We start from the raw sequence: 922746 nt of genomic DNA, 5'->3' as shown, positions 1-922746 counted from the left end.
GTATGGGTTCAGAGCTTTCCAAGGCCCATAAGACTGATTAGGTAGCAGTGGCAAGAAGACAATCGAGATCAATAGCAATCGCAGCGCCGCATCCAGCTCGTACTCTTGAAGTTTTTGCAGGGCGTCATGCAGCTCTCTTTTATTATCCAATACTAGAGCAGTGATTACAGCGGCTGAAGCGGCGAGCACAGCCTGCCCGGATAACGCCAAACAGCCAATCACAAACGTAATCAGCAGGCTTACTACACCGGTAATGCTTATGCTTGTATTTCTTCTTTGCTGAATGATATACGCGATCCCAGCCAGCATGATAAGAGCAACCAACGCAAAGCCTATCAATAAAGGAGTGTAAATATGAGCAAGAATGGCCGTCAGGCCACCAAGTAAGCTGACTAACGAAAAAGTACGGATCCCGGCAACACGGCTTCCTTCTATGCTATGCCTCAATACCCAGCCACGTTGGGTGCCAATGATCGCCCCAAGTAACAAAGAGACAAACAAGTTCCAAATATGGTTGTCACCACCTACAAATTCACTGATATCCATATTGCTCCTAATCGAGATAACTACCCTCTAATCATCAGTTTAGGAGCTTTCAAGGATTAATCTGTGAGTCAGGTTGTACAATCGTTCCAATCAGGAGAATTACGGGGTAGCCCAAGTTAAACCGAGCTTAGGATATTTTTAAACGCCCTCTCTGCCATGCGGAGTGTCCAAATCTAGATCAGGCCCCGCTGGGACCACTTGCGTCGGATTGATTCCCGTATGGCTGTAATAGTAGTGACGCTTGATGTGATAAAAATCCGTGGTTTTCTTGATGCCTTCCACTTGGTACAACTCTTTGAGGTAACCTTGCAAGTTAGGATAGTCTTGGATTCGCTTTTTATTGCATTTGAAATGCCCTACATACACCGCATCAAAACGAATCAACGTCGTGAACAATCGCCAATCTGCCTCTGTCAGTACATCTCCGGCAAGGTAGCGGCTGGTTGCTAAGTGACTGTCTAGCTTATCTAAAGCTGAAAACAGGTCTTCAAAGGCCTCTTCGTAAGCGTCTTGCGTCGTCGCAAAACCACAGCGATAAACACCGTTATTGATGTTTGAATAGACAAAATGGTTCCACTCTTCAATCAAGCCTTGCAACTCTTCCGGATAATAATCGTTGGTATTTCCAGTGATGTGATTAAACTCAGAGTTGAACATCCGAATAATTTCAGACGACTCATTACTGACTATCGTGTTGTACTTTTTGTCCCAGAGGACGGGAACGGTCACCCTCCCTGTATAGTCAGGTTTGGCGTGTGTGTATATTTGATGCAAACGCTTATAACCGAACAGTGGTTCAGGGAGCCCCATTTGCCAGCCTTCTTTCAGCATGTCAGGGCACACTACGGTCACATCTATGTGGTTCTCTAAGTTCTTAAGTGTACGAAAAATAAGAGTACGATGTGCCCATGGACAAGCTAACGACACATACAAATGATAGCGACCCGATTCTGGCTGAAACTTTGCATCTGGTTCTTTTTTTATCCAGTCGCGAAAACCAGCGTCTTCACGTACAAATTTGCCTCCACTTGACTTAGTGTCATACCACACATCATGCCAAATGCCGTCAACTAGCTTACCCATGCCGCTCTCCTACTCTATTGCGTTATTGCTCTAGTATAAAAAATGCCATTCATCTCATAACCCAAATCTGTTGGCTTAGATGTTCAAATATTTTGAAGGAGTACAAAAAAAGCGCGACTCCCGAAAGATGCCGCGCTTAAGCCGTCACAGGCTGAATGGTTTAAACTTCAACATGTATACACGATACAGCGTGAATATCGGTACCTTTAATCGTAGGTTTGATCTTCGAGCACTCTTCTGTCGCTTGCGGGCATCGAGTACGGAATACACAACCAGATGGCGGGCTAATTGGAGAAGGTAAGTCACCTTCCAACATTTGGATTTTCTTATTGCGCTCAATATTAGGGTCCGGAATCGGAACCGCAGACATCAGTGCGCGTGTGTATGGGTGCTTAGGATCAGCGAACAGTGCATCTGATTCACCAAGTTCTACCGCGTTACCTAGGTACATCACCAATACGCGGTCAGAGATGTGCTTCACTACCGACAAGTCATGCGCGATGAATACCAAAGAAAGCCTTAGCTCTTTTTGCAGCTCTTTCAGCAAGTTTACAACCTGAGCCTGAATCGATACATCCAGTGCCGATACTGGTTCATCACAGATGATCATTTTTGGCTTCAAGATAAGTGCACGTGCAATACCGATACGCTGACACTGACCACCAGAGAACTCGTGCGGATAACGGTTGATCACGTTTGGTAGCAGACCTACCTTCGCCATCATCTCTTTAACTCGGTCTTTTACTTCTTGCTTAGACAGTTCTGGGTAGAACGTTTCCAATGGCTCTGCGATGATATCACCGACGGTCATACGCGGGTTAAGAGACGCCAGAGGATCTTGGAAAATCATCTGAATTTCTTTACGCGTTTCACGACGCTTCACTTCTTGCATTTTAGTCAGGTCTTGACCCAACCACACGACTTCACCTTCCGTCGCTTCAACTAGACCAATAATCGCACGTGCAAACGTCGATTTACCACAGCCTGACTCGCCTACTACACCAAGCGTTTCCCCTTCGTACAAGCGAACGTTGACACCATCAACCGCTTTTAGGTTCGAAGGCTTAGACCAAGGCCATGCAGACTTTGCTGCTATGCTAAAGTGAACTTTAAGATTTTTCACATCCAGAATTAGGTTTTTATCGATACTCATTTCTTCCAAGCCTCCCAATCAGAAAAACATGCACGCTGACGGCCATCACCGAATGGAGTCAGGATCGGTGCCTCACGCTTACAACGGTCCATCACACGATGGCAACGCTCTTGGTAAGGGCAGCCAGGTGGTAGGCGAAGTAAGTTAGGCGGGTTGCCTGGAATGGTTGGCAGGATCTCACCTTCTGTATCAAGGCGAGGGATCGCTTTTAATAGGCCTTCCGCGTATGGGTGGCTTGGGTTGTAGAAGATTTCATCTACTGTACCGTATTCCATTGTACGACCTGCGTACATTACCAATACTTTGTCACATGAACCTGCAACAACACCAAGATCGTGCGTAATCATGATGATGGCGGTATTGAACTCGTCTTTTAGCTCGTTAAGCAGATCCATAATCTGCGCCTGAACGGTTACGTCCAGTGCCGTTGTCGGCTCATCGGCAATCAACAGCTTTGGACGACATAGTAATGCCATCGCAATCATTACACGCTGACGCATACCGCCTGAAAACTCGTGCGGGTACATGGTGATACGCTTACGAGCTTCAGGAATTTTCACCGCTTCTAGCATACGAACAGATTCTTCGAATGCTTCCGCTTTGCCCATGCCTTTGTGCAGCATCAGAACTTCCATCAGCTGATCACTAACTTTCATGTAAGGGTTAAGCGATGTCATCGGATCTTGGAAGATCATGGCGATCTGTTCAGCACGAACCTTGTTCAGCTCTTTTTCTGGAAGGTTTAGGATTTCTTTACCTTCGAATTTGGCACTACCTGAGATAATGCCGTTTTTAGCCAGTAGACCCATGATTGCGAATACTGTCTGGGATTTACCTGAACCTGACTCACCTACGATACCTAGGGTTTCACCTTGATTCAGAGAGAAGTTCAAATCGTTTACTGCGGTTACGATACCATCTTGTGTGGTAAATTCGACGCGCAGATCTTTGACATCTAATAAACTCATCATAGTTTCCTTAATCTTATCTTTTAATTATCTGTCTTTTGGATCCAGCGCATCGCGCAGACCGTCACCAACGTAGTTGAAGCAGAACAGAGTCACAACCATGAATACAGCAGGGAATGCTAGTTGCCAGATTGCTACTTCCATTGTCTGTGCACCTTCTTGTAGAAGTGCGCCCCAACTTGTCATTGGCTCCTGAACACCAAGACCAAGGAATGATAGGAATGATTCAGTCAAAATCATGCTTGGGATTAGAAGCGTCGAGTAAACCGCTACGATACCCAATACGTTTGGCACGATATGGCGAGTGATGATTTTCCATTTACTTACACCACAAACGTGTGCTGCTTCGATAAATTCTTTGCTGCGTAAGCTCAGTGTTTGACCACGTACGATACGCGCCATGTCTAGCCAAGCAATCGCACCGATAGCAACGAAGATAAGAATGATGTTACGACCGAAGAATGTGACTAGTACGATAACGAGGAACATAAATGGTACAGCGTAAAGGATCTCTAGGATACGCATCATAATGCGGTCAACTCTACCCCCAATGAAGCCAGATGCCGCGCCGTAAAGCGTACCAATCAGTACCGCTACGAATGCGCCCATCACGCCAACCATTAGCGAGATACGGCCACCAATCAAAGTACGTACGTACAGGTCTCGGCCTAAACTGTCTGTACCAAACCAGTGGTCAGCGTTTGGGCCAACGTGCATTGCGTACCAGTCAGTATCATCAAATGTATATGGAGCAAGCATCGGCAATACAATAACTGCCAACGTCATGATAAGTAGGATAAATAGGCTCACCATTGCCGCTTTGTTGCGCATAAAGCGGATTCGAGCGTCTTGCCATAGACTGCGACCTTCGATCTCTAAATTTTCAGAGAATTTTTCAATCGCTTCTAGGTTTTCTTTTTTCGTTAACATAACCAAATGTCCCTGTTAGTAGCGAATTTTCGGGTCAATCATTGCAAGTAGAATATCTACAATCGCGTTGAATAGAATGAATAGGAAACCAATCAGAATGGTTACACCCATTACTAACGAGTAATCACGGTTGAATGCTGCGTTAACGAATAACTTACCGATACCAGGTAAACCAAAGATGGTTTCGATAACAACTGAACCTGTGATGATACCTACGAATGCAGGACCCATGTAAGAAACAACAGGTAGAAGTGCTGGTTTTAGTGCATGTTTGATGATGATGTAGCGGTAACTTAGACCTTTCGCACGAGCAGTACGGATAAAGTTACTGTTCAACGTTTCAATCATCGAGCCACGAGTGATACGAGCAAACGTCGCAACGTACAGCAATGACATACCGATAACTGGAAGAACGAGATATTTCGCACTGCCATCATGCCATCCACCTGCTGGGAAGATATTCCAATGGAGAGAAAATAGATAAATCAGTGCAGGTGCCAAAACAAACGATGGCATAACAACACCCAACATGGCTGTGGACATTATGGTGTAGTCTACCCAAGTGTTCTGCTTCAATGCGGCAATGGTACCGACAGTCACACCCATCACGAGAGTGAAAAGAAAGGCGATGAAACCGACTTTCGCTGAAACTGGTAGTGCGACAGAAATTAGTTCATTTACTGAATAATCAAGGTACTTAAAGGAAGGACCGAAGTCGCCTTGAATAACGTTTGTTAGATAAGTGGTGTACTGTTCAAATACAGGCTTATCCAAACCATATTTTGCTTCGATATTGGCCATTACTTCTGGAGGTAATGGTCGCTCGGTAGAAAATGGGTTACCTGGCGCAAAGCGCATAAGAAAGAAAGATATAGTGATCAAAACCAACATTGTTGGGATCGCCTCAAATATCCTTTTCGCGATGAATTTAAGCATAAACTCACTCTTCCAGTCTGTGACAATGTAATTAAAAAAATCAATCCAAATTCAATTTTAGATTGTAGGTAGGCGCTACATGCAATTTCTCACATGCAGAGCCTAAATTTTATAGTTCTATCGGGTTAAGCGTTACTTAATGATGTATAGATCTTTAGAGTAAATCTTCTCTTCTGGGTTGTTAGCTGGGAAGCCACCCACTTTCGGAGACAGTAGACGTGATTTCACGTACTGGTAGATAGGTGCGATAGGCATATCTTTAGCCATTAGCGCTTCTGCTTCTAGGTAAAGAGCGTTACGTTCTTCTTCAGAAGTAGAGCTCAGCGCTTTGTCGATGATCTCATCGTAAGCTTTGCTATCGTAGTGGATACCGCCAGTGGTGTTGTTGCTCTTCATTAGAGTTAGGAATGAAGACGCTTCGTTATAGTCACCACACCAACCTGCGCGCGCTACCTCGAAGTCACCTGAGTCTTTCGAAGATAAGTAAGTCTTCCACTCTTGGTTTTCTAGCGTTACATCTAGACCTAGAGTTTTCTTCCACATTGAACCTAAAGCAACCGCCACTTTCTTGTGGTTTTCAGATGTATTGTAAAGAAGGTTAAATTTCAGTGGATTGTCTTTGCCGTAACCCGCTTCAGCTAGAAGACGCGCCGCTTCCTCGTCACGCTCTTTCTGCGTCATTTGACCGTATTCTGGCATGACTGGGTTGAAGCCAGACGTGATCTCAGGTGTCAAGAAGTAAGCTGGTTTTTGACCTTGTCCCATGATCGCATCACTAACGATGTTGCGGTCAATCGCGTAAGAGATCGCTTTACGTACGCGCACATCATCGAATGGGGCTTTCTTAGTGTTAAAGATGTAGTAGTAAGTACATAAGTTACCCACTACTGACAGTGATTCTGGGTGTTCTTTCTTCAGACGTTTGAAGTGCTCAACTGGAACATCGTAGCTGATGTTAATTTCACCCGATAGGAAACGGTTCATCTCAGCTACTTGGTTTTCGATCGGTAGGAACGTAACCTTGTTTAGAGTGGTGTTTTCGTTGTCCCAATATTGTTCGTTACGCTTAAGAACTAGACGCTCGTTCACTACCCACTTGTCTACAACGTACGCACCGTTACCCACGAAGTTTTCAGGTTTTGTCCACTTATCACCGAACTTTTCAACGGTTGCTTTATGAACTGGTTTAACGGTCGTGTGACCCATCATCATAACAAAGTATGGTACCGCTGCGTCTAGCTCAACCACTAGCGTGTGATCGTCAACTGCTTTAACACCTAGCTCGCTCTTGTCCTTTTTACCAGCGACGATGTCTTTAGCATTCTTCATCTTGGTGTATTCCATGTACCAAGCGTATGGAGAAGCGGTTGCAGGATCAACTGCACGTTGGAAACTGTATACGAAGTCGCCTGCTGTTACAGGGTCGCCGTTAGACCATTTTGCGTCTTTACGTAGGTGGAAAGTGAATGTTTTGTTGTCTGCTGTTTCCCAAGACTCAGCAACACCTGGGGTAGTGTTACCATCCGCATCTTGGTTCACCAAGCCTTCAAGAAGATCACGAATAACGTGAGACTCTGGAACACCTTGAGATTTGTGCGGGTCGATTGTTGCAACTTCAGTACCATTACCACGAACAATTTCTTGTGTTGCTGCTAGCTCAGTTCCTGCTGGAACGTTTGCTGCTAGAGCTGCGGTTGAGGCCATTGCGAAACCAGCACCTAGAAGAAGGGCTTGAGTGATTTTGTTTTTATACATGCGTAAACTCCAAGTTTTTCATTTGCATCCATGACTTCCTTGTATGCTCACTAGAACGGCCAGTGATTTAGAGTTTTTTAGAGCAACAATCGAGCACAAAAAATCTAAAGACATACAAAGATCGCGGCACACATTACCAACCATCAAAGTAATTTGCCATAAAAATGTAGTGATAAATCGCATAATTCCCCATTCAGGTCAAAATTTCAGGGGAAAATACTACTTAGCCTTAGTTCAGTCAGAATGATCGAATAATCGACTCAAACCAAGCAACCTTAAATGTCACTTCATCTAATAAGAAGCCGTAATCTAGCATCTTATGCTAAGTATTGTGCAGAAAAATTAACATTAAATATGCAAACCACCTAACATTTTGCAACATTCACCTGATTAGACCTCTTGAAGTGTGAACGCTATCACTGCTTGTATCACACTACGGAATCAGCCTAGATTTGGGATATTCTACGCGTCGAGTAGGTATAAGATTGCATTATTAGAGGGACTTTGGGGAGTTTTAGGGTAACCATCAAGAAATGTAAAATTGCGACCCACTTCAACCAAGAGGTCGTCATTCTTTATCAAAGCTATCCACAACAATCGCACCCATTGAAGCTGGCATGGATATAACGATGATGCGTTTAAACGCAACTAATGGATCTGAGATAACGGGCAACTTGTCGAGACAAAACAAAACTAGAGCCACGACCAATGCCGTCATGAGGTAGGCAACAATAATCCTGAAGATGAACACAAACTTCCGAGATTGAATATTCTTCTGGAATACACTCTCGTAGGTATATAGCCCTAAGAAAACAATAGATAAGGTGAACAATAAAGCGAGATTCTGGCTGGGCAGTGTTTCCCCCAGCTTCCAGGCTTCTTCAGAAAAAGAGATAGGCACTGCCAAAGCAAACGCTCCGACAAATATCTGGCTTGCATCTTCTATATTAAAACTTTTCATATCGCACCTAATATCGCTTCAGCAATTTACGTTTCCAGAGCACTACTTTTCGTTAGAAATGGCAGGAACATCTGGCAAGGTTAGCAATTTTGTTACCCCTTTTTGTAAAATCAGGTTGTTAGGGTAAGTAATGATATTTCCATTTGAATGGCGAAGAATGACATGGAACATTGTTATATCAATAATGATGCCGCTGATGTCTTCATCCTTATCTGCCACTTTTACCCTATCCCCTATTCGGTATGGAAACACAAAGAAAATCAATACACTTGCTGTCAAGTTGCTTAAAATCGACCACTGAGCGAATAATGCAACACCCAACACCGCAAATATAGAAGATAAAAACACCGACACATCGCCAAAGCCGACATCTAGAATGATCAAAAAGAAAGCGATAAACAGTCCAAAAACAGCGACATTAAACGCCTTAACAACAAACTGAGTACGATTTACGGAAACGTTTTTGCTTTCCGCCAACGATTCAATCCACCGTTGTCCCAATCGCTTAACCACCAAATAGACAATGATTAATGCAATGCCAAGTGCTGCCTGCTTAATCAACACATTGCTTTGGATAAATTCAATCACTAGATAAACCTCAACTTCTTAAGTATGACCACTTCCAAGGCGACAATAGCCAACAAGGCTACGCAGAAAAGAGTAAATGCAATCGGATTTTCTGTCCCTGGAATACCTGCAATGTTCACCCCAAGCAATCCGGTGAAAAAACCAGCAGGTAAAAAGACCCCAGCAATCACAGAAAACAGATAGGTGTTTCTATTCATCTTCTCTGCGTTTTGCTGATTGACGTTCATGAGATAAACACCGATTTGTTCAATGTAAAACTCGACCGATTCATTGATCCTAGCCATCATATCCAAACAGTTCTTTAATTCATTCTGCTGCTTAGACAGCACGGATGGGTGACTAGCCAGTAAATCTTCTAATACATACTTTTGCGGTTTGAGATAACGCCTTAATCTCAATAAACGAGTATGGATCGCGTTTAGACTTTTCAGATCGGTATTCGATTCCACATTCAGTTCGTCTAGCAGCTCTTCAACCGGATCCAAGAAGTCTGAAATATTGCGGTTGATCCGGTTGACCATACCAAGAATCAGTTCCTGAAGCGTTTTTGGCCCCTGCCCCTCCTCCAGCTGAGTTACGAGCGATGTGACCGCACGTGATGGTACTTTTCTGGTAGAAATGACTGCGCCTTTGTACCAGAGAATACGCAAACTCAGCATATCATCGGGTGCAGCGCCTTCGTTAAAGTTCATACCTCGGAGAATGATTAAGAAACAGTCCTCAGAATATTGCTCAAACCTAGGGCGCGTATCGTCTGCAAGTAGCGAATCAACAATAGCATTTGAAATGCCATTTCCGACCAACCATTCCCTTAGACCAAGCGCGTCACGCTGACAGTGATACCAAACAGAAGGAACAATTGAATCAGAACTCGGCTCATATTTCTCAGCCTGAGCGGTGCTGAATAGCCAACTTGTAATCAAAAACTCTTTCATAGTGTGACCTTATTTATCAAATCTAATCATGAACCAGAACTGCTCAAGCTGTTAAATTTTTCACATTGAGCTATTAGCTTAATTTATCAGTGGTTTACGTCAATCAATTCTCATCAACTCACGGACAGAGTTCAATCCAACGTGAGTATAGAGTTAAAGCTCCGGGCGGCGGATAATTGATGAACTTAAACGGATAAGAAAGAAAAATATTGTGATTGTGAGGATAAAAGGGTTTTGTGAATATTAGTCTCCTGACACAACACGCTTCGAGTAACTGTCTCGGTCCATATCCACAACTTCGACGGTTAGAGATACATCCGTTAATGCGAGCGATTCCAGCTTTGCCAGCACAGATTGTGACAGTTTGAGTTTGGCGTCATCACTGCGACCTGAAAGAATACGCAGCGTCACATGGATAAAATCTTGTCGCTCGGTACCCGTTTGGAAATGGTCATACGCGATGCTGCGAACTTTAATATCGCGACCATCTGCTTCGAATAATTGAGACTCTAAAGCGCCCTGAAATACAACTTGATTGAGTTCACTCGCATTGAGAGAGGATGAGTGTTCGATAATACAATGAGGCATTTTTACTCCTTAAAAATAACGCCACATTTAGGGAAAGTGTTATTGCCGCTGGCATAAGTGGCTTTGCCTACGACATAGATGAAGATTAACAGACCTTGAACGCTCACCCTAGCGGTTTTAATGCAACATTTTCTCTAAAGATGTCAGTGAGTTAAGTCTTTCGGAGGAATAGGAGAATCCGGATATTCGTATTGGACCGTGGTTTACTGAGTCAGAGCGATACCGCGATTGCCTACGAATCAATATTGGTTTTGCACCAGAAGCTGAGACATTGGAATATCTAGAAAGGTTAATGACGCTCATTAAGCAGCATTGTTCTGATTAAACTGCGGCTGTCACAAACACAAAATAAGCGACCAAGGCCGCTTATTTTTGTTCAAGACTTATGCGAACTTGTTTAGTCTTCTTGAGGCGCTTGATACGCCAAGGAGCCCGCAAGTTTCATCGCTTCGACACCTTTTTCAAATGAGATCATTGGCGTGATATGGAAATGACGCAATCCGCCACCAGCCATGGCTGCCATCGAAAACGCTTTGATGTGTACATGGTCTGGCATTTCAATCACCGCGATTGAATCGTACTCACCAAATGAGATCCAACTACCAATAAACTTACCGCCCATCTTTTCCACGATTGGGATCATGCTGCTTAGTCGATTCTCAGGATTTTTAACCAATCCCGCCATTGCTTCTGCGGTAAAAGCGACTTGAACCAAATACGTTTCTAATGCCATGGCTTATTCCTTCTCTTTCAAGCTAAGTTCAAAAGTACCCGACATGCTGTTGCTAATAGTACAAATGGATTTCGCATCTTGCATCAGCTTTTGGGCAACCTCTAGGTCTGGGTGAATGCCTCGGCTGAGCGCAATTTCGTAATGGGCGAAATGCGCCGGGAGCACGGTACCTTTATGGCCAATCACTTCAAACTGAAACGGTTCAATAGCGATTTTTTTACGCTTCGCAACCATCTGAAGCGACAGCACCATGCATGACGCAATCGAGTAGAGTAGTGTCATTGCTGGGCTTTCCAACGATGGCGTCGCAGTGAACTCACTCTCAGCGGAAGCAAATACCAATGCGCCTTCATCATTTACTTTAGCGAACACCGGTCCGTAGCTAGCTGGTTTGACTTTGATTGTCATACAAATCCTCTAAAAAATCGCATTAGGTAAAATCAGCACCACACTTGGTACTAAGGTAATAATGCCGATAGCCAATAATAAAATTCCCCAATACGGGATGGTGGCTATCGCGGTACGCCCCAAACTGATTTCACCTTTGGTAATGGCGGTTAATACCGAAAGGTTGAGCCCAACGGGCGGTGTGACCTGCCCTATTTCGATCAGGATAGTGATCATCACACCCACCCATATCGGATCAAAACCGAGCCCAGTTAGCAACGGGAAAACGATAGGTAGTGTCATCACCATCAAAGACAAACCATCAAAGACACAACCGAACAGAACATAAATCAAGACGATCAGTAGGAAGATACCGTACTTACCTAAGCCGCTGTCGATAGCTGCTTCAAGAATCGCCTGCGGGACACCGAGAATGCTGACTGATTGAGATAAAATGGCTGCGCCAAGGACAATAAAACCGATCGAAGCAAACATCAACGCACTGCGATAGACAGATTCACCTAGCCCTTTTAGCGTTAGGTCACCCCAGATAAAAGAAATCACAATCGCAACGGCCACACCAACACCTGCCGCTTCCGTCGGGGTCGCGACACCAAACATGATGCTGCCCATGATAGCCAGTATCAGCAGTAGAATCGGCCACACACGCAACATGCCATGTAAGATGAAACCTAAGCTGTATGCGGTATTGTCTCGCGGTGCAATCGAAGGGTTCTTCACACTACGCAGGAAGATATAGAGCATAAACAACGCGCTCACCATCACACCTGGAACAATGCCCGCCGCAAATAATCGGCCGATGGAGGTTTCAGTTAGAGCACCAAAAATCAGTAACGACAAGCTTGGTGGGATCAATAACCCCAACGTGCCTGCTCCGGCAAGACTGCCCACCACGGCTTCTTTGTTGTAACCGCGTTTGCTCAGTTCCGGGTACGCAACAGATCCAATCGCAGCGGCTGTTGATAAGCTTGAACCACTGACCGCTCCAAACAAAGTACACACGGCCACGTTCGAATGTAACAAGCCGCCAGGCACTCGGGCGAAAATCGGCGTAAACGCTGCATAAGCTCGTTCACTGATTCCGCTTCTTAACAAGATTTCACCCAACAAGATAAACATGGGCACTGCGCTAAGGGTAAACGAGTTGAAAATACCCCAAATGGTATCCACCGCCAGATAGGCAGAACCATAGTTAAAGAAATGCAGAAGAATAAGGCCAGTGAAACCAAGTGCAGCACCTAACGCAATACCACTACTCGCGCTAGCCACTAATACTGAGACGAGGGTCGTCCAAAACATCTTAACGTTCCTCTAATTTAATAAAGCCAAGTAATCTTGCGAGATAAATAATACCGCATAGGCCCATCGAAACAGGCACGACGGACATCAGCGGATACAACAAAATTCGTGCAGTTTCGGATTTAAGCTCGCGTTTGATCGCAAACTCCATCCAAGGAATTGCTTCCCAGAAAATCCAACCACAAAAGCTGATACCCACCAAAATGCCAAACAAGATAATCGCTTTTTCCAGAAACGGGGCTCGCGCTTTTAAAGAATCGAGCAGTAATGTCACGCGAATATGTTGCCCTTTCATCGTCGCCATCGGCAACGCCAGAAACAGGCTCGCGCTCATCAATAAACCGACGAGCTCTTCAGCGAAAAACAAAGGAGCATCGAAGAACTTACGCAATACCACACTCGCTACAATAACGACGAGAATCGCCACTAAAGAGAGTGCAGACAAAACGGCAAGAAAAAAGGCTGAACGTTTCAGCCCTTTATCAATAAATGTTGAAACTAAACTCATATTGATGTCAGCAACTATCGACCAAGTGCTTTCAGTACACGCTCACGATATTCTGGCGCTTTACCGCCCGCTTCTTTCGCAAGCTCACCCCAAACTTCCGTTATCGCAGCAGTAAATTCCTGACGATCTTTTTCAGAAAAATCATCCAACCAAGTCACACCACCTTCGGCTAACTTCGCTCGTGCATCAAGTTCTTTCTGGTGATCATCTTCGTATGAGTTGGTACGTTGCCACACCGCATCACCTGCTTCAGTCAACGCTTGCTGGTGTTCTTTAGACAGGGAATCCCACTTATCCTGAGACATACCAAGAATGTATGGGCCTGAAGCCATCGGGTATAAGTAAGCTGCGTACTTAGACACTTCTTGTAACGAGACTGTGTGAGCATAAAGTGCTGGGTAAACTGCACAGTCCACTACGCCTGTTTTCATCGCAACATACATCTCTTCCTGAGGGATAATTTGCGCTGAAATGCCAAGACGACCGAATGTATCCACTTGGTCTTTTGCCCATACACGTAGCTTTTTACCACGCAGGTCATCTAGCGAATTGATTGGATCTTCGCGACAGAAAATAGACGCTTCTAGCATAGGTAACGCAACGTAACCCGTAATCGCTACATCCCAATCTGAGAATTCTTCTTCGTAGATTTTCTTCACTTCTGGTAGCGCGGCGTTCAATTCTTCAACAGAACCAATCGTGCCTTGTACCATGACTGTACTTAAGCTTTCGGCATCACGACCTAAATAGTTGGCCCAAGCTAGGCTCATATCCACAGCGCCACGCGGTAGAAAACGCAATACGTCAGTATTTTTTAGGCCCAATGAACCGCCACTGAATACTTTGATATCAATTTCACCATTAGTTTTGGCTTTTACATCGGCTGCAAACTGCTCTAATTCTCTCGCTTCTGGTCGTGTTTCAGGCAAGAAGTTGTTGAATCGCCACTCTTGAGCTTGAGCAACAGACATTGAAAGCAAGCTTGCGCTTACGCCCCCGAGAATAAATTTGGTCAAGTTTTTCACTTTAAACATTTCCATGTTGTTATTTTTTTAACGTTTCACTATAAATCAATCTATCAACTGCTCATAAACCAATTAGTTATAATCTATAATGTGGATGTAGCATAGTTGCACAATTATTGTTCTCGCCACATTCAAATCTTCAAGTGTCTACCCTTTATGCTCTATCCAGCTGTAAGTTTAGAAAATCATTGGTTATTTAAAAGAAAAACCATGGCACGCCACCATGGTTTTCGTTTAGAGCTTCTGACGTTGCTAGCGAAAGTAGGTTAACCCCACACGCCTTCACTTGGTTCGACCAGACTCTCTCTATATTGGAGAGACGGCGATCTGTCTTCAGACAACAACAGTGGGCCATCGATATCAACCCAACGAGCTTGCTGAGCAAGAAGAAGTGCCGGAGCCATCGCAAGAGAAGTACCAATCATGCAACCGACCATCACTTCAAAGCCCATCTCTTGTGCCTCTTTCAGCAGAGCCAATGCTTCCGTTATACCACCGGTTTTATCTAACTTGATGTTCACAGCCTGATAACGCCCTTTCAGCGCTGCCAGAGAAGTGCGGTCAATGCAAGATTCGTCAGCGGTAATTGGCAACATCGGAGTGATAGTTTCTAGCAAATGCTCTTCTTCAAACGACAGCGGTTGTTCAACCATCTCTACGCCGAGTTCCGCTAACGCTGGCAAGTAATCGCACAACTGAGCGAAACTCCACCCTGTATTAGCGTCGATGACTAAACGAGAGTTTGGCGCGGCTTCACGCACGGCACGTACACGCTCCAAGTCACCATCACGTCCAAGCTTTAGCTTTAGGATTGGTCGATGCTTTTGCGCAGCAGCTGCTTTTGCCATGTTTTCAGCACTATCGAGTGATAGCGTGAACACTGTCGTCACAGACTGTGGCGCACTCACGAATCCAGCCATCTGCCATGCGGGTTGCTGTTTGAGCTTCGCTTCTAACTCGAACAGCGCGCAGTCAATGGCGTTACGCGGTGCCGCAGAAGGTAGCAGTTCACGCAGCTCATCGCGGCTGATACCTGATTCTACGGCTTCAATAACAGACTCGACATCCGCTAACACGTCAAACGGATAATCTGGCTCAAAGATGTCCATCCGTTCGCACTCTCCGCGCCCGACACAACCATCTTGTTCGATTTCCACGACGACCACTTCCCCGTGTAGCATTGGGTCCATGCGAGAAATGACAAACGGCTCGTGCAGCGGCCATTTCTCTACACGTACGCTCATTTTACGCATAGCACACCTCAGTAATGCCATCGACGATTTTCGCCACACCCGTACGTACTGGGTCAACAACGGGTACGCCAAACTGTTTCTCAATACGAGCGATTTCAGCCAGTGCTTCTTCTTCACTCAGATTCACGGTATTAAGAGCAATACCACCGAGACGAATGTTCGGATTGGTGACTCGGCCCATGGTGAGGTTAATGTCGATGGTGGTTTGCAGATCAGGCACACTGTACCCTTCCATTTCATCCATCTGAGTACGACCCACTTCGTGACATACGATAATTACGTCCGCCTGAGCACCATGTAGCAAGCCCAAACTCACACCCGCGTATGCTGGATGCAATAGAGATCCTTGCCCTTCAATGATGTCCCAGTGTTCTGGCGCATTGTCCGGAGACAGTGTTTCCACCATGCCGGAGATAAAGTCTGACACGACAGCATCCACTGGCACACCACTGCCCTCAATTAAAATGCCTGTTTGGCCTGTTGCACGGAAGGTCGCTGGAATGCCGCGTTTTTCCATCTCACGGTGAATGGCCAGTGTGGTAAACATTTTGCCCACACAGCAGTCCGTCCCCACACTCAGCAGGCGTTTACCACTACGCGGAAGACCCGTACCACATACCATTGGGCCTTGTGGTATACGAACATCCAATAATTTTTGACCCGTGCGTTCTGCCGCTGCGACCAGTTCAGGAACATCGTTCAGGTGCATGTGCAGACCACTAGCGATGTCCATTCCGGCTTCCATCGCTTCAATCAAAATATCTAACCACTCTGTAGGCAATGTACCGCCCACCGGTGCAAGACCAAGAATAAACGTTTTCGCCCCGCAAGCCGCTGCTTCGCGTGGTGACATTTCCGCGATACCAAGATCGACCTTTGCTCCTGGCAGACGATACTGCGCCAAACATTTTTCTGGTCGCCAATGCGCCACACCTTTCGCTACTTTCGCCATTAGAAGATCATTTGCATCACCCAGAAACACCAAATAAGGCGTTTTCAATTCAATCTTGTTCATTGTATTGATCCTTTTTTAAAGTCAAGCAGCCCACAAGAGCCTTAACTCCCGTTGCCAACTGGTTGTGGTAGTGTGAAAAATTAGGTTGCAGCGACAGGCGCGGATTTTGCGCCCGGCGTTCGCTGAATTTGGTGGCGGTATAAGTAACGCTCTACCTGACGCCATGCCATCACAAACAAAGTTGCGATAACTAGGTACATCGCCGCCGCCAGAAAATAAGTCGATATATCAAACGTCTGAGAAAACGCGCGTCGTGTCTGCCCCATCAGATCCATGACAGTAATCACGCTTGCGACCGCTCCGCCTTTGAGCATCAAAATGCATTCGTTACCTAGCGCAGGAAAAGCGATACGATAAGCAAGAGGAAGCACAATATGTCGATACAATAAGCTGTTATTCATGCCCATAGATTTGGCCGCCTCAATTTCGCCTGCGTCTACAGACTGAATCGCGCCGCGTAAAATCTCTGTTTGATACGCTAGTGAATTCAGAGTGAATACCAGCAGTGCGCAATTAACCGGGTCCCGGAAAAAGCTCCATAACCCCATATCCATCAACCAAGGGCGGAATTGGCCAGAACCGTAGTACAACAAAAACAGCTGCGCGATTAATGGTGTACCACGAAAGAAAGAGATAAATAACAACACCGGCCAACGATAAACACGTGAAGACTGAATACGCAAAATTGACATCGGTAGGGCCAGCAGTGCCGCTAAAACAACCGAGATAAAGGTAATTTTGAGTGTCATCCAAGTCCCGTCGAGCAACATTGGAGCCACTTTAGCGATAAAATCCGTCATAACCTTCTCCTTAGCGACTCACGCGAATGCCGCGCTTCGAGTTCAATTCCATCGCAGCCAGTACCCTTTCGCAGCACACGCAAACGACCCAATAGGCTAGACAGACAGTGAGATAAAACAAAAATGGTTTTTTGGTCACACCAACCGCAATGTTAGCAGCGCGCATTAAATCATCGAGCGCGATGACGGATACTAGAGCGGTGTCTTTAAGCAAGTTAATCCAAAGGTTACCCAACCCAGGGAGAGCTAAACGCAGTAGTTGAGGACGCTCGATAAACCAAAAAATTTGCAGGCGACTCATCGCCAATGAATAACCAGCCTCTCGTTGACCTTTGTTCATTGCTTTCCAAGCACCGCGTAAAACTTCTGCCGCATAAGCACTGAACACCAATCCCAGTGCGATCACGCCAGCACCAAATGGATTTAACTCGAAAAAACCATTATTGGGGTCAATCCACTTGAGCGTTTTATTAATTAAAAGGCCGACGCCATGATAGATGATAAACAGAGTCAGTAGCTCAGGTAGGCCACGCAGTACCGTCGTATAAACATGCGCAAACCAGCGATACGTTTTGTGGGCACTTATCGACAGCGCAGCCACACCCGTTCCCAAGATCAAACCAACAGGTAAAGCACACAGCGCTAAACCAATGGTCACAGCTAGGCCTTTTAGGAGTTCATCTCCCCAGCCACTGTCACCCAGACTCAGATACATCAGATAATCCATTACATCGCTCTCTATAGGATTTACAACTTAATGGCGACCTAAGCCGCCACTATCCAGATGACTTACTTCAGAGTCAGTAGGTTAATCGAGAAGAACTCGTCGTTAATTTTCTGATAGGTGCCGTTTTCAATGATGTTTGCCAACGCCTGATCCACGCGCTGACGAAGTTTCTCGTCTTCTTTACGCAGAGCCATGCCCACACCGTCACCCACGAAGGTGCGATCCGTGATTAGATCACCGACTTTATGACAACAAGCCCCATCTTCGGAATTAAGCCAATCCGTCATTGGCATAATGTCGCCTGCTTGAGCGTCGATACGGCCACTCACCAAATCAAGGTTTACTGCATCTTGAGTTGGGTACAGGCGCACGTCTGAATCTGGATATTTGGCTAATAGGTATTCAGCCTGAGTGGTCGAGCCTTGCGCACCAATGATCATGCCTTTCATCGCTTCAGGAGAGACATCTTTGATACCCGACTGTTTATCAACAACGAATGTCATTGCAGAGGCTTGATACGGTTCACTAAAAGCGACTTGCTTTTTACGCGCATCGGTAATGAACATTGAAGCAAGAATAATGTCGTATTTACCTGCAAGAAGTGCTGGAATAATGCCATCCCAATCCTGAGCGACGAACTCGCACTCTACTTTCATTTCACTACACAAGGCTTTGCCGATCTCAATATCGAAGCCAGCTAATTGGCCGTCAGCCGTGTAATAGTTAAACGGAGGGTACGCGCCTTCAGTACCAATTTTGATCGTTTCTGCACTCACACTCGTTGATGCAGCAACGGCCATAGAGCTGGCAAGCAAAGCACCTAGTAATTTCCCTTTTTCCATCATAGATTCCCTTCTACTTTTGTTCTGGTTTATTTTTGGACTCTCGCTTGCTTTGAAGACTTCGTCCTTTCACTTCAGCAAACGATTACAAAGACACAAATGAGTATGTTAAAAAAAAGTTAATATCCATAATGATGAATTAGTATGATATACATAGCCTGTCGCTATGGATAAATTAGTCAAGGAAACAACCCCTATGCTTAACGCTAAAGATCGTTTACTGCGCAATCTCGACTGGAACTTGCTCTATACCTTTCTGACCATTGTGAATGAAGGAGGAATCAGCGCCGCTGCACGTAAACTTTCTCTGAGCCAACCCAGTGTCAGTAATGCCTTAAAGCGCCTTGAAGAACACGTTGATAGGCCGCTAATTCTACGTAAAAAAGGGGTATTTTCGCTGACTTTGCACGGAATGCGGGTCTATGAATATGCATCGTCGGTAAGCCGTATTATCGGTAATATGGCCGATCAGTTTGTCGATCAAACGGATAACATTCAGGGAGAATTGACGATCGAGATCGCCAGCCATCTACAATGCCCAGCATTTGATGCCACTCTTGCTCACTATCATGCGCTGTTTCCGAATGTCATTTTTAACGTTAACACTCATCCAAGCGCAGACATTGTCAGCCATGTTGCCGACGGCCTGCTAAGAATCGGGCTCAGTAACAAGAAAATTGCCAAAACGGGTATTCGCTGCGATTTTCTGGGCTATGAGCAGATGGGTTTTTATTGTGGGCGCACTCACCCATGTTTTGGCCGCGAAGATCTGACCATTGACGACGTTAAGGGGCTACCCTATATCTCATTTGAAAGTGACCAGCCAGGCGAAGGGCTAGATTCTATAGCTCAGTTTCGTGATCAACAGCAGTTTTGGGGGAAATTGGTCGCAGTGTCAGCAAATGTGGAAGAAGTACGCCGTATGATCATGGCTGGCATCGGCTTCGGTGCACTCACTGTAGAAAGCGCCAAACCTTATGTAGCGCAGGGAATGTTATGGCCACTTCCGCCCTATGAATCACTGCCCGTAACGGAGATGTATCTAGTGACACCTGAAACGGTCTCACTAAGCAATATAGAAATTCAATTTGTCCGCTTGCTCAAACAGCAAACTCAGGAGCTGGTGCGCGACACATTGAACGTCATACAAAGTGCGCACCACCAGCCAACGGGCGAATAACGGAGAATAGTACTGGGTCTGTACTGACTCAGGCTTTTTTCACAAACTGGGCGGTCACCATCATCTCACCTGCCCCATCGACTTTGCAGTCAAGTTGGTGGTCTTTCCCTTCAACAATGCGTCTGATCACCGCTTTTGTGCCAATTTTTAGAACCAGTGAACTCCCTTTAACCTTAAGATCTTTGGCAAGCGTGACTTTGTCACCTTCAGCTAAAAGCGTTCCGTTTGCATCTTTGACACTAAATGACTCTTCAACTTCTGAAGGATTCCATTCGTACGCGCATTCAGGGCACACAAGATTGCTCTGATCTTGGTAAACATACTCAGATTGACAGTTTGGACACGGAGGAAAAGACATAAACAACCACTTTAAAATGAAAACTTTAATGTATGTTAATGCCTTGCAAAGCCAGAATCGAGCAGATTATCGTTTTTATCGCTTACTCTCGGCTTTGTTAAGTAATTCAGACAGAAAACCAAAATTCGATATCGACTCACTTCTTACTTGGAACTTCTCACACTAAAACGCCCCATGGGACATGGGGCGGATAGATTAGTTAGACGAAATCACCTCTTAAACATTCTTAGCCCCTTTTCATGCACTTACTGCATACTGAAACATTAATAAGACGGCTATAAATTGGTCACTCCAACCTTATACGATGATTTTAGTTACGTTCTTTTCTAGCTCGAGCTTTATTTTTACCAACTTCATTGTACTTCCACATTTTGTAACAACAGAATGAACCTATCACTATCCAAACTATTGCAACAATATTATCCAATACCCAATATGGACCATATAGAAGCAAAAATATCCCTAGATCTCCTGCTTTATCGTAATAATCTAACGGCGTACCTTGGGGAAACTTAGTCTTTTGACCTAATACAAAGGCCATCACCGACATAAAAAATACGGCACTTAAGAACATAGCTATGGCACCAAAACCCTTTTTGGGTGTATTTGATCCACCCGTACAGTAAAGAAAAATACCTAAAGGGAGTAAAAACAAAGGTAGAATCGGGCCAATATAATCGCCTAAAAAATGAACGTAAAATGCTCCAAAAAAGAATGCAAGAATAAAACTTGTTAATAGGCTGACTAGCTGTAACATATCTATTTCCTATTCATAGCTAGGGCTATATTGTTTTTTCAGAATTTTACGTGACCATTTTACTGAGAAAACAAAACTCACCAACGGAACTATCCACCTCCATTCACTGTTGTCCCACAAACGATCTAACCCAAACCATACAGTGTTTTGATATTCATATGTAGCCCAACTTCCAAACCAAGCATTACAAACGAATACTAAAGGGATTAATGTAATAATAAGCAACACTACATATACGGCATAGTGCCAAATTGGAATGTGGTAATACTTTCGCTCTTCATCTGTTAAGGCGATTTCATATCGGTATACCTGTCTAACCTTCGCCCAAGGAACAATCAACAATACCAATAAGGTTACATTAATTGGTATTACCCAAAGCCGAACCTTTGTCAACATTAACGTATAGAATTCGATAATATAATCATAAGCAACCGAGAACGGATATAATATTGCGAATCCCATCACAATTATAATGGGGAAACTAAGTAAACCATCACTCATACTCTTTGCCATTACAACACCCTTTTTTGTAAGAAAACTTTAGAATAGTAATTTATATTAATGCTTAGTATCAAGTTTGAAATGCGACACTTTTTACAGGTGCACATGAATATACTCCGTTAGTGCTCTATACCCAGTCTTTTCATGGGCACGGGTTTATTTGTGCGCAATTTCACCGTAGAGCTTCTGTGGCACGTGTGACATTGAAGTTCGTTTTGGTAGCGTTTCGTTTTTCGATGACTTCTGCTTTGACGAAGCCACCGATATTTGATGACTCCGTAGCTTGTAACTTTTGGCGTTCTTGGATTCAAGTACATCGTTTTGCCATCTCAAATCTCCTTATGGCTGGAGATTTGATCTTATGGCGTATTGATATTGATTAGAATGTGGGGGTTATGATGCACCTACGGTAAGGATAAGACTTGATTATTTTTGTTATACACTGTTAATCACCAACTAGAGAACAAACTATATCAACTGCGTCGTTTGCATTTGAAACGCTATCATCTATCCGTATTATTTTATCCAAAGTCGACTGATCTAGTTTTTTCTTACTGACCAATAGCTGCGCGTAACCAGTCGGACTTTCTCCTTTTAGAAATTGTTTTATATCTTCTTGATTTACAAAATCATACCTGAAGGAAAAGAGATATTCATATATATCGACAGTAAAGTGTTTAACAACTTTAAATTGTATAGAAGGATTATCAGGTGATATATCTTTCGTTAAGTGGTCTTTATCTATCATTAAGTTGACCGGAGTAAGAAAGCTATTAATCGTTATATTTTTAATTTTTTCCTGCTCTGCGTCAGGCTTTACTTGAACATTTATGACTCCATCACTCCAGGCAATCGCCACCATTATGTCCTGCGTTAAGAAATCTAGCTTAGAGTTTAACCAAAAACTCAGTTTATCGTTCTTGATTTTCTCTTGTACCTTTCTTTTTTCTGCAATTATTTTATTTCCCGCATTGGAAAGTAGATCTTTAGCATTATTGGTTTTATCCGAAGTCATTTTTGTAACTTCCATTTTTGATGTTGGTTTATAAATCATGCAGATTTTTGCAAAAGTGATCCGTGAACTAGGTACCAAATTCTTCTGAGACCCTAAAGTTGGAGATTTGATCTTATAGCGTGCTGATATTGATTAGAATGTAGGGGGCAAAGGTGCGTGACGCGCCTGCGTCAGCACACCTCGGACAAATGGATTAAATTAAATCACTAATTTTCACTTAGATTAACTGATAAAAAAGCAGTACATGATGATTTACGTGCTTCTATTTCGTCGTTCCCATCTATCAAAGTACTCAGAGAATGACTCATCGCTTCCACCTGTTTCTTCGATCCAGTCATCACATTCAGGGCTATTTTCGAACGCTTTGGCTATATCGATGCTATTGGTATTTTTACCTAATAGAGTAATAACATTAGAAGCAATGGCAACGCTAAAAGCGCTAGTTGCAACTTTTACAACGGCTTTCCGTGGATTTTCTTTGATATCATGGACTGTGTTATCAATGTCTAGTTTTAAACCATCTAAAGCAAAACCAGGGCCCATTGTAATTAGGTCGCTAAAGAATCCCATGAGTAGCTCCTTTTACCTGAAAGAGAGTTAGTCTTAGCTAAACGTCCTTGTAACTTTAATTGCTCAACATATACTTCTATTCCAGCCTATGTAAAGGCTGGCTGGTTTTAAAGGGGTGAGTGAAAAGTGAATGTTCATGCGATCGCTCTGCCGGTAGACCTCAATATGTTAAGGCATTATTACCCACCAGTTGCTCTGTTGATGTCTGCTTTTTATTAACATATTTAGAGGTCATGGCATAGAGCAACGACTTGTAGTTGACTTTAAATGACAGGACATCACCGACTCTAGTATTAGTCCCTGTTACATCCAGAATGAGGTGATCACTGCTGCTGCCAATGATTTCTATAGAGCGATTGAGCGGGGTCAGATCCGAGACCGGAACATCCTGCTCTCCCAAGGCAACAATTGCTCTTTTGTGTATTCCCCGGTCGATGAAAACAGGCTTTACACCAAAGGCATTCATCCCTAACGTACCTCTGGGAATGGAATTTTTTTCTTTCACTTCAATGACTTCAGCCTGTAGCGTGAAAACGTCATTGTACATTCCAGGTATGTTTTTGCCATAGGCGCTCTCCCTACCGAAAAATAGGGACTCGCCCAGCCGAATCTGGTTTATTCCTTTCGGAATTTTCTGCTCCATTAGCAGCGGAAGAATACTGGAATTACCGCCAGATATAATCTCAAGCGAATGGTTAAGCTCTCTTTCCACCTGCTGTTTTATGGCAGCCAGCTCCAGCATAATTTCTTCGGAGGGAATAACGCCGCCATAACAGGTCAGGTTGGTGCCAATGCCTAACCACTCGATATTGCTCTGTTTCAGTATAAACTGACCAACCTTGATAAGGTTCTCTGCCAATATCCCTTCGCGCAAATCGCCGAGCTCTATCATCACAATGATTTTGTGGTTTACCCCCAGAAGGCATGCTTTATCTTGCAGTTTTTTAATTGTTTCAATTTCTGAAACTAGGCTGATATCTGCATATTTTACGACGTCTTCTGCTTCATGAATTCCTGGCAGACGCAGCAACATGGTCTGGCAGCTGTCAGATATTTCTTTGATACTTTTGAGATTTTCTATTCGGGAGTCAGCTAGGAATCGGCAACCGGTGTTAATCAGGGTCCTGATGATCTCAGTATCTCCACTGACCACTTTGGTGACGGGCACCCAGTTAATAGGATATTCACTTTTTCTGCATAATTCGTCCAAGTAAGCTGCATTGTGTAGTAGTTTGTCCTGATCCCAGACAATTCTTGGAAGTTTAAGCATATGTTATTCCTGTCATGCTAACGAGAGATGATAATTACGCCATAGATGCATAAAGAATAAGATGAACAATCCATTCCATGAATTGCTCATCAATTTTATGACCTAAAGTAAGCCATTATTTATCTGGCGTAACTATCAATGTCAGATATTAGTTTGCTGTCTTTGCGGATCAACACCATCACGTATTTCACTGTGACTGTGTGTTTCGTCATTGGTATTTTCCAGCTTAACGATGGAAAAACCGGTCAACGCAAAGATGATGGAGATCATGGGAACCATAAAGTTAAGTATTGCGTAGGGAGCGTACTCAACCGCACCAACCCCAAGAGTCGCCAGAATAAAGACGCCGCAGGTATTCCAGGGAATAAACACGGAGGTCAGGGTACCGCCATCTTCCAGTGCTCTGGACAGATTCTTAGAGTGCAGTCCCTTTTCCTGATAGGTACTGGCAAACATTCTGGCAGGCACAACGACGGAGATATACTGCTCCGAACAGCTTGCGTTGGTCAGAAAGCAGGAAGAAATGGTGGTCGGGATCAGGCTTTTTGCCGACTTGGATGAGCTGATTATTTTTTCAACAATAGATTTCAGCATACCCGTGTTTTCCAGTATTCCTCCTAGAGTCATGGCGACAATGGTCATGGAGACCGTATACATCATGGACTCCAAGCCGCCGCGATTGAACAGGCCGTCGACCATGTCGTTACCGGTTTCAATGCTGAAGCCGTTTTGTAGTGCTTTCACCGCTTCCGCCACAGAGCCTCCCTGAATGAAGATCTGGCTCAGAAAACCTAGCAAAATACCCGCGAATAAGGCTGGCAGGGCTGGTACCTTACGGGTGACCAGAAAAATCACGAAGACTGGGATCAACAATAGCCAAGGAGAAATAACAAAGTTGTCCTGCAATATCGCCATGGTGGTGCTGATTTGTTCAAACTCGGCGTCGCCAGCAGATAAGCTCTGGCCCAGATACCAGTATACTGTTAGGGCAATCAACAGCCCGGGTACGGTGGTATAGAGCATATGTTTAATATGCTCAAAAAGATCAGTACCCGTTAGTCCAGCGGCCAGGTTGGTGGTATCGGACAAGGGAGACATCTTGTCCCCAAAATAGGCACCGGATATTACAGCACCTGCAACCATGGGCGCGGGGATACCCATACTGATACCAATGCCCATACCAGCAACACCAATGGTGCCCATGGTGGACCACGAACTACCGATGGCAATAGACACTACGGCACAGATAAGAGTAATGGAAACAAGAAACAGAGATGGGGACAGTATTTGCAACCCGTAGTAAATCATGCTTGCGACAACGCCACCACCAATCCAAGCACCTATGGCAACACCAACAAGAAGGATGATTACGACGGCGGGGAGAGCCAGTTTGATGCCACTGTAGATGCTATCTTCTATATGCTGCCACTTATAACCATGCATCCAGGCGACCAGCGCTGCGGTCATGGTGCCAAATACAAGAGGTATATGTGGGCTACCTTCAAATATGACAATAGTTACCAGCATGGCACCGACCATCAGGATGATCGGCAAAATTGCCATGGTGAAGGGTATTTTTGGAGTATCGTTGTTCATAATCCCTCTTACTCTTAATTATTGAGTATAAATTTCACAAAGAATTGAATTCAATTGTGAAAATAGTTAAGTCCATGTAAACAAAGGAAAATATTACATAATATTTAATGGCTTTTTTTGTATTCGCTAAAAAAATAGTATCGATATTGCTTTTTCTTGAAGTGTGTCTGGTCTTTTAATTTTATTAATTAGGCGGATCCTGCCTAGTAAGGACGTTAATTAATAATAATGTTAAATGGACCCAAGAAATAATTCCCAGAGCCTATTTGTGTTTAATATCCAATGAAATCGAAGCTAAGTTGGGTTTTAGTGACCGGCTAAAGATGTCTTAATACTTTCATTAAATAGCCTGCATTAATTCAACATTCTCATCCTGATATAACAATGCATAAAGATTTTTTGAGTTGTCTGGTTGCGGAACCAAATCGATTAACTCACCCAAATTGTTTTGTTGGGAAATATCAAGCAGCAAGCGCAGCACTGAGTAATCTTCTAATGCAAAACCGACCGAATCAAAGATTGTAATTTCCTCATCGGACGTTCTTCCTGGCTTAGTACCATTCAGTACTTCCCAAAACTCGGTCACCTGGTGCTCTGCTTGCAGTTGCTGAATATCACCCTCAATACGGCCAAGGCAATCAACATCAATAAATCGGGTCATCCTTTCCCTACAACAAGTATTTTTTTGCTGGCGTCATTATCCTGGGAGGCAATGCTAAATAATAGATACAAAATTCAGATAAATTGATAACTTAGTTATCAATATGATAACATTTGCTAACGATTTGATATATTCATGCAAAAAAAGGATATACATGGATTCTATCGACCACATAGACCGCCAGCTGATAAGCCACCTGAGAATGAATGCTCGCCTGCCCGTGGCTTGGCTGGCAAAGACCGTTGGCGTTTCTCGTGCCACCATTCAAAACCGTATGACTCGGCTGGAGAAGCGGGGAATCATCAATGGCTATACCGCGCTGGTTTCAAGTGGTGCCAATGAACAACTCGCGATGGTCAGGGCGTTAATGAGCATTGTTCTGGAAGGGGATACGTCCAGAAAGGTACGAACAGAGCTGATGAGTGAGCCCTGCGTGTGCGCCATTCACTCAACGAACGGGCGTTGGGATATGGTATTGGAGTTGCAAGCACGCTCGCTGGAAGAATTTGACGGTGTGCTGTGCCGGATCAGAGAGATTAGCGGTATTTCTACCTCAGAAACCAGCATATTGCTGTCGTCTCACCGCATCGGCAATCAGCACATATGATATGTGGCACACTTGGTCTCTCGGTCAATCAGCAGAGATTAAGTGTGCTGTCACTGCTCAATCCACGGTATCCATTCCAACACCGGTAGGATGAATTCGTACCACCACAAGACGTAGCATGCATCTGGGCATGCTTATTACCTCCTTGATAGGCAATCAGACTTCCGGCTTGATTCCTTCCGGTTAAATATATTTGTTCACCATTTGTAGGGTATGTGCGACTCTTATCTATTATGGAATACATGTGGTTCCTACGTTGAAGGAAGTGGGCGACTCGCAGAGCAAGCTTAACCATCAACCCACAATCACAACTATAACAAAGTAGGACCAATTCCTATGTTTACGCTTGACGCAAACGTTGAATATCTTTCTGAGGAGGCAGCCCAAACAATCGACTGTATTCGCGACTGAACTGCGAAGCACTCTCATATCCTACAAAACCACTAGCTTGGCTTGCATCTAAACCGTTTAATAACATTTGGTCTCTAGCTTCTTGCAAACGTAAGTTTTTCAAATATTGAAGAGGGCTTGTTCCTGTTAAAGCCTTAAAGTGTTGTCGAAACGAAGAAGCACTCATATGTGCTCGCTGAGCTAGCTCGTTAATTTCTATACTATTCGTTAAATTTGTCTTCATCCAAGTGATAACATTTAGTATTTGCGAACTAGGCGTACCCGCTGAAGCTAAGTGACGCAGGTGTGTACCATGAGGCCCTAACAAGAGACGTGTTAGTATTTCCTTCTTAATTAACGGGGTTAAGCTATCAAGATAAATAGGTTCTTTCTGCAAATCTAGAAGACGAGTTACTGCATTGCCAAGTCCCGCGTCAATATCATGGATTGAGATTGATTTATACTTCACATCACGTGCAGGTTTATCAAGATCAAGTTCAACACAGGTCTGCATGATCAATTCATAATCGAGTTTTAATACAACAGCAACAAATGGATTATATCTGGTTGCTTCCGTTACATGTGAAACGACAGGCAAATCAAACGTTGTTAACATTGATTGTCCTGCAACACATGGTAATACTTCTTTTTCAATCGCTAATTGCTTAGCCCCTTGTAAGATCATAGACAAGCTCAAAGTGTAGATGCAGTGCAAAGGTGTCGTTGGATTGTTTCTAATATGCACTGTTAATCCTTGGATACTCGTGTTGTGATCGCCTTCGGTTTTTCCGTAAGCAAATGCTTTATCAGCTAAATTGTGGATATCGTAATTCCCGTGAGTCGTTAACATAATCTTTCCCTATAGCATCACTGTTTCTGATCAAAAATTTTAAGCATTTGCTCAGTAGAAATCTGGCTACCCATCCTTCCACGCTTAACATATTGATGAGAAAAACTCACTGCACCGTTAGACCGAACCAGCGCCTCAAATTCATCAATGAAATGCTGCTCGAACTTGCTGTTGAAAGTATTAAACAACACGACATGTTTTTTCGTGAAATCGTTATCTTTTGCAAATTGCCAAATAGGTGGTGCTGGACTGTATAACCAAATAGGTGAGCCTAAATAGACAGTATCATACGATGAAAGGTCGATACGCGTAGGCATAATCTCTGCCACGTTGCTCCGCGCGTCCTTTAATGCACTGATCAATCCAGGGACGCCAAGCTCATAGTTGTTCGCAGTGATTTCATAAATATTAGCGTTAGTTTTATTTGCAATGTGGTTGGCAAGGATTCCAGTGTTGCCAGACCGGGAAAACACCACAACCGCTGTTGTAGCCTGTTTATCGCTAGCTGTTGCCTGGCGCTCTTGTAGTTGTTGGTTTTCAGCATGTTGTGCATTTTCGACACGAGTGACCACGAATGCAACCACAAATACCACTACTACAGCTATCAACAGTACAATGCCTATCCATCGGATCATGGTCACTCACCTATATACTTAAACAAAGATAATTTTCTGAAAGAGAATGATTAAAACAAAAACAGAAGCGCTCTCCTGTTGTGGAAAACGCTTCTTAATTTCAATTTACTTGAGATGTGTAGCAAGGAAAGGAGCAACCTTATCCATTGCCATTCCGACCGCTTCTGGATGGTCGTACAGCTCGTAGTGTGACCAGTTTTCCAAATCCACTAGTTGGCGATCTTTCGATGCTACCGCTCGGCCAAAGATTTCCTGACCATCACGAAATGCACCGAATGCACCGACTTTTTGACCAACAACCGCCATCATTGGTTGAGTCATCAACGTTTCTGCAAAAGCAAACGCATCCCAGCTCAATGTTTTTTGTGCGTGAGAGAACAACATACGTGTTGCCCCACCCTCAGATTGTCCACGTGGCGTTTTGTAATAATCCGTCGCTTCGAATACGTCACGTTCTGTCAGTCCATTCTCTTTCGCAAACTCAGGACTTGGGGGAAGAAGTTCATTGACTTGCAACTCTGCGCCGCGAGCTTCGGCCGTACGCTGAGCGGCCATCGCTTCAAGCGCACCAATTGGGTTATACAAGCTGAACCCTTCGCGGAACAAGCGCCCTACGTTCACCGGTGTTATACCAACAACCGCTTTCAAGCGTTTTTCAGTCAGCGCTGAGCTAAAGATGTAGCCACCTCCACCACAGATACCAAGGCCACCAATGCGCTCTTCGTCGACATAAGGTAAGGTTACTGCGTAATCGATGACACGACTGATATCTTCAACACGTTGGCTTGGGTCTTCAACATAGCGAGGAAGTCCACCAGATTCTCCCTGGAAACTCGCATCAAAAGCGATCACTACGTAACCTAATTCAGCCAACGCTTTACCATATACAGCACTGGATGTTTGCTCTTTACAGCTACCAAAAGGGTGGACACTGATCATCGTTGGGTAACGTTTTGATTCATCAAACCCTTCTGGTAACAGAATTAACGCGGACATGTCCCAGGCCATATCGGCATTTTTAAAGGTAATTTTTTTAGTGTTCATCATCATTAAAATCCGTTCTTAGTTATACACAGGCTCAAGCTTGTTGAGCCTTATATCTATAATTGAGTTAGGTTTGTTTTACAGCGTACGTTGGAAGAAAGGTGCTAGAACACCGATAGCTTCTGCAATTTGAGACTCGCCGTCATAAAGATCCATGTGATTTGCACCGTTAACAACATGCATTTGTTTGTCGTTACTTGCTGCTCGCGCCATCAGGTCATCACTCATCCATTTGCTGCCCGCATCGCTGCCCACAACGGTTAAAAGTGGCTGCGTTAAAAATGCCTCCGCTTTGAAGAATGCATCGTAGGTAATGATCTGAGATAAGCTGCGGGCTGTTGCAAAGCCTGGCGCGGTGCAGTAAGCCGCACGGTCAGTGTGGTAGTATTCCCACGCTTGGCGAAGTTCTTCGTTAGGTGCGTCTTCTTCATTCATTGGTGCCATTGGAATGGTCGCGATTTCTGCACCACTCGCATCTGATGTTCTGGCACCTGAGCCAGCTTCGATATAAGGAAGAGCATCGCTGTCTTTAACGTTATTATCCCAACCATTGCGGAACATCTGACCAATGTTCACCATACTTACCGTACCAACCGCTTTAATTCGGCGGTCGTTTATCGCTGCATTCGCTGTGTAACCCGCACCAGCACAAATACCCATCGCACCAATACGATCGTTGTCGACGTAATCCAGCGTGGTTAGGTAATCGATCACCGCGCTTACATCTTCAGTACGGACGTGTGGGTTTTCTAGTTGACGAGGCTCACCAGTACTTTCACCTTGGTACGAAGCATCGTAAGCGATAGCGATAAAACCGTGTTCAGCCAGTTTCTTAGCGTAGGTACCTGCTGTCTGTTCTTTAACACCACCGCCAGGGTGAGAAACCACAACCGCTGGATAGCGTTGGCTCTTGTCGAAGTCAGCAGGAAAGTTGATTAGACCAGCCAGTGTAATATCCAGACCATTTGTATTTGGGAAATTAACTTTGTTCATTTGAACTGCTCCTAGCGAGAGTTGATGGTTTATTTGGAGCACTGATACTCAGTGATTTACTGTGCTCTTGATTTACAAACGAGTATAGGGGGCAATGCAATGAGTTGTTTGCACAAAACGAGACAATGATTGCCTAAAATGACAAAACATCATTAACACTCACATCAAACCTTAAATAATGACCACATAAATCAATGAAAATTTAGATAAAAAACATATCATCATGAATATTTAACATTGTTTATTGTGCTATTGCATTGATAGTTACACTGTTTCTGTGTGCCTGTAGTGCCAATCTAGAAGTGCAAGACACGTTAGCACTAACCCGACAATAAAAATCACAGCGTATGGTGGTAACCACAGAATCAAAAAACCAGATAAGCCAGTAATAACCCCACCAATCCAGTGCAAGAGCGACTTTATGTTCAACATGGTTTTTAGAAACAATCCTTGCATCATCAGAAAGACTCCAGGCGCTAGTGAAATCATAAGCCCTGTTGATAAAGAAGCATGCTCGATTGGATGATGGATGATTTTTTCGTTACCTACCGCCAAAACAATAAGACTTGCGACCATAACCATTAAGGCGTTCATCGCATAGTGGCTTATCCCAACCGGATTTATTGTGACTTTTGCGTACTCTTCCGTATGTTTTTGTATCGACCCAAAGGCAAGCGCCCATAACGACATTGTGATCATCAACGCCGCGCTTCCTGTAAAGAGAGTCATGAAATCAGTCGGATGCTCCGCGATAGATGTTCCAGCCATCAAGATGGTTTCACCAAGCGCAATGATCACGAACAAGTTATATCTTTCTAGCATATGCTCCGCATCAAAAGGAAGTTGTTCAAAATTGATACGGTGTCCTGGAATAGGGTGAGCAAGATAGGAACCAATTAGGTCAACAAGGACAGCTGCCCCCCACCAAAGCAGTCGCGTCTCTGGTTCTGTTAAAGCACCTATAATCCATAGTGGCGACACTAATACTAACCAAATCAAAACCGCCTTAAAGTGTTGCTTGTATTCTGTTGTGGGTGAATTTTTGATAGTCCAAATAGTTCGGCCAACCTGAATGACAAGCATCGGTACCACAAAGCTCCAGGCTGAATCACTAAATGCAGACCCTATCGATGCATTCATCATCAGTCCCAGCAGTGTCACAACAAGCAACATAATGGTACTGGTTCCGCGATGAACTGGGATCATCGTTGCCGCCCAACTGGTATACGACCAGACTGAAAGCACACCGATGAGTAGAGTTGCAGTTTCAGCTGCCCCTCTCCAAGTTAAATGCTCTGCGAGGTGGTGTGATAATTGTATTAGTGCGAAAACAAAAATCAGATCAAAAAATAACTCTAATGGCGCGACTTCATATTCTTCTTTTTTCTGCATTGATGAGTACCTAAATAATATGCGGTATTACTCTAGTATTTAGCCTCTTAGAGTGGAGATACAATTTGTCCCTAAGTTTCTATCAATTTCACGCAATTGGGTGAACTTAAAGGATAGGTTCTCCCTCGGCTATTTTCCAAGGCGTTAGAGCATTGAACTTTCCTAAATTCCTTTCGAATCAGACATAATTCATATACTTACTCTTTTAAGTGCTTGGGAAACGCAATTTCAACAGATTACATACAAAAACGACCCTAAATTAGGATCGTTTAATGAAGGGATTAAATGCAAGCGTGAACGATTCAACACCTAACGGTGAGCTATGCGTTCACAGGAAACCACCCTGGCGTAGCGTTAATTACCTCCCATAATTTAGTTGGGATCTGTAACGCTTTAGCACTACTGGATGAATCTAACTGCATCTTAATTTCAGATTCCTGACCAGTCTGAGCCATCTCAACCCAGTTAGGGTTCATCACCAGGCTACGGCCTACCGCCACCATCGGCAGATCCATTTTCACAGCCTGACGCGCTTCATTTGGCGTACGGATTTCTCCCGCGGCCATCAAAGGGATTCGTCCAGCAATCACTTCGACAAAACGCTCCGCGGTAGTTTTACCCGTTGTGTCTTCTTGTGATGTCCCTGAAAGGATATTGTATAAAGACGTGTGGAGGTAATCGATGTGACCTTCATTCGCTAACTGATCTGCAAGGGCTAATGCATCGTCAATTCGAAGTGCACCTTCTCCAGGTTCTTCTGGCGAGATACGATAACCGAGCAGGAAAGGACGATCAGCATATTCCGAAATAACACGACGAACCTCACGAACCACCTCTAGAGGAAAACGCATGCGATTTTCGAGTGTACCGCCCCATTTGTCCGTTCGTTGGTTGGATAGTGGTGACAGGAAGTTCTGGATCAAAAAGCCGTGCGCACCATGTAGCTCAATGCCATCAAAACCTGCCTCAATAGCACGACGCGTGGCTTCACCAAAGTCACGAATAACATCAAGTATTTCTTGCTCCGTTAATGCACGACTCGCCAGCTTCCCATCATTAAATGGCCCTTTCGGTGCAACAACGGCACTCGCACTAACAAGCTCACCGTTGGGGATCAACGCTGGAACTGCTTTATTACCTGCGTGGAACAGCTGCAAAACTGCTGTAGCGCCACCGCTCTTTGCTGCGTTAGCGAGTTTACGCAAGCTTGGAATAAAGCGATCATCATACGCTGCAAACTCATCCGTAAAGCCAATACCGCTTGGTTGTATATGGGTACACCCAGTCAACATCAAGCCGACCCCATGAGCACGAGATCGATAATACGCCAGTTCTTCATCAGAAATAGTTTCATCTTCATTAGATGACCAAGTGGTCATCGGTGCCATCACAACACGGTTTTTTAAGGTGATACCGTTAGCAAAAGTAAAAGGTTGAAATATTGAGTCAATCATTAGTAACTAAAACCTCTAATTACATCATTAGTCGTTAAGACATTCATCAGCAATGGTATTGAAAATATTTTTCAGTGAGTGATTGAGGCATTCCTATTGCCGTTCTGGGTAATGAGGAGTGACTCAGAAGCATGTTGTGATTTACATGAAATACGGCTTATCGGCGTCAGTATTCGGTTTATTTACACCTAGGTTCGCGCCAATGTGCAGATCTGGATTTACGATGACTTTAGAAATCAAATCACCGACACTCTTACGTGAGACGACTGTGCCTTTAAAAGACTGCCCCTTCTCTGTGATTTCATAATCCACTTCGTCTTCGTCCATCAGCCAAGCGGGTCGCAAAATGGTGTAATCTAGACCAGAGGCTTCAATGGCATCAGCAGCGCGGCGATAATACTTAAGCGGCTCACCGATAATGTTGTCGTTCCACTCACCAAACTTACCGGGAATTTCATCATAGATACCCAAAGACAGAACAAATATCAGTCGTTTCACGCCAGTTTCTTGCATCGCACCGATAACGGCTTCTGCTTGTTTATCTAGGTCATCACCGATTAGGTTGGCATAGACAATATCTTGGCCTGACATTGACGATTTAAGTAATTCACGGTCGAGCACGTTACCCACTACGATTTGAGCTTGGGACGGGTCAAATTCGGCTAATTTTTTAGGGTTTCGTAAGAACAACGTTTGATTAATTTCTGGTTGGTTAGTCAAAGATTTCACCACCCATTGTGCTATTTGTCCGCTGGCACCAAGAACAAGAACATTACTCATATTTAATTTCCTTTACTTTCTAAATTGGATTTAATATTTACTTATTGCCTGAATTAAATTTGAGTTATGGAGATATTAATTGCTATCAACCATAACAACTCGGTATCGAGCTCCCTGAAATCTATACTTTTGCTTACTACCTATTTAGCGATTGAGTTTATGCCTTGGTTCTCAACCACCACAGAATTTTTCCCTTGTCTCAGTAAATTCAATCTAATACCGGTACATCACCGTCCGTGTTTGGCTTGTTAACCCCAAGATTTGCTCTAGACCATGTTTTTGGCGCGTCGATGATGTCGGTGATAAGGGCCCCGACGCTCTTACGCGACACAATCGTGCCTTTGAATGGTTCATCACGTTTGGTCACTTCAAAGTCGACTTCATCGTGATCCGTTAGCCATGCAGCTCTGAGAATGGTGTAATCAAGATCCGAAGCCTCAATCGTGTCGGCCGCAGCGCGATATGGGCCGAGGTACTTGCCAATTTCATTCTGATTCCATACACCAAACTTCCCCGGAATTTCTTGGTAAATACCTAAGGAGTTTACGAAGATCAGACGCTTCACATCGGCTTTAGCCATAGCTGACACGATATTTTTAGCTTGTACGTCCAGCTCCCCTGCTAGGTTGGCGTAAACGATGTCATGGCCTTTTATCGCCTCATACAATCCTTTGGGATTTAAAGCATCTCCAACAATTAATTGAGCATTTTCTGGAAGCGTAAAGTTTAATTTGCCAGGGTCGCGAACAAAGAGGGTTTGTTCGATGTCTTGTCGCTCCGCGAGCATTTTTACAACCCAAGTTGCAATTTGTCCGTTAGCGCCCAAAATCAGTACTTTTTTCATTTTATACATCCGCGATATTAATAAGTCAGTTGTATCAACTACGGCTGCTGTCCAGTAAAAGGGATAGGACAATAGTCGCCGTTGAACATCAGGGTTTAAATGAGGGCCCTTTTAGAAAGGGAACAATGACTCATCGATTGTTCGCAGCACTGCGTGTTAACACAGTGCTGCATTTCAACTACAGGTTTTCTTTGTAGAACGGGATCAGCTTTTCTAGCGCCATGCCTACTGGCTCAGGTTTGTCATAAAGGTCATAGTGAGACCAGCCTTGTAGCTCCACTAACTCTTTATTCTTTGAAGCCGCTCGACCGATGATTTCACAGCCATCTCGATACGCGCCGAAAGCCCCTACTTTGTCGCCGACAACAACCATGAGAGGTTGAGTTAGAAGTACTTCAGCCAAATGGAATGCATCCCAACCCACTGCTGCTGCTTGGTGAGAATACAGAGAACGGTTTACGCCGTTTGGTTTGCGACCACGATCTGAACGGTAATATTCAGTTGCGCCCATTAAATCTGTTTCTACTAGACCTAAGCTTCTCGCTTCTTCTGGAGACGGAGGTAATAAATCATCAACTCGACGCTGTTCTCCGCGTACTTCGGCAGTGCGTTGAGCGGCCATAGCTTCCATTGCGCTGATAGGGTCAAAGCCACTAAAAGCCTCTCTCATTAATCGGCCATAGTTTGCTCCCGTGATGGTAGCGACTGCTTTAATGCGTCGCTCTGTCATTGAAGCGTTAATCGCGTAACCACCACCGCCACAGATACCCAACACACCAATTCGGTTTTCATCAACATATGGCAGTGTCATTAGGTAATCAGTAACTACTCTGAAGTCTTCAACGCGTTGTGTTGGATCTTCGATATAACGAGGTTCACCACCACTTGCACCTTGGTAGCTTGCGTCAAATGCAATGACCACAAATCCCGCTTCTGCCAAAGCCGCACCGTATACTTCACCCGAGGTCTGCTCTTTACAGCTACCAATTGGGTGAGCGCTGATGATCGCAGCATACTTTTTATCTTCACTGAAACCTTGTGGGTAGTAAATGTCAGCAGCGATGTCCCAGTATTTGTTTTTAATCATTACACTTTTCACAATAAACTCCTCATTAACGCTCTGTTTAAGATGAAATTTACAGGTAAATGGTATTGCCATTATTTTGTAAACCACCTCAGCCATTTCAGTCCGATTAGCGAATCATCTAAGGAGTTCGGTCACCGGAAACTGAGTTAACTATACATTTGTGATTTGAATTCATCGAGAGCATAATGATGACTACAGAATTAAGAAACACTTAACAATAGAGTGATAAGTATGGAGCCATCATTACTTCCAGCGCTTTTGTGGTTTGTTCGCATTGCGCAGCTACAAAGTTTTACTAAGGTGTCGAAAGAGTTCAGGGTGACTCGCGCAGCTTTGTCTCAAAACCTAAAAAATTTAGAACAGAAATTAGGCGTCACGCTGATCTACAGAACGACCAGAGATATGTCGCTAACGGAGGAGGGAAGACTATTGTATGAAAGTCTGCAACCAGCGTTTGGGTCAATAGAAGATGCACTGCGAAACATTGGTCAAATCAATGCGGAGCCGACAGGCCTATTAAGAATTAATACCTCTAGAGTCGTGGCAAAGTACATTATAGAACCCCACCTATCTGAATTTTTAACCCGATACCCGAAGTTAAAGATCGAGCTAATTATGGACGACGGATTAGCCAATATCATCGCTGATGGGTGCGATGCAGGGATAAGATTGGGGGAGTCTCTAGCAGAGCATGTCGTAGCGATCCCTATCACTCCGATGCTGGAAATGGCGGTCGTTGGCTCACCTGAATATTTTGAAACATATGGCACCCCGACCAAACCCTCTGAGCTCGTTAATCACAACTGTTTAGGCTTTAGAAACTCAACAAGCCACTCTTTGTACTCTTGGGAGTTTACGGAACCGGATGGCGGAGATTTTGAGGTTCAACCTAACGGCAAACTTATCACCAATGATGATGAAGGGATGATTAGGGCAGCGGTAAACGGTATAGGGCTAATACAGCATATAGACTTTGCTGTTCGAGAGCATATCGATAGTGGAAAATTAATCAGAGTACTCGACGAATGGTGCCCTCCATTTACTGGTTTCTTTCTCTATGTCCCATCACGCGAAAATATGCCGACCAAAACTCGTATACTCATTGATTTTCTAAAGGAGAAAAGAGAGAGATGGTGAGTCGCCCACTTCATCTCATAAGGTACCAGATACCGGAGGAGCGTTGAGTAAGATAGCGCATATTTAGTACCACCATTTAGTACCAACTTGCTTCCTTAGCTGCACCACTGAAAAGTAACTTATTGTTTTATAAGAATTTAGATAGCAAAACGCCGCTAATAAAAGCGGCGTTTTAAATGGGTGGAAGCCCCAGCCACATCCCGGCACACAAGTCACTCGCTGCGGCTGCTTCCTTCCGGACCTGACCGAGTTCACGAGCTATTGTTGCGGGAGGACCAGGGCCTCCATAGATTCTGTTTCCTTAGCATCGCTAAGGAGTGAGAGGATTATCCGGTATCCCATTGTGTATTTCAAGCGAGTTGGCAAAGAAAAATGACATTTTGGGTTTAACTGCTTAGTTAGCAACCACAAAAGACGCAATCTGCATATTTTACAGTCATATAAGAGAAAAACACTTTGCAGGAGCAATTAAATATCTTGGCCCTCTTCGGCACTTCTCAATATGTAGTCTGTCATCCATGCAGTAGCCAGCAAACATAGCCAAACCACAAATACAGGATTTGGGACGTCTACACTTGGCGAAACGACTAACGCAGCAAAGCCGACGGTAGGTAACGTCCAACACAGTAACTTCGTCCATTTGAAAGTGTTGAGCTTAGACAGACTTTCCATCGATGCGATAATCCCTGTTACGGAAAGAGCAACAAGAGCCGCATACGAGAGATCCGCAACCCACAGAGGAAGGATCAGACCCAATACCCACCAACTATGCTTGTTTGAAGGCCTCCAATGATTGGCCGCCCACCAAATCACAATCACAGTTAATGTCTGAATAACGGTCACAACTGGCTCACCCGCCAACTTTCCACCAGCCTGAGTCACCATGATCCCGACTTGTAGCGTGACAACTATTAATGCGGATGTGAGTAACACACCTAAGCTGCTACGCTTTGAAAAGACAACCATTAATAGTGGGAATAAAACCCACACACTGACAGATAATGCAATCGGCTGATAAGGCAACGTGAGTCCATAAGTTGTCATTGCAGCCATTAAAATTAACCCGACTATTCCACCTTGGGGTAATACCCATAAAGCAGGAATAAGCAAAGCAAGTACAGGTATGTCGCCTTCACTTAAGCTGATCGCTCGCGCACATACGACTGCTAATAAGGTTGTCACAACGAATTGAAATGTAGAAAATACCATGCCCTCTCCTTATCCCTTCCTGGAACGTTTACACCAAGGACAAATTCATTATGGATCAGTTTTTAGCGCAAATCTTTGCTGTAATTCACCAAATTCCGCAAGGAAAAGTAGCAACTTACGGTGACATCGCAAAACTCGCGGGTTATCCCGGTTATGCACGACATGTTGGAAAAGCACTGAGTAACTTACCGAAAGATTCCAAACTACCATGGTTTCGTGTGATCAATAGCCAAGGGAAAATTTCGCTGAAAGGTAACGATTTGGAAAGGCAGAAAGAAAAGCTGATGGCTGAAGGTATAGAGGTCTCTGCTGAAGGAAAGATAAGTCTGAGAAAGTACAAATGGCAGCCGTAGTCGCTGCCATTCTCGATATCACGCGAAACTATCGAGCAGCTGAGATTAAGCGCAGCTCGACTTTGTCTGTCGTGTTTTCATCCGTAATGACTGGGTAAGAAGTATCGGTAATAAACTTAAGCTTTCCTTCCACCTCAATACGTGCGCTGACGCTGTAGCGATGACGCGGTTCAATTTCTGAGGCGTCATAGGTAAGCTCAAAGTCGAATGGAACCTGAGCACCATTGGTTTCAAAGCGATGCTCTGCAATGACCTTCGCTGGAGCATCAGCCAACGAAACATCTTGGAGCTTCACAGTGACAACCGCGTTATCTGGCAGTGCAATGCGCTCACGATAAAAAACGCTACCTGTGATCGAGTCCATCTTCGTTTCTTTTGCCTGTTCTTCAGACATCTGACATCCCATTAAAACCGCGCCCAATACCACTGACATTACAAGTGCTAGTGCCTTTTTCATAAAGCCTCTCTTAACTCACTAAAATCAAAGAAATTATAACGATGTGACTTTTGAATGTCATTGTACCGTATGAAGTGTTGACAGCTTTTTAACGTAGCACGCTTCTTAATGACATTGTTGTTAAACATTTGTTTATATTATCGCTAAAGTGCGTAGAATAATTAGCTAGATAACAGTTAAAGAGGGGATCGTTGATGAGTAAGCCACTGAGCGAATTGCTGGATTTACTGCAATTAGAAAAATTAGAAGAAGGTCTATTTCGTGGTCAAAGTGAAAATCTAGGCTTACCACAAGTCTATGGTGGTCAGGTCATTGGCCAAGCCCTTTCTGCCGCGAGATATACCGTCGATCCTGATCGTACCGTCCACTCTTTCCATAGCTACTTCTTATATCCGGGTGACTCTGAGAAACCGATCATCTACGATGTAGAAAATCTTCGCGATGGTCGTAGCTTTAGCACACGCCGTGTCAAAGCCGTTCAAAATGGTAGGCCGATCTTCTATCTGACCGCTTCGTATCATGGTGAAGCGCCTGGTTTTGAGCACCAAAACACAATGCCCGATGTTCCTGGGCCTGAGAATTTTGCTTCAGAGTCAGAACTAGCCGCCACTATCGAACACAAACTTCCAGAAAAGCTAAAACGTGCTTTCTGCGGCGAAAAGCCAATCGAGATACGCCCTGTTACTGTTGTTAACCCACTCAAACCTCAAAAAGAAGAGCCAAAACAGTACCTGTGGATTAAAGCGAATGGAGAAGTGCCAGACAATCAGCTCATCCACCAATATCTGCTTGGCTACGCCTCAGACTGGGGTTTTTTGGTTACTGCACTGCATCCTCATGGCGTGTCACTGATGACACCAAACTTCCAAGTAGCGACTATCGACCATTCTATTTGGTTCCACCGACCTTTTAAAATGGATGAATGGCTGCTTTACGTTATCGACAGTCCAACCGCCAGCAATACTCGCGGCTTGGTACGCGGCGAGATATACAACCGCCAAGGTCACCTAGTCGCCTCTGCGGTTCAAGAAGGTGTCATGCGCTTTACCAAGTAATCATCTTCGATTGGCGGAGCCGTTACTCTCCGCCAATCGGTAATGCCGTGGTGTATTTAAGCGGTTCCATCGCGAATGTGGATGTGACATTGGAAATGCCCACTACAGAGTTCACCAATTTTTTATAGAAGCGGTCAAAACTTGGCATGTCTTTCACTAATACTTTCATCATGTAGTCGTACTCTCCCGCCATACGATAGAACTCCATCACTTCAGGAAACTCGCTAGCCGTTGAGACAAACTTGCTGTACCACTCATGAGAGTGATCACTGGTCTTTATCATCACAAAGGCGGTGAATGATAAATCCAATTTCTCTGGGTTTAGCAGTGCAACACGCTTCACTATCACCCCTGCTTCTTCCAGCTTTTTCAACCGTTTCCAACAAGGCGTTGTGGTTAGGTTAACCGCCTCTGCCAAATCATTCAGCGACAGGGTTCCATCTTGCTGTAATAGATTGAGTATTTTCCGGTCAGTCCTATCTAATTCGATTTCCATAACTCTCAATTCATAGAAATATTTTCTCTAAATAAAGCAAATCAAAGGATAAATAGCAAAGTTTTTCTCTTTATGAAGGGATACATTAACAGCATACTAATTCTAAGGAGTTCCCTACCGATGTGTACTGACCACAACTGGATCAATGATGCTGTACGTAAGATTGAAGCGGATTATCAACGCAGTGCAGATACGCACCTGATTAAACTCGATCTACCGAGCGTCGATGGTATCGACATCTATTTAAAAGACGAAAGTACACACCCAACAGGCTCTCTGAAACACCGACTTGCTCGTTCTTTATTCCTGTACGCGATTTGTAATGGTTGGGTTGGACCGAACACACCGATCATCGAATCTTCTTCTGGCAGCACTGCGGTATCAGAGGCTTATTTTGCCCGCTTACTTGGGCTTCCGTTTATCGCGGTTATGCCAAAATACACAGCGCGTAAAAAAATCGAACAGATCGAGTTCTACGGCGGTAAAGCGCACTTAGTTGAACGCTCAGATCAAATTTATGCAGAATCGAAGCGTTTAGCGGAAGAGTTAAACGGTCATTACATGGATCAATTTACCTACGCCGAGCGCGCAACTGACTGGCGTGGTAATAACAACATTGCCAATTCCATTTTTAGCCAGATGGAGATGGAAGATCACCCTATCCCAACTTGGATTGTAATGAGCCCAGGCACTGGCGGCACATCGGCGACTATCGGCCGCTTCATTCGCTACCAAAAGCACGACACCAAACTGTGTGTCGTTGATCCAGATAACTCGGTATTTTTCGATTATTTCCAATCGCGTAATGTCAATCTAACTGGCGAATGTGGCAGTAAAATTGAAGGCATTGGCCGCCCGAGAGTGGAACCAAGCTTTATTCCTGGCGTGGTTGATGAGATGCGTAAAATTCCGGATGCTGCTTCAGTTGCGACTGCGCATTGGCTGGAAAAAGTCCTTGGTCGTAAGGTGGGGGCATCAACAGGAACCAATCTATACGGTGTGTTGCAACTGGCAAGCGAAATGAAAGCAAAAGGCGAAAAAGGCTCAATTGTCACTCTGCTTTGCGATAGCGGTGAACGATACCTAGACACCTATTACAACCCAGAATGGGTGAAAGAGAATATCGGCGACCTACAGCCGTTTATGGCTAAACTCGAAGCGTTTGAAGCAACAGGGCACATCGATTAAGTAATACGTAAATTAAGAAACACGTAGATTAATCAACTAGAAACGCCAATAAAAACGCCACCCTCTTTATCAAAGTAGGTGGCGTTACTATTTGTTTTTTACTTTTTATTTTGACGCGCTTCGAACGCAGCAAGCTGCTCTGGGGTTGCTGCTGGTTGGTGGTTTTGTTTCCACTCATCGTAAGTCATGCCATAGACACGCTCGCGCGCATCATCAATGTCCAATTCCAAACCTTGGTTATCTGCTTCTGCTTTGTACCATTTGCTAAAGCAGTTACGGCAGAAGCCCGCCAAAATCATCAGATCGATGTTTTGCACGTCTTTATTGTCATCTAAATGTGTCAGTAAACGGCGAAAAACCGCTGCATCTAGCTTGTCTTGTTCTTCCTGAGATAAATCTTTGTACTTAAATTCAGCCACGTTACTTACCTTATTATCTTGATTATTTTTAAGAATACTAACAACTATCCCAGTGTAGAGACAATAAAAAACGCCCGAGTGTTGAGCTCGGGCGTTTGTTTTATTTTGTTGTCGTTAGCCTTGGATACCAACAATCAGCCAAGGTGCATTTGGCGTAGTTAGGTCACGCTCTAAGTGCCAGATATCTTCGATATTCTCTTCAACACCTTCTACCGAATCACGGTAACGACCACTGAACTGCAGGCTAAGCTGAGCTTTAGTTGCATCGTAATCAGCGCGAACAATTTCCGCGTCAACATACATTACGTCTGTGTGTTGCTCACCGTCTAGTTTTGCGCGTTCAGCTTTAAGGTCTTCAAACAAGCTTGGAGATACATACTCTTCAATCGTATCTAGCTGATTGTGATTCCAAGCACCTTGCAGAGTTCGGTAGTGCTCACGCGAACCATTGATAAATGCGACTTGGTCAAAGCCCGGTGGGTAGTTGTGTGGTACATCACTCTGTGCACTGAAACCAAAGCCACCTTGTGAACCAGTTTGAGGCTGCTCAAAGTTATGAACGTTTGGCTGTTCAAACTTCGGTGCATTGCCACCAAACGCGGGTTGTTGGCGATGCTGGTTCATACTGCCCTTCTTAGCACCTAATAACCCGCGCACGAGTTTGAAGATAAGGAAAGCAATAAGACCCATAATCAGAATATCCATAAACTGGATACCTTCAAACGCGCCACCAAAGAAAGCTGCAAGCAAGCCACCAGCCAATAAGCCGCCTAGAATGCCGCCCATTAGACCTTTTTTACTTGAACTTTTAGCCGCTGTTGTCTGATCTTTACCAACAGTGCTTGTATTTTGAGTTTGTTGCTTTGGAGCTGGAGCAGTATTGTAGCTTTTACCTAAAGACTTACTGCCACCAAACTTTTTCGCTTCAGCTACTGGTGTAATAGCAACAGAAACCATCAGCAAAGCAACGAGAGAAAACAATCGTTTCATATTTATCCTTTCGGGTTCTTTCGAGATAAGAAATTCTAGTTATACTCTCATAATAATGGTTCGTGCTCTGTAAGCAAACTAAATACTCACTCGCACTTGTATCAGAATATTGCAAATTGAGGTTGACTGAGTTGACGCTAGTGGGCTTCACTTATTAGAATATTGAACGATGTTCATTTAAAAGTTTTAACCATGGCCAGACGAAACGATCATACAAGAGAAGAACTTATCGAACTTACCTTAAATACAGTAAGGGAGTTTCTAAGTGAAAATTCATACCACGAACTCAGTTTGCGAAAAATCGCGAATATGATCGGTTACGTGCCCAGTACACTGGTTAACGTGTTTGGGAATTACAATTTACTGCTACTTCATGCTGTGGCTCAAACCTTGGATGAACTTTCAAGTGAAGCACGATCCTCAGTATGCGAGAACGATGACCCAGAAACGGCTTTGTATAAACTCGCCTACTGTTATCACGACTTTGCACACAAGAACCCTTACCGTTGGCAATTAATTTTTGAGCACAACATGAATGGTGAGCCTCTTCCCGAATGGCAAGCCGAGCGTATTAGTAATATGACTGGCATGCTCGAGTATCTTCTAAAAGTTCTTGCACCAGAAAGAAGCGATGAAGAAGTGCTAGAAGCGAGTCGAGTGCTTTGGTCTGGTGTTCACGGTATTACTCTTCTCAGTGTTGATGATAAGTTCTTCGCTTCATTGCCTATTGATGGTAAGCAACTTATTGACAACTTACTGGCCAACTATCTCACCAACTGGAAGTCAAATCCTGAAGGAACCTAGGTAAACATGCCGAACAGTCAGACATCTCTTTTAGGGCAGAAGCGATTCCTGCCCTACTTCATTACACAGTTTTTTGGTGCATTTAACGACAACATATTCAAAAACGTTTTATTGCTGTTTGTGGCTTTTGCTGGCGTAGGCGTCCTACCCATCTCAAGCAACCTTTTTATCAACCTTGCTGCTGGCCTATTCATTCTGCCTTTCTTCCTTTTCTCAGCCTCAGCGGGTGTTTTAGCGGATAAGTACGAAAAGTCGTGGTTTATCCGCAAAGTAAAGTTGGCCGAAATTGGCATCATGTGTTTAGGGGCGATCGGTTTTATCACCGAGAGCTACTTAATTCTACTGCTGCTGCTTTTTCTGATGGGTACTCAGTCCGCATTCTTTGGTCCTGTTAAATATGCGCTTCTTCCTCAGCAGCTGAAACAAGACGAACTGGTTCCCGGCAACGCGCTTGTTGAGACAGGTACTTTCCTTGCTATTTTGCTCGGTACATTAGGCGCAGGTGTTATTGCATCGGCAGAGAGTGCTAAGTATTGGGCGGCTGGTTCCGTCGTTCTGTTCGCGTTGTTTGGTTATATCGCGAGTCGCTCAATTCCTGAAGCTCCGGCGTGTGCCCCTAATCTTGCATTTCGCTGGCAACCCGTTAAGCAAACCAAACACACCATTGCGATTGCCAAAGCCGACAAAACAACGTTCCAGTCACTCATGGCAATCAGTTGGTTTTGGTTTTTGGGTGCTGCATATCTCACCCAATTTCCTAATTTCACCAAGATTTATCTAAACGGGAGTGAAAGTGCGGTTTCTTTCTTGTTAGCCCTGTTTTCGGTGGGTATTGCTATTGGTTCGTTAGCATGTGACAAACTGTCTAACCATAGAATTGAAGTCGGAATTGTACCCATTGGCAGCCTAGGAATTACCTTGTTTGGCTGGCTAATGGCAAGTTCTGTCCCTGAATCGCTGCCAGAATTTGAAACGTTTGCCGAGTTTGTTGCTTATCAGCCGTTATGGTCGGTATTTGCCTACCTGCTATTGCTTGGCGCATCCGGTGGTATCTTTATCGTTCCGTTGTACGCTTTAATGCAGCAACGCGCAAAACCCACGGAACGAGCGCAAGTCATCGCGGCGTTAAATATCTACAACTCGCTCTTTATGGTTGGTAGCGCGGTGCTCGGCATTATTTGCCTGACTGTGATTGAAATGAGTATTCCTCAGCTGTTTATGCTGCTTGCTGTCATGAATTTGATGGTTGCTGTGTATCTCTTCATGCAGCGACCCGTTTTTGTGGTGCGATTTTTGGTCTGGGTGCTGACTCATACCATGTACCGAGTCACACACAAGAACTTGCATCACTTGCCACAAAAAAGCGGCGCGCTGATTGTCTGTAACCATGTTAGTTATATGGATGCGCTACTGCTTAGTGCGGTATGTCCAAGGCTTATTCGTTTTGTCATGGAAGAAGAGTACGCCAATCTGCCTGTTTTACGACGCTTTTTGAAGCGAGCTGGTGTGATCCCAATTTGTGGGTCAAATCGTAGCTCAATCCGCCGTGCGTTCAGCGAGGTTGAACAAGCATTAGCAGACGGTCACATCGTTTGTATCTTCCCTGAAGGAAGGCTAACAACCGATGGTGAAATGAATGAGTTCATGCGTGGGATGGATATCATCCTAAAACGCAGCCCTGTACCTGTCATCCCCGTCGCGTTAAAAGGCTTGTGGGGCAGCTACTTTAGCCGCTACAAAGGTAAAGCGTGTAAGGGGTTGCCATCGCGTTTCTGGTCTAGGTTAGAAATAGAAGCGGGTGAACCTGTACCTCCGAAGCTAGCAACAACCACCTTAATGCACGAAAAAGTCTCTGCTCTACGTGGGGATTGGCGCTAACCACTCATGCCCACCACCTTGTTCAAATTTAATGAACAGGTGTTCAAATCATTCAATTATCTTTACCGAAAGAAGTCACTTAAACTAGGGCTTCTTTCGGTTTGAGTCTGTTTTGAGCAATGAATAGTTTTAAAAAGCAATCTCCTTTTTGGCTTGCCTTAGTCATTTGTTTGTTCCCGTTTATCTCTTCACCCACCGCGCTAGTCATTGGTTTTTTGCTGGCGTCGTTAGGTGTTGTACCTGCACAACTCAACCTAGCTAAATTTACCAAAAAACTGCTCGCTTACTCGATTGTTGGCTTGGGGTTTGGTATTCAGTTTGAACAAGCACTTTCCGTTACATCCGATGGGATCGGCATCATCGTCACCACCATTTTTGGTACTTTACTCATCGGTTGGTTTATTGCGAAAGCGATTGGTTTAAATAAAGAAACGAGCTACTTAATTTCTGCGGGGACGGCGATTTGTGGCGGTAGTGCCATCGCTGCAGTATCGCCTGCTATCAAAGCTAACGATGAGCAAATTGGTCTGTCGTTGGCGACGGTCTTTGTGCTGAACTCCGTCGCGCTATTTGTTTTCCCGGTGATTGGGCACGCTCTCAACTTGGATCAGCATACGTTTGGTACTTGGGCGGCAATCGCCATCCACGATACATCATCAGTCGTAGGCGCGGCCTCTGCTTACGGCGAAGAAGCATTAACAACGGCGACGACACTTAAACTCGCTCGCGCTCTATGGATTATCCCGGTCGCTCTATTTAGTGCTTTTTTGTTTCGCAATGATTCCAAGAAAGTCACCATTCCATACTTTATCTTGTTTTATTGCACAGCGATCGCGTTTAGTGACCTACTGCCACAATTTGAAGTGGTGTATCAGAGTATTTTTGAGGTGGCGAAGAGAGCGCTTGTGGTGTGCTTATTCTTGATTGGCTGCAGTATTTCAGTCGAGAAACTCAAAGCTTCCGGACCAAAGCCTCTACTATTCGGTATTACGTTGTGGGTACTTATTTCTACGCTATCCCTTGCGTGGCTAACGTTACGCTAAATATCGTCTGGTTTAAACGTGACCTTTTTGTGTCGCGTTTTCTTTATGCTGAACACCAAGCCGAGTACCAAAACAAACGCTGACAACTCTGCTAGCGATCGTGTTAACCCGTCGCTCTGCGTTGCTACAATCACTTGAAGCACAATGGCTAAAATCAGTATCACTTTCATTGCTGCGTCTTATATCTATATCCATACTAGAACACAACTATTATGAGATAGAGTTATAAGACGACTAAATTATCTTTTGGACTATGAAATCGCGAAATTAACTAAGTTTTGTTTCGAGCCACTGCTTAACTCGGCTTCTTGGCACTTTAATGCCATCAGCAAGTAACGCCTCTGGCATTGAATAGTATGCGTCTGGCCATTTGAAGCGAGTCAGTCCTCCGAGTGTTGACTCGATTTCAGACTGCGTTAAATCTATGCGAGTTTGGATAACTGCAACGGGTCTATGACCAAACTCTACATCCGCAATGGGAACAACGACAGACTGAATGATCTCTGGGTGCTTATTCAATTCCGCTTCGATCTCCTCGCAATGGATGTTCTCCCCTCCGGAAATAAACAAGTTGTCTGCTCTACCGATAATCTTCAACTCGCCCTCAACCCATTCACCTAAGTCTTTACTGTCAAACCAGCCGCCTTCACGCAATGGCATCAAAGTCCCTTTACAGTAATAACCAGACGCCAGCGTCTCACCGCCGATGTAAATACGCTGCCCTTTTAACATCACTTGTCGATTAGGTAATACTTTACCTGCGCTGTAATGCTGGTCGATTGGTTTGGCAGTCACTGTCGAAGCCGCTTCCGTCATGCCGTAGCCTAACCATGTTTCGATACCTTGTTCGGCAGCCCTCTGGCTGAGTTCGAGGGGAATATGACTACCACCAAGAAGCACATGAGTTAATGCAAGTGGCTGATCACATTCTATTAATCGCTTTAACTGAGTCGCCACTAACGAGGCATGAGATACGCCGTTGATGTCATCAAGCAGGTTTCCAGTGCCGATTTTCAGCGTTGCCCCTGCGTATAACCAACGATAAATGATCGATAACCCTGACACATGGTACATCGGCAAGCTAAGTAACCATGTGTCGCCCTGTTTGAAATGAAATTGCTGTAACAGACCCGATGCTGATGCTAAATGCTGCTTAGAGGTATGAGCCACCGCCTTTGGTGCGCCCATTGAACCAGAAGTGAAAATAATGGATGCGAGGTTACTTTCATCATAGTCATGCTTTGAGATGCTTGAGTGGGCGTCAGAATCGTTTATCGTCACATAAGTATTAAGTGATTCATAAGATTGAGCCAACCAGAGTTTGCGATCATTGGGGTCGGCGTAAAGCGCATCCAGCTTGAGTTTTAACTCGCGTTCCGTTTGCGGCATTGTGAGTGCGCATATTGCGCCAATTTCTAAACAAGCAAGATAGGTAAACAGCAGTTCTGGGCTATTTTTACCAACACAAGTCAGCACATCATTTTTTTGTATGCCTTGCGCTATTAAAGAAGCGACTACCCTATCGATTTTTTCTTTGAGCTGACGCCAAGTGTAATCTGCCTCAGGTGTGGATAACGCTAACAAAGATGGGCTCTGCTGAGCCCATTTATTAGGTAATGAGTTTTGCTCTGTCATCAGCACTGCCAAATAAGCGCTTGTTCAGACAAAGACGAAACTGGCAATTCACAACCTGGCCATGCGACTTCAAGCTGCTGGGCAAACAAACCTATTGTGTCTAAACCCGGCACTTCTTCCGGCAATTGCCACTGCGCCAGTCTAGCTAACTGAGTAAGGCCTAAGCTGGATTCAATACTTGAGCTAATGATCGCTTTGATACCCAAAGTTTTGGCTTTTTCTATCAAACCAATACAGCGTTCAACCGAACCAATCACCGTCGGTTTAATGATGATGGCCTTTGCGCCGTTTAGATCCTGAAGCGCAAAGCTCTCTTCCTTAATCGCATGCTGAAGCGTTTCATCCCACGCAATGGCAATACCAGTGTTAATCGCAAACGAGAAACTATCACCTGGCGATTGGCAAGGCTCTTCGATAAACGCGATCCGCTGACGAAGAGACGGCGCAATTTTGTTTGCAAACTGCTGCGCTTTTTCAGCCGTCCAAGCGCGGTTTGCATCTAAACGTAGTGAAAGATCAGGAATGGACTCTAAAAACAAGTTCACCAGCATGCCATCACGAATCGGCTCATACAGACCCACTTTGATCTTTGCTACCTTGTCACCCTGCATGGCATTTAGCTTAGGCAGCAGCTCATCTGGATCACCAGTACAAAGTGGCGCAGCCTGATAACATCCCTCTTCAGGTAAAATCTTATCCAGTTCTAATTGCGCCATTGAAATACCGAACGCAACCGATGGGTGTAACTCATCTAGATGGAGCTCTTTTCCCTGCTGCCAAAGGGCCAATTGTTCAACAAGTTGGGAGTATGCCTCATCCATCGATTCTAGGCTGAAACCCGGCAGCGGAGCCACTTCGCCTCTACCTAATTGGCCGTCCTGCACTAATTCAACAATAAACCCTTCACGTACCGTCAGCCTTTGTTCACGCAGTATCACGCCACTGTCCATCGGCAATTCATAGCGATACAGTTTGGCAGATCTCATACCAATATTCCCTTTTGTTATCTCGATAAAATTAGCGGTTTTTATGTTTACGGAATGTCTACAGAATTTAATTCCGATAGCCCCATGACCGGAGCTATCGTTAATCCACAGATAAAACGCGTTATGGGTTACGAGGGAACTTGTTAAAGTCCGGACGACGCTTCTCGTTAAAAGCGTTACGCCCTTCCTGACCTTCTTCGGTCATGTAGAACATCATGGTCGCGTTACCCGCAAGCTCTTGCAAGCCAGCCTGACCATCACAGTCGGCGTTTAGAGCAGCTTTCAAACAACGTAGCGCCATTGGGCTATGCTGTAGGGTTTCTCGGCACCAACGCACGGTTTCTTTCTCTAGATCTTCGACAGGAACAACGGTATTCACCAGCCCCATGTCTAATGCTTCTTGTGCATCGTAGAAACGGCATAGGAACCAAATTTCGCGTGCTTTCTTCTGACCAACAATACGCGCCATGTAAGAAGCACCCCAGCCACCATCAAATGAGCCTACTTTCGGGCCTGTTTGACCAAACTGTGCATTCTCTGCGGCAATCGTTAAGTCACACATCATGTGTAGAACGTGACCACCACCGACTGCCCAACCCGCTACCGATGCGATCACTGGCTTTGGACAAGTACGAATCTGGCGTTGAAAATCCAGCACGTTTAGGTGATGAGTACCCGATTCGTCTTGGTAGCCGCCGTAATCACCACGAATCTTTTGGTCACCACCAGAACAGAACGCTTTTTCACCTAAACCTGTCAGAATGATAACGCCAACACCTTCGTCATAACGAGCATCAGCGAGTGCGTTAATCATCTCTTTGACGGTTTGAGGACGAAAAGCATTGTGTACTTGAGGGCGAGCAATGGTGATCTTCGCAATGCCATCTTCTGATTTATGATATTGAATATCTTCATATTCACCGGTGCAGTCGTTCCAGTAAACGGGTGCGTAGAGTTCTTCTTCTGAGATACCAACTGTTTTTGACATGGTGATTCCTGTTTCTTTCCCTAGCTCACTCACTTAACTAAACCGTTAGGTGAGTTTGGATTTGAGTGTAAATAATCTTTGCGAATGCCGCTGGTTGCTCCCAATGAGCATTATGTCCGGCTTGCGCCACAGAGCTAAAAGACAAACTACTTTGTTTCGCCAACTGGCTAAATTTGTCGTCGTCTTCGCCAAAAATATAGTGCGTTTTAACGTCCGCCTCTTTTATCGAGTCGAGTAAATATTCTTGTTTAGCGAGCGATGTTGCCATCAACATATTCGCCACCGCAGAGCCAAGATTAACACTGCGTTTAGTGACCAGTTCTTGTCTTTGCTCATGCTTTAGTGAGCTAAATATCGGTTGCTGATACCAATCGTTCAAAACCTGTCCAATTGGATCATTGTTGAATCTATCCGCCCAGTGTGAATCATTTTTCAGGCGGATCTGTTTATCCTCTTCAGATTGCAAACCAAAGTTCCCCCCCTCAACAATCAATTGTTGAATATTGAGTGAAGAAAAGTAGTGGTGTGCTACACCAGTCATTGCAATACGAGCACCAAGGGAATAACCGACTAATACTATAGGGCGATGAGAAGCGATCTGGGTAAGGAGTGCGTCAGATATTTGATTGCAACAATCTCTAAAGCTGTTACATGATTCCAACGCACTCAGGCCATGCCCCGGTAGATCGACGGTGATCGTTGGCCACTCATTCAAATGCCCTAATGCGGGTTGCCAGTCTTCTCCTGATCCCAGTAAACCATGAAGAAACACAATCACCGGACCCGAGGTTTCATGTAAATTGGAACTAATTCGACTGTACAGCATAAACTTGTTGGATAAATTCTTTCAGTTGTTGAGAGGCTTGCTCAGGTGGCGTCTGTACTTCAACCAATAACGCCCCTCTGCCAAAGTTAAGATGCTCTGTGAGTAAGCTCTGGTAGTCATCCAGTGTTTCAGGCTTAGCGTAAGCAAGATTAAATTGCCTAGCGGCGAACTCGAATTCAAACCCGTGAGGCATTTGATAGAGAGCTTGCTTTTGCTTCTCTGGTACGGGCAGAAGATCAAATATCGCACCACCATCATTGTTGGTTACGACGATAACGACCGGGGTTGTCGCATTACTCAATAGTGCCAAAGAGTTTAAATCGTAAAGCAGTGACGTATCACCGATATAAATCACCATCGGTAATGAATTCGCACGTAAAACGCCCGATGCGGTCGCAATCAGACCGTCTATCCCAGATGCACCTCGGTTGCTATAGACTTGGTGTCCATCCACTCGACTAAACATATCCACTAAGCGAACAAACAAACTGTTGCCCAGAAAGATTTGCGATTCTCTCGGTAGTTGATTGACCGATAACGCCAGCGCGATTTCCGTCAATTTGGTATCGGTTGATAAATGCAGTGCGGCTAACTCCGCCAACTGTGTCGCAAACGGAACCACGCCATCGGCCCAGTTTGATTGTTGCTCAACTAAGACAGGAATGGCTGTCCTGAAGGCTTCTAACCAAGAAGAGATGTCGCAAACATGGTGAGTTTGCATTAAATGCGTTTGATTGTTGCGATCAAAGCTTGGCGAGACGTAATGATACTCAGCATTGCGAAGTTCGACTTGCTGACGTAGCCATTGATTCAAACGCTTAGAAACAATTCGCGATCCAAGCTGAATGATCAGCTCGCATTGGTTAAACATTTCCGCTTTATCGGCATTCTGTAACCAAAGGTCATAATTTGCCCACGCTGAGGTTTGTCCTGATTGAGGATCACACAGTATTGGCCAGCCCAGTTTTTCCGACAGCTGCTTGGCTTTGTTCGCCTCATCCAGCGTGACACTACCAAGGATAATCACGCCTTTTTTGCATACAAAATCAGCCACTTGAAAGTTAGGTTCTGCTTGCGCTGATACCTTACGCGTAAAGGTTTTCGAACACTGCCACCAGCTCTGCACACCATCGATATAGTCTTGATGATTCGATTTAGGTTCATCGCTATATAAAGGCTCAGGAAACGGGCAATTAATATGAATGGCACTGCCCTTTTGCGCCTGTTCGAACATGATTTGATCGATAGAGGAGAGCAGCCACTTCAGGGGTATATTGAGCGAAGGGCTCGGTAGTTCTAGCGTGGCTGACACATGAGAAGAATAAATGCCGGACTGGTTGATCGCTTGATTCGCGCCGCAAGCGATAAGCTCAACCGGGCGATCAGCGGTAAGCACCACCAGCTTTTCTCCAGTCAGTTTTGCTTCAGCGATCGCAGGTAATAAGTTCGCGACCGCAGTACCAGAGGTGACAACAATCGCAACTGGTCGCTTTGAGGCTTTGGCCAGACCAAGCGCCAGAAAACCTAAACCACGCTCGTCAAAATGGGTATGTAGGGTCAGTTTGCTGTTTTCGTCTGCTTCAAGTGTCAGTGGTGTCGAGCGTGAACCCGGTGCCACACAGATATCCGTAACACCAAAACGGGTTAATTCTTCTAAAATCGTTTGGCACCAAATACGATTGATGACTGCCTGTGAATTTGGATTGGTACTCATTTATGACGCGACTCCAAGTGGCGCGTGATCAGAAATCAGAGACAACAAGGTCGACATTTTCTTATCAAGCTCTTGCCATTCATGCTCTGCCACAGAACCCGGTACAATGCCTGCACCAGCAAACAGCTGAACTTCATCGCCCAAAACCAAAGCACTGCGAATCGCAACACAGAACTCTGCTCGCTGATGGCTAATAAAGCCCATTGAACCTGCATACCAACCGCGGGCAAAAGGCTCATGCTGCTGAATAAATTCCATCGACTCTTTACGTGGTAAACCTGCCACTGCCGCCGTTGGTTGCAAAGCGCTCAACAGCTGGACGCCATTAATGCCTTGCTTAAGGTTCGCATGAATGCTGCGTTTAAGGTGCTGCACTTTGCGCAGGCGTACCAATCGCGCTTCCTCTTCCACACTCACTTGTTCTGAATGTGGCGTCAAACGCTCAATGATGTCATCAACCACATATTGGTTTTCATTCAGGTTTTTGCTGTCGTTAGCTAACCAATTTGCCAACTCCATATCGTGGCTGGCATTTTTGCCACGACCAATCGTGCCTGCAAGCGCTTCGGTATAGAGATCTTGCCCTTGGCGTGCATACAATCGTTCTGGTGTTGAGCCGATAAAACTGTGGCGTTTATCAAGAGACAACATAAAGTGGAAACTATGGTGATTCTTCAAGTAACTCGCTTTTAAAAACTGAGAGGCACACAACGACTCATCCAGCATGACTGATGTTTTTCGCGCCAGCACCACTTTCTTAAACTCATCGTTTTCAATACCAGTGAGCACTTTCTCGACTAACTCAGCCCATTGCTGTTTGCACGGTGTATGTTCGATATGCTCAACATGGGCAGAGACAGGTGGCAGTAAACTGACTTCAAACTGCAATTTATAAAGCGCGGCCAGTGTGCGGTGTTTCTCGGCGGTTAGATTCACTGCCAGAGATAACTGTTCGTCACAACGAATCAATTCAATTTGCGGTAGAAAGAAGAGCGACGACATACAGCGACGATTTTTGTCGGTATGACCATCAAAAGAGCGCCCGCCCCAAATGCGTTGCTCGCCAGAAAGAATCGCATACGCTGGCGCCGGGTCAACAAAGGTATGTAGCTGCCCAAGTGCGACCACTTCTTCACGTGTGTCACGAGACTGCCAATAAAACTTAGGGAATAGTGGCTGAGCTTCTAGCCAATCGATGAATGCAAAGTCAGGTTTTTCCTCAAGAATTTGAACCAAACGGGTAACTCCGTCTTCTACAGCCTTGACGCGTTCAATTAGCTCACTAACGGCTTGATGAAAGTATGACAAATCAGCCTCGTATGCATGGAGATTATTATTTATTGTAAACCGCTACTCTATTAATAGACCCTATTCAAATCAAGGTTGTCTCGAATGTTTTGCATAATCCTGTGATAATGAGCGTGCTACAAACACGAAATATCCTTCCTGAATCCAGATTTTTATTCTAAAGAATCTATTTTTGATGTAGCTTAATAAAGAATTACAATTAATTTTAGGTTTTATTCAATGCAAAATATCGGGATGTCGTCAAAACTCGACAATGTCTGCTATGACATTAGGGGGCCTGTACTCAAACATGCTAAACGCATGGAGGAAGAAGGGCATAAAATACTAAAGCTGAATATTGGGAATCCCGCCCCATTTGGCTTTGACGCCCCTGACGAAATCCTGGTCGATGTTATTCGCAACCTACCGACCTCTCAAGGCTACTGTGACTCAAAGGGTATTTACTCAGCTCGTAAAGCCGTTGTGCAGTACTATCAGCGTAAAGGTATTCGCTCTTTAGATGTTGAAGACGTCTATATCGGTAATGGCGCGTCAGAGCTTATTGTTATGGCGATGCAAGCGCTACTTAACAATGGCGATGAAATGTTAGTACCAGCACCAGACTACCCATTGTGGACGGCATCTGTGTCATTGTCTGGTGGTAAAGCTGTGCATTACATCTGTGATGAAGAGTCCGACTGGTACCCAGATCTTGACGACATCAAAAAGAAGATCACACCAAAAACGCGCGGTATTGTTCTGATCAACCCGAACAACCCAACGGGCGCGGTGTACAGCCGTGACTTCTTACTGGAAGTGATTGAGATTGCGCGTAAGCACAAGCTGATCATTTTCGCCGATGAAATCTACGATAAAGTGCTTTACGACGGTGCGACTCACACTTCTATCGCCACTCTGACAGAGGATGTGCTGGTTGTAACGTTCAACGGCCTGTCAAAAGCGTACCGCGTATGTGGTTTCCGTGGCGGTTGGATGTTCCTGACTGGGCCTAAACATCAAGCTCAAGGCTACATCAACGGATTAGAGATGCTTGCTTCCATGCGCTTGTGTGCCAACGTGCCGATGCAGCACGCAATACAAACCGCATTAGGTGGGTACCAAAGTATCAATGAGCTGATCCTGCCGGGTGGTCGCCTACTTGAACAACGTGACCGCGCGTATGAACTGATTACGCAGATCCCAGGTGTCACTTGTGTGAAACCAAAAGGGGCGATGTATCTGTTTCCTAAAATTGACACCAAGATGTACAACATCAAAGATGACCAAAAAATGGTGCTCGATTTCTTGATTCAGGAAAAAGTCCTTCTGGTACAAGGCAGCGGCTTTAACTGGCCAAAACCGGACCATTTCCGCATCGTGACACTTCCTCACGTTGAAGACCTAGAAATGGCCATCGGACGCTTTGAAAGATTCCTGTCTACATACAGCCAGTAGTAATTAGCGCCTAACTTACATATTCTTAAAGGGTACTCATTGAGTGCCCTTTTTTGTTGTCAGGGAATCGATTTATGCAAAAACTTTTATCAGAAGAGAAACCAAAAGAAAGTCATTTTTTTGCCCATCTAGCACGTATGAAACTCATACAACGCTGGCCGTTGATGCGTTCAGTCTCCACCGAAAATATTTCTGAGCACAGTTTACAAGTGGCCTTTGTTGCTCACGCTTTAGCCGTCATCAAAAACAAAAAATTTGGTGGAAAGTTAAACCCCGAACGGATCGCCCTACTAGGTATGTACCACGATACCAGTGAAGTGCTGACGGGTGATTTGCCGACGCCAGTCAAATACTTCAACCCAGAAATCGCCAAAGAGTATAAAAAGATTGAAGCCATCGCAGAAAAACGCCTGCTCTCTATGCTGCCTGAAGAATTTCGAGAAGATTTCGCGCCTTACTTGGTTTCTGAGTCCACTCACCCAGAAGACGCGTCTATCGTCAAACAAGCAGACACAATCTGCGCTTATCTAAAATGCCTAGAAGAGTTAAGTGCGGGCAACCACGAGTACGCACTGGCTAAAAAGCGCCTTGAAGTCACCTTAAAGGAGCGTCACTCGCGTGAAATGGAATACTTTTTGACCGTCTTCGCGCCAAGCTTCGAGTTATCTTTAGACGAAATCAGTTAATCATGTTCAACTAAGAGCAGTAACCCTGAAAAACTGACAGAAACGAATAACTCTCACTAAATCTGTCACTTAAATACATTAACGTATCTGTACGTAAATAGTTTTGGTACGTAAAAGTTTGGAAGCCTGTTTATGACGTTTAATATCAGCGATTTATGGCACGAACGCCATGACGATGAACACAAGATTCGCCGTGATGACCACCGTAGCCCTTACCAACGAGATCGTGCGCGTATTCTTCACTCCGCTGCGTTTCGTCGTCTGCAAGCGAAAACACAGGTTCATGGCAATAGTTTTGATGATTTTCACCGCACGCGTTTGACTCACTCACTGGAAGCCGCTCAATTAGGGACAGGCATTGTTGCGCAGATAAAAAAGAAACAGCCTGAGTTTCGCGATTTACTGCCCAGCGACAGTTTGATTGACTCGCTTTGCCTTGCTCATGATATTGGCCATCCACCCTATGGGCACGGCGGTGAAGTCGCTCTGAATTACATGATGCGTGACCACGGCGGGTTTGAAGGCAACGCACAGACCTTTCGCATTGTGACGAAATTGGAGCCTTACACCGAACACTTTGGTATGAACTTAACGCGCCGCACACTTTTGGGCTTGGTAAAATACCCTGCACTCATCAGTGAAACCCGTGCCGAAGTGATGCCAAAAAGCGTTTCACACCAGCGTAAACTGCGTGCTCGTGAATGGATGCCAGCCAAAGGGCTCTATAACTGCGATAAAGGCTTATTCGACTGGCTACTAGAACCGTTAAGCGACAATGATAAAGCGCTATTTAGCCAAATGCGCGATGAAAAATTTGCCGCTCATGAGCATAAAAAGACCCGTTATAAATCCATCGACTGCTCAATTATGGAGCTGGCTGATGATATCGCATACGGCGTGCATGATTTGGAAGATGCCTTAGTCCTTAGCATGGTCAATCGCCACCAGTGGATTGAGGGTGCAGCCAGTAAGCTCGCGGAATGTGGCGACCCTTGGTTTGAAAAGCACATTGACTCCATCACGGAAATGCTGTTTTCCGGCACCCATTTTCAGCGTAAAGATGCGATTGGGGGCATGGTCAATGCGCTGCTGACCAGTATTTCGATTAAACCTGTTGATGCGCCATTCGAAAGTGAGCTACTGGCATGGAATGCTTACCTTGAAGCGACGATGGATAAAGCACTGGAGATCCTAAAACACTTCGTCAGTGAGTATGTGATTCAAGTACCGCACGTTCAGGTCGTCGAGTACAAAGGCCAACAAATCATTATGGATATTTTTGAAGCACTGAGTGCCGACCCGGAAAGATTGCTGCCGATACAGACTCGTCAAAAATGGATTGAGCGCAGTGATGAAAGCGCAGGCTACCGCGTTATCGCGGATTACATTTCATCAATGACCGATGGGCATGCACAAAGACTCCATCAACAGTTGTTCTCTTCACATTAAAGAAACCGTCACTCCCCAGTAAGTACTCAAGGGAGTGGCGGCTTATTCGCTGCTTAGCATATCAATCAGACATTGTCGGTCAGCCGTAGTTTTTTTCGAAAACGCCAGGCGGCATCTGCTTGATTTGAAAATCAATCATCTGATTAAACGATTCGATAAGCGGCGAAAAATCTTGTTCTGGCTCTAACAAAGACAAAATGTGATAACCCGCCTCCACCGTAGACAAGCTATTATCACTTGGCGCTTTGCGAATCCGGTAATTCCCTTGCAGATCCTCGGGTAACTTGATTAACGGCAATGAGTGCAGATTGCTTGATAGCAGCCACATTTTGTACGCTTTTTTCCAGGTTCCGTCGAGCAAGATAACACGAACTTTCTCACCATTATTGAGTTTGTCTGCCACTTGGTTGTGGGTCAACGCGCCTTCGCCGGGGTAAAGGATAAAATGGTGGTATTGGTTATCGCTGAGTAGTTGGTTCAGCGCTTCATGCTCAGTGAAATCCTCTCCGACAAAACAGTGACTGTTCTCCAATGAGAGCGTTAATATCCGCGCCGTTCCCATCGGTCTGTTTGTTTCGCTTGGATGCTGTAAGATGACCAACTCAACATTCGATGTTAGTCTTTGTATCCATTTACAAATACAAGCTTTTTGTGATTTTCCACATTGAGAACAGTATCGGGACATAGTGTGCGCTTATTTATTTCGTTAATCGCTATCAGCTTAGTGTGTTTAGGGCTGCAATTTGAGCCGTTGGCATCTTGGGCTGACTGGCATCGCATGTTAATTTTAGATGGTCAGTGGTGGCGAATCCTATCAGGAAATTATACCCACACCAACTTTGCGCATCTTGGGATGAATCTCGCCGCGCTTTGGGTGATCACTTTTATCTTCAAACCTTCTGCAAAATCATTGCTTTTGACATTATCTGCCTTGACGCTGGCGGTCGGGTTATTGAACTTCTTCAGCGACATGCAAAACTACGTCGGACTGTCTGGCGTTCTACACGGGCTATTTGCTTGCTATGCACTTAAAGAAGTGTTGGATGGCAGAAAGAGCAGTTGGCTGTTAGTTCTTGGCGTTATCGCGAAAGTGACGTGGGAGCTTACAATGGGCGCGTCCGAATCTACCAGCGAGTTAATCAATGCACGTGTTGCCGTGGAGTCCCACTTATTTGGTGTCATCAGCGGACTTTTGTTTACAGCGGCTATGCATTACGCACCTCAACTCAACATATTAAAAAAATCTCAGCGTTAATTTCAGTTGATGTTCCTACCTAAAGGGCGCAGAATGGCGCCCTTTTCTCAGTAAGTAAATTGTCTGAGAACATCCCCCCAATTTATACAGAGATCAATTTATGGGTTTTACCTCTTTAGGCCTTTCTGCCCCAATTCTTAAAGCTATTGAAGAACAGGGTTACGACAAACCGTCTCCGATTCAGGAGCAAGCTATCCCAGCCGTATTAGAAGGCAAAGATGTGATGGCAGCAGCGCAGACAGGTACAGGTAAAACCGCAGGCTTTACACTGCCGATTCTTGAGCGCCTCGACAACGGTACTCGCGTAAAAGGCAATCACGTTCGTGCTTTGATCCTAACGCCAACTCGTGAACTCGCGGCTCAGGTTCAAGAGAACGTGTTTAAATACAGCCGTTACCAACGCCTGACCTCTACCGTTGTGTTTGGCGGCGTGAAGATTAACCCACAAATGCTGAAGCTGCGCAAAGGCTGTGACGTATTGGTGGCAACGCCAGGGCGTTTGTTGGATCTTTACCAACAAAATGCGATTAAGTTCGACCAACTTGAAGTGCTGGTTTTGGACGAAGCTGACCGCATGCTAGACATGGGCTTTATCCGCGATATTCGTAAAATCCTTAACTTGCTGCCTGCTAAGCGTCAGAACCTGTTGTTCTCTGCCACCTTCTCAGCCGAGATCCGCGAGTTGGCAAAAGGCTTGGTGAATGATCCTGTAGAAGTATCGGTTAACCCAGAAAACTCCACCGCAGTGACGATTGAACAGTCGATTTACCCAGCAGACAAACGCAAAAAAGCGCCGATGTTGGTAAAACTGATCAAAGATGGCGATTGGAAACAGGTATTGGTTTTCTGCCGCACCAAACACGGTGCGAACCGCTTGGCGTTCTTCCTAGAGAAAGAAGGCATTACTGCCGCACCGATTCACGGTAATAAGAGCCAAGGCGCTCGTACTCGCGCATTGGCCGATTTTAAATCCGGTGACGTTCGCGTTTTGGTTGCTACTGATATCGCCGCGCGTGGTATTGATATTCCTCAGCTGCCTCAAGTGGTGAACTTCGAGTTGCCAAACGTGGCAGAAGATTATGTGCACCGTATTGGTCGTACTGGCCGTGCGGGTGAAGTTGGCAAAGCTATCTCTCTGGTTGAAGCAGACGAAGCTGGCGAGCTATTTGCGATTGAGCGCTTAATTCAACAAGTGCTGCCACGACTTGAGTTAGAAGGCTATAAGCCAGTAAATGAGCTGCCTGAGTCGAAGCTGGACACGCGTCCGATTAAGCCGAAAAAACCTAAGAAACCGAAAAGGCCAAAAACAGACCATGCGGACGGTCAACGCTCTGGCGATAACGCACGCGGCCATAAGCCAGCGGGTAAAAACAAACGTCACTTTGGCCACAACAAAGCCAATAACGATGGTTCAAATAAAGGCAATCAAGGTAAGCGCGGAGAAGCGAAAGCGGGCGCAGCGAAGAAGCCAACTCGCCGACCGTCTAAGCCAAAAGCACCGCGAACCACTGCTTAGCCCAAATAATCTCAGTCTGTAAAAATCAAAAAAGCGCCTATCTTCGGATAGGCGCTTTTGTTTTTAAGTCATTTAAAGCTATGTGAGATTACATAATCGGGCGCTGGCCACGGTCGATCAGTTTCATCAGCACGTTGTCTGCCGCGTCACCAGCAATGCCTGCCAGTTTAGACGCCAGTTTTTTCTTCTCAACGTAATGAATCGCCAGTACGGTTTTGTCTTTACACGCTTCCACGACGATGTCGTCAGAGGTTTTGATTTCGTCAACTAAGCCAAGTTCGTGTGCTTGAGTACCAAACCAGTGTTCACCCGTTGCAACTTTATCGAGATCCAAGGCCGGGCGATGGTCACGGATAAAGTTCTTAAACAAGCCGTGTGTTTCTTCCAGCTCTTCTTTGAACTTCTCACGCGCTTTGTCGGTGTTTTCACCAAACATAGTTAGCGTACGTTTGTACTCGCCTGCGGTTAGCTGTTCAAATTCAATATCGTGCTTTTTCAATAGCTTATTGAAGTTTGGTAGCTGAGCAATTACGCCGATTGAACCAACGATAGCAAATGGTGCAGAGACAATCTTATCTGCGATACATGCCATCATGTAACCACCGCTTGCCGCGACTTTATCCACCGCAATCGTCAACGGAAGACCAGCGGCTTTGATGCGGTCTAGCTGAGAAGACGCCAAGCCGTAGCCGTGAACCATACCGCCGCCAGACTCAAGACGCAGTAGCACTTCATCGCCTTCACGTGCAACCGCTAGGACAGCCGTCACTTCTTCACGTAGCGAGGCCACTTCTTTCGCATCGATACTGCCTTTGAAATCCAACACAAACAGGTGAGGTTCGCGCTGCGCGTCTAGGTCGCCCTCTTTGGACGCCTTCTTCACTTCCTTCTCACGCGCTTTGGCTTTTTCTTTCTCTTGTTTCTTTTCTGCTTTATCACGCGCTTTCAAAAACGCATCGTCATGCAGGTAATGCTCTAGCTGTTCAACGGTGTTTTTGTGTTGCTCTGTCAGGTTCGTAACTTCCAATTCCCCTTTCGCAGCACCACTCTTTCCGCTTACGGCTTTAGCAATCACTAAAATCGCAATTACTGCGACTACAAAAGTCACAATCTTGGCTAAAAACAGCCCATAGTCCAACAAAAATTCCAATGTGATATCCCCTCATATGCGAATTAGTGTATTGTAACCACCTTGTCACGAAGACTTAAAGCAGAACATTACAAAAGGATACACATCGTGGAATATGCTGTTTCTTCAGATGCCCTAAAAGGTAAAGTCATTCTCGTTACTGGTGCTGGTGATGGTATTGGTAAACAAGCCGCTATCTCCTACGCGCAACATGGCGCTACCGTTATCTTGCTAGGCCGCACAGTGAAAAAACTGGAAGCAACCTACGACGAAATCGAAGCCGCTGGTTATCCTCAACCGGCGATTATCCCTCTGGATATGAAAGGCGCAACTAAGCAGAATTACATCGACATGGTCGATACGATCGAAAGTCAGTTTGGTCGTCTTGATGGCGTACTTCACAACGCAGGTCTACTTGGTGTGCTTAGCCCATTTGATCAAATCGGCGAAGATACTTACGACGATATCATGCAAGTGAACGTTAAAGCTCAATTTCTGATGACTCAAGCGGTGCTGCCTCTGCTACATAAGTCGGAAGACGCGCGCATTGTCTTTACCTCATCTACCGTTGGTCACAGTGGCCGCGCTTACTGGGGTACTTACGCGATGTCTAAGTTTGCCACTGAAGGCATGATGCAGATCTTAGCGGATGAACTGAGTGACACTACGATCCGTGTTAACGCGATTAACCCAGGCGGTACGCGTACGGCTATGCGTGCAAAAGCCTACCCTGCTGAAGACGCAGAGCTGCTGAAAACGCCACAGGATATCATGCCACTTTATCTTTACTTGATGGCGCCAGAAGGCAAAGCCGTTAATGGTCAGTGCATCGACGCGCAGCCAAAATAATCGCCATACAGTAAGATTATTTAATATTTAGAATCAACGCCTTGTGAGCTAACTCTCAGCTGACAAGGCGTTTTTTTATCCGTCTGATATACCTACCTCTTGCCGTCGTTCTATAATAATTTATACTGTACAAATATACAGGCATCTTATTATGTATGAATTGATAGAACATCTTAAGCAGAAACAATGGCTTTGGCAGGGTAGCCAAACTCCTAAATCAGAAGAGCACTACTCGACTGGCTACGATCTTCTCGATCGTAAATTACAGGGCGGCTTTCCAAAACATGGCGTAGTCGAGCTACAAACACCACAAGGTATTGGCGAGCTGCGCTTATTGACGCCGCACTTAAAACGCACCAGCCACGAGCGTTTGTCTGTGTTTATTCAGCCTCCGGGCTACCTCTCTGCTGAACAGTTGTCAGCGGAAGGACTCGACGCGAATAAGATCCTATTGATCTACCCAAAAACGGCGAAAGAAGCACTTTGGGCTGCTGAGCAATGTTTAAAAAGCGGCGCGTGCAGCAACGTATTGTTGTGGCAAGCCGACTTGGAAGTTCATCAAGCACGACGCTTACAAGTCGCGAGTGAAACGGGGAATTGCCTCTCTTTTCTCTTCAAAGCCGAGCGAAAGAGTCTGTTTTCTTTGCCTGTCAGTTTGAGCATGACGCTACTGCCCCACGCCTTGGGAGTGGAAGTCACCATCACCAAACGTAAAGGCGGCTGGCCGCACGCCAGTTTTGTGCTCGATATGCGCGCGTTATGGCCATCTTTGACGCTACAGCAGCCAGATCCGGTTGTGATTCCTTTTCCTGCGCGTAAGCAAGGTTAAGCATGCAAGTTTGGATCTATCTTCACTTTCCTGCGTTGCAGCTCGATGCGCTCTATTCCGACGAGTCCGATAAACCTTTGGCTATCGTCGAATCAACACGCTTTAAGGTGGTGCAATGTAATACGCTGGCCGAAAAACAAGGTATTCAGCACGGCATGGGCTTAGGCAGTGCCAGCGCCTTGTGCCACCAGCTTCAAGTTCACCCGTATGATGGGAAGATTGAACAACAAACGCTGCATGATATTGCCCAATGGCTGTATATGGTCACGTCCGATATCGCGTTGTTTCCACCTCAAGGCTTGCTGCTTAAAGCTACGGATATGTTGTCGTTATACGGCGGGTTAGAGACGTACTGGCAACGAGTCTCACAGCACTTAAATCAACTTGGTTTCCGCTATTTTTCTTCGAGCGGCTTTTCCCCTTTTTCGGCCATGTTGTTGGCAAAGTCAGGGCGTGCCTTACTCAGTCAGGATAAGACGAAAATTCGTGACACCATGAACCATTTTCCGCTCACTGCCACCGAACTGGAAGACAAGCATGTTGAAAAGCTGTCACGTGTCGGAGTTAACACGCTACAGGACTTACTCAGCCTGCCGATGCAAGACATTGCCCGCCGCTTTGACATTGAACTGGTGAACTATGTAGGGCGTCTATTAGGGCAATTTAAGCACCCGATTGAGTTTTATCATCCGCCGGAAAAATTCCACAGTTACTTAGAGTTGCTGTTTGATATCGAGAATATTCAATGGCTAGAAAAACCGTTGACCAAACTGCTCGACAAATTGGAGCTGTTTTTAACTCTGCGTAACCAAGTCGCTTATGAGTTAGAGCTCACCCTGCACCAACGAGATTATCCAGACGGCAAGATTCGTTTTACTTCTGCTTGTGGCGACTACTACGCCGAGCGCTGGCTGCGCTTATGCCAGTTGACGATGGAGTCACTCAAGCTGGATGCGCCTGTACACGGCTTGACGCTGAAGTTAATACGCGGTGGTGAACTGGAAGCCACCAGCCAAGATATATTTGCCGGCCACAGAGGTCAGCAAAGTGAATTGGAATTGATTGGTTTATTGCAAGCCAAGCTGGGCAAAGACAGCGTTCGAAAAGTGGCGTTAACTGGCGATCCAAGACCTGAAAAATCGACCCTACTTTGTCAACCGGACTCTTATCAGCCGGGTACGTCCATCCCAATCACGCCACAAGTGAAACGTCTGCGCCCGTTTATGATGCTGCCGACACCAGAACCTTTGGCCGAGCAAATCTCGATCATCCAAGGCCCAGAGCGCTTTGTAACGGGCTGGTGGGACGGCGATGAAATGACGCGTGATTACTTTATCGCCCGCAGTCAAACAGGCCGCTGGCTTTGGGTTTTTAGAAACCAGCAAAGGCAATGGTTTCTGCACGGACTGTTCAGTTAGCGGAGCGCAATAATGAAATACGCCGAACTGTTTTGTCAGACCAACTTTTCTTTTCTCAGCGGAGCATCGCACGCAGAGGAGCTTATCCTGCAAGCAGACTTTCTCCGCTATCACTCATTAGCGATTACCGATGAGTGCTCGGTCGCAGGCGTAGTTCGCGCCTATACCGCGATGAATCAACATCAACTGGCGATCAAGCTGATCATCGGCAGCATGTTTTGGCTCAATCAGGAGTGTCAGGTCGTGCTGCTTTGCCCAAACCGTGAAGCCTATGCCGAGTTATGCCGGATCATCACCAATGCCCGCAGACGTTCAGAAAAAGGCCAATACCAGCTTTCTGAATGGGATTTGATGTCGGTAAAACATTGTTTGTTACTTTGGCTTCCGAGTGACAAACCCAGCGATAGAAAATGGGGACAATGGCTCTCACAGCACCATAATCACCGCCTATGGCTCGGCGTACAGCGCCATTTGGATGCCAAAGACAAAGCCTACTTACAGCATTGTGAGCGTCTTGCGCAGGAGCTTTCTCTGCCTATCACCGCTTGTGGTGGCGTACTGATGCACACTGCCACGCGATTACCTCTGCAGCATGTGCTTACCGCAATCAAGCACGGCAACAGTGTTGACCACATGGGAGCCGACTTACTCACCAATACTGAACGCACTCTGCGCAGTAAAGACAAACTCGCCAAGCTGTTTAAGCCTGAGTGGCTTGACGAAAGTGTGCGTATCGCTGAGCGCTGCCAATTCTGTTTGAGTGAGCTGAAATATGAATACCCAAGCGAGTTAGTCCCAGACGGTGAAACGCCAATGAGCTACCTACGCAAGCTCGTAGAGAAAGGCAAAGCGATTCGTTTTCCAGAGGGAACATCTGCTCTGTTAGAAGGCACCATTCATAAAGAGCTTGAGCTTATTGAGGAGCTGAATTACCCGTTTTACTTTTTGACTATTCACGACATTGTGATGTTCGCCAAGCGAAACCGGATTCTCTACCAAGGACGCGGCTCTGCGGCGAACTCTGTGGTGTGTTACTGCCTTGAGATCACCGCTGTCGACCCACGACAGATCTCGGTGTTGTTTGAACGTTTCATCAGTAAAGAGCGCGATGAGCCGCCGGATATTGATGTCGACTTCGAGCACGAACGCCGCGAAGAAGTGATTCAATACATCTATCAAAAATACGGTCGTGAACGCGCCGCATTAGCTGCGACAGTGATCTCGTATCGCTTTAAAAGCGCGGTACGTGATGTCGGCAAAGCGCTGGGGATAGAAGAAAGCCAACTCGATTACTTTATTAAAAACGTGAACCGCCGCGACCGTTCTCTCGGCTGGCAAGCGCAGATTACCGAGCTTGGCTTAGAACCATCTTCGATGAAGGGCGAGCAGTTTATTTCACTGGTTAACGAAATACTCGGCTTTCCACGTCACCTTTCCCAGCATGTGGGTGGCTTTGTCATTGCCGCTGGGCCACTCTATGAACTAGTACCCGTCGAGAACGCCGCGATGGCAGATCGAACCGTCATCCAATGGGACAAAGACGATTTAGAGAGCTTAAAACTGCTCAAAGTTGATGTCTTGGCACTCGGCATGTTGACCGCTATTCGTAAGTGCTTTGATTTGGTCAAACGACTGCATCACACCGAATTATCCATTGCGGAAATTACCCGCAAGCAGGATGACAAAGACGTATACGGCATGATTCAGAAAGCCGATACCATCGGAGTGTTTCAGATTGAATCGCGCGCACAAATGAGCATGCTGCCAAGGTTAAAACCCAAAACGTACTACGACTTGGTGGTACAAATTGCGATAGTCCGTCCCGGCCCAATCCAAGGCGATATGGTGCATCCGTTTTTAAAACGCCGTGATGGTATCGAACCTGTCACCTACCCTTCTAAAGAAGTTGAAGAGGTGCTCGAGCGCACCATGGGCGTACCTATCTTTCAGGAACAGGTGATCAAACTGGCGATGGTTGCCGCAGGTTTTAGCGGCGGTGAAGCAGACCAACTGCGCCGCGCCATGGCCTCATGGAAGAAAACCGGTGACTTGGTCAAATTTAAGAATAAGCTGATCGACGGCATGCTCAGCCGTGGCTACGAACAAGAGTTTGCCGAGCGGATTTTTGACCAAATTATGGGCTTCGGCGAATACGGTTTTCCTGAGAGTCATTCCGCTTCTTTTGCGGTTCTGGCTTATTGCTCGGCATGGCTGAAATACTATTATCCTGAAGCCTTTTACGCCTCCCTGCTTAATAGCTTACCTATGGGGTTTTACAGCGCCTCACAGTTGGTGCAAGACGCCCGCCGACACAATGTGTTAATACTGCCTATCTGCGTGAACCAGTCTTTACACGATCATCAGGTGGTGCGATGCGGGAAGCAGCTCGCGATTCGTCTTGGCTTTAGACAAGTCAAAGGCTTTAGCCCCGACAGCAGCCGACAACTGATAAAAGCCCGCGCGGGCAAAGGGTTCAGCCATCCCTCGCAACTGAAACATATTGGCCTGAGCCGTCGTGATATTGAACTGCTCGCTTCCGCCGATGCGATGCAATCTATCGCCAATAACCGCTACCAAACTCGCTGGTCGATGATGGATTCGTTATCCGATTTGCCATTATTCAGTCAGGTAGAAGAGCCGGAACCTTATACGGTGCAAGCGCCGTCAGACGTTCAGACCTTATTGGAAGACTACGCCGCAACGGGACTTTCTTTAAATCAGCACCCGATCACTTTGCTCGACCAAGCTGGACAACTCGGCCGTTTTTGCCGTATGCAAGAACTAGTAGAAAAACCGCACCAATCGTTAGTGACAGTAGTTGGCGTCGTGACAGGTAAACAAGCACCGGGTACGGCCGCGGGGGTGACATTTTTCACTCTTGAGGATGATACAGGGAATATGAATGTTGTCGTGTGGCAAGCAACAGCCAGAGCGCAAAAGCAAGCTTATTTGACCGCTAAAGTGTTAATGGTAAAAGGCACCTTAGAGCGTGAAGGCGAAGTCACACACATCATCGCAGGCCGACTGATTGATATGACAAATAAGCTGCAAGGGCTACAAAGTAAATCACGGGATTTTCATTAGTCCTTGGTTCATGAACGATCAAGCTTCATATTCTTATCCGACGGAATAATTGTATTTGTCATTTTAGCTATTAGTCCCCCAACTCGTTTTCGCATATCACGCCTATCCACAATCATATCGAGAGCACCATGCTCTAGGAGAAACTCACTCTGTTGAAAGCTTTCGGGTAACTTTTCTCGAACGGTTTGTTCTATAACACGGCGCCCCGCAAATCCGATTCTTGCCTTGGGCTCTCCAATGTTGATGTCACCTAACATCGCTAAGCTTGCAGAGACTCCACCATAAGTCTGATCTGTCAGTACCGATATATAGGGTAATTTAGCCATTGATAATTGATTCAAAGCAGCACTGGTTTTGGCCATTTGCATCAGAGCCATTAGCGACTCTTGCATTCGAGCACCACCACAAGCAGAAAAGCATACCAATCCACAATTTGAATCTATAGCCGCTTCAACTGCCCGAACGAAACGTGCACCTACAACTGAGCCCATCGAGCCTGCCATAAAAGAGAACTCGAATGCGCAAGCAACCACAGGTAATCCCATCAGTTTTCCTTTCATCACAACTAGCGCATCTTTTTCTCCTGTACTTTTCTGAGCTAGCGCAATGCGTTCCGTATATCGTTTCAGGTCCTTAAAATTCAGCAAATCTTTCGGTTCAAGTTCACTGGCAATTTCAATTCGCTCTCCTTTATCCAAAAAACTGTCTAAGCGTTGGCGTGCTGCTAACCTCATATAATGATCGCATTTTGGACATACCGCTAGACTCTCTTCAAGAGCTACACGGTATAAGACTTGGTCACAAGAGGGGCATTTTGTCCATATTCCCTCTGGGATCGACGCTTTACGCGAATTAATTATATTCTTTTTATCTAATAGCTTTTCTAACCAACTCATGGGAAGCCTTATACAGTACATATATTTAATGATATGCATTGTATAAGCCTGTTTCTGGTAATAAAGTGTTGATTCTTGGTTTGATAATCCCACAATTTGGGACTGAATGAGATGCTTGATAAAATTGATCAACAGTGGTTAAAAAGTTTTCACTGTATCTATGAGAACAACAGCTTTAAACGGGCTGCTGAATTTCTAGGTTTGCCGACGTCAAACGTCAGCCGCCATATCGCTTTGTTGGAAGAAAGACTGAATACACGACTGTTTGACAGGACCACACGCAGAATCACTCCGACAGATGCAGGAGAACATCTTTATTTACGCACACAGCCATTGCTGGACAAGCTTAACGATGCGCTTGAAGAAGTGACTCAGCACTCTCAAGAAGTCATGGGACAACTTAAGGTTTTAATGCCTGACTCGCCCGCGTTAGCCCAAGCAGTGGTTTCTTTTTGTACTCAGCATCCCTCTGTTTCATTATGTTGCGATACAAGCATAAGTCCGAAAGAGGACTTACTTGATGGGTTTGACATCGTTTTGAGCTTTCATCGAGGTAAGCTCGAAGACAATAATTGGGTAGCAAAGGAGATTAAACGCTGGCCAAGTGCAGTTGTAGCATCCCCAAAAATCCTACAGAGCGTTCCCAGACCTTTTCAGATTACGGATTTGAAACATATTCCATGTATCAGTAGTTTTACCGCCATAAATGGAACTCCGTGGATATTCAAAAATGCTAAGGGTGAACTTATTACTCAAAAAGTACACTCTTCCTTTAAAGTAAACAGCGGGCATCTTGCCAAAATAGGGGCTGAATCTGGTTTAGGTCTTGCGATACTACCTATAGAGTTTTGCCAAGCTGAGATATGTTCAGGCACTTTGGAGGTGGTCGAGATGGAGTATCGGCCTGATGATTTGGTGCTGTATGCTTTTTATTCTTCGAGGAAGCATTTGGCTAAAAAAATTCCAATATTCATTGAACATTTAAAGCACCAAGAAAATATAGTCAATTGAGCCTGATATACCATTAGAAATACTAAGGTAAGCTGACACTACCAAAACATGTGTATACTCCTTTTCCGGTTTGGAATGGAACTAAACAATTTACTTCTTTGCGACTACCAATAATCACACCAAGTAAATTAGCGTGGCAGCAAATACAACAAAGGGAGCCTAATCGCTCCCTTCTCTTCTTTTGATTGGTACTTACTTGTTTAGTACGTCTCGTAGTCGGTCTTGTGCCACTTGCACTAATAAATCTGGCTGGAACTTGGAGATGAATCGGTCACAGCCGACCTTCTTCACCATCGCCTCATTAAAGCTGCCACTCAAAGACGTATTCAGAGTAATAAACAGATCTTTCATACGTGGGTCGTTACGAACTTCATAAGTCAGCTTATAACCATCCATCTCCGGCATTTCTGCATCCGTGATCATCATCAGCAGTTCATTTTCTACATCTTTACCACTGTCACACCAAGATTGCAGCGTTCGGAATGCTTCTAGTCCATCGCGACACTCGATAATATTCAAACCCAACTGCGAAAGCGTGCCTTTGATCTGCGCACGTGCGGTTGACGAGTCATCAACAATCAGCACGTTGCGACCAACCATTTGCCCAGCTAGCTCTTCATCAAGTACACCTTCAGAGATCGACACATCATAATCAATGATTTCCGCTAAGACCTTTTCTACATCAATAATTTCAACGATCTCTTGTGTCTCACCATCCGTCATTTTGGTGATCGCAGTTAGGTATGTAGAGCGCCCCGCTGTTTTTGGTGGCGGCTGGATTTCCGTCCATGCAGTATTGACTATGTTACGTACTTGACCGACTAAAAAGCCCTGAACAGTGCGGTTGTACTCGGTAATGATCAAGTTTTGCTCTTGGTTTTCCAGACGTGATGGTGGGAAACCAATCGCGCTGCGTAAATCAATCACTGGTACAGAAACACCACGTAAAGAGGCTACGCCTTTAATATTGTGGTGTGAGCCCGGCATTTTAGTAAGAGGTGGCACTTTAATCACCTCACGTACCTTAAATACGTTAATGGCAAAGACTTGTCTGCTGTTAAGACTAAATAGCAACAACTCTAAGCGGTTTTCACCAACCAGATTGGTTCGCTGATCGACCGTATTTAAAACTCCAGACATACTGCTTCTCTAACAATGGGTTACAAACTGAATAAGATTAACCAAAGACTAAAACAAAAACTAATACCAAAGCCAATAAATTTTATCTCGATCCTCTGAAGACGCCGAATTAGAGAGCGGCGTCAACACAATCACAATACAACTTGGTATAGATAAAGCTATCAATATCATGTTGCATGTTATCAACATGATATTGAATTCGCTATGAAGAAAAGATAATTAGGGGAGTCAGATTAGCCTTCGATGACTTTCATCAAGAGCAAACCATCATATAAAGCTTGCTTAATCAAAGCCGCGCCCGGCATAGTGGCTTGCTTGTAGAAACGAGATTCCACCAGCTCAAGATCGCGGTGGTAAACAGGTAAACTCTGCTCTTCGATACATTTTTGAATCGCAGGATACAGGACCTCTTTCGCTTGGTTGATTGCCCCACCAATCAAAATTTTCTCTGGGTTAAACAGGTTAATCACGATAGAGATGGCTGAGCCCAAGTAACGTCCAAGCTTTTCAATCACATCAACCGCTAACGGGTCGCCATTTTCTGCCGCTTCACAAATGTCTTCTACTGAGATTTCTTCGAGCTCAGATAACGATGAAGCTTCGCCGTTTTCAATACGCGCTGAGACTTCGTCCCGAATCGCCTGCGAACTTGCGACCGTTTCAAGACAACCGCGATTACCGCAATGACATAACTTTCCGTTGGGATCGATTTGAATATGCCCAAGCTCACCAATGTTACCGTGACGGCCTTGCAGAACTCGACCATCGAGTACAATCCCGGCACCTACCCCGTGATGGATAGAAATAAGAACTGAGTTTTCATTCTCTTTAGAGTGACCAAACAGCTTCTCTGCCAATGCCCATGCACGTGTATCATTCGCAATAAAAACCGGGAGACCTGTCGCTTTAAAGATTTCTGGTCCGAGAGCTAAGTTCTCAACATTGTAGTGCGGCATCTGCAGTACTACGCCCTGTTCAGAATTCACCAGACCTGGCAGCGTCAGTGCAATACTAGTGACTCGATCAAGTTGGTCTGCGTACGTTTGGAAAAACTCATCGATTTCGTGCAGCAGGCGAGCCAGTACGTCTTCTTGATCAATTTCATGAATGTCTATCTTTGTATCGATCAGTACATCCCCACCTAGCTCATGTAGAGCGATAGTGAGGTAACCGCGACCTAAACGCATCGAAAGAAACTGCCAGCCTTCGTTATTCACTTGTAGGCCCACCGCAGGACGACCACGACTGATCGCTTCCTGAACCGTCGTTTCATGAATTAAGTGCGCTTCAATCAGTTCTCGAGTGATTTTGGTAATGCTTGCTGGTGCAAGTTCACTTTCTTTAGACAAATCAATGCGGGAAATAGGGCCTTTTTGATCAATGAGTTTATATACACGGCCAGCATTGACCTGCTTGATATGATCAATATGGCCAGGTTGAGCCATGTACATAGGATGCTCCGAATATCAACAACCGGCTAATTTTTTTACTTTGCGAAGTAATTGTGAAGAGCTTTGATACACAGCCGTGACAAGTGTCACGTATAAACATGATTCTTTGTGTAGTTCATCAAATCGTACTGCCTTTGTCACATTTAGTTCTCTATTTTTTTGCGTTAATAAATATCTGTTTTTGCCACCAGACTACACTCATAACTAATCACGCTTTGATAGTTCAAGGAGCTAAGAATGACCTCACCTCTAAGAAGAACAAAAATTGTCGCTACGCTAGGACCATCAACCGATAAACCTGGCGTACTTGAAGCCATGATCGAAGCTGGTGTCAACGTTGTTCGGATGAACTTCTCTCACGGGAAAGCTGACGACCACCGACAAAGAGCAACTCGTGTGCGTAATATTGCCGCGAAACTCGGAACTCACGTGGCTATCTTGGGCGATCTGCAAGGGCCTAAAATTCGAGTATCCACTTTTAAAGAAGGAAAAGTCGAACTTAATGTCGGTGATAACTTCATTCTAGATAGTGCACTAGCACCCGAGCAAGGCACCAAAGACTCTGTCGGTCTAGATTACAAAGCGCTGCCTCAAGATGTCTCTAGTGGCGATATCTTGCTACTCGATGATGGCCGCGTCCAATTGCAGGTCATTGGGGTAAACAACACTGAAGTGAGAACACGAGTTCTGATCGGTGGGATACTATCAAACAACAAAGGAATCAATAAAAAAGGCGGCGGCCTGTCTGCGGATGCACTGACTGAGAAAGACAAGAACGACATCAAACTCGCCTCTGAGCTAAAAGTGGATTATTTGGCTGTCTCCTTCCCTCGTAATGGCGAAGATATGAAACACGCCCGTCGACTCGCGAGAGATGCAGGCTTAACAACTCGCTTAGTAGCAAAAGTGGAGCGTGCCGAGACTGTCGCCAACGAGGAGAATATTGACGACATCATTTTGGCGTCAGATGCGGTGATGGTTGCTCGGGGCGATCTGGGTGTGGAGATTGGTGATGCTGAACTTGTGGGCGTGCAGAAGCAATTAATTCGACGAGCCAGAAGCTTGAATCGAACCGTGATTACCGCCACTCAAATGATGGAATCAATGGTTGAAAACCCAATGCCAACACGTGCAGAGGTCATGGACGTAGCGAATGCGGTACTGGATGGAACGGATGCGGTAATGCTATCAGGGGAAACTGCTGCTGGTAAATACCCGGTAGAAACCGTGCGCTCTATGTCTGACGTTTGTCTTGGCGCGGAAAAAATGGCCGCAATTAATCGCTCCGGATACCGCTTGGATTCGATCTTTGATAACAGTGAAGAAACCATTGCCATGTCGACCATGTATGCTGCAAACCACATGAAAGGCATCAAAGGTATTATCACTCTCACGGAGTCAGGGCGAACTGCGCTGATGACCTCACGTTTAAGTTCGGGTTTACCTATTTTTGCGCTCTCACGCAATGAAAGCACGTTAAATCTGACTGCTTTGTATCGTGGCGTTTTCCCTGTATTTTTCGAAACCAAAGCCCAAACTGGCCTTGAAACGGCGCAAGATGCCGTCGCTACCCTCAAACGACGAGGACTACTTAATGATGGTGACCTCATCATCATTACCCAAGGTGATGTCATGGATATCGTAGGCTCAACCAACTGCATGCGAATCTTGTCTGCGTAAGTAAGATACGCAGCTAAGACACCTAGATAAGATGCAGAAGCAAGATATAGGGAGCTAGCACCGCTCCCTATTTTGCTAGGTTAATCAGGTTCGGGACATTGGTGGCGTACATATCAACAAAACGATAGCCTGCGTCCAAGCCGACGTGATAATCGTGTACAAGGTCCTCTTTTTCGCTCATCAGTGAGCTCGAACGCAGCGGCTTGTCGGGTTTTATCTGGACGATAAAGCAATCGTCTGGTGGTGAGTGCAAAAAGTTCTGCGTCAAGGCGTACGTTTGATAGTGAACCATCAGCATGTCTGCCAATCCTGAGTCAAACTTTTCACCTAACAGGTGACTCAGTCTATAGATATCGTCAGCACCAAATAACCAACGACCACCATTTAGCAATTCTACGTTATGATGATTCATTTTCTGCAACCTGGATTGCATCGCTCTTTCATTCAAAAATGCATTCCAGTCGCTCTTCCACTGAGATAACTTAAGTTGCCACTGGTCTTGAAGAGAGTTAAATGAGTCTCGAAACCACTCAATATGATCCTCTTGTGGGACAACATCTTCTTCGGGAAGAAGGTCTTCCCCTTCCGTTCGAATAACAACAATACAGCGCGCTGTTTTACGCCACGCTTCTTGAACCGGAATGGAAGCCGAAACGCCTCCATCAATATACGTACCATGTTCAAATTCAATGGCTTGATGATACAGCCTTGGAATCGCACAAGTGGCAATCAGCACTTTCTTCCAGTCATGCGATAGCATCGGTAAGTAGTGATCCATGAGCCTTTTTGTGTCTGTCACCGCGGCATACGCTTCTCTATTACCAAGGACTCGCCTACCGAGATCAATATCCAGTCTATAGGGATAATCTGTAATTTTGTCCATAGCCCAGTCCAAGCCTAAGAATTGTCGCTTACGAATGTAACTGAACAGATGGAAAAACTCAGGAGTCGTTGTCAGGTCTAATATGAAGGATTTGCCAATCCCACGCTGACGACATAGGAAAGCGCTGAGATTAAGTGCGCCTGCAGACGTACCGTAAAAGGCATCAAAAGGGTCAAAGTTGGAGAGTATGAAAGCATCAAGTACTCCGGCTGTAAAAATCCCTCTTTGGCCGCCTCCTTGAGCCACCAAAGCATTTTTACCGCCAGTGTACTTCTTAAATCTATCAGTATCTAATTGTACAGCAGCGTTTGTCACGACACCGCTATTTGTCGTGTAAATGTCCTTAAGCAGATGTGATTGCAATTAAGCCAAATCCAATAATCGCAGTGAAAACAACTGCTACAATCGTCAATGCAAATTTAAAATCGTATTCCATACAACCTCTCACAAAGTAACAAAGAAATAACATCAATAATAAACATGCTTAGAATATAACAATTTCCCGTACATAATTATGGCGTTACTATCACAATTAGTAGGTCTACTTATTAAAGTTAGGAGATGCACATTGAAACATCCAGCGAAATTCGTTCTGATGACTCTTCTAGTGAGCATAAACTCGCCAGTACTAGCGAAGGTATCCATTAGCCCATGGATCGGATACACCTCTGGTGGCAGTGTTGAGGACCAAAATGACAATCGTTTTGATTTGAAAGCCAAATCCACGTTCGCCCTGAGTATCGAAACTGACCTTGAACCGGGCCGGATTGGATTGTTCTACCACACGGAGTCCACAACGGTAGATGAACTAGACATCGATGCTGATCTTCATTACCTACTCTTCCAAAGCAGTATCTACTATCCGCTTGGTAATAATGTCGCGCCATATTTAGGCATTGGCGTGGGCGCATCATACATAGATGCCGATTGGGTGAAAGATGAGTTGGGGTTCTCTGCTTCTATATTCAGCGGTATTGAATATCATCTATCAGATTCACTCACACTCAACACTCAACTTCGGTGGCTCGGCACTGTAGTAGACAATGATACTTCTGGTGTTTGTCAGTTATCCGCACAACGTTCAGAATCATGCGTTATCCGATTTGATACATCGTGGATGAATCAATTTTCTGCCAATGCTGGGATAACGTTGAGATTCTAGGTTTACGTTCGAGAAGAAAGAAAAAGGCAGCCACTGCTGCCCGATACATCAATTAGAAAGAGTATGTTACACCTAACGCCGCACCAATCTGTAGCTCGGGACTCGATTCCAAATCTAACTCAGGTTGAACTTGACCATATACATTCCACCCTTGGCCTATCGACCAATCAACGCCAAGTGGGACTCGTGGTCCAAACTCGTCGTCATCCCAGTTCACCCAACCACCAAGGCCAACATACCAAGTGAGTGGCGTATTGGCATCAAAACTTCCCTTTTTCATTAGAAAATCAAACGCACCGCCTTCATTACCTAAAGTAAAACGATATTGATCATCAAATTCCAATACCGCACTTAAGCCTTGATCCCAGGCCATACCCACATCCAGCCCCTGAGGCATGGTATTTTCCGCTAAAGTAGGTAAAGAATTCAGAGTCAAAAGCGAACACAGTGTTGCAGGCACGATTATTTTTTTCATTTCAGTCTCCTGTTACAACGCAAATCTAATCTCTTAAAACTAGCAATATTCGCTACGGTAGGATGTCAGGAACAAGTCAACGTTTGGACAACGAAAATCTAACACTTTACCAACTAATTAAATGACCATTCTATAAATTATAATACTCATTCTTGTGCGATGTATTTATTGCAAGCTTAAAATACAAAAAGGAGACCGAAGCCTCCTTTGTAATGCAAGAATGGAAAGATTAACCGTGGTTACGGATCCACTCATCCATTTCAGTTTTAAGGTTGTCAGACTTAGTACCAAAGATAGCCTGAACACCGCCCGATACAACAACAACACCTGCCGCACCTAGCTTCTTAAGCTTGTCTTGATCGACAACCTCAGTATCAGCCACAGAAACACGTAGACGAGTGATACATGCGTCTAGGTTTGTGATGTTAGCTTTGCCGCCGAATGCTGCCACTAATTCACCAGCCAGTTCAGTACCTTCTGCTACGCTTTCGTCTTCGCTCTCGTCTTCACGACCAGGCGTTTTTAGATCCATAGCGCGGATAACGAAAGTAAATACAACGTAGTAAAGTACGGCATAAGCGATACCAAGACCAACGAGAAGTAGCATATTCTCAGCACGTGGAGATTGAACTACAAAGTCAATAAAACCGTTAGAGAATGTATGACCGTGAACAACACCTAGCGCGTTAGTTAATACGTAAGCTAGACCTGCAAGCACTGCGTGAATCGCGTAAAGAACAGGCGCAATGAATAGGAAAGAGAATTCGATTGGCTCTGTAATACCAGTTAGGAATGAAGTCAAAGCCGCTGATGCCATGATACCCATGACCTTCGCACGGTTCTCTGGTTTAGCACAATGCGCAATAGCAAACGCTGCTGCTGGTAGGCCGAACATCTTAAATAGGTAACCACCCGCTAGCTGACCAAAACCGTTACCCGCAGCGCGAGAAGCGTCATCAGCGGTTAGGAAACAAGTCATGATACCGTGTACAGTTTCACCATTACCATTCACACAAGTACCTGCTTCATAGAAGAATGGTACGTTCCAGATGTGGTGCAGACCGAATGGGATCAATGAGCGCTCAACAACGCCGTAGATACCGAATGCTGCTACTGGGTTTTGGTGCGCTGCCCAGTCAGAGAAAGAACGGATCAGTTCACCTACTGGTGGCCAAATAAATGACAGTACAACACCAAGAAGAATAGATAGGAAGCCAGTGATGATTGGTACTGCACGCTTACCCGCAAAGAAGCCTAGGTAATCTGGTAGCTGAATTTTGTAGAAACGGTTGAATGACCAAGCTGCCACACCACCCGCTAAGATACCGCCTAATACACCAGTATCAATTTTGTCAGCACCCATAGCAGCCGCCATGACTTTTAGCGTTGCAACCATGATGCCGTAACCAACGATGGCCGATAGACCAGATACACCGTCGTTATTCGTAAAACCAAGGGCGACACCTACTGCAAATAGAAGTGCCATTTGGCCAAATACAGAGCCACCCGCTTGCTCCATTAGATTCGAAACGATATCTGGCAACCAGCTAAAGTTAGCAGCGCCGACACCCAGCAAAATACCTGCAACAGGTAGAACTGATACTGGAAGCATCAGAGCCTTACCTACTTTCTGCAGGTTTGCAAAAGCGTTCTTAAACATGTTTATGCTCCTGAAAAGTTTATTAGTATTCTCGGGCTCTAACGGCACACCCCCGTAGCCTAAATGTTAGCACCCAGCAAAAATGTAACCACATATGTAGTATATTTTACGGCTCTAAATATATATTGATGCTAAACAGGGTTACCAGTGACTTACGAAATTTAGTTTCAAACTAATAGATAGATCACAGTTAAAATTGGACAAAACAGGCCCAAAACAACAAATAACTAATTGTTTTAAAACAACAAATAAGTCACACCTATTAATTTCAATGAGTGAATAAAATAGAGCGCATTGTTATTTCGTGTAACAAAATTACAATGTGGGAATTTTTAATCAATAAAACGAATAATAAAAGAAAGGAAGTTGACGTAATGGTTTACATAGATCGTTAGGGAATAAAAAAGGAGCAAACGCCCCTTTTTTACTCTATTTATATTTTATGCTTCAAAAAAAGTCGCCTGAAGTTTTCGCTCGTTTTTTCTCCAACCTCATTTAAAGAGACCCCTTTCAATTGAGCGATATACGCTGCAACTTCAACAACATAAGCAGGTTGGTTCTGCTTACCACGATGTGGAACGGGCGCTAGGTATGGGGAATCGGTCTCAATGAGTAACCGTTCCAGCGGGAGTGCCTTAACGACGTCTTTCAATTCCGTTGCTTGCCTGAATGTGACAATGCCAGAAATAGAAATGTAAAAGCCTAAATCCATAGCCGCTTCAGCAAAAGGTAAGTCCTCTGTAAAACAATGGATCACACCGCCACACTTCTGAGCATGCCCATTTTTGAGAATGTCTAACGTGTCTTGCCTTGCATTTCGAGTGTGGATAATCAGAGGCTTATCTAGGTTGACCGCAAGATCAACTTGCTGCTCAAATCTCAGTTTCTGTAGCTCAGCGGTTTCAGGCTGATAGTGGTAGTCCAAGCCTGTCTCTCCAACAGCGACAACTCGGTGGTGAGCCGCATACTCTTGAAGCTTTTCCAAAGAGAAGTCACTTTCTACGTCTAAAGGATGTACTCCACATGATGCATAAACATTCTCATAGGGTTCAATCATCTCAAGCATGCCAGGGAAAGAATCCAACGTCACACCTACTGAAAGCAAGTCAGTCACATTCGCAGCTTTGGCTTTAGCGATCACATCTTCTATACCGCTATGCAGTTCCTGATAATCTAATTTGTCCAGATGACAATGAGAGTCTACAAACATGATTCCTCTTTAAATTTAAATAACCAGTCTAGAACTAACAGTTCACTATTTAGGCCTGGGTGTTCTCTTAATTGTTCAATCAACGCACTCAAATTGATTGTCTGCTGATAAAGTACATCGTAGCTCAGACACTGTGCGAGTGCGCTGGAACCGGGCGTGAAAAATGGTGCACTTACGCCAAAATGAACCTTTTGCGCATCGGTCAGTAAATACCAGACCCACTGTAAGTAGCAATGAGGATTTGCAGCCAACTCTTTTGCCAGCTTAAGAACATCTCCCTGCCCTTTGAGTATCTCAAGCAATTGATGTTCTAGCTTCTGGTAACTTGCAACATTTCCTTGCTCTACGAAGTCTAAAGTCTTCAATGGGGCGTTATTGTTGATGTGCGAAGCGTAAGCCGGTATACCATCAACACCTTGCTGAGATAACCAACTTGCTACTACAGATGAATCAGGATTAGAAACGACCCATTGCTGACAACGGCTGACAATAGTTGGCAACAGCAAATTAGCGCGATGAGTCACAAGCAAAAAAAGACAATTACCAGAAGGCTCTTCGAGTGTTTTCAGCAATGCGTTAGCCGCTGATTCATTCATTGATTCTGCGGGTTCTATGATGAAAAGACGCAAACCTGCTAATTGAGAAGATTCTTGAGCCAGACGATTACAATGTCGGATCTGATCAACCGAGATCGCTTTGCCCTCTTTTTCTGGCTTGATCACATGGTAATCTGGGTGGCTACCAGAGCTCATAAGCTGGCAGCTATGGCAAAAGCCGCATGCCTCTGTAGTATAATTGCTACACATCACAGCACGGGAAAACAGTTCAACGAGTCGCTCTGCACCTAGCCCATCTTCGACTGAAAGGATAGAAGCGTTGGAAAACCTATCCGCTTCTAGGCTGTCTTGCCACTCCTTCCAGACTCCCTCTAACCAAGGATAAAGCTGAGCCATCTCTACACGTCCAACCACGACTCTAGAGCAGATTTTATATCCGCCGCGACTTGCTCGATCGCCTGATCAGCGTTAATGATGATAACGCTATCGTCTTGATTCGCCAGCTCTAAATACCTTGCTCTCGTTCGATCAAAAAAACTCATGTCCATCTTTTCAATTCTGTCGAGTTCACCACGCCCACGTGCTCGCTCTAGGCCAACACGAGGATCAATGTCCAGATAAAGCGTCAAATCGGGTTTAAAATCACCCAACGTTGTTTCTTTTAACGTCAGCATCGTTTCTTTAGCGATTTGACGACCACCACCTTGATAAGCCTGAGAAGACATATCGTGACGATCACCCACAACCCAAACGCCACTGTTAAGTGCAGGCTTAATCACATTTTCAACTAATTGAACACGGGCAGCGTACATGAGCAAAAGCTCGGTTATGTCGTGAAGTTGCTCACCTTCATGCTCTTGCTTTACTAAGGTTCTTAGCTTTTCAGCTAGTGCGGTACCACCCGGCTCGCGAGTGTTTTTGATCTCTTCAATACCCGCTTGTTTGAGTGTGTCCAGTACCGCATTGATTGCCGTACTTTTACCAGCACCTTCTAGACCTTCTACGACGACGAATTTAGCTTGTTTCATTTGTTACTTCTTAACTGTTTTAAATAGGCACGTACTGCTCGGTTATGTTCAGCGAGTGACTTAGAAAATACGTGTCCGCCTTTGCCACTTGCGACAAAGTATAAGTATGTACTGTCTTCTGGGTTCAATGCGGCTGTGATAGACGCTTCACCAGGCATCGCAATTGGTGTCGGTGGCAAACCAGAGATCACATAGGTATTGTACGGCGTAGGAGTACGTAGGTCTTTCTTGCGAATATTACCATCGTATTTGTCTCCCATTCCGTAGATAACGGTTGGATCCGTTTGTAACCTCATGCGCTTATTGAGTCGATTCACAAACACAGAAGCAACGCGCTCTCGCTCTTCTTCCACTGCCGTTTCTTTCTCAATAATAGAGGCCAAAATCAAGGCTTCGTATGGCGTTTTTAGCGGAAGCTTATCTTGTCTCTGTTCCCATTGTTGATCCAAGATTTGCTGCAGCTTACTTGAGGCTCTTTTCAATATATCTAGATCAGATGTTCCAAGCGTATAGTGATAAGTTTCCGCAAGCAGTAAACCTTCTAATTTTTCGTATTCCAGTCCAAGTTGCTTAGCAATATCTGCTTCACTTAAACCCGTGATTTTATGCTCAAGATGAGATGCTTGAATCAGCGCTTCTCGCCACTCTTTGAAGGTTGAACCTTCCACAAAGGTGATTGAAAACTGGTGTTCTTTACCTGATTTGAATAGCTCTAATACCTGAGAGAGATTCAAGCCAGGCTCGAGCAGATAGGTGCCCGCTTTTAGCTGAGTCAACTCCGGATGAAACCGTCTTACGAGCTGAGAGACTTCACTTGAATTGATAAGCCCTTGCTCAGTGAGCTCAGCCAATACACGGCTAAAACTGGTGCCTGATTTTAGTGTAAAAATGTACTCTTGCTTTACTTGTACTGGCTGAGTGACGTATTGCTCAACCTGCTTGGTAACATAAACATAGCCTGCTGCCGCTGCAACGGCGGCCAGTAGCAGAAACAAAGTGATCTTTTTAATCACGAGACGGGGTTCTCCTGAATTCTTCTAGTTATTTGTCCAATTGAATAACGTTGTTTGCCAATCGCCGTAACTGGCGCGATACCTAATATCGAGTTAGTCACAAAAACTTCTTCCGCGGTAAGCAGCTCTCCGAGCTTAAACTCCCCTTCATAAACCTTTAGGTCTAAGTTAGAGGCTCGCTCTAGCACAACTCGGCGCATCACGCCTGCAACACCCGCTTTTGAAAGTTTTGGCGTATAAAGATTTCCGTCAATGCACCAGAAAACGTTCGCCATCGTGGTTTCCACCACGTTACCGTCGTAATCTAACGCAATGCCGTCACTGAATCCTTGCTGCTCAATATCTGCTTTTAACAATACCTGTTCGAGTCGGTTATTATGTTTATGGCCAGCCAGCATTGGGTTAATTCCCAACTTTTTCTGACAAATGCCAAGCTCGATCCCTTCGCGGGACCATTGGTCATAATGAACAGGAAATTGAAAGGCGCTAATAGTAACATTGGGTGAGGTCACTTGAGTAGGGCTATATCCCCTTCCGCCTTCACCTCGGCTAATATGAAGCTTAACGCCCGCTTTTCCTTTGCTTTCTATAGCCTTAGCCAGCCACATCTCGATCATTTGCCAATCGGGTATTTCTATCCCCAGGGCACACAAACAACTTTCCATTCTTTCAATATGTTTATGCCAGTGCTCAATTTTGCCGTCTACAGTAAGCATGGTTGTAAAGCAACCATCACCATAATGAAAGGAACGGTCACTCAAAGATACCGAATCGGTTAATTGTCCATTTAGCCAGTACACTTTTTAATATCCACGTAAAATAACAAAACGGCTTAATGCCGAAGCATTAAGCCGTTTTAACATATTTCGTTGCGTGACTCTTTAGATCTTTTTAAATACTAGAGAGCCGTTCGTGCCACCAAAGCCGAAAGAGTTACAGATTGCATACTCCATATCTACTTTCTGAGCAGTGTGTGGTACTAGGTCGATGTCATCAAGACCTTCGTCACGGTTGTCTAGGTTGATCGTTGGTGGAACGATTTGGTCAACAAGAGACAATACAGTGATGATTGCTTCAACAGAACCTGCTGCACCTAGTAGGTGACCAGTCATAGACTTCGTTGAAGAAACTTTCACTTGTTTCGCACCTTCTTCACCTAGAGCACGACGTACGCCTTTAATTTCAGCAACATCACCAGCTGGTGTTGAAGTACCGTGAGCATTCACGTAACCAACTTGAGTACCAGTAATGCCAGCGTCACGCATCGCAGCTTCCATCGCCAACGCGCCGCCTGAACCGTCTTCACTTGGTGAAGTCATGTGGTAAGCGTCACCAGACATACCGAAACCAACGATTTCAGCATAAATCTTAGCGCCACGAGCTTTTGCGTGCTCATACTCTTCAAGAACCATGATGCCCGCGCCATCACCCAGAACAAAACCGTCACGGTCTTTGTCCCATGGACGAGAAGCTTTCTGTGGTTCATCGTTACGTGTAGACAGCGCTTTTGCCGCACCAAAGCCAGCCATACCTAGTGGCGTTGACGCTTTTTCAGCACCGCCTGCAACCATTGCTTCCGCATCTCCGTATGCAATCATACGAGCTGCGTGACCAATGTTGTGAAGGCCAGTTGTACACGCCGTCGAGATCGCGATATTTGGACCGCGTAGACCACGCATAATAGATAAGTTACCTGCAACCATGTTTACGATGGTAGATGGAACGAAAAATGGGCTAACTTTACGAGGGCCTTTATCGACAAGAGCTGTATGCCCTGTTTCGATAAGGTCTAGACCGCCGATGCCTGAGCCAATCGCTACACCGACACGAGCTGCGTTTTCTTCGGTGATTTGTAAACCAGAGTCGTCTAAAGCTTGAATACCAGCTGCAATGCCGTACTGGATAAATAGATCCATTTTACGGGCATCTTTTTTAGACATGTACTCTGTGCAATCGAAATCTTTGATGAGGCCTGCAAAGCGAGTAGAGAAATTTTCCGTATCAAAGTGCTCGATATTCACGATACCACTTTGACCTTCAAGCAGGGCTTTCCAAGATGATTCTACAGTGTTGCCTACCGGTGACAACATACCCATGCCAGTGACAACAACACGACGCTTGGACACGATTTTACTCTCCGGAATTGAAATGATTCTATGAAAGGATAGAAGAGTTTAAAAACTCAGGCGGCCAGAAGGCCGCCTGGGGGAGATATTACTGAGCGCTGTTCACGTAGTCGATAGCAGCTTGAACAGTAGTGATCTTCTCAGCTTCTTCGTCTGGAATCTCAGTGTCGAATTCTTCTTCTAGAGCCATTACTAGTTCAACAGTGTCTAGAGAATCAGCACCTAGATCATCAACGAATGAAGCTTCGTTTTTAACTTCAGCTTCGTCTACACCTAGTTGTTCAACAATGATTTTCTTTACGCGTTCTTCGATGTTGCTCATTTTTTCTTTTCCTTTACAGATTTCGCCTAATGCGATGATTCCGTAGTTTATTCGAACTATTGAAAGTTGCAAGAGGGTCCTTGCTGGTCAAACCACAATTTTAGCGAATTTAACCGAAATTCAATACATTTTTGACCTATATCATGCACAAATCTTGCGCAAGTTAATGTCATTTATCACCAAATATAGGACATTTTAGTGACAATCCATAGTAGGATCGATGACATTACGAGTGAACTGACCAATTATGCAGGTTTTTGGGCGCACCTTCACGAAAAAGTGCACCTTTTCTGCTTATTCAGCCAATTACACCATGTACATACCGCCATTTACATGCAAAGTTTCGCCTGTAATGTATGCCGCTTCTGGAGAAGCTAGGAACACAACAGCCGAAGCAATTTCGCGTGGGTCACCAAGACGACCAGCAGGAACGTTTGCTAGTGTTGCCGCACGTTGGTCATCATTTAGTGCTTTAGTCATGTCAGTTTCGATGAAACCTGGTGCAACAGTATTCACTGTAACACCACGAGACGCAACTTCACGAGCCATAGACTTAGTGAAACCAATCACACCCGCTTTTGCTGCAGCGTAGTTTGCCTGACCAGCGTTACCCATAGTACCAACAACAGAACCTACGTTGATGATGCGACCTGCGCGCTTTTTCATCATGCCGCGAAGTACAGCTTTAGACATGCGGTAGATAGGCGTCAAGTTAGTGTTGATGATATCGTTCCATTCGTCATCCTTCATACGCATTAGAAGGTTATCGCGTGTGATACCTGCGTTGTTTACTAGGATATCGATAGCACCAAACTCATCGTTGATAGTTTTAAGTGTCGCTTCGATTGACTCTACGTCTGTTACGTTCAGTGCTAGGCCTTTGCCGTTCTCACCTAGGTATTCACTGATCGCTGCAGCACCACCTTCCGATGTCGCTGTACCGATTACTGTCGCGCCACGCTCAACAAGAAGCTCAGCGATAGCACGGCCGATACCGCGGCTTGCACCAGTAACTAGGGCAACTTTGCCTTCTAGATTCATCATGATTATTGTTCCTTAGAGTTTACTTAGCGGCATCTAGCGATGCAGTGTCGTTCACTGCTGCGCCACTTAGTGTCTTCACAATACGTTTTGTTAGTCCAGTGAGTACTTTACCTGGACCAAGCTCTAGTAGTTTTTCAACGCCTTGCTCGCTCATTAGCTGAACGCTCTCAGTCCAACGAACTGGGCTGTATAGCTGACGTACTAGCGCATCTTTAATTTTTGCAGGATCTGTTTCAGCAGCCACATCAACGTTGTTAATAACAGGAAGCTGAGGTGCATTGAATTGAATCTCTTCAAGTGCAACAGCTAGCTTGTCTGCTGCTGGTTTCATTAGTGCACAATGAGACGGAACCGAAACAGGAAGTGGAAGAGCACGTTTTGCGCCTGCTTCTTTACATAGTACGCCAGCACGCTCTACTGCATCTTTGCTACCCGCGATAACCACTTGGCCTGGTGAGTTGAAGTTTACTGGTGAAACAACTTCACCCTGCGCTGCTTCTTCACACGCTTTTGCAATCGCATCATCATCAAGACCGATGATTGCGTACATGGCACCTGTGCCTGCTGGTACCGCTTCTTGCATTAGTCGGCCACGTAGCTCTACCAATTTGATCGCTTGTTTAAAATCAATTACGCCAGCACAAACAAGTGCTGAGTATTCACCCAAGCTATGACCTGCAAGGTTTGCTGGTTGTTCTAGGCCTAGCTCTTGCCATACACGCCAAATAGCAACAGAAGATGCAAGCAGAGCTGGTTGAGTACGGAATGTTTGGTTTAGATCTTCTGCCGGACCATCTTGGACTAGCGCCCAAAGGTCGTAACCTAATGCGTCAGAAGCTTCCGCGAAAGTTTGTTTAACGACTTCATATTGTTCGCCAAGATCAGCAAGCATACCGACAGCTTGAGAACCTTGACCTGGAAATACGATAGCAAACTTGCTCATATACTTTTCCTTTAACCAAAGTAAGAAAGAAAAGTGCCTATAAAGGCACCTTAATTTTAAAATTCTGTTGGGTTTAGAACTTAACCAGCGCAGAACCCCAAGTAAAACCACCACCAAATGCTTCTAGCAAGAGCATTTGACCACGCTTAATTCGACCATCACGTACTGCTTCATCTAGTGCAGACGGCACTGTCGCAGCTGATGTGTTACCGTGTTTATCTAGCGTAATCACGACTTGATCGAGTGACATTGATAGTTTTTTAGCCGTAGCCGATATAATGCGGTAGTTTGCCTGATGCGGCACTAACCAATCTAATTCAGATTTGTGCATACCGTTTGCAGCAAGGGTATCTTTGACGAGCTTGGAAAGTTGAGTAACCGCAACTTTGAATACTTCGTTACCAGCCATGTGCAGCCATTTGTCTGCATCTTTACCACGCTCTGGCACTTCTAGACTAAGCAATTCACCAAATCGACCATCAGAATAGATATGAGTCGACAGAATGCCTGGCTCTTCACTTGCCCCAACGACGACCGCCCCTGCGCCATCACCAAATAGAATGATAGTAGAACGATCCTCGGGATCACAGGTTTTTGACAGTGCGTCAGCGCCAATGACCAGAACGTTTTTGCACATGCCCGATTTGATGTGTTGATCAGCAACAGATAGTGCATACACAAAACCGGAACACGCAGCTGCCAAGTCAAATGCTGGGCAACCTTTAATATCAAGCTTGGCCTGAACCTGGCATGCTGATGATGGGAATGTGTGACTACCGCTGGTTGTTGCCAGAATAATCAGATCAATATCATGTTTATCGATGCCCGCCATTTCGATAGCGTTTTGAGCCGCGATATAGCCCATATCCGCGACGGTTTCGTTCTCAGCAGCAATGCGACGCTCTTTAATACCCGTGCGAGTAACAATCCACTCATCACTTGTATCTACCATTTTCTCTAGATCTGCGTTAGTACGCACCTGAGATGGCAGGTAGCTACCAGTACCTAAAATTTTGCTATACATGAAGACTAATAATGCCTCTCGAGTAAAACCGCTTCCAAACGATCGCTAATACGGCTTGGTACTTGTCGTTTGACCTCGTGCAGAGCTTCACCAATTGCGTTGGTAACCGCTTCTACATCAGCGCTTCCGTGGCTTTTTATGACAATGCCGCGCAATCCTAGCAAACTTGCGCCGTTATACTGGTCGGGGTTCAGTGTTTTTAGTTCATTAAATAACCCAGAAAACAATTTTCTTGCAATCCAACCCTTTATAGATGAGGACATCATGCTAGATTTTAACTTATCTATAAAAAGTTGGGCGGTGCCTTCACAGGTTTTTAAACACACATTACCAACGAACCCGTCACAGACGACAACATCTGCAAAGTCGTGTAATAGTTGATTCCCTTCAATATAACCCACAAAATTCACCGATTGTGTATTTGAGAGCATTTCTGCACAGCGCTTGACAAGATCGTTGCCTTTTATTTCTTCAGCGCCAATGTTCAGAATAGCCACTCTCGGTGCTCTTTGTAGATTTTGTTCTGCGAGTGCACTCCCCATGACCGCAAACTGAAACAATGAATCGGCATCACTGGATACATTCGCGCCAAGATCGAGCATCCAAGTTTTGTTTCCGGTCGCAGTGGGTAATGCCGAAATTAAAGCAGGCCTCTCAATCCCCGGTAACAACTTAAGACGAAAGCGAGAGAGAGCCATTAGTGCGCCAGTATTGCCACCGCTCACACACGCGTCCGCTTTTCCTGAAGCCACCGCATCGATAGCAGAGCCCATAGAGGTGCCGTTACTATTTCTAAGCGCAAGGGAAGGTTTTTCTGAGTTAGAGATGACTCGGTCACAATGCTGAATACTCAAACGAGCATCTGGCTTATAACCAAGAATTGATAATTGAGATGTGATCGCAGCTTGATCACCTAGTAGGATCACTTTCAGCTCTGGGAAATGCGACAGTGCCTGCACGGCGGCAGGCACTGTAACGCGAGGACCGAAATCCCCGCCCATTGCATCAAGTGCAACGGTTATATTTTGCAAAGGTCAACCTTACTTGTTGATAACCTTCTTGCCGCGGTAGTAACCTTCAGCAGTCACGTTGTGACGTAGGTGAGTTTCACCTGAAGTTGCGTCAACAGAAAGTGCAGCTGTAGTTAGGGCATCGTGTGAACGACGCATACCACGCTTAGAACGTGTTTTACGGTTTTTCTGTACGGCCATGGACCCTACTCCTGTGTTAATTCTTAAAGAATTACTTCTTTAAGCTTTTTAAAACATCGAATGGATTCGGCTTGTCTTCCACAATTTCTTCTGGAATCTCACCAAACACCATATTATCTGAATTAACGCTACAGTCCGCTTCATCGTGCATCGCAATTTGAGGCAAGTTTAGAATGAACTCGTCTTCAACCAACTGTATTAGGTCTACTTCACCGTACTCGTTAAGATCTACCAAATCGTACTCTTCCGGTGCGTCTTCTTCACTTTTTTCGCTGTAATACGGCGTGTAAGTGAATTCGACTTCACACAAGTGTGTGAAAACCTCGTTACAGCGTTGACACTCTAAATCAACTTCGATGTTAGCTTTACCAGAGATAACAACGAGTCGCTGTTCATCCAACCCAAATGACAATGACACTTGAGCGTCGCGTTTAACGCCTTCGACCGATTCCTCTAAGCGCTTAAAAAGACTTGCTTGAATGATACCTTCAAAATCAAGTCGCTTTTGAGCCGCTCTTGCCGGATCAACCGTTCGCGGTATTTTTACCTTTTGCATAGGGCGCGAATTCTATCTTCCAATTCGTTTATAGTCAAAGAAAAAGGGCAAAAAGTTATACTTTTTTTCCTTATCACTGAGATAGCTAGGATATCAACCATTAGATCGATTAAGCTAGCACTATATCTTCTGTTGATTGTAAATAAAAATGCCAAATTACCAACTAGTTTTAGCCTCAACTTCGCCTTATCGCAAACAACTGCTCAACAAACTCTCACTTTCGTTTATTACATGCTCTCCAGATTTTGACGAAACTCCGTTAGAGGACGAAACACCTTTGCAGCTGGTAAAGCGACTCGCAAAAGGCAAAGCAGAGTCATGTAAAACAGAATCAGCGAGCCTTGTCATCGGCAGTGATCAGGTCTGTGTGATTGATGGGAGAATAGTTGGTAAACCCCTCTCTAGAGAGAATGCAATCAAACAGCTCATGCAACAAAGCGGTCAATCTATCCAGTTTTACACCGGACTTGCGTTACACAACACGATAAGTGGTGAAACCGAGGTCAAAGTCGATACTTTTACGGTGCATTTCCGTCAGCTTACTGAAAAACAAATTGCACGCTACGTTGACCTTGAGGAGCCCTATTACTGTGCAGGTAGCTTTAAGAGTGAAGGGTTAGGGATTGCCCTATTCGATAAATTGGAAGGGAAAGATCCAAACACATTAGTAGGCTTACCTTTGATCGATTTGATCGATATGCTCCAGGAGCAAGGAATCTCCGTCCTGTAACTTGAGTGATATGATTTAAAAAAACGCCGCCATTTTAATCGCGGCGTTTTTAGTCATAATTTTCAATTACGAGCTTTGCTTTCTCAGGCCTTCTAAAGTCCGTTCAAGCTTCGCTTCCATCGGTGCGTTGATCTCCATCCACTCTTCCGTCGCTGGATGAATGAACTTGATGTTTGCCGCATGGAGGAAAAGTCTATCAAGACCAAGTTTTCCCGTGTAAGCGTCAAAGCGTCGATCTCCGTATCTATCATCCCAAGCAATCGGATGACCTACATACTGTGTATGGACACGAATCTGGTGAGTTCGGCCCGTAATCGGACTTGCTTGGACCAAGGTTGCATCAGCGAACTTCTCGATGATCTTAAAACGGGTCTCGGACAACTTACCATTCGGGTTAACACGAACAATGCTGTTTACTTCGTTTTTAAGTAGGGGTGCATTCACAACTTTACAGCTGCTCTTCCACTGCCCCATCACCAACGCAAAGTAAAACTTTTTCACCGTTTTTTCGCGGAACTGAGCTTGCAGATGACGCAGTGCCGAACGCTTTTTAGCCACAAGCAAGATACCCGAGGTATCGCGGTCAATTCGGTGAACCAATTCTAAAAATCGCGCCTGAGGACGAAGGGCTCGCAATGCTTCGATTGCACCAAATTTTAAGCCGCTACCACCATGGACGGCGGTACCAGATGGTTTATTGAGGATAAGCATGTGATCATCTTCATAGATAACCATATTCTCTAACTCAGCAACCTTATTTAACTTGGTACTCGGTGCAACTTCTTCTGCCTTTTCTTCAAGCGTAACAGGAGGAATACGGACCATATCACCCGCCTGTAGCTTATATTCCGCTTTGACGCGCTTTTTATTTACTCGTACTTCGCCCTTACGCAAGATTCGATAAACCATGCTTTTAGGTATACTTTTCAGAAAGTTACGCAGAAAGTTATCAACTCGCTGGCCAGCCATATCGTCGTCGATATCTACAAACTGGACTTTTGTTCTAATTTCGCTCATTTCGCCATTCTAACACTCTACCTTGCGTATATTCACACTTTCTACGCAACAGGCGGGTTATTTTCTCTCTAACAATGGATTTCCGTCCAGCTAAGGATAAAAATCCACCAACTCAACAACTTATATCACTAAATATTTTATAAGCACTTTAAATACAGACACTTACCAAAAATAAAATTAGCTTTTTTAGTGTTTTATAATAAAGCAGATTGCTGAGTTTATTGGGTACTGCTATAGTTCACACCTGCAATAATTGATTCGGTTGCATTTTAAACAAACCCAATCATTTTAGAGCAAATTAATGAGTAGTCCGCTAATTTAACAAAATGCAGCACACGGCGTAAGACATTTTCGAAGTTAGCTATTTTGTTGCCCTACTCAGTATGCCAATGCCATTGACTAGAAGTTAATAAATTGCGCAGGGAAAATCGTAATAGATAGGCATGAATTGCAACCAACTAGTTATTCTAATTGCAAAATCCATCGCGCCTCTCCTGACGTTTCAACCAGCAAAGTAAACCAATGGTCAATGGTCATAGCATTGACTTTCATGTTGAGTATTTCCGCCAACATTGCGGCTTACACGCATAACGAGCTTGTAAGACTGACGTGCCCCAGAGCATCCCTCCAGCCGGGAGGCTGCACACAATTAAGCCATGGGATCAGGCACCGTGAAAGAGACAAAGGCAGCAGCAGACATAGAATGACAACGAGATTTATCAATGAAAAGAATGTTAATCAACGCAACTCAAAAAGAAGAGTTGCGTGTTGCTTTGGTTGATGGTCAGAGACTGTACGATTTAGATATCGAAAGCCCTGGTCATGAATCGAAAAAAGCAAATATCTACAAAGGACGTATCACTCGCATCGAACCAAGTCTGGAAGCTGCTTTCGTAGACTATGGTGCAGAAAGACACGGTTTCCTCCCTCTTAAAGAAATTGCCCGCGAATACTTCCCTGAAGGCTATACCTATCAAGGCCGTCCAAGCATTAAAGAAGTGCTGACCGAAGGCCAAGAAGTCATCGTACAAGTAGAGAAAGAAGAACGTGGCAGCAAAGGTGCTGCGCTAACGACGTTCATCTCTCTTGCGGGTAGTTACCTTGTTCTAATGCCTAATAACCCTCGTGCTGGCGGTATTTCTCGCCGAATCGAAGGCGACGAACGCACACAGCTAAAAGCTGCACTAAGCACTCTTGAACTGCCGCAAGGTATGGGCCTGATTGTTCGTACAGCAGGTGTGGGCAAAAGCGCAGAAGAACTGGAGTGGGATTTAAACGTACTTCTTAACCATTGGGGCGCAATCAAACAAGCTTCTGATGCGAATCCAGCTCCTTTCCTAATTCACCAAGAAAGTAACGTTATCGTACGTGCTATTCGCGATTATTTACGTCGTGATATCGGCGAAATTTTAATCGATAGCAATACGATCTATGAACGTGCACTACAGCATATCAGCCTAGTAAGACCTGACTTTGTTAGCCGAGTTAAGAAATACGACGGTGAAGTACCGCTGTTTAGCCACTATCAAATCGAAAGCCAAATTGAGTCTGCATTCCAACGTGAAGTTCGACTTCCATCAGGTGGTTCAATCGTTATTGACCCAACTGAAGCACTGACTTCAATCGATATCAACTCTGCTCGTGCAACAAAGGGCGGCGATATTGAAGAAACAGCACTTAACACGAACCTTGAAGCAGCGGACGAAATCGCTCGCCAGTTGCGTCTACGTGATTTGGGTGGTTTGGTTGTTATCGACTTTATCGATATGACACCCGTTCGCCACCAGCGCGAAGTAGAAAACCGTCTACGCGACGCAGTACGTATGGATCGTGCTCGTGTGCAGATTGGTCGTATTTCTCGCTTTGGTCTACTAGAGATGTCGCGTCAGCGTCTAAGTCCTTCTCTTGCAGAAGCTAGCCACCATATTTGTCCTCGCTGTACAGGTACTGGTGTTGTTCGCGACAACGAATCTCTTGCTCTTTCTGTACTTCGTCTGATTGAAGAAGAAGCGTTAAAAGACAACACAGCGCAAGTACTGGCTGTTGTACCGGTACCGATCGCATCTTATCTTCTTAATGAAAAACGTCGCTCTGTGAACCACATTGAGCGCATTCAAGAAGTTAAGATCACAGTTGTGCCTAATTCAGATATGGAAACTCCTCACTTCGACGTTATTCGTGTACGCGAAGGTGAAGAGTTCGACCTACTCTCTTACCTGCTACCTAAGAAACTAGAAGCAATGAAAGAGGCGGAAGGTCGTGAAGCACCTGAAACTGAAACTAAACCTAAGAAGATTGAAGAGCCGGTTCTGAAAGGCTTTGCTGCTCCTGCTCAATCTGCGCCAGCACCAAAACCGATGCCTAAAGCAGAAGAAAAGAAAGCAGATGTACAAGAATCTAAACCAGGTCTTGTTAGCCGCCTCTTTAAAGCTATAAGCAACTTCCTATTTGGTTCAAGCTCTGCGACAGACAAAGTCGAAGAGAAGAAAGAAACGACAGAAAGGAAAGAAGGTCAGCGCAGCAATCGCAATCGTCGCAACCGCAATGATCAACGTCGTCGCAGTCCTCGTGATAACCGCAGCGAAAGCCGCAGTGATAACCGCGAAGAAAAACGTGACATTAAACGTGATAACAAACGCAAACCGCAGCAGCGTGATGAAGCTTCAAGCGAAGGCAAAGTAGCAACTGAACGCAAGCCGCAGAACCGCAAACCTAAGCAAGATCGTCGTAGCAAAGTTGATGATGTAAAAGCAACCAAGGTTGCAGAAGAAGGCTTGAAGCTCGCAGCAGATGCTGAGCAAACGGAAAAACCAAACCGTACTGAAGAAAAAGCAGCGAAAGTGAAAGAGCGTCGTCAGCGTCGTCAACTGACTAAACAAGTTCGCGTTAAAGACCAGAAGGCGCAAGCGGAAGCACAAGAAGTTGTGAAAGAAGCGAAAGCCGAAGTAGTCGCTGAAGCGGTTGAACAAAACGTAGAAGCGCCAGCACAAGAAGCAGAACAGGGTAAACAACGCCGAAACCGTCGCTCACCTCGTCACCTGCGTGCAAGTGGTCAGCGTCGCCGTCGTGGCCGTGATCGTCGCCCTAACCCATTCCGCCTACGTAAAGGTGGTGTAGCGTCTCCTGAGATGGCTATGGGTAAAGTCATGCCTAGCTACGGAATCATTAAGCCTGCAGCTAAGTCGAAGCCAAAAACTGAACAAGTAGCAGTTGAAGCGGTAGAGAGTCAAGTTGTATTAGGTGGATTCGCTTGCCCTGAAATGGCAATGGGTAAAGTGATCATCCGTCATGATGAGCTTACGGTTGAACCTGCGAAAACTGAAATAGCGAAACCTATTGAAACACCGGAAACACCCGTTGAAGTTGTTGAAAAGGTTGAAAAGGTTGAAGCTCCAATCGTAGAAGTGGAACAAGCTGAAGAAGTGGCCATTGCGAAAACGCAAGTCACTACATCAGTGGCTACGCAAGCAATGACAGAAACCATCTCAGAGAATGCCGCGCCAGTATTCAAAGGCCAAGCATCATCTCCAATGACCAAAGCTTCAGGCCCAGTCGAGATGAAAGAAATCGCCGTTGTAGCAGCGCCATTCCGCGAAGAACGATACCAGCCAAAAGGTGCAGGTAGTCAAGTCGCGAAGAATCAAGCTAGCGCAGCAATGACCAAACCGGTAGGTTTCTAATCTAGCAACTAAAATTAAACAGCCCCTAAACACAGGGGCTGTTTTTTTATATCCCGATTAGCGTTCATTTGTTTATCATAAACATTGGTCAATATTTGGTTCATTGTTGAACTTAATCACACTTTTCGGTAGCATTCGCCAACTCGATCTGAAACAAACGCTTTGTTTTATCCGCTCTTTTATACCGCATTTTTGCTCATGGAATTTCAAAGCCGCTTTTCAGAATACATTTAAATCCTTAGTAAAACTGAGCAAGCATGTTTGAATTCCCACAATTTTCTAAGCACTCTGTAAAAAACGACGTGCTTTCGGGCCTGACGGTAGCGCTAGCACTAGTCCCTGAAGCCGTTGCATTCGCCTTCGTTGCTGGCGTAGACCCTATGGTTGGTTTATACGCTGCATTCATTGTCGGCTTAATCACATCAATTTTTGGTGGCCGCCCAGGCATGATTTCTGGCGCAACTGGCGCTATGGCCGTCGTCATGGTGAGCTTGGTTGCAAGCCACGGTGTCCAATACCTCTTTGCTGCCATCCTGCTTGCGGGTATCTTCCAAATAGCAGCAGGTATGTTCAAACTGGGCAAGTTTATCCGTATTGTTCCCCACCCTGTCATGATCGGCTTCGTCAACGGCTTAGCCATTGTTATCTTCTTAGCCCAGCTTGGTCAATTTAAAGCGCCAGACATCAACGGTGTACTGACTTGGCTACCACAAGACGAAATGATGTTAATGCTAGGCTTAGTCGCGCTAACAATGGCAATCATTTACTTTTTGCCTAAGATCACGACAGCGGTACCCTCGTCTCTGGTTGCAATTGTGACGGTGACTGCACTGGTTGTTGGCTTGGATTTAGAAACCCGTACTGTGGTTGATTTCCTGCGCGCGATGTCAGGTGACGAAGCCGCTACACTTGCCGGTTCTTTGCCGACATTCTCAATCCCAACCGTGCCACTAACACTTGAAACACTGCAGATCATTTTACCTTATGCGATTATTCTTGCGGCAATTGGCCTGATCGAATCTCTGCTAACTTTGACTGTGCTCGACGAAATGACAAATACTCGTGGTCAATCTAATCGCGAATGTATTGGTCAGGGTATGGCAAACGTAACCTGTTCTGTCTTCGGGGCAATGGGTGGTTGTGCGATGATCGGTCAGTCGATGATCAACGTAAACTCGGGTGGTCGTGGCCGTCTGTCAGGCATTGTTGCTGCAGTCATGCTACTGATGTTTATCCTGTTTGCTTCCGCGCTAATCGAAATGATCCCGCTAGCAGCACTGGTTGGTGTCATGTTTATGGTAGTGATTGGTACGTTCGAATGGGCGACATTCAAGCTCGCACGCCGCGTACCAAAACAAGACTTTTTCGTTATCGTACTCGTTACGGTTGTAACTGTACTGACTGACCTTGCAATCGCGGTCTTTGTTGGTGTTATCGCATCGGCGCTTATGTTTGCATGGCAACACGCGAAGCACATCTACGCTGATACTCATATTAATGAAGAAGGCTCAAAAGAGTACAAGATCCACGGCCCAGTGTTCTTCGGCTCAGTAGCGAACTTCCTTGAAATTTTTGACGCTCACAACGACCCAGCAGACGTTATCGTCGACTTCGCTGATTCACGCGTGACCGACCATTCTGCAATTGAAGCTATTGAAACACTCGCAGAGCGTTACGCAGCTCAGGGTAAAACATTACATTTACGCCACTTGAGCCAAGACTGCCGCGCACTTCTGGACAAAGCAGGCAGCTTAGTTGAGATCAACGTGAAAGAAGACCCAAGCTACAAAGTTGCAACTGACGTGTTAGCAGGTTAATTTCGAACGTACAAATACTAAGGGCTTCCATATGGAAGCCCTTTTTTGATGCGTTACGCTTTTTGGCGAATTACATTAGTTTATTCAACTTTTCACCTAGTAGATCAAGTCGCCATCCCTGCATCACATCAGGCAATTCAGCGCAATCACGATCTTTTTTCCACACCCAACTGATAAATTGGTTTAGCTGCTTTTTCGACGCCAGAAACTCTGTTGCTAAGCCTGACGCTTGCGATACGTGTTTTACTTCATCTTTTAGCTTCTTAAAGAGCTGTTTATAGCCATGCATATCCATCAATCGCTCTATTTTCGCTGGGTACTCTTCCGCGGGCGTGGTAGAGGCGGACTTAACGATAGCAATGATTCGAGTTGCATGGCGACCAATAGCGCGAGGATCTATCCCCTCTTGCTCCATTCGCTGACGGTTCTGTATACCCAAACGAGCGACTGTTAATAAATCACATTCTTTAAAAACAAAGTTAAGTGCTAAGTCTCGACGTTGAGCTTCTTTAAAACGCCAGGTTGCTAACGGCTTTAGAATCGCCAATTCACGTGGTTTAAGTTGCCACGCACCTTTGATATCCAGATAAGCCATTTCTGGGTCAACATTTTTCACGCGTTTAGCGGCAAGCAGGTCACTTTCTTGCTGGGCGGCTTCCCACCAGCCCGCATCTGTCACTTTCTGTGCGAGTTTTTCATACAAAGGATACAAATAGAACACATCTGCCGCTGCATACTCCAACTGCTTCTCTGTAAGAGGTCTTGCTAACCAATCCGTTCTTGACTCGCTCTTGTCTAACTCAACATTCAAAAAGGTATCCACTAGCGAAGCAAAACCCGTTGAGAGACCATGACCTAGAAACGCAGCCATGACTTGCGTGTCGATCATCGGATAAGGCAGACATCCGAAACTGTTTTGGAATACTTCCAGATCTTCACCACATGCGTGCAACACTTTCAGAACAGACGTATCTTTTAGCAACTGTTCAAAAGCGCTCATATCATCTATCACAGTCGGGTCTATCAGCGAGAGAATCTCACCGTCAAATAACTGGATGAGTCCCAGCTGCGGATAGTAAGTTCGTGTTCGCACAAATTCAGTATCCAGCATAACGATATCAGTGTCCCTTGCCTGCAAACAGACCTTTTCTAATTGTTCGGATTTGGTAATGATTTGGTAGTTCACTAGGTTCTCGCTGTGAAGTTGAATGCGCCGGTAACAAAAATGCCGACATGTGTTTGTCGGCATTCTATCATTTATCAGTGCGTTCTGCTTGGCTAGTTGGCTTTACGACACTTTCGCTAAATTGGCTTCGTTTTCTTCACGTAGCTGCCTACGCAGGATCTTACCAACGTTTGTCTTTGGTAGATCTTCCTTGAACTCAACCAGTTTTGGCACTTTGTAACCTGTTAGGTGTTGGCGACAGTGTGCAATGATCTCATCTTTGGTTAAGCTCGGATCACGCTTAACGACATAAATCTTCACCACTTCACCGGATACTGGGTGCTCTTGACCAATGGCTGCTACTTCAAGCACCTTCCCATGCAAAGCAACCACATCTTCAATTTCATTTGGATAAACGTTGAAGCCTGATACCAAAATCATATCTTTCTTGCGGTCTACAATATGAATCAGCCCTTCGTCGTCAAACTTAACGATATCACCCGTCGATAGCCAACCATCCGCGTTAATCACTTCTTTGGTTGCTTCTGGGCGCTGCCAGTAACCTTGCATGACTTGTGGGCCTCGCACTTGTAGTTCACCGACTTCTGTCGCAGGCAATTCATTGCCTTCGTCATCCACAATACGAACTTCGGTTGAAGGCACTGGTAAACCTATCGCGCCTGTATACTCAGTCAAGTCATATGGGTTGCCCGTAACTAGCGGTGAACACTCTGTCAGGCCATAACCTTCTAGCAGGTGGATGCCTGTTGTTTTTTGCCATTGGTCTGCAACGGCTCGTTGTACCGCCATACCGCCACCAACAGACAGCTTTAGGTTGCTAAAATCAAGTTCGTGGAAGTCTTCATTGTTAACTAGAGCATTAAACAGCGTGTTTACACCTGTAATCGCAGTGAATGGGTACTTTTGTAGCTCTTTGACAAAACCTGGAATATCACGCGGGTTTGTGATGAGCAAGTTGCGACCGCCCATCTCGACAAACAATAGGCAGTTCACTGTCAGTGCAAATACGTGATATAGCGGAAGCGCCGTGACAACAAGTTCACGACCTTCAGACAAGATCGGACCATACGCGCCTTTCGCTTGCAGCACGTTAGCGATCATGTTGCGGTGCGTTAAGATCGCTCCTTTTGCTACACCTGTCGTACCGCCAGTGTACTGCAAAAATGCGATGTCTTCGCCAGACATAAATGGCTTCACATACTGCAAACGACGGCCCTGACTCAACGCTTTTCGCATAGAGATGGCACCCGGTAGGTTATATTTAGGCACCATACCTTTAACGTACTTCACGACGAAATCAACAAGCGTACCTTTAGCGCGTGGTAGCATTTGACCAAGACTAGTAAGGACGACATGTTTAACTGACGTGTTATCGACAATTTGCTCTAGTGTATTAGCAAAGTTAGAAACGATAACAATGGCTTTTGCACCCGAATCGTTTAACTGGTGCTCAAGTTCACGTGGCGTGTACAGAGGGTTCACGTTTACCGCAATACAACCCGCACGCAACACACCAAACAGAGCCACTGGGTATTGCAGTAAGTTTGGCATCATTAACGCGACGCGGTCGCCTTTCTTAAGCTTTAGCTCATTTTGCAGATAAGCGGCAAAAGCACGGCTGCGCTCTTCAAGCTTACGGAATGTCATTACCGAGCCCATATTCATAAATGCAGGCTGGTCTGCGTACTTTTGTACCGATTGTTCAAACATCTCGACCAGCGACGGATACTGATCTGGGTTGATGTGCTCTGGCACATCGCTTGGGTAACGTGATAACCAAGGTTTATCCACGGTAATACTCCTCGAAATAAGCGGGCGGTTGTCGACGAAACGCCGTGTTTTTATTGTCGACTATTACACCACAGGCAAAGTGTTCGAGCACGAAAGACCCAAACACTTGTTTAAATTTTGTTAACCAAGCCAAAAATTAGGTTAATTACTCTATTAGGAGATTGAAGGTGACAATGATGCCCACCATCAACCCATTCAAATTGAATGGTTTCGGAGGCATCTTGCTGAAAGCGATGCAAATGCGGAAAGCCTTGATCACCTAACACAACCACCTGAGGGCAGGTAATGTGTTGGCGAATGGATTGTGCATGTTCCAACGACATTCGATAAAGAGACTGGCTCTGCAACTTGACATCGTGTCGCCAAAACCACTGCGACTCACGTTCAATTAAGCCGCGTGTCACGATGGGTGCTATCAGCTCAGGTAAAATATGGTTTACCTTTGCGCGTCTCTCTACTGCATCTTGAATCGATGCAAATGCTCGAGTCGGTTTTCTACGAATTCTTTGGCGGCTGAGTACGCCTTCTCTTAACCGAGAAACCGTTTCGCTGCCTTCTTCAGCCAAAGGCCCGTAACCTTCTATCTGAACTAACCCACTGACTTGTTCAGGAAAGGCGGCACTATAGCAACTTGCAACCAAAGCACCAAGTGAATGCCCTACTAACACCACCCTGTTTGGCGACAAGTTAATCAAAAACTGGTAAATATCATCAATATAGTCGTGAAATGGGTAGAAGTTATCGAAGCTTTTGTGGCTTGAGTGCCCGTGGCCGGGTAAATCAATAGCACAGAGATGAATATGCGGAGCTTGTTTATGCATGCCCTCCATGACGCTAAAGAAACTAGCGGCATTATCCAGCCAACCATGTAAAAAAACGACCGAGAGTTCGGCCGTTTTACTGTCTCCATACTCAACGGATTCAATAAATCCATCATCCAGTATGTAGCGTTTATTCATCAACGTCATTTTACTTCCTGAATCACTTTACCCTGACGGGTACCAAATCGAAGATCTCGGCAATAGAGGCTTCGGCACGAATAAAAATGGTTATCTATATCATGAAGAATGACTTTTTCTTCGATACGCCACAAATGGTAGCCTGTCACATTCATAACCGGGAATTCGTAATTGAAGTCACCGACTTGACCCATTTCCATTTCATCACTTCGACCCAGCAATGTTATCAAGCGCCCTTGAGACAACATAACAGGATCGACGAATCCTTTGATATACGCGATAAAACGACCTTGTGGTTCTTTATCAATATCTGGCTTACCTGTCGAACCGATAGGCAAATTCACGATCTCGACTCGCGTCGTTTGCTCTAGATTAGAGACACTGGCAATCACCCCACCTAAGCGAACTTCATTGTTCGTTGATCGGGATGCTCGCCATTGAGAGTAATCGGTGACGACATTGGTATTGTCGGTTTTAAGATTTTCAGGAAGAGAGCCGCACGCACTGAGTAAAAGCGCCGTGCCAATTACGATGACATGAGACAGGATGTGAGATAACGAAGAGTGTATGTTCATAACGTCACCAGTTCTAACCAAAGGTTCTATATATAAATATCGACACCTAGCATCATTGAGAGTTCATCTCGTTTCGAACGATTCATGACATCCATATACTCTTCCATCGCTTTGCGTCCCTTTCCCTCAGGGAGGTCATATTGGATCTGAGCTTTGTGAATATCCGATTCGTTGACATGACGGATAGTGTGAGCCACGGCATTCGCCACCTTTGAAGGCTGACCAACCGAGGTGTTGTGTTCCGTTTTATTTACGTCCTTCTTTTTATTGGTCTTGTTAGCCCGGTTGGGACCTGTGACCGAAGGAGGTAATCCATTAATTGAAACCATGCTATCCGTCTATATCAATTATTCGCGCCCAGGAAGTTTTTTCCAAGCTACGGTATCGCGTAAATAGGTAGGACTTGCGTCTTCAACGTCAACCGTGTTTCCCTTCTCCAGCTCAAATTTTGCTATATGGACAATATCTTCAGCATCAGGAAAAAGAACATCACTGCTTTCACGCTTGAATTTCAAACCTGACAACTCTTCACTGTATGCATCCCAACCTGTACCTGCTGTCGCCCATACATGTTCGTCTGTTTGACTATTTTCAGCCAACAGAGCTGGCCGCACCACTTGCTCTTCATCGAATTGCAACCATGTACCATCTTGCTGGCGTACAAAACGTCCCCAGTAAACTTCACTCATGCGTGCGTCAATAGCACAGGCGACATGCTCCGCTTTATTCAGACGGAAACAGCCTTGAGCCATCGCTTCTAAGGTGGATACCCCAATCATTGGTAAGTCGGCACCAAATGCCAAACCTTGCGCAATGCCAATACCAATACGTACACCTGTAAAGCTACCCGGACCGCGACCGAATGCCAAGGCATCCAGATCAGTCAGTGCAAGCCCAGCTTCTTTTAACACTTCATCTACCATAGGTAGAATTTTTTTCGTATGGTCTCTTGGTGCTACTTCGCTGCGAACATACACTTTTTCATCAACTAAAAGAGCCACTGAACAGTTTTCTGTAGCAGTATCTAGGGCAAGAATCTTTGCGCTCATTGAAATCTCTAAATTATTCGTTGGTTGTTTCTAAAATTTGTCCAAGAAAGTCTTCCACGACACTCAAATCCCGAGTGCGGGGAATCGGTGGTAAGCTTGCGAGAAATACGCCTCCGTACTCACGCGTTACTAAACGATTATCGCAAATAATCAGCGCACCTTTGTCTTTCTTGTCTCTAATTAACCGCCCGACTCCCTGTTTAAGTGTAATCACTGCGTCAGGGATCTGAACTTGAGCGAACGGGTCGCCACCTTTGAGTTGGCAATCTTCGATACGCGCTTTCAGTAATGGGTCATCGGGTGCGGTAAATGGCAATTTGTCGATAATAACACAGCTAAGTGCATCACCTCTAACATCTATCCCTTCCCAAAACGCGCCAGTGGCAACAAGTAACGCATTGCCTAACTCCATAAACTCTGCCAGTGTCTTTTGCTTGCTGGTTTCCCCTTGAAGAAGAACCGGAACCGAAAGCGTCTCTCGAAAACGCTCTCCTAATTCTCGCATCATGCTGTGGGACGTACACAAGAAGAAACAGCGACCTTGGTTTTTCTCAATCAGAGGCGACAACATTCGCACAAGTTTATCCGCCAGCCCCGGACTATTGGGTTCAGGCAAATAACGAGGAACACACAGTCGCGCTTGGTTTTGATAGTCAAAAGGGCTTGGGAGAGAAAACTGCTTTACCGGATTCAAACCTAACCGCGAGGTAAAGTGACCAAAGTCACCATTCACCGCCAACGTCGCGGAGGTAAAGATCCAAGCGCCTTGCTTCATCTCGATCTGTTCATGAAACTTATCCGCCACTGAGAGCGGTGTAATGTGCAAGCTAAAATGGCGAGGCGTAGTATCGTACCAATACGAATACCCTGTAATCGACACATCACACACTCGCTTCAATCGCGCTTGTATCGTATTTGCTCGCTCAAACGCACTATCGAGCAACTGGCTACGTCCAAGTGCCAGTTTGAGTACTTCTAAGGCGAACTCTAGCGCTTCTTGCAAGCGTTCAAGTTCACGTGCAATGGACGGCGATTTAATGGCTTCTCGCCAGTTACCACGAAAGCCGGGCTCTCCTAAGGTAATTCTTAAATCCATGGCAGATTGGAGCAGCTTTTCACCCACCTTCTGCAACTGACGCATGTCTTTTGCTTCTGTGCGATAGCCAATCTCAATGTCTTTGGATAACTCTTGGATCTGACGGCTAGAAAGCGACTGACCGAAATACTGACTTGCAATATCGGGTAGCTGGTGCGCTTCATCAAAAATAAACACATCCGCTTCAGGGATAAGCTCACCAAAGCCGGTTTCTTTGATCGCTAAGTCGGCAAGAAACAGGTGGTGGTTAACGACAACCAGATCGGCGTCCATCGCTTTTTTACGCGCTTTCAGAACGAAGCAATCTTGATAACTCGGGCATTCTTTGCCTAAGCAATTATCGTTGGTAGAGGTAATCGTTGGGATAACCAGACTATCTTCCGCAATCGCATCGCAGTCCCCTAAATCGCCGGTTTTCGTTTCACTCGCCCAAGAACGCACTTTGACCAACTGGCTCAATAATGTAGGGTCAGCATTGTTAGTGTGACTTTCCACCATCTGCCGACTCAATCTATCTAAGCACAAATAGTTTGCTCGCCCCTTTAGCAGCGCTACTTGACCATAAAAGCCGAGTGCACTTGTCATTAAAGGTAAGTCGCGGTGGAACAGCTGCTCCTGAAGGTTTTTGGAACCTGTACTGATGATGATTTTCTTCCCACTTAGAAGAGCAGGAACCAAATAGGCGAAAGTTTTACCCGTTCCTGTTCCAGCCTCGACCACAAGCTGAGCATCTTGTTTTATTGCGTTGGAGACGGCCTCGGCCATATCCAGCTGTGCTTGGCGAGGTTGAAAACCCGGTATCACTTTACCGAGCGCACCATCAGGAGAGAAGGTTTTAGAGATCATCAAAAGAATCTATAGCATCTACAAATCTGGGACTGGGGATTATGGCAGTTTTGAGCGCGGCGTGCGAATTAAGAATACTCATTAATAGGGAGATCTCACTGATGCACCTCTGCTCAGAAAGCGAAAAATAAAAAGTCCGTATAGCGATTATTGGTTGAAACTGCATCCATATTAGTTTAATTGTTACTTTTAAGATTCAGGAAGTTTCTCCGCTCGAAGTCCTGCAAAAATCTACATAAAGCACAACAAAAAATCACTCACGGAAGTATTTATATCAATGGAAAAGAAAACGCTACTCACGCACTGCACTGACGCTCCTGGACTTATTTCTAAAATTACAAACATTTGTTACAAGCACCAGTTAAATATCATTCATAACAACGAATTTGTTGATAATACAAGTGGCCATTTTTTCATGCGAACCGAGCTGGAAGGTTACTTTAATGACGAGACATTTCTCGCTGATCTTAATCACGCACTGCCTGAAAACGCTAAGTACAAACTGATCAGTTCTAGTCGTAAACGTATTGTCATCTTAGTGACTAAAGAAGCTCACTGTATTGGTGATATTCTGATGAAAAATTATGATGGTAGCCTTGATGTAGAGATCGCAGCCGTTGTTGGTAACTACGACACTTTGCAAAACTTAACGGAAAAGTTCGATATTCCTTATCACCATGTTTCCCATGAAGGTCTAAACCGTGAGGAACATGAGCAGAAGATGCTTGAAGTGATCGACCAATACGACGCTGATTTTTTAGTATTAGCGAAATACATGCGTGTATTAACACCGTCATTCGTAGAAAAGTATCACCACAAAATCATTAATATCCACCACAGCTTTTTACCTGCATTCATTGGCGCAAAGCCCTATCAGCAAGCCTATGAGCGCGGTGTTAAAATCATTGGCGCAACCGCGCACTTTGTTACCAATGATCTCGACGAAGGACCGATCATCAAACAAGACGTTATCCCTGTCGACCACTCTTTCAACGCACAAGATATGGCGCAAGCAGGCCGAGATGTCGAGAAAAATGTGCTGAGTAAAGCGTTGAATAAAGTGCTCAACGATCATGTTTTTGTTTATGGCAATAAAACCGTGATCTTGTAGTTATGAAGTGAGTTGAGCTGCCCTGCTCGGACATAAGAAACCCATACAAAAAGACCTCCGAAATGGAGGTCTTTTCCTAAGCTGAAACTAAAGCTTAGCCGCCAGTTCAACCCCTTGTCGGATTGCTCTTACGGCGTCCAGTTCACCGGCAAAGTCTGCCCCACCTATGACATGCAGTTTCCCTTCAAGCAGTTGCCACTTATCTTCAAATGGGTGAACCGATTCTTGTCCGGCACAAATGACAACCTTGTCGGCATCCAGTAACTGCTCTTTGCCATCAACGGAAATATGTAAGCCTTGGTCATCAATTTTCTCGTAGCTCACACCACCCATTAAATGTACACCGCGTTTTTCAAGCGTACGCTTATGAATCCAGCCTGTGGTTTTTCCTGGCCCTTTACCTACGCGCCCATCACGGCGTTGCAGTACCCACACCGTCTTATCGCTCAAAGAATCTGGGTAAGGATAGAGACCACCCGGATAACTGATTTCTTTATCGATGCCCCACTCATGCAGCCAGTCGTCAAGGCTCTGCCCAGCAGGTTCCGTCAGCATGGTCGCCACATCGACACCAATACCACCAGCGCCCACAATCGCCACTTTGTTTCCGACATAAGTCTTATCACGGATAAGCGTTTGATAGTCTACCACTTTTTCAGGGTTATCAATCCCTTCAATCGCGACTTTGCGTGGTTCTACGCCAGAGGCCATCACCACTTCATCGTACTCTGTAAGTAGATCAAAATTAGCTTCTGTTTCAAGGTGAAGCTTCACACCTGTCTCATCAATTTGATTGGCAAAGTATCGGATGGTTTCACGGAACTCTTCTTTACCAGGGATTTGCATCGCCAAACGGAACTGACCACCGATTCGATCATTGCGTTCGAACAAGTCAACTTGGTGTCCACGCTGTGCTAAAGTCGTCGCACAAGCCAAACCCGCTGGGCCCGCTCCGACCACAGCAATATTCTTAGGTGCGTCTGTCGGAATAATCTTGAGTTCGTCTTCGCGACAAGCAAGTGGGTTGACCAGACAGCTCGCTCGCTTACCTTTAAAGACATTATCGAGACAAGCCTGATTACAGCCGATACAAGTATTGATCAAATGCGACTGTTGTTTTTCTGCTTTGATAACAAATTCAGGGTCAGCAAGGAATGGACGTGCCATTGACACCATATCTGCCTGATCACTCGCTAAAATTCGTTCTGCTTCTTCTGGCGTATTGATTCTGTTACAGGTCACGATTGGAACATTCACATGTGGGCGCACTTTCTCCGTTACCCAAGTAAATGCACCACGAGGAACTTGTGTTGCAATGGTTGGTATGCGCGCTTCGTGCCAGCCAATACCGGTATTGATAATAGTCACACCTGCGTTTTCTAACTCTTTCGCTAGCTGAACCACTTCGTCAAAAGTACTGCCTTCTTCGACGAGATCCAACATAGATAAACGGAAGATGATAATGAACTCTTCACCTACAGATTGGCGAATTGCCTTAACGATTTCTAAAGGGAAGCGGATGCGATTTTCGTAGCTGCCGCCCCATTCGTCATAGCGCGTATTTGTTCGCTTACAAATGAACTGATTGAGCAAGTATCCCTCTGAGCCCATCACTTCAACGCCATCGTACCCAGCTTGATGCGCTAAAACCGCGCTATTTGCAAAAGCATCAATTGTATTTTTAATTTGGCGAGTGCTCATTTCACTAGGCGCGAAACGGGAAATCGGTGCTTTTATGGATGATGCGCTCTGAGAAAAAGGGTGCATTGCATAACGGCCAGCATGCAGCAATTGGAGCGCGATTTTCCCACCATGTTGATGAACGGCCTCCGTCACAACTTTGTGGGCTTTAGCGTGTTTCGGTTTACTAAACTCAGCGCTAAATGGATGCAGTCGACCACGGAGATTTGGCGAAAAACCACCCGTGACAATCAGGCCAACCCCTCCTTTTGCACGTTCTGCATAAAATGCGGCAAGCTTTCCAAGGCCCTCTTTATGTTCTTCAAGTCCTGTATGCATCGAGCCCATCAAGACTCGGTTTTTAATCTGCGTAAATCCTAGATCCAGCGGCTTTAGTAAATTTGGGTACATAGCAGACATCACTTCCATTTGTTTTTATGGTCTGACCACGATAAAAGCGTTTGTAAAAAAAATCAAACAAGCGTTTACATTTCTGTAACACCGATCAATCTTCCAGTTGTGCGCTTATACTTGTTTAAGTAGGATGTAAGTAATGTAACTTTTCTGAATTTATAAGGTCTTACAACGGCTAAGCCTTAAACTGCCATCAGCGCAGCGGAGATTAAATGAAAACAATATTCAAGTTTATAGGGATGTTCTTTAAAGGGATCTGGAAACTGATCACCTTTACTCGACTTGCCCTAGCAAACCTTCTTTTTCTGGTAAGTATTGCGGTTATTTATTTTATCTACTTCCATGCAGAACCCACAGCTCCCAAAGTAGAGAAAGCATCCGCACTTATTCTTAACTTATCTGGTCCACTGGTAGAGCAGCCAAGATATGTCAATCCTATGGATTCTTTTACTGGCTCACTTTTAGGGAAAGATCTTCCAAGAGAAAACGTCTTGTTCGATGTGGTTGATACCATTCGTTACGCAAAAGATGACGATAAAATCACTGGCTTGGTTTTGGCTTTGAACGACTTGCCTGAAACCAACCTAACCAAACTGCGCTATATCGCCAAGGCATTGAATGAATTCAAAACCTCTGGTAAACCGATTTATGCCGCTGGTGATTTTTACAACCAAAGCCAGTACTACCTTGCAAGCTACGCAGACAAAGTCTACCTAGCGCCTGATGGTGCGGTGATGCTAAAAGGCTACAGCGCGTACTCACTTTATTACAAAACGTTCCTAGAAAAGCTCAACGTTAATACGCATGTATTCAGAGTAGGCACCTACAAATCAGCCATCGAACCGTTTATTCGAGATGATATGTCGAGTGAAGCGAAAGAGTCGGCATCTCGTTGGTTAGGCCAGCTTTGGGGGGCATACGTTGATGATATCGCTTCCAATCGCCAAATTAAGCCTGATTCACTGACGCCAGATATGGATGAGTTCCTAGAACTGCTGAAGAAAAATAATGGCGATTTGGCTGCTCTTTCCAAGAACATTGGACTTGTCGACAGCTTGGCTACACGCCAGCAAGTCAGAGCTGAGCTAACAGAAATATTCGGCAGTAACGGTGATGACAGCTATAACCACATTGACTACTACAGCTATCAACACACCATGGCCCCTAGCTTTGATTACGCGGCTGACGACGTGGGCGTTGTTGTCGCAAGTGGCGCTATTATGGATGGTTCTCACCCACGCGGTACAGTGGGTGGCGACACAGTGGCGGCTTTGCTGCGTCAAGCTCGTAACGACAACAAAGTGAAAGCGGTTGTTTTACGTGTCGATAGCCCAGGAGGCAGCGCCTTTGCTTCAGAAGTTATCCGCAATGAGATTGAAGCCCTAAAAGCAGCAGGTAAGCCAGTGGTTGCTTCCATGTCTAGCTTGGCAGCGTCTGGTGGTTATTGGATTTCGATGAGTGCAGATCGCATTATTGCTCAGCCAACAACGCTAACGGGATCGATTGGTATCTTTAGTGTTATTACTACTTTCGAGAAAGGATTAAACAAGCTGGGGGTTTACACCGATGGTGTCGGCACCTCCCCATTCTCTGGTGTTGGTTTAACCACTGGTCTTACTGAAGGCGCTTCTGAAGCATTCCAGCTTGGTATCGAGCATGGCTATAAACGCTTTACAAACCTAGTCAGTACAAACCGTGACATTCCGGTTGAGCAGTTGGACAAAGTTGCTCAGGGACGTGTGTGGACAGGTCAAGATGCAATGGAACATGGCCTTGTAGACACCATTGGTGATTTTGATGACGCGGTGAAAATAGCAGCAGAGTTAGCGAATTTGAAAAACTACAATATTCACTGGGTGGAAGAGCCGCTTTCCCCAGCGCAACAGTTTATCTATGAGCTAATGAATCAAGTGAAAGTGTCGCTGAATATCGATGTTACAGCAATGCTGCCTCCATCAATGCAGCCGATTGTAAACAAGATCAGCGCCGATGCTGACCTTCTACAAAGCTTCAATGATCCAAAGGGGCAATATGCGTTCTGTTTAAATTGTCTGGTTGAGTAAGCGAGTAAGTCATATTACACCGCAAACGAGTGAATAGAGCTTTACTCTAGTCACCGTGTAATTAGGGGCGTTCCAGTGTGGGATGCCCCTTTTTATTAGCAAGGATTGTTATATAATCTTCCATCCTGTTCCCCCTACAATGATTGGTTTCCAAGCAATGGCAAGAAAACACATTTATATCGCTTACACTGGCGGCACCATTGGTATGCAGAAGTCGAACGATCATGGCTATGTTCCCGTCGCAGGCTTCATGGAAAAACAACTGGCGAGCATGCCAGAATTCCATCGTCCGGAAATGCCTGAGTTCACCATCCATGAATACGCTCCGCTGATCGATTCATCAGATATGTCGCCTAAAGACTGGCAACAAATCGCGGACGACATTCGTGATAACTACGACAACTATGATGGTTTTGTTATCCTTCACGGGACTGACACCATGGCATACACTGCCTCTGCTTTGTCGTTCATGCTTGAAAATCTAGGCAAACCCGTCATCGTTACCGGCTCGCAGATTCCGCTGGCTGAACTTCGCTCTGACGGTCAGGCTAACTTGTTGAATGCTCTGCACATTGCGGCAAACTACCCTATCAATGAAGTCACCTTGTTCTTCAATAATAAGCTGATGCGCGGTAACCGCAGTACTAAATCCCATGCAGACGGCTTTAATGCATTCACTTCGCCTAACCTTCCTCCGTTACTAGAAGCAGGTATTAATATCCAGCTCAGTAGTGATGTGCGTGTAGATGAAAAACCAGAAGGCGAGTTTAAAGTCCATGACATCACACCTCAGCCAATTGGTGTTATCACCATGTACCCGGGAATTTCTCATGAAGTAATCCGTAATACATTGCTTCAACCGGTCAATGCGATGATTCTTCTCACTTTCGGCGTGGGTAATGCCCCACAAAACCCAGAACTGTTGGCGCACCTAAAAGATGCTTCAGAGCGTGGCGTGATTGTTGTAAACCTAACGCAGTGTCTAGCAGGCAAAGTGAACATGGGTGGCTATGCGACAGGTTGTGCTTTGGCGGAAGCAGGCGTTATCAGCGGCTACGACATGACCCCAGAAGCGGCACTGGCTAAGTTGCACTACTTGCTGAGTCAGGGCTTAAGCTACGAGCAAGTCAAAGTTAAAATGCAGCAAGTCCTACGTGGCGAAATGAGTATCTAAGCTCATTCCTACCCTATGAGCTTAAAAGAAAAAGGCGACTCAACTGAGTCGCCTTTCTTGTGAATTAATCTTTCGATTAACCGATGTGAGTCGCACCGCCCATGTACTTCTGCAGTACTGCTGGGATTGCGATACGGCCGTCAGCTTCTTGGTTGTTCTCAAGAATCGCAACCATAGTACGACCTACAGCCAAACCAGAACCATTTAACGTGTGCACAAGCTCAGGTTTCTTCTCGCCTTTACGACGGAAACGCGCCTGCATACGGCGTGCTTGGAAGTCCCACATGTTCGAACAAGATGAGATCTCACGGTATGTTTCTTGCGCTGGAACCCAAACTTCAAGGTCGTAAGTCTTACGAGCACCGAAGCCCATGTCACCAGTACATAGAACCACTTTACGGTAAGGAAGCTCTAGAAGCTGTAGAACTTTCTCAGCATGGCCTGTTAGCTCTTCTAGTGCGTTCATTGAATCTTCTGGCTTAGTGATTTGCACAAGCTCAACTTTGTCGAATTGGTGCATACGAATCAAACCACGAGTATCACGACCGTAAGAACCGGCTTCTGAACGGAAACATGGCGTGTGCGCAGTCATCTTAAGCGGTAGATCAGCTTCGTCAGAAATCGTGTCACGAACCATGTTTGTTACTGGAACTTCTGCTGTCGGGATCAGTGACAGTTTACGTGGTTCTTCATCGTTTACTTTTTCTGCTAGTGGCTCAGTGTGGAAAAGATCTTTACCAAACTTAGGTAGCTGGCCAGTACCAAATAAGCTGTCAGCATTCACTAGGTAAGGCACGTACATTTCAGTGTAGCCATGCTCTTCTGTGTGAAGATCCAACATGAATTGAGCAATGGCACGGTGTAAGCGCGCAAATTGACCTTTCATTACGATAAAACGTGCACCAGTGATTTTCGTCGCGCTAGCAAAGTCCAGACCGTCGCCCATTTCACCTAAATCTACGTGATCTTTAAGCTCAAAGTCGTAAGTTTTCGGCTCACCCCAACGAGAAATCTCTACGTTGTCATTTTCGTCTTTACCGTCTGGTACTTCATCGTCTGGCAGGTTAGGTACTGAAAGCGTAATGTCTTCAAGTTTTGCCATTACCGCATCAAGTTCTACTTTTTTCGCTTCAAGATCGCTACCAAGTGTACCGATTTGCTTCTTGATCTCTTCAGCACCTTCTTTATCACCAGCCGCCATTTTCTGGCCGATTTGCTTGGAGATGGAGTTACGCGTGGATTGTAAATTCTCAACTTCTACTTGAATGGACTTACGTTGTTCTTCAAGGTTACGGATTGTCTCGACGTCTAGCTTAAAGCCGCGACGTGCCAGTTTTGCAGCTGTATCATCCAGCTCTGTACGAAGTAATTTAGAATCCAGCATTGTTAATCCTATGCTTTTTAGTTGTGAAGTGGCGCATGAACATCATGCTCACACGCTTAAAAAATTTACCAAATAAATGTATCCAAAAAAGGCCTTTATTCATAGCGCTTTTGTGGGCTTTTTGCATCCAAACTAGCCAAGTAATCTAACTTTTCGCCAATTTTTGTTTCTAAGCCACGATTAGTCGGATAATAGTAGCGCGTATTGCTCATTTCTGGAGGGAGATACCTTTCACCCGCAGCGTATGCTCCGGGCTCATCATGGGCATATCGATACTCTGCGCCATAGCCTAAATCTTTCATTAAACTCGTTGGCGCGTTTCGCAAATGCGGCGGTACTTCATACTCTGGCTGATTATGAGCATCGCTTAATGCTTGCTTCCAAGCCGTATACACTGCGTTACTTTTGGGCGCACACGCCAAATACACGATCGCTTGAGCTATGGCGCGCTCCCCTTCTGCTGGGCCAACGCGGGTAAAACAATCCCAAGCGGATAAAGCCACTTGCATTGCACGTGGGTCAGCGTTACCTACATCTTCAGAAGCAATCGCCAATAAACGACGCGCAATATACAGTGGGTCACAGCCTGCTGTTATCATACGCGCAGCCCAGTATAATGCGGCGTCTGGGTTCGAACCTCGAATCGACTTATGGACTGCAGAGATTAAGTCGTACCAAATATCCCCTTTATTGTCGAAACGAGAGACTTTTTCACCCGCGACTTCAGCGAGAAGTTGAAGCGTAATGTGCTTTTCACCCTGCTCGTTTTCTTGCGCCATATCGTACAGCAACTCAAGGTAGTTGAGTGACATTCGCGCATCGCCATTGACCAACTCTGAAAGCCTGTCTAACACGTTGTCGACAAAATTTGCTGTTACCTTACCCAAGCCTCTTTCAGGGTCAGCAATCGCTTGTTCGAGTGCTTGTCTGATATCTTGCGTAGCGAGAGACGTCAGCTTGTAGACTCGCGCACGAGATAAGAGTGCGTTATTCAGCTCGAACGAGGGGTTTTCAGTGGTAGCCCCGATAAAGGTCACCGTTCCATCTTCTATGTGAGGTAAAAATGCGTCCTGCTGAGATTTGTTAAATCGGTGCACCTCATCCACAAACAAGATGGTACGTCGGCCTGCCATTTTGTTTTCGCGCGCTTTCTCAATCGCCGCACGAATCTCTTTCACACCGGAGGTCACCGCAGATACGCGTTCTACTTCCGCATTCGCGTAATTGGCAGCCACTTCCGCGAGCGTCGTTTTACCGGTTCCAGGTGGTCCCCATAGAATCATAGAGTGGATGTGGCCCGCCTCTAGCGCTCTTCTTAATGGCTTACCAGGACCAAGAATATGTTGCTGCCCAATGTACTGTTCCAAGTTTTGCGGACGCATTTTTGCAGCAAGGGGACGAAAATCTTCGTCCCCTGAAAAATCTAACGAGTAATTACTCACTATTAATTCCTTTGGTCGTCTACCTCTACACCTTTAGGAATAGCAAAGGTAAAACGATCTGCTTTCGGCTTGCTCAGGTTGATGTTATTGAACGTAAACGTGCTATTTTGACCGTCTTGTTCGATAACACTAAACCCTTTTACTGCCCCTTTTTTGTCGATTTCTAACTCAAATGTTCCTTGATTTGAATCTACCGCGGTCGGTATCAGAGTAAAAACGTCACCCTTCTGAGAAACTCTGTAGTTGTCCCAGTCACTCTTTCGGTTACGTGTCAGCAGAATAAACGGTGTCTGTTCCGTCGCTTGCTCTTGCCAATAGATACTCACCTGCTCAATGAACGGGCTGTAGTACCACAGTGTTTTGCCATCAGACACAAGGATGTTTTCATCAGGTGTTGTCGTTGTCCAACGGAACAGGCTTGGGCGAGAGATTTCAACTTCCCCCTCTCCTTCCATCACAACGTCGCCATCAGGACTGGTTACTTGTTGAGTAAAGTCCGCACTAAAACCTTCGGTCTGTTGTAAACGCTGGTTCAGTTCATCTTTTGGAGCGGCCATAACGGAACAACTCATCAGTAGCAACGCGGCTAGTTTTTTCATTCTTGATATCCTTTTTAGACGCAGGTAAGGCGTTTATAGCTTCTATTATGAATAAGTTTGACCGAATAAAGTTAACTTTGTTCTATTTTCCACAACACTGCTTGAATTTTTTACCACTACCACATGGGCATTCATCGTTTCGGCCAATACCTTTAAACGGATTCACACTTTGCGATTTTGCGCCACTTAACGCTTCATCCGCAGCTTGCGCGACCTCTGTGATCATAAGATCAAGCTGGTCAATAAAATCTGACAATGCTGGAGGCGTCTCAATCCCAGATGCTCTCATCTGTGCTTGCGTCTCTTCTTCATCAATCGCAAGCATAAACGAGGTGAGCATTGCCTGCATCATTCGCAACGTGCCATCACCGATTTGAACATCATGCCATTGCTCTTCTATTGTCGGCCATAGCGTCATAAACCCTTCAGCAACATCCGCGAGTTGTTCGAATTTGTTTTGCGGTTCCAGAAGATCAATAAGAGAGTATTCGTTACGCTTTAGCATTTGATACTGATGCGTGATGTGCTCTTCGACTGGCTTCCTTACTTCATTAGTATGTTCAGCAAATACAGTTGCCAACCAGCTTTCAGGGGCAAGTGGTTTAGTCGTCATGTTCGCTGCTAGTGTTAAGCCCTCCACAAAATATGGCGACTCTTCACAGTATGACTCAGGCAGTGTCAGTAGTTGATACTTCATTATTTACTTCTAGTGATTCAAGATTAACGAACCATTATAACCCTATGTCAGGCTGCGGGTCACTTATGGACTTAATGTGTTATTAACGAAAAGATTCACGCTCGTTTTCTTATCGAAGTGACTTTTCCGTTCGTTCACACTAAAATCACGCCTCCCTAAATGAAGGCGTTTTTTATATGCGAGTAGTTCTTGGCCCAATGGAGGGCGTATTAGACCATTTGATGCGTGAGATCCTAACCGATATCAATGACTATGACTTGTGTGTCACGGAATTTGTTCGTGTAGTCGATCAGCTTCTCCCCGATCACGTTTTTCACCGTCTTTGCCCAGAACTACTTCAAGGTTCAAAAACCAAGTCTGGTGTTCCTGTCCATATTCAGCTGTTGGGGCAAGACCCACACTGGATGGCTGAAAATGCGATTAAAGCCGCCGAGCTCGGCGCGAAAGGCATTGATCTGAACTTTGGATGTCCGGCAAAACTGGTTAACAAGAGCAAAGGCGGTGCGGCACTTCTCCAACACCCGGAGCTAATACATCGTGTTGTTAAAGCCTGTCGAGATGCTGTTCCTAGCCATATTCCTGTGACCGCGAAAATCCGACTTGGCTGGGATAACCCAGAAGATTGTTTTGAAATCGTGGATGCGGTTCAACAAGCGAAGGCCAATGAACTCACTGTTCACGCACGAACCAAAACTGGCGGCTATAAAGCGAGTGAAATTAAGTGGGATTATATTGGTCAGATTCGCCAGCGTTTCTCTATCCCTTTGATTGCTAATGGCGAGATTTGGAATTACGAAGATGGCCAAGCTTGTATTGAAACAACGGGTGTTGATTCACTAATGGTGTGCCGTGGCGCATTTAACGTCCCTAACTTAGGCAATGTCGTTAAACACAATCACACTGCAATGCCATGGTCGGAAGTTGTTAAGTTGCTACTGGTTTACTCTCAATACGAAATGAAGGGCGACAAAGGTCTTTACTATCCAAACCGCGTTAAACAGTGGTTTTCATACCTGCGCCAAGAGTACCCGGAAGCGGCATCTCTATTTCGTGAGATACGTACATTCAACAAAGCTGAGCCCATTGTTGAGCATATTACGGAATATCAAAGACAACTGGCGGCAGCGTAGAGATTGCCTAAGCGCTGAATCGTTCAATAAAAAAAGCCCATCATTATCCAACATGATGGGCTTGCTGTTTTTAATAAAGCCGGAACTCGTTAGTTTAGAAGCAAGCTATCATCGGCCAATTCTTCACCTCTGACTTTAGAGAACATTTCTAACAAGTCAGCGACTTGCATATTGGCTCTCTGATCACCGGCTACATCCAGGACAATTTCTCCCTGGTGGAGCATCACTGTTCGATCCCCGCAAGCAAGCGCATCTTTCATTGAGTGAGTCACCATCATCACAGTCAGGTTAAACTCTTGCACAATCTTTTTGGTCAAATCGATGATGAACGCGGCCATTCTAGGATCAAGAGCAGCGGTGTGCTCATCTAGTAGCAATAATTTACTATCAGACAATGTCGCCATTACTAGACTTACTGCTTGTCTCTGCCCACCAGATAGCAAGCCAATACTATCGCCGAGTCTGTCTTCGAGTCCTAGTCCAAGAATGCTTATTCGCTCTTGGAACAACTTTCTCCGCTTAGACGATAGCGATAAGTTCCAGCCGCGCTTTTTGCCACGCATATAAGCCAGTGCCATATTCTCTTCAATCGTCAGCTCGCCACAAGTACCCGCTAACGGATCTTGGAAGACGCGTGCACACTGCTTAGCTCGCTGATCGACACTCTGCCGTGTCACATCTTGCTCATCAATGATGACTTTCCCACCGACCATAGGGGTTTCACCTGTTACCGCCCCCAGCAAGGTTGATTTACCCGCGCCGTTGGAACCGATAACGGTTAAAAATTGATGCTCTGGCACTTCAAGGGAAACGCCTCTAAGTGCTTTGTTCTCAAGAATAGTGCCCGGATTAAAGGTAACTTGAATATTTTCCAGCCGAATCATGCAACATCTCCTGAGTTCTTACTTCCGTCTACCGCCTGCTGTCCCTTTGCAGGCGCATTAGCCTTTTTTGCTTTCCAGTTCCCTTTTAATTTCGGTGCAATCAGCGCAATCGCAACTAATACCGCTGTCACTAGGTTTAAGTCAGAGGCTTGTAAACCAAACATGCCGGAGCTAAGCGCAAATGCCACTGCAAGTCGGTAAAGCACGGAACCAAGCACAACCGCGATCACCGCAACCCAGATTTTTCTGCCCGGAATCAACGTTTGTCCCAAAATCACTGCGGCTAAACCCACAACAATTGTGCCGACACCCGATGTGACATCCGCAAAACTGTTTGTCTGAGCAAACAACGCACCAGCAAAACCCACAAAGCCATTAGACAGCGCCAAACCGAAGTAAGTGTAAAACGCGGTGCTTGCACCTTGCGCTTTGACCATACGTGCGTTGACACCCGTTGCTCGTAGACCCAAGCCAAAATCACTGTTGAGTAAACGAACGACAAACCATGCGGAAATAAGAACCAAGACACCAACCACAAGCGGTCGCATTAGCATTGGATCACCGATGGTTTCAAATGGCGTTAAGATTGTTTCTTCACCCAACAAAGCGACATTTGGTCGTCCCATAATACGGATATTGATTGAGAAGGCCGCGATCATGGTTAAGATCGACGCTAACAAGTGAAGGATGCCGCAGCGAACGGCTAAAAATGCGGTGACCCAACCTGTCATTGCGCCTGCAATAATCGCCATTCCTGTAGCCACCCAAGGGTTAATCCCTGCAACAATGGCCGTCGCGGCAACCGCAGCACCCATTGGGAAACTGCCATCAACACTTAAGTCAGGAAAGTCGAGAACACGAAACGTAAGGTAGACACCCAGAGCGACTAAGCCATATAACAACCCAATCTCCAGTGCCCCAAAAAATGCAAAAGCAGACATACAAACTCCCTTTTCTGCTAAAGACTAAAGAAAGGAGAACACGGCCTGTGTCCTCCTTGTCAGAGGCGTTACTTCACGCTGGTTGCGCGAGCAAGTACAGAATCTGGAATGGTGATACCAAGCTTTTCAGCCGCAGCTTTGTTGACAACAAGATCGGAGCCTTTGGCAACTTTAACATCCAGTTTTCCTGGCTCACTGCCTTCAAGAATCGCTGCTACGTAGTCTGCGGTTTGAACGCCAACTTGGTAGTAGTCAAACCCTAGACCTGCAATCGCACCTTTTTCAACATACGAAGTAGCACCAGCCATTACAGGCGTTTTTGCTTGATTTGCCGCAACGATCATACCTTCGATCGCACTAGCAACAGTGTTATCAGTTGGCGCATAAATCACATCAGACTTTTCTGCGATTGCCTGAGTTGCTGATTGAACATCTGCACTTTTTAGCGCGGTTGCCTCAACAATTTCGATCCCTTTAGCTTTTGCACTCTCTTTAAGTAAATCAATGAGCGCAACTGCATTCGCTTCACCTGGGTTGAAGACGACACCAATTGCTTTAACGTTTGGGATAATTTCTTTAATTAGATCAACGTGCTGGCTTACCGGAGAAAGATCAGAAAGACCTGTCACATTCTGACCAGGCTGCTCGAGTTGCTTAACCAGTTTCGCGCCTACTGGATCAGTAACCGCAGTAAAAACGACCGGAATTGAGCGTGTTGCTGACACCAAAGCTTGTGCTGTTGGCGTTGCGATACCAACCAATACATCTGGTTGTTCACCTACATACTGGCGTGCGATCTGAACGGCAATCGCTGGGTTACCCTGCGCGGTTTTGTAGTCAAAATCGAGGTTTTTCCCTTGCTCATATCCTCTGGCTTTCAGGCCGTCGATAAGACCTTGACGCGTCGCGTCTAACGCTGGGTGTTCAACAATCTGAGAAACGGCTACTTTGGCGGTTTTCGCCATAATGCTTGTTGAAGAGAGAAGCGCAGCCCCTGCTAACACTGCGGTCGCAATAACTTTTCCTGCTTTCATCTTAGCTCCTTGAATTCAGCAATATGTTGTGATGTCGTGTGCGAAATTATTTATGAGATTATTATTAAATGTGCACATCTAGTGTGCATAACAATCATTATTACCAATAAGTCGCCAGAAAGGGAAGCAGGATTTAACAAGATTTAAACATTAAGCCGGATTGCGATTTTCTAAAGTTTCATAGCCTGGATCAATATGTTACGCGGCGTTATGGATTTAGCACAAAACTCTTCTATGCTCACTTTATAGCCCTCTTGTTCAAGGTACATCGCTTTATCCAAAACCAACCAAAACTCTAGACCTCGTCTAAATACTTGCTGTACCAGGCTCATACGCTCCATATGCCAGTAGCGCTTTTCTCCCAAAGCAAGATAATGGTTAAAATCAACGTCAGGCAACGTCAACTGTTTTTGCTCTTCAGCCCATCGGCAAAAAGCGTTAAAGCCTTCAGATAGCATTGATTTTTTAATGCTAGGTACGGGTTCATAATGTTCAAAACCGCATTCTTCACGCAGCAGCAAATCAAGCCCAAGGCGAAAACTCATCTCTTCAAAGCGGTGCCTTTTGACACGCTCACCACCTGTCACCGTTTCTTGCAGGGGAATCCTGAGTTCCGATTTAGTCAACGCAAGAGTGGATGCCTTCCCCAATAGAGAGAGGGCTTCATAGTTCTGCGACTGAGTTAAATGGTAGCAACAAGGTGAAATGGTCATTGCGGGAAGCTTGTGCTTTACCCCTTTTTTGATCAAAGAAACATGCAGATCACCACAGGCATGGAGTGCAACCGCATGTTGTCGAGAATTGAACACCCTTTCCGCTTCGTCTACGAGAGCATCTCCTTCTACAAACATCATTGGCAACCCTTGCCTATTGGCGTCAGCTTGCCCTGACTCACATAGCGACGGTTGATACTCAAAGCTCGTCACTTTTTGCTGACTTTGACTCGCCAAGATTCGCCCCAAAAAGCCTTTCCCTGCACACCACTCCAACCACTCGACTCCCTTATGATGAGCCAATGCCGCCTCTCCCATCGAGACAATTTGCGTCAGTTTTCGCCCAGGAATACCGGCATCAATCCCGCGTTCCAGTTCAATACCCGATAACGGCGTACGCTCAAGAGTCGTCAATGAGGGAAGAGATTGAATATCCGGAAGATATCGAGACACCTTATCCACCAGCGTAAATGTGTCAGCTTTATAGAATTCAATCTGCTCAGGGGTCAAAGAATTCAACCATTCACAAAGCTCTGGGTGTTGCTCTGCCCACGGAAGCTGAGCATTGAGGCTTTGAAAAAATGGCTCAAAGCGCCAAAGTGCTTGATGAGACTGTAGAAGTGTATCGAGTGTTTTAAATCGCTGTTGCATGCTTCCCCCTAGTGCGGGCGTATTTTAGAGGGAAGTGACAGCAATGAATAGGGTTTAGCGAACAGGCAACTCAATATCTTTAAACATCGCTTCTATTTCCGCGTTAGATTTAAGCGACAGTGCTTGCTCAACAACAGGACGTGTAAGGTGTGGTGCAAAACGTTCGATAAAGTCATACATGTAAGACCTTAAGAAGGTACCACGGCGGAAACCAATGCTCGTCGTACTCACACCAAATATATGGCTGGCATTAATCGCGACGAGGTCCATATCTTGCTCAACATCTATTGCCATGCTAGCGATAACACCAACCCCTAATCCCATACGCACATAAGTTTTTATGACGTCTGCATCGGTTGCTGTAAAGACAACACGAGGTGTTAAACCGCGCTTATGAAAAGCGGTATCCAGTTCAGAGTGGCCCGAAGTACCAATAACATATGTAACCAGAGGGAATGAAGCGAGATCTTGGATCGTCACGTGCTCTTTCTGAGCTAAAGGATGTGATTTGGGAACCACTAATGAACGATTCCAGTGGTAACACGGCAGCATGATGGCGTCTTGGTACAAGTGCAACGCCTCTGTCGCTATGGCAAAGTTTGCGACACCTTTCGCCACGGCTTCGGACATCTGTGCAGGTGTCCCTTGATACATATGCAAGGATACTTTTGGATAGCGAGCGGTAAACCCTTTAATCACTTCTGGGAGCGCGTATCTTGCTTGAGTGTGCGTGGTCGATAAATTGAGTGTTCCCATGTCTGGGTGTGTATATTCGCCCGCGACTGCTTTTATGCCTTCTACACGCCCTAGAATCTCTTGAGATATACGAATGATCTCTTCGCCAGCACTGGTTACTTGCGTCAAGTGCTTGCCACTGCGCTCAAAAATTTGAATGCCTAATTCATCTTCGAGCAAACGAACCTGTTTACTTATCCCTGGTTGAGAGGTGTACAGGCTTTCAGCGGTGGCTGATACGTTCAAGTTGTGATTAACGACTTCAACAATATACTTCAATTGCTGTAATTTCATTCCGAACCCGCACTCCCTTCTCGACACATCTCGCGCGTAAAATCATATTTTATAATATTTAGTTATAATGCCTCTACATGGAAATTGGTAGTCCTATAGATAATTAGCGTGATTAAACTGGTAATTCAGTCATCCTAATAGGCTGTTTTGCAATCAATTACTCATTATCACTAGCCAATTGACAATTTTCATTAAGAAATAATGTGTAGTAAGCCATAATGCGAAAATGAGTGTAGAGAGTTAGCAGTATCGTGTATCCTTGACCGCTAGCCATCAAAAAAACATAAGATACGGAATTTATGAATATTGGTCTTATCATAGCTTTAGTTGCCATCTTGCTGGTCTTGGTTCTTGGCTATAACGTTATGCTGCAATATAAAGTCAAAGTAGAAGCGGCAAAAAAGCAGGAATCTTCACGTTACATTCAAATCATTGATGCAACGGAGGAACTCATCGGCCATGCTCACCACCTGCCTTATAGTAAAGATTTATTGGTATGTTTGAACACACGTATCCTTGATGCGCTCCAAAACATGCTCGACTTGGATCCGAAAAACAAGCATTTAGCTCAACGCATCGACAACGTTAAGCAACAAATTTCGCAACTCGAAGAAGCGTATAACGGTAACGAAAATGCAGCGTTTAAAGTGCCAAGTAGCGACAAACAAGCAATCGTGATGCTTAAGCTAGTGAAAAGACTGCGTGATACAATTCGAAGTGAACACAATAAAGGCCGTTTTGAAACACAGGCTTATGTCACTGAAAATGCACGTTTGGAAACTATCCAAATTCGTATCAACATCGAAAATGTGATTAAACGTGCTAATGATGCCATTGTACGAGGCCAACCAGGTACTGCGATTCAGTTACTGAAGAAAGGGATTGATGCCCTCAGCACGAAAAGTGACAATTACTCAAACCAAGCTCGGGAAAAGCTGCAGACTATGTATGATGAACTCGAACAAAAACGTCAGAATAGGAATGCGGAAGAGTTGCACCAAATCACTCAGAAAGAGCGTCGCGACGATATGGACGTTATCTTTGGTGAAAAGAAAAAATGGTAATATAATCTCAACAATTTAATGTCAAAGGTCGCTTTTGCGACCTTTTCTATTTGTAAAGTGACACAATGATTGACCTAAAAACCTACGATTCACTGTTGGAACCCATCAACGCCTTCCTGCAATGCCCAACACCAGACACCTGGGTTGATGAAGCCAAAAAGCCAGAAAATCTTAAAACTGTTCTCATCGATCATTTGCTATGTGAGTTAAAGGCGGGTCAATCGGCAATGTACCTGATTCGTAAGTACGCGGTTGATAAAAGTAGTGCTCACAACCTGCTTGACTGGTTCAAACCCTATGAAGATTTTGCCTACCGTAAAACGGGTAACTTAGAAACGCTCAAAGGTAAAAGCAATATTTCAAAAGCGATCATGGCGAAGTCTAATTCACCCTATAGCCAAGATTTGATTGATAAAATGGTATTGTTGATTAAAGAAGAGCTGCACCATTTTTATCAGGTTCTTGAGATCATGGACAGCCGTGGAATCGCTTATGAGCCAGTGCAAGCGAGTCGCTATGCTAAGGGATTATTGTCTGACATGGCCACCCATGAACCACAAACGTTAATCGACAAGTTGATCATTGGTGCATACATCGAAGCTCGCTCGTGTGAACGTTTTGCTAAGCTCGCTCCCCATATGGATGAAGACATTGCAAAATTTTATGTGTCACTACTTCGCTCTGAAGCGCGTCACTATCAAGATTACCTTAGCTTGGCAGAAGAGATTGCGGGTAAAGATATCTCTGACCGAATCAATCACTTTGGAAAATTAGAAGCCGAGTTGATTTCATCGCCCGATGACGACTTTAAGTTTCATAGTGGTGTCCCTTCTTAGCGAACTAATCTCTGACAAGCAAAGCTAAAAAAAACGCATCAACAAACTGTTGATGCGTTTTAGTTTTAATCAACCTTAAATTTCTTAGAAGGCCTCTACTCCTACCGGTAATCGTTTGAGAATTTCTTGAGTTTTATAGAACTCTTCATCAAGACTACGATAATCGCCGTTTAAGTATGCTTGTATTGTCGGAACAGGTAACTGCCAAATTTCTGCCATTTCAGGTGTCGCAGTAGCGAGCGCGTCGTTCACCTTCTTAGCCGTTTCAATAACCAGTTCTACCTCTCCTTCTTTGCTATATGCAGCGTATTCGAGGCCAACAATTGCGTTAATCACATCGTTAACAGGGTAAATTTTTCCACTTTCTACGTGAGTTACACTGCCTTGATCCATTGTTATGCGCCCTGCCGCAACTTCTGCATTTAGGGCTTGGTTAAGAATATAGTTGATCACATCGTCACTGAGTGAGTCGTATCCCCAGCCTTTAACCTGAGCAACATTGGCAATCACGTGCTCTGCCAAATTCTCCACCATGCTTGTATTGTTTAGATTTACAACTGCCTTGTAATAGTAAGACCAGTTCGAACTCGGAATCGAAGCCCACGTATCCACTACTTCTTGCAGATCATCCCTAGACTGAGCTCGTAATTTCTTAATCAGTTCTGAAGGCTCTACAGCATTTAACTTTTGTGCATATTTCCAAGCCAATGTATTTGCCTCAGTTGCAGCATATTTTGAGTTATCTAACACAAATGAAACACTGCCATCTGGCAAATAGTAGTTTTCTCGCTCTTTCACCCAACTGTCCAGTTGTGCCACAGAACGTGAACGAACATCATGGTCTGCAGAATAAATGTACTTAGTTGCCATACCTAAAATCATCGATGGAATATCACCTCGACCATTACACGGAACTTGTAAGAATTCGTACACACTACATGGCATTGGTGGTAGAGACTCAAGTTTACTCGTTAAATGAAGGTTTACAGGTACAGATGACGATACAAGATTGCCATTCTCATCTATCAGCTCTACAGGCGTCGCAAGTGGGGCTCCCGCAACTAGGTGTTCGATGATACTATCAAACTCTTTTTTAACCCCTGGCCAATCCATAAGAGCTGCATGGCTAACTTCATCCGTATAACGAAGTGAATAACGTCTCGCCAATAGATATGAAGCTAAAATTTTGTCAGGCCAAATACCCAACGCTGATACTGAGTTGGAATAGTTGTTCGACGGGTCAAAACTCGCTACTGAATTTAAGAAGCGGCCATTACGCGTCTCAGCAACGGCTGCCGATATTTGAGTAGATCGAGAACCATCGAAGTCTTGACGAATCGATTGCTGAATTTCTTTATCAAAACAAGAAGCATTAGCGATGTCATAACTCGTACTCAGATCATGTCGAGCAGTGGTAGAAATAAATTCACCTAGTGAAATGACCTTGGTATCTAATACCACAGAGCTATCTGCTGTTGATCGAGTTTCCACAACACATTGGTGCTCTGGTGTGCGAAGAATGCTCAAAAAGTAACCTGAAGCTTTCTTAGACGCATTGCCGGTATCACAGAACCAAAGAGAGTTTTCTTGCGTTGTACTACAGTCAGACTCAACCATGTAACTAAAGAAGTCTAGTGGTCTATCTGTAGTACGAGCATAACCGAGTGTTGTATATAGATCGTCTAAACGTTCAGAGTCCTCTATAACTTCCCTTACTTCGTTCATGCTTCTCAGGCGGCGCAGTAGGTAACCTAGGTAATTCGAAGTGGTCAAACCATCTCGGCTCAGCTCCCCGGTGTTAGCATTTGCATAGTTGTCTAAGTAGCTCTGCCACTTGTAGCTAACAATTTCAGCTAGGTTAGTACCTTCATCAAAACGGTTACAGTCACTATTTAAAGAAACATTCCCATCTGTACAGAAAGAAAAGGACTCTCGTTTTAGATCAAACTCACCTTCGACATAATTGATCACGCCGTGACGCACTATCTCTTTGGTGTCCTGTACCGAGTTAAATACTTCCTGCAATTGCTCTAAACTTGAAACGGAGTTAAGTGGGATCACTTTATTCAGTTGTGACAAATACTTATACTCAGACAACTGGCTAGAGTCTTGCAGCACTGATACAACGCGAGCACTACTTCTTAGCTGTTTGTTAAACAACTTCTCAACGTCTGTACGTAAGCCTACTTCATCAATCAAAGCAATTTTATCGATTTTGTCGAGAGAACAAGTGTACTTAAATTTTTGCTCAGAGCCGTCTGCCACGACCCCAATCGCCTTACAATCAAGCAAACTTGTCGGCCCAGTCGCTCTATAAATTGCGGTTTGAGTGTAGTTAACCCAAGCGTTGTACTGCTCTAAATCTTCTTGGTACTGCTTATACTCCAACCACAAATCGTATTGAGCTTGTTCTTCAGCCGTTGGTTCACGATCCGTTGGCAAAGCAGTTTCTGTAACAGCAGTCACTTCTACTGGCTTAGGCACTTGCTGTACGGGTATATCGCCATATACATCTAGCTCACGACCATAAGCAAACTTAAATGCTTCCAGATCATATAGCCCCCAAGTAGGCGTTTCATCAAGCATGCTTGGAGCGTAATCCATCGTAGAGCTGTAGGCAGGAATGCTCTTTAGACCGAGTTTCTCAGCTTGATCTGCACTATAAAAGTTCTTTGAGTCATTCGAACCTTTGAAGTTGTGGCGCAATCCTACATTGTGGCCCAACTCATGAACTAATGTATTTGCGTAGGTCGTAATGGTTAGGGCGTCAGCTGCGATTCTTCGCTCATCAATCCCAAGCTCCTTCCATCGTTTCAGCTCACGACCAATGACAACACCCTGATCATCATAGACATTCTTGAAGAAGTCGCCTGATTCTAAGTCTAGTGCTTCAATCATCGATTTCTGAGTCGCTGAAATCCACATCGCCTCTTGAGGGAATACAGTATTCTCACTCCACATCTGAAGGCGCTGCATATCTGCTTTTACGACGTCTTCAAGGCTAGATTCATCAGTAATAGTGATCAGATCCTTGTGACGAATTGGCTTTGTATATCCAACAGACTCTGGCTCTTCTAAGTAATGCGCGGACTGAGATGAATATGGGTCAGCATCTGCTACTTGCTTTGCAGTGATGTTTCTAACAACTTGAGACTGCATCGCTTTTGCTACTGCTGGTGTAGCCGATTGAACTGCACCATCTGTAGACGCATTTTCCGTTGGCGGCTTGAAGTACTCTACATTGCTCAACTGCTGGCGATTATAGAACCTAGCAAGGTTATTCCAGTATAGTTGGGCACCTGTACGCGCTACGCCAGAATATTGGTTTACGTGCGCTTTAATAATTTCGCCAGTACGTGGATCGGCGATGAGCGGACCATAACCAAGTAGACCGTTATCTAAAGGCTCATCCACTAAGTTAATCACGTTGTAGCGTAAATCACCCGCATGGATACCTAACCCTTGTGTTTTATTGACGATTTGGATTGGTGGCTTACTTGTTTTAACACCAATAACACTCAAGGCTTCGTTCATTTTATTGACAGTTTCTATCGTACTGTCTAAATACATCTTGTTTTTTGGCTCAAAGAAGTTATCAGTCAAGTAATACTCAATCGCGCCTAACTCTGGGTTAAAACGGTTAAGATAAGTGATATCTTCATACTTGTTCGTCGTTGGATTTAACTTCAACGTTGTCGTCGTGAAGAAGCCGAATGAAGTGTCATCAGCGTTCGGATACACGATTGGTTGATAATCCTTAGAAGCCAAATGGTCTTCATGGATTAATGAGTAGTAAAAACGCGCTTTGAAAGAGCCGTTGGCAAGCTCTTCTTCCATTGCAGACCAATCAATGTAAGAAGATAGTTGCTCTACATCTATTGAGAAGGTTTGCTCTAGTTCAAAGTTTAAAACACCGCTCTTAGGATCAAATTCCCAAGAAATCACCTCTGGATCGCCTTGCGCGCTTAGACCTTCTTTAGTGCCATAAAGCTCGTCTAAGTTAAGTTCTGTAACCTTTGTCGAGGCTGGGTCAGGAGTAAAGTGGGTATTGTTGCGAAAAGCGCCCGTCGACAAATTAGGGTTAGAATCTGTTTCTTCAACGTTTGTACAATCACCATAGCTGTCTTCACGACATTGATATTTATCGTATGAACCAGCAATCGTCATTACATGTGGGAAGTTAACGGTATCTTCACCACCCAGATATTGATCGCTTGCAGTGTCTGTACCTTCAGGTAGACAGAAACCATTCGCATCTTTTGGTAAACGCGCTTCCGGGTTATTACGATCATAGCCACGAACCTCTAAACCTTCGTCAGAAAAACAAAGTTCGACATATCGAGCCATGCCTTGCAGAAATGGAAACTGCGTGACTGCAAACCTAGGTGCAGCCCCTGTAGTCGGCGCATAAAACCAACGACCATCGAGTCGAAGGTCATTTACTTTAACTTCTTTTATGTCTCTTTCTACGTATTCGTAGGGCTGGTCATCAGCTCCACAACCAGCTAATACAGCGGCAATCGCTGAAGCTAGTCCTATTTTTTTAAACTTCATGTCATGTCCTTAATATTATTTTTATTTCCCTAAAAGGAGTAACTAATACGCGCTTCATAAGACGCGCGATCTGCATCAAAAATGTCGATATCGCCAAGAGTCCCTTTCTCCGCATCTAAATAGAAACCAGAGGTCGAGGCTGAAAGACTAAAACTAAATGCATCTGTGAGCTGGTATGAACCAAAGACAGAGCCACCATAGGTGATACTGTTACGGCGCGTACCTTGATAACTGATTGAGTTTCCGGCAAGGGCAGAAATCCCAACAGTAAGATCCTGGAATGAATAGCTAGCGGAAGTAGATAATGAATAAACCCATTCAGTTAATGATTTTCCGCCTGCGGTTTGGTACTTATGGAAATTCTTCCTTAACCGAGGTGAAACTGAAATGTTGGCATCAGAAATCTGAAAACTTAAAGGCACAGCAACTCGAAAGGCTGTAATAAGTTCATCTTTACGTGATGTTTCAGACGTAGGAATAGTAAACTGGCCATTTATCCCAACTGTTGCCGTATCACCAAATTCAAAGAGGTTTGAACGACTAATACCAATCACACTATCCGTAAAATAGTCTCCTGTTTTATCCTCAAGCGCCCTATAACCACCGCTACTTAGGTAAGCGCGGTAATTAGAGGCAAATGAGTAATGCAGTGAACCATTCCAAGAAATATTACGTACAGAACGGTGATCGTCCTTGTGATAAATATTGGTATCGTAAGCAACTGAGACATTACCGCCAAAGCTAGACTTTATTTGTTGCTCATCGGGCTTATTATCATCAGATAAAGCCGACGAACTAAATATGGATAGGAGAGAGAATGCAATGATACTCTCTTTCCACTTTGTTGTGTTTTGCATAGATTATTAACTTCCATGAAATATTGAACTCAATAAGAGTGTTTCATGTGCTATTTGCCTTGATTTTTATTTGTGCAAATAACAACCATCAGAAATAAGCCCCCCTTATTTCTGATAAAAAGTTAACAAGCGAAAAAATTAATTTTGATTTATTATTTTTATTCCTAGGCGCGTTTTCGCTGACTAGGGTGTGTTATAGGTATTGCTGATAATAGTTTTTTTGTATATTCATTTTCTGGTGAATTATAAACTTCTAGTGCTGGGCCATATTCGACCACCTTGCCAAAATACATAACAGCTACATCATCAGAAACTTGTTTTACCACTGACAAGTCATGCGAGATAAATATAATTGCAAGATTCATGTCTTTTTGCAGCGCAAGTAACAAATTTATAATCTGAGCTTGTACTGAAACATCAAGTGCCGATACTGACTCATCACAAATTAATAACTTTGGTTTTAGTGCTATGGCACGAGCGATACCAATACGCTGTCTTTGCCCACCAGAAAATTCATGCGGATAGCGGTTAATCGCTTCACGAGGTAAACCGACTTTATCCAATAATTCCAGAACCCACTGTTTTCGTTCCTTATCCGTTCCCATTTTATGGATAATATAAGGTTCTTCTAAGATCATACCTATCGTATGTCGTTGATTAAGAGATTCCATTGGGTCCTGAAATACGATTTGCATGTCTTTACGCAGAGGACGCATTTCCTTAGGGGATAGCCTCGTAATATCTTTTCCTTCGAAGTAAATGCTTCCTTCTGTTGGTTCGAACAACTTGAGGATCGTTCTCCCCAAAGTGCTTTTTCCACACCCAGACTCGCCCACCAAACCTAATGTTTTACCCTGCTCTAACGAAAAGGAAACACCATCAACAGCTTTGACCGTATAACCTTTAGAAAACAGCTTTTTCCCGGAGACAAAGTGCTGCTTTAAGCCTTCAATTCTTAATACTTCTTGCATGGCTTTCCCTTAGTTATCCTGGAACATACTTGGATCGATAGGTTGAATATCAATCATTTGTTTTGGTTCATGATCTAAACTTGGCATAAGCCCCATTAACCTTTTGGTGTATGGGTGTTGTGGGTTATCGAATAGCTCAAATACATCCGCTTTTTCAACGATTTTCCCTGCGTACATTACGGCGACGTCATCACAAATTTCCGCTACAACCCCTAGATCATGAGTGATAAAAATCATGGCCATTCCAGTCTCTTCCTGTAACTCACGCATGAGCTCCAAGATAGAGGCTTGTACAGTTACATCCAGTGCTGTAGTAGGCTCGTCACAGATTAGAATATCGGGCTTACATGCTAAAGCCATAGCGATCATGACACGCTGTCGCATTCCACCGGACAGATTATGTGGATACTCATCAATGCGCTTTTCCGGCATAGGAATTCTGACTTTCTCCAACATCTGCAGGGCATAATGTCGTTGCTCAGCTTTCGCCAATTCTGGACGGTGCAACTCTAATACTTCCATAAGCTGCTTGCCGACCGTATGCACTGGGTTCAAAGCTGTCATAGGATCCTGGAAGATGATAGAAATGCGATCACCACGCATGGCATACATCTCTTCGGAAGGCATAGAAACCAAATCTTTGCCTCGGTATAAGATTTCACCGCCAACAATGTTGCCATAAGGCTTGGGCAACAACCCCATAATGGACATCGAGGTGACACTCTTACCACAACCAGATTCGCCAACTAAGCCCAACGTGCGACCTTTCTTTACATCGAAACTCACGCCATGAAGAACTTTTACTGGCCCATTATCCGTTAAGAATTCAGTTTCCAAGTTTTTAACACTTAGTACTACTTCACTGCTCATCTTCCTGATCCTCACAAGCTATAGCTTATAACGCTCATCCACGATCGTAACTTCTGGGAATGTTTTATCCTGCTTCATCGCTTTCTTAGTTTCTTTCTCAATATCTTTATCGATCCAGAAAGTATGTAAGCCGAAAGTTCGATCAATAGAGAACATGTTGTATGTACGCTTGGTCATTGCTTTCTCTGGGAACTTCATCCAACGCCAGTGTGCTTCTCGTGCATAAGGCACCATATAGCCAGGTACAATCACATTAGCTGCTGTGATCTCTTCCTGAATCTTGTGAGACAGTTCCTGCTTCTTCGCGAGATCAAACTCTGCTTTGTATTGCTCAATCAATTTATCCAAAAGCGGCGAACTGAAATTCGTATGGTTGTTAGTCTGAGGTTTATTCGCATTGAAACTATGGAAGTATTCCCAATATGCTGGAACATCACTTGTCCCCATATTTAGAAATGCGAGTTCATGTTTCTTTTCTAGTGTATATTTAAATGCTGCTGAACCATCTACAAGATTTAGCGTAAATTCCAACCCTGCTAATTTCGCTTGTTCTTTTAGAAATGCGATACGAGGTGTCCAAGCATTTACACCGTAAGTGATGCCAAAACTTAATCGCTCACCTTTGGCATTCATGCGTATACCGTCAGGCCCAATTTGATCGAATCCCGCTTTAGCAAAGTGTTCCGCTGCTTTTTCTGGATCAAATTTTGGCGGCGTTGGGTTCGGAAGATCATAGTTTCCGTGACCGAATCCCATCGCATGTGGCTTACGCGTGTAATCCCCACGTGTGATGTTCTCGATCATGCCATCGTAATCCGTAGCCAACATGATCCCTTTGCGCAGCTCTATATCTCCCAATAAAGGTTGTGCTGTATTCATCCAGAGACCGCCAGCACCTTGTGGCATTTGGTTATAGCCCCAGAATTTATTGATATACCCTTTTTTATATGGCTCCGAATGCGTTTTCTCATGCCACAGGGAAGGTAACAACAAACTGAAAGCATCCAACGAACCTTTTTCGAAGTGCTTCATTGCAATATCGTTGTCTCGAATAACCTTAATGCGAATTTTATCTACGTTATAACGATTCTGATAATAACGGTTACTGTAACCCCACCAATCATTGCCAACGTGTTCGAAGGTAATTTGCTTACCTTTTTTCACATCACCCAAATAGTAAGCTGACGTGGTCGGCTCGCCTTTGAAGTTAAATTTACGAACGAAGTTATCATCAATACCATCACCATTTTCATCCTTAGATGGATTCGCATAAAAGTGCGCAGGGCGAGGAACTAAGCTACCTAATGTATAAAGTAGATCTTCCTGGTTTTTCTCTATTCCGCTGACCACCGCAATAGTATGCGCGTCGACTTTTTGAACATCAGCGATAACATTGGTGTAATACTCGTTGTACCAAGGCGCAATAATATCTTTTGAACGATAGAACTTAAGCATAAACACAAAATCGTCAGCCGTTACTGGCTTACCATCTGACCATTTCGCTTCAGGGTTAAGCTTAAAATAGATCGTCTTGTTATCATCACCAAAAGCCCATTCGTTCGCGATTGAAGGTATCCACTCCAACGTATCAGGGTGTTTTTCGACGAGCTTGGGTACATCGTCTAAAAAATAGGCTCTCAGGCCAGAGTTAGAATCAGGTCCAACGCTTCTCAATGTTTGTGGAAAACTTAAAATATGTGTTCGGTAAGTACCACCACGTTTTGCTTCAGAAGACGCGAATAAAGGTTCGTCCCAGTTGGTTTTCCAGTTAAGGTCTTGAGGAAGACTCGCCGCATAAGCGCCCGTTCCCAGTGCTGATAAAATCGAAGCAACTAATAATTTCTTCATAATGAATTCCCTGTCTTATTCTGAGCTACACGTATCGTGTAAATTTTTTCGGGTCAAATGCGGCGCGGATAGCTTCGCCAATAAAAGTCACCATCACTAGTACAGCGACAATAGAGGTTACAACAGACGTCACAATCCAAGGCGCGTCCAAGTTTGATTTACCCTGCTGCAATAGCTCGCCCCAACTTGGAGTCGGTGGCATTAATCCCAATCCTAAATAGTCTAGCGCGGTTAGTGCCGTTATATTTGCAGCAATGGTAAACGGCGCGAGAGTAACAATCATAACCATCGTATTCGGGAGAATATGCTTTAGCAAAATTCTAAGTGTGGAAGCACCTAAAGCTCTTGCTGCCATAACGTATTCGCGTGCTGATTCTTTGTAGGTCATCGTCCTCATGTACCACGTCATTCCCATCCATCCAAAGAGGACGTTAATGGCAACGAACAGAGTAAACGTCGGCTGTGTAATTGAAACTAGAATCATAATCACATACAGGAATGGAACCATTGACCAAACTTCAATAAACCTCTGAACAAAAAGATCAAACCGCCCACCGAAAAAGCCCATTGAGCATCCAACCACCGTCCCAATTGCGTATGAGATAGCCATTGTTAACAGCGCAAAGCCCATTGCGATACGAAAGCCATAAACAAGGCGCGCTAAGATATCTCTACCAATAACATCTGTACCTAAATAATGCTGACTCTCTATGCTTGGCGGCAACGGAGGGTAATCGCCACTGAAATCTTGCTCGTATGGATTCCATGGTACCAAAGGCATCAATACGAAATTATCGCCACCATCTTCTTCAAACTGCTTTTTAAGCGCTCGGTAATCCACCTCGCTTGAATAACTAAGGCCAAATTCATCGCCCGTTCGAACATCACTAAATACCGGAAAACTCAACTCGCCGTTGTACTTAACAACCAACGCCTTGCTGTTCACCAATAGTTCAGCAAACAGAGATAACACCAATAACGTTGATAAAATCAGTAGAGACCAGTACCCACGTTTAATCTCTTTGAAATGTTTAATCTTTTTCTGAGTTAAAGGAGTCAATTGTATAATCATGAACCGAACCTCACTCTTGGATCTGCCAACGCAACACAAAGATCCGATAAGATATTACCGATCATTAGCATTACCGCATTTATTGCGACGATGCCCATCACTACTGGGTAGTCTCTTTCCATAATGGATTCGTATCCCAATAAACCGATTCCATCGATATTAAAAATAACTTCGATAAGGAATGAACCTGTCATGAAAAAGAGCAATGAGTTACCAAAATGGCTCGCGATTGGAATCAAACTGTTTTGTAGAGCATGTTTTCTTACCGCCGTGTTAAAAGGTAAGCCCTTTGCAATTGCCGTTCTGATGTAATCTGCGGAAATGTTTTCCATCAAATTATTCTTCATCGTCATTGTTAGCGTGGCAAAGTCGCCAATCAAGTAACAGATTAAAGGAAGAATCGCGTGCCACATGATATTCTTGAATTGCTCAAAGAACGTTTCATAGTCGTCAAAGTCATCACTGACAAAGCCACCCATAGGAAACCAATCAAGGTTATACGCGAAGACTGTGATTAAAAAGACACCTACTACATAGCCTGGCAATGCATACCCGACAAAAATGAGTATCGATGAAGACGAATCAAATACAGAGCCATGCTTGATCGCTTTGTAATACCCAAGGGGAATAGAAATAAAGTAACTGATAAAGAACGTCATCCCGCCATAAAACAGCGAAACAGGCAGTCGTTCAGCAATCATGTCGCTTACGGGTTCGTAATATCGAGTAGATTCACCAAAATCGAGCACAAGGATTTTAGACAACCACTCGAAGTAGGCCTCCAATACTGGCTTATCTAACCCATAAAATGCGTTTAATTCTGCTATTTGGTCTTCAGATAAAGCTGAACTGCTTCCAGCGACGTTCATCGATGCACTTTCCGAGACAGAGTGCATGCTAGCGAGCATCCGCTCTACAGGACCACCAGGAACAAATCGAGTAATAGCAAAAATGAGAATGGTAATACCGAGAAATGTGGGTATTACTAATAAAAGACGCCGTAAGATATATGCTAACAATTGGAAAATACTCCATACCAATTACTATAAGCTTAGTTACATCCTGTAACTGAGCAAACTTTAAACCGTTCTAATATATGATCTTTTTAGAATCAAAGTGACGGAAACCTTAAATCATAAGCTTGAGTTATAGAATTATTATTAGCTTACAACCCATTTTTTATCGACGTACTTCATACTTTTAACAGGTTAGCTAAATGTTAAATACATATAAGTCTGTTAAAGGAGTCGAAAACAATGATTAGAATTAAGAATAGTTATCTTTTCAGAACAATTGGTACGCTATCGTGGAAAATGATAGATAAACAAGATATGAGTATATGGAGTAGAGAGTATTTATAAATAATTGAACACACCCGAACGATGTATATCGTTTTTCCGATTGCTCAGGTGTGTTCCTTTAGAAGTATTAGTTCTTAATAAAGTGTTTCAAATCGTTATTGATTCCAGCGAGTACGTCAGCAGGATTTGCAGCTTGAGTAATTGGACGACCGATAACAAGATAATCTGATCCAGATTTTACTGCTTCGACCGGAGTCATCACACGCTTTTGGTCGCCAAGAGTCGCACCAACAGGACGAATCCCTGGTGTCACCAACTTAAACTCCTGCCCCAACTTACTTTTTAGCATCGTCGCTTCCTGAGCCGAGCAAACCACGCCATCAAGACCTGAATTTTTGGTTAAAGTAGCCAATCTAATTACCTGTTCCTGGGGAGCAATATCCAATCCAATACCAGCTAAGTCACTCTGTTCCATACTAGTCAGAACAGTCACACCAATGAGCAGAGGGCGATCCTTGCCGTATGGCTCTAGAATCTCACGAGATGCTGCCATCATGCGTTCGCCACCACTTGCGTGCACATTCACCATCCATACACCGAGCTCTGCAGCAGCGCGCACCGCTTTTGAACAAGTATTAGGAATGTCGTGGAACTTTAAGTCTAGAAATACGGAGAAGTCTCGCTTGTGTAACTCTTTAACGAAATCTGGACCAAACAAAGTAAACATCTCTTTGCCTACTTTCAGGCGGCAAGAATTTGGGTCGATTCTATCGACAAAAGAAAGTGCGTCTTTTTGATTGTCATAATCTAGTGCCACTATAACTTTTTGGTCGTTCATCTCATCTCCTAACTTACATGTAACGTGCCTAAAAAAAGCAGCGGGATCACCGCTGCTATTTTATAAATGGATCATCCGATCCTGATCTTTATTCACCATCAAGCCCTCGAATAGGCTTAATCGTCCCCCACCCTTTACATGAAGGGCAGTGCCAATAAAGTGAATGGGTTGAAAAACCACACTTTCGACATCGATAGTGAGGCTTAACTTTTAACTGCTCGCCAACTAATTTCTGCAGAGTATCAAGACTTGCTTTGGCACGCCCCTCTTCTGCTTCCGCTAAGTGGTAATCCATCAGACGATAAAAACCACGCATCGTAGGATTTTTAACTAGCTGACGAGTTAACAATTCTTGAGCCGCACCGGTACCTTCATGTTGCGCTACCAGTTGAGCAAGCATTAGCTCAGCAGATGCACCGGCTTTGCTCACAATGCATTGACGCAAAAAATCTAGGAGTTCGTCTTCCTGCCCCAAATTATGGTAGCTGTCCGCCAAGGTTGGCAATATTTCGCTAACGAAATCGGCATCTTGTTCCAACACCATTTCCATATACTTAATCGCATTTGGATAATCTTCACACTCTAAAAAAGCGCGTCCCAAAGCCATACTTGCACGGACACATTTAGGGTCTTCCGAAAGTGCTTTTTTAAAATTCTGCAACGCTTTTGCGTCATTGCCTTCTGCTTTCTCGTGCATCGCGAGCTCACACCAAAAATGAGCAATATCGCTCTTCATTTTTTTACGGCCAAGCTTTACAAGGAGCGAGGCATAGTGAATCGCCTTCGTCCATTCGCGAGTTTGTTGATATATAGCAACTAATTGCCCTAGAGCAGCTTCTTTATGGTCAGGCTCTTCAACAAGTTGCTCAAATATTTTTTCCGCTCGGTCGAGAAATCCAGATGCCATATAATCTTTCGCTAGCTGCTGAAGAGCGATATTTTTCTGCTCGATTGTAAGGCCAGAGCGAGAGATTAGGTTCTGGTGAATACGGATAGCGCGGTCAACTTCCCCTCGAGATCGAAACAAATTACCCAACGCAAGGTGCGTATCGATTGTTTCATGATCAACCTGAAGAAGTTCGATAAAATGATCAACCGCTTTGTCAGACTGATCTGACAAAAGCAAGTTAAGGCCCGTCACGTATTGACGGGATATCTGATTGGATTGGTTCTGCTTGTCTTGCTGGGCACTTCGATTACCCATATACCAACCATATGCTGCTGCAATTGGTAATAACAAGAAGAGTATTTCTAACATCTAGTGGAAAGCCTGCCTATCACTACCGCTTAAGCTTTAGATTGCTCAGACTCATTGGATTCTGGTGTGAGTTTCTTTAACTGTCTCTTGAGTTTACGAACTTGAATTTGCGATTTGAAATGCATACTGCCAAAAACAATCCAAGCCAACACAAACCCGACAACAAAAACGCTGCCTAATAGCGTTGAAAGGTGGAATTCACCCTGGGCAATCAAATAGTTAAAATTCACAACATCCTGATTTTGTGAACCTAACGCGAGAGCAATCAAAAATAGAGCTAATACAACTACGATTTTTATAATTTTCATGTTCCATCACCTAAGCGTAATTTTGCTGTTACGATTATGCAGTAAAACCACTGAACAAACCATGCTTATCTCTGAAATTCAGGCAATAAAAAAGCGGCATGATTGCCCTATGCCGCTATTTTGTCTGCAATTTTAATATCTATCCGATATTAACTCGTTCACGCAACTCTTTACCTGGCTTAAAGTGAGGTACATACTTACCCTCAAGTTCAACTTTATCACCAGTTTTTGGGTTACGCCCAACACGAGGCTCACGGTAGTGAAGAGAGAAACTGCCAAATCCACGAATCTCAATTCTGTCTCCACTTTCTAATGTTGAAGCCATGTGCTCTAAAATATCTTTTACAGCATCTTCAATCTCTTTCGCTGAAAGATGGGTCTGCTCAGCACAGAGTCTCTCGATTAGCTCAGACTTAGTCATAGTTTCCCTCATAGAGTAATTTATCACTTATTATAGTAAGTAATACCAATTCCAACAAACACTTGCCTTCAATTTTAGTCAATAATTGAACAACTTGCCTAGGCTAAAAACAAAATTCAGTAAAATGATTTGCACCGATTGGTATTACTACTCACACAGGACTAAATATAAAAAAGGAGCCATACGGCTCCTTTTTCTTAAAAGCGAGTAAATTATTCGCCTTTAGCTGCTTTGAAAGCGTCAGCCATTGCGTTACCGAATGAAGCATCATCTGCTTTGTTCAGTGAAGCCATTGCTTCTTGCTCTTCAGCTTCATCTTTAGCTTTGATAGATAGGTTGATTACGCGGTTCTTACGGTCTACACCAGTGAACTTCGCTTCAACGCTATCGCCAACGCTTAGGATTAGAGAAGCATCTTCTACGCGGTCGCGAGCAACTTCAGAAGCGCGGATGTAACCTTCTACGCCTTCTTCAAGTTCTACAGTTGCGCCTTTAGCGTCTACTGCAGTAACAGTACCGTTAACTAGAGTACCTTTCTTGTTATCTGCAACGTAAGCATTGAATGGGTCGTTTTCCATTTGCTTAACGCCTAGAGAGATACGCTCACGCTCTGCATCTACTGCAAGAACTACTGCAGAGATTTCGTCGCCTTTCTTGTATTCACGTACTGCTTCTTCACCTGGAACGTTCCAAGAGATGTCAGATAGGTGAACAAGACCGTCGATACCGCCTTCTAGACCGATGAAGATACCAAAGTCAGTGATTGACTTGATCTTACCAGTAACTTTGTCGCCTTTAGCTTGCGCTTCAGCGAAAGATTGCCATGGGTTAGCTTTACACTGTTTCAGACCTAGAGAGATACGACGACGTTCTTCGTCGATTTCAAGAACCATAACCTCAACTTCGTCGCCAACATTAACAACTTTAGATGGGTGGATGTTCTTGTTAGTCCAATCCATTTCAGAAACGTGTACTAGACCTTCAACGCCTTCTTCGATTTCAACGAAACAGCCGTAGTCAGTTAGGTTAGTAACACGACCAGATAGTTTGTGACCTTCTGGGTAACGCTTAGCGATTGCTACCCATGGATCTTCGCCTAGCTGCTTAAGACCTAGTGATACGCGAGTACGATCACGGTCGAACTTAAGAACTTTAACTTGGATCTCGTCACCAACGTTAACGATCTCAGAAGGGTGCTTAACGCGCTTCCAAGCCATGTCAGTGATGTGTAGAAGGCCGTCAACGCCGCCTAGATCTACGAATGCACCGTAGTCAGTTAGGTTCTTAACGATACCTTTAACTTCTGCGCCTTCTTGTAGAGTTTCTAGAAGCTCATCACGCTCAACGCTGTTTTCAGATTCGATAACTGCACGACGAGAAACAACTACGTTGTTACGCTTCTGGTCAAGTTTGATAACTTTGAACTCTAGCTCTTTGTTTTCTAGGTGAGCAGTGTCACGGATAGGACGTACGTCTACTAGAGAGCCTGGAAGGAAAGCACGGATACCGTTTAGTTCAACAGTGAAACCGCCTTTAACTTTACCGTTGATGATACCAACAACAGTTTCAGCTTCTTCGTAAGCTTTCTCAAGAACGATCCAAGCTTCGTGACGCTTAGCTTTCTCACGAGAAAGTTGAGTTTCACCGAAACCGTCTTCAACAGCGTCTAGAGCTACGTCTACTTCAGAACCAACTTCAACTTCAAGTTCACCAGCAGCGTTCTTGAACTGTTCAGCAGGAATAGAAGACTCTGACTTAAGGCCAGCGTCAACAAGAACGAAACCGTTCTCGATAGCTACTACAGTACCTTTAACAATAGTACCTTGTTGGAATTCAGTTTCGTTTAGAAACTCTTCAAAGAGTTGAGCAAAAGATTCAGTCATTTATTTGATCTTCAATAAATTAAACGTCCACGGGTATCCTACCGCATGGGGTTATTAAATTCGCCAGTCATCATCCTTGCGACCAACGCTCTTACCTAGCAGTCTAAACTGCTAGCTTCGATTCAATATATTGTAGTGCTTTTTCTACCACTTCGTCGATACTCATGGTGGTAGAATCTAGCAATAGCGCATCCTCAGCAGGGCGCAATGGCGCTACTGGGCGGTTACGATCTCGGTCGTCACGCTCTTGGATCTCGCTTAAAAGGTCGTCAAATTTACCATCTAAGCCTTTGCCTTGCAACTGTTTAAGGCGACGATGCGCGCGCTCTTCCGCGCTAGCATCTAAGAAAATTTTAGCTTCAGCCTGAGGAAATACAACCGTGCCCATATCACGGCCATCTGCGACTAGTCCAACACCTTCTGCAAATGCACGTTGGCGACGAAGCAGAGCTTCACGAACTCGAGGAAGAGCTGCAACTTTTGACGCTGCCATACCCGTCTCTTCTTTTCGCAATTCACGAGACACATCTTCACCTTCGAGAATCACTTTGACTAGATCGCCTTCAGCGACAAACTGGACATCTAAATGAGTCGCTAGCAGAACAAGCGCATCTTCGGATTCTAGATCCACACCATGATGAATCGCTGCCAATGCCAATACGCGATAAATAGCACCCGAATCTAGTAAGTGAAAACCAAGCTTCTTTGAAAGAAGCATGCAAAGAGTGCCTTTACCCGCACCACTTGGTCCATCCACGGTCACGACCGGTGTATGAGAGGACATGTTTAACTCCACCTTAGTTACTGCTCAGCAAAAGTGCTGGTCTTATTCGGCGAGAAATTATAGAGGTTATCGAGCGCGGGTGCTAGGAAGGATTGGTTGCGAATATAAAAAAGAGCGCTAAGCGCCCTTTTTAATACATTCATAGTTTAATTCTGTCACGGTTACGTTCAAGCAATGCTTCACCAATCCCCTTGACGTTGACTAAAGCATCAACACTTTTAAAGTTTCCGTGCTCTTCCCTGTACTCTACGATCGCTTCCGCTTTCTTTAACCCCACTCCAGAGAGAAGGTCTGCAAGTTCTTGGGCGGAGGCTTGGTTCACATTAACGGTTATTTCTATCCCTTCATATTTAGGATCTTGCTCGCTCTGCGCTGCCAAACTGAACGGGCTGGATATCACCAGTAGCATTACAAGTAGTAGTTTTTTCACCATAGTTCATTCCCTTAAGGTCAATATACGTACTCATAGATTACAGAACTATCTGATAGTGGGAACATTGTTAGGAAGAAAGCAAAACGGGCTGCAGATGCAGCCCGTAATTAGTGATATATCAGTTACATTTTTGATACTTACTGGTTCGCAACATTACTGGCTCACAATGTAGTATTCGATGTCTATGGTTTTACGAAGAATACTAATTAAACCCGATAGTTCTTGCTGGGTATTCATTTGTACCAGTTGGTTACCAATTTGAGCACTGAATTGAGGGTCAACTTTCTCACTCACATTGCTTAGCTCAACAATCACAACGTCACCATTCAGTTCTGTTGCTTGCGCGTAAGTCGCTTTTCCGGATTCCGGTTTAGGCATAGAGAAAACGGTATCAGCTAAGCTTGAACTGCGATCAATAGTTTCTGTTTCACCGAATGCAAGTTCATTTTCTTCAAGCACTTCTCGCTTACCTTGCTCAAGTTCAGAGATAACTTGAGTAGCAAGTTCCATTGCGGTCTGCTCAGCCTTCACTTTTGCCAACGCTGCTGTCACTTGAGAGCGTACTTCGTCTAAAGGCAATAGAGTTTCATTGCGGCTATCTTCAACTCGAACAACAATCACGTGCTCTGGAGCCACTTCAAGGACTTCCGAGTTCAAACCATCTTCTTTCACTTCAGGGCTAAGAATAGCTTGAATTACCGCTGGAGACTTTAGAAGTTCTGGTGCATCTGTTTGAGAAATAAAGTCCGTAGTTTGGATTTCTGCATTAATTGCCTTTGCCGCATCCTCAAGCGAGTCAGGGTATTCAAATGCCACTTTTTCTAGCTCGGTTTGCAGTTCATAAAACTGATCCACACCTTGCTGGTCTTGAAGCTCTGACTTAATTGACGCTGCTATTTCATCGTAAGGTTTAACAACAGGGGCTTTTAGGTCATCAAGTTTAATGATGTGGTAACCGAAATCTGACTTAACCAAACCTGTTACGTCACCAACGTTTTGCAATGCAAATGCTGCTTCTTCAAAAGCAGGATCCATAACATCGCGCTCGATCCAACCTAAAGAACCGCCTTCTGATGCGCTACCAAAGTCGTCTGATTTCTCTTCAGCTAGGGCAATAAAATCAGCACCTGAATTAAGCTCGTCAAGAATTGCTTGCGCTTTTGCTTCGTCATCGCCTTCAACAAGGATATGACTAACACTACGTTGCTCTTCTGATGAATACTTGTCTAAGTGCTCGTTGTAGTATTGCTGTGCTTGCTCATCTGAAATATTGATTGCTTGTTTCAGTTTCTGAGCGGAAAGCTCGATATACGCCACTTTGACTTGCTCTTGGCGAGTGTAACGTTCCGAATGTTCTTTGTAGAACGCCGCAATGTCATCTTCAGACAGCTCAGCTTTCGCAGCAAACTCAGTCAAAGGAAGTACTACTGTTTTGATATCACGAGTTTGAGTTAAAAGTTTCGACTGAGACTCAACTTCCCCTGGTAGTGAGAAATCACTTGCTTGAATTGCAGTTAGAAGTTGGTTACGAACGAGATCACGACGTAGGTACTCTGCAAAGCTTTCTGGTGTATAGCCAGCACGGCGTAACGCTGTTTGGTAAATATCTTGATTAAACTTACCATCAACATTGAACTGAGGCATTTCTAGAATCATGGTACGGACTTGAGCATCACTTACACGCAAGCCCAAAGACTCCGCGTGTTGCTCAAGCAATACGTCATTAACCATGCGATCCAGTACAGACTTACGGAACGTTTCTACGTAGTTAGGATCTGCTAATAGATTTGAGAAATAATCACCAAGTTGTGCTTGCATGCGATTGCGCTCGTTTTGATACGCTTGCTCAAACTCACCACGGCCAATTTCTACATTGCCAACTTTTGCTGCAGTGTTACCAGTACCACCTACTATGTAGCTACCAACACCAGCAAATACAAATGATAGGATGATAAGTCCTAGGATAATTTTTACCGCGATGCTGTTAACGCCTTCGCGTAATCGATCCATCATACTTAAACTACTCTCCGCTCACATACCAAACCAGTTTAAAGTACTGACCTGAAAATGCTTATTACAAAAAAAATTAATAGCGCGATAATATCAGAAAAAGAAATGCGCATCAGTATGATGCGCATAAATTAAAAAGGTTCTCTAAAAACGCTAAATTAAGCAATTTAATTAATTGCAAGCGTCTTTTAGTGCTTTACCAGCTTTGAAAGAAGGTACTTTCGCTTCTGCGATTTGGATCTCTTCACCAGTTTTAGGGTTACGACCAGTACGTGCTGCACGAGTGCGAACGCTGAACGTACCAAAACCGACTAGTGCTACTTGATCACCAGTCTGCAATGTATCACCAACTGCGTCGATAAATGCATCTAGAGCGCGACCAGCAGATGCTTTAGATAGATCTGCGTTTTCTGCGATTTTTTCTACTAATTGTGTTTTATTCACTGTGATTCCCCTTTGTGCTACCTGTTGTAATTATTCACGGTAGCTTTTCGTTCCATTTCATTTCAAATTAGCGACAATCCCTTACACTACAAGGGCTGAAGCTATAGTCGCTAACGTTAGCCTTCAAAAAAAACGCTGACAAGCCTTTTTGAACTTATCAGCGTAATCTTTTACTTATTTTTGCTACACATCACTATTTTACAGAAGGGATTTCGACGCCCGTAGGATCTTGTTCCAGCGCAACTTTTAGGACTTCATCAATCCATTGCACTGGAATAACATTAAGATCAGCAATGACATTCTCTGGAATCTCTTCCAGGTCACGTTCATTATCTTTCGGAATCAATACCGTCTTAATTCCACCACGATGCGCAGCAAGTAACTTCTCTTTTAGACCACCAATAGGAAGTACTTCACCTCGTAGAGTAATTTCACCGGTCATTGCCACTTCCGCTTTAACAGGATTCCCCGTCAAGCTAGAAACCAGTGCTGTACACATAGCGATACCCGCACTTGGGCCATCTTTCGGAGTGGCACCTTCAGGTACGTGAACGTGAATATCACGCTTCTCGTAGAAATCAGAGTTAATGCCGAGCTTCTCTGCACGAGAACGAACAACCGTCATCGCGGCTTGAATCGACTCTTGCATCACATCGCCCAGAGAACCTGTCTGAGTTAACTTGCCTTTACCTGGCATAGACTGGGTTTCAATTGTCAGCAAATCACCGCCTACTTCAGTCCAAGCAAGACCAGTCACTTGACCAATACGGTTACTTTCGTCGGCTTTACCGTAATCATAACGCTGAACACCTAAAAACTCTTTCAAGTTATCCATCGTCACTTTGACAGTTTTAATATTTCTGTTCAGAAGAATATTTTTAACCGCTTTACGGCAAATCTTCGAAATCTCACGCTCTAGATTACGTACACCCGCTTCACGTGTGTAGTAACGAATGATGCCAATGATTGCGGAGTCATCAATAATGATTTCACCCGGTTTTAGACCATTACGCTGGATCTGTTTATCAACCAAGTGGCGCTTCGCAATGTTCAGCTTCTCGTCTTCTGTGTAACCCGAAAGACGGATCACTTCCATACGGTCCAAAAGAGGTCCCGGAATGTTCATTGAGTTCGATGTCGCAACAAACATCACGTCAGATAAGTCGTAGTCCACTTCTAGGTAGTGGTCATTAAACGAACTGTTTTGCTCTGGGTCTAATACTTCTAGTAACGCTGATGACGGGTCACCACGCATATCCGAAGACATCTTGTCAATTTCATCCAATAGGAACAGTGGGTTTTTCACGCCTACTTTAGACATCTTCTGGATCAGTTTACCTGGCATTGAACCGATGTATGTACGGCGATGTCCACGGATTTCTGCTTCATCGCGTACGCCACCCAGTGCCATGCGTGTGTATTTACGACCTGTTGCAGCCGCAATAGAGCGACCTAATGATGTTTTACCTACACCAGGAGGACCGACTAAACACAGGATTGGGCCTTTAAGCTTGTTAATGCGGTTTTGAACTGCCAAGTACTCAAGAATACGTTCTTTCACACGCTCAAGACCGTAGTGGTCTTCGTTTAGAATCTCTTCGGCTTTCGCGAGATCTTTCTTCACTTTAGAACGTTTGTTCCAAGGTACACCAACCATCCAATCGATGTAGCCACGAACAACGGTTGCTTCCGCGGACATTGGAGACATCATCTTCAGCTTTTGCAGCTCTTGCTCCGTCTTTTCCCGCGCTTCTTTTGGCATCTTAGAATCGACAATTTTTTGCTTAAGCGTTTCAAACTCATCGACACCATCTTCAGATTCACCCAGCTCTTTCTGAATCGCTTTCATTTGCTCATTCAGATAATACTCACGCTGAGATTTTTCCATCTGCTTTTTAACACGCGTGCGGATACGTTTCTCAACTTGCAGCAAGTCGATTTCCGATTCCATCTGCCCCATTAAAAATTCAAGGCGTTCAGTGACATCCAGAGATTCTAGAACCGTTTGCTTGTCTGCCAGTTTTAAAGGCATATGTGCTGCGATCGTATCGGCTAAACGCGCAGCTTCATCGATACCATTCAGAGAAGTCAGAACTTCAGGTGGGATCTTTTTGTTGAGTTTAATGAAGCCTTCAAACTGGTTAATCGCACTACGAACGATTACTTCTTCTTCACGCTCATCCAGCTGCTCAGTTATCAAATACTCTGCATCAGCAACAAAAAACTCATCATCGGTAAGTTGATGGATTCGAGCGCGTTGTTGACCTTCTACCAACACCTTTACTGTGCCGTCAGGAAGCTTAAGTAGCTGTAAAATTGTGGCGACGGTACCTACTTCAAACAGATCATCTTTTGAAGGTTCGTCAGTTTCTGCTTCTTTTTGGGCAACTAGTAGTACTTGCTTGCTGTTATCCATTGCCGCTTCTAAACAAGCAATCGACTTTTCACGACCAACAAACAAAGGAATTACCATGTGCGGGTAAACGACTACATCTCTCAGAGGTAGTACGGGGATCTCGATACGTTCGGAACGTTCCAAGTTCATATTCTTCTCTCTTCCGCTTAGTCTTATGAGGAGTATATGGGGGTTAATTCGTTGGATTCAATGAAAGAATAAAAAAAAGGAGGTATTTGACTACCTCCTTTTTTATTTAGCAATTTGTATGAGTCAAATTAAGACTCAGCACCAGCAGCTTGGTTTTCAGAGTTGCTATAAATCAGTAACGGATCAGATTCACCTTTAATCACCGATTCATCAATCACAACTTTGCTTACGTTGTCCATTGAAGGTAATTCATACATCGTTTCTAGTAAGACACCTTCAAGAATTGAACGCAAACCACGAGCACCTGTTTTACGTTCCATCGCTTTTTTCGCAATGGCACGAAGTGCATCTTCACGGAATTCCAATTCTGCATCTTCTAGCTCAAACAATGCCGCATACTGCTTAGTAAGTGCATTTTTCGGCTCACACAAAATTTGGATAAGCGCTTCTTCATCAAGCTCCGTCAGAGTGGTAGTGACTGGTAAACGACCAATAAACTCTGGGATTAGACCGTATTTCACCAAATCTTCTGGCTCAACTTGAGTGAATAATTCACCTACTGTCTTGCTTTCATCTTTAGAGCGGACTTCTGCACCAAAACCAATACCTGTGCCCGTTGCAACACGCTGATCAATCACTTTGTCTAAACCAGCAAATGCACCACCACAAATGAACAGAATCTTAGATGTGTCTACTTGTAAAAACTCTTGTTGAGGATGCTTGCGTCCGCCTTGTGGTGGAACAGAAGCGACTGTGCCTTCAATGAGTTTTAGTAGGGCTTGTTGAACACCTTCACCAGATACGTCTCGCGTAATTGAAGGGTTTTCAGCTTTACGTGAAATCTTATCGATCTCATCAATGTACACAATACCACGCTCTGCTTTCGCTACATCGTAGTCACATTTTTGCAGAAGCTTTTGGATGATATTTTCGACATCTTCACCAACATAACCGGCTTCGGTTAGTGTGGTCGCATCTGCCATTGTGAAAGGTACATCTAGGAGACGAGCTAGGGTTTCAGCTAATAGCGTTTTACCACTACCAGTAGGACCGATTAGCAAGATGTTACTTTTACCAAGTTCAACACCTTCGCTTGTCGTGTCTCCATTACGTAAACGCTTGTAGTGGTTATAAACGGCTACTGCTAGCACTTTCTTAGCGTAATCTTGACCAATCACATAGTCATCTAGATGCTCACGAATCTCTTTTGGCGTTGGTAACGCTTCAGATTGTTTCTTAGGAAGAACATCTTTAATTTCTTCACGAATAATGTCGTTACATAAGTCGACACATTCGTCACAAATATAGACGGATGGACCGGCGATTAGCTTGCGAACTTCGTGCTGGCTTTTACCGCAGAAAGAGCAGTAAAGAAGCTTACCACTACCACTCTCTTTGCTTTTGTCTGTCATTCGCTAACCTCTTAGCCTTTACTCTTTATGAATTGAGTGTATATCAATTTAAGCTTAAATGCGCTAAACAATTACTATCAATTAATTGCCGCGATGGCTTAATACTGCATCAACCAGACCGTACTCAACCGCTTGCTCTGCAGACATGAAGTTATCGCGATCTGTGTCTCGCTCAATCACTTCCATCGGCTGACCTGTATGCTCTGCAAGCAATGTATTTAGCTTGTTCTTGATAGACAGGATCTCTTGCGCATGGATCTGAATATCAGATGCCTGGCCTTGGAAACCACCAAGTGGTTGGTGAATCATAACACGAGAGTTAGGTAGGACATAACGTTTGCCCGGAGCACCACCAGCCAATAGGAACGCACCCATTGAGCAAGCTTGACCTGTACATAGGGTACTGACATTAGGCTTGATAAACTGCATGGTGTCGTAGATAGACATACCTGCTGTTACGCTACCACCTGGTGAGTTGATGTATAGAAAAATATCTTTATCTGGGTTCTCTGACTCAAGGAAAAGTAGCTGGGCAACCACTAGGTTTGCCATGTTGTCTTCCACTTGACCAGTCAAGAAAATGATTCGTTCTTTTAGCAGTCGCGAGTAGATATCGTATGAACGTTCACCACGTGAAGTTTGTTCAACCACCATTGGTACAAGTGCGTTCATGATTGGCGACATTGCATTTTTTTCTTGGTAGCTCATATTCTTATATCCCTAAAATAAATGGCCCGGATGATGAGTATCATACGGACCATTGTTAGCAGAATAGTTAACGCTAAGTCAACCTTCTACACTAGAACTTGCTGATTAAGCAGCTGGTTGCTGGTTCATTAGCTCGTTGAAGCTAACTTCTTTTTCAGAAACCTGAGCTTTAGCAATGATAGCGTCGATAGCTTGCTCTTCTAGAGCAACGTTACGCATGTTATCCATCATCTGTGGGTTTTGCTCGTAGTAAGCAATAACTTCAGTTGGATCTTCGTATGCTGTTGCCATTTCTTCGATTAGAGCTTTCACTTTCTCGTCATCAGCTTTTAGCTCTTCAGACTTGATTACTTCACCAAGTAGAAGGCCAACAACTACGCGACGCTTAGCTTGTTCTTCGAACAGTTCACGTGGAAGTTGAGCAGCCGCTTCTGGGTTGCCACCAAAGCGCTGAGCCGCTTGCTGACGTAGAGCGCCAATTTCTTGTTCGATAAGAGCAGCAGGAACGTCGATGTCGTTCTCTTTAACCAGACCTTCAAGAGCTTGCTCTTTGATGCGGTTTTTGATTGCTTGCTTAAGTTCACGTTCCATGTTCTTACGAACTTCAGCTTTAAGTGCGTCAACACCGCCTTCAGCAACACCGAATTTAGCAACGAACTCGTCGTTTAGCTCTGGAAGCTCACGTGCTTCAACTTTGTTCACTTTGATAGCGAATTTCGCAGCTTTACCTTTTAGGTTTTCTGCGTGGTAATCTTCTGGGAAAGTCACGTCGATGTCGAATTCCATACCAGCAGTTTTACCTGCGATACCGTCTTCGAAACCTGGGATCATGCGACCAGCGCCCATTTCTAGAGGGAAGCCTTCTGCTTTACCGCCTTCGAACTCTTCACCGTCGATTGAACCAACGAAGTCGATGTTTACGCGTTTGCCGTCTTCAGCTGCTTCTTCAACTTCAGCCCAAGTCGCTTGCTGCTTACGTAGAGTTTCGATCATCTCTTCAACGTCTGCATCTTGAACTTCTGTTGTTGGTTTTTCAACAGCGATGTTTTCTAGACCTTTAAGCTCAACTTCTGGGTATACTTCAAAAGTTGCATTGAAAACTAGGTCTTCACCTTCTTTTGTCTCAACTGGAGCAAAAGTTGGCGCGCCTGCTGGGTTGATTTTCTCTTTAACGATCGCTTCGATGAAGTGACGTTGCATTACTTCACCCATCACGTCTTGACGTACTGCTTTGCCGTACATCTGCGCAACCATTTTTAGAGGCACTTTGCCCTTACGGAAACCATCGAAACGACGGTTTTTAGCGATGTTGCGTAGTTCAGCTGTTACAGCGTCTTCGATGTTTGCAGCTGGAACAGTAATGTTAAGACGGCGCTCTAGGCCCTCTAGAGTTTCAACAGTAACTTGCATTATTCTTTAACCTCAAAACTGGCTCAGTTTGGCTGAGCGTATGTGCCCTTATCAACTAAGGACCCATCCTTGTTTGTACTCTATGAGTACTCTTTGTATATCGAGTATCGATAACCGAACAAATTCAGCTATCGGACTAATGAGCGATATCTTCTCGAACTAAGTCCGCTAAAGGTATCTCCGATTAGTCTCAGGATAAAAATTTAGACGCAGCATTCTACCGAGCTAGTCGATAGCTGTCGAGCCGATCCCAGGAATACCTAGGGCATTACCCTAAAAACTCATTTAACTGCTAAAAAAAACAGCAATATTGTCATTAGCAGTCTCAGAAATGGGGACATTAAAGGCTTTTTCAAGAGAAACTAGATTTTTTTTTAAATTAAAGAATAAAACTAGATCTAAGTCCGGTTTTAATCCTCATTTTTGTTACAGAACCAAACACTCTTGTAACAAAAAAACATTACTCTAAAGACCTGTTGTTGTGCTTGAACAGGGAAAGTCATGTCACCATTTCGCAGAGCAAATATGTATTTGTTCCTATTTTACTGTGTGTGTCTGGTGCTCGGTTCCCAATCCGTCTGGGATTACCATCGTCAGTCGTTATTGGATGAACATCAGGCTCAACTCGATCGATTCTCGAGCAATATTTCTTCAAAATTAGACAAATACGCCCACTTACCGCAGTTATTGGCCAAAGACAATGAGCTAATATCGGCGCTTAAACAACCGACAAATCCCGCTCAAATTGACCTAACGAACCGCTACTTGGAGACAGTAAACCATATCATTCAAGCGGCCGACACCTATCTGCTCGACAGACGGGGCAACACGATTGCCGCAAGCAACTGGAATATGGAACGCTCTTTTGTCGGGATCAATTTCGATTGGCGTCCCTACTTTACCGACGCCATTGCAGGAAAACAGAGCCAGTACTTTGCGTTGGGATCGACATCCGGACAACGGGGTTACTACTATTCGTACCCGGTGATTTATGCCGCTGAGATTATCGGTGTCATCGTCGTGAAAATGGACTTAACCGCCATCGAGGGAAACTGGAAAAGCAAACAAAATACCTTTGTTGCTACCGATCAACACAACATTGTGTTTATGTCGAGTAATCCAAGCTGGCTATTTAAAAGTCTGACGCCATTAAGCGTTGAAGAGCAGTTAGAGATAAAAGCGAGTCGTCAGTACCTTGATACCGACATTCTGTCACTGGGGCTTTTTGGCTCGCTCAATGAACCCCAAACAGTGTTGCGTAATCCTGATTTAGGCCCGCTTCAAGGTGATTACATCGTCTCTAGCCGTCAGTTCCCTAATATCGATTTAACCATACGGGTACTGACAGAAAAAATGACGTTGTTCTGGCACACACTCAGTTTCGCGATGGTGATGACGTTGATGTTTGTCATTGCCTTTTTAACTTTACAACTCAACTATCAAAGACAACTGAAAAAGCGTCAATTCGAGCAACTTCAATCTGAATCAAAGCAAAAACTTGAATTTTTAGTTCTCGAACGCACCTCTGAGCTTCAAGCAGAAATATCCGAACGAACCAAGACAGAGCAAGCGCTTAGACATACCCAAAATGAACTGATTCAGGCGGCCAAACTGGCTGTTTTGGGGCAAATGTCCGCCAGCATCAGCCATGAATTGAATAACCCTTTAGCGGCAATACGCAGCTTTGCTGACAATGGCCGACGCTTTTTGGACAAACAAAAATATGACCGAGTGGACGACAACCTAACGCGAATATCTAGCCTCACGGATCGAATGGCAAAGATCAGCAATCAGCTCAAGTCATTCACTCGTAAATCCGACAGTCGTGATGTTCGAGTGTTACATCTCGCGCCTATTATTGTATCAGCAAGAGAGCTTGTTGCACCTCAACTCAAAGCCAATCGTGTCGAGTTTATAACGGATGTCGATGAATCTCTGGGTCAAGTGGAAGTCAATGCCATCCAAATTGAGCAAGTGTTGATTAATCTCATTACGAACGCAGCTCAGGCTGTAGAAAACGAGCAAAAGGGCACCGTTCAGGTCAGTACGCATCAGCAAGACCAGTTCATCGAAATCCATATTGATGATAATGGGCCTGGCATTAACACCGCGCAGGCTCAGCACTTGTTCGAGCCCTTTTTTACCACTAAGCAAAACGGACTTGGGCTTGGCTTGTCGATTTCTCAGCAAATCATAGAAACAATGAAAGGCACGCTCACTGTGAGCGACTCTCCTTTGGGTGGTGCAAGGTTTACTATCACCTTACCTCGAGTTTGTGCTACACAAGAGCATGTAACGCCCCCAAATCCGGTAACGTTCTCTAACCCAATAACTAAGGACAGTTGATGGAAGACGTATTTTTTATCGACGATGAAAGTGACATACGATTAGCGATTGAACAGAGCTTTGAGCTTGAAGATATTTCGGCGCGTTTTTTTGCCTGCGCAGAAGATGCGATGCTGGCGATAAAGCAACAAGGCATGCCTAAAGTTGTTATTACCGATATCTGCTTGCCGGGTTTGTCTGGCGAAAACCTGTTATCGACGGTGCTCAACCAAGACAGTGATGTACCTGTTATTTTGATTACCGGCCACGGTGATATTTCCATGGCTGTCAATGCACTCAGAAATGGCGCTTATGACTTTATTGAAAAGCCGTTTGCTATCGACAGGCTAATTGATACCACCAAGCGCGGAATTGAAAAACGTGAACTAACGTTGGAAAATCAAGAGCTCAAACGCAGCCTTAAAGCAAGCCAAACCCTTGGTCCGCGTATCATTGGTGACACCCCAGCGATAGGTTCTCTGCGTGACACTATCCTACACATTGCCGATACGAATGCTGACATTTTGTTGTTTGGAGAAACAGGGACCGGTAAAGAACTGTTTGCTCGCTCTATTCATGAACAAAGCTCACGCCGAGACGCAAACTTCGTCGCGATCAACTGTGGTGCAGTTCCTGAAAATCTGATTGAAAGTGAACTCTATGGCCACGAAAAAGGCGCGTTTACCGGTGCAGATGCAAAACGTATAGGCAAATTTGAACACGCCCAAGGCGGTACGCTATTTTTAGACGAAGTTGAGTCAATGCCTATGCAGGCTCAGATCCGCTTACTCAGAGTGTTACAAGAGCGTGTCATTGAACGTGTGGGGTCAAACGCATTGATTCCTGTCGATATTCGCGTTATCGCGGCAACGAAGACTGATCTCAAAAAAGCGTCGCAGGAAGGGACGTTTCGTGAAGACTTATATTATCGATTGAATGTGGTCACATTAGATCTACCTCCTCTTCGACAAAGAAAAGAAGATATCCCCGCTCTGTTCCACCACTTTCTTTTGGTTGCTGCGTCTCGATATGGGAAAGCGGCCAATGTGCTGCCCGATGCGGATCTGCAAACGTTAATGAGTCATGATTGGCCGGGTAATGTTCGTGAGCTACGAAACAGCGCAGAACGATTCGTACTGCTGGGTAACCTCGGACACTTAAATCCCGAATCTCCATCTCAAATCTCTACCCCACTGGCGGTGCAGGTGGCGGAGTTTGAAAAGACCATCATTGAACAGGCGCTTTCGAGCAGTAATGGCCGAATAAACGACGCCTTAGATATTCTTCAAGTCGCACGAAAAACACTGTATGACAAGATGCAAAAATATGGGTTGGATAAGAGCGATTATAAGCCGGAGTGATCCATTTGCTGAGCCATCTAAAAGGCATGGCTCAGCAAAGAAGAACGTTTAGAACTCATACATGGCAGTGATTGCCCAATTACGACCCGCTTGAGAGAGATCTTTGTCTTCAACTGTTCTGTCTTTTACATCATTCCAGTTGTAGTACTCTTCATCTGTCACGTTAAACAGACCTGCTCGGAGTGTAAGATCTTTGATTGGCTGATAGTACGCCGTCACATCGAATACCGTCGAACTGCTCAGTGGTAAAATGTCATCCCCATTGATGTCACTTCGGTTCTTAGAAGCAACATAATTAAGATTAAACGACGTGCCCCAATTATGTTCAGAATCGTAGTTAATGCCCGCCATCAGATTCCAAGGATTCACACTGTTCAGTGGGTTATCGTTACCATCTTCACCTTCCGTATAAGCGGCAGCTAACCTTGAGCTGAATCCACGAACAGGTACAAAGCTATCCCACGAAAGCTGGTTAGAGAACTCAACCCCTTTAATCGTGGCTTTAGCGATGTTGTTGTATTGCACAATCGCAGGGTTCATTGGATTCATGAACTGACCCGTTTGCGTTTGCTCAATAAAGTTTGTGTAATCGCTGTAGAAGAAGGCAACTTCGCTGCTCGAAATCTCGTTGTTATGTCGCCAACCAAGTTCGTAAGACTTACTTTCCTCTGCTTTGAGGCCCGCATTTGGTTTGCTGTAATAACTCATCACAGGGTTACCGTATGAATAGAACAGCTCTTTAAAATCAGGAGCGCGGAAACCTTGGCTAAACTGAGCAAACAAACGATGTTGTTCGTTGAGTTTATAGATAGTGCCTAAACGCGCAGTGAATGCTGAATCAGAGAATTTTTTGTACTCGTTATCCGCATTGCCGCTTGGGTTGTCACTCGTGTCTCCGGGATCGGTCTCAAAGGCGTCGTATCGAACACCTGGCGTAACAATGAAGTTACCCACGGTGATCTCATCTTGTAAGAACAGCCCGTAACGGCGCTCGCTTGCAGAAGGTATGTAAAAGATTTCTTTATTGCTGCCGACGCTGTTGTACTCTTTGTTTACATTTTTGATGTCTTTGTCTAGGTAAGACGCACCATAAACCATGTAGTGCTCGGTGCTACCCAATGCGAAGTACTTATCGAACTGGATATCGAATTGGTAGCCTTCGTCTTTATAGATGTAGTCTTTACGCTGATTGTTTAAGTTCGTTGTGGCAACTCTACGAGTAATGCCATTCTCTTCTTTGCTTAACCAATCAAGCTGCCAAGAGATGGAATCTGCAATGGCGCTTCGACCTTCCCAAATATGTTTAATCCCGGCTTGGAACTGCTCAGACGTATCTTCACTAGACGCATCCATGTACCTATCGTAAGTTTGAGTGCCTTCATCTTTGTTATGAAGATAATGGCCGTTAAACTCGATTCGATGCGCATCATTGAGCTGATATTGCAACTTGACGAGTAGGTTGTTTGCAATCGCATCCATGCTTTGAGGATCACCAAAGTTCTCAAGCTCTTTTCCGTCACGTCTGGTATAAGCGACTAACGATTCCAGATCACCGAATTTATTCGCTAAGGCGATAGATTCGCTAAACGTGTCGTCTTCAGAAGAGAAATTGAATTTTGCGTAACCGCCAAACTCCCTGCCGCGTAAAAAATCAGCCGGGTCTTTCGTTTCGAATGCGACGATACCACCAATCGCATCTGAACCGTGTAATGAAGACGCTGCACCTTTCACGATTTCTACCGATTTTACTAAGTCGGTGTCCACTTCTACACGAGCAGAGTTTACGAAGTTGCTACCGGAATCAAACTGATTGCCTTGCGCTACGCCGTCAACCAACACTTTGATTCGGTTACCTTCAATGCCGCGAATATTAATACTTTGTACACCTTGACGGGCATTCGTTTCTACCGTTACGCCGGGGGTGTATTTGAACAGGTCGTCCAGACCGGTAATCATGTCTTGTTCAATATTTTCGTCACTAATCACTGTGACAGACGCGGCTGTATCTTGAAGTTGGCTATTGGTTCGTGTCGCTGAGACGACGACTTCATCAAATGAAACACTTTCTTCTGCGAGAGCTGGCGCAGAGAGAAGCCCGCCAATTACGAGGGCTAACTGGGTTTGCTTTATCATTATTTATTCCGTTTAACAAAAACAAAACGGTCTCGGTTATGTTTTTATTGGTGAGACCTAAAGGGGCTGTATTACTTCGACATTTGCTCTTATTTTTGTTGGATGTGCCCTTCTGTAAGGTGGACAAAATCCAATAGGTCATTTCCAGAAATTTCAAACGCTTGGCCAAAACCTTTTACGTAGCGGCCAGAATCCGGAACGAGGCGGTATAGGTTGAAATCACCCAACTGGCTTAAATTCTCGATAATGTCACCAAAGCGAGCGTGTAACGCACTGACGCCTTGTTGCCATGAGTCTGTGTTCCTTTCGACAAGTTCAGCACGAGTATCAAAAGTTAGGCGTTTGCGAGCGTAAATTTGTTTGCATTCACTTTCGTCTTCGATCATCAAAATCGATACATTACGATTGGTTTTTAGATTACGACCATGCGCTGCGATATCGCTCACCAATATGTAATAAGCATGGCTGTCGAACGCAAATGGGGCGTAGGTCGCGTTTGGTATGCCTTGTTCACTGATTGTTGCCAATTGTAGGGTCTTACGTGAATCTCGGAATGCTTGAACTTCCGGCTCTAAACGATTTTGTAAACGCTCGCGACGAATCTCTTGTCTTTCTTGTTGCTCGGAGTTTGTTAGCTGACTTTCTGTACTCATGCTGAAAGTTCCTTTTTCATTGTTTTAAAAGCGGAAATTTGCTCTTGAATTAATTGACGTTTCTTATCTCGGCCTAAGTAAATCTTAAATACGCACTCTCCCGCTTGAGTAAAAAAGGCAATGTAGTGACTTTCCATCCCTCTAAAAGGCTTACTCACAAAAGCGATGTTCGCAACCAAATCTAATCGTAAGTGCCCGTGTAGCTCCCCTTCTCGCCCCATTAGGTTGTAATACCCATGCGCCACTTTGCCTTTAGGGAAAGGCGCTTTTGTTTCGAATATGGAGCCAAACGAGTGAACGATGGTTGTCACATTTCCCCATTCGGGCAACTGCTCCAATACCGTTTGCGCTTGCTCTCCCGAGATTCGGGTAACCATCTCATCAGGCAGCGCAAACGTAATGGCGCCTTCGCTCAGGTTTAACTGTTTTGACATTTCAGAAACAGGAACAGATGGATCTTTCGCCATCGACGCGCTCACTTTGTCTCTTACGTCACTTTCGGAAAAAGTGGTGTACATTTTTTCTCCTATTGATTCGTTACGCTATAGCTAGAGCCTACTCGCCCGTAATTACCGCTCACCATAAGCAACAAATTTATCACTAGATATGTTGGCCGTAATGATACTTACGCACAACAATAATGCAAATGATATTTGATATCATTTGCATTCAGTGCATAATATCCCATTACCGTGACCCAAATGGAACATCATTGACATCGTTCGCTTATCTACATAACCCGTTGCGACATTAGGAACTTAAACCATGCAAAAGCGGAAAAAGATAAGACACCGTCATCTGATTGCGTTAATCACCGGATACATCTCAGCCACTTATGTCGCTATGGAACTAAAATAATGAAAATGCTCTCCTTCGCCCTCAGCTTACTCCTTGCCTCATCACAAGTATGGGCCACACAAAATCCAACTTCGAATAGAATTATCAGTGCAGGCTCTAGTATCACTGAATTACTCATTGAGCTCGGGGCCCAAGAGCAATTAATCGCGCTCGACGTAACCAGTAAAAAGTTTAACGATAACGACAAGTTGCCTCTTGTTGGCTACCATCGACAACTCTCAGCTGAAGGCTTAATGGCGTTATCACCGACCCATTTAATTGGCTCACATGAAATGGGGCCCGAAAGCACTCTAAATCTACTGAAAAATGGCGGAATTCAAGTCACAACGGTTCCTTCTGGCGACAGTGAACAGGACTTGTTTAATCGTATTGATGTGATTGCAGAAATCACGGGCACGGAAGAAAAGGCGCAGGTGCTGAAAGCCTCTCTCCAGTCAAAATTACAGACTTTGCAAGAGCGAAAAATAGAGCAGTCGCCGAAAGTGATATTCGCCATGTTGAGCAAAGGACGCCCCGCGACCATCGCTGGTAACAACACAACCATCGACGTAATCATCAACCTTGCAGGTGGCACAAACCCAGCAAAAGCGCAAATGAGCTCTTACAAACCCGTGTCCCAAGAAGCGATTGTAAAAATGCAGCCTGACTACTTACTGGTTACTCACCGCGCTTGGAATGCGCTCGGCGGCAAACAAGGTATTTTGAATGAGTTTCCGCTGCTCGCCGCCACACCCGCTGCAGGTACTGACCGTATTATTCCTGTCAATGGCAGTGCAATTGTTGGTGGGCTGGGCATAGAGAGCCTTGATCTCGCCGATGACCTATACACGACCTTTAGCGCAGCAGAACAATAAGGCTTGGAGTTGTAATGACCGTTTCAAGACCGCTTTCAGTAAAGCCTTTGTGCGTTATCGCCAGTATTGCTTTGTACTTTACCACTGTCACTTCTATTACCGTCGGCCCGATGAACATAAGTTTCACTGACAGTATTCAATCACTGCTTCCCGTCTCCAACGTTGATATTCCGGGTCACGTCTCAATGATTGTCCAACAAGTCCGTCTTCCTCGCACATTATTGGCGATCGCAGTTGGCGGCATTCTGGCGATTTCCGGCGCCGTTATGCAAGGACTGTTTCGTAATCCTCTCGCAGACCCAGGTATCATTGGCGTTTCATCAGGGGCAGCGTTAGGTGCAGCCATCGCAATAGTCCTCTTTGGTGAATTAGCTGCCAGCTACCCAACGCTATTGCTCTTTGGCACAGTCCCTATGTTTGCCTGCTTTGGAGGGGCATTCATTACCTTTGCCGTCTATCGCTTGGGCACAGGTTCCAATGGTACATCGGTAACCATGATGCTGCTTGCTGGTGTGGCGATATCTGCATTAGCAGGGGCTGCTTTAGGGCTTTTGAACTACTTTGCGGATGACCAAGCCTTACGAGATCTGTCTCTTTGGACAATGGGGTCATTAGCAGGTGCGAACCCCAGAGGGCTGTGGTTGGCGTTTGGTACTTTGTTGATCCTATTTATCTTTTACTACCGTGATGCCGACAAGATTAACGCCATGCTACTTGGTGAATCCGAAGCGCGTCATATAGGTATTAACGTTCAAAAGCTGAAACGACGTTTGATTGTTCTTGCTGCCATTGGTGTTGGCGTTACTGTTGCTCTGGCGGGAATGATTGGGTTTATCGGGCTCATTGTTCCTCATGTTTGCCGCATGCTCATTGGCCCAAACTATAAAGCCTTGCTACCTGTCACTATGTTACTTGGCGCTCTACTTCTCCTGTTTGCCGACATGCTGGCACGAACGGTTGTCGCGCCACTGGATATGCCCGTCGGTATTGTCACAGCGCTCATTGGTGCTCCTTTCTTCGTCTGGCTTCTGATAAAACAAAAAGGTCGTATTTAATGCTGTCTCTATTTACTCAACCTAAGCGCATGTCAGAACCATCGATCTGTGATTACTGTCAGTCTACCAGTATCGCCGTTCGTCATTTATCGGTTGAACTCAGCCAGCGTACCATTCTGGATGATGTGAGCTTTGAGCTTAAAAAAGGTGAATTTACTGCCCTGCTCGGCCCGAATGGCACAGGTAAGAGCACCTTATTAAAAGCCATCACAGGCGAAGTGCACTCTCATGGCGATGTGATGTTGTTCGGTCGCAACAAAACGTATTGGCCGTCTGGTAATTTAGCTCGACACCTTGGCGTTTTGCCACAAAGTAGCAGTCTCTCTTTTAACTTTACCTCCCGAGAAGTGGTCTCACTTGGTGGCATTGGATTGAACATGCCAAACCACCAGCTAGAACAGCTCGTCGTGAGTAATATGGAGAAAACAGATGTTATCCATCTTGCTGACCGATCGTACCCGACGCTATCAGGAGGAGAAAAGCAACGCGTTCACCTTGCTCGTGTTCTCACTCAGCTGGAGCAAGGCGGTAATAATAAAATACTGCTGTTGGATGAACCAACGTCAGCGCTGGATCTGCATCATCAGCACAGTACGTTGGCGTTAGCAAAATCGCTTGCGAAACAAGGTGCGACAGTGGTGGCCGTACTGCATGACCTTAACCTTGCCGCTCAGTATGCCGATCGGTTGATGATACTCAACAAAGGAAACATCGTGGCCGATGCGCCTCCGAAATACGCACTGAAAAGCGACATTATTGAACGCGTTTATCAGCACAAAGTCTCCATTATCCCTCACCCAGAATTGGGGCATCCGGTCGTTATTGCTGCTTAAACGGTTGGCGGGTATTGACCTTAGTGGTTAAATTTTTACAAGTTCCCATATCTCACCCATACTCAAAACAGGGAAAGGGAGAGCGTGATGGGTGAAAAAACAAAGATTCCAGCTATCGCCGATACCATTTTAATTAATGGTGTTTATGTAACGGAACAACGCATTGGGAAAGACAGACGTACAAATCGAATAACTAAATGGCGTTTTTATGAAAGGCGTAGAGGTAATGATCCGCGTTATGCGCCAACGAAAACAATAAACGAGGAGGCCTAAGCCTCCTCTCGTTGTTTTATTTAGTGATAATCTCTGGTCCCATTAGCGTGGTTGGCAACCAAGTCGAAACCCAAGGTACATAGGTTACGATGATAAGGAAGAGGAACATCACCGCTACCCAAGGTAGTGCCGCTTTCACGACCTGCATCATCGACATCTTCGCCACACCAGCAGTCACAAACAGGTTCAATCCGACAGGTGGAGTTATCATCCCTATCTCCATGTTCACCACCATCATGATGCCAAGGTGAATCGGGTCGATACCTAACGCAATCGCGATTGGGAATACCAGCGGCGCAACGATAATCAATAGGCCAGATGGTTCCATAAACTGACCACCAATCAGCAGCAGTACGTTCACAACAATCAAGAAAGTGATCGGGCCTAAACCAGCAGATAGCATCGATTCTGTGATCATTTGCGGAATGCGTTCTTCCGTCAGTACGTGCTTTAGGATCAGCGCGTTGGCGATAATGAACAGCAACATGATGGTCAGCTTACCCGCCTCAAATAGCGTGTGCTTGGTGTCTTTATGAACGAATGCTTGCAGAATTTTCACCACCGCAGGTTTGGTGTTTTCTTTATCGGCGAATGGCCCCATGTCTTTGTAGATAAAGTTCGCAATCAAAAACGAGTATACCGCTGCGACCGCGGCTGCCTCTGTTGGCGTGAATACACCGCCATAAATACCACCCAGAATGATGACAACCAACAGTAAACCCCAGCTCGCATCTTTCGCAGCAGCAAACGTTTCACCCCAGCCAACAAAAGGTTGCTTTGGTAACTTCTTCACGCGCGCTGCAATATAGATAGCGATCATCAGCATTAAACCAGCCAGTAGCCCAGGAATAACACCACCAAGGAACATACGCCCAACCGACACATCGGTTGCCGCCGCGTACACGACCATTACGATTGATGGCGGGATAAGAATACCGAGCGTACCTGCGTTACAAATCACCCCTGCCGCAAAGTCTTTCGAGTAGCCGTTTTTAATCATACCCGCGATAACGATACTACCAATCGCGACTACGGTTGCAGGCGATGAACCTGACAGCGCCGCGAACATCATACAAGCAACTACCGATGCCATTGCCAAGCCGCCACGGAACCAGCCGACCAGCGCAATCGCGAAACGAATAATACGTTTTGCTACCCCGCCGGTAGACATAAAGCTAGAGGCAAGAATGAAAAATGGGATCGCCAAAAGTGTGTAGTGCCCTTCAAATGCGTTAAATAACGTTTGTGCAACTGACGCGAGAGACGTGTCCGAGTGCCACATCAAAAATAGAATACTTGATAAACCGAGTGATACTGCAATCGGCACGCCCACGAGCATGAAGCCTATTACCATCACGAATAACAATAAAATATCCATGGCTTAGCTCTCCTTATTCTTATTGTTATCAGGGCTCTGATCCTCGCCTTGGTTCTTGTCGCCACCTTGGTTCTTATCTGCGCTTTGCTTAGGCTCCATAGCCTCACCCGCGTCTTTAAGCTCTTCTTTTAATGCTTCAAGTTCTTCTTCTGCTTCATGACCTGAAATCATTCGGTCCAGCTTACCAGTCAAAATCTGATAGGCGATCTGAGCAAAACGGAACGTTAACAGCGCCATACCAATTGGCAGTGCCATGTAAGGGATAAAGCGTGGCAGCTTTTCGTAACGTTCACCTTCGTTGAGCCAGTCAGCCATGAACTGCAACATCTCTGGCATTGGAATATCATCGGTTTCGTACCAAGCACGCTCGGTTGCAAACGGGTACCAGTAATTCCACGAACCAATCAGAAGTAATATCGAAAACGTCAAACAACATGCTACTGCAATCAGGGCGTAGATTTTTCTCAGGCCTTCTGGAGCCATATTGATCACTACGTCGACCCCGATATGAAAGTGCTTTTTAACACCGTATGACGCACCAACCAGTACCATCCAAGCAAAGAGGAATACGGTTAGCTCAAGAGCCCAAAGAATATTGTCGTTGAATATGTAACGCATAACGACATTGACAAAAGTCAGCATCGTCATCGTACCTAGGAAGAAAGCGATAAGGGTTTCTTCAACCTTGTCGGTAAACTGTCCGACTTTCGCAAAAAATGACTGTTCCATGTGATACATCGCTCGAATCAGGTGAGTTTGGCTCCCGAATTACGGGAGCCTTGGTGGTTTATTGTTGGTTTGCTGCTAGCGCCGCATTGATCAAGTCAGAACCAATGTCTTTTTCAAACTTGTTCCATACTGGCTTAAGCGCAGTTACCCACTCTTGGCGCTGTTCAGGCGTTAGCTCACGAACCACACCGCCCGCTTCGATCACGTATTGTTTGTTTTGTTGCTCGACACGGTTAGATTCCGCGTTACGAGTTTCAGACACTTCTTTCAGAATGGTCGCCAACTGATCGCGAACATCAGCTGGAAGCCCATCCCACCACTTAGTCGAAGTCACAACTAGGTAATCCAAAATACCGTGGTTGGTTTCAGTAATACCGTCCTGAACTTCGAAGAACTTTTTACCGTAGATGTTTGACCAAGTGTTCTCCTGACCATCGATAACTTTGGTTTGTAGACCGCCGTACACCTCAGCAAACGACATTTTCTGCGGGTTTGCACCAAGTTGCTCAAACTGAGCGACCAATACGTCAGATGCTTGTACGCGGAATTTCAGACCTTTCGCATCTTCAGGGTTGATCAATGGTTTGCTCGCAGAGATTTGCTTCATACCGTTGTGCCAGAACTCAAGACCACGGATACCACGACGGTTCATCGCGTTCTTTAGCTTTTCACCCGCCTCAGAACTTTGGAAGCGGTCAACGGCGTCTACATCATCAAAAAGGAAAGGAAGGTCAAAAATGCGGAACTTTTTGGTGAATTTTTCAAACTTAGATAGAGAAGGGGCTGCCAATTGCACATCCCCATTCAGCATTGCTTCCAGTACTTTGTCATCATCATAAAGTGTCGAGTTAGGGAAAACCTGCATACACGCTTTTCCGTTCATCTCTTCATTGACGCGTTTCTCTAGTAGTGAAGCCGCAATCCCTTTCGGGTGTTTATCTGTGTTGGTGACGTGGCTGAACTTAATGACAGTTTCACCTGGGTCGCAATTCGCGGCAGCATTGAAACTTGTGACAGCAAGAATAGAAGCAGTTAGTAGGGTTAAAGGCTTTAGCATTATTGTTCTCCATAGTAAATGAACAACCCCATCAATGGGTGTTGATGCATATACAAGAGCAATTTCAATACCAAAACTTAAAAACAGTAAGATTGTTATTTTATTTCAAAGAGTTAGATAAATCCCACTTTAAACAAGTCGTTTCATGTCAAATTTATCAGCTTAATTTTGGGTAGAGTCCCACACATGAAATGTAAGGGAATGTGTAAATTTATACCTATTTAATACATTCAAAGATGAGGGTAACAGTGACTGGTTATGGCCTTGGTTACGGATTGGAACAAAAAAGGGGCCTATTCCTATGAATGGCCCCTTTCAAAACTGAACATATCGCTTATGAAGAACAGCTGATCTCCATTTTTTTACCCCATTCAGGAGGGAGACTGGCGTAGTGCTCCATGTCTGGTTGTTCGTCGTAAGGTTTTTTCAGCAACTCAGCAAGTGCGTTTACTTCACTAAAATCACCCTGCTCCGCTTTTTCAATCGCTAACTGAGCAAGGTAATTACGCAATATATACTTAGGGTTCACAGCCCTCATCGACGTACACCTTGCTTCCTCACTCACTGGCTTCGCATCATCATCTGTTTCACATTCACAACGAGCCAAGTAAAGATCTAACCACGCTTTGGCAGCATCTCGGTCGATAAACAGATCAACGACCACCTGCGGATCACGGTGATCTAAATTAGACAGTTCACGCATAAATCGCGTGTAATCGACGCGGTTTTGATGCAATAACTCAAACATCGCTTGGAAAAGTTGGCTATCTTGCTCTAGTTTGCAGTGCAGTCCCAATTTACTTCTCATTAGCTGGCTGAAGTAACCACCTAATTTCGTCTCGAATTTCGCCAACACTGCTTCTAAGTCAGGCTTTTCTATCAGCGGAGAAAGAGCGTGTGCAAGCGCTGACAAATTCCATAGCGCGATCCTTGGCTGCTGATCGAACGCATATCGCCCCTGATAATCGGAATGATTACAGATGTAGCCAGGTTCGTAATCATCAAGGAATCCAAACGGCCCATAATCAAATGTCTGGCCCAGTATCGACATGTTATCGGTATTCATTACCCCATGAGCAAAACCGTAAGCTTGCCAATAAGCAATCATGTTCGCGGTTTTGTCGACAACCGATTCAAACATCGCAACGTAAGGCTTATCACTTTCTAAACATTCTGGCCAATACCACTCGATGACTTTATCGGCGAGTAGCTTTAATTCAGCTAATTGGTTGGTATAGAAAAAGTGTTCAAAGTGACCGAAGCGAATGTGGCTTTCTGACATACGAATCAGTAGTGCGCCCTGCTCCATTTTTTCTCTATATACAGGTGTATCACTGGTCAACATACCTAGCGCTCTGGTCGTAGGAATCCCCAGTCCAGCCATTGCTTCACTGCAAAGGTATTCTCGAATCGTTGAACGCAAAACAGCACGACCATCCCCCATTCGAGAGTATGGCGTTAAACCAGCCCCCTTCAGATGGACATCGAAAAATCTGCCATCATGGTTTGCTAGCTCTCCCAATAACAAACCTCTACCATCCCCCAACTCTGGGTTGTAGACCCCAAACTGATGGCCCGCATATTTCATCGCTAAAGAAGGAAACTCATCAGAAATCATTTCTCCCGCAAGAAATAATTTTAGATCCCCTTGCGGTGCCTGCTCTGGCAAACCAAATTGCGCTGCGAACGTATTGTTCCACGCGACCCAACGGGTATTGTTCAGAGGTTGAGGGGTCACCTTAGTAAAAAAGGAATGAGGAAGTTCGGAAAACCGACTGGACAAGGAAATAGATGAGTGAAACGACATACACAAGCTTTTAACATGGATTTATCGATGACCGTATCACACAGAACGAGAACAAATCTATACTTATGCCTTAATAAGTCATACTTAAAAGTAAGTAACCACAAACCTACTAAGGCTTAGATGAAATCACTTGTCTGAATCAGATCACGGCAAAGACTGTGAAGATACCCACTAACGAAAAAATACAAATACGGCTAATCAATCCAAAATTTGAGTACTGAATCATCTCTTGATGCTGCATGCGCCCTCCTTGGTTATTAACATTTGTTACATGCTCATTACAATATGATGAATTTTCAGGTAATACTCAATCATCTACTCCATGAATTTTTTATGACACAACATTCTAAATATGACGTCAAAACCCAAGAGCAATCCACACTAGGTACGTCTATTGTTGATGCAAACCATTAATTAATAAAATTATTAATGTTGATTGTTTGATTTACGTACTACTTAACGAAAGCAGAATACATTACACTGATTACCGCTTTTATTGCTGCTTTACTGGAGGGATCATGGATACATTACTGCGGAATATTTCTCTGCATCGTTTGGTTATGATACTGGCTGGAGTTCCTATCGTTCTAGCTTTGCTGACTGCCATCAAATTAGTGCAAAACTATCAACACACTGTGGAAGTCGCGAATAACGACAGTGAGATCATTAAGTTGGTACTTCTGTATGACAACCTTGCACACAACTTAGCCGTTGAGCGAGGTCTAACCGCGGGTGTGCTAGGAAGCCAAGGCGATCCAAAACAAGTAGAAGCATTAAACGACCAAAGAGCAGTGACCGATACACATATTTCAGCGCTGCAAGCCTATTCTCCTACATATCTTCAATCTTCTCTAACAGATAAGCTGTCTACCGATGTGCTCCAAAACTTATCGACACTAAGAGATATTCGAGTTCAGGTTGATCAACTTTCACCTAAAACCTCTCCTTTTGCCTACTACTCGAACTTAAACCAACTGAGCATTGATAATGCCTCTTTATTATCTTCGAATATTGCTAATCAAGATATATCCGATCTAGGCCAAGCGCTTATCGCCATTGTGAAAATGAAAGAGCGTGCAGGACAAGTGCGCGGTGCACTTAATGGCGCGTTTTCCAGACAAAGCTCGGATATTGGCCAGTACGTTGCCATTGAAAACTATTTGGCGAGTGGCGAATACGCTCGGAGACAAGCAGAGCAATCCTTACGCTCCGAATTTGCCGCTCAATTTAACCAAGCTGTAATGTCGCCTATCTGGAAGGAAGTGGAGCAAGTTCAGCAGCAGTATCTGAACCAGAAGAGCACGCTATCATCACTCGAAGGGCCTGAACCGACTCAATGGTTCGCTTCTGCAACAAATAGAATCAAGCTGATCAATACCATTCGAAATGACCTAAAGACAGAAATGCTGTCTGTGACAGAGCAAGTAGCGGCTAGTGCAAGCTTCCAAATGAACGTTCTATTAGCATTGTCGATAATAATAACCGTTCTCCTAGTGGGCACTGTGGCGATGTGTGTACAGAGTTTAAAAAAACGCGTCGGGACACTCACTCGTCAACTTGCGAATATGTCTAGAGATCGAAATCTCGCTATAGAGCTTGATGTCGATGGCAAAGACGAATTATCTCAAGTGTCTAAGAGCATCAATAATTTGACTGGCAATCTGAAAGACTTGCTATTAAATGTGACCAGAACGAACGAGAGCAGTACGCGCAGCTTAGAGCAGATGGTTCAAAGTTCAAATAAACTCGGAACAAGCAGCCAAGAAACCGCAGATAAGTGCAGTAACATAGCGACTGCGATGACGGAGCTTTCTCAATCGAGCTTAGAAATCGCGTCGTCTTCCGAACGTGCATTAGAAGAAACTGAACAAATGACCAACAAGGTTATTTCGTGTCAAGAGCAAAGCCAAACATCTTATGAGTTAGTGAGCGCACTCGTCACTCAGATAGAGCAGACCCAAGATTGTATTCATCAACTAGAAAAAGATGCAGAGAGTGTGAGTAAGATTGTCGATACGATCAACGGCATCTCAGAACAGACTAATTTATTGGCTCTTAACGCCGCAATCGAAGCCGCTCGTGCAGGCGAACATGGACGTGGATTTGCCGTCGTATCGTCTGAAGTACGTGACCTTGCTCAGCGAAGTAAAGAAGCTACTGAGCATATTTCGCAACTGCTACACAATATTACGACAAACACTCAAACTGCTGTGCAGAATATGTCTAAGAGCCACGAAGCGACAGATTCCACATTTGAGTCTGTGTCGGTAGTAAATAATAGTGTTTCAGAGCTTGAGTCTTTGATCGAGACAGTGAACGAACACATTACCAGTATCGCCAACTCCACCATCGAGCAGTCGAAAGCCAGCGAAGAAGTGGATAAAGATGTTGATGTCTTGACAGAAATTGCCCTTAACACTGGAGATTCAGCGGGCAATATGAGCAATATTGTATCGAACTATCAAGAAGAAGCTCGGAAAGTCAATTCCCAGTTACAACAATTCAATCTGAGATAACAGTAATCAAGCGGCATCAGATGCCGCTTTTTTATCGGATGTTCAACGAGATACGTACAAAGTCTTCATCTTCATATTCCATCTTATGATCAAATAGAGACGAAGAATAAATGGTACGCAGGAAAGCACTTTTCTCACCATGAGTCCCACGAAATAGCATGGAAATGTCACTCACTAGGCGATTTCTATTATCAAAATGAGCGTTTAAATCATTCGAAAGTACGCACAGCAGGCAACCTTTAGGATTGAAGCTAAGATCCACTTTTTCAGGATTAGACACCAACACCGTCGTATTCAGTTCTTTCTCAATCATATTGATAAGCAGTAAAAAACTGTCTAAATGCGGTAACTCATCACCACGTAGTGGCGTCAGTAAATTTCCCAGCATGGCTTCCATATCGAGTTTCTGTGAACGCGCATGGCTGACCAAAGAACGGATTTTCTTCTTAAACGGCTTATATTTTTTCGTGTTGGCAGATTTGTTGAGCCAAGCAGAGAGGATATCGTTGATTTCGCCACGAGTTTTTCTGCCAAGAATTTGGGCACTGTGGTTAGTACGCAGATGCAGTAACGCATGAAGCGCTAGATCCGATAGCAAAGGTTCAAATTCAGGTTTTATCTTGGTATGGATACTGCGCATGGTGCCTTGGACGTTAATACTCGACGAGGACTGAATCAATCGTTGATTGTCAGGGAGCGTCATGCTACCGAAAAGCTTTGCTTATGTACAGTTCGAAAGTTAAGCAAAAGTGATACCAACCTAGCAACTACACATCGGATAGGTTGAATATAGGCTGATAGACTGGCTATTCGATAGGAAAAAACAGATGAAAGACGGCAAACAACAGTGGCTCGCCAACGCGATAACACTGTTCCGTTGTATTGTGTCTATCACGCTTATGTATTACTCGCTTGTCTACTTTTAGCTCAACAACCGATGCTGTCAAAAAGAGAGACATATTTAACTCTACGGGCACTCAACAGTAAAAACACCCAGACGTTTGGACGTCTACATTGACATATCATCTTCGTGCCATTAATCTTCTCTCCCCCGTTATTGTCAACTTTATCGTTTAAATGTCCTATTCCCCAGAATCAACCAAAGCAGCTAGCCCATCTGCAATTGCACTTCTTCCATTAGTGATTTTTCTCTCGCTGTTTATTGGCGTGGGCACTTATCTGTCTTTTCAAGGTGTTGAGTTCGCTTTCTATCAGCTGCCAGCGCCTATCGCTGCACTACCCGCTATCATCGTAGCGATTTTGCTAAGCAAAGATTCGCTCAACCGTTCAATCGAACAATTCATGCGTGGTGTTGGACATCAAGATATCATCGCGATGTGTATGATTTACCTGCTTGCAGGTGCATTTGCTGCGGTAGCGAAAGCGTCTGGTGGTGTGGATGCGACCGTTAACCTTGGACTGTCAGCGATTCCGACCAGCCTGATTCTGCCGGGTATCTTTCTAATTTCAGCCTTTATTGCGACAGCAATGGGAACATCGATGGGCACTATCGCCGCCGTTGCTCCCGTGGCACTGGGTATTGCGCAGTCAGCCGGCATGAGCCTTCCCCTAACTGCTGGGGTGGTGCTAAGCGGCGCTATGTTCGGTGATAACCTTTCGATCATCTCCGATACCACCATCGCGGCAACGCGCTCTCAAGGCTGTGAAATGAAAGATAAGTTCCGCGAAAATGTTCGTATCGCACTTCCTGCCGCTTTCTTCGCGCTCGTACTATTCGCATTCAACAGCTCCGCAACACAAGTGCCAGAAACAGGCCCGGTAGAATGGCTCAAAGTTCTTCCTTATATCACGATTCTTATTTTAGCTATCTCGGGTTTGAACGTCTTTGTTGTGCTTTCGGTAGGAATTTTTCTAGCGGGAAGCGTAAGCTTAACCTCGATTGATAGCTATACACTGACAGATTTGGGGAAAGACATTTACGCAGGCTTTGGCAACATGCAAGAGATCTTCTTACTGTCTATGTTGATTGGCGGTTTGAGTGAACTGATGCGCCGTCAAGGTGGTTTAGCCTTCTTGACTAACTTTATCAGCAAAACGATCAAAGCGTTTGGTTCGAGCCACTCTTCGAAAGCGAACAGCCGTGCAAGTGAACTTGGTATCGCTAGTCTTGTCGCCATGGTAAACACGTGTACAGCAAACAATACGGTTGCGATTATCGTTTCTGGCAGTGTTGCACGCGAATTGGCGGAAGAGCATAACGTGACTCCACGCCGCTCTGCTAGCTTGTTGGATATTTTCTCGTGCGTCATGCAAGGCATACTGCCTTATGGTGCGCAAGTGCTGCTTTTGGGGTCCGTATTCGAGATTTCCCCCGTTGAAGTTGTTGCCAACTCTTACTACTGCTTTGCTCTAGCCATTGCTGCAGCGTTGGCAATTTTCTTCAAGCACCCGTCCCGACGCCCAGCACCGCTTTCAAACATTTAAGTTTGTACTAGAGACATTAAAACGAAGAAGCCAGTCAATTCCCTGACTGGCTTTTTTGCATTCATAACCCTAAAAAACGAAAAAGCCCTGACAACTCATTGAGTTATCAGGGCTTTAGAATAAATGGCACGCCCTATTGGATTCGAACCAATGACCACATCCTTAGAAGGGACGTGCTCTATCCAGCTGAGCTAAGGGCGCGCTACAGGAAGGGATTATACGAGTTCACACTCGTAACACAAGGGGTTTTCATAACATAATGATCTGAATGACTAAAAAAAGGACACTAGATTATATTTTGATTAAAAACACCACAAAGCAAACGTTTGCTTATAGATGTTCGTCAAATAATTTGCGACAATGCGCTGCAAATTATTCGCCATTCTTATTAAAGGAAAGTCATGACTGCTCAAAATATCGATGGAACACTTATTTCTCAAACTGTTCGATCAGAAGTTGCTGCGCGAGTAAAAGCTCGAGTAGAAGCTGGTCTACGTGCGCCAGGTCTTGCGGTAGTATTAGTTGGTGAAGACCCAGCTTCTCAAGTTTATGTTGGCAGCAAGCGCCGTGCATGTGAAGAAGTAGGATTTGTTTCTAAATCTTTTGATCTACCAGCAAGCACAACAGAAGAAGAGTTACTTGCTCTGATTGATGAGCTAAATAGTGATAATGAGATTGATGGCATACTCGTCCAGCTCCCTCTTCCAGCAGGCATTGACTCGACTCATGTTTTAGAACGCATTCACCCAGAGAAAGACGTTGATGGATTCCACCCATACAACGTGGGGCGCCTTGCTCAGCGTATTCCAAAACTCCGCTCATGCACACCTAAAGGTATCATTACCCTACTCGATCGCTACAACATTGAGCTGCGCGGTAAACACGCTGTTGTCGTGGGTGCTTCTAATATTGTTGGCCGCCCAATGACACTAGAATTACTGCTAGCTGGCTGTACAACAACAACTTGTCACCGTTTTACTAAAGATTTGGAGCGTCACGTTCGCCAAGCGGACATCGTAGTTGTCGCAGTGGGCAAACCAAACTTTGTACCTGGTGACTGGGTTAAAGAAGGTGCTGTGGTTGTCGATGTGGGTATCAACCGCTTAGACTCAGGGAAGTTAGTCGGTGATGTTGAATACTCTAAGGCTCGTGATCGCGCAAGCTTCATTACTCCAGTTCCTGGTGGTGTGGGCCCAATGACAGTAGCAAGCCTAATCGAAAATACGATGCTAGCTTGTGAGCAGTTCCATACCAAAAAGTAACTTAATGAGTTAAATACAAAAACGGGTAGCCATTGCGCTACCCGTTTTTATTTAAACCCAAATGTTCACTTTGAGTAACTCGCGGTTACAGACTCATAATGACGCCCGCAATGGATGCGCTCATCAAGTTGGCCATAACACCAGCGGTGATCGCTCTAAAGCCATGCTTAGAAACAAAAGCACGCTTTTCTGGCACCAAGGAGCCTAAGCCACCGATAAGCATTGCCATGCTGGATATGTTTGCGAAACCACAGAGTGCAAAAGTCACGATCGCTTGAGAATGCTCGCTCAGCTCGGTTTTCACTGCTTCCAGTTGAATGAATGCGACGAATTCGTTCACCACAATTTTGTTACCTATTAGAGAGCCTGCAGTCACAGCTTCACTCCAAGGAATACCCAACAACCAAGCGACGGGGGCAAACAAGTAACCTAGGATCAGCTCAAAACTCATCTCTGTTCCAATCTGATCACCAAACCAACCGAGCATGCCATTCAACAAAGCAATAATACTGATAAACGCCAAAAGCGTACCACCAACAGAAACAGCGATACGTACACCAGCCATTGCACCGTCTGCCAACGCTTCAACGACGTTGGTTGCACGTGGAATTTCAACATCATTGATATTGATATCTGGGGCTTTTACATCAGCTTCTGGCATTAGGATTTTTGCCATCAAAAGACCTGCCGGTGCAGACATAAATGCCGCTGCGATCAAGTAGTTAAGATCCACACCCAATGACGCATAACCGACCAACGTTCCACCAGCAACCGACGCCAAACCGCCCGTCATCACTGCGAAGAACTGAGAATCGCTCATGTGCTTTAAGTATGGTTTTACCATTAACGGCGCTTCGATCGTACCAACAAAGATATTTGCGGTTGCCGACAACGATTCCGCGCGGCCAATGCCTAGCAGTTTTTGAATACCACCGCCGATGAAATTAATCACGCGCGGCATAAGACCAATATGATAAAGGCCTGAAATCAATGCGGAGAAAAAGATAATGATGCCAAGTACATTGATGGCAAAGGTAAATCCACCCGTCGCTAAATCACCAAACAGGAATCCAATACCTTCTTGCCCATAGTCGATTAAGTTCGACACAACCCCACTTACCGCGTGCAGAACATCTCGGCCCACTGGCACATATAGAACCAGTAGAGCGAAAGCGACTTGCAGACCAAAAGCAAAAACGACCGTTTTTATCTTTATATTTTTTCTGTTTGTAGAAAGTAGCCAAGCCAAAGCAAAAATGACTACGATGCCCAATAGAGAGTTCATACGATTTCCGACGCAAAAGGGGTAAATAAAATTGCGTCGGATAATATTCAGATAATTTTGAGATGCAAATCACAGTTGTTAATAAAGTGTACTTTGCATTGCTCAATAAATGAACTTGATATTAAGTTATTGTTTTTTATCAATATAAACGTTTGCTAAAGCTTATTGTTTCCATTTGGAAAATATGTTTGTAGGAAAGGAAATAATTACTTACGTTTATCTCAATGCCTTTGCCACCTTGATTAGCGCGGTAGGTATGGCGCTAGCCGCTTATCCCAGTAGCATGGAGAGCCGATTTTCCGTTTGATAAACTCAATAACCGCAGCGGTTTTTTTCGGTAAATAGCGGCGAGAAGGGTAAACGGCATAAAACGGCATATCTTGGCTAGGCTGCCAATCCGGTAATAGTTGGATAAGTTGACCCTCTTTAAATTCATCTCGGATCAGGTACGTAGCTAGATAAGCAATGCCCCAACCTGCTACGGCTGCATCCCTAACCGCTTCCGCTAAATCCACAGAGTAATTACCCGATATTTTTACGTTAAGCTGCTCACCTGGCTTGGAAAACGCCCAACTGGTGTAATCTCTTTCCCAACTTCTATAAATTAGACAATTATGGTCAACCAAATCATTGGGATGATGCGGCGTATCGTGTTTAACCAAATATTCTGGTGATGCCGCTACCACAAACTTGCTGTCAGCCAATCTCTGCGCAACATAACCTTCAGGTAAGGTTTCGTTGTTGGTGATCCAGAGATCCAGACCTTCTTGAAGCATATCTACACGGTAATCGAACAAGTGCATTTCCACTTGAAGGTTTGGGTACTGCTCTCTGAACTCATCAATAGCGGGCAAAATATGTAAAGAACCAAAAGACTGTGATATCCCAATTTTGATCAAGCCTGACACTTCATCACGCTGACTTTCAATTTCTCGCTGAGCCTCTTCTATCGTGCGAGTGATCTTCTGGCAGTGGTGATAAAACTGCTCCCCAGCTTCTGTCGGCGTAAAGCTTCGGGTCGTTCTCTGCACCAGCTTAACCCCGAGAGACTCTTCAAGCAGCGCCAGCTGTTTACTCACGTGTGAGACAGAAACGCCTAAGCTTCGAGCCGCAGCCGTAAAGTTTTTGTGGGTTAGCAACGCTGAGAATACCACCATCTGAGATGCGCGATCAGATAACACAATAACTCCAAAATTAAGAAGGGGCTCACCTGAGCCCCTTTGATAATAATTATAGTGCGATTCTATCAGCCAAATGGCTGACTGCCAGCGCAAAGTAGTAAGAACGATTCCACTTCATCAATACGTTATAGTTGTTGTAAACCAAATAAGCTCGACCATGAGCATCATCAGGTGCGATCAACCAGGCTTTGATGTCGTTGTCTAAATGAGGCAACGGGCGACCATCATATCGAGTGAGACCAAGTTCACTCCACTCTTTCAGGTACTTCCCTTTTTCTTCACTTCGCCCTTGAATACTGGTATCGAACCCTTCAGGCAATTTGATCTGGCGGCCCCAGGTATAGTCATGCTGCCATCCTGACTGACTTAAATAGTTGGCAGCCGAGGCAAACACATCAGCCTCGGTGTTCCAAATGTCTTTCTTACCATCGCCGTTGCCATCGGCTGCAAACGACAAGAAAGAACTCGGCATAAACTGGCATTGCCCCATCGCGCCCGCCCATGAGCCTTTAAATTCAGAATGTGGTATATGCCCTTCATCCAAAATCTGTAGTGCAGCCATGGCTTCACCACGGAAGAACTCTTCACGTCGACCTTCGTAAGCCATAGTAGACAACGCGTCAATCACACTGTAATTCCCTGTAAATCGACCAAAATTACTCTCTACGCCCCAAAGCGCCACAATGAATCTTGGTTGTACACCGTACTTTTCACCAATCGTCGTCAATTCCGCATGGTGTTTCTGATACAGCTCTTTCGCCTGTTTTACCTTCCAGGCCGGTACCGCTTTGGGAATGTACTCGTCTAATGTGAGTTTCTTCTCTGGCTGATTACGATCCGCTTTTACGGCTCTCGGTTTATAAGTGACATTTTCAAATGCCACCGAAATTACCTGCTCAGAAATGCCTTTTGTTCTCGCTTCTGCCTTTAATTTTTCGACGTACTGCTCAAAACTCACTTCATTGGCGAACGCTGAACCCGCGATGGATGCACCTAGTATGACTGACAAAATTTTTTTCACATTGCCCTCCTTGAGCAACTGAGTAAATGACGCCCGTTATTCTTATTCTTCGGACTGTTGGCGAGCTTTTTTCTGCTCTTTATATTCTTCCAAAAGATTCTTTGGCGGAGGCGGTAGTTGAAGGAAAAATCCCTCACTTTCTAGCGATTGTTTCACTTTTTCAATATCCACAGTCGCAAGTTGACGGCCATCTAGCTTAATCACCATAACCATGGTCGGTTTGCCAAACATTTGCATTAATGCATCTGGTACTTGTGAAAAATCGTCCTTTTTCGGGATATAGAGGTAAGCACCCTCTTTTTTAGAACTTTTATAAATTGCGCAAAGCATGGAAGCCCTTTTGTTCGCTAATAGTCAATAAACCGCAGTGTTTCGCTTTTTTTGAGAGCAAAACACTCAATTGAGAGCAAGATTACTTGCTGTGCTTAGTATGGGAATATAACATGATAACCCTAGTCTCAGGCAACGCCCTTAAGAGGTTCTAAGTAAAAGATGTCGCATTCACCAGACCTAAAAGGCAGCAGCTTCACATTGTCGGTTTTGCACCTTAATGACAACGATATAGAAAAAACTGTGCATTTCCTCAAAGAGAAAGTCAAAAAAGCGCCGACTTTTTTTGCATCTGCGCCAGTTGTCATCAATATTTCTAAAGTAGATGGTGATATTGACTTTAAAGCACTTAAAAGTGGTATTGCTGACGCAGGGATGATTCCAGTTGGAGTGACAGGCTGTAAAGATAAGCGAATACAGAATTCGGCGTCTGAAGCTTCGTTCGCCATCATGTCTGCAAGCAAATCTCCAAGTCAAGCGCCTGCGACAATGACTCCGACCAAGATAATTCATTCTCCTATTCGCTCAGGCCAACAAGTTTATGCAAAAGATTGTGACCTTGTTGTACTTAACCATGTTAGCGAAGGGGCCGAGGTCATTGCAGATGGTTCAATTCACATCCACGGCACTTTACGAGGACGTGCTATCGCGGGTGCAAGCGGCAACCAAGACGCGGTAATCATCTGCAATAAGCTTAATGCCGAACTGATGTCCATTGCTGGGCACTACTGGCTTACAGAACAATTTTCTGAAGAATTTTGGCAACAAAAAGTCATGTTTAGTTTGAGCGATGATTCACTCAAGTTCGATCTGTTAACGATTTAAGAATTATAAGGAACAAATAATGGCACGCATTATTGTTATAACGTCAGGTAAAGGTGGTGTTGGTAAAACCACCTCAAGTGCCGCGATCGCTTCAGGTCTAGCGGTGAAAGGTAAAAAAACAGCCGTAATCGATTTTGATATTGGCTTACGTAATCTCGACCTTATCATGGGCTGTGAGCGTCGTGTCGTTTACGATTTTGTTAATGTGATAAACGGCGAAGCAACGCTAAACCAAGCGTTAATCAAAGATAAGCGAACAGACAACCTATTTATCCTGCCTGCATCGCAAACTCGCGACAAAGACGCCCTTAACAAAGAAGGCGTGCAACGTATTTTGGATGAACTGGACGAAATGGGCTTTGACTTCATTATCTGTGATTCTCCAGCAGGTATCGAACAAGGCGCACTCATGGCGCTGTACTTCGCCGACGAAGCCATCGTAACCACAAACCCTGAAGTATCGTCAGTCCGAGATTCAGATCGTATTCTAGGTATTTTAGATTCTAAATCTCTCCGCGCAGAGCAAGGCTTAGAACCTGTGAAACAACACCTACTGCTAACACGTTACAACCCTGCACGTGTCGCCCAAGGTGAAATGCTAAGCGTTCAAGACGTTGAAGAAATTCTACACATTTCGTTATTGGGTGTTATCCCAGAAAGCCAAGCGGTGCTAAACGCTTCAAACAAAGGTGTGCCTGTAAGTTTTGATGAACAATCTGACGCAGGTATGGCTTACAACGACACTGTAGAGCGTCTGCTCGGTGAGCAAGTGGATTTCCGCTTCCTAACTGAACAGAAAAAAGGAATCTTTAAACGTCTATTTGGAGGCTAAAACGGCATGTCATTACTAGAGTTTTTCCGCCCGCAGAAAAAGTCATCTGCGAATTTAGCCAAAGAACGATTGCAAATTATTGTTGCTGAACGTCGTAGTCAAGGGGATCCTTCACCGACTTATTTACCACAGCTAAAAGAAGATATTCTTCAAGTCATCAGTAAATACGTCGCCATTGATCCTTCCATGGTTGATCTCACGTTTGAGCATAAAGATGATGATATTTCAGTGCTAGAGCTGAATGTTAAATTACCTGAAGACGAAAAATAGTCGCATTGGTTTTATGATAAACCCTCTGAGTATTCAGAGGGTTTTTGCTTTTCAATGACCACGATGTCCTATTCTCCCTCCCCCTGATTAACGATGACTTCAAATCCACCAAAAATGAGTCTCGAGCCGTCAAATGGCATCATATCTAACTCTGCAACCACTCGTGGGTCTTGCATCACTTGGGGGACCATCTGATCCCGTATTTCTTTAGACGGCCAGGTTATCCAGGAAAAAACAACCGTCTCCCCTTCTTCAAGTTTGACTGCCATCTTCATTGAGGTCACTTTTCCATCTGGGACATCATCTCCCCAGCATTCGACATATTGAACAGCACCATATTCAATAAACACTTCCGCAACGCGCTGCGTGTGCTCCACATACAAAACCTTATTCTTGTCTGGTACAGCAGCGACAAAACCATCTACATAACTCATAGCTACCTCTCTTTTCGGATAGGGTGAGGTAAAGTGTAGATGTCAGCTATTCATCTGGCTTGAGAATAACGGCAATAAAACAGACTGTAATCGGTATGGATCGTGCGTCTGATGGATATAAAAAGCCCCAGTCTTGCGACTAGGGCTTTGGTCTTTTCCCGATTCGTAGGTTTCGTGCTAGCGAAAACCTATCTCAAAACTTACGCCTTACTTATGCGCCCGCTTTTTCTTTTTTAGCTTTAGGTGCAGATTTCGCTGCTTCTTGGTCTGCTTTCTTCTTAATTACTGTTGTGCCTTCGAAAGTTTCACCTTCAACGAATGCTTTACCGTAGTAAGAAGCAGTCAGAACGTCTTTCAACTCACTGATTAGAGGGTAGCGAGGGTTCGCACCAGTACATTGGTCATCGAACGCTTCTACTGCTAGCTCGTCCAGTTTCGCGATGAAGTCAGACTCAGCAACACCTGCCGCTTGGATAGACATTGGGATATCTAGGTTTACTTTTAGCTCATCCAACCATGCTAGTAGACGTTCAATCTTCTGAGCAGTGCGGTCACCTCCTTGGCTTAGGCCTAGGTGGTCAGCAACTTCAGCGTAACGACGACGTGCTTGTGGGCGGTCGTATTGAGAGAACGCAGTTTGTTTAGTTGGGTTGTCGTTCGCGTTGTAACGTACAACGTTTGAGATTAATAGAGCGTTCGCAAGGCCGTGTGGCAAGTGGAACTCAGCACCAATCTTGTGAGCCATTGAGTGACAAACACCTAAGAATGCGTTCGCAAATGCAATACCAGCGATAGTAGCCGCGTTGTGTACTTTTTCACGAGCAATTGGGTCGCTTGCGCCATTCGCGTAGCTTGATGGTAGGTATTCTTTGAGCATCTTAAGCGCTTGTAGAGCCTGACCGTCAGAGTATTCGTTCGCAAGAACAGATACGTAAGCTTCTAGAGCGTGAGTCACTGCATCGTAACCACCGAACGCTGTTAGCGACTTAGGCATGTTCATTACTAGGTTCGCATCAACGATAGCCATGTTTGGCGTAATCTCGTAATCAGCTAGTGGGTATTTAGCACCCGTCTTGTCGTCTGTAACCACCGCGAATGGCGTCACTTCTGAACCTGTACCTGAAGTGGTAGTGATACATACAAGCTCCGCTTTTTTACCCATTTTAGGGAACTTGTAGATACGTTTACGGATGTCCATAAAGCGCATTGCCAGTTCTTCGAAGTGCGTTTCTGGGTGCTCGTACATTACCCACATGATCTTAGCTGCATCCATTGGTGAACCACCACCTAGCGCTAGGATTACGTCTGGCTGGAAGCTGTTCATCGCAGCCGCGCCTTTCTCAACAACAGATAGCGTTGGGTCCGCTTCAACATCAAAGAATGTTTGAACTTCCATGCCTTGCGCTTTCAATAGCTGTACAACATCATCTGCGTAGCCGTTGTTGAATAGGAAACGGTCAGTAACTAGGAATGCGCGTTTCTTACCTTCTAGGTCGCTTAGTGCGATTGGAAGGCTACCACGACGGAAGTAGATAGACTTAGGTAGTTTGTGCCACAACATGTTTTCAGCTCGCTTCGCTACGGTTTTCTTGTTGATTAGGTGTTTAGGGCCTACGTTCTCAGAGATAGAGTTACCACCCCATGAACCACAACCTAGCGTTAGAGAAGGTGCAACGTTGAAGTTGTACAAGTCACCGATACCACCGTGAGTAGTCGGGATGTTGATTAGGATACGAGCCGTCTTCATCTTATCACCGAAGTAACGGATGCGGTCTGCGTTTACGTCTTGATTCGTGTATAGGCCAGATGTGTGACCGATACCGCCAATCTCAACCATAGTCACCGCTTGAGCAACTGCATCTTCGAAGTTGTCTGCACGGAACAGGCCTAGAGTTGGAGACAGTTTCTCATGAGCGAATGCGTCGTCGTATGACACTTTACCCAGACCTTCACCAACCAGTACTTTCGTATCTGCAGGCACTTTAACACCCGCCATTTCTGCGATAGCCGCTGCTGGTTGACCAACAATGTTCGCGTTCAGTGCGCCGTCGATAAGTAGTACTTTACGTACTTTTTCTGCATCAGCTTTAGACAGAACGTGCGCTTTGTGTGTTGCGAAACGCTCTTTCACTTCGTCGTATACTTCGTCAACAACGATCGCAGCCTGCTCAGAAGCACACACCACGCCATTATCGAAAGTCTTAGACATTAGAATAGAAGCAACAGCACGTTTGATGTCTGCAGTTTCGTCGATAACAACAGGAACGTTACCTGCGCCTACACCGATTGCTGGCTTACCAGAAGAGTATGCAGCTTTAACCATGCCAGGACCACCAGTTGCAAGGATAAGCGCAATGTCATCGTGTTTCATTAGAGCGTTTGATAGCTCAACAGAAGGCTGGTCAATCCAACCGATGATGTCTTTTGGTGCACCTGCTGCTACCGCTGCATCTAGAACAAGTTTCGCTGCATCGTTAGTCGAGTTTTTCGCACGTGGGTGTGGCGAGAAGATAATACCGTTACGAGTCTTCAAAGAGATTAGAGATTTGAAGATCGCAGTAGAAGTTGGGTTAGTTGTTGGTACGATACCGCAGATGATACCTACTGGTTCAGCGATAGTCATAGTACCTAGGTTGTCATCCTCTTCTAGGATGCCACACGTTTTTTCGTCTTTGTATTTGTTGTAGATAAACTCTGAAGCAAAGTGGTTTTTGATCACTTTATCTTCAACAATACCCATACCAGATTCTGCAACCGCTTGTTGAGCTAGCGGAATACGCGCATGGTTAGCTGCAAGAGATGCGGCACGAAAGATCTTGTCTACTTGCTCTTGAGAGTAAGTAGCGAACTCTTCTTGCGCTTTCTTAACGCGAGCAACCATTGCATCTAGTTCAGCCATATTAGTAACAGGCATAGGGATTCTCCTAAATTAATAAATATTAAAAACTTTTTATTAAGGACACTGCTTTGTAATTTTCATCCAGCTAGGCAGTACATCTTAGTAAATTGCTTTCAGAGCTGATTATATTATTTCAGGATATGAAAAAAATTGACTCAGATCAGTTCATAAAAGCTAAATACACAATAAGTGTTAACCTCATCTCACAACACATCAAAAATACATGAAAAACAAAGATTTACATCACAATCAAAAATGCTCAATTTAGCAACAACTAAGCTCATAAAGCTTGAAATGAACAAAATTCTGTAAAAATTTTTCATTTTTTGAGCGACAACTTACATGTAATCCAGAATTTATGTGCCACTGGTAGTATATCTGGGTGGATAATTTTCGCCATAACCGAATCAAGTTTTATCAAAAATGTAGAATTATTATCGTTTATGTAAATCTGGTTACAAGCACCTCTGTAGTATGCCTAACAAACTGTCTCAAATTCGTTTACGTTCCTTTAAAAAATTAGTTTTTCTCAGCAATGAGGTAGCTTACACGTTAGTTTTTTTCATTCGTTGGTCACAGAATTTTAGACTATATTTCGCCTATATCTGACTTTCCCTTTAACTCGGTGGGTATACACTTACATGCAAACTTTAGAAGTCGCCGTCTTCTTACAGTTTTTTCTCGGCTTAGTCGCCGCTGTAAACCCTGTAGGCATCATGCCTGTTTTTGTCTCGCTAACTGGCCATATGACGCTGGAAGAGAAACATAAAACAGCGACGACAGCCAATGTGGCGGTCGCTATCATTCTTATCGTGTCACTACTTGCTGGTCAGCTTCTTCTGGATATGTTCAGCATTTCGCTGGACTCGTTCCGCGTTGCTGGTGGACTACTTTTATTGAGTATCGCGTTTTCAATGATGAGTGGTAAATTAGGTGAGGATAAGCAGAACAAACAAGAAAAGTCTGAATACGTCAGCCGAGAGCAGATAGGTGTTGTGCCACTTGCTATGCCCTTGATGGCGGGCCCTGGTGCCATTAGCTCGACTATCGTTTACGGTGCGCGCTACCCAAGTGTTCTCGAAACCGTGGGCATCGCAATAACTGTCGGGTTATTTTGTCTTTGTTCCTGGCTACTGTTTCGTTCAGCCCCGCTGATTGTCCGCTTTTTAGGGCAAACTGGAATCAACGTAATCACACGTATTATGGGACTCATTCTTGGCGCACTTGGCATTGAATTTATTGCCAATGGCGTACGGAATCTTTTTCCAGGATTAGCCTGATTTTATTTAAGGTTGTATGATGGAGCGATTCAAGTATGGATCGCTTTTTTATGTCTGAAAACTCTCTTAAAAATACTCTCTACGTCACTATTTTCGGTACTCATACCCGGGCGGGAAAAGCCTTTGATATCACCCTTATCATTGCAATCATCTGCTCTCTCCTCGTTTTGGTACTGGATTCCATCCCTTCTGTCAGTGCGCAATGGTCTAAAGAGCTTAAGTTTCTGGAGTACACATTTACTGGCTTGTTCACTATTGAGTACATACTTAGGCTTTATTGCTCACCCAAGCCGATTGCCTATGCGAAGAGCTTCTACGGCATTGTCGACTTACTTGCGATCTTACCGACCTACTTAGTCCTGTTCTTCCCTTCTGCTTCTTTTATGGGTGTCATTCGAGCCATCCGAGTAATGCGGATCTTCCGGATTCTAAAGTTGGTCCGCTATCTACAAGAGTCCAATATTTTGTTGCGTTCTCTTTTAATGGCGAAAAGAAAGATTTTTATTTTTTTTACATCTGTAGCCATCATGGTCACCATCTTTGGTTCCTTGATCTTTGTAATAGAAGGCCCAGAGAACGGATTTACCAGCATCCCTATCAGTATTTATTGGGCCATAGTGACAATTACGACTGTGGGTTATGGCGATCTCGCCCCGCAAACTGGCTTAGGTAAAGCAATAGCCTCGCTTACTATGCTGATGGGTTACTCGATCTTAGCCGTTCCAACAGGTATTTTTGCTGCTGAGCTACATCAGGAGATGCAATCACACAAAGTTCTGGTTAAGTGTCCAAACTGTTCTCAAAACGGTCATGACTCAGATGCCATGTATTGTAAGCATTGCGGTAGCCAACTGGCCGATCCTGAAAAACGTGTCGTCCCCGGAGAGGCATAATCATTTGAATTTTTTTATAAAAAAAGCGCCAGTTTTGGCGCTTTTTGGGAAAGGTTTATAGGTCTATTTTTCTGCCAGAATAATACGCAGTGTACGGCGTAACGGTTCTGCAGCACCCCAAAGCAGCTGGTCACCTACAGTGAAAGCGTTTAGGAAATCATCACCCATCGCCATTTTGCGTAAACGACCAACTGGCACTGACATAGTACCTGTCACTTTCGCTGGCGTGAGTTCTTGCGCTGTGATGTCACGATCGTTTGGAATCACTTTCACCCAATCATTGTGAGTGGCAATGATTTCTTCAATTTCATCCATAGGCACATTCTGCTTAAGCTTAATGGTCAGTGCTTGTGAGTGACAACGCATCGCACCAATTCGTACACATGTCCCATCGATTGGCACTGGCGCACCAGAAGTACCTAAAATCTTGTTTGCTTCAACGGCTGCTTTCCACTCTTCCTTACTCTGACCGTTGTCACGCTTCACATCAATCCAAGGGATCAGAGAGCCTGCTAGTGGCACGCCAAATTTGTCAGTCGGGAATGAAGAGCTACGCATTGTGTCAGCAACTTTTTTGTCGATATCCAGAATTGAGCTCGCTGGATTTGCGAGTTCTGAACTTACCGAGTCGTTAATGACGCCCATTTGCGAAATAAGCTCTCGCATGTTCTGCGCACCCGCACCTGATGCAGCTTGGTACGTCATCGCACTTGCCCATTCAACAAGGCCTTTTTCAAACAGTCCACCAAGACCCATTAGCATCAAGCTCACGGTACAGTTACCACCCACAAACGTGTTAGTTCCGCTGTGGATGCCTTGCTGGATTTGCGCCAAGTTAACTGGATCGAGTGTAATAATTGAATTTTCAGCCATACGCAGTGTTGAAGCGGCATCAATCCAATAGCCTTTCCAACCGGCTTTACGAAGTTCAGGGTAAACTTTTTCAGTGTAGCTACCACCTTGACAGGTGATCACAGCGTCTAGCTGCTTTAAGCTGTCGATGTCGTATGCATCTTGTAGATTTCCGGCGTCTTTACCAAAATTTGGCGCAGGAATGCCTATTTGCGAAGTACTGTAAAAGACTGGCTCAATAACATCGAAATCTCGCTCTTCTACCATACGTTGCATCAGCACAGAACCAACCATGCCGCGCCAGCCAACTAAACCTACTCTCATCATCAACTCTCCATGTAAATCTTAAAAAAACGAAGTAATCCATATTTCAATTTTCGGGACAAAATCTCAAGAGATATTTACAAAAAAATACGAACTTTTGACTTTATTCATCGCATGATTAGTTAACCACTGATTTTGTGCACAATTTAACCAACCTCTGCCTTTAAGAACAAAGCCAAGAAAACATCAAACAAAATACTAATTTATGCAGCACACTTTGTTTACATTACAGAACACTCCCACCCATTAAATTTAACTAAAAATAAAACTTTTAACTAAAACAATACGACAAAACAGATCAAAAACGCACAAATAGCACATAAACTCGAAATATTAATCTAAGTCATGTAAGGTTCCCCCCTTCCTTAAAGGCGTTAACACTTCGATGGCTCTCATTCATGGCAGCTATTGGTTCATAATTCTTATAAGAGGCTCTGTATGACGCAACTTACCACTCGTCTACCAAGCTTGATGCAGGTTATTGTTGCCCTTGGCCTATTCTTGCTGATGGCATTTTCATTCACAGCAAAATTAGATCTTCCAATCCAGCTCGCACTTTACATCGGCTGGTTCATCATTATGGTACTCGGTGTTCGCTTAGGCCACCAATATAAAGACTTAGAAAAAGCAGCGCTTAAAGGCATTTCAAACGGCCTTGGCGCAGTACTTATCTTGCTCGCCGTCGGCGCATTAGTGGGTACTTGGATCTCTGGTGGTATCGTACCAACGATCATCTACTACGGCTTAAATGCTATCCATCCTTCTATTTTCCTTTTAGCCACCATGATCATTTGTTCTTTAACGGCGTTGGCTACTGGTACTTCTTGGGGTGCGGCAGGTACAGCAGGTATTGCAATGATGGGCATCGGTCAAGGTTTGGGCGTTCCCGCGCCTATTACAGCAGGTGCAGTACTGTCTGGTTGCTACTTTGGTGACAAAATGTCCCCGTTGTCCGACTCTGTTATTTTGGCTTCATCGATGTCAAACGTAGAAGTAATGGAACACATTAAGGGTATGTTACCGATCGCACTGATCAGCTACATCATTACAGGCATCATGTTCACTGCATTTGGTTTTCACTATGCTGGCAATGTAGACATGTCCCAGGTGCAGTCGGTGATTAACGCGATGGAGCAACAGTTTTACATCACCCCATACTCATTTGTTCCTGTCATCATCGTTCTTGGTCTATTAGCGATGCGCATGCCGTCATTCCCGGTGATCAGCTTTGGCTCTCTACTTGGTATTATTTGGGCAGTTATGATCCAAGACGTAGATTTCTTACAAGCATTCAATACCGCGTGGGCTCCATACCAAATCGAATCAGGTGTCGCCTTTATCGACTCAATCTTGAACCGTGGTGGTATGTCGTCAATGCTGGGTTCTGTCGCCGTGATCGTCTTTGGTTTGGGTTTTGGTGGATTACTGGATAAAGTCGGCGTACTTGAAACTGTTGCTAAATTATTTGAGCGTCGCGTTCAAAGCTCAGGATCTCTGGCAACCAGCACGATTGGAACAGCATTCTTAGGTAACGTATTTGGTTCGGCGATGTACGTTTCGCTTATCCTTACACCAAAGATTTGTGCGAAAAACTACGACCGCTTGGGCTATAAGCGTAAAAACCTATCTCGAAATGCAGAGTTTGGTGGCACATTGACATCGGGCATGGTGCCGTGGAGTGACAACGGCATTTATATGGCGAGCATTCTTGGTGTCGCAACGCTTTCTTACGCGCCATTCATGTGGCTAAGCTTTGTTTGTATCATTGTTACGATTATCACCTCATACATGGGATGGTTTGTCGATAAATGTGAACCAACCGCTAGTGCAAGCGTAGAAGAACAAACCGAGCTGACTAAGCAAGTCGCTTAATTCAACTCTATAGCTACAAATCCCTATCTACAAAAAGAGCGCTAAATTAGCGCTCTTTTTGTATCTGAGATAATCAAACTAACCAGTATAAAAGGAGCAGAATGCTAAACCGAAGCAATCCGCCCTTTTTATTCTTTACTATCGATTACGAGTCAGTTGATCTCGCAAGTTTGGCGGCGTGCCTTTAATGGTCAATGTATCTGTTTCTGGGTCATAGAAAATACGCTCGCCAAGTAGCATGCTGTCGAAGTTAATACTTACCCCGCCACCAGCACCAACATATTTAGTCAGTTTACGTACTGCAGTTCTGTCTCCAGGGAAGCTTTCTTCAAGCTCATAACCTTGCTCTTGCGTGTAATCGAGGAAGCTGGTTCCATCTTGAGATGAAGGAAGCTCACCAGATAGCTCTTTCACATATACTTCGTCACCAGATTTAATCTGCTCACTGCAATAATCTGCTACCTGCTTTTTGTAACTGAGCACTTCATCTTTTTCTAATTTGGAATCCGCACAGAAATCTTCAACCGCTTGCATCAGCACTTGGTTTTGTTGCTTGGTGTCTAAGCCTACTTCTGCTTGCAAAAAGTCCAGGAAAAAGTCTGCCACTTTGCGGCCCACTCGCCCTTTAATGTAAGCAAGGTAACGATTGGACTCTTTGTCTGTTTCGTAGCTTGTTAGATCAATCCTTGCGGCGATATCCATCTTGCTAATATCAAGATAATCCGTCGCACTAATATCTAAACCTTCTGTCACTTTCAGGCTTTGGTTTGAAGGAATGATTGCCACAAAAAGATAGTTCGTCGCTAAAGATTGGTATTCAGCAAACACCAAGATACCTTCATCGGCAAAAGGATATTTAGACAATTCTTCTTTCAGGCGGTTGGCGCTGCTTTGAGAAAAATCGTAGAAGCTTTTCTCACCTTTACGTAAATCTTGCAACCAATGCTGGAATTCGCTGTCCGACTTAAATGAGCCGAACCCTTTACCCGCTTTTGAGTTGAACACGCGGTGCAGCTCAGCAACAAGATTTTCGGTAGAACCATCGTTAGCCAAAGACTCGCTTCTGAAGTTCACAATCAGTTCATCTGAATCGTTTTTTTGCAGTTGGTGAAGGATAACGTTTGAAAGTTGAATGCTCATGATGAAATTTATCGCTGCATAGGTTTCAGTTGCATGGCATTGTAGGTTATCATAAGTCGCTTTACTATCAACATTAGAACACTTTTATGCCAATTACTTCCAAATACAGCGACGACAAAGTTGAACAGATCTTAACTGAGATTGCAGCAGTGCTTGATAAACACTCAGCGGGTCCAGAACTTTCACTGATGATTGCAGGAAATATCGCTACCAATGTCTTAAATCAGGATGTTGCACCTTCACAACGTAAGGTAATTGCAGAAAAATTTGCACAAGCACTTGTTTCTTCTATTGAAGACAAATCTCATTAATAGCAATAAAAACATAGAATACATACATGGTAGATAGCGGAAACACATACGGCGAACGTGTATCACGTTTAGTAGGTTGGGGGCATTGGTTTGCCTTTTTCAACATTGTTGCAGCGATGTTGATAGGGACCCGCTATATCTCTCAGTCTCCTTGGCCAGAAACACTACTAGGACAAACTTATTTAGTTTTCTCTTGGGTTGGTCATTTTGGTTTCTTAGTCTTCGCTCTCTATCTATTAGTGCTATTCCCACTCACGTTTTTGATACCCTCTCGAAAACTGTTTCGACTCATTACCGTCTGTTTCGCCACACTCGGACTCACCTTGTTGCTCGTTGATACTCAAGCGTATCAAACCATCAACCTCCACTTAAACCCTGTGGTGTGGGAAGTTCTCTTCACCGACGACGATTCTCGAGTAAGTTCTGAATTGCAGTACTTATTCGTCGTTATGCCGCTGATTTTTCTGCTGCAGCTGGGGTTGTCGGAGTGGGTTTGGCGCAAGCAGCGTAAACTGTCACATAAGCACATAGGTCGACCTCTGGCCATTCTGTTTTTTGCGAGTTTTATTTCTAGCCACCTAATTTATGTTTGGGCGGACGCGTATTTCTATAATCCGATCACGGCACAACGAGCTAACTTCCCTCTTTCTTATCCTATGACAGCTAAGTCGTTTATGGAGAAACATGGCTTACTTGATAAAGAAGAGTACAAGAAGCGTTTAGAGAAAGATCAGGAAGAGAACACTGAACTCGTCCGCTACCCGTTAGAAGAATTAAAATTTAGTCGCAGAGCAAACCCTCTCAACGTTCTTGTTGTGAGCGTCAATAATTTGAGAGCTGACGCATTGAACGCAGAGTGGATGCCGTCAACTTATGCGTTTGCAAAAGATAATTTAAATTTCACCAATCATTACAGCTCAAGTAATGATGTATATGGTGTATTCGGCTTATTTTATGGTCTACCTAGCGCATATGCACCTAGCATTAAAACGCAAGGTGATAAACCAGTTCTCATCGACACATTAAGCGATAAAAATTACAGCTTCGGCCTGTTTAGCGGCGACAATTTTGACGATCCAATTTTTGGCGAATCAATTTTCCGCGGAATGAGGTTTAATGGCACGGCGTTTGTTTCAGGCCAATCTTCTGACCTTCAAACGATTTCTGCTTGGTCTGATTGGGTCAAGGAACATAATGAGTCGAGTTGGTTCAGCTTCATTGAGTTAACTACACTAGATAATTTTAGTGCCTACGAAAGCAGTACTCATCAGCAAACGAACGAAGAAAGATTAAAATCGGGCTATAAAGAGTCTGTGCAGCTTGCGGATACAAAGCTATCTGCTCTCTTTGCCGAAATAGAGTCGTTGGAGCTGAGCGAATCCACTATTGTTGTGATCACCTCGAATCATGGCACTGAGTTTAATGAAACCAAGACTAATTCTTGGGGTTCAAACACCAACTACAGCCGCTACCAGCTTCAAGTACCTATGGTAATTCATTGGCCAGGTAAAATGGCATCAGAGTATACACACCGTACTAGCCACTTAGATATGTCGGTCACCCTGCTTCAAGATTTGCTTGGTGTCTCCTCCAATCCAAATGACTTTAGTAGTGGTCGTAACCTATTTGATGAACGTGCTAGAAAGTGGATTCTTGCCGGAGATACGAAAGAGCTTGCTCTTATCACGCCCAAAACCACAACCGTGATCGATAAGTTTGGTAATTACAAACTATACAATAGTGACTATGTTCGCCTAAAGGATGAGAATCCAACTCTTCCTGTTCTGATGCAAGGCTTAACTGAACTGCAACGATTTTATACAAAAGGGAACTAAATCAAGCTCTTAGTGATTGACGATTTAGCCAATTACAGATAAGTTATTGCCATCGGACTGTAGCGCAGCTTGGTAGCGCACCGTCATGGGGTGTCGGGGGTCGGAGGTTCAAATCCTCTCAGTCCGACCATACACCTAGAAAAGAGAGCTTCGGCTCTCTTTTTTCATTTTTCAAACTCAAATAGTGATATTTTCACTTCGAGTTGATGTGAAAATATTCACTCATTCTTATTTTTTACATCAAACGCTTACAAAACCAGCAAACAGTAATGCTAGGGGTTTACAAGTTTTCTGAACCCCTATATTATGCGCTTCAACAACGGAGAGATGGCTGAGTGGTTGAAAGCACCGGTCTTGAAAACCGGCATACGTTAATAGCGTATCTAGGGTTCAAATCCCTATCTCTCCGCCACATTCGAAAAGCCTGCTGAGAAATCAGCAGGCTTTTTTCGTTTATCCCCCACGACTTACCTTCATCGCCAATAAGATTAATTTTGATCCTACCGAGAGATTTCCTATCAGACGGTTGAACATCTGCTGTTCGAGGTCTAAAAATGGGGATTGCACAAATGGAAGGGATAATCGATGAGCGAACAACTAGACACCACGCCAACTTTTGACGCCATTGCTTTTCGTCAACAACTGCACCGCTTTCCGGAGTTATCTGGTGACGAAGTGAACACCGCGCAGGTAATAGCGACTCAGCTCACCTCTTTTGGCTTAAAACCGATAATCGGTGTTGGCGGGCATGGTCTGTTTTGTGTTATCGACAGTGGCAAGCAAGGGCAAACAACTTTATTTCGCGCCGATTTTGACGCCTTGCCAATCACAGAAAAAGCCACGCACGGCCACGTATCTCAGCACGATGGTATTATGCACGCTTGTGGTCACGACGGTCATACTGCATCATTACTCAAAGTGGCAAAGCAGTTGAGTATCACTCCCCCGGCCCATGGAAAAGTTATCCTACTGTTTCAACCTGCTGAAGAAACTGGCACTGGCGCATCCGCAATGATTAACGACCCACGCCTTACCAAACTCCCTATCGACAATGTGTTTGCTTACCACAACCTGCCCGGTTACCAGCTCAGTCAGATAATTATCAAAGATCAGACGTTTGCCTGTGCATCGGTTGGCGCTATGGTCGGCTTAAAAGGCAAAACCTCCCATGCAGCGCGACCGGAAAACGGAGTGAGCCCAACCAATGCGATGGTAGACCTCATTGGCTTTCTGCAAACCTTACCGGAAAACTATCGGGATGCTTTCTGTTTGGTGACCATTGTTCACGCCAGTCTTGGCGAAGAAGCGTTTGGTATCGCGCCCGGTGAGGCAAAAGTCATGGCGACAATGCGCAGTGATTGTAATCAAGCATTCGGTGATATGAAGGTTAAGCTAGCAGGTAAAGTGGAACAGCTTGCGCTACAGCATGGTTTGGAGGTAGAAATCACTTGGGAAGAGCCATTCAACGCCGCTGTCAATTCCACCAAACATGTCGAGTTAGTGAAAAGCGTGGCACGCCATACCCACCTAGATATACATGAACTTGAAGAGCCGATGCGTTGGTCAGAAGATTTCGCTGAATTCTTAACAAAATGGAATGGCGCGTTATTTTGTATTGGCAGCGGAGAATCACACCCTGAACTTCATAACCCTGATTATGATTTCCCTGATGCCATCTTAGATACCGCTAACTCGGTATTTCTTGGCTTAGTAAACGAATTACATAGATAAACCATCAATTCACTAATCTAAAAGATTCTGATCCTCAAACTCACCTTGGACATACGCGCCTAGGTGAGTCGAGTAATCTTTCTCTTTGATTAGCTGCAGCAGTCGAGATTTCAAATCCACTGGGTAGATCCGCTTGTCATCCAGTGCCGTTAGCTCAACCCACTCTACCTTTTGAATATAATCCTCATCGCTCAAGCCCTTGAGGTTGTTGGTATGTATTTCGCCTTGATACGCCGTCACATGATAGAAGAATTCGGCGTTATAGCGATCTTTTGTTGTTTCTAGGAACTCGCGTACACAGAGCAAATCACCAACTTGCACTGTCAGGCCGGTTTCTTCAAGAAACTCCCTTTTTAAACATGCTTTCGTACTAGTATCCCCCTGCTCCATACCACCACCGGGAGGGATCCAATACTCGCCGCTGAAATCTCTTACTCTCACCAACAAAATGGCGTCATTTTCGATTAAGATCCCTGCTGATCGTATTCTGTGTTCCATCATTGAGTCCTTATTCGCCGTAAATTTCCTTCGCGGCTTCGATTAACTGCATATGGATTGGGACGAGATCTTGGTGCTTAGAGCGATAACCTCCACCTACAACACATGCGATAGGGAGTGCCTTTTGGCGCGCTAAGCCAAACATGAAGCGATCGCGCTGGAGAATCGCTTCGGTGGAGATATTAAAGTACCCCAATTCGTCATCCTGATGAATATCCACACCTGCATCATATAAGATCATATCCGGTTGATGTAAATTCACCGCCATTTCAACCACTGAATAAAACGACTCTAAAAACTCTTCATCTGTTGTTTCTCTCGGTAGAGCAACATCCATATCTGAGTCAGGTTTACGTGCAGGAAAGTTTTTCGCACAATGGAATGAAAGCGTCACAATATCAGACTCATCCGCACATAAGGTAGCTGTCCCATCGCCATGGTGGACGTCGCTATCAACGATAAGAATCTTATCAATTCCATCGTGGCTAAGTGCTCTTTTGGCCGCTAACACTAAATCATTAAATAAACAGAAACCGCTACCAAAATCATAGTGTGCGTGATGGTATCCACCGCTTAGGTGAATCGCGATGCCTTTCTCAATCGCTTGCTCAACCGTATGGCAAGTCCCACCTGATGACGTCAACGTCCTTGTAATTAAAAACTCACTCCAAGGAAATCCAATTCGACGCATTTTAGCCGCAGGAAGGCTTCCGTCGACCAATGCTGCAACATAGTCTTCACAGTGTGTTTGTTTCACTTCATCTAGGGTCACGGCACTTGGCTCTACAAATTGAAAAGTGCGTTGCCAATCCGCGTCTGTACTGCATTTTTCGGCAATATGCTCATGGAGTAGACGGTATTTGTTGATTGGATAGCGGTGACCGTTAGGCAGCATTAGCTCAGAATAAATGGAGTGATAAATTAGTGGAATCATGCGATTAATTTCTCTGTAAAGACCGTTCTATGGTATCAACTTGCTTCCTAGATGCAAAACGCCCCTAAGCAGAATAACTCACCTAACAGCAATCATAACTTGAAATTTGGCACTTCCGGACCAGACTTATTAGGTAATTGCCTCACAAGGAGAACCTATATGGCTGCAGATAGAGATTTAGTGAATTTCAGCGAAGATCACGAACTCAACTACTGCTTAAGAAGTGCAGGAAAACGTCAAACGAAAGAGAATCGAGATGCATTGGTCGATTTGGGTAAACAAGTCAAACAGCAACTCAGTAAACGTGTGCTTACCCAAGATGATGTTCGAAGTGCCATTATGGATAACGACAACCTCTTTGAGTAACTTGTATTAGTACAGATTAAAAAGCGGCATTTTCGATGCCGCTTTTTTCGTCTAGACGCTCTGATTTAGCTCGAACGCTTTAATGGGCGTTTGTTGGTCGTGCCCGACTTTGACTGTGTTCTCTTTTTACGTTTAAACGCTGGCTTTTCCACCTTGGGTAAATAACGCAGTGACTCTGGTACAGGGTCTACCTTAACCTTAGTCATCAACCCATCAATGCGAGTGATCAGCGATTGCATAAAAGGCTGATAGGCTTGATTTCGCTCAGCCATGCCTTGTAGCTGGTGTTCCCAATGCGCCGTCATATCTGGGTAGGTAGAGTCACTCGGTAGCGCATGGATCAAACCTCGCCCCGCAGGTGAACTCAAAATGGTTTTTCCTTGGCGCTTCAATAACTGGCGTTTAAACAAGGTATCCAATATGCCTGCCCGAGTCGCTTCCGTGCCCAAACCGTCTGTTTCTTTAAGGATCTTTTTCAGCTCCTTGTCTTCCACAAAACGTGCAATCCCCGTCATTGCTTGCAATAACGTTGCTTCGGTGAAGTGCTTTGGCGGCTCGGTTTTACGATCATTAATCTCACCTTCGCGGCAAGTGAGTATCGTTCCTTCTGCCAGTGGTGGAACGGCATCGACACCACTGTCTTCATCGTCCACTTTCCCCATCAGCTCTTTCCAACCAGCAGAAACCAGCTGCCTGCCTTTGGCAATAAACGTACCGCCTGCAATATCAAACACTAACTTGGCTTCCGCATAGACAGCCGCAGGATAAAACTGCATTAAGTACTGGCGGGCGATTTGCTGATAGATTTTCATCTCGTTTCCGGAAAGCGCATTCACTGACGCCTTTTTCGGTGTCGGGATGATCGCATGGTGCGCATCGACCTTTTTATCATTCCACGCTTTTGATTTCAGAGACAAATTCGCGCCCTGCACGGCCTGCCCCAACTCTTTGGCATTGTTACCAATGGCGTCACAGACACTCTGAGCCTGAGCGTAATGCTCCAGAGGCAAGTAACGGCTGTCCGAACGTGGGTAGGTGATCAGCTTGTGTTTTTCATACAAAGACTGACAAGTATCCAATACCTGCTGAGCACTCAGACCAAAACGCTTGGCAGCATCAATCTGCAACGCTGACAAGGAGTAAGGTAAAGGCGCGGATTGCTTAGTTTGCTTTTGTTCAGACTCAACCACTTTCGCTGGCTGATTAGCAATTCGGTTGGCGACGTTTTCCACCAGCTTACGATTTAGTACCCGCCCCTCTTCATCCTGCCAAGGCGCGCAGGCATCGCTCGGTTTCCAACGTGCACGAATATCAAACTGCTGAGCACCATCTTGGTACGGGATCAACGCATGTAGAGTGAAGTAGTCTTTAGGCACGAAGTTTTCAATTTCTTCGTCGCGTCGTACCACTAAGCCGAGCACTGGCGTTTGCACTCTACCGACCGACAACACGCCCTGATAGCCCGCTTTTTGCCCCAGCAGAGTATAAGCACGCGACATATTCATACCGTACAGCCAATCAGCTCTTGAACGCGCAAGTGCAGAAACTGAAAGTGGGATAAACTCGCGATTGCTGCGCATCTGCCCCAAAGCTCGTTTTACTGCAGGTAAGTTGAGGTCACTGATTAGCAGGCGTTGAGCCGACTCTTTCTTCGCTTTGCTGACTTTGCAGTAATCGAGTACCTCGTCGACAAGAAGTTGTCCTTCGCGGTCTGGATCTCCAGCATGAACGATTTGGTTGGATTCTTTGAGAAGTTTTCGTACTACGGTGAGCTGTTTACTGGCTGATTTTCGCGGCCGTAGCTGCCATTGTTCGGGAATAATAGGCAAATCCGCCAAATTCCACCTTTTGTATCTCTCATCATAGGCATCTGGCTCAACCTGCTCTAACAAGTGGCCAATACACCAAGTCACCACATCTCCATTTCCGCACCGGATAAATCCTTGGTCTTTCTTTTGGGGATTGGGTAAAGCTGCGGCGATGGCTCTTGCGAGGCTGGGCTTTTCGGCGATAAACAGACGGGACATAAGATACGTTCAGACAGATACAATAAAGGCCACATTATCGAATGTGGCCTTTATAAATCAAGAAAAACTGTAAATTTAAACAGTGGTTTCTAACAAAGATTACTCTTCGTTGCTTGCAGCGCGCGCCGCAGCTTCTTTAATTAATGGCTGAAGTTCACCTTTTTGGAACATCTCGATGATAATGTCACAACCACCAATCAGTTCGCCTTCAACCCAAAGCTGTGGGAATGTTGGCCACTGTGCGTAAGCTGGAAGCTCTGCGCGAATATCTGGGTTTTGTAGAATGTCTACGTATGCGAATTTTTCGCCACAAGCCATAAGTGCTTGAGAAGCTTGAGAAGAGAAACCACAGCTAGGTAGCTTTGGTGAGCCTTTCATGTAAAGAAGGATCGAGTTCTCTTCGATTTGCTGTTTGATTTTGTCGATAGTTTCCATTGCTTCCTCTTTAATGGAGTTACTGCAAATTATCTGGATATTCTAAACCATTGGTGGAGAATAAAAAGCCTATAATGTATGTGGTTTTGTTCGGCAAGTAAATTTCATATAGAAATTGGGGTTCTAATCTTTTAATAAAGTAAAAACTTGCTAAACTATAGCTCAAGTCAGCAGTATGACCATGGTTGGCTATCAAGCAGGCCATGCTAATAAATAACACTGGAAGCAATCGAAAGAGTCTAACTCTTTCTTATTTAATGGAGAATCGAGCAATGGCATTTGAACTACCAGCTCTTCCTTACGCGAAAGACGCACTAGAACCACACATCTCAGCAGAAACACTAGATTTCCACCACGGTAAGCACCACAACACTTACGTTGTTAAGCTAAACGGTCTTATTCCTGGTACTGAGTTTGAAGGTAAAACTCTGGAAGAGATCATCAAAACTTCTACTGGCGGCATCTTCAACAACGCAGCTCAAATCTGGAACCACACGTTCTACTGGCACTGTCTAGCGCCAAACGCAGGCGGTGAACCAACAGGTGCAGTTGCAGACGCAATCAACGCTGCTTTCGGTTCATTCGAAGAATTCAAAGCGAAATTCACAGACGCAGCAATCAACAACTTCGGTTCTTCATGGACTTGGCTAGTGAAGAAGGCTGACGGTTCTCTAGACATCGTTAACACTTCTAACGCGGGCACGCCTCTAACAGAAGAAGGTGTTACTCCACTTCTAACTGTTGACCTATGGGAACACGCGTACTACATCGATTACCGTAACGTTCGTCCAGATTACATGAACGGCTTCTGGGCTCTAGTTAACTGGGAATTCGTAGCAGAAAACCTAGCTAAATAATTCCCTCCCCTTAGGGTTTTCAATTTAGTCGATTAAAAAGTCAGCATTTAGCTGGCTTTTTTCTTTTTGGCCTTTAATCCCACTAAAGTTTCCTCCGTTTGAGTCGCTATAAGAGCATTAAACGAGGGTATATATGCAAGTCCATACTTTAGACAAAGCAGTGATTATTAACGAGCTTCAGTTCGGCAATGGAATTAGCCATGCTGTTCACGAAGGGCGTCGCGCCGATTTTGCGTTAATCCTGTCGATGTTTTCGGATGACGTGCGAGACAATACACCCGTTGAGAAAGTCGAAGAAATAAACACAACCGACCAACTGCTACGCCAAAGATTTGAACTGCAACCACCTCAGCAGCTGCGCTCAGACCAAAGCTCATACGACATATCAGCTCAACAAGCCAAGCTATTTCATGACTCTGGTTTAGCCAGTGCTAAGCTCAGCCATTACCTGAAACCGGAAGTATTGGCGTATTTGCCTGAAGATACCCATGATCTGCCTGAAGAGGTTTACCACAACTTATCTGGGCACCAACGCAGAAAGTTAACAGAAGCTGAGCCAAAATCATTGATGCCTGCAGATTTATACAACCAATTAGTGGCCGCTCAGCGCAGCTTTCAAATATCAGCACAAGCCTGATTTCTTCATTTCACAATCTAATTCACACAACGTGTAGACTATATTTACTATCGATTCAGCAATCGAATCACTTAATGTGAATAACTGCAAAAAAACAACTTTATCATTATTACGTCTTGATTAAGTTTGACCTTATTCACATATATATCGCCGAAGTTCTACCATCATTGTGAAGCAAAAGAGCAATGATTGGTCTTAGGGGATAACCAATGAACATCACTAACTCAGTGGTATTAGTCACATCTGCTGGCTCTCAGCTAGGAAGTACACTAGCATGCCATTTCGTGTCATTAGGGGCAACGGTAGTCCTGTGTGACAAAGAATCTCACCAGCTCACAGATACATTTAAGCTGTGCCGTGAAATTTCTTCAGATGTATACCAGTTCCCGATATTGGATCATTCACTTGAGTCGATTAGCGCGCTGTTCGCTTTTATTGACCAACAGATCCATCGTTCGCCAGACGTATTGATTAATGCGCTCACAGTAGAAGCCATGCCGAACATTTTTGACCATGCTGCCAGCGATGCTTTTACTCAGAATCTTGCCCTCATTGCGGCTAAGTTGTTTACCTACGGCCAAGCCACCGCTGAACGAATGCGCCAAGAAAAGAAACATGGTGTCATTGTGAATGTCATTTCTCACAACAACTATCAAGACATATCAGGATTAGATAATGCGGCTTCCATGGTTACTGGCTTTACACAAAGTTGGGCAAAACAGCTCACACCATTCAATATCCGTGTCGGTGGCGTGGTACCTAATCTCGAACACCACTCTACTCATTGGTCTAAAATTCGTGACGAACTAATCCGAAATACAGAGTATATTGTGGCAAATGACTATTTTAGTGGTAGGGTGATGGCGGCTTAGCTATCTTTTACAGCTTTTTCAGCAAGTTTTCACTCGCATCTTCGATAAGATCTAGAACAAGCTCAAAGCCTCTATCGCCTCCGTAATACGGATCAGGTATTTCGTCGAACCCTTCATCCGAGTGGCTCAAAAACAACTGAATCTTATGCAAATGCTCCTGAGGACATTGCTCCTGTAAATCTCTCAAGTTGTGTTCATCAGCCGCTAAGATAAAGTCAAATTTCTCGAAGTCTGAGTTAGTCACCTGCCGCGCTCGAATACCTTTAAATGAATACCCGCGTTTTTCACCTGCTGATACCGCCCGAGGATCCGGCTTACTCCCTTTATGACAACCAATGGTCCCTGCCGAGTCCACATTCACATCCACACCAAGTTGCAGTGCTTTTTTCCTTAACACCGCCTCCCCTGTAGGCGAACGACAAATGTTACCCATACAAACGACCAATATCTTTGTCATAATTTCCCTTTCTATTCGATGGTTTTTGCATTCTGTAGTATGAGCTATCATAGGCTCAATTTCACTAAACTCACAAGGATTTGCCATGTCTACTGAAGACAACAAAGAAGCCCGTCACAAAGCCCGCCAACAAAAGGTAAAAGAACAAGTTGATGCAAAAATAGCCGCTGCACAGGAAGAGAAAGGACTGCTATTAATCATCACTGGTAATGGTAAAGGTAAATCCACATCAGGTTTCGGGACGATCGCTCGAGCTGTGGGACATGGTCTAAAGTGCTCGGTAGCCCAATTTATTAAAGGTACATGGGATAACGGCGAGCGCAACCTCCTTGAAAAGCTAGGGGTAGACTTTCAGGTGATGGCCACAGGTTTTACCTGGGAAACTCAGAACAAAACCGCGGATACAGAAGCCGCTCAAATCGTGTGGCAAGAGTGCAAGCGCATGCTGCAAGATGACTCGATTGATGTCGTGCTGTTTGATGAACTCACATACATGGTGAGCTACGGTTACATCGACTTAGACGAAGTTGTCGAAGCACTGAATAACCGCCCCAAAATGCAGTCTGTGATTATCACTGGTCGCGGTGCGCACCGCACTTTAATTGAAATGGCCGATACCGTTTCAGAAGTGAAGAATGTTAAGCACGCTTTTGAGTCAGGAGTTAAAGCTCTGAAAGGGGTCGACTGGTAATCCTGATTGCTTGTATAGAACGAAAAAAGCGGCGCATCATTGATGCACCGCTTTTTTGATAACACTGGGTTAGTTGAACAAGCCTTTAATCAGGTTATTAACGGCTTCCTTGGTTTTTTCGTCTTTAATCTTTTCACCAAGTTTTTCATCCAGTTTTTCCAGACCTCGATCCAGCTCTTTTTGCGCTTTCTGCTTCAGAACATCATCAAAAACAAGCTTGAATTTCGGGTCATCCCAACGGCCTGACACGTTGATCGGAATAGTCACATCTCGCAGTTCATCAATGTCTTTACCGCCTTGGCCTTCCAAAGATCCAACCACAGAGGTACTAACCGTAAAGTCGACTGTCTGATTAATGTAATTCGCTTTACCCTTACCACGCAGGCGCAATAATGGCGATTGCAAGTTCATATCGCTGGTCGATACATTACCCTGGTTTAAATTCAGAGTCGCCTTTAACGCACTGAAATCCGTTTTCTGAACGCCTTCTTTGTCATCAAAGGACTTGCCTTTAAACTTGGCATAATTTTCGCGGATAAGTTGAGCGACGTTCACACCATTCACTGCACCGTCTGCAAAGTTAATAGAGACGTTACCTTTCAGGTTCTTCTGAATCGCACTTGGTTTTAGGCTGCTACCCGAAACATTGACATCAATGTTGCCCGTACCTTCCAGTTTGTTATTGTCTGCCACATCAATCAACAACGGCTGAACCGCTACCCCTTTGATGTGTTTAACAACGGAATACGTCGCTGGCGTTTTACGTGCGTCAAGCTTACCTGATGCGCTGATAGAGCCCTGATACAAATTCGAAGTGAAGGACTTCAGCTCAACGATACCGCGATTGACACTAAAGCTCGCTTTGACGTTCTGCAATTTGGCATTGTTTGCTTTAAACTTATCAATCGCAATGTCACCTTTCACATCAAGTGATTTCAGTGCTGATAGATCTGGCTCTACTTCTTGACTAGTACTTGGCTTGGAAGCCCCACCATTACTGCCAGTACCACCACCTTCGGTGCCTGTCGTTTTGGCGCTTTCACTGGCTTGCTGTAAGCCTAAGAACTCATCCAAATCAATATTTGGACTATGTAATGTAAAACCTACTTTAGGGATATCACCTAAGGTCACATTGGCCTTACCATCAAATGCCAACGCATTCGCTGTCAACTTGTTCAGGATAACGCTCAGGTGACTCTTCTCTAAATCAAAGCGAATATTCGATGCCATATTTAGCTTCATTGGCGACTGAGGAAGCGAGCTTCCTTTAAGCGTGCCATCTAATGTCAGCTTATCGAGGACAACATTCGTAATCGCTTTATCGACTGTCAGAGAACCCGCACCTTTCATATCGATGTCTAGATCTGCTGCACGACCTTTTAGTTCATAAGTCAGCGCGTTTGCTTTATCAAACTCAAAGGTTGCAAGCGACAGCGCAATGCGATCCATATTCGTTGCTGGATCACTAAAGCTACTTTCAACATTGATGTTGCGCAGCGCATACTCTGCCATGCCTTTTGCTAGACGAAACTCTACATCACCTTTGCTAGAAAACTTCTGATTGTTGTTCTCACCTTTCGCGGCAAATTCGGCTTTCGTCCAGCTATCAAATGCAAACTCTGACAAATTCAAAGACACATCGTATAGCTTGGTAAATGAACCTGTCTGCTTATCTTGAACTTCAACCGCACTGTTCGAGATAGATACACCTGCAAGGCTGATCGCCCACTCAGACTCTCTAGGAGAGCTTGGCGAAGTCTCTTGAGGAGATGTCTCTGCCTGCTCAGTCGCATCAGATTTCGCTTGCTCAGTTTGAGCCTGGGTTAACGCATCAATATTCTTGCGCCCATCTTTTAGTGTCTCTAGCGAAAACTCTGCGCCATCAAGCACAATGTTCCCGACTTCTAGCTGTTTACTAAACAGAGGCGCGACTGATACGTCAACAACGATGCTGTCGACTTTCAACATGTTCGGCTTACTAAAGCCTTCTGGATTACGAAGTTCGGTTTTACCAATTTCAAAACCAATGGATGGGAAAAATTGCCATCCGATATCCCCTTCAATCACCAAGTCCAAGCCAGTATGAGTTTTGGCTTGTTCAACAATCATAGGTTTGAACTGGTTAGGGTTCACCAGTAATACCAGTGCAGCTAAAGCACCGACAACAGCAACAATGGGAATTGCAATAAATAGGAACAGTTTCTTCATCAGCAGTATCCTTGCCTGATAAGTGACTTTTTGGAGGCATCTACTCCAAGTACAAATGACCTTTGGATTATACGTTATGGTCATATAAACAAAGTGGCACATAAAGTGCCACTTCTAATTCCAAAAATAAAGCGTTCGACGCGAATAAATGACTAAGCTTTCAAAAGCTTTGCAATATGCGCTTTCAACACATCAATCGCGATTCGGTTTTTCCCGCCACGAGGAACGATAATGTCCGCATACTGCTTTGAAGGCTCAATAAACTGCATAAACATAGGGCGAACAGTTTGTTGATATTGTTTTAGTACCGATTCCATAGTACGGCCACGTTCTTCAACGTCACGCTTAATTCTGCGCAGTAAACAGATGTCTAGCGGTGTATCCATAAATACCGTTGCGTGCATTAGGTCGCGCAGGCGAGGATCGGTAAGTAGAAGTATGCCTTCAAGGATGATCACTTTTTTTGGCGTAAGAGTTGTCGTTACATCAGTACGAGTGTGCTCAGAGTAACTGTACTCAGGCACTTCAACTGCTTCACCTAAAGTCAGCTTTTCTAAGTGCTCACAAAGCAGCTCATGGTCCATCGCGCTCGGGTGATCGTAGTTCGTTTTTACACGCTCTTCCATGCTCAAGTGGCTTTGATCGTTATAGTAGGAATCTTCCTTAATTACACCAATTTGATGATCGCCCACTTTCTCGCGTAGTTCGTTGTAGATAGTACTAGCGATTAAACTTTTTCCTGAAGCAGACGCGCCAGCGATACCGACGATTACACATTGATTATTATCAGACATTATTCTTGCACCCGATGAATTGAATTGGTGTCTTAAGCTATTACTAATATACACCATCAACTGCATATTAGTATTAGTTAAAAATAGGTAAACCGCCTGATTATAGGGACTTCGGGGGGGAGATTCCAGCGAGTATTGAGGTTAATAACCGAATTGGAATAACAGCATTCAGCGCAAACGATTACAAATAATAAAAAGCCATTTTATTGGCTAGTAAGCGCTCAAATATGCACTTAATTTGCCGCTCCATTTGCGAGCTATTCACGCATTGGAGCGGCGTATACTATATGCAACACATCACAATCGACGCATTACTCAACCATAGTAAACATGATCGAGTCAGGTTTTTCTTTACCTTTCCAGTACATGCGCGCGCAGACCGATTGAGCAAGTTGTCTATATTGCTGAGCGTGTTCTGACTCAGGACGTGAAACCACGGTTGGCTTGCCGTTATCAATGTCTTCACGCATTGAGATATGCAGAGGAATTTGTGCCAACAGATCAAGCCCATATTCCTGCGACATTCTCTGCGCACCACCCTCACCGAAGATGTGCTCTTTCTCGCCACAATGACTGCAAATGTGGTAGCTCATGTTTTCGACTAAGCCCACGACAGGCACATGTACTTTGTCAAACATCGCCGTACCTTTACGCGCATCAGCCAAAGCCAAATCTTGTGGTGTGGTGACAATCACGGCTCCCGTAACGGGCACTTGCTGCGCGAGTGATAACTGGATGTCACCCGTACCCGGCGGCATATCAATGATCAAGTAATCGAGTTCTGGCCATTCCGTCTCGTTTAACAATTGAGCCAGCGCTTTGGCAGCCATTGGACCACGCCAAATTGCGGCTTCGTCTTTTGACACTAAGTAACCGATTGACTGAGTGAAAATGCCGTGCGCCGCGATCGGCTGCATCCATTTATTATCACGCACCTTTGGACTGGCGTTCATTTCACCCATCATCATAGGCACAGAAGGGCCGTAGATATCGGCATCCAGCAAACCCACTTTCGCTCCCGATTGAGCCATCGCTAGAGCCAAGTTAACAGACGTGGTTGATTTCCCTACCCCGCCTTTCGCAGAAGTCACGGCGATGATGTTTTTCACCCCTTTCACTTCTGCCGCAACGTGTGTTTCCAGTGATTTAGGCTTTACCTGGATGTCATATTCAAACGCTGGTGTTGAGCCCACTTGCTGCTCATTAGCAATCCAGTTAGATAGCTCATCCACCAACGAATTTGCTGCAAACGGAATGGCGATAGCAAACCCTTGAGTTTCAACGCTAACGACATTCGGCTGTGACGCCCATTCTTCGGTAAGACATGGGTGTTGAAACTGATTTAACCAATCACAAAAATCTTGTTTTGAAGTGAACTGACGCATAGGCCCTCCTTTTACGCACTATGCTACCACTAGCAAGGTCTGTACTGAACCCTGAAAAAACTAAGGTATTCACACCTTTGACACCTTGGAGTTAGTCAGCGCATGGGGTAGTATTATCCATCAAATTTTTTATACCTATCAACAAAGCGAATATTAAGTATGGCAAACGATCCAAGAAACTTTCCTTCAAGGAAAATGCTGGTAACTTGTGCCCTTCCGTACGCTAACGGTTCGATCCACCTTGGTCATATGCTTGAGCATATCCAAGCGGACATTTGGGTTCGTTACCAACGCCTACGCGGCAACACTGTAAACTTCATCTGTGCTGACGATGCTCACGGCACGCCAATCATGCTTAAAGCGCAACAGATGGGTATGACTCCAGAAGAGATGATTGCCGCAGTTAGCGAAGAGCACCAAAAAGACTTTGCTGGCTTTGATATCAGCTTTGACAACTACCACAGCACGCACTCTGAAGAGAACCGCGAGCTGGCTTCACACATCTACCTTGAGCTGAAGAAAAACGGCTTTATCTCTAGCCGCACGATTTCTCAGCTGTTCGACCCTGAAAAAGAGATGTTCCTACCGGATCGTTTCGTAAAAGGCACATGCCCTAAGTGTAAGTCTGAAGACCAGTACGGTGACAACTGCGATAACTGTGGTGAAACTTATAGCCCGACAGAACTGATCAATCCAAAATCGGCAGTTTCTGGCGCGACGCCAGTCATGAAAGATTCTGAGCATTTCTTCTTCGATCTGCCTCAATTTGAAAGCATGCTAAAAGAGTGGACTCGCTCTGGTTCTCTGCAATCTGAAACCGCGAACAAGATGCAAGAGTGGTTCGAATCTGGCTTGCAACAATGGGATATCTCACGTGATGCGCCATACTTTGGCTTCGAGATCCCAGGCGAAAAAGACAAGTTCTTCTACGTATGGCTAGACGCACCTATCGGCTACATGGGTTCATTCAAAAACCTATGTAACAAACGCGACGATCTAGACTTCGACGAATACTGGAATAAAGACAGCAAAACTGAACTTTATCACTTCATCGGTAAAGACATCGTTTACTTCCACAGCCTATTCTGGCCTGCAATGCTAGAAGGTTCTGGTTTCCGCAAGCCTAACAACGTATTCGTACACGGTTATGTAACAGTGAACGGCGCGAAAATGTCTAAGTCTAAAGGTACATTCGTGAAAGCGAGCACTTACCTAGAGCATCTAGACCCAGAATGTCTACGTTACTACTACGCAGCGAAGCTAAACAGCCGCATCGATGACCTAGACCTTAACCTTGAAGACTTCACTCAGCGCGTAAACGCGGATGTTGTAAACAAGATCGTTAACCTAGCTTCTCGTAACGCGGGCTTCATCGCGAAACGTTTTGAAGGCAAACTGTCTGACAACTTTGCAGAGCCTGAGCTGTACAACGAATTCGTTGCAGCGGCTGACCGTATTGCTGAGCTTTACGAAACGCGTGAGTTTGGCCGTGCTATCCGTGAAATCACGGCACTAGCGGACAAAGCAAACCAATACGTTGACGAAAAAGCGCCTTGGGTTGTGGCGAAAGAAGAAGGCAAAGATCAGGAACTGCAAGAAATCTGTTCTGTAGGCATCAACCTGTTCCGCGTTCTGATGACTTACCTAAAACCAGTAATGCCAGCACTTGCTGCGCGTACTGAAGCGTTCCTAAACGAAGAACTGACTTGGGAAAATATTGCTGCGCCGCTAACCGGTCACGAGATCACTAAGTTCAAAGCGCTATTCAACCGCATTGATCCTAAGAACATCGAAGCGATGATCGAAGCATCAAAAGAAGACGCAGCCGCTGAAATGGCAGCGAAAGAAAAAGCGGAAGCAGAAAAGAACAAAGCTAGCCAAACTGAGCTAGACAAAGATCCAATCGCAGATGAGATTGAGTTTGATGCTTTTGCTGCAGTGGATATGCGTATCGCTCGCATCATCTCTTGTGAAGAAGTGCCAAAGGCCGACAAACTGCTTAAGTTCCAATTGGATATCGGTGGTGAAACTCGTCAGGTGTTCTCTGGTATTAAGTCAGCGTACAAACCTGAAGAGCTAGAAGGCAAGCTAACGGTTATGGTAGCAAACCTGAAACCTCGTAAGATGAAATTTGGTATGTCTGAAGGCATGATCCTAGCAGCAGGCCCTGGTGGCAGCGAGCTATGGATTCTTGAGCCACACGAAGGTGCTCAGCCAGGTATGCGCGTAATGTAATTCGCGAACCAAAATATAACTCTAGATCCCTGCCCTGTGGCGGGGATTTTTTTATCTATTCACTCACTATTATAGTGCTTTGTTGCACCAATCGTGATCACAACCAAACTCAACAAATATGTAAATGCATGATTAGTAAGACATAAAGAGATGGCATTAAAGCTGCTCTACTCCTGTAGCGATTCAATAACAAGGAGTTGGTTATGTTCGTGTTTATTTCTATTGGCATCTCAATCGCCATATTGGCCATACTTTTTCATATATCTAAGCACCACCAAACTTCTCTTAAGCGTAAGTATGAAATCATTGTACTGCTTCGTCAGCTATTACTTCTCAGTCGACAGCATCGAGCGGTGACACACCAAGCTCTGACTAAAACCAACACATACGATGTGTCACCTAAGCTGAGTGAGATTAACGATCTGATGATGAGAAGATCAAACGAGCTAATCTCAATAGCCAAATTCGAAAACAAGCCCATGTATCGAATTCTTCAACTTAAGCTCAAATCTTTGGGCAAAAACTGGGAGAGTCATTCAGTCGCTAGAAATCAGGTCATCCATGGTAAAACCATACGGCACTGCTTGTTTTTGATGGATGAGGTTGCCATCGCTTGGCTAGTTGAAGAAGGAAGAGAAGATTTAAGCGAGGAGTACCATGTTAACTGGCAGCAAGTCTTAGATAGTATGGAGACGCTGACTCAGCTACGGATATCCATTCAAAACTGCCACTACCCTGAAGGGATGCTACGAGTAAAATACTACTGCGACAAGATGTTACGTAAGCTCAACCACCTTTCAATCATCAGTCCGCTCGCATTAGCATCACCTGCGAGTGCAAAATCAATGCATATGCTGACTGAAATAAGCACACGTGACGATCTAGCCTGGAATATAGATGACCTTTACCAGCTGACTACAGAAATTTCTCTGATCATTTCGCAAGTCTACGACCAAATGTTGTCTGATATGACGGAAAGCTTGTACGAGCCACTACCTAGATTGGTATTGAACTAGAGTGGTGTTCAACTGATCTAAATTTGGATAGCACCAACAAAAACAGCCACCGATTCAAGGTGGCTGTTTTTTAAAAGTTCAGTTCTTTAAAAGCCCAATAGTTACAGCATTTTACGAGCGGCTTCGACAACCACTTTAATAGAACGTGCTTCTGTCTCTTTTAGCGTTGAGTGATCAGGGATCTCTTTTTGCGTGCGGTTGATGATCACGCCCGCTACACAGCCCGCTTTTAGGCCAGAACTTGCACACATCGTTAGCAACGTTGCAGATTCCATTTCAAAGTTCAGTACACCCATGTCTTGCCACTCTTTCATAGAGCCTTGGAAACGTTTTACTACGCGACCAGTGAAGGTATCGTAACGCTCCTGACCTGGGTAGAAAGTATCACTCGAAGCCGTCACACCCATGTGTACCGTTGCCCCTGACTCTTCTACTGCCGCTTTCATTGCTGTCGCTACTTCAAAATCAGCCACCGCTGGGAATTCCATTGGCGCAAAGTGTAGGCTCGCACCATCAAGGCGAACAGACCCCGTTGTCACAATCATATCGCCCACATTTACGTGTGGCTGAATCGCACCAGTAGTACCAACACGTAGGAAAGTGCGAACACCAAGTTGTGCAAGTTCTTCTACCGCGATAGACGTCGAAGGACCACCGATGCCCGTTGAACATACTACAACAGGTTTGCCGTCTAGCTCTGCACGGTAAAGCGTGTATTCACGCTGGCTTGCTAAGAATACTGGATTTTCCATTTGTTCTGCGATTTTTTGTACGCGAGCTGGGTCACCTGGAATAATGGCTAGAGTAGCACCAGCAAGATCCGCTTCGGTAACACCTAGGTGGAAAACAGCTTGAGACATAGGGAGCTCCTTATTGTAGGCAAGTCGTACATTCGCTTGCTCTATATTCATTGGGTACAGAACGTACTTTATACGAGTTCTGACGTAAATTTAGAGATTAGAATCACAATTAATGACGCAAACAAATCACAAATTACAAACAAAATAGATCTACATCACATTTATCAGTAATCATTGTCATTCAGTTGCATAAATTTAACTGGTTAGCTTTGATTTAAAGCGAAGCAGGCGCAGCGCGTTCAAAGTCACAATAGCCGTTGCTCCACTGTCAGCCAACACGGCAACCCAGAGCCCAGTTATTCCTAATAAGCTTGTAACGAGAAAGACACCTTTTAGGCCTAACGCCAATGCTATATTCTGGTGGATATTACTGAGCGTAGCACGGGATAGCTCTATCATCCCTACTAGCTCTATCAACCTGTTATGCGTTATCGCTGCATCGGCCGTTTCCAAAGCAACATCGGTTCCACTCCCCATTGCAATGCCGATATTTGCTGCCTTCATCGCAGGCGCATCATTGATACCGTCACCGACCATGGCAACATGGACCTGCTGTGACAACTTTTCAACATAAGTGACTTTGTCTTGAGGTGACAAACTGGCTTGATAATCAATACCGATTTGATCACCAATCGCACGAGCACTACGGGGGTTGTCCCCAGTTAACATGACTGCTTTTACACCCAGCTGCTTTAAGACCGCCACCGACTTCGCTGAATCGTCACGTAATGTGTCTTGCCAAGCAATGATACCAATGGGGAGATGGTTATCTTCAATCGCTATGACAACGGTTTTTCCCTGCTCTTCCAACCGGTGAATGTTCTTATTTAGCTCAGGGCTGAGTTCTAAATCCAGTTTGCTCGGTGCCATTGCACTGTAGCGGACACCATTGATGAATCCAGTGACCCCGATACCGACCAACGCTTGTTTGTCTGACGACTCTGGGATCTCTATCTGTAATTGCCTTGCTCTATTCACAAGTGAAATGGCAAGTGGATGACTGGAGCCAAGCTCAATTGAAGCCATTCTTTCTAGTATTTGATGTTCATCCCACCCGTTCAAAGCAATGACATCGGTGACTTCTGGCTCACCTTTTGTCAGTGTGCCTGTTTTATCAAATGCAACCGCCTCAACTTTCCCTAGCTGTTCTAGAGCGGCTCCCCCTTTAATCAAAGCACCTCTACGCGCTGCGGCAGCAAGACCAGATGTAATCGCTGCAGGAGTGGAGATGACTAACGCACATGGACAAGCAATCAACAATAAAGCCAAACCACGGTAAGTCCATGTTTCCCAAGGCTGTCCGAAAGCAAGCGGAGGAATCGTAATAACAAGCAGTGCTACCACCATCATTAGCGGTGTATACCAACGACTAAATCTATCAAGAAAACGTTCCAATGGCGCTTTGCGTGATTCAGCTTCTTCTATGAGGTGCAAAATACGGTCAATCGCATTCTCCCCCTGCTTAGAGGTGACCACAAAACGCACGACTTTATCCACCGCAACGGCACCCGCCATCACACTGTCGCCTTGACTTCGCTCGACAGGAATTGACTCACCCGTAAGCGCGCTTTCATCGAAACTTGCATTGCCGAACTCAAGGCGACCATCCGCTGGGAGCCTACCTCCGGGAGAGACTTCAATCACATCATTTGGCTGTAAATCACTGGCAGGAACATTGACTCTTTGACCGTTAACTATCTTAGTCGCCGTTTCTGGAACCAACTTCATCAACGCTTGCACACCACTTCGTGCTTTATAGGCCGCGAATGATTCCAGCTGTTCACCAATTAAAAACAGCAGCAACACCATTGCAGCTTCGGCAGTCTCACCCAAATAGAGAGCGCCTAGAGCAGCTACACTCATTAAGGTTTCTATCGCAAAAGGCGTACCTGATTTCGCCAGTGAAATGGCTTTCTTACCTATCGGGTAAAGGCCAATCAAACAGGTCAGTACAAACAACCATTCACTTACCTGAGGAAACGTAGGTTTTAAAGCAGCAGCGACGGCCATTGACGAGGCAATCGCAATAATGGATTTGTTCTTGAGTAAGATGTTTCGCCAACCGGAAGACGAATCACTTACGTAAGTAGATGAGAGCTGGCCAAAGGAGAAGCCTGTGTCGATGATGGTTTTCTCAACCAATTGAACAACGCCAGAATGACTGGCATTGACCACCAGCTTTTGCGTAGTAAAGAGCACTTGGGATTGTAATACACCATCGATTTTGTTGACGGCTGTTTCGATTTTTTGGGCGCAAGATGGGCAATCCATCCCATCAATTTTCCAACTATGAGTAAACGGTGAAGTCTCGTCTAATCTGGGGTCTGCATCCTCATCAATAGGATCGCACCCGCTGGAACAACTGGTCGATGAACAACCGTCTTGACCCGTACTTTCCACACCAGCTGGTGCAATAGATAATATTTTGGGGCTGGAGCATGAACCCACATGAGAAGGGTTAAGTGCTATTTTTTTTGAACGGCATGCATGATGTTTTGTGCACATAAATGAATCTCCTTTTAATGTACACCTTAATCATAAACCTTGGAGTCCACTCCAAGGTCAATACCTTTTACACTGAAAGTTGATGTTCATTTAAGTACAGTGGGAGGAAACTTTTGCGTCAGCAAGCAAAAGTGGCGCGGAGCGCCACTGTGTTGTAGCAAATTAAGCGTTTTACAAGGTAAGGAGGTTAAACGGGATGCTTGAAACACTCATCAATATTTTTACCAATCGCTCTTAATACATCTCTGCGCGTAATAATACCAACCAGTTTCTCATTTGAATCAATAACCGGGTATACCTTAGGTTTGTCTTTCGTCATCATTTCAGCTAAAGCGATGATCGATGTTTCAGGCCCAACAGAAAGCACTTCAGGATGCATACAATCTTTAACAATGTGTGTGTCTTGGCAGTAGTAAGATACCTTAAGCAGTTTTTCCAGTAAGTCTTGACCCGATAGAAAGCCAACAACTCGCTTGTTCTCATCAAGTACGGGACCACCTAGATACCTTGAATCCAAAACTTTGTGAAGTGCGGCGCTTAATGACATGTCTGGTGTGAAAGTTACCGCCTGCAGTGTCATGTAGTCTTTTACTTTTAGTGATTCCATCGAATTCTCCTTTAATCGCCAGCCACGCTGCGTATAAAGTAATTGTTGTCTAATTTCTTGATTTTACTAAATGGAAATCACCAATTTTTTTAATAACTGTTTCCTATCAACGAATACCAGCCGCTTGAATCCCCTTTCCACACCGAGTGATTAAAGTCAATATCGCGCCTCATATTTGGGTAAGTTCACGACTGTTAAATGCACTGTTCCGATTTTCGAAGACAATTGAGAAGATCAAAAACGCTCTCACGAATGGAGAGCGTTGGAAGCATGTTTGAAAGAGTAAGGACGGACTACTTGTTGTGCCATCTCTGCGCGGCTTGCGCATCGGAATCTCTTGATTCAACCCAGCGGGTTGCCTCGGTCGTGCGTTCTTTTTTCCAAAACGGCGCTTTGGTTTTCAGGTAATCCATGATGAATTCACACGCCTCAAAGGCCGCACCTCGGTGGGCGCTAGACACCCCAACAAACACAATTTGATCACCGATATCAAGGTCGCCCACTCTATGAATGACCCGAATTTGATTGAGTGGCCAGCGCTTTTCGGCCTCATCACAGATCTCGCCTAATGCTTTTTCTGTCATACCCGGATAGTGCTCTAAAGACAAACCAGTCACATTGTCGCCTAAGTTCATATCCCGAACTTTACCAACAAACGTGACCACAGCACCTGATGCTGTCCCGAGCGCTAAACTTTCGTACTCAGCTCCAACAGAAAAATCGTCAAACTGAACAGAAACACGGCTATCCATGATCACCCTCCCGTTACTGGAGGAAAAAACGCCACTTCATCACCTTCAACCAGAGCATGATCTAACGGTACGATGGATTGATTCACTGCGGCCAAAAGTTTTCCCAGCTCAAGCGCTAAATCCCATTTTCCTTCTTGCGTAGCCAAATGCGCTCGTAACGCTTCGACGGTTTCGAATTGGGCATCAACCGTTAATTCATCCGTTCCCACAAGTTCGCGAGTTTGAGCAAAAAACAGTACTTTTATCATGCTTCCACCTTAAAATGACCCGACTTTCCACCTGTCTTTTCGAGTAAACGAACCTGACCGATCACCATGTCTTTCTGTACGGCTTTACACATGTCATAGATAGTTAAAGCTGCAACCGATGCTGCGGTCAATGCTTCCATCTCAACACCCGTTTTTCCAGCCAGTTTACATACCGACTCAATGCGAACCATGTTTTCAGATTCGATTGCTTCAAGCTGAACTTCCACTTTTGACAACAGCAATGGGTGGCACAATGGAATTAAATCCCACGTTTTTTTTGCCGCTTGAATACCCGCGATACGCGCAGTGGCAAACACATCGCCTTTGTGGTGTTGTCCGGAAACAATCAGTTGCAACGTTTCTGGTGCCATATGAACAAATGCTTCGGCGCGTGCTTCACGCACGGTTTCTGCTTTTGCTGACACGTCCACCATGTTCGCTTCGCCAGAGGCATTAATATGAGTAAATTCGCTCACAGTCATCCCCTTGGTTATACAGCCAGATGAGGCATAAAGTTACATGGGCGGTGGCTTGCATCCAACTGCTGCTTAATGATTTTCGTCCAGCCTGTACGACATGCACCTGTGGAACCAGGCATGGCGAAAATCACGGTATGATTCGCAAAACCAGCAATAGCGCGAGATTGGATCGTTGACGTACCGATCTCTTCATATGAAACCATGCGGAATAGTTCACCAAAGCCTTCCACTTCTTTATCAAACAGAGGCTTTAGCGCTTCAGGCGTACTGTCACGAGAAGTAAAACCCGTTCCTCCAGTGATCATCACCGCTTGCACACCTTCATCTGCAATCCACTGAGAGACGATTGCACGAATCTTGTACATATCATCAATAACAATTTTCTTATCAACAATGTTGTGGCCCGCGTCTTGTGCGTGCTCAACTAGGTAACGTCCCGACGTGTCGTTCTCTTCTGTACGCGTATCGGATACCGTTAATACTGCAATGTTTGCTGGTTGAAATTTGCTTTCTGCGTGACCCATTGTTCACCTACCTACTTGAATAAGTTATGTTTTGCCGAGTTCGTACTCAGCAAGAAAGAAAAATTATTTTGATTGTTGCCCTTAGCCGCCAATAGACGCTAAGTGCGGTGTCATGCCTGAATTGCCATCATGAAGGAAGTGACTGACGGATTTCGTTTGCAGCTGAGCCTGAATTCTTTGAATCAATGCTTCTTCTTGCGAATCTTGCTGAAGTAAATCACGCAACTCAACACCGTGCTCACCAAATAGGCATAGATGCAACTTACCCTTTGCTGACACGCGAAGGCGATTACAACTTTCACAAAAGTCTTTTTCGTACGGCATGATCAAGCCAATTTCACCTTGATAATCAGGGTGAACAAAAACCTGCGCGGGCCCATCGTTTTTGGCTCGAACTTTCAATAACCAGCCATTGGCAATAAGGTGATTACGAATACCGACACCTGAAACGTGATGTTTTTGGAACAGTTCATCCATTTCGCCTGTCTGCATCAGTTCGATGAAGCGGAGTTGAATGGGTCTGTCTTTTATCCAGTTCAAAAAAGCGGGTAGCTCATTGGAATTCACATCTTTCATCAAGACAACGTTAACCTTGATTTGCTTATATCCAATTTCAAACGCACGCTCGATACCGGCCATGACTTGAGCGAATTTATTTTCACCTGTAATTTGGTGAAACATGCGGGGATCTAGGCTATCTACGCTCACGTTGATATCGGTTAGGCCAGCTTCACGCCAATCAGCCACATGCTTTTGCATGCGATAACCGTTCGTCGTCGTTGCGATTTTATTGATACCATCGGTCTGAGCGACAGTATGAATGATGTCAGTGAAATCTTTACGTAAACTTGGCTCGCCACCTGTAATACGCACCTTTGACGTACCACAATCTGCAAACGCACGAACAACACGCTTGATCTCAGGAAGGGTTAAAAAAGACGAGTTTTTTTGCCCCGAAGGCTTATAGCCATCAGGTAAGCAGTAAGTACATTTAAAGTTACATACGTCTGTAACGGAAAGTCGCAAATAATAAAATTTGCGATGAAATCTATCTTCGAATTGTTGCGCCACGGAACACCTTTCCAAACACGGGAGGCACATTCATTTCTAACTATGCCCTTGTGACATTCTGTCACTGGCTCACCATGCATATTCAAAAAGGCATATTCAAAGAACACACATTCAAAAACTTAGCCAAATGAGCTCGGAGTTATGGCAATCGTCTTTGAGCAAGAGGCTTCCAAAAACGACAGCTGTTACATAAAATACTTAATAATTGTGCGTGCTTCTACCCTCCACGTCAAAAAAAAGGTGGGTAAAGCCCAAAATACCTTCTATTAGGTACCTCATATAAACGCAATACGATAAATTGTGGCTAGTTTTGAAAAAATAAGAAGACATTAATGACTCTGTACTCATCCAAAAAAGTGGTGGCCATTGGTGGTGGCCACGGTCTAGGGCGCATGCTTTCGGCCCTCAAAGACTTTGGTGGAAATGCAACCGGCATTGTTGCGACCACAGATAATGGTGGCTCTACGGGGCGTATTCGCAATTGCCAAGGTGGTATCGCTTGGGGTGATACTCGCAACTGTATCAATCAGTTAATCACTGAACCATCTATCAGTTCTATGATGTTCGAATATCGCTTTAAGGGTTCTGGAGAGTTGGATGGTCACAATCTGGGTAATCTAATGCTCACTGCATTGGACAACCTGTCTGTTCGTCCTCTTGACGCCACAAACCTAATTCGAAACATGCTGAAGGTGGATGTAAACATTATTCCTATGTCTGAACACCCATCAGATTTAAGAGCGCTCGCTCCAAATGGCAAGTGGGTAACAGGTGAGACCAGCGTAGACGAGATGCCAGATAAACTGGTGCGTTTAGATTTAGAGCCAGAAGTACCCGCAACTCGTGAAGGGGTCGTCGCCATTGAGCAAGCGGATGCCATTATTTTAGGCCCTGGTAGCTTCTTAACGAGCATCATGCCACCACTATTGCTTCCGGAAATCGGACGCGCGATAGCCAACAACCGCAAAGCTCACCTAATCTTTGTAGAAAACTTGTCGCCAGAATATGGGCCAGCTGGGAAAATGAGCCTATTAGAGAAGTTAGAGTGGTGTGAACGTGCTTGTCGAGGACGGAGAGTCGATGTCGTTCTGGGCAATGAACCTCACCCAGAACTCGATATGTGGAACTGCGTCACCACTCCACTGGCTTCTCCGAACCGTGACTGGCGACATGACAGAACAAAGCTACAACATGCCATCGAATCGCTACTACTGGATTAACATCCGATAGCGTTGCTGCGTTTCTTTCAGTAACGCTATCATTTTTTGCCGAGTCGATTCCAAGTCCGTTATATCTCCGACTTTCGCAATCGCATCAACTTCAATTGCAAACGCACATAAAGCTTCTGCACCAAAGCTAGCCGCACTACTTTTTAGCGCATGGCATATTTCGGCCAAGTATGAGTTCATATTCGGCAACTCTTCGTCACTCAATTTTTCGATATATTGAGCCAGTTCTCCCAAGAAAATATCTAACAACAAGGGAACGTTTTCTTCGCCGATCTCACCAGCTAAGCGGTCAATTTTACTTTGGTTTAGAAGATCCATGAGTTATTGGGTTTCCTTAGCATTCCACGCTTGTAACTTTCTATAGATAGTTGATGGGCTTACATCTAAATATCCAGCGGCTTTAGGGATATTACCATCACATGCTTTTATCGCCTGCTCTATCGCTTTCTTTTCGGTCAACCAGAGCGGGAAAATATCTTGGACAGAGGGCTCTTGTTTATCCACCAATGTCACTCTAATCTGGCTCTCGACCGGGCGATTTAAAGGCGGTGGTAACATGCTTAACGTAATCTCTTTACCATTATTGAGGACAACCACATTTCGAAGCACATTTTGTAGTTGTCGCACGTTACCTGGCCACTCATAATTAGCAAAACGTTCTACCACTTCTGGGGACAAACGAACAAAGTCTTTTCCCTCTTCTTTCGACATAAAGCCCAAAAGTGAGTATGCGATTTCGATAATATCATCACCACGCTCACGTAAAGGTGGCAAATGTAAGGGGATAACATAAAGGCGATAATATAAATCTTCCCTAAATCTCCCCTCTTGCACTTCTTTCCACGGATCGCGGTTGGTCGCGCAAACAAACCTCACGTCAACACTTTTCATTTTTGAAGAACCGACCTTTTGAAACGTACCTGTTTGAATAAATCGCAACAGTTTAGTTTGCAAATCTAGGTCCATCTCGCAAAGTTCATCGAGAAACAACGTCCCGCCATCGGCAAGCTCTGCCGCCCCTTGCCTATCCGTCGCGGCTCCCGTAAACGCGCCCTTCACATGGCCAAACAGCTCACTTTCAATCAGGTCTTTAGGAATCGCGGCACAGTTAATCGCAATAAACGGCTTGTCGCCACGGTTGCTTGCGGCATGAATGGCTTCTGCACACACTTCTTTACCTGTGCCACTTTCACCCGTAATGAAGATACTCGCTTTACTTGATGCCGCAGAGTCAATCGTTCTGTATACCGCCTGCATCATCTGACTACTGCCGATAAAGCCCTGATAGCCTTGATTATCTTCAGTGCCTGATTCGTTTTTAAGCTTGTTTGCTTTGCGAAGTGCATTGTTGACGGTGACACGAAGGCGATCCGCTTCACACGGCTTGATCAGAAAGTCCTGTGCGCCAAGACGCATCGCTTCAACAGCCGTATCAATTGAGCCATGTGCCGTCATAAAAACAACAGGCACGTCTGGATTTTTCTGCTTTACAGCGGAAAGTACATCCATCCCTGTCATATCGGGGAGACGTAAATCCAATAAGATGAGATCCGGTGTACGAAAATTTAAGCTTTCGATCGCCTCACGTCCGGTACCGACTATGTTTATATCGATATGTAACGGTGTGAGGTATGAGCGATACAGTGCTGCAACAGATACCGTATCTTCTACCATAAGTAGATATTTTGCTTTGGGATTAATTATATTATTTTGCATATCCTAGCCATAGATTGCATTGCAATTTGTAGTAAATAATTGCATTAGGCTTTGCATTTTGCAAATAAAAAGACCAGTTTTGAGCATATCTGCCTGGTATTACGCCATATATGGTTAAATTACTGTTGGCACGCTATCTGCATTACTTTAGTCGACCCTTATGGGTCACCTAGCCAACTGACGTTGTTAGTGAACTAAGTATTCACAATACGAAGCCAATAGACGTGTTCTGTTGGCTATTTTTTTGCCCGCCACTTAGCCTCAGCTATTTGCAATAAACTGCTGGCGCATCTTCTCTATTTGATCTCGTTTCTCTGCCGCCAATTCAAATTCAAGGTCTTGAGCATGCTGATACATCTGCGCTTCCAGTTTGCTGATCTCTTTGTCTAGCTGCTGTGGTGTCATCACTGAGTAACTTTGTGAACTTTCTGCCACCTTAGAAAGCGGAACCGGTTTGTTCGCACGTTGTTTCTTGCCCTTAGTGATATCACCAAGTTCCATAATATCTTTGATATTACGTTTTAACGCTTGTGGCTCTATACCCATTTTCTCATTGTAGGCTCGCTGTTTTTCACGACGACGATTGGTTTCATCCATCGCTTTTTTCATCGATTTAGTGATTGAGTCTGCGTACAAAATGGCTTTACCACTTACATTACGTGCAGCTCGGCCAATGGTCTGGATAAGTGAGCGTTCCGATCGTAGGAAACCTTCTTTATCTGCATCAAGAATCGCGACCAAAGAAACCTCTGGCATGTCCAAACCTTCTCGCAGCAAGTTAATACCGACAAGCACATCAAACTCACCTAAACGCAGGTCGCGTATGATTTCGACTCGTTCAACCGTATCAATATCAGAGTGGAGATAACGCACTTTGACATCATGTTCAGTTAGGTATTCTGTCAAATCTTCCGCCATGCGTTTCGTCAGTGTTGTCACAAGTACACGTTCATCTTTTGCCGCTCGGATACGAATCTCTGAAAGAAGATCATCAACCTGAGTGCTGACTGGGCGAACTTCTAACTCTGGATCCAACAATCCTGTTGGACGAACCACCTGATCCGCGATCTCGCTGTCTGACTTTTCTAATTCATAGTTACCGGGCGTTGCTGATACGAAAATAGTTTGGGGTGCTAATGACTCAAATTCCTCAAACTTAAGTGGTCGGTTATCCAATGCAGACGGCAATCGAAAGCCAAACTCCACCAGCGTTTCTTTTCGGGAACGGTCACCTTTATACATAGCGCCAATCTGCGGCACGGTTACGTGTGACTCATCAATGACGAGAAGGCCATCATGAGGTAAGTAATCAAATAGCGTCGGAGGCGGCTCACCTTCGCTACGACCACTTAAGTATCTCGAGTAATTCTCAATACCGGAGCAAAATCCGAGTTCGGTCATCATTTCTATGTCGAACTGCGTTCTTTGACTGATCCTTTGCTCTTCCAACAACTTGTTATTTTCAAGCAAATACTTTTTGCGACCATCAAGTTCAACTTTAATGTTTTCGATGGCTTCTAGAATACGGTCTCTTGGCGTGACATAGTGAGTTTTCGGATAGATGGTGTAACGCGGAAGGTCTCTCTGCTTAACCACACCAGTGAGAGGATCAAAGACACTAATACAGTCAATTTCATCATCAAACATTTCGATGCGAACCGCGTCTTGATCCGACTCCGCAGGAAAGATATCAATGACCTCACCACGCACACGGAACTGACCCCGTTCAAAAGCGACATCGTTCCGGCTGTATTGCAATTCAGCTAAGCGGCGAAGTATATCCCGCTGATCCATTACATCTCCGCGACGAATATGCAGCATCATTTGTAGATACGCTTGAGGATCCCCAAGACCATAAATAGCCGAAACCGATGCAACGATGATGGCGTCTTTACGCTCTAATAAGGCTTTGGTTGCGGACAGACGCATCTGCTCAATATGCGCATTGACAGAAGCATCTTTCTCAATAAACGTATCCGTTGTTGGAACATACGCTTCTGGTTGATAGTAATCGTAGTAAGAGACAAAGTATTCGACGGCATTGTTAGGGAAAAATGATTTCATTTCCCCATAGAGTTGAGCGGCCAGAGTTTTATTCGGTGCCAGTAAGATAGTCGGGCGTTTCGCCTGGGCGATAACATTGGCTAAAGTGAACGTTTTGCCTGATCCCGTCACCCCGAGTAGAGTTTGGTGAGCCAACCCAGAATCTAACCCTTCCAGGAGCTGTTGAATCGCAGTTGGCTGATCGCCTGACGGTTGATAATCCGATACCAAATCAAACTCTTTGTTCATGAAAACCTCTAAATTAGTCGCACTCAACATCGCTTATTGTGGCTGTATAAATATACATGCACAATAGTGACAGGCAAAATATCGGCCTGTTTTAGAAAAATAGCTGCGCTGCTGCTAGATCATCCAATTTAATCCTGTTATTATCAGCGCCCTGCTAGAGATCCACCTCTAAAATCATCTCCATTTAAATCACAGCTTATGCACATTCCTTCGTGAGCGATGCTTATTTTTTAACAAAGCGTTTTAAAAAATACTGCTCTGTATAACTCAAAATTTCAAACTTTACTTCATACATACAACCACTTATAACAAGTTTTCCATTACTAACAATTAGAGTCAAAGCTCGACAAATAGACCAAATAGTAGTTGCTCAACTTTAATTAACACACTTATCCACAATTTTAGTGGATAAGTAAATAGAGCCTTTGCCCGGCAAGGGGTACAAAAAAGTAAAGCTTTTTTTGACACAAAATTTTCAAAGTTAGGTCACTTAAAGTATTGACACCATATTAGACCAAAGCTAATATTCGCCCCGCTTAAAACAATTCCCCCTTAGTTCAGTTGGTAGAACGGCGGACTGTTAATCCGTATGTCGCAGGTTCGAGTCCCGCAGGGGGAGCCAAATTCAGAAAAAAGCTCAATCGAAAGATTGGGCTTTTTTCGTTTTAAATCCGATTTAATTGCACCTTCTCTTCTCCTAGTCCATCAATCATCTTGTATAATTTTTATTCATTAATATAAAACCTTAGCTTTCCTTGGTTGTTATTGACTTAGCAAAGCAGGATAATGGCGGGATCGGAGTTTCTTCAAATATATAACTATGACCGAATATCTTTTGTTGTTAGTGGGCACAGTCCTTGTTAACAACTTTGTACTGGTGAAGTTCTTGGGCTTATGTCCATTTATGGGAGTATCCAAGAAATTGGAAACTGCTATTGGTATGGGGTTAGCAACCACATTTGTGCTGACCTTAGCGTCAGTGTGCTCGTACCTTGTGGAAAGCTATATCTTAGCGCCTCTTGGCCTGCAATATTTGCGCACCATGAGTTTTATTCTCGTGATCGCCGTTGTAGTGCAATTCACTGAGATGGTTGTCCATAAAACAAGTCCAACCTTGTACCGCCTCTTAGGAATTTTCCTTCCACTCATTACGACCAACTGTGCTGTGCTCGGTGTTGCTCTGCTCAACATCAATGAAAACCACAATTTCATCGAATCCATCATCTACGGGTTTGGCGCTGCGGTGGGTTTCTCCCTCGTGTTGATCTTATTTGCATCAATGCGAGAGCGAATTGCTGCCGCTGACGTCCCTGCACCATTCAAAGGCGCTTCCATTGCAATGATAACAGCAGGTCTTATGTCGCTGGCATTCATGGGCTTTACAGGTTTGGTGAAATTGTAATGAGTACGATCTTAATTGCTGTCATTGCTATCGCGACCCTAGCCGCCATATTTGGTGCGATCTTAGGTTTTGCTTCGATTCGTTTCAAAGTAGAGGCAGACCCTATTGTCGATCAGATTGATCACATTCTTCCTCAAACACAGTGTGGCCAGTGCGGTTACCCTGGATGTCGCCCCTATGCAGAAGCTATCGCTAATGGTGATGCGATAAATAAATGCCCTCCAGGCGGTCAAGCGACGATTGAAAAACTTGCCGATCTAATGGGTGTTGAAGCGACAGAATCTGCTCATGAACTCGACGACGTTAAAAAAGTCGCGTTTATCCATGAGGACATGTGTATCGGATGCACCAAATGTATCCAGGCATGCCCTGTCGATGCCATTGTCGGTGGAACAAAAGCGTTACACACCGTCATTAAGGATGAATGCACAGGATGTGATTTATGTGTCGCGCCGTGTCCAACTGATTGTATTGAAATGATTCCTGTGGAAACCACTACAGCGAGCTGGAAGTGGCAATTGGACGCCATTCCTGTTGTTGATGTTACCGATTCTGCGAACAAACAGAATAGCGTGAGTTAAGGACTGGTATGTTGTCATTAATCGAACAAATAAAATCTGGCACACTCTGGGATTTTCCTGGAGGCGTTCATCCGCCAGAAAATAAAAAACAATCCATCAAGACTGACATTGCTCGCGCCAGCATCCCTGCGGAAATTATCTTACCGATCAAACAGCATATTGGTAAGCCAGGCTCGGTCATCGTCAATGTCGGTGATAAGGTTTTAAAAGGTCAGCCGCTTAGCAAATACGACACAAGCTTTATGCTGCCTGTGCACGCGCCGACCTCCGGGGTCATTACCGCCATTGAGCTTAGAACCACTGCTCATCCGTCTGGCCTGTCTGAAATGTGTATTATCATTGAGCCTGACGGTGAAGATCGCTGGATAGAACGCCAGCCAATTGAGGATTTCACCGAACGCACTCCAGATGAGCTGATTGAGATCATTCGCCAAGCGGGTGTGTCTGGTATGGGTGGCGCAGGTTTCCCAACAGCCAAAAAAATTCAGTCTGGACTGGCTCGAACTGAAATTCTCGTCATTAATGCCGCAGAGTGTGAGCCTTATATTACGGCTGACGACATGCTAATGCAGACGTATGCAGATGATGTCATCAAAGGCATTGAGATTGTGGAACACATTCTTAAGCCTAAGTTGACCATTATTGGTATTGAAGACAATAAACCCAAAGCGGTTGAAGCGTTACAAAAAGCAGCAGCGAACAAAGACATAGTGATTCGCGTTATCCCGACGAAATACCCGTCTGGAGGCGAAAAACAGCTAATCAAGATCCTGACCAACAAAGAAGTTCCCGCCAATGGGATTCCGGCAGACATTGGGTTGTTGGTGCAAAACGTTGGTTCATTACAAGCGATAAAACGTGCAGTTTGTGATGGTGAGCCGTTAGTAGAACGCATCGTGACACTGACTGGCGATACGTTTAAACAGCCAAGAAACGTTTGGACACTCATCGGCACTCCGGTTCAGGCTCTGCTCGAAGAGTTTGGCTACACACCAGATAAGAAACTGCCTCGCTTAATCATGGGCGGGCCGATGATGGGGTTCACCCTACCTCATGCGAATGTCCCTGTTACAAAAACCGCGAACTGTATACTGGCACCTACTCGTAAAGAGATTTCTCCTAATCAATTCGAAATGGCGTGTATTCGTTGTGGCCAGTGCGCAGAGGTATGTCCAGCGTCATTGCTTCCGCAACAATTACAGTGGCATGCAAAAGCGGCAGAATACGAGAAATGTGAAGAATTAAACCTTAAGGACTGTATCGAGTGTGGTGCTTGTGCCTTTGTGTGCCCGAGTGAAATACCACTTGTCCACTACTATCGACAGGCCAAAGCCGAAATTCGAACACGCGAAGAAGAAGCCGAAGCTGCTGAACGCGCCAAACTGCGTTTTGAAGAGAAAAACGCACGTATGGAGCGTGATAAAGCAGAGCGTGAGAATCGCTTTAAGAAAGCCGCTGATACCCGTCGTAAAGAAATGAAAAAATCAGGTGGTGATGATGCAATTGCAGCTGCGATTGCGCGTGTTAAGGCTCAGAAGTCAGCACAAACAGAAGATAAAGAACCGAGTGTGAAACCTGCGGTAGCCGCTGCAATAGCAAAAGCGAAGGCAAAACAAGCCGCTGCGATGCAATCTGGACAAGCAGAGCCTGATAATTCTGAGATGGCGAAACTTCGTGAAGAACGTAAACGTGAAGCGAGAGAACGCAAAGCCCAGAAGTCATTAGAATCACAAGATTCTGAAACCTTAGACAAGAAAGATGCGGTAGCGGCAGCCATTGCAAGAGCAAAAGCACGAAAAGCCGCACAACAAACCGAGGACGCTCCAAGCAGCGAAAAGAGCTCGGAATCCGAAAATGCCGATTCGAAGAAAACGGCGGTTGCTGCTGCTATTGCTCGTGCTAAAGCGCGCAAAGCTCAGCAAGAGGACGCAAAAGCATCTTCTGAAGAAACCAAAGCGTCTCAGCCTGAAACGGAATCTGACGATCCGAAAAAAGCCGCAGTCGCTGCCGCCATTGCTCGTGCTAAAGCGCGCAAGGCTCAGCAAGAGGACGCGAAACTATCTTCTGAAGAAACCAAAGCGTCTCAGCCTGAAACAGAATCTGACGATCCGAAAAAAGCCGCAGTCGCTGCCGCCATTGCTCGCGCAAAAGCACGCAAAGTTCAGCAAGAGGACGCAAAAGCATCTTCTGAAGAAACCAAAGCGTCTCAGCCTGAAACAGAATCTGACGATCCGAAAAAAGCCGCTGTCGCTGCTGCCATCGCTCGTGCTAAAGCGCGCAAGGCTCAACAAGAGGACGCAAAACCATCTTCTGAAGAAACCAAAGCGTCTCAGCCTGAAACGGAATCTGACGAGCCGAAAAAAGCCGCAGTCGCTGCTGCCATTGCTCGTGCTAAAGCGCGCAAAGCTCAGCAAGAGGACGTGAAACCATCTTCTGAAGAAACTAAAGAACCTCAACCTGAAGCTGAATCTGACGATCCGAAAAAAGCCGCTGTCGCTGCTGCCATTGCTCGTGCTAAAGCACGCAAAGCACAAAAAGAACAACAAAACAAAACTGAGGAGAAAGAGTAGTGGCCTTCTTTATTGCCAGCTCACCCCATGCGCATAGTCGTAGAAGCACTCCTGATTTAATGAAATGGGTCGCGCTTTGTGCGCTGCCTGGACTCATTACTCAAACCTATTTCTTTGGTTGGGGTACGATCATTCAACTGGTGATCGCCATTACTATTGCGCTTGGCCTTGAAGCTCTTGTCATGGTCGCTCGAAAACGCCCGGCAATGTCTGCTCTTCGTGACAATAGTGCACTGGTCACTGCGTGGTTACTCGCTGTGGCTATTCCTCCCCTATCACCATGGTGGATTGTCGCTATTGGTTTGGTGTTTGCGATTTTAATTGCCAAACATCTCTATGGTGGCATTGGTCAAAACCTATTTAACCCTGCGATGGTGGCATACGTTGTACTGCTGATCTCTTTCCCTGTACAAATGACAAGCTGGATATCGCCGACTGAACTTCAAAGCGCGCCAATTTCATTTGGGGATGCGTTTTCTTTGATTATCACTGGTTACAATCTCGACGGTCTATCACTACAGCAGATCAGAACTGGCATTGACGGTATCACGATGGCTACGCCTCTTGATGCTTTCAAAACGGCACTGCATACCGGTAACACGGCAAGCGAAGCATTGCATCAACCGATGTTCGGCGCTTTGGCTGGTATTGGATGGGAATGGGTTAACGTCGCTTACCTGATAGGTGGATTGGCCCTCATAAAGCTTCGCGTCATTAATTGGCACATCCCTGTCAGCTTCCTAATTAGCCTGACGGTGTGTAGTGGCTTATTTATGCTACTCACCCCAGGACAAACCGCATCGCCGATCATTCATTTGCTCTCTGGTGCTACCATGCTAGGTGCATTTTTTATCGCTACCGATCCTGTTTCTGCCTCTACAACAGTAAAAGGAAGGTTGGTTTTTGGTGCCTTTATCGGTGCTTTGGTGTTCATTATTCGCAGCTGGGGTGGTTTTCCTGATGGTGTCGCATTCGCCGTGTTACTCGGAAACATGTGTGTACCATTAATTGATTACTACACCAAGCCACGTACTTACGGCCACTAAGGAGCATCATGTTAAACGCTATTCGTAAAAATGGTGCTGTTTTGGCAATTTTTGCTTGCGCATCGACTGGGGTGGTTGCCCTCACTCACTACTTAACAAAAGATCAAATCCACCATCAAGAGCAAGCGCAGCTACTATCGGTACTTAATCAAGTCATCCCGCATAATATGCATGACAACAGCCTGTATGAGTCTTGCACTTTGGTGAGCGATCCCAGTTTAGGCACTAAAGAAAGCCTGCCTGTATACATGGCGACACTCAATGGACAACCAAGTGCGTTAGCCATTGAAGCCATCGCGCCAGACGGTTATAACGGTGCGATCAAAATCATTGTCGGCATCGAGCAAGACGGTACGGTGTCGGGTACACGAGTGCTCAGCCATCAGGAAACCCCTGGATTGGGTGATAAGATCGATCTTCGTATCACGAATTGGATTCTGGGTTTTAGTGGCAAACAACTCACACCAGAAAACCAATCCGCATGGAAAGTACGAAAAGATGGCGGTGAGTTCGACCAGTTCACGGGCGCGACAATAACACCTCGAGCGGTTGTAAAAGCAGTCAAAAACACCGTACAGTTTGTAAACGAAAACCGCGATAGAATTTTAAGTCAACCACGTAACTGTGGAGGCAGTCATGAGTGATCACAAAACACTGATTAAAAATGGTTTATGGGATAACAACCCAGCATTGGTTCAACTTTTGGGGCTCTGTCCCCTATTAGCGGTCTCATCCACCGTCACCAACGCGCTTGGGTTAGGTATTGCAACACTATTGGTACTGGTTGGCTCCAATGTCACTGTCTCTCTTGTTAGGGATTACGTGCCAAAAGAAGTGCGTATTCCGGTGTTCGTTATGATCATTGCCGCTCTAGTAACTTGCGTTCAACTCCTAATGAATGCATACGCCTATGCGCTTTACCTCTCATTAGGTATCTTTATTCCCCTGATCGTAACCAACTGCATCATCATTGGCCGAGCGGAAGCATTCGCATCAAAAAATGCTGTCCTGCCATCAGCGCAAGATGGGTTTTGGATGGGGTTAGGTATGACAAGCGCGCTTGTCGTTTTGGGTGCAATGCGCGAGCTCATAGGTAACGGCACGCTATTCGATGGCGCAGATCTGCTATTAGGTGATTGGGCGAAAGCACTACGAATCGAAGTTTTTCAATTTGACAGCAGCTTCCTATTGGCCCTACTCCCGCCAGGTGCATTTATTGGTGTTGGGTTACTCATCGCTTTGAAAAACATCATTGATAAGAAAGTGGCAGCACGCCAACCAAAACAAGAAAAACCAGCGATCGAGCGCGTACGCGTCACCAACTAACACGATTGAATTCAAAAATAAATTACACTGGAAAGCAGCCTCAACATGAACAAAGAGAAACGCAGGCAAATACTTGAGCGATTGCGGGAAAACAACCCAAACCCTCAAACAGAGCTCAACTGGAGCACACCATTTGAGCTGCTCATTGCTGTTTTACTGTCAGCGCAGGCAACCGATGTCAGCGTCAATAAAGCCACCGATAAGCTTTATCCGGTCGCAAATACACCTCAAGGGCTATTTGACCTAGGCGTAGATGGGGTAAAGGAATACATTAAAACTATCGGACTTTTTAATTCAAAAGCAGAGAACGTGATTAAAACGTGCAAGATCCTGCTAGAAAAACACGGCGGTGAGGTGCCTGAAGATCGCGAAGCGCTAGAAGCCCTTCCAGGTGTTGGCCGAAAAACGGCAAATGTGGTTCTCAACACGGCATTTGGCTGGCCTACAATCGCTGTTGATACACATATATACCGTGTATCAAATCGCACCAAATTTGCAATGGGCAAAAATGTAGATCAAGTAGAGGAAAAACTCCTTAAAGTGGTACCAAAAGAGTTCAAACTCGATGTTCACCACTGGCTGATACTGCATGGTCGCTACACTTGTGTCGCTCGTAAGCCTCGCTGCGGAAGCTGTATAATTGAAGATCTTTGCGAATACAAAGACAAAGTATATCCAGAAGAATAGGAGAGTTAGACAATGTCGAATGGCAGAATTTTACACACAATGCTACGTGTGGGTGATTTAGATAAATCCATCAAGTTCTACACAGAAGTCATGGGGATGTCCCTTTTACGCACCAACGAAAATGAAGAGTACAAGTATACACTCGCTTTCCTTGGTTACGGTGATGAGTCTCAAGGCGCGGTTATTGAGCTTACGTACAACTGGGGCACAACCGAGTACAACTTAGGCAATGCTTATGGTCATATTGCGATTGGTGTTGAAGATATCTACACAACCTGTGACGCTATCAAAGCCATTGGTGGAAATGTAACTCGTGAGCCAGGTCCAGTAAAAGGCGGTTCAACACACATCGCTTTTGTTAAAGACCCTGATGGTTACATGATTGAATTAATCCAAATGTCGCAAGCATCTGCGGGCTTGGAAGGTTAATTACCTCACAAGATTAGGGTAGCTCATTCGCTGCCCTTTTTATTTGCCTTTACATGATAATGATTATCAATTAATCTTCTGTGAGTTTTTTAAAGGAGAATCACTTGATGGGCATATCAGAATGGGAAAAACATACTTTACTGGCTGATGTCGCACTTAAAGATAACGATCATCTGCGTAGCATCCTTCACTATCAACAAGCGCTGACACTCAGTGAGCGACTAAGTGAAGAAGATGAGGTCGACGTCGAAGACAGGCTAATGATCTCAGTGATTTCATGCCACAACATGGCCACCTTCTGGCGAAACGTTGGTGAGACCAAATATGAGCTGAAATATCTTCAGTTAGCCTCTGAGAAGGTGTTAACGCTTGTCCCCCAATGCCCTAAATCTGATTGCAGTGCATTTATTGATTCTATGGGGTGCTGTAGAAAAGCGCTGATAGACTTTATGAAAAGGCATCCAAACCCGAAGATAGCGCAACTCGTCCAAGATATTGATACAGTGACGAACTGTAACTTGATCGCGAAATTTAGATTAACTTAGCCCCACCACCTACATTTTCAGTAGCGGGGCATGGAACCATTAAACGTTGGTACGCCCCAGAGAGATCACCACCCTACGGTTTTTGTCTCTACCAATTGGCGAAGCATTATCTGCGATTGGGCGTCGCTTACCGTAACCCTGCACCTGAATGCGGTCTTCAGGTAACCCTAGAGACTTAAAATACTCTTGTAACACTTCTGCACGTTGATCAGATAAGCTTTGACTCGCGCTTTGGGATTCTTCTGACGCGGTATACGTCGAGACTAATACCAGATCAATATCCTGATTATGCTTTATATATTCTGCAATTTGCGCAAGTCGTTTCTGGGAACGTTTGTTGAGCTCCACACTTGAGCGATCATAGTGAAGGATTGTGAAAGCAATATCCTCAAAGCTGTATGGTAAAAGGTTGGCAATACAGTCACTAAATGCATTGTAAGACGGCTGAAAAAGCACAGAAGAAAGGGCAACTTCTACACGTTGATCACGTCTTTGCCACTCTTGATAACTAAAGGTTGGGTATCGACCTTGTTCTAGCTCGCTAAGAATACTCCAAGCCGTTTGCCCACCAACGTAACCATCGAACTGCTGAAAAAAACGAATATCCGTAATGCGCTCAGCCCCTTCTCCTGCCCTCCAAGCGGGTGGCATAGAAACCAAAGAAACATCCCGAGTTTCGCCCATCGGGCGCTTCATCTTTAACTCGAAATCGAGGTTTATTTTTTTACTCGCACGTGATGAAAATACCGCATCACCATAATTTGGAATCGGATGTACAAGACGGCATTCCAATGGTGTGTTGGTCAACATTTGCCACTGTGATTGTTGAGGTGATGCAGCGTAGCGGACATCCGTCGCCATTGCCGAGTAAGATACCGTGGCAATCGTTAGTGTAAGTCCTGTGGCAAGCAGTTTTTTCATCGGGGAGACTTCTCTTTAAACTCGGCAAGGCGTGAATTTGCCGCTTTTTGTTGATACACCAAACAGCAATGCAAAAACTCAGCCAAGTCCTATTCCCTACTGGCTAAATTGCCCTCAAATAAACCGCCACTAATCGACTAATATTAATTCAATAATCCGGTTTTTCTTACTGTAAGAATCTGCAATAATGCCGTCCTTGTCACACAATTTTGAGCCAACATGACTGTAGAAAACGAAGCATTGACGCTGAAAAAACGATTTCGCGGCTATTTTCCTGTGGTTATCGACGTAGAAACCGCAGGATTCAATTCTCAAACTGATGCACTTTTAGAAATCTGTGCCGTTACCTTACAAATGGATGAAAACGGCGATCTCCATCCAGCGTCAACCATTCACTTTCATGTCGAGCCTTTCGAAGGTGCAAACTTAGAAAAAGAAGCACTGGAATTTAATGGCATCCGTGATCCGTTTAGCCCACTGCGTGGTGCGGTCACAGAGTCTGAGGCACTAAAAGAAATCTATAAACTTGTTCGCAAAGAACAAAAAGCGGCGGATTGTAGCCGCGCCATTATTGTTGCCCATAACGCAACCTTTGATCACAGTTTTGTTATGGCGGCCAGTACGCGCAGCCAACTAAAACGGGTCCCTTTTCATCCTTTTGCGACTTTTGATACAGCGACACTCAGTGGCTTAGCCTATGGCCAAACCGTTTTGGCTAAAGCGTGCAAAACCGCAGGGATAGAATTTGACAACAAAGAAGCTCACTCAGCCCTATACGACACACAAAAAACGGCTGAACTTTTTTGCGGTATAGTTAATAAGTGGAAAAACCTAGGCGGTTGGCCACTCATTAATACTGATACCGATAACAATAAATAAAATGTAAACACAACCAATGAGAATAATATGAACCCAGTTGTAATTTCCGTATGTATCATGCTGCTGCTGGCACTGATGCGCGTGAATGTCGTGGTTGCTCTGACATTTAGCGCCATTGTTGGTGGACTCGTATCAGGCATGAGCCTTAACGATGCTGTCTCTGCATTCGAAAGTGGATTAGGTGGCGGCGCGACCATTGCACTAAGCTATGCCATGCTCGGTACTTTTGCTGTCGCCATTTCAAAGTCAGGGATTACTGACCTGCTCGCGAATAGCGTCATCAAACGTATTCACGGCCAAGAAAACAGCGCCGCTTCGACTGGCATGAAGTACGCGGTTTTAATCGCGCTAGTGCTTGTCACCATGTCTTCCCAAAACGTTATTCCTGTGCATATCGCCTTTATCCCAATTCTCATTCCACCTTTGTTGGGCGTATTTGCGAAACTTAGACTCGATCGTCGAATGATTGCATGTGTGTTAACGTTTGGTCTTGTCACTCCGTACATGGTTCTTCCTGTCGGGTTTGGTGGTATCTTCCTAAACAATATTTTGCTGAAGAACCTGCATGACAACGGCCTGGAAAATGTCACCGCAAGCCAAGTTCCCGTTGCGATGCTACTCCCTGCCGCTGGTATGATTTTTGGTTTACTCATTGCGATTTTCTTCAGCTACCGTAAACCTCGTGAATACAAAGAAACAGAGCTGACCCATGTGGACACTAATATGGACCACATAAACAAGAAGAGTATTCTTGTGGCTGTAATAGGTATCGTTGTGGCTCTATCTGCGCAGCTTTCTACGGGTTCAATGATCATTGGTGGACTAGCGGGCTTTATGGTGTTCACATTTGGTGGTGTGATTAAGTGGAAAGAAACCCACGACGTATTCACAAAAGGCGTTCACATGATGGCAATGATTGGTTTCATCATGATTGCCGCAGCAGGTTTTGCCGCCGTGATGAAACAAACGGGTGGCGTGGAATCATTAGTGGAAGCGCTGTCCACCAGCATCGGAGACAACAAACCACTGGCTGCCCTACTGATGCTCGTTGTCGGTTTATTGGTCACTATGGGCATTGGTTCTTCGTTCTCGACCATTCCAATTATTGCCACAATCTATGTCCCACTAGCACTTGCATTTGGCTTCTCACCAATGGCAACAGTAGCACTAGTCGGTACAGCGGCAGCACTCGGTGATGCGGGCTCCCCAGCGTCAGATTCGACGCTAGGTCCGACATCTGGTCTAAATGCCGATGAACAACACGAACATATCTGGGAAACAGTAGTACCAACATTTATTCACTACAATATCCCACTTATCGTTTTCGGCTGGATTGCAGCAATGATTCTGTAGCCCTATCCCGCACATACAAAAAAGCTGACCTTCAATGGGTCAGCTTTTTTTTCATCTAAGATTAGCCAATCTATAAACCGCAACAATAACCAAGCGAAAAGTAAGTTTTAGCGAGGTTTCACTGCTAATGATTAATCTTGTTTCGAAATCACAGCACTAATGACAGGTGCCATATCTTTCAGTAACTGTTCTTCAACAGGTTTACCTGAAGAGTCGGTCACGTTAATGGATGTACGGTTTCCTAAATCGCCTAACAAGAAGGTGTAAACACCCGATTTTAGCTCGATCGGTTTCACGCCAATATCTTCCCAAAACTCGTCATCTGGAGATGAATATTTCGCTTTTATCGTACCTTGAGACTGGTTACGCTCTTCGATAGTAAAACCAAACTTTGGCAACAATGCTGGTAGACGCGGCCACAACGTATCGTATGACGTACGCGCAATAATCACAGGGAAGCCACTTCGGTCCGAGCCCATGGTGATTGGAATGTATTTCACTAACTCTTGGGCTTTTCTTGCCGCTTCTTCGCGCAACTCAAGATCGTAACGAGCCGTCACCAAATTCGTCATAAGCGTGTTATAACGCTCTTTATTGGTAGACGTAATCGTTTTTTCCACGCCGCCCTGCTGCCAGTCAATCAGAGATAAATGGAAGCCATAGCGACCGTTACTTTCTACTTTTCTGATTTCATAACGTGCGCCGACGTCGGTATCTTCATCTTCTGATTTCCATACCACCCAGTCAGTAACGATCTTAGAATCACTTTGCTCACGAATACCAATATCTCGTCTATCGAGCATGCCTAATGCCGTTTGCCAAACTTTCTCTAATTCATCTTCACGCAGCAGCCAAAGTGTCGTTTCACCAAGCTTGCTTTCGACGCGTGCACCGGGAATCAGCTCCAAGACTTCCTGAGGAGGACGAATATCAACATTTTGTCCAACGCCGCCTTTAAAGTCACCTTGAGGGATATTGTAGTTAGCATAAAACTGCGGAGTGGCATCATCCGCCAATTTCCACACTTTCAGCGGAGTGGTATTCAAATATTCGAAGTCATCTTTCGCCTGACGTCGCTGTGTAGGGCTACTTGAACATGCGGATAAAACAAAAACAGCTAGCGAACTTAGTACTAGCTGACGTGACAATTTCATTGAAACTCCTGATAAGTAAATGCCGAAGAACTCACTTCGGCATATCATCTAAAATTTAGCAGATGCAAGCTTCCACCATTGCTTGAGCAACAATCGGACGAGCACTTTCGGACAGTTCCGTCATTGGCAATCGAAGGCTGCCGTTCGCAATCAAACCCATTTTGTGTGCGGCCCATTTTACTGGGATCGGGCTGGACTCAATAAACAGGTTTTTGTGAAGAGGCATTAATCGCTGATTAATCACTTCAGCTTCTTCAAACCTACCTTCTCTCGCAAGTCTGAACATTGTCGCCATATCTGCTGCTGCAATATTATTCGTTACAGAGATTACACCTTGGCCGCCTTGCTTAACAAAATCTAGGCCCGTCGCATCATCACCACTTAGTAAGATAAAATCTTCGCCACAAAGTTCACGATGAATTGCAATTCTGCTTAAATCACCGGTCGCATCTTTTAATGCAACGATGTTATCAATTTCGGATAGACGTGCCACTGTCTCTGGGTGCAGATCTACCGCCGTTCTTCCTGGTACATTGTACAGAATTTGTGGTACGTCACTTTCTTCAGCTATCGCTTTATAGTGCAGGTACAAACCCTCTTGCGTAGGCTTGTTGTAATAAGGTGTCACACTTAAACAACCAGAGATGCCCGAATTATTAAGCAAACGGCTGAACGTTACAGATTCATGAGTGGCATTCGCGCCAGTTCCAGCAATGATTGGAATACGGCCATCAGCAAACTCTACTGTTTTTAGGACAACTTTGACATGCTCTTCAACTGTAAGCGTTGACGACTCACCCGTCGTTCCAACCGCTACAATACCGTCTGAACCAGACTCTACATGATAGTCAACCAGCCTCTTCAAGCTGCCATAATCAACTTCACCATCACGATTAAACGGTGTAATTAACGCTACGATACTTCCTGAAAACATGTCCTTCTCCCTCATTTCTTGGCTTTCTGCATGGTACTGTAAGGCGATTGAAAAAGACAAGCGCTTAACACCGCTTAAATCACCTAAATGAATGAATATTTATCAGATGTTAGATATCTGGCAAATTACGCCTTTTATTTGCGGAGATGTCAGTCCAGAGTAAGGAAATTCGCCGGCAAAGAACAACTGACTAAAAATGATTCTAAAGCGCGGTAGCCCCATTTTTCTGGCCGCCATATGTGCTAAGCTAACGTATTAATAATCCTAACAAGATAGAAGTGATACTATGACTCAACATTTGGTGATTACTGCGGTAGGAACAGACCGCCCAGGGGTGTGCAACCAAGTTGTTCACCTGGTAACACAGTCCGGATGCAACATTGTTGATAGTCGCATTGCCCTATTTGGTAATGAATTCACCTTAATCATGCTGCTCTCTGGTACTAACGGGGCCATTACTCGCGTTGAAACAACGCTTCCTCTTCTGGGACAGGAACAAAGCCTGATTACCATCATGAAGCGGACTTCCACCCATGAGCCTCTTGATAGCTCTTACACTCTTGAAGTTTTCATTGAGTCCGATGATAAACCCGGCCTTACCGAGCACTTTACGCAGTTTTTTGCTAATAAAGAGATTGGCCTTTCATCGTTGAGTGCACAGACGATTGGAAAAGAAAAGCTGGCAACCGATTCCAACCAGTTCCACATAGCCATGACTGCAATTGTCGATTCCGAGTGTAACTTAATGCAGCTTCAAGAAGAGTTTGAGCAGCTTTGCAAAGAGTTAAACGTGCAAGGCTCATTAAATTTCATTAAAAACAGCCAATAGATAAAGGAAAAATAATGAACACCCTAACTGCAGGCGCTCCAGCCCCAGCCTTTTCACTGCTAGACCAAGATGGTAATACAGTGGCACTTTCTGACTTCGCGGGCAAAAAAGTCCTGTTTTACTTTTACCCGAAAGCAATGACACCAGGCTGTACAGTACAAGCTCAGGGCTTGCGTGATGTAAAAGCCGAATTGGATGCACACAATGTCGTTGTACTGGGCGTCAGTATTGATCCTGTAAAACGTCTGGGTAAGTTCATTGAGCGCGATAACCTAAACTTCACGCTGCTTTCAGACGAAGATCATGCGGTTGCTGAGCAGTTCGGCGTATGGGGCGAGAAAAAATTTATGGGTAAGGTTTATGATGGCCTACACCGTATCAGCTTCCTAATTAATGAAGATGGTGTGATTGAGCACGTGTTCAATAAATTCAAGACAAAAGATCACCACGAAGTGGTTCTGAATTACCTGAACGAAAACAAATAAGTTGTTTTATACATAAATACATAACGCCAGCGAAATGCTGGCGTTTTTCATTGTCGATCCAAACATGACCTTAGCAAGTTTAGCCTTTCAGCCTATCAAATGCTTACGTCAAAAGTTTCATCCACTACGCTTCGGCTTGTTTCTCGTCATCTTCATCAGAACTTGGAAGTGCGTGCCAAACGGCTTTGACTAAAGTCGCAAGAGGAATGGCAAAAAAGACGCCCCAGAAGCCCCACAAACCGCCAAAAACAAGTACAGCGATAATGATAGCGACAGGATGCAAATTCACCGCTTCAGAAAATAAGACCGGCACAAGTACATTGCCATCTAACGCTTGAATAATTCCGTATGCCAATAAAAGCCAATAAAAATCTGACGTCAGCCCCCATTGGAACAAACCGACCATTGCGACGGGGACAGTCACTGCTGCCGCACCTATGTAAGGGATGAGTACAGACAATCCAACAGCGACCGCTAGCAATACAGAGTAGCGAAGATCTAAGATGGCAAACGTGATGTAGCTGATGCCACCTACAATCAGAATTTCCATCACTTTGCCGCGAATATAGTTGGAGATCTGCTCGTTCATCTCAAGCCATACTTTGTTAGCAAGACGACGATTACGCGGCAGAATACCACTCGCCATTTGGATCATCTCTTGTTTGTCTTTTAGCAAAAAGAACACGAGTAGAGGCACTAAAATCAAGTAAACCGCTAACGTTGCTATGCTCACCAGTGACGCCAAAGAGCCTTTTAAAACGGACTCTCCCATTATTAGCACTTGGTTTTTGGCATTCGTTGCAATGGACTCAACAATTTCTAAATTTTCAAGTTCAGGGTAGCGCTTAGGAAGTTCCGCAATGACTTTTTGCAAGCCGCCGTACATAGTTGGAATATCATTAATGAGGTTACCCACCTGATTCCAAATAGTCGGAACTAAACCAAATACGGCAATTAGCATAACGCTAATAAAGCCTAAAACGACAAAGATGACTGCGAGTGTACGAGGAATGCCTACGCGAGATAATTGTACAACTGGCCACTCTAAAAGATAAGCAAGCACTATCGCCACAAGTAATGGTGCAATCAGGTTGCCAAAGAAATAGATAGTAATAAAACCAAATAGAAGAATGGCAATAAGACTGGCTGCGTGAGGATCCGAGAAGCGTCGTTTATACCAACGACTTACCATTTCAAACATTTAACAAATTTCCTTCGTCACGTGCATACGGAAGTAGCCATCCAAATCTTCACAAGTCAATTTAACCATTTGCTTTTGAAGATATTTCTTTATATCACTAAACGAGCTAGGGTCACTAACTAAAATGTGGATTTCTTCGCCAATTTCTAACCCATTAGTGTGACGTTTAGCAAGTAACAGCGCCAATGGGCATCGCTCTTGGCGTAAATCCAAAATATTAGGTTCCATTCTTTCGCTCGATGCTTATCATGTTGAGCATTGTATAGTGTTTTTTTACACGCGTCAGTGTAAATAGAAACCGTCTGTACACTTTAACTTACTTCTGACGAACCAAAGAGGCGCAGTACTTTAGATGTAAGTCGCAGTTTGGGAAACCTTCCGACTGAAGCGGTGTCAAAAGATATATCTGTCAAACCAACAACCATGGTCTAGACAACTATTTCAACGGAGTATCATTTACAATTTATGTTTAAACGTACGCGTTCATTGCTGTGCCTTTGTATTGCTTCGGCTCTCATCTCGCCATCAACAATGGCTAACAGCCTCGAACTTCCGGATATAGGAACAACGGCTAGTGGTACTTTGTCCATCGCTCAAGAACTGCAATACGGTGATGCCTATATGCGTATGCTTCGCAGTGGCAAACCGATTGTTAACGACCCCGTTATAAATGAGTACATCAGTAACTTAGGACACCAGCTGGTTGCGAAAGCGGACGATGTGAAAACACCGTTTACTTTCTTCATGATTCGCGACAGGAACATCAACGCATTTGCCTTTTTTGGCGGTTATGTCGCGTTACATTCTGGTCTATTTCTTCATGCGCAAAGCGAAAGTGAACTTGCGTCCGTTGTTGCTCACGAAATAGCTCACGTGACCCAGCGACATCTCGCTCGTAGTATGGAAGAGCAAGCCAAACGAACACCAGCGACGATCGCAGCCTTAGCCGGATCGTTACTGCTTGCTATTGCGTCTCCACAAGCGGGTATGGCAGCGATTACAGCGACAACTGCAGGTAATATGCAAGGCCAGATTAACTACACCCGTAGTAATGAGAAAGAAGCGGATAACTTCGGTATAGCAACACTAGCAAAAGCTGGGTTCGAAGCTCAGGCGATGCCGCGATTTTTTGGCCGATTAGCCGACGAATATCGTTATGCGAGCAAACCGCCACCAATGCTGCTCACCCACCCATTGCCTGAAGACCGCATTACCGATAGCCGAGCCAGAGCTCAATCCTATCCCAAAGCACATGTGTCAGCTTCATTAGACTACCACCTTACTCGCGCTCGTGTGATTGCACGTTATACAGACGTGGGTGCAAAAGCGGCACATGATTGGTTTGATAGAGCAGAGAAAAAATCACCAGCCAACTTGAAACCCGCGTTCCAATATGGGCGAGCCTTAGTGCACCTTGACAATAAAGAGTTAGATCAGGCGAGCACCCTGCTACACGCATTAGTAAAAAATGACCCAAACAATGCTTTTTATCTCGATGCATTATCGGATTTGTACATTCATCAAGAGCAGTCGGGTAAAGCGGAAACCATGCTTGTTAAAGCACTTAAAGCCTCTCCAAATAACGCCGTCATTACGATCAACTATGCCAACGTGCTTATAAAGCTTGAAAAATTTGACGATGCCATACGTGTTCTTCAACGATACACCCATGACAATCCTAATGATGTGAATGGCTGGCATTTACTATCAGAAGCGAATATTCGTGCAGGTAACAGTAGTGAAGACCTAGCAGCTCGTGCAGAGATTCTCGCGCTCAAAGCAAATTGGAATAAAGCCATTCAGTACTACACTCAGGCGAGTCAACTCGCTGAGCTAGGAAGTTTACAACAAGCGAGATACGATGCTCGGATAGACCAACTTATGGTTCAAAGAGAACGTTTCTTAGCCTTACAATAAAAACAGGAGTTAAGTTTATGTCTGTCGTGATTTATCACAATCCACGCTGTTCAAAGAGCCGCCAGACCCTGGCTCTGCTGGAAGAAAACAACGTCCAGCCAGAGATCATTAAATACCTTGAAACGCCACTCAGTGTTGAAGAGTTAAAATCACTTTATGCTCAGCTTGAATTAGATGAAGTGAGAGGCATGATGCGTACCAAAGAAGACATCTATAAAGAGCTTAATCTAGCCGACGCTTCTGATGAAGAGCTGTTTTCAGCCATGGCAGAAAACCCGAAGCTAATGGAACGCCCTGTCGTGGTTAACAATGGAAAAGCGCGTCACGGCCGTCCTCCGGAGCAAGTTTTAGAGATTCTATGATCTGTCAGATAATCATTCTGTATTACAGCCGCCACGGTTCTACCAGAAGTATCGCCAGACAAATCGCAAGAGGGGTTGAATCGACCCCGAACTGTGAAGCGGTATTGCGTACGGTTGAAGAGATTAGTGGTGCGAGCCCGTCACCTGATCCCGTTGTAACGCTCCAAGAGTTAAAACAATGTAATGGTTTAGCGATGGGTAGCCCGGTTTGGTTCGGCAACATGGCTGCGCCACTCAAACACTTCTGGGATCAAACTACGCCGATTTGGGTTTCTGGCGAGCTTATCGACAAACCTGCCTGCGTGTTCAGTTCATCTTCGACTTTGCACGGTGGCCAAGAAGCGACCCTACAAAGTATGATGCTGCCATTATTGCATCACGGCATGATGATTTTGGGCATTCCCTACTCTGAACCCGCATTGCATACAACGTCTAGTGGTGGGACGCCTTACGGAGCGACGTCTGTCTCTTCATCTAAAACGGGGTTAACCGCTGAAGAGATAGAGTTAGCACAGCAATTAGGCAAGCGGTTGGCACATGCAGCGTTAAAAATGAAGGACAGATAAAGATGCAAGAGATGCAGCCTCAAACAAAGCTTTTTCGCCTCCTCGCTTTGTTTGGTAATTTGGCACTACTTTCATGGATAGCATTGTGGCAGCTGTCACTTTCTCCTCATCCACATATTAGCAGTACAACCTTGGCCATTGCTTGGGCTGTGCCACTGTTATTGCCACTTCCGGGTATATTAGCAGGTAAGCCTTATACGCACGCTTGGGCAAATTTTGTCCTCATGCTCTACTTCTTACACGGCTTCACTATTCTGTATATTGATGATGGTGAACGCTGGTTAGCGGTCGTTGAGCTATTACTGACCACCATCGCCTTTCTGGGAAACATTCTTTATGCGCGAGCACGAGGAAAAGAGTTGGGGATGAAGCTAAAGCGACTATCTAAAGTCGAAAAAGAAGAAAAAGAACGTTTTGAGTCAAAATAGACACGACTCTTTCCAAACTCAAACATAGCAATTAAAAAGGGCCTGAATATCAGGCCCTTTGTGTGAGTATTCACTCAGTTTTCTAAAGAGCGAGAGTTAATTTTCGTCTACTGTCGCTTCTTTATCTTGCTCTTCTGATGCGTTATCGGATCGCGCCTCAGGCTTCCCTTGCCACTCAAAGGTCAGAGTCGGAGCAACAGTGTCTGATGCCTCCACAGTTGGTACTTCTTCAACAACCGCGTTACTGATTTCTCCACTGATTGCGCTGTGCTTAGACACTTCATTCGCATTATCTTGCTGTACCACGGGAACGCTGCGGACAAGCTCTTGCTGAAATTCTTCTCTTGAGGAGAGTAAATGAAGGTTGAGCACCACTTTTGCGCCTTGCATGTTTATCACATCAATAGAAGCAACTGAGTTAAGCTGGTTAAGTTTGCTTTCAAGAATAAAAAAGCTGATAGGATCATTAAGTGCTGTAAATTGAACCGTTAATGAAGCCTTAGACTCACTTGCCACTTTTACTGAGTTTTTTTCAGCGAAATAGTCACTTACATCACTCACCATATCAGATTCCGCTTGAGCACCACTGCTTGCCCCTGAAACAATTTCTTGTTTACTCTGACCCATCGCGACGGGTTTTTGATCGTATAGTGTCCAGCGTAAGTCGCTTCCTTCGCCCTTCACCACTAACACAGCATCAACCGGATAACGTTGGCTTGCCTGCCCCACAACTTTAGCAAAGCCTCCCCATAAGTCAGAAGCTGTCACGCCTGTGATATCCGCGAAGTCACCAACAGGTACAAGCAGTGGTAACCCTCTACGTTGAGCGGCATCCCTTATTGCACTGAGTACTGAAGAGTCCGAGTGTTCCCAGATAATTTCACGTTCCGAACGCTCCTCGACTAACCAAACCAGTATTGTTGAACGTTCTTCTGGCCATAGCGGAAGTCCTGCCTGAACCAACAACGATTTCATTTGTGAGTCATTAAACACCATTGCGACTCGATTTTTTCCGTCAACACGGCTCGTACGTATTTTTTCAAGATAGTCACTACTCTGACTCAACGCTTTTTGTACAACACTGTTCGAGATCGCCTCTTTCTGGCCAGATGCCCTAACAATGACTTCCTTCATTCCTTCAACACGCGCTTTTTCATCTGCGTCGGTTACTGTGCTTTCAAGTACAACTTCCGTCTTAAACAGATCAACGTGAGTAACCGCCATTGCAGGAAAACCGGTGAATGCTAAAGCAAGTAGAGCGAGATATCGCATAACGTTCCTAGTATTTAATTCTTAATTTCGACAACAAATGATAAGCAACAATCAAAAAGTGGGCAACTAAATGACTGGTTTGTAAAAAATAAAACTATCACCAACCGCTCATCAACGTAAACAAATTCGAAAACAAAAAAGAAATTATTGATCCTGATTAGATTACAATCGATTGCGATGGTGATAGAATCCCGCGAATTTTATTTTATACATGGGTGAATCTTAATAAATTCACCCTTTTCGCAAGTTATAGGAATAAAAACATGAAAAATGCCATTCAAGGTGCTCAAATGTTGTTTGTCGCATTTGGTGCACTCGTTCTGGTTCCGCTTTTAACCGGACTAGACCCTAGCGTCGCTCTCTTTGGTGCTGGTGTCGGCACTCTCCTCTTCCAAGTTGTTACTCGTCGTTCTGTTCCTATCTTCCTCGCTTCTTCTTTCGCTTTCATTGCTCCTATTCTTTATGGTGTCCAAACTTGGGGTATCCCAGCAACTATGGGTGGCTTAATGGCTGCAGGTTGTGTGTATGTAGCAATGGGTGCATTAATTAAAGCGCGCGGTGTTGAAGTCATACACAAACTGCTACCACCAGTGGTCGTCGGCCCAGTAATCATGGTTATCGGCCTCGGCCTAGCACCTGTCGCCGTCAACATGGCACTTGGCAGAGGTGGTGACGGTGCTCAGCTTGTGGACGCAGATGCATCACTGATTATCTCTTGTGCTTCTTTGCTGACAACGATTGTATTAAGTGTATTTGCAAAAGGCTTCCTAAAGCTCATGCCAATTCTGGGCGGTATCATTGTGGGCTACTCTCTGAGTTTATTCTACGGCATTATCGATTTTACGCCTGTCAAAGAAGCGGCTTGGTTCGCAATGCCTAACTTCACCTTGCCTGAATTCAACATCAACGCGATTCTGTTTATGATTCCTGTAGCTATAGCTCCAGCTGTTGAACACGTCGGTGATATGTTGGCGATTTCAAACGTGACCGGTAAAAACTACCTTAAAAAGCCAGGCTTACATCGCACAGTAACGGGTGACGGTATCGCTACCATCGCTGCGTCTATGGTAGGCGCTCCGCCAAATACGACGTATTCGGAAGTAACTGGTGCGGTAATGCTAACTAAAGCGTTCAACCCTGTGATTATGACTTGGGCTGCGGTAACTGCAATTGTTCTAGCTTTAGTCGGTAAACTCGGTGCAACTTTACAGACAATCCCTATGCCAGTGATGGGCGGGATCATGATTCTTCTGTTTGGTTCAATCGCGACTGTTGGCCTAAATACGCTTATCAAAAACAACGTTGATCTGCACAACTCTCGTAACCTAGTGATCGTTGCTATCACCTTGGTGTTCGGCATTGGTGGTATGGCGTTTGGTATCGGCGAATTCAGCCTGCAGGGTGTGAGCCTATGCGGTATCGTGGCTATTATTCTCAACTTGGTACTGCCGAAAGATCTGGGTGAAAACCACGTTGTCGATAACGCACAAATGGAAGATGAAACTCGTTAATCCATTTTTCAAGTTTCTCAAAAAGGCTGACGATAAATGTCAGCCTTTTTATTTTTTAATTATTCATCCATTGCGCCAATGTCATAAGCATTGCGTCATAAACACAGCTCTGCAAATTGGCCACGAGTAAGTGTTGCCAAATCTTTTGCTGCGAGTTCTATTTCTAAGCCACGCTTACCCGCACTGACACAGATTGTCTCCATATCCAACGCGCTTTGATGGATAAACGTAGGTAACGCTTTCTTTTGTCCTAATGGGCTGATCCCACCGACAACATAACCCGTTGTTTTCTGAGCGATGTCTGGATCTGCCATGTCCGCTTTTTTCGCTTTTGCGGCTTTCGCTGCGAGCTTCAAATTTAGCTTCTGGTTCACTGGAATAACGGCAACAGCCAAATTTTTGGGTTCACCATTTACGCAAAACAGTAGAGTTTTAAATACTTGAGCCGGGTCTTGCCCCAACACCTCTGCCGCTTCCATGCCGTAGCTAGCTGCTCTAGGGTCATGATCGTATTGATGGATGGTATGAGCGATCTTTTTCTTCTTAGCGAGATTGATTGCTGGAGTCATAGGTTCTCCAATCGAACGGAATAAAGTTGTGTAAAATTAACAGCAAAAAAAACGCTGCATAATATGCAGCGCTTCTAGTTAAAGAGATTTCTATATTGAAGTCAATTTACTTGTAAACAATCTCGCCAGATGGCGCGAATTTATTCACATCCACAGGACTATTCGCTTCCAAGAAATCTTTTAGCACTTCCGCATCAACAAAGCCCGTGTTTACAAAACCTGGATGGCCAGTCAATTTAGGGTAGCCATCACCACCAGCCGCATTAAAGCTTGGCACGGTAAAACGGTAAGTCTTGTCTAAACGTAGCTGTTGTCCATCAATGAATACATTGGATACTTCACCATTTGATACGGTCATTGAGATACCAGCAAACTGCGCATAAGCACCAGAATCTACTGGTTTAGTCGCGACTACGTTTAGGTAATCCAGAACTTCTTTACCGCTCATATCAGTGTAAGTCAGAATATTTGCAAATGGCTGAACTTTAAGAACGTCTTTATAAGTGACGTCACCAGACTCGATAGAATCACGGACACCGCCTGAGTTCATCACAGCGAAGTCCGCTTTTGCGCGCTCCATGTGTGATGCCGCAATTAGACGACCTAGGTTAGTCTGTTGGAAACGCACCACATTACGGTCACCTTCAAGTTTACCGTTGATTTCAGCGATGTTAACCCCTAACTGAGACTGACCTTTTTCTTGGAATGGGCGTAAGAACTCAAGCAACGCTTGGTCTTGTTTGATTTCATCTTCGATCAATACACGCTGAGATTCGCCGTTAACTTTAATTTTCTTCTTCAAGTTAACTGGGATTAGATCGTAGCTCACCATCTCTAGTTCGCCATTACGGAATTCGTAGTCTGCGCGACCGACGTATTTACCCCATTCGTGTGCTTGAACGATGTAAGTACCATTTTGCATATCTGGCTTACATTCATCAGAAGGCGCGAAGTTCTTCTTCACAACGTTTGCCGCTTCCATACAAACAGGCTCTTGAGAGTGACCACCTACGATCATGTCTAGAGAACCTTCATCAAGGTAACGAGCAAGAGCAACATCACCCGGTGCGTTTACACCACGGTTACCATCTTCGTAGTGGCCCATGTGAGTAACCGCGAAGATAAGATCTGGTTTTTCAGTTTTCTCTAGTTCAGCAATGAGCTTTTTCGCTTCTTCTTTAGGATCACGGAACTCGATACCATCAATGTTTTCTGGGTTAACAATTTTTGCCGTATCTTCTGTTGTCAGACCGATAACCGCAATTTTGATGCCTTGCTTGTCAAACATTTCGTAAGCCTGGAACATGCGCTCGCCAGTCTCTTTGTCGTAAATGTTTGCTGAAAGCATTGGGAAACCAGCCCACTCTTTTTGCTTAAATAGAACGTCTAGCGGGTTATCAAACTCATGGTTACCCAGCGCCATTGCGTCGTAACCAATTTTGTTCATGCCTTTGAAGTCTGGTTCAGCGTCTTGAAGGTCTGACTCAGGAACACCTGTGTTAATGTCACCGCCAGATAGCAGCAGCACGCTACCACCTTCGGCTTGGATATCTGCACGCAACTCATCGATCAGAGTCTTGCGCGCTGCCATACCATATTCACCATATTGGTTCTGCCAGAAACGACCGTGGTGGTCATTGGTGTGTAAAACCGTCAGCTTATAAGTTTTATCCGCTTCCCACTCATGCTGAGGTGCTGTTGCACAACCAACTAGAGTTGCAAGAATTGCAGCGCTCAATGCGCTTTTTACGATCAGGCCTTGCTTCATTGTCATACCTTTTGAACTTTTTAGGGTTTCCACTGCTTTTTTTGTTACTGCTCTAATGAATAGACAAATTCAGAAAAGAAGTCCGATGAGAGCAGTAAAACTTGAACCAGTTTAAATTAACAACAAATGTCTGACATACTGATTTCATATTTATGTAGAGCAGATCACCTAAAACACTCCAAAAATGTGTAACAAATCAAAGCAATTGCAACTTACTCATCAAATGATCACAAGCAAACGTTTAACTAAGAAAAGGCAGTTAAACAACTGATATTGCGAGTGAAATCTCGATTTAAACAGGATTAATTCATCAATATTGAAAAACAAAAAAGGCTGGCGTTTTAAGCCAACCTTTTCATTTAAATCATCGATGATTACAGATTACTTGATATCGATATGGTCGAAGCCTTTAATCAAATCGTCCAATGCTTTCATCTGAGCTAAGAAAGGTTCTAGCTTATCTAGTGGAAGTGCTGATGGGCCATCACACTTTGCCTGCTCTGGATTTGGGTGAGCTTCAATGAACAAGCCAGCAATACCTGTTGCCAGACCTGCTTTCGCCAGTTCAACGGTTTGCTCACGACGACCACCAGAAGCCGCGCCTGATGGGTCACGCATCTGCAGTGAATGAGTAACATCAAAGATGATTGGGCTGCCGTTAGAGACTTTCTTCATCACACCGAAACCAAGCATATCAACCACTAGGTTGTCGTAACCATGGCAAGAACCACGCTCACAAAGGATGATGTTTTCGTTGCCACACTCAGCAAATTTCTCAACGATGTTACCTACCTGGCCAGGGCTCATAAACTGAGGTTTCTTCACGTTGATCACTGCGCCGGTTTTCGCCATCGCTTCTACTAAGTCAGTTTGGCGAGCTAGAAATGCTGGTAGTTGGATAACATCAACCACATCAGCCACTGGTTGAGCTTGCGCTTCTGTGTGTACGTCAGTGATAATTTTTACACCGAATGTGTCTTTCAGTTCTTGGAAGATTTTCATACCTTCTTCTAGGCCTGGGCCACGGTATGAGTGAACCGAACTGCGGTTTGCTTTATCGAAAGAAGCTTTGAATACGTAAGGAATGCCCAATTTTTCAGTGACTTTTACGTAGTGCTCACAAATCTGCATCGCCATATCACGAGACTCAAGCACGTTCATACCAGCAAACAGTGTGAATGGCTTGTCGTTAGCTACTGGAATATCTCCAACGTGAACGATTTTCTGTTCCATTTTCTTCTCTCTATTCAATTTTGTTGTCCACTATAACCAAGATGGACTTAGTGCAAAGTGACTTGAGTTGAACTCATGGCACTCACTTGATTTTTTAACAACTCAGATGCCGGATCATCAGGACAATTATCGATGAAGTACTGATAATCTGTCATGGCGATCTGATAACAATCTAGTTGTTGATAGATAAACCCACGATCTCGTATTTCATATGGATCATCCGGGACAAATGTCAGTGCCAGATCACTACACCTCAGAGCCAAAGTATAATGCTCTTCTCTCAGCAAGGAGCTTTTCAATACAGCCAACCAACGGCCAATCACTGTTGGATTATCTGTTTCTTCTAAATGTGCTGGCTTTAACTTAGCAAGCGGGCCTTTATGCCCAATCAGCCATGCACCAAGCGTACGCTCAGAAACAAACTCACCATTGAATGGATTGATATATTGAGGGGCTTCGCCATACCACTCGACTCTCACCAAGAACTGACTTGGAAATGTAACGCCTTTTAGCGGGAAACCCAATTTGCGACCGAAATACAGAAGCAAAGCGCCTAGACTCACAGGTATTCCTTTGCGTCTTTCCAGAACTTTATCGATAAACGCGTTTGAGGAGTCAAAATAGGCGTCTTGATCACCCTGAAATCCCCACTCGTGATAAAACAGGCGTAACAACGTATCAAAACGCTGTTTTTCATCCGTTTCATGAGCCAAGGTTAATTCGGCTTCTTGCAGTAATCGATGTAGTTCATTTTCAGCCCACTGAACTTTCGTTTCCGGGTTAACGGCTTTGTTTAAAACCAGCGCCCCTTCCGCAAGCTCTATTGCATCGAAATCCTCATCAAATAACTCAAGCATGATGGGTTACCTACCTAATTAACCGAACAGTATCGGGGTTTTCGTTACTGCAAGTTTGCCCGCAATGGCTAACCAGCCTAGAGCGCCAAAAAATGAAAAAGTGCGTAGCAATCTATTTTTACCTAACTTCAGTGCGAAGAAACCAAGTGCAATATAAGCCAACACACAAGTTAGCTTTTCTGTCAGCCAAGGGGCAGCATCGGTAAACGGGATAAAGCCGCTAATGAAAACAAGTATTAAGCCCGTGCCTAACAAAAAGGTATCGTTAATATGAGGAAATACTTTGAAAAACTTCTTATCCAACAGCTTTGAGTTTGCCATCATCAAAGCATATCGCACTGAAAGCATGGTTGCGCTGATCGCGATAGTAAGGAGATGGAAATGTTTAATTCCTTCGTACATGATTGCTTCTCTTATTTTGTTGAGCACCAACGGCCAATCGTTACTCGGTCATTGTCGCCATAATCTTTATAGGTATTCACTTGGTCGTAACCAAGATTGCTCAGTATTTCTCGTACCGCTACGCCTTGGTCGTATCCATGCTCGAACATCAACCAGCCGCCCTCTAGCAGGTAGTTGGGGGCCGCTTGGGAAATGTATCTGATATCCGCTAAACCGTTATCGTCGGCAACTAATGCACTGAGAGGCTCAAAACGAACGTCTCCCTGAGTCAGGTGTGGATCAGTTTTCTCGATATAAGGTGGGTTTGATACGATTAGAGCAAACTGTGTGCCAGTTTCGATAGGCTCGAACCAGCTGCCCGAGCGAAATTCAGTGTTGGTAAAACCTAATCGCTCTGCGTTTTTCTCAGCCAGCTCTTTCGCTTCCGTTTTAACATCGACTCCCCATACTTTTCGCTGAGGAAGTTCAGAGGCAAGTGCAAGTGCAATAGCACCCGTTCCCGTACCGAGATCGAGTATATCTCCTGACGTTTCTAAAGCCTTATCCAACGCGATCTCAACTAAACGCTCGGTGTCAGGGCGTGGAATTAAGGTGCTTGGTGAGACGGCAAGAGGCAATGACCAAAACTCTCGTTCACCGATAATGTAAGCGATTGGCTCTCCGGTTAAACGGCGATTCAAGATCTGTTCAAACGAAGCAAGCTGCTCAGAATCCAGCTCTTTTTCGGGCCAAGTAAGAAGAAATGAGCGAGGCTTGTTTAAGGCATGGCAAAGAAGAACCGCAGCATCAAGAGAGGGCGAATCACTGCCACTCTCCTGAAGTTGCATAACGGCTTTTTTTAGTGTGTTTTCAACACTGTGTTCAGCCGACATCGATTAGTTGTTCTCAGCCAATGCAGCCAACTGATCCGCTTGGTGTTCTTGGATCACTGGGTCAATCAAAGTCGCCATATCCCCTTCCATCACTTCATTTAAGCGGTAGATAGTCAGGTTGATACGATGATCAGATACGCGACCTTGCGGGTAGTTGTAAGTACGGATACGGTCACTACGGTCACCTGAACCTAGCAGGTTACGACGCGTATCAGACACTTCCGCTGCACGTTTTGCTTCTTCCGCTTGGATGATACGCGCAGCCAGAACAGCCATCGCTTTCGCTTTGTTCTTGTGCTGTGAACGCTCGTCCTGACACTCTACTACTGTACCAGTTGGCAAGTGAGTAATACGGATTGCAGAATCCGTAGTGTTAACGTGCTGACCACCCGCGCCTGATGCACGGAAAGTATCAATTTTCAGGTCTGCCGCTTTGATTTCTGGAATTTCTGCTTCTGGAATTTCTGCCATTACCGCAACCGTACACGCAGAAGTGTGAACACGACCTTGAGATTCCGTTGCTGGAACACGTTGTACACGGTGACCGCCAGACTCAAACTTCAGAACGCCGTATGCGCCGTCGCCACTCACTTTAGCGATCATCTCTTTGTAACCGCCGTGCTCTGCTTCATTTGAAGACATCACTTCAATACGCCAGCCTTTCTTCTCTGCGTACTTGCTGTACATACGGAATAGGTCACCAGCGAAGATTCCCGCTTCGTCACCGCCCGCGCCTGCACGAATTTCTAGGAAGCAGTTGCGGTCATCATTTGGGTCTTTTGGCAGTAGCAAAATTTGCAGCTCATCGTTTAAACGCTCAATCGCCGCTTTCGCTTCTTTGATCTCTTCCTGAGCCATTTCACGCATTTCTTCGTCGTCTTCGTTTGCCATCTCTTCAGCAGCAACAAGGTCTTCTTGCGCTTGCTGGTAGGCTTGGAAACACTTAGTGACTTCTTCTAGCTGAGAGTACTCTTTTGATAGTGCGCGGAATTTGTCTTGGTCACCAATGACATCTGGGTCGCCAAGCAGGTGTTGAACTTCTTCGTAACGCTCAACGAGTGTTTCTAGCTTAGTTAGAATCGAGGCTTTCATAGTTTTCTTAACTCAGGGTTTTAATTAGGAGTCGTCGACTGATTATCAGTCTTCTAGACCCAAACTTTGTCTAATAATAGCGAGTTTAGCTGGCTCGCCTTGCTCTGCCGCACTTTTCAATGCTCTTGTAGGCTCATGGATCAGTCTATTGGTGAGCTTGTTGCTCAGTTCCAATAGAACTTTCTCTGGATCGGCCCCAGCAGCGAGAGACTGGATACTTTTATTTAATAACTCGGAGCGAATTTCATTTGCGCAGCTGCGGTAGTCGCGAATACTGTCGACGGCTTGTAAAGAGCGCAGCCAAGACATAAACCCCGCACTTTCTTCACTGACGATGGCTTCCGCTTGAATCGCTTCAATTTTTCGCTGTTCCATATTGTTTTCAACAATCGATTGAAGGTCGTCAACAGTATAGAGGTATGCGTCGTTTAACTCACCGACTTGAGATTCGATATCTCGCGGGACAGCGATATCGACTAACAGCATTGGCTGAAAACGTCTCGCTTTAAGCGCCGTTTCTACCATCCCCTTACCGATAATAGGAAGAGGGCTTGCGGTCGAACTGATCACGATATCGGCTTTAGGCAAATAATCTGGGATTTCAGGCAGCCCGATGATTTTCGCACCAAACTCTTGAGCAAGAGGCAGCGCTCTTTCTCGGGTTCGGTTCGCCACAATCATCTTTGTACACCCATTGCCTGAAAGGTGTTTCGCCACCAACTCTATGGTTTCACCCGCTCCGACAAGTAAAACCGTAGAATCTTCAAGTGACTCAAAAATATGTTTAGCCAGCGTGCAGGCAGCATACGCTACAGACACGGCATTGCCACCGATATCTGTTTCTGTGCGTACGCGTTTCGCGACAGAAAACGTTTTTTGGAACAGCTTTTCCATCGCAGAATCGACCGCTTTGTGCTCTCGGGCGTCGGTGTAGGCTTGTTTTACTTGTCCCAGAATTTGCGGCTCGCCAAGAACTAACGAGTCCAACCCGCACGATACTCGCATCAAATGGCGGATTGCCGCTTGCTCTTCATAAGTGTACAGACTGGGTTTCAGAGATTCTGGACTCACTTGGTGGAACAGAGACAGCCACTCAATAATTTTACTTTTCCCAGCTCCCTTAACGTCACAGTAAATCTCAGTTCGGTTACAAGTGGACACAATGACACTGCCATTAACCGCTGAATTCTCACTGAGCTGCTTAAGCGCTTCAGGTAACTTATCCGGTCCAAAGGCAACTTTTTCACGCAGTTCAACCGAGGCCGTATTATGATTGATACCTATAGCTAGCAAAGACATGTATCGCGAGTTCTCTGAATCAGAAATGAATAAATAGGGACGGAATTTTACTTGATGACCCAATTTAATTAAAGGGCATTAAGGATATGTTTTCTTTAGTTCGTGATTTCAGTGATATAGTGTGACACAAGAAAATCAAAACTTGGATAAATAAACAACAATGATGACGAATTTTCGCCCTCTTTGGATTCTCGCTCTCAATGTGCTGATTTTGTCAGGTTGTGCAACCGTCGAGCCCAGTACGACCAATGTAGAGTGGGATACACATCAACAACGTTTAGATACCATCACTCAGTACAGTTCTAACGGCAAATTAGGGTACATTGCACCAGATCAGCGACAATCACTGAATTTTCAATGGAAACACTCTCCTCTCACTAAACAACTGAGACTCACCACCTTTTTAGGGCAAACCGCTCTCAATCTAAACATCACACCGCAAGGTGCAATGGTCGAAACCTACGACAACGGTACCTATTCATCCAAAGATGCCGACTCTCTGATTTACCAACTGACTGGATTAACCATCCCCGTAGATCAATTGAGCAATTGGTTGTTAGGAGATCCGACAGGAGCAGATGCTTATCAACTCAACGATACCAACACTGTTGCAACGCTCAATAAGAGCATTGATGGGCAACTTTGGCAGCTCGAATACATTGAATACACAGACATCCAATATTCAGGCGTTGCCTTGCCTCTTCCTAAAAAGCTCAAACTCAAGCAAAACGATATCTCGATTAATATTGTCATTACCAAGTGGGATCTGAATTCATGATCAATGCAACCACCTCGTGGCCCTCTCCAGCCAAACTTAATTTGTTTCTCTACATCACGGGGCGCAGAGACAATGGCTATCATGAACTACAGACTTTGTTCCAGTTTTTAACCCACGGTGACGAACTTACGATTACCGCAAACCATAGTGGGGAGATTACTTTAGAACCGGAAATTCCGGGAGTTGCCCTGCAAGACAACTTAATATGGAAAGCGGCTAAAGCGCTGCAAGAAAGAAGTGGCACGTCCTATGGCGCGCATATCCAACTGAATAAAGTCTTACCTATGGGTGGCGGTATTGGTGGTGGTTCGTCCAATGCGGCAACCACGCTTGTAGCCCTCAACCACCTGTGGCAAACCGAACAATCAGAAGACACGTTAGCGGAAATCGGCTTAAAACTCGGTGCAGACGTACCCGTATTCACGCGAGGATTTGCCGCTTTTGCTGAAGGGATCGGCGAACAACTGACCGAAGCAGAGCCGGAAGAAAAGTGGTACTTAGTGGTAAGACCCAACGTAAGTATCGCGACTGTTGATATATTTACTCATCCGGATTTGATCAGAAATACACCAAAGCGAGAGCTGGCAACACTTCTTGACGCTGATTACGGAAACGATTGCGAAAAAATTGTCCGAATGCTTTATCCAGAGGTTGATAAGGAACTTTCATGGCTGCTACAATATGCGCCGTCAAGATTGACTGGGACTGGATCGTGCGTTTTTGCTGAGTTTTCAAGCGAAAGCGAAGCACAAAATGTCCTTGATAAAATATCTGACAACGTCTCCGCATTTATTGCGCAAGGTAAGAACACCTCACCTTTGCATGAGACTCTGGCTAAGTACCAATTAGCCCACAAACAATCTATCTAAAAACTGGACGCAACCCTGAGGTTTCCACCGTGCCTGATATGAAGCTATTTGCTGGTAACGCTACACCTGAACTAGCCCAACGTATTGCTGATCGTCTTTACATCTCTCTTGGTGACGCATCTGTTTCTCGTTTCTCTGACGGCGAAGTCGCTGTTCAAATCAACGAAAACGTACGTGGTAGCGATGTTTTCATCATCCAATCTACCTGCGCACCAACTAACGACAACCTAATGGAACTAGTAGTGATGATTGACGCAATGCGCCGCGCTTCAGCGGGCCGTATTACTGCAGTTATCCCTTATTTCGGCTATGCACGCCAAGACCGTCGTGTTCGTTCTGCTCGTGTACCAATCACGGCTAAAGTTGTTGCAGATTTCCTTTCTAACGTTGGTGTTGACCGCGTTCTTACTATCGACCTTCACGCTGAACAGATTCAAGGTTTCTTCGACGTACCAGTAGATAACATCTTCGGTACTCCAGTACTTCTTGAAGACATGCAAGCTCGCGGCCTAGAAAACCCAGTTGTGGTTTCTCCTGACCTTGGTGGTGTTGTTCGTGCTCGTGCAACGGCTAAAGCGCTAGGTGATATCGATATCGCTATCGTTGACAAGCGTCGTCCACGTGCAAACGTTTCTGAAGTAATGAACCTAATCGGTGATGTTGAAGGTCGCGACTGTGTGATCGTTGACGACATGATCGACACTGGCGGCACATTATGTAAAGCAGCAGAAGCACTAAAAGAGCGCGGTGCTAAGCGTGTATTTGCTTACGCGACTCACGCTGTATTCTCAGGTAACGCTGCGCAAAACATCGGCAACTCAGTTCTAGACCAAGTGATCGTCACTGACTCAATCACTATGCCTAAAGAGATGGAAGCGACGGGTAAAGTAACCACGCTAAGCCTATCTCGCATGCTTGCTGAAGCCATTCGTCGCATCAGCAACGAAGAGTCAATTTCTGCAATGTTCAACTAATTCGAACGTTTCAGTACACTGATTTTAAAACACCCCTTTTTTGGGGTGTTTTTTATTTTCTGTCCACGAGTTTTTCTCACCTCGCCCGATGTGAGAATTCTGTGCTATCATACTGCGCTTTTTGAGATTCCAAGAGAGATCCTAACCTTGAGTCAACAAATTAAACTTCTCGTCGGCCTAGCTAATCCGGGGCCTGAATATGCAAAAACTCGACATAATGCGGGAGCTTGGGTAGTAGAAGAGCTAGCACGCGTCCACAACATCACACTGAAGAATGAAGTGAAATTCTTCGGCATGACAGGGCGTATTACGATGAATGGTCAGGATCTACGACTACTTATCCCTACCACCTTTATGAACCTCTCTGGTAAAGCTATTGCCGCTTTGGCAAAGTTCTATCAAATTAAACCAGAAGAGATAATGGTAGCGCACGATGAGTTGGATTTGCCTCCTGGTGTCGCTAAGTTTAAGAAAGGCGGTGGTCACGGCGGTCACAATGGTCTTCGCGACACAATTAGCAAACTTGGCAATTGCAAAGATTTCTATCGTTTAAGGATTGGTATTGGCCATCCTGGACACAAAGATAAAGTAGCAGGTTTTGTTCTTGGTAAAGCACCTGCAAAAGAGCAAGAGCTTCTTGATGCAGCAGCAGATGAGTCTGTCCGCTGCCTAGACATTCTATTAAAGGATGGCTTATCAAAAGCACAAAACCGTCTACACACGTTCAAAGCTGAATAAGGTTATCATCATGGGTTTTAAATGTGGCATCGTTGGCCTACCAAACGTTGGTAAATCAACTCTGTTTAACGCACTAACTAAAGCGGGCATCGAAGCAGCGAACTTCCCGTTCTGTACAATCGAACCAAACACTGGTGTTGTACCAGTGCCAGATCTACGTCTGGATGCATTAGCGAAAATCGTTAACCCACAGAGAATTCTGCCTACAACAATGGAATTCGTAGATATCGCAGGTCTAGTGGCTGGCGCATCTCGCGGTGAAGGTCTGGGTAACAAATTCCTAGCAAACATCCGTGAAACTGACGCTATCGGTCACGTTGTACGTTGTTTTGAGAACGAAAACATTGTTCACGTTGCAGGTAAAGTATCGCCTATCGAAGATATCGAAGTGATCAACCTTGAACTAGCAATGGCTGACCTTGATTCTTGTGAACGCGCTATCCAGCGTAACGCGAAGAAGGCAAAAGGCGGTGATAAAGACGCGAAATTCGAACTAACAGTATTAGAAAAGCTGTTACCTATTCTAACTGAAGGCGGCATGGCACGCACAGTTGAGCTATCTAAAGAAGAGTTAGCAGCGATCGGCTACCTAAACTTCCTAACGCTTAAGCCAACTATGTACATTGCAAACGTGAACGAAGATGGTTTCGAAAATAACCCGTACCTAGATGCAGTTCGTGAGTTCGCAGAAAAAGAAAACAACGTAGTTGTACCTGTATGTGCAGCTATCGAGTCTGAGCTATCTGAACTTGAAGACGAAGATCGTGAAGAGTTCCTAGCAGACATGGGGATCGAAGAGCCAGGTCTTAACCGTGTAATTCGTTCTGGTTATGAACTGCTGACTCTGCACACATACTTCACAGCTGGTGTAAAAGAAGTTCGCGCATGGACAATCCCTGTAGGTGCGACAGCTCCTCAAGCGGCAGGTAAGATCCACACTGACTTCGAAAAAGGCTTTATCCGCGCTGAAGTTGTTGGTTACGATGACTTTATCCAGTACAACGGTGAAAATGGTGCAAAAGACGCAGGTAAATGGCGTCTAGAAGGTAAAGAATACATCGTTAAAGATGGTGACGTTGTTCACTTCCGCTTCAATGTATAACTTTTACCCAAGTTATTGAGTTTACAAGCCAGCTTAATTGCTGGCTTTTGTTTATCCGCTCGATTGAAAACCATTTTAATTCAAAGTGGAATGTCATTTTGTTATCTGTTTTTGATCATTAACACGCCTCTTTGTTTAAAAAGAAACCGAACAAGCCGTTTTGGCCAATTTATTCAAAAAAACTGTTGACGGATCTAACTCAACTTCGCATAATGCGCGCCGTTCCCGACGATAAGGCAACGAAACGACGAGAACGAAAAACATGGTATTGGCTACGTAGCTCAGCTGGTTAGAGCACATCACTCATAATGATGGGGTCACAGGTTCGAATCCCGTCGTAGCCACCATTCCTAAGTGTTCTTTTTATTAAGAGCAACTAGGAATAGATGCGGAAGTGGCGGAATTGGTAGACGCACCAGATTTAGGTTCTGGCGCCGCAAGGTGTGAGAGTTCAAGTCTCTCCTTCCGCACCATGTTTTCTCGAAAGAGAAATTAGTCTTTTAAGACTATGCCTGCAGGTCTATCGCCAAGCGGTAAGGCAGCGGCTTTTGATGCCGCCATTCCCTGGTTCGAATCCAGGTAGACCTGCCATTATTTATAGGTACAGTGGATAACATCCTTTGATGCCCATCTATTGTCCCTGGTTCGATTGAAAGCAAATCGAGCATTTTTTCAAAGTGTTAAGCCTTTCACAAAAAGGGCTTGTCACTAAGAGCGCGAAGGTTTATATTGTCTCGCTCAAATGGCTACGTAGCTCAGCTGGTTAGAGCACATCACTCATAATGATGGGGTCACAGGTTCGAATCCCGTCGTAGCCACCATTAATTTCGATTGCTAGCTAAGGCTAACAGTCCTGTAGAATCAAGACGCGGAAGTGGCGGAATTGGTAGACGCACCAGATTTAGGTTCTGGCGCCGCAAGGTGTGAGAGTTCAAGTCTCTCCTTCCGCACCATCTTGACATTCTACAAACAAATCATGCGGAAGTGGCGGAATTGGTAGACGCACCAGATTTAGGTTCTGGCGCCGCAAGGTGTGAGAGTTCAAGTCTCTCCTTCCGCACCATGATTGAAAGTCTCTTTGATTAGAGCAACTGCAGGTCTATCGCCAAGCGGTAAGGCAGCGGCTTTTGATGCCGCCATTCCCTGGTTCGAATCCAGGTAGACCTGCCATTATTGATAGGTACGATGGATAACATCTTTTGATGCCCCATTCATTGTCCCTGGTTCGGCTATAAACAGCCTGCCATACAACTTCATAACGCTTTTACCAATTAGCGGTATGAACACAAAATTGATGCGGAAGTGGCGGAATTGGTAGACGCACCAGATTTAGGTTCTGGCGCCGCAAGGTGTGAGAGTTCAAGTCTCTCCTTCCGCACCATGATTGAAAGTCTCTTTGATTAGAGCAACTGCAGGTCTATCGCCAAGCGGTAAGGCAGCGGCTTTTGATGCCGCCATTCCCTGGTTCGAATCCAGGTAGACCTGCCATTATTGATAGGTACGATGGATAACATCTTTTGATGCCCCATTCATTGTCCCTGGTTCGGCTATAAACAGCCTGCCATACAACTTCATAACGCTTTTACCAATTAGCGGTATGAACACAAAATTGATGCGGAAGTGGCGGAATTGGTAGACGCACCAGATTTAGGTTCTGGCGCCGCAAGGTGTGAGAGTTCAAGTCTCTCCTTCCGCACCATGATTGAAAGTCTCTTTGATTAGAGCAACTGCAGGTCTATCGCCAAGCGGTAAGGCAGCGGCTTTTGATGCCGCCATTCCCTGGTTCGAATCCAGGTAGACCTGCCATTATTGATAGGTACGATGGATAACATCTTTTGATGCCCCATTCATTGTCCCTGGTTCGGCTATAAACAGCCTGCCATACAACTTCATAACGCTTTTACCAATTAGCGGTATGAACACAAAATTGATGCGGAAGTGGCGGAATTGGTAGACGCACCAGATTTAGGTTCTGGCGCCGCAAGGTGTGAGAGTTCAAGTCTCTCCTTCCGCACCATTTGGCTACGTAGCTCAGCTGGTTAGAGCACATCACTCATAATGATGGGGTCACAGGTTCGAATCCCGTCGTAGCCACCATTAATTTCGATTGCTAGCTAAGGCTAACAGTCCTGTAGAATCAAGACGCGGAAGTGGCGGAATTGGTAGACGCACCAGATTTAGGTTCTGGCGCCGCAAGGTGTGAGAGTTCAAGTCTCTCCTTCCGCACCATCTTGACATTCTACAAACAAATCATGCGGAAGTGGCGGAATTGGTAGACGCACCAGATTTAGGTTCTGGCGCCGTAAGGTGTGAGAGTTCAAGTCTCTCCTTCCGCACCATGATTGAAAGTCTCTTTTATTAGAGCAACTGCAGGTCTATCGCCAAGCGGTAAGGCAGCGGCTTTTGATGCCGCCATTCCCTGGTTCGAATCCAGGTAGACCTGCCATTATTGATAGGTACAGTGGATAACATCTTTTGATGCCTCATCTATTGTCCCTGGCTCGGCTCAAAGTAGCCTGCCATACAACTTCATAACGCTTTTACCAATTGGCGGTATGAACACAAATTGATGCGGAAGTGGCGGAATTGGTAGACGCACCAGATTTAGGTTCTGGCGCCGCAAGGTGTGAGAGTTCAAGTCTCTCCTTCCGCACCATGATTGAAAGTCTCTTTGATTAGAGCAACTGCAGGTCTATCGCCAAGCGGTAAGGCAGCGGCTTTTGATGCCGCCATTCCCTGGTTCGAATCCAGGTAGACCTGCCATTATTATAGGTACGATGGATAACATCTTTTGATGCCCCATTCATTGTCCCTGGTTCGGCTATAAACAGCCTGCCATACAACTTCGTAACGCTTTTACCAATTGGCGGTATGAACACAAAATTGATGCGGAAGTGGCGGAATTGGTAGACGCACCAGATTTAGGTTCTGGCGCCGCAAGGTGTGAGAGTTCAAGTCTCTCCTTCCGCACCATTGGCTACGTAGCTCAGCTGGTTAGAGCACATCACTCATAATGATGGGGTCACAGGTTCGAATCCCGTCGTAGCCACCATATAAAACGTTGTTAAGAATACCAATTGTCTTAATGACTACGATCATGCGGAAGTGGCGGAATTGGTAGACGCACCAGATTTAGGTTCTGGCGCCGCAAGGTGTGAGAGTTCAAGTCTCTCCTTCCGCACCATCGATTAGAAACCCAGCTTTTGCTGGGTTTTCTTTTATCTACTTCTAGCGTTGATGAAAACAAAAAATCCAGCCGAAGCTGGATTTTTTGTTAGTGAAACCTATATAAATAAGCTTCTACCCTAGCAGTGCTAATGCCGAATTTGGCGCTTGTTTCGCTTGAGCAAGTACAGAACTAGATGCTTGGCTCAAGATCTGGGACTTAGTCAAAGCGGTGGTTTCTTTTGCAAAGTCCGTATCTTTGATGCGGCTCTTAGATGCATTTACATTTTCGTTAATGTTATCTAAGTTGTTGACCGCGTGATTGAAACGGTTTTGAAACGCACCAAGCTCTGCGCGATGGCTATCAACAAACTTCAACGCTGCATCAACAATCGCCACGGATTCCTGGGCGCCCCCAACCGTTGTTACATCGATAGTATCAACCGTCACCGCTTGAGCTCCTCCGAAGCTTAACTCAGTGTTCAAAGCGCCTCCGAACGTTACTGCGCCTTCAACTTTGTTATTATCAGCAAAGATCTGCATGTTCCCATCTTCATCAATCGATGCTTTCACCATATCTGTTTGGCCGTTGATGTAGGTAGCAAGCTCTTCTATGTCATCACCCGCTTTCGCATTAATCGTAATGGTCTGCGCATCGCCTGCTTTATCGGTAAGCGAAATGGTCAAATCATTTGCTGTACCGTCAACAGCCCAGTTTGCATCTTTAGCATTGGCGGCTTGATAGCTGTTTCCGCCCATCATCGTGTTATCGCTACGCATATTTTTCATCGTCAGCATAACCGCTTCACCATTGTCCGCCCCGATCTGGAACGACTTAGTCGCGAAGGTACCATTCAGTAGCTTATTACCACCAAACGATGTCGTTTCCGCAATTCTGTTAAGTTCATCGTTTAACGCGGTAATCTCTTCCTGAATCGCAACACGTTCAGATTTAGAGTTAGAACCATTCGCAGATTGGAGAGATAAATCACGCATTCGCTGTAGGATATTAGTTGTTTCGTTCATGGCGCCTTCAGCGGTTTGTGCCATAGATATACCGTCATTCGCGTTACGAACAGCGACATCTAGGCCACGGCTCTGTACGTTTAATCGATTTGATATTTGTAGGCCAGCGGCGTCATCTTTCGCACTGTTGATCTTAAAGCCTGACGATAGCTTCTCCATTGAGGCTTGCTGTGCACTCGTCGCATTATTCAAATGTCTCTGTGCTGTCATTGCTGAAACATTAGTATTTACGTTAACCGCCATAGTGGTCTCTCCTATTGATTTTCCGTTTGCCGGAACTTCCGAAAGCTTTCCGACGTCTCGGAAAACCAATGAGTTCTCTCAAAGTACCCTTATAACGACTAAAATTCGCTCACCTTTAGAGGATGAGCGATATTAAATAGCATTCACTTCGTTATTTCATAGGAAGTTAGATCGATCAGAGAGTTTTGAGATTCAACGTTAAAGTTTTCTGCCACTTGGACGGTAGGAGATTTGTGCCAGAGAGAGAAAAAGAAAGAAAGAAAGAAAGAAAGAAAGAAAGAAAGAAAGAAAGAAAGAAAGAAAGAAAGAGAAAAGAAAAAGCCCCTTTCCTTTGAGAGAACTGGGGCTAGAAGGTTAGCCATGCATTGCGGAGATCGAGAGAAATGATCAAAGCTTGGCTATTGTCACATAAGCAAATAATCCAAGAGGCAGGTATGAGAGAGAGCCTCGATGAACGATTACCTATGCTTGCCATCAAATCTTCACTAACCCCACGTCTGGGTTTGCGTCAGTGAAGATATTGACTACTACTGCAATAGCGACATTGCAGAGTTTGGCAATTGTTTTGCTTGAGCGAGAATAGAAGTACCCGCTTGTTGCAGAATCTGAGATTTCGTCATTGCCGTTGTTTCTTTCGCGAAATCAGTGTCGCGGATGCGGCTGTTTGACGCTTCAACGTTTTCTTGGATGTTAGCCAAATTGTTGATGCTATGACTTAAACGGTTCTGTTTTGCACCAAGGTCAGCACGCTGAGAATCTACATATTTCAACGCCGCATCAATAATACCCACAGCATTTTGAGCACCACCGACATCACGTACATCGATATTCTGAACGGTTGTCTGAGCACCAGCGCCTCCAACAAGGCCAAGCTCACCAGACAAAGCACCAGAGATAGCTAGGTTGCCAGATAAGTTTGGTTCTGCAGCAAAAACCTGCAGCTTGCCATCTTGATCGACAGACGCTTTGAGTAAATCGGTCTGACCATTAATGTACGTTGCCAGCTCCTCGATATCATCACCTGCTTTCGCAAGGATATCGATGGTGACTGCTTCGCCATCTTTAGTCGTAAATTCAAATTTAAGATCTTTAGCTGCCGCTGGTACACCCCAGTCTTTACCTTTGCCTTGGTCAGCGACAAACGTTTGACCACCCATACGGAAATCGTCCGCACGAATATTAGTCAGACCCATAATAATCGCTTCACCTGAACTTGCACCGATCTGGAATGATGCTTCACCGAAGCTGCCATTCAGTAGTTTACGACCACCAAATGATGTTGTTTCAGCGATACGGTTAAGTTCGTCTTGAAGTGCAGTGATCTCTTCGTTGATCGCTCCACGTTCAGAGTCAGAGTTCGTGCCGTTAGCTGACTGAAGCGAAAGGTCACGCATACGTTGTAGAATCGCCGTCGATTCGTTCATCGCGCCTTCTGCCGTTTGTGCAATCGAAATACCATCGTTGGCGTTGCGCATTGCGACATCCAAACCACGAGACTGGGCGGTCAATCGGTTTGAGATCTGTAGACCGGCAGCGTCATCTTTTGCACTATTGATTTTCTGGCCCGAAGACAAACGCTCCATTGACGTTGTCAGATCGCCTGTTGCCTTATCAAGGTAACGCTGTGCGGTCATCGCCGAAACATTGGTATTTACTGTAATGGTCATAATTTGCTCTCCTAGTGAGTTCGCAAGTGCTTGCGAAGCGGCCAGCTTAATCTCATTTGGAAGCACTGACCGTAAAATGCCTTGCTAAGCAAAATTTTGCTTAAACCTGTTTTCAAACTCTAACTCAGTTAATTCAAGTTATGTGCCAAGTTTAAAATCTCATCAAGTTAATTTTAAACCATATAATTTTCAACAACTTAAAACCAAACAGAAAGGTAACTGTTTATCGCTTGTATTTTGTCCAATACCGGCGGCAAGTAGCTTGCCGCCATATTGCCACCTGATTGCCTTACACTATGTTGTTAAGTAACTTGTCAGGTTGGCTATTTTCCTAATGAATCGCTCTTAAGGCATGGCTCTTAAGAGAGCAATATCAATTAGATATAGTTAAATAACGTTAAATCTTTTGTTTTTCCGAATGCTTGCTGCGAAGCCTGCAGAGCACGCGAGTTTTCATTAAATTCGATGATCGCGTCTGCATAATCCAAATCTTCAAAGTTACTCTGAGATTTAGCCAGAGTTAGTTGGAAATCATCATGCTGCTCTTCTTGAATATCCAGCGTGCTTAATCGCGCTCCGATATCGGATCTTGCTTTGTTTAAATGAATAAACGCGGCATGGAACTCTTCCGTTAACTGGTGAAGTTTTGCCGTATTAGACGCATCGGACACAGAACCAGTGGCCAACTCCATCGTCTCTTTAAACGTATCAAATACACTGTAGGTTTTGCGTGGCTCCAAGGTAATCGCATCACCCTTGGTAATTTGGCCTTTTACCTGAATAGAAACATCTTCAAATTGAATGCCTTTTGATGGCTCAAACGTATCCGCTTTTACAACGGAGCCATCTCGTTCCAACTGATAGCCGTATTTACCCTCAGGCATATCCACAAACGTGACGGTATACGTAGACTGGTCATCTGGGTTTAAATTGGTGGCACGTTCAAGTAACAGCTCTGACGCTTCCTGCAAGTTATATTGAGGTTCAAAATCACCAAGTGGGTTATCGATTTCCATAAACAACTTATTGCCAGGGTCATTAATCGGCATGACTAAGCTATTAGAAATTTTCATATTTCGCTGGTAACTATCGCCTGCGTAGGTCACTTCTCCATTTCTATCACGGAAGAATGGTTGATTCTTGGGCTTAGTGCCTGCAAAGATATAATTCCCGCTTTCATTCTGAACATTCGCCAAAGTGAAGAAGTTGTTCGCCATCTCCTGAATTTCTCTACGTTTTGCCATTCGATCTTCAGGAGAGAGCGAGCCGTTGATCATTTCCATGACTGTGCGTTTCGCTTCATCTGTCGTACTTTCCGCATTGGAGATAATCGCTTCTTGGTTCTCAAGGCGATTACGCGTTAACACGATAGCATCAGTGTATTGGCGAAGTTGTTCCTTCTGTTGGCTGAGGTTCTGCACATAGTGAGTCGCCAACGGGTCATCACTGGCTTTCATCAGTTTTTTGCCAGAAGCCAACTGCGCTTGGTTATGATGCACTTGAGTTTCTTGACGACGAAAATCGTTTTGCACTGACTGATAGTTATGGAAGCTAGAGATTCTATTTAACATTTACCCTCCCTATCTCAATGCCAGAATACTGTTAAAGGTATCGTTAGCCGCTTGCATAATGCGCGAAGAAGCCATGTAAGCTTGTTGAAATTTCATCATGTTGGCGGCCTCTTCATCGAGATTCACACCAGAAATGGAAGCGACCCGTTCTTGTGCAGATTCTTTTTCCAAACGAGAAACATCCGTCAAACGCGATGCAGTAGACATCTGCAAGCCGACGTCCGTGTTTAAGTTGTGGTAAATATCCACTACCGTCGACTCACCATCATTGAGTTTTTTCTCAGTCTGGATATTTTGCATTTTTAGCAAGTTACCGTTGTCACCTTCTGATGGGACAAGGTTTGCCGTAAATTTGTCGTTGGCTAATGCGCCCTCTGATAACTCAAATGTTGTCCCTTGCACGGTCACAGCCCCTGCTGGTGGGTAAGCCTGTGGCGAGAGAAGGATTTTCCCTTTTGGATCGGTGACGGCAAATTGCTTCCCATCAGGGGAAATAATTACCTCAAACTCGCGCAACGCGCCGACGTTTTCAATGGAAAACTTGGCATCTCCTTGTGCAAAAGTGGTCGATGCCTCATAGCTTTGAGCCGCGATGTGGTTGGGATCATTGGTTTCCATCTTGATCTGAGCGGCACCGTTACGTGTTGGCCTTAACAAAACTCGCTCACCTGCAGCCAAGTCCGAGTTAATTTCGATTCTAAGGCCATCGACTGTAATCGCATTGCCAACAACAGGCACTGCGGTCTGTTCTCCATTTGGGCGAGTAAGATAATATTCGCTACCCGTCGATTGAAGTGAATACTCACCCCCAACCAATTTTGACGTATCTTCAATGTAGACCGCTAAATCAGCGTTAGAGTTGGTCGATGTCACCACGCGAGATTTAGCCGCTATGTCAGAGTTGACGTCAGTGAACATAAGCCCACCGACATTACCTTTAAGGTCTAATCCCTGCGATTGCAGCTCATTGATATCGTGAGAAAATGCGGTCGCTAATTTACCGAGCTCATCCATAATCTGAGGAATTTTTTCATCTCTCATAGACAGCATCGCGCCCACTTTACCGTCAATATCTTTGGTCGTTATGGCTTTAATACCTTTACCTTCGACCATCGCGAGGCGGCGTTGATGCACATCTGGTTGACCATCAATCATGGTGAGTTGACTCGCTTCCGTACCAGATACCAAAGTGTGACCATTGCCAATATGAACGTTAAAACCTTCCGAGTTCTTACGCGGAGTCACGGTCACTTTGGTGTACTCTGACAGCTCGTTAATAAGCTGTTCATGCTGGTCCATCAGGTCATTATGAGGGCCAGGCGTGCGCATCATGAGTCGATGTAAATCTCGAATTTCAACCGCAAGTTGGTTCATTCGCTCCACGCCTAATTCCAACTTCTTATTGGTTACATCGGACTGGCGGCGAATGGTTTCGTGGAAGTCATTCAGGTTTTGAGTAATCAACGTCGCTTTTTCGAGAACGACCTTGCGAGCACCAACATCATTAGGGGTATCCGCAAGAGATTTGACCGCATCAAACCACTCGTTTAAGTTTTCAGGAATTTTTTTAGACGCCACAGACGAAAGCATATCTGAGAGCATCTCAAGATTACTTTCATCATCAAGTTTTCTCGCGTGGCTTGTGGTCGACAAATTGAGTTCATTGACGGCAAACTGATCCCACGATCGGCGAACATTTTCCACATGCACGCCCATACCATAGGACTCCCCACCGAACTGGCGCGGCATGTTTGTGCCTTGTATCACCGATTGACGGCTATAACCCTCGGTATTCACATTCGAGATGTTATGACCAGTGGTGTTTAGTTGTCTCTGAGCCGTCAGTACGCTTTGCGAACCAAGATTCAGCAGATCAGACGCCATATTGCCCCCAAAAAACCTTAAAAATCAGCCTAAACTGAGTATCTAATAAAGAAATAGCAATATGTGTGCCAATGGCATGTATACGGTGAGAACTTTATGAATAGGAAGATGAACAGGAAGATATGGAGAAATAAAAGACTATGTTGAAGAAATAAAAACTCACCCGCAGGTGAGTCTCGATTACATTTGGTCGATTTTCGCTTTCACTCGTAAGACTTTACTCGCGTATTGTGGGTCTGTCGCATACCCCGCTTTATGAATGCCTTCAATAAATCTTTCTGAGTTTCCACCATGACGAAGTGCCACTGTATAGCGAGGGTTGTCATTCAAGAAACGCACATAGTCGTTGAAGCTTTCCTCAAAGCTATTGTAAGAACGGAATGCCGCCTTTTCTTTAACAGGTACACCTTGATGATATTCAAGGGTTTGAGTCGCGACTTTGCCCCCACTCCAGCTTCTATCAGCTTTAATGTTGAACAAGTTGTTGCTGCTACCAAGGCTGTTACTGACTAACTTTTTACCCCACCCCGTTTCCAGTGCAGCCTGAGCCAGTAATAGAGACGAGTCTACCCCTAATGCTCTTGCCGCTTTTTGGGCGTAAGGGCGCATTGATGCAACAAAGGATTCTGGAGAATCGAAAGAGTGTTTCGCCGGAGCCACGTCTACACTCTGCTTAGCAGCAACGTCGATACTCTGACGAGGCGCTACTTCAGGCGCTGGTTTTTCCGCTTGCGCTGCTCGTGCTCGATCCACTTTTTTCATCAAGGCTTCAAAATCGGTGTTACGGCTTGAAGCATTAGGATTTTCAACGGAACCAGACGTTAACTGCGCAACGATCATGTCTGCCAACCCCAATGAACCGGATGAGCTGAGTTCACTCGACATTTGCTCATCCATCATTTGGCGGTAAAACTGCTGATTCTGGCTATCCATCAATCCCGATTCAAAGGTAGAGTTTGCATCGCGCATTGATTTGAATAGCATCGACGTAAAGATCGCTTCAAACTGTCGTGCTGCTGAGGCCAATGCCTGCTTTTCACCCTGTTCATCGCCATTAACCGCTTGTTTACGAAGCTGATCTAAGCCTGCGATGTCATGAATAAAGCCAATATCGTTACCGTTATTAATCATGCTCTACTCCGTTAAATGATGATCAGTTGGCCTTCAATAGCACCAGCTTGTTTTAGCGCTTGCAGGATAGCCATGAGATCCGAAGGGGCGGCACCGACTTCATTGACGGCACGAACCAAATCATCCAATGTTAGGCCAGGTTCAAATTTAAACATCTTGCCCTGCGCTTCAGTAACTTCAATATCGCTATCAGGGACGACAACTGTCTGACCGCCGCCAAATGCATTAGGTTGGCTCACGTTTAAGTTCTCTTTTATCGCTACCGTCATCCCGCCATGAGTGACTGCTGCAGGCTTCAAACGCACATGTTTGCCTACGACGATAGTGCCAGTACGAGAGTTGACGATAATTTTCGCTGATCCCTCTGCCGGGTTAAACTCCAAGTTTTCTATCGCTGAGAGAAATGCAACGCGTTGTGAGATGTCTCTTGGCGCTCTGACTTTAACCGAAGCAGCATCAACAGCAGAGGCCATTTGCGGACCTAAGAAATTATTGACCGCGTCAGCCATACGCTGAGCAGTCGTAAAATCGGATTCAAGTAAATTAAATGTGATGTAGTCACCGCGGCCAAATGGTGTTGGGATTTCACGTTCCACAATCGCACCGTTTGAAATCATGCCTGCTGTTGGGTTGTTGCCGACAATTTTAGAGCCATCCGCACCCGTTGCGCTAAAGCCACTCACAACTAAATTGCCTTGTGCCACGGCATAAACTTGCCCATCTAAGCCTTTCAGCATGGTTTGCATCAGCGTGCCGCCGCGTAAGCTTTTTGCCGCTCCGATAGAAGAAACCGTCACGTCTATGGTTTGGCCTTGCTTAGAAAATGCAGGAAGCTCTGCGGTAACAATAACTGCCGCCACATTCTTAGTTTTAGGCTTTGTACCCGGAGGAAGCTGAATACCAAACTTCTGCAACATGGCATTAAAGCTTTGATCCGTAAAAGGCGTTGATTCGCCTGTACCAGGCAAACCCGTAACCAGGCCATAACCGACCAATTGGTTACTACGTACACCTGCAACTTGTGCAACGTCTTTGATACGTGCGGCGTGTACTTGTGTTGCCAAGAGCAATACGCTGGTGAATACAAGAATCAACTTCTTCATCGGGGATACCTTTAATTCTATCTCTGTGCCAAATAAGTGACTTCAGACGGGACTAAAGAGATACATTAAAGAATCGTGCCAAGAATCCCGGCTCTTGCATGTCTTGTTGATTGCCCGTTCCAGAGTATTGAATACGCGCATTCGAAATTCGGTTAGAAGCAATTGAATTATCGTAAGAAATGTCATCAGGGCGAATCGTTCCACTCAGGCGAATGTATTCGTCACCTGTGTTGAGCGTTAACCATTTTTCGCCACGGATCACTAAATTTCCGTTAGCGAGAACTTCGATGACTTCGACAGTGATAGAACCAGATAGGCTATTGCTTTGATTTGCCGCTGCGCTGCCACTGAATGAATTGTCATTGCTCAAATTGTACGAGAAGTTATATTCACCCAATTCTAACTGCTTACCACCCACTTCGACTGGGTCCATGGTGGCGTCATTGTTTTTCGATAGATCGGCATCTGAACTTTTAGCAGCTTTCGTACTTTCGTTCAGCGTGACAGTAATAATGTCTCCGACACCTCTCGGCTTAGAGTCGTCATACAGGCTAGTTGAACGCGCGGCGCTGAACAAAGATCCTGTTTCTGCTGCGTAGTGTTCTGGTTGTTGCTTTGGATGAATTGGAGCCCAAGCAGGATCGCCGGCAACCGGATCTTTTCTGCCTCGGAGTGTATCGACAATGCCACTTTCGTCATCCGCCGATTTGTCACCTTCAACCGCGTCCACAGTCGTAGTACCTTGCGCGACGTCTGATGTTTCTACTGGTGATGGCATCAAACTGCACCCAGACATCACACTAACCATTAATAGAGCAAGTAAACGACTCATCAATCTATCCTCTACACTACGCGATTAAAGTTGCTGGTTAACGAAGCTCATCATCTTATCAACCGCTGAAATGACTTTTGAGTTCATTTCATACACGCGTTGAGCTTCAATCATATTGACTAACTCTTCCGTAACATTCACGTTGGATGTCTCCAGCATTGACTGACGAAGATCACCAAAACCATCCAGCCCTGGGACGCCTTCCTGCGGATCGCCACTTGCACCCGTCGGTAAATAAAGGTTTTGCCCAATCGGTTCCAAACCGCCTGGGTTAACAAAATCTACCGTAGTAATCTGACCAACCACTTGGTTGTCCTGCTGACCACGAACACGTACAGACACCTCACCGTCTGTACCAATCGTAATGCTGATCGCATCTTCTGGAATCGCAATTTCAGGCTCCAATGCGTAACCGGCACCGGAAGTCACAATCACACCTTCATCGTTAACCGTGAATTGACCATTACGTGAATAACCGATGTTGCCATCTGGCATCAGGATCTGAAAGAAACCGTCTCCTTCGATCATCATATCCAAACTGTTGTTTGTGGTTTGGGTATTGCCCTGAGTATGCACTTTTTGAGTTGCGACCACTTTAGAACCCGCACCCAGCATTAAACCGCTCGGCAATTCTGTATTCTGTGAAGACTGACCGCCCGGCTGGTTAATGTTTTGGTAAAAAAGATCTTCAAACACCGCGCGGCTTTTTTTGTATCCCACCGTCGAGGCGTTCGCGAGGTTGTTCGAAATCGTTGAAATGTTTGTTTGCTGAGCGTCTAAGCCCGTTTTACTAACCCATAGTGCCGGATGCATAACAATCTCCTAAATTTATTAGCTCATACGAAGCAGAGAGTCAGACGCTTTGTCCATCTCTTCTGCTGTGCTCATCATCTTGACCTGCATTTCAAACTGGCGTTGAAGGTCAATAAGGCTCGTCATTTCACCAATGGCATTGACGTTACTGCCTTCAATTGCACCAGTAAGCAGTTTGACACCCGCATCTGCTTCATATGCTGCAGTAGGATCTTTTGCTCGGAATAAGCCGTTAACATCTTTGAATAGTGATTGGTTGTTGGTGCGAGTTAGCTTGATACGATCAACAATTTCCATCGCATCCGCAGGCGCACCTTGGGGAACCACGGAGATCGTGCCATCTGTACCGATTTCTACTTTGCTAACAGGGATAGGCAGTGTGATTGGTGCGCCGTTTTCACCTAATACTAGGTTTCCATTGCCGCTGGTCAGTAATCCATTAACATCAATTTTCAGGTTACCATTTCGGGTAAGACCTTCTTTGCCTGTCTTGTCGAGTACCGACATCCAACCATCGCCTTGTATCGTGACATCTAAATCACGACCTGTGGTAATGACACTACCTTGTTGGAAGTTGTGGCCTGGGCGCTCTGTCATGCTAAACACTCGGCTAGGTAAACCTTCGCCGTAAGCCTGCATAGAGCGAGCTTGTGCGAGATCAGCTCGGAAACCTGTCGTACTGACGTTTGCCAGGTTGTTTGCCCTAAGCTGCAATGCCTGCATATTTTGTTTGGCACCGCTCATAGCGAGAAAGAGTGCGCGATCCATAAACTTGCTCCAACAATCACAATTCGGATCAATTAAAGCAATTGATGTGCCAATAATTTATATCTATATATTTCAATAAATTACATTGAAAACGGAGAAAAAGAAGGATGTATGCGAAGGAATTTGCCTCAGGTGGCAACAATGGCAAGCGAGTTATTGCCACCCGCTTGCCATCAATATCATTCAAATAATGCCTAAAAATTATCGAATTTGTAGGATTGTTTGCTGAGTTTGGTTGTGCACTTCTAATGAACGAGAGTTCGCTTGGAAGTTACGTTGAGCAGAGATCAAATCAACCAGCTCTTGAGTCATATCGATATTAGATTGTTCCAAGGTACCGCTATTAATGGAGCCAAAAGAACCTTTGTTCGATTCACCCCAGATCTTATCACCAGAGAACTGTGTTGAATCCCACTGCGTACCACCCTTCTTATCCAGACCTTGCTCGTTGGCAACACGCACTAGAGCAACACGCCCAAGAGTGATGTTTTCTCCGTTTGAGTATGTGCCTAGGACACTACCATTCTCGTCAAAGTCCACTTTGGTTAAGAAACCTGTGGTTGCGCCATCTTCATCGAATTTGGTCAGCTCAAAAGGAGCGGCAAATTGAGTCGCATCGCTAAGGCCAAACGACAAGACTTGTGTTGCGTCGGCACCATTAAGTTCAACCGGGTTAGCTCCAGCACCCAACGCTTCAGATACAACGTTTTGGCCATTATTGATACTTGCTAAAGTGCCATCATTGTAAAACTTCATGGTATGTCCAACATGGCCCGATGGCGAGGTTGCATCACCACCAGCAATGTTGATCGGCTTTTCACCCGCACTATCAGTCACAGTGTAGTAAGTTTGCCATGTGTTTGGCTGAGTCTGATCTTTTAGGTAGTACGTAGTAAGCTTGTACGACTGTCCCATAGAGTCATAAATCGTCGAGGACGTCGAACGGTTATAGGTTTCTGGATCAGTGTAATCAAACAGCGCAGGATCACGTAACTCACCACTTGCTGGTAAATTCACGCCAACCTCAATATTGGACGTTTGCTTTGGCTTACCAAATTCTTTTGGAATGTTAATCGGTGATGGCTCATAAGAGAGTACATCGCCAGTTTCTTCGTTCACCTGATAACCCAGCAGAAATTCATCATTCGATGTCACCATGTAGTTATCTTTATTTAGGTGAAAAGCACCATTACGTGTTAGCTCGTTTGTAACTGGGGCTAAGCGATCTTTAGCGACTGCAAAAAAGCCTGTACCACTGATGCGCAGATCCATTGGGTTGTTTGTATAAACACTTGAACCTTCATGAAATTGCTGAGCAACTTTCTGCGCCTGAACACCACCACCTGGTGTTGTTTTCGCGTTGGTAAACAGTGAATTAGAGTAAACATCACCAAATTCTGCACGTGACTCTTTAAAGCCGTAAGTATTGGCGTTGGCGATGTTATTACTCGTTGTGTTCAAATCTAACTGTGCGGCAGATAGACCGCTTAATGCAACATATGACATTCCAAAATCTCCTATCTAGCTAGCATATCTACTTTATAAAGAGCTACGCTTTACCAACTTCTAGTACTTCAGCAAGTCGAACTGGCGACTCAAAACCAGCCAGATTGAGCAGTACGTTTCCATCACCTTTACCAAGAAGAACACTGTTGACGTTTGCATACGTTGAAACCTCAAACTCTTTGCTCTCCCCTTCCAGCAAACCTGCGGCTTTCACCTTGTATTTGCCTGCTGGCAATGGATTACCGTTTTGGTCTTTGCCGTCCCATTCAACACGATTGTCACCCGCTGGCGACGCACCTGCATCAAAGGTTCGGACAAGCTGGCCCATTTGGTCTTCAACCCTCACCATCAAATTGTCGACAGATTGAGGGAGCTTAACCATCGCGGCCATTCCACCGTCATCCTTTTTAACACCCGCAGCACCCGGTACTAAGACATCACGACCAACAAGTGATGAAGCCTGAAGTGCTTGATTTGACGTCATCGAAGCATTCAAAGTTTCAAACTGGTTGTTCATTTTGCCAATACCGTCTACGGTTGCGAATGACGCCATTTGCGCAATCATCTGGTCATTGCTAACCGGCTTAAACGGATCTTGTTGAGCGAGTTGCTTGGTGAGCAATGATAAGAAGTCCTCTTGTTTCAGGTCTTGCTTACCCGTAATCTCATCCGGCTTATTCTTCTCTTGAAGCTGTTTAAGCTGGTCGATATAGGACAAGCTGTTTTGACCAACATTATTAATGTCACCGGCCATACGTTACCTCCTTATCCTTATTGACCCATCTGCAGCGTACGCAGCAGCATTTGTTTACTTGCATCTGCCACTTGCACGTTCGTTTGGTACGAGCGAGAAGCAGAAATCATATTAGCCATTTCTTCCATCACGTTAACGTTCGGTTTATAGATATAACCTTCATTGTTCGCGAGCGGATGATCAGGGTTATATTCCGCATTCAGTGGCTTATCGCTTTCTACTATCCCCATCACCTTCACTGGCACAGTATGTTCACGCCCATACTTTGCTTTACTTAACTCAGCACCAAATACAGCATGGCGAGCCTTGTAAGTGTCTTTCGCTGAGCTAGAGATACTGTCTGCATTCGCCAAGTTGCTAGAGGTCGTATTTAGACGAACAGATTCAGCGCTCATGGCAGAACCAGTTACATTGAATACATTAAATAAGCTCATCTAATTATTCCCCTTTGATTGCTTTGGTTAAGTTTTTGAACTTACTTCCTAAGAAGTCTAGTGATGCTTGGTGTCTGATTTGGTTTTGCATAAACAAGTTACGCTCAAGATCCACATCGACCGTATTGCCATCACCAGTGTCAGGTTGAGTTGGAAGACGATACATCACTTCCCCTGTCATTCGTGAAGAGGCAGGAATATGCCGACCATCAGTACGTTGAAGTCCAACGCTTGCCTCTGATGTTGCCGCCTGCAGTGCCTTTTTAAAGTCCATCCCTTTCGATTTGTATCCAGGCGTATTCGCCTGAGCAATGTTAGTGGACATCACTTCAGCATTGCGCTCACGCAATCCAACGGTATGTTGGTGAATCCCGAGAGCCTTATCGAAAGAAATAGTCATATGAACCTCTACACAAAGAACTGACCGTTATTATTAAAAGAGTAAGCAATTAGCGTACCAAATTTAAAAAAACCATGCGTGAATGACGTACTTATTAAAACTATCACCAATAGGCACGGAGCAATAAATACGCCAAGTTTTTAAGTGTGATTGCTATCAAGGCTGGAATGTCGCTGTCAGTATAACAGAAGAAAATCGCCTTAAATGTGAACAAAAAAGCCCAGCTAAAATCGCTGGGCTTAACGTAAATCAGATACTTATCATTTGAGCTTATATATGATGCCGGGATTACATCGCACCATTTCGAAACGGTCGCTCAACCCGGTTAACGACTCCGAGGCACCAAGCAACAGGTATCCACCTGGATTCAAGCTGTTAGCCATTTGGTTCAACACTTTCGATTTCATCTCTGGCGAAAAGTAAATGAGTACATTTCGACAGAAAATGATGTCAAATTTGCCTAGCAGCGCATAACTGTCCATTAAGTTTTGCGGGCGGAAGTTCACTAATCGCTTAACGTTATCTTTGACCTTCATTCGGCCATCACCCGCGTCTTCAAAGAATGTACGACGGCGGTCAGGTGACAACCCCCGACCTAACGCAAGACTGTCATAGACACCTGCTCGACACATATCAAGCATATTGGTTGAAATATCCGTAGCGGTAATGGAAACGCTCGATAGCATCCCCGGCTTTCGCTGTTGCGTCTCCAACACTGTCATTGCCATAGAGTACGGCTCTTGGCCAGAGGAACTTGCCGCTGACCAAATCTTAATCGGGCGTTTATTTGCCGCCATTTCAGGCAATAACTTGTCAGCTAAAACAGTAAACGGATATGTGTCACGAAACCACAGCGTTTCATTGGTTGTCATAGCGTCAACCGCCGCAATACGCAGCTCACGATTTCGTCCTGTCACAACATTTCTTAGTAAATCAGACAGCGAACCCAGATTGAATTTGCTTACCAAAGGGCTCAGACGACTACGGACCAAGTACTGTTTACTATCCCCTAGCACGATGCCACATTGAGACTCTAGAAAACGGCTAAAATCGCGATACTCTTGATCGCTAATAGTTATTGCTGTCATTAATTTCTCTTTATTCTGTAAGTGCAGATTTCACTGCATTACCAAGCTCATCTGGGTTAAATTTTGCAATAAAAGAGTTTGCGCCCACACGTTCGACCATCGCTTGGTTAAAGACACCACTCAAGGAAGAGTGAAGAATAACATAGAGATCTTTCAAATCCGCGTTACGTCGAATTTCAGCGGTGAGCGTGTAACCGTCCATTTCTGGCATTTCGATGTCAGAGATCACTAACGAGATTTGCTCATAAACACTGCCCGACTTAGCCATTTCCAGCAGTTTTTCGTAAGCATCTTTACCATCTTTGACGGAAACCACTTCAAAACCAAGTGAGGTGATTGCTCGCTCCACCTGCTTTCTTGCTACTGTCGAATCATCCGCAATCAGGATACGACGAACAATGTTCTTTTCGACTTCAGCTTGTGCGATTTCTTCACCGATGGTTGAGTCCATCGTTTCATCAACTGGCGCAATTTCAGCGAGAATTTTCTCTACATCCAGAATTTCAACGAGCTCATTATCAATATTAGTCACCGCGGTCAGGTAGTTGGCTTTACCCGCACCTTCTGGTGGTGGAAGAATCGCTTCCCAATGCATGTTAACAATTCGCTCAACTGAGGAGACTAAGAATGCCTGAATGGAACGGTTAAACTCCGCAATAATCACAAACGCTTTATCAATGTCCGTGGTCGGTCGACCGCCAATCGCTAAACTCAAATCAATAACGGAAACAGTATGGCCACGAATGTGCGCGATCCCTTTCACTAAAGGATGCAAGTTTGGCATTGCTGTAAGCTTAGGACACTGTAGAACCTCTTTTACCTTAAATACGTTAATGCCATAACGCTGGCGTCCCATCAGACGAAACGTTAAGAGTTCTAATCGGTTTTGACCGACGAGTTGAGTACGCTGATTCACTGAGTCAAGAATACCCGTCATAAGCTCTTCTCCAATTCAAACTTTTTGCCAAAAAATGATAGTCTACGTAATGCCATGAAAATTACGAGAAATAGAATGATGTATCTTAAAAGAGTCCAATACTCATTTTCCACTACCCGTAGATCTTTCAATAAATTACTTTTCAAGTCTATCGGCTGTGTCCTATTTTTCTTTAGTTTTTCAGCGTCTGCCGCGACAGGTTCTCAGATCGCCAATATCCAACGTGCGGCTGAGGCTTACATTGCTGCAACGATAGAAAGCCCAGCGGGTGGCTCACTTGAAACCACTGCCGCAAATATTGACCAAAGAATATTTGCTACGGACTGCCCTTCAGGGCTAGAAAGCTCTTCAAGTTCCACCAATCCCAATGCCAGTAATATCACTGTTCTTGTTGAATGTACGGAAGACAATTGGCGCGTTTATGTTCCTGTCCGAATCACTCGAACAGGACCACAAGTTACGCTAACGACTAACCTTTCTCGTGGACAAATTATTTCTGCGCATGACGTTACCGTCAGCATGGTAGACTTGCAACGCTTTAGACGGCAAGGCTTTTCCTCTATAGAGGCTGTGATAGGTGCAAAAGTGAAAAAGAATTTACGCACCGGAGACGCGATCGAAGCAAACGACATTTGTATCGTATGCCGTAGCGAGTCTGTAACCATTAAGGCCGTGAAATCGGGGATGACCATTACAACCAAAGGGGTAGCTCTGACTGATGGCACGCACGGCGAGCAGATTAGAGTGAAAAATAGTAAATCCAACCGTATAATTGAAGGACGTGTCACTGGGATTTCAGAAGTTACCGTCATCTTCTAAGCAACTATCATTCTAAGTAACCCTAATTCTGAGTAACCGTACTTCTGAGTAACCGTAAAAAGTGACTAAAGTTATTTGTATGTTGGCCGATAGCGTCAGTACAGGTTTCTAATCTTATAAAAGGCTCACATATGGCAGGCATTGATAACATACGAACTGGACAAGCTTTGACGACGTCAAACAGGAATTCTGTTCGCAACGAATATAGTACCGCAACGACTGAAGCATCGTCTAAAAAGTCGTCCGTTGCTCAAGACGCTGTTTCCCTCAGTCCGCAAGGTAAAGCGGTGGGTGAGATGCATAACCAAATGGCTAGTCAGCCAAGTTTTGACAAAGCCAAAGTCGAAGCTATCAAAGAGGCGATCGCCAACGGTTCGTATTCTGTTAATCCAGAAAAACTTGCTGACAATATTATGAAGTTCGAAAAAGAACTCGGTGGTTTTTAAACTTAGAGATAAGTCGTTATGGCAGCACTGAAAGGATTAATTGAGTTCCAACTTAAAAATGCGATAGAGCTTTCTCACATACTTGAGAAAGAGCAGCTAGCCATTACCAGTCGAGTATCGAAAGATATCGAACAGGTTGCCAAACAAAAAATCACACTCATCGAGCAGCTAAAAGTAACCGATGAGAGGATTGCTCGACATCCCGATGTAGAAAGCCTGAATACGGAACCAGAGTTGAGCCCTCTGGTAAAGCAAATTCAGTCCATCATCGCTGAGTGCCAAAAAATAAACACGCTAAATGGTGAAGCCCTGCAACGAGCGCAATCGAGCTTTAATAAACTGAATAATCTAATGCAGCAATCTCAAGGCAAACTTGGAATGACCTATACAGCGGAAGGTCAAACCCGAAATGTCAGCACGCTCGGTACCAATATCAAAGCCTAACCACTACTAAAACGAAAAAATTAAAGCGGCAAACATTGCCGCTTTTTTGATCGGGAGATTAAAATTTTCCGGTGATTAGAAAAGCGTTTGCTGCCGCTTGTCAGGCACTTGCTGTACTTCGCCGTAATCTCTTAGCCTATCCATCTTTCTTATATCAAGGCGAAGTTCAGTGACATAGCTGTCTCCAACCTTGTAGCTACGTACGACTTCCGCTCCTCGGATCACGCCATCAACAGCGCCGGAGGTGATTTCCGTTCCCAATCTTTGATCTTGAAGGTCAGCTCTGCCGCTCACTCGCATGCCGTAAACCTGTTCCGCCAACTCACGGTAAGCGTCAATCTTAGAGGCTCGCATCGCGCGAACTTGCTTTTCTTCCTCATTACGCCCTTTTTGTTCGCTGACGCTTGCATAACCGACTGACGTTAGCCAATCATCCGGTCGCATCGTTCCTAAAGGCTGGCAACCTACCATGATGAGTGCGGTGACCAGTAGTAATAGCTTTTTCATGCTCGCTCCTATGGACGCAAAATAACAGTATATGGTTGAGTAATGGTTGGGTCAGAGCGAATAAGCACGCCATCTTGTGTTCGAATGCTGTTTAGCGTATCTAAATCTCGGCCAATACGATCGGCCGGTAAAAAGCCCTGAGCGGTTGCCACAACAATACGTGAATGCATACCGACAACACGTGCATTGACCAGCACCCCGCCCTCTTGACGAAGCATAGTGCCTGTTAGTACGTATTGAACCTCTTGCTCTTGCGCCAAATCTTTCCAGTCTCTACTCTGTGCAAAGTCACCTTGCTGAGTCACTTGGATTGATCCTGTCGTTTTAAAATCGACGACTTTAAAACCGCGACGCTGAAACTGATGGATAAACCCTTCAGAAACAGAATTTCCCAACCAGTTAGTGGCATCCATATTCTGCAAATCAACAAACGACGTCACTGCAATAGGTGTGCGAGCCGAGACGCTAGTGTTTGAGATCATAAGATCTTCAGTCATGCTTTCGATAAAAAAGTCCAACGTATGGCGTGGGCTGTCCATCAGCATAAACTGAGTACCAGGATAGGGTTCCTTACCGTTGTAAATAGGCGCATAGGCGCACGCGGTAAGAAAGACTACAGGCACCAATGATAACCATTTCTTCATTCTTTAATCTCCGATACATTATGGCCTGAACGCTCATCACTTCTAGCTCTCTTCTAAAAGTGGAACACTCTTTGCTTTTCTAACCTAACCACCAGTTATAAAAGCTATACCAAAAGTCGCTAAATCAGAGAAAGCAAAAAATGAACCAACTTGGTACGTACAGATGAAAAAATCACTTCTTATCTTTTTTTCAACCTTGTATATCACCCTGTTTACTACGCAAGTACAAGCAGGATGGTATGAAGTGACAGGCACTGCAACGGTGGTCTCTTCCGAAGAAGTTGCTCGTATTCATGCGCTTGAAGATGCGCTATATAAGGCGGTGAGCTTTTCAGGTGCCGACATAGGCAGTATCGCCAACTTACGCCCTTTACTGGAAAGCAATCGCAAAGAGTACCAATTTACGAACAGCGAAGTGCGTTATATCGTCGTGGATTCTCAAATGACCCGCCGAGGAGTCATGTTTGTTAAAGCGCGTATCGACATCTACCCATCGGCAACAGGTTGCCACGTCGAACAGTACAAGAAGACATTTCTCGTCGGTAACATTGATGTTGCCTCCCCACAGCAGGCTGTAATGGGTCAGGTTTACAGTATCGGTGATGATTTTGCCAACGTGATAAACAGGCAGCTGGATCAAGAATCTGTCAATTTTGTCTCTATGGGCACCACGGATTATGAAATTAACAAACGCTACCCTGAACGACTAAAAATGATTGCGGAAGACACTGGCGCGCAATACATCTTAGGGGGTGTTATCACTGATCTTACTGCCACCATTGAACAGAACACGCTCCGTGAAGATGTCATTAATAGACAGTTTGCTCTTGAAATGACGATCTTTGACGGAAAAACAGGAAATGAGGTGTACAACCGTAACTATCGTGAAGTCGCGCGCTGGCCATTTCCTAAAACCAGTCAAGTCGACACCAAGAGCGCGCGATTCTGGGCGTCAAGCTATGGGGACATGTTACTCAGAGTAAGCCGAAACATCATGCTCGACCTTGAGTCCGAAGTCTCTTGTAAGATTACTTTGCCTGAAGTCGTGGCGAAATGGGGTAACGTTATTACCATGAATCTAGGTCGCATTCATGGCGTTGAAGAAGGCGACAAACTTCGCTTGTGGCATACAGGTTCCTTTATCGATCAACGTGGTCTACCACGTAATAAAGTCACAGAAACAGACATCACGCTGACGGTAACTCGTATCTATGAAAACGAAGCTGAGCTTTCCGTTGATCAGCCTGAACTCGCCACCAGCGTTCAAATTGGTGATGTCATGCACAAGCTTCTATAAATCCCAGGTTAACATCCTGATTTATTTAGGTATGATAAACATAGGCTCCCGTGGCACAGCTGGATAGCGCGATCCCCTCCTAAGGGATAGGTCACAGGTTCGAATCCTGTCGGGAGCGCCATATTACAAACGTCGGCAACTCTGTAAGCCGACGTTTTTGTTTCCTATCGCTAATTTTAATCTAAACAACACCTCTTTTTAGTCAAGACTTGGCTCTCGGCAACCGCATAGACAGAAATTTCATTCCCTAGTCTCATCTCTAATATTCTCGCTTTTTTCACACTCAACTAAAATTTATATTAATAAAGTTATCCATAGAGATAGAATGAAAAAGAGTAACTTGACGACCAACACTGGTCATCGCTTTATCTCCAAAGCGAAAACGGCATTTAAGATACATATTCATACCCCTGAGGATCAGGTCTTACATCGCTCGGTTGGATATGTTCGCATTGGTGAAAAAAAGGGCTTGAAGAAAGCGATTAAACTTCGCAACGAACTGGGTTCGGCAATGTGGGGGAAATTTTGGCGCAAGCTATTAAAAGACCCCTATTTAATGACCCGACTGCCACACTCTCTTGAACCTAAAATCATTTTCAAACCCAGACCTACAAAAGATGACCCGGACGCAAAAGACGAATGCTATATTGCCGCTTGGCGAAACTACGATAAGGACGGAAAGTTAATCTATAAGAGCGTGGTTTGCTCTATCAAGAAACACGGTCGGTTGGCGGCCTACAGTAAGACCAAAAAAGCGCTGCTTGAGGCAAATAAAGAAAACTTAGAGATATTGGAGTATATGGGGCGACTCAATAGTATTGATCTGAAATAAAGAACAACCAACGACTTCCTCTCTGTCCCATCTCTGCTGAGTGATAAAGACAACATACCCGATACCGCTTCGTGATTCATATTGGGAGACACCCAAAATAAACCGCTTGTGCACCTCGCATATAAAACAACGCCCCAATCGAAATTGAGGCGCTGTTATTAAAGCTTGTTATTTAAGTTCAATATTACTGCTGAACTTGGTACTCAAACTCAGGTACGATGATTTCAACACGACGGTTCTGTTGGCGACCTTCAAGAGTTTCGTTTGATACGATTGGGTTGTTTTCACCTTCACCGCGAGCGCTAATTCTAGACGCGTCTACACCTTTCGCTGTTAGTGCATCTGCAACTGACTGAGCACGCTTCTCTGAAAGAGCTTGGTTGTAGCTTGCTGCACCAGATGTGTCTGTGTAACCTACAATTTCAACATTCGCTTGAGGGTAATCGTTCAAGAACTTAACTAGGTCATCAAGCTTAGCTGCACTTTCTGCTTTAAGCTGAGAGCTGTTTACTTCAAAGCTCTCTGTACCTAGACGCTTAGCTGAGAAAGTTTTCGTTACAACAACAGGTTCTTCAACGACAACTTCTTCAACCATTTCTTCAACGACAACAGGCTCAACAACTTCTTCGCTGCCGCCAAATTTGTATACGATACCAAGTGTTGCACTGTTTGCTTCTGCACGTACTAGGTCGTTGTTCACATCAGTAAGTGTTTGGTATTCAAGACGAACATTCACGTTTTGGTTTGTACCAAACTCGATACCTGCTGCACCAAGGTACGAGTAATCATCCTTGTTACCGTAGTCAACATATGCACCACCAACCTTACCGTATAGAGCGATAGCATCTGTGATTGGAAGGCTTAGCTTAGGAGCAAGAGTGATTGCTTCTACCTTTTCATCGTTTAGGCCGTCACCAGTAAATTTACCTAGGTAGTCGTAACCCGCTTCAATAGAAAGGAAGTCCCACATTTCGTAGCCAACAAATGCACCTACGGTTGAATCGTCATCATCACACGTTGCTGACGCTGAACATGCATCGTCTAGCCAAGATTTACCTGCTTTTGCACCCACATATACTTCTGCCAATGAAGGTGTAGAAGCAAATAGAAGTGATGCTGAAATAACCGCTGCTAATTTTTTCATTATTAATTCCTCTAGGATTATTCGATTCTTGGTCAGCTTGGGCATTTTTTATATTTTTGTCTCACTAATAAGATTTCCTAATCAAAAGACAAAACCCACTTTCACTTCCTATTGTGATTGCTTTCTATTATCCCACATTCACTGTGTTCTGTTGCAGCTGACCAATGCACTATATAGTTTTTTTTAAAATATTAAAGAAAAAAAATGTCAATATATCGTCAGTTGTTCCTTTAGGGATTCCAACAAAAATCACATTCACTTTGCTTTAATAGGGAAAACCAACATAAAAAAAGACCGCAAAGAACAACATTGCGGCCTATTTGATTTTTATTTAAAAGTTACGCGTTCGCTTCACGCTCTGAAATAAACTCTAGAGCCATCTTGATACGCGTAATAACACGCTCTTTACCAACAAGCTCCATCACAGCGTCAACTGATGGTGATTGACCACCACCCGTCACTGCTACGCGAAGTGGCATACCGATTTTGCCCATACCAATTTCTAGCTCTTCGCATACAGCTTCGATAACACCTTGCTTGATGTTTTCTGTTGTCCACTCTTGCAGTGCTTCTACTTTTGCTAAAGCAAGTTCTAATGGCTCTTTCGCCACACCGCGTAGGTGTTTTTTCGCCGCGCCTGCTTCAAACTCTGAGAAATCTTCGTAGAAGTAACGAATTTGCTCAGCCAGCTCAACCAATGTATTGCAGCGCTCGCCTACTAGTTTGATAACTTCTGTAATTGCAGGGCCGCTGTCTACGTTCAGGCTCTGCTGTTCTAGATGCCATTGTAGGTGCTTAGCAACATATTCAGGAGCTGATGTTTTGATGTAGTGGTTGTTTAGCCACAATAACTTGTCGGTGTTAAACGCTGACGCAGACTTTGAAATTGCGTTCAGGCTGAATAGCTCGATCATTTCCTCTTGAGAGAAAATTTCTTGGTCGCCATGAGACCAACCCAAGCGAACAAGGTAGTTGTTCAGTGCATTTGGTAGGTAGCCTTCATCGCGGTATTGCATAACCGATACAGCGCCGTGACGCTTCGACAACTTAGCGCCATCATCACCCAGAATCATCGCACAGTGTGCAAATGTTGGTACTGGTGCACCTAGCGCTTCATAGATGTTAATCTGGCGTGGTGTATTGTTGATGTGGTCTTCACCACGAACAACGTGTGTGATACCCATATCCCAGTCATCCACAACAACAACGAAGTTATAGGTTGGAGAACCATCTGTACGACGGATGATAAGATCGTCCATCTGCTCGTTGCTGATCTCAATACGGCCACGGATTTGGTCGTCAAATACCACACTACCCTGTTTTGGGTTGCGGAAACGAACTACGCTAGGATCACCCTCTTTTGCCGCCGCATTTGCCGCTACAATTTTTGGATGATTTGCGTCGTAGCGAGGCATCTCTTTATTGATTTCTTGCTCTGCACGAATTTCTTCTAGCAGTTCTTTTGACGCATAACATTTATACGCTTTATCTTCAGCAAGCAGTGTATCGATCACTTCGTTGTAGCGGTCAAAACGCTTTGATTGGAAGTAAGGACCTTCATCCCACTCCATACCTAACCATTTCATACCTTCTAGGATCGCGTCTACCGCTTCCTGAGAGTTACGCTCCAAATCCGTATCTTCGATACGCAGCACGAATTCACCGCCCTGATTTTTAGCAAATAACCATGAGTAAAGTGCGGTACGCGCACCACCAACGTGAAGGTAGCCTGTTGGGCTAGGAGCAAAACGAGTTTTAACCGTCATGTAAAATACCTTGATTGTCTAAATGACTGCACCGGGTAACGATGCCAAAAATTGCGCGTTATTTTAGCACCGATATGCAAATCTACAATCTGTCATTAATAGGTTTTCCCTAGTTAAAGACAAAAGTAGACGATATATAAGCGATGAAAAGGAAACGTGGAAAGAAAAGTCTACTATTTTCTCTGATGCTTGACCTTACCCTTGAGTCAAGGTTTATTCTCAATAACAGTTAACGTTTGAGGGCTATGGTTATGTATCAGTTCGATATTCCACTATCCGGCTTAAATTGCATGGGTTGTGCAAAAAAAGTGGAGCGCGAACTCTTGTCAAAACACAATGTATTGATTCAAGAGTTATCCCCTACGCGATTATATCTAGAAAGCGATAGTCCATTTTCAGAGCTTGAAAAATCTATCAATGAACTCAATTACCAAGCCGGGTATCAGTACCACTTTTATTTATCTGGGCTTAACTGCGGTAAGTGCGTTAATAAATTGAAGTCAAAGCTGGAAGAAAGCCCATCGATTGGTGCATTCGATGCATCCAAAACCGAACTTTCAATATCGACGCTACTATCAGCAGAAGAGATTCAAGCCCTAGTCGCTGACTGCGGTTATCGTGCAGATAGGCACCCGCCCGCTTCTGAGCTAACGATCGATCAGGAACCTCCCTCTACTGAGGAACCACTTCCAGCCGACGAGAACACTCATCACCAGCCTCAAAGACACTCTATCCACCTGATACTGTCTGGGATGACATGTGCAAGTTGCGTATCGTCCGTTGAAAAAGCGCTGACAAGCATTCCGGAAGTGCAACGTGCTCAAGTGAGTTTGGCAGAACAAAGTGCGTTGGTTTTTTCTGATTCAGTCAACTCCCAAGTTATCGAATCACTTCTTAGTGCAGTCAAATCGGCGGGCTATCATGCGGAAGTAGTCGACGATCCTCAAACTCAACAACACAAGCAACTGGAACAACAGTTAAAAACTCAGGCTTATCATAAGAAAAGCGCTTGGGCGGGCATCTTAATAGGTGCGCCTCTCATGGCGTGGGGCATAGCTGGTGGCAATATGATGATCCGTAATGCCTCTGACCAATTCGCTTGGGGCATTGTGGGCATTATCTGTTTGTTACTGCTTGCAACAGCGGGTAAGAGCTTTTTTAGCAATGCGTGGCTGGCGCTAACTCATAAGCGAGCAACAATGGATACCTTGGTTGCTCTGGGTACAGGCGCCGCTTGGCTTTTCTCAATGCTCGTGGTCATCTTTCCTAGCTGGTTCCCAGAAGCCTCTCGGCATGTTTATTTTGAAGCGAGTGCGATGATTATTGGTCTGATATCTCTTGGCCATTATATTGAAGCGAAAGCCAAAGCAAAAACGACGCAATCACTGCAAGCCTTAATCAATCTGCAACCCAATGAAGCGACCCAAGTGACCGACCACGGTGATGTGAGCATCCACATTGATGAGATCTCACTGGGAATGCAGTTAAGGATCAAACCCGGTGAAAAAGCGCCTGTTGACGGAATAGTCGTCTCCGGACACTCCTATATTGATGAATCGATGTTAACTGGTGAGCCTATTCCGGTTTACAAGCAAACCAAAGATTCGGTTTCAGCAGGTACGCTTAATCAAGATGGCAGCTTAGTTATTGAAGCGACGGGCATTGGCAGTGACACAATGCTGTCTAGAATCATCAAAATGGTACGAGAGGCGCAAAGCAGTAAACCAGCCATTGCAAAGCTGGCGGATAAGATCTCCTCGGTCTTTGTACCTATCGTGGTTGCGATCGCCATTTTGTCTGCGGCTATCTGGTTTACGGTCGGCCCAGAACCAAAAGCCAGTTATATGCTGATTGTTGCGACTACGGTGTTAATCATCGCATGCCCATGTGCTCTTGGCCTTGCCACTCCCTTGTCTGTGACGGTAGGTATCGGTAAAGCTGCTGAGATGGGTATATTGATAAAAGATGCGGATGTCCTTCAGAGTGCAAGCAAACTTGATGTCGTCGTGTTCGATAAAACAGGGACATTGACTCAAGGTAAACCAGAAGTACAAAGTATTTTTGCCTTAGATGGCAATGAAGCGAATCTTCTCGCGTTAGCTGCAGGGTTAGAGCAACATTCCGAACACCCACTAGCAAAAGCGATTGTCAGTTATGCAAAACAGCAACGCCTGACTTTTGCTGACGTACACGCGTTCGAGAACCTGCGCGGGCAAGGTGTCCAAGGACGCTACCAAGATAAAACCGTGTGGGCTATCTCTCTTGGCTATGCCAAACAGCAAGGTTGGGATTTATCGAAAGTGGAAGCAGTGATCCAGCAATACGAAGAGAATGCCTCAACACCAATTCTCGTTTCTCTTGATTCTGACATTGTAGGGGTTATCGCCATCGCAGACTCCATCAAAGACGATGCGAAATCCGCCATCTCAACACTAAAAGCGATGCAGATTAAGCCTGTTATGCTGACTGGGGATAACCAACATGTAGCGAATGCAATTGCCACGCAGCTTGGTATAGAGCACGTCATTGCAGAAGTGCTCCCCGACCAAAAAGCCGGCCATATCCAAGCACTACAAGATCAAGGCTTTTCCGTTGCTATGATAGGTGATGGCGTAAACGATGCGCCGGCGCTGGCGTTGGCAGATATCGGGATCGCAATGGGGAGCGGGAGTGATGTGGCGATAGAAAGTGCCCAAATGACGTTGCTTAATTCCTCTCCCCTTTCGGTCGTTAAAGCCATTGAGTTATCTAAAGCAACCGTAAAAAACATGAAACAAAACTTATTTGGGGCATTTGTCTATAACTCATTGGGGATACCCATTGCCGCTGGTGTGCTTTATCCCGCCTTTGGATTATTACTAAGCCCTGTTGTCGCTGGTGCGGCTATGGCGCTCTCTTCAATTACCGTTGTAAGTAATGCCAATCGACTAAGATTATTTAAAACAGGAATACACTCATAGAGGTCATTATGAAAAAGACAATACTGTCCTTAGCAAGCTGCCTATTGGTGTCTGCTCCAGTGTTTGCCGCGGATGTACTCAATCACAAGTCACCATACTGTGGTTGCTGCACTGAGTGGACAAAACACATGCAAGAGGCAGGCTTTAATGTCACGGAAGAGCTGCATAAAGATATCAACCCGATCAAACAGAAACTTGGCATTACGCCTGAGTTAGCCTCTTGCCATACGGCCGAGATTGATGGTTATGTATTCGAAGGTCATATTCCCGCGCAAGACATAAAAGCCTTTTTGGAGAACCCACCGAAAAACGCAATTGGACTCTCGGTTCCAGGGATGCCAATGGGGTCTCCAGGTATGGAGTATGGCGATAAGAAAGATGAATATTCTGTTTATGCGTTCAATGAAAAAGGTCAGGTATTTGAGTACCGACATTACGCTGCAAGTAATAAAAGCTAGAATCTCAACGGATTCCTAGTTACAACAAGGGCTGCATATGCAGCCCTCGATTGCACTCTAAAGCGATTCGAAATTAGCTTTTAATCAATTCAGCCATCATTTCGATATGAAGGTCATCATCATTCAAACAAGGAATAAAGTTAAATCGACCACCGCCATTACTCATGAATATCTGCTGACACTCTTCAGAAAGTTCTTCCAAAGTTTCAAGGCAGTCCGAAGAAAATGCTGGAGACATGATGTCCAAATTTCGGATACCTTTCGCAGGCAATGTTTCCAGTGTTTTGTCAGTGTAAGGCTTTAGCCACTCTTCTCGACCAAAACGTGACTGATATGTCATGCCTATTTGATTAGCTTCTAGTCCAAGTTCACGGGCTAGTAACGTCGTCGTCCTCTCACAGTGAATGGGATAGATATCGCCGTTGTCAGCGAAACGCTTAGGAATGCCATGATACGAACAAAGCAAATAGTCACCTTTGCCCTTTTGCTCCCAAGCTCGTCTAACACTATCCGCCAACGCCTTAATATAGAGTGGATGATCGTGGTAATCACGAATAAAGCGATAAGCAGGCATGACAGGTATTTGTTTGAACGCTTTGGTCAATCCATCAGACACTGCAGCCGTCGTGGTGCCAGAATATTGAGGATACAAAGGCAAAACGATGACTTCTTCCACGCCTTGTTCTAATAATGCTTCCAAACCTGTTTTGAGGCTTGGATTGCCATAGGTCATGCCTAGTTCAACCGGAATATCCACCCTCTGTCGGAGCTTCGCTACTTGTCTCTTGGAGTGTACCAACAGCGGAGAACCTTCCTCCATCCATACTGATTGATAGAGTTTTGCCACCTTAGGCGCTCGAATAGGAAGAATTGCGCCATGCAAAATTGGACACCACAGCCAACGAGTCATATCTACAACGCGTTTATCATGTAAGAACTGGCTCAGAAAGCGCTTTACCGCTGGGACACTGGGTTCATCTGGCGTGCCTAAGTTAACCAATAACACGCCCTGTTTCTTATTATTTTGCATAGAATCCTATCGACACTAGAAGTGGTTTTCTAACTAAGATCACCGTTATGGATCAATGTGTAAGCATAAAAAAGCGACCCAGTTGGGTCGCCTTCACTATAACAAATTTTCAAAACTTACTCGAAGTCTTGCTCAAATAAATGAGTACTCGATTAAGCCAGTGCTTTCTCGATGTCTGCACTTACTTCAGCAACTTGCTTAGTACCGTCAAATTTTAGGTACTTAGTGTTGCCTGCTTCCGCTTCTTTACCGTAGTAAGTGATAAGAGGCGATGTTTGATCATGGTATACACCAAGACGTGCGCGAACTGTTTCTTCTTTGTCGTCATCACGAACAACAAGATCTTCACCAGTCACGTCGTCTTTACCTTCAACTTGAGGTGGGTTGTACACAACGTGGTATGTACGGCCTGAAGCAAGGTGAGCACGACGACCAGCCATACGCTCAACGATTACGTCATCAGCAACGTCAAATTCGATTACGTAATCAACGTCTACACCCATTTCTTTTAGGCCATCAGCCTGAGGGATAGTACGTGGGAAACCATCTAGTAGAAAGCCTTTCTCGCAATCATCTTGAGCAATACGCTCTTTGATTAGACCAAGAATGATTTCATCAGAAACTAGCTGACCAGAATCAATTACAGCTTTAGCTTGTTTACCAAGCTCAGTACCTGCTTTGATTGCAGCACGTAGCATGTCACCAGTAGAAATTTGTGGGATACCGTATTTTTCCATGATGAATTGAGCTTGTGTGCCTTTACCTGCACCTGGAGCACCTAGAAGAATGATGCGCATGTTTAATCCTCTTAAGATAATAATAATTTATACCGAAGCTCACTATTCCCGCCAATGGCTCGACTCACGGTAAGTTTCGGTATAACTGTTTAAACAGTTCACAATAAAACAGGCGTGCACATTACACACCTGTCCGCTTCGTTTCAAGATTGCATTCTATCATACAATGTTACATTGAAGCTTGATGTACGACTAAAGAATGCTTAAACACTCACACTTAGCCGTGTCATTTGCACTTTTTATTCACGATAAGCGCAAATAAATCAAAAAGCCCGCATATTGCGAGCTTTTTGAATGTTTTAAGGTATTAGCCCTTAGTCAAAAGCGAGTTGACCGCGCCTAAGAACTGGGATGGATCCGCTAATGTTCCACGCTCAGCAAGCATTGCTTGACCTAACAATACCTCTACCCAGCGACCAAATGCTTCTTCGTCAGCTTCATCAGCCATACGTTTCACCATTTCGTGTTCAGGGTTGATTTCAAAGATGTACTTCACTTCTGGTACTGCTTGGCCCGCGGCTTCAAGTAGCTTCGCCATTTGCGTGCCCATTTCAAAATCATCCGTCACGACTACCGCTGGTGTTGACGCGAGTTTAAATGTCGTACGAACCTCTTTCACGCGGTCACCTAGGTAAGCTTGAGTGCGCTCAACCACAGACTTAAACTCTTCTTCCGTCTCTTTCTGCTTTTCTTTTTCCGCTTCGTCTTCAAACTTGCTCAGATCCAGACCCGCTTTTGTGATTGACTGGAACTGCTTACCGTCGAACTCGGTCAGGTAGTTCATTAGCCACTCATCAATGCGATCGAACATGAGAATAACCTCAATGCCTTTCGCTTTGAATTGCTCTAAGTGTGGGCTGTTCTTCGCTGCCGCGTAGCTGTCGGCAGTAAGATAGTAGATTTTATCCTGACCTTCTTTCATTCGCTCAACGTAAGACGCCAAACCAACGGTTTGTTCAGAAGAGTCCACTTCGGTAGAGGCAAAGCGCAACAGACCAGCAACTTTTTCTTTGTTGCTCATGTCTTCTGCTGGGCCTTCTTTCAGTACTAGACCGAACTCTTTCCAGAACGATTGGTATTTCTCTTCGTCATTGTTTGCCATGCGCTCAAGCATCGTCAGTACGCGCTTAGTACACGCATTACGTAGCGATTGAGTGACTTTGTTGTCTTGAAGAATCTCGCGAGAAACGTTTAGTGGAAGATCGTTTGAATCTATTAAACCACGCACAAAGCGTAGGTAAGATGGCATAAACTGCTCAGCGTCATCCATGATGAATACGCGCTGCACATAAAGCTTAAGACCAGATTTGTGGTCACGATTCATCATATCCCACGGTGCTTTGGAAGGGATATACAACAAGCTCGTGTAATCGTTTTTACCTTCTACGCGGTTGTGGCTCCACGTCAATGCATCAGCAAAATCATGGGATACGTGTTTGTAGAACTCTTGGTATTCTTCTTCAGAGATATCCGATTTATTACGTGTCCAAAGTGCTTGAGCTTTGTTGATTTGCTCCCACTTTTTCTCACCCGTTTCTTTATCTTCTTCGTCGCGTTCCACCGTTTGGATAGAGACTGGAATGCCGATATGGTCTGAATACTTACTGATCACATCACGTAGACGCCACTCGCTTAGGAATTCTTTCCCTTCTTCGCGCATGTGAAGAATAATATCTGTACCACGAGATTCTTTTGAAATGCTTTCGATTGTGTACTCGCCTTCACCGGCAGAATGCCACTGGACCGCCTGTTCAGAAGCTAGACCCGCAGCGCGTGTACGTACAGTAACAGCATCAGCCACAATAAATGCAGAGTAAAAACCGACACCAAATTGACCGATCAACTGTGAATCTTTAGATTGGTCTTCAGATAATTTTGAGAAGAATTCCGCTGTACCCGATTTCGCAATGGTACCTAGGTGTTCAATCACATCTTCACGGCTCATGCCGATGCCGTTATCTGAAATCGTCAACGTGTTCGCTTTTTCGTCAAAAGACAGTTTAACACCTAAATCCGCGTCACCTTGGTAAAGCTCAGGGTGAGACAACGCTTGAAAACGCAGTTTGTCTGATGCATCGGATGCGTTTGAAATTAACTCGCGTAGAAAGATCTCTTTATTTGAGTAAAGAGAATGAATCATTAAATGAAGAAGTTGCTTTACTTCAGATTGAAAGCCACGAGTTTCTTTATTCGGTGCCATTGTATCGCTCATGATTGCTCCATTACTTCTATACATCTGGTCTCAATATTCCATTAGATGCTACTGAGACCCTCTACAACTGAATATGCTTTGTAACATGAGGGTGGCATATGTAAATTCAAGGTCAAAGGTAATAAAAACAGTGTTTTTTTACTTCAATTTTGATTATCCTTGCGCCTCGCAAAATTCTAGCTACATTTTGCTCTTTGATGCTAGACAGCTATCTCCGTGACGGAGGTCGCTGAAAAGAGCGCTAAACTTCTAATAAAAATGGCTGAAATTGATGAGTAATATTGGCACTAAATTCAATCTCGCAAATAGATTTATCTTTGACCCTAATACTAATTCGCTTGTAGATAAAGAAAGTGATAATGAAATCACTTACTTGGGGAGTAATGAAAGCCGCATCTTAAGATTGCTATGTGATAATCCGGGTGAGGTGATTACACGTAACGACTTACACGATTTTGTATGGCGTATGCAGGGGTTTGAAGTTGACGATTCCAGCTTAACTCAAGCCATTTCAACGCTGAGAAAGGCCCTTAACGACTCGACCAAATCACCGCAATTTGTAAAAACGGTGCCTAAGCGCGGCTATCAGTTAATCTCGTCGGTAGAAAAGACCGTCCCACTAATGGGAGGGGAATCAAAAGCAGACGATCAAATCCCAACAGAAGAGCCGGCAGCCATTGCTGAGGTTGAAGCAGCTCCGACGCCAGCGATCGATGAAACAGAAATAAAAGATAGCCAGGAGACCGTTGAAGAGCCAAACCAACCTAAGCCCGTCAGCAGCGAAAAAACTGACTCTAAGTTGGTTAGTCGACTTCTTATTGCCCTAGCGCTGTTTTTACCAATTTGTGCTGTGCTGTTTACGAATCCGACGACATCAGAATTTCGCCAAATAGCGGTTTACGACAACACACCAGTCAAAACACCAGCCAACCATCCAAGTTTGAGCATGTGGAATCAGTCTATCGAGCAATGTGTCAAACGATACAATGAGTCACACAAGGGTTCGCTAGCGCCAAAAGAGGTGATTGCAACGGGTGGCCAAGACAATAGTTTGGTTTTGAATTATATTCATTCGCTCGATCATTCTGGTGAAAACATCACCTTAAAAATTTATGTCGATCAGGCAGATATCAGCAACGTGTGCCAATAGGAAAAGTGACTATGAAACAGAAATTCGCTGCTGGACTATTGACCCTTTCAGCCCTTTTCAGCGCCTGGCTTTACTGGGGCAGTGATTTTAAAACAGAGCAGACACTGACATCTAAAGAGTGGCAATCCAAAATGATCGCGCTGATTGCTGAGTCGGAAGGTGTGGTTGGCCCTCTGCGTAAAGTGGATGTGACATCAAATGTCAAATATCTAAACAACGGAACTTATATCCGTGTCTCAACTGTGCGCCTTTACGCTGATAAAATGGCCGCTAAGCGCGTTGCCGACACTAACACAGATAATGTCATCCATATTTCAGAAACGGGAGTATGGGAGATCAGTGATAATTACTTACTCATCTCACCAACCGAATTTAAAGACATTTCATCTGCGCAAAGTAAAGACTTTACTGAAGATGAGTTAAAAGTCGTGACTCAAATCTTTAAGATGGATGCACAGCAAAGTCGCCGCATTGATATTGTGAATGAGAAAACCCTGCTTTTAACTAGCTTAAACCACGGTTCTACGGTACTTTCATCTAACTAAGAATAATCCAAAACAAAAGGGGCATGATGCCCCTTTTTCTTCAAAGCATGGACTGGTTAAACTCCCTTTTTTTATTTTTTGGCTCATTTATTTCAAACACACTCGCTTCTCTTTCTGGTGGCGGTGCAGGTTTGTTGCAATTCCCTTTACTGATCTTTTTCGGCCTGCCATTTTCCGTCGCGCTAGCGACGCATAAAATTGCCAGTGTCGCTCTCGGTGTTGGGGCTGCCTATATGCACATCAAACAAAAGAGCTTCAGCCCAAAATTCGCTGCTTATCTTATTGCTGTAGGTAGCATTGGCGTGATTATCGGGGCGAATATTGTGCTTCTTATCCCGGAGCAGATCGCAGAAAAGCTGCTGGGGTTGATGATTCTAGCCATTGGCATTTATTCCCGATTGAAAAAATCGCTTGGTCAAACGTCACGACCTGTAAACAGAAATACAACAGGTTGGATAATTGGCGGACTTATCCTGATTGCCATCGGCATTATCAATGGTTCTCTTACTGCTGGCTCCGGCCTGCTTGTGACGATTTTTCTTATACGCTGGTTTGGTTTCAACTATAAACAAGCCGTCGCACTCACAATGATATGCGTAGGACTATTTTGGAATGGGATTGGTGGCATTGCCGTTGCCAATGCGGGTGCTCCTATCTATTGGCCTTGGTTACCTATTCTATTGTTGGGCTCATTTCTAGGTGGTTGGGCAGGTGCGTATCTGACGACGCGCTATAGTAATCAAGTCATCAAAATATGTTTCGAGATACTGACCTTCGCTGTTGGTATAAAACTGCTAATGTGAGGAATTATGGATAAAGCGGTTATTGATATTTACTACTGTCGACAGTGCAATTGGATGCTTCGCTCAACGTGGCTATCACAAGAGTTACTGCATACATTTAGCGAAGAGATAGAAACGGTTTCACTTCATCCAGATACTGGCGGACGATTCGAGATACACTGCAACAATCAGTTAATTTGGGAACGGAAACGGGATGGCGGATTCCCTGAGGCTAAAGTGCTCAAGCAAAGAGTCAGAGATATCATTGATCCCGAAAGAGATCTTGGCCATTCAGACAACAAATAAGTGTTTGTCGGCAGCGTGTAGCGCTGCCGTTTAGCACCCATCTTACTGAAGATTATTACTTTGAATATTAGTACTCTAAATATTGGTACTCACTATCGTTTCTCCCTCAAATGTCATGACTTTCAGCTGTTTATCAACCAGAAGTCCATAACTAGGAGCAAAACCATTGCGAGGAAACGTCACTGACCCGGGATTAAAGACGTACAGCTCACCATCGAGTTCCGCGACAGGTATGTGCGTATGACCATGAACAATCACATCACCTTGTTTAAGAATTGGACGTTTTTGAGCATTGTATAAATGACCATGAGTCAAAAATAGTCGCTGCCCAGATTCTAATAATACCCAGGCATAATCTGCCATCATCGGAAATGACAGCAACATCTGATCGACTTCACTGTCGCAGTTCCCTCGGACAGCCACAATTTTATCCGCATAGCAATTCAGCAGTTCTGCAACTTTGGGAGGATTATAACCTTCTGGTATTGGGTTACGCGGTCCATGGTTGAGCACATCGCCCAAAAGCACCAAGGTTTCAGCGCCCGACTGTTCGAATTCAGCGAGCGCTTTTTCTGTTGCTGGAACACAGCCATGCAAATCTGACGCAAAAAATAATTTCACGACATCATCTCCTCAATTGTTGTCGGGAGATTGTACGTAATTGAGCCTTAACCGTCATCTTTCGCCATGCCATTAATGACAATATTGTTGTAGCTCACCATGCCAATGACTTTACCGTTTTCAACAACAGGTGCGCGACTGATACCAAAACGTTCAAAGAGCCGAGCACAATACTTTACGTGCATGTCAGGAGAAACAGACAAAGCAGGTTTGGTCATAATCTCATAGATGTTTGTTCTGTCGGGAGAGCGGTTTTTCGCCAGCACTTTCTTAGCAATATCGTTCATCAGCACCAGACCATATTCATCGTCATCATGGCGCTTATTGACGACTAGAGCCTTTACCGAATGCTTCTTAGCTAACTGAATGCCTTCCCTAACCGTCGTTAAACCATCGATCATGACATAGGTATTTGCCATTACGTCTCTTACACTAATTTTCTCGTGGCCACTCATAGCTCATCCTCTACGACTTTGGTCAGTTTTTCTACTTGATGGGCAACACCAACCGCATCTTCAATATCAATTTGCACCGCGATCCCCTGCCCTGATTCCAAATCAAACTCACCGACACTACTGATGGTTTCTAGGATATGTCGGGATAGATGCTCCTCTACCACAAAAAGCAAGACGTCTTTCTGCACATCCAGCGTCAAGCCTAAAAAGGTTCGCTTTTGAACCAGACCTTCTCCTCTGGCATTGTTAATGACTGTCGCTCCCGTGGCTCCAGCGTTTCTCGCTGCATCAAGCACAACATCTGTTTTGCTATCCTCAACAAAAGCTATGATCAATTTAAAGCGCATTTTTATTATCCTCCTTCTCTAACTCTCGATTGAGCCAGTGAGTGATTTGGGCATAACCCATAACAGAAATGATCGGAAATAAGCTCGCAAAAGCAATCAAACCAAACCCATCAATCATAGGGTTTCGTCCCGGAACAGTAGAGGCGAGACCTAACCCTAAGGCCGCAACAAGAGGTACAGTCACCGTTGATGTTGTCACACCACCCGAGTCGTATGCTAAAGGGACGATGAGTTTGGGGGCATAAAAAGTCTGTACAACAACCACGATGTAACCAGCAATGATGTAATAGTGAATGGGGTCGCCCACCACAATGCGATAACTCCCCAACGAAATACCGATAGCAACGCCAAGTGCAACCGCAATACGCAAACCATTAACGCTGATCGCGCCACCAGACACTTGATTTGCTTTAATGGCTACAGCGATGAGTGAGGGTTCTGCAACCGTCGTACTAAATCCAATACAAAAGGCAAACAAGTACACCCAATAGTAGTCTTGCCAATGAATGGCTCCTTCGCCAGACAGTCGAAATTGCTCTAAGAACTCAGGATCCGTCAACTGAATTGCCATGGTTTCCCCCAACGGGAACAGTGCCATTTCCAATCCCATTAGAAATAAAGACAAACCCAGTATGACGTAAAAAAAACCGATAATGATATGTGGTAAATTCGTGACCGGTTTTCTTAAAACCGCAAATTGAAATCCAAAAATAATGACAGTAATAGGAAAAACATCGCTGACTGTACTAAGGCATGTATCGTAAAAATGGGACCACTCAATCATGCTACGACCATCCCATAAATCATGACAAACATCATTGGAAGCAATGAAGCAAAAGCAATCAGACCAAATCCATCTATCATTGGGTTACGGCCTTTGATTGCCGATGCAAGACCAACCCCCAATGCCGTCACCAATGGAACTGTAATGGTAGACGTGGTTACTCCACCTGAGTCGTACGCGACACCAACAATGCTCTCTGGCGCGAATACGGTCAAAACCACCACTCCGATGTAACCTATGATGATCATGTACTGTATTGACCATCCTTTTAAAATTCTCAGTACCCCGAGAACAATCGCAATGCCGACTGACAAGGCGACGCTCATACGCAGACCAGTAGCATACTCTTCCATCGCCATCTCATCCGCGCGAATCATTCCGCCTTCAGCCGCTACTTTTGCCGCCTCATCAGCGACAGCCGTTAGCGCTGGCTCAGCAATAGTCGTCCCAAATCCCAAACAAAAAGCGAATACCATTAACCAAAATAGACTACCCTTACGGGCAAAAGCTTGCGCCATCGATTCGCCAATGGGAAACAAGCCCATTTCTAGGCCAAAAATGAAAAAAGTCAGACCCGCAACCACCAGCAGAAGACCCAATAAAATGGAGACTAAGTTAGGTAAGGGTTCTTGAAGAACGACCAACTGAAAAAATGCGATAACAACAATAATGGGCAGAAGATCTCTCAAACTGCCTAAAAACGCTTTTATCAACGCAGTAATGGCAGCCATAGTTGTCCTTATAAATAAGAAGGTAAATATATAATGGCAAATGAGCTTGGTATTTGGTGTGACTGACGTTGAGTCGCGCTCAATAAACGTAACAAATTGTTAATTTTGTGATAATCATTAGCTTTGAATAATCGAAGATCCTAAACAGTGCTAACTCGCTATAATGAATAGAATTACTCGCGACGGTTAATGTGTTCGCATCTTCAAGGAGAGATGGATGAAAATATTGCTCACAGGTGGTACAGGATTGATTGGCCGAGAGCTTATTAAACACCTCACAACCCATCAACTCGTTCTGCTCACTCGATCACCAAGCAAAGCTAAATCCATCGTAAACCATGCTGACATGGGGAATATTTCGTATATCTCGAGCTTAGACCATCTGCATGACCTTAACGAATTTGATGCTGTGATTAACCTAGCTGGAGAACCCATCGTCGATAAGCGTTGGAGTAAGAAACAGAAAAAAGAGATATGTAATAGCCGTTGGGAACTGACAGAAAAGCTGGTGGATCTCATCCATGCCAGTACAAACCCTCCCTCAGTTCTTATCAGCGGCTCTGCGGTGGGATACTACGGGGATCAACAAGAGCACCCGTTTGATGAAGATTTACATGTTCACCATGAAGGTTTCTCGCATCAAGTCTGTTCGACATGGGAAAGCATCGCCAATAGAGCTCGCTCTGAGTCTACTCGCGTATGTATTTTAAGAACGGGGATTGTTCTTTCCTCTGAAGGTGGCGCACTAAGCAAAATGCTTTTGCCGTACAAACTCGGCCTTGGTGGACCAATAGGTAATGGTCAGCAATATATGCCATGGATACACATTCTTGATATGGTGAGAGGGATCGTCTACTTGCTCGAAACAGAGCACGCACACGGTGAATTTAACTTTTGCGCTCCCCACCCTGTGACGAACGAATACTTCAGTAAAGTCCTCGCTAAATCTTTAAAACGTCCTCATTTCCTGTTTACGCCTAAATGGGTCCTCAAATTAGCAATGGGAGAAAGCGCCATTTTGCTGTTTGATAGCATACGTGCCAAACCCAAAAAGCTAACAGAACTTGGGTTTAAATTTAGCTACTCGAGACTGTCCCCCGCCCTAAAAAACTTATTACAACATCACGAATAATCTTTTACTCTAATGACTTAGCGAAGTCTTAGAGAGGGAATATGGCGAAATCAATTCTAATAACGGGATGCTCGACAGGTATCGGATATGTCTGTGCGCACGCACTCCACCAGCGCGGGTATCACGTCATTGCGTCCTGCAGACAAACCAAAGATGTCGATAGGCTAAGAGCTGAAGGGCTAAACTGCATTCAATTAGATCTCTCTGATCCACGCAGTATTTCTGAAGGTGTAAAGCACACTCTGGAACTCACTAATGGACGAATAGACGCGCTATTTAACAATGGGGCCTATGGACAGCCAGGCGCAATTGAAGACTTACCAACTCAGGCTTTACGCGAGCAGTTTGACGTGAATTTTTTTGGCTGGCATCAGTTGGTTTGTGAACTACTGCCGACCATGCGAGCCCAAGGCAGTGGTCGTATAATACAGAATAGCTCCGTGTTAGGATTTGCGGCAATGAAGTATCGCGGTGCTTACAATGCGTCCAAATTTGCATTAGAAGGTTGGACCGACACTCTCAGGCTAGAGCTCCACAATACCAACATTCATATCAGCTTAATCGAGCCTGGGCCAATAGAGACTCAATTTAGAGAGAACGCTAAGCGCGCGTTCTTAAAGTGGATCAACATTGAAAACAGCGCACACGAGCAAGCATATCAACAACAATTACAGCGATTAGAGAAAGAAAAATCGAACAACGCCTTTGTCCTTCCTCCTGAGTCTTGTATTGCACCATTGCTTGATGCATTGGAGTCAGCGAAACCGAAAGCTCGATACCGCGTTACCACCCCAACTAAAGTATTTGCCATTTTAAAGCGCCTACTTTCCACCAGGGTATTAGATAAATTTTTGATGAAGGCCACATAAAATTGTCGTTTAATGTAATTTTCCCGTAACAATAGAACGCTAACTTACACATTAGACCGAACATTTAATAGTCAACCTCAGCATTCTATTCGGATAAATTGCATGTCATTAAACCAATTAAATTGGCTTGGTGTGGGTGTTGTGATCGTATTGTTTATCGTATTGTAAACACCTCACAGCTATTAAAATTGCAAAAAGCATCGCTTGGAGAAGTGATGCTTTTTGTATTTTCCTCTCCCTTGATATCTCACCATCACGCCCATATCTTTAAAGTATTAAACTCTCTGTAAGGAAACGTTAAATGCAATCTCCTTTTATTGTCGAGCTAAACGAACAAAACTTCCGTCAAGTACTTGAAGGCTCAATGCAAACACCTGTGCTCATTCATTTTTGGGCGCCAATGAGTCAGGAAAGTGCACAGATTATTCCCGCTCTAAATACCTTAGCTCAGCAATATAATGGGGCATTTACACTGGCACTTCTGAATTGTGAGCAAGAGCAAATGATTGCTTCACAGTTTGGTGTTCAAGCGCTACCGACAATTGCATTGTTTGTAAACGGACAGCCCGTTGACGGTTTAGGTGGACCTCAAGAAATGACCGCTATTGAAGCCATGCTCGCCAAGCACCTTCCAAGCCAAGAAGACATGATCTTGAAGCAAGCATCGGAGCTCATGCAGCAAAACCAACACGCACAAGCTCTGCCCCTTTTGCAACAGCTTCCTGCTGAAATGCAACAAAAAGGCGATATTAAGCTGGCACTTGCCGCATGCTATATAGAAACTCAGCACTTTGATCAAGCCAAAACGCTGCTAGAACATATTCCACTTGAGTACCAAAACAACGACTACAAGAGTCTCATTGCGAAGTTAGAGCTCCACGAGCAATCTGCAAACAGCCCAGAAATTCAATCGCTTGAAGCTGCCTTTCAAAGTAACCCATCAGATACTCAAATTGCGGCTGAACTGGCCCTTAGCTATCACCAAGTTAATCGTGATGAGGAAGCATTGGATTTATTGTGGGGATTTTTACGCTCGGATTTAAATGCCCAAGACGGAGAGTTGAAAAAACACTTTATGGATATCTTATCCGCCCTTGGTCAAGGTAACGCAGTTTCTGCTAAATACCGCCGCCAGCTCTATTCTCTTCTGTATTAATCAGTTACTAATTCATATTAAAGCCGGATATTCCGGCTTTTCTTTTGCCTAAAACTTCGCCTCAGTTCTCATTTATTTTTTTGTTTGCGGTGTTTAATTAAGCAACAATCAACATATCTATGTGAATACAGGAACTTAAATATGGGAATTGAATCTCTGATTACAATTGGTGGCTTTCTTATTGTTGCCATTTCGTTCATCTATGCTGGCGTAAAAACCGTACCACAAGGGAACCACTGGACAGTGGAACGTTTTGGCCGCTTCACTCATACGTTAAAGCCGGGACTAAATTTCATCATCCCGTTCATTGATAGTATTGGGCACAGAATTAATATGATGGAGCGCGTTCTGGATATTCCGGCGCAAGAGGTTATCTCAAAAGACAACGCTAACGTCACTATTGACGCAGTGTGTTTTGTACAAGTCATTGATGCTGCGCGTGCTGCTTATGAAGTCAATGACTTAGAGCATGCAATAAGAAACCTAACCTTGACCAATATTCGAACAGTTCTTGGTTCAATGGAACTCGACGAAATGCTGAGTCAGCGCGATATGATCAACACTAAGCTGCTAACAATCGTCGACGAAGCAACCAACCCATGGGGTGTAAAAGTTACCCGTATAGAAATAAAAGATGTCCAGCCACCAGCGGATCTTACTGCCGCAATGAACGCACAAATGAAAGCTGAACGTAACAAACGTGCGGAGATTCTTGAAGCTGAAGGGATCCGTCAAGCAGAAATTCTGCGTGCTGAAGGCCAGAAACAGTCCGAAATTTTGAAAGCGGAAGGTGATAAACAAGCCGCTATCTTACAAGCTGAAGCGCGAGAAAGAGCCGCCGAAGCGGAAGCAAAAGCGACGACAATGGTTTCTGAAGCGATTGCAAAAGGTGATATGCAAGCGGTCAATTACTTTATTGCACAAGGCTATACCGACGCACTAAAAACGATTGGGCAAGCAGAAAATGGAAAAATCATTATGCTGCCACTAGAAGCCTCAGGGCTAATGGGGTCTGTCGCTGGCATCGCGGAAATGTTCAAACATCAATCTAACGAGAAAAAATAAGGCGCTAATTTGATAGCATTATTGGATTCAGTAAATTACTGGCACTGGCTGGCGTTTGGCTTAATTCTGTTAGCGGCAGAATTGCTTGGCGCTGCTGGTTACCTACTTTGGTTAGGTTTATCAGCACTTTTAGTCGGTATTCTACTCACTTTTATTCCTCTAAGCTGGCAGTTACAGTGGATGTCGTTTGGCTCTTTTTCACTCGTCACCACTTGGTTATGGTGGCGTCGTCAGCTAACGCATGACAAACAAAGTGATGAGCAACGTGACCTTAATCAAAAGCAAAAGCAGCTGGTTGGGCAAGTACTCACTCTTGACGAAGACTTTCCGAAAGGAAAAGGGCGTATCAAAGTGGGTGATACGACTTGGTCAGCCAAATCAGAAACTTCCTTAACCGCAGGCACAACGGTAGAAATCACTGCGGTTGATGGCATTATTCTCTCCATTAGCGAAAAAAAATAAACGTATTTTAGGCCCTATCACCTTTATAGGGCCTATATAACTTCATTCAAGTTACCCAAACCTAGACAAATCATTATTTATCAGCACTTTAACTTAATTGCGTCAAAAATTAAGCTCTAAAAATTCCCACCAAATTAAAACTAAACTTATAAAAACACTAACAAAGACCATATTAAATTTTCTTATTTATCAGTTGATTGATTTTTAACGAAGAATAAAAAGACTTCATTATTTATTGAAGAAAATTTATCAATGAGTGATTTTTTTTGATCTTATTTAATCTTTGAACATACTAATTAGTAGAGATTGGTTTTAAAAAAGTTATTAACCCACCGGAGAAAATCATGAAAAAGCTACTGTTAGTATTTGTCTCTCTACTGCTAAGTTCAGGCGCAATGGCTACTAGTCCCGCATCTTCTAATGCAGGTCCATGGGTAGACTGCCTTTATCAAGACGGAAGCGTTAATTATGAGCCTTTAATGATGTGTGAAATGAAAGGAGGAAAACGAAAATACTGAGTGAATGAAGTGAAGCTAATTTATTATAGTCAGATAAAAACCAGCCTACCTCGTCAAATTAGTAAGGATGTTAAATCCAAATTAGAACGTACTTATTTCTGTTACAGAAAAGAAGCGGATAAATAGAATCGGCTTCTTTTCTGTAAGAATACATATTATGATTGATAAATCACTGACTAACCGCCCACTTCAAGAACTCTTTTTGCTCTAATGTTGGCAGTGATAAGAAATCTTGTTTTATCTTATTGATGTTTGGGCTATCCGTATATTCAGGGATATCTAGATTTTCTTTAGATGAAAAAGGGGTATGGATAATTTCTTTTTCAAAGCGAATATTTCGCTTGCTATTATAACGTGCTATTTCTTTTTCATAGTCACGAGTTAACCCACTACCTCTAGGCAAAATCTCTTGAGTCACCGCTATCTCTCCTTCCGTATTGAGAGTGTAAATTGGTGACTTTGAAAATGAATCCGCGTCTTTTACATTTTTTACTTTTTGAGCAGGAGAAAGCGTGATCGTTTGATTTTCAGCGGAGAAGGTTACGATTGAAACTGGGGAGTTATACTTTTCAAACTGCCCATCCGATTTCTGAACTAACTTGCTCATTCGAATTGCAATTTGGTTTGTGCCATTATTTAACTCTAGGTGACGAAGAGGGCTCACTCGCATACCAACCTCCTCACCGTTGTAGGCAATAATATCAATCGAATCACCTAAGTTAACTTCAACCCCAGCAAGAGCATTGGGAGCCAAAAGGCAACTAAGCACTGCCATAGTTTTCGTCAAACTTCTCATAAACATCTCCTAATTCAGTGAAAATGCGAGCACCTATGATGCTCGCATATTTATATTATTGCTACTTATATACCTAAACTTAGAAGTAGTATTCAGCACCAACTAAAACATTATGATCAAAGTCGTCAGAACCGTTCATCTTGTAGTTACGAGAGTCGATGAATAGATACGTACTTGGTAGCAAGTAACCTAAGCGAGCCGTAACTGCTGTAGAACCATCATCCTTAGTGAAGCTTCCTCCAACTACAGAACCTTTGTCTGAGTCCATTGTTTGTGCATAACCCGCTTTTAGGACAATTTTCTCATCAATAACATACTGACCTGTTAAAGAGATTGCATTTTGCGAGTTGTCTTGAATCTTAGTAACGTCCGCACCATTTTCAGTGTATGTTACTTTTTGCTTACCATTTTCCATTGCTTTAAATGCAGCAGTTAATGTTAAAGCATCGAAACCAGCGGTAGCACCGACGATTGCATAGCTTTTATCAGCTTCAGAATCATCATAGTAACCACCATGTAAATTCACAGGGCCAGCTTGATAAGAAGCACCGACACTAATAACTTGGTTATCAGTTGAAGCATCCATGTTACTTAGCGTTGCTTGGAAATTGAAACCACCAAAACTCGCTGAGTCAAATCGGAAAACATTGTCTGCACGGTCTTGATAGCCTGCACCGCCATTTGTTTTTGTGTCAGCATCGGTATCACCTAGTGCAGAGTGCCAGTCAAACACATTACCTAGACCTGGGTTTGAGTGTGGCCAGTCAACATAGTTGTATGCTGCAACCAATTGACGACCGAACTTAAACGTACCTACGCCATCAAATTCTAAGCCCAAGTATGTATCACGAGCACCTAATTGACCTGATTTGTCGCCATTGTTTGCGTCGCCACCTTCAATTTGCCACACAAAATTCGGTCCAAAATCTTCATACTCAACTACGCCGCGGAAACCAACACGTGATTCAATGACCGCTGACGCTGTTTCATCACCTTGGTCTGGAGAAGTTAGGTGAATGAAGCCTGCTGCTTGTCCATACAACTGAACAGCTTGACCATTCAATTCAATTGCTGCATTCGCAGAACCAGCTGCTGCAACAGTCGCGATTGCAGCACCCACGAGGGTACGTTTAAACATTTTGTCCATGGAAAAACTCCTAAAATTGGATATAGCTGTTTTTATGTTTCTCGCCTTAAGTTGGCCGCCGAAGGGAGAAATAATTTCCTTTTGTCGAAAATCTCAAGTTATTGACGAATCTTTTGATTTCCTAGTTTTTGCATACACACTGTGTATCCATGGCTCAAGACTAACTTCGCAACGCAAAACATCAATAAGAACTTACTTTTTATCTAAAAAAATATGAGCAGCAACAAATTTTTTACCGTGGAGTGATCGGGATCGACACAAAACAGAATGACAAACTGTATAAACAAATATAATCAAATAAAAACAACAAGTTAAATAAAAAATAAATGTAAATAGCCATTGATATGCCTCGCAATATCTAACTAAAGTTGATTTAATTTCCTGTTGTTTGAACATGATCATTGACTATAAATGCCTACAAAAAGCCTGTTTTCAATAGTTATTTTTGGACAAAAAAAAGCCACCTAATTGGTGGCTCTGTTATCTAAATTTGTTATTTGTCGTGATCTATAGCATCTCGATTAGATCTTGCTCTGTACGGACCTCAACCCCAAGCTCTTGGGCTTTAGCGAGTTTTGAACCCGCATTTTCACCCGCAAATAGAATATCGGTTTTCTTAGAGACACTTCCCGTTACTTTCGCCCCTAAGTTTTGCAAAGCCGCTTTCGCGTCGTTACGAGACAACTGCGATAAAGTACCCGTCAGTACGACTGTTTTACCAGCTAGCGGTTGAGGGGCATCTTCACTTTTTTCTTCAATATCAGCCCAGAAAATACCTTGCTCTAGTAACTCATCAATCACTTTCAAGTTTTTATCTTGCGAAAAAAATGCCGTGATATGACTCGCAACAATGCCACCAATATCCTGTACTTCAATCAACTGTTCATGCGTTGAATTCTTGACTGCGTCGAGAGTTTTGAAATGTTGAGCCAAATTCGCTGCTGTTGCCTCACCGACTTCACGTATTCCTAACGAATACAAGAAACGAGGAAGCGTCGTTTCTTTCGATTTGTTGAGGGCATTAACAATATTTTGAGCAGACTTAGGCCCCATACGATCTAAAACCGTCAGTACTCCCGCTGATAACTTAAATAGATCAGCGGGTGTTTCCACCATTTCTCTATCAACCAGTTGTTCGATCACTTTGTCACCTAGACCGTCTACATCCATTGCTTTTCGAGAAACAAAGTGTTTCAACGCTTCTTTACGTTGCGCTTGACAGACTAGACCTCCGGAGCAACGAGCAACGGCTTCACCTTCTACTCGCTCAACTTCAGAGTGACAAACAGGACAATGCGTTGGGAAAACGATCTCGCGTGCGTTATCTGGTCGACGATCTTTCACAACGGAGACGATCTGTGGAATCACATCGCCCGCACGTCGAATCATGACGCAGTCACCAACCATCACCCCCAAACGTTCAATTTCGTCTGCATTGTGTAATGTCGCATTGCTTACTGTCACTCCACCAACAAAGACTGGCTCCAACTTAGCGACTGGGGTAATAGCTCCTGTACGCCCGACTTGAAACTCAACTTCGTTCAATGTGGTGATTTCTTCCTGGGCTGGGAACTTATACGCAATTGCCCAGCGTGGTGCTCTGGCCACAAAACCGAGCTGCTCTTGTAGAGAAACGTCATCGACTTTGATAACAACGCCATCAATCTCATAAGGTAACTCGTCTCTACGAGCCAATATGTCTTGATAATACGCTTTCACTTCGTCCAGACTGCTTACAAGACGAGTCTCAGGGCACATTGGTAATCCCCAGCCTTTTAGCTGTAAGAATCGCTCGTAGTGGCTCTCTGAAAGGCTTGCTCCGCTTACCACACCCACACTGTAAGCGTAAAAACTTAGCGGACGCGTCGCGGTAATTTTTGAATCAAGCTGACGTAGGCTACCTGCCGCAGCATTACGCGGGTTAACAAATACTTTGTCACCTTTCTTTAGTGCCAGCTCGTTTAGCTTTTCAAAGCCAGCTTTTGGCATAAAGACTTCACCACGCACCTCAAGGCGTTCAGGCCAGTCTGAGCCTTGCAGTTTTAATGGAATTGCTTTGATCGTACGAACATTGTCCGTAATATTTTCACCTGTTGTACCGTCGCCACGAGTGGCCGCTTGAACCAATACGCCGTTTTCGTACAACAAACTTACCGCCAGCCCATCCAATTTAGGCTCACAACAAAACACATCGAATGTCGCAGTTGGTGCGCGATCACGCATGCGTTTATGAAAAGAGTTAAGTTCATCGTCATCAAAAGCATTATCTAGAGACAGCATTGGGATTTCGTGGGCCACCGATTCAAACGCCGATAAAGGGGCACCACCGACCCGTTGACTTGGCGAATCCAGTGTAACCAATTCAGGATGCTGAGCTTCCAAATCAATAAGCTCACGCATCATCCGATCATATTCCGCATCAGGAATTTCTGGACTATCTTCAACGTAATATTTAACCCCGTGGTAATGCAGGGTCTCGCGTAGCTGATTAAGCTGTTCTTGAATCTCTGGCGACATAACTAACTCTGATATGTAAATCAATTCGACCTCGATACTGCGTAAAAGGTGCAGTACCTATGTATTTCAGTGGAGTATGAACAGAGAGGCTCTTATTATCAATAGTCTGATATTCGCATCTGCTCCAAAAAGAAAAGGCTCCATTTAGGAGCCCTGTTTACGTCTGTTTTAACTTACGCTGTCGCAGCTTTGAATGCTTTGATTTGCGATTTGTAAGTGTCTATACGATTTGGCGTCATAAGATTTCGACCATCATCAAGTACATTGGCACCTAAATCATCGGCAATTTGTTGCGCGGTTTTAAGCATAAGCTTGAAGTTGTGTTCTGGATCCCCAAAGCACGGCAGAGTCATAAAGAATGAGATCCCCTTCGTTGTAAATTCTGCGGGGTCATTGTGCTTTAATGTCCCTGGCTGCATCATATTCGCTACACTGAAGAGTATTTTGCCTGTCCCAGAGAGATCTGCGTGACGATGGAAAATATCCATTTCACCATAGAGCAGACCGTTTTGTTGCATGCTGTCAAAAAGCTTCGTGCCCACAAATGGTTCATCACCGGCACAATGAACATTCAGCACAATGACCTGCATCTCTGGTTCTGCGACTTTTTCTGGTTCTGGCTCTGGTTGCAGTTCTTCCGTTATCTCAGTGATAGTTTCTTCACTATCCAATTGAGGTTTTTCGACGACTGACTCCGGTTTATCTTCTACATCGTCAAACGACTTGGTAGAAATAGACGGAAAATCTAAATCCGGTTCATCCTCTATTTTCGTCTCAGGCTTAACAGGCTTCTTTGGTTCTGAATAGCCATCAATCAAAGGATCAGCCATGATAGGCTCGGCAGCAAATTCTGAGTCTTTTCGGTCTTTACGAATGATCTCAAAATCATCTTCAGGAGCAAATGAACGCTCTGAGGACGCATCTGACTCATTTTCATTTTCATCGACGTCTAGCTTGCGTAATGGTTTATTACCAAACTTAGCCGTCCCTTCTTTTTTGCTTGTCCATAAACCGTGGAACAGCAAAGCGGCAATCGCTAGTGCTCCGACAATTATGAGTACGAATCGCAGTTCCTGCATTTTTTACTCTCAATTATTCAAGAAATCGTGCCTTCAAAGGTAACGATATTGAACCTGGTTAAACCTAACTAATAGTAACTCTACCAAAACTCTCACCTGTTTTAGAACAACTTAATGTTAGAAGTTCCTAGAATGTTGTGATTTTGAACACGCTTTTTTCTTGTTAAGATAACGGTCGTTCGTTTTTAAACCACTAAATGATTTTAAATTATGAGTTTTGTAACACGTAAACGTTCCGGCTTCGGCTACTTTTTTTACGGCTTAGAGCTTGCTCTAACACCAGGTATTCGCCCATTCGTTCTATTACCTCTATTGACCAACATTATTCTTGTTGGTGGGGCACTATTTTATCTGTTTTCCAATCTCGATATTTGGATTAATCAGTTAATGGGACAACTTCCAGCGTTCCTTTCTTGGTTGAGCTATATTTTATGGCCGTTGCTTGTACTGACGATTCTGGCAACGTTCTCTTATTTCTTTAGTACTCTGGCAAACTTTATCGCGGCACCATTTAATGGCTTGCTCGCAGAAAAAGTCGAAGAGCACCTCACCAAGCAAAAAGTCAGTGACGATGGCGCTCTTGCCGTCGTGAAAGATATCCCACGTGTCCTCGGCCGCGAATGGAGAAAATTGGTCTATGTCTTACCGAAAGCAATAGGCCTTTTTCTTCTATTACTTATTCCAGGACTCGGACAGACGGTAGGGCCTGTTCTATGGTTTGCTTTTACTGCCTGGATGTTGGCTATTCAATATTGTGACTACCCTTTTGATAATCACAAAGTGAGCTTCAATGATATGCGTTACAGTTTGAAACAAAAACAAGGTAAAGCATATGGGTTTGGTGCCCTAGTGTCATTTTTCACTACGATTCCTATTTTAAACCTCATCGTTATGCCTGTCGCTGTCTGTGGTGCAACTGCGATGTGGGTTAATGAATTCAAGAAATAGAGCGTAAATCACAAAATTTGAAAATGAGGGGGAATTCGCCGTTCTCCCCTCTTTAATTTGTGCCCACATCTGCATATTCATATCATATAACTTTTTAATCCTTTTCTAGTTTTTTCAGCTGTCCTACTCTCTACACAGTTAAATTTTGATAGAACATAAATGGCTTTGAGCGTTAATTATGCTCAATGCTAATAAAGATGATGAAGGATCACGCCATGAGCAAAATCTACGAAGATAATTCACTAACAATCGGTAACACTCCTATCGTTCGCCTAAATAAAGTAAGTAAAGGAAAAGTACTTGCTAAGATTGAATCGCGAAACCCGAGTTTTAGTGTTAAGTGCCGTATTGGTGCAAGCATGATTTGGGATGCTGAAAAACAAGGCAAACTAAAGCCAGGTGTTGAACTTGTTGAACCTACAAGTGGTAACACGGGTATTGCGCTTGCTTTCGTAGCAGCGGCTCGTGGTTACAAACTGACTCTGACTATGCCTGAGTCGATGAGCTTAGAACGCCGTAAGCTTCTAAAAGCGCTGGGTGCGAACCTAGAACTGACAGAAGCAGCAAAAGGCATGAAAGGTGCGATTGCAAAAGCAGAAGAGATCGTTGCAAGCAACCCTGACAAGTACCTACTTCTTCAGCAGTTCAACAACCCAGCTAACCCTGAAATCCACGAGAAAACCACTGGTCCAGAAATCTGGGATGCAACAGACGGTGAGATCGATGTATTCGTAGCGGGCGTTGGTACGGGCGGTACAATCACAGGTACAAGCCGTTACATTAAAGGTGAGAAAGGTAAGAACATTGTTTCTGTCGCAGTAGAGCCAGCTGAATCACCAGTCATCACTCAAGCGTTAGCAGGTGAAGAAATTCAGCCAGCGCCACACAAAATTCAAGGTATCGGTGCGGGCTTTATCCCTGGAAACTTAGATTTAGAGCTTCTAGACCGCGTTGAGACAGTAACTTCTGAAGAAGCGATTGAAATGGCTCGTCGCCTAATGGAAGAGGAAGGTATCCTAGCGGGTATTTCTTCAGGCGCAGCAGTCGTTGCTGCAAACCGACTAGCAGAACTGCCTGAATTTGAAGGAAAAAACATTGTAACTGTATTACCAAGTTCAGGTGAACGATACCTAAGTACTGCGCTATTTTCAGGCATCTTTACCGAGAAAGAGAACCAACAGTAATACGTATCGAAATCAAATTTTCGTCTAAAAAAGCCCCTTATAGGGGCTTTTTTGTTGATCCTTATTTCACCTTTGGTAATATCAGGATTGTTTTATTTCTAGCTTCAAAATAAAAAAGCTTAGTAAGAATTTATCTCACTATGAAATCCGACACAGATTGGAGTCATAAGTGAAAAATTGATAACCAGTATCAGTTATGAAACGGCCACAGTGCCCAGCTTGTAGCAGATTACAAAGTTAGCAGTTAAGCTAAATCTGGTTAATAAACTATCTAAATATAAATCAATTGGGGTATTTAACATGTACGAGAAGCAAGTAGAAATCACTGCTGAAAACGGTCTTCACACTCGCCCAGCGGCACAGTTCGTGAAAGAAGCAAAATCATTTGACGCGGACATCACTGTGACTTCTAACGGTAAAAGCGCTAGCGCAAAGAGCCTGTTTAAACTACAAACTCTTGGCCTAGTAAAAGGTACAGTAGTTTCTATCTCAGCTGAGGGCCCACAAGCTCAACAAGCTGTAGACCACCTAGTTGCTCTAATGGATCAACTGCACTAATCAGGTCTACTATTTCTAAAGCCATTTTGTGAAAGCAAAATGGCTTTGTTGGAAATAGAGCAGAATTTAAGCTACTAATTATCGTTAGTACACTCATTATTCTCCCGTTTTTAAAGTTGACCAATTTAAGGTAAAGCTATGATTTCAGGCATCCTAGCATCTCCTGGTATTGCTGTTGGTAAAGCATTACTACTTCAAGAAGATGAAATTGTCCTAAACACAAACACTATTTCTGATGATCAAGTAGAAGCAGAAGTTGCGCGTTTCTTTGACGCTCGTAACAAGTCTTCAGCTCAACTAGAGACCATCAAACAGAAAGCACTAGAAACCTTCGGTGAAGAGAAAGAAGCGATCTTTGAAGGTCACATCATGCTTCTTGAAGACGAAGAGCTAGAGGAAGAAATCCTAGCACTTATCAAAAATGACAAGATGCACGCTGATAACGCTATCCACACCGTTATCGAAGAACAAGCTGCTGCACTTGAGTCGTTAGACGATGAGTACTTAAAAGAGCGTGCAACGGACATTCGTGACATCGGCACTCGTTTCGTTAAAAACGCACTGGGTATCAACATCGTTTCTCTCAGCGACATCAATGAAGAAGCCATCTTGGTGGCTTACGACCTAACACCATCTGAAACTGCTCAAATCAATCTAGACTACGTTCTTGGTTTCGCGTGTGACATTGGTGGTCGTACTTCACATACGTCAATCATGGCACGCTCTCTAGAACTTCCCGCTATCGTTGGTACTAACGACATCACTAAGAAAGTGAAGAATGGCGACATGCTGATTCTTGACGCGATGAACAACAAGATCGTTGTAAACCCTTCTGAAGCTGAAGTAGAAGAAGCAAAAGCAGTTAAAGCGGCATTCCAAGCTGAAAAAGAAGAGCTAGCGAAGCTGAAAGACCTGCACGCAGAGACGACTGACGGTCACCGCGTTGAAGTATGCGGCAACATCGGTACGGTAAAAGACTGCGACGGCATCATCCGTAACGGTGGTGAAGGCGTTGGTTTGTACCGTACTGAATTCCTATTCATGGACCGCACTGCGCTGCCTACTGAAGACGAACAATACCAAGCGTACAAAGAAGTTGCAGAAGCCATGAACGGCGAATCTGTAATTATCCGTACAATGGATATCGGCGGCGACAAAGATCTACCATACATGGATCTTCCTCAGGAGATGAACCCGTTCCTAGGCTGGCGCGCCGTTCGTATCAGCTTGGACCGTCGTGAAATCCTACGCGACCAGCTACGTGGTATCCTACGTGCTTCTGCACACGGTAAGCTACGTATCATGTTCCCAATGATTATCTCTGTTGAAGAAATCCGTGAGCTTAAGAAAGCGATCGAAGAATACAAAGCAGAGCTACGTGCTGAAGGTCTTGCTTTCGACGAAAACATCGAAACCGGTGTCATGGTTGAAACCCCAGCGGCAGCAGCAATCGCACACCACTTAGCGAAGGAAGTTGCTTTCTTCTCTATCGGCACCAACGACCTAACTCAGTACACGCTAGCCGTTGACCGTGGTAACGAGATGATTTCTCACCTATACAACCCACTATCACCAGCGGTACTTACCGTGATCAAGCAAGTTATCGATGCTTCTCACGCTGAAGGTAAGTGGACTGGTATGTGTGGTGAGCTAGCAGGTGATGAGCGTGCAACGCTTCTACTTCTAGGTATGGGCCTTGATGAGTTCTCAATGAGCGGTATCTCTATCCCTAAAGTGAAGAAAGTGATCCGCAATTCTAACTTCGCAGAAGTGAAGGCGATGGCAGAAGAAGCGTTGTCGCTTCCAACAGCGGCTGAAATCGAAGCCGTTGTTGAAAAGTTCATCGCAGAGAAATCTCAATAATCTGTTAATTCCAATGAGATAGACGGCGAAAGTAGTCGTCTATCTTTTAAGATTGGTATACTATAATTCGACAGAATTACATAAAAAACGTTAGGAGCATGACACAATGGGTCTGTTTGATAAACTTAAGAAGCTTGTATCTGATGACAGCGCTGACGCTGGTGCAATCGAAATCATCGCACCTCTATCAGGTGAGATCGTAAACATCGAAGATGTGCCAGACGTTGTTTTCGCTGAGAAAATCGTTGGTGACGGTATTGCTATCAAGCCTGCAGGCAACAAAATGGTAGCTCCTGTAAACGGCACTATCGGTAAGATCTTCGAGACTAACCACGCATTCTCTATCGAATCTGATGACGGCGTAGAGCTATTTGTTCACTTCGGTATCGACACTGTTGAGCTAAAAGGTGAAGGTTTCACACGTATCGCTGAAGAAGGCCAATCTGTAAAAGCAGGTGACACAATCATCGAATTCGATTTGGCACTTCTAGAAGAAAAAGCAAAATCGACACTAACGCCAGTTGTTATCTCTAACATGGACGAAATCAAAGAGCTTCACAAGCTTTCTGGCTCTGTAACTGTTGGTGAAACACCAGTTCTACGTGTAACTAAGTAATTCTCACTTAGCGAATCTAAAAAAACGCTGCCAATGGCAGCGTTTTTTATTGTTCATTGTTTGAAGTGCCTACTTTAACCCAAGCGCGTACTTCAATACTTGCGTTTTAATTGGCCCCGACTTCTCGGCAACTTTTAATGCTGCATTTCGCATAAACTTCAGCGGAGCCAAATCATTGCTAAATCCTTTATAGAAAAAATCCATACCCGTCTGCATTAACATGTTGTCTGGGCGGCGCTTTCGTTCATATGTTTTCAACAGTTCAATAGACAGCACTTCTTTTCCTTCCGTCGCCTCTAACAACGCCTCTACATCCTTAAAGCCTAAGTTAACCCCCTGCCCGGCCAGCGGGTTAATCGTATGTGCAGAGTCACCAACCAACACACACCCTTGCTTGAAGTACGTTTGTGCATGGCGGCGTGTCAGTGGAAATGAACCAAACTGCAGCACCTTAACCTCTCCCAGCTCAGCGGGAAAATGCGCCATCACTTCTTGTCGTAGCTGCTCTTTAGACATACCACACAACTGTTTAATTCGTTTCGGTGAGTCATACCAAACCAAAGAACCTTGATGACCACATAACGGAAGAAACGAGCGCGGACCTGACGGATTAAATTGCTGCCATGTAATGTCTTGCTGTGGTAATTCGGTTTCAACATTGATGAGCATACAGTGCTGGCGATAATCCCATGCCGTCACACCTATCCCAGCTAACGCCCTAACTTTGGAATTCGCCCCATCAGCCCCTACCACCAAATCGGCTTCGAAACTATCGCCCGATGCCAAGGTCACCTTTGAGACTGTATCAAACTCAATCTGGCTAAGCGTTTCAGGGCAGCGGATCGTTAGGTTTGGATATTTCTCAAACTCAGCCCAAAGTCCTAATTGGATGAGACGGTTCTCCACGATGTAGCCCAAGCGTTCCATATTCAACTCATCAGAATGGAAACGAGTACGGCAATCGGGATGCTCCCAAGTTTCTAGGCGGCGATACGGGCATACTCGCATGTCTGATACGTGATGCCATGCCCCCAACTTACTAAGAATTTCGACGGAGTGTTCAGATATCGCAGATACTCGAATGTCCATTGACTGGTCTGGAGAATAAGTAAGAGGCGCTTGCCCTTCAATGACAACAACCTGTCTGCCCTGCTTTGCAAAACCCAATGCAACAGCAGCGCCTACCATGCCCCCACCGATGACGGCAACATCATATCTGCTCATATTTTGTACTTCATCATATTGATTATTTGGCTGTTTTTTATTGTACGATTTCACTACTAAAATGTAACTAAAAACCTTGCCCGTTATCTGGGCAAACCCCTATACAATATAGGCTTTAAGAGAATTTGTGACAGCACTAGTCAGTAGGTTTTTAAAGCAGTACAATACGCCGCTTATCCGCCGAGAGGGCGGTTAAAACTCGGTCACCATATTGAAGCAACATCGGTGACTTACTGGAAATATTGGGCGATTTGCTCCCTTAATTTAAACTAACGATCGAGCGAACAACATGAGTAAAAAACTGCTAATTAAAACCTGGGGCTGCCAGATGAACGAATACGATTCATCAAAAATGGCGGATCTACTGAACGCGGCTAACGGCTATGAGCTGACAGAAGAACCAGAAGAAGCAGACGTATTACTACTTAATACCTGTTCAATCCGCGAAAAAGCACAAGAGAAGGTATTCCACCAGCTAGGTCGTTGGAAAACGCTAAAAGATAAAAAAGAAGGCGTTGTGATCGGTGTGGGCGGTTGTGTTGCGACTCAAGAAGGCGACCACATTCGTGAACGTGCACCGTTTGTTGACGTTATCTTCGGCCCACAAACGCTGCACCGTCTACCTGAGATGATCAAACAGTCTCAATCAGATGATGCGCCTGTAATGGATATCTCTTTCCCAGAGATTGAAAAATTTGACCGTCTGCCAGAACCACGTGCAGAAGGCGCGACGGCATTCGTTTCAATCATGGAAGGCTGTTCTAAGTACTGCACTTACTGCGTTGTACCATACACTCGTGGTGAAGAAGTCAGCCGTCCAATGGATGACGTCCTATATGAAATCGCGCAGCTAGCTGAGCAAGGCGTACGTGAAGTCAACCTACTAGGCCAAAACGTAAACGCATACCGTGGTCCAATGCACGATGGTGAGATCTGTTCATTTGCAGATTTACTGCGTCTGGTTGCCTCGATTGACGGTATCGACCGTATTCGCTTTACAACTAGCCACCCGCTAGAGTTCACTGACGACATCATCGCAGTATACGAAGACACACCTGAACTAGTGAGCTTCCTACACCTGCCAGTACAAAGTGGTAGTGACCGCGTTTTGACAATGATGAAACGCCCACACACTGGCATTGAGTACAAGTCAATCATCCGTAAACTGCGTAAAGCACGCCCTGATATTCAAATCAGTTCTGACTTTATCGTTGGTTTCCCAGGTGAGACAGATAAAGACTTCCAAGACACTATGAAGCTAATCAAAGACGTCGACTTCGACATGAGCTTTAGCTTTATCTTCTCTCCTCGCCCAGGCACGCCTGCCGCTGATTATCCATGTGATATTCCTGAACAAGAGAAGAAAGATCGTCTTTACGAACTACAACAAACAATCAACAGCCAAGCTATGCGTTACTCTCGCCTAATGCTAGGTACAGAGCAGCGTGTTCTAGTTGAAGGTCCATCTAAGAAAAACCTGATGGAGCTGCGTGCTCGTACAGAGAACAACCGTGTCGTTAACTTTGAAGGTAACGCGGATCTGATTGGTCAATTTGTCGATGTGAAGATCACTGACGTATTTGCAAACTCACTACGCGGTGAAATCGTACGTACTGAAAAAGACATGGACCTACGTACTATCATCTCTCCAACGCAGATGATGGCGAAGACCAAGCGCGAAGATGAGCTAGGTGTTGCAACGTTTACGCCTTAAAGCTTGAAAATATCTGTCTGAGTTACCATCTTAGATATAGATACCTATCGCCATTAGAAGCCCGGTCTCAATCGGGTTTCTACCCAATGGCAAACATTGAGAGGCAACTTTGAGCAATAAAATCGTAACACTAGAAATTGATCTAGAACCTTCTGATAATCGCCGCCTGGCTAGCCTTTGCGGTCCTTTCGACGACAATATCAAACACTTAGAACGCCGTTTGGGTGTAGAAATCAGCTACCGTGGTAACTTCTTTACGATCGTAGGCAAGCCTCATACTTCAGCGGCTGCGCTTGAAATCATCAAAACTCTGTACGTTAACACCGCGCCCGTTCGTGGCAACATTCCAGATATCGAGCCAGAAGAAATCCACTTGGCTATTAAAGAAACCGGGATTTTGGAGCAAAACACAGAGTCGAATATCGAGCACGGCAAAGAAGTCTTTATCAAGACGAAAAAAGGCGTAATCAAACCGCGTACACCAAACCAGGCTCAGTACTTGGTCAACATGGTGACACACGACATCTCTTTCGGTGTTGGTCCTGCTGGTACGGGTAAAACTTACCTAGCGGTTGCCGCTGCTGTTGATGCACTTGAGCGCCAAGAAATTCGTCGTATTTTGCTGACTCGCCCTGCAGTCGAAGCTGGTGAAAAACTGGGCTTCTTGCCTGGCGATTTAAGCCAAAAAGTCGATCCATACCTTCGTCCACTATACGACGCATTATTCGAGATGCTAGGCTTTGAACGCGTAGAGAAGCTTATTGAGCGTAACGTGATTGAAGTTGCTCCACTGGCGTACATGCGTGGTCGTACACTTAACGACGCGTTTATTATTCTTGATGAAAGTCAGAACACCACTGTGGAACAGATGAAAATGTTCCTAACCCGTATTGGCTTTAATTCACGCGCTGTTATCACTGGTGACGTCACTCAGATTGACTTACCAAGAGGCGCGAAATCTGGTTTACGTCATGCCATTGAAGTGCTGAATGAAGTCGACGAGATCAGCTTCAATTTCTTCCAATCGGATGATGTGGTCCGCCACCCTGTCGTTGCGCGTATTGTTAACGCCTATGAAAAATGGGAAGCACAAGACCAGAAAGAGCGTAAAGAATACGAGAAACGCCGTAGAGAGGAACGCGAAGCGAAACTATTGGACACTCAAAATAGCCCAATGGAAAACGTTTCGGTGGATGAGAGCAAAGAATCATGAGTATCGAACTTGATCTTCAGCTAGCTGTCGAAGATGAAAATGGGTTACCTCAGTTTGACGACATTCATCATTGGCTAAGTCGAGCGGTGGAAAAATTTCAGCCTCAGGCAGAAGTCACCGTTCGTATTGTCGACGAAGAAGAGAGCCACCAGCTTAATCACGATTACCGCGGCAAAGATAAACCAACCAACGTGCTGTCATTTCCGTTTGAAGCACCACCGGGAATGGAGATTGACTTACTGGGCGATCTCATCATTTGTCGCCAGGTGGTTGAGCGCGAAGCCGCAGAACAAGATAAGCCCTTGATGGCACATTGGGCGCATATGGTTGTACATGGCAGCCTGCATCTGCTAGGTTATGATCATATCGAGGATGACGAAGCTGAAGAGATGGAGTCTCTCGAAACAGAAATCATGCAATCTATGGGTTTTGAAGACCCCTATATTGCTGAAAAACAAAGCTAATTTAGAAACATCAAAAATTAGCCTATGTGTGCTATCACACTTCTGATAGCGTTACTTAAATGAGAAACAATGAACGAAGACAATTCGACCTCATCTCTAGAAGGTAAGAAAGAAAAATCTGAAGGTCCGAGTAGAAAGTCCTTCTTCGGCCGCCTAGGTCAAATCTTCCAGGGTGAACCTAAAGATCGCCAAGAACTTGTAGAAGTTATCCGCGATTCTGAAGAAAATGACCTGATTGACCATGACACTCGAGACATGCTCGAAGGTGTTATGGAGATCGCTGAAATGCGAGTGCGCGATATCATGATCCCACGCTCGCAAATGGTTACCGTTGACCGTAGCGACGATCTCGACGCACTGGTTAACCTTATCACCGATGCAGCGCACTCGCGCTACCCTGTCATCAGTGAAGATAAAGACCATGTAGAAGGCATCCTGCTTGCGAAGGACTTACTAAAATACTTAGGCTCAGACTGTGCGCCATTTGATATCGAACAAGTTATCCGTCCTGCGGTGGTTGTTCCTGAAAGTAAACGAGTAGATCGTCTACTAAAAGAATTCCGTGAGGAACGTTATCACATGGCAATTGTTGTCGATGAGTTCGGAGGCGTTTCTGGCCTTGTCACCATCGAAGACATCCTTGAAGAAATCGTGGGTGAAATTGAAGACGAATTCGATGATGAAGAAGAGCTGGATATCCGTAAGCTGAGTAAGCATACCTATTCAGTGAAAGCTTTAACAACCATCGAAGAGTTCAATGGAAGTTTCAAAACGTCGTTCAGCGATGAAGAGGTCGACACTGTTGGTGGTATGGTCATGACAGCATTCGGTCACCTACCTTCACGCGGTGAAGTCGTGGATATCGAAGGCTATAGCTTTAAAGTCACCTCAGCAGATAACCGACGCGTGTTACAAATTCAAGTAACCGTCCCCGACGAAGAGCCTCTTCCAGAAACGACTGAAGAGTAACGCTAATTCCCTTTTAAAGGGGTACTCAGATAAGATTACGATGATTAATACGATTTTTCATCGCCTAAAACGGCCGCTCGCGGCCGTTTTTGTTGGCGCTATAACCACACTTGCTTTTGCACCTTATCAAATTTGGCCATTGGCATTCGTCAGCCCGGCCCTATTGCTTATTTTACTTCACCGCCAGTCAAGCAAACACGCGCTTGGTATTGGTTACGCATGGGGACTGGGTCAATTTGCTACAGGTGTCAGTTGGGTCTATGTCAGCATCGACCATTTTGGCGGCATGCCCAAAATAGCCAGTCTATTTTTAATGGCGCTGCTGATTGCGTATCTCGCGATCTACCCTGCCCTTTTTAGCTGGAGCTTAAATCGCTTTTTCCCAAACTCAAACCGCACTCGTTTCTTACTAACCGCACCCGCCCTATGGTTGATATTTGATTGGTTACGCGGATGGGTAATGACAGGTTTCCCTTGGTTGTGGCTTGGCTACAGCCAGATAGACAGCCCACTAGCAAATTTTGCCCCGATAGGTGGCGTGGAACTACTGACTCTACTCATGGTGCTCAGCGCGGGTAGCATTGCATATGCGTTCATTAAAAAGCAGTGGATGCATTTACTTATCCCTATCGTCATCTTGTCTGCTGGCTATGGCTTAAAAGCCGCGAACTGGGTGACACCTAATCCATCCAGCACGACAAAACTGGCTTTAATCCAAGGTAATATCGCCCAAGAGCTTAAATGGGTGCCTAGCCAACGCTGGCCCACCATCATGAAATATACCGATCTCACACGAGAGAACTGGGATGCAGACATCATCATCTGGCCAGAAGCGGCAATTCCCGCCTTTGAGTTTGAAGTTTCCTCGTACTTAAGCAATCTTGATTCAGCGGCAAAATTGAACAACAGCGCGGTCATAACTGGTGTGGTCAATCAAGGAGCAAACAAACAGTTCTACAACAGCATTCTTACTGTTGGGAATACGGCGTATGGCGATTACAGTTATGACATGAACCAGCGTTATCACAAACACCACTTACTACCATTTGGTGAGTTTGTTCCATTCGAAAAGATCCTGCGACCACTTGCGCCGTTTTTTAATCTTCCGATGTCGTCATTTAGCAATGGGGAATTTATCCAACCAAACATAGACGCCAACGGAAAGCAGATGGCACCGGCACTCTGCTATGAAATTATCTTTAACGAGCAGGTTCGCCAAAACATCACCGAAGAGACTGACTTTATCCTCACGCTATCAAACGATGCTTGGTTTGGTCGCTCTATTGGCCCATTGCAACATATGGAAATTGCCCGTATGCGTGCTCTGGAACTCGGTAAACCAGTGATTCGTTCAACCAACAACGGAGTCACCGCAGTCACGGATTACAAAGGCAACATTGTCGAACAAATCCCTCAATTTAAAACTGGTGTTCTCCGTACGGAAGTGGTGTCAACGTCTGGTCAAACGCCCTATCGACAAATTGGAAGCTGGCCACTCTACCTATGGGTAGTGTTGAGTTTGTTTGTTGGTGTGGTGATGGCAAGAAGAAGAGGCGATACACAATAAGTACCCCCCTCGAATATTCTTTCGATGGAGTACGTATTGGCTCAGAGGTAACAAGCGGCTTCAACATTCATTGAAGCCGCTGTTTTAGTTACGGCTTAAGTGCCTGACGGGTAAATCCGGTACAGCCACACTTCGAACAAGGAATAATAACGGTTGGATGATTGTATTCTGTTTTATGACCACATTCGTCGCACACCAGAATGCCTAAACCGATGACATCACCCGCTTGATAAAGCCCTTGGTGTTCAAGGTCATCGAAAAGCTCTACCCATTCCACTTTCGTCCGGTCTGTAATTTCCAATAACCCTTGCCAGATAGAATCAGCGATCATCAGGTAGAAAGGCCCACTTTTCGACTCTTCATAGCTTTCAGCAAACTCTTTTAAATCCGATTTTACGTAAGCAGAAACCAACGCAAGTTCATCTTTTGTTAAGTCATTGGCGGCTTCAACCACTTTGCCCGACTTTTCTAAAACGCGGTTAACTTCATCTGGGCTATGTTTGAGTGCTTCAACCACATCTTCAAACATTTCCTCATAACCTTCTTTACGTTTTGGCATAGTTCCCCCTCCTGACTGAGATTTGAAGAGTGTCGGCTATTGTTGAACCTCGCTCCTTTAGGTATTCTATGACGATCTATTTAAGTCTGTTCTAACCGAACTCACAAATTCCAAGATAACCGGATACCATCGATGCAAGAACAATACAACCCACAAGACATTGAACAGAAAGTTCAAAAGCACTGGGATGACAACAAGACCTTTGTTGTAAGTGAAGACCCAAATAAAGAAAAATTCTACTGTCTATCCATGTTCCCTTACCCAAGTGGTCGACTGCACATGGGCCACGTGCGCAACTACACCATCGGTGACGTAGTATCTCGCTTCCAACGCCTACAAGGCAAAAACGTAATGCAACCAATTGGTTGGGATGCATTCGGTCTACCTGCAGAAAACGCCGCAGTGAAAAATAACACAGCGCCTGCACCATGGACTTACGAAAACATCGAATACATGAAGAACCAACTTAAGCTTCTTGGCTTTGGTTACGACTGGAACCGTGAATTCGCAACATGTACTCCTGAGTACTACCGTTGGGAACAAGAGTTCTTCACTAAGCTTTACGAAAAAGGCCTAGTTTACAAGAAGACATCTTCTGTTAACTGGTGTCCGAATGACCAAACGGTTCTTGCAAACGAGCAGGTTGAAGACGGCTGCTGCTGGCGTTGTGATACGCCTGTAGAGCAAAAAGAGATCCCACAGTGGTTCATCAAAATCACTGAATACGCGCAAGAGCTACTTGACGATCTAGACAACCTAGACGGTTGGCCGGAGATGGTGAAAACCATGCAGCGCAACTGGATCGGCCGCTCTGAAGGCGTTGAATTAAAGTTTGAAGTAAAAGGCCAGCAAGACCTAGAAGTGTACACAACGCGTCCAGACACGCTAATGGGTGTGACTTACGTTGGTATCGCAGCAGGTCACCCTCTCGCAGCTATCGCAGCAGAAAACAACCCTGAACTCGCAGCATTCATCGAAGAGTGTAAGAACACTAAGGTTGCTGAAGCTGAGCTTGCGACAATGGAGAAGAAAGGTATGGCGACTGGCCTTACTGCTATTCACCCATTGAACGGTCGTGAAGTGCCAGTGTACGTAGCTAACTTCGTTCTGATGGACTACGGTACAGGCGCTGTAATGGCAGTACCAGCACACGATCAACGTGACTACGAGTTCGCAACGAAATACGGCCTAGACATCGTGCCTGTAATCAAGCCAGTTGACGGCAGCGAGCTAGACATCTCTGAAGCAGCCTACACAGAGAAAGGGGTGCTGTTCGATTCAGGTGAATTCGACGGCCTAGAATTCCAAGCAGCGTTCGATGCAATTTCTGCAAAGCTAGAAGCAGAAGGCAAAGGTACTAAGACAGTTAACTTCCGTCTACGTGACTGGGGTGTATCTCGTCAACGTTACTGGGGCGCTCCAATCCCAATGGTAACCACTGAAGACGGTGAAGTTCACCCAGTACCAGCTGACCAACTACCAGTGATTCTTCCAGAAGACGTGGTGATGGACGGCGTAACCAGCCCAATCAAAGCAGACAAAGAGTGGGCGAAGACAACCTTCAACGGTGAACCAGCTCTACGTGAGACAGATACGTTCGATACCTTCATGGAATCGTCTTGGTACTACGCACGTTACTGTTCACCACAAGCTGACGACATTCTAGATCCAGAAAAAGCGAACTACTGGCTACCAGTAGACCAGTACATTGGTGGTATCGAGCACGCTTGTATGCACCTACTGTACTCACGCTTCTTCCACAAACTTCTACGTGACGCTGGCTACGTGACTTCTGACGAGCCGTTCAAGCAACTACTATGTCAAGGCATGGTACTGGCTGATGCGTTCTACTTTGAGAACGAGAAAGGCGGTAAAGAATGGGTTGCACCAACGGATGTAGCGGTTGAGCGTGACGGTAAAGGTCGCATCACTTCAGCTAAAGACACTGAAGGCCGTGATGTAACGCACTCAGGCATGATCAAGATGTCTAAGTCTAAGAATAACGGTATCGACCCTCAAGAGATGGTAGACAAATACGGCGCTGACACAGTACGTCTATTCATGATGTTCGCGTCTCCAGCAGACATGACTCTAGAATGGCAAGAGTCTGGTGTAGAAGGTGCAAACCGCTTCCTGAAACGTGTTTGGAAACTGGTTAACGAGCACACATCAAAAGGTGCAGCAGAAGCAGTCGATGCAGCAGCACTTTCTGGCGACCAGAAGGCACTTCGTCGTGACGTTCACAAGACTATCGCGAAAGTGACTGATGACGTTGCTCGTCGTCAAACGTTCAACACCGCTATCGCAGCAATCATGGAACTGATGAACAAACTAGCGAAAGCACCTCAAGAATCTGCGCAAGATCGTGCAATCCTTGATGAAGCACTAAAAGCGGTTGTTGCAATGCTTTACCCAATCACTCCGCACATCTCATACGAGCTATGGGCTGCGCTAGGTGAAGCAGATATCGACAACGCGGTATGGCCAACGTTCGACGAGAAAGCACTTGTTGAAGACGAGAAGACTATCGTTGTTCAAGTTAATGGTAAGCTTCGTGCGAAATTAACTGTCGCGGCAGACGCAACAAAAGAGCACGTTGAAGAGCTTGGTCTAAACGACGAAAACGTGGTGAAATTCACAGAAGGCCTGACTGTACGTAAAGTGATTTATGTACCTGGTAAACTTCTGAACATCGTGGCGAACTAATTGACCGCCTTATAGTCTTAAGCAGGGTGCAATCGCGCCCTGCTTTATTTATCTTAGCGCTTTACTCGTTGGTAGAGTCTTAAGATAAATAATCCAATAAACCATTGAGAGTCTTTCATCTATGTTTCGTAGAGAATCGAAGTTTCGTAGAGCATCTAACCTGTTTTCATTTTCCTCTGTAAAGCTCACAACAGCCATTCTCACCGCAAGTTTACTTGCCGGCTGTGGCTTCCACCTACGCGGTGACTATTCTGTACCAGAGGAATTCAATACGCTCTCTCTCACAAGTTATGATTCATACAGCACCTTTACAAGAATGATGAAAGGTCAGCTACGCATGAATGAAATCAATGTCGTCGAGCCAGCGGAAGACGTTCCTAATCTCCACCTAATATCCGAAAGTGTCGGCGAACGCACTTTATCACTCTACCAAACCACACGAGCGGCAGAAAAAGAGATCACATTCAACGCCTCATACCGTGTAACCGCCCCGAATATTGGCAGCAAAACGTTGTCGACCAGCGTAACACGTAGTTATCTGGATAACCCTCTTACTGCACTTGCTAAATCCGTTGAACGCGACATGATCGCAGATGAGATGCGCCAGCTAGCCGCCACTCAGATCATTCGACAAATGGCTCGTTTGAAAGCCGATATTGAGAAAAGCGAGCAACTTGAGTATGAGTTGGATAGCGAAGACGACATCTACCATATTGAGACAGTCACCGAAGAAGAATCCAACAACAGCTACACAGCGCCAGCTCAGTAGAGGCTAAAATGCGAATTTTCGCTGACCGATTAATGGAGCAGCTTAGCAAGCAGCTCCATCCAACTTATCTCATTTTTGGCAACGAGCCCCTACTGATACAAGAGTCTCGTCAAACGATTCAAAAGTCTGCCTTTGCTCAAGGGTTTGAAGAGCGCCATCGTTTTTCTATCGACTCCTCTTTTGACTGGAACATCGTCTTTGATTGTTGCCAGGCTATGAGTTTGTTTTCAGCAAGGCAATTGATAGAACTTGAGCTCCCAGAATCAGGTGTAAATGCGGCGATTGCCAAAGAGTTGCTCGCAGTTTCCGAGCTGTTGCATAACGACATCATTCTCGTCGTCATCGGCAGTAAACTCACCAAAGCCCAAGAAAACGCGAAATGGTTTAAAACGCTGAACAATAACGGCTGCTGGGTGAACTGCTTGACACCCGACATCCAAAGGCTTCCACAGTTTGTGCAAACTCGATGCCGTGCATTGAACCTAAAACCAGATCCAGAAGCAGTGCAACTTTTGGCTCAATGGCATGAGGGTAACTTGTTTGCGTTAACACAAAGCCTGGAAAAGCTTGCTCTAATCTACCCGGATGGAGAGCTGAACTTAATTCGCTTAGAAGAGTCTTTAAGTCGACATAATCACTTTACAGCTTTTCATTGGGTCGATGCGCTTCTCGCCGGAAAAGCCAACCGCGCTCAACGCATCATCAGACAGCTTGAAGCAGAAGGTGTGGAAGTGGTTATCTTAGCGAGAACCATTCAAAAAGAGCTATCTCAACTGCTTTCTATGTCGCAAATGCTAAAGGCAATGCCGATGGGGAAAGTCTTTGATGCTTATAAAGTGTGGCAATCCAAACGACCGCTTTATTCTTCTGCGCTCAACCGACTTTCTGTTACGCGTGTCAGTCAACTTCTGCAAATGCTAGCGAAGATTGAGCTGCTAGCGAAGACTCAATATGACCAATCCAGCTGGCCATTATTGCATCAGTTAAGTATTGAGATGTGCCAACCGCACGTGAAGCTGTAAAAAGCGTGATATACTTCGCCGCCCTAATTTGAACCCAATGACATAACGAGGACACCACCTTGCAACTTGAAAAGCTCAATGATTTTTTAGTAGATAAGGTCGACGACATGAAAGCCCAAAACATCAAAACCATCGATGTTCAGGGAAAATCTAGCATTACCGACTACATGATCATCTGCACTGGCACGTCAAAACGTCATGTTTCCTCAATCGCAGATCACGTAGCCAAAGAGTCTAAGTTAGCGGGCATTACACCATTAGGTATTGATGGTGAAGCTCAAGGCGAATGGGTTGTTCTTGATATGGGCACAACCATTGTCCACATCATGCAAGAAGAACAACGAGAGCTTTACCAACTTGAAAAGCTTTGGGGCTAACGTATGAAAATACAATTGATTGCCGTTGGTACAAAAATGCCAAAGTGGGTTGAGGAAGGCTTTCAGGAGTATCGCCGCCGCTTTCCACACGACATGCCGCTAGAACTTGTTGAAATTTCAGCCGGAAAACGCGGAAAAAATGCCGATATTGCAAGAATTCTGCAAAAAGAAGGCGAAGCCATGTTGGCGGCCGTGCCAAAAGGTAATCGAATTGTTACCCTAGATATCCCGGGTAAAAAGTGGGATACCCCACAATTAGCCGAACAGCTAGAAAGTTGGAAGCTCGACGGTCGAGACGTATCCATTTTAATTGGTGGGCCTGAAGGCCTTGCTCCTGCATGTAAAGCTGCGGCAGACCAAAGCTGGTCTCTGTCGGCATTAACGTTACCGCATCCATTGGTTCGTATTGTCATGGCCGAAAGCTTATACCGTGCGTGGAGCATTACTGCAAATCACCCTTATCACCGAGAATAATCATCCATGTTAAGGAAGCGTTCCCGTATTCGGGACTATCAAGAAGAAGCCCGACTATTTCAGAATCGTGCTATTGTCGCTTTCATTGGCATCGTAGCCATGATGGGAATCTTGGTTACGAACCTCTACAACATCCAGGTCAATCAGTATCAGGACTACAAAACTCGCTCCAATGATAACCGTATTAAGGTCGTACCCCTTGCGCCAAACCGTGGCTTAATTTACGACCGAAACGGAGTATTACTCGCTGAAAACCGCCCGGTATTCAGCCTAGAGATAACGCCTGAGAAAATAGACAACATGGACGAGACTATCGCTCGTCTACAAAAAGTGCTGCCCATTACCCCAGAGCATATTGAACGGTTTAATAAAGAGCGTAAGCATACCCGACGTTTTAAGTCTGTACCGCTATTAAACCAGCTAACTCAAGAGCAAGTAGCGAAGTTTTCGGTTAATCAACATAAGTTCCCCGGTGTATCGGTCAACGCCTCTTTAAAACGACATTACCCTTATAGCGAAGTGCTCACTCACGTTATCGGTTATGTGTCTCGCATCAATGACCGTGACGTAGAACGTTTAATTAGAGAAGAAAAATACCCCAATTATCAAGCCACTCGAGATATCGGAAAATTGGGTATAGAGCGTTACTATGAAGATATGCTCCACGGCACTGCAGGTTATCAAGAAGTCGAGGTCAACAGCCATGGCCGAGTCATACGAACACTGAAATATGTTCCACCCATTCCGGGAAAAGACATCGTTCTAAATCTCGATATCAATTTACAACTCTACGTCCATCAACTATTGGACGACAGACGCGGTAGTGTGGTTGTGCTTGATCCGGAAGACAATGGTGTCCTCGCCATGGTATCCAGCCCTAGCTACGATCCAAACCCGTTTGTCCATGGTATTTCTGGCAAAGCGTACAGTTCATTGCTTAATGATAAGAACCGCCCTCTGGTTAACAGAGCAACGTTAGGTATTTATCCACCCGCATCAACCATTAAGCCATTTATAGCGGTTGCCGCTTTACAAGAAGGCGTGATCACCCCTAACACCACTCGAAACGACCCGGGCTTTTGGAGGATTCCAAACTCGAAAACCAAACCGTTTCGCGACTGGCGACGTTGGGGACATGGGAAGGTCGACATTGTTAAGTCAATTGAAGAGTCTGTCGATACCTTCTTCTATCAAATCGCTTACGATATGGGCATTGATAGAATTTCCCGCTGGATGATGATGTTTGGCTTTGGCGATTACACCGGCATTGATATTCACGAAGAAAGTCAGGCCAACATGCCAACGCGCGATTGGAAAATGGGCAGACACCGTACACCTTGGTATCAGGGCGATACGATTCCAGTCGGCATCGGGCAAGGTTATTGGACTGCCACACCAATGCAAATCGCAAAAGCGACGTCCGTATTAGTCCACCGTGGCGAAGTCATGGCACCGCACTTACTGCGCTCGACGATTGAAAACGGCCAGAAGTTTGATAGTCAGAAACTGACAAATGTGGAAACGTACCCACCCATTACTGGTGTTCCGGATCGTTACTGGGATCTTGCTGTAGAGGGCATGCGCCTAGTCAACCACGGAAAAAAAGGCACCGCGAGACGCGCTTTTGTCAACATGGAGTATATGAGCGCTGGTAAATCAGGTACTGCTCAGGTGTTTGGCCTAGGTGAAAATGAAGAATATAACGCTGACGAAATTGCAGAACATCTACGCGACCATGCGTTATTTACTGGTTTTGCACCTATCGATCACCCCAAACTTATTGTCACTATGGTTTTAGAAAACGCGGGGGGTGGTTCATCACAAGGCGGGCCTGTAGTACGAAATATTTTCGATCATGTAATACTAGATAAGAAAGAGGTTGAAAACTAATGGATTTAAATCCAGCAACTGGGGAAAACCGTGCCCTTTTTGAACGCTTTCACCTCGATCTGCCACTGTTACTCGGTATTTTGGTGCTGATGGGCTTCGGGCTAGTCGTGATGTATAGCGCCAGTGGACAGAACCTAGAAATGATGGATCGCCAAGCGATACGAATGGGATTGTCACTTGGAATCATGTTGTTGCTCGCTCAAGTGTCACCAAGGACGTATGAATCCCTTGCACCGCTTCTGTTTTTTGTCGGTGTATTGCTGCTTCTTGGCGTACTTTTCTTTGGCGAATCGTCTAAAGGTGCACAGCGATGGTTGAACCTTGGTTTTGTCCGTTTTCAGCCGTCGGAACTATTAAAACTTGCAGTCCCCCTCATGGTTGCTCGATACATAGGTAAGCGTTCACTACCACCGTCATTTCAGACTCTTGTCATGTCTTTGGTGATGGTGTTTGTGCCTACGATTCTTATCGCTAAGCAACCAGACTTAGGCACCTCCATTCTGATTGCAGCTTCAGGTATTTTTGTTATTTTCCTGTCCGGTATCAGTTGGAAAATCATTTTCGGTGCCGCATGTGCTTTGGGCGCATTCTTACCGATACTCTGGTTCTTCTTAATGCGCGAGTACCAAAAAGTTCGCGTACGTACCTTGTTCAACCCCGAATCCGATCCCCTGGGTGCTGGCTATCACATCATCCAGAGTAAAATCGCGATTGGTTCTGGGGGAATATCTGGCAAAGGCTGGTTGCAAGGAACACAATCTCAGTTGGAGTTTCTGCCAGAGCGCCATACTGACTTTATCTTTGCAGTTATCGCCGAAGAATGGGGCACAATCGGTATTCTAGGTCTTTTGTGTTTATACCTGTTTATTATCGGTCGCGGTTTATATCTCGCCAGCAAAGCACAAACGGCATTTGGACGTATGATGGCAGGTAGTATCGTACTTAGCTTCTTTGTATACGTTTTCGTGAATATCGGTATGGTAAGTGGCATTCTCCCTGTCGTAGGCGTTCCATTACCTTTAATCAGCTATGGCGGCACTTCGATGGTGACTCTAATGGCTGGCTTTGGCATCCTGATGTCTATCCACACTCACAGAAAAGCATTTTCCAAGGCAATTTAATGATGAAAAACAAACACTTTTTAGCGATTGCTTGTACAGGCATATTACTGGCGGGCTGCTCATCTTCGCCTTCGAAACGCTATTCTATTGATGATGATGTCGCGCCAGAAAGCCCGATTTCCGTCGATCATATTGAGAATGCACACCCTCAGTACGAACCCTATAGCCTAGGTGGAAATAAAAACTACAACCTGCGCGGAGAAAATTACAATATCGTAAAAGAACCTAAAGGCTTTACCCAAGAAGGGGGAGCTTCATGGTATGGCAAAAAGTTTCATGGGCACCTGACTTCTAACGGTGAGGTGTATGACATGTACTCCATGTCTGCTGCACACAAAACGCTTCCACTTCCAAGCTACGTCGAAGTCACCAACCTTAGCAATGGGAAAAAAGTGATTGTAAGAGTCAATGACCGTGGTCCGTTTCACAAAGGTCGAATTATTGATTTAAGCTATGCAGCGGCAGCCAAGCTCGATATGCTTCGTACGGGCACTGCAAAGGTATCGATCAAAGTAATCAGCATCGATCAACCTACCGATCCACGTAAGCAGAAAGCGCTGCCAAAGTATGTTGTTCAAGTCGCGTCATCAAAACATGAAGAAAGATCGAGAACTTTAGCAAAAGACTTGGGTCAAAAAATCAAAGTTGAGAGCTATGTCGACTCAAAGGGCAACCTACACCGAATTTTTCTAGGCCCATTTACTGACTATATGCTTACTCAAAAAGCTCTGGAACACGTCAAGTCACTCGGCTATTCGAGTGCCTTTGTTAAATCATTATAGTTATAGAATTACTCATCCAAGCCATTGAACTGAAAGTGGCTTAGAAAGTTGATTCTGTTAAGATATGGACAGTTAGAAATAAACTTGAATTCAATATGAAAAAAACAACGCTCATTAATTCCGTTATTGCGTCTTCTATTGCACTTTCCGCAACATTCGCATCACCGACTTTCGCAACACCTATTGTTGTGCCAGATGCACCAACTATTGCAGCTAAGGGCTATGTCCTGATGGATTACCATTCAGGAAAAGTTCTTGCTGAGAAAGAAATGAACACTCAACTTTCTCCTGCAAGCTTAACCAAAATGATGACCAGCTATGTCATTGGTCAAGAACTCGCGCGTGGCAATATCTCTGAGGAGGATGACGTCACCATCAGCAAGAATGCATGGGCGAAAAACTTCCCAGATTCTTCAAAAATGTTCATCGAAGTCGGCACAACGGTAAAAGTGAAAGATCTAAACCGTGGCATCATCGTCCAATCCGGTAACGATGCATGTGTTGCGATGGCTGAGCATATTGCTGGCTCTGAAGATGCTTTCGTTGACCTGATGAATGCTTGGGCTGACACCATCGGCATGAAAAACACGAATTTTGCGAACGTTCATGGCCTAGATAACCCAAATCTGTATTCGACGCCTTACGATATGGCACTTCTGGGTAGCGCACTTATCCGTGACGTTCCAGACGAGTACCGTATCTACGCTGAGAAGAAATACTCTTACAATGGTATAACTCAATATAACCGCAACGGCCTGCTATGGGACAAGAGCATGAACGTTGACGGCATCAAAACTGGTCACACGAATAACGCAGGTTACAGCTTGGTCAGCTCTGCGACTGAAGGCAAGATGCGCCTCGTTGCGGTCGTGATGGGAACGCAAAACCAGAACGCTCGTAAATCTGAAAGCAAAAAACTTCTTAGCTATGGTTTCCGTTTCTTTGAAACAGTTGCACCACACAAGGCAGGTGAAACATTCGTAGAAGAAAAAGTCTGGATGGGCGACAAAGACACGGTAGCACTGGGTCTTGACCAAGATACGTATGTAACACTTCCTCGTGGCCAAGCACAGAACCTAAAAGCAAGCTTTGTACTTGAAAAAGAGCTCAAAGCCCCAATTATGAAAGGTGATGTCGTTGGTAAACTATACTATCAACTTGAAGACTCAGATGTAGCAGAATACCCACTTCTTGCTCTTGAAGACGTAGAACAAGGTAGCCTGTTCAGCCGTCTGTGGGATTACATTGTCATGCTTGTTAAAAGCTTTTTGTAACCCAGACGACTATCGTATCTACCCTTGGTAATTGATTAAGATTCATCCAATCAAGCTAATCATATACTTACCTAGGATTTCGTTAAAAGCCGCTGACTGCGGCTTTTTTGCTTCCTAACCGATAGGTTTGGATAACTTGAGATTTAACGTTATTAGCAGTACTATTTCGCGCTGCTAAACCGACTTTCCAACTTGGAGTTTCCTATGCTGACTATTAACTCAGATGCAAAACTGAAAGACCTGCTAGAGTTTCCATGTTCTTTTACTTTCAAAGTAATGGGCCATGCAAAACCAGAGCTACCAGAAAAGGTACTTGAAGTTATTCAACGCCATGCTCCAGGTGATTACAGCCCAGCGATTAAACCAAGCGCAAAGGGCAATTACCACTCGGTATCAATCAACATCACCGCAACGTCTATTGTACAAGTTGAAACATTGTATAAAGAACTGGGTGATATCGACATTGTTCGCATGGTTCTATAATATTATTTGATTAATTCAATTTATTTTGAAAGCAGCTAGGGCTGCTTTCTTTTTAAATATCAACCAGATAATAAACCTTCAGTTTTGCTGGGGTTAAAAATGTGTTACTGGTATATAGTTGAAAAACTCGAACCAGTTTATAATCCCAAAACTTTATTAACTGACGGTAGGATCAGGAATGCAAAACCAGCTTGTTGTGAGATATCTAGGAAGACAAGATTACGAGCCAATTTGGCAAGCAATGCATGATTTCACAGATAACCGTACTGAGGACACCCTAGATGAGGTTTGGCTTGTCGAGCACAACCCGGTATTCACTCAGGGACAAGCAGGTAAAGCAGAGCACCTCCTGAATACGGGAGATATTCCCGTGGTACAAAGTGACCGTGGCGGCCAAGTGACTTATCATGGCCCGGGCCAGTTGGTTGCTTATTTCCTGATCAATTTACGTCGTAAGAAGTTGGGTGTCCGAGACCTCGTTACTCATATCGAGAATCTCGTTATCAACACACTAAAGAATTTCAATATAGAGTCAGCAGCACGACCAGATGCGCCTGGCGTTTATGTTGATGGTAAAAAGATCTGCTCTTTAGGACTTAGAATCCGTAAAGGCTGCTCTTTCCATGGTTTGGCTTTAAACGTAAATATGGATTTAACCCCATTTCTACGCATCAATCCATGTGGCTATGCAGGAATGGAAATGGTTCAGGTAAGCCAACTAGGTGGACCAACAGATCTTGAACAAGTGGAAAAGACTCTCGTCGACGAACTTGTTACTTTGCTTGGTTACGAGCAAGTGGAATTCAACACAGAAGCGCCCCTACGCGACACACAGTAAGAGAAGTAAAGAGAAGCATGAGTAAACCAATCCAAATGGAAAAAGGCGTTAAATACCGCGACGCCGATAAGATGGCATTGATTCCTGTAAAGAACATGCCAACTGAGCAAAAAGAAATCCTGCGCAAACCAGAATGGATGAAGATCAAGCTGCCTGCTGACAGCCAACGCATTCAAGACATTAAGTCTGCAATGCGTAAAAACAATCTTCACTCAGTGTGTGAGGAAGCATCTTGCCCTAACTTGGCAGAATGTTTTAACCACGGCACAGCTACCTTTATGATCCTTGGTGCTATCTGTACACGTCGTTGCCCTTTCTGTGATGTAGCCCACGGCCGCCCGCTTCCTCCAGAAGCAGAAGAGCCGCAGAAGCTTGCAAAAACCATTGCAGATATGAAACTGAAATATGTGGTTATTACTTCTGTAGACCGTGATGACCTGCGTGACGGTGGTGCTCAGCACTTTGCTGACTGTAACCGCGAAATTCGAGCGCTTAACCCGAACATCAAGATTGAAACCCTAGTTCCTGATTTCCGCGGTCGTATGGACGTAGCTCTGGATCTAATGAAAGACAATCCGCCAGATGTCTTCAACCACAACCTTGAAACAGCACCTCGCCTGTACCGTAAAGCACGCCCTGGTGCAAACTATAAGTGGTCACTTGAGCTACTAAGAAAGTTCAAAGAACAGCACCCAAATGTCCCAACTAAATCGGGTCTGATGATGGGTCTTGGTGAAACGAAAGAAGAGATCGTCGAAGTACTCAAAGATCTTCGTGCACACGGCGTAACTATGCTGACACTGGGTCAATATCTAGCGCCAAGCCGTCACCACTTGCCGGTTGAACGTTACGTTCCACCATCAGAGTTTGACGAGCTAAAAGAAATTGCACTTGAACTTGGCTTTACGCACGCTGCCTGTGGTCCATTTGTTCGCTCTTCATACCACGCAGATCTTCAAGCACAAGGCGTTGAAATTAGTTAATTTCATTATGCAACCAAAGTAATACCTGTAAGGCTGACTGATAACGTCAGCCTTTTTCATTTCCATTCTTGAATGAGAACGGACTCTTCTATAGGCTTAGTCCTATCACTAAAAAATAATTGGGAAAACAATGAAAAGACTAGGGATTATTACTATCGCACTGAGTGCACTCGCAGCTGGTTGCTCTTCAAACACGCAGCAAGACAATTTCCGCGAAGCCTCTTTTGAGCTGTGTAACACCGAAGTGAACTTGTACTCTGTCAGCGATGACGGTCGCGTACGTATCTCTTGTGCTGACGGCGCTAAGTTTGCTCTAGACAGCGAAGATACACTAGAGACGATGCGAGATATCAACATCGACTACTGTGATGGTGAAGGTCTAGGTAAATTCAGTGAAAGCCGTAAATACTACTCGTTTAAGTGTAAATCAGGCACGTTACTGAGCATTACAAAGTAACCTCAGTTAAGTAGATTTAAAAAGGGTCGATGTTATTGCATCGACCCTTTTGTTTATCGGTATTACTCTGGCAATAAAAAAGCGCCTTAACCACTGTATACAGTAACTAAAGGCGCTTTTTCAAATCAGTCAGATTATGCGTAAACTGGTAGGCGCTTACAGATAGCCAGAACTTTCTGTTTTGTCGCTTCGATAACTTCTTCGTTACCGATGTTATCCAGTACGTCACACATCCAGTTTGCCAGCTCTTTTGCGTCTTCTTCTGTGAAACCGCGGCGAGTGATTGCTGGAGTACCTACACGGATACCAGAAGTAACAAACGGGCTACGAGGGTCGTTTGGTACTGAGTTCTTGTTTACAGTGATGTTCGCTGCACCTAGTGCCGCATCAGCATCTTTACCTGTGATGTCTTTGTCGATGAGATCAACAAGGAACAAGTGGTTTTCTGTACTGTTAGACACGATTTTGTAACCACGCTCTTGGAACTGAGCAACCATCGCTTTCGCATTCTTAACAACACGACCTTGATAAGCTTTGAACTCAGGCTCCATCGCTTCTTTGAACGCTACTGCTTTACCAGCGATAACGTGCATTAGAGGACCACCTTGACCGCCAGGGAAAACTGCTGAGTTCAGTTTCTTGTACATGTCTTCGCCAGCGTTAGACAGGATAAGACCACCACGTGGACCTGCTAGCGTTTTGTGCGTCGTTGTTGTTACAACGTGTGCGTGCGGGACTGGCGTTGGGTATTCACCTGCCGCGATAAGACCAGCAACGTGCGCCATATCGACGAATAGGTACGCGTCAACTTTGTCTGCGATTTCACGCATGCGTTTCCAATCAACGATTTGAGAGTACGCAGAGAAACCACCGATGATCATCTTAGGTTTGTGCTCAAACGCTAGCGCTTCCATTTCGTCGTAGTTGATTTGTCCTGCTTCATCGATACCGTAAGGGATAACGTTGTAGTGCTTACCAGAGAAGTTTACAGGAGACCCGTGAGTCAGGTGACCACCGTGCGCTAGGCTCATACCTAGAACTGTGTCGCCTGGGTTAAGAAGAGCCATATAAACAGCGCTGTTTGCTTGAGAGCCAGAGTGTGGCTGAACGTTCGCATACTCGCAGCCAAACAGTTTACATGCACGCTCAATCGCTAGGGATTCCACTTTATCTACGTACTCACAACCACCGTAGTAGCGCTTGCCAGGGTAACCTTCAGCGTATTTGTTTGTTAGCTGAGAACCTTGAGCTTCCATTACACGTGGGCTTGTGTAGTTTTCAGAAGCGATTAGTTCGATGTGTTCTTCCTGGCGAAGAGTTTCTTCTTGGATAGCTGCGAATAGATCCGCATCGTAATCCGCGATGTTCATATCACGCTTTAGCATCTGTATCTCCTGACTCAGATTAAGACTTAAAGTTGCAAAAAATCCACTTATGATTCTGACGCAAACGTTTGCATCAACCTAATGGCGCGCATTCTACATAATTTGATCTTGGTCATAAAGAGAAAATTCTAACTTTTCTCATGCAGATTTTTCATAATGATTTTCAAGAGGCGTCATAATTGGCATATCTCAAACATCATCCAGTTGAGATGTGTCAATTTTATCCTTTACACCCCGTAAAACGACAATTACATAGGTTTACCTTAAATTTAGCTCTCAAGCTACCGAAATCCTTATTTTTTCAATAGTATTCGCGCCATTATTTACTCTAAAAGTTTCAATTTGATGGAAAAACACTCACACAAGGAAGATTGGATTGCAATTCTAACTGGGACCTTCTTAGTCGCTCAGGGCGTGTACTTCCTCCAATCAGCCAACTTACTGACGGGCGGTACAACAGGACTTGCTCTGTTAGCCAGTCAATTTGTGTCCGCTTCATTCGGTACGCTCTATTTTTTGGCCAATTGCCCATTTTACTTGTTAGCCTGGAAACGTTTTGGAGCGCGCTTTGCTTTTAATAGTGCGATTTCCGGCGCATTAGTCTCCATCTTTGCCGATCACCTTTACTTGGTGATTACATTAGAAACGGTCAACGAAGTCTACTGCGCGGTTGCTGGCGGATTGTTAATGGGGCTCGGTATGCTCATTTTGTTCCGACACCGTTCGAGTTTGGGTGGCTTCAATGTGCTGTGTTTATTCATTCAGGACAAATTCGGCATCTCTGTTGGAAAGTCCCAATTGATTATTGATGTTTGTATCCTCGTTGCGTCTTTCTTCTTCGTTTCACCTCAAGTGATAGGTTTGTCTATTCTAGGTGCCATTCTTTTAAATGTCGTACTGGCAATGAATCATAAACCCACTCGTTATACCGTGACCTACGGATAACAATAAGACACTGTCAAAGCAAAAGAGTCCGCTTTTCATAGCGGGCTCTTTGCTATTAATGTGATGTTCTGGTTTTTACATCATGGCTCAGTTCTTTATTTAGCTCTGTTTCCACATGGCCAGGTGACTGAGTATTGATGGAAATCAGGCGATACATCGCGGGAATAACAAACAAGGTTACCAAGCTGGCAAACCCCATACCGAAGAAAATCACCGTACCGACAGCCACTCGGCTTTCATAGCCTGCTCCGGTTGAAATGATCAGAGGAATGGCTCCGGCTAATGTCGTAAATGCCGTCATCATGATCGGACGTAAACGTCGGGCCGATGCAGCAACAATAGCCTTCTCAAACTCAAAACCTCGGTCACGCAACTGGTTGGCAAACTCTACGATTAAAATGCCATTTTTGGTCACCATACCGATCAGCATGATCATCCCTATCTGGCTATAAACGTTGAGCCCTTGATTCATTAAGAACAGTCCTAAGAATCCACCAAACACGCCCATTGGCACAGTGAACATCACCACCAGCGGGTTGATAAAACTCTCAAACTGAGCAGCAAGAACAAGATAAGCCACCAGTAACGCGAGTGCAAACACCACCAACACGCTCGATTGGTTCTCTTTGAAGTCTTTCGATTCACCTGAGTAGCTGATTGAAATGTCCCCTGGCAGAAGCTCTATCGCTTTTTGATCGAGGAAGTCCAACGCATCACCCAACGTATACCCTTCCACCAAATTCGCCGTGATGGTGATGGACTTTTGCTTATTGTAGTGCGCTAATCGAATCGACGACGCCACCTCTTCAATTTTGGTAACTGTGTCCAGTGTGACTAGCTCCCCAGAGGACGTACGTAGATAAATTTGGCTAAGATCTGACGCATTATTAAAGCTGTTCTCATCCCCTCTTAAATACACATCGTATTCTTCACCACGCTCAACAAATGTCGTTTCGCTTTTACCACCGAGCATCACTTCCAGCGTATCGGAAATATCTGAGATACTGATACCCAATTCTGCCGCGCGTTGTCTATCCACCGTCACCACCAATTCAGGTGTTTTTTCTGAATAGTTAATATCTACGCCTTCCATAAATGGGGATTCTTCGGCCAAGTTCTCCAACTCTTCTGCCCATTTTTTGAGTTCAGGGTAATCTGAGCCACCTAGCACGAACTGCACGGGCTCACTTGAACCACCACGGAACCCCGGCATAAAAGGAAAAACTCGTACATCCGGAATATCAGCAAGGGCTCTTCTGACCTCTCCCAACCCTTGCTGAGCTGTCACTTCACGTTCGTTCCAGTCTTCAAGGATCATAATGACAAAGCCCGTTTGGTCACCCGCATTCCCGCCAAACGCTGGCGATTGAATGCTGAATGATTTAAGAAAGCCCTGACCAAGTAATGGCAACAAGCGCTCTTCCACCAAATCCATATTGGCAGACATTCGGTTATAACTGGTGGCATCAGCGCCACGCACGAACGCTAACAGTACGCCACGGTCTTCCGATGGCGTTAACTGTGAAGGTACTTGTTGCATCAATCCCCAGCTTCCACCAATACACGTGAGAATGATCAACGGCGCGGCCCATTTCCACTGTAGAGATCTTGCCAGTACTTTCCGATAACCACTTTCCAAGCGCTTAAACATCCCCTCAATAAATTGGCTAAAACGGTTCTGCTTTACGTTCGCTTTGAGTAATTTGCTTCCAAGTACTGGCGTTAAGGTTAATGCAATAATCGACGAGAAAATCACCGACATGGCGAGCAACACGGAGAATTCCGTAAACAACAAGCCGACCATACCATCCATAAATGAGATCGGCAGGAACACCATGACCAATACCAACGTGGTCGCAACCACTGCGAAGCCGACTTCGCGAGTCCCCTTATAGGCCGCCAACAAAGGACTCTCGCCTTGCTCAATGTGGTGGAAGATGTTTTCTACCACCACTATCGCATCATCCACTACCAAACCGATAGAAAGGATGAGTGCCATCAAAGTGATAAGGTTGATGGAAAATCCAAAATAGTACGCGGCCATAAACGAGGAAATTAAAGACACTGGCACGGTGACGGCTGGAATCAACGTTGCACGAGACTGACCGATAAAGATGTACAGCACCAGAATGACTAAGCCACCCGTAATAAACAGGGTGTTGTACACTTCGGAAATAGAACGATCGATAAATACCGTTGAGTCATAGTCAATCGCAAGTCGAGTTCCCTGCGGTAAGAATTTTTGAATTTTATCGACTTCAAGGTGAACCAGCTCCGCAACATCTAAAGGATTCGCGTCCGATTGTGGAACAATACCCATACTGACATTAACCACACCATCACTTTTAAACGTAGAGCTTTCATTCTCTGCGCCAAGATACACATCTGCGACATCTTTTAGGTATATTGGCGTATTGTCGCTGGCACGTTTCACCACTAAGTACTGAAAATCTTCAACTTGGTTGTAGCTACGAGCCGTTCGAACCGACATCACTATCTGATCGTTACGCACCTCTCCGCCCGGGCTTTCTAAGTTTTCACTTCGCAGTGCCGAGCTGATATCTGAAGTAATCACACCACGACCAGCCATTTGTTCAGGCTTTAACTTAACGTACATCACTTTGTACAAGCCGCCTGAGATATCGACTGAACTCACTCCGGAAATGAGACTAAACCTGTCCATCAAAACTCTTTCTACATAATCAGTGAGCTGAGTTCGATCCATTTCCGAGGAGCTTAAATTAATATAGAGAGAGGCCTCCCCCGATCCATTGTTCTTGAAAACAATTGGATCATCCGCTTCATCCGGTAATGATCGCTGCGCTCGGGCAACAGCATCACGTACGTCGCTTACCCCGGCATTTAGGTCATAGCCCAATTCAAAAGTAATGGTGATACGAGAACTACTATTACGGGTAACGGAGGAAATTTCATCAATGCCACTAATACCCGAGAGTTGGTCTTCCAAAATAGAGGTTATCTGGCTTTCGATAATCGTTGCAGACGCTCCTTCGTAGCGGGTGCTGATTGAGACCACTGGGCTCTCGATATCTGGCATCTCTCGAACAGCCAGCTTAGTAAACGAGACAATGCCAAAAACACACAACAACAAACTAAGTACGACCGCCGCAACTGGCCGCTTTACCGACACATCCGACAACAACATTAGTTACTGCCCTCTTTTTTTACATCTGCCGCCTTACCGTCTTTGTCGACCTCCTTGATTGAAGCACCATCACGCATATTCACAATGCCTTGCACGACTATCTTCTCGCCTATCTCTAGGCCTTTTTCTATCACTACAAAATTATCTACGCGAGCACCTAATACCACTTCCGAGCGCGTTGCCTTGCTGTCGTCGCCCACAACGTATACATATCGTTTAGTGCCAGAGTATTCGAGCGCCTGAACAGGAATAATAGGCGCTTCGATTGCAGGGAATTCCATATTTGCTGATACCAACATACCGGGCTTGAGCTTGCGCTCATCATTATTAAAGTGAATACGCACGCGCAGGTTTAATGTTTCTTCATTAATACGGGAATCAATCCCTACAATCTCTCCTTCGAAAACCTGATCTCCCCACGCCGATGTTTTTGCTTGCACTTTCATTCCGGTAGAAACCTGTGGGAGATAGCGCTCAGGCACGCGAAGGTCGAGTCGCATTACAGATAGATTATCGAGGGTGAACAAGTCTGAGCCTACACTCACCATTTTTCCTAAGCTGAAATCAATAAAACCAACCGTGGCAGAAAACGGCGCTGAAATATGCAGGTCCTTAAGTTCCGCATTCGCCGCATTTAAGCGTGCTTGAGCGATTTCGACACTCGCTTTCTGTGCATCGATCTCAGTTTGAGTAATCGCATTTCGTGTTGCGAGTCGAGAGAATTCCTTGAGCTTTCGCTGTTCATCTTTCAGGTATGCTTTTGCCTCTGAAACTGACGCTTGAGCTTTATCATCATTAAGTTGAATGAGTAACTGCCCTTTTTTCACCTCTTGATTGGCTTTAACGGCAATTTTGTCGACTTTACCCGCAACTTCAGGCGAAATCATGACAGATTGCTCGGCTTTTAATTTCCCAACCAGTGATAGCGATTGAGAAATTTGGTGCATTTTGACTTGCTCTACGACGACGGCAATCGCCGGTGGTCCTTTTCTGTCTGCCCCCACCACTGGCGTAGCCGTGATGAGAGAAAGAGAAAAAAGACCCAGAATGATTTTAATTTTCATCGTTTTTTTAATTCTGTCTTAAAAATTGTGTCTATTGTACGCTGTTAAATGAATAAATAACGTCAATGAATGTAAATAGAGAGAAATAAAGTGTAAGTTTAGCTGTTGTTTTAATACGCTTTATGGCTAATTACTGTCGCCTTTGGCCAAAAAGCCAGCATTCAATTCAAAATCACAAGAAAAATCTTTACAGCCTAAATGAGTTTGCTATGATTCGCCCCGCACTTGAGAGATGCGTTGGGAAAACATCACTTAAGCTATTCCTTCACTGAGAATAGAAAACACCCTGGAGGGGTTCCCGAGTGGCCAAAGGGAGCAGACTGTAAATCTGCCGGCTCCGCCTTCGATGGTTCGAATCCGTCCCCCTCCACCATATTTCTTCTTGTGATGCTCTTTAGGTGAATAACCTCTGGATACATTGTGAGAAACACTTGGAAAACGTGTTGGGAAAAACGTCTTTTAAGTATAAAAAACACCCTGGAGGGGTTCCCGAGTGGCCAAAGGGAGCAGACTGTAAATCTGCCGGCACTGCCTTCGATGGTTCGAATCCGTCCCCCTCCACCATATTTCTTCTTGTGATGCTCTTCAGGTAAATAACCTCTGGATACATTGTGAGAAACACTTGGAAAACGTGTTGGGAAAAGCGTCTTTTAAGTATAAAAACACCCTGGAGGGGTTCCCGAGTGGCCAAAGGGAGCAGACTGTAAATCTGCCGGCACTGCCTTCGATGGTTCGAATCCGTCCCCCTCCACCATATTTCTTCTTGTGATGCTCTTTAGGTGAATAACCTCTGAATACATTATGAGAAACACTTGAAAAACGTGTTGGGAAAACGTCTTTTAAGTATAAAAAATACCCTGGAGGGGTTCCCGAGTGGCCAAAGGGAGCAGACTGTAAATCTGCCGGCACTGCCTTCGATGGTTCGAATCCGTCCCCCTCCACCATATAAAGAAAGCCAGCTCATCGAGCTGGCTTTTTTCGCTTGAGTCAAAACATAATTTCAGACTCAGAAAAGCCTAGAAGCAAACTTAGAGGTTACTGTACTAATACGAACCCGTTTTACAGTTTTTGTAAATGGATTGTCCGAGTTCCAGACGTGCTTCAACACCTTTCGTATACAAAGTTATCGCTTTCTTTTCTGCGGATTTATCGTCCAAGATGTAACGCGCCCCTGAGCCCGATGGGATTTGAACTAACGAGTAAGATTGATCCGCCAAGCGTAAAGTCGCGGATTCTTTACTTGGAAAATACGCCACTTTGAACTGCTCACCAGATTCACAGCGATAATTCAAAAATTCAGTTTTGTCCTGAGTTCCAGCACACCCTGTACCTAAGACAACGAATACCGCAATGGTGAGAAAGTTCAGATGCATTGATTACTCCTGAAATAAAAAAGGCCGCGACCTCTAGCCATTATTTCGCTAAATATGATGGGACATCGGCAATACTGTCTAGCACAACAGACGCCAAGGACTCACCTTTTTCTGTGACTGGTTTACCTGTGCGTACCAAAATTTTAGTTCCGACACCTGCCGCTTCTGCCGCCATCAGATCTTCAGCCTTGTCGCCGACCATGACTGATTTTTCCATATCAATTTTTAAAAAGTCACGCGCAGAAATAAACATCCCTGGTTTTGGCTTACGGCACTCACAATCTTCTTTATATTTACCCTGGCCATGTTCAGCATGGTGAGGGCAATAGTAAAAGCCATCAAACTCAACACCGTTGTCAACGAAATTCCAATCCATCCACTGAGTCAAAGATAAAAAACGATCTTCACTAAACATACCACGTGCGATACCCGACTGATTCGTCACTAATACAAGTAAATAACCCATATCTTTCAGTTTCTTCGTCGCTTCGAATACGCCATCAATATATTCAAAGTCATGCTCATCATGCACGTAGCCGTGATCCACGTTAATTACGCCATCACGATCTAAAAAGACTGCTGGTTTAGCCAAAATATGCTTCTCTATCTGCTGTTTATATAGAGAATTATTGCACGCTTTATTTCTTTCATCACTATCTAATTACTATTCCGTTCAGTAAAAAGATACGTTTAGACGTCTAGACGTAAAAATACCTATTGACACATTTACAACAAAACCATAGCATCATCTACTCAATGAGATGTAGTTCGAAATAATCAACTGCTCCAAAGTCTTATAGCGGGTTTATCGATGATTGAAATTAATCAAGTCAACAAGGTCTTCTATCAGGGTACGAAGGAAATTAACGCCCTGAAAGATATTAACCTCCATATTGCTCAAGGAACGATTTTTGGCGTTATTGGTTCTTCTGGGGCAGGAAAAAGTACACTGATTCGATGTGTAAACATGCTTGAGGCACCAACCTCCGGCTCTATCATCGTTGATGGTGTAGACCTAACTAAGCTTTCTAAAACGGAACTTGGTAAAACTCGACGCAATATCGGTATGATTTTCCAGCATTTTAACCTGCTGTCATCTCGCACTGTATTCGATAACGTTGCACTTCCACTGGAGCTAGCTGGCACTGCCACGGCTGAAATAAAATCCAAAGTATCAGAACTACTTAACCTTGTGGGCTTATCTGACAAACATGAAAGCTACCCTGCAAACCTGAGTGGTGGGCAAAAACAGCGTGTCGCGATTGCTCGTGCGCTGGCATCTGATCCTAAAGTATTGCTGTGTGACGAGGCGACAAGTGCACTTGACCCCGCAACGACTCAATCCATCCTTGAACTACTAAAAGAGATCAACCGCAAGCTAAACATCACGATTTTGCTGATCACACACGAAATGGATGTAGTGAAAAGCATATGCCATGAAGTGGCGATTATTGGCGGTGGTGAACTGGTAGAAAAAGGGACCGTTGGCGATATCTTTGCACACCCAAAAACAGAACTTGCGCATGAATTTATTCGCTCAACGTTGGACCTTTCGATTCCTGAAGATTACGAAGTGCGTTTGCAAAAAACGCGCGTCGAGGGTAGCTATCCACTCGTTCGACTTGAGTTCACAGGCGCAACCGTTGATGCACCGCTAATGAGCCAGATTACCCGTAAATTCGATATCGATGTCAGTATCTTAAGTTCTGACCTTGATTACGCCGGCGGCGTGAAGTTCGGCATGATGGTCGCAGAACTATTTGGTAATGAAGATGATGATAACGCGGCTATTCAATTCCTGCGTGACCACAACGTAAAAGTAGAGGTGCTAGGTTATGTCCTTTAATACAGTTTCAGAATGGTTAAGCCTAAACGGAAACCTACTTCTTGGGGCGACTTGGGAAACACTCTATATGGTGGCTGTGGCTGGAATCGTGGGTTTCGCCGTGGGTATTCCACTCGGTGTTATCCTACATACCACCAAAAAAGGTGGCCTTTTGGAGAATACTAAGCTCAACCGTACATTAGGCGCGATTGTCAACATTGGCCGTTCAGTTCCATTCCTAGTACTGATGGTCGCTATTATTCCGGTGACAAAACTTTTAGTGGGCACTTTTATCGGTACTACAGCAGCCATCGTCCCACTGACAATTGGTGCAATTCCATTCGTTGCTCGCCTTATTGAAGGTGCACTACTGGAAGTACCCTCTGGTCTTGTGGAAGCCGCTCAATCCATGGGGGCAACACCTATACAAATCATTTCTAAGGTTCTGCTTCCTGAAGCGATGCCTACCATTGTTAACTCTGTGACGATTACCCTTGTCACATTAGTCAGCTACTCTGCAATGGCTGGAACAGTTGGTGGCGGCGGCCTTGGTGATGTGGCTATTCGCTACGGATTCCACCGATATGATGTTGGCATCATGGCAGTAACAGTCGTTATGCTCATCGTATTGGTACAGATCATTCAATCTATTGGTGACGCCGTGGTTCGCCGCGTTGATCACAGATAAAGAATTCAATTTATTACAAGGAGAAAGTTATGAAATACGGTTTAAAAGGTTTACTAACCATCGCGGCTGCTGCGTCTGCACTGATTCTTTCAGGTTGTGGTGAGAAAGAAGTCGACAACAGCAAAATCAAAGTTGGCGTCATGGCTGGTGCTGAAGCACAGGTGGCAGAAGTAGCAGCGAAAGTTGCAAAAGAAAAATACGGCCTAGATGTTGAGCTAGTGACGTTTACTGATTATGTAACACCAAACGCAGCACTAGACGATGGCTCTATCGATATCAACGCGTTCCAACATAAGCCATACCTAGATCAGCAAGTTATTGACCGTGGTTACAAACTCACTATCGCTGGCAACACGTTTGTTTATCCTATCGCTGGCTACTCTAAGCAAGTGAAGTCAGTAGACGAAATTAAAGAAGGCGACCGTATTGCTGTACCAAACGATCCAACTAACCTAGGCCGCTCTCTGCTTCTTCTAGAGCAACAGGGTCTACTAAAACTGCGTGAAGGTGTAGGTCTACTGGCTACCGTACGTGACATCGTTGAAAACCCGAAAAACATCACAATTGTTGAACTAGAAGCAGCGCAGTTACCACGCTCTCTGGACGATGTAGCGCTATCTATCATCAATACCACTTACGCAAGCTCTATTGACCTAACTCCGCAGAAAGACGGTGTATTCGTTGAAGATAAAGAGTCTCCATATGTAAACATAATCGTTGCACGTGAAAACAACGTAAACGCAGAAAACGTACAGAACTTCGTTAAATCTTACCAGACTGAAGAAGTATACACTGCGGCATCGGACATCTTTAAAGGTGGCGTAGTTAAAGGTTGGTAATAGAGCTTAAAGCTGATACCCAAAAAAAAGGCTGAACACAAGTTCAGCCTTTTTTGTATCACAATTGCTTGTTATCAGCAGTAGCCGTAGCTCATTAGACGCTGGTAACGACGCTCTAGCAACGCATCATTATCAAACTGCTCTAGTTCTTCTAGCTGCTTTAGAAGCGTCTCTTTCATGTTCTCAGCCATTTTAGCGTGGTCACGATGTGCGCCACCTAGAGGCTCTTCGATGATTTGGTCGATAAGCTCAAGCTCTTTCAAACGAGGTGCAGTCAGGCCCATTGCGTCTGCCGCTTGTGGCGCTTTATCTGAATCGCGCCATAGGATAGAAGCACAACCTTCTGGTGAAATAACCGAATACGTTGAGTATTGAAGCATGTTCACGTAATCACCAACACCAATTGCAAGTGCACCACCAGAACCACCTTCACCAACCACGTTACAGATGACAGGTACTTTAAGACCAGACATCACTTTTAGGTTTTTAGCGATCGCTTCAGACTGACCACGCTCTTCTGCACCAACACCTGGGTATGCACCTGCTGTATCAATGAAAGTAATGATTGGCATATTAAAACGCTCTGCCATTTCCATTAGGCGAAGTGCTTTGCGGTAACCTTCTGGTTTTGGCATACCAAAGTTGCGCTTCACTTTCTCTTTGGTTTCACGACCTTTTTGATGACCAATGATCATAACTGGGCGGCCGTTCAAGCGAGCCATACCACCAACGATAGCTTTGTCGTCTGCGTATGCACGATCACCAGCAAGTTCTTCAAATTCAGTAAATACGTGCTCGATGTAGTCTAGCGTGTAAGGACGCAGAGGGTGACGAGCTAGCTGAGCCGTTTCCCACGCACCAAGATCGCTGAAGGTCTTTTTCTTAAGCTCTAAGCTTTTCTTCTCTAGCTGTTCGATCTCTTTATCCAGATCTATGCCAGAATCACCACCATGACGAGAGACATCACGAAGTGCTTCAATCTTAGCTTCTAGTTCTGCGATAGGCTTTTCAAATTCTAAAAAGTTCAGGCTCATCTATAGATCCTTTTTGATTCGGTATTGTGACCGAATTTAGTTAAATTCGAGTTCTACTTGGCCTTTCCCAAGTAGCTGTTTTAAATCATCTAATAATGTGTCGCTTGGCGTTACTCGCCATTCAGTACCTAACGTAAATCGTGCTCGTGCATCGCTACGTTGGTAGTATACATGGACAGGAACGCTCCCTGCCCTATGAGGTTCTAGTATTTTACTAAAACGCTCAAAAAACTGGCCGTCGATCTGGGATTCATCAATCGAGACGGATAATCCACGCGCGTATTTTTCGCGTGCAGCGCCTAGGTCCAAAACCTCACGCGCCGACATTTTAAGACCACCATTGAAATCATCAAAGCTGACCTGTCCGGAAACCACTAAAATTCTGTCAGTTTCTAGCAGTTCTGCGTATTTTTCCAGCGCATCAGAGAACAACATGACTTCCATACGCCCGCTTCGGTCATCTAGCGTCATGATGCCAATTCGCGTACCACGCTTGGTTGTCATAACTCTAGCCGCGATCACCAAACCAGCCACTGTCACACTTTGATCACGCCTTGTTGGTGTCGCGTCTTTTAGTCGACAACTAGTGTACTTCCCTAGTTCCTTTAAATAGGCATTAACTGGGTGCCCTGTCAAATAAAGCCCGAGTGTGGAGCGTTCACCTTCCAACCATACCTTTTCAGGCCATGGTGGCACTTTCGTGTACTTGTGTTCAACTTCTTCCGGCGCTTCAGTAAGAACACCGAATAGATCACTTTGACCGAACGCTTCCGCTTGGTGGTGTTGACTTGCTGCTTTTACCGCATCATTGAGTGACGCCATCATGGCAGCACGATGAGGACCAAGCCGATCTAAAGCGCCTGCATAAATGAGCTTTTCAATAACACGTTTATTGACTTTCTTTAGGTCAACCCGAGCGCAGAAGTCAAACAAGTCTTTAAAATGGCCATCTTTATTACGCGCTTCTAAGATCGCTTCAATCGGGCCTTCGCCGACGCCTTTAATCGCACCAATACCGTAAACAATCGCGCCGTCTTCATCAACGTTAAAACGGTACAAACCCGAGTTGATATCTGGCGGAAGAACTTTGAGCTTCATACGGAAACATTCATCGACAAGGCCTACGACCTTCTCGGTGTTATCCATATCGGCGGTCATTACCGCAGCCATAAACTCTGCTGGGAAGTGCGTCTTAAGCCAAAGAGTTTGGTACGATACCAGCGCGTAAGCAGCCGAGTGCGATTTGTTAAAGCCATAACCTGCGAATTTCTCCACTAGGTCGAAGATCTTCATCGCCAGCTCGCCATCTACGCCATTCTTTACTGCGCCATCTTCAAAGGTGGCACGCTGCTTGGCCATCTCTTCGGGCTTTTTCTTACCCATCGCACGACGAAGCATGTCCGCCCCACCTAGGGTATAGCCAGACAACACCTGCGCAATTTGCATAACCTGTTCCTGATACAGGATGATGCCGTAGGTAGGGTCAAGAATCTCTTTTAATGACTCATGCTGCCACTTTTCATCAGGGTACGAGACCGCCTCTCTGCCGTGCTTACGGTCGATAAAGTTATCTACCATGCCTGACTGCAATGGTCCCGGACGGAATAGCGCTACCAGTGCGATGATATCTTCGAAACAGTCAGGTTGCAGGCGCTTGATCAGCTCTTTCATACCACGAGATTCCAGCTGGAATACTGCCGTGGTTTCTGAGTTTTGTAGCAAACGGAATGATGCGTCGTCTTCCAGAGAAATCGACTCTATTCGAATAGGATCTTTACCCTCACGTTCTAAACGCGGGTTAATCAGACCTAACGCCCAATCGATGATAGTTAGGGTTCGTAATCCCAAGAAGTCAAATTTAACTAATCCTGCGGTTTCAACGTCGTTCTTATCGAATTGAGTAACAGGGAAGTGCCCTTCTGAGTCCGCATAAATCGGGGCAAAATCCGTGATGGTAGTTGGAGAAATAACAACACCACCCGCGTGCTTACCTGCGTTACGTGTACACCCTTCAAGGATGCGACACATATCAATCAGTTCTTTGACTTCTTCGTCCGCCTCATACAATTCAGGCAACGCAGGCTCTGCTTTAAACGCCTTCTCGAGTGTCATGCCCGGATCTGGCGGGACAAGCTTAGAAATGCGATCCACAAAACCAAATGGGTGCCCAAGAACACGCCCAACGTCTCGAATTACCGCTTTGGCCGCCATAGTACCGAAAGTGATGATCTGAGATACCGCATCACGGCCATACATCTCGGCCACGTGATCAATAACCTGATCGCGTTTATCCATACAGAAATCGACATCGAAATCGGGCATAGATACACGTTCTGGGTTAAGGAAACGTTCGAACAGCAAATCATATTCAAGTGGATCAAGATCGGTAATTTTTAGGGCATAGGCCACCAGCGAGCCCGCACCCGAGCCACGACCTGGCCCCACTGGAATGTCGTTATCTTTCGACCACTGGATAAACTCCATTACGATCAAGAAGTATCCTGGGAACCCCATGTTATTGATTACTTCAAGTTCGACTTTTAAACGTTCGTCATATTCAGGGCGACGCTTAGCACGCTCTTCTGGGTCAGAGAATAAAAACTCTAATCGCTCTTCTAGGCCTTCTTCTGATTTTTTGACCAGGAATTCGGTTTCTTCCATGCCTTCTGTCGGGAACGCAGGAAGGAAATATTCGCCAAGACGTACGGTAACGTTACAGCGCTTAGCAATTTCGACACTGTTTTCCAATGCTTCTGGAATGTCGGCAAATAGCGCGCACATTTCCTCTTCAGTGCGCAGATATTGCTGAGGGCTGTAATTTTTCGGGCGTCGTGGATCTTCGAGCGTATAACCATCATGGATGGCAACGCGGATTTCATGGGCATCAAAGAACGATTCGTCAAGAATAACGACATCGTTAGTGGCGACAACAGGGAGCTCTGCTTGCTCAGCGAGCTCTAGAGCAAAGTGCAGGTAACTTTCTTCATCAGGTCGCCCTGTGCGAGTCAGTTCTAGATAAAAGCGATCTTCAAAATGCGTTTTGTAGAACTCAACGCAATCGTCCGCAACTTTTTGGTTGCCTTTAAGAAGGGCCTTACCGATTTCACCACTTTTACCACCTGACAGAAGAATTAGGCCTTCTGATAACTCAGCCAACCACTCTCTATCAATGACGGGTTGATGTTGGACATGACCACGGAGATAAGCTTTTGAGATCAAAAGCGTCAGGTTTTTATAACCCGTATTATCTGATGCTAGAATGGTTAGTTTGGTTAACTCATCGCCAAATTCTGGCGATTGCATTGCGAAGTCTGCACCAATGATTGGTTTCACGCCGCAACCGTGCGCTGTACCATAGAACTTCACTAAGCCACAAAGGTTAGTAAAGTCGGTAAGTGCCACTGCTGGCATTCCCATTTCAGCCACTTTCTTAACCAGAGGTGGCACTTTAGAAAGGCCATCAACCATGGAAAAGTCACTGTGTACTCGAAGGTGGATAAACTTAGGATCTGACATGAATTGTTCCGCAAATAGGGCTTAATCGGAAAGATAATCTCGGTATTTTACGTGATATAAGATCGGAGATATACCCTATTTCAGTGTGGTATCTCTCCGTCTGGTTTATTCTAGACCAAGTGCGCGCTTTACTGGCTTAAAGCTCTTGCGATGCTGGTCAATGACACCATGCTTCTCTATCGCTTCAAAGTGAGCTTTGGTTGGGTAACCTTTGTGCTTAGCGAAACCAAATTCAGGGTGTTGCTTATCTAGCTCTTCCATTTCTTGATCACGAACCACTTTAGCAATGATAGAAGCGGCGCTGATTTCTGCCACGCGCAAATCGCCTTTCACGACAGCTTGTGAGTCCATTGCCAGTTTTGGACAACGGTTCCCGTCAATGAGTGCCAAATCAGGCTTTACGCTCAGCCCTTCAATCGCACGCTGCATCGCAACCATAGTGGCTTGCAGAATGTTCAGTTCATCAATTTCAGCGGGCGAGCAACGTCCAACAGACCAAGCTAATGCCTTTTCTTTAATTTCAGGCAGCAATGCTAAGCGTTTCTTCTCAGAGAGTTTTTTGGAGTCGTTAAGGCCGTCTATTGGGTTGTTTGGATCTAATATCACGGCAGCAGTCACGACGTCTCCTACAAGAGGGCCTCGTCCTACTTCATCGACACCGGCAACCAGTTGATAGCCTTGAGGGTATTCAAATGGCGGAAGCTCTTTTTTTTCTTTAGTCATAACGTTTAATATTCTTTGCCAATCAGGTTGAGAACCGCTTTAGCGGCTTGTTTGTCGGCATCTTTACGGATCCAGTGATGCATTTCCGTAAACTTATCGACCATGTTAGAGCCCTCTTCACCGAGTAAGCGTTCTACTTCAGCGGCAAGATTGTCCACTGTGCACTCTTCCTGAAGAAACTCTTTAACCAGCTCTCGGTCGGCTAAAATATTCGGTAATGAAACGTACTTCGTTTTTAACATCTTGCGTGCAAGAAAAGCGGTGAACGCATTCACTTTATAACCGACAACCATTGGTCGTTTAATCAGCATACATTCCAAAGCAACGGTGCCGGACGCCAGCATGACGGCGTCTGAAGCGGTAATCACGTTGCGAGCTGTATCATCAACCAATTTGAAATTCAGTTCCGGCGCGTGCTCTTTCCAAGCTTGCTCAAACTGCTCACGACGCTTCTGATTAACCAAAGCAACGACAAAACCAAGATCTGGGTGACGTTGATGTAGACGCTTGCAGGTTTCGATAAACGGCTGGGACAACATCTTGAGTTCACTACCACGACTTCCGGGTAAAACGGCTAACCATGTTTTATCTTGTTCCATGCCCAGTAGCGTTCGTGCCGGCGCTTTTTCACTAACCAAAGGAATAGCGTCGGCCAACGTATGGCCTATGAATTCACAAGGCACGTTATATTTGTCGTAGAACGCTTTTTCAAATGGTAGAAAAGCCAACACCAAGTTAGTCGCTGCTTCAATTTTGAAGATACGCTTTTGTCGCCAAGCCCAAACTGACGGGCTAACGTAGTGTACTGTTTTGATCCCGGCCTTTTTAAGGTCTAATTCCAAGCGCAAATTGAAGTCAGGTGCATCAATACCAATAAAAACGTCCGGTGGATTGTCAGTAAAGAATTTAACGAGTTCTGCTTTCACTTTAAGCAGACGTGGCAAGCGGCCGAGCACCTCCACTAGCCCCATGACAGCCAACTCTTCCATATCAAAAAGAGATTGGCAGCCCTGTGCGATCATTTTAGGCCCACCAATGCCAACGAATTCCGCGTCGGGATACTGCTCTTTAACGGCTTTGATAAAACCTTCGCCTAGTGTGTCACCTGACAACTCGCCAGCGACGATGCCTACTCGTAATGGTCTACCCATATCCAATCATTCAACTCTATTGGTATAAAAACACAAAAAGACCGTAACCAAGCGGCTACGATCTTTTTAATCAATAACTTATCAAGCTTAGCGAATAACGCCACGCTCAGAAGTTTCCACAAACTCAAGGAAGTGCTTAATTGAAGGCCACTCATTTGCCATTTCCGTTAACACTTCTTTCGCTTCAGCCTGAGTTTTACCTGCGCGGTAGAACTCTTTGTACGCGTTGCGCAGTGCTCGTAGCTCGCTCTTTTCAAAGCCGTTACGCTGCAAACCCACTAGGTTTAGTCCAAATGGTGTCGCGTGATTGCCCTGCGCCAGTACGTACGGCGGCACATCTTTCACAACGGCAGAACAGCCGCCAATGTAGCTATATGCACCCACTTTACAGAATGGATGAATCGCAGACAACGCCATCACACCCGCGTAATCCTCTACAGTAACGTGACCACCAAGAATCGAGTTGTTACCGATGTGAGTGTGGTTACCCACGATCACATCATGAGCAACGTGCGCATTAACACAAAGCAAGTTATCGCTACCGATAACCGTGGTCGCTTTATCTTGTACTGTACCACGATGAATTTGTACTGCTTCGCGAATAACGTTGCGATCACCAATCACTACCGTTGTATCTTCACCGCCATACTTTTTATCTTGGTTTTCTTCACCAATCACTGCATGAGGGAAAATACGGTTGTCTTGACCAATTGTCGTGTGACCTTTGATCACAACATGAGACATTATCTCTGTGCCTTCACCAATCTCAATATGACCTGAGATATACGTGAATGGGCCAACTTTTACGTTGGCTGCTATGGTTACATCACCCTCAATAACGGCTGATGGATGAATTTGTGCAGTTTCATGAATCATATTAAAACTCTCGACGAGCACATTTCAATTCTGCTGAACATACTACTTCACCGTCTACTTTAGCAACACCACTGAAAGCAGCAATGCCACGACGTTCTTTTAGAAATTCCACTTCTATCACGAGTTGATCGCCTGGTGTCACTGGCTTACGGAATTTAGCGCCATCTACGCTTGCAAAGTAGTACAGTTCGTTTTCTGTCGGTGCGCCAAATGATTTAAAAGCTAGAAGACCTGTCGCTTGTGCCATAGCTTCTAGAATCAACACACCAGGAAATACAGGTAGCTGAGGGAAATGACCTGTGAACTGAGGCTCGTTCACTGAAACGTTTTTAATCGCTGTCAGGTATTTTTCTTCTTGGTAATCCGTTACGCGATCAATCAGCAAGAATGGATAGCGATGCGGTAACAGTTCCTGAATTTCAGTGATGTTCATCGTTTTCTTTTCAGTAGTCAAAGTCATATTCCTATGTTGAATGCTAAATATTATTTTCTGGCAGCATTATAGACGAAAAAGACTCGCAATTCGCGAGCCTTTTTAACCAGATTAGGGATCAAGATTCCTATTTCTGTTCCAATAGCTTCTCGACGGCTTTCAGGCGCTTGTTCATTTCATCAATACGATGAACACGAGCAGCCGTTTTACGCCACTCTTTATTGGTTTGTAATGGAATGCCAGAAGAGTACATACCCTTCTCTTCAATGCTTCGCATTACCATACCCATACCTGTGATAGTGACACCATCAGCAATTTGAATGTGGCCATTGAGTACCGACGCACCGCCAATAATACAGTATTTGCCGATTGTCGTACTGCCGGCAACAATCGTACCACCAGCCATAGCCGTACCATATCCGATGTGTACGTTATGGGCAATTTGCATCTGGTTATCAATGATAACATTGTCTTCAATAACCGTATCATCCAATGCTCCACGGTCTATTGTCGTACAAGCACCAATTTCTACACGATTACCAATTTTAACTGAGCCAAGTTGAGGAATTTTAACCCACTCACCTTTGTCATTTGCGTAGCCAAAACCGTCAGAACCAATCACGGTGTTTGCTTGTATCAAACAATCACTGCCAATAGTTACGTCGTGGTAAATGCTCACGTTAGACCAAAGCTTGGTGTTCGCGCCAATAGAGGCATTTTTGCCAATAAAGCAACCCGCTCCAATGACAACGTTGTCAGCTAATTCCACGCCCGATTCGATAACGGCATTCGCACCAATTGATACCTTATTACCTATTTTCGCATCCGGAGAGATCACTGCTGATTCAGCGATATCACTTGCAGGTGCTGGTGTTGTATCAAGAGCTTGAGCAACTTTAGCAAACGCGACATATGGATCATCAACGACTAAAGCATTGCCTATACACAATTCACGCTGTGCCTCTTTCACCATCACTACCGTTGCTTGGCAACTTGCCAAGTGCTTGGCATATTTTGGATTTGACAGGAAGGTAACATGACCTTCCTGTGCTTTATCCATAGGAGCGACCATAGTAACAGTCGCATCTGCCTCACCGTGTAGCGTTCCCCCGGTAATAGTTGCCAACTCGGCTAAAGAAATTTCTTTCATAATCGATTATTTAAGTTGTTTGATTACTTTCTCAGAGATGTTGTATTCAGGTTTGCCATACTGCATAGCCTGAATATCAACGATCATGTCGTAACCTTCTCTTTCAGCTACTTTCTTGACCGCATCTTGAATGACTTTAAATAACTTCTGCTTTTCTTGAGCTTCACGACGAGCCGTTGCTTGCTCTAATGCTTGAGCTTTTACTTTGTACTTGCTGTCTAGCTGAGCAATCTCGATACGAAGTTTCTCAATGTTGTCTTGGCTCATTAACTCGCCATCGCGTTTAAGCTTTTCGATTTTCGTCTTCGCTTGAGACTGGATAGATTTAAGCTCATCGACTTTGTCTTTAAACTCTTTCTGCATTTTCTGCGATACAACTTCACGTTGAGGAAGAGCTTGGAACACTTGAGCAGTATTGATGTAGCCGACCTTTTGCGCAGCTTCAGCAGCATTTGCAAAGAGTGATGACGTCATAATAAGAAGGCCAATACCAGCCGCTTTAATTGTTTTATTCACTTCATTTTCCTCTATATTAGAAGGTTCTTCCGATGGTGAAAGTGAAGAATTCTTCATCGTCACCTTCGTATTTTTCTATAGGCTTCGCAACGGAGAACACCAGTGGTCCCATTGGCGACATCCATTGTAATGCAGCACCATATGATGCTCGGTAATTAGTCGGATCCGAGAAATCGTTATAGTATCGTTGATCCGCGTAGCTTGAGTTGTATTGAAACTCGGTATCCCAAACACTTGCAGCATCAAGGAAAACACTGGTACGAATTTGATTACGTACTTCATCAGATGCAAATGGTGTTGGAACAATCAACTCTAAACTAGCCAAGGCAATCGCGTTACCACCTACCGCATCATCGGTAGCCGTACCACACTCATACTCGCCACAAAGAAATTCACCACCTCCTCCTGGAGTCGTGTATACCGCCTTAGGGCCTGCTGAATTCGAACCAAAACCACGTAGGGTAGAAAAACCACCTGCGTAATAGTTCTCGTAGAATGGGAACAGGTTGTCATTACCGTCTGTTTGACCGTAACCGTTACCGTAACCCAAACGACCACGCATTAAGAGCGTAAACTCATGCTTTTTCGTCAGAGGCATATACTGGCGAACATCATATTGGAGCTTGAAATATTGCACATCGGAGCCAGGCACCGTTGCTTTTGCAGACGCTCGTTGATAATTACCAGCAGTAGGGAAATAACCTCTGTTTAAGTTGTTACGTGTCCAAGCAATGTTAATATCAAAGTCATTCGTCAAGATATCGCCATCGGTTTGACCGATACTTTCAGCAAAACGCTGAGCTTGGTCATACGTTGGTACATTACCAATCTTGTTATGCGTGTAGCCCACACCAAATTCGAATCGGTTTAGCTCATCGAATGGGAATCCCCAAGTTAGGCTTGTTCCATAACTCTCGTTCGTATATTCAACAATACCAGCTTCTGACGCTTCAAATGTATTGTAGAAAACTTTACCACCAAGACTGACGCCATCTAGGTTCCAATACGGATCACGGTAGTCAAGGCTAATGTTTTGTTGGTAGTCGTTCATCATGGCGGTAACACCAACACGGTTACCCGTACCTAGGAAGTTATCCTGCTGAAGACCCACCTGAAAACTTACACCAGATTCAGTACCATAACCGACACCAAAGTTAATGCTCCCTGAGTTTGCCTCTTTTACGTTATAGACCAAATCAACTTGGTCTTCGCTACCTGGAACACGGACAGTTTGTACGTCAACATTTTCAAAGTAACCCAATCGGCTCAAACGGTTTTTACCGGTTTCGATAGATTTCGAATTCAGCCAGCTACCTTCCATTTGGCGCATTTCACGTCGAAGCACTTCGTCTTTCGTTGCGTTGTTACCAACAAAACGAATATCACGAACATAGATTCGTTTGCCCGATTCAATATTTACAACCAAGGAAACTTCTTGCTTCTCATCGTCAAACTCAGAGATGGTTCGAACTTGCGGATACGCATAGCCCGCTTCACCTAACTGTCTCTTTACGTTTTCTTCTAAACTGGTTACAGCCGAGCCGTTGTACAGCTCGCCCATTTCAAATGTCACCAGCTTTTGTAGCTCTTCTTCGCCATTAATGAGATCACCGCGGAACTTAACATCCTTTACGGTGTATGGCTTACCTTCGTTCAAACCAAGAGTTATGTATACACCCTTTTTGTCAGGGGAAATTGAAACTTGGGTAGAATCTATTCTAAATTTTAGATAACCACGATCTAGGTAGTAGGACTTTAGCGCTTCTAAATCACCAGCCAGTACCTGTTTTTGGTACTTGTCATCCGATAAGAAGTTCCACCATGCCACGTCAACGTTTAGTTCAAATCGGCTTCTTAAGTCCTCATCACTAAACACTTCGTTACCAATAAAGTTGATCTGTTGAATTTTCGCAGAAACACCCTCTGAAAAAACAAATTTAAGATCCGCTCGGTTACGTGGTAGAGGTGTCACAACGGCTTTTACATTGGCGTTGTACTTACCCACGCTGTAGTAAAAGTCTTCTAAACCTTTTTCGATATTCGCTAGAGTGGTGCGATCAAGCGCCTCACCGACGCGAATGTCCGAAGCTTCTAAGTTTTGTGTTAGCTGCTCTTCTTTAATCGCTTTGTTTCCAGAAAACGAGATACTTGAAATCGTTGGTCGTTCTTTTACTTGAACAACCAATACCTCGTCCTGACGCAAAACTTTAATATCTTCAAAGTTACCTGAAGCATAGAGAGAACGGATGATTTGAGAAATGTCCTGATTATCAACAGTGTCACCGATACGCACAGGCATTTTTAATAACGCTGCACCAAGCGTGACCCGCTGTAAACCTTCAACTTGAATATCTCGAACAACGAAGTTCTCAGCGCCCGTTGCGCTTACGCTTGTTGCAAGCAACGTGGCAAACAGAATCTTTTTCATCGCCATATTTGTTTTAGTTATTCCTTACTACAACCTTTGCCACGTTAGAGACGCGCAAAATCATTGAAAATCGCCACTGCCATAAGAGAGAAAATAATAGCACCACCAATGCGATACCCCATCTCCTGTACTTTTTCAGGAACGGGACGTCTAATTACAGCCTCAATAGCAAAAAACAATAGATGTCCGCCATCTAACATAGGTAACGGCACAAGGTTAATGATCCCTAAGTTGACGCTAATTAGTGCTAGGAAGCCAAGAAAGTAAACTAAGCCGTAGTCGGCCGTTGTTCCAGCTCCTTTTGCAATTGAAATTGGCCCACTCAGGTTATTCAATCCTACATCACCAACAATCAGTTTCTTCAACATACTGATTGTTAAACCAATCACTTGACCTGTCTTTTCAACCGCTTTACCTACAGATTCAACGACTCCAAATTGTAAGTCAAAGCGATAGTTATCAGGCCATTCTGCCACTTCTGGTGCAATACCAGCGAAGCCTACTTCGCCTTTACCTTTCAGCTCTCGGCTATCAGGAATAATGGTTATTTCTATACGTTCGCCATCTCTCAACACTTCCATTTGTAATGGTGTATTAGGATGTTGCTGAATAGATGCCACAACTTGTTGCCAGCCATCGAGTGGTTTCCCTTCAATAGCGACGAGTTTATCTCCTGCAAGTAGCCCAGCTCTTTCACCCGCGCTGCCTTTCGAGATATTAACCAGTGTTGTGGATATTTCAGGTGTAAAAGGAACAAAACCAAGCGCCGACATCGCTGACTGCTGCTCGGGATCGAAGTTCCAATCCGCCAAATCTAACGTAATTGTTTGTTCAACCCCCACACCATCCGTTGGTGTAACTGTCATCGTTAGCCGCTCATCACCAATATGAGAAATTAATCCCATGTTAACTGATTCCCAGTCTGCGGTTTTGACGCCAGAAATGGATTTAAGTTCCATTCCTTTTTCTAATCCGGCTTCTGCGGCGATAGAATAAGGCGTTACTTCTCCAACTACAGGCTTTACTGCGGGTACGCCAATGATAAATACCAACCAATAGGCAACGATGGCAAAAAGGAAATTAAAGGCGGGTCCAGCTGCCACTATAGCACTGCGTTGCCAAAGGGCTTTTTTATCAAATGCGAATTGCTGCTCAGATTCAGGAACATCATCCACGCGGCCATCTAGCATTTTTACATAGCCACCAAGAGGGATCACAGACAGGCTGTACTCTGTCCCATCTTTCCCTATTTTGCTCCAAATGGACTTGCCGAAACCGATTGAAAATTTTTCAACTTTCACGCCACAACGACGAGCAACCCAAAAGTGGCCAAACTCATGCACTGCTACCAAAATGCCTAAGGCGATAATAAATGAAACAAAGTTCCATAGAATGCCTGTCATAACTTACGCTCACTTATAAATGCAGTCGCCATTTCTCTCGCCATTCTATCTAGCTCGAGAATGCTTTCCAAGTCGTTACAAGTCGAGGGAGTCGAGACAGCACACACTTTAGACAGAACGAGCTCATTGACTGTAGCAATGTCTGTAAAGGAAAGTTCTCTATTTAAGAAAGAATTGACCGAAATTTCATTGGCCGCATTCAGCGCCGTCGTAGCATGCTGACCTTCATAACAAGCATCAATCGCTAGCTTTAGACATGGATAACGGCTGTAATCCGGTTCTAAAAACGTTAGCTCTCCGACTTTTGTAAAATCGAGTGGCGCAACGCCCGCAGAAACACGATTAGGGTAAGACAGGGTCAATGCAATCGGTGTCGCCATATCCGGCTCACCCATTTGTGCCAGCACAGACCCATCCTTAAACTGAACCATCGAATGAATCACGGATTGAGGATGAATAAGTACTTTAAGCTGCTCTCGCGATGTATTAAACAACCACTTAGCTTCAATGTATTCTAAGCCTTTATTCATCATTGTGGCTGAATCTACGGATATTTTAGGCCCCATCGACCAGTTAGGATGAGCAATCGCTTGTTCTGGAGTTACATAGCTTAAATCATTAATGTCGCTATATCGGAATGGACCACCTGAGCCCGTCAACAAAATATGCTGAATGCCCTTCTCATTTAAGTCACATCGCCCTAAGTTAATCTGAATGTCACTTGGTAGGCACTGAAAAATCGCGTTATGTTCACTATCCACTGGCAGAAGCTCGGCACCCGATTGGGCAACAGCATCGATAAACAGCTGACCCGACATCACCAAGGCTTCTTTATTGGCTAATAGAACGCGCTTTCCTGCTTTTACCGCTGCCATCGTCGGCAGTAAACCAGCAGCACCAACGATTGCAGCCATAACCGTATCCACTTCATCCATGGAGGATACATGACACATAGCGTCAACGCCCGATAGCACTTCCGTATTGATTTTTAATTCTTTAAGCTGCTGCTTAAGCTGCATGGCCGCAGAGTCACAAGCCATAACAGCAAATCGTGGCTGCCACTTCTGGCATAACTGGCGCATTTTCTCGACATTGCGTCCTGCCGCTAATGCAACAACCGAAAATTGTTCTGGGTTTTGTTCGATAACTTTAAAAGTGCTGGCACCAATAGAACCGGTTGCACCAAGGATTGTTAAGTTACGCATAGCAAGAAACCGATATGTGATTCAGGCAAGCCGAAGCCTGCCTAAAGGATGAAGTAAAGAAATGCAAAAACAGGGAATGCTGCGGTAAGGCTGTCGATACGATCTAAGACACCACCATGCCCTGGAATGATATTGCTACTGTCTTTGATTCCAGAGACACGCTTAAACATACTCTCTACCAAATCACCTAATACTGAAATAACAACCGTAACCAAAGTAATCGCAATCATCGTGATAGGGCTAGAAAATTCGATATCAAACCAAACTGATGTTCCCCATCCAACGAGAAGGGCTGTAATAATCCCGCCAATCAAACCTTCAATCGTTTTGTTAGGACTAACATTGGGTGCCATTTTTCGTTTACCCATGCTCTTTCCAGCAAAGTAAGCGCCGCTATCTGCAGCCCAAACGATAAAGCAAACATACAATACTAGTTTAGCACCATGGTATGCGTCATCGTCGATACCTTCAGCACGTAGAAGAATGACACTCCAAAAAAACGGTAAAAGCGTTAATAAACCAAAAGCGTGACGTAATAGTGAAGAGTTTTGCCACAAGGCGGAAGATTTAGGGTACGTAATCGCCAATGAACTTGCCGCTACCCACCATGCGCACCCTATGCCCAATATAAGATAATGAGGTTCTAAAACTGAATTCAGGCTATGCGCATCAAACGGTATGACAACAAGGCTTAGTGCGCTCAAAGCTACAGCAGGGATCAAAGCTGTAAAACGAGATTTTGCCTCAACAAATTGAGTCCATTCCCAGTAGCCAATCAACATAATGGCTGCAATGGCGAGGATAAACATTGCTAATGAGAGTTTAAAAATCCCTAAAATCACCAACGGCGCAAGGATGAGGGCTGTTATTATTCTTTGTTTCAAACTTGGATCCTTTATTCGCTTTCCATCAATGCCTTGATTTGCTCACCAGTACAACCAAATCTTCTTTCACGGTTAACAAACCAAGTCACTGCTTCAATTAAGCTATTCTCATCGAAATCTGGCCAATAAATTGGCGTAAAATACATTTCTGCATAAGCCATTTGCCACAATAAAAAGTTGCTGATTCGGCACTCACCGCTCGTACGAATCATGAGATCGACTTCAGGCAAATCTGCCATAGTTAAATGCTGAGTAATCAAGTCTTCATTGATATCGCTTGGTTGCAACTCTCCCCTCGCAACTTTTTCAGCCAACACTTTTGTCGCTTGTGTGATATCCCATTTACCGCCGTAGTTTGCAGCGATATTGATCACCATGCCCGTATTGTTTGCTGTCAGCGCCTCAGCCTGCGCTATTTTTTTTCGCAATCTGTCATTAAACCGTGACGTATCACCAATAATTCTTAAGCGTAAGTTATTCTTATGCAGTTTTTTTATTTCTGTAGACAGTACAGAAATGAACAACTCCATTAACACACCGACTTCCTCTTCAGGACGACGCCAGTTTTCACTGCTAAAAGCAAATAAAGTAATGGCTTTAATGCCTAACTTAGCGGAGGTGGATATGGATTTTCTTACTGCTGCAACACCATTCTTATGGCCAAATACGCGAGGCTTACCTTGCTCTTTCGCCCATCGGCCGTTGCCATCCATTATGATCGCAATATGTTGAGGAAGTTGATCTGGTGAGAGTTGAGAGTTTTGCATAAAGAAGTTGATAGGTTATCAGCAAAGGATAGAGGGTAGCATAAAAAAACGCTGTACTGCGAGCACAGCGTTTTCTAAAAGAGGAGTTGTAGCGGAATTAAACTTCCATCAACTCTTTTTCTTTAGCAGCAAGAACTTCGTCGATTTTCTTCACTGCAGCATCTGTCAGTTTTTGAATCTCGTCTTGTGCTTTACGATCTTCATCTTCAGAGATTTCTTTGTCTTTCAGTAGCGCTTTTAAGTCGCCGTTTGCGTCACGACGGATGTTACGTACTGCAACACGGCCACCTTCAGCTTCGCCACGAACGATTTTCACTAAGTCTTTACGACGCTCTTCCGTTAGCGGTGGAAGAGGAACGCGAATGATCGTACCTGCAGACATTGGGTTTAGACCAAGATCAGACATCATGATCGCTTTCTCAACTTTCTGAGTCAGTTCACGGTCAAACACTGTGATTGCTAACGTACGCGCATCTTCCGCTACAACGTTTGCTACTTGGTTTAGAGGAGTAGGCGCACCGTAGTACTCTACAGAAATACCAGAAAGTAGGCTTGGGTGTGCACGACCTGTACGCACTTTTGAAAGGTTGTTCTTTAGCGCTTCTACGCTTTTTTCCATGCGCTCTTGAGCGTCTTTTTTGATTTCGTTAATCACAATATCACCTTAAATATGTAATTCTTCTCGAAGAAAACCTAAGCTGGATTCTTCAAAAGGCAATACCGCAACAAAGATTAAATACCTTGCTGCGGTTGAATTCTATTATTCAGCAGTGCTAATTAGCGTGCCTTCTGCTTCACCCATAACCACGCGACGTAGTGCGCCTGGCTTGTTCATGTTAAATACGCGGATTGGCATCTTGTGATCACGAGCTAGTGTGAACGCTGCTAAATCCATCACTTTCAATTCTTTATCAAGAACTTCAGTAAAAGTAAGCTTATCATACAGCTCTGCGTCTGGGTTTGCTACTGGGTCTGCCGTAAATACGCCATCTACTTTTGTTGCTTTAAGAACAACATCTGCTTCAATTTCGATACCGCGTAGACACGCAGCTGAATCCGTTGTAAAGAATGGATTACCAGTACCTGCAGAAAAGATAACAACGCGGCCTTGACGAAGTTCGCGGATTGCGTCTGCCCAGTTGTAGTCATCACATACGCCTTTTAGGGGGATCGCAGACATTACGCGTGCATTTACGTAAGCACGGTGCAAAGCATCACGCATTGCAAGACCGTTCATTACTGTAGCCAGCATGCCCATATGGTCACCCACTACGCGGTTCATACCCGCTTCAGCCAAACCAGCACCACGGAACAGGTTACCACCACCGATAACTACACCAACCTGAACGCCTAGTTCAACCAGTTCTTTCACTTCTTGTGCCATGCGATCAAGGATCGCTGGATCGATGCCAAAGCCATCTTCGCCTTGAAGTGCTTCACCACTCAATTTTAACAGAATACGTTGATATGCAGGTTTAGGGTTTGTAGTCATGGACTTTACCTTCCAAAAGAGAGTTTTTTTGATTAACAGTCATCAATAGACACAAATCATTGGTATCTATTGATCACGGCTAATCGATAGTCGTAAAAAGACCGCAGCCTGAGCTACGGTCTAATACTCACTAAGTCTCTAAGGATTAACCTTTTTGAGCTAGTGCAACTTCTTCAGCGAAGCTCATTTCTGCGCCTTTCTCGATACCTTCACCTACTTCTAGGCGAACGAACGTAGAAACAGAAGCGCCTTTTTCTTTCAGCATTTCACCTACAGTTTTCTTAGGCTCCATGATGAACGCTTGACCAGTTAGAGAGATTTCGCCAGTGAATTTCTTCATACGGCCGATAACCATCTTCTCAGCGATCTCTTGAGGCTTGCCTTCGTTCATAGCGATTTCAACTTGAACTTCTTTCTCTTTAGCAACTACGTCTGCTGGTACGTCTTCTGGGTTTACGTACTCTGGACGAGAAGCAGCTACGTGCATAGCAACGTGCTTAAGAGTTTCTGCGTCGCCTTCACCAGCAACAACTACACCGATTTTCTCGCCGTGACGGTAAGAAGCGATTGCAGCGCCTTCAACGTATTGTACGCGACGGATGTTGATGTTTTCGCCGATCTTAGCAACTAGAGCAACACGCTCTTCTTCGAATTTAGCTACTAGTTCTTCAACAGCAACTTTAGATGCTAGTGCTTCTGCTGCTACTTTCTCAGCGAAAGCTGTGAAGTTAGCGTCTTTAGCAACGAAGTCAGTTTGGCAGTTAACTTCAAGAAGAACAGCAACGCCGTTTTCTTCTTTAATGATGATTGCGCCTTCAGCTGCAACGTTACCAGCTTTCTTAGCTGCTTTCGCTGCGCCTGATTTACGCATGTTTTCAATTGCTAGTTCGATATCAGCGTTTGCTTCTACAAGCGCTTTCTTACATTCCATCATGCCAGCGCCAGTGCGCTCGCGAAGTTCTTTAACTAGAGCAGCAGTTACAGTTGCCATTCTCTATTCCTCGTTTGATTCGAATAAGGTAAAAAACAGGGGCCTACATTGTCGGCCCCTGATGCTAACTATAACTTAGTCCATGCTACAACAAGGTTTCACATAGACTAAGTGTGACACAGAGCCGCTATTATTCAGCTTCTACGAAACCGTCTTTTTCAGCAACTTCTGCAACGTCTTTGTTGCGACCTTCAGTTACTGAAGATGCAGCAGCGTTTAGGTATAGTTGTACCGCGCGGATCGCGTCATCGTTACCTGGGATGATGTAGTCAACGCCGTCTGGGTTAGAGTTAGTATCTACCACAGCGTATACTGGAATACCTAGGTTGTTAGCTTCTTTAATCGCAATGTGCTCGTGATCAGCGTCGATTACGAATAGAGCGTCTGGTAGGCCGCCCATATCTTTGATACCACCAAGAGATTTCTCTAGCTTCTCCATTTCACGAGTACGCATTAGAGCTTCTTTCTTAGTTAGTTTGTCAAAAGTACCGTCTTGAGCTTGAGCTTCAAGATCTTTTAGACGCTTGATTGACTGACGAACAGTTTTGTAGTTTGTAAGCATGCCGCCTAACCAGCGGTTGTTTACGTAGTACTGGTTGCTTGCGATTGCAGCTTCTTTAACAGCTTCAGATGCAGCGCGCTTAGTACCTACGAATAGAACTTTACCTTTCTTCTCGCCAACTTTAGCTAGTTCAGCTAGAGCTTCGTTGAACATTGGTACAGTTTTTTCTAGGTTGATGATGTGAACGCGGTTACGAGCACCAAAGATGAATGGCTTCATTTTTGGGTTCCAGTAACGAGTTTGGTGACCGAAGTGAACACCAGCTTTCAGCATATCGCGCATTGATACAGTTGCCATTTTAAAATCCTCTATGGGGTTAGGCCTCCACATCCCCCATAACTCCGACTAAGCTTCTGCTCAGCACCCCGGAACATGTGACGGAATGTGTGTGATTTAAAGATATAAGTTTAGTTGGAAGTAAACAGTTTCGCCGCATTGCGATAATGCTAGCAGAGAGAACAGCCACATTCCGGCGCGCTTTATACCATATTTTCAAGGTATCTGGCTAGTAAAAAAACGGCTAGGCGGGTTTGACTTAAACTTAAAAAAGACTCTACGCTCCATCACTCCAATGGGTACCAAGCACAGCCACAATTACACATTCTGACATCTTCCTGTTAGAATGCGCCGAATCGCACCAATGGGTGCAATTGAAGAAAGTAGAGAAAGCCGATGTCAATCAAGATAAAAACAGCTGAAGAAATCGAACGTATGCGCAAAGCGGGTGCTTTAGCCGCTGAAATTCTAGAGATGATTGAACCTTATATCAAAGAAGGGGTGACGACGGATGAGCTTAACCAAATCTGTCACGATTACGCTCTAGAGAAAGGAGCCTACTCTGCTCCACTTGATTACCATGGTTTCCCTAAATCAATCTGTACATCGATCAACCATATCGTGTGTCACGGCATTCCTGCGTCACAAGACGAAACAGGCAGCAACGGTCAAGTTAAGCCAGCAGTACTGAAAAATGGCGATATCATCAACATCGACATTACTGTAATCGTACCAAATGACGAAAATGCTGACCTTTCTGTACGTCCTGAAGGCTACCACGGTGACACATCAAAAATGTTCTTCGTAGGTGACGTAAACCCTGCTGACAAGCGCCTATGTATGGTGACAAAAGAAGCACTTTACGTGGGTATGCGCACGGTTAAAGATGGCTCTACCGTTGGTGAAATCGGTGCTGCAATCGAAAAATACATCAAAGAAAACAACAAAAAGAACCCACGCAATAAGTTCTCTATTGTAAAAGATTTCTGTGGCCACGGTATCGGAAACGAGTTCCATGAAGAACCACAAATCGTTCACTACAAAAACAGCGACCGTCGCGTTCTTAAAGAAGGCATGTGCTTTACCATCGAACCAATGATTAACGCTGGTAAATTTGGTGTGAGTGTTGACGCTGAAGATGACTGGACAGTTTACACGGGCGATGGCAAAAAATCGGCGCAGTACGAGCACACTATCGTAGTAACAAAAACGGGTTGTGAAGTATTCACACTACGTAGCGATGACACAATCCCACGTATTATGAACAACGCATAATCTCAGCTTTTCTCATATCCCCGCTCAGGCGGGGATATTTTTATTGCATCCTTCCCAGCACCAAACATATCCGTACACACCAAAACTAATTATTTATTTAGGTTACTACCCTATTTTGGTAGATTGAAAGTCATCAGGTACATTGCACGGACTTGCGGAATGAGCTTTCAATCACCTCTGGCTTTAGAAAAAGACCAAATCACCATTAGTGAGCTAAAAAATCAATTAGAACAATTCGCTGACTACCAAAAGAGAGAATTTCTCAACCATCATCCGATTGCCGACTTGGTTTTAGGCCGAGCCGAGTACATAGATTTGATGCTAAACCGATTATGGTCTCACTTTGGTTTTTCAGAGCTGCCGAACATTAGTTTGGTCGCGGTTGGAGGCTATGGTCGCGGTGAACTCCACCCTTTATCGGACATCGATATACTGATTATTTCTCGTAAATCCCTGCCAGAAAACCTCGCAGCTAAAGTCAGTGAGTTTATTACTCTACTGTGGGACTTGAAGCTTGAGGTTGGCCACGCTGTTCGCAGTATTGAAGAGTGCGCTAAGATTGGCAAAGAGGATTTAACCGTTGCTACAAACTTACAGGAAGCACGCCTCCTGTGTGGCTGTGAAGATACATTCCACCAGCTAAAAGTCCTCATACATTCCGAATCCTTTTGGCCAAGCGACGTTTTCTACAAAGCGAAGGTTAAAGAGCAACGTGATCGCCATGCTCGTTATCATGATACGACCTACAATCTCGAGCCTGATATAAAGTCGACGCCGGGTGGTCTGCGCGATATCCATACGCTCAGTTGGGTCGCCAGACGTCATTTCGGTGCCACTTCTCTGCTCGAAATGAGCCACTTTGGTTTCTTAACCGACGCTGAATATCGTGAACTTGTTGAGTGCCAAAACTTTCTTTGGCGCGTTCGCTTTGCATTGCACTTACAGCTGAAACGTTACGACAACCGACTGACGTTTGCTCATCAAGCTCAAGTCGCAGAGAGCCTTGGTTTTCAAGGAGAAGGCAATCAGGCGGTCGAAAAAATGATGAAAGAGTTCTACCGCACACTGAGGCGTGTGGCTGAACTCAATAAAATGTTGTTAAAGCTGTTTGATCAAGCCATTTTGGAAAATGGCATCGAAAGCGAACCGGAAATCATCAGTGATGACTTTTTGCGTCGTGGCCATTTAATCGAAGCAAGAAAACCAGCCCTGTTTCAAGCTCGTCCTGAAACCATTCTCGATATGTTCCTACATATCGCCAATGACTCGACGATTGAAGGCGTTGCACCACCTACGATGCGACAACTTCGCACCGCCAGACGCAGGCTAAATAAGTTTTTACATACCATTCCAGCGGCCAGAGAAAAATTTATCGAGCTTTGCCGTCATCCAAATGCGCTGCATAAAGCATTTAGTTTGATGCACAAACTCGGCGTGCTTGCCGCATACCTACCGCAGTGGAGCCAGATCGTCGGCCAAATGCAATTCGACCTTTTCCATGTTTACACGGTGGACGAGCACAGTATTCGACTTTTAAAGCATATCAACACTTTTAGTTACGCGAAAAATCACGATAAGCACCCTATCTGTTGCGAAGTATATCCTCGAATTCAGAAAAAAGAGCTACTCATCATAGCGGCAATTTTCCACGATATCGGTAAAGGCCGTGGTGGCGATCACTCAGAAATCGGTGAGACAGAATCCTATGATTTTTGTATTCAACACGGCTTCTCAAAACCTGAAGCGAAGCTTGTTTCATGGCTGGTTCGCAATCATTTGTTAATGTCAGTCACCGCACAAAGACGTGATATTTATGATCCCGAGGTGATCACCGAATTTGCAAAACAGGTCCGAGACGAAGAAAGGCTTGAATACCTCGTTTGCCTTACTGTCGCAGATATTTGCGCGACTAACCCAGAACTTTGGAATAGCTGGAAACGGACACTTCTTGCTGAATTGTTCTACTCGACCCAGAGAGCGCTTCGTAGAGGATTAGAAAACCCGGTCGATGTACGTGAGCGCATTCGCCATAACCAACAACTTGCGTCAGCACTGTTACGCAAAGAAGGGTTTAGTGCGCGTGAAATCGAGGTACTTTGGCAGCGCTTTAAAGCCGATTACTTCCTTCGTCATAGTCACAAGCAAATTGCGTGGCACTGCTCTCATCTTCTCCGTCATGAAGACCATTCGAAACCGCTCATCTTGATTTCCAAGAAAGCGACACGAGGCGGCACTGAAGTCTTTGTCTACAGTAAAGATCAACATGCCCTCTTTGCCACTGTCGTCGCTGAGCTAGACCGTCGCAATCTCAATGTGCATGACGCGCAAGTTATGACAAGTAAAGACGGCTATGTTCTCGATACATTTATGGTGTTAGACCAGCATGGTGACGTGATTGATGAGAACCGTCACAAGGCGATAAGTAAACATTTGGTGCACGTTCTTCAAGATGGGCGTCCCACTAAAATAAAAACTCGTCGTATACCTCGAAAGCTGCAACATTTTAAGGTGAAAACGCAAGTTGACTTTTTGCCGACTAAAAGCAAAAAGCGTACGTTAATGGAATTTGTCGCCTTAGATACACCGGGGTTGCTTGCGACCGTTGGTGCAACGTTTGCGGATTTGGGTATTAACTTACACGCTGCAAAAATCACGACAATCGGAGAACGAGCAGAAGACTTGTTTATCCTCACCAGTGACAATGGCGGTAAACTAACAGAAGAAGAAGAGCACGATCTAAGGCAGCTTATAACGGAAAACGTGGCTAAGCTCGCTCCGTAAGCGATCTTGACCACAAGTTACTGCTCTGCTTGAAAAATCCTCTGTCTACAACATAAATAGGCTGCTACATTAACTATTGAACTAATTAAAAACTAGACACAGTTAAAGAGGTAGCCTATGTTCCCACACCTCACCGGTTTAGGCATTCAAGATCCTAAGCAGATTGAGCGCTATTCACTCCGCCAAGAAGCGCACAAAGACGTGTTAAAAATCTATTTTCGTAAGCAGAAAGGTGAGTTGTTTGCGAAAAGCGTTAAATTCAAATACCCACGTCAAGTGAAGAATGTTTTGGTTGATAGTGGCAGTCACAAATACAAAGAAGTCACCGAGATCAACCGTAACCTAACATTAGTTATTGATGAGCTGAACAAAATTACCAAGCCAGAAACCGTGGTTGAGACAGATGTTAAACAGAAAATTCTGTCAGACTTACGTCATTTAGAAAAAGTAGTGGCAAGTAAGATCGCTGAAATCGAAGCGGATCTAGAAAAACTAAAATAGTAACACTGTATAAAAACGTAAAAGGCTTCCACTTGGAAGCCTTTATTTATAGTCAGTGTTTATAGCCAGCCTAAATACAGACCCACTAAATAGAGTGACACCCCGGCCATGACACCTGCGACGATGTCATCTAACATGATTCCTAAGCCGCCGTGTACACGCTTATCTAGCCAGCCAATAGGCCAAGGTTTGACCATATCAAAAAACCTGAACAAGACAAACCCTATCAGAAGCCACTTCCAATCAAATGCTGACAAACCAAACCATGGTACAACCAACATTGTAATCCATAGCCCAGCGAATTCATCCCACACAATAGAACCGTGATCGTGAACACCCATATCATCAGATGTTACCTGACAGATCTTAATCCCCACCACACAAGAAACAATAACCACCAGCATGTACAAAAAGAGCGGTAGCTGCGCAAGTAATAAGTACACTGGAACCGCTGCGAGCGTGCCCATCGTGCCAGGAATGATCGGAGATAAGCCACTACCAAAACCCGTTGCAAGCAAGTGCCAAGGGTTTTTCAGTGAAATTCGAGATAATGGGTTTGTCATACTGCTGTCTATTTATTTGAAATGATCATAGCCACTCAGTGACCAATTAAGCGCTTCGCCCTGAGAGTGAAGATCAAACGTACCTTGAGGTCTAATCTGCCCGATACACGTTATCTTCGCGCCGCAGTGAGCTAATGCACTTTCTAACGCACCTTGGTTTTGCTCAGGCACGGTAAAACAAAGCTCATATTCCTCTCCACTCGTGAGAGCGTACTGGAGCGCAGTTTCTCGATCGCCAACAAACTGGACTAACTCATTAGACACAGGAAGCTTGGAAACATCAATACTGGCACCGACATTCGAGCGTTGTAAAATATGTTTCACGTCAGAAATCAGCCCGTCTGAAATATCAATCGCCGAACTCGCCAACCCTAATAGAGCCTGACCGACTAAAACGCGCGGAGTGGATAGGTAATGCCTCAGCTCAAGTTCACTGGCAAAAGGTTTCTGTGAAAGATCTCGATTCAGAATAACATCAAGGCCTGCTTTACTGTCACCCAATTCACCCGTGACATAAATTCTATCACCAATTTGAGCACCATTTCGTCGCAGTGCTTTTGCAGGGTCAACCAGCCCTTGGACCGTCAGTGTTAAGCTTAAAGGCCCTTTTGTGGTATCTCCGCCAATCAACTGGATGCCAAAATAATCGGCAAGCTGGAAAAATGCATCGCAAAACGGTGCTAACCATTCTTCATCCGGCTCTGGCATAGTGAGCGCAAAAGAAACCCATGAAGGAGTAGCCCCCATTGCAGCAAGATCACTGATGTTCGACGCGAGTGCTTTGTGTGCCACCCAAGAAGGATTAGCCTCTGGAAGAAAGTGAGTGCCAGCAACTAAGGTATCAGTGCTGATGGCGACAGATAAACCTTGTGGCACTTGAACCAATGCGCAGTCATCACCTGCCGCTAACAGCACATCTTTACGCTGCTGTTGTCTGCCAACAAAGTATTTATCAATCAGATTAAATTCACCAGACATAGGAATTCCACAGATTGTTGAGTACGAATAAAAAAGGTCAGCGATTGCTGACCTTTTTATTTTTGAAATCTATTACTTCTTACGTACGTGAGGTGCTGCTTTATCAAGCACACCGTTCACGAATTTGTGGCTGTCTTCAGCTGCGAATACTTTTGCAAGTTCAATCGCTTCGTTGATAACCACTTTGTAAGGTACGTCTTCACGACGTGTCATTTCATACATAGCAAGGCGAAGCAATGCTAGCTCCATCATGTCCAGATCCTGCATTGGACGTGCAGTATAAGGACGAATCTTGCTGTCTAGCTCTGTGTGACTTAGCACAACACCTGTTAGTAGGTCACGGAAGTAGGCAACGTCAGTTTCTGGAGCTGCAAGTGCTGGTTCTGCGGCATGATGCTCTTCTTCATCATACTTACCACCAGATAAGAACTGCTCTTCAATAGTGGCAACATTCTCTTTGGTAATTTGCCATGAGTAGATCGCTTGTAGAGCGAATCGACGTGCATTACGACGTGCGGCTGGTTTCACACTGGCCCCCATTAGGAATCAATTTCTGAAAGAACGTTAATCATCTCAAGTGCGCTCAGTGCAGCCTCTGCACCTTTATTACCAGCCTTGGTTCCTGCGCGCTCGATAGCTTGGTCAATTGTATCAACAGTCAGGACGCCAAATGCTACTGGAAGGCTGTATTCCAGAGAAACTTGCGCAAGACCTTTGTTACATTCACTACAAACATAGTCGAAGTGTGGTGTACCACCACGAATTACTGTACCTAGAGACACGATCGCATCGAACTTACCTGTTTTTGCTACACGCTGAGCAACAAGAGGTAATTCCACTGCACCAGGACAACGAACTACAGTAATGTTTTCTTCGCTAACCTGTCCATGACGCTTTAAAGTATCGATTGCACCAGACAATAGACTTTCGTTAATAAAACTGTTGAAACGAGAAATAACGATAGCAATTTTTGCGTTTGGCGCTGGGAAGCCACCCTCGATCACTTTCATAAGCTTTCCTTTAACTATGTTCATCAAGTGAGAATCGCCGGATTCTAGCATAGAATTGTGAGCAATATCTAATGGAAATTTCGTATTCCTCCCTTCACTAAAGGAGGGGATGTAAAAAGGGCAAACGCTTATTCGACCGCTTACCCCTCCGGCTATTTCATATGATTTAGCGATTACTCGCAGACATATTCCACTACATTCAGGCCAAAACCACCTAATGCGTGATATTTTTTGTTTGTCGATGATAGAAGGCGCATATCGTGAACACCTAAATCCGCCAGAATTTGTGAGCCGACACCAACACGACGTGAAGTACCTTGTTTTTTCGCCAACGTCGGTGCTTGGCCTTTATCTTGTGCTTCAAACATCTTCACGCGGTGGATAAGTAGATCCGTCGATTCTTCATTGCCCAGAATAACCAGTACCCCGCCCTCTTGACCGATACGCTTCATCGCTTTATCCAGCGTCCAACTACGCTCTGCATTTCGGTCACTGCGAAGCAAATCGGTAAATGTATCTTGCAGATGAACACGTACTAATGGCGCAGCATCCTTTAACTCTCCTTTGCACAGTGCGTAGTGCACCTGGTTATCTATTGTGTCACGATAGGTAACCAAGTCGAATTCACCAAACTCTGTAGGCAGTTTGCACTCTGCAACACGTTCAATCGTCGTTTCTGTATTGTTGCGGTACTCAATCAGATCGGCAATCGTGCCCAGTTTAATGTCGTGTTTTTCAGCAAACACTTCGAGATCTGGGCGGCGTGCCATTGTACCGTCATCATTCAGAATCTCTACGATCACACCCGCTGGTTCTAGCCCCGCCAGACGAGCCAAGTCACAACCTGCTTCTGTGTGACCAGCACGAGTTAAGACACCGCCTTCTTGCGCTGCCAATGGAAAAATATGTCCTGGTTGAACCAAATCTGCGGCTTTAGCATCTTTGGCTACCGCTGCTTGTACTGTGCGAGAGCGATCGGCTGCCGAAATACCGGTCGTTACCCCTTCAGCCGCTTCGATTGAAACGGTAAAGTTTGTCGTGTACTGGGCGTTGTTGTCTTGCACCATAGGTGGTAGGCCTAGCATTTCACAACGCTCTTTCGTCATCGTTAGACAAATCAATCCGCGGCCATGAGTTGCCATAAAGTTTATCGCTTCCGGAGTGATATGCTCCGCAGCCATGATCAAATCACCTTCATTTTCACGGTCTTCGTCATCCATCAGAATGACCATTTTTCCAAGGCGAATATCTTCAATAATTTCTTTTGGCGTACTAATTGGCATCTTTTTTTCCTATCTCAGCTTCTAGCGGCGAATTGTTTTATGTAGCCCAGATTGCCTTTGCTTAGGCGAATCCATTTTGTCGTAAAAAGTCCATCGTAATACGGGACTCTGGTTGTTCTTCATTCTGCGCCGTCAATAGACGTTCCATGTAACGTGCAAGTACATCAACTTCTAAGTTCACTTTGCGCCCAACGTGGAAGTCAGCAATCGTGGTCTCTTCCCCTGTGTGAGGAACGATAGTGAGCTTAAAAGCCCCCTTACGCAGCGCATTTACCGTTAAGCTAATGCCATCCACTGTGATTGAGCCTTTTTCGGCAACGTACTTGGCTATTTCACTTGGCATCGCAACCCAAAATTCGATCGCACGCCCAACCATGTTGCGCTCAACAATTTCGCCCACGCCATCAACATGACCAGACACAATGTGTCCACCGAAGCGGGTCGTCGGCAACATCGCTTTTTCTAAATTGACTTTATCGCCCGCTTCATAATCCGCAAAGCCTGTTTTTTTCAGTGTCTCAAGCGAAAGGTCTGCGGTATAGCTCGTTTGACTAAACGCCACTACAGTTAGGCACACACCGTTGGTCGCAATACTGTCACCCAGCTTTACGTCTGACATGTCCAATTTGCCGACTTCGACCGTTACGCTAATATCTTCGCCCTTGGGCGTAATTGCAGCCAAAGTACCGACTGCTTCTACAATACCTGTAAACATGATTACATTTCTTTTTTCAATAAACTGGCAACGATTCTGATATCTTTACCAATTTGTCTTACATCTTTTATGTCTAACTCAATAACGTCAGCCATAGAATCCAACCCTAACGCACCGAGTAGACCTCGGCCATCACTACCCATTATTTTAGGTGCTAGATAAAGGATAAGCTCATCCACCAGCTCTGCTTGTATTAAGCTACTCGCTAGTGTCGCGCCTGCTTCTACCCAAACATGATTAATATTGTGAGAGTTTGCTAGATCTGCCAACGTCTCTCTCAAGTCAATCTGTTGTTGATGGTTTATCTTGGGAGTCAGATTCCCTTGCTCAGATACGATTATCTTGTCACCGCCTGTGTGAAACAGTTTAAGTTCAGGTGTGAGCTGATTTTGTCTATCAAGAATGACCCGAACAGGTTGACGTAAACCCTGTTCCAAATAACTAGCTTGAACACTCTTAGGAAGGTCAGCCCAACGAACATTCAGCGATGCATTGTCATCAATTACTGTTTTGCTGGTCGAGAGAATCGCACCACTTTGCGCACGGTACTTCTGCACATCTTGTCGTGCCTGCGGGGAGGTTATCCACTGACTCTGGCCATTAGCAAGCGCGGTTTGTCCATCTAGGCTCGCCGCCATTTTCAGCTGCACATATGGCATACCCGTTTTCATGCGTTTGATAAACGCTGGGTTCAGAGCATTGGCATCTTGTTCAAGCAAGCCTACCTGTACTTCAATCCCCGCCTCACGCAGCATTTGAATACCACGCCCCGCGACTTGCGGGTTCGGGTCTTGCATCGCACAAATGACTTTGGCAACTTTGGCGTTAATTAATCCTTCAGCGCAAGGTGGCGTTCTTCCGTAATGAGAGCAAGGCTCTAACGTTACATAAGCCGTTGCACCTTCGGCTTGGTTTCCAGCCATACGCAATGCGTGCACTTCGGCGTGAGGCTCACCAGCCCTAAAATGGAAACCTTCTCCGACAATTTCACCGTCACGCGTAATAACACAACCGACATTCGGGTTTGGAGGAGTAGTATAGATGCCGCCTTTTGCCAACTCGATGGCTCGCGACATCATTTGAAAATCTAGAGAAGTGAATTCAGACATTGAGCGTGACCATTAATCTTCTAGTTTCGCGATTTCTTCGCCAAACTCTCGAATATCTTCAAAGCTGCGATAAACCGATGCAAAACGGATATAGGCGACTTTATCCAACTCTTTAAGCTGATCCATCACCAAGTTACCGATCATTTCACTCGGCACTTCTCGCTCACCCGTTGCTCGTAGCTGAGATTTAATCATGCTGATCGCTAACTCTACCGCGTCGGCACTGACAGGACGCTTTTCCAACGCTCTTTGCAGACCGCCCACCATTTTATCTTCATTAAATGGTTCACGGTTACCGTTGGATTTTATCACTTTAGGCATCACTAACTCTGCGGTTTCAAACGTGGTAAAACGTTCGTTGCACGCCAGACACTGCCTACGACGACGAACCTGATGACCATCAGCAACCAAACGGGAGTCAATTACCTTAGTATCATTTTCTGAACAAAAAGGACAATGCATATCACCTCCAAAATAATGCCAGTTAGTGTAGCGGATTTAACAAAGCTAAGAAAAGCAAAAGGGGCCGAACAGCCCCTTTTAATCAACCCATCACACGTTTTTGTTAACTACGCGATAAGTAATTCGCCTTACCAACCCATTTGTAACTGGTTAGCTCTTCCAGCCCCATCGGGCCGCGTGCATGCAGTTTTTGTGTTGATACCGCCACTTCCGCACCTAAACCAAATTGTGCGCCGTCAGTAAAACGGGTCGCAGCGTTCACGTAGACTGCCGCCGAACCTACCGAGTTAATAAACAATTCAGAGTTTTCTAAGCTGTTTGTCATGATGGCATCGGAATGGCTGGCATTGTGAACTCGCATATGGTCAATCGCCTCTTTCACATCTGCGACAACTTTAACGCCCAATGTGTAGCTCAACCATTCGGTATCAAAATCACCATCAACTGCGTCGCGTATCTCTTTAGCATTACTCATCAGAGACTTCGCTTTTGCTTCAGCAACAAAGGTGACTTTGTCATTCATGCGCTCAGCCAGTTTCGGCAAAAATTCAGCCGCGACTTTTTCATGCACAAGCAAAGTATCGAGTGAATTACACGCCGAAGGACGTTGAACTTTTGAGTTTTCCACCACATCCAGTGATTTATCAAGGTTTGCGCTTTCATCCACAAAAATATGGCTGATACCGAAACCACCAATAATCACTGGGATAGTGCTGTTTTCTTTACACATTTTGTGTAAGCCAGCACCGCCTCGTGGAATGATCATATCAACATACTCATCGAGCTTTAGCAGTTGTGATACCAACTCACGATCCGGTTTCTCTATGTACTGAACAGCCGCAGCAGGTAAATCCGCTTTTGCAAGTGCCGATTGAATAACTTTCACCAACTCCATGTTAGAGAAGAAAGTTTCTTTACCGCCACGCAGGATGCTTGCGTTACCCGTCTTTAGACACAGTGCCGCGATATCAATAGTCACATTTGGACGCGCTTCGTAAATCACGCCCACCACACCAAGTGGTACGCGACGACGAGACAAAGACATGCCGTTTTCCAGAACCTTGCTGTCAATTTCTCTACCGACAGGGTCATTCAGGCTGATCACATTACGTACATCGTTAGCGATGCCATTTAAACGCGCTTCGTTAAGCAATAAACGGTCAAGTAAAGCGTCGGTTAAACCCGCTTCACGACCCAAATCAATATCTTTCTTGTTAGCCGCTAATATGTCAGCCGCGTTTGCTTCTAATTCATCGGCAATGATCGCCAACGCTTTGTTTTTTTGTGCTGTTGAAGCTGTTGCAAGTTGGAAAGCCGCGTCTTTGGCAGCTTTACCCATAAAATTCAATTCCACTATACTTCCCTCTTTTATACCAATATCACTTTTAATGCAGAAATAGAGATTGGTATTACTCTTGGATTACAACCATATCGTCACGATGAAGAACTTCGTTCCCATAGTCATAACCTAAGATTCCTAAAATATCTTTGCTGTGTTTGCCAATGATTTTGGCCATGTCTTTGCTCGAGTAACTAGAGATACCACGAGCAACGAGCTTACCGTTTACGTCAGTCACTCTGACTACGTCACCACGCTCGAACTCGCCACTGACCTTTGTCACCCCTTTTGCCAATAAACTGCTTCCTTTGCCAAACACAGCGTTGACAGCACCTTCGTCAATAACGATATCACCGGACGTTGCTGGCCCAGCAAGAATCCAGCGCTTACGGTTTTCTAGTGCTTCTTCACACGGTAAGAAACGAGTTCCGTGTGGCTCATCACCGAGCGAGTCAAAAATCACGTTCGGCGCACTGCCAGCGGCAATAATCACCTCAATACCAGCGCGACGTGCAATATCTGCTGCTTGAAGCTTAGTTGCCATACCACCCGTACCTAACGTCGTGCCGCTGCCGCCGGCAATTTTACGTAGCGTATCGTCGATGGTTTTGACTTCTTTAATCAGTTCCGCATCTGGGTCTTTACGTGGATCGGCGGTAAACAGGCCTTTTTGGTCGGTCAGTAGCAATAACTTGTCTGCGCCACACAAAATACCCACTAGCGCAGATAAGTTGTCGTTATCACCAACTTTAATCTCGCTAGTCGCTACCGCATCATTTTCGTTTACAATTGGGATGATGTCGTTTTCGACCAACGCATTGATAGTGTCACGCGCGTTGAGAAAACGCTCTCGATCTTCTAGATCTGCACGGGTCAACAGCATCTGACCGATCTTAATGCCGTAGATGCCAAACAAGGCTTCCCAAGTTTGAATCAATTGGCTCTGACCCACGGCTGCAAGCAACTGTTTGCTCGCCATCGAGTTGGGGAGTGCGGGGTAACCTAGGTGCTCACGTCCGGCAGCAATGGCGCCCGACGATACCATGACCACTGAATGGCCTAGTTTTTTTAGCTCTGCACACTGACGCGCTAATTCGACCATATGAGCACGGTCTAACGCCAACGTACCACCAGTCAAAACACTGGTACCTAGTTTAACTACCACCGTTTTAGGTTGTAGTATTTGTCCGCATTCTTGATTCATTCTCGTTCTGCTATCAATAAAATAAACAGGGTTCTAAGCCATTTGAGCAAACTGTTGGATTTACAGCGTTATAGCAAAATGGCGTCCAGACCTGTTGTTTTAGCAACCCAAGCACAAATTCACAAGTAGAAAAGGCACCAAAAGGCGCCTTTTTAGTAGAGAAAAGATATAACAGGTGTAAATCAGACGAATTCAACAGATTCTTCGTGTAATTCTATCTGTATATCAAACTCAGATTTCATAGTTTCAACCAGCTTATTATGAAACTCTTCCTGAGTTCGATTCACATCACCTACGACATTTTTCGGCAGCTCTTCGTCCAGCCAATCCCCTGTCGTGTCATATAGACCAGTTCGATAAAGAGCTTGATAACAGGTTCCTTGTTTTTGAAGCTCTAACCACCACCCCCAGAACTCTCTCTTTTCCGGTGACTTTTTGTCGTTAACACACACAGACAAACAATCAAAAAGATAAGACCCATCTACACATTGAGGTTCACGTAAATAAGGACCAATCGAGCGAAGTGAGGAAAGCAAGCGATAATGGGTTGGACTTTTTATTAAGTCAGACATATGAATCTCCGTATTCATGACTGTATTTATTATTACAGGTGCACAATTAAAGCTTTATTACAGTGCCCTTAGTTTCAGTGTCCCCCAAATCGTACCGTATGTCACCTGGTTAGCTCGTCCTCCAACCACTGAATAGCCAAATCGAGGGATTGCTCATATCCTTTTGTAATCGTTTTGGAACTGATTTTTTTTGCCTTACCATAGTCACTAAAAATTGCAACGAGCTGGTTATCACTATACGGTGAAACTGGATCCCCTTCTAAACTCATCGCCAAGATTGGCACTTTGGTTTTCCGGCTAGAAAGAATGCCTTGTACCTTTAACGACCATGCCTTCAATTGACTCGCTAAGCTATGAATGTCGACCGCACTTTTGCCTAAACGCGAGGCCAATACATCTAAATACATTTGAGGCATCTGCTTGAGCTTTTCAGGTGAAGAAAGTACCGAATGAATAGGTGCACCTAACGAAACACAAGCTTTAATTTTGTCTTGTTCCAAAAATGACAAGCGCACCATGGCATTACCACCAAAGCGAAACCCAATTAAGCCTACTCTAAAATGGTCCACCCAAGGAATATTGTGAAGCTCGTTGAGGACCGCTTGGTGTAAACATGAGGTATCTTCTGTGAGGTTCCAATGAGTATTATGTCCAATAGAAGGCATGTCGACAGTGAGCATCGCAATGTCTTTTTTTGCGAAATGGTCTTTAAATAACGTCCAAAGATCCGTTTGTAAGCTATCTAACCCAGCACTCACCATCACAACTGGTTGAGGTTTATCTGTGTTCGTTAAATGAAGATGCGCGATAATCTTTTTGTTCTGATAAGGCACTTCAATACGCTTAACAATGTACTTCGTTTTTTTGGCCGCATCGTCATAGGCACTGTTAGCAAGGACCCTAGCCTGTAGCGCTAAGTTATCATTCTTCAGGTGGGGATAACCGGCAATGCTGTAGCATAAGGAAGCATTAAAAAGTTCATCCGCCGCTTCCTCTCCTTTTAGTTCACCCGAACGTTTTTGATGAAGCATGCCAAGCTTGATCCATTCGTACGTCCAGTTGCCGCTATGGTATCCCATGACTGTGTCCAGCCATTGTTCCTGAGTTCTGGAGTGCTTGGAAGACGCGATTTTAGCAAGAACGGCCTCTATCTCAATGGGGTTTAACCCCTGCCACGCCCACTGCATTCGGCGCAGGTTGCGATACCATCGATAACCTTCTTTCTCACGCTTTTCTTCCAAAAACGTTTGACTACTCGGCATATATTGAATCAGAGCTGAAGTTTCTCTTGCTTGTTTGTGTTTAACAAATAGAGTCTCAGAGATATTTTTGCTCACTTCTTCGGACATAGGAGAACCTGGATAATTGCTGTTTAATCAATAGTAATAAAAAAAATGACCCAGTGAAGGGTCATTTATCAAGAAACTGAAAGTTATCGCTACGTTTCGTTATTTTTGCTTGCGATTGATAGGCTCAATGTACTGAATAGCCATATCCCACGGCTGTTCAATCCAAGTTTCTTGAGCAATATCCACAACATAGTCATCAAGCAACGCAGCACCTGATGGTTTCGCACATACTGCGATCAATTTCGCTTTAGGATACATATCACGTAGCTGACGAGCCGTATCACCACTATCGACCAAATCTTCAACAATAAGGTAACCTTCACCATCGCCTTCTGGCGCTTTTAGAACGCTCATATCACGTTGGTGATCATGGTCATAGCTAGAAATACAGATGGTATCTACATAGCGAATACCTAATTCACGCGCTAGGATTGCACCAGGAACTAAACCACCTCGGCTTACTGCCCAAATACCTTTCCATTGTTCTGCTGGCATCTGTTTTGCTGCTAACTCACGGCAGTATGCATGCATTTGGTCCCAAGTAATGACGAATTTCTTGCTCATTGTTATTAACCTAAATCTAAAATTGTGAGGGCCCGTAAACCAGAATAGCTCCGGATTACAGACCCTTTAAAAACTACTTAAGCGACGATGTATTTAACGATAAAGATAGCAGACATAATCCAAACACTTAGAGATACACCGCGACCTTTACCACTAAACAGTTTGATAGCAGCGTACGCAATAAATCCAAAAGAAATACCTTCTGCGATAGAGAACGTCAGTGGCATTAATAGACACGTTACTACGACCGGAGCCGCTTCTGTTAAATCACGCCAATCGATACTTACCAAGCCAGAAAGCATCAGAATAGCTACGTAAAATAGAGCACCAGAGGTCGCGTATGCTGGAATCATTCCTGCTAATGGCGAGAAGAATAGTGCAAGTAAGAATAAAATACCAACTACAACTGCGGTCAAACCTGTGCGGCCACCAGCAGAAACACCAGAAACACTCTCGATATACGATGTTGTATTCGATGTGCCTAGAAGAGCACCGACTGAAGTTGCTGTCGAATCCGCCAGAAGCGCTTTATTAAGACGAGGAATCTTGCCATCTTTGCCCACTAGACCCGCTTTTTGAGACACACCAACGAGCGTACCTGCGGTATCGAACAAATCGACAAACAAGAAGGCAAATACAACAGAGATCATGCCAACTTCAAAGACAGCAGAAAAATCTAACTGAAGAAAAGTCGGCGCAATGCTTGGTGGCGTTGACATCACGCCGTTCCATTGCACATCACCAAACAAAAGACCAAGGCCTGTAACCGCAAGAATCGCAATCATCACCGCACCTTTAACACCGCGATGAACAAGAGCAATTGTCATAAAGAAACCAACCGATGCAAGCACAGCAGGCACCGATGTTATGGCACCTAAAGAAACTAGCGTCGCTGGGTTATCGACAACAATACCTGCATTTTTCAGTGCAATAAACGCAAGGAACAGACCGATGCCCGCAGAAATGCCCGTACGTAACGATAGCGGAATCGAGTTTATGATCCATTCACGAATTTTAAACACGCTCAGAAGAATAAAAAGAAGACCCGAGCAAAATACGGCTGCCAATGCAACTTGCCATGTGTAGCCCATGCCAAGTACAACCGAATACGTAAAGAATGCGTTTAACCCCATACCTGGAGCTTGAGCAATAGGGTAATTAGCGACAAAACCCATAATGAAACAGCCAATGGCCGCTGCCAAACATGTCGCGACAAAGACAGCGCCACGGTCCATACCTGTATCAGCCAAAATCGCTGGGTTCACAAATACAATGTAGGCCATCGTCAAAAAGGTTGTCATACCTGCGATGATCTCAGTTTTCACGTTCGTGCCGTTTTCACTGAGTTTAAATAGTTTTTCGAACATAATCGAATCCTAGAGGGTGAGAGGTAAACGGTTGCGTAATCGATTGGCGGGGATTATAAAGTCATCAAATATCAAATTCCAGACGGATTTCGGTCTAAAACTAATATTTTTATTAGTAATCAGTACTTAGACATGGCAGAGAGCGTCACAGGGTTAAGAAAAAGCGCAGAGAATCAATGGATAACGACTTTTTTGAATAAAAATTCTAAAAGATGTTTTTTTGCACCATGTCGCAAACTTTCAGCGGATGATCTGTTCGAGATAAGAAAGGTTGTATGTGTTTATGCGAATAAAACACAACTTTGATCCTCAAGTCAGGATCGGAGCCTATTATGAACGCAAAAAGATAAGATAAAAAAACGCCACTCAATGAATGAGTGGCGGTTGAATCATGTCAGCTCAAAAGGAGCTGTAAATAAATTCCAATATATAGGGGTGAACAAAACTGTTCGAGAGTTACAAGCTTTAGGTTAGTAACCAAAAGTTGTTGGGTATGCAAAGCTGCTAGTGTAAACAGAGCTGTTTATCCAGAACGCTGCACTTGGTAAACCTTTCATAAACATCACCTTCTAAATCAAGTTAAATAGATAACAAATTCTGATTTCTCGGTTCCCTGGAGGCGACAAATCGGACTCATCCTTTGAGCATTTTGTCTTCGCTTTCGAAGTTGTGACCACTATAACTTAAAGAAATTAAATTACAAGAAAAATCGTGACTCAAATCACATAAAGTTCATAAAGTGACTAAGATCAAATGAACCGTGTAATTAAATTACAAAATTATTACTACATTACGAATATTTTGAGCTTAACCATAAGATTTCATGCGGATCAGCGTGTGTGATTCAGTTCAAATTCTGTGATGCCTTCGACCATTTTCGTTTCTGCTTTTACTATTACCTAGGCTCAGGTGGTGCTATTCTTAGTTCCTCTAATTTATAAGTCAGATTTGGTTTTTTGTTCTAGCAAATCCCAATATTTGCTTTATAAGATCTGGCATTGTTCGAAAAAGGAGCCATCCGTGTCCGAATTCCATTCTGAAATCAGCAACTTATCCCCTGCCCCATTGTGGCAGTTCTTCGATAAGATCTGTTCTATCCCTCATCCTTCTAAGCATGAAGAAGCATTAGCTCAATACATTATCGAGTGGGCGAAAGAACAAGGCTTAGAAGTTCGTCGTGATCCAACAGGCAACGTTTTTATTAAAAAGCCTGCGACGCAAGGTATGGAAAACAAGAAAGGGGTCGTTCTTCAAGCTCACATCGATATGGTTCCGCAAAAGAACGAAGACACTGAGCATGACTTTGCCAAAGATCCTATCCAACCATACATCGATGGCGAATGGGTCACAGCGAAAGGCACAACACTCGGTGCGGACAACGGCATTGGTATGGCATCTTGCCTTGCTGTACTGGCATCAAAAGATATCAAGCATGGCCCGATTGAAGTTCTGCTCACTATTGATGAAGAAGCAGGCATGACTGGTGCATTTGGCCTTGAAGCTGGTTGGTTGGAAGGTGACATCCTTCTTAACACTGACTCAGAGCAAGAAGGCGAAGTATACATGGGCTGTGCGGGCGGTATTGATGGTGAAATGACATTCGACATCAAACGCGAAGCACTTCCAACAGGCTACGTGACGCGTCAGCTTATCCTAAAAGGCTTAAAAGGCGGCCACTCTGGTTGTGATATTCACACGGGTCGCGGCAACGCAAACAAACTGGTGGCGCGCTTTTTAGCTGGCCACGCGCAAGAACTCGACCTACGCCTAATTGAATTCCGTGGCGGCAGCTTACGTAACGCCATTCCTCGTGAAGCATTCGTTACTGTGGCGGTTCCAGCTGAAAACGAAGCTAAACTGGCAGAGTTGTTTGAGTTTTACACTAATCTGCTGACTCAAGAACTCGGTAAAATTGAGACAAACATCGTCTCATTCAACAAAGCAATTGATACACAAGATCAAGTACTGGCTATTGCCGATCAACAACGTTTCATTGCTGCTCTGAACGCTTGCCCTAACGGCGTGGTTCGCATGAGTGACGAAATCGAAGGCGTGGTAGAAACATCACTTAACGTTGGTGTTATCACGACAGAAGCAGACAAGATTCGAGTTTTATGTCTTGTTCGTTCACTGATTGACTCTGGCCGCAATCAAGTAGAAAGCATGCTGACTTCTGTTGCTGAACTTGCTGGTGCGAAGATTGTGTTCTCTGGTGCTTACCCTGGCTGGAAGCCTGATGCAGACTCAGAAATCATGGCTATCTTCCGTGATATGTATGAAGGCATTTACGGTCACAAGCCGAACATTATGGTGATTCATGCGGGCCTTGAATGTGGTTTGTTTAAAGAACCTTACCCAAATATGGATATGGTCTCTTTTGGCCCTACTATTAAGTTCCCACACTCTCCGGATGAGAAGGTAAAAATCGACACAGTTTCACTGTATTGGGATCAGATGGTAGCGCTACTCGAAGCAATTCCAGAAAAAGCATAATCTCGTTCTCTTAACGACAAAGTCACTATGAAGCCAGCCTCAGCGCTGGCTTTTTATTGCTCTTTTTTCCAAATAATTCTTATCACTCAATAAATTAATTTTGTCGTAACGGTGATCTTTTTTAGTTAGTCACTCCTACTTAAGGTTGCTAAATTCGCGCTTCTTGAAGCACCCTGGGGTGGGTCCCTTACCCTTCTTCAAGCCAGACTCGTCTATACTCAAACGAGTTACATTGGGGATGCTAAATTCCATCAAGCATCTTTCATCTTCTCTAAAAAGATTATTACTGCAATGAAAGAAAAACTATTAGTAGGTTGGCGTGAAGCTCTTAGCTTGCCAAATTTAGGTATTAGAAAAATTAACGCAAAAATCGATACCGGAGCCAAAACTTCTTGTTTACACGCATTCAAAGTAGAAGCCTTTGAGAAAGACGAAACTCTTTGGGTGAGATTCTGGATTCACCCGATTCAGCGTAACTCAGATGTAGAAGTTATGTGCGAAGCTGAAGTTCTCGATGAGCGTGTCGTACGCGACTCTGGTGGTCATGAAGAAATGCGTTATGTCATCAAAACTGACTTGGCGATTGGCGGTGAAACTTGGCCAATCGAAATAACGCTGACCAACCGAGAAAACATGGCTTTTCGTATGTTATTAGGCCGGACCGCGATGCACAATCGCATCATAGTGGATCCGGTCGAATCGTTTTTAGTCCCTTTCGAGGAAAGTAATTAATGAAAATTGGTATTCTGTCTCGCAACTCTAAGCTGTATTCAACCCGTCGTCTGATTGAAGCGTGTAAAGAGCGCGGTCACGAAGTGAAAGTCATCGACGCCCTTCGCTGTTATATGAATATCAACTCGGATAAGCCTGAGATTCACTTTAAAGGTGAAGAGTTAGCAGGTTTTGATGCCATCATCCCACGTATCGGCGCATCGGTGACCTTCTATGGTACTGCGGTGCTTCGACAATTTGAGATGATGCACGTTTACCCGGTAAATGAATCTGTCGCTATTACGCGTTCTCGTGATAAATTACGCTCAATGCAACTGCTTTCACGCAAAGGGATTGGAATGCCGATCACAGGCTTTGCAAGTAAGCCAGATGACGTTAAAGACTTACTTGACATGGTAGGTGGCGCACCAGTTGTTATTAAGCTACTGGAAGGTACACAAGGCATTGGTGTGGTTCTAGCGGAAACGCGCAAAGCAGCTGAAAGTGTTATCGAAGCATTCCTAGGGCTAAAAGCCAACATCATGGTGCAAGAGTACATTAAAGAAGCGGGCGGTGCGGACATCCGCTGCTTTGTGATTGGCGACCGCGTAATTGCAGCTATGAAGCGCCAAGGTGCAGAAGGTGAATTCCGTTCCAACCTGCACAGAGGCGGAAGCGCGTCTTTGGTGAAAATCACACCTCAAGAGCGCAGAACAGCCGTAGAAGCGGCAAAAATAATGGGATTAAATGTGGCTGGGGTTGACCTCCTTCGTTCTGAGCGTGGACCACTAGTCATGGAAGTAAACTCATCTCCAGGTCTGGAAGGCATTGAACATGCAACCGGAAAAGACATTGCAGGGATGATCGTCGCATTTATTGAGAAAAATGCATCAAGCCAAAGGACAAGAACGCGTGGTAAAGGCTAAACGCAATAGCGCATTCGAATTTCTCGGTGAGTCTATCTCACCGGGGACACGTAAAATGATGGAGCTGGAAGCAGCTAAACTTTATACCCATTCACCGCTTTCTATTCCGGTGGAGATCGTCAACGGCAGATACGCGGGCCCCGTTCTTATGGTTAACGCTGCGATCCATGGTGATGAGCTCAACGGGGTAGAAATTGTCCGTCATCTCATCAACACCATTGATGCTGATAGACTGAAAGGGACTTTAATTGCCGTGCCGATCGTCAACGTATTTGGATTTATTCATAAATCCCGGTACCTACCCGATCGCCGCGATTTAAACCGATGCTTCCCTGGCAGCGAAAAAGGTTCATTAGCATCCAGAATGGCACACACCTTTTTTGACCAGGTAGCCACACGTTGCAATTATATCTTGGACTTGCACACTGGCGCGATTCACCGTACCAACCTGCCACAGATCCGGGCAAATTTGAGTAACCCTGAATCGCTAAGGATTGCACAAGCATTTGCAACGCCAGTGATTATTGACTCACCACTGCGCGATGGTTCACTGCGCAGTGAAGCCGAAAAACTCGGTATACCGGTGTTAACTTATGAAGCAGGTGAAGCACTTCGCTTTGAACCTATCTGCATCAATGCAGGCTTTTTAGGTGTTCAGCGCGTAATGCGCGCAATTGGAATGCTAAGAGCAAGTCGTAAGAAGTTGCCTTCCTCTGTTATCGCGAAATCCACCAGCTGGATGCGAGCAGAGAACGATGGCATTTTACGTACGCTGGTGACGTTGGGCGACAAAGTGGATAAGGGTCAGGTGCTGGCTTACATCAGTGCCCCGCTCGGCCATAGTGAGATTGAGCTTACCGCACCCAAAAGCGGGATAGTTATCGGTCAGCAAACATTGCCTTTGGTCAATGAAGGGGATGCCGTGTTCCACTTAGCCTACTTTAGAGAAGATGACGAAGAAGTCGAACAAGCGGTAGGTGAGTTTATTGAAGATGTGACTGATGCTGATCGAGAGCCTCTAACAACCGGACAAATCACCACACCATCAATGTAATCGAACCCTAAACGAAAAGCCCGCAATTCAACATGCGGGCTTTTTGCTATTTCTTTGTTCGGTTATCCAAAGGAAGCCCAAATCACTGTGGCGACCAAAACTGGACAAACAAACTTCACATAAGCAGGCCACAACTTACCAAACCAGCCTAACGAGAATTCAGGGAAACCTTGTTCCAACTCTTTAATTTTTGAGTGTCGGCTCCATACCCAACCACCAAATAGGCAGAACAGTAATGCCGCTGTTGGTTGTAGATACTGAGTAGCGACCGTTGCGACAAGGCCAAACAGCTCTCCAAAGTTATAGACGATCACCACACTAAAGAGCGCGATAACACCACCTAACACCCAACTGGTTGTGCTTCTCTTGGTATTGAAACGCTCACCTACGAGTGCCACTGGGCATTCAAGCATAGAGATAGAAGAAGTCAGTGCAGCAATGGTCAGAAGTAGAAAGAATACAATTGCAAACAGTTGACCAAGCAACCCTAAACTATCAAACATCAATGGCAGTACAGTAAAGACTAACGTATCAGAGCTGAGTAGCGAACCATCTTCGGCGTAGATCTGCACACCTTTTTGCATGGCAACAAACATGGCTGGCATCACCACCAAGCCAGCAATAAACGCAACCGCAGTATCAACTAACGTCACATTCATCGCCATTTTGGGCAAATTCTCTTTCTTGCTCAAGTAAGAACCGTAGATCAGCATTGAACAGCCACCAATCGTCAATGAGAAAAAGCCCTGTCCCATCGCCGCAAGAACCAATTTGCGATCCATGATCTTTTCAAAGTCAGGCACTAGATAGTGTTTAAGCCCTTCCATTGCACCTGTTTGCGTCATAATGTACACAAACAAAAGAGCAAACAGAACAAATAGCGCTGGCATCAGGCGAGTTGACCACTTCTCAATACCTTGCTTAACACCCCCTTGAACAATTAGGACGGTAAGCACATAAAACGTAATCGTACCAAACAGGTTGCGCTCTACGCTAAAACCTTTAAACCAAGCGGTTGCCGTTTCCATACCCAACACGTCGCAAATCGCGCCAAGTAAGAAGCAGATTAACCAACCACCGACGATGCTATAAAAGGCTAGAACAGCGCTAGGCACACTCAAACCTATCCAGCCAACTGCCCCACCCAATGTTTTTCCAGTCGCGTTTGATGTGAGTGAACGCATGCTATCGACTGGGTTTGCTTGACCATGACGACCGATTGCCATTTCTACGACCAGCATAGGAAATGCAACCACCAAAATCATCACCAAGTACACCAAAAGAAAAGCACCGCCGCCGTTACTTGCAGCCTGAGTAGGAAAACCCCAGATGTTTCCAAGGCCTACTGCCGCACCTGCCGCAGCAAGGATAAAACCTAAGCGAGAACCAAAATGCTCGCGGGGCTGAGAAGAGGTTTGTTGTGTCATATTGCTAACATAGGATACCAATGAACTAGTTGACTAGTACAATATAGCAATATGCGCTACACAACAAGAACTGACTGGTTATTTACTCGACAGTTAATCCATATAATAGGTATTACGTGTGTAGATTTACGCGTACATCCCACCTTTATTCTATAAAAAATTTAAATGTCGCTTTTAAACGGGCCATACTAAGCCCGTGTTCAGAAATAGCGTAGGCAAAATACTGAAAGCAAGGCGGAGTTTTTCGATGAGTCTGTATTCTACAAACAAAAAGAGCGCGTTTTGCGCTCTTTGGGATATCTATTTGGAGTATCTTAGATGGTAAACACTTGATAATCCTTCAGTTCAGGTATCTTCTGATGCAATTTCTGCTCTTGATCTGCCATATCCCCTAAAGAGTCACAGAACTCTTGGCCTTGCTCAATCACATCTTTCTCATGCTCAGCAATACTTTGCGATACTCTCTCTTTTAATTCAGTCATAGAGTTTGCCATTTGAGTCAAGTTAATGCCACCTTCCGCTTTCATCTTTTCAGACATCGCGTTAAACGCACTGATCACGAACTCTTCGTTAAACAGTTCACCCGCTTTTTCAAGATCTTGTGTCCAGGTATCTGCCATTGAGCTAACGCCATCTACTGGCAAGATGAAATCTCCATTTTTGTAGTAACGAGACTCCACATCTTCGTAGAATTTTTTCATCGAATCTTTAACGTTATCAAAGGCTCCCGGAGCATCAAAGCTCACCGCAACGTCATCAATAACATTATTGGCAAGTTCTAAACCATCCTGAGCCATTTGTTTCACTCTTGGAATATACGCGTTTAGACTTTCTCGGTAGTCAGACAGCAACTGCTTCTGCTCTGTTGTAAGTGCAACATTCTCTCCAGCAATCTGAAGATTGTTATTTGCGTCAACAATAGCCGTGTCTCCACCTTTTTGGTAGATTTCAACCGCCTCTCCATCTAAGTGAATTTCATTTTTTATATCGACCTTACACTGAGAAGCCAGAACAGGGCCAGACAGCAGTAATGGTAGTGTCAACAATACTTTTTTCATCTTCATCTCACCTTGCCTATTTATTTCAATAATACCAACAAGCCATAAGTCATTGTCAGCTTATGGTTTCTATTTCGTAATAGTATGTATTTACACCCGCTTGGTAGCGCACCTCGTCACCGACTTGCATGCCTTTGAGCGCCTTCCCTAAAGGCGATTCAAACGTCACTAGCGTCACTGTCTGATCAGCAAAAGAAACCTTCAGTCCACCTTCGCAAGGTGCTGCAAAAAACAATTGCTGCTGTTCATCGCAATCAAGCAGGGTCACAAGTGAACCCAGCACGACTTTTTCTGGCGCGTCAGGTAATACCAAATCTCTGAATAGACGAATCTCTTTTTCGCTCTCTTGCACACGCATTGCTTGACCATGTGCTAAGTACGACGCTTCTAATGCCAAAGTATCGTATTTGTGCTCGGGTATCGTCTCTTCGTCGGTCGCAGATTCTATCGCTCGTTTCATCGAACGGTGGGCTACTTTTAATTTCTGCTCTAAAACATCTAAAATGCTTTGGCGCAGATCAGATTTATTCATACTAAAATCATGTTCCATCTATGCAATTCCCCCTAGAATAGATGTCATTGCGCCCAAAGGATAGCTGAATAGTAAGTGATGAATAATTCCAATCAAGAGATCAATCTTTACCAAACATTACGCTCGACATTTGGGTTCGACGTTCTTCGCCCAGGACAAGAGCAAGTGATCCAGACTGTATTAGATAACCGTTCATGTGCGGCGATCTTTCCGACTGGCTCAGGCAAATCACTTTGCTATCAGTTACCCGCAGTCATTCTTCCTCATCTAACTTTGGTGGTCTCTCCTTTACTGGCGCTAATGAAGGATCAATTGGATTTTTTACATAGTAAAGGTATCCCAGCGGCCTCAATTGATTCCACTCTCACCCGAGAACAAATCCAGCAGGTAATGGAAAGCGCTAGGCAAGGACAAATTAAAGTCTTGATGATTTCTGTGGAAAGACTAAAGAACGAACGTTTTCGTCAGTTTATCTCTCAAGTACCCATTTCGTTGATGGTTGTGGATGAGGCGCACTGTATCTCAGAGTGGGGGCACAACTTCCGACCAGACTACCTTAAACTTCCCCACTATCTGCGAGAGTTTAATATACCTCAGACCTTGTTGCTCACCGCGACCGCGACGAGAGATGTCATTAACGATATGCAGGAAAAGTTTTCCATTAATGAATCTGATGTGGTCGTTACTGGGTTTTATCGCCCAAACCTCGATCTCTCTGTGACGCCTTGTGAAGGAGAGGACAAAGCAGAAGCACTGCTTTCAACCATAGCGCCAAATCCGACGGAACCTACCATTGTATACGTGACACTCCAAAGTACAGCGGAAAGTGTCGCCCAGTTATTACAACAAAGTGGGATTAATGCTCAAGCGTACCATGCAGGTCTCGCGAATGAGTTGAGAGAGCAAATCCAACGCGCTTTCATGCAAGGAGAGATAGATTGCATTATCGCGACCATCGCTTTTGGTATGGGCGTCGACAAATCTGATATTCGTCGGGTAATCCACTATGACCTGCCAAAATCGATTGAAAACTACGCACAAGAAATTGGTCGTGCGGGCAGAGACGGAAAGACCTCTCAATGTGTTTTACTTGCCAACAAAGATGGCATTTGTACGCTCGAAAACTTTGTCTATGGTGACACCCCAGAACTAGACGAGATAACACACATTGTTGAACTCGCGAATCAGGCTGCTCCTCAGTGGGAGGTTGTCTTAAGCCGCTTAGCAACGGAAAGTAATATAAGGCAATTACCACTTAAGACTCTGTTGGTTTATATGGAGATGGCAGGCCACATCGAATCTCAGTACAGCTATTTTGCCGACTACCGCTTCAAGTTCATCATGAACAAGCAATCCATTATCGACCACTTTAACGAAGAGCGTAGAGACTTTATCACGGCTGTGTTTAACTGTTCACCACAAGCTAAGACATGGTGCCAAGTCGACTTTGAGACGCTATGGACCCATTTTAAAGGGGATAGACAGCGTGCCATCGCCGCTTTGGACTATTTCCATGAGAAAGGCTGGATAGAGCTAGAAAGCAAACTAATAACGGAAGTGTACCGAGTTAAGCCGCTGGCTGACTCCTTAGATACGTACAGCCGTCGCCTTGAGAAACTGTATAAAGATAAAGAACATAGCGACATCGGCCGAATCCATAATCTGCTTGCCCTTTTTGAGTCAGACCAATGTCTAAGCTATAACCTTGCCAACTACTTTGGTGACAATAAAGCCCCTAAAAACTGCGGTCATTGCAGTGTCTGTCGCGGAGCGATCGCTTCCTTGCCTATGAGCCAACCACCAGAGGTTCATGAAGATCAAATACATTCGTGGCTAACAGAATTAGAGCAAAAATCAGCAAACGCCATATCCACTCACCTCAAAGCTAAATTTCTTTGTGGCATCACAACACCAGCATTAACCAAACTTAAGGCACGCTCACTTTCTGGGTTTGGAAAGATGATGTCTATTCCGTACTCTGACGTACTACAAAAGGTGGCATCTAGACAGCAATCAGAAAAAGCTTAACTGTCTGGTTTGCTCTTCGGGCTTAAGCATAACACTTAAGCCCAGCAAACGGATTTCCCGCTCTTTTTGTCGCTTGAGGATATCTCTCAATAACTGCTTAAAGTACTCAAGTTCGAGTTCGGAATGAATATGCTCAATGGTTGTGAGTTGGAAGTCAGCAAATTTTACTTTAATGCCCTGTTTTATGATCGCTTTATCTGGAGAGGCTTTTTCGAGTCTCTTCTCTAGCTCTGGATACAATTTTTCTTCAATCACTTGCCAGCATTCTTCGTAAGTCACGATATTTTGGCTGAACGTGCGTTCAACGCCCACTGACTTTCTTTCACGTGTCACGACGACTTCTCGAGTGTCAATACCATGGCTTTTTTTCCACAAAGACGCGCCGAGTCGACCAAACTTAAGCAGCAACTCACGATAGTCGCTATTCTTAATGTCTGCACCAGTGTAAAAGCCCGCCTGATGCAACTTTTCCAAACTCACCTTTCCCACACCTGGGATTTTTTCCAATGGCAGCTTATCTACTTCTTCTTGAACTCGATCAGGTGGGATCACATATTGGCCATTCGGTTTGTTCATATCCGATGCCACTTTCGCGAGAAATTTAACCGGAGCAACACCTGCCGACGCGGTCAACTGAAGTTCGTTCCAGATATCTTGCCGTATCGCCTCTGCAATCAACGTGGCAGAGCCATGACATTGAGTTGAGTCGGTGACATCCAAGTAGGCTTCATCCAAAGATAGAGGCTCAATAAGCGAGGTATAGCGGGAGAAGATCTCGCGAATTTGTTGAGAAACTTGCTTGTAAACCTGCATCCGACCAGGAACCACTAACAAGTTAGGACACAACTGCAACGCGCGCGCGGTAGGCATCGCACTTCTTATACCAAACTTTCTCGCCTCATAGTTACAGGTACTTAAAACGCCACGCTGCTTTTCATGACCGCCAACAGCAAGAGGTCTACCGCGATAGCTTGGGTTGTCACGCATTTCTACGGCTGCATAAAACAGTCCATATCAACATGAATGATTTTCCGTGTTCGCTCAAGCATTGCTTCAACCCAAATAAGCACTGTTTAAAAAAACAGTATAAATCAGTTCCAGATTGAAGCAAACATATCGCATTCACTAGAGTATGCTGAGGTACAAGCCTTATTGCTAATCTCTCAGCATGACATCGAGCTGATCGACCAGTTCAGCCCAGTCTGCATCCTCATCTATCGCCTGTTTAAGGAAAGCCGCCTGTGCCTCCGTCCAAAAACTGGCTTCATGAAGCAGAACCGCGTCTCGACGCTGTCTGTGCTCACGAATAAATGTGTTTATCTCTTGTTCTGAACTTCCTAACCCCAGTTGCTGAAAAAGTTCAACCATACCGTGTTGATGCATTTCCATAACGCCTCCAATCTTTGATTCATTCTGATGGCTCATTGAGATGAGTATAGTTAGTTTCCCACAACAAAAATGTTCACACGGAATACACAGCAAAAAATAACCCGGCCAATGCCGGGTTAGGATAATAATATGTAGAACGCTTAGTGATTAAGCAATACGGTCTTTTTCCCATGCAGCTAGCTTTTCTGCACGAGCAGCTTCACGTGCTTCACGCTTTTTACGTGCGTCGCAAGGTTCAGGGCAGTTACACACCTTTTCGATACCCACTGCACCAAGGCCACCACAGCTGCCTTTCACGACTTTTTTCTGGATAATGTAACCAATTGACATTGCCGCGATAACCGCAACAAAAACACCAAATGTAATTAGAAATGTACTCATAATGACATGCTCACTAAAGTAATTATTTGTTTATAAATGGCTTATAAGCCTCTGAAACCAACTCTTCAAATCCATCTTCAGTTTTAACAATCATTAAAACTGGAATGTTGTGCTCTTGTGCGACCTGCATACCTTTGACTTCCCCCAACACCATCAAACCTGTCGCCAAGCCATCTGCGGTCATAGAAGATTTGTCTAACACCGTCACCGAGACCACTTTGTGGTTAATTGGCTTACCTGTTTCTGGGTTGATGATGTGCGAGTAACGAACGCCATCACGCTCAAAGTAGTTGCGGTAATCACCCGATGTTGCCACAGCCATATCACCAGGTTCGATAATTTCTTGAATCGCACGCTCTTCCACTGACGGCTTCTCAATCGCAATACGCCATGCTACACCTTCACGGTTAACACCTTTCAGACGCATTTCGCCACCCACTTCCACCATGTAGTTCATTACACCCTGAGATTGGATGTAATCAGCAACAACATCCACTCCCCACCCTTTGGCGATCGTTGATAGATCCACATAAAGGCTAGGAATGTCTTTCTTCAGTGTATTTGCCGATACTTGAAGATGCTCAATACCTGTTTTGACTCTACGAGCTTCCAGTTCTTCATCTGTCGGTACAACTTCAGGACGAGCTTCAGGACCAAATCCCCAAAGGTTGACCAATGGACCCACAGTCACATCCAATGCACCCATAGTAAGATGATTCAATCGGATAGCTTCTTTCACCACCGTTGCTGTTTGAGGAGACACTTCAAACGCATCAGACTCAGTATACTGATTGAAACGGCTTAACTCAGAGTCTTTACGGTAAGTCGACATCTGATCGTTCACTTCTTCCAGCAAACGGTCAACTTCCTTTTGTAGTTCATCAGGAGTCGGGATGCCTTCAGCGGCAATATACTTGATATTGTACGTAGTCCCCATTGTAGGACCCGTAAGATGTATTTGCTCAGCTGGCTTTTCACAACCCGCTAAAATCAATAGAGAAGCAAACGCAACAAGCCACTTTTTCACTTGTTAACTCCTATTATCAAAAATGGATATAGAGAATCGGTTCAAACCAAGAACTACCCAAAACGATTTTCTATATCAACTGTCGTTGAAGAACGCTTTTAAAAAAGAATGGCTGACTCAAAAGAGCCAGCCATAGATTTCAATCACTTAGATGGATTAACCACCGAAGTCATCCAGTAGGATGTTTTCATCTTCTACACCAAGATCTTTCAGCATGCCGATAACAGCCGCGTTCATCATCGGTGGACCACACATGTAGTATTCACAATCTTCAGGAGCTTCATGATCCTTCAGGTAGTTTTCGTACAATACGTTGTGGATGAAGCCTGTGTAACCATCCCAATTATCTTCTGGCATTGGATCGGATAGAGCACAGTGCCATACGAAGTTGTCGTTTTCTGCTTGGAGGCCGTCGAAATCTTCTACGTAGAACATTTCACGCTTAGAACGAGCACCGTACCAGAAAGACATCTTACGCGTAGAGTTTAGACGCTTAAGTTGGTCGAAGATATGCGAACGCATCGGAGCCATACCAGCACCACCACCAACGAATACCATTTCAGCATCAGTGTCTTTCGCGAAGAACTCACCGAATGGACCAGAGATCGTACACTTGTCGCCTTCTTTCAGAGACCAGATGTACGATGACATGATGCCAGGAGCTACATCTGGGTTGTTTGGCGGCGGAGTCGCGATACGAACGTTCAGCATGATGATGCCGTGCTCTTCTGGGTAGTTCGCCATTGAGTAAGCACGAATCGTCTCTTCGTTTACCTTAGACTCGTAACGGAACAGGTTAAACTTGTCCCAGTCTTCACGGTATTCATCAGGAATATCGTAATCAGCGTATTTAACGTGGTGAACTGGCGCTTCAATCTGGATGTAACCACCAGCACGGAAAGGTACTGATTCGCCATCTGGAATTTGCAGCTTAAGCTCTTTGATGAACGTCGCTTTGTTATCGTTAGAGATAACCGTACATTCCCACTTTTTAACGCCGAAGATTTCTTCTGGAAGTTCGATGTCCATGTCAGTTTTCATTGCAACTTGACATGCTAGACGCTCACCTTCACGAGCTTCACCTTTAGTAATGTGATCAAGCTCAGTTGGTAGGATATCGCCACCACCAGATTTAATTTTTACGCGACACTGACCACAAGAGCCACCGCCACCACAGGCAGAAGAAACGAATACACCAGCGCCTGCAAGAGCGCCAAGTAGTTTACCACCTGGTTGTGTAACGATCGCCAGTGACGGGTCATCGTTCACAGAAATTGTAATGTCACCTGTTGGTACAAGCTTAGACTTAGCGAAAAGAATCACTAGTACTAATGCAAGTACGATCAGAGTAAACATCACTACACCAAGAATAATGTCCATTGACTATTCCTTAATTGTTGCGGTTTACCCGACTTACAGTTGAACACCAGAGAAAGACATAAAGCCTAACGCCATAAGACCTACAGAGATAAACGTGATACCTAGACCACGTAGACCTGGAGGAACGTCAGAGTACTTCATCTTCTCACGGATACCTGCAAGAGCAACGATTGCCAGCATCCAACCCACACCAGAACCAAAACCGTAAACAACAGATTCAGCAAAGTTGTAGTCACGTTGTACCATGAAAGATACACCACCAAAGATTGCACAGTTTACTGTGATCAGCGGTAGGAAGATGCCCAGCGCGTTGTACAAAGGTGGGAAGAAACGGTCTAGAACCATCTCTAGGATCTGTACAAGTGCTGCAATTACACCGATAAAGGTGATGAAGTTCAGGAAGCTAAGGTCTACACCCTCAACTAACGCGTTCTCTTTCAGAACTAGGTTGTAAACAAGGTTGTTTACTGGAACCGCGATGGTTAGTACTACTACTACCGCAACACCAAGACCGAAAGAGGTCTTAACTTTCTTAGATACCGCAAGGAACGTACACATACCTAAAAAGAAAGACAGAGCCATGTTTTCGATAAAAATCGATTTAACTAACAGACTAATGTAATGTTCCATGACGTCCTTACTCCTTCGCTTCTACTTGTGCTGGCTTGAACGTACGAATCGCCCAAATTAGGAAGCCGATTAGGAAGAATGCAGATGGCGCTAGTAGCATCAGACCGTTAGGCTGATACCAACCACCATTGCTCACCAGAGGCAGTACTTCCATACCAAATAGTTTGCCAGAGCCAAATAGCTCACGGAAGAAACCAACAGTGATTAGAACGAAACCGTAGCCTAGACCATTACCGATACCATCGATAAGAGACGGCACTGGCGCAGACTTCATAGCGAACGCTTCAGCACGACCCATTACGATACAGTTAGTAATGATCAGACCTACGAATACCGATAGCTGTTTAGAGATATCGTATAAGTAAGCTTTTAGGATCTGGTCTACCACGATTACTAGAGATGCGATGATCGCCATCTGAACGATGATACGCACACTGTTAGGAATGTGGTTACGAATTAGAGATACAGAGAAGTTAGACAATGCAGTTACAAATGTTACCGCCAGAGTCATAACAAACGCTGTTTCTAGTTTAGTTGTTACTGCAAGCGCAGAACATACACCAAGAACCTGTAGCGCGATTGGGTTGTTGTCCAATACTGGCGCTAGAATGCTCTTTTTAACGTTTTGTGCACTAGACATTAGTTCAGACCTCCGTCACGAACTTTTGCTAGGAATGGACCAAAGCCCATCTCGCCTAACCAGAAGTCAAATGTGTGTTGAACACCGTTACTAGTTAGTGTCGCACCTGACAGGCCATCAACACCGTGTTCAGAACCTGCTGGAGCACCACCTTTCACTACCTTGATAGCTGGCTTGTGGTTTTCATCAAACAGTTTCTTACCTACGAATTGAGCACGCCAAGATGGGTTTTCAACTTCACCACCAAGTCCAGGAGTTTCACCTTGCTCGTAGTAAGTGATACCAGACACTGTGTTACCGTCAGTTTCAACCGCAACGAATGCGTACATCATTGACCATAGGCCGTTACCGTGAACAGGTAGGATAACTTTAGATACTGCGTCGCCATCTTTGACAAGGTATACCATGCCTTGATTAGCACGACGTAGGATCTTTGCTTTATCATCTTCAGCCGTTAGCTTGATTGACTGAGAAGGATCTTTTGCTGCTTTACGCTGATCGTAATTAGCTGCATCACCTTCGATAAAGTTACCCGTTTCAAAATCAACCAAACGTGGTTCGATGTATTGTGCAAATAGCTCAGGCACTTTTTTGCCTTCAGCATCAATGCCCGCAACTTCAACGATCTTAGATTGCTTATCTAGTACAGCGTTAGCTTTTTGCTTATCGCGTAGACCTACTGCTGCTGTTGATACGATGATTGAACAAACAAGGCTCAACCCGATAACAACACCCAGCGTCTTTTTAATGCTGTCGTTATTACTTGCCATAGCGTGCTTGTCTCCGCTTGATGTTCTTCTCAATAACTAAGTGGTCGAACAGAGGTGCAAACAGGTTCGCGAATAGAATCGCCAGCATCATACCTTCTGGATACGCTGGGTTAACCACACGGATTAGTACACACATCACACCGATTAGTGCGCCGTACCACCACTTACCTTTGTTAGTAAATGAAGCTGATACAGGGTCTGTCGCCATAAAGAACATACCGAATGCAAAACCACCTAGAACTAGGTGCCAGTGCCATGGCATGTTGAACATAGGGTTAGTCTCAGAACCGATAACGTTGAACAGCGTTGCTGTTGCGATCATACCGATCAATACACCCGCAATGATGCGCCATGAAGCGATTCGCATGTACACGATTAACGCTGCACCGATCATTAGAGCCAGTGTTGAAACTTCACCAATTGAACCTGGGATGTTACCGATGAAAGCATCCATCCAAGTGATTGGAGCGCCAGTTACAGTGTTCACTAGTGCGCCGTTACCACCTTGAGCCCATTGGCTAAGCGCCGTCGCACCAGAGAAACCGTCAGCAGCTGTCCATACTACGTCACCCGAGATTTGCGCTGGGTAAGCGAAGAATAGGAAAGCACGGCCTGCAAGTGCAGGGTTTAGGAAGTTACGACCTGTACCACCGAAGATCTCTTTCGCTACAACAACACCGAAGGTAATACCTAGCGCTGCTTGCCATAGAGGAAGTGTTGGTGGAACGATAAGCGCGAATAGGATAGAAGTTACAAAGAAGCCTTCGTTAACTTCGTGCTTACGCACCATACAGAATAGCACTTCCCAGAAACCACCAACAATAAACACTGTCGCGTAGATAGGTAGGAAGTAAGTCGCACCTAGTAGCAGCTTACTGCCAACACCTGCATCAGCAGAAATCGTTCCGCCTAGCATTTCTGTTAGCCAGTAGTGCCAGTTACCCGCAACAACTGATGCTAGTTCAGAACCAGCGTGCATATGAGTAAGTGCAGCGATAGCTTGGCCACCCGCGTTGTACATACCCCAGAACATTGCTGGGAATACCGCGAACCAAACCATGATCATGATGCGTTTTAGGTCAACGCTATCACGAACGTGTGAGCTTTTTTTTGTCACTAAACCTGGTGTGTAGAAAACTGTCGCTACAGCTTCGTACAAGGCAAACCATTTTTCATGCTTACCGCCAGGCTCAAAATGATGCTCGATGTCTTCAAGAAACTTTTTAAGAGCCATGAAAATTACCCTTCCTTCTCGATCTTGTCTAAGCATTCACGAAGTAGTTGACCGTACTCGTATTTGCCAGGACATACAAAGGTACACAATGCTAGATCTTCTTCATCCAGTTCCAGCGCACCAAGTGCCTGAGCACTATCAGAGTCGCCTGCACATAGATCGCGAAGCAGCAGAGTAGGTTCCATATCAAGCGGCATTACGCGTTCGTAGTTACCGATTGGAACCATTGAACGATCACTACCGTTCGTAGACGTTGTCATGTTGAACAACTGACCTTTGAAGAAATGACCAAGGTAAGAGCGTGTTACCGAGAACTTATTCTTACCAGGCATTGCCCAGCCGAATAGGTCTTTTTCACGGCCTTCTCGTAAAACAGAAACCTGAACGTGGTAACGGCCTAGGTAAGCGTGAGGACCAGTTGCATGAGTACCTGTCAGTACAGAACCAGAAATCACACGAACTTCACCTGGCATTAGCTCGCTATCCGTAATGTCTTCTAGGCTAGCACCTACAGTCGTACGGATTAGACGAGGGTTATTCACTACTGGGCCAGCCAGAGAGATAACACGGTCAGTGTAAAGTTCACCAGTTAGGAACAACTTACCAAACGCGATAACGTCTTGGTAGTTGATGCTCCACGCCACATTTTCTGCATTTACTGGGTATAGGAAATGCATGTGGGTGCCAGCAAGACCTGCTGGGTGAGGGCCATCAAAAACATGCTCTTCTACATTTGACTGAGAAGAACGTGGAAGACTGGTGCCAGATTTACATACGTAAACCTTGCCATCAGTCAGAGTTGAAAGCACATCTAGGCCAGCAACGAATGCTTCTTGTTGTTCATTGATGATCAACTCAGGATTTGCTGCCAATGGATTTGTATCCATAGCAGTAACAAAAATTGCCTTAGTTGAAGACTCAATTGCTGGAACCTTGCTGAACGGACGAGTACGTAAAGCTGTCCAAAGGCCTGAATCAACAAGCTGAGTTTTCACCGCTTCACGGTCAAGACTTGCTAGTTGAGCAGCTTCGAACTTATCGAATGTCACCTGTTCTTCACCTGCCACTTCAATCACAACGGATTGAAGCACACGCTTAGCACCACGGTTAACCTCGATCACTTTACCACTTGCTGGTGAAGTAAATTTCACACCCTGGTTCTTCTTATCTTCAAAAAGAACTTGAGCTTTCTTTACTTCATCGCCTACGCGAACATGCATAGTAGGACGCATGCCGACGTACTCTTCGCCAAGCAAGGCGACTTTCTTGATGGTCTTACCATCATTAATCACCTGGGTAGGAGTTCCTGCGATAGGAAGGTCCAAACCCTTCTTTATTGTAATCATACGCACTTGCACTACTTTTATCGGGAAAAAGATTCTTTGATTGCGTAACTTTTAGACACGACACTAGTGTCCGGTTTCGGCGCTGTTTAAAGCACCAAAATCGCAACATCCTATTAACAAATTCCCAACAAATAATGAAGGGGATTTATCAGGTGCCGTAGTCTAGCATTTTTTGGGAATGGGATGCCATGACCAATGGAAGGATTAGAGTGGATATTTGGGGAGTTTTGAGTTTAAAGGTCAAGGAATAGTCATAATTTTGAACCATCGCACAGTCAGACTATTCCATAGTATTTACATGGTTAATTACTATTCATATTTTGAAACATACATGATTGCAACTCAACCACTCATTAATTTGTTTCTATATTGTTAATACAATAAGTTAGTTCAACAAAAAAAGAGGTAGCCATAGCTGCCTCTTCTCATTTGTCTTACTTTGAACCACCTAAACACATCGGGCTATCTGGCGCTGACTCATTTTGAGCCTTCCACTCTTGTGGCGTGTAAGTATGAATCGACAATGCATGGATGTGGTCTGCTAACTCATCTGCCAACACTTGGTTGACCTCGCGGTGACGAGCAATCAGCCTTAAACCATCAAATTTGTTACTCACAACGATCACCTTAAAGTGGCTTTCCGAACCCGCTGGCACATTGTGCATATAGCTTTCGTTAATTACTTTCAGATGTTCTGGATCAAGCGCATTATGCAACTTGGTTTCAATCACTTCTTGCAACATAGTGTCTCACCATCTCATTATGAACCGCTTCAAAGTAAAGATAATAATCTCGATACTCATAAAGAAAAAGGTTTTAGTTTGCAGTTAGCCTAGCATCTGCGACAATTTGAGCTCTTGTTCACTTGCTAGCACCCCAATTATGAAAAACGAGCTTACTCTACATGAGCGGATCCTTTCTTTATACCGATTCCCAAAAAGAAATAATGAAACTCTCCAAGCATGGGACGCTGGCGATGAGTACCTCATCAATCACGTAGAAGATCTTGGTTTAGAGGGAAAGCGAATCCTTATTCTCAATGATAACTTTGGCACACTGAGTTGCTGGTTTTCAGAAAAACATGACATCACTATGATGAGTGATTCCTTCATTACACACAAAGGAACGCTGTCAAACTTGCATCGAAATGAATGCAAAAAAATCACTTTTGCCACAACCATGGACAGCATTCCAGATAATATCGATCTGGTTCTGATGCAAATCCCTAGAAGTAACCGTCATTTGGTTTGGCAATTGGCTCAATTGCGCGGGGCGCTCTCCGCCTCAGTTCCCGTTATCGCTGTCAACAAAGCCAAAGAGATTCACTCCTCTACCCTTAAATTGTTTGAGAAGTACCTAGGCTCGACAACGACATCCCTAGCATGGAAGAAACATCGCTTAGTGTTTGCTCAAGCGGATAGCCCTGCCCTAACTGAAATAGAAGCCTCCACTCGTTGGAATTTGGAAGACCACAAAATTACCCTCGACAATCTTGCCAACGTCTATTCTGGCGAGAAACTCGATTTAGGTGCTCGCTTTATACTTGAACACTTACCGAGTGATCTAGGAAGCAAGCGAGTCATTGATTTAGGCTGTGGCAACGGCGTGCTTTCCGTCAAACTGGGGCAACTCAATCCAGACATCCAGATCACCTGTGTAGACGAAAGCTTTATGGCGGTAGAGTCTGCCAAGCAAAACTTAGAGAACAATCTCCCTGATGGTTTCCGTTTTGAGTGTACCGCTAATAACTGTCTTGATGGCTTTGAGAAGGAATGCGCAGAGCTCGTGGTGTGCAATCCGCCCTTCCACCAGCAGCAGGCAATCACCGATCATATCGCCTGGCAGATGTTCTGTGATACGAAGCATGTTCTTACTCAAGGCGGTCAATTATTAGTTATCGGCAACCGCCACCTCGGCTACGATGTAAAACTATCTCGATTATTTGGTAAAAATAACGTCAGACTTATCGCTTCGAACAAAAAGTTTGTTATTTTACAAGCGACTAAATAGTTCACTATCATCACTCCTGTACATTTTGAGCGACGAACAAAGGAAAAATCAATGAGAAAACTGCTCCTAGCCGCATCCATGGCACTACTGACTGCATGTTCAGCACCACAGCAACAGCAGATTAACTTGATGCCTAAAGCGGTATTAAGTAACAGCGACATCGTGCGTGATGCGACGTTCACTTTAACCAGTAAAGATGTCCGTTCAGCCCAGTATGTTGCATTAGTCGATAGTGGTCGCTCCAAAATTGAGCCAATTCACGCCAAACAGAATGTCCGTATCTCATTCGAAAATGCCCTATTAGAGCAGCTTCAGTCTCAAGGTTTCCGTAATACGGTTAATAGCGAAAACAGCGTAGAGCTAGAAGTTCAGGAAGCGCTTGTGTCTGTTAAGCATTCTGTCATGGAAAACACCATGGATGGAAAAGTGGTCGTTGAAGTGACGGCTGAAACTCCACAAGGGAAATTGGTAAAAACGTATACAGGTACAGCGAAACGTACAGGGGCACTGAGTGCATCTAACCAAGATATCGAAGTTGTCCTTAACGATGTGGTTCAGCTAGTCCTACAAGAGATTTCTAAAGACCGTGAGCTACAAACCTACATGCAGGAGAGATTCTAATGTGGAAATTTGCAACGGCCTCTTTGGCGCTTGTCAGTAGCTTAGCATTTGCTGGACCAAAGGTAGAATTTGAAACCACCATCGGTGCCTTTACCGTTGAGCTAAACCAAGAAAAAGCCCCCGTGTCTGCTGAAAACTTTTTGAAATACGTGGAAGATGGCAGCTACGAAGGCACCATTTTCCACCGAGTGATTCCGGGGTTCATGGCTCAAGGCGGTGGTTTTGATACAAACATGAACCAGAAACAAACTTACGCGCCAATCAAAAACGAAGCATCAAATGGATTAAAAAACCAGACTGCATCGATTGCGATGGCGAGAACGAATGATCCGAACTCTGCTACTCGTCAATTTTTCATCAACTTGGTTGATAACAACTTCCTTGACTACGACCAACGCCCGCCAGGCTACGCGGTGTTTGGTCAGGTGATTCAAGGTTTTGATGTAATCCAAGCAATGGCAAACAAACCGACTCACACTGTTGGCCGTTACGCAGATGTCCCAGTTGAAGCCATTATAATTAAAAAAGTGACACTCCAACCTTAATCCACTTTAGGCTCTGGTCGTCATCCTGATGATCTAGAGCCTTTTTTGCTGACCAGATACTCCAAACAAGGAATCGTGTATGTCATTTGATTCTTCTTCCATGTCTTGGCGAGAAACCATTCGCAGTTATATGGACAAACGCCTGATGTGGGTCTTCATGCTCGGTTGCTCTAGTGGCTTCCCTTGGGTTCTGATTGGTTCCAATATGTCTGGCTGGTTAAAAGATGCTGGACTGACACGCGCAGCCATTGGCTACTTTGGTAGTGTTTTTGCGGTGTATGCGATCAACTTTTTATGGGCTCCGTTAGTCGATCGCGTAAAACTTCCTGTCCTGCACGCCATTCTAGGGCAAAGACGCAGTTGGATTTTCTTCTGCCAATCGATTGTTTTGGTCTGCACTCTTTTCATTGCTGGTGTTGATCCCGCGAATAACTTGATGCTGACGTCGATGCTAGCCCTTGGCGTAGCCATTTCGTCGGCAACCCAAGACATTGCGATAGATGCATTCCGTATTGATACTTTTCCTAAATCTCAATCTTCCAAGTTGCCACAAGCGTCTGCTATGGCTGTGATTGGTTGGTGGACGGGCTACTCACTTCCGGGTTACCTCGCCTTCATCAATGCAGATTCTATCGGTTGGAATGGCGTTTATTATGGAATGGCGTTTGTCGTTGGGATACTGATGCTGTTTACACTTTTAGTCGGTGAGCCTAAAACCAACCGCGAGGCACTTCAGCATGAAGCCGAAGAAAGACATAACAAAGTGGTGGGTGACAAGGTTTTCGCATGGGTAAGTGTGACTGTCATTGAGCCATTTCTCGATTTCTTCAAACGCAACGGTGTTCAAGTTGCGATCACGCTGCTGCTGTTTGTTTTCTTATTTAAGATTGGAGAAGCCTTCCTTGGCCGCATGTCGATTGCTTTTTACAAAGAAGTGGGCTTTAGCAACGAACAAATTGGTGATTACTCCAAACTGATCGGGTGGGGTGCAACGATCTTCTTTACTCTGGTTGGCAGTATGTTCAACGTAAAGTTTGGCATTGTACGAGGTTTAATGATCGGTGGTGTTGCAATGGCGGCAAGTAACCTGATGTTTGCTTGGATTGCGAAAGTAGGCCCTAACGAGAACCTATTCTTAGCGACCATCATCGTAGACAATTTCACTACCGCTTTCTCTACCGTCGCCTTTGTCTCCTTCTTAACCATACTCACCGGACAAGCATTCTCAGCGACGCAATACGCCCTGCTGGCATCGCTTGGAAACTTTGGGCGCACAACACTGGCTTCATTCAGTGGCGAATTGGCCGATTATCTCAATGACTGGTCATTGTTCTTTATTCTCACCTCGCTAATGGTGATCCCAAGTCTGATCATGCTCTATTCTCTGCGTCATTATTTTACTAGCTTGCTGGACAAAGCAAGAGAACGTGACGCACAAGAAAGTGCAAATCAAGAAGTTCAAAGTTCATAATTTGATGCACTCATTAATAAGGCTTGGCAGACACCAAGCCTTTCTTTTCTTCTTACGTAAAAGTTTCTAAGAAAACGCAACACTAAGACAAAAACTCCTCTAGAGCTCCCAACACCAACAACTCAATACATTAATTTTACATCGCCCACTTGTGTGACAAGGTTCAAACTTTACATGAGAACTCACGCAATCGTTACCCTTATCACTTTTTATGCAAAAATATGAAAGTTCCAAGACATTTATGTTTTTTATTTGTTATCGAGATCTGGATCACTAGGTTTGTGATTTTTTACATCTTACGTCACTTCAAATTGAGATTTTTATCGCTATTATGCGCATCAAGAAAGCACGACACAGATTGTGCCCGATGGCTATATCAATAAATGGCTATACATAAGTAACTATAAAAAATTTAAACATTGAACAAATAGAGAGTACCAGTATGCGTAAATCACTTTTAGCTCTTGGTGCTGTTGCAGCAGTTTCAGCAGTGCCAGCACAAGCAGAATATCTTTACGGTTTCGGCAGCATGTATGCAGACTACCAAGTATGGGATCAAGGTTTCGGTAATGACGCGGATAACTTTGGTAACGAGATTGATGATCGTAACCAACTTGTTATCGGTATCGAAGGTGGTGCAGGATTTGACTGGGGTCAAATCTACGGTTTCTACGACTACGAAGGTGTAGACCGTGCTGGTGATGACCGTGGCGCATCAACAAAAGGTACGATTCACTACAACCTAACAGACTCTGGTGTTTCTCTATACGCTCAGGTGTACAACACAGATACTGATAAAGGTTTCCATGAGCAAAACCGTGTTCTAGGTCTGGGTTACACTGGCCTTAGCGGTGACGGTTGGGCATGGACTCCATTCATCGGCGTACACCAAATCAACAATGGTGAGATCAGCGGCGATAATGGCGGTATGTTCGGTTACGTAGGTTACTACAACTTTGATCTAGCTGGCGAAAACTTCACATTCGCAACGTGGAACGAACTGGAATTCGCACGTAACGATGCATACTCAGATGTTCAAAGTACAGATTTTGCAAGCGGTAACGGTTCAGAGAACTGGGGTCTAAACGGTAGCTTAAACCTACTTTGGAACTTTGATAAGAACTGGTCAACTGGTGTTCTATACCGCTACACAGTTAACAAGCTAGCGCGTAAAGATTACCAAGATCTTGTTATCTACCGCGTACAATACAACTTCTAATCGTTGTCGCTTTACAGATTTACAATGGCACCTTCGGGTGCCATTTTTATTTGCTTTCTCAATAGATAACCTTATCCTCATGGAAAACCCATCTCACTCAAATTATGCATGAACATTGTGGTACTCGGCCCAGGAGCAATAGGTTCACTATGGGCACACTCACTTCATTGTGCTGGGCATTCTGTGTCTCTTTGGTCTCGAAGCGACGGTCACACTCATACCATCCAAGTTGATGACGGCCGCGCTATCGTATTGGCTAACCATGATACCCCCGCACTCGAACAAGCCGATTTATTGCTGGTTACGGTAAAAGCCCCTCAGGTCACTCAAGCAATACAGCCATTACTGAAACACCTCCATTCAGAGTGCATTGTCCTACTTATGCATAATGGAATGGGGACGGCTGAGCCTACCTCTAAGATACTGACGGGTAATCCATTAGTACTCGCAACCACAACACATGGCGTATATCGACAATCTGACTCGCTTATTCTGCATACAGGTTTGGGGACTACTCAGCTTGGAGGTTACAACGCGAAAGGAAAGCAGTGTCAGTTTCTAGAAGATGTTTTGCACCACGCGTTACCTAATGTAAGTTGGAACCCGAACATTCAAGAAGCGCTATGGCATAAACTCGCCATTAACTGCGCGATTAATCCCATGACAGCGATCCACCAAATAACCAATGGTGAGCTAAATTCTAACAACTACAGCAAAGAATTAGATCGTGTGATAAATGAAGTGTCTCAAGTAATGAATGCTGAGGGGATAACCACGTCATTGGCTACACTAAAAGAAACCGTTTATAAGGTGATTAATGCGACGGCCAAAAACCACTCTTCGATGCAGCAAGACATTTTTTATCACCGAACGAGTGAGATAGACTTCATCACCGGATACCTACTGGAAAGAGCAAAAGCTCATAACATTGCAGCTCCGAGCAACGCTGCCCTCTATGAACAAATAAAACGAATTGAACAAAGCTGGAAATCCTCATGAGTAAAAAAGTACTGGTCCCTATCGCTCCAGGTACAGAAGAAATGGAAGCGGTCACTATTATCGATATGATGGTTCGTGCTGGTTATGAGACCGTCGTGGCGAGTGCGGATTTTGATGGCAATTTAACCATGAAAGCATCACGAGGTGTCACGTTAACAGCCCATTGTAAACTAGTAGACATTGCCGATGATGAATTTGACGCCGTTATCCTTCCTGGTGGTGTTGTCGGTGCAGAAACCTTTCGTGATAGTACCGTTTTAATCGAAATTGTCCGACAACAGGCGTATGAAGGGAAATTGGTCGCGGCTATTTGCGCGGCACCGGCATTGGTTTTAGCACATCACAATCTATACCCTAATGCACTGATGACTTGTCACCCAAGCTTCCAGGACCATATCCCAGAAAACAATTGGCGAGTAAAACGTGTGACGTATGACATCAACCATAACCTTCTGACCAGCCAAGGTCCGGGCACAGCTCTAGAGTTTGCCATGGAGATCATTATTAATCTGTCGGGTAAAGAGTATGCTTGGACGGTTGCAGAACCGATGGTGACGCTTCCAACACTGCATTATCATAAATTTGGTGACGCATAATGCTGGATATCAAACACATTACTGCTCAGTTTCCTGCGCTAAAGCAAAGCGTCAATGACCAACACTTGGTTTATCTAGACAGTGCGGCGACCACGCAAAAACCTCAGTGCGTCATTGATGCCATCACTACCTACTACAGTCAGCAAAACGCCAATGTTCATCGCGGCAGCCACAGTTTAACAGCAAAAGCGACCAGCCAGTTTGAATCTGCACGCGATACAATCGCAGACTTTATTGATGCAGAATCGAGTAAAGAAATCATTTGGACTCGTGGCGCAACCGAAGCACTCAATCTCATTGCGCAGACTTACGCTCGCAGCACATTGCTACCGGGAGATGAAATTCTGGTCGGAGAAATGGAGCATCACGCAAATATTGTCCCGTGGCAAATTGTCGCGGAGCAGACGGGGGCAAAAGTGGTGAAAATCCCTATGACTCACGAGTGCCGCTTCGACTTCACTGCTTTTGAAAATTTGCTGTCTGAGAAAACAAAAATTGTTGCCCTTGCTCATATCACCAATGTCACTGGTACGCGTCAACCAATCGAAAGTGTGATTGAAAAAGCGCATCAAATGGGTGCTATTGTCGTGGTGGACGGTGCGCAAGGGATTGTCCATGAGCCTGTCAGCGTACGTGAATTGGACGCTGATTTTTACGTCTTTTCAGGTCATAAATTGTATGCGCCAGCGGGAATTGGCGTTCTGTATGGCAAACTCACACTGCTCAATGAGATGCCGCCATGGCATGGTGGTGGGAAAATGGTCGAAAAGGTCTCTTTTTCGGGTACGACTTACAGCGAGCTTCCAGGGAAATTTGAAGCGGGCACTCCAAACGTAGCTGGAGCCATTGCATTAGAAACAGCAATTAATTGGTATCGTTCTTTTGATCAAAAAGAGATTGAAGAGCATATCCATTCATTGGTAGAAGAAGCCTATACTCGACTCACTGCGATTGAAGATGTGCAAGTTCTGGGCTATCAGAGAAACGCGTCTGTGCTCTCATTCATTATTGATGGCGTGCATCACCAAGATATTGCCACCTTACTCGATCAGCAGGGCGTAGCGGTGAGAGCCGGTCATCACTGCGCTCACCCATTAATGGATGCATTAAATGTTAAGGGGACGGTGAGAGCGTCTTTCGGTATCTATAACACCAAAGACGATGTGGAGCGTTTCATTCAAGCTGTCGAGAAAGCGGTTGATATGCTTTAGCGTTTAAATAGTGAGCGAGCCAATTAGGCTCGCTCTTTTTCCATCAGAACACTACAGTTCATCAAAGGCTTCTATCGCTTCGGACAGTTTCTTCACACCGTGGATCTGCATTCCAGGAATGCCTCCTTTGGGCATGTTAGCAGCAGGCACAATCGCCTTTTTAAATCCGTGTTTAAACGCCTCATTTAGGCGCTCTTGACCACTTGGGACCGGACGAATTTCACCCGCCAAACCCACTTCTCCAAATACCACCACATCTTTTGGCAATGGCCTATCACGAAAACTTGAAAGCAGTGCCATGACCAAAGCAAGGTCAGCACTGGTCTCTGTCACTTTTACACCACCAACAACATTAACAAACACATCTTGATCCGCCATTTGCAAACCACCGTGTTTGTGTAGCACCGCTAAAAGCAACGACAACCTGTTTTGCTCCAAACCAACGGCAACACGACGTGGGTTGGCCAACTGGGAGTAATCAACCAACGCCTGTATCTCCACCAGCAATGGACGCGTACCTTCCCACACCACCATCACCGAACTACCCGATGTTTCCTCTTCACCACGCGACAAAAATATTGCCGATGGGTTACTCACTTCTTTTAGCCCCTGCCCTGTCATGGCAAATACGCCCAACTCGTTCACCGCACCAAAACGGTTTTTATGGCTACGCAATGTACGGAAACGGCTATCCGCGCCACCATCAAGAAGTACCGAACAGTCAATGATATGCTCAAGCACCTTAGGCCCAGCAAGCGTGCCGTCTTTTGTCACATGCCCTACGATAAATACTGCAACATTATTCTGTTTGGCATAACGGGTAAGTGCTGTCGCGGATTCTCGTACCTGAGCTACACTGCCCGGCGAAGATTGAACATCTGCAACGTGCATCACCTGAATCGAGTCGATCACCATGATTTTAGGCTGCTCTTTTTCCGCTATTTGGCAAATGCGATCTACATTGGTTTCAGACAGCATTTTCAGGTTATCTTTTGGCAAACCAAGGCGCGACGCACGCATAGCAACTTGTTGTAAAGACTCCTCACCTGTGACGTACAGCGTCGGCATTTTAGACGCGAGTAAACACATCGTTTGAAGTAACAATGTCGATTTACCGGCTCCCGGGTTGCCGCCTATCAGTATTGCTGCTCCCGGCACAACGCCACCGCCAAGAACACGGTCGAACTCTTTAAAGCCGCTGGTAAATCGAGGCACTTCCTGAAGATCAATCTCAGCCAGTGTTTGAACGGTTGTTTCACCACTGTTACCCGCATAGCCAGATAAGCGCTCATTTCGCGCAGCCGCAGGAGACGCAGCTAGTCGAACTTCACTGATGGTGTTCCACGATCCACAGGCATTACACTGCCCTTGCCATCTAGGAAAGTCTGCACCGCAGTCGTTACACACATATGCTGTTTTCGCTTTTGCCATGTTGCCTCAAGTTATAAATTGTGAAGTTGGGTATTGCTTAGCGCTTAATTTTGCTTGATTCCCGGTAACATATCACTAAAGATCTGAATATCAAGGTCGATACACTCAGTAACTTCAATTTTCATGGTTTAGCGCCTGTCTCAAATTCCTTTCGCAGCGAAGAGTTCTGTGAAATTAGACGCTGTTCCAGGCAGGTTGATGTGATATGGAGTCGTCATTTAGCATGGAGCACATAAAGAAACAGATATGCAAAAGCCAGAAATTCTTTCTTTAGCAGAAAAGCTGATTCCCGCCTACCAATCTAACGATTTCGACGTTGTACTTAGCCAAATGACGAAAGGCGAAGCGCCGTCTGTAAAAATATTGGTTAAGATGGAGCTCAACCGCATCATGGCACCTTGCACAAAAAGTGTGGACTTAAGAGGCAGGGTAAAGGGCGAGTGTCGAGAATACAAACTCGATGGAAGAAAACACTGGCTAGATGACGTTGCTTTTAATGCTTACCATAAAAAGACACGTAAATTTGGTGGCTATACCGAAGGCGTTTGGGAGGCTCTTTGCAACACCCACAATAACTTCCGCGTCATGAAGAAGAACGGCATTGTTCTTAATTCTTACCAAAATGATGAGTTTAATCCTCTTGAGGTCGAAGCGATCAATCTTGGTTATGACCTTAAGCGTAAAGAAAACCGTTTTAAAATCTCATCCCAAATCGAATTTTTACTGCCTGATGGACACGTCGTTCATGCTGTTACAGTCGATTTATCGCCTTCTGGCGCAAGATTCAAAGTTCCATCAGCATTTACGTATAAATTAGGGGATGTGATTGAGGTCAGCTTTGTCGAGTTGGCAAAGTCTAGCAATGTGGAAGGCCTTCAGGGCCCTATCGCTTATCGAATTGTCGGGATTGACGAGTCATACGAAACCGATGCTGTTAAGTTCCTGCGCTTATTAAAGCTAGGGGATGACGATACACTCGCCGCGGTTATAGAACAGTTTTTAAAAACCGACAACCAAAGAGCAAAGCACGACAACCAAGATAAAATTATTCGCGCACGTACTCGCGGATACGAACACAGCTACTTAAAGCACACCAACTGCCTACCTGTCTTTTTTAGCGGAAATGAACTCAAACTGGTTCTGATGACAGAACATAACCAACCCATCTGGCAATATTGGCATGACGAGCGCAATCAACAAACATTAAGCAACTTGTTTAACCCACAGAGAATGTCTCACCTCACTACACCGGGGATGAGGGGCAGTAACAATGTCCTCTACTCTTTTACTCACGAGCATAAAGGAAAGAAACACTTTTTCTCGATGATGATGCCAGAAGCGAAAAGAGAGGTTAGACAACTATTCTGGCACATTGGAGCGAAACGTAACAGCTGGAAAGCGTTTCGTCTTTCAATATTTGAACTTTCCAAAGAAGAGAAGCAAGAGCTGTCTCAGCACTCAACAGAACTCAATCTAGATCCAAACTCTCTAACACATTGTGGTATTTTGCAGGAAATTGGTGATCATAGCAGTCATCAAGACTATTTACTGACTGACAAACCAGGGTTATCAAGCAGTGAGCTGAATGGTTTCAAGCACCCTCGTAACCCAGAGTACAATCCGACATGCCTCTATTTTGACGCAAAATCTCGTCGCAAAGAACCGCGATACCGATTTTCATCGCCCGTGGTTCTCACGACAGAGACATTCCAAGCTCACACTGGAGTCACGTTGGATTTGTCTAAGCATGGTGTGAGCATCCGTCTATCTGAACCGAGCTCACTTAAAGCCGATGACACGTGCGAACTCAACTATAGAGAGCTTCAGCTGTACGATAAGAAAGTATTATTGGATGCTGTTCCTTACAAAGTGGTACGAGTAAGTCCAGATGGAAAAGATGTTCAGCTTGCCATTATTGAAGAGAGCTACACTCTCAGAACCAGTGCGTTTTTTGGTAGATTGATTAACCATAACCTGGATAAGTTCATCACGAAGACTGAGCTTTTACCCAGCAATCAGCTCCTTGAAGGGCTGCATGATATTTTGTTGGACAAGATCGTTTGCTCTCCTATCTTCATAGAAAAGAAAGGCGCAAACTTAAGACCGAAAGTCATCGGTATCAATTACCCTTTAGCTGCCCATGTCGCGCTACTCGCCAAACTCGGTGACGGTCACAGCTACTCGTTGGAGCCCATATTTAAGGGCCGAACGAACACCTTGCTTGCTCAACCGATGAAGCGAATCGAAGGTGCAAAACCCCAGTTTCAAGAGCTTTACATGATGGTCGTCAAGTTTGGCACTCGTATTCAATCAGTGGAATCCAAGTTAAGTAGTGAGTTCCGTAACGTCAAAGAACGAATCACCTTTATTAAGAAGGCTCAAGTAATGGGTGAGTTTTATGCGTTACGAGTATCCAGCGCCCCCGTTTTCGATGCAATGACCGCCTTAATGCAAAAAGACCTAGAAGAGCTTGGACAAATTAGTCTGCACAAAGCGCGCAATTTAGAGAAAGAGATTACGGGAATTGTGGGCTACAGTGAGTTAACAGACATCACCGAAGAAGTATTAATTCGATTAGAGCTGACCAAGTAGCATAAGAAAGGCGAACTCAGTTCGCCTATTCAATTATCTGCTTACACTAGGGAAGCGGAGAAAAACTGACTCGCTTTTGCTTAACCAGCACAGCAGAGAGAATACACATCACCCCGCCTAAGCCACTATAACGAATAGCAGCTTGAGCTTGTTGCTCCACTTTCGGTTTTGCGTGATACGCAATCCCTAAACCAGCTACGCCCATCATGGTTAAGTCATTCGCACCGTCACCGACAGCGATGGTATTGTGAGATTCAATATCGTATCGCTCTGCAAGTTCTTCCAAAATGTCTGCTTTTGTCTGAGCGTTTACCACATCGCCCAACACTTTACCCGTCAATTTACCCTTAACGATCTCAAGCTGATTCGAGCGAGCAAAATCCAGTTCAAGCTGCTCTTTTAAATAATCAGAAAAGTAGTCAAAACCACCTGAAGCAATCGCCGTTTTCCAACCAAACTGCTTAAATGTCTGGATAAGCTCTGGCAAATCCGGCATTAACGGTAGGTCGTTTCTTACCTCTGCTAAAATAGACTCATCCGCTCCTTCGAGTTTACTTACTCGCTGACGTAAGCTTTGTTCGAAATCCAGTTCACCTAACATTGCACGTTCTGTTACTTCTGCGACTTCTTCGCCCACACCAGCAAGTTTGGCGATTTCATCAATACACTCAATCTGGATAGCTGTAGAGTCCATATCAAAGACAACGACACCCGGTTTCGTCAATTCAGGTAAGTCCTGCAACTTCGCATAATCCAACTGTAGCGCTTGAAGAATCTCTTCATGCTCTGGCGTTAAATCTCCTTCCATGAGTGCGACTTCGTATTGTCCTACCTTCCAGACTTCAACCACCGCGTTGTAGTATCCGGTAAAAAAGTCGATATCTTCAAATTGCCCTGCTGATAAAAAAGGGGCATAAACAATCCAGTTCGCCTTAGCGATATCAAAATTGTTTGATAGACGAGCTTCAGATAATCGGTTGAGAAGTGGAATATGGCGTCGAATCTTTAATGTTTTTAACCGTTCCATGTATATAATCCTTAGAAAACCTTGCAACAAGTTAACCTATTGCAATTTAAGAGCGCAAGTCTCAATATGCGTATTGCTAAATAATTACTATTTGGGGTCACATGGATTCTTCTCTATTTTCTTTTCGAGTCGCGGTCAGAGCCCTTGCTATCTTGGCTCTGATAGCCATGGTGGCGATAATCGGCGTAAACAGCGTCAAAATCACCAAGGGTAACGAGCAAATCCAGCAGAACCAGCTGAAAACCCTCACTCAGGTGTTGGTGACGCAGGCCTCTCTTTCTGCTGGCGATTTCATTGCGACCGAAGATCAAGAACGCTTACTTAAGCTAACCAATCAGTTAACTCAAGACAATTTGGTATACGATGCCGCGATCTACGACGCAGAAGGTATAAGACTGGCATCCAGCGACAACGCGACGACAGTAAGGGAAACACTGGGATTGGATACGCCGCTAGAAACAGCCCGCATCGGAAAGCAGCAACTCGTCGAACCTATTATTTACGATGATGCCGTTATTGGTTTTGTCCGCATTACGTTTGAAACCGGTAAATTGACGGCATTTTCCGATCACTACTATCGTAAAAGCGACCGGTACATGTACACCATGGTGGCGATAAGCTTTATTTCTGGGCTGCTTTTAGCAATCGTCATTCGTAGAAAGCCAAAGAAAAAAGGTGAAAACCTACTGCTTAAAGAGATGAGCTAGCTACGCAACAAATCCTTATATTGTGGTAACAAGTTCTTATATTGTGCCGAATAGAATGAAAACGCCTTGGTTTGTAGCCAAGGCGTTTTACTTTTAAATGCAAAGGGCGTTCTAGTCTTTATCAACTAGACTCAATTATAGAAAATTCTTGCCGTAATCCATTGGCGAAATACCAAAGTGGCTTGCCAAGGTTTGACCGATATCAGCGAATGTATCGCGTAGACCAAGCGAGCCTGCTGGTACTTTCTTACCGTAAACAATCACTGGGATGTGTTCGCGAGTATGGTCTGTACCTGGCCATGTTGGGTCACAGCCGTGATCCGCAGTTAGAATCAACACGTCGTCCTCTTCCATCAACTCTAATACTTCGTTGATTCGGCCATCAAAGTACTCTAATGCAGCGGCATAGCCCGCCACATCACGACGGTGGCCGTACGAAGAGTCAAAATCGACAAAGTTAGTGAAGACGATGGTGTTGTCGCCCGCTTCTTTGATCTGCTCTAGAGTCGCTTCGAACAGCGCTGGAATGCCTGTCGCTTTCACTTTCTTCGTAATACCGCAGTTCGCGTAGATGTCAGCGATCTTACCGATAGATACAACATCGCCTTGCTTCTCTTCAACCAGCTTTTGCAGCACAGTTGCTGACGGTGGCTCAACAGACAGGTCACGGCGGTTACCGGTACGCTCAAACTGACCTTTACCCGAACCAACAAATGGACGCGCAATAACACGACCAATGTTGTAATCTTCCAGCTCTTCGCGGGCAATTTGGCAAAGCTCAAGCAGGCGATCTAAACCGAATGTTTCTTCATGACATGCGATTTGAAATACTGAATCGGCTGAAGTATAGAAAATTGGCAGGCCAGTCTTCATGTGCTCTTCACCCAAATCATCCAGTACTTGAGTACCTGATGCATGGCAGTTACCTAAGAAACCGTCAAGGCCTGCACGCTCTAGGATGCGGTCAGTCAGCTCTTTAGGGAAGCTGTTGGCTTTGTCGGTGAAGTAACCCCAATCGAACAATACTGGCACGCCAGCAATTTCCCAGTGGCCAGAAGGCGTGTCTTTACCCGAAGACAGCTCCGCTGCGTGACCGTAAGCACCGATGATTTCTACATCTGCGTCTAAACCAGGCGCAAACTGACCCGTCGACTCTTTGTGAGCCATCGCCAAGCCAAGTTTAGATAAGTTAGGTAACTTAAGTGCGCCGCTGCGATCCGCGTTATCTGCTAAGCCGTTTGCACATTGCTCTGCGATGTGCCCTAGTGTGTCTGAACCAACATCACCAAATTTATCGGCGTCTGCTGTTGCACCAATACCGAATGAGTCTAGTACTAAAATAAATGCTCTTTTCATTGCTTGTTCCTTCGGCCCACTCGGTAATCATAGGTGTAGCAGGCCCTAATTTATAACTAATTAAATATCTTCTGCGCGAATTTGGCGGTAGACCACTGGGGTTGGTGTGTACTCACCACCAATCGTGATTGCTTTTTTCAGTGCATCTGCCGCTTCTTGCCATTGCTCTTCACTGCGCGCGTGAATAATCGCCAGCGGTTTTTCGCTCGTTGCTTCTTCGCCTAAACGGATGAAACCGTCGAAACCCACCGCGTAGTCGATCTTGTCAGTCGCAACACGGCGTCCACCGCCCATCGCAACAACCGCCATGCCGATAGCACGGGTATCCATCGCCGAAACTACGCCGCTTTGCTCCGCGAAAACTGGCTTAATGATTTCTGCCTTCTCAAGGTAGTTGTCGTAGTTTTCAACAAAGTCTGCCGGGCCGCCAAGGCCTGCCACCATCTTGCCAAAGCACTCTGCTGCTTTGCCGTTGTCCAGCACGTCCATCAGTTTCGCACGCGCGTCTTCTGTGTTGTCTGCCAATTTACCCAGCACCAGCATTTCAGCACACGACGCTAATGTCACCTCAAGTAGACGAGGGTTACGGTATTCACCCGTTAAGAAACGTACCGCTTCACGTACTTCGACCGCATTACCTGCTGACGAAGCAAGCACCTGGTTCATATCCGTCAGGATAGCGGTTGTCTTAGTACCCGCACCGTTGGCTACCGCTACGATAGACTTCGCCAGTTCTTCAGACGCTTCGTAAGTTGGCATAAATGCACCGGAACCGACTTTTACGTCCATCACAAGAGATTCAAGACCCGCTGCCAGTTTCTTAGAAAGAATCGATGCGGTAATGAGTGAGATATTGTCTACCGTTGCAGTGATATCACGTGTCGCGTACACACGTTTGTCAGCTGGTGCCAAATCACCCGTTTGACCAATAATCGCGACACCCGCTTCTTTGGTCACATCACCAAACACTTCATTGGTAGGTGTGATGTTGTAGCCAGGAATAGATTCCAGCTTATCGAGCGTACCGCCGGTATGACCCAAACCACGACCAGAGATCATAGGTACAAAACCGCCACATGCCGCTACCATAGGGCCTAGCATCAATGACGTGACATCACCAACACCACCCGTTGAGTGTTTATCAACAATTGGACCGCCAAAGTTTTTGTGGCTCCAATCAATTACCATGCCTGAATCACGCATAGCACAGGTCAGCGCAATACGTTCTGGCATCGTCATTTCATTAAAAAAGATGGTCATTGCAAATGCGGCAATCTGACCTTCAGACACGGTATTATTCGCAACACCTTGGATAAAGAAATTGATTTCGTCGGTGGTAAGAACTTCACCGTCGCGTTTTTTACGGATGATTTCTTGTGGTAAATACATTAGAGCCTCCCACGCTAAAGGTAGCGATGGTTATAAGGTAAAGAGGTAACGTGGAACGGTAAAACACCGCTCCACCAAACAGACTTTGTTTTTATCAGTTCTCTAAATATTTGCCGTTGTAGCTAGGCGACAAGTAAGTTCATTCCTATGAGCATAGAGGTTCTATGTGATTAGGATGAACTTACGCAGTCAACAACGCTGCGGCGTCAAATATGACGAGAAAACTAGTAAGCTGCTGGATCAGCAGTTTCGTCTGTCACTTCTAAAGTATTTAATAGGTTAGTCAGTAGGCTTGACGCACCAAAGCGGTAGTGACGAGCATCAACCCAATCATCACCTAAGATTTCGTCAGCCATTGCTAGGTAAGCCGCAGCATCTTCTGCCGTGCGTACACCACCTGCTGGCTTAAAGCCAACCGTTTCAGCCACACCCATATCGCGAATCACTTCAAGCATCATACGCGCATATTCTGGTGTTGCGTTTACAGGCACTTTACCTGTCGATGTTTTAATGAAATCTGCACCTGCTTCGATACAGATTTGAGACGCTTTCTTGATCAAAGCTTCTTCTTTCAGTTCACCCGTTTCGATGATCACTTTCAGAAGAATGTCACCACAAGCTTCTTTACATTGCTTAACAAGCTCAAAGCCAACTTTCTCATCACCAGCCATTAGAGCGCGGTATGGGAAAACGACGTCTACTTCGTCTGCACCGTAAGCCACAGCGGCTTTTGTTTCTGCAACTGCAATTTCAATGTCGTCGTTACCATGTGGGAAGTTAGTTACAGTTGCAATACGAACTTCCGGTGTACCTTGCTCGCGAAGTGTCTTCTTAGCAATAGGAATAAAGCGAGGGTAAATACAAATTGCAGCTGTGTTACCTACCGCTGATTTTGCATCATGACATAAAGAAATAACCTTCGCGTCAGTGTCATCATCATTCAGCGTTGTTAGGTCCATTAGCTTAAGTGCACGTAGTGCTGCTGCTTTTAAATCGCTCATTTCTATCTCCGATCAATATTCAAAAAAGTTACAGCCTTAATTCTAGTTGAAGGCTGCATTCATTTATGAACGGACTTGGTTCCTTGAAGACTCGGTATATACAGCGAAACATATACCAATTGCTATCCTTGTCACCGCACAGTACCAGTTTGGTCTATGGCACAACAATCTGCGATTGCGGTGTCTAACGTATGGGGAATTCCCCACTGCCAACACTCATCATACTCCATGTATCCATTCGCGTTAGCTGAAAAACTTCTCAATAATCCATTGATAAGCAATGCCACCTAAGTAAACCCCTACGACACCCATGACACCTGACAAAACTGGCGGAGCTGGTATTGGTAACTTGATAGCAGAAAACAGGACTCCAACAATAAAACCTGCGAGCAATGCGAGGATAACTTCATTCATGAGTTTTACCCTACTTTCTATAGATATATACATTATAGATATTTGTCGCAGAACTGTAGTTGCTCATAGAACGCAAACGGTTTGTATCTCAAAAAAGGGGCTTATCCACGTCTGCACTGGCATATCCTACTGCAAACGTTATGTGCACAAACGTTATGTGCTTGGTTGTCTGAACCGAGTACAAACACTGTTTGAGAACTTAACTAAATCAAAGCCAAGTTCTCTCCGTTTTCAAAATAGTTAGTGTGAGAGCAAGGCAACAAGGATTCGAATCCCCGGGAGCTTAGTTCGCTAAGTGACTGGGGTGAGAAACCGATGTTAACGCAGCTATCGCGCTAAATATACAGAAAACGAAAAAGCCCCGTAGCACACAACATGTGACTACGGGGCTTTGTAAAATGGCGTCTATATAATCTTTCTCTTACTTAATTAGAAAGATAAGAAGAAGCCAGCGATTGTCGCCGCCATTAGGTTAGATAGCGTACCCGCTGCCACCGCTTTAACACCCATACGAGCGATATCGTGACGACGGTTTGGCGCTAGACCACCTAGACCACCTAGTAGGATCGCGATAGAAGAAAGGTTTGCGAAACCACATAGAGCGAATGCGATGATTGCTTGAGTCTTCTCAGACATTACTGCACCTGTTGCTGGAACCACTTGTGCAGCATCACCAACGTAAGGTACGAAGTTTAGGTAAGCGACGAATTCGTTTACAACCAGTTTCTGACCGATGAATGAACCCGCGAATGTTGCTTCTTCCCATGGCACACCGATTAGGAATGCTAGAGGAGAGAATAGGTAACCTAGTAGGAGCTCTAGAGTTAGCTCAGGCATACCGAACCAGCCACCAAGACCACCTAGGATACCGTTGATAAGTGCGATTAGACCAACGAATGCCAATAGCATTGCACCAACGTTTAGAGCCAGTTGTAGACCAACTGATGCACCGCCCGCAGCTGCGTCGATCACGTTAGCAGGCTTGTCGTCACCACCGTCGATGTCTTTGCCTAGATCTTCATCTGGCGTGTCTGTTTCAGGCTTGATGATTTTCGCGAACAGTAGACCACCTGGAGCTGCCATGAATGATGCCGCAACTAAGTATTCTAGTGGTACACCCATTGACGCGTAGCCAGCCAGTACACCACCAGCAACAGACGCTAGACCACCACACATAACTGCAAATAGCTCAGACTGAGTCATTCTAGGAACAAACGGACGAACCACGAGAGGTGCTTCTGTTTGACCTACGAAAATGTTAGCCGCTGCAGACATTGACTCGGCACGTGAAGTACCCAGCGCTTTTTGTAGACCACCACCAAGAATCTTGATAACCCACTGCATTACACCAACATAGTAAAGTACAGAGATAAGCGCAGAGAAGAAGATTAGCGTTGGAAGTACTTGGAACGCAAAGATAAAGCCGATACCGTCAACTGAGAAGTTAACTAGGCTACCGAATAGGAAACCCGTACCGTCTTTACCGTAGTCGATAACGTTTTGTACACCAGCAGAGAAACCCGCTAGTAAGTCACGACCCCATGGTACGTAAAGAACGAAACCACCGATGATAAATTGGATAGCAAAAGCGCCACCCACAGTTCTTAGATTGATAGCTTTGCGGTTATCAGACAGTAGTAATGCTATACCTAGCAATACTGCCATACCGACTAGGCTCATAAACAGGCTCATAGTTTATGACTTCCTTATATGTTAATTATTGGCGTGATACAAAATGGAGCTAAAAAAGCAACCGCAATTATACTCATCCGTCCATTAACAAAGTAATGCCGTGTTCACAGTTTCCAATAAGACTGAACAAATATTCACTCCACATTGTGAGTCAAATCTCTTTTATGTGCATACACAATCATAATATCTATCATTTACTTAGATTCTATTCACATATGCCGAATGCTAAGCTGCTATTTTTCCACACTGCTTTCTCAATTTCTGCGGTTGATTCACCTCGCAATTCAGAAAGGCACGACAACACTGCGCCTAGCATTTTAGGGTGATTGTCTTCGCCTTGATGCCCACTTAGTGGCATATCTGGCGCGTCCGTTTCTAACACCAAACAATCAAGCGGAAGCTTAGCAATGGCACTCCGCGTCTTATTCGCTCTGGGGTAGGTAATCACACCCCCTACACCAATATAGAATCCTAGGTCGATAAATTGTTTGGCCTGCTCAAAGCTCCCTGCGAAACCATGCAAAATACCACCTTGGGAAAATCGTTGATTTTTAAGCAGCTGAATCAATCGATTGTGGGTTTTTCTCGCATGCAAAACCAACGGCTTTTGCCACTGAGTGGCGAGCTCAACCTGCTTAATGAACAACATTTCTTGAAGTCCCATATCGACATCGATCATGGCATCTAAACCACACTCCCCTACCGCCACACAAGCAGCATCGCCTTCACTTAGCAATGACTCCAACTGTTCGAAGTGCTGAGGACTATCGTTGTCTAAAAAATAGGGGTGGAAACCTAAAGCATAGTAGATGGATGGATATTGGCTTGAGAGATGAGCGACCTTTTGCCAATTAGATGGTCCAACCGAAGGGATAAGAAAACGCTCGACGCCATGACGTTGAGCCTCTTTCATGTGCGCCGGAAAATCACTGAGGAAAGGGTCAAAATCAAAATGACAGTGGGTATCAAAAAGGCGCATTATGACTGCGCCTTAGTTTTAGTTTCGTGGATAGGATCTTTGCGGTAAGGCACGCAACTGCGCTTATGTTCAGGAGTCAGGCCCATGGATAAACACCAAGCATCGTACTTTGCGAGTACCTTTTTAAACCACGTGATCATTGCCTACCCTCCATGAATTACTGCTCTTCTCGCTTAAACACCAATTCGGTTGGTGTCGACTCTTCCTCTACAAAGTAATAGCCTGCAATATCAAACTTAGTCAAATCCGCAACACTAGAAATTCGATTTTCAATGATGTAACGAGCCATCATACCGCGTGCTTTTTTCGCGTAAAAACTGATCACTTTATACTGACCATTCTTGCAATCTTTAAAGACTGGTGTAATCACTTGAGCATCTAAAGACTTTGGTTTTACCGCTTTAAAGTATTCATTTGACGCTAAGTTAATTAAAACATTATCGCCCTGGGCATCAATGGCTTCATTCAACTTATCGGTAATGACGTTACCCCAGAACTGATAGAGATTTGTCCCTTTTTCGCTCGCCAGCTTAGTACCCATCTCAAGACGATAAGGTTGCATTAAGTCCAAGGGTTTGAGCAAGCCATACAATCCCGAAAGCATACGAAGGTGCTTTTGAGCGTAGTCAAAATCTTCCTCAGTCAATGACTGAGCATCCAGCCCTGTGTAAACATCGCCTTTAAACGCGAGAATAGCTTGGCGAGAGTTGTCTGTGTTGAACTCTTCACTCCACTCTTGGAAACGACCAACATTGAGGTCTGCGATCTTATCACTCACCTTCATCAAGCTAGATACATCGGCTGGTGTTAATTTACGGCAAACATCGATCAGTTGCTTTGAATACTCCACCAATTCTGGCTGAGTATACTTTTGCGTCGCCAGAGGAGATTCGTAATCTAGGGTCTTGGCTGGAGAAACTACAATTAACATGACTTTACTCTATATCTTTTTAATTTTTGCTGGCCTTAGGGTACAAAAAAAGCCGCGCAATGTCTGCACGGCTTTTTGAATCATACTAATCGTTCAAAGCGATTAGTCTTTCTTTTTGTTGTACCAGATACCTTCTTCAAGCTGAGATTTCAGCTCTGGGAAGTCATTCGCATCGAACGTTGGTACCTTACCCGCATCCAACTGACGGTTATAGTCTTTCGCCAGTTTAATCACGATGCCAGAAAGCAGGATGATCGCTACTAGGTTCACAATCGCCATCAGACCCATCGACACATCAGCCAAGGCCCAAACGATTGGAAGTGAAGCTACCGCGCCAAACATCACCATGCCAAGCACTACGATACGGAAAATACTTAGACCCGCTTTGTGGTTGTGCTCTAAGAAGATCAAGTTGGTTTCTGCGTACGAGTAGTTTGCGATGATAGAGGTGAACGCGAAGAAGAAAATTGCCACCGCCACAAACACGCTACCCCAATCACCCACTTGCGAGCTCAGTGCATTCTGCGTTAGTTCGATACCCGTTACTTCACCGTGCGGTACATACTCGCCAGACATCAGGATAATGGCTACCGTTGCAGAACAGATAACAATTGTATCCGTGAATACGCCAAGCATTTGTACGTAACCTTGTGACGCAGGGTGCGGTGGATATGGTGTTGCCGACGCTGCAGCGTTAGGCGCAGAACCCATACCCGCTTCGTTCGAGAACAAACCACGTTTAATACCATTGATCATCGCTTGTGCAATTGCATAGCCCAAACCACCAGCTGCCGCTTCTTGCAAGCCGAACGCGCTCTTGAAGATCAGAGTCAGTACCGCTGGTAGTTTTTCGATGTTCATAAACATCACAAACAGAGCCAGTACTAAGTACGCTAGTGCCATTGCTGGAACAATCATCTCTGCCACACGTGCGATACGTTTAATACCACCAAAAATGACTACGGCAGAAAGAAGCACGACTGCAACGCCCACATACGTCTCGTTCCAACCAAACGCAGCGTTCATTGCACCTGCAATTGAGTTAGCTTGTACGGCGTTGAATACCAAACCAAAAGCGATGATTAAGAAGATAGAGAACAACACGCCCATCCAGCGCATACCAAGACCTTTCTCCATATAATATGCAGGACCGCCTCGATAGTTACCGTCATCATCTTTGGTTTTGTATAGCTGTGCTAACGTACTTTCAGCAAACGAAGTCGCCATACCCAGCATGGCAATGAGCCACATCCAGAAGATAGCACCAGGACCACCCGCTGTCAGTGCAACAGCAACACCCGCCATGTTACCTGTACCCACACGAGCAGCCAGACTGGTACAAAGAGCTTGGAAAGAAGAGATACCAGCACTGTCGGCTTTGCGGCTATTTTTTAGCACGGAGAACATGTGTCCAAAATGGCGGAACTGGATAAAGCCCAATCTTACAGTAAAGTAAATTCCCACACCCACCAGCAGGTAAACTAGAATTGACCCCCAAAGCAGGTCATTCATTAGATTAATTATATCTGTCATAAGAGCCTCATATTGAGTTTTCGCCGGTCTCTGCTTCCAAGCCATCCACTTGATTGCAAGCTAAGAGTCAATGTACTTAGCTATTTATAGTGTAATTTTAGAGCAACCAAGATATGTAAAACGCGCCTCATGCTTCCATTTTACGTACCAGCTGATTTTTGACGGGCGGATAATGCAGCGAAGGAAAATAAAAATCAATATGAAACAGCGCTCATTTATGAGCTGTTTTTTACTATAAAATCACCATCAATTAACACAAAAACGAACAAATACACCACAACAAAAGAACAATCGCACTAAATATAAACAACAATGCCGAGTTATACACCAATCAAAAAGACGACCCGTTAAAAATTGAATGAGTGCCTTGTTTATCAAGGCTTAGAAGGCATGTTTCACAAAACCAAAACCTCCTCAGAGTAGCAACCCAACGGCTCACGAAACAACTCATTGCATAACCAAGCGAAATGATGAGTCTATAAACAGTCGATTAACAATCAATTTTCGACAATTTAATCGTTATCGTCTAAACGTTTGCGCAAAAAACAGGCACATAAACTAAAAAATAATGTGAGGACACCATTAGATTTCAAGAAAAACTTAATGAAATCGTAACAAATGAGAAACGAATCAAGGTTACGCTGCATTGAGAATGGTATTTAAGTAATACCCCTTCAAAGCGTAATAATTAAAAGAGGTAGCTTATGGACAGCTTAAACTTTGAAGATTTTATGGAAATGGAATTCCCAAAAGCGCGCGGTGTGCGCTCAAAACCAGTGAAACGTAAGTGGCGTGAAATAGAAGCAATTAAAGATAAGCAAAGACTTCAGCGCGAGCTTAAAGAAATGGGTATCGCGTTTGAGGACATTGAAAACATAGATTTCTAATAAAAAGAGGCGATTAGCCTCTTTTTTTACGTCTATAAAACTGACTAAACAACCTCAGTTCGGGATAAGAAAGTCTAAAAATCTAGATACACTCTTGCTCGTTTTGCCTGACTCGCTGAGCCAATTGTTGATATTTTTCAGCAATAGTTTCACCAAAGACAGGATCGTCTTCGTTTTCGCTCCAAAGATCTTCGACAGCCTGCCAGTCCTTAACCGTAAATACTTTTGCGATGAGAGGTAAAACCGTTCTTTCCTCAAGCTCCAAGTGGCTCTTTTGCGATTCGACAAACTCTTTAAGGTGGGAAATAAAAATATCCTGGGGCACAACAGCATCGTTGAGGATCATATCGACCATCTCTAAGAAAGCATGTGTTTTTTCAGACAACCCTTTGTGCTCATTTTCGAGGTTAATAATTTCCTGTTGCGCACCAAAATGATCAAGATAGTACCGATAGAGTATATCTTCCTTAGGATGATGTACCCGCTCAGAGTGCTCCGAAAGATAAGTCACTATTTCACGAAGTAATGAATAATTGATCGACTCCTCTTGCTCAAGTGAAACGATCTTCTGCTTTAGTACTGCAAGCAAACGAACCATATAACCATGTTCACGCCTTATCCTTTCTATCATCATAGCGACTCTCCTTATATGCCCACCTTTTATAAGTGTATATGAGAATATCTATGTTATCCCGGGCGCTGTTCGAAAATCAGACAACAACACAATTTTATCTACTGACATCAATTGGTAAGCACCAATCAATGGGCATTTTCCCCTGTTCTGATAAAAGTTGATTCGCTTGCGAAAAGTGCTTACAACCAAAAAAACCACGATGAGCGGACAAAGGCGATGGATGAGGAGCCATCAATACATGATGCTTACTGCGATCGATAAAACGACCTTTTTTTTGAGCGTGTGCGCCCCATAATAGAAACACAACCCCCGACTGATGCTGATTCACTGCTTCAATCACTTTATCGGTAAAGGTTTCCCACCCAGTTTTAGAATGAGAATGAGCCTTACCCTGCTCGACAGTCAACACAGTATTGAGCAACAGTACCCCTTGCTCTGCCCAACTCTGTAAGTAGCCGTGGTGTGGAATGCTGAAACCTTCAATATCTTGCACAAGCTCCTTATACATGTTGACCAATGATGGAGGTGTTTTCACTCCCGGCAACACTGAAAAACATAAACCATGCGCTTGATTCGGCCCGTGGTAAGGGTCTTGCCCTAAAATCACCACCTTAACATCACCAAATCCAGTTGCGCGAAACGCATTGAAGACATCTTCTTCTGGCGGGTAAATCGTTTTCCCAGCTTTTCGCTCTGAGTCTACAAAGCGAAGTGTTTGCTGAAAATACTCTTGTTGTTTCTCAACCCCAATAACATCATGCCAAGTCAGTGACGAGTCCATGCTCTGTTCCTTCTACGAATACGCAATGTTTGTGTCATCGGATTGTCGCAAAAACTTAGAATGGAACAAAGCTCAGATACGTAAAGATGATGCGTGCTAATGTTTTTGCGGTGTTCTGTGGTGCCCTTGACCTGTGACATGACGATTAGGCACTGGCAAACGAACTGCTCGCGCTGGAGTAGAATGAGATGAAAAACGCATAGTGGCACCCTCTATTTTTTAGCCCTGTCTCATAATATATGGAAGATGAATGCCACTTTTGTGACTAAACGCTTTCTTTTAACGATTCAAGGTGAAAACGACGTAATTGCGCGATCTCATCTTTCCATATCTCAGGCTCAATTGTCTCTAAGATTAAAGGGATACCATCAAAGCGCGAGTCTCTCGCGATATATTCAAAGCAATCCCATCCAATCTCTCCCTTCCCTAAAGCATGGTGCCTATCGACTCTACTGCCAAGTATCGATTTTGAGTCATTGATGTGCATTGCTCTAAGATAGTGCATTCCGACTATCCGTTCGAACTCTGAAAACGTTGCGTCACATGCATCATGCGATCGTAAGTCATAGCCAGCCGCAAAGGTATGGCAGGTATCAAGACAGACTCCAACGCGCCCCTTGTCCTCAACTTGTTCGATAATTTCAGATAAGTGCTCAAACTTCCATCCTAAGTTCGTCCCCTGACCAGCGGTGTTTTCAATCACAGCAATAACATCTGGCACAGCTTGATGCGCAAGGTTAATAGATTCGGCAATTTTACTTAGGCATTCCTGCTCAGATATTTTCTTCAGGTGGCTACCAGGATGAAAATTCAATAGAGACAACCCAAGCTGTTGGCATCGTTTCATCTCATCAATAAACGCTTCTCTGGACTTATTGAGTTTTTCCTCTTCCGGCGCACCGAGATTTATCAGGTAAGAGTCATGAGGAAGGATTTGCTCACTTTTATAACCAAGCATTTGGCAATTAGCCTTAAAAGCTCGAATCGTCTTCTCTTCTAACGGTTTGGCTGCCCATTGGCGCTGATTTTTCGTAAACAGAGCAAACGCATTCGCACCAATCTCTTTTGCCCGTATAGGTGCTTGGTCGACACCACCTGCTGCCGATACATGAGCACCAATAAATTTATTTCCAGACGGCTTTTTTAACATTATCACTTCATCACTTTACACGTTCAGCATACGAGCCGAATGGCAGTTAGTTATCTGCCCTGGCTCCAAGAACAACTACTATTATCGTTGTAAAATTACAACAAACTACAATTTAAAATAAATTCTTACCCCTACAAAAGCAGACTATTTTGAATACTTTTAGGAGCCGATAAAACATGACCCACCAGGTAAATAGGGTCTTTTTGTGGTTAATTGACTTAAATCAATAAAATAAAAGTGGTTATTGGATATACAGTAAACAACTCAACAAATTTCGAAAGTTAACACCAACAACGCCACAGCTATGGACTAGGAGACAGTAATGATCCAAGGCATTCAAATTACTAAAGCAGCAAACGACCAGCTACAAAACTCAATTTGGCTACTAGATAGCGAAAAGAATGAAGCGCGCTGCATTGCGGCAACTGCTGGCTATGAAACAGACCAAGTTATCACAATTGATGAACTTGGCGAATATGAAAGCCGTGAAGTGGCTATCGAAACTGCACCACGTATCGAAGGTGGCCAACACTTAAACGTGAACGTATTAAAGCGCGAAACTCTTGAAGATGCCGTAGCAAACCCTGAAAAATACCCACAGCTCACCATTCGTGTTTCAGGTTATGCTGTTCGTTTTAACTCACTCACTCCAGAGCAGCAACGCGACGTAATCGCTCGTACTTTTACTGAGTCTCTATAAACTTAAAACTCATTCTAACAAAAGCGGCACTCTCAGAGCTAGAACGCCGCTTTTTTTGTATCTTGTTAGATCTTTCTAATCGCTTTGGTGCATAACAACAATAAATCCGTTAAATTGAATCATCTATTCCTCATATTCATTGGTTCATTATGCTATTGGAAGGCATTGAGACCTTATTGGTATTAAGCAAAGCAAAAACCATGAGCCGTACTGGCAGTCTGCTTTACATCAGCCAATCTGCTGTCAGTAAACGTATCGCCAATTTAGAAAAGAAATTGGGCAAGAAACTGGTTGTTCCACAAGGCAGAAATGTTCAACTCACGCCAGATGCGCTCACTCTCATCGAGAGTCTAAATCCTACGTTTAATGAGCTTCTCGGATTAATCTATGAACAACAGACGGTGGTAGAAAATAGCATTATCAAGCTCGATTGCTCAGAAACGCTGGTCGCGGGTTATCTCTCGACTATTTTAGGAGACTGGTATAAACACGAGCCTTTTCTGTCTATTACGACCAATCATACACCCCGAATCGTCGAGCATGTTCAGTCCGGGAAAGCGCATTTAGGGGTTTGTGCCGGCCACTTACCCAAACACCATAGCCTAATGACCTTTCATCTCCTCGATGAACCCTTTTCTATCGTCTATTCTGAAAAACTTGAACAGCTACCTAAAACGATTATTACCAACGATCTCAACAATCCAGCCAACACATATCAGCTTGCTATTTTAAACAAACTCAACATGCAACCGATAATGGAAATGGATTCTTACGCTGCTGCTGCACAACTCGCGCTATCTGGGATTGCTCCTGCTCTGGTGCCACTTTCGGTGAGTAAGACGCTCAAAATCGATGCAAAATATTGTCATCACTTTGAACAGATAAAACCGCTTTGTCGACCGATTCATATTTGTTTGAGGCCATCAAGTTATCGAAATGGGCGTATCAAAACATTGATAGAATCCATTGTTGATGCTGTTCCCAAAGTAGCTTCAGAGCCATTAGCATAGACATGGTGATCACCAAAGGGCGAATCCACTTCTGTCCTTTGGTCACAACCACTTTAGCGCCCAGTCTCGCGCCAATAAAACCACCAACCGCCATCACTAAACCCAGCTCCCAAATCGGTAATCCTGCCAGCACGAAGAACAGCAGCGCGGCAATATTGGAGGTAAAGTTGAGTACCTTAGTACGTGCGGTCGCTTCAACCAAACCAAAATGACCAAGCGCAACAAAACAGACTGTAAAAATTGAGCCAGTCCCCGGGCCAAAGAAACCATCGTAAAAACCAACGCCGCCACCCACAGAGAAAGCAAACAGTGCTTCAGACATTTTTGCTTTGCCTTCTGTTTGGGTCGTTTTTGGCATCAACAAAAAATACACAGAAATGGCGATCAGCAAGATAGGGATCAAACTAGTGAGAATTCCCGCGTCAATGTACTGCACCGCTTCTGCACCAACCGCAGAGCCAACGAATGTACAAGCAATCGCTAAACGCATCTCTTTCAGGCTGACGATACCGTTTCGGATAAAGTACCAACTGGCAGAAAAACTGCCGAATGAGCTTTGCAGCTTGTTAGTCGCCAGCGCTTGAGTGGGTGAAACCCCAGCAGCCAACAAAGCAGGTAATGTCAATAAGCCTCCGCCTCCCGCCATGGCGTCAATAAACCCAGCAATGGACGCAACAACAAAAAGTAGACTAAGAAGCTCTAAAGATAGTTCCATGGCATTTCAAACATCTAATACTGAATTTCAATACGTTACCATCAGGCACGTAATTAAGTTAACGAAAGCTTAGATTAGAACCCATTCCTAAAATTCAACGATTAATTTGTAATTGAGTAAACCCACTACATAGACAAAAAAAGCCCGCTCAAGAGAGCGGGCAATGAGGTTGTCAGGTAAACCTGAGGTTTACCGATTTGTTATTCGTTACGCTAAGCTTGCTTTCACTTTCGCGTGCAACTCTTGAACAGAAGTCACTGACGCTTTTGCATCTGCTGCGTGAGACATACACGTTGCAAACGCTGCGTTCAACGTTGTGGTGTAGTTCACTTTCTCAGCCAATGCACCACGGCGTAGAACTTTCGAGTCTTCAATAGCTTGACGACCTTCTGCCGTGTTAACGATATAGGTGTATTCGTTGTTCTTGATACGGTCAAGAATGTGCGGACGACCTTCATGTACTTTGTTCACAAGACGAGGGTTAATACCCGCTTCACCTAGAATCACTGCTGTGCCGTGTGTTGCATCCAATTGGTAGCCTAGTTTCACTAGCTTAGACGCTAGGTCAACCACACGCTCTTTGTCACCTTCACGAACCGACAGTAGCGCACGACCACCTTCAGGGTAAACCGCACCACAGCCAAGTTCCGCTTTCGCGTATGCTTCAGCAAACGTCGTACCAACACCCATCACTTCACCTGTTGAGCGCATTTCTGGGCCCAATAGTGGGTCAACACCAGGGAATTTGTTGAATGGAAGAACCACTTCTTTCACTGAGTAGTAAGGAGGAATAATCTCTTTCGTGAAACCTTGTGATTCCAGAGATTGACCTGCCATAACACGTGCAGCGATTTTCGCTAGCGGTGCACCTGTCGCTTTCGAAACAAACGGTACAGTACGAGCAGCTCGAGGGTTAACTTCGATTAGGTACACTTCGTTATCTTTCACAGCAAACTGAGTATTCATCAGACCGCGTACACCAAGTTCGAAGGCTAGCTTCTCAACTTGCTCACGCATCTTGTCCTGGATTTCCTGACTTAGCGTGTAAGCAGGAAGTGAACATGCTGAGTCACCAGAGTGAACGCCCGCTTGCTCGATGTGCTCCATGATACCGCCGATAACCACGCGCTCACCGTCACAGATAGCATCGATATCCACTTCAGTTGCATCATCTAGGAAACGGTCTAGTAGAACTGGAGACTCGTTTGATACGCTTACTGCTTCGTTGAAGTAGCGACGTAAGTCTTGCTCGTCGTATACGATTTCCATCGCACGGCCACCAAGTACGTATGATGGACGAACAACCAGAGGGAAACCGATGTCTTTCGACTTCTCAACCGCTTGCTCCATCGTTGTTACAGTAGCGTTTTGTGGTTGAAGAAGACCAAGGCGCTCAACCGCTGCTTGGAAACGTTCACGGTCTTCAGCGCGGTCGATAGCATCTGGGCTAGTACCAATGATTGGTACGCCTGCTGCTTCTAGTGCGCGAGCCAGTTTAAGTGGCGTTTGACCACCGTACTGAACAATCACACCTTTTGGCTTTTCAACGCGAGCGATAGACAGTACGTCTTCTAGCGTTACTGGTTCGAAGTACAGACGGTCAGACGTATCGTAGTCTGTTGATACTGTTTCTGGGTTACAGTTCACCATGATGGTTTCGTAACCGTCTTCGCGTAGCGCTAGTGACGCGTGTACACAACAGTAGTCGAATTCGATACCTTGGCCGATACGGTTTGGACCACCGCCTAGTACCATGATCTTGTCTTTGTCAGTAGGCTGCGCTTCACATTCGTCATCGTAAGATGAGTACATGTAAGCCGTGTCTGAAGAGAACTCAGCCGCACACGTATCGACACGCTTGTATACTGGGTGGATATCGTATTGGTCACGCATACGACGAATTTCGCTTTCTGCTACACCCAGTAGCTTAGATAGACGAGCATCAGAGAAACCTTTACGTTTCATTTGACGAAGAACGTCTTGCGTTAGACCAGCGAAACCACCCGCTTTTACTTGCTCTTCCAGTTTCACTAGCTCTTCGATTTGAACTAGGAACCAACGGTCGATGTTTGTCAGGTTGAATACGCCATCTACTGACATACCCGCACGGAATGCATCTGCGATATACCAAATACGCTCTGCGCCCGCTTCTTTTAGCTCATGGCGAATCGTAGTGAGTGCATCTGGTGCTTCTAGGTCAACCATTTCATCAAAGCCAGTTGCGCCAACTTCTAGGCCACGCAGTGCTTTGTGAAGAGATTCTTGCTGGTTACGACCAATCGCCATCACCTCACCTACCGACTTCATCTGTGTTGTCAGACGGTCGTTTGCGCCCGCGAATTTCTCGAAGTTAAAACGAGGAATCTTAGTCACTACGTAGTCGATAGTCGGTTCGAATGATGCTGGAGTTGCGCCACCTGTGATGTCATTTTGTAGCTCATCCAGAGTAAAGCCAACTGCCAGTTTCGCTGCAATCTTCGCGATTGGGAAACCTGTTGCTTTTGATGCTAGAGCAGAAGAACGAGATACACGTGGGTTCATCTCGATGATAACCATGCGGCCATCTTTCGGGTTGATACCAAACTGTACGTTTGAACCACCTGTCTCAACACCGATTTCACGTAGAACCGCTAGCGATGCATTACGCATTAGCTGGTATTCTTTATCAGTCAGTGTTTGAGCTGGTGCAACCGTGATGGAGTCACCCGTGTGGATGCCCATTGGGTCAAAGTTTTCGATTGAACATACGATAATACAGTTGTCCGCTTTGTCGCGAACCACTTCCATTTCGTACTCTTTCCAACCGATTAGCGATTCATCGATAAGCAGTTCGTTGGTCGGAGATAAATCCAGACCACGACGACAGATTTCTTCGAACTCTTCTTTGTTGTATGCGATACCGCCGCCCGTACCACCCATGGTGAACGATGGACGGATGATACAAGGGAAGCCAACCATATCTAAAACTTTGTAAGCTTCTTCCATCGTCTTCGCGGTATCAGCACGAGGACACTCAAGGCCGATAGACTTCATCGCTTTATCAAAGCGAGAACGGTCTTCTGCTTTATCGATCGCGTCAGCCGTTGCACCAATCATCTCTACGCCGAACTCTTCAAGAACGCCGTGCTTCTCTAGCTCTAGCGCACAGTTAAGCGCAGTCTGACCACCCATAGTTGGCAGTACCGCGTCTGGGCGTTCTTTCTCGATGATCTTGCGTACTACTTCCCACTGGATTGGCTCGATGTATGTCGCATCTGCCATCTCTGGGTCAGTCATGATGGTCGCAGGGTTAGAGTTAACTAGGATAACTCGGTAGCCTTCTTCACGAAGAGCTTTACACGCTTGTGCGCCAGAGTAGTCAAACTCACATGCCTGACCGATAACAATCGGACCAGCACCAAGAATTAGAATACTTTGAATGTCAGTACGTTTTGGCATTATCTACTACTCCGAATTAAGCGCTGTGTTTTTTGATGAGTTCGATAAAGTGGTCAAATAGCGGTGCCGCGTCGTGTGGACCTGGGCTCGCTTCTGGGTGACCTTGGAAACTAAATGCTGGCTTGTCTGTACGGTGAATACCTTGCAAAGAGCCATCAAATAGCGATACGTGAGTAGCACGTAAGTTTTCCGGTAATGTTTTTTCATCTGCCGCAAAGCCGTGGTTTTGCGAAGTGATCATCACAACGTTACGCTCTAAATCTTTTACTGGGTGGTTTGCACCGTGGTGACCAAACTTCATTTTCACCGTTTGCGCACCAGATGCTAGCGCCAGAATTTGGTGACCTAGACAGATACCAAAAATTGGTAGGCCTTTCTCTAGGAACACTTTGGTTGCTTCAATCGCATAGGTACATGGTTCTGGGTCACCAGGGCCGTTCGATAGGAACACGCCATCTGGGTTTAACGCCAAAACTTCTTCCGCTGATGTTTCTGCAGGAACAACGGTTAAGCGGCAGCCGCGATCAACCAGCATTCGTAGGATGTTGCGTTTTGCACCGAAGTCGTAAGCGACAACGTGGTATGGTAATTCGCCGTCAGCTTTTGCTTCTGGAAGACCACCCTCGAGCGTCCACGAACCTTGTTTCCATTGATACGCTTCTTTTGTTGTAACTTCTTTCGCAAGATCCATACCTTTCAAGCCAGGGAATTCTTTCGCTTTTGCTAGTGCAAGCGCTTCGTCTAGGTTATCACCAGCCACGATACAGCCGTTCTGCGCACCTTTTTCACGAAGGATTCGGGTTAGCTTACGAGTATCAATGTCAGCGATGCCAACGATGTTTTGCGACTTTAGGTAATCAGAAAGGGATTGTTCGTTACGGAAATTAGAAGCGATAAGAGGAAGATCGCGAATCACAAGGCCTTGTGCATGGATTGAAGAAGATTCTTCATCTTCGGAATTAGTTCCGGTATTGCCAATGTGAGGATAAGTTAGTGTGACAATCTGTTGTGAATAGGAAGGATCAGTGAGGATTTCTTGGTACCCCGTCATCGAGGTATTAAAAACGACTTCACCGACGGATGTGCCATCTGCTCCAATGGAAACACCGCGGAACACTGTCCCATCTTCTAGGACTAACAGTGCTGATTTACTCAAGACAACCTCCAGAATAAAAATGCAAATATAATAAATTTAAGTGCAGATTTGCCTTCCATAGCGCTATAAGTAAGCGTAAATAGGTATTGTAGACAAATTGGCGGTATTCTAAAGAGGCGTGTGAGATGTGTCAACAGAGAGATGAAAATAAATTTATCATTTAAAGCAGTTAGGCTCAAAAACAAGGTTAGCCAGCCAAAATAGTAAGTTTACTCAGGCCAAACGATAAGCAAAATGCAAACTAAATGAAACATACCCAAAAAATAAAGATCCAAGTCACATTTTTTCACTCATTAAAAAAGCAAACGTTACACAAGCAAAAATAACACCGACTTTTGCAAGGTAAGCACAAAAATACACACCAATGCCTTAAAAACACAACTTTAAAAGTAGCCATTTAAAGTCATATAGCGTGCTACTCACTGAGGTTTAGTTCTTAGATACAAAAAGCGCCGGGCAAGCCCAGCGCATAATTATGTATTTAAAGGTCATTCAAACCTAAAACATCTGTCATGGTATAGAAACGGGCAGGCTTATCTTTTAACCATACCGCAGCCTTAACCGCACCATTTGCAAACGTCATTCTATCTGTTGCCTTATGAGTGATCTCTACTCGCTCACCGATATCGGCAAACATTGCGGTATGCTCTCCGACAATGTCACCTGCACGAATCGTCGCAAAACCGATCTCATCCTTGGTACGCTCTCCCGTGATTCCCTCTCGAGCATAAACAGCAACATCATTAAGCTGATTGCCCATTGCGCCAGCGATCGCCTCACCCATACCAATTGCAGTACCAGAAGGGGCGTCGACTTTGTGGCGGTGGTGAGCCTCAATGATTTCAATGTCACAGTAGTCACCCATAACTTTGGCCGCTTTTTCAAGAAGCTTAAATACAAGGTTAACGCCCACAGAGTAGTTCGGAGCCATTACAACTGGCACTTGCTTTGCAACTTCATCAATGAGCTCACGTTCTTGGTCAGTAAAACCCGTGGTGCCGATGACAATACTCTTACCATGTTGTTTACACAGTTCTAAGTTCGCAAGCGTACTTACAGGCGCAGTAAAGTCGATAATGACATCAAAGTTATCAATTTCTTTCTCTAAATCATCCGTTAGAGCAACCGAAAACTTTCCTTCACCGCAAAGCTCGCCAATATCAACCCCAACCAAAGACGATTCAGGCCTTTCCGAGCCCGCGCCTACGTGTGCATCCTGATTATGATAGGTTGCTTTTACCAAGTTACGGCCCATGCGGCCCGCTGCTCCTGCAATTGCAATACGTACCATTGCATTTATCTCCATTATTCGAATTATTTGGGCTCAGCCCTAATGCCAATTAATTTAAACTAACAGCAAAGCACCGCTGTGGCTAGCCTCTAGAAAACTCTTTAACGACTCTTTCTAGAATAGGCACATTGGCTTCTGGAAATTCATAGCCAGATAAATCCTCAATTTTGACCCATAGACCTTGCTGCCCTTCTCTGCCATAGGGTTCGTTTTCAAACTTCGTTACACACATAAAATCAAATTTAAGTGATTTGTCTGGGTAGTCATACTCTAGGTGCTCGAACAAACTTTGCTCCGTTGCTGTGATCCCTATTTCTTCTTCAAGTTCACGAATCATGGCCTGCTCTACTGTTTCATCTTGCTCAACCTTTCCTCCAGGGAATTCCCAGAATCCCCCTTTATGCTTGTCATCAGGTCGCTTGGTGATGAAAATTTCTGATTTGTCTTGGTTAAGGATTATCGCCGCTACAATATGAATACGTTTCATCTTACTTCCTTTATCAATCTCGGCTTAAAAAAAGAGCCGCCTAAGCGACTCTTTTATCTCTAAACAATATGAGGCTAAGTTGTAATAGTCGATAACAAGGAGGTGGCACGGAGTTTACGTTAGTAAATGAGTACCACCGACACAGTTATCGGCTTTTACACCGACGCATCAGGCAATTTTGCCGTGGCACTGCTTATATTTCTTACCACTACCACATGGACACGGCTCATTACGACCCACTTTACGTTCATCACGAACCAATGGCTGATGAGCACCTTGCTCTTCTTCACCATCTGATAGTGGGTTTTCTGCTGAAGCATGTTGAGCTTGAGCTAAACGCGCTGCTTCTTCAGCTTGAGCTCGACGCTGCTCTTCCATGCGTTCAACTTCTTCTTGTTGCTGAACACGAACTTTAGAAAGAATGGTAATCACGTCAGATTTTAGTGATTCTAGTAACCCTTCAAACAATTCAAACGACTCACGTTTGTACTCTTGTTTCGGGTTCTTCTGCGCATAACCACGTAAGTGGATACCTTGGCGAAGGTGGTCCATAGCCGCTAGGTGCTCTTTCCAAAGCGTATCTAAGGTTTGCAACATAACAGATTTTTCAAAGTTGCGAAGAACCTGCTCTCCTACTATTGCTTCTTTCTCTTTATATACAGAAACAGAAGTAGCAACGATTTTTTCACGAAGCGCTTCTTCGTAAAGTTTGTCATCTTCCTCTAGCCACTGTTTAATTGGCGCATCTAGGTCGAAGTCGTTCTTTAAACGCTCCTCTAGGCCTTCAACATCCCACATATCTTCCAAAGATTGCGGTGGGATATATTCGTCAATGACAGCATTCAGCACATCGTCTCGGTTTTGCTCAATCATTTCACTGATGTCATCTACAATCATCAGCTCATCACGCAATTCGTAAACCACTTTACGCTGATCGTTCGCAACATCATCATATTCAAGAAGCTGCTTACGAATATCGAAGTTTCGACCTTCTACTTTACGCTGAGCTTTTTCGATTGAACGAGACAACATCTTAGACTCGATTGCTTCGCCTTCTTCCATACCACTTTGAATAAGGCTCGCCATACGGTCAGATGTAAATATACGAAGTAACGAGTCTTCCATTGATAAGTAGAAACGAGAAGAACCCGCATCGCCTTGACGACCTGAACGACCACGTAGCTGGTTATCGATACGGCGAGATTCGTGACGCTCTGTACCAATAATATGTAGACCACCGGCCTCAAGTACTGCATCGTGAACGACTTTCCACTCGGCTTTGATAGCGTCGATTTGTTCTTGTGTCGGGTTGTTTAAAGCATCGACCTTCGATTGCCAGCTACCACCCAACACGATATCCGTACCACGACCCGCCATGTTAGTCGCAATAGTCACTGCACCTGGCTTACCTGCCTCAGCAACAATCTCTGCTTCTTTTTCATGGAATTTAGCGTTAAGGACATTGTGCTTAATCTTAGCTTGTTTAAGCGCACTAGACAGTAACTCAGACTTTTCGATAGAGACCGTACCCACTAAGGTCGGCTGCTTATTCTCTACGCGCTCTTTGATGTCTTCAATGATTGCATTAAATTTCTCAACTTCAGTACGGTACACAACGTCTGGCATATCGTTACGAATCATCGGTTTGTTGGTAGGAACAACAACAGTTTCTAACCCATAAATCGATTGGAACTCGAATGCTTCTGTGTCTGCCGTACCTGTCATGCCCGACAGTTTTTCATACAAACGGAAGAAGTTCTGGAAGGTAATTGACGCAAGAGTCTGGTTTTCATTCTGAATCTTCACACCTTCTTTCGCTTCTACAGCTTGGTGTAAGCCTTCAGACCATCGACGACCTGGCATTGTACGGCCAGTATGTTCGTCAACGATAACGACATCACCTTCTTCAGTGACGATGTAATCAACATTTTTCTCAAATAAAACATGAGCACGCAATGCTGCATTAACATGGTGCAATAGGCTGATATTCGCTGGTGAATACAAAGTATCCCCCTCTTCCATCAAGCCATTCTTCACCATCAATTCTTCAACAAACTCCTGACCCGTCTCGGTCATGTAAACTTGTTTCGATTTTTCATCAACGGTGTAGTGACCATCACCACGATAATCTTCTGAATCTTCCTTATCTTGTTTTTTAAGCTGAGGGATCAGAGTATTAATGCGAGTATAGAGATCAGAGCTATCTTCAGCTGGACCTGAGATGATAAGCGGTGTACGTGCTTCATCGATAAGAATGGAGTCAACCTCATCCACTACAGCAAAGAAACGCGCGCGCTGGACTCGGTCTTCAGCACGAAACGCCATATTGTCACGTAGGTAGTCAAAACCAAACTCGTTGTTTGTACCGTATAGAATATCCGCTTGATAAGCTTCTTTCTTCTCATGTGGTGGCATGTTTGGAACGTTGACACCAACGGTCATACCTAAAAACTCAAATAATGGGCGGTTGGTTTCCGCGTCACGCTTTGCAAGGTAGTCGTTCACTGTAACGATGTGGACACCTTTGCCTGGTAGTGCGTTTAAGTACGCTGGTAACGTCGCCGTTAGCGTTTTACCTTCACCAGTACGCATCTCTGCGATTTGACCAGCATTTAGAACCATACCACCGATAAGCTGAACGTCGAAGTGGCGCATGCCATACACACGTTTAGAGGCTTCGCGTACCGTTGCAAATGCTTCAGGAAGTAAGCTGTCTAGCGCCTCACCTTTCTCAAGACGTTGACGGAACTCGACCGTTTTTGCTTTCAGTTCGTCATCAGAAAAAGCTTCAAACGTTGGTTCGTAGTTATTAATCTCTTTTACAATTTTTCTTAGGCGACGCAGTGTTCTGTCATTGCGACTGCCAATGACCTTTGTCAGTAGCTTAGCTATCATTTGCTATGAATCTCTCTTTACTTAGATCGGGCCCGATCTATTTTAAATGCCTTCAGTCTCTAACAGTTTTGAACTAAGAATACTGAGATAAATCACTTTTCTCAGATATTGTGATGAGAACTAGATATTTCAAGGCTTGTATCAACTTTGATGGCCCTTAGTTTATGAAATTTTACTACTAACGACCAATAACATGACTATTTGTTTGAAGCACTCTTAATTTTTTGCGCCTGTATGCTGGAAGTTTATTCGCCATGCGGTCTATCTTCCGATGATCCCATTGACTAGAATAGAGCTATATATCTGATTCGAGACTCACTATGAGAGATCACCGTCCAACCCTTGGGGATGAAATCATCGCGGAATCGCGCTTTTCTCAACTGCAAAAACATGCTGAAGAGATCATGATGATCAACAAGGAATTAAAAACGTTATTGCCTCGCGGCACGGAAGATCATTGCCGGGTGGCAAATGTTCGTGATGGACAGTTGGTTATTGAAGTCGCAAGTGCTGGGATCAAAATGAAGATCGATTATGAACGTTTATCGATTCTGAACCAACTTCGTGCAAGAGGTTTCGCCCGTTTAATGGCGATCAATGTCCAGATAAACCCGGAACTGTACAGAAGTAAGCAGGCAAAAGATCCCGCAGAACAAAAGCCCCGCGATCCAATTTCTGAAAATGCCGCCCAGTACCTAAATATGATCGCGAGTGGTGCATCGCCTAAAGTGAAAGCACGGTTGGAAAGCTTAGCAAAACTAGCCAAAAAATAAGCGTCTGATGTTATCCAATCTCAGAAATAAAAAAAGCCAGACTTTCGTCTGGCTTTTCTAAATAATCTATCTTTACGCGATAACCATGTTTGGTTCAGCAAACGCAACTGGAGATGGTACATCCTCTTCAAATGTTACCCATTCCCAAGCATCTTGATTTGCTAATACAGCACGAAGCAGTTGGTTATTTAGACCATGGCCTGACTTAAATGCGCGGAACTCACCGATAATTGCATGACCACACATGTAAAGGTCACCAATAGCGTCTAAAACTTTATGAGTCACAAATTCGTTGTCAAAACGAAGGCCTTCTTCGTTAAGAATACGGTAGTCGTCTAGTACGATAGCGTTATCGAAGCTACCACCTAGTACAAGGTTTTGAGACTGCAAGTATTCGATATCACGCATGAAGCCAAAAGTACGAGCACGTGAGATTTCTTTAACAAAACCTTGAGAAGAGAAGTCAAACACTAAGTGCTGTTCATCAGACTCAATCGCAGGGTGATTAAATTCAATCTCGAAATCCATACGGAAGCCGTTGTACGGGAGCAGCTCTGCCCACTTATCGCCATCTTCAAAACGCACTGGTTTTTTGATGCGAATAAAGCGTTTTAACGCATTTTGCTCTTGAATACCCGCTTGTTGCAGCAGGAAAACAAACGGGCTAGCACTACCATCCATAATAGGGATTTCTGGTGCATCAACTTCAACAATAATGTTGTCAATCCCCATGCCAGCAAGTGCGGCATTCAGGTGCTCAACTGTTGAAATTCTGATACCTTCGTCATTAACCAATGCCGTACATAGCATGGTATCGCGGACTGAAGAAGCATCTGCAGGAAAATCTACTGGTGGGTTTACATCGGTACGACGGTAAACAATGCCAGTATTTGCAGCAGCTGGGCGAAGAGTAAGCGTGACTTTACGACCTGAGTGGAGACCCACACCGATTGTTGTCACTATTTCTTTCAGAGTTCGTTGTCTGATCATCTGCTAAGCCTCATAAAATGCTACAAATCACGGTCAGTATACTATACTGACCGCGTATCCTACCATAATTTTGAACAGTGTCAAATTACGATATTTGCCTTAGTCAGCCTGACGACGTAGAAATGCAGGAATATCCAAGTAGCCACTTTCTTTATCAGGTTTAGGAGCTACGCTCTGACCTGCGCCCGAACTTGTCGGCGTTGTCGTTGGCTGTTGTGTTGTTACTTGTGGTTTTTCATGCAAATTTGGTGCCGGTTTTTCTTCCACTTTCGTTGCCATTGCTTGAGGCGCTGGCGTGACTTGTGGTTGAGTTTGCGGCTGTGTAACAGGTGCTACTTTCGCTTTGCCACCCGCTACCAGTGTAATATCTGGCTTTCTTTCGTTTCCGATACCTGTTGCAACAACAGTTACGCGGATTTCGTCAGCCATATCTGGGTCTAAAGACGTACCAATAACAACCGTTGCATTGTCAGATGCAAATGCTTTTACAGTGTTACCCACCGTTTCAAACTCATCTAGACGCATATCTAAGCCCGCAGTGATGTTAACAAGTACACCACGCGCGCCAGCAAGATCGATATCTTCCAGAAGTGGGCTAGAAATTGCCATTTCAGCCGCTTCTTCAGCACGGTCTTCACCTTTAGCAACACCGCTACCCATCATTGCATGACCCATTTCTGACATTACGGTTCTTACATCCGCAAAGTCGACGTTGATCATGCCAGGGCGAGTAATTAGCTCAGCGATACCTTGAACTGCATTCTTAAGTACATCATTCGCGCTTGCAAAAGCTTCAAGTAAAGTGATGCCACGGCCAAGTACTTTAAGTAGCTTCTCGTTAGGGATCGTGATTAAAGAGTCAACGTGCTTAGATAGCTCTTCGATTCCTTGCTCGGCAAACGCTAAACGCTTTTTACCTTCGAAACTAAATGGCTTAGTCACCACTGCCACTGTCAAAATGCCAAGCTCTTTTGCAACTTCTGCAATAACAGGAGCCGCACCAGTACCAGTACCACCACCCATACCAGCTGCGATAAATACCATATCGGCGCCAGTCAGCTCATCTTTAATTTGATCTCGGTTTTCGAGAGCAGCGTCACGTCCTACTTGAGGGTTAGCACCAGCACCAAGGCCTTTAGTGATATCACCGCCAATCTGAATAACGCTATTTACGCTAGTTTTACGAAGCGCTTGCGCATCCGTGTTAATGCTGATGAATTCCACGCCTTCGATGGATTCACGCACCATGTGTTCAACAGCGTTACCGCCGCCGCCACCAACACCAACGACTTTGATTACTGCGTCGTCAGACATTTCCATCATCGGTTCAAACATGTGTTATCTCCGTTTCCTGCTGCTCAGGTTAAAATTCTTTTTGTATCCAATTACGCAAACGACCAAACAATCCGGTTACTGAAGAGCGAGCTGGCTCGTTATATTCAGTATCTTCGTTGATTTGGCTATCTCTTGCGTAATGAAGTAAACCAACTGCCGTAGAATGATACGGCTCTTTTACATAATCCGTTAAGCCACTCACCTCTAAAGGTTTGCCGACTCTAACTTGGTTGCGGAACACACGTTCCGCACACTCTACCACACCATCAATTTGAGCAGCGCCTCCGGTGAGCACAACTCCTGCTGCCAGGTGATGCTTAATACCTTCAACACGCAGTTTATCTTGAACAGTATCGATAGTTTGGTTAACCAGCCCCATAAGCTCAGTATAACGAGGCTCAATGACTTCTGATAGGGTCTGCCTTTGTAAGCTTCGTGATGGTCGCCCACCAACGCTAGGAACGTTAACCGTGTCATCCTTGCTGACTAACTCACTTAGTGCGCAGCCATATTTCACTTTTATCTCTTCCGCGTCACTTACCGGGGTACCAAATGCAAACGCGATATCGCTCGTAACAGCGTTACCTGCGTAAGAAAACACTTCGGTGTGTCGTAGCGCACCACCAGTCCATATGGATACATCCATAGTACCAGCGCCGATATCTACCACACATACGCCCAGCTCACGTTCATCTTCAGTGATAACTGCATTACTCGCCGCTAAGCCGGAATAGACTAGATGTTCAACTTTAAGTCCACAACGCTCAACCGCTTTAATAATGTTTCTTGCCATATCATTATGACAAGAAATCAAGTGCACGCTAACTTCCATGCGCACACCTGATAAACCTAGTGGATTTTTGATTCCCTCTTGGTAATCAATGGTAAATTCTTGCGGAATAACATGCAAAATGCGTTGTTCGTCACCAATTTTAATCGACTTCGCAGTATGAATGGCTCGATCCATGTCTTCCTGAGAAACTTCTTCGTCAGAAATGGTGCCCATACCTTTTTCAATTCTGCTAGCGATGTGACGTCCAGAAATGGAAATATACACATTACTGATCTGGCATTCTGCCATCAACTCTGCTTGGTCTACCGCTCTTTGAACCGATTTAACTACCGATTCAAGGTCGTTTACTCCACCTTTGTCCATCCCGCGGGATGGGCTGCTACCAGCACCAATAATATTGATTTGACCATCAGGCAATACCTCGCCTACGAGAGCCGATACGGTTGCAGTGCCTATATCAAGACCAACAATAATGTTGTCATCAGCGGTCTTAGTCATCTGTGTTCTCTTGTTCTAACTCTTCATCTGGGAACCATCCGATAGAGGCTCCCGTATCATACCTGAGGTCAATGTAGCTCACCCTTTCAGCTGAACTACCTAAATTCTTATACAATGTAAAGAAGCGCTCGATTCTCTCTTCTGAAGACTCTTTACCTAATTCAAGGCGAATCCCATTATCCAGAATGATCTGCCACGCACGCCTATCATTGAGCACTAAAGAGGTGATCGATAAGTCTAATGCTTTAAATTTGGGCTCTAGATCACGCCAAACCGATAATACTTCTTGGTTACTACCTTCAGGGCCATAGAGCTTCACTCGCTCACCTTCTAGTTCACCAACATCACCGTTGAATGGTTCCCCAGCGCTATTTAGCAGAGCATTGCCATTCCAAATTGCTTCTGCTTCATGCTCAGTTAAGAAGACTTTGACCGTGTCAGGCCACTGCTTACGGATTGAAGCATGAGCCACCCAAGGGATGGACTCAGCGACATTTTGCAAGACGCTGACATCCTGAGACATAAACGTTCCGACATGATCCAAACGAGCAAAGGCTTGTTGGACGTCATTCGCCGAAACATATCGCAACTCCCCTTGGAGCGCAATTTTAGACAGAGGAAGACGTTGATCATCCCACATCCATGAAACGGTAGAGTGTAGGATCGAGCCAATTAACAATAAAACCGCTAGTAAGAACACGCCACCATAAGCGTGATCACGCACTTGCGGACTAAAAGTTAAACGAGGGCCTTCATTAAAAGCACTTTTAATCAAAGTCCATAGTCCTTGCTGTTAGCTTGTTAATTATTCCTAATCTCAATGTACAATAGAGGTAAAGCACTTACTTTAACCTTCGGATTATACTGGTGAGATCAAAAGTATCAAACATTCAAATTAAGAAATATCCACATTAAATACGATAAATGGGCGAATTCACAAAAATCGCAACTTTGCGATTAAGCATTTTTCATCTTATCGATATTTAACTCAAAAGCCTCAAGCTGTTTGGCTACTTTACCAACATCACCGGCACCTTGTGTAAGCAGTAAATCGCCATCTTGTAAAACATTGGCAAGAATTGACGGTAATGCCTTGTTATCTGAAACAAAAATCGGATCTAATTTCCCTCTTCCACGAATGGTGCGACACAGCGCTCGGCCATCTGCACCTGGAATCGGTTTTTCACCAGCTGCATAAACATCGAGCATGATAAGTACGTCAACCTGATCCAAGACATTAGCGAAATCGTCATAGAGATCACGTGTACGACTGTAGCGGTGAGGCTGGAAGATCATAACCAATCGCTTGTCAGCCCAGCCATTGCGTGCCGCTTGAATGGTTACATCTACTTCTGTTGGGTGATGGCCATAGTCATCAACTAGCATGACTTGTCCGTTACCCGTTTCGAATTCTCCTAAGTGATCAAATCGGCGACCTGTACCTTGAGTCCCCGCCATCGCACTTAAGATAGCTTCATCTGAAATATCATCTTCTGTCGCAACAGCGATTGCCGCTGACGCGTTTAGGGCATTATGACGTCCAGGGATATTCAATGTGATATCCAAATCGGCTTTACCTTTTCGGATAACAGTAAACTTGCCTTGTTGTCCTTCTTGACGGTAGTTGGCGATTCGCACATCTGCATCTTCAGAGAAACCGTAGGTAATAACCTGTCGACTAATCTGTGGAACCAACTCACGGACAACAGGATCATCAATACACATGATTGCCTGACCATAAAATGGTAGGTTGTGGAGAAAATCGATAAACGTTTGTTTCAGCGTCTCGAAATCACCACCGTATGTGTCCATGTGATCAGCTTCAATATTGGTCACGATGCTGACCATAGGTTGAAGGTGAAGGAAAGAAGCATCGCTTTCATCCGCTTCTGCAATCAAGATGCGGCTAGAGCCCAAACGAGCATTGGTTCCCGCACTTTTGACCAAACCACCGTTAACAAAAGTAGGATCAAGCCCTTCTTCTGAGTAAATCTGTGTGACTAAAGCCGTTGTCGTCGTTTTACCATGCGTACCTGCGACAGCGATTCCATGACGGAAACGCATCAACTCTGCCAACATTTCAGCTCGACGAACAACAGGAATTCGCGCTGCTCGAGCCGCTTTGATTTCTGGGTTGTCTTCATTGATCGCGGTGGATACCACCACCACACTAGCTTGCGCGACATTCTGTTCCTCGTGTCCAATGAAGATGGTTGCACCTTTTTCAGAGAGGCTCTGAGTCACTGCATTTGCTGCAATATCTGAACCGGAAATCTGGTAGCCTTCATTGAGCAGTACTTCTGCGATGCCACTCATTCCTGCACCACCAATACCAATAAAGTGGATGCATTTAACACGGCGCATTTCTGGCACCATTGCTCGAATTTGAGCTAAGTCTTGTGTATGTTGAACCGTCATTTGTGTATCTCGTTATTTTGTTAGCGCAATGATAGCGTCAGCAACCACTTGGTCAGCATCCAGTTTTGCCGCTTCTCTGGCTTTATTCGCCATCGACATAAGCGTCGAGCGATCTAAAGTCCGAATTTGAGCGGTCAACTTGTCTACCGTGAGTTCTTGTTGCTCAATCATTTTCGCAGCACCACACTCTACAAGGTGGTCAGCATTTAACGCTTGCTGTCTGTCTTTGTGCATAAAAGGAATAAAAATAGCGCCGACGCCCGCTGCCGATACTTCCGAAACGGTCAGTGCGCCAGATCGACAAACCAGTAGATCGGCCCATTGATAAGCTGCTGCAACATCATCGATGAACTCAACGACCTCAGCATGTTCGACATCCTGCTTAGAATAGGCACTTTGCACTTCTTGTTGGTTGTTTTTGCCCGCTTGGTGACGAATCTCGTAGCCTTCACCCAGTTTTGACATCACCTCAGGCAAAGTTCTGTTCAAGATTTGCGCACCTTGGCTACCACCCATGACCAAAATTCGGATGTTTCCATTTCGGTTACTCAGCCTTTCTCTAGGAGGAAGAATGGAAACAACATCTTCTCGTACAGGATTTCCCACGACTGGTGCATTCGAAAATGCGCCTGGAAATGCTTGAAAGACCTTTTTGGCGATCTTTGACAACCATTGATTGGTCAAGCCTGCAACCGCATTTTGCTCATGCAACACCACTGGAATACCTAACAACCACGCCGCGATACCACCGGGGCCACTAACATAGCCACCCATGCCTAAAACAGCATCTGGCTTCCAGCGTTTCATGTGCGCTTTAGCTTGCAAAATAGCATTAATGATCTGAAACGGAGCCTTAATCAAACGCCCTAAACCTTGGCCTCGGAGACCTTTGACTTTAATAAAATCGACCTCAATACCATGCTTTGGTACGAGTTCAGCTTCCATACGATCCGCGGTGCCTAACCAGCGAATATCCCAGCCTTGTTCTTGAAGCTTTTTTGCAACAGCCAATCCTGGGAATACGTGCCCCCCAGTGCCACCAGCCATTACCATTAATTTTTTATTTTCTTTCATCTGTTTCTATCTGTTCGTTTTCCACATCTTCAGCGTCAACGTCAGCCGTTAGTCGGCATTCATGGTCTATTCGCAATAAAATGGATACCGCGACAGCCATAATTATTAAGCTCGAACCACCATAACTGATAAGCGGCAATGTTAAACCTTTCGTTGGTACCATACCTGCGGCTGCACCAACATTGATCAATGTCTGAAAAGCAAACCAAATACCAATACCAAACGATAAATAACCGCCAAACTGCTCGCCATTCTCGAAGGCTTTTCGTCCGATCATAATGGCCTTGATGACCAAACTAAAGATAAGGACCAGAGCAAGCACCACGCCCACAAAACCAAGTTCTTCTGCAAGTACTGCAAACACAAAGTCAGTATGCGCTTCGGGCAGGTATTCTAGCTTCTGTATCGAGTTACCTAACCCTTGACCAAACCACTCACCACGTCCAAATGCCATCAACGATTGGGTGAGCTGGTAACCACTACCGAAAGGGTCTTCCCAAGGATCAAGGAAAGAGGTCACACGTCTCCAGCGATACGGCTCAAAGTATATAAGCGAGGCGACTGCAGCCAGACCAACCACCATGAGCGCTATGAACTGCGTCAGTTTCGCTCCGGCAATAAACAACATACCAAACAGCGTCACCAACATAACGACTACAGTGCCCAAGTCAGGCTGAAGCAGCAGCAAAAATGCTAAAGTGGCAAACACAATGATCGGTTTAATAAAGCCGCTAAAAAAGCTCGACTTAACCTCTTCGCTTTTTCTGACCAAATAACCAGACATAAAGATAAACAGGGAAAGCTTCGCGACTTCTGCTGGCTGCAAGTTAAACAGTCCTAAAGGTATCCAACGCGATGCACCATTCACGGACTTTCCGGCTACTAACACAACAATTAATAAGCCAACCGAAATGAGCAGCAGCCACATACTGTGCTGGAACCACCGTTTGAGTGGCACCTGCACGACCACAGAAGACACACCTATAGCAAGCAAAAGAAAGACTGCATGGCGGAACATAAAGTGGAATGGTTGATCCGTTAGTCGAGAACTGATTGGGAAAGAGGCCGACGTCACCATCACAAGTCCTGTCAGCATCAATCCAAGAGAAATCCACACCAGTTGTCTGTCAAACAGTGCTTCTGGAGAGGCAGTTGTTATCCAACGCTTTATACGGCCAAAAAGGTTCTTTATATGCATAGTTTCCGACGAAATTAGGCGTAAGTCTTTGCAAGTTCAGTGAATGCGTCACCACGAGCCATAAAGTTGCTAAACTGATCGAAACTGGCACACGCAGGGGAAAGTAATACCATATCTCCATTCTCCAACTTTGGCGATACCCACTCCACGATCTGCTCTAATGTATCAAAGCGACGCGCGCTAGGATGGAGAGACATAAATTGATCGCCATCTTCCCCAAAGCAACACAGCTGTAAATCTAAAGTAGAGAAAACCGGTGCCAATTCAGAGAAATCTGCGCCCTTACCAACACCACCTACCAGTAAATAGAGCTTTCCTTGCAAGCTCAGGCCTGAAAGTGCTGCCAAGGTACTAGCAACGTTGGTAGCCTTAGAATCGTTCACCCACTTAACACCATGATTATCCGCAACTATCTGGCAGCGATGTGTCAAGCCGTTGTAAGACTTGAGTGCATTCATTCCCTGCTCAACATCAATGCCAGACTCAAGCAACAATGCTAACACCACTAGTACGTTTGCTACGTTGTGTCGACCAACCAGTGTCAACTCATCCGTCGCCAATAATGGTTTTCCATTTCGGCAAATAAACTCTCTGCCCTCAATATCTGCGACGCCAAATTGCGTGGCTTGTGTCAGGCTAAATTCAACCAGATTGTCCTTTGTATTCTCAGGATAAGTCGCTCGGTCATCAGCGTTCACAATGCAGGATTCAGCATGATCAAAGATACGAAGTTTAGCTTGGCGATAATCTTCCATGCCTTCATATCGGTCCATATGATCTTCAGAAAGGTTGAGAAATGCTGCTGCCTTTAGGTTAAGCGAGGAGGTCGTCTCCAGCTGAAAGCTCGAAAGCTCCAGAACGTATAGATCAGCGTCTTCATTTAACAGCTCCAACGCTGGTACTCCGATGTTACCACCCACTCCCACTTTCAGACCTGTCGCTTTCGCCACAACCCCGGTCAGATCGGTTACGGTGCTTTTGCCGTTAGAGCCAGTGATCGCAATAACCGGCTTCTCTACGCTCCAAGCGAAAAGCTCAATATCACCAACAACAGGAATGTCTGCGGCCAACACTTGCTGAATTTCAGGCGTCGCCAACGCGATCCCCGGATTTGTCACAACCAAGTCAGCCGCGAGCAACCATTCTAGATTCCAGCCCCCTGAATGCAGTTCTACCCCATCAGGCAACGCATCTTGTCCAGGTGGATTCTCTCGTGTATCAATGACTTTAATCGTTAATTCGTTAGGCAATTTTGCCAGGTATTTAACGACAGAGAGCCCGGTGATACCGAGCCCTACTACAACGACACTATGAATATTTTGCCAACGATCCATGGTCATAAAAATTTTTATCCTTAACGTACTTTTAGCGTCGCTAAACCAATCAGAACAAGAACAATAGAGATAATCCAGAAACGAACAATCACTCGAGGCTCTGGCCAGCCTTTCAGCTCGTAATGATGGTGGATAGGTGCCATACGGAAGATGCGCTGACCACGCAGTTTGTACGAACCTACCTGCAAGATAACTGACAATGTTTCCATAACAAAAACACCGCCCATAATGACAAGAACAAACTCTTGACGGACCAAAACCGCAATCGTACCCAGCGCGCCACCTAGAGCCAGAGAACCTACATCGCCCATAAAGACTTGTGCTGGATAGGTGTTAAACCACAAGAAACCCAAACCAGCGCCTACAATCGCAGTACATACGACAACCAGTTCTGATGCTTCTGGCACATATGGGATATGTAAGTAGTTCGCAAAGTTAACGTTACCCGTTGCCCAGGCAATCGCAGCAAAACCGGCAGCCACCAAAACGGTCGGCATAATTGCCAATCCATCAAGGCCATCGGTTAAGTTAACGGCGTTACTGGTGCCAACTATCACGAAATATGTTAGTACGATATACATCAAGCCCAGTTGCGGCATAATGTCTTTAAAGAATGGCACGACCAATTGTGTTGCTGCTGTATCTTTACCATGGGCGTATAGCGCAAAAGCCACAACCAGTGCAATTGCGGACTGCCAGAAGTATTTCCAACGCGCAATCAGGCCGTCTGTGTTTTTACGTACCACTTTACGGTAATCATCCACAAAGCCCACCGCGCCATAACCAATAAGAACAGCCAAAACCGCCCATACATAAGGGTTGGACAAGTCCGTCCACAGCAGTATTGTGGTGACAATCGCAGTTAGGATCATGATACCACCCATCGTTGGTGTACCACGCTTACTGAAGTGCGACTCGGGTCCTTCGTTTCGAACGACCTGACCAATCTGCAGCATTTGCAAGCGACGAATCATGCGCGGGCCCATCCATAAAGAAATGCCCAATGCGGTTAACACGCTAACAATCGCTCTGAATGATAGATATTCGAATAAGCGGAAGAATGAAAAATATGGCTGTAGAAGCTCTGCAAGCCAAATGATCATGAATACATCTCCTTTAAAGCGCCAGCTATTTTACTCATACCCGCACTGTTCGCCCCTTTGACTAATAAAGTCTGAGGTTCTTGGTGCTGATTTAGCTGGAGCTTAATAAACTCAATCATACTCTCATGAGTATCAAAGTGCGTACCTTGGCAAACATCACTGATTGCTTTTGCATCAGCGCCATAAGTCAGCACGTGTTCAAATTTGAATGGGGCAGCATGTTCCCCGACTTGGCGGTGAAGTGCAAGACTTTCCTCGCCTAACTCGGCCATATTACCCAAAATTAACCAACGAACCCCTTTAAAGCCACTGAGTAGATCAGCGGCGGCTTTCATAGCGGGCACACTGGCGTTATAGCTGTCATCAATCAACTTAACGTGATCACTGAGATTCACCGCTTCCACTCGGCCTTTCACCTTACCCAAACTGGCAAGACCGAGCTGGATCATTTCCATTGTTGCGCCGAGTTCCAAAGCCAACGCAGTCGCAGCTAACGCGTTGGCAACGTTATGCTGACCAATGATATTCAGCTTCATGGCACATTCGGTTTCAGATGTAACAAGGGTAAACGATGCTTCTCCATTGTCGTTCACAGTAACATCACGAGCAAAGAAATCAGCATTGGCATCTGTCACGGAGAATGTTTTCACCGATTTATCAGCCAGAATCTCTTCCCAATACGCACCACCATTGCTATCAAGGTTTACGATGGCTACTGAGCCAGATTGCAAACCCTGGTAGATTTCACCTTTTGCCTGTTTGACGCCGTCAATAGAGCCAAAACCTTCTAAATGCGCCGCGGCTACATTGTTGACTAGAGCAACATCTGGCTGAACAAGCTGAGTAGTGTAAGCAATCTCACCAATATGATTTGCCCCGAGTTCAATCACAGCAAAATCATCTTCAGGCGTTGAGCGAAGAAGCGTTAACGGTACGCCAATATCGTTGTTGAAGTTACCTGCGGTAAAAAGCACCTGACCTTTTTGTGCCATAATGCTTGCAACCATCTCTTTTACCGTTGTTTTACCGCAGCTTCCGGTAATTGCTACGGTAGGCGTCTGGCAAACTTGATGAACAAATTTTCCGATGAGCCCTAACGCAATCTTCGTATCTTCAACCAGTAGTTGGGGGATATCAGCATCAATCGACTTACTGACAAGCAAAGCACTCGCACCTGCTTCAATTGCAGCGTTTGCAAAATCGTGCGCGTCAAATCGCTCTCCAACTAAAGCCACAAACAAAGATCCTGAATCAATGGTTCTGGTGTCTGTAGAAACTTTATCAATCGCCACATCTTGACCAATAAGCTGTGCATCCAATACGTCAGCCAGCTGAGATAACATTAAGGTGATCATAACGTCGCCTCCAGTAACTGCTGTGCAGATTCTCGGTCAGAATAGTGAATGGTTTCGGTTGCAAGCACTTGATAATCTTCGTGGCCTTTTCCGGCAAGCAGGATAATATCGTCCTCGCTACCCTGCGACACTGCATGTTGCAACGCTTTGAATCGGTCATGCTCTACCACGGCTTTTTCCGGTTGGCTCATCCCTTCCAGCATGTCATTCACAATGCGTTGTGGTGATTCGCTACGCGGGTTATCGTCGGTGAGGATGACTTGGTCAGCCAGTCGCTCTCCAATCTCAGCCATCATCGGGCGTTTGCCTGCGTCTCGGTCACCGCCACAACCAAAAATAGCCCAAAGTTTACCTTTACAATGAACTCGCAAAGCCAACAGTGCTTTCTCTAGAGCATCGGGGGTATGCGCGTAATCAACCACAACTTTTGCTTTCCCCTGTGCTTTAAAAAGCTCCATTCTGCCTAAAACTGGCGTCAATAAATGGGCAGTCTCAATCAGACTTTGCTTATCAAAACCAAGCGAGAGTATCGTCGTAAACGCAACCAAAACATTGCTGGCATTAAACTCACCAATCAGCGGTACTGATAGTGAACCTTCGCCATAAAGTCCGGAAAACGTGAGGGAGATACCTTGCTCTGAATAAACGACGTTGGTAGCGAAGACCGCTCTTTCCGTATTCAAAGGCTTGAGCGAAACAGACATAGCATTATCAAGCTGCGCAGCCCATTTTTGTCCGACTGCATCATCCACATTAATGACTGCAGTTTCACAATGATGTTGAGTAAAGAGTGATAACTTTGCTCGCTCGTACTCTTCCATTGTTCCATGGTAATCGAGATGATCACGGCTCAGGTTCGTAAATACACCCACTTTAAATGGCAGTGTTTTTACTCTTCCTTGAACCAAGCCATGGGACGAAATCTCCATTGCCGTGTAATTTGCGCCAACGCTTTCCAATTCCGACAAGGTGTGCTGAATTTCGATTGCGCTACCCGTCGTATTGGCAGCAGGTTTCAATGCATCCAGAAAGCCATTACCCGTCGTTCCTAATACCGCTGCTCGTTGCTCGACCAGTTCAAGCCACTGAGCAATCAACTGTGTAATGGTGGTTTTTCCATTGGTGCCAGTGACACCTATCAACTGCATCTTATCAAGCGGATAGAGCTGCCCTGCCAATGCAGAAAGCTCATGATTTAATCCGTTAATATACACGACAGGAACACCATGAATGGTTTCGATAAAAGCGTGTGGTCGTTCTTCGTCTGCTTGTGCAATCACGGCATTAGCACCAGATTCAACGGCCGACGATATATAATGACGACCATCAACCGCGTGACCTTTCACAGCGACGAAAGTAACACCTTGAGTCACTTTTCTGCTGTCTAACTCTAAGTGAGAGATAGCGAGGTCGCCATAACGGGAAGAAGATAAATCTACCCATGGCGAAAGTAATGTCGACAGTGTGATTTGTTTAGACATAGAGCGTCTCAATTATTTCTCTTTAAATCTGTTCTCATCAGGGGCTACGTTGAGTATTTGCAGCGTCCCCTTTAATATTTCAGCAAATACCGGTGCAGCGACCGAGCCACCATAGTAGTTGTCACCTTGAGGTTCATTGACAACGACAACCAGTGCGACTCGTGGATCACTTGCAGGTGCAACGCCAGCGGTGTAGGCAAAGTACTCATCACCATAACCACCAGCAATCGCTTTACGTGAGGTTCCTGTTTTTGCAGCAACTCTATAGCCAGGTACAGTAGCTCTCGTCGCTGTACCGCCCGGTTGTGTTACCGTTTCGAGCATGGTGAGCACTTTACGAGCATTCTCTCGGCCTATGACCTGTTTCGAAAAATCCTGCTCGTTGTTTTCAATAATATGAATCGGCTGATACTTACCTAAATTACCCAAAGTGGCATAAGCGTGGGCAAGTTGAAGCGGAGTGATCGTCAAGCCGTAACCAAATGAGAGCGTTGCAATCTCAAATTTTGACCAGCGACGTCGATTTGGGAAAATACCTTGGGTTTCGCCAATCAGATTCAAGCCCGACACTTCACCAAACCCAACGGAGCTATACATCCCAAGCAAGGCTTCCAATGGCATATCTAACGCCAGCTTTGCCACACCAATGTTACTCGACTTTTTAAGAATCGTCGTTAAGTCTGCCTTACCCACTTTTGACGTATCTCGCACTCGGCTTCCACCAATCTGCATGATACCTCCCCCCGTATCAATCACGGTTTTATCATTCGCGATACCTTGCTCTAGTGCAGCCAGAACCACGAAAGGCTTTATGGTCGAACCCGGTTCAAATGCATCTGTAATGATTCGGTTACGCATCTTCGCCGACTGCAAGTCAGAACGATTGTTTGGGTTGTAGGACGGCGCATTGACCATCGCAAGTACGGCCCCTGTTTTCACATCCAAAACCACTGCCGAACCCGATGTAGCTCGGTAATCAGCGACCGCCTGCTTAATAGCTCGATACGCAATCGCCTGAATGCGCTGATCAACGGTCAGTTCCAGAGGCTTACCCTCTTCCCGTTCTTCTAGAGAAATATTCTCGACCACTCGACCATATCGATCTTTACGGATAATTCGCTTACCTGCTTCGCCTGTCAGCCATTTATCGTAACTTCTCTCAACACCTTCAAGGCCATGCCCATCAATACCCGTCACACCCACTAAGTGTGCACTGACTTCACCGGCAGGATAATAACGACGAGACTCCGCTTTAAGCCCGATACCAGCCAGCTTAAGCTCACGTATGTAATGCGCCATTGCCGGACTGACCTGACGCTGAAGATAGATAAAACGACGAGATTTGTTTCCGTTGATTTTATTAATGAGATCATCACGCTTTAAACCCAACACGTCTGCTAGCGCATGCCAGCGATCGATGTCTTGAAGTCCACCTTGCTTAAATATCGTCACCGGATCCGCCCAGACCGCTTCAACCGGAACACTGACAGCAAGCGGCTCACCATTGCGATCCGAAATGATTCCACGAGCAGAATGGAGGGTCTTCGCCCTAACAGATCGCAAGTCTCCCTGCTTAATTAAATTATCAGGCTCAATGATTTGGATGTAAGCAATACGTCCAACCAACGCCGCAAAGGCAGCAAAGACGCAAAAGAGAACCACGTAAAAACGCCAACGAATCAGCGTTTGTGGCTGCTCGACATCTTGTTTTTTTACTGGAGTGATTTTTTTAGTGCTCATGGGAGATGAATAATGACTTCTTTGTCGGATTCAGGACGCTGCATTTCGAGGTCCTGTTTGGCTATCGCTTGAACACGGCTATGCTCAGCTAATGCGGTTTCTTCAAGAATCAAGTTACGCCACTCGCCATCTAGCCTCTCGCGCTCTACTAAGGCTTGGTCTTTTTCAGTTACAGCCTGTCGCGTATGGTGCGTGGTAAACACAACCCCCATCGCACTAGTAAAGATCAGCGTAAGTAATACTAGTGGCACTCGACCTACTGTAACTAGGTCGAATGCAATCACTTTGGCTAAATTATGCTTTTGCTTACTCATTGGTTACTAGAGTTTTTCTGCGATACGTAATACTGAGCTTCGAGAACGAGTGTTAAGCTCAATCTCTTGTTTAGATGGTTTAATTGCTTTCCCAATGGCTTTTAGATTCGCACTTCCAAGGGCTTTAATCTGCTCTTCGGTTAGCGGAATACCATGAGGCACTTCCGGTCCCTTACTCTCTTTACGAATGAATCGCTTAACCATGCGATCTTCCAGTGAGTGGAAGCTGATTACAGATAATCGCCCTTCAGGTGCAAGAATACTTGCAGCGCCTTTAAGTGCGGTATCAATCTCTTCTAATTCGCTGTTGATGTATATCCGAAAAGCCTGAAAAGAGCGGGTCGCTGGATGTTTTTTCTCTTTGAAGCTTTTTGGAGCCGCATCAGAGATAAGTTTGGCTAATTGACCTGTACGAGTGAGAGGTTCGTTTTCTTCATTTTCACGATAAGCCACGATCGCTTTCGCAATGCGACGCGCGTGCTTATCTTCACCAAACTCACGAATCACCCAAGTGATGTCATCAAGATCCGCTTCCATCAGCCATTGGGATACAGGAATTCCGGATGTCGGGTCCATACGCATGTCCAGCGGGCCATCTTTCATAAAACTAAAGCCACGCTCCGCATCATCCAACTGTGGGGACGAAACGCCAAGGTCAAGTAGCACGCCATCCACCTTACCAATAAGATCATACTCTTGTGCGTAGTCAGCCATGCCTGAAAATGGGCCATGAATAATGGTGAAACGCGGGTCATCTATCGTTTTTGCTTCCGCGATAGCTTGTGGATCACGGTCGATACTGAACAAACGCCCATTTTCACCTAACTTAGACAAGATTTGGCGGCTATGGCCACCACGACCGAATGTACCATCGATGTACGTACCGTCAGGCTTAATGGCCAATCCATCGATAGATTCATGAAGTAGTACAGAAATATGTTTAAATGCTTCGGTCATAGTCATCTCGTTTCAGCTTCACCTAGCTAGGCTCCTCAGTGTACCCGTTTCAAAGGTTATCGCCACCTCATTACGCGGCAACACGTGATTTTGCGCTAAGTTTAATGCTTACAAAGTAAATTAGGTCAATAAAAAGCAAAAAACCCATCATAACGATGAAGTTACGATGGGTTTCGAATAGGTGGAGCCGACATGTAAGCCGGGTTCTGTTCCGCTTGCGCGGTGGTAGCCATTCGTCTAGGCCAGCAATCGCTCACTGGCTCAAGCAACCTACCCGCCTCCTTACGCGAGCAACGCAATGTGGAGGCCTATTTGGTCTTGCTCCGGGTGGAGTTTACCCTGCAACGAACTATTGCTAGCCGTCCGGTGCGCTCTTACCGCACCCTTTCACCCTTACCTGTTCCCTTACGGGCCATCGGCGGTCTTCTCTCTGCTGCACTTGTCGTAGGCTTGCGCCCCCCAGGCGTTACCTGGCACCCTGCTCTATGGAGCCCGGACTTTCCTCCCCTTTGTCAGTCTCCCGAAGGACGTCAACGTCAGTCTCCCAAAGGACTTCAACGTCAGTCTCCCGAAGGACATCAACAAAGCAGCGACTACCCAGTCAACTCCGAGGGCGGATTGTATAGAGATTAACGGGATGTGTCTAGCGAGATCACAAATATGATGAAACAAGCGCTTCGATTGACGATTTTTCGACCACTCCTAGTCCATAAACCTCAGTTCGGAACAATTTAAGCCATTCAGGCGATTAATCTAGATTGTCCAATCCCCACTTGTACAACGCGTTTTTCTTTAAGTTGTAAATTTCTGCCGTCATTGCAGCGGCTTTTTTAAGAGGAAGTTCTTTGGTCAGTATTGCTAGAGTGCGCGTTACTTCATCTGGCAATGCGTTGCCTTCATTGCTCGAACGGTAGCCATGAACCAATAACGCCATCTCGCCTTTTTGTTGGTTTTGGTCCGCCTTAACCCACTCCACCAATTCACCGAGCGGCATCCCCTGAATTGTCTCGAACGTTTTTGTGAGTTCACGAGCAAGCACAACTTCTCGCTCTGGACCGAGGATATCCAGCATATCGTCCAATGAATCTACGATGCGATGTGGCGACTCATAGAAAATACACGTACGTTCTACTTTTGCGATCTCTAAGAATTTGTCTTTGCGTCCTTTACTTTTTGCAGGTAAAAAGCCTTCAAAGCTAAAGCGATCCGATGGCAGACCTGAAGCACTTAAGGCCGTAACAACAGCACAAGCGCCAGGAAGAGGTACCACTTTAACACCTGCTTGACGACACTGAGTGACAAGATGGTATCCTGGATCACTAATCAGTGGCGTCCCCGCATCAGAAACAAGTGCAATTGAGTTACCAGTCAGAAGTTTATCAACTAATACTTGCGCTTTTTGCTGCTCGTTATGATCATGTAATGCAAATGTTTTAGTATGAATCCCAAAATGCGACAATAGCTTACCTGTGTGGCGTGTATCTTCTGCGGCTATCATGTCAACATTGGAGAGCACGTCTAACGCACGTTGAGTGATATCGCCTAAATTGCCAATTGGAGTAGGCACGATGTAGAGAGTTGGGACCTCGGGTGGTAAGGTTTTGTTATCTGTCATTTGTTTACCATCACTTCAACGATTAATATAGACATAATTTTATACGGAATTAATTAAGAACTCATGGCCATGAAAAACCATAAGCGACTCAGTGTAACACGCTTACTCACTCCTGTAGCCCTTGCTGTTGCATTGTCAGCGTGTACGACGTCACCGTCATCGAATCAACAAGTAGATATCACCCTAGACCCTAGCCAGCCGACCCAGAGTTATCTGATGCGTGCTGATAGCAGTTCAGGCAGTCAACAGAACGACTGGTTGATCATGGCACTGAAAGCTTCGGTTGAAGATGGAGATTACACTCAAGCGGAATTGCTCATAAAACGCCTTGCTCGTCAGTCTATGACAGAAACACAGCAAGCAGAGTGGTATCTTGCCAGAGCTCATCTACTGATTAAGCAGGGGATGCACGATAAAGCACTCGCGTCGTTAAATTTCCGTCCAGAGTGGCAACTTCAATATCAGCAGTGGAAAGAATACCACCAGCTGCGTGCATCCTTGTTCACTCAAAAAGGGGACTTTGCGAATGCTGCTCGAGAACTTTCTCTTGAAAGACAGTTTTCTCAGCGCTCCGACCATCAATTCATTTCGGACAGTATCTGGAGTAACCTGAACCAATACTCTGCTGAACAATTACAGTCTCTGTCGTCGCAACCGTCAGGCCCTGTTCTTGCTGGCTGGTTAGAGCTTGCAAGCTACAATAAAACCATGGCTCATTCGTTAAATCAGCTTCAATCGGCTTTTGAAAAGTGGTTCGCGGCGAACCCTAACCACCCTGCGTCTCTATATACGCCAAAAGAGATATCAGACGTTCTTAACTTGGAAATGACAAAGCCTGTCAATACCGCCCTTTTACTCCCACTTTCTGGCAAGTTCTCTAAGCAATCTCAACTCGTTCGTGATGGCTTTATGCTAGAAATGCGTAATGATAAAAACCGCGGTGCAAATGAAACGTTGACGGTCATCGACACGGATAATATTTCAGTTGCTCAACTAGAAGCCCAGCTCATTCAAAACAACATTGATTTTATTGTTGGTCCATTGATTAAAGAAAACATTGAGAAACTTCAGCAAGCAGAGCAGAACTTTGCCACGCCAGTTCCAATGCTTGCTCTGAATATCCCAGACGATATCAAACCAAGCACCCACACATGCTACCTTGCACTTTCACCAGAACAAGAAGTCGCCGAGGGTGCGAGATATTTAGCGAAACAAGGCTACCAATTCCCACTGATTCTTGCTCCTCAAGGTCGAGTAGGGAATCGTGCCGTCGAAGCGTTCAAAGAAGAGTGGCAAAAGCACAGCACTAATAAAGTGGCTGTCGAACTCTTTGGTGATAAGCGCCAGCTCCAGCTCCATATCAACAAAGCTTTCAGTCTTCAAGGAAGCCAACAAAACATCTCTCAGATGCAATCCGTGTTGAAAAGATCACTTGAGACACAACCAAGAAGCCGACGAGATATCGACGCCGTTTACATTGTCGCAAGTAGTGGAGAGCTTACCTTAATTAAGCCATTTATTGAGGTAGCGATTAATCCGGGTGTCGCTCCACCAAAACTATTTGCCAACTCAAGAAGCAACAATGGTCGTCGCCTATACGAAGACCTATCTGGCGTCACCTACGGAGATATTCCCCTACTGGTTAATCCGGATGAAGAGCTAAAAGCGCAAATGGATCAACTGTGGCCGAATGGCTCTTTCGCGGAGAAACGACTGCAAGCGCTAGGTATGGATGCTTACCGCTTAATTGATGAACTTCCTCAAATGAAAGTCATCCAAGGTTATAGCGTCAAAGGTAATACGGGTGTACTAAGCATTGACCAGAACTGTGTTGTACAGCGTGAAATTAGCTGGACTGAGTTTGAATCAGCGCAATAAACGCGCCACAGGTCAGCACTTCGAAGCCGCAGCAGAGAAACACCTCTCCGCTTGCGGCTTAACGCTAATTGAGAGAAACTTCCTCACAAAAAGTGGTGAGCTTGATCTGATCATGCGTGACAACTCAACCATAGTGTTTGTCGAAGTTCGCTATCGCGACAACCAAAACTATGGGCATGCTGCAGAAACAGTCACATATCGTAAGATGCAAAAATTGCAAAAAGCAGCCAATCTCTGGTTGATGAAGCAAGGTATGTCCATCTATTCAACTGACTTCCGCTTTGATGTCGTGGCTATCCACCAACAGGGGCATCAAATAGAGTGGATTAAAAACGCAATAACTCAAGGATAATCAATGCTAGACAGCATTAAAGACAGTTTTACAGAAAGCATCCAAATTCAAATTGCCGCTGCAGAAGCGCTACCCGATGCCATCACTCACGCAGCGCAGGCAATGGTCGCGAGTTTGTTAAACGGCAACAAAATTCTTTGCTGCGGTAACGGTGGCTCGTCATCAAATGCTCAGCAATTTGTCTCTTGCCTACTTAACAGATTCGAGACTGAACGCCCTAGCCTACCCGGCATGGCGTTAACCGCTGATAACACCACGCTGACTGCGGTAGCAAATGACTATCACTACGAAGAAATCTTCTCTAAGCAAGTGAGAGCGTTTGGTCAAGCTGGCGATATCCTACTTGCTATCTCAACCAGTGGTAACAGCAAAAACGTCATTAAAGCGATGGAAGCAGCGGTAACTCGTGATATGACCATCATCGCTTTGACCGGAAAAGATGGTGGTGAAATGGCAGGGCTTCTGGGTGAGCATGATGTCGAAATTCGTATTCCATCTCACAGAACAGCTAGGATCCACGAGGTACACATGGTGACACTGCATTGCTTGTGTGATCTCATTGACCAAGTACTTTTTCCGACCCATGAAGAGTAAATTATGAAGTTATTTAAAGCCTTAGTGTTAACCATTTTTGCTTTATCAACGACGGGATGTGCTGGTTTATTCGTTGCTGGCGCTGCCACGACAGTAAACATGGTGACCGATCCTCGAAGCGCTAAAGAGATCTGGGACGACAACAACATTGAATTTGAAATGACTGGCCTAGCAAATAAGCCGCCCTTTCGTAGCAATGCCCGTGTGACCGCCAGTTCTTATAACGGCACAGTCGTACTCATTGGTCAAATGAAAACGGAACAGCTGAAAAATGAATTCGAAGCGCAAGCTCGCCAAGTGAAAGGCGTTAGCACTATCCATAATCAGCTCAAAATTAAACAGCCACTTTCTGTGGGCGAAATAAGCCAGGATAGCTGGATAACGACCAAAGTAAAATCTGCACTGCTTGCTAACTCAGAAATATCTAATGTTAAGGTCAAGGTGATTACAGAGGATAAAGAAGTATACCTACTAGGTTACGTGTCTCACCACCATGCAAATATAGCAACAGATGTCGCTCGTAACATATCAGGCGTAAAGCAAGTTATCCGTGCATTTGAATACGGCGATTAAGAACTCATAAAAAAAGCAGCGATTCAATCGCTGCTTTTTTTTACTTTACGACACGAAGGCTAGGTCTACCCTTGGGCCTTAGCGCTTCTTCTTCGCTTTCTTGAACGACGTTAGACTCTTCAGAAGTCGCAACGGATAGTGAGAAATCACTTTCCTCGATCAATTCTTCGTCTGATTCATTGATATACGCCTCTTCTGGTTCAAACATAGTGCCTGCACCATTTTCACGAGCGTAAATTGCTTCAACCGCGTACAAAGGGACAATCACTGAATGTGGACGACCACCAAAACGAGCGTTGAAAGTAATCGCCTCATTCCCTAGTTCAAGATTACCAACAGCTCTAGGAGCGACATTCAGAATGATTTGACCATCCTGAATAAACTCTTCTGGTACTCGAACACCAGGTAGTGTTGCCGAAACAACAAGATGAGGCGTTAAATCATTGTCCACCAGCCACTCATAGAATGCTCGAAGCATATAAGGGCGGCGTGGTGTCATTTTAGAAATATCCATCAGAACTAATTAGCGAGTCAGACGCATTTCACGTTCAGCTTCAGTTAAAGAAGCTAGGAATGAGTCACGCTCAAATACGCGATTCATGTACACTTTAAGCTCTTTAGAACCAGGGCCTACTAGATCGATTCCCATCTGAGGCAAACGCCATAGTAAAGGAGCTAGGTAGCAGTCGATCAAGCTGAATTCTTCACTCATAAAGTATTCGTATTCAGCAAATACAGGAGCAAGAGTTAGTAAGTCATTACGCAGTTTATTACGTGCTGACTCCGCTTCTTCTGCGCTGCCTTTTACAATTTTCTCAGCGAGTGTGTACCAGTTTTTCTCAATGCGGTAGATCATTAAACGGCTGTTACCACGAGCAACAGGGTAAACAGGCATCAACGGTGGATGAGGGAAACGCTCATCTAGATATTCCATGATGATCTTTGAGTCATAAAGCGCTAGCTCACGATCAACTAGAGTTGGTACTGTTTTGTATGGATTAAGTTCAATAAGCTCAGCAGGTAGATTCGCGTCATCTACAAGTTCTACTTCAACGCTTACACCTTTCTCAGCTAGGACAATACGTACCTGATGGCTATACATATCAGATGCACTTGAAAATAGAGTCATCACAGAACGTTTATTGGCAGCTACAGCCATGGAGCCCTCCAGCACACTTACAACGATAAAAACAATGGAGGCTAAGCCTCCATTGTATAGTTTAAAAATTGGGTATTAGCACGGCATAGTAGCACAATTAGTGCACATCACGCCAATACTCTTTCTTCAGCAGTACTACAACGATAGAGAAGATAACTAGGAAACCCATTACCCACCAACCTAAAGCGTGACGCTCTAGTTTTACTGGGTCACCCGAGTACTCTAGGAAATTCACCAAATCGCGTACAGCGTCATTATACTCTTCAGTATTTAGCTCACCAGTACCGTCTGATTCAACACCGACAACCACACGGTGTTCTTCGCCATTAACCATTTTCGTTTCAAAAATAGGTTGTGGGATACCCTGCAGCTCTTCCAACACGTGTGGCATACCAACGCTTGGGAAAACGATGTTGTTTACACCAAATGGACGAGATGGGTCAGCATAGAACGAGCGCAGGTAAGTGTATAACCAGTCTGCACCACGAACACGCGCAACAAGCGTTAGATCCGGTGGTGGAGCACCAAACCACTTAGCCGCTGACGTTTCAGGAATCGCATTTTCCATCAAGTCGCCCACTTTCGCTTCCGGGTCGAAAATCAGGTTTTCTTTCATTAGATCCGCTGGGATACCGATGTCACGAGCAACACGCTCGTAACGTTGGTATTGAGCAGAGTGACAACCGAAACAGTAGTTCATGAACAGTTTAGCACCGTTCTGAAGTGACGCCTGATCCGTTAAGTCATTGTTTGCTTTATCTAGTGGTACATTTGCACCCGCTGCCATCGCCAGAGAAGGCAGCATTGCAAATAAAATTACAATCCATTTTTTCATTTGAATGTCACCCTTTCTGGTAGTGGCTTAGTTGCTTCGTTCTTACTGTAGAAATACAGCAGCACGAAGAACATGAAGTAAGCTAAGCTGAAGATCTGAGCTAATAGCGTGTAAGTTGGCGTCGCTGGAAGCGCACCCAAAATACCTAACGCAATAAAGCTGATCGTAAACTGGATGATATTAAATAAATGGAACTTACTGCGGTAACGGTAAGAACGTACCTTACAACGGTCCAGCCAAGGTAGTACAAACAGAACCACAATCGACGCACCCATCGCGATAACACCTAGTAGCTTGTCCGGAACCGCACGTAGAATCGCGTAGAATGGAGTAAAGTACCATACAGGAGCAATGTGCTCTGGTGTTTTCAGAGGGTTAGCCGCTTCAAAGTTAGGTGGCTCAAGGAAGTAGCCGCCCATCTCTGGGTTAAAGAACAGTACGTAACAGAACAGGAACAAGAATCCAGCTACACCCACCATATCCTTCACAGTACCGTAAGGGTGGAAAGGAATCGAGTCGATGATGTCGTACTTCTTAGAGTAGTAATCGTGGAACTTGAACTGAGTTTTGTAATCGTCGCCCATTGTGCCTTTTGGCAACTTGGTTTCGATACCGTCTGGGTTGTTAGAACCCACTTCGTGCAGCGCCAATACGTGTAATACGATAAGCAGTAACAGAACGATAGGTAGAGCGATTACGTGCAGTGCGAAGAAACGGTTTAGCGTTGCACCAGAGATAACGTAGTCACCACGAATCCATAGTGTTAGGTCATCACCGATAACAGGAATAGCACCAAACAGAGAAATAATTACCTGAGCACCCCAGTAAGACATCTGACCCCATGGTAGTAGGTAACCCATGAATGCCTCAGCCATCAGCACTAAGAAGATCAACATACCGAAGATCCAAAGTAGCTCACGAGGCTTCTGGTATGAGCCGTAGATAAGACCACGGAACATGTGCAGGTAAACAACAACGAAGAAAGCAGAAGCGCCAGTTGAGTGCATGTAGCGAAGTAGCCAACCGTACTCAACATCACGCATGATGTATTCGATAGAAGCGAATGCACCATCACCAGATGGTACGTAGTTCATTGTTAGCCAAATACCCGTTAGGATTTGGTTAACCAAAACAAGCATCGCTAATGAGCCAAACAGATACCAAAAGTTAAAGTTCTTTGGCATCGGATACTCAGAAAGGTGCTTTTTGTACGCATTCATTGCGGGTATGCGTTTTTCTACCCAATCAAGTAGAGCTTGCATTATGCCTCCCCTTCTTCGTCAATACCAACGATGATCTTGGTATCACTCAGATACATGTGCTTTGGAACGACTAGGTTTAATGGAGCTGGTACACCCTGGAATACACGACCAGCCATATCGAACTTAGAGCCGTGACAAGGGCAGAAGAAACCTGATTTAACACCCTGAACTTGCTCACTAAAACTGTCAGGTAAATAGGTTGGTGAACAACCAAGGTGAGTACAGATACCTACCGCAACAAAGTACTCAGGCTTAATAGAACGGTAAGCATTTGTAGCATAAGCTGGCTGCTGTGCTTCACCAGAAGATGGGTCACGTAGCTGACCATCAATTTCTTTTAGTTTATCCACAACTGACTGTGCGCGACGGACAACCCATACAGGCTTACCACGCCACTCAACACGAACCATTTGCCCTTCTTCAAGTTTACTAATATCAACTTCAACAGGGGCACCTGCAGCTTTTGCTTTTTCACTTGGGTTCCAAGATTTAATAAAAGGCACGGCGACAGCAGCAGCTCCCAGACCACCTACAACTGCAGTTGTAGCGGTAAGGAAACGTCTGCGACCGTTATTTAAAGGCGCATTGCTCATCCAAACATTCTCCCATTTGCTCCTTTGGATTTTTTGTTATTCCGCGTAAAGAGCATGGCTAACAAAATACGAATTTAGTTGTATTTATTTGATGGCAAATGATAAATAAAACCCTACTTTTTGACAAGATAAAGCTACCTTTTTGTAACATTTGTGAGGCAAATCGCCTAGGAGGTCACAAAAGGGGCATAAGTAAGAGAAAAGTTCGAGAAAGCGGGCGCTTGGAAGGTTTTATTTTGCGTAGAAAAACAAAAAGCTCGGCATGAAGCCGAGCTTTGAACCACAATTTCCAGTGAAACACTGAAACAGCGGAATTTCCAGTAAGTGGAAATTAACGCTTAGAGAACTGTGGACGACGACGTGCTTTACGTAGACCAACTTTCTTACGTTCAACGCAACGAGCGTCACGAGTAACGTAACCAGCTGCACGTAGAGTAGGACGTAGAGACTCATCGTATTCCATTAGAGCGCGAGTGATACCGTGACGGATAGCACCTGCTTGACCAGAAATACCGCCACCTTTAACAGTAACGTATAGGTCTAGTTTCTCAGTTAGTTCAACTAGCTCTAGAGGCTGTTTAACAACCATACGAGAAGTTGGACGACCGAAGTACTCATCAAGGCTACGCTTGTTGATTACGATGTTGCCGCTGCCTGGTTTAATGAAAACACGTGCAGCTGAGCTTTTGCGACGGCCAGTGCCGTAGTATTGATTCTCTGCCATTTTCGAAATCCCCGATTAGATGTCTAGTACTTGTGGTTGTTGAGCAACATGGTTGTGCTCAGCGCCAGCGTAAACTTTTAGCTTACGGTACATAGCACGGCCTAGAGGACCACGTGGTAGCATACCTTTAACCGCTAGCTCAAGAGCCATTTCAGGCTTACGATCAATCAGCTTTTCAAAAGTGATTGATTTTAGGCCGCCTGGGAACTCAGAGTGACGGTAGTACACTTTGTTCTTAGCTTTGTTGCCAGTTACAGCAACTTTCTCAGCATTGATAACGATGATGTAATCACCAGTGTCAACGTGAGGAGTGTATTCAGCTTTGTGTTTGCCACGTAGGCGAGATGCAATTTCACTTGCTAGACGGCCAAGAGTTTTACCTTCAGCGTCTACAACGTACCAGTCGCGTTTTACAGTTTCTGGTTTAGCAACGAAAGTTTTCATGCTAACAATAACCCGTTAATATTTAAATTTACACTTAAGGAGCTTTCGCTCCCACTGACTAAGAGTCCAGTCAACACCCCTTCGAGTGGTTGGCACTCTCGACCCGTTATCTCGAAATACCTTCGATAATTAAGGTCTGCAGTAACGGTGGGTCGCAAGATTATAGAGAAGTCAGTTGAAAAAATCACCTCTTTTCGGCAAAAAAGAGCATTTTTTTTCGCTTCATAATCAAGATGGGATCTAGGTTAAGCCAAATGCTCTTTAGCTAGGTAATCATGGCTTTGCATTTCTACCAAACGTGACTGACAACGTTTGAACTCAAATTCCAGTTGTCCGCTGGTATAAAGCTCTTCCAATGCGACCTCGGCAGAAATAATTAACTTTACGTTGCGCTCATAAAACTCATCCACTAGAGCGATAAAACGGCGCGCCGCATCATCAATCGTTCGATTCATTTGTTTTACATCAGCCAATAGTACCGTGTGATAGATTTTCGATAACTCGATGTAATCATTCTGGCTCCGAGCTGACTGACAAAGCTGAGCAAACGTAGCATGCAATACACCTTCCGACGTTTCGTTAACGTTTATCTGACGGTGATTGATTTCAATAACCTTTTCACCACGCCTTCCTTCACCAACAAGCTGTTCAAAATAGTGGTGCAAGTTCTTATTAGCTTGTTCATCTAAGGGGTAATGGTAGATTTCGGCTTGCTCCAACGTTCTCAAACGATAATCAATGCCACTATCTACGTTTAGCACAATACAATTGCGCTGAATAAGTTCAATCGCAGGCAAAAAGCGGGCTCTTTGCAGACCATTGCGATAGAGATCTTCAGGTGGAATATTAGACGTTGCCACTAATATGACCCCACGCTTGAACAAAGCTTGGAATAACGTGCCTAGAATCATGGCATCAGTGATATCGGAAACGAAAAACTCATCAAAGCAGATAATGTCCGCTTCTGATTTGAATTTATCAGCGACCAACTCTAGCGGGTCGTTCACATCCCCTAGTGCATTCAGCTCATCGTGGACGCGATACATGAACCGGTGGAAGTGAACACGCATTTTTTTGTCAGACGGCAATGCATCAAAAAATGTATCCATCAGGTAAGTTTTACCTCGCCCCACTCCCCCCCAAAAATACAAGCCTTTAGGTGCAACGGGCGCAGACACTTGCGCTTTCTTTCCAAACCAATTTTTCCACCCCGTTGGTTTAGACATGACTGGTGTTTTAATGTATTCAATATATTGGTGGTACAAAACATCTAGAGCAGAAACTGCTTCAAGTTGAGCGTCATCTTGTTGGAATCCATGCTCTTTTATGTCTTTCTGATATATTTCTAGGGGAGTCATCACGTCACATACCTAAGGAAGAAGAGTCGAAACTGCTATGTAGAGCACATGCATTTCACTTTATTGGCTGAAGTTCTCATAGTACCATGTCATTAGTGCATGTGTAACCAGGTGGTGAAAAACATGTTAAAGAACAACGATAAGGAGCGATTATGCCTTGGATTTACGCTGTAGTGGGTTTGCTTGCTGGTGCCTTTTTAGGGGCCGTCATTTCTCGTCTTACGACACCAGGATATAAAAAGCAAAAGAGCGTCCAGAAAGAGTTAGACAATGCAAAGTTCGAGTTAGAGCAGCAAAAACAAAACTTAGCCGATCACTTTGCACAGACAGCCGAGATGCTGGATTCACTTGGTAAAGAGTACACAAAACTGTATCAGCACATGACGAATACGTCATCCGAGTTACTTCCTAACCTTCCTGTTCAAGACAACCCATTTAATAAGAAGGTGATTGAGCAATCTCATTCAGAAGAGAGCGATCCAAATGCGAAAGATCCATCTCTTGATGAAGCGCCAAAAGACTACGCGTCTGGAGCGACTGGCCTACTGAAAGAAGAAAAGAAAGAAATTCTCGAATCTAACCAAGTTGTAGACGCCAAAGCATCTTAATTGGATAAAAATTTGGTGAACTAAATAAAGGTTTTTGAGTCATAACTCTCATTGGCGTCTCTTGATTTTTTGTTTTTTGTACAAACATTAAATCTAAGACCTTAACTTAATAGGAGTTATCAGATGAAAAAACCTTTGCTTACATTGACCGTCCTATCTCTAAGCTTAAGTTCAATCATCACACCATTACCAGCTACCGCCGCTTTACCTTTATCCGTTGGGGGGGAGCAACTGCCAAGCCTTGCCCCAATGCTCGATAAAGTGACCCCTGCGGTTGTCAGTATTTCTGTCGAGGGGACTCAAGTGTCCCGACAGCATATTCCAGAACAATTCCGTTTTTTCTTCGGACCAGACTTTCCAACCGAACAACTGCAAGAGCGCCCTTTTAGAGGGTTAGGCTCAGGTGTCGTCATCGATGCCAAAAAAGGCTTTGTTGTCACTAACTATCACGTAATCAATGGCGCAGAGAAAATTCGCGTCAAACTGCGAGATGGGCGTGAGTATGATGCAGAACTCATCGGTGGCGACCAAATGTCTGATGTGGCGTTACTAAAATTAGACAACGCCAAAAACCTAACTGAGATAAAAATTGCTGATTCAGACAAACTGCGTGTTGGTGATTTTGCCGTTGCCATTGGTAACCCATTTGGGCTTGGCCAAACCGTAACATCAGGGATTGTGTCTGCCCTTGGGCGCAGTGGGCTGAATATAGAGAATTTCGAAAACTTTATTCAAACCGATGCGGCAATCAACAGCGGTAACTCAGGTGGCGCACTCGTGAACCTAAACGGCGAGCTGATAGGTATCAATACCGCTATATTGGGTCCGAATGGTGGTAATGTGGGGATCGGATTTGCCATTCCATCCAACATGATGACGAATTTAACGCATCAGATCCTAGAGTTTGGTGAAGTGAAACGAGGCATGCTAGGTGTTCAGGGTGGTGAAATCACCTCCGAGCTAGCAGAAGCGTTGGGCTATGAGTCCAGTAAAGGGGCATTCGTGAGCCAAGTCGTCCCTGACAGTGCTGCTGATAAAGCAGGGCTTGAAGCGGGTGATGTAATCGTCTCTTTGAATGGTAAAGATATTCACTCATTCAGTGAGCTACGAGCGAAAGTAGCCACATTAGGCGCAGGCAAAGAGATCACCCTAGGCGTGATTCGCGACGGTAAGAAGAAGGACTTCGACGTTACTCTCGGCGAACAACAAAACGTTAAGGCATCAGCAGAAAAACTTCATGAAGGGTTATCTGGTGCTGAGTTGACAAATACCACTCCGAAAGATGCGGTCCAAGGTGTCAAAGTCGCGTCTGTCGAGAAAGGCTCCAATGCTGAAGCATACCGACTAGAAGACGGCGATATCATCATAGGTGTTAACCGCCAAAGAGTGAAAAACCTCGCGGAGTTCCGAAAAATTGTTGAAAAACAAACAGGTGTATTGGCACTTAATATTCAGCGTGGGAACCGTACCCTCTATCTCGTGATCCGCTAATATCCTTATTGATTAATAAGTAAAAATCGAGATTTTCTTCCGAAAGGACAGCTGCACTACCAGCTGTCCTTTTATTATTTAATCATCTAGTGATATTCTTCAGTTACTTACATCAAAAATTTTCATGAGGAAAGTATGCTGCAATTTATGTTGCGCTCTGTCGTTTTGGGGCTAGTGACTGCTGTTGTATTACTGCTCGCTATCCCTTCTCTACGTACAAATATTTTTCCTCCTTCGAGCTCTCCAGAATCTGAAGTTCGTGGCCCACAGCAGATCTCATTTAATTATGCTGTGCGTAATGCAGCACCAGCCGTTGTCAATATCTACAGCCGTCAGTACATTGAAAATGACCGTTCTCAATTACAAACCCAAGGTCTTGGTTCTGGCGTTATCGTTAGCGAAAGGGGCTATATCATCACCAACTACCATGTGGTCGCACAAGCAGATCAGATTGTAGTTGCACTACAAGACGGACGTGTCGCCGCTGCTCAGCTAGTTGGAAAAGATCGTAGAACAGACATTGCGATTCTTCGAGTGCAAGGTTCTAACCTTCCTGTTATTCCGCTCAACCCGAACTACACTCCGAACGTAGGAGACGTCGTACTCGCCATTGGCAACCCATATAACTTGGGTCAAACCACAACGTTTGGCATTATTTCCGCAACTGGTCGTTCTTCTATCAGCTTGGATGGCCGTCAAGCATTTATCCAAACTGACGCTGCCATCAATGAAGGTAACTCTGGCGGTGCGCTCGTCAACACCCGTGGTGAGCTTGTTGGTATCAATACCGCCTCTTTCCAGCAAGCAACTGAGTTAGAAACTTACGGTATTTCATTTGCTATTCCGTACAGACTTGCTAATAAGATAATGGAAAAAATCATTGCTGATGGACGAGTGATTCGAGGGTACATTGGTGTGGATGGTCAGGATATTAAATCTGTGACTTCTCGCTTATTAGGTAACGAGCATGTAGGTGGTATCGTGGTCTTAGGTGTTGATCCCAACGGTCCAGCTGCTGAGGCGGGCTTTGAGCTTCAAGACATAATTCTTACAATAGATGGCAAAAAAATAAATGGTCGCCAAAGTGTGATGGACTTAGTCACGGAGCTTCGCCCTGGTACCACGATTGAAGTTATCATCTTGCGGAAAGGGCAAGAACAAACTCTGCATGTGACGGTGTCAGAAGATATTCGATAGCGGTAAGTAACCTCGTAAACAAGCCGCCTTCCAAAATAAAAAAATCCCATGTTTAAACTCAACATGGGATTTTTTGTCTACTCTTCTGGCGTTTCGTTGCCAGAACTCTCAACTTCTATCCGGGTCACTCGCTGTAGACCTCGTGGTAATAGACCACCTCTGCGTCCACGCTCTCCACGGAAGTTATCTAGGTCACTCGGCTTTAGACCAAGTTTTCGCTTGCCAGCATACAGAGTCAGTGTTGAGTCTTTCGGCACCGAGATAAGATGTGACAGTACTTCTTCACGTTCTTTGGCTTTCGCCGCTGGAATGTTAATGATCTTGTTACCCTTACCTTTCGCTAGCTGAGGTAGATCTTTAATTGGGAACAATAACATTCGACCTTGGTTAGTAATCGCAACAATCTCATCTGAGTCTAAATCCGAGATCATGTCAGGAGCAATCACTTCAGAGTTAGCAGGTAGTGTTACCAACGCCTTACCACTTCTGTTTTTAGACAATAAATCACTGCCTTTACACACAAAGCCGTAACCCGCATCAGAACCCACTAACCAAAGCTGCTCTTCTTCACCCATAATCACCTGACGAATATTACTACCAGCGGTAATATTTAAGCGACCCGTTATCGGCTCACCTTGACTACGTGCAGACGGCAAGGAGTGAGATTCAAGCGAGTAACTGCGGCCATCACTGCCTAGGAATACCGCTTGCTGATTACTCTTACCACGCGCTGAGGCTAGGTATTTATCACCCGATTTATAGCTCAGACCTTCAGCATCAACATCATGGCCTTTAGCGTGTCGAATCCAACCTTTCTCAGATAGAACAACCGTAATCGGCTCATTAGGAACAAGGTCACGCTCAGTCAACGCTTTAGCTTCTGCACGTTCAACCAGTGGTGAACGACGGTCATCACCGTACTTATCAGCGTCCGCCTTGATCTCTTTTTTCAGTAACGTATTTAGACGACGTTCAGAGCCGAGCAGCTGTTCTAGCTTCTCACGCTCTTTTTCAAGCTCTTCTTGTTCACCGCGGATCTTCATCTCTTCCAACTTGGCAAGATGACGAAGTTTGGTGTCAAGAATCGCATCAGCTTGGATATCCGTAATACCAAAGCGAGCCATCAATACCGCTTTCGGATCATCTTCAGTACGGATAATTTCAATCACTTCATCTAGGTTGAGATAAGCGATCAATAAACCTTCTAAGATGTGTAAGCGCGCTAGCACTTTGTCCAAACGGTGTTGCAAACGGCGACGTACCGTCAAGCGGCGGAACTCAATCCACTCAGATAAAATCTGTACTAAACCTTTAACCTGCGGGCGATTGTCGAGACCAATCATGTTCAGGTTAACACGGTAATTCTTTTCTAGATCGGTCGATGCAAACAGGTGGTTCATCAGCTGATCGCAATCAATGCGGTTTGAGCGCGGTACAATCACGATACGCGTTGGGTTTTCGTGATCCGATTCATCACGTAAATCTTCTACCATAGGCAGTTTTTTAGCGCGCATTTGGTTCGCGATCTGCTCAAGCAGTTTTGCACCAGACACTTGATGTGGCAGAGCGGTAATCACGATATCTGAACCGTCTTTCTGCCAAACCGCGCGCATTTTAATACTGCCTCTACCTGTACGATAGATCTTCTCTAAATCGGCTTTTGGCGAAATAATCTCCGCTTCTGTCGGATAGTCCGGTCCTTTGACGAAGCTCATTATGTCGGCAAGTTCCGATTTCGGACTATCAATCAGATGTATAGCGGCTTCCGCTACTTCACGCACGTTATGTGGTGGAATATCGGTAGCCATACCAACCGCGATACCAGTCACCCCATTCAAAAGGATGTGCGGTAGGCGAGCAGGTAACATTTGCGGCTCTTTCATCGTGCCGTCAAAGTTTGGTTGCCACTCAACGGTGCCCTGACCTAGCTCACCGAGCAGAACTTCAGCAAATTTAGACAACTTTGCTTCGGTATAACGCATCGCTGCAAATGATTTCGGGTCGTCTGGAGCACCCCAGTTACCTTGACCATCCACCAGCGGGTATCGATAAGAGAATGGCTGAGCCATTAACACCATCGCTTCATAACAAGCGGAGTCACCGTGCGGGTGGTATTTACCGAGCACGTCACCCACAGTACGCGCAGATTTTTTATATTTCGCGGCTGCCGATAGACCAAGCTCCGACATCGCATAAATAATGCGTCGCTGAACCGGCTTTAGACCGTCGCCGATGTAAGGCAACGCTCGGTCCATGATGACGTACATTGAGTAATTGAGATAAGCGTCTTCAGTGAACTTGCGCATTGGCAACTGTTCAACGCCATCATATGTAATTTCTGTAGACATTCGTTAAACCTCTGCCAAATCACCATTGCGTTGTAGCCAAGAGCGGCGGTCGTCTGCGCGCTTCTTACCTAGCAACATATCCATCATTTCCATCGTTAAATCATTATCATCGATGGTGAGCTGCACCAAGCGACGAGTGTTTGGATCCATGGTAGTTTCGCGAAGCTGAAGTGGGTTCATCTCACCCAATCCCTTAAATCGCTGCACATTGATTTTGGCTTTTTTCTTCGAAAGGCGCTCTAAAATGCCCTCTTTCTCATCATCATCAAGGGCATAGAAGACTTCTTTGCCACAGTCGATACGATAAAGTGGCGGCATAGCCACATAAATATGACCCGCTTCAACTAAGACACGGAAGTGACGAGTAAACAGAGCGCACAGTAGCGTCGCGATGTGAAGTCCATCCGAGTCCGCATCGGCAAGGATACAGATCTTACCGTAACGTAAACCTTCTAGATTATCGCTGTCTGGGTCGATACCGAGCGCAACTGAAATATCGTGTACTTCTTGAGAGGCTAAAACCTGATCCGCTGCAACTTCCCAAGTATTCAAGATTTTACCGCGTAGCGGCATAACGGCTTGGAATTCACGGTCACGTGCTTGCTTAGCAGAACCGCCCGCCGAGTCACCCTCGACAAAGAAAATTTCGGTACGATTTAAGTCTTGTACTGAACAGTCAGTCAGTTTGCCCGGTAGTGCCGGACCTGATGCAATTTTTTTACGTACAACTTTTTTGCTCGCACGCATACGGCGGTGAGCATTCGCAATACAAACTTCCGCTAACTGCTCAGCAAGTTGAGGCTTTTCATTTAGCCACAAACTGAACGCATCTTTAACCACACCTGAAACGAATGCAGCAGTCTGTCGAGAAGAAAGACGTTCTTTCGTCTGTCCGGCAAATTGCGGGTCTTGCATCTTAACCGACAACACGTAAGAACAGCGGTCGAAGATATCATCACCCGTTAACTTAACACCGCGAGGAAGTAAGTTACGGAATTCGCAGAACTCGCGCATGGCATCTAGCAAACCTTGGCGCAAACCATTGACGTGTGTACCGCCTTGCTTGGTAGGGACTAAGTTAACGTAGCTTTCGGTGATCATCTCACCGCCTTCTGGCTGCCAAATGACTGCCCAGGTAGCCATTTCAGTATCCGCAACAAACTCACCAATGTATGGCTGCTCTGGCAATACTGGATAACCTTTTACACCTTCAGCAAGGTAATCGTTCAGTCCATCTTCGTAGTACCATTTGTGCTCTTCGTTGTTCACTTTGTCACTGAAGGTGATTTCTAACCCTGGACAAAGAACTGCTTTGGCACGCAGATTGTTTACAAGGCGCAGTGTTGAGAATTTTGAGCTATCAAAATATTTGCTCTCTGGCCAGAAGTGTACCGCTGTACCTGTATTACGATGACCACAAGTCCCCGTCACTTTCAACTCAGTGACAGCAGTACCGTGTTCAAAAGCAATTTCATGTACTTGCCCTTCACGTTTGACCGTGACTTCAACACGCTTTGATAGCGCGTTTACTACCGAAATACCAACGCCGTGTAAGCCGCCTGAGAATTTATAATTGTCGTTAGAAAACTTACCACCAGCATGAAGCTTGGTCATGATAAGTTCGACACCTGAAATGCCTTTCTCAGGGTGGATATCAACTGGCATGCCACGACCATCATCGATCACTTCCAATGATTGGTCAGCATGAAGGATAACTTTAATCTTCGTGGCATGCCCTGCGAGTGCCTCATCCACCGAGTTATCAATAACTTCTTGCGCTAAGTGGTTTGGTCGCTCTGTTTCGGTATACATACCAGGACGATGTCGTACTGGGTCGAGACCTTCAAGAACCGAGAGGTCTTTCGCATTATATTGTTCAGTCATAATACGGATATCGTTCTATAGAATAAAAAGAGTACTTGAACAGCGATTAATGAATCTAATTAATAATTTGTAAATGCCAGAAACGATCAATTCATGACCGAATAATGCTGCTCAAGTTTAAGTGGAACATAGTCTGGAAGAGACGTTATGATGTCAAGCGAGTTACGCTAGTAGCCCATAAAATTTATGACTCTTCCCCCTACTAGGAGTTAGAGCTCAAGGAATTTGATAATTTGTGATGGGTATCGCTCAAAGCCAACAAAGCTATGATCACCGCCCTGCTCAACCGTTTGCAAAGAGCCTGTGAATTTCTCTACTGCTTGGTTGAAATCGAGCACTTCATCTTCTGTCTGCTGCAACAACCAAAAATCCTGAGGACGTTGAATTTGAGGCGTATCTATCGCCAGTAGCTCATCGATGTGTTTAGACTCTAACAGATAATTTTCGTTTGTATACGGGTTAAACTGCTCCCCTAAATAATTGACAAACAACTCGTAAGGCTTAACCGCAGGGTTAACCACCACCGCTTTAAAGCCAAACTGATGATTTAGCCACATAGACATATATCCGCCCAATGAGCTACCGATTAAGCCTATGCGATAATCATCTTTATGCTTTGACACAATCTCGAGCAGATGGTTTGCCGCCATTTCAGGGAAACAAGGCAATTGAGGAACCAACACTTTGATGTCTGGCCTATGCTTTTCGCAGTACTCTCTCATCACATTTGCTTTGTGTGAAAGTGGAGAGCTGTTAAAGCCATGAATATAAAGCAGCAGTGATGGTTTCATATAGTACCTAGTAATATCAGTTATGGCTTAATAGCCGGCCGAATTAAAGTCAGGTTGAAAGCTTCCTTGGGGTAAACGCTTAACAACAGTGTCAACACTACCATCTTGTTTCAATACCAGCTCTCGCCAGCCAGGGGACAGCGTATCGAGAGCAAAATCATCGGAATCAGGCTTGAACTGAACACATGTAGAAGGCGTTGCCATAACACGCACACCGTTGCGAATCACATTCATATCCTGATGAACATGGCCACACAAAACAGCATTTACATTATTGTACTTATCAACGACTTGCCAGAAATCCTGTGAATCTTTTAACGAATGCTGATCCAGCCACGCACTACCGACTAAAATGGGGTGGTGGTGTAAAAGTATTAACGTATGGCGCTCAGCATATTCAGTCAATTTTTGTTCTAGCATGGTTAACTGCTGATCACTTAAGCGTCCGTGAGGTACGCCTACGACCTGAGAATCGAGCATAACCATTTGCCAATGCTCACCCAGTAAAACGTGCTCAACCTGTTGAATTTGTTGAGATGGGATCACCGACGTCATATTCGGTTTATAGTCGTGGTTTCCTGGTAGCCAAAAGCAAGGCTTCTCAAGTGGTACTATGCCTTTTTCAAAACGTTGATATGATACTTCACTGTGATCTTGAGAGATATCTCCCGTCGCTAAAACAGCATCATACGAACAGTTCTCTTCCAGCACTGCATCCACTACAGCCTTAAAGCTGTCACCTGTGTTAACGCTTAACAAGCAGCCATCTGTTGCTTCAAACAGATGGGTATCTGTAATTTGGAGCAGCTTAATACTGCCATCTGATGAGCTTGAACTTACTTTCAAAATTACAAACCTAAATATTGATCGGTGTCCGGCTAATACCGTGCCGTAGACAAAATGTTAACCAATCGCCCAAAAAACGGTTCAGTTGTGCTTTTTCATCTTGTTGAACCATCTTGTCGTTTGGGTATTCGTAGCGTGCCTTGACGCGTTTTAAGTGGTCGCATTCACATACTTCTGCAACACGAGCATCGTGGTAGAGCCTGACAGACATTCTTGGCAATGGAAATACCGGAATTTCATCACTTTGACAGATATCGACCAAAGTTGTGTACTTTGTGACTTCACCCACGTGAATCTGATACGTCATTTTAGCGGCTTGATAGCAGCGAACATCACCGACACTCGCATTATTCGGAATGAGAGCGTTCAATTTTGCATAGTTCGTTTCGTATGTACGCATCAACTCTGCCAAGTCGACATGATACGGCTTTCTTTCTGCTACTTTTGCCATTCGCTTCTTAAACGTTGATGGTTTAACTCCAACCATTGTAGAGCAATAATCGACGCACCGTTTTCAAACGTGCCATCTACAACCCATTCATAAGCTTGCTCACGACTCACAACATGGACCCGAATATCTTCGCCTTCATGGTCTAATCCATGAACACCATGCGCGGTTGTTGCATCTACCTTACCAACATAGACATCCAGTTTTTCCGAGCAACCTCCAGCAGATGGATAATAAGAAGTCACTTTTTCGATATCTGCGACGCTTATCCCGGCCTCTTCTACTGCTTCTCGGCGCACCACATCTTCAGCCACTTCGCCTTTATCGATAATGCCTGCGACAATTTCCATCTGCCAAGGGTTTTCATGCTCGAGGCAGCCAACACGAATTTGTTCAACAATCACGACTTGATCTGTCACAGGGTCATAAGGCAATAGAGCAGCTGCATGACCACGGTCAAACATCTCTCTTTCTATCGTTTGGCTCCATCCACCTTCAAACAATTTATGTTTGAAGCGGTATTTCACCATACTAAAGAAGCCCTTAAACAGCGTCTCTTTTGAAAGGACTTCCACATCTTTGGGCGTAAACTTGCTTTCTTGATTGTCAGATAGTTGCATTTGGCACCTCTCGAATGAAGCTTATAGTTTACTCAGACAGAACCTTTACTTCCAAGGATATGGCTCAACTTTTTATATAATTTTTATATCTTAAGTTAAATAAAGAGGATTTTTATTGCACAACCGGTCAATTAGATGTAAGAATTTGCAAAGTTTTGCATGAATTAACATCACTTTGAGTTAAACTCTTACACAATTACCGTTTCATAATTGGCAGGATAAGAACCTATGAAGAAACTGCTTCCACTAATGATTTGCACCGCGCTAGGTAGTAGCGCAGCTTATGCAGATACTCTGGCAGAAATTTATAACCAAGCAAAAGAAAATGACCCTACGCTTTTAAGTGCTGCTGCACAGCGTGATGCTGCCTTTGAAGCAATCAACTCAAGTCGGTCAACTTTACTGCCTCAAATTAGTTTGAACGCAGGTTACAACCTAAACCGCAGTGACATGGATGCGCGAGACAGCGATAAGCTCACTGCCGGGGTGAACTTCTCGCAAGAACTGTACAAACGCACAAGCTGGATATCGTTGGATATTTCTGAAAAGAGCGCTCGTCAGCAAGATGCTGCGTATGCCGCTGCTCAGCAATCACTTATCTTGCGAGTTTCTCAGGCATACTTTGAAGTCCTTCGTGCACAAGACAACCTCGTTTTTGTACGAGCAGAGAAAGCCGCGGTTGGTCGCCAATTAGAACAAACCAAGCAACGTTTTGAAGTTGGTCTTTCTGCAATTACTGACGTACATGATGCGCAAGCTCAATACGATGCGGTGCTAGCCGATGAAGTATTGGCACGTAATGATCTCAATAATAGTTATGAAGGATTGCGTGAAATCACAGGCCAAGAGCACTCGTCTCTTGATATCCTAGATACGAAACGTTTCTCAGCGAGCAAACCAAATACACCTGTTTCTCAGCTACTTGAAGATGCGCAACAGAAAAACCTGAGCCTTCTATCAGCACGTATTTCCCAAGATATTGCAAAAGAGCAGATTACCTTAGCGAGTTCTGGTCACCTGCCTACTCTGTCGTTAGATGGTGGTTACAACTACACTGACGAAAGTAATGACAATACGACAAACTACGATGCATCAGATTTTAGCGTAGGCGTTAACCTTGCTGTACCTCTGTACACTGGTGGCAACATTACGTCGCAAACCAAGCAAGCAGAATTTAACTATGTGTCTGCAAGCCAAAATCTTGAGGCAGCTTACCGTAATGTTGTAAAAGATGTACGCGCATTTAACAACAACATTAGTGCGTCAATTGGTGCGCTTCGAGCGTATGAGCAAACTGTTGTATCGGCGCGTTCAGCGTTAGAAGCAACAGAAGCTGGATTTGATGTCGGTACTCGTACTATTGTTGATGTGTTGGATTCAACCCGTCGTCTATATGATGCGAATAAGAGCCTATCTAACGCCCGTTATGATTATATCCTAAGTGTTCTGCAACTTCGTCAAGCTGTCGGTACGCTAAGCGAGCAAGATATTCTAGACATCGACGCTGGATTAAAATCTGCGAGTTAATCCTAGCTGATTTAATGTAAAAAATTAAAAAAGGCTTGCCAGTTTTGGCAAGCCTTTGTTTTTTTTAAGAATCATGTTAGTCAGCAAGACAAACAACTCTTCAGATAGTGAGTGACTAATACACTCGCTGAACTTCTACATTTTTTTCAGTCAGTCGTTCCACGCTGTCATTCGTTTTCAATGCCAACTCAATATCCACAGGTAGATCGGGATTTATCTCAAATTGCCATACAAACGCGACTTCCCACTGATTTGGGCTATGCGTACGCAGATCAAGATATTCACCGTGAATCATCCAACTACGGCCATCCTGGCGAATCAAAACGCTCTGCACGTCCATATCGACCGGCAAAACTTGTGTCGACTCAATGTATAAGGAGCCATGCAGTTGTGTATCCTGTAGCTCACCAATAGTGGGCATCATATTGATCCACAGATGGCTACTGAGCGTTGATTGTGTAGACTCAACAACGCTTTGTGGATTGCGCCCTTCAGCGGCTTGATCACTAGAACAACCACCTAAAAGACCGATACTTAGTACACCCACCAATAATCTCATTTTCATCGACGCTACCTTTGTGCTAGCCACTCTTTCAATACTTTGATGTCGTGTTGATACTCGTTTTTAATCTCTTCGACCCAATCGTCTATATTTTCCCACCATGCAGGTAAATCTGGAGACTGTGCTTTTTGAGCCACACTCTGAATATGCTTGAGACCGACCGACCCTGCGGCACCTTTTATCTTATGCGCTTCGGAGACAATGCCATCTTGATGCTTAGCGACCATATTAGAATCCAACACATTAATGTACGAAGGCATCATCTCTTCGAACATCTCAATACTCTCAATAACGGGCTTAGTCCCGACAATATCGACATAAGAGTGAAGCATATCTAGGTCAAGTAAACGGGAATATATGTCGTTACTTTCCTGGACTTCGGTCGGTTTATCTGCTGATTGAACTGGCAAGCTATTCTCTCCTTGAGTAAATTGCGTTATCACATCCTGAACGTCGGTAACCGACAGAGGCTTACTAATGGCTGCATCCATGCCTTTCTCTAAATACTCTCCTTTGTTTTTTAGTACATTCGCCGTAAGCGCGACCAATGGAGGTAAATCTTTGTAAGTTTTTCTAAAAAACTCTGCGACATCAAAGCCCGTCATATCGGGTAGTTGGATATCGAGAAACACGAGATCGTAAAGCTCAGGGTCAAACATCTCGATAGCTTCTTCACCAGTCATCGCGACCGACACTTCATGTCCCATACTTTCAAGTAGTGAACGGGCAACCGTTATATTGAGTTCAATATCTTCTACCATAAAAATATTAAGCTCAGGTTGCTTTTGAGGAACGGATTTTTCTGCTTCTGGAACTTCCGCCAGAGGCACTCGGATCGTCACGGTAAACGTACTTCCGAAGCCTTCTTCACTCACAACGGTAATGTCACCGTCCATTAGATTAATCAATTGCTTAGAAACGGACAAGCCGATGCCTGTACCAACAGCATGAAGGTTGTCTTTGCCAGACTTAACCTGATAGTACATGGCAAAAATTTTACTCAGTTCTGATTCTGGAATACCAATGCCGCTGTCTTCTACTTCGATTGTAATGTTAGCAACGTCTTCTTCCACATCAGCACTGACAGACATCACTACACCACCTTCTTTGGTAAATTTCATCGCGTTACTGATCAAATTCCAAAGCACTTGGCGCAAACGAGTCGCATCCACTTCAATGACTGAAGGTAGATCACTCAATCTTTCTAGATCAAAGCGTAAGCCTTTTTGAGAAGCCATCAACGCGGCAATACTCTCTATCTCGCTGACGAACTGCTCAAAGTTCAGCACCGACGGGTACAACTCCAACTTACGACGATCAAATTTATCCATATCGATAATGTCGTTAAAGATGTTACCGAGCGTGATCGCACTGACATTAATCGTCTGCATATGGTGACGCTGCTCTTCGGTCAACTGAGTATCTAGCAGCATCCGACTCAAACCAACAATACCGTTGAGTGGCGTTCGTAGCTCATGGCTGATGGTAGAGATAAAAGTCGTTTTGTCTCGGCTCGCTTTTTCTAGCGATTCTTCATGGCGTTTACGCTCGGTAATATCACGACCAAAGCCCACTAATCCCAAATGACGACCATCCTTGCTATAGAACGGGACTTTGCGGAGTTCAAAGTAGTTTTTTCGTCCATCAGGGTAATGCAGCCATTGCTCATACGTTAACGTCTGATTATCAGTAAATACCTTCTGGTCTGTCTCTACAATTTGCTGTGCTTCTTCTTTGCTGTAGACATCCCACGGAGTTAAGCCAACCAGCTGATTCTCTTTTTTACCTGTTAACTCTTCCATCGCACGGTTACAGCCAGAGAAAATACCTTCTGCATTCCGATAGTAGATTAAGTCAGGAGACGCATCGATAAATGAGCGTAATAGTGCCGTTCGCTCCGCGAGTTCAACCTGAGTACGCTCACGCTGATAGACTTCGTTTTCGAGGTCTTTCATTGCTTCTTCTCTGGCTTCCTCTGCTTTAATTCGCTCTTCAATTTCTTGATTAAGCTTGGAGATATTTTTTTGTAGCTGCAGATTTAACTCTTGATCTCGTGAACGCATATCCTTGAGTTTAGACACCAGCTTGGTCAGACGTTGGCGTGACTCTTCCAATTGATCCACAACCACGGAAAGGAAATAAACGGCCCAAGGGGTAATAAGTAGGCCAAAGAAGACTGAGCGGACAATATCGATATCATCCACATGCCCTGTTAATACAAGTGTTACTCCAACTTGTACAACGACAGCAAGTGCCACTAAAGCTAATGCTAGCAAGATAGAAAAACGCAAAATACCAAGTTTAACAAGGAGATCAACGTAATACTGGGCGAGGTTTTTGATCGGCTTCATCAAGCGCTCCATGCGGTAACAAAATAATATAGCGTTCTGAATAAGTAACGAGATGGATATGCCTTGCCAACCCTAAACAACGTACTGGAAACGAGGAACATTTAGGTACTCAAATAAGGCGATGTCATTGATGGGGCAAGCAGTCAATTTGAAATGATAATAAAGAATGAACGCATATCATCACTTACACAGAAACAGACTAATGTTACCTGTTTTAACCCTATACTGCTAAAAGAATCCCTTCTCTTCAGAATGGTAATTATTGGATGTGTGATACACACATATTCCATGTAAGCCAGCACAAGCTTTTTAGGTCAAATTCAACCTTTACGTCTACGGAAGAACGAACTAAAAACACCATTAATTCAGGGTATTGAGAATGGGTTTTTCGTAGACAAATGGCTGATTGATCGACGAGCCTTGTGCGCCATCCTTGCTTAAAGAACGTCCAATTTCCGTCATCGCTAACCAGCGGTTTTCACACCACAAAGGAGCCAGTAATGTGGGTCTTCGCGCAGCAGATGATACTCGGTGGAAGATAATCTCCGGTGGGGTCATTCGTATCATCTCACTCGCGATAGATACATACTCTTCTAGCTCCTGCACTTCAAGCCTGCCCGCTTTCCAGGCTTTAGCCAATGTGCTCCCCTCGACAATATGCAGACCATGGAGCTTGATTCCATCTGTGCCAACATCGAGCACTTTCTGCAAAGTTTCAATATTGTCTAGGCGGCTTTCTTTAGGTAATCCGACTATCAAGTGAGTACAGACTTTAATACCCAAAGAGCGCGCCTTCTTGGTCATGTCAGCATAACATTCAAAGTCATGACCGCGATTTATACGTTTTAACGTCTGGTTGTTCGATGTTTGTAATCCCAGCTCCAGCCAGATCTCATATCCCTTGTTCACATAGTCAGCAAGTAAATCCAATACAGCGTCGGGAACACAATCAGGGCGCGTTCCTACACATAATCCAACAATATCTGCCGATTTTAGTGCTTCTTCATACATACTTTTCAGCACCTGAACCTCAGCATAAGTGTTGGTGTATGCTTGAAAATAAGCGAGATAACGCTTTGCTCGATTCACTTCTCCAGCACGTTCTTTTAGTTGTTCATGGATGCTTTGAACCCGAGCTTCTTCATCGGCAAATGACGCGACATTACAGAAAGTACATCCACCTCGCCCAATCGTCCCATCACGGTTTGGACAGCTAAAACCACCGTGGAGTGTCAGCTTATGCACCTTTTCTCCATAGCGACGCTGTAGATCCTGACCAATTGTATTCACCAACTCATGTAACTGCATACGTCTCTCAAACCTCAAAACATCGAGAATGAATCTCATTGCTATGCATGTAATTTAATTACAGCACTGAAAATATAGGAGGAAGAAAGGTATCGATTTCAAACAGATGAAAAGTTATGCAAAGTCAATAAACATGCATAAAACACCGTACCAAACACGAATGTTAATCAAAAGTTAAACATATTAATTAGTTTATAACCAAAAAAATGTAAATATCAGTACGAATTTTGATTGCATTCAAAGCTGACAAAATTGTAGGATATTTTCAGGTTTTAGTGTTTTTTGTGTTTTAAATTACATAATCGATAACTAAAACTTCGGTGATATTCCGATCCCACCTATATAAATCACTAGTTAGTGATACAAAAAACACGGATATCACCAAGGATTGTTTATCTCGCAATATTTTTCCTGCGAGAGGCGGAATGGAATCAAAGTCGCCAACCTAGGATGACTTGGAATCATAAAAATAAAGGACAGGTCGTAAAAGCGAGTTTCGACACGCATTTTCGTGCCTTTAAACTGGAAGGATGTATCTATGGTAGATAGAGAGCAAAAAGCCCAAGGTCTTTACACTCCTGAGCTGGAGCACGACGCTTGTGGTATCGGTTTTGTTGCTCACCTTAAAAACCGTAAATCTCACGAAGTAGTAACCCAAGCACTCGACATGCTAGCGCGTATGGAACACCGCGGCGGTCAAGGCTGTGACCCATGTAGTGGTGACGGCGCAGGTATCTTGCTACAAAAACCTCACGAATTTCTTTTGGAAGAAGCGGTTAAACTGGGTATTAAACTGCCTTCTTTCGAAAAATACGGTGTCGGCGTGGTGTTGTTCCCGAAAGACGAACACAAACGCGCGCAATGCCGTGACATTCTAGAACGCAACGCAAAACGTCTTGACCTAGAAGTTCTGGGTTACCGTGAACTGCCAACAGACAACTCAATGATCGGTGCTGACCCATTAAGCACAGAACCGCAATTCGAACACGTATTTGTCTCTGGTGGTCCAAGCACAACACCTGAAGAGTTGGAACGTAAGCTTTACGTACTACGTAACTACACGGTGCGCGTTTGTTTAGAAAGCGTCTCAAACATTGGTGATGATTTTTACATCAACTCAATGTCATACAAGACGCTGGTTTACAAAGGTCAGCTAACGACAGAGCAAGTACCGCAATACTTCCTAGACTTACAGAATCCAACGATGGTGACAGCGCTCGCTCTGGTACACTCTCGTTTCTCTACCAATACATTCCCTAAATGGCGCTTGGCACAGCCTTTCCGTTACATTGCCCACAACGGTGAAATCAACACGGTTCGCGGTAACTTGAACTGGATGAAAGCGCGCGAAGCGATCATTCAATCGGATCTGTTTACTCAAGCAGAGATCGATATGCTGCTGCCAATTTGTCAAGAAGGCAGCTCAGATTCATCGAACTTCGATATGGCGTTAGAACTGTTGGTTCTTTCAGGCCGTACACTGCCGCACGCGCTAATGATGTTGATCCCTGAAGCGTGGCAAGAAAACAAAAACATGGATCCAAAGCGTCGCGCGTTCTACCAATACCACGCGAACATCATGGAACCATGGGATGGCCCGGCTTCGGTTTGTTTCACCGATGGTGTTCAAGTTGGCGCAACGCTTGACCGTAACGGTTTACGCCCTTCACGCTACACAGTGACCAAAGATGACTTCTTGGTAATGGCATCAGAGTCTGGCGTTGTAGAAATCGCACCTGAGAACGTCGAGTTCCGTGGTCGTCTACAACCAGGTCGTATCTTCGTCGCTGACCTAGAACAAGGTCGTATCATCTCTGATGAAGAAGTGAAAGACAGCATCGCGACGGCGCAACCATACGAAAAATGGGTGGAAGAAAACCTACTCAGTCTGAACAAACTGCCTGCCGCAGACAGCGTACACAGCCAGCCAAACCCTGAGCGTGTTCTTCACCGCCAACAAGCGTTTGGTATCACGTCTGAAGAAGTGAACGAGATCATCGTCCCGATGGCCAACGACGGCAAAGAGCCGCTAACGGCAATGGGTGCAGACTGGCCACTGGCTGTGCTTTCACACCAATCTCAGCATCTTTCCAACTACTTTAAACAGCTGTTTGCTCAGGTAACCAACCCACCAATCGACCCGATTCGTGAGCGCATGGTTATGTCACTGAACACTTACATTGGTAAGGATCAGAACCTGCTAGCAGAGTCACCTATTCACTGTCGTAAGGTCGAACTGGAATCACCAGTTATCTCGAACTCTGAACTAGAGAAACTGCGTGCGATTGATAACGAACACCTACAAGCGAAAACGCTTGATATCGTATTCCAAGCCAGCGAAGACGAAGGCAAACTAGAGCGCGCTCTAAAACGCATTTGCCAATACGCAGAAGACGCAGTGGTTGACGGTTACTCAATCATCGTCCTCACCGACCGTGCGGTTAACTCAAACCACGCTGCGATTCCAGCAATGCTAGCGGTTGGCGCAGTTCACCACCACTTGATCCGCAAAGGCTTACGTGCGAAATGTGGCATCGTGGTTGAAACCGGTGACGCGCGTGAAACACACCACTTTGCAACGCTTGTAGGCTATGGCGCGAACGCGGTTAACCCGTACATGGTTATCGAAACCATCATCGATCTACAGCGTAAGAAGAAACTAGATTCAGATGCGGATCCGCGCGATCTGTTCAACAACTACCGTAAAGCCGTCAACGGTGGCCTGTTGAAGATCTTCTCTAAGATGGGTATCTCGACACTTCAGTCTTACCACGGTGCACAAATCTTTGAAGCATTGGGGATCAGCAAATCAGTCGTTGAGAAATACTTCACCGGTACGGTTTCGCGTATCCAAGGTCTGACGCTAGACGATATCGCCAAAGAAGTGCTTATCCGTCACCGTGTGGGTTATCCGACACGTGAAATCCCAGTTCAGATTCTGGATGTGGGCGGTGTTTACCAATGGAAACAACGTGGTGAACGTCACCTGTTCAACCCAGAAACGATTTCTCTGCTACAACAGTCAACGCGTAACAAAGATTACTCTCAGTTTAAGCAATACGCTGAAGCAGTAGATAAGCAAGGTGACAAAGCGGTCACACTACGCAGCCAGCTTGAATTTGTGAAAAATCCAGCAGGCAGCGTTCCGCTATCTGAAGTTGAGCCAGTCGAGAGCATCGTTAAACGTTTTGCAACGGGTGCAATGTCATTTGGTTCTATTTCCCACGAAGCACACTCTACCCTAGCCGTCGCGATGAACCGCTTAGGCGCAAAATCAAACTCAGGTGAAGGTGGCGAAGACCCAACTCGTTTCGAACGTAAAGAGAACGGCGATTGGGAACGCTCAGCGATTAAACAGGTGGCCTCAGGTCGTTTCGGCGTAACCTCATACTACCTAACCAACGCAGACGAGCTACAGATCAAGATGGCTCAAGGCGCGAAGCCGGGCGAAGGCGGTCAGCTACCGGGTGATAAAGTCGATGACTGGATCGGCGCAACGCGTCACTCGACTCCGGGCGTCGGACTTATTTCTCCACCGCCGCACCACGATATCTACTCAATCGAAGATTTGGCGCAGCTGATCTACGATTTGAAGAACGCTAACCGCGCAGGCCGCGTTAACGTGAAACTGGTATCGGAAGCGGGTGTCGGTACTATCGCATCGGGTGTTGCGAAAGCAAAAGCAGATGTGGTGCTTATCGCCGGTTTTGACGGTGGTACTGGTGCATCGCCAATGTCTTCAATCCGCCACACTGGTCTTCCGTGGGAGCTGGGTCTGGCAGAAACTCACCAAACGCTCCTGAAGAACGGTCTACGTAACCGTATCGTGGTTCAAGCAGATGGTCAGATGAAGACGCCGCGCGACTTAGCCGTTGCAACGCTACTCGGTGCTGAAGAATGGGGCGTCGCAACCGCAGCCTTAGTGGTTGAAGGTTGTATCATGATGCGTAAGTGTCATAAGAACACCTGTCCTGTTGGTATCGCAACACAGAACAAGACACTACGTGAGCGTTTTGACGGCCGCGTAGAAGATGTCGTGACTTTCTTCCAATACATGGCGGAAGGCCTGCGTGAAATCATGGCTGAGCTAGGTTTCCGCACTATCGACGAAATGGTTGGCCAAGGTCAGAAACTGAAAGTTCGCCAAAACATCGGCCACTGGAAGTACAAGAACCTCGACCTGACACCTGTTCTACACGTTGAGCAAGCTCGCGAGCTAGACGGTGTGTACAACCAGACTCAACAAAACCACAACCTAGAACAAGTGCTAGACCGTCAGTTGATTCAAGCAGCGATCCCTGCTCTTGAGAAAGGTGAAGCGGTGAATGCAGCGTTCCCAATCATCAACACTGACCGTTCAGCGGGCACTATGCTATCGAACGAAATTTCGAAAGTGTACAAAGACCAAGGTCTACCACAGCCTATGAACGTCAAGTTCACCGGTTCTGCTGGTCAGTCTTTCGGTGCTTTCCTAGCGAAAGGCGTGAAGTTTGAAGTAGAAGGCGACGCGAACGACTACTGGGGTAAAGGTCTGTCAGGCGGTACTTTGGTACTGTACCCAGACTCGAACTCAAGCATCATCGCAGAAGACAACATCGTGGTTGGTAACGTGTGTTTCTACGGCGCGACCTCAGGTGAGTCTTACATTCGTGGTATGGCGGGTGAACGTTTCTGTGTTCGTAACTCAGGTGCGAAAGTCGTGGTTGAAGGTATCGGCGACCACGGTTGTGAATACATGACTGGCGGTGTGGCGGTGATCCTAGGTTCAACCGGCCGCAACTTTGCTGCAGGTATGAGTGGCGGTGTCGCATACGTTTGGGATAAGTCGGGTGACTTTGAATCCAAACTGAATGACGAACTGGTCGACCTAGACCCAATCGAACAGGAAGACAAAGATCTACTACTTGATATGCTAACTAAGCATGTCGAATTCACAGGAAGTGAAGTTGCTCAATCGTTCCTTGATAACTTTGAAGAGAGCTTGCAAAGCTTGGTGAAAGTCATGCCACGTGATTACAAAGCTGTCCTTCAAAAACGCAAGGCAGAAGCAGCGCAACAACAAGAAGCGGAGGCAGTGTAATGGGTAAGCCTACTGGATTTTTAGAGCACGGTCGTGAGTTACCACAAAAGATCGACCCGGCTGAACGTATCAAGAACAACAAAGAGTTCGTTCTTAACGAAGAGTTTGGTAACAAGATCAATACACAGGCCTCACGTTGTATGGATTGTGGCGTGCCGTTTTGTCATAACGGCTGTCCAATCGGCAACATCATTCCAGAATTCAACGATGCGGTTTACCGCGACAGCTGGGAAGAAGCTTGGAACATTCTAAGTACCACCAACAACTTCCCAGAGTTTACGGGTCGCGTGTGCCCTGCTCCGTGTGAAAGCGCGTGTGTTTTGGGTATCAACCAAGACCCAATCACGATCTGTAATATCGAGAAAACCATCGTTGAAACCGCTTACCGTGAAGGTTATGCGAAGCCGAAAACGCCACGTTCTCGTACGGGAAAAACCGTCGCGATTATCGGCAGTGGCCCTGCTGGCCTAGCGGCGGCAGAGCAGCTAAACAGCGCGGGTCACCACGTGACAGTATTTGAGCGTGATGAAAAAGTCGGTGGTCTGCTGCGTTTTGGTATTCCAGACTTCAAATTGAGCATGGAAGTAATCGACCGCAAGATTAACCTAATGGCAGAAGCGGGTGTTGAGTTTAAAGTCAACCAGCACATCGGTGTTGACGTGAATGCGCAACAACTGCGTCAAGAGTTCGATGTCGTGCTACTGACTGGTGGTTCAACCGTACCTCGCGATCTACCAGTCCCAGGTCGTGAACTGAACGGCGTTTACTTTGCGATGCAGTTCCTGGCACAAAACAACCGCCGCGCCAACAACATGGACCTGAAAGGTGAAGAGATTCACGCTGCGGGTAAACATGTTGTGGTTATCGGTGGTGGTGATACCGGTTCTGACTGTGTGGGTACATCAAATCGTCACGGCGCGGCGAGTGTTACGCAAGTTGAGATCATGCCGATCCCACCAGAGCAACGCCCTGCCAATATGCCTTGGCCACAATACCCGATGATCCTTCGCACTTCGACGTCTCATGAAGAAGGTGTTGATCGTCATTGGAATATCCTGACTAAAGAGTTTATCGGTAACGATAAAGGCGAAGTAACGGGTCTGCGTATTGCGGATATCGTATGGGAAGAAGCAAAACCGGGTGAGCGTCCTAACTTCAAAGAAGTAGAAGGCAGCGAGCGCGTTATCCCATGTGACATGGCTTTCCTAGCGATGGGCTTCCTACACCCAGAGCCAACTGGCGTACTTGCTCAATTGGATATTGCCTTGGATGAGCGCGGCAACGTGGCAACTCAAGACTTCCAAACTAACCAAGCAGGTGTATTTGCCGCAGGTGATATGCGCACCGGTCAATCTTTGGTTGTGCGTTGTATCAATGAAGGTCGTGAGTGCGCGCGCTCGATCGATGAGTACCTAATGGGTAACACTAACCTGGAAGCTAAAGCAGATTCGCTTATGCTATCAGCTTAATACCCGTATCACCCGGAATCACACAACCCCGTATGATTCTGGGTGATGTTATATAAATAATCATTCCTTCCAAACTTTTTCATTTGGCCAGCACAATACGCTGGCCTTTTTTGTTTATCTGGTGATGAAAGTTTTCAAAACTGTAACAACAAAAAACCTATCCATATGATTTAAAACATTTTTAACAGAGCATTAGTTGGTAAACTCTATATTAACGCGATGATTCACCAAAAACTTGACCTTTTTCACAATAAGCTATACGTTGTGAAATCGATGAAAATGATTTCGTCTAATCTAACAAAACTATAACAACGTATTTTTTGCATCTTTAAGCAGAATGTAACGATTAAGAAGCATAGTTAGTCATACATACCAACCCTTTTGATGTTGGTAGTACTGTCTGGAAGACAGCGAAGCAAAGGGAGAATTGCAATGGCTCTTTATAATCCAAGCCTTGAGAAAGATAACTGTGGATTTGGTTTGATTGCTCACATGGAAGGTGAACCAAGCCATAAACTGGTCCGTACAGCAATCTCAGCACTCGATCGAATGACCCACCGTGGCGGTATCGCAGCGGACGGTAAAACCGGTGATGGCTGTGGTCTGTTACTACAAAAGCCCGACTCATATTTACGCCTTATCGCGGAAGAAAACGGTTTCAACCTAGGTAAACAATACGCCGTAGGTATGATTTTCTTCAGCCCAAATCCAGTCAAGGCGCAATCATCAAAAGACATTATCAACAAAGAGTTAGCTAAAGAAACTCTGACCGTTGCAGGTTGGCGAGATGTCCCAACCAATGCCGATGTTTTAGGTCCTATCGCTCTAAATTCCTTACCAAACATCCAACAAGTTTTTATTTCTGCTCCTGCAGGATGGCGTGAGCGTGATATTGAACGCCGTTTGTACATCGCACGTCGACGCATTGAAAAACAAATCACAGAAGATAAAGATTTCTACATTTGTAGCCTTTCAACTCAGGTTCTTGTCTATAAAGGCCTGTGTATGCCAGCCGACTTACCGCGCTTCTATCTTGATTTGGCTGACTTACGCATGGAATCAGCTATCTGCTTGTTCCACCAGCGTTTTTCAACCAACACTCAGCCTCGTTGGCCATTGGCGCAACCGTTCCGTTATTTGGCGCACAACGGTGAAATCAATACCATCGAAGGTAACCGCCAATGGGCGCGAGCTAGAGCTTATAAGTTTTCATCTCCGCTGTTACCAGACTTACAAACAGCCGCTCCATTTGTGAACGAAACCGGCTCGGACTCGTCGAGCTTAGATAACATGCTCGATCTGTTCTTGGCTGGGGGTATGGACGTATTCCGAGCGATGCGTATGCTGGTTCCGCCTGCTTGGCAAAATCACCCAGATATGGACCCCGACTTGCGAGCGTTTTACGATTTCAACTCAAAACACATGGAGCCTTGGGATGGGCCTGCCGGTATTGTTTTATCAGACGGTCGCTACGCTGCGTGTAACCTAGATAGGAATGGTCTTCGCCCTGCTCGCTATGTCATAACAAAAGACAAGCTGATCACACTCGCGTCCGAAGTAGGCATTTGGGATTACGCCCCAGATGAAGTAGCAGAAAAAGGCCGAGTGGGACCGGGTGAACTTCTCGTGATTGATACCCGACGTGGCAAACTCTGGCAATCAAGTGAAATTGACAATGATCTTAAAGGTCGACATCCATACCGAGAGTGGATGGAGAATAATGTTCACAAGCTAACGCCATTTAGAGACCTACCTGACGAGCAAGTGGGTGAACGAAGCTTTGATACCGATCTGCTCAATACCTACCAAAAGCAGTTTGCGATGACGAACGAAGAGGTCGATCAGGTATTGCGCGTTCTTGGTGATATGGGACAAGAAGCGGTCGGCTCAATGGGTGACGATACCCCAATGGCAGTCCTGTCTTCTAAAGAGCGTTTAGTGACAGACTATTTCCGTCAGAAATTCGCTCAGGTCACGAACCCGCCTATCGATCCTTTGCGTGAAATGCATGTGATGTCACTTGCGACAAGTATCGGCCAGGAAATGAACGTATTTTGCGAAACCGACGGTCACGCACATCGAGTGACGTTCGATTCACCCGTTCTTCTATATTCAGACATGCAACAACTGCTGGAACTGGCTGATGAACACTATCGTAATACGATTCTCGACATCAATTATGATCCAAATGAGAAAGACCTCAAACAAGCCATTGACGACTTATGTGATCTGGCGACTCAGGTTGTCCGTGAAGGAACCGTCTTAGTTGTACTGTCAGACCGCGCTCTCGTGAAAGGTAAATTGCCTATTCCTGCTGCGATGGCAGTCGGTGCGGTTCAAACTCGCTTAGCTGAAGAAAACTTACGATGCGATGCAAACATCATCGTTGAAACCGCAACCGCGCGCGATCCTCACCAATTTGCTGTACTTCTAGGCTTTGGTGCAACCGCTGTCTATCCATATCTTGCCTATGAAGCACTCAGTAAGCTCATTGACGATGGGGCTTTGGGTAAGAGTTACCGCGATGTAATGCAGAACTACCAATACGGTATCAACAAAGGTCTGTATAAAATCATGTCCAAAATGGGCATCTCTACCGTTGCTTCATACCGATGCTCTCAACTCTTTGAAGCGGTGGGACTGAGTCAAGAAGTCGTTGACCTCTGCTTTACAGGTGTCACCACTCGTATTCAAGGTGCAGGCTTTGAAGACTTCCAACAAGATCTGTACAACTTATCTCGCAAAGCGTGGGCGAAACGCAAAGCGATTGAACATGGTGGCTTACTCAAATATGTTCACGGCGGTGAGTACCACGCCTATAACCCAGATGTGGTAGGCACATTACAAACGGCGGTGAAATCAGGCGACATCTCTGACTATAAACATTTCGCTGAACAAGTTAACCAGCGCCCTATCGCAATGCTGCGCGATATGATGGCACTCAAAAAGTCAGACAATCCACTGCCTTTAGAAAAGATCGAACCTACTACGGAATTATTCAAACGCTTTGACTCGGCAGCCATGTCGATTGGTGCGTTAAGCCCTGAAGCTCACGAAGCCTTGGCGATGGCGATGAACCGTTTAGGTGGTTACTCTAACTCTGGTGAAGGTGGCGAAGATCCACGCCGTTTCGGTACTGAGCGCAACTCACGTATTAAGCAGATCGCTTCTGGCCGTTTTGGGGTGACGCCTCACTACTTGACTAACGCCGACGTGTTACAGATTAAAGTCGCTCAAGGTGCAAAACCGGGCGAAGGTGGTCAGCTGCCTGGCCATAAAGTCACTGCCGAGATCGCGAAGCTACGCTATTCAGTGCAAGGTGTGACATTAATTTCACCTCCGCCGCACCACGACATTTATTCTATCGAAGACTTGGCTCAGCTGATTTTCGATTTGAAGCAAGTTAACCCTGATGCTCTAGTCTCTGTGAAATTGGTATCTGAACCAGGCGTCGGTACGATAGCGACTGGTGTTGCTAAAGCATACGCCGATCTTATCACTATCTCAGGTTACGATGGTGGTACAGCCGCAAGCCCGCTGACCTCGGTTAAATACGCAGGCTGTCCGTGGGAACTTGGTTTAGCAGAAACCCAGCAAGCTCTGGTTGCCAACGGGCTAAGGCATAAAATCCGCCTTCAGGTTGATGGTGGATTAAAAACTGGCCTAGACGTAGTAAAAGGCGCGATTCTGGGCGCAGAAAGTTTCGGTTTTGGTACTGCTCCAATGGTAGCGATGGGATGTAAATTCCTGCGAATTTGCCACCTGAACAACTGTGCAACGGGTGTTGCAACACAAGATGAAACGTTGCGTAAAGAGTTCTTTAAAGGCTTGCCTGAAATGGTGATTAACTACTTTACGGGTATTGCGGAAGAAGTTCGCGAATTACTGGCGGAGCTAGGGGTAGAAAAACTCACCGACTTAATTGGCCGAACCGACCTGCTTGAAACTGTAAACGGCATGACGGCGAAGCAATCTAAGCTCGACTTATCTAATATTCTCGAAGCACCTGTTTCGCCAGAAGGTCACCCTCTATTCTGGACAGAGCCAAACCATCCGTTTGATAAAGCGGAACTCAATCATAAAATCGTTGAAGATGCCTTAGCGTCAGTTGAAGCGCGTCAGTCAGCAAGTTTCTTCTACAAAGTCATCAACACTGACCGTTCTGTTGGTGCACGCCTTTCAGGTGAAATTGCCAAACGTTACGGCAACCAAGGTATGGCTGCATCGCCCATTAAAATCCACCTTGACGGTACTGCTGGTCAGTCATTCGGTGTATGGAACGCGGGTGGCGTAGAGCTTTACCTGACTGGCGATGCGAATGACTACGTTGGTAAAGGCATGGCTGGCGGTAAGATAGTTATCAAGCCTCACCTCGGTACTGCGTTCAAATGTAATGAAGCCACCATTATTGGTAACACCTGCTTGTACGGTGCGACCGGCGGCAAACTGTTTGCTGCAGGCACGGCAGGTGAACGATTTGGCGTGCGTAACTCTGGCACTATCACCGTGATCGAAGGTGCGGGTGACAATGCATGCGAATACATGACAGGCGGAATCGTCGCCATTCTTGGTGCCACAGGCGTTAACTTTGGTGCTGGTATGACTGGCGGTTTTGCTTATGTATTGGACCAAAATGAAGACTTCCAAGGTCGCACAAACAATGAATCCGTAGAAGCCATTTCACTGTCTGACCTATATATACATCAAGAACATTTGCGTGGACTAATTGCAGAGCACCTTGACGAAACAGGCTCTTCACACGCAGAAAAAATACTCGCGAACTTTGATGAATGGATTCCAAAGTTCTATCTGGTGAAACCGAAAGCAGCGGATCTCAATACGCTATTAGGTCATCAAAGTCGTAGCGCAGCAGAACTACGCGTTCAAGCACAGTAATCATGGAGGATGTCTGAATCATGAGCCAGAACGTATACCAATTTATCGATGTACAGCGCGTAGATCCTGCGAAAAAGCCACTCAAAGTGCGCAAGATCGAATTCGTTGAAATCTACGAACCTTTTACCAAACAGCAAGCGACCGCTCAGGCGGATCGCTGCTTAGATTGTGGTAACCCTTACTGTGAGTGGAAATGTCCTGTTCACAACTACATTCCACAATGGCTGAAACTCGCCAACGAAGGGCGAATCATAGAAGCCGCTGAGCTTTCTCACCAAACCAATAGCCTGCCGGAAGTGTGTGGTCGCGTGTGTCCACAAGACCGGCTATGTGAAGGTTCCTGTACACTTAACGATGACTTTGGCGCGGTGACCATAGGCAACATCGAGAAATACATCACTGATAAAGCTTTTGAAATGGGCTGGAAGCCTGATATGTCAAAAGTGGAGTGGACGGATAAGAAAGTCGCGATCATCGGTGCGGGCCCCGCAGGTCTAGCAGCGGCGGATGTCTTGGTCCGCAACGGTGTAAAACCTGTCGTGTTCGACCGTTACCCAGAAATTGGCGGCTTACTGACTTTCGGAATCCCGTCTTTCAAACTGGAAAAAGGCGTAATGGAAAACCGACGCCGCGTATTCAGCGAAATGGGTGTCGAATTCCGTATGAACATTGAAGTCGGTAAAGATGTGCAGATGCAAGATCTTATCGATGAGTACGATGCCGTGTTCTTAGGTGTTGGTACATACAAATACATGCGTGCAGGCTTGCCGAACGAAGACGCGACTGGCGTGTACGACGCACTGCCTTTCCTAATCTCCAATACCTACAAAGTGATGGAACTGGAAGACGATCAACCATTCATCGACATGGCAGGTAAAAAAGTTGTGGTGCTTGGTGGTGGTGATACCGCGATGGACTGTGTACGTACGTCAGTACGCCAAGGCGCATCTAATGTCATCTGTGCTTACCGCCGAGACGAAGAAAACATGCCCGGCTCCCGACGTGAGGTGAAAAATGCCAAGGAAGAAGGCGTGAACTTTATGTTTAACCTTCAACCACTAGGCATTGAAGTCAACGCTTCTGGCCAAGTAACTGGGGTAAAAGTCGTGAAAACCGCACTTGGTGAGCCAGATGAAGCAGGTCGCCGACGTCCAGAGCCAGTACCGGGTAGTGAACACGTACTCGATGCTGACGTGGTGATCATGGCGTTTGGCTTCCAACCACACAAAATGGAGTGGTTAGAACCGTATGGCGTCGATTTGGACCAATGGGGACGCATCAAAGCGCCTGTTGAGCAAGAGTTCATGTATCAAACCAGCAACGCGAAAATCTTTGCTGGCGGTGATGCAGTTCGCGGCTCCGATTTGGTTGTCACCGCTATTGACGAAGGTCGCAAAGCTGCAGAAGGCATCATGGATTATCTTGACGTGTAAACCATCAAGATAACCAATACGTTACAAAGGCTGATGCGCATACATCAGCCTTTTTATTTGATCTCTTAACAGAGTTGCACTCTATAATAAGGCTAAACCAGAATAAGGACTACGTGATGAAACGACCCGCTCTCCTCGCTCTTTCATTGTTTGCACTCACCGCCTGTAGCCAAGGAGTATCAACTATGACCGACCGCACTATGACACCTTGTGGCGACAAACCAAACTGTGTCTCAACACAAGACAGCCGTGAACAATTTGCACTTGCCCCTTTCAGTCTGACTCACGATGCCAATATCGACAAAATAGAACTAGCAGCTCTGCAACTTCCTGGAGCGAAAACTGCAGTAAAGGACAACGGTTATTTACGCATTGAATGTACATCCAAAATCATGCGCTTTGTTGATGACTTAGAGCTGCGTATCCATGATGGGCAGCTTATCGTACGTTCAGAGTCCCGCGTCGGATACTCCGATTTTGGTGTCAACCGTAAGCGCACCGAGCAGCTTAGAGCACTATTGAGCGATCAAGATTTAATTGAGTAAACATAAAAAAACCGAAGCAAATGCTTCGGTTTTTAATACTTATCATTAGGGCGTGTTAGTCACGAAATACAACAAGTCGCTTTGGTGCGATCTTACCGTCATCGTTCATCTCTCCCACACCGATAAACAGCTTTTCTTCACCCATTGTCAAGCGAACAGGGCCTTCTGTTGGAGCACCAAACACCTGCACTGGCTGACCATGTTGAACCATGTTTGCCAAATCAGGGATCAGGTTCACTTCAGGAAGATCTTCAACCGCGCTATCCATCGGCATCAGAAGTGGGTCAAGCAATTCGCGCGGCGCTTTTTCTTCACGATGCGCTTGCTCTAACAACTCGTTCAGTTGCTCTAACGTGACCATTTTCTCATACGGATACTTAGCAACCGCAGTACGGCGCAGCATAGTCACGTGAGCACCACAACCCAGCATCTCACCTAAATCGTCGACGATTGTACGAATGTAAGTACCTTTTGAGCAGTGTACTTCCATTTCAACTTCATCGCCTTCAAAACGATGCAGTACGATTTCGTAAACGGTGATTTTGCGTGATTCACGCGGTACTTCAATACCTTGGCGAGCGTACTCATAAAGTGGCTTACCTTGGTATTTCAGCGCCGAGAACATCGACGGGATTTGATCCGATTCACCTCGGAACTTATCGATGCACGCCTCTAGCTTAGCAAGATCCACATCAATTGGACGTGTTTCTACCACTTCACCATCTGAATCTGACGTATTGGTGCGTTCGCCTAGCTTAGCGATCACTCGGTAGCGTTTATCTGAATCGAGCAAAAACTGCGAAAATTTGGTCGCTTCACCAAGACAGATTGGCAACATGCCAGTCGCCAACGGGTCAAGTGCACCGGTATGACCTGCTTTTTCAGCAAAGTAAATACGCTTTACTTTTTGCAGTGCGTCGTTAGATGAAATCCCGGTAGGTTTATCCAGAAGGATCACACCATCGATAGGACGACCTTTACGACGACGAGCCATTATTCCTCGTCCTCACGGCCAGAATCTTTCTGCTTCTGTTTATCAGTCTGCACAATTTCAGTCACAAGGTTAGACATACGCATACCTTCAACCAAAGTGTTGTCATAGTAGAAACGAATTTCTGGCGTCAGGCGTAGACGAATACGCTTACCTAGCATCATACGGATGTGTACTTCATGCTCGCGTAACGCTTCCAGACAAGACTCTGGCGTTTGCTCACCCACGCATAGGAAAGTCACAAATACTTTCGCGTAAGCAAGGTCACGAGAGACCTCAACATCAGAGATCGTTACCATACCAAGACGAGAATCACGCACTTCACGTTGCAGGATCATCGCCAATTCTTTTTGCAGCTGCTGTGCTACGCGCTGCGTGCGGCTAAATTCTTTTGACATATCTTTTCTCACAAATAGAAAGAATGGGGGGATGGTCAACCCAGCCCCCCATGGTGTATTCAACAACCAATTACCACTTAATCTTTATCAGACATCGTGAGTAATTTTAGTCAATTAGTCTAGAGTACGTTTGATTTCAACGATTTCGAATACTTCGATCTGGTCGCCTACGCGAACGTCGTTGTAGTTCTTAACGCCGATACCACACTCGTAACCATTTTTAACTTCTTGAACGTCATCTTTAAAGCGACGTAGTGACTCTAGTTCACCTTCGTAGATAACAACGTTGTCACGTAGAACGCGAATTGGGTTGTTACGCTTAATCAGACCTTCAGTAACCATACAACCTGCGATTGCACCCAGTTTCGGTGACTTAAACACGTCACGAACCTCAGCAAGACCAATGATCTCTTGCTTGAATTCTGGAGCAAGCATACCGCCCATCGCTTGTTTAACTTCGTCGATTAGCTGGTAGATGATTGAGTAGTAACGTAGATCAACACTTGCAGTTTCAATCGCACGACGAGCAGATGCATCAGCACGAACGTTAAAGCCAAGGATGATTGCGTTTGAAGCTTCAGCAAGTACTGCATCAGTCTCTGTGATACCACCAACACCAGAACCAACGATGTTAACTTTAACTTCGTCAGTAGATAGTTTCAGTAGTGAGTCAGAGATTGCTTCCACAGAACCCTGTACGTCAGCTTTCAGTACTACGTTTAGTTCAGCAACTTCACCAGCAGCCATGTTAGAGAACATGTTCTCTAGCTTAGATTTCTGCTGACGAGCTAGTTTAACTTCACGGAACTTACCTGCACGGTAGTTTGCAACTTCACGCGCTTTACGCTCGTCACGTACAACTGTCGCTTCGTCACCTGAAGAAGGCACACCAGAAAGACCTAGGATCTCTACTGGGATAGATGGACCTGCTTCAGTGATCTCTTGACCTAGTTCATCGCGCATTGCACGAACACGGCCGTACTCTTGACCACAAAGTACGATGTCACCCTTGCGTAGTGTACCTGATTGAACAAGTACTGTAGCAACTGGACCGCGACCTTTATCAAGACGAGATTCAACAACCACACCAGACGCCATACCATCAGCAACAGCAGTCAGCTCTAGAACTTCTGATTGAAGCAAAATAGCTTCTAGAAGACCATCGATGTTAGTACCCTGTTTCGCAGAGATGTGAACAAACATGTTCTCACCGCCCCACTCCTCAGGAATAACGTCGTATTGAGCTAGCTCGTTCTTAACGTTGTCTGGGTTCGCATCTTCTTTATCGATCTTGTTCACAGCAACAATCAGAGGTACGCCTGCCGCTTTCGCGTGCTGGATAGCTTCGATTGTTTGTGGCATCACGCCATCGTCTGCCGCTACAACAAGTACAACGATATCTGTTGCCTGAGCACCACGAGCACGCATTGCAGTAAACGCCGCGTGTCCTGGAGTATCAAGGAACGTGATCATGCCATTGTCAGTTTCAACGTGGTAAGCACCGATGTGCTGTGTAATACCACCCGCTTCGCCAGATGCAACGTGTGTACGACGAATGTAGTCAAGCGTCGATGTTTTACCGTGGTCAACGTGCCCCATGATGGTAACAACTGGTGCACGTGGCATTGCTTCTGCGTCGCTATCACGGTCGCTTAGTACCGCTTCTTCTAGCTCGTTCTCTTTACGAATAATTACCTTGTGACCCATTTCTTCAGCAATCAATTGTGCCGTTTCTTGGTCAATCACTTGGTTGATAGTCGCCATAGCGCCCATCTTCATCATCGCTTTGATAACTTCTGTTGCTTTAACAGACATCTTGTTTGCAAGCTCAGAAACCACAATGGTTTCACCGATTACAACATCAGCTTTTGCTACTGCAGCAGTCTTGTCGAATGCTTGTTGCATTGAAGATGGCTTCGCTAGCTTACCTTTACGAGCTCTGCCAGGACGTGAGTTACGGCCACCCTGGTTTTGCTCATTGCTTTTAGAAGAAGCTGCTTTCTTCTTCTTACGGCGACCACCTTCTTCACGACGATCTGCTTCATCTTCGGCTTCACGTGCATATTGTGAAGTCGTTACATGGTAATCTGTATCTTCCATATCACCCTTTTTCTCTTCTGCAGCAGACCAACGCTCTTTATTCTTCTCAGCCAATTCGCGCGCTTCTTCAAGCTTGCGCTGACTTTCCTCTTCAGCTTTACGTTTAGCTTCTTCTTCCTGACGACGTTTAAGCTCGTCGGCCTCTTTTCGCGCTGCTTCTTGCTTTGATTTTTCTTCAGCTTCACGTTTTGCTTTTTCCGCATCACGTGTAACTTTCTCGTCCACGTTACGCTTAGCTTTTTCTTCTGCTTCGCGTTTCGCTTTTTCTTCAGCTTCGCGTTTCACTGCTTCTTCAGCTTCACGTTTTGCTGCTTCTTCAGCTTCACGTTTTGCCACTTCTTCAGCTTCACGTTTTGCCGCGTCTTCAGCTTCACGTTTTGCCGCGTCTTCAGCTTCACGTTTTGCTTCGTCTTCGATTGCACTGCGCTTCACGTAGGTACGTTTCTTGCGCACTTCAACCTGAACATTCTTACTCTTGCCGCCACCAGCATTTACACTAAGTGTACTACGAGTCTTACGTTGCAGAGTCAAGCGAGTAGGCTCGGCGTCACCTGAGTTATCGCCGTGCTCTTTCTTAAGATGTGTCAGAAGTTGCTGTTTTTCATCTTCTGAAATCTGATCATTACTCGCTTTTTTCATACCAGCATCAGCAAGTTGTTCAACTAAGCGGTCCACTGGTGTACCAATTTCTTCACTTAATGCTTTTACAGTCATTTGTGTCATGCCGCTTCCTCCTTGCTGAAAAATTATGCGTCTTCGCCGAACCAACAAATGTTGCGAGCAGCCATGATAAGCTCACCAGCGCGCTCTTCGGTTAGACCTTCAATACCTTCTAAATCATCAATACCTTGGTCAGCTAAGTCTTCTAGTGTTGCTACACCTTTTGCTGCCAATTTGTATGCCATTTCACGCTCTAGACCTTCTAAAGAAAGCAGGTCTTCAGCTGGCTCTGCACCTTCGAATGACTCTTCTTTAGCAAGAGCGATCGTGGTTAGAGCTTCTTTCGCACGGCTACGTAGCTCTTCGATTAAGTCTTCATTCAGACCATCTACTTCTAGTAATTCGTTAACCGGAACGTAGGCAACTTCTTCAAGAGTAGAGAAACCTTCTTCAACTAGAAGTTGAGCAAAGTCTTCCTCAATATCTAGGTACTTCATGAAGTTTTCGATAGAAGCCTGAGATTCTTCAGCGTGTTTCTTTTGCAGATCCGCCACAGTCATTACGTTCAGTTCCCAACCTGTTAGTTGTGAAGCAAGACGTACGTTTTGACCGTTACGACCAATCGCTTGTGCTAGGTTGTCAGCTTCTACTGCGATGTCCATTGCATGAGCGTCTTCATCAACGATGATAGAAGCAACATCTGCAGGAGCCATTGCATTAATTACGAATTGTGCTGGGTTATCGTCCCACAGAACAATATCGATACGCTCGCCACCAAGCTCACCAGATACAGCTTGTACACGTGCACCACGCATACCCACACACGCACCTACAGGGTCGATACGTTTGTCGTTAGTCTTAACTGCAATTTTAGCGCGTGAACCAGGATCGCGTGCAGCACCTTTCAGCTCGATGATCTCTTCAGCGATTTCTGGCACTTCAACACGGAATAGTTCAGCCAACATTTCTGGTTTAGAACGAGTAATGAATAGCTGGAAGCCACGAGCTTCTGGAGCAACGCGGTATAGAAGACCACGTACACGGTCGCCCGGACGGAAGTTTTCGCGTGGAAGTTGGTCATCACGTAGGATTACCGCTTCTGCGTTGTTACCTAGGTCTAGCACCACTGTGTCACGGTTAACTTTCTTAACCACACCAGTAACTAGCTCACCTTCGTTGTCGATGAACTGTTCTACGATTTGTGCACGCTCTGCTTCACGTACTTTTTGTACGATCACTTGCTTTGCTGTTTGAGTCGTAATACGGTCAAACGTTACTGACTCGATTTGGTCTTCTACGTAATCGCCTAGCTCAACTGAATCATCTTCATATTGAGCCGCTTCTAGAGAAATCTCTTTTGTTGGGTGCTCAACGTCTTCTACAACCAACCAACGACGGTAAGTCTCAAATTCGCCAGTTTTGCGATCGATCTCTACACGTACATCGATTTCAATCTCGTACTTTTTCTTAGTAGATGTAGCTAGTGCGATTTCTAATGCTTCAAAGATTCGCTCACGAGGTACCGCTTTTTCGTTCGATACCGCTTCCGCTACCGCTAAAATTTCTTTACTCATTTTAAATAGCCTCTAAGACTCTGCTTAAAACTTAGGGATTAGGTTAGCTTTTGAAATGTTGCTTAGAGCAAACTCTTCTTGGTTACCTTCAACAGTAACTGTTACTGTTTCACCTTCAACAGAGTGGATCGTACCTTTCCACTTGCGACGGTTGCCAACAGCCATTTTCAAAACGATGCTTACCTCGTGACCAATAAATTGTTCATAGTGTGCTGCTTTGAAAAGTGGTCTTTCTAGGCCTGGAGAAGACACTTCTAGGTTGTAAGCCACAGTGATTGGATCTTCAACGTCCATAACAGCGCTAACCTGACGGCTAACCTCTGCACAGTCATCGACTGTGATGCCATTCTCATGGTCAATATAGATACGTAGCGTTGAATGCTCGCCTGCGCGAATAAATTCTAATCCAACTAACTCATAACCTGATGCCGCTACCGGAGCTTCAAGCATTTCAGTAAGTTGTCTTTCTAAACCAGTCATTTAAACCACCCCAGAAACAAAAAAAGGGCTCAGAGCCCAATTTAAATTCCAAGCATTATCCAAATTCCTCCGTAAGGAAATTTAGATAACAAAAAACCCCGATAGTCGGGGTTTTTTGTTGCTGGACCCTGATGTGTTAAGTAATCCTACTTAACTCACAGTATAACACTGTGCAAACTTGCCCACATCTATTTTTCTAAAATAGAAAATAAGATTGGTTGCGGGGGCCGGATTTGAACCGACGACCTTCGGGTTATGAGCCCGACGAGCTACCAAGCTGCTCCACCCCGCGTCCGACTTGTCGAGCATTATACGCTCTACAAGGTGTTTTACAAGTTTGTAAATCAATGGTGCCGAGAGAGGGACTCGAACCCTCACACCTAAGGCACTAGCACCTCATGCTAGCGTGTCTACCAATTTCACCATCTCGGCAGCTAAATCTTTAGCTTATTGAGGAATTTCACTGCTCTCTTGAGCTGGAACTTCACTCACGTTATCAGCTTGTTCGATAACTTGACCTTGAGTCGGGTCTACCCACTGAGATTCAGTTTTATGAGTTGACATGTTACCAAGTACTAAGCTGAGAACGAAAAATACTGTTGCAAAAACTGCAGTCATTCGGGTTAGGAAATTACCTGAGCCGCTTGCGCCAAACACTGTGTTTGATGCGCCTGCACCGAATGAGGCTCCCATATCTGCGCCTTTACCTTGTTGAATCAACACTAGGCCGACTACACCAACCGCTGCCAACAGGTAAATCACAAGTAGAACTGTAAACATTCTTTCCACCTATGTTCCAAATTGTTGAGCCAGCGCCGCTCGAAATTGCATTTCAGAACAAGGCTAGCGACCTCCTTTTCGAAGGCCGAGCAATACTAGCGAAACGATTTGGCGCTGACAAGCGATAATTTACAAAAAAGCATTCCAGCCATGTTAAACGGTCAAAAAAAGGACAAAAGTCAATATTATCCTGCAGAAGTCCGCGAACTCTAAGAACTTAGTAGCAGTAAGTGCCTATAAATTAACGCATACATGCTCGAACAGTATTAAGAGGCGCTTTCTTTATAAATGAGAAAACTCCGAGCAATACTCAATCATCCCACTTTGACCTTCGAACTCTCCTGAGCGAAGTTCTTTCACCTGAAAGACACCTTCTGGCACATCCCACTGGCAACGCATACCGTGCTGTTCACTCGCCTCGAACCCTAAACGTCCATAATAAGCCGGATCACCTAACACGACACACGCCGGATATCCCAACTCAAGCAGCGATGCAAATGCCTCTTCGATCAGTCTTTTAGCAATACCTTGTCGGCGATATTCTTGTTTTACCGCTAACGGTGCTAATCCTTGCCAGTTGTAATCCTCACCATTGATTGTGACAGGGCTAAACAAAACGTAGCCGACTACGTCTCCTTCATCACTCGATGCGACTAACGATAATGTGCGATGACCATTTTCTCTTAGTTTCATAACCAGATTGGCTTCTGCGTCTGTTTCAAATGCAGACTTGAGCAATTGATCAACGGCAAGAATATCAGCCGGGGCTTCAGTTCGAATAAGCATGTACTACCTCACTTTGTGTTAAAGGCGATTGTAAGCCCTTATACACAAATTCGGCTAGTTGATTTAATAAAGTTTGCAACGGTTTTGGCAAAGAATCTAAATCGATGCTGTCCATTAAGTTCTTAACTTCCAGTCCCAGTTCCGTATCTCCCTCAATAGTCAGTCTACGCTGAAAAAAAAGCGTATCGGGATCTTCTTTTCGTCCTGCTATCAATACAAGGTCATTGAGATTGCCACTAAACGCGACATCTTCTTGAACTGGTGTGTCCGCGACTATCAATCTTTTATCTTCGTAACTGATACACCAACTTAGCTCGATATCCGATACTGACACTTTTAACCATTTCCCTTCGAGAAATTCAAAATCTCCCTCTTCAAGAGCCTCTTTAAATGCCAATTTCAGCCCTTCTAACAAGGCTTTATTTTGAACAGAATGTGGCAATAAGTGGACTGGAGATCGCAAAATTGAAGCGGCATTTTGAACTAGTTGAGTACGAATCTTGTTAATCACGCAAATTATCCGTTATTTTGTTAATTACATAACTCATCATGTTAGTGGATGTGAACTCTTGGATACCTGTTATTTATCAAAGAATCCGCATTCCGTAACTAAGCCTTTAATATCTCATTGATGAGCGTTATATTATTTTGATTAGTACCTTAATCAAAATTATCACTCTTTTTCTTTTAGGGAATTGGTAACACCTTGATGCTACTGCCTCAACTTCAGCACTGGTTTACAAAAATGACGGCCAATAGCCCGTTTTTTTTTGCTGTTCTTGACAGCCAACATTCCTATGCTTTGGCCAATGGACGTTATTGCCATATTTCTGGCCTTTCTCCTGAAAAACTCGTTGGTATGAACGACTCTCAGATCCTTGGTGAGCAATTCTACAACCACTTGAAGCCATACTATGACCGTGCTTTAAACGGCGAAGTCATCGAAGCAGAAATCACACTCGATAGCATTGATTTAGAAACCAGCATTCATTTCAGTTTATCCCCTTTAGAACAAGACGAAGATAAACAACACATTATTTTTCACGCCATCGATACCTCTGAGAAAAGTATTCTTACGCGTTCTTTGGAAGAGTCTGAAGGTAAGTTTTTAACTCTGACTAACTTACTTCCTGACGGGCTACTGTTGGTAGAGGATGACTGCATTATTTCTGCAAACCCTGCGGCTATCCGCCTACTTGGCTTTGACTCTATTCAGGAGCTTTTAGGTGAAAGCCTATCTAGGCTCTTTGTGGATGAAAAAACACAAACGGTTTTTTCAAAGTCCCTTAGCTCCTCTTTGGGTGAAGCACCGTTAATTTGCACTACAGGGCCACGTTGTGGGTTTGAAAGGCGAGTTCAACTCAATGCAGATAACACCACGTTATTTGGTCATAACTCTCAATTAGTCCTAATCCAAGATGCAGAAGCAGCACCAAAGCGACTTTCGGGCAAAGTCCATGACGATGCGAATATCGATCCCCTAACCGGGCTGTACAACCGAGCCGGATTTACTAAACGTTTAGAGCAGCTAATCAGAAATGAAATCCCTCTTATTCTCTTATATTTGGATATTGATAACTTTAAGAACATTAATGATTCATTAGGCCATCATATCGGTGATAAAGTCATCAAAGAAGTCGCTTCTCGTCTTAAACGTCTTCTACCGCCTCAGTCGGTTTTAGGGCATTTAGGAGGAGATGAGTTTGGTGTTATCCTTCCTGAACCAGAGAACAATCGAATGGCTGAGATGCTATCCGAACGTATTATTTCTCTGATCAACCAGCCATTCGATCTACATCATTTTAGCAAACGTCTCGCCTGCTCTATTGGTAGTGTCGCTTATCCTGGGGATGGTAACGATGCGAGGATATTGCTGCAAAACGCTGATACGGCAATGTACGAAGCAAAAGACCGTGGGCGAAATCGTCTGATTAAGTTCAATGATCAAATGAACAAAGAAGCTCGTATGCGTCTGTGGCTCGAAATCGAACTGCAAAAGGCGCTTCAGCAAAATGGTTTAGAAGTCTGGTATCAGCCTAAAGTCAATGCCCGCGATTTTAGTATCAACGGTGCAGAGGCCCTGATTCGTTGGAAGCACCCAGTAGAAGGCTACATTAGCCCTGGAGCCTTTATTCCTGTTGCTGAGCGTGCAGGCTTAATTGAGCACTTGGGCCGTGTGGTAATGCGGGAAGTTTTTAACACGGTTAAGCGTTGGAAACAGCAAGGCATTTTACCTGGGCGAGTGGCAATTAACCTGTCTCCAGAACAATTTGGCAATCCGAAGCTTATCGACTACATGGAAAAGCTGCTGAGAACCACAGAGTTAGACCCAAGTTGCATTACGTTTGAGTTAACAGAGAGCGCTGTTATGAGTGATAGCGCCCATACGCTTCAAATGCTCAACTCGATTAAAAAGCTGGGATTTGCTTTATCGATTGATGACTTCGGTACGGGGTACTCGTCACTCTCTTATCTTGCTCGTTTTCCTATCGATGAACTCAAAATTGACCGTGCTTTCATTAACGAACTCGAAACATTGCCTAAACAAGTCACGGTCATTGAAAATATTATCAATTTGGGGAAATCGTTAAATTTAACGGTCGTAGCAGAAGGGGTTGAAACGCAACAACAAGCAACGCTGCTTTCAAATCTAAACTGTAATTCCATTCAGGGATTCCATTTCTATCGCCCTCAACCTAAGCAAGAAGTCGAAGAACTCTTCGCGCAAAACCGTCGCCACAAAAACTAATCCTAAGTGAGTATTTCACTTAGAAAGTCACTCAAACCTGCCTTATATCAAGTTCGCCATTCATATATCTTCATAAAATGCTGAGCACTTTGAAGACATAGTCTGGTAGAAAGCCATGGAACTCCTATGCCCAGCAGGAAACTTGCCTGCCTTAAAAACCGCCGTTGATTGCGGTGCTGATGCGGTCTACATCGGATTTAAAGACGATACCAATGCACGCCATTTTGCCGGTTTAAATTTCACCGGTAAGAAGTTAGAAAAAGCGGTTCAATACACTCATGACCGCAAAAAGAAAATACATGTGGCCCTCAATACGTTCGCTCACCCAAACGGTTTTGATCGCTGGACTGACGCGGTAGATCGTGCGGCTGACAACGGTGTGGATGCTTTGATCGTCGCAGACATAGCTATACTCGATTACGCTGCACGCAAACATCCAAATTTAGAGCTTCACTTGTCGGTTCAAGCATCCGCTACCAACGTCCCTGCCATTGATTTCTACAAAAACAATTTCAACATTAAACGCGTCGTCCTGCCCCGCGTGCTTTCTATTCATCAGGTTAAGCAGTTATCTCGCAATATCACTGACGATGTTGAACTGGAAGTCTTTGCGTTCGGTAGTCTGTGTATTATGTCAGAGGGGCGTTGCTACCTCTCCTCTTATATGACCGGAGAGTCACCCAATACAGTGGGAGCCTGTTCACCCGCGAAATACGTACGCTGGCAGGAGACAAAACAAGGCTTAGAATCTCGCCTTAACGATATTCTCATCGACCGCTACAGTGCAGGTGAAAATGCCGGATACCCTACCTTGTGCAAAGGGCGCTTTGTTACTGAGCTGGATGGCGAAAAAAAACGCTACCATGCGCTAGAAGAGCCAACCAGCCTAAACACGCTGTCCATGCTGCCTGATCTTTTTGCAGCCAATATTGCATCGGTCAAAATTGAAGGACGTCAGCGCAGCCCTGCCTATGTCGAGCAAGTAACTCGTACTTGGCGAGCAGCCATTGATCGTTATCAGGCAGCTCCAGAGGCTTATCAAGTTGAGGCAGCTTGGGACGCAACATTAGCAAACGTATCAGAAGGCACCCAAACCACATTAGGTGCGTACCACCGCAAATGGCAGTAGAGGATAGCAATGGAAAACAACATGAAATACGCGCTGGGGCCACTTCTCTACTTTTGGCCAAAACAAGATGTAGAGGCGTTTTATCAACAAGCCATAAATAGTGCTTCGGATATCATCTACCTCGGAGAAAGCGTGTGTTCAAAGCGCCGAGAAATGAAACCGACACACTGGTTTGAGATAGCGAAAGAGCTCAGCGCTGCGGGTAAACAAGTAGTACTTTCAACTATGGCTTTGCTTGAAGCACCGAGCGAAGTCAACGTGATGAAAAAATACATCGATAACGGCGATTTTGCGATTGAAGCCAATGACGTCTCGGCAATTCAGCTGGCAGCAGCTAAAAATGTCCCGTTTGTCGTTGGGCCTGCAGTGAATGCTTACAATGCACACACTTTGAATTTATTTCTGAAACAAGGAATGATTCGCTGGTGTATGCCAGTCGAGCTGTCCAGAGATTGGCTGTCCAACGTACTGACACAATGTGATGTTCTCGGAATCAAAAACCAATTTGAGGTTGAAGTCTTTAGCCATGGATACCTTCCACTGGCCTATTCTGCGCGCTGTTTTACCGCTCGCGCAGAAAACAAAGCTAAAGACGACTGCGAGACTTGTTGTATCAAATACCCCACTGGAATTCAGGTAAGCAGTCAAGAGGGGCAAGAGGTGTTCAATCTGAACGGCATTCAGACTCAATCTGGTTACTGCTATAACCTAATCAATGACTTACCAAGCATGAAAGGTCTGGTTGATGTCGTTCGACTGAGCCCTTTAGGCGTTGAAACCTTCTCGGAATTAGATAAGTTTCGCGCAAACGAATCAGGCATGCATCCAGAACCCATCACCAGCCGCCAGTGCAACGGCTATTGGCATCAATTAGCAGGCTTAGAAGCTAAAAATATCTGAAGTCAAAAGTATCTGAACCCAAACAACAAAAAGGGCTCAATGAGCCCTTTTTGTCATACGATCTTGCTAAGCAACAGCATGACCTAAATATTGTGTTTGATAACGTCGAACATCTTTAAATAGCATGATGGCGACAACAACACTCAGAGCGATATTGGACAATGGATAGGCCAGCCAAATCCCCGTGACGCCATAAAGTTTCGGCATGATGTACAAAAACGGCAGTTGGATAAACATGTTGCCCATAGTAACAAACATTGCTTTGCTGCCGCGATTTATCGATTGATAGTAAGCAGCAGTCACAACCAAGAATCCATCCAACGCCAAAGCAAATAGATGTAATTGAATGCCTGTCACCGTATAACCAATAAGCTCATCACTTTCCGAGTTGAACACAGAGACAAATTGGTACGGAAAGAGATTCAACAATCCGATAAACACCAATCCAAGCAATATCGACGATGACATTGCCACTTTGAGCAACTTTTTAATATTTTGAACATTTTTCACGCCGTGGTTGTAACTCGCCAACGGTTGCATGCCGTTGGCTATCCCCTCCGCGGCGAGGTAATAAACTGTAACGATATAACCCAAAATAGCATAAGCACCGATCATCAGTTGATCGCCGTATTCGGCAAACAATCCGTTATGCAGCGCTACCATAACTGATCCATAGGCGTACATAAAAAAGCTCGAGACGCCGATGGTGAAAATCTTCGGAATCGCAGTAAAGCGAAATTCAAACTCTGTGACTTTCAAACGCAAATTGGCACTTGGAGAGAAGAAATACATAAGACCAAGCGCGGTCACCGTCATCTGAGCAATCGCCGTGGCAATCGCTGCGCCCGTCAACTCCCAATCCAACCAAGCGATAAACACATAGTCGAGTACGATATTGATCACTGCACCAACCATCATCAGCATGGTAGCTAACTTCGGGCTTTCATCGTTACGCAGCAGAAATGGCATCGCAATCGAGCCCAGTGTAAACACACATGCTCCGATCAAAATGTTGAGGTATTGCAAGCCTAAGTCAAATACGCGCCCTTCCGCGCCTTGCCACAGCAAGAAATTCTCAGCGAACAACCATAAAGTCACCGCGGCGATCGGCGTGATTAAAAGCAGCAGCATAAGACCCATCATCAACACCTGTTTCGCGCCAAGAGTGTCTTTTTCACCTTGGCGAATCGAAGTAAGCGCGCCAGTACCAACACCCACCAGCATACCAATGCCAAGGATCGTTCCGATCACTGGCCAAGCGACATTAATGCCAGCAAGCCCATCGGCACCGACATATCGCCCGATAAATATACCGTCAACGACTTGATATAAACCGTTAACCAGCATGGCGGCAACTGTCGGAATGGTATATCGCCAAAACTGCTTATAAATAGATGTTTTCATTTCTTTCACCAAAAGCTAGCTAAGTTTCTTTATTAAGCAATAAAAAACCACCGCAGATGACGGTGGTTTGATTGATAAAGAGAGAGTACCTAATTTGCAGATGCGTGCTTTTCGGCTTCTTTTACCTTAGCAATCCGCTCTTCTCGAACTTGATTGTAAATTCGAGTCAGCTCCAAAAACGAATAGCGATGCTCGACGTATTCATAGACGTTGAAAGAGATGGCCAATTTATACAGAGAAACAGCACTGGCGTAATCACCTTGGCTTTGGTAGCGCTTACCAAGATAGAAATAAGCTTCTGTTAGGCGTTGAGCCAACAAGGTATTGTCAGGTGTGGATTGAAGAATCACGTTAAACGCCTGCTCTTCAGACATTTCACCCAGAGTGATAGCCACTAATACCCAGCCCCACTCGTCTGTTCGGTCTTGATAACTAGCCAGTAACTCCTGTTTCGCTTGTTCTGGATCCAATTCTAATTTGATCAGGTACATCCACAATGCACGGAAAGGATCGGAAGGATCTTCATCATAGTGCTTTTGGATATCTTCCATCGCCAAATTAAGTCTATCACCGTAGTACAGAGCAACAGCACGGTTTCTTTCAGCATAAGAGTTCGCTGGATCCAATTCGAGTGTCGAACCAAAAGCATCGTAGGCAGCATCGAAGTCACCAACCTGAGTGAAATGCATACCTAGCAAGTTAAAAAGATGGGGTTGTAACGGATTAATCGCTAAAGATTGTTTGTAATCCAAACGAGCTAGATCACGCAGTCCTACACTGTCGTAATAACTGCCTCGCTCATAATACATCTTAGCTCGGACCTCATTTGAAAGATCTGGCCGCAGCAATAGCTGACTTAAACGTGCTATCTGCACTTCTTGCTGAACACTGGCTTGCAGAGGTACTGCCATAGGTGGATATAACCATTCTGCATTTTCATTTGCATTGGAAGCACAGCCAGCTGTCGTCAATAGAGCTACTAGACTAAGCGTCGAAGTTTTTAACCATTTCACAATTCGGTACTCCTGTTGCTAAGTTGATCTTAGCATCATCCGCATAAAAAAAGGGAGCGTAACGCCCCCTCTTTATAGCATGCTTTTTGCCCATTAGGCTACTCTGCGTTATTCCGCATCTGCTGCTGGTTTGTCGTCTGCTGCTTCTTCAGTCTTCTCAACTGCTTCTTTCATGCTTAGACGAACACGGCCTTGACGGTCGATTTCAAGCACTTTAACTTGAACTTCCTGACCTTCAGCTAGGTAGTCAGACACTTTCTCTACGCGCTTGTCAGCGATTTGAGAGATGTGAACCAGACCATCTTTACCAGGAAGAATAGTAACGAAAGCACCAAAGTCCGCTAGACGAGCCACTTTACCAGTGTAGATACGGCCTACTTCAACTTCAGCAGTGATCTCTTCGATACGGCGAATCGCTTCTTTCGCAGCAGCACCTTCTGTTGCAGCAATCTTGATTGTGCCGTCGTCTTCGATTTCGATAGTTGTACCTGTCTCTTCAGTTAGAGCACGGATAACTGCACCACCTTTACCGATAACGTCTTTGATCTTCTCAGCGCTGATCTTCATTGTGTGAATACGCGGAGCAAACTCAGAGATATCTTCACGAGCACCAGAGATAGCTTCATCCATTACAGATAGGATGTGCTTACGTGCACCTTGAGCTTGGTTAAGCGCAATTTGCATGATCTCTTTAGTGATACCTTCGATCTTGATGTCCATTTGAAGTGCAGTAATACCTGTGTTAGTACCTGCTACTTTAAAATCCATGTCACCAAGGTGGTCTTCGTCACCAAGGATGTCAGAAAGAACAACGAAATCATCGCCTTCTTTCACAAGACCCATCGCGATACCCGCAACAGAAGACTTGATTGGCACACCAGCATCCATAAGTGCTAGAGACGTACCACATACAGAAGCCATTGAAGATGAACCGTTAGATTCAGTGATTTCTGATACAACACGTACAGTGTATGGGAACTCTTCTGGAGATGGCATTACCGCTGCAATACCACGCTTCGCTAGTTTACCGTGGCCGATTTCACGACGCTTAGGAGAACCTACAAAGCCAGTCTCGCCCACACAGTATGGAGGGAAGTTGTAGTGTAGTAGGAAGTGATCTTTACGCTCACCTGTTAGCTCGTCGATGATTTGAGCATCACGTTGAGTACCTAGAGTTGCAGTCACAAGAGCCTGAGTTTCACCACGAGTGAATAGTGAAGAACCGTGAGTACGTGGAAGAACACCTGTACGTACGTCTAGCGCACGAACCATGTCTTTCTCACGACCGTCGATACGTGGGTTACCCGCGATGATGCGGCTACGTACAACGTTCTTCTCTAGAGAACCAAGCATCTTCTTGATTTCTTGCTCGTCTTGCTCTTCGTCTTCTGCAAGAATCGCAGCAACAACGTCAGACTTAATAGCACCTACTTGCTCGTAACGAGCCATCTTTTCAGTGATTTGGTACGCTTCTGTTAGGCGTGCTTCTGCTAGCTCAGCGATTTTCGCTTTAAGTTCCGCGTTTACTGCTGGTGCTTCCCATTCCCAAGCTGGAGTCGCAACTTCAGCTTTGAACTCGTTGATAGCAGAAATAACGACTTGCTGTTGATCGTGGCCGTATACAACCGCCGCTAGCATTTCTTCTTCTGTTAGGTTGTCAGCTTCAGATTCAACCATTAGAACCGCTGACTCTGTACCCGCAACCACTAGGTCAAGCTTAGATGCTTCTAGTTCAGTTTGGCTTGGGTTAAGAACAAGTTGACCGTCGATGTGACCAACACGTGCTGCACCGATAGGACCGTTGAACGGGATACCAGAGATAGCAAGCGCTGCAGACGTACCAATCATTGTTGGGATATCTGGCTGAACATCTGGGTTTACAGATACTACAGTTGCGATAACTTGAACTTCATTTTTAAACGCGTCCGGGAATAGTGGACGGATTGGACGGTCGATTAGGCGAGCTGTTAGCGTTTCGCCTTCAGATGGACGACCTTCACGTTTGAAGAAACCACCAGGGATCTTACCTGCAGCGTAAGTACGCTCTTGGTAGTTTACTGTTAGTGGGAAGAAATCTTGACCCGGTACAGCTTCTTTTTTACCAACTACAGAAACGAATACTGCTGTATCGTCCATAGTAACCATTACTGCTGCTGTAGCTTGACGTGCGATAACGCCAGTTTCTAGAGTAACCGTGTGGTTACCGTACTGGAACGTTTTAACAACTGGTTTTTCGAACATTGTTATTCCTTGTTTCTAAGCACACCAAAACTGGGGGCTTAGAGTGTGTAAATTGACACTCAAGGCATTACGAATCGCGACTAGTGAAAAGAAACTCACGTAAATTTCTTTTGAATAGCCGCGACCTTTTGGTCGACGAGGTTGACTGTAATGCTATGAGCTTTTTATGAAAATCCCAATGTTTGGGATTTAGCCGTGCGTAGTATAACGGGAAGAAAGGCGTTTGGCTAAATTTAGCCAACAAAAAAGGGGCTTAACGCCCCTTTTTCGACAAACTGCTATGCAGTCGCTGATTAGCGACGTAGGCCTAGACGCTTGATTAGGTCTTGGTAGCGAGCTAGATTTTTACCTTTTAGGTAATCTAGAAGCTTACGACGACGAGAAACCATACGTAGAAGACCACGACGGCTGTGGTGATCGCCTTTGTGTGCTTTGAAGTGACCTTGTAGGTGGTTGATAGAAGCTGTAAGTAGAGCTACTTGAACTTCTGGTGAACCAGTGTCGCCTTCGCCTTGTGCGTATTCTGCAACGATTGCTGCTTTAGTTTCTGCATTCAGAGACATAATTCTCTCCTAATAAGAGTAAGTTTAAAGTTGTAGCAGCCAATCTCTGATTCAGCCGCTACGCGAAGCGCGAATTATATGGGAACTACCTAGGTTAGGCAACAGGTAATTTCTAGGAACTTAGCTGATTTCTGGTACACTTAGCGACCTAAACGAAATACCTAATTGAACATACAGGATTCACTATGAAAATCGGCATCATTGGAGCAATGGAACAAGAAGTTTCCATCCTTAAACAAGCTATTGAAAACTGTCAGACAGTCACTAAAGCAGGCTGCACTTTCTTCTCTGGCCAACTAAACGGTGTAGATGTCGTTCTGCTTCAATCAGGTATCGGTAAAGTCGCGGCGGCAATCGGTACGACTATCTTGCTTGATGAATACCAGCCAGATGTTGTTATCAATACAGGCTCTGCAGGCGGCTTCGATTCAAGCTTAACTCTTGGCGATGTGGTCATTTCTACTGAAGTTCGTCATCACGACGCCGATGTAACGGCATTTGGTTACGAAATGGGACAAATGGCGCAGCAACCAGCAGCATTCCTAGCAGACGAAAAACTGATGAACATTGCTGAACAAGCGCTAGAGAAAATGGATGATAAACACGCGGTACGCGGACTAATCTGTACTGGCGATGCATTTGTATGTACAGCAGAACGCCAAGCGTTTATTCGTACTCACTTCCCATCGGTTATTGCAGTAGAAATGGAAGCTTCTGCTATCGCGCAGACTTGTCACCAATTCAATGTGCCATTCGTTGTCGTACGCGCTATCTCTGATGTGGCAGACAAAGAGTCACCAATGAGCTTTGAAGAGTTCTTACCGCTTGCAGCGAAAAGCTCGTCTGAGATGGTCTTCAAAATGGTTGAACTGCTGAAGTAAGCCGAACAACAAATCATGGAAGATCTGTTCAATCAACTCTACTCAAACGGCGCACTCCTTGTCTTATGGGGTGCGCTGCTCTGTCACTTTTTACTTCCTTTCCCACGTGAAGCACATCCTGCCATATTGTGGCAGAAGTTTGCTAAGCAATTGGCAGACAAAGTAAACACCAATGCTACTTACTCGCAGAGCCTGATATCAGGAACGCTCGCTTTTTTACTCATGGTACTACCATTACTGGCAGTGCTTGTCGCTTTAAAGCCTTTGGTATGGCAACCACCATTGTTTGAACTTGCCTTCCTGATTCTTGCGATTGATTGGCGTAATACAGACAAATTTACTTCTCAGTTTATTGCAGCACTCGCGCGTGAAGATAAGCAGCAAGCTAAGCTGTTACTCAAACCTCTCGTAAACCGTTCAACCGACCCGCTCTCTACACTTGGCCTTGGCAAAGCGGGGGCAGAAACCCTTGTCATGTCTTACGGAAGAAATGTAGTCGGCGTCTTATTTTGGTATGCGCTTGGTGGTGGTATCGCCGCGTTTACCTACCGCATGACTGTTGAACTGGCACGAGCATGGTCACCTTCTCGTGAGAGATTCTCTCCCTTTGGCTTGCCTGTCACCCGCGTTGTCGCGGCTTTGGATTTCATCCCGTTACGGATATTTGCATTGATGATTGCCATCGGTAACAAAACTAACGCTGCGCTCTTACTTATCAAACAGCAAGCTAAATCCTGGCCGTTGCCCGGCCCATCCTGGCTATTGGTTGCGGTGGGGGCAAAACTCGAGCTTTCTCTAGGTGGCCCCGCGATTTATGAAGGGAAAAAAGCGGTAAGATCAAAACTCGGTGGTCGTATCGCTCCTTCTGCTTTGCATATTGCTCAGGTTCAAAAGTTACTCGCGTGGCGCTTATTTGCTTGGATTTTTGTTCAAAGCGCTCTTATGGCAGCTATCCACCAAGGAATTTAGATGAAAAAACTGTTTTGCCTCCTCGCGGTCACGCTATCAACGTCTGCGGTATCTAAACCTGCCGAACGTATTGTTAGCCTGGCTCCGCACGCCACAGAAATTGCATTTGCAGCCGGTTTAGGCGATAAGCTTGTTGCCGTTAGTGAGCACAGTGATTTTCCGTTAGAAGCCGCCAACATAGAAAAAGTTGCGAACTACCAAGGCATAAAAATAGAACGTATCATCGCCCTTCAGCCGGATCTGGTTCTTGCTTGGCCATCAGGAAACCCTGAAAGAGAAATCGAGAAGCTCAAACAGTTCGGCTTTAGCATTTACTACTCGAGTTCGAGTACCTTGGATGATATTGCGACCAATATCGAGCAATTAAGCCAGTACGCGGAAGATCCAAGCATTGGGAAAAATGCCGCTAAACGCTATAGAGACGAACTCAAGACGCTTAAACAGCGATATCACACAACGCAACCTGTCAGCTATTTTTACCAACTCAGTGAGCAACCTATTATCACCGTTGCACAAAATAACTGGCCAAGCGAAATATTCCGCTTTTGTGGCGGAGTCAATGTCTTTCGCGATAGTTCAGCACCTTACCCTCAGGTCAGTGCCGAACAAGTGCTCGTCAAACAGCCTGAAGTGATTTTCACCTCCGAACATGCGATTAAAAATGGCAATATGTGGCAGCAGTGGCAACAGGATCTGCCGGCAGTCAGTAACGGCTACATTTGGCAACTCAATTCAGACTGGCTAAATCGCCCCACTCCAAGAACCCTTTTTGCCATAGAACAAGTATGTAACCATTTAGAAACAGTTAGACAAAAGCGTTAACGATTGAGTACATTAGCCCGTACACTTCGTTTTAGTGTTTTTCTTCTATTTTCTGTATGAGATTTTAGCTGCATGGAATCAATGCTTCTCTATAGCATCGACCTTTTTGGGACTGCAATTTTTGCTATTTCTGGTGTTCTGCTAGCGGGCAGGCTAAAAATGGACCCGTTTGGCGTTGCCGTTTTAGGTAGCGTAACGGCTATTGGTGGAGGAACAATCCGCGATATGGCATTAGGTGCCACACCTGTCTTTTGGATAACAGACACCAATTATCTTTGGGTGATACTGCTCACCTGCCTTGCGACTATGATCATCATCAGACGTCCAAAGCGTCTACCATGGTGGATTCTGCCAGTCTGTGATGCCATTGGCCTTGCCGCTTTTGTTGGTATCGGGGTTGATAAAGCGATGTCTTATCAGGACTCTGCGCTTGTCGCCATCATTATGGGGGTCATCACTGGCTGCGGCGGCGGTATCATCCGAGATGTACTTGCGAGAGAGATACCCATGGTGCTAAGAGGTGAAGTGTACGCGACCGCTTGTATTGTCGGTGGAGTCTTCCAGACCACAGCACTCGCAATGGGACATGATAGCAACACAGCCTTTTTAGCAGGCGTTTTTGCCACCCTATTCATTCGTTTGGGTGCAATACGCTGGCACTGGTCCTTACCTACCTTTGCTATCAATCGATAGACAGTAGTACCAATCAAAAAAAGGTCGCATAAGCGACCTTTTTTAATACGAGGAACCATTTATTTCTGAACGCGGCGTAATACGACTTTTAACGCGTCGAAGTCATTGTCCAAATCTTCAGAAAGCAATTCCATCACAGCGTGTTTCGCCAATGGTGCAGGAAGTTCAATGTCAGATTCTAAAATCTCATCAACCACTTCTTTGAACTTCGCTGGATGAGCGGTACATAGGAATAAGCCTGTCTCACCTTCTTGCAGCTGCTCTTCGAGTACACGGTAAGCAATCGCACCATGTGGTTCACACAGGTAGCCCTGGTCATAGAGTGCCTTTACAGATTCCGCGCTCTGAGCGTCTGTTACTGCACCTTTACCTAACGTTTCTAGGCCCCACTCTTTCACGCGGCAAAGCTCTTCAATACGTGGCCAGTTGTTTGGTTGGCTGACATCCATCGCATTTGACGTTGTCGCGACCGTCGGTTTTGGATCCCATTTACCCGTTTCTAGGTATCGTGGAACCGTATCATTGGCATTCGTCGCAGCAATGAAGCGCTTAATCGGAAGACCTAACGCTTTAGCCAGTAAACCAGCGGTTAAGTTACCAAAGTTGCCACTTGGAACCGAAATAACCAAGTTTTCACGCTCAGCTTTACTCATTTGAGACGCAGCTTCGAAGTAGTAACAGATCTGCGCCATCAAACGGCTGATGTTGATAGAGTTTGCTGAGTTAAGGCCGATTTCTTCACGTAGCTCAGCATCATCAAATGCTTGTTTTACCAGCGCCTGACACGCGTCAAAGTCACCATCAATTGCAACAGTGTGAATATTCTTACCTAGCGTGCAGAACAGCTTTTCTTGCAGTGGGCTGATCTTCCCTTTCGGGTATAGGATCACTACGTTGATGTCTTCCATACCGTAGAAAGCGTGTGCAACAGCTGCACCTGTATCACCGGATGTCGCCGTCAAAATAGTGATCTTACCGCCATTAGATACCGCAGCTAAAGATTGCGCCATAAAGCGGCCACCAAAATCTTTGAACGCTAATGTTGGGCCGTGGAATAGCTCCAGTGCATAAACGCCATCTTTCACTTTCTTGATTGGTGCTGGAAATTGGAACGCAGCATCCACCATTGAGTTTACTTTTTCTTCAGCGAGTTCATCACCAATCAACGCTGATAAAATTTTTGTGCTACGAGAGACAAAGTCTTCTGCTAGTAGCGAATCGATATCATCAAACTTAGGCAATTCCGATGGAAAAAATAGGCCTTGGTTACGACCTAATCCTTGGCGAACGGCTTGGCCAAAGGAAACTTGTTCTTCATTTTCTTTTATGTTGTAAAGCTTCATAGCTCACTTCCTGTAACGATCGAGCCCTGTTTATCTAATCGACAAACGTGGACAAATCCTTCTTCATTTTGTACGTAATTTTCTTCTAACCAGCGAGCAACTCGCTCAGCGACATCTTTTTCTTTGCAAATGCTAAATAGCGTAGGACCACTACCTGAGATACCTGTTGCTAACGCGCCTGCTGTCGCTGCATATTTACGAGCCTCAGCAAAGCCAGGAAGCAGTTTCTCACGATATGGTTCCGCGATCACGTCTTTGATCATTTTTGCCGCTAACTCCGGTTGACCAGAGTGGCACGCGTGAACAAAGCCGGCTAAATGACGGCCATGCGCTATCACATCTTGTCGGCGATATTGAGATGGTAGTATCTCACGTGCTTCAGCCGTAGAAACTTTGATGCCCGGATAGGCCATTACCCAGTACCAATCATCAAAACACGGTACTTCTTGGCTAATGATTCCCAACTCTTCCAGCATTAATTGGAGGCCACCAAGATAGCATGGTGCAACGTTATCGTAATGAACACCACCGGAAATCTTACCTTCCATTTCGCCCATTAACGCAAGAAGCTCAGTTTCATTCAAAGGCTGGCCATGAAAACGGTTTAGTGCGTCGAGCGCCGCCACAATAGAACATGCGCTTGAGCCCAATCCCGAACCAATTGGCATGTTTTTTTCAAGTGTCATTTCTACAGGTAAAAGATCCACGCCTTTTTTGTCTAACTCTCGCGCAAACACCAACCAGCAGTCATAAACAATATTTTCTTTTGGGTTGTCCGGTAGTTTAGAGACAAAACTGCCTGCCGTTTTAAGAGCAAACGCAGCACTGCCTGACTTCACCAAGACGCGATCGCCTAGTAAGGTGCCATCAATCGGGGACACAGCCGCCCCCAACACATCAAAACCGACACTCACATTTCCAATTGACGCTGGGGCATAAACCACCACATCCATACCACTACTCATTCTGTTTATACCCCTAATTTCCAGCCTAATGTACGCATAACGTCCGAGAAAACACCCGCCGCTGTGACTTCAGTACCTGCACCGTATCCACGCAGCACCAGTGGAATTGGTTGGTAGTATCGGCTGTAGAATGCTAATGCGTTTTCGCCATCTTTAATCTTAAACATTGGGTCATTGTCGTCTACAGCAGCGATACTTACGCGGCATTGGCCGTCAACAATTTCCCCCACATAACGAAGCACTTTTCCCTCTTCAGCGGCTTGTGCTACAAGCTCTTGGAAGTAGGCATCCGCTTCTGGTAAGCGGTCCATAAATTCTTCAATGCTGCCTGAATCATCAAAACCCGGTGGTAGCGCTTGGTCTACAACGACATCTTCAAGCTCTAAGTTCATACCAGCTTCGCGCGCAAGGATCAGCAACTTACGAGCCACATCCATGCCTGATAGGTCGTCACGAGGATCGGGTTCCGTGAAGCCATTGTCTTTCGCAATATTAGTCGCTTGGCTTAACGTCATGCCTTCATCTAGCTTACCGAAGATGTATGACAAAGAACCTGACAAAATACCGCTAAAGCGTTCCAGCTCATCACCTGCTGAGATTAGGTTTTGCAAGTTCTCAATAACAGGTAAGCCAGCACCTACCGTTGTTTCATACATAAGTTTACGGCGAGAGCCACGTGCAACTTCTCGTAGCTGATGGTAGTACGCCATACTTGCTGTATTCGCTTTCTTGTTTGGCGTTACCACGTGGAATCCAGCGGCTAAGAAATCCGCGTATTGGTTTGCAATCACTTCACTCGATGTGCAGTCCACCAAGACAGGGTTGATGATGTGATTACGCTGCACCAGTGAAATCAAACGAGCTAAACTGAATTCTTCCGTTGCGCTGTTCATGCGGTCTCGCCAGTGCTCAAGAGGCAAGCCTTGGCTGTCTAACAATAATCCTTTGCTGTTTGCTAAACCACACACACGCAAGACGATGCCTTTTTCCGCTAGCTTAGCTTGCTGGCGTCCAATTTGATCCACCAATTCACCGCCAACGCCGCCAACACCAACAACAAACACGTCAAGGAAGTGTTTAGAGTTGAATAGGTTCTCGTGGCACGCTTTGATCGCTTCAGAGATTTTATCTTCAGGAATGACCGCTGAAATGGCACGCTCTGATGAGCCTTGAGCAATTGCCACAATGTTTACATTCACTTCAGCCAAAGAGAGGAAGAACTGAGATGCTACTCCGCGAGACGTACGCATACCATCACCAACCAGCGTAACGATCGCAACGTCATCCATAAACTCTACTGGCTCCAGAAGGCCATCTTTAAGTTCAAGTTCAAATGCGTCAGAGAGCGCCTTTTCCGCAATGGCTTTGTCCTGAGCTTCAATACAGAAGCTGATGCTGTATTCGGAAGAAGACTGAGTAATAAGCACAATCGACACGCCTGCAGACGACATCGCGCCAAATACACGGCTTGCCATACCGACCATGCCTTTCATGCCAGGTCCGGATACGTTGACCATTGTCAGGTCACTCAGTGTTGTGATGCCTTTTATTGCAAGGTTGTCTTCACCTGTATCTTGACCAATTAAAGTCCCTGCGCCCTGAGGGTTGAAGCTGTTTTTGATTAGACAAGGAATGTGGAACTGTGCGATAGGTGCGATGGTTTTCGGGTGTAGGACAGAAGCGCCAAAATAAGAAAGCTCCATCGCTTCCTGGTAGCTTAGAGATTTAAGCAAGCGCGCGTCGTCCACTAAGCGTGGGTCGCAGTTGTAAACGCCATCCACATCCGTCCAAATTTCACAGCACTCTGCACGCAAACAAGCAGCGAGCACAGCGGCTGAGTAGTCGGAACCATTACGTCCCAGAGTCACTAACTCACCTTTCTCGTTTCCTGCAGTAAAGCCAGGCATAATGCAGACATGGCCCTGAGGAAGCGGATTTTGACGGAAGTTTTGAGTCGATATTTCCACATCGACCATCGCTTCTAGATGCTCACCACGAGCAAACAGATATTGGACTGGATCTATCAGGCTTGCTGCTTGGCCTTTCGCCTCTAGAACCGCTTTCATTAATTGAATTGAAACACGTTCACCCTTACTGATGATGCGTGCGTTCACATTGTCTGGGCACATTCCCAGAAGATCAATGCCATGAACAAACTGGCGAAGTTGAGAAAGAGAGGTTTTTACTTGGTGCTCGTACCCAGTCCCATCGATGTCTGGTAATACTTCTTTAATCCCTTGGAACAAGTGACGAAGCGACTCTTCCAGTTCAGCGATTTGAAGCTCCGCATCACCTGTTCTTAATGCAGCGTCAATCACTGCGACCAATTTATTGGTTGTTTTTCCTGGAGCGGAAAGTACCACCGCTACTTCTTCCTGTTGAGCATTATTAGCAATAATGTCGGCCGCTCTTAAAAAGCGCTCGGCATCCGCTAACGACGATCCTCCAAATTTTAAAACTCGCATCCCTTCCTCCAGATATCTGTAAATTGGTATAAAAAAAGGCCTGTATCTTGTGGGATACAGGCCTTTTTTATGAATTTTTTTCGCTTAGCAGCCTGCCCCAACAAATGCGATGTCGGTAATAATAATGGTTGTGGTCATTACTGCGAGGCTGTGATTTTGCATGAGTGTGTTTATTACTATTATGTGTTTGCTTACCCATACGTTTAACCTATTTATTAACTTGGAGTCAACGAAAAGTTTTAAAAAGTTGAATATCCATATGCGAACTCAACCCATAAACCAAACAAATGCTTGACCATTGAAAAATTGAAAGTCGCATAAATCACGAATTAACAGATAAAAAATCCTCACCCATTCGTTTTATGCTTTAATTAACGCTGCAGTGTAAAAAACAATCAAGACAATCATAAGGAGCGGTGCATGAGAAGATTTCTTTGTCTGTCAGCGATGATGTTTTCTGGTTATGTTTACGCTGTCGATCTGCCTACGCTCCCTTCTCAACAGCTCTCCTCCCCACATAGTGTTTTTCTTTCAAGCGAACAGGATCAAGCCGATATTAATTCTTGGAAGGTCAATGGGGGTTATTCTTATAGCGTATTCGATAAGCTGGATGTCTACGTAGGCGCTCGCTTTAACAACAATACCAAAGCAAATGAGACTGGCGTTCTGAGTGGAGTGAGTTATCAACTAACCCCCAGACTGTCTTTAGCCAGTACGTTACATTCGTATAACTCTGAGTCTGTAGAAAATAAGAAAGACACCGCGTTGTCAGCGGAAGTGTCTAGCCGTGTTAGGCTCACTGAAAACTTAGACTTACATGCCACCCTTGACTATCAAGAGTGGCAAAAAGAAGTGGAATTTGGGTTAGGTTTTCGTTTTTAGATCCATTCCAACTTTTCGGTAGACATTAATACACCATTCCAATCTGCATAGATGTAATCGCCAGGCTGAATCATTTGGTTATGAATAGTGAGCGTGACGTTCACATCGCCAACGCCGCGTTTCTCAGTTTTAAATGGGTTAGTACCCAGCGCTTTTATGCCGAGTTGCATTTCCGCCATTGCCGCAACATCACGTATTGCACCGTTTACAATCACCCCTTCCCAATTGTTATCAATCGCTAAAATAGCGAGTTGGTCACCCAGTAATGCTTTTTGGCAAGAGCCATGACCGTCAACAAACAGCACCTTCCCGGTTCCATCCTGACTTAATACTTCTCGTACTTTAGAATTATCGTGATAGCAGCGAACTGTGACTATTTCACCAAAAAAAGCGCTCTTATGACCAAAATTGAGCAAAGGCAGCTCAACAAGTGTGACCTTATCTTCGTGTTTATCACAAATATCTGGGGTTATATCTTTCATTTTTTCCTCCTTGAGATTGCTAATTAATCCTTTAACCTACTGCGAATGCGCCACTCTCCAAGCTCTAATTTTGATTTATCTTCTAGGCACGAAACGAGATACAACCTCGTACCTTCAACAAAATAAATGGCGTTTTGACCAAATTTACGCGCTAGATTTATGGCTTCTGATTCACTAATGTCGACTGCGAAACTCTCTTCAACCCAGGAAAATGTTTTATCTCCAACCAGTACTTCCACAAAGTAATTATGGTTGATTTCCTGCAGTAACCTTTTATTTTTTAATTTATTCTCATTAGTGGCTAACCGCTTACTTGAAGGATTCCATGCCGTGATAATAGCAAAAGAATCGCGTGTACATTTCTGCCTAAAACGAAAGTAAGGATCTGAATAGGCAGCCAAAAGTTGAGCATCAATTTTCATATAAGCTACAGTTTTACATTTCCTTAGTACTATTAATATTTGTTACATTCTAACTCTTGATATAAATCAACAAAGTGATTGGAATTAAGACTTCTACGTTGTTAGCATGCTGTTAACATTATAGAATCCGCTTAAAAGACTAATGGAGCTACTGAGGAATAGGAACCTCACCAAGGTAATACAGAAAAATCCAAGGATGGCGGGCGATCAAAGAAAGTGAAATATTATGTTCTTTGGTTTATTATCAACATCACATTACCCGTATGTTATGTTTTTGCCTAAAATTTATTCCATTAGCACATTTTTTTCACAAGTTTAGGTACCGCCAATGCAAACCCCGCACATTCTTATTGTCGAAGATGAGCAAGTAACTCGTAACACTCTTAAGAGTATTTTTGAAGCAGAGGGATACGCTGTTTTTGAGGCCAGTGACGGTGAAGAGATGCACCAGGTACTGTCCGACAACCAAGTAAACTTGGTCATTATGGACATTAACCTTCCAGGTAAAAACGGCCTATTGCTGGCCCGTGAACTGCGCGAGCAAGCAAACGTTGCGCTGATGTTCTTAACTGGTCGTGACAATGAAGTTGATAAAATCCTAGGTCTGGAAATCGGAGCGGATGATTACATCACCAAACCGTTTAATCCTCGCGAACTGACTATCCGTGCTCGCAACCTACTTAACCGTTCAATGAGCGCTAGCCCAATAACGGAAGAAAAGCGTAGCGTAGAAAAATACGAGTTCAACGGTTGGGTTCTTGATATCAACAGTCGTTCTTTGGTTAGCCCAAATGGCGACGGTTACAAATTACCACGCTCAGAGTTCCGCGCTCTACTTCACTTCTGTGAAAACCCAGGCAAAATTCAGACGCGCGCCGATCTTCTGAAGAAGATGACTGGCCGTGAGCTTAAGCCACATGACCGTACTGTTGACGTAACGATTCGTCGTATCCGTAAACACTTTGAGTCTGTATCTGGTACGCCAGAAATCATCGCAACGATTCACGGTGAAGGCTACCGCTTCTGTGGTGATCTAGAAGAATAAGTTCAAGAAGAGCTGACTACTGACTAAATGGAGCCAAATGGCTCCATTTTTGTCTCTCCAAAAAAACAAAACGCCCACATCAGTGGGCGTTTACGTAACAAGTCTGAGAGTAATTACTTACCCTTTCCCACCTTTAATGGCATCGATGATTTCAGTCGTTGAACAACCATCTTCAAAGTTTAATACTTTTACTTCACCACCATTTGCGATGACTTCTTTACCACCAGCAATCTCTTCTGGTTTGTAGTCACCACCTTTTACCAATAGATCTGGCAAGATTTCTGAAATTAAGCGCTGCGGCGTGTCTTCACCAAAAGGCACAACCCAGTCTACCGCCCCTAATCCCGCTAGTACCGCCATACGACGATCTGTCGGGTTTACCGGACGACCAGGACCCTTAAGGCGTTTAACCGACTCATCGGTGTTTACAGCGACAATCAGGCGATCGCCAAGTTCTGCAGCATGGTTTAAGTATGAGACGTGGCCAGCATGAAGAATGTCGAAACAACCATTGGTCATGACTACTTTCTCACCTTTCGATTGCGCTTTTTTAACCGCGTCAATCAACTCTTTTTCGCTAATCACACCGAAATCGGTATCTTGGCTTCCATGTACAGCTTCTGCCAGTTCAATGGTAGAAACGGTCGACGTGCCCAATTTACCCACGACAACCCCTGCTGCAGCGTTAGCTAGTGCACACGCTTCATCCAGAGGTTTACCTGCCGCGACAGACGCCGCAAGAACCGAAATAACGGTATCACCCGCACCTGTCACGTCGTACACTTCTTTCGCTTGAGTCGGAAGATGGAATGGCTTCTGCCCACGACGAAGTAGCGTCATACCGTGTTCACTGCGAGTAACCAGTAGTGCTTCAAAATCGTAATCTTCGATCAGTTGAAGGCCTTTTTCTTCCAAATCTTGATCCGATTTTACTTTACCTACTACTAGCTCAAATTCAGCCATATTCGGTGTTAGCAATGTCGCACCACGGTAGCGTTCGAAATCCGCACCTTTAGGATCAATGAAAACAGGCACATTAGCTGCGCGCGCTTTTTGAATAAATAATTGAACGTGTTCCAACGCACCTTTCGCGTAGTCAGAAAGTACCACCGCTTTCACTTTAGGCAGAGATTGTTCCATGCGTTCCAGAATGGTACTTGGATCAATATTCTCAAATTTATCTTCAAAATCGAGACGGATCAGTTGCTGACCGCGACTCATCACACGCAACTTCGTAATGGTTGGAAAATTTGGTAGGCCAACAAAGTTACACTTAACGTTCAGAGCGCTCAACGTTTCATTCAGTGCTTTAGCTGGTTCATCGATCCCAGTTAAACCTACGATATGAGCTTGTCCACCTAGCGACGCTATGTTCATAGCAACGTTGGCTGCCCCACCCGGGCGCTCTTCGTTATTTTCTACTTTTACCACAGGCACAGGTGCTTCAGGTGAGATTCGCCCAGTTGGTCCATACCAATAGCGATCTAGCATTACATCACCAATTATCAATACACCGGAATCCTTGTAGTTAGGTAGGATTGGTTTCATCGTCGATCTCCACAATTAAATCTGGCCTGAGTTTATCACAGCGTTTTTCTGCCCTAAACCCTTCACTGCGCTATGTGTGTACCTGCTTAGCTCAATATCGGAAAGTTAATCTAGCCATTCACTCCAGAGTTTTGTCACCATTTCTCTTTCAGGAACAAACTTCTCATTCGCGACATCGGCGTCTAGGTTGAGCAAGTTACGACGATGGATTTGGTTTCGCATAGCGGTGTAAGCATGAGTGATTGCCATCGCTTTATCTTCATCCATCACGCCTTGTGCAATCATAGTCTCAAATATTCGAACGTTGTCACTCCATCGAGTGAGCTTTGGCTTTTCATGGCTAAATCGCAGCACTAAATACTGAGCTAAAAATTCGACATCCGTGATGCCTCCGGGATCTTGCTTAAGCATGAATCGCCCAGCCTTCTTGCCTCCTAGGTGGTCGCGCATTTTAATTCGCATATCAACCACCTCCTGCTTGAGCTTGTCTTCATCTCGCTCTAACGTCAGGACATCATGGCGAGTTTTGGCAAAGCTTTGCTGCAATGGTTCATCACCATAAATCATTCTCGCCCGTACAAGTGCCTGGTGCTCCCAAGTCCACGCTTCATTGTGCTGATATTCATCAAATGCTTCTGCTGGGCTGACTAATAGTCCTGAAGCGCCTGAAGGACGTAAGCGAGTATCCACTTCGTAGAGAATGCCCGAGGCTGTTCGCGTCGAGAAAATATGGATGATGCGTTGAGCCAATCTCAGATAAAACTGGCGACCATCAATTTCTTTTTTGCCATCCGTGTATGCGTCTACTGGGCAGTCGTGCATAAAGACAATATCGAGGTCCGAGTTATAGCCTAGCTCCCAACCGCCAACTTTGCCGTAACCTATCACCCCAAAGCCTTTTCCTTCTCTATCTTTCAGGTGAGTCGGTTCGCCATATTTTTCAGCAATTTGTAACCACGCCTGATGCACTACCGATTCCACAATCGCTTCCGCCAGATAGGTTAAGTGATCACTCACTTTCATCACCGGGAGCACGCCTGCGATATCCGCTGCCGCAATTCTCAGTATGCAGATTTGCTTAAACTGGCGTAGCGCTTCCATCTGTTGTTCCATATCATCTTCGGGAATGCGGGCTAAAAAGTCTCGTAATTCCGTGCGATAACTTTCTAAAGGAATCGGATTATACAACTGCTGCGGGTCAATAAGCTCATCCAGCAGAATAGGATAACGGCCAAGCTGCTCAGAAATCATCGGGCTTGCTGTACATAAGCGGACAAGTTGCGTCAGTGCGGCAGAGTGTTCATCAAGCAATTCAAGATAGGTCGTTCGAGTGACGATTTTATTCAGAAGATGCAAAACTCTCGATAAACCAAACTCCGCATCTGGATGTGAATAGATGGAAGAAAAAACTTTCGGCATCAATCTGTTTAGCACTTCGCGTCCACGAGGCCCAAGCGTTTTTTTCGCCAAATCTTTTTTGAATTGCAAAATGGTGTTGGCCATGACTTGCGGTTCTTGCACACCGATGTCGTGGGTAAGGACATTTTCGATCACTTCCTGATTTTCTATCATGTCCCACAACTCATGAAAGTGACTGTCGACATCTGACGCTTCTTCTCCCTCATCACCAATGAGGGTTTTGAACACTTGATGCACGGCCGACATATGATGATGAACATCGTCCATCAACTCGCTCCAGCTTGAATACCCCATCGCGATAGAAAGCTGTAGTTGTTCAGTGTCACTCTCTGGGAGCGTTTGCGTCTGCTTATCGGCCATGGCTTGCAATAAATTCTCAAGGCGGCGTAGGAATTTATATGCCTTTCTTAGCTCACCCACATCCCCTGCTTTCAGCAGTTCTAACTCTTCGATAGCTTCAAGCGTGATTAACAACCCGCGATGACGCAGACTTGGCTCTCGCCCACCACGAATGAGCTGAAAAACTTGCGCGATAAACTCAATTTCACGGATGCCACCCGCCCCCAATTTGATGTTATTGCTCAAACCACGGCGGCGAACTTCGCTACTTATCATCGATTTCATACGACGAAGAGACTGAATAGCACTGAAGTCCATGTAACGACGAAATACAAACGGACGTAACATTTGACGTAGCTCTTGGTATTGAGGGTACATCTCACTGCCCATGACACGCGCTTTGATCATGGCATAACGCTCCCAGTCGCGCCCTTGCTCTTGGTAGTAATCTTCTAGCGCAGCATAACTCATCACTAATGGCCCACTGTCGCCAAACGGGCGTAAACGCATATCGACTCGGTAGCAGAAACCATCAAACGTTTGTTGATCAAGCGCTTTAATGATTCTCTGACCTAGACGAGTAAAAAACTGAGCATTTGCGATACTACGACGCGTACCTTGCGTTTCACCGTTTTCTGGATACGTGAAAATAAGATCAATGTCAGATGAGAAATTGAGCTCCCCACCTCCCAGTTTTCCCATGCCCATGATCAGCATTGGCTGAGCTTCGCCTTCTGAGTTGCAAGGCGTTCCCCACAATTCACAGCATGCTTTGTATTGCCATTGATACGTTTCGAAAATCATCGCTTCAGCAAGATGGGAAATATGCTCCAGACTCTCTTCTAGGCTCCAACTGCCAGTGAAATCTCGCCACGCGATGTAAACCATTTCTCGGTTGCGGAACTGCCTAAGCACCCGATGCCCTTGAATCTCATCAGAACAACCTAAAAGTAGCTCAGCTAATCTTTCCCTATATGAATGACAACGAGATTGCTCTTCAACCATGTCAGGAAACGCTTGCAACAAATGTTCATCGGTCTTCATTGTTTCCGCTATGAACCGGCTTAAACCCGCGACATAGTTCAGCTTCACACGCAGCGTTTCGGGCCAGTTAGCCAAAATATCAGATTCGTTTAGCGGTTCGAGCGCGGCTTGAGAAATGGGGATGAGGCTTTCTGGCAGTTGCATGAATCTTCCTTGTGTATCAATACCAATCTAGGTAACGATTGAAATGGTAATAGCTAGTTATATCTCAAAATCTATCTAATAAAAAACGCCCACTCTCACTAGTGGGCGTTTGTTCATGATTATCTTGATGTTGCTAGACATTGAACGATGTGATCTTCTTGTCCAACTCTTCTGCGTTTTTCTGCATTAACTCTGACGTTTCGAGCAATTCAGACACAACCGTTACCGATGCTTCCACCAGCGAACGAACATTGGTCAGGTTCTGGCTCATTTCTTCTGCAACGCTACTCTGCTGACCTGCCGCCGTTGCTATCTGGAAATTCATCTCATTAATCTGATTAACTTGGCTAACAATACCGTCCAATTCACTGCCTGCGTTGGTGACCAGTTCAACACCTTCAGCCGCTTCCACCACACTTCTCTCCATCAAGTCGACCGCAGAAGTCGCACTCGATTGCAGCTGAGCGATCATCTCTTGAATTTCCACTGTCGCTTGTTGCGTACGTTGGGCAAGATTACGCACTTCGTCAGCAACCACAGCAAAGCCTCGTCCTGCTTCCCCCGCGCGAGCCGCTTCAATAGCCGCATTCAATGCCAGTAAGTTTGTCTGTTCTGAGATACTTTGAATCGTCCCAACAACGCTGCCAATGGCTTCGACACTTTCTTCAACTTCATTAACAGCTTGAGCTGACGCAGCTATGTCTTTCGACAAGTCACTAATTTTGGATACCGTACCCTTAACAAAGTACTGGCCTGTCTCTGCTTGACCTGCGGCATTTTCAGTCAGTGAAGATGCACTTTGAGCATGATCTGCGACGGTTTGTACGGTTGAGCTCATCTCACTCATCGCTGTCGCAAGTTGATCGATCTCATTGAACTCTTCTTGCGCCGACTCTTTCGTCTCCGACATGCTCAACGTCATGACTTCCGTTAGCCCCGCTAACTCCTGCGAAGAACTGATTTGTAGCTTGATCATTTCTTGTAACTGAGTACGCGTTTTTTCTAGCTCTCGGGCAACATCGCCATACTCATCTTTGCAGTCCATTTGGATTGGGACAGACAGATCTTTTTCAGCCATTAATTTAATGGACTCACTTAGATATTGAGTCTGACGCAGCATGATACGAGCCGCAAACAGCAATAGCGTGACAAACACGACGATCATTATTCCGGTTTGCCAGACCACCTGAACAATGTACGAGTCATAGTGCTGCTGCGCGACATCGATATTGTTGGTTGCCGCCAAAAGGGACTCATAGAACGTACTCGCATCCCATAACTGTTTCGCAATGATGAGCACTGTACTAAACAACATCAACAGCACCATTTTAGGAACGAGGCGCACATCTGTGATGACTCGCTCCCAAGGTTTAAATGACATTCTCGTCATTGTTCATTCCCCATTAAGTCTTATAATTTGATTCGTTCCTGATACATAAATGAACACGAATTCGCTCATACTGACCGTTCAAACGGCATTCATTATTTATTTCGAGCCTCGTATGAAAAAAGATATTATCAAAAACGATACAAAGCCGATGAGTCTGCTATCACTAATCTTGTCTTTTATGGCGCTATTCGTGGTCTCAGGCCTGCTATTTTTCCCGTTACAGGCTGATACCCGACAAGTTCTTATCGGCTTAGACTTTATAATCTGTAGTATTTTTATGCTGCAACTCGGGATCGATCTCATCCGTTCCAAAGATCGCGTGACATTTATGAAACAACACTGGATCGACTTTATTGCCAGTATTCCTATGATCGAACCACTTCGCTATGCACGATTAGTCCAAATGTTACGCGTCGTATTGGGTATTCATTCAGGTCGTCATTTATATAGCCAACTACTCAGCAACCGCCGTGAAACTACGTTTGCTTCTATTATATTTATCTTGATCATGCTACTGACCATCGGTGCGATTTTGATGGTACTTATCGAGCGCAAGTCTCCAGATGCCAATATTCAAACTGGCGCTGACGCACTTTGGTGGGCTTTGGTGACGATTTCAACGGTAGGATACGGTGACCACTATCCGGTCACAAATGGGGGGAAAATATTAGCAGGGATACTGATTATCTGTGGAGTCGGTGTATTCGGTATGATCTCAGGCTTGGTGACATCCTTTCTTACTTCACCTACCTCAGTACAAAACGAACGCGCGGAACGCAAAGAACAGATGATCATGGAGTTACTTGATAAACAAGATTTGATACTTCAGCGTTTAGACGAATTAGAAAAGAAGAACGAACTCAACCGCAAACCATAACGTGCAAGAGTAAGTAAGGGAGCACTACACTCCCTTATCAGATCCGGTCTTACATCCAATTAGTCACGCCAATATGGTTCGGTTTCAATACAACTCATTCGGGTCTGTTCCATTGCATGAAGAATGGAGTTTTCCTGACGACCCAGCCAACGTTCGAGCTGCTCTTTTTCTTCGCCTTGCAGTTTGTCTGTCTGCTTATTCAAAGTGCGTAGCGTAAGTAAATCATCAATACCGTGCAGCAAGTCGCTCCAAGGCATTCGAAAGACTGTTCGCTCTTCCATATCAAACAAGCTGGCAAAACACACTCCGGTATACAAGTTACGCATCAACCGATATTGCTGATCGATATAATCCTGAGCCAAAAGGTTGCGTTCAGGAGGAAAGGCCTCCATCAAATCCGCCCAAGTGCGATCTAACTGTTGCACCGAAAAATGTTCAATATTCAGCGACATTTTCTCGCGTGCCTTTTCATCAAGGAAAGGCTGCCAGCCACGCGTTAGAATCCAACGACTCAAATCGAGCAATAATCCCGTATATCGAGCCGAAGTGAATTGCTCTAGAATCTCTTGTCTCGGAGGTAAATCGTCTTGTTCTTGCTTGAGTTCGGCAACGAGGAATTTTCGTGCATCCAACTTACGAAGCGCATGACCTTTGTCTTCTAGTAGGTCTTCAAGATAATCATACTCTTTCAACCATTCTAGGCTCTGCTCTAACCACTTGAGTTCTTGACGTAAAATCGCGCTTGCTCTGCGAGGAACAATACCACCATAGACCGTCAAGACTTGGCGAATGAAGCTCACTGAGTTTTTTATCTCATGAAGCGCGTCGATTGATTCCCTTTCAAAGTAAATCTGCTCATGATAGTGCCAATGAGACAACGCGTGCTCTAAAGAGTTAATTAAGCAAGACTCGACGGTGTCATTTTTGTCTGTTGCGACCAACGTCATTTCTTTGATTTCATCGCCTTTGTAGCCTGTGGCTAAGCGATAACCCTTTGCGGCCTTGCTCAAGTTTCCAAGGCGCATTCCACCCTCTTCTGAAAACCGACGGGCTAAAGTGAACAACGCCTCTGTCTGACCAGATTTAAGCTCCAGCTCCACCTCACAGATTGGATCTTCTTTATCATCAGCTTCTACCTTGCCTTGATCAAACGCAACTTCTATCTGACTGCCATCGGGCATGCAGATAAGCCACTGCTCACGGGTGAAGTTCGTCGAAAAAAGAGGGGTGAGTTCATCTTGAAGCGTTGCAACATCTTTACCTGTTGGCCAAATGTCGCCAGGGTGAAGCGTTAACTCAGGAACATTGCTGTTATGTTCAGCATTGTATTCTGGGCGTTGGTGGAGTCCGGCAACCACTCGCCCTGCGGTTTTTACGGTTTGAACATAAACATCATCAAATCGACGAATGCGCAAGCCAATGTCATGTTGGCGTAACCACTTGTCAGGAGTATCGAAGTAAGTGTTCCCTAGCTCGCGACAACTGTGCTGAAGTACCTTTTCCTGAGAAATTTTCTTTATTAAAGTATCTGAAAATTCAGGAGAAACAAAAAACTTCAGTTCTATCTCGGTTTCCATAGTTATACCTTTCGAAGCAGATAGAAACAGGATATTGCCAATTTTCTTACACGGCAAGAAAGAAATATCGACGGTATGATGATCTAAAACAGTTTTAATGCGTGATTGAATGCGTTAACATGCGCGCCTTTATAGCCATCGCTCAACATTTCGCCTCAAATTGGTGTATGTTATTTTTAGGTTATATTAATTAGGTTGAATGACCATGCCAGTAAATACAATTATGGGGTTATTTGCAAAGTCCCCAATTAAGCCTTTGCAACGCCACGTTGTGTGTGTGAACGAATGTTGCTCTCACCTAATCAACTTCTTTGAAGTCAGTTCAAAAGGAGATTGGGAAAAAGCATCTGAAATTCGCGCACAAATTTCTCACTTAGAGAAAGAAGCCGACGTTTTAAAGCGCGAAATTCGTCTAAAACTTCCTCGCGGTTTGTTTATGCCTGTTGACCGTAGCGATATGCTTGAGCTACTTACACAGCAAGACAAATTAGCAAACCTCGCAAAAGATATTGCTGGTCGTGTTTACGGCCGTCGATTAGTCATCCCTGAGCCTCTTCAAGAGAACTTTATTGCGTACGTTAAGCGTTGTCTTGACGCAGCTAACCAAGCGCAAAATGTGATCAACGAGCTCGATGAGTTATTGGAAACTGGATTTAAAGGCCGTGAAGTAACACTTGTGGCTGAAATGATCCACCAATTGGATGTTATCGAAGATGACACCGATGCGATGCAGATCCAACTTCGTCAACAATTGATGGAGATTGAAAGCGGTATGAATCCTATCGACGTCATGTTCTTATACAAAATTCTAGAGTGGGTAGGTGGCATTGCTGATCAGGCGCAACGTGTTGGTGCGCGTCTTGAGCTAATGTTGTCTCGCTCATAAATCATAAGTTAACCAAATAACGAAGAGCATTTTAATTGCACTCCCCTGATTAGGCGATAAATATTAACGTCGCTGAAGGGGCTTTGTCGTGCCTAATTTGCTCCGCTTGTTATCAACAACTAGGTATTACGATGGATATCCTTGCGAACTACGGCACTGTCCTGATTATTGTTGCAGCTCTTTTTGGCTTCCTAATGGCTATTGGTATTGGCGCGAATGACGTCGCTAATGCAATGGGTACTTCTGTAGGCTCTAAAGCGTTAACCGTAAAACAAGCCATCATCATCGCGATGATTTTTGAATTTGCGGGTGCATATCTTGCAGGCGGTGAAGTAACCGACACTATCCGTAAAGGCGTTATTGAAACGTCACTCTTTGCATCTCAGCCCGATGTTCTTGTCTTCGGCATGATGTCTTCCCTTCTCGCTGCTGGTACATGGCTGCTACTAGCGTCATACATGGGCTGGCCAGTATCAACCACTCACTCTATCATCGGTGCTATCATCGGTTTTGCGTGTGTGTCTGTTGGTACAGAAGCGGTAGACTGGGGCTCAGTTCAAGGCATCGTGGGTAGCTGGATCATCACACCAGTGATATCAGGCTTCTTTGCTTACATCATCTTCGTTAGCGCACAACGTTTAATTTTTGATACAGAAACTCCGCTCATTAACGCGAAGCGTTTTGTACCTGTGTACATGTTTATTACCACTATGGTAATTGCGCTAGTGACCATTAAGAAAGGCCTTAAACACGTTGGTCTTCACCTAAGCAACAGTGAAGCTTGGATGTGGTCTGCAATCGTTTCTGGAATGGTCATGGTTGGTGGTTACCTATACATTAAGAAGAAATTTGCAAGTCGTGAAGATGACCATGGGTTTGCGGGTGTTGAGGGTATCTTCAGCGTACTAATGGTAATTACAGCGTGTGCAATGGCATTCGCACACGGCTCTAACGACGTAGCAAACGCGATTGGTCCACTTTCAGCGGTAGTCTCTACTGTTGAGCACATGGGTGAAATCACAACGAAAAGTACAATTGCATGGTGGATTCTTCCACTAGGTGGTTTTGGTATTGTTGTTGGTCTTGCGACACTCGGTCATAAAGTAATGGCAACTGTTGGTACTGGTATTACAGAGCTTACGCCAAGCCGAGGCTTTGCTGCTCAGCTAGCGACCGCATGTACTGTTGTTCTGGCATCAGGTACAGGTCTGCCTATCTCGACGACGCAAACACTAGTAGGTGCTGTTCTTGGTGTGGGTTTTGCGCGTGGTATCGCAGCTCTAAACCTTGGTGTTGTACGTAATATCGTCGCATCTTGGATCGTAACCCTGCCAGCTGGTGCACTATTAGCCGTTGTGTTCTTCTACGCAATTCAAGCTGCATTTTCTTAAAAAATTCGTCAATACAGTGTAAGCTCACTGTCATTATTGACTCAAAAACGCATAAAGGGGGGCTTTGCCTCCCTTCTTTGTTGCAGTCACTCTTGAAACTTTTTACTATTTGGCACTAGCGAAATATAGACACAAAACTGTTAAAGGATTTACCGTGAAAAGACTGCTTTGCTTGCTCTTAGCTTCTCTGGTAGTCGTACCAGCTGCATTTGCTCAAGACCGATACATTGCTGATAAGTTATTTACTTACCTGCACTCTGGACCTAGTAATAAATACCGTATTGTCGGCAGTATTGATGCTGGCGATAAAGTGACGCTTATCTCTACCAATAAAGACTCTGGTTATAGTCAAATTCGGGATCAACGTGGCCGAACAGGCTGGGTTGAGAGCCGATTCGTGACCAGTGAAGAAAGCATGACATTACGCTTACCAAAAATTGAGCAAGAGCTAGCGGAAACAAAGGAAAAGTTAGCCAATGCTCAAGCCACTTCTGATCAGGAAAAAGCTGGCCTTGTTGAGTCACTAGCCACTCGCAATCGCCAGATCTCTGATATGGAACAAAGCTACAGTGATATGAGCCAGCAGCTTTCTGAGGCTCAAGAAGAAGTTCGTAGCTTAAGAGCGAAACTCGATACACAAAAAGATGATCTACTGCTTAAATACTTTATGTATGGTGGTGGTGTCGCAGGTTTCGGTCTTCTATTTGGTTTGCTTCTCCCTCATATCATTCCGCGTAGGCGCCGCTCGCCATCTGGCTGGGCATAAGCTACGATGCCGCTGAATAAGCTGAATAAATAGAAAGGTCGCTCAATGCGACCTTTTTTGATGTAGCTGGTAACTGTCTATGATAGGGATAGACAATTATCCCTTCCAATCGTAAAGCGCTGGCACTTCAATCTTTTCGCCATTGATACTCAACAAACTGCTTTGCTGCTCGATCTTTTCTAATTGAATAGCGTCAGTTATCCAGTCACCTTCTTTGTACTCGCGGCCATTAATCTTCACCCAGCGTTTTGCAGGACTGCTGGAATAGACATGCGTTTCAAAGTTCATTGCGGGGAGCTTGCCATACCACTTATCTCCATCGGTAGAGATATTTGTCATATTGGCCTTCGCTTTCACCCTCGAAGGTGCATCATTACCCAACACTGCTTGTACATGCGATGCTAGCTCAGGAGAAAGCTGAGATAAGTCCAAATCTCCCAGCAGGGAATCGTGTTCCGTTTTTTTGCTCGAACCTACGTTTGAAGCTGCTGGCGGCGCTACTGGGGTTGGCTCCTCATATACTGGTGCAGTGAGTTCATACGTTGCTTGTAACTTCCCAAAACTTGGATACTCCTTCACCTCGTAAGTAAAAGGCACATCCAGAGTAATCTCTTCTTGTTGTACCCTTTCCTTCCATTGGGCTTGCTTCGTTTGGTACAACGGGTAAAGATTGAATGCGCTTACAAACAAAGCCGGGCCTATAAGCAACCCGCATACCAGCAGTTTATTCACTTTTTGCTCCTGTACCGGAGTCTGCTGAGGGTGGTATAGCGGTGAATAAGACGCGGATTGGTAATTTTGCTCTGATTGTTCCAGTGCTTTCATCACTCTAGACATCAAATATTCTCCTCAGACATACTCAGTGATGGAGCATCCATCGGTGCTACCTCAGCCAAACGCTGTAATGTATTCTTACCCGCAATCCCATCCGCAGTTAGCCCTTGCCAACGCTGAAACGTCATCACTTTTTCCTTAAGAGCCAGATCGTAGACATCATCCGTTGCCAACGGCTTACCCAACACTTGCGACAGTTTTTGATCCAACAATGTTATGGCGGTTCCGCGCATACCGAATTTCATGGTTTGCTGCCAGTAACGTCGAGAAATTCGGTGATATTCGCCATTCCAAAGCTGCTCTAGTTCATTCAAAGGTACTTCAACATTTTTGTCTGCAAGCAATAGCTGAGCCTTCTCATCCCCAAGCTTGTACAACACTGCAAAGCTCTCAACGTTGTCTCTTTCAAGGGTGAGTAAAACGGGGACATCTGCAACTCTTAGAGCTTGTATATTCCCACTTGCTCTATCACAGATAAAGGCCCCCTCATTCTCTTGTAAACAAAGTTTGTCCAGCATAGAAGGTTGAAAGCCCCACACCTTGTAAAGGTCGCCAACACCTTGCTCAAAATTGGTAGCGCGGTGAATTTGCTTGGTGAGCTGTTCTGGGAACACTTCTCTTTCGATGACCGTTGCTGACATAGGTGGATAGTGCGCTTCTCCCCACTTATCGATAGCAGGCTCTAAAAGGTCAGGTACATATACATAGCTACCCACCGCCAAAATCGCACCTATGACTGCGGCACTTAGGTAACTTACATTCGCAGAAACGACCGGTTTTGTTGCTGTAGGCGGTTGAAAAGAAGGCTGGAAACTCATCACCTCGTTGCATGCGTGTTGCACGGTTGAGTACTGAGGTGTTTTTTCACCAAGACTGTAAGAGAACTTTAAAGCGGCATCACACACTAGGTTAATGAGTCTAGGAATACCTAAGGTTCGGTGAGCGATTAAGTTTAACGATTTCGAGTTAAATAGGTTTCTATCGCCACCCGCTAACTCCAGTCGATGACGAATATAGCTCGCCGCTTCTTTACTATCGAGGGGGAGTAGATGATAACGTCCTGTAATCCGCTGAGCCAACTGTCTTAACTGAGGCATTTGCAGTTTTTGCTGCAGTTCAGGTTGTCCGATAAGCAGTACTTTCAGTAATTTTTGGCTTTCCGTTTCTAGGTTCGTTAACAATCTTAACTGCTCAAGCACTTCAGCCGATAAATGCTGCGCTTCATCAATGACAAGCAGTGTTTGAACACCGTTAGCGTGATTATGCAATAGAAACTGGTGGATCAGCTGATTCAACGTTTTCAGAGAAGAACCAGACTGATACTCCAGTCCAAACTCGTCACAGATAGCTTCCAACAACTCTAGGTTAGAAAACGTTGGGTTTAAAATAAGCCCTGCATGAACACTGTGATCTAAATTGCTCAGCATGGCTCTTGCCACAGTCGTTTTTCCGGTGCCCACCTCTCCAGTGAGCATCGCAAATCCACCACCCTCACCTAACCCTGCGGTTAGTCTAAGCATCGCTTCTGAATGCCTTTGGCTCTGATAGAGAAAACGAGAGTTGGGGACAATCGAAAATGGCAGTTCTGAAAATCCAAAATATTGCTTATACATTCATCTCGTCTCTGGGAATTTGGTGATAAGGAAAGTACCATTACCAACAATAATAGCCAATTATTAAGTACACAATTGAGAGTGTGATAAGTGCATAGATACCTAGTTGGCGGCGCAGTTCGCGATCGACTCCTAAAAATTGATGTTTATGATAGAGACTGGGTGGTGGTTGGAGCGACACCAGAAGAGCTCGTGCAGCAGGGGTACGTTGCTGTAGGTAAGGAGTTCCCTGTCTTTCTTCATCCAAAAACGAAAGAAGAGCACGCTTTAGCAAGAACCGAACGAAAAGTCGGTGCCGGCTATACAGGTTTTGAGTGCTATTTTGCTCCAGATGTGACGCTTGAAGAAGACTTGCTACGCCGTGATCTGACGATCAATGCGATGGCTCAAGATCCCGATGGCACACTCATCGATCCTTACCGTGGCCAACAAGATCTCAACGATCGTGTTTTACGCCACGTTTCCGATGCTTTTATCGAAGATCCGCTTCGTGTACTTCGAGTCGCTCGATTTGCAGCAAAGTTAAACCACTTAGGCTTTACAATTGCTGATGAAACGCTTGCGTTGATGCGAACCATTGCGCAATCTGGTGAACTCGCGCACCTGACTCCTGAGCGTGTTTGGCAAGAATGGCAGAAATCTCTGTCTACGTCAGACCCACAAGTGTTCATCGAAGTGCTCAGAGAATGTGGCGCGCTAAAAGTAGTGTTACCCGAACTCGATCAGCTATTTGGCGTGCCTCAACCTGAGAAATGGCATCCAGAGATTGATACTGGTGTTCACACGATACTCGTGGCCAAGCAAGCCGCGCTATTGAGCGACTCATTACCCGTCAGATTTGCCGCCCAAGTTCATGACCTTGGTAAAGGTATTACGCCACAAAGCGAGTGGCCTAGTCATAAAATGCATTGTCATACTGGACTCAAGTTGATTAAAGCATTGTGCGAACGAGTCCGTGTACCCAATGAATACCGCGATTTAGCCTTGATGGTATGTGAGCAGCACTCTAACATTCATCGCGCAGCCGAACTTCGTTCAGAAACCAAGCTTAAAATCCTCAATAAACTCGATGTATGGCGCAAACCAGAGCGTTTGAATGATATTTTACTCTGTTGCATGGCTGACAGCCTTGGCCGAACGGGTTATGAAAATTACGAATACTCACAGAAAGGAATATTTGAAACGGCCTACCAAGCTTCACTAAGCGTCAATGTGCAAGACATCATCCAAGATGGGTTTAAAGGTGCTGCCATTCGTGAAGAGATGGAAAAACGCCGTGTTGAAGCGATAGAGAAAACGAAATAACCTCACCTAGCGCCTTCCCTCACATACAAAAACGCCCCGCTTGAGCGAGGCGTTTCAAAAAGCTATTTAGCTAAGCTTAATAATTAAGCCTGACCTTTTACTTCTTTAAGACCGCTTTCTTGTAATGTAGAGGAGCGCGCTCACCTAGCGCCTTCCCCCACATACAAAAACGCCCCGCTTGAGCGAGGCGTTTCAAAAAGCTATTCAGCTAAGCTTAATAATTAAGCCTGACCTTTCACTTCTTTAAGACCGCTTTCTTGTAATGTAGCGGAGCGCGCTCACCTAGCGCCTTCCCCCACATACAAAAACGCCCCGCTTGAGCGAGGCGTTTCAAAAAGCTATTTAGCTAAGCTTAAGGATTAAGCCTGACCTTTCACTTCTTTAAGACCGTTGAAAGGAGCGCGCTCACCTAGAGCTTCCTCGATACGGATTAGTTGGTTGTACTTAGCAACACGGTCAGAACGGCTCATAGAACCAGTCTTGATTTGACCTGCAGCTGTACCTACCGCTAGGTCAGCGATAGTTGCATCTTCAGTTTCGCCAGAACGGTGAGAGATTACTGCTGTGTAACCTGCGTCTTTAGCCATCTTGATTGCAGCTAGAGTCTCAGTTAGAGAACCGATTTGGTTGAACTTGATAAGGATAGAGTTAGCTACGCCTTTCTCGATACCTTCAGCAAGGATCTTAGTGTTAGTAACGAATAGGTCATCACCTACTAGTTGAAGCTTGTCACCTAGTAGTTCAGTTTGGTGCTTGAAGCCAGCCCAATCAGACTCGTCTAGACCATCTTCGATAGAAACGATTGGGAATTGGTTAGCTAGCTCAGCTAGGTAGTGGTTGAACTCTTCAGAAGTGAAAGTCTTACCTTCGCCTTTCATGTTGTAGATGCCAGCGTCTTTGTCGAAGAACTCAGATGCTGCACAGTCCATAGCAAGAGTCACGTCTTTACCTAGCTCGTAGCCCGCAGCTGCAACAGCTTCTGCGATAACTTCTAGAGCTTCAGCGTTAGATTTAAGGTTAGGAGCGAAACCACCTTCGTCACCAACTGCAGTGCTGTAGCCTTTAGACTTAAGAACTTTAGCTAGGTTGTGGAATACTTCAGCACCGATACGTAGACCTTCTTTAAGAGTCTTAGCACCAACTGGCTGGATCATGAACTCTTGGATATCAACGTTGTTGTCTGCGTGCTCACCACCGTTGATGATGTTCATCATTGGTAGAGGCATAGAGAACTGACCAGCAGTACCGTTTAGCTCAGCGATATGCTCGTATAGAGGCATGCCTTTCGCTGCTGCTGCAGCTTTAGCGTTTGCTAGAGAAACTGCTAGGATAGCGTTCGCACCGAATTTAGATTTGTTTTCAGTGCCGTCTAGTTCGATCATTACTGCATCGATTGCAGCTTGGTCTTTAGCGTCTTTGCCAACTAGTGCTTCAGCGATTGCACCGTTAACAGCTTCAACAGCTTTAAGAACACCTTTACCTAGGAAACGTGCTTTGTCACCGTCACGTAGCTCAAGAGCTTCGCGAGAACCAGTTGAAGCGCCAGATGGTGCTGCCGCCATACCAACGAAACCGCCTTCTAGGTGAACTTCAGCTTCTACTGTTGGGTTACCACGTGAGTCGATGATTTCACGACCTAGAACTTTAACGATCTTAGACATTAGTGTTTCCTCTCGTTCAAATATAAATGTCAAATTTAAAAGGCAGCGGCACAACCTTCGCCACTGCCCATATCCTTTTTACTTCTCGAATTCGCCGCGTGAGTATTGGCCTGCTGCCTTAACAAAACCTGCGAACAGTGGGTGACCATCGCGAGGTGTCGAGGTGAACTCTGGGTGGAACTGAGCCGCTACAAACCATGGGTGAGCTGGGTTCTCAATCATTTCCACTAGCTTCTTGTCCGCAGATAGGCCAGATACTTTCAGACCAGCTTTTTCGATTTGCGGACGAAGCACATTGTTCACCTCGTAACGGTGACGGTGACGCTCATGGATAGTCGCGCTGCCGTACAGTTCACGTGCTTTAGTACCTTTTTCAAGATGACATAGTTGAGAACCAAGACGCATCGTACCACCTAGGTCAGACGTCTCAGTACGCTCTTCAACTGCGCCTGTTTCGTCAACCCATTCAGTGATCAAGCCTACTACAGGGAACTTGGTCTCTTTGTTAAATTCTGTTGAATGTGCACCTTCCATACCCGCAACGTTACGCGCGTATTCAATTAGGGCAACTTGCATGCCTAGACAGATGCCAAGGTAAGGGATGTTGTTCTCACGCGCGTATTTCGCCGCAAGAATCTTACCTTCAACGCCACGATCGCCGAAGCCACCTGGAACTAGAATAGCGTCTAGACCTTTGAACATCTCATCACCTTTTGACTCAACATCTTGAGAGTCAACGTACTTGATGGTCACATTCAAACGGTTTTTAAGGCCTGCGTGCTTAAGCGCTTCGTTTACAGATTTGTATGCATCTGGCAGTTCAATGTACTTACCTACCATACCTATGGTTACGTCGCCTGTTGGGTTAGCTTCTTCGTAGATAACTTGTTCCCATTCAGACAGGTTAGCTTCAGGTGCAGTAATGCCAAAGCGTGCACAAACAAGATCATCCAGACCTTGAGCCTTAATAAGTTGAGGGATCTTGTAGATTGAATCCACATCCTTCATTGAGATTACAGCTTTTTCTGGAACATTACAGAATAGAGCAATTTTCTTACGCTCGTTCGCTGGAATCATGCGATCACTACGACAAACTAGAATATCTGGCTGAATACCGATAGATAGCAGCTCTTTTACAGAGTGTTGAGTTGGCTTAGTTTTTACTTCGCCAGCCGCTGCTAGGTAAGGAACTAGAGTCAGGTGCATGAACATTGCACGTTCACGACCAAGTTCTACCGCAAGCTGACGAATCGCTTCCATAAATGGTAGTGATTCGATATCACCGACAGTGCCACCTACTTCAACGATCGCGATATCGTGGCCTTCAGAACCAGCAATAACTCGGTCTTTGATAGCATTAGTGATGTGAGGGATTACCTGAATAGTTGCACCTAGGTAGTCACCACGACGTTCTTTACGAAGTACGTCGGCGTAAACACGACCTGCTGTAAAGTTGTTACGCTTGGTCATCTTGGTACGGATAAAGCGCTCATAGTGACCAAGGTCTAGGTCAGTCTCTGCGCCATCTTCCGTAACGAACACTTCACCATGCTGAGTCGGGCTCATTGTGCCTGGATCAACGTTGATGTAAGGGTCAAGCTTCATCATAGTCACTTTAAGACCACGAGCTTCTAGAATAGCTGCAAGAGATGCTGCTGCAATACCTTTACCTAGAGAGGATACAACCCCACCAGTAACAAAAATGTAATTTGTCGTCATGTTTAACCTGAAATTGGTTGAATGAGGGAAATGGATTTTCATCTGGACGGGAGAAAAATATACCAGAAGACCCTAACCGCCACAACGTGAAATCTATCACACTGCCTTTTTTATTTTTTGCTTCAAATCAAACTGTGCAAAGATAAAGCGGACAGCGTATTTGCGTTCTGAGTCACATTTGTCTCAAACCATCTATATTGCCTTATATTTAGACTCTATCTGATCTTCTCTTACTCTTCTCGCTTCACCTGATTCCAATACTCATCAAGTTCATTCAGCGAGCATTGGGTTAACTCTCTTCCCGAATTCGCCACTTTGGCTTCTACCTGCCTGAAACGATTCGAAAATTTAATATTCGCCTTACTCAAAGCTACTTCAGGATCTTTACCGAGATGACGTGCTAAGTTAACGGTGGCAAACAACAAATCTCCAAGCTCTAGCTCAATTTTGCTTTCTTGTGGAGAGACTTGAAGCGCTTCTTCCATCACCTCTTCGATTTCCTCCTGAACTTTTTCCACTACTGGCCCTAAAGAATCCCAGTCAAAACCGTATTTCGCGCATTTCTTCTGGATCTTTGTGGCACGGGAAAGTGCTGGCAGAGAATTTGGTATTGAGTCTAGAATACTTTCTTCTTTTTTGCCTACCTTCGCTTTCTCTTTGGCTTTCTCTGCCTCCCAGTTCGCATGAATCTGCTCGTCGTTATCAAACTCAATATCGGAAAAAACATGCGGGTGACGACGCGTTAGTTTTTCATTGACCGTTTCGACGACCTCAGAGAAATCAAATAGGCCCTGCTCCTTTGCCAATTGGCTATAAAAGATCACTTGGAACAGTAAGTCACCCAATTCTTCTTTTAAATTAGGCCAGTCTCGGTTTTGAATCGCGTCGACCACTTCGTAGGTTTCTTCTATCGTATGAGGCACAATCGTGTCGAAACTCTGTTTTAGATCCCAAGGACACCCACTTTCCGGGTCACGCAGCGCTGACATAATCTTTTCTAACTGCTCAATTGGATGATTCATTTAACTTTTTCCTTTATAAAAAAGGCGAGCAGCTAAACACTACTCGCCTTAAAATAACCAATGCTACGCGAAGGTTAGCCTAAGCGTTTGACCCTAACGACATCTTTGATTTGTTCCACACGAGCAGTGATTCTGCTTAGAACTTCAATGTTCGTGACCTCTAGGTCAAAGTCCATTATCGCAAGCTGTTTGCGGTAGTCCACTCGGCTCTTCATACTGGTGACTTTGATTTTCTCGTTGGCAAACAATGTCGTGATGTCTTTTAACAAACCACCGCGTTCCATTGCTTCAACGCGGACAGTTAGGATGTAAGATCCTACAAATCCACTGCCCCAAACAGTATCAATGATACGCTCTGCTGCATGATGACGAAGCTCTTCTAGCTGCTCACAGTCCGCTCGGTGTACAGAGATACCCCGACCTTGTGTGATATAACCACAAATCTCATCTCCCGGGATAGGCTGACAACAACGCGCTAGGTGCGTCATCAAGTTATCGACCCCTTCAACAACAACCGCGTCTTTCTTCGGACGACTCTGCGCAGGTGCTTTACTTTCTGCTTCTTGCAGTTTTTCCAGCGCCTGCTGATCTTCCTCTTCCGCAGTCGGTTTGTTTACCAACGCGTTGATGTGGTTGATGATCTGGTTAATACGCAAGTCACCGCTGCCAACACCCACGTACAATTCATCAGGTGTATTCACGTTGAAACGTTTCAGCGCGTATTGCTCTGCATCTTTTAGCGTTGCGCCAATCTTGGCTAGCTCTGCTTCCAGAATCTCACGACCCGCTTCTAGGTTCTTCTCTCGTGATTGCTTACGGAACCATGCGTTAATTTTTGCCCGCGCACGACCTGAGAGTACAAAGCCCAACGATGGGTTGAGCCAGTCACGAGATGGATTCGGCTCTTTTGAGGTAATGATCTCTACCTGATCGCCCATGTGCAATTTATGGGTGAATGGTACGATTCGTCCTCCAACTTTAGCACCTATACAACGGTGGCCAACTTCAGAGTGGATGTGGTACGCAAAGTCGAGCGGTGTTGCGCCCATCGGCAAGTCAACAACATCACCACGAGGCGTAAAGGCGTAAACACGGTCATCAAAGACTTGGCTACGAACTTCATCCAGCATTTCGCCAGAATCGGACATCTCTTCTTGCCAATCCAGTAGCTTACGCAGCCAAGTGATTTTCTCATCGTAACCACTGCGACCAGCGCCACCTTCTTTGTATTTCCAGTGCGCAGCCACACCCAACTCCGAGTCTTCATGCATTTGCTTAGTTCGGATTTGAATTTCTATGGTTTTGCCTTCAGGCCCGAGTATAACTGTATGAATAGACTGATAACCGTTCGGTTTCGGGTTCGCGACATAGTCGTCAAATTCACTTGGAAGGTGTTTGTATTTGGTGTGAACGGCACCTAGAGCAGCATAACAATCTTGCAATTTGTCAGCGATAATTCTGACTGCACGCACATCAAAAAGCTCATCGAATGCTAGCCCTTTTTTGCGCATTTTACGCCAGATGCTGTAAATATGTTTTGGACGGCCACTCACCTCGGCGTTAATACCAGACTCTTTCATTTCTTTCGATAAGTCATCAACAAAGTCTTTGATGTACTTTTCGCGAACGATGCGTCGTTCAGACAGCTGTTTTGCAATCTGTTTGTAGGTGTCAGGGTGCTGGTAGCGGAAAGCGTAATCTTCAATCTCCCACTTTAACTGACCAATGCCTAAGCGGTTGGCAAGTGGCGCATAAATATTGGCACACTCTTTTGCTGCGGCTCGGCGAACTTCATCCGGTGCTTGCTTAACTTCAATTAAGTTACAGATTCGCTCTGCCAACTTGATGATCACACAACGGAAGTCATCCACCATCGCAAGAAGCATACGGCGAACATTGTCCACTTGCGCCGAAGCAGCGCTTCCTTCCATGGTGACGTTCAGTTGACCTAGAGCGGCCATCTCTTCGACACCATCAATTAACTTAATGGTTTCTTTGCCAAAATCTTCCTCAAATTTATCTCGAGGGTATGCACCACCTGAAACAAGAGGGAACAACAGAGCCGCCACCAGCGTTGCTTTATCCATCGAGAGGGTGATTAGAATTTCGATCATCTCTCGACCACGCCACAACAGCAGTGGGCCCTGTTCACTATCTTTTAAAATGGTTTCGCAGTGGAGGTACACCTCTTTGAGGCGCGCCGCGACCTTAGCATCTTGATTTAGACTAGCGATCCATTTATCTAGCTCAAACTGTTCATCTTGATTCAAATGTGCGCTTCTAACCGCAACCATCTTTTTCGTCCTAGTTTTTTATTTTTTATCTTTCGCTTATCTCGTGTAAGACTTACATGAGAGAGATAAGTTTAATCCTTAACAAAAAGTGCCATCGATTCTAAATGGCTGGTATGTGGGAACATGTCCAACATGCCTAATTTCTGCAATTTAAATCCTTGGCTCAGCAAGCTTTGCGAGTCTCTCGCTAGAGTAGCAGGATTACAGGAAACATAAACGATCCTGACTGTGCCAAGTCCAGAAAGCTGCTCGACAATCCCACTCGCTCCTGCACGCGCGGGATCAAGCAATACTTTATCAAACTTTTCGCTCGCCCAGAGCTGACCAGAAATGTCATCTTCCAAATTCGCCTGATAGAATTGGGCGTTACTTAGGTTATTTAGCTTGGCGTTTGCTGTCGCCTTGTCGACCATGGCGTCAACACCTTCAACACCGACAACGCTTTGAACTTGCTTTGCAATTGGCAAACTAAAATTCCCCAATCCACAAAATAGGTCTAGTACGCGGTCGTTTTCTTCTAGCTTTAACCACTCCATCGCTTGTTTAACCATACTGGCATTCACCTGTTGATTCACTTGGATAAAGTTATTTGGTTCGAATGGAATCGTGACTCCCGCTTCTAGGTAATGTCCTTGCTCACCTTCCACTAAATCCAATTGTTCGCTTTTTGGCATCAGGTAAAGTGAGGCTTGGTTAGATTGAGCAAATTCAACCAGTGCCTTGTGGTCGTCATTTTTAAGCGCCTTAGAATGACGCAAAACGATGATGCGTGTGTTATCAGCTTTGACCAACTCGACATGGCCTAACCCATCCTGATGGGCAAAGCCTTTAAGTAGCTCATACAATGGCTGCATCAGTTGCTCGAGCTCTGGCGCTAATACCGGACAATGCGTGACATTAACGATCTCTTTGCTTTGCTTCTTACGAAAACCAAACTGTAGCTGCTTACTCTTCTTATCAACATGTAAGCTGATCCGAGCCCGTCTGCGATAGCCTCGTTCTTCACCAGTCATTGGCGCATCCAACTCCGCCGTTTGCCCCGCAAATTTTCTCATGAGCTGGCTCAGCGTTTGCTGTTTGTATTCGCGCTGATTTTCAATATCAAGATGCTGCATATTACAACCACCACACTCGTTATAATGTGGACAAAATGGTTCTATACGCTGCTCACTCGGCTTTTGAATTTTAATCAGATTCGCACGGGCAAACTTGCTTTTGCTCTCGACTAATTGAATCAGCACTTGCTCACCTGGCAAGGCCCCTTCAATAAAAACGGGCTTTTTATTCTGATAGGCAATGCCAGCACCATGGTGATCGAGTTTTTCTACCTGTACGGATTGATGCTTTGTATTGAGTTGAGTTTTCTTCTTCGGTTGGAAAAAACGCGCCATGCTCTGTGCCTATTTGTTAATGCTTAAGTGCTGTAATTTTTGTTCAGGCTCCACCTTTTGTGCCTGAATCATTGTCTGACACGGCCGAGTTGATTATGCTTAACGATTCGGCAGTCTCATCTTATATTGCGACTATTTTCCCATATCCACACCACGATGTTTAGACAATAATGACAAGATATGGCTTACGTGCCCGCGTTATTACCCTCACCCTCGCACCGACGCTGATTATCGGATTACTTTTAAGTGCGTTTTTCTCCTTTAATCGCTATCACGATTTAGAAACGCAAGTCGTTAATTCAGGACTGAATATAGTCGAACCTTTAGCTATCGCCAGTGAAGAGGGATTAAAAAAGAATAGTCGAGAGTCGGTACGTCGCATTATCAGCTATGCACACCGAAAAAATTCTAAGTTTGTACGCAGTATCGCGGTATTCGACTACAAACATGAGCTGTTTGTTACCTCTAACTTTCACCCAAACTTTGAGTCGTTGACCTTTCCGAAGAATGAACCGATTCCTTTACTCGTCAAGTCATCGCAAAGCGATAATACGCTGATTCTGCGTGCGCCTGTCATCGCGGAGTCAGGGCTTATGGCAACGGATCAAAATTCTGAAAACACCCCTGCTCTTGGTTATGTCTCCATTGAATTGGATCTGTCATCCTTGCGATTGCAACAGTATCAGGAAGTATTTTCCGCTGTACTCGTTCTGTTTGTCGGCTTAGGTTTAGCTGGCGTGTTCGCTTATCGCTTAATGTATGACGTGACTCGTCCTATTTCGCATATGAAGAGCATGGTTGATAGGATTCGTCGAGGTCATTTAGGCGTTCGTATCGAAGGAAAAATGCACGGTGAGCTGGACTCTTTAAAAAACGGCATCAATGCGATGGCGGTATCGCTGTCTGAATACCATGTCGAAATGCAGCACAGTATTGACCAAGCGACCTCTGACCTACGGGAAACCTTAGAGCAGTTAGAGATTCAGAACGTAGAGCTGGACATTGCAAAGAAACGCGCACAGGAAGCAGCACGCGTGAAGTCTGAATTCTTAGCAAACATGTCTCATGAACTGCGCACTCCGCTCAACGGCGTCATCGGTTTTACCCGACAGCTTCTGAAAACCCAGCTTACAGATAGCCAAACAGATTACTTACAAACCATTGAAAAGTCGGCGAAGAACTTACTCAATATCATCAACGATATTTTAGACTTTTCTAAACTCGAAGCCGGTAAACTTGCTCTCGAAAACATTCCTTTCGATTTCCAAGAATCTCTAGAAGAAGTGGTCATCTTACAAGCCACCAGCGCCCATGAAAAAGGGTTAGAGCTGACACTTAAGATCGATCCTAAGATTCCAGTGGGCTTAGTTGGCGACTCCCTACGTATTCAGCAAGTGCTTACTAACCTTGTGGGGAACTCAATCAAATTTACCGAACGCGGTAATATTGATATCAGCGTCGAACTGCGTTCGCAAAAAGAAGATTTGGTCGAACTGCAATTTATGGTGCGCGATACCGGTATCGGTATTTCTGAACGTCAGCAAGCGCAGTTGTTCCAAGCATTTAGCCAAGCGGATGCAAGTATCTCTCGCCGCTACGGCGGTACTGGTCTAGGCTTGGTTATCACTCAAAAATTAGTCAGCCAGATGGGTGGCGAAATCAGCCTTACCAGCCGTCTGCACCAAGGCTCTACCTTCTGGTTTACCTTGCGCTTACACTCAACCGATATGCCAGTAACGGAAATTGTTGACACTTCGAGCCTAAAGCAAAGAACGCTGCTGTTAGTCGAACCGAATATGCAGGCCGCTTCTATCACGCAACAAATTCTCGTTCAGGAAGGTTTGGTTGTGACCTATCGTTCTTCTTTACCTGAAGAGGTAGAAAGCTTCGACTACGTACTACTGAATTTAGCGCCAAGTAAAAAGAACAAGATTTCGAATGTAGAAGCTGACGTAGAAAAAGCACTTCGTTGCGCGCCACAGGTAGTTGTCGGTACACCAAGTACGGCATTGGCACTATCAGACCACCTGATTCAGAAATACCCAATTCACTGTATTACTAAGCCACTGTCTCGCAAACGCCTACTGCAAACACTGTCGGCGAATCAAGACAACTTGCCATTACTACCCATGGTGATTCCACAAAATGAAACCTTACCTTTAACCGTGATGGCGGTGGATGACAACCCAGCAAACTTGAAGCTGATCAGCGCACTGCTGCATGAACGGGTCGAGAAAGTCATTACTTGCACCAACGGTTTAGATGCAGTGAAGCAAGCGCAAGCTCAGCCATTTGATATTATCTTGATGGACATTCAGATGCCGCACATGGACGGCGTTACCGCGTGTGAAGAGATCAAGAAAACCGATCTCAACGCCAAAACACCAGTTATCGCCGTCACCGCGCACGCCATGAGTGGGGAGCGAGACAGATTACTAAGTGCTGGTATGGATGATTACCTGACGAAGCCTATTGAAGAGCATGTTCTGCAGCAGGTGCTAGTTCACTGGAGCCCGCACACCGATTCGGAAACCATTGAAAAGATCACCCCATCGTATGTTGAAGAAGTCGATGAAGAGCTGGCACCCACAAGCTCTCCCCTTCAGCAAAACATCAGTATCGATTGGGAAGCGGCGCTGAAACAGTCAGCGAACAAAGTCGACTTAGCCAAAGATATGCTAAAGATGTTGGTCGACTTTATTCCCGAAGTGGAAGATGCCGTTGAACAGGCGCTTGAGCAAGAGGACTTCTCACGCGAAGAACTTATCCATGTGATTCATAAACTGCATGGTAGTAGCTCTTACTGTGGCGTCCCGATACTCAAAGGGCTGTGCGCGACGATAGAGCAAGCACTGCGGTCGGGTGCAACCATTGATGACATCGAGCCTGAAATGTTTGAACTGCAAGACGAGATGACCAAAGTCACTGCTACGGCTAAGTTGTATTTGCAATAGCCAATCAACTTACACCATAACTCAAGAGAGCCAACACACGTTCGCTCTCTTTTGTTTTTAGTTCTCTAAACAAAATCGATAGCCAACGCCCGGTTCAGTACGTAGATACTTTGGATTGAGCGAGTCATCACCCAGTTTTTGCCTTAAATGACTGACCACAATTCTCAAGTAATGCGTATCTTCCACATGAGACGGCCCCCAGATTTCTTTCAATAGCTGGGTTTGGGTAATCACACAATTAGGCGACAGTGCCAACGTTGACAATACGCCATACTCTTTTGGCGTTAAATCCACCAATGTGTTGTCGTATTTCACCTCGCGTTTCGACAGATCAATGCGCAGGTTACCGTCATCCAATACCGCTTTCTGCTCTGGCTTGATGTTGTCGCGTAAACACACACGAATCCGCGCCAACAACTCAAGCACGCTGAACGGTTTGGTCACGTAATCTTGCGCGCCGCAATCGAGCGCTTCGACTTTCTCTTTGTCTTGATCTCTGACCGACAACACCATAACCGGAACCGGGCTCCAACTGCGCAGCTCTTTTAATACCTGCTGGCCGTCCATATCCGGCAAACCTAAATCCAGCATCACCAGATTTGGCTGATTGCGCGCAACGGCGTTCAACCCTGCCTTGCCATTTTCCGCTTCAATCACTTCGTAGCCTTCGCTACCGAGCGCCACTCTTAACATCCGTCTTATCTGTGGCTCATCATCAATAACAACAATTTTTATACTCAAAACATCCTGCTCTATGTTGCGACTAAACTTGGGTACTCCAGCGGAAGCTCTACTTCAAAGCGCGTTCCGTTGCCTTCAATGCGATTGGTGGCCCTTACTTTACCGCCGTGGGCACTGATCATGCCTTTGCAGATCGCTAACCCCATTCCGGTGTTGTTCTTCTTGTGGTCGCCGTCGGACACCACGTAGAACATATTAAAAATTTCAGCCTGTTGGTCTTGTGGGATCCCCGGCCCTTTATCTTCGATACTGATCAGACATTTGTCGCGGTTGATGTTGAGTTTTATCGCGATCTGCTCATTTTTCGGCGAATACCGTGCCGCATTTTCTAAGATGTTAAACAGCGCTTGCTCGACCAAGGCGGCGTGTACATACAAAAGTGGCGCGTCTTTCTGGCTAATAAACTGCACTTTGGACTCAGGAAAATAGCGTTTGAGTCGGCTTTGCGCACTGCTGATGATGTCGTCAATGGAAACCCAATCGCGCTCAATCTTCAGCCCGCCATACCCCAAGCGCGTCATATCCAATAAGTTCTGAATGTAGCTGTCTAAGCGGCGGCTCTCTTGCAAAATGGTGTCCAGCATCTCCATTTTGTCGGAAGCGTTGAGTTTGGTATCCAGCTCTTTGAGGGTTTCCGCTGCGCCCATCATCGCCGCCAAAGGCGATTTCAAATCGTGGGACACCGAAGACAACAACGACGAGCGGATCTGCTCGACTTCGGTTTTCACCCGCGCCGATTCCAGATCGGAACTGAGGCGGATACGCTGCCAAGTATTGGAAGCCTGATTGAGCATCGAATTGATCAAATCTCTGTCGAACTGCAAAAAGTGTTGCTGCTGATTTTGCCAGCCAATCACCACCACGCCGATCACCGTTTCTTGGTGAATGGCGGGGATCACCGTCACTTTCGACGCGTTGAGCGTATCGGTAAAACGTCCGGCTGGCTGACCGTGCGCCAGCGCCCAATCAATCGCGGATTCGTCTCTGGCTTCAAGTTGAGTGCTCAGTGAAAAACAAGAATGCATGATCTCTTCGCGATCTTGCAGCACAAACCAACTTGGCGACTGCACTACCGAGGAGATGTTTTGGCACACCGTGTTCCATAACGTATGGTCGCTTTCCACAATCGCCAGCTGTTGTGCCAGCTCACGCAGGCTCTCGGCATAACGGTTCGACTCTTTCAGCAACATAAATTGGTGACGAATACGTGAGGCGGTTGGCCCACTCACCAGACCGATAATGATAAGGAAAATCAAGGTAGCAATGTCGTCTTGGCTGTACACCTTGAGGGTAAAAATGGGCTCGGTGAGAAAGAAGTTGAAACTCAAAAACGAATAGATCGCAGAGGCAATCGCCGGACGAGCGCCAAACTTCAAGCCCGTAAGAATGATTGCGAGAACAAACACAAGCACCAAATTGCCGCTGCTCAATACTTCTTTGAGCAACAACGCCATGCCACTGGCAAGAGCGACACTCACACCCGCGTAGAGGTAGCCCTTCATGTTGCCAAGCGACGGATTTTGGTACTCGATACGCTGTGGTTTGCGCTCTGAAGTTTGCTCGCGATACACCGACACTTCCAGTGGCAGACCCGATTCAATCAAGCGTTGATAGAGGCGCTTTTTCCAGAACAGCCAGCGATAGCGCCCGCCCGTACCAACCAAAACCGTGTTGACCCGCTGCTCTTTCAGATACGGCAGGATGGTGTGATAGCAACCTGAACCACGGAGTACATCGACATTGGCGCCCAACTCTTTAGCCAGCTCTAACGAATCATTGAGGTGTTTGCGCTGCTGAGTGGTTTGCGGTTTCCCCTTGTCGACCCACACCACACGCCAAGGCATTTGTCGCCGCTCGGCAATTTGTCGGCCGATACGCACCAGATAGCGGTGATCACTGCTGGCGCTGATCAGCACCAACAAGTGGTCTTTGAGTGCCAAGACACCTTGGCTTTGCTGGGTCTCTACCGCGCTCGACCAACTGGCGTCCACTTTGGAAATCACCCGTTTCATGGTCAGCTCACGCAGGGCGGTCAGGTTAGCAACCGAGAAGAAGGTATCCAACGCGAGCCGAGCGTATTCGGGTAAATACACCTTACCTTGACGCAATCGCTCAATCAGCGCGACTGGCGGCAAGTCGATAAAGCGAATTTCGTACGCATCATCGATGAAATTGTCGGGGACGGTTTCTCTTACCGTGACGCCCGTAAGTTGCGTGACCACATCATTGAGGCTGGACAGGTGCTGCACGTTGACTGTGGTGTAGACGTCGATGCCCGCTTCCAGCAGTTCAGAAATGTCCTGACAGCGGCGTTTGTGGCGACTGCCGGGCACATTGGTGTGCGCGAGCTCGTCCACCAGCACCAGTTCGGGCTTGCGGGCTAACGCAGCGTCTAGGTCAAATTCGGTCAAGGTCGTGGTTTGATAGTCGATTTTATTGCGCGGCAAGACATCCAAGCCGTCCAACATCGCTTCGGTTTCTTTGCGGCCGTGGGTTTCGACAAGCCCCACCAGCACATCCATGCCTTGCTGGACACACTCCTTCGCCGCGTTAAGCATGGCGTATGTCTTACCCACCCCCGGCGCGGCACCGATAAAAATAGTGAGCTTACCTTGATCCTCTTTATGAATCTGACTCAGTAGCGCCTGTGCTTTTTGCGAACGCTCTTCATCCGTCATGTTTGATTTGTCCTTGATGTCTGTGCTTGTTGACGCTGTCCCTGTGCCCCCTTGCGAAAAAACGCAACCAGCACATGACCGCGTTGCAACGGCATGTGCTGGTTTGGGGTTAACGCATGATTACTTAGATTCCAACTGATCCAACGCCAGATTCAATCTCAGTACGTTCACTCGTTCCTGACCGAAGACTCCCCATTGCGGCGCCTCAGTATTAAATGAAATTAGACTCATAACAACCTCTAATGGTATGCGTCGATTCTCTGCAATGCGCTCCGCCTGAAACACCGCCGCTTGTGGCGAAATGTGTGGGTCTATCCCCGAGCCCGACGCCGAGAGCATATCCACTGGAATTTCACTCGCCGCCACGCCGTAGTCACTTTGGATCTTCAAACTGTCTTGACGCACGCGCTCTACCAGCTCCGGGTTACTCGGCGCTAAGTTACTTCCCCCAGTGGAGGTTGGATCGTGGCTAACCGCGCTCGGCCGACTGTGGAAATACCCCGGAGAGACAAACTCTTGCGCCACCCAATTTGCCCCCACCATTTTGCCGTTGTGCTCAATAAGGCTGCCTGTTGCTTGATGCGGAAACAGCGCTTGCCCCAACAGCGTCACACTGCCGGTATAAGCCACACCGCACAAAAGCAGCAATGCACCACTGGCTCTGACCGCGCAAACCAGCTGTTCGAGTCCACTGCTCGATGCGGCCTTTTCACTGGCGATGGCACCCGAGCGTGGATAGTGTTTGATATCAGTATTCATAATCTGTCCTTAGTAAATCGTGCCAATCAACATATCCAGAGCTTTGATCGCAATGAACGGCAGCACTAGGCCTCCGACACCGTAGATCAGCATATTATTGCGCAGCAGGGTATCTGCCGAGACCACACTGACTTTGATGCCTTTCAACGCAAGCGGGATAAGGGTCGGGATGATCAGGGCGTTAAACACCAGAGCCGCAATCACCGCCGTTTCTGGGCTGTTGAGCTGCATGATGTCCAACATGCCAATCGCTGGAATCGCCCCCATGAAAATCGCGGGGATGATGACGAAGTATTTGGCTACGTCATTAGCAAGCGAGAAGGTCGTCAGCGCACCACGGGTGATCAGCAACTGCTTACCCACTTCCACCACCGACAGCAACTTGGAAGGATCAGAGTCCAAATCGACCATGTTGCCTGCTTCCTTAGCCGCTTGAGTGCCGGAGTTCATCGCCAAGCCCACATCGGCTTGCGCCAGCGCTGGCGCGTCGTTGGTACCATCGCCAACCATGGCCACCAGTCGACCTTTAGCCTGCTCACGGCGGATCAGCTCGAGCTTGTCTTCCGGCTTGGCTTCTGCGATAAAATCATCCACCCCCGCTTGCGCCGCAATCACACCAGCAGTAATCGGGTTGTCCCCCGTCACCATTACGGTACGAACGCCGAGTGCTCTCAGGCGGGCAAAACGCTCGGCTACACCGGGCTTCACCACGTCCATCAAGGCAACCACACCCAACATGCGCTCATTCGAGCCAACCACCAGCGGCGTACCGCCCTGCTTGGCAACTTTGCGCACCAAGGCATCCATCTCTTCTGGCCACGCCAGATTTTTGTCTGCCGCCCATGCTTTCATCGCGTCGCTCGCGCCTTTGAGCTTGAGTGATTTGTCTGCCAAGCGAACACCCGATACGCGGGTTTTCGGTGAGAATGGCAGAAACTCTGCGCCTTTCGGTTTATCCGCCACGCGGAAATCTTTACCCAGTGCAAGGCTCAAGATCGACTTGCCTTCCGGCGTTGGGTCGTCCAGCGATGACAGGGTCGCCGCTTCCATTAACTCATGTTCGCTCACTCCATTGACGGTCAAGAACTCGGTCGCTTGACGATCACCAAAGGTGATGGTGCCGGTTTTATCCAACAGTAAGGTATCGATGTCGCCCGCGACTTCGACCGCTTTCCCCGATTTAGCGACAATATTGGCTTTGAGCGCACGGTTCATCCCGGCAATCCCAATCGCAGGTAACAAGCCGCCAATGGTGGTCGGGATCAAGCACACCAACAGCGCAATCAGCATCACGTAACTCAGTTCGCTGCCCATGAACTCCGCCATCGCTGGCAGTGTCATCACAATCAGCAAGAACACCGCGGTTAATGAAGAGAGCAGTACGGTTAACGCGGTTTCGTTCGGCGTTTTCTGACGCTCGGCGCCTTCAACCAAACCAATCATGCGGTCTAAAAAGCTTTGCCCTGGGTCGTTAGATACTTCAAAGATGATTTCACCAGAGAGCAATTTGGTCCCGCCAATCACGCTGGAGTGGTCGGTGCCCGCTTCACGCAGTACCGCCGCCGACTCACCGGTGACCGCCGATTCGTTGACCGTCGCCACCCCCTTCACGATGTCACCATCGGCAGGAATGTAGTCACCTTGCACCACGCGGACTTGGTCGCCTTTGACCAATTGAGCGGCTTCGACCCAATGCTCAAACTCACCGTCGATGCGGCGTGCGCGCAGCGCTTGTTTCGCTGAGCGCAAGCTGGAGGCTTGACCTCGACTTTTCGCTTCCGCCACGCTTTCCGCTAAGTTGGCAAACCAGACGGTGAAAAACAGGATCAACGTCGTCACTAAAGGCATGCCAAACGGCAACGCGTGCATAAAGTTGTACAGCGTGATCGCGCCGCACAATAAGGTGCCAATCCACACCACAAACATCACCGGATTGGCGAACATACGTAGCAAAGAGAGTTTTTTCAGGGAGTCGAGCAACAGCGTTTTCCACTCGACCAAATTGATGCTGCTTTCTACTTGAGCATTCATAACGGTTTCTCCACGTTAGCAACTGTCAGCTCAAGAGCTTCTCCAATCGGTCCCATTACCGCCGCAGGTAAAAATGACAGTACGTTGATAATTAAGATCACGGCAATCAGCGTGGCGGCAAAGGTTGGTGACTCCAACTTCAGGCTCGCGCTACTGCTTGGGCTGACGCGCTTTTTCGCCAAAGAAGCGGCAATCATTAGTGGCACGATGAGTGGCAGGTAACGACCAAGGATCAGAGTGATTGAGCAGGTGACGTTCCACCAGATAGAGTCGTCGGAGAGCCCTTCAAAGCCCGAGCCGTTGTTGGCAAACGCCGAGGTGTACTCATAAAACACTTGCGAGATTCCGTGGAAGCCGGGGTTCGAATGACCAGTCAACGACGGGAACGCAACGGTAATGGCGGTAAAAGCCAAAATGGTCAGTGCAGGGAGCACAATCAGGCTCGACAGCAGCGTGATCTCTTTGGTTTCGAGCTTTCTGCCAAAGATTTCCGGCGTACGGCCGATCATCAGACCCGAGAGGAACACGGCCAACCATACGTACACCATAAAGTTGACGAAGCCACCACCGATACCGCCCCAAATGGCGCTGATCAACATGCCACTACGGGTCATCAATCCGCCCAGCGGGTTAAACGAGTCGTGCATCGCATTGACGGAACCGTTGGAAGTTTGGGTGGTAAATGTGCCCCACAACGCCGACAGTTCGGGCCCGAAGCGCACTTCTTTCCCTTCCATATTACTGCCAACCGCGCTCAAGCCTTCAAAGGCGTGGTTCGGCTGCACCTCGCTGTACACAGTAGCCGCGATAAAGCTGACACTTAAAATGCTCATCACCGCGAACGACATCACCGAAAACGACTTTCTTCTCAACAGGCCGCCCGCCATAAACACCACCGCTACTGGCACCAACACTAGTGAAATGGTTTCAATCGCGTTACTGACCGGGGTCGGGTTTTCCAGCGGGTTACTGCTGTTTGGTCCGTACCAACCGCCACCATTGGTGCCAAGCTGTTTGATCGCCACCATCGCAGACACAGGCCCGACCGGGATCTCTTGACTGCTGACTTGCGACTGGCTATCCAACGTCTCAACGCTTGGCGCGCCAGAGAATGTACTCGGCACCCCTTGCCAAGAAAGTGCTAAGGCCACCACACACGCCAGCGGGATCAACACGCGCAACGTGCCTTTCACCACATCAACATAGAAGTTACCGAGCAAACGCTCTTCGCCTTCTTTAGCGGACTCATGATTTTGACCACCCATCATGGCACGTAGGACAGCGACACAGATCGCCAGACCCATCGCTGGAGTCACGAACTGTAGCGTCACAATCAAAGTACCTTGAGACAGATACGACAACTGCGCTTGGCCTGAGTAGTGCTGCTGGTTGGTATTGGTCAAGAAAGAGATGGCGGTATGCAGCGCCAAATCCCAAGTCATCGGCCCGATACCATCTGGGTTCAATGGCAATACGTGCTGAAACTTGAGCATCAAAAACGCAATCACACCAAGCACCAAATTGCTGAGCACAAAGGCGGTGCCGTATTGACGCAGGTTCATCGACTTAGACGCGTTGATACCTATCGTCGCAAAGATGAGTTTTTCTAAAGGATTAAACAGGCGATCAGCGGCGTGTGCCTGGTAAGAGAATACTTTGGTCATATAGCTGCCAAGCGGCAGTGCAATACCGACCGTAAGTAAACAAATAATAATTATTTCGAGCATCTTCCATCCACCTTTAGAACTTTTCTGGGGCGTACATCGCCGCCATTAAGTAAACAAAAAGTGCAACAGAAAGAAGCAAAAGGAACCAATCCATCTTTCGTCTCCTTGAGTATTTTGGACCCGAATAAGATAGAAACTCAGCGCGTAAAATCTCTAGATGAGGAGTAACGAAAGGCGTAAAGAATGCGTAAAGAAAGGAAAAATGCGCGCACGGCGCAGATAAAAAAAGCGACGTAACCGCCGCTTATTGTTCAAGAATCACTGTCGCCATCGCGTAGTGCCGCTCATCGGAAATCGACAAGTGGATATGTTGCACCTGCTTGCGCTGCGCGATCTCGAGTGCTTTGTTGACCAAGGTTAATACGGGGGCACCATATTCATCGTTGCTGATGATAAAGTCCTGAAACGTGACACCCAATGCGATGCCAGTCCCTAACGCTTTGGACGCCGCCTCTTTCGCGGCAAAGCGTTTGGCTAAAAAGCGCCCTTGCTGCTTCAAACTGTGAAACTTCTCGAGTTCTACCTCAGTCAGAATCCGGCGGGCAAAGGCTTCACCCGTTCGAGCGAGCGCTTTTTCCACTCGCTCGATTTCCGCAATATCGGTGCCTAGTCCAACAATTGCCATGGGGCTTACTTACGCGCTTCAACCATCAGTGCTTTCATATCAGCAACGGCTTTGTGTAATCCATCGAAAGCTGCACGGCCAATAATAGAGTGTCCGATGTTCAACTCGTAAATTTCAGGAATTGCCGCAATAGGTGCAACATTATGGTAAGTCAGACCATGACCTGCATTTACTGTAATACCCTGGTTGGCCGCGTAGCTTGCGCCAGCTGCGATTTTTTTAAGCTCATTCTGCTGATCTAATTCTGTTTCAGCATCTGCATAGTGGCCAGTGTGCAATTCAACGAAAGGTGCGCCACACGCTTTAGCAGCATCAATTTGTTCGCGGTCTGCGTCGATAAACAGCGAGACTTTGATTCCCGCTTCGGTCAGTATCTGTGTCGCTGCTTTAACTTTTTCTAGCTGACCCACAACGTCCAAGCCGCCTTCAGTGGTCAGCTCTTCACGCTTCTCAGGGACTAGGCACACGTATTCTGGTTTTGTCTTCAGAGCGATTTCAACCATCTCTTCAGTGACAGCCATCTCTAGGTTCATGCGAGTTTGCAACGTCTCTCTCAGAATACGAACATCTCTATCTAAGATATGACGACGATCTTCACGTAGGTGAATTGTAATACCATCCGCTCCCGCACGTTCAGCAACCTCTGCTGCATGGACAGGATCTGGATATTTCGTACCACGCGCGTTACGTAAAGTCGCAATATGATCGATGTTAACACCTAGATAAATTGAGCTCATTTTCCAATACTCCGTGCTCTGGGAACCATCGACAAAAATAGTTCCCTGCTTTTTAATGGTTTGCCGCCAAGATACGGCTTTAAGGCTATACGTGTAAAGCGTTTTGCTGCTTTAAGTTGTTCTTTTGTGGTAAATCTACGTTCACTGATGGCAATTAATTCGTTACCAAGAAACGTCAGGTTGTCTCGACGCACCGATGCAATAAACCCTTTCTGTTCGCGATAGCGATAAGTCATCTCAGGGTCGATAGGTTCTCCTGTACCTGCACAATGAAGGAAATCCACCCCATATCCCATCGCGGATAGCATCGCGAGTTCAAAGCGACGTAATGCAGGTTCAGGGTTTTCACTCTGCGCCAGCTCTGTCAGCGCGTGAAGATAATCATGAAACAATGCCGGCATTGGCACTTCTGCCATCAATATTCGGCCAATCAACTCGTTGACATACATCGCCGAGTAAAGATTAATCCCACTCAATGGCAAGCCAAGACTGATCGGTTCAGCTTGTCGCAACGTCTTCATCGAGCCGTTGCCAGACCATTTCAGCAATAGTGGCGTAAACGGCTGCAGCGCTCCTTTCAAATTAGAACGCTTGCTTCTTGCTCCCTTAGACATCAGCGTAACGCGGCCATACTCCTCGCTAAAAACATCAAGGATCAAGCTCGATTCACTATAGGGGCGACGATGCAAAACAAAACAGCGTTGTAGGCCTTCAGAAGACATAAAGTTTGCCAGAAAAATATTACATAAAAAAATAAGGAGCCCAATGGCTCCTTATTTCGTACTATTCGGAGCGAAGCGACACTGCCTCGCACTCCTTATAAATCGTCGATATAGCCAAGAGAGCGAAGTGCTCGTTCGTCATCTGCCCAACCAGATTTCACCTTCACCCACGTTTCTAGGTAAACCTTGCGGCCAAATAGCTCTTCCATGTCTAGACGTGCTTCTCGACCAATGGTTTTGATCTTCTCGCCGCCTTTACCAATCACCATTTTCTTTTGGCCACTGCGCTCAACCAAGATCAACGCGTTGATGTGGAAGCCATCCGTTTCTGGGTTGTAGTCAAAACGTTCAATCTCAACCGTTACTGAGTAAGGTAGCTCGTCACCCGTAAAACGCATTAGCTTTTCACGTACGATCTCTGACGCCATAAAGCGCTGAGAACGGTCGGTGACATACTCTTCAGGGAAGTGGTGAGTCGCTTTCGGTAGATACTCGCGTACATGTTTACGTAACACATCGATGTTCTTGCCGTGTTTAGCCGAGATTGGCACAACATCAACAAAATCCATCCTCTTCGACACCTCCATCATATGAAGCATGACTTCATTACGATCTTGTACGTTGTCTACTTTGTTAACACACAGAACCACAGGGAAGTTCGACTTTTGAAGCTTTGTCAGCACCATTTCGTCATCTTTTGTCCAAAGTGTGCCATCAACCAAGAAGAACACTAAGTTAACGTCACTGAGAGATGAATTCGCCGCACGGTTCATCAGACGGTTAATTGCACGTTTTTCTTCAATGTGCAGTCCCGGTGTATCAACGTAAATCGCTTGATAATCACCCTCGGTATCAACACCCATAATGCGGTGACGAGTGGTTTGTGGTTTACGCGAGGTGATAGAAATCTTCTGTCCAAGGATTCGGTTCAGTAGGGTCGATTTACCTACGTTTGGACGACCTACGATCGCGACAAAGCCACAATGTTGATTCTCTGGCGAGCTTGTTGGCTCGTTGCTTGAAGAGAAAAACGCATCGATGTCAAATTCGTTGTTATCTGTTGAATCAGCCATTGGTCAATTGCTCCAGTGCTATTTCTGCAGCCGCTTGTTCTGCCTTGCGGCGGCTGGTGCCTTTACCAATTACAGGATCTCCGATACCTGCAACGTCACACGACACAGTAAATTCCTGATTGTGTGCTTCACCTTTAATATTAGTCACTGTGTAAACAGGAAGTGGTTTTCTTCTGCCTTGCAGAAATTCTTGAAGACGTGTTTTAGGGTCTTTCTGAGAAACACCCGGTTTAATCGCTTCCAGACGCTGCTTATACCAGCTAAGAATGATGCCACGAACCATTTCAATATCACTATCTAGATAGATAGCACCAATGATGGCTTCAACCGCATCAGCAAGGATAGAGTCACGACGGAAACCGCCACTTTTTAACTCACCTGGACCTAATTTTAAGTGATCTCCTAGTTCGAATTCTCGACCTAGCTCCGCCAATGTATTTCCACGCACTAATGTTGCACGCATGCGGCTCATGTCCCCTTCGTTTACTTTAGGGAAACGGTGATAAAGATCGTCTGCAATGACAAAACTTAAAATTGAATCGCCCAGAAACTCAAGACGTTCATTGTGTTTACCGTTAGCGCTGCGGTGAGTCAGCGCTAAGTTGATAAGCTCAGCATCATTAAACTGATAGCCGAGCTTTTTTTCTAATTTCATGATAGGAGAATTCATGCTCTCTCGATTTATTTAGTTAATACCACCGATGCGACTAAAACGTACACCTGTTGGAATCCAAGAAGGTAGAACACTGTTAGCATCACGTTCAAACTCGAAGCTTATCCAGATGCCTACTGCTTTTCCTACCAAATTTGCCTCAGGCACAAAGCCCCAGTAACGGCTGTCTGCACTGTTGTCACGGTTATCACCCATAACGAAGTACTGACCCTCTGGCACAACCCATTCGTTTACGCCGCTACGTGGTTGATACGCTTCAACACGATCACGACGTAACGGGTTAACGAGGATTTGATGACCTACTTCACCCAACTTTTCATCCATCTGAATCAGAGGGATACCATTTTGGATAAATTGGCTTTCTTCAACATGAGAAAGTTTAACTGGTTGGCAACTGCTTCGGCCCGGAGACTGAATACATACTTCTTTTTCATTGCTATAGCGCACCGTATCACCTGGTAGGCCTACGACTCGCTTGATGTAATCAATGTTTGGCTGAGGTGGATATTTAAATACCACAATATCACCACGTTCCGGTTCACCAGTCTCAACTAACTGTGTACGCCAAACTGGGTCTTTCAGACCATAGGCGTATTTTTCTACCAGAATAAAATCCCCGACCAATAATGTTGGCATCATTGAGCCCGAAGGGATTTGAAACGGCTCGTAGATAAAGGAGCGTAATACAAGCACCGCGGCAATCACAGGAAAGATAGAAACACTGTTCTCTACCCACCAAGGTTGCTTATTCACTTTGTCCAGAGTGGCTACGTCAAGACCGTTGGTTTTCGCTTCCACTTCCCCGACTTGAGCCTGACGTTTCTTTGCAAAAACCAGCTTCTCTAAAACCCAAACGATACCTGTCACCAAAGTAACGATAACGAGGATCAGTGAAAATGTGTTCGCCATTGACTTCCCTTATCTTAAAAATACGAAAGTGAAAGAGCAGAACTCTTTCACTCTATTTACCAATTCAATTCATACCCATCATGCTAACCAGATGTTTAGTACGATTGATATCTAGTCTTTACCTACGTGAAGAATTGCAAGGAACGCTTCTTGCGGCAGTTCTACGTTACCGATCTGCTTCATGCGCTTCTTACCTTCTTTCTGTTTCTTCAGAAGTTTCTTCTTACGGCTGACGTCACCACCGTAACATTTCGCGATTACGTTCTTACGTAGCTGTTTGACCGTAGAACGCGCGATGATGTGGTTGCCGATTGCCGCCTGAATCGCGATATCAAACATCTGACGAGGGATGAACTCTTTCATCTTCTCAACTAGCTGACGACCGCGAGTTTGCGATTGATCTTTGTGGGTAATCATCGCAAGAGCGTCAACCGTATCACCGTTAAGCAGTACATCAACACGTACCATGTTAGACGCGTCGAAACGCTGGAAGTTGTAATCCAAAGACGCATAACCACGTGACGTTGATTTCAGACGGTCGAAGAAGTCCAATACCACTTCTGCCATCGGGATATCGTAAGTCACTGCCACTTGGTTACCGTGGTAAACCATATCGACCTGAGTACCACGTTTTTCCACACACAGCGTAATCACGTTACCTAGGTACTCTGAAGGCACTAGAATGTTACAACGCGCGATTGGTTCACGGATTTCTTCAATGTCGTTTACTGCTGGAAGTTTCGCTGGGCTATCAACATACAGCAGTTTTCCGTCGGTTTGTTCTACTTCGTAAACTACCGTTGGCGCAGTAGTAATCAGGTCTAGATCGTATTCACGCTCCAAACGCTCTTGGATGATTTCCATGTGCAGCATGCCAAGGAAACCACAACGGAAACCAAAACCTAGTGCCGCAGAGTTTTCTGGCTCGTAGAACAGCGACGCATCGTTCAGGCTCAGTTTACCTAGCGCATCACGGAAGTTTTCGTAATCGTCAGACGATACAGGGAACAGACCTGCGTATACCTGAGGTTTTACTTTTTTAAAGCCCGGTAGCGGTTTGTCACTGCCGTTCTTCGCAAGAGTTAGCGTATCACCTACTGGCGCGCCAAGGATGTCTTTAATACCACACACCACCCAGCCTACTTCGCCAGTACGTAGAACATCTGTATCCACTTGTTTTGGAGTGAAGATACCTAGACGGTCGACACCCCAAGTTTGACCAGTGCTCATTACTTTGATCTTGTCGTTTTTCTTTAGTTCGCCATTCTTAATACGCACTAAAGACACAACACCAAGGTAGTTATCAAACCATGAGTCGATGATCAACGCTTGAAGTGGCGCATCTGGATCACCTTCTGGCGCTGGAATCGCTGATACGATGTTCTCTAGAACGTCATCAACACCAATACCCGTTTTCGCTGAGCATCGTGTCGCTTCCATCGCGTCGATGCCAACGATTTCTTCAATTTCTTCCGCAACACGTTCAGGATCAGCTGCTGGAAGGTCAATCTTGTTTAAGATTGGCACAACTTCCAGATCCATCTCGATCGCGGTGTAACAGTTAGCCAGTGTTTGCGCTTCTACGCCCTGACCCGCATCTACCACCAGCAGTGCACCTTCACATGCCGCTAATGAACGCGATACTTCGTACGCGAAGTCAACGTGTCCTGGGGTGTCGATAAAGTTTAATTGGTAAGTCTCACCATCTTTTGCAGTGTAGTTTAGAGTCACACTCTGAGATTTGATGGTGATACCACGTTCGCGCTCTAGGTCCATTGAGTCCAGAACCTGTGCTGCCATTTCACGGTCGCTTAAGCCACCACAAACTTGGATCAAACGGTCAGATAGGGTCGACTTACCATGGTCGATGTGGGCGATAATCGAAAAGTTACGAATGTGCTTCATGATTTGGTGTGACTAAACTCTTTTAAAATAAGGAAAAATACATACCCACATATTGTATAGAAGGGGTATAGAAAAGCCGTCGTTTGACGGCATTTCAATCAAGTTGGCCGATTCTACCCAATTTCTGGGCGCTTCGCACTAGCTAATTGGTTCTCCCAATATCCTTAGCAAGGTAACCTGCTCTGAAGAGAGCTCTTCCTGTTTTGCTGCCATCACTTTCGCAAGGTAAATGCCAGCACCAGTAAAGATAGCAGAGCTAAGAATGACGAATCCTTCTCCACCACCCAGCCAGGGGGCGATCATCCACTGTCCTAACACTGCACCGATAATCAATGCAAACAACGGGATGAGATAGACAATAGCGGCCGACTGCAACAAACTTTTCTCAGGCAAACCGATTTCGACCACCTGACCTTCTTTGACGATTTTTTTGGTAACCAAATGCCAATGAAGCGACTTTTTACCGATGGCTTTGGAAACCACGCCTGTGCCGCAACTTTTTTGCGATGAACAACTGTTGCAACTGGTTTGTTGGTCACAACTCAGTTCAACTTCATAACCTTCTGCACGCGCTTTTACAGCAGACACAGTTGCTAATGCGGTCATCATGGCGTTGCACTCTCTGGAGAAATCACCACAGATTGAGCAATGCGTTTCGCAGTCGCTGGTGGTATATCGCCAATCACAGAGACTTCAAGGTCACCGTTTACTAGACTATGCAGCGTACGTCTTCCTTGCCTGATAAGCTGGCCTTTAAGCGACAAATTATCACTGTCTGCCACATAAACAGAGAAGTTAAATAAGCCATCGCTATACATCTGGCTTTCTACCATACGTTCTGTATTTGCCATACGGTAACGGTTGAGCTCTTTCGCTTCAAAGCCATTTGGAATCCAATTGACATGCCAATAAGACTCTAAGATTTGCCCTTTAGGCAGGGAAAGCACATCCGGAAGTTTGACATCATTTAATCCACTTAAGATGTCGACCACCTGATCGCTAACGCTATATGAGATAGTTCTGAACTGTTCTAGCACTTCTCCATCTCGGTCAATAAGATCGGCTCTCAGTGGTAACTTGTTCTTTTCATCGACCCAAACAACGTAGGAATAGCGGAGTCCATCTTTCGGGACTACACGTAACACCTGACATGCAGAACCTGCTTCACGCGCTCGGCCAAGCTCAATAAAGTCGTAATATTTACTCAGATAATCAACATCTGCATTTAGAAAGGGGATAATCGGAGCAACCATACTTCCTGATTCGATCGTAAAGGGATCTCTACCGGGTTCGATGTAACTGACTTCTTCACCACGACGTATGACTTCTCGGATAGGGCCACTCAAATAGACCAAGTGTTCGAGCTGCTGTTCCTCTAACACTGCATGTCTATAAAGCAAAGGCTCGATACTATTTTTCTCAATTAAGATATAAGACAGTTCAAAATTAAGACGCTGGCTTGCTCCGTTCATTTGATGCAACAAAGCCTCGGCAGCGGGTTTCTCTGCAAAGGCTGTAGGCATATTCAAACTGAGCAGTGTCAGCGCACCGATCAGAAGTTTTTTCATTCAACTACCGTTTCTGGATGTTCATTATGTCCTGCACTACTTTCACTGTTTAAACGCAGTTGTAGTTCATAATCTTGGAGCATCGCGTTAATTCTCTGCCTTTGTTCTTGAGCATTAGTTGCATTTGGGTTTTGATGAGACAAAGAATCACGAGTGAGGCTTACTGGCTCAGCACTTCCAGCAAAAGGAATGGTTTGAAGGACAGGCAGCTGATCAGCTTCTGGCGACGCTGGATCACTACCACCGTATTGCTGAACACCCAAAATAACCGCAAGAGACACACATGCTGCAACTGCAACTTGTCCAAACTGGGTCAACCAAGTTGGGAGTTGTCGGCGAGCTTGCGCTGGCGTCGGTTGTGACTCAACCTGACGTTCAAAATCAACGACTGAGCTTTGCGATCTTAATGCAGAATGAGTAGGCTCATTCTCAAGCGCTAATGCGACACTTTCAGCGATGCTCCACTCCGGTTTTTCCGGTGCATCCCCTCGCATTACATCACCAATTAAATGATAATTTTTCCAAGCCCGCTGGCTATCTTGATCGTACTCCAGCTCGCTAATTAAAGCTTTGTCGATCAACTCTCCATCCATGAGTGCTGAAAGTTTCTCTTTGTCAGCCATTATCTTCACCATAATTATTGCAGGTATTTAGCGTTGTAAAAGAGGTTGTATCCTCTTCTCAACCGCTTCACGCGCACGGAAAATACGCGAGCGTACCGTTCCGACTGGGCAATCCATTACTTCCGCAATTTCTTCATAGCTTAAGCCATCTAGCTCTCGTAAAGTCATTGCGGTTTTTAAATCATCAGGTAGTGCTTCAATTGCACTGAAAACCACTCGTTTCAATTCTTTGGACAACGTTAAGTTCTCAGGGTTCGAAATTTCTTTTAACGCACTACCAGTTTCGTAAAATTCAGCTTCTTCAGTATCCACATCTTGAGCTGGAGGCCTACGCCCCTGCGCCACGATGTGATTTTTAGCAGTATTAACCGCGATACGATACAACCAGGTGTAAAAGGCGCTTTCACCTCGGAAATTAGGAATTGCTCGATACGCTTTAATAAATGCTTCTTGTGCTACGTCAGGTACATCACCAGGGTTATTGACGTAGCGAGAGATAAGGTTACAAACCTTGTTTTGGTACCTCATTACCAATAGATTAAACGCTTGCTTATCTCCATTCTGAACTCGCTCAACTAATACTTGATCGGTCAGCTGCTCGTTCATTCGAGCGGGTACTCCTATTGTTCTTAGCTACATACCTTTTAGATATGAGCATTAATTATGCAAAATGTAGTATTGACACCACTGCCTACTTGAGCACTATTGTGACCTAGTAAAAAATATTAAGTTCAAACTTTCTTTAAGCTTAATTTTAGCAAGTAGTTGAATAAATACCTTCTAATCTAAATTGTGAGGATGTAGGTCAACAAAAGCAATGCTATTTACAAAGAATTGCATGTGCGCAAGTGCTATTATAGTGAGCTGACTCTGAAATATTCAGGGCCGTATTTGCATTGGCAAATTGATTGAGAGTGGGATAACTCTTGGTTCGAGGCACTAATTACCCTTCCGTTTTCAGGTAAGTTCTGTGCATCGAGATAATTTAACTCGGGAATTTAAAAGTTTTATGAACGCAAACCGTGAACATCAATGTGATGTGTTAGTGGTAGGCAGTGGTGCTGCAGGGTTATCACTGGCGTTACGTGTAGCAGAACATGCCAAAGTCATCGTATTGAGCAAAGGTCCTCGTAGTGAGGGGGCAACCTACTACGCTCAAGGTGGTATTGCCGCAGTGTTTGATGAGTCAGACAGTATCGAATCACATGTCCAAGATACCCTGATCGCCGGTGGCGGCATATGTGAAAAAGAAACTGTTGAGTTTATTGCTAAGAATGCGAAGAAATGTGTTCAGTGGCTAATTGATGGTGGTGTTCCATTTGACCGTGAAGAAAATGATGACGGCGAAAAGCCCCGTTATCACCTAACACGCGAAGGTGGTCACAGTCACCGCCGTATTCTTCATGCAGCCGATGCGACAGGGATGGCGATGCAAACGTCACTGCAAGATAACGCAAACAATCACCCTAACATCACTGTTTTAGAGCGCCACAACGCACTTGATCTCATCACTGAAGACAAAGTAAAAGCAGGTGGTGACAACAAGAAAGTCGTCGGTGCCTATATTTGGAACCGCAACGAAGAGCATGTTGAAACCGTACGTACCAAATTTGTTGTTTTGGCTACAGGCGGTGCTTCAAAAGTTTATCAATATACTTCGAACCCAGATGTCTCCTCTGGTGACGGTATTGCCATCGCATGGCGTGCTGGCTGTCGCGTAGCAAACCTAGAATTTAATCAATTCCACCCAACGTGTTTATTCCATCCTGAAGCCAGAAACTTCTTGCTGACAGAAGCGTTGCGCGGCGAAGGCGCTTACCTACGTCGTCCAGATGGCAGTCGCTTTATGCCTGATTTTGACGAGCGTGAAGAGTTAGCTCCACGTGACGTTGTTGCTCGCGCTATCGACTTTGAAATGAAACGTCTTGGTGCAGATTGCATGTACTTAGATATCAGTCATAAACCTGCAGACTTTATCGAAAAGCATTTCCCAACGATAAACATGCGTTTACTCGACCTTGGTATCGACATGACGAAAGAGCCGATCCCAATCGTACCTGCGGCTCACTACACGTGTGGCGGGGTCATGGTTGATTTCAACGGCCAAACGGATCTTTCCCAACTTTACGCGATTGGTGAAGTGAGTTACACCGGTCTACACGGTGCAAACCGTATGGCTTCTAACTCACTGCTCGAATGTGTGGTTTATGCGTGGGCAGCGGCTAAAGACATTATTAAGAAACTCGACAATGCTGAGCTTCCACCTAGCCTACCAGCCTGGGACGAAAGCCAAGTGAGTTGTTCAGATGAAGAGGTTGTCATTCAGCACAACTGGCACGAATTGCGCCTATTCATGTGGGATTACATGGGTATTGTTCGTACTGACAAACGCCTAGAACGTGCGTTGCGCCGGATTCAACTACTGCAACAAGAAACACACGAGTACTACAGTAACTTCCGTGTTTCCAACAACTTACTGGAGCTGCGTAATCTCCTTCAAGTGGCTGAATTAATGGTGCGATGTGCGATGGAGCGTAAAGAGAGTCGTGGCCTGCATTATACTTTGGACTATCCAGAGCTTGCGGAAGATAGCGGCCCCACCATTTTGATCCCTAAAAAACTACAATAAAAGACTAAGGGAGCTCAGTGCTCCCTTTTTAACCACACGACAAGATGGCGGTACTCTGCCTCATCGACACTATCCCGCCACAACATAAACCGCCGACCATCTTTCAGGACAAACAGTAAGCCCAATTTATCCATCAGGAAAATCACTTTTTTCACTGGGAAAGGAGTCTGTTTATATTCGTGATGCCCGGAGTGATGAAAGTCCACCTTTCCACTTAACGGTGTCACTAAAAGTCCATGTTCAGAAAATTGTCGGTAACTTAGATGAAGCAATAAAAATGTGGGAGCAAGAGGGATATCAGAATAAACAATAACAAAACAAGCCAATACGAGTAACCCGATATTGGCCTGTTGAGATAAATACGAAGGGTTCGCTACAAATCTAACGTACTTTGCTGAGGTTGTGAGCAACAATTTTATCTATCATAGACGCATGTGCTAGGTTCTCACTGCGACCATGCCCCATAATCCAAGTAAACAAATCTGGGTCATCGCATTCCAACAAAGAAACAAAGTCACGCTGCTCATTTTCTTGCAGCTCATCAAAACATTCTTCGAAAAAAGGCATGATCACTACGTCGAGCTCTAGCATTCCTCTACGACACGCCCACTTAATACGCGCTTTTTCTTCCGTGGTGTACATTCTATTCCTCACCTTACCGGTTCTTTTACCCTAAGTTTATCAAGCGAGCCTAATAACGACTACTAAGTCAGTCACACAACAGAGTAATATCAATCGAGTTAAGAGGTTGGTCTAATAATTATAGGTCAATAAACCGCCCTAAAACGCTTACAACACCAAAGGTTGTTTAGTAGGGCCATTCAGATTTAACATAGCGTTATTAAACGTAAAGCAGGTAACTATCATGGATTGGCAAAATAGATTTGCGCCCCTTTCATTATCAACGACAGATGCTCTACCTGAGCTGGCTCTGTCTCACCTTACTTCTTGGGGTGCGATTAACATGATTGGAGATGACAAAAAATCATACCTAAGCGGACAAGTGACGTGTGATGTTGTCTCGCTGAAAGAAAGTGACTCTACGCTAGGCGCACATTGTGATGCGAAAGGTAAAGTGTGGAGCGTGTTTCGCTTGTTCCATCACAACGGTGGTTACGCGATGTTCCAACCAAAATCAGCGATTGCTGTTGAATTAGCTGAGATAAAAAAATACGCCATTTTCTCAAAAGTAGATATCTCAGAAAGCGAAGACGTGGCACTGGGCGTGATTGGTAGCAAAGCGACTCTATTCGTCGACCAATTATCGGATAGTACAGAAGATGTCCGTCAGATCACTGGTGGCACAGCAATCAAAATTGATGAGCAACGCTGGTTGCTTTTGGTCAATGCAGAGAATGCAGCGCAACTGGTAGATAACTTTGAAGGCAAACTGATTGATGAATCATTATGGACTCGTTTAGATATCGAAGCTGGCCTGCCAGTATTGACGGCTCATCAACAAAATGAACACATCCCTCAAGCATTAAACGTTCAAGCGCTTGATGGCATCAGCTTTACTAAAGGCTGCTACACTGGGCAAGAAACAGTAGCTCGCGCAAAATACCGTGGTATGAACAAGCGTGCGATGTTCATCGTATCGGGCCAATCCAATAATAACCCTGAGGCCAATGCAGAGCTAGAACGCGCAGTCGGTGATAACTGGCGTGGTGCAGGTAAGCTTTTAACCAGCTATCAGTTCAGTGACAACAAAACGATCGGGTTAGTTGTGCTACCAAATAACCTAGAAAACGAGACTCAACTTCGTTTGAAAGACGCTCCGGATTCTTTGTGGAAAATCGAACCTCTGCCCTATTCACTCGAAGATGAATAACGTGTTCGAAACTAAAGTCACTCGTTACCTAACTGAGCAGCAAGTGAGCTTTCGCTTGCTGCTGCATACTACCCCCGCTGTAACAATAGAAGATGCCGCGAAGCAACGAGGCATCCGCACTAGCCAGATGGTGAAGTCGATCGTACTGAGAGATATGGGCAATCTGTATGCACTTGCATGTGCGCCCGGGGATCAATCTGTTGATCCGAAAAAAGTGCGAGCCTTACTTGAGTGTCGACGCATGACTTGTGTTGATTTGAGTTTAGTGACGGAACTCACCGGATACCAAGTCGGCACAGTCACCCCGCTTCTGCTTAAGACACCTATGTCGATCATCTTTGATCATAAGATACTTCACGAAGATGAGGTGACGATAAGTAGTGGATCGAATATGGCTGGCATCGCAATCCGCTGCGAAGATCTTATCAAGCTATGCAAGCCTATCTTTGCTGATATTTGTCGCGAATAATCCTCTCTTTTCCCAGATAGAGATCACTAATTTTCACAGCTTAGTGATCTTATGCACACTTAAAGATCAATCTGTACTAAATTATTATTCATTTATTAAGCATGTATAGTCGAAAGGGCCTTTTTACTTTATGCTGGCTTTGTTGGTCTAAGTTCCAGCAAAATGGAACAACTGCATGATGAGTAACCGATTGCTTTCATAGCGAATTGACTCATCAGTGCAAACTCCAACATAAAAGTGAATCCACTGATTGTTTCAGTACATCCACTTTTTGTGTAATGCATCTGTGACTATTCGCCCGCAATGAGCGGGCTTTTTTTTGCAAAAGTATCACATAGGCGACACTCACCTTAATAACTTCTTCGACTATTCTTAAAAATGTCATATTACTCGGGCTTAATATGCGCTGAGTTAAACAGGGTAAAGTTTCATTGGCAGAACTTAATTGTGGTGATTATCACAATTAAGTAGATATCCACCAGGAATTTTTCCCACAACAACACAGATATCTAATTAATTCAAAAATACTGCATATTCCTCCACTGCCATCACACAAATTCAGGAGGGATCTTCGTATAATATTCAGTGCTCGAAAACGATAAGGATTTTATATGAGACTGTTTAAGCGCTATACACCAGGTATGATTGCTAAACATGTAAGTCGATTATTTAAAGGAAGAATTTATATTTACGGGGTAGGTAAATTTGAGTTCGACAACGGGAAACTGATTCTCCCAGAGAAAGCAGAGAAAAGGCACTTTCAAGCAGTGAAAGAAGTGAACCAGGAAATCATGAAGCTACGATGCGCTTATGCTTAAGTTCCCGCTTATTGATAAAAAAAGGGTTGTATTCACCAACCCTTTAAAGTTTAGCCAATCGATACTTTTTGCATTTTTGCCAAGTCAGGAAGTTCTCCTTTTAGACCTAATGCGCGCTTCATGATTTCATCTTTGGCACCAGGAAGCTGGCCAACCAAGCTCATACCTAAACCACGTACCAACTTTTTAGCAGGGTTATCACCCGCAAACAGGTCTTTGAAGCCTTGCATCGCCGCGATCATTTTCGCTGCTTCCGCTTTACGCCAACGCTCATAACCACGCAGATTTCGCTTAGTGCCAATATCTTCGCCTTGATTCCACAAAACCATGATTTCTTGCGCTAGGCTTGCCGCATCGAGCAAACCCAAGTTTACTCCCTGCCCAGCTAGAGGATGTATTGTGTGGGCTGCGTCACCGACTAAGGCAACACGCTCAACGACAAAATCACGGGCGTAACGCATTTTTAGTGGGAAGGCAAAGCGTTCACCCACTACCTCACACAACCCTAAACGGGCATCAAATTCAGCCGTAAGAGATTTATTGAATTCCACCGCCGACATTGAGACCAACTTCTCGGCACGCGATGTCTCGGTAGACCAGACAATAGAGCTCATATTACTTTCTCCCAAAGGAAGAAACGCCAAAGGGCCTTGAGGTGTAAACACCTGACGTGCTGTACGTTTATGTGGTTCCACTGTCCAAACGTTCGCAACAACAGCACTGTGACCATAGTCCCAGTGTGTTAACGGAATATCTTGCTGCTTGCGTACCCATGAGTTAGCGCCATCTGCACCTACAACCAGTTTGGCCGTCAGTGCCTGACCATTGTCTAGAGATATCCATGCTTCACTCTCACCTACCGCTAAGCTCGTGCACTTTACAGGCATAAACAGAGTGACATTAGTTTGCTTTCTCACTTGCTCTAACAACGCAAGTTGGATCACTCGGTTTTCAACAATATGTCCAAGGTCAGGTTGCGCGAGCTTCTGAGCATCAAATTCTATACGAGCAAAACTGTCTTGCTCCCAGACTTCCATTGCCGCGTATGGCGCACAGCGACGATGACTGATCCCTTGCCACGCTCCCAGATTGCGTAATATGTTCTCGCTGGAACGGCTCAAAGCGGACACTCGGACATCAGGGAGTTCAGACAGATCCTCTTTAGGTTCTTGGCTTTCTATAACAGCGATACGCAGGTCTGTATCTTTAAATGCAGCGGCTAGAGCAAGTCCAACCATACCACCGCCAACAATGGCAATATCTACGCTTTGCATCATCTAATTTGTTTCCTTATATGAACTGCTATCGTGTAACGAGGCCCAATGTTCTGGCAAGAAGCGGAGCTTTTAAAACCGACAAGTTATCCATCGCGGCCAAGCCAAGGTTGCGACCTATACGCATTGTTAGGTAATCATTTGAAAAGATATGAACAAGCGAAGAGGTCAAAGAGATCGTCGCTTCTCGGTCACGCTCTCGACGATTTTTAAATTGGCTTAATACCTGATACGTCCCCGGATCGTGTGCTGAAGCAGCAATCTCTTCTGCCAACGTAGCGACATCACGAATACCCAAATTGAACCCCTGCCCTGCAATTGGGTGAAGTGTTTGAGCGGCGTTGCCAACAATGGCAAAACGGTGGGAAATATTCTGTCGTCGATAGCGCAGTAGCAGCGGATAACTCGCACGTTGGCCAACTTGTGCCATCGCTCCAACTCGCCAACCAAACGCATCCTGAAGTGTTTGTAGGAAAGCTTCATCGTTGAGTGACATGACAGAGTCGGCTTCGCTTGGTTTCAAGCACCATACAAGAGACATGCGCCCTTCACTCATTGGTAAAAGCGCAATAGGACCAGACTCAGTAAAACGCTCAAACGCCATTCCCTTTGGTGCGGCCTGTACCTTTACGTTTGCGATCAAAGCAACTTGTTCAAAGTCATGCTCAACCAGCTCTAAACCAACCTTTTCACAGCAGGTAGAAATCGCGCCATCTGCAGCAACCAATAGCTTACTGCAAATACTCTCACCACTACTTAAAGTAACGGTTACATCATTTTGAGAACGTTCTACCGCTGCCACTGACTCAGGACACAACAATTCGATGTGATCGTCATTTTCCACTCTCGAATGATAAATCCTACCCACATCCGCCAGTTCCACGACATACCCTAGAGCCTCAACGCCGACTTCTTCTGTGGTGATATCCGTCATACCCGCATGTGAACGATCAGAGACATGGATATGCTTGATAGGCGTCGCAACCTCTGCAATATCATCCCAAAGTGCCAATGTTTTAAGGGTGTTCACAGTACCGTAAGAAAGAGCGATAGAGCGAGAATCAAAGCCTGGATGTGCTTGGTGGTCTGCCTTGAAGGGTTCAACCACAGCAATTGAAAGAGGCTTATCAGACAGTTTATTGATGGCCAGCGCCAGCGTCATTCCCGCCATCGCACCACCAGCAATCACAACATCAAACTGCTTCATGAGATTACCTGATTAGTGAATAGTTGGAGCCTTGTTTTCTGCAGGTTTACGGCCAAATTCTGCATGGATAGTTAACACGCAAGCTTTAACATGTTCAATAACTTGCTCAAGTAGCTGAGCTTGCTCTTCCATGTCATCATCTTCATCAATACCCAGTTTAGAAATCTCTTCTAAATCCGCTAAGGCTTCTTTGACTTCAGCAGAGGCTTTTTTCAGATCAGCATTGACTAGGCCAAGACCAGAAATAAAGTGATTAACCCAATCAGCCAGTCCATCTGCCATATCAAACAGACTTGCGCTTGCTTCTTCGTCAGGTAAAAGCATAGAGATTTCCATGCCTGAGCCTGTCAACTCGCTGATCGTTGCGTCCAGCGTTTTTTCGGCAAGTTTAAGTACTTGCATCGGCCAGCCCATTCCATCATTCGTGTAATCAAACACCATTGGCTGCCAACTTTTGTCTGTTAAGTGTAAACCGCCACTTAACATTCCAGTCAGAAGGCCATGCAGTTCTGAAGGGGTTACGGCAATACCGGCTGATTGCAGCTCGCTAGCTAGTGTAAGGTAATCAGGAAGTTGGGATTCACTCATGCAGAGACCTAAAAATTTACAAATAAAGCCAATCGTACCATTTACCAAAGAATGCGGAAACGAGCGATTCAGCAATTATGGGTAGCTTTTACACAAATTGTCCAATTACTGTGTTATTACCGCAGACTTGACTGCGAAAGGCTTGAATCTTAACAGGGCTTTTTCTATAGTTTCCTCCTCGGTGACAAACTGCAGAGTCACCTCTAATAACGCGTACAGAGTCGATATGAGTAGTCAAGCGGTTGAAGTAGAAATTTTAGGTAAGGTAACACGTGTAAACTGCCCAGCAGGACAAGAAGAGTCTTTGCTGAGAGCGGCCGATCGCTTGAATGACAGCCTAAAAGATATGGCCACTAAGACCAAAATCACTAACGAAGTTCAATTGCTGATGTTTGTCGCACTTAACTTTTGTCATGAGCTAGAGAGCCGTGATATGGTAAAGGAAGAGCAACAACACGCGTTAACTGAGCGAATGGAAGAGCTCACGGCCTCACTAGGTGATGCCTTAAGTAAAGTAAAGCCAGGACAGCAATAACCTTTACAGCCAAAACAAGAATTTACCCTGGAGTGTTCGTGAGGGGATTACGTCCCTGAGCCGATAAGCAATACCTAAGGGTTAGTACTTGATAGCTATTGAGCAGGCTCGGCTTGTACCGAGAAGCCTACGGTTATCTCTGCTGATCCGCCTTGAACCAGCTGGTTCAAGGGTCAATAATCTCCAACGGCACTCTGGGGTATTCCCTCGATACCCTACTATCAATGGGTATATTTTATGGTTCTCTCCCGTCAAGATTTTCGTAAACAAATCCGTTTTAAACGTAACCAGTTACATAGTGACGTTCAGTTTCAAGCAAGCATGGATCTTGTCAGTCAATGTGCACAATTGACTGAGTTTCAAAACGCTAAGCATGTTGCTTTATACCTTTCAGCGGATGGCGAGTTAATCACCACGCCGCTCATCGAATGGCTGTGGCGTCAGGGTAAGAAAACCTACTTGCCTGTTATCCATCCTTTTTCGCAAGGGCATCTGCTGTTTCTCCACTACGATCAAAACACACCTATGGTGTTTAACCGCTACTACATTGCGGAGCCTAAACTGGATCAGACTCAGATCATCCCAGCTCAGCAGCTCGACATTATCTGTACTCCGCTAGTAGGGTTTGATTCCACAGGTCATCGCCTAGGTATGGGCGGTGGTTACTACGATCGCACGCTAGAGCCTTGGTTTAAGACTGGTCATGGGCCAAAACCTATCGGGCTGGCACATGACTGCCAACATGTCGATAAATTGCCGATTGAATCTTGGGATATACCATTACCTAAAATAGTGACACCAAGCCAGATCTGGGATTGGGAATAAGTCAGGATTGATCATATAATCGCGCCGCAAACGTTAATATTACCGCATTTAGGAGATGGGCATGACTCAAGATGAGATGAAGAAAGAAGCTGGCTGGGCAGCACTAAAGTATGTCGAAAAAGACAGCATTGTCGGTGTCGGTACAGGCTCGACGGTCAATCACTTCATCGATGCTCTAGGCACTATCAAAGACGACATTAAAGGTGCGGTTTCAAGTTCAGAAGCCTCCACTGAAAAACTGAAAGGTCTTGGTATTGAGGTTTTCGACTGCAACGAAGTGGCTAAATTAGATGTGTATGTCGATGGCGCAGATGAAATCAATGCAGCTCGCGAAATGATCAAAGGTGGCGGTGCTGCTTTGACACGTGAAAAAATCGTTGCGGCAATCTCTGACAAGTTCATTTGTATCGTAGACGACACCAAAGCGGTTGATGTATTGGGAGAATTCCCACTACCTGTAGAAGTGATTCCAATGGCTCGTTCTTACGTAGCACGTGAATTGGTGAAACTGGGTGGTGATCCTGCTTACCGTGAAGGCGTAGTCACTGATAACGGCAATGTCATCCTAGATGTGTACGGCCTAAAAATCACTGACCCGAAAGATCTTGAAAACAAAATCAATGCACTTGCTGGCGTGGTAACCGTTGGTCTATTTGCACATCGCGGTGCAGATGTCGTGATCACAGGCACTCCTGAAGGCGCAAAAATTGAAGAATAATTGGTCAGAATCCAATTAATTCATTATAAATGGCACCCATCGGTGCCATTTTCTTTCTCCCCTATAAAAATTATTGCTTATTACGTAATTTTCTTACCCAAACTGTCTTTTTTTTGTTAACTTAGATTTCAGAAGACGCCTAGGAAAACGTTTGCGTCATATGTGAACGTACGAAAACGTTATCCATTTACAATGTGCGCCAGTTAAGCCCCAATTTCCCATTTTAAGGATGAAGATAATGGCCAGAGTTTCGCTGGAAAAAGACAAAATTAAGATCCTCCTTCTAGAAGGTCTACACCCTTCTTCTGTCGAGGTATTACAAGCCGCAGGTTACACCAATATCGAATACCACAAAGGCTCCTTACCGGAAGAAGAACTGATTGAAGCGGTAAAAGATGCGCATTTTATTGGCATTCGCTCACGTACTAACTTGTCCCAAGAAGTCATCAATGCGGCCGAAAAGTTAGTCGCCATCGGATGTTTTTGTATCGGTACTAACCAAGTTGACCTTAAGGCTGCAGCAAACCGCGGTATTCCTGTCTTCAACGCACCGTTCTCGAATACTCGTAGTGTCGCTGAATTAGTACTTGGTCAGGTTCTTCTATTGCTTCGTGGCATTCCTGAGAAAAACGCACTAGCGCACCGTGGTATTTGGAAGAAGAGTGCTGACAACTCATACGAAGCTCGTGGTAAACGTTTAGGTATTATCGGTTACGGCCACATTGGTACCCAGCTTGGTATCATCGCTGAAAACTTGGGTATGCGTGTTTACTTCTACGATATCGAGAACAAACTATCGCTTGGTAATGCGACGCAAGTTCACACCATGACAGAGCTGCTGAACAAGTGTGATGTGATTTCCCTTCACGTACCAGAAACACCTGAGACTAAAGACATGATGGGCGCAGAAGAGTTTGCTCGTATGAAGCCTGGTTCAATCTTTATCAACGCTGCACGCGGTACTGTGGTGGATATCGAAGCACTTTGTCACTCATTAGAGTCTGGTCATATCGCTGGTGCGGCAATCGACGTATTCCCGGTTGAGCCAAAAACCAATGCGGACCCATTTGAATCCCCACTGACTAAATTCGACAACGTGATCCTGACACCACACGTAGGTGGTTCAACTCAGGAAGCGCAAGAAAACATCGGTGTGGAAGTAGCTGGCAAACTGGCTAAGTACTCAGACAACGGTTCAACGCTATCAAGCGTTAACTTCCCTGAAGTATCTCTACCAGAACATCGTGATTGCTCTCGTCTACTGCATATCCACAAAAACCGTCCTGGTGTTCTAACCCAAATCAACACCATCTTCGCAGAAGAAGGGATCAACATTGCGGGTCAGTATCTACAGACCAACGCTGAGATCGGTTATGTGGTTATTGATGTTGAAGCTGATCGCTCTGAAGAAGCGCTTGAGAAGCTTAAAAACATCGAAGGTACGGTACGCGCGCGTATTCTCCACTAAGAACATCACCAAGATCAAAAAACCCATCGTAGCGATGGGTTTTTTATTTCTTTGTGTTTATGAAAAACGACGATTAAGGTTTCAGGGCGCGTTCGCCGCGTGCAATACCTACCACACCGCTTCGTGCCACCTCAATGACTTCCGTCACTTCAGATATCGCTTGAATAAAGGCATCCAATTTTTCACTGGTTCCCGCGAGTTGAACCGTATATAGCGACGCAGTGACATCCACGATTTGCCCGCGGAAAATGTCGGCGGTGCGTTTTACTTCAGCGCGAGCAAAGCCACTGGCTTTTACCTTCACCATCATCAGTTCACGCTCGATATGCTCATATTCAGTGACTTCTTGCACCTTAAGAATATCGATTAACTTGTTAAGTTGTTTCTGAATCTGCTCCAACTGCATATTGTCTGAAATCGTTGTCAGATTCAGACGAGACAAGGTAGCATCATCGGTTGGTGAAACCGTAAGCGACTCAATGTTGTAGCCACGTTGAGAGAAAAGACCCACAACTCGAGACAACGCACCCGGCTGGTTTTCCATTAATAGCGAAATAATGTGTCTCATATTAGGTTCTCTCCGTCTTGCTTAGCCACATCTTGTCCATACCCCCACCTTTAATTTGCATTGGGTATACGTGCTCTGTTTCGTCTACATTGATATCTACGAACACCAAACGGTCCTTCATATCTAAAGCTTTTTGAAGACCCGACTCTAGTTGATCTGGGGTCTCAATTCGGATACCTACGTGACCATAAGCTTCTGCGATTGCAGCAAAATCAGGAACTGAACTCATGTATGAGTTGGAGTGACGACCTTGGTAAATCATGTCTTGCCACTGTTTTACCATGCCTAGGAAACGGTTATTCAAGTTGATGATCTTAACCGGAATATCATATTGCATCGCAGTAGAGAGTTCCTGAATGTTCATCTGAATACTGCCGTCACCCGTAATGACAACCACCTCTTCATCCGGTTTAGCGAATTTCACGCCCATGCCCGCTGGCAAACCAAAGCCCATCGTACCCAGACCACCGGAGTTAATCCAACGGCGAGGCTTATTGAATGGGTAATAAAGTGCCGCAAACATTTGGTGCTGGCCCACATCCGATGCGACGTAAGCATCACCGTTGGTAAGCCTATGTAACGTTTCTATAACTTGTTGAGGTTTGATGCGCTCTGGAGACGTTTCGTAAGACAGACACTGACGGTCACGCCAAACTTGAATGTCTTGCCACCAGCTCTCTAACGCTTCTGTATCGTTTATCGCACCTTGCTCTTCAAGTAGCGTTACCATGCTCTCTAGCACTTTTTCTGCCGAACCCACAATAGGCAGATCCGCTTTAACGTTCTTAGAGATCGAGGAGGGATCAATATCGATATGCATGACTTTCGCATCAGGACAGTACTTTTCTAAGTTATTGGTTGTACGATCATCAAAACGAACACCGACACCAAAAATAAGATCAGCGTGATGCATCGCCATATTTGCTTCGTAAGTACCATGCATGCCGAGCATGCCGAGCGAGTTTTTGTGTGTTCCAGGGAATGCACCAAGACCCATTAAAGTACTGACAACAGGAAGATTCAGAGCTTCAGCAAGCTTTAACAAATATTCGTCTGCTTGAGAGATAACCGCACCACCACCTACATAAAGTACAGGCTTCTTCGCTTCAAGTAGCGCTTTCAGACCTTTCTTGATCTGGCCTTTGTGACCGGTTGTAGTTGGTTTGTAAGAACGCATCGAAATACTTTCTGGGTATTCGTATGGCAGTTTGATCTCCGGATTCATGACATCTTTAGGCAGGTCAATCACAACGGGACCAGGTCGGCCAGTCGTCGCAATGTAGAAAGCTTTCTTTACCGTTTCTGGAATATCTTCTGCTTTCTTAACCAAGAAGCTGTGTTTCACTATAGGGCGAGAAACCCCCACAATATCACACTCTTGGAAAGCATCATTACCGATAAGGCTGTTAGGCACATTGCCGGAAATAACAATCATCGGAATGGAATCCATATACGCGGTGGCAATACCTGTAATGGTATTGGTCGCGCCAGGACCAGAACAGACAAGCACCACACCCGGTTTGCCTGTCGAACGCGCATAGCCGTCAGCCATATGTGTTGCGGCTTGCTCGTGTCGAACAAGAACGTGTTTAATGCTTTCTGTTTTTGCGTGTAGCGCATCATAGATGTCTAAAACGGAACCGCCTGGGTATCCGAAGATTTGCTCAACGTCTTCTTCGATCAGAGATTGCACAACCATCTCTGCTCCGGACAACATCGCTGCCATATTTTTCTCCTTACCAGTGTGCCAATTCGTAAGGTCAACTCATTGGTCTGGTTTTACATAGTCTAGGGCTTATTCGTAGCCTAATTCGAAATATTTCCAGTTTCGGCTATGTCTTACTTTGTCGTAGCAAAAAGTAAGTTACAAAACCAATGTAACGCTTTATTACTAAGCGGTCTAATGAGATGTACATCGCAAATTAAACAAGATGCTGATTATGTGAGCAATGCAAGGTATGAGAACCAAATAAAAAGACATACCCAGTTCATTCGGTATAAGTTTAGTGAAAATTCAGAACATAATTTTACTGCACGAGTAGAAGAATGGTCCGTTAGGCCATAATAAGGTCTTGTTAGATAGATAAAAAATCCCCCTACTTTCGGACTAGGCAAGTAGAGGGATTTTTGAACAATCGAAAAATTAACTCCGTGATAAGCTACTTTTTATCGCCTTTCTCACTGTACATTTCTTCGATTTCGTCCTGATATTTATCGTTAATGACCTTGCGGCGTAGTTTCTGGGTTGGCGTTAATTCGCCTTCATCCATCGAAAAAGCCTTTGGCAGCAGTTTAAAGCGCTTCACTTGTTCAAACTTCGCTAACTCTTTCTGCAGATCATTGACTCGTTTCTCAAGCATCTCGACGATTTGGTGGTGCTTAATCAGCTCAACACGGTCATGATATTTAATATTCAGCTCTTTCGCGTACTCTTCTAGGCTATCAAAACACGGCACAATGAGAGCCGAAACAAACTTACGCGTATCTGCAATGACCGCAATTTGCTCGATAAAATGATCTTTACCGATGGCACCTTCAATCATTTGCGGTGCAATGTACTTACCGCCAGATGTTTTCATCAGCTCTTTGATGCGATCCGTGATAAACAAGTTTCCATTCTCGTCAAAATGACCCGCGTCACCCGTTTTCAAGAATCCATGCTCATCGAACGTTTTTTCCGTTTCTTCCGGCATTTTGTAGTAACCACGCATTACCATTGGACCACGAACAAGAATCTCGTTGTTTTCGCCAATTTTTACTTGCGCACCCGGCATCGACATACCGATCGAATCTGGGTCGAAGCATTTATCATCCCAACAAGATACGGTCGCCGTGGTTTCGGTCATTCCGTAACCCAGCTTGACGTTGATACCAATCGCATGGAAGAAACGACCAATAGTCTCATCCAATTTTGCACCACCACAAGGCATGAAATTAATGCGCCCACCTAGCAGTGCTCGTAACTTAGATAGGACGAGCTTGTCAGCAAGATTGTGTGCTTTTTTAAGAGCAAACGAAGGCTGTCGACCTTGTTGATGACACACCGCCATTTTCGCTCCCATATTCACAGCCCAAGTGAACATCACTTTGCGCATAAATGGGGCTTTCGCTACTTTTTCATGAATGGCAGAAAAGATCTTTTCGTAAAAACGAGGAACTGCACACATGACGGTCGGGCGTACGTCACTCAGTGCTTCTCGCACTTGCATTGTGTCTTGCAGGTAACAGTTAGTTGCGCCTTTGTAGAGCACATAGAACGTCCAAGCACGCTCAAATACGTGAGACAGTGGTAAAAAGCAAAGTGACACGTCGTCTTGAGAAAGGCTCAGTCTCTGATCGTGTCCTTCAAGCTGCGCTCCGATATTGGCGTAATCGAGCATGACACCTTTTGGCTGACCTGTCGTACCAGAGGTGTAGATCAACGTAAGAAGATCGTCAAAGTTTGCGTCTGCGAGGCGTTGATCCAGCTCAGTTTGGTGCTGTCTTTCACCTTGCGCGATAAACTTATCCCAAGTCATCACAAACGGGTGATCACCAACTTCGATATCATCAGACATGACCACTATCAGTTCTAGCTGTTCACATTCGTCAAAAATAGATATTGCGGCATCCAGTTGAGGTTGCTCACCAACAAACAATACTCGCACATCCGCATTTTTTAGGATGTAAGCTGACTGAACTGCCGTGTTGGTCGGATAAATAGGAACTGTCACCGAACGGACCTGAAGCGCTGCAAAATCAGCGATTGTCCACTGCGGCATGTTATTTGAGAAAATCCCTATTTTGTCTTGAACTCTTAACCCTTGAGCCAATAATGCAAGTGACAAAGCATCCACTTGATGGCCAAACTGCTTCCAACTGATGCCGTTCCACATATTGCCCACTTTATGTTTTAGGGCAATACGATCACCGCCTTGAGCAATCTGTTCACGTATTTTTTTTACGATATGAAAATCTAAGTTGGTCATCTTTTCTACCTTTAGCTTACACATGTAAGCTTTTGAGCGCACAAGTGTACATTTCGGATGCTAAAAGGCAACTGACGCTTATCAAAGTTATCAATTAAATAGTAAAAAACCTTGAATGAAGCTATCCCATTCAAGGTTTTTAAGACACATATTCGATATTTTTTAAGCAATAGCGACGACTTCACCACAAATCTTCATTAGATGGTCACGCAACCAAATGTGTCCTTTATCTTTTTCATTCGATTCATGCCAGCTCAGGTAACCGCTGATTTTACCGTTGTCGAATGGGAAATTGAGTACTTGCAGGTGTTCTCTATTTGCCGCATTTTCTACCATCCAACGTGGAGCAATAGTCACTAGGTCTGACTGGCCTACGACATAAAGTAAGTTACTTAAACTTGCACCTTCATAATACGCCTGAACATCCAATTCACGGTAAGCCTGCTCAGAGAAGCTACGTTGACCATGAACACGTGATAACTTAGCGTGTCGCTCACTGCGAAGTTGCTCTACGGTCACTTGCGATTGAATGCGAGAATGTGACTTTGCCGCCACAACAACTAATTCGTCTTGGAAGATTTCAGTGCTCGAAAAGCCTTGCTCATCAAAACGAGAGTAATCGATAACAAAGTCCACTTCTTGGTAACGCATTCTCTCTGCCAATTGATGGTCAAATTCTGCGTCCAGGTGAAGTTGAACGTTAGGTGCTTGCTCGTGAATCGAAGACATGATTTTTGGCGCGAAGCGCATATCACATGGGCTGCAAATCGATAGCTTAAATAGACGACTTGACGTCTCTGGTGAGAAAATCGAGCTCGGCAACTCGTTACGAATCAACTGTAACGCTTGGCGAATTGGGCCAAACAGTTGACGTGCACGTTGAGTCGGTTGAATACCGCGCCCTTGACGCATAAATAACTCATCGTTAAACATGACTTTCAAGCGAGCAACTGCGTTACTGACCGCAGGCTGAGACATACCTAAATTGTGCGCCGCTCGAGTAATGTTTTGCTCTTGCATCACTGCATCAAATACTGTGAGTAGATTTAAATCCACTCCGCGTAATGTGCTTTCCATACGGTAGTTGGTCACACTACCAACAGAGTCTTTCTTGTCAGTCATTGGTCTGCCTCTAGAATCAATATTGCCATTTTTGCTAATCGTTAGCGTTCGGGAATAGAGAACCTGTTTGATATTATATGGGTGTGCTGGATAGTGACCAGCGAGCCGCTAATATCAACGAATCCATGATTTCAAGGCAACTAGATTGATAACTAATCAGTATTTTTTATCTATAATTTTATATAACCATTATGAATCAATCAGATAGCGATTATATAAAAATTTATAAATGACAAAGTAATCCACTGAAAACAAAGGCAAGTTTTACTTAATACTTGAGGGTTTCACAGAAAGTTTTCTATAAGCTGGAAAAATACAATCTAAAAAACCACAAAGGCTAACGAATGAGTTAGCCTCGCATTTGGCGTGACAGAACTAAATATTAGTGACGTAACTTGGAAAATCGACCTTATCCCAGAGATGGGTCGTCAGTTCTGATTTGTTTTCCCAATCCCCTTTAATCACCCAATCCGCAATCGCCTGAGCAACATCTGGGTAGTTAACGCTTTCAGCATGAGCTTCATCTAACCAGTGACGTAAAATGGATGCATCCAATACCTCCATTCCCGTAGCCAAACCGAGGTCTTCTAACGTTGCCACATTACTCATTTGTTCAAACTGGCCTGTTAGCGGTTTAAGCAGTAATTTTTTGCCCAGAGTGAGCGCTTCTGAAGGGAGTTCGAAGCCGCCATTCGCTATCACTCCGTTACAGCGATGCAAATGACACTGGAAACCATCAAAGCTCAATGGTCTCAGCTCTATATTTTCCACGATTTCCACTTCGATTATATCTGGGTGGTAACAGATAAAGCGTTGGCGAGTGAAGCGAAAAAGTAGGTCTGTTACGTCATTGATATTTTCAAATGGCAAATAAACTAAAATGAAATCCTCAATTTCCTTTTGAGTATCTGCTGTGTGAACGATGGGAGGCAAAATAGGTTGGTCAAAATGATACCAATGCAATCCTATCCGATGCTGAGCTGGGGCAAAGTGTTCAATAATCTTTTTATCTAGCCAACCCGCCCCCTTTAACGGAACGGAGTATCGAAAAGCATTTTGGTGGCTAATACTGATAGATGGAATACCTTGCCTTTGCGCCGCCCAAGCGGAAACGGGTTCAAAGTCGTTGAGGACCAAATCGTAACCGCTCAGATCTAACGCTTTCACCTCTTTATAAAAGTGCAAGATGTTATTGTTCAGGCAAGTTTTTAAGTAACTCACCTTGCCATTATGGGTAGCAAACGTAAGTCCGCGACGAGTCTGATAAGTGCCAAATTCTTCCATTGAGAAGTATTTATCTTTATCTCTTCCAGAAAACAAAAAGTCCGCTTCTACACCGCTGTTTTTTAGGGCTTGGCACATGGCTCTAGCACGCGCAATGTGACCGTTTCCTGTCCCTTGTACACCGTAAAATATCTTCATTCATTTCCCCTTAGGCAAGCAATGTTAATGCAAGGCGAGCACAGCCTATTCCTAAGAAAGCACCCAAGACTACATCGGTTAAAAAATGAACCCCCAATAAGATTCGGGAAGCTCCAATCAGTATCGCCCAAACAAAAGTGAACGTTTCCAAACTCGGATAGAAATAGCTCGTCAGAGTGGCCATAAGGAATGCTGCCGCGGTATGCCCTGACGGTAAGCTGTATCGATCAGACGGTGTAACAAAAGAAGTAACAAGATCAGACAACTCTTCTGGCCTACGGCGCTTAATGAGGTTTTTCGCAGCCCAATAAATCGGAAGTTCAATACTAAAGGCCAGCAATCCCACCAGCAAAAACAGCAAACCTCGTTCACCATCAAGCAGCCACGCTAATACGCCCAGTAAGATATAAAGATGACCATCTCCTGTATGAGATATCGCTTTGCTCAGTTTGGATACAGGATGTGAAAAACGATGTTGTAAACAAAATAGCGAAAAAGCCAAATCCAGTTTGGCAATTGGGTCTATAGAACGCATAACCTACTCCCAACTCGGTCGATTCTCGTTCAATGTAAAAGATAACAATGACAGTTCAGTGAAGCTTTAAGGGTATTCCGATGAAACTGTAAATAAAAAAGAGAGGCTTCGCCTCTCTGGTTTACTACCTAGGTTTAGAACTGGTAAACCCCGCCCAGCACCCACTGCCTCTGGTCTTCTTTGCTGCTGTCAAACCACGATTGCTGTGCCTCGGTATACACCTTGGCGTCTTTGGTAATGTGGTATTCAACCCCAGATGTCACCGCATGCTCATGACCGCGTGATATATCTTTTTTGCCAGAAATGGACTCTGCCGTCACGTAAGCGTGCACTGGGTCTAACAGTTGTACTTTGCCACTAACGCCCACCGTCTGAGCCGACGCTGATTCCGTGCCATCTTCCAAAGAATAATACCCAAGTGTGGCACCTAGTCGCCAATTTTGCCCACTGCTCAACTTTCCAGTTTTTACCCCGGTTGCCGCTACACTCCACGCTGTCGAACCATGTTGGTAATTCGTCAACTGAGAGGCCACGCGCAATTGAATATTGTGCGGCTCAATCTTGTATCGAATACCAAAACCCAATCCGTCTTCTACTTCGGTCTCTGCCACTTTCAGCGACTCTCCACCCGCACGTAGACGAACACTTCGGTCAAGCTTTCGACTGCCGTTGGCCTGTGCTTCTAGCCTCCAATCTTGCCAATCCAATTGGTAACTCAACGTGTTTTCGTTACGTTTGTTGTTCATTTCATCTCGGGTGTAATGCGCGACTCCGCCAAGCTTGTTGCTAAAGTCGTAATTATCCAAGTTATGGATCAGCGCTTCTTGTTTCCCCCACGCGACCATACCGTAATCGGTATCTACGCCAACGTGAGCCAACCTCAACGAAAACAGGTCATCGTGATGGGATTGATTAAAATGGCTACCGACTTCCACCACCCCACGCAGACTCACATCGGGTACGAGTTCGTATTTCCCTTTGAAGCCCACGCGACTGGAGTCGTCTTGGAACTGAGTAGCAGGTGACTGGTGCTGTTTGTAATGCAGCACGGCTTTTAGCTTACCGTAAGCTTCAAGCTCGTAGTGATCATTTTCGTATAGTGTGACGTCCGCGTAAGACGCCTGACTCAACAAAAAAATAGGTGAAAGAAGGCAAAAAATAGATTGGCGTTTCATAAGTGCTTCCAAAGCTAGATTGAACTGATGGAGACACAATAAAACAGGTTAGCTGACAGGAAACTGAGGGAAGTTGTAAGCTTCCTGTCAGCTAAGATGAGAAGGTTAACCGTATTTCGAGCGTGCTGCCGTAGGCTCGATGTACCATGTTTCCTTTTGCTTTCGACAAGCGGTGTATGTACCTTGCTGCGTGTTGCCTTGCTTCGAAAACAGGTAGCGAAACTGACGACAAGTGAAAATTCCTGTGATTTTCTTATCTACCCGTTGGCTGCCAAAAGACTCGTTGTGAGTAATATATTTTGGGGTCGTTAAAGGGTTCGGTTGCGTTGAGAGTAAATCGCGATAAGAGATATTTGATGCGACATAGTTACTGTGAACATACCCTTTTATCACGCCATTTTGAGAGACTAGATACCAAGGCTGCTCGGAGACTTTAGCAATAACATTAAAAACATCGCCTCGTTTAAGCGCTCCTAATTTTGTTCCCGTCACTAAAGGTTGATGACGAATATTGAGCGTCGTTGTCGCACGGTAAGGTACATCCATAAACTCAAAGTCTTGTAGCTCGTCTACCTTGTCTATGGCTTGTCTTTGAACGTCAATCGCTAGCCATTCTGTTGGTTCCAATTCAATCTCCCAACGCGATGCGGTTTGGCTATCGATACCACTTAAGCGATGACTCCGTTCATTCTCCAACCCTTTGACCAGTTGCTTTAGCAATTTATCGCGTTCTTGTTGACTGAAAAACAGATCGATGTCATCGCTGATTCGTTGCACCTTGCGCGCATGAGAGAGCATAACTTCATTAGAAATGGCCTCAATTTTTGAGCCAGTCTGCAATATCTGACAGCCACTTAACGTGAAGCAGGCGAACAACAACACCTGCAATTTAAACCGCATCGTTTATCCCTCCGGGCAACTCGATATAAACTTTAGCGCCACCGAACTCTGATGATTCGACACCAACTACCCCCCCGTACAGCATAACAACATCGTGTACGATATTTAAACCCAGCCCGGAGCCTTCTGTTGTCTCATCTAAGCGACGACCAGGTTTAAATACATGTTCACGTTTGGATTCTGGAATCCCAACACCATCATCTTCAACTTCAATCACAATGCGATTGTCTTTTAACGCCACGTTCACTTGCACTCGGCTTACAGCCCATTTACAAGCATTATCAATCACGTTTCCAATCACTTCTTCTAGATCGTGTTGATCACCACGGAAGTACAAGTTTGCGTGGCAACGAAAACCTAACTGCAATTGTTTTCGTTTGTACAACAGCTCCATAGAAAAAAGAATGTCACTCACACTTTCAGACACATTGGTCTGCGCCGCCAATTGGTTCATTGACCCTGCTAACCTGGCTCGTGCCAAATGTGTGTGTGCATTTTGAGAAAGTTTATTGAGCTGCTCACTCATCACCTGCGCGGAGCTATCGCTGATATTGTCGAGTTCATGTCTGAGCACTGAAATAGGGTTTTTCAATGCGTGTGCTAGATTTGCCGCTTGCAGACGTGAACGTTCCAAAATAGCCGTATTATGAGCCAGCAGTAGGTTGATTTCGTCGCCAAAGTTTTGCAACTCTTGTGGCAAATCCGCATCAATTTCGCGCTTCTCTCCACGACGTATCGCGGCAATATTGTCTTCCAGCTCTTTTACAGGGCTGAGAACCTGACGCACCTGATTCCAAATAGATAACGTGACTGCTGCGACCAAAATCAACATGACAAAAAACAATAGTTTGCCGTAGGCATAAACATCTTTTGTTATGTCGTTGACCGGCCCCGAAACCAAAAATTGCAAATGCGTGTTACCTTGTGAAAACTCTACGGTTTGAATTCCCATCCTCAATTTCTGCACAGGCCCCATAAGTTCGATACGATGAAAGTCATATTCTTCGTCATGATCCACCAGCGGTATAGGTTGTTCACTGTATAGAGAGTCCGACTGAAACAGCACTTGGTTATTATGGTCAATAACTTGCCAATACCACCCTGATAAAGGCTGGCTAAACATTGGGTTACTCGATGAAGAGCCCATCACCACCTGACCATCAGCCTGGACTTCAACGGCTGCAACCATGTCGTAAAGTTGGTTTTTTAGCATTTCATCAAAACGCTGTTCTATGTGCTGCTCAAACATATACATAAGCAGCGCCCCCACATTCAGTATCGCAAGTAAATACCACCCTACCCCAGTGCGAACCACGCGGCGAAGCAGCGAATTTTTCTTATTCTGATTCGCTCTAGCCAATTTCATTCAATTGGTATCCTTGGCCTCTGCGAGTTTGAATTTGTTGAGTGCCCATTTTCTTACGCACTCTGTTCACTAGCACTTCAATCACATTGGAGTTGTGCTCGTAATCCATTTGATAAAGGTGCTCGGTAAGTGTGGCTTTAGAAACGACTTCACCTTGATGATTCATGAGGTACGAAATCAAACGATATTCAAGAGACGTTAAATCTAGGTGCACTCCAGATAAAGACACACGCTGTGAGGTTGAATCTAACTCCAATTCACCACAGGTCAAGATCGCGCTTGCGTGGCCATTTGATCGCCGAACTAACGCTTCGACCCTCGCCAATAACTCTTCCATTTCAAAGGGTTTGACCAAGTAGTCATCTGCACCTGTTCTCAGCCCTGTGACTTTTTCTCGCCACGTATCCCGGGCGGTCAGGATAATCACTGGCATTTTATTCCCAGCTCTTCTCCATTCGGTCAAAACACTTAAGCCATCTTTACCTGGTAAACCTAAATCCAAAATAGCAATATCATAATCTTCGGTATCTCCCTGAAACCAAGCATCGTTTCCATCATGGGTCATATCTACCGCAAAGCCATGGCTACTCAGTGCTCGGGAAATTTGCTCCGCTGCCTGAATATTATCTTCAACTACTAGTGCTCTCATCCTAAGCTCTCAACTGATTAATCGTCGTCATCGTCTCTATCATTATCATTGTCGTCATCGTCGTCATCCCGTGAAGAAGAGTGACTTCTTCCAGATGAAGAATCCGATTTGTCGCGATCATTTTTATCTGAAACAGGTTTAGGTACGTAAAGCTCTTTATACGTGGCGGCGTCATAATACCGGTTCACTACCCTACCACTGGCATCCAGTATTTTGAGTTCAAAGACAGGTTTGCATTCTTTATTTATTGCGGATGCTTTCAGTAGCGTATCGCCACGTTGATGAGCGTTTTTCTTCACCTCTTTCATAAACTTAAAAAAAGTGGCTGCCGAAGGTTTATCACTGCAATTAGCCTGCGCTGCGCCTGAGAACATCACAAGCACAGTACATAAACACACAGACCATAGAGAATAGATTCGACGCAAATGACAACCTTTTGGACAGAAAGACGCAGAGTAAAAATAGCATTACAAACCTTACCGTAACCTTACAAACCCTATCAGCTTTCCGTCAGCACAACCCACTTAGAATGTAATCGTTCAAACAAAGCGCACATTAAAAAAGGAAACAAATCATGAACATTACTACTTCTAAGAAACGTCTTATGGCAGCTAAACAATCATTCGTTACTCGCCGCGTAGCAAAAGAGTCGATGGAAAGCCTAATAGAAGACTTGAGCTATTCCCCAAAGGCTGGCGACCTTATCCTGGCGAAAGTTAACTTGATTGGACACCACACTCGTACGGAGCGTGTCGATGGTCGAAAAGCCAAACTATTTGAAGGCGATGAAGTGATTCTTGCTTATGGTAATCGTTACGCTCCTGATCAGTTTGAAGCTGTGATTCCTGAAGATTTGTCGCCATGTCACATGGTCGCTGCTGGCGGTATCGCAGCAAAAGCCTTGTCTTGGCACGCAAAAATTGAGCTCCCAACGGAAATTACGCCGATTGGACTGATCGCCGATAAAAACGGCAAGGTCATTAACCTTTCGGATTACTCCGTTCCAAATGCTCTATCAGTACCTAACGTGCCAAATGTCACGGTGGTAGGAACGTCGATGAATGCGGGTAAAACAACAACGGCGGCTCACATTATTCATGGCTTAACGAAAGCAGGCTATCAGGTCGGTGCGATGAAAGTGACAGGTACTGGTGCAGGTGGAGATTTGTGGTTGATGCAAGACGCAGGTGCGAAAAGTGCGGTTGACTTTACGGATGCTGGATTCCCGACATCATTTAAAGTCGACGAATCTGAACTTATGGGTATTGTGAAGAAACTCTCTCAAGCGCTTGTAAACCAAGGCTGCGATGCCATTGTGGTAGAGATCGCCGACGGTGTATACCAAAAAGAAACGCGCGCACTGCTGCAAAACCCAGAATACAAATCACTGTTTAAGAGTGTAGTGTTTACGGCCAGAGAATCTCTCGGCGCAACCGCTGGGGCGCAGTGGTTAAAGAGTGAGGGTTATCATGTGCCAGCCATCAGCGGAATGATCTGTTGCTCACCACTTGCAGCGCGCGAGGCCGCTCATCAGGTTCAGTTGCCGATCCTTGATCTCGAACAACTAGTGAACCCGGAGACAGCTGAATCACTACTATCACTCGCTCAATCTTTCAGCGCGACCGCATGAAGTTAATTCCAATCTTTTCTGGCGTTCGTAAATACTGGCTTCTGACTCTAATTGGCGTCGGAGTCAGTATTGCCATCGCCAATATTGCTTCAGTGATGCTGCTCAAAAGCCTGTGGCAAGCGGACTCATTTACTCATCTTGTATTCGGGTTTGCCGCCATCGGCATTCTGGTATTCATCCTTTCCATTGCCGAAGGTTATTGTGCGGAAAAGCTCGGCCAAAACTACGTCAAAGCCATACGTTGTCAGCTGTATCAAGGGCTACTAAGCGCGCCAAGTTACCTTGCGCCAAAACGCGTTGGCGTGGTGATGAGCAGACTCATTACCGACAGTAATCAGATAAAAAACTGGGCCTCAATCGGAATACCTAAACTAACAATTCATTCCATTTCGACATGTGGGTTAGCTATATTTTTGTGCCTAAATTGGGGAAAACTGGGATGGATAGCAATGGGTCTGATCGCGGTTTACTCGCTCTCTATGGCGGTGTTGACGCCTAGAATGTATAGACTCGCGCTAGAAATTAGACGAGACAGAGGCAGACTAAGCGGCTTTCTGGGAGAAACTATTATTGCCAGCCGGACGATTGATCAATTTAACCTACTTAACCGAGAAACAAGGCGCTTGGCTCGTCATAGCGATAGACTGGCTAGCAGCTCTGTATCTCAAACGATTTTCAGTGCGGCTTCACGCCACCTCAGCACTCTTATCGCCCAAACAATGACGCTTCTTGTACTAGTTTTGTTCCTATGGGAGAACACGCTACCTAACCAAGAGCTGGCGGTTGTGATGCTGACTCTTGGATTACTTTTCAATTCACTTAAACAACTTAATATCAGTTGGAATTACGCCATTACGTTTTACGCGGCAAAAGTTCGACTCGAATTCGCACTGAACAACGCAGCACCAACACAACCAGAAAAAGAGACTAGGCTGAGAGCTCAATGCGGTCACTCTATTCACCTGAAAAACATACAGCTTACTAAAAATTCTGAACCAATCAGTCGGACTATCAATGCGGGTTCTGCCGTCCACATAGCAAATAGTGAGGAAGCCGAAATATTGGTCGATGTTCTCTCTAAACATCGGTTACCGATTGCAGGGCGAGTCACTATTTCAGGACGACGGCTAGAGTGGCTTTCGCAACACAGTATAAACAAAAGTATCGTGACGATAAGTCGCTCCAGCCACCTTTTGCGAGGAACGGTAAACTCTAACTTAAAAACATCCAATGCGAAAAATGAACTACGAGATGATCTTTTGGCTCATTTTGAGTTACACAACGAAATCATCAATGAAAGTATTACTGAGCTCGGAAGCAATGTATCGTCCGAAATGTATGCCAAACTGCTACTCATTAAGTCACTTTTGCGCCTGCCAGGATTGCTCATCATCTCTCATCCAGATATTTGTGCAAATTCATCGTTGATGGAGAAAGTCCTGATGTGGCAAACGCAAACGGGGGTCACTCTCATGATTATCGGCATGGTATCCCAAAACGTATCAGAGAAACTGCAATACGTTGATATAGAAGAAATAAATACAGACAGAATACGAAATATTGAACCGAGCAAACTTAACGTTCGGGAAAAAAATTGACCATTTTCTGTATTTACGGTTGACGTACCAAAGAGAGTGCGGTACTAATTTGTTAACTCAATTTTGTGGTTTCTTTAACACCGAAACAGGTTTTATATAACAATGACAAACAATATTTCTATCCTGCTGAGCCTCCTCCTTATCGTGACATCATCGCGCGGGTAGGCTGTGGAAGAAAAATAACCACAAAGAGAATTCCTAAAACCCGCATCCAGATGCGGGTTTTTTTATATCTAATTACCGGAAGTAAACGATTAACTGATGCAAATTGCATCTAAATCAAAAAGGAAGCACACATGAACGATCAAGTCATTATTTTCGACACCACATTGCGTGATGGCGAACAAGCGTTGTCAGCAAGCTTGACAGTTAAAGAGAAACTGCAGATTGCCTATGCGCTTGAAAGGCTCGGCGTTGATGTCATCGAAGCGGGTTTCCCTATCTCTTCACCAGGTGATTTCGAATCTGTACAAACCATCGCTAAGAACATTAAGAACAGCCGGGTGTGTGCCCTTTCGCGTGCCGTTGCGAAAGATATTGATGCAGCCGCTGAAGCATTGAAAGTTGCTGACCAATTCCGAATCCACACGTTTTTAGCGACATCTACTATCCACGTCCAAGATAAGCTTCGTCGCAGCTATGACGATGTGGTCGAAATGGCGGTAAACGCGGTTAAACATGCGCGTAATTATACAGACGATGTAGAGTTTTCTTGCGAAGATGCTGGTCGTACACCAATCGACAACCTATGTCGTATGGTAGAAGCTGCCATTAATGCAGGTGCTACAACGGTGAATATCCCTGATACCGTGGGCTACACTGTCCCAAGCGAATTTGGCGGCATAATTCAAACTCTATTCAACCGTGTTCCAAATATTGATAAAGCCATTATCTCTGTGCACTGCCACGATGACTTGGGTATGTCGGTAGCAAACTCAATCGCTGCGGTTCAGGCTGGCGCACGTCAAATCGAAGGCACGATCAACGGTATCGGTGAACGCGCTGGTAACTGTTCTCTAGAAGAAATCGCAATGATCATCAAGACTCGTCAAGAGATCTTGGGCGTTCATACTGGCATTAAACACGAAGAGATCCACCGTACCAGTAAGCTGGTCAGCCAACTGTGTAACATGCCAATTCAAAGCAATAAAGCGATCGTCGGTGCCAACGCATTTAGTCACTCTTCAGGCATCCACCAAGATGGCATGCTGAAGAACAAAAACACTTATGAAATCATGACACCTGAGTCTATTGGACTTAAGAACCAAGCGCTAAACCTAACTAGCCGCTCAGGCCGCGCTGCCGTTAAGAGTCATATGGATTCCATGGGTTACAAAGAAGACGAATACAACCTAGATGCTCTATACACAGACTTCTTAAAGCTAGCCGATCGCAAAGGGCAAGTATTCGATTACGATCTTGAAGCTTTGATGCACTTCTCTAACCTTCGTGAAGAAGACGACTACTACAAGTTGAACTATCTAAGCGTTCAGTCTGGTAGCGTGATGGCAACAACCAGCATTAAGATTCAATGTGGTGACGAAGAGAAATGTGAAGCGGCTGTCGGTAACGGTCCTGTCGATGCGCTTTACCAATGTATCTATCGTGTAACAGGTTATGATATTGTGTTGGACAAGTTTGATCTCACGGCAAAAGGTGAAGGTGAAGACGGTCTGGGTCAGGCTGATATTATCGCCAACTATAAAGGCCGTAAGTACCACGGTACGGGGGTTTCAACCGATATCGTTGAAGCTTCAGGCCAAGCACTACTGCACGTAATTAACAGCATCCATCGTGCAGACCAAATCGCCGTGATAAAACAAAAGAAAATCGCAACAGTATAAGACAGGCTCCAGGGACGAGAGTCGTCCCTGGTCAGCTAAATAATTAGAATTAAAGGACTAACATGACAGACAAAACGTATAAGATTGCCGTTCTACCAGGAGACGGTATTGGCCCAGAAGTAATGGAGCAAGCGCATAAGGTGCTGAATGCGGTCGAAACTAAACACGGTATTTCTTTCGAGCGTGAAGAGCATGATGTCGGTGGTATTGCGATTGATAACCATGGCTGTCCACTTCCAGAGAGCACAGTAAAAGCCTGCGAAGAAGCCGATGCCGTACTTTTCGGTTCGGTTGGTGGTCCAAAATGGGAACATCTTCCACCAAATGACCAACCTGAACGCGGTGCACTATTACCATTGCGTAAGCACTTCCAACTATTTTGCAACCTACGCCCAGCCCAAATCCATACAGGTTTAGAAGCGTTTTCTCCTCTACGTGCAGATATTTCCCAGCGCGGTTTCGATATCGTTGTGGTTCGTGAACTAACAGGTGGTATTTACTTCGGTCAACCGAAAGGCCGTGAAGGTGAAGGGGCGAATGAAAAAGCGTTCGATACTGAGGTTTACCACCGTTTTGAAATCGAGCGTATTGCTAAAATTGCTTTCGAATCAGCGCGCCTACGCAGTAAGAAAGTCTGCTCTATCGACAAAGCGAACGTTCTTCAGAGCTCTATTCTATGGCGTGAAGTGGTTGAAGAGATCGCCAAAGACTACCCAGATGTAGAGCTGTCTCATATGTACATTGATAACGCGACGATGCAGCTAATCAAAGATCCTGCACAGTTTGATGTGATGCTATGTTCAAATATCTTCGGCGACATCATTTCTGACGAATGCGCAATGATCACTGGCTCCATGGGCATGCTACCTTCAGCAAGCCTTAATGAGAGCAAGTTTGGTTTGTATGAGCCAGCAGGTGGCAGCGCGCCAGATATCGCAGGCAAAAACATCGCGAACCCTGTTGCACAAATTCTATCTGCAGCTCTAATGCTACGTTACAGCTTAGGTGAAGAAGAGGCAGCTCAAGATATCGAATCTGCCGTTTCAAAAGCACTTTCTGCAGGTGAGCTTACTGCGGATCTAGCGGGAGACAAACCAGCGCTATCGACTTCAGAAATGGGTGACAAGATCGCTGAGTACATTTTGAACTCGTAATACAAACCACATTCATAATAAATACAAAACCCTCGCTTGCAATAGAAACCCATGACTTAACGCTCAGTCATGGGTACTAGAACGCAGTAAATACCGTTCTAGTAATAAGGACGACGAGGAAAGGAAGCAAACATGGGCAAAACATTATACGAAAAAGTCTACGACGCGCACGTTGCCGTAGCAGCTGAAGGTGAAAACCCGATTCTATATATCGACCGCCATTTAGTACATGAGGTAACCTCACCTCAGGCGTTCGATGGTCTACGCGAAAAGGGCCGTAAAGTTCGTCAGGTAGGCAAGACTTTTGCCACAATGGACCACAACGTTTCAACCACCACGAAAGACATTAACGCGTCAGGTGAAATGGCGCGCATCCAAATGGAAACGCTGTCTAAGAACTGTGAAGAGTTTGACGTTACCCTTTACGATATCAACCACAAATATCAAGGTATCGTGCACGTAATGGGCCCGGAGCTAGGGATCACCCTTCCAGGTATGACGATAGTATGTGGTGATTCACATACCGCGACTCATGGTGCATTTGGCTCACTAGCTTTCGGTATTGGTACTTCAGAAGTAGAGCATGTTTTAGCGACTCAAACGTTAAAGCAGGCTCGTGCTAAAACCATGAAGATCGAAGTTAAAGGTAAGGTTGCTCCTGGGATTACCGCCAAAGATATCGTTTTGGCAATCATCGGTAAAACCACCGCTGCGGGCGGCACAGGTTATGTTGTTGAATTCTGTGGTGAAGCGATTACTGACCTTTCAATGGAAGGTCGTATGACCGTATGTAACATGGCGATTGAACTGGGTGCTAAAGCAGGCCTAATCGCTCCGGATGAAACGACATTCGAGTACGTAAAAGGACGTAAGTTCTCACCAGAAGGTGCCGACTTTGACGCAGCAGTAGAATACTGGAAAACACTGCATACTGATGAAGATGCAAAATTCGATGCTGTCGTGACACTAAATGCCGCTGACATCAAACCTCAAATCACATGGGGTACTAATCCAGGTCAAGTGATCGCTGTAGATGCTCCGATTCCATCTCCAGAGAGTTTTTCAGACCCAATCGAGAAAGCCTCAGCTGAAAAAGCACTCGCGTACATGGGACTAGAAGCAGGTAAGTCTCTTTCAGATTACCCAGTTGATAAAGTGTTTGTCGGTTCATGTACCAACTCTCGTATCGAAGACATGCGTGCAGCGGCAGCGGTTGCGAAAGGTCGCAAAGTCGCTTCTCACGTTCAAGCCCTAATTGTTCCAGGGTCTGAACAAGTGAAAGCACAAGCGGAAGCAGAAGGCTTGGATGTAATTTTTAAAGAAGCAGGCTTTGAGTGGCGTCTGCCAGGCTGCTCAATGTGCTTAGCAATGAACAACGACCGTTTAGGTCCCCACGAGCGCTGTGCATCGACTTCAAACCGTAACTTTGAAGGACGTCAAGGTCGTGATGGTCGTACACATTTGGTAAGCCCAGCGATGGCAGCCGCCGCTGCAATTGCTGGTCATTTTGTTGATATTCGTGAGTTGGACTAAGGAGAAACTAACATGTCAGGTTTTAAACAACACACAGGCTTGGTAGTTCCTCTAGACGCTGCAAACGTCGATACCGATGCGATCATTCCAAAGCAGTTCCTACAAAAAGTGTCTCGTCTTGGTTTTGGTAAGCACCTTTTCCACGACTGGCGCTTCTTAGATGACGCGGGTGAACAACCAAATCCAGAGTTTGTAATGAACGCTCCACGTTACCAAGGTGCATCGATTCTACTAGCACGCGAAAACTTTGGCTGTGGTTCTTCGCGCGAGCACGCGCCATGGGCACTGGCTGATTACGGCATTAAAGCGATGATTGCGCCAAGCTTTGCTGATATTTTTTACGGCAACTCGATCAACAACCAAATGGTTCCAGTACGCTTAACCGAGCAAGAAGTCGATGAGATCTTTCAGTTCGTTGAAGCCAATGAAGGTGCGCAAGTAGAAGTTGATCTTGAAGCAATGAAAGTAAGAGCTAATGGTAAAGAGTACTCATTTGAAATTGATGAATTCCGCCGTCACTGCTTGCTAAATGGTTTAGACAATATCGGCCTAACACTTCAGCACGAAGATAAGATCGCTGAGTACGAAAGCAAGATTCCAGCTTTCTTAAAGTAAGTAGGCTAAAGTAAAAATGAGGTTGGCACATGCCAACCTTTTTTATTTGAAACTAATCTTTCATTATCTTGGTCTTATCTGCATCAACTTCTTATGAACATTACAAAAAATGAAAGCACTGTTACTCCTTACCCTTTCTTTATTCTCAGTGAGCACATTCGCTGCACCTAAATCTGAGTTGTGGCAATACTGGAACTCGTCTAACGAGAATTCTGCCATTAAAGTCAATCACCAAAAGTGGCAAACGATATTGGATAAATATCTTATCACTGAGAGGGGGAACACTCTGTTCCGATACAAAAGTGTCTCTTCTTCTGATAAGAAAAGTTTAAAGAGCTATATTCGAGATCAGTCATCCATTGACCCACGTCAACTGACCAAAGCCCAGCAGTACGCTTACTGGGTCAATCTATACAACGCTGTGACGGTGGATTTGATACTTGATGCGTATCCAATTAAATCGATTACAAAACTTGGCGGGTTATTCAGTTTTGGCCCTTGGGATGAAGAGATGGTGAAAATAAACGATAAAAAAATCACCTTGAATGACATCGAACACCGAATCTTGCGTCCGATTTGGAAAGATCCGAGAACACATTATGCTGTGAACTGTGCAAGCTTAGGCTGCCCTAACCTACAGACTCAGGCCTTCACAGCAATTAACACTGAACAGTTACTTGAAAACGCTGCGAGCACATTTATTAATAGCGAGAAAGGCGTCAAAGTCACAGATAAGCAAGTTCGCCTGTCATCAATCTACGAATGGTTTGCTGAAGACTTTGGTACAAAGTCTCAGTTAATCGCTCACCTAGCTAAATATCGACCAGAGCTAGTCAATTGGAATGGTAGAGTTGTATATGACTATGATTGGTCATTAAATGAAAAAGATAGCTAGAATTGATTGGTGCTTAGTGAGGGTTATTCTTCAGATCGACAAACCCTATCTATCAGGATAAACAAATACGAAAAAGCCCAAGTCTTTCAACTTGGGCTTCTTCTAAATAAGTGGCGGAGCGGACGGGACTCGAACCCGCGACCCCCGGCGTGACAGGCCGGTATTCTAACCAACTGAACTACCGCTCCGCACTGGTTAGACTCTTGAGTCAAAATAAGAACCTGGCGATGTCCTACTCTCACATGGGGAAACCCCACACTACCATCGGCGCTACTTCGTTTCACTTCTGAGTTCGGCATGGAAATCAGGTGGGTCCAAAGCGCTATGGTCGCCAAGTAAAATTCTTTATCTTCTGTTTTAAGCTCTAATCAAAGCGTAAAAAAGACGATAAATGGTGCTGATACCCAGAATCGAACTGGGGACCTCATCCTTACCAAGGATGCGCTCTACCGACTGAGCCATATCAGCATCTTTTATTCGTGTCCATGAGGACTAAAAAAGCCCGCTTTTTCAAACGGGCTCTTTAAAATTTAAAGCCTGGCGATGTCCTACTCTCACATGGGGAAACCCCACACTACCATCGGCGCTAATTCGTTTCACTTCTGAGTTCGGCATGGAAATCAGGTGGGTCCAAATCGCTATGGTCGCCAAGCAAATTCTTACTCTCTATTTCTAGAGAAAATCTGGAAAGCTGTTTTGTGTTCTCTACACATTCAATGTTCTTACTTTGAGTCCATCAAAACCCTTTGGGTGTTGTATGGTTAAGCCTCACGGGCAATTAGTACAGGTTAGCTCAACGCCTCACAACGCTTACACACCCTGCCTATCAACGTTCTAGTCTCGAACAACCCTTCAGGACTCTCAAGGAGTCAGGGAAGACTCATCTCAGGGCTCGCTTCCCGCTTAGATGCTTTCAGCGGTTATCGATTCCGAACTTAGCTACCGGGCAATGCGTCTGGCGACACAACCCGAACACCAGAGGTTCGTCCACTCCGGTCCTCTCGTACTAGGAGCAGCCCCCTTCAATCTTCCAACGCCCACGGCAGATAGGGACCGAACTGTCTCACGACGTTCTAAACCCAGCTCGCGTACCACTTTAAATGGCGAACAGCCATACCCTTGGGACCGACTTCAGCCCCAGGATGTGATGAGCCGACATCGAGGTGCCAAACACCGCCGTCGATATGAACTCTTGGGCGGTATCAGCCTGTTATCCCCGGAGTACCTTTTATCCGTTGAGCGATGGCCCTTCCATTCAGAACCACCGGATCACTATGACCTGCTTTCGCACCTGCTCGAATTGTCATTCTCGCAGTCAAGCGGGCTTATGCCATTGCACTAACCTCACGATGTCCAACCGTGATTAGCCCACCTTCGTGCTCCTCCGTTACTCTTTGGGAGGAGACCGCCCCAGTCAAACTACCCACCAGGCACTGTCCTCACCCCGGATGACGGGGCTAAGTTAGAACATCAAACATACAAGGGTGGTATTTCAAGGTCGGCTCCACCGATACTGGCGTACCGGTTTCAAAGCCTCCCACCTATCCTACACATGTAGGCTCAATGTTCAGTGCCAAGCTGTAGTAAAGGTTCACGGGGTCTTTCCGTCTAGCCGCGGGTACACTGCATCTTCACAGCGATTTCAATTTCACTGAGTCTCGGGTGGAGACAGCGTGGCCATCATTACGCCATTCGTGCAGGTCGGAACTTACCCGACAAGGAATTTCGCTACCTTAGGACCGTTATAGTTACGGCCGCCGTTTACCGGGGCTTCGATCAAGAGCTTCGACCGAAGTCTAACCCCATCAATTAACCTTCCGGCACCGGGCAGGCGTCACACCGTATACGTCATCTTACGATTTTGCACAGTGCTGTGTTTTTAATAAACAGTTGCAGCCACCTGGTATCTGCGACTCTCAATAGCTCCATCCGCAAGGGACTTCACCGTCAAGAGCGTACCTTCTCCCGAAGTTACGGTACCATTTTGCCTAGTTCCTTCACCCGAGTTCTCTCAAGCGCCTTGGTATTCTCTACCCGACCACCTGTGTCGGTTTGGGGTACGATTCCTTACAATCTGAAGCTTAGAGGCTTTTCCTGGAAGCATGGCATCAATGACTTCACACCCGTAGGTGCTCGACGTCGTGTCTCAGCCTTAGAAAGAGCCGGATTTACCTAACTCTTAAGCCTACGCACTTGAACCTGGACAACCGTCGCCAGGCCCACCTAGCCTTCTCCGTCCCCCCATCGCAATTGTAAGAAGTACGGGAATATTAACCCGTTTCCCATCGACTACGCTTTTCAGCCTCGCCTTAGGGGTCGACTTACCCTGCCCCGATTAACGTTGGACAGGAACCCTTGGTCTTCCGGCGAGGGGGTTTTTCACCCCCTTTATCGTTACTCATGTCAGCATTCGCACTTCTGATACCTCCAGCAAGCTTTACAACTCACCTTCAACGGCTTACAGAACGCTCCCCTACCCAATGCAGTAAACTGCATTGCCGCAGCTTCGGTTTATAGCTTAGCCCCGTTACATCTTCCGCGCAGGCCGACTCGACTAGTGAGCTATTACGCTTTCTTTAAATGATGGCTGCTTCTAAGCCAACATCCTAGCTGTCTAAGCCTTCCCACATCGTTTCCCACTTAGCTATAATTTGGGACCTTAGCTGGCGGTCTGGGTTGTTTCCCTCTCCACGACGGACGTTAGCACCCGCCGTGTGTCTCCCGGATAGTACTTACTGGTATTCGGAGTTTGCAAAGGGTTGGTAAGTCGGGATGACCCCCTAGCCTTAACAGTGCTCTACCCCCAGTAGTATTCGTCCGAGGCGCTACCTAAATAGCTTTCGGGGAGAACCAGCTATCTCCAGGTTTGATTGGCCTTTCACCCCTAGCCACAAGTCATCCGCTAATTTTTCAACATTAGTCGGTTCGGTCCTCCAGTTGATGTTACTCAACCTTCAACCTGCCCATGGCTAGATCACCTGGTTTCGGGTCTATATCCAGAGACTGAGCGCCCAGTTAAGACTCGGTTTCCCTACGGCTCCCCTAGATGGTTAACCTTGCCACTGAATATAAGTCGCTGACCCATTATACAAAAGGTACGCAGTCACAGGACAAAGCCTGCTCCTACTGCTTGTACGTACACGGTTTCAGGTTCTATTTCACTCCCCTCACAGGGGTTCTTTTCGCCTTTCCCTCACGGTACTGGTTCACTATCGGTCAGTCAGTAGTATTTAGCCTTGGAGGATGGTCCCCCCATATTCAGACAGGATATCACGTGTCCCGCCCTACTCGATTTCACTGAATGTGCGTTGTCAACTACGGGGCTATCACCCTGTATCGCCGGACTTTCCAGACCGTTCGTCTAACGCATATAAAGCTTAAGGGCTAGTCCAATTTCGCTCGCCGCTACTTTCGGAATCTCGGTTGATTTCTTTTCCTCGGGGTACTTAGATGTTTCAGTTCCCCCGGTTCGCCTCTTGCACCTATGTATTCAGTACAAGATACGTGCTTATGCACGTGGGTTTCCCCATTCGGAAATCCCAGACTCAAGTGGCTTTTACTGCCTAATCTGGGCTTATCGCAAGTTAATACGTCCTTCATCGCCTCTGACTGCCAAGGCATCCACCGTGTACGCTTAGTCACTTAACCATACAACCCCAAAGAGTTTCGCGAAGCGAATCTTGAGGATGTTGTTTAAACAACCAAAGTTGCTATCTCATTATTTGAATGAGCGAGATAGCTTTCGATTTTGCCGGACTCAATTTCTTTTTATTTTACTTTTTATAAAAGTGAAAACAAAAAGCCAAGAACACTTGAATGTGTTGTATTGGTGTTTGTCTTTAAAGACAAACATTGAGAACTTTACAAACAATCTTAAAAGATTGTTTTGTCAGCTTTCCAAATTGTTAAAGAGCTAATCACTTCAAAGAAGTAACCATTTTTAAGAACACTTAAGAAAATGCGCTTAAAGATGGTATCCCGTAGGGGAGTCGAACCCCTGTTACCGCCGTGAAAGGGCGGTGTCCTAGGCCTCTAGACGAACGGGACACTAAGTTGAACATCTTGGGGGATGTTCTTTCTCTTAAACTACATAAACCATCAATCTGTGTGAACACTCATCGCAATAATCATCGTATAAGGAGGTGATCCAGCGCCAGGTTCCCCTAGCGCTACCTTGTTACGACTTCACCCCAGTCATGAACCACAAAGTGGTAAGCGTCCTCCCGAAGGTTAAACTACCTACTTCTTTTGCAGCCCACTCCCATGGTGTGACGGGCGGTGTGTACAAGGCCCGGGAACGTATTCACCGTGGCATTCTGATCCACGATTACTAGCGATTCCGACTTCACGGAGTCGAGTTGCAGACTCCGATCCGGACTACGACGCACTTTTTGGGATTCGCTCACTCTCGCAAGTTGGCCGCCCTCTGTATGCGCCATTGTAGCACGTGTGTAGCCCTACTCGTAAGGGCCATGATGACTTGACGTCGTCCCCACCTTCCTCCGGTTTATCACCGGCAGTCTCCCTGGAGTTCCCACCCGAAGTGCTGGCAAACAAGGATAAGGGTTGCGCTCGTTGCGGGACTTAACCCAACATTTCACAACACGAGCTGACGACAGCCATGCAGCACCTGTCTCAGAGTTCCCGAAGGCACCAATCCATCTCTGGAAAGTTCTCTGGATGTCAAGAGTAGGTAAGGTTCTTCGCGTTGCATCGAATTAAACCACATGCTCCACCGCTTGTGCGGGCCCCCGTCAATTCATTTGAGTTTTAATCTTGCGACCGTACTCCCCAGGCGGTCTACTTAACGCGTTAGCTCCGAAAGCCACGGCTCAAGGCCACAACCTCCAAGTAGACATCGTTTACGGCGTGGACTACCAGGGTATCTAATCCTGTTTGCTCCCCACGCTTTCGCATCTGAGTGTCAGTATCTGTCCAGGGGGCCGCCTTCGCCACCGGTATTCCTTCAGATCTCTACGCATTTCACCGCTACACCTGAAATTCTACCCCCCTCTACAGTACTCTAGTCTGCCAGTTTCAAATGCTATTCCGAGGTTGAGCCCCGGGCTTTCACATCTGACTTAACACACCACCTGCATGCGCTTTACGCCCAGTAATTCCGATTAACGCTCGCACCCTCCGTATTACCGCGGCTGCTGGCACGGAGTTAGCCGGTGCTTCTTCTGCAGCTAACGTCAAATGAATGTGCTATTAACACAACCACCTTCCTCACTGCTGAAAGTACTTTACAACCCGAAGGCCTTCTTCATACACGCGGCATGGCTGCATCAGGCTTGCGCCCATTGTGCAATATTCCCCACTGCTGCCTCCCGTAGGAGTCTGGACCGTGTCTCAGTTCCAGTGTGGCTGATCATCCTCTCAGACCAGCTAGGGATCGTCGCCTTGGTGAGCCCTTACCTCACCAACTAGCTAATCCCACCTGGGCATATCCTGACGCGAGAGGCCCGAAGGTCCCCCTCTTTGAGCCGAAGCTATTATGCGGTATTAGCCATCGTTTCCAATGGTTATCCCCCACATCAGGGCAATTTCCCAGGCATTACTCACCCGTCCGCCGCTCGACGCCGATATCGTTCCCCGAAGGTTCAGACATCTCGTTTCCGCTCGACTTGCATGTGTTAGGCCTGCCGCCAGCGTTCAATCTGAGCCATGATCAAACTCTTCAATTTAAAGTTTTGATTCCCTAAACAAATAGGGGAGGCTCAATGAATACTGACTTCAAAACTACTAATGTAATTTTAAAGCTATTATCGTTCCAACAGAACGATAATGAATTGACTGTGCTGAATCCGAAGATTCAATGGTCACTTCGTATCATTGAAACCTAAATTGTTTCCGAAGAAACTATTTGGATTATCATCAACGAGTGCCCACACAGATTGATAGGTTTATATTGTTAAAGAGCTTTGCTTTCGAGAAACTTTCTTCTCAAAGCGGAGGTGCATTCTAGCGAGATGATTTGAAGAGTCAAACACTTTTTCAAATTAATTTTCTCGAGAGATTTTAAACCTCTCTAACACCGCTGAGGCCTTGTGCCGTCTGCCGTGTCAGTGGATGCGCATTATAGGGAGTTACATTTCGTTGGCAAGCAAAAAAAGAAATTTTTTCATATAAAACGGCCCAATTGAGTGTATTTCAACCAACCCCTTACTTGCCCCCACGTTATACAAGCTTTACACACAAAAATCTGTGGATAACTACTCATCAGAATCAAAGAAATAAGAGATTCGTGATCTCGGGTTTAGATATTCTCTGACTCTGTCTGGTAGTTTTTGAGGCAAAACAGCGCTGACTATATTTATATCCCGCTCTGCTAAATCAATAATAGGGGCTTGGGTACGAGGAACGGAAGGGTCGTAAATCAGCACATTAGGAAAAAGAATATTGCTCACATTCACGGATATCACTAATCCAACCATGTCATTGGACAACTGTACTACTGTGCCTGGTGGGTATATCCCCATAAATTTAATTAGCAGGCTTAAGTTGTCATTGTTGTATAGGTGCTTGCAGTTCTTATATAGATGAGACAGCGCTACATATGGAATTTTCTGTTCTGAGGGAACATTATGGTGGCAAAGATTATCGTAAGCATTAGCCACACTGACGATTTGGGTCAACTCATCAATGTCTTCTTCTTTTAATCCTGCCGGATAGCCGGAACCATTGTTCAATTCATGATGCTGTTCAATGACTTTCTTCGCAGATTCAGGAAAGCCTTCAATATTATTGGCCAGCTCTATCCCATATTTGGTATGGAGCTTGAGATAGTTTTTTTCTGGCTCAGTCAATGGCGTTTGTTTACGAACAATTGCGGTTGGGACTTTTATTTTCCCTATATCATGAAAAAGCGAAGCAAACGCAACCTGTTTGATTTGCTCTGGTTGCAGGCGCTTCGCTTTCGCAATCATCATCGAGAGAACTGCCACATTCAACGAGTGGAAGTAAACATCTTCAAACTCACTCTTACCATTCATTAAATGCAAAGTGACATTATCATCATTAAGTAGCTGTTCTACAATATCACTGACAAGCAGGCTTGCTTCGTTTAGTGCTTGCTCAGGACGATTGCGTATTTTGTTCATCACTGCGCGCATACGTGACAATGAGCGTTCAAACTCTTTCTCGCACTTGATCACTCTTCGTCTATAAGCACTTAGCTTCTCAATTCGCTCTTGTTTCTCTTTCCATAACAGCTCAGCTTCTTTATCTATGTTCTCTAGCTGTTCATCACCGCTTTCAGGAGTGGGGAGTGACTGCACTGGTAACGGTGGGGCATCGCTTTGAGAGGGATTCATAAAGACATGTTTAATCCCAAGGTAACGGATCAAACGAATTTGCTCGTCATCTTTAATTTTGAAGCTATTAAATAAGAAAGGATGCTCATTCCATTTTACAGGCAGCCGAATGTGTAACCCCGGCTGGATTCGGTCTACGGAAATCTTTATGCTTGCCACGTTATGTAGATATCTTTAATTTACTAAACGGCTGATAATTCTAGATGAATCCAACGTTAAATTCATCTACTCAACGCATAAATGAGAGGCTCATTATCTCGTTGGGACTCTCTTTAAATAACTTCATTGCAAGTCAGCATCCAACGAACACCAAATTTGTCTTCTACTTTACCGAAGCAAGCCCCCCAGTACGTATCTGCTAATGGAACCATGACATGACCACCAGAAGATAACTTTTCAAATAGTCTAGCCTGCTCTTCTATACTACCCACCACCAATGACAGAGCAACATTGTTTCCTTTGAGTTCTTTTGCAACAACGCCGTCAGATAACATGATTTTCATACCAAACGCTTCAAACTCAGCATGCATCACCCAGTTCGGATCCGCACCTTCTATTACTTGCGGTGCATCCTTAAACAATTGCTTGGTAACAACAACACCACCAAAGCAAACTGAGTAAAAGTCCAAGGCCTCTTCACATCGGCCAGCAAAAAACAAATAGGGGGTTAACTTGAACATTGTGCGTCTCCTTCATTCTTTATAAAAGGTAAACAACTTTTTGTTATAACGAGAGAAAACGCCATTTTAAACGTCAATTTGTTCATCAAAGATGACGAATTATGAGTTATGGATCAAATTACACTAATTCAACAACACACCCACTTGTACATATCATAGGCTTAAAAACAAACAACATTCATAACATACTCACTATCAAAGGAACTTATTGCAATGATTTTTACCTAAAAAACTTATAACCAAGAATCATTTCCTTGTACTCTTCGAGCATATCTTTATGTATTAACACATAAAAACAGCATCAAACAAAACAAAAGCACATAGTCCACAAGTAGTATTTCATTCATTAATTAGCAACCTATGAAATAAAACCAGCCAATGTTAAAAATAAGAATAGAAAACAATAAATCCACGAGAAAGACAACCATTAAAAATTACGTGAAAACTTAGCCCCTTAATAGTCAATATTAAACCTTACTAGAAACGCTATAGAAAATATTAAAAAACCAACATTTACCACCCTACTTAGAAAAACCTTAACATCCTTTAAAAACAAACGACTATATACCCATAACCAGTAAAGTATTAATCTGACTTTAAATATCCTAGCACTTCCTAAAACTAAATTATTTATCACATTCATACTCTGCTCATACTCACATAAAAAAAAAGCATTAACTTATTGTATTTGTTGTGCTTAGCTATAAAAAAAAGGGCTAATTCCCTTGTTATCCCCCTAAATACTCCCTAACAAATTCTAACGTCTTAATTCCGAGACATTACAACCACCAAGAATTCCTATACTCACTTTGCCTGATAAATAAAAGCTCTATTCAGGCAACGTAAATTATGAATAAACATGGATACACATGGATATACATGGAGATAAGATCATGCAAGTGAAACAAACTACTATTGCATTGTTAATTTGTTCGTTGTTTGCTTCTGGTGCTGTATTAGCGAACAGTGGTGGTCATCGTGGAGGTGGCGGTCTAGACGTGGACGTTGATGATAGCTTCCAACACAACGATAAAAACTCTCATAACTTTGATTTAGATGTTGATATCGATAAAAGTGTTGATCTTGATGTCGATAAATCTGACAACGACTCATACAACGACACTAATTCACACAATAAAACATTTAAATATACCGATAACAGTAAAGATTTAGATTTTGACTGGTCGAATGAGCAGAAATGGATTACGACTAAAATCTTAACAGACAAAATGATCGCGAAAAGTAGTGTGAAAGGCAAACTAAGCGATGTATCGGTTAGCTATTCGTCTGGTGGTAGTAGTAAAGGTATGAGCTATCAACCACGCGGACGTAAAGGCGGTGATCGAGGTGGTGATGATTGTTGTAGTGGTGTGACTGTGACAAACACTAACACTTTAACCGGTGCTAACGGTGCAGCAGGTATTACATCTATTGCCCAAAACGTGGGTGGTAATGCACTTGCTCAACAAAGTGTTTCTATTAATACGAAATAACTTATTAGCAAAGTAGGAGAAAGCAATGCGTATTGCACTACTCACGTTGAGTGCGATGGCTGCGCTATCCGCTAGTGCCGATGATATTGCTATGACCGATCTGGAATTGTCTGAAGCTGCTTTGGACAGTTCCAGAGGAGGCAAATATATCAGCAAGTCAGTCATGATAGCTGACTCCGACCAGCATGGGATGATATCCAATGGCTCGGTAGGAGATTATTCAATGACTGGTGATAATATTATTTCGTCAGGCGCACTCACGGGTATCACTGGGGTAAATAGTGTCATCCAAAACTCCGGTAACAATGTGCTTATACAGAACTCAACGGTCCTTAACCTGACACTTAAATAATTATGAAAATTGTTCGTAACTTAATTTGGGCGATGTTGGCAGTTTCAGCATCCGCCCACTCTTTGGACTTTTTTCCAAGCCGGGGGCAATTATCGGTTCCAGTTAAAAGTGTCAAAGAAATACAGTTTGGTGATGTGCTTCGTCAGCAATATGATTTTAGCTGTGGTTCAGCTGCGCTAGCTTCGTTGCTTACCTATCACTATGAAACCCCTTCGACAGAAGAAGCTATTTTTCACATTATGTTTGAAAAAGGTAACAAAGCACTCATTGAGAAAGAGGGTTTCTCATTACTGGATATGAAAAATTACCTAGTTTCTATTGGCTTAAAAGCCGATGGGTTTAACATGGATTTGGCCACAATTAAAAAAATTGGTGTACCGGGTATAACCTTAGTTAATTTCGATGGTTATATGCACTTTGTTGTCATTAAAGGAATAAATTCTGATTCCGTCATTATTGGTGATCCATCTAGGGGAACCATAACAATGACTCATGAAGAATTTAATCACTATTATGAGAATGTTGTTTTATTGGTACGTAACCAAGCCCATATAGCCCGAACCCACTTTATAACTAGCGATGATTTTTCACTTTATACGAGCTCTCCTCTGGATGCAGGGGTTAGTAGAGATTCTCTTGGCTTATTCAGTATAACGCTTCCTCAAGCAGGAGAGTATTAGCGCTTGCGCTATAGGAATGGTGGGATATGAAATATACAACCTTAGTAAGTGGGTTGCTGCTGCTCTTCTCGTCAGCTACGGTGCAAGCTGACGGGTATCGTTCAAGCAACTTAACCCATTTGATAGAACAGCATCCTCTACCAGATGAAATGCTCTCATCTTACCGAGGGGGCTTTATGATCAGTGAAGATTACATAGTTAATATTGGATTGAGCATTACTGCGAGTATTGACGGTATGATGATTTTCAATACTCAAATTGCAAATCTTCAAATAAAAAACGGAGATATCCGAGGAGCTTCTGTTCTTTCAGAAGAAGCACATTCAATCGCCAATGTAATACAAGTGGGATCAGGGAATAGTATTCACTCAAACACTAACACCGCAGAAGCATTAATCGGTGAAAACTCTATCACACATGTTATTCAAAACACCTTAAACAATAAGGTCATCAATTTAAGTACCGCTCTAAATATCGATGCGAATGTCAGTACAGTCATCAAACAAATGCAGGCAAATAAGAAGCTTGAAGACTCCATACTTTCAAACTTCCATTAGTGTTCATCAAATACTAAACGGTACTCTCACGGTCAATTGAAAATCCGGGCTATCTTCGGTTAAGCCCGCTTGCGCATTTATACTAATCGAACTGGTAGGACTAAACGCGTAGTTAACACCAAAGTTCAATGTGTCTAAATGAAGCAGTTTAGAATCTTCGGGTTTTTCACCATTAATTTTACTATCCAGGATAGTTCTGTGACCAAATCCCATTGATAGAGAAAGATCTGGATTAAGTGCAAAGCCTACGCCTGCACCCAAAGAAATGGTGTCTCCCAAATCAATATCTGTACTTTCCCCGTTAACATTAACACTGTCTTTGAAGTTGTATATGTAACTGAAACTTAAAAATATAACGGCGGGATCGGTTGGATACAACATCGAGATAGCAGGTTCAATACTCCAAAAACCTGAACCTGTCGGGATTTCTTCATAAGTATTGTCCGTTTCATTAATATCAATCTCATATGGTGATTTACCATACGCTGACTTCAACGTTAAACCAGCAATCCAATAGGGTGTAGTCTCAAAATTGAGTTGATGTCTTAGGGCAAATTCAATATCCCCCATCCCACCACCGCTTTTCGATGTATTAATCGTCTCAGATTCTGATCCATCTTCTATCGGACGCGTCGTTATTTGATCCGATCTATATACATATGGCCACCTAACCTCAAGCTCCGTGTCATCCCTTAATCCATAACGCATTGATAAACTTGCTGTCATCGTGGTTCGATCTGAGTCTGACACCTCTATCCGACCCACTAAAAGAGCGGGTAAGACTGTATAACCCACAACCGCCACTTTGTTTGAAGAGTTTTGTGTAAAACTGACTGACGCATCAAACGCGACTTGACCTTTGGGTGTCAGTACTCCTGAGCGCACAATGACATCTTGTACCGTTTGAGGACGTTTTGCTACCTCAGTCTCTTCTTCGGCGACAACATTAGTGGACAGGCATAAAGTCGCGAGTGAGCATAATATTTTTGCTTTCCTTAACATATAAAGCTCCCTTTCGATTCAGTTATTTGTAGACAGAAGCTATACGCTCCCACCACGGCCAAAGACGCACAACTCAAAATCGTTGCAAGTGACTAAAGCATAACGACCAAACTCTAACCTCTCTTATTCGAGGAACCGAATGCCATCACCAGATAGATGCTTTGAATCACTAATAGAATCCATTATTTGGCACTTCTTATGCCATTTTTTAACAAGGTAATCGCATCTTGCCTACGGTGAACATCAAGCTTTTTATACAGCTTGTATACGTGAGTCTTTATCGTACTTTCTGACAAAAAAAGTTGCTCTGCCATTACTTTGTTTGATTTCCCCTGAGAGAGTAAATCTAAGATTTGGCGCTCTCTACTTGTAAGTAAGTTATAGCTAAAATTTTTATAAACCCCCAATTCCCTAAAGCATAAAATCATTTTTTCCATCCAACTTCTAGGTAACCACAACCCACCATTGAGTATATGCTTCACACTTCTCGTCAGGTGCTCAATAGGCACATCTTGAAACAACAACCCTTTCAGTGCAGGGCTATTTACAAACTCTTCTTTAAAACTGGTATCCGGAACATTATGAAAAAGCAGGTCCAGCCCCAGAACTTCAAAGTTCGGTAATTGACAGGCTTTATCCATGTCCACCATGTGTTGATAGTCAACTAAAATTAAATCGACCACCACTTCTCGGCTTAGCTTTACTAACTCACTAGCTGTACAAACATAAACAGTGAGCTGTTGTAGAGAAGACAACTGCTGCTTTATAAGGCTACTACTTAGGTTTTGATCTGCCAAAATCACAAGAACTTGACTGCTCATCCTACCCCCACTTCTCCATAGCGACACAAACGCATACGAATAAGTCTATGCCAAGATTGAGCTCATAGATGATAAAAGACTTAATTACCCTTTCAGTCTCAAAAGTAATAAAACACGGCTCCACCTCTAAGACTTTAGAAAGTTAACCTCGGTGGCGTACTAATCCTTAGCTATTCTTTATATGTTGTTTGGTACAACGTAAGGAGAACACATGGGTATAATTTCATGGATCATTCTTGGTTTAATAGCAGGGGCATTGGCAAAATGGATAATGCCAGGTAAAGATGGTGGTGGCTGGATTGCAACAATGCTACTGGGTATTGCAGGTGCCTTTGTGGGTGGGTTTATTGGTAGTTTTCTTGGTTTCGGGGGTGCTAATGGCGTGAATGTAGGCAGTATTATTACCGCAACGCTGGGGGCTTTTATCCTTCTGTTTTTGTACAACCGTTTTATAAAAGGATAAGCAATAAGTAACCAATCAGTAAAAGGAAATAGCTAACAAATTAAATTCAGCTAATTATCACAGGATCGTACCCAAAACGACGAAAGGCCGCTATAAAAGCGACCTTTCTATGTATGGTACCGGTGGGCGGACTTGAACCGCCACGCCCGAAGGCAACGGATTTTGAATCCGTCGTGTATACCAATTTCACCACACCGGCATCTTGGACTGATGTCCTTTGATGTTTGGCATTATACGTAACAACGCGATTCGCGCAAGTGCAAAAGTCTGAAATACCAATTGTTTGCTGATAATTTAGCCACAAACTAAAACAAAGTAAAGTTTAGGCTATTTAATCTATGCTTTAACAATAATAGCTTTCTAGTTTGTCTACCTACTTTCCCTGTACTGAAGATAGGAACGCATGCATGACGGGATCTAAGTGGCAGTGGTTGTTAAAACAAATGACACGCAAACTGTGGGTCCGTACTTCACTCTACGCTTTGCTTGCGGTTGTTACCGCTCTGATATCCATAGTTTTGAACAAATTCATCACTCTGCCTCCTGCACTCAACGTCAGCAATGAACTGCTGGATAACATATTAAATATTCTCGCAACATCGATGTTAGCGGTGACCACCTTTTCTCTGAATATCATGGTCTCAGCGTACAGCGCAGCTAGCGCAGGGGTAACGCCAAGAGCGACCAAACTGTTAATGGAAGACAGCACAACGCAAAACGCACTAGCGACATTTATCGGCTCGTTTATGTTCAGCCTTGTAGGGATTATCGCTCTTGGGATTGGTGCCTACCACGAGCAGGCTCGCATCTACTTATTCCTTGTCACCATGGTCGTGATCGTGATGATCATCCTGACCCTACTGCGCTGGATTCAGCACCTGTCAGTTCTTGGAAGAGTCAGTGAAACGACCTCTAATGTGGAAAAAGCCTTGTTAGGTGCGATTCGAAAACGTGGCAAAGATCCTTGGCTTGGGGCTCACCCATGGAGTCATCCGGAACACAAACCTCGCGGGAGTAAACCCATTTTCAGTCAAGAGATTGGATACTTACAACATGTTGATATGCATCATCTTGATAGCATTGCCGAAGCTAACCAGTGCACTATCTATATTGAACGTCAGCCGGGGAGTTTTGTATACCTTAGCCAACCACTCGCTTGGGTTTGTGGTGAGCTGGCCAAAGAGAGTGATGTTATCGTTGCTTTCACGATCCGAACCGAACGAACATACGATCAAGATCCTCGTTTTGGCTTGGTAGTGCTAGCAGAAATCGCTTCAAGGGCCCTATCGCCTGCGGTGAACGATAACGGCACTGCCATTGATGTAATTGGACGTTCTGTACGGGCACTTTCACTTTGGGGTGAGCTAATCGGCCAACGGCCAGCTAAGCCCCATTTTCCAAGGCTGTTTGTTCCTGCATTAAACTGCCAAGACTTATTTGATGATGTGTTTTTGCCGATAGCGCACGATGGTGCAGCCCAATTCCAAGTGCAGGTGCGCCTACAAAAAGCGTTGTTGGCTTTGTCGAGCATGCACCCCGAGGAGTTTACTTCACCCGCAATCAAACTTTCAGAGAAGGCATTAGAACTCGCGCTAACTCAACATTACACCGAAGATGAAAAGCACCAACTTTCTCAGCTTGCTCATAAGGTTAATGATCAAAAAGCGCATTCTTGAAAAGAATAAAACAGTTTGAGACCTATTCCGTATTGTTTTCAAAACCTGAAAAACTCCCTGTTTGTGATAAAATGTCGACCGATTTACAAGCTGTGCGCAAGGTCTCTTTTCATCGGCTGAGCGAAGCTTTATTCTGACGCCTTCTTAAAATTGGGTAAGTAACCGTTATGTCACCGACAAATTCTCTGCCACCAGCAGGCTTGATGCGCCGCCTTGGAGCGCTTTTTTACGATTGCCTTATTGTCATTGCGATAGAAATGATGGCAGCCGGTGTTGTTATTGCTGTTTTACATGCACTTATGGCGATGGGTTTTTTCAGTGTCGCGCCGTATGCAGATGTTAGCGACTTGCTAACCAATCACCCAATATGGAGCCCTGTTTATACACTTTATCTAGCCGCGGTATGGGTATATTTCTTTGTCTTTTTCTGGACTCGCGCTGGCCAAACTTTGGGTATGCGAGCTTGGAAGATTCAAGTCCGAAGCACTGATGGCTCGCCAATTTCAGCGACTCAAGCTCTCATTCGTTTGGCGACATCTGGATTCGGACTCGCTAACCTCACTGTACCTTTCGACCCTAAAAAGCGTGGATTCCACGATATCTGGGCGAAAACTCAAGTAGTTGTTTTACCAAAAGCGAGATAAAAAAGAGGAAGGCAAATGCCTTCCTCTTTCGTTTTATTCAATCTGGATTAGTCTACACGCAACTCTTTCAACATTTCTTCAGGTAGTGCCAACTCATCGTTCTTATTGACGCTAATGCCAGCATCAATAATATTCTGAGCAATTTGCTTGGCTTCATCTAAGGAATGCATTGCGGCTGTTCCGCATTGATATTCATTCAATTCTGGAATCTGATCCTGACTTTCAACCTTTAACACGTCGTGCATTGCAGCAAGCCACGATTCCGCGACCTGCGCTTCCGAAGGTGTACCAATTAAGCTCATGTAAAAACCTGTACGGCAGCCCATAGGTGAGATATCGATAATCTCAACACTGTCTCCGTTTAAGTGTTTACGCATAAAGCCAGCATATAGGTGTTCCAACGTGTGGATACCTTTTTCTGAAAGTATATCTTTATTTGGAGCCGTAAAGCGCAAATCAAAGACGGTGATCGTATCACCTTTTGGTGTAGTCATCGTTTTTGCCACACGTACCGCAGGTGCATTCATGCGAGTGTGATCAACGGTAAAGCTATCTAATAACGGCATTATCCCTCTCCTTGCCAGCTGGCTTTAAAACCACCAGCTTTGGTTCTCTTCCAGTTCTTGTCGGCACTGTTTTAGTTGCCAACCATAATCCTTTGCTTGCTGATCGACTTTACGAGCAACTCTAATTAGTGAGGGTTTTGACTGATAGGTTTTACGCTTATAGCCACCTCTCCCCTCATGATAGGCTAAATACTGATTGTAAGGATCCCACTTGGAGATCCCCAACTGTTTACTCGTTTCATTGGTATACCACCCAATAAATGCGAGCGAGTCAGAAAAATTCGTTCGAGAGCCACCATGATCCGTGGCTTTTTGAAAATCTTCCCATGCCGCATCTTGAGCCTGAGCGTACCCATAGGCGCTGCTGATTCGTCCCCATGGAATGAAGCCCAATACATAATTTTTAGGTGGACGAGCATCGTGGCGAAAAGCACTTTCTTGTTTCACAAATGCCATTGCGACTTGGATCGGCGTCCCCCAGTCTTCCTGCATCTCTTTCGCATCACCATACCAATCTGATTTTTCACGAAAGATTTCACACACGTTTGACTGGTTTTTAGGTGGTGCTGTCGCGCAACCGCCGAGCAGCACCGTAATAAATGTAACCGTTAACGTCCTTGTCACTCTCTACCCTTTATGCTTTTAGATAGGAGAAATATTCATCAAGAAAGTCATCAAAGTTAAGTGAATCAGATGCTTCAATGTCAGCTTGAGCTTGCACCGATCGACGAGCTTCTGCTTCCATAACTTCATCACTGTAAGTTTTGTATTGATGATTTAGATGTTGTTCACGGTAGTGCTTACCAAACTCACACCCTACTTTACCTAAGCCACCCAGACGTTTTGTATCTTCTAACAACTGCCCAGAGATGGTTTGCTCTGGATGATCAATCCAAGAAAGTAATTTAAAGCACACTTGTTGGTACTGTTCATTTCCATTGGCTTCATCCATTTTTTCTGCAATTTGAACAAGTTCGACAAAAACGCGTTTCGCCCAATCTTGCAGAGTCAGAATTTCGCCTTTACATCCAATTTGTAATTCCAAGCCCGGCTTACGACCTTCGACAATGACTTTGTTCCAATTTTCTCGCCAGCACGCTTGCTCACAAACATCCATCGGTTCTGAATCGCTTAATGCGGTCCAAGCCAAGAAAAGATCCAAGAAACGAATCTGATCTTCATTTATACCAACTGAGCTATATGGGTTTACATCAAGTGAACGGACTTCAATGTATTCCACACCTCCACGCGCTAACGCTTCTGATGGCTTTTCACCAGATTTCGCGACACGTTTCGGACGAATAGGGGCATAAAGTTCGTTTTCAATCTGCAGAACATTGCTGTTTAGCTGGCGGTATTCACCATCTACCTTAACTCCGATCTCGGCGAACTCTTCGGAAGGCGTGCGAATCGCGTTATTAAGACCGCTTAAGTACTCATCTAGGCTATTAAAACCAATTTTCAATACACTCTGAGCGCTATTGGTGTAGCCAAGATCACTCAGTCGAAGCGACGTCGCAAAAGGTAAATAAAGCGTTCCACCAATTTTCTCAAACGGTAGCTTTGTGTCTCTGCCCTGAATAAAGGAAGAGCATAAAGCCGGCGACGCACCAAACAGATACGGGATCAACCAGCCAAAACGATAATAGTTACGAATCAAGCCAAAGTACGCTTCTGACTTAGTATCCTGACGCTCCTGCTCGGATTGTTCTCCGTATAACTGATCCCAAAAAGATTCAGGGAACGAAAAATTGAAGTGTACACCTGAAATAATTTGCATCAGGCTACCATATCGACGCTTCAAACCTTCGCGGTAAAGCGTTTTCATTTTGCCTGAATTGGATGTGCCGTACTGAGCTAGGTTGATATCGTCTTCGCTACCTACATAGCAAGGCATTGAAAGTGGCCACATTTTTTCTTCACCCAGTTTTGTTTGAGTAAAGTGATGGATATCTTCCAATTGCGCTTTAAGTGTACCTATCTCTTGAGATACCGGAGTAATGAACTCCAGTAAAGACTCTGAGAAGTCCGTTGTAATCCAATTGTTCGAGTATGCCGAGCCAAGTCCAGTTGGATGAGGCGTCGTTGCAAGATTCCCATCCGGTTGATAGCGCAGAGTTTCGCGCTCTACACCACGACCAAAGGATTTAAATACTTCTGGGTTTTGTGCAACTCGCTCAAGTCGCGCAGCAAATTCAGTCAAAACGGTGGTTCGCTTATGTCAATGGCTCAGCGAAAGCCAAGCCAGGCTAAATAGATTAATAAAGAGTGACTCTCATCACTCTTTTACGTTGTTTTATTAATGTGTACTCTAACGGATGATTTCAAGCTCTTCTACGGGGATTTGCAAACTTTCTAATTGAGGTTTTAGACTTTTTGCATCTCCAACCACAATGATTTGATAGTCTCCCGGTACAAACCACTTAGCCGCCGTTTGATCAAGTGTCGCTTTACTTACTTCATCGACAATTTTATTACGCTGCTTAAGGTAATCTTCATCCAAGCTATAAGCAAGAATACTGCTGATAAGCGAGGCTTTCTGAGATGGTGTTTCGTATTTTAGAGCATCTTGTTGACCGACCGCCAAGCGTAAAAATTTCATTTCGCTATCTGTCATTCCTTGTTTACTGAATGCTTCTAACTCAGATTCAATCTCTTTGATCGACTCCAAAGTAACATCCGCTCTAACCTGAGCAGAGAAAACAATCGCCCCTACTTCGCGGTTATTTGCGAGATACCCTCTGGCTCCATAGGTATAACCTTTGTCTTCACGTAGATTAAGGTTGATGCGGCTGTTGAAGTTTCCTGCCAAGTTGAAATTGGCCAATTGCGTCAGAAATGATTCACCTGTCGCGTCAAAAGGCAGTCCCTGACGCACAAAGCGCACAATGCTTTGAGGTGCATCGGGTTTATCAACTAAATAGACTTTGCGCTCTGAAAGCTCTTGAACCAGTTGAGGATGTAACATAGGCGCGACCTCACCTTTCCATCCTTCCATAAAGGCCAGTTCTTTCTTTACTTGAAGCTCAGAAATATCACCAACGACGACAATTTGCGCACTTTGAGGGGTGTAATGTTTGCGGTAGAATTCTTTAACGTCATCCAGCGTTAAGCCTGTAATCGACTCCTCTGTCCCATCACTGGAGCGTTGATAAACCGACCCCGAGAACAAAACTTGTCTTGTTGCTTGAGATGCTAACCAGCCTGGTTTTTGATGCTGATATACAACGCCTTCCAGCATCTGTTTTTTATTTCGCTCAAAGTCAGAGGACTTAAAGGCTGGCTTAAATAGAATTTCTTCTGCTATGGCGAGCGTTTCGGTCAAGTTCTTCTTTAAACTGGAGATGGTGATAGTAGTCGTGTAGTTTTCTGCATTCACAGATACGGCACTGCCGAGCTTATCCAGCTTAGCTTGCAGCTGTTCAACACTGGATTCTAACGTACCTTCCTGCATCATTGCGGCAGTTAAATTTGCCAGACCTTCTTGGCCCTCTTCAACATAACGCTCACCTGCTGGTAAAAGAATATCGATCTCAACCGTTGGGGTTTCTGCACTTACAGCGCCCAGTAGCTCGGCTCCATTATCAAAATACATTTTGTATAACGGTGGCATTTCGGCTTTAACCGCTTGCGCCACTTTTGGCACCTCAGAGCGGTCAAAGCTGTCTTCTGGATGACGGTATTGCAGGTCCGCTTCTGTCGTTTTTACATATTCAGGTAATGTGCGCTTAGGTGTTTTAAAGTTCGCAGGCGCGACAGCAAAATCAGTCTTTCCTTTTGAAACAACGCTGAGCGTTACTTTCTTATGGCCGTTCAAGTAATCGTTATACGCTTTCATTACAGAGTCTGGTGACACCGCACGGATTTGCTCAAGCTTTATCTGTAATCGATCTGGTTGATCATAAAACGTTTGATTTGATGCCAACTGCGTGACTTTGCCTCTCACACTCTGCAAAGCAAACACTGCGCCCGCTTCAGCTAAGCCTGTGATTTGATCGAGCCTCTCTTGCTCCACACCTTTGGCTTCAAAGTCACTCATTACTTGCATCATTTCTTGATACAGAGGTGGTAGCTTGCCTTGTTCTCCTGAAGGCGCCATCGCATATACGTAGAAGTTACATGCGAGTTCCGCACAATCGTGAAACGCGCCAGCATCTACAGCCTTTTGAGTTTTCACTAACTTTTGGTACAACAAGCTATTCGTGCCGCTGCCGAAAATTTTGGCTAAAGCATCAAGTGACGCTTGGGTTTCTTCCCCACGATAAGTTGTCGGCCAACCAATCATCACCATTGGCTGCTGAATTCTGTCTTCCAGTGTGATGTATCGATCTTTTGGTAGTACAGCAGGCTGCTTTGACGCTTTCTCTACTTCTGGACCTGTAGGGATAGTACCGAAATATTTGTTCACCCACTCCAGTGTTTGATCAACATCGATATCACCACCGATCGTTAACACCGCATTATTCGGTCCATACCAACGGAGGAAAAATGCCTTTAAATCATTAACGTCAACGCGATCAAGATCCTCTACATAACCGATCGTTTGCCAGGAATAAGGATGCCCTTCTGGATACATGGCTTCGCTCATTTTTTCCCACATTAATCCGTATGGGCGGTTATCGTAATTTTGAGCTCGTTCGTTCTTAACGGTATCTCTCTGAATTTCAAACTTTCTTTGGGAAACAGCATTCAGCAAGAATCCCATTCTGTCTGATTCTAGCCAGAGCATTTTTTCTAGCTGATTCGAAGGAACCGTTTCAAAGTAGTTAGTACGATCGCGATTCGTGGTGCCATTCAATGTGCCACCAGCCTCTGTGATCAATTTGAAATGCTGTTGATCGCCAACGTGCTCACTGCCTTGGAACATCATGTGTTCGAAGAAATGGGCGAAGCCTGACTTACCAATTTCTTCTCTTGCAGAGCCAACATGATAAGTCACATCAACATGTACTAGCGGATCCGAGTTATCGGGAGAGAGCACAACCGTTAGGCCATTGTCCAGTTTGTATTTAGAGTATGGAATCATAGCTTTGCCGGGCTGTTCTTTGACTTCGTCAATCAAAGTAACGCCATCAGGCAAACCAGAGAATAAAGACGCGGGAGAAAGATTGCTGTTCGAACAACCATAGAGAGCAACGAGAGAAAACGCACCGAGCCATATTTTTCTCATGACATATCCTTAGAAAAAACCAAAATAAATCGCGGCAAGTAAGCTGTATCTAAAGGCTTTTCCGATTAGGACCAACCATAAACAAGGCCAAAATTTCATACGAAGCCAACCTGCCGCCAGACAAAGTGGATCACCAATAACAGGTAACCAACTGAAAAATAGAGACCAATAGCCATATTTCGTCAGCCACTGGATGGCTTTATGACCATGTTTTTCGTCTTGAGTTCGATTAGGTAACCACCGACCAATGCCATAATTAGTGATGCCACCCAAGGTATTACCCAGAGTAGCTACCACAATAATGGTGAACACGGAGTATTGATCTAGCCTAAGTGTAGCAATCAATCCCGCTTCGGATCCTCCAGGGAGTAGCGTTGCACTAAGAAACCCTGTGATAAACAATACCCAGTGAGCGGAATCAGAAAACCATAAAGCCGCACTCTCAAAGGCTGCGTTAAATGCTTCTAACATTGCATATTAAGCAGCACTTTACCCCTTGTGTGCCCAGTCTCGATTTGTTTGTGAGCATCTACAACCTTGTCCATTGGGTAGACTTTAAAAATTTCTGTTTTTAATAAACCAACACTGACCATATAGAATAGAGAATCGAGTTGCTGAGGGTTTGGATCGACTAACATGCCTGTTGCGTCATATCCTAGGAGTTTCGATTTTTCACAAATGAGTTCTGCACTTAATGTGGGAACGGTGACAACTTTTGCACCATCTTTTAAACAGTTAAGCGCGTCCAGTGCGGCATCTCCACCGACGAGATCGATCAACACATCGGCTTCCTCAACACGCTCAGATACAGGTGCAAATTTATAATTTACCGCATGTGCTCCCAGAGAAGCCATGTAATCTAAATTCTCACCACTACACGTCGTAAAGACATCTGCCTTTGCTGTTACCGCAACCTGTACGGCGATATGCCCAACACCACCGGCACCAGCTAAAATGAGTACACGTTGCCCTTCTTTAACTCCTGCTTTATCAAGCGCCTGTACAGCGGTTTGGCCTGCAAGTGGGAGCGCAGCAGCCGCTTCAAGTGTCACTGAATCAGGCACTAGGCTAAGTTCAATTTCTGGCACGCACACGTATTGACTGTAACCGCCGCCTTGCAATGGAAAACCAATAAAGCCTGCTACATTATCACCAACGGAAAATCTTTTGGCGTTTGAGCCACGACTCACGACCTCTCCAGAAATGTCATAGCCTGGAACCCAAGGTAAATTGTCTTTGTTCTGAGACGCTGCCCATCCAAGGCCTGCTCTCGTTTTGACATCGATAGGGTTTACACCTGCAAACGCCACTTTTACAAGTACTTCACCGTCTTTAGGCTCTGGAATCTCCGTAGACTGAATAGCCAGAACGTCAGGTTCGCCAAACTGAGTGATTACGATTTGTTTGTTTTCCATTTCTACTTTTCCCTATCGATAAAAAAAGGGATGCACAAGCATCCCCTTGAATATATATCAATTCTTTCAGTCAAGTTAACAACTTACTCTCAAATTAACCATTAATTTACTAGAGCTAACAAAATGCCTGCAGCTACCGCTGAACCAAGTACACCTGCCACGTTTGGCCCCATAGCGTGCATGAGTAGGAAGTTTTGTGGGTTTGCGTCCAAACCTACCTTATTCACTACTCGCGCCGCCATTGGTACTGCAGAGACCCCTGCAGCACCGATCAATGGGTTAATGTCTTCTTTAGAGAACTTATTCAGTAGTTTCGCCATCAATACGCCACCTGCCGTACCAATACTGAATGCCACCGCACCCAGAGCTAAAATACCTAACGTTTCTACGTTTAAGAACTCATCCGCTTGTAGCTTTGAACCTACACCTAGACCCAAGAAGATAGTGACGATATTGATCAGCTCATTTTGTGCAGTTTTCGACAAGCGATCCACCACACCTGCTTCGCGCATGAGGTTACCTAAACAGAACATACCAACCAGAGGCGTTGCCGCAGGCAAAAACAGAATCGTCATTACCAACACTGCTAGAGGGAAAAGAATCTTCTCCGCCTTACCTACATGACGCAGCTGCGCCATCTGAATTTTACGCTCTTCAGGAGAGGTCAGTGCTTTCATGATAGGTGGTTGGATAATCGGCACTAATGCCATGTAGCTGTATGCGGCTACCGCGATTGCACCCAACAGGTCTGGAGATAACTGGCTAGCAAGGAAAATTGCTGTTGGGCCATCTGCACCACCGATAATAGCGATCGATGCTGCATCGGCCATTGAGAACTCCATGCCCGGAACATAGTTAAGCAAAATCGCGCCGAATAGCGTAGCAAAGATACCAAACTGCGCTGCCGCACCTAACCAAAGGGTTTTTGGATTCGCGATCAGAGCACCAAAGTCAGTCATTGCTCCAACGCCCATAAAAATGAGCAGAGGGAAAATACCTGATTCAATCCCCACATAGTAGACGTAGTACAGCAGACCACCAGGCTCAGTAAAGCCAGCATTAGGAATGTTCGCTAAAATCGCACCGAAGCCAATAGGCAACAGAAGTAAAGGCTCAAAGCCCTTACGAATGGCCAAAAACAGCAATAAACAGCCAACCAAAATCATACAGATTTGGCCAAATTCGAAATTCGCGATCCCTGTTTCTGCCCAAAGGGTCATTAATCCGTCCATGATACTCCCTTACGCAAGACTAAGTAGCGGAGCACCAACTGTCACGGCGTCACCCTCTTTAACATGAAGATCTAGGACTACGCCACCTCGCGATGCGCGAACTTCCGTTTCCATCTTCATCGCTTCAAGGATCAGAAGCACATCGCCTTCTTCCACTTGAACACCGCTTTGCACATGTACCTTAAAGATATTGCCTGCGAGTGGTGCAGGAACGGTTTCAGAGTCACCCGCTGGCGCTGCTGGAGTCGCTTGTGGTTGGCTTGATTTAGCTGGAGAAACCGAGGTCAATTGACCTTGAGGACCTACTTCAACATCGTAAACTTGGCCATCAACTTTAACGCTATAAGTTTCGATACCACCTTGCGCAGGTTGAGCAACAGCAACAGGTGCTGCTTCTTCTTTACCCGGTGCAGGTTCGAACGCTTCAGGGTTACGACGGTTTTTCAGGAATTTAAGACCAACTTGTGGGAATAGTGCGTAAGTCAGTACATCATCAACAGTATCTTCAGCTAAGGAAATACCTTCTTCCTTCGCTTTTGACAGTAGTTCTTCAGTTAACGTATCTAGCTCAGCCGTCAAAAGATCCGCAGGACGGCAAGTGATCGGATCTGCGCCCTCCAAAACTTTCGCTTGCAGCTCGGCATTCACTTCTGCAGGCGCCATACCGTATTCACCTTTTAGCACACCTGCGGTTTCTTTGGTGATGCTCTTATAACGCTCACCAGTCAATACGTTGATTACCGCCTGAGTACCAACAATCTGAGACGTTGGAGTAACAAGTGGGATGTAACCTAAGTCTTTACGTACGCGTGGGATCTCTTCCAGTACCTCATCGATACGATCTGCTGCGCCTTGCTCTTTAAGCTGGCTTTCCATGTTGGTTAGCATACCGCCCGGTACTTGTGCGATAAGAATACGAGAATCGACACCTTTTAACTGACCTTCAAACTTAGCGTATTTTTTACGTACTTCACGGAAGTAAGCTGCAATAGGCTCAAGTTGATCTAAATTCAGGTTGGTATCGCGCTCTGTACCTTGCAGCATCGCCACAACAGTTTCGGTTGGGGTATGGCCGTAAGTACAGCTCATTGAAGAAATCGCAGTATCAAGGATATCAACGCCCGCTTCTACTGCTTTTACCGCAGTCGCAGTCGATAGACCGGTTGTTGCATGGCAGTGAAGCGCCAGAGGAATATCTGTAGAAGATTTGATGCGAGTGATCAGTTCTTCCGCTTCGTATGGCTTCAATAGGCCCGACATATCTTTAATACATAAAGAGTGGCAACCCAGGTCTTCAAGGCGTTTTGCTAAATCAACCCAAGTATCGGTGTTATGTACTGGGCTCGTGGTGTAAGAGAGAGTGCCCTGTGCATGAGCACCAACGTCAACCGCAGCTTTTACCGCTTTTTCAAAGTTGCGTACATCGTTCATCGCATCGAAGATACGGAAAACATCCATCCCATTCGCATGTGCACGCTCGACAAACTTCTCTACTACGTCATCAGCATAATGACGGTAACCTAAAAGATTCTGACCGCGCAGTAGCATTTGCATTGGGGTATTCGGCATCGCCTTTTTAAGCTCGCGTAGGCGCTCCCATGGGTCTTCACCTAGGAAACGGATACACGCATCGAACGTCGCGCCGCCCCAAGTTTCTAGTGACCAGTATCCTACTTTATCGAGCTCAGCTGCGATAGGTAACATATCTTCAAGACGCATACGGGTTGCGAACAACGACTGATGGGCGTCACGAAGAACCACATCGGTTAAAGCTAGTGGTTTAGACATGCTCATTAACTCCTTTTAAATCCATTTCATTTGCTACTTAGCGGTAGAGGTACGATATTGATGTACTGCAGCGGAAATCGCCGCCACTACCTTCGGGCTAACAACAGAAGAGTTGGGTTGTACTTTATTATTTTGTTTTGGGGGAACGATCGGCTCTGGTACTTCTTCAGGTACCAATTTTGACATCAGCCGAATCAGATAGACGAGAATAGTTAGGAATGTAAATACAACAGCCATGCCCGTAAGCATTAACGTCGCTGCATCTACTAGCAGGCTTCCAACATTTTCCATTTTAGTATCCTTTCTTTGTCATCCTGACAACTTCTTCAGCAAGTCACTCATTGCGCTATATTCATATGAAAAGAGTTCAACTACATCAGTTATATGCTGTTTTTCTTGCATCAGGAAGAACATATTAATCCCGACAAGAGAACTAGGATTATCTCGATTGGTTAAACTTTGTCAATTTTGTTTAAAGCAGTCTGGCCATATTGCACATATCTAGGGCTGATTACGTATCAGATGTCACATAACTCTGAAATACAAGTGCATACAAGGATAAATAACTGCTGTTTTCTAGACACTATTAGAAAAGTTGAGGTGTTATTGCGATAGGCTTAATGTTTCTGGAAAAAGTCTTTAAGTAACATTAAGTTGTAGATTCTGGGTTATCATAATGATAAATAAAAGTTAACAAAAAAGCCCTGCTATTTCTAGCAGGGCTTTCCAATAATGGCGCGCTCGGGAGGATTCGAACCTCCGACCGCCTGGTTCGTAGCCAGGTACTCTATCCAGCTGAGCTACGAGCGCGCAGTTTTTGATATTAACAGAGTCAATATCAGGTCTATGACCTAAAGAGTGGCGCGTCCTGGAGGATTCGAACCTCCGACCGCCTGGTTCGTAGCCAGGTACTCTATCCAGCTGAGCTAAGGACGCACGGGTTTTGATATCAACAATCGTCAATATCAGGAACTAATGTCCCTTGAAGAATGGCGCGCTCGGGAGGATTCGAACCTCCGACCGCCTGGTTCGTAGCCAGGTACTCTATCCAGCTGAGCTACGAGCGCGCAGTTTTCGATATTAACAAAGTCAATATCAGGTCTATGACCTAAAGAGTGGCGCGTCCTGGAGGATTCGAACCTCCGACCGCCTGGTTCGTAGCCAGGTACTCTATCCAGCTGAGCTAAGGACGCACGGGTTTCGATATCAACAAAAGTCAATATCAGGTCTATGACCTAAAGAATGGCGCGCTCGGGAGGATTCGAACCTCCGACCGCCTGGTTCGTAGCCAGGTACTCTATCCAGCTGAGCTACGAGCGCGCAAGGTTGTGAAGTATATCACAATTTATTTCGTTTAAAACAAAAAAATTGACCAAAGGCCAATTAATGGCGGTGAGGGAGGGATTCGAACCCTCGATACGGCTACAAACCGTATACTCCCTTAGCAGGGGAGCGCCTTCAGCCTCTCGGCCACCTCACCGTTTTATTCCCTGGTAAGGAAATTATGGCGCGTCCTGGAGGATTCGAACCTCCGACCGCCTGGTTCGTAGCCAGGTACTCTATCCAGCTGAGCTAAGGACGCGCAATGCTTTTTCTTTCACAAGGAAAGTGTTTTAAGCGATGCTCCGAAGAGCGTTGCAAGAATGGCGGTGAAGGAGGGATTCGAACCCTCGATACGGCTACAAACCGTATACTCCCTTAGCAGGGGAGCGCCTTCAGCCTCTCGGCCACCTCACCGTCTTGCGGAGGCACATATTACGATTTACCAAAAATATGTCAAACACTTTCTTGGCAAAAATAGCAAAAAATCACTCAACCGTTGGGTATTTAATCAAAGCGGTGTTAATTCGCTCTTTTTGCTATAAATATGTACCGACCTATAATAAAAAAGGCTGACATAATTGTCAGCCTTTCTCTGTAATTAGTAGTTGCCTGATGCAACGTTACCATTACCTTTTTCTGCCTGGATGCGCATGTAGATCTCTTCACGATGAACAGAAACTTCTTTCGGAGCGTTAACACCGATGCGTACTTGGTTACCTTTTACACCAAGTACAGTTACCGTGACTTCGTCACCGATCATTAGAGTTTCGCCAACACGGCGAGTTAAAATTAGCATTCTGTGCTCCTTGAGTAATCTCTGACTTATCTTTCTACTAGAGTATTATCCAACAAAAGTTATATTTTCGTAAACTCTAATCTTGTACGAAACTAACCAGAGAACGCTTGTTTCTGCTGGCAATCTAGTACCTTTTCAGATGTGATGTAAACATCATGCAATATGTTTGCAGCTTTGTCGACACAACTTGGCTCAAGCATCAGCATCAATGACTGTGGATTAGATTCAGTATGCAACACATTAATGCCATATTCAGACAACAACATGAAAGAATCTTCAGCCAGTCCTTCTACTTGCAGACCAACAGCGGTTAAAAGGCTAACTAATTCACTATTGTTGATTATTTCTCCAAAAACCAGCTCTAGCTTGGCGTATGCGTCATGTTTTATGACAATACCTGTCCATTCTGAATGTTCGATCACATTCCAAATAGTCACACCAAGCATCAGACACTGCTTTTCTAAACCACCGAAAGCCTCTTTTTGCACCTTAATTAGGCACATATCTCGCTGTATCGCCAGGCCACATACCGAGCTCTGACATTCTTCACCTTTTACAAGACTACCTGTATTGTTATCAAAGGTTGAAAGTACTCGCAGTGGTACATTGTGTTGCCATGCGTACTGAACGGATGGTAAATGAAGGACCTTAGCACCTTTGCGCGCCATCTCTTCCATCGAAGGAAAGTCAATCACTTCCAGTTTTTTAGCCGTTGGAACTACTCGTGGATCACAAGTATAAATACCATCAACATCAGTAAAAATCTGACATTCATCGGCATGCAGCGCACCAGCTAAGGTCACAGCACTGGTATCGGAACCACCGCGACCGAGTGTGGTGATATCCCCATTTTCATTGATACCCTGAAAACCAGCCACAATGACTATGTGGTCTTGAGCCAACAGCTCACTAATTGTCGTGGTATCAATATGTTTAATCGTTGCGTCATTGTATTGATTGTCTGTCACAATGTTCGCTTGTGCTCCGGTAAGTGAACGAGCAGCATGACCCAATTTATTGAGAGTCATTGCCAATAGCGCCATAGACACTTGTTCACCAGCAGAGAGCAAAACATCAAGTTCTCGCGCAGTTGGCACACTGTCTACTTGTTTTGCCAACTCCATCAATCGATTTGTTTCCCCAGACATTGCTGAAACAACTACGACAACTTGATTACCATCATTTTTCGCCTTAATGATGTGTTCGGCTACTGTGTGGATTCTTTCCACTGAACCCACAGAGGTTCCACCAAACTTTTGCACGATAAGGGGCTTTTTCACCAGTCTTCACCTTCCCAAGACCAAAGTCTCATTCGGACCACATTCAATCAATTGAATAATTGTTTGCGGTAGTTACAACAAAAACCAAGCAGCTTGATTGGCTTGATTACTTTTACGCCAATTAAACCACTTGGTTGTAGATAAAAAATTACGCCCAATCAAAAAGCTGATTGAGCGTATTATTTAAAAATACTTATAAACGTTCTTCTAGCCAAGGCTGAACAGATTTGATCGCCCCTGGTAATGCTGTCACGTCTGTGCCACCCGCTTGCGCCATATCAGGGCGACCACCGCCCTTACCGCCGACTTGCTCAGCCACCATCTTAACGAGATCGCCCGCTTTGACTTTGCCAACAAGGTCTTTGGTCACACCCGCAATCAAGCCCACTTTGTCGCCTGTTACGTTTGCTAGAAGCACAACACCTGAGCCCATTTGGTTCTTGATATCATCAACCATGGTGCGTAGGTTTTTGCTGTCAGCGCCATCTAGAGCCGCAATCAGTACTTTAGTACCGTTAATTTCTTGCGATTTACCCATGATGTTTGCACTTTCAGCCGCTGCGATCTTGTCCTTCAACTTCTGGACTTCTTTCTCTAGCGATTTCGCTTTCTGAGCAGATTCAGCCAGTTTCTCTTCAAACTTCGCCTGCTGCACGTCGATTGCATCTAGAGCGGCTTCGCCTGTTACCGCTTCAATACGACGGATACCTGCTGCAATGCCGCCTTCAGACGTGATCTTGAACAGACCGATATCGCCTGTGTTTGACGCGTGGATACCACCACACAGTTCAGTAGAGAAATCGCCCATAGATAGGACACGTACTTCGTCATCGTACTTTTCACCAAATAGAGCCATTGCGCCTTTTTGCTTCGCAGACTCAATATCCATGATATTCGTTTCGATAACGTGGTTACGACGAACTTGAGCATTCACAAGACGCTCAACCTCTTTTAACTCTTCTGCATTTACAGCTTCTAGGTGTGAGAAGTCAAAACGTAGGTTGTCAGCTTTAACCAAAGAACCTTTCTGAGTCACATGCTCACCCAACACTTTACGCAGTGCTGCGTGAAGTAAGTGAGTCGCAGAGTGGTTTAGAGAGATAGCCGCACGACGCTCAGCATCAACGATAGTTTCAACTTCATCACCTTTAGCAAGTACGCCTTCTGCCATGACACCGTGGTGGGCAATTGCATTACCTAGCTTTTGAGTGTCTTCCACACGGAATACACCAGCCTCAGTACGAATTTCACCAGCGTCACCACATTGGCCACCTGACTCTGCGTAGAATGGCGTTTCACCAAGGACGATGATCGCTTTATCGCCAGCAGACAGAGAATCAACTTCGTTACCTTCAACGAACATTGCTTCTACCGAGCTTGAGCCTTTTGTACCTGCGTAACCACAGAATTCAGTTTCAGCGTCCACTTTGATTGCTGCGTTGTAGTCTGTACCAAACTGGCCAGCTTCGCGAGCACGTTGACGCTGCGCTTCCATTGCCTTCTCGAAACCCGCTTCGTCGATAGTGAACTCACGCTCACGTGCAACGTCGTTGGTCAAATCAGCAGGGAAGCCGTAAGTGTCATAAAGTTTGAAAACTGTTTCGCCATCTAGCTCTTTACCTTCAAGGCTATCTAGCGCTTCGTTTAGGATCGCCATACCACGCTCAAGCGTGCGACCGAAGTTTTCTTCTTCAATTCGAAGTACTTTTTCTACTACCGCTTGCTGACGCTTCAGTTCTTCACCAGCGCTGCCCATGATGCCAGCAAGAACGCCAACCAACTTGTAGAAGAAAGTGCCTTGTGCGCCTAGCTTGTTGCCGTGACGAACCGCACGACGAATGATACGACGTAGTACATAACCACGACCTTCATTTGACGGCATTACGCCATCCACAATTAGGAATGCACAAGAACGGATATGGTCAGCAATTACGCGTAGTGATTGGTTCGATAGGTCTTCGTAGCCAATAGTCTCAGCAGCTGCTTTGATCAATGTTTGGAATACGTCGATTTCGTAGTTTGAGTGAACGCCTTGCATGATCGCAGAAATACGCTCAATACCCATACCAGTATCTACTGATGGCTTAGGTAGCGGTTCCATCGTGCCGTCTGCGTGACGGTTGAACTGCATGAATACGTTGTTCCAGATCTCAATGAAACGGTCACCATCTTCTTCAGGCGTGCCAGGACGGCCACCCCAGATATGCTCACCGTGATCGTAGAAGATTTCTGTACACGGACCACAAGGGCCTGTATCACCCATTTGCCAGAAGTTGTCTGACTCGTAGGCCTTACCGCCTTCTTTATCACCAATACGGATAATACGATCAGCTGGAACACCTACTTTTTGGTTCCAGATATCGAACGCTTCATCATCTGTTTCGTAGATAGTCACAAGCAGACGATCTGCTGGCAGCTGTAGGACGTCTGTTAAGAATTCCCAAGCGTAAGTGATAGCGTCTTCTTTGAAGTAATCGCCAAAGCTGAAGTTGCCTAGCATTTCAAAGAAAGTGTGGTGACGAGCAGTAAAACCGACATTTTCTAGGTCGTTGTGTTTACCACCAGCACGTACACAGCGTTGGGCCGTAGTTGCTCGTGTGTAGGCGCGTTTTTCTAAACCTAAGAAACAATCTTTAAATTGGTTCATACCCGCGTTTGTAAAAAGCAGGGTTGGGTCGTTATGCGGTACTAACGATGAACTTTCTACGATTTGGTGTCCTTTGCTCTCAAAGAACTTGAGGAACGCGTTACGAACCTCATCAGTGCTCATGTACATGCAGCTCTTCCTGAAAATAGTCGAGTGAGAATTTTGCCGTATTGTAGATCAAGCAATCAGCTACGACTAGCTTTCTTGTATAAAAGAGCACATTAAGAACAAATTTCGCGATAAATCAAAAAATAAACGTTTTATCGGTGACTATTCTTCGTCTTCAAAGCTAAGTGCATAGCTGATTTGTTCAAAGCTATAACCTCGATATTGCAGAAATCGGACCTGCTTGGCGTACTCTTTTTGATCTTTTGCCTTAGTTCCTTTGAACTTTTTCTCTGCGGCTTGTTTTGCCAGCTCAAACCAATCTTGAGGCTCTTCTTTTAACGCTCTTTCAATCACGGATTCTGCTACACGCTTCTGGTTCAGCTCTTGTTTAATACGTCTCTCACCGTGTCCTTTGTAGACGTGCTGACGAATTTGGCTTTTTGCATAACGCAGGTCATCAAGGTAGTTGTGATTGAGGCAAAAGTTGATCGCCTCTTCAATCACCTCATCTTCATAACCCTTAAGGCTCAGCTTCTGGTACAGCTCAAACTCACCGTGATCACGGCGACTAAGTAACTGCATGGCTGCTTCTTTACTCGAAAGTGTTGGTGCTTTGCGTTGAAACATCTTAGCTCTGATTATTTGGGAGATTTAAATACAACAAAGCCCCGCATGTGCAGGGCTTATTCGAATCTAATTGATTAGATTATAGTTCTTCTTGCTCAGGCATCTGACCAAGCTCAGCATCTTCTGGCTGGATTTCAGCTGGAGAAAGTAGCATTTCACGCAGTTTAGAATCAATCGCTTTTGCAGCTTCTGGATTCTCACGGAGGAACTTACCTGCGTTTGCCTTACCCTGACCAATCTTATCGCCATTGTAGCTATACCATGCACCCGCTTTTTCAATTAGCTTGTGCTTAACACCTAGGTCAATTAGCTCACCTTCGCGGTTGAAGCCCTGACCGTATAGGATCTGTGTTTCAGCTTGTTTAAATGGTGCGGCAATCTTGTTCTTAACAACCTTGATACGCGTTTCGTTACCTACAACTTCATCGCCTTCTTTGATAGAACCTGTACGGCGAATATCAAGACGGACAGACGCATAGAACTTAAGTGCGTTACCACCAGTTGTGGTTTCGGGGTTGCCAAACATCACACCAATCTTCATACGGATTTGGTTGATGAAGATACACATACAGTTAGACTGCTTTAGGTTACCCGTTAGCTTACGCATCGCTTGAGAAAGCATACGTGCCTGTAGACCCATGTGGCTGTCGCCCATTTCGCCTTCGATTTCAGCTTTAGGTGTTAGTGCTGCTACCGAGTCAACCACCATCACATCAATTGCGCCTGAACGTGCTAATGCGTCACAAATTTCCAGCGCCTGCTCACCCGTATCTGGCTGAGAAACAAGTAGTGCATCGATATCAACGCCTAGTTTCTTCGCGTAAACAGGGTCTAGTGCGTGTTCTGCATCAATGAAAGCACATGTTTTGCCTTCACGCTGAGCTGCTGCAATAAGTTCAAGAGTTAGTGTCGTTTTACCTGAAGATTCTGGGCCGTAAATCTCAACGATACGCCCCATAGGCAAACCACCAGCACCCAATGCAATATCTAAAGAAAGTGAACCAGTAGAAATGGTTTCTACATCCATTGCGCGGTTATCACCAAGGCGCATAATAGAGCCTTTGCCGAATTGTTTTTCAATCTGACCTAGCGCAGCGGCGAGCGCTTTTTGTTTGTTCTCGTCCATCACTTTCTCCAAATATTTCATCAAGGTGTTGATGAAAATGAATTCTTTTAATCTAAATTTCGGGCTACCCCGAACAATCTATGAAGGCCATTATACTGTTGATTCATACAGTGTCTATAGCTATGGGTGATTTTTTTGGAATTAGATCATATCTAACTAATTTTAAATACTTTTTATATCCCACATGAGTTAACAGGCAGAATCATCCAGTTTTTCATACAGTACTTTTAAAGCTGTCTCAACGGCCTGTTGGCGTATTTGGCTGCGGTCCCCTTTGAAATGATAGGTTTTGATTTTTTCCCAACCTAAGTTATCGGCCCAACCAAAACAAACGGTTCCCACTGGCTTTGTTTCGCTGCCCCCGCCAGGCCCTGCAATTCCGCTGATCGAAACCGCCATTGTCGCTTGCGAGTTTGCCAAAGCGCCTAACACCATTTCACGAGCTACGGCTTCGCTGACAGCGCCATGACTATCCAAAGTCTCCGCTTTTACTCCAAGCATTTCCATTTTTGCATTATTGCTATAGGTGATAAATGCGCGATCAAACCACTCGGAGCTCCCCGCGATATCGGTGATCGCCGCGGATACTCCGCCACCAGTGCAGGACTCAGCCGTTGCCAACACTTGCCCAGTAGATTTAAGCCTTCGACCTAGGCGTTCCGATAAACTGATTTCAGACATATGGTCCCCTCCTTAGATGATTCAAAGTTACTATCCTAAAGCGAGCATTACCGAAACGGAAGACGGTTACATGTTATGTATCAGTTTTGTGATTATCTTAAGTTAAAAAACTCGAATAAAAAGAAAAATATCAATTAACCTGAGGAGTTAGCTTCTATACTTAAGAGTGCAGAATATTTGATCTATTAAGCCTTTTCGTCTTTGATAATCCCCAAAAGTGAATTTAATAATGCTGAAAACCGCAGATTATAAAAGATCATTGTTCTTCACTGTCGTCTTGGCTGTCATTGTTAATGCACTGCTTGTTTTGTACGTCGTGAAGCAAACAGAATCCATCAGTCAGATGGAAGACTTGATGTACAATAAATCGCCTCAAGAATTTGCTGTTAATCAAAAACTCACTGAAATAGAACGTCAACTTGGGTATTTAGGCTTCATCCACCACTTTAAGAACTACGTCATTAGACGGGATATTCAATATTTCCATGAAGCGAGTGGAAAATATCAGCTGCTTACTTTTCAACTCAATGAGCTGGAGGAGTTAGTTGATAGCTCTAGTATTCAGGAAGAAATAGAAGTTTTGCGTAGTACATTAGATGAATATTTCCATAAGCTAATGCTCGCTAAAGAAGAATACACATCGCTTTCAGTCGAGGAATTAGATCGTATTGTCAAAGTTGATGATGCGGCGGCTGGGCAAGCATTGTTGGCGATACAACGAAGCCTTATCCCTAAGCGCGAAGAAATTATTTCCTCCTCAAGAACACAACTCGAGCACATGCATCAATATATGTGGGAGTTTAACTTTTTCCTTCTGCCGACAATATTGGTCACCACACTTTTCATCATCGCTACTCTAAAACGCTCTACTTATCTATCTCAAGAGTTGGAGCAGATTGTTGATATATCTCCAGACGCCATCCTCTATTTAAACAAAGGAGGTGAAATTCTCCGAGCAAACAAGCGCGCTTCCGTACTATTTGGCTACACCCAGAGTGAATTTAGTCGTCTGGTGATAGAAGATCTTGTCACCTCTCCGCTACGATCGAAGCATTCTGAGTATCAGCAGTTATTTCATCAAAAAGAACCATCCAACGAAATGGGCAATAAGTTCAGACCAATTCAAGGCGTATCCAAAGATGGGCAAACGTTAGAGCTCACTATCGCCATTACGTCAGCGCTCATTGTCGATAAACCTCGGACAGTTTGCGTAATAAAGGATATGCAAGCCCACAACTACCTAAAGCAGGAAGCAGAACAAGATCATCTTACTCATTTATACAATCGACGAGCTATAGACCACCTGTTGTTCAGAGAGCTCTGCCGCTCTAAGAAAATATCGACAGACCTCTCTATCCTACTTATTGACTTAGATAACTTCAAAAACATCAATGATGAGTTTGGCCACGCGTTTGGGGATAAGACACTCGTCAAAGTGGCCAGTTTCTTACGTGCGAATACCAGAAACTACGATATTTTAGGTCGATGGGGAGGTGATGAATTCATTTTGATCTGCCCGAACCTACGCGAGAGCCACTCAGTTGCTTATGCAGAGAGACTCCTTGATGGCTTCCAAAAAACGACCATTGCGCACGGAGGTCTTGGACTGAGTATCGGAATAGCAACGAATTCTAAACACCAACAATACGACGAAAAAAGTATCTTCGACGCAGCAGACAAAGCCCTATATACATCCAAAAAACGAGGAAAATCACAGGCAACACATATCAATGATGTTGGAAAACACGATGTTCGACGTAATGCCTAATCAAAATGTCTATTTATCTCTGGCGAGGGCGTATTCCTCAATACAATAATTGCCCTTTGACTGGCAGGTTTGTTACTCTTCGCTTAATTCAAGGTACAACTACTTTTGCTGACGAGTACGAGTTACCGCTCTGTGATTTCAAAACCTCAATCACAAGCCATTGCCAACATTAACGTTTCAAGCATTCAGCAAATACCTTTCGAGTTTAATGACGAAAACTGAAAACAGGTCGCCCTCAATACATATGAAAGAACAAAAACACACCCCAATGATGCAACAGTATTTAAAGCTCAAGGCTGAAAACCCTGACATCTTACTGTTCTACAGAATGGGCGATTTCTATGAGCTTTTCTATGACGATGCTAAGCGTGCATCTCAATTATTGGATATTTCGTTGACCAAGCGCGGTGCATCCGCAGGTGAGCCAATTCCCATGGCGGGAGTGCCATATCACGCAGTAGAGGGGTATCTCGCAAAGCTGGTTCAACTTGGTGAGTCAGTCGCGATTTGCGAGCAAATTGGCGATCCAGCAACCAGTAAAGGACCCGTTGAGCGTAAAGTTGTTCGCATTGTGACGCCCGGAACAGTAACAGATGAGGCGCTGTTATCTGAGCGTATCGATAACCTTATTGCAGCGATCTACTACCACAATGGTAAGTTTGGCTATGCGACTCTCGATGTGACTTCTGGACGATTCCAATTGATGGAACCAGAAACAGAAGAGGCCATGGCGGCAGAACTGCAACGCACTGCACCTCGTGAGCTACTGTTTCCAGAAGATTTCGAACCAGTACACCTCATGTCTTCCCGTAATGGTAATCGTCGTCGTCCGGTATGGGAGTTTGAGTTAGACACAGCCAAGCAACAGTTGAATCAGCAATTCGGTACTCGCGACTTGGTTGGTTTTGGCGTTGAACATGCAAAACATGGTTTATGTGCCGCAGGATGTCTGATTCAGTATGTCAAAGATACGCAGCGCACCGCATTGCCGCATATTCGCTCCCTGACCTTTGACCGCCAAGATCACTCCGTAATCCTCGACGCCGCAACGCGTCGAAACCTAGAGATCACACAAAACTTAGCTGGCGGAACGGATAATACGTTATCAGAAGTGCTCGACCATACCGCAACGCCGATGGGTAGCCGCATGCTAAAACGCTGGCTGCATCAACCAATGCGAGACATCGAGACACTAAACCAACGCTTAGATGCCATTGGCGAGATCAGAGATCAATCTCTATTTAGCGATCTTCACCCAGTGCTGAAGCAAATTGGTGATATTGAACGTATTCTTGCCCGACTCGCACTAAGAAGTGCCAGACCTCGTGATATGGCTCGCCTTCGTAACGCTATGCAGCAACTGCCTGAACTTGCTGATGTTATGACGCCCCTATCCCACCCATATTTAGCCAAACTGGCACAATACACGTCTCCTATGGATGAGGTGTGTGATCTGCTAGAGCGTGCCATCAAAGACAACCCACCAGTGGTGATTCGTGATGGTGGCGTTATCGCAGAAGGATACGATGAAGAGCTGGATGAGTGGCGTAAGTTAGCTGATGGTGCAACAGAGTATTTAGACAAACTCGAGGCAGATGAACGTGAACGCCACGGAATCGATACGCTCAAAGTCGGTTACAACAATGTTCATGGCTTTTTTATTCAAGTAAGTCGTGGCCAAAGCAACTTAGTCCCGCCACATTACGTGCGTCGTCAAACGTTAAAAAATGCAGAACGTTACATCATTCCTGAGCTCAAAGAGCACGAAGATAAGGTTCTTAACTCGAAGTCAAAAGCTCTAGCGCTTGAGAAAAAGTTGTGGGAAGAGCTATTTGATCTTCTTCTTCCACACCTTGAGCAAATGCAGAACCTCGCCTCTGCCCTATCTCAAATTGATGTTCTACAAAACTTGGCTGAACGTGCGGAGACGCTCGATTATTGTCGTCCGGTGCTAAGCCAAGACTCGGGTATCCATATTCAAGGTGGCCGCCACCCTGTCGTTGAGCAAGTTATGGATGAACCCTTTATTGCCAACCCGACAGAGCTGAATCCACAGCGCAGAATGTTGATTATCACCGGTCCGAATATGGGCGGTAAATCAACCTATATGCGACAAACAGCGTTGATTACTCTGATGGCTCATATTGGTTCTTATGTGCCTGCGGAGTCGGCTCATATTGGTTCTATTGATCGCATTTTCACGCGCATTGGTGCATCAGATGATTTAGCCTCTGGCCGTTCAACATTTATGGTCGAAATGACAGAAACCGCCAATATCTTACACAACGCGACAGAACGCAGTTTGGTGTTAATGGACGAGATCGGACGCGGAACCAGTACCTATGATGGTCTGTCTCTAGCATGGGCAAGTGCAGAGTGGCTGGCGAAAGAACTTGGCTCAATGACGCTGTTTGCGACTCACTACTTTGAATTGACCGAGCTTCCTAACCAAATTCCGCATCTCGCTAACGTTCATTTGGATGCAGTAGAGCATGGCGATACGATTGCTTTTATGCACGCAGTACAAGAAGGCGCAGCCAGTAAATCTTATGGCTTAGCCGTTGCAGGGTTAGCAGGCGTGCCGAAAAGCGTAATTAAAAACGCCCGCGCTAAATTGACTCAACTTGAGCAGCTCAGTCATGAAAGAGGAAGCTCTTCGTCGCTGAGCTCTGCCGTCGATATTGCCAATCAACTGAGCTTAATCCCTGAACCAAGTGAAGCAGAACAAGCTCTGGCCAATATCGACCCTGATGACCTAACCCCTCGTCAGGCATTGGAAGAGTTGTACCGACTCAAAAAATTACTTTAGTTGATACAAAAAACTGAGTTGATACAAAAACGGCTGCCATGAATGGCAGCCGTTTTTATTCATTTTTGCTTTACAGTTTTCTTCGCAACAACATCAAAGCTAAGCCAAGAAACACCACACTAGGCATCAAAGCACCGAAAACCGGTGGAATCCCATACACCAAGGTCAGTGGTCCAAAAAACTCACTCGATATGTAAAACGTAAACCCTGCGACGACACCCGAGAGTACTCTTGCTCCCATACTGACACTGCGCAAAGGTCCGAAAACAAACGACAAGGCAAGTAGCATCATTACCGCGATCGATATTGGCTGAGTGACTTTACGCCAGAGTGCAAGCTCATAACGTGACGAATCCTGCTCAGACGCTTTTAAGTAACTGACATAATCGTAAAGCCCACTTAATGACAACTCTTCAGGTTTTACCGTCACCACGGCTAGCTTATCAGGTGCCAACGACGTGCTCCACGGCATCTCATCCACGTTGCTCTTGGTGATGTTTGTCTCATCGGTCATATCTGTGATCTGAACATCACGCATCAACCAAGTGTTATCTTGTTGATAGTCGACTTCTTCCGCAAACACCACAGACTTCAGCTTTTTATCATCATCAAATTGCCACATGTTTAAAGCGTAAAGCTTGTCATCCTCGACTTTTCCGATAAAGATAAAATCGTTAGTATCACGAGCCCAAACCCCAGCTCGGACAGAAGCAATGCTACCGCCCGACAATGCAAACGCACGCAAGTCACGAGCCATTTTTTGTGCTTCAGGCGCACCCCATTGACCTAAAGCCATAACAATAAGCATCAAAGGTACGGCCGTTTTCAGCACCGATAGGCCAATGTCGAGCTTTGAAAATCCGGCCGCCTGCATAACCACCAGCTCGGAGCTTGACGCCAACATACCTAAGCCGATCAAAGCACCTAGTAGCGCCGCCATCGGGAAAAACATCTCGATATCACGCGGAATACTAAGCAGAACAAAGTACAGCGCGTGCATCAAATCATACGCGCCTCTACCAACTTTACGCAGCTGCTCAACATACTTGATGATGCCAGAAAGACCAATAAATGTAGCTAAAACCAGCGTAGAAGTAGCAATTATTGTTCTACCGATATAAAGGTCTAGGATTTTAAACACAGCTTACGCGAGCCTCTTTTTGCGGAATTTTTCTTTGAATTTTCTTGCTGCCACACTATCCATCATATTTGCCAAAATAGCCACCAACAGCAGAAGTGCGTTTATCGGCCACATACCAACAGATGCTGGAATATCGCCGTTTTCAATGGCCGACTTAGTCGCACTGATCGATAGGAAGTAGGCAAGATAAATCAATATGGCAGGTCCCATTTTAGCAAATCGGCCTTGTCGAGGATTTACCGCCGACAAAGGGATCACCAACATAGTCAGCAAAGGAATACACACGAACAGTGAAATACGCCAATGCAGCTCAGCTTGCGCAGATGGATCTGGGTGTCCAATTAAGGCAACGGTCGGGTAAGCTTCCCAATCTCGTCCTTTCTTCTTAACTTCTCGCTGGCCAATCACACCTTCATATTCATCAAACTTCGTGACCATGTATTCCACACGAGTTGGGACACCTTCGTAGCGAGTGCCCTCTTGCATCACGATCACCTGACGTCCATCAGACAGCTCTTGTACTTCACCTGAAGAAGAGTACATAACGCTCGGTAACACAGAGTTTTTCGGTCTCATTTGAGAGACAAAAACACCATCTAGTGTTTTACCATTGATATCATCGATGAAAACAATAGAAGAACCATCCGGCGTGCCTTGGAATTGCCCTTTCTTTAGCAGGTCAACACTGTTTTCTGCTTGGACTTGCTCCATTAGAAGTTCAACTCTGTCTTGAGACCAAGGTGAAAGCCACAGCGCGTTAAACGCGGCAAGACCGGATGTGATCAACGCAAGATACAACGCGGCTTGGATAAGGAACTTATTTCCGATACCCGTCGCATTCATAACAACAATTTCACTTTCTGCGTACAGACGACCGAAAGTGATCAAAATCCCTATATACAAACTTAACGGCAGCATCAACAAACCCATTGCAGGCATATTTAAGCCTACAATGGAAAAAATCAATCCCGCTGGAATCTCACCGCCTGAAGCATCAGAGAGCACACTAATGAACTTCTGACTCACAAACACCAAAAAAAGCACAAAAAATATGGCTAACTGTGTCTTGAGTGTCTCGCGGATCAAATATCTAACAATAATCACGCTGAAATTACCTATACAAAACTTGTTTTTTTAATTGAATCACTATAATTTCCCGTTGAACCTTATATTTTTAAATTTTTGGCTAACTGTTAATGCGCTTATTTAAAGTCAGTTCCGGTTAGGGACTCAACAAGTAAGACGCCATTATCCAACATTTAGTTCTATTTGTCTTCAGGATGTAGGAGTACGCATGGAGTTCAGTGTAAAGAGTGGTAGCCCAGAGAAACAACGTAGCGCATGTATCGTTGTAGGTGTGTTTGAACCACGTCGTCTTTCTCCGGTTGCTGAGCAGCTCGACAAAATCAGCGATGGCTATATCAGTTCACTACTTCGCCGTGGTGACCTGGAAGGTAAACCGGGGCAGATGCTACTGCTTCATCAAGTACCAGGTGTTCTTTCAGAGCGCGTTTTACTCGTCGGTTGCGGTAAAGAGCGTGAATTGGGTGAGCGTCAGTACAAAGAGATCATTCAAAAAACCATCAACACCCTAAACGAAACTGGCTCTATGGAAGCGGTTTGCTTTTTAACAGAGCTACACGTTAAAGGTCGTGACACATACTGGAAGGTTCGCCAAGCCGTTGAAGCGACCAAAGATGGCCTATACACGTTTGATCAGTTTAAAACTGTGAAGCCTGAAACTCGTCGTCCACTTCGTAAACTGGTATTTAACGTACCAACTCGTCGTGAACTAAACCTAGGTGAAAAAGCCATTACCCATGGCCTTGCTATTTCTTCTGGTGTTAAAGCATCGAAAGATCTAGGCAATATGCCACCAAACGTAGCAAACCCTGCGTACCTTGCATCACAAGCTCGTCGTTTAGCGGATGATTACGAGTCAGTAACGACGAAGATCATCGGCGAACAAGAAATGGAAAAACTGGGTATGACGTCATACCTAGCAGTTGGCCGTGGCTCTAAAAACGAATCTATGATGTCTATCATGGAGTACAAGGGCAACCCAGATCCAGATGCAAAACCAATTGTATTAATCGGTAAAGGCCTAACGTTCGATTCAGGCGGTATTTCACTTAAGCCAGGCGAAGGCATGGATGAGATGAAGTACGACATGTGTGGTGCGGCATCCGTATTCGGTACAATGAAAGCCCTAGCGAAGCTAAACCTACCAATCAACGTAATTGGTGTGCTTGCTGGCTGTGAAAACATGCCGGGCAGCAACGCTTACCGTCCGGGTGATATCCTAACTACAATGTCAGGTCAAACGGTTGAAGTTCTTAACACTGACGCGGAAGGTCGTTTAGTACTGTGTGATGCGCTAACGTACGTAGAGCGTTTCGAACCAGATTGCGTTGTTGACGTAGCGACACTGACAGGTGCTTGTGTGATCGCGCTTGGTCACCACATCAGCGGTGTTATCTCTAACCACAACCCTCTGTCACATGAACTCATCAACGCGTCTGAGCAAGCGAGTGACCGCGCATGGCGTCTACCAATGGCTGACGAATACCACGAGCAGCTAAAGAGCCCATTCGCTGACATGCAAAACATCGGTGGTCGTCCTGGCGGTACTATCACTGCCGGTTGTTTCTTGTCTAAGTTTGCGAAAAAGTACAACTGGGCACACATTGATATCGCAGGTACTGCGTGGAAATCAGGAGCGGCGAAAGGCTCTACTGGTCGTCCAGTCTCAATGCTTGTCCAATTCTTACTGAACCGCAGCGGCCACGAGACTGAGGAATAATATTCCAACTACTAAAAAGGGCCGCAAGGCCCTTTTTTCATATATTGGATGAAAATACTGTATGCCAAATGCTACTTTTTACATCATCAAACCTGAAAGTCCGCAAGCGCAAAGTGAAGGCTTTCTGGAATACGTTGTTTTTCTTGCTCAGCATTTTGCCAAGCAAGGTGCAAAGGTATACATCAATGGTGATAGCAAAACGCAAGCCGAACAGCTTGCAGAGTACTTTTGGCAAGTAGAACCAGAACAGTTTATTCCTCACAACCTTGTTGGTGAAGGGCCTAAATATGCAACCAATATTGAAATAGGCCACCAGAGTGTCAAACCCTCTTGGAACCGCCAATTGGTAATAAATTTGGCTGAAAATGAGACAACCTTTGCGAACAAGTTTGCCGAAGTGGTAGACTTCGTCCCTTGCGAACAAAAAGCCAAGCAACTGGCGCGAGAAAGATATAAAATCTATCGCCAAGCTGGCTATCAGCTACAAACGATCGAGATCGAACACAGCTAATACCATTAGCATAAAACCGGTCAATCCTTATAGTTAAGGCGATCTTACTGAGATCCCTCACTTATAAAGATTGACTTAGAATTAAACCAGACCTATCTGCAGAATATCTATAGCTATGGAAAAAACATACAACCCAACTTCAATTGAACAAGCGTTATACCAAGCTTGGGAAGAGAAAGGCTACTTTAAGCCACACGGTGACACGACAAAAGAATCATACAGCATCATGATCCCGCCACCGAACGTCACTGGCAGCCTACATATGGGCCACGCATTCCAAGACACCATCATGGATACACTGATCCGTGCTGAGCGTATGAAGGGCAAAAACACCCTTTGGCAAGTAGGTACTGACCACGCAGGTATCGCAACTCAGATGGTTGTAGAGCGTAAAATCGCGGCAGAAGAAGGCAAAACTAAGCACGATTACGGACGTGATGCTTTCATCGACAAGATCTGGGAATGGAAAGGCGAATCTGGTGGCACGATCACTAAACAGCTTCGTCGCCTTGGCGCATCAGTAGACTGGGATCGTGAGCGTTTCACGATGGATGACGGTCTATCAAATGCGGTACAAGAAGTGTTTGTTCGTCTATACGAAGAAGACCTAATCTACCGTGGTAAACGTCTGGTTAACTGGGATCCAAAACTACACACTGCGATCTCTGACCTAGAAGTAGAAAACAAAGACAAAAAAGGCCACATGTGGCATTTCCGCTACCCACTAGCGGACGGCGTGAAAACTGCTGACGGTAAAGACTACATCGTTGTTGCGACGACTCGTCCAGAAACCATGCTTGGTGATACTGGTGTCGCAGTGAATCCAGAAGATCCACGCTACAAAGACCTAATCGGCAAAGAAATTCTTCTTCCTATCGTTGATCGTCGTATCCCTATCGTGGGTGACGAGCACGCAGATATGGAGAAAGGGACTGGCTGTGTGAAAATCACACCTGCGCACGACTTCAACGACTACGAAGTTGGTAAACGCCACCAGTTACCGATGATCAACATCCTCACGTTTGATGCGAACATCCGTGACGCTGCTGAAATATTTAACACGAACGGCGAAGCAAGCGATGTCTACTCAACCGAGCTTCCTGCTAAATACCAAGGTATGGAGCGTTTTGCTGCGCGTAAAGCGATCGTTGCTGACTTTGAAGAGCTTGGCCTACTAGACGAAGTTAAAGATCACGAACTAACCGTTCCTTACGGCGACCGCGGTGGCGTGGTTATCGAGCCAATGCTGACTGACCAGTGGTATGTTCGTGCAGCGCCTCTTGCTGAAACAGCAACGAAAGCGGTTGAAGACGGCGAAATCCAATTTGTTCCTAAGCAATACGAAAACATGTACTTCTCTTGGATGCGTGACATTCAAGACTGGTGTATCTCTCGTCAGCTTTGGTGGGGTCACCGCATCCCTGCATGGTACGACAACGACGGCAACGTGTACGTAGGTCGCACTGAAGAAGAAGTACGTGCAAACAACAACCTAGCGCCAGTTGTGATTCTACGCCAAGACGACGACGTACTGGACACTTGGTTCTCTTCTGCACTATGGACGTTCGGCACACAAGGCTGGCCAGAAAACACAGACGATCTGAAAACATTCCACCCTTCAGACGTACTAGTAACTGGTTTCGACATCATCTTCTTCTGGGTTGCTCGTATGATCATGATGACGATGCACTTCTGTAAAGATGAAAACGGCAAGCCACAAGTACCATTTAAGACGGTTTACGTTACTGGTCTAATCCGTGACGAAAACGGCGACAAGATGTCTAAGTCGAAAGGTAACGTACTTGACCCAATCGACATGATTGACGGCATCGATCTTGAATCTCTGGTTGAGAAACGTTGTGGCAACATGATGCAGCCTCAACTTGCAGCGAAGATCGAGAAGAACACGCGTAAGACGTTTGAAAACGGTATCGAACCATACGGTACTGACGCACTGCGTTTCACTCTGGCAGCGATGGCTTCGACTGGTCGTGATATCAACTGGGATATGAAGCGCCTAGAAGGTTACCGTAACTTCTGTAACAAGCTATGGAACGCAAGCCGTTACGTACTGATGAACACTGAAGAGCAAGATTGTGGCTTTGGTGCAGGTGAGGTTGAGTACTCACTAGCAGACAAGTGGATCGAATCTCAGTTTGAACTAGCAGCGAAAGAGTTCAATACTCACCTAGACAACTTCCGTCTTGATATGGCTGCGAACACAATTTACGAGTTCATCTGGAACCAATTCTGTGACTGGTACTTAGAGCTAACTAAGCCAGTTCTATGGAAAGGCAACGAAGCTCAGCAACGCGGTACACGTCGCACGCTAATCACGGTTCTTGAGAAGACACTTCGCCTGGCTCACCCAGTGATCCCATACATCACAGAAACTATCTGGCAAAGCATCAAGCCACTAGTTGACGGTGTTGAAGGCGATACAATTATGCTTCAAGCGCTTCCTCAATTTGATGAAGCAAACTTCAACCAAGAAGCGTTGGATGACATCGAATGGGTGAAAGCGTTCATTACCAGCATCCGTAACCTACGTGCTGAGTACGACATCAATCCAGGTAAACCGCTTGAAGTGATGCTGAAAGCAGCCAACGAAAAAGACGCAGCTCGCCTAGAAGCGAACAAACAAGTGCTGGTTTCTCTAGCGAAGCTTGAGTCTGTACGTGTACTGACTGCTGGCGAAGAAACACCAGCGTGTGCAACGGCACTTGTAGCGAAGTCTGAGCTGATGATCCCAATGGCGGGTCTGATCGACAAAGACGCAGAACTTGCTCGTTTGGATGGCGAAATCAAGAAAACTCACGGCGAAATCAAACGCATCGAAGGTAAGTTAGGTAACGAAGGTTTCGTTGCAAAAGCACCTGAGGCGGTTGTAGCGAAAGAGCGTGAGAAGCTAGAAGGTTACAAAGAAACTCTAGCTAAGCTTGAAGAGCAAAAAACGACTATCGCAGCGCTGTAATTCCAGTGACTGAGTAAAAGAAAAGGCAGCGAAAATTCGCTGCCTTTTTTATTTTATTGATTTATTGAGGATTTAGTCCCGAGCGGCTTGTATCCGTTGGTCGAAATCTGGATGAGAACTTAACCACTTGGGAATCTCTATCGATTCTTGCTGGTGGAACAATTCAAACATCTCAGCCATCGGCTCACTCGTACCATAAATGGTCAACATTGCCTGTTTAGCGAACAGATCCGCCTCATTTTCTGCATCTCTGGAATGCCCTGCCGACAAGAAAAACACCCCCAAACCGGCAAGGTTATCGATAACCCCAGAACTTTCCCCTGTGAGCAATGCCACACCCACAGAAAGAATGCTCGAATGCACCAACCTTTTCATCATATGACGATGATGAATATGGCCAATTTCATGCAGGATAATACTATCGAGTTGCTGCGGAGTTTTTGCCAGCTGCACTAACTCATCGAGTAAGACCACTTTCCCACCCGGCAGCGCAAAGGCGTTGGCTCCCATGGTTGAAGAGCGAAACACGATTTCGACTGGATACGGCAACGGCTCTAAAGACGTTAAGTTAGACTTCACACGCTGACGAATTGCTGCTTGCTGAGCCTCAGGCAACTCACTGTCTCGCCATTCCTCAGAGGCGCTTGAGAGCATCTCCAAGGTTTGTTCGCCTAGTTCAACCGCCACTGCATCAGGGAGCGCTAATACCACCTTCTCGCTCACCCAAGGCAGTGCGTGAGTGTAACCGCCAATAATCACAGCGATACAAACCACAATCGATATCAACCAGCCAAAAAGGTTGGACTCGAGCTTGTCTAGCCAACCGATCTTGCGCTGACTTTTCAGCCACTGGCTGAGTTCAGGACTGCGTTCAACCACAAAGACCCAACCATCGGGCAACTTAATTCTAATCGGGAGATTTCCGACCGGAATACTGATCTCCGCACGCATTAAGTCACAACTGAAGATCATCCCGTCCACCCGCAAGCTCAATACATTCGCTTGGGTAGTATCAAGTTCAGCCTCATAGCGCAAAGAACTTTTGGGCGGGAAAGCAACCCCTAGAAATCGCATTAACCGATGCCTAAATTGACATCAAAAGCTTGTGCCACTTCATCACCGATTGCCGATTTCACATCAGAATCTTGATCAGCAGCAAGCAACAGATCCATATCACCTTCAACCGACGTATGCTCTGCGACATAATGGGAAGTTCTTACCATTACCCACGCTCGACCTAAACCTAAAGTGAAGATTAGGATCAAAAAGTTCGTCACGACAAGGCCTACATAGCCTGACGTTGACATACTTGAAGTCAATCCAAAGCGGTTCTCTTGCGCTTCTTTTGCAATCACGACACGGCTAAACAGATAGTTTCTGGTTTGCACTGCCATGTAAGCAAACATAGCCGCACCCAGTAAGCCGACAACAATCAATAGTAAAACGTACGACGCCGCCGCTCCCATAATGACTGCCATTACCATGTACGGATTAGTTAGCGCTTCAAAGGAAGCTAAGCCACCAACAAGAAGGGCAATGATAAGGCCAAGGCCAATGACAGCAGCAAGGAAAAGACCCGCGGCCTTGAAAGCCAGTTTAATAAAGAAGCCAACTTCCACATCACCCGAGAACTGCCAGTCACCGTAGCGATAACCATTGATAAAGTAGCCGTGCATTCCCGCTAGCACCCAAGCTTGCACAGCCGCCATCACAAAAATAGAGCCAATAACCAAAACAACCACTAAAGGCTGCGAAAACTGAGCAGCGAAGCCAACAAGCGCAAAGTAAGCGCCTATCGCCAACAAGGCAACAAAACCGCGTCCCATTAGAGATTTGTATGCACCACCAAGTGAGCCCACAAAGCTAAAATGCACATTACGATAACTCGTCATCGCGCAATCAAAACGGGCATTACTCCAAATTAACCACGGGAGTGCTGCATAAAAAATAAGAATAAAAAGAGATGAAATAGCAGGATGCACCGATAACCCTATCGTCCAAATGACAATCAGCACAAAAGCCACAATTCGACCTTTTAGAATTTGGATTGGCGTCGCGTGATATTCAAAGTTATCACTCGCAATTTGAGTGTTCCCGTAGAAGTAGCGCTTAGTTCTCACTTTGGCCCAAGCAGAGTAGATACCTAGCGTGATGATTGAGAGTAGAACATTGACGATCCAAATGCCAAAGAACTCTCCCCCCTTCCCGTGAAATTGCACTGGGTTGGAGATCTGTTTCTGATCCATATGTTATTTCCTGACGTTTAGTTTAATGAATTAAATTTTAGGCCGAATAATGTCTTACATTTCATTGATTCGGTCTATAAAACCATCCCTAAATTATGCAATCAGTAGATATGCATCACAATATGTGATGCATTCAATTTTCATCACTAAACTTTCATCAGAATGTAGACGTTTAAACTACTCTGTTTTGGTACTTCCCTTCTAAATAGGCAGCAACATTGTCCATCAAAATATTGGCGAGCTTTTGAATGGAAGAATCGCTTCCCCAAGCAACATGCGGCGTCAGTAACAAGTTCGGTAAATCGATATTCTCAATCAGTGGATTATTGATATCTGCAGGTTCTTCGGTAAAAACATCCACACCGGCACCAGCAATCATGCCTCGTTTTAAAGCATCGACCAAAGCAGCCTCATCGACTAGCCCACCACGGCCAGCGTTAATCAAAATGGCGTTAGATTTCATTAAGCCAAGCTCAGGCTTTCCAATTAAGTGACGCGTATTCTCATTGAGTGGGCAGTGTAAGGTCACGACATCAGAGTTTTGCAGTACTTGTTCAAATGGAACAAATCCATCACGGCATACTTCTACGCCTTTTCGTTCAGCAAAAATCACCTTCATGCCAATCGCTTTGGCTAATACTGCCGTCGCCTGTCCCAGCGCTCCAGAGCCGACAATCCCAATCGTTGAGCCCGCAACATCGCCAATTGGATGCGTAAAGAAACAAAACTGCTTATGGCGCTGCCACTCTCCCTTGGCAATGTCATTGTGATAACCCATTAGATTACGCCTAAGAGCAAAGAGCATCGCAATCACATGCTCAGGCACAGATTGCGTGGAGTAACCTTGCACATTGGTCACGGCAATGCCGCGTTCCTTACAATATTCGACATCCACATTGTTATAACCCGTTGCAGACACAGCGATGAGTTTGAGCGTCGGTAGCTGCTGGAGAATATTTTGGTCTAAAACGACCTTGTTGGTAATGGCGACTTGTGCATCTTTCAGACGCTCGATCACCTGATCTGGGGAGGTAAAATCGTATTCGATCCACTGGTGATCGAAAGGTAGATGAGGAAGTTCGATTTGGGATGGGATCGTGGCTCGATCCAAAAAAACAACATTAGGCAGCGACATGTGATCTCCTTGTGCTGCCTATATGAATGTTAAGGTCTTGGCAGCGTTTTATAATCCGGTAATTTTCGCACAGGATCAAAATAGTTAAAGATCATCTCTTCCGCTTCAGGATAAAAGTCACAAGGAACGAAAATACTACGCAGCCAATGACTACGCGGATGATAAAAACTTAACTCTGCAGCATGGAGTTCTAAGCGATTCGAGAACTGGAACGCCTCTCCCTCAGAGTAAAACTCATCGCCCACAATCGGGTGCCCCAACGCCTGCATATGAACACGCAGTTGATGAGAACGCCCCGTGATCGGCAATAGCCTGACGATCGTCGTTTTCTCTTCACGTTTCGCTATCTGAAATAGCGTTTTCGAGGGTTTACCGTCCTCAAAACACACTTTCTGTTTCGGGCGGTTCGGCCAGTCGCAGATCAATGGCAGTTCGATCACGCCTTCTTCCTGCTCCACATGTCCCCACACTCTGGCGTAATAGACCTTGTGGGTTAAACGAAACTGAAACTGCTTTTTCAGTGCGCTTTCTGCACGTTTGTTCTTTGCTAACACCATCAAACCAGACGTACACATATCCAGACGGTGAACCACTTGGATCTCTGGATACGTTTCCTGAAGTCTAGACCACATACTGTCATGATGCTCTGGTGCTCGACCAGGGACCGACAAAAGCCCCGATGGCTTATTCACCGCCAAGATATGTTCATCTTCAAAAACAATATCCACCCAAGGATCACAAGGTGGGTTGTACTCTAGCATTGCCATGAAATGGTTCCGATATAGGAGTAATGACTGTCGCCCTACCTAATCGGTAAGGCGAACAGAATATCAATGAGGATTAGTTGTGCGAGACTACGATCATACGTAGCGAATCAAGCTGGTACTGAGCTTGGCCGATGTAGCCAGTCAGCTCTTTGATCTGCTCGTCAATCGCTTCAATTTCTTCGTCACGGATGTTCGGGTTTACCGCCTTCAGTGCTTGTAGACGTTCAAGCTCAGCGTTCAGGCTAGATTGCATCTCTTTTTGCGCCTGTTCACGAATCGCCGCCACTTTCTCAACAACCAGCTTATCACCTGCGGTAATCATTTGATGAACTTGTGCCTGAACCGAAGCAACCAGTTTCGTCGCGATGTGACGACCTACCGGGCTTAGCTGACGGTTAAAGCTGTCAAACTCAACTTGCGCTGAAAGATCATTGCCTTTGCCATCTAACATCAGACGAATTGGCGTGGTTGGCAAGAAGCGGCTAATCCCACTGCGCTTCGGTGCTTGCGCGTCCACTTTGTAGACAAGCTCAAGCAGCATAGTACCTACTGGCAATGCTTTGTTCTTTAGCAGCGAAACGGCCGTTGTACCGACACCTTCACTCATCAGAAGATCAATACCACCTTGGATCATTGGGTGTTCCCAGCTGATAAAGTGCATGTCTTCACGCGAAAGAGCGGTATCACGGTCAAACGTAATCGTTGCGCCTTCGTATGGAAGCCCTGGGTAGCTTGGCACCATCATGTGTTCAGACGGTGTCACTACCAGCGCATTTTCACCTTTGTCATCTTGGTTTAAGCCAATGGTGTCAAACAGGCTTAGCGCGAAAGTCACCAAGTTTGTATCGCCATCAGTTGCCGCAATCTTCTCGACGATTGCCTGCGCTTTCTCGCCGCCATTGGAGTGCATTTCCAACAGACGGTCACGACCTTGTTCTAGCTGCGCTTTGAGCTCTTTGTTCATGGCTGCTGATTCTACAATCACTTCATCAAGCTCTGTCACATCGCCAGACGCCAGCATGCCGATCAGTTGCTCTGAGAATCGGTCATACACAGAACGACCTGTTGGACAGGTTTCCGCAAACGCATTTAAGCCTTCATCAAACCAGCGCGCTAAAATCGCCTGCGAAGTACCTTGCAGGTACGGCACATGGATATCGACATCGCGGTTCTGACCAATACGGTCCAAACGGCCAATACGCTGTTCCAACAAATCTGGGTTGAACGGCAAGTCGAACATCACAAGCTGGTTTGCAAACTGGAAGTTACGGCCTTCTGAGCCAATTTCACTACAAATCAGAACCTGAGCACCGCCCTCTTCCTGCGCAAAGTAAGCCGCAGCTTTATCACGCTCAAGAATGGACATACCCTCGTGGAATACCGTCGCGCGGATACCTTCACGCTCACGCAGAGCCTGTTCAAGTTGCAGCGCGGTACTGGCACGTGAAGCGATCACTAAGATCTTCTCACTGCGCTTGTCGGTGATCTTTTCAAGTAGCCAGTTAACACGGCTATCGAACTGCCACCAGCTTGAATCTTCACCTTCAAACTCTTGGAAGATCTCTTCTGGATAAAGATTTTTCATCGCACGCGCTTCTGGCGTCATCTTACCGCCAATCATGCCTGATACACGCATCGAGGTGGTGTACTGCTGCGGGATTGGCATTGGAATTAGATTCACATTACGCGCAGGGAAGCCTTTGATAGCCGCACGCGTATTACGGAACAAAACGCGTCCTGTACCGTGGCGATCCATTAGGTTGTCAATCAACTCTTGACGCGCAGCCGCTTTTTCTTCTTCATCGCTATTGCTTTCAATAATGCGGAATAGCGGCTCGACATCTTGCTCAGAAAGCAGTTCGGTAATCTGGTTTTTAGCGTCGTTTTCAAGTTTATGACCAGAGAAAAGCGCACTCACAGAATCCGCAACTGGCGCGTATTGCTCTTCTTCTTTAACGAACTCTTCGTAATCAAAAAAGCGGTCAGAATCGAGTAGACGCAAACGAGCGAAGTGACTTTCACGACCAAGTTGTTCTGGCGTTGCCGTTAACAAAAGTACGCCTGGCGTGTTTTCCGCCAAGCCTTCAATCACTTGGTATTCGCGGCTTGGTTTTTCAGGGCTCCACTCTAAGTGGTGCGCTTCATCGACAACCAACAGATCCCACTCGCCTTCCAGCGCTTGTTCAAAGCGTTTTCGACTCTTACGTAAAAAGTCCAGAGAACATAATACGTATTGTTGCGTATCAAATGGGTTCTCTGAATCGGCATACGACTCAACGCAACGCTCTTCGTCAAAGATAGAAAAATGCAGGTTAAATCGACGCATCATCTCAACGAGCCACTGATGCTGCAATGTTTCTGGTACCACAATTAAAATGCGTTCAGCACGACCCGCTAACACCTGCTGGTGAATGATCATACCCGCTTCGATGGTCTTACCCAGTCCCACTTCATCGGCAAGTAATACACGTGGTGCGTGTCTACGACCCACTTCGTGCGCGATATATAGCTGATGAGGAATGAGGCCAGCACGCATGCCACAAAGTCCGCGCATTGGGCTCTTGTGCTGTTCATACTGGTTCAGCAAAGCGCGGTAACGCAGAACAAAGTTGTCCATACGATCGATTTGACCCGCGAACAGCTTATCCTGAGGCTTGTTGAATCGGATTTGGTTACTCAGCATGATCTCACGCAGTACAACCTCTTCTTCGCCTGTATCTTCACGCGTACCGATGTAAGTAAATAGACCTTGATCTTCGAGCACTTGATCTACTTTTAATGACCAGCCTTCCTGGCAATCAATCACGTCACCACTATTAAAAGTCACTCGGGTTACTGGTGCATCACTTCGAGCGTACACTCGGTTTTCTTCAGAAGCTGCAAACATTAAAGTCACAGTACGCGCGTCCAATGCAACAACGGTTCCTAAACCTAGATCGCTCTCTGTATCGCTAATCCAGCGCTGGCCCAAAGCAAATGTCATGAATCGACTACCTCATCTGTTTTTAATTCAAAAAATGGGTCTATTTATCTTAGCTGTTCTCACGTGACTTAAAAGGCATCTAACGGGGAAAGTGTGTTAGTAGCCACGTAGAAAAAGGCCGCTAATCTTACTCGAAGCTGTGATATTGGTCACGCACAAAGACCTCAAAAACCAACAAATTTTTGTCGTTCTATTGCATGACATCAAAATGTAAGAAAACAGTGGCACATCTAAAAGGGAGAGTTGAAATTTTGATTTATAATCTTATGTACAGTCCCTCATTGAGACTGTTTAGGATGAAGATCAACACGGGTTTGCAGTAATGTAGTCGAACTATTAGACCCCGAATTGGGTTATCCGATTGCCGAGTGACAATGTAGCTGGCTACATGCTGCAAACAAGCGCAGTTAGACCCTTCATGTCCAAATGAAGGGGAGCAAGCCGCACTACGGCAAAGGAGACGCTTATGGGCAACACGGATCGAAAACTATTCGTCCTCGACACCAACATCCTTCTTCATGAACCTTTAGCTATCTACTCCTTCCAAGAGCATGACGTCGTCGTCCCAATGACAGTACTCGAAGAACTTGACCGAATCAAAGACAGCAAACGCGATGTAGCGCGTGATGCTCGTGTAGCTATTCGCGCCCTCGAAGCGCTGTTTAAAGACGCCACCCCAGATGAAATTTCTGAAGGTATTCCGATTAGCCGTGAAAAAGAAGACACCGGCCATATCGCCATTCTCGCAGACTATGAACTGCAAGAAACCGTAAAAGCGTTTGCCGACAAAGCCGGTGACAACCGCATTCTCAATGCCGTAATTTATCTCCAGAACAAACGCGCTCCACGAGAAGTCGTGTTAATTACCAAAGACATCAACATGCGTTTGCGTGCCAAAGGTGCCGGCGTTCGCTTTGTTGAAGACTATCGTACTGACCAACTCATCGACGATGTTCAATACCTCACTAAAGGCTTTCAGCAAATTGAAGGTGACTTTTGGAGCAACATTGAACAAGTTGAAAGCAAGAACCTTGCAGGTAACACCTTCCACACGCTTGACAGAGAGCCTTTTGAGCCGACTTACATCAACCAATATGTGATTGATGAAGAGAGTGACTTTGCAGGGCGTGTGGAAGAAATTACACCCGAAAAAATCACCATTAAAGATCTCAGCCGCGAGCGAATGATGCACCGCCGCGCGTGGGATATTATGCCGAAAAACATCTACCAAGGTATGGCGCTGGATGCGCTTCTCGATCCTGATATTGACTTGGTGATCTTAACTGGCGCAGCTGGTAGTGGTAAAACCTTGCTAGCAATGGCAGCAGCCCTTGAGCAAACCATTGAAAGGAAAATGTTCGATAAGATCATCGTGACCCGAAACACACCAGATATTGGCGAGTCGATCGGTTTCCTACCCGGCACAGAAGAAGAAAAGATGTTGCCGTGGCTTGCCGCTGTGACCGATACACTGGAAGCGCTTCATAAGAATGATCACTGTACAGAAGGCTCTCTCAAGTACATCTGCGACAAAGCCAATATTCAGTTTAAATCCATCAACTTCATGCGCGGACGTTCCATCCAAAATGCCTTTGTGTTGTTGGATGAATGCCAAAACTTAACCGCCTCTCAAATCAAAACCATCATAACGCGTTGTGGGGAAGGCACAAAAATCGTCTGTTCCGGTAACCTCGCGCAGATCGATTCGCACTATCTCACCCCGGTAACTTCCGGTTTAACCTACATGGTCGAGCGATTTAAAAACTTTGAAGGCAGCGCCAACATCCACCTTAACGGCGTGGTAAGAAGCCGCTTGGCAGAGTTTGCGGAAGAGAATTTATAATCACACCAGGCGAGATAAAATTCACATCTCGCCTTACTTTTAAAATAATTATTCACAAATGCAATTCAAATGTGTTTAACTATCTCCATTATACGAATGAACATTCAAGGACTGGAGCATGGCTTTCAACTTACGTAACCGCAATTTTCTTAAGCTACTCGATTTCACCCCTAAAGAGATCCAATTCCTACTTGACCTCTCTGCCGATCTAAAAAAAGCAAAATACGCAGGGACAGAGCAGAAAAAGCTCGTAGGCAAAAATATCGCTCTTATCTTTGAAAAGTCATCCACTCGTACTCGCTGTGCGTTTGAAGTTGCCGCGTTTGATCAGGGCGCTCAGGTTTCCTATATCGGTCCATCTGGTTCTCAGATTGGCCACAAAGAATCAATGAAAGATACTGCCCGCGTTTTGGGCAGAATGTACGATGGCATTGAGTACCGTGGTTTTGGTCAAGAGATAGTTGAAGAACTCGGTGAATATGCTGGCGTTCCCGTATGGAATGGCTTAACCAACGAATTTCACCCAACCCAGATTCTGGCGGATTTTCTCACCATGCTAGAACATGGTCGTGGCAAACTGCTGCACCAAATCAAGTTTGCTTACCTTGGCGACGCTCGTAATAACATGGGTAACTCACTAATGGTAGGCGCGGCTAAAATGGGAATGGACATTCGCCTTGTTGCCCCAAAAGCGTACTGGCCTGAAGAAGAGTTAGTCGCAGAGTGTCGTGAAATAGCAAAGCAAACTGGCGCTAAAATCACCCTCACTGAGAACGTGGAAGAAGGCGTTAAAGAGTGTGACTTCCTTTACACCGATGTATGGGTATCAATGGGCGAAGCGCCTGAAGCGTGGGATGAACGTGTTGCGATGATGACGCCTTACCAAGTCAACATGGATGTGATTGAAAAAACAGGCAACCCTCAGGTTAAATTTATGCACTGTCTTCCTGCTTTCCATAACGATGAGACCACCGTAGGTAAAGAAGTGGCAGAGAAATACGGCATGAAAGGGTTGGAAGTCACCGAAGATGTGTTTGAGTCAGAATACTCGATTGTGTTTGATGAGGCCGAGAATCGCATGCATACCATCAAAGCCGTGATGGTAGCCACACTCGGTTCTTAAGTCCTTCAACGTTTGCACGATAAAGGCGCGATGTAATCGCTTGCGTTGACAAAACTTAAGCGTATAATGCTCCGCAATTTGTCTGGAGATAGTGAAAAAATGCCTCGTAATTCGTGCTCGAAAAAGCGTATTACATTTGGTAAGCCAAAGCGCTTGCCGGCCTTGGTTTTTTTCTATTTCTACCGATTTTAAAAGCCTCCCGTAATGGGAGGCTTTTTTATTGCCTAAAATTCGTACTCAGATGGGAAGATGACTATGACGAACACGCTTTACAACAAGCATATTATCTCGATTCCTGAACTCTCGCGTGAAGAGCTGGAATTGATTGTCAAAACTGCTGGTGAACTCAAAGCCGAGCCAAACCCAGATCTGATCAAAAACAAAGTGATCGCAAGCTGCTTCTTTGAGCCTTCAACTCGTACTCGACTGTCATTTGAAACCGCGATTCAACGTATCGGTGGTGACGTCATAGGTTTTGACAACGGTGGTAATACATCTCTTGCGAAAAAAGGCGAAACACTGGCAGATTCAGTCCAAGTTATTTCTTCTTATGTCGATGCGTTCGTTATGCGTCACCCACAGGAAGGCGCAGCTCGCCTGGCTTCAGAATTCTCAAATGGCGTACCCGTTATTAACGCGGGCGATGGTGCAAACCAACACCCAACTCAAACACTGCTCGACCTATTTTCAATTGCCGAAACGCAAGGCCGCCTAGATAACTTAAATGTCGCGTTTGTCGGTGACTTGAAATACGGTCGCACCGTGCATTCTTTGACTCAAGCACTGGCTAAGTTCAACAACATCCGCTTCTTCTTTATTGCGCCAGAAGCTCTGGCCATGCCGGATTACATCTGCGAAGAGTTGGACGAAGCAGGCATTGAATACAGCCTACATACCGACATGGAAAGCGTGATCCCAGAATTGGACGTGCTATACATGACACGTGTACAAAAAGAGCGTTTTGACGAGTCTGAATACGCACACATCAAATCAGCGTACGTCCTTACGGCTTCTATGTTGGAAGGTGCGCGCGAGAACCTGAAAGTGCTGCACCCACTACCGCGCGTCGATGAAATCACAGTCGACGTTGATAAAACGCCACACGCTTACTATTTCCAACAAGCTGAAAATGGCGTTTACGCACGCGAAGCGCTTTTAGCACTAGTACTGAACCAATCACTGTAATCGAGAGGAAACCAAGATGACTAAAGAAACTCAATTGCAGGTAGAAGCAATTAAAAACGGTACAGTAATCGACCACATTCCAGCAAAAATTGGTATTAAGGTGCTCAAGCTGTTCTCAATGCACAAATCTGAGCAACGTGTCACGGTTGGCCTTAACCTTCCATCATCAGCATTGGGTCACAAAGACCTACTCAAAATCGAGAATGTGTTCATCAGTGAAGAGCAAGCGAACAAACTGGCCTTGTACGCGCCTCATGCAACTGTTAACCAGATTGAAAATTACGAAGTGGTGAAGAAGCTGGCTTTAGAACTGCCAGAGCAAATCAACAACGTTTTTGAATGTCCAAATACCAACTGTATCTCGCACAACGAGCCAGTGGAAAGCAGCTTTAAGATTTTCGAAAAGAAAGAAGATATTCGCTTAAAGTGCAAATATTGCGAAAAAGTTTTCTCCCGTGAAATCGTCACGGAACGATAGTTTATACTAGAGAACAATATGTTAATGCCTAGTTAAACTAAGCTAGGCTTTTCTCTTTACTGGTGGTCTTTTTCAAGGCAAACTGAAGGCTCTTTACCCCAATAATCAAATGGAACATTATAATGACTAAAGTACTTCACACAGAATCTGCTCCTGCTGCAATCGGTCCATACATCCAAGGTGTTGACCTAGGTAATATGGTTCTAACTTCAGGCCAAATCCCTGTAAACCCTGCAACTGGTGAAGTATCAGCGGATATCGCAGAACAAGCACGTCAGTCTCTTGATAACGTAAAAGCCGTTGTTGAAGCTTCTGGTCTAACTGTTGCTGACATCGTTAAACTAACGGTATTCGTTAAAGACCTAAACGACTTTGGCACAGTAAACGAAGTGTACGGTAAGTTCTTTGACGAGCACAACGTAGAGCACTACCCAGCACGTTCTTGTGTAGAAGTTGCTCGCCTACCTAAAGATGTAGGTATCGAAATTGAAGCTATCGCAGTACGTAAGTAACAGCGAATAGCAACCAAACGTTAAAGCGAGCCAAGGCTCGCTTTTTTAATGCCTAAATCTAAATCACAGACGCCGTGGATAAAAAAAGCCGACTCGAAAGTCGGCTTAATCATCTGTTTAGTTCGGCTTATTTAGCGAAGTCTACACCAATTTGGATGTCGCCGTTTAGCGTCTCTAGCATGCCGTCTAGCGCTGATTTCTCGTAATCGCTTAGAGGACCGTAGCTTAGTACTTCTTCAACGCCTTCTTTACCTAGCTTAACTGGCTGTGCAAAGAATGGTGCGTGCTCACCGCTACCTTCAACGTAAGCGTACTCAACCACTTCTTCACCCTGAAGTGCTTTAACCAGAGAAAGACCAAAGCGACATGCAGCCTGACCCATAGAAAGCGTCGCGCTACCGCCACCCGCTTTCGCTTCAACTACTTCAGTACCTGCGTTTTGAATACGCTTAGTTAGTGCTTCTACTTCTTCAGCTGTGAATTCAACACCTTCTACTTGAGAAAGAAGAGGAAGAATTGTTACGCCAGAGTGGCCGCCGATAACTGGTACACGAACTTCACCTGGATCTTTATCTTTAAGATCAGCGATGAATGTCTCTGAACGGATCACGTCAAGAGTAGTCACACCAAATAGACGACGCTTGTCGTATACGCCTGCTTTCTTAAGAACTTCAGCAGCGATTGGCACAGTTGTGTTTACTGGGTTTGTGATGATACCCACAAGAGCTTTTGGACAAACAACTGCAATTTTTTCAGCTAGAGATTTTACAATGCCAGCGTTCACATTGAACAGGTCAGCGCGATCCATACCAGGTTTGCGCGCAACACCAGCAGAGATAAGAACCACGTCTGCACCTTCAAGAGCAGGTGTTGGATCTTCACCAGCGTAGCCTTTGATAGAAACAGGCGTTGGGATGTGGCTTAGATCAGCAGCAACACCCGGAGTTACTGGCGCGATATCGTACAGTGCCAGATCTGAACCAGCAGGAAGGCGATTTTTCAGCAATAGAGCTAGGGCTTGACCGATGCCACCAGCGGCACCAATAACGGCTACTTTCATTGTAGTTCTCCTTGAGATGACTCTCTTATATGATCTTGTAGGTTAGTATACCCGAGTAACCTTTCCGTTGGGCTACTTCTGCTGAGCGCACTCACCAAATTGGTGGGGTCACTTAGGTATAGAAATTTTGAGCACAACTAAGCTATATGAATCACAAGGTGATTACAATCAATTAACGTCAGCTTTGCGACCTTGCGCAGTTTGCTCAAAATAAGCGCTACCCCTTGTCACTCTTATTGTTTCACGCCTTCCAGGAACTCATCACAAATGAGATTCAGATCACTAATTACTGCCCATTTTCAGTGATACGTTAGACAGATTTGCCCCTAATTCATGGTAACAACTGCATAGCTATGCGAGAATATTCACTTGCTTTTTACATAACTATTGGTGAAAGAAAATCATGCGCCATTCAGAAAAACAAGACAACCTCGTTCGTGCCTTTAAAGCTCTATTGAAAGAAGAACGATTCGGTTCTCAGGGTGATATCGTTGACGCACTGAAAAATGAAGGCTTTGAAAATATCAACCAGTCTAAAGTTTCACGCATGTTGACGAAGTTTGGGGCTGTTCGTACCCGAAATGCGAAGATGGAAATGGTTTACTGTTTACCTGCAGAATTAGGTGTCCCAACAGTATCAAGCTCACTACGCGAACTGGTTTTAGATATCGATCGCAACAAAGCACTTGTTGTTATCCATACTGGTCCGGGTGCGGCTCAACTGATCGCTCGCCTGCTAGACTCTCTGGGTAAATCAGAAGGCATCTTAGGTGTCGTTGCTGGTGACGATACGATATTCATTACACCAACCCTATCTGTAACTACAGAGCAATTATTTAACTCTGTGTGCGAACTCTTTGAATATACTGGATAGTTTCAATTCCAACATTCAATAAATGAATCACGCTGCATAAAATTTGGCGTGATTCAGTTCACATCTTAAACAAGTCACCAACAACAAGCCCGTCACTATAAACATCTGATTTAAAAGAACTTACAAGCATATCCCTCTTATTTCCTTTTAACCAAACTTCTGATTTTCAACTATATTGTTTAACAGTCGTATAATTTAAAAACAATTTTTTGCTATTATTCAGACACTTTTTCAACATATGGATTGAGAAAGGTGCCGTTTCCAATACTAGGAAACTCCCACTGCAATGACATTTTCAGTGGGGACAATAATGAAAAAGGAAGGGAAATTCATGGCATTTAACAAACTTATCAAAGTTGGCGCTATTGCAGCTGCAGTTATGGGTGCTGGCGCGGTTAGCGCTCAGGAATTCATCACTATTGGTACTGGTTCAGTAACAGGTGTTTATTACCCAACTGGTGGTGCAATCTGTAAACTGGTTAACAAAGGCCGTAAAGACCACAACATCCGCTGTTCAGTGGAGTCAACGGGCGGTTCAATCTACAACGTCAACACGATTCGTGCTGGCGAGCTAGATTTCGGTATTGTGCAGTCTGATTGGCAATACCACGGTTACAACGGCACAAGTAAGTTTGCTGAGCAAGGCCCGTACAAAGATTTACGCGCTGTGTTCTCTCTACACACAGAACCTTTCAACATCATTGCTCGCACGGACTCTGGTATCGAAAATGTTTCAGATCTAGAAGGTAAACGTGTCAACATCGGTAACCCTGGTTCTGGTGACCGTGCGACAATGGGTGTCGTAATGGAAGCAATGGGCTGGACAAACGACAGCTTCAAACTTGCATCTGAGCTTAAAGGCTCTGAGCGTTCCCAAGCACTTTGTGATAATAAAATTGACGCATTTGTATACGTGGTTGGTCATCCAAACGGATCAATCAAAGAAGCAACAACATCATGTGATGCGAAGCTAATTTCAGCTTCTGGTGCAAAAATTGATGAAATTGTCGCGAAAAACCCTTACTACGCATACAGCACGGTACCTGCCGGCATGTACCGTGGTACAGACAAAGACGTTAATAGCTTTGGTGTAGCAGCAACTATGGTAACCACGACCAATGTTTCTGACGACGTTGCGTACAATGTTGCTAAAGCCGTATTCGAAGACTTCGATACATTCAAACGCCTTCACCCTGCATTTGCTAACTTGAAGAAAGAAGACATGGTTAAAGCAGGTCTTTCTATTCCTCTACACCCAGGTGCCGTGAAGTACTACAAAGAAGTCGGTCTACTTAAATAAGTAAACACATATATTTCAGGGAGGTATCGCCTCCCTGAAAATTTTCGTGGCCGCTTTCTACAGTCACACACTTTTAGAGTTTCACACTTTCGAAACTCTTCTTCATTTTATACCTAAGAAAACCAAACTACAGTTCATTCGTTTATCTTTATCACTACACTTAATACGTGATGATAGTTCGTAAGCAGAACGATACTTGGACCATATATAACAAGGATAAAGTACATGTCGCAGACAAACTCTTCGTCTCAAGATGTGCAAGATATGGTAGCTCAAGCCGATACTGGTGCTCGTAATCCTAAAGGGATTCCAGGTCGCATCTTATGGTTTGTGCCGCTGTGCTGGTCACTCTTCCAACTTTGGTACGCCTCTCCTTTACCATTTATTTTTAATTTTGGCGTTCTTAACGATACCGAAGCGCGTTCCATCCATTTAATGTTTGCCGTGTTTCTAGCATTTACCGCCTACCCTGCTCTCAAACACTCACCACGGGATCATATACCTCTCGTTGACTGGATACTTGCGTTATTAGGTAGCTTTTCTGCCGCCTATATTTTCCTGTTCTACACCGAATTGGCGGAACGTTCAGGTGCGCCAACGACTCTTGATATTGTTGTTGCCGTAACGGGTATGGTGTTACTTCTAGAGGCAACTCGACGGGCGTTGGGTCCACCGCTAATGGTTGTTGCTGCGGTCTTCCTGCTTTATACATTTGGTGGTCCTCATATGCCGGATGTCATCGCGCATAAAGGTGCCAGCCTAAATAAAGCAATGTCGCATTTGTGGTTAACCACCGAAGGTGTATTCGGTGTCGCACTTGGTGTTTCTACCTCTTTCGTTTTCCTATTTGTTTTGTTTGGTGCAATGCTGGAAAGAGCTGGTGCTGGCGCTTACTTCATTAAGGTCGCTTTCTCGTTGCTCGGGCATATGCGCGGCGGTCCAGCGAAAGCGGCTGTGGTTGCATCCGGTTTATCTGGATTGGTCTCTGGCTCTTCGATTGCAAACGTGGTCACCACAGGTACGTTCACCATTCCATTGATGAAGCGCGTTGGTTTCCCCGGTACAAAAGCTGGCGCGGTTGAGGTTGCAGCTTCAACAAACGGTCAGTTAACGCCACCTATCATGGGGGCGGCGGCATTTTTAATGGTGGAGTACGTGGGTATCTCTTACGTAGAAGTCATCAAGGCCGCACTGTTACCTGCATTAATTTCTTACATCGCGCTTATCTACATTGTTCACCTTGAAGCGTGCAAGGCAGGGATGACTGGTCTACCTCGTCGCCATAACCCTACCTTGATTCAAGGCTTGCTTTCCTTTACAGGTACCATTTTGGGGCTGTGTATTATTAGTGCACTGGTTTACTACGGAATTGGCTGGACCAAAGATGTATTTGGTGAGGCTGCCACACCAATCGTGACCGTGGCCTTACTGATAGCCTACGTTGCATTGGTAAAAGTGTCGGCCAGTTACTCCAAAGAAGGCGCGATTGAAATCGATGCTGAACTGACAGAAGTTCCTGATCCGGGTCCAACGATCAAATCAGGCTTACATTACCTTCTTCCTATCGTGGTGCTGGTTTGGTGTTTGACTGTTGAACGATTCTCTCCGGGATTGTCTGCCTTTTGGGCAACGGTATTCATGATCTTTATCCTGATCACCCAACGCCCGTTGTTAGCCCTGATGTCAAAACAGGGTTCACTTGCAGAGCAGACCAAAGAAGGATTCATTGATCTACTCGAAAGTCTGGTGTCTGGTGCTCGAAACATGATTGGTATCGGTGTCGCTACCGCAGCAGCGGGTACTGTCGTGGGCGTCGTGACATTAACAGGCATTGGCCTAGTCATGACCGATTTCGTCGAGTTTATTTCGGGCGGGAACATCTTCCTGATGCTTCTGTTTACTGCAGTAATCAGTTTGATACTGGGAATGGGCCTACCAACAACGGCGAACTACATTGTTGTCTCTACGCTGATGGCACCGGTTATTGTCACGTTAGGGGCTCAAAGTGGATTGATCATTCCACTGATCGCGGTTCACCTATTTGTGTTCTACTTCGGTATTCTGGCTGACGACACGCCACCCGTTGGTTTGGCAGCGTTTGCAGCCGCAGCTATCGCTAAGTCTGACCCAATTCGAACCGGTATTCAGGGCTTTACTTACGATATTCGTACCGCCATTTTGCCGTTTATGTTTATCTTTAACACGCAACTGCTGTTGATGGGCATAGATTCTTGGTGGCATCTCGCGCTAACCATTATGTCATCGGTCATCGCGATGTTGATATTCTCAGCCGCGACTCAAGGATGGTGGTTTACTAAGAACAAGTGGTGGGAAACCATTCTCCTACTAGTTCTCACCTTTACTTTCTTCCGTCCAGGGTTCTGGTGGGATGAGATTTACCCTGCGAAGATTTTGCATCCAGGTACCAATGTTGCTCAAATCGCTGAAGGGTTAAAGGTTGGTGAAGAGATTGAGTTGCTTGTCGCAGGTGAAAACCTTGAAGGGGACTACACTTCTAAAACGGTTCGTCTACCGTTCGATGATGGCGCGGTATCAGGAGAAGAACGTATTTCTTCTATGGGGTTAATGCTCAACCTTGATAGTGGTCGTATGCTGGTTGATATGGTCGAGTTTGGTAGCCCTGCTGAATCTGCGGGCATCGACTTTGATTGGGAAATCCGAACAGTCATCGTCGACTCCGATAGACCAATGAAAGAGTGGGTGTTTGTGCCTGCATTAATCATCTTATTGATTATGGCGATGAACCAAAGAAAACGCGCTCGCAAAGAGCAGTTGAGCGTATAACTTAGCAAGCTCCATCTATTGATGGAGCTAAACTTAAGCTAGTACGCAATTTTTATTTTCGATAGCTCGAATGACTCATAAAGAGAAATAACAATGTATAAGCAAATCCTTGTCCCCGTAGACCTGAACGACCAAGGTTTTTCAGACAAAGCCGTAGAAGCAGCAGTCTGGTATGCAACACATTCCAATGCTCAACTGCACCTTCTGAACGTTTTACCCGGCATGCATATGTCGATGGTCGCCAGCTACTTCCCAAAAGATGCCGCGATTAAAATGAAACAAGACGTTGAGGAGCAACTCAAAAAATTTGCTCTCGACAATATTCCAGACAACGTGCTTTATAGTGTCAATGTCTCTGAGGGTCAGCCCGCTTCAACCATACTGGAATACGCAGATAAGGTTGGCGCTGATCTGATTGTGATGCCGAGCCACAAGCGCTCTAGGTTAGATAAAGCGTTACTCGGCTCTGTCACCAATAAAGTCGTTCAAAAGTCGCACATCAATGTATTGGTCATCAAGCCTCATGGCGCTTAGTTTAAATTAACAAAAGCGCTCACTGAGCGCTTTTTAATAGACCAAAACTATCAAACTAATCACTAATATCCATTTTCATAAATGGAAATAATTCTCAATAATAGTCTTATCGAAATCACAACGGTTGGACTATCCCATGAAAAAAACCATCACTTTTGCAGCATTGCACTTCACCATTGCATTCAGTGTGGCATACCTTCTGACTGGCGATATCCTCATCGGGAGTTTAATCGCCATGATTGAACCTATGGTCAACACCGTGGCGTTTTACTTCCACGAACGTATTTGGCAAAGCCACCACCGTTTAAAAACGATGACACGATCGACAGGTATTAAAACAACCAGTTTTGCCGTTGTGCATTTTAGCGTTGCCTTTACAGTAGCGTATCTATTGACAGGAAGTTGGGTTGTAGGTGGGATTTTGGCAGCGATTGAACCAAGTATTAATACCATGGCTTACTACTTTCACGAGAAAGTTTGGCAACGAAAGCAGCTTGAGCACAGCATGCTAATTGGCTGTGCTCATGGATAGATAAAACGGTTAAATAGGAAAATGTATCACGCAGCTGTCTTTGCTGAGCCCGACATTAAAACGTTGAGTCTGACCATCTAAATTCACTTCCAGCGGATATAAGTCTGCTGGATTTGGCTTGTTTGTATCAATATAAATCGGCGCTTCGACTTGAAACAATGCACTCACATGATCATTTCGCACGTCGATAGGAAAGTGGTAAGTCATACCATTAAACTTAACAGCAGCGGATACCAATCCCGGTGCAAAGGTTTTGTAGTACAAATCAACGAGGAATTCACACCCGCCCCCGTGATGCCAAATCTGTTCGGTTGCCACATGCTCTAATCGCATATGGCGAATAAACTGGAGGTAAGGCACTTTCCAGATCCCTACCCTTTTATCAAATGGCTGATAAGATTGATCGCCAAGTTGGCAGACATCAAGAAGGTCATCCTCAAAGATTAGCGACTCTTCTTCTTCGAGGAAAAGTATTTCAAACCGATTTCTTCCCAACTGCATGTAGGGACGAATGTCTTTCTTGTACTCTGCTTGAGTCCCATCACAGTCAAACACCGCGACACCATTCAGGCGCACTTCTGCGTGATAATCCACGCCACCTAATATCAAATCCACAGCTGGGTAAGCCAACATGGCTTCATCCACTTCTATATCATGCATTAAGTGCCACTCTTGCTGAGCAATCATTTCTTCCGTGAGGTACGAGGGCAGTTTGTCACTTAAAGGCGCAGGGAACATCAAGTCGCTTTGTGGGACTGAAAGATCGGTTAGAGGGGAGATTTGCCAAAGACCGGCGAGGGAAAGCTGCATGAGAGTTCCATTTTTGAATTTACGTGGATATTACCAATCTAGTAATACAACAATGCCAGTCATAGTGACTGGCATTATTTTGAGAATCTAGGTAATTTGTTTACTCTTCGTCTTCATCTTCTTCAGGATAAAGCGCGTCTTCACCTTCGTAGTAAGTACCCCAACCATCGTAAATGATGTCGTATTTCTCAGCGAGGTGAACCAGTTTTTCCACTTGAGCATCAATTGCTTCTGCATCCAGAGCTGACTCCATTGTCGCATCACAGCAAAGCAGTTTGTTGCCATCTTCATCTTCTGTTTCTTCAGCTTCTAGAACTTCAAAGCCCATCTTAAACGCTTCAACCACCGCTTTCTCTAACGTTGCAAAATCTTCTGCAAATAGATGGTGTTCGATGTCGTAAAGAGCATCTGGATCACTGCCGTCCTCCAGTAGAGCTTGGATGATGTCGCGAGTCTCTTCCTTTTGAATCTCAAGTAATTGTTCGACTGATAGATATTCATCTTCATGAGACATAAGTAGTGCTCCAGATAGTGACAAAATTGATCATAATTTAACGCAACGGACTATCGCATGGATCCAGTAAAAATACCACCCAGAATCAGCGAAGATCCCCATCTTTATTGAGCGATCCGAGCCTAAGTAAAGTCGATCCTGCTCACAGGATGAAAAAGTTAACATTTTATTATCAACCTAGGCATTCAGAATTATCTATCGCTGTTATTTCCAGTTCCTAGCAGGACATCGTGCGTTTTTATTTTTTGACTATGCATATATCCCTTTCACGCCTAAATGAATAAAAAGGTATCTTTACCTCTTATTCGTCAATATCCATGAATAGCTATGCTTTCATACATGGATGAATCCTCACACAACCACACTTAAAAATCCGAATATAGACGCACTAATTTGCTTACGATCATTAAAGATGAAAATATCAAAAAAATCATAATCAACAAAAAATATCAGAATTAATCACCTAAAAATAAAAAACAACAAGCATTAACAGCCAAACAACAAACTTGCATCCTGATAACATTCTTGTCATAAATACGCTCAGGAATTAATTGTAAGGATACAAAATGAGTAAGCTGTATGTAGGCTCTGAAGTTGGTCAGTTACGACGCGTATTATTAAACCGTCCTGAGCGTGCCCTAACCCACCTAACCCCTTCAAACTGTCACGAGCTATTATTTGATGACGTATTAGCTGTTGAAGCTGCGGGTGAGGAGCATGATAAATTTGCTCAAACGCTAACCAACCAAGGCGTAGAAGTTCTTCTACTGCATGATCTTCTGGTGGAAACGCTTGCTGTATCTGATGCAAAAGAGTGGCTTCTTAACACTCAAATTTCTGATTTCCGATACGGGCCTGTGTTTGCGCGTGACCTGCGCCATTATCTGTCTGATATGGATAACGAGCATTTAGCGACTATCCTACTTGGCGGTTTAGCGTATTCAGAGCTACCAATTCAATCAGCGTCGATGTTGCCTAAAATGCACCGTCCACTTGATTTTGTCATTGAACCTCTGCCAAACCACTTATTTACCCGTGATACTTCTTGTTGGGTATATGGCGGCGTATCGCTTAACCCAATGATGATGCCTGCTCGTCAGCGCGAGACTAACCACCTAAAAGCTATTTATCGCTGGCACCCTGTTTTTGCTGGGCAAGACTTTATCAAGTACTTCGGTGATGAAGACCTACACTACGATAATGCCAATATCGAAGGCGGTGATGTGTTGGTTATCGGTAAAGAAGCGGTACTTATTGGTATGTCTGAGCGTACGACTGCGCAAGGTGTCGAGAATCTAGCGGCAAGCTTGTTTAAACACGGTCAAGCAAAAGAAGTGATCGCGATTGATCTGCCTAAGCACCGTTCATGCATGCACCTAGATACGGTTATGACGCATATGGATATTGATACTTTCTCAGTGTATCCAGAGATCATGCGTAAAGATCTAGACACATGGCGTTTAAGCGCGAAAAATGATGGTGAAATCAAAGTCGAGCAAGTACCAAGCTACATTCATGCGATTGAGCAAGCACTGGACGTTGATTACCTCAAGATCATTACGACAGGTGGTGATAGCTACGAAGCTGAGCGTGAGCAGTGGAACGATGCGAACAACGTTCTAACAGTGAAGCCAGGTGTGGTTATCGGTTACGAGCGCAACGTATACACCAATGAGAAATACGACAAAGCAGGCATCGAAGTACTGACGATTCCGGGCAATGAACTTGGCCGAGGTCGTGGTGGTGCACGCTGTATGAGCTGTCCTATTGAGCGTGATGGTATTTAATACCTACATCACCAAATGACAACGAAAACAAAAAAGCTGCGAATCTCGCAGCTTTTTTATTAGGTTTCTTTTATTACGCTTCTCGCGAATAACAAAAACTATTCTGTTCCGCCGACGGTTAAAGAATCCAGTTTCAACGTTGGCTGTCCGACACCAACAGGAACGCTTTGACCCGCTTTACCACAAACACCGACGCCGCGGTCAAGGCTAAGATCGTTACCGACCATCGAAACTTGCTGCATTGCCTCGATACCAGAACCAATCAGAGTAGCCCCTTTCACTGGGCGCGTGATCTTACCGTCTTCAATCAAATAGGCTTCTGATGCAGAAAACACAAATTTACCAGAAGTAATGTCCACCTGACCGCCACCAAAGTTTGGTGCATACAGGCCTTTTTTAACCGTAGAGATGATCTCTTCAGGAGTATGCTGACCCGGTAGCATGTAAGTGTTCGTCATACGAGGCATAGGCAAATGAGCGTAAGACTCACGACGGCCGTTACCCGTTGGCTTAACGCCCATCAAACGCGCGTTAAGCTTATCTTGCATGTAGCCTTTAAGCACACCATTTTCTATCAAGGTATTGTGCTGGCTTTCTACCCCTTCATCATCCACATTCAGTGAACCACGTAGGTCTTTAAGTGTTCCGTCATCGACAATCGTACAGAGATCAGACGTCACTTTTTGGCCCAGTTTGCCACTAAAGACCGATGATTCTTTGCGGTTAAAGTCCCCTTCAAGACCATGACCGACCGCTTCATGAAGTAGAACGCCAGGCCAACCAGAGCCTAATACCACTGGCATTGAGCCCGCTGGTGCTGCCTCTGCTTCCAGGTTGACCATCGCCATTCGGATAGCTTCGTCTGCAAACTGATACGCGACTTTAATTCCGTCATTTTCCGTTAGGAAGAAATCGTAACCAAAGCGGCCACCGCCACCGGAACTGCCTCGTTCACGGCGTTCGCCTCGTTGTGCCAACACACTAATGGACAAGCGAACCAATGGACGAATATCACCTGCGTAAGTGCCATCCGTCGCGGCCACTAACATCTGTTCGTGCACACCACTTAAGCTAATAGACACTTCTTTGATAAGTGGCTCTTTTGTTCTGATGTAAGCATCAAGTTCTTTCAATAGCTGAGTTTTTTGTTCTTTTTCCCAGCTTTCAAGAGGGTTCACCGCGCCATAAATATTCTGATTATCAGAACGCTTGAACGCTTGAACCGTTCCGTTTTGACCTTGCTTGGCAATACCGCGCGCGGCAATCGCACTTTGCTTTAATCCATCGCGTTGAATTTGGTCTGAGTAAGCAAAACCTGTTTTTTCTCCAGTGACCGCACGCACTCCGACGCCACAATCAATATTGAAAGAGCCATCTTTGATAATGCTGTCTTCAAGTACCAGAGATTCATGCCAACTTGATTGAAAATAGATATCCGCATAATCAATCTCGCGTGTGGCGATACTCGCTAAGGTATCTGCCACATCTTGCTGTGTCAGCCCTGCTGATGTTAGCAACGCATCTTCTACATGGTTTATCGTCATACTTCGCTCTTAAACTTTTAATTGATTGTTGAATCGGGTGTGAGATAACACGGGCATTGCTGCTCTTACCTCATCCACTTGATTGAGGTTGATATCTACGACCAAATTCTGAGGTTCACCATCCAAACTCGCCACCACCTCACCCCAAGGTGAAACGACCATTGAATGTCCCCACGTTTCTCGCCCACCAGGATGAACGCCACATTGATTGACAGCCAAAATCCAACTTTGACTTTCAATCGCTCTCGCTCTCAATAAGGTTTCCCAGTGCGCTTTTCCTGTCACTGCTGTAAACGCCGCAGGTACCAAAATAACATTCGCGCCACGCTTAGCCAACTCACTGTAGAGCGAAGGGAAACGAACATCATAGCAGATTGTTAAACCCAAGTGCGCCATTGGCGTCTCAACCGAGATGATTTTATCACCTGGAGTAAACGTTTCTGACTCTCGGTAGCGTTTGTGACCATCACCAACATCGACATCAAACATGTGCAATTTATCGTAGTGAGCGATTCGCCGACCTTGCGGATCAAACACCAGTGAGGTCGTCGTTACCCCTTTCGTGGTCAGTATCGGCATACTCCCAATAACCAACCAAATTTTGTACATTGCAGCAAGGCCAGCCAGTTGGGATTGAATTTCGCCATCACCAAGTGGCTCAGCGCATCGGTGATAATCCGCTTTGCTACCAAATACGATACCGTTTTCTGGTGTAACAATAAGCCTCGCACCAGCCTCGGCCAATGATTTGACTTGCTGCTGGATATAAGTCAGGTTTGCATTTACTTCAGGACCTGACGTCATTTGTATTAGCCCAACTCTTTCCATGAGTTCCTTTTCCTACTGTTTCTTGTCTTGTAAACGTCTCGGTAACGTAAATTCGCCTTTTCTACGCGACAGTTCTTTCACCTCAGGTGAATCGAGAGGCCCCTTAACTTCATAATTCACTTGCGTAAACACTTCGACAACCGGAGAGATCACTGTGGTGATCGCCAACACATACAGTGCGGTTTGAGGTGTTACCGCAAACGCCGTAAAAACAGGAATACCTGACGTAATATCAGGCACAAAGTTAACTTCCGCATCAACCGTCTTACGATCTAAATTCGCCAAGCCGCGAATCGTCATTTTACCTGCGACCGCATCCATAAAGATGTCATTCGTTACAAATACGCCATGGTTAATCTCGCCGCTCCCGGTGATGGTGTTGAATGCCATGCCATCATCAAACACACCTGTAAAATCGAGCTGCATTTTTCTAATAATGGAATCTAGGCTAAACAAACCAAGCAAACGCGCCGCACCACTGACATCAGAGATCACCCCTTTGCCAAGTTTGGTTTTCACATTCCCTTGCAGTGAACTCACATCCATCGACCAAGGAGCCCCCTGCCAATTTAAGTCTGCACTGAGATCGAACGGCGCTTGCTGAATGCCTGATGAGATACCAAAACGTTCCATAACGTCACTGTTGTTCTCTCCAGACATTTTGACCGTTAATGAAGTTTGGCTTTCCGTTCCTGACAGCCGCCAAGATCCACTCATATCAACCTGATTTGAGCCACTGCTAAAGGACAACTTTTTCCATTCAATTTTGTCGCCTTGGCGCTGCAGGTCCAAATTCACTTTGCCGACCTTGTAGCCCTGGAGCCAGAAATCACCAATCTCTAACTTCGTATTAGGCACTTGCTTTTGGAACGTACGGTCAAACTCGCTAATCAATACGTTGTCTTTTGAGTCTAGCTCAAAGAGGGTTTTATCCTTATATTCCTCATCCAACTCAGGAATGTAGACATGAAGGCGTTGTAAATCGGCGGAAAGCTTATCTGGTGCTGTATACGTCGCTTTTCCTTCCACTTCTTGGCTCGCGACATTCATATCCCAAGTCGCGCCATTTTTCCTCGCTGAAAAGTCCACATCGTTCCATTCAATGCCGGCTAACGTCAGCACTTTTGTTTCTAACGCTATTCTTTGTGGTAACGGAATGTCTGGGAATGAGGACTTCTCGCCCGATGACTTTTTAACGGTCGTGTCTGAAAACTGTTCAAACCAATCATCTAGGTTAAACTTATCTGTCCTTACCTGAGATCGATGACCAACCACAGGGCTTGCCTTAAAGCTGCCGTTACCCAACACCAAGTTTGTTGCTTTCAGTACGGGTACGTCTGGGCGAATATCAATTTCAGTCTGATACTTTAAGTTTGGCAGTTGCAAACGCGCCGACACGGATTCTTGATTACCCGATGCTTGTAGCCTCGCTCGCCCGGACTGATTGCGTGCTTTATTCAATGGGTAAGGGTATCGACTTTGGATACCTTTAAGATCCGCTATGGTATCTATTTGGTAAGTAAAGCCAACGTCATTGAGGTCGATATCGACATCCATCTTCCATGGTGCGCGACCTTGCAACGGTTCAATCCAGCGTTCACCGAGATAACGCGCAATAGGTTTGATGTTCCAATTTCCCTCGATATCAATGCCTACTCCGTAGCCTTTACCTGCATTTGCTCCCAAGAAGCCTAATTTGACTGGCTGTTCTAACAACTGGGCTTTCAATTTAGAAGCCTTAACAACATCATTATCAAACTCAATCCGCCCTTTAACAGACTCTAGAGTTATCTCCGGCGTTTTGACATTGACGCGATTGTTATTGAGATCGGCGTAGCCCCAAGCACGAGCTTCACTCTGTGAACTAAACGGGATACGAAGTTGGAATTCTGACGCGACTTCACCTTCGACCTGAATCGCGGTGAGAGCAGCACCCACTGAATCAACCAGAGGTGTCGCTGTCATGTAATCACGGACGGCATTACCTTGTGCGCTCGCAGTGGCTTCAATTTCGATATGCCCATCACTTGCCAAAGAAGGAATACGACCTGTAATACGGGTGGCCTTTACCGCTTGCAACGTCGCGCTGTGAGAGTCTAGATACATGGCGTCGTTTTGGAAAAGCAGATCCAGCTGAAGATCGGTAATCGTTGGCCAAGCTATATCAAAACTGAATTTTGCCTCTTCCAATCCTACAGAAGCCTGAAAGATGCCATCGTTGTTTTTGTATGGGAAAGAGCCTAATTCGCCGAACCAGACTAATTTCGCCGTCTCGACGTGGCCGTCTTGAATCGCAGATGAAAGGTAATCCGTTAAACTTTGGCCTAAAGCGCGTGTCGGTAGATAGCGCCATGTCTCTCCAGCATTAAAGAGATCCGCTTCCGCATAAAAAGATAAAAATGGGCTTTGCTCTTTCGGGAAATCTAACCGGAACGCACCCAAGACCTGAAGATCGGGTGTGGCCGCCGTGACTTTGTCGGCCCATAAACGCCAGCCAGAATCATCTTGTTGCCAAACAATATCCACCTGACCTTGTTTAATCACCAATGGTGCCTGAAAAACATCACCGTATGGCAACGTGTCATCAATCAAAGAGACTTTAGCGACCGCCTGATCCAAGCGACCTGAGATTTCCGCAGACAAATGATGTAACTCGGGCAATAGCTCCCACTGCGCCATTTGACCGTTGGTCAGTTCGGCTGAATAACGCAAACTTTGTAGGTCTTGACCCATCGAGACTCTGAGATCTTCAATCAGACCACCTACCGCAAGTTTTTCAAGCAGTTCCGTTGTCGCTTTTGATTTAGGTGCAAGTTTGAACAGTGGACTAATCGCTTCAATGTCTAACTCGGAAACATTTAAACGCCAGTGTTCCGGTTGCCAATCGAACGCCATATCCAAACTTGGCCACGGAGTATCATCGGTTCTCAATTTAAGTGAGTGGGCATTCACTTGCAAACCTTGTTGCTTTGGTATCAGCTCAAAAATGCCAGCCTCAATGAATAGTTCATGACGTTGACCTTCCTGCCAGATGATTTCTGAAGGTTGTAGCTCTAAGTAAGCACTAACTGGCTTCGAGCGATTGAGAGTGAACCAACTGTTAAAGCTCGCTTGCCCTTTTTCTATACCCGTTTCTGTTTTGAGGTATTTCGTCAGCCATGGAGTAATACGTACATTCTGCACGGAAATGTAAAACTCGCCCGTGACGTCTTTCAGTGAACCAAAGTCGACAAATTCAGCTTGTACCTGAGCAGAGTTGACACCACTATCCGCAAAGCTAACTTCACCCTCTGCGATATGGTGATTGCCATCATTTTTCCAACGAAGTTTAGCAATATCAAGCTGTCTAGCGTTACCATCCAAGCCTTGAAAGTGAATGGTCGAATCAATAAGAGAGAAATCATCCAGCTGCCTGAGAAGCAGGTTATCCAGTCTGTTGAGCCCACTTTTCTGTTCCCCTTCAGGTTCAAGTACGGGCTGAGCATCTTCATTTTGCGCGAGCTTAACTGAGGTGATGTCGAGTTCTAGCTGGTGGATACTCAAATCAGCAACGACTGGCTGAAGCTGTACAAGAGATTGGAGAATATCCAGCTCTAACTCAATCTTATCGGCATTGAAGGATATGTCGCTGCCCTTGGGCATATGGACTTCGACATCTTGTAATAAAATTGAGGGGTGGTTGTTTTGCCAAGAACCACGGAAGTCACCAATTTCCAACTCCAAACCAGAGCTTGTGGTTACCCAGCTTTTAATGTCATCTTGAAAATGGTTGAGTTGAGGCAAAGTAATACGTAGGGCTGTTACAACGGTGGCGACAAACACCAAAATTGTAACAACCAGCCATAAAAGACACCTTGCTATACGCGTTGTGGTCGAGCTCACATACACCCTTTACATCATAACGACATCAAACTGCTCTTGGATATAGAGCGGTTCTGCCTGTATCTTCACTTCTTTGCCGATAAACACTTCTAACTCAGCGAGGGCGTGTGACTCCTCTCCTTGTAGTGTTTCAGCAACCGCTGGGGACGCATACACCACGAATTTATCCGCATCATACGCACGGTTCACGCGTGTAATCTCACGCAAAATCTCGTAACAGACACTTTCGACAGTCTTAACTGTTCCGCGCCCCTCACAAGTTGGACACGTAGAGCATAGGATATGTTCAATACTTTCTCTTGTGCGTTTGCGCGTCATCTCGACTAGCCCCAGTTGGGTAAAGCCGTTGATGTTTGTTTTCACGCGGTCTTTGTCTAACGCAGCTTCTAATAAAGTAAGTACACGCTTACGATGTTCATCAGAAATCATATCGATGAAATCAATAATGATGATGCCACCTAAGTTACGTAGGCGAAGTTGGCGTGCGATCGCTTGAGTTGCTTCGATATTGGTGTTGAAGATGGTTTCTTCTAAATTACGACGCCCCACAAAGGCACCCGTATTGATATCTACGGTTGTCATCGCCTCAGTTTGGTCAATGATGAGGTAGCCACCGGACTTGAGCTCAACTTTACGCTCTAGAGAGCGTTGAATCTCATTTTCAGTGTCATACATATCAAAGATAGGTTTGTCACCTTCATGAAGTTCGAGTTTATCCGTCAGTTCCGGAACATACTCAGAGGTAAACTCTTTCAGGTTTTCAAATTCCTGCCTTGAGTCGACCAAGATTTTGGTCAAATCAGTGCCAACGAAATCTCTTAGTATGCGCTGTGAAAGGCCGAGCTCCCCATAGAGTGTCGAACGGGTTTTATATTTACTGCGACGCTCCATCACTTTCGACCATAGGCGCTTTAGAAACGCGGCGTCTTGTGACAGCTCTTTATCTAGTGCCCCCTCAGCGGCGGTACGAATAATAAAACCGCCATTTTCATCGCAATATTCGCCTACAACTTTTTTCAGTCGATTCCGCTCTTCTTCGCTTTCAATACGCTGGGATACACCAACATGGCTCGCACCTGGCATAAACACTAAGTAACGAGATGGGAGGGTAATATCCGTTGTTAAACGCGCACCTTTTGTACCTAGCGGGTCTTTCACCACTTGAACAACAATATCTTGTCCTTGGCGAACCAACTCCGATATATCTCGCACCTGAAACTGCTGCTTTTCATTCTCAGAAACGCATTCTGTGTGAGGAACAATGTCGGATGCATGTAAGAATGCGGCTTTTTCTAGGCCGATATCCACAAACGCCGCTTGCATACCTGGCAATACACGACTGACTTTGCCTTTGTAAATGTTTCCTACAATGCCACGTTTTGCTTCACGTTCTACATGGATTTCTTGTAGGGTCCCCCCTTCAATCATAGCTACCCGTGTTTCACTCGGGGTCACGTTGATCAGCAACTCTGCACTCATGAGCGCACCTCAATGTAAATTATAAGAATTTTTGCAGAAGCTGGTCAGTTTCAAATAATGGAAGCCCTACCACCGCGTGGTAGCTGCCTTCAATCCGCGTAACAAAACGGCCACCGATTCCTTGAATACCATAACTGCCAGCTTTATCGCATGGTTCACCTGTTTGCCAATATTGTTCGATTTCTTTCTCTGACAAGGTTTTAAACCATACGCTGGTCGAGACTACGACCGTTTCATGTTTCTCTTGGCTGATGACTGTCACCGCTGTCATCACTTGATGCTCTCTACCTGAAAGCATCCGTAACATCTGCTTAGCATGTTCTAGATCCCGTGGTTTTTCCAGGACTTGCTGCTTGCAAACCACAACGGTATCAGAGCCCACAACCACCGCGTCGGGATGTAATACCAAAGCCGCTTGCGCTTTATCTTTGGATAAACGAGCGACGTACTCTTGCGCTGTTTCGTGTGGTTCACGGCACTCCTCAACATTTGTCGCGAGTACCGTAAAACTGTAACCTAGCTGTGAAAGTAACTCTTTCCGCCGAGGTGATGCCGAAGCAAGAATTAGAGGTTGAGTCATCACTATCTCACATGCCAATGGCGTCTTACACGACGCATAAGTAGGAACATCCAAGGCCATAAAATACAGTTAACTAAGCCACTCCATAGTGTGACCGTGTTAAAGGTAATATCCTGTATTAAGTATTCACCACAGAAAATCAGCACGTCTAACAATATAGACATTAAACCAATCAGAATCGCTTGTTGCCACAACGCCATGTTACGAATGACTAAAAAGTTAAGCGCAATCAAATAAATGACGATAGATAGCATCATACCTCGAATTCCTAATGTGGAACCGAGCAGCAAATCCCAAAGCAAACCAAGAATTAACGCCGTGCCTACATTCACTCGGTTAGGAAGCGCTAACACCCAGTAGCATGTCACCAGCAGTAACCAAGACGGACGTATCAAATCTAACATGCCCGGCCATGGGATGGTCTGCAAGGTTAAAGCCAACAGAAATGAGCACAGCATTATTATGCGACCTTTAAAAGTGCTATTCCTCATTGATGACTTCCTCTTGCATATTCTCTGGTGATGCTTGCTGAATTTTCTCTTGTCTTATATCACTTGGCCAAATGAGCAATAAGTAACGCAGCCTTGAAAAATCAACGACCGGATCCGCTTCAATTTGCGCAAACTCCCGTGTCGTGTCTCTTGTTACTTTAGAAACATGAGCCACCGGATAACCTTCAGGATAAAGCCCACCTAAACCAGATGTGACCAGCAAATCACCCTCCTGAACATCAAGACTGATCTGGATATGATCAAGGTTAATGTGGTCCATATCTCCGCTACCCGACGCGATAACACGAATGTCATTGCGCACGATCTGAACAGGTATCGCGCTTAAGCTATCGGTGAGCAGTAGCACGCGGCTATTGTGCGCAGAAACAAACGTAACCTGCCCTACAATGCCTTTTTCATTCGCCACAGGCTGACCAACGTAGACACCATCAATATGCCCTTTGTCGATCACAACTTGATGACGATATGGAGATGTATCAACCGCCATCACTTCCGTGACGACTTTGCGTTCGTCGCGAACAAAATCAGAACCAAGCAATTTACGTAGTCGTTGGTTTTCTTCGCGGTATTGATCCAGCAACAGCAGATCATTTTTGAGGCGTAGGATCTCTCGTTTTAGCGTGTAGTTCTCTTCCATGAAGCTTTGACGCACGTTAAAGCGCTCATAAACTCCATCAAACATTTCACGAGGTACATCAGCTAAATACTGAATTGGAGCTACCATACTGTTAAGTAGATAGCGAACTTGTGCAAATGTGCCTAAACGACTATCAGCCAGCATGAGGCTGGCTGATAGAATAACGGCAAAAAACAGACGTAATTGAAGTGAAGGTCCTCGGCCAAAAATCGGATTCATTGAGTATGAGTTCCTTATCTTGACACCCTAGCTTTCGCTAAGGCCATACGATTATTCTTCGCTAAATAGATCGCCACCATGCATGTCGATCATTTCTAAGGCTTTACCACCACCACGAGCAACACAAGTGAGTGGATCTTCAGCAATAACAACTGGGATACCTGTTTCTTCCATTAGCAGACGGTCGAGATCTTTAAGTAGCGCGCCGCCACCCGTTAGAACCATACCGTTTTCTGAGATGTCAGAAGCCAGCTCAGGTGGACACTGTTCAAGTGCAACCATGACCGCCGAAACGATACCCGTTAGCGGCTCTTGCAGTGCTTCTAGGATTTCATTTGAGTTCAGGCTAAAGCTACGTGGCACACCTTCCGCAAGGTTACGGCCGCGAACTTCGATCTCTTCCACTTCGTCACCAGGGTAAGCAGAACCAATTTCGTGTTTGATCTTTTCTGCGGTTGCTTCACCAATCAAGCTGCCGTAGTTACGACGAACGTAATTAATGATCGCTTCATCAAAGCGGTCACCACCGATACGTACAGACGATGAGTACACAACACCGTTCAACGAGATAACAGCGACTTCTGTCGTACCACCACCGATATCGACCACCATAGAACCTGTTGGCTCAGAAACGCGTAGACCTGCACCAATTGCAGCCGCCATTGGCTCGTCAATTAGGTACACTTCACGTGCGCCTGCGCCCAATGCCGATTCACGGATAGCGCGGCGTTCAACTTGAGTTGAACCACATGGCACACATACTAATACACGTGGGCTTGGTTTTAGTACGCTGTTGTCGTGCACTTGTTTGATGAAGTGCTGTAGCATTTTTTCTGTGACGTAGAAGTCCGCAATAACACCATCTTTCATCGGACGGATTGCAGAAATATTGCCCGGTGTACGACCTAGCATCTGTTTTGCTGCATGACCTACAGCAGCAACGCTTTTACCTGCACGGTTGCGGTCTTGGCGGATAGCGACTACTGAAGGCTCGTCTAGGACAATGCCCTGTCCTTTTACGTAGATAAGAGTGTTGGCAGTACCTAAATCGATTGATAGGTCATTTGAAAATATGCCACGAAGTTTTTTGAACATATTCTTCGCTCGTCCTGAAAGAATTATAAGATAGAAAATTGCACTAAATGTACCAATGCCGTGCCGCTACAGCAAGGCATTGGTACCTAAACATGGACTGAAATCCGCAATTTCTAACACATTCCTTACTTAACGTAGATAATTACTAAAATTTAATGTGCAAACAGTCTCGGTTCGCCACGGAAAATGATCCGATCGTTGCCTCGGTAAATACCGAAAGTGATGATGGTCGATGGATCTTCTTCGCCATTCACTTCCGGGCGATAATCATCATCCCAACGATATCGCAACCATGGTGCAGCCCTCACTCCACTGTCTAGTTCTAGCCATACTTGTGTTTGCTGCCTTACCGATGCATTTTGCGATGCCGTAATCCTGTTTGATTCCCCATTTTCAACGACACCGCCGTTTTCCAAATTCACATCCGCGGCAGTTTTTCCACTTTCAACCCAAATCGATTTATTGGAGGAAACGACGTTGATGCCAGCAATATATGTCGTACTGTCATCACCATTCGTCACAAAATGTGTTCCATTCCAAAACTCCAGTCGAAGAGGAATAGTCTGTCCGTTGTCGACTTTCCCCCCCACACTGTCAATGACTGCGCGACCAAAACGGATGTCTGGTTGAGAGGATAACAGCTGCGGATCATTTCCCCCTGTTGATGGTGGGTACATCACTGGATCTGTGTTGGATAAGCCTTCTTGAGTAATGGATATTCTCGATGCCTCTCCTCCTGATGTGTTGAATGGACCATCTTCATAGCCTTCGGAAGTTTCCGCTTTCTTCCAACACAGTTCAGACTCGCAGTCTGCTGAAAGAGTCTCTTTATTAAGGTTAAAGGTGCCAATGCTTCTCCCGCCATTTAAAGCCCATGACTTCGACGGTGTCGGCGCATTAAATCGGTCACTAAAATCCGGTTCAAACAACGCAAAACTCGCCGTCAATGACTCGTCAAAATACGCATAATTCGAGACAGGCTCTTCTTTGGCGTTGAGCGCTTCGACATCAAATGTCACACCATTAAATGGTTGATTCATGTACGCAAATGTCTGCCCATTTGGGTAATTCCATACAGGCGTGTTTACTGTCTTAAAGTATTTGGGATAAAAGCGGCCAACTTGGGCAGAAACGCCTGGAATATTAAAGCCAGCTAGTCCCATATAATTGGCTTGCGACGCGGACAAAGCAACAGTCCCCACTTCATCCCAATTTAATAACCGTGATTTGTTTCTGTCTGAAGAGTTAATTTCAACGCTTGTGTTGGGCAACAACGTACCGTCTAGGGTTAAATTTCCTCGGGAGCCTGAAGGAGGATAAATCAATTCGGGCTGACTGAATGAGGCTATCGCAGGGAAGCCATTGTGAGTGTAATAACTTGGCGTTTCAGCTTCCCGACAAAGACCTGTCGCTGTCACATTATTGTCCGGGATACCATTGTTGTTACTATCTAGCGTATTAACCCAGCCAAACGCTTTTAGGTAGCTAGTGGCATCACTGCCTGATGCGGTAAAACCACCATTAGACTCGTCAGTAGAATGAGGCAGTGCACCGTTACTATCACATAAAGCCAAGGCAAAAGGTCTAAAATGAATACGCTTCGTTGCTTCAATATATTTGCCGAAACTGAACGCTGTAGCTTTCAGATCCACCAGTCCTGCATCGTCCAGTTTGAACAAAATGCTTCCATCTGCCGCGTTGACATCGCCGCCCGCCACACCATCTTTAAACGTTAATGAAAATGTCGTGTTAGCACTCTGCCAGGTTCTCCCAGAGTCGATAGATACCTGCAAGTTGTGTGGGCTGTCCGTTGGCAATTGCGCATTTTCCAACTGAATTTCCTTCAAACTATCATAGTCAACCACATTACAATTGAGTTGATTGCCATTGCCCGTGGAGCCGGAAAGTTTAAATCGAGCTGCAAATGGGCGATGAGCAACCTGCCGATCCTCACCGCCATCTATCCCTTCGGGTAAAAACAGCAAGGATGATGGAGAAAAACGATATGGGCCTGAACTGGCCTCTAAATCTTCACTCGCAACCATAGCTCTAACATTGTAGTCATTAAGAAACTTACTGTGAATGTACCAAGTGATACTGGCTGCTTGGCCACGAGCAAACGTCGCAATAAAACCATGGTCCGAATTAGGCGTACACTGATTAGTTGTTATCGATCCATTTTCACTCCAACAAGCCGTGTTGGAGCCAGAGTGTGGCGCACTGGTTACAGCCAAGATTTGCCCACTCCCGATAACCACTTGATCGGTGTCACTGTTTACGAGCGAGAAGGTTACAGGGATCCCATCACAAGCAGTACCGCTATCTGTAGTAGGAGAGATGCGTAGCTCCAGCTTAGGTTTCTCACTAAAACAATCCCCTTTCGCGATGACATGTGCGCCACCAGACAAGGTAATGTTTTTCGCCGTAACAGAGCCTAGAATTTCAATTTTGCCATTAGCAACAAATGAACCCTCACTAATGATCAACGCACTAAAACTCCCTGCTCCACTCATGGCTATCTGCGCGGGAGCACCAAGAGCGGAGTTGTACGCCTTGATGATTAAGTTGTCAGGTTTACCTTGATGATTAAATGAAGAGCCCCCTGACTGTGACAAGCGTTCTACGTTAATCACTGTCTTCTCATTGTCTGAAAAAACCAACTCTTCAAATCCTGACAACTCAAAATTAGAAATCCAGTATTCACCAGGAGTAACCGTGATTTTCGAGCCCCAACCAGCCGTAATTTTTATTGACTCATAGTTCCCTGGGCTTAATACATCATCTCTAACAATAGAGCCATCAACACCAGTAAACGCTGAGTTGGAGAAATCAGGCTTTTCTACTATCAGAGATTCATTCCCTATACACTCTGTTGCTTCAGTATCACTAATTCTGCACGCCGCGTCGTGGTTCCCTTCTATCTGAATCCCCTTAAAGCCGACTTGATCGGAGCCATTAGGGTTTTTTACATAGCTGGAAACGTTAGTGTCAGGGTTAGTGTTAATATTCAGCGTAGCCTCACTACTATCCCAAGTTTGAACTGCGGATTTAAAGTACACACACTCATCCACTATCGCCATGGCCGGATAACTAATGATGTAAAGAACCAAAACGCTGACAGCGCGCTTTAAGATATTCATTCCCTCACCCACACTTCTTGACTGCGCTGCATCGTATTAATGCCTGTACCGCATATTGCTTCAGAACGTATCACATACAACCGCTTACCATCTGCCAGTTCTCCACCACGTGGCTCACAAGAGATTTGCACACCTTGGCAATCGACGGCTGACGGGATCGTTTTGACTGCGCCACTTAGAGCACTGCAAGCGCCTGAAACATCAAAAGCAGCGGATGGAGAGGAGCGAAATGGATACAACTCGATGAGTGCTAACTCATTTGCAGAGTGGGCTAACAACGCAGCCTGTAGGCCAATAATGTCTTTGGTGTGTGCATCATTATTGGACCATTCAATACGACTTAAGCTCATCGCCAGAAACCCCATGACGACCAGAACAAAAATCACAACAATATATAAGCTGCCAGTTTGTTTACGTTTAAGGGACATTTAACACCTGAATTTTTTGTTGGAAGCTTGTCGACTCATCGTCCTTTTCGTTGGTAAACGTCAGTGAAATACTGACAACACCATTGTGCTGCACTGTCGCCGCGTCATAACTAAGCTGACCTAACACACCTGAGTCAGAAATTGGCGTCACATCCAGTCCATTTTCCAGCCTCTGTACGCGTTGATTAATAATGCAGTAACTCACCTTTCCTTGTGCATCAAAGATGTAATGCCGATTGGAAACCGAATTTCCTTTCACCTCGTCAGCCATACCTGCGAGATAAAACGTTTCCCTATCACTTGTTACACTGGTAAGTGGAAAAATGTTGCTTTGTGACGCGGCAGAAACGGTCGGATTAATCACAAGGGACAAATCCTTGATTGTGTCTACAGAAGCACTTTTGCTCCCCACCACAAACTGTAAATCTGCTCCTGATACGGCATAGAAGCCAGACGTGATAATAGGGTAAAACGAGAGACAGTTTGCGCCTGAGATAAGTTCATCCGACAACATGTTGGGCACAGCGTGACGCACTTCTCGGCTGATTTTTTCCAATACAAACTTAGCTTGAGTCTGAAGTCTCTGACGTTCAATAGTATCGCTGTACCCCCTCGCACCCAACTCGACAAAACCCGCAATACCAAACACAAGGATACTCCCCACAATCAGGGTGATGACCATTTCGATAAGGGTAAATCCTTTACGATTCATCAGTAGTTTCCCTTATACGCATGCAGTTTAACTGTCGTTTGGTTTGAGGCTGATATAGTCAGAGCAATATGCTTAACCTTTTGAGCCTCCTGATACGTGATGTCGACATCCAAGCGGAAGTTTTTATAGGTCGTCACACTGTCGCCAAGGAGCTTATTCAGATCCTTACAACCATTTCTTCCCTCGGGTTCCCAGCAACCTTTGTAGTCATCAACATCGTTGTATGAAATTATCTCTGTCTCTTCATTTTTCAATTCGGAAGAGCAAGCAGCGCCGCTTAGTGCCGTTTCACCACATCGAATATCCCCACCATTAAAATCACTATTTTCATCAAATCCTCGGGCTAAAATAATCGACATCACACTCTGCCCTAAAGCAGCAGCGCGCACTTGATAATGTGGATTGGCTGACCGAGCAATTTGCGGCACCAAGAAATTAGAAATGGTGATCATGGCAAAAGCCAGAATCACCATCACAATAATGCTTTCAATAAGAGTGAAGCCACGCCCTTTCCTCATGAGCAGTCTCCGGAAAAGACATAACCTTGAGCGTTGATCTTTACTTCACATTTATCCTGTGACGAAGAAATGGTGATCACTGCACCCGAGGCAGAGCTGTCGAGCGGATTTCCTAATAGATCAAAGTTGATGATTGGGCTGGTATTGACAGAAAAAAACACGCCGTTTCCATCGCTATCTACCCAGTCGCTTCGAGTATCAGCTTTAAGAGCGCAGGCTTGCTGGGAGCCAATACAGTCTGAGTTTACCGCTAAGACAAAACTGCTATCGCCAGTGACGTTACTGAGGTCTACGTTGGACTGCATTCGATTCACCTGAACTTGGCGAATAACCGATATAACCTGCTGTCGAACCACCATCGCTGCCACACTGTCGCGACCGAACATACGACTAGCAGCGTACACGGAGACAATAGCAAGCAATAAAATAACCACGATAAGTTCAACCAAGGTAAAGCCCCGGGCAGGTTTAATGTCCATAAATGACCTAAGCTGCGAAATCTACTGGCCTGATTATAAATGAGATTAGTGACTTAATGGGTGCCGAATACAACGTTTAAGAAGGATTTATAGATGAAGTGGGAAGATCTGCAGGTTGAGATGCTAAAAAGGCCAGCAAAGCTGGCCTAGAAACACTAATGTTTACTTACGGAGCAGTGAGGCCACACTTACCTGCCTCCCCTTCAATAAGCTCAACCTTTGCAGGAGTCGTTGCATCTTTTGCTGCTATATAACGGACACACTTCTCTGTATAGCCTGTAAAGCCTATATCAATCCATTCATTGCTTTGATCGGTTGCATCATTGCTCTTATCAGATGCCAATACGGAAAAATCATCTGATAAATCGAGAGCTTGAAGTATCCCACCTAAATTAGCGGTCTTATCACTAACTGCTGTTGGGTAGCCATAGTGATGAACAATACCGCCAACAACTGTTTTCGTTTCGCCAGCTACATAAGCCGTTGCCTCAAGACCTTTAACCGCTGATCGGCCGTAGGAGATCCCCATTGCTCCTGCAATTGCACCACGTAGCCCTTCTAAAGAAGCTTCACGCGCATCGTCTTGCAAATTTAGAAATCTTGGAGCCGCTGTTACAGCCAAAATACCCAGAATAACAATGACCACCACTAGTTCGATTAGGGTGAAGCCGCCTTGTTTTTTCATCGTTTTTTTATCTCTCTATGTTTATTGTCGCCGCTCTACTGCAGCGTTACGGCCACACGACCAGTATTAACTTCATACACAAACTGATGTTTATCAGTACCACCTTCTTGCTGAATGTAAGTACACGTTGAATTATCACTATCAGCTTGTGCGGAATATTTAATGTTTGAATTGGCTGTTGCGTTGTCCACCGTATCGACGCTCGGTGGGTTTTGCAACAAGTTGTCCATCAGATCAACACACGCTTGTGTGGTTAAACTGTTAGGAAAACTTGCCCCATCCTTATACAAAGCAATTGGATAACCATCACGAAAGCCCGTATCACTGCCATCGCTTGTTTTTGCGCGAGTTAACCAAAACTCAATGCCATCGTAATTGACGGTATTGAGCTTCTCACCACTGATGGTTTTAGAAGGTCGAGACTCCGCTTCCCACTGCGCACGAGCGGACAAAACCCCCGTTGCAAAGCCACCAGCAACACCTTCCACGCTTGCTTTTTTGGCTTCGTCAGTGACATCTAAAAACTTAGGTAGGGCTGCGACCGCTAACAGGCCGACAACGACAATTACCACAACCAGCTCGACCAGCGTAAAACCTGACTGTTTATTGTCCATATTCATTTAACTCACTAAAAAGTACGATGTATTATACGGGTATTTACTGACACTTCTATTGTCGTCGTATCAAAAAATTATCTATTCCACAAAAAAATCAGATGGAAAGTATTTGTGTTTCAAGATGATAACGATTCGATGCTTTCCGACAAACTATCCTTTAATAGCATCTAGCATTCCCCACATTGGTAAGAAAATACCCAATGCAAGGATCAATACCATGCCAGCTACAAGTACCAAAAGTATCGGTTCTATCCTAGCTGTGAGCGTTTTAAGATCGTAATCGACTTCACGATCATAAAAGTCTGCTACCTCAACTAACAGCTCATCAATACGCCCCGTCTCTTCCCCAACGGAGATCATTTGGATCACCAATGGAGGGAAAATACCACTATTAATCGCTGTAGAAGAGATTGCGCCCCCCGCTTCGATTGACGATTTCATCTCCATCAAGCGATTCTCCAGATACTTATTCCCCAGCGCCTCAGCGGCTAAAGAGAGCGAGCGGTTCAATGGCACGCCGGCTTTTAACATCAGAGAAAAGGTTCGTGAAAAACGTGACATTTGAGCTCGATTGATAATCGGACCAACGATCGGCATCTTTAAGCGGAACTTGTCCCATTTTTCCCGACCTGATTGTGTTTTTAACCATGCGGTAAAACCAAATAACCCACCCAAAATCAACGCAAGCAGTAAGTGCCAGTAACTAACAAAAAAGTCAGATGTTGTTAATAAAATCCGCGTTGGGAGAGGTAAGTCGACGCCAAATCGCTGAAACATACTGGTGAACTGCGGGATCACTTTGATGTTTAAGACAAACATAGCAATCACAATAAAGCTGATCACAAACGTCGGGTAACGCATCGCGGTTTTGATTCGTTTGCGCGTTTCCAGCTCTTGTTCGTAATAATGGGAGAGTTGCAGTAATGCCGAGTCCAGATGACCAGTATTTTCACCAACATTGATCATGGAAACGAACAATGGGCTGAACACGCGAGAGTGCTTTTTCATAGACGCCGCTAAACTGCGACCATTGGTCAGTTCATGAATCACCTCTTCCAGCGCATATTTCAATTGCTTGTTTTGGCAATTCGCAGCCAAACCATGAAACGAGCGGAGCAAAGGAACACCAGCCTTCGTCAAACTATGAAGCTGACGGCAGAATATCACCAAAACATCCAACGGTATGGCTGGCGTTATTAACTGCTTTAAGCTCAAACTCAGCGCACTTGCCCCTTTGCTTTCATGAAGCTGTATTGGGATGATGCCCTTGTTCATAAGTTGCTCTGCGGCAGCATCATGTGTCGCTGCTTCCAGCTCACCGGAAACAGACGCGCCTTGCAAATTTCGACCTTGGTACTGAAACAATGGCATAGCTAACCCTAAATGAAGATGGCTTGTTCAATGCCAGAAATGTCACCTTCACCAAGGCTCATCACTTCGTCAAGGCTGACTACGCCTTCCATAGCCAACTCCATCGCTGAGGCGAGCAGGGGTTTGTAAGAAGGAGATTGTCGAGCAACCTGGGCAAAGCCAACGGCATCGTTTGCTCGTAGTTTATCCATCATTGCGTTGTCTAGCTCTAACATTTCAAAGACACCTATACGGCCACGATACCCGGTCAGGTTGCAACTTTGACAACCTCGCCCACGATAGAACGTCGCGGATGTTTGGTTAGGGAAACGTTGTGCGAGCCACTGCTGACGCGCATCATCAACCTGCTCTTCTGTCTTACAATCAGGGCAGACTTTCCGCACCAGTCTCTGAGCCACTACCGCACGTACGGCACTGGCAACCAAATAACCTGGCGCTCCCATGTCGATCATTCGAATCGCACTATCCACCGCATCATTGGTGTGAAGTGTACTCAACACAAGGTGGCCCGTCAGTGATGCCCGTAAGCCTATCTCAACCGTTTCCTGATCTCGCATCTCACCGATCAGAATAATATCAGGATCCTGACGCAAAAAAGTTCGAAGGACGGTAGAAAAGCCAAGATCAATTTTGGTGTTGACTTGCACTTGGTTTACACGTGGCAAACGGTACTCTACCGGATCTTCTGCGGTGATGATCTTTTTACCCGGCTCATTGAGCTCATTCAGTGCTCCATACAAGGTCGTGGTTTTACCTGAGCCAGTCGGACCTGTTACCAAAATCATGCCGTGAGGACGCTTTAGCTGACGTCTTAAACGCAGTAATAAGCTGTCTGGTATGCCCGACTCTTCTAACCTGCGGACACCTGATGTTTGGTTTAATAAACGCATGACGACCGATTCACCATATTGAACCGGCATCGTCGACATACGGATATCGACAGATTGACCTTTCGCTTTGATATTAAAACGGCCATCTTGCGGAAGACGTTTTTCTGAAATATCCAAATTCGCCATTAATTTCAAACGAAGCACCAACGCTGGCGCGATGTTCACTTCATTCAATAAGGTCTCGTGCAATACACCATCAATACGTTGACGTAGGCGAAGTACATTGGCGTCAGGTTCGATGTGTATGTCGGAAGCGCCAACTTGAATCGCATCTTCAAACAGAGAGTTAATGAGTTTAACAACGGTGACTTCGTCGCTGTCATCGCTTTCAATGTTGAAATCAAAAGCATCGGTCACATGGTGTTCTGCTTGTAGCTGCTCCGCAAATGAGGCAATTTCTTTGGTGCGACGATAATAACGATCAAAGCTGTCGACTAACTGTTTTTCCGCGACAACAATGAATTCGAGGCTGTATTGTGGCAGCTGGGCAAGCAATGCCTCTTGAGTGAACAAGTCTGCCGGATCGCTCATAGCAACACGTAACAAGTCCTGTTGCCGACTGATCACAAGCGCGCGCAACCGCCTAGCATGAACTTCAGGTAGAATCTGAACCGCATCCAAATCCACATTGGTACGATTTAAATCAATATATGGGATATCCAGCTGCTGAGACAAAAAGGTCAGCATTTGATGTTCAGACAAAAACCCAAGCTCGATCAGCGTGGCACCAAATTTTTGCCCTGTCACTTTTTGTGCGGCAAGTGCTTGTTCAATCTGAGTTTGGGTAACAATACCCTCTTCAACCAGTAAGTCACCAAGGCGCTTTCTTAATTTAACTTTCACCTTTCTGCTCCTCTAATTGAGCAATAAGCTTGAGTCTATCGCGAATAAATTGCTGAGATTGCCCTGATACTCCAAGCCCCTGCAACGCCATGGTGTAAGCGTGTTTAGCATTATCAAACTCTAATCGACGCTCTTGCTGAATGCCCAAGCCTAACCACCAGCGGCCACTTTCAGGTTCTAATTCAACCAGCTTCGCGTAGCTCGTCAGTGCGATGTCATCTTGGTTCGATTTTTGAGCCAAAGCGCCACGAAACGATAAGTACTCAACACTGACATTGCTAGGGAGTGGCGTGAGAACCGATAAAGCGGTGGTTTGCTGTTTTTCTTTCAATAAGAGTTTCGCGAGTGACAAGCGCAACGTGATGTTGTCGCTGTCTCGGCTGATGCCTTTCTGCAGTATTTCAAAGGACTTTCTCACCTCACCTTTGCCGTAGTACAGCGCAGACAAGGTTTGTCGCAGTTTTGTATCTTGCGGCGTATACCTAAGCGCTTCACTATAAAGCTCGATAGCATTTTTAAGATCGCTGTTATCTAACGCTTTTTTGGCTTTATCTTGTGCTTGAATGGAGAGTTCTTCAGGGGTGAGCTCAACATGTTCTATCGAGACTTCTCCCACAACGACAAGCTCAGTTGAAGCCACATCGTCAGATTCAGTCAATTCAAGCTCTGATGTGGGTAACCCAGGTTCCGCTTGTTGCTCAACGGTACGAGCCGCAATGAATACCGGCTGTGGAGATGTCACTGACGGCGCTTTCACATGTATCATACCGTCAGTTTTAGAAAGAATTTTTGTCGTCGGTGATGGCACAGATATCGGATTTAAAGCGTCATGAACTTGCTGCGATGCGCCTCGATAGACGATGTCACTGCTGGCCGCTTCAATTGGATCGAGTGGTTCTTGATACGAAATCGCCCAACCTCCCACCGCTAAGCTCAGCGTAAAGGTGCCTACAACCCAAGGTAAAATCGGTCTTTGCTTAACAGGCGCAACGTGGACACGCTCAATTGAGTGTCGTTTTTCATTTTGATTGTCTGCCAACTCTGACAAAGCTTTATTCATCGCACTCATAGTGTATTAGCTCCATCCCCAAAATATCGGAGATTTAAATCTGGGTTTACGGCAATCGTATGTGTCATGGATTGCTTCAAAAAGATGAACGTTTTCAACCTTGTTTGCATTTTGGCTATACGCAAGAAGCAACGCTTTATGACTGATTTGATTAATCAAGCGAGGCACTCCCTGACTTGCCTGCCATATTGCTCTCTTTTGTGCCGCTGTCAGTAGGAACTGTTCACCACCTGCTTTCTCTAGCCTGCTTTCTATGTAAGTGGCCGTTTCTGCATGACTCAATGGCCTTAAATGAGCACTGAAGGTGATCCTCTGACGTAGCTGACGCAGATGATGCTGCTGCAATCTTTCATCCAGTTCTGGCTGCCCAATTAACACGATTTGTATCAGTTTTTGTTGTTCAGTTTCGATGTTTCCAAACAGTCTTAGCACTTCTAACGCTTCATCGGACAGAGCTTGCGCTTCATCGACAAACACGACAACTTGCTTTCCATTTTTCGCTAAATCGAAAAGACGCTGGTGAATATCTTCAACCAAAGCACTGGATGCTTGCCCTTTAATGCCAAGTTCCGCTGCCACCGCCACCCTGAGCTCATCTCCCGTGAGGGCTGGGTTCGGCAAATAAACCAGCTGAATGTTGTCAGGGAAGTGATTCACCATCATCCTGCAGATCATGGTTTTACCCGTCCCGACTTCGCCTGTCACTTTGATAACCCCTTCGCCCATTTCCAGTGCGCTGTTCACTGTCTGAATGGCTTCATAATGTGGGCCTAACCCTAAAAACAAATCCGTTGAGGGCGTCAGGCTAAAAGGCGGCTGATGAAAACCAAAATGCTCAAAGTACATCGGGTTATTGCTGCTCTGGGAACCATTCCTCAAGCAAATCTCGGGAACGCTCCAACTCTTTTTGCCAAGTATTTACGCCAACAACTGTCGGTTTCAATAAGATCACCAGCTCTGTTTTTTCGGTTAACTTCCTTGTATTGCGGAACAAGTGACCGAGCGCAGGAACATCACCTAAGAACGGAACCTTAGAGACTTGGTCAAAGGTGTTAGACTTCATCAATCCACCAATCACTACCACATCGCCATCTTGCGCACGGATAACGGAGTCTGACTCTCGAATCGAGCTTCTTGCTAAAGGCAAACTGATTCGCGTATCGCCATAACCAATTTCTTTAACCTGTTCATCCACTTCAATGACGGCTGGATGCACATGTAATAGAACATTGCCTTTATCATCTATTTGAGGTGTCACATCCAAAGAAATACCAGAGAAGAAAGGGGTAAGCTCTACTTCAGGTGAGGGCTCTGAGTTATCACCCGTACCTACCACACTCGATAAGTCAGTCACATAGTATTCATCCGTACCCACTTTAATGACGGCTTTTTGATTGTTCGACGCGGTCACTCTCGGACTAGAAAGGACATTTAAGTCGCCTTGAGTGGACATAAAATTAAGGACAGCGTCAAAACTACCGCTTGATATCACGACGTTGGATTGCCCACCCAACAGTGTGCCAATGGCATCGAGCCCCGGAAGAACAGAATTGAGGATGTTTCCGTCTGCGTCTTTGACAGTACCTCGTCCTATTGTGTAGTCAGTACCATTGGAAGAGAAAGCTTTAGACCAATTGATCCCTTGCTGATAACCATCGCTCAATGTGACTTCGAGAATTTTTGCCTCTAGGATTACTTGACGCTGCATACGCTGCTGTGACACACCTAAGAACTCGCGCACTTGGCGGATCTCATCTGGATAGGCGCGAACCGTAATTACGCTGGCTTGCGGAGTCACAACCACACTCTGCCCTTTTCCGAATCCAACCAACTGAGCGACCGCCTTTTCTAGTTGCGGCCAGAAATCACTTTCGCTAATCGTTTCTATCTCTGTCCCGCCTTTGGCAGTTCGGCTAGAAGCTGAGTTATTATCAGAACTTGAAGAGCTTGAGTTTGAATCCGTGTCTGTGTTGGTGATGGTTCCCGTTGATATAGACGTCAAAGAACGACCGGAGCGTTTAAACTGAAGGTAATCAACTGGTATGGTAACGGTTCTTAACCCTGCTGGGTAAACCTGAATGATATTGCCCGTTTTGACAATATCAAAGCCGTAGATATCTCGCACCACCGCCAACACTTCATCTAAAGACACGTCGGTCAAGTTGACGGTTATGTCACCTTGAACATCAGGGTGAATGGCAGCACTAAACTCAGTACCTTTGACCAAGCTGGCAAAAAACGACTTCGCATTCACATGATTGGCTTGGATTCGAAAACGCTTGGCCGTCTGATTTGAAGCGACACTATCATCATCTAAAAGAGGCATGAGATCCGCTTCCACAGAGGGTGGAAGCTGCGCTAGGCTATGAGCATTGGCCTCATTGATGGCCTGATTTAGAGTGCTCTTAACTTCAACTGGATCACGGTGTCCCATCGAACAACCGGTTAGTGAAGCAATCAAAATAGAGACTGCGAATTTACGCATATAATTTCTATAACCTTACTGTTTAATATCCAGAGCGAAAAGTTTCAAATTCAACTGTTTGCCACCACGAGACAATACCACATGCTCTGACTCAACATTCTTTACCTGATAACCACTGATGCTATCTCCAGCCACCACAACTTGACCACTGACCACCGCTTTGCACGCTACATCGCCACTGCATACGATGCTTTCAAGTTTGGGTAGAGGACGATTGACCACTTTCTTTGTCTCTTGCGGTACGGTTGGCTTTTGCCAATTGAGCGGAGCTGTGGGATCTTGGGCTGCAAAACTGTGCGATGAGCAAACTAACAATACAGCCGCAGATATAAACTTAACCACCGATAAACTCCTCTCTCGTCCCTAGTGTGTAGACCTCTAAAACCAAACGTGCCGTAGGATACTCTTCCACATTGTATTGGAAGCTGCGCCAGTAGTACTTTACGGGGAGTGACTCCAGCGATTCTAAGTACTTAACGATCGCAAAGTAATTACCGAGTAGCTCAAGTCGAACAGGATGAACATAGTAAGCAGATGCATCCGGACTAGATTGATTTGGAACAACAGGTTCCGCACGTTGAGATTCCAAAGATACCAACCGGAGTTCTTTACTTCCTTCCAACACACTTTCAAGTAGCGCTGCCATTTCACTAGGAGAAATAAGGCTCTCGATCATTTCTGATAACTGTTCAGACAACTGCTGGCTCTCAGTGACCAAACTTCTATATTTCAGGTTTATTTCCTGATCTGGGTCTTTTTTGAGCTTTGCAGTCATCAACAAAACATCAGCTTCTAGTTGCTGACTGGCGAGTTTCGTTGCGGTGATATTCTTTGTCATCTTCTGATTAGCCTGAAAAACAGGCTCAATCATGAGCGTAAATACCGCCATGATGATCACAACGAAACCGCACAAGGTAATGAGCCATTTTTCTCTTTCGGACAACTTTACAAACTTGTCACTCAACATTTGCCATGCTTGCATTAGCTGCGTTCCTCTTTCGTCTTCAGCTCGAAAGTAAGAATACCTTGTTCATTCCGGCCAATTTTTAGCTTCTCAAATGTACGTCCGACCAAATTCAGTTCATTTTTGAACTGACCAATCCAACTGGGAACCGATTGAGGATCTTTAGCCAAACCTTTCAAGTCAAGCGAGTGGGTAGAAATGGAAATAGAACTCAGCGATATATCGTTACGTCCAAGCTTGGCTAGCGATTGCATTACGCCAGAGTAACCCATTTGCTGTGCAGCATCATGTTCTTTTATCGCCCCCAGAGAGCGCCGTTTGGCTTCTATTTCGATTTCTAAGCGCGATACTGCCGCGATTTTTTCCGGACTCGGTTTATGACTCGCAATTCGTTGTTTCAGAGTTTTTGACTGCTGCGCAAACTCGGCCTCTTGCGCTTTAATTAAGTAAAGTTGTTTCGTTAAGTCATTTTGCTGGTACATCACTCCGCTATACACAGCGACCAACGCAGCCGCTGCCACGCCCCAACCCAATAGGACGTTCTTTAACGTAAAATACTCTTTTTTAGGCTTAAGATACGATGGGAATAAGTTAACCGCATCGGTAAGTGCCGATGTGGTGTTTTCAACCAGTAATGTTCCCGATTCACGACCAGCATCATTTAATGGCAACACCTTAACACTTAGTCTTTCACCAAGTGCCGAGACAACTTCACCTTGCTGTTCTTCATCGCAACAGACTTTCATCTGATGCAAGGACGCGCCCTTCATCTGAGACGATAGGTAATCTATCGAACGTTGAAGTTCAAGTGCAAGTCCATCTAACTGAAGTATACTACTGGCGACACCTGTGAGCGGTGATTCAATGCCACGTATTGTTCGCTGGAACGTACAACGTCCATCAATAAAAGCAAAAACACGAAACTGACCTTTTTTACTCCGTTGTAAAAGCAGGAACTGAGTGAGTTTTTGAGCGGAATGTGCCCAAACTTCTTCTTCAACTAAAATGCGCTCTAGTTTGATATTCAGTTGATTAAACTGCTCATATAAGGAGAGCACAATCTCACGCGAAACAACAAACACCTGAAGCTTATTACCCGTAGGCAATGGTGCTGCGTCAGCAACAATGTCAGTAATTCGTTCTGAAATAAGATCTTTAAGCAGAAATGGTAAAGCAGCCGATAATTCTTCGGTTGGGATAGCTGGTTTATCGATCTGATAGGTTTGGTAGAGATTGGAGTGTAAAACAACATCCGCAGAAACACCGGATACGCCGTGATCTTTTAAAGTGTTGTTCAGGACTTTCTGCCAAGGTAATCCGTCTAGCTCGACGTAAGAAGGAAGCTTACTCTCTGATAGCGAAGAAAAATACAACCCACCAGGTTGCACAACAATGCTCAACCGTGCAGTGCTTTGATTGTTTTGTCTGAATTTACCTAAGAAAGAACTGTTACTCATTTAATTACTTACTTTTTCGCCAACGATTTCTACGACCAATTTGTACTTTTTTATGTTCCACGTCTTTAGGGCGAGATGACGGCAAAGGAAGTATTTGCTGCTCTTCTTCAAAATACCGCCCCTGAACACCATTAACACTCAACTGCAGAACGGTGTCATATTCTTGTTTTGTGTCGACACCCAGCGCGATGACCTGAGTCATCAGCCCATCACAAGCACCTAAAAGGCTGCGAACAAACAGCTGATTCTCGTGACGCTGATCGATTTGCTTGATCAGGCTACGGTGCAACTTAAGAAAACTGATGGGCAGCTCTTTCAGATAATGAGTGCTTACGATGGACCGGCCTGCTTGACCAACGACAACTTTGCACCCTAAACCCGCCGTCATCTTGATGACAGGTCGCATATAGTCTAAATGCTTCACCAACCTTGCTTCCACAAATTCAAAGCTCAGTTTGCTCCTCTGCTCAGCAGTAAGCTGCAGCAATTCATCTCGAAACCACTTAAAGTAGCTTCGATCGGCAAAAGGAACCACATGAAGGTTGATAGAATAACACACAGAACAGGGCGACACTTTCAAATACCGAAAAACCGAGCGGATCACCGCTCTATCTAACAGCGCTTCGTAACCTATTGATTCAATCGCAGAGTTAAAACGAGAAGCCTTAATGACGCCTTTTTCTGGATCATGAATTCGCGCAAACAACTCATAGTGATCAAGCTGATGTTCTTGCTGGTTATTTAACAGGTAACAAGGTTGTGCAAAGATAAGTAACTTATCAGGCGTAATGACCTGATCGAACAAAGTTCGCCAACGAACACTGCCCCGCTCCACGTCCAAATCGATGTTTTTCTTGAAACGGTTCCATGTATTGATTCTTTGCAGCTGCGCACTTTTCAGTGCCGTTTCTGCTTCGTCTATGATTTTTCCTTGTCGCTCACCTTCACGGTAAATACTGACTCCGATGTGCACCCAGTTCTCCTCATCCAACAAGTTAGGAGGTGTGATGCGAGAAAGCTGTTTTAAACACTGCATGGCGATGGTTGATACTTCTTTGCTCCCAAGACTCGGCGCTAAAATCGCGAAATCAGAACTGTAGTAACGAGCCAAAATCACATCTTGATATCGCTGAATGACATTGCTCAGTGCCTGACCGACTTCGATGATGAAATCATTGGCATCTTTTTTACCGCACTCTTCTTGAATTTGTTCCCAATCATCAATGCGGATCAATAACACGCCGCCATGAGAACCATTCTCTGATAGTGCCGCTTCTAATTTGCTGTCAAACAGCACGCGATTCGCTGTTCCTGTCAACTGATCTAAAAAGGTTTGAGTGCGGATAAACGTATCAAATCGGCTTCGCTCCTGACGGGCATCTTGTAACTCTTCAATCAAGCGATCGAGCGCTTCACTCGCGGTAAATGGCCACTCTTTTTCGTCACCTTTGGCGTACTCTTCGACTCTTCCGGCCAGAATCATCCGTCCTCGCTCTTCGAGTAACTCCGAACCATGTAACTGCTTTTTCAGCCATTTTACGCCTTGAATAAGACAAAAGATGATCAACACAATGGCAAGCGTGATAGACCATAACGCTTGCATCGAATACCCGAAACCTATGTATGGCGGAACCGCTTTAAAACGAATACGGTAACCTTGATTTCTTTCTAAAACGTACTCGGTTTGATAGAGAAGAGAGGGGGCGACTTTTGAAGCGGTATCCTTAAAGCGATAGATAGTGCCGTAAGAGGAGACTAACTCCATTTCTACCACACTCGATGCTTGTAGCATCTTTGGCATCCAATATTGTAGGGAGTAAGCCGCATCAGGATCTTCCATCTCTTTATCAACAACAGTCACTATCCCTGATAAAGAGTGTTCCAAATACTCATGACCTAGACGTTTAAAAGAAAGAGTCCCACCAATAAATAGAATGAAGATGGCACTAACGACAATCACCGTGACAAAAGCAACCAATCTGGTGCTCAGTTTTAAGGTAGGGGTATACCTCATAGATGCGGAATTCCTTTTCTATAGCGAATAGGTGCGAGAGATTGGCTCCCAATGTATTTTATGGATACAAGAGAAATCACCCCGACATCCATATTTCTTAGGGCAATTTGCTCCCTTCACTATATAAAAAAGCCGCGAAAATCGCGGCTTTTTTTAGGAAATACAAGCTTAAAACGGGATGTCGTCATCAAAATCCATTGGTGGCTCATTGTACTGAGGCTGAGACTGTTGAGGAGCCTGCTTCTGTTGCTGCGGTGCATTATACTGCTGCTGAGCTGGCTGTTGAGGCTGACCCCAACCACCTTGTTGCTGCTGAGGTTGACCACCCATTGCTGGAGCGCCACCTTGTGCTCGACCACCTAACAGTTGCATTTGACCTGCTGGCCACTGAACAACAACTTCTGTCGTGTAACGGTCTTGACCGCTTTGATCTTGCCACTTACGAGTTTGAAGCTGACCTTCTAAGTAAACTTGAGAGCCCTTGCGAAGATACTCACCCGCAATCTCTGCCGTCTTACCAAATAAAACAACGCGGTGCCATTCTGTTTTCTCGCGCTGCTCACCTGATGCTTTATCACGCCATGTTTCAGACGTCGCAACGGTAATATTTGCCACGGCGCTACCATTAGCAGTGTACTTAACCTCAGGATCTTGACCAAGGTTGCCCATAATGATGACTTTATTTACTCCACGGCTAGCCATGTTTCGCTCCGTCTAAAATTTGAGTGTGAATGAAATAGCGCAATAGCATAGCATGCTTTGCGCGTGGGACAAATTCCTCTCTCTACAATGTCTCTACAATGTCTCTACTCTCTAGCGTCTTACATACCCAGCCAACATTTTTACGAGAATAATCAAACATTACTCCGAATGACAAAACACTCAGTTACCAATGTGTATGAATCAAAACGCAAGGATTCAACTCCGACTAGCACTCTCTTGATAATTCAGTCAGTCTGAGTCTGACCCTACAGGGAAGGAGACTTCATCATGAAAAGTAACTATATGAGAACCATTCATTTTTTATGTGAGAATAAAACCGTTCACCATCCACTCGTGGAAAATATCAAGAAGCGTCTGAGTCTGGATATTCCTTACCTTGAACCTGAAGAGCTTATGTTGGCGCTGCAACGCAACAAACATCGTATATTAATGATAGACCATCGAGATTACTCCCAACTAAGCAACCAGATTCGCTCTCTTCCACTGGCAAATAAAGTATTCGAAACTATTGTTATTAATGTAGATAAAAGACTGACCACCGATGAAATACTGAGTTTCGGCCATCTGAAAGGGCTATTTTATGCAAGTGATACGCTTGATGATATCAGTAAGGGATGCAGCGAAATCATAAACGGTGAAAACTGGCTACCAAGAAAAGTATCGGCGCAACTGCTATACCACTATAGAACCGTTGTTGAAAGCCAGTGTGCACCAGCCACCGTCAACCTCACAACACGAGAGATCCATATACTTCGAAGTTTGATGACAGGCGCGTCAAATAGCCAAATTGCAGAAGATCAGTTTATCAGCGAATTCACCGTAAAATCGCACCTATACCAGATATTCAAAAAACTAAGCGTAAAGAATCGTGTGCAAGCAAGTGCTTGGGCAAAACAGCATTTAATGTCTTAAATTCGTTACGATTACCAAATTCTATGTTTTTAGTGGACGGATTCATGACCTCTTAATGCAAAGCATGTTATTGTCGTCTCCGAAAAATGACCATCAGAATAATATAGGGTTTAACCAACATGATTAAAAAGTGTCTTTTCCCTGCGGCTGGCTACGGGACGCGTTTTTTACCTGCAACAAAATCGATGCCTAAAGAGATGATGCCTATCGTCAACAAACCGTTAATTGAATACGGTGTTGAAGAAGCAATCCAAGCGGGTATGGACGGTATGTGTATCGTTACTGGTCGAGGCAAACACTCGATCATGGATCACTTCGATAAAAACTATGAGCTAGAGCATCAGATCAGCGGCACTAACAAAGAAGATCTTTTGGTCGACATTCGTGACATCATTGAGAGTGCGAACTTCACGTACACTCGCCAACGTGAAATGAAAGGTTTGGGTCACGCAATCTTAACAGGCCGCGAACTGGTAGGTGACGAACCTTTTGCCGTAGTCCTTGCAGACGACTTGTGTGTAAATGAACAAGAAGGTGTTCTTGCTCAAATGGTGGCACTATTTAAGCAGTTCCGCTGTTCAATTGTTGCAGTGCAAGAAGTACCAGAAGATGAAACACATAAGTACGGTGTTATCTCTGGCGAAATGATTAAAGATGATATTTTCCGTGTAGACGACATGGTAGAAAAACCAGAAAAAGGCACGGCACCAAGCAACCTAGCAATCATTGGTCGTTACATCCTAACACCGGATATCTTTGAATTAATCGAAAACACAGAACCGGGCAAAGGTGGCGAGATTCAAATCACCGACGCGCTACTTAAGCAAGCAAAAGCTGGCTGTGTACTGGCATACAAATTTAAAGGTAAGCGTTTCGACTGTGGTAGCGTAGAAGGATACATCGAAGCGACCAACTACTGCTTTGAGAATGTCTACCTAAAAGACTGCAAAACGTCTGAACTAGGTAAACACGCGACAAGAAAAGCATCCTAGTATCCCAGTCACCTCGTAACATTCCATGTTCTCAAGGCCGCTTTCCATGCGGCCTTTTTACTGTTCTTTTATCCAGTATTTCTTTGAACATTTCTCACACTATGTAATACTTAGCCAACTTGTTTTTACGTTGAGCGATGATAATGGATAAGATTGAAGTTCGCGGTGCCCGTACACACAACCTCAAAAACATCAACCTGACAATTCCTAGAGATAAGTTGACTGTTATTACTGGCCTATCCGGTTCAGGTAAATCTTCACTGGCATTCGATACCTTATATGCGGAAGGACAACGACGTTATGTTGAATCCCTCTCTGCCTACGCTCGTCAATTTTTATCGTTAATGGAAAAGCCTGATGTAGACCATATTGAAGGTCTATCTCCTGCCATTTCTATTGAGCAAAAATCCACTTCGCATAACCCTCGCTCTACTGTTGGTACCATCACTGAAGTCTATGACTATCTGCGACTTCTCTATGCTCGCGTTGGCGAACCACGGTGTCCAGATCATAAAGTGCCACTTGCAGCTCAAACCATCTCTCAAATGGTGGATAAAGTACTGGAGATGCCGGAAGGATCAAAAATGATGCTGCTTGCGCCGATCGTTAAAGAGCGCAAGGGGGAACACGTAAAGACGTTAGAAAACTTGGCCGCTCAAGGCTTTATTCGTGCTCGTATCGATGGGGAAACATGCGATCTGTCCGATCCACCTACCCTTGAACTGCACAAAAAGCACACCATTGAAGTGGTTGTTGATCGTTTTAAAGTCAGAGCTGATTTACAGCAGCGCCTAGCAGAATCATTTGAAACCACACTTGAACTCTCTGGCGGAATTGCAGTTGTCGCCCCTATGGATGGCGATGGTGAAGAAGTGGTCTTCTCTGCCAATTTTGCCTGCCCGCACTGCGGCTACAGTATGCAGGAACTCGAGCCTCGTCTGTTCTCATTCAATAACCCAGCTGGTGCCTGCCATACTTGTGACGGCTTAGGTGTTCAGCAATATTTTGATCCTTCTCGAGTGATCGTTGATGATTCTTTAAGCCTCGCGCAAGGCGCAATCAGGGGCTGGGATCAGAAAAACTATTACTACTTCCAAATGCTGACGTCACTGTCAGAGCATTATGACTTTGAGCTTCACGCTCCGTTTAAATCGCTGCCAAAGAAAATCCGAGAAGTTATTCTGACTGGCTCAGGAAGAACCGAGGTCGAGTTTAAATACATTAACGATCGTGGTGATATCCGCGTAAAACGTCATCCATTCGAAGGCATACTCAACACACTAGAAAGACGCTACAGAGATACAGAATCAAGTTCCGTGCGTGAGGAACTGGCAAAATACATCTCAACCAAAACGTGTGGAAGCTGTGACGGAAGCCGACTGCGCTTGGAAGCTCGTAACGTATTTATTGGCGACACAACGCTGCCGGAAATCGTTGAGCTAAGTATCGCCGATGCACTGGGCTTTTTTGCCTCTCTCACCTTAGAAGGCCAGCGCGCCCAGATCGCTGAAAAAGTGATGAAAGAGATCAACGATCGTTTACAGTTTTTAGTGAACGTGGGTCTTAACTACCTTAACTTATCGCGTAGCGCAGAAACTCTCTCTGGTGGTGAAGCACAGCGTATCCGTCTCGCGAGCCAGATAGGTGCCGGACTTGTCGGTGTTATGTACGTTTTAGATGAGCCATCCATCGGCCTTCACCAACGTGATAACGAACGACTGCTGAAAACCCTGACTCACCTTCGTGATTTAGGCAACACCGTGTTAGTTGTCGAACATGATGAAGACGCCATTCGTATGGCGGACCACGTGATAGATATCGGCCCAGGTGCAGGTGTGCATGGCGGCTATGTTGTCGCTGAAGGCAGCATGCAGGAAATCATTGCCAACTCTAACTCACTCACAGGCCAATATTTGAGTGGCAAGAAAGAGATCTCTGTACCGGCTGAACGCACGCCAATGAACCCGAAAAAAGTAGTAGAGCTTATTGGTGCCTCTGGTAATAACCTTAAAGACGTAAACTTAACGCTTCCCGTAGGGCTTTTCAGCTGCATTACTGGTGTTTCTGGCTCCGGTAAATCCACTTTAATTAACGATACATTCTTTAAGATTGCTCATACTCAGCTCAATGGCGCAACCACTGCGACGCCATCTCCTTATAAGAAAATAAAAGGATTGGAACACTTCGACAAAGTGATCGATATCGACCAAAGCCCGATTGGTCGTACGCCGCGCTCGAATCCTGCGACGTACACGGGTATTTTTACCCCAATCAGAGAGCTGTTTGCGGGTACACAAGAATCGCGTTCGCGCGGTTACAAACCAGGTCGATTCAGTTTTAACGTTCGCGGTGGCCGCTGTGAAGCGTGTCAAGGCGATGGTGTCATCAAAGTCGAAATGCATTTCCTGCCGGATGTCTATGTACCTTGTGATGTCTGTAAAGGAAAGCGTTACAACCGCGAAACACTAGAAGTTCGATACAAAGGAAAAACCATTGATGAAGTGCTAGAGATGACGGTAGAAGACGCAAGAGCCTTCTTTGAACCGGTCCCTGTCATTGCACGCAAGCTCCAAACATTAATGGATGTAGGCCTGTCTTACATTCGTTTGGGCCAGGCAGCAACCACACTGTCCGGTGGTGAAGCACAGCGCGTCAAGCTGGCGCGTGAGTTATCGAAACGAGATACTGGCAAAACACTCTATATTTTAGATGAGCCAACCACAGGTTTACATTTCCACGACATTCAGCAGCTCCTAACGGTACTGCACAGACTGCGCGACCACGGAAATACGGTCGTCGTGATTGAGCATAACCTAGATGTGATTAAGACCGCAGACTGGATCGTGGATTTAGGCCCTGAAGGTGGTCAAGGTGGCGGTGAGATTATTGCCGAAGGTACACCAGAAGATGTGTCATTGGTCGAAGGTTCACATACCGCGCACTTTCTTAAGCCTATGTTAAAATAGCAAATAGTGTAAAGTAATCAGGCCAGTGAGATTCTCCACTGGTCTGTTTTTTAGGATTATTGAACCATGGCCACAATACATGTAGCTGGAACCAAGCTCGCGCAGCCGACACCTAAGCTCCCATTGATCAAACCATTCCTCGCTTCCTTGGGTGCTGTTTATATTCTAGCTATGCACTTTTTTATGCCCAATCCAGGAGGATCGGGGCTAGCGCTTTCATTTAATCCAACAACCTGGTTATTGCTCAGTATTTCAATCGCAATCGGTCTGTACCAACTCGGCACTCAAGGCATTCTAAGGTACAACAAACTGACAATAGGCTTTTTTATTTGCTGTATAGCCATCACTGTCCCTGTACTTTACCCTAACTCAAACATTGATCTGACCATCGGAAAACTCGCCGGTTTATGGGCAGGCTACATCCTATTTGTCGTCTTGCAGCAATTTCGCTTCAGTAATAAGCAAAAACAACGTTTACTCTGGTTTATCACTATCGGTGTATTCATTGAAGCTCTGTTTGGCTGGTTTCAATACCTGTTCCTTGAGCTCGGTAACCTGTTTGGATACGACACTCTCCAGAACCGACCTTACGGCATTTTTCAGCAACCTAATGTTATGGCAAGTTTCTTAGCTACAGGGTTAATTACATCTGGCTACTTACTCACACGACAACGTGTAAAGTATCAGTCCAAAGTCAGTGAAGTCACTTTGCTGTATCTAATGCCTTTCGTTACGATTCCGTTGCTTGTGATACTGGCATCAAGAACGGGATGGCTGAGTACAATCCTCGCCATTCTGTGCACCCTTCCCTACCTAATTCGCTACGCCACGAAAAAGCGCTGCTGGGGGTGGATTGTGTCTGGGTTGTTGGGAATATGTTTAGGCCTCACTCCTTCGCTAATAAGCTCTGACTCCAACACACTGTCAGAGCAAAAAATGAACCTAGACGGCCCGCGACAATACACTTTCCCACAAGCGTTGGATATGTTTATTGAGAAGCCTTTCACTGGCTACGGCTATGGTAAATTCGAAACAGAATACATCGTTTATACGGCTAGACAGCATCAGTTGAACGCCGATTATAAGCCAGGCTTAGAATCCATGGATCACCCACATAACGAACTGCTTTATTGGGGTGTTGAAGGTGGATTATTGCCACTTCTCGGAATATTGATTGCAGCGATCCTGATCCTTTACCGTATTTACCAAACGAAGAAAGGAACGCGACTGGCTCTATTTGCGTTATTCATCCCAATCGTGCTTCACACGCAGTTAGAGTACCCGTTTTACCACTCTGCCATTCACTGGATCACCTTTATCATTTTGCTTTACTGGGTTGATCAAAGAGTCAACAAATACCGAACGTTTGAATTGAGTTTTATTTCCCAAACGGCACTACGTGTACTGAGCTTGATCATTCCGATTCTAACCAGCTTTTATATGCTGAGTGCAATACACACCAACTATGTGTTAACTCAATTTGAACGCTCAAACCCAAAGAATCCGGACATTCTGGATCAAGTAAGTAACCCCATTGTTTGGAAAGATCGCTACAACTGGGATATCTACAGCACATACCTTAACGTAGGGCTGTTTACGCAAGATGCGAAACTCATACAGCCATACATAGATTGGTCATTAAATATCATCAAAGATAAGCCAAGACCTGCATTTTATAATAACTTGATCCTAGCCTACCAAGGTTTAGGAGAGACAGAAAAGGCTGAACAGATCCGAAACGAGGCACAGTTCCTTTTCCCGAACCGAGACTTTTCAAAAATTCAGTATATCCCGCCAGATATCGACGCGTTAAGAGCAGAAGCCAACGAATAGCGCCATTATTTGGCGATTGAATATCAATAAGAAAGGCGACTCAATGAGTCGCCTTTCTAACATTTGAATACCTATCTGCTCTCAGCTTATTGAGCCAGAGACTCTTCTAGCGCACGTAAGCAAAGTGCCACATTCTCAGGTCGAGCAGCATAACCCATCAAGCCAATACGCCACGCTTTGCCAGCAAGTGCACCTAAACCTGCGCCAATTTCTAAGTTGTACGTTTCAAGCAGATGGCTGCGAACTTTCGCTTCATCAATACCTTCAGGAACATAAATCGCGTTCAACTGAGGTAAGCGAGATTCTTCATCAACCACAAATTCAAAGCCAAGTTTCTCCAAGCCAGCTTTAAGCTTCTCGTGCATCTCACTATGGCGTTTCCACGCATTCTCTAAGCCTTCATTTTTGAGGATAAGGAGAGATTCGTGCAGCGCATATAGGCTGTTTACTGGTGCTGTATGGTGGTAGCTACGTTTACCTTCACCGCTCCAGTACCCCAGAACCAAACTCTGATCTAAGAACCAGCTCTGCACTGGTGTTTTACGCGCTTGGATCTTTTCAATTGCCGCTGGAGAAAACGTCACGGGAGACAAGCCCGGAACACACGACAAGCACTTTTGGCTACCAGAGTACACTGCGTCCAATTGCCACTCATCCACTTTAAGAGGCACGCCACCCAGTGACGTCACCGCATCAACAATACTAAGTACACCGTATTGCTTCGCCAGTTTGCCCAGAGCTTCTGCATCACTGCATGCACCTGTTGACGTTTCAGCGTGAACAAATGCCAAGATCTTAGCATCAGAGTTCTCTTTTAGTGCCTGCTCAACTTTTTCAACAGAAACAGGTTTACCCCATTCATCATCAACCATCACTGCGACGCCACCAGCACGAACCACATTTTCGCGCATGCGCTCACCAAACACACCATTACGACACACAATGACTTTTTCGCCCGGCTCGATTAGGTTTACAAAACACGCTTCCATTCCTGCACTACCCGGTGCTGATACTGCAATCGTAAACTCGTTTTCAGTCTGAAAGGCATATTGCAGAAGTTGCTTTAACTCATCCATCATACCGATAAACAGCGGGTCTAAATGGCCAACAGTTGGACGGCTTAACGCTTGCAAAACTTGAGGTGAAATATCGGAAGGTCCAGGTCCCATAAGAATACGATGAGGTGGAATGAAACTTTGAATCGTCATTGGCTGCTCCTTGAATTGGTAGGCTATCTTTGTTGTAGTTATATCGATTTCATAAGCCACCTTAATCCAAATCGCCATAAGCAGCAATTATTCCTAAGTATTGGATAGATATCGATGCCTCTAATTTGTTATTTAAAATGGTTAATAAGTTATAAAATTTCGTTGACAAGCTGCTAAGAAAAACGTTCAATGCCAAATCAGGTGGTGAATATTTATCCCATCTAAACCAACAAACTCGGATAGATATTGTAAGTTGGTTAATTGCATTTTGCAGAAGAGGAGCACTACCCAGGTAGGTGTTTTGTGGAGCCGCAACTCCAAGACAATTCACTGAGGGGGAGTAGTGCCGAGGTAGATCAAAATTGTGGTTTTGGTTTGTCGGTTGACTTGGGTTGAGTCCCATCAACTGTCATCAGCACAGACTGGTGATGAGCTTCTGAGGTATACATTCTAAATACTAACCTCGCTATACGCTCATTCTCTCTTCAAATACAAAACTGTATTACCGCAAAAAACATTGGATGTTGGAATCTATCAATAGACAGTCATGAATGACTTCATTGGTGTTCCTAACTGTAATTTTTCAGGAAGTCGTGGGAGAAATGCCGTGAGCAATTTCAACGTTGCTAAATTTGGTGGAACAAGCGTTGCTAACTTCGAAGCAATGAGCCGCTGCGCCGCTATCATAGAATCAAATCCAAATACTAAGCTTGTCGTAAGCAGTGCCTGTTCAGGGGTAACAAACCTTTTAGTCGAACTTGCGAATGGTGTTCAGGATCAGGAACGCCGCAGTGACCTTTTAAAACAGCTCGCGGATATCCATGATTCGATCCTTGATAAACTGTCCGATTCCTCAGAAGCGGCCGCTGAGGTATACGGCATTCTAGATACCGTAACCAGCCTTGCCGAAGCTGCATCCATCCAAGCGAATACAAAGCTCACAGACCATCTCGTCGCGTGTGGCGAATTAATGTCTACGCATATTTTGACGCAATTGATGAAAGAACGTGGCATTAACGCAACACGCTTTGACATTCGTGAAGTGCTAAGAACGGACAGTACGTTTGGTAAAGGCGAACCTGAAATCGAAACTATTGCACAACTGGCGCAGCAGTCATTGGTACCACTTTGCAATGACTTTGTCGTAGTTACGCAAGGCTTTATCGGTTCAGATGAAGAAGGTAATACAACAACACTTGGCCGTGGTGGAAGTGACTACAGTGCGGCACTAATCGCTGAAGCAGTCAAAGCCTCAGGATTAGAAATTTGGACTGATGTTCCGGGAATTTACACCACAGATCCTCGTATTGCATCCAAAGCTTCTCCCATTCCAGAGATTAGCTTTAGTGAAGCGTCAGAAATGGCGAACTTCGGCGCTAAAATTCTCCATCCGTCCACGTTGGTTCCAGCACTGCGCCATGACATTCCGGTGTTCGTTGGTTCTTCGAAAGAGCCAGAAAAAGGTGGAACCTGGATTCGTCATCAGGTAGAAAGCTCACCGCTGTTTCGTGCGCTGGCACTAAGATGCAATCAAACAATGGTCACTCTGCGCAGTGCAAAAATGTTTCACGCTTACGGCTTCTTGGCCAAAGTATTCGAAATCTTGGCGAAGCATAAAGTGTCAGTGGATCTGATCACCACCTCAGAAATCAGCGTGTCGCTCACTTTAGATCAGACGGATACGTCTGGCGGCGCACCTCAGCTACCTGAAGCCGCTCGTCTAGAACTAGAAGAGTTATGTACGGTCGAAGTTGAGCACAATTTATGTTTGGTCGCGCTCATTGGTAACAATATGAGTGGAAGTAAAGGCTACGCAAAACAAGTCTTTGGCACATTAGAAGACTTCAACTTGCGCATGATTTGCTATGGTGCAAGCCCACATAACCTTTGCTTCCTAGTGCATGAATCCGTATCTAAATTAGCGATTCAAAAACTGCACAAAGAGTTGTTTGAAGGATAGAAAACAAAAAGGTTGGCTCATAGGCCAACCTTTTCTTTCAAGATGTAGGTATATGGATGTTACTCGCCAGCGACTTTCATCGATTCAAGAAGAATAGAACCCGTCTGAATCTGCGAGCGCGTTTCTACATCATTACCGACCGCTACAATCTGGTTGTACATCTCTTTCAAATTACTTGCGATGGTAATCTCTGAAACAGGGTATTGAATCTCACCATTTTCAACCCAGAAACCCGCAGCACCTCGAGAATAGTCACCAGTGACAATGTTTACACCTTGCCCCATCACTTCTGTAACCAAAAGACCAGTACCCAACTCTTTAAGCATTTGTTCAAAGTTTTGACCTGTAGATTTCACGTACCAGTTATGAATTCCCCCAGCGTGGCCGGTTGGGGTCATATTCATTTTACGTGCGGCGTAGCTTGTTAGTAGATACGTTGCTAATACACCATCGGTAATAATTTCAAGATCTTGAGTGAAGACACCTTCACTATCAAAAGGGCTTGAAGCCAAACCGCGTGGAACATGTGGTCGCTCAGACACATTAAACCACTCCGGTAAGATTGGATTACCTAACTGGTCCAATAAGAAAGACGATTTGCGATACAAATTACCGCCACTGATCGCCATGACCAAGTGCCCTAATAAACCCGTCGCAACATCAGCGGCAAACATAACTGGGTATTTACCCGTTTTTAACTTCTGCGCATCTAAGCGGCTAACAGTCTTCTCGGCCGCTTTCAAACCCACGGTTTCAGGTGACCAAAGATCATCTTTATGGCGTGCAACTGTATAGCTGTAGTCACGTTCCATCTCACCATTAGCGCCTTGCCCAATCACGCAGCAGCTGATGCTATGACGGCTAGATGCGTAGCTGGCTAATAGGCCATGGCTATTGCCATACACTTTCAACCCGTAGTGGCTATCGTAGCTACCGCCATCGCTCTGCTTGATCTTGTCACTGTATGAAAGTGCTTGTTGCTCAGCAGCGATCGCAATCTCAGCGGCGTAATCTGGATCTGGCGTGTCTGGGTGGAACAGATCCAAATCCGGGATGTCTTTCACCATCAGCTCTTTTGGTGCTGGTCCTGCGTATGGGTCCTCAGAAGTATATTGAGCGATATCCAACGCTGCCAATACTGTTTGCTCGATGGCTTTTTCACTCAAGTCAGACGTAGACGCGCTGCCCTTGCGTTGACCACGGTATACCGTAATGCCAAGCGCACCATCGCTGTTAAACTCCACATTCTCTACTTCGCACATACGAGTAGATACGCTCAATCCCGTTGTCTTGGTGATTGCCACTTCTGCGCCGTCGGATTTCTCTGCGGCCATCTCAAGAGCTTTGGCTACGGCGGCTTCTAACTCAACGCGTTGTTGAGCAACTTGCTGTCTTACGTCCATATCAACTTTTTTAAATGAGGTCTTTGTACTCTAGGATAACAAGAATTTCGCTTTCTCCCCATGATTCTTGTTAAAATAGAGAAATAGAATGTTCAAATTAAGGTAGAACAATGGCACGTAAAAACCAAAAAGCGCCATGGGAAGCAGAAGAAGAGATCATCTGGGTAAGTAAATCCGAGATGAAACGCGACATGGACGAGTTACAAAAGCTTGGCGAAGAGCTAGTAAACTTAAAACCTTCAGTGCTAGAGAAGTTCCCACTGAGCGAAGACTTAGCGGATGCAATCAAAGATGCACAGCGTTTTAAAAACGAAGCGCGTCGTCGTCAGCTGCAATTCATCGGCAAGCTGATGCGCCATGAAGATCCAGAGCCAATTCAAGCGGCGTTAGACAAAGTGCGTAATAAGCACTCTCAAAACACGGCTGTCCTGCACAAGTTAGAGCAACTGCGTGATCGTGTTGTCACCGAAGGTGATAGTGCGATTGCTGACGTAGTAGAGCTTTACCCTACTGCAGACCGCCAGCGTTTACGCCAACTTGCTCGCCAAGCAGCAAAAGAAAAGCAAGCGGGTAAACCAGCGAAAGCATACCGCGAAATATTCCAAGTGTTGAAAGAGCTCAACGACGAAGAATATTAAGTGACAACGAAAGAAGGTTGATGGACTCCATCAACCTTCTTTTTTATTCACCTGCTCTTTCATTCACCCGCTCTCACGAACCCTGCCAGCAAAGAATTGGGATGATGAGACACAAGCTCATCAATACCTGCCGCCACTTCCACTCGACCATTGGCGACAAAAACAAAATGCGAAGCAATCGACTTGGCGTCACTGATATGGTGAGTCACCATCAATACCGTAATATTGCGCTCCTTAGCTAAACGCTTGACCAGCGCCAACATCTCTTCTCGCAAAATAGGATCAAGCGCAGAAAACGGCTCATCAAGCAACCAAACAGGATGAGGCTGCACGAAACACCGCGCTAAGGCGACACGCTGGCGCTGACCACCAGAAAGCTGTTCGGGCAAACGATCCAGATACTCATTCATACCGACTTGAGTCGCGGCTTCTTCAACCTGTCTCATCTGCTCCTTACTGAGCTTAAGCCCGGCATCTAAACCTAGCCCGATGTTCTCACGGACGGTCAAGTGGGCAAACAGATTGTGTTCCTGGAAGAGCATGGCAAACGGTCTTTGATGTGGCTCTTTGCCTACTAGCTCCATGTCATCTGCAGAAATGCTGCCCTTCTCTGGTTCGATGAACCCGGCGACCAGCGCCAATAAGGTAGACTTCCCTGCCCCACTTGGCCCCATTAACGCGACAATCTGACCTTGATCGATTTGAAGATCAAAGTGAAACAATTCACTGTGGTAGTAATAATGGACATCACTTAGCGTCAACATACGTCACCTTTGAATTCGCTTTAAATAGGGTTTCAATTAACGTGAAACAGCCAACACTGAGGGCTAACAGAGTCACCGATACAACGGCTGCCGCTTCCATTTGATAGCTACCTAAAAGCTGGAAAAGATATAAAGGCAAGGTGCGAAACTCCTGACTGCCAAACAAAGCAATCGCACTCAAATCACCAATAGCGAACATAAAACTAATTGCAAACGCATGAGCCATCGGCTTTTTCAACGCTCGCCATTCGACAACTTTAAATCGTTGCCAACCTTTCATACCTAAACTCGCACACACATATTGATATTGCTGTTCAATGTGCAACATAGGCTGAGAAAGCGTTTTTATAACGTACGGCAACCCCATTAAACCATTAACAGCGACGACAACTAAAAAGGCCAAACTAAACACATCTGTCATTGAACGAAGCAACAAAAACAATCCTGTGGAGATCACTAGGCCCGGTGTCACCAAAATAATCGTGCCGATTAATTCAATGTGATCCGCTCTTTTCTGATGAAAATTAAGCCTTAATCGACGGCTGGAAATCAAAATACTGATACCGGCCAGCAAGGCAAAAACACTCGCTAGCGTAGCAACTTTTAATGATGCCCATAACGCTGACCAAAAACGAATATCGGAGAACACCGCCAGAGCCTGACTATTTATGCCACTGATTATCACCATTAACAGCGGAGGTAAAACTAATAGCGCACTTAGGCCGATCCAGCTCCAATCCCAAATCTTGGATTTAAGCGTATCTTTCGTTAGATAAATATTTGATGATGTGCTGCCTGCGCTGACCGAGACTGGTTTCGCTAAACGCTGAATAGCCAATGCCATCAAACCACAAAGCAGCATTTGCCAAATCGCCAGTAATGCACCGGCTTGTAAATCAAAATCAAACTTAATCGCTTGGTAGATGGCCAACTCAATTGTTGTCGATTTAGGCCCGCCGCCTAACGCCATCACCGTAGCAAAACTGGTGAAACACAGCATAAACACTAAGCCACACACATGCGTAAGCTGCTGTTTAAGGCGTGGCCACTCTACCCATTTAAACTTTTGCCAGTGCCCCATACCGAGATGAGCACAAAGTTTGTGTTGCTCTTCAGGTATGGTTTCCAGTGACTGCAGTAACAATCGGGTCGCGTAGGGTAAATTGAAGAAAACGTGCGCGAGCAAAATACCATTGAGCCCGTATATCGAAAAAGGCAGCTTACTGTTTAACGCTTCAAAAAGCTCAGCAACTAAACCACTGTTGCCGTAAATAGCCAATAGGCCAAACACACCCACTAGAACTGGGAGAACTAAGGTTGTCGCAAACAATTTGAGAAGCAGCTTTTTACCGGGAAAACTTCTCCGAGATAAAGCATGGGCGACAGGCACGGCCAAACCAACACTCAACAACGTAGAGAGAAATGACTGATAAAAACTAAACTTAGTGACGTGTCGGTAGTATGGGTCTTGCCACACTTGCAACACGTTTAACGAGGGCGCTTCAATCAGCAAAGCACCTAGGGCAGAAAGAACAAAGGTCGCGATAAGTATCGCGACCCAAATGCCGATTTTAGGAGTCTTGTGCAACGGAGAACCTTAGAATGTTAAAGCACTTTGCCATTCACGAATCCATGCTTTGCGGTTTTCTACCACTTCATCAGCACTAAAACCTAGCGCCTTACTTGGAACAGTAAGCGTGTCAAAACCTTCAGGTAACTTCGCATCTGTGACTGGGTACATCCAGTTTCCTGTTGGCATCATTGACTGGAACTCATCACTTAAAATAAATGCCATGAAGTCGTCAGCAAGCGCTTCATTCTTAGAACCTTTCACCTTCGCTGCTACTTCAACTTGCGTGTAATGACCTTCAGCAAAATCAGCCGCCGCGAATTTGTCATCCTGCTCAGCAATCAAATGGTATGCTGGAGAGGTTGTATAAGAAAGTACCAGATCAGACTCACCTTCTAAGAACATCGAGTAAGCTTCAGACCAGCCTTTGGTGACCGTGACTGTCTTCTTAGCCAGATCTTTCCATGCCTGAGTGGCATCATCACCGTAAACCGATTTCATCCATAGCATTAAGCCCTGACCTGGTGTCGATGTACGCGGGTCTTGGTAGATCACTTTGAGATCGTCGCGTGATTCAACCAGCTCTTTCAGGCTTTTAGGTGGGTTAGATAGCTTTTCTTTGTTGTATACAAAAGCAAAATAACCAAAGTCATAAGGAACAAACGTCGTATCGTTCCAACCACCAGGTAGCGTAACGCTTTCCGTATTTACCTTATGTTCAGTCAGTAAGCCCGTTTTCTTTGCTTCTGCCATCAGGTTGTTATCAAGGCCTAGTACGATATCCGCTTTACTGTTGTTCCCTTCCAGACGTAGGCGATTTAAGATCGAGACGCCATCATCAAGCGCCACAAAATTCACATCGCAGCCGCATTTCGCTTCAAATGCTTTTTCTACAGCAGGACCAGGCCCCCAATCTGCGGCGAACGAGTCGTAGGTATAAACCGTTAACGTGTTGTCAGCAGCCAAAGCCGAAAATGAAGTTAGGGTAGCAATCGCTAAAGTGCTCAGAGTGGTTTTCACTGCTCGCTCTCTCCTTGTTGAGCGGCACAGGCTTGAGGGACGGGAGAGTTGAGATGTTCCGAGTCCAGACTCAATTCCTACGCCAGTATTATCTGGTTCAGGTACACGGGTTCCGAGTGTGTGCTCGATCTCAGCTGATTCCTATTGATAGGATGAATAGCGCCCCGATGAGTATCGACAAAATTGTAATCGTTATATCATCTGATAGCCAGTGTTAACCACGCTGATCGTATCCCCAGCGAGGCACTAGTCCTTGCTCAATACCAAGATGATCCAAAATGCGGGCGACCATAAAATCAACCAGATCTTCAATGGATTTAGGTTGATGATAAAAGCCCGGTGCAGCTGGCATAATCGTCACGCCCATCTGAGACAGCTTATGCATGTTTTCTAGATGAAGTGTTGAAAACGGTGTTTCACGCACCACCAGTAATAGTTGACCACGCTCTTTCATCACAACGTCTGCTGCACGTTCGATCAGATTATCCGACATGCCATGAGCGATGGCCGCCACACTACCTGCTGAACATGGGCACACCACCATTTGTTTTGGCGCAGCAGACCCAGAGGCCACTGGCGAAAACCAATCGTCTTTACCACAGACAGTGAGCTTTTCAGGATCACATTTAAGATGCTCTACTAATGCATACTTTGCCGCGTCCGGATTAGCGGACAGCTGTAAACCATGCTCTGTCGCCAGAACAACGCGCGCTGCCGATGAGATCAGCAAGTAGACTTGATAATCAGCCGCCAAAAGGCATTCTAACAACCGCAATCCATAGGGCGCACCGGATGCCCCTGTAAATGCCAATGTGATGGCTTTTTGTTTGTTACTCATGTTTCTACACTAATTTATTCGGCCAATTTTGCCAGCAGCTTTCCGTGAATACCTTCAAAGCCACCATTGCTCATCACCAAGATTTGATCACCCGGTTGAGCCTGCTCTACAATTTTTGCCACCAAGTCATCAACGCAATCAGACACTTGTGCAGGTTGATGACACGTTTGAGCTACCGCTTCAACCGACCAATCGATGGCTTCTGGTTGATATAAAAACACGTGGTCAGCCGCATGCAGTGACTCTGCAAGTGTCTCTTTATGTACGCCACGTTTCATTGTTGCGCTGCGAGGCTCGAGAACTGCAAGGATGCGTTGTTTACCCACTTTGTTTCGCAGACCGCCCAACGTCAGTTCAATCGCGGTTGGATGATGCGCAAAATCATCGTAAACCGTCACACCGTTGACTTCACCCTTGAGTTCAAGACGACGCTTGGTATTAATGAACTTAGCTAAAGACTCACAAGCTAAATACGGCGTGACGCCAACGTGTCGAGCCGCAGCAATAGCCATCAATGCATTATCGACGTTGTGATCACCAACCAGATCCCACTTAACCGTACCGACTTCTTCACCTTGGAACAGTACCTTGAACTGAGAACCATCAAGGATCAGTTTTTCCGCTTTCCAATCGCCCTGTTCGCCCGTGAATTCCGTTTCGCTCCAGCAGCCACGACCTAATACGTCTTCCAAAGCCAAATCTTGTTTAGGTGCTAGAATACGACCATTTCCTGGAACAGTCCGTACCAAATGATGGAATTGACGTTTGATCGCTTCCAGATCGTCGAAGATGTCTGCATGATCAAACTCTAAGTTATTCATAACCAATGTGCGTGGGTGGTAATGCACAAACTTAGAACGCTTGTCGAAAAAAGCACTGTCGTATTCGTCCGCTTCAACCACGAAAAACATGCTTTCACCTAATCGTGCCGAAACACCAAAATTACCCAATACGCCACCGACAAGGAATCCAGGCTTGTAACCACAGTCTTCTAGGATCCACGCCAACATACTGGAGGTGGTGGTCTTTCCGTGTGTTCCGGACACCGCCAACACCCAGCGATCATGCAACAAGAACTCTTGCAACCATTGTGGGCCAGATGTGTAGCGGAGATTCGTATTAAGAACATGTTCAACACATGGGTTGCCGCGACTCATCGCATTACCGATAACAACTAGGTCTGGCGCAGGGTCGAGTTGAGATGGGTCAAAACCCTGTATGATTTCAATACCTTGAGATTCAAGCAAAGTACTCATAGGTGGATACACATTGGCATCACTGCCTGTCACTTTGTGTCCAAGCTGTCGTGCTAAAATTGCTGCGCCACCCATAAATGTGCCGCAAATCCCTAAGATATGAATATGCATAAACTGACCCTATAGCAGGCAAAAAATTATCTGGTCATTATGGCGATAAAGCTCTGAAAAGCGAACTACTTTGATCAGTTCGTGAGCTTCTGCCAATTAAGTGCTCATTTCGTGCTCATACAAATAAGTAAGATGAGCAGAATGCAACAAGCGAGAAGGTCGACAAATAAATTGGGATCTTCATCAGTTAGTTCATTACCAATAAAAAGATTCGGCTTTTACAATAAGGGTCGGCGAAAACCAAGATCCGAAAGAGATCCCATACCGCCAAATCCCCCTATTCTATTTTGAAGCGACCTTAAGGAAACATCATGTCTGGAATGCGCACCCTCGGCGAGTTCATTGTTGAGAAACAAGCAGACTTCCCCCATGCAGGCGGTGACTTGTCATCCCTACTATCTTCAATTCGTCTTGCAGCTAAAATTGTAAACCGCGAAATTAACGCCGCGGGTTTAGGCGATATTACTGGTGCTGTTGGTACTGAGAACGTGCAGGGTGAAGCTCAGCAAAAGTTGGATGTTTACGCCAACGATAAATTTAAAGCCGCGCTAGAAGCACGTGACCAAGTATGTGGAGTCGCAAGTGAAGAAGAAGACGAAGCAGTAGCGTTTAACAAAGAGCTTAATCAAAACGCGAAATACGTTGTACTGATGGATCCACTAGATGGCTCTTCAAACATTGATGTGAACGTATCGGTGGGTACAATTTTCTCTATTTACCGCCGTGTATCTCCCATTGGTACTCCAGCGACTGAGGAAGATTTCCTACAACCAGGCCACAAGCAAGTTGCAGCGGGTTACGTTATTTACGGTTCATCAACCATGCTGGTTTACACAACAGGTAATGGCGTAAATGGCTTCACTTACGATCCATCACTGGGTACATTCTGCCTTTCTCATGAAAATATGATGATCCCGGAAGACGGTAACATCTACTCAATCAATGAAGGCAACTACATTCGCTTCCCTCAAGGTGTGAAAAAGTACATTAAGTACTGCCAAGAAAGCGCACCTGAAGACAACCGTCCTTATACGTCACGTTATATTGGTTCTTTGGTTGCTGACTTCCACCGTAACCTACTTAAAGGTGGTATCTATTTGTACCCAAGTACAGAAAGCCACCCTAACGGTAAACTGCGCTTACTTTATGAATGTAACCCAATGGCGTTCATTATCGAGCAAGCTGGTGGTGTCGCATCAGACGGTGTAAACCGCATAATGGATATAGAGCCAAAAGAACTTCACCAGCGTGTGCCTTTCTTTGTTGGTTCTAAAAACATGGTTAAGAAAGTTGAAGAGTTATTAGAACAAAACAAAGAAGAACAATAAGACTTTCCATCTAAAGGCGCTGTAAATAGCGCCTTTTTCACATTTCTTGAACGAAATCTCACCTTTCTCGTTTACATAAAACCGAGTTTAGCAGTAAGGTATTTTGGTCAAAAATTCAGCCCAAGTGCCCAATACGGGTACACGATAAAAGGAACTTTATTCATGAGTTTAAACAATGTACCAGCAGGCAAATCACTTCCGGATGATATCTACGTTGTGATTGAGATTCCTGCCAATGCTGACCCAATTAAATATGAAGTAGATAAAGATTCAGGCGCGGTTTTCGTAGACCGTTTTATGTCTGCACCTATGTTCTACCCATGTAACTACGGCTACGTAAACCATACGCTTTCTCTTGATGGTGACCCTGTTGATGTATTGGTCCCAACACCACATCCACTACAGCCTGGTTCTGTTATTCGTTGCCGCCCTGTCGGTGTTTTAAAGATGACTGACGAGTCTGGTGAAGATGCGAAAGTCGTAGCTGTTCCACACACTAAACTCACTAAAGAGTACGATCACATCCAAGATGTGAACGACCTTCCTGAACTGCTTAAAGCTCAAATTACGCACTTCTTCGAGCGTTACAAAGAGCTTGAGTCAGGCAAATGGGTAAAAGTAGATGGCTGGGAAGATGTGGCCTCTGCACGCAAAGAGATTTTAGAGTCTTACGAGCGCGCTCAGAAATAATGATTAATATCTAAGTAAATACGCAAAGAGCCAGCAATTGCTGGCTCTTTTTGTTGATTGGAGACTAAGTTGGATAATTAAACTCGTTGGCACCAATCTCCTGATGACAGAATAACATCCAACTGGCTGCTATCTTGGTACAAGTAGATCCAAGCTTTGCCAAACGGTGTGTCTATCTGCTCTCGCCGATACTCGACTGGCACATCTTCCAATTTATCAATTTCAGCTAATGTCTTATCATCTAGGAGATATATCTCCCCTTGAATCGCACTATGCCCCTCAATCACGGCTGGGTAACCGCCAAGATCATACAATGAGTATTCAGGGGCAGTTTCATAACTACCTAGAAATTCTGCGTGTTCTAAGAATGTGTGGTTACTTTCGCCTTTGCGTAAAGTGCCATAAACAAATAGTAGATGTTGCATAGCGTTCCTTGCTCTTTCACCAATGAAAATTGATGAGTGACGTTAATCAAACTCAAACTGATAGAGTATATCAACAGCGCTACTCATCCCAGTGACCACTTCAAGATACAAATCCTTCATCAAGCGGTAACGTACCGTAAATTCACCTACAGAGTCAAAGATACCGACCCCATATTTCACTTGCAGTCCAGGAAGTAAATAACCACTGACCGTCACTTTTGAACTATCACCACTTCCTGCTGTATCAAGTTGCAGATCTTGTACACCAAAGGCTTCACCTAACGCGCCAACAACACGACCACTTTTCGCTAAGCTCAAACCAATGAGCGCCGTCGTCATCGCGTTACCACCCGATTCTGCATCAATATCCTGACCTCGTAATAAATAGGATAGAGCATTTGCCTGTGGCATGGCAGGTTCTGAGAAAATCGATACTACCGGATCCGTAGCCGGCCCAGTCACTTTCACCCCTGCAATCACATCATCCTGTGTGTTTTCCGGATTACGTATCGCAGAAATTTGCACATAAGGAAGATCCACAGGACCATTCATCAGAATCTTACCTTCCTGAATGCGCAGGTCTTGCCCAAACGATCGGTAAGAACCATCAACAATATTCACTTCACCGACAACATAAGGACCTTTATCTTTTTGCGTGACATTAAGATTACCCACCAAGCCACCTTTCAATCCAAACGCTTCGAGCAGAACATCATTACCGATCTGGATATTGATGTCCGTCTCTACTTCAAACGGTATTGCTGAGTCTTCCTTGAGCGGTTTTAAATCTTCATCAAGCAGTACCTGATCTGACGAGATCCCTGTTGCACTCGGCGGTATTTCTTCAACGACAATCCGCCCCCAAGGCAGTGCAATGTTACCTTCGATTTTGGCAAATTTTGGTGAAGCGTTGATCGTCATATCAGGCACGACTTTAAGCGCAACCATTGGTGGCATCTCAACTTTTAACTCCTTCGCAAATACACGAAGTTTCGTCCGCCAATCGCTTAAATCTCGCCAATCTGCATCACCTTCAAGGTTTAGCGCTCCATCCGGCGTATTTAATATGGCCGATAGGTTTGCCTCATAACCAGACAAATCAACGGTGAGTTTGCCCGAATCAATCTGAGTGGGTGAGATATCCCCCTGCACCAGAATATTGTCTATCAGCAGTTGGCCATTCGCTCTAGGATGTAAAATCGGGCCACTAAGCGCAATGTCTGTAGAAATATCCGACTTAAGCTTGCTGTACTCGCCAATCAATGGCGCTAGAAAATCAAGATTAAAGGTGGTCAGTTTTATCTGGCCATCCAGCGTTTGTTCTGTGCTCAGTACATTCGGGAGCGTGACTTGACCAGAAAAGTCGCCATTGTCCGTCACATCAATTAGCCAATTCGCATCCAAACGGTCTCCGGCTAAATTGGCATCTAGCGTGATTTTATCCCAACCAATATCAACGGTTTGAGGTAGTTTCTGAGATACCCCCCCAGAAGGTAATCTCACTTCTACTTTTGCTTCTGGAGACTTTCCAGCTTCCCATTTAGCCCAAACGTTGGCGTTTGCTTCACCATGTAACTCAGTCTCTTTAGGAATGAATGCCGCGATCTGATCAAAGTTAAACTGGTTTACACTCAAACGGGCTTCACCACTTTCTCCGACCTTAATATTCTCGTCCAGACACACCGAAGAGTCTTGCTGTAACCAACAATGGGCGGCAACACTCACGAGCTTCGTTGCCATATCAAAACCTAAGCTAGTCGGTTTATTTAAGCGCCAATCACCTTGTTTTGAGCTGAGCTGCACTCTCTCAAGCTTACCGGCCCAATTTAGGTTTGGCTTGTCGTTTAGAGTACCTGTTAGCGCCAAATTCGCAGAGGCTAGATTAGAATCTAAATCCAAAGTCAGATTATGTAGGGACTGTTCCCCCGAAAATATCAGAAGCACATCATCAATACTGTAGTCCTGATAGCTTCCTCCGGTGACTTTGAGTTTCACGTTGCCCTTAGGCTTAGGTAAAGGTGTGATATTCCCAGTGAGCGTAACGTGCTTAACCTGTGCTTGGTTTTGAAAATCAATAGAGTCGATATCCAAACCCAGCTTTACATTAGGCTCTTTCATCGGCCCGCGTAACACTACATCGCCAATCGCTTTACCGGACAGATCCGGGACTGACTTCGCCAGATTTGGAAGATCGAGCGACAGTGACATACGCCACTCATCTGTCAATTTACCTTTTGCTTCAATACTGTTCGGACCGTGGGAAAGCACCAAGCCTGGAGTGTCTACTCGATATCGACCTTTGCCCGTTACGTCTGAGGCGTCTAACTGACCTTTTATGTTTAATGGGTATTCTCGTAATATGCCGTCAATATCTAGCTTGCTGACAGAGACTTCCCAGCCACCTTGTTCAGTCAATGAACCGGAAGTCGACACATCGCCACTCACTTTACCCTCAGACTCTGGCCATTGAAGTCCTGGTTGAATGTCATTCAAGGCAAGATTCGCCACCCAATTTATTGGCTGCTTCCAGTTCACCAATATATCGCCAGCCACGGAGCCGCCTAAGGTTTCAAGTGTAAGCGAGCTCAGTTCTATTTGATCTAAATTACCCTTACCTTTCACTTTCAGATCTAAATCAGGCAGCGCGTTGCCCTTAATTTCAGAGTCTAAGTTTAGGCTATAACCCTTTAACGAACCCTTGGTTTCCAGTTTGTCTACCTTCACGAAGTAGTCGCCTTTACCCACTAATGGCCACTTGGCATCGACTTTCTTCAGAGAGATATCGAAAGGCAGATCCGGATCTAGCAGTGCTAATTTCGCTTTAAGATCGGCTTTAGCCAAACCACTTAACTTCGTATCTAAACTCAGATCAGCAGCGCTACCTTGTGCGGTAAGGCTGATTTTTTGACCATTCGCCATCTCATCTTTCACTAAAGCGTCAACATTGAGCGTTAATGGATAACCTTCTTTCAACGTCACGTTCGCATCGATTTTGCCTTCTACTTGCGGCATATCGAGTTCAAGTACTGGGATTGAGATGTCCGAGCCTAACGCTGTGGCTTCAAGTCCTAAGTGATGAACGACAATGGGAGACTCTTGTTTAAGCTCAAAGTCATAAATATCTAAGCGCTCAACATCAACTTGCAGCGGCAACTCCACGTCCGGTAATTCTATCGCTTGTGCTTCTGTTGATTGTGTTTCAGGCGCCGGCTGTGGCTCCTCACCTGTTGCCTCAGAACTGGCAAGCGCAATGCTGATCTCTTTGAGTTCTGTTTTACTAATGCGCAGGCGATTTCCCTCAAAGATCAGCCCAGTTGTAAAACTTTTCCAATCGATTTTATTACCCAAGATATCGAGGTCTATATTTGTCAGGGCAACTCGGGAGACTTTTATCGGGATAGGCGTCGTAATTTTACCAAGAGGAGTTGGGTCTTCTTGCACTTCCGGCTCTTCTGAAGGCGCTGTGGACTCCATCGCGAATACCAGCCCATCGATGGCAAGCTCATCAACACAGACACTTGGCTCCGTAAAACAGGTGTGATTGATCGCTAGAGTCAAGGTATCAACCTTGGTATCAATCGCTAGATTGGCGTCGACAAACTCTACATCATTTAAGGTGAACCTAGGAAAAATAGCACCACTGTATGAACCGACTTTAAGCTGAGGGACAAATTTCTCGCCCCCCCACAGAATCATACCTAACCCCGCTTTAGTAAAGAGCAAAAAGCTAACAGTAAGCAGTAAAGTAATTAGAATGCCGAGTAGAGATAATGACAGCCATTTCGACCACTTTAAGACGACTTTGGTCATAGCTCAGGCCCCAAGGTGAAGTGAATTCTGTACTCGCTCACAGGTTCTTGATCAAGACCCCATGCGAAATCTAAGCGGATTGGGCCAACTGGCGATGCCCAGCGGATACCTGCACCCGTACCACGTTTAAAATCTGGCTGATCGTCAAACGCGTCACCGTAGTCATAAAAAACGGCTCCCCACCAGTTTCCGTAAAGCCGGTATTGATACTCCAGGGAAGTCGTAAGCATGTACTTAGCACCCGTTAACGAGCCACTTTCATCGAGAGGGGAAATAGATTCGTAACCATAACCACGCAGGTTATTGTCACCACCAGCGAAAAAACGCAAAGAAGGCGAAAGTTTATCGTAATCTTCTGCAAAGTTTGCCGCGCCATCGATACGGAATAACCCTCGATGGTTTTCTCCCGCACTGCGAATCCACTTCATTCCACCCATAACACGTGTCACGCGTGTTTCAGATAGTGCACTAGGATCACCATACTCTAAAGTGATCTGCTGGCTATCTCCCCAATGTGGCATCGCGCCACCACGGATGCGACTTCGGGCGAATGAAATGCCCCCGAATAAAAACTGAGAACTATCATCCTGTAGACCTTGTTCAAAGTTTTCTAGTAGGTAGCGTATAAAGACCGTTCGGTTCCAGCCATTCTCCAATCTCTGCGTTCGACCAACTGAAATATTGGACTCCAAACTCTTCGTATCACGCTTATCAAGGTTTTTTAGCCCATAGTTGATACTGTAGTAATCGTTGAGAGCGTCCGACTGAGGAATTCGGTAACTGGCCGTGATCGTTTGCTCTGGTTTAGACAGTTCAAGGCTACTATTGATACTGTGACCACGGCTATTCACCCATGGTTTCTTCCATTTTAATGAACCTCGGACACCGACATCCGTTGAGTAACCTAAACCTGTTTCTAATTGATTTCGTGCTTGAGGTTCCACAGACACTTTCATTGGTAGCTCTCGCCCCTGCCCCAGATAAGACAAATCAGGTTCCACCAAGACCGATGAGAACCAATCTGAATTCGATAGGTTTTGGTTGAATTCGCCAACGCTAGAAACAAGGTAAGGATCACCTTGCTCGAATGGAGCCAGGGACTCGACACGATCGAGCTTGATTTGGCTTCCCGTGATCTGATGTTCTCCAAAGTGGTATCGAATACCACTGTCGAAATGCAAACGTACAAATGCCTGATTAAGATCTGGAGACACTTCTAAACGCGTCATAGAATAACTGCCATCGAAATAACCTTTCTGCAAAGCAAGGTTACGTATTTTCGACTTTAGAGAGTCATAGTCTCCATGATTCAAGCGTCTGCCTTTTGTCAGCTTGCTGTTTTTTACAAGCAGAATAAAATCAACATCGCCTTCAGCCTCACCTGAAATTTGAATGTCTGCCTCTTTGATAATCAGTGGCTTGCCTCTATTCACAGTGACAATCAATTCATTATTCTGCTCAGACACTTCAAATTTAAACGTAGGGTGATAATAACCTACGGCATTTAAAGCCTCGGTAATAATACGCTGGACTCTGGCTTGAAAACGTAAATCGGTTCGGTATTCTTCGGGAGGAATCGATGATAAGTAAGCGTCAACGTTGTCTTCTGCACTACCTTTGAGACCCTTGATTGTAAGATCAACTTCTTCGGCATGAGCTAATGTTGGAGAAAGTAGAAATGCAATCAAAAGTGGTAATGGTTTTCGTAACATGCTTAATTATCTATCTATATCTGATTACGGAATAATACCGCTTGAAAATTAATAAGTCTGTATGAAAAAAGTCAATTAGGCGGTCTGTTCATAAATTAAATCATCAAGGAATGCAAAGATGCTCAATAAACAAAACATGATCACCCGAGAAGAAGCCCTGCCCGGACGCGATGCTCCCATGCCTTTGGATGACACTCACTTCGTCAATCAATCTAGTCTGACTGCTGAACCGGAAATGGGCCAAGATAAGATTCTCTTTGGATTGGGCTGCTTTTGGGGTGCAGAAAGGCTATTTTGGCAGCTAGAAGGCGTGATCAGCACATCCGTTGGCTATGCTGGCGGATACACAAAAAACCCGACCTATGAGGAAGTATGCACAGGTCAAACCGGTCACACAGAAGTCGTGCGAGTTGTCTTCGACCCTTCTGTGATAAGCCTTGAAGAACTGCTAAAAAGGTTTTGGGAAAGACACGATCCGACACAGGGTATGCGTCAGGGTAATGATCTGGGGACTCAATACCGTTCAGCTATCTATGTGTATAGCGATGAGCAAGCTCAAGTGGTAGAGAAAACGAAGCAAGCGTACCAAGAGTTACTCGGCGAGTCACAAATCACCACAGAAGTTCAGCACGCAGGCCCTTACTACTATGCAGAAAATTACCACCAGCAATACTTAGCTAAGAATCCAGAAGGATACTGCGGTTTAGGTGGAACAGGTGTCTGTTTCCCTCCGAGTAAGTAACCTCAGCTCGGGATAAGTTAAGCCCCTATGAAAAAAGTCGCCATGTTCGGCGACTTTTTCAATGTTTGGGGTTAACCAATGTTAACTCATCTCATCAGGCAGATAATGCCTTGATTTCTTGGTTAATCTCTTTGTACGTGATGAGCATCTGACGATTACTCACATCCGGCACGAGCACCTTCCCGTTATCAAACGAGAATTCGCCAATTCCCTCAATAGTAAACTGACCTTTAAATAGTGTCTTAACAAATCGCGCCACTTGGCGTGGTCTGTAAGCAGTAAATTCGCGCAGCATAAGCGACTCCAATATCCATTTGTTATTTTCTTGTTGTTAGACAAGTGCTCTAATCCTTGAGCTATTGGGATATTATACTGTAATCATTTCAAATGTATAATTTTTGTTAAAAAACATTGTACCGCTTCACCCAACGACGTTCATAAGCAACACTTTGTCAAAAATCGTTATATACTTTTCGCGCTAATAGAAAAGGACCATAACAATGAAAACTAAAACGTTAATCGCTCTTGCTATTGCATGCTCTCCAACGTTTGCATCAGCACACAACATCTCTCTAGGTAACGCACTACCCAGCGTTGTCATTCAAGAACATGGTGAGATAATCATTCAAGATGACTCAACCGCTTACCAAAAATGGTCGAGTCAAAGCTTGAAAGGGAAAGTACGAGTCATCCACGCTATCGCAGGAAGAAGCAGCGCTAAAGAAATGAACGCACCACTGATGGCTGCGATTACAGCCGCAAAGTTCCCTCAGCAGAGCTATCAAACTACATCCATCATCAACCAAGATGATGCGATCTGGGGCACTGGCTCTTTCGTAAAATCTTCCGCTGAAGACAGTAAACAAGCATTTCCCTGGTCTTCCATGGTGCTTGACGAAAACGGGACAGTGGCAAAAACTTGGGATCTAACTCCAGAGTCTTCCACGATCATTGTCCAAGATAAACAAGGCAAAGTGCTGTTCGTAAAAGAAGGCGCGCTTAATGAAAGTGAAGTGAAACAAGTGCTTGGACTAATTTCAGATAACATCTGATCACAAATGCGTTTCGCGTTGATAAGGGAATTGTTATAACATAACAGTTCCTTTATTTATTTGAGCTTTACTGGTTGTGTCTACGCTACGCCTACATTCATGCCGCTTCACCGTTATAGCACTGTGCTGTGTTATGTTGACGCTATGGATGGATGTCGCCTTTGTTGACCACCAATATGATCTTTCTCCAGCTCAACACCATGAGCACCATTGCCAACTCTTTTCTTGTGCGCAGCATGGTGCCAGCGCCGCCACTGTTTCTACGCCAGACTCATCACTGCCTGATCTCTTTATAAAAGGTGAGGAGTACCAATGTTCCACCATAAACGCATTTGCCTATCAGGCACGCTCACCGCCTAATCATCTTAACACTTGATCCACTGACTAAGCTCCGAATCCGTTGGAGCGATATTTCTCAACTTTAAGATTGTATTTAGGATTTAAAATGAACAAGTATTCACCACTTGCTGCGCTTATCGCACTAACACTGAGCCACTCTGTCGCTGCTGAAGAAAACTTTCGTCAACATGATGCCCATGTCCATGGGGAAGTAGAACTCAACATCGCACAAGATGGCGCTGAGATTCTGTTTGAAATTACCGCTCCAGGTGCAGATGTGGTTGGCTTTGAGCATGCCCCAACAACAGATGAACAACGCCATACATTAAAACAAGCAGAAGTTCATCTAAGCGATGCGAGTGCTATTTTCACCCTCGCAGAAGAAGCAGGTTGCAGCGTGAAGCACCAAGTCGTGTCTCATACACTCGGAGAGGATGACGACCACGACCACGACCACGACCACGAAGATCATAGCGATGAGCACCATGATCACAAGCACGAAGAGCATGAAAATCATCATGACCATAAAGAAGGCCACGATGAACATCATGAGCATTCAGATCATGGTGAGTTTACTGTCGAGTACCACTACCAGTGTGAAAATATTACTCAGCTAAAAACGATCAGTACTTCATGGTTCGAGCGATTCCCGACCACCGAAGCAATCAAAATGAACCTATTAACTGAAACTAAGCAGGCTTCATCACGCCTAGATAAAAACAACAACATCATTTCTCTATAAAAGGCACTGCGGCTTGGTACTTAGCCAAGCCGCTTTTTCTGTGATTGGAATACGCTATGGACACCAATAACCCACCACCTGTTATCGAATTAAGCCAGGTCGCGTTTACCTGGCCCGGTAATGACTCTCCGACACTTGCTATCCCTCATCTACAATTCCAACAGGGTGAACACCTGTTTGTAAAAGGGCCTAGTGGTTGTGGAAAATCAACGTTACTCAGCCTTCTTACCGGTATCAACACAGCGACAGAAGGAAAAGTAAAAGTACTAAACCAAAGCCTTTCGGACTTATCTGGCAGCAACAGAGATAAGTTTCGAGCTGACCATATTGGCTATATATTTCAGCAATTTAACCTATTGCCTTATCTCAGCGTCATTGAGAATGTGATTCTTCCGTGCCAATTTTCCAAGAAACGACGCTCACAGGTTTCAGGCGACTTACGAGACCAAGCAAAAACGTTGCTCGATAAACTTCACCTCTCCGAATCTTTAATGAACAAACCTGTCGTAGAACTCAGTATCGGGCAACAACAGAGAGTAGCGGCCGCGCGTGCATTAATCGGCAAACCAAAATTGATCATTGCTGATGAACCCACATCGTCTCTGGACTATGACAACCGGACCGCATTTATTGAGCTACTCCTAGATCAAGTCAATCACGCCAATTCTACGCTGATATTTGTTAGCCACGATCCAACCTTAGAGCCTCTGTTTGATCGCAGTGTCGATCTGAGAGAGATCAACCAAGCAGGAGGCAAACAATGACGCCAACGTTATCCCTAGCTTGGAAAAGCGCACGCAACCGTAAAGTGACCGCCATTTTATCGATCCTTACCGTGGCAATTTCTGTGATCTTGTTACTTGGCGTCGAGCGTATACGAACCCAAGCGAAAAGCAGCTTCGCAAACACCATCTCCGGCACAGATTTGATCGTTGGGGGTCGTTCCGGACAAGTCAATTTACTGCTCTACTCCGTATTTAGAATCGGTAACGCCACCAACAACATAGACTGGAAAAGCTATCAGGAATTTAGCCAGCATCGCGCGGTAAAATGGGCTATTCCAATTTCTTTAGGGGACTCCCACAAAGGCTTTAGAGTCATGGGAACCAACCATAGCTACTTTGAACATTACCGATATGGTCAAAAGCAGAATCTCGCTTTTTCACAAGGCAAAGAATTTAATAGATTGTTTGAAACCGTTCTCGGGGCTGATGTTGCTAAGCAGTTAGGCTATGAGATTGGCAGTGAAATCATCATCGCTCACGGTATCAGTGACGTAGGATTCAGCCGCCACGACAACTTACCTTTCAAGGTGGTGGGCATATTGGCTCCGACAGGAACACCCGTCGACAAAACAGTACACGTTTCTTTAGAAGCCATTGAAGCGATTCATGTCGGCTGGGAATCTGGTGCCAATCTTGGCAATAATCCCGAAGCCTACCAGCTTAAGGCGATGGACTTCGAACCCAAACAAATCACTGCGATGATGCTAGGGCTAAAATCTAAAATCCAAACCTTCGCGTTACAACGACAAATTAATACCTATAACAAAGAGCCACTAAGCGCGATTTTACCTGGCGTCGCGTTGCATGAGCTTTGGGGTATGATGTCTGTGGCCGAACAAGCGTTGATGGCAGTCTCCGTGTTTGTCGTCATTGCAGGACTGCTTGGCATGTTGTCTAGCCTACTCACCAGTTTGCAGGAACGACGCCGTGAAATGGCAATTCTGCGAGCAATGGGAGCCAGACCAAAACACGTATTCTCACTGTTAATTTTGGAAGCGAGCAGTTTGACCTTCATTGGCATTGTTGTCGGTACGCTCGCACTTTATTTAATCCTTGCACTGGCTTCACCTATAATTCAGCAAAATTATGGTATTAACCTGTCCACAATAACGTTATCCAATTACGAACTTTCTCTGCTTGGTTTAGTTCAGCTTGCAGGTACAGTAATTGGGTTTATTCCAGCTTTTAGAGCCTACAAACAATCCCTAAGCGACGGTATGACAATTCGGGTATAAATGATGAAGATAAAACACATACTTCTGTTTTTAATTGCAATGATGAGCTTTAGTTTGCCGAGTTACGCAAACCAAGAAGACGTTCTCACACTCGATTGGATAGATTTAATTCCAGAGGCTGAGAGAAATCAGTTTGATCAACAAGGGATGCCAGCGATCAATCACTCAGGTGATGTGATGGTACAATCTAAACTTGGCAGTGTACGGAAGGAACTGAATGGCAGTACGGTCAAAATTCCTGGCTTTGTCATTCCCCTAGAAGGCAATGAGAATATTGTCACGGAGTTTTTGCTCGTGCCATATTTTGGAGCATGTATCCATGTACCGCCACCACCACCTAATCAAATTATCTACGTGAAGTTTCCCAAAGGCGCACCTGTTCAGCAGCTTTGGGACGTCATTTATGTGGTGGGTACTCTAAAAACGGAAACTATTTCACATGACTTGGCTGAAACAGGATATGTGATCGAAGGAAGTGCCATCGCTGAATATGATGACTACTAATTAAAGTTAACAAAAGTGCAACCTATCGATCACCTAAATTAAGCTAGATATCTGGACAAATAACCTAGCACTCCTAGGTATATCAGTATTAGCAAGGCGATTGATAGGTGCTTTTTCAATTTATTCTCACCGAAATATTTCATAAGCCCTCTCAAATTTCACACCAACAATTTTAACAACTTGTTATCATTTGTGGTAGCGCTATTTTTTTGACATCGGCCTCACACTCTTTATATGGCGACTTGTGCTTATAAAGAGTACAGTAGCTATTCATTTATGATGGCTAAGGAAACAGGATGTCTGAGAGCAATAAGCCCGTCGTCATTGACCATGAACCAACGTCACAAAGCAGGCAAGACAAAAAAGCGCACTACATTAAAGACAGTGCCAGCCGCATACTGAACATTGCAGAAAACCATGGTTTAGATGCTTTACTCAGAACACAATCCCCGCAAAGCTCACCTTTTGAGAGAATGCTATCTCGAGAAAAAAAGCGTAGAGAGCAACGACAAAAAAATTTAGAGAACATCCTTAAACTGACTCATCAATCCTGCAAAGACGAAACCGCCGGAGAACCCGATCCTGACTGGCTTTACCGCTTTTTCGATATGGCGCAAGAGGTGCACAACCCTTCGATGCAACGCTTATGGGCTCAGGTTCTCAAAAGAGAGGTCACTAATCCTGGGGCGACCTCCATGAAAGCTCTGAGTGTTTTACGGGACATGACGCCAAAGGAAGCTCAGATCCTACAGCGAGCGTCATCTCTCGCGTGTAGCTTTGGTGGGGACAACAGCCGCAAGGTATTGATTGGCTATCGTTCACAAAGTGGAATATTCACGTTTGGAAAGCGTAACGTAACGAGCAATATTAACGTTGCTAACTTTCAACTGCCCTACTCTAGCCTATTGGTCATGTTTGAACTTGGCCTAATGCACAGTACAGAATTAGAATCGGGAGAGATCGAACTCGACTCTCCGCTTCCACTCGTTTATCAAGGCAAGCAGCTGTCCCTACAGGCACATAGTAAAGGCATAAGATTACGCTACTATCGCTTTAGCCCGACAGGGAATGAACTTTGTAAACTGCTAGGCAATAAACCCAACACGCAATACTACGATCAGTTGGTTGCATTGCTTGGGCAAAAGTTTACGGCTCAGACCGACGCTGAAAGCAGTGTGCATCACACGGTTTGAAGTCTTACAAACAAAAAAACGCCAGCAAATCGCTGGCGTTCTATTAAAGTATACGATGATTACGCTTTGTAAGCTTTGAATGCGTTAATCAGACCGTTTGTAGAACTATCATGGGAGCTGATTTCTGACGCATCAGCAAGTTCTGGTAAGATTTGGTTAGCCAGTTGCTTACCTAATTCTACGCCCCATTGATCGAAGCTAAAGATATTCCAGATGACGCCTTGAGCAAAAATCTTGTGCTCGTACATGGCAATCAAGTTACCTAATGTACGCGGTGTAATCTGCTTCACCAAGATAGAGTTGGTTGGGCGGTTACCTTCAAATACTTTAAATGGTGCAATCGCCGCAACTTCTTCAGCACTCTTACCTGCTTGTACGAGCTCGTCTTTCACCGTCTCTTCACCCTTACCAAAGGCAAGCGCTTCAGTTTGTGCAAAGAAGTTCGACATTAGCTTCTGGTGATGATCACCTGATGGATTATGGCTGATTGCCGGCGCAATAAAGTCACATGGGATCAACTTAGTGCCTTGGTGGATCAACTGATAAAACGCGTGCTGACCATTAGTACCCGGCTCGCCCCAAATAATTGGGCCCGTCTGGTAAGTCACTGCGTTGCCGTCACGGTCAACGTATTTACCGTTTGATTCCATGTTACCTTGCTGGAAGTACGCAGCAAAACGGTGCATGTACTGGTCGTAAGGCAGGATAGCCTCTGATTCTGCGCCGTGGAAGTTGTTGTACCACAGGCCAATCAGCGCAAGAATCACAGGAATGTTGCTTTCTAGATCAGCGGATGCGAAGTGCGTATCCATCTCGTGCGCACCATCAAGCAACGCAACAAAGTTGTCGAAACCAACACCAAGTGCAATAGACAGGCCAATCGCAGACCATAGAGAGTAACGACCGCCTACCCAGTCCCAGAACTCAAACATGTTGTCAGTGTCGATACCAAATTCAGAAACTGCTGTCGCGTTGGTTGAAAGCGCAGCAAAGTGCTTCGCTACGTGCGCTTCATCACCCGCTTCCGCTAGGAACCAATCACGCGCAGTGTGTGCGTTTGTCATGGTTTCTTGTGTCGTGAATGTCTTAGAAGCAATAAGGAATAGCGTTGTTTCTGGGTTTACGTTTTTCAACGTTTCAACGATGTGTGTCCCATCTACGTTAGAAACAAAGTGTAGATTTAGGTGGTTTTTGTATGGCGCTAACGCCTCGGTCACCATGTAAGGACCAAGGTCAGAACCACCAATACCGATGTTTACGATATCGGTAATTGCTTTGCCCGTGTAACCTTTCCACTCGCCGTCAATAACACGGTCAGTGAACGATTTCATTTCTTCCAGAACAGCATTAACCGCTGGCATTACGTCTTCGCCGTCAACCATCACTGGTTTGTTTGAACGATTACGCAACGCAGTATGAAGAACTGCACGGCCTTCAGTTTGGTTAATCGCTTCACCACTGAACATTGCTTCGATGGCTGATTTTAACTCAGTTTCGTTAGCGAGCGAGAAAAGGTGCTTCAGAGTTTCCTCGTTGATTAAGTTCTTCGAGTAGTCGACGAGAATGTCTGAGCCAAAGCGTGCAGAGTACTTGTCAAAACGCGCTGCATCTTGTGCAAATAGCTCTTTCAGATCCATATCTTGTGCAGTTTCGAAATGCGCCGTTAGCGCTTTCCAAGCTTGTGTTTGCGTTGGATTGATATTTTTCAACATGGTCTTTATCCCGATGTTACAGTAGGTTTTATTCCATACAGTCTAGCGAAAACTGGTGGAATTCCCGATTTAGCAAAATATAAGTAGATGTTTGGGCAAATTGCCACAAAACAAGAGTTTGTAATTTTTTTTCAGTGGCGCATTATGACCTAGGAGTCTCTCCCCCACCTTGAGTTAGGTCACGTTCCCTGCGTCGAAGATAAACAAACGCTGCAATGGAAAATAAAATCATACCTTAACATAGGCGAGGCTTCATTATTAATAGCGGTTGCCCGCCATCTAATCTCATTTAGGAGCCATTATGTGGTCGCAAAAAACGATTCAGTTAAAGGCAAAAACACGCGGATTTCATCTTATTACCGATGAAATAGAACAACAAATCCCTGAGATACGGGATTATTCCGTCGGAATATTACAGCTTTTCATTCAGCATACCTCAGCCAGTTTAACTATTAATGAAAATGCCGACCCGACCGTTCGCAAGGATATGGAAGCGCACTTCAATCATTTTGTGCCTGAGCGTGCACCTTATTATCAGCACACCTATGAAGGTGACGACGACATGCCCGCCCACATTAAAGCCTCCGTACTCGGATGCAGTGTGACCATACCGATCACAAATGGGCGTTTAGCTTTGGGAACATGGCAAGGGATCTACCTCGGCGAGCACCGAGATTTTGGTGGCAGCAGAAGACTCATCGCCACCTTGCAAGGAGAATAAAAAAGCGGGCTGATTCTGCCCGCTTCCATTATTTAATGTATTCGACTTCGACTCGAGAGGTGAGTTTGGTCACCAGCTCGTAAGCTATCGTACCAACATGTGATGCCACTTCTTCTACAGGTAAACCTTCGCCCCAAAGCGTAGCAAGATCACCGACTTTGTCCGTCGCATCTGGCCCTAAATCAACTGTCATCATGTCCATAGACACACGACCAGCCATTGGCACGCGGCGACCATTGACCAATACTGGTGTACCATACGGCGCTGTTCTCGGATAACCATCACCATACCCGATAGCGATAACACCCACTTTGGTATCTCGGTCACTCGTCCAAGTACCGCTATATCCAACACTATCGCCTTTTTTCACATCACGCACCGCGATCAATGGAGATGTTAGCGTCATCAAAGGTTTAAATCCGAACTCATGCGCTGGCTTTTCACCAATAGGGGAAACGCCGTACATAATAATGCCTGAACGTACCCAATCGAGGTGACTATTTGGCCAAGCCAGAATGCCAGAAGATGCAGCAATCGAACGTTCACCCTTACACTCTCTGGTTAAAGATAGGAAAAGCTCGGTTTGCTCATTAGTGATGTTTTTGTCCAGCTCATCGGCATAACCGAAGTGACTCATAAAACGTAGTGGCTTAACCACGTTTGGACAGGCTTCTAAGCGGGAAACAAATTCTGCATACTGCTCTGGGTTTACACCCAAGCGGTGCATACCACTGTCGATCTTGACCCAAACAACGAGTGGCGTTTCCAAGTTGGCATTTTCTAACGCTTCAAGCTGTTCTTCGCAATGCACAGCTGTCTGCAAATCATTTTCTACCAATACAGGCAGATCTTGTTCAGCATAAAACCCCTCAAGCAGCAGAATTGGCTTCACAACTCCACTTGCTCGAAGTCGGATTGCCTCTTCGACTCGAGCTACCCCAAACGCGTCTGCACTGTCAGCATGTTTTGCAATTTGATCAAGGCCATGACCATAACCATTTGCTTTTACAATCGCCATAACTTTGCTGTTTGGTGCTTGAGCTTTAACCTGCTCTAGGTTGTGTTGCAACGCGTTTAAATCAACGTGTGCCGTCGCTGCTTTCATGTAACTCATGCGTTACTCATCATCCATATCAAAAGCTGGGCCAGCGTAATTATCAAAACGCGACCATTGTCCTTGGAAAGTCAAGCGTACTGAGCCAATAGGGCCGTTACGCTGCTTACCAAGTATAATTTCTGCGGTGCCCTTCATAGAGCTGTCGGGATTGTACACTTCATCTCGATAGATAAACATGATCAAGTCGGCATCCTGCTCGATCGATCCCGATTCACGAAGGTCTGAGTTTACTGGGCGTTTATCCGCACGTTGCTCAAGCGATCGGTTTAGCTGTGATAGCGCAACAACAGGCACATTAAGCTCTTTCGCTAACGCCTTAAGAGAGCGAGAAATTTCTGCAATTTCCAGTGTACGGTTATCAGATAGAGCAGGAACACGCATCAACTGAAGGTAGTCGACCATGATCATTGACAGACCGCCATGCTCACGAGCAATACGGCGAGCGCGGGAACGAACTTCTGTTGGAGTCAAACCAGAACTATCATCAATATACATGTTCTTCTTCTCCATCAGGATCCCCATGGTAGAAGAAATACGCGCCCAGTCCTCATCATCCAATTGACCCGTTCGAATCTTGGTTTGATCGACACGTGAAAGCGACGCCAACATACGCATCATGATCTGTTCTGCGGGCATCTCTAGCGAGAAGATAAGGACTGGCTTTTCTTGTTCCATCGCCGCGTTTTCACACAAGTTCATCGCAAATGTGGTTTTACCCATCGATGGACGCGCCGCAACGATCACGAGGTCAGATCCCTGTAAACCCGCCGTCTTTTTATTCAAATCCGTAAAGCCAGTATTTACCCCGGTTACGCCATCCTGAGGAGACTTATAAAGTAGCTCTATACGTTCCAGCGTTTTCTCAAGTATGTTGTCAACGTTCTGAGGGCCTTCGTTCTCGTTTGTGCGAGACTCAGCAATCGCGAAAACTTTACTCTCAGCTAAATCAAGCAAGTCTTCAGAGCCACGGCCTTGTGGATCATAACCCGCATCCGCAATTTCATTCGCAACACCAATAAGCTCGCGTACCAACGCGCGCTCTGCAACGATATCGGCATAGGCATTAATGTTCGCAGCACTTGGGGTGTTCTTAACCAAGTCGGCAAGGTAGGCAAAACCGCCCACATCATTGAGCTGCTCTCTCTGCTCTAAGAATTCAGAAAGAGTGATCAAATCGAGAGGTTTACTGGCTTCAAGAATCGATTTTACCGCCTCGAAAATCAATCGATGAGGACGGCTATAAAAATCTTTGGCAACAACCCGTTCAGAAACGGTGTCCCAACGTTCATTATCCAACAGCAAACCACCAATGACGGACTGTTCCGCTTCTAATGAATGCGGAGGAACCTTGATTGCGTCCACTTGTGCATCAGTCATTTTTCTTGTGCGATTGTCTGTTCTCGATTCGGCCATGGTATTGCTCTACAACTTGATTCTGACCGCTCATTATAACGATAACGAAAAAGATAGCGACGTCTTGTGACTATATAACCTCAACTGAGGTTAGATTGATTTCACGTTCACTAAGAAATTTTACTAAACATTGACGGAGCATTATCACTTTCCCATTAATATCGGCGTTCACTGGGAATATATTGAGGTCATTGGTGTCTAGGTTTTGGTTACTTACTGCAGGGTTATTTACAACGACTCTGTGCTACGCTGCAGAAGAACAGCAGACAAATTTAGATCTTGATATCCCTTCGCCATTGAACAGTGAAATTGAGTTTGGCTACCAATCTCACAGTGGCAACTCCGATACTGAGTCTTTGAATGCAAGAGTCGCAGCGGACTATACGTCAGGCAAGCATCGTACTAGCGGCGAATGGAAATTCTACTTGCTCTATAAAGATGGCGAAGAAGATAAGCGCCTCTCTACATATAAACTGCAAAGTGACTACAAGTTAGGACCTAAAACGTACTTGTATGCCAACTTTAAGGGGGTGGACTCGTTATACACTGCCTACTTTAAAGACTACACAGTATCTGGTGGATTTGGTTACCAGCTTTCCAATACAGAAGACCTCATTCTAGAAGTGGAACTCGGTCCGGGTTACCGCTACCAAGAGCCTAACTTAGATGAAATTGATGATGATGACATTATTTTTCCAGAGATTGTGAGAGAAGCAATTTTTCGCGGAAACCTATCCTCTAAGTGGCAAGTCGTCGAGCGACTTTCTGTGTCTGGGTCTCTCACGCTTGTCTCTGGAAGCAGCAATAGTAGATTGGATAGTGATATCAGTGTGATTAATGACATTACTGATGACATAGCCTTAAAGCTCACCTATTCACGTCAATATCACGATAAAGTACCAGAAGGATTGTCTAAATCCGACAGTGTCTTTTCCGTTAACCTACTCTTTATCTTTTAACACTTCGCCAAACGATAGACATAAAAAAAGCACCTGAGAACAGGTGCTTTTAAATTCGTCTTGATACTGAAATTACTCAGCAGCAACAACTTGTAGGTTAACTGTCGCGAAAACTTCTGAGTGAAGTTGAACGCTGATCTCGAACTCACCAGTGTTACGTAGAGCACCTTCAGGAAGGCGAACTTCGCTCTTAACAACTTCAACGCCTGCCGCTGTGATAGCGTCAGCGATGTCACGAGTACCGATAGAACCGAATAGTTTGCCTTCGTCACCAGCTTTAGAAGCAAGAACAACTGCTTCTAGAGCGTTAACTTGCTCAGCGCGAGCTTGTGCAGCAGCTAGTTGCTCAGCAACTTTAGCTTCTAGTTCAGCGCGACGAGTTTCGAACATTTCAACGTTACCTTTAGTCGCCATAACTGCTTTACCCTGTGGGATAAGGAAGTTACGAGCGTAGCCAGATTTAACGTTAACTGTATCGCCAAGACCACCTAGGTTACCGATTTTATCAAGTAGAATAACTTGCATTGCTTAATCCTCTTTCTTAATAAACGGAACCGATTACTGATGCTTGTCAGTGTACGGTAGTAGAGCTAGGTAGCGTGAACGCTTGATAGCACGAGCTAGTTGACGCTGGTACTTAGCACTTGTACCAGTGATACGGCTAGGTACGATTTTACCAGCTTCAGTGATGTAGTTTTTAAGAGTTGCTACGTCTTTGTAATCAATCTCTTGTACGCCTTCTGCAGTGAAACGGCAGAATTTACGACGACGGAAGAAACGAGCCATGGGCTATCTCCTGATCTTAAATTTGAGTAATGTTGTCGGCATGAAGCACTAATTTTCCCACACCATTTCGGCCGGTCTGATAAGCGACAAAACCACTTACCTTAATGCTACTACCTTGTACTAAATTCTGAGTTAATGCTTGTGACCTTTGCCCGCTAACTACGATAGGCATACGACAGTACACTTGTCTCGGTAGTTCAGCCTCAATCACGGTAGAGCGATGCTCTAACCAAAATCGACAGTGTTCTATTCCACTAGGGCTTTTGCTTCGAATTGGAGGTTTAGCAATAGTGCCACTTAACTCCATTCGATTGGCCATAAGTTAAATTACTCAGCAGCTTCTGATTTAGCTTCTGCTCTAGCTTCAGAACGGTCTTCACGACGTGGAGCGCGCTCTTCTTTTTGCTTAAGCATGATAGACTGCTCAGTGATCGCTGCTTTAGTACGCATGATCATGTTACGTAGAACTGCATCGTTGAAACGGAAAGCAGTTTCTAGCTCATCAATTACAGCTTGGTCAGCTTCAACGTTCATTAGAACGTAGTGAGCTTTGTGAAGCTTGTTGATTGGGTAAGCCAGTTGACGACGACCCCAGTCTTCTAGACGGTGGATTTTACCGCCAGCTTCAGTGATAGAACCAGTGTAACGCTCGATCATGCCAGCAACTTGCTCGCTTTGATCTGGGTGCACCATGAATACGATTTCGTAATGACGCATGGGTTGCTCCTTACGGATTATTCAGCTTCCACAAATGGCCCGGTCGTCCAGAGGAAGCAAGGAACTAAAGAAAATTGACCGAGTTTCAAGGAGCACGAATAGTACAGAAAGAAAGCAGCTTAAGCAAGAGAAATATCGAGAGGGGGTCAGTATTACGGCTTACGGATTCAAGCCCTAACACTGACAAAAAAAATCACTAAGGTAACCGATTATTCGTCATCATCTTCATCTACATACTGCGCTTGTAGATAATTTTGAATACCGGTCATTTCAATCAGACCGAGTTGTGTTTCAAGCCAGTCAACATGCTCTTCTTCGTCTCCAAGGATATCTTGGAAGAGATCTCGAGAAACATAATCATGGATATCTTCAGAGTAAGCGATGGCCGCTTTAAGATCCGGAATCGCTGCCATTTCCAGTTTCAGATCGCACTCCAACATCTCTTGCGTATCTTCGCCTATCATCAACTTACCAAGGTCTTGTAAATTGGGTAGACCTTCTAAAAAGAGAATCCGTTCGATCAAATGATCGGCGTGATTCATTTCATCAATGGATTCGTGGTATTCCTTGTCTGCCAGATGCTTTAATCCCCAATCCTTGTACATTCTAGCGTGTAGGAAATATTGATTGATCGCGATGAGCTCATTGCCGAGCACTTTATTGAGATGTTGGATTATTATTGGATCGCCTTTCATGGCAACACCCTCCTCGTTAACTTCCTTTAACTTTAGAAGTAAATGTGAAGGTGTCAAAAAGCCCAATGAATAATTAGCAGGCTTGTTTTAATTCTATATAACCAGTTTCGACTAAAATGGCTTTAGCCTGTCTAATGCACTTACCGCACTGACTACCTAGTGCTGTACATTTTTTAATGCCTTTAATATCCGTTACGCCTTCATCCATTACTAACTTCTTAATTTTCTTATCAGAAACACCATGACAAAGACATATATACATACTAAAGATCCATAAAGTTAATCCAGAGAAAGCAATATAAACAAGAATGGTTCTTGTTACCACTTGTAATTGGGAGTCATTAAGAATATTTAGTTATATCATTTCTGGTGGGAAGTGACGAAATCAGAGGCTTAGGAGGCAATAAACAAGAGATCAAAAATATGTGTTTTAAGTGACTGTCTTACATAAGGTAAAAACAAAAAGAGACCCAAGGGACTTATAACCAAATTAAAATCCAGATACGAAAAAGAGAAGCCGAAGCTTCTCTTTTTCTAAATGCGCTTTCTTCAAAAAGAAGAACAGTGCAAGATTTCGTTTAATTCGTTAAGAATTAATCGAAGATCTTAGCAACAACACCAGCACCTACTGTACGGCCACCTTCACGGATCGCGAAACGTAGACCTTCGTCCATCGCGATTGGTGCGATTAGCTCAACAGTCATCTTGATGTTGTCGCCTGGCATTACCATTTCTACGCCTTCTGGTAGCTCGATGTTACCAGTTACGTCAGTTGTACGGAAGTAGAACTGTGGACGGTAGCCTTTGAAGAATGGAGTGTGACGACCACCTTCATCTTTAGACAGTACGTATACTTCTGACTCGAACTTAGTGTGTGGAGTGATTGAACCAGGCTTAGCTAGTACTTGACCACGTTCAACTTCGTCACGCTTAGTACCACGTAGAAGTGCACCAACGTTCTCACCTGCACGGCCTTCGTCTAGAAGCTTACGGAACATCTCTACACCAGTACATGTTGTAGTAGTAGTCTCTTTGATACCTACGATAGCAACTTCGTCACCTACGTTTAGGATACCACGCTCGATACGACCAGTTACTACTGTACCACGACCTTGGATTGAGAATACGTCTTCGATTGGCATTAGGAACGGCATGTCTACTGCACGCTCTGGCTCTGGGATGTAGTTGTCTAGTGCTTCTGCTAGTTCTACGATCTTAGCTTCCCACTGCTCTTCGCCGTTTAGTGCGCCTAGTGCAGAACCTTGGATAACTGGTAGGTCATCACCTGGGAAGTCGTATTCAGAAAGAAGTTCACGAACTTCCATTTCTACTAGTTCTAGTAGCTCTTCATCGTCAACCATGTCACATTTGTTCATGAATACGATGATGTATGGGATACCAACCTGACGGCCTAGTAGGATGTGCTCACGAGTTTGAGGCATTGGGCCATCTGTTGCAGCAACAACTAGGATACCACCGTCCATTTGCGCAGCACCAGTGATCATGTTTTTAACATAGTCAGCGTGTCCTGGGCAGTCTACGTGTGCGTAGTGGCGAGTTGGAGTGTCGTACTCTACGTGAGAAGTAGAGATTGTGATACCGCGCTCACGCTCTTCTGGAGCGTTATCGATAGATGCGAAGTCTTTCGCTTCACCGCCGTACACTTTAGCAAGAGTAGTACAGATAGCTGCTGTTAGAGTTGTTTTACCGTGGTCAACGTGGCCGATAGTACCAACGTTTACGTGTGGTTTTACACGTTCAAATTTTGCTTTAGACACAATCGTGTTCCTTCCTAGTTATGATTCGACGGGATCATTATTGATCTCGACGCGCCAGAATTTGCTATTTTATGCGCCAACGCTCGTTAGCGCAATATTTGGACGTATTGATCTTAAAAAAAGTAGCACTCTTTTCGAAGATCAGTACATTTTATTAGTAACCACGCTCTGCAATGATTGCATCTGCAAAGTTCTTAGGCACTTCTGCGTACTCGTTGAATTCCATTGAGTACGACGCACGGCCTTGAGTTGCAGAACGTAGGTCTGTTGCATAACCAAACATTTGAGAAAGTGGTACTTGAGCGCGGACGATCTTAATACCAGCCACACCTTCATCCATACCTTCGATAATGCCACGGCGACGGTTTAAGTCACCAACGACATCACCCATCCAATCTTCAGGTGTCGTTACTTCAACATTCATCATTGGCTCAAGAATAACAGGCTGCGCTTCAAGTGCACCTTTCTTGAATGCCATCGAACCGGCGATCTTAAACGCCATTTCGCTAGAGTCAACATCGTGGTATGAACCGTCGAACAATGTCGCTTTGATGTCTAATACTGGGTAACCAGCCAGAACACCGCTATTCATTTGTTCTTCGATACCTTTCGCTACCGAGCTGATGTATTCCTTAGGAACAGCACCGCCAACGATTTCATCAACGAAGACAAAACCTGCACCAGGTTCAGAAGGCTCAAGTTTGATCCAAACATGACCGTATTGACCACGACCACCAGATTGACGAACAAATTTACCTTCCACTTCTGCTTTGCCGCGAATAGTTTCACGGTAAGCAACCTGAGGTTTACCAACGTTACAATCAACGCTGAATTCACGTTTCATACGGTCAACGATGATATCCAGGTGAAGCTCACCCATACCAGAGATCAGAGTTTGACCTGTCTCGTCGTCCGTTTCTACGCGGAAAGATGGATCTTCTGCCGCCAGTTTACCTAGCGCGATACCCATTTTCTCTTGGTCTGCCTTAGAACGAGGTTCTACAGCAATCTGAATAACTGGTTCAGGGAATTCCATACGCTCCAGAATCACTTTATGGTTCTGATCACATAGAGTGTCACCTGTCGTTACGTCTTTCAGGCCAATTGCTGCTGCGATATCGCCCGCTCGTACTTCTTTGACTTCTTCACGCTTGTTCGCGTGCATCTGTACGATACGGCCAAAACGCTCTTTCTTCTCTTTTACTGAGTTGTAAACTGCATCACCAGTATTAACTACACCCGAGTATACGCGCATGAAAGTCAGCGTACCCACGAATGGGTCCGTCGCAATTTTAAATGCAAGTGCAGAGAACGGTTCGTTGTCGTCTGCATGACGCTCAACTTCATTGTCTCTGTCATCCACACCTTTAATCGCAGGAACATCGACTGGCGAAGGCAAGAATTCAATTACTGCGTCCAGTACCGCTTGCACACCTTTGTTCTTAAACGCACTACCACACGTTGCGAGTACGATTTCATTATTTAGTGTACGAGTACGAAGGCCTTGTTTGATCTCGGTTTCTGATAGTTCACCTTCTTCAAGGTACTTATCCATCAGCTCTTCGTTAGCTTCAGCCGCTGCCTCAATCAGGTTGTTGCGCCATTCTTCAGCAAGTTCAACCATGTCAGCTGGAATGTCTTCGTATGTGAACGACATGCCTTGGTCGGCATCATTCCAGTTGATCATCTTCATCTTGATCAGGTCAATAACACCACGGAAGTCCTCTTCAGCACCAACGTTTAGTTGGATTGGAACAGGGTTCGCACCAAGACGATTTTTAATTTGCTCTACAACGCGTAGGAAATCAGCACCAGTACGGTCCATCTTATTGACAAACACCATGCGTGGAACGTGGTATTTGTCGGCTTGACGCCAAACGGTTTCAGACTGAGGTTCAACACCAGATGAGCCACAGAACACAACAACAGCACCATCAAGTACACGTAAAGAACGCTCTACTTCGATAGTAAAGTCAACGTGTCCAGGGGTATCAATGATGTTTACTCGGTGCTCTTGGAACTGTGCTTCCATACCACGCCAGAAGGTTGTAGTCGCAGCGGATGTGATAGTGATACCACGCTCTTGCTCCTGCTCCATCCAGTCCATGGTTGCTGCGCCATCGTGAACTTCACCGATTTTATGAGATAGACCAGTGTAGAACAGAATACGTTCAGTAGTGGTTGTTTTACCTGCATCTACGTGAGCACAGATACCGATGTTACGGTAGCGCTCAATAGGAGTTTTGCGAGCCACGATTGAATCCTCTTAACTTAGAGATAGGGACTATTGCTATAGCTAAAAATGCTATCCCCTAGATATAGCAATAGTTCCTAGCATAGGCATAGGAACTAAAGAAGTGCTGCGAGGAACCTCGCAGCACTGAAAAGGTATTACCAACGGTAATGAGCAAACGCTTTGTTCGCTTCAGCCATGCGGTGAACGTCTTCACGTTTCTTAACAGCTGTACCTTTGTTTTCTGACGCGTCTAGCATTTCAGCAGCTAGGCGAGCAGCCATAGATTTTTCACCACGCTTACGCGCAGCTTCAACTACCCAACGCATAGCAAGTGCGTTACGGCGAACCGGACGTACTTCTACAGGTACTTGGTAAGTTGAACCACCTACACGGCGAGATTTAACTTCTACCGCTGGGCGAACATTTTCAAGAGCTTCTTCAAATACAGCTAAGTGATCTTTACCAGATTTCTCAGCCATTGTGTCTAGTGCAGTGTAAACGATTTTCTCTGCAGTAGATTTTTTACCGTCAACCATTAGGATGTTAACGAATTTTGCCAGCAGTTCAGATTTGAACTTTGGATCTGGAAGGATCTTACGCTGACCAATAACGCGACGACGTGGCATGGAATATTCTCCGTTGTCTTCTTCAGGTTATCCAAAACTTTTCAGTTTCTTCAAAATTACAAATTATTTAGTGTTTGGCCTTACTTAACGGAATCCATTAAGACTTAGGACGCTTCACACCGTACTTAGAACGACCTTGTTTACGGTCATTTACGCCAGCACAGTCTAGTGCGCCGCGAACAGTGTGGTAACGAACACCCGGAAGGTCTTTAACACGACCACCACGGATTAGAACAACTGAGTGCTCTTGAAGGTTGTGACCTTCACCGCCGATGTACGAAGTTACTTCGAAACCGTTTGTCAGACGAACACGACAAACTTTACGAAGTGCTGAGTTAGGTTTTTTAGGTGTAGTAGTGTAAACACGAGTACACACACCACGTTTTTGTGGGCACGCTTCTAGTGCAGGCACGTTGCTTTTAACAACTTGCTTTGCACGTGGCTTACGTACCAACTGGTTAATAGTTGCCATTAACTAGCTCCTGATTTACTTGAAAGTAAGCTTTGTGAAAAATCTAGCCCTAACCGCCATTGCAGTTAGGGACGCAAAATTCTATGCAGCAGTGAGAGGTGTGTCAAGAATTATACGGATCTTTTTTGTTCAATAGAGCAATTCATCCGTAAAGAAGAAATAACGCTTAGAGAAACTAGTTCCAAGTGAGTGACGTTTCATGCTTTGCAGTTAATGATACAAAGCCATTATAATCGACCAATGCGACAGAAGGGCTGGTTCGATTTATGACTCCACGAGCTTCTAAATCAGCTATGAGCACTGATACTCGCATCCCTTTCACTTTTAAAAAGTCTTTATGTTGCGGATTAGCAACGTAAACAGCATCTTCAATCAAAAGAACGTCATCATGCTCATCAACAACTGCGCCTAGCTCCAACAATGCTTGAGGGGATTTGACGATATGTAACATGTACCGCGTTCCTTAAAATGATAGTAGTTTACCTGAGTGCTGAAGTTTACTCTTCACACCAGCCATATCGAGAGACTCTACTTCGATAATTAAATCGGCTTGAGCCAGTCCTCTTGATGCTAAAGATTCTTTGCATACATAAACCTGCTCAATATCGTACAAGTCGAACAACTTAAGCATAGGTGCGTAATCTTTACTTAAAATGGACTCGGGCTGCTGACCATGCAGTAGCTGATAAACCCCATCACCGATAAAAATCACAGTAATATTCTCACAATACGCAGACGCGGCTAACAGCGCATCTATGCCTTCACGACCGGAAGATGTACTGTGAGGTGCACTTCGAAAAAGATAGGTTAGCTGACTCAAAACTGTACCACTCTGTCTTGCGTTAACATCGCTTCTGCCAAACTACCGAGCCCAGCCTGAACGAATTCACTCGCTAGATTGCTCTGACTTAAGCCATGTTGATTCGCTTCCTCTTCACTAAGGATACCGCGTCGTAGTGCGGCAGCAACACACGTCTCTAACCGTACATGATGCTCTTGTGCTAACACTTGCCACGCTTTACCAAGATCAAACTCATCATTAGCAGGGACGCTTAACGCGCTCCCGTTGGTTACGCCATCTTGATAAAAAAAGACACTCACAAGTTTGTGACCTTCTTCAATAACGGCCTTAGCAAACTGGTAGGCACTGCGCGCTGACTGGCTGCCATATATTGAGCCGTTGACGACTAGAGTGTAAGTAAGCTGACTCAACTTTCCTCATCCTCGGTTTTGCGTTGACGAATATATAAATAGACTGTGTGTTTGGAAATATTTAAACGATCGGCAACTCGGTTAATCGCGTCCTTGATGTCGAAGATACCTTTGTCATACAGCTCCATCACTATCTGGCGATTTTTCGTATTGTTAGATACGGATTTGTCCGCGTTGATCTCTTCGATAGTGCGTTCAACGGTTTGATCCACCAGCTCTTCTACGTCACTGGCAAAGTTGACTGACGACGCCGCTTGCTTCGCTTCTTCCGTCGGCATAAAAGATTGCAGGACCTGAGAGAATGGTGCATCTAAATTAACGTTAACGCACAGCAGACCAATGACGCGGTTTTCCCCATTACGAATCGCAACGGTAATCGACTTCATCAGTACTCCACCCTTTGCACGAGTAAAGTAAGAACGAGAAAAGTTGCGCTCAGAGCCTTCGATGTCTTTCAACATTCTTAGCGCTATGTCAGTGATTGGAGAACCGACCTGACGACCTGTGTTTTCACCATTGGCGATTTTGATCGCAGAGGTGTTAAGGTCTTCTAACGAGTGAAGAACAATTTCACAAAAAGGGCCAATCAAGCTAGCGATACCATCCACTACTGCTTCATAGGACCTAAGAATTATTTTATCGTGCTCACTAAATGGCATCACATTAACAGATTCCATTTCGAGCAACATATCCGTGTTTACTGTGTCTGTAGTCGTCACGTTTAAGCCTTCGAGCGAAAAATCAACAAATTGGTGTAAGTTTATCAGAAATTTTGATGAGAACATCTAGCTAACGCCATCATCTAGTGACTTAGGACAAATAATTCACACCTTATTGTGCTCCAGATAAATAAAAGGCCTGACATAAGCCAGGCCTTAATAGATTTAAATGACTTCACTAATTACTGTTTAGTCTCTTCTGCACTTTCGATTTTCAGTAGTTCAACTTCAAAGATCAACGTTGAGTTTGCAGGAATTGTTGGAGTATCTTGTTCACCGTACGCAAGTTCTGACGGGATAACAAACTTAAACTTAGAACCTACAGGCATTAGCTGAACACCTTCTGTCCAACCAGGGATCACGCGGTTTAACGGGAATGTCGCTGGTTCACCACGGTCATATGAACTGTCGAACTGAGTACCATCTGTCAGAGTGCCTTTATAGTGAACCTGTACAGTATCTGTCTCTTTTGGCATCTCACCTTCAGCAGGCGTCAACACTTGGTAAAGCAGGCCTGACTCAGTCTTCGTCACGCCTTCTTGCTTTTCAAACTCAGCACGGAACTCTTCACCAGCTTTCTTAGCCGCTTCTGCTTTTTCAGCTGCTTGTTTTTGCATGGTTTCCGCAACACGCTTATCTAGCGCTTCTAAAGCTGCACGAGTTTCTTCTTCATTTAGTTCAGGGTTACCAGCAAATACGTGCTCAATACCTTTAAGAACAAGGTCTTTATTCAGCGTAATGCCAATTTCGTTTGGCTTATCAAGGCTAGTATTTAGGTAGTTGGCAAAAGATACACCGATTGCATAAGCAGCTTTGTCATCTTCGGTTTTAAAGTGAACCGCTTTACCTGTCTCAGCTTGCGCTACTTCGGCAGCTGGAGCAGCTTCTGTTTTAGGCTCTTCTTCTTTCTGGCAACCTGCAGCTAGCGCAACAGTTGCAGCAAGCAGTGACACTTTAAAAAATGATTTCATTGAACTCTCCAATTTGGACATTTTGTCTTTGTGCACAAATCTTTAAGAAAGACTGGTGTGCATTTGCATGTTGTACCAATATAACCAATATGCGTGCGAATGAAACGTAAACCAAGTGGATAATTGGACTTAATGCGAATAATTTATAACTCTCTACTCATTGTGATTGTCATCACCGCGTTAAATGGCTGCTTTTTCTCATCAAGTGATGAGCAGCGCTGGAACTTAGAGCCTGGAGGCTCCACCAGTTTCGCGTTAAGTCGAGATGCACGCTTCGCACTGCTTTACTCCAAAGAACACCAACTTGTGTTATGGGATCTCTACGCGAACCAAAAACTGGCCTCTCTTGGCGCACAAGATCCACAAGCTAACACCGTTTCGCACATTCGTATCTCAGACAATGGACGCTTTGCTATCACCGCAACACAACTGAACTTTGCTGTGTGGGATTTAGCATGGACTCAAGCCAAAGGATTATGGTCTATATCTGACGGCCTGATACGCGATGTCGATATCACCAGCAATGGTGAGCAAGTATTGCTTGGGTTATCTAATGGTAAAACGATTTACGTCCATTTAGTCACCGGGCGACGTTTAGAGTTCCTCGCCCACAACGAAAAAGTCAATTCAGTGGCCATTTCCCCTAATGGGCGCTATGCACTTTCTGGTGGCAATGATTACATTGCGTATCTATGGGATACCGACACCGGACAAATCCTTAAGAAGTTTGAGCACGAGCAACGCATCAATCGCGTCGCCCTTCATCGGGATGGTAGGTATGCCTTCACCTCTGATGGTGGCAATCAAGCGAGGGTTTGGGATTTACAAAGTGGTGAATTGATTTCAGAGCTGAAAAGTTTTTCTCGCCAACTGATTTTTTCTACCGCACGATTTTCTGATGATGGGCAGTATTTGGTCACTGGCACGCCTTCTAGCCGCATCATGGTATGGGAGATAAAAAGCGGTAAACGGGTTGATGGGTTCGAGGCTGAACCATTAAAAGATACTCGCCCTCCACGTGCGGTCGTGTATGATGCTGCTTTTGACAGCCAAAACCGTGTGATCTCTGCGACATCAGCTGGAATCGCTCAGGCTTGGCAAGTAGATTATTAGAGGCTGTTGACCTGATATGACCGAAAAACACATTGAACAACTGGAAAACCGCATCAACGACTTAGAGTGTCAGCTCGCGTTTCAAGAGCAAACCATTGATTCTCTCAACGACGCATTAAGTCAGCAGCAGTTATTGATTACTAAGATGCAAGATCAGATGAAATATGTGGTGGGCAAGGTAAAAAACATGGATTCGTCCAATTTGGCTGACCCTTCAGAAGAAACACCCCCGCCCCACTACTAAGCAGAGTGCGGTGAACGGGTTTAAATAAATACGTAAGCTATTACCGCACCTGTCACAACTAGACAACCGCCGATTCTTCTTAACTGATTATCCGGTTGTCGACTTAACTCTGCCACCATATTACGCCACCCGTTAGGTGCGATTAGCGGACCAAGCCCTTCGGCGATGAGTAATAGACCAAGCGCCAACCATAGTGAATTAGACATATTCTCGTCCCAAAAAATAAAGGCTCCACAATGGAGCCTTTATATAATACAAGAGCAATTATTTCGTTTCGGTGCCTGCTGAGTTGTTCATGTACTTAAAGAACTCACTCTTAGGATCCAATACCAAAATATCACTTTTCTGGCTGAATGATTTTTCGTACGCTTTTAACGAACGTAAGAAGCTATAGAACTCAGGCTCTTTATTATACGCTTCAGAGTAAATCTTAGCGGCTTGAGCATCTGCTTCACCTCGTGTTACACGAGCTGTTTTATCCGCTTCAGCTAGGATAGTCGCGACTTCCAGTTCAGCTTGAGCACGAATAACTTCCGCTTTCTCACGACCTTGAGAACGGTGCTTACGCGCTACCGATTCACGCTCAGCACGCATACGACGGTAGATAGACTCACTGATTTCATCCGGCAGGTTGATCTTCTTCATACGGAAGTCAACAATGCGGACACCTAAGTCTTTCATTGCGCTTTCACGTGTATCGTTCAGAACTTCTTGCATGACTTCATCACGCTGACCATCAATTTCAAGCGCCTGTTTCGCTGCTTCAGTCGTTACTACTTCTGCATCTGAACTATCAGGTAATACATCATCATTACGTGGGCCTGAAACGATTTGCTTGATTTCACGCGAACCAATTTCAGAACGTAGGACGTCTGTTACTTTACGCTCAAGTAGTGCTTCTGCCGTTAGCGTATTACCACCGCCTGTAGCAAGGTAGTACTGGCCAAAGTCTTCGATACGCCATTTAACGTATGAATCGATGATCACGTCTTTTTTCTCAGACGTTACGAAACGGTCAGAACGGCCGTCCATAGTCTGAATACGTGCATCTAACGTTTTCACTCGGTCGAACAAAGGCATCTTGAAGTGAAGACCAGGTTCGTAAATACGAGAGATATCATTGTTATCTTTCAGTACTCGACCGAATCGAATTACGATGCCGCGCTCACCTTCAGGGATCACAAATAGCGACATTAGCATTAGTGCAAGTGCAACAACTAACACAGGGATCATTAACTTACGCATTCTTAGTATCTCCCTTGACGTGTACCAGTTGAACGAGAGTCAGCGTCTGTATTGGTATCAGTACGTTGCGATTCAAGCTCAATTTGATCGTAAGCAGCCGAAGACTGTGTCTTACGCTTAGTTGGTGTCTGGCCTTCTGCACCCGCCAATTTATCAATAGGCAAGTACAACAGGTTACCGCTAGAGTCAGAGTCAACAAGAACTTTAGAAGTACTTGTGTAAACCTCTTCCATTGTATCTAGGTACAGACGGTTACGTGTAACCTCTGGTGCTGCTAAATACTCTGGCAGGAGTTTCTCAAACTGCGCTACCTGACCTAACGCTTCGTTAGTAACACGTTCGTTATAACCTTGCGCTTCTTTCTTCAAACGTTCCGCACGACCTGTCGCTTTAGGAAGAATTTCGTTCTTGTAAGCTTCAGCTTCACGGATGAAACGCTCTTCATCTTCTCGAGCCGCAATTGCGTCATCGAATGCATCTTTCACTTGCTCTGGCGGACGTGCAGACTGGAAGTTCACATCGACAATGACCAGACCTAAATCGTACGCATCAATGATTTCATTTAACGTTTCTTGCGTGCTTTGACGAATCTGCTGACGACCACTTGTCAGGATGCTATCCATTAAAGAGTCACCGATTACGGCACGTAGTGCTGAGTCAGTCGCTTGACGCAAACTGTCATCAGCATTTGTGACGCGGAATAAGTATTTATATGGATCAGCAACACGGTACTGAACATCCATAGCAACTGTTACTACGTTTTCGTCTTTTGTCAGCATGAGACCTGAAGAACGTAGAGAGCGAATTGCTTGCACGTTAACAGGTGTCACTTCATCAATAAAACGAGGACGCCAGTTCAGACCAGGATCGACAACTCTGTCGTATTTACCTAATCGCAATACTACACCACGTTCTGCTTCACCGATGGTGTAAAAGCCTGCAAAGAACCAAATCGCTACGGCGATAGCTGCAATGACACCAATACCTAGCGCACTGCCCCCGCCTATCGATGGACCTTTACCACCTTTTCCACCAAACTTTCCACCCAGTTTCTGACTCAGTTTATTAAAGACTTCGTCTAAGTCTGGCGGTCCTTGATCACGGCCACCTTTGTTACCGCGATTATTGTTGCCCCATGGGTCATTATCGCGGCCATTGTTGCCGTTGTTATTACCAGGCTCATTCCACGCCATTAGAAAGCTCCATCATTTGATATGACGTTATACTTTAGCAGTCATTTAAGTAACTATAAAGCCACGTAAATCTGCCTCTTCTCTTTTTTCAAGTCTAGACCAATCTACTTGTTGCATTCGAATATTTATCAACAAGTTACCTTCCTGGTCGTACTCTTCCTGTTGAATAGATTTCATTTGGAAGAATATACTGCGAAGTCGTCCCTGATGTTGTGGGGGAATTCGCAATTGATACTGAACCATTTGACTTGCAAGACGCTCAGTGAGCGCTTCAAACAAGAGTTCAATACCATCGCCTTCCATCGCTGAAATCCAAACAGCCTGAGGTACTCCCTCGTCATCTCTTTCAATACGAGGGTTCTGGCCATCGAGATTATCGATCTTATTCATAACGACCAAAGCAGGAACTTCGTCTGCGTCAATCTCTGCTAAGACATCATGAACGGCTTGAATGTTCTCACGAAAACGCTCATCACTGGCATCAACAACATGTAACAAAATGTCAGCTTCTTGCGTTTCTTTCAGAGTTGCTTTAAATGCAGCAACCAAATCATGCGGTAAGTGGCGAATAAATCCTACGGTATCAGCCAAGATTGCTGGACCAACATCGACCAACTCGATCTTACGCAAAGTAGGATCCAATGTTGCAAACAACTGGTCAGCGGCGTATACCCCCGCTTCAGTGATTCGGTTGAACAATGTAGATTTCCCCGCGTTGGTATAGCCAACTAAGGAAAGCGTCGGGATTTCCGCTCGACTTCTAGCACGGCGACCTTGTTCCCGCTGTTTTGCGACTTTTTCTAAACGGCGCAAAATAGCTTTAATACGGTCACGCAATAAGCGTCGGTCAGTTTCTAACTGAGTTTCACCTGGACCACGTAAACCAATACCACCTTTTTGTCTTTCAAGGTGCGTCCAGCCTCGGATCAGTCGGGTAGATATATGACGAAGCTGAGCTAACTCAACTTGTAGTTTACCTTCGTGAGTACGGGCGCGCTGAGCAAAGATATCGAGAATCAGACCTGTACGATCTACCACACGACACTTACAAAGCATTTCAAGGTTACGTTCTTGGGCAGGAGAGAGGGAGTGATTAAAAATCACGATATCGGCATCAGTTAATTGCACAGCTTGCGCAATTTCTTGAGCTTTACCCTCTCCGACATAGTATTTGGGGTGTGGTGACTGACGGCTTCCGGTTACAACTTGTAACGTTGATACGCCAGCTGAAGATACCAGCATTTCGAACTCGCTGAGATCTTCCCACTCCCCTTCTTGCGTGAAGTTGATATGAACAAGTACGGCTCGCTCACCGGCTTCATAACGGTCAAACAAGCAATCAACTCCTTAAATATATAATGATGTTTTGTCTCAGAAAATTAATCTTCTGATTTTTCCTGCTGACGCTCACCACCTTGAGGGCGGTCACCACTATGATGGCTAACAGGACGAGCAGGTACAACTGTAGAAATCGCGTGCTTGTACACCATCTGGTTTACTGTGTTTTTCAGCAGAATAACAAATTGGTCAAATGATTCGATCTGGCCTTGTAGTTTAATTCCGTTTACAAGGTAGATAGATACTGGAATACGTTCACGACGTAATGCATTTAAGAATGGGTCTTGTAGAGATTGCCCCTTAGCCATTTTTATTTTCCTTATTTTGTAATTTTGTTTTAGTTATTTAGCTAGTGGTGCTGCATCAAGGTGCGGCTTTTGCATCTGAGCTAAACGAATAAAAAACACCCTGTCATTACCTGTTATGACGACTTTATATCGAAATTTCAAGTAACAGATCCTTTACAGGGCACATTCACGCAAAAGCGATCACATTATACACGGCTAAAACCTTCCGATGCTATCGCATTCGAAACAGTTTCTAACGCCTCGTCAATGTTTTCACTATCTAACCAAGTTAAATTATCCCAGCTGCGTAACCAGGTAATTTGTCGCTTGGCCAATTGGCGGGTTGCACAAACACCTTTGAAAATAGCGTCTTCTATTGTGCAATTACCATCCAAATAGTCCCACATCTGTCGATAACCAACACAACGAATCGAGGGTAAGTCTGGATGAAGATCAGTTCGCGCGTATAGCGTCTTCATCTCTTCTTCAAATCCTGCTTCCATCATTTTTTCGAAACGAAGTTCTATACGACGGTGGAGTTCAGCCCTTTCCTTGGGAGCTATAGCAAACTGCTTGACTCTAAAGGGTAAAGATTCGCCTTTCGTTTGAGTCAACTCAGTCAATGTTTTACCCGAAATTCGATAAACTTCCAATGCCCTAGACAATCTTTGTGGATCATTCGGGTGAATTCTTTCAGCTGACACTGGATCAATCACTTTTAACTGATCGTGCAGCACGTCCCAGCCTTGAGTCAATGCTTCTTGCTCAATTTGCTGACGCACTTCAGGGTTTGCAGCAGGTAGTGGTGACAAGCCTTCCAGTAACGCCTTGTAATACAGCATCGTACCGCCAACTAATAACGGGATTTTACCCTCTTCAGCGATCCTGTTCATTTCAGCCAGCGCATCACGACGAAAGTCAGCGGCTGAATAGGCTTCACTAGGATCGAGAATGTCGATCAGTCGATGAGGCGCTAACGCTTGTTCCTGGGCATCGGGCTTCGCGGTGCCGATATCCATCCCTTTGTAGATCAATGCAGAGTCTACAGAAATAATTTCTACCGGATATTTCTGACGCAATCGAATAGCGAGTTCTGTTTTTCCTGATGCTGTAGGCCCCATGAGAAATAGAGCCAAAGGTAATTCTTTTTTCATATTTGTTTCAGTGCTGCGATTGTTGCCGTGAAGTCGACGGCTCTTACAAAGGTCTTATCTTGTAGAGGCAATCGTCCCTGCCATAACAGCTCAACTTCTGCGATGATTTGAATAGCTTCCGACAAAGTGTAGTCACTTTTCACCTGTGCCACATGCTCGGCTAACCAATGTGATAGCTGTTGACGTGAAAAGTTCACTTCGTCCGATAAGTTTGAAGCGGCGTAAGATAACAGATCTGGGATTATTTGCTGCAGATTTTGCTGCCTAAGAGGCTGAGGAACACCCATCACCATAATAGCGTTATTTGAGCGCGGTTTAAGCTCTATACCTAAAGCCATTAGCGATGATTGTTGCGCCTGCACCACTGATAGCTGCTTGTCGTCCAATTTCAGTGACAGCGGAACCAGCAAAGGTTGTGATTTCAGGCTGCCTTCTTGTGGGGACAACTGAGCTAGCGTTCTCAGCCACTCCGCTTTCAATAACGAAACAAGTCGGGCACCATTTTTATCCGCCATCATTAAGTATTGCCCCTGAACCACACAAATCGCTTTGCCTAATGTTTCTACGACTTGTTCGGAATCATTAACCGTAGAAACAGGGTCTGAGTCGTCTCTCGACTCAAAACTTGGGGTTTGCAGTAACTTTTTGTACGCATTCACTTCTTGCTGGCTGGGTGCTGGCTCGCTATACCGTTCTTTATTCTTTGACTGGGCAGTAGAGCGTGACTCGGTCCAATCACTCCTGCGAGGCGTTTCTCTAAGCTCCGCTCCTGAGTACGAAGTCAGCCTATCCTCTTGCTCCAGCTTTCCTGGATAACTTGGGGTTTGCTCGATCGCTTCATACACTCGCTGTGGAACAACGGACTCTTTGGCTTCCGCTTCAGACCTTTCTTCCTCTGCTGGCTTCTGCTCGCCAGGTTCAGTGTAAAAGGCGGACTGGTTGACACTGGGCTTATCGATGTGAGCACTTTGCGCTAAACCGTCACTCAGTGCCTGATAGATAAAGTCATGAACAAGGCGGGCTTGATGGAATCGAACTTCGTGCTTAGCAGGATGGACATTGACGTCAACCTGATGGGGATCAAGCTCTATAAAAAGTACATAAGTAGCAAATTGATCTGGCCTTAAACTCGATTCGTAACTTTGACGAATCGCATGGTTGATCAATTTGTCTCTCATCATTCGGCCGTTGACATAGCAATACTGTAAATCGCTCTGCTGCCTCGCGCCTTCAGGTGTCGTTATCCAACCATGTAACTTTAAGCCTTGATGCTCAAGTTCGATCTTAAGCATATTCCTGACAAAATTATTACCACAAACGGATGCGATTCGTTTCTCGCATTGAGCCTCGGTTTTCGCGGCTCGATACTGCTTCACCAATTTACCATTGTGTCGAAGGTTAATCGTGACATCGAAGCGGCTTAACGCAATGCGCTTTAGCAGTTCGTCTATATGGGTAAACTCTGTCTTTTCCGTCCTTAAGAACTTACGCCTCGCTGGGGTATTAAAGAACAGATCTAATACTTCAACCGACGTGCCGATAGGGTGTGCTGTAGGCTGTAGCTTAACCGCCATATCCCTACCTTCACTATACGCCGACCACGCTTGATCTTGGGTCGCCGGACGAGAGGTTATGGTCAAACGAGAAACAGAGCTGATACTTGCGAGCGCTTCGCCACGAAAGCCAAGGCTAATAATCGCTTCGAGATCATCTAAAGTATGAATTTTCGACGTTGCATGACGACTTAACGCTAAACCAAGTTCATCTTTAACAATACCTTTGCCGTTATCTCTAACGCGAATGAGCTTAGCGCCCCCTTTTTCTATATCGATATCGATACGGGTGGCACCTGAGTCTAGGCTATTCTCAACCAATTCTTTGACAACTGAAGCAGGTCTTTCAACAACCTCTCCGGCTGCAATTTGGTTAGCCAGTCGCGCTGGCAAAATCTTAATTGTCATGCTGCCATTCACTTTACTGGGTTGGGATAATCAAAACTTGTCCAACCGATAAAGTATCGGAATGAAGGTTATTAGCCTTCCGAAGACTACTTACACTAATGTCATACTTGCTGGCTATCTTACCTAGGAATTCACCTTGCGCGACTTTGTGCTTACGCGATGGCTGTTCCTTTTGTTGACGGACAGTGATATTGAGTTTCTGACCAAGTTTCAACGTGTCTGATTCAAGTTTATTTTCTCGCTTAATATCAGCAACGGACACTTTGTAATTTGCGGCGATCTTTCCTAGATAGTCACCTTGCTGAACTTTATGCACCACGGTTTTAGTCTCAACCATGTTTACGGGTTTAGAGACAGCCACATGAGCATTCGCACCAGGAATTGTCAGCACTTGGCCGACAGCAATACTGCTATTCTTCAGACCGTTTGCTTGAATGATCGCTTTTGTTGTTGTTCCGTATTGATTAGCCAGCACCGATAAGGATTCACCTCTTGAAACTTTGTGCTTAATCGCTTTCCCTCGATTAGCAAACAACGTCCCTTCAGGTGGGTTTGCCTCAAAATATTGGACAATCGCTTTTGAAAGTGCGCGCGCCAACTTGTCTTGGTGTCCACGTTGGAAAAGCAATTTTTCTTCTGTTGGGTTTGATATAAAACCCGTTTCCACTAATACGGATGGAATATCAGGAGACTTAAGCACAGCTAAACTTGCATTGACTGGCTCCGCTTTATGCAGATGGACACCAGCGCGGCTCATTTCTCTTAGGATCTTACTCGCAACTTTATAGCCCTCTTTTTGTGAGTGGCTAAATTGAAGATCTAAGAGCGTTTGACTGATGTTTTTATCGTTGTTGTTCTTTGCCAACACTTCACCAGCACCACCCAGCAATTGAGATTGAGCTTCGTGGTTTTCCACCCAGCGACCAATTTCGGTATTGGCACGTCGCGTATTTAAGACAAACACCGAGCCACCTTTTGGTTTCGGCGAATGAAAAGCGTCTGCGTGAATAGAAACCAATAAATGCGCTTTGTTCTTGCGCGCGATTTCTGAGCGCTTATTCAAATTAACAAAATAGTCGCTTCGGCGCGTCAGTACCGCTTTCATTCCAGGAACAGCATTAATCTGGTCTGCTATTTTCTTAGAGATTGCCAAAGTCGCATGCTTTTCGTACTTGCGCGTAGGCCCAATAGAACCCGGGTCTTCACCACCATGGCCAGCATCAATCGCAACAACAATCTCAGCGCTTCCCAAAAACTGTGAGATATCACGGCTTACCGAAGTTTTTGAAAATGATACTTCTGGCACCGTTGCATCCGATTGACTTGATCCATGTGGTAAATCAATGACTAAACGATGGCCGTACTGCCCACCTGGTGTCGGTGCTAACTTAAAGATCTGAGAAGTCACTGGCTTCTTAATTTCGAAAACAAGTCGATAAGTTGTCTTCTCAGGCGGAGAGCTTTTTCGAATCTTCTTTAATATTGGACTTTCTCCAACATTAAGTGGCAGCTTAGTGTTCAATGTGGTCTTTTTTAGATCCACGACCAAACGCTCTGGGCTACTCAGCGTAAAATAGCTGTAGTCAGCTTCGGACTCTAAATCTATAACCACTCGCGTTTCATCAGGCGAAGGCCAAACGCGAATGCCTTCCAACGCATTCGCAGAAACCAATGTCGGCATAAATGAGAGAGCTAAAAGAAAAGTAACAAAAGCAGCTCGCGACAGTTTACTGATTACCATAACTCCAACTGTTCAAGTAATTGAGAACCATACTCATTGTTTGCGGTAAGTTGAGCAGTTCGCTCCTCACCGTTATAACGTAATTCAATATCCAAATCCGCAGACGGTAGCAACCCCTCGCCTTTTTCTGGCCACTCAACCAAACAAATAGCATCAGGAGTAAAGTAATCACGAATTCCCATGAACTCTAGCTCTTCTGGATCAGCCAAGCGGTACAAGTCAAAGTGATAAACCTGCCACTGCGATAATTGATAAGGTTCAACTAACGTATAAGTTGGGCTTTTGACATTGCCTTGATGCCCAAGGGCGCGTACAAAGCCTCGGCTGAATGTCGTTTTCCCTGCACCTAGATCTCCATGTAGATAAATTGTGGTCTGCTGCGAGCATAGATGCGCTAGCGCCTTGCCTAACTGAATCGTTGCTTGCTCATCTTTAAGGGCAAATTGTTTCGTGCTCATGAAGATCAATCTCTAATCTGTGACTATATAAAACTCAAAAGAACAGGAATAGTAAACTGGGTTGGAATTGAGAGACAAGATCTGTTGTGTAAGTAAAAGCCAAAAACAGCAATTTCTTTACGATATTGTCGATTTTATTGGCTAGATCCCTGCCAAAAGATCCGTTAAGATCCGCCACCCATTTCACCAGAGCAGCCAGCATGAACTACCAAGAGCTTGCAAACAAGATCAAAGTTTGGGCCCAAGAGCTTGGATTCCAAAAAGTTGGGATCTGCGATGTAGACCTAAGCGAGCATGAAGGTGCTTTACAAAAATGGCTAGACGCAGGCTACCATGGAGAAATGGACTGGATGGCACGTCATGGAATGATGCGTGCTCGCCCCAACGAACTCTTACCCGGCACCGTGCGTGTCATTAGTGCTCGGATGGACTATTTACCTCCTGAAGCACAATTTGCCTCTAATCTGTCGAATGCGACTCAAGCGTATATTAGCCGCTACGCGTTGGGTAGGGATTACCACAAGCTAGTAAGAAACCAATTAAAGAAACTCGGTCAAAAAATTGAACAAGAGGTCGGAAAATTTGGTTACCGACCATTTGTGGATTCCGCTCCCATTTTAGAGCGTCCATTAGCGCAAAAAGCAGGATTAGGCTGGACAGGGAAACACTCACTTATTTTAGATAAAGAGTGCGGTTCTTGGTTTTTCTTAGGTGAGTTACTGATTGATCTGCCTCTACCTGTCGACGACGCTCACCAAGGCGACTGTGGTAAATGCAAAGCTTGCATCACATCTTGCCCAACTCAAGCCATTGTAGAAGATGGTGTTGTAGACGCAAGACGCTGTATTTCATATCTCACCATTGAATATGATGGTGTTATCCCAGAAGAGTTTCGTAAAGCGCTGGGGAACCGGATATACGGATGCGACGACTGCCAATTGGTTTGCCCATGGAATCGTTTTTCAGAGCTGACAGAGCAGGATGACTTCCATCGTAGAAATGCTCTTAAACATCCAGATTTAGTAGAATTATTTCTTTGGGAAGAAGACACATTTTTAAAAAATATGGAAGGTTCCGCAATCAGGCGCATCGGTCATATCCAATGGATGAGAAACCTATCAGTTGCTATGGGCAATGCCCCCTACTCGCAAGCGATTATTGACGCTTTAGAATCAAGGAAAGGGCTAAGTGACGTATTGGACGCGCATATTCAATGGGCAATTGATCAGCAACACTCTCAGCTTCCACAGCAGGCTCTTTCAAACAGCCATCAACGGCTAATTAGGATTGTCCAAAAGGGATTACCTAGAGATGCATAAACCCTGCCTGAAATAGCGTTACAAAGCATGATTCAGCTCTAAAAATGAAAATGTGGAAAAAAATCGGCAAGGTGGCTTGTTTTGGTGTAGATAAAGAAGTTAATCACATCGATAACAAATGACTAGGATCAATAAACAATCACTTAACGATCGTTAAAGACGCCATTTTACACTTACAATAAAAGATGGAACCACAATAAAAACAACAACTTAAAATCAACTCTCTACCAAAAACAAAGCGGTAAATTACCAAAAGATCTTTTTATTATGACTTTATACAGTGGGTAAAATCAGGTTACCCACCAAGTTATCCACAAACATAATTTTGTGGATAAGTCTGTTGATTGTCATATGAATACCTAGCTCACATTAGTTCGCCATCACCTATTCACACGTGATCACATCCCGTTCAGGTCAGATACTAGAGACATAAAAACGCCCACCTGAAAACAGGAGGACTTATTTTAATTTTGGGTTGATGCTTCTCAGCATTAGAGTAAAGAGCGGCGGTCATATCATGGTGACCAATTTCAAATGTGTTTATCATTTGAAGAAGAGTTTATAGCGACACACGAGGTTCCCTATTTATAACAAAAAGGCGTGACCTCAACCTTGGTAAGATTGCGCTCTATAAACGGAGCTAGTGTCGATTTTTCAACGTTAAGCACGATGAAGGCTATCAAATTGGAGCGACACACGAGGTTCGAACTCGTGACCTCAACCTTGGCAAGGTTGCGCTCTACCAACTGAGCTAGTGTCGCATTTTTCATCGTTAAGCACGATGAGAGCTATCAAATTGGAGCGACACACGAGGTTCGAACTCGTGACCTCAACCTTGGCAAGGTTGCGCTCTACCAACTGAGCTAGTGTCGCATTTTTTCATCGTTAAGCACAATGAGAGCTATCAAATTGGAGCGACACACGAGGTTCGAACTCGTGACCTCAACCTTGGCAAGGTTGCGCTCTACCAACTGAGCTAGTGTCGCATATTCTCATAAGAGAATTGGTTGCGGGAGCCGGATTTGAACCGACGACCTTCGGGTTATGAGCCCGACGAGCTACCAAGCTGCTCCATCCCGCGTCCGTATTTCACCGTTAAGCACGATGAAGGCTATCAAATTGGAACGACACACGAGGTTCCCTATTCATAACAAAAAGGTGTGACCTCAACCTTGGTAAGGTTGCGCTCTACCAACTGAGCTAGTGTCGCATATTCTCATAAGAGAATTGGTTGCGGGAGCCGGATTTGAACCGACGACCTTCGGGTTATGAGCCCGACGAGCTACCAAGCTGCTCCATCCCGCGTCCGTATTCACCGTTAAGCACGATGAAGGCTATCAAATTGGAGCGACACATGAGGTTCCCTATTCATAAAAAAAAGGCGTGACCTCAACCTTGGTAAGGTTGTGCTCTACCAACTGAGCTAGTGTCGCATACTCTCATAAGAGAATTGGTTGCGGGGGCCGGATTTGAACCGACGACCTTCGGGTTATGAGCCCGACGAGCTACCAAGCTGCTCCACCCCGCGTCCGTGTTTCATCGTTAAGCACGATGAGAGCTATCAAATTGGAGCGACACACGAGGTTCCCTATTTATAAAAAACAGGCGTGACCTCAACCTTAGCAAGGTTGCGCTCTACCAACTGAGCTAGTGTCGCATATTCTCGTAAGAGAATTGGTTGCGGGAGCCGGATTTGAACCGACGACCTTCGGGTTATGAGCCCGACGAGCTACCAGGCTGCTCCATCCCGCGTCCGTATTCACCGTTAAGCACGATGAAGGCTATCAAATTGGAGCGACACACGAGGTTCGAACTCGTGACCTCAACCTTGGCAAGGTTGCGCTCTACCAACTGAGCTAGTGTCGCATATTCTCATAAGAGAATTGGTTGCGGGAGCCGGATTTGAACCGACGACCTTCGGGTTATGAGCCCGACGAGCTACCAAGCTGCTCCACCCCGCGTCCGTGTTTCACCGTTAAGCACGATGAGAGCTATCAAATTGGAGCGACACACGAGGTTCGAACTCGTGACCTCAACCTTGGCAAGGTTGCGCTCTACCAACTGAGCTAGTGTCGCATATTCTCGTAAGAGAATTGGTTGCGGGAGCCGGATTTGAACCGACGACCTTCGGGTTATGAGCCCGACGAGCTACCAAGCTGCTCCATCCCGCGTCCGTATTTCACCGTTAAGCACGATGAAGGCTATCAAATTGGAGCGACACACGAGGTTCGAACTCGTGACCTCAACCTTGGCAAGGTTGCGCTCTACCAACTGAGCTAGTGTCGCTTTAACAACGTTTCCGTCGTTCAGGGCTGCGAATTATAAGAGCTTTATTTTGTGATGCAAGTCCTTCATGCAAAAAAAAGTCGTTTTTTTTCTGTTTGATGAAAAAGCACACAAATTAGGCGATTTATTATTCTAAATCTGCACTTTATCCGCCCCCAAATGGAAAATACCTAAGAAATTAGATACTGAAAATAGTTTGGCGGTAGTATTTCAACTCAGCGATAGACTCTCGAATATCATCCAGTGCTAAGTGACTGCCCGTTTTCGTAAAGCCATCCAGCACTTCTGGCTTCCAACGACGAGTTAACTCTTTAAGCGTACTTACATCAACGTAACGATAGTGGAAGTACTCTTCCAGTTCTGGCATGTGTTTGTACAAAAAGCGTCGATCTTGGCCGATACTGTTGCCACAGATTGGTGATTTGCCTTTAGGGACCCACTTTTCTAAAAACTCAATGGTCTGACGAATCGCTTCTTGCTCATTAATGTTACTTGAGCGAATACGCTCGACCAATCCACTACCTGTGTGCGTGGTGGTGCACCACTCATCCATTTTCTCTAATTCAGCTTCAGGTTGGTGTATCGCAAGTACCGGACCTTCAGCTAAAATATTCAATTCACTATCGGTAACGATAGTCGCGATTTCGATAATTTTGTGAGTTTCCGGATCTAATCCTGTCATCTCCAAATCAATCCAAATTAAATTTTGATCGCTAAAGGACATAAATCGTTGCCTATTGGTTTTATGATAAAAAGGGTACTATACCCAAATTCCAATCCACTAGATAGCGATCTAATGGACCCCAAACGATGATAAACAGTTAAGTAGACAATTGTGGCAAAGAAAAAAAAGCTTACCAAAGGTCAAGTAAGACGAGTACGCAGCAACCAGAAGCGCAAGCTAAAAAAAGAAGAGTCCATTCAATGGGATGAATCTATGCTTGGCAGCGCGAAGAAAGGACTAGTGATCACTCGCTTTGGGCAGCATGCCGATATTGAAGATCAAGAAAGCGGAGAAATTCATCGCTGTAACCTTCGACGTGGTATTGAAACTCTGGTTTCTGGTGACCAAGTTATCTGGCGTCCGGGTTTGGAATCTATGGAAGGAATAAACGGCGTAGTAGAAGCGGTAGAACCTCGAACCTCTGTACTCACACGCCCAGATTACTACGATGGCCTTAAACCTGTCGCAGCGAATGTCGACCAGATGATCATCGTTTCATCGGTACTACCTGAATTGTCACTCAATATCATTGACCGATATTTAGTTGCCGCAGAAACTCTGAAAATTTCCCCGTTGCTTGTTTTAAACAAAATCGACCTGCTCGACAAAGAACAGCTCGAAATCTATAAAGACTGGCTAAATGAATACGAGCGTATTGGCTATAAGGTTTTGCTAGTCAGTAAAGAAACGGGGGAAGGCATTTCAACGCTAGAAGACGAGCTTCGAAACAGAATCAATATCTTTGTTGGCCAATCAGGCGTAGGTAAATCAAGTCTGGTTAATGCGTTAATGCCTGGCTTTGATATTGAAGAAGGTGCTGTCTCGGAAAACTCTGGGCTTGGGCAACACACAACAACGGCTTCACGTTTGTACCATATCCCTTCTGGTGGCGATTTAATTGACTCTCCAGGAGTACGTGAGTTTGGCTTATGGCATTTAGAGCCTGAGGAAATCACCAAAGCATTTATTGAATTCCAACCTTACTTAGGTGGCTGCAAGTTCCGCGACTGCAAGCACTTAGATGATCCAGGATGCATCTTAGTTGAAGCAGTGGAAAAAGGTGAAGTCAGTGAAACGCGTTTCGAGAATTATCATCGAATTCTTGAAAGCATGGCGGAGATGAAAGCCAACCGCCAGTACTCTCGCAATAAAAAAGCCGATCTGTAACAGCTTCTTGCATATATCGTAATCAATTGATACTGACTTTTGGGCGGAATTTGAGTAGTATCTCGCGCCCAAAGAAGTCAGCAAAATACAGTTAACATTAGAAATGAAAACAATGGATAAGATTAAAGTTGGACTGCAATACTGGATCCCACAACACGGGTTAACCCGTTTAATGGGTAAACTGGCGTCAGCCAAAGCTGGCGGTCTGACAACAGCGGTCATTCGCTGGTTCATCAAACGATACAACGTGAACATGGACGAGGCTAAGCACTCCGATCCTAAACACTTTACTTCTTTCAACGAGTTTTTTGTTCGAGAACTCGAAGAAGGCGCACGTCCAATTGCTGAAGCTGATTCTGTTATCACACACCCAGCAGACGCATGTGTTAGTCAGTTTGGGCCTATCAAAGATGGCAAACTGATTCAAGCAAAAGGCCACGACTTTACCGCTCAAGAGCTATTGGGTGGTGATTCGAAACTCGCTGAAGAATTCAAAGATGGTGAGTTTGCAACGCTTTACTTATCACCACGTGATTATCACCGTGTTCATATGCCTTGCGATGGTGTTCTACGTCAGATGATCTACGTTCCTGGCGATCTGTTTTCTGTGAATCCTTTAACAGCAGAGAATGTGCCAAACCTATTCGCTCGAAACGAACGAGTGGTATGTATTTTCGATACCGATTTTGGCCCTATGGCTCAAGTGCTAGTTGGTGCGACCATTGTTGGAAGTATTGAACAAGTATGGGCAGGTACGGTGACACCACCTCGTGGCAACACGGTTTACAAGTGGGATTACCCAGCTGAAGGTGACAAAGCCGTTGTTCTTAAGAAAGGCGAAGAAATGGGCCGATTCAAATTAGGCTCAACGGTTATTAACCTGTTTGCGAAAGACGCCATCAGCTTTGATGAATCGATGCAAAATGGCGCGACAACCGTAATGGGAACCGCTTACGCCCACTTAAACGAAAAATAATTTTTCATCATAAAGCCTTGGTTTAGCCAAGGCTTTTTTTGACCAAAAACAATACATTTGCAACATTTCTTTACGAGTTTTCAAAACTCAAACCTCAGTCTAAGACCCTAATTTGATTATTAATTATTCTTGAGCGCAGATTTCCGCTTTAAGGTTAAAAATGTATGACCAAATTAGACCACAGCATATTGGTCAAGCTATTGATTTGCTTTGGGATACCACTGAGTGTCCTGTTTATGCCCATCGATGCCATCCCGATTGATAACCTCACCACAATCCAGCACCGATTACTGGCTATATTTTTATTAGCCGCCCTGCTCTGGGTTTTAGAACCCGTCCCAGTCTTTGCGACCTCCATTTTGATCATTGCTCTTGAGCTGATCATGATCTCCGATAAGGGGCTACATTTATTCCGTCATCCACCAGCTGGGCATGATCTCGGTGTATTAATGAACTATACCGACATATTCAGTGCCTTTTCCTCACCAATCATCATTCTATTTATGGGCGGCTTTGCTTTAGCGATTGCTGCATCAAAATATGAGTTAGACAACAACCTCGCCAGAGTTTTGTTAAAACCATTTGGCCAGCAACCCAAATTTATCATGCTAGGCCTCATGCTAATTACCTCTGTGTTTTCGATGTTTATGTCTAATACAGCAACAACCGTGATGATGCTGGCTTTGCTAGGGCCGATTGTGGCTTCTGCGCCTAAAGGCGACTTAGGAATAAAAGCCCTCGTTTTATGTATTCCGATAGCGGCTAATACTGGCGGCATTGCCACGCCAATTGGTACGCCACCGAATGCCATTGCGCTGCAGTATTTAACGGGTGAAAACAGCATTAGCTTCTTGAGCTGGATGATGATGGGGCTTCCATTTGTGATTATCCAACTCACTATTGCATGGTTTTTACTTCAAAAATTATTCCCATCCTCGCAGCAAACCATGCAATTAAAACTCGATGGGCAGTTTCAAAAAAATTGGCGTGCGATAGTCGTTTACGTCACGTTCGCCGCCACCATATTGCTATGGATGACGACCAGTTTGCATGGCATGAACACTTATGTGGTATCGATAATTCCGCTTGCCGTTTTTACGCTAACCGGAATTATGGGCAAAAATGAACTGAAACAGATCAACTGGGATGTTTTGTGGCTCGTTGCGGGGGGAATAGCCATTGGTATTGGGTTGGAAAAAACAGGTCTAGCGGCTGCACTCGCGCATGCCATCAATTATGAATCCCTCTCACCAGTCGCTGTCGTTGTGACTCTGTCGATCGTCTGCTGGCTCATGGCTAACTTTATGTCGAACACCGCCACTGCAAACCTGTTAATGCCAATTGCGGCTGCGATCGGTGCGTCAATGGACAGCTTATCTTCCGTGGGTGGACTGCAAGGATTACTGGTTGTTGTCGCTTTCTCTGCCTCATTAGGGATGATTTTGCCAGTCTCTACTCCGCCAAACTCACTGGCTTACTCGACCGGATTAATAGAAAGCCGCGATATGGCCAAAACAGGAGTCATTCTCGGTCTTATCGGCTTAATCATTGTCTATTCAGCGGCATTATTGTTGACCTAACAGCGCAGCTTACGCCTTGCCTTGAAATACAGGCAAGGCATCACAAAATCAACAATAGGTAATACTGACAAAGTATTCACTAATCAAACTTCTAGTTAGATCAAACATATGACGGTTAGTTTTGTATAACATCTGGCTGTAAATTTAATTATTCCCCATTAGATCATCTGCCTTTTTCCAAATCTAAAGCATTAGGTAAAGCATATTTAGGTCTAAACCTCACCTTCGTTTGTTGTCTAAGTACGGAAGGGAAGACAATGAAAAATACAATAAAACTAAAAATACAAATTGCTATTGCTGTCATTATTGCTGTTGTTAGTGGTGTCCAAGCCTGGATTTCTGTCAGCCAGTTGAAGCAAGAAACAACCTCCGCACTCAATAGTGAAATGGAAAATGTCAGTCACGCGACGTCTCGTTACATCTCCGATTGGTTAGACATACGTAGTGACATGATGCTCGCCAACGAAAAAGCCATTTTAGAGGCGACAGATGCCGACCGGGAAATGCTACTGACAAAACGCGCGGGGGCATTTCTATCCGTATACGCGGGATTTGAAGATGGATCGATCGCCTATGGTGATAAGACCGAAGATTGGCCAACGGATTATGATCCTCGCAGCCGACCTTGGTATATCGACGCAAAAGCTGCGCCTGGGTTAATCATTACTGAACCGTATCAGGACTTCGACGGCAGTATCGTGATCAGTTTTGCCAAAGCTTTCAGTGGTCACAAAAATGGGGTACTCGCCGCCGACCTAACGGTAAGTAACATCATTGAAGAAGTCCTGCACGTTACACTCGACAACGATGGATTCTCATTCTTGGTTGATGGAAACAACAATATCGTCGCCTACAAGGATGAAAAACTCAGCCAAAAACCATTAACTGACCTAAATCCTGCACTTTCAGAGGATAAAGTCAGACAATTGATCAGCACCGCAGGTATCTCTACCATCACCTGGCCAAAACAAGGCGACAAGCTGATCTTTGTCACTAACGTACCATCAACCGATTGGTCGCTGGGTATCGTGGTAGACAAAGAACTCGCCTTCTCGTCCGTGACGGAACAGATTCAATTTACCGCGATTGCTTCGATTCTGTTGTACATCGTGATTGCTTCTATCAGCACATACGTTGTAACGCGCCTACTCATGCCTCTGCAAACGCTGTCTGACGCACTCTCTGAGCTATCAGAAGGCGAAGGCGACCTAACTCAGCGAATTGAAATCCGCAGAAAAGATGAGATTGGCGAACTCGCGCAACACGTCAATCAATTCTTGGCTCAGATGCAGAAGATGCTTGGCGATATCATTCAACACAGCCAAAAACTGGCAGTACAAGCAGAAGCCGCTAATCAATTATCTCAGGAGTCATCACTGCAAGTTGAAGCACAGCAAAATGACGTGAACCAAATTGCTACCGCTATCCATGAAATGTCAGCAACGGCGGCAGAAGTCGCTAGCCATGCCGAACTGACTGCCAACGCATCGCAAGAGTCATCGGCAGCTTGTGAAGACGGCCAGCAAGTGATTGAGAAAAACCGCCAAGCCATTATCAGTCTTGCAGAACAAGTGGGTGATGCCTCAAGTATCATTTCTGAACTGGAAAACAATACGCAAAGCATCAACCAGATCCTTTCGACGATCCAAGGCATTGCCGAGCAAACCAACCTACTTGCGCTTAACGCAGCCATTGAAGCCGCAAGAGCCGGTGAACAAGGACGCGGTTTTGCTGTTGTGGCAGACGAAGTTCGAGTGCTGAGCCAGCGCACACATGGTTCAACGGAAGAGATACGCCATATGATCGAAACGCTGCAAGGGAATACCAAACTCGCAGTGCACAGTATGGAAGCAAGTACCACGTTAGCCGATACCAGTGTTGATTACGCACAGCAAGCGTCGGAGAGCCTTAATACCATCACCGCAGCAATCAATGAAATCAACGGTATGGCTCTGCAAATTGCCAGCGCAGCGGAAGAGCAACGAGCGGTCAGCGAAGACATCAGCAGAAACACGCAAGGGATTAAAGATGCGTCTGATATTCTCGCGGACCAAGCAACACGCAGTAGTGAAAGCGCGACCAACATGTTCGATTCCGCGAACACTGTTCGCCAAGAAGTGGAGCGCTTTAGAGTTTAACGCTTTGTATAACCAATAATTTGATGCATATTAACAGCCATTAATATCCACCCTCCCTCAAGGACGAATCGACATGGGATACGAATGGCTGGCTTTGGCGGCTGCCTTTCTGTGGGCTGTCGCCAGCATACTCTCTGTGGCCCCCGCACAACATTTAGGAACGTTCGCTTATAGCCGCTGGCGTATGGGCTGTACTTCCGTCATTCTCGGCACCATGGCACTAATAACCGGCGGTTGGTCTAGCGTCGAAACTACCGCTATATCTGCGATGGCACTGTCAGGACTAATCGGTATCTTTATCGGTGATACCGCACTATTCGCCTGCTTAAATCGCATGGGGCCTCGTCAAGCAGGCTTGCTCTTTTCCTGTCACGCGGTGTTCTCCGCTATATTGGGCTACTTTCTGTTTAGCGAGAACATGACATCACTGGAATTGCTAGGCTCCACTCTGGTCTTCTCTGGCGTCCTCACCGCCATTTTCTTTGGCCGTAGAGGTCAGGCGAGCAACCAACTCGAATCGATCAAAGGCAATGTCTGGGTGGGCGTCGGTTTAGGTTTACTCGCCGCACTATGTCAGGCTATGGGCGGCATCATTGCAAAGCCCATCATGCAAACCGACATAGACCCTGTGGCTGCGTCCGCAGTACGTATGATGACCGCGTTCGCCGCACACTCCGTTCTATTTATCTCAGGAGTCAAGATTGCCCGTGCGACCCAGCCAATGACAATGAAGATCTTTTCCATCACCGCAGTCAATGGCTTCCTCGCAATGGCGGTCGGTATGACTTTAATCCTGTATGCACTACGTGACGGAAATGTTGGGATGGTGGCACTGCTTTCTTCAACCACTCCGATCATGCTATTACCTATACTTTGGGTTTACACCAAACGAAGGCCCAATCGTTACGCTTGGATGGGTGCGCTTGTCGCAGTAACTGGCACTGGGATTTTGGTTAGTTAATCGCCTCATCTACAATGACAACGATAGATAAATACGATTTTTAATTTACGATGAAATAGAGAGAATAGAGCGTAATAACGGCGTATGGAGCAACGTCACCACTCAGGGTGAAAAGCGGTTAAAGTGAAAGATAACAACGCCACATCACAAACAATATTTGATCTTGACCTACAGTTTTGGTTAAAAAATGTAGTAAAATTACGCTAATTTTGTTTCCAAAGTTACTTTAAAATTTGACGAGGACATCACTATGTCAGCAAAGAAGCCATTGGCTTTAGTTATTCTTGACGGTTACGGCCACCGTGAAGACACAGCGAGCAACGCGATTGCAAACGCAAAAACGCCGGTAATGGATGCACTGCTTGCAAACAACCCAAACACTCTAATCTCAGCTTCAGGTATGGACGTTGGTCTTCCTGATGGTCAGATGGGTAACTCTGAGGTTGGCCATACAAACATCGGTGCTGGTCGTGTCGTATATCAAGACCTAACTCGTATCACTAAGTCTATCGCTGACGGTGAGTTCGCGGAAACGCCTGCACTTGTTGACGCTATCGACTCTGCAGTAAAAGCAGGCAAAGCGGTACACCTTATGGGTCTGATGTCTCCAGGTGGCGTCCACTCTCACGAAGACCACATCTACGCTGCAGTTGAAATGGCAGCAGCACGTGGCGCAGAAAAAATCTACCTACACTGCTTCCTAGACGGCCGTGACACTCCACCACGTAGCGCAGAAAACTCACTAAAACGTTTTGATGAGCTATTCGCAAAACTAGGTAAAGGTCGTATCGCATCGCTGGTTGGCCGTTACTACGCAATGGATCGTGACAACAACTGGGAACGTGTTCAAGTTGCTTACGATCTATTAACTCAAGGTAAAGCAGAATTTACTTACGACTCTGCAGTTGCTGGTCTCGAGGCGGCTTACGCTCGTGAAGAAAACGACGAATTCGTAAAAGCAACAGCGATCAAAACTGAAGGTCAAGAAGATGCAGCAATGGCAGACGGCGATGCGGTGATCTTCATGAACTACCGTGCTGACCGTGCTCGTCAAATCACACGTGCATTCGTTCCTGGTTTCAACGGTTTTGAACGCGCAGCATTCCCAGCGGTTAACTTTGTTATGCTGACTCAATACGCAGCCGATATTCCACTATCTACTGCTTTCCCACCAGCATCACTAGAGAACACGTACGGTGAGTGGTTATCTAAGCAAGGTCAAACTCAGCTACGTATCTCTGAAACAGAGAAATACGCGCACGTTACGTTCTTCTTCAACGGTGGTGTTGAAACAGAGTTTGATGGTGAAGAGCGTCAACTTGTTGCCTCACCAAAAGTAGCCACTTACGACCTACAACCAGAAATGAGCTCAGAAGAACTGACTGAGAAAATGGTTGCAGCAATCAAGTCTGGTAAGTACGACACGATCATTTGTAACTACCCGAATGCTGACATGGTTGGCCACACTGGCGTTTACGAAGCAGCAGAGCAAGCAATTGAAGCGCTTGATGCAAGCGTAGGTAAAGTGGTTGAAGCGATTAAAGAAGTGGGCGGTCAAATGCTGATCACCGCAGACCACGGTAACGCAGAAATGATGGTTGACCCTGTCACTGGCGGTACTCATACCGCTCACACAAGTCTACCAGTGCCGCTCATTTACGTAGGCGATAAAGCCGTTAAGTTCAAAGAAGGCGGCAAACTGTCTGACCTAGCACCAACCATGCTGACTCTATCTGGTTTAGAAATCCCAGCAGAGATGACTGGTGACGTGCTCGTTTAAGTCATTCACAAAGTGAAGATGAATCAAAGCCCGGACCTGAGTTCGGGCTTTTGTATTATCTCATTCAACAAGTTTCAATATTCCCCTTTCTTCTTACGAAAGTGTTTGGGTATACTGGCTTCCCCTCAAAACTTCAGGATTGAATTCGCGAATGGCAACACGACAACGCGCACAACTGTGGGCTACCTCTAAGTTATCTGCACTTGTTTTAGCTGTTGCAACTACGCTGACCTTTCCCGCATGGTCTGCGTCTCAATCTGAACTAAAGGGCGTATCTAGTGAAATATCTCGTCAAAAGAAATCTCTAAACTCGCAGAAAAAACAGCTGGACTCTCTACAAAAGAACCTAAAAGAGCAGGAAGTGGGTATTGTTCGTTTAGAAAAAGAGATTAAAGAGACCAAGACGTCGCTAAGTAAAACCAACAGCAATATCGCAGCTCTAGAAAATAAAGTCTCTCACTTAGAGAAAGAGAAAAAAGCGCAAAGCGACAAGTTGTCTGAACTGCTTCAAACCTACTATGTTACCCAGCGTTCGAAAGACGCCTCTAACATCCTGAATCAAGGTGTTGAAGAAGATCGTATCAGTCAGTACTTCCAACATTTGGCCAAGCAACGGGCGCAAACCATCAAGGAATTAGAAAGTACAGCCAAAGAGTTGGCAGATAGCCGTTCACAACTTAACGCCGAAAAAGCACAAATTTCACAGCTGCTTGAATCACAAACGGAACAACGTAATCAACTAACAAAAGCGCAGTCTGAGCGTAAGAATACAGTTAGCACCATCAAGAAGAGCATCTCTAACGATAGTGTGTACCTATCTGAATTACAGCGAAATGAGACGCGACTGAAAGCTGAGATTGCTAAAGCAGCCAAGCGTAATGCAGTTCTGATGGATGGCATTGCAAAGCGTAAAGGTAAGTTGCCTTGGCCACTAAAGGGCAGTGTTATTCACAGCTATGGCTCTCGCCAAACTGGCCAACTTAGCTGGAAAGGCATGGTGATTAACGCCAATTACGGCCAACCCGTTAAAGCAGTCTATTCCGGTACGGTCGTATTTGCGGATTACCTACGAGGCTACGGGCTAGTTGTCTTACTTGATCACGGTAAAGGCGATATGACGCTTTATGGATTTAACCAAAGCCTACTAAAGAAAGAAGGCGATAAAGTCAAAGCGAGCGAAACCATCGCGCTTGCGGGTGACACTGGCGGGCAATCTAGACCATCGCTGTACTTTGAGATTCGTCGTAACAGTAAAACTCAAAACCCGACCCATTGGTTAACACGTTAGTACACTCTATATCTGCCATATCTCCACTCAGATTACAGAGGCTTTAAACATCTGTAATCCATGACCGTTCAGCTTCACTATCGGTAGTAACTTTCAATCGAGTTAATGAGTGTATCCAATTCCGATTTATCGAGTGCATTAATTCCTGCGGCAGCGGCCCTTCCACCACCTGTTGCAAACTGAGAACAAATATCCCCAGCTCCTTGCTTATTACTTAAAGGTGCCCGTAAAGATACCGTATATGTCCCATCTGTATTTTCCGTGAGGACAGCGTGTGCGGAATCCGGTGACTGATTGGCAAGTAAATTTCCGTAAACACCACTAATTCGGCGCGAATACGCTTCATCCGGTAGCTCAAAGACACCTAAATATCGACTTTGATACTTTGCATTAACCGCAAGCGCTTTAGCCATATCTTCCTGATAGGCCATCTTTAATACATGGTATGGTGACGATTTATCCGCTATCACAGCAAAGGGATCATCATAGGCCAAAAGCTCATTAAACAGTGTCGCTGGGTCGAAGTGGAGATCAGTAATATGTGCCCCGTACCCATTATAATTAATCAAAGTACCAAGCTCTTTAAGCTGAGATTTCTGCTCTGAAGTCAAGCCAGCTTGATCGGCTAATTCATCTGCTTTGGCAATAAGATTATCTCCATAGGCTGCGGTAATTGCCCAATGGTGGAATCGTCCATTTAATAGCTGATCAATAATAAGCGCTGTACACGTATTGGCATCTAAATCGATATGTGCATCAAGCAGATCACTCGTTGGCACATCACCGGCTTTGTGATGATCGGCATAAAAGACGCTCACACCAGATTCTAAAGCCACTTTCAGACCACCCATGTTCTTTTCCATTGAGATGTCTAAAGCAGTGATGGTATCCCCAGCGTGAAGCTTGAGTTTTTCCAGTAATTGAATGTCTCGTTTGACGCCAGTGACTAACGTAGAGTCTTTTGGCTCAGCCAGACGTAGTTGGAGTAGAGCGATAATGCCGTCAGCATCACCGTTAAAAACGTCGTAGTGCATAAAGAAAACCCATTAAAATAACTCTATGTACTTTAATGGGTTAGATATCGACAAACAATTTTTAATTAGTTATGACTAAGCATGAATTGCTTTAACGCCATCTTCGAGAAGTTGTAATTGCTCCAACCCTTGCTCGGTTGCTTTAGGTTTGACGACCGCTATCATTTGAAGCATTCCTCGATGAATGACTTGCTCTGTAACTTGCGCTTTTTGTGACATAGCCGCCTGATACCCGAGCCAACTTGAAGCAATCAAATGTAAAGTCGTGACAAGTGACTTCAGCTCATCTTCTTTTACATCCAGCAATTCAAGCTTAACAAACGCGCGCATGATATTAATCAGGTTTGCCTGTAGCTTTTCTTGAACTTGGATGTAGTCTTCGTGCAGATGATCATCTCGCTGGAGTATTTCTGGCAGATTGGAATAGAAAAAACGATATTTCCACATCAAGGTAAAAATGGAATCTAAATAGTGTTTTAGCAATACTAAACTTTCTTGCTGACCTTGAACGGGTGTGAAACGTTCCAATAGCTCGTTGGAATACAGGGAGAAAATCTCTCGAACAATCTCCTGCTTATTGCGGAAATGGTAATAAAGGTTTCCCGGACTAATATCAATGTGTGCCGCGATATGATTGGTCGTGATATTACGCTCACCATGTTGATTAAAAAGATCTAGAGCAGCAAGCACTATTCTGTCGCGTGTCTTCATTCGTTTTCCATACCCTCTTCCATAACTCTTTGTCAGTATAGCGGCTAGTGTAACCCGAAACAAAAAAGCGCCTGGTCATATCAGGCGCTTTCATTAGTTTATTTGATTACTTGTGGTACGGCTTAGACAATTCATGTACCGCATCTACAAATACACCGGCATTTTCTGGCGGAACATCCAAGTGAATACCGTGGCCAAGGTTAAAGACATGTCCTGTATTCCCTTCACCAAAGCCTTCAAGAATGGTTGCCACCTCTTCACGGATACGCTCAGGCTGAGCGTACAGCATTGATGGATCCATGTTGCCTTGTAGCGCCACTTTATCACCGATGCGTGCTTTCGCGTCAGCGATATTGATAGTCCAGTCAAGACCAACCGCATCACAGCCAGTAGCCGCGATTTGCTCTAACCACATGCCACCGTTCTTAGTGAATAGCGTCACTGGTACACGACGACCTTCGTTTTCACGAATCAGACCATCAACGATTTTGTGCATGTATTGTAGCGAGAACAGGTTGTAGTCACGCGGAGTCAATACGCCACCCCAAGTGTCAAATACCATCACAGATTGTGCACCTGCTTTGATCTGCGCATTGAGGTACTCAATCACGCTATCAGCAAGCTTATCAAGTAGTAGATGTAACGTTTGTGGTTCTGCGTACATCATCTTCTTGATCTTAGTGAACGCTTTCGAGCTACCACCTTCAACCATGTATGTAGCAAGTGTCCATGGGCTACCTGAGAAACCGATCAGTGGCACGTCACCGTTTAGATCTTTACGAATCTGACGTACTGCATTCATCACATATTGCAGTTCGCCTTCAGGGTCTGGCAAACCGATTTTATCAACGTCCGCTTTACAGGTGATTGGCTTGTCAAAAACTGGACCTTCACCGGCTGAAAAACGAAGACCAAGCCCCATTGCATCTGGAATGGTAAGGATGTCAGAGAAAAGAATCGCTGCATCTAATGGGAAACGACGTAATGGCTGCAATGTTACTTCAGAAGCCAACTCTGCATTACGGCAAAGTGACATAAAGTCCCCTGCTTGTGCACGAGTTTCACGATATTCTGGTAGGTATCGACCTGCCTGACGCATCATCCATACAGGAGTGTAATCGACAGGCTCTTTCAACAACGCACGCAGGTAACGATCATTTTTTAATTCAGTCATTCCGTTCTTCCGATTCTTAAGACTCACTTTTAGTGGCCGCTATTCTAACATCGTTTTCCTTTCAAAAGCTGTGTGCTTTGCAACCTAGATCAACTTATTAACTATAAAATCAGTGCTTAATTTGCACCCAATGAGTAACGATGTTAAAAATTTGCTTGCTAGCGAAAACTACAATTATAAAACTGAGCACTTAAGTGTTCAGCATCTCATAACGACATCTTACTTACCCCCTCCCTCTCGGAGGGTTTTTTTTATCTTTTTTATCTATAGTTCAGTAGCCTAAGCTTCAATACTGGCCAGTGTTTCTTCAATCAAAGCACGCGCAATAGTGCCCACTGGCGCTACGGGAGGGATCTCATTAGCGGCAAACCATTTGGCGTCAGCTAACTCACTGTAATCTGGCTTCAATAAGCCCGATTCATATTCCGCTAAAAAGCCCATCATCATACTGGAAGGAAAAGCCCAAGGTTGGCTGCCAAAATACTGAATATTTTTCACCTCAATACCCGTTTCTTCTTTTACTTCGCGCGCCACACATTGCTCTAATGTTTCCCCAACTTCTAAAAAGCCAGCGATCACTGTGTACATTCCGTTTCTGTGTCTTGGATGCTGGGCCAACAGAATTTCTTTCCCTTTACGCACCGCAACAATGATACACGGGAAAATTCTTGGATAATGGAGCGTGCGGCAATCTCCACATTGCATTGCCAGTTGGTTGTGATTGAGATGATTGCGACCACCACATATCGGGCAAAAACGCATCGATTGGGTCATGTGGCCAAACTGTACCGCTTTGCTCATGAGTAAGAATAAGGCCTCGGGAAACATCAGACACTCTCTCAATGAAACCAAAGCAAGGTCGTGTTCAACGTCGACGGCATTCAACCAGTAAACAGGTCTCTTTTCATATTCACCAATGAAAATCGCCTTCTCTTCTGGTAGAGAATATTGCTGTGCCACACCACAAGGTAACTGATGATCCACCAACCAGATATCGCTTCCTGACACGACACACCAATAAGCATCTTCCGTACGGTTTGTGTCACTATTCTTTAACATTACCCTTCCTCTTTGCTTGCAGTTCATCCATTTTACTGGCAATCTAATTTCATACCAGAGTTTGTAGTAAGGCAATTTTCTGGCTATAAATTCTAGTAAGGACAAGAGGTTGTACCTCTAGAAGAGCTTTGCTGACGCAAGGCATAACGATCACCGGAGTTGTGATCCGATCATGAGGGCATGGTCATGCTAAATAAATTCAAACAAACTCAAGAACAGTGGGGTGGCTCTAGCGAAGTCATCGATCATTGGTTAGAAACCAGACAATCGCTCATTGTCGAATATTGCAAACTCGCAGCGTTAAGACCTTCAACTGCGAAAGAATCTCTATCTACTCTTCCTACACCACAAGAACTTCAAGTTTTTTGTCAGCATCTTGTTGATTATATCTCTGAAGGGCATTTTAAAATCTACGACATGGTCATAGATAAATGGCATGCAACTGGTTTTGAAGCAACCGACGAAATTAATCAAACATACGCACAAATTGTTCTAACGACAGAACCGCTACTCAACTTCACAGACCGCTACGCAGATGTCGCTGAAGATGACGATCTTGATACATTCGATGAAGACCTATCGGTAATAGGTGAAATCATCGAAGCGCGTTTTGAAGTAGAAGATGGATTGATCCAACTAATTGCAAATAGCCTTGCGGTACCACCTGGTGCATAAACCTAGGTGTATAAGCCCAGGTATATAAAAACATAGAGACGTTTAATCGCGTTTATTAAATCCGTTTAGCGCTCAATACGACTCTTTTTCACTATAACGTCTGTGTAGTGCTGCATTTTCAGCGCCTGAAGTAACCGAAATAACTTAGGCCCACTTAGCTCTAACGACTCTCATATTTTGCCCTCATAATAAAAAAGGCACCCGAAGGTGCCTTTTATCATTTCTACGATTACTCTCTGGAAGGATTAATCTTCTGAAGAAAATCCAGCATTAAGAAGTGCTGCAAGATTGTCAGTCGCTTGCTCAGCTGAAGGGCCTTCTTGCTCTTCAACACGCTTAGCTTGACGCTCTTGGTGGTATGCGAAACCTGTACCTGCTGGGATTAGACGACCAACAATTACGTTCTCTTTCAGACCACGTAGCTCATCACGCTTACCAGAAACAGCTGCTTCTGTTAGTACGCGAGTTGTCTCCTGGAACGATGCCGCAGAGATGAACGATTCAGTAGCTAGAGACGCCTTAGTGATACCTAGTAGTTCACGTTCGAAGCGTGCTGGCTCTTTGCCTTCTGCTTCTAGTAGACGGTTAGCAATCTTAACGTTCGCGTATTCTACTTGCTCGCCCGCTAGGAACTCTGAATCACCAGCGTGAGTAATAGTACACTTACGTAGCATTTGACGAACGATAGTTTCGATGTGCTTATCGTTAATCTTAACGCCTTGCAGACGGTATACTTCTTGAACTTCGTTCGCGATGTATTGCGTCACAGCGTGTACGCCACGTAGACGTAGAATGTCATGTGGAGACTCAGGACCATCTGCGATCACGTCACCACGTTCAACTTTCTCGCCTTCGAATACGTTAAGCTGACGATGCTTAGGAATCATCTCTTCGTAGTTCTCACCGCCATCGCGAGTGATAACTAGACGACGCTTACCTTTCGTTTCTTTACCAAAGCTCACAGTACCTGTGTGCTCAGCAAGAATCGCAGGCTCTTTCGGCTTACGTGCTTCGAATAGGTCAGCAACTCGTGGAAGACCACCGGTGATGTCTCGGTTACCGCCAGACTTCTGAGGAATACGTGCAAGTGTATCACCCACACCTACTTCTGCGCCGTCTTCGATGTTCACGATCGCTTTACCAGGTAGGAAGTAGTGAGCTGGCATATCAGTACCAGGGATCATTACGTCGTTACCTTGCTCATCAACAAGTTTGATAGCTGGACGCATATCTTTACCTGCCGCTGGACGAGCAGCTGCATCAGTCACTTCACTTGAAGATAGACCCGTTAGGTCATCTGTTTGGCGAGAAACTGTTACACCATCGATCATATCTACGAACTGGATGCGACCTGCCACTTCAGTGATGATTGGCATTGTGTGCGCTTCCCAGTTAGCAACTGTTTCACCAGCTTCAACTGCGTCGTTATCGCCTTTGCTTAGTAGCGAGCCGTATGGCAGTTTGTGTTTCTCTTTCGTACGACCAAACTCATCGATGATGGTCATTTCAGACGCACGAGAAGTGATAACTAGCTTGCCATCTTTGTTCGTTACAAACTTAGCGTTGTTCAGTTTAACAGAACCGTTGTTCTTCGCTTGGATGCTGTTCTCAGCTGCTGCTGTTGATGCCGCACCACCGATGTGGAACGTACGCATCGTAAGCTGTGTACCCGGCTCACCGATAGACTGAGCAGCGATAACGCCTACTGCTTCACCTTGGTTCACTAGGTGACCACGTGCTAGGTCACGACCGTAACACTGTGCACAACAACCGAAGTCAGAATCACACGTTACAACAGAACGTACACGCATGCTGTCTACTGAGTTCTCTTCCATGATTTGACACCACTTCTCATCGATCAGGGTGTTACGTGGAATAAGAACATCTTCAGTACCAGGTTTTAGAACGTCTTCAGCAACAACACGACCAAGAGCTAGCTCTGTTAGTGCAACTTTAACATCACCACCCTCGATATGAGGCATCATGTCAACACCCTCATGAGTGCCACAGTCATGTTCAGTTACAACAACGTCTTGAGCAACGTCTACTAGACGACGAGTTAGGTAACCCGAGTTCGCTGTTTTCAGTGCCGTATCCGCAAGACCCTTACGAGCACCGTGCGTTGAGATAAAGTACTGAAGTACGTTTAGACCTTCTTTAAAGTTCGCTGTGATCGGCGTTTCGATGATTGAACCATCTGGACGCGCCATCAGACCACGCATACCTGCAAGCTGACGAATCTGAGCTGCAGAACCACGAGCGCCCGAGTCCGCCATCATGTAGATGCTGTTGAATGACTCTTGCTGCTCTTCGTCACCGTCGCGGTTAACAACAGTTTCAGAAGATAGGTTCTCCATCATCGCTTTCGCTACGCGATCGTTGGTCGATGCCCAAATATCGATCACTTTGTTGTAGCGCTCACCCGCAGTTACAAGACCAGATTGGTACTGCTCTTGAATTTCGCGAACTTCTTCTTCAGCTGCTGCGATTTCAGTGTACTTAGCATCAGGCACAACCATATCGTCGATACCAACAGATACACCTGATAGTGCCGCATACGCGAAACCTGTGTACATGATTTGGTCAGCGAAGATTACTGTATCTTTAAGACCAAGCTTACGGTAAGCCTCGTTCAGCAAGTTAGAGATCTGCTTCTTACCTAGTTTTTGGTTTACTAGGCTGAATGGCAGGCCTGCTGGAACGATTTGCCATAGCATTGCACGACCGATAGTGGTATCAACCATACCTGTAGTCGTTGTGCTGTTGCCGTCTTCGTCTTTAACTGTTTCTGTAATACGTACTTTAACGCGTGCGTGTAGTTCAGCGCTCTTAGTGCGGTATGCCTTCTCAGCCTCTTCTGGGCCAGCAAGGTACATGCCTTCACCTTTCACGTTGATCTTGTCACGTGTCATGTAGTACAGACCCAATACAACGTCCTGAGAAGGTACGATGATCGGATCACCTGACGCTGGCGACAGAATGTTGTTTGTCGACATCATCAGAGTACGAGCTTCAAGCTGTGCCTCTAGAGTTAGAGGTACGTGAACCGCCATTTGGTCACCATCGAAGTCCGCGTTGTACGCCGCACAAACAAGTGGGTGTAGCTGGATCGCTTTACCTTCGATCAGTACTGGTTCGAATGCCTGGATACCTAGACGGTGAAGTGTAGGTGCACGGTTCAATAGTACTGGGTGTTCACGGATTACTTCGTCTAGGATATCCCAAACAACCGCTTCTTCACGCTCTACCATCTTCTTAGCAGCTTTGATTGTAGTCGCAAGACCACGAGTCTCTAGCTTGCTGTAGATGAATGGTTTGAATAGCTCAAGTGCCATCTTCTTAGGAAGACCACACTGGTGTAGACGAAGGTATGGACCTACTGTGATAACAGAACGGCCAGAGTAGTCTACACGTTTACCTAGAAGGTTCTGACGGAAACGACCTTGTTTACCCTTGATCATATCAGCAAGAGATTTCAGAGGACGCTTGTTCGAACCTGTGATCGCACGACCACGACGACCGTTATCTAGTAGCGCATCAACAGACTCTTGCAGCATACGCTTTTCGTTACGTACGATGATGTCCGGAGCAGCTAGCTCTAGAAGACGCTTCAAACGGTTGTTACGGTTGATCACACGACGGTATAGATCGTTCAGATCAGAAGTCGCAAAGCGACCGCCATCTAGAGGTACTAGAGGACGTAGATCTGGTGGAAGTACCGGAAGCACAGTTAGGATCATCCACTCTGGGTTGTTACCAGACTGAACAAACGCTTCAACTAGCTTCAGACGCTTAGTGATTTTCTTACGCTTAGTCTCTGAGTTAGTAGACTGAAGCTCTTCACGCATCTCTTCGATTTCAGCAGGAAGATCCATCGCACCTAGCAGGTCTTTGATCGCTTCCGCACCCATCTTAGCCGTGAATTCATCACCCCACTCTTCTAGACGGTCTAGATACTCTTCTTCTGTAAGCATCTGAGACTTTTCTAGATCAGTCATACCTGGTTCAGTTACTACGTACATTTCGAAGTAAAGAACACGTTCGATATCACGTAGAGGGATATCCATTAGTAGACCGATACGAGACGGTAGTGATTTTAGGAACCAGATGTGAGCAACTGGTGAAGCAAGCTCGATGTGGCCCATGCGGTCACGACGAACTTTAGTTTGTGTAACTTCAACGCCACACTTCTCACAGATAACACCACGGTGTTTCAGACGCTTATATTTGCCACAAAGACATTCGTAGTCTTTTACTGGACCAAAGATACGCGCACAAAATAGACCATCACGCTCAGGTTTGAACGTACGATAGTTGATCGTTTCAGGTTTTTTAACTTCACCGAAAGACCATGAACGGATCATGTCTGGTGAAGATAGACCGATTTTGATTGCATCAAATTCTTCGGTCTTATGCTGCGCTTTTAGAAAGTTTAATAAGTCTTTCACAATCAGCTCCTGTAAGGAGTTAAAAGGGGCTCACCCGCAAAAGTGAGCACCTTTCTACCAGATAATCGCTTTTCATTCTCTTAACCTTAGTCAAGAGAAAAAGAGATTACTCTTCGTCTTCTAGCTCGATGTTGATACCTAGCGAGCGGATCTCTTTCAACAATACGTTGAACGATTCTGGCATGCCAGGTTCCATGCTGTGGTTACCGTCTACGATGTTCTTATACATCTTAGTACGGCCGTTAACGTCATCCGACTTAACGGTTAGCATTTCTTGTAGCGTGTAAGCAGCACCGTATGCTTCTAGTGCCCATACTTCCATCTCACCGAAACGCTGACCACCGAACTGAGCTTTACCACCAAGTGGCTGCTGAGTTACTAGGCTGTACGAGCCAGTTGAACGAGCGTGCATCTTGTCATCAACAAGGTGGTTCAGTTTCAGCATGTACATGTAACCAACAGTTACAGGACGCTCAAACGCATCACCTGTGCGACCATCAAATAGCGTTAGCTGACCAGACTCTGGCAGGTCACCTAGTTTTAGAAGCTCTTTGATTGATGCTTCGTTAGCACCGTCGAATACTGGAGTAGCAATCGGTAAACCACCACGTAGGTTCTTGATCAGCGTACGAACTTCATCATCAGATAGAGACGCTACGTCTACTTTCTGACGAGTTTCGCCAAGATCGTAAACTTTCTGTAGGAAGTCACGGAACTTAGCCAGCTCTTGCTGCTCTTTCACCATTTGGTTGATCTTGTCACCGATACCTTTCGCTGCCAGACCTAAGTGAACTTCTAGGATCTGACCGATGTTCATACGCGAAGGTACACCCAGTGGGTTCAGTACGATGTCTACCGGCTGACCTTTTTCATCGTAAGGCATGTCTTCAACAGGGTTGATCTTAGAGATAACACCCTTGTTACCGTGACGACCCGCCATCTTATCACCAGGCTGGATACGACGTTTAACCGCTAGGTAAACCTTAACGATCTTCAGTACGCCAGGTGCTAGATCATCACCTTGAGTGATCTTACGACGTTTAGTTTCGAACTTCTTATCGAAGTCAGCTTTTAGCTCGTCCCACTGCTCTGCTAGTTGCTCAAGCTGAGTCTGTAGAGCATCATCTTCAAGCGTTAGCTCTAACCACTTCTTACGGTCGATAGAGTCTAGCTTCGCTTCAGTGTAACCACCTTCGATTAGTACAGCTTGAACACGGTGTAGAAGGCCACCCTCAAGAATCTGGAATTCTTCAGTAAGGTCTTTCTTCGCTTCTTTTAGCTGCATCTGTTCAATTTCAAGTGCACGCTTGTCTTTTTCGACACCGTCACGAGTAAATACTTGAACGTCGATGATAGTACCTGAAACTGAGTTTGGTACGCGTAGAGACGTATCTTTAACGTCTGACGCTTTCTCACCGAAGATTGCACGTAGTAGCTTCTCTTCAGGAGTTAGCTGAGTTTCACCTTTAGGCGTTACTTTACCTACAAGGATGTCACCGCCTTTCACTTCCGCACCGATGTAAACGATACCTGACTCGTCTAGCTTAGACAGAGCAGATTCACCTACGTTTGGAATGTCAGCTGTGATTTCTTCAGCACCAAGCTTAGTATCACGTGCCACACAAGATAGCTCTTGAATGTGGATTGTTGTGAAACGGTCTTCTTGAACTACGCGCTCAGATACTAAGATCGAGTCTTCGAAGTTGTAACCATTCCAAGGCATGAACGCGATACGCATGTTCTGACCAAGTGCTAGTTCACCAAGGTCTGTTGAAGGACCATCAGCAAGAACGTCGCCACGTAGTACTGGTTCACCCGGCATCACACATGGACGCTGGTTGATACACGTGTTTTGGTTTGAACGAGTGTATTTAGTTAGGTTGTAGATATCGATACCTGCTTCACCAGGAATCAACTCTTCTTCGTTTACTTTAACAACGATACGAGAAGCATCTACAGACTGGATTACACCACCACGCTTAGCAACAGCAGTAACACCAGAGTCAACTGCGATGTTACGTTCAATACCAGTACCAACTAGAGGCTTGTCAGCTTTAAGAGTTGGAACGGCCTGACGTTGCATGTTCGCACCCATCAATGCACGGTTCGCATCATCGTGTTCTAGGAACGGGATAAGTGATGCAGCGATCGATACAACCTGGTTAGTTGCAACGTCCATGTATTGAGCGTGTTCACGTGGGTGAAGACCAGATTCACCTTTTTGACGAGCAGTGATTAGCTCATCAGCGAATGTACCTTCTTCAGTCAGAACCGTGTTCGCCTGAGCGATAACGTACTGACCTTCTTGAATAGCAGATAAGTAATCTACTTCGTCTGTTACTACGCCATCTACAACACGACGGTATGGAGTCTCTAGGAAACCGTACTCGTTACAACGTGCAAACGCAGATAGAGAGTTGATCAGACCGATGTTTGGACCTTCCGGCGTTTCGATCGGACATAGACGGCCGTAGTGAGTTACGTGTACGTCTCGAACTTCGAAGCCAGCACGTTCACGAGTTAGACCGCCAGGACCCAATGCAGAAATACGACGCTTGTGCGTTACTTCTGATAACGGGTTGTTCTGGTCCATAAACTGAGAAAGCTGAGAAGAACCAAAGAATTCTTTCACTGCCGCAGAAATAGGCTTAGCGTTGATAAGATCTTGAGGCATGATGTTATCAAGATCACCAAGACTTAGACGCTCTTTAACTGCACGCTCAACACGTACAAGACCTACGCGGAACTGGTTCTCTGCCATTTCGCCAACGCTACGGATACGACGGTTGCCTAGGTGGTCAATATCGTCCACTTCACCAATACCGTTTCGAATCGCGATAAGCTTCTTCATCACTTCGATGATGTCTTGCTCATCAAGCGTACCCTGCTCTTGTGCGTCTTCACGCTCGATAGAGCTGTTGAACTTCATACGACCAACAGTCGATAGATCGTAACGCTCTTCAGAGAAGAATAGGCTTTCGAATAGAGCTTCAGCAGCTTCTTTCGTTGGCGGCTCACCAGGGCGCATCATGCGGTAGATTTCTACCAGTGCAGAAATACGATCAACAGTGCTGTCGATACGTACAGTTTCTGACATGAATGGACCGTGGTCTAGATCGTTCGTAAATAGAACTTCTAGTGCTTTATGGCCTGCTTGAGAAAGGTTCGCTAGCGCTTCAAGGCTGATTTCTTGGTTTGCAGCAGCGATGATCTCGCCAGTCGCTTCGTTGATGTAATCTTTCGATGCAACTTTACCAACAATGTACTCTACTGGTACTTCGATGTGTTCAATGCCGTCTTTTTCAAGTTGACGAATGTGACGAGCTGTAACACGACGACCCGTTTCAACGTAAACCTTACCGTTTGCTTCGATATCGAATGACGCAGTTTCACCACGTAGACGATCAGGAACCAACTCCATTAGTAGAGTTTGATCTTTTACTTCAAAGCGGATCTTCTCGAAGAAGATGTCCAGGATCTCTTCTGTCGTCTTACCTAGTGCGCGAAGAATGATAGATGCTGGAAGCTTACGACGGCGGTCAATACGTACGTACAAGTTATCCTTAGGATCAAACTCGAAATCAAGCCATGAACCACGGTAAGGAATGATACGTGCGTTGTATAGAACTTTACCTGATGAGTGGGTCTTACCCTTATCGCTGTCGAAGAAAACGCCTGGGCTTCTGTGCAGCTGGGATACGATAACCCTCTCGGTACCATTGATAACGAAGGTACCATTGTCTGTCATAAGCGGAATTTCGCCCATGTAGACTTCTTGTTCTTTAATGTCTTTTACAGTACCTGCTGGCGCGTCTTTATCAAAAATAACTAGGCGTAGTTTTACGCGTAGTGGCTTTGAATAAGTTACGCCGCGGATTTGACATTCTTTAACGTCAAAAACTGGCTCACCAAGACGGTAGCTAACGTATTGCAGCTCGGAATTGCCGTTGTAGCTCTGAATCGGGAATACAGAACGGAAAGCAGCCTCAAGACCGTATTGCCCCTCAGGATCCTGTTCGATGAATTTTTCGAACGAATCGAGCTGGATCGATAGCAGGTATGGAATGTCCAAAACTTGTGGACGAGTACCAAAGTCCTTACGGATGCGCTTTTTCTCGGTATAAGAGTAAACCATGGGGTTCCTCAGCTCGCTGATAAGTGACCCAAACTGTCTCGGGTAGTGTGAGACAGTGACTAAACAACTGTTTAACTGTAGTGACGTTTCATTAAGGTGTAATGAAACGTTTTTTGCTAGAACATAGGTGACTAAACAGCGGAAAATTCACCTAAGCCCTACAGCGCAAAAAGGCCGGTGGTTAAAAAACCACCAGCCATTAGCCGTTAGGCTAAGAAACTATGCAATAATTACTTAACAGTAACACTTGCACCAGCTTCTTCTAGCTGAGCTTTAAGAGCTTCAGCTTCGTCTTTCTCTACGCCTTCTTTAAGAGGTGCAGGAGCGCCGTCTACTAGAGCTTTAGCTTCTTTAAGACCTAGGCCAGTTGCGCCACGTACTGCTTTGATTACAGCAACTTTGTTACCGCCAGCAGATTCTAGGATTACGTCAAATTCAGTTTGCTCAGCAGCAGCTTCGCCGCCAGCAGCGCCGCCAGCTACAACAGCAGCAGCAGCAGAAACACCGAATTTCTCTTCCATTGCTTCGATTAGTTCAACAACTTGCATTACAGACATTTCTGCAACTGCGTCTAGGATTTGCTCGTTAGTAATAGACATAACAATTCTCTTTTAAGTCAACAATAAGTTTATTAAGCAACCAGTAAAAAGCAAGGCTTATTAAGCCGCTTCTTTTTGATCGCGGATAGCAGCGATTGTACGAACCAGCTTGCCAGCAGAAGCTTCTTTCATGCACATCATTAGGCGTGCAATTGCTTCGTCGTAAGTTGGTAGTGTCGCTAGTACTTCAGCGTCAGCTAGCGCGCCTTCAAATGCAGCAGCTTTGATCTCGAAGTTTTTGTTCTCTTTAGCGAAGTCTTTGAAAAGACGTGCTGCAGCACCTGGGTGCTCGTTAGAGAACGCGATTAGAGTAGGACCAGTGAATGTCTCTGTTAGACATTCGTAGTCAGTACCTTCAACCGCACGACGCATTAGAGTGTTACGAACAACTCGTACGTAAACGCCAGCTTCACGAGCTTGCTTACGTAGTGAAGTCATTGCGCTTACTTCAACGCCACGAGAATCAGCTACAACTGCAGAAAGTGCACCACTGGCAGCTTCGTTGACTTCAGCAACAATTGCTTTTTTGTCTTGAAGGTTTAAAGCCATCTTGGATTTACTCCTGGTTGTCGTTACACCACTCACTATTATCACAACAGTGAGAGCTATTGAGGTGCTTCCCAGAAGAAAGGTAACTATTTACATAGAGCTTTCTGTCAGTTCGGGCACCATCTACGTAGGAGGATTAAGTCTGTACTTGCAAAACAAATTCAGACACCTACGGTCTTGGACGGAGACTGGGTCATAATTCACAACAAATTCTAAACGAATTTAATGAACCAAAGTTCAGCCCCAACCACAAATATTAGGCGCAGAATTATACACTAATTTCGCGCCTAAGCAAATAATTATGCTTGAGTGTTCAGGCTACCCTGATCAACAGCAACACCAGCACCCATAGTAGTAGAGATGCTTACTTTCTTCAGGAAAGTACCTTTCGCTGAAGATGGCTTAGCTTTCTTAAGAGCAACTAGAAGTGATTCTAGGTTCTCTTTGATCTGCTCTGCAGAGAAGTTAGCTTTACCGATAGTAGTGTGGATGATGCCGTTCTTGTCGTTACGGTAACGAACCTGACCAGCTTTAGCGTTCTTAACTGCTTCAGCAACGTTAGGAGTTACAGTACCAACTTTAGGGTTTGGCATTAGACCGCGAGGACCTAGGATAGTACCTAGTTGACCTACAACGCGCATTGCATCTGGAGAAGCAACAACTACGTCGAAGTTCATTTCGCCTTTCTTCACTTGCTCAGCAAGATCTTCCATACCAACAAGATCTGCGCCAGCTTCTTTAGCTGCTTCAGCGTTTGCACCTTGAGTGAACACTGCAACGCGGATTTCGCGGCCAGTACCGTGAGGTAGTACAGTTGCACCACGTACGTTCTGGTCAGATTTACGAGCATCGATGCCAAGGTTAACAGCAACGTCTACAGACTCAACGAATTTAGCAGTCGCTAGTTCTTGAAGAAGAGCTACAGCTTCGTTGATTTCGTATTCTTTAGTTACGTCAACTTTTTCGCGGATTACGCGCATGCGCTTAGTTAGTTTTGCCATGATCTTAACCCTCTACCACTAGGCCCATTGAACGAGCAGTACCAGCGATTGAGCGTTTCATCGCTTCGATGTCAGCACCAGTCATATCAGCAGCTTTAGTTTCTGCGATTTCTTGGATTTGAGCGTCAGTTACAGTACCCACTTTTTCAGTGTTTGGACGACCTGAACCAGACTTAACGCCAGCAGCTTTCTTTAGAAGAACAGCAGCAGGTGGAGTCTTAGTTACGAATGTGAAAGAACGGTCACTGTATACAGTGATAACAACTGGAGTTGGTAGACCTTTCTCCATAGATTCTGTTTTCGCGTTAAACGCTTTACAGAATTCCATGATGTTAACACCATGCTGACCTAGAGCAGGACCAACTGGTGGACTTGGGTTCGCCATACCAGCAGCAACTTGCAGCTTGATGTAAGCTTCAACTTTCTTAGCCATGATAATTCCTAAGTTTTGGGTTCAGACGCTAATCACTCGATCAGCTCCCCGTTTACGTAAAAAACTTTTTACTTCACCAGAAGCAAAAAGGCGCGAAATTATAGTCATAATTCGCGCCTTAGACAACCCTTAAAAAGGTGTTTTTTTAGTCAAGTTTTTCAACCTGACCAAACTCAAGCTCAACTGGTGTTGCACGACCAAAGATCGATACAGACACTTTCAGGCGGCTCTTCTCGTAATCCACTTCTTCAACAGTACCGTTGAAGTCAGCAAATGGACCGTCAGTCACACGTACCACTTCACCCGCTTCGTACATAGTACGTGGACGAGGTGCTTCACTCGCTTTCTCAAGACGATTAAGAATAGCGTCAGCTTCTTTATCCGTGATAGGAGCAGGACGGTCAGAGGTACCACCAATGAAGCCCATGACACGCGGCACACTGCGTACTAGGTGCCATGATTCATCGTTCATGATCATCTGAACAAGGACGTAACCTGGGAAGAATTTACGCTCAGACTTACGACGTTGTCCTGCGCGCATTTCCACAACTTCTTCAGTTGGGACTAATACTTCACCAAATAGCTCTTCCATGCCATGCATTTTGATATGCTCGCGAAGAGATTGAGCTACACGACCTTCAAATCCAGAGAAGGCTTGAACCACATACCAGCGTTTTTTAGGAGCTTCACTCATGAATTACAACCCTCTATACCCCAGTAGCTAGAGCAACTAGACGAACCATGATGCCGTCAATTCCCCATAGCACTAGAGCCATTACAATACTTACAGCTAAAACAATCAGAGTTGTTTGCATAGTTTCTTGACGCGTTGGCCAAACTACTTTGCGAACTTCCATACGAGATTCTTTAGCAAAACTGATCGACGCTTTACCCTTAGTTGTCGTTGCAGCAACACCAAGTGCAGCAGCAATCAAAACAACAACACCTGCAGCTCGAACCACTACAGACATTTCACCATACAGGTAATTACCCACAACAGCGGCAGCTAGCAGAACGAAAGTGACAATCCACTTAAAGATATCTGCGCCATTTGAGCTTTCAGGAGTTTCAGCATTATTTGCTTTCATAAAACCAACCTGTCACAAGTCTTAATATAGACGACAACAACCCCGCTGTTGCAGGGCAAATCCATAAACGGCAGCCAAAAACTGACTGTCGTACTCTTTTATTGATTGAGACGCCCGTCCTCAACCAAAAAATCCTGCTTTAATGCTCACTTGTCTAACAAACCAGCAAACATTATATTTAGTGCAGAAAAAGGGCATCAAATGATGCCCTTTTTGCTAGTGTCTCGTCAAATCTTATTCAAAGATTTTTCAGAACTCTTCTAGTAATTCTAAGAATTAATCGAAGATCTTAGCAACAACACCAGCACCTACTGTACGGCCGCCTTCACGGATCGCGAAACGTAGACCTTCATCCATCGCGATTGGTGCGATTAGCTCAACAGTCATCTTGATGTTGTCGCCTGGCATTACCATTTCTACGCCTTCTGGTAGCTCGATGTTACCAGTTACGTCAGTTGTACGGAAGTAGAACTGTGGACGGTAGCCTTTGAAGAATGGAGTGTGACGACCACCTTCATCTTTAGACAGTACGTATACTTCTGACTCGAACTTAGTATGTGGAGTGATTGAACCAGGCTTAGCTAGTACTTGACCACGTTCAACTTCGTCACGCTTAGTACCACGTAGAAGTGCACCAACGTTCTCACCTGCACGGCCTTCGTCTAGAAGCTTACGGAACATTTCAACACCAGTACATGTTGTAGTAGTAGTCTCTTTGATACCTACGATAGCAACTTCGTCACCTACGTTTAGGATACCACGCTCGATACGACCAGTTACTACTGTACCACGACCTTGGATTGAGAATACGTCTTCGATTGGCATTAGGAACGGCATGTCTACTGCACGCTCTGGCTCTGGGATGTAGTTGTCTAGTGCTTCTGCTAGTTCTACGATCTTAGCTTCCCACTGCTCTTCGCCGTTTAGTGCGCCTAGTGCAGAACCTTGGATAACTGGTAGGTCATCACCTGGGAAGTCGTATTCAGAAAGAAGTTCACGAACTTCCATTTCTACTAGTTCTAGTAGCTCTTCATCGTCAACCATGTCACATTTGTTCATGAATACGATGATGTATGGGATACCAACCTGACGGCCTAGTAGGATGTGCTCACGAGTTTGAGGCATTGGGCCATCTGTTGCAGCAACAACTAGGATACCACCGTCCATTTGCGCAGCACCAGTGATCATGTTTTTAACATAGTCAGCGTGTCCTGGGCAGTCTACGTGTGCGTAGTGGCGAGTTGGAGTGTCGTACTCTACGTGAGAAGTAGAGATTGTGATACCGCGCTCACGCTCTTCTGGAGCGTTATCGATAGATGCGAAGTCTTTCGCTTCACCACCGTATACTTTAGCAAGAGTAGTACAGATAGCTGCTGTTAGAGTTGTTTTACCGTGGTCAACGTGGCCGATAGTACCAACGTTTACGTGCGGTTTTACACGTTCAAATTTTGCTTTAGACATAAGTTGTCCCTCTAGGTACGGATTTAGGTGGCTTTGATAGCCACGCAACCAAAAGTATTGGTGTTAAACTTATCTTTCAAACACTAAACGTAGTTTAGTTAGAAGAAAGTATCAAAAGGAAATCTTCGCTTGAGAGCTGGTGCTGATAGGCAGACTCGAACTGCCGACCTCATCCTTACCAAGGATGCGCTCTACCACCTGAGCTATATCAGCACTCTAAATGAGTGGAGCGGGCAGCGGGAATCGAACCCGCATCATCAGCTTGGAAGGCTGAGGTAATAGCCATTATACGATGCCCGCAACACGTAACTCTGTGAGCTATTTCCTAAAGAATATGGTGGAGGGGGACGGATTCGAACCATCGAAGGCAGTGCCGGCAGATTTACAGTCTGCTCCCTTTGGCCACTCGGGAACCCCTCCAAATTTTTAAGCCATTCTAGCTACTAAAGGAAAGAATGGTGCCGACTACCGGAATCGAACTGGTGACCTACTGATTACAAGTCAGTTGCTCTACCTACTGAGCTAAGTCGGCATAAGTGGTGCGCATTCTATTGAATGATTTTCTGGCTTGCAAGAGTAAAATCCAAAAAAAACGCCTTTTTATTAACTTTTCGTTTATTTGATGAAAATTCACACAATTTAATCAATAAAAACGACTTTAACTCGAGCTTGTCATTTGCATTCGCCGCTTGTTGTTGTATTTTCGCAGCTTCTCTCTAAAAAAATGGTTAGGAAGACTATGACACCTTTTCTCTCTTTTACTCGTCAGCAGTGGTCAGAGCTACGAAATTCTGTGCCTATGACATTGTCCGAAGAGGATCTGACCGAGCTTCAAGGGGTCAACGAGAGCCTAACCATGGAAGAAGTGGAAGAGATATACCTACCTCTCGCACGCTTACTCAATCTCTATGTAGTCGCAAGACAGAGCCGTAACACGGTCTTGAATAATTTTCTCAATAATCAAGAAAGTGCCCCACCGTTTATTATCGGGATAGCCGGTAGTGTCGCTGTGGGTAAAAGTACGACAGCACGTCTTCTTAAAGCGCTACTCTCTCGCTGGGAAAACCACCCAAAGGTCGAGCTAGTGACGACAGATGGCTTCTTATACCCTAAGCAAGTCCTTAGTGAACGCGGCATCATGCGTCGAAAAGGCTTTCCGGAATCCTATGACATTAAGCGTTTAGTCGAGTTTGTTTCGGACGTAAAAGCAGGTAAGCCAAACTTAAAAGTACCAGTTTACTCTCACATTACTTACGATATTACTGACGAAATCAAAGAGGTTGATCGTCCTGACGTTCTTATTATTGAAGGTCTCAACGTGCTGCAAAGTGGCATGGATTACCCTCACGATCCTCATCGCGTATTTGTTTCTGATTTTTTGGATTTTTCACTCTATGTTGATGCCAATAGTGAGGTAATCGAAAGTTGGTATGTGGAGCGTTTTCTGAAGTTTCGTCAGGGGGCTTTTACTAGGCCAGGTTCATACTTTAGCCACTATACACAGCTAAATGAGAAAGAAGCGATTGAGAAAGCTCACGACATTTGGCAGACAATAAATGGAATAAACCTCCATCAAAACATATTACCTACCAAAGGCCGAGCTCAGTTGATTCTTAAAAAAGGCTCAGATCATAAAGTAGAAGAGATATTGCTAAGAAAGTAATCGGTGAGATTGAGATTAGGCTAGCCTGTTGATAAGAAACAGGCTTTTACCCTACTTTGGGTTGTTTCACTTAGGCTCTGGGCCAAATTGATTATCCCCTTTCGTTCCTTTCAAGAAACCACACTCAACTAAAATCCAAGTCCCACAAATTAACGCTGCAAGCGAACTGAATAATTGAAGATTGGTCGTTTGATCTGCCATGCTTGGATCGCCCATAGGAACTGTCATTCTTCCAATCAATAACGGCACATTGAGCAATAGCCACCAACTGGTTTTGTTTCTGTCATGCCATCGCTTTGCAGTAATCGCGAGATCGGGGATCAAAATCACGATCAAAAAAATGGGAAGTATCACATGTGCGTATGTTGGAAAAAGTGCGTTGATACCCGTTGCGAAACCTACAATCAGAGCATAATAAATGATGTTCCATATCCAGTAAGTCTTCCGATTAACCCTACCTTGAAATGAAAACAACAGTTCTTTAATAGACATACCACTTCCTAACGCTAAAAATCAGAGTCTTATTAGTTTAGAACTTTCTGGAAGCATTCTTTGTCCATGTCACGAATATTAACAGTCAAGCTGCGTATATGACTGGCTTGTTCCTGAAGCTCCGCCATTAACTGCCGAGACAACTCCCTTTTTTGTTCTTGTGTTCGACCATCCAAAAGCTCAAAACTGATATGGATAAAATCCACACTGTCGCCCTCTTCTCCAATTAACCAATCATTACAGCGAAGTGCCCTAGATTTCACCGAGCCAACATCAAACAAACCACTGTGAAGCACCACTTTGTGCAAGTCTTCCAGTAGGCCCTGAACATTGACACGTTCATCCACTGAATTAGAGTATTCCATTACTAGATTCGGCATAGTCATCCTTGAGTAAGTCGTTACATTGTTTCAATTATCCGCTGTCTCAGTATTAACAATTTCCACACTGCTTTCCGAGCCTATTACCGCTATTCTGCCTATGAGATCACTGAACTGGGCTAAGCTTATCGTGTTTATGATATAAGCCAACCTCACCCAATAGGTAAGATCCTGTCTAGATATGATACTAGTCATGATCTGGCTAATTTAATCTGTTATATTCCTACGAAGATTTATTACATTCATACACTTTTTACATTAGAAATAAGGGAGATATTCCTATGCGTCGTCCTGTAGTGATGGGTAACTGGAAACTTAATGGCAGCAAAGCAATGGTTAAAGAGCTGCTAGCTGGAATTAACGCTGAACTTGAAGGCGTTGAAGGTGTTGATGTAGCCGTTGCTCCACCAGCTCTATACCTTGACTTGGCTGAGCGTGTCATCGCAGAAGGCGGTAACAAGGTAATCTTAGGTGCACAAAACACTGACCTAAATAACAGCGGTGCATTCACAGGTGATATGTCTCCTGAAATGCTAAAAGACTTCGGTGCAACTCACATCATCATCGGCCACTCTGAGCGCCGTGAATACCACAACGAGTCTGACGAGTTTGTTGCTAAGAAATTCGCATTCCTTAAAGAAAATGGCCTGAAGCCTGTTTTCTGTATCGGTGAGTCTGAAGCGCAAAACGAAGCAGGCGAAACTGAGGCTGTATGTGCACGTCAAATCAACGCTGTAATCGACGCTTACGGTGTTGAAGCGCTAAACGATGCAATCATCGCTTACGAACCAATCTGGGCTATCGGTACTGGTAAAGCAGCAACAGCTGAAGATGCTCAACGCATTCACGCGTCTATCCGTGCAATGATCGCAGCGAAAGACGCAGCAGTCGCTGAGCAAGTGATCATCCAGTACGGCGGCTCTGTTAAACCAGAAAACGCTGAAGCTTACTTTGCGCAGCCTGATATCGATGGTGCTCTAGTTGGCGGTGCATCTCTAGATGCGAAAAGCTTTGTTGCTATCGCTAAAGCAGCAGCAAAAGCGAAAGCTTAATTTTAAAACATTTTCCTCAAGGTCAGCCCAACGCTGGCCTTTTTTGTATCTGCTTGGCTAATCAAGTATGCTACGTTTTTCCTCCGCTAGAGTAGTTATTCACGATGAAGGATAAGCATGGCCTACTAACTGGTTCTATTCCCTTAGTATTGCGTCAAATGACCGTGCCGATGATATTCGGTCTGGTTGCTATTTTGATGTTTAACCTAGTGGATACCTTCTTTATTTCTCTGCTCGGAACACAAGCTCTCGCGGCCATCAGTTATACCTTCCCTGTCACATTCACCGTCAACTGCATCACAATGGGCATTGGTATAGGCTTATCCACGAACATAGGCCGCTTGCTGGGGCAGGGAGAAGCGCAAGATGCTGCACGATTTTCTAGCCACGGCCTAATTCTTGCGGTAACACTGGTTGCCATTGCCTGCGCGATAGGTTTCGCTACGATTGATCCACTCTTTTTACTGTTAGGAGCAGAAGAAGAGTTATTACCTCTGATCAATCAATACATGCAAATCTGGTACTTCACCATTCCTCTTTTAGTCATCCCAATGGCGGGCAATAGCGCAATTCGCGCCACTGGTGATACAAAAACACCCGCTAAAATCATGATGCTGGCAGGATGTATTAACGGCATACTTGACCCATTACTTATCTTTGGTATCGGACCTTTTCCCGAGCTAGGTATTCAAGGTGCGGCCATTGCTAGCGCATTAAGTTGGTTAGGCGCTTTAGTCTGCTCTTTGTATGTGCTCATCAAGAGAGAAAAATTACTCGCCCTCCCCTATCTTCCGAGAGTGCTTTCTGATTGGAAACTCATTCTAAAAATAGGAACACCTGCCGCACTATCTAATGCGATGAATCCCATCTCGGGTGCGATTTTGATGATGATGTTGTCTAGCCATGGCACCGCTGCTGTAGCTACTTATGGCGCAGCGCAGCGTATAGAATCGATTCTGATCTTGGTGCTGATGTCTCTCACCTCGGCTTTAACCCCGTTTATTGCTCAGAATGTTGGGGCGAATAACCCTGCACGCAGCTTTGCCGGGCTTTTCCTGAGCATTCGATTTTCGGTAGTCTTTCAGTTTGGCATTTTCATCATGATGGTGCCGCTCAGCATCCCGCTTGCCGCTCTCTTCTCACAAGAGCAAGAAGTTAAAAACCTATTGTGGCACTACCTACTCGTTGTACCGTTCAGCTATGGTTTTCAAGGGATTGTCATGATGTTGATTGCTGGCTTAAATGCATTGCATCAACCGTTAAGAGCGTTTCAGTGGAGCTTTATGAGATTGTTCTTTTTCACACTACCAGGCGCTTGGATTGGAAGCCTAGTTTACGACATTGAAGGGTTGTTTATTGGCATCGCCTTGGGAAACATTGTCGGCGGGATTTTAGGTTATCTATACGCACTAAAGCTCCGAAAAGAGTACCTCTCTCCTCGGTCTTGTCAGGCATAAATGCAACGTAGATACAAAGTAGATGCAAAAACACCGGCAAATACCGGTGTTTTTATAAACTTATTTAGTCAGGGCTGATTTCATCTTCTTCAACTTCAAGAACCACATCGAGAGGTTCTTGAGACAAAATCACGCCAGTATTATCGGCGTATAAATAATCTTCAGGAAGGAAGGTTACACCACCAAAGTTCACTGGAATATCCACTTCACCGATGCCTTGTGACGCAGCGCCAACAGGAATAGAGGCCAAAGCCTGAATACCAATGCTCATATCTTCCAGTTCATCGACTTCGCGGACACATCCATAAACAACAATGCCTTCCCATTCGTTTTCTTCAGCCAGAGATGCCAACTCAGCATCAATCAAAGCGCGACGAAGAGAGCCACCGCCATCGACTAACAATACTCTCCCTAAACCATCTTGCTCCAACACTTCTCGAATGAGACCGTTGTCTTCAAAACACTTTAAGGTTGTCAGTTTTCCGGCAAAAGAAGCGCTACCACCAAAGTTACTGAACATAGGCTCAACAACATCGACTTGTTCAGAGTAAATGTCACATAAGGCAGACGTATTGTATTCCATCGAGTTCCTTCCCGTAGTGTTCATCATCTCCATCGAGTATATAGGGACATTAAGTCATTGCAATGACAAAGCTATATCAACTCACCAGAGTTTGAGCTATAACCACTCCAGCAAATAAAATATTGGTGACAAGCGAACATTTTACGACGACTGGCATCATTGGTGCTATCTGCGCGGGTTGCTCGGCCAACCAAACGGCCCTTCCATGCTTGTAAACGACATACATACTCAAGACAAAAGGCAAGCAAATCCACCACGGTCCTGGTTGCAATATTAGATACACCAAAAACGCCATCAGGGCTCCAACGAGCAACATCGAATGATACTGCTTCGCTTTTTTCTGCCCCAGTCGAACTGCAACCGTCTTTTTGCCGCACACTTTGTCGTTTTCAATATCTCGCATATTGTTGATATTGAGGACAGCGACAGCCAATAAGCCGCACCCTACAGCAGGTAGCGTCAACAACGGGGCAACGATACCTGTATGCAAGAAATATGTACCTGCCACGCCAAGAAGACCAAAGAAAATGAAAACCGAAATATCCCCAAGCCCAACATACCCATAAGGCTTATTACCTACTGTGTAGGCGATTGCAGCCACAATGGCGAGCACACCTAAGCCAATAAATGCCAAGATACTTGTCAGACTGTCGAGTGCATAGAATACCAAGGTGAGACCAGACACCAGAGTGAGCAGCACATTGATAATAATGGCCTGCTTCATATCACGAAGTGACACACTACCAGACTGGATGGCACGAATTGGCCCCAATCTATTTTCGTTGTCTGTGCCTTTAACTGCATCACCATAATCATTGGCTAAATTGGAGAGGATTTGCAATAAGGTCGCCGTCAAGAAAGCGAGCACAGTCACAGCAAATGAAAACTGGTGTGTAGAGTAGGCAAGCACGCTGCCCGTTAATATGGAGACCAAAGCCAAAGGAAGGGTTTTTGGTCTCGCGGCATCAAGCCAGATACGTAAAGACTGTTTCATAGTCATCAGTTTAATCACAAAGCACGAATTAAGAATTGTGGCACATCAAACAGCAGACTGAAAAACAAAAAAAGGCCACCGAAGTGACCTCTTTATGAGTTTTGGCAAATTGTGCTTATTTCACACGACCAACGTATTCACCAGAGCGAGTGTCAACCTTGATCACTTCACCGATAGAGATGAATAGAGGAACACGAACTACCGCACCAGTAGATAGAGTCGCTGGTTTACCGCCAGTACCCTGCGTGTCGCCTTTCAGGCCAGGATCTGTATCTGTTACTTCTAGCTCTACGAAGTTTGGTGGAGTAACAACAATCGGGTTGCCGTTCCATAGAGTCAACATACACGTGTCGTTTTCTACTAACCATTTCGCGCTATCGCCTACCGCTTTCAGATCTGCTGCGATTTGCTCAAATGTCTCGCTGTTCATGAAGTGGTAGAATTCACCGTCGTTGTATAGGTAATCTAGATCCATATCCATTACGTCAGCAACTTCCATCGTGTCGCCAGACTTGAATGTTTTTTCTAGAACTTTACCTGAAAGCAACTTACGGATTTTAACGCGGTTGAACGCCTGACCTTTACCTGGTTTTACATACTCGTTTTCGAGAATGACACAAGGCTCATTATCAAGCATAATTTTAAGACCGCCTTTGAATTCATTCGTGCTAACAGTAGCCATTTTTTCCTCTTACCATTCTTCGAGTTTAAATTAATGCCGCACATAATAACCCGAAATGTCGATTCTGTTGAGCAAAACTGGCTCAAACAGCTAGCGAATGGGATCTCAGATCCTTTAAAACTGCTGGAGCAGCTAGAAATAGATCCCAAACCTTGGCAAAGCGGGTTTGAAGCGAGGAAGCTTTTTGCGCAGCGTGTGCCGCAAAGTTTTGTCGATAGAATGGAAAAAGGCAATCCTTTTGATCCTCTATTGCGTCAGGTTCTACCATTATCGGAAGAGTTCGAAGTATACCAAGGGTATTCAAACGATCCTTTAGAGGAGCAAAATAACGCCATTCCCGGCTTATTGCACAAGTATCGCAATCGGGCCCTGATGATTGTAAAGGGTGGGTGTGCCATTAACTGTCGCTACTGTTTTCGTCGTCATTTCCCTTATCAAGAAAACAAAGGCAACAAATCCGTTTGGCAACAGAGTCTTGACTACATTTCTCAACATCCAGAACTGAATGAAGTCATCCTTTCCGGTGGCGATCCCTTAATGGCGAAAGATGATGAGCTACAATGGCTCATTGATCATATTGCCGATATCCCTCATATCAAACGACTGAGGGTTCACTCACGTCTGCCTGTCGTAATCCCTGCGCGAGTCACCGAACAGTTAACTTCAATTTTGGAAGGCACTCGCTTACAAGTCATTTTTGTCACTCACATAAACCATGCCCAAGAAATAAACCAAGCGCTATCCGATTCGCTGTACAAACTAAAAAGAGCCGGGGTCACTCTGCTTAACCAAGGGGTTATTCTAAAAGGCGTCAACAACAGTGTAGACGCGCAAGTGGCGTTGAGCGAAGCGCTATTTGATGCGGGTATTCTTCCGTACTACATGCACGTGCTTGATAAAGTACAAGGCGCTGCACACTTCTTTATCTCGGACGAAGAAGCGAAAAGCATTATGGCCGGAGTGATAGAGAAAGTGTCTGGATACCTAGTACCAAAACTTACGCGCGAAATTGGCGGCCGAAGCAGTAAAACACCTTTAGATTTGCACCTGGAATAATCATCACGATAAAAAAATTTTGTTCGATAGCAGTTTCTATAAACGGCATACTCCCGCGTTTTGGAGGTCAACATGCAACTACCTATCGAACAAATTCTCGACCTTGGCCCCTTTAGTTGGCCAGCCCTTCTATGCTGCGCGATCAACGGTATTTTAATTGGTGTCGAACGACAAACCCGAGGCAAACCTGTCGGTATTCGGACATCCATCTTAATCATATGTGGAACATACCTGTTCATGTCGATGGCTGTGTCACTGTCGCCCAATACTCTAGATCAAGCTAGAGTTCTTGGACAGATTATTACTGGCGTTGGCTTTTTAGGCGCAGGGGTGATGATGACACAAGATGGAAAAATCCATGGTGTAACATCGGCCGCTGTTATTTGGGTACTCGCAGCCCTAGGTCTGATGATTGGTTTGGGCTACTTGCAGCAATCTGTCGTGATTACTGTTTTAGCACTGGGCGTGCTGTTAGGTGTTGACCGCGCTGAAAACCGAGTTAAAGCACTGCGACGTGGCGTACATCAAAAGTTTCAAAGCCGAAAGCTACCATCGCGAAAATCTGCGGAAACTTACCAACCAGCAGAAAAAATTGAACCCACGCTTACTGAACCTCAAAAAATCAGTGTTTAAATATGAAAAAACCACCTAGTTTTAGGTGGTTTTTTATCACTTGATTCAATTGATTCGTTGTTAAAACAACTCTTCCGCCACTTTGTATAGATCGTGACGAACTGGACGCTTCATGTTTTCAATCGCATCGATGATGTCGTGATGAACCAGTTGCTCTCTCTGGATACCAACACAACGACCACCATGACCTTCCATAAGTAGGTGTACGGCGTAGTTACCCATACGAGAAGCAAGAACACGGTCAAATGCAGTAGGACGACCACCACGCTGGATGTGACCAAGTACCGTTGCACGAGTTTCGCGGCCAGTTGCAGCTTCAATCTCTTTAGCAAGCTCATTCGCATCCATCATTAGCTCAGTAAGCGCGATGATCGCATGTTTCTTACCTTTCTTGATGCCGTCTTTGATGTTGCTTACAAGCTTCTCTTTATCAAGACCCGTTTCTGGCGTAATAATGTACTCACATCCACCAGCGATGGCAGACATTAGAGTCAAGTCACCACAATGGCGGCCCATGATTTCAACTATTGAGATACGTTGGTGTGATGAAGAAGTATCACGTAGGCGGTCAATCGCATCAATCACGGTATTCAGCGCGGTTAGATAACCAATCGTGTAATCCGTACCTGCGATATCATTATCGATCGTGCCTGGTAAGCCGATACATGGATAACCCATTTCTGTCAGCTTCTTAGCGCCCATGTAAGAGCCATCACCACCAACAACAACGAGTGCGTCAATACCGTGTGCTTTTAGGTTTTCAATCGCCTTCTCACGAACGGCTTCGTCTCTAAATTGTGGGAAACGCGCAGAACCTAAGAAAGTACCACCTTTATTGATCACGTCTGATACGCTTGAACGATCAAGCTTTTCGATACGGTTTTCGTATAGGCCTAAGTATCCATCTTTAACACCGTATACTTCTAAACCTTCCGATAGAGCAGTACGAACCACGCCGCGCAGTGCCGCGTTCATGCCTGGTGCGTCACCGCCACTTGTCAAAACACCGATCTTCTTAATCATGCTCACCCTCGATTTTTGGAAATCTTATTTCAATTTTTACGTTGGAGGCTTACAAAAAGCCCCTGACAAAATTCTATCAACTGCACATTATGTTACCTTTCCCAATCAGGAATACTACTTTTATTTGCAGCTAATTACGTAACTTTTCTACTTATGTAAGAGTATTACAGTTTTGCAATTTAACTAATTTGATACATGTCAGGATCACAGTAAAAATTTGTAACGATGAAAAGATAGTCGATAGATGTCTCTTTGTCGCACTCTCAGCTCTTGCCTCTTTTTACCAACCTTGAGACTTTTGTACTCTTTCAGGGCCAACAACAACCGAATATGGATCCTGGTGGATAAGAACATCGGCTCCGGGAAAGCGTTCGAGTAAACTCTCTTCAACAAGATCAGATATGTGATGTGCTTCTAGAAGTGGCATTTGATCTTCAAGCTCTAAGTGGAGCTGAATAAATCGCGTCGGACCTGACATTCGTGTGCGCAGTTGATGAACCCCCAAGACACCTTCGACTGACAAACAGCATTCTCTGATTTGCTTTAGCTCTTCATCCGGTAACTTTCTATCCAACAATGTCTGAGTGGCTTCCGTGATCATTTTGAACGCGCTGTAAAGAATGTAACCGCCGATACCAATCGCGAATACCGCATCTGCTTGACCAATGCCAAACCAACTGAGCCCCAAGGCAAGCATAATTGCCGCATTCATGTAGAGGTCAGATTCATAATGTAACGAATCCGCGGCTATCGCTTGGCTGCCTGTTTTCTTTACAACATATTTCTGAAACCTGACCAAACCAAACGTCACCACAATAGCGAATAAGCTCACGTACACACCATATTCCGGTGATTGAAGGGCATGCGGGCGGAAGAATCGTTCAACACCATTTAAGATAAGAAATACCGCCGAGCCAGAAATAAACATCGCCTGCGCTAATGCGGCAAGAGATTCGGCTTTGCCGTGGCCAAAAGTATGTTCACGATCGGCGGGTTGTAAGGCGTAGCGGATGACCACCAGATTGACCAAAGACGCGGCAATATCAAGCATGGAGTCAATAAGGGACGCCAATAAGCTAACTGAACCAGTTACCCACCACGCACCCACTTTCACCACCAATAAAAGCGTCGCTACTATCGTCGCGGTCCATGCAGCCATTGTCACTAAACGAGCATATTCTTGTTTCATAAAGCAATTCTAGTTATTTCGAACTCTTTAAGTATAACCTCTCAAAGATTGAATAAAAATGAAACAAGAAAGGCGACTGTTACGTCGCCTTTTTATCCTCTGACACTGACTTATTTATCAGCGTTCATACGTTTTTGCATTCGGTCGGCACACTGACCTGCACGCTCGTTTTGCAGTTCGGTAAATTTCGCTTTCTGTTCTGGTGTCAGGATACTGAGCATCTGATGGTGTCTTTCCATCATCTGTACTTTTCGCTCTGTTTGCTGCTCAACCATTTCCTTCGCAAGTTCGTTAGCAGCGGCTTTGTCAAAGTTGTCCGCAAGAATCAATGCATGCACTTTAGCTCGGTGCGCCTGCATCTCTGCGCGCTTAGCTTCAAAGTCGCCTTTCCATTTATCTTTGCCTGATTTGCGCATCTCATTCAGTTTTCCTTGCTGCTCTTCGGTAAGGTCCAATTGACCCATCATGCCGCGCTCAAACCCTAATCCGCATTCATCCTGTGGACCTTTGTGATGATTTTTACCACCGTAGGCAAACACACTTGCAGCACCCAGTGTTAATGGAAGAACAACAGCAGCCAATACCAGTTTCTTTGCAGTTTTCATAATCGTACCCTTCAAATTTAGTGATGGAGTGGAGCTGTCTTCACAGCGCTTAACTATAGATTACAACTCAGTGCGTAAAGTGGCGTTTAGGAAGCGTAAATGAACGTAAAGAGTAAAATTTACGCTAAATATCACTCAAGTTTCCCAGTACTATAAAGGTATAGAAGCAAACAGAGACATTTTCATGGCACACATACTTTTAATTGATGACGATACCGAACTTACCAGCCTGCTCAAAGAGGTACTCTCTTATGAGGGGTTTACTGTGTCTGAAGCCAATGATGGAGAAGCTGGACTTGCCGCATTAACCAGCGAAATAGATTTAATCTTACTCGACGTCATGATGCCAAAGCTCAACGGAATGGAAACCCTCAAACGACTTCGTGAGCACTGGGAAACCCCCGTACTCATGCTGACAGCAAAAGGCGAAGAGATTGATCGAGTGATTGGCTTAGAACTGGGCGCAGATGACTACTTACCTAAACCATTTAGTGACCGAGAGCTGCTTGCTCGTATCCGCGCAATCTTACGCAGAACGCAGTCCAACAACCATGTAAAACATAGTGATTGCGTTCAGTATCAAGATCTAAAAGTGTTCCCGGGCAAATTAGAAGCTTACTGCAATGACCAATTACTCGAACTCACCACCACAGAATTTGCTCTGCTCAATCATTTTGTCCAACATCCGGGCGAAACACTGACGAAAGATGAATTGAGCATGGATGTGCTGGGGAAACGACTGGCTGCTTTTGACCGAGCCATAGATATGCATGTCTCAAACCTTCGTAAAAAATTGCCCGAAAGAGAAGATGGCAAGCCGCGTATAAAAACGCTCCGAGGTCGAGGGTATCTTTTGGTTGAGGAGGGCTGATGCGTCTTCCTAAGTTCAGCAGCCTCTATGGCCGTATTTTTGCTATTTTCTGGTTCACCATGTTTTTGGTGTTACTGGCGGTGCTCGCCCTTCCCCACCTTGACCCGCGTAAAGCACATGATATCCCAAGCGAACATTTCCAACGTATGCTGGAGGTGAAACACGACATCGAACAGCGCTACAAAAACACCTCAGACTTGGGACGCATCATCTTTGAGTTGGAAGGTGGAAATCGCTCTCCTCGAGATGGCAGACCACGTTACTTCTTGACCGACCTGGAAGGCAGCATTCTGACAACCCGCAGTCCAAAAGATTTCAAACTGAAAGCCCTACAAAACTTTATCACTACTATTGAAAGCCCCGAGCACCCCAAGCAAAAACTTTACGGACATTATTTGGTGGCGGGCCCTCTACCCATTACACTCGCCAATCAAAACTTGCTGGTGTACGTGGGGTTTAAGTGGAACGAACCACCGCCCTTTTTATTAAGAATGTTTGACCGGCCGTTTCAACTATTGCTGGCGGTAATGGTAGTCAGTACCCCATTGCTTCTTTGGTTGGCTTGGGCACTGAGCCAGCCTGCCCGTAAATTAGAACGAGCAGCTCAGCGTGTTGCCAATGGTGAGTTTGTTGTGGATCCCGAACTCGAAAAAGGCACTTCAGAGTTCAGGCAAGCTGGGGCGAGCTTTAACCAGATGGTGGAAGCCATCAATCAAATGGTCTCAGGTCAACAACGCTTACTCTCAGATATTTCTCACGAGCTGCGCTCCCCACTTACGCGCTTAAGAATGGCCACCGCCCTAGCAACACGCAAACAAGGAGAAAGTCCTGAACTTAGCCGAATAGATACCGAAGCTCAGCGACTTGAACAAATGATTGGCGAGCTACTCGAATTGTCACGCATGCAGGCCAACAGCCATGTGACGCGTGAGGAACAACCTATCTCTAGCCTGTGGGAAGCGATTCTCTCGGATGCCCAATTTGAAGCCGAACAGATGAAGAAAAAGCTCAGTTACAGCGATATTCCAAATCGTTCGATTTCGGGCAACCCTAATTTACTGATGAGTGCGGTGGATAACATTGTACGCAATGCAATTTATTACGGCGAGGATGTCATCGAAGTCACGATGACTGAACAAGGAAACCAACTTAATATCACGGTTGACGACAATGGTGACGGCGTCCCCGAAGAGGAATTGGAAGCGATCTTCCGACCGTTCTATCGCGTTTCAACCGCACGAGATCGCCATAGTGGCGGAACTGGACTTGGCATGACCATCACTGAAAGTTCGATTCGTCAGCACAGCGGTACGATTGTCGCCAAGCGAAGTGCTCTAGGTGGTTTATGCGTCGTGATCACTTTACCTTTGGTACCAGTGAAATAACCTTACCAAAAACACAGTTGATAATAAGTATCATTAACATGTAGAGTTAGTCCTTCAATTATGGAGGATTAACTTACTATGTCTCATACATTCCCAGACCTACCTTACGCTTTTGATGCACTTGAACCTTATATTGATGCGAAAACCATGGAAGTGCACTACAGCAAGCATCATCGTACCTACTACGATAAATTCATTACCGCGATTAAAGGCACAGAGCTTGAGAACGCGTCTCTCAGTGAGATTTTTGATCAGATTTCTAAGCATTCTCCTGCGGTAAGAAATAACGGCGGGGGCTACTACAATCACATTCTCTATTGGAACTGCATGTCGCAATACGGTGGTGGCGCACCCGATGGAGACTTAGCCGATGCTATCACTGACACTTTCGGTAGCATGGATAAATTTAAGCAGATGTTTTCCGATGCCGCAGTTAACACATTTGGTTCGGGGTTCGTATGGTTAATCGTAAAAGATGGAGAGCTCGCAATTACGTCCACCAGCAACCAAGATAACCCTCTCATGGATATCGCTGAAGTTAAAGGTGAACCGATTCTCGCACTCGATGTCTGGGAACATGCTTACTATATCAGCTACCAAAATCGTCGCCCCGAATACATTGATGCTTGGTGGAATGTGGTGAATTGGGAGGCCGTTAGTGAAAACTACGCCGTCGCCTTAGCACAAAATGCATAGGCCAATTTACTCAGGAACAAAATCTAACAGCGTCAGACTTGGCGGCCTATAAAAGCCGCCTTATACTTCTCGTCTTACATCCATTAGTAGATAAGACACTGACACTATGTTCGATATCGCCCTATACGAGCCAGAAATCGCACCCAACACCGGTAACATTATCCGCCTGTGTGCAAACTGTGGCGCCAACCTACATTTGATTGAGCCGTTAGGGTTTGATTTAGAAGAGAAGAAAGTCCGCCGCGCAGGTTTGGACTACCATGATCTTGCTCGCGTAACCCGTCACAAAGACTACCAAGCATTCATTGAGTATTTAGAAAGCGAGCGTAAGGACGGTTACCGAATTTTCGCGTGCACCACGAAAACCACAGGTCATCATGTGGATGCCAATTTCCAGAAAGGCGATGTATTGTTGTTTGGCCCTGAAAGCCGTGGATTACCTGCTGACTTGATTGAAAGCATGCCTATGGAGCAGCGTATCCGTATTCCAATGATGCCAGATGCTCGTAGCCTCAACCTTTCCAATGCGGTCGCTATCATCGCATTTGAAGCTTGGCGTCAGATGGGCTTCGAAGGCGCTCAATAAACGAGTCCCATAAACAAAAATCCCGGCGATGACAGCCGGGATTTTTAAGAATGCATTCACGTTTTGTTTATGGACGCCCCACAAAACCCACCGCTTTATACACTTTCTCAAGCGTAATCGCTGCGCGAGCAGACGCCTTCTCTGCACCTTGCTTCATGACTTCATTCATGTAAGCGCGATCTTCACGGATACGGTGGAATTCAGATTGAATTGGCTCAAGCATCGCCACAACCGCTTCACCCACATCTTTCTTGAACGGGCCGTACATTTCAACGCCCTTGTACTTCGCCTCAATCTCTTCAAAACTCATTCCTGATGCAGCAGAGTACAAACCCATTAGGTTCGCAATACCCGCTTTGTTCTCGATATCATGACGGATACTCGGTGGTGTTTCCGTATCCGTCTGAGCTTTGTTGATCTTCTTGATGATCGATTTCGGGTCTTCCAACAGAGTAATCACGTTCTTACGGTTATCATCTGATTTCGACATCTTCTTCGTTGCATCCTGAAGGCTCATTACGCGAGCATTCACCGTTGGGATGTAAGGTTCTGGAATCGTAAAGATCGGATTTTCTGGCGAGTAGATGTTGTTAAAGCGAGTCGCGATATCGCGTGCAAGCTCTAAGTGTTGCTTCTGGTCATTACCAACTGGCACTTGGTTTGCTTGGTACAACAGAATATCAGCCGCCATTAGCACTGGGTAACCAAACAGACCCGCATTGACGTCATTCGCGTAACGCGCTGATTTGTCTTTAAACTGAGTCATGCGGCTCAGTTCACCCATTTGGGTATAACAGTTAAGAAGCCAACCAAGTTGAGCATGCTCTGGTACGTGTGACTGAACAAATAGCGTGCTCTTTTGCGGATCAACACCAACGGCAAGACAAATAGCAAGTGCATCCAGTGTTGCTTCATGGAGTGCTTTAGGGTCCTGACGAACCGTAATCGCATGAAGATCCACAACACAGTACTGGCAATCGTAATCATCTTGCATCTGATGCCATTGACGTAGAGCACCCAAGTAGTTACCGATACTTAGTTCACCTGACGGTTGAACACCACTCAATACAATGGGTTTGCTCATGGGAATAATTCCTTTGACTTCTTATCTAAATAAATGAAAAAAAACCGTGTGAGTTCTAGTCACACGGTTTACTCAGTGTACTCATTAACGAGTATTTTGGAAGCTCTTTTAGTTCAACTAAGCGGAAACTGCCACTACATCGATCAAATCTGCGATGGTGTCGGCGACAAACTCAGGTTGAGACGCGGCAATCGGTTCGCCATGGTTGTAACCATAAGTTAAACCAAACGAATAACATCCCGCATTTTTTGCCGCTAAGATATCATTTTTTGAGTCACCCACCATCAGCATCTCTTGTGGCTGACAATTATGCTTTTCCATCAACCAATTCAGTGCGACTGGATTCGGCTTCTTCTCAGGAAACGCATCGCCGCCCAATACATCGACAAAGAACTGACTAATGCCGTGTTTTTCTAGAATTTCAGGCACAAACTTTGAAGGTTTGTTCGTCACTAGCGCCAGTGTAAAACCCGCTTTGTGTAACTCTTCCAGTGTTTCTTTCACCGCTGGGTATAAATGGCTAAGCTTGTGACCACTTTTATCGTAGAAGTCATCAAACAGCTCTCGAGCCTTAACCAGCAAATCACCATCAAGATCTTCGCTGACTGTCATGCTCTGACTCAATGAGCGACCAATTAACACGTCAGCACCATTACCTACGTAATCACGTACTTTCGCCTCAGAGACACTAGGATAACCCAGCGCCTGTACGGCTTGGTCAGCAGCGATAGCTAAATCAGGCACACTGTCTAGAAGCGTGCCGTCGAGGTCGAATGCAATCAGTTTAATGTTATTAGAAATCAATTAATTTACCTCAGCTAGTTGCGCACGCATTTGGTCAATGACCGCTTTGTAATCTGGCTGATTGAAGATGGCAGAGCCTGCAACAAACATATCTGCACCCGCTTCCGCGATCTCTCTGATGTTGTCTACCTTAACGCCACCATCAATCTCCAAACGGATGTCGCGACCAGATTCATCAATCATCTTACGTACAGCGCGTAACTTGTCCAATGTATTTGGAATAAAAGACTGCCCGCCAAAGCCTGGGTTTACTGACATTAGTAGAATCATGTCTACTTTGTCCATAATGTATTCAAGGTGGCTGAGCGGCGTCGCTGGGTTAAGCACAACACCCGCTTTACAACCGTGTTCTTTTATTAGCTGCAAAGTGCGGTCAACGTGCTCAGACGCTTCAATATGGAACGTAATCATTGAAGCCCCAGCCTTAGCGAAGTCAGGAACAATGTTGTCGACAGGTTTTACCATTAGGTGCACATCAATCGGTGCAGTGATACCGTAGTCACGCAGCGCTTTACAGATAGGTGCACCAAAAGTGAGGTTCGGTACGTAATGGTTATCCATAACATCGAAGTGAACCACATCCGCGCCTGCTGCGAGCACCTTTTCCACGTCTTCACCAAGGCGAGCAAAGTCTGCAGACAGAATGGATGGAGCGATAAGGAAATCTTTCATACCTGACCTCTAAAATTAATTGGCATCATTGCACTGAATAAGAGTTGAGCGCAATTCTACCTAAGCTGAGAGTCAGATGGTAGGTTGAGAAAGAGAAATGTGACTATCCGTTGTTTGCAGGCTTAAACAAAGCTAACAGTTCATCAACCTTATTACGCCCCGCACCATTGCGACTGATCGTGCGTTTTACCTTCACGACATTTAAGTCTGCACCGTGGTACAGGCGACGCGTTAAGGTCGTATCGTGGTTAGATATGAGAACTGGAATACCGCGCTCTGTTGCCGCTTTTTCTGCAATGTCTGCCAGTGCGGCTTGGTCATCAAGCGTAAACCCGTTTCCAGCATAAGAAGTAAAATTAGCGGTCGTAGACAGTGGTGCATAAGGAGGATCGCAATAAACAACGCTGCCTTTACGCGCACGTGAAAACGTCTCTGGGTATCCTTCACAGACAAAAGTAGCTTTCTTGGCTTTTTCTGCAAAAAATTCTAGTTCAGCTTCTGGGAAATACGGTTTTTTATAAGAGCCGAATGGTACGTTAAAGCCACCTTTCTTGTTATAGCGACATAGACCATTGAAACCAAATCGGTTCATGTACAAAAACGCTAATGAACGAAACATGACGTCATCGGTCGCATTAAATTCAGCTCGGAAATGCAAATAGGCTTCTTTTCGGTTGTTCTCAGGGGTAAACCAGCGTTTGGCCTCTGAGATGTACTCTTCTGGGTTCTCTTTAAGGAGATTATAGAGATTGATGAGATCAGGATTAATATCAGCCAATAAGTACTGATCGTAATCCGTGTTGAGAAATACCGAACCAGCACCTACGAACGGTTCTACCAGCTTGCGCCCTTGCGGCAAATAACGCTGGATATCTTCGACAAGTCCGTATTTCCCCCCCGCCCATTTAAGGAAGGCTCGCTGCTTCTTCATCTACTGCTCTATCTATCAACCAAAATCAAGGCTGCGGAATGTAACATATTTTGCTACGAATCTCAGACTATTTTCCGCGCTCAAGTTCACTCTGTACCTGGCGTAAGGATTTAGCCCAAGGCTCAAGACTTTGTAACTCTTTAGAAAGTGTTCCCACGGCATCTCGAGCCCCTTGAATCGTCGTAAAATTATCAAAGGTCACAATGAACCATTCAACATCATTTCGAATTGTCGGATAAATATAGACTTTCTCGGTAAGGCTATGGGCTTGGAGAAAATCTCTCACATCGTCCACACTCGTGACCGCCGCCAATTGCAGCGTGTAACTGCTTGGCGAAAAGTTCTTTAACGCTTCCTCAGTAAATGAAACCTCGATTTCTGGATTTAGCTCATTTGAAGTCTCAATCTCTTCGGCTTGCGTGACTTCAGGTTTCGCTTCTTTAGACTCAGGCATGGCTTCTTCGGGTTGAGTTTCTTTAGCTTGAACATCGGAAGCTTCTGAATCTGGAGCTTGCTCTTGAGCCGACGCCTCAACAACCTGGTTTATCGCACTGGTATCCACCTCGTCTTCTCTTCCCTCTAGAAGCGCATCCACCACTTCTGAGTTGATCACCACACGCTGTTGTTGGTTAGCGGAGTCGCCAACGCTGGTGACTTCATCAGTGACCGAAGGTGGCAGCGATGCTGAGTCATCTTCCGCTTCAAACGTTGCCGTCTGGCTTTCTGTTTGCGGCAAAGTTGGAATCACTGTCTGCTCAGTGGATTGTGTGATTCTGTTGGCTTTATCGTCTGGAGAGGGCTGCAGTATTAACCATGCATAACCACCACCAATGATGAGCAACAGGATCAGGACAACCAAAGCTATGTTGACAGGAGACCCGACGATCGATCGGATAATAATTTGTTTTTCCACTTTGTAATCCCCCAAGGCCATAATGTCTCCCGGACGACGTCCAACCGTCCGATAAGCATGGCGAACTCGCTTTTCTAGATCATCATCGACATATCGGATCACTAAGCGCTCAAAGAAACGATCCGCTTCCTGCTCACTCAGTGGCTCTATGTCAAGACTGATTGGCTTCTGCTCTTGTCCGTAACTCAAACGAGCTAACACCGCGTCCAGCCTTTCATTAGCGCCAGACTCGGCAAACAGTAAAACATTAACCGTCCACAACTGGGAATGCTGTGCTTCTAACACCAACATCCAAAGCTCTGAAACAAAAGACTCAGAGAGCAGGTGCGCGTCATCTATCGCAATAACGATGTCGCAGCTCTCCCCCCCCATTAAGTGGGAAAAGGATTCAGCTAAACTATCGGCAGGGTTAAAAAGGGGTTCTGAAACGAGTTGTGAGAGTATCGTGAAACGACGCTGAGCCTCATCCAGCGCAGAGAAGTTCATTAACAGAGCTTGGTTTTTATCCGTAGCCCAAACTTCAAGATAGCGCTGAACAAGCCACGTTTTGCCCGCGCCTTTACCGCCTGACACCGTCACTAAATTGGAACCAAAATTAGTCAGAAGCTGCAAACGTTCCAACAGTTCTAACTGAGAATCCAACTCCAACACATGTGAATCACGATCCATGCTCATTTCATCATCCTTAAAAGAATTTAGATTTACCAGCTTAACGGCCAGAGGCGCAGTAGGCTCTCACTGTTAAGCTGGTAGCGCTAGACTTGGAAATTATAGATCGCGGCCAAAATCAATGGCTTGTTCAATAACCGATTCTGGAGTGCCCTTCACTACTTCAGCACTACCTATGCCGGTAGGCAGCACTAATCTAAGCTCTCCTGCCAACACCTTTTTGTCTCGCATCATGTGTTTCATAAAGTCAGCAAAGGTCATTTCTGCTGGTGTATGAACAGGCAGATGCGCTCTTTTTAGAATGGTAATGATGCGTTCAAGCTGATCGTCAGAAATCAAACCTTGCAGCTGTGCTGTTTTTGCAGCCATGACAGTGCCAGCCGCGACAGCTTCTCCATGAAGCCAATTTCCGTAACCCAACTCCGCCTCGATCGCGTGACCAAATGTATGGCCTAAGTTGAGTAAAGCACGAATACCTGATTCTTTTTCGTCTTGAGCGACAACGTCAGCCTTAATCTGGCAGCATCGAGCAATCGCAAATGTTAGCGCTTGCTCATCAAGTTGATAAAGCTTCTCTAGATTCTCTTCGAGCCAAACAAAGAACGCCTGATCGTAGATAATGCCGTACTTAATCACCTCGGCAATACCTGCTGCAAACTCACGATCAGGTAGCGTTGCCAAGCACTCGGTATCAATAATCACAGATTTCGGCTGGTAGAATGCGCCAATCATGTTTTTACCCAATTTATGATTGACTGCGGTTTTGCCGCCTACTGATGAGTCGACTTGGGACAGAAGTGTGGTTGGAATTTGGATAAAGTCGACGCCACGCTGGTAACAAGCAGCAGAAAAGCCAACTAAATCACCAATAACACCGCCACCAAGCGCAACAATCACGACGTCTCGGGCATAGTTGCCTTCCAACAAGAAGCTCATGACTGTGTTGAAGGTATCGAGAGACTTGTATTGCTCACCGTCAGGCAGTTCAAGCAGTGATGCTTCACAACCCTGTTGTTCGAGTAGCGAGATAATTTTCTCAGCATAAAGTGGGGCGACAGTGACATTACTGATCACGACAACTTTCTGTTTTGCTGATGAATTAGAGCGGTTAAGAAATGAAAGGTGGGCCGGATCATTAAATAATCCGGCACCAATTGAAATGGGATAGCTACGTTCACCTAAGCTGACCGTAATCCGTTCCATGGTACTTCTCCAGTTGCTAAAAATTACGTATTAACGTTCTTCTAGCATTTTTACAATCTGGTTGGCTACCACTTTTGCACTTTGATCGTCTGTACGTACTGTGTAATCCGCTATTTCTTCGTAAAGTGGATTACGTTCACCCGCTAGAGTTTCCAAAACTTCGCGTGGGTCGTCAGTCTGTAGCAGAGGACGCTTCTTGTCGCGGTTAGTACGCGCAAGTTGCTTCTCGATAGTTGTTTCAAGGTACACAACTATGCCACGAGCAGATAAACGATTACGGTTCTCTTTGCTCTTAATTGAGCCGCCGCCTGTCGCTAGTACGATCCCCTGCTCTTCGGTCAGATCGTTAATCACCTTCTCTTCGCGAATGCGGAAACCTTCTTCACCTTCAACATCAAATACCCAAGCGATATCTGCGCCTGTGCGCTCTTCGATCACAGTATCAGAATCGACAAACTCCATATGAAGCTGTTGAGCTAGATGTCTACCTATTGTGCTTTTGCCGGCACCCATTGGGCCAACAAGAAAAATATTACGTTTCTCAGCCATGTTTAGCAGTAATTTACAACGTTAATTCAATGACATCGCCACAAGAACAGCCAGTATGTCACTGGTGGTTAGAAATGCTTGTGGCACCTATTCCTCACAGATAATTCGTGATAAGACCCGAAATTATCTAGATATGGTGCCACTAATGCAAATTTATTTTTTTCTGGGTATGGTTTCCTACTGAATCACTACCTTTGGCGTAACAAAAATTAGCAGTTCACTCTTACCCATTTGTTGATAACTTCGACGGAATAATGCCCCTAAAAGAGGGATATCACCCAACAAAGGCACCTTATCAACGGTGTCGGTCACATTGTGTTGGAATATACCTCCCAAGACGACAGTTTCACCATTGTTCACCAGAACTTGCGTACCGATACGCTGAGTTTTGATCGCTACCGCTTCACCATGACCTGTTTTCACCACTTCGCCCGGTCTGTCTTGCGTCACACTTAAATCAAGCACTAAACGGTTATCTGGCGTGATTTGCGGTGTCACTTTTAAACTAAGGACGGCTTTCTTAAAGGCGATCGTTGTCGCACCACTTGAAGAAGATTCCAGATAAGGAATTTCTGTACCCTGCTCAATATAAGCCGGTTTCTTGTTCGTCGTAATCAAACGTGGGCTAGAAATCACTTCCGCTTTCGATTCACGCTGAAGTGCAGATAACTCTAAATCCAGCAGTAAGTCTGAACCTAGTTTAGCAACCTGAAAGGCAATCGATGACGCATTTGAAGAAGCAGCAGCTAAATTCACATTGAGGAATTCATCGATTGGCAAGCCATCACCGCTACCTTCGTATAATCCAGCTTGGAATAAATTGCTTTCAATCGAACCACCGACTGTATTGTTACCGTTGGTCGAGGTAAAACCCCAGCGAACACCAAGCTCATCTAAGTTACCTTCACTGACCGTGACGATTCGCGCTTCAATTTGAACCTGTTTTACGGCCACATCCAGCGTCTCAATGATGTCACGAATAACATCAATGTTTTCCCTCAAATCACGGATTAACAAAGCGTTAGTACGTTCATCCACGCTCAATGAACCACGCTCGGACAACATACTCACTGTGCCATCGCCTCCGATCAGTTCCGCAATTTCAGACGCTTTAGCAAAATTCACTTTAATGATTTCCGAGTAGAGGTCCCCTAACTCTTCTTCCATGCGTGCTTGTTCAAGTGATTGCTTTTCTCTGAGATCAAGTTCCGCTTTTGGGGCAACGAGTACAACATTGCCATCAACACGCTTATCCAAACCTTTCACTTTAAGGATAATGTCGAGTACTTGCTGCCAAGGTACGCCATCCAGTCGTAAGGTTAAATTGCCCGAGACAGAGTCTGAAACCACTAAGTTAAAATCGTTGTAATCAGCGATTAATTGCAACACATTACGCACAGGGATGTCTTGGAAGTTGATCGAGATTTTTTTCCCTTCCCCTTCTAGAATACTTTTCTGCTTTGGCGCCTCATCTTTAGAGACTTTTTTAACGATAACTTCGAGATAGTTGCCGTTTAATGTGTAGTCATAGTTATATTCACCTTCGATAGCGGCAACCAAAAGCGTACTTGGTTCCTTTCGAAAGACTTCGATTGATTCCACATTTGTAGAGAAGTCTTTTACATCGAGGAGATAGACTTTTTCATCTGCTACATCGGTATTAAGTAACTCAATACTCAACCCTTCTTGAGCTTTTTGCACATCCACGGCCACTCTTGGATTGGCTAACTGAACAACAATTTGTGCGTTTTGCTCCCCATCAACTCTAAAGTCTATATTTTCCAATTTGTTACTTACGTCTTCCTGCGCCGCAGCGGCGGTCGTAAATAACATACCTATAGCCAGACACATTCCCAGGGAGGTAAATCTAGCTAATTGTTTCATTCCTTGTTCCATGATTTCATCTCAATCTACGACATCTAATCTATTTAAGTGCTAACTTGACGTTACGTTTGTTCCAACAACCTAATCCATCTGGAAGGGTTTCATTAATTTGCAAATACTTGTCCGTCACGCGGGTGACTTTTCCATTATTCAAACCGATATAATGACCAGCATTAACCTTGACCACATTTCCTGTTGGGGTTTGTACCAAGGCAGAGATCGTTCCGTTCCCACTCATCACGCCCGTCAAACGCAACTTGCTCAAAGGATACCGCTCTAACTTATCGCTCTTTCTTCGCTTCGCTGGTTGCCAACAATCTTGCTTTGCAATCGGTTGATTCAGCACCAAGGCGGCTTGAGGCAGCACAAACGGCTCACGCTCTTTATGCGCGGTATATCGAGCGGTCTGAAAATCAATGACAGGCTTGAGGTCAACGACATCCTTACGGGCTTTACGCTCAACTTGAGCAACGTACTCGTCTAATGGTTCTTGATTGGCTTTACACCCTACAAGAAGGAGGGCGATGGAAAGCGCCATAAGGCTCTTACTTTTCATCTTCGACCTCCGGCTTAAATTGATAGGTATAAGCGCGCACACGGAAATGGAGAGTGCTACTTTCTTGGCTGACTCTCTGCCAATCAATATCATCAAAATTGATGATTCTCGGCAGTTCGGCAATCGCTTGAGTGAAATCACCTATGTTGTGGTAATCACCTGTGAGTTCGATGTTCAGAGGCAGTCGATAGAGAAATTCTTGATTCTGTCTTTCACCCCAATCGATACGGGTAAAGGTCAAAGAGTTCTTCAAACCCACTTCATTCACCGACGCCAGCATACTTGCCAGCTCTTTTTGAACAGGGAGCTGTCGCGACAAATAGTCATAGCGCTCTGAAAGCTCATCTAACTGCGCTTTTAGCTTCGGCAATGTCGCGACTTTATTCGCTTTAATCATCACCGTCGTTTTTAATTCCTGCTCTTTTTGAACCAAAGTATCGAGGTTTTCGACTTTCGGTTTTAAATAAAACCAATAGCCCACTCCCTGAAGAAGCAAGCCGATGAGCAAAATCAGCCCAAGCTGGGGAAGAATGGGCCATTCAGCCATTTCTTCAATATCGAGTTCACTATATTTAGCCACGCTGCTGCTCCTCATTCACTGCTGCCGCATCTGGTGCAAAAGAAAAGGAAACCTTAAAAGTCTGGAATTTTTTACCGAATCTCGGTTTATCATGCACAATTGAGTGCATTTCAACGTTACGGATGACAGGAGAGCTTTCAAGATTGTCCAGCATCGTTGCAAGGCGAGAGGTCGTGTCGCTGATACCAGAAATTTGAATATGCAGGCCGTTCATTTTGATCTTGTCGACATACACACCTTCAGGTATCAGAGTCGGTATGACATTCATGATGTCGGCCGCCTTGTTACGCTTTTCTTGTAACTTCTCTACCACGCTCAAGCGAGTGAGTAGCGCTTTATGTTCTTGCTCCACTTTTTTTAGAGCAGCAATTTCCATATCTTGCTGCTTAATATACGAGTTGAGATATTCCAAGCGATCTTGCTGAGTGTGTTTTTGTTCTTGCAGATATAGGCCTATCGCCCATTGGATCAATACCGCGATGAGCACACCGAGTATCAACATAGATAGGAATCGTCGTTTGTGGCGCTCTCTTAACTCTTCGCGCCAAGGGAGTAAATTGACGCTATGCAACATGGGAACGCTCCATCCAATCTAATCCTCGTAATGCTAGCCCTGTCGCCGTCGTAAAAGCATGACTCGAAGAGAGGTTGGCGCTTTTCTTTAATTTGAGGGTTCCAAAAAGAGTAAGTGGATTCAATAATTCACATTGGAGATTTAAACGACGACTGATCTCTTCCGCTAACATTGGGGTTGATGCTCCCCCTCCGGACAGCCAAATGCCTTTAACATCAGCACCATTCACCGATGAAAGTAATTGAATGTTTCTTTGAAGCTTTTCAATTAAAGCGTGAATAAAGCGTTCAGTATCGCCATGCACTCTGCTCTCCATTTCCGATGAAGAATCAATAAGATGAGTGCCTAACGCTATCTCTTTACAAAAAGGCGCTTTATTTTGAAAGTCCATACAGACGGACGACTGGGTTGAGCCAACATCCAGCAGTAACCAGTCAGGTCGGTCATACAAGATAGAAGCGAGCTGCCAAACATGAACTAAACTGTGTGCCTGTACATCGAGCAATACTGGTTTAAACCCCGCTTTACTAACGGCTTGTACTCGACTCTCAACAACATCGAGTTTGGTTGCATAAACCTGATACCCTTCCATAGACTGATTCATGCCAGATTTACCTAGCTCAACGAAATCGAGACTCAATTCTTCTACCGGAAAAGGAGATTGGTGTGAAAATGCTTGAGCGATGGCGAACTCCCGTTCCTGACCTTCTAGTCCGCTATCTATTTGTAATACTTTGCTTATTACCGCATTGTCGGGAATCGCTAATGCAACTTTTTGACTAAATAGCGGCAAAGACTTTCTTAGTTCTTTGAGTTTCTTTACAATTTTCTGATAATTTAACACATGGTTGTCAGAGATAATGTCTGATTCAATTCTGATCTCTTGGTAACCAACAAGATTAAATGTGCCCTTTGATAGTTTGAGAGCGACAGCTTTAATACTGTGGTGACCAATATCAACGCCTATGACTTGAGATTTACCCATACCGCTTTGTTCCTTAGTGTTGCCTAGCTCTATGCGCGTAAATCGAAGTGTTATCCGCACATTAACCAAGAGAGCTAAGTTTTTAGCTTAAAGTACAAGGGTTTGCATAAAGTAAACCTAATCAATCAGGGATTCTCCGGTGAAGTTCATAAAGCGATTGTTCATTTTTACATTGGTTTGCATGATTCTTGGAGTCGGTACAATTTTCGGCTTCTATTTGCATGTAAAACCAGACCTACCAGATGTAGCGACTTTAAAAGAAGTAGAGTTACAAACGCCGATGCAGGTGTTCAGTCAGGATGGAAAACTGATCTCTCAGTTTGGTGAAAAGCGTCGCATTCCGGTGACGTATGATGAGATTCCTCAACACCTGATCGAAGCTCTTATCGCCACTGAGGATAGCCGCTTCTACGATCACCCGGGCATTGACCCTATTGGTATTACTCGTGCTGCTATTGTGGTTGCCATGTCTGGATCAGCCAAACAAGGCGCAAGTACCATCACTCAGCAGCTTGCTCGTAACTTTTTCTTATCTAATGAGAAAAAGATTATGCGTAAAATCAAAGAGATTTTTATTGCGATCCACATTGAACAACTGTTGACGAAACAAGAGATCATGGAGCTGTACGTCAACAAGATTTTTCTTGGCTATCGTTCTTATGGTTTTGGTGCGGCTGCTAGAGTTTACTTTGGCAAAGAACTTCAAGAATTAACCCTGAGTGAAATTGCCACCTTAGCGGGTATGCCAAAAGCGCCTTCTACGCTAAACCCTATCTACTCTCTTAAGCGTGCCACCGAACGCCGTAACGTCGTTTTGAAGCGTATGTTGGACGAGAAGTACATTACGAAAGACGAGTATAACCAAGCGAAAGAAGAGGAAATTATCTCTCGCTATCACGGCGCTGAAATTGAAGTGAGTGCACCTTACGTTGCCGAACTTGCGCGTGCATGGATGGTCTCTCGCTACGGTGAAGATGCCTATACCTCAGGAATGAACATCTACACCACGGTCGATTCAAAACTTCAGGAAGCCGCGAACCGCAGCGCGATCAACAACCTGCTTGGCTACGATGAGCGTCATGGTTACCGAGGGGCAGAAAAAGTACTTTGGAAAGCCGGTGATACTCCATTTGACCAAGAGAAAATTGAAAAAGCTCTAGATGATACGCCTAGCTATGGTGGATTAATTCCTGCCGTCGTGACGCAAGTTAATCAAAAAGATGCCACTGTGTGGGTGAAGCGACAAGGTAGCCAATCGCTTGATTGGGACGCGATTAAATGGGCGAGAAAGTTTATTTCAGATGAGCGCCAAGGCTCTGCTCCGAAAAAAGCCAGTGACGTTCTTGCTGTGGGCGAACTGGTTTGGGTACGCCTGAAGAAAGCCAACGATGAGGAAGCAGAAAAATGGTATTTAAGCCAAATCCCTAGTGCCAACACTGCATTCATCGCTATGAACCCAGAGAACGGTGCGGTAGTTTCTCTTGTCGGTGGTTTTAACTTTGAACACAACAAATTTAACCGTGCAACTCAATCTGTTCGCCAGGTCGGTTCAAGCATTAAGCCTTTTATCTATGCAGCGGGAATAGATAGCGGTTTGACTCTGGCAAGTCTGATTAACGATGCGCCAATCCACCATTGGGATGAAAGCCAAGGTAAGGCATGGCGTCCTAAGAACTCACCACCTACTTATGTTGGCCCTACGCGCTTACGTGTTGGTCTAGCTCAATCGAAAAACGTCATGGCCGTTCGTGTACTACGTGAAGTGGGCCTTCAAGAAACACGTCAATATTTAACGCGATTTGGCTTTAACCTAGATGACCTGCCTCATTCAGACACAATTGCACTGGGCGCAGGAAGCTTGACGCCAATGAAAGTGGCTCAGGGTTACTCTGTATTTGCCAATGGTGGCTACTATGTCGAGCCTTTCTATATCAGCAGAGTAGAAAGTCCGTATGGCGATGTTGAATTTGAAGCAAACCCAAAAACGATCTGTAAGACGAATTGCCCTGCCCCGATCGATTTGGATGAGAATGAGTTCCAAGAAGTAGATGTCGATGTGAATACGACAGAGTCTCCCTATGCGCCTCAAGTGATCTCAGCACAGACTGCCTTCTTAGTTCGCGAAATGATGTACAGCAACGTATGGGGTGGCGGTGACTGGCGTTCAGGCTCAGGCTGGAACGGTACAGGCTGGCGCGCTCGTAAGCTTAAACGCCATGATATTGGTGGTAAAACAGGAACGACCAATGACACCCGAGACGCTTGGTACGCAGGTTATGGCCCTGGCGTTGTCGCTATTTCTTGGGTTGGCTTTGACGCTCATAACCGTACTCTAGGACGAAGCACATACAACAGTAATTTGGGCAAACAACAAATTACTGGTGGCGAGGCAGGAGCTAAAACGGCACAACCAAGCTGGATTGACTTTATGAGCTCCGCTCTGGATGGCGTAGAGGAACAGCGCAAACAGGTTCCATCCGGTATTGTGCGTGCTCGCATCGATAGAGAGTCAGGCTTACTGACTAAAAAAACAGATGGAAGCTCAATGGTTGAGTACTTTAAAGAGGGTACAGAGCCAACGGAGTACGTCTCACGCGAAACGCCAGACAGTATTTACATGTCGGAAGATGGTAGCGAAGAGCTATTCTAGCCTGAGATATAAAATAATAAGGGGGATGTAAGAACATCCCCCTTAATTTTTCTTTTCACCGAAGACTAAGACGCCATCAACTGAGATTGAATAGCATCCGCTAGCTTTTCAAATCGCGCTTTTAGCGGAGAACCCGGGCGATACGCCAAGACAATTCGACGTGAAGGAACTGGGTTAATCGCTTTGATATAGCACACCCCATCTTTCTGCTTCTCTTTAGGTAGCGACAACTCCGGCAACAGCGTAATGCCAGCTCCTGCCGCCACCATATTTCTCAGAGTCTCTAAACTGGTCGCTTTAAAGCGCTCATCATCTTTTGCTCCAGCCGCAAAACAGAAACCCAACGCTTGGTCGCGTAAACAATGACCATCACCAAGAGCCAGTACTGTACGCCCTTTCAGAGAAAGCATATCCACTTCTGCCAAATTCGCCCATTCATGATCACTCGGAACCGCCACACTCATCGGTTCGTTGTACACGTCTATCTCTTTAAATGGTGCGGTTTCCGCAACAGAAGCAAGGACTAAGCAGTCCAACTTTCCTTCTTCGAGCTGACTCACAAGCTGCTGGGTTTGCGCTTCATGTAAAAACAGTGCCAAGTCCGGAAACTGTTCTTTTAGAGCAGGAACAATACGAGGCAAAAGATAAGGACCAACGGTCGGAATAAAGCCGATATGCATTGGTCCCGTCATCTCACCGCTTTGACCATTGGCCATATCCTTAAACGTCTTCACTTCATTCAGAATGCGCTTCGCTTGATCCACCAGCTGCAAACCAGAGTCAGTAAACAATACGCGACGACTACTTCGCTCTAATAAAGCAGTACCTAGCCCATCTTCCAACTTACGAATCTGACCACTTAATGTCGGTTGGCTAACGAAGCATGCCTCAGCGGCTTTACGAAAATGCTTATGCTCAGCCAACGCAACCAGATATTCAAAATCACGAATATTCATTTCACTTTCCACTCAGGGTAAAAATAGAAATTAACTATCAAAACCATAGCATCAAACGATTAGAGCTATCAAAGTTTTTTTTCAATAATAGGCTCAACAAAACGAAAGAGAGCAGCATAAAGCGCTTAGCACTCAAACGAAATATCTAAAAATTAAAAGGAAATCATTTATGTTCGAATCAAAAGAAGGCCAAAACGTACCTCAAGTTACTTTCCCAACTCGTCAAGGCGACCAATGGGTTAACGTAACAACGGATGAGCTGTTCAAAGGCAAAACTGTTATCGTATTTAGCCTTCCAGGCGCATTTACGCCAACTTGTTCATCAAGCCATTTACCTCGCTACAATGAGCTGTTCCCAGTATTTAAGGACCACGGTGTGGATGAAATTCTCTGCGTTTCGGTCAACGACACATTTGTGATGAATGCATGGAAACAAGACCAAGAAGCAGAAAACATTGCTTTCATTCCAGATGGTAACGGCGAATTTACTGATGGTATGGGTATGTTAGTGGATAAAAACGAGTTGGGTTTCGGCAAGCGCTCATGGCGTTACAGCATGCTGGTTAAAGATGGCGTAGTAGCAAAAATGTTCATTGAACCAAATGAGCCGGGCGACCCGTTCAAAGTGTCAGATGCGGACACTATGCTGAACTACATCGCGCCAGATTACAAAACGCAAGAATCGATCACTGTATTCACTAAGCCAGGTTGTCCGTTCTGTACTAAGGCGAAGCAGAACCTTATCGACAAAGGTCTGCAATACGAAGAAGTGGTACTGGGTAAAGATGCAACAACGGTCAGCTTACGCGCTATTACTGGTCGCACGACTGTACCTCAAGTCTTCATCGGTGGTAAGCACATCGGTGGCAGCGAAGAGCTAGAAGTTTTCCTAGGTTAAGAACACCCTCGGTCTTCCGGCCCAGCAATGGGTCGGCGGATCTCATCTAAAATTCTTATATCCCATTCACTCCTCCAAGCAATTCTTGATGCGGCTTGGGAATACAAAACGAGAATCAAATATGAAACAGTTAAACGTTGATGTAGCCGTTATTGGTGGTGGTACAGCAGGACTTGGCGCGTATCGAGCAGCAAAAGCTCATGCGGCCAATGTCGTGATGATCGAAGGTGGCCCATACGGCACAACGTGTGCGCGAGTTGGGTGTATGCCATCTAAGCTACTTATTGCGGCTGCCGAAAGTGTTCACCAAATCGAAAAAGCGCCGGGCTTTGGCGTGTACCCACAAGGTGATATCAAGATTAGTGGCCCAGAAGTGATGGATCGTGTGAAACGAGAACGTGATCGTTTTGTCGGGTTTGTTTTAGAAGGCGTCGATGAGATCCCGGCTGAAGACAAAATTTCAGGCTACGCGAAGTTTGTTGATAACAACACGCTTATCGTTGATGACCATACAGAAATCAAAGCAAAGCGTATCGTCATCGCGACTGGTTCTCGTCCTGCCTACCCAGCAGTATGGAATGAGTTAGGTGATCGCCTGGTCATTAATGACGATGTATTTGACTGGGATGACTTACCGGAATCTGTCGCAGTATTTGGTCCTGGTGTTATTGGATTAGAACTCGGTCAAGCACTGCACCGCCTTGGTGTGCACGTGAAATTGTTCGGCTTGGGTGGTCAAGTCGGCCCACTTACTGACCCTGAAGTAATGGCGTATGCTGACAAAGCGTTTCAGGAAGAGTTTTACCTAGATGCGGACGTACAGGTTGAAAGTATGAAACGCATCGAAGGCACGGACAAAGTCGAGATCCAGTTCATTAATCACAGCGGAGAGTTAGAGACATTTATCGTTGATTACGTGCTTGCCGCGACTGGACGACGCCCGAATGTAGACAAGTTAGCCATTGAAAATACAGATATCGAATTAGATGAGCGCGGTGTGCCAAAAGCGGATCACTACACACTACAAACATCCGTCGAAAATATCTTCATTGCCGGTGACGCAAGCAACCAAATTCCGCTCCTGCATGAAGCTGCCGATCAGGGGAAAATTGCTGGTGACAATGCTGGCCGCTTCCCAGATATTCGAGCAGGTCTGCGCCGTTCACCGATTTCGGCTGTCTTCTCTGACCCACAGATTGCAATGGTTGGTGAAACTTACAAACAACTTCAAGTGCGTTTTGGTGAGTGTGGCTGTTTTGAAACGGGTGAAGTATCGTTCGAGAACCAAGGGCGTTCAAGAGTGATGCTAAGAAACAAAGGGATTCTTCATGTTTATGGTGAGCATGGTACAGGTCGCTTCTTAGGTGCAGAAATGATGGGGCCAAACGCAGAGCACCTTGCACACCTGCTAGCTTGGGCACACCAAAACAAGATGACCATATCTGAAATGTTAGACATGCCTTTCTACCATCCCGTCATTGAGGAAGGGGTACGAACAGCACTAAGAGACTTGAACGCGAAGCTTCATTTGGGGCCGGAGATGATCAAACATTGTTTAGACTGTGGTCCAGGTTGCTAAACCAATCCTCAGACACAAAAAGATAAAAACGAGCCAACGAATTGGCTCGTTTCTTTTTTTATTTCTCTGCAGCGATCACTGAGATTTCAACCAACAAAGCGTCACGCGCCATGTCAGCCGTTACACATGCACGTGCAGGTGCGTGACCTTCAGGAACCCACGCATCCCATACCGCATTCATTTCTTGGAAGTCCTGCATATCCTTTAGATAGATTGTCGCAGAAAGCATGTGCTCTTTGTCACTGCCCGCTTCTAGCAGTAGCTCTTCCACTTTATCCAGCATAGTTTGTGTTTGCTCTGTAATGCCCTGTGTCGCATCTGCACACACTTGACCACACAGGTAGATCACTCCGTTATGTTTTACGATACGGCTCATACGCTGTTTAGTTTGTTGACGTTCGATCATTTTTCTCACTTTCACGTTGGGTTAGGATGTTCTAAGACTGGGTATGTTACAGAATATTTAATCACCATGACATGTCATTACTGTGAGAAACATCATTGGTTTCGGGAAAAAATTGGGCGATGCCGACGTTGTATGAACCAACTTACCGTACTTTCCGTCCTTTGCTGGGTAGTATGGTGGTGGTTTTGTAGAAGTGACCCTAAAAGTATTGAGTCTATTACGCTTATCTTTGCAGGAATTGCGTTTCACTCCTTATTGGCGCTCCACCTTTGGATGCATTACGTCATTTTGCCTTGGCGTAAAGGCAAAGTGAAAGCCTAGGGGAGAGTAAAATAAGGGATAAAGGAAAAAGCGATAGATAGAAAAAAGCCCCAAAACCAACTTCGGTTCCGGGGCTCTCTTAGATTTGTCTAAGAAAAAGCAGTGGTATATTTATAGACTCTGCTTTTTCATGAAGGTTCCAAAAAATATACGATCTTTTTTGATCTTTTTTTAGCCCCTTCCAACTCAACAAGTTACGCTACGTTTGTTCTCACAATCGCTTTCTCTACCAAGTTCACTTCCAGTGCGACCTCATCACATGCATGCTGACGCGGACACTGTTCACAGTCTTTTAAAACCTTTTCAGGGAGTAGAGACTTCGACGTCGGCAAGAAACTTTGCTTCATAAAAAACTCTGGATTGCGAGTTAAAACAAACACTTTCTTAATCGCCATCTGACGAGCTTTATTCACCAAATACTGAACAATAGCCGTTCCTTGCCCTTGGTGCTGCCACCCGGCCTCTACACCCAGAGAACGAATTTCAGCTAAGCCAGAATCATAAACATAGAGCGATGCACAGCCTGTGACTTCTCCGTGGTGCTCTGCTACTGCAAACGAGCCAATATCTCGCACTAATTCATTTCTGGAGCGCGGTAAATTCTCACCCAAGTTGGCCCAGTAAGCGACCATGCCTTCTAACGCTTCGATATCCGTTAAGCGAGCGGGGCGAACCTTGACCGCTGATGTATCACGTTTCATTAAGCGCGATTCAGCTTGCTCTACCGCATGAGCCACTTGCTTCGGTGACACGCCTCCCAAAGCACTACGTTTTTCCAGGCACGATTCAATCGTTAGAATATCGTAGACATCTGATTCAATAACGTCAGAAAACTCTTTTAGCTCAGCAATGGACAACTCTTCCAAAGCACAACCTTTAGCGATAGCGCCGACAACAGCAACCCCAACAATATGGTGCGCTTCACGGAATGGAATCCCTTTCGCAACCAAATAGTCTGCAAGTTCTGTGGCATTCGCATAACCTTGCTTCGCCGCTTCGAGCGTACGTTCACCGTTCACTTTAATGCCATCAAAACAGAGTGCTGCCATTTCCATGCAGTCGTTCCATGTATCTAGCGCATCAAACAAGCCTTCTTTGTCTTCCTGCATATCTTTATTGTAAGCAAGAGGAAGGGCTTTGACGGTCATCATCATGCTTGATAGAGCGCCATAGACTCGGCCCGTTTTACCACGGATCAACTCTAGGGCATCTGGGTTTTTCTTCTGTGGCATCAGCGATGAACCCGATGTGACCGTATCGGCCAATTCGATGAAGTTAGATTCGCCAGAGTTGTAGAAAATCATATCTTCTGCAAGACGCGAAAGGTGAATCATCGAGATAGACGCCACCGACATCAGCTCCATCACATGGTCGCGGTCAGAGACAGAATCCAAAGAGTTACGCGTGGCACGACGGAAGCCTAAGTTATGCGCTAACGTCTCACGATCGATAGGATAAGCCGTACCCGCCAATGCACCAGAACCTAGAGGACACGTATCTAAACGCTCGATTGCGTCGTGCAAGCGAGAGTAATCACGCTCAAACATTTCAACGTAAGCTAAACACCAATGAGCAAATGTCACTGGCTGAGCACGTTGTAGGTGTGTATACCCTGGTAATACCGTTTCTTGATGTGCTTTAGCAACAAACACCATCTGGGATTGCAGACGGTCGAGCGCCATCAATAATTGTTGACCTTGCTGGCGACACCAAAGTTTTAAGTCTGTTGCGACTTGATCGTTACGTGAACGGCCAGTGTGAAGCTTTTTGCCTAAATCCCCAACTTTGCTGATCAACTGCTGCTCTACCCATGAATGAATATCTTCCGCGTCAGAATGTAGGATTTGGTGTGGGTCTTCCATCACTTCGAGTTTCAGCTCATTCAAAGCTAACTCAAGTTTTTGCTGCTCTTCTTCACTTAACACATCAACAGACTGCAGTGCCTTAGACCATGCAATTGAACCAACAATATCTTGCTCAGCCAATCGGTAATCGAAGCGCAATGAATCGTTGAACTCTTTGAATCTAGTGTCTGCTGCTTGGGTAAATCTTCCGCCCCATAATGCCATCGCGTTTCTCCTGATTACCAGTGTTCACTGTTGTTAATAACAGCGATTTTGACTATACAATCTCTGAATCGAATTCAGTATTTTTTTGATGGTTCAAAGTTACGGTAATTCCAAACAAAAATAAAGTATTAATTCATTATTTTTACATATTTATTCATGGTCGCACTGTTGCATTTTCTGTACGCTAAATACATCAAAGCCCACCTGAAAATAGGTGGGCTTTGATTACTAGGAAGAAATCAGCAGTGACTGAGCGTTACTTCTTTTGACTGTTTAACGCGCGGATACGGCTAGCCAGAGAGTAAAGACGGATAAAGCCTTCTGCGTGACTTTGGTCGTAAACTTCATCTTCCCCAAAGGTTGCAAACTGTTCACAGTACAAGCTGTTTTCAGAACGTTTTTGAGTCACCGTAGCCTGACCTTTGTAAAGCTTCACAACCACTTCACCGTTCACGTCTTTCGCCAGCTCTTCTGTAGCCGCAAGAATTGAACTACATAGAGGCGTAAACCAGCGACCATCATAAACAAGGTGAGAGGCTTTTACGCCCAACTCTTCACGGAATTCAAAAGACGCTTTATCTAGCACAAGTTGTTCAACCGCACGCAGCGCTTCCATAATAATCGTGCCTCCCGGAGTTTCGTAACATCCACGAGACTTCATACCCACTAGACGGTTTTCCACGATATCAATACGACCAACACCGTGTTTTGCACCTATCTCGTTTAGGTTAACCAATACGTTGTATGGCGTCATCTTTTCACCATTAACAGCGACGACTTCACCTTTCTCAACTTGGAGTGTGACATATTCTGCTTCATTCGGTGCTTGCTCTGGGTCAACAGTCCAAACCCAGCAATCTTCGTTTGGCGCATTCCATGTATCTTCTAGCACGCCACCTTCTGTTGAAATGTGCCATGCGTTTGCGTCACGCGAGTAGATTTTTGTCAGTGATGCACTACAAGGAATGTTTCGCTCAGCTAGGTAATCCAGACACTCTTCACGACTGACAAGATCCCACTCACGCCACGGCGCAATCACGTGTAGGTCTGGTGCTAATGCGGCAAACGCACCTTCAAAACGCACTTGGTCGTTACCTTTACCTGTACAACCGTGGCACAACGCATCTGCGCCAACTTTACGTGCTACTTCTACTTGCGCCTTAGCGATGATTGGACGCGCCATAGACGTACCTAGTAGGTATTTACCTTCGTAGTACGCACCCGTTTTTAGTGTTGGGTAAATATAATCTGCCACCATTTCTTCTTTAAGGTCGACAACATAACACTCTGATGCGCCTGACGCTTTGGCTTTATCTTCAATGCCAATCAGTTCTTCATCACCCTGACCAACATCTGCAACAAACGCGATAACTTCACAGTCATAATTTTCTTTTAACCATGGAATGATGACTGAAGTATCCAGACCGCCAGAGTACGCGACAACTACTTTATTTACTTTTGCTTTGCTCATTTTCTTTTCTCCAAAAATCCCAGCGCTGCGCATGGCGGTCAGTGCTATGGGTACATCCTATTTGTTTTATTTTCTTAACGCCTATTGCGGTAAGAATTGTGTTCCAATACTTTGTCCAGCGAATAGCTCAGTCAGCTTTTCTGGATAACGCCATGTTGCCACTTCGATTGGGCGGCCTAAATCGTTCGCCGCTTCCAAAGCTGCATTGACTTTGACGATCATCCCATCGGTGATGACGTGACCTTTAATTAGAGCCTCAGCTTCTTGCTGATTCAGTCTCTTAATCAAATGCCCTTTACCGTCCAGCACGCCGCTGACATCCGAAAGCAGAACTAACTCTGCATCTAACGCTCCCGCAACAGCCACAGCAGCTTGGTCTGCGTTCACATTCATCATTTGCCCGTCAGCCGTAAGGCCAATTGAGCTGATGATCGGTAAAGCCCCCACTGACAAAATTGCCTGTACAACATCTGACTTGCCTGGTGACGCTTTACCCACAGCTCCTAGCTCTGGATCAAGTTCCGACACTTGGCATAAACCACCGTCAGCTAGGCTCAATCCCACCGCATTCAAACCATCTTTGATCGCTTGGCCTTGCAGCATTTTGTTCGCTGTTCCAGCAAGCGCACCTGCGATGACACCAATTTGGTCGTAAGGTGTTACGCGTAGCCCATCTTTCTTCACTGTTTTCAGTTGAAGTTGCGTCATGAGATCGTCCACCAGATAACCTCCCCCGTGGACGATCACAATTCGTCGCTGAGCCTGTGCTTGGTAATCAGCAATTGCGCCAAATACTTTACTTAGAGTCTCAGTACACGACAGTGCAGCACCGCCTAATTTGATCACTAATGGAGTTTGATTGTTATCTGTCATCACTTTTTCCTTTGCCTACTTACTTAAATAAGGGCAGTTAGTTCTGGAAATCCGAAGTGGATGTTTAAACACTGCATCGCTTGACTCGATGCACCTTTTAATAAGTTGTCAATCGCGGACACTACGATGATGTGCTCGCCTTGTACCTTCCAGCCAATGTCGCAGAAAGGGGTATTTTCAACGTTTTGAATGCTTGGTAATTCATCCGCTAGTAAACGTACCGCAGGTTTACCCTGATATGCTGATTCAAACGCTTCTTGTACTTGTTTCTCTGTGACATTTTGGGCCAGTTTCATCGTGATGGTCGCCAAAATGCCTCTTTTGAAATTGCCTAAATGCGGTGTGAAGATGACATCACAGCCTAAATGGCTCGCAATTTCCGGCTGATGACGGTGATTGAACACGCCGTAAGGTTTTAAACTTACTTCGCAAAAGCTGTTGTTCAGCGTTGCTTTTCTGCCTGCACCTGAAACCCCGCTGGTTGCGTTGATGACTGGCCATTGCGCTGTATCAACCAAGCCACTCGTCAATAGCGGCTTAATCGCTAACTGAGATGCGGTCGGGTAACAACCTGGTACTGCAATCAACTGACTTTGTTTAATTGCTTCTGAATTCCACTCCGCTAATCCATATACAGAGTTATCCAGTAGAACTTCATGTTTATGTTCAAAACCGTAGTATTTTGGATAGAAACCGTCTTGCTTTACACGAAACGCACCTGACAGATCAAAAACCTGACAATCTTGAGCTAAAAACTGCTGAGCGAGGTCGTGACTGACCTCATGTGCCGTTGCCAAAAAGACAACATCACAATTCTTCGCGACATTGTCGACATCTGTTAAGGGCTGAACCGGAGCATCAACAATCCCTGCCAGCTTACGGTGCAACTCGGAAATGCTTTTTCCTGCATCCACGCTATTGGCGGACACATACAAACCTGTTAGCGTAAGTTCAGGGTGCTTGTGAACCATAAGAGCCAATTCTGCTCCTGTGTATCCACTCGCGCCAATGATGGTGGTTTTCAGCATTTCAGACATCCGTTTTTCGTTGAAACTAGCCACCTTCATAGTGACTACAAATTTACCAAAATACAGATTTAACGGTTTTTTATTCATTAAAACTGATTTATTATGTGTTTTACCTTCTTAATGAATTTATGTCAACAGGGAACGTAAACTAAATATGCAATTGCCTAGTTTCAAAGAGGTCTATAGAGGCCTAATTTCCACCTCGTCTATTAGCTCTACTGATCCAAGTTGGGATGAAGGTAATGCTCAAGTCATTGAAAAGCTGGCTGGGTGGTTAAAAGATGTTGGGTTTGATGTCGAGATACAAGACGTAGCACCAGGCAAACAAAACCTAATCGCGAAGAAAGGAAGCGGTGAAGGTGGCTTATTGCTTTCAGGACATAGCGATACCGTGCCATTTGATGAAGGCCGTTGGAGCTTCAACCCGCACGCCCTAACCGAAGCCAATAATCGCTTTTATGGTTTGGGAACCGCCGATATGAAAGGCTTTTTCGCTTTTATCATTGAAGCGGTGAAAAAGGTGGACTGGAGTAAGCAAACGAAACCACTCTATGTTTTGGCAACGTGTGACGAAGAAACCACAATGTTGGGTGCGCGCCACTTTACTGAAAATGCACCTTTTAAACCCGACTACTGCATCATTGGTGAACCGACAAGTTTGGTGCCGATTCGCGGCCACAAAGGTCACATTGGTAATGCCATTAGAATTACAGGGAAATCGGGGCACTCGTCGGACCCGGCATTAGGCGTTAATGCCATCGAAATTATGTATGAAGTGTTATTTGCGTTAATGCAGTTAAGAGACAAGCTGATAAAAGAGTACCATCACCCTGGGTTCGCCATCCCAAACCCAACCATGAACCTGGGGCATATTCATGGCGGCGATAGCGCAAATAGAATCTGTGGTTGCTGCGAACTTCATTACGATGTCCGCCCACTTCCTGGCATTAGTTTAGACGGACTCGACAACTTGTTGAGGGGAGCACTAAAAGAAGTAGAGGCAAAATGGCCAGGACGCATCGAAGTCACTCCGCTTCATGAACCCATTCCAGGGTATGAATGCCAACATGATCATCCTTTTATCGGTGGTGTTGAAGAGATATGCGGCACGGACTCTCAAACGGTCAATTACTGTACGGAAGCGCCATTCCTTCAAGAACTTTGTCCTACACTTGTGCTTGGGCCGGGCTCCATCGATCAAGCACATCAACCTGACGAATTCTTAGCTTTTGAGTTCATTGACCCAACGGTTAATATTCTCTCCAAAGCCATGTATAAGTACTGCTTTTAAACTTCTGAGACTAGGGACAACGATTTGTCCCTAGTCGTGCTTTGTACGCTGCAATCAGTCTGATTTTGTAATAAATTTTCAATACAACCCATCTATGTACTGAACTCTATAAATCCGTTCGAATTGAACTATATCTGCAAACTTTGCATACGATAATTGACTCGAAGCGACATTTTTCGCTAGATTGGGAACCTGACAAAAGAACATTGGATGTAATTTTTTTACAAGGCAGGACGACAATGAATGAGAAATACTCTGCACTCAGAAGTAATGTGAGCATGCTTGGACATTTGCTCGGTAACACCATCAAGGATGCACATGGAGAGGAACTTCTAGAGAAAGTAGAAACAATTCGTAAGCTTTCCAAATCCGCCCTAGCTGGGAATAAGGATGACCGAGAGAGCTTAATCGAAGAAATTAAAAACCTGCCTAATGAGCAACTCACCCCTGTCGCTCATGCTTTCAACCAATTTCTAAACCTGACCAACATGGCAGAGCAATATCACACGATTTCTCGCCACTGTGATGCCCACGTTTGTGAGCCAGATTCCATCAACTCTCTGTTTTCAAAACTTAGCGAAAACAAAGTCAGCAAATTGGATACCGCACAAGCCGTTCGTGATCTAAATATTGAACTTGTTCTTACCGCTCACCCGACAGAAATTACCCGTCGCACGATGATCAATAAACTGGTCAAAATCAACGAGTGCCTTTCAAAACTTGAGCTTAGCGACTTATCGGTAAAAGAGCGTCAAAAAACAGAGCGTCGCTTAGAACAACTTATCGCCCAAAGTTGGCACTCAGATACTATCCGTAAGCAGCGCCCTACTCCTCTGGATGAAGCCAAATGGGGTTTCGCGGTTGTGGAAAACTCTCTGTGGGAAGCCGTGCCAGACTTCCTGCGTGAAATGGATGTACGCCTAAAGGACTATCTCGGTGAAGGCTTGCCAATTGATGCTCGACCTGTTCATTTCTCATCATGGATGGGCGGTGACCGTGATGGTAACCCGTTTGTGACTCATACCGTCACGCGTGAAGTGATGCTGCTATCACGCTGGAAAGCGGCCGATCTTTACCTCAATGACGTGAACGAACTGATCAGCGAATTGTCTATGACTCGCTGTAACGATGCAGTTCGTGCACTAGCGGGTAATGACGAACACGAACCTTACCGTGCAATCTTGAAAGGGCTTCGCTCACTCTTAAACGAAACAAAAGAGATTCTCGACGCGAAAATTAACGGCCAAAAGCTTGCTGTTAAAGCTCCTCTACAGCGCGTAGAGCAGCTTTGGGAACCCCTTTATGCCTGTTATCAATCGCTGCATGAGTGTGGCATGGGTATTATCGCCGATGGTTCTCTGCTCGATACTCTACGCCGAATCAAAGCGTTTGGTGTACACCTTGTCCGCCTCGATATCCGACAAGAAAGCACACGCCACTCAGACGTACTGTCAGAGCTAACTCGCTACCTTGGCATTGGTGACTACGACCAATGGAGCGAACAAGATAAGATTGCCTTTTTGACTAACGAATTGGCGTCAAAACGCCCTCTTCTTCCGCGTGATTGGGAACCATCAGAGCCAGTCAAAGAGGTTTTGGACACCTGTAAGATTGTCGCTCTTCAACCGCGTGAAGCATTCGGTGCCTACGTTATTTCGATGGCGAGAACCGCCTCTGACGTTCTGGCCGTCCATCTACTGCTCCAAGAATCAGGCTGTCCATACCGCATGGATGTATGTCCACTGTTTGAAACATTGGATGACTTAAACAATGCGGAGTCTGTGATTAAGCAACTGATGAGCATCGATCTTTACCGAGGCTTTATCCAAAATCACCAAATGGTCATGATTGGTTATTCAGATTCCGCCAAAGATGCAGGTGTGATGTCTGCGGGTTGGGCCCAATACCACGCGATGGAATCTCTGGTGAATGTGGCTGAAGAAGCAGGCATTGAACTTACGCTATTCCATGGCCGTGGCGGTACCATAGGTCGAGGTGGTGCTCCAGCGCACGCAGCATTACTTTCTCAGCCACCTAAGAGCCTAAAAGGCGGTCTACGAGTCACAGAGCAAGGCGAAATGATCCGCTTTAAGCTTGGTTTACCTGAAGTTGCTGTGAATAGCTTTAACTTGTACTCGAGCGCGATCCTTGAAGCGAATCTACTGCCACCACCAGAGCCAAAGCAGGAATGGCGCGATCTGATGAATGTATTATCTGAAGTAAGTTGCGAAGCTTACCGCAAGGTAGTGCGTGGTGAACCTGATTTCGTTCCTTACTTCCGCCAAGCAACACCTGAGCTAGAGCTTGGAAAACTACCTCTTGGCTCTCGCCCAGCCAAACGTAACCCGAAAGGTGGCGTTGAGAGCTTACGTGCTATTCCTTGGATTTTCTCATGGAGCCAAAACCGTTTAGTTCTTCCTGCTTGGTTAGGAGCTGGTGAGGCAATTCAATATTCTGTCGATAAAGGGCATCAGGCTCTACTAGAAGAGATGTGCCGCGAGTGGCCATTCTTCTCCACTCGTCTTGGTATGCTAGAAATGGTTTACAGCAAGTGTAATATCGACATTTCTCGATACTATGATGAGCGACTCGCTGATCCTGAGTTGCTACCACTGGGCGATCGTCTTCGCGAGCAACTACAGAAAGATATCAAAGCGGTACTGAACGTAGAGAATAACGAGAACCTGATGCAAAGCGACCCTTGGGGACAAGAATCTATTCGTCTGCGTAATATCTATGTCGAGCCGTTGAATATGTTACAAGCGGAGCTTCTTTACCGTACGCGTCAAACGGAAGAGACCTCAAACGAGCTTGAAGAAGCATTAATGGTCACCATTGCGGGTATTGCAGCTGGCATGCGTAACACTGGTTAACCACTCGCTGACTTCCAAATGAGCAAGGTTGGTATATATACCAACCTTGCGTTCTTTCAACCATCACAACTCTAGATACAACGACCGATGAAGGAGACATTTAAACTCAAAATACAAAATTTAAATCCACATAATTATAATTTTTAGATAATTATAATTTTTTAAATGTATTTCTCTCGTCTATTCTACTTTATGCTTATTATTTAGATATACTACTCCTCCGCTGAAAGATTATTAACAAAAACAACATTACAGCGTTTCGAGTTATCCAGTGTCTCGACCTAGGTGATAAACGGCTTTTAAGGTGACATGACCAACATATGTTGGCGCTGCTTAAACTTTCTTTTACTGATGATAAGTGCCAAAGAAGCACAACAGTATCTAAGCAGTTTTATTTGAAGTTTATTGACCAATTTGGATTGAAGACATGTCATTACCACACGTAATTTTAACCGTTCTGAGCACACGCGATGCAACTGGTTACGATATCACCAAAGAATTTTCCGCAACTATCGGCTACTTCTGGAAAGCAAGCCACCAGCAAGTTTATCGTGAGCTAAACAAAATGGCTCAGCACGATTTAGTCACTTGCGTGCTTGAACCTCAAGAAGGGAAACCTGACCGTAAAGTTTATTCAATTACTGACGCTGGACGTACGGCACTTGGCGAATGGTTTGATCAACCTACCGCTCACCCGACCGTGCGCGATGAGTTTTCAGCCAAATTAATGGCATGTGCCGTTCAACCTTCAGAACCTTTCCGATTACAGCTGGCAGAATTGGTTGAAGAGTCCCGTAGACTGGTCGCGCATTACCAAGATATTGAAAACGCTTATTACCCAACACCTACGACGTTAGATAAGCAGCAACGCCTTGAGCGACTCACGTTAAGACGCAACTTGCTGGTTCGTCAGGCTTGGGTAACTTGGGCAGAAGAAGTTCTAGCTGAACTGGATTCACTGGCATAAATCCAAGTGATAAAGACAAGTTGCCGTTAATTCAACGACGTTTTATTTGTCTTTATGACTGAGTGATAAGTCACACCATAAAAAAAGAGCTAACCGAAAAGTTAGCTCTTTTTTCAAAACTAGCCTATCAACTAGATACCATCCCCACCAACGAAGGTTTGAGATTTCCCGTTGAACTGCTGATCCATATCCAGTGAAGGTTTATCCGTCTGAGGTCGGCCAACAATTTTAGCAGGAACACCAGCAACGGTGGTATGCGCTGGTACAGGCTGAAGCACGACTGAACAAGAACCAATTTTCGCGCCTTCTCCAACCTCGATGTTTCCAAGTATTTTTGCGCCCGCACCGATCATGACACCTTCGCGAATTTTAGGATGGCGATCACCGCACTCTTTACCCGTACCACCAAGCGTAACGTCCTGCAATATCGACACGTCATTTTCAACCACTGCCGTTTCACCGATAACGATGCCCGTTGCGTGGTCAAGCATAATGCCACGACCAATCCGAGCTGCTGGGTGAATATCCACTTGGCAAGCGACTGAGATTTGGTTCTGTAGATACGTTGCTAATGCGATACGCCCCTGACCCCAAAGCCAGTTTGCGACACGATAACCTTGAAGTGCATGGTATCCCTTTAGATACAGCAAAGGCATCGAATACATAGAAACGGCAGGATCTCGATTTACCGTTGCACAGATATCACAAGCTGCGGCTTCGGTAATCGTGATATCAGCCTTAAAGGCTTCTTCGACCACTTCACGCACCGCCATCGCTGGCATAGACGCAGTATTGAGTCTGTTGGCAAGAATGTAACTCAGCGCAGAGGCTAAGCTATCATGTTTAATAATGGTCGCATGGTAAAAGCTGGCCAGCATTGGCTCTTGCTCTGACAGCTCACGAGCTTCTCGTACTATCGCTTGCCAAACTTTCTGTTTCTCGCAATGTTTCATCAATATCCCTAATCCCTAGATGTCGCGTTTGCTGTTAAGCTTCCGCTTTTTTATCTCGTGCCAGCAGATCTTTTGCTGCTAATCTTGCATCCTTTTCTTGATACAACACTTGATAAATTTGGTCAACAATCGGCATCTCTACACCCATACGCTGAGACAGTAGCCAGACTTCTTTCGTATTACGATAGCCCTCTACAACCTGTCCAATTTCAGTCTGGGCGGTCTCTACATCTTTCCCTTGGCCTAAAGCTAAACCAAAGCGACGATTTCGTGATTGGTTATCTGTACATGTTAGTACGAGATCGCCTAAACCAGCCATGCCCATAAAGGTCTCTGTTTGCGCACCAAGCGCGACACCAAGACGAGTCATTTCTGCTAATCCACGAGTAATCAACGCAGTACGCGCATTGGCCCCAAAGCCGATGCCATCGGACATCCCTGCACCAATTGCAATGACGTTTTTCACCGCGCCACCAAGTTGCATACCGATAAAGTCACTGTTGGCATACACACGGAAAGTTTTGCTACAGTGGATTTTTTCTTGTAAGTCCTCGACGAATTTCGAGTCAGGCGAAGCCACTGATATAGCGGTTGGCATCCCCATCGCTAATTCTTTCGCAAACGTTGGACCTGACAGTACAGCCAATGAGTAGCCTTCACCTAAGACATCATGTGCCACATCTTTTAGTAGTCTTCCTGTTTCAGGCTCTAAACCTTTCGTCGCCCAACAAATACGAGAGTCATCACGCAAAAACGGCTTAACATTATTCAATACGATGCCAAACACATGACTTGGAACGACAACGAGTAGATCACGACTCGCCTGAACCGCTTTCTCTAGATCAGACTCAACGATCAATGATTCCGGAAACTCTATCCCAGGTAGAAACTCGTGATTAGCGCGATCACTCTCAAGGCGTGCCATGTGCTTAGGATCGTGTCCCCAGATCACAACATTAGCACCATTACGCGCCAACGAAATCGCCAACGAAGTACCGTAAGAACCCGCGCCGAGAACGGTCATCGAAATCTGTTTTCCGTAAGCATTATTGGTATGTTTATCTGTCATTGTTTCGCCCGATTGTCGTGTAATTGACTAGAATCCAGTTCTTATCGCCCTTTTTTAAGGACAGTAAGAATTAGGTTCTACACGTGAATTTAAAACAAAAAATGCACATCGCACCGTAATAGTAGATGCTCTGTGCATTTCTTCACTCTCTGATGACTCAGAGAAAGCTAATTATGCCTCAGCTTGACCTTCGCCTTGCTGTGCTTGTTGCTGTAGGTAGTTCATAAACAGAGCATCAAAGTTCACTGGTGCTAGGTTTAGCTGTGGGAACGTACCTTTAACCACTAGACTAGAAATGGTTTCACGAGCGTATGGGAATAGAATGTTCGGGCAGAACGCACCTAGACAATGTGCTAATTGGCCAGCTTCCATCTTCTCAGCAGTGAAAATACCACCTTGTTGTACTTCACATAGGAACGCAGTTTCTTCTGCGTTTTTCACTGTAACAGTAAGACGAAGAATCACTTCGTACACACCTTCACCTAGCTCGCGGCTTTGAGTATCAAGATCCAGTTTCACATCTGGGTTCCACTCTTTTTGGAACATAACAGGTGAGTTTGGTGCTTCGAATGATACGTCTTTTAGGAAGATGCGTTGAATTGCGAAGTTTTGCGCTTCTTGTTGTGGTGCTGCTTCAGCCATTTTAAAAATCCTTTAGTCCTTGATTCATTTGTCTGTTTCGAGACTAACCGAGAGATGTAACTAAGACTAGGGTTCCACCAAAATTCGTGGAAGTGTTCACATCAATCTGGGTTAAACGCTGATTTTTCAATCAGCGTTTCGAGTAATCTGCGAGTCTATTACTTCTTACCTTTTACAAGCGGTAGATTTGCTTCGTTCCAGGCAATCAGTCCATTCTTAAGCAAGCTTACTTTTTCAAAGCCAGCTTTTGCTAGAAGGTTCGCGCTCTCTTGAGCTGTCTGACCTGATTTGCATACTACAATGATTGGGTCAGATTTACGGCTTTCAAGGCTACCAAAGTTACCCGCTTTAATATCAGAAGGTAAAATGTGAACTGCATCGGTAATATGACCTTTACGGAACTCATCTTGAGTACGGATATCAGCCACCACACCATTCTCACGGTTTAGCAACGTTGTTACTTCCGTGACTGTAATTTCTTTATATGCCGCTGTCGCTGACTTAACGATGCTCATGATAAGGGCAATTAATAGACCTACCCATAATAGAGAAAGAATCATGTTCTCTTGAAAAAATGCGATGTACTCTTGCATGTCCTGTGCTCTTCGATAATAGAGCTATCTATCACACCCTAGGTGGAAGGCAGCTCTAGGCTAAAATTCAAGTTGGGAGTATAACGAGGATAATGAGGCTACGCGAGCCAAAAGCACTCAGAATAAGAATCTGTTGCACATTTCCTCATGCTATTCCTTAGGCTATTGGAAACGGAAACGCGGTTACCTGATCAATATGATCACAACCCAGCGAAAGCATAATCAAACGATCAACCCCAAGTGCAACCCCGGCACATTCTGGCAATCCTGATTCCAACGCGGCAATAAGATGATGATCAATTGGTTGAGTGGGTAATCCCATCTCTACTCGCTTCGCATTGTCTTCTTCAAATCGCTTAAGTTGCTCTTTTGGGTTGTCTAGTTCATGGAACCCATTCGCTAATTCTATCCCTTTAAAATACACCTCGAATCTATCTGCAACTCGCGGATCTTGAGCATTAATTTTTGCCAGCGCCGCTTGAGATGCCGGAAAGTCATACACAAAAGCAGGAGCGTCCTGACCAATCTTTGCTTCCACACCGATGCTGAACAAAAGTTGCAATAGCGTGTCACGGTCTTCTTCTGGCTCGGCAATATCACTCAAACCGAGCGAAGCCGCAGCAGTTTTTAACTCACTCATTGATGCTTCTAGCGGACACACACCTAGTACATTCAAAAAGGCTTGTTGATAAGTCAGTCGCTCTGCTTGGCCGCACCCCAGTATCAACTGAAGCAGTTCATCCATCTCCTCCATCAGTTGATGATGGTTAAAGCCGACTCGATACCACTCCAACATGGTGAATTCGGGATTATGGTAACGACCATTTTCCTCATTTCTGAACGACTTACAGATCTGATAAATACAACCACTGCCTGCCGCAAGAAGACGTTTCATGTGAAACTCTGGACTGGTCATAAAGTACAGCTTGCGACCATCTGCGTAGCCTGGACCAACAAATTCGGTTTGGAATGTATGTAGGTGGATGTCTGTTACCGTCGCATGGCTCATGGCAGGCGTATCGACTTCCAGCACATTCCTACTGGCAAAAAACTGACGTATAGCCTGAACGGTATTCGCTCTTTGTTTAAGCTGTTCAATGGTTGCTGTGGGTTGCCAGTTCATCTTTTTTCTGTGCCTCGACCTTTCAAATTCCGGCAAAATTACCACTATTTACTGCCTTTGCAAGTGGAGTTTTCTACACTCCCAGCGCAGCAGTAACGTTCTACAGATAATAATTGTTACCCATATTAATAGAAGGGGTAAATGAGCCGCCATGATCGGCAACACCTTGGTAACACTTACTGTTGCGCTCAATTTTGTGCATTAAGAGCACCACCGTGACAACTATCACACATCCTATATTTTTTATGCTCTTGCATGCATTTCCGAAGCAAAAACCTAAATACATCAACTTTTCTATAAAGTGGCTCTTCTACACTAGCTCTACCACTTTTGGGGAGTTATGCCCCGAATTAACAATAACAAGCGGGCATGACCGCACATTCACACTGGAGGATAACTGTGAAAACAATTACCACAGATATCGCAGTCATCGGCGCTGGCGGCGCTGGTCTTCGAACGGCTATTGCAGCAGCTGAAGCAAACCCTGAACTAGAAATCGCTCTTATTTCAAAAGTTTACCCAATGCGCTCCCATACGGTTGCTGCGGAAGGTGGCTCTGCAGCCGTTATCAAGGATGAAGACAGCCTAGATAACCACTTCAACGACACAGTTGGCGGTGGCGACTGGTTGTGTGAACAGGATGTTGTTGAGTACTTCGTAGAAAATGCCACTCGCGAAATGATCCAAATGGAGCAATGGGGTTGCCCTTGGAGCCGTAAAGAGAATGGCGAAGTCAACGTGCGCCGTTTCGGTGGCATGAAGGTTGAACGTACGTGGTTTGCTGCGGATAAAACGGGCTTCCACATGCTTCATACCCTATTCCAAACCTCTATGAAGTACGAAAACATCAAACGCTTTGACGAGTACTTTGTAGTGGATCTTCTTGTGGATGAGGGCGAGGCTCAGGGTTTGATCGCGATCCACATGTCTGAAGGTGAGCTAATCACCATCAAGGCGAAGTCCGTCGTACTTGCAACTGGTGGTGCGGGTCGAGTTTATCACTGTAATACCAATGGCGGCATTGTGACAGGTGATGGCATGGCGATGGCGTATCGTCATGGCGTTCCTCTGCGTGATATGGAATTCGTGCAATACCATCCAACAGGCTTGCCAGGTACTGGCATCCTCATGACTGAAGGTTGTCGTGGTGAAGGCGGTATCATCGTCAACAAAAACGGCTATCGTTACCTACAAGATTACGGTATGGGCCCTGAAACGCCAGTAGGGGAACCTAAGAACAAATATATGGAGCTGGGTCCACGTGACAAAGTTTCGCAAGCTTTCTGGCATGAGCAACAGAAAGGCAACACCATCAAACATCCACTCGGTGACGTCGTGCATCTGGACCTTCGCCATTTGGGAGAAGAGTATCTGCAAGAGCGTCTTCCGTTCATTTGTGAACTGGCCAAAGCGTATGTGAACGTTGACCCAGCAAAAGAGCCTATCCCTATCCGTCCAACCGTTCACTACACCATGGGCGGTATTGAAACAGACAAACAGTGCGAAACTCGCATTAAAGGTCTATTCGCAGTAGGCGAATGTGCGTCTGTAGGGCTACATGGTGCTAACCGCTTAGGTTCCAACTCTTTGGCTGAGTTTGTTGTCTTTGGCCGAGTTGCAGGTGAGCAGGCTGTGCAACGTGCCGCTGAGTTCAAAGGCTGGAACGACGATGCGATTGCGGCGCAAGTAAAAGCCGTGGAAGCGCGCATTCAATCCCTGATGGCTCAAGAAGGTGATGAAAATTGGGCAGATATCCGCACTGAAATGGGTCATTCCATGGAAGCAGGCTGTGGTATCTACCGTCAAGAAGACCTGATGCAAGCGACGATCGAAAAGTTAACAGAGCTAAAAGAGCGCTACAAACGAATCAGCATTAAAGACAAAGGCAAAGTGTTTAATACCGATCTTCTGTATGCCATCGAAGTCGGATACGGCCTAGAAGTGGCAGAGGCCATGGTTCATTCAGCGATTTTGCGTAAAGAGTCTCGTGGTGCTCACCAGCGCCTAGATGAGGGCTGCAACGAACGCGATGACGTGAACTTCCTGAAACACTCACTGGCTTTCTACCAGCCAGACGCGGCGCCAAGCATCGACTACAGCAATGTCACCATCACTAAGTCGCAACCAAAAGCCCGCCTGTACGGCGAAGCAGCAGAGAAAGCAGCGGCAGAAGAAGCGCAAAAAGCGTCACAGAACAACGCAGAGGAGCAAGCATAATGTCAGCAAATCGCATTCAAAAAGTCGACATCCTGCGTTATGACCCTGAGCATGATGCAGAACCACACTTACAAACGTTCGAAGTACCTTTTGATGAAACAATGTCAGTACTCGATGCCATTGGTTACATCAAAGATAACTTAGACAAAGAGCTTTCTTATCGTTGGTCTTGTCGAATGGCTATCTGTGGATCATGTGGTGTGATGGTCAATGGTGTGCCTAAGCTGGCGTGTAAAAGCTTCTTACGCGACTACCCAACGGGCGTGAAGATTGAACCCTTAGCCAACTTCCCTATCGAGAAAGATCTGATCGTTGATATGACGCCATTCATTGAGCGTCTGGAAGCCATCAAACCTTACATTATCGGTAACGACCGTAAGCCAGAAGATGGCACCAACTTACAAACACCTGAGCAAATGGCGAAGTACAAGCAATTCGCTGGCTGTATCAACTGTGGCCTTTGCTACGCAGCCTGTCCTCAATTTGGACTAAACCCGGAGTTTATTGGCCCCGCTGCACTCACATTAGCACACCGTTATAACCTAGATAGCCGCGACAACGGCAAGGCTGAGCGTATGAAGCTGATCAATGGCGAAAACGGCGCTTGGGGTTGTACATTTGTCGGCTACTGTTCTGAAGTGTGTCCGAAAAACGTGGATCCGGCTGCCGCAGTTAACCAAGGCAAAGTGGAGTCTTCAATGGACTTCGTCATCGCTATGTTGAAGCCAGATGGCACACCAGCAAAAGAGGAGGCATAAGGATGAGTAACCGTAAACCTTACGTTCGTGAAATGAAACGAACTTGGTGGAAAGATCACCCTTTTTACCGTTTCTATATGTTGCGTGAAGCAACGGTGCTACCACTCATTCTCTTTACTATTTTCCTTACCTTCGGTTTAGGTTCATTGGTAAAAGGTGCTGATGCATGGCAGGGATGGCTAAATTTCATGGCAAATCCTCTTGTGGTTGCCATTAATATTGTGGCGCTTGCAGGCAGTTTATTCCACGCACAAACGTTTTTCAGCATGATGCCACAGGTTATGCCTATTCGTTTGAAAGGCAAAACTGTCGATAAGAAAGTGGTCGTTTTAACGCAGTGGGCAGCGGTCGCGTTTATCTCACTGATTGTACTTATCGTGGTGTAAGGAGCTTTAACTATGAAACCGAATTACTCTGTAGATAGAGCGCCAAAACGTTCAGATGAGCCTGTATGGTGGAGCCTATTTGGTGCAGGCGGCACTTGGTTTGCCATGATCACTCCCGTCACAATTTTGCTGTTGGGTGTGCTCGTACCACTTGGCATCATTGATGCCGATGCATTGAACTATGAACGTGTGTCTGAGTTCGCCACCAGCATTATCGGCGCGCTGTTTATCATTGCTACTCTTGCACTCCCTATGTGGCATGCGATGCACCGTGTTCACCACGGTATGCACGATTTGAAATTCCACACAGGTGTGGCTGGTAAAGTCGCATGCTACGCCTTCGCTGGACTCATCTCAGCTTTATCGGTCATATTTATTTTTATGCTTTAATCTATTGATTAAAAAAACAAAAAAGCTGGTTAGATACCAGCTTTTTTTATTATTTATTTGTCACTTAGACTTTTTGACCACCCATGATCTTTTTGCTTTTTTAGCTTTTGGTCACCAATGATCTTATTGCTTTGCGACCTTCTTAGTTTGCTCCATCAAACCCAGCGCACCAAATCCCGTAATCACATCCAAATTGGTTTTTAGACCGGTTTCATCACTGCCACCGATATAGTTTTGTGGCATCTGAACTTGGAAGTTTTGTAAGTTGTTGTAGAGCGAATTTGCCACCTCACGGTTTAACTCAGCTAAGTAGACTTCGCGGTTTGCTCCCAACGCAGCATACTTCGCTTTCAGAACTTCCGCTTCTGCACGGCCTTTTTCCAAAATCGCTTTTGCTTCGAATTCTGCCGACAATGCATTAGCCTTTTGAATTGCTAAGTTTGCTTCTGCAATCGCCAACTCTTTCTCTTTTTCTACTTCCGCTAATCGCTTCGTCTTTTCTACTTCAACGATTTCACGTTCAGCAATCTGGCGTGCCACTTCCACGTCTTTTTGTTGCGAGATAATAGCCAATTCTTTTTGGCGCTGAGCATCTTGAACTTCGCGTGTACGCTGAATTTCTTTGCGTAATTGCTCCGTCTCGGCTTGAGCTTTTGACGTTTCCTGCTCTTGAATAGCACGAATACGATCGGCAACCAGTCGCTTCTTATCCGCTAGCAATTGATCCAGTTGTTTCTCTGGTTGTGGGTCTCCAATGGTGACCTGCGTAACCTGAATACCGTATTGTTGTAGAGGGTTGTCTTGGCGAATTGGCTGGCCTGTTTTATCCGTGACAGGAACCGTTTTCCATATAAGTTGATTCGTGCGTTGAAGTTGATTGGCATTCGCCTGATCGACACCAACAGGAGCAAGATCGAGCTGTTCAACTTCTACTTGTCGGCGCTCAGTGAGGTAAATCCCTTCTCGGAGTTGATCGCCCAACTTCGATTTAAACTGGTTCAATCCGCCTTGGAAAAACTCTTCACCCGTGTATTGGGTCGCCGTAATCACGGTTACGTTACGCGCGTTCTTTACCAATAGAGCATCGATGAGGTTGCTGTTATTACGAAACTCTTTATGCATTTTTTCAACGGCTTCAGGATCATTACTCAACTTAAAGCGGAAAGTAACCGGAATCTGACCAATGTACGTATCGGCAAATCTCACCTGCACTGGGTCAAGGCGCTGATAAAAATCTTCCCCTTTGCTGTTTCCAAAAGAAACGGTGATGACTTGGTCGTATTGCGTAATTTTGGACAAAAATGGCATTCGAAAATGAATACCTGGTTCCGTGAATACATCGAGTTCACCAGTAATATTATTCTGGTGTACATAGCTATAACCGGCATCTGTCATCAATACCGAGCTATTGATGGTTAATCCCAACGCCAACAGCGGAATACCATAGACCGCCACTTTTAAACCTTGATGCAGTAACTTACGTCTCTTTTCAACGCTCGACCCACGTCCTAAGCCAATATTATTCATTGTTATTTTCTCCATTTAATGCTGAATAAAATACTTAGAACAAAAAAAGTCTTCCGTTATAAGCACTTATCAGTCAATAGAAATGTAACAGATTATTTGAACAATAAATAAGTACGCGCTAAGCAATCTGCGTGATGTATTTCCTAAATATTATAAATAGTGATGCATATGTTTGGGATATAAAAAAGCCGACCCAGAGGTCGGCTTAAATAGTATATTTAGACGTTATAGAATGAAGCGGCTTAAATCTTCATCTTCAACAAATTCGCCCAGACGATCCTTCACATACGCTGCATCAATCGTTAATTTAGCACCTGGTTTTTCTGTCGCTTCAAAAGAAATTTCATCCATCAGACGTTCCATCACAGTGTGAAGACGACGAGCACCAATGTTCTCTGTCGTTTCGTTCACGGTCCAAGCCGCTTCTGCAATTTGCACGATACCATCTTCAGTAAATTCGATGTCCACTTCTTCTGTCTTCATCAAAGCAATGTACTGCTCTGTTAGCGACGCTTTAGGCTCCGTTAGGATTCGCTTAAAGTCGTGACTAGTTAACGCTTCTAGCTCGACACGGATTGGTAGACGGCCTTGAAGCTCTGGAATTAAGTCTGACGGTCGTGCAACTTGGAATGCACCAGACGCCACAAATAAGATGTGGTCTGTTTTAACCATACCGTGCTTCGTTGAAACCGTACTCCCTTCAATCAATGGAAGTAGATCACGCTGTACACCTTCACGGGATACGTCTGGACCAGAGCTTTCACCACGCTTACAGATCTTATCGATCTCATCAATAAATACGATACCGTTGTTTTCTACGTTGTAGATAGCACGCTCTTTTAGCTCTTCTTGATTGACCAGCTTCGCTGCTTCTTCTTCAGTAATCGCTTTAAACGCATCTTTGATCTTTAGCTTACGCTTCTTCTTGGTGTCGCCAGCTAAATTTTGGAACATGCCTTGTAGTTGGTTAGTCATCTCTTCCATACCAGGAGGAGCCATGATTTCAACACCCATTTGTGGTGCAGCGACATCCACTTCGATCTCTTTATCGTCTAGCTTGCCTTCACGTAATTTCTTACGAAACACCTGACGCGTATTTGAGCTTTCTGCTGACTGCTCGTTCTGACCCCAAGCGTCACGTGCCGGTGGGAGAAGCGCATCCAGAATACGCTCTTCTGCTTGCTCTTGGGCACGGAACTTCACTTTTTCCATTTCTTGCTGGTGAGTCATTTTTATCGCGACATCAGTCAGATCGCGAATAATGGTTTCCACTTCCTTACCAACATAACCCACTTCGGTAAATTTGGTCGCTTCCACTTTGATAAACGGTGCGTTCGCCAATTTAGCTAATCGGCGTGCGATTTCAGTTTTACCGACACCAGTAGGGCCAATCATCAGAATGTTCTTTGGTGTAACTTCAGCGCGCAACCCTTCTTCTAGCTGCATACGACGCCAGCGGTTACGTAGCGCAATCGCAACGGAGCGTTTCGCGTTTTCCTGACCAATGATATGGCGGTTAAGTTCGTGAACAATTTCGCGAGGAGTCATTTCAGACATAATCAATTTCCTTTAAATCTATTTAGCCACTATCTTTGGTTTTATTCAGCGATTTTATCCGCTGGGATTTCTAGTTCTTCAATAGTGTGGAACTGGTTGGTAAACACACAGATATCACCAGCGATTTTGAGTGACTTTTCTGCGATTTCACGCGCATCTAAATCCGTATTTTCAAGTAGAGCCGTTGCCGCTGCCTGAGCAAAGTTACCACCAGAGCCAATGGCAATGAGATCATTCTCTGGCTGAACCACATCACCGTTACCAGTAATAATCAGTGATGCCGTTTCATCAGCAACAGCCAAAAGGGCTTCTAGTTTTCGTAGCGCTCGGTCACTACGCCAATCTTTTGCCAGTTCAACCGCCGCTTTTGTTAGGTGACCTTGGTGCATCTGAAGTTTGCTTTCGAAGCGTTCAAACAAGGTAAACGCATCCGCTGTACCGCCAGCAAAGCCAGCCAGTACTTTGTTATTGTAGAGGCGACGCACTTTGCGCGCATTGCCCTTCATTACTGTGTTACCTAGAGATACTTGTCCATCACCAGCGATGACGACTTTGTTATTACGACGTACAGATACAATGGTAGTCACGAGTAGGGCCTCATAATTATTTAAATGTCAGTGTTAGAAAGTATATGAGGTTCTAAGGAGGATAATTCAAGGGGAGTCAAATCTTCAGAATGTGCCCACATTATGTCATTCATACTGTGGGCTTATTTCTTATTCTATCTACTGAGTCTCTTTCCAGATTGCGCAAGGTTCGATTTTAGCGCGCTGAAGTTTGTGCTTATCACGTTCAGCATCACGCTTAAACTTATACGGACCCAGTACCACTCGATACCAACTGCTGCCTTCTTTCCTGCGGATTTGACTTTTTATACCCTGGAAGGCGATGTCCAGTTTGCGAGCGTCTGCTTGCTGTGCTGTTTTGTAGGCACCACACTGCATGACATAAGGGATGTCGGATACCACTTGCGCTTTAGCTTGTACTTCAATTTCACGACTCGGCAACGACTCGACGTAGTCCCACTTTTCTTCTGGAGGTGGTGGTAATGTATTTTGCGGCTTAGGCTTGGCTTTAGGTGTGCTCGTCTGCACGACTGGTGCTGGCGGCTCTGGATCGCTGCTTAACGTATATAAACCATAGCCAAAACCACTTACCAATATGATAGCGAGTAACCCACTACGCCACGGTTTCTTTTGCGGAGCAGGCTTTTTTTTAGCGGGTGTTCGACGGCTATTTCCCCGACCACGTTTTACATAATCTCTGTTTGCCACTGTTGTACATCAATCGTTTGTTAGCACTGCCATAATGTTAATGCAGATTGTCATCGGATGACAGAGTTGAAATGAAAGCGATGCTAAATTGCATCGCTATTATTCGAGGTTAAATCATGCGAGGGGGCGCTGCACTTTCGCGCACAACCAGCTTTGTTTCCAGCAATCGAGAACCCGCTCGGACATCATGCCCACGCAGAAGCTCCAACATCATAAGCATCGCTTGGCGACCAATCTCATAACGGGGCTGGGAAATAGTGGTAAGCGGTGGATCACAGTACTGCGCAAAATGTATATCATCAAAACCTACGACCGATAAATCCTGAGGGACTCGTAAGCCTAGTTTTTTGGCTTGTTGAATCGCTCCTATTGCCATCGCGTCATTGTGACAAAAAACAGCAGTAGGCGGCTCAGGTAGGGCCAATAGTTGTCGAATGGCCGCCGCACCAGCTTCAAAGGTAAAGTCACCGAAAACGCTGTAGTTCGGGTTCATTGTTACGCCTGCACGACGCAACGCTTGCTGATACCCTTGGCGACGAAACTGACATAATACCGCTGGCTCAGGTCCAGATATTTGAGCAACACGTTTATGCCCCATTTGAGTCAAGTAATTTACCGCCTCAAAAGCAGAAGTCAGATTGTCGATATGAACAGTTGGAAGTTCCAATTCCGGTGCAAACTCACAAGCCATGACCATAGGTGGTAGGTTTTTTTGTTCAGGTTTACTCACATCAAATGGTAAATCCGTACCTAACAAAAGCATGCCGTCAGCTTGTTTGGTGAAGACCAAGTTTACAAATGAACTTTCACGTTTGTTGTGCTGGCCACTGTCACCAAGCAAAACAATATAACCATGCTCCATTGCCGCGTCTTCGATGCCGCGAATGATCTCGGTGTAATACGGATCACAGATATCTGGAATAATGGCAATGATAGTCTTCGATTCGTTGCGACGCAGATTTCGCGCCAAAGAGTTTGGTGAATATCCAGCTTCTAACACTGCATCTTCAACTCTCTTTCTTGTGGTTGAAGACACTTTTTCCGGATTCATCAACGCTCTAGATACCGTCGCTGTCGAAACTCCCGCTAGCTGGGCAACATCCTTCATTGTCGCCATAAATTTTTAACCCTCTTCAATTTCCAAAACTGGTAGCCAATAGCCACCTAAACCTTAATTAAACCGTACATAAATCCAATAATACGTACGACGTTGATGAGCTCGGGCTCATTCTTATATTTTGCTTACGAAGGCAAACGTTTAACCTTACGTAAACACTAACGTTTGCTTAAAAAATTCACTTCCTAGTTTATTCATTTCGTGACACAAAGTTACGGGAGAATTAACAAAATTCGCAGTCGTAGTAAGATCTAATTCACAAATAAATGAAAAATGTGAAATTTGAAAGCTAAGCACGCCCATTAAAGTCACACTTACTCACGCGACAAGCCTCATTAGGAAAGCTGTTTAACTGAGATCTTGAGGCTCAATATCTAAGGTCCATCGGACTTTTTTTGCCGTGGGTAACATCTGAATGGCTGGCTTTGCACTTGAAAGTAGCTTCTGCATTGTCGAACGCTGTTGAGTTTGGAGCAGCAATTGCCAGCGATATTTCCCTGCTCTTTTAGCCAATGGCGCAGGAGTCGGACCAAGCACTAAACAAAATTCATCAAACAGTGGATGCGCCTCAAGTGTATGACGAACCTGTCGAAGAAACTCCTCGGCTAACCCACTGTGATTCGACTCCGCTCGAAACATCGTTAAAAATGCGTATGGAGGCAACATGGCTAACTGGCGCTCCTGCAGTGCCGTCTCTGCAAAATGGCGATAGCTCTTTGTGAGTAAAGCTTGCAATAAGGTATGTTCAGGGTGATGCGTTTGTAATACCACTTCCCCCGGTTTACTCGCCCTGCCCGCTCGCCCTGCGACCTGAATAAATAGCTGTGCGAGGCGCTCAGAGGCGCGAAAATCGCTACTGTAAAGCGAACCATCCACATCCAATAGCGCCACCAGCGTTACGTCTGGAAAGTGGTGTCCTTTCGCCAGCATTTGCGTACCAATCAGGATTTGGTATTCACCGTTGCGGATGGAAGTTAACGCACTCTCTAAACTCCCCTTTCTTCTTGTGCTGTCTCGGTCGATACGAATGGCTTTGAATTCCGGAAACAATTCACCGAGCTGCTTTTCCAACTGCTCCGTCCCCACTCCAACTGTGACCAAATGAGTTGAACCACATCCTTGGCACTGGTGGATAATAGGTTGTTGAGAACCACAATGATGGCATCGAATTTCGTTGCTGTTTTGATGATAGGTATAATACGCATCACAGCGCTTACACTCAGCAATCCATCCACATTCGTGACACATCAATGCAGGAGAAAAGCCCCTTCGATTGAGGAACAACATGACTTGGTTCCCCGCTTGAAGATGCTTGCGCATTTCTGCAATCAATGGCGCAGACAATCCACTCTCAAGATAGGCGCCTTTTATATCCAGTACTTTATTGGTTGTGGGTACAGCGCTCCCTGCACGCTGAGACAAAACTAAATGATGGTACTTTCCAACGAGCGCATTGTGCAGCGTTTCCAATGCCGGTGTTGCAGATCCGAGAACAATCGGGATCTGCTCTTTATTGGCGCGCATAACGGCAACATCTCGTGCATGATAACGTAAGCTATCTTGTTGCTTATAAGAGGTGTCGTGCTCTTCATCGACGATGATGATACCTAAGTCTGCAAACGGCGTAAGTAGTGCTGAACGCGTACCAATCACGATCCCTGCCGCTTTATCTCTGGCAGATAACCAAGCGTTCAACCTCTCTGTGTCGTTCAAACCTGAATGAATCACTTCAACAGGAACATTAAAACGCTTCTTAAATCGGTTAATGGTTTGTGGAGTCAGACCTATTTCAGGCACCAATACCAGAGCTTGCTTCCCTTGCTCCAAAACGGGTTTTATCAGGTTCAGATACACCTCTGTTTTACCAGAGCCCGTCACCCCCTCCAACAAAAAGCATCCAAACCCTTGAGCACTGTTCACTGTCGCAATCGCCACAGCCTGTTCAGTATTCAACTTAGGTTTGTCAACGCTTGCTTCAACATCACCACTCCAGCGACGAATCAGCGGTTTCTTTTCAACAGATTCTATCCAACCCTTATCTGAAAGCGTTTTGAGTACACTCGAGCTGACTTCTTCATCAATAAACTGTTGATGAGGGACTGGGCCTACTTCGAGCATGTGCATCACTTTCGCCTGTTTCACTGCTCGACCAAAACCAATCATGAACTGATCTCGCCCCGCCTCTGTCAGTTGCCATTCTACTAATGCAGCAAAGTCAGCGTCTTTCCCTTTGCGTAAAGCACTTGGCATCGCATTGAGTAACGTTTCTCCCAACGGATACTGATAAAACTGACTGCACCATTGTAAAAGTTGATAAAGACTTTCAGGCCAAACTGGCTGATTGTCTAACACTTGCTTAATTGACTTTAGTTGCGCTTCGCTGAACTCCGAATGATTCACCAATGCAGTCACAATTCCCACCAGCGTTTGGCGTCCAAAAGGCACAGAAACACGGCCGCCGATAATCGGAAACAGATGCGGAGGAATGAGGTAATCAAATTGTTTATCAAGTGGAACAGGTAAAGCTACTCGGGCAATCTTTGGTCGCATACAAGCCATTGGAAGTGAGGAAAATGAACATAATTAGTCTAAGGGAAAAGCAAGAGGCGTAAAAGCCTCATCCAATGCGCTTTATTGCAAAGCCCGCTTTCAAGACCGTTGGTTAGAAATGGACAAAAAAGTATCACTTTCTGCGGTAAATAGGTTGATCCTAGCCAGTGTATTCATTAATATATCGCGCCTTAGTGATATGGCTTGCTTTTTGAGCAGCGGTATCCAAGATAATTTTATTAACTACGTGTGGTGTCCGGCTAAGACTCGGATAGCGACGCGGCCTATATTTAGAGGTTCTCCCATGAAAACTGGTATCCACCCAGAATACAAAGCAATCAAAGCGACTTGTTCTTGTGGTAACTCTTTCGAGTTCAACTCAACTCTAGCGAAAGATTCTATCCACCTAGACGTTTGTGACAAATGTCACCCATTCTACACTGGTAAGCAACGTATCGTTGATACAGGCGGCCGTGTTGATCGCTTCAACAAGCGTTTCGGTGCTCTATCAAGCAAGAAGTAATCTCTTCTTTGTAAGCAAATTTAAAAAGGACGCTACGGCGTCCTTTTTTATTTCTGACTTTAAAACAGCAGTTTATGATGACAATGATTGTCATATTCAGAGGCATCTCTCCCTATCTGGTCTTATCTCCAGTCAATTCCAATATTTTGTGATTATCCGTCGCATTACAACCTTTGCAGCTTGACTTAGTTACTCTAAAATGGATTTCCCCTTTCCTTATAATTATTAATGAGTACCCACATCCATGTCAGAAGACAATCGCGAAGAATTATCCCCTGAAGAACAATTCCGCCAGCAAGCACTTGACTATCATGCATACCCAACGGCGGGTAAAATTTCAGTTGAGCTCACCACTCCAGCAGAAACAGCTGGTGATCTGGCACTGGCATACAGCCCAGGTGTCGCTGAGCCAGTTCGTGAAATCGCGCAAAATCCAGAGAATATTTACAAATACACTGCCAAAGGCAATATGGTCGCTGTTATCTCTAACGGTACCGCAATTCTTGGTTTAGGTAATTTAGGTCCAATGGCATCTAAGCCTGTTATGGAAGGTAAAGCACTTCTGTTCAAACGTTTTGCCGGCTTAGATTCTATTGATATTCAAGTAAAGCACCGCACTATTGACGAGTTTGTTGATACAGTAGCAAACATCGCAGACACTTTTGGTGGTATTAACTTAGAAGATATCAAAGCACCTGATTGCTTTGAGATTGAAAAACAGCTTATTGAACGCTGTGACGTGCCTGTTTTCCACGATGATCAACACGGCACAGCTATCGTCACTGCAGCAGGTATGTTGAACGCAATTGAGCTGCAAGGTAAAAAGCTTGAAGAAACAACCATTGTTTGTTTGGGCGCGGGTGCAGCCGCTGTCGCATGTATGGAGCTACTGATTAAGTGTGGCGCTATGCGTGAAAAAATCTACATGCTTGACCGCAAAGGCGTTATCCACACTCGTCGCGACGACCTAAATGAATACAAGCAACTCTTTGCCAACAATACAGATAAACGCACTCTTGAAGACGTAATCGAAGGCGCAGACCTATTCCTTGGTGTATCAGGTCCAAACCTATTACCACCAGAAGCACTAAAACTCATGGCCGATAAGCCTATTGTGTTTGCGTGTTCTAACCCAGATCCAGAGATCAAACCAGAACTTGCACATGAAGTCCGCAATGACCTCATCATGGGTACTGGCCGCAGTGATTACCCTAACCAAGTCAATAACGTTCTTTGTTTCCCATTCATCTTCCGCGGGGCATTGGATGTTCGTGCTAGTGAAATTAATGATGAAATGAAACTGGCAGCGGTTGAAGCAATTCGTCAGCTAGCGAAAGAAGACGTTCCAGCTGAAGTGTTAAAAGCAGCAGGCGTGGATAGCCTAGAATTCGGTCCTGGCTACATCATTCCAAAGCCTATGGACTCTCGTTTACTTCCGCGCGTAGCTAAAGCCGTCGCGCAAGCGGCCGTTGATTCAGGTGTCGCTCGTATCGAAATGCCTGAAGGATACATGGAAGGTTAATTTCCTACTCTCAAACAAAAGCCGCTGATATCAATCAGCGGCTTTTTTATCTCACGGTAGCCAGCATCAGCGAAAATAATGGTGCGTTTGTTACTGCTTTTCTGCTCTCGACACTCTATGTGACAAGAGATTTTTATTCTTCGTCAAACGCTTCGAACTCAATGCCCATTTCCGTCATCAGACGCTTCACTTCTGCAGGGATATCATCTGGGCGGTCTTTACGTAGATCTTCATCCGTCGGAAGTGGCTGGCCAGTGTAGGCATGTAGAAATGCTTCGCACAATAGCTCACTATTTGTCGCATGGCGTAGATTGTTAATCTGACGGCGTGTACGCTCGTCAGTGAGTACCTTTAATACTTTCAGTGGAATCGAAACAGTAATTTTTTTTACTTGTTCACTTTTCTTTCCATGTTCAGCGTACGGGCTAATGTATTCGCCATTCCAGTCTGCCATTGCGCACCTTTAATAATTTTTGATGGATAAAAATCAGAAGGCGTAATTTTAGCGGGATTTATGGCCATAAGCAAAGACATATGGACGTCCAGAAGTGTTGACGTCTCAAAGGATGATAAGTAAAGTATCTAAGTATGGAACTGGATTATCTCTATCTAACACAGATATAGCGTAATCCCTGCAAGTTGTCACCACTGTGCGAAAGGAAACACTTATGAGCGCCCGCAAGCCAGCCACAATCGCGGTACGTACTGGTATCGAGTCAGACACACAACATCATGCTGTTGTCCCCCCAATTTATCTTTCGACCAACTATGGATTTCCTGCGTTTGGAGAAGTCCCAACATATGACTACACCCGTTCAGGTAACCCCAACAGAGGATTACTTGAAACGGCACTATACGAGTTAGAATCAGGCAAAGGAGCCGTGGTTACAAATTGCGGAACGTCAGCACTCAACCTTTGGGTATCCGCATTTCTTGGTCCAGATGATCTGATTGTCGCACCACATGACTGCTACGGTGGGACCTACCGCTTGTTTAATACACGCGCTCAGAAAGGTGATTTTAAAGTTCTGTTTATCGATCAATCAGATGAGCAGGCATTGTCTGACGCTTTGGCACAAAAGCCTAAGCTTGTTCTTCTAGAAACCCCCTCTAACCCACTTGTTCGCGTGGTCGACATTGAGAAAATATGTACCCAAGCGAAAAAAATCGGCGCTTTGGTAGCAGTAGACAATACGTTTTTGACACCTGTATTCCAAAAACCTTTAGAGCTTGGTGCAGACTTTGTTATTCACTCAACGACAAAATACATTAATGGCCATTCTGATGTGATCGGTGGTGTCATCGTCACCAAAACAGAAGAACACGCGGAAGAACTTTCATGGTGGGGAAACTGTATCGGTGCGACAGGTACTCCTTTTGATAGCTACATGACTTTACGTGGTATCCGTACATTGGGTGCCCGTATGCGTGTACATGAAGAAAGCTCTGCGCAGATCCTGAACTTCCTTAAAGACCAAGAGCTTGTTGGTACGATCTACCACCCTAGCCTCCCAGAGCACCCTGGGCACGATATCGCGAAAAAACAGCAATCTGGATTTGGTTCCATGCTTAGCTTCGAATTTTCTGGCAGTTTTGAGCAACTGAAAGTCTTCGTAGAAAAATTAGAGCTATTCTCTTTAGCTGAGTCTTTAGGTGGCGTAGAAAGCCTTATCTGCCATCCTGCATCTATGACGCATCGTGCGATGGGTGAAGAGGCGCTTGCTGAGGCTGGCGTTTCACAATTGCTCTTGCGCCTGTCTGTAGGCTTGGAAGACGCAGAAGATCTTATCTCAGATCTAGAGCAAGCCTTCCTTATTGCTAAGGAGAGTATCTAATGACCTTAGCCCGTCAGCTTCACAAGTTTGGAGGTAGTAGCCTAGCCGATCCTGAGTGCTACCGCCGAGTCGTCAACATCCTAAAAGAATACTCAAATACTGAAGATCTTATCGTTGTCTCTGCAGCAGGAAAAACAACGAATCGATTATTGGAGTTCTTAGATGCGCTGAACAAAGATGGACGAATCGCTCACGAAGTTTTGCAATCTCTCAGGCAGTTCCAACTATCACTAGTCGATGAACTTATCGAAGATGAAAAAAAAGAAGCATTACTTGCTGCATTGCACGATGAGTTTTCAACGTTAGGTGAGTTAACCGCCCCTCTTACCAACGCTCAAAAAGCAGCAGTATTAGGACACGGTGAAGTATGGTCCTCTCGCCTATTAGCCGCACTACTGATGCAATCTGAGTTGCCTGCTGTCAGTCAAGATGCACGCGCTTTCTTACGTGCGGAATCCGGTGCGCAGCCAGAGGTCGATTACGGTACTTCGTATCCACTGGCTAAAGAAGTACTTGCTCAGCATGCTCATCATAGAATCGTAATTACCGGGTTTATGGCTCAAAACGCTGCAGGGCAAACGGTGCTACTCGGCCGTAATGGCTCTGACTATTCTGCAACAGTGATCGGTGCGTTAGCGGAAGTCTCACGTGTGACGATTTGGAGTGACGTAGAAGGTGTGTTTAGTGCAGATCCTCGCATAGTGTCGGATGCATGTTTGTTGCCTCTACTTCGACTTGATGAAGCGAGCGAACTAGCACGACTGGCCGCGCCTGTATTGCACAGCCGAACATTACAGCCCGTCGCGCAAAGTTCTATGGATCTACACCTACGTTGTAGCTATGCACCAGAATCTGGCTCTAGCCGTATTGAAAGAGTATTAGCATCTGGACGCGGTGCAAAGATTATTTCTTCACTTGATGAAGTATTAATTGTAAAGCTCATTTTTGCATCGGGCCACGACTTCGATCGACTAGAAAAAGAAGTGCTTGCGAACCTTAAACGCGCGCAACTAGAACCGCTGACCTATGAAGTCCAAAAAGATAAACACAGCTTAAGACTTGCATATACGGCAGAGATTGCCGGCGGAGCGTTAGAGTATCTACAAGATGCAGCGATTGAAGCTGAAATCAAGCTCAAAGAAGGTTATTCCCTTGTCGCCGTTGTTGGCGCAGGCGTAACGAAAAATGCCAACCATTGCTATGGCTTCTACCAAAAGCTGAAAGCTGCACCCGTTGAGTTTGTTTCAGAATCTCCATCGGGACTCAGCCTTATCGCAGTGCTTAGACGAACCGACACCGCTACTCTGGTTGCATCGATTCATAGTCAATTGTTCCAAGCTCAAAAACGCATAGGTATCGCACTATGCGGTAAAGGCAATATTGGCTCTAGCTGGCTGACATTGTTTGCCGAACAGAAATCAGAGCTTGAGAAGCGTCGAGGCATGAGTTTCGAACTTATCTCTGTCGTAGACAGCCAAACTTACTGGTTTAACTCAGAAGGTATAGACCCATCAACCGTTAGCGACCGCTTTGATGATGAATCTATTGCATACAGTGAAGGTGAGTGGATTAAAAAACTTGGCTCCGTTCAAGGCTACGACGATGTCGTTGTTCTAGATGTAACAGCGAGTAAGGATTTAGCCGAAAGATATTTAGAAATAGCAGAGCAAGGGATGCATTTAATCTCGGCGAACAAAGTCGCTGGCTCAGCTCCGAGTCACTACTACCACCAAGTTCAAGATGCCTTCTCTAAAATCAACCGCTATTGGTTATACAACGCAACAGTTGGAGCTGGACTTCCTATTAACCATACAGTCAGAGACTTGCGCGAGAGTGGCGATGAAATTCAAGCGCTATCAGGCATTTTTTCTGGAACACTCTCTTGGTTATTCCAACAGTATGACGGCTCTGTACCGTTTGCCGAGTTAATCGATTTGGCATGGCAACAAGGCTTAACCGAACCTGATCCACGTCACGATCTTGATGGTTCTGACGTTATGCGTAAGCTGGTGATATTAGCAAGAGAGGCCGGACTCAACCTAGAGCCCGAATCTGTAAAGGTTGAAAGCCTAGTGCCTGAAGATCTGACAGGAATCTCCTTGGACGACTTCCTAGATAAAAGCCAACGACTCAGTGAACTGCTTGCAGAGCGATTAGCGAAAGCGCAGCGTGAAGATAAAGTCCTACGCTATGTCGCGCGCCTGGAGAAAAATGGCAAAGCCACAGTTGGAGTTGAGGCATTAAGTAAAGAGCATGCGCTAGCGAATCTTCTCCCATGTGACAATATCTTCGCTATTGAAAGTAAATGGTACAAAGACAACCCTTTAGTGATTCGCGGCCCAGGGGCTGGTAGAGAGGTGACGTCAGGAGCTATTCAATCAGATCTGAACCTGCTCTCAAGCTTCCTATGATTTTTTAACAATTGTAATCAACGGCTTAGTAAAGAGTATATTGTATTAAGCCGTTTCTGATTAGCACACCCAACCTCAACTCAAATATGTCTCATAATCAACTTGAGAAAAATTCATAATCACACTGTTGACATTAAATCGTATTCAATTCATTCTGTGGACATATAGACGTCTAAACGTCAACACAAGGATTAAGACATTTGTGGGCAGGGCTACCACAGGGAGAGAGTAAGATGGGATACACACACGCTGGTCATATTGACGCTTTAAACCAGAATATTGCTGATTTTTCTGACAACATAAATGTTTCATTTGAATTTTTTCCGCCAAGCAATGAAAAAATGGAAGAGACATTGTGGAGTTCAGTACACCGTCTTAAAACTCTAAAGCCAAAGTTTGTTTCAGTCACTTACGGCGCAAACTCAGGAGAGCGTGACCGTACTCATTCCATCATCAAAGAGATAAAGACCGAAACCGGGCTGGTTGCCGCCCCTCACCTAACGTGTATTGACGCTAGCCGTGAAGAGCTGATTCAAATTGCAGATGATTACTGGGGTAATGGTATTGAAAATATCGTTGCCCTGCGTGGCGACATCCCACCAGGTGGCGGCAAGCCCGATATGTATGCGTCTGACCTTGTAGAGCTTTTAAAATCTCGTCATGATTTCGATATCTCTGTGGCGGCTTTCCCAGAGGTTCATCCTGAAGCGAAAAGTGCACAAGCCGATCTTCTAAACCTGAAGCGCAAAGTAGACGCAGGTGCTAATCGTGCAATCACCCAGTTTTTCTTCGATGTAGAAAGCTACCTACGTTTTCGCGATCGCTGCGTAGCAGCGGGCATCGATGTGGAAATTGTACCTGGTATCCTTCCGGTATCGAACTTTAAGCAAGCTTCTCGTTTTGCCGCACAAAACAACGTCAGAATTCCTAGCTGGATGGCTAAGCAATTTGAAGGCCTTGACGACGACCCAACAACACGCCAGCTTGTTGGTGCAAGCCAAGCTATCGATATGATACGAGTACTTAGCCGTGAAGGTGTAAAAGACTTTCACTTCTACACCCTAAACCGCGCAGAAATGACATACGCTCTTTGCCATACATTAGGTGTCCGCCCAACAAAAGAAAAATGTTAGGCTATCCATAGAAACGAAAAAGGTTGGCATTGGCCAACCTTTTTACTAAGCGAATAGATTATTCTACTTCGTCCATTTTACCAAGTAGGCTACGGATACGCTCCTGCCATGCAGAGTGCTCTTGCTGCATCTGCTGCGCCTTGCTCTCTAACTCTTCACGGCTTGCACGAAGTTCAGTTGCTTCCGCTGAAAGCTTTTCTTTCTCTTCTTTTAGCTCTTCCACTTCCATTTGAAGAAGTGCAATCGTATCAACCGCAGTTTGGATTTTCGCTTCTAATTTTTCTAGTACTTCAAAAGACATTGTCGCCTACCTTTAGTTATTCGCTTAATGTGAAGAAGTCTTCACTCTATATCTTCATTCTACTCAGCCAGAGAATTATAGACACGCCCTATATTCGATATTTTGCACCATTCGGTCAAAAAAACATCACAGTTTAACATTATCTTGACGAAACCTAATTGAACGCTTCTTTCATCAATATTTAAACACGGTTTTGATCGAGTTCAAGTCCATTCGCTCAAAATAGCAAACGTTTACCTTTCGTTGTGTTAGAATTCTGCCGTTTTTATTTTTTCCTATTTTGGAGTCATCATGAAACGCGATTTAGCAATGGCATTTTCAAGGGTAACAGAAGGTGCTGCACTGGCAGGCTATAAATGGCTTGGCAGAGGTGATAAAAACGCTGCTGACGGTGCAGCGGTAGAAGTCATGCGTGCACTACTCAACAAAACTGACATCAGTGGTGAGATTGTAATTGGTGAAGGCGAAATTGATGATGCGCCGATGCTTTATATTGGTGAAAGTGTTGGCTTAGGTGGCGACGCTGTCGATATTGCTGTAGACCCAATAGAAGGCACTCGTATGACTGCGATGGGGCAATCAAATGCTCTAGCTGTACTAGCTGCTGGCGAAAAGGATAGCTTCCTTAAAGCACCAGATATGTACATGGAAAAGCTTGTCGTAGGACCAGGGGCAAAAGGATGTATTGACCTCAACAAACCACTTAAAGAAAACCTAGAGAACATTGCTAAAGCGTTAAACAAAAGTCTAGACACACTCGTAGTGATCACTTTAGCTAAACCGCGCCATGACCTAGTCATCAAAGAGATGCAAGCAATGGGAGTTCGTGTATTTGCGGTACCTGATGGCGATGTCGCCGCTTCAATTCTGACTTGTATGCCAGACAGTGAAGTAGATGCTATGTATTGTATTGGTGGTGCACCAGAGGGTGTTGTATCTGCTGCTGTTATACGTGCACTAGATGGTGATATGCACGGTCGCCTTCTTCCTCGACACGAAGTAAAAGGGGACACAGAGGAAAATAGAATTTACGGTACTGCTGAGCTAAAACGCTGTGCGGAAATGGGGGTTGAGGCAAATGTAGTCCTCAAGATGGAAGATATGGCTCGTAGCGACAACGTTATCTTCTCGGCAACAGGTATCACTAAAGGCGATCTACTCGAAGGTATATCGCGACAAGGCAACATAGCGACAACAGAAACTCTACTGATCCGCGGTCGTTGCCGCACTATTCGCAGAATTAAATCTATTCACTACTTAGATCGCAAAGATCCAGAAGTAAGAGAACACATCCTTTAACCTCATTACTTTATTTTAAGGCCAGCAACTATGCTGGCTTTTTTATGTCATAAATAACGTGGGAAAATTTTGGAGAACAAGGTATGGCTTTTCGATAGGTAGTTATACCATATATGGACCCTCTCTTATTGCAAGAGACAATGTGACAACTTCTGATACTCAATTGCTCCCATATATTCGGCTTTGGGTATCAAATTAACCCGCCTTGATGGATATCCGAACCTAGCTTTCATATCAATCGCCACGGCTTCAAGGAGCCCTTGGTATAACCTGATTAGAGCTAGGTGGTTATGAGCCTTCAATCATCATATTGTTTCTTTAGCAATTTGTTGAAAAGGAACCTCTAGTTTTCTATTGCTGGTTTATAGTTATTAGGCTGCTTGGGTTTTGTAAACTTCTTGCTTACTGACCATTGCCCAAGCAATTCTTGCCATCTTATTGGCCAGGGCTACACAAGCTTTGTTAAACCCTGCTCGCATTTCTAAATTTACTGCCCAGATACTCAGCCTGTCATCTTTGCTCTTTGCATGCTTCAAAGCACTTCTTGCACCATTGATAAGTTGGGTTCGTAGGTAGGCATTTCCCCGCTTACTTATGCCTAACAAGCGAGCCCTATCACCTGTGGAATGCTGCTTCGGTACAAGGCCACACCACGCGGCAAAGTGGCGACCGTTTTTAAAGCTTTTTCCATCACCAAGCACCACACAGAGGATGCTTGAAATTAATGGTCCGACGCCTGTCATTGTCTGAAGCTTTTGGCACTGTTCATTCACTTGACCTTGCTGAATAAACTGCTTATCGATTTCTTTTACATTGCCATCCAAATGACTTAGTTCATTATTAAGCTCACTTAGAATTTTTCGAACAAGGGGACTTAGTTCATTCTCTGGATTTTCCAAGACAAAAGGCAGTGCTTTTCTCAGTGAAGATAATCCTCTTGGGATTACCACGCCATATTCTGCCAATAAACCACGAATTTGATTTCCTAACGCTGTTCTTTGTTTCACGTATCTTTCGCGCACTCAGTGTAAGAGCTGAATATCTTGTTGTTCAATGCTCTTTGGAGGAACAGTTTTTACATCTTCACGCTGTGCAACATCGGCAAGAGCATCTGCATCATTGAAATCATTTTTATTGCCGATACGATGCTTAGCAACATATTGAGGTGCAATAATCATTACGGTATGCCCTAGTTGACTAAAGACTCGATACCAATAATGACACGCCCCACATGCTTCAATCGCAATCGTGCAAGCTTCTTTATTGGCGAAGTAGTTCACCAATTTGTTTCTCGATAGTTTGGCCTTTTTGAGTATGAGCCCAGATCCATTTTTCTCAACAACATGGAAAATAGATTTGGCTGTATCTAAACCGACTGTTACGCTTGTCATAGGACCCTCTCTTACTGTTATTGATTGCCTTTTCATCAATCAATATGGCTCATTTGAAGCCGATTAGGTAGAGAGGGTCCATTCCATTAATCTAAGAAAAAATATGATCTAATTTAAGGCCATTCAACAATAGAACGTATTCGCTATGGATAGCCTCAAGAATATTGATTTTAAAAAGCTCGCAAGCCAGCAGAAATCCATCCAGATGAAAATGAGATTGCTCGCACTTGCTCATTTCAAAGATGGACACTCTCGTACCCAAATCGCCAAGTTTCTTAAGGTGAGCCGAACCAGTGTTAATCGATGGGTTCAAATCTTTCTTGAAGAAGGATTAGAAGGGCTGAAGGAAAAGCCAAGAACGGGAAGACCACCATTATTAACTTCTGAACAAAGGGAGCAATTGAGCCAATACATCAAAGATAAAGCTCATGATACTCAAGGTGGGCGACTGACCGGCGCCGATATCCATGCCTATATTGTGAAAGAATTTGGCCAGCATTATCATCCTGATTCTATCTATTACCTACTCGAGCATATGGGTTTCTCATGGGTCACTTCCCGTTCAAAACACCCACAACAATCCCAAGCGATACAGGAAGATTTTAAAAAAACTCCAAGACGAAACGATCCTTAAGATCCCAGGTCATGTCGCTTTAAAGCATGTCGATATCTGGTTTCAGGATGAAGCTCGATTTGGGCAACAAAATACAACAACACGGTTATGGGCTGAAAGAGGCACACGTCCCAGAGCAGTGAAGCAACAACAGTTCGAATATGCGTATCTATTTGGTTCTGTCTGTCCTCAAAAAGGTATTGGTGAGGCTATCGTTGTCCCATGGGTCAATAAAGACCTCATGATTGAGCATTTAAAGCAAATATCGGCGGTCACTGAAAAAGGACGTCATACCAATCTAAGAAAAAATATGATCTAATTTAAGGCCATTCAACAATAGAATGTATTCGCTATGGATAGCCTCAAGAATATTGATTTTAAAAAGCTCGCAAGCCAGCAGAAATCCATCCAGATGAAAATGAGATTGCTCGCACTTGCTCATTTCAAAGATGGACACTCTCGTACCCAAATCGCCAAGTTTCTTAAGGTGAGCCGAACCAGTGTTAATCGATGGGTTCAAATCTTTCTTGAAGAAGGATTAGAAGGGCTGAAGGAAAAGCCAAGAACGGGAAGACCACCATTATTAACTTCTGAACAAAGGGAGCAATTGAGCCAATACATCAAAGATAAAGCTCATGATACTCAAGGTGGGCGACTGACCGGCGCCGATATCCATGCCTATATTGTGAAAGAATTTGGCCAGCATTATCATCCTGATTCTATCTATTACCTACTCGAGCATATGGGTTTCTCATGGGTCACTTCCCGTTCAAAACACCCACAACAATCCCAAGCGATACAGGAAGATTTTAAAAAAACTCCAAGACGAAACGATCCTTAATACCAATCTAAGAAAAAATATGATCTAATTTAAGGCCATTCAACAATAGAATGTATTCGCTATGGATAGCCTCAAGAATATTGATTTTAAAAAGCTCGCAAGCCAGCAGAAATCCATCCAGATGAAAATGAGATTGCTCGCACTTGCTCATTTCAAAGATGGACACTCTCGTACCCAAATCGCCAAGTTTCTTAAGGTGAGCCGAACCAGTGTTAATCGATGGGTTCAAATCTTTCTTGAAGAAGGATTAGAAGGGCTGAAGGAAAAGCCAAGAACGGGAAGACCACCATTATTAACTTCTGAACAAAGGGAGCAATTGAGCCAATACATCAAAGATAAAGCTCATGATACTCAAGGTGGGCGACTGACCGGCGCCGATATCCATGCCTATATTGTGAAAGAATTTGGCCAGCATTATCATCCTGATTCTATCTATTACCTACTCGAGCATATGGGTTTCTCATGGGTCACTTCCCGTTCAAAACACCCACAACAATCCCAAGCGATACAGGAAGATTTTAAAAAAACTCCAAGACGAAACGATCCTTAAGATCCCAGGTCATGTCGCTTTAAAGCATGTCGATATCTGGTTTCAGGATGAAGCTCGATTTGGGCAACAAAATACAACAACACGGTTATGGGCTGAAAGAGGCACACGTCCCAGAGCAGTGAAGCAACAACAGTTCGAATATGCGTATCTATTTGGTTCTGTCTGTCCTCAAAAAGGTATTGGTGAGGCTATCGTTGTCCCATGGGTCAATAAAGACCTCATGATTGAGCATTTAAAGCAAATATCGGCGGTCACTGAAAAAGGACGTCATGCCGTCATCATTATGGATGGCGCAGGATGGCATACAGAAGATATCGCTAATGGCTTTCAGAACATCAGTGTCATCAAACTTCCCCCCTATTCTCCAGAGCTAAACCCTATAGAACAAGTATGGAGCTGGATGAGACAACACTATCTCGCCAATCAGTCTTTTGCGGATTACGAAGACATTGTCTCCAAAGTGTGTAGGGCTTGGAATCGTTTTTTGGCATGCTCCAACAGAGTCACCAAGATGTGTTCGAGAGAATGGGCAGACCTGACCAGTTAATTTTCCAGATTGGTATTATACCAATCTAAGAAAAAATATGATCTAATTTAAGGCCATTCAACAATAGAATGTATTCGCTATGGATAGCCTCAAGAATATTGATTTTAAAAAGCTCGCAAGCCAGCAGAAATCCATCCAGATGAAAATGAGATTGCTCGCACTTGCTCATTTCAAAGATGGACACTCTCGTACCCAAATCGCCAAGTTTCTTAAGGTGAGCCGAACCAGTGTTAATCGATGGGTTCAAATCTTTCTTGAAGAAGGATTAGAAGGGCTGAAGGAAAAGCCAAGAACGGGAAGACCACCATTATTAACTTCTGAACAAAGGGAGCAATTGAGCCAATACATCAAAGATAAAGCTCATGATACTCAAGGTGGGCGACTGACCGGCGCCGATATCCATGCCTATATTGTGAAAGAATTTGGCCAGCATTATCATCCTGATTCTATCTATTACCTACTCGAGCATATGGGTTTCTCATGGGTCACTTCCCGTTCAAAACACCCACAACAATCCCAAGCGATACAGGAAGATTTTAAAAAAACTCCAAGACGAAACGATCCTTAAGATCCCAGGTCATGTCGCTTTAAAGCATGTCGATATCTGGTTTCAGGATGAAGCTCGATTTGGGCAACAAAATACAACAACACGGTTATGGGCTGAAAGAGGCACACGTCCCAGAGCAGTGAAGCAACAACAGTTCGAATATGCGTATCTATTTGGTTCTGTCTGTCCTCAAAAAGGTATTGGTGAGGCTATCGTTGTCCCATGGGTCAATAAAGACCTCATGATTGAGCATTTAAAGCAAATATCGGCGGTCACTGAAAAAGGACGTCATGCCGTCATCATTATGGATGGCGCAGGATGGCATACAGAAGATATCGCTAATGGCTTTCAGAACATCAGTGTCATCAAACTTCCCCCCTATTCTCCAGAGCTAAACCCTATAGAACAAGTATGGAGCTGGATGAGACAACACTATCTCGCCAATCAGTCTTTTGCGGATTACGAAGACATTGTCTCCAAAGTGTGTAGGGCTTGGAATCGTTTTTTGGCATGCTCCAACAGAGTCACCAAGATGTGTTCGAGAGAATGGGCAGACCTGACCAGTTAATTTTCCAGATTGGTATTATTTTCCAGATTGGTATTATGACTTCAAAATACCATAAATGAAGAAAGCCCTGCTATTGCTAGCAGGGCTTCTGAATAAGTGGCGGAGCGGACGGGACTCGAACCCGCGACCCCCGGCGTGACAGGCCGGTATTCTAACCAACTGAACTACCGCTCCGCACTGGTTAGACTCTAAGTCTAAGTTTTTGCCTTTAGATTTTTCTAAAATCTAAAAACGAAATGTAAGCCTGGCGATGTCCTACTCTCACATGGGGAAACCCCACACTACCATCGGCGCTAATTCGTTTCACTTCTGAGTTCGGCATGGAAATCAGGTGGGTCCAAATCGCTATGGTCGCCAAGCAAATTCTTACTCTCTATTTCTAGAGAAAATCTGGAAAGCTGTTTTGTGTTCTCTACACATTCAATGTTCTTACTTTGAGTCCATCAAAACCCTTTGGGTGTTGTATGGTTAAGCCTCACGGGCAATTAGTACAGGTTAGCTCAACGCCTCACAACGCTTACACACCCTGCCTATCAACGTTCTAGTCTCGAACAACCCTTCAGGACTCTCAAGGAGTCAGGGAAGACTCATCTCAGGGCTCGCTTCCCGCTTAGATGCTTTCAGCGGTTATCGATTCCGAACTTAGCTACCGGGCAATGCGTCTGGCGACACAACCCGAACACCAGAGGTTCGTCCACTCCGGTCCTCTCGTACTAGGAGCAGCCCCCTTCAATCTTCCAACGCCCACGGCAGATAGGGACCGAACTGTCTCACGACGTTCTAAACCCAGCTCGCGTACCACTTTAAATGGCGAACAGCCATACCCTTGGGACCGACTTCAGCCCCAGGATGTGATGAGCCGACATCGAGGTGCCAAACACCGCCGTCGATATGAACTCTTGGGCGGTATCAGCCTGTTATCCCCGGAGTACCTTTTATCCGTTGAGCGATGGCCCTTCCATTCAGAACCACCGGATCACTATGACCTGCTTTCGCACCTGCTCGAATTGTCATTCTCGCAGTCAAGCGGGCTTATGCCATTGCACTAACCTCACGATGTCCAACCGTGATTAGCCCACCTTCGTGCTCCTCCGTTACTCTTTGGGAGGAGACCGCCCCAGTCAAACTACCCACCAGGCACTGTCCTCACCCCGGATGACGGGGCTAAGTTAGAACATCAAACATACAAGGGTGGTATTTCAAGGTCGGCTCCACCGATACTGGCGTACCGGTTTCAAAGCCTCCCACCTATCCTACACATGTAGGCTCAATGTTCAGTGCCAAGCTGTAGTAAAGGTTCACGGGGTCTTTCCGTCTAGCCGCGGGTACACTGCATCTTCACAGCGATTTCAATTTCACTGAGTCTCGGGTGGAGACAGCGTGGCCATCATTACGCCATTCGTGCAGGTCGGAACTTACCCGACAAGGAATTTCGCTACCTTAGGACCGTTATAGTTACGGCCGCCGTTTACCGGGGCTTCGATCAAGAGCTTCGACCGAAGTCTAACCCCATCAATTAACCTTCCGGCACCGGGCAGGCGTCACACCGTATACGTCATCTTACGATTTTGCACAGTGCTGTGTTTTTAATAAACAGTTGCAGCCACCTGGTATCTGCGACTCTCAATAGCTCCATCCGCAAGGGACTTCACCGTCAAGAGCGTACCTTCTCCCGAAGTTACGGTACCATTTTGCCTAGTTCCTTCACCCGAGTTCTCTCAAGCGCCTTGGTATTCTCTACCCGACCACCTGTGTCGGTTTGGGGTACGATTCCTTACAATCTGAAGCTTAGAGGCTTTTCCTGGAAGCATGGCATCAATGACTTCACACCCGTAGGTGCTCGACGTCGTGTCTCAGCCTTAGAAAGAGCCGGATTTACCTAACTCTTAAGCCTACGCACTTGAACCTGGACAACCGTCGCCAGGCCCACCTAGCCTTCTCCGTCCCCCCATCGCAATTGTAAGAAGTACGGGAATATTAACCCGTTTCCCATCGACTACGCTTTTCAGCCTCGCCTTAGGGGTCGACTTACCCTGCCCCGATTAACGTTGGACAGGAACCCTTGGTCTTCCGGCGAGGGGGTTTTTCACCCCCTTTATCGTTACTCATGTCAGCATTCGCACTTCTGATACCTCCAGCAAGCTTTACAACTCACCTTCAACGGCTTACAGAACGCTCCCCTACCCAATGCAGTAAACTGCATTGCCGCAGCTTCGGTTTATAGCTTAGCCCCGTTACATCTTCCGCGCAGGCCGACTCGACTAGTGAGCTATTACGCTTTCTTTAAATGATGGCTGCTTCTAAGCCAACATCCTAGCTGTCTAAGCCTTCCCACATCGTTTCCCACTTAGCTATAATTTGGGACCTTAGCTGGCGGTCTGGGTTGTTTCCCTCTCCACGACGGACGTTAGCACCCGCCGTGTGTCTCCCGGATAGTACTTACTGGTATTCGGAGTTTGCAAAGGGTTGGTAAGTCGGGATGACCCCCTAGCCTTAACAGTGCTCTACCCCCAGTAGTATTCGTCCGAGGCGCTACCTAAATAGCTTTCGGGGAGAACCAGCTATCTCCAGGTTTGATTGGCCTTTCACCCCTAGCCACAAGTCATCCGCTAATTTTTCAACATTAGTCGGTTCGGTCCTCCAGTTGATGTTACTCAACCTTCAACCTGCCCATGGCTAGATCACCTGGTTTCGGGTCTATATCCAGAGACTGAGCGCCCAGTTAAGACTCGGTTTCCCTACGGCTCCCCTAGATGGTTAACCTTGCCACTGAATATAAGTCGCTGACCCATTATACAAAAGGTACGCAGTCACAGGACAAAGCCTGCTCCTACTGCTTGTACGTACACGGTTTCAGGTTCTATTTCACTCCCCTCACAGGGGTTCTTTTCGCCTTTCCCTCACGGTACTGGTTCACTATCGGTCAGTCAGTAGTATTTAGCCTTGGAGGATGGTCCCCCCATATTCAGACAGGATATCACGTGTCCCGCCCTACTCGATTTCACTGAATGTGCGTTGTCAACTACGGGGCTATCACCCTGTATCGCCGGACTTTCCAGACCGTTCGTCTAACGCATATAAAGCTTAAGGGCTAGTCCAATTTCGCTCGCCGCTACTTTCGGAATCTCGGTTGATTTCTTTTCCTCGGGGTACTTAGATGTTTCAGTTCCCCCGGTTCGCCTCTTGCACCTATGTATTCAGTACAAGATACGTGCTTATGCACGTGGGTTTCCCCATTCGGAAATCCCAGACTCAAGTGGCTTTTACTGCCTAATCTGGGCTTATCGCAAGTTAATACGTCCTTCATCGCCTCTGACTGCCAAGGCATCCACCGTGTACGCTTAGTCACTTAACCATACAACCCCAAAGAGTTTCGCGGAGCGAATCTTGAGGATGTTGTTAAACAACCAAAGTTGTCTGCAATTATTTAAACATGATGCAGACTCGATTTTGCCGGACTCAATTTCTTTTTATTTTACTTTTTATAAAAGTGAAAACAAAAAGCCAAGAACACTTGAATGTGTTGTTTTGGTGTTTGTCATAAAGACAAACATTGAGAACTTTACAAACAACAATAAATTGTTGTTTTGTCAGCTTTCCAAATTATTAAAGAGCTAGATTTCTTTCGAAACCATTTTTAAAAGCACTATCACTAATGCGCTTAAAGATGGTGGGCGATACCGGGCTCGAACCAGTGACCCCCTGCTTGTAAGGCAGGTGCTCTCCCAACTGAGCTAATCGCCCATCGAATCAAGAATGGTGGAGCTAAGCAGGATCGAACTGCTGACCTCCTGCGTGCAAGGCAGGCGCTCTCCCAGCTGAGCTATAGCCCCATATCTTGAGAAAATGGTGGGTCGTGCAGGATTCGAACCTGCGACCAATTGATTAAAAGTCAACTGCTCTACCAACTGAGCTAACGACCCAATGGTATCCCGTAGGGGAGTCGAACCCCTGTTACCGCCGTGAAAGGGCGGTGTCCTAGGCCTCTAGACGAACGGGACACTAAGTTGAACATCTTGGGGGATGTTCTTTCTCTTAAACTACATAAACCATCAATCTGTGTGAACACTCATCGCAATAATCATCGTATAAGGAGGTGATCCAGCGCCAGGTTCCCCTAGCGCTACCTTGTTACGACTTCACCCCAGTCATGAACCACAAAGTGGTAAGCGTCCTCCCGAAGGTTAAACTACCTACTTCTTTTGCAGCCCACTCCCATGGTGTGACGGGCGGTGTGTACAAGGCCCGGGAACGTATTCACCGTGGCATTCTGATCCACGATTACTAGCGATTCCGACTTCACGGAGTCGAGTTGCAGACTCCGATCCGGACTACGACGCACTTTTTGGGATTCGCTCACTCTCGCAAGTTGGCCGCCCTCTGTATGCGCCATTGTAGCACGTGTGTAGCCCTACTCGTAAGGGCCATGATGACTTGACGTCGTCCCCACCTTCCTCCGGTTTATCACCGGCAGTCTCCCTGGAGTTCCCACCCGAAGTGCTGGCAAACAAGGATAAGGGTTGCGCTCGTTGCGGGACTTAACCCAACATTTCACAACACGAGCTGACGACAGCCATGCAGCACCTGTCTCAGAGTTCCCGAAGGCACCAATCCATCTCTGGAAAGTTCTCTGGATGTCAAGAGTAGGTAAGGTTCTTCGCGTTGCATCGAATTAAACCACATGCTCCACCGCTTGTGCGGGCCCCCGTCAATTCATTTGAGTTTTAATCTTGCGACCGTACTCCCCAGGCGGTCTACTTAACGCGTTAGCTCCGAAAGCCACGGCTCAAGGCCACAACCTCCAAGTAGACATCGTTTACGGCGTGGACTACCAGGGTATCTAATCCTGTTTGCTCCCCACGCTTTCGCATCTGAGTGTCAGTATCTGTCCAGGGGGCCGCCTTCGCCACCGGTATTCCTTCAGATCTCTACGCATTTCACCGCTACACCTGAAATTCTACCCCCCTCTACAGTACTCTAGTCTGCCAGTTTCAAATGCTATTCCGAGGTTGAGCCCCGGGCTTTCACATCTGACTTAACACACCACCTGCATGCGCTTTACGCCCAGTAATTCCGATTAACGCTCGCACCCTCCGTATTACCGCGGCTGCTGGCACGGAGTTAGCCGGTGCTTCTTCTGCAGCTAACGTCAAATGAATGTGCTATTAACACAACCACCTTCCTCACTGCTGAAAGTACTTTACAACCCGAAGGCCTTCTTCATACACGCGGCATGGCTGCATCAGGCTTGCGCCCATTGTGCAATATTCCCCACTGCTGCCTCCCGTAGGAGTCTGGACCGTGTCTCAGTTCCAGTGTGGCTGATCATCCTCTCAGACCAGCTAGGGATCGTCGCCTTGGTGAGCCCTTACCTCACCAACTAGCTAATCCCACCTGGGCATATCCTGACGCGAGAGGCCCGAAGGTCCCCCTCTTTGAGCCGAAGCTATTATGCGGTATTAGCCATCGTTTCCAATGGTTATCCCCCACATCAGGGCAATTTCCCAGGCATTACTCACCCGTCCGCCGCTCGACGCCGATATCGTTCCCCGAAGGTTCAGACATCTCGTTTCCGCTCGACTTGCATGTGTTAGGCCTGCCGCCAGCGTTCAATCTGAGCCATGATCAAACTCTTCAATTTAAAGTTTTGATTCCCTATATAAATAGGGGAGGCTCAATGAATACTGACTTCAAAACTACTAATGTAATTTTAAAGCTATTATCGTTCCAACAGAACGATAATGAATTGACTGTGCTGAATCCGAAGATTCAATGGTCACTTCGTATCATTGAAACCTAAATTGTTTCCGAAGAAACTATTTGGATTATCATCAACGAGTGCCCACACAGATTGATAGGTTTATATTGTTAAAGAGCTTTGCTTTCAGTGCCTTAGCACTTAGGCAGGACGCGTATAATACGCTGTCTGCGTTGAAAGTCAACATAAAACTCTAAGCTTTTTTAAAGTTTTATGGTGACTTGCTTAAAGATTAAGCAAGTACGCAATTAAAGCCTGGCGATGTCCTACTCTCACATGGGGAAACCCCACACTACCATCGGCGCTAATTCGTTTCACTTCTGAGTTCGGCATGGAAATCAGGTGGGTCCAAATCGCTATGGTCGCCAAGCAAATTCTTACTCTCTATTTCTAGAGAAAATCTGGAAAGCTGTTTTGTGTTCTCTACACATTCAATGTTCTTACTTTGAGTCCATCAAAACCCTTTGGGTGTTGTATGGTTAAGCCTCACGGGCAATTAGTACAGGTTAGCTCAACGCCTCACAACGCTTACACACCCTGCCTATCAACGTTCTAGTCTCGAACAACCCTTCAGGACTCTCAAGGAGTCAGGGAAGACTCATCTCAGGGCTCGCTTCCCGCTTAGATGCTTTCAGCGGTTATCGATTCCGAACTTAGCTACCGGGCAATGCGTCTGGCGACACAACCCGAACACCAGAGGTTCGTCCACTCCGGTCCTCTCGTACTAGGAGCAGCCCCCTTCAATCTTCCAACGCCCACGGCAGATAGGGACCGAACTGTCTCACGACGTTCTAAACCCAGCTCGCGTACCACTTTAAATGGCGAACAGCCATACCCTTGGGACCGACTTCAGCCCCAGGATGTGATGAGCCGACATCGAGGTGCCAAACACCGCCGTCGATATGAACTCTTGGGCGGTATCAGCCTGTTATCCCCGGAGTACCTTTTATCCGTTGAGCGATGGCCCTTCCATTCAGAACCACCGGATCACTATGACCTGCTTTCGCACCTGCTCGAATTGTCATTCTCGCAGTCAAGCGGGCTTATGCCATTGCACTAACCTCACGATGTCCAACCGTGATTAGCCCACCTTCGTGCTCCTCCGTTACTCTTTGGGAGGAGACCGCCCCAGTCAAACTACCCACCAGGCACTGTCCTCACCCCGGATGACGGGGCTAAGTTAGAACATCAAACATACAAGGGTGGTATTTCAAGGTCGGCTCCACCGATACTGGCGTACCGGTTTCAAAGCCTCCCACCTATCCTACACATGTAGGCTCAATGTTCAGTGCCAAGCTGTAGTAAAGGTTCACGGGGTCTTTCCGTCTAGCCGCGGGTACACTGCATCTTCACAGCGATTTCAATTTCACTGAGTCTCGGGTGGAGACAGCGTGGCCATCATTACGCCATTCGTGCAGGTCGGAACTTACCCGACAAGGAATTTCGCTACCTTAGGACCGTTATAGTTACGGCCGCCGTTTACCGGGGCTTCGATCAAGAGCTTCGACCGAAGTCTAACCCCATCAATTAACCTTCCGGCACCGGGCAGGCGTCACACCGTATACGTCATCTTACGATTTTGCACAGTGCTGTGTTTTTAATAAACAGTTGCAGCCACCTGGTATCTGCGACTCTCAATAGCTCCATCCGCAAGGGACTTCACCGTCAAGAGCGTACCTTCTCCCGAAGTTACGGTACCATTTTGCCTAGTTCCTTCACCCGAGTTCTCTCAAGCGCCTTGGTATTCTCTACCCGACCACCTGTGTCGGTTTGGGGTACGATTCCTTACAATCTGAAGCTTAGAGGCTTTTCCTGGAAGCATGGCATCAATGACTTCACACCCGTAGGTGCTCGACGTCGTGTCTCAGCCTTAGAAAGAGCCGGATTTACCTAACTCTTAAGCCTACGCACTTGAACCTGGACAACCGTCGCCAGGCCCACCTAGCCTTCTCCGTCCCCCCATCGCAATTGTAAGAAGTACGGGAATATTAACCCGTTTCCCATCGACTACGCTTTTCAGCCTCGCCTTAGGGGTCGACTTACCCTGCCCCGATTAACGTTGGACAGGAACCCTTGGTCTTCCGGCGAGGGGGTTTTTCACCCCCTTTATCGTTACTCATGTCAGCATTCGCACTTCTGATACCTCCAGCAAGCTTTACAACTCACCTTCAACGGCTTACAGAACGCTCCCCTACCCAATGCAGTAAACTGCATTGCCGCAGCTTCGGTTTATAGCTTAGCCCCGTTACATCTTCCGCGCAGGCCGACTCGACTAGTGAGCTATTACGCTTTCTTTAAATGATGGCTGCTTCTAAGCCAACATCCTAGCTGTCTAAGCCTTCCCACATCGTTTCCCACTTAGCTATAATTTGGGACCTTAGCTGGCGGTCTGGGTTGTTTCCCTCTCCACGACGGACGTTAGCACCCGCCGTGTGTCTCCCGGATAGTACTTACTGGTATTCGGAGTTTGCAAAGGGTTGGTAAGTCGGGATGACCCCCTAGCCTTAACAGTGCTCTACCCCCAGTAGTATTCGTCCGAGGCGCTACCTAAATAGCTTTCGGGGAGAACCAGCTATCTCCAGGTTTGATTGGCCTTTCACCCCTAGCCACAAGTCATCCGCTAATTTTTCAACATTAGTCGGTTCGGTCCTCCAGTTGATGTTACTCAACCTTCAACCTGCCCATGGCTAGATCACCTGGTTTCGGGTCTATATCCAGAGACTGAGCGCCCAGTTAAGACTCGGTTTCCCTACGGCTCCCCTAGATGGTTAACCTTGCCACTGAATATAAGTCGCTGACCCATTATACAAAAGGTACGCAGTCACAGGACAAAGCCTGCTCCTACTGCTTGTACGTACACGGTTTCAGGTTCTATTTCACTCCCCTCACAGGGGTTCTTTTCGCCTTTCCCTCACGGTACTGGTTCACTATCGGTCAGTCAGTAGTATTTAGCCTTGGAGGATGGTCCCCCCATATTCAGACAGGATATCACGTGTCCCGCCCTACTCGATTTCACTGAATGTGCGTTGTCAACTACGGGGCTATCACCCTGTATCGCCGGACTTTCCAGACCGTTCGTCTAACGCATATAAAGCTTAAGGGCTAGTCCAATTTCGCTCGCCGCTACTTTCGGAATCTCGGTTGATTTCTTTTCCTCGGGGTACTTAGATGTTTCAGTTCCCCCGGTTCGCCTCTTGCACCTATGTATTCAGTACAAGATACGTGCTTATGCACGTGGGTTTCCCCATTCGGAAATCCCAGACTCAAGTGGCTTTTACTGCCTAATCTGGGCTTATCGCAAGTTAATACGTCCTTCATCGCCTCTGACTGCCAAGGCATCCACCGTGTACGCTTAGTCACTTAACCATACAACCCCAAAGAGTTTCGCGGAGCGAATCTTGAGGATGTTGTTTAAACAACCAAAGTTGCTATCTCATTATTTGAATGAGCGAGATAGCTTTCGATTTTGCCGGACTCAATTTCTTTTTATTTTACTTTTTATAAAAGTGAAAACAAAAAGCCAAGAACACTTGAATGTGTTGTATTGGTGTTTGTCATAAAGACAAACATTGAGAACTTTACAAACAACAATAAATTGTTGTTTTGTCAGCTTTCCAAATTGTTAAAGAGCTAGATTCATTAAAGAACCATTTTTAAACACACTCGCAAGAATGCTTAAAGATGGTGGAGCTAAGCAGGATCGAACTGCTGACCTCCTGCGTGCAAGGCAGGCGCTCTCCCAGCTGAGCTATAGCCCCATCAAGGTGTCGATACTGTATGCCAATCTCCTGGGAGGAAGATTGGTGGGTCTGAGTGGACTTGAACCACCGACCTCTCGCTTATCAGGCGAACGCTCTAACCACCTGAGCTACAGACCCAGTATCGTCTCTTAAACTATAAACATATCAATCTGTGTGAACACTCATCGCAATAATCATCGTATAAGGAGGTGATCCAGCGCCAGGTTCCCCTAGCGCTACCTTGTTACGACTTCACCCCAGTCATGAACCACAAAGTGGTAAGCGTCCTCCCGAAGGTTAAACTACCTACTTCTTTTGCAGCCCACTCCCATGGTGTGACGGGCGGTGTGTACAAGGCCCGGGAACGTATTCACCGTGGCATTCTGATCCACGATTACTAGCGATTCCGACTTCACGGAGTCGAGTTGCAGACTCCGATCCGGACTACGACGCACTTTTTGGGATTCGCTCACTCTCGCAAGTTGGCCGCCCTCTGTATGCGCCATTGTAGCACGTGTGTAGCCCTACTCGTAAGGGCCATGATGACTTGACGTCGTCCCCACCTTCCTCCGGTTTATCACCGGCAGTCTCCCTGGAGTTCCCACCCGAAGTGCTGGCAAACAAGGATAAGGGTTGCGCTCGTTGCGGGACTTAACCCAACATTTCACAACACGAGCTGACGACAGCCATGCAGCACCTGTCTCAGAGTTCCCGAAGGCACCAATCCATCTCTGGAAAGTTCTCTGGATGTCAAGAGTAGGTAAGGTTCTTCGCGTTGCATCGAATTAAACCACATGCTCCACCGCTTGTGCGGGCCCCCGTCAATTCATTTGAGTTTTAATCTTGCGACCGTACTCCCCAGGCGGTCTACTTAACGCGTTAGCTCCGAAAGCCACGGCTCAAGGCCACAACCTCCAAGTAGACATCGTTTACGGCGTGGACTACCAGGGTATCTAATCCTGTTTGCTCCCCACGCTTTCGCATCTGAGTGTCAGTATCTGTCCAGGGGGCCGCCTTCGCCACCGGTATTCCTTCAGATCTCTACGCATTTCACCGCTACACCTGAAATTCTACCCCCCTCTACAGTACTCTAGTCTGCCAGTTTCAAATGCTATTCCGAGGTTGAGCCCCGGGCTTTCACATCTGACTTAACACACCACCTGCATGCGCTTTACGCCCAGTAATTCCGATTAACGCTCGCACCCTCCGTATTACCGCGGCTGCTGGCACGGAGTTAGCCGGTGCTTCTTCTGCAGCTAACGTCAAATGAATGTGCTATTAACACAACCACCTTCCTCACTGCTGAAAGTACTTTACAACCCGAAGGCCTTCTTCATACACGCGGCATGGCTGCATCAGGCTTGCGCCCATTGTGCAATATTCCCCACTGCTGCCTCCCGTAGGAGTCTGGACCGTGTCTCAGTTCCAGTGTGGCTGATCATCCTCTCAGACCAGCTAGGGATCGTCGCCTTGGTGAGCCCTTACCTCACCAACTAGCTAATCCCACCTGGGCATATCCTGACGCGAGAGGCCCGAAGGTCCCCCTCTTTGAGCCGAAGCTATTATGCGGTATTAGCCATCGTTTCCAATGGTTATCCCCCACATCAGGGCAATTTCCCAGGCATTACTCACCCGTCCGCCGCTCGACGCCGATATCGTTCCCCGAAGGTTCAGACATCTCGTTTCCGCTCGACTTGCATGTGTTAGGCCTGCCGCCAGCGTTCAATCTGAGCCATGATCAAACTCTTCAATTTAAAGTTTTGATTCCCTATATAAATAGGGGAGGCTCAATGAATACTGACTTCAAAACTACTAATGTAATTTTAAAGCTATTATCGTTCCAACAGAACGATAATGAATTGACTGTGCTGAATCCGAAGATTCAATGGTCACTTCGTATCATTGAAACCTAAATTGTTTCCGAAGAAACTATTTGGATTATCATCAACGAGTGCCCACACAGATTGATAGGTTTATATTGTTAAAGAGCTTTGCTTTCAGTGCCTTAGCACTTAGGCAGGACGCGTATAATACGCTGTCTGCGTTGAAAGTCAACATAAAACTCTAAGCTTTTTTAAAGTTTTATGGTGACTTGCTTAAAGATTAAGCAAGTACGCAATTAAAGCCTGGCGATGTCCTACTCTCACATGGGGAAACCCCACACTACCATCGGCGCTAATTCGTTTCACTTCTGAGTTCGGCATGGAAATCAGGTGGGTCCAAATCGCTATGGTCGCCAAGCAAATTCTTACTCTCTATTTCTAGAGAAAATCTGGAAAGCTGTTTTGTGTTCTCTACACATTCAATGTTCTTACTTTGAGTCCATCAAAACCCTTTGGGTGTTGTATGGTTAAGCCTCACGGGCAATTAGTACAGGTTAGCTCAACGCCTCACAACGCTTACACACCCTGCCTATCAACGTTCTAGTCTCGAACAACCCTTCAGGACTCTCAAGGAGTCAGGGAAGACTCATCTCAGGGCTCGCTTCCCGCTTAGATGCTTTCAGCGGTTATCGATTCCGAACTTAGCTACCGGGCAATGCGTCTGGCGACACAACCCGAACACCAGAGGTTCGTCCACTCCGGTCCTCTCGTACTAGGAGCAGCCCCCTTCAATCTTCCAACGCCCACGGCAGATAGGGACCGAACTGTCTCACGACGTTCTAAACCCAGCTCGCGTACCACTTTAAATGGCGAACAGCCATACCCTTGGGACCGACTTCAGCCCCAGGATGTGATGAGCCGACATCGAGGTGCCAAACACCGCCGTCGATATGAACTCTTGGGCGGTATCAGCCTGTTATCCCCGGAGTACCTTTTATCCGTTGAGCGATGGCCCTTCCATTCAGAACCACCGGATCACTATGACCTGCTTTCGCACCTGCTCGAATTGTCATTCTCGCAGTCAAGCGGGCTTATGCCATTGCACTAACCTCACGATGTCCAACCGTGATTAGCCCACCTTCGTGCTCCTCCGTTACTCTTTGGGAGGAGACCGCCCCAGTCAAACTACCCACCAGGCACTGTCCTCACCCCGGATGACGGGGCTAAGTTAGAACATCAAACATACAAGGGTGGTATTTCAAGGTCGGCTCCACCGATACTGGCGTACCGGTTTCAAAGCCTCCCACCTATCCTACACATGTAGGCTCAATGTTCAGTGCCAAGCTGTAGTAAAGGTTCACGGGGTCTTTCCGTCTAGCCGCGGGTACACTGCATCTTCACAGCGATTTCAATTTCACTGAGTCTCGGGTGGAGACAGCGTGGCCATCATTACGCCATTCGTGCAGGTCGGAACTTACCCGACAAGGAATTTCGCTACCTTAGGACCGTTATAGTTACGGCCGCCGTTTACCGGGGCTTCGATCAAGAGCTTCGACCGAAGTCTAACCCCATCAATTAACCTTCCGGCACCGGGCAGGCGTCACACCGTATACGTCATCTTACGATTTTGCACAGTGCTGTGTTTTTAATAAACAGTTGCAGCCACCTGGTATCTGCGACTCTCAATAGCTCCATCCGCAAGGGACTTCACCGTCAAGAGCGTACCTTCTCCCGAAGTTACGGTACCATTTTGCCTAGTTCCTTCACCCGAGTTCTCTCAAGCGCCTTGGTATTCTCTACCCGACCACCTGTGTCGGTTTGGGGTACGATTCCTTACAATCTGAAGCTTAGAGGCTTTTCCTGGAAGCATGGCATCAATGACTTCACACCCGTAGGTGCTCGACGTCGTGTCTCAGCCTTAGAAAGAGCCGGATTTACCTAACTCTTAAGCCTACGCACTTGAACCTGGACAACCGTCGCCAGGCCCACCTAGCCTTCTCCGTCCCCCCATCGCAATTGTAAGAAGTACGGGAATATTAACCCGTTTCCCATCGACTACGCTTTTCAGCCTCGCCTTAGGGGTCGACTTACCCTGCCCCGATTAACGTTGGACAGGAACCCTTGGTCTTCCGGCGAGGGGGTTTTTCACCCCCTTTATCGTTACTCATGTCAGCATTCGCACTTCTGATACCTCCAGCAAGCTTTACAACTCACCTTCAACGGCTTACAGAACGCTCCCCTACCCAATGCAGTAAACTGCATTGCCGCAGCTTCGGTTTATAGCTTAGCCCCGTTACATCTTCCGCGCAGGCCGACTCGACTAGTGAGCTATTACGCTTTCTTTAAATGATGGCTGCTTCTAAGCCAACATCCTAGCTGTCTAAGCCTTCCCACATCGTTTCCCACTTAGCTATAATTTGGGACCTTAGCTGGCGGTCTGGGTTGTTTCCCTCTCCACGACGGACGTTAGCACCCGCCGTGTGTCTCCCGGATAGTACTTACTGGTATTCGGAGTTTGCAAAGGGTTGGTAAGTCGGGATGACCCCCTAGCCTTAACAGTGCTCTACCCCCAGTAGTATTCGTCCGAGGCGCTACCTAAATAGCTTTCGGGGAGAACCAGCTATCTCCAGGTTTGATTGGCCTTTCACCCCTAGCCACAAGTCATCCGCTAATTTTTCAACATTAGTCGGTTCGGTCCTCCAGTTGATGTTACTCAACCTTCAACCTGCCCATGGCTAGATCACCTGGTTTCGGGTCTATATCCAGAGACTGAGCGCCCAGTTAAGACTCGGTTTCCCTACGGCTCCCCTAGATGGTTAACCTTGCCACTGAATATAAGTCGCTGACCCATTATACAAAAGGTACGCAGTCACAGGACAAAGCCTGCTCCTACTGCTTGTACGTACACGGTTTCAGGTTCTATTTCACTCCCCTCACAGGGGTTCTTTTCGCCTTTCCCTCACGGTACTGGTTCACTATCGGTCAGTCAGTAGTATTTAGCCTTGGAGGATGGTCCCCCCATATTCAGACAGGATATCACGTGTCCCGCCCTACTCGATTTCACTGAATGTGCGTTGTCAACTACGGGGCTATCACCCTGTATCGCCGGACTTTCCAGACCGTTCGTCTAACGCATATAAAGCTTAAGGGCTAGTCCAATTTCGCTCGCCGCTACTTTCGGAATCTCGGTTGATTTCTTTTCCTCGGGGTACTTAGATGTTTCAGTTCCCCCGGTTCGCCTCTTGCACCTATGTATTCAGTACAAGATACGTGCTTATGCACGTGGGTTTCCCCATTCGGAAATCCCAGACTCAAGTGGCTTTTACTGCCTAATCTGGGCTTATCGCAAGTTAATACGTCCTTCATCGCCTCTGACTGCCAAGGCATCCACCGTGTACGCTTAGTCACTTAACCATACAACCCCAAAGAGTTTCGCGGAGCGAATCTTGAGGATGTTGTTTAAACAACCAAAGTTGCTATCTCATTATTTGAATGAGCGAGATAGCTTTCGATTTTGCCGGACTCAATTTCTTTTTATTTTACTTTTTATAAAAGTGAAAACAAAAAGCCAAGAACACTTGAATGTGTTGTATTGGTGTTTGTCTTTAAAGACAAACATTGAGAACTTTACAAACAACAATAAATTGTTGTTTTGTCAGCTTTCCAAATTGTTAAAGAGCAATAATAGCTCGAAGCTTTCGCTTCAAAAACTATCAATCTGTGTGAACACTCATCGCAATAATCATCGTATAAGGAGGTGATCCAGCGCCAGGTTCCCCTAGCGCTACCTTGTTACGACTTCACCCCAGTCATGAACCACAAAGTGGTAAGCGTCCTCCCGAAGGTTAAACTACCTACTTCTTTTGCAGCCCACTCCCATGGTGTGACGGGCGGTGTGTACAAGGCCCGGGAACGTATTCACCGTGGCATTCTGATCCACGATTACTAGCGATTCCGACTTCACGGAGTCGAGTTGCAGACTCCGATCCGGACTACGACGCACTTTTTGGGATTCGCTCACTCTCGCAAGTTGGCCGCCCTCTGTATGCGCCATTGTAGCACGTGTGTAGCCCTACTCGTAAGGGCCATGATGACTTGACGTCGTCCCCACCTTCCTCCGGTTTATCACCGGCAGTCTCCCTGGAGTTCCCACCCGAAGTGCTGGCAAACAAGGATAAGGGTTGCGCTCGTTGCGGGACTTAACCCAACATTTCACAACACGAGCTGACGACAGCCATGCAGCACCTGTCTCAGAGTTCCCGAAGGCACCAATCCATCTCTGGAAAGTTCTCTGGATGTCAAGAGTAGGTAAGGTTCTTCGCGTTGCATCGAATTAAACCACATGCTCCACCGCTTGTGCGGGCCCCCGTCAATTCATTTGAGTTTTAATCTTGCGACCGTACTCCCCAGGCGGTCTACTTAACGCGTTAGCTCCGAAAGCCACGGCTCAAGGCCACAACCTCCAAGTAGACATCGTTTACGGCGTGGACTACCAGGGTATCTAATCCTGTTTGCTCCCCACGCTTTCGCATCTGAGTGTCAGTATCTGTCCAGGGGGCCGCCTTCGCCACCGGTATTCCTTCAGATCTCTACGCATTTCACCGCTACACCTGAAATTCTACCCCCCTCTACAGTACTCTAGTCTGCCAGTTTCAAATGCTATTCCGAGGTTGAGCCCCGGGCTTTCACATCTGACTTAACACACCACCTGCATGCGCTTTACGCCCAGTAATTCCGATTAACGCTCGCACCCTCCGTATTACCGCGGCTGCTGGCACGGAGTTAGCCGGTGCTTCTTCTGCAGCTAACGTCAAATGAATGTGCTATTAACACAACCACCTTCCTCACTGCTGAAAGTACTTTACAACCCGAAGGCCTTCTTCATACACGCGGCATGGCTGCATCAGGCTTGCGCCCATTGTGCAATATTCCCCACTGCTGCCTCCCGTAGGAGTCTGGACCGTGTCTCAGTTCCAGTGTGGCTGATCATCCTCTCAGACCAGCTAGGGATCGTCGCCTTGGTGAGCCCTTACCTCACCAACTAGCTAATCCCACCTGGGCATATCCTGACGCGAGAGGCCCGAAGGTCCCCCTCTTTGAGCCGAAGCTATTATGCGGTATTAGCCATCGTTTCCAATGGTTATCCCCCACATCAGGGCAATTTCCCAGGCATTACTCACCCGTCCGCCGCTCGACGCCGATATCGTTCCCCGAAGGTTCAGATATCTCGTTTCCGCTCGACTTGCATGTGTTAGGCCTGCCGCCAGCGTTCAATCTGAGCCATGATCAAACTCTTCAATTTAAGATTTTGTCGGCTCAATGAATACTGACTTCAAAACTACTAATGTAATTTTAAAGCTATTATCGTTCCAACAGAACGATAATGAATTGACTGTGCTGAATCCTAAGATTCAATGGTCACTTCGTATCATTGAAACCTAATTTGATACCGAGGTATCTAATTGGATTATCATCAACGAGTGCCCACACAGATTGATAGGTTTATATTTTTAAAGAGCTTTTTCTAACTTCCGATTCGCTTAGCGCCTCGTCGTTAGGGGAGCGTATCTTACGCTTTCCATTTTGATAGTCAAGAGTTTTTTAAACTTTCTTTTCTATCTCACCCGACTCGCTTTGTGACTTTCGTCTCACTCCGTGTCGGTGAGGCGGCATTATAGGGAGGTCTCAGAGTATGACAAGTGTTTTTTTAAAATTATTTTCCGTTTGGTCAAAAAGAAATCAAAACGCTGAAAATAGAATAAAATTTCAACATTTGAGTCATGTCACATCAATACGTTGGAAAAACAACAACCATATACGTAATATCTCTGTGTCTATTTTGTTAACAGATAGGCATTACTTTTTTTGCAAACTATAAAGTTGTATTCCAATATGAATTCGAATAAATCAATCTTAGCGATTGTCGCCTTGGCTGTTTTAGGCGGAATTATCTTTTCGCTGGTTCAGATCAGTTCTGCTATTAGTTTTGTTATCGGTGTTCTTTCTTGCTCTTTTATTATTAAACTTTTGGACACCAATCCAGTTGAGGAACAACACACTGATCCTTCTACTAACACGCTTTATGTCGGCAACCTACCGTATAAAGCCAATGAGTCTGATGTTAAGGAACTATTTTCTAAGTATGGGGAAGTTTTCGCTGTACGTTTAATGAAAGATAAACGAACAGGAAAAAGGCGGGGCTTCGGTTTTGTGGTCATGGCCGCTGAGGATACGCAGAGTGCCATAGACGCTTTAAATGAAAACGAATATATGCAAAGAACCCTAAAAGTGCGTATTGCTAATGATCCTAAATCGCCAGATGAAAGTGAAGGACAGGATTAAAACCTAATTCAGCTAATGCGCAATTCAACGCTCTCTCTTCCCAAGGGGGAGCTGTTGAATAAATTTCACGAACTCCTACACCCTGAGCGCTTTCTAACTCAAGCAGCGTTTGTACTCTTCGAGCAATAGCTTCTCCGGAATCAACCAACACAACATGCTCACCCAACACCTGCTGGATCTCACTCTTTATTATCGGGAAGTGCGTACAGCCCAATACTGCTACATCAATATGATGGGCAATAGGCTCAAGCACTTGCTCCAGTTCTTTTAAATCCACAACTTTACCACGCAGTTTTTCTTCAGCCATATCAACTAAGCGCGTAGAACCCAGCATTTTAACGGGTTTGCTCTGTGAAAAATCACGTACAAGATCGTGGGTATACTCTCGAGTTACAGTTGCAGGTGTTGCGATCAGGCCTACCGCTTTATTTGCAAGGTTGGACGCTGGCTTAATGGCAGGGACAACACCTACTACAGGAATATTCAGATGGGCTCTTAGTGTTGGGAGAACAATCGTACTTGCTGTATTACAAGCGATGACAACGAGGTCAATATTGTGTTCAGACACTAATTGAGTGATTAACCTCTCGACTCTTTGAATGAGAGTGTCATGTTCAAGCTCTCCATAGGGGTATGCCTCATTATCAAAGATGTAGGTGTAGTTCAGTTGAGGTAGACGAACCTCTATTTCTTTATAAACTGAAAGACCACCTACGCCGGAATCAAAGATAAGGACGTTAGCTTGATGTGACACTTGAATAATCCACTTAATTAGATGAGGCAATCATACTCAGAACGATTCTTTTGGCAATCTCTTCGCAATATAACGTTGATATGAAAAACGCTCTCCCGTTTCTATATGAGTGAGAGTAAGAGCAATTTTCCCATTAAAACTAGCGGTTTCCGTAACCAAAGTGTGAAACTCACCATTTTCACCACACGGATCAGCAGATTCCGGAAGGCTCTCGAGAAACGCGCGATCATACCACTGCCCGCAGTACCTTTTAGTAAGAGACTGACCATCGACGGTGACCACCAGCGTTTGGATACCTCGTTGTATGATTTCCATCGCCAAGTCGGTACTACTCTGCCCCATCAAGGGAAAAACACACTCCCAGCCCGCCGGTTCTATATAACTTTTTCTATACTCGGCAATACCATTACGGAACATATCACCGAAGGCAACAGCATCAATCCTTAAATCACTTTTCTGCAAAGCGTTCACAATGGACGATTGATAAATCTCGTTACTCGGGAATACCTCTGGCAACTCGATTTTTATCAGTGGAAGTCCGAGCAATTCCGACTGGAGATCTAGTACCTCAATGGGCGTCGCTTGGAATGGCACTTCATCTCGAACAAAAGTCGTATAAAGACCTACAACATGGTATTCATCGCTCTCGACCAATCTTTCAAGCGTGAGTGTTGAGTCTTTGCCACTCGACCAGCTAATAATGACGTTCTTTTTCATAGTATCCAGATAAATAAAAACCGCCCGAAGGCGGTTTGGAGGATTAGAATTGGTAAGTACCTGTCAGTACAACTTTGCGACCATCACCTGGGAAGTACGCCCCCCAGTTGTTCGCATTTGCTGCATATTTCTCATCAAATGCATTGTCCACTCTCAGACTCGCTGACCATACATCTTGTGTAAAGTTAAGAGCAATATTTCCTAACCAATACGCTGGTAACTTATCAAGACTATTCGAGGTATCGCCATCCTTGTATCGAGTCCCGGTATAAACACCCTCCACAAACAATTGCCAGTCGTAACTAATATCGTAACTAGCAAATGCTCTACCAGTATTACGAGCTACCCATGGAAGTTTTTTACCTTTGTTTGCACCATTAGAAAACTCTGCATCAACAAGATTGTATTCTATGCCAAGTAAAAGCTCTTCAGTTGCATAGATATCCCCGCTAACACTGATACCATTTCGCTCAGACTCATCAGCATTCACGTTTGCACCTGCAAAAAAACCACCAACAGGCTTAGGAGCACTGCTATCGAAAACAATCTCATCTTCTAGCTGTAGATTAAAGACATCAACCTTTAAGCTATAAACATTCTCCAAAATACCCCAACCAGCTTCAATTGATTTACCCGTTTGAGGTTTTAAACCTAATACACCCGGTGAGGTGTAAGCTTGCTCATCAATTTTAGCAAACCTAAAGTTAGTCTCTCCCCTCAGGTATACTCGCTGAGACTCGTTAATTTTGTAGTTTAGACCGAGCTCATACGCGTCTTGAGACTCAGATAATTTTTCTGCTCTAGGATAAGTATTAACATCATACAACTCGTCCTCTACAGAACTATATCTCACACCTGTTGCTAGCGTCAGGTTTGTGGTTAGCGGGTAGTTTAACTGCCCATACAAGCTATAGCTGTTCTGTTCGTTATCTCTATTTATAAAAGATGATTGATATGAGTGATCACGAACAGCCCCTTCTACACCTATTAGAGCACTTCCTTGACCAGCTTGGGTTTCAAATTGATTTTCAATATTTACTGCACCAAATAGCTGCTTACTTTTACTAGTGGTTGAGCTACCCCATGAAGAACCTGACCCAGATGTAGTATCGTAAATAACATCTGTTCCAATAATCCACTCTTCGCTTAAGTAACGTTCATATCCAACTCTAAGCGCTTTCGTAATGTCATGAGAGTAATCGGTTGGATTAGGCGAACTAGCTTGAGTTGGGTCTTGTTTATATTGTTCTTCTGTTAATGAGCCAGCATATTCACGGTTATTGTCATAATAGCTAGCCTCAGCAAAGAACTCTGTATTCTCTTGTTCGTAGTTCAGTCGGCCAAGTAAGACGCCTGTCTCACGCTTATTATGATCGCGATAATTGTCACTGTTATCTTGGCTAGCGCTAAAAAACGCGCCCCATTGTTCATTGATTCTCTTAGATACGTCAACACTACCAGCCACGGAGTCAAAGCTACCCAAACTTAGAGACGCGTTACCGCCATCTTGGTGGCCACTCTTAGTGATGATATTAATAACACCGCCTACAGCTTGATCACCGTAAAGAACACCTGCACTGCCAGACAGCACTTCTACTCGTTCAATTTGAGAGATCAAAAGAGAACTTAATTGAGGAGATGACAGGTCTTGCTTATTTAAACGGCGACCATCAACTAAAATAAGAGTATTGTGAGCACCTTGCGCACCCGTGAAGCCCCTAAGAGAGAAAACTGGGCCACTATTTGTATCAGAAACTTGGATGCCTGCACGAGCACGCAATAAGCTAGCTAAATTCTTCGCTCCACTTACAGCAATATCCTCAGAAGTAATAACTGTCACGTTAGCTGGAATGTCTTCTATAGAGTTATTAAAGGTACTTTTAGCTAAGACCACCATAGTTTCTTGGACAGAGACGTCTTGAGCAAAGGAATAGGTAGAAGGAAGCAGCGATGCCACAGCAATCGCTAAAATAGATCGGTTCATTGTATTGTCCTAAATCGCGTAAATCCTACCGAGCTTGAAGCAAAAGCTTCCAAGTGATTGAGCTCAGCTGCTGGCAGGTCTTCGGACTTAAGAGCTGTTAACCTACTAACCCGACTTCCCGCATTGGTCATCTATGCAGTGTCTTGTGGGTGTTTGTTCTCTATCACCGCTGCGCGTCAGCTCCGGGTTTTCACCGGATTCCCTTTTAGCCATCCATACTTCCAGATAGCACCAGCTTGACGCTGATACTATTAAGCTATTGATATTTTGTCTAGTTTAGATTGACATAAACTATCGTTTTTACAACGAGTAGCATAGTGAAGACCAAGCAATGCTGGACATCAGGCAAGGATTGAATAAAATCTGCGCTCTTAAACAAAACGCGCTAAGCACAGGCAACAACCCAAAGGTAATAATCATGGCGACTCTTGATGTAAATCCACAACGCTACCAAGAACAACTGGCAGAGAAAGTTGAACGTCTTAACGAGATGTTTACTCAGTACAATGTGCCAGAATTGGAAGTGTTTGAATCACCAGAGCAGCATTACCGCATGCGCGCTGAGTTCCGCGTATGGCATGAAGGTGAAGATCTTTACTACATCATGTTCAACCAAGAAACGCGTGAAAAGTACCGTGTTGACCAATTCCCTGCAGCTAGCCGTTTGATCAACGATTTAATGCCACTTCTTGTCGATGCGATGAAAGACAATGACTCACTGCGTCGCAAGCTGTTCCAAGTGGACTTTTTGTCAACATTGAGCGGTGAGATTTTGGTATCGCTGCTTTACCACCGTCAACTTGATGAAGAGTGGACTAAAAACGCAAAAGCATTAAAACAGCGTTTGAATGATGAAGGCTTTAACCTCAACCTCATTGGTCGCGCGCGTAAAATGAAGATTGTTCTTGATCGCGATTACGTGATCGAAAAGCTGGATGTAAATGGTCAACCATACATCTACCAACAGGTCGAAAACAGCTTCACTCAACCAAATGGCAAAGTAGCAGAAAAAATGCTGGAGTGGGCAGTCGACTGTACGCAGGACAGCAATGGCGACCTGCTCGAACTATACTGCGGTAACGGTAATTTCTCTCTGGCGTTGGCACAAAACTTTGACCGCGTATTAGCTACTGAGTTAGCAAAACCGTCTGTCGAGTCGGCTCAATACAACATTGCTGCGAATAAGATTGAGAACGTACAGATCCTACGCCTTTCTGCGGAAGAGTTTACCCAGGCGATTGAAGGCAAACGCGAGTTCCGCCGTCTAAAAGACGCCGGGGTAGATTTGAAGAGCTATAATTGCAACACGATTTTTGTCGACCCACCACGTGCAGGTATGGATATCGACACCTGTAAAATGGTGCAAGGATATGAGCGAATTCTGTATATCTCTTGTAACCCAGAGACACTTAAAGAAAACCTAGACGTATTGTGTGAAACACACAACGTGACACGCTTTGCCCTGTTTGACCAATTCCCATTTACCCACCACATGGAAGCGGGTGTGATGCTGGAACGCAAAGCGTAACCCATAGTTAGAATTTCTAAAGCGCTTGTAATGAGCGCTTTTTTATTGCCTTCGGAAATCAGACACTTTAAATTCGCGGCTTGAGTTCCACCACGTTGCCTTCTGGATCTTCAATATAAGTAGAGCGTCCAAATCCTTGCGCGCCGTATCTTGTCTCGAACTCCGTCACTTCAATATTGTGTTTGTTTAAATAACGAATGAGCTCTTTTTCTTCAACCGCCTCTATTTGAAGACAAAAATGGTCGAGGTTACGTCCATTTTGTGTGGGCGCTTTACCTCCGAGCTTGCCCAACTCACTATCAACTGAGACTAAATCAATAATCGAATCTCCAGCTCTTAGCTGAGTCAATCCGAGTTCTGGTAGTTCTCGCTCTACAGGGCAACCCAACACATTTTGGTAAAAATAGAGCATCGCGTTGATATCCGATGTTCGGAGTACAATGTGGTCGATAGATTTTACCTCTATCATGTCTTCCCTCCTATTTGAGCGGTATGTGCACAATTATAGGTTGTTGAGCTTCAACAGTAACAATGCCAGACCTTTCACGACATGGCACTATAAACAAAAAGGTCCAGCGATTAAGCCAGACCTTCTCTTAACTATTAATAATAGGATTACTGAGTTTAGTCAGTCTGAGCTTTGCGCTCCATAAAACCAACTTTCTTACCTATCCATGCCAATAGACCTAAAGTCACGAAAATAGCAAACATGTTAGAGCCAGCTTCTGGGTACTGCGCTTTAATAAACGCTGAGTGGCCAAATGCGCCGACGAAAAAACATGCCAAGCCAACTAGAGGGATATCCTCAGAGACTGGCTTACTTAGATACTCTTGGTAAAGTGCTTGTACAGCAAGGACTAAAGCGATCAGTGGAAAAATTGAGAAAGATACGTCGCTCATGGTCAGCCATGACAACATAGCATCACCACAGATACCAGCAATAACAGCCAGTACTAGCGTTTTCTTCTCAGAACCACGATCAACTTGGTTTGTTTCATTAGACATTAATCTATCCCACCTTTTAATCGGTTACGTTCACGTTCTTTGCGATACCAATAAGCCCCTTTGGCTATCACTCGCAATTGCATTATTAGACGCTCGGCGAGTTCATCACGCGCGCGCCTTTCTAAATCTAAAGCTTCTGCACCAGAGCTGAATACTAGAGTGACGGAGGCTTCTGCTTGTATAAACGCTTCTTCACGTGTCATCCCTGTGCCGATTAAATACTCGGTCAATTCCGCTGCAAAGTGTTGGATTTCTCTTGCTACCGCAGCACGAAACTCAGCTGATGTGCCCGAGCGCTCGCGAAGCAATAGTCGAAATACGTTAGGACTACTTTCGATGAATTCCATAAAAGTTTCAACTGAAGTCCGAATCACACTGCCTTCTTTGACAATACGCTGACGAGCCTGACGCATCAACTGACGAAGGAGTAAACCACCTTCATCAACCATGGTTAGACCAAGCTCATCCATATCTTTGAAATGTCGATAGAATGATGTTGGCGCAATCCCCGCTTCGCGTGCAACTTCACGCAAACTCAGATTTGAGAAACTTCTGTCGGCACTCAATTGACTAAAAGCGGCATCAATCAAACTACGGCGCGTTTTCTCTTTCTGCTGTGCGCGGATTCCCATGGGTTTCATCTCAACTCATCTACTGCTTGTTTTGGTAGCCCTAAATATACAACGATTGGCTTAAGTAGATAACCCAAAAATCACTGAGTGTGACTACTGAGAGGCAATTAAACCGAGTTAGCATCAATTTTCAATCTTTTCGCCTCTAATTAGAGACACACAGCATACCCTTTATTGTAATTGTATGATTCTACGTGATCCGTTCGACTCTCTAGTATGGTTTTCTTTTACCGCCTTGACAAATCAGTTAAAATCTCGATAAAGCAATGTTAAGAATATATAACAAGGATAAGACTATGGCGGTGAGTAACCACTTTGATGTAATCGTTATTGGTAGTGGTCCCGGAGGTGAAGGGGCTGCAATGGGATTAACCAAAGCCGGTCTAAACGTCGCCATTGTAGAAAAAGAAAGTAGTGTCGGTGGCGGTTGTACCCACTGGGGAACCATTCCATCGAAATCATTACGTCATGCGGTTAGCCGTATTATCGAGTTTAATAGCAACCCCCTTTTCTGCAATAACAACACCAGCATCCATTCAACGTTCTCCAACATTCTTGGGCACGCTAAAACGGTTATCGATAAGCAAACTCGTCTGCGCCAAGGATTCTATGACCGTAACCACTGCAGCATGATTTTTGGTACGGCGCGCTTCACAGACAAGTACACTATCGCGGTTACACAAAGTGATGGTACGGATGAGCTTTACAGCGCTGATCGATTTGTTATTGCAACGGGCTCACGACCATACCAGCCTAGTGACGTGGACTTCCTTAACGAACGTATCTACGACAGTGACTCTATCCTTAACCTAAAGCACGACCCTCGCCACATCATCATTTATGGTGCAGGCGTGATTGGTTGTGAATACGCGTCGATCTTCCGTGGTTTGGGTGTTAAGACGGATTTAATCAATACGCGCGATCGCTTGCTGTCGTTTCTTGATAACGAAGTGTCAGACGCGCTCTCTTATCACTTCTGGAACAGTGGTGTCGTCATTCGTAATGATGAGACCTATGAAAAAATCGAAGGCACCGAAGATGGCGTCATCGTACACCTACAGTCCGGCAAAAAGATGAAGGCCGACTGCCTGCTGTACGCGAATGGCCGTACAGGTAACACCGACAAGCTAAACCTTAGTGCTGTTGGCCTAGAAGCTGACTCTCGCGGCCAACTAAAAGTCGACGGCAACTACCAAACAGAAGTTGAGCACGTCTACGCCGTTGGCGACGTTATTGGTTACCCAAGTCTAGCAAGTGCCGCTTATGACCAAGGCCGCTTTGTGGCTCAAGCAATCAACAAAGGACAAGCAGACGGTCATCTGATCGAAGATATTCCAACGGGCATTTACACCATTCCGGAAATCAGCTCTGTGGGTAAAACAGAGCAGGAACTGACGGCGGCGAAAGTCCCTTACGAAGTCGGACGTTCGTCGTTCAAACACTTGGCTCGCGCACAGATTGCAGGTAAAGACATCGGCAGCTTGAAGATTCTGTTCCACCGCGATACCAAAGAGATTCTCGGCATTCACTGTTTCGGTGAGCGTGCAGCGGAAATCATCCACATCGGTCAGGCGATAATGGAGCAAAAAGGCGAAGCGAATACGATAGAGTACTTCGTCAATACTACCTTCAACTACCCAACCATGGCCGAGGCGTATCGCGTAGCAGCGTTGAATGGTTTGAACCGTTTGTTCTGATAAATAACCAATAGAAAAAGCCGCAGCCCAATCGAGCTGCGGTTTTTGTTTCTACAGATTCTATTTATTGAGGTGCTTAGCGTGAAACGCCAAATGCTCGTCAATGAAGCTAGAGATAAAGTAGTAGCTGTGATCGTAGCCCGGTTGCATTCTCAGTTTGACATCCGAGCCATGCACTTGAGCCGCAGCGAGTAACGCCTCCGGTTTCAACTGTTCTACCAAAAACCCGTCGGCATCACCTTGGTCAACAAGAATAGGTAATTCGGCTTTTGCCTGCTTGAGTAACTCGCTGGCGTCGTACTGCTGCCAAGTCGAGAAGTCGCTGCCTAGATAAGCATTAAACGCTTTTTGTCCCCAAGGACACTGCATTGGATTGCTAATTGGGCTAAACGCCGAGATTGAGCGATACGCCGCAGCATTTTTCAAACCAATGGTCAGTGCGCCATGTCCACCCATACTGTGACCAGAAATCGACTTTAATTCCGATACTGGGAAGTTAGCTTCTATCAAAGCGGGTAGCTCTTGCGTCACGTAGTCGTACATCTGGTAATGGCGAGACCAAGGTTCTTGCGTCGAATTTAAATAAAAGCCCGCGCCTTTTCCTAAATCGTAACCTTCATCATCCGCGACATCATCACCGCGAGGGCTGGTATCTGGTGCAACTATCGCAATGCCAAGCTCTGCTGCTTTACGAAACGCCCCTGCTTTTTGCATGAAGTTTTCGTCAGTACAGGTTAATCCAGATAGCCAATACAGCACAGGTACAGGATTGGATTTAGTCGCGTTTGGCGGTAAAAAAATCGCAAATCGCATATTGCAGTTAAGCACGGCTGAATCGTGAGTATACTGCTTATGCCAACCACCAAAGACTTTGGCTTGGCTAACGTTTTCAATCGTCATGAGTTGTCCTTCAAAGAATAATAATCAAATACAAAGTTGGCTTCCCCTCAAGGAAGCCAAAGCGGATTACTTATCCATGTGGACAACAGATCGGATACTCTTACCTTCGTGCATTAGGTCAAACGCTTTGTTGACGTCTTCTAAGCCCATAGTGTGAGTGATGAACTCTTGCAGGCCAAACTCACCTGCCATGTAACGGTTTACGATTTCTGGAAGCTCAGAGCGGCCTTTTACGCCACCAAATGCGCTACCACGCCAAACTCGACCCGTCACTAATTGGAATGGACGCGTTGAGATCTCTTGGCCTGCACCAGCAACACCGATGATGACTGACTCACCCCAACCTTTGTGACAACATTCCAGTGCTTGACGCATCACGTTGACGTTACCGATACACTCGAATGAGTAATCCACACCGCCGTCCGTCATTTCAACGATCACTTCTTGGATTGGTTTGTCGAACTTCTGTGGGTTGATCACGTCAGTCGCACCAAGTTGCTTCGCTAGATCGAACTTGCTTTCGTTGATATCGATGCCAATGATGCGGCTCGCGCCAGCCATGCGTGCACCGATGATCGCAGATAGACCGATACCACCCAGACCGAAGATCGCAACTGTTGCGCCCTCTTCAACCTTAGCTGTATTAAGTACCGCGCCCATACCCGTAGTGACACCACAACCTAGAAGACACACTTCTTCTAAAGGCGCTGCTTTGTTGACTTTTGCCAGTGATATTTCAGGCAAAACCGTGTACTCAGAGAAGGTCGAGCAACCCATGTAGTGGTAGATGGTTTCACCGTTGATCGAGAATCGGCTTGTGCCGTCCGGCATTAGACCTTTACCTTGTGTTTCTCGCACTGCCTGACAAAGGTTAGTTTTACCAGATTTGCAGAACTTACATTCACCACACTCAGCGGTGTACAGCGGAATCACATGGTCGCCGACTTCTACGCTTGTCACACCCTCACCGACCATCTCAACAATACCGCCACCTTCATGACCTAGAATTGCTGGAAAGATACCTTCTGGGTCATCGCCTGAAAGCGTAAATGCATCAGTGTGGCAAACACCAGTAGCAACGATGCGAACAAGAACTTCACCTTTTTTCGGAAGCTGAACATCAACCTCTTCCATTTTTAGTGGTTCGCCAGCCGCCCATGCAACCGCTGCTTTAGACTTAATCGACTTTTGACCTGGTTTAATATCAAGTGCCATTGGATTTTCCTTTTCAAACGTAGGGTTAGATTTGACGCAACCTCTTATCCACGCCTTCTCTGAGTTGGTATAAGCGTAGTTGAGGATCAAAGTCATCGCTGCGTCATTTTGTTGGTATCCATTCTAAACGCTTTCATTTAGATGATAATCCCATCAGATTGAAAATGATTTTTACATATGTGTAATAATAAAAACCGAGCCATATTGGACTCGGTTTAAAGACATTGAACGGTTAAGCAAAAAATTCATCCCTTCAACATTGGTAGTAGAGGAATACTGTAAGGAAGATAAAATAACACTCGCTCGTACACGCGAGGATACCGGTGATCATTCCGATCGAACGCGATCTATGTAGTAATAGTGTCGATACAGATCACCAACGAAGCTGAACAACCACTGGGGTTAATCTCTCTTTAACCCGGTATATCTTCGTCAACCATCGCTGCCATAACTTCCAACGACCACACTCATTACCCAACGGCGAATAGGTTTTTACTGATCGTGCCCAAGGCAGATATCCCAGAACAGTGTCTCCCGGCGCTTGATAGCCATGGGCATATTGTCCTGATCCCATCTTCTGACCAAGCTTAGAGCGTGTTAAATCTCCCGCTAATACCAAGCACGCCCGAGCGCTTTCGAAATGGCAGCCCAAAGCCTGCACAAATTGAGCGACTTGACGCTCATCACAATCCAACAACGCGAGCTCGCACACAATCATCACTGGCGCTTTGTCGGGTATCGGTAATGAATTTAGCCATTCAATTTCATTCACGCTGCCACATAAGTGATGGTAACGCTCACTTCGGTGGAAGAGCTTTTGCCGCCACAATAGGTTTTCTGTTACGTCCAATTCAATCCAGTTGCATCGCCCATTATCAACGCGGTAAAAACGCGTATCTAACCCAGCACCGACATTAATAATCCATCCGTCAGGGTTGCATTTGATGAACTGGGATACTTGCAGATCGCAGAGTTGGGTGAGCGTGACATGCAATAGTTGTTTTTGGTCAATGTCCCCAGAAAGGCACTCAGGCGCTAAATGGCAGCGCTGACACGCGCGAGCGGCGATAGGATCATAAACTAAGCCATTGTCGACTAAGCTTTCTCGACTACGAAGCCATAGCGGCTGAAAAAGATTCGCAGGGATTTGGTAGCGATGTAGGGGAGTTTTAGAGGCAGCAACCATTATCATCTTCCTTCCGTAGTGATGGAGAAAGATGATAATGAATATCAATTACAACATCAAGATAAATGAGAATCTATCTCATGTATTAATTACATCCAGTCAGTATTACGAATAATACCAACGGCTAATCCTTCTATAGTTAGGTGCTGGCAAGTCAAATCAACTTTGATCGGTTCAAACTCTTCGTTTTCTGCATGAAGAAGTACTGTCGAACCTTTGCGCTCAAGGCGCTTCACCGTCACATCATCATCAACACGAGCGACAATGACCTGACCATCACGAACATCTTGAGTCTTATGAACGGCTAGCAAGTCACCGTCCATAATGCCGATGTTTTTCATGCTTTCACCGTTTACACGCAGCAAAAAGTCAGCCTGAGGCTTAAACATACCAGGATCAACTTGGTAATGTGTTTCGACATGTTCTTGAGCCAAGATAGGCTCCCCCGCAGCGACTTGACCAATAAGTGGTAGCCCTTGATCATCATTAGCTGCGTCTTCCAGCAATATACGGATACCGCGTGACGCGCCCGGTATGATTTCAATGGCTTGTTTACGTGCAAGGGCTTTTAGGTGCTCCTCTGCTGCATTCGCAGAACGAAAGCCGAGTTCACGCGCAATCTCGGCGCGCGTAGGTGGCATACCTGTGTCATCAATTTTACTTTTGATCAGATCAAATACTTGTTGCTGGCGTGGCGTTAACGGCTTCATAAGTCACCTGTCTTTTTATACAGTTAACTGTGAGTATATCCAGTAATCAATAAAATGAAAAGACTATTGCTGCTTTTTTGATTAGCAGCCTGTTTTCGCTATAGAAATAAGATCTCTACCCAAACATAGCCAGCAAGTAGCATGGTGACCATCACAGCGGCAGAACCTATATCTTTGGCTCGTCCAGACAACTCATGTTGCTCTGTTCCTATACGATCGACGACAGCCTCTACTGCACTATTCACTAACTCGGCAAACAGCACCAGAACAACAGTAGCAATCAGTAAAATTCGCTCCACCTGAGTGACGTCTATTAATACCGCAGCAGGGATCATGATCAGCGCGAGTAGAACCTCTTCTCTGAATGCGGCCTCGTTTCGAAATGCTGCCTTTAATCCTTGGCAAGAGTAGCGAGTGGCATTAAGAACGCGTTTATATCCATGTAGTGTTTTTCTAGACACGAAAACTCTCTTTTAAAATAGTGGTGTGAAAAAATCAGACTATATTGGCGCATTCATAGTCAATTAGAGGTAAAAGGTTCGACCAGTTTCTGATATCCTTGCAAACTAAAAATATCTGCTCTAAGTCAACTCTGTACAGCATGTTGGAACAGACGAGACACTCGCCATTTATCTATTTTGAGGCTCAGAAGCTTTATGTCTTCCGGACAATCATTTTCTAGTTCATTACTAAAATTGCCGTTATCGGTACTTGTGAAAGGAACCGCCATTCCAGCGAATCCTATTGACGACCTTAGTATTGATATCAGTAAGCCTATTATATATGCACTTCCTTACCGCTCAAATGTTGACCTCGTCACACTACAAAAGCAGGTTTTAGAGTTAGGTCTACCCGATCCTTTTGAGCCTGTTGAAATTAACGGTAAATCTTTTAAACGCTTTGTCTTTACGACATCTCGCGATACAGTGATGCGCAAAGATCAAAACACCCCGAGTGAGTCGATTGCGCTATTCTCGGAACTGCTTGAATTGCATAAGCTTGATACAGAGCTCGATGTTCAAGTCATTCCGACGACAGTCCTTTGGGGACGTAAACCAGGTAAAGAAAGTCAGAATAAACCGTACTTGCAATCATTAAATGGTCCGCAAAAAGCTAAGGCGGTCTTCCTTTCAGGACGTGACTGCTTGGTACGCATTAGCCCAGTGGTATCACTTCGCTACATGGCGGACTCCCACGGCACAGACGCGTCAATTGCGCACAAGCTTGCGCGTGTTGCACGTATCCACTTCTCTCGCCAAAAGCTAGCCGCGTCAGGCCCAAATCTGCCAAGCCGTCAGGCACTGTTCAATCGTTTAATGAAATCCAAAGCGATTGAAAAAGCGATCGAAGATGAATCAAAAGCGAAAAACATTTCAATAGAGAAAGCACGTAAAGAAGCTCAAGACATCATGGATGAGATTGCCGCTGATTTCTCTTATTCATTAGTAAAAAATGGCGATCGCATTCTTAGTTGGTTATGGAACCGTATTTATCAGGGGTTGAATATCAACAACGCCTCAACTGTGAGAAAACTGGCGCAAGACGGGCACGAAATTGTGTATGTGCCATGTCACCGTAGCCATATGGACTATCTATTGTTGTCATACGTTCTGTACCACGAAGGGATGGTTCCACCACATATTGCAGCGGGCATTAACCTTAACTTCTTCCCAGCGGGTCCAATTTTCCGTCGCGGCGGAGCGTTCTTTATTCGCCGCAGCTTCAAAGGCAATAAGCTTTACTCGACAATTTTCCGTGAGTACCTTGCTGAGCTATTTGCAAAAGGCTACTCAGTTGAGTATTTCAGCGAAGGTGGTCGTTCACGTACTGGTCGCCTACTTCAAGCGAAAACTGGCATGCTGGCCATGACCATCCAAGCAATGTTACGCGGCCTAAACCGCCCAGTGACGTTAGTTCCGGTCTATATCGGTTACGAGCATGTAATGGAAGTGGGCACTTACGCGAAAGAGCTGCGTGGTAAGCGCAAAGAGAAAGAAAACGCAGGTCTGGTACTGCGCACTATTCGCAAACTGCGTAACTTTGGTCAGGGCTACGTGAACTTTGGCGAACCTATCCCGCTGAATCACTACCTAAATGAGCACGCTCCAGAGTGGACGAAAGACATCGATCCAATGGGTGCCAGCAAACCACAATGGCTCAACCCAGTGGTCAATGGCTTGGCCACTAAGATGATGACCCACATTAATGATGCGGCGGCGACTAATGCACTCACGTTATGTGCCACAGCTCTGTTGGCGTCACGTCAGCGCGCGTTGTCTCGTGACAGCTTAGTGAATCAAATTGATTGCTATCTCTCTCTACTGAAGAATGTTCCGTATTCATCAACCTATACGGTTCCAGAAGAAGATGCTGAAGCCTTGGTCAAACACGCCGAGTCGTTAGATAAGTTTGTTATTGAGTCTGACAGTATTGGCGAAATTGTTTCGCTGGATCGCAACCAGTCAATATTGATGACTTACTATCGCAACAACATCATTCACCTATTCGCATTGCCATCTTTGATTGCGCAAATGTTGGTTCGATATCAGCAATTGCCACTCGATCAAATCAAAGCCAATGTGGCACTGGTTTATCCATTCCTTAAACAAGAGCTGTTTTTAAGTATTGAGGAGAGCAAACTAGGTGAACTGATGGAAGCGTATATTGAAGAATTAGCGCACCAAGGAGCGGTGACGATTGATGACCAAGAAAATGTCTCTATAAACCAAGCCAACACACAAGTATTAGTATTGCTTGGTCACACGATTACGGAAACCCTGCAGCGTTACTCCATTGCGCTGAATCTGTTGGTCACCAACCCAGAGCTTGGCAAGTCCGACCTAGAGCAAAAAAGCCAAGAAATTGCTCAGCGCCTTGGACGCTTACACGGTATCAATGCGCCAGAGTTCTTCGACAAAGGCGTTTTTTCGGCCATGTTTACCACTCTGAAACAGCAAGGTTACCTAGACAAAGATGGCAACTGTGACACGGACAAAAGTGCCACTCTGGCTAACCTGCTTTACTCAATGCTCTATCCTGAGGTTCGCCTAACCATCAAAGAAAGCATCTGTCAGGCAACAGAGCCAGAAAGTAAAGAATCGTAATCACTCTGAATAAGAATAAAAAAGGGCATCCACGGATGCCCTTCTTACTTATTGTTCAATCATAAAAACGCAATTAACAATCCAATGGTGACAACCATTCCGACGTAATTATTATTAAGGAACGCTCTGAAACACAACTCTCGCTCTCGATGACGAATCAGATGTTGCTGGAAGACAAACAGAGCACCCGCAATGAGCAAACTCCAATAGTAGCTTGCACCTAGCTCGTACCACATACCTAAATAAATAAGCATCGCCAGTGTAATCAGTTGCAACGCTCCAATGATCATCTTGTCGAAACGGCCAAACAAGATTGCTGTCGACTTAATACCAATCTTCAGATCATCATCTCTATCAACCATGGCATATTGCGTATCGTATGCAATTGTCCACAGTGCATTAACGACGAAGACAAACCATACCATCATTGGTAGTTCATTCGACTGCGCCGCCCACGCCATAGGAATCGCCCAGCTAAATGCAAGACCAAGAAACAGCTGAGGAAGATGAGTAAAGCGTTTCATGAAAGGGTAGATAAAGGCTAAGACAATTCCCGCAAAAGAGAGTTGTATCGTCAGCGTATTCATTGTCAGCACTAACAGAAATGAAGCAATGCCTAACACCAAAAACAGCCCAATTGCTTCTTTCGAGGTCACCCTACCTGATGGCAATGGACGCTGAGCCGTTCGCTTAACATGGCCATCCACTTTTCGATCTGCAAAATCGTTAATCACACAACCTGCCGCACGCATAAAGATCACACCCAGAATGAACACAATCAAAATTTTAAGGTCCGGCACACCTTCCGCTGCCAAAATCAACGCCCAAAACGTTGGCCATAACAAAAGCAAAGTGCCGATTGGCTTGTCCATCCTCATTAATTGCCAATAAGCGTGTGCTTTGTCAGCAGTCATTCATTTTCTCCTTGTGTGTATATCGGTGCGGTCGGCAAAAACAATTCAGCAACCAGCATGGGTTTGTGGTTCATCCATAACCGAGAGCGACGTGCCAGCATCTTCCCGTCTGGCGTTTCAGCCCACCCCACTTGCAAGGCGTCTCGCTTTACGTTGTCGGTGCTGAACACAGTGAGACCCAAAGGAATATCCCCTTGCTGAGATAAATCATGCTGCTGATCTTGCATCGAAGACTGAGGGATCAAGGTTCTTCCCAAAACCCAAGCTTCGCCATCCCCTTTAAGGACAACTTTGCGCAGCAAACAAGATTCGCGTGCTAACAGCTCGATCTCTTGAGCGTTGAGCTTTTCCGCTTTGACAATTTTATTGTGCACGAGATCGACGGTCAGGTCTTGGCAGTAAGTTTTTAATAATCGCGATAACGACCCTTGTTCCTTCGCCCACTTTTCAGAAATTTGGCTCGGAAACACAAAGTCTGCTGGGTCTTGCCAACTTACTTGGCGTAGCGCAGATAAATAAAGCGCAATCAATTGATTCATATTAATATTCAATAAGTCGCTCTATCGTCGTAGAATAAAGCTTCGCTCTGAAGTGTTAACCACTCCATCGAGTACTTAACGCATTTTGATTACAAATAGATGCTCTATTGTAACAAGAGTATGGCGATTCGAGTATCGTGATTGGAAGAAAGAAAAGTTATAAATATGATGAAACGTTACCTAACCCAAATATTTACCGTTTGGGCAATGTTGATGAGCCTTCCATCCATAGCGTTAGCGGAGGGAGAACAAGTCCCGCAGTTGGCGTATTTCACACTTGAACCAGATCTGACGACTAACTTTTACACTAAAGGTAAAAAGCTAGGGTACATCCAAGTGCGAATTGATGTGATGGTCGCAAGCGAAGCTGATCTTGCGGTAATTGAGCTACATCAACCTTTAATTCGAGATGCAGTTATCGAGCTGCTGGGGCAACAATCTGAAGATACGATAACGTCACTAGCAGGCCGTGAAGATTTACGTAAAATCTTAGTTGAAAAACTCAATGCTTCACTACTACCGGAAACGGGCAAAACCGTCATCGCAGATTTGCTGTTTACCAAGTATTTATATCAACAATAAAACCAGCTACAAATCCAGTACATCGTAAAAATAAAAACAGCGGCCGAAACCGCTGTTTTTATTTGTATTTCGCTTTACTGGCGTCGAACAACCCAATAACGATACCCGAAATTAGCCCGACCAAATGCGCCGTGTTTGCTATCGCCATAAACGGCTGAATAAAACCAAGAACAAGCCAAACGAGCATAAAGCCTATGATAGGCTTTGGCATACTCAATCCAATTTGTGGCGCTTTATAGCCAAGCATCCATAAATAGCCGACGAGTGCGTACACTACCCCAGACAATCCGCCAAAATTTGCGCCTTCGACCCAGGACTGACCAGCCCCAGAAAATGCAGCGGAAACGACAAACAATTGCAGCAGCTTTTTAGAACCAAGGCGCTGCTCTATGTCACCACCGAGTTGCCACCACCAAAGCAAGTTGAACGCAATATGCATAACAGAAAAGTGTAAAACCGCATGGCTCAACCAACGCCAAAGTTGCCACTCCTGCCCCGAAGATGCTGGAAAATGCAAAGCTGAGAACACAGCGTTGCTCGCTCCGATTTGCAATAAAACAAAGATCGCACTACAAATCGCCATAATCGCGAGGGTAAACGGACCAGCTTTTGCCTTTACCATTGCCATCATACTTGGAGACTCGTAACTGAAATTGCTTGTACGCGTATCAGCCATATCCCAAGACGCCGCTTGATACTTAGTTGCGGTGGGGTTTGCTAAGAAATGCTCTAGCTCCGCTTCTACCTCAATTCTGTACTGCTCATCGCCAAGCCAAAGCGCGAACTGACCACCACCCTCAGGCATCATCTGGATATCAATATGACGAGAGGCCATATAGTCAATAAACGCTTGAGCCATACGAGGATTCGATAAAGTGATCAGTCTTACCATAAATTCATCCTAAGGAGTGTTGGATTCAATCGGTAACTCAGCTCTTTGCCAAGCTTCAAAGCCACCATCTACACTATACACCTGCTCAAAGCCTTGGTTAACCAAATATTGAGCAGCACCTTGGCTGCTGATTCCGTGGTAGCACATCACCAAAACAGGCTGTTCAAATTCAACCTCGTCCATAAAACTCACAATCGAGTCATTGGTTAAGTGAAATGCGGATGTCGGATGAGCCACTGCAAAAGATTGTGGGTCACGGATATCAACCAATCGTGCTTCACCTTGCTCTAGCAGTGCCTGAGCAGCAGTAACATCTATATGTTGGAACTGGTCCATTTGTGTCTCTCTAGATACTTAATTATGTGCTGCCATTGTAACCTATCCAGTGCTTACAAAGTACACTGGGTTAATATGGTTATCCACCATGGTTTATTTTTTCACCATCTGTGGATAATGTTGTGGATTGCGTTGATAAAGTGGTTTTATAAAAATGGATCCACTATATGTAGTGATGATCCTTATTTTTTTGTGTGTAAATAAGAAAGTATCCCCACGCCAAAACGAAAGGCAAGGCCTTTATTCACCCTGTTTTCTGACAGATAGCAAAGAAATTTATCACAGAGTTATCCACAGAATGCCATGTTCGTTACGATCCACAAATGCACTAGTTAAAATCAATATCTGATCACAAACAAAAAAGCCGAGACCCTATTGATCTCGGCTTTTAAACATTCAAACTTGCAGACGCTTAGAAATCGCCTACTGCAGTTTTCAATTTCTTCATCGCATTCTTTTCAAGCTGGCGAATACGCTCAGCAGACACACCATACATTTCGGCTAATTCTTGCAGTGTTGCTTTTGTATCATCTAGCCAGCGAGAACGGACAATGTGCTGGCTCCGTTCGTCTAAGCTCGCAAGAGCCAAACTCAAACGATTATTGGTATGTGCTTCCCAGTTATCCGCTTCAATATTGTCAGCCACGTCCGAAGATTTATCTTCTAAATACAGCATTGGTGCAGTGTAAGACGATACTGAGTCATCATCGTCACTTGGCATCTCAAACGTTGCATCCTGAGCCGCTAAGCGCGATTCCATTTCTCGTACTTCAGAAGGCTCAACACCGAGTTCTCTCGCCACGGTCTCTACTTCACCGTTATTGAACCAACCTAAACGCTTCTTTGATTTACGAAGGTTGAAGAACAATTTTCGTTGAGCTTTGGTTGTCGCAATTTTTACGATGCGCCAATTGCGGAGTACATACTCGTGGATCTCAGCTTTGATCCAGTGAACAGCAAATGAGACAAGACGCACGCCCACTTCTGGGTTAAAGCGTTTTACCGCCTTCATTAGACCAATATTACCTTCTTGGACTAAGTCGGCCATAGGTAGACCATAACCAGAATAACCACGAGCGACATGCACAACAAAACGTAGGTGCGAAAGGATCAAACCTTTTGCCGCCTCAATTTCACCGTCGTAATGTAGTCTTTCAGCAAGTCCACGCTCCTCATCAGCGGTCAGCATAGGGTAACTGTTCACTGTGCGGATATAGCTGTCTAAGCTATCTTGTGTAACTACTGCCATTGGATATGCTTGGTTAGCCATTCAGTTCCTCATCAATCTCTGATCTGGAGTATTTTTAACCTATCAATCTTGAACTCAAAATGAACAAGATTCAAGCTAAGGAAGTCATTATGCATAAACATGTCGTTTACACAATACATCATTAAACTCTAGCTTTTAAATTTTACACCGGTAAGACACACGTAATTTAAACTGGTTCAATTTCTTTTAAATGACGCTGAGCAGACACTTTCGCTGCGAGGCAGCCAAGGAATGTACCTAACATCAACAATAATAAACTTTCATCCCAGTTAAGGCCTACAAGCCTGAAGTGACTATCATAAAGTAATGCGAGCTTCTCGACACTGGTGTTAAGCAAAACTGTGATTACTGCTGTAACCACCCATGCCAATAGCGCACCAAGTAACCCAAACCACATGCCCGAATAAAGATAAGGACGCAGAATAAAGCTGTTGGTTGCACCAATAAGCTTCATGGTTTGGATTTCATCTTTATTCGCCAGAACGTTAAAGCGCAGAGTATTACCAACGATCAAAAACACCGAGCCTAGCATCAAAATCGATAGCGTGATGACTATGCCACCCACCAAATTTTTTATTGCATCTAAACGCGCTAGCCAATCTTCATCCAATCGAACATCGGTAATGTCGTCTTCTGCCCTAACTTTGCTCGCAAGTTGCTGAATCGCTAGCTTGTCTTCTGAACTCGGAGTGATCACTAACACACCTGGAAGCGAATAGTCATCCAGTAGCGAGATTGCTTGTTCAAACCCAGAGTATTGGCTTAAATCATCCAGCCCTTGCTGGGGGGAGATATACTCGACTTTGGCTACTTCAGGCATGGTCTCTAGGTTGTCCTTGATAACCATGATTCTCGCCTCAGATGTTTGCTCAGCAACATAGCCACTAATCTGAGATGGGCTGGTCACATGAGATGAAGCTACCGATAAGTTTTTCCCCAACAAGTACAAAGCCGATGGCATCGCTAGCGCCAATGAAATAACGGCTAAGGTTAGTAAGTTACCTAATGGTCGTTGAGCCAACGCAACCAAAGCCACTTTCGCTTGTTTGAAATGAACCGTTAAAAAGTTGTCTCGTTTAACACGATTAGCAGTACGCCCTTTAGTGGGTTTTCGGTTACGAGTATTAGTGGCCATAGCCTTCCACCTCACTTAAAAAGCCCTGGTTCAATTCTAGATGACGGTACTGTGGGCGAGTGTTCACTAACCCTAGATCGTGCGTAGCCAAAAGGATTGTCACACCCGCTCGGTTAAACTCTTCAAACAAGTTCAAAACACGACTTGAAAGCTCAGGATCTAAGTTGCCCGTCGGCTCATCGGCCAGTAACAAAGTCGGACGATTCACAACAGCACGTGCGATCCCCACCCTTTGCTGCTCACCACCAGAAAGTTGGCTGGGTAAGCACTTTGCTTTATCCAACAAGCCAGTTTTGTCCAAAGCGGCCGAGACTCGTCGTTTAATCTCATTTTCTGATATCGATTCGATACGCATTGGCAGCGCAACGTTATCGTACACAGAACGGTCCATCAGCAAGCGATGATCCTGAAATACGATACCGATATTACGGCGCAAAAACGGAATATCTTTACTCGGGATACGGGTAATGTCGTGATCATTAAAGCTAATCTTGCCATCTGTTGGACGTTCTATTGCACAAATTAACTTAAGTAGAGTACTTTTTCCGGCTCCAGAGTGGCCACCTAGAAAAGCCATTTCACCACGTTTAAGATGAAAATCGACTTTTTGCAGTGCCTGACGGCCACCACGGTACGCTTTACTAACTTGCTGAAACTTTATCACCCGCTATTCCTCTTACCGAGCCACTTTTAGTCTTCGCGACTAAACAATGCGTCAATAAATTCTTGAGTTTCAAATGGACGTAAATCATCAATCCCTTCGCCAACACCAATATAGCGAATTGGAATCTGGAACTGATCTGCAAGTGCGAAAATAACACCACCTTTAGCAGTACCATCGAGCTTAGTCAGGGTAATACCTGTTAACGGAGCAACATCGCTAAATAGTTTGGCTTGGCTAATTGCGTTTTGCCCTGTCCCCGCATCAAGCGTAAGCATGATTTCGTGTGGAGCCGAGTTATCAACCTTCTTCATTACGCGGACAATCTTACGTAACTCTTCCATCAAGTTCGCTTTGTTCTGTAAGCGGCCTGCGGTATCGGCGATGACAACATCAATGCCTTTTGCTTTTGCCGACTCAATCGCATCGTAAATCACTGATGCACTATCCGCACCTGTGTGTTGCGCCACCACAGGAACGTTGTTGCGCTCGCCCCAAACTTGCAATTGCTCTACTGCTGCAGCACGGAACGTATCGCCAGCCGCCAGCATCACAGACTTACCTTCTGCTTGGAATTGCTTCGCTAATTTACCAATGGTAGTGGTTTTACCTACACCATTTACGCCAACCATCAGGATCACATAAGGTGCTCTCGTGCAATCGACTTCAAGTGGCTGCTCAACTTTAGACAGAATGTCTGCCATTTCTTCTTTTAGCAGGCCATACAAAGCTTCACCATCTTTCAATTGTTGACGAGACGCTTTTTCCGTCAGGTTTTCGATGATCTTGAGCGTAGTATCCATGCCAACATCGGCAATAAGTAGCTGCTCTTCCAATTCTTCAAATAGGTCATCATCGATCTGCTTGCCTTTAAACAAGCCAAAGAAACCCGCGCCAATGTTCGCCTTGGTACGAGCTAAACTGCGTTTCAACCGTGCGAAGAAGCTCTCAGTTGGTTTCTCTTGTTCTACCGCGCGAGGTTCTGGCGTTGGCTCTGGCTGAACCTCTACTACCTCAGCCACTTCTGCTTCTGCTTCTGCTTCTGCTTCTGCTTCTGCTTCTGCTTCTGCTTCTGCTTCTGCTTCTGCTTCTGCTTCTGCTAATTTAGTGTTTTCGTCTTGTTGAGGCTCTTCAACTGCTTGCGCTTCTTCTGCGACTTCTTCTACCTGACTTTGTTCTTTTTCTTCAACAGGTTGTTTTGCCTGGTCTTCATCACCAAAGCCAAGCCAAGAAAGTAATCCGCGCTTCTTTTTTTCCGTCATCTGGGGATATCCTAGATTGTCTTATATTTATTCTGGCCCTTTTCGATAGGGGATCCCCCTATGCAGAAAAGAGAAATGACAACAGAGTGAAAAGTTTCCTGCGTAATAGCTATGGTATACACTCTGTCATCAACGAAATTTGGGCTGTACTCAGAGCTTAAGTGCTGAGCGACTGGGTATAGTATCACTTTATTAGCGGTCAAAAAATCTATGGTAAGGCGTCGCCAGCAAAACACATCACAAAAAAAGCCATCAACTGGCTTTGTACGAATTATTAGCGGCTTATGGAGAGGTCGAAAACTTCCGGTTCATGATGCAGAAGGTCTGCGCCCAACCACTGACCGTGTGAAAGAAACGCTGTTTAACTGGTTGGCTCAGGACGTGCCTCGCGCAAAATGTTTAGACCTGTTTTCAGGTTCAGGCGGACTGGCTTTTGAAGCAGCCTCCAGACAAGCTGAAATGGTGACAATGATTGAGCTGAACCCTAAAGCGTTTAAGCAAATAGAGCAGAATATCAACGCCTTGAAAGCAACCAACATAAAAGCTCACAACACCGACGCGCTCACCTTCCTCAAACAACAAGGTGAACCGCAAAATGTGGTGTTTATCGATCCGCCGTTTCGTAAAGGGTTACTCACAGAAACCGTTAGCCTACTGGAAGAAAATGGCTGGCTCGCCGATGACGCTATGATTTATATTGAGACAGAGAAAGAACTGGCTCTGGAAAGCATACCAGCACATTGGCATCTCCATCGAGAAAAGACCGCCGGACAGGTGTGTTTCCGCCTATTTGAACGACAAAATACTACTCATTAATCAGGAAGTCGCAATGAAAGCATTACTGTTATTAGCAAAAGCCGCGATTGGCTTTGTTTGGCTGGTATTACTCTTAAACATCTTTATGCCGTTTCCGGGCAAAGCTGCTATCGCTCTCTACATTATGGCGGCTTTCCTATTCATCATGCACGGTTTGCAGATGCTGATCTTCGTCGGCGCGTTTGGCGATAAAGTCAAAATGAGCAGTTGGGAGAAATGGTCGATTCTTATCTTCGGCATTTTTGCCTTACTAGACATTCGCCGAAAGCACATGGTTTAAGCCATGCATTAAAGGCCCTCATTTAAATAAAAAACGCCGCTAACGTTAGCGGCGTTTTTTTATTCTATCTATTGAGATTTACCCCATGTAACTCTTCACGCCATCAAGGAACATCTGAGTCGAGATCATAATCAACAACAGTCCCATCAAACGTTCAACCGCTTTTAGGCCACGCTCACCCAATATACGATGGAAGAAGTTGTAGAACATCAGGATGATAAACGTTGCGCCCCATGCCAGTAACACGGCTCCAGACAACTCCATAAGTTTATCAGGGTGCTGGCTCGACAATAGCAACAATGCAGCAAGAACAGATGGCCCTGCGATCATCGGAATCGCCATCGGGACAATAAACGGTTCTTCACCTGCGGCAAGACCAGTAATACTACCTGCACTTGGGAAAATCATCTTAATCGCGATAATAAAGAGAATAATACCACCAGAAATACTCAGCGTTTCAGGTTGAACATGTAAGAAGCCCATAATGCTCTTACCTGCGAACAGGAATAACATCAAAATGCCAAGCGCAAAAAACAGCTCTCGGATAAGAATCTTACGTCGACGCTTTGGATCTAAGTGCTTTAAGATGGAAAGGACGATAGGAAGATTGCCAAGTGGATCCATGATAAGAAAAAGCATGGTTGCGGCAGAAAGAATGTCCATGAATTAGCCTCCACAGCCGATAAGCTAGACAAGTTGGATAGAAAACCGACGGAGTATAGCAATCCTACTGAGTAATTTGGAGGCAAATCAAGAGTTAGTGATTACACACTCGCGCCGCATTCGCGATCCATTTTCCTTCCGACTGAATGATTTTTTCTCGTTTGATGAAAAACGCCAATAACGAATCCAAATCAAACCCTGAAAGCTTACAGGTTCTAAAGCGAACATTTTCCCCAAACTCCGTCGCCACCATTTGACGAAGCTCGGACTCACTCATTGGTTTCTCTTTCAAGAAATTCAGTACTACATGGGCGTGGATTTCTGTAGTCATTGCTATTTTCTCCAGTCACATAACGATGAGTAGAGAATAAGAGAAATACGACTGGTTAACTTTGATTTTAGATAATCAATGTCGCAGTAATTAACGAGTGAGCAAGTAAATAGCTACCACTGATGATGTAACGGCCATAAGCGATTGGGTGACGATAATCATGTACCGCCAATAAGCCAGCAGACAAGGTCAGCGTTAGCGTTCCAATAAAACCGACCAAACTCGCTAACGTACCAGAAAATAACCAAACTTCACCTGCTGCCCAATTTAGCTGCACCAACATCATGCCCATTATGACAACCGGGAAGAGTAACTTGTCGAGTTTGGGTAGCATCAAGAAGAAGACAACAATCCCTATCGCCAATAGCATCGCCGGTAACCACCAGACAATTTTACCGGATAGTTGAGTCCAAAACGACGTGCTATAGCAAAGCTGGCCTGCAATGTAAGAAACAAAACACAGCTTCTTTTGCTTGTTAAGAATGTAGAGATTATCCGCAAGAAGAGAAACCAAAAGCCCAAGAGTGATCCACCAAGCCGAGAGACCTAAAGGCGCTCCCTGGCTCCATAACATGGCCACCAGCATTAACATCGACAATGTTTTAAATGCTGCAGCTTGTGTCTTTTGATTGCTTTCACTAGCAGAAATACTAATAAAACCTGATAACGCGACTGAAAGCCAGCTCCACATGAGATCACCTCTTTTAAACTGAGTCGCCAGTGTATGGAGGGTTATCTGGATGTCCAGAACCGAAAAGCAAAACTTGGATCTCGATTATGCTTCTTAACGTTCAAGGTTGTAGACGTATGTTTTGGCTATTCTCGTTATGAGAAACACAAATCTCTACGCCAAACAAGCATTTCATTTTAAAAAGCAAGAATATTGAGCCATAGAAGCCGAAGACTCAAAAATCCATAAAAAAACAAAACCAAACCACCACCCAGAATAAGAACAACAAAAAACACAAACAAAAACAAAGCATTATAAACAACAAAGGAGTGACAACAAAAAACCATCCATTAATAAATCGATAAAACCCTCCTTCTAAAACTTATCCATTTAAGAACCTTTCTCAAGAGATGAGAATTACACGAAAAAACAAAAACAATAACCAGCATAAGCACACCAAGACAACACTAAGCGCCAAAAGGCAAAGAAACATTAATGCAACATTAATGGAATTAAAATATACTTAATTAAAAACAATGACTTATAAGCTTATGATCTAAAATCAGGACACTTTTCAACCATAATAAAAATGAGTAAAAAACGAATAACATTACTTATATATGTAAAATAGACGTAAGTATTCTGACAATTTTAAGCATTACAAAAAGAATCACTTGATCAAACACCAAAAGTACTGATATTCTAATTTACATAGAATCAAACATCACTAAAGGAGAGCAGTGTTATGATTACTTCTTCACAAAAACAAGGACTTGTAATGATCGCGGTTGTTGTTGGCCTAATGACACTGCCGATGATGTACTAGTCAAATCACAAAAACAAAAAGGGACGCCAGTGCGTCCCTTTTTGTTTTTTCGAAGAATTTCCGAACAAAACCTGTTTAAATCACAGACATACATCTAAATTTTAAACAATTTAGAAAAGCGTGACTTTCTAGCGGTTTACTCGAAATGGCTAGATAAAACATCCCAATGTGCATAGTAGAAGAATAATGCCGCCGTCGTGATCAAAAGCATAAGTGCTATGGCGACACGCCAAATGAAGCGACTACTTCTTGGGGTCAGCTCTTTTTCACAGTCATCACATACCGAGAAAAACTCTCGCCGATTTTCAAGCTTAAAGTCATCTTCATGCACTACCTTATTCCTGATGGTCGCAATAAAACGAAGCTTCCTGATAACGTCATGTGGTAAACGCTCTTCACAGCTGGTTATGAGCTGATGCAGCCCCTTCCCTTCTGCGTGATATTGGATACGCAATAACTTTTCTATTTTACGCGTTCGCATGACCACTTGTTCGATATCAGACATTACTTACCTCCCTCACTAGTAAGTCTAGGGGCGTGAACAGCCCGCTTCCAGCTCCCATCGCCAAATTCATCGGCTCAAACTTCCTCTACCGTACATACCTAACCCGTGCTCTGAGCACACTAGTTACTGAGTCATGAAATCTCACAACTTCAGTGTTTTATTTAACCTATATGAATCAATCACTAGCTGTATCAGCATACTGACAATTCTCCATTTCCCATGTGATTTGCGTCTAAGAAACTCAATTAGGCGCATATTGAATTGCCACACAGTCGTCCTAAACGCCTTTTCAAATAAAAATTAACGCTAGAATATCGCTCACTTAAAGGGAGGATCTGACATGCCAATTTCAATCATCATTGCTATTTTGCTTTTTATTCTGGTGAGCGCATGGGCATTCATCCACTTTTTCCGTAAACATCTGCAAGGACAAGGTGCGCCTGAACAATCGGTTAATGTGGTTGTCCTAGATAAGCAGGCAATAGACATTCCCGATGCGTCACCAGGTCAAGACGAGCAAGAGTATTGGATATATGTTCAAAAAGGGCGATTAGGCCCTAAACGCGAATTTCAGGTTGGCGTGCACTACTTCCACGCACTTAATCCGGGCGATCAAGGCGTACTGACGTATCAAGGCGATAAGTTTCTGCATTTTGCAATGAAGCGCTAGGGTAAAAGCCAACGCGTTATTTTTGATCGCGAGAGAATCCAGCTCACGGCCAACGCTCCTCCACCACTTATCACAACCCATACAGGGATCACCCATACAGGGTGGCCCTCGTACCAACCGTAAGCTTTCATCGGCCATAGAAAGATTGGGTGCAACAAATAAATACCCAGACTGTGCTGACTAATCAAACTCACGATACGGCTGACTGATGGCTTGAGTCGCTCCCCAAAGTAGCGACAAAGCATAAAGATCATGCTTGCCGCCAAAACAACATTGAGGGTTTTATACGACAGCCAGCGACCCACCGTGTATTTTTCTGCAGCAATACTGTTACCCACCACCATGTAGACAGTCAGTGCCAGAGCTAAAGCCCCTAACAGAGTGAAAACAGTTAGCGTCTGAGTCGTTGATGGAATTTTCTTCCATAGCAGATAACCAAGAGGTAAGTACCCACTATATAGCCAAAGTTCGACACTCCATGGCCCGTCATAGCCAAACAAATAGAACATCGTCGTCACCAGCCAAATGGCCACAAAGACAAACAGTGTTGTGTCATCGCGATTTTTGACCAGCCACTGGAACATCGGAATGACAAAATAGAGTGGGATAAAATAGTAAAAGAATCCCAAGTGGTAATAGGTTTCGTGGGAAAACGCGTTCACTAACACATCTTGCGCGATCTGGCTGTCAAAGCCGCTGGCACTCCAACCCGATAAATACGCATAAAAAAGTGACCAAATGACAAATGGGATCAGTACCTTACCTAACCTTCTTTTGACGTAGTAGGACATATCAAAGGGTCGGTTATCACTTAACATCAATGCGCCTGTGATAAGAATAAACACTGGCACAGCCCAACGAGTCACGCTGTTAGTTGCCACAGCCGTAAACCACTGGTCAAAAGGAATAGAGCCCAGTTCGTGCCGATACGGAGCCAATACATGAATGGCTATCACCGCAACAGCCGCCACGCAGCGTAGCAAATCAAAAAACTGAACCCTTTCTCTCATACCGACACCTTTCCCTATCTACCCAAAAACTATAGCAATAAAAAAGCTGACTCAGGAATAGCCCGAGTCAGCTTTAGGTTATGAATATGTCTGTGAATTTTAGGCCGTTGCGGGTTGAGTCACCTTAGGCAGTTTGATCGAAATGAGCGTCGTCAGAGCCAGAAAAGCAAAAGAAACCCACAAACACGCAGCTAAACCCGCAATCTGGAATATCCAACCGGAGAGAATGGTCCCGATTAGGCGTCCCATCGCGTTTGCCATGTAATAGAATCCCACATCAAGGGAAACACCATCACCTTTGGCATAGCTAACGATCAGATACGAGTGCAACGATGAGTTCACTGCAAACACCGCACCGAAGATCATCAATCCCACCACTATCACTAACTGAGGCTGCCAGCCAATTTGTACTGCGTAAGCGATTCCTGCCGTGATGACAGCCAGTAGCCCGGCCCATAGCAACGCGGCGCTGCCATCTGGGACTTTACCTTGTGCTTTCCCGGTGATCTTAGGCGCGATGCCCTGAACAAACCCGTAAGCAATCACCCAACTCGCCAGAAAACCACCCACCCATAGGTGATCCCAGCCGAACACACTGCCCAGATAAACGGGAAGCGCGACAACAAACCAAACATCTCGTGCGCCAAACAGGAACATTCTCGCGGCAGATAAGATATTGATTGAGCCAGACTTAGAAAAGATCTGATTAAACTTAGGCTTGTTCTTGGCTTTTCCCATATTGCTTTCAAGGCCAAGAAGGCTGCCAATAAATACCAATGCCAGCACACCTGCCATAAGTAAAACGGCATACTTAAAGCCCACCAGCGACAACAATAGACCGCCGATAAAAAAGCCAGCACCTTTAAGCGCGTTTTTGGAACCGGTCAAAATCGCGACCCATTTGTAAAGCGAGCCTTGTTGTTCATCGGGAACCAGCGTCTTAATAGAGCTCTTTGCGCTCATCTTATTGAGGTCTTTTGCAATACCCGACAATGCCTGAGCTGCCATGACCCAAGGAATCGTGAGCCATACATTAGGTACCGCTAGCATCAACAGCGCGATGATTTGCATCGCTAAACCTAAGTTCATCGTCTTGTTCAAACCAAGACGAGCCCCCAGCCAGCCACCAATCAGGTTCGTCACCACACCAAAGAATTCATAAAAAAGGAACAGTGAGGCGATTTCGAGAGTACTGTAGCCAAGATCGTGGAAATAGAGCACGACCAACATTCGCAGTGCCCCATCGGTGATCGTGAAGTTCCAATAGTTGAACGTCACCAACATGTATTGGCGTACACTTTTGCTTAGATTTGAGAACATGATGATCCTACCTGTTCTATATTCCTGTGCAGGTCCCAGAGCTTTTGGACACCCATGATCCAAAAGCTCTGCTTCTTGCTATTTTTCAGCAGCCTGCTGGATGTAATCAACCTGAACAGATTTGGTAAACGCTCCCGGACGCAGTGCTTGCACTTCACGTACGATGTCATCTAACTGCCAATCTTTTTCTAGCAACAGATGCGCGGCCAGCAACCCTGTGCGACCAGAACCACCCATGCAATGCATTGCGACTTTGCCACCGTTATTAATCACCTGGTGTAGCTCTGGGCTGGCTTGTTTCCACTTAGCCGCAAATTCAGCGCCCGGCGCACGGTCATCTTCAATCTCAATCTGAAACCACTTCATCCCCAGTTGCTGCGTTTTTTCACCCAGCTCAGAGACGCCTTTGCTTGCCAGCTCTTGCTCATCAAGCGCGGTCACTATCGCCTCAACACCTTGCTGCTTTAGCTGAGTTAACGCCGTATCTAGATCAACGTCTTTAGTTCCTGGGCAAGGAGTCAGTACTAACGCACCAGAGTCTACATTTAATTGCCATGTTGGATGTGTCATGCTCTCTCTCCTTATGCCAAACCGACGTTGCGAACAAGCTCAGCCGTGCGTGTTGCATAGCCCATCTCGTTATCGTACCAAGCGTAAATCTTCACCATACGGCTACCCACCACCATGGTTGATTGTGCATCAACAATCGTTGAACGCTGATCGCCTTTGTAATCGATAGAGACCAGAGGGCGCTCTTCAAAACCAAGAATGCCTTTTAGCTCACCTTCAGACGCTTCTTTTAGCAGTGCGTTCACTTCTTCTGCTGTGGTATCGCGCTTCACATCGAAGATAATGTCAGTCAAAGACGCATTCGCTAATGGTACGCGAACCGCGTGACCGTTGATTTTGTCTTGCAGCTCAGGGAAGATTTCAACGATGGCTTTCGCTGAACCTGTCGTGGTTGGAATCAGGCTCATTCCACACGCGCGAGCACGACGTAAATCTTTATGTGGCGCGTCCAGAATCGTCTGCGTATTGGTTAGGTCATGAATGGTGGTAAATGACGATTGCTCAATACCCAGTTTCTCGTGAATCACTTTCACAACAGGCGCAATACAGTTTGTGGTACAAGAAGCCGCAGTCACGATCTTATGGATTGCCGGGTCAAAGATGTGGTCATTCACACCCACCACGATGTTTGCCACACCTTCTTCTTTCACTGGAGCAGAAACCACCACGCGCTTTACACCTTGCTCTAGGTATTGGTTCAGGAACGATGTCTTACGGTGTACTCCTGTCGCTTCAATCACCACATCGCAGCCAGACCAATCAACGGCAGAAATTTCTTTCTCTTGAGTTGTTTTAACCACTTGACCGTTAATCATGATCTCATTGCCTTCAGACTTCACTTCGTGGTGCCAACGGCCTTGTACTGAGTCGAATTCAAGAAGGTGTGCTAGCGTTGCTGCATCACCAGCCACGTCATTGATTTGCACAAATTCTAACTCTTCCCAGTCAAACGCTGCACGTAGTGCTAAACGTCCAATACGGCCAAAACCGTTGATACCTACTTTAATCGTCATAACTCTATCTCTTCCATTTCAAATTGTTTGTTTCAATCTATTCAAATCACTGACAACACACAGGGCGAGCCTGCATGGTATGAAGTCTTTCTATATCTTGCTGATACTCGGTTTTCAGGCAGTTTGATGCGACCAAGTCATCGATCAGCTTTCTCATCCAGCCGGGCAAATCCGCGACAAGGCGATAGAACACCCACTGGCCCTGGCGAACATCAATAAGAATTCCGCTTGAACGCAGCTGCGCTAAATGACGTGAGACTTTTGGCTGACTTTCTTGCAAGGCTTCTGTCAGCTCACCCACCGACAGGCATTCTTCACGCACGATCAGCATCAAGCAGCGAACGCGAGTCTCATCAGAGAGCAATTTAAAAAACTGGTGAGGTAACATAAACATTCTCATATATGGATATGCGTATATATTTAATTAAAAGAAGAAAGAGATCAATCCAGTCGGATTCATTGTCACAAAAGATTCATGTGTGGGGTGTGAGCGATAACGTCTAAACGACGCTGTTCAAGTCGTGGCTCCAACGCTGCGCTTGTGTCAGTTTCAGTAAGACTTCGTTGACCGACAAGTTGAGCTGGTGACAAGCCGACTGCAATCCTTGCCAATCAGCACGCTCATAGCACTCTTCAATGCCCAGAAGCACACCGTATGGACCTTGACGTTGCAGTAATGCCTGTTTGATGACTGAATTCAGAGGTAATTCAGAAACAAGCTCACTTAATGAACTATCCAATAACGCATCCAGCATAGAAAACAAGCCGATAAGAAACGCCTGATCTCGGTACTGACTAAAAGGGTTTGAGCTTGCCATCAGTTGAAAAAACTGCGCTCGCTGCAAAGACAGGGTATAGAGCTCTTTCGGCTTGTTGGAAGAAACAAACGAAGCCACTGCCAGTGACACAAATATCTTCAATCTATCCTGACCTAGATAGATAAGCGCCTGACGAAAAGAAGAAATCGTCACTTCCAGTCGATCAGACATCGTATTCACGAAACGGAGTAGCTTGTACGAAAGCGACACGTCCTTCGCCACAATCGCTTCCACTTTTTCAAAATCGACTTCTGACTTACACACCTCAGCAAAGAGTTCCATCGCAATGAGGTGCTCAGGGCTAAGGTAGCTTTGCCGACTGATGACTGGCTTACTGAAAAAATAACCTTGAAACAAAGAGAAACCAGCAGAGCGCGTAGCGATAAACTCTTGTTCTGTTTCTACTCTTTCCGCCAAGAACTTGCGTTTGGTGCCTTTCGACAGGCGATCTTTAACCAAGTCACACGCCGCGTCTAGCCCCATCGCCATAATGTCCAGTTTAATTATTTGGACAAAAGGCAGAAAGCGTTCCCATTCAGGGCTGTAGACAAAGTCGTCCAGTGCAATGAGATACCCTGAGCGGCTGATTTCTTTAATCGCTTCAAACAACTCATCGTTAGGTATGCAAGTCTCCAGAACTTCCACCACAATTTTATTCTTGGGTAGAATCAGAGGTAATCGGCGAATAAGGCTTTCATGCGGAAAATTAATAAAACAGCGAGAGCTGCTGAGCGACGGATTCGTCCCCATGGATAAGAAGTTTTCGACAATCAGACGATACGTCGCTCGGTTGGAGTCAATATGCGTGGGATAGGCGTTACTTTCCCCATCACGAAACAGCAATTCGTACCCTAACGTTTGCCGTTTTGCATTGAGAATAGGCTGCCTTGCTACATATGTTTCACGCATAAATTGCTGCATTCATTACCTTTCACGAATTATGCTTTCGCCGAGGCAAGGAGCGCACCACAGCCAACAAACATTGAACCAAAAAGTTTGTTCACTTTGCTCATTACCTGTTCAGAACGAATAAAACGGCCTAATCGTGACGCGAGTGAGGTGTAACCCAACATCACTATCGCATCAATTAGAACCGTTGTCAGACCTAATACCGCAAACTGAGTCAGCTGGTCTTTAGCTGGATCGATGAATTGCGGAAATAACGCCACTAAAAAGACGATAGACTTGGGGTTCGTCAGATTAATCAATACGGCGTTCTTCATCAAGGTCAAGCTAGATAAACCTTGAGCCGCTTCAGAAGTCGATATCTCTGATTTATCGCGCCATTTTTGAATGCCTAACCAGACCAAATACGCTGCCCCAATCCATTTGATGGCGCTAAAAGCAAACGCAGATTGTGCAACCAAAGCACCAATGCCAGCCCCAACCAAAGTGATGTGAATCGCCAAACCAATCTGTAGACCAGCAATGGCGGCAAGTGAGCGGCGAGTGCCATAGCTAATACCGTTACTGATTGAATTGACTGTCCCTGAACCGGGAGCAAGGCTAAAAACAATGGCTGTGACCACATAAGCCAGCCAAACATGCATTTCCATGGCGTTTTCCTCTCGACTAAAATGTGTCGGACACACATAATTTAGCTTAGTTTAAGAAATAGTACTCTAGGCTATCCTTGTAAATGAATATTTCGAGTTCCATAAATCCAATTCCTTATACTCAAGAGCCAGATTTTGAGCAAGCAATCAATGACCGCATAAGCAGCTTTTGGCAATCTCGAGAAGAAGGATTTATCAAGTCCTTCGATAAAACCAATCTATTTTGGATCAAGCTGTCGAATCCGGAGCATCGAAAAGCCATTGTAGTTGTTAACGGTCGCATTGAATGCACGTGGAAGTACCAAGAATTGTTTTTCGACCTTTTCCAACAGGGATACGATATTTATTCTTACGATCACCGTGGTCAAGGGATGTCAGATCGACTGATCGAAGATAAAGAGATGGGTTATGTCGAAGAGTTTGCAGACTACGTGAAGGATTTGGATGTTTTAGTTCGTTACTTTGACCTAGAGCATTACGACCACTGCTATCTGTTAGGCCATTCTATGGGTGGCAACATCGCCACACGCTATGTACAAACCTATCCAAAGCATCCATTTAGCGCTATGGCATTAAGCGCGCCTATGTTTGGTGTCAACTTACCTTGGCATTTAAAGCCTGTCGCATGCTTTCTTGGTCAGTGCCTTACTGCGTATCATCCCAAGCCTACCTTTGCACCAGGCCAAGTTGCCTATTTTCCCAAGCCATTTGAAGGCAACTTTTTGAGTCAAAGTTCTATTCGTTACCACTGGTTTCGTGACTTATATGAGCAAAAACCTGAACTCAAAATTGGCGGCGCTAGTACTCGCTGGGTGTGGCAAGGGCTGATGTCTTCCAAGCAGTGCATTCTGATGACAAGACATATTCAAATCCCATTACTGCTGCTTCAAGCCAGCGACGATCAGATCGTCTCCAACGCACATCAAATGCAATTTATTAAAAAGTTAGCTAAAACCAATGCACACTGCGCAATGAACATTGTCTATGGTGCGCGTCATGAACTGTTATTCGAAACAGACGAGTATCGAAACAAAGCATTGGATTCTATTGTTCAGTTCTTTTCTCCCCAACTTTCGCAAAAATAGGAAAAGGCAGAGGGTGATCTTTACCCTCTTTTTCCCCTTTCCAATAAAGTACACTATTCCCTCAACCCCACTTGGGTCGATCTATTCATAATTACGAGGGTAATATGAGCGAAACACGCAAAGACACGCCATTCCGCATTGTCGCTTCCGATCTTGATGGAACATTGCTGGCACCTAACCACCAGCTCAGTGACTTTTCCAAGCGAACGCTAAAAGAGCTGCACAATAAGGGCTATACCTTCATCTTTGCGACCGGACGCCATCATGTCGACGTGGCTGGGATCCGAGAGATTTCTGGTATTCCAGCCTATATGATTACCTCTAACGGCGCGCGCGTTCATGACCAAAACGATCAGCTGATGTACAGCAAGAATGTTCCTCAAGAACTGGTCCAGCCCGTGATCGACACGATCAAAAACGATCCAGAGATTTTTATCCACATGTATAAGAATGAGGAGTGGCTACTGGATCGCGAAGACGAAATGCTGGCTAAATTCCACAGTGAATCTGGCTTTAGTTATACGCGCTTCAACTCAAGCAATGCACCGACTGATGGGATTGCGAAGATCTTTTTTACTCACCCTGCGCATGATCACGAGCATTTGGTGACATTTGAAAATAAACTTCGCGAAGCGTTTGGTGACAAGCTGAATATTGCCTTTTCGACCCCATGGTGTCTGGAAGTGATGTCTGCTGGCGTATCTAAAGGAGATGCGCTACACGCAGTCGCCCAGTCTCTCGACCTCTCTCTTGAAAACTGCATTGCGTTTGGTGATGGCATGAACGATGTTGAAATGTTATCAATGGCAGGCAAAGGGCTGGTCATGGGGACGTCTCACCACAAGGTAAAAGCCGCCCTGCCAGAGAATGAAGTGATTGGCAGCAATGAAGATGACGCTGTCGCGCACTACCTGCATACGCATTTATTCTAAGACATAGCGAACCCGATCCTATCTGGGCAGCATTTGCTGCCCTTTTTGTTCTCTCTGATTTATAGCTATCTCTGACTTGGTAGCTTTTCTTTCAACAGAATCGCCTGCCACTCTTCCTCGCTAACAGGCATGATAGAAAGGCGATTACCGCGCTTTACCAAAGGCATATTTTCTAGTTCAGGCATTGCTTTCATGACAGACAACGAAATCAAACGTTCGGTTTTACGGACAAATTCAATGTCCACCATCACCCAACGTGGATTATCTCGGGTTGATTTGGGATCGTAGTACGCACTTTCTGGGTCAAAAGCAAAGTGATCAGGGTACGCTTCTTTTATCACCCGAGCGATGCCCGCAACACCCACTTTCTTGCAAGATGAGTGATATATCAGCACTAAATCGCCTTCTTTTATCTCATCTCGCATCATGTTTCTCGCCTGATAATTGCGCACCCCTTCCCAACATGAAGTCGATTGCGTGCGAAGAGTGTCAATTGAGAAAGTGTCTGGTTCTGTTTTAAATAGCCAATATGCCATAATAACTTCCGAGAGATTGAAATTGAGGAAGATATAACATGAAGGCGCTGCAAAACCCAGCCGTGCTAGCTACTTTGTTAGCGATTCAGGCATGCTCGACCACGGCCATAAAAGAAGAAAGCTCTACAATAAAACCACAAGCGACACTGGACAATCCAAGTTCAGTGAAACCGCAAACCTTCGTGATGCGTGGGCAAATCGTACTGGGCCACGAAGTACGCTCAATTACCCCTTGTGGTAGCCAAACTCAGTATTGGCTCGATCTTCCTCAGGACCGATTTCAACAAGGGTTAACCCTAGTCCGCTCCCCCTATGCTCCACTTTATGGTGAAGTCATCGGTCACCTGAAGAGAGCAGAGAACGAGGGCTATTCGGCCGATTACACCGCGCAATTCGTTGTTGACCAAATCAATATCCTCACCGCAGAAAATCCAGCCCGCTGCGCCTTACCAGAAGCGCCCACAAAAGCCTTTGGTACAGAACCGTTTTGGTCGGTCAGTTTTGAACACGAGAGTATCGTCTTTAACAAGCTAGGAGAGGAAAAGCGCACATTAACACTCACCTCGAGTCACATTGAAAACGACGAGCGACGTTATCAATTTGAAGGTAGGCATCTTGAGCTCACACAACGTAGCTGCAAAGACGGGATGAGTGACAGTCTTTACGGTTGGACATCGAACTTGGTGTTAGATGGCAAAACGTACCAAGGCTGCGCAACCTTATCGAACCATGATGCTACTCAGGACTGGTCAGCCGATTACCAGGCCAAAGCAACCAAAGGAACACCGTTTAGTGTCACCATGAACCTGAAGCCTGATCATACCGCTCAGACAACCTATAGCTACCTAAGTGGTGAAGCAGATACGGTTGAGAAAGGATTCTGGCAACAACTCAACCCAGACCAAATTCAAGTGGTCGGTACGCAGCTTCAAGGACAACCTCTTAACTCAGAACGTATCTATACGCGTGATGGCTATGAGCTGACGACTAAAAAAGAGAAAGTAGGAGATGTTGTATACGACATCGCAGACGGTGGGGTGACGCTCTTTCAATCGAAGCAAACACTGAGTTACGCGGAACAACCCGCCATACCACGTGAACTAACGGCTGAAAAAATCCCATCCAGTGCGGACTTTAATCCCAAAGTCGACCGCGCACTGCGAGAATACTTCAGAATGCACAAAACCGATCCAACAGGTACTCGCTACCGTTGGCTTACTTACGATCTCAACGGTGATGGCAACAAAGAACTCTTAGCCCAACTCGATTGGTGTGGTTCTGGAGGCTGCACCCTACTCATTTTTGAAAATCATGAACAGAAATGGCGCTTTAACAGCCGTATTAGCTTAGTGCGCACACCCATCAATCTGGGAAAATCAGCCAGTGAGTCATGGCAGGATTTAGTGCTGTTTGTTAGTGGTGGGGGCGCTGTTCCCAACCAGCACATTCTAAAACACAATAACATTAGCTATCCGCTCAACCCAAGCGTAGCGCCAGTCGCGAACTACGATGAAATCAGTGAGGTACAACTTTTCTCGGATGGGCTAACTCCTCATCAAGGTGGAGTGACCCTTTAAATGGAGTCACAAACGCCATGCCCAGGTTGTGGCCTGTCATTTAACTGCGTGTGTCAATGTATCCCTAAGCTGGACATTGACGCACATTTCGCTTTGTTGATGCACGAAAATGAGCTAAGTCGTGATACCAATACAGGTCAATGGCTGCTCGCGGCAATTCCGTCATCCAGTCGACACATCTGGCAGCGTAAGTCACCTTGCAGCGAGTTGATGAAACTGCTGGATGATCCAAGTGTTATGCCCTATTTGCTGTTTCCCGGTGAAGAGAGCATTGCCGTCAGTGACGCAAAGAGAATCGCGCTAAATACGGAAAAGAAGAAGCCTTTGTTCTTGATACTTGATGGCACATGGCAAGAAGCCAAAAAGATGCTTCGAAAAAGCGCTTGGCTACAGACGCTGCCATTAGTGCATATAAACCCAAGCCAAAACTCCGTATACCAACTGCGTCGAAATCAAAGTGATGGTCATCTATGCACACTGGAAGTCGGTGCGGAAGTGATAAGAGAATTAGGTGACGCGGAACAAGCCGATCGCTTAATGCAATTTTTTACTCACTACATGCGAGTATTTCAAGCAGACAAAAGCGGCCACCCATTTCAAAACTAAAAGAGGCGTGTCGGCTCCGCAAGGTAAAGCCCTGTAGGTAGTCGATACCCAAATCTTCAGCCACATAACAAACGTCTTGGTTATGCACAAATTCCGCGACGGTTTGCGCGTTCATAATCTAGCAGAAATGACTTATCTCTCAATAAAAAGTAACAATTCTTTCAGACATCTTACCTCAACGTCTGGCAGCACTTTTGCTTTGACATGGCTAAAAATGTCCTGCTGTTCTCCATTAAACCAGCAGGATGAAAAACCACTATTCTTCGCGCCGATGACATCCGTCACTAAATGGTCTCCGACGTGAAGTATTGATTCTTTAGGTAATTTTAAGTGATGCGCCGCTTTATCAAACAGCTCTGTGTGTGGCTTTGCGTAACCATCAGGACCCGCTTTTAAGACCGCGGAGAAATAAGGATCAAGCCCGATTCTCTCGACGTCTACATTGCCATTTGTGATAGCGACGAGTGGAAGTCGAGCAGATAGCTTTTGCAACACCTCATGCGCCGTTTGTGGTACGGAGAAGTTGCTGCGCAAACGTAAGACCTCTTCGATAGCCTCAGTTGCCGCTTGTTCCGCTTGCTTAGGTTCATAGCCTAAGAGTGATAATCCGCGTTCAATCTGTTTATAACGCCACAAAGTCACGTCGTTGGGTAACCATGTATCTTCTTGGGCAACTTCTCGCTTAATGTGATACCACCAGCTTAACGGCTTGATCGCAGAAATAGGATGATACTTATGGAGCCACGCCACCATCTGGGCTTCAACCTGACGTATGATCGGACGATTGTCATAAAGAGTGTCATCCAAATCAAATGTCATGGCTTTAATTGGGCCTAGGTGACGATAGAACTGCATCAGTCTTTTCCTTTCTTTTTTGCTCTTGGGTGTGCTTTGTCGTACACCTCAGCTAAATGTTGAAAATCAAGGTGAGTATAGATCTGTGTGGTCGAGATGTTTTCATGACCTAACAACTCTTGAACCGCCCGTAAATTACTGCTCGACTCTAGGACATGCGTTGCAAATGAATGGCGGAGTTTGTGTGGACTAATGTGGCTCGCCACAGACTGCTTTTGCCCCCACTCTGCCATACGCTTTTGAACATTGCGATGTGATATCCGAACGCCGAGTTTAGAGACAAACAACGCCGGTTCATCAGGGTTTGCCAAGCTTCCCCTAACCTTCAGCCACTTCCCTACCCACTCCGCAGCCATGCCAGAAAACGGGACTTTACGCTCCTTATCCCCTTTACCTACCACTCTCAACTCACCGGACGACAATCGGACGTCTTTGACATTCACACTAACCATTTCAGCCAGTCGCAATCCAGCGCCATACATCAATTCCATCATGGCGCGATCACGAATGGATAACGGGTCTGATTCGTCGATCTCAAGAAGTTGCCCCACTTCATCCACATCAAGGTTCTTGGGCAATGGGCGCTTTTTACGAGGTGCTGAGACACCTTTTGCCGGATTAGCGCTCATTTCTCCGCGCAATATCAAAAAGTCGAAAAAACTGCGCAGGGACGATAGCCGAGTCGCAAGACTGCTGGCTTTCATACCGTCTCGCATCCCTTTACTTGCCAGTTGTCGTACCCAGCCAGCATCCACCTGTGACCAATCCTTCAATCCAAGATGGACAAGGTGTTGGGCCATGGTTTCTAACTGTTGTTTGTAATTTCGTTGAGTATGTAAGCTTAGCCCCTTTTCACTTCGTAGGTATTCATAGAAGCGTTCCAGAGGCTTTTGTAGGCTTCTAGGCAGAGGTGCTGCTGATTCGTTTGTCTTGTTCATTCTGCCAAGGAAGAGTTTGAATTAAGTGAGAAAGTACCAGTGCGAGATGACGCAAAAATAAAGTGTCCATATGTGGCTGGAAGTGCCCACCATCTTGGCTAGAAAATGCCAAAATGCCTTGCTGAGATTTACCGGATAGAGGTAACACGACATAGGATCCCATCTCGGGTGCATGTGTGCTTTCTCCAAACAGCAGATCGCGGTCAACCTTGCGCATACGACCAAGGTACGCACTTTTTCCATTCAAGTGGTTGGTAGAGAAACGCTGAAAGTCTTCTTTTTTCAGTTTGTAATGGCTCAGTTCGCTATTAAATAGGCGAACATAGGCCACCAAGCCGAGAGATTTCGCCATTTCTTCTATCGCTTTCACCACATCAAGCAACGAGCCACATTTCAGAATGCGCTCTTGCAAGCTCATAAACTCATGAAACGTTTTATCGTTACTTTTGGCCAAAGACATAAGAGCGGTAATCTCTTCCTCTAGCTCTGCAATGCGTTGGCGTTGGCGGTTCATTTGCACGTGAACCAGTGAAACCGCTCCCTGCTCTTGATGTGCCAATGCCAGCCGATCCACGAGTTCAGGTCTTGCCTTAAAAAAATCCGGTCGTTCGCTTAAATACTCTGCCACAACCTCTGCGGTCAGCGCATCTTCTTCCACTAGAGACACTTCTATTCCTTCGTTCATCTTATTATTAGCAACTTAGCTGGCCGTCGAAGACATGAGTTGCTGGGCCTGTCATATAAAGTGGATTACCCGGGCCTTTCCAGCTGATGCTCAAAGAGCCTCCTGGCAAATTAACGGTGACCGTTTCAGCCAGCAATCCTTGAATAATACCCACCGCAACCGCGCCACAAGCGCCACTACCGCAAGCTTGTGTCTCGCCAGCGCCACGCTCATACACGCGCAAGTTAACT

At 45.2% G+C, this 922746-nt stretch carries 819 protein-coding genes, 70 tRNA genes, 13 rRNA genes, 3 other RNA genes, 4 pseudogenes, 4 riboswitches and 1 other annotated feature (2 of these 914 running past the window's edge); of the genes and pseudogenes, 313 read left to right on the top strand and 596 right to left on the bottom strand.

The window, feature by feature from the left end; translation table 11 throughout:
* The 21 genes from NP165_RS05055 to NP165_RS04955 all read right to left on the bottom strand — a co-directional run.
* Window positions 1-546, bottom strand: partial view of an MgtC/SapB family protein gene (locus NP165_RS05055; protein ID WP_257085225.1) — the start only. The gene continues 729 nt to the left of window position 1, outside the view; 546 of the gene's 1275 nt are visible here — the first part of the coding sequence; it begins with the start codon at window positions 544-546; the stop codon falls past the left edge of the window.
* 138 nt (window positions 547-684) lie between these two features.
* A complete protein-coding gene (locus tag NP165_RS05050; RefSeq protein WP_257085224.1) occupies window positions 685-1629 on the bottom strand; it encodes a glutathione S-transferase family protein in 945 nt (314 codons plus the stop codon).
* A gap of 160 nt (window positions 1630-1789) precedes the next feature.
* Window positions 1790-2782 (bottom strand): murein tripeptide/oligopeptide ABC transporter ATP binding protein OppF, encoded by a 993-nt coding sequence (oppF, locus tag NP165_RS05045; RefSeq protein ID WP_306439755.1) that lies wholly within the window; start codon window positions 2780-2782, stop codon window positions 1790-1792.
* Window positions 2779-3750: an ABC transporter ATP-binding protein gene (locus NP165_RS05040; RefSeq protein ID WP_257085544.1), complete on the bottom strand. Its 972-nt coding sequence runs from the start codon at window positions 3748-3750 to the stop codon at window positions 2779-2781. The genes oppF and NP165_RS05040 overlap by 4 nt, the downstream gene beginning before the upstream one ends.
* A gap of 27 nt (window positions 3751-3777) precedes the next feature.
* Window positions 3778-4680, bottom strand: a complete 903-nt coding sequence (gene oppC / locus NP165_RS05035; RefSeq protein ID WP_257085222.1) for an oligopeptide ABC transporter permease OppC — start codon at window positions 4678-4680, stop codon at window positions 3778-3780.
* Window positions 4681-4695: 15 nt separating this feature from the next.
* Window positions 4696-5616, bottom strand: coding sequence for an oligopeptide ABC transporter permease OppB (oppB, locus tag NP165_RS05030; protein ID WP_257085221.1), 921 nt, complete (start codon window positions 5614-5616; stop codon window positions 4696-4698).
* A 132-nt stretch (window positions 5617-5748) separates the two neighbouring features.
* Window positions 5749-7371, bottom strand: coding sequence for an ABC transporter substrate-binding protein (locus NP165_RS05025; RefSeq protein ID WP_257085220.1), 1623 nt, complete (start codon window positions 7369-7371; stop codon window positions 5749-5751).
* A 568-nt stretch (window positions 7372-7939) separates the two neighbouring features.
* Window positions 7940-8332 (bottom strand): DUF2391 family protein, encoded by a 393-nt coding sequence (locus NP165_RS05020; protein WP_257085219.1) that lies wholly within the window; start codon window positions 8330-8332, stop codon window positions 7940-7942.
* A 42-nt stretch (window positions 8333-8374) separates the two neighbouring features.
* The gene (locus NP165_RS05015; protein ID WP_257085218.1) at window positions 8375-8920 is read right to left on the bottom strand and encodes a mechanosensitive ion channel domain-containing protein; all 546 of its coding nucleotides are present in this window, start codon (window positions 8918-8920) and stop codon (window positions 8375-8377) included.
* The gene (locus tag NP165_RS05010) at window positions 8920-9855 is read right to left on the bottom strand and encodes a CorA family divalent cation transporter (protein WP_257085217.1); all 936 of its coding nucleotides are present in this window, start codon (window positions 9853-9855) and stop codon (window positions 8920-8922) included. Before NP165_RS05010 ends, NP165_RS05015 begins: the two co-directional genes overlap by 1 nt.
* Window positions 9856-10098: 243 nt before the next feature.
* The gene (locus NP165_RS05005) at window positions 10099-10443 is read right to left on the bottom strand and encodes a 5-carboxymethyl-2-hydroxymuconate Delta-isomerase (protein WP_257085216.1); all 345 of its coding nucleotides are present in this window, start codon (window positions 10441-10443) and stop codon (window positions 10099-10101) included.
* Between the two features lie 397 nt (window positions 10444-10840).
* Entirely contained in the window at window positions 10841-11176 is a 336-nt protein-coding gene (locus NP165_RS05000; RefSeq protein WP_257085215.1) for a GYD domain-containing protein, read from the bottom strand.
* 3 nt (window positions 11177-11179) lie between these two features.
* A complete protein-coding gene (locus NP165_RS04995) occupies window positions 11180-11584 on the bottom strand; it encodes an OsmC family protein (protein WP_257085214.1) in 405 nt (134 codons plus the stop codon).
* 9 nt (window positions 11585-11593) lie between these two features.
* The gene (locus NP165_RS04990; RefSeq protein ID WP_257085213.1) at window positions 11594-12883 is read right to left on the bottom strand and encodes a TRAP transporter large permease; all 1290 of its coding nucleotides are present in this window, start codon (window positions 12881-12883) and stop codon (window positions 11594-11596) included.
* Window position 12884: 1 nt separating this feature from the next.
* Complete coding sequence (locus NP165_RS04985; RefSeq protein WP_257085212.1) at window positions 12885-13391, bottom strand: TRAP transporter small permease; 507 nt, start codon at window positions 13389-13391, stop codon at window positions 12885-12887.
* A 14-nt stretch (window positions 13392-13405) separates the two neighbouring features.
* Complete coding sequence (dctP, locus tag NP165_RS04980) at window positions 13406-14431, bottom strand: TRAP transporter substrate-binding protein DctP (RefSeq protein WP_257085211.1); 1026 nt, start codon at window positions 14429-14431, stop codon at window positions 13406-13408.
* Between the two features lie 251 nt (window positions 14432-14682).
* A complete protein-coding gene (gene dgcA, locus NP165_RS04975; RefSeq protein WP_257085210.1) occupies window positions 14683-15669 on the bottom strand; it encodes an N-acetyl-D-Glu racemase DgcA in 987 nt (328 codons plus the stop codon).
* On the bottom strand, window positions 15662-16684 hold the full coding sequence (gene dgcN, locus NP165_RS04970; RefSeq protein ID WP_257085209.1) for an N-acetyltransferase DgcN: 1023 nt from the start codon (window positions 16682-16684) through the stop codon (window positions 15662-15664). The genes dgcA and dgcN overlap by 8 nt, the downstream gene beginning before the upstream one ends.
* An 80-nt stretch (window positions 16685-16764) precedes the next feature.
* Window positions 16765-17484 carry an ABC transporter permease gene (locus tag NP165_RS04965; protein ID WP_257085208.1) on the bottom strand — a complete coding sequence of 240 codons (720 nt, stop codon included), beginning with the start codon at window positions 17482-17484 and terminating at the stop codon, window positions 16765-16767.
* A gap of 10 nt (window positions 17485-17494) precedes the next feature.
* Window positions 17495-18211 (bottom strand): ABC transporter permease, encoded by a 717-nt coding sequence (locus NP165_RS04960; protein WP_257085207.1) that lies wholly within the window; start codon window positions 18209-18211, stop codon window positions 17495-17497.
* A gap of 62 nt (window positions 18212-18273) precedes the next feature.
* Complete coding sequence (locus tag NP165_RS04955; protein WP_257085206.1) at window positions 18274-19056, bottom strand: transporter substrate-binding domain-containing protein; 783 nt, start codon at window positions 19054-19056, stop codon at window positions 18274-18276.
* Window positions 19057-19249: 193 nt separating this feature from the next.
* Here NP165_RS04955 and NP165_RS04950 point away from each other — a divergent pair, with 193 nt between their 5' ends.
* On the top strand, window positions 19250-20233 hold the full coding sequence (locus NP165_RS04950; RefSeq protein WP_257085205.1) for a LysR family transcriptional regulator: 984 nt from the start codon (window positions 19250-19252) through the stop codon (window positions 20231-20233).
* 28 nt (window positions 20234-20261) lie between these two features.
* Here NP165_RS04950 and NP165_RS04945 read toward each other — a convergent pair whose 3' ends face one another.
* From NP165_RS04945 to NP165_RS04905, 9 genes and pseudogenes are all read right to left on the bottom strand, one after another.
* Window positions 20262-20591 (bottom strand): zinc ribbon domain-containing protein YjdM, encoded by a 330-nt coding sequence (locus NP165_RS04945; protein ID WP_257085204.1) that lies wholly within the window; start codon window positions 20589-20591, stop codon window positions 20262-20264.
* Window positions 20592-20901: 310 nt separating this feature from the next.
* Window positions 20902-21348, bottom strand: a complete 447-nt coding sequence (locus NP165_RS04940) for a hypothetical protein (RefSeq protein WP_257085203.1) — start codon at window positions 21346-21348, stop codon at window positions 20902-20904.
* A 9-nt stretch (window positions 21349-21357) separates the two neighbouring features.
* Window positions 21358-21861 carry a hypothetical protein gene (locus tag NP165_RS04935; protein WP_257085202.1) on the bottom strand — a complete coding sequence of 168 codons (504 nt, stop codon included), beginning with the start codon at window positions 21859-21861 and terminating at the stop codon, window positions 21358-21360.
* A gap of 81 nt (window positions 21862-21942) precedes the next feature.
* Window positions 21943-22071, bottom strand: a pseudogene (locus tag NP165_RS04930) (IS30 family transposase); the annotation flags it as partial.
* 223 nt (window positions 22072-22294) lie between these two features.
* Window positions 22295-22864, bottom strand: coding sequence for a hypothetical protein (locus NP165_RS04925; RefSeq protein ID WP_257085201.1), 570 nt, complete (start codon window positions 22862-22864; stop codon window positions 22295-22297).
* 252 nt (window positions 22865-23116) lie between these two features.
* Window positions 23117-23434 carry a hypothetical protein gene (locus tag NP165_RS04920; protein ID WP_257085200.1) on the bottom strand — a complete coding sequence of 106 codons (318 nt, stop codon included), beginning with the start codon at window positions 23432-23434 and terminating at the stop codon, window positions 23117-23119.
* 160 nt (window positions 23435-23594) lie between these two features.
* On the bottom strand, window positions 23595-24704 hold the full coding sequence (locus NP165_RS04915) for an alanine/ornithine racemase family PLP-dependent enzyme (protein WP_257085199.1): 1110 nt from the start codon (window positions 24702-24704) through the stop codon (window positions 23595-23597).
* Window positions 24705-24845: 141 nt separating this feature from the next.
* On the bottom strand, window positions 24846-26300 hold the full coding sequence (nhaC, locus tag NP165_RS04910; protein ID WP_257085198.1) for a Na+/H+ antiporter NhaC: 1455 nt from the start codon (window positions 26298-26300) through the stop codon (window positions 24846-24848).
* A gap of 340 nt (window positions 26301-26640) precedes the next feature.
* Window positions 26641-26961: a Rossmann-fold NAD(P)-binding domain-containing protein gene (locus NP165_RS04905; RefSeq protein WP_257085197.1), complete on the bottom strand. Its 321-nt coding sequence runs from the start codon at window positions 26959-26961 to the stop codon at window positions 26641-26643.
* 154 nt (window positions 26962-27115) lie between these two features.
* Between NP165_RS04905 and NP165_RS04900 the strand changes: the two genes are divergently transcribed.
* On the top strand, window positions 27116-27568 hold the full coding sequence (locus tag NP165_RS04900) for an Lrp/AsnC family transcriptional regulator (RefSeq protein WP_257085196.1): 453 nt from the start codon (window positions 27116-27118) through the stop codon (window positions 27566-27568).
* Window positions 27569-27908: 340 nt separating this feature from the next.
* Here the strand turns inward: NP165_RS04900 and NP165_RS04895 are convergent, their stop codons facing one another.
* The 9 genes from NP165_RS04895 to NP165_RS04855 form a co-directional block, all read right to left on the bottom strand.
* Window positions 27909-28808, bottom strand: a complete 900-nt coding sequence (locus tag NP165_RS04895; RefSeq protein ID WP_257085194.1) for an AraC family transcriptional regulator — start codon at window positions 28806-28808, stop codon at window positions 27909-27911.
* A 17-nt stretch (window positions 28809-28825) separates the two neighbouring features.
* A complete protein-coding gene (locus NP165_RS04890) occupies window positions 28826-29443 on the bottom strand; it encodes a flavodoxin family protein (protein ID WP_257085193.1) in 618 nt (205 codons plus the stop codon).
* A 105-nt stretch (window positions 29444-29548) separates the two neighbouring features.
* A complete protein-coding gene (locus tag NP165_RS04885) occupies window positions 29549-30487 on the bottom strand; it encodes an alpha/beta hydrolase (protein ID WP_257085543.1) in 939 nt (312 codons plus the stop codon).
* A gap of 78 nt (window positions 30488-30565) precedes the next feature.
* Window positions 30566-31480, bottom strand: coding sequence for an alpha/beta hydrolase (locus NP165_RS04880; protein WP_257085192.1), 915 nt, complete (start codon window positions 31478-31480; stop codon window positions 30566-30568).
* Window positions 31481-31744: 264 nt separating this feature from the next.
* Window positions 31745-32872: a low temperature requirement protein A gene (locus tag NP165_RS04875; protein ID WP_257085191.1), complete on the bottom strand. Its 1128-nt coding sequence runs from the start codon at window positions 32870-32872 to the stop codon at window positions 31745-31747.
* Between the two features lie 320 nt (window positions 32873-33192).
* A complete protein-coding gene (locus NP165_RS04870; protein WP_257085190.1) occupies window positions 33193-34326 on the bottom strand; it encodes an NADH-dependent flavin oxidoreductase in 1134 nt (377 codons plus the stop codon).
* A 141-nt stretch (window positions 34327-34467) separates the two neighbouring features.
* Entirely contained in the window at window positions 34468-35106 is a 639-nt protein-coding gene (locus NP165_RS04865; RefSeq protein WP_257085189.1) for an SDR family oxidoreductase, read from the bottom strand.
* A 208-nt stretch (window positions 35107-35314) separates the two neighbouring features.
* The gene (locus tag NP165_RS04860) at window positions 35315-35950 is read right to left on the bottom strand and encodes an SDR family oxidoreductase (protein WP_257085188.1); all 636 of its coding nucleotides are present in this window, start codon (window positions 35948-35950) and stop codon (window positions 35315-35317) included.
* A 178-nt stretch (window positions 35951-36128) separates the two neighbouring features.
* Window positions 36129-37037, bottom strand: a complete 909-nt coding sequence (locus NP165_RS04855; RefSeq protein WP_257085542.1) for an alpha/beta hydrolase — start codon at window positions 37035-37037, stop codon at window positions 36129-36131.
* 231 nt (window positions 37038-37268) lie between these two features.
* Here NP165_RS04855 and NP165_RS04850 point away from each other — a divergent pair, with 231 nt between their 5' ends.
* On the top strand, window positions 37269-38174 hold the full coding sequence (locus tag NP165_RS04850) for a LysR family transcriptional regulator (protein ID WP_306439753.1): 906 nt from the start codon (window positions 37269-37271) through the stop codon (window positions 38172-38174).
* A gap of 184 nt (window positions 38175-38358) precedes the next feature.
* Here the strand turns inward: NP165_RS04850 and ffs are convergent.
* Together ffs and NP165_RS04840 are read right to left on the bottom strand one after the other, a co-directional pair.
* Window positions 38359-38455: signal recognition particle sRNA small type (gene ffs / locus NP165_RS04845), an RNA gene on the bottom strand.
* 187 nt (window positions 38456-38642) lie between these two features.
* A complete protein-coding gene (locus tag NP165_RS04840; protein ID WP_257085187.1) occupies window positions 38643-39383 on the bottom strand; it encodes a VP0952 family biofilm-associated protein in 741 nt (246 codons plus the stop codon).
* Between the two features lie 50 nt (window positions 39384-39433).
* On the opposite strand from NP165_RS04840, the gene NP165_RS04835 reads away from it, so the two are divergent.
* Window positions 39434-39736: a DNA base-flipping protein gene (locus tag NP165_RS04835; RefSeq protein WP_257085186.1), complete on the top strand. Its 303-nt coding sequence runs from the start codon at window positions 39434-39436 to the stop codon at window positions 39734-39736.
* Window positions 39737-39764: 28 nt separating this feature from the next.
* Here NP165_RS04835 and NP165_RS04830 read toward each other — a convergent pair whose 3' ends face one another.
* Window positions 39765-40193: a YbaY family lipoprotein gene (locus NP165_RS04830; protein ID WP_257085185.1), complete on the bottom strand. Its 429-nt coding sequence runs from the start codon at window positions 40191-40193 to the stop codon at window positions 39765-39767.
* 194 nt (window positions 40194-40387) lie between these two features.
* Between NP165_RS04830 and tesB the strand changes: the two genes are divergently transcribed.
* A complete protein-coding gene (gene tesB, locus NP165_RS04825; protein ID WP_257085184.1) occupies window positions 40388-41248 on the top strand; it encodes an acyl-CoA thioesterase II in 861 nt (286 codons plus the stop codon).
* Window positions 41249-41270: 22 nt separating this feature from the next.
* Here the strand turns inward: tesB and NP165_RS04820 are convergent, their stop codons facing one another.
* The gene (locus NP165_RS04820) at window positions 41271-41744 is read right to left on the bottom strand and encodes an Lrp/AsnC family transcriptional regulator (protein ID WP_257085183.1); all 474 of its coding nucleotides are present in this window, start codon (window positions 41742-41744) and stop codon (window positions 41271-41273) included.
* A 120-nt stretch (window positions 41745-41864) separates the two neighbouring features.
* Between NP165_RS04820 and NP165_RS04815 the strand changes: the two genes are divergently transcribed.
* On the top strand, window positions 41865-42932 hold the full coding sequence (locus NP165_RS04815; RefSeq protein WP_257085182.1) for a PLP-dependent cysteine synthase family protein: 1068 nt from the start codon (window positions 41865-41867) through the stop codon (window positions 42930-42932).
* A 98-nt stretch (window positions 42933-43030) separates the two neighbouring features.
* Here the strand turns inward: NP165_RS04815 and NP165_RS04810 are convergent, their stop codons facing one another.
* Window positions 43031-43351, bottom strand: a complete 321-nt coding sequence (locus NP165_RS04810) for a DUF1244 domain-containing protein (RefSeq protein ID WP_257085181.1) — start codon at window positions 43349-43351, stop codon at window positions 43031-43033.
* 114 nt (window positions 43352-43465) lie between these two features.
* Complete coding sequence (locus NP165_RS04805) at window positions 43466-44341, bottom strand: Tim44 domain-containing protein (protein WP_257085180.1); 876 nt, start codon at window positions 44339-44341, stop codon at window positions 43466-43468.
* A gap of 192 nt (window positions 44342-44533) precedes the next feature.
* On the opposite strand from NP165_RS04805, the gene NP165_RS04800 reads away from it, so the two are divergent.
* The 3 genes from NP165_RS04800 (at window position 44534) to NP165_RS04790 (ending at window position 48066) form a co-directional block, all read left to right on the top strand.
* Entirely contained in the window at window positions 44534-45145 is a 612-nt protein-coding gene (locus tag NP165_RS04800; RefSeq protein WP_257085179.1) for a TetR/AcrR family transcriptional regulator, read from the top strand.
* A 6-nt stretch (window positions 45146-45151) separates the two neighbouring features.
* Complete coding sequence (locus NP165_RS04795) at window positions 45152-47023, top strand: MFS transporter (RefSeq protein ID WP_257085178.1); 1872 nt, start codon at window positions 45152-45154, stop codon at window positions 47021-47023.
* 119 nt (window positions 47024-47142) lie between these two features.
* Window positions 47143-48066, top strand: coding sequence for a YeiH family protein (locus tag NP165_RS04790; protein ID WP_257085177.1), 924 nt, complete (start codon window positions 47143-47145; stop codon window positions 48064-48066).
* On the opposite strand, the gene NP165_RS04785 is transcribed toward NP165_RS04790, so the two are convergent.
* The 7 genes from NP165_RS04785 to NP165_RS04755 form a co-directional block, all read right to left on the bottom strand.
* Window positions 48063-48236 (bottom strand): hypothetical protein, encoded by a 174-nt coding sequence (locus NP165_RS04785; protein ID WP_257085176.1) that lies wholly within the window; start codon window positions 48234-48236, stop codon window positions 48063-48065. The two genes, NP165_RS04790 and NP165_RS04785, sit on opposite strands and share 4 nt — an antisense overlap.
* Window positions 48237-48333: 97 nt before the next feature.
* Window positions 48334-49701, bottom strand: coding sequence for an o-succinylbenzoate--CoA ligase (gene menE, locus NP165_RS04780; RefSeq protein ID WP_257085175.1), 1368 nt, complete (start codon window positions 49699-49701; stop codon window positions 48334-48336).
* Window positions 49701-50687: an o-succinylbenzoate synthase gene (gene menC, locus NP165_RS04775; protein ID WP_257085174.1), complete on the bottom strand. Its 987-nt coding sequence runs from the start codon at window positions 50685-50687 to the stop codon at window positions 49701-49703. Before menC ends, menE begins: the two co-directional genes overlap by 1 nt.
* Before the next feature lie 121 nt (window positions 50688-50808).
* On the bottom strand, window positions 50809-51675 hold the full coding sequence (gene menB / locus NP165_RS04770; RefSeq protein ID WP_257085173.1) for a 1,4-dihydroxy-2-naphthoyl-CoA synthase: 867 nt from the start codon (window positions 51673-51675) through the stop codon (window positions 50809-50811).
* A 37-nt stretch (window positions 51676-51712) separates the two neighbouring features.
* Complete coding sequence (gene menH, locus NP165_RS04765) at window positions 51713-52501, bottom strand: 2-succinyl-6-hydroxy-2,4-cyclohexadiene-1-carboxylate synthase (RefSeq protein WP_257085172.1); 789 nt, start codon at window positions 52499-52501, stop codon at window positions 51713-51715.
* On the bottom strand, window positions 52482-54215 hold the full coding sequence (gene menD / locus NP165_RS04760) for a 2-succinyl-5-enolpyruvyl-6-hydroxy-3-cyclohexene-1-carboxylic-acid synthase (RefSeq protein WP_257085171.1): 1734 nt from the start codon (window positions 54213-54215) through the stop codon (window positions 52482-52484). The genes menH and menD overlap by 20 nt, the downstream gene beginning before the upstream one ends.
* Window positions 54216-55523 carry an isochorismate synthase gene (locus tag NP165_RS04755; RefSeq protein ID WP_257085170.1) on the bottom strand — a complete coding sequence of 436 codons (1308 nt, stop codon included), beginning with the start codon at window positions 55521-55523 and terminating at the stop codon, window positions 54216-54218. It abuts the gene before it with no gap.
* Window positions 55524-55742: 219 nt separating this feature from the next.
* On the opposite strand from NP165_RS04755, the gene NP165_RS04750 reads away from it, so the two are divergent.
* The 3 genes from NP165_RS04750 (at window position 55743) to NP165_RS04740 (ending at window position 59092) form a co-directional block, all read left to right on the top strand.
* Complete coding sequence (locus NP165_RS04750) at window positions 55743-56957, top strand: pyridoxal phosphate-dependent aminotransferase (RefSeq protein WP_257085169.1); 1215 nt, start codon at window positions 55743-55745, stop codon at window positions 56955-56957.
* Between the two features lie 74 nt (window positions 56958-57031).
* Complete coding sequence (yfbR, locus tag NP165_RS04745) at window positions 57032-57643, top strand: 5'-deoxynucleotidase (RefSeq protein ID WP_257085168.1); 612 nt, start codon at window positions 57032-57034, stop codon at window positions 57641-57643.
* A 132-nt stretch (window positions 57644-57775) separates the two neighbouring features.
* The gene (locus NP165_RS04740; protein ID WP_257085167.1) at window positions 57776-59092 is read left to right on the top strand and encodes an anti-phage deoxyguanosine triphosphatase; all 1317 of its coding nucleotides are present in this window, start codon (window positions 57776-57778) and stop codon (window positions 59090-59092) included.
* A 79-nt stretch (window positions 59093-59171) separates the two neighbouring features.
* Here the strand turns inward: NP165_RS04740 and NP165_RS04735 are convergent, their stop codons facing one another.
* Window positions 59172-59777 carry a tRNA-uridine aminocarboxypropyltransferase gene (locus NP165_RS04735; RefSeq protein WP_257085166.1) on the bottom strand — a complete coding sequence of 202 codons (606 nt, stop codon included), beginning with the start codon at window positions 59775-59777 and terminating at the stop codon, window positions 59172-59174.
* Between the two features lie 3 nt (window positions 59778-59780).
* Between NP165_RS04735 and rrtA the strand changes: the two genes are divergently transcribed.
* Entirely contained in the window at window positions 59781-60347 is a 567-nt protein-coding gene (gene rrtA, locus NP165_RS04730; protein WP_257085164.1) for a rhombosortase, read from the top strand.
* A gap of 100 nt (window positions 60348-60447) precedes the next feature.
* Window positions 60448-61863, top strand: a complete 1416-nt coding sequence (locus NP165_RS04725) for a DEAD/DEAH box helicase (protein WP_257085163.1) — start codon at window positions 60448-60450, stop codon at window positions 61861-61863.
* 88 nt (window positions 61864-61951) lie between these two features.
* Here the strand turns inward: NP165_RS04725 and sohB are convergent, their stop codons facing one another.
* Window positions 61952-63013, bottom strand: a complete 1062-nt coding sequence (gene sohB, locus NP165_RS04720; protein WP_257085162.1) for a protease SohB — start codon at window positions 63011-63013, stop codon at window positions 61952-61954.
* Between the two features lie 87 nt (window positions 63014-63100).
* Between sohB and NP165_RS04715 the strand changes: the two genes are divergently transcribed.
* The 4 genes from NP165_RS04715 to NP165_RS04700 all read left to right on the top strand — a co-directional run bounded on the left by NP165_RS04715 (window position 63101) and on the right by NP165_RS04700 (window position 69172).
* A complete protein-coding gene (locus tag NP165_RS04715; protein WP_257085161.1) occupies window positions 63101-63841 on the top strand; it encodes a YciK family oxidoreductase in 741 nt (246 codons plus the stop codon).
* A 151-nt stretch (window positions 63842-63992) separates the two neighbouring features.
* A complete protein-coding gene (imuA, locus tag NP165_RS04710) occupies window positions 63993-64670 on the top strand; it encodes a translesion DNA synthesis-associated protein ImuA (RefSeq protein WP_257085160.1) in 678 nt (225 codons plus the stop codon).
* 2 nt (window positions 64671-64672) lie between these two features.
* Complete coding sequence (locus NP165_RS04705) at window positions 64673-66088, top strand: Y-family DNA polymerase (RefSeq protein WP_257085159.1); 1416 nt, start codon at window positions 64673-64675, stop codon at window positions 66086-66088.
* A gap of 12 nt (window positions 66089-66100) precedes the next feature.
* Window positions 66101-69172 carry an error-prone DNA polymerase gene (locus NP165_RS04700; protein WP_257085158.1) on the top strand — a complete coding sequence of 1024 codons (3072 nt, stop codon included), beginning with the start codon at window positions 66101-66103 and terminating at the stop codon, window positions 69170-69172.
* A gap of 8 nt (window positions 69173-69180) precedes the next feature.
* Here NP165_RS04700 and accD read toward each other — a convergent pair whose 3' ends face one another.
* On the bottom strand, window positions 69181-70068 hold the full coding sequence (accD, locus tag NP165_RS04695) for an acetyl-CoA carboxylase, carboxyltransferase subunit beta (RefSeq protein ID WP_257085157.1): 888 nt from the start codon (window positions 70066-70068) through the stop codon (window positions 69181-69183).
* Between the two features lie 111 nt (window positions 70069-70179).
* On the opposite strand from accD, the gene NP165_RS04690 reads away from it, so the two are divergent.
* A complete protein-coding gene (locus NP165_RS04690) occupies window positions 70180-71079 on the top strand; it encodes a LysR family transcriptional regulator (RefSeq protein WP_257085156.1) in 900 nt (299 codons plus the stop codon).
* Between the two features lie 192 nt (window positions 71080-71271).
* On the opposite strand, the gene NP165_RS04685 is transcribed toward NP165_RS04690, so the two are convergent.
* Window positions 71272-72219 carry a chemotaxis protein CheV gene (locus NP165_RS04685; protein WP_257085155.1) on the bottom strand — a complete coding sequence of 316 codons (948 nt, stop codon included), beginning with the start codon at window positions 72217-72219 and terminating at the stop codon, window positions 71272-71274.
* 233 nt (window positions 72220-72452) lie between these two features.
* Window positions 72453-73670 (bottom strand): sugar metabolism global transcriptional regulator Mlc, encoded by a 1218-nt coding sequence (gene mlc / locus NP165_RS04680; protein WP_257085154.1) that lies wholly within the window; start codon window positions 73668-73670, stop codon window positions 72453-72455.
* 237 nt (window positions 73671-73907) lie between these two features.
* Between mlc and pyk the strand changes: the two genes are divergently transcribed.
* A complete protein-coding gene (pyk, locus tag NP165_RS04675) occupies window positions 73908-75350 on the top strand; it encodes a pyruvate kinase (RefSeq protein WP_257085153.1) in 1443 nt (480 codons plus the stop codon).
* 67 nt (window positions 75351-75417) lie between these two features.
* Here pyk and NP165_RS04670 read toward each other — a convergent pair whose 3' ends face one another.
* The gene (locus NP165_RS04670) at window positions 75418-76596 is read right to left on the bottom strand and encodes a patatin-like phospholipase family protein (RefSeq protein ID WP_257085152.1); all 1179 of its coding nucleotides are present in this window, start codon (window positions 76594-76596) and stop codon (window positions 75418-75420) included.
* Window positions 76577-76669 carry a cytochrome bd-I oxidase subunit CydH gene (cydH, locus tag NP165_RS20050; protein ID WP_371133686.1) on the bottom strand — a complete coding sequence of 31 codons (93 nt, stop codon included), beginning with the start codon at window positions 76667-76669 and terminating at the stop codon, window positions 76577-76579. Before cydH ends, NP165_RS04670 begins: the two co-directional genes overlap by 20 nt.
* Window positions 76670-76828: 159 nt before the next feature.
* Here cydH and NP165_RS04665 point away from each other — a divergent pair, with 159 nt between their 5' ends.
* Window positions 76829-77395: a putative outer membrane beta-barrel protein gene (locus NP165_RS04665; protein WP_257085540.1), complete on the top strand. Its 567-nt coding sequence runs from the start codon at window positions 76829-76831 to the stop codon at window positions 77393-77395.
* Between the two features lie 52 nt (window positions 77396-77447).
* On the opposite strand, the gene NP165_RS04660 is transcribed toward NP165_RS04665, so the two are convergent.
* The 15 genes from NP165_RS04660 to yceD form a co-directional block, all read right to left on the bottom strand.
* Window positions 77448-77792 carry a hypothetical protein gene (locus tag NP165_RS04660; RefSeq protein WP_257085539.1) on the bottom strand — a complete coding sequence of 115 codons (345 nt, stop codon included), beginning with the start codon at window positions 77790-77792 and terminating at the stop codon, window positions 77448-77450.
* 307 nt (window positions 77793-78099) lie between these two features.
* Window positions 78100-79530, bottom strand: coding sequence for a PTS glucose transporter subunit IIBC (gene ptsG, locus NP165_RS04655; protein ID WP_257085151.1), 1431 nt, complete (start codon window positions 79528-79530; stop codon window positions 78100-78102).
* A gap of 433 nt (window positions 79531-79963) precedes the next feature.
* Complete coding sequence (locus tag NP165_RS04650) at window positions 79964-80740, bottom strand: TatD family hydrolase (RefSeq protein ID WP_257085150.1); 777 nt, start codon at window positions 80738-80740, stop codon at window positions 79964-79966.
* The gene (locus NP165_RS04645) at window positions 80731-81693 is read right to left on the bottom strand and encodes a DNA polymerase III subunit delta' (RefSeq protein WP_257085149.1); all 963 of its coding nucleotides are present in this window, start codon (window positions 81691-81693) and stop codon (window positions 80731-80733) included. Before NP165_RS04645 ends, NP165_RS04650 begins: the two co-directional genes overlap by 10 nt.
* A 2-nt stretch (window positions 81694-81695) precedes the next feature.
* Window positions 81696-82325, bottom strand: coding sequence for a dTMP kinase (gene tmk / locus NP165_RS04640; protein ID WP_257085148.1), 630 nt, complete (start codon window positions 82323-82325; stop codon window positions 81696-81698).
* Window positions 82322-83338, bottom strand: coding sequence for an endolytic transglycosylase MltG (gene mltG / locus NP165_RS04635; RefSeq protein WP_257085147.1), 1017 nt, complete (start codon window positions 83336-83338; stop codon window positions 82322-82324). Before mltG ends, tmk begins: the two co-directional genes overlap by 4 nt.
* Window positions 83335-84138, bottom strand: coding sequence for an aminodeoxychorismate lyase (pabC, locus tag NP165_RS04630; RefSeq protein WP_257085146.1), 804 nt, complete (start codon window positions 84136-84138; stop codon window positions 83335-83337). The genes mltG and pabC overlap by 4 nt, the downstream gene beginning before the upstream one ends.
* An 81-nt stretch (window positions 84139-84219) precedes the next feature.
* The gene (gene fabF / locus NP165_RS04625; protein ID WP_257085145.1) at window positions 84220-85464 is read right to left on the bottom strand and encodes a beta-ketoacyl-ACP synthase II; all 1245 of its coding nucleotides are present in this window, start codon (window positions 85462-85464) and stop codon (window positions 84220-84222) included.
* An 88-nt stretch (window positions 85465-85552) separates the two neighbouring features.
* Window positions 85553-85786 (bottom strand): acyl carrier protein, encoded by a 234-nt coding sequence (gene acpP / locus NP165_RS04620; RefSeq protein ID WP_004406112.1) that lies wholly within the window; start codon window positions 85784-85786, stop codon window positions 85553-85555.
* Between the two features lie 306 nt (window positions 85787-86092).
* A complete protein-coding gene (gene fabG, locus NP165_RS04615; RefSeq protein ID WP_171384676.1) occupies window positions 86093-86827 on the bottom strand; it encodes a 3-oxoacyl-ACP reductase FabG in 735 nt (244 codons plus the stop codon).
* A 22-nt stretch (window positions 86828-86849) separates the two neighbouring features.
* Window positions 86850-87773, bottom strand: a complete 924-nt coding sequence (gene fabD / locus NP165_RS04610; protein ID WP_257085144.1) for an ACP S-malonyltransferase — start codon at window positions 87771-87773, stop codon at window positions 86850-86852.
* Window positions 87774-87846: 73 nt separating this feature from the next.
* Window positions 87847-88797 (bottom strand): beta-ketoacyl-ACP synthase III, encoded by a 951-nt coding sequence (locus NP165_RS04605; protein WP_257085143.1) that lies wholly within the window; start codon window positions 88795-88797, stop codon window positions 87847-87849.
* A gap of 5 nt (window positions 88798-88802) precedes the next feature.
* Window positions 88803-89828 (bottom strand): phosphate acyltransferase PlsX, encoded by a 1026-nt coding sequence (gene plsX / locus NP165_RS04600; protein WP_257085142.1) that lies wholly within the window; start codon window positions 89826-89828, stop codon window positions 88803-88805.
* Between the two features lie 9 nt (window positions 89829-89837).
* Window positions 89838-90008 (bottom strand): 50S ribosomal protein L32, encoded by a 171-nt coding sequence (gene rpmF / locus NP165_RS04595; protein ID WP_014232495.1) that lies wholly within the window; start codon window positions 90006-90008, stop codon window positions 89838-89840.
* A 31-nt stretch (window positions 90009-90039) separates the two neighbouring features.
* Window positions 90040-90564 (bottom strand): 23S rRNA accumulation protein YceD, encoded by a 525-nt coding sequence (yceD, locus tag NP165_RS04590; RefSeq protein ID WP_257085141.1) that lies wholly within the window; start codon window positions 90562-90564, stop codon window positions 90040-90042.
* A 148-nt stretch (window positions 90565-90712) separates the two neighbouring features.
* Here yceD and NP165_RS04585 point away from each other — a divergent pair, with 148 nt between their 5' ends.
* On the top strand, window positions 90713-91294 hold the full coding sequence (locus NP165_RS04585; RefSeq protein ID WP_257085140.1) for a Maf family protein: 582 nt from the start codon (window positions 90713-90715) through the stop codon (window positions 91292-91294).
* Window positions 91295-91360: 66 nt separating this feature from the next.
* Here NP165_RS04585 and rluC read toward each other — a convergent pair whose 3' ends face one another.
* Window positions 91361-92311 carry a 23S rRNA pseudouridine(955/2504/2580) synthase RluC gene (rluC, locus tag NP165_RS04580; RefSeq protein WP_257085139.1) on the bottom strand — a complete coding sequence of 317 codons (951 nt, stop codon included), beginning with the start codon at window positions 92309-92311 and terminating at the stop codon, window positions 91361-91363.
* 722 nt (window positions 92312-93033) lie between these two features.
* Between rluC and rne the strand changes: the two genes are divergently transcribed.
* Both rne and NP165_RS04570 read left to right on the top strand, forming a co-directional pair.
* Window positions 93034-95991 carry a ribonuclease E gene (gene rne / locus NP165_RS04575; RefSeq protein WP_257085138.1) on the top strand — a complete coding sequence of 986 codons (2958 nt, stop codon included), beginning with the start codon at window positions 93034-93036 and terminating at the stop codon, window positions 95989-95991.
* A 257-nt stretch (window positions 95992-96248) separates the two neighbouring features.
* Window positions 96249-97808, top strand: a complete 1560-nt coding sequence (locus NP165_RS04570; RefSeq protein WP_257085137.1) for a SulP family inorganic anion transporter — start codon at window positions 96249-96251, stop codon at window positions 97806-97808.
* Window positions 97809-97878: 70 nt separating this feature from the next.
* Here the strand turns inward: NP165_RS04570 and rnd are convergent, their stop codons facing one another.
* The 7 genes from rnd to yoaA all read right to left on the bottom strand — a co-directional run bounded on the left by rnd (window position 97879) and on the right by yoaA (window position 105310).
* The gene (gene rnd / locus NP165_RS04565; RefSeq protein ID WP_257085136.1) at window positions 97879-98994 is read right to left on the bottom strand and encodes a ribonuclease D; all 1116 of its coding nucleotides are present in this window, start codon (window positions 98992-98994) and stop codon (window positions 97879-97881) included.
* Between the two features lie 102 nt (window positions 98995-99096).
* Window positions 99097-100785: a long-chain-fatty-acid--CoA ligase FadD gene (fadD, locus tag NP165_RS04560; RefSeq protein WP_257085135.1), complete on the bottom strand. Its 1689-nt coding sequence runs from the start codon at window positions 100783-100785 to the stop codon at window positions 99097-99099.
* A gap of 110 nt (window positions 100786-100895) precedes the next feature.
* Complete coding sequence (locus NP165_RS04555) at window positions 100896-101753, bottom strand: alpha/beta fold hydrolase (RefSeq protein ID WP_257085134.1); 858 nt, start codon at window positions 101751-101753, stop codon at window positions 100896-100898.
* Entirely contained in the window at window positions 101750-102319 is a 570-nt protein-coding gene (locus NP165_RS04550) for a Slp family lipoprotein (protein ID WP_257085133.1), read from the bottom strand. The genes NP165_RS04555 and NP165_RS04550 overlap by 4 nt, the downstream gene beginning before the upstream one ends.
* A 26-nt stretch (window positions 102320-102345) precedes the next feature.
* Window positions 102346-102648: a chromosome partitioning protein ParA gene (locus tag NP165_RS04545; RefSeq protein WP_257085132.1), complete on the bottom strand. Its 303-nt coding sequence runs from the start codon at window positions 102646-102648 to the stop codon at window positions 102346-102348.
* A gap of 18 nt (window positions 102649-102666) precedes the next feature.
* Complete coding sequence (tsaB, locus tag NP165_RS04540; RefSeq protein WP_257085131.1) at window positions 102667-103368, bottom strand: tRNA (adenosine(37)-N6)-threonylcarbamoyltransferase complex dimerization subunit type 1 TsaB; 702 nt, start codon at window positions 103366-103368, stop codon at window positions 102667-102669.
* Between the two features lie 13 nt (window positions 103369-103381).
* Window positions 103382-105310 carry a DNA repair helicase YoaA gene (gene yoaA / locus NP165_RS04535; protein WP_257085130.1) on the bottom strand — a complete coding sequence of 643 codons (1929 nt, stop codon included), beginning with the start codon at window positions 105308-105310 and terminating at the stop codon, window positions 103382-103384.
* A 277-nt stretch (window positions 105311-105587) separates the two neighbouring features.
* Between yoaA and purU the strand changes: the two genes are divergently transcribed.
* On the top strand, window positions 105588-106421 hold the full coding sequence (purU, locus tag NP165_RS04530) for a formyltetrahydrofolate deformylase (protein ID WP_257085129.1): 834 nt from the start codon (window positions 105588-105590) through the stop codon (window positions 106419-106421).
* Window positions 106422-106508: 87 nt separating this feature from the next.
* Here purU and NP165_RS04525 read toward each other — a convergent pair whose 3' ends face one another.
* Window positions 106509-108512 (bottom strand): NADPH-dependent 2,4-dienoyl-CoA reductase, encoded by a 2004-nt coding sequence (locus NP165_RS04525; protein ID WP_257085128.1) that lies wholly within the window; start codon window positions 108510-108512, stop codon window positions 106509-106511.
* A 215-nt stretch (window positions 108513-108727) separates the two neighbouring features.
* Here NP165_RS04525 and sppA point away from each other — a divergent pair, with 215 nt between their 5' ends.
* Both sppA and ansA read left to right on the top strand, forming a co-directional pair.
* A complete protein-coding gene (gene sppA, locus NP165_RS04520) occupies window positions 108728-110578 on the top strand; it encodes a signal peptide peptidase SppA (RefSeq protein ID WP_257085127.1) in 1851 nt (616 codons plus the stop codon).
* A gap of 157 nt (window positions 110579-110735) precedes the next feature.
* A complete protein-coding gene (gene ansA / locus NP165_RS04515; protein WP_257085126.1) occupies window positions 110736-111752 on the top strand; it encodes an asparaginase in 1017 nt (338 codons plus the stop codon).
* Between the two features lie 76 nt (window positions 111753-111828).
* Here the strand turns inward: ansA and serS are convergent, their stop codons facing one another.
* The 4 genes from serS to NP165_RS04495 form a co-directional block, all read right to left on the bottom strand.
* Complete coding sequence (serS, locus tag NP165_RS04510; protein WP_257085125.1) at window positions 111829-113136, bottom strand: serine--tRNA ligase; 1308 nt, start codon at window positions 113134-113136, stop codon at window positions 111829-111831.
* A gap of 95 nt (window positions 113137-113231) precedes the next feature.
* Window positions 113232-114578, bottom strand: coding sequence for a replication-associated recombination protein A (locus NP165_RS04505; protein WP_257085124.1), 1347 nt, complete (start codon window positions 114576-114578; stop codon window positions 113232-113234).
* Window positions 114579-114580: 2 nt separating this feature from the next.
* Window positions 114581-115177, bottom strand: a complete 597-nt coding sequence (gene lolA / locus NP165_RS04500) for an outer membrane lipoprotein periplasmic chaperone LolA (protein ID WP_257085123.1) — start codon at window positions 115175-115177, stop codon at window positions 114581-114583.
* Window positions 115178-115259: 82 nt separating this feature from the next.
* Window positions 115260-115874 carry an SEC-C metal-binding domain-containing protein gene (locus NP165_RS04495; RefSeq protein WP_257085122.1) on the bottom strand — a complete coding sequence of 205 codons (615 nt, stop codon included), beginning with the start codon at window positions 115872-115874 and terminating at the stop codon, window positions 115260-115262.
* 176 nt (window positions 115875-116050) lie between these two features.
* Between NP165_RS04495 and dusC the strand changes: the two genes are divergently transcribed.
* Window positions 116051-117004, top strand: coding sequence for a tRNA dihydrouridine(16) synthase DusC (dusC, locus tag NP165_RS04490; RefSeq protein WP_257085121.1), 954 nt, complete (start codon window positions 116051-116053; stop codon window positions 117002-117004).
* A gap of 89 nt (window positions 117005-117093) precedes the next feature.
* Here dusC and NP165_RS04485 read toward each other — a convergent pair whose 3' ends face one another.
* From NP165_RS04485 to cysB, 5 genes are all read right to left on the bottom strand, one after another.
* The gene (locus tag NP165_RS04485; RefSeq protein WP_257085120.1) at window positions 117094-117888 is read right to left on the bottom strand and encodes an ABC transporter ATP-binding protein; all 795 of its coding nucleotides are present in this window, start codon (window positions 117886-117888) and stop codon (window positions 117094-117096) included.
* The gene (locus tag NP165_RS04480) at window positions 117885-118829 is read right to left on the bottom strand and encodes an ABC transporter permease (protein ID WP_257085119.1); all 945 of its coding nucleotides are present in this window, start codon (window positions 118827-118829) and stop codon (window positions 117885-117887) included. Before NP165_RS04480 ends, NP165_RS04485 begins: the two co-directional genes overlap by 4 nt.
* Window positions 118830-118897: 68 nt before the next feature.
* Window positions 118898-119863, bottom strand: coding sequence for an ABC transporter substrate-binding protein (locus NP165_RS04475; RefSeq protein WP_257085118.1), 966 nt, complete (start codon window positions 119861-119863; stop codon window positions 118898-118900).
* Window positions 119864-120033: 170 nt separating this feature from the next.
* Complete coding sequence (locus tag NP165_RS04470) at window positions 120034-121227, bottom strand: methyltransferase (protein WP_257085117.1); 1194 nt, start codon at window positions 121225-121227, stop codon at window positions 120034-120036.
* A gap of 54 nt (window positions 121228-121281) precedes the next feature.
* Entirely contained in the window at window positions 121282-122256 is a 975-nt protein-coding gene (gene cysB, locus NP165_RS04465) for an HTH-type transcriptional regulator CysB (RefSeq protein WP_257085116.1), read from the bottom strand.
* Between the two features lie 299 nt (window positions 122257-122555).
* Here cysB and NP165_RS04460 point away from each other — a divergent pair, with 299 nt between their 5' ends.
* Together NP165_RS04460 and miaE are read left to right on the top strand one after the other, a co-directional pair.
* Window positions 122556-123320 (top strand): DNA repair protein, encoded by a 765-nt coding sequence (locus tag NP165_RS04460; RefSeq protein ID WP_257085115.1) that lies wholly within the window; start codon window positions 122556-122558, stop codon window positions 123318-123320.
* 65 nt (window positions 123321-123385) lie between these two features.
* Complete coding sequence (gene miaE, locus NP165_RS04455) at window positions 123386-124156, top strand: tRNA isopentenyl-2-thiomethyl-A-37 hydroxylase MiaE (protein ID WP_257085114.1); 771 nt, start codon at window positions 123386-123388, stop codon at window positions 124154-124156.
* Window positions 124157-124240: 84 nt separating this feature from the next.
* Here the strand turns inward: miaE and NP165_RS04450 are convergent, their stop codons facing one another.
* From NP165_RS04450 to tig, 20 genes are all read right to left on the bottom strand, one after another.
* Complete coding sequence (locus NP165_RS04450) at window positions 124241-128710, bottom strand: M66 family metalloprotease (protein WP_257085113.1); 4470 nt, start codon at window positions 128708-128710, stop codon at window positions 124241-124243.
* A 29-nt stretch (window positions 128711-128739) separates the two neighbouring features.
* Window positions 128740-129567 (bottom strand): hypothetical protein, encoded by an 828-nt coding sequence (locus tag NP165_RS04445; RefSeq protein ID WP_257085112.1) that lies wholly within the window; start codon window positions 129565-129567, stop codon window positions 128740-128742.
* Window positions 129568-129731: 164 nt separating this feature from the next.
* Window positions 129732-130538 (bottom strand): ABC transporter ATP-binding protein, encoded by an 807-nt coding sequence (locus tag NP165_RS04440; protein WP_257085111.1) that lies wholly within the window; start codon window positions 130536-130538, stop codon window positions 129732-129734.
* Between the two features lie 9 nt (window positions 130539-130547).
* A complete protein-coding gene (locus NP165_RS04435) occupies window positions 130548-131408 on the bottom strand; it encodes an ABC transporter ATP-binding protein (protein ID WP_257085110.1) in 861 nt (286 codons plus the stop codon).
* Between the two features lie 18 nt (window positions 131409-131426).
* Complete coding sequence (locus NP165_RS04430; RefSeq protein WP_257085109.1) at window positions 131427-133256, bottom strand: extracellular solute-binding protein; 1830 nt, start codon at window positions 133254-133256, stop codon at window positions 131427-131429.
* A gap of 25 nt (window positions 133257-133281) precedes the next feature.
* Window positions 133282-134325, bottom strand: coding sequence for an ABC transporter permease (locus tag NP165_RS04425; protein ID WP_257085538.1), 1044 nt, complete (start codon window positions 134323-134325; stop codon window positions 133282-133284).
* Complete coding sequence (locus NP165_RS04420) at window positions 134325-135347, bottom strand: ABC transporter permease subunit (RefSeq protein ID WP_257085108.1); 1023 nt, start codon at window positions 135345-135347, stop codon at window positions 134325-134327. Before NP165_RS04420 ends, NP165_RS04425 begins: the two co-directional genes overlap by 1 nt.
* 409 nt (window positions 135348-135756) lie before the next feature.
* Window positions 135757-136467 (bottom strand): orotidine-5'-phosphate decarboxylase, encoded by a 711-nt coding sequence (gene pyrF, locus NP165_RS04415; RefSeq protein WP_257085107.1) that lies wholly within the window; start codon window positions 136465-136467, stop codon window positions 135757-135759.
* An 88-nt stretch (window positions 136468-136555) separates the two neighbouring features.
* A complete protein-coding gene (gene lapB / locus NP165_RS04410) occupies window positions 136556-137725 on the bottom strand; it encodes a lipopolysaccharide assembly protein LapB (RefSeq protein WP_257085106.1) in 1170 nt (389 codons plus the stop codon).
* Window positions 137726-137754: 29 nt separating this feature from the next.
* Entirely contained in the window at window positions 137755-138033 is a 279-nt protein-coding gene (locus NP165_RS04405) for a LapA family protein (protein ID WP_257085105.1), read from the bottom strand.
* A gap of 139 nt (window positions 138034-138172) precedes the next feature.
* Window positions 138173-138454: an integration host factor subunit beta gene (gene ihfB, locus NP165_RS04400; RefSeq protein ID WP_011080796.1), complete on the bottom strand. Its 282-nt coding sequence runs from the start codon at window positions 138452-138454 to the stop codon at window positions 138173-138175.
* Between the two features lie 212 nt (window positions 138455-138666).
* Window positions 138667-140337 (bottom strand): 30S ribosomal protein S1, encoded by a 1671-nt coding sequence (gene rpsA / locus NP165_RS04395; RefSeq protein ID WP_257085104.1) that lies wholly within the window; start codon window positions 140335-140337, stop codon window positions 138667-138669.
* 103 nt (window positions 140338-140440) lie between these two features.
* Complete coding sequence (cmk, locus tag NP165_RS04390) at window positions 140441-141121, bottom strand: (d)CMP kinase (protein WP_257085103.1); 681 nt, start codon at window positions 141119-141121, stop codon at window positions 140441-140443.
* A gap of 139 nt (window positions 141122-141260) precedes the next feature.
* Entirely contained in the window at window positions 141261-141554 is a 294-nt protein-coding gene (locus NP165_RS04385; protein ID WP_257085102.1) for a ComEA family DNA-binding protein, read from the bottom strand.
* A 153-nt stretch (window positions 141555-141707) separates the two neighbouring features.
* Window positions 141708-143567: a peptidylprolyl isomerase gene (gene ppiD / locus NP165_RS04380; RefSeq protein ID WP_257085101.1), complete on the bottom strand. Its 1860-nt coding sequence runs from the start codon at window positions 143565-143567 to the stop codon at window positions 141708-141710.
* Window positions 143568-143735: 168 nt separating this feature from the next.
* Window positions 143736-144008, bottom strand: coding sequence for a non-specific DNA-binding protein Hbs (gene hbs, locus NP165_RS04375; RefSeq protein ID WP_257085100.1), 273 nt, complete (start codon window positions 144006-144008; stop codon window positions 143736-143738).
* Between the two features lie 193 nt (window positions 144009-144201).
* The gene (lon, locus tag NP165_RS04370) at window positions 144202-146553 is read right to left on the bottom strand and encodes an endopeptidase La (protein ID WP_257085099.1); all 2352 of its coding nucleotides are present in this window, start codon (window positions 146551-146553) and stop codon (window positions 144202-144204) included.
* Between the two features lie 128 nt (window positions 146554-146681).
* Window positions 146682-147965, bottom strand: coding sequence for an ATP-dependent protease ATP-binding subunit ClpX (clpX, locus tag NP165_RS04365; protein WP_257085098.1), 1284 nt, complete (start codon window positions 147963-147965; stop codon window positions 146682-146684).
* Window positions 147966-148046: 81 nt separating this feature from the next.
* Window positions 148047-148673 (bottom strand): ATP-dependent Clp endopeptidase proteolytic subunit ClpP, encoded by a 627-nt coding sequence (clpP, locus tag NP165_RS04360; RefSeq protein ID WP_257085097.1) that lies wholly within the window; start codon window positions 148671-148673, stop codon window positions 148047-148049.
* Between the two features lie 105 nt (window positions 148674-148778).
* Window positions 148779-150083, bottom strand: coding sequence for a trigger factor (gene tig, locus NP165_RS04355; RefSeq protein WP_257085096.1), 1305 nt, complete (start codon window positions 150081-150083; stop codon window positions 148779-148781).
* A gap of 501 nt (window positions 150084-150584) precedes the next feature.
* On the opposite strand from tig, the gene NP165_RS04350 reads away from it, so the two are divergent.
* Both NP165_RS04350 and NP165_RS04345 read left to right on the top strand, forming a co-directional pair.
* Window positions 150585-152429, top strand: a complete 1845-nt coding sequence (locus NP165_RS04350) for a sensor histidine kinase (RefSeq protein WP_257085095.1) — start codon at window positions 150585-150587, stop codon at window positions 152427-152429.
* The gene (locus NP165_RS04345) at window positions 152429-153769 is read left to right on the top strand and encodes a sigma-54-dependent transcriptional regulator (protein ID WP_257085094.1); all 1341 of its coding nucleotides are present in this window, start codon (window positions 152429-152431) and stop codon (window positions 153767-153769) included. Before NP165_RS04350 ends, NP165_RS04345 begins: the two co-directional genes overlap by 1 nt.
* A 48-nt stretch (window positions 153770-153817) precedes the next feature.
* Here NP165_RS04345 and NP165_RS04340 read toward each other — a convergent pair whose 3' ends face one another.
* From NP165_RS04340 to hutX, 3 genes are all read right to left on the bottom strand, one after another.
* On the bottom strand, window positions 153818-155902 hold the full coding sequence (locus tag NP165_RS04340) for a TonB-dependent hemoglobin/transferrin/lactoferrin family receptor (RefSeq protein WP_257085093.1): 2085 nt from the start codon (window positions 155900-155902) through the stop codon (window positions 153818-153820).
* Window positions 155903-155991: 89 nt separating this feature from the next.
* The gene (gene hutZ, locus NP165_RS04335; RefSeq protein WP_257085092.1) at window positions 155992-156555 is read right to left on the bottom strand and encodes a heme utilization protein HutZ; all 564 of its coding nucleotides are present in this window, start codon (window positions 156553-156555) and stop codon (window positions 155992-155994) included.
* Window positions 156552-157073 carry a heme utilization cystosolic carrier protein HutX gene (hutX, locus tag NP165_RS04330; protein WP_257085091.1) on the bottom strand — a complete coding sequence of 174 codons (522 nt, stop codon included), beginning with the start codon at window positions 157071-157073 and terminating at the stop codon, window positions 156552-156554. Before hutX ends, hutZ begins: the two co-directional genes overlap by 4 nt.
* A gap of 339 nt (window positions 157074-157412) precedes the next feature.
* Between hutX and NP165_RS04325 the strand changes: the two genes are divergently transcribed.
* From NP165_RS04325 to NP165_RS04310, 4 genes are all read left to right on the top strand, one after another.
* Complete coding sequence (locus NP165_RS04325; RefSeq protein ID WP_257085090.1) at window positions 157413-158267, top strand: heme/hemin ABC transporter substrate-binding protein; 855 nt, start codon at window positions 157413-157415, stop codon at window positions 158265-158267.
* A gap of 14 nt (window positions 158268-158281) precedes the next feature.
* Complete coding sequence (locus NP165_RS04320) at window positions 158282-159322, top strand: FecCD family ABC transporter permease (protein WP_257085089.1); 1041 nt, start codon at window positions 158282-158284, stop codon at window positions 159320-159322.
* Window positions 159322-160155 (top strand): heme ABC transporter ATP-binding protein, encoded by an 834-nt coding sequence (locus NP165_RS04315; protein ID WP_257085088.1) that lies wholly within the window; start codon window positions 159322-159324, stop codon window positions 160153-160155. Before NP165_RS04320 ends, NP165_RS04315 begins: the two co-directional genes overlap by 1 nt.
* 87 nt (window positions 160156-160242) lie before the next feature.
* Window positions 160243-160428 (top strand): hypothetical protein, encoded by a 186-nt coding sequence (locus tag NP165_RS04310; RefSeq protein WP_257085087.1) that lies wholly within the window; start codon window positions 160243-160245, stop codon window positions 160426-160428.
* Between the two features lie 16 nt (window positions 160429-160444).
* On the opposite strand, the gene NP165_RS04305 is transcribed toward NP165_RS04310, so the two are convergent.
* The 4 genes from NP165_RS04305 to NP165_RS04290 all read right to left on the bottom strand — a co-directional run bounded on the left by NP165_RS04305 (window position 160445) and on the right by NP165_RS04290 (window position 165399).
* The gene (locus NP165_RS04305; RefSeq protein ID WP_257085086.1) at window positions 160445-161806 is read right to left on the bottom strand and encodes a TRAP transporter large permease; all 1362 of its coding nucleotides are present in this window, start codon (window positions 161804-161806) and stop codon (window positions 160445-160447) included.
* 3 nt (window positions 161807-161809) lie between these two features.
* On the bottom strand, window positions 161810-162535 hold the full coding sequence (locus NP165_RS04300) for a TRAP transporter small permease (protein ID WP_257085085.1): 726 nt from the start codon (window positions 162533-162535) through the stop codon (window positions 161810-161812).
* Window positions 162536-162593: 58 nt separating this feature from the next.
* Window positions 162594-163592, bottom strand: coding sequence for a TRAP transporter substrate-binding protein (locus NP165_RS04295; RefSeq protein ID WP_257085084.1), 999 nt, complete (start codon window positions 163590-163592; stop codon window positions 162594-162596).
* Window positions 163593-163926: 334 nt separating this feature from the next.
* Window positions 163927-165399 (bottom strand): protein adenylyltransferase SelO, encoded by a 1473-nt coding sequence (locus NP165_RS04290; RefSeq protein ID WP_257085083.1) that lies wholly within the window; start codon window positions 165397-165399, stop codon window positions 163927-163929.
* Window positions 165400-165917: 518 nt separating this feature from the next.
* Between NP165_RS04290 and NP165_RS04285 the strand changes: the two genes are divergently transcribed.
* Window positions 165918-167915: a methyl-accepting chemotaxis protein gene (locus tag NP165_RS04285; protein ID WP_257085082.1), complete on the top strand. Its 1998-nt coding sequence runs from the start codon at window positions 165918-165920 to the stop codon at window positions 167913-167915.
* A gap of 31 nt (window positions 167916-167946) precedes the next feature.
* On the opposite strand, the gene NP165_RS04280 is transcribed toward NP165_RS04285, so the two are convergent.
* Both NP165_RS04280 and NP165_RS04275 read right to left on the bottom strand, forming a co-directional pair.
* The gene (locus tag NP165_RS04280; protein ID WP_257085537.1) at window positions 167947-168555 is read right to left on the bottom strand and encodes a DUF2913 family protein; all 609 of its coding nucleotides are present in this window, start codon (window positions 168553-168555) and stop codon (window positions 167947-167949) included.
* Between the two features lie 166 nt (window positions 168556-168721).
* Window positions 168722-168874 (bottom strand): hypothetical protein, encoded by a 153-nt coding sequence (locus NP165_RS04275; RefSeq protein ID WP_257085081.1) that lies wholly within the window; start codon window positions 168872-168874, stop codon window positions 168722-168724.
* Between the two features lie 118 nt (window positions 168875-168992).
* Between NP165_RS04275 and NP165_RS04270 the strand changes: the two genes are divergently transcribed.
* Window positions 168993-170360 (top strand): Na+/H+ antiporter NhaC family protein, encoded by a 1368-nt coding sequence (locus tag NP165_RS04270; protein ID WP_257085080.1) that lies wholly within the window; start codon window positions 168993-168995, stop codon window positions 170358-170360.
* Window positions 170361-170484: 124 nt separating this feature from the next.
* Here NP165_RS04270 and NP165_RS04265 read toward each other — a convergent pair.
* Window positions 170485-170561, bottom strand: a tRNA-Arg gene (locus NP165_RS04265).
* Window positions 170562-170761: 200 nt separating this feature from the next.
* On the opposite strand from NP165_RS04265, the gene folD reads away from it, so the two are divergent.
* Window positions 170762-171622, top strand: a complete 861-nt coding sequence (gene folD / locus NP165_RS04260; RefSeq protein WP_257085079.1) for a bifunctional methylenetetrahydrofolate dehydrogenase/methenyltetrahydrofolate cyclohydrolase FolD — start codon at window positions 170762-170764, stop codon at window positions 171620-171622.
* Between the two features lie 85 nt (window positions 171623-171707).
* On the opposite strand, the gene NP165_RS04255 is transcribed toward folD, so the two are convergent.
* The 4 genes from NP165_RS04255 to NP165_RS04240 form a co-directional block, all read right to left on the bottom strand.
* Window positions 171708-172907, bottom strand: coding sequence for a NupC/NupG family nucleoside CNT transporter (locus NP165_RS04255; protein ID WP_257085078.1), 1200 nt, complete (start codon window positions 172905-172907; stop codon window positions 171708-171710).
* Between the two features lie 242 nt (window positions 172908-173149).
* Complete coding sequence (locus NP165_RS04250; protein ID WP_257085077.1) at window positions 173150-174088, bottom strand: LysR family transcriptional regulator; 939 nt, start codon at window positions 174086-174088, stop codon at window positions 173150-173152.
* 49 nt (window positions 174089-174137) lie between these two features.
* Window positions 174138-175109 carry a lytic murein transglycosylase gene (locus NP165_RS04245; protein WP_257085076.1) on the bottom strand — a complete coding sequence of 324 codons (972 nt, stop codon included), beginning with the start codon at window positions 175107-175109 and terminating at the stop codon, window positions 174138-174140.
* Window positions 175110-175151: 42 nt separating this feature from the next.
* Window positions 175152-175439, bottom strand: coding sequence for a YcgL domain-containing protein (locus tag NP165_RS04240; RefSeq protein ID WP_257085075.1), 288 nt, complete (start codon window positions 175437-175439; stop codon window positions 175152-175154).
* A 162-nt stretch (window positions 175440-175601) separates the two neighbouring features.
* On the opposite strand from NP165_RS04240, the gene minC reads away from it, so the two are divergent.
* The 3 genes from minC to minE are packed head-to-tail and all read left to right on the top strand — an operon-like array spanning window position 175602 to window position 177366.
* Window positions 175602-176264 carry a septum site-determining protein MinC gene (gene minC / locus NP165_RS04235; RefSeq protein WP_257085074.1) on the top strand — a complete coding sequence of 221 codons (663 nt, stop codon included), beginning with the start codon at window positions 175602-175604 and terminating at the stop codon, window positions 176262-176264.
* Between the two features lie 19 nt (window positions 176265-176283).
* On the top strand, window positions 176284-177096 hold the full coding sequence (gene minD / locus NP165_RS04230) for a septum site-determining protein MinD (RefSeq protein ID WP_257085073.1): 813 nt from the start codon (window positions 176284-176286) through the stop codon (window positions 177094-177096).
* Between the two features lie 6 nt (window positions 177097-177102).
* Window positions 177103-177366: a cell division topological specificity factor MinE gene (gene minE / locus NP165_RS04225; protein WP_257085072.1), complete on the top strand. Its 264-nt coding sequence runs from the start codon at window positions 177103-177105 to the stop codon at window positions 177364-177366.
* 68 nt (window positions 177367-177434) lie between these two features.
* Here minE and NP165_RS04220 read toward each other — a convergent pair whose 3' ends face one another.
* A complete protein-coding gene (locus NP165_RS04220; protein ID WP_257085071.1) occupies window positions 177435-177800 on the bottom strand; it encodes a DUF1428 domain-containing protein in 366 nt (121 codons plus the stop codon).
* A gap of 211 nt (window positions 177801-178011) precedes the next feature.
* Complete coding sequence (gene adhE, locus NP165_RS04215) at window positions 178012-180714, bottom strand: bifunctional acetaldehyde-CoA/alcohol dehydrogenase (protein WP_257085070.1); 2703 nt, start codon at window positions 180712-180714, stop codon at window positions 178012-178014.
* Between the two features lie 626 nt (window positions 180715-181340).
* On the opposite strand from adhE, the gene NP165_RS04210 reads away from it, so the two are divergent.
* Complete coding sequence (locus tag NP165_RS04210; RefSeq protein ID WP_257085069.1) at window positions 181341-181979, top strand: YchE family NAAT transporter; 639 nt, start codon at window positions 181341-181343, stop codon at window positions 181977-181979.
* Between the two features lie 35 nt (window positions 181980-182014).
* Entirely contained in the window at window positions 182015-182872 is an 858-nt protein-coding gene (locus NP165_RS04205) for an ion transporter (protein ID WP_257085068.1), read from the top strand.
* Between the two features lie 63 nt (window positions 182873-182935).
* On the opposite strand, the gene asd (NP165_RS04200) is transcribed toward NP165_RS04205, so the two are convergent.
* Window positions 182936-184048, bottom strand: coding sequence for an aspartate-semialdehyde dehydrogenase (gene asd, locus NP165_RS04200; RefSeq protein ID WP_257085536.1), 1113 nt, complete (start codon window positions 184046-184048; stop codon window positions 182936-182938).
* 438 nt (window positions 184049-184486) lie between these two features.
* Here asd (NP165_RS04200) and nhaC (NP165_RS04195) point away from each other — a divergent pair, with 438 nt between their 5' ends.
* The gene (nhaC, locus tag NP165_RS04195; protein ID WP_257085067.1) at window positions 184487-185920 is read left to right on the top strand and encodes a Na+/H+ antiporter NhaC; all 1434 of its coding nucleotides are present in this window, start codon (window positions 184487-184489) and stop codon (window positions 185918-185920) included.
* A 138-nt stretch (window positions 185921-186058) separates the two neighbouring features.
* On the opposite strand, the gene yejK is transcribed toward nhaC (NP165_RS04195), so the two are convergent.
* A complete protein-coding gene (gene yejK, locus NP165_RS04190; protein WP_257085066.1) occupies window positions 186059-187060 on the bottom strand; it encodes a nucleoid-associated protein YejK in 1002 nt (333 codons plus the stop codon).
* Between the two features lie 86 nt (window positions 187061-187146).
* Here yejK and NP165_RS04185 point away from each other — a divergent pair, with 86 nt between their 5' ends.
* From NP165_RS04185 to NP165_RS04165, 5 genes are all read left to right on the top strand, one after another.
* Window positions 187147-187371, top strand: a complete 225-nt coding sequence (locus NP165_RS04185) for a YejL family protein (RefSeq protein ID WP_257085065.1) — start codon at window positions 187147-187149, stop codon at window positions 187369-187371.
* Between the two features lie 26 nt (window positions 187372-187397).
* The gene (locus NP165_RS04180) at window positions 187398-189206 is read left to right on the top strand and encodes a DUF3413 domain-containing protein (RefSeq protein ID WP_257085064.1); all 1809 of its coding nucleotides are present in this window, start codon (window positions 187398-187400) and stop codon (window positions 189204-189206) included.
* A gap of 53 nt (window positions 189207-189259) precedes the next feature.
* Window positions 189260-189336, top strand: a tRNA-Pro gene (locus tag NP165_RS04175).
* 191 nt (window positions 189337-189527) lie between these two features.
* Window positions 189528-189618: transfer RNA gene (locus NP165_RS04170), tRNA-Ser, on the top strand.
* A gap of 173 nt (window positions 189619-189791) precedes the next feature.
* Window positions 189792-190937 (top strand): amidohydrolase, encoded by a 1146-nt coding sequence (locus NP165_RS04165; protein WP_257085063.1) that lies wholly within the window; start codon window positions 189792-189794, stop codon window positions 190935-190937.
* A 12-nt stretch (window positions 190938-190949) separates the two neighbouring features.
* Here NP165_RS04165 and NP165_RS04160 read toward each other — a convergent pair whose 3' ends face one another.
* Both NP165_RS04160 and NP165_RS04155 read right to left on the bottom strand, forming a co-directional pair.
* Window positions 190950-191435 carry an NUDIX domain-containing protein gene (locus NP165_RS04160; RefSeq protein ID WP_257085535.1) on the bottom strand — a complete coding sequence of 162 codons (486 nt, stop codon included), beginning with the start codon at window positions 191433-191435 and terminating at the stop codon, window positions 190950-190952.
* 10 nt (window positions 191436-191445) lie between these two features.
* The gene (locus NP165_RS04155) at window positions 191446-192369 is read right to left on the bottom strand and encodes a histone deacetylase family protein (RefSeq protein ID WP_257085062.1); all 924 of its coding nucleotides are present in this window, start codon (window positions 192367-192369) and stop codon (window positions 191446-191448) included.
* Between the two features lie 159 nt (window positions 192370-192528).
* Here NP165_RS04155 and NP165_RS04150 point away from each other — a divergent pair, with 159 nt between their 5' ends.
* Complete coding sequence (locus NP165_RS04150) at window positions 192529-192735, top strand: hypothetical protein (RefSeq protein WP_257085061.1); 207 nt, start codon at window positions 192529-192531, stop codon at window positions 192733-192735.
* Between the two features lie 65 nt (window positions 192736-192800).
* On the opposite strand, the gene NP165_RS04145 is transcribed toward NP165_RS04150, so the two are convergent.
* Together NP165_RS04145 and NP165_RS04140 are read right to left on the bottom strand one after the other, a co-directional pair.
* Window positions 192801-194762, bottom strand: a complete 1962-nt coding sequence (locus NP165_RS04145) for a DNA topoisomerase III (protein ID WP_257085060.1) — start codon at window positions 194760-194762, stop codon at window positions 192801-192803.
* Between the two features lie 99 nt (window positions 194763-194861).
* Window positions 194862-195197 carry a Grx4 family monothiol glutaredoxin gene (locus tag NP165_RS04140; protein WP_257085059.1) on the bottom strand — a complete coding sequence of 112 codons (336 nt, stop codon included), beginning with the start codon at window positions 195195-195197 and terminating at the stop codon, window positions 194862-194864.
* 272 nt (window positions 195198-195469) lie between these two features.
* Between NP165_RS04140 and sodB the strand changes: the two genes are divergently transcribed.
* The 3 genes from sodB (at window position 195470) to NP165_RS04125 (ending at window position 197563) form a co-directional block, all read left to right on the top strand.
* Window positions 195470-196054 (top strand): superoxide dismutase [Fe], encoded by a 585-nt coding sequence (gene sodB, locus NP165_RS04135; protein ID WP_257085058.1) that lies wholly within the window; start codon window positions 195470-195472, stop codon window positions 196052-196054.
* Window positions 196055-196187: 133 nt separating this feature from the next.
* A complete protein-coding gene (locus NP165_RS04130; RefSeq protein WP_257085056.1) occupies window positions 196188-196691 on the top strand; it encodes a VC2046/SO_2500 family protein in 504 nt (167 codons plus the stop codon).
* 209 nt (window positions 196692-196900) lie between these two features.
* Complete coding sequence (locus tag NP165_RS04125; RefSeq protein WP_257085055.1) at window positions 196901-197563, top strand: SDR family oxidoreductase; 663 nt, start codon at window positions 196901-196903, stop codon at window positions 197561-197563.
* A gap of 7 nt (window positions 197564-197570) precedes the next feature.
* Here NP165_RS04125 and NP165_RS04120 read toward each other — a convergent pair whose 3' ends face one another.
* On the bottom strand, window positions 197571-198020 hold the full coding sequence (locus tag NP165_RS04120; protein ID WP_257085054.1) for a low molecular weight protein-tyrosine-phosphatase: 450 nt from the start codon (window positions 198018-198020) through the stop codon (window positions 197571-197573).
* Window positions 198021-198105: 85 nt separating this feature from the next.
* On the opposite strand from NP165_RS04120, the gene cobO reads away from it, so the two are divergent.
* Complete coding sequence (cobO, locus tag NP165_RS04115) at window positions 198106-198711, top strand: cob(I)yrinic acid a,c-diamide adenosyltransferase (RefSeq protein WP_257085053.1); 606 nt, start codon at window positions 198106-198108, stop codon at window positions 198709-198711.
* Between the two features lie 69 nt (window positions 198712-198780).
* Here the strand turns inward: cobO and NP165_RS04110 are convergent, their stop codons facing one another.
* The 3 genes from NP165_RS04110 to apbC form a co-directional block, all read right to left on the bottom strand.
* Entirely contained in the window at window positions 198781-200919 is a 2139-nt protein-coding gene (locus NP165_RS04110) for an AsmA family protein (protein WP_257085052.1), read from the bottom strand.
* A 152-nt stretch (window positions 200920-201071) separates the two neighbouring features.
* Window positions 201072-201713, bottom strand: coding sequence for a uridine kinase (gene udk / locus NP165_RS04105; RefSeq protein WP_257085051.1), 642 nt, complete (start codon window positions 201711-201713; stop codon window positions 201072-201074).
* A 311-nt stretch (window positions 201714-202024) separates the two neighbouring features.
* Window positions 202025-203098: an iron-sulfur cluster carrier protein ApbC gene (apbC, locus tag NP165_RS04100; RefSeq protein WP_257085050.1), complete on the bottom strand. Its 1074-nt coding sequence runs from the start codon at window positions 203096-203098 to the stop codon at window positions 202025-202027.
* 159 nt (window positions 203099-203257) lie between these two features.
* Between apbC and metG the strand changes: the two genes are divergently transcribed.
* Both metG and NP165_RS04090 read left to right on the top strand, forming a co-directional pair.
* Complete coding sequence (gene metG, locus NP165_RS04095; RefSeq protein WP_257085049.1) at window positions 203258-205333, top strand: methionine--tRNA ligase; 2076 nt, start codon at window positions 203258-203260, stop codon at window positions 205331-205333.
* A gap of 203 nt (window positions 205334-205536) precedes the next feature.
* The gene (locus tag NP165_RS04090; protein ID WP_257085048.1) at window positions 205537-206349 is read left to right on the top strand and encodes a hypothetical protein; all 813 of its coding nucleotides are present in this window, start codon (window positions 205537-205539) and stop codon (window positions 206347-206349) included.
* Window positions 206350-206450: 101 nt separating this feature from the next.
* Here the strand turns inward: NP165_RS04090 and udp are convergent, their stop codons facing one another.
* The 8 genes from udp to moaA form a co-directional block, all read right to left on the bottom strand.
* Entirely contained in the window at window positions 206451-207209 is a 759-nt protein-coding gene (udp, locus tag NP165_RS04085) for a uridine phosphorylase (protein ID WP_257085047.1), read from the bottom strand.
* A 195-nt stretch (window positions 207210-207404) separates the two neighbouring features.
* Window positions 207405-209714, bottom strand: a complete 2310-nt coding sequence (locus NP165_RS04080) for a zinc/cadmium/mercury/lead-transporting ATPase (protein WP_257085046.1) — start codon at window positions 209712-209714, stop codon at window positions 207405-207407.
* A gap of 187 nt (window positions 209715-209901) precedes the next feature.
* The gene (locus tag NP165_RS04075) at window positions 209902-210321 is read right to left on the bottom strand and encodes a CBS domain-containing protein (protein WP_257085045.1); all 420 of its coding nucleotides are present in this window, start codon (window positions 210319-210321) and stop codon (window positions 209902-209904) included.
* Between the two features lie 293 nt (window positions 210322-210614).
* Entirely contained in the window at window positions 210615-211073 is a 459-nt protein-coding gene (moaE, locus tag NP165_RS04070) for a molybdopterin synthase catalytic subunit MoaE (RefSeq protein WP_257085044.1), read from the bottom strand.
* Window positions 211074-211075: 2 nt separating this feature from the next.
* Window positions 211076-211321 (bottom strand): molybdopterin synthase sulfur carrier subunit, encoded by a 246-nt coding sequence (gene moaD / locus NP165_RS04065; protein WP_257085043.1) that lies wholly within the window; start codon window positions 211319-211321, stop codon window positions 211076-211078.
* Window positions 211318-211797 carry a cyclic pyranopterin monophosphate synthase MoaC gene (gene moaC / locus NP165_RS04060; RefSeq protein WP_257085042.1) on the bottom strand — a complete coding sequence of 160 codons (480 nt, stop codon included), beginning with the start codon at window positions 211795-211797 and terminating at the stop codon, window positions 211318-211320. The genes moaD and moaC overlap by 4 nt, the downstream gene beginning before the upstream one ends.
* Window positions 211798-211811: 14 nt before the next feature.
* Entirely contained in the window at window positions 211812-212324 is a 513-nt protein-coding gene (moaB, locus tag NP165_RS04055; protein ID WP_257085041.1) for a molybdenum cofactor biosynthesis protein B, read from the bottom strand.
* A gap of 81 nt (window positions 212325-212405) precedes the next feature.
* Window positions 212406-213395 carry a GTP 3',8-cyclase MoaA gene (moaA, locus tag NP165_RS04050; RefSeq protein ID WP_257085040.1) on the bottom strand — a complete coding sequence of 330 codons (990 nt, stop codon included), beginning with the start codon at window positions 213393-213395 and terminating at the stop codon, window positions 212406-212408.
* Window positions 213384-213544: riboswitch (molybdenum cofactor riboswitch) on the bottom strand. (Overlaps the previous gene by 12 nt.)
* Window positions 213545-213727: 183 nt before the next feature.
* Between moaA and yvcK the strand changes: the two genes are divergently transcribed.
* Window positions 213728-214615 (top strand): uridine diphosphate-N-acetylglucosamine-binding protein YvcK, encoded by an 888-nt coding sequence (gene yvcK / locus NP165_RS04045; protein ID WP_257085039.1) that lies wholly within the window; start codon window positions 213728-213730, stop codon window positions 214613-214615.
* On the opposite strand, the gene luxU is transcribed toward yvcK, so the two are convergent.
* The 3 genes from luxU to uvrB form a co-directional block, all read right to left on the bottom strand.
* Window positions 214604-214942: a quorum-sensing phosphorelay protein LuxU gene (luxU, locus tag NP165_RS04040; RefSeq protein ID WP_257085038.1), complete on the bottom strand. Its 339-nt coding sequence runs from the start codon at window positions 214940-214942 to the stop codon at window positions 214604-214606. The two genes, yvcK and luxU, sit on opposite strands and share 12 nt — an antisense overlap.
* A 3-nt stretch (window positions 214943-214945) precedes the next feature.
* Window positions 214946-216340: a quorum-sensing sigma-54 dependent transcriptional regulator LuxO gene (luxO, locus tag NP165_RS04035; protein WP_257085037.1), complete on the bottom strand. Its 1395-nt coding sequence runs from the start codon at window positions 216338-216340 to the stop codon at window positions 214946-214948.
* A gap of 261 nt (window positions 216341-216601) precedes the next feature.
* Entirely contained in the window at window positions 216602-218632 is a 2031-nt protein-coding gene (uvrB, locus tag NP165_RS04030) for an excinuclease ABC subunit UvrB (RefSeq protein ID WP_257085036.1), read from the bottom strand.
* Window positions 218633-219178: 546 nt separating this feature from the next.
* On the opposite strand from uvrB, the gene NP165_RS04025 reads away from it, so the two are divergent.
* From NP165_RS04025 to NP165_RS03980, 10 genes are all read left to right on the top strand, one after another.
* A tRNA-Asn gene (locus tag NP165_RS04025) sits at window positions 219179-219254 on the top strand.
* Window positions 219255-219452: 198 nt separating this feature from the next.
* Window positions 219453-220034: an electron transport complex subunit RsxA gene (gene rsxA, locus NP165_RS04020; RefSeq protein ID WP_257085035.1), complete on the top strand. Its 582-nt coding sequence runs from the start codon at window positions 219453-219455 to the stop codon at window positions 220032-220034.
* Window positions 220034-220615, top strand: coding sequence for an electron transport complex subunit RsxB (gene rsxB / locus NP165_RS04015; RefSeq protein WP_257085034.1), 582 nt, complete (start codon window positions 220034-220036; stop codon window positions 220613-220615). The genes rsxA and rsxB overlap by 1 nt, the downstream gene beginning before the upstream one ends.
* 8 nt (window positions 220616-220623) lie before the next feature.
* A complete protein-coding gene (gene rsxC / locus NP165_RS04010; protein ID WP_257085033.1) occupies window positions 220624-223185 on the top strand; it encodes an electron transport complex subunit RsxC in 2562 nt (853 codons plus the stop codon).
* The gene (gene rsxD / locus NP165_RS04005; protein ID WP_257085032.1) at window positions 223185-224231 is read left to right on the top strand and encodes an electron transport complex subunit RsxD; all 1047 of its coding nucleotides are present in this window, start codon (window positions 223185-223187) and stop codon (window positions 224229-224231) included. Before rsxC ends, rsxD begins: the two co-directional genes overlap by 1 nt.
* Window positions 224232-224239: 8 nt before the next feature.
* Window positions 224240-224875: an electron transport complex subunit RsxG gene (rsxG, locus tag NP165_RS04000; protein WP_257085031.1), complete on the top strand. Its 636-nt coding sequence runs from the start codon at window positions 224240-224242 to the stop codon at window positions 224873-224875.
* Entirely contained in the window at window positions 224868-225557 is a 690-nt protein-coding gene (locus tag NP165_RS03995; protein ID WP_257085030.1) for an electron transport complex subunit E, read from the top strand. Before rsxG ends, NP165_RS03995 begins: the two co-directional genes overlap by 8 nt.
* Window positions 225558-225602: 45 nt before the next feature.
* Window positions 225603-226244, top strand: a complete 642-nt coding sequence (gene nth, locus NP165_RS03990) for an endonuclease III (protein WP_257085029.1) — start codon at window positions 225603-225605, stop codon at window positions 226242-226244.
* A gap of 12 nt (window positions 226245-226256) precedes the next feature.
* Window positions 226257-226673 (top strand): lactoylglutathione lyase, encoded by a 417-nt coding sequence (gloA, locus tag NP165_RS03985; RefSeq protein ID WP_257085028.1) that lies wholly within the window; start codon window positions 226257-226259, stop codon window positions 226671-226673.
* Between the two features lie 107 nt (window positions 226674-226780).
* The gene (locus NP165_RS03980) at window positions 226781-227218 is read left to right on the top strand and encodes a DUF2753 domain-containing protein (RefSeq protein ID WP_257085027.1); all 438 of its coding nucleotides are present in this window, start codon (window positions 226781-226783) and stop codon (window positions 227216-227218) included.
* A gap of 39 nt (window positions 227219-227257) precedes the next feature.
* Here the strand turns inward: NP165_RS03980 and motY are convergent, their stop codons facing one another.
* Window positions 227258-228139 (bottom strand): flagellar protein MotY, encoded by an 882-nt coding sequence (motY, locus tag NP165_RS03975; protein WP_257085026.1) that lies wholly within the window; start codon window positions 228137-228139, stop codon window positions 227258-227260.
* Window positions 228140-228358: 219 nt separating this feature from the next.
* Here motY and rnt point away from each other — a divergent pair, with 219 nt between their 5' ends.
* A complete protein-coding gene (rnt, locus tag NP165_RS03970; protein ID WP_257085025.1) occupies window positions 228359-229018 on the top strand; it encodes a ribonuclease T in 660 nt (219 codons plus the stop codon).
* 27 nt (window positions 229019-229045) lie between these two features.
* Window positions 229046-230371 (top strand): Na+/H+ antiporter family protein, encoded by a 1326-nt coding sequence (locus NP165_RS03965; protein WP_257085024.1) that lies wholly within the window; start codon window positions 229046-229048, stop codon window positions 230369-230371.
* A 131-nt stretch (window positions 230372-230502) separates the two neighbouring features.
* Here the strand turns inward: NP165_RS03965 and bamC are convergent, their stop codons facing one another.
* Complete coding sequence (gene bamC, locus NP165_RS03960) at window positions 230503-231525, bottom strand: outer membrane protein assembly factor BamC (protein ID WP_257085023.1); 1023 nt, start codon at window positions 231523-231525, stop codon at window positions 230503-230505.
* A 55-nt stretch (window positions 231526-231580) separates the two neighbouring features.
* Window positions 231581-232459 (bottom strand): 4-hydroxy-tetrahydrodipicolinate synthase, encoded by an 879-nt coding sequence (dapA, locus tag NP165_RS03955; protein WP_257085022.1) that lies wholly within the window; start codon window positions 232457-232459, stop codon window positions 231581-231583.
* Window positions 232460-232745: 286 nt separating this feature from the next.
* On the opposite strand from dapA, the gene NP165_RS03950 reads away from it, so the two are divergent.
* Window positions 232746-233288 carry a glycine cleavage system transcriptional repressor gene (locus tag NP165_RS03950; protein ID WP_257085021.1) on the top strand — a complete coding sequence of 181 codons (543 nt, stop codon included), beginning with the start codon at window positions 232746-232748 and terminating at the stop codon, window positions 233286-233288.
* Window positions 233289-233302: 14 nt separating this feature from the next.
* Entirely contained in the window at window positions 233303-233773 is a 471-nt protein-coding gene (gene bcp / locus NP165_RS03945; RefSeq protein ID WP_257085020.1) for a thioredoxin-dependent thiol peroxidase, read from the top strand.
* Between the two features lie 124 nt (window positions 233774-233897).
* Here bcp and NP165_RS03940 read toward each other — a convergent pair whose 3' ends face one another.
* Entirely contained in the window at window positions 233898-234974 is a 1077-nt protein-coding gene (locus NP165_RS03940; RefSeq protein ID WP_257085019.1) for an AI-2E family transporter, read from the bottom strand.
* Window positions 234975-235202: a sulfurtransferase TusA family protein gene (locus NP165_RS03935; RefSeq protein WP_257085018.1), complete on the bottom strand. Its 228-nt coding sequence runs from the start codon at window positions 235200-235202 to the stop codon at window positions 234975-234977.
* Window positions 235203-235439: 237 nt separating this feature from the next.
* Here NP165_RS03935 and bepA point away from each other — a divergent pair, with 237 nt between their 5' ends.
* The 4 genes from bepA to NP165_RS03915 are packed head-to-tail and all read left to right on the top strand — an operon-like array spanning window position 235440 to window position 238247.
* Window positions 235440-236891 carry a beta-barrel assembly-enhancing protease gene (gene bepA, locus NP165_RS03930; RefSeq protein WP_257085017.1) on the top strand — a complete coding sequence of 484 codons (1452 nt, stop codon included), beginning with the start codon at window positions 235440-235442 and terminating at the stop codon, window positions 236889-236891.
* 17 nt (window positions 236892-236908) lie between these two features.
* Window positions 236909-237253 carry an arsenate reductase (glutaredoxin) gene (gene arsC, locus NP165_RS03925; RefSeq protein ID WP_257085016.1) on the top strand — a complete coding sequence of 115 codons (345 nt, stop codon included), beginning with the start codon at window positions 236909-236911 and terminating at the stop codon, window positions 237251-237253.
* Entirely contained in the window at window positions 237250-237819 is a 570-nt protein-coding gene (gene wrbA / locus NP165_RS03920; RefSeq protein WP_257085015.1) for an NAD(P)H:quinone oxidoreductase, read from the top strand. Before arsC ends, wrbA begins: the two co-directional genes overlap by 4 nt.
* Before the next feature lie 2 nt (window positions 237820-237821).
* Window positions 237822-238247, top strand: coding sequence for a DUF2069 domain-containing protein (locus NP165_RS03915; protein ID WP_257085014.1), 426 nt, complete (start codon window positions 237822-237824; stop codon window positions 238245-238247).
* Window positions 238248-238343: 96 nt separating this feature from the next.
* Here NP165_RS03915 and NP165_RS03910 read toward each other — a convergent pair whose 3' ends face one another.
* Complete coding sequence (locus NP165_RS03910) at window positions 238344-239519, bottom strand: DUF2066 domain-containing protein (RefSeq protein ID WP_257085013.1); 1176 nt, start codon at window positions 239517-239519, stop codon at window positions 238344-238346.
* 263 nt (window positions 239520-239782) lie between these two features.
* Between NP165_RS03910 and NP165_RS03905 the strand changes: the two genes are divergently transcribed.
* On the top strand, window positions 239783-241030 hold the full coding sequence (locus tag NP165_RS03905) for a uracil-xanthine permease family protein (RefSeq protein WP_257085012.1): 1248 nt from the start codon (window positions 239783-239785) through the stop codon (window positions 241028-241030).
* A 95-nt stretch (window positions 241031-241125) separates the two neighbouring features.
* On the opposite strand, the gene ybaK is transcribed toward NP165_RS03905, so the two are convergent.
* From ybaK to hemA, 8 genes are all read right to left on the bottom strand, one after another.
* Complete coding sequence (gene ybaK / locus NP165_RS03900; protein WP_257085011.1) at window positions 241126-241599, bottom strand: Cys-tRNA(Pro) deacylase; 474 nt, start codon at window positions 241597-241599, stop codon at window positions 241126-241128.
* A 106-nt stretch (window positions 241600-241705) separates the two neighbouring features.
* A complete protein-coding gene (gene ushA, locus NP165_RS03895) occupies window positions 241706-243367 on the bottom strand; it encodes a bifunctional UDP-sugar hydrolase/5'-nucleotidase UshA (RefSeq protein ID WP_257085010.1) in 1662 nt (553 codons plus the stop codon).
* Window positions 243368-243748: 381 nt separating this feature from the next.
* Window positions 243749-244600 carry a 3-deoxy-8-phosphooctulonate synthase gene (gene kdsA / locus NP165_RS03890; RefSeq protein ID WP_257085009.1) on the bottom strand — a complete coding sequence of 284 codons (852 nt, stop codon included), beginning with the start codon at window positions 244598-244600 and terminating at the stop codon, window positions 243749-243751.
* Between the two features lie 47 nt (window positions 244601-244647).
* Window positions 244648-245457, bottom strand: a complete 810-nt coding sequence (locus NP165_RS03885; RefSeq protein WP_257085008.1) for a SirB1 family protein — start codon at window positions 245455-245457, stop codon at window positions 244648-244650.
* A gap of 18 nt (window positions 245458-245475) precedes the next feature.
* Complete coding sequence (locus tag NP165_RS03880) at window positions 245476-245859, bottom strand: SirB2 family protein (RefSeq protein WP_257085007.1); 384 nt, start codon at window positions 245857-245859, stop codon at window positions 245476-245478.
* Between the two features lie 11 nt (window positions 245860-245870).
* The gene (prmC, locus tag NP165_RS03875; RefSeq protein WP_257085006.1) at window positions 245871-246731 is read right to left on the bottom strand and encodes a peptide chain release factor N(5)-glutamine methyltransferase; all 861 of its coding nucleotides are present in this window, start codon (window positions 246729-246731) and stop codon (window positions 245871-245873) included.
* Window positions 246732-246734: 3 nt separating this feature from the next.
* A complete protein-coding gene (prfA, locus tag NP165_RS03870) occupies window positions 246735-247823 on the bottom strand; it encodes a peptide chain release factor 1 (RefSeq protein ID WP_257085005.1) in 1089 nt (362 codons plus the stop codon).
* A 45-nt stretch (window positions 247824-247868) separates the two neighbouring features.
* Complete coding sequence (hemA, locus tag NP165_RS03865; protein ID WP_257085004.1) at window positions 247869-249122, bottom strand: glutamyl-tRNA reductase; 1254 nt, start codon at window positions 249120-249122, stop codon at window positions 247869-247871.
* A gap of 160 nt (window positions 249123-249282) precedes the next feature.
* On the opposite strand from hemA, the gene lolB reads away from it, so the two are divergent.
* From lolB to NP165_RS03735, 26 genes are all read left to right on the top strand, one after another.
* On the top strand, window positions 249283-249900 hold the full coding sequence (gene lolB / locus NP165_RS03860; protein ID WP_257085002.1) for a lipoprotein insertase outer membrane protein LolB: 618 nt from the start codon (window positions 249283-249285) through the stop codon (window positions 249898-249900).
* The gene (gene ispE, locus NP165_RS03855) at window positions 249897-250769 is read left to right on the top strand and encodes a 4-(cytidine 5'-diphospho)-2-C-methyl-D-erythritol kinase (protein ID WP_257085001.1); all 873 of its coding nucleotides are present in this window, start codon (window positions 249897-249899) and stop codon (window positions 250767-250769) included. The genes lolB and ispE overlap by 4 nt, the downstream gene beginning before the upstream one ends.
* Window positions 250770-250798: 29 nt before the next feature.
* Window positions 250799-251743: a ribose-phosphate pyrophosphokinase gene (locus NP165_RS03850; protein ID WP_257085000.1), complete on the top strand. Its 945-nt coding sequence runs from the start codon at window positions 250799-250801 to the stop codon at window positions 251741-251743.
* A gap of 147 nt (window positions 251744-251890) precedes the next feature.
* Window positions 251891-252481, top strand: a complete 591-nt coding sequence (gene pth, locus NP165_RS03845) for an aminoacyl-tRNA hydrolase (protein WP_257084999.1) — start codon at window positions 251891-251893, stop codon at window positions 252479-252481.
* A 10-nt stretch (window positions 252482-252491) separates the two neighbouring features.
* Window positions 252492-253583 carry a redox-regulated ATPase YchF gene (gene ychF / locus NP165_RS03840; RefSeq protein WP_257084998.1) on the top strand — a complete coding sequence of 364 codons (1092 nt, stop codon included), beginning with the start codon at window positions 252492-252494 and terminating at the stop codon, window positions 253581-253583.
* Window positions 253584-253853: 270 nt separating this feature from the next.
* A tRNA-Met gene (locus NP165_RS03835) sits at window positions 253854-253930 on the top strand.
* Between the two features lie 41 nt (window positions 253931-253971).
* A tRNA-Leu gene (locus NP165_RS03830) sits at window positions 253972-254056 on the top strand.
* 43 nt (window positions 254057-254099) lie between these two features.
* Window positions 254100-254174, top strand: a tRNA-Gln gene (locus tag NP165_RS03825).
* 153 nt (window positions 254175-254327) lie between these two features.
* Window positions 254328-254404 (top strand) — tRNA-Met (locus NP165_RS03820).
* A 47-nt stretch (window positions 254405-254451) separates the two neighbouring features.
* Window positions 254452-254536, top strand: a tRNA-Leu gene (locus tag NP165_RS03815).
* 25 nt (window positions 254537-254561) lie between these two features.
* Window positions 254562-254646 (top strand) — tRNA-Leu (locus NP165_RS03810).
* Window positions 254647-254678: 32 nt separating this feature from the next.
* A tRNA-Gln gene (locus NP165_RS03805) sits at window positions 254679-254753 on the top strand.
* Window positions 254754-254879: 126 nt separating this feature from the next.
* A tRNA-Leu gene (locus tag NP165_RS03800) sits at window positions 254880-254964 on the top strand.
* 32 nt (window positions 254965-254996) lie between these two features.
* Window positions 254997-255071: transfer RNA gene (locus NP165_RS03795), tRNA-Gln, on the top strand.
* 126 nt (window positions 255072-255197) lie between these two features.
* Window positions 255198-255282, top strand: a tRNA-Leu gene (locus NP165_RS03790).
* Window positions 255283-255314: 32 nt separating this feature from the next.
* A tRNA-Gln gene (locus NP165_RS03785) sits at window positions 255315-255389 on the top strand.
* 126 nt (window positions 255390-255515) lie between these two features.
* A tRNA-Leu gene (locus NP165_RS03780) sits at window positions 255516-255600 on the top strand.
* 3 nt (window positions 255601-255603) lie between these two features.
* A tRNA-Met gene (locus NP165_RS03775) sits at window positions 255604-255680 on the top strand.
* 47 nt (window positions 255681-255727) lie between these two features.
* Window positions 255728-255812 (top strand) — tRNA-Leu (locus tag NP165_RS03770).
* Between the two features lie 25 nt (window positions 255813-255837).
* Window positions 255838-255922, top strand: a tRNA-Leu gene (locus NP165_RS03765).
* A gap of 32 nt (window positions 255923-255954) precedes the next feature.
* Window positions 255955-256029: transfer RNA gene (locus NP165_RS03760), tRNA-Gln, on the top strand.
* Between the two features lie 125 nt (window positions 256030-256154).
* Window positions 256155-256239 (top strand) — tRNA-Leu (locus NP165_RS03755).
* Between the two features lie 32 nt (window positions 256240-256271).
* Window positions 256272-256346 (top strand) — tRNA-Gln (locus NP165_RS03750).
* Window positions 256347-256471: 125 nt separating this feature from the next.
* Window positions 256472-256556 (top strand) — tRNA-Leu (locus NP165_RS03745).
* Between the two features lie 2 nt (window positions 256557-256558).
* Window positions 256559-256635: transfer RNA gene (locus NP165_RS03740), tRNA-Met, on the top strand.
* 47 nt (window positions 256636-256682) lie between these two features.
* Window positions 256683-256767, top strand: a tRNA-Leu gene (locus NP165_RS03735).
* A 116-nt stretch (window positions 256768-256883) separates the two neighbouring features.
* Here NP165_RS03735 and NP165_RS03730 read toward each other — a convergent pair.
* The 15 genes from NP165_RS03730 to NP165_RS03660 form a co-directional block, all read right to left on the bottom strand.
* On the bottom strand, window positions 256884-258017 hold the full coding sequence (locus NP165_RS03730) for a flagellin (protein WP_257084997.1): 1134 nt from the start codon (window positions 258015-258017) through the stop codon (window positions 256884-256886).
* A 527-nt stretch (window positions 258018-258544) separates the two neighbouring features.
* On the bottom strand, window positions 258545-259684 hold the full coding sequence (locus NP165_RS03725; protein ID WP_257084996.1) for a flagellin: 1140 nt from the start codon (window positions 259682-259684) through the stop codon (window positions 258545-258547).
* A 377-nt stretch (window positions 259685-260061) separates the two neighbouring features.
* A complete protein-coding gene (flgL, locus tag NP165_RS03720) occupies window positions 260062-261255 on the bottom strand; it encodes a flagellar hook-associated protein FlgL (protein ID WP_257084995.1) in 1194 nt (397 codons plus the stop codon).
* A gap of 9 nt (window positions 261256-261264) precedes the next feature.
* On the bottom strand, window positions 261265-263139 hold the full coding sequence (gene flgK, locus NP165_RS03715) for a flagellar hook-associated protein FlgK (RefSeq protein WP_257084994.1): 1875 nt from the start codon (window positions 263137-263139) through the stop codon (window positions 261265-261267).
* A gap of 180 nt (window positions 263140-263319) precedes the next feature.
* A complete protein-coding gene (flgJ, locus tag NP165_RS03710) occupies window positions 263320-264270 on the bottom strand; it encodes a flagellar assembly peptidoglycan hydrolase FlgJ (RefSeq protein ID WP_257084993.1) in 951 nt (316 codons plus the stop codon).
* Window positions 264271-264281: 11 nt separating this feature from the next.
* On the bottom strand, window positions 264282-265373 hold the full coding sequence (locus NP165_RS03705) for a flagellar basal body P-ring protein FlgI (RefSeq protein WP_257084992.1): 1092 nt from the start codon (window positions 265371-265373) through the stop codon (window positions 264282-264284).
* Between the two features lie 52 nt (window positions 265374-265425).
* Window positions 265426-266205 (bottom strand): flagellar basal body L-ring protein FlgH, encoded by a 780-nt coding sequence (gene flgH, locus NP165_RS03700; RefSeq protein WP_257084991.1) that lies wholly within the window; start codon window positions 266203-266205, stop codon window positions 265426-265428.
* A gap of 24 nt (window positions 266206-266229) precedes the next feature.
* On the bottom strand, window positions 266230-267018 hold the full coding sequence (gene flgG / locus NP165_RS03695) for a flagellar basal-body rod protein FlgG (RefSeq protein WP_257084990.1): 789 nt from the start codon (window positions 267016-267018) through the stop codon (window positions 266230-266232).
* Between the two features lie 18 nt (window positions 267019-267036).
* Entirely contained in the window at window positions 267037-267786 is a 750-nt protein-coding gene (flgF, locus tag NP165_RS03690) for a flagellar basal-body rod protein FlgF (protein WP_257084989.1), read from the bottom strand.
* Between the two features lie 201 nt (window positions 267787-267987).
* On the bottom strand, window positions 267988-269292 hold the full coding sequence (flgE, locus tag NP165_RS03685; protein ID WP_257084988.1) for a flagellar hook protein FlgE: 1305 nt from the start codon (window positions 269290-269292) through the stop codon (window positions 267988-267990).
* Between the two features lie 43 nt (window positions 269293-269335).
* Window positions 269336-270046 (bottom strand): flagellar hook assembly protein FlgD, encoded by a 711-nt coding sequence (flgD, locus tag NP165_RS03680; protein WP_257084987.1) that lies wholly within the window; start codon window positions 270044-270046, stop codon window positions 269336-269338.
* A 17-nt stretch (window positions 270047-270063) separates the two neighbouring features.
* Window positions 270064-270480: a flagellar basal body rod protein FlgC gene (gene flgC / locus NP165_RS03675; RefSeq protein ID WP_257084986.1), complete on the bottom strand. Its 417-nt coding sequence runs from the start codon at window positions 270478-270480 to the stop codon at window positions 270064-270066.
* A 4-nt stretch (window positions 270481-270484) separates the two neighbouring features.
* Window positions 270485-270880 carry a flagellar basal body rod protein FlgB gene (flgB, locus tag NP165_RS03670; RefSeq protein WP_257084985.1) on the bottom strand — a complete coding sequence of 132 codons (396 nt, stop codon included), beginning with the start codon at window positions 270878-270880 and terminating at the stop codon, window positions 270485-270487.
* Window positions 270881-271140: 260 nt separating this feature from the next.
* Entirely contained in the window at window positions 271141-271968 is an 828-nt protein-coding gene (locus tag NP165_RS03665; RefSeq protein WP_257084984.1) for a CheR family methyltransferase, read from the bottom strand.
* Between the two features lie 10 nt (window positions 271969-271978).
* The gene (locus NP165_RS03660) at window positions 271979-272905 is read right to left on the bottom strand and encodes a chemotaxis protein CheV (protein ID WP_257084983.1); all 927 of its coding nucleotides are present in this window, start codon (window positions 272903-272905) and stop codon (window positions 271979-271981) included.
* 75 nt (window positions 272906-272980) lie between these two features.
* On the opposite strand from NP165_RS03660, the gene flgA reads away from it, so the two are divergent.
* The 3 genes from flgA to NP165_RS03645 all read left to right on the top strand — a co-directional run bounded on the left by flgA (window position 272981) and on the right by NP165_RS03645 (window position 274614).
* Window positions 272981-273724 (top strand): flagellar basal body P-ring formation chaperone FlgA, encoded by a 744-nt coding sequence (gene flgA / locus NP165_RS03655; protein ID WP_257084982.1) that lies wholly within the window; start codon window positions 272981-272983, stop codon window positions 273722-273724.
* A gap of 131 nt (window positions 273725-273855) precedes the next feature.
* Window positions 273856-274170 carry a flagellar biosynthesis anti-sigma factor FlgM gene (flgM, locus tag NP165_RS03650; protein WP_257084981.1) on the top strand — a complete coding sequence of 105 codons (315 nt, stop codon included), beginning with the start codon at window positions 273856-273858 and terminating at the stop codon, window positions 274168-274170.
* Between the two features lie 18 nt (window positions 274171-274188).
* Window positions 274189-274614 carry a flagella synthesis protein FlgN gene (locus tag NP165_RS03645; RefSeq protein ID WP_257084980.1) on the top strand — a complete coding sequence of 142 codons (426 nt, stop codon included), beginning with the start codon at window positions 274189-274191 and terminating at the stop codon, window positions 274612-274614.
* Window positions 274615-274689: 75 nt separating this feature from the next.
* Here the strand turns inward: NP165_RS03645 and flgP are convergent, their stop codons facing one another.
* Both flgP and NP165_RS03635 read right to left on the bottom strand, forming a co-directional pair.
* Window positions 274690-275121 carry a flagellar assembly lipoprotein FlgP gene (gene flgP / locus NP165_RS03640; RefSeq protein WP_257084979.1) on the bottom strand — a complete coding sequence of 144 codons (432 nt, stop codon included), beginning with the start codon at window positions 275119-275121 and terminating at the stop codon, window positions 274690-274692.
* Between the two features lie 8 nt (window positions 275122-275129).
* On the bottom strand, window positions 275130-275765 hold the full coding sequence (locus tag NP165_RS03635; protein WP_257084978.1) for a FlgO family outer membrane protein: 636 nt from the start codon (window positions 275763-275765) through the stop codon (window positions 275130-275132).
* A 163-nt stretch (window positions 275766-275928) separates the two neighbouring features.
* Here NP165_RS03635 and NP165_RS03630 point away from each other — a divergent pair, with 163 nt between their 5' ends.
* The 3 genes from NP165_RS03630 to NP165_RS03620 all read left to right on the top strand — a co-directional run bounded on the left by NP165_RS03630 (window position 275929) and on the right by NP165_RS03620 (window position 277894).
* A complete protein-coding gene (locus NP165_RS03630; protein ID WP_257084977.1) occupies window positions 275929-277062 on the top strand; it encodes a flagellar assembly protein FlgT in 1134 nt (377 codons plus the stop codon).
* A gap of 44 nt (window positions 277063-277106) precedes the next feature.
* Window positions 277107-277183: transfer RNA gene (locus NP165_RS03625), tRNA-Arg, on the top strand.
* 204 nt (window positions 277184-277387) lie between these two features.
* Window positions 277388-277894, top strand: a complete 507-nt coding sequence (locus NP165_RS03620; RefSeq protein ID WP_257084976.1) for a Fe3+-citrate ABC transporter substrate-binding protein — start codon at window positions 277388-277390, stop codon at window positions 277892-277894.
* Between the two features lie 184 nt (window positions 277895-278078).
* Here NP165_RS03620 and NP165_RS03615 read toward each other — a convergent pair whose 3' ends face one another.
* Window positions 278079-279038: an OmpA family protein gene (locus tag NP165_RS03615; protein ID WP_257084975.1), complete on the bottom strand. Its 960-nt coding sequence runs from the start codon at window positions 279036-279038 to the stop codon at window positions 278079-278081.
* A gap of 338 nt (window positions 279039-279376) precedes the next feature.
* Window positions 279377-280804: a glutamate--tRNA ligase gene (gene gltX, locus NP165_RS03610; RefSeq protein ID WP_257084974.1), complete on the bottom strand. Its 1428-nt coding sequence runs from the start codon at window positions 280802-280804 to the stop codon at window positions 279377-279379.
* A 251-nt stretch (window positions 280805-281055) separates the two neighbouring features.
* On the opposite strand from gltX, the gene NP165_RS03605 reads away from it, so the two are divergent.
* Together NP165_RS03605 and NP165_RS03600 are read left to right on the top strand one after the other, a co-directional pair.
* Window positions 281056-283764 carry a heavy metal translocating P-type ATPase gene (locus NP165_RS03605; protein WP_257084973.1) on the top strand — a complete coding sequence of 903 codons (2709 nt, stop codon included), beginning with the start codon at window positions 281056-281058 and terminating at the stop codon, window positions 283762-283764.
* A gap of 8 nt (window positions 283765-283772) precedes the next feature.
* Window positions 283773-284222, top strand: coding sequence for a DUF411 domain-containing protein (locus tag NP165_RS03600; RefSeq protein WP_257084972.1), 450 nt, complete (start codon window positions 283773-283775; stop codon window positions 284220-284222).
* A gap of 73 nt (window positions 284223-284295) precedes the next feature.
* Here NP165_RS03600 and hemH read toward each other — a convergent pair whose 3' ends face one another.
* The 3 genes from hemH to htpG form a co-directional block, all read right to left on the bottom strand.
* The gene (hemH, locus tag NP165_RS03595) at window positions 284296-285252 is read right to left on the bottom strand and encodes a ferrochelatase (protein ID WP_257084971.1); all 957 of its coding nucleotides are present in this window, start codon (window positions 285250-285252) and stop codon (window positions 284296-284298) included.
* 152 nt (window positions 285253-285404) lie between these two features.
* Complete coding sequence (gene adk / locus NP165_RS03590; protein WP_257084970.1) at window positions 285405-286049, bottom strand: adenylate kinase; 645 nt, start codon at window positions 286047-286049, stop codon at window positions 285405-285407.
* Window positions 286050-286356: 307 nt separating this feature from the next.
* A complete protein-coding gene (gene htpG, locus NP165_RS03585; protein ID WP_257084969.1) occupies window positions 286357-288261 on the bottom strand; it encodes a molecular chaperone HtpG in 1905 nt (634 codons plus the stop codon).
* Window positions 288262-288532: 271 nt separating this feature from the next.
* On the opposite strand from htpG, the gene NP165_RS03580 reads away from it, so the two are divergent.
* From NP165_RS03580 to NP165_RS03565, 4 genes are read left to right on the top strand one after another with little or no spacing between them, the layout of a single operon-like run.
* Window positions 288533-289411 carry a winged helix-turn-helix domain-containing protein gene (locus tag NP165_RS03580; RefSeq protein WP_257084968.1) on the top strand — a complete coding sequence of 293 codons (879 nt, stop codon included), beginning with the start codon at window positions 288533-288535 and terminating at the stop codon, window positions 289409-289411.
* An 11-nt stretch (window positions 289412-289422) separates the two neighbouring features.
* A complete protein-coding gene (locus NP165_RS03575; RefSeq protein WP_257084967.1) occupies window positions 289423-289956 on the top strand; it encodes a regulatory protein ToxS in 534 nt (177 codons plus the stop codon).
* Between the two features lie 47 nt (window positions 289957-290003).
* Window positions 290004-290759 (top strand): sulfite exporter TauE/SafE family protein, encoded by a 756-nt coding sequence (locus NP165_RS03570; protein ID WP_257085534.1) that lies wholly within the window; start codon window positions 290004-290006, stop codon window positions 290757-290759.
* A gap of 6 nt (window positions 290760-290765) precedes the next feature.
* A complete protein-coding gene (locus NP165_RS03565) occupies window positions 290766-291044 on the top strand; it encodes an Rdx family protein (protein WP_257084966.1) in 279 nt (92 codons plus the stop codon).
* A 75-nt stretch (window positions 291045-291119) separates the two neighbouring features.
* On the opposite strand, the gene yfcE is transcribed toward NP165_RS03565, so the two are convergent.
* The 5 genes from yfcE to NP165_RS03540 are packed head-to-tail and all read right to left on the bottom strand — an operon-like array spanning window position 291120 to window position 293982.
* Window positions 291120-291665, bottom strand: coding sequence for a phosphodiesterase (gene yfcE, locus NP165_RS03560; RefSeq protein ID WP_257084965.1), 546 nt, complete (start codon window positions 291663-291665; stop codon window positions 291120-291122).
* Window positions 291666-291712: 47 nt separating this feature from the next.
* A complete protein-coding gene (locus NP165_RS03555) occupies window positions 291713-292120 on the bottom strand; it encodes a CBS domain-containing protein (protein WP_257084964.1) in 408 nt (135 codons plus the stop codon).
* Entirely contained in the window at window positions 292117-292467 is a 351-nt protein-coding gene (locus tag NP165_RS03550) for a P-II family nitrogen regulator (protein ID WP_257084963.1), read from the bottom strand. Before NP165_RS03550 ends, NP165_RS03555 begins: the two co-directional genes overlap by 4 nt.
* Window positions 292457-293251, bottom strand: a complete 795-nt coding sequence (locus NP165_RS03545) for a DUF1538 domain-containing protein (protein ID WP_257084962.1) — start codon at window positions 293249-293251, stop codon at window positions 292457-292459. Before NP165_RS03545 ends, NP165_RS03550 begins: the two co-directional genes overlap by 11 nt.
* Complete coding sequence (locus tag NP165_RS03540) at window positions 293248-293982, bottom strand: DUF1538 domain-containing protein (RefSeq protein WP_257084961.1); 735 nt, start codon at window positions 293980-293982, stop codon at window positions 293248-293250. The genes NP165_RS03545 and NP165_RS03540 overlap by 4 nt, the downstream gene beginning before the upstream one ends.
* A 217-nt stretch (window positions 293983-294199) precedes the next feature.
* On the opposite strand from NP165_RS03540, the gene NP165_RS03535 reads away from it, so the two are divergent.
* The 6 genes from NP165_RS03535 (at window position 294200) to NP165_RS03510 (ending at window position 299184) form a co-directional block, all read left to right on the top strand.
* Complete coding sequence (locus NP165_RS03535; protein ID WP_257084960.1) at window positions 294200-295114, top strand: TIGR01777 family oxidoreductase; 915 nt, start codon at window positions 294200-294202, stop codon at window positions 295112-295114.
* Between the two features lie 41 nt (window positions 295115-295155).
* The gene (locus tag NP165_RS03530; protein WP_257084959.1) at window positions 295156-295983 is read left to right on the top strand and encodes an SDR family oxidoreductase; all 828 of its coding nucleotides are present in this window, start codon (window positions 295156-295158) and stop codon (window positions 295981-295983) included.
* 301 nt (window positions 295984-296284) lie between these two features.
* Window positions 296285-297139 carry a co-chaperone YbbN gene (locus NP165_RS03525; RefSeq protein ID WP_257084958.1) on the top strand — a complete coding sequence of 285 codons (855 nt, stop codon included), beginning with the start codon at window positions 296285-296287 and terminating at the stop codon, window positions 297137-297139.
* A 141-nt stretch (window positions 297140-297280) separates the two neighbouring features.
* Window positions 297281-298204: an SPFH domain-containing protein gene (locus NP165_RS03520; RefSeq protein ID WP_257084957.1), complete on the top strand. Its 924-nt coding sequence runs from the start codon at window positions 297281-297283 to the stop codon at window positions 298202-298204.
* 9 nt (window positions 298205-298213) lie between these two features.
* The gene (locus tag NP165_RS03515; protein ID WP_257084956.1) at window positions 298214-298666 is read left to right on the top strand and encodes an NfeD family protein; all 453 of its coding nucleotides are present in this window, start codon (window positions 298214-298216) and stop codon (window positions 298664-298666) included.
* A gap of 344 nt (window positions 298667-299010) precedes the next feature.
* Window positions 299011-299184, top strand: a complete 174-nt coding sequence (locus NP165_RS03510) for a hypothetical protein (protein WP_257084955.1) — start codon at window positions 299011-299013, stop codon at window positions 299182-299184.
* A gap of 169 nt (window positions 299185-299353) precedes the next feature.
* Here NP165_RS03510 and NP165_RS03505 read toward each other — a convergent pair whose 3' ends face one another.
* From NP165_RS03505 to zipA, 4 genes are all read right to left on the bottom strand, one after another.
* Window positions 299354-299980: a DUF2057 family protein gene (locus NP165_RS03505; RefSeq protein WP_257084954.1), complete on the bottom strand. Its 627-nt coding sequence runs from the start codon at window positions 299978-299980 to the stop codon at window positions 299354-299356.
* Between the two features lie 79 nt (window positions 299981-300059).
* Window positions 300060-301127, bottom strand: coding sequence for a porin (locus NP165_RS03500; protein WP_257084953.1), 1068 nt, complete (start codon window positions 301125-301127; stop codon window positions 300060-300062).
* Window positions 301128-301634: 507 nt separating this feature from the next.
* A complete protein-coding gene (ligA, locus tag NP165_RS03495) occupies window positions 301635-303644 on the bottom strand; it encodes an NAD-dependent DNA ligase LigA (RefSeq protein ID WP_257084952.1) in 2010 nt (669 codons plus the stop codon).
* 173 nt (window positions 303645-303817) lie between these two features.
* Window positions 303818-304723 carry a cell division protein ZipA gene (gene zipA, locus NP165_RS03490; protein ID WP_257084951.1) on the bottom strand — a complete coding sequence of 302 codons (906 nt, stop codon included), beginning with the start codon at window positions 304721-304723 and terminating at the stop codon, window positions 303818-303820.
* 210 nt (window positions 304724-304933) lie between these two features.
* On the opposite strand from zipA, the gene cysZ reads away from it, so the two are divergent.
* The 5 genes from cysZ to crr all read left to right on the top strand — a co-directional run bounded on the left by cysZ (window position 304934) and on the right by crr (window position 309892).
* Complete coding sequence (cysZ, locus tag NP165_RS03485; protein ID WP_257084950.1) at window positions 304934-305671, top strand: sulfate transporter CysZ; 738 nt, start codon at window positions 304934-304936, stop codon at window positions 305669-305671.
* A gap of 215 nt (window positions 305672-305886) precedes the next feature.
* Window positions 305887-306855 (top strand): cysteine synthase A, encoded by a 969-nt coding sequence (cysK, locus tag NP165_RS03480; protein WP_257084949.1) that lies wholly within the window; start codon window positions 305887-305889, stop codon window positions 306853-306855.
* Window positions 306856-307155: 300 nt separating this feature from the next.
* Complete coding sequence (locus NP165_RS03475; RefSeq protein WP_032552209.1) at window positions 307156-307413, top strand: HPr family phosphocarrier protein; 258 nt, start codon at window positions 307156-307158, stop codon at window positions 307411-307413.
* Window positions 307414-307551: 138 nt separating this feature from the next.
* Window positions 307552-309276: a phosphoenolpyruvate-protein phosphotransferase PtsI gene (ptsI, locus tag NP165_RS03470; protein WP_257084948.1), complete on the top strand. Its 1725-nt coding sequence runs from the start codon at window positions 307552-307554 to the stop codon at window positions 309274-309276.
* A gap of 106 nt (window positions 309277-309382) precedes the next feature.
* Window positions 309383-309892, top strand: coding sequence for a PTS glucose transporter subunit IIA (crr, locus tag NP165_RS03465; protein ID WP_257084947.1), 510 nt, complete (start codon window positions 309383-309385; stop codon window positions 309890-309892).
* Between the two features lie 69 nt (window positions 309893-309961).
* Here crr and NP165_RS03460 read toward each other — a convergent pair whose 3' ends face one another.
* A complete protein-coding gene (locus NP165_RS03460; protein WP_257084946.1) occupies window positions 309962-311116 on the bottom strand; it encodes a 2-octaprenyl-3-methyl-6-methoxy-1,4-benzoquinol hydroxylase in 1155 nt (384 codons plus the stop codon).
* Window positions 311117-311405: 289 nt separating this feature from the next.
* Here NP165_RS03460 and miaB point away from each other — a divergent pair, with 289 nt between their 5' ends.
* From miaB to lnt, 5 genes are all read left to right on the top strand, one after another.
* Window positions 311406-312830, top strand: a complete 1425-nt coding sequence (gene miaB, locus NP165_RS03455) for a tRNA (N6-isopentenyl adenosine(37)-C2)-methylthiotransferase MiaB (protein ID WP_257084945.1) — start codon at window positions 311406-311408, stop codon at window positions 312828-312830.
* A 109-nt stretch (window positions 312831-312939) separates the two neighbouring features.
* Window positions 312940-314043, top strand: a complete 1104-nt coding sequence (locus NP165_RS03450; protein WP_257084944.1) for a PhoH family protein — start codon at window positions 312940-312942, stop codon at window positions 314041-314043.
* A complete protein-coding gene (ybeY, locus tag NP165_RS03445) occupies window positions 314040-314507 on the top strand; it encodes an rRNA maturation RNase YbeY (RefSeq protein ID WP_257084943.1) in 468 nt (155 codons plus the stop codon). The genes NP165_RS03450 and ybeY overlap by 4 nt, the downstream gene beginning before the upstream one ends.
* Before the next feature lie 69 nt (window positions 314508-314576).
* A complete protein-coding gene (corC, locus tag NP165_RS03440; protein ID WP_257084942.1) occupies window positions 314577-315476 on the top strand; it encodes a CNNM family magnesium/cobalt transport protein CorC in 900 nt (299 codons plus the stop codon).
* A gap of 40 nt (window positions 315477-315516) precedes the next feature.
* Window positions 315517-317043: an apolipoprotein N-acyltransferase gene (gene lnt / locus NP165_RS03435; protein ID WP_257084941.1), complete on the top strand. Its 1527-nt coding sequence runs from the start codon at window positions 315517-315519 to the stop codon at window positions 317041-317043.
* Between the two features lie 88 nt (window positions 317044-317131).
* Here lnt and NP165_RS03430 read toward each other — a convergent pair whose 3' ends face one another.
* On the bottom strand, window positions 317132-317602 hold the full coding sequence (locus tag NP165_RS03430) for a zinc ribbon-containing protein (RefSeq protein ID WP_257084940.1): 471 nt from the start codon (window positions 317600-317602) through the stop codon (window positions 317132-317134).
* Between the two features lie 132 nt (window positions 317603-317734).
* Here NP165_RS03430 and leuS point away from each other — a divergent pair, with 132 nt between their 5' ends.
* The 13 genes from leuS to NP165_RS03365 all read left to right on the top strand — a co-directional run bounded on the left by leuS (window position 317735) and on the right by NP165_RS03365 (window position 330778).
* Window positions 317735-320308, top strand: coding sequence for a leucine--tRNA ligase (gene leuS, locus NP165_RS03425; RefSeq protein WP_257084939.1), 2574 nt, complete (start codon window positions 317735-317737; stop codon window positions 320306-320308).
* Between the two features lie 121 nt (window positions 320309-320429).
* On the top strand, window positions 320430-321077 hold the full coding sequence (locus NP165_RS03420) for an LPS-assembly lipoprotein LptE (RefSeq protein ID WP_257084938.1): 648 nt from the start codon (window positions 320430-320432) through the stop codon (window positions 321075-321077).
* An 8-nt stretch (window positions 321078-321085) separates the two neighbouring features.
* Window positions 321086-322099, top strand: coding sequence for a DNA polymerase III subunit delta (gene holA / locus NP165_RS03415; protein ID WP_257084937.1), 1014 nt, complete (start codon window positions 321086-321088; stop codon window positions 322097-322099).
* A gap of 59 nt (window positions 322100-322158) precedes the next feature.
* A complete protein-coding gene (rsfS, locus tag NP165_RS03410; protein ID WP_257084936.1) occupies window positions 322159-322476 on the top strand; it encodes a ribosome silencing factor in 318 nt (105 codons plus the stop codon).
* A 3-nt stretch (window positions 322477-322479) separates the two neighbouring features.
* Window positions 322480-322950: a 23S rRNA (pseudouridine(1915)-N(3))-methyltransferase RlmH gene (rlmH, locus tag NP165_RS03405; protein WP_257084935.1), complete on the top strand. Its 471-nt coding sequence runs from the start codon at window positions 322480-322482 to the stop codon at window positions 322948-322950.
* Window positions 322951-322956: 6 nt separating this feature from the next.
* The gene (mrdA, locus tag NP165_RS03400) at window positions 322957-324840 is read left to right on the top strand and encodes a penicillin-binding protein 2 (RefSeq protein ID WP_257084934.1); all 1884 of its coding nucleotides are present in this window, start codon (window positions 322957-322959) and stop codon (window positions 324838-324840) included.
* Complete coding sequence (gene rodA, locus NP165_RS03395) at window positions 324840-325961, top strand: rod shape-determining protein RodA (protein WP_257084933.1); 1122 nt, start codon at window positions 324840-324842, stop codon at window positions 325959-325961. The genes mrdA and rodA overlap by 1 nt, the downstream gene beginning before the upstream one ends.
* Window positions 325961-326743 (top strand): septal ring lytic transglycosylase RlpA family protein, encoded by a 783-nt coding sequence (locus NP165_RS03390; protein ID WP_371133677.1) that lies wholly within the window; start codon window positions 325961-325963, stop codon window positions 326741-326743. Before rodA ends, NP165_RS03390 begins: the two co-directional genes overlap by 1 nt.
* Window positions 326744-326838: 95 nt before the next feature.
* Window positions 326839-328017, top strand: coding sequence for a serine hydrolase (locus NP165_RS03385; RefSeq protein WP_257084932.1), 1179 nt, complete (start codon window positions 326839-326841; stop codon window positions 328015-328017).
* Window positions 328018-328221: 204 nt separating this feature from the next.
* On the top strand, window positions 328222-328500 hold the full coding sequence (gene ybeD, locus NP165_RS03380; RefSeq protein WP_257084931.1) for a DUF493 family protein YbeD: 279 nt from the start codon (window positions 328222-328224) through the stop codon (window positions 328498-328500).
* A gap of 178 nt (window positions 328501-328678) precedes the next feature.
* Window positions 328679-329338, top strand: coding sequence for a lipoyl(octanoyl) transferase LipB (gene lipB / locus NP165_RS03375; RefSeq protein WP_257084930.1), 660 nt, complete (start codon window positions 328679-328681; stop codon window positions 329336-329338).
* Window positions 329339-329355: 17 nt separating this feature from the next.
* Window positions 329356-330321: a lipoyl synthase gene (lipA, locus tag NP165_RS03370; protein WP_257084929.1), complete on the top strand. Its 966-nt coding sequence runs from the start codon at window positions 329356-329358 to the stop codon at window positions 330319-330321.
* A gap of 130 nt (window positions 330322-330451) precedes the next feature.
* Window positions 330452-330778, top strand: a complete 327-nt coding sequence (locus NP165_RS03365; RefSeq protein WP_257084928.1) for a hypothetical protein — start codon at window positions 330452-330454, stop codon at window positions 330776-330778.
* 134 nt (window positions 330779-330912) lie between these two features.
* On the opposite strand, the gene glyA is transcribed toward NP165_RS03365, so the two are convergent.
* A complete protein-coding gene (glyA, locus tag NP165_RS03360; protein WP_257084927.1) occupies window positions 330913-332163 on the bottom strand; it encodes a serine hydroxymethyltransferase in 1251 nt (416 codons plus the stop codon).
* Window positions 332164-332508: 345 nt separating this feature from the next.
* On the opposite strand from glyA, the gene NP165_RS03355 reads away from it, so the two are divergent.
* A complete protein-coding gene (locus tag NP165_RS03355; RefSeq protein WP_257084926.1) occupies window positions 332509-333108 on the top strand; it encodes a YitT family protein in 600 nt (199 codons plus the stop codon).
* Between the two features lie 55 nt (window positions 333109-333163).
* Here NP165_RS03355 and vexH read toward each other — a convergent pair whose 3' ends face one another.
* Window positions 333164-336274, bottom strand: a complete 3111-nt coding sequence (vexH, locus tag NP165_RS03350) for a vibriobactin export RND transporter permease subunit VexH (protein WP_257084925.1) — start codon at window positions 336272-336274, stop codon at window positions 333164-333166.
* Window positions 336274-337338 (bottom strand): efflux RND transporter periplasmic adaptor subunit, encoded by a 1065-nt coding sequence (locus NP165_RS03345; protein ID WP_257084924.1) that lies wholly within the window; start codon window positions 337336-337338, stop codon window positions 336274-336276. The genes vexH and NP165_RS03345 overlap by 1 nt, the downstream gene beginning before the upstream one ends.
* 288 nt (window positions 337339-337626) lie before the next feature.
* Here NP165_RS03345 and NP165_RS03340 point away from each other — a divergent pair.
* The 4 genes from NP165_RS03340 to NP165_RS03325 all read left to right on the top strand — a co-directional run bounded on the left by NP165_RS03340 (window position 337627) and on the right by NP165_RS03325 (window position 338282).
* Window positions 337627-337711 (top strand) — tRNA-Tyr (locus NP165_RS03340).
* A 106-nt stretch (window positions 337712-337817) separates the two neighbouring features.
* A tRNA-Tyr gene (locus tag NP165_RS03335) sits at window positions 337818-337902 on the top strand.
* Window positions 337903-338007: 105 nt separating this feature from the next.
* Window positions 338008-338092 (top strand) — tRNA-Tyr (locus tag NP165_RS03330).
* A gap of 105 nt (window positions 338093-338197) precedes the next feature.
* Window positions 338198-338282: transfer RNA gene (locus NP165_RS03325), tRNA-Tyr, on the top strand.
* 99 nt (window positions 338283-338381) lie between these two features.
* On the opposite strand, the gene NP165_RS03320 is transcribed toward NP165_RS03325, so the two are convergent.
* Both NP165_RS03320 and gmhB read right to left on the bottom strand, forming a co-directional pair.
* Entirely contained in the window at window positions 338382-338711 is a 330-nt protein-coding gene (locus tag NP165_RS03320; protein WP_257084923.1) for an MliC family protein, read from the bottom strand.
* A gap of 40 nt (window positions 338712-338751) precedes the next feature.
* Window positions 338752-339303 carry a D-glycero-beta-D-manno-heptose 1,7-bisphosphate 7-phosphatase gene (gene gmhB / locus NP165_RS03315; RefSeq protein WP_257084921.1) on the bottom strand — a complete coding sequence of 184 codons (552 nt, stop codon included), beginning with the start codon at window positions 339301-339303 and terminating at the stop codon, window positions 338752-338754.
* A gap of 219 nt (window positions 339304-339522) precedes the next feature.
* On the opposite strand from gmhB, the gene metN reads away from it, so the two are divergent.
* Genes metN through NP165_RS03300 form a run of 3 tightly spaced genes read left to right on the top strand, consistent with a single transcriptional unit; the run spans window position 339523 to window position 342063 of the window.
* Window positions 339523-340557 carry a methionine ABC transporter ATP-binding protein MetN gene (gene metN / locus NP165_RS03310; RefSeq protein WP_257084920.1) on the top strand — a complete coding sequence of 345 codons (1035 nt, stop codon included), beginning with the start codon at window positions 339523-339525 and terminating at the stop codon, window positions 340555-340557.
* Window positions 340547-341224 carry a methionine ABC transporter permease gene (locus NP165_RS03305; RefSeq protein WP_257084919.1) on the top strand — a complete coding sequence of 226 codons (678 nt, stop codon included), beginning with the start codon at window positions 340547-340549 and terminating at the stop codon, window positions 341222-341224. The genes metN and NP165_RS03305 overlap by 11 nt, the downstream gene beginning before the upstream one ends.
* 29 nt (window positions 341225-341253) lie before the next feature.
* Window positions 341254-342063, top strand: a complete 810-nt coding sequence (locus tag NP165_RS03300; RefSeq protein WP_257084918.1) for a MetQ/NlpA family lipoprotein — start codon at window positions 341254-341256, stop codon at window positions 342061-342063.
* Window positions 342064-342137: 74 nt separating this feature from the next.
* On the opposite strand, the gene accA is transcribed toward NP165_RS03300, so the two are convergent.
* The 17 genes from accA to rpsB all read right to left on the bottom strand — a co-directional run bounded on the left by accA (window position 342138) and on the right by rpsB (window position 361491).
* Window positions 342138-343097: an acetyl-CoA carboxylase carboxyl transferase subunit alpha gene (gene accA / locus NP165_RS03295; RefSeq protein ID WP_257084917.1), complete on the bottom strand. Its 960-nt coding sequence runs from the start codon at window positions 343095-343097 to the stop codon at window positions 342138-342140.
* A gap of 36 nt (window positions 343098-343133) precedes the next feature.
* Window positions 343134-346613, bottom strand: a complete 3480-nt coding sequence (gene dnaE, locus NP165_RS03290; RefSeq protein WP_257084916.1) for a DNA polymerase III subunit alpha — start codon at window positions 346611-346613, stop codon at window positions 343134-343136.
* A 105-nt stretch (window positions 346614-346718) separates the two neighbouring features.
* Window positions 346719-347336: a ribonuclease HII gene (rnhB, locus tag NP165_RS03285; RefSeq protein WP_257084915.1), complete on the bottom strand. Its 618-nt coding sequence runs from the start codon at window positions 347334-347336 to the stop codon at window positions 346719-346721.
* Window positions 347337-347341: 5 nt separating this feature from the next.
* Window positions 347342-348487, bottom strand: a complete 1146-nt coding sequence (gene lpxB, locus NP165_RS03280) for a lipid-A-disaccharide synthase (protein WP_257084914.1) — start codon at window positions 348485-348487, stop codon at window positions 347342-347344.
* Between the two features lie 87 nt (window positions 348488-348574).
* The gene (lpxA, locus tag NP165_RS03275) at window positions 348575-349363 is read right to left on the bottom strand and encodes an acyl-ACP--UDP-N-acetylglucosamine O-acyltransferase (RefSeq protein WP_257084913.1); all 789 of its coding nucleotides are present in this window, start codon (window positions 349361-349363) and stop codon (window positions 348575-348577) included.
* A gap of 1 nt (window position 349364) precedes the next feature.
* Window positions 349365-349817, bottom strand: a complete 453-nt coding sequence (fabZ, locus tag NP165_RS03270; RefSeq protein WP_257084912.1) for a 3-hydroxyacyl-ACP dehydratase FabZ — start codon at window positions 349815-349817, stop codon at window positions 349365-349367.
* Between the two features lie 106 nt (window positions 349818-349923).
* On the bottom strand, window positions 349924-350946 hold the full coding sequence (gene lpxD, locus NP165_RS03265) for a UDP-3-O-(3-hydroxymyristoyl)glucosamine N-acyltransferase (RefSeq protein ID WP_257084911.1): 1023 nt from the start codon (window positions 350944-350946) through the stop codon (window positions 349924-349926).
* 6 nt (window positions 350947-350952) lie between these two features.
* On the bottom strand, window positions 350953-351462 hold the full coding sequence (locus tag NP165_RS03260) for an OmpH family outer membrane protein (RefSeq protein WP_257084910.1): 510 nt from the start codon (window positions 351460-351462) through the stop codon (window positions 350953-350955).
* A 16-nt stretch (window positions 351463-351478) separates the two neighbouring features.
* A complete protein-coding gene (bamA, locus tag NP165_RS03255; RefSeq protein WP_257084909.1) occupies window positions 351479-353896 on the bottom strand; it encodes an outer membrane protein assembly factor BamA in 2418 nt (805 codons plus the stop codon).
* 38 nt (window positions 353897-353934) lie between these two features.
* Window positions 353935-355293: a sigma E protease regulator RseP gene (gene rseP, locus NP165_RS03250; RefSeq protein ID WP_257084908.1), complete on the bottom strand. Its 1359-nt coding sequence runs from the start codon at window positions 355291-355293 to the stop codon at window positions 353935-353937.
* On the bottom strand, window positions 355290-356498 hold the full coding sequence (ispC, locus tag NP165_RS03245) for a 1-deoxy-D-xylulose-5-phosphate reductoisomerase (protein ID WP_257084907.1): 1209 nt from the start codon (window positions 356496-356498) through the stop codon (window positions 355290-355292). Before ispC ends, rseP begins: the two co-directional genes overlap by 4 nt.
* Before the next feature lie 41 nt (window positions 356499-356539).
* A complete protein-coding gene (locus tag NP165_RS03240) occupies window positions 356540-357382 on the bottom strand; it encodes a phosphatidate cytidylyltransferase (protein WP_257084906.1) in 843 nt (280 codons plus the stop codon).
* Window positions 357383-357393: 11 nt separating this feature from the next.
* Window positions 357394-358149 (bottom strand): undecaprenyl pyrophosphate synthase, encoded by a 756-nt coding sequence (gene uppS, locus NP165_RS03235; RefSeq protein ID WP_257084905.1) that lies wholly within the window; start codon window positions 358147-358149, stop codon window positions 357394-357396.
* Between the two features lie 97 nt (window positions 358150-358246).
* Window positions 358247-358804: a ribosome recycling factor gene (frr, locus tag NP165_RS03230; RefSeq protein ID WP_257084904.1), complete on the bottom strand. Its 558-nt coding sequence runs from the start codon at window positions 358802-358804 to the stop codon at window positions 358247-358249.
* Between the two features lie 105 nt (window positions 358805-358909).
* Window positions 358910-359641 (bottom strand): UMP kinase, encoded by a 732-nt coding sequence (gene pyrH / locus NP165_RS03225; protein WP_167421405.1) that lies wholly within the window; start codon window positions 359639-359641, stop codon window positions 358910-358912.
* Between the two features lie 145 nt (window positions 359642-359786).
* Window positions 359787-360632 (bottom strand): translation elongation factor Ts, encoded by an 846-nt coding sequence (gene tsf / locus NP165_RS03220; RefSeq protein WP_257084903.1) that lies wholly within the window; start codon window positions 360630-360632, stop codon window positions 359787-359789.
* Window positions 360633-360762: 130 nt separating this feature from the next.
* Complete coding sequence (rpsB, locus tag NP165_RS03215) at window positions 360763-361491, bottom strand: 30S ribosomal protein S2 (protein ID WP_257084902.1); 729 nt, start codon at window positions 361489-361491, stop codon at window positions 360763-360765.
* Window positions 361492-361866: 375 nt separating this feature from the next.
* On the opposite strand from rpsB, the gene map reads away from it, so the two are divergent.
* The 3 genes from map to NP165_RS03200 all read left to right on the top strand — a co-directional run bounded on the left by map (window position 361867) and on the right by NP165_RS03200 (window position 366027).
* The gene (map, locus tag NP165_RS03210) at window positions 361867-362745 is read left to right on the top strand and encodes a type I methionyl aminopeptidase (protein ID WP_257084901.1); all 879 of its coding nucleotides are present in this window, start codon (window positions 361867-361869) and stop codon (window positions 362743-362745) included.
* 159 nt (window positions 362746-362904) lie between these two features.
* Window positions 362905-365526 carry a bifunctional uridylyltransferase/uridylyl-removing protein GlnD gene (gene glnD, locus NP165_RS03205; RefSeq protein ID WP_257084900.1) on the top strand — a complete coding sequence of 874 codons (2622 nt, stop codon included), beginning with the start codon at window positions 362905-362907 and terminating at the stop codon, window positions 365524-365526.
* Window positions 365527-365643: 117 nt separating this feature from the next.
* Window positions 365644-366027, top strand: coding sequence for a DUF3461 family protein (locus NP165_RS03200; RefSeq protein WP_257084899.1), 384 nt, complete (start codon window positions 365644-365646; stop codon window positions 366025-366027).
* Between the two features lie 59 nt (window positions 366028-366086).
* Here NP165_RS03200 and pgpA read toward each other — a convergent pair whose 3' ends face one another.
* From pgpA to vcdP, 15 genes are all read right to left on the bottom strand, one after another.
* Window positions 366087-366590 carry a phosphatidylglycerophosphatase A gene (gene pgpA / locus NP165_RS03195; RefSeq protein WP_257084898.1) on the bottom strand — a complete coding sequence of 168 codons (504 nt, stop codon included), beginning with the start codon at window positions 366588-366590 and terminating at the stop codon, window positions 366087-366089.
* Window positions 366591-366602: 12 nt separating this feature from the next.
* Window positions 366603-367568: a thiamine-phosphate kinase gene (gene thiL, locus NP165_RS03190; RefSeq protein ID WP_257084897.1), complete on the bottom strand. Its 966-nt coding sequence runs from the start codon at window positions 367566-367568 to the stop codon at window positions 366603-366605.
* Window positions 367569-367640: 72 nt separating this feature from the next.
* Window positions 367641-368108 carry a transcription antitermination factor NusB gene (nusB, locus tag NP165_RS03185; RefSeq protein ID WP_167421412.1) on the bottom strand — a complete coding sequence of 156 codons (468 nt, stop codon included), beginning with the start codon at window positions 368106-368108 and terminating at the stop codon, window positions 367641-367643.
* The gene (gene ribH, locus NP165_RS03180) at window positions 368108-368578 is read right to left on the bottom strand and encodes a 6,7-dimethyl-8-ribityllumazine synthase (protein ID WP_053408902.1); all 471 of its coding nucleotides are present in this window, start codon (window positions 368576-368578) and stop codon (window positions 368108-368110) included. Before ribH ends, nusB begins: the two co-directional genes overlap by 1 nt.
* Before the next feature lie 173 nt (window positions 368579-368751).
* Window positions 368752-369861 (bottom strand): bifunctional 3,4-dihydroxy-2-butanone-4-phosphate synthase/GTP cyclohydrolase II, encoded by a 1110-nt coding sequence (ribBA, locus tag NP165_RS03175; RefSeq protein ID WP_257084896.1) that lies wholly within the window; start codon window positions 369859-369861, stop codon window positions 368752-368754.
* A 61-nt stretch (window positions 369862-369922) separates the two neighbouring features.
* Complete coding sequence (locus NP165_RS03170; protein ID WP_257084895.1) at window positions 369923-370576, bottom strand: riboflavin synthase; 654 nt, start codon at window positions 370574-370576, stop codon at window positions 369923-369925.
* A 2-nt stretch (window positions 370577-370578) separates the two neighbouring features.
* Complete coding sequence (gene ribD / locus NP165_RS03165) at window positions 370579-371685, bottom strand: bifunctional diaminohydroxyphosphoribosylaminopyrimidine deaminase/5-amino-6-(5-phosphoribosylamino)uracil reductase RibD (protein ID WP_257084894.1); 1107 nt, start codon at window positions 371683-371685, stop codon at window positions 370579-370581.
* A 12-nt stretch (window positions 371686-371697) separates the two neighbouring features.
* Window positions 371698-372147 carry a transcriptional regulator NrdR gene (gene nrdR, locus NP165_RS03160; RefSeq protein WP_257084893.1) on the bottom strand — a complete coding sequence of 150 codons (450 nt, stop codon included), beginning with the start codon at window positions 372145-372147 and terminating at the stop codon, window positions 371698-371700.
* A 103-nt stretch (window positions 372148-372250) separates the two neighbouring features.
* Window positions 372251-373501 (bottom strand): glutamate-5-semialdehyde dehydrogenase, encoded by a 1251-nt coding sequence (locus NP165_RS03155; RefSeq protein WP_257084892.1) that lies wholly within the window; start codon window positions 373499-373501, stop codon window positions 372251-372253.
* Between the two features lie 55 nt (window positions 373502-373556).
* Window positions 373557-374690: a glutamate 5-kinase gene (gene proB / locus NP165_RS03150; RefSeq protein WP_257084891.1), complete on the bottom strand. Its 1134-nt coding sequence runs from the start codon at window positions 374688-374690 to the stop codon at window positions 373557-373559.
* Between the two features lie 182 nt (window positions 374691-374872).
* Window positions 374873-375262: a sigma factor-binding protein Crl gene (crl, locus tag NP165_RS03145; RefSeq protein WP_257084890.1), complete on the bottom strand. Its 390-nt coding sequence runs from the start codon at window positions 375260-375262 to the stop codon at window positions 374873-374875.
* Window positions 375263-375363: 101 nt separating this feature from the next.
* Window positions 375364-376611 carry an esterase FrsA gene (gene frsA, locus NP165_RS03140; RefSeq protein ID WP_257084889.1) on the bottom strand — a complete coding sequence of 416 codons (1248 nt, stop codon included), beginning with the start codon at window positions 376609-376611 and terminating at the stop codon, window positions 375364-375366.
* A 99-nt stretch (window positions 376612-376710) separates the two neighbouring features.
* Complete coding sequence (gene gpt, locus NP165_RS03135; protein ID WP_257084888.1) at window positions 376711-377175, bottom strand: xanthine phosphoribosyltransferase; 465 nt, start codon at window positions 377173-377175, stop codon at window positions 376711-376713.
* A 77-nt stretch (window positions 377176-377252) separates the two neighbouring features.
* Window positions 377253-378542, bottom strand: coding sequence for an NCS2 family permease (locus NP165_RS03130; RefSeq protein ID WP_257084887.1), 1290 nt, complete (start codon window positions 378540-378542; stop codon window positions 377253-377255).
* Between the two features lie 470 nt (window positions 378543-379012).
* Window positions 379013-379099: a small protein VcdP gene (vcdP, locus tag NP165_RS20145; protein WP_503169888.1), complete on the bottom strand. Its 87-nt coding sequence runs from the start codon at window positions 379097-379099 to the stop codon at window positions 379013-379015.
* 463 nt (window positions 379100-379562) lie between these two features.
* Here vcdP and NP165_RS03125 point away from each other — a divergent pair, with 463 nt between their 5' ends.
* From NP165_RS03125 to NP165_RS03110, 4 genes are all read left to right on the top strand, one after another.
* Window positions 379563-381035, top strand: a complete 1473-nt coding sequence (locus NP165_RS03125; protein WP_257084886.1) for an aminoacyl-histidine dipeptidase — start codon at window positions 379563-379565, stop codon at window positions 381033-381035.
* A 291-nt stretch (window positions 381036-381326) separates the two neighbouring features.
* Complete coding sequence (locus NP165_RS03120) at window positions 381327-381767, top strand: ATP-dependent zinc protease family protein (protein WP_257084885.1); 441 nt, start codon at window positions 381327-381329, stop codon at window positions 381765-381767.
* Window positions 381767-382672, top strand: a complete 906-nt coding sequence (gene rimK / locus NP165_RS03115) for a 30S ribosomal protein S6--L-glutamate ligase (protein WP_257084884.1) — start codon at window positions 381767-381769, stop codon at window positions 382670-382672. Before NP165_RS03120 ends, rimK begins: the two co-directional genes overlap by 1 nt.
* Window positions 382632-383726, top strand: coding sequence for a succinylglutamate desuccinylase/aspartoacylase family protein (locus NP165_RS03110; protein ID WP_257084883.1), 1095 nt, complete (start codon window positions 382632-382634; stop codon window positions 383724-383726). Before rimK ends, NP165_RS03110 begins: the two co-directional genes overlap by 41 nt.
* Window positions 383727-383788: 62 nt before the next feature.
* Here NP165_RS03110 and NP165_RS03105 read toward each other — a convergent pair whose 3' ends face one another.
* The 3 genes from NP165_RS03105 to NP165_RS03095 form a co-directional block, all read right to left on the bottom strand.
* Window positions 383789-385153 (bottom strand): sodium-dependent transporter, encoded by a 1365-nt coding sequence (locus NP165_RS03105; protein ID WP_257084882.1) that lies wholly within the window; start codon window positions 385151-385153, stop codon window positions 383789-383791.
* Window positions 385154-385467: 314 nt separating this feature from the next.
* The gene (locus NP165_RS03100) at window positions 385468-386211 is read right to left on the bottom strand and encodes a YggN family protein (protein ID WP_257084881.1); all 744 of its coding nucleotides are present in this window, start codon (window positions 386209-386211) and stop codon (window positions 385468-385470) included.
* 55 nt (window positions 386212-386266) lie between these two features.
* Window positions 386267-386743, bottom strand: coding sequence for a GreA/GreB family elongation factor (locus tag NP165_RS03095; protein WP_257084880.1), 477 nt, complete (start codon window positions 386741-386743; stop codon window positions 386267-386269).
* A gap of 78 nt (window positions 386744-386821) precedes the next feature.
* On the opposite strand from NP165_RS03095, the gene NP165_RS03090 reads away from it, so the two are divergent.
* Window positions 386822-388771 (top strand): RecQ family ATP-dependent DNA helicase, encoded by a 1950-nt coding sequence (locus NP165_RS03090; RefSeq protein WP_257084879.1) that lies wholly within the window; start codon window positions 386822-386824, stop codon window positions 388769-388771.
* On the opposite strand, the pseudogene dinB reads toward NP165_RS03090, so the two are convergent.
* From dinB to NP165_RS03035, 11 genes and pseudogenes are all read right to left on the bottom strand, one after another.
* A pseudogene (dinB, locus tag NP165_RS03085) lies at window positions 388757-389820 on the bottom strand (DNA polymerase IV). The gene NP165_RS03090 and the pseudogene dinB sit on opposite strands and share 15 nt — an antisense overlap.
* A gap of 106 nt (window positions 389821-389926) precedes the next feature.
* Window positions 389927-390160, bottom strand: a complete 234-nt coding sequence (locus tag NP165_RS03080) for a DUF2789 domain-containing protein (protein WP_257084877.1) — start codon at window positions 390158-390160, stop codon at window positions 389927-389929.
* Between the two features lie 147 nt (window positions 390161-390307).
* A complete protein-coding gene (gene nqrM / locus NP165_RS03075; RefSeq protein ID WP_257084876.1) occupies window positions 390308-390541 on the bottom strand; it encodes a (Na+)-NQR maturation NqrM in 234 nt (77 codons plus the stop codon).
* Between the two features lie 22 nt (window positions 390542-390563).
* On the bottom strand, window positions 390564-391568 hold the full coding sequence (locus NP165_RS03070) for an FAD:protein FMN transferase (protein WP_257084875.1): 1005 nt from the start codon (window positions 391566-391568) through the stop codon (window positions 390564-390566).
* A gap of 156 nt (window positions 391569-391724) precedes the next feature.
* Window positions 391725-392948 (bottom strand): NADH:ubiquinone reductase (Na(+)-transporting) subunit F, encoded by a 1224-nt coding sequence (nqrF, locus tag NP165_RS03065; RefSeq protein WP_257084874.1) that lies wholly within the window; start codon window positions 392946-392948, stop codon window positions 391725-391727.
* Window positions 392949-392981: 33 nt separating this feature from the next.
* Complete coding sequence (gene nqrE, locus NP165_RS03060) at window positions 392982-393578, bottom strand: NADH:ubiquinone reductase (Na(+)-transporting) subunit E (protein ID WP_006957944.1); 597 nt, start codon at window positions 393576-393578, stop codon at window positions 392982-392984.
* 7 nt (window positions 393579-393585) lie between these two features.
* Window positions 393586-394218 carry an NADH:ubiquinone reductase (Na(+)-transporting) subunit D gene (locus NP165_RS03055; RefSeq protein ID WP_257084873.1) on the bottom strand — a complete coding sequence of 211 codons (633 nt, stop codon included), beginning with the start codon at window positions 394216-394218 and terminating at the stop codon, window positions 393586-393588.
* A complete protein-coding gene (locus tag NP165_RS03050; RefSeq protein ID WP_257084872.1) occupies window positions 394218-394988 on the bottom strand; it encodes a Na(+)-translocating NADH-quinone reductase subunit C in 771 nt (256 codons plus the stop codon). Before NP165_RS03050 ends, NP165_RS03055 begins: the two co-directional genes overlap by 1 nt.
* Window positions 394978-396222: an NADH:ubiquinone reductase (Na(+)-transporting) subunit B gene (locus tag NP165_RS03045; RefSeq protein WP_257084871.1), complete on the bottom strand. Its 1245-nt coding sequence runs from the start codon at window positions 396220-396222 to the stop codon at window positions 394978-394980. The genes NP165_RS03050 and NP165_RS03045 overlap by 11 nt, the downstream gene beginning before the upstream one ends.
* 5 nt (window positions 396223-396227) lie before the next feature.
* Window positions 396228-397568 (bottom strand): Na(+)-translocating NADH-quinone reductase subunit A, encoded by a 1341-nt coding sequence (locus tag NP165_RS03040; RefSeq protein ID WP_257084870.1) that lies wholly within the window; start codon window positions 397566-397568, stop codon window positions 396228-396230.
* A 434-nt stretch (window positions 397569-398002) separates the two neighbouring features.
* Complete coding sequence (locus tag NP165_RS03035) at window positions 398003-398311, bottom strand: BolA family protein (RefSeq protein ID WP_257084869.1); 309 nt, start codon at window positions 398309-398311, stop codon at window positions 398003-398005.
* Window positions 398312-398450: 139 nt separating this feature from the next.
* Here NP165_RS03035 and NP165_RS03030 point away from each other — a divergent pair, with 139 nt between their 5' ends.
* The 8 genes from NP165_RS03030 (at window position 398451) to csdA (ending at window position 406240) form a co-directional block, all read left to right on the top strand.
* Window positions 398451-399578, top strand: coding sequence for a methyltransferase (locus tag NP165_RS03030; protein ID WP_257084868.1), 1128 nt, complete (start codon window positions 398451-398453; stop codon window positions 399576-399578).
* Between the two features lie 51 nt (window positions 399579-399629).
* Window positions 399630-400199 (top strand): YajG family lipoprotein, encoded by a 570-nt coding sequence (locus NP165_RS03025; protein WP_257084867.1) that lies wholly within the window; start codon window positions 399630-399632, stop codon window positions 400197-400199.
* A complete protein-coding gene (locus NP165_RS03020) occupies window positions 400199-400744 on the top strand; it encodes a peptidylprolyl isomerase (protein WP_257084866.1) in 546 nt (181 codons plus the stop codon). The genes NP165_RS03025 and NP165_RS03020 overlap by 1 nt, the downstream gene beginning before the upstream one ends.
* Window positions 400745-400823: 79 nt before the next feature.
* Window positions 400824-402215, top strand: a complete 1392-nt coding sequence (locus tag NP165_RS03015) for an AmpG family muropeptide MFS transporter (RefSeq protein ID WP_257084865.1) — start codon at window positions 400824-400826, stop codon at window positions 402213-402215.
* Window positions 402216-402657: 442 nt separating this feature from the next.
* A complete protein-coding gene (locus NP165_RS03010; RefSeq protein ID WP_257084864.1) occupies window positions 402658-403434 on the top strand; it encodes an outer membrane protein OmpK in 777 nt (258 codons plus the stop codon).
* A 108-nt stretch (window positions 403435-403542) separates the two neighbouring features.
* The gene (gene panE, locus NP165_RS03005) at window positions 403543-404433 is read left to right on the top strand and encodes a 2-dehydropantoate 2-reductase (RefSeq protein ID WP_257084863.1); all 891 of its coding nucleotides are present in this window, start codon (window positions 403543-403545) and stop codon (window positions 404431-404433) included.
* A complete protein-coding gene (locus NP165_RS03000; protein WP_257084862.1) occupies window positions 404430-405029 on the top strand; it encodes a DJ-1 family glyoxalase III in 600 nt (199 codons plus the stop codon). The genes panE and NP165_RS03000 overlap by 4 nt, the downstream gene beginning before the upstream one ends.
* Window positions 405029-406240 carry a cysteine desulfurase CsdA gene (csdA, locus tag NP165_RS02995; protein ID WP_257084861.1) on the top strand — a complete coding sequence of 404 codons (1212 nt, stop codon included), beginning with the start codon at window positions 405029-405031 and terminating at the stop codon, window positions 406238-406240. Before NP165_RS03000 ends, csdA begins: the two co-directional genes overlap by 1 nt.
* A gap of 51 nt (window positions 406241-406291) precedes the next feature.
* On the opposite strand, the gene radA is transcribed toward csdA, so the two are convergent.
* The gene (gene radA, locus NP165_RS02990) at window positions 406292-407671 is read right to left on the bottom strand and encodes a DNA repair protein RadA (RefSeq protein ID WP_257084860.1); all 1380 of its coding nucleotides are present in this window, start codon (window positions 407669-407671) and stop codon (window positions 406292-406294) included.
* Window positions 407672-407917: 246 nt separating this feature from the next.
* Here radA and NP165_RS02985 point away from each other — a divergent pair, with 246 nt between their 5' ends.
* On the top strand, window positions 407918-410263 hold the full coding sequence (locus NP165_RS02985; RefSeq protein ID WP_257084859.1) for a PilZ domain-containing protein: 2346 nt from the start codon (window positions 407918-407920) through the stop codon (window positions 410261-410263).
* Between the two features lie 46 nt (window positions 410264-410309).
* On the opposite strand, the gene serB is transcribed toward NP165_RS02985, so the two are convergent.
* A complete protein-coding gene (gene serB / locus NP165_RS02980; RefSeq protein ID WP_257084858.1) occupies window positions 410310-411290 on the bottom strand; it encodes a phosphoserine phosphatase in 981 nt (326 codons plus the stop codon).
* A 101-nt stretch (window positions 411291-411391) separates the two neighbouring features.
* Here serB and NP165_RS02975 point away from each other — a divergent pair, with 101 nt between their 5' ends.
* On the top strand, window positions 411392-411997 hold the full coding sequence (locus NP165_RS02975) for a YtjB family periplasmic protein (RefSeq protein ID WP_257084857.1): 606 nt from the start codon (window positions 411392-411394) through the stop codon (window positions 411995-411997).
* A 135-nt stretch (window positions 411998-412132) separates the two neighbouring features.
* Here NP165_RS02975 and NP165_RS02970 read toward each other — a convergent pair whose 3' ends face one another.
* From NP165_RS02970 to NP165_RS02930, 9 genes are all read right to left on the bottom strand, one after another.
* Complete coding sequence (locus NP165_RS02970) at window positions 412133-413353, bottom strand: phosphopentomutase (RefSeq protein ID WP_257084856.1); 1221 nt, start codon at window positions 413351-413353, stop codon at window positions 412133-412135.
* A gap of 60 nt (window positions 413354-413413) precedes the next feature.
* A complete protein-coding gene (gene deoA, locus NP165_RS02965; RefSeq protein ID WP_257084855.1) occupies window positions 413414-414742 on the bottom strand; it encodes a thymidine phosphorylase in 1329 nt (442 codons plus the stop codon).
* Between the two features lie 224 nt (window positions 414743-414966).
* Entirely contained in the window at window positions 414967-415743 is a 777-nt protein-coding gene (gene deoC, locus NP165_RS02960; protein ID WP_257084854.1) for a deoxyribose-phosphate aldolase, read from the bottom strand.
* Window positions 415744-415986: 243 nt separating this feature from the next.
* A complete protein-coding gene (locus NP165_RS02955) occupies window positions 415987-416157 on the bottom strand; it encodes a XapX domain-containing protein (RefSeq protein ID WP_257084853.1) in 171 nt (56 codons plus the stop codon).
* A gap of 429 nt (window positions 416158-416586) precedes the next feature.
* Complete coding sequence (locus NP165_RS02950) at window positions 416587-417849, bottom strand: NupC/NupG family nucleoside CNT transporter (RefSeq protein WP_257084852.1); 1263 nt, start codon at window positions 417847-417849, stop codon at window positions 416587-416589.
* A 205-nt stretch (window positions 417850-418054) separates the two neighbouring features.
* Entirely contained in the window at window positions 418055-418828 is a 774-nt protein-coding gene (locus NP165_RS02945) for a TatD family hydrolase (protein WP_257084850.1), read from the bottom strand.
* The gene (locus NP165_RS02940; protein ID WP_257084849.1) at window positions 418828-418968 is read right to left on the bottom strand and encodes a DUF5363 family protein; all 141 of its coding nucleotides are present in this window, start codon (window positions 418966-418968) and stop codon (window positions 418828-418830) included. The genes NP165_RS02945 and NP165_RS02940 overlap by 1 nt, the downstream gene beginning before the upstream one ends.
* Window positions 418969-418985: 17 nt before the next feature.
* The gene (yaaA, locus tag NP165_RS02935) at window positions 418986-419759 is read right to left on the bottom strand and encodes a peroxide stress protein YaaA (protein ID WP_257084848.1); all 774 of its coding nucleotides are present in this window, start codon (window positions 419757-419759) and stop codon (window positions 418986-418988) included.
* 102 nt (window positions 419760-419861) lie between these two features.
* A complete protein-coding gene (locus tag NP165_RS02930; protein WP_257084847.1) occupies window positions 419862-421292 on the bottom strand; it encodes an alanine/glycine:cation symporter family protein in 1431 nt (476 codons plus the stop codon).
* A 704-nt stretch (window positions 421293-421996) separates the two neighbouring features.
* Between NP165_RS02930 and NP165_RS02925 the strand changes: the two genes are divergently transcribed.
* Window positions 421997-422179, top strand: coding sequence for a DUF3545 family protein (locus NP165_RS02925; RefSeq protein WP_257084846.1), 183 nt, complete (start codon window positions 421997-421999; stop codon window positions 422177-422179).
* Window positions 422180-422261: 82 nt separating this feature from the next.
* Here the strand turns inward: NP165_RS02925 and NP165_RS02920 are convergent, their stop codons facing one another.
* The 3 genes from NP165_RS02920 to nfo form a co-directional block, all read right to left on the bottom strand.
* On the bottom strand, window positions 422262-422813 hold the full coding sequence (locus tag NP165_RS02920) for a hemerythrin domain-containing protein (protein WP_257084845.1): 552 nt from the start codon (window positions 422811-422813) through the stop codon (window positions 422262-422264).
* Window positions 422814-422907: 94 nt separating this feature from the next.
* Entirely contained in the window at window positions 422908-423594 is a 687-nt protein-coding gene (gene ung / locus NP165_RS02915; RefSeq protein ID WP_257084844.1) for a uracil-DNA glycosylase, read from the bottom strand.
* A gap of 265 nt (window positions 423595-423859) precedes the next feature.
* Window positions 423860-424744: a deoxyribonuclease IV gene (gene nfo / locus NP165_RS02910; protein ID WP_257084843.1), complete on the bottom strand. Its 885-nt coding sequence runs from the start codon at window positions 424742-424744 to the stop codon at window positions 423860-423862.
* 322 nt (window positions 424745-425066) lie between these two features.
* On the opposite strand from nfo, the gene grcA reads away from it, so the two are divergent.
* Both grcA and NP165_RS02900 read left to right on the top strand, forming a co-directional pair.
* Complete coding sequence (gene grcA / locus NP165_RS02905; RefSeq protein WP_257084842.1) at window positions 425067-425444, top strand: autonomous glycyl radical cofactor GrcA; 378 nt, start codon at window positions 425067-425069, stop codon at window positions 425442-425444.
* A gap of 149 nt (window positions 425445-425593) precedes the next feature.
* Window positions 425594-426454: a LysR family transcriptional regulator gene (locus NP165_RS02900; protein WP_257084841.1), complete on the top strand. Its 861-nt coding sequence runs from the start codon at window positions 425594-425596 to the stop codon at window positions 426452-426454.
* On the opposite strand, the gene NP165_RS02895 is transcribed toward NP165_RS02900, so the two are convergent.
* From NP165_RS02895 to secA, 6 genes are all read right to left on the bottom strand, one after another.
* The gene (locus NP165_RS02895) at window positions 426390-427169 is read right to left on the bottom strand and encodes a TSUP family transporter (RefSeq protein ID WP_257084840.1); all 780 of its coding nucleotides are present in this window, start codon (window positions 427167-427169) and stop codon (window positions 426390-426392) included. The two genes, NP165_RS02900 and NP165_RS02895, sit on opposite strands and share 65 nt — an antisense overlap.
* Before the next feature lie 207 nt (window positions 427170-427376).
* Window positions 427377-430607, bottom strand: coding sequence for a carbamoyl-phosphate synthase large subunit (gene carB / locus NP165_RS02890; RefSeq protein ID WP_257084839.1), 3231 nt, complete (start codon window positions 430605-430607; stop codon window positions 427377-427379).
* Window positions 430608-430623: 16 nt separating this feature from the next.
* On the bottom strand, window positions 430624-431763 hold the full coding sequence (gene carA / locus NP165_RS02885; protein WP_257084838.1) for a glutamine-hydrolyzing carbamoyl-phosphate synthase small subunit: 1140 nt from the start codon (window positions 431761-431763) through the stop codon (window positions 430624-430626).
* Window positions 431764-432244: 481 nt separating this feature from the next.
* Complete coding sequence (gene dapB / locus NP165_RS02880) at window positions 432245-433054, bottom strand: 4-hydroxy-tetrahydrodipicolinate reductase (protein ID WP_257084837.1); 810 nt, start codon at window positions 433052-433054, stop codon at window positions 432245-432247.
* A gap of 82 nt (window positions 433055-433136) precedes the next feature.
* Window positions 433137-433541, bottom strand: a complete 405-nt coding sequence (gene mutT, locus NP165_RS02875; protein WP_257084836.1) for an 8-oxo-dGTP diphosphatase MutT — start codon at window positions 433539-433541, stop codon at window positions 433137-433139.
* 168 nt (window positions 433542-433709) lie between these two features.
* Complete coding sequence (secA, locus tag NP165_RS02870; RefSeq protein WP_257084835.1) at window positions 433710-436436, bottom strand: preprotein translocase subunit SecA; 2727 nt, start codon at window positions 436434-436436, stop codon at window positions 433710-433712.
* 320 nt (window positions 436437-436756) lie between these two features.
* Between secA and NP165_RS02865 the strand changes: the two genes are divergently transcribed.
* A complete protein-coding gene (locus NP165_RS02865) occupies window positions 436757-437209 on the top strand; it encodes a DUF721 domain-containing protein (protein WP_257084834.1) in 453 nt (150 codons plus the stop codon).
* Window positions 437210-437281: 72 nt separating this feature from the next.
* Here NP165_RS02865 and lpxC read toward each other — a convergent pair whose 3' ends face one another.
* The 16 genes from lpxC to rsmI form a co-directional block, all read right to left on the bottom strand.
* The gene (gene lpxC, locus NP165_RS02860) at window positions 437282-438199 is read right to left on the bottom strand and encodes a UDP-3-O-acyl-N-acetylglucosamine deacetylase (RefSeq protein WP_257084833.1); all 918 of its coding nucleotides are present in this window, start codon (window positions 438197-438199) and stop codon (window positions 437282-437284) included.
* 99 nt (window positions 438200-438298) lie between these two features.
* The gene (ftsZ, locus tag NP165_RS02855; protein WP_257084832.1) at window positions 438299-439534 is read right to left on the bottom strand and encodes a cell division protein FtsZ; all 1236 of its coding nucleotides are present in this window, start codon (window positions 439532-439534) and stop codon (window positions 438299-438301) included.
* A gap of 28 nt (window positions 439535-439562) precedes the next feature.
* Window positions 439563-440825 (bottom strand): cell division protein FtsA, encoded by a 1263-nt coding sequence (gene ftsA, locus NP165_RS02850; RefSeq protein WP_257084831.1) that lies wholly within the window; start codon window positions 440823-440825, stop codon window positions 439563-439565.
* The gene (locus NP165_RS02845) at window positions 440818-441600 is read right to left on the bottom strand and encodes a cell division protein FtsQ/DivIB (protein WP_257084830.1); all 783 of its coding nucleotides are present in this window, start codon (window positions 441598-441600) and stop codon (window positions 440818-440820) included. The genes ftsA and NP165_RS02845 overlap by 8 nt, the downstream gene beginning before the upstream one ends.
* Before the next feature lie 182 nt (window positions 441601-441782).
* A complete protein-coding gene (murC, locus tag NP165_RS02840; RefSeq protein WP_257084828.1) occupies window positions 441783-443243 on the bottom strand; it encodes a UDP-N-acetylmuramate--L-alanine ligase in 1461 nt (486 codons plus the stop codon).
* A gap of 12 nt (window positions 443244-443255) precedes the next feature.
* Window positions 443256-444317, bottom strand: a complete 1062-nt coding sequence (gene murG / locus NP165_RS02835; RefSeq protein WP_257084827.1) for an undecaprenyldiphospho-muramoylpentapeptide beta-N-acetylglucosaminyltransferase — start codon at window positions 444315-444317, stop codon at window positions 443256-443258.
* On the bottom strand, window positions 444304-445515 hold the full coding sequence (gene ftsW, locus NP165_RS02830) for a cell division protein FtsW (protein WP_257084826.1): 1212 nt from the start codon (window positions 445513-445515) through the stop codon (window positions 444304-444306). The genes murG and ftsW overlap by 14 nt, the downstream gene beginning before the upstream one ends.
* 14 nt (window positions 445516-445529) lie before the next feature.
* The gene (murD, locus tag NP165_RS02825; RefSeq protein WP_257084825.1) at window positions 445530-446855 is read right to left on the bottom strand and encodes a UDP-N-acetylmuramoyl-L-alanine--D-glutamate ligase; all 1326 of its coding nucleotides are present in this window, start codon (window positions 446853-446855) and stop codon (window positions 445530-445532) included.
* Window positions 446856-446869: 14 nt separating this feature from the next.
* The gene (mraY, locus tag NP165_RS02820) at window positions 446870-447952 is read right to left on the bottom strand and encodes a phospho-N-acetylmuramoyl-pentapeptide-transferase (protein WP_257084824.1); all 1083 of its coding nucleotides are present in this window, start codon (window positions 447950-447952) and stop codon (window positions 446870-446872) included.
* Window positions 447949-449307, bottom strand: a complete 1359-nt coding sequence (locus tag NP165_RS02815; RefSeq protein WP_257084822.1) for a UDP-N-acetylmuramoyl-tripeptide--D-alanyl-D-alanine ligase — start codon at window positions 449305-449307, stop codon at window positions 447949-447951. The genes mraY and NP165_RS02815 overlap by 4 nt, the downstream gene beginning before the upstream one ends.
* A complete protein-coding gene (gene murE / locus NP165_RS02810; RefSeq protein WP_257084821.1) occupies window positions 449304-450788 on the bottom strand; it encodes a UDP-N-acetylmuramoyl-L-alanyl-D-glutamate--2,6-diaminopimelate ligase in 1485 nt (494 codons plus the stop codon). Before murE ends, NP165_RS02815 begins: the two co-directional genes overlap by 4 nt.
* Before the next feature lie 12 nt (window positions 450789-450800).
* Window positions 450801-452528 (bottom strand): penicillin-binding transpeptidase domain-containing protein, encoded by a 1728-nt coding sequence (locus tag NP165_RS02805; protein ID WP_257084819.1) that lies wholly within the window; start codon window positions 452526-452528, stop codon window positions 450801-450803.
* On the bottom strand, window positions 452525-452842 hold the full coding sequence (gene ftsL, locus NP165_RS02800) for a cell division protein FtsL (RefSeq protein WP_257084818.1): 318 nt from the start codon (window positions 452840-452842) through the stop codon (window positions 452525-452527). Before ftsL ends, NP165_RS02805 begins: the two co-directional genes overlap by 4 nt.
* Before the next feature lie 6 nt (window positions 452843-452848).
* A complete protein-coding gene (gene rsmH, locus NP165_RS02795) occupies window positions 452849-453799 on the bottom strand; it encodes a 16S rRNA (cytosine(1402)-N(4))-methyltransferase RsmH (RefSeq protein WP_257084817.1) in 951 nt (316 codons plus the stop codon).
* A 179-nt stretch (window positions 453800-453978) separates the two neighbouring features.
* Window positions 453979-454408: RNase P RNA component class A (rnpB, locus tag NP165_RS02790), an RNA gene on the bottom strand.
* 139 nt (window positions 454409-454547) lie between these two features.
* Window positions 454548-455414, bottom strand: a complete 867-nt coding sequence (gene rsmI / locus NP165_RS02785; protein ID WP_257084816.1) for a 16S rRNA (cytidine(1402)-2'-O)-methyltransferase — start codon at window positions 455412-455414, stop codon at window positions 454548-454550.
* Between the two features lie 63 nt (window positions 455415-455477).
* Here rsmI and NP165_RS02780 point away from each other — a divergent pair, with 63 nt between their 5' ends.
* The 4 genes from NP165_RS02780 to NP165_RS02765 are packed head-to-tail and all read left to right on the top strand — an operon-like array spanning window position 455478 to window position 458811.
* On the top strand, window positions 455478-457292 hold the full coding sequence (locus NP165_RS02780; protein ID WP_257084815.1) for a penicillin-binding protein activator: 1815 nt from the start codon (window positions 455478-455480) through the stop codon (window positions 457290-457292).
* On the top strand, window positions 457276-457644 hold the full coding sequence (locus tag NP165_RS02775; protein ID WP_257084814.1) for a YraN family protein: 369 nt from the start codon (window positions 457276-457278) through the stop codon (window positions 457642-457644). The genes NP165_RS02780 and NP165_RS02775 overlap by 17 nt, the downstream gene beginning before the upstream one ends.
* Before the next feature lie 3 nt (window positions 457645-457647).
* Complete coding sequence (locus tag NP165_RS02770) at window positions 457648-458238, top strand: phosphoheptose isomerase (RefSeq protein ID WP_257084813.1); 591 nt, start codon at window positions 457648-457650, stop codon at window positions 458236-458238.
* Between the two features lie 3 nt (window positions 458239-458241).
* On the top strand, window positions 458242-458811 hold the full coding sequence (locus tag NP165_RS02765) for a BON domain-containing protein (RefSeq protein ID WP_257084812.1): 570 nt from the start codon (window positions 458242-458244) through the stop codon (window positions 458809-458811).
* Between the two features lie 40 nt (window positions 458812-458851).
* On the opposite strand, the gene sspB is transcribed toward NP165_RS02765, so the two are convergent.
* The 8 genes from sspB to zapE all read right to left on the bottom strand — a co-directional run bounded on the left by sspB (window position 458852) and on the right by zapE (window position 465186).
* A complete protein-coding gene (gene sspB, locus NP165_RS02760; RefSeq protein WP_257084811.1) occupies window positions 458852-459325 on the bottom strand; it encodes a ClpXP protease specificity-enhancing factor in 474 nt (157 codons plus the stop codon).
* Between the two features lie 9 nt (window positions 459326-459334).
* Complete coding sequence (gene sspA / locus NP165_RS02755; protein ID WP_257084810.1) at window positions 459335-459970, bottom strand: stringent starvation protein SspA; 636 nt, start codon at window positions 459968-459970, stop codon at window positions 459335-459337.
* A 97-nt stretch (window positions 459971-460067) separates the two neighbouring features.
* Window positions 460068-460805, bottom strand: coding sequence for a cytochrome c1 (locus tag NP165_RS02750; RefSeq protein WP_257084809.1), 738 nt, complete (start codon window positions 460803-460805; stop codon window positions 460068-460070).
* Window positions 460802-462067 (bottom strand): cytochrome b, encoded by a 1266-nt coding sequence (locus NP165_RS02745; RefSeq protein ID WP_257084808.1) that lies wholly within the window; start codon window positions 462065-462067, stop codon window positions 460802-460804. Before NP165_RS02745 ends, NP165_RS02750 begins: the two co-directional genes overlap by 4 nt.
* Entirely contained in the window at window positions 462067-462660 is a 594-nt protein-coding gene (gene petA, locus NP165_RS02740; RefSeq protein WP_257084807.1) for a ubiquinol-cytochrome c reductase iron-sulfur subunit, read from the bottom strand. Before petA ends, NP165_RS02745 begins: the two co-directional genes overlap by 1 nt.
* A 331-nt stretch (window positions 462661-462991) precedes the next feature.
* Window positions 462992-463384 carry a 30S ribosomal protein S9 gene (gene rpsI, locus NP165_RS02735; protein WP_005436094.1) on the bottom strand — a complete coding sequence of 131 codons (393 nt, stop codon included), beginning with the start codon at window positions 463382-463384 and terminating at the stop codon, window positions 462992-462994.
* A gap of 15 nt (window positions 463385-463399) precedes the next feature.
* Window positions 463400-463828, bottom strand: a complete 429-nt coding sequence (rplM, locus tag NP165_RS02730) for a 50S ribosomal protein L13 (RefSeq protein WP_005372872.1) — start codon at window positions 463826-463828, stop codon at window positions 463400-463402.
* Window positions 463829-464073: 245 nt separating this feature from the next.
* Entirely contained in the window at window positions 464074-465186 is a 1113-nt protein-coding gene (zapE, locus tag NP165_RS02725) for a cell division protein ZapE (RefSeq protein ID WP_257085532.1), read from the bottom strand.
* Window positions 465187-465338: 152 nt separating this feature from the next.
* Here zapE and zapG point away from each other — a divergent pair, with 152 nt between their 5' ends.
* From zapG to degS, 3 genes are all read left to right on the top strand, one after another.
* Window positions 465339-465794 carry a Z-ring associated protein ZapG gene (gene zapG / locus NP165_RS02720; protein WP_257084806.1) on the top strand — a complete coding sequence of 152 codons (456 nt, stop codon included), beginning with the start codon at window positions 465339-465341 and terminating at the stop codon, window positions 465792-465794.
* A gap of 123 nt (window positions 465795-465917) precedes the next feature.
* Window positions 465918-467285 carry a DegQ family serine endoprotease gene (locus NP165_RS02715; protein ID WP_257084805.1) on the top strand — a complete coding sequence of 456 codons (1368 nt, stop codon included), beginning with the start codon at window positions 465918-465920 and terminating at the stop codon, window positions 467283-467285.
* 135 nt (window positions 467286-467420) lie between these two features.
* Window positions 467421-468482, top strand: a complete 1062-nt coding sequence (degS, locus tag NP165_RS02710) for an outer membrane-stress sensor serine endopeptidase DegS (RefSeq protein WP_257084804.1) — start codon at window positions 467421-467423, stop codon at window positions 468480-468482.
* Between the two features lie 77 nt (window positions 468483-468559).
* Here degS and parC read toward each other — a convergent pair whose 3' ends face one another.
* From parC to nudF, 6 genes are all read right to left on the bottom strand, one after another.
* Window positions 468560-470830: a DNA topoisomerase IV subunit A gene (gene parC / locus NP165_RS02705; protein WP_257084803.1), complete on the bottom strand. Its 2271-nt coding sequence runs from the start codon at window positions 470828-470830 to the stop codon at window positions 468560-468562.
* 3 nt (window positions 470831-470833) lie between these two features.
* Window positions 470834-472714, bottom strand: coding sequence for a DNA topoisomerase IV subunit B (gene parE / locus NP165_RS02700; protein ID WP_257084802.1), 1881 nt, complete (start codon window positions 472712-472714; stop codon window positions 470834-470836).
* Window positions 472715-472923: 209 nt separating this feature from the next.
* Window positions 472924-473505 carry an esterase YqiA gene (gene yqiA, locus NP165_RS02695; protein WP_257084801.1) on the bottom strand — a complete coding sequence of 194 codons (582 nt, stop codon included), beginning with the start codon at window positions 473503-473505 and terminating at the stop codon, window positions 472924-472926.
* A gap of 27 nt (window positions 473506-473532) precedes the next feature.
* Complete coding sequence (gene cpdA, locus NP165_RS02690; RefSeq protein WP_257084800.1) at window positions 473533-474351, bottom strand: 3',5'-cyclic-AMP phosphodiesterase; 819 nt, start codon at window positions 474349-474351, stop codon at window positions 473533-473535.
* 10 nt (window positions 474352-474361) lie between these two features.
* Window positions 474362-474802, bottom strand: a complete 441-nt coding sequence (locus tag NP165_RS02685) for a DUF1249 family protein (RefSeq protein ID WP_257084799.1) — start codon at window positions 474800-474802, stop codon at window positions 474362-474364.
* Window positions 474790-475419 (bottom strand): ADP-ribose diphosphatase, encoded by a 630-nt coding sequence (nudF, locus tag NP165_RS02680; protein ID WP_257084798.1) that lies wholly within the window; start codon window positions 475417-475419, stop codon window positions 474790-474792. The genes NP165_RS02685 and nudF overlap by 13 nt, the downstream gene beginning before the upstream one ends.
* A gap of 228 nt (window positions 475420-475647) precedes the next feature.
* Here nudF and tolC point away from each other — a divergent pair, with 228 nt between their 5' ends.
* Window positions 475648-476946, top strand: coding sequence for an outer membrane channel protein TolC (tolC, locus tag NP165_RS02675; protein WP_257084797.1), 1299 nt, complete (start codon window positions 475648-475650; stop codon window positions 476944-476946).
* 115 nt (window positions 476947-477061) lie between these two features.
* Here the strand turns inward: tolC and NP165_RS02670 are convergent, their stop codons facing one another.
* From NP165_RS02670 to mnmL, 3 genes are all read right to left on the bottom strand, one after another.
* The gene (locus tag NP165_RS02670) at window positions 477062-477511 is read right to left on the bottom strand and encodes a hypothetical protein (RefSeq protein ID WP_257084796.1); all 450 of its coding nucleotides are present in this window, start codon (window positions 477509-477511) and stop codon (window positions 477062-477064) included.
* 5 nt (window positions 477512-477516) lie between these two features.
* Window positions 477517-479859 carry an aerobic respiration two-component sensor histidine kinase ArcB gene (arcB, locus tag NP165_RS02665; RefSeq protein ID WP_257084795.1) on the bottom strand — a complete coding sequence of 781 codons (2343 nt, stop codon included), beginning with the start codon at window positions 479857-479859 and terminating at the stop codon, window positions 477517-477519.
* A gap of 360 nt (window positions 479860-480219) precedes the next feature.
* Window positions 480220-481167, bottom strand: coding sequence for a tRNA modification radical SAM protein MnmL/YtqA (gene mnmL / locus NP165_RS02660; protein WP_257084794.1), 948 nt, complete (start codon window positions 481165-481167; stop codon window positions 480220-480222).
* A 538-nt stretch (window positions 481168-481705) separates the two neighbouring features.
* Here mnmL and gltB (NP165_RS02655) point away from each other — a divergent pair.
* The 5 genes from gltB (NP165_RS02655) to NP165_RS02635 all read left to right on the top strand — a co-directional run bounded on the left by gltB (NP165_RS02655) (window position 481706) and on the right by NP165_RS02635 (window position 494590).
* Window positions 481706-486247, top strand: a complete 4542-nt coding sequence (gltB, locus tag NP165_RS02655) for a glutamate synthase large subunit (RefSeq protein ID WP_257084793.1) — start codon at window positions 481706-481708, stop codon at window positions 486245-486247.
* Window positions 486247-487716, top strand: a complete 1470-nt coding sequence (locus tag NP165_RS02650) for a glutamate synthase subunit beta (protein ID WP_257084792.1) — start codon at window positions 486247-486249, stop codon at window positions 487714-487716. The genes gltB (NP165_RS02655) and NP165_RS02650 overlap by 1 nt, the downstream gene beginning before the upstream one ends.
* 432 nt (window positions 487717-488148) lie before the next feature.
* Window positions 488149-492612 (top strand): glutamate synthase large subunit, encoded by a 4464-nt coding sequence (gene gltB / locus NP165_RS02645; protein WP_257084791.1) that lies wholly within the window; start codon window positions 488149-488151, stop codon window positions 492610-492612.
* 20 nt (window positions 492613-492632) lie between these two features.
* Complete coding sequence (locus tag NP165_RS02640) at window positions 492633-494045, top strand: glutamate synthase small subunit GltD family protein (protein ID WP_257084790.1); 1413 nt, start codon at window positions 492633-492635, stop codon at window positions 494043-494045.
* Window positions 494046-494161: 116 nt separating this feature from the next.
* Entirely contained in the window at window positions 494162-494590 is a 429-nt protein-coding gene (locus NP165_RS02635; RefSeq protein ID WP_257084789.1) for a DUF1499 domain-containing protein, read from the top strand.
* Between the two features lie 55 nt (window positions 494591-494645).
* On the opposite strand, the gene truB is transcribed toward NP165_RS02635, so the two are convergent.
* The 10 genes from truB to ubiT form a co-directional block, all read right to left on the bottom strand.
* A complete protein-coding gene (gene truB / locus NP165_RS02630) occupies window positions 494646-495584 on the bottom strand; it encodes a tRNA pseudouridine(55) synthase TruB (RefSeq protein WP_257084788.1) in 939 nt (312 codons plus the stop codon).
* On the bottom strand, window positions 495584-495979 hold the full coding sequence (gene rbfA, locus NP165_RS02625; RefSeq protein WP_257084787.1) for a 30S ribosome-binding factor RbfA: 396 nt from the start codon (window positions 495977-495979) through the stop codon (window positions 495584-495586). Before rbfA ends, truB begins: the two co-directional genes overlap by 1 nt.
* Before the next feature lie 114 nt (window positions 495980-496093).
* Window positions 496094-498802 carry a translation initiation factor IF-2 gene (infB, locus tag NP165_RS02620; RefSeq protein ID WP_257084786.1) on the bottom strand — a complete coding sequence of 903 codons (2709 nt, stop codon included), beginning with the start codon at window positions 498800-498802 and terminating at the stop codon, window positions 496094-496096.
* Window positions 498803-498825: 23 nt separating this feature from the next.
* On the bottom strand, window positions 498826-500313 hold the full coding sequence (gene nusA / locus NP165_RS02615; protein WP_257084785.1) for a transcription termination factor NusA: 1488 nt from the start codon (window positions 500311-500313) through the stop codon (window positions 498826-498828).
* 24 nt (window positions 500314-500337) lie between these two features.
* The gene (rimP, locus tag NP165_RS02610) at window positions 500338-500793 is read right to left on the bottom strand and encodes a ribosome maturation factor RimP (protein WP_257084784.1); all 456 of its coding nucleotides are present in this window, start codon (window positions 500791-500793) and stop codon (window positions 500338-500340) included.
* 215 nt (window positions 500794-501008) lie between these two features.
* A tRNA-Met gene (locus NP165_RS02605) sits at window positions 501009-501085 on the bottom strand.
* Between the two features lie 56 nt (window positions 501086-501141).
* Window positions 501142-501225, bottom strand: a tRNA-Leu gene (locus tag NP165_RS02600).
* 15 nt (window positions 501226-501240) lie between these two features.
* On the bottom strand, window positions 501241-501573 hold the full coding sequence (gene secG, locus NP165_RS02595; RefSeq protein ID WP_257084783.1) for a preprotein translocase subunit SecG: 333 nt from the start codon (window positions 501571-501573) through the stop codon (window positions 501241-501243).
* 282 nt (window positions 501574-501855) lie between these two features.
* Window positions 501856-502359, bottom strand: coding sequence for a GNAT family N-acetyltransferase (locus NP165_RS02590; RefSeq protein ID WP_257084782.1), 504 nt, complete (start codon window positions 502357-502359; stop codon window positions 501856-501858).
* Entirely contained in the window at window positions 502343-502870 is a 528-nt protein-coding gene (gene ubiT / locus NP165_RS02585; protein ID WP_257084781.1) for a ubiquinone anaerobic biosynthesis accessory factor UbiT, read from the bottom strand. Before ubiT ends, NP165_RS02590 begins: the two co-directional genes overlap by 17 nt.
* Before the next feature lie 198 nt (window positions 502871-503068).
* On the opposite strand from ubiT, the gene NP165_RS02580 reads away from it, so the two are divergent.
* The 3 genes from NP165_RS02580 (at window position 503069) to NP165_RS02570 (ending at window position 507137) form a co-directional block, all read left to right on the top strand.
* The gene (locus NP165_RS02580) at window positions 503069-505108 is read left to right on the top strand and encodes an EAL domain-containing protein (protein WP_257084780.1); all 2040 of its coding nucleotides are present in this window, start codon (window positions 503069-503071) and stop codon (window positions 505106-505108) included.
* Between the two features lie 115 nt (window positions 505109-505223).
* The gene (gene ubiU / locus NP165_RS02575; protein WP_257084779.1) at window positions 505224-506237 is read left to right on the top strand and encodes a ubiquinone anaerobic biosynthesis protein UbiU; all 1014 of its coding nucleotides are present in this window, start codon (window positions 505224-505226) and stop codon (window positions 506235-506237) included.
* Window positions 506238-506258: 21 nt separating this feature from the next.
* A complete protein-coding gene (locus NP165_RS02570) occupies window positions 506259-507137 on the top strand; it encodes a U32 family peptidase (protein ID WP_257085531.1) in 879 nt (292 codons plus the stop codon).
* 66 nt (window positions 507138-507203) lie between these two features.
* On the opposite strand, the gene NP165_RS02565 is transcribed toward NP165_RS02570, so the two are convergent.
* From NP165_RS02565 to rpsO, 4 genes are all read right to left on the bottom strand, one after another.
* A complete protein-coding gene (locus NP165_RS02565) occupies window positions 507204-508541 on the bottom strand; it encodes an MATE family efflux transporter (RefSeq protein ID WP_257084778.1) in 1338 nt (445 codons plus the stop codon).
* An 89-nt stretch (window positions 508542-508630) separates the two neighbouring features.
* Window positions 508631-509554: a lipoprotein NlpI gene (gene nlpI, locus NP165_RS02560; protein ID WP_257084777.1), complete on the bottom strand. Its 924-nt coding sequence runs from the start codon at window positions 509552-509554 to the stop codon at window positions 508631-508633.
* 108 nt (window positions 509555-509662) lie between these two features.
* A complete protein-coding gene (gene pnp / locus NP165_RS02555) occupies window positions 509663-511795 on the bottom strand; it encodes a polyribonucleotide nucleotidyltransferase (RefSeq protein WP_257084776.1) in 2133 nt (710 codons plus the stop codon).
* Between the two features lie 293 nt (window positions 511796-512088).
* Window positions 512089-512358: a 30S ribosomal protein S15 gene (gene rpsO / locus NP165_RS02550; RefSeq protein ID WP_005380094.1), complete on the bottom strand. Its 270-nt coding sequence runs from the start codon at window positions 512356-512358 to the stop codon at window positions 512089-512091.
* 185 nt (window positions 512359-512543) lie between these two features.
* On the opposite strand from rpsO, the gene mtnN reads away from it, so the two are divergent.
* The 4 genes from mtnN to NP165_RS02530 all read left to right on the top strand — a co-directional run bounded on the left by mtnN (window position 512544) and on the right by NP165_RS02530 (window position 515723).
* On the top strand, window positions 512544-513239 hold the full coding sequence (gene mtnN / locus NP165_RS02545; protein ID WP_257084775.1) for a 5'-methylthioadenosine/S-adenosylhomocysteine nucleosidase: 696 nt from the start codon (window positions 512544-512546) through the stop codon (window positions 513237-513239).
* A gap of 15 nt (window positions 513240-513254) precedes the next feature.
* Window positions 513255-514208, top strand: a complete 954-nt coding sequence (locus tag NP165_RS02540) for a cobalamin biosynthesis family protein (RefSeq protein ID WP_257084774.1) — start codon at window positions 513255-513257, stop codon at window positions 514206-514208.
* Entirely contained in the window at window positions 514209-515030 is an 822-nt protein-coding gene (btuF, locus tag NP165_RS02535) for a vitamin B12 ABC transporter substrate-binding protein BtuF (RefSeq protein ID WP_257084773.1), read from the top strand.
* 72 nt (window positions 515031-515102) lie between these two features.
* Window positions 515103-515723, top strand: coding sequence for a trimeric intracellular cation channel family protein (locus NP165_RS02530; RefSeq protein ID WP_257084772.1), 621 nt, complete (start codon window positions 515103-515105; stop codon window positions 515721-515723).
* Window positions 515724-515782: 59 nt separating this feature from the next.
* Here NP165_RS02530 and thrC read toward each other — a convergent pair whose 3' ends face one another.
* From thrC to thrA, 3 genes are read right to left on the bottom strand one after another with little or no spacing between them, the layout of a single operon-like run.
* Window positions 515783-517066 carry a threonine synthase gene (gene thrC / locus NP165_RS02525; RefSeq protein ID WP_257084771.1) on the bottom strand — a complete coding sequence of 428 codons (1284 nt, stop codon included), beginning with the start codon at window positions 517064-517066 and terminating at the stop codon, window positions 515783-515785.
* Window positions 517063-518019: a homoserine kinase gene (gene thrB, locus NP165_RS02520; protein ID WP_257085530.1), complete on the bottom strand. Its 957-nt coding sequence runs from the start codon at window positions 518017-518019 to the stop codon at window positions 517063-517065. The genes thrC and thrB overlap by 4 nt, the downstream gene beginning before the upstream one ends.
* A gap of 17 nt (window positions 518020-518036) precedes the next feature.
* Window positions 518037-520496, bottom strand: a complete 2460-nt coding sequence (gene thrA, locus NP165_RS02515; RefSeq protein ID WP_257084770.1) for a bifunctional aspartate kinase/homoserine dehydrogenase I — start codon at window positions 520494-520496, stop codon at window positions 518037-518039.
* A gap of 29 nt (window positions 520497-520525) precedes the next feature.
* Window positions 520526-520646, bottom strand: a sequence feature (Thr leader region).
* Window positions 520647-520916: 270 nt separating this feature from the next.
* Here thrA and NP165_RS02510 point away from each other — a divergent pair.
* A complete protein-coding gene (locus NP165_RS02510) occupies window positions 520917-521378 on the top strand; it encodes a hypothetical protein (protein WP_257084769.1) in 462 nt (153 codons plus the stop codon).
* Here NP165_RS02510 and NP165_RS02505 read toward each other — a convergent pair.
* On the bottom strand, window positions 521375-521860 hold the full coding sequence (locus tag NP165_RS02505; RefSeq protein ID WP_257084768.1) for a putative 4-hydroxy-4-methyl-2-oxoglutarate aldolase: 486 nt from the start codon (window positions 521858-521860) through the stop codon (window positions 521375-521377). The two genes, NP165_RS02510 and NP165_RS02505, sit on opposite strands and share 4 nt — an antisense overlap.
* Before the next feature lie 23 nt (window positions 521861-521883).
* Window positions 521884-522282, bottom strand: coding sequence for a DUF3293 domain-containing protein (locus NP165_RS02500; protein WP_257084767.1), 399 nt, complete (start codon window positions 522280-522282; stop codon window positions 521884-521886).
* Between the two features lie 328 nt (window positions 522283-522610).
* Between NP165_RS02500 and arcA (NP165_RS02495) the strand changes: the two genes are divergently transcribed.
* On the top strand, window positions 522611-523327 hold the full coding sequence (arcA, locus tag NP165_RS02495; protein WP_257084766.1) for a two-component system response regulator ArcA: 717 nt from the start codon (window positions 522611-522613) through the stop codon (window positions 523325-523327).
* Between the two features lie 117 nt (window positions 523328-523444).
* On the opposite strand, the gene hldE is transcribed toward arcA (NP165_RS02495), so the two are convergent.
* The 3 genes from hldE to NP165_RS02480 form a co-directional block, all read right to left on the bottom strand.
* Window positions 523445-524875 carry a bifunctional D-glycero-beta-D-manno-heptose-7-phosphate kinase/D-glycero-beta-D-manno-heptose 1-phosphate adenylyltransferase HldE gene (hldE, locus tag NP165_RS02490; RefSeq protein ID WP_257084765.1) on the bottom strand — a complete coding sequence of 477 codons (1431 nt, stop codon included), beginning with the start codon at window positions 524873-524875 and terminating at the stop codon, window positions 523445-523447.
* Window positions 524876-524980: 105 nt separating this feature from the next.
* On the bottom strand, window positions 524981-527821 hold the full coding sequence (gene glnE / locus NP165_RS02485) for a bifunctional [glutamate--ammonia ligase]-adenylyl-L-tyrosine phosphorylase/[glutamate--ammonia-ligase] adenylyltransferase (protein ID WP_257084764.1): 2841 nt from the start codon (window positions 527819-527821) through the stop codon (window positions 524981-524983).
* A gap of 133 nt (window positions 527822-527954) precedes the next feature.
* The gene (locus NP165_RS02480; protein WP_257084763.1) at window positions 527955-529211 is read right to left on the bottom strand and encodes a methyl-accepting chemotaxis protein; all 1257 of its coding nucleotides are present in this window, start codon (window positions 529209-529211) and stop codon (window positions 527955-527957) included.
* A 112-nt stretch (window positions 529212-529323) separates the two neighbouring features.
* On the opposite strand from NP165_RS02480, the gene NP165_RS02475 reads away from it, so the two are divergent.
* Window positions 529324-530088, top strand: coding sequence for a potassium channel family protein (locus tag NP165_RS02475; protein ID WP_257084762.1), 765 nt, complete (start codon window positions 529324-529326; stop codon window positions 530086-530088).
* A gap of 59 nt (window positions 530089-530147) precedes the next feature.
* Here the strand turns inward: NP165_RS02475 and NP165_RS02470 are convergent, their stop codons facing one another.
* Complete coding sequence (locus NP165_RS02470) at window positions 530148-531665, bottom strand: CYTH and CHAD domain-containing protein (RefSeq protein ID WP_257084761.1); 1518 nt, start codon at window positions 531663-531665, stop codon at window positions 530148-530150.
* Window positions 531666-531870: 205 nt separating this feature from the next.
* Between NP165_RS02470 and NP165_RS02465 the strand changes: the two genes are divergently transcribed.
* The 3 genes from NP165_RS02465 to NP165_RS02455 all read left to right on the top strand — a co-directional run bounded on the left by NP165_RS02465 (window position 531871) and on the right by NP165_RS02455 (window position 534708).
* Window positions 531871-532551, top strand: a complete 681-nt coding sequence (locus NP165_RS02465; protein ID WP_257084760.1) for a TIGR00153 family protein — start codon at window positions 531871-531873, stop codon at window positions 532549-532551.
* Between the two features lie 131 nt (window positions 532552-532682).
* A complete protein-coding gene (locus tag NP165_RS02460; RefSeq protein WP_257084759.1) occupies window positions 532683-533942 on the top strand; it encodes an inorganic phosphate transporter in 1260 nt (419 codons plus the stop codon).
* Window positions 533943-534096: 154 nt separating this feature from the next.
* Complete coding sequence (locus NP165_RS02455; protein ID WP_257084758.1) at window positions 534097-534708, top strand: TIGR04211 family SH3 domain-containing protein; 612 nt, start codon at window positions 534097-534099, stop codon at window positions 534706-534708.
* A gap of 96 nt (window positions 534709-534804) precedes the next feature.
* On the opposite strand, the gene NP165_RS02450 is transcribed toward NP165_RS02455, so the two are convergent.
* Window positions 534805-535545, bottom strand: coding sequence for a general secretion pathway protein GspB (locus NP165_RS02450; protein WP_257084757.1), 741 nt, complete (start codon window positions 535543-535545; stop codon window positions 534805-534807).
* Window positions 535545-537155, bottom strand: a complete 1611-nt coding sequence (locus tag NP165_RS02445; RefSeq protein ID WP_257084756.1) for an ExeA family protein — start codon at window positions 537153-537155, stop codon at window positions 535545-535547. Before NP165_RS02445 ends, NP165_RS02450 begins: the two co-directional genes overlap by 1 nt.
* Before the next feature lie 90 nt (window positions 537156-537245).
* Between NP165_RS02445 and NP165_RS02440 the strand changes: the two genes are divergently transcribed.
* Window positions 537246-538460 carry a multifunctional CCA addition/repair protein gene (locus NP165_RS02440; RefSeq protein ID WP_257084755.1) on the top strand — a complete coding sequence of 405 codons (1215 nt, stop codon included), beginning with the start codon at window positions 537246-537248 and terminating at the stop codon, window positions 538458-538460.
* A gap of 359 nt (window positions 538461-538819) precedes the next feature.
* Here the strand turns inward: NP165_RS02440 and eno are convergent, their stop codons facing one another.
* The 5 genes from eno to rlmD form a co-directional block, all read right to left on the bottom strand.
* Window positions 538820-540121 carry a phosphopyruvate hydratase gene (gene eno / locus NP165_RS02435; protein ID WP_257084754.1) on the bottom strand — a complete coding sequence of 434 codons (1302 nt, stop codon included), beginning with the start codon at window positions 540119-540121 and terminating at the stop codon, window positions 538820-538822.
* Window positions 540122-540199: 78 nt separating this feature from the next.
* Window positions 540200-541840, bottom strand: coding sequence for a CTP synthase (pyrG, locus tag NP165_RS02430; protein ID WP_257084753.1), 1641 nt, complete (start codon window positions 541838-541840; stop codon window positions 540200-540202).
* A gap of 230 nt (window positions 541841-542070) precedes the next feature.
* On the bottom strand, window positions 542071-542862 hold the full coding sequence (gene mazG, locus NP165_RS02425; protein WP_257084752.1) for a nucleoside triphosphate pyrophosphohydrolase: 792 nt from the start codon (window positions 542860-542862) through the stop codon (window positions 542071-542073).
* Between the two features lie 74 nt (window positions 542863-542936).
* Window positions 542937-545156, bottom strand: a complete 2220-nt coding sequence (gene relA, locus NP165_RS02420) for a GTP diphosphokinase (RefSeq protein WP_257084751.1) — start codon at window positions 545154-545156, stop codon at window positions 542937-542939.
* 71 nt (window positions 545157-545227) lie between these two features.
* Complete coding sequence (gene rlmD, locus NP165_RS02415; RefSeq protein ID WP_257084750.1) at window positions 545228-546547, bottom strand: 23S rRNA (uracil(1939)-C(5))-methyltransferase RlmD; 1320 nt, start codon at window positions 546545-546547, stop codon at window positions 545228-545230.
* A 170-nt stretch (window positions 546548-546717) separates the two neighbouring features.
* On the opposite strand from rlmD, the gene barA reads away from it, so the two are divergent.
* Window positions 546718-549501 carry a two-component sensor histidine kinase BarA gene (barA, locus tag NP165_RS02410; protein WP_257084749.1) on the top strand — a complete coding sequence of 928 codons (2784 nt, stop codon included), beginning with the start codon at window positions 546718-546720 and terminating at the stop codon, window positions 549499-549501.
* A 57-nt stretch (window positions 549502-549558) separates the two neighbouring features.
* Here the strand turns inward: barA and NP165_RS02405 are convergent, their stop codons facing one another.
* The 17 genes from NP165_RS02405 to rpoE form a co-directional block, all read right to left on the bottom strand.
* Window positions 549559-550242 carry a response regulator gene (locus tag NP165_RS02405; RefSeq protein WP_257084748.1) on the bottom strand — a complete coding sequence of 228 codons (684 nt, stop codon included), beginning with the start codon at window positions 550240-550242 and terminating at the stop codon, window positions 549559-549561.
* An 11-nt stretch (window positions 550243-550253) separates the two neighbouring features.
* Window positions 550254-552920, bottom strand: coding sequence for an ATP-binding protein (locus NP165_RS02400; RefSeq protein WP_257084747.1), 2667 nt, complete (start codon window positions 552918-552920; stop codon window positions 550254-550256).
* A gap of 120 nt (window positions 552921-553040) precedes the next feature.
* Window positions 553041-553679 carry a potassium-transporting ATPase subunit KdpC gene (gene kdpC / locus NP165_RS02395; protein ID WP_257084746.1) on the bottom strand — a complete coding sequence of 213 codons (639 nt, stop codon included), beginning with the start codon at window positions 553677-553679 and terminating at the stop codon, window positions 553041-553043.
* 9 nt (window positions 553680-553688) lie between these two features.
* Complete coding sequence (kdpB, locus tag NP165_RS02390; protein ID WP_257084745.1) at window positions 553689-555710, bottom strand: potassium-transporting ATPase subunit KdpB; 2022 nt, start codon at window positions 555708-555710, stop codon at window positions 553689-553691.
* A complete protein-coding gene (gene kdpA, locus NP165_RS02385; protein WP_257084744.1) occupies window positions 555707-557437 on the bottom strand; it encodes a potassium-transporting ATPase subunit KdpA in 1731 nt (576 codons plus the stop codon). The genes kdpB and kdpA overlap by 4 nt, the downstream gene beginning before the upstream one ends.
* 13 nt (window positions 557438-557450) lie before the next feature.
* On the bottom strand, window positions 557451-557531 hold the full coding sequence (kdpF, locus tag NP165_RS20045) for a K(+)-transporting ATPase subunit F (RefSeq protein ID WP_371133702.1): 81 nt from the start codon (window positions 557529-557531) through the stop codon (window positions 557451-557453).
* Window positions 557532-557681: 150 nt separating this feature from the next.
* Window positions 557682-558062 carry a holo-ACP synthase gene (gene acpS / locus NP165_RS02380; RefSeq protein WP_257084743.1) on the bottom strand — a complete coding sequence of 127 codons (381 nt, stop codon included), beginning with the start codon at window positions 558060-558062 and terminating at the stop codon, window positions 557682-557684.
* A gap of 5 nt (window positions 558063-558067) precedes the next feature.
* On the bottom strand, window positions 558068-558799 hold the full coding sequence (gene pdxJ / locus NP165_RS02375; protein WP_257084742.1) for a pyridoxine 5'-phosphate synthase: 732 nt from the start codon (window positions 558797-558799) through the stop codon (window positions 558068-558070).
* A complete protein-coding gene (gene recO / locus NP165_RS02370; protein ID WP_257084741.1) occupies window positions 558796-559521 on the bottom strand; it encodes a DNA repair protein RecO in 726 nt (241 codons plus the stop codon). Before recO ends, pdxJ begins: the two co-directional genes overlap by 4 nt.
* 95 nt (window positions 559522-559616) lie before the next feature.
* Window positions 559617-560594 (bottom strand): GTPase Era, encoded by a 978-nt coding sequence (gene era, locus NP165_RS02365; protein WP_257084740.1) that lies wholly within the window; start codon window positions 560592-560594, stop codon window positions 559617-559619.
* Window positions 560587-561264 carry a ribonuclease III gene (gene rnc / locus NP165_RS02360; RefSeq protein WP_257084739.1) on the bottom strand — a complete coding sequence of 226 codons (678 nt, stop codon included), beginning with the start codon at window positions 561262-561264 and terminating at the stop codon, window positions 560587-560589. The genes era and rnc overlap by 8 nt, the downstream gene beginning before the upstream one ends.
* Window positions 561265-561279: 15 nt before the next feature.
* On the bottom strand, window positions 561280-562176 hold the full coding sequence (lepB, locus tag NP165_RS02355; RefSeq protein ID WP_257084738.1) for a signal peptidase I: 897 nt from the start codon (window positions 562174-562176) through the stop codon (window positions 561280-561282).
* Between the two features lie 111 nt (window positions 562177-562287).
* The gene (gene lepA / locus NP165_RS02350) at window positions 562288-564081 is read right to left on the bottom strand and encodes a translation elongation factor 4 (protein WP_257084737.1); all 1794 of its coding nucleotides are present in this window, start codon (window positions 564079-564081) and stop codon (window positions 562288-562290) included.
* A 138-nt stretch (window positions 564082-564219) separates the two neighbouring features.
* On the bottom strand, window positions 564220-564690 hold the full coding sequence (locus NP165_RS02345) for a SoxR reducing system RseC family protein (RefSeq protein ID WP_257084736.1): 471 nt from the start codon (window positions 564688-564690) through the stop codon (window positions 564220-564222).
* Window positions 564687-565649, bottom strand: coding sequence for a sigma-E factor regulatory protein RseB (rseB, locus tag NP165_RS02340; protein ID WP_257084735.1), 963 nt, complete (start codon window positions 565647-565649; stop codon window positions 564687-564689). The genes NP165_RS02345 and rseB overlap by 4 nt, the downstream gene beginning before the upstream one ends.
* On the bottom strand, window positions 565646-566272 hold the full coding sequence (locus tag NP165_RS02335; RefSeq protein ID WP_257084734.1) for an RseA family anti-sigma factor: 627 nt from the start codon (window positions 566270-566272) through the stop codon (window positions 565646-565648). Before NP165_RS02335 ends, rseB begins: the two co-directional genes overlap by 4 nt.
* 27 nt (window positions 566273-566299) lie before the next feature.
* Window positions 566300-566878, bottom strand: coding sequence for an RNA polymerase sigma factor RpoE (rpoE, locus tag NP165_RS02330; RefSeq protein ID WP_257084733.1), 579 nt, complete (start codon window positions 566876-566878; stop codon window positions 566300-566302).
* Window positions 566879-567281: 403 nt separating this feature from the next.
* Between rpoE and nadB the strand changes: the two genes are divergently transcribed.
* Entirely contained in the window at window positions 567282-568901 is a 1620-nt protein-coding gene (nadB, locus tag NP165_RS02325) for an L-aspartate oxidase (protein ID WP_257084732.1), read from the top strand.
* 14 nt (window positions 568902-568915) lie between these two features.
* Here the strand turns inward: nadB and NP165_RS20040 are convergent, their stop codons facing one another.
* A complete protein-coding gene (locus tag NP165_RS20040; protein ID WP_503169887.1) occupies window positions 568916-569311 on the bottom strand; it encodes a protein YgfX in 396 nt (131 codons plus the stop codon).
* Complete coding sequence (locus NP165_RS02320; protein WP_257084731.1) at window positions 569283-569543, bottom strand: FAD assembly factor SdhE; 261 nt, start codon at window positions 569541-569543, stop codon at window positions 569283-569285. Before NP165_RS02320 ends, NP165_RS20040 begins: the two co-directional genes overlap by 29 nt.
* A gap of 223 nt (window positions 569544-569766) precedes the next feature.
* On the opposite strand from NP165_RS02320, the gene ygfZ reads away from it, so the two are divergent.
* The 3 genes from ygfZ to NP165_RS02305 all read left to right on the top strand — a co-directional run bounded on the left by ygfZ (window position 569767) and on the right by NP165_RS02305 (window position 572019).
* Window positions 569767-570732, top strand: coding sequence for a tRNA-modifying protein YgfZ (ygfZ, locus tag NP165_RS02315; RefSeq protein WP_257084730.1), 966 nt, complete (start codon window positions 569767-569769; stop codon window positions 570730-570732).
* Window positions 570725-571201, top strand: coding sequence for an aminoacyl-tRNA deacylase (locus tag NP165_RS02310; protein WP_257084729.1), 477 nt, complete (start codon window positions 570725-570727; stop codon window positions 571199-571201). Before ygfZ ends, NP165_RS02310 begins: the two co-directional genes overlap by 8 nt.
* Before the next feature lie 611 nt (window positions 571202-571812).
* The gene (locus NP165_RS02305; protein WP_257084728.1) at window positions 571813-572019 is read left to right on the top strand and encodes a DUF1107 domain-containing protein; all 207 of its coding nucleotides are present in this window, start codon (window positions 571813-571815) and stop codon (window positions 572017-572019) included.
* A 50-nt stretch (window positions 572020-572069) separates the two neighbouring features.
* On the opposite strand, the gene NP165_RS02300 is transcribed toward NP165_RS02305, so the two are convergent.
* Genes NP165_RS02300 through NP165_RS02290 form a run of 3 tightly spaced genes read right to left on the bottom strand, consistent with a single transcriptional unit; the run spans window position 572070 to window position 575088 of the window.
* Entirely contained in the window at window positions 572070-573296 is a 1227-nt protein-coding gene (locus NP165_RS02300) for an FAD-dependent 2-octaprenylphenol hydroxylase (protein ID WP_257084727.1), read from the bottom strand.
* Between the two features lie 25 nt (window positions 573297-573321).
* Window positions 573322-574500, bottom strand: coding sequence for a 2-octaprenyl-6-methoxyphenyl hydroxylase (gene ubiH / locus NP165_RS02295; protein WP_257084726.1), 1179 nt, complete (start codon window positions 574498-574500; stop codon window positions 573322-573324).
* Window positions 574501-574512: 12 nt separating this feature from the next.
* A complete protein-coding gene (locus NP165_RS02290; protein WP_257084725.1) occupies window positions 574513-575088 on the bottom strand; it encodes a YecA/YgfB family protein in 576 nt (191 codons plus the stop codon).
* A 226-nt stretch (window positions 575089-575314) separates the two neighbouring features.
* On the opposite strand from NP165_RS02290, the gene NP165_RS02285 reads away from it, so the two are divergent.
* The 5 genes from NP165_RS02285 (at window position 575315) to serA (ending at window position 578634) form a co-directional block, all read left to right on the top strand.
* Entirely contained in the window at window positions 575315-575623 is a 309-nt protein-coding gene (locus NP165_RS02285; RefSeq protein WP_257084724.1) for a cell division protein ZapA, read from the top strand.
* 21 nt (window positions 575624-575644) lie between these two features.
* Window positions 575645-575828, top strand: a non-coding RNA gene (gene ssrS, locus NP165_RS02280) — 6S RNA.
* Window positions 575829-575860: 32 nt separating this feature from the next.
* Complete coding sequence (locus NP165_RS02275) at window positions 575861-576448, top strand: 5-formyltetrahydrofolate cyclo-ligase (protein ID WP_257084723.1); 588 nt, start codon at window positions 575861-575863, stop codon at window positions 576446-576448.
* 61 nt (window positions 576449-576509) lie between these two features.
* Window positions 576510-577166 carry a ribose-5-phosphate isomerase RpiA gene (rpiA, locus tag NP165_RS02270; RefSeq protein ID WP_257084722.1) on the top strand — a complete coding sequence of 219 codons (657 nt, stop codon included), beginning with the start codon at window positions 576510-576512 and terminating at the stop codon, window positions 577164-577166.
* 238 nt (window positions 577167-577404) lie between these two features.
* Window positions 577405-578634 carry a phosphoglycerate dehydrogenase gene (serA, locus tag NP165_RS02265; RefSeq protein ID WP_257084721.1) on the top strand — a complete coding sequence of 410 codons (1230 nt, stop codon included), beginning with the start codon at window positions 577405-577407 and terminating at the stop codon, window positions 578632-578634.
* A 73-nt stretch (window positions 578635-578707) separates the two neighbouring features.
* Here serA and ilvN read toward each other — a convergent pair whose 3' ends face one another.
* From ilvN to NP165_RS02210, 11 genes are all read right to left on the bottom strand, one after another.
* Complete coding sequence (gene ilvN, locus NP165_RS02260; protein WP_257084720.1) at window positions 578708-579202, bottom strand: acetolactate synthase small subunit; 495 nt, start codon at window positions 579200-579202, stop codon at window positions 578708-578710.
* 1 nt (window position 579203) lies between these two features.
* The gene (locus NP165_RS02255) at window positions 579204-580928 is read right to left on the bottom strand and encodes an acetolactate synthase 3 large subunit (protein ID WP_257084719.1); all 1725 of its coding nucleotides are present in this window, start codon (window positions 580926-580928) and stop codon (window positions 579204-579206) included.
* A gap of 433 nt (window positions 580929-581361) precedes the next feature.
* Window positions 581362-583170: an AMP-dependent synthetase/ligase gene (locus NP165_RS02250; protein ID WP_257084718.1), complete on the bottom strand. Its 1809-nt coding sequence runs from the start codon at window positions 583168-583170 to the stop codon at window positions 581362-581364.
* Window positions 583171-583332: 162 nt separating this feature from the next.
* Window positions 583333-584292, bottom strand: coding sequence for a transcriptional regulator LeuO (leuO, locus tag NP165_RS02245; RefSeq protein WP_257084717.1), 960 nt, complete (start codon window positions 584290-584292; stop codon window positions 583333-583335).
* A 375-nt stretch (window positions 584293-584667) separates the two neighbouring features.
* The gene (locus tag NP165_RS02240; protein ID WP_257084716.1) at window positions 584668-585714 is read right to left on the bottom strand and encodes an MJ1255/VC2487 family glycosyltransferase; all 1047 of its coding nucleotides are present in this window, start codon (window positions 585712-585714) and stop codon (window positions 584668-584670) included.
* A gap of 10 nt (window positions 585715-585724) precedes the next feature.
* On the bottom strand, window positions 585725-586249 hold the full coding sequence (locus NP165_RS02235) for a phosphatase PAP2 family protein (RefSeq protein WP_257084715.1): 525 nt from the start codon (window positions 586247-586249) through the stop codon (window positions 585725-585727).
* A gap of 134 nt (window positions 586250-586383) precedes the next feature.
* Complete coding sequence (locus NP165_RS02230; protein ID WP_257084714.1) at window positions 586384-587424, bottom strand: porin; 1041 nt, start codon at window positions 587422-587424, stop codon at window positions 586384-586386.
* A 105-nt stretch (window positions 587425-587529) separates the two neighbouring features.
* On the bottom strand, window positions 587530-588324 hold the full coding sequence (locus NP165_RS02225) for an SH3 domain-containing protein (RefSeq protein ID WP_257084713.1): 795 nt from the start codon (window positions 588322-588324) through the stop codon (window positions 587530-587532).
* Window positions 588314-589690: an ATP-binding protein gene (locus NP165_RS02220; RefSeq protein ID WP_257084712.1), complete on the bottom strand. Its 1377-nt coding sequence runs from the start codon at window positions 589688-589690 to the stop codon at window positions 588314-588316. Before NP165_RS02220 ends, NP165_RS02225 begins: the two co-directional genes overlap by 11 nt.
* The gene (locus NP165_RS02215; RefSeq protein WP_257084711.1) at window positions 589677-590339 is read right to left on the bottom strand and encodes a response regulator transcription factor; all 663 of its coding nucleotides are present in this window, start codon (window positions 590337-590339) and stop codon (window positions 589677-589679) included. The genes NP165_RS02220 and NP165_RS02215 overlap by 14 nt, the downstream gene beginning before the upstream one ends.
* 17 nt (window positions 590340-590356) lie before the next feature.
* The gene (locus NP165_RS02210) at window positions 590357-590764 is read right to left on the bottom strand and encodes a hypothetical protein (RefSeq protein ID WP_257084710.1); all 408 of its coding nucleotides are present in this window, start codon (window positions 590762-590764) and stop codon (window positions 590357-590359) included.
* A 149-nt stretch (window positions 590765-590913) separates the two neighbouring features.
* Here NP165_RS02210 and NP165_RS02205 point away from each other — a divergent pair, with 149 nt between their 5' ends.
* The 7 genes from NP165_RS02205 to NP165_RS02175 all read left to right on the top strand — a co-directional run bounded on the left by NP165_RS02205 (window position 590914) and on the right by NP165_RS02175 (window position 599608).
* Window positions 590914-591969: a P-loop NTPase family protein gene (locus NP165_RS02205; RefSeq protein WP_257084709.1), complete on the top strand. Its 1056-nt coding sequence runs from the start codon at window positions 590914-590916 to the stop codon at window positions 591967-591969.
* Entirely contained in the window at window positions 591966-593567 is a 1602-nt protein-coding gene (locus tag NP165_RS02200; protein ID WP_257084708.1) for an ABC transporter transmembrane domain-containing protein, read from the top strand. Before NP165_RS02205 ends, NP165_RS02200 begins: the two co-directional genes overlap by 4 nt.
* Before the next feature lie 296 nt (window positions 593568-593863).
* On the top strand, window positions 593864-595411 hold the full coding sequence (gene leuA, locus NP165_RS02195; protein ID WP_257084707.1) for a 2-isopropylmalate synthase: 1548 nt from the start codon (window positions 593864-593866) through the stop codon (window positions 595409-595411).
* Window positions 595412-595473: 62 nt separating this feature from the next.
* Entirely contained in the window at window positions 595474-596565 is a 1092-nt protein-coding gene (gene leuB / locus NP165_RS02190; RefSeq protein ID WP_257084706.1) for a 3-isopropylmalate dehydrogenase, read from the top strand.
* 132 nt (window positions 596566-596697) lie between these two features.
* A complete protein-coding gene (leuC, locus tag NP165_RS02185) occupies window positions 596698-598098 on the top strand; it encodes a 3-isopropylmalate dehydratase large subunit (RefSeq protein ID WP_257084705.1) in 1401 nt (466 codons plus the stop codon).
* A 12-nt stretch (window positions 598099-598110) separates the two neighbouring features.
* Window positions 598111-598713 carry a 3-isopropylmalate dehydratase small subunit gene (gene leuD, locus NP165_RS02180; RefSeq protein ID WP_257084704.1) on the top strand — a complete coding sequence of 201 codons (603 nt, stop codon included), beginning with the start codon at window positions 598111-598113 and terminating at the stop codon, window positions 598711-598713.
* A 109-nt stretch (window positions 598714-598822) separates the two neighbouring features.
* Complete coding sequence (locus NP165_RS02175; RefSeq protein ID WP_257084703.1) at window positions 598823-599608, top strand: DUF547 domain-containing protein; 786 nt, start codon at window positions 598823-598825, stop codon at window positions 599606-599608.
* Window positions 599609-599719: 111 nt separating this feature from the next.
* Here the strand turns inward: NP165_RS02175 and NP165_RS02170 are convergent.
* From NP165_RS02170 to NP165_RS02130, 9 genes are all read right to left on the bottom strand, one after another.
* Window positions 599720-599796 (bottom strand) — tRNA-Asp (locus NP165_RS02170).
* Between the two features lie 31 nt (window positions 599797-599827).
* Window positions 599828-599944: ribosomal RNA gene (gene rrf / locus NP165_RS02165) — 5S ribosomal RNA — on the bottom strand.
* A 56-nt stretch (window positions 599945-600000) separates the two neighbouring features.
* Window positions 600001-600076 (bottom strand) — tRNA-Thr (locus NP165_RS02160).
* Between the two features lie 67 nt (window positions 600077-600143).
* Window positions 600144-600260 (bottom strand): 5S ribosomal RNA (gene rrf / locus NP165_RS02155).
* A 105-nt stretch (window positions 600261-600365) separates the two neighbouring features.
* Window positions 600366-603256 (bottom strand): 23S ribosomal RNA (locus tag NP165_RS02150).
* Window positions 603257-603579: 323 nt separating this feature from the next.
* Window positions 603580-603655: transfer RNA gene (locus NP165_RS02145), tRNA-Glu, on the bottom strand.
* Window positions 603656-603743: 88 nt separating this feature from the next.
* A 16S ribosomal RNA gene (locus tag NP165_RS02140) occupies window positions 603744-605295 on the bottom strand.
* The 16S, 23S and 5S rRNA genes sit together here with 3 tRNA genes alongside, the layout of an rRNA operon.
* A 528-nt stretch (window positions 605296-605823) precedes the next feature.
* The gene (locus NP165_RS02135) at window positions 605824-607083 is read right to left on the bottom strand and encodes an HD-GYP domain-containing protein (RefSeq protein WP_257084702.1); all 1260 of its coding nucleotides are present in this window, start codon (window positions 607081-607083) and stop codon (window positions 605824-605826) included.
* Between the two features lie 113 nt (window positions 607084-607196).
* On the bottom strand, window positions 607197-607604 hold the full coding sequence (locus tag NP165_RS02130; RefSeq protein WP_257084701.1) for a VOC family protein: 408 nt from the start codon (window positions 607602-607604) through the stop codon (window positions 607197-607199).
* 869 nt (window positions 607605-608473) lie between these two features.
* On the opposite strand from NP165_RS02130, the gene NP165_RS02125 reads away from it, so the two are divergent.
* From NP165_RS02125 to NP165_RS02110, 4 genes are read left to right on the top strand one after another with little or no spacing between them, the layout of a single operon-like run.
* Entirely contained in the window at window positions 608474-609097 is a 624-nt protein-coding gene (locus NP165_RS02125) for a hypothetical protein (protein WP_257084700.1), read from the top strand.
* Window positions 609098-609122: 25 nt separating this feature from the next.
* Window positions 609123-609449, top strand: a complete 327-nt coding sequence (locus NP165_RS02120) for a carbon storage regulator (RefSeq protein WP_257084699.1) — start codon at window positions 609123-609125, stop codon at window positions 609447-609449.
* 2 nt (window positions 609450-609451) lie between these two features.
* Window positions 609452-610129 carry a C39 family peptidase gene (locus tag NP165_RS02115; RefSeq protein WP_257084698.1) on the top strand — a complete coding sequence of 226 codons (678 nt, stop codon included), beginning with the start codon at window positions 609452-609454 and terminating at the stop codon, window positions 610127-610129.
* Between the two features lie 26 nt (window positions 610130-610155).
* Window positions 610156-610686, top strand: coding sequence for a hypothetical protein (locus tag NP165_RS02110; protein ID WP_257084697.1), 531 nt, complete (start codon window positions 610156-610158; stop codon window positions 610684-610686).
* 6 nt (window positions 610687-610692) lie between these two features.
* On the opposite strand, the gene NP165_RS02105 is transcribed toward NP165_RS02110, so the two are convergent.
* Both NP165_RS02105 and NP165_RS02100 read right to left on the bottom strand, forming a co-directional pair.
* Complete coding sequence (locus NP165_RS02105) at window positions 610693-611688, bottom strand: transporter (protein ID WP_257084696.1); 996 nt, start codon at window positions 611686-611688, stop codon at window positions 610693-610695.
* A gap of 182 nt (window positions 611689-611870) precedes the next feature.
* Window positions 611871-612509, bottom strand: a complete 639-nt coding sequence (locus NP165_RS02100; RefSeq protein WP_257084695.1) for a helix-turn-helix transcriptional regulator — start codon at window positions 612507-612509, stop codon at window positions 611871-611873.
* 211 nt (window positions 612510-612720) lie between these two features.
* Here NP165_RS02100 and NP165_RS02095 point away from each other — a divergent pair, with 211 nt between their 5' ends.
* Window positions 612721-612972, top strand: coding sequence for a GlsB/YeaQ/YmgE family stress response membrane protein (locus tag NP165_RS02095; RefSeq protein ID WP_257084694.1), 252 nt, complete (start codon window positions 612721-612723; stop codon window positions 612970-612972).
* 114 nt (window positions 612973-613086) lie between these two features.
* Here NP165_RS02095 and NP165_RS02090 read toward each other — a convergent pair.
* Window positions 613087-613171, bottom strand: a tRNA-Leu gene (locus NP165_RS02090).
* 208 nt (window positions 613172-613379) lie between these two features.
* On the opposite strand from NP165_RS02090, the gene NP165_RS02085 reads away from it, so the two are divergent.
* Window positions 613380-614648 carry a DUF2254 domain-containing protein gene (locus NP165_RS02085; protein ID WP_257084693.1) on the top strand — a complete coding sequence of 423 codons (1269 nt, stop codon included), beginning with the start codon at window positions 613380-613382 and terminating at the stop codon, window positions 614646-614648.
* A 167-nt stretch (window positions 614649-614815) separates the two neighbouring features.
* Window positions 614816-615292 (top strand): RDD family protein, encoded by a 477-nt coding sequence (locus NP165_RS02080; RefSeq protein ID WP_257084692.1) that lies wholly within the window; start codon window positions 614816-614818, stop codon window positions 615290-615292.
* 47 nt (window positions 615293-615339) lie between these two features.
* Here NP165_RS02080 and luxS read toward each other — a convergent pair whose 3' ends face one another.
* The 23 genes from luxS to pncC form a co-directional block, all read right to left on the bottom strand.
* A complete protein-coding gene (luxS, locus tag NP165_RS02075) occupies window positions 615340-615858 on the bottom strand; it encodes an S-ribosylhomocysteine lyase (protein ID WP_257084691.1) in 519 nt (172 codons plus the stop codon).
* Window positions 615859-615882: 24 nt separating this feature from the next.
* The gene (locus NP165_RS02070; RefSeq protein WP_257084690.1) at window positions 615883-616482 is read right to left on the bottom strand and encodes a transglycosylase SLT domain-containing protein; all 600 of its coding nucleotides are present in this window, start codon (window positions 616480-616482) and stop codon (window positions 615883-615885) included.
* 10 nt (window positions 616483-616492) lie between these two features.
* Window positions 616493-618061, bottom strand: coding sequence for a glutamate--cysteine ligase (gshA, locus tag NP165_RS02065; RefSeq protein WP_257084689.1), 1569 nt, complete (start codon window positions 618059-618061; stop codon window positions 616493-616495).
* Between the two features lie 108 nt (window positions 618062-618169).
* Entirely contained in the window at window positions 618170-621028 is a 2859-nt protein-coding gene (locus NP165_RS02060; RefSeq protein ID WP_257084688.1) for a M16 family metallopeptidase, read from the bottom strand.
* Window positions 621029-621037: 9 nt separating this feature from the next.
* Window positions 621038-621499: a YqaA family protein gene (locus NP165_RS02055; protein WP_257084687.1), complete on the bottom strand. Its 462-nt coding sequence runs from the start codon at window positions 621497-621499 to the stop codon at window positions 621038-621040.
* Entirely contained in the window at window positions 621493-622443 is a 951-nt protein-coding gene (locus NP165_RS02050; RefSeq protein ID WP_257084686.1) for an NADP-dependent oxidoreductase, read from the bottom strand. Before NP165_RS02050 ends, NP165_RS02055 begins: the two co-directional genes overlap by 7 nt.
* A 101-nt stretch (window positions 622444-622544) precedes the next feature.
* Window positions 622545-623675: a sodium ion-translocating decarboxylase subunit beta gene (locus NP165_RS02045; protein WP_257084685.1), complete on the bottom strand. Its 1131-nt coding sequence runs from the start codon at window positions 623673-623675 to the stop codon at window positions 622545-622547.
* Window positions 623676-623684: 9 nt separating this feature from the next.
* The gene (gene oadA, locus NP165_RS02040; protein WP_257084684.1) at window positions 623685-625463 is read right to left on the bottom strand and encodes a sodium-extruding oxaloacetate decarboxylase subunit alpha; all 1779 of its coding nucleotides are present in this window, start codon (window positions 625461-625463) and stop codon (window positions 623685-623687) included.
* Between the two features lie 33 nt (window positions 625464-625496).
* Window positions 625497-625754: an oxaloacetate decarboxylase subunit gamma gene (locus NP165_RS02035; RefSeq protein WP_257084683.1), complete on the bottom strand. Its 258-nt coding sequence runs from the start codon at window positions 625752-625754 to the stop codon at window positions 625497-625499.
* Between the two features lie 442 nt (window positions 625755-626196).
* Window positions 626197-626273: transfer RNA gene (locus tag NP165_RS02030), tRNA-Arg, on the bottom strand.
* A 49-nt stretch (window positions 626274-626322) separates the two neighbouring features.
* Window positions 626323-626399, bottom strand: a tRNA-Arg gene (locus NP165_RS02025).
* Window positions 626400-626453: 54 nt separating this feature from the next.
* A tRNA-Arg gene (locus NP165_RS02020) sits at window positions 626454-626530 on the bottom strand.
* A gap of 49 nt (window positions 626531-626579) precedes the next feature.
* Window positions 626580-626656: transfer RNA gene (locus tag NP165_RS02015), tRNA-Arg, on the bottom strand.
* A 50-nt stretch (window positions 626657-626706) separates the two neighbouring features.
* A tRNA-Arg gene (locus NP165_RS02010) sits at window positions 626707-626783 on the bottom strand.
* Between the two features lie 67 nt (window positions 626784-626850).
* Window positions 626851-626943 (bottom strand) — tRNA-Ser (locus NP165_RS02005).
* Between the two features lie 25 nt (window positions 626944-626968).
* Window positions 626969-627045 (bottom strand) — tRNA-Arg (locus NP165_RS02000).
* A gap of 62 nt (window positions 627046-627107) precedes the next feature.
* A tRNA-Ser gene (locus NP165_RS01995) sits at window positions 627108-627200 on the bottom strand.
* A gap of 184 nt (window positions 627201-627384) precedes the next feature.
* On the bottom strand, window positions 627385-627582 hold the full coding sequence (gene csrA, locus NP165_RS01990) for a carbon storage regulator CsrA (RefSeq protein WP_004415691.1): 198 nt from the start codon (window positions 627580-627582) through the stop codon (window positions 627385-627387).
* A gap of 92 nt (window positions 627583-627674) precedes the next feature.
* Window positions 627675-628862, bottom strand: coding sequence for an aspartate kinase (locus NP165_RS01985; protein WP_257084682.1), 1188 nt, complete (start codon window positions 628860-628862; stop codon window positions 627675-627677).
* Window positions 628863-629055: 193 nt separating this feature from the next.
* Entirely contained in the window at window positions 629056-631638 is a 2583-nt protein-coding gene (gene alaS, locus NP165_RS01980) for an alanine--tRNA ligase (RefSeq protein ID WP_257084681.1), read from the bottom strand.
* Between the two features lie 141 nt (window positions 631639-631779).
* Entirely contained in the window at window positions 631780-632244 is a 465-nt protein-coding gene (gene recX / locus NP165_RS01975) for a recombination regulator RecX (RefSeq protein ID WP_257084680.1), read from the bottom strand.
* 79 nt (window positions 632245-632323) lie between these two features.
* The gene (recA, locus tag NP165_RS01970) at window positions 632324-633370 is read right to left on the bottom strand and encodes a recombinase RecA (RefSeq protein ID WP_257084679.1); all 1047 of its coding nucleotides are present in this window, start codon (window positions 633368-633370) and stop codon (window positions 632324-632326) included.
* Window positions 633371-633559: 189 nt separating this feature from the next.
* Entirely contained in the window at window positions 633560-634051 is a 492-nt protein-coding gene (pncC, locus tag NP165_RS01965; RefSeq protein ID WP_257084678.1) for a nicotinamide-nucleotide amidase, read from the bottom strand.
* Window positions 634052-634280: 229 nt separating this feature from the next.
* On the opposite strand from pncC, the gene NP165_RS01960 reads away from it, so the two are divergent.
* Window positions 634281-635819 carry a GGDEF domain-containing protein gene (locus NP165_RS01960; RefSeq protein WP_257084677.1) on the top strand — a complete coding sequence of 513 codons (1539 nt, stop codon included), beginning with the start codon at window positions 634281-634283 and terminating at the stop codon, window positions 635817-635819.
* A 244-nt stretch (window positions 635820-636063) separates the two neighbouring features.
* A complete protein-coding gene (gene mutS / locus NP165_RS01955) occupies window positions 636064-638628 on the top strand; it encodes a DNA mismatch repair protein MutS (protein ID WP_257084676.1) in 2565 nt (854 codons plus the stop codon).
* A gap of 70 nt (window positions 638629-638698) precedes the next feature.
* Here mutS and lptG read toward each other — a convergent pair whose 3' ends face one another.
* Window positions 638699-639769, bottom strand: coding sequence for an LPS export ABC transporter permease LptG (lptG, locus tag NP165_RS01950; protein WP_257084675.1), 1071 nt, complete (start codon window positions 639767-639769; stop codon window positions 638699-638701).
* A gap of 3 nt (window positions 639770-639772) precedes the next feature.
* Window positions 639773-640873, bottom strand: coding sequence for an LPS export ABC transporter permease LptF (gene lptF, locus NP165_RS01945; RefSeq protein ID WP_257084674.1), 1101 nt, complete (start codon window positions 640871-640873; stop codon window positions 639773-639775).
* 190 nt (window positions 640874-641063) lie between these two features.
* Between lptF and pepA the strand changes: the two genes are divergently transcribed.
* The 3 genes from pepA to NP165_RS01930 all read left to right on the top strand — a co-directional run bounded on the left by pepA (window position 641064) and on the right by NP165_RS01930 (window position 646057).
* Window positions 641064-642572, top strand: coding sequence for a leucyl aminopeptidase (gene pepA / locus NP165_RS01940; RefSeq protein WP_257084673.1), 1509 nt, complete (start codon window positions 641064-641066; stop codon window positions 642570-642572).
* 61 nt (window positions 642573-642633) lie between these two features.
* The gene (locus tag NP165_RS01935; protein ID WP_257084672.1) at window positions 642634-643083 is read left to right on the top strand and encodes a DNA polymerase III subunit chi; all 450 of its coding nucleotides are present in this window, start codon (window positions 642634-642636) and stop codon (window positions 643081-643083) included.
* Window positions 643084-643198: 115 nt separating this feature from the next.
* Window positions 643199-646057, top strand: coding sequence for a valine--tRNA ligase (locus tag NP165_RS01930; protein WP_257084671.1), 2859 nt, complete (start codon window positions 643199-643201; stop codon window positions 646055-646057).
* 72 nt (window positions 646058-646129) lie between these two features.
* Here the strand turns inward: NP165_RS01930 and NP165_RS01925 are convergent, their stop codons facing one another.
* The 5 genes from NP165_RS01925 to rapA form a co-directional block, all read right to left on the bottom strand.
* Window positions 646130-647131, bottom strand: coding sequence for a M48 family metallopeptidase (locus NP165_RS01925; protein ID WP_257084670.1), 1002 nt, complete (start codon window positions 647129-647131; stop codon window positions 646130-646132).
* Window positions 647131-648303: a YjgN family protein gene (locus tag NP165_RS01920; protein WP_257084669.1), complete on the bottom strand. Its 1173-nt coding sequence runs from the start codon at window positions 648301-648303 to the stop codon at window positions 647131-647133. The genes NP165_RS01925 and NP165_RS01920 overlap by 1 nt, the downstream gene beginning before the upstream one ends.
* A gap of 172 nt (window positions 648304-648475) precedes the next feature.
* The gene (locus NP165_RS01915; protein ID WP_257084668.1) at window positions 648476-649438 is read right to left on the bottom strand and encodes a D-2-hydroxyacid dehydrogenase; all 963 of its coding nucleotides are present in this window, start codon (window positions 649436-649438) and stop codon (window positions 648476-648478) included.
* A gap of 29 nt (window positions 649439-649467) precedes the next feature.
* Window positions 649468-650205: a bifunctional tRNA pseudouridine(32) synthase/23S rRNA pseudouridine(746) synthase RluA gene (gene rluA, locus NP165_RS01910; protein ID WP_257084667.1), complete on the bottom strand. Its 738-nt coding sequence runs from the start codon at window positions 650203-650205 to the stop codon at window positions 649468-649470.
* A 73-nt stretch (window positions 650206-650278) separates the two neighbouring features.
* The gene (gene rapA / locus NP165_RS01905; protein WP_257084666.1) at window positions 650279-653188 is read right to left on the bottom strand and encodes an RNA polymerase-associated protein RapA; all 2910 of its coding nucleotides are present in this window, start codon (window positions 653186-653188) and stop codon (window positions 650279-650281) included.
* Between the two features lie 466 nt (window positions 653189-653654).
* On the opposite strand from rapA, the gene NP165_RS01900 reads away from it, so the two are divergent.
* The 5 genes from NP165_RS01900 (at window position 653655) to NP165_RS01880 (ending at window position 658329) form a co-directional block, all read left to right on the top strand.
* Window positions 653655-655031 carry a PhoH family protein gene (locus tag NP165_RS01900; RefSeq protein WP_257084665.1) on the top strand — a complete coding sequence of 459 codons (1377 nt, stop codon included), beginning with the start codon at window positions 653655-653657 and terminating at the stop codon, window positions 655029-655031.
* 118 nt (window positions 655032-655149) lie between these two features.
* Window positions 655150-656154 (top strand): ornithine carbamoyltransferase, encoded by a 1005-nt coding sequence (locus NP165_RS01895; RefSeq protein ID WP_257084664.1) that lies wholly within the window; start codon window positions 655150-655152, stop codon window positions 656152-656154.
* Between the two features lie 255 nt (window positions 656155-656409).
* A complete protein-coding gene (pyrB, locus tag NP165_RS01890; protein ID WP_257084663.1) occupies window positions 656410-657339 on the top strand; it encodes an aspartate carbamoyltransferase in 930 nt (309 codons plus the stop codon).
* A 16-nt stretch (window positions 657340-657355) separates the two neighbouring features.
* The gene (gene pyrI, locus NP165_RS01885) at window positions 657356-657817 is read left to right on the top strand and encodes an aspartate carbamoyltransferase regulatory subunit (protein WP_257084662.1); all 462 of its coding nucleotides are present in this window, start codon (window positions 657356-657358) and stop codon (window positions 657815-657817) included.
* A 122-nt stretch (window positions 657818-657939) separates the two neighbouring features.
* Window positions 657940-658329, top strand: coding sequence for a RidA family protein (locus NP165_RS01880; protein WP_053396392.1), 390 nt, complete (start codon window positions 657940-657942; stop codon window positions 658327-658329).
* 127 nt (window positions 658330-658456) lie between these two features.
* Here NP165_RS01880 and mdh read toward each other — a convergent pair whose 3' ends face one another.
* Window positions 658457-659389, bottom strand: a complete 933-nt coding sequence (gene mdh, locus NP165_RS01875) for a malate dehydrogenase (protein WP_257084661.1) — start codon at window positions 659387-659389, stop codon at window positions 658457-658459.
* 403 nt (window positions 659390-659792) lie between these two features.
* Between mdh and argR the strand changes: the two genes are divergently transcribed.
* The 5 genes from argR (at window position 659793) to NP165_RS01850 (ending at window position 665434) form a co-directional block, all read left to right on the top strand.
* The gene (argR, locus tag NP165_RS01870; protein WP_257084660.1) at window positions 659793-660263 is read left to right on the top strand and encodes a transcriptional regulator ArgR; all 471 of its coding nucleotides are present in this window, start codon (window positions 659793-659795) and stop codon (window positions 660261-660263) included.
* A gap of 331 nt (window positions 660264-660594) precedes the next feature.
* Window positions 660595-661563, top strand: a complete 969-nt coding sequence (locus tag NP165_RS01865; RefSeq protein WP_257084659.1) for a TAXI family TRAP transporter solute-binding subunit — start codon at window positions 660595-660597, stop codon at window positions 661561-661563.
* Window positions 661564-661788: 225 nt separating this feature from the next.
* The gene (locus tag NP165_RS01860; RefSeq protein WP_257084658.1) at window positions 661789-664368 is read left to right on the top strand and encodes a TRAP transporter permease; all 2580 of its coding nucleotides are present in this window, start codon (window positions 661789-661791) and stop codon (window positions 664366-664368) included.
* 93 nt (window positions 664369-664461) lie between these two features.
* A complete protein-coding gene (locus NP165_RS01855) occupies window positions 664462-664902 on the top strand; it encodes a universal stress protein (RefSeq protein WP_257084657.1) in 441 nt (146 codons plus the stop codon).
* Between the two features lie 136 nt (window positions 664903-665038).
* Window positions 665039-665434 carry a DUF2061 domain-containing protein gene (locus NP165_RS01850; protein ID WP_257084656.1) on the top strand — a complete coding sequence of 132 codons (396 nt, stop codon included), beginning with the start codon at window positions 665039-665041 and terminating at the stop codon, window positions 665432-665434.
* A 9-nt stretch (window positions 665435-665443) separates the two neighbouring features.
* On the opposite strand, the gene NP165_RS01845 is transcribed toward NP165_RS01850, so the two are convergent.
* Window positions 665444-666244, bottom strand: coding sequence for a glycosyl hydrolase 2 galactose-binding domain-containing protein (locus NP165_RS01845; protein ID WP_257084655.1), 801 nt, complete (start codon window positions 666242-666244; stop codon window positions 665444-665446).
* 100 nt (window positions 666245-666344) lie between these two features.
* Window positions 666345-666758 carry a ribonuclease E inhibitor RraB gene (gene rraB, locus NP165_RS01840; protein WP_257084654.1) on the bottom strand — a complete coding sequence of 138 codons (414 nt, stop codon included), beginning with the start codon at window positions 666756-666758 and terminating at the stop codon, window positions 666345-666347.
* A gap of 566 nt (window positions 666759-667324) precedes the next feature.
* Between rraB and arcA (NP165_RS01835) the strand changes: the two genes are divergently transcribed.
* A complete protein-coding gene (arcA, locus tag NP165_RS01835) occupies window positions 667325-668545 on the top strand; it encodes an arginine deiminase (protein ID WP_257084653.1) in 1221 nt (406 codons plus the stop codon).
* A gap of 98 nt (window positions 668546-668643) precedes the next feature.
* Here arcA (NP165_RS01835) and tldD read toward each other — a convergent pair whose 3' ends face one another.
* From tldD to NP165_RS01710, 25 genes are all read right to left on the bottom strand, one after another.
* A complete protein-coding gene (tldD, locus tag NP165_RS01830; RefSeq protein ID WP_257084652.1) occupies window positions 668644-670089 on the bottom strand; it encodes a metalloprotease TldD in 1446 nt (481 codons plus the stop codon).
* A 9-nt stretch (window positions 670090-670098) separates the two neighbouring features.
* Window positions 670099-670917 (bottom strand): carbon-nitrogen hydrolase family protein, encoded by an 819-nt coding sequence (locus NP165_RS01825; protein WP_257084651.1) that lies wholly within the window; start codon window positions 670915-670917, stop codon window positions 670099-670101.
* A 12-nt stretch (window positions 670918-670929) separates the two neighbouring features.
* Window positions 670930-674799: a YhdP family protein gene (locus NP165_RS01820; RefSeq protein ID WP_257084650.1), complete on the bottom strand. Its 3870-nt coding sequence runs from the start codon at window positions 674797-674799 to the stop codon at window positions 670930-670932.
* Window positions 674800-674808: 9 nt separating this feature from the next.
* Window positions 674809-676278, bottom strand: a complete 1470-nt coding sequence (gene rng / locus NP165_RS01815) for a ribonuclease G (RefSeq protein WP_257084649.1) — start codon at window positions 676276-676278, stop codon at window positions 674809-674811.
* Window positions 676279-676297: 19 nt separating this feature from the next.
* Window positions 676298-676858: a Maf family protein gene (locus NP165_RS01810; protein WP_257084648.1), complete on the bottom strand. Its 561-nt coding sequence runs from the start codon at window positions 676856-676858 to the stop codon at window positions 676298-676300.
* A 2-nt stretch (window positions 676859-676860) separates the two neighbouring features.
* On the bottom strand, window positions 676861-677349 hold the full coding sequence (gene mreD / locus NP165_RS01805) for a rod shape-determining protein MreD (protein ID WP_257084647.1): 489 nt from the start codon (window positions 677347-677349) through the stop codon (window positions 676861-676863).
* Complete coding sequence (gene mreC, locus NP165_RS01800) at window positions 677339-678226, bottom strand: rod shape-determining protein MreC (RefSeq protein WP_257084646.1); 888 nt, start codon at window positions 678224-678226, stop codon at window positions 677339-677341. The genes mreD and mreC overlap by 11 nt, the downstream gene beginning before the upstream one ends.
* Window positions 678227-678277: 51 nt before the next feature.
* Window positions 678278-679321 (bottom strand): rod shape-determining protein, encoded by a 1044-nt coding sequence (locus NP165_RS01795; protein ID WP_257084645.1) that lies wholly within the window; start codon window positions 679319-679321, stop codon window positions 678278-678280.
* A 152-nt stretch (window positions 679322-679473) separates the two neighbouring features.
* Window positions 679474-682461, bottom strand: coding sequence for a DUF6701 domain-containing protein (locus NP165_RS01790; RefSeq protein WP_257084644.1), 2988 nt, complete (start codon window positions 682459-682461; stop codon window positions 679474-679476).
* Window positions 682458-682889, bottom strand: coding sequence for an MSHA biogenesis protein MshP (locus NP165_RS01785; protein ID WP_257084643.1), 432 nt, complete (start codon window positions 682887-682889; stop codon window positions 682458-682460). The genes NP165_RS01790 and NP165_RS01785 overlap by 4 nt, the downstream gene beginning before the upstream one ends.
* Window positions 682879-683601 (bottom strand): PilW family protein, encoded by a 723-nt coding sequence (locus tag NP165_RS01780; protein WP_257084642.1) that lies wholly within the window; start codon window positions 683599-683601, stop codon window positions 682879-682881. Before NP165_RS01780 ends, NP165_RS01785 begins: the two co-directional genes overlap by 11 nt.
* Window positions 683601-684119 (bottom strand): type IV pilus modification PilV family protein, encoded by a 519-nt coding sequence (locus tag NP165_RS01775; protein WP_257084641.1) that lies wholly within the window; start codon window positions 684117-684119, stop codon window positions 683601-683603. Before NP165_RS01775 ends, NP165_RS01780 begins: the two co-directional genes overlap by 1 nt.
* Window positions 684116-684598 carry a type II secretion system protein gene (locus tag NP165_RS01770; RefSeq protein ID WP_257084640.1) on the bottom strand — a complete coding sequence of 161 codons (483 nt, stop codon included), beginning with the start codon at window positions 684596-684598 and terminating at the stop codon, window positions 684116-684118. Before NP165_RS01770 ends, NP165_RS01775 begins: the two co-directional genes overlap by 4 nt.
* A gap of 166 nt (window positions 684599-684764) precedes the next feature.
* Window positions 684765-685283, bottom strand: coding sequence for a prepilin-type N-terminal cleavage/methylation domain-containing protein (locus NP165_RS01765; RefSeq protein ID WP_257084639.1), 519 nt, complete (start codon window positions 685281-685283; stop codon window positions 684765-684767).
* 35 nt (window positions 685284-685318) lie between these two features.
* Window positions 685319-685897, bottom strand: coding sequence for a prepilin-type N-terminal cleavage/methylation domain-containing protein (locus tag NP165_RS01760; RefSeq protein WP_257084638.1), 579 nt, complete (start codon window positions 685895-685897; stop codon window positions 685319-685321).
* A 153-nt stretch (window positions 685898-686050) separates the two neighbouring features.
* The gene (locus NP165_RS01755; RefSeq protein ID WP_257084637.1) at window positions 686051-687271 is read right to left on the bottom strand and encodes a type II secretion system F family protein; all 1221 of its coding nucleotides are present in this window, start codon (window positions 687269-687271) and stop codon (window positions 686051-686053) included.
* A gap of 8 nt (window positions 687272-687279) precedes the next feature.
* Window positions 687280-689004, bottom strand: a complete 1725-nt coding sequence (locus NP165_RS01750) for a GspE/PulE family protein (protein WP_257084636.1) — start codon at window positions 689002-689004, stop codon at window positions 687280-687282.
* Window positions 688994-690073, bottom strand: a complete 1080-nt coding sequence (locus NP165_RS01745) for a tetratricopeptide repeat protein (RefSeq protein ID WP_257084635.1) — start codon at window positions 690071-690073, stop codon at window positions 688994-688996. The genes NP165_RS01750 and NP165_RS01745 overlap by 11 nt, the downstream gene beginning before the upstream one ends.
* Before the next feature lie 6 nt (window positions 690074-690079).
* The gene (locus NP165_RS01740) at window positions 690080-690919 is read right to left on the bottom strand and encodes an ExeA family protein (RefSeq protein WP_257084634.1); all 840 of its coding nucleotides are present in this window, start codon (window positions 690917-690919) and stop codon (window positions 690080-690082) included.
* Window positions 690920-690923: 4 nt separating this feature from the next.
* Entirely contained in the window at window positions 690924-692558 is a 1635-nt protein-coding gene (gene mshL, locus NP165_RS01735; protein ID WP_257084633.1) for a pilus (MSHA type) biogenesis protein MshL, read from the bottom strand.
* Between the two features lie 15 nt (window positions 692559-692573).
* Complete coding sequence (locus NP165_RS01730; protein ID WP_257084632.1) at window positions 692574-692900, bottom strand: MSHA biogenesis protein MshK; 327 nt, start codon at window positions 692898-692900, stop codon at window positions 692574-692576.
* Complete coding sequence (locus tag NP165_RS01725) at window positions 692893-693540, bottom strand: type 4a pilus biogenesis protein PilO (RefSeq protein WP_257084631.1); 648 nt, start codon at window positions 693538-693540, stop codon at window positions 692893-692895. Before NP165_RS01725 ends, NP165_RS01730 begins: the two co-directional genes overlap by 8 nt.
* A complete protein-coding gene (locus tag NP165_RS01720) occupies window positions 693540-694979 on the bottom strand; it encodes an MSHA biogenesis protein MshI (protein WP_257084630.1) in 1440 nt (479 codons plus the stop codon). Before NP165_RS01720 ends, NP165_RS01725 begins: the two co-directional genes overlap by 1 nt.
* 4 nt (window positions 694980-694983) lie before the next feature.
* Complete coding sequence (gene csrD, locus NP165_RS01715) at window positions 694984-696993, bottom strand: RNase E specificity factor CsrD (protein ID WP_257084629.1); 2010 nt, start codon at window positions 696991-696993, stop codon at window positions 694984-694986.
* Between the two features lie 168 nt (window positions 696994-697161).
* Window positions 697162-697695 carry a single-stranded DNA-binding protein gene (locus NP165_RS01710; protein WP_257084628.1) on the bottom strand — a complete coding sequence of 178 codons (534 nt, stop codon included), beginning with the start codon at window positions 697693-697695 and terminating at the stop codon, window positions 697162-697164.
* A gap of 285 nt (window positions 697696-697980) precedes the next feature.
* Between NP165_RS01710 and NP165_RS01705 the strand changes: the two genes are divergently transcribed.
* The 4 genes from NP165_RS01705 (at window position 697981) to NP165_RS01690 (ending at window position 704419) form a co-directional block, all read left to right on the top strand.
* Window positions 697981-698628 (top strand): LuxR C-terminal-related transcriptional regulator, encoded by a 648-nt coding sequence (locus NP165_RS01705; RefSeq protein ID WP_257085529.1) that lies wholly within the window; start codon window positions 697981-697983, stop codon window positions 698626-698628.
* A 119-nt stretch (window positions 698629-698747) separates the two neighbouring features.
* Complete coding sequence (galU, locus tag NP165_RS01700; RefSeq protein ID WP_257084627.1) at window positions 698748-699620, top strand: UTP--glucose-1-phosphate uridylyltransferase GalU; 873 nt, start codon at window positions 698748-698750, stop codon at window positions 699618-699620.
* A 143-nt stretch (window positions 699621-699763) separates the two neighbouring features.
* Complete coding sequence (gene uvrA / locus NP165_RS01695) at window positions 699764-702586, top strand: excinuclease ABC subunit UvrA (protein WP_257084626.1); 2823 nt, start codon at window positions 699764-699766, stop codon at window positions 702584-702586.
* Window positions 702587-702652: 66 nt separating this feature from the next.
* Window positions 702653-704419 carry a PglL family O-oligosaccharyltransferase gene (locus NP165_RS01690; protein ID WP_257084625.1) on the top strand — a complete coding sequence of 589 codons (1767 nt, stop codon included), beginning with the start codon at window positions 702653-702655 and terminating at the stop codon, window positions 704417-704419.
* Between the two features lie 86 nt (window positions 704420-704505).
* On the opposite strand, the gene NP165_RS01685 is transcribed toward NP165_RS01690, so the two are convergent.
* Window positions 704506-705627: a pyridoxal-phosphate-dependent aminotransferase family protein gene (locus tag NP165_RS01685; RefSeq protein ID WP_257084624.1), complete on the bottom strand. Its 1122-nt coding sequence runs from the start codon at window positions 705625-705627 to the stop codon at window positions 704506-704508.
* A gap of 266 nt (window positions 705628-705893) precedes the next feature.
* Window positions 705894-706071: riboswitch (Lysine riboswitch) on the top strand.
* Between the two features lie 163 nt (window positions 706072-706234).
* Here NP165_RS01685 and lysC point away from each other — a divergent pair.
* Complete coding sequence (gene lysC, locus NP165_RS01680; protein ID WP_257084623.1) at window positions 706235-707587, top strand: lysine-sensitive aspartokinase 3; 1353 nt, start codon at window positions 706235-706237, stop codon at window positions 707585-707587.
* Window positions 707588-707646: 59 nt separating this feature from the next.
* Here lysC and pmbA read toward each other — a convergent pair whose 3' ends face one another.
* Window positions 707647-708990 (bottom strand): metalloprotease PmbA, encoded by a 1344-nt coding sequence (gene pmbA, locus NP165_RS01675; protein WP_257084622.1) that lies wholly within the window; start codon window positions 708988-708990, stop codon window positions 707647-707649.
* A 110-nt stretch (window positions 708991-709100) separates the two neighbouring features.
* On the opposite strand from pmbA, the gene yjgA reads away from it, so the two are divergent.
* The gene (gene yjgA / locus NP165_RS01670) at window positions 709101-709628 is read left to right on the top strand and encodes a ribosome biogenesis factor YjgA (protein WP_257084621.1); all 528 of its coding nucleotides are present in this window, start codon (window positions 709101-709103) and stop codon (window positions 709626-709628) included.
* A gap of 59 nt (window positions 709629-709687) precedes the next feature.
* Here the strand turns inward: yjgA and thiQ are convergent, their stop codons facing one another.
* The 5 genes from thiQ to mpl all read right to left on the bottom strand — a co-directional run bounded on the left by thiQ (window position 709688) and on the right by mpl (window position 715187).
* Window positions 709688-710392 (bottom strand): thiamine ABC transporter ATP-binding protein, encoded by a 705-nt coding sequence (gene thiQ, locus NP165_RS01665; protein WP_257084620.1) that lies wholly within the window; start codon window positions 710390-710392, stop codon window positions 709688-709690.
* On the bottom strand, window positions 710376-711980 hold the full coding sequence (thiP, locus tag NP165_RS01660) for a thiamine/thiamine pyrophosphate ABC transporter permease ThiP (protein WP_257084619.1): 1605 nt from the start codon (window positions 711978-711980) through the stop codon (window positions 710376-710378). The genes thiQ and thiP overlap by 17 nt, the downstream gene beginning before the upstream one ends.
* Before the next feature lie 9 nt (window positions 711981-711989).
* Window positions 711990-712982 (bottom strand): thiamine ABC transporter substrate binding subunit, encoded by a 993-nt coding sequence (gene thiB, locus NP165_RS01655; protein WP_257084618.1) that lies wholly within the window; start codon window positions 712980-712982, stop codon window positions 711990-711992.
* 57 nt (window positions 712983-713039) lie between these two features.
* Window positions 713040-713159: riboswitch (TPP riboswitch) on the bottom strand.
* A gap of 37 nt (window positions 713160-713196) precedes the next feature.
* On the bottom strand, window positions 713197-713820 hold the full coding sequence (locus NP165_RS01650) for a flavin prenyltransferase UbiX (RefSeq protein WP_257084617.1): 624 nt from the start codon (window positions 713818-713820) through the stop codon (window positions 713197-713199).
* 14 nt (window positions 713821-713834) lie between these two features.
* On the bottom strand, window positions 713835-715187 hold the full coding sequence (gene mpl / locus NP165_RS01645) for a UDP-N-acetylmuramate:L-alanyl-gamma-D-glutamyl-meso-diaminopimelate ligase (protein WP_257084616.1): 1353 nt from the start codon (window positions 715185-715187) through the stop codon (window positions 713835-713837).
* A 311-nt stretch (window positions 715188-715498) separates the two neighbouring features.
* On the opposite strand from mpl, the gene fbp reads away from it, so the two are divergent.
* Together fbp and ppa are read left to right on the top strand one after the other, a co-directional pair.
* Entirely contained in the window at window positions 715499-716515 is a 1017-nt protein-coding gene (gene fbp / locus NP165_RS01640) for a class 1 fructose-bisphosphatase (protein WP_257084615.1), read from the top strand.
* Between the two features lie 162 nt (window positions 716516-716677).
* A complete protein-coding gene (gene ppa, locus NP165_RS01635; protein WP_257084614.1) occupies window positions 716678-717205 on the top strand; it encodes an inorganic diphosphatase in 528 nt (175 codons plus the stop codon).
* Window positions 717206-717282: 77 nt separating this feature from the next.
* Here ppa and NP165_RS01630 read toward each other — a convergent pair whose 3' ends face one another.
* Genes NP165_RS01630 through tamA form a run of 3 tightly spaced genes read right to left on the bottom strand, consistent with a single transcriptional unit; the run spans window position 717283 to window position 723152 of the window.
* Window positions 717283-717630, bottom strand: a complete 348-nt coding sequence (locus NP165_RS01630; protein ID WP_257084613.1) for a gamma-glutamylcyclotransferase family protein — start codon at window positions 717628-717630, stop codon at window positions 717283-717285.
* 42 nt (window positions 717631-717672) lie between these two features.
* A complete protein-coding gene (gene tamB, locus NP165_RS01625) occupies window positions 717673-721440 on the bottom strand; it encodes an autotransporter assembly complex protein TamB (RefSeq protein ID WP_257084612.1) in 3768 nt (1255 codons plus the stop codon).
* Window positions 721437-723152 (bottom strand): autotransporter assembly complex protein TamA, encoded by a 1716-nt coding sequence (gene tamA, locus NP165_RS01620; protein ID WP_257084611.1) that lies wholly within the window; start codon window positions 723150-723152, stop codon window positions 721437-721439. The genes tamB and tamA overlap by 4 nt, the downstream gene beginning before the upstream one ends.
* A 118-nt stretch (window positions 723153-723270) precedes the next feature.
* Here tamA and msrA point away from each other — a divergent pair, with 118 nt between their 5' ends.
* Window positions 723271-723894, top strand: a complete 624-nt coding sequence (msrA, locus tag NP165_RS01615) for a peptide-methionine (S)-S-oxide reductase MsrA (protein WP_257084610.1) — start codon at window positions 723271-723273, stop codon at window positions 723892-723894.
* Between the two features lie 94 nt (window positions 723895-723988).
* Here the strand turns inward: msrA and NP165_RS01610 are convergent, their stop codons facing one another.
* Complete coding sequence (locus NP165_RS01610) at window positions 723989-724189, bottom strand: DUF1107 domain-containing protein (protein ID WP_257084609.1); 201 nt, start codon at window positions 724187-724189, stop codon at window positions 723989-723991.
* Between the two features lie 205 nt (window positions 724190-724394).
* Between NP165_RS01610 and NP165_RS01605 the strand changes: the two genes are divergently transcribed.
* The 7 genes from NP165_RS01605 to NP165_RS01575 all read left to right on the top strand — a co-directional run bounded on the left by NP165_RS01605 (window position 724395) and on the right by NP165_RS01575 (window position 729744).
* A complete protein-coding gene (locus tag NP165_RS01605; RefSeq protein ID WP_257084608.1) occupies window positions 724395-724946 on the top strand; it encodes a YtfJ family protein in 552 nt (183 codons plus the stop codon).
* A gap of 133 nt (window positions 724947-725079) precedes the next feature.
* On the top strand, window positions 725080-725322 hold the full coding sequence (locus NP165_RS01600; RefSeq protein WP_257084607.1) for a DUF2607 family protein: 243 nt from the start codon (window positions 725080-725082) through the stop codon (window positions 725320-725322).
* Between the two features lie 69 nt (window positions 725323-725391).
* A complete protein-coding gene (zrgA, locus tag NP165_RS01595; protein ID WP_257084606.1) occupies window positions 725392-726027 on the top strand; it encodes a zinc uptake protein ZrgA in 636 nt (211 codons plus the stop codon).
* A gap of 56 nt (window positions 726028-726083) precedes the next feature.
* Complete coding sequence (locus NP165_RS01590; RefSeq protein ID WP_257084605.1) at window positions 726084-726791, top strand: ABC transporter ATP-binding protein; 708 nt, start codon at window positions 726084-726086, stop codon at window positions 726789-726791.
* Window positions 726788-728047 (top strand): ABC transporter permease, encoded by a 1260-nt coding sequence (locus NP165_RS01585; RefSeq protein WP_257084604.1) that lies wholly within the window; start codon window positions 726788-726790, stop codon window positions 728045-728047. Before NP165_RS01590 ends, NP165_RS01585 begins: the two co-directional genes overlap by 4 nt.
* On the top strand, window positions 728048-728551 hold the full coding sequence (locus NP165_RS01580; protein WP_371133673.1) for a DUF3299 domain-containing protein: 504 nt from the start codon (window positions 728048-728050) through the stop codon (window positions 728549-728551).
* 296 nt (window positions 728552-728847) lie between these two features.
* A complete protein-coding gene (locus NP165_RS01575; RefSeq protein WP_257084603.1) occupies window positions 728848-729744 on the top strand; it encodes a TIGR03899 family protein in 897 nt (298 codons plus the stop codon).
* Window positions 729745-729803: 59 nt separating this feature from the next.
* Here NP165_RS01575 and pgi read toward each other — a convergent pair whose 3' ends face one another.
* Window positions 729804-731456 carry a glucose-6-phosphate isomerase gene (gene pgi / locus NP165_RS01570; RefSeq protein WP_257084602.1) on the bottom strand — a complete coding sequence of 551 codons (1653 nt, stop codon included), beginning with the start codon at window positions 731454-731456 and terminating at the stop codon, window positions 729804-729806.
* 301 nt (window positions 731457-731757) lie between these two features.
* Between pgi and NP165_RS01565 the strand changes: the two genes are divergently transcribed.
* A complete protein-coding gene (locus NP165_RS01565; RefSeq protein WP_257084601.1) occupies window positions 731758-732177 on the top strand; it encodes a secondary thiamine-phosphate synthase enzyme YjbQ in 420 nt (139 codons plus the stop codon).
* 28 nt (window positions 732178-732205) lie between these two features.
* On the opposite strand, the gene alr is transcribed toward NP165_RS01565, so the two are convergent.
* Together alr and NP165_RS01555 are read right to left on the bottom strand one after the other, a co-directional pair.
* Window positions 732206-733291: an alanine racemase gene (gene alr / locus NP165_RS01560; RefSeq protein WP_257084600.1), complete on the bottom strand. Its 1086-nt coding sequence runs from the start codon at window positions 733289-733291 to the stop codon at window positions 732206-732208.
* A 3-nt stretch (window positions 733292-733294) separates the two neighbouring features.
* On the bottom strand, window positions 733295-734707 hold the full coding sequence (locus tag NP165_RS01555; protein ID WP_257084599.1) for a replicative DNA helicase: 1413 nt from the start codon (window positions 734705-734707) through the stop codon (window positions 733295-733297).
* Between the two features lie 194 nt (window positions 734708-734901).
* Between NP165_RS01555 and NP165_RS01550 the strand changes: the two genes are divergently transcribed.
* Entirely contained in the window at window positions 734902-735666 is a 765-nt protein-coding gene (locus tag NP165_RS01550) for a DUF481 domain-containing protein (RefSeq protein WP_257084598.1), read from the top strand.
* A 72-nt stretch (window positions 735667-735738) separates the two neighbouring features.
* Here the strand turns inward: NP165_RS01550 and rplI are convergent, their stop codons facing one another.
* The 15 genes from rplI to fkpA form a co-directional block, all read right to left on the bottom strand.
* Window positions 735739-736191, bottom strand: a complete 453-nt coding sequence (gene rplI / locus NP165_RS01545) for a 50S ribosomal protein L9 (RefSeq protein ID WP_257084597.1) — start codon at window positions 736189-736191, stop codon at window positions 735739-735741.
* 33 nt (window positions 736192-736224) lie between these two features.
* The gene (rpsR, locus tag NP165_RS01540; protein ID WP_000090472.1) at window positions 736225-736452 is read right to left on the bottom strand and encodes a 30S ribosomal protein S18; all 228 of its coding nucleotides are present in this window, start codon (window positions 736450-736452) and stop codon (window positions 736225-736227) included.
* A gap of 16 nt (window positions 736453-736468) precedes the next feature.
* On the bottom strand, window positions 736469-736771 hold the full coding sequence (gene priB, locus NP165_RS01535) for a primosomal replication protein N (protein ID WP_257084596.1): 303 nt from the start codon (window positions 736769-736771) through the stop codon (window positions 736469-736471).
* Between the two features lie 8 nt (window positions 736772-736779).
* Window positions 736780-737169, bottom strand: a complete 390-nt coding sequence (gene rpsF, locus NP165_RS01530) for a 30S ribosomal protein S6 (RefSeq protein ID WP_257084595.1) — start codon at window positions 737167-737169, stop codon at window positions 736780-736782.
* A gap of 209 nt (window positions 737170-737378) precedes the next feature.
* Entirely contained in the window at window positions 737379-737864 is a 486-nt protein-coding gene (gene bfr, locus NP165_RS01525; protein ID WP_257084594.1) for a bacterioferritin, read from the bottom strand.
* Window positions 737865-737937: 73 nt separating this feature from the next.
* A complete protein-coding gene (locus NP165_RS01520) occupies window positions 737938-738126 on the bottom strand; it encodes a (2Fe-2S)-binding protein (protein ID WP_257084593.1) in 189 nt (62 codons plus the stop codon).
* 331 nt (window positions 738127-738457) lie between these two features.
* Complete coding sequence (gene tuf, locus NP165_RS01515; protein ID WP_257084556.1) at window positions 738458-739642, bottom strand: elongation factor Tu; 1185 nt, start codon at window positions 739640-739642, stop codon at window positions 738458-738460.
* Window positions 739643-739796: 154 nt separating this feature from the next.
* On the bottom strand, window positions 739797-741896 hold the full coding sequence (gene fusA / locus NP165_RS01510) for an elongation factor G (RefSeq protein ID WP_257084592.1): 2100 nt from the start codon (window positions 741894-741896) through the stop codon (window positions 739797-739799).
* 137 nt (window positions 741897-742033) lie between these two features.
* Window positions 742034-742504, bottom strand: coding sequence for a 30S ribosomal protein S7 (gene rpsG, locus NP165_RS01505; protein ID WP_053397177.1), 471 nt, complete (start codon window positions 742502-742504; stop codon window positions 742034-742036).
* A gap of 97 nt (window positions 742505-742601) precedes the next feature.
* On the bottom strand, window positions 742602-742976 hold the full coding sequence (gene rpsL / locus NP165_RS01500) for a 30S ribosomal protein S12 (protein ID WP_004399892.1): 375 nt from the start codon (window positions 742974-742976) through the stop codon (window positions 742602-742604).
* 175 nt (window positions 742977-743151) lie between these two features.
* Window positions 743152-743427: a sulfurtransferase complex subunit TusB gene (tusB, locus tag NP165_RS01495; protein ID WP_257084591.1), complete on the bottom strand. Its 276-nt coding sequence runs from the start codon at window positions 743425-743427 to the stop codon at window positions 743152-743154.
* 12 nt (window positions 743428-743439) lie between these two features.
* A complete protein-coding gene (tusC, locus tag NP165_RS01490; RefSeq protein ID WP_257084590.1) occupies window positions 743440-743796 on the bottom strand; it encodes a sulfurtransferase complex subunit TusC in 357 nt (118 codons plus the stop codon).
* On the bottom strand, window positions 743793-744188 hold the full coding sequence (tusD, locus tag NP165_RS01485; protein WP_257084589.1) for a sulfurtransferase complex subunit TusD: 396 nt from the start codon (window positions 744186-744188) through the stop codon (window positions 743793-743795). Before tusD ends, tusC begins: the two co-directional genes overlap by 4 nt.
* Window positions 744185-744907, bottom strand: a complete 723-nt coding sequence (locus NP165_RS01480) for a helix-turn-helix transcriptional regulator (protein ID WP_257084588.1) — start codon at window positions 744905-744907, stop codon at window positions 744185-744187. The genes tusD and NP165_RS01480 overlap by 4 nt, the downstream gene beginning before the upstream one ends.
* Before the next feature lie 182 nt (window positions 744908-745089).
* Window positions 745090-745878 carry an FKBP-type peptidyl-prolyl cis-trans isomerase gene (gene fkpA, locus NP165_RS01475; protein ID WP_257084587.1) on the bottom strand — a complete coding sequence of 263 codons (789 nt, stop codon included), beginning with the start codon at window positions 745876-745878 and terminating at the stop codon, window positions 745090-745092.
* Between the two features lie 132 nt (window positions 745879-746010).
* Here fkpA and NP165_RS01470 point away from each other — a divergent pair, with 132 nt between their 5' ends.
* Window positions 746011-746991, top strand: a complete 981-nt coding sequence (locus NP165_RS01470) for a WD40 repeat domain-containing protein (protein WP_257084586.1) — start codon at window positions 746011-746013, stop codon at window positions 746989-746991.
* Window positions 746992-747007: 16 nt separating this feature from the next.
* On the top strand, window positions 747008-747235 hold the full coding sequence (locus tag NP165_RS01465; protein ID WP_257084585.1) for a SlyX family protein: 228 nt from the start codon (window positions 747008-747010) through the stop codon (window positions 747233-747235).
* Between the two features lie 20 nt (window positions 747236-747255).
* Here NP165_RS01465 and NP165_RS01460 read toward each other — a convergent pair whose 3' ends face one another.
* The 9 genes from NP165_RS01460 to tsaE all read right to left on the bottom strand — a co-directional run bounded on the left by NP165_RS01460 (window position 747256) and on the right by tsaE (window position 756612).
* Window positions 747256-747441 (bottom strand): DUF2065 domain-containing protein, encoded by a 186-nt coding sequence (locus NP165_RS01460; RefSeq protein ID WP_257084584.1) that lies wholly within the window; start codon window positions 747439-747441, stop codon window positions 747256-747258.
* Between the two features lie 58 nt (window positions 747442-747499).
* The gene (gene hflC, locus NP165_RS01455) at window positions 747500-748480 is read right to left on the bottom strand and encodes a protease modulator HflC (protein ID WP_257084583.1); all 981 of its coding nucleotides are present in this window, start codon (window positions 748478-748480) and stop codon (window positions 747500-747502) included.
* 2 nt (window positions 748481-748482) lie between these two features.
* Window positions 748483-749673: an FtsH protease activity modulator HflK gene (gene hflK / locus NP165_RS01450; protein ID WP_257084582.1), complete on the bottom strand. Its 1191-nt coding sequence runs from the start codon at window positions 749671-749673 to the stop codon at window positions 748483-748485.
* A 45-nt stretch (window positions 749674-749718) separates the two neighbouring features.
* The gene (gene hflX, locus NP165_RS01445; protein WP_257084581.1) at window positions 749719-751008 is read right to left on the bottom strand and encodes a ribosome rescue GTPase HflX; all 1290 of its coding nucleotides are present in this window, start codon (window positions 751006-751008) and stop codon (window positions 749719-749721) included.
* 44 nt (window positions 751009-751052) lie between these two features.
* Window positions 751053-751319: an RNA chaperone Hfq gene (gene hfq, locus NP165_RS01440; RefSeq protein ID WP_005476744.1), complete on the bottom strand. Its 267-nt coding sequence runs from the start codon at window positions 751317-751319 to the stop codon at window positions 751053-751055.
* 185 nt (window positions 751320-751504) lie between these two features.
* Window positions 751505-752452, bottom strand: a complete 948-nt coding sequence (miaA, locus tag NP165_RS01435; RefSeq protein ID WP_257084580.1) for a tRNA (adenosine(37)-N6)-dimethylallyltransferase MiaA — start codon at window positions 752450-752452, stop codon at window positions 751505-751507.
* Window positions 752449-754413: a DNA mismatch repair endonuclease MutL gene (mutL, locus tag NP165_RS01430; RefSeq protein ID WP_257084579.1), complete on the bottom strand. Its 1965-nt coding sequence runs from the start codon at window positions 754411-754413 to the stop codon at window positions 752449-752451. The genes miaA and mutL overlap by 4 nt, the downstream gene beginning before the upstream one ends.
* A gap of 13 nt (window positions 754414-754426) precedes the next feature.
* Window positions 754427-756154, bottom strand: coding sequence for a LysM peptidoglycan-binding domain-containing protein (locus NP165_RS01425; protein ID WP_257084578.1), 1728 nt, complete (start codon window positions 756152-756154; stop codon window positions 754427-754429).
* Window positions 756148-756612 (bottom strand): tRNA (adenosine(37)-N6)-threonylcarbamoyltransferase complex ATPase subunit type 1 TsaE, encoded by a 465-nt coding sequence (gene tsaE, locus NP165_RS01420; RefSeq protein WP_257084577.1) that lies wholly within the window; start codon window positions 756610-756612, stop codon window positions 756148-756150. The genes NP165_RS01425 and tsaE overlap by 7 nt, the downstream gene beginning before the upstream one ends.
* A 200-nt stretch (window positions 756613-756812) precedes the next feature.
* On the opposite strand from tsaE, the gene queG reads away from it, so the two are divergent.
* Entirely contained in the window at window positions 756813-757931 is a 1119-nt protein-coding gene (queG, locus tag NP165_RS01415; protein ID WP_257084576.1) for a tRNA epoxyqueuosine(34) reductase QueG, read from the top strand.
* Window positions 757932-758616: 685 nt separating this feature from the next.
* Here the strand turns inward: queG and NP165_RS01410 are convergent.
* The 16 genes from NP165_RS01410 to orn form a co-directional block, all read right to left on the bottom strand.
* Window positions 758617-758692: transfer RNA gene (locus NP165_RS01410), tRNA-Gly, on the bottom strand.
* A 36-nt stretch (window positions 758693-758728) separates the two neighbouring features.
* Window positions 758729-758804, bottom strand: a tRNA-Gly gene (locus NP165_RS01405).
* 37 nt (window positions 758805-758841) lie between these two features.
* Window positions 758842-758917 (bottom strand) — tRNA-Gly (locus NP165_RS01400).
* A gap of 18 nt (window positions 758918-758935) precedes the next feature.
* Window positions 758936-759012 (bottom strand) — tRNA-Met (locus NP165_RS01395).
* A 39-nt stretch (window positions 759013-759051) separates the two neighbouring features.
* A tRNA-Gly gene (locus NP165_RS01390) sits at window positions 759052-759141 on the bottom strand.
* Window positions 759142-759159: 18 nt separating this feature from the next.
* Window positions 759160-759236: transfer RNA gene (locus tag NP165_RS01385), tRNA-Met, on the bottom strand.
* A gap of 38 nt (window positions 759237-759274) precedes the next feature.
* Window positions 759275-759364: transfer RNA gene (locus tag NP165_RS01380), tRNA-Gly, on the bottom strand.
* A gap of 18 nt (window positions 759365-759382) precedes the next feature.
* Window positions 759383-759459, bottom strand: a tRNA-Met gene (locus NP165_RS01375).
* A gap of 39 nt (window positions 759460-759498) precedes the next feature.
* Window positions 759499-759588 (bottom strand) — tRNA-Ser (locus tag NP165_RS01370).
* An 18-nt stretch (window positions 759589-759606) separates the two neighbouring features.
* Window positions 759607-759683, bottom strand: a tRNA-Met gene (locus NP165_RS01365).
* Between the two features lie 38 nt (window positions 759684-759721).
* Window positions 759722-759797, bottom strand: a tRNA-Gly gene (locus tag NP165_RS01360).
* Between the two features lie 18 nt (window positions 759798-759815).
* Window positions 759816-759892: transfer RNA gene (locus NP165_RS01355), tRNA-Met, on the bottom strand.
* A gap of 39 nt (window positions 759893-759931) precedes the next feature.
* A tRNA-Gly gene (locus NP165_RS01350) sits at window positions 759932-760007 on the bottom strand.
* Between the two features lie 18 nt (window positions 760008-760025).
* A tRNA-Met gene (locus tag NP165_RS01345) sits at window positions 760026-760102 on the bottom strand.
* A 39-nt stretch (window positions 760103-760141) separates the two neighbouring features.
* A tRNA-Gly gene (locus NP165_RS01340) sits at window positions 760142-760217 on the bottom strand.
* Window positions 760218-760395: 178 nt separating this feature from the next.
* Window positions 760396-760941 carry an oligoribonuclease gene (gene orn / locus NP165_RS01335; RefSeq protein WP_257084575.1) on the bottom strand — a complete coding sequence of 182 codons (546 nt, stop codon included), beginning with the start codon at window positions 760939-760941 and terminating at the stop codon, window positions 760396-760398.
* 111 nt (window positions 760942-761052) lie between these two features.
* Here orn and rsgA point away from each other — a divergent pair, with 111 nt between their 5' ends.
* The 7 genes from rsgA to NP165_RS01300 all read left to right on the top strand — a co-directional run bounded on the left by rsgA (window position 761053) and on the right by NP165_RS01300 (window position 770831).
* Window positions 761053-762108, top strand: a complete 1056-nt coding sequence (rsgA, locus tag NP165_RS01330; RefSeq protein ID WP_257084574.1) for a small ribosomal subunit biogenesis GTPase RsgA — start codon at window positions 761053-761055, stop codon at window positions 762106-762108.
* Window positions 762109-762220: 112 nt separating this feature from the next.
* Window positions 762221-763084 carry an archaetidylserine decarboxylase gene (asd, locus tag NP165_RS01325; RefSeq protein WP_257084573.1) on the top strand — a complete coding sequence of 288 codons (864 nt, stop codon included), beginning with the start codon at window positions 762221-762223 and terminating at the stop codon, window positions 763082-763084.
* A 164-nt stretch (window positions 763085-763248) separates the two neighbouring features.
* Window positions 763249-764664, top strand: coding sequence for an SLC13 family permease (locus NP165_RS01320; protein ID WP_257084572.1), 1416 nt, complete (start codon window positions 763249-763251; stop codon window positions 764662-764664).
* Window positions 764665-764921: 257 nt separating this feature from the next.
* Window positions 764922-766802, top strand: coding sequence for a methyl-accepting chemotaxis protein (locus tag NP165_RS01315; RefSeq protein WP_257084571.1), 1881 nt, complete (start codon window positions 764922-764924; stop codon window positions 766800-766802).
* Between the two features lie 73 nt (window positions 766803-766875).
* Complete coding sequence (locus NP165_RS01310) at window positions 766876-767763, top strand: DMT family transporter (RefSeq protein ID WP_257084570.1); 888 nt, start codon at window positions 766876-766878, stop codon at window positions 767761-767763.
* A 250-nt stretch (window positions 767764-768013) separates the two neighbouring features.
* Window positions 768014-769543 (top strand): 2,3-bisphosphoglycerate-independent phosphoglycerate mutase, encoded by a 1530-nt coding sequence (gpmM, locus tag NP165_RS01305; RefSeq protein ID WP_257084569.1) that lies wholly within the window; start codon window positions 768014-768016, stop codon window positions 769541-769543.
* A 151-nt stretch (window positions 769544-769694) separates the two neighbouring features.
* A complete protein-coding gene (locus tag NP165_RS01300; protein ID WP_257084568.1) occupies window positions 769695-770831 on the top strand; it encodes a murein hydrolase activator EnvC family protein in 1137 nt (378 codons plus the stop codon).
* Window positions 770832-770908: 77 nt separating this feature from the next.
* On the opposite strand, the gene NP165_RS01295 is transcribed toward NP165_RS01300, so the two are convergent.
* The 4 genes from NP165_RS01295 to nudC form a co-directional block, all read right to left on the bottom strand.
* A complete protein-coding gene (locus tag NP165_RS01295; RefSeq protein WP_257084567.1) occupies window positions 770909-771865 on the bottom strand; it encodes a DHHA1 domain-containing protein in 957 nt (318 codons plus the stop codon).
* 75 nt (window positions 771866-771940) lie between these two features.
* Window positions 771941-772576, bottom strand: coding sequence for a TetR/AcrR family transcriptional regulator (locus tag NP165_RS01290; RefSeq protein WP_257084566.1), 636 nt, complete (start codon window positions 772574-772576; stop codon window positions 771941-771943).
* Window positions 772577-772682: 106 nt separating this feature from the next.
* Window positions 772683-773750, bottom strand: a complete 1068-nt coding sequence (gene hemE / locus NP165_RS01285; protein WP_257084565.1) for a uroporphyrinogen decarboxylase — start codon at window positions 773748-773750, stop codon at window positions 772683-772685.
* A gap of 279 nt (window positions 773751-774029) precedes the next feature.
* Window positions 774030-774809, bottom strand: coding sequence for an NAD(+) diphosphatase (nudC, locus tag NP165_RS01280; protein WP_257084564.1), 780 nt, complete (start codon window positions 774807-774809; stop codon window positions 774030-774032).
* Between the two features lie 180 nt (window positions 774810-774989).
* Here nudC and rsd point away from each other — a divergent pair, with 180 nt between their 5' ends.
* Complete coding sequence (gene rsd, locus NP165_RS01275; protein WP_257084563.1) at window positions 774990-775484, top strand: sigma D regulator; 495 nt, start codon at window positions 774990-774992, stop codon at window positions 775482-775484.
* Window positions 775485-775729: 245 nt separating this feature from the next.
* Here the strand turns inward: rsd and rpoC are convergent, their stop codons facing one another.
* The 13 genes from rpoC to NP165_RS01210 form a co-directional block, all read right to left on the bottom strand.
* Window positions 775730-779932, bottom strand: coding sequence for a DNA-directed RNA polymerase subunit beta' (rpoC, locus tag NP165_RS01270; protein WP_257084562.1), 4203 nt, complete (start codon window positions 779930-779932; stop codon window positions 775730-775732).
* 106 nt (window positions 779933-780038) lie between these two features.
* Window positions 780039-784067, bottom strand: a complete 4029-nt coding sequence (gene rpoB, locus NP165_RS01265; RefSeq protein ID WP_257084561.1) for a DNA-directed RNA polymerase subunit beta — start codon at window positions 784065-784067, stop codon at window positions 780039-780041.
* A gap of 230 nt (window positions 784068-784297) precedes the next feature.
* Complete coding sequence (gene rplL / locus NP165_RS01260; RefSeq protein WP_004747612.1) at window positions 784298-784666, bottom strand: 50S ribosomal protein L7/L12; 369 nt, start codon at window positions 784664-784666, stop codon at window positions 784298-784300.
* 60 nt (window positions 784667-784726) lie between these two features.
* Window positions 784727-785215, bottom strand: coding sequence for a 50S ribosomal protein L10 (rplJ, locus tag NP165_RS01255; protein WP_257084560.1), 489 nt, complete (start codon window positions 785213-785215; stop codon window positions 784727-784729).
* Between the two features lie 299 nt (window positions 785216-785514).
* Entirely contained in the window at window positions 785515-786216 is a 702-nt protein-coding gene (gene rplA, locus NP165_RS01250) for a 50S ribosomal protein L1 (protein ID WP_257084559.1), read from the bottom strand.
* Window positions 786217-786220: 4 nt separating this feature from the next.
* Complete coding sequence (gene rplK / locus NP165_RS01245; RefSeq protein WP_257084558.1) at window positions 786221-786649, bottom strand: 50S ribosomal protein L11; 429 nt, start codon at window positions 786647-786649, stop codon at window positions 786221-786223.
* Between the two features lie 145 nt (window positions 786650-786794).
* Window positions 786795-787343 carry a transcription termination/antitermination protein NusG gene (gene nusG / locus NP165_RS01240; protein WP_053397181.1) on the bottom strand — a complete coding sequence of 183 codons (549 nt, stop codon included), beginning with the start codon at window positions 787341-787343 and terminating at the stop codon, window positions 786795-786797.
* Window positions 787344-787356: 13 nt separating this feature from the next.
* Window positions 787357-787737, bottom strand: coding sequence for a preprotein translocase subunit SecE (gene secE, locus NP165_RS01235; RefSeq protein WP_257084557.1), 381 nt, complete (start codon window positions 787735-787737; stop codon window positions 787357-787359).
* 276 nt (window positions 787738-788013) lie between these two features.
* Complete coding sequence (tuf, locus tag NP165_RS01230) at window positions 788014-789198, bottom strand: elongation factor Tu (protein ID WP_257084556.1); 1185 nt, start codon at window positions 789196-789198, stop codon at window positions 788014-788016.
* Between the two features lie 137 nt (window positions 789199-789335).
* Window positions 789336-789411: transfer RNA gene (locus NP165_RS01225), tRNA-Thr, on the bottom strand.
* Between the two features lie 12 nt (window positions 789412-789423).
* Window positions 789424-789498: transfer RNA gene (locus NP165_RS01220), tRNA-Gly, on the bottom strand.
* Between the two features lie 35 nt (window positions 789499-789533).
* A tRNA-Tyr gene (locus NP165_RS01215) sits at window positions 789534-789618 on the bottom strand.
* A 36-nt stretch (window positions 789619-789654) separates the two neighbouring features.
* Window positions 789655-789730: transfer RNA gene (locus NP165_RS01210), tRNA-Thr, on the bottom strand.
* Window positions 789731-789937: 207 nt separating this feature from the next.
* Here NP165_RS01210 and coaA point away from each other — a divergent pair.
* Window positions 789938-790861, top strand: coding sequence for a type I pantothenate kinase (coaA, locus tag NP165_RS01205; RefSeq protein ID WP_257084555.1), 924 nt, complete (start codon window positions 789938-789940; stop codon window positions 790859-790861).
* A gap of 66 nt (window positions 790862-790927) precedes the next feature.
* Here coaA and NP165_RS01200 read toward each other — a convergent pair whose 3' ends face one another.
* Together NP165_RS01200 and NP165_RS01195 are read right to left on the bottom strand one after the other, a co-directional pair.
* On the bottom strand, window positions 790928-791353 hold the full coding sequence (locus NP165_RS01200) for a DUF805 domain-containing protein (RefSeq protein ID WP_257084554.1): 426 nt from the start codon (window positions 791351-791353) through the stop codon (window positions 790928-790930).
* A gap of 32 nt (window positions 791354-791385) precedes the next feature.
* Window positions 791386-791733 carry a 5-carboxymethyl-2-hydroxymuconate Delta-isomerase gene (locus NP165_RS01195; protein WP_257084553.1) on the bottom strand — a complete coding sequence of 116 codons (348 nt, stop codon included), beginning with the start codon at window positions 791731-791733 and terminating at the stop codon, window positions 791386-791388.
* 281 nt (window positions 791734-792014) lie between these two features.
* On the opposite strand from NP165_RS01195, the gene tpiA reads away from it, so the two are divergent.
* Window positions 792015-792785 (top strand): triose-phosphate isomerase, encoded by a 771-nt coding sequence (tpiA, locus tag NP165_RS01190; protein ID WP_257084552.1) that lies wholly within the window; start codon window positions 792015-792017, stop codon window positions 792783-792785.
* A gap of 104 nt (window positions 792786-792889) precedes the next feature.
* The gene (locus tag NP165_RS01185; RefSeq protein WP_257084551.1) at window positions 792890-794242 is read left to right on the top strand and encodes an MATE family efflux transporter; all 1353 of its coding nucleotides are present in this window, start codon (window positions 792890-792892) and stop codon (window positions 794240-794242) included.
* 64 nt (window positions 794243-794306) lie between these two features.
* On the opposite strand, the gene rraA is transcribed toward NP165_RS01185, so the two are convergent.
* The 3 genes from rraA to efp form a co-directional block, all read right to left on the bottom strand.
* The gene (gene rraA, locus NP165_RS01180) at window positions 794307-794825 is read right to left on the bottom strand and encodes a ribonuclease E activity regulator RraA (RefSeq protein WP_257084550.1); all 519 of its coding nucleotides are present in this window, start codon (window positions 794823-794825) and stop codon (window positions 794307-794309) included.
* A gap of 76 nt (window positions 794826-794901) precedes the next feature.
* Entirely contained in the window at window positions 794902-795819 is a 918-nt protein-coding gene (locus NP165_RS01175; protein ID WP_257085527.1) for a 1,4-dihydroxy-2-naphthoate polyprenyltransferase, read from the bottom strand.
* Window positions 795820-795934: 115 nt separating this feature from the next.
* Window positions 795935-796501 carry an elongation factor P gene (gene efp / locus NP165_RS01170; protein ID WP_257084549.1) on the bottom strand — a complete coding sequence of 189 codons (567 nt, stop codon included), beginning with the start codon at window positions 796499-796501 and terminating at the stop codon, window positions 795935-795937.
* A gap of 33 nt (window positions 796502-796534) precedes the next feature.
* Here efp and epmB point away from each other — a divergent pair, with 33 nt between their 5' ends.
* Together epmB and NP165_RS01160 are read left to right on the top strand one after the other, a co-directional pair.
* A complete protein-coding gene (gene epmB, locus NP165_RS01165; protein ID WP_257084548.1) occupies window positions 796535-797557 on the top strand; it encodes an EF-P beta-lysylation protein EpmB in 1023 nt (340 codons plus the stop codon).
* 72 nt (window positions 797558-797629) lie between these two features.
* On the top strand, window positions 797630-798190 hold the full coding sequence (locus tag NP165_RS01160; RefSeq protein WP_257084547.1) for an MgtC/SapB family protein: 561 nt from the start codon (window positions 797630-797632) through the stop codon (window positions 798188-798190).
* A gap of 60 nt (window positions 798191-798250) precedes the next feature.
* On the opposite strand, the gene pfkA is transcribed toward NP165_RS01160, so the two are convergent.
* The 3 genes from pfkA to NP165_RS01145 form a co-directional block, all read right to left on the bottom strand.
* Window positions 798251-799213 (bottom strand): 6-phosphofructokinase, encoded by a 963-nt coding sequence (gene pfkA / locus NP165_RS01155; RefSeq protein WP_257084546.1) that lies wholly within the window; start codon window positions 799211-799213, stop codon window positions 798251-798253.
* A 280-nt stretch (window positions 799214-799493) separates the two neighbouring features.
* Window positions 799494-800402, bottom strand: coding sequence for a CDF family cation-efflux transporter FieF (fieF, locus tag NP165_RS01150; RefSeq protein WP_257084545.1), 909 nt, complete (start codon window positions 800400-800402; stop codon window positions 799494-799496).
* A gap of 110 nt (window positions 800403-800512) precedes the next feature.
* A complete protein-coding gene (locus NP165_RS01145; protein WP_257084544.1) occupies window positions 800513-801007 on the bottom strand; it encodes a CpxP family protein in 495 nt (164 codons plus the stop codon).
* Between the two features lie 184 nt (window positions 801008-801191).
* On the opposite strand from NP165_RS01145, the gene NP165_RS01140 reads away from it, so the two are divergent.
* The 4 genes from NP165_RS01140 to trmL all read left to right on the top strand — a co-directional run bounded on the left by NP165_RS01140 (window position 801192) and on the right by trmL (window position 804545).
* Entirely contained in the window at window positions 801192-801878 is a 687-nt protein-coding gene (locus tag NP165_RS01140) for a response regulator (RefSeq protein WP_257084543.1), read from the top strand.
* Window positions 801878-803263 (top strand): envelope stress sensor histidine kinase CpxA, encoded by a 1386-nt coding sequence (gene cpxA, locus NP165_RS01135; protein WP_257084542.1) that lies wholly within the window; start codon window positions 801878-801880, stop codon window positions 803261-803263. The genes NP165_RS01140 and cpxA overlap by 1 nt, the downstream gene beginning before the upstream one ends.
* A 78-nt stretch (window positions 803264-803341) precedes the next feature.
* The gene (locus NP165_RS01130) at window positions 803342-803959 is read left to right on the top strand and encodes a superoxide dismutase (RefSeq protein WP_257084541.1); all 618 of its coding nucleotides are present in this window, start codon (window positions 803342-803344) and stop codon (window positions 803957-803959) included.
* Window positions 803960-804065: 106 nt separating this feature from the next.
* Entirely contained in the window at window positions 804066-804545 is a 480-nt protein-coding gene (trmL, locus tag NP165_RS01125; protein ID WP_257084540.1) for a tRNA (uridine(34)/cytosine(34)/5-carboxymethylaminomethyluridine(34)-2'-O)-methyltransferase TrmL, read from the top strand.
* A 67-nt stretch (window positions 804546-804612) separates the two neighbouring features.
* Here the strand turns inward: trmL and trpS are convergent, their stop codons facing one another.
* From trpS to pilM, 12 genes are all read right to left on the bottom strand, one after another.
* Complete coding sequence (trpS, locus tag NP165_RS01120; RefSeq protein WP_257084539.1) at window positions 804613-805629, bottom strand: tryptophan--tRNA ligase; 1017 nt, start codon at window positions 805627-805629, stop codon at window positions 804613-804615.
* A gap of 117 nt (window positions 805630-805746) precedes the next feature.
* A complete protein-coding gene (locus tag NP165_RS01115; RefSeq protein WP_257084538.1) occupies window positions 805747-806433 on the bottom strand; it encodes a phosphoglycolate phosphatase in 687 nt (228 codons plus the stop codon).
* Window positions 806434-807105: a ribulose-phosphate 3-epimerase gene (gene rpe / locus NP165_RS01110; protein WP_257084537.1), complete on the bottom strand. Its 672-nt coding sequence runs from the start codon at window positions 807103-807105 to the stop codon at window positions 806434-806436.
* A gap of 103 nt (window positions 807106-807208) precedes the next feature.
* Window positions 807209-808036, bottom strand: coding sequence for a Dam family site-specific DNA-(adenine-N6)-methyltransferase (locus NP165_RS01105; RefSeq protein WP_257084536.1), 828 nt, complete (start codon window positions 808034-808036; stop codon window positions 807209-807211).
* A 67-nt stretch (window positions 808037-808103) separates the two neighbouring features.
* Entirely contained in the window at window positions 808104-809624 is a 1521-nt protein-coding gene (locus tag NP165_RS01100; RefSeq protein WP_257084535.1) for an SPOR domain-containing protein, read from the bottom strand.
* Window positions 809625-809717: 93 nt separating this feature from the next.
* On the bottom strand, window positions 809718-810821 hold the full coding sequence (gene aroB / locus NP165_RS01095) for a 3-dehydroquinate synthase (protein ID WP_257084534.1): 1104 nt from the start codon (window positions 810819-810821) through the stop codon (window positions 809718-809720).
* Window positions 810822-810851: 30 nt separating this feature from the next.
* Window positions 810852-811370 (bottom strand): shikimate kinase AroK, encoded by a 519-nt coding sequence (aroK, locus tag NP165_RS01090; protein ID WP_257084533.1) that lies wholly within the window; start codon window positions 811368-811370, stop codon window positions 810852-810854.
* A gap of 177 nt (window positions 811371-811547) precedes the next feature.
* Entirely contained in the window at window positions 811548-813203 is a 1656-nt protein-coding gene (locus NP165_RS01085; protein ID WP_371133701.1) for a type IV pilus secretin PilQ, read from the bottom strand.
* A 91-nt stretch (window positions 813204-813294) separates the two neighbouring features.
* Window positions 813295-813810 carry a pilus assembly protein PilP gene (locus NP165_RS01080; RefSeq protein ID WP_257084531.1) on the bottom strand — a complete coding sequence of 172 codons (516 nt, stop codon included), beginning with the start codon at window positions 813808-813810 and terminating at the stop codon, window positions 813295-813297.
* Window positions 813800-814390, bottom strand: a complete 591-nt coding sequence (locus NP165_RS01075) for a type IV pilus inner membrane component PilO (RefSeq protein WP_257084530.1) — start codon at window positions 814388-814390, stop codon at window positions 813800-813802. The genes NP165_RS01080 and NP165_RS01075 overlap by 11 nt, the downstream gene beginning before the upstream one ends.
* The gene (locus NP165_RS01070; RefSeq protein WP_257084529.1) at window positions 814383-814964 is read right to left on the bottom strand and encodes a PilN domain-containing protein; all 582 of its coding nucleotides are present in this window, start codon (window positions 814962-814964) and stop codon (window positions 814383-814385) included. Before NP165_RS01070 ends, NP165_RS01075 begins: the two co-directional genes overlap by 8 nt.
* Window positions 814954-815949 (bottom strand): type IV pilus assembly protein PilM, encoded by a 996-nt coding sequence (gene pilM / locus NP165_RS01065; RefSeq protein ID WP_257084528.1) that lies wholly within the window; start codon window positions 815947-815949, stop codon window positions 814954-814956. Before pilM ends, NP165_RS01070 begins: the two co-directional genes overlap by 11 nt.
* A gap of 139 nt (window positions 815950-816088) precedes the next feature.
* Here pilM and NP165_RS01060 point away from each other — a divergent pair, with 139 nt between their 5' ends.
* On the top strand, window positions 816089-818599 hold the full coding sequence (locus NP165_RS01060; protein WP_257084527.1) for a penicillin-binding protein 1A: 2511 nt from the start codon (window positions 816089-816091) through the stop codon (window positions 818597-818599).
* A gap of 65 nt (window positions 818600-818664) precedes the next feature.
* Here NP165_RS01060 and oxyR read toward each other — a convergent pair whose 3' ends face one another.
* Window positions 818665-819555 (bottom strand): DNA-binding transcriptional regulator OxyR, encoded by an 891-nt coding sequence (oxyR, locus tag NP165_RS01055; RefSeq protein WP_257084526.1) that lies wholly within the window; start codon window positions 819553-819555, stop codon window positions 818665-818667.
* A 169-nt stretch (window positions 819556-819724) separates the two neighbouring features.
* On the opposite strand from oxyR, the gene NP165_RS01050 reads away from it, so the two are divergent.
* Both NP165_RS01050 and NP165_RS01045 read left to right on the top strand, forming a co-directional pair.
* A complete protein-coding gene (locus NP165_RS01050; protein WP_257084525.1) occupies window positions 819725-820453 on the top strand; it encodes a glutathione peroxidase in 729 nt (242 codons plus the stop codon).
* A 121-nt stretch (window positions 820454-820574) separates the two neighbouring features.
* Window positions 820575-822032 (top strand): dihydrolipoyl dehydrogenase, encoded by a 1458-nt coding sequence (locus NP165_RS01045; protein ID WP_257084524.1) that lies wholly within the window; start codon window positions 820575-820577, stop codon window positions 822030-822032.
* Window positions 822033-822090: 58 nt separating this feature from the next.
* Here the strand turns inward: NP165_RS01045 and NP165_RS01040 are convergent, their stop codons facing one another.
* On the bottom strand, window positions 822091-822438 hold the full coding sequence (locus NP165_RS01040; RefSeq protein WP_257084523.1) for a RidA family protein: 348 nt from the start codon (window positions 822436-822438) through the stop codon (window positions 822091-822093).
* 66 nt (window positions 822439-822504) lie between these two features.
* On the opposite strand from NP165_RS01040, the gene NP165_RS01035 reads away from it, so the two are divergent.
* Window positions 822505-822759, top strand: a complete 255-nt coding sequence (locus NP165_RS01035; protein WP_257084522.1) for a DUF3624 domain-containing protein — start codon at window positions 822505-822507, stop codon at window positions 822757-822759.
* Window positions 822760-822953: 194 nt separating this feature from the next.
* Here the strand turns inward: NP165_RS01035 and argH are convergent, their stop codons facing one another.
* The 4 genes from argH to argC all read right to left on the bottom strand — a co-directional run bounded on the left by argH (window position 822954) and on the right by argC (window position 828200).
* Entirely contained in the window at window positions 822954-824828 is a 1875-nt protein-coding gene (argH, locus tag NP165_RS01030; protein WP_257084521.1) for an argininosuccinate lyase, read from the bottom strand.
* Window positions 824829-825084: 256 nt separating this feature from the next.
* Window positions 825085-826299: an argininosuccinate synthase gene (locus NP165_RS01025; protein WP_257084520.1), complete on the bottom strand. Its 1215-nt coding sequence runs from the start codon at window positions 826297-826299 to the stop codon at window positions 825085-825087.
* Window positions 826300-826380: 81 nt separating this feature from the next.
* A complete protein-coding gene (gene argB, locus NP165_RS01020) occupies window positions 826381-827172 on the bottom strand; it encodes an acetylglutamate kinase (protein WP_257084519.1) in 792 nt (263 codons plus the stop codon).
* 23 nt (window positions 827173-827195) lie between these two features.
* Window positions 827196-828200 carry an N-acetyl-gamma-glutamyl-phosphate reductase gene (gene argC, locus NP165_RS01015; RefSeq protein WP_257085526.1) on the bottom strand — a complete coding sequence of 335 codons (1005 nt, stop codon included), beginning with the start codon at window positions 828198-828200 and terminating at the stop codon, window positions 827196-827198.
* 154 nt (window positions 828201-828354) lie between these two features.
* On the opposite strand from argC, the gene argE reads away from it, so the two are divergent.
* From argE to NP165_RS01000, 3 genes are all read left to right on the top strand, one after another.
* On the top strand, window positions 828355-829491 hold the full coding sequence (gene argE / locus NP165_RS01010) for an acetylornithine deacetylase (protein WP_257084518.1): 1137 nt from the start codon (window positions 828355-828357) through the stop codon (window positions 829489-829491).
* 239 nt (window positions 829492-829730) lie between these two features.
* Complete coding sequence (gene ppc, locus NP165_RS01005; RefSeq protein WP_257084517.1) at window positions 829731-832364, top strand: phosphoenolpyruvate carboxylase; 2634 nt, start codon at window positions 829731-829733, stop codon at window positions 832362-832364.
* Between the two features lie 427 nt (window positions 832365-832791).
* Window positions 832792-833331: a PadR family transcriptional regulator gene (locus NP165_RS01000; RefSeq protein WP_257084516.1), complete on the top strand. Its 540-nt coding sequence runs from the start codon at window positions 832792-832794 to the stop codon at window positions 833329-833331.
* 131 nt (window positions 833332-833462) lie between these two features.
* Here the strand turns inward: NP165_RS01000 and cysE are convergent, their stop codons facing one another.
* From cysE to epmA, 5 genes are all read right to left on the bottom strand, one after another.
* On the bottom strand, window positions 833463-834284 hold the full coding sequence (cysE, locus tag NP165_RS00995) for a serine O-acetyltransferase (RefSeq protein ID WP_257084515.1): 822 nt from the start codon (window positions 834282-834284) through the stop codon (window positions 833463-833465).
* 34 nt (window positions 834285-834318) lie between these two features.
* Entirely contained in the window at window positions 834319-835353 is a 1035-nt protein-coding gene (gpsA, locus tag NP165_RS00990; RefSeq protein ID WP_257084514.1) for an NAD(P)H-dependent glycerol-3-phosphate dehydrogenase, read from the bottom strand.
* 171 nt (window positions 835354-835524) lie between these two features.
* Window positions 835525-835995 (bottom strand): protein-export chaperone SecB, encoded by a 471-nt coding sequence (gene secB / locus NP165_RS00985; RefSeq protein WP_257084513.1) that lies wholly within the window; start codon window positions 835993-835995, stop codon window positions 835525-835527.
* Between the two features lie 158 nt (window positions 835996-836153).
* The gene (locus tag NP165_RS00980) at window positions 836154-836588 is read right to left on the bottom strand and encodes a rhodanese-like domain-containing protein (RefSeq protein WP_257084512.1); all 435 of its coding nucleotides are present in this window, start codon (window positions 836586-836588) and stop codon (window positions 836154-836156) included.
* Between the two features lie 157 nt (window positions 836589-836745).
* Window positions 836746-837711: an elongation factor P--(R)-beta-lysine ligase gene (gene epmA, locus NP165_RS00975; protein ID WP_257084511.1), complete on the bottom strand. Its 966-nt coding sequence runs from the start codon at window positions 837709-837711 to the stop codon at window positions 836746-836748.
* Window positions 837712-838110: 399 nt separating this feature from the next.
* Here epmA and frdA point away from each other — a divergent pair, with 399 nt between their 5' ends.
* From frdA to frdD, 4 genes are read left to right on the top strand one after another with little or no spacing between them, the layout of a single operon-like run.
* A complete protein-coding gene (frdA, locus tag NP165_RS00970) occupies window positions 838111-839928 on the top strand; it encodes a fumarate reductase (quinol) flavoprotein subunit (RefSeq protein ID WP_257084510.1) in 1818 nt (605 codons plus the stop codon).
* Complete coding sequence (locus NP165_RS00965) at window positions 839928-840686, top strand: succinate dehydrogenase/fumarate reductase iron-sulfur subunit (protein WP_257084509.1); 759 nt, start codon at window positions 839928-839930, stop codon at window positions 840684-840686. The genes frdA and NP165_RS00965 overlap by 1 nt, the downstream gene beginning before the upstream one ends.
* Before the next feature lie 2 nt (window positions 840687-840688).
* Window positions 840689-841072 (top strand): fumarate reductase subunit FrdC, encoded by a 384-nt coding sequence (frdC, locus tag NP165_RS00960; protein ID WP_257084508.1) that lies wholly within the window; start codon window positions 840689-840691, stop codon window positions 841070-841072.
* 12 nt (window positions 841073-841084) lie between these two features.
* Window positions 841085-841462 (top strand): fumarate reductase subunit FrdD, encoded by a 378-nt coding sequence (gene frdD, locus NP165_RS00955; RefSeq protein ID WP_257084507.1) that lies wholly within the window; start codon window positions 841085-841087, stop codon window positions 841460-841462.
* A gap of 123 nt (window positions 841463-841585) precedes the next feature.
* Here the strand turns inward: frdD and NP165_RS00950 are convergent, their stop codons facing one another.
* The 6 genes from NP165_RS00950 to priA form a co-directional block, all read right to left on the bottom strand.
* Window positions 841586-842989, bottom strand: a complete 1404-nt coding sequence (locus NP165_RS00950; protein WP_257084506.1) for an SPFH domain-containing protein — start codon at window positions 842987-842989, stop codon at window positions 841586-841588.
* Window positions 842990-843214: 225 nt separating this feature from the next.
* Window positions 843215-844546, bottom strand: a complete 1332-nt coding sequence (gene hslU / locus NP165_RS00945; RefSeq protein ID WP_257084505.1) for an ATP-dependent protease ATPase subunit HslU — start codon at window positions 844544-844546, stop codon at window positions 843215-843217.
* 41 nt (window positions 844547-844587) lie between these two features.
* On the bottom strand, window positions 844588-845133 hold the full coding sequence (gene hslV / locus NP165_RS00940; RefSeq protein ID WP_257084504.1) for an ATP-dependent protease subunit HslV: 546 nt from the start codon (window positions 845131-845133) through the stop codon (window positions 844588-844590).
* A 138-nt stretch (window positions 845134-845271) separates the two neighbouring features.
* Window positions 845272-845820 carry an SPOR domain-containing protein gene (locus NP165_RS00935; protein WP_257084503.1) on the bottom strand — a complete coding sequence of 183 codons (549 nt, stop codon included), beginning with the start codon at window positions 845818-845820 and terminating at the stop codon, window positions 845272-845274.
* Between the two features lie 109 nt (window positions 845821-845929).
* The gene (gene cytR / locus NP165_RS00930; RefSeq protein ID WP_257084502.1) at window positions 845930-846937 is read right to left on the bottom strand and encodes a DNA-binding transcriptional regulator CytR; all 1008 of its coding nucleotides are present in this window, start codon (window positions 846935-846937) and stop codon (window positions 845930-845932) included.
* Window positions 846938-847285: 348 nt separating this feature from the next.
* Entirely contained in the window at window positions 847286-849487 is a 2202-nt protein-coding gene (priA, locus tag NP165_RS00925; protein WP_257084501.1) for a primosomal protein N', read from the bottom strand.
* Between the two features lie 304 nt (window positions 849488-849791).
* On the opposite strand from priA, the gene rpmE reads away from it, so the two are divergent.
* Window positions 849792-850010 carry a 50S ribosomal protein L31 gene (gene rpmE, locus NP165_RS00920; protein WP_053410189.1) on the top strand — a complete coding sequence of 73 codons (219 nt, stop codon included), beginning with the start codon at window positions 849792-849794 and terminating at the stop codon, window positions 850008-850010.
* 244 nt (window positions 850011-850254) lie between these two features.
* Window positions 850255-851532 carry a malic enzyme-like NAD(P)-binding protein gene (locus tag NP165_RS00915; RefSeq protein WP_257084500.1) on the top strand — a complete coding sequence of 426 codons (1278 nt, stop codon included), beginning with the start codon at window positions 850255-850257 and terminating at the stop codon, window positions 851530-851532.
* A gap of 133 nt (window positions 851533-851665) precedes the next feature.
* Here NP165_RS00915 and metJ read toward each other — a convergent pair whose 3' ends face one another.
* Window positions 851666-851986 carry a met regulon transcriptional regulator MetJ gene (gene metJ / locus NP165_RS00910; protein WP_257084499.1) on the bottom strand — a complete coding sequence of 107 codons (321 nt, stop codon included), beginning with the start codon at window positions 851984-851986 and terminating at the stop codon, window positions 851666-851668.
* Between the two features lie 214 nt (window positions 851987-852200).
* Here metJ and NP165_RS00905 point away from each other — a divergent pair, with 214 nt between their 5' ends.
* The 3 genes from NP165_RS00905 to metF all read left to right on the top strand — a co-directional run bounded on the left by NP165_RS00905 (window position 852201) and on the right by metF (window position 856911).
* Complete coding sequence (locus NP165_RS00905; RefSeq protein WP_257084498.1) at window positions 852201-853367, top strand: O-succinylhomoserine (thiol)-lyase; 1167 nt, start codon at window positions 852201-852203, stop codon at window positions 853365-853367.
* Window positions 853367-855778, top strand: a complete 2412-nt coding sequence (locus NP165_RS00900) for a bifunctional aspartate kinase/homoserine dehydrogenase II (protein ID WP_257084497.1) — start codon at window positions 853367-853369, stop codon at window positions 855776-855778. The genes NP165_RS00905 and NP165_RS00900 overlap by 1 nt, the downstream gene beginning before the upstream one ends.
* Before the next feature lie 233 nt (window positions 855779-856011).
* The gene (gene metF, locus NP165_RS00895; RefSeq protein WP_257084496.1) at window positions 856012-856911 is read left to right on the top strand and encodes a methylenetetrahydrofolate reductase; all 900 of its coding nucleotides are present in this window, start codon (window positions 856012-856014) and stop codon (window positions 856909-856911) included.
* 58 nt (window positions 856912-856969) lie between these two features.
* Here metF and zapB read toward each other — a convergent pair whose 3' ends face one another.
* Window positions 856970-857212 (bottom strand): cell division protein ZapB, encoded by a 243-nt coding sequence (gene zapB, locus NP165_RS00890; protein WP_257084495.1) that lies wholly within the window; start codon window positions 857210-857212, stop codon window positions 856970-856972.
* Between the two features lie 291 nt (window positions 857213-857503).
* On the opposite strand from zapB, the gene glpX reads away from it, so the two are divergent.
* Window positions 857504-858511 carry a class II fructose-bisphosphatase gene (gene glpX, locus NP165_RS00885; RefSeq protein WP_257084494.1) on the top strand — a complete coding sequence of 336 codons (1008 nt, stop codon included), beginning with the start codon at window positions 857504-857506 and terminating at the stop codon, window positions 858509-858511.
* 371 nt (window positions 858512-858882) lie between these two features.
* Here glpX and NP165_RS00880 read toward each other — a convergent pair.
* A pseudogene (locus tag NP165_RS00880) lies at window positions 858883-859902 on the bottom strand (IS110 family RNA-guided transposase).
* Window positions 859903-860047: 145 nt separating this feature from the next.
* On the opposite strand from NP165_RS00880, the gene NP165_RS00875 reads away from it, so the two are divergent.
* The 5 genes from NP165_RS00875 (at window position 860048) to NP165_RS20025 (ending at window position 863568) form a co-directional block, all read left to right on the top strand.
* Complete coding sequence (locus NP165_RS00875; RefSeq protein WP_257083891.1) at window positions 860048-860536, top strand: IS630 family transposase; 489 nt, start codon at window positions 860048-860050, stop codon at window positions 860534-860536.
* On the top strand, window positions 860421-860834 hold the full coding sequence (locus NP165_RS20035) for a transposase (RefSeq protein WP_371133700.1): 414 nt from the start codon (window positions 860421-860423) through the stop codon (window positions 860832-860834). The genes NP165_RS00875 and NP165_RS20035 overlap by 116 nt, the downstream gene beginning before the upstream one ends.
* 33 nt (window positions 860835-860867) lie before the next feature.
* Window positions 860868-861356 carry an IS630 family transposase gene (locus NP165_RS00865; RefSeq protein ID WP_257083891.1) on the top strand — a complete coding sequence of 163 codons (489 nt, stop codon included), beginning with the start codon at window positions 860868-860870 and terminating at the stop codon, window positions 861354-861356.
* 61 nt (window positions 861357-861417) lie between these two features.
* Window positions 861418-862453 (top strand): IS630 family transposase gene (locus tag NP165_RS20030; protein ID WP_371133672.1). Its coding sequence is split into 2 segments (ribosomal slippage): window positions 861418-861876 and window positions 861878-862453, totalling 1035 coding nucleotides; the frame shifts between segments, so codons are not numbered across the junction.
* A 79-nt stretch (window positions 862454-862532) separates the two neighbouring features.
* Window positions 862533-863568 (top strand): IS630 family transposase gene (locus NP165_RS20025; RefSeq protein WP_371133672.1). Its coding sequence is split into 2 segments (ribosomal slippage): window positions 862533-862991 and window positions 862993-863568, totalling 1035 coding nucleotides; the frame shifts between segments, so codons are not numbered across the junction.
* Between the two features lie 97 nt (window positions 863569-863665).
* Here the strand turns inward: NP165_RS20025 and NP165_RS00840 are convergent.
* The 16 genes from NP165_RS00840 to NP165_RS00765 form a co-directional block, all read right to left on the bottom strand.
* Window positions 863666-863742 (bottom strand) — tRNA-Asp (locus NP165_RS00840).
* 68 nt (window positions 863743-863810) lie between these two features.
* Window positions 863811-863927: ribosomal RNA gene (gene rrf / locus NP165_RS00835) — 5S ribosomal RNA — on the bottom strand.
* A gap of 105 nt (window positions 863928-864032) precedes the next feature.
* Window positions 864033-866923: ribosomal RNA gene (locus NP165_RS00830) — 23S ribosomal RNA — on the bottom strand.
* Between the two features lie 313 nt (window positions 866924-867236).
* Window positions 867237-867312, bottom strand: a tRNA-Val gene (locus NP165_RS00825).
* A 13-nt stretch (window positions 867313-867325) separates the two neighbouring features.
* A tRNA-Ala gene (locus tag NP165_RS00820) sits at window positions 867326-867401 on the bottom strand.
* Window positions 867402-867415: 14 nt separating this feature from the next.
* Window positions 867416-867491: transfer RNA gene (locus NP165_RS00815), tRNA-Lys, on the bottom strand.
* A gap of 2 nt (window positions 867492-867493) precedes the next feature.
* Window positions 867494-867569: transfer RNA gene (locus NP165_RS00810), tRNA-Glu, on the bottom strand.
* Window positions 867570-867657: 88 nt separating this feature from the next.
* Window positions 867658-869209 (bottom strand): 16S ribosomal RNA (locus NP165_RS00805).
* A 370-nt stretch (window positions 869210-869579) separates the two neighbouring features.
* Window positions 869580-869696, bottom strand: a 5S ribosomal RNA gene (gene rrf / locus NP165_RS00800).
* Window positions 869697-869801: 105 nt separating this feature from the next.
* Window positions 869802-872692 (bottom strand): 23S ribosomal RNA (locus NP165_RS00795).
* A gap of 316 nt (window positions 872693-873008) precedes the next feature.
* Window positions 873009-873084 (bottom strand) — tRNA-Ala (locus NP165_RS00790).
* A 43-nt stretch (window positions 873085-873127) separates the two neighbouring features.
* Window positions 873128-873204: transfer RNA gene (locus tag NP165_RS00785), tRNA-Ile, on the bottom strand.
* Window positions 873205-873268: 64 nt separating this feature from the next.
* Window positions 873269-874820, bottom strand: a 16S ribosomal RNA gene (locus NP165_RS00780).
* A gap of 370 nt (window positions 874821-875190) precedes the next feature.
* A 5S ribosomal RNA gene (rrf, locus tag NP165_RS00775) occupies window positions 875191-875307 on the bottom strand.
* 105 nt (window positions 875308-875412) lie between these two features.
* Window positions 875413-878303 (bottom strand): 23S ribosomal RNA (locus tag NP165_RS00770).
* A 336-nt stretch (window positions 878304-878639) separates the two neighbouring features.
* Window positions 878640-880191: ribosomal RNA gene (locus NP165_RS00765) — 16S ribosomal RNA — on the bottom strand.
* Between the two features lie 590 nt (window positions 880192-880781).
* Between NP165_RS00765 and NP165_RS00760 the strand changes: the two genes are divergently transcribed.
* Window positions 880782-881231 carry an RNA recognition motif domain-containing protein gene (locus tag NP165_RS00760; protein WP_257084492.1) on the top strand — a complete coding sequence of 150 codons (450 nt, stop codon included), beginning with the start codon at window positions 880782-880784 and terminating at the stop codon, window positions 881229-881231.
* Here NP165_RS00760 and murI read toward each other — a convergent pair.
* From murI to NP165_RS00745, 3 genes are read right to left on the bottom strand one after another with little or no spacing between them, the layout of a single operon-like run.
* Complete coding sequence (murI, locus tag NP165_RS00755) at window positions 881197-881985, bottom strand: glutamate racemase (RefSeq protein WP_257084491.1); 789 nt, start codon at window positions 881983-881985, stop codon at window positions 881197-881199. The genes NP165_RS00760 and murI overlap by 35 nt on opposite strands.
* 36 nt (window positions 881986-882021) lie before the next feature.
* Window positions 882022-882702, bottom strand: coding sequence for a Dph6-related ATP pyrophosphatase (locus NP165_RS00750; RefSeq protein WP_257084490.1), 681 nt, complete (start codon window positions 882700-882702; stop codon window positions 882022-882024).
* A gap of 43 nt (window positions 882703-882745) precedes the next feature.
* Window positions 882746-884686 (bottom strand): TonB-dependent receptor, encoded by a 1941-nt coding sequence (locus NP165_RS00745; RefSeq protein WP_257084489.1) that lies wholly within the window; start codon window positions 884684-884686, stop codon window positions 882746-882748.
* 55 nt (window positions 884687-884741) lie between these two features.
* Window positions 884742-884935, bottom strand: a riboswitch (cobalamin riboswitch).
* A 169-nt stretch (window positions 884936-885104) separates the two neighbouring features.
* Between NP165_RS00745 and trmA the strand changes: the two genes are divergently transcribed.
* The gene (gene trmA / locus NP165_RS00740; protein ID WP_257084488.1) at window positions 885105-886214 is read left to right on the top strand and encodes a tRNA (uridine(54)-C5)-methyltransferase TrmA; all 1110 of its coding nucleotides are present in this window, start codon (window positions 885105-885107) and stop codon (window positions 886212-886214) included.
* A gap of 67 nt (window positions 886215-886281) precedes the next feature.
* On the opposite strand, the gene NP165_RS00735 is transcribed toward trmA, so the two are convergent.
* The 3 genes from NP165_RS00735 to fabR form a co-directional block, all read right to left on the bottom strand.
* A complete protein-coding gene (locus NP165_RS00735) occupies window positions 886282-886683 on the bottom strand; it encodes a VOC family protein (RefSeq protein WP_257084487.1) in 402 nt (133 codons plus the stop codon).
* Window positions 886684-886838: 155 nt separating this feature from the next.
* A complete protein-coding gene (locus NP165_RS00730; protein ID WP_257084486.1) occupies window positions 886839-887219 on the bottom strand; it encodes a YijD family membrane protein in 381 nt (126 codons plus the stop codon).
* The gene (gene fabR, locus NP165_RS00725; RefSeq protein WP_257084485.1) at window positions 887219-887860 is read right to left on the bottom strand and encodes an HTH-type transcriptional repressor FabR; all 642 of its coding nucleotides are present in this window, start codon (window positions 887858-887860) and stop codon (window positions 887219-887221) included. Before fabR ends, NP165_RS00730 begins: the two co-directional genes overlap by 1 nt.
* A 257-nt stretch (window positions 887861-888117) precedes the next feature.
* Here fabR and sthA point away from each other — a divergent pair, with 257 nt between their 5' ends.
* Window positions 888118-889548 (top strand): Si-specific NAD(P)(+) transhydrogenase, encoded by a 1431-nt coding sequence (sthA, locus tag NP165_RS00720; protein WP_503169884.1) that lies wholly within the window; start codon window positions 888118-888120, stop codon window positions 889546-889548.
* 60 nt (window positions 889549-889608) lie between these two features.
* Here sthA and fghA read toward each other — a convergent pair whose 3' ends face one another.
* The 5 genes from fghA to NP165_RS00695 form a co-directional block, all read right to left on the bottom strand.
* Window positions 889609-890448 (bottom strand): S-formylglutathione hydrolase, encoded by an 840-nt coding sequence (fghA, locus tag NP165_RS00715; protein WP_257084483.1) that lies wholly within the window; start codon window positions 890446-890448, stop codon window positions 889609-889611.
* 66 nt (window positions 890449-890514) lie between these two features.
* Window positions 890515-891663, bottom strand: coding sequence for an S-(hydroxymethyl)glutathione dehydrogenase/class III alcohol dehydrogenase (locus NP165_RS00710; protein WP_257084482.1), 1149 nt, complete (start codon window positions 891661-891663; stop codon window positions 890515-890517).
* Window positions 891664-892036: 373 nt separating this feature from the next.
* Window positions 892037-892849 (bottom strand): class I SAM-dependent methyltransferase, encoded by an 813-nt coding sequence (locus NP165_RS00705; protein ID WP_257084481.1) that lies wholly within the window; start codon window positions 892847-892849, stop codon window positions 892037-892039.
* A gap of 89 nt (window positions 892850-892938) precedes the next feature.
* A complete protein-coding gene (gene lexA / locus NP165_RS00700; protein ID WP_257084480.1) occupies window positions 892939-893559 on the bottom strand; it encodes a transcriptional repressor LexA in 621 nt (206 codons plus the stop codon).
* A 98-nt stretch (window positions 893560-893657) separates the two neighbouring features.
* Window positions 893658-894020 carry a diacylglycerol kinase gene (locus tag NP165_RS00695; RefSeq protein ID WP_257084479.1) on the bottom strand — a complete coding sequence of 121 codons (363 nt, stop codon included), beginning with the start codon at window positions 894018-894020 and terminating at the stop codon, window positions 893658-893660.
* 195 nt (window positions 894021-894215) lie between these two features.
* Here NP165_RS00695 and plsB point away from each other — a divergent pair, with 195 nt between their 5' ends.
* Window positions 894216-896663 (top strand): glycerol-3-phosphate 1-O-acyltransferase PlsB, encoded by a 2448-nt coding sequence (plsB, locus tag NP165_RS00690; protein WP_257084478.1) that lies wholly within the window; start codon window positions 894216-894218, stop codon window positions 896661-896663.
* Window positions 896664-896722: 59 nt separating this feature from the next.
* On the opposite strand, the gene ubiA is transcribed toward plsB, so the two are convergent.
* A complete protein-coding gene (ubiA, locus tag NP165_RS00685) occupies window positions 896723-897577 on the bottom strand; it encodes a 4-hydroxybenzoate octaprenyltransferase (RefSeq protein ID WP_257084477.1) in 855 nt (284 codons plus the stop codon).
* Window positions 897574-898116, bottom strand: a complete 543-nt coding sequence (locus tag NP165_RS00680) for a chorismate lyase (RefSeq protein ID WP_257084476.1) — start codon at window positions 898114-898116, stop codon at window positions 897574-897576. The genes ubiA and NP165_RS00680 overlap by 4 nt, the downstream gene beginning before the upstream one ends.
* A 165-nt stretch (window positions 898117-898281) precedes the next feature.
* On the opposite strand from NP165_RS00680, the gene NP165_RS00675 reads away from it, so the two are divergent.
* Complete coding sequence (locus tag NP165_RS00675; protein WP_257084475.1) at window positions 898282-898698, top strand: flagellar basal body-associated protein FliL; 417 nt, start codon at window positions 898282-898284, stop codon at window positions 898696-898698.
* A 58-nt stretch (window positions 898699-898756) separates the two neighbouring features.
* On the opposite strand, the gene glpG is transcribed toward NP165_RS00675, so the two are convergent.
* From glpG to ftsY, 6 genes are all read right to left on the bottom strand, one after another.
* On the bottom strand, window positions 898757-899590 hold the full coding sequence (gene glpG, locus NP165_RS00670; RefSeq protein ID WP_257084474.1) for a rhomboid family intramembrane serine protease GlpG: 834 nt from the start codon (window positions 899588-899590) through the stop codon (window positions 898757-898759).
* A gap of 9 nt (window positions 899591-899599) precedes the next feature.
* Window positions 899600-899926 (bottom strand): thiosulfate sulfurtransferase GlpE, encoded by a 327-nt coding sequence (gene glpE / locus NP165_RS00665; RefSeq protein WP_257084473.1) that lies wholly within the window; start codon window positions 899924-899926, stop codon window positions 899600-899602.
* 412 nt (window positions 899927-900338) lie between these two features.
* Window positions 900339-901196, bottom strand: coding sequence for an RNA polymerase sigma factor RpoH (rpoH, locus tag NP165_RS00660; RefSeq protein WP_257084472.1), 858 nt, complete (start codon window positions 901194-901196; stop codon window positions 900339-900341).
* 166 nt (window positions 901197-901362) lie between these two features.
* Complete coding sequence (ftsX, locus tag NP165_RS00655) at window positions 901363-902331, bottom strand: permease-like cell division protein FtsX (protein WP_257084471.1); 969 nt, start codon at window positions 902329-902331, stop codon at window positions 901363-901365.
* Complete coding sequence (gene ftsE, locus NP165_RS00650) at window positions 902321-902995, bottom strand: cell division ATP-binding protein FtsE (RefSeq protein ID WP_257084470.1); 675 nt, start codon at window positions 902993-902995, stop codon at window positions 902321-902323. Before ftsE ends, ftsX begins: the two co-directional genes overlap by 11 nt.
* 26 nt (window positions 902996-903021) lie before the next feature.
* Complete coding sequence (gene ftsY / locus NP165_RS00645; RefSeq protein ID WP_257084469.1) at window positions 903022-904254, bottom strand: signal recognition particle-docking protein FtsY; 1233 nt, start codon at window positions 904252-904254, stop codon at window positions 903022-903024.
* Between the two features lie 210 nt (window positions 904255-904464).
* On the opposite strand from ftsY, the gene rsmD reads away from it, so the two are divergent.
* Together rsmD and NP165_RS00635 are read left to right on the top strand one after the other, a co-directional pair.
* Window positions 904465-905070: a 16S rRNA (guanine(966)-N(2))-methyltransferase RsmD gene (gene rsmD, locus NP165_RS00640; RefSeq protein ID WP_257084468.1), complete on the top strand. Its 606-nt coding sequence runs from the start codon at window positions 904465-904467 to the stop codon at window positions 905068-905070.
* Between the two features lie 13 nt (window positions 905071-905083).
* Window positions 905084-905350 carry a DUF1145 domain-containing protein gene (locus tag NP165_RS00635; RefSeq protein WP_257084467.1) on the top strand — a complete coding sequence of 89 codons (267 nt, stop codon included), beginning with the start codon at window positions 905084-905086 and terminating at the stop codon, window positions 905348-905350.
* Window positions 905351-905428: 78 nt separating this feature from the next.
* On the opposite strand, the gene NP165_RS00630 is transcribed toward NP165_RS00635, so the two are convergent.
* The 4 genes from NP165_RS00630 to NP165_RS00615 all read right to left on the bottom strand — a co-directional run bounded on the left by NP165_RS00630 (window position 905429) and on the right by NP165_RS00615 (window position 908345).
* The gene (locus tag NP165_RS00630; protein ID WP_257084466.1) at window positions 905429-906013 is read right to left on the bottom strand and encodes a YhgN family NAAT transporter; all 585 of its coding nucleotides are present in this window, start codon (window positions 906011-906013) and stop codon (window positions 905429-905431) included.
* A gap of 94 nt (window positions 906014-906107) precedes the next feature.
* Window positions 906108-906344: a YecH family metal-binding protein gene (locus NP165_RS00625; protein WP_257084465.1), complete on the bottom strand. Its 237-nt coding sequence runs from the start codon at window positions 906342-906344 to the stop codon at window positions 906108-906110.
* Between the two features lie 67 nt (window positions 906345-906411).
* Entirely contained in the window at window positions 906412-907035 is a 624-nt protein-coding gene (locus tag NP165_RS00620; RefSeq protein ID WP_257084464.1) for a lysoplasmalogenase, read from the bottom strand.
* 941 nt (window positions 907036-907976) lie between these two features.
* Window positions 907977-908345 (bottom strand): DUF4145 domain-containing protein, encoded by a 369-nt coding sequence (locus NP165_RS00615; protein WP_257084463.1) that lies wholly within the window; start codon window positions 908343-908345, stop codon window positions 907977-907979.
* Window positions 908346-908685: 340 nt separating this feature from the next.
* Here NP165_RS00615 and NP165_RS00610 point away from each other — a divergent pair, with 340 nt between their 5' ends.
* Window positions 908686-909015, top strand: coding sequence for a DUF2500 domain-containing protein (locus NP165_RS00610; protein WP_257084462.1), 330 nt, complete (start codon window positions 908686-908688; stop codon window positions 909013-909015).
* Here NP165_RS00610 and NP165_RS00605 read toward each other — a convergent pair.
* The 7 genes from NP165_RS00605 to rhtB form a co-directional block, all read right to left on the bottom strand.
* Window positions 909012-910025: an acyltransferase gene (locus NP165_RS00605; RefSeq protein ID WP_257084461.1), complete on the bottom strand. Its 1014-nt coding sequence runs from the start codon at window positions 910023-910025 to the stop codon at window positions 909012-909014. The genes NP165_RS00610 and NP165_RS00605 overlap by 4 nt on opposite strands.
* Before the next feature lie 99 nt (window positions 910026-910124).
* Window positions 910125-911345: an organoarsenical effux MFS transporter ArsJ gene (gene arsJ / locus NP165_RS00600; RefSeq protein WP_257084460.1), complete on the bottom strand. Its 1221-nt coding sequence runs from the start codon at window positions 911343-911345 to the stop codon at window positions 910125-910127.
* A 78-nt stretch (window positions 911346-911423) separates the two neighbouring features.
* Complete coding sequence (locus NP165_RS00595) at window positions 911424-911915, bottom strand: cyclin-dependent kinase inhibitor 3 family protein (protein ID WP_257084459.1); 492 nt, start codon at window positions 911913-911915, stop codon at window positions 911424-911426.
* An 11-nt stretch (window positions 911916-911926) separates the two neighbouring features.
* Window positions 911927-912928, bottom strand: coding sequence for an ArsJ-associated glyceraldehyde-3-phosphate dehydrogenase (locus NP165_RS00590; protein WP_257084458.1), 1002 nt, complete (start codon window positions 912926-912928; stop codon window positions 911927-911929).
* Window positions 912929-912974: 46 nt separating this feature from the next.
* Window positions 912975-913316, bottom strand: a complete 342-nt coding sequence (locus tag NP165_RS00585; protein ID WP_257084457.1) for a metalloregulator ArsR/SmtB family transcription factor — start codon at window positions 913314-913316, stop codon at window positions 912975-912977.
* Window positions 913317-913428: 112 nt separating this feature from the next.
* Entirely contained in the window at window positions 913429-914655 is a 1227-nt protein-coding gene (locus NP165_RS00580) for an EAL and HDOD domain-containing protein (RefSeq protein ID WP_257085525.1), read from the bottom strand.
* 29 nt (window positions 914656-914684) lie between these two features.
* Complete coding sequence (gene rhtB / locus NP165_RS00575; RefSeq protein WP_257084456.1) at window positions 914685-915302, bottom strand: homoserine/homoserine lactone efflux protein; 618 nt, start codon at window positions 915300-915302, stop codon at window positions 914685-914687.
* Between the two features lie 83 nt (window positions 915303-915385).
* Here rhtB and NP165_RS00570 point away from each other — a divergent pair, with 83 nt between their 5' ends.
* Window positions 915386-916387 carry an alpha/beta fold hydrolase gene (locus tag NP165_RS00570; RefSeq protein WP_257084455.1) on the top strand — a complete coding sequence of 334 codons (1002 nt, stop codon included), beginning with the start codon at window positions 915386-915388 and terminating at the stop codon, window positions 916385-916387.
* 104 nt (window positions 916388-916491) lie between these two features.
* Complete coding sequence (locus tag NP165_RS00565; protein ID WP_257084454.1) at window positions 916492-917319, top strand: Cof-type HAD-IIB family hydrolase; 828 nt, start codon at window positions 916492-916494, stop codon at window positions 917317-917319.
* Window positions 917320-917384: 65 nt separating this feature from the next.
* Here the strand turns inward: NP165_RS00565 and NP165_RS00560 are convergent, their stop codons facing one another.
* A complete protein-coding gene (locus tag NP165_RS00560; protein ID WP_257084453.1) occupies window positions 917385-917855 on the bottom strand; it encodes an EVE domain-containing protein in 471 nt (156 codons plus the stop codon).
* Window positions 917856-917893: 38 nt separating this feature from the next.
* On the opposite strand from NP165_RS00560, the gene NP165_RS00555 reads away from it, so the two are divergent.
* Complete coding sequence (locus NP165_RS00555) at window positions 917894-919432, top strand: COG3650 family protein (protein WP_257084452.1); 1539 nt, start codon at window positions 917894-917896, stop codon at window positions 919430-919432.
* Window positions 919433-920038, top strand: a complete 606-nt coding sequence (locus NP165_RS00550) for a tRNA-uridine aminocarboxypropyltransferase (protein WP_257084451.1) — start codon at window positions 919433-919435, stop codon at window positions 920036-920038.
* Here the strand turns inward: NP165_RS00550 and NP165_RS20020 are convergent.
* From NP165_RS20020 to dapF, 5 genes and pseudogenes are all read right to left on the bottom strand, one after another.
* A pseudogene (locus tag NP165_RS20020) lies at window positions 920035-920156 on the bottom strand (EAL domain-containing protein); the annotation flags it as partial. The gene NP165_RS00550 and the pseudogene NP165_RS20020 sit on opposite strands and share 4 nt — an antisense overlap.
* A 14-nt stretch (window positions 920157-920170) precedes the next feature.
* Window positions 920171-920893 (bottom strand): 5-amino-6-(5-phospho-D-ribitylamino)uracil phosphatase YigB, encoded by a 723-nt coding sequence (yigB, locus tag NP165_RS00540; RefSeq protein ID WP_257084450.1) that lies wholly within the window; start codon window positions 920891-920893, stop codon window positions 920171-920173.
* Window positions 920893-921831: a tyrosine recombinase XerC gene (gene xerC, locus NP165_RS00535; protein WP_257084449.1), complete on the bottom strand. Its 939-nt coding sequence runs from the start codon at window positions 921829-921831 to the stop codon at window positions 920893-920895. The genes yigB and xerC overlap by 1 nt, the downstream gene beginning before the upstream one ends.
* The gene (locus tag NP165_RS00530) at window positions 921794-922498 is read right to left on the bottom strand and encodes a DUF484 family protein (protein WP_257084448.1); all 705 of its coding nucleotides are present in this window, start codon (window positions 922496-922498) and stop codon (window positions 921794-921796) included. The genes xerC and NP165_RS00530 overlap by 38 nt, the downstream gene beginning before the upstream one ends.
* Window positions 922499-922523: 25 nt before the next feature.
* Window positions 922524-922746: the 3' portion of a diaminopimelate epimerase gene (dapF, locus tag NP165_RS00525; protein WP_257084447.1), read on the bottom strand. The gene runs 608 nt beyond the window's last position; 223 of the gene's 831 nt are visible here — the last part of the coding sequence; its start codon lies off the right edge, out of view; the stop codon is at window positions 922524-922526.

This window comes from Vibrio japonicus (assembly GCF_024582835.1).
In the GTDB taxonomy this organism is placed as follows: domain Bacteria; phylum Pseudomonadota; class Gammaproteobacteria; order Enterobacterales; family Vibrionaceae; genus Vibrio; species Vibrio japonicus.
This window is presented reverse-complemented; position numbering and strand designations above follow the sequence as displayed.

Bases quoted from the DNA above. Each gene is read 5' to 3' on its own strand.
- cysB (WP_257085116.1), bottom strand. From the start codon at position 122,256: ATGAAATTACAGCAATTGAAGTATATTGTTGAAGTCGTTAATCACAAC.
- rpe (WP_257084537.1), bottom strand. From the start codon at position 807,105: ATGAAAGATTTCCTTATCGCTCCATCCATTCTGTCTGCAGACTTTGCT.
- NP165_RS04435 (WP_257085110.1), bottom strand. From the start codon at position 131,408: ATGAGCAGTGAAGTAGTACTAAGTGTTAAAAACTTGGAAACTGAATTC.
- argE (WP_257084518.1), top strand. From the start codon at position 828,355: ATGCAATTGCCTAGTTTCAAAGAGGTCTATAGAGGCCTAATTTCCACC.
- NP165_RS01195 (WP_257084553.1), bottom strand. From the start codon at position 791,733: ATGCCGAATCTAGTAATGGAATACTCTAATTCAGTGGATGAACGTGTC.
- clpX (WP_257085098.1), bottom strand. From the start codon at position 147,965: ATGACAGACAAAAGCAAAGAGAGTGGTAGTGGTAAGCTTCTTTACTGC.
- NP165_RS00630 (WP_257084466.1), bottom strand. From the start codon at position 906,013: ATGGACATTCTTTCTGCCGCAACCATGCTTTTTCTTATCATGGATCCA.
- NP165_RS04865 (WP_257085189.1), bottom strand. From the start codon at position 35,106: ATGAGTAATGTTCTTGTTCTTGGTGCCAGCGGACAAATAGCACAATGG.
- NP165_RS03090 (WP_257084879.1), top strand. From the start codon at position 386,822: ATGAATAATTCCAATCAAGAGATCAATCTTTACCAAACATTACGCTCG.
- glpX (WP_257084494.1), top strand. From the start codon at position 857,504: ATGAAACGCGATTTAGCAATGGCATTTTCAAGGGTAACAGAAGGTGCT.
- frsA (WP_257084889.1), bottom strand. From the start codon at position 376,611: ATGTCCGAAGAAGTGAGCAAAAATATCTCTGAGACTCTATTTGTTAAA.
- NP165_RS04180 (WP_257085064.1), top strand. From the start codon at position 187,398: ATGGTAGATAGCGGAAACACATACGGCGAACGTGTATCACGTTTAGTA.
- NP165_RS02685 (WP_257084799.1), bottom strand. From the start codon at position 474,802: ATGGCAAAAGTAGCAGAAAGAAAGCCGTATCATGTCGACTTGGCAGAG.
- NP165_RS00730 (WP_257084486.1), bottom strand. From the start codon at position 887,219: ATGTCTAATGAAACAAACCAAGTTGATCGTGGTTCTGAGAAGAAAACG.
- ygfZ (WP_257084730.1), top strand. From the start codon at position 569,767: ATGGATTGGCAAAATAGATTTGCGCCCCTTTCATTATCAACGACAGAT.
- NP165_RS02530 (WP_257084772.1), top strand. From the start codon at position 515,103: ATGGAATCAATGCTTCTCTATAGCATCGACCTTTTTGGGACTGCAATT.
- cmk (WP_257085103.1), bottom strand. From the start codon at position 141,121: ATGTCCTCTCATACACCGGTCGTGACCGTGGATGGACCAAGTGGTGCG.
- dusC (WP_257085121.1), top strand. From the start codon at position 116,051: ATGCGAGTAGTTCTTGGCCCAATGGAGGGCGTATTAGACCATTTGATG.
- NP165_RS04585 (WP_257085140.1), top strand. From the start codon at position 90,713: ATGCCAAATTACCAACTAGTTTTAGCCTCAACTTCGCCTTATCGCAAA.
- murC (WP_257084828.1), bottom strand. From the start codon at position 443,243: ATGACGGTTCAACATACACAAGACTTAGCTCAAATTCGAGCAATGGTG.
- motY (WP_257085026.1), bottom strand. From the start codon at position 228,139: ATGAAAAAACTGCTTGCCACAGGACTTACACTAACGATTGCCACGGTA.
- NP165_RS01785 (WP_257084643.1), bottom strand. From the start codon at position 682,889: ATGTCCCTTAAACGTAAACAAACTGGCAGCTTATATATTGTTGTGATT.
- NP165_RS03305 (WP_257084919.1), top strand. From the start codon at position 340,547: ATGTCCTTTAATACAGTTTCAGAATGGTTAAGCCTAAACGGAAACCTA.
- NP165_RS03605 (WP_257084973.1), top strand. From the start codon at position 281,056: ATGTATCAGTTCGATATTCCACTATCCGGCTTAAATTGCATGGGTTGT.
- rluA (WP_257084667.1), bottom strand. From the start codon at position 650,205: ATGGCAATGCTAGAGTACAACCCACCTTGTGATCCTTGGGTGGATATT.
- NP165_RS02765 (WP_257084812.1), top strand. From the start codon at position 458,242: ATGAAGTTATTTAAAGCCTTAGTGTTAACCATTTTTGCTTTATCAACG.
- NP165_RS04880 (WP_257085192.1), bottom strand. From the start codon at position 31,480: ATGAACAAAGTTAATTTCCCAAATACAAATGGTCTGGATATTACACTG.
- ribH (WP_053408902.1), bottom strand. From the start codon at position 368,578: ATGAAAGTGATCGAGGGTGGCTTCCCAGCGCCAAACGCAAAAATTGCT.
- NP165_RS01860 (WP_257084658.1), top strand. From the start codon at position 661,789: ATGTCGCAGACAAACTCTTCGTCTCAAGATGTGCAAGATATGGTAGCT.
- aroB (WP_257084534.1), bottom strand. From the start codon at position 810,821: ATGGAACGGATTACGGTCAGCTTAGGTGAACGTAGCTATCCCATTTCA.
- NP165_RS02175 (WP_257084703.1), top strand. From the start codon at position 598,823: ATGAAAGCACTGTTACTCCTTACCCTTTCTTTATTCTCAGTGAGCACA.
- NP165_RS03915 (WP_257085014.1), top strand. From the start codon at position 237,822: ATGCAAGAGATGCAGCCTCAAACAAAGCTTTTTCGCCTCCTCGCTTTG.
- nqrE (WP_006957944.1), bottom strand. From the start codon at position 393,578: ATGGAACATTACATTAGTCTGTTAGTTAAATCGATTTTTATCGAAAAC.
- wrbA (WP_257085015.1), top strand. From the start codon at position 237,250: ATGATCTGTCAGATAATCATTCTGTATTACAGCCGCCACGGTTCTACC.
- NP165_RS04555 (WP_257085134.1), bottom strand. From the start codon at position 101,753: ATGACGTTGATGAATAAACGCTACATACTGGATGATGGATTTATTGAA.
- flgG (WP_257084990.1), bottom strand. From the start codon at position 267,018: ATGCATCCGGCACTATGGGTTAGTAAAACGGGCTTAGACGCTCAGCAA.
- NP165_RS02650 (WP_257084792.1), top strand. From the start codon at position 486,247: ATGGGTAAGCCTACTGGATTTTTAGAGCACGGTCGTGAGTTACCACAA.
- NP165_RS03420 (WP_257084938.1), top strand. From the start codon at position 320,430: ATGTTTCGTAGAGAATCGAAGTTTCGTAGAGCATCTAACCTGTTTTCA.
- NP165_RS03730 (WP_257084997.1), bottom strand. From the start codon at position 258,017: ATGGCGGTTAACGTAAATACTAATGTTTCAGCAATGACAGCACAGAGA.
- rsmI (WP_257084816.1), bottom strand. From the start codon at position 455,414: ATGACAGATAACAAAACCTTACCACCCGAGGTCCCAACTCTCTACATC.
- NP165_RS04220 (WP_257085071.1), bottom strand. From the start codon at position 177,800: ATGAGTTATGTAGATGGTTTTGTCGCTGCTGTACCAGACAAGAATAAG.
- NP165_RS04165 (WP_257085063.1), top strand. From the start codon at position 189,792: ATGAGCGAACAACTAGACACCACGCCAACTTTTGACGCCATTGCTTTT.
- NP165_RS00760 (WP_257084492.1), top strand. From the start codon at position 880,782: ATGAATTCGAATAAATCAATCTTAGCGATTGTCGCCTTGGCTGTTTTA.
- NP165_RS01825 (WP_257084651.1), bottom strand. From the start codon at position 670,917: ATGGAAAGAGTTGGGCTAATACAAATGACGTCAGGTCCTGAAGTAAAT.
- NP165_RS03905 (WP_257085012.1), top strand. From the start codon at position 239,783: ATGAAAAATGCCATTCAAGGTGCTCAAATGTTGTTTGTCGCATTTGGT.
- flgM (WP_257084981.1), top strand. From the start codon at position 273,856: ATGGCAGGCATTGATAACATACGAACTGGACAAGCTTTGACGACGTCA.
- NP165_RS02445 (WP_257084756.1), bottom strand. From the start codon at position 537,155: ATGTATAAGCAATATTTTGGATTTTCAGAACTGCCATTTTCGATTGTC.
- NP165_RS03635 (WP_257084978.1), bottom strand. From the start codon at position 275,765: ATGAAGAAATGGTTATCATTGGTGCCTGTAGTCTTTCTTACCGCGTGC.
- gpmM (WP_257084569.1), top strand. From the start codon at position 768,014: ATGTCAGCAAAGAAGCCATTGGCTTTAGTTATTCTTGACGGTTACGGC.
- NP165_RS02235 (WP_257084715.1), bottom strand. From the start codon at position 586,249: ATGCGTTCTATAGACCCAATTGCCAAACTGGATTTGGCTTTTTCGCTA.
- NP165_RS00865 (WP_257083891.1), top strand. From the start codon at position 860,868: ATGGATAGCCTCAAGAATATTGATTTTAAAAAGCTCGCAAGCCAGCAG.
- gpsA (WP_257084514.1), bottom strand. From the start codon at position 835,353: ATGACAGATAAACATACCAATAATGCTTACGGAAAACAGATTTCGATG.
- rplM (WP_005372872.1), bottom strand. From the start codon at position 463,828: ATGAAAACTTTCGTTGCTAAACCAGAAACTGTAAAACGCGACTGGTAC.
- NP165_RS04145 (WP_257085060.1), bottom strand. From the start codon at position 194,762: ATGTCCCGTCTGTTTATCGCCGAAAAGCCCAGCCTCGCAAGAGCCATC.
- NP165_RS03015 (WP_257084865.1), top strand. From the start codon at position 400,824: ATGTCATTTGATTCTTCTTCCATGTCTTGGCGAGAAACCATTCGCAGT.
- hemH (WP_257084971.1), bottom strand. From the start codon at position 285,252: ATGCAAAATAATAAGAAACAGGGCGTGTTATTGGTTAACTTAGGCACG.
- NP165_RS04285 (WP_257085082.1), top strand. From the start codon at position 165,918: ATGGATACATTACTGCGGAATATTTCTCTGCATCGTTTGGTTATGATA.
- NP165_RS04815 (WP_257085182.1), top strand. From the start codon at position 41,865: ATGTGTACTGACCACAACTGGATCAATGATGCTGTACGTAAGATTGAA.
- alaS (WP_257084681.1), bottom strand. From the start codon at position 631,638: ATGTACATGAGCACTGATGAGGTTCGTAACGCGTTCCTCAAGTTCTTT.
- hflK (WP_257084582.1), bottom strand. From the start codon at position 749,673: ATGGCGTGGAATGAGCCTGGTAATAACAACGGCAACAATGGCCGCGAT.
- rodA (WP_257084933.1), top strand. From the start codon at position 324,840: ATGGATTTAAATCCAGCAACTGGGGAAAACCGTGCCCTTTTTGAACGC.
- parE (WP_257084802.1), bottom strand. From the start codon at position 472,714: ATGACTGAACAATATAATGCGAAAGACCTCTCGGTTCTTGAAGGTCTC.
- NP165_RS01610 (WP_257084609.1), bottom strand. From the start codon at position 724,189: ATGCTGCGCGAATTTACTGCTTACAGACCACGCCAAGTGGCGCGATTT.
- lolB (WP_257085002.1), top strand. From the start codon at position 249,283: ATGATGACGAATTTTCGCCCTCTTTGGATTCTCGCTCTCAATGTGCTG.
- NP165_RS02930 (WP_257084847.1), bottom strand. From the start codon at position 421,292: ATGACAGATATAATTAATCTAATGAATGACCTGCTTTGGGGGTCAATT.
- NP165_RS04995 (WP_257085214.1), bottom strand. From the start codon at position 11,584: ATGACAATCAAAGTCAAACCAGCTAGCTACGGACCGGTGTTCGCTAAA.
- moaD (WP_257085043.1), bottom strand. From the start codon at position 211,321: ATGATAAAAGTACTGTTTTTTGCTCAAACTCGCGAACTTGTGGGAACG.
- NP165_RS03500 (WP_257084953.1), bottom strand. From the start codon at position 301,127: ATGGACAAAATGTTTAAACGTACCCTCGTGGGTGCTGCAATCGCGACT.
- NP165_RS05000 (WP_257085215.1), bottom strand. From the start codon at position 11,176: ATGGCATTAGAAACGTATTTGGTTCAAGTCGCTTTTACCGCAGAAGCA.
- NP165_RS03525 (WP_257084958.1), top strand. From the start codon at position 296,285: ATGCAATCTCCTTTTATTGTCGAGCTAAACGAACAAAACTTCCGTCAA.
- NP165_RS04240 (WP_257085075.1), bottom strand. From the start codon at position 175,439: ATGCTTTGCGCAATTTATAAAAGTTCTAAAAAAGAGGGTGCTTACCTC.
- zapG (WP_257084806.1), top strand. From the start codon at position 465,339: ATGCCTTGGATTTACGCTGTAGTGGGTTTGCTTGCTGGTGCCTTTTTA.
- tsaB (WP_257085131.1), bottom strand. From the start codon at position 103,368: ATGAGCGCAAAGATTCTTGCCCTAGATACTGCTACAGAAAACTGTTCA.
- NP165_RS04660 (WP_257085539.1), bottom strand. From the start codon at position 77,792: ATGCCTCAGGGGCTGGATGTGGGTATGGCCTGGGATCAAGGCTTAAGT.
- NP165_RS02475 (WP_257084762.1), top strand. From the start codon at position 529,324: ATGAAAAAAGATATTATCAAAAACGATACAAAGCCGATGAGTCTGCTA.
- ushA (WP_257085010.1), bottom strand. From the start codon at position 243,367: ATGAAGCAAGGCCTGATCGTAAAAAGCGCATTGAGCGCTGCAATTCTT.
- rpsI (WP_005436094.1), bottom strand. From the start codon at position 463,384: ATGGCAGAGAATCAATACTACGGCACTGGCCGTCGCAAAAGCTCAGCT.
- NP165_RS03020 (WP_257084866.1), top strand. From the start codon at position 400,199: ATGTGGAAATTTGCAACGGCCTCTTTGGCGCTTGTCAGTAGCTTAGCA.
- nhaC (WP_257085067.1), top strand. From the start codon at position 184,487: ATGACGCAACTTACCACTCGTCTACCAAGCTTGATGCAGGTTATTGTT.
- rluC (WP_257085139.1), bottom strand. From the start codon at position 92,311: ATGAGCGAAATTAGAACAAAAGTCCAGTTTGTAGATATCGACGACGAT.
- tpiA (WP_257084552.1), top strand. From the start codon at position 792,015: ATGCGTCGTCCTGTAGTGATGGGTAACTGGAAACTTAATGGCAGCAAA.
- NP165_RS02105 (WP_257084696.1), bottom strand. From the start codon at position 611,688: ATGTTAAGGAAAGCAAAAATATTATGCTCACTCGCGACTTTATGCCTG.
- mshL (WP_257084633.1), bottom strand. From the start codon at position 692,558: ATGCGTAAATTCGCAGTCTCTATTTTGATTGCTTCACTAACCGGTTGT.
- NP165_RS04185 (WP_257085065.1), top strand. From the start codon at position 187,147: ATGCCAATTACTTCCAAATACAGCGACGACAAAGTTGAACAGATCTTA.
- trmA (WP_257084488.1), top strand. From the start codon at position 885,105: ATGGCGACTCTTGATGTAAATCCACAACGCTACCAAGAACAACTGGCA.
- cpxA (WP_257084542.1), top strand. From the start codon at position 801,878: ATGCGTCTTCCTAAGTTCAGCAGCCTCTATGGCCGTATTTTTGCTATT.
- NP165_RS02940 (WP_257084849.1), bottom strand. From the start codon at position 418,968: ATGATCACGTGGTTTAAAAAGGTACTCGCAAAGTACGATGCTTGGTGT.
- asd (WP_257084573.1), top strand. From the start codon at position 762,221: ATGGATAAGATTAAAGTTGGACTGCAATACTGGATCCCACAACACGGG.
- imuA (WP_257085160.1), top strand. From the start codon at position 63,993: ATGTATGAATTGATAGAACATCTTAAGCAGAAACAATGGCTTTGGCAG.
- yfbR (WP_257085168.1), top strand. From the start codon at position 57,032: ATGCAAAAACTTTTATCAGAAGAGAAACCAAAAGAAAGTCATTTTTTT.
- metJ (WP_257084499.1), bottom strand. From the start codon at position 851,986: ATGGCAGACTGGAATGGCGAATACATTAGCCCGTACGCTGAACATGGA.
- NP165_RS02230 (WP_257084714.1), bottom strand. From the start codon at position 587,424: ATGAAACGCCAATCTATTTTTTGCCTTCTTTCACCTATTTTTTTGTTG.
- NP165_RS04895 (WP_257085194.1), bottom strand. From the start codon at position 28,808: ATGTTAACGACTCACGGGAATTACGATATCCACAATTTAGCTGATAAA.
- NP165_RS03460 (WP_257084946.1), bottom strand. From the start codon at position 311,116: ATGAGCAGATATGATGTTGCCGTCATCGGTGGGGGCATGGTAGGCGCT.
- radA (WP_257084860.1), bottom strand. From the start codon at position 407,671: ATGGCAAAAGCGAAAACAGCATATGTGTGTAACGACTGCGGTGCAGAC.
- priA (WP_257084501.1), bottom strand. From the start codon at position 849,487: ATGCGACCAAAGATTGCCCGAGTAGCTTTACCTGTTCCACTTGATAAA.
- serS (WP_257085125.1), bottom strand. From the start codon at position 113,136: ATGCTGGATTCTAAATTACTTCGTACAGAGCTGGATGATACAGCTGCA.
- hldE (WP_257084765.1), bottom strand. From the start codon at position 524,875: ATGAAACCAATCCTACCTAACTACAAGGATTCCGGTGTATTGATAATT.
- udk (WP_257085051.1), bottom strand. From the start codon at position 201,713: ATGTCTGATAATAATCAATGTGTAATCGTCGGTATCGCTGGCGCGTCT.
- NP165_RS04315 (WP_257085088.1), top strand. From the start codon at position 159,322: ATGCTGTCTCTATTTACTCAACCTAAGCGCATGTCAGAACCATCGATC.
- NP165_RS04485 (WP_257085120.1), bottom strand. From the start codon at position 117,888: ATGATTCGGCTGGAAAATATTCAAGTTACCTTTAATCCGGGCACTATT.
- NP165_RS03390 (WP_371133677.1), top strand. From the start codon at position 325,961: ATGATGAAAAACAAACACTTTTTAGCGATTGCTTGTACAGGCATATTA.
- NP165_RS02970 (WP_257084856.1), bottom strand. From the start codon at position 413,353: ATGAAAAGAGCATTTATTTTAGTACTAGACTCATTCGGTATTGGTGCA.
- rseP (WP_257084908.1), bottom strand. From the start codon at position 355,293: ATGACAGGCATTCTATGGAACTTTGTTTCATTTATTATCGCCTTAGGC.
- NP165_RS00675 (WP_257084475.1), top strand. From the start codon at position 898,282: ATGATGAAACGTTACCTAACCCAAATATTTACCGTTTGGGCAATGTTG.
- NP165_RS04855 (WP_257085542.1), bottom strand. From the start codon at position 37,037: ATGATTAAAAACAAATACTGGGACATCGCTGCTGACATTTACTACCCA.
- NP165_RS01470 (WP_257084586.1), top strand. From the start codon at position 746,011: ATGCGAATAATTTATAACTCTCTACTCATTGTGATTGTCATCACCGCG.
- NP165_RS04950 (WP_257085205.1), top strand. From the start codon at position 19,250: ATGCTTAACGCTAAAGATCGTTTACTGCGCAATCTCGACTGGAACTTG.
- tesB (WP_257085184.1), top strand. From the start codon at position 40,388: ATGAGTAAGCCACTGAGCGAATTGCTGGATTTACTGCAATTAGAAAAA.
- leuS (WP_257084939.1), top strand. From the start codon at position 317,735: ATGCAAGAACAATACAACCCACAAGACATTGAACAGAAAGTTCAAAAG.
- NP165_RS00565 (WP_257084454.1), top strand. From the start codon at position 916,492: ATGAGCGAAACACGCAAAGACACGCCATTCCGCATTGTCGCTTCCGAT.
- glyA (WP_257084927.1), bottom strand. From the start codon at position 332,163: ATGCTAAAGCGTGATATGAACATCGCGGATTACGATGCGGATCTATTC.
- leuC (WP_257084705.1), top strand. From the start codon at position 596,698: ATGGGCAAAACATTATACGAAAAAGTCTACGACGCGCACGTTGCCGTA.
- cobO (WP_257085053.1), top strand. From the start codon at position 198,106: ATGTCTACTGAAGACAACAAAGAAGCCCGTCACAAAGCCCGCCAACAA.
- NP165_RS03885 (WP_257085008.1), bottom strand. From the start codon at position 245,457: ATGCTTGAGTTATTTGATGAGGATTTCGATGCAATAGAGCTTGCGGAA.
- ispC (WP_257084907.1), bottom strand. From the start codon at position 356,498: ATGCGTAACTTAACAATCCTTGGTGCAACCGGTTCTATTGGTGCCAGC.
- NP165_RS04075 (WP_257085045.1), bottom strand. From the start codon at position 210,321: ATGGAATCACTAAAAGTAAAAGACTACATGACACTGCAGGCGGTAACT.
- luxS (WP_257084691.1), bottom strand. From the start codon at position 615,858: ATGCCGTTATTAGATAGCTTTACCGTTGATCACACTCGCATGAATGCA.
- NP165_RS03565 (WP_257084966.1), top strand. From the start codon at position 290,766: ATGGATAAAGCGGTTATTGATATTTACTACTGTCGACAGTGCAATTGG.
- deoA (WP_257084855.1), bottom strand. From the start codon at position 414,742: ATGTATTTACCACAAGAAATCATCCGTAAAAAACGCGACGGTGAAGTT.
- NP165_RS00580 (WP_257085525.1), bottom strand. From the start codon at position 914,655: ATGCGTGAAACATATGTAGCAAGGCAGCCTATTCTCAATGCAAAACGG.
- NP165_RS03880 (WP_257085007.1), bottom strand. From the start codon at position 245,859: ATGTACGAAGGAATTAAACATTTCCATCTCCTTACTATCGCGATCAGC.
- lnt (WP_257084941.1), top strand. From the start codon at position 315,517: ATGATTAATACGATTTTTCATCGCCTAAAACGGCCGCTCGCGGCCGTT.
- NP165_RS04870 (WP_257085190.1), bottom strand. From the start codon at position 34,326: ATGATTGACTCAATATTTCAACCTTTTACTTTTGCTAACGGTATCACC.
- NP165_RS03555 (WP_257084964.1), bottom strand. From the start codon at position 292,120: ATGAGTGGCCACGAGAAAATTAGTGTAAGAGACGTAATGGCAAATACC.
- rnc (WP_257084739.1), bottom strand. From the start codon at position 561,264: ATGAATTCTCCTATCATGAAATTAGAAAAAAAGCTCGGCTATCAGTTT.
- efp (WP_257084549.1), bottom strand. From the start codon at position 796,501: ATGGCTACTGTTAGCACGAATGAATTCAAAGGCGGTCTTAAAATTATG.
- NP165_RS04080 (WP_257085046.1), bottom strand. From the start codon at position 209,714: ATGTGCACAAAACATCATGCATGCCGTTCAAAAAAAATAGCACTTAAC.
- ptsG (WP_257085151.1), bottom strand. From the start codon at position 79,530: ATGTTTAAGAACGCTTTTGCAAACCTGCAGAAAGTAGGTAAGGCTCTG.
- NP165_RS04920 (WP_257085200.1), bottom strand. From the start codon at position 23,434: ATGGGATTCTTTAGCGACCTAATTACAATGGGCCCTGGTTTTGCTTTA.
- coaA (WP_257084555.1), top strand. From the start codon at position 789,938: ATGACACCTTTTCTCTCTTTTACTCGTCAGCAGTGGTCAGAGCTACGA.
- pyrI (WP_257084662.1), top strand. From the start codon at position 657,356: ATGACTAAAGAAACTCAATTGCAGGTAGAAGCAATTAAAAACGGTACA.
- rplL (WP_004747612.1), bottom strand. From the start codon at position 784,666: ATGTCTATTACTAACGAGCAAATCCTAGACGCAGTTGCAGAAATGTCT.
- NP165_RS02500 (WP_257084767.1), bottom strand. From the start codon at position 522,282: ATGAAAATTGATGCTCAACTTTTGGCTGCCTATTCAGATCCTTACTTT.
- mlc (WP_257085154.1), bottom strand. From the start codon at position 73,670: ATGTACATGGCTCAACCTGGCCATATTGATCATATCAAGCAGGTCAAT.
- frdD (WP_257084507.1), top strand. From the start codon at position 841,085: ATGAAACCGAATTACTCTGTAGATAGAGCGCCAAAACGTTCAGATGAG.
- pnp (WP_257084776.1), bottom strand. From the start codon at position 511,795: ATGTTCGAAAAACCAGTTGTTAAAACGTTCCAGTACGGTAACCACACG.
- crr (WP_257084947.1), top strand. From the start codon at position 309,383: ATGGGTCTGTTTGATAAACTTAAGAAGCTTGTATCTGATGACAGCGCT.
- NP165_RS01760 (WP_257084638.1), bottom strand. From the start codon at position 685,897: ATGGACAATAAACAGTCAGGTTTTACGCTGGTCGAGCTGGTTGTGGTA.
- alr (WP_257084600.1), bottom strand. From the start codon at position 733,291: ATGAGTTACATGAAAGCAGCGACGGCACACGTTGATTTAAACGCGTTG.
- NP165_RS04830 (WP_257085185.1), bottom strand. From the start codon at position 40,193: ATGAAAAAGGCACTAGCACTTGTAATGTCAGTGGTATTGGGCGCGGTT.
- NP165_RS04955 (WP_257085206.1), bottom strand. From the start codon at position 19,056: ATGATGGAAAAAGGGAAATTACTAGGTGCTTTGCTTGCCAGCTCTATG.
- gltX (WP_257084974.1), bottom strand. From the start codon at position 280,804: ATGACGGTTAAAACTCGTTTTGCTCCTAGCCCAACAGGCTACCTTCAC.
- thiL (WP_257084897.1), bottom strand. From the start codon at position 367,568: ATGTCTGGTGAATTTAATCTGATTGATAAATACTTTGTTGGCAGACAA.
- oppB (WP_257085221.1), bottom strand. From the start codon at position 5,616: ATGCTTAAATTCATCGCGAAAAGGATATTTGAGGCGATCCCAACAATG.
- NP165_RS04985 (WP_257085212.1), bottom strand. From the start codon at position 13,391: ATGAGTTTAGTTTCAACATTTATTGATAAAGGGCTGAAACGTTCAGCC.
- flgD (WP_257084987.1), bottom strand. From the start codon at position 270,046: ATGGCCGGTGACATTAATAATGTTGGTCAAAACAGCTTGTCCTATATC.
- rpoH (WP_257084472.1), bottom strand. From the start codon at position 901,196: ATGGCTAACCAAGCATATCCAATGGCAGTAGTTACACAAGATAGCTTA.
- queG (WP_257084576.1), top strand. From the start codon at position 756,813: ATGAACTACCAAGAGCTTGCAAACAAGATCAAAGTTTGGGCCCAAGAG.
- flgJ (WP_257084993.1), bottom strand. From the start codon at position 264,270: ATGATTAATAACGGTAACGATATTGGCTTTATTCATGACATCGCAGGC.
- ubiA (WP_257084477.1), bottom strand. From the start codon at position 897,577: ATGACTGCTGACAAAGCACACGCTTATTGGCAATTAATGAGGATGGAC.
- NP165_RS02060 (WP_257084688.1), bottom strand. From the start codon at position 621,028: ATGAGAAAAATATGGCTCGGTGCGTTTTCTCTCGTTGCTCTCTATGGT.
- fabG (WP_171384676.1), bottom strand. From the start codon at position 86,827: ATGAATCTAGAAGGCAAAGTTGCCCTAGTTACTGGTGCAAGCCGCGGT.
- zrgA (WP_257084606.1), top strand. From the start codon at position 725,392: ATGAACAAGTATTCACCACTTGCTGCGCTTATCGCACTAACACTGAGC.
- NP165_RS04300 (WP_257085085.1), bottom strand. From the start codon at position 162,535: ATGGAACAGTCATTTTTTGCGAAAGTCGGACAGTTTACCGACAAGGTT.
- cysK (WP_257084949.1), top strand. From the start codon at position 305,887: ATGAGCAAAATCTACGAAGATAATTCACTAACAATCGGTAACACTCCT.
- yqiA (WP_257084801.1), bottom strand. From the start codon at position 473,505: ATGAAACCATCACTGCTGCTTTATATTCATGGCTTTAACAGCTCTCCA.
- fieF (WP_257084545.1), bottom strand. From the start codon at position 800,402: ATGAAACAAGAATATGCTCGTTTAGTGACAATGGCTGCATGGACCGCG.
- glpE (WP_257084473.1), bottom strand. From the start codon at position 899,926: ATGGACCAGTTCCAACATATAGATGTTACTGCTGCTCAGGCACTGCTA.
- NP165_RS01565 (WP_257084601.1), top strand. From the start codon at position 731,758: ATGTGGTCGCAAAAAACGATTCAGTTAAAGGCAAAAACACGCGGATTT.
- holA (WP_257084937.1), top strand. From the start codon at position 321,086: ATGCGAATTTTCGCTGACCGATTAATGGAGCAGCTTAGCAAGCAGCTC.
- arsC (WP_257085016.1), top strand. From the start codon at position 236,909: ATGTCTGTCGTGATTTATCACAATCCACGCTGTTCAAAGAGCCGCCAG.
- NP165_RS00875 (WP_257083891.1), top strand. From the start codon at position 860,048: ATGGATAGCCTCAAGAATATTGATTTTAAAAAGCTCGCAAGCCAGCAG.
- rpoB (WP_257084561.1), bottom strand. From the start codon at position 784,067: ATGGTTTACTCTTATACCGAGAAAAAGCGCATCCGTAAGGACTTTGGT.
- NP165_RS04940 (WP_257085203.1), bottom strand. From the start codon at position 21,348: ATGTTACAGCTAGTCAGCCTATTAACAAGTTTTATTCTTGCATTCTTT.
- NP165_RS00745 (WP_257084489.1), bottom strand. From the start codon at position 884,686: ATGAACCGATCTATTTTAGCGATTGCTGTGGCATCGCTGCTTCCTTCT.
- leuB (WP_257084706.1), top strand. From the start codon at position 595,474: ATGACAGACAAAACGTATAAGATTGCCGTTCTACCAGGAGACGGTATT.
- NP165_RS01630 (WP_257084613.1), bottom strand. From the start codon at position 717,630: ATGCAACATCTACTATTTGTTTATGGCACTTTACGCAAAGGCGAAAGT.
- ybeD (WP_257084931.1), top strand. From the start codon at position 328,222: ATGCTGACTATTAACTCAGATGCAAAACTGAAAGACCTGCTAGAGTTT.
- rsxG (WP_257085031.1), top strand. From the start codon at position 224,240: ATGTTAAACGCTATTCGTAAAAATGGTGCTGTTTTGGCAATTTTTGCT.
- rplI (WP_257084597.1), bottom strand. From the start codon at position 736,191: ATGCAAGTTATTCTACTTGATAAAATCGGTAACCTAGGTGGTCTTGGC.
- NP165_RS02920 (WP_257084845.1), bottom strand. From the start codon at position 422,813: ATGATGATAGAAAGGATAAGGCGTGAACATGGTTATATGGTTCGTTTG.
- NP165_RS04875 (WP_257085191.1), bottom strand. From the start codon at position 32,872: ATGCAGAAAAAAGAAGAATATGAAGTCGCGCCATTAGAGTTATTTTTT.
- NP165_RS02285 (WP_257084724.1), top strand. From the start codon at position 575,315: ATGAGTAGTCAAGCGGTTGAAGTAGAAATTTTAGGTAAGGTAACACGT.
- gltB (WP_257084793.1), top strand. From the start codon at position 481,706: ATGGTAGATAGAGAGCAAAAAGCCCAAGGTCTTTACACTCCTGAGCTG.
- miaB (WP_257084945.1), top strand. From the start codon at position 311,406: ATGAGTAAAAAACTGCTAATTAAAACCTGGGGCTGCCAGATGAACGAA.
- zipA (WP_257084951.1), bottom strand. From the start codon at position 304,723: ATGCAGGAACTGCGATTCGTACTCATAATTGTCGGAGCACTAGCGATT.
- NP165_RS04445 (WP_257085112.1), bottom strand. From the start codon at position 129,567: ATGCAAAACACAACAAAGTGGAAAGAGAGTATCATTGCATTCTCTCTC.
- ftsL (WP_257084818.1), bottom strand. From the start codon at position 452,842: ATGAGTAAGCAAAAGCATAATTTAGCCAAAGTGATTGCATTCGACCTA.
- moaE (WP_257085044.1), bottom strand. From the start codon at position 211,073: ATGGATAGCCGTGTTTCTGTTCAGTTTGACGATTTTTCTGTTGGAGCT.
- arsJ (WP_257084460.1), bottom strand. From the start codon at position 911,345: ATGTTCTCAAATCTAAGCAAAAGTGTACGCCAATACATGTTGGTGACG.
- mtnN (WP_257084775.1), top strand. From the start codon at position 512,544: ATGAAAATCGGCATCATTGGAGCAATGGAACAAGAAGTTTCCATCCTT.
- mnmL (WP_257084794.1), bottom strand. From the start codon at position 481,167: ATGCAGTTACATGAGTTGGTGAATACAATTGGTCAGGATCTACAGCGT.
- NP165_RS02100 (WP_257084695.1), bottom strand. From the start codon at position 612,509: ATGAGCAGTCAAGTTCTTGTGATTTTGGCAGATCAAAACCTAAGTAGT.
- NP165_RS03050 (WP_257084872.1), bottom strand. From the start codon at position 394,988: ATGGCAAGTAATAACGACAGCATTAAAAAGACGCTGGGTGTTGTTATC.
- ppa (WP_257084614.1), top strand. From the start codon at position 716,678: ATGAGTTTAAACAATGTACCAGCAGGCAAATCACTTCCGGATGATATC.
- yaaA (WP_257084848.1), bottom strand. From the start codon at position 419,759: ATGTTAATTGTAGTTTCTCCAGCCAAGACCCTAGATTACGAATCTCCT.
- NP165_RS02460 (WP_257084759.1), top strand. From the start codon at position 532,683: ATGGATATCCTTGCGAACTACGGCACTGTCCTGATTATTGTTGCAGCT.
- NP165_RS01295 (WP_257084567.1), bottom strand. From the start codon at position 771,865: ATGCACTACGACGTTTTTAACGGTGATGCTGACGGCATTATCGCTCTA.
- NP165_RS02510 (WP_257084769.1), top strand. From the start codon at position 520,917: ATGAGAAGATTTCTTTGTCTGTCAGCGATGATGTTTTCTGGTTATGTT.
- NP165_RS04210 (WP_257085069.1), top strand. From the start codon at position 181,341: ATGCAAACTTTAGAAGTCGCCGTCTTCTTACAGTTTTTTCTCGGCTTA.
- NP165_RS03045 (WP_257084871.1), bottom strand. From the start codon at position 396,222: ATGGCTCTTAAAAAGTTTCTTGAAGACATCGAGCATCATTTTGAGCCT.
- NP165_RS02570 (WP_257085531.1), top strand. From the start codon at position 506,259: ATGAAATACGCGCTGGGGCCACTTCTCTACTTTTGGCCAAAACAAGAT.
- NP165_RS03030 (WP_257084868.1), top strand. From the start codon at position 398,451: ATGAAAAACGAGCTTACTCTACATGAGCGGATCCTTTCTTTATACCGA.
- NP165_RS01960 (WP_257084677.1), top strand. From the start codon at position 634,281: ATGCTGAAAACCGCAGATTATAAAAGATCATTGTTCTTCACTGTCGTC.
- luxO (WP_257085037.1), bottom strand. From the start codon at position 216,340: ATGCAAAATAATATAATTAATCCCAAAGCAAAATATCTACTTATGGTA.
- NP165_RS04665 (WP_257085540.1), top strand. From the start codon at position 76,829: ATGACTCTTCTAGTGAGCATAAACTCGCCAGTACTAGCGAAGGTATCC.
- crl (WP_257084890.1), bottom strand. From the start codon at position 375,262: ATGTCTGACTTAATAAAAAGTCCAACCCATTATCGCTTGCTTTCCTCA.
- NP165_RS01000 (WP_257084516.1), top strand. From the start codon at position 832,792: ATGTCATTACCACACGTAATTTTAACCGTTCTGAGCACACGCGATGCA.
- NP165_RS03980 (WP_257085027.1), top strand. From the start codon at position 226,781: ATGGGCATATCAGAATGGGAAAAACATACTTTACTGGCTGATGTCGCA.
- recO (WP_257084741.1), bottom strand. From the start codon at position 559,521: ATGTCTTCTGAAGGCCTACAACGCTGTTTTGTTTTGCATCGTCGCCCC.
- NP165_RS01775 (WP_257084641.1), bottom strand. From the start codon at position 684,119: ATGAGGAAAGGGCGTGGCTTCACTCTTATTGAAAGCATTATTGTGATG.
- NP165_RS00905 (WP_257084498.1), top strand. From the start codon at position 852,201: ATGAGCGCCCGCAAGCCAGCCACAATCGCGGTACGTACTGGTATCGAG.
- argH (WP_257084521.1), bottom strand. From the start codon at position 824,828: ATGGCATTATGGGGCGGAAGATTTACCCAAGCAGCAGACACTAGATTC.
- NP165_RS00950 (WP_257084506.1), bottom strand. From the start codon at position 842,989: ATGAATAATATTGGCTTAGGACGTGGGTCGAGCGTTGAAAAGAGACGT.
- dgcN (WP_257085209.1), bottom strand. From the start codon at position 16,684: ATGAACAAGATTGAATTGAAAACGCCTTATTTGGTGTTTCTGGGTGAT.
- NP165_RS01780 (WP_257084642.1), bottom strand. From the start codon at position 683,601: ATGAATCGTAAAGGATTTACCCTTATCGAAATGGTCATCACCCTGATT.
- rplJ (WP_257084560.1), bottom strand. From the start codon at position 785,215: ATGGCTTTAAACCTTCAAGACAAAAAAGCAATTGTTGCTGAAGTCAAC.
- NP165_RS01145 (WP_257084544.1), bottom strand. From the start codon at position 801,007: ATGAAAACTGCAAAGAAACTGGTATTGGCTGCTGTTGTTCTTCCATTA.
- NP165_RS01930 (WP_257084671.1), top strand. From the start codon at position 643,199: ATGGAAAAAACATACAACCCAACTTCAATTGAACAAGCGTTATACCAA.
- NP165_RS04890 (WP_257085193.1), bottom strand. From the start codon at position 29,443: ATGATCCGATGGATAGGCATTGTACTGTTGATAGCTGTAGTAGTGGTA.
- NP165_RS03580 (WP_257084968.1), top strand. From the start codon at position 288,533: ATGAGTAATATTGGCACTAAATTCAATCTCGCAAATAGATTTATCTTT.
- galU (WP_257084627.1), top strand. From the start codon at position 698,748: ATGATTAAAAAGTGTCTTTTCCCTGCGGCTGGCTACGGGACGCGTTTT.
- rsxA (WP_257085035.1), top strand. From the start codon at position 219,453: ATGACCGAATATCTTTTGTTGTTAGTGGGCACAGTCCTTGTTAACAAC.
- tuf (WP_257084556.1), bottom strand. From the start codon at position 789,198: ATGTCTAAAGCAAAATTTGAACGTGTAAAACCGCACGTAAACGTTGGT.
- NP165_RS01920 (WP_257084669.1), bottom strand. From the start codon at position 648,303: ATGGATCAGAAACAGATCTCCAACCCAGTGCAATTTCACGGGAAGGGG.
- fbp (WP_257084615.1), top strand. From the start codon at position 715,499: ATGTCTGGAATGCGCACCCTCGGCGAGTTCATTGTTGAGAAACAAGCA.
- NP165_RS01880 (WP_053396392.1), top strand. From the start codon at position 657,940: ATGACTAAAGTACTTCACACAGAATCTGCTCCTGCTGCAATCGGTCCA.
- NP165_RS03040 (WP_257084870.1), bottom strand. From the start codon at position 397,568: ATGATTACAATAAAGAAGGGTTTGGACCTTCCTATCGCAGGAACTCCT.
- rbfA (WP_257084787.1), bottom strand. From the start codon at position 495,979: ATGTCAAAAGAATTTAGCCGCACGCAGCGCGTAGCACAGCAGCTGCAA.
- rraB (WP_257084654.1), bottom strand. From the start codon at position 666,758: ATGTCTCATGAAGATGAATATCTATCAGTCGAACAATTACTTGAGATT.
- NP165_RS00610 (WP_257084462.1), top strand. From the start codon at position 908,686: ATGCCAATTTCAATCATCATTGCTATTTTGCTTTTTATTCTGGTGAGC.
- NP165_RS01425 (WP_257084578.1), bottom strand. From the start codon at position 756,154: ATGGTAATCAGTAAACTGTCGCGAGCTGCTTTTGTTACTTTTCTTTTA.
- NP165_RS00710 (WP_257084482.1), bottom strand. From the start codon at position 891,663: ATGGCACTTGATATTAAACCAGGTCAAAAGTCGATTAAGTCTAAAGCA.
- rpsF (WP_257084595.1), bottom strand. From the start codon at position 737,169: ATGCGTCATTACGAAATCGTATTCATGGTGCACCCAGATCAAAGCGAG.
- rpsA (WP_257085104.1), bottom strand. From the start codon at position 140,337: ATGACTGAATCTTTTGCTCAACTCTTTGAAGAGTTTCTAAACGAAACT.
- rpsL (WP_004399892.1), bottom strand. From the start codon at position 742,976: ATGGCAACTATTAACCAGTTGGTACGTAAGCCACGTGCAAAGCAAGTT.
- NP165_RS04325 (WP_257085090.1), top strand. From the start codon at position 157,413: ATGAAAATGCTCTCCTTCGCCCTCAGCTTACTCCTTGCCTCATCACAA.
- adk (WP_257084970.1), bottom strand. From the start codon at position 286,049: ATGCGCATCATTCTTCTAGGTGCTCCAGGTGCAGGTAAAGGCACACAA.
- NP165_RS01025 (WP_257084520.1), bottom strand. From the start codon at position 826,299: ATGAGCAAAGCAAAAGTAAATAAAGTAGTTGTCGCGTACTCTGGCGGT.
- NP165_RS00735 (WP_257084487.1), bottom strand. From the start codon at position 886,683: ATGATAGAGGTAAAATCTATCGACCACATTGTACTCCGAACATCGGAT.
- NP165_RS01130 (WP_257084541.1), top strand. From the start codon at position 803,342: ATGTCTCATACATTCCCAGACCTACCTTACGCTTTTGATGCACTTGAA.
- NP165_RS01755 (WP_257084637.1), bottom strand. From the start codon at position 687,271: ATGCCATTGTTTCAGTACCAAGGTCGAAATTTGCAAGGCGCGTCTGTT.
- NP165_RS01045 (WP_257084524.1), top strand. From the start codon at position 820,575: ATGAAACAGTTAAACGTTGATGTAGCCGTTATTGGTGGTGGTACAGCA.
- rpmF (WP_014232495.1), bottom strand. From the start codon at position 90,008: ATGGCCGTACAGAAAAACCGTAAAACACGTTCTAAGCGTGGTATGCGT.
- NP165_RS01185 (WP_257084551.1), top strand. From the start codon at position 792,890: ATGAAGGATAAGCATGGCCTACTAACTGGTTCTATTCCCTTAGTATTG.
- argB (WP_257084519.1), bottom strand. From the start codon at position 827,172: ATGACAGATAACAATCAAACTCCATTAGTGATCAAATTAGGCGGTGCT.
- ubiU (WP_257084779.1), top strand. From the start codon at position 505,224: ATGGAACTCCTATGCCCAGCAGGAAACTTGCCTGCCTTAAAAACCGCC.
- NP165_RS04140 (WP_257085059.1), bottom strand. From the start codon at position 195,197: ATGGAAACTATCGACAAAATCAAACAGCAAATCGAAGAGAACTCGATC.
- tsaE (WP_257084577.1), bottom strand. From the start codon at position 756,612: ATGAGCACGAAACAATTTGCCCTTAAAGATGAGCAAGCAACGATTCAG.
- rraA (WP_257084550.1), bottom strand. From the start codon at position 794,825: ATGGAATACAATACGTCTGCCTTATGTGACATTTACTCTGAACAAGTC.
- NP165_RS00625 (WP_257084465.1), bottom strand. From the start codon at position 906,344: ATGACTACAGAAATCCACGCCCATGTAGTACTGAATTTCTTGAAAGAG.
- ppc (WP_257084517.1), top strand. From the start codon at position 829,731: ATGAATGAGAAATACTCTGCACTCAGAAGTAATGTGAGCATGCTTGGA.
- epmA (WP_257084511.1), bottom strand. From the start codon at position 837,711: ATGAACTGGCAACCCACAGCAACCATTGAACAGCTTAAACAAAGAGCG.
- NP165_RS03620 (WP_257084976.1), top strand. From the start codon at position 277,388: ATGAAAAAGAGTAACTTGACGACCAACACTGGTCATCGCTTTATCTCC.
- sodB (WP_257085058.1), top strand. From the start codon at position 195,470: ATGGCATTTGAACTACCAGCTCTTCCTTACGCGAAAGACGCACTAGAA.
- rplK (WP_257084558.1), bottom strand. From the start codon at position 786,649: ATGGCTAAGAAAGTTGAAGCTTACATCAAGCTGCAAGTTGCTGCTGGT.
- rimP (WP_257084784.1), bottom strand. From the start codon at position 500,793: ATGACTGGTTTAGAAAGACAACTTACTGAAATGCTTGAAGCTCCGGTA.
- yceD (WP_257085141.1), bottom strand. From the start codon at position 90,564: ATGCAAAAGGTAAAAATACCGCGAACGGTTGATCCGGCAAGAGCGGCT.
- NP165_RS02635 (WP_257084789.1), top strand. From the start codon at position 494,162: ATGAAACGACCCGCTCTCCTCGCTCTTTCATTGTTTGCACTCACCGCC.
- asd (WP_257085536.1), bottom strand. From the start codon at position 184,048: ATGAGAGTAGGTTTAGTTGGCTGGCGCGGCATGGTTGGTTCTGTGCTG.
- NP165_RS00570 (WP_257084455.1), top strand. From the start codon at position 915,386: ATGAATATTTCGAGTTCCATAAATCCAATTCCTTATACTCAAGAGCCA.
- moaB (WP_257085041.1), bottom strand. From the start codon at position 212,324: ATGGGTCACGCAGAAAGCAAATTTCAACCAGCAAACATTGCAGTATTA.
- NP165_RS04470 (WP_257085117.1), bottom strand. From the start codon at position 121,227: ATGCAACAGCGATTTAAAACACTCGATACACTTCTACAGTCTCATCAA.
- lpxB (WP_257084914.1), bottom strand. From the start codon at position 348,487: ATGGGTAGACCATTACGAGTAGGCATCGTCGCTGGCGAGTTGTCAGGT.
- glnD (WP_257084900.1), top strand. From the start codon at position 362,905: ATGAGCTTTCAATCACCTCTGGCTTTAGAAAAAGACCAAATCACCATT.
- NP165_RS00620 (WP_257084464.1), bottom strand. From the start codon at position 907,035: ATGTGGAGCTGGCTTTCAGTCGCGTTATCAGGTTTTATTAGTATTTCT.
- NP165_RS03665 (WP_257084984.1), bottom strand. From the start codon at position 271,968: ATGACAGCAATAACTATTAGCGATCAAGAGTATCGCGATTTTAGCCGT.
- NP165_RS00585 (WP_257084457.1), bottom strand. From the start codon at position 913,316: ATGTTACCTCACCAGTTTTTTAAATTGCTCTCTGATGAGACTCGCGTT.
- NP165_RS04385 (WP_257085102.1), bottom strand. From the start codon at position 141,554: ATGGTGAAAAAACTACTACTTGTAATGCTACTGGTGATATCCAGCCCG.
- NP165_RS02780 (WP_257084815.1), top strand. From the start codon at position 455,478: ATGGCCATGAAAAACCATAAGCGACTCAGTGTAACACGCTTACTCACT.
- pepA (WP_257084673.1), top strand. From the start codon at position 641,064: ATGGAGTTCAGTGTAAAGAGTGGTAGCCCAGAGAAACAACGTAGCGCA.
- NP165_RS02745 (WP_257084808.1), bottom strand. From the start codon at position 462,067: ATGCAAGCTCTACTTGATTGGGTAGAAAAACGCATACCCGCAATGAAT.
- trmL (WP_257084540.1), top strand. From the start codon at position 804,066: ATGTTCGATATCGCCCTATACGAGCCAGAAATCGCACCCAACACCGGT.
- NP165_RS02320 (WP_257084731.1), bottom strand. From the start codon at position 569,543: ATGTACACCACGGAAGAAAAAGCGCGTATTAAGTGGGCGTGTCGTAGA.
- NP165_RS01100 (WP_257084535.1), bottom strand. From the start codon at position 809,624: ATGAGCATGGATCGTGATTCACATGTGTTGGAGTTGGATTCTCAGTTA.
- NP165_RS03385 (WP_257084932.1), top strand. From the start codon at position 326,839: ATGAAAAAAACAACGCTCATTAATTCCGTTATTGCGTCTTCTATTGCA.
- NP165_RS02120 (WP_257084699.1), top strand. From the start codon at position 609,123: ATGCGTATTGCACTACTCACGTTGAGTGCGATGGCTGCGCTATCCGCT.
- NP165_RS04900 (WP_257085196.1), top strand. From the start codon at position 27,116: ATGGATTCTATCGACCACATAGACCGCCAGCTGATAAGCCACCTGAGA.
- rseB (WP_257084735.1), bottom strand. From the start codon at position 565,649: ATGAAAAAACTTCTGATCGGTGCGCTGACACTGCTCAGTTTGAATATG.
- NP165_RS03170 (WP_257084895.1), bottom strand. From the start codon at position 370,576: ATGTTTACAGGTATTGTAGAAGCAGTCGGTACTTTGGCTGCAATTACG.
- NP165_RS01160 (WP_257084547.1), top strand. From the start codon at position 797,630: ATGCAACTACCTATCGAACAAATTCTCGACCTTGGCCCCTTTAGTTGG.
- thrB (WP_257085530.1), bottom strand. From the start codon at position 518,019: ATGGATGTGGTGGTTTATGCCCCAGCGTCAATTGGAAATGTGAGTGTC.
- metN (WP_257084920.1), top strand. From the start codon at position 339,523: ATGATTGAAATTAATCAAGTCAACAAGGTCTTCTATCAGGGTACGAAG.
- prfA (WP_257085005.1), bottom strand. From the start codon at position 247,823: ATGAAAGCCTCGATTCTAACTAAGCTAGAAACACTCGTTGAGCGTTAC.
- NP165_RS01315 (WP_257084571.1), top strand. From the start codon at position 764,922: ATGAAAAATACAATAAAACTAAAAATACAAATTGCTATTGCTGTCATT.
- NP165_RS02305 (WP_257084728.1), top strand. From the start codon at position 571,813: ATGAGACTGTTTAAGCGCTATACACCAGGTATGATTGCTAAACATGTA.
- yigB (WP_257084450.1), bottom strand. From the start codon at position 920,893: ATGCAGTTCTATCGTCACCTAGGCCCAATTAAAGCCATGACATTTGAT.
- NP165_RS03035 (WP_257084869.1), bottom strand. From the start codon at position 398,311: ATGTTGCAAGAAGTGATTGAAACCAAGTTGCATAATGCGCTTGATCCA.
- NP165_RS03320 (WP_257084923.1), bottom strand. From the start codon at position 338,711: ATGCATCTGAACTTTCTCACCATTGCGGTATTCGTTGTCTTAGGTACA.
- kdpA (WP_257084744.1), bottom strand. From the start codon at position 557,437: ATGCTCGAAATAATTATTATTTGTTTACTTACGGTCGGTATTGCACTG.
- pyrH (WP_167421405.1), bottom strand. From the start codon at position 359,641: ATGACTACAAACCCTAAACCTGCATATCAACGTATTCTGTTAAAATTG.
- NP165_RS02085 (WP_257084693.1), top strand. From the start codon at position 613,380: ATGACGGGATCTAAGTGGCAGTGGTTGTTAAAACAAATGACACGCAAA.
- NP165_RS01710 (WP_257084628.1), bottom strand. From the start codon at position 697,695: ATGGCTAGCCGTGGAGTAAATAAAGTCATCATTATGGGCAACCTTGGT.
- uvrA (WP_257084626.1), top strand. From the start codon at position 699,764: ATGGATAAGATTGAAGTTCGCGGTGCCCGTACACACAACCTCAAAAAC.
- fghA (WP_257084483.1), bottom strand. From the start codon at position 890,448: ATGACGATTGAAAACGTTAGCCAAGCCAAAGTCTTTGGTGGTTGGCAT.
- NP165_RS03100 (WP_257084881.1), bottom strand. From the start codon at position 386,211: ATGAAAAAAGTATTGTTGACACTACCATTACTGCTGTCTGGCCCTGTT.
- NP165_RS02670 (WP_257084796.1), bottom strand. From the start codon at position 477,511: ATGAAAATGAGATTATTGGTGGGTGTACTAAGTATCGGTCTTTTAGGT.
- NP165_RS04125 (WP_257085055.1), top strand. From the start codon at position 196,901: ATGAACATCACTAACTCAGTGGTATTAGTCACATCTGCTGGCTCTCAG.
- minE (WP_257085072.1), top strand. From the start codon at position 177,103: ATGTCATTACTAGAGTTTTTCCGCCCGCAGAAAAAGTCATCTGCGAAT.
- NP165_RS04310 (WP_257085087.1), top strand. From the start codon at position 160,243: ATGGGTGAAAAAACAAAGATTCCAGCTATCGCCGATACCATTTTAATT.
- NP165_RS01050 (WP_257084525.1), top strand. From the start codon at position 819,725: ATGTTCGAATCAAAAGAAGGCCAAAACGTACCTCAAGTTACTTTCCCA.
- NP165_RS04480 (WP_257085119.1), bottom strand. From the start codon at position 118,829: ATGTCTGCTTTTGCATTTTTTGGGGCACTGGAGATTGGGTTGTTATAT.
- minC (WP_257085074.1), top strand. From the start codon at position 175,602: ATGTCGCATTCACCAGACCTAAAAGGCAGCAGCTTCACATTGTCGGTT.
- flgK (WP_257084994.1), bottom strand. From the start codon at position 263,139: ATGGCGTCTGATCTGCTGAATCTTGGTTCGCAAAGCGTACTGACGGCT.
- ansA (WP_257085126.1), top strand. From the start codon at position 110,736: ATGGCAAGAAAACACATTTATATCGCTTACACTGGCGGCACCATTGGT.
- secA (WP_257084835.1), bottom strand. From the start codon at position 436,436: ATGATAGCTAAGCTACTGACAAAGGTCATTGGCAGTCGCAATGACAGA.
- nth (WP_257085029.1), top strand. From the start codon at position 225,603: ATGAACAAAGAGAAACGCAGGCAAATACTTGAGCGATTGCGGGAAAAC.
- miaA (WP_257084580.1), bottom strand. From the start codon at position 752,452: ATGAAAAAAGAATTACCTTTGGCTCTATTTCTCATGGGGCCTACAGCA.
- dnaE (WP_257084916.1), bottom strand. From the start codon at position 346,613: ATGTCAGATCCTAAGTTTATCCACCTTCGAGTACACAGTGACTTTTCC.
- NP165_RS04690 (WP_257085156.1), top strand. From the start codon at position 70,180: ATGCTTGATAAAATTGATCAACAGTGGTTAAAAAGTTTTCACTGTATC.
- NP165_RS04725 (WP_257085163.1), top strand. From the start codon at position 60,448: ATGGGTTTTACCTCTTTAGGCCTTTCTGCCCCAATTCTTAAAGCTATT.
- cytR (WP_257084502.1), bottom strand. From the start codon at position 846,937: ATGGCGACAATGAAGGATGTTGCCCAGCTAGCGGGAGTTTCGACAGCG.
- hflC (WP_257084583.1), bottom strand. From the start codon at position 748,480: ATGCGTAAGTTAATGATCCCTGTGTTAGTTGTTGCACTTGCACTAATG.
- NP165_RS03910 (WP_257085013.1), bottom strand. From the start codon at position 239,519: ATGCGATATCTCGCTCTACTTGCTTTAGCATTCACCGGTTTTCCTGCA.
- yvcK (WP_257085039.1), top strand. From the start codon at position 213,728: ATGACTCTGTACTCATCCAAAAAAGTGGTGGCCATTGGTGGTGGCCAC.
- thiQ (WP_257084620.1), bottom strand. From the start codon at position 710,392: ATGTTGACGCTAAGTGATGTCCATTATTACTACCACAGTGAATTGTTT.
- serA (WP_257084721.1), top strand. From the start codon at position 577,405: ATGGCCAGAGTTTCGCTGGAAAAAGACAAAATTAAGATCCTCCTTCTA.
- NP165_RS01175 (WP_257085527.1), bottom strand. From the start codon at position 795,819: ATGAAACAGTCTTTACGTATCTGGCTTGATGCCGCGAGACCAAAAACC.
- NP165_RS00680 (WP_257084476.1), bottom strand. From the start codon at position 898,116: ATGAATCAATTGATTGCGCTTTATTTATCTGCGCTACGCCAAGTAAGT.
- pilM (WP_257084528.1), bottom strand. From the start codon at position 815,949: ATGGGTAAATCTCAAGTCATAGGCGTTGATATTGGTCACCACAGTATT.
- mpl (WP_257084616.1), bottom strand. From the start codon at position 715,187: ATGCATATTCATATCTTAGGGATTTGCGGCACATTTATGGGTGGCGCA.
- prmC (WP_257085006.1), bottom strand. From the start codon at position 246,731: ATGTCGGCTGAACACAGTGTTGAAAACACACTAAAAAAAGCCGTTATG.
- NP165_RS03120 (WP_257084885.1), top strand. From the start codon at position 381,327: ATGAAAGAAAAACTATTAGTAGGTTGGCGTGAAGCTCTTAGCTTGCCA.
- NP165_RS03535 (WP_257084960.1), top strand. From the start codon at position 294,200: ATGAAAATATTGCTCACAGGTGGTACAGGATTGATTGGCCGAGAGCTT.
- recA (WP_257084679.1), bottom strand. From the start codon at position 633,370: ATGGACGAGAACAAACAAAAAGCGCTCGCCGCTGCGCTAGGTCAGATT.
- xerC (WP_257084449.1), bottom strand. From the start codon at position 921,831: ATGAACAAGACAAACGAATCAGCAGCACCTCTGCCTAGAAGCCTACAA.
- nudF (WP_257084798.1), bottom strand. From the start codon at position 475,419: ATGCAACTATCTGACAATCAAGAAAGCAAGTTTACGCCCAAAGATGTG.
- zapE (WP_257085532.1), bottom strand. From the start codon at position 465,186: ATGACTCCCCTAGAAATATATCAGAAAGACATAAAAGAGCATGGATTC.
- corC (WP_257084942.1), top strand. From the start codon at position 314,577: ATGAACGAAGACAATTCGACCTCATCTCTAGAAGGTAAGAAAGAAAAA.
- NP165_RS01290 (WP_257084566.1), bottom strand. From the start codon at position 772,576: ATGAAGACACGCGACAGAATAGTGCTTGCTGCTCTAGATCTTTTTAAT.
- truB (WP_257084788.1), bottom strand. From the start codon at position 495,584: ATGGCTCGTCGTCGTAAAGGTCGTCCTATCGATGGTGTGATCCTTCTG.
- NP165_RS02895 (WP_257084840.1), bottom strand. From the start codon at position 427,169: ATGGAACTATCTTTAGAGCTTCTTAGTCTACTTTTTGTTGTTGCGTCC.
- NP165_RS00605 (WP_257084461.1), bottom strand. From the start codon at position 910,025: ATGAGAGAAAGGGTTCAGTTTTTTGATTTGCTACGCTGCGTGGCGGCT.
- ilvN (WP_257084720.1), bottom strand. From the start codon at position 579,202: ATGAGACACATTATTTCGCTATTAATGGAAAACCAGCCGGGTGCGTTG.
- flgB (WP_257084985.1), bottom strand. From the start codon at position 270,880: ATGACTATTTCTTTCGATAAGGCTCTCGGGATTCACCAACATACCGTT.
- ybeY (WP_257084943.1), top strand. From the start codon at position 314,040: ATGAGTATCGAACTTGATCTTCAGCTAGCTGTCGAAGATGAAAATGGG.
- ung (WP_257084844.1), bottom strand. From the start codon at position 423,594: ATGGACTCGTCACTGACTTGGCATGATGTTATTGGGGTTGAGAAACAA.
- NP165_RS04440 (WP_257085111.1), bottom strand. From the start codon at position 130,538: ATGCAAGAAGTATTAAGAATTGAAGGCTTAAAGCAGCACTTTGTCTCC.
- sthA (WP_503169884.1), top strand. From the start codon at position 888,118: ATGTTAAGAATATATAACAAGGATAAGACTATGGCGGTGAGTAACCAC.
- relA (WP_257084751.1), bottom strand. From the start codon at position 545,156: ATGGTTGCGGTTAGAAGCGCACATTTGAATCAAGATGAACAGTTTGAG.
- mazG (WP_257084752.1), bottom strand. From the start codon at position 542,862: ATGAATCATCCAATTGAGCAGTTAGAAAAGATTATGTCAGCGCTGCGT.
- dgcA (WP_257085210.1), bottom strand. From the start codon at position 15,669: ATGCGTAAAATGAGCGTACGTGTAGAGAAATGGCCGCTGCACGAGCCG.
- secB (WP_257084513.1), bottom strand. From the start codon at position 835,995: ATGGCTGAAGCAGCACCACAACAAGAAGCGCAAAACTTCGCAATTCAA.
- argC (WP_257085526.1), bottom strand. From the start codon at position 828,200: ATGCTGAAAACCACCATCATTGGCGCGAGTGGATACACAGGAGCAGAA.
- recX (WP_257084680.1), bottom strand. From the start codon at position 632,244: ATGTTTCAACGCAAAGCACCAACACTTTCGAGTAAAGAAGCAGCCATG.
- orn (WP_257084575.1), bottom strand. From the start codon at position 760,941: ATGTCCTTTAGCGATCAAAATTTAATTTGGATTGATTTGGAGATGACA.
- rng (WP_257084649.1), bottom strand. From the start codon at position 676,278: ATGAGTGCAGAGTTGCTGATCAACGTGACCCCGAGTGAAACACGGGTA.
- NP165_RS01320 (WP_257084572.1), top strand. From the start codon at position 763,249: ATGACCAAATTAGACCACAGCATATTGGTCAAGCTATTGATTTGCTTT.
- NP165_RS04705 (WP_257085159.1), top strand. From the start codon at position 64,673: ATGCAAGTTTGGATCTATCTTCACTTTCCTGCGTTGCAGCTCGATGCG.
- nhaC (WP_257085198.1), bottom strand. From the start codon at position 26,300: ATGAACAACGATACTCCAAAAATACCCTTCACCATGGCAATTTTGCCG.
- NP165_RS04605 (WP_257085143.1), bottom strand. From the start codon at position 88,797: ATGTATAGCAAAATTTTAGGTACTGGTAGCTACCTGCCATCTCAGGTG.
- oadA (WP_257084684.1), bottom strand. From the start codon at position 625,463: ATGTCTAAACCACTAGCTTTAACCGATGTGGTTCTTCGTGACGCCCAT.
- rsxB (WP_257085034.1), top strand. From the start codon at position 220,034: ATGAGTACGATCTTAATTGCTGTCATTGCTATCGCGACCCTAGCCGCC.
- NP165_RS04155 (WP_257085062.1), bottom strand. From the start codon at position 192,369: ATGATTCCACTAATTTATCACTCCATTTATTCTGAGCTAATGCTGCCT.
- mutS (WP_257084676.1), top strand. From the start codon at position 636,064: ATGAAAGAACAAAAACACACCCCAATGATGCAACAGTATTTAAAGCTC.
- NP165_RS00590 (WP_257084458.1), bottom strand. From the start codon at position 912,928: ATGACGATTAAAGTAGGTATCAACGGTTTTGGCCGTATTGGACGTTTA.
- lolA (WP_257085123.1), bottom strand. From the start codon at position 115,177: ATGAAAAAACTAGCCGCGTTGCTACTGATGAGTTGTTCCGTTATGGCC.
- rsmD (WP_257084468.1), top strand. From the start codon at position 904,465: ATGGTAAGGCGTCGCCAGCAAAACACATCACAAAAAAAGCCATCAACT.
- lepB (WP_257084738.1), bottom strand. From the start codon at position 562,176: ATGGCGAACACATTTTCACTGATCCTCGTTATCGTTACTTTGGTGACA.
- NP165_RS03355 (WP_257084926.1), top strand. From the start codon at position 332,509: ATGGAAAAACACTCACACAAGGAAGATTGGATTGCAATTCTAACTGGG.
- NP165_RS01555 (WP_257084599.1), bottom strand. From the start codon at position 734,707: ATGGCCGAATCGAGAACAGACAATCGCACAAGAAAAATGACTGATGCA.
- serB (WP_257084858.1), bottom strand. From the start codon at position 411,290: ATGGAACGGTTAAAAACATTAAAGATTCGACGCCATATTCCACTTCTC.
- rlmD (WP_257084750.1), bottom strand. From the start codon at position 546,547: ATGGCGCGTTTTTTCCAACCGAAGAAGAAAACTCAACTCAATACAAAG.
- menB (WP_257085173.1), bottom strand. From the start codon at position 51,675: ATGTCAAAAACAGTTGGTATCTCAGAAGAAGAACTCTACGCACCCGTT.
- NP165_RS00595 (WP_257084459.1), bottom strand. From the start codon at position 911,915: ATGACACATCCAACATGGCAATTAAATGTAGACTCTGGTGCGTTAGTA.
- rpmE (WP_053410189.1), top strand. From the start codon at position 849,792: ATGAAAACTGGTATCCACCCAGAATACAAAGCAATCAAAGCGACTTGT.
- NP165_RS02335 (WP_257084734.1), bottom strand. From the start codon at position 566,272: ATGGCTGACAAAGAGAAACTTTCAGCACTCATGGATGGAGAGTTGATC.
- uvrB (WP_257085036.1), bottom strand. From the start codon at position 218,632: ATGAACAAAGAGTTTGATTTGGTATCGGATTATCAACCGTCAGGCGAT.
- NP165_RS02095 (WP_257084694.1), top strand. From the start codon at position 612,721: ATGGGTATAATTTCATGGATCATTCTTGGTTTAATAGCAGGGGCATTG.
- gltB (WP_257084791.1), top strand. From the start codon at position 488,149: ATGGCTCTTTATAATCCAAGCCTTGAGAAAGATAACTGTGGATTTGGT.
- gpt (WP_257084888.1), bottom strand. From the start codon at position 377,175: ATGAGCAAGAAATTCGTCATTACTTGGGACCAAATGCATGCATACTGC.
- nfo (WP_257084843.1), bottom strand. From the start codon at position 424,744: ATGTTAAAAAAGCCGTCTGGAAATAAATTTATTGGTGCTCATGTATCG.
- secE (WP_257084557.1), bottom strand. From the start codon at position 787,737: ATGAAAGCAAATAATGCTGAAACTCCTGAAAGCTCAAATGGCGCAGAT.
- NP165_RS04800 (WP_257085179.1), top strand. From the start codon at position 44,534: ATGGCCAGACGAAACGATCATACAAGAGAAGAACTTATCGAACTTACC.
- tamA (WP_257084611.1), bottom strand. From the start codon at position 723,152: ATGTTACGAAAACCATTACCACTTTTGATTGCATTTCTACTTTCTCCA.
- leuD (WP_257084704.1), top strand. From the start codon at position 598,111: ATGTCAGGTTTTAAACAACACACAGGCTTGGTAGTTCCTCTAGACGCT.
- flgL (WP_257084995.1), bottom strand. From the start codon at position 261,255: ATGTTAAATAGAATCTCTAGCTTCCATAACTATCAGTCAGTGCAAAAC.
- NP165_RS04645 (WP_257085149.1), bottom strand. From the start codon at position 81,693: ATGGCTCAGCTTTATCCTTGGTTAGAGGGAGTCTGGAAGGAGTGGCAA.
- rpsG (WP_053397177.1), bottom strand. From the start codon at position 742,504: ATGCCACGTCGTCGCGTTATTGGTCAGCGTAAGATCCTTCCAGATCCA.
- NP165_RS04340 (WP_257085093.1), bottom strand. From the start codon at position 155,902: ATGATAAAGCAAACCCAGTTAGCCCTCGTAATTGGCGGGCTTCTCTCT.
- NP165_RS01935 (WP_257084672.1), top strand. From the start codon at position 642,634: ATGCCAAATGCTACTTTTTACATCATCAAACCTGAAAGTCCGCAAGCG.
- lipA (WP_257084929.1), top strand. From the start codon at position 329,356: ATGAGTAAACCAATCCAAATGGAAAAAGGCGTTAAATACCGCGACGCC.
- oppC (WP_257085222.1), bottom strand. From the start codon at position 4,680: ATGTTAACGAAAAAAGAAAACCTAGAAGCGATTGAAAAATTCTCTGAA.
- NP165_RS04110 (WP_257085052.1), bottom strand. From the start codon at position 200,919: ATGAAGAAACTGTTCCTATTTATTGCAATTCCCATTGTTGCTGTTGTC.
- menD (WP_257085171.1), bottom strand. From the start codon at position 54,215: ATGAGTACCAATCCAAATTCACAGGCAGTCATCAATCGTATTTGGTGC.
- nudC (WP_257084564.1), bottom strand. From the start codon at position 774,809: ATGTTAAAGAATAGTGACACAAACCGTACGGAAGATGCTTATTGGTGT.
- NP165_RS04550 (WP_257085133.1), bottom strand. From the start codon at position 102,319: ATGAACATACACTCTTCGTTATCTCACATCCTGTCTCATGTCATCGTA.
- hemE (WP_257084565.1), bottom strand. From the start codon at position 773,750: ATGACTGAATTAAAAAATGATCGTTACCTGCGTGCGTTGTTGAAAGAG.
- NP165_RS03660 (WP_257084983.1), bottom strand. From the start codon at position 272,905: ATGACGGGTATTCTTGACTCAGTGAATCAGCGTACTCAACTCGTCGGT.
- accA (WP_257084917.1), bottom strand. From the start codon at position 343,097: ATGAGCCTGAACTTTTTAGAATTTGAAAAGCCTATCGCAGAACTAGAA.
- NP165_RS04295 (WP_257085084.1), bottom strand. From the start codon at position 163,592: ATGCTAAAGCCTTTAACCCTACTAACTGCTTCTATTCTTGCTGTCACA.
- pyrG (WP_257084753.1), bottom strand. From the start codon at position 541,840: ATGACGACAAATTACATTTTTGTTACTGGTGGGGTTGTATCCTCTCTA.
- NP165_RS02300 (WP_257084727.1), bottom strand. From the start codon at position 573,296: ATGATGCAAAGCGTAGATATTGCCATTGTTGGCGGTGGTATGGTTGGA.
- arcB (WP_257084795.1), bottom strand. From the start codon at position 479,859: ATGAAGCCGATCAAAAACCTCGCCCAGTATTACGTTGATCTCCTTGTT.
- NP165_RS04460 (WP_257085115.1), top strand. From the start codon at position 122,556: ATGAATATTGGTCTTATCATAGCTTTAGTTGCCATCTTGCTGGTCTTG.
- map (WP_257084901.1), top strand. From the start codon at position 361,867: ATGTCAATCAAGATAAAAACAGCTGAAGAAATCGAACGTATGCGCAAA.
- NP165_RS02050 (WP_257084686.1), bottom strand. From the start codon at position 622,443: ATGGAAAACAAACAAATCGTAATCACTCAGTTTGGCGAACCTGACGTT.
- NP165_RS02470 (WP_257084761.1), bottom strand. From the start codon at position 531,665: ATGGAAACCGAGATAGAACTGAAGTTTTTTGTTTCTCCTGAATTTTCA.
- dctP (WP_257085211.1), bottom strand. From the start codon at position 14,431: ATGGAAATGTTTAAAGTGAAAAACTTGACCAAATTTATTCTCGGGGGC.
- NP165_RS02055 (WP_257084687.1), bottom strand. From the start codon at position 621,499: ATGTTAGAAGCATTTAACGCAGCCTTTGAGAGTGCGGCTTTATGGTTT.
- NP165_RS04820 (WP_257085183.1), bottom strand. From the start codon at position 41,744: ATGGAAATCGAATTAGATAGGACTGACCGGAAAATACTCAATCTATTA.
- ubiH (WP_257084726.1), bottom strand. From the start codon at position 574,500: ATGAAGCAGTTTGATGTTGTGATTGCTGGTGGTGCGATGGCGGGAATG.
- NP165_RS04090 (WP_257085048.1), top strand. From the start codon at position 205,537: ATGTTCGTGTTTATTTCTATTGGCATCTCAATCGCCATATTGGCCATA.
- NP165_RS03300 (WP_257084918.1), top strand. From the start codon at position 341,254: ATGAAATACGGTTTAAAAGGTTTACTAACCATCGCGGCTGCTGCGTCT.
- glpG (WP_257084474.1), bottom strand. From the start codon at position 899,590: ATGGTAAGACTGATCACTTTATCGAATCCTCGTATGGCTCAAGCGTTT.
- NP165_RS01740 (WP_257084634.1), bottom strand. From the start codon at position 690,919: ATGTACTTTGAGCATTTTGGTTTTCATCAGCCGCCTTTTAGCCTGACG.
- NP165_RS01900 (WP_257084665.1), top strand. From the start codon at position 653,655: ATGGGCAACACGGATCGAAAACTATTCGTCCTCGACACCAACATCCTT.
- NP165_RS02955 (WP_257084853.1), bottom strand. From the start codon at position 416,157: ATGAATGAAGTTATCCTCGCATTGCTCGCAGGTTTTATTGTTGGAGTC.
- NP165_RS02900 (WP_257084841.1), top strand. From the start codon at position 425,594: ATGCTATTGGAAGGCATTGAGACCTTATTGGTATTAAGCAAAGCAAAA.
- NP165_RS01915 (WP_257084668.1), bottom strand. From the start codon at position 649,438: ATGTCGCTGCCTAATGTTGTTTTTTTGGATCGAGCCACGATCCCATCC.
- flgP (WP_257084979.1), bottom strand. From the start codon at position 275,121: ATGAAAAAGCTATTACTACTGGTCACCGCACTCATCATGGTAGGTTGC.
- NP165_RS05020 (WP_257085219.1), bottom strand. From the start codon at position 8,332: ATGAAAAGTTTTAATATAGAAGATGCAAGCCAGATATTTGTCGGAGCG.
- metF (WP_257084496.1), top strand. From the start codon at position 856,012: ATGGGATACACACACGCTGGTCATATTGACGCTTTAAACCAGAATATT.
- NP165_RS03000 (WP_257084862.1), top strand. From the start codon at position 404,430: ATGAGTAAAAAAGTACTGGTCCCTATCGCTCCAGGTACAGAAGAAATG.
- NP165_RS01690 (WP_257084625.1), top strand. From the start codon at position 702,653: ATGGCCACAATACATGTAGCTGGAACCAAGCTCGCGCAGCCGACACCT.
- NP165_RS03345 (WP_257084924.1), bottom strand. From the start codon at position 337,338: ATGAAAATTAAAATCATTCTGGGTCTTTTTTCTCTTTCTCTCATCACG.
- tolC (WP_257084797.1), top strand. From the start codon at position 475,648: ATGAAGAAACTGCTTCCACTAATGATTTGCACCGCGCTAGGTAGTAGC.
- NP165_RS02640 (WP_257084790.1), top strand. From the start codon at position 492,633: ATGAGCCAGAACGTATACCAATTTATCGATGTACAGCGCGTAGATCCT.
- hslU (WP_257084505.1), bottom strand. From the start codon at position 844,546: ATGTCTGAAATGACTCCTCGCGAAATTGTTCACGAACTTAACCGCCAT.
- lipB (WP_257084930.1), top strand. From the start codon at position 328,679: ATGCAAAACCAGCTTGTTGTGAGATATCTAGGAAGACAAGATTACGAG.
- NP165_RS04120 (WP_257085054.1), bottom strand. From the start codon at position 198,020: ATGACAAAGATATTGGTCGTTTGTATGGGTAACATTTGTCGTTCGCCT.
- NP165_RS00900 (WP_257084497.1), top strand. From the start codon at position 853,367: ATGACCTTAGCCCGTCAGCTTCACAAGTTTGGAGGTAGTAGCCTAGCC.
- NP165_RS02130 (WP_257084701.1), bottom strand. From the start codon at position 607,604: ATGTTCAAGTTAACCCCCTATTTGTTTTTTGCTGGCCGATGTGAAGAG.
- NP165_RS03600 (WP_257084972.1), top strand. From the start codon at position 283,773: ATGAAAAAGACAATACTGTCCTTAGCAAGCTGCCTATTGGTGTCTGCT.
- nqrM (WP_257084876.1), bottom strand. From the start codon at position 390,541: ATGAGTACATTTCTAATTACATTTGGTGTTTTTGTTGCGGTTATCGCG.
- NP165_RS03995 (WP_257085030.1), top strand. From the start codon at position 224,868: ATGAGTGATCACAAAACACTGATTAAAAATGGTTTATGGGATAACAAC.
- NP165_RS00560 (WP_257084453.1), bottom strand. From the start codon at position 917,855: ATGGCATATTGGCTATTTAAAACAGAACCAGACACTTTCTCAATTGAC.
- rplA (WP_257084559.1), bottom strand. From the start codon at position 786,216: ATGGCAAAACTAACTAAGCGCATGCGCGTAATCCGCGAAAAAGTTGAC.
- mreC (WP_257084646.1), bottom strand. From the start codon at position 678,226: ATGAATCCGATTTTTGGCCGAGGACCTTCACTTCAATTACGTCTGTTT.
- acpS (WP_257084743.1), bottom strand. From the start codon at position 558,062: ATGGCAATTGTTGGACTAGGCACCGATATTGCGGAAATCGAGCGAGTG.
- degS (WP_257084804.1), top strand. From the start codon at position 467,421: ATGCTGCAATTTATGTTGCGCTCTGTCGTTTTGGGGCTAGTGACTGCT.
- bcp (WP_257085020.1), top strand. From the start codon at position 233,303: ATGAACACCCTAACTGCAGGCGCTCCAGCCCCAGCCTTTTCACTGCTA.
- NP165_RS01765 (WP_257084639.1), bottom strand. From the start codon at position 685,283: ATGAAAAAACAAGGCGGCTTCACCCTAATCGAACTAGTGGTGGTCATT.
- NP165_RS04280 (WP_257085537.1), bottom strand. From the start codon at position 168,555: ATGCGCAGTATCCATACCAAGATAAAACCTGAATTTGAACCTTTGCTA.
- fkpA (WP_257084587.1), bottom strand. From the start codon at position 745,878: ATGAAATCATTTTTTAAAGTGTCACTGCTTGCTGCAACTGTTGCGCTA.
- NP165_RS04840 (WP_257085187.1), bottom strand. From the start codon at position 39,383: ATGGTATTTTCTACATTTCAATTCGTTGTGACAACCTTATTAGCAGTC.
- NP165_RS02200 (WP_257084708.1), top strand. From the start codon at position 591,966: ATGAAGTTAATTCCAATCTTTTCTGGCGTTCGTAAATACTGGCTTCTG.
- NP165_RS02080 (WP_257084692.1), top strand. From the start codon at position 614,816: ATGTCACCGACAAATTCTCTGCCACCAGCAGGCTTGATGCGCCGCCTT.
- NP165_RS02505 (WP_257084768.1), bottom strand. From the start codon at position 521,860: ATGAAAGATATAACCCCAGATATTTGTGATAAACACGAAGATAAGGTC.
- NP165_RS03570 (WP_257085534.1), top strand. From the start codon at position 290,004: ATGGACTGGTTAAACTCCCTTTTTTTATTTTTTGGCTCATTTATTTCA.
- NP165_RS04935 (WP_257085202.1), bottom strand. From the start codon at position 21,861: ATGGCAAAGAGTATGAGTGATGGTTTACTTAGTTTCCCCATTATAATT.
- NP165_RS03630 (WP_257084977.1), top strand. From the start codon at position 275,929: ATGAAAAAATCACTTCTTATCTTTTTTTCAACCTTGTATATCACCCTG.
- yoaA (WP_257085130.1), bottom strand. From the start codon at position 105,310: ATGATCTCTAAAACCTTCTCTCCTGATGGTGCGCTCGGTAAAGTGATA.
- tamB (WP_257084612.1), bottom strand. From the start codon at position 721,440: ATGACCAAAGTCGTCTTAAAGTGGTCGAAATGGCTGTCATTATCTCTA.
- NP165_RS01035 (WP_257084522.1), top strand. From the start codon at position 822,505: ATGACATGTCATTACTGTGAGAAACATCATTGGTTTCGGGAAAAAATT.
- NP165_RS05050 (WP_257085224.1), bottom strand. From the start codon at position 1,629: ATGGGTAAGCTAGTTGACGGCATTTGGCATGATGTGTGGTATGACACT.
- NP165_RS04740 (WP_257085167.1), top strand. From the start codon at position 57,776: ATGACGTTTAATATCAGCGATTTATGGCACGAACGCCATGACGATGAA.
- NP165_RS02345 (WP_257084736.1), bottom strand. From the start codon at position 564,690: ATGATGACCGCATTAGCAACTGTGTCTGCTGTAAAAGCGCGTGCAGAA.
- NP165_RS02805 (WP_257084819.1), bottom strand. From the start codon at position 452,528: ATGAGCACTAAAAAAATCACTCCAGTAAAAAAACAAGATGTCGAGCAG.
- NP165_RS02240 (WP_257084716.1), bottom strand. From the start codon at position 585,714: ATGAAGATATTTTACGGTGTACAAGGGACAGGAAACGGTCACATTGCG.
- rnhB (WP_257084915.1), bottom strand. From the start codon at position 347,336: ATGACTAAAGAAAAAAAAGAGCTTCCGCCATTTGAATACCCTCAAGGC.
- tig (WP_257085096.1), bottom strand. From the start codon at position 150,083: ATGCAAGTTACTGTTGAAACTCTAGAGGGCCTAGAGCGCCGTCTTAAC.
- NP165_RS01200 (WP_257084554.1), bottom strand. From the start codon at position 791,353: ATGTCTATTAAAGAACTGTTGTTTTCATTTCAAGGTAGGGTTAATCGG.
- btuF (WP_257084773.1), top strand. From the start codon at position 514,209: ATGAAAAAACTGTTTTGCCTCCTCGCGGTCACGCTATCAACGTCTGCG.
- NP165_RS03505 (WP_257084954.1), bottom strand. From the start codon at position 299,980: ATGAGAAGTTTGACGAAAACTATGGCAGTGCTTAGTTGCCTTTTGGCT.
- NP165_RS02035 (WP_257084683.1), bottom strand. From the start codon at position 625,754: ATGGAAAATGTTGGAAGCCTGCTAGTAGATGCAGCGACGTTAATGCTT.
- NP165_RS04915 (WP_257085199.1), bottom strand. From the start codon at position 24,704: ATGCTTAAACTTCCAAGAATTGTCTGGGATCAGGACAAACTACTACAC.
- NP165_RS01580 (WP_371133673.1), top strand. From the start codon at position 728,048: ATGATGAAGATAAAACACATACTTCTGTTTTTAATTGCAATGATGAGC.
- lexA (WP_257084480.1), bottom strand. From the start codon at position 893,559: ATGAAGCCGTTAACGCCACGCCAGCAACAAGTATTTGATCTGATCAAA.
- NP165_RS01865 (WP_257084659.1), top strand. From the start codon at position 660,595: ATGGCATTTAACAAACTTATCAAAGTTGGCGCTATTGCAGCTGCAGTT.
- NP165_RS04275 (WP_257085081.1), bottom strand. From the start codon at position 168,874: ATGTCTCTCTTTTTGACAGCATCGGTTGTTGAGCTAAAAGTAGACAAG.
- vexH (WP_257084925.1), bottom strand. From the start codon at position 336,274: ATGTTGTTGTCGGATGTGTCGGTAAAGCGGCCAGTTGCGGCGGTCGTA.
- infB (WP_257084786.1), bottom strand. From the start codon at position 498,802: ATGACACAAATGACTGTAAAAGCATTAAGTGAAGAAATTGGTACACCA.
- NP165_RS01845 (WP_257084655.1), bottom strand. From the start codon at position 666,244: ATGCAGCTTTCCCTCGCCGGTCTTTGGCAAATCTCCCCTCTAACCGAT.
- flgC (WP_257084986.1), bottom strand. From the start codon at position 270,480: ATGAGCTTATTTAATGTATTCAATGTAACTGGTTCTGCCATGAGCGCT.
- NP165_RS03965 (WP_257085024.1), top strand. From the start codon at position 229,046: ATGAACCCAGTTGTAATTTCCGTATGTATCATGCTGCTGCTGGCACTG.
- NP165_RS04965 (WP_257085208.1), bottom strand. From the start codon at position 17,484: ATGACGGATTTTATCGCTAAAGTGGCTCCAATGTTGCTCGACGGGACT.
- priB (WP_257084596.1), bottom strand. From the start codon at position 736,771: ATGGCCAATCGAATGGAGTTAAGTGGCACTATTGCTAAACCTCCAATT.
- mraY (WP_257084824.1), bottom strand. From the start codon at position 447,952: ATGATCATTTGGCTTGCAGAGCTTCTACAGCCATATTTTTCATTCTTC.
- NP165_RS02950 (WP_257084852.1), bottom strand. From the start codon at position 417,849: ATGAGCCTGTTTATGAGCCTAGTCGGTATGGCAGTATTGCTAGGTATA.
- clpP (WP_257085097.1), bottom strand. From the start codon at position 148,673: ATGAGCTACCAAGAAAAAAATGCAATGTCGCCAATCATGAACGCACTT.
- nrdR (WP_257084893.1), bottom strand. From the start codon at position 372,147: ATGCATTGTCCTTTTTGTTCAGAAAATGATACTAAGGTAATTGACTCC.
- NP165_RS00555 (WP_257084452.1), top strand. From the start codon at position 917,894: ATGAAGGCGCTGCAAAACCCAGCCGTGCTAGCTACTTTGTTAGCGATT.
- sspA (WP_257084810.1), bottom strand. From the start codon at position 459,970: ATGGCTGTAGCTGCCAATAAACGTTCTGTGATGACTCTATTTTCAAGT.
- mdh (WP_257084661.1), bottom strand. From the start codon at position 659,389: ATGAAAGTAGCCGTTATTGGTGCCGCTGGTGGCATCGGTCAAGCCCTA.
- NP165_RS04345 (WP_257085094.1), top strand. From the start codon at position 152,429: ATGGAAGACGTATTTTTTATCGACGATGAAAGTGACATACGATTAGCG.
- NP165_RS03520 (WP_257084957.1), top strand. From the start codon at position 297,281: ATGGGAATTGAATCTCTGATTACAATTGGTGGCTTTCTTATTGTTGCC.
- csrA (WP_004415691.1), bottom strand. From the start codon at position 627,582: ATGCTAATTTTAACTCGCCGTGTTGGCGAAACTCTAATGATCGGTGAC.
- pfkA (WP_257084546.1), bottom strand. From the start codon at position 799,213: ATGATTAAGAAGATCGGTGTTTTGACAAGTGGCGGTGACGCACCAGGC.
- frdC (WP_257084508.1), top strand. From the start codon at position 840,689: ATGAGTAACCGTAAACCTTACGTTCGTGAAATGAAACGAACTTGGTGG.
- hfq (WP_005476744.1), bottom strand. From the start codon at position 751,319: ATGGCTAAGGGGCAATCTCTACAAGACCCATTCTTAAATGCATTACGT.
- NP165_RS03940 (WP_257085019.1), bottom strand. From the start codon at position 234,974: ATGTTTGAAATGGTAAGTCGTTGGTATAAACGACGCTTCTCGGATCCT.
- proB (WP_257084891.1), bottom strand. From the start codon at position 374,690: ATGAATCAAGAATGCGGACAAATACTACAACCTAAAACGGTGGTAGTT.
- NP165_RS02865 (WP_257084834.1), top strand. From the start codon at position 436,757: ATGAGAGATCACCGTCCAACCCTTGGGGATGAAATCATCGCGGAATCG.
- NP165_RS03530 (WP_257084959.1), top strand. From the start codon at position 295,156: ATGGCGAAATCAATTCTAATAACGGGATGCTCGACAGGTATCGGATAT.
- bamA (WP_257084909.1), bottom strand. From the start codon at position 353,896: ATGGCGATGAAAAAGATTCTGTTTGCCACGTTGCTTGCAACAAGCGTA.
- NP165_RS04860 (WP_257085188.1), bottom strand. From the start codon at position 35,950: ATGAAAAAAGTACTGATTTTGGGCGCTAACGGACAAATTGCAACTTGG.
- NP165_RS04255 (WP_257085078.1), bottom strand. From the start codon at position 172,907: ATGAACTCTCTATTGGGCATCGTAGTCATTTTTGCTTTGGCTTGGCTA.
- htpG (WP_257084969.1), bottom strand. From the start codon at position 288,261: ATGAGCGATACAATGGCACCGAATAAAGAAACTCGTGGCTTTCAATCT.
- NP165_RS04750 (WP_257085169.1), top strand. From the start codon at position 55,743: ATGCAAAATATCGGGATGTCGTCAAAACTCGACAATGTCTGCTATGAC.
- NP165_RS02815 (WP_257084822.1), bottom strand. From the start codon at position 449,307: ATGATCACCTTAATGTTATCTCAGCTGGCTGACGTATTGGATGCACAG.
- NP165_RS03545 (WP_257084962.1), bottom strand. From the start codon at position 293,251: ATGATTGAGTGGTCCCATTTTTACGATACATGCCTTAGTACAGTCAGC.
- NP165_RS04650 (WP_257085150.1), bottom strand. From the start codon at position 80,740: ATGTTTGTAGACTCTCATTGTCATCTGGACAAATTAGATTATCAGGAA.
- NP165_RS04305 (WP_257085086.1), bottom strand. From the start codon at position 161,806: ATGGATATTTTATTGTTATTCGTGATGGTAATAGGCTTCATGCTCGTG.
- NP165_RS02750 (WP_257084809.1), bottom strand. From the start codon at position 460,805: ATGAAAAAATGGATTGTAATTTTATTTGCAATGCTGCCTTCTCTGGCG.
- bamC (WP_257085023.1), bottom strand. From the start codon at position 231,525: ATGAAATTGTCACGTCAGCTAGTACTAAGTTCGCTAGCTGTTTTTGTT.
- ribD (WP_257084894.1), bottom strand. From the start codon at position 371,685: ATGTCTGAATTCACTTCTCTAGATTTTCAAATGATGTCGCGAGCCATC.
- NP165_RS04790 (WP_257085177.1), top strand. From the start codon at position 47,143: ATGAATAGTTTTAAAAAGCAATCTCCTTTTTGGCTTGCCTTAGTCATT.
- minD (WP_257085073.1), top strand. From the start codon at position 176,284: ATGGCACGCATTATTGTTATAACGTCAGGTAAAGGTGGTGTTGGTAAA.
- NP165_RS03105 (WP_257084882.1), bottom strand. From the start codon at position 385,153: ATGACACAACAAACCTCTTCTCAGCCCCGCGAGCATTTTGGTTCTCGC.
- era (WP_257084740.1), bottom strand. From the start codon at position 560,594: ATGGCTGATTCAACAGATAACAACGAATTTGACATCGATGCGTTTTTC.
- rpiA (WP_257084722.1), top strand. From the start codon at position 576,510: ATGACTCAAGATGAGATGAAGAAAGAAGCTGGCTGGGCAGCACTAAAG.
- acpP (WP_004406112.1), bottom strand. From the start codon at position 85,786: ATGAGCAACATCGAAGAACGCGTAAAGAAAATCATTGTTGAACAACTA.
- hutZ (WP_257085092.1), bottom strand. From the start codon at position 156,555: ATGAGTACAGAAAGTCAGCTAACAAACTCCGAGCAACAAGAAAGACAA.
- rsmH (WP_257084817.1), bottom strand. From the start codon at position 453,799: ATGACCGAAGCATTTAAACATATTTCTGTACTACTTCATGAATCTATC.
- rsd (WP_257084563.1), top strand. From the start codon at position 774,990: ATGGTCATGCTAAATAAATTCAAACAAACTCAAGAACAGTGGGGTGGC.
- NP165_RS03080 (WP_257084877.1), bottom strand. From the start codon at position 390,160: ATGGAAATGCATCAACACGGTATGGTTGAACTTTTTCAGCAACTGGGG.
- glnE (WP_257084764.1), bottom strand. From the start codon at position 527,821: ATGCAACTGCCAGAAAGCCTCATCCCCATTTCTCAAGCCGCGCTCGAA.
- oxyR (WP_257084526.1), bottom strand. From the start codon at position 819,555: ATGAATATTCGTGATTTTGAATATCTGGTTGCGTTGGCTGAGCATAAG.
- ychF (WP_257084998.1), top strand. From the start codon at position 252,492: ATGGGTTTTAAATGTGGCATCGTTGGCCTACCAAACGTTGGTAAATCA.
- hemA (WP_257085004.1), bottom strand. From the start codon at position 249,122: ATGTCTTTGCTAGCTATAGGTATCAATCATAATACGGCCTCGGTTGAA.
- NP165_RS02125 (WP_257084700.1), top strand. From the start codon at position 608,474: ATGGATATACATGGAGATAAGATCATGCAAGTGAAACAAACTACTATT.
- lon (WP_257085099.1), bottom strand. From the start codon at position 146,553: ATGAACTTGGAACGTTCCGAACGTATCGAGATCCCCGTACTACCTCTG.
- NP165_RS01895 (WP_257084664.1), top strand. From the start codon at position 655,150: ATGGCTTTCAACTTACGTAACCGCAATTTTCTTAAGCTACTCGATTTC.
- NP165_RS03540 (WP_257084961.1), bottom strand. From the start codon at position 293,982: ATGGCTGCCATTACTGCGTTGATAAAAGCGTTTTTAGGCAGTTTGAGA.
- NP165_RS04430 (WP_257085109.1), bottom strand. From the start codon at position 133,256: ATGAAGAAATTATTAGTTGCTTCGATTTTATCAGCACTGGGAACGGGC.
- tsf (WP_257084903.1), bottom strand. From the start codon at position 360,632: ATGGCAACTGTAACTGCTGCTCTAGTTAAAGAACTTCGCGAGCGCACT.
- NP165_RS03935 (WP_257085018.1), bottom strand. From the start codon at position 235,202: ATGGAACCTAATATTTTGGATTTACGCCAAGAGCGATGCCCATTGGCG.
- secG (WP_257084783.1), bottom strand. From the start codon at position 501,573: ATGTTTACAGTTCTACTTGTGATTTACCTGTTGGCAGCGGTTGGTGTA.
- NP165_RS03705 (WP_257084992.1), bottom strand. From the start codon at position 265,373: ATGAAGAAGTTGATTCTTGTATTCACCAGCGTATTGCTCTTGGCAACA.
- NP165_RS03010 (WP_257084864.1), top strand. From the start codon at position 402,658: ATGCGTAAATCACTTTTAGCTCTTGGTGCTGTTGCAGCAGTTTCAGCA.
- NP165_RS03130 (WP_257084887.1), bottom strand. From the start codon at position 378,542: ATGTTCGAAAAACTATTTAAACTCAGTGAAAACGGCACGAACGTGAAA.
- NP165_RS01040 (WP_257084523.1), bottom strand. From the start codon at position 822,438: ATGATCGAACGTCAACAAACTAAACAGCGTATGAGCCGTATCGTAAAA.
- NP165_RS02115 (WP_257084698.1), top strand. From the start codon at position 609,452: ATGAAAATTGTTCGTAACTTAATTTGGGCGATGTTGGCAGTTTCAGCA.
- NP165_RS03645 (WP_257084980.1), top strand. From the start codon at position 274,189: ATGGCAGCACTGAAAGGATTAATTGAGTTCCAACTTAAAAATGCGATA.
- cysZ (WP_257084950.1), top strand. From the start codon at position 304,934: ATGAGTTTTGTAACACGTAAACGTTCCGGCTTCGGCTACTTTTTTTAC.
- NP165_RS02480 (WP_257084763.1), bottom strand. From the start codon at position 529,211: ATGACGAGAATGTCATTTAAACCTTGGGAGCGAGTCATCACAGATGTG.
- fabD (WP_257085144.1), bottom strand. From the start codon at position 87,773: ATGAGCAAGTTTGCTATCGTATTTCCAGGTCAAGGTTCTCAAGCTGTC.
- murG (WP_257084827.1), bottom strand. From the start codon at position 444,317: ATGAAAGAAAATAAAAAATTAATGGTAATGGCTGGTGGCACTGGGGGG.
- nqrF (WP_257084874.1), bottom strand. From the start codon at position 392,948: ATGGACATTATTCTTGGTGTAGTGATGTTTACTCTGATCGTACTTGCA.
- ppiD (WP_257085101.1), bottom strand. From the start codon at position 143,567: ATGATGGATCGATTACGCGAAGGCGTTAACAGCATCGCGGTAAAAATT.
- NP165_RS04805 (WP_257085180.1), bottom strand. From the start codon at position 44,341: ATGAAACGATTGTTTTCTCTCGTTGCTTTGCTGATGGTTTCTGTTGCT.
- tusB (WP_257084591.1), bottom strand. From the start codon at position 743,427: ATGTTACATATCGTCAAATCCCCTCAAGCATTGTTGGAGCTAGGCGCA.
- NP165_RS01080 (WP_257084531.1), bottom strand. From the start codon at position 813,810: ATGAAAAGTAAGAGCCTTATGGCGCTTTCCATCGCCCTCCTTCTTGTA.
- NP165_RS01925 (WP_257084670.1), bottom strand. From the start codon at position 647,131: ATGCGATTTCTAGGGGTTGCTTTCCCGCCCAAAAGTTCTTTGCGCTAT.
- ftsX (WP_257084471.1), bottom strand. From the start codon at position 902,331: ATGGCCACTAATACTCGTAACCGAAAACCCACTAAAGGGCGTACTGCT.
- ftsW (WP_257084826.1), bottom strand. From the start codon at position 445,515: ATGCATATAAAGAACCTTTTTGGCCGTATAAAGCGTTGGATAACAACT.
- NP165_RS01310 (WP_257084570.1), top strand. From the start codon at position 766,876: ATGGGATACGAATGGCTGGCTTTGGCGGCTGCCTTTCTGTGGGCTGTC.
- argR (WP_257084660.1), top strand. From the start codon at position 659,793: ATGCGCCATTCAGAAAAACAAGACAACCTCGTTCGTGCCTTTAAAGCT.
- pdxJ (WP_257084742.1), bottom strand. From the start codon at position 558,799: ATGAGCTCAATTTATCTAGGTGTTAACATCGATCATATTGCGACTTTA.
- bepA (WP_257085017.1), top strand. From the start codon at position 235,440: ATGTTTAAACGTACGCGTTCATTGCTGTGCCTTTGTATTGCTTCGGCT.
- nusB (WP_167421412.1), bottom strand. From the start codon at position 368,108: ATGGGGGCCAGTGTGAAACCAGCCGCACGTCGTAATGCACGTCGATTC.
- NP165_RS04905 (WP_257085197.1), bottom strand. From the start codon at position 26,961: ATGACCCGATTTATTGATGTTGATTGCCTTGGCCGTATTGAGGGTGAT.
- NP165_RS01720 (WP_257084630.1), bottom strand. From the start codon at position 694,979: ATGAGTAACAGTTCTTTCTTAGGTAAATTCAGACAAAACAATCAAAGC.
- barA (WP_257084749.1), top strand. From the start codon at position 546,718: ATGACAAGATATGGCTTACGTGCCCGCGTTATTACCCTCACCCTCGCA.
- csrD (WP_257084629.1), bottom strand. From the start codon at position 696,993: ATGAGGTATACCCCTACCTTAAAACTGAGCACCAGATTGGTTGCTTTT.
- petA (WP_257084807.1), bottom strand. From the start codon at position 462,660: ATGAGCAATGCGCCTTTAAATAACGGTCGCAGACGTTTCCTTACCGCT.
- udp (WP_257085047.1), bottom strand. From the start codon at position 207,209: ATGTCTCAAGCTGTTTTCCACCTAGGTGTTACCGAAGCGGATCTTGCT.
- NP165_RS04495 (WP_257085122.1), bottom strand. From the start codon at position 115,874: ATGAAGTATCAACTACTGACACTGCCTGAGTCATACTGTGAAGAGTCG.
- NP165_RS02580 (WP_257084780.1), top strand. From the start codon at position 503,069: ATGCTACTGCCTCAACTTCAGCACTGGTTTACAAAAATGACGGCCAAT.
- mutL (WP_257084579.1), bottom strand. From the start codon at position 754,413: ATGACAATTAAGATTTTGCCAGCGCGACTGGCTAACCAAATTGCAGCC.
- panE (WP_257084863.1), top strand. From the start codon at position 403,543: ATGAACATTGTGGTACTCGGCCCAGGAGCAATAGGTTCACTATGGGCA.
- NP165_RS04925 (WP_257085201.1), bottom strand. From the start codon at position 22,864: ATGACTTCGGATAAAACCAATAATGCTAAAGATCTACTTTCCAATGCG.
- NP165_RS04405 (WP_257085105.1), bottom strand. From the start codon at position 138,033: ATGAAAATTATAAAAATCGTAGTTGTATTAGCTCTATTTTTGATTGCT.
- NP165_RS02945 (WP_257084850.1), bottom strand. From the start codon at position 418,828: ATGCGCCTTTTTGATACCCACTGTCATTTTGATTTTGACCCTTTCCTC.
- nadB (WP_257084732.1), top strand. From the start codon at position 567,282: ATGAACGCAAACCGTGAACATCAATGTGATGTGTTAGTGGTAGGCAGT.
- NP165_RS04785 (WP_257085176.1), bottom strand. From the start codon at position 48,236: ATGAAAGTGATACTGATTTTAGCCATTGTGCTTCAAGTGATTGTAGCA.
- NP165_RS03950 (WP_257085021.1), top strand. From the start codon at position 232,746: ATGACTCAACATTTGGTGATTACTGCGGTAGGAACAGACCGCCCAGGG.
- NP165_RS03725 (WP_257084996.1), bottom strand. From the start codon at position 259,684: ATGACCATTACAGTAAATACCAATGTTTCGGCGATGACCGCACAGCGT.
- rpsR (WP_000090472.1), bottom strand. From the start codon at position 736,452: ATGGCTCGTTTCTTCCGTCGTCGTAAATTCTGCCGTTTCACTGCAGAA.
- NP165_RS01650 (WP_257084617.1), bottom strand. From the start codon at position 713,820: ATGAGTAACAAACAAAAAGCCATCACATTGGCATTTACAGGGGCATCC.
- tldD (WP_257084652.1), bottom strand. From the start codon at position 670,089: ATGACGATAAACCATGTAGAAGATGCGTTGCTAACATCAGCAGGGCTG.
- NP165_RS00980 (WP_257084512.1), bottom strand. From the start codon at position 836,588: ATGCAAGAGTACATCGCATTTTTTCAAGAGAACATGATTCTTTCTCTA.
- NP165_RS04835 (WP_257085186.1), top strand. From the start codon at position 39,434: ATGGATCAGTTTTTAGCGCAAATCTTTGCTGTAATTCACCAAATTCCG.
- ribBA (WP_257084896.1), bottom strand. From the start codon at position 369,861: ATGCCAATTAGTACGCCAAAAGAAATTATTGAAGATATTCGCCTTGGA.
- NP165_RS03365 (WP_257084928.1), top strand. From the start codon at position 330,452: ATGAAAAGACTAGGGATTATTACTATCGCACTGAGTGCACTCGCAGCT.
- lapB (WP_257085106.1), bottom strand. From the start codon at position 137,725: ATGTTAGAAATACTCTTCTTGTTATTACCAATTGCAGCAGCATATGGT.
- murD (WP_257084825.1), bottom strand. From the start codon at position 446,855: ATGACCATGGATCGTTGGCAAAATATTCATAGTGTCGTTGTAGTAGGG.
- pyrB (WP_257084663.1), top strand. From the start codon at position 656,410: ATGACGAACACGCTTTACAACAAGCATATTATCTCGATTCCTGAACTC.
- NP165_RS01070 (WP_257084529.1), bottom strand. From the start codon at position 814,964: ATGTTGCATAGCGTCAATTTACTCCCTTGGCGCGAAGAGTTAAGAGAG.
- rsxC (WP_257085033.1), top strand. From the start codon at position 220,624: ATGTTGTCATTAATCGAACAAATAAAATCTGGCACACTCTGGGATTTT.
- NP165_RS01770 (WP_257084640.1), bottom strand. From the start codon at position 684,598: ATGGACATTAAACCTGCCCGGGGCTTTACCTTGGTTGAACTTATCGTG.
- NP165_RS04350 (WP_257085095.1), top strand. From the start codon at position 150,585: ATGTCACCATTTCGCAGAGCAAATATGTATTTGTTCCTATTTTACTGT.
- NP165_RS01300 (WP_257084568.1), top strand. From the start codon at position 769,695: ATGGCAACACGACAACGCGCACAACTGTGGGCTACCTCTAAGTTATCT.
- NP165_RS01600 (WP_257084607.1), top strand. From the start codon at position 725,080: ATGTTGACGCTATGGATGGATGTCGCCTTTGTTGACCACCAATATGAT.
- NP165_RS03110 (WP_257084883.1), top strand. From the start codon at position 382,632: ATGCATCAAGCCAAAGGACAAGAACGCGTGGTAAAGGCTAAACGCAAT.
- ftsZ (WP_257084832.1), bottom strand. From the start codon at position 439,534: ATGTTTGAACCGATGATGGAAATGTCTGACGACGCAGTAATCAAAGTC.
- tmk (WP_257085148.1), bottom strand. From the start codon at position 82,325: ATGAAACAAGCTAAATTCGTCGTCGTAGAAGGTCTAGAAGGTGCTGGT.
- cysE (WP_257084515.1), bottom strand. From the start codon at position 834,284: ATGAAACATTGCGAGAAACAGAAAGTTTGGCAAGCGATAGTACGAGAA.
- sspB (WP_257084811.1), bottom strand. From the start codon at position 459,325: ATGGATATTTCTAAAATGACACCACGCCGCCCTTATATGCTTCGAGCA.
- NP165_RS02220 (WP_257084712.1), bottom strand. From the start codon at position 589,690: ATGAAATTGGCTAGAGCGAATCAGAATAAGAAAAATTCGCTGCTTCGC.
- NP165_RS03200 (WP_257084899.1), top strand. From the start codon at position 365,644: ATGTTCCCACACCTCACCGGTTTAGGCATTCAAGATCCTAAGCAGATT.
- NP165_RS00550 (WP_257084451.1), top strand. From the start codon at position 919,433: ATGGAGTCACAAACGCCATGCCCAGGTTGTGGCCTGTCATTTAACTGC.
- NP165_RS02565 (WP_257084778.1), bottom strand. From the start codon at position 508,541: ATGAAAACATCTATTTATAAGCAGTTTTGGCGATATACCATTCCGACA.
- rnt (WP_257085025.1), top strand. From the start codon at position 228,359: ATGACTGTAGAAAACGAAGCATTGACGCTGAAAAAACGATTTCGCGGC.
- folD (WP_257085079.1), top strand. From the start codon at position 170,762: ATGACTGCTCAAAATATCGATGGAACACTTATTTCTCAAACTGTTCGA.
- uppS (WP_257084905.1), bottom strand. From the start codon at position 358,149: ATGCAAAACTCTCAACTCTCACCAGATCAACTTCCTCAACATATTGCG.
- menC (WP_257085174.1), bottom strand. From the start codon at position 50,687: ATGAGATCTGCCAAACTGTATCGCTATGAATTGCCGATGGACAGTGGC.
- zapB (WP_257084495.1), bottom strand. From the start codon at position 857,212: ATGTCTTTTGAAGTACTAGAAAAATTAGAAGCGAAAATCCAAACTGCG.
- mutT (WP_257084836.1), bottom strand. From the start codon at position 433,541: ATGAAACGTATTCATATTGTAGCGGCGATAATCCTTAACCAAGACAAA.
- NP165_RS01795 (WP_257084645.1), bottom strand. From the start codon at position 679,321: ATGTTCAAAAAACTTCGTGGCATATTTTCAAATGACCTATCAATCGAT.
- leuO (WP_257084717.1), bottom strand. From the start codon at position 584,292: ATGACTGACAAGAAAGACTCTGTTGGTAGTGTGACCAACTACCGTATG.
- NP165_RS01575 (WP_257084603.1), top strand. From the start codon at position 728,848: ATGTCTGAGAGCAATAAGCCCGTCGTCATTGACCATGAACCAACGTCA.
- NP165_RS04450 (WP_257085113.1), bottom strand. From the start codon at position 128,710: ATGAAGTTTAAAAAAATAGGACTAGCTTCAGCGATTGCCGCTGTATTA.
- rlmH (WP_257084935.1), top strand. From the start codon at position 322,480: ATGAAAATACAATTGATTGCCGTTGGTACAAAAATGCCAAAGTGGGTT.
- yejK (WP_257085066.1), bottom strand. From the start codon at position 187,060: ATGAGCATTCAACTTTCAAACGTTATCCTTCACCAACTGCAAAAAAAC.
- NP165_RS04945 (WP_257085204.1), bottom strand. From the start codon at position 20,591: ATGTCTTTTCCTCCGTGTCCAAACTGTCAATCTGAGTATGTTTACCAA.
- NP165_RS01790 (WP_257084644.1), bottom strand. From the start codon at position 682,461: ATGAATATCTTAAAGCGCGCTGTCAGCGTTTTGGTTCTTTACATCATT.
- oppF (WP_306439755.1), bottom strand. From the start codon at position 2,782: ATGAGTATCGATAAAAACCTAATTCTGGATGTGAAAAATCTTAAAGTT.
- leuA (WP_257084707.1), top strand. From the start codon at position 593,864: ATGAACGATCAAGTCATTATTTTCGACACCACATTGCGTGATGGCGAA.
- apbC (WP_257085050.1), bottom strand. From the start codon at position 203,098: ATGCGTCAGTTCACTTCAAAACAAGATTTTTGTGATTGGTTAAATCAG.
- NP165_RS04160 (WP_257085535.1), bottom strand. From the start codon at position 191,435: ATGGAACACAGAATACGATCAGCAGGGATCTTAATCGAAAATGACGCC.
- NP165_RS02290 (WP_257084725.1), bottom strand. From the start codon at position 575,088: ATGAGTGAATCCCAACTTCCTGATTACCTTACACTAGCTAGCGAGCTG.
- grcA (WP_257084842.1), top strand. From the start codon at position 425,067: ATGATCCAAGGCATTCAAATTACTAAAGCAGCAAACGACCAGCTACAA.
- NP165_RS03550 (WP_257084963.1), bottom strand. From the start codon at position 292,467: ATGCGCTTTAAATTGATCATAGCTTTTGTTGAGGATAGCAAAACAGAT.
- NP165_RS02205 (WP_257084709.1), top strand. From the start codon at position 590,914: ATGAACATTACTACTTCTAAGAAACGTCTTATGGCAGCTAAACAATCA.
- trpS (WP_257084539.1), bottom strand. From the start codon at position 805,629: ATGAGCAAACCCATTGTATTGAGTGGTGTTCAACCGTCAGGTGAACTA.
- NP165_RS04290 (WP_257085083.1), bottom strand. From the start codon at position 165,399: ATGTCGTTTCACTCATCTATTTCCTTGTCCAGTCGGTTTTCCGAACTT.
- aroK (WP_257084533.1), bottom strand. From the start codon at position 811,370: ATGGCTGAGAAACGTAATATTTTTCTTGTTGGCCCAATGGGTGCCGGC.
- adhE (WP_257085070.1), bottom strand. From the start codon at position 180,714: ATGCCTGTTACTAATATGGCTGAACTAGATGCAATGGTTGCTCGCGTT.
- flgA (WP_257084982.1), top strand. From the start codon at position 272,981: ATGATGTATCTTAAAAGAGTCCAATACTCATTTTCCACTACCCGTAGA.
- NP165_RS03575 (WP_257084967.1), top strand. From the start codon at position 289,423: ATGAAACAGAAATTCGCTGCTGGACTATTGACCCTTTCAGCCCTTTTC.
- arcA (WP_257084766.1), top strand. From the start codon at position 522,611: ATGCAAACCCCGCACATTCTTATTGTCGAAGATGAGCAAGTAACTCGT.
- NP165_RS05025 (WP_257085220.1), bottom strand. From the start codon at position 7,371: ATGTATAAAAACAAAATCACTCAAGCCCTTCTTCTAGGTGCTGGTTTC.
- menH (WP_257085172.1), bottom strand. From the start codon at position 52,501: ATGCTGTACAGTCGAATTAGTTCCAATTTACATGAAACCTCGGGTCCG.
- pmbA (WP_257084622.1), bottom strand. From the start codon at position 708,990: ATGGACGTAAGACAGCAAGTTGCTCAACAACGCGTTGAGTTAGAAGCC.
- NP165_RS03055 (WP_257084873.1), bottom strand. From the start codon at position 394,218: ATGTCTAGTGCACAAAACGTTAAAAAGAGCATTCTAGCGCCAGTATTG.
- NP165_RS04960 (WP_257085207.1), bottom strand. From the start codon at position 18,211: ATGGATTATCTGATGTATCTGAGTCTGGGTGACAGTGGCTGGGGAGAT.
- accD (WP_257085157.1), bottom strand. From the start codon at position 70,068: ATGAGTTGGTTAGAAAAGCTATTAGATAAAAAGAATATAATTAATTCG.
- kdpF (WP_371133702.1), bottom strand. From the start codon at position 557,531: ATGGATTGGTTCCTTTTGCTTCTTTCTGTTGCACTTTTTGTTTACTTA.
- NP165_RS01105 (WP_257084536.1), bottom strand. From the start codon at position 808,036: ATGAAGAAGCAGCGAGCCTTCCTTAAATGGGCGGGGGGGAAATACGGA.
- mrdA (WP_257084934.1), top strand. From the start codon at position 322,957: ATGTTAAGGAAGCGTTCCCGTATTCGGGACTATCAAGAAGAAGCCCGA.
- NP165_RS00965 (WP_257084509.1), top strand. From the start codon at position 839,928: ATGTCAGCAAATCGCATTCAAAAAGTCGACATCCTGCGTTATGACCCT.
- bfr (WP_257084594.1), bottom strand. From the start codon at position 737,864: ATGAAAGGCGATCCAATAATAATCCAACATCTCAATAAAGTGCTCGGC.
- NP165_RS02215 (WP_257084711.1), bottom strand. From the start codon at position 590,339: ATGAGAGCACTAGTAGTTGAAGATAATATTCAGGCAGCGGAGCAAATT.
- NP165_RS01590 (WP_257084605.1), top strand. From the start codon at position 726,084: ATGGACACCAATAACCCACCACCTGTTATCGAATTAAGCCAGGTCGCG.
- NP165_RS03430 (WP_257084940.1), bottom strand. From the start codon at position 317,602: ATGCCAAAACGTAAAGAAGGTTATGAGGAAATGTTTGAAGATGTGGTT.
- NP165_RS01140 (WP_257084543.1), top strand. From the start codon at position 801,192: ATGGCACACATACTTTTAATTGATGACGATACCGAACTTACCAGCCTG.
- dapA (WP_257085022.1), bottom strand. From the start codon at position 232,459: ATGTTTTCAGGAAGTATCGTAGCGTTAATTACACCGTTTAATCGTGAT.
- flgE (WP_257084988.1), bottom strand. From the start codon at position 269,292: ATGTCATATGTTGCATTAAGCGGTCTATCTGCCGCACAGTTAGATTTG.
- vcdP (WP_503169888.1), bottom strand. From the start codon at position 379,099: ATGAAAGGTTTACCAAGTGCAGCGTTCTGGATAAACAGCTCTGTTTAC.
- NP165_RS01460 (WP_257084584.1), bottom strand. From the start codon at position 747,441: ATGTCTAATTCACTATGGTTGGCGCTTGGTCTATTACTCATCGCCGAA.
- NP165_RS01855 (WP_257084657.1), top strand. From the start codon at position 664,462: ATGTATAAGCAAATCCTTGTCCCCGTAGACCTGAACGACCAAGGTTTT.
- NP165_RS03095 (WP_257084880.1), bottom strand. From the start codon at position 386,743: ATGAATAAATCTGATCTGCGCCAAAGCATTTTAGATGTTTTAGAGCAG.
- menE (WP_257085175.1), bottom strand. From the start codon at position 49,701: ATGACAGAGCAAAACTCATTACCTAATAAATGGGCTCAGCAGAGCCCA.
- nusG (WP_053397181.1), bottom strand. From the start codon at position 787,343: ATGAGTGAAGCTCCTAAAAAACGCTGGTATGTGGTTCAAGCCTTCTCT.
- NP165_RS04525 (WP_257085128.1), bottom strand. From the start codon at position 108,512: ATGTACCCAAATTTACTAAAGCCGCTGGATCTAGGATTTACGCAGATT.
- NP165_RS01520 (WP_257084593.1), bottom strand. From the start codon at position 738,126: ATGTATATATGTCTTTGTCATGGTGTTTCTGATAAGAAAATTAAGAAG.
- NP165_RS02225 (WP_257084713.1), bottom strand. From the start codon at position 588,324: ATGCGGTTTAAATTGCAGGTGTTGTTGTTCGCCTGCTTCACGTTAAGT.
- purU (WP_257085129.1), top strand. From the start codon at position 105,588: ATGGAAAAGAAAACGCTACTCACGCACTGCACTGACGCTCCTGGACTT.
- nusA (WP_257084785.1), bottom strand. From the start codon at position 500,313: ATGAGTAAAGAAATTTTAGCGGTAGCGGAAGCGGTATCGAACGAAAAA.
- ybaK (WP_257085011.1), bottom strand. From the start codon at position 241,599: ATGACTCCAGCAATCAATCTCGCTAAGAAGAAAAAGATCGCTCATACC.
- NP165_RS04320 (WP_257085089.1), top strand. From the start codon at position 158,282: ATGACCGTTTCAAGACCGCTTTCAGTAAAGCCTTTGTGCGTTATCGCC.
- NP165_RS04475 (WP_257085118.1), bottom strand. From the start codon at position 119,863: ATGAAAGCAGGAAAAGTTATTGCGACCGCAGTGTTAGCAGGGGCTGCG.
- NP165_RS04205 (WP_257085068.1), top strand. From the start codon at position 182,015: ATGGATCGCTTTTTTATGTCTGAAAACTCTCTTAAAAATACTCTCTAC.
- gloA (WP_257085028.1), top strand. From the start codon at position 226,257: ATGTCGAATGGCAGAATTTTACACACAATGCTACGTGTGGGTGATTTA.
- NP165_RS00635 (WP_257084467.1), top strand. From the start codon at position 905,084: ATGAAAGCATTACTGTTATTAGCAAAAGCCGCGATTGGCTTTGTTTGG.
- pyk (WP_257085153.1), top strand. From the start codon at position 73,908: ATGACCTCACCTCTAAGAAGAACAAAAATTGTCGCTACGCTAGGACCA.
- fabR (WP_257084485.1), bottom strand. From the start codon at position 887,860: ATGAAACCCATGGGAATCCGCGCACAGCAGAAAGAGAAAACGCGCCGT.
- NP165_RS00705 (WP_257084481.1), bottom strand. From the start codon at position 892,849: ATGGTTGCTGCCTCTAAAACTCCCCTACATCGCTACCAAATCCCTGCG.
- rimK (WP_257084884.1), top strand. From the start codon at position 381,767: ATGAAAATTGGTATTCTGTCTCGCAACTCTAAGCTGTATTCAACCCGT.
- deoC (WP_257084854.1), bottom strand. From the start codon at position 415,743: ATGAGCGATTTAAAAGCAGCAGCACTACGTGCACTTAAGCTAATGGAC.
- NP165_RS02465 (WP_257084760.1), top strand. From the start codon at position 531,871: ATGCCAGTAAATACAATTATGGGGTTATTTGCAAAGTCCCCAATTAAG.
- ligA (WP_257084952.1), bottom strand. From the start codon at position 303,644: ATGTCGCCAGAGATTCAAGAACAGCTTAATCAGCTACGCGAGACCCTG.
- lpxC (WP_257084833.1), bottom strand. From the start codon at position 438,199: ATGATCAGACAACGAACTCTGAAAGAAATAGTGACAACAATCGGTGTG.
- NP165_RS01685 (WP_257084624.1), bottom strand. From the start codon at position 705,627: ATGACGATTCAAAGTTTCATTCCACCTCATCGTATTCTTATGGGACCT.
- dapB (WP_257084837.1), bottom strand. From the start codon at position 433,054: ATGGTACGTATTGCAATTGCAGGAGCAGCGGGCCGCATGGGCCGTAAC.
- kdpC (WP_257084746.1), bottom strand. From the start codon at position 553,679: ATGAATACTGATATCAAACACTATCCACGCTCGGGTGCCATCGCCAGT.
- parC (WP_257084803.1), bottom strand. From the start codon at position 470,830: ATGTCTACAGAAATTACATATGATGGCGTTGAACAGTTGCCAATGCGC.
- rhtB (WP_257084456.1), bottom strand. From the start codon at position 915,302: ATGGAAATGCATGTTTGGCTGGCTTATGTGGTCACAGCCATTGTTTTT.
- NP165_RS03025 (WP_257084867.1), top strand. From the start codon at position 399,630: ATGAGAAAACTGCTCCTAGCCGCATCCATGGCACTACTGACTGCATGT.
- NP165_RS02255 (WP_257084719.1), bottom strand. From the start codon at position 580,928: ATGGCAGCGATGTTGTCCGGAGCAGAGATGGTTGTGCAATCTCTGATC.
- NP165_RS01605 (WP_257084608.1), top strand. From the start codon at position 724,395: ATGAAAACTAAAACGTTAATCGCTCTTGCTATTGCATGCTCTCCAACG.
- lpxA (WP_257084913.1), bottom strand. From the start codon at position 349,363: ATGATTCATGAAACTGCACAAATTCATCCATCAGCCGTTATTGAGGGT.
- NP165_RS02925 (WP_257084846.1), top strand. From the start codon at position 421,997: ATGGACAGCTTAAACTTTGAAGATTTTATGGAAATGGAATTCCCAAAA.
- NP165_RS02975 (WP_257084857.1), top strand. From the start codon at position 411,392: ATGGATTCTTCTCTATTTTCTTTTCGAGTCGCGGTCAGAGCCCTTGCT.
- flgF (WP_257084989.1), bottom strand. From the start codon at position 267,786: ATGGATCGCGCACTCTTTCTCGCTATGAGCGGTGCCAAACAAAATATG.
- NP165_RS04735 (WP_257085166.1), bottom strand. From the start codon at position 59,777: ATGTCCCGATACTGTTCTCAATGTGGAAAATCACAAAAAGCTTGTATT.
- NP165_RS02450 (WP_257084757.1), bottom strand. From the start codon at position 535,545: ATGTCTAGAGTGATGAAAGCACTGGAACAATCAGAGCAAAATTACCAA.
- ihfB (WP_011080796.1), bottom strand. From the start codon at position 138,454: ATGACTAAGTCTGAGCTAATCGAGAGACTCTGTGCTGAGCAGACCCAT.
- pgpA (WP_257084898.1), bottom strand. From the start codon at position 366,590: ATGACAAACCCATTATCTCGAATTTCACTGAAAAACCCTTGGCACTTG.
- NP165_RS02250 (WP_257084718.1), bottom strand. From the start codon at position 583,170: ATGACCAACTTAGATTTTCATATCGTAAAAAAAATACGTGAACAGATT.
- NP165_RS03615 (WP_257084975.1), bottom strand. From the start codon at position 279,038: ATGAAAAAATTAGCAGCGGTTATTTCAGCATCACTTCTATTTGCTTCT.
- NP165_RS01850 (WP_257084656.1), top strand. From the start codon at position 665,039: ATGAAAAAAACCATCACTTTTGCAGCATTGCACTTCACCATTGCATTC.
- NP165_RS04570 (WP_257085137.1), top strand. From the start codon at position 96,249: ATGTTTGAATTCCCACAATTTTCTAAGCACTCTGTAAAAAACGACGTG.
- NP165_RS04795 (WP_257085178.1), top strand. From the start codon at position 45,152: ATGCCGAACAGTCAGACATCTCTTTTAGGGCAGAAGCGATTCCTGCCC.
- arcA (WP_257084653.1), top strand. From the start codon at position 667,325: ATGAGTAAGCTGTATGTAGGCTCTGAAGTTGGTCAGTTACGACGCGTA.
- epmB (WP_257084548.1), top strand. From the start codon at position 796,535: ATGCCGCACATAATAACCCGAAATGTCGATTCTGTTGAGCAAAACTGG.
- pyrF (WP_257085107.1), bottom strand. From the start codon at position 136,467: ATGAACGACCAAAAAGTTATAGTGGCACTAGATTATGACAATCAAAAA.
- NP165_RS03475 (WP_032552209.1), top strand. From the start codon at position 307,156: ATGTACGAGAAGCAAGTAGAAATCACTGCTGAAAACGGTCTTCACACT.
- NP165_RS01085 (WP_371133701.1), bottom strand. From the start codon at position 813,203: ATGTTATTTACGACCGCCGCTGCGGCGCAGGAAGACGTAAGTAACAAA.
- hutX (WP_257085091.1), bottom strand. From the start codon at position 157,073: ATGTACACCACTTTTTCCGAAAGTGACGTAAGAGACAAAGTGAGCGCG.
- NP165_RS02715 (WP_257084805.1), top strand. From the start codon at position 465,918: ATGAAAAAACCTTTGCTTACATTGACCGTCCTATCTCTAAGCTTAAGT.
- rapA (WP_257084666.1), bottom strand. From the start codon at position 653,188: ATGACATTTGCTTTGGGCCAGCGCTGGATTAGCGATACAGAGAGCGAT.
- NP165_RS04700 (WP_257085158.1), top strand. From the start codon at position 66,101: ATGAAATACGCCGAACTGTTTTGTCAGACCAACTTTTCTTTTCTCAGC.
- luxU (WP_257085038.1), bottom strand. From the start codon at position 214,942: ATGGATCTTCTAAACCAAAGTAAAATTGACCGCTTAGCTGGTGAGATC.
- yjgA (WP_257084621.1), top strand. From the start codon at position 709,101: ATGGCACGTAAAAACCAAAAAGCGCCATGGGAAGCAGAAGAAGAGATC.
- rpsO (WP_005380094.1), bottom strand. From the start codon at position 512,358: ATGTCTCTGAATGCAGAAACTAAAGCAGCAATCGTTGCAGAATACGCA.
- NP165_RS01745 (WP_257084635.1), bottom strand. From the start codon at position 690,073: ATGAGTGCGATGAATAAAGCTTTGTCAGAGTTGGCAGACAATCAAAAT.
- lpxD (WP_257084911.1), bottom strand. From the start codon at position 350,946: ATGAAAGAAATTTCTTTAGCCGAGTTGGCAACTATTACCGGGGGAACG.
- flgH (WP_257084991.1), bottom strand. From the start codon at position 266,205: ATGAGTCGTTTACTTGCTCTATTAATGGTTAGTGTGATGTCTGGGTGC.
- msrA (WP_257084610.1), top strand. From the start codon at position 723,271: ATGCTCAATAAACAAAACATGATCACCCGAGAAGAAGCCCTGCCCGGA.
- sppA (WP_257085127.1), top strand. From the start codon at position 108,728: ATGAAAACAATATTCAAGTTTATAGGGATGTTCTTTAAAGGGATCTGG.
- NP165_RS03510 (WP_257084955.1), top strand. From the start codon at position 299,011: ATGAAAAAGCTACTGTTAGTATTTGTCTCTCTACTGCTAAGTTCAGGC.
- NP165_RS02590 (WP_257084782.1), bottom strand. From the start codon at position 502,359: ATGCTTATTCGAACTGAAGCCCCGGCTGATATTCTTGCCGTTGATCAA.
- plsB (WP_257084478.1), top strand. From the start codon at position 894,216: ATGTCTTCCGGACAATCATTTTCTAGTTCATTACTAAAATTGCCGTTA.
- NP165_RS00915 (WP_257084500.1), top strand. From the start codon at position 850,255: ATGTCAGAAGACAATCGCGAAGAATTATCCCCTGAAGAACAATTCCGC.
- lepA (WP_257084737.1), bottom strand. From the start codon at position 564,081: ATGAAGCACATTCGTAACTTTTCGATTATCGCCCACATCGACCATGGT.
- rpoE (WP_257084733.1), bottom strand. From the start codon at position 566,878: ATGAACGAGCAGCTGACCGATCAAGTATTAGTTGAGCGAGTTCAGAAT.
- NP165_RS04150 (WP_257085061.1), top strand. From the start codon at position 192,529: ATGGCTGCAGATAGAGATTTAGTGAATTTCAGCGAAGATCACGAACTC.
- NP165_RS05005 (WP_257085216.1), bottom strand. From the start codon at position 10,443: ATGCCTCATTGTATTATCGAACACTCATCCTCTCTCAATGCGAGTGAA.
- miaE (WP_257085114.1), top strand. From the start codon at position 123,386: ATGATTGACCTAAAAACCTACGATTCACTGTTGGAACCCATCAACGCC.
- NP165_RS04270 (WP_257085080.1), top strand. From the start codon at position 168,993: ATGTCCTATTCCCCAGAATCAACCAAAGCAGCTAGCCCATCTGCAATT.
- NP165_RS00615 (WP_257084463.1), bottom strand. From the start codon at position 908,345: ATGTCTGATATCGAACAAGTGGTCATGCGAACGCGTAAAATAGAAAAG.
- murE (WP_257084821.1), bottom strand. From the start codon at position 450,788: ATGTCTAAACAAATCACACTGTCGACATTACTTTCGCCATGGGTAGAT.
- NP165_RS02770 (WP_257084813.1), top strand. From the start codon at position 457,648: ATGCTAGACAGCATTAAAGACAGTTTTACAGAAAGCATCCAAATTCAA.
- thrC (WP_257084771.1), bottom strand. From the start codon at position 517,066: ATGAAGCTTTACAACATAAAAGAAAATGAAGAACAAGTTTCCTTTGGC.
- mreD (WP_257084647.1), bottom strand. From the start codon at position 677,349: ATGAGGAATAGCACTTTTAAAGGTCGCATAATAATGCTGTGCTCATTT.
- NP165_RS02985 (WP_257084859.1), top strand. From the start codon at position 407,918: ATGCAAAAGCCAGAAATTCTTTCTTTAGCAGAAAAGCTGATTCCCGCC.
- NP165_RS04545 (WP_257085132.1), bottom strand. From the start codon at position 102,648: ATGGTTTCAATTAATGGATTACCTCCTTCGGTCACAGGTCCCAACCGG.
- NP165_RS02540 (WP_257084774.1), top strand. From the start codon at position 513,255: ATGGAAGATCTGTTCAATCAACTCTACTCAAACGGCGCACTCCTTGTC.
- NP165_RS02400 (WP_257084747.1), bottom strand. From the start codon at position 552,920: ATGACGGATGAAGAGCGTTCGCAAAAAGCACAGGCGCTACTGAGTCAG.
- ftsY (WP_257084469.1), bottom strand. From the start codon at position 904,254: ATGACGGAAAAAAAGAAGCGCGGATTACTTTCTTGGCTTGGCTTTGGT.
- kdpB (WP_257084745.1), bottom strand. From the start codon at position 555,710: ATGAATGCTCAAGTAGAAAGCAGCATCAATTTGGTCGAGTGGAAAACG.
- metG (WP_257085049.1), top strand. From the start codon at position 203,258: ATGGCAAACGATCCAAGAAACTTTCCTTCAAGGAAAATGCTGGTAACT.
- NP165_RS04885 (WP_257085543.1), bottom strand. From the start codon at position 30,487: ATGAACACTAAAAAAATTACCTTTAAAAATGCCGATATGGCCTGGGAC.
- ptsI (WP_257084948.1), top strand. From the start codon at position 307,552: ATGATTTCAGGCATCCTAGCATCTCCTGGTATTGCTGTTGGTAAAGCA.
- ispE (WP_257085001.1), top strand. From the start codon at position 249,897: ATGATCAATGCAACCACCTCGTGGCCCTCTCCAGCCAAACTTAATTTG.
- pncC (WP_257084678.1), bottom strand. From the start codon at position 634,051: ATGTCTGAAATCAGTTTATCGGAACGCCTAGGTCGAAGGCTTAAATCT.
- carB (WP_257084839.1), bottom strand. From the start codon at position 430,607: ATGCCAAAACGTACTGACATTCAAAGTATTCTAATTCTTGGTGCTGGT.
- NP165_RS01810 (WP_257084648.1), bottom strand. From the start codon at position 676,858: ATGACTCAACCTCTAATTCTTGCTTCGGCATCACCTCGGCGGAAAGAG.
- NP165_RS04990 (WP_257085213.1), bottom strand. From the start codon at position 12,883: ATGTTTTGGACGACCCTCGTCTCAGTATTAGTGGCTAGCGCGAGTAGT.
- thrA (WP_257084770.1), bottom strand. From the start codon at position 520,496: ATGCGAGTTTTAAAATTTGGAGGATCGTCGTTAGCGGATGCCGAGCGC.
- rne (WP_257085138.1), top strand. From the start codon at position 93,034: ATGAAAAGAATGTTAATCAACGCAACTCAAAAAGAAGAGTTGCGTGTT.
- NP165_RS01725 (WP_257084631.1), bottom strand. From the start codon at position 693,540: ATGCAAGCATGGCAAATGTTGAGTGACAAGTTTGTAAAGTTGTCCGAA.
- kdsA (WP_257085009.1), bottom strand. From the start codon at position 244,600: ATGGAACAGAAAATCGTTCACGTTGGAGATATTCCAGTAGCTAACGAC.
- NP165_RS05040 (WP_257085544.1), bottom strand. From the start codon at position 3,750: ATGAGTTTATTAGATGTCAAAGATCTGCGCGTCGAATTTACCACACAA.
- cydH (WP_371133686.1), bottom strand. From the start codon at position 76,669: ATGGAATACGATTTTAAATTTGCATTGACGATTGTAGCAGTTGTTTTC.
- NP165_RS04685 (WP_257085155.1), bottom strand. From the start codon at position 72,219: ATGTCTGGAGTTTTAAATACGGTCGATCAGCGAACCAATCTGGTTGGT.
- ftsA (WP_257084831.1), bottom strand. From the start codon at position 440,825: ATGACTAAGACCGCTGATGACAACATTATTGTTGGTCTTGATATAGGC.
- pgi (WP_257084602.1), bottom strand. From the start codon at position 731,456: ATGTTGAAAAATATCAATCCAACGCAAACACAAGCTTGGAAAGCGCTA.
- NP165_RS02275 (WP_257084723.1), top strand. From the start codon at position 575,861: ATGGTTCTCTCCCGTCAAGATTTTCGTAAACAAATCCGTTTTAAACGT.
- NP165_RS01585 (WP_257084604.1), top strand. From the start codon at position 726,788: ATGACGCCAACGTTATCCCTAGCTTGGAAAAGCGCACGCAACCGTAAA.
- NP165_RS04130 (WP_257085056.1), top strand. From the start codon at position 196,188: ATGCAAGTCCATACTTTAGACAAAGCAGTGATTATTAACGAGCTTCAG.
- NP165_RS05010 (WP_257085217.1), bottom strand. From the start codon at position 9,855: ATGAAAGAGTTTTTGATTACAAGTTGGCTATTCAGCACCGCTCAGGCT.
- NP165_RS04850 (WP_306439753.1), top strand. From the start codon at position 37,269: ATGGAGCCATCATTACTTCCAGCGCTTTTGTGGTTTGTTCGCATTGCG.
- eno (WP_257084754.1), bottom strand. From the start codon at position 540,121: ATGTCTAAGATCGTTAAAGTTCTAGGTCGTGAAATCATCGACTCACGT.
- csdA (WP_257084861.1), top strand. From the start codon at position 405,029: ATGCTGGATATCAAACACATTACTGCTCAGTTTCCTGCGCTAAAGCAA.
- NP165_RS00750 (WP_257084490.1), bottom strand. From the start codon at position 882,702: ATGAAAAAGAACGTCATTATTAGCTGGTCGAGTGGCAAAGACTCAACA.
- rpsB (WP_257084902.1), bottom strand. From the start codon at position 361,491: ATGGCAACTGTATCAATGCGCGATATGCTGAAAGCTGGTGTTCACTTC.
- NP165_RS02045 (WP_257084685.1), bottom strand. From the start codon at position 623,675: ATGGACGGATTAATGACCCTTTGGGCAGAAACAGGGATCGCGAATTTC.
- NP165_RS01465 (WP_257084585.1), top strand. From the start codon at position 747,008: ATGACCGAAAAACACATTGAACAACTGGAAAACCGCATCAACGACTTA.
- NP165_RS02110 (WP_257084697.1), top strand. From the start codon at position 610,156: ATGAAATATACAACCTTAGTAAGTGGGTTGCTGCTGCTCTTCTCGTCA.
- NP165_RS02310 (WP_257084729.1), top strand. From the start codon at position 570,725: ATGAATAACGTGTTCGAAACTAAAGTCACTCGTTACCTAACTGAGCAG.